A 922,746-nucleotide genomic window follows, 5' to 3' on the forward strand; every position below is an offset into this window, starting at 1 on the left:
GCCAAACTGTTCGCCTCCGAGATCGCGACGGAGATCGCCCTGAACGCGGTCCGCATCCACGGTGGCTACGGCTACTCCACCGAGTACGACGTCGAACGCTACTTCCGCGACGCGCCCCTGATGATCGTCGGAGAGGGCACGAATGAGATCCAGCGCAATGTGATTGCCGGGCAGCTGGTGGCCCGCGGCGGGATCTGAGCCCGGCTGAATCGGCGCTTGACCTCCGCTTGTGCGCTATATTTGCCTGACTTACGCACCAGCAAAGCTGCGCGGGAGTAAACCTGTTTGGACCGGAGGAACCCCCAGGAAGGCAGTTGCCATGAGTTATCCCCCAGGGCCGTACGAAGGTTCCCCCGAGTGGCAGGGCCAGCCGCAGCAACCGGAGTGGCAAGGCCAACCGCAACAACCGGGCTGGCAGCAGCCACCGCCGCAGCCAGGCGGCTGGCCGGGCCAGCAGCCGGGCGCCTGGCCGGGCCAGCAGGAACCGGATAACTACCTGGTCTGGGCGATTCTGTGCACGGTGCTGTGCTGCCTTCCGTTCGGGATCGTTTCGCTTGTCTACTCCAACAAGGTTTCCGGACTGTGGGCGCAGGGCCGGTTCGGCGAAGCACAGGAAGCGTCGAGCAACGCGAAGAAGTGGGCGATCATCGGCGCCATCGCGGGTGGCGTCACGTACGCGATCATCGCCATCTTGTACATCGTCATCGCCGTGGTCGCGGTGTCGAGCATCCCGTCGACAACCACCACCACCTTCGGTGGCTACTGAGTAATCGGTCGCGCCCCAACCGAAGTCGCATCGATTAGCCCCCAGCTGAGCGCGGTATCGACGCCGATGGTGTGACCGGACAGCACCAAGTAGGCGGTACGCCAGCGGCCGATGCGCCGCGTCACGCTGAGGGTGCCACCGGCGCCCGGAATCAGTCCCAGGCCCAGTTCCGGTAGACCGAACAGCGAATCCTGGTGCGCCTCAACCCATCCGCAGAATGCGGCCATCTCCAGTCCGCTGCCCAGAACCCGGCCGTGTACCTCGGCGCGGCAGGCCCGGCCAAGCCTGGCGGTCAGCGCATCGAGCGCCAGGGCCGGGCTGTGCCGGGTGCGGCCCAGGTGCGCGCTCGCAGGATCGGTAAACGTGCCGAATTCTGCCAAGTCGCCGCCGCTGCAAAACGATGGGCCGTTGCCGTTCAACACAATCCCGGTCACCGACGGGTCGAGCTGCGCGACGGTCAGCGCCTCCAGGAGTGCGGCGCGCGCATCGGTGGAAAACGCGTTGTGGCGCTGCGGGCGGTTGAACGTGACCCGCAGGGTGTCGCCGTCGCGCTCGGCCTGCACGGGGTCGGCGATTTCGGGCATGACGGCCGGGCCGCGCTCGCCGAGCCAACGCGCGAACTCCGGGCCGGCCTGCAGGGTCGAGTAGGCCAGGGATTCGGTCACCACGCCGGCCAGCGCCGGGCCGTCCGGCATCACCGCGCGCAGCACGTCGTCGCAGACGCCGCTGGCCTGTGGCCAGTGCTCACATCGCTTACGGAGCTCGGCGAGCGTCTCGGGAACGGAATCGGCGGTGATCACCCGCCGGTCGGCACAGGGATCCTCGGTCAGCGTGAAAGTTGCTGCTTGCACCCAGGATTGGCCGCGTGCGATCTCGGCGGCCGAACCGACGCCGACGATCACACCGGGCGGCGACGGCAGGCCCGCCTCCGGCGCGCTCGACAGGTCGACCACCCGGAACATCGGTCAGCCCGAGTACTTCTCGATCAGCTCGTTCTTGTAGAGCTTGCCGGTGTCGGTGCGCGGCAGCTGCGCCTCGAACCCGATCGAACGCGGACATTTGAAGTGCGACAGTCGTTCTCGTAGCCATATCATCAGCTCGTCGGCGAACTGATCGGTGGCGTCGGCCTCGTCGACGGTCTGCACGGCGGCGACGACCCGCTGGCCCATCTCGTCGTCGGGAACCCCAAAGACCGCGGCGTCCAACACCTTCGGATGAGTGATCAGAAGATTCTCGGCTTCTTGCGGGTAGATGTTCACCCCGCCGGAGATGATCATGTGGTGGCGCCGATCGGTCAGGTACAGGTAACCCTCGTCGTCGAGGTAACCGATGTCTCCGACGGTCGTCCAGCCGTGCTCGTCGCGCGACGCGGCGGTTTTGGTGGGGTCGTTGAGGTATTCGAACGCATGCCCGCCTTCGAAGTAGATCTCGCCGGCCTGGCCGGGGGAAAGCTCGTTGCCGTTCTCATCGAGAATGTGCACGCCGCCCATCATGGGTTTGCCGACCGAGCCCGGGTGCGTCAGCCATTCCTCAGCGCTGATCAGCGTCGACCCGTGCGCTTCCGAGGAAGCGTAGTACTCGTCGACGATCGGACCCCACCAGTCGATCATCTCCTTCTTGATTTGCACCGGGCACGGCGCCGCGGCGTGCATCACCCGTTTGAGACTGGATAGATCGTATGAATCACGAACGGCTTGAGGAAGTTTCAGCATCCGGACGAACATGGCCGGGACGAACTGGCCATGGGTGATCCGATGCCGCTGGATCGCGTCGAGCGTCCCCTCGGCATCGAACTTCTCCATGACCACGGTGGTGATGCCGCCGGCCTGGATCGTCATCGACCATACCGACGGTGCGGTGTGATACCGCGGCGCGGGACTCAGGTACACCGCGTCAGCGTCCAGCCAGAACTCAACCAGGGCGGACATCATGCCCGGCGCCTCGTCCGGTGGCAGGTGCGGCAATTCGCGTTTGATCCCCTTGGGGCGGCCGGTAGTGCCGGACGAGTACTGCAGCAGGTCGCCTTCGATTTCGTCGTCGATGGGCGTATCCGGGTAACCGGCAACGCATTCCGGGTAGCGCTCCCAGCCGGGCAGGTCGCCTTCCGAAACAGGGCCGGCGATCAGCAACAGCCCGGATAGCCCGTTGGGTAAATGCTCGGCCAGGCCGGCGCAGGTGTCGCGCAGCGCCGCCGAACCGATGATGGCCTTGGCGTTGCTGTTGTCGATGATGTACGCGGCCTCGGCCGCGGTCAGGTGGGCGTTGATCGGCACGTAGTACAGACCGCTGCGCCGGGCGGCCCACATAACGGCGTGGATGTGCTGATTGTTCTCCATCAGGATCGCGACACTGTCGCCCTCGCGCAGACCCGCCTTGCGGAACGCGTGCGCCAGCCGGTTGGCCCGCGCTTCCAGCTCGTCGAAGGTGACGACCGTGCCCGACGGGTACAGGATGATCGCCGGTTTGTCGGCGCCGACGTAGGGGCGGATCTGCATGCGACGACTGTACCGCCGCCGAAATTGACGGGTGTCAAGTGGCCCGTCGACGAGCGACGCTCAGTGCAGAAATTCCAGCACGGCCGAGAAGAACGCGGTCGGTGATTCCAGATGCGGCACGTGGCCGGTGTCGGGCACCCCGACGAAACGGGCGGCGGGCATCCGGCCGGCGAATCCCTGGGCCATCGCGGCGATATTCCCTTTGGCGGCTTGCTCGTTGGGCGCGGTGTACTTCGCGCCCACGTAGGTGCGGTCGGCCAAACCGCAGACGAACAACGTGCGGGCGGGCAACGACGCGACGAAATCCACCGGGGGTTCGTTGAGCAGCATGTCGGTGGCCGCCGCCGAGCTCTGCACCCAGCGCTCGAACTCGGGCGAGGCTGCGATGGCGGTCCGCACCGCGACGAACGGATCGATCAGCCGGGGATCCTTGTTCACGAAATAGTGCGCGATGTATTGGCGGACCTGATCGGCGGTCGAGGACCGTTCGTCAGCCGCCCAGTCGTCATACCCCACCTGCCGGGTCAGCCCGCGCCGGTAGTCCTCGAGTCCCATCGGGTTTTCCAGGACCAACGACGCCACCCGCTCGGGCAGCGCCCGGGCCATCTGCATGGCGACCAGTCCTCCGGTCGAATGGCCAACGACGGCAACGGAATTCACCCTGAGAGCATCGATCAGCGAACGCAGGTGTGCCACCAGCGATTCCGCGGTCAACGTCGAGGCTTTGGTGGACTTACCCCAGCCGATCAGGTCGGGAACGATTGTCCGGTAACCCTCGTGGCGCAGCGTCGCGATGACGTCCTTCCAGTACGCGGCGAAGAAGTTCTTTCCGTGCACCAGCAGGACGGTGCCTCTTGGCTGCCCGCTCTCGGGCGCAATGTCCATATACGCCAGTCGCGCGCGCCGTTCCCAGTCCGGTACCGGACTGGGAACGGATAGGGGTAGCCCTCCAAGCCGATACCGAGGATGTCACCGGTGGGCCAGGGTACGGCCGGCTCGGCGGGGCGGGTGTCTGCGGGCGTGCTGTGACAGCCGGAACCAAGCAGCCCGACCGCCGCCACCGCCCCGGCCAGCGCGCGGCGCCGATCAACGATCACGATTCGATGATGTTGAACGGTGCCGCCGGCGTGCAACTTCCGCCGGTAGACGGGTCGCCCGAACTATCCCGCGGGGCGTCAGCCGTGCGGCGCCTCGGAGATCTTGCTGTCCGGCTTGCCCAGCGTTTGGCAGTACGTCTGTGCGGACAGTCGCGTCGCGGAGATCTCCAAGTTGGTTGGGTCCTGCCCGCTCTTGTCCTTCAGCATTTTGCTGACCTCGTCGTTCTGCTTCTTCTCGTCCTGGGTGGTGAAGTCCTTGCACTTGGTATCGCCGCCGGTGTTGATCACTTGCGATGCCGAGCATCCACTGAACAGAATTCCCGCCGCCGCAACCACAATCGTGAGTGCGGGTGTTGTCTTGGACTTCACAGACTTCATCGTCAGCCCTTCCAGGTTTCCAGTGTTAGCTATCTATACACCGCCAGGTGCGGTTCCAAACGCCGGTTTGCCGACGATCTTCGGCGAAAAAGAAATCGGGCTGACGCATCTTGCGCGCCAGCCCGATTCGACGTTTCCCCGTGGTGTTAGCCGGATTCGGCGAGCCGCTGCTTGAGCGCCTCGTACTCGTCCTTGACGCCGGTGGGCAGCTTGTCGCCGACGAAGTCGAACCACTCCTCGATCAGGGGCAGTTCCTCGCGCCACTCGGCCGCGTTGACCGCCAGCGCCTTGTCCACGTCACCGGCGGCGACGTCCAGTCCGTCCAGGTCCAGGTCGTCCGCGGTCGGCACGATGCCGATCGGGGTGTCCTGGCCACCAGCCTGGTGCTCGATGCGGTCGACGATCCATTTCAGCACCCGGCTGTTCTCGCCGAAGCCCGGCCACAGGAAGCCGCCGTTCTCGTCGCGGCGGAACCAGTTGACGAAGAACACCTTTGGCAGCTTGGACTCATCGGAGTTCTTGCCCAGGTCGATCCAGTGCTGGAAGTAGTCACCGACGTGGTAGCCGAGGAACGGCAGCATGGCCATCGGGTCGCGACGCACGGTGCCGACCTTGCCCTCGGCGGCGGCGGTCTGCTCGCTGCCCATGGTGGCGCCCATGAAGACGCCGTGCTGCCAGTCGCGGGCCTGCGTCACCAGCGGCACCGTCGTCTTGCGGCGCGCGCCGAACAGGATGCCGGAAATCGGCACACCCTGCGGGTCGTCCCACTCGGGCGCCAGGATCGGGCACTGCGCCATCGGGGTGCAGTACCGCGAGTTCGGGTGCGCCGCTTTGGTGTCCGTCTCGCGCAGGATCCAGTCGTTGCCCTTCCAGTCGATCAGGTGGTCGGGCTCGCCTTCCAGGCCTTCCCACCACACGTCATTGTCGTCGGTCAGGGCGACGTTGGTGAAGATGGTGTTGCCGGCCTCCATCGTGCGCATCGCGTTCGGGTTGGACTTCCAGTTGGTGCCCGGCGCGACGCCGAAGAAGCCGAACTCGGGGTTGACGGCGTACAGCCGACCGTCTTTACCGAAGCGCATCCACGCGATGTCGTCACCGAGGGTCTCGGCACGCCACCCCGGGATGGTCGGCTGCAGCATCGCGAGGTTGGTCTTGCCGCACGCGGACGGGAAGGCGGCGGCGAAGTAGTACGCCTTGTTCTCCGGGGAGATCAGCTTGAGGATCAGCATGTGCTCGGCGAGCCAGCCCTCGTCGTGCGCCATCGCGGAGGCGATCCGCAGCGAGTAGCACTTCTTGCCCAGCAGCGCGTTACCGCCGTAGCCCGAGCCGTAGCTCATGATCTCGCGGGTCTCGGGGAAGTGGGTGATGTACTTGGTGTCGTTGCACGGCCACGGCACGTCTTTCTGCCCAGGCTCCAGCGGCGCGCCCACCGAGTGCAGCGCCTTGACGAAGAATCCGTCGTCGCCGATCTTCTGCAGCGCCGCCTTGCCCATCCGGGTCATCACCTTCATCGAGAGGACGACGTACTCGGAGTCGGTGATCTCCACGCCCAGCTTCGGGTCGTCGGCACCGAGCGGACCCATGCAGAACGGCACCACCCACATCGTGCGCCCGCGCATGCAGCCGCGGTACAGGTCGGTCATCGTGGACCGCATCTCGGCCGGGTCCATCCAGTTGTTGGTCGGACCGGCATCGATCTCGCGCTCCGAACAGATGAAGGTCCGGGACTCCACCCGCGCGACGTCGGACGGATCCGACAGTGCCAGGTAGGAGTTGGGACGCTTTTCCTCGTTCAGCTTCTTCAGCGTGCCGGCCTCGACCAGCTGTGTGGCCAGCCGGTTGAACTCCTCGTCGGAGCCGTCAGCGAACACGACCCGGTCGGGCTGGGTCAGCTCGGCGACCTCCTCTACCCACGCCAGCAGCCCCCGATGATTCGTGGGTGCCGTGTCTAGACCGGGAATGGTCGCTGAGGTCATCGAACTCTCCTGAATTCATCTCCGTACGTGTGGGCATATCACTGATTGCGTATGCAGTCGCCCACACAGCTATTGACATGGTGGCGTTAGCTACAGGTTATCGTGATCCCCTTGCTGGGGAAGGCCCGGGCGGGTATAAGCCTTCTCACAACAACGATTCAGAAGCGCCTAAAAGGTCAGGAATTGTCCTCATCCGCGCTCCCCGAGGCCGATTGGGTGTGGTCCACCCCGCCGGTTTCCCCGGCGGGACTGTCGGGATGGGGTATACCCGGTTCTCCGAGTTCTGCACGTACCGCGACCAGCGCGGCCGCAACGGCAGGCATTTCCCGGTCCCGGGCGGCGGTCGCCCGCGCCGCGGCGATGGCGTGTTCGCGCAGTTCGGTGTCGATCGCACTGACCTGCTCCGACACCCGGGCGTTCTCTGCCTCGTCGCGAGCGACCAGCCCGGAGCTCAGCAGCGTCTCGGCGGCCAGCACGCGGGTGGCGACCAGCTCCTCGGTCACCGACCGCAGCGACGAAACCAGATCGCCCGTCCAGCGATCCAGCAGCGCGCGCAATTTGACCACCAGGACGGTGACCGCCAGACCGATCGCCACGCACACCACGGCGGCGGCGATCTCCAGCGCCGGATTCAGCCGATGGGCCACACCGGCCACCAGCCGGGACAGCGTCAGCGCGACGCCCACCCCGAACCCGACGCCCAGCAGCAGCATGAGCCAGGTCTCCTGGCGCCGCGATTTCAGCGGTGGAGCCGCGACGTCGACGGTGGGCAGCTGCTCGACGGGCGGTAGCTCCAGCGGCAGCTCCAGCTCGCGCGCGACCTCGTCGAGCCGAGTGGTGGTGTCCTCGTTGACTTCGTTGACCACTTCGGCGGACCGGCCCCGCGCGTGCGCTTCGAACCCCGCCATATCGCGCCGGGGCAGGTGCGCGGCGTCGGACTGCAGCTCGCTACGCACCGAAGAGCATCGATTGACCGCGAGGTGCGACAGCTGTACCCGCGCCTGCTGCGTCTGACCCCGCATCGCGATGCTGCGCTCGGATTTGGCCTCCCGGCGCTCGCGCAGGGCGGCGCTGCGCTGCTCTCGCAGCGCTTCGACCCGGGCCCGCCGGCCGGCGCTGTCCGCGTCGCGGTCGAACCGCTGCGCGACCGTCCGGAGCCGGGATTCCCAGGCCCGCAATCGATTACGTCGCTCGGCATGCGAATCGGCGAGTTGTTCCGAGACGGTGTCGACCAGTTCGTCCAGCTGCGGCTCACCCAGCTCGGGCGCGGCGGCGGCACCTATCCACGGCACCTGGGCGTAGCGCGGCGCATGGGCGGCGAGTACATCGCGGTTGGCGCTCAGTACCTCACGCCAGGCGCGGTGCACGTCGATCTTCGACACCACCGCCACCACCACGTCGGTGTGCTCGCAGGCGGCGTCGAGCAGGGCACAGTCCGATGCGGTCAGCTCGGCGGCCGCCGAGACGACGAACACCACCGCCTTGGGAGCCTCGCCGGGCTGCAGATCCGCCGACTCGACGAACTTGTGCTCGGGCAGCCGCTCGCCCAGCGCGGTCGCCACGCTGGTCGCGCCCGCCATCCAGGGACCGGTCACCAGCACCACGTCGCGGCGACTGATGGCGGGCGAATCCAGCCGCGGCCCGATCACCGCCACCAGTTCATCGACCTGGGCCGCGGGATCGCCCGACGCCTCGCCGCTCATGACGACTCCCGCGTCCGCGACCACAGCCGGAGCGATCCGCGGGCGATGTCCGCACCGCAGGCCCGGCGCAGATCGTCGGCCGATCCGCGGCTGTCGCGCTGCCAGCGGACCGCCCGGGCCAGGTCGTCGTCCACGTCGGGGCCGGTGTCCAGCCCCGCGGCATCGGCCGCTTCGACGGCGGCGGCCATCCGCGCGAGCACGGTGTCGTCGCGGGACAGGAATCCGCTGACCTGTTCGCCGATCCGGGACCGGCCGACGGCCAGGGCCTCGAGCTCGGCGGTGGCCTCCAGCACCCGCCGGTAACGCGCCTGCGCGCCGACGGCCCACAACCGGGCGACCACGACGTCGACGCCGCTGATCCGGCGCAGCAGGGCGCAAACCTGCGACAACGTGGCGCCCCGGCGGATCGCGGCAATGCCCAGCGCCGTGCCGAACAGGTCCAGGGTTTCCAGCAGCCGCAGCCGTGCGTGCGTCGGAACCGGGTTGTCGGCCGCGACGAACTCCTCGAACGAGCCCTCCAGGCAAGCCGGGTGGGCGGCCAGCGTCCGCAACGCCGCCCACGACGTGGCGTCCAAGCCCTCCAACGCGGCGACGGCCAGCAAAGCGATCATCGGCTCTACCGCGGCGCCGGTGAGCCCGGCGAGCTGGGTGCCGCGGGTCCGCGCGGCCGCCAGCGGCCCGTCGGCGGTGCGACCCGACAGCGAGCCGGCCAGGTCCGCCTTGTTCAGCACCGTCAGCACCGGGCAGTCGGCGGCGGCTATCGCGTCGACGTCCTCGGGTTTGACCACTTCAGCGATCACCTGGACGGTGACATCGGCCTCGCCGGCGTCCGGCATCACCGTGATTCCGGACGCGTGCGCCAGGGCGCGTGCCACGGTGCCGCGGCCGACCCCGGCCCGGCCACGCACCACCGCGCGCAGCGGGGCGCCGGTGTGTGCGGCGATCGCGCTCACGCGCGCGTCGTCACATTCGGCAGCAAATCGCGCCAGCTCGTCGGCGAAAACTTGACTCCCCCGTACCTTCATTTCTTGCCTGCTCGATCCGATCGGCCGGCACCCCTTGCCGGCGTTGCTCCCGTCGCTTGCGGGACCGTGGCCGACGCCAGGCAAGTTTGCCGCACGGACCGTCGCGCCCCACCGCATACTGGCACTTGCGTCTTCGAGTTGCGAGCCACCGCTTATCTGTTACCAGTTGAAGGCAACTGTTGGGTATCAATCTGGACCAGGGGCGGCTACATCGGGGCTTCATGGGCCACCATGGACAAATGCATGCGCAACCCGGGGCCGGGACATATCCCGACACACCGGTGGAGGTGAGAGCCGGCCTGGATACCGAGGATGGCATCACGCCAGCGTCGGACCCGCAGCGTTGGGACGCCACGCAGCGGGGCTATCTGCCGGCCACCAGCTTCCGTTCGCGGCGTGCCAACCTGTCCGGTGGACAGCGCGAGACCTGGGATCGGCTGTGGCCGGCGGTGGGCCTTTCGGACATACCGCACCGCTTCGAACCGCTGGACACCCGCGCCTGGTTCGGCCGGCAAGCCCCGCTGGTGCTCGAAATTGGTTGTGGCAGTGGAATTTCGACGCTGGCGATGGCCCGCGACGAACCCGACATCGACGTGATCACGGTGGAGGTCTACAAACGGGGCCTGGCTCAGCTGCTGTGCGCGATCGACCGAGAGCAGGTGAGCAACATCCGGCTGATCCGCGGCAACGGGATCGACGTGTTGCAGCATCTGATCGCCCCGGGTTCGCTGACCGGGTTTCGCCTCTACTTCCCCGACCCGTGGCCGAAGGCGCGCCACCACAAGCGTCGCTTCCTGCAGCCGGCCACGGTTGGCCTTATCGCCGATCGGCTACTCCCCGGCGGGATCCTGCACGCCGCGACGGACCACCCGGGCTACGCCGAGCAGATGGCCGAAGTAGGCGACGCCGAACCCCGGCTCTGTCGCGTCGATCCCGGCAGTTCGCTGCCGATCTCGACCGCGCGCCCGACGACCAAGTACGAGCGGAAAGCCCAAGAAGTCGGCAGCTCCGTATCCGAGTTCATCTGGAAAAGACGATGAGTATGAGCCTCGCAGAACAGACGACCGCGGCAACCGCCACTTCGCCGGCGGCGCCGTCCGGCCTGGTCAGCCTCGATGAACCGCCGCGCCGGGTGCTGCTGGTCTGGGACGCCCCCAACCTCGACATGGGCCTGGGCTCGATCCTGGGCCGTCGCCCGACCGCGCTGGAACGCCCCCGGTTCGACGCCCTCGGCCGTTGGCTACTGGCCCGCACGGCCCAGGTCAGCGCCAGCCGGCCGGGCCTGGTCGTCGAACCCGAGGCCACCGTGTTCACCAACATCGCCCCGGGCAGCGCCGATGTCGTTCGGCCGTGGGTGGACGCTTTGCGTAACGTGGGGTTCGCGGTCTTCGCCAAGCCGAAAATCGACGAAGACAGCGACGTCGACCGGGACATGCTCGAGCACATCGAACAGCGGCGCCAAGAAGGGCTTGCGGCGCTGGTCGTATCGTCCGCTGACGGTCAAGCCTTCCGTCAGCCGTTGGAAGAAATCGCACGCACCGGGGCCGGGGGCGCGACCCCCGTCCAAGTGATCGGATTTCGCGAACACGCGAGTTGGGCACTAGCGTCGGATACCTTGGACTTCGTTGACCTGGAGGACATCGAGGGTGTTTTCCGGGAACCGCTGCCGCGGATCGGACTAGATTCGCTGCCCGACGGGGGAGCATGGCTGCAGCCGTTCCGGCCGCTGTCCGCGCTATTGACCACGCGTGTGTGACACTGGCTTGAAAAACCGAAAGACGCCGCGCGGGTCGCTGTTAGTGATCCAGTAAGGAGCTTACGTGTTCGCCTGGTGGGGTCGAACCGTGTACCACTACCGGTACATCGTGATCGGGGTCATGGTGGCTCTGTGCCTTGGCGGCGGCGTCTTCGGCATGAGCCTGGGCAAGCACGTCACGCAAAGCGGTTTCTACGACGACGGCAGCCAGTCCGTCACGGCTTCGATATTGGGCGACAAGACCTACGGCCGCGACCGCACCAGCCAGATCGTGGCGATCTTCACCGCGCCCGACGGCAAGAACGTCGACGACCCGGCCTGGCATCAGCAGACCGTCGACGAGCTGAACAAGTTCGTCAAGGATCATCCCGACCAGGTGATCGGATGGGCCGGCTGGCTGGCCCTGGCCCCCGGCACCGAGGCCCCCAATGCCCAGATCAAAGGCATGGCGACCGACGACCGCAAGCACACCTTCGTCACCATCCCGCTCAAGGGCGACGACGACGACACCATCCTCAATAACTACAAGGCGATCGAGCCGGCCCTGCAGAAGCTGAACGGCGGCAAGGTCCAGCTCGCCGGCCTGGAGCCGATCGCCAATGCCCTGACCGGCACCATCGCCACCGACCAGAAACTCCTCGAATACCTGGGGTTGCCGCTGGTGACGGTGGTGCTGTTCCTGGTGTTCGGCGGCGCGGTCGCGGCCGGTCTGCCCGTCATCGTGGGCGGCCTGAGCATTGCGGGTGCGCTCGGCATCCTGCGCTTCGCCGCGATCTTCGGCCCGGTGCACTTCTTCGCGCAGCCGGTGGTCTCGCTGATCGGTTTCGGTATCGCGATCGACTACGGGCTGTTCATCGTCAGCCGATTCCGGGAGGAGATCGCCGAGGGCTACGACACCGAGGCTGCGGTACGGCGCACCGTAATGACGGCCGGTCGCACGGTCGTGTTCTCGGCGGCGCTGATCATCGCCTGCAGCGCGAGCCTGCTGGTGCTGCCACAGGGCTTCGTGCATTCGCTGACCTACGCGATTTTCGCCGCCGTCGGTCTGGCCGCACTGCTGTCGATCACGTTGCTGCCGGCCGCCCTGGGCATTCTCGGCCGCAACGTCGACGCACTGGGTGTGCGGACCGCGTTCCGGGTGCCGTTCCTGCGCAACTGGAAGTACTCGCGCGCCTACCTCAACTGGCTCGCCGATCGGCTGCAGAAGACCAAGACCCGCGAAGAGGTCGAGGCCGGCTTCTGGGGCAAACTAGTCACCCTGGTGATGAAGCGGCCGCTGGCCTTCGCGATTCCGATCGCGGTCGGCATGATCCTGCTGGTCATCCCGCTGGGCAACCTGTCGCTCGGCGGTATGAGCGAGAAATATCTGCCGCCCGACAACGCGGTGCGCCAGTCGCAGGAGCACTTCGACAAGCTCTTCCCCGGTTACCGGACCGAACAGCTGACCGTGGTGATCCAGAGCAACAACCACAGCAAGGTCACCGACCAGCAGGTCGCCGACATCCGCAACAGGATCTCGGGGATCACCGGGTTCACCGACAAGACGTGGGAAGAGCGGCCGTGCCCGACGATCGCCGGCAACCCCTGCGTGGCCGGCCCGAACGGGACCACGCAGCCCAAAGACGACACGGTGCGGGTGATCCAGAACGGTCTGGTCAATAAGAACGATGCCGCCAAGAAGATCAACGAGCTGCGCGCGATAGCCCCGCCCAAGGGTCTGACCCTGCTGGTGGGCGGCACACCGGCGCTGGAACAGGACAGTATCCACAGCCTGTTCGACAAGGCTCCGCTGATGCTGGTGCTGCTGCTCAGCGCGAGCCTGCTGCTGATGTTCCTTGCGTTCGGTTCGGTGGTGTTGCCGATCAAGGCCGCCCTGATGAGCGCGCTGACGCTCGGCTCGACGCTGGGCATCCTGACGTGGATCTTCGTTGACGGACACTTCTCGAAGTGGCTGAACTTCACGCCGACGCCGCTGATGGTGGTGCTGATCGCGCTGGTCGTCGCGGTGGGCTTCGGGTTGGCCACCGACTACGAGGTGTTCCTGGTGTCCCGCATGGTCGAGGCCCGCGAACGCGGCATGTCGACCGCGGAGGCCATCCGGATCGGTACCGCGACCACCGGGCGTTTGATCACGGCCGCCGCGCTGGTGCTCGCCGTGGTCGCCGGCTCGTTCATGTTCTCCGACCTGGTGATGATGAAGTACCTGGCGTTCGGCTTGGCGGCGGCGCTGCTGCTGGACGCGACCGTGGTCCGGATGTTCCTGGTGCCGTCGGTGATGAAGCTGCTCGGCGACGACTGCTGGTGGGCTCCGCGCTGGGCACGGCGGCTGCAGAACCGCATCGGGCTGGGCGAGATCGATCTGCCCGACGAGCGCAAGCGCACCTCGGTCAACGGCCGCGCGATCCGGCCGCCCGTCGCGGCCAGCCTCGTCGCGAAACCTCGCGCGCCGCACGACCCCACCCACCCCGGCGCTCCCCCGGAGCCGTCGCGCCCGTCGGGCCCTGAACCGCGGCCCGCCGCGGAACTGCCCGCGGGTCCAAGCGCCACCCGAGCTCGGCCGAGCCAGCCGACCGAGGCCAAGACGACACGCTTCTCAGCACAGGGCAACGCCGACCCGCGGCCCCCGGCCACGCCACCGGCTCCGCCACCGTCGGCCGGTCAGACCCGGGCCATCCCGGTTCCGGGGAAACACGACAACACCGGGGACCCGGCCGACCCGACCACCGCGCTTCCGGTAATGCGGTCGGAGGGCAACGACTCCGACCCCGCCACCGAGAAGATGAACGCCCCCGGTCAGGGAGATAACGGCGACAATTCGCGTCCGCGGCGCCGGGCAGGCGGCGGACTGTCCGCGCAGGACCTGCTGCGCCGCGAGGGACGGCTCTAGACCCGCTGGGTCCTAGTCGGTCGCCTTACGTGCACTATCCGGCGTGGCGTGCATGACCGCCGTGTGGTCGCCCTCCTCTTCCAGCTTTACGGCTTCGGCCTCCGGATCCGGCGCGAGCAGCACCTGGATCGCGTTGTTGAGGAACGCCACCGTCGGGACGGCCAGCAGGGCGCCCACGATCCCGGCGAGCACGCCGCCGGTGGAAATCGCCAGCACCACCCCGAGCGGGTGGATCGAGACGGCGCGCCCCATCACCAGCGGCTGCAGCAGGTGCGACTCGATCTGGTTGATCACCACCAGCAGGCCGAGGGTGAGCAGCGCGTAGACGATGCCCTTGGTCAGCAGTGCTACGACCACGGCCACCAGGCCGGAGATCAGTGCACCGATCAGCGGGATGAACGCGCCGAGAAACACCAGTGACGCCAGCGGGAGCGCCAGCGGGACGCCCATAATGGCCAGGCCGGCGCCCACCCCGGCCGCGTCGGTGAAGGCAACCAGGAAGGTGGCCCGGACGTAGGCAATCAGCGACCCGTATCCGGCGCGGCCGGCTTCCATCACCCGGTCGCGCACGCCGAGCGGGACGATCTTGGCCACGTAGGCGAAGATGTTGCGGCCGCCGTAGAGGAAGAAAATCAGGGTGAACAACACCAGCACCGCGGCCGTGAGCAGTTCGGTGAGGGTGGCCGCGGTGGACAGCGCCCCGCTGGTCAATTTCGACTGATTGTTGTGCAGCGCCTGGATCGCGGCGTTGCCCGCGTTGGTGATCTGTTCGCTGCGCAGATGCACCGGTCCTTCGATCAGCCACCGCCGGGTGGTGACGATGCTGCGGGTGACCTGTTCGGTCAGATCTGGCAAACCGACGATGAACTGGGTGATGACGAAGGCGAGGATGCCGCCCAGCAGCGCGAATCCACCCAGTAACACCAGCGCGACGGCGCCGCCGCGGGGCAGGCCGTGCTGGTCCAGCCAGTCCACCACCGGTACCAGCAGCGCGCTGACCATCAACGCCAGCAGCACCGGGACGACGATGACCTCGAGTTTGGCCACCACCCAGAAAAAGGCCAGCGCCGCGGCGAAGATAGCTAGCAAACGCCACGCCCAGGCGGCGGTGTTGCGGACCAGGGGCGTGACCGAGGTGTCGTCGGAGTTTGCCAGCATCCGACCAGCCTATCGGGCGCCCCGGAGTTGGGTGGTGGCGTCAGCACGATCCGGTTACGACGACGACACGCTCGGAGTTGCGTCTCGAGTGCCGCGCCACCTGCGCGGTTACCCTAAACCACGTGCCGCACCACGCACCCATCCGCAACCTCCGCCTGCCGGGCGGCGGCGAATTTGCCCATCGGGGCGAATCGCCGGCTGCCGCGCGGGGCGGCGAGACGTCGCGGGGCAAGTACTGGTGGGTGCGCTGGGCGGTGCTGGGCGTGGTCGGGATCGTGCTCGGCGTCGAGGTCGCGCTGGGCTGGGGTCAGCTGGCCAAGGCGTGGACGAGCCTCTTCCAGGCCAACTGGTGGTGGTTGGCCGCGGCGGTGGCCGCCGCCGCCGCGTCGATGCACAGCTTCGCGCAGATCCAGCGCACGCTGCTCAAGTCCGCCGGGGTGCACGTCAAGCAGCTGCGCTCCGAGGCCGCCTTCTACGCCGCCAACTCGCTGAGCACCACGCTGCCCGGCGGCCCGGTGCTCTCGGCGACGTTTTTGCTTCGCCAGCAACGCATTTGGGGTGCCTCCACGGTGGTGGCGTCCTGGCAGCTGGTGATGTCGGGTGTGCTGCAGGCGGTGGGGCTGGCGCTGCTCGGGTTGGGCGGCGCCTTCTTCCTGGGCGCCAAGAACAACCCTTTCTCGTTGTTGTTCACCCTCGGCGGCTTCATCGCCTTGTTGCTGCTCTCCCAGGCCGTGGCGTCGCGCCCGGAGCTGATCGAGGGCATCGGCACCCGCATCCTGACGCTGTTCAACTCGGCGCGCGGCAAGCCGGCCGACACGGGCCTGGCCAAGTGGCGCGAGATCCTGATGCAGCTCGAGTCGGTCAGCCTGGGCCGTCGCGACCTGGGCGTGGCGTTCAGCTGGTCGATGTTCAACTGGATCGCCGACGTCGCCTGCCTCGCCTTCGCCGCGTACGCGGCCGGCGACCACGCCTCGATCGCCGGGCTGACGGTGGCCTACGCGGCGGCGCGCGCCGTCGGCACGATTCCGCTGATGCCCGGCGGGCTGCTGGTCGTCGAGGCGGTGCTGGTACCCGGCTTGGTGTCCAGCGGCATGTCGCTGCCCAATGCAATCTCGGCGATGCTGCTCTACCGGCTGATCAGCTGGCTGCTTATCTCCGCGATCGGCTGGGTGGTGTTCTTCTTCGTGTTCCGCACCGAGAACCCGGGCGGCTCCGACGACGACGACCCGCCGACCGATCCGCGCTTACGGATCCAACCTCAGCTGCGGCGCTGGGACGATCCCTGCGACGACGCGCTGCAGGGTCCGCTACCGCCGCCCGAACCAGGGAAAGACCCCAGCTAGCCGACGTTGTTCTGCCGCGACGGGCCGGGCAGCGTGCCGCTGACCGCCGGTGGCGGCGGCGCGGTCGCCGCGGGCGCGAGATTGCCCAGCCCGGCGCCCACCGGGGACGCCCCGGCGGGCGGCAAGGCGGGCAGGCCGCCCGCGCCCTGCGCCTGCTGCATCAGGCCCATCGCCTGGGGGATGCTGATCGGCAGCTTGCACTGCATCGACAGGTTGGTCAGCGGCTGCGCAACCCCGGCCATGTCGGCGGCCACCTTGGGGTTGCTCTCGAAATAGGTCTTGAGGCTGGCGGCCGACTGCGGGCCGGCCTGCTGCTGCAGCATCGCCGTCATCGTCTGGTTGGTCTCCGGATGCGAGTCCAGGTAGTCGCCCATCGACTTGGAGACCGAACCGATCGTCCGGGCGACCTCGCTGGCCGCGCACGGGTCGGTGGCGCCGGTCGCCGGCGGCTCGGCCATCAGCGCGACGGCCGCGGCCGGCACCGCGGCGGCGATCAACCCCACGACGAGCGCGCGCCGTCCGGTCACAATGCCTGTGTTGAAGCCTGCCTTCATGCCTGTACTCCATCCCCCGCGCGGCTCAGCAACATCCTGCCAGCCGGGCCGATGCCCTGCCACCTGGTGTGACCGAGATCCCGCTCGGTCACCGCTTCGCAACGACTTGGCCGCGACTTGGCTACGGAGCCGTCTGCGCAGCTCACGAATTCGTTAAGCCGAACTAATGCACAGGCTGCTGCGGTATCGTCGCCCTCACGCGTAAGCGAGATACTCGGGGAGCCTGAAATCCAGCAGTTTATGATGCGCCTCAGCCGCAGCCTGCGCAGGTACCGATGGTTGGTCTTCACAGGCTGGTTGCTGGCATTGGTGCCGGCGATCTACTTGGCGTTGACACAGTCCGGCAATCTCACCGGCGGTGGTTTCGAGGTCTCCGGTTCGCAGTCGCTGAAGGTCCACGATCAGCTCGAGGATCAGTACCACGACCTCGGCGCCTCGTCGTTGGCCCTGGTGGCCGCCCCCCGACCCGACGCCAGCTATGACGACATGAACAATGCCGTGGCACAGCTGCGCCAGATTGCCGGCGAATTCCCCGGCGTCACCGAGAAAACCAACCCCCTGCAGCGTCCGCCGCAGCCCGACCGGCCGTATGTGCTGACCCTGCGACTCGACGCCCGCAACGCCGGCACCAGCGACATCGCCAAACAGCTGCGGCAAAAGGTGGGCGTCAAGGGCGACCAGTCCGGGCAGACCGCGAATGGCCGGGTGCGGCTCTACGTGATCGGGCAGGGCGCGCTCAGTGCGGCTGCGGCGGCGAACACCAAACACGACATCGCCAAGGCCGAACAGTGGAACCTGCCGATCATCCTGATCGTCTTGCTCGCGGTATTCGGGTCGCTGGCCGCCGCCGCCATACCGCTGACCCTCGGCGTCTGCACGGTCGTGGTGACGATGGGACTGGTCTATTTCCTGTCCGCCTACACCACGATGTCGGTGTTCGTGACCTCGACGGTGTCGATGTTCGGCATCGCGCTGGCCGTGGACTATTCGCTTTTCATCTCGATGCGCTTCCGCGAGGAATTGCGCTCCGGGCGACAGCACCGCGAAGCGGTGGATGCGGCGATGGCGACGTCCGGGCTGGCGGTGGTGTTGTCCGGGTTGACGGTCGTCGCCTCGCTCACCGGGATCTACCTGATCAACACTCCGGCGCTGAAATCGATGGCCACCGGGGCGATCATGGCCGTCGCGGTCGCGATGCTGACGTCGACGACCTTGACGCCGGCGGCGCTGGCGACGTTCGGCCGCGCAGCCGCCAAACGATCGATGCTGCTGCACTGGTCGCGGCGACCGGAGAGCACCCAGTCCCGGTTCTGGAATCGCTGGGTCGGAGCGGTGATGCACCGGCCGTGGATCTCGTCCATCGCGGCGGCCACGGTGCTACTGGTGATCGCGGCGCCGGCGTCGTCGATGGTGCTGGGCAACAGCCTGCTGCGCCAATTCGATTCCTCGCACGAGATCCGGGCCGGAGTCGCCGGGGCATCCGAGGCGCTCGGGCCCGGCGCGCTCGGCCCGATCCAGGTGATGGTGAGCTTCCCTGACGGTGGTGCGTCCGCACCGGAGCACAGCCAGACGCTGGCCGCGATCCGGCAGCGGATGGCGCAGGCCCCCCACATCGCGTCGGTGACTCCGCCGCAATTTGCCGACGACAACAGCAGCGCTTTGCTGTCCGCGGTGTTGTCGGTCGATCCCGAGGACATGGGCGCCCGGCAATCGGTCGACTGGATGCGCGCCCAGCTACCCAAGGTGCCCAGCGACGGAACCGCGCGCGTCGACGTCGGCGGGCCGACAGCGCTGATCAAGGATTTCGACGACCGGGTATCGGAGACCGAGCCGCTGGTACTGCTATTCGTCGCGGCCATCGCGTTCGTGATGCTGTTGCTGTCGATCCACTCGGTATTCCTCGCCTTCAAGGGCGTGCTGATGACGCTGCTGTCAGTCGCCGCCGCCTACGGAAGCCTGGTGATGGTGTTCCAGTGGGGCTGGCTGAGGGATCTCGGCTTCGCCCACATCACGTCGATCGATAGCACCGTTCCCCCGCTGGTGCTGGCGATGACGTTCGGGTTGTCGATGGACTACGAGATCTTCCTGCTCACCCGCATCCGGGAACGCTTCCTGCACACCGGGAACACCCGCGATGCCGTCGCGTACGGCGTCAGCACCAGCGCCCGCACCATCACCAGCGCCGCGCTGATCATGATCGCGGTGTTCATCGGGTTCGCGTTCGCCGGCATGCCGCTGGTCGCGGAGATCGGGGTGGCGTGCGCCGTCGCGATCGCGGTCGACGCCACCGTGGTGCGGCTGGTGTTGGTTCCGGCGCTGATGGCGATGTTCGCGCAGTGGAACTGGTGGCTGCCGGGATGGCTGCGCAAGGTTCTGCCGTCGGTCGACTTCGACCGGCCGCTGCCCGAGGTCGACCTCGGCGACGTCATCGTCATTCCCGACGACATCTCGGCGCTCACCGCGCCCAGCGCAGACCTGCGGATGGTGCTCAAGTCGGCGGCGAAGCTCAAGCACCTGGCACCCGACGCCATCACTGTCGCCGACCCGCTGGCCTTCACCGGCTGCGGTCGCAACGGCAAGGACGCCGAGGAACCGCGCGGCCAGGGCCCCGGACAGATTCCGCACCAGGTCAACATCGACGACGAGGACGCCGTCGCGATCACGCTCGGCGGTGAGAAGAACGGCAGCAACGGTCAGACCAAGGCCGCGTCCGGCGCCAAGAAGCTCGTCGACGGCCTGGCCGCACGCAACGGCATCTCCCGGGCCATGCCGTGGGGCGAGCGGCCGGTGCATCCGGTCACCCTGTGGCGCGGCCGGTTGTCGGTTGCCATCGACGCGCTAGAGACCGGTTCTCGCCGCCACGATCGGCCGCAATACAAACGTCGCTGCCCGGTGGAAACCACCAATGTGCAATTGCCCACCGGCGATCGGCTGCAGGTCCCGACCGGTGCCGAGACGCTGCGCCTCAAGGGCTACCTGATCATGTGCCGTAACAGCAGCCGCGATTTCGCCGAATTTGCTGACATGGTGGACACATTAGACCCGGAAACGGCTGCGGTGGTGCTCGCCGGAATGGACAGGTATTACTGTTCTCAGCCGCCCAAGCAGCAATGGATCGCCTCCGAGTTGGTCCGTCAACTCGCGGATCCGCATCCTTGCGATCTACCCGACGATCACCGGTCGGAACCGGACACCAGGGCAGACTGGGATGACGTCAGGCAGCGCTGCCTCTCGGTGGCCGTCGCGATGCTGGAGGAGGCGAGGTGACGTTGGCAGCCGACCGTCGACGCGTACCGCCGCCCCCGGAGCCCGCCGCCGAAACTCGTCCAAATTTCGATCAGCCGGTCGAGTTCTGGCCGACCGCCGCGATTCGTTCGGCGCTGCAAGGCGGCGACATCGAAACCTGGAAGCGGATCGCCGCCGCGCTCAAGCGCGACCCGTTCGGCCGCACCGCCCGTCAGGTCGAGGAAGTCCTCGAGGGCACCCGCCCTTACGGCATCTCCAAGGCGCTGTGGGAGGTGCTGGAGCGCGCCCGTATCCACCTGGAGGCCAACGAGCGCGCCGAGGTGGCCCGCCATGTGGGGCTGTTGATCGAGCGATCCGGTCTGGCCCAGCAGGAATTCGCCGCCCGCATCGGCGTAGCGCCCGAGGATCTGGCTACCTACCTCGACGGCAGTGTCAGCCCGTCGGCCTCGCTGATGATCCGGATCCGCCGGCTCTCGGACCGGTTCGTGAAGGCGAAGCCGTCGCCCGCGCCCGACCCCGAGTGAGCCGTCAGCGAGCGTTGATCGGCAGCACGTCGGTCACCAGCCAGTCGCTGCCCCGCTTGACCAGTGCCACCCGCAACGCCGGTGCCGCCCGACTGGGTGGCTGACCTGGCGTGTTCTGGGTTACCCGCAGGATGACCGCCACGCTGGCCGCGTTGGGTCCGAGCGCCTCGACGCCGGCCGCCAGCGTCGAGGCCTGCGCCGTGACATTGCGCTGGGCGAGCTCGACGCTGGTCTTCTGATACTGCTGCTTGAAGGCGTCCGCCCGCTCGGGCACCATCATCGCCGCGGCCCGGTCGATCGAGCTGCTCGGGGCGGTCGGGCTGAACGACGCCATCGCCTCGGCCATCCCGCTGGCGACCTGCGCCACGTCGTGGGAGTCCTTCTTGAAGTCGCGGTCGGTGCTCGTCCAGTGGGTGTAACCGGTCAGCACGGCGGCCGACAGCGCGGCCGTGCACAGCACGACGACGGCCAACCGCAGTCCGGGCGCTTCGTCGTCGGTGCCGACGCTGACCGAATCGCGGCGTAGCAGCCAGAAATTGACCCCCACCCCCTCGACGATCAGCACCAACAGCACCGAGCACACCGACACCCACCACAGCGGCCAGTCGAGGATGACGCCGATCATCAGCAGCGCGCAGACCGTGGCCAACGGCGCCAGGATGTCGAAGGCCAGCAGCCGCCAGAGGTTCCTCATCGGATCGACTCCAGGTGCGAGATCATCAGCTTGCCGTCGACGTTGGAGACGTCCAGACGCAGGCTCCAGTGCACCGTCTGCGGCTTGGCCCCGACGTTCTCGCTGACCGACGTCGCGACCAGCATCACCGAATCCGTCCGGCTGGCGAACGGCGGCAGCTTGGTCGTGACGACTTCTCTTGGAGGCCTTGCGCCCTCCGGTTGGCTGTCCAGGTCGTGATGCACCGTTTCGATCGCCACCGACTCGATCCGCCCGCTGCTCTGCGACTGCAGTTTCTCCACCACCTGCCGGTAGGGCTGCACCGTCGCGTCGAAGTCGGTGTTCAGCTCGCCGACCGTGCCGTCGTGCAGGCGCTGCAGGCTGGCCTCGACGTTGGTGCTGTTCATGTTGATCAGCACGCCGGTCCAGTCGGCGGCGGTCTGCATGACGCGGCTCAGGTAGGTGCGTTCGGCCGAGTCCGCGCGGTGGTCGGACCAGATGATGCCGACGAGCACCACCGCGGCGACCGACAGCGCGCCGAGCACCGCCGAGGCGATGCCGAACGGAGAAAAAATCACCCCGTCGGGGTCGTCGGCTTCCGCCGCGCTGGCCTCGGCGTCCTGCTCGTCTACTTCGGTCGCCGGCTCGGTCTGCTCGCCGTCAGGCATGGGCGCGAGGTTACCCGGCCCCCGTTCGAGGTTGGCGCAGCAGGCGCCCGGCACGCAGGAGATGGTAAGGATGGCAGGGTGACGTATGCGGCCACCCGCTCGGGCCTGGACCTGAGCCACATCGACGAAAATGCCCGTCCCCAGGACGACCTGTTCGGCTACGTGAACGGTCGCTGGCTGGCCGACTACGAGATTCCCCCGGACCGCGCCACCGACGGCGCCTTCCGCACCCTGTTCGACCAGGCCGAGGAGCAGGTCCGCGACCTGATCATCGAAGCAAGCGGCAGCGGGGCCGCGCCGGGCACCGACCAGCAGCGCATCGGCGACCTATACGCCAGCTTCCTCGACGAGGACGCCGTCGAGCGTCGTGGCCTGCAACCGCTGCGAGACGAGCTGGCCACCATCGACGGCGCCGCCGATGCGGCGGCGCTTGCCGCCGTCGTCGGCGCCCTGCAGCGCACCGGAGTGGGCGGCGGCGTCGGTGTCTACATCGACACCGACGCCAAGAACTCGACCCGCTACCTGGTGCACGTCAACCAATCCGGCATCGGGTTGCCCGACGAGTCGTACTACCGCGACGAGCAGCACGCCCAGGTGCTCGCGGCCTATCCGGGACACATCGCGCGGATGTTCGCCCTGGTGTACGGCGGGCAAGCGTCAGACCACGCCGACACCGCGGCCCGCGTCGTGTCGCTGGAGACCAAACTTGCTGCCGCACACTGGGATGTGGTCAAGCGCCGCGACGCCGACCTGACCTACAACCTGCGCACCTTCGCACAGTTACAGGCCGAAGGAGCGGGTTTCGACTGGGCCGGCTGGGTCACCGCGCTGGGCAGCACTCCGCAGGCTGTCGCGGAAGTCGTTGTGCGCCAGCCTGATTACCTCACTGCCTTCGCAGCACTATGGGCCAGCGAGGACATCGAGGACTGGAAGCGGTGGGCGCGTTGGCGATTGATCCGCGCCCGCGCCTCGTGGCTGACCGACGCCCTGGTCGCGGCGGACTTCGACTTCTACGGCCGGCTGCTGACCGGGACCGAACAGATCCGCGACCGGTGGAAGCGCGGGGTCTCGCTGGTCGAGAACCTGATGGGCGACGCCGTCGGAAAGCTTTACGTCGAACGGTATTTCCCGCCGGACGCCAAGGCCCGCATCGATGCGCTGGTGGACAACCTGCAGGAGGCCTACCGGGTCAGCATCAGCGACCTGGACTGGATGACTCCGCAGACCCGGGAGCGAGCGCTGACCAAGCTGCGCAAGTTCACCGCCAAGGTCGGCTACCCGGCGAAGTGGCGTGACTACTCGGCCCTGGTGATCGATCGCGACGACCTGTACGGCAACTACCTGCGGGGTTACGCGGTCAACCACGATCGCGAGCTGGCCAAGCTAGGCGGTCCCGTGGACCGCGACGAATGGTTCATGACGCCGCAGACCGTCAACGCCTACTACAACCCGGGAATGAACGAGATCGTTTTTCCCGCAGCCATTTTGCAGCCGCCGTTCTTCGACGCCCAGGCCGACGACGCCGCCAACTATGGCGGGATCGGGGCGGTGATCGGACACGAGATCGGGCATGGCTTCGACGATCAGGGCGCCAAGTACGACGGCGACGGCAACCTCGTCGACTGGTGGACCGACGACGACCGCAGCGAGTTCGGCGCCCGCACCAAGGCGCTCATCGAGCAGTACGAGGCCTACGTCCCCCGCGAGCTCGACGGCGCTCATCATGTCAACGGCGCCTTCACCGTCGGCGAGAACATCGGCGACCTGGGCGGGTTGTCCATCGCGCTGTTGGCCTACCAGCTGTCGCTGAACGGCGAGCCGGCCCCGGTGATCGACGGCCTGACCGGCGTGCAGCGGGTGTTCTACGGGTGGGCACAGGTATGGCGCACCAAATCCCGTGAGGCAGAAGCGATCCGGCGTCTCGCCGTGGACCCCCACTCGCCGCCGGAGTTCCGGTGCAACGGCGTCATTCGCAACCTCGACGCGTTCTACGACGCCTTCGACGTGACCGAGGACGACGGGCTGTTCCTGGCGCCGCAGCGCCGGGTCAGGATCTGGAACTGAACCCGCTTCCGACCTCGAGCTAGACCGAGGCCAGCGCCTCGATGCGGGCCGGTACGTGTTTGTGCCACGGCGTCCCGGCATAGGAGTCGCGCCATCCGGTCGATGTCAGCGCGTTCGGGGCGACTCCCGGAACGATGGTATTTCCGTCCTCCCCGACGTAGTCGAGCCCAAAGCCGTTGGGCAGGGCCGCATGTCCGGGCAGCATCGTCTCGGTGATCTCGATGGTCGCCTCGGCGCTGCCCGCCGCGGTGGTGACCCGCGCCCGGCAGCCGTCCACGAGCCCGAGGTCCTGGGCATCCTCGACGCTGACGCGCAGCGCGCCGTCGGAGTCGCGTTTACGCCAAGACGGGTCGCGGAAAATGTCGTTGGCGGTGTAGGCGCGCCGCTCACCCACCGATAAGACGATCGGCAGCTCGGCCGTGGTCAGTTGCGGCGGCGCGGTGGCCAGCGCCCGCAAATCGCGCAGCATTTCCGGGATTTCGAGGGCGATCTTGTGATCGGAGTGGGTGATCAGCGCGAAGTCGTCCGCGTAGTCGTGCGCGGTGAACACCACCCCCGAGGGGCTGTTCAGGATCGCCTGGAACAGCGCGTTGCCGTCGGCGTGGCCGGCGCGGCGCACCGCGTCGGGGTAGGTCATCGCCGTTTTCTGCGCCAGCCCCCAGACCGCGGCGGCCCCGGCCATCCCCTCGGGCAGCGTCGGGCCCAGCGTTTCGTAGAGCACGTACGGGACCAGCCGCGCCATCGTCGGATTGCCCGCCACGGCGTTCAGAAATGCTTCGGCATATGCCTCGAGGCCGTGTTCGGCGGCCTCGCGCAGCGGCCGCAGGTCCGCGTCGTCGATCACGCCGAGCGCGCGCACCAGCCGCGTCCAGATCTCCGGCTCGGGCAGGGTCCCCGCAAGGGGTTCCAACAGCGGCCGGCGCAGGTGAAAACCGTTGTGCGGGAACTCGAAATTGAAGAACGCGGCCTCGGTCTTCTCGTACTGGGACGCCGCGGGCAACACGTAATGAGCCAGTCGGGCGGTCTCGGTCATCGCCACGTCGACGACCACCATCAACTCCAGCGATTGGAACGCCTCCCGGCACGCCGTCGAGTCGGCCAGCGAATGCGCGGGATTGGCACTTTCGACGATCATCGCCCGGAACCGGTCCGGGTGGTCGGTCAGGATCTCCTCGGGCACGACGTTGGACGGAATCAGCCCGGCGATGATCGGCGCGCCGGTGACGGGGGTTCGGCCCGACACCGTGCTGAACAGCGGCGCCAGCGACGAATGCAGGTGCTGGCCACCCTTTTTCGCGAAGTTGCCGGTGAAGATCCAGAGCAGCTTGTTCAAGTAGGAGCTCAGCGTGCTGTTGGGGGCCTGCTGAACCCCGAGGTCTTCGAACACCGCCACACTCTCGGCGGTGCCGATGCGCCGCGCCGCGGTCCGCAATAGCTCCTCGTCGACCCCGCAGCGCTGCGCGTAGTCCGCCACCGAGACGTCGCGCAACGCGTCGCGCACGGCGTCGACGCCGTGTACATGCTCGGCGAGAAAGGCTTCGTTGCACAGGTTTTCCTGAACCAGCACCGCCGCCAGTGCGGCCAGGCACCAGGCGTCGGTGCCCGGTCGCACCCGCAGGTGGAAGTCGGACATCTTCGCGGTGTCGGTGACGACGGGGTCGATCACGATCAGCGAGCGCTTCGGGTCCTTGGCGATCTCATTGAGCACCACCCGGGCCCGGGGGAAGCTCTGCGACATCCACGGGTTCTTCCCGACGAACACCGAGACCTCGGCGTGCTCGAACTCGCCGCGGGTGTGGCCGCCGTACAGCTGCCCGTCGACCCAGGCCTCGCCGGTCTTTTCCTGCGACAACGCATTTGAGCGGTACTTCGACCCCAGGGCCTTCAGGAAGGCGCCGCTGTATGCCCCACCGAGGTGGTTGCCCTGGCCGCCGCCGCCGTAGTAGAAGATCTTGTCGCCGCCGTAGGTGTCACGGATGTGCTTGAACCCCTCGGCGATCTCGACAATTGCGGTGTCCCAATCGATTTCTTCGTAGCTGCCGTCGGCGCGGCGGCGCATCGGGGAGGTCAGCCGGGCGCGGTTGTTCTGGTAGTGGTCCAGCCGCAGCGCCTTGTTGCAGGTGTAACCCTGCGACGCCGGATGGTTCTTGTCGCCGCGGATGCGCGACAGCGTGCGATCTTCGACTTGTACGACGATGCCGCAGTTGCATTCGCAGAGGATGCATGCGGTCGACTGCCATTCAGCGGCCATCGCGGGACTTCCTTTCGGGCTACTTCTTCAGAGCGGCCAGCAGCACGGCGCGCAGCTGCCGGTGGATCAGATACAGGGGCGCCACGTCGCGCCGTACCCGGGCCAACACGATGGCGCCCTCCAGCGCCGAGGTCGTCAGCACCGCCAGTTCGCTGGCCTGCGTGGCCGGGATGCCGTCGGCGATAAGGCGCGCGGCGACCTGGCCGTTCCAGCGGTCGAATACCGCGGCGGCGCGCTCGGTGACCGGGGCCATCCGCTCGCGGTCTTGCTCGTTTCCGGATTCGACGGAGACCGCGACGACCGGGCAGCCGGCCCGAAAATCGCTGTCCAGCAACTGGCGGCGGTACTTGTCGATCAGCGTGTCCAGCAGGTCGAGGCCGCTGAAGGCCTTGTCGATGACCGCCCCGACGTGCTCGCCGGCGTAATCGACCGCCTCGCAGAGCAGTTGGGTTCGCCCGCCCGGAAAGTAGTGATAGGCCGACCCGCGTGGCGCGCCGCTGTGCTCCAACACGTCCGAGATCGCGGTGGCATGGGCGCCTCGTTCCCGGATCAACAGCGCGGCAGAAACGACCATGCGCTCGCGTGGACTACGCATCGCACCCCTCTCGGCTTATGTATGATGCTATACATAACACCGGGCGGGCGAAAGTTTTCCCGTGAAATGGGCGGCAGTCAGGTGTCGGGGCGGTGCGTGGCAGGCGGATCTTCGGCGGCTTGACTACCGGCGGCCCACAGCACCTCGAACAGGTTGCGGTGCATCTCGACGTACTCGAGGCTCTCGACCACCAGGGCAAAGTTCTCGCGCTGAGACGAAATCATCGCCGCCGACGTATCGCCGATGATCATCGACATCGTGAAGAGGTATTCGGCGGGCACAAACCGGGTGCGGCGATAATCGTCGCAGCTGGTGGGCCAGCCGCCGGGCAGATCCTTCTCGGGTGACCTCAGCACATGCAGCCACAGTTGCCGCTCCCGGCGGCCGGCGATGTACTCCTCCATCGCCTCGACTCCCGGCACACTCAACAGGTCACGCATCGACAGCACGCCACGCAGCGGCGTTGGCCAGTCCAGGGTCTCGAACAACGCCGTCCTGATACCGCTCGCGCCCTCTAGATACCGCACCCGGGGAGCCGTACCGGCCTTGGCATGGAAGGCTCGCAGTTGCGGCACCACCGATTCCAGCACCCTGCGCCGCTGACCCCATTCGTCCACAACAGCCGTTGCGGATCCGCTGCCCGCACAACGGTTCTGGGGCGTCCACTGGCCTTCGGATTGTCACGATGGCTGCCACCTTCGATCAGTGTGACCAATCCACGCTGGGCGAGGCGTTTGGCGATGTCATACGCGTTGGTGCGACTGATCCGCGACGCCTCGGCGAGCTGGGCGATGGTCGCCGAGTCCATGTTGAGCGCGGCCAGATAGAACCGGGCCTCCTTCGGTTCAAGCCCGGCTTCGACGAGCTCTGCCCACATTGGGTGTCTCGCCCGTCAGTGGACGACGGCCTTTTCCACGCCGACGCCGGTAAGGGACCGAACCTCCATCTCGGCTTGCTTGGCCGGGTCCTCCGGCCGGCCTCGCCCGACGTGGGTTCCGACGATGCCCAGTGCGAATGCCAGCGGAATGCTGACGATGCCCGGGTTCGCCAGCGGAAACCAGGCGAAGTCGATGCCCGGGAACATCGCCGAGCGGTTACCGGAAACCGCGGGCGAGAAGATAATGAGCACAAGGCAACTGATCAGACCGCCATAGATGCTGAAAAGGGCGCCGGTGGTGTTGAACTTTTTCCAGAACAACGAGTACAGCAGGGTCGGCAGGTTTGCCGAGGCGGCGACGGCGAACGCCAGCGCCACCAGGAACGCCACGTTCTGCCCCATCGCGAGGATCCCGAGTACGATGGCCAGGATGCCGATCACCACCACCATGATCCGCGAGACGTGCACCTGTCGTTCCTCAGAAGCGTTGCCGCGCTTGATCACACCGGCGTAGATATCGTGGGCGAACGAAGTGGCCGCCGTGATCGCCAGGCCGGCCACTACCGCCAGGATCGTCGCGAACGCGACGGCCGCGATCACGGCGAGGAAGATCGTTCCGCCCAACTTGAACGCGAGTAACGGCGCCGCGGAGTTCTCCTTGCCGGCGGTCGCGAGTATGACGTCCGGGCCCACCAACCACGCCGCGCCGTAACCGATGGCCAACGAGAACAGGTAGAAAATCCCGATCGCGCCGATCGCCCAGGTGACCGAGCGACGTGCCTGGATGGCGGTGGGGACCGTGTAGAAGCGCATCAGCACGTGCGGCAAACCGGCGGTGCCGAGCACCAGCGCGATGCCCAGTGACAGGAAGTCCAGCTTGGTGATCGTCGTCGCCCCGTACTTCGCGCCAGGCTCCAGGATGTTGTGGCCGGCGACGGCATGGTTCTTCGAATGATCCACCACGCCTTGCGCATTGGCGAGTAGCTGGGAGAAATTGCCCCGCACCGCGATCACGACCAGCACGAAGATGATCGCCGCGCCCGTCACCAGTAGAACGGCCTTCACCATCTGCACGTACGTCGTGCCCTTCATCCCGCCGATCAGCACGTAGGCGATCATCAGGGCGCCGACGATCGCGACCACGGCCGACTGGCCCACTTCACTTTTGACATCGAGTAACAAGGCGACCAACCCGCCCGCGCCGGCCATCTGTGCGAGCAGGTAGAACAGCGAGACCGTGAGGGTCGACACCGCGGCGGCCATGCGGACGGGGCGTTCCCGCAGCCGGAAGCTCAACACGTCGGCCATCGTGAACCGGCCGGTGTTGCGCAGCATTTCGGCAACCAGCAGCAGCGCTACCAGCCACGCCACCAGGAAGCCGATCGAGTAGAGGAATCCGTCGTAGCCGTAGACCGCGATCGCGCCGGACACACCGAGGAACGACGCGGCCGACAGATAATCGCCGGCGATCGCGAATCCGTTTTGCGCCCCGGTGAATTCACCGCCGCCGGTGTAGAAATCGCTCGGCTTCTTGGTGCTGCGTCCGGCCCAGATCACCAACGCCATGGTGCCGATCACGAATACCGCGAAGACCGAGATGTTGATCACCGGATTTCCGACGTTGGCAGCGGCCGCAAGCGTAACGGTCACGCGCCCGTTCCTTCGAGCTCGGCGCGGATCTTCGCGGCCCGCGGATCGAGCGTTCGGGCGGCGAACCTCACGTAGAGTACGGTGATCCCGAAGGTCGTGACGAATTGGCCAAACCCAAGCACCACACCAAGATTGATGTGGCCCAACACCTTTGTTGCCATCAAGGCGTGCGCATACGTGGCGAGCAGCATGTAGGCCAGGTACCAGGTGAGGAAGAATGCCGTCATCGGAAAGACGAACCGGCGCAGCCGGTGCAACAGATCCTGGAACTCCGGCGAGGCTTGGATGCGTACGAAGTCGTCGAGATTCGGCGTCGACTGCGACTCGTCCCGGACGGGCGTGTCAGTCGAATTGCCTGCTTTGTGAGCATTATTCGATGGCAGCGGCGGCGCAATTGGTACGGTAGGACCGCGTTGCGTCTCGCTACTCGTTGTTGGCTGTGACACGTGAACCTCCGAATTCGGCAATACGTAGCGTTTCGAAAAGCGATGACTGTCTCAATGCGCGAGGCATCGAAAAGTGTTGTGCATCACAATAAACGGCGGTGCACCATCGGCAAGTCGTCGGTGAAAGCCTTTACCTCCCACGGCGTCGACTGAGTCCGGCAACCTCTCAGCGACCGGAATAGTTGTCGAGAAATGTCGACAACCAACCTGGAATCGCGCCCAGGACAATCCGATTGACAGTCAATCGGCGGTGGATAAAGTGGGATTCGCGAATCGACCGGAATCTGAAAAGTTGTCGATCGATCAGGACAATCGCGAGAAGGGCAACGACATGTCATCACTGAACCTCCCGAAGGTGGCCGTCGCCGCCGTGAACGCGGCGCCCGTCTTTCTCGACTTGCCGGCCAGCATCGACAAGGTCGAGCATTTGGTCGCGACCGCCGCCCGAGACGGTGCGCGCCTGGTCGTTTTCGGCGAGGCGTTTCTGGCCGGATTCCCGGTCTGGAACGCGGTGCTGCCACCGATCGACCAACATGAATGGCACGAGCGACTCGTCGCCGAATCGATCGTCGTGCCGGGTCCCCACACGGAGCGACTCGGCCGCATTGCCCGCGCGCACGGCGTGACGTTGTCTGTCGGGATAAACGAACGCAACCCGCACAGCCTGGGCCAACTCTGGAACTCGAACCTGGTGTTCGACCCGACCGGCCGGCTGGTGAATCACCGTCGCAAGCTAGTGGCCACCTGGTACGAACGCCTGACCTGGTCGCACGGCGACGCTCACGACCTGCGGCCGGTCGAACTCGGCGGGTGGCGCCTCGGCACGCTGATCTGCGGTGAAAACACGAACACCCTAGCGAGATTCGCTTTGCTCGCCCAGGGTGAGCGGCTGCACATCGCGACCTACCCGCCGGCTTGGCCGTTCGACGGCCGGACCGAGGAGTACGGCTACGACCTCGCCGAGTTCATCCGGCTGCGCAGCGCCGCCCACGCGTTCGAGGGCAAGGTGTTCGTGGTTGTCGCGGCGACAACCTTGGACGAGACCGCCGTCCGCGAGGTAGCCGGCGGTGACGTCCGGATCGAAAAGGCCTTGACGGCGGCACCTCCCGCCGCGATGGTGATCGGCCCCGACGGCCAGGTCGTCGCCGGACCGATGACCCAACCGGAAGGGATCCTGCACGCCGAGGTCGACCTACAGAAGGAGGTCATCGCCAAGCAGGCCCACGACATCGTCGGCACCTACAACCGTGCGGACATCTTCAGCCTGTCAGTCGACATGAGCCGGCCGTCGATTCTGCTCACGAATCACGATGCGAGCGCACCGAATCACGGATCGATCGAACGGCCTCGGGTCGACGCACCCGCACCGACCACCGGCGAGCGCGTCGTCGTGACGAACAATCTCGGCTAGTTGGTGATCCAGTCGCTGGAGCCGTCGTTCTTTTTGTACGAGCCACCGCTGGAGTTCTTCACGATGATCGGGTCGCCCGCCCCGAAGTTGTCGAAGAACCACTTGGCGTTGCTGGGGCTGATGTTGATGCAGCCGTGGCTGACATCGCGCTTGCCCTGGTCGTCGACCGACCAGGGGGCACTGTGCACGAAGTCGCCGACGTTGTCGAACCGGACGGCCAGGTCGACGGTGACCTTGTAGCCGTAGGTCGAGTTGACCGGGACCCCGTAAGTCGAAGAGTCCATCACCACCGAGGGCATCTTCTCCTGCACGTAGTACGTGCCGTTGGGGGTCTGGTGGTTGCCCGACGTCATGCCCATCGACATCGGGATGGTCTTTTCCAGAGTTCCGTTGCGCGTGACGGTCAGCTGGTGCGTGGCGTCGTCGGCCGTGGCGATCAGCTGGTCTCCGGTCCGGAAGCTGGACTTGGTGCCGCCCGCGTCGATGTTCACCGCGGTGTTGGCGGGCCAGAAGTTGATCGGCCGCCAACGCAACTGAGTGGGCGTCATCCAGTAGAACTTGCCCGGGACCGGCGGGATCGACGACACGTGCACGGCGGCCTGAGCGGCGCCGGCGTCATCGACACGTCCTGGGAAGTTGATGATGATCGGCTGCGCGACGCCCACCATCGCGCCGGTTTTGGGGACGAACGAGGGTGTTCCGAACGGCGCGGTGCCGGTGAACGGCGTCGGGTCCTGCCCGTCGGCGGCCGGCACTGCCACCGGCGGTGCCCACGGCGGGGGCGGCGGAGACGGGAACCCCGGCAACTGCGGCAGCTCGAATGGCGGCGGAGGCGGAGCGGGGGGCGCAGCAACCACGTTGGGATCGGCGGGAACCGGGTCCGGATCCGCCAGAGCCGGGGCACTGCCCAGCACCAGCACGGCGGCGACGCCGGCTGAGTTCAGAGCCGCGAAGAGGCTTGCCCTCGTCCAGCCCGACATATGCATACCTCCAGTCAGTAGCTGGTCCCAGTGTGGCATAGCGACGTGGCCAGCTACCCAATCACGACCGGGTACGTCCTCGGTCAGACCGGCAATGGAGTGCTGTGAGCTGCCGGGTTATGAATCATGTGAGCTTGACGGAGCAACGTCGAGCACCCGTCGGTTGGCCGCTATGCCGGCCAGCGCGATTCCCATCAAAGCCGCCGACGCGGTGAGCATCGTCGCGACGCTGTGCTCGTACAACAAGCCACCCGACAGCGAGCCGGCCATGATGCCCACCTGGAACGCCGTCACGTACAGACCGGATGCGCCGTCGGGGTCGTCGGCGCCGTTGCGCATCGCGGCGGATTGCATCATCGGCGACACCGCGGTGGCCATGGCACCCCACAACACGATCGCGGCGGTGCCGAGCAGCACGGTCGGCACGAAGGTCGGGCGGTCGCCGAGCGCCAGTGCGGTCAGCACCACGAACGCGGCGGTCAATCCCGCCATGCACAGGATGATCGCGCCCCGGGGTCGACGGTCCAGCGGCCGCGCCACCAGGGATACCGCGAGCAGGCCCGCCACGCCATAGGCGGCCAACAACCAGGCCTGGTTGGGCCCGCGCACGCCGACGACGTCGCGGATGATCACCGAGATGTAGGTGTAGGAGACGAAATGCCCGGTGACCGCGACCATCGCCAGCAGGCTCACGATGATCAGCCGCGGGTTGCGGTGGTGGGTCGATCGCGGGCCGACGCAGGCCAGTTGGTCCTCGGTGAGCACCATCTTGGGCAACATCGCCCGGGCGGCGATGGTGACGATGGCCGCCGCGGCCATCACGCACACGACCGCCAGCCGCCAGCCCCACATCAGGCTCAAGGCCGCGGTGAGCGGGCTACCGATCACCAGTGCCAGGCTGGTCCCCACGTAGATCGAGGTCGTCGCGCGGCCCGCATGGCTGGGCGGCACCAGGCGGGTGGCGATCGGGGCGATCACCGCCCACAGCAAGCCGTGGGTGAACGCGCACAGCACCCGTCCCGCGGCCAGCACCGCGAAGTTGGGTGCCAGCGCCGAGATGACCTGCCAGGCGGTCAGGCAGGTCAGGCTGAGCATCAGCGCGCGCCGCCGCGGCCAATGCGCGGTCCAGCGCACCAGCGGAACCGTCGTCAGCGCCGCGACCAGCGCATACCAGGTCAGCAGGGTGCCGACGTAGACGACGCTGACATGCAAGTCCCGCGAGATCGCGGACAGTGCCCCCACGGGCAGAATCTCGGCCGTGACATAGATGAAGGCCGCCGCGGCCAGCACCGCCAGCTGCGCGGCAATCCGTGGCGTCCACGTTCGCGCGGTGGCGGCGGCTGGTCCGGTTTCGGCAGTCATGGCGTGGGATACGGTATGGGCCGGGCTCCCCAATTCCTGGGTTGTCGTGCCTAATGCGATCACACTGCCTTACCGTACGCACCTCAACAACGGGTTCGGCCAACTTCGGCCCGCAACACCGGTCTCAACTACGTCACCGATCAGGAACGAACAAGACGCGCGATGGCCGCGGATGCCTCGGCCAGCTTGGCTTGAGCCCTTTCGGGGGCATCTGGCCCCTCCTCGGCGACGGCGCGGGTCACGCAGTGCCCGAGGTGCTCGTCAAGTAGGTTCAGCGCCACCGATCGCAGCGCGCTGTTCACGGCGCTGATCTGGGTAAGGACGTCGATGCAGTACTTGTCTTCCTCGATCATCTTCGCGATGCCACGCACCTGACCCTCGATGCGCCGTAGCCGCTTGGCGTAGTTGTCCTTCTGCTGCGAATATCCGTGTGGAGTCGTCATCTCGGCCTCAAAACCCTCCCAGCTGCGCGCGCCCAGCTTCCGCTGCGTGTTAATCCTTCATGGTACCTCATACCCCAGCGGGGTATAGCCAGTGGAAATTGGCTTGTCAGGGCCGCGCATACTGGACGAATGGCCCTGCAGACCGACGCGGCAACCGCCGACATCAAACCCCGTAGTCGTGACGTCACCGACGGTCTGGAGAAGACCGCCGCCCGGGGGATGCTGCGCGCGGTAGGGATGGACGACGACGACTTCGCCAAGCCGCAGATCGGCGTCGCCTCGTCGTGGAACGAAATCACCCCATGCAACCTGTCGCTGGACCGGCTGGCCAAGTCGGTCAAGGAAGGCGTGTTCTCGGCCGGCGGCTACCCGCTGGAGTTCGGGACGATCTCCGTCTCCGACGGCATCTCGATGGGCCACGAAGGCATGCACTTCTCCCTGGTGTCCCGCGAGGTGATCGCCGACAGCGTCGAGACCGTGATGCAGGCCGAGCGACTCGACGGTTCAGTGCTGTTGGCCGGGTGCGACAAGTCGCTGCCCGGCATGCTGATGGCGGCCGCCCGCCTGGACCTGGCGTCGGTGTTCCTCTACGCGGGCTCGATCCTGCCGGGGGTGGCCAAGCTGTCCGACGGCTCCGAGCGCGAGGTGACGATCATCGACGCGTTCGAGGCCGTGGGCGCCTGCTCGCGCGGGCTGATGTCACGCGAGGACGTCGACGCGATCGAGCGCGCGATCTGCCCCGGCGAGGGCGCGTGCGGCGGCATGTACACCGCCAATACGATGGCCAGCGCCGCCGAGGCACTGGGCATGTCGATTCCCGGCAGCGCGGCGCCCCCGGCCACCGACCGCCGCCGCGACGGGTTCGCCCGGCGCAGCGGCCAGGCCGTCGTCGAGCTGCTGCGCCGCGGCATCACCGCCCGCGACATCCTCACGAGAGAGGCGTTCGAGAACGCGATCGCGGTGGTGATGGCGTTCGGCGGCTCGACCAACGCGGTGCTGCACCTGCTGGCCATCGCCCACGAAGCCGAAGTCGACCTGACCCTGCAGGATTTCAGCCGGATCGGCTCCAAGGTGCCGCACCTGGCCGATGTCAAACCGTTCGGCCGGCACGTGATGACCCACGTCGACCACATCGGCGGCGTGCCCGTGATGATGAAGGCGCTGCTGGATGCCGGGCTGCTGCACGGTGATTGCCTGACGGTGACGGGGCGCACCCTGGCCGAGAACCTGGCCACCATTGAGCCGCCCGACCCGGACGGCAAGGTGCTGCGCGCGCTCAGCGACCCGATCCATCCGACCGGCGGCATCACCATCCTGCGCGGTAGCCTGGCGCCCGAGGGCGCGGTCGTTAAGTCGGCAGGTTTCGACTCCGACGTGTTCGAAGGCACCGCAAGGGTTTTCGACGGCGAGCGGGCTGCCCTGGACGCACTCGAAGACGGCACCATCACCAAGGGCGATGCGGTGGTGATCCGTTACGAGGGCCCCAAGGGGGGTCCCGGGATGCGCGAAATGCTGGCCATCACCGGGGCGATCAAGGGTGCCGGGCTCGGTAAGGACGTACTGCTACTCACCGACGGACGGTTCTCCGGCGGGACGACAGGCCTGTGCGTGGGACACATCGCACCCGAGGCGGTAGACGCCGGGCCGATCGCCTTCCTGCGCGACGGCGACCGGATCCGCCTCGACGTCGCCGGTGGCACCCTTGACGTGCTGGCCGACCCGGCCGAATTCGCCTCTCGGCAAGAGGGTTTCACGCCTCCTCCGCCACGCTACAAGACCGGTGTGCTGGCCAAGTACGTCAAGTTGGTCAGCTCGGCCGCGATCGGCGCGGTCTGCGGCTAGCCTGACGACGGCGAGCGCCGGATCGGCGCGAGTACGCGAGTAGGAGTCGGGCCATCCAGCCCAGCCCTGTCCGGGCCGCAATCAATCGGCCCGGCAGGGTGAATTGCTGCCTGGCTCAGCGGGTTCGCCGCTAGGCGTGGTCAGCCGCGGCGCGTGTGCGCATGCCGAAGTAGGCCGCGTTGAGACCCAGGAACGTCATGACCGCACCTGCGATGACGTGCGACCACATCATGCCGGCGGTCAGCACGACACCCGTTACGACCCACGGGGAGACGATGACCCACACGCCCAGCACCGGCAACGTCCAGGTCATCCCGTGCGCGCGGTCCAAGGTCGTCGCGAACCCGTATGCCAAGAACGCCACCGCGATCCCGACGATGAAGTCGGACGTGGCAAGCGATGCCGTCCCGCTGAATCCGACGATCCACGGTGATGCGGCGACATACAGGCCCGTCAACAGAGCCAGGCCAAAGGTGAAATGCGCACTCGTCGACTCGGCGACGCGTTCGTAGCGCGCCCGCAGGGCCAACAAATCCGGGTGGTGATCAATTGATGAATGGACCGTACTCATTTTGCTACCTCTCTGTAAGGCAGCAAGCCCGTTATGCAACAAGCACTCTGGGCTCGCTGCAAGCCATCCATCTTTGTTCAGGTTACGCCTGATCACACCGCGCCAGCAACGAAAATCGCTGCCACCAAACCAGCCCCGTTTCTCCGACCTAGAGGTCCTTGACCAGCGCGATGGCGAAGCCGTCCCAGGGCTTGGCACCGACCGTCTGAATCACCGCGGTGTCCAGCTGCGCGTGCTCACCCATCACCTGTAGCGTCTCGCGCGTGGCGGCCACCCTGGCGTCATCCGAGCCGGGCGCCAGGATCCAGCCTTCGCGAATAACGTTGTCCACCACAATGAGTGCGCCGACGCGGGCCAGCTTGACGGCCCACTGCAGGTATTCGACATAGTGCTCTTTGTCCGCATCGATGAACACCAGATCGAACGGATCCCCGGCGACGGTCCGCAGGGTTTCCAGCGCCGGGCCCACCACCACCTGTACCCGCTCGACGACACCGGCCCGCTTCAGGTTGGCACACGCGACATCGGCGTGATGAGGCTCGAACTCGAGCGAGACCACTTGTCCGTTCGGGCCTACCGCACGCGCCAACCAAATGGTGCTGAAACCACCGAGAGTGCCAATCTCGAGAACACGGCGGGCTTGAGTCGCGCGGGCCAGCAGCGACAGGAACTTGCCCTGCTGCCACGACACGGCGATGCGTGGCAGCCCGGCCGCGTCGCTGGCCTCCAGCGCGGCGGACAAGTCCGGATCGTCACCGATCACCGTGCTGTCCAGGAACGCGTCGACGTCTTGCGGAGCGGGTTTGTCGGTCATCCGATCAACGCTAGTCGCGAGCCTCGCCCGACGGGGTCGCACCTGGTCATGCATCCGATCGATAACAGACTCGCACGCGATGCTTTACCAGATACCCGTATGGGGTATGCATTGAGAGTGGTTGTCCGATAGTGGACACCACTGAAGAAGGTAACCACTGGATTCCATTGAAGGAACCGGAATCCCGCAACAGACAAGGGTGATTCACATGGCGCACTATGACGAGGGGACGCAGCTGACCTGCGGTCACGAGGGGTGCGGTTGTCGCGTCCGCATCGAGGTCGCATGCCACTGCTCCGGCGCGGACGAGGATTACCGCTGCGCCTGCGGCGAAGCATTAGTGCCAGTCAAGTAGATCCGGCGGGCCGGTCGTTGCGTTCGATGCACCACTCAGCGCCCGAACGCACGGCCGGCCAGCTCGACTCGCGCTGTTAGCCGCAGCGCGACCGCAGAGGCGCCGACCGCCACCGTGCAGGGGCCCGGCTTGATCCGCCAGCTTCCGCCTTCATATCTCGCGAGCAGGCGCGGGTCGGCCGCGATCGTCACCCGGCACGTCGCGCCCGGCTCCAACGACACCCGCTCGAACCCCAGCAACCGCAGACGTCGCTCGCCCGCGTCGGTCAGATACAACTGCGGGACGTCGGCCCCGGCGCGATCACCGGTATTGACGACGCTGAAGCTCGCCGCCACCGTATCCCCGCCGGTGACCACCAGGTCGCGGTACTCAAAGCTGGTGTAGGACAAGCCATGACCGAACGCGAACAACGGCGTCTGGTCGCGTTCTGCAAACCACCGGTAGCCGACCTCAGCACCTTCGAAGTAGTCGATCGTGGACGGTGTCCCGAACTCGGCACCGAGGCCGGGCAGCTCCGGACGCGGTGTCTGTTCGAGTCCGGCCGGAAACGTGATGGGCAGCCGGCCCGATGGATTCACTTGGCCCGCAATGATCTCCGCGATCGCCTGGCCGCCGGCCTGGCCCGGATACCACGCCTGCACTATCGCGTTCACCGACTCTCGCCACGGCATAACCACCGGATTTCCGGTCTCCAGCACCACCACGGTGTTCGGGTTGACGGCGGCGACCGCGCCGATAACCGCGTCCTGGCCCCACGGCAATGACAAGTCGGCTCCGTCGAAGCCCTCGCCTTCCACGCGGATCCCGAACACGATCGCGACGTCGGCCCGCCGCGCGGACAGCGCCGCCTCCGCCGGGCTGAGGCCGGGGTCGAACTCGAGGTGCGCGTGGGGAAATAGCTTGCGGAGTTCTCCGACCGGGCTGGGCGGCAGGAGGTGCAGATTCCGGGTACCGCCGGTCAGGCCCGCGCCGCCGATCGGGAACACCTGCGCGTAGCCGCCCGGCGGAACGACGGCGCTCGAGCCGCAGCCTGCCGGAACCCCGAGCTGGGCGTGTCCGCCGATCACGACGATGCGGGCACCGGATGCCAGCGGCAACACTCCCCGGTTCTGCAGCAGCACGATTCCCTGGCGCGCGATGCGCAATGCAATCTCGTTGTGGGCAGCCATATCTGGATCGGGCGGGTCTGCGTCCTGGTCGATTCCGACAGCGAACATCGAGCGCAGGATCCGCCGAACCATGTCGGACAGCCGGTCGTTGGGCAACCTTCCGTCGGCGTGAGCGGCTCGCAGGGGTTCGGTGAACGCCTCGGACCCCCAGAACACGGTGTCGATCTGGGCGCCGCATTCCTGGTCCAAGCCATGCCCCGCGCATTCCCAACTTTGGGTGGCGCCCCAGTCCGACATCACCCAACCGCGGTATCCCCAGGCGCCCTTCAGGATGTCGTCGAGCAACACCCGGTTCGCCGAGGCGTACTCACCATTGACCTTGTTGTAGGCGGTCATCACCGCGCCGGGCGCCGAGCGTTCGATCGCGATCTCGAACGCCAGCAGGTCGGATTCGCGATGCGCGTCGGGGTCGATGGTCGCGTTCAGCCAGTGTCGGTTGGTCTCATTGCAGTTCAGCGAAAAATGCTTGACCGTCGAAATGACGCCCTGTTGCTGGATGCCGTTGACGGATTCGGCGGTGATCGTGGCCGTCAAAAGCGGGTCTTCCGAGGCGTATTCGAAGTTACGGCCGTTACGCGGGTCGCGGGCCAGGTTCATCGCTCCGGCCAGTTGCACGTTAAAGCCGCGGCTGCGCGCCTCTCGGCCGATCACCTGGCCCGCGGCGTGCGCGAGAGCCGGATCGAAACCGGCGGCCAGCGCCAGGCCGGCGGGCAGCGCGGTAGCGGTGTCACCGGGCCGGTAACCGGGGTTGGTGACCCCGAGGCCGGCGTCGCTCATCCGCAGCGCGGGAATACCGAGCCGGGGGATCCCCGGCACATATCCGGCGCTCATCGGGGTGCCGGGCGGGATGCGGTCGTCGGGCAGCGGCCACAGCTCCGACATTCCCATCGCCGCGATCAGCAACGTGAACCGCTCGTCGTCGGTCATCCGGCTTTCGATGTCGCGCGCCCGGGCGTCGGGGTCGGCTAATTCGCCAGCGCTCAATTGTCCGGCTCCTCAGCGGGCCGTGCTGCGGCCCGCGTCGTCGCCGTCCACCGCACACCCTCTTTGGCGTACACGACTCGCAGCACGTGACCGAGCTCCGGTCCCATCACCAGCCCGGCCAGCGTGCAGTTCGTGTCGACAAACTCCGGCCCGTGCGCCGGCTCCGCCTGGCACAGATGATGCGCGACCTCGTGCAACACCACCAGCTCGCGCAGCGCCCAGTCGGCGGTGTCACGGTCGGGAACCGCGACAATGCCTGCGCCATCACGGTTTTCGTAATGCGCAGCGGTAGCCGCCCGCCGCGGCCGCACTCTCAGCGGTGATACCTCGGGCCAGCGATCCCGCACCACCGGTAACGCGAGCACCTGGTCAACATAGCGCTGTACCGACGCCACGGAGCCGAATCGCGCTTCCGGCGGCAGCGTCAACTGCGTGCCGAAAAATTCCACCGCCGACGAGCCGTGCTCGGCGGCCCGGTCGAACAGCGTGCGGACGAACTCCTCGGCCGCATACACCTTGGAGCGCTGGGAATCCCGCTTGGGCGCATCCCCCGCGGTCACGTGCCCAGCGCGCTCCGCGCTCCGGGCAGCTCGGGACTGTTGCCGAGCCGCGCCCGCTTACCGGCCCGATCACCCGCGCGCCGGGCGGCCGACGAATATCCGGCCGTCGCCCGGCTGACTTGGTAGGTGCCGCGCGCTTTGGACGCCTTGCGGTAGTGGTCGTGCAGCTCAACGTCTTTGTCCCGCAAGGCAATCGCGGTACCGGGGCGACGGGCGTGGTCCCTGGTGGCCTCGCGCCGCGCCTGCTCGCGTGCTTCGCTCAGCCGGTGACCGATGCGGGCCCCGAAGGCCAGCTGGAAATTGAGCCGGGCGGTGATCGTCGGAGTGGGCCGGTGTGCGCCGGAGGCGAGGTAAGTATCCGATGCCCGCACCATTTGAACGACCAGGCTGGCGTACAGGGCGTGGCTGGCGTCGATGTCCTCGGCGAATCCGTAGGCGTAGACGAACGTCGAATTCGACGCGACGTCGCAGCGCACGTCGTTGGCTGACGCGATCAGCACGAAGAGCTGCACGTATGTCCGCAGCCCCTTGGTGCCGGCGGTCCCGATCGTGATGGTCCGCTGGGTCGGCGCCTGCGCCGCCGAACGGTTGGACGCGTGCGACCGGGCGACCGCCAAGTCGATGGACGCCGCCGTCGCCAACCGCTGCGCGGCGGTCATGAAGGCATCGGCCTCGTGCGTGTTGTCGGTGCCTTCGGCCTGACGCAGTAGCGCGGCGATGCGGGCCAGCATCTTGTCGTCGCTCATAGCGCCAAACTACGGGAGGGGTCCGACAGCCGGTCGGTCGTGCAGCCCACGTTTCGCTTAGAGCCGATCGGTGATCCACGAAACGACATCGCCGAGCACCTGGTCTTGTTCGGGCTCGTTGAAGACCTCGTGGTACAGCCCCGCATAGACCTTCAGCGTGACGTCGGTGGAGCCCACACATTCGACCAGGCGACGGCTTCCGGCGACGGGCACCAGCCGGTCTTGCTCGCCGTGCACCACCAGCAGCGGCGCGGTCAGTGCCGGCGCCCGCTGCGGCATGGTCTCGCCGACCGCCAGCATCGCCCGGCCGACACCGAACGGGACCTTGCCGTGGTAGACGAGCGGGTCGGCCTTGTACGCCGCGACCACCGCGGGATCCCGGGAGATGGCGTCGAGGTCGAGGTCCTGCACGGGCACGCCCGGAAGCACGGCGCCGAGTACCTTGGCGGCGAACGCGACCAGCCCCGGAACCGCGTCCTGGGCGGCCACCAGGGGCCCGGACAGCACCATCAGGTCGTAGTTGTCCGGCCGTTCGACGCCGTAGGCGAAGACGATCCCGCCGCCCATGCTGTGGCCGAGCACGATGCACTTGAGGCCGGGGTGTTCCCTGGTGGCGATGCCGACCAGGGTGTCGAAGTCGGCGGTGTACTCCGAGACGTCGCGTACCAGCATGCGTTTGCCGCCGGAGCGGCCGTGCCCGCGGTGGTCCAGCGCGTAGGTGACCAGACCGGCCGCTTCGAAGCGCTGCGCCACGTGGTCATAGCGGCGGGCGTACTCGCCGAGACCGTGCGACAGCACCACCACGGCCCGCGGCGGCGTGTCCGGCGTCCAGACGTCGTACACGATTCGCACGCCGCCCAGGCCGTCGAAATTCCGTTCGGTGCGGGTCATCGCGGGGTCCTAGTCATTAGGGGCAGCGTAATGGCTCCTGAGGAGCTATTGTCCGAGGCGCTGCGTAGGCTCAGTCGGGTGAGCGTGCTCGCGGAGAACTCCGACGACGCAGAAGTCCCCGCCGCGGGCGGGGGGCACGGCGACTTCTCAGCCCGCGCCGAGCCGTATCGCCGCGAATTGCTGGCGCACTGCTACCGGATGACCGGGTCGCTGCACGACGCGGAAGACCTGGTCCAGGAGACGCTGCTGCGGGCCTGGAAGGCCTACGACCGATTCGAAGGCAAGTCCTCGCTACGAACCTGGCTGCACCGCATCGCCACCAACACCTGCCTGACCGCGCTGGAGGGCCGGTCCCGACGGCCGCTACCCACCGGGCTCGGCGGGCCCAGCTCGGATCCGACCGCCGAGCCGGTGGAACGCCGCGAGGTGCCCTGGCTGGAGCCGCTACCCGACCTGACCCAGGATCCGGCCGACCCGTCCGTGATCGTGGGGTCGCGGGAGTCGGTGCGGCTGGCCTTTGTCGCTGCGCTGCAGCACCTCTCGCCCCGGCAGCGGGCGGTGTTACTACTGCGCGACGTCCTGCAGTGGAAGGCCGCCGAAGTGGCCGACGCGGTCGGAACCACCACGGCCGCGGTCAACAGCCTGCTGCAGCGGGCGCGGTCCCAGCTGGAAGCCGTCGGACCCAGCTCGACTGATCGGCTGGCGGCGCCGGATTCGACCGAGGCCCAAGACCTGCTGGCCCGCTACATCGCGGCGTTCGAGTGCTACGACATCGACCGGCTGGTCGAGCTGTTCACCGCCGAGGCGGTCTGGGAGATGCCGCCGTCCACCGGCTGGTACCAAGGCCCGCAGGCCATCATTACCCTGATCCACCAACAGTGCCCCGCCGAACATCCCGGTGACATGCGGATGATCCCGCTGGTCGCCAATGGCCAACCCGCCGCCGCGATGTACATGCGGGCCGGCGAGCAGCATGTGCCTTTCCAGCTGCATGTGCTGGATGTCCGCCCCGACGGGGTGTCGCATGTGGTTGCATTTCTCGACGACGCTTTGTTCACGAAGTTTGGGCTGCCCCGCTCCCTCTGACGGCGCAGATGTCGATCCCGGGAAGGATGTTGCCATGACGGAGTCCCCCACCGTCACGCCGGTGTCCGGCAAGCCACTCTTGCTGTTGGGCGGCTTCGATATCGGCGACCTCGGCTACGTCGCCGAGGAGTTCTTCGTCTCCGGAGCGGCCTCGTCGTACGCGCCAACCTCGGAGTTGGGTCCCGACGGCCGGTGGGCCGTAACACCGTCCGGCACCGCCGATTACACCGCCCGGATCGTGGTGCTGACGCCGTCCGATCCGGCCAGGTTCAACGGAACCGTGCTGGTCGAGTGGCTCAATGTCAGCGGCGGCATCGACGCTCCCGCGGTGTGGATGATGGCGCACCGCGAGATAGTTCGGGCGGGCTACGCCTATGTCGCGGTGTCGGCCCAGAAAGTCAGGGTAGACGGCGGTGCCAGCCTGCTCGGCTTCGACATGTCGCTGCGGACCCAGGATCCGACGCGTTACGCACCGCTGAGCCATCCGGGCGACGCGTTCTGTTACGACATGTTCTCCCAAACCGGCGAGCTGGCCCGCAGTGCCGACATCTTGCGCGGGATGCCCGCGGATCACGTTGTTGCCCTGGGAGAATCGCAATCGGCGATGTTCCTCACCACCTATGTCAATGCCGTCGATCCGCTCGCCCGGGTCTACGACGGTTTCCTGGTGCATTCCCGATTCGCTTCTGCCGCACCGCTAGACGGCGGCTCGGTCCTCGACGAGTTGCAGCTGAACGTGCCGCAAGCCGTCAACTTCCGGCCCGACCTGCGGGTCCCGCTGCTGACGCTCATCACCGAAACCGACCTGTTCGGCGGCGTGCGGCATGGCTATTACTTCGCCCGGCAGCCCGACAACGAGTGGCTGCGGGTGTGGGAGATCGCCGGCGCCGCGCATGCCGACAACTACACGATCCAGGTCGCGCCGATCGACACCGGCTCGGCGCCGCTGCAGGACATCATGGCCGCCTACGCACCCACCAACATGCTGATGGGCCAGCAGCTCGACCACTACATCAACTTCGCACCGCAGCATCACTACGTCGTGCAGGCCGCGATCTCCGCGCTCACCGCCTGGGTCCGGACGGGTCAGCCGGCGCCGGCCGCGCCACCCATCGAGATGGGCGAAGCCGAACTGCCCCAACCGATTCTGGATTCGAACGGGCTCGCGCGGGGCGGCATCCGGACGCCCTGGGTGGACGTGCCGCTGGCCCGGACGTCGGGTGACGGCGCCGTGGCCGACGATGCCTCCAACGTGATGGCGGCGATCTTCGGCTCCGGCGAACCCTTCGACGAAGCCACCGTGCGCCGGCTCTACCCAGGCGGGGATTCGTAAAGCCCGCGTTCACTTTTCGTCGGCAAGGACGTCGCGCACCGCAGCATCGACGGTACTTAGCACGTCGGAGTCGATGCCGGAGCGGCCGCGCACCAGGATCGAGGCGCAGTTGGGCGCCGGCAGCCCCTCTGCCGGGCACACGCCGTCGGGCAGTTTGCCGATCCTGGGCAGCAGGGCCAACCCGAGACCGGAGCGCACGGCGGCGTAAAGCCCGGCCAGATCGCCACATTCGGCCACGACCTCGTAGTCGACATGCTGCTTCTCGAGCAGGGCGAAGGCCGGCTCGCGCAGGGTGCATGGTTCGGCATAGATCACCAGCGGCAGCGGCTCTCCCCTGTTGAAAGTGAATGTTCGCGCCGAAACCCATTGCAGCTGAACGATTCCCGACGCGTTGGCGCGATCGAGCCCCGATCCGTCGAGCATGATCGCCAGGTCCACCAGGCCTCGGTCGATCGCGTCCGCCAGGGAAACGTTGCGATCCAGCCGGAAGCGCGGGCGCCGGTCGGGGAGGCGTTTACGCAGCACGCTGGTCAGGGCGGGCAGCATCACATCCGCACCGTGCTCGGTGGCACCGACCGTCAGCACCTTCTGCTCGGTCGCGCCGAGGTTGTCGAGCGCCGCGTCGTGCGCCGCCAAGATCGTGCGCGCGTGCCGCAGCACCTTCTGACCCATTTCGGTGAACAACACGCCACGGCCGGAGCGCTCGACCACCGGCTCGCCGACCACACTCTCGACCTTGCGTAGATGCTGGCTGACCGCGGACTGACTCAAGTGCAGGGCCGCGGCGGCTCGGTGAAATCCTCCACAGTCGGCCACCGCGACCAGGCTGCGCAGCGGCGCGATATCGAGTACCTGAGGCATAGCTCACAACCATAGTTCGATCAGCAATCCTGATCAATTATTCGCGCCAATGAGCTGGATATTCCCGCTAATGCGGAAATTCGATCACGATCCATGATCGATCCCGATCGTCAAAAATCGTTGGACGGCAGGGGTGGCGGTTCGCGACGATGGGGGCATGCACCTTCCGCGCATGCCTCTGGGCACCGCTTCGGCGGTGACGCTGACCTATGCGCTCGGGTATCCGATCGGCGCCCTCGCGGTGGCCGAGATGACCCCGATGGCCGTCTTGGCGCTGCGCTTCGGATTCGCCGCCGTCATCCTCGCGTCCTGGGCCATGCTGACCCGAGCGGCCTGGCCGCGCGGGGCGCAGTTCGGCCACGTCATCGTCGCGGGCCTGCTGATCCAGGCCGTGCAGTTCTGCTGCCTGTACGAGGCGCTGCTGCTCGGCGCGTCGGCGGTGCTGTGCGCGGTGGTGATCGCGATGAATCCGGTCATGACGGCCATCCTGGCCACGCTGTTCCTGCGCGAGCCGCTCGGCCGGCTACGGGTCGTTGCCCTGGTGCTCGGCGTCGTCGCGGTGCTCGCCGCCTGCGCCAGAAGGCTGATGGGCATGCACGGCGTCGACCCCGTCATGCTGCTGCTTTTGCTTGGGCTGCTTGGCCTTTCGGCTGGCGGGGTGTATCAGCAGCGGTTCTGCGTGGGCGTGGACTTCCGCACGATGAGCGCGGTGCAAAACTCGGTCGCGTTCGCCCCCGCGGTGGCGCTCACGTTACTCACGCCGTTCGCCGTCCACGACCCGGGCAAGGCCGTCGCCGCGATTGCGGGCATGGTGCTGTTCAACGCCACGCTTGCGGTCAGCATTTACCTGCGCGCCATCAGCATTCATGGCGCGGCGGCCGTGGCGATGCTGTTCGCCATCATTCCCGCCGCCGCTGCGGTGCTGTCCTGGCTGATGCTCGGCCAGCGCCCGGACCTCGGCGTCGCCATCGGCCTGGTCGTCGGTGGCTTCGCCTGCTGGCTGAACAGCTGCGCCGCCAAGCGTCACCGCGCGGAAAAGCCAGACCCCGAGCCGGAATTCGCGCCGGCGCGGCACATGGCGAGTTGTTCAGCGTCCGACTAGGTGTTGCGTACTGGCACGCAGGGCACAGCGGGAACGACCCGGCGCGGATTTGAGCGGCCGAAATTTGTCGTAGGTGGCTGCGAGGATGTGGTTATGTCGTCGAGCGCGTCGTGTGCCGTGGTGGTGAGCCCTAAGCAGCGGCTTGAGGTGTTGTTCGATGAGTTGGCGGAGTTGGCTGGTCAGCGTAATGCGGTTGATGGGCGCATTGTGGAGATCGCCGCCGAGATCGATCGTGACGGGTTGTGTGGGATGACGGGGGCGCGGTCGGTGGCGGCGTTGCTGGGCTGGAAGCTGGGTTCTTCCTCGGCCAATGCCCATACGATCGCCACGGTGGCGCGCCGCTGGGAGGAGTTTCCCCGCTGCACGCAGGGCATGAAGGAGGGTCGGCTGTCACTGGATCAGGTCGGCGTGATCGCGGCCCGAGCGAGCGACGGCTCTGATGAGCATTACGCGGCGTTGGCCAGCATTGCCACCGTCAGCCAGTTGCGTACCGCGGTCACGCTGGAACCACACCCCGAACCGGCCCGGCCGCGGCCGCAGGCCTCGATCACCCAGACCTCTGACGAGGAGCTCACGTGCTGGCGGATCAAACTTGCGCACCCGGATGCGGCGACGTTCGACGCGGCACTGGCGTCTCATCGTGATGCGCTGATCGCCGAGTGGAAGCACGACCACGACGAGGGCGATCGTGCATCGGAGGTGGCGGCGCCGGTGCCGGGCACCCTCGAGGCGTTTATGCGCCTGGTCGAGGCGGGTGGGACGCGGAGGTGGCGCGGCGTCCGCACGGGCAGCACACCACCGTGGTCGTGCACCTCGATGTGGAAAAGCGCGCCGCCGCCCTGCATGTGGGTCCGCTGCTCACCGACGCGCAACGCCACTACCTGACCTGTGATGCCACCGGCGAGGTGTGGTTCGAACGCGACGGCGAGGTCATCGGCGCCGGCCGGACCACGCGGGTGATCAGTCGGCGGCTGCGCCGCGCGCTCGAGCACCGCGACCGCACCTGCGTGGTCCCCGGTTGTGGGGCCACCCGCGGTCTGCACGCCCATCACCTCCAGCATTGGGAAGACGGCGGCCCCACCGAGTTGTCCAATCTGGTCCTGGTTTGTCCCTACCACCATCGAGCACACCACCGCGGCCTCATCACCCTCACCGGACCCGCAAACGATCTCACCATCACCGACGAGGACGGCCAACCACTGAACCCAGGATCACTGGCACGCCCACCCACCCACGCCCCACCCCAAGTCCCACCCTGCCCCGGGCCCACCGGCGAACGCGCCCAATGGTGGTGGTACCAACCCTTCCAACCGATACCACCACCAACAACCAACTAGATAACTCACCAACGCCGATACCCAAACAGGTTGAGGCATAGAGAATTCGCTCGCGGTGCCTGCTGCTATGTGTGGTCACAATTCGCCATGGGCGTCACCCACGTCATGGCCTCATACGAGCAGCCGGCTATCCGGTGACGGGCCGTCGACCGGACGGACCAGGCCGGCACCGGTGATCAGCGGCAAGTCGAGCGCGGACAGCAGTCCGGGCGCGGCCGCACACACCGCGGGGATGGCGTTGACCATGCGCGAGGACCCCGCGATGCGCGCACCCAGGTCGTGGTCGTGGTCCTCGGCCATCTCGAATTCGCACCGCATGGTCGGCGAGCCCTCGATCTCGACGCGATAGACACCGCGGCCCGACGCCAGCCCGAAGCCGAGGTCCTTGGGCGCGAGGCTGATGTGCGGTTGCGGCCAGTCCGGAGCTACGTCGTCGCGCATCCGCGTCACATGGTCGACGACGAAAGTTGGCTTCTCTGCGACGTATCCGGTCAACGTCGAGCGCATCGCCGCGATCGTCCCGGCCTCAATGTGTCCGGTCGGGGTGTCGAAAGACTCGGTGGCCGCGACGCGTTCGTTGCTCTCCTCGATGTTGTCGATCTTGACGCCCAACCCCCCGCGAGCTGGTGCAGCACCGGGCCCCAGCCGAAGGTGAATATTCCCGGCTGGGCGGCGAACGCCTGGTACTCCGGTGGCTTGCCGAAGCCGAGGATCTCGTACACCGCGGCCCGGTCCGGATAGGTGGCGTAGTTGAACATCTCGGTCACCCGCACCGACTCGATGACCCGCGAGACACCGGTAAGTACCAGCGGCAGAACATCATTGGCAAATCCGGAGTCGATGCCAGTCGTGAAGAAGGAAACCCCGCCATCCAGCGCCACCTGGCGCAGCGGATCAGTGAACGCCCCGTCGACGGCATCGGGAAATACCAGCGGCACCACCGAACACGACACCACGTTCTTACCGGATCGCAGGATCGACACCATGTCTTCGACGGCCTCCAGCGGCCGCAGGTTCGCGCCGGCGGCATACACCACCGCGTCCGCGTCACCGGTGAGCATCGCCGCCGGGTCCTGGGTGGCCACCACGCCTACCGGCGCGATTCCACACAGTTCGCCGGCATCACGACCCGCTTTGGCGTCGCTGTGCACGACGAGATCGGTCAATTCCAACTCGGGGTGGTCGATCACGCCTCGCAGGGCGATCACGCCCATCGAACCCGGCCCCCAGACTCCCACCTTCAGCACTTCATCTCCTAATATTAGGGCAGATGTTCTTACATTTTGGACGGATGGTAGGGAGCCGGGCATGGGTACGTCAACCGCCAAGTCGCCGCCGACCGCGCGGGTGATGGACGTGCTTGCCACACTGGCGGATTCGCCGGACGGGCGGACCTCGGCCGAGCTGGCCAAGGCCTGCGGGATCAGCACCTCGACCTGCGCGTTGGTGCTGGCCGAGCTGCAGCGCCGGTCCTGGGTCACCCGGCGCGGCGACCGCCGCTATTGCCTGGGCAGCGGATTGTTTGGGCTGGTGCACGGGCTGCGGATGCAATTCCCGCTGCTGGACCGCGGGCGTGACGCCCTCACCTTCCTGCACCACACCCTCGGCGCGGGCTGTTCGATGTCGAAGATCGGCGGCCGCCACTTGACCACCATCGACGCGGTAGGGCATGGCACCGACGGCGAGCATGCGGTGGGGCAGCGCTTCCCGATCGATCCGCCGTTCGGGCTCGTCGCGATGGCCTGGCGCGACGCGGATTTCGTCACGGCCTGGCTACAGCGGGTGATGCCGCGACTGACCCGCGCCGAAATCGCGCGGCATCAACGGGTACTCGCCGACATCCGGGCCCGCGGCTATGGCGCTTGGCGGTTCGACGACACGCACCAATCGCTGCACCATCGGCTGGCCGGGGTGCTCGCGTCGCTGGAGCCGACCGCGCAGGTCACCCGGCACCTCACCACGCTGATGACAATGGTGACGCTGCGATCGACCACTGACACTCTCGAAAAAGACCTGGCGTCAACAGAATTCGTGGTATTGCCGATTTTCGGTCAGCAGGGGCAGCCGGAATACCAAATCGAGATCCATCTGGGCGGGTCGGCGGGGTTGACGCTGCCCGCGCTCGACGCCGCGCTGGAACACGCGCAGGGACTGATTACCTAGCGCCCCTTGGTCACGCGCGAGAGCGCGCGGCGGCGCCCAGAGGGATGGGCGGGCGAGCACTACGGCATCCCCGTGCAGTCCACCATTGACGCCATCACGCTGACCGACCGACTCGAGGGCATCATTGTCGACCCGGTCTACGAAGGCAAGTCTATGGCGGGCCTGATGGACCTCGTCCGCTCAGGTGAGATCGACGCTAAGTCAAAGGTTTTGTACGCCCACCTCGGCCGTCAGCCAGCGCTCGACGCCAATAGCACAATCTTTGACGCGACCACCACACCAGCCAGAACGACGATCTGAGCGTCGACGGACAGCGTCGTGATTCTGACGAATTATTGACGCGGCTACCATGATTCACGAACCCAACCGTTGTCGGCCACGGATCCGGTTAGTACCGAAGATGAATGAGGTCGGTGTTGCCAAGTCAACTCTGGAGTGAGTGTTGCGCGCAAGCCAGTTCGTAAACAGTGTGACTCTGTTGCACGACAAGGTCCCCGACTTCGATACTTACCCGTTCTCATTGCCACTGGTCCGAGCCATGGAAGCGATCGAGTTGCATCCACAGATCACCTTCTTTATGGGCGAGAACGGGTCTGGCAAGTCCACATTGCTCGAAGCCATCGCGGTGGCGCTGGGCTTCAATGCCGAAGGAGGTAGCCGCAACTTCACGTTCTCAACGCGCGCCTCGCATTCGCAGCTGCACAACTACTTGCGCGTCGCCCGCGGAGTTCGCAAACCGAAAACGGGTTACTTCTTGCGTGCGGAGAGCTTCTTCAAGATCGCGACAGAGATCGAACACCTCGACAATGAGCCAACGATTGGTCCGCCGATCATCGGCGGCTACGGGGGCCGCTCCCTGCACGAGCAATCTCACGGCGAGTCATTCCTGGCGCTCATGACCAATCGATTCTTTGGCAACGGTCTTTACATCCTCGACGAGCCCGAAGCAGCGCTGTCGCCCGCGCGCCAACTGGCCGTCATGGCCCGACTGCACGACCTGGTGCGAGAGGGTTCGCAATTCATCATCGCGACCCACTCGCCGATTCTCATGGCCTATCCCGACGCAGTGATCTATGCGTGCTCCGAAGCTGGAATCAATCCGATCTCGTACCGAGACACCGAGCACTACCAGATCACACACCAGTTTCTGGTCAATCCAGAACCCATGCTGCGAGCCCTATTCGACGACTAACCGCCGGGCGGCCGTGAGCGAGCTGCAGTGATGCAGCCGGGTACGCGGACGGGCTATTGCCGGGGTAGCCTGACCCGCCGAAAAAACCGTACCGTGGAGCGGTGTCAAGCGACGTGGAGATTCGACGCGCGGCGGACCGGGCCGTCACCACGACGCCGTGGCTGACATCGCGACACTCGTTCTCGTTCGGCGACCACTACGATCCGGACAACACCCACCACGGGTTGCTGGTGGTCAACAACGACGACGTGGTGGGGCCGCACAGCGGATTCGGCACTCATCCGCACCGGGATATGGAGATCGTGACGTGGGTGCTGGAAGGCGAATTGACACACCAGGATTCGGCCGGCAACCACGGTGTGATCTATCCGGGCCTGGCGCAACGCATGTCGGCCGGCAGCGGGATCCTGCATTCGGAGAAAAACGATTCGTTAACGCAGCCAGTACATTTCGTTCAGATGTGGGTGATCCCCGATGAAGCGGGCATCTCGCCCGGCTACCAACAGCATGAGATCGGCCACATCGGTGCCGACCTTGTGACGATCGCCTCGGGTATATCCGGCCACGGCGCCGCGATCTCGCTGCACCACCGCGGCGCGGCCCTGCACGGCGCGCGGCTGCAACCCGGCGACACCGTGATCGCGCCCGCCGCCCCCTACCTGCATTTCTTCGTGCCGCGTGGCCGGCTCACACTGGAGGGAGCCGGCGAACTCTCCGAAGGCGATGCGGCCCGGCTCGCCGACGCCGACGGCCCGCGATTGACGGCAACCGAGCCGACCGAGCTTTTGATCTGGGAGATGCACGCAAAGCTGGGCGGCTAATGCCAATAGAGTGGGCGTGACAGACAGGAGCGCGGGGATGTCGAAAGCCCAACCGCGGCACGCGGTGCCGAATCCAAAGCACAACGCACGAGCACTGAAAACGGTGCAGTTCTGGGCGTTGCCGATCGGCGCCACGCTGGCCCTGATGTCGGCATTATGTGCGCTGTATCTCGGCGGCATCCTGAATCCGAGCACCAACCTGCACCATTTCCCGATCGCCGTGGTGAACGAAGACGCCGGGACCGCCGGCCCGAAGATCGTCGACGGCCTGGTCTCGGCGCTGGATAAAGACAAGTTCGACATCAGGGTGGTGTCGCACGACGAGGCCAAACGACTGTTGGATCGGGCGCAGGCGTACGGCGAATTGGTGATTCCGCCGACGTTCTCGTCGAGTCTGCGCGAATACGGCGAGAGCGCCGTCATGCCCACGAAGGTCGTGCGGCCGTCGGTCACGATCTTCACCAACCCGCGCGCCGGCACGTTGGGTGCCGGCATCGCCGGGCAGACCCTGAACCAGGCATGGCTGCCGCCAATACCAAAGTGGGACAATATCTTTCGTCCGAAGTCGCGCAGCAGGCCGGCGGGGCGCCGCTCACGGGCGCGGCGCAGGCGGGACTGGCCAGCCCGATCGACATCAAGTCGGCCGTGTACAACCCGCTGCCCAACGGCACGGGCAACGGCCTGTCGGCCTTTTACTACGCCTTGCTGTTGTTGCTGGCCGGGTTCACCGGCAGCATCGTCGTGTCCACCTTGGTCGACTCGCTGCTCGGGTATGTGCCGGACGAATGGGGTCCGGTATATCGATTTGCCGAGCAGGCCAACATCTCTCGCTTCCGCACCCTGTTGGTGAAATGGGGCATCATGCTGGTGCTGGCGTTGGTGACGTCGGGTGTCTACCTGGCCATTGCGCACGGACTGGGCATGCCCATCACGCTCGGCTGGGAGCTTTGGGCATACGGCGTATTCGCGATCGTCGCGGTGGGCGTGACGTCCAGCTCGCTGATCGCTGTGCTGGGTTCGATGGGATTGCTGTTCAGCATGTTGGTTTTCGTGATCCTCGGGTTGCCGTCGGCGGGCGCCACCGTCCCGCTGGAGGCGGTGCCGCCGTTCTTCCGCTGGCTGGCCGAGTTCGAACCGATGCATCAGGTGTTCCTGGGCGTGCGGTCGCTGCTGTACCTCAACGGGGACGGGCAGGCCGGTCTCTCGCCGGCGTTGTCGATGACGGCGATCGGGCTGGTCATCGGCCTGCTGATCGGCGGGATCATCACGCGCACGTACGACCGCAGCGGCTTCCACCGGATTCCCGGCGCCATCGGCGTGGCGATCGCCGAGGTGCACCAGTCACAGCACCAGGCGCAACAGAAGGCGCGCAAGGGCAAGCCCGAGAGTTCGGCCGCACCCGCCGACCCGGACCCCAGCGAGCCTGAACCCCAAAGCGTAAGCGAGCAAACGTAATTCGGGCGCACCCTAAGTGTCACACGTTTGTTATTTATGTTGACAGTGGGGCTGCTGTGACTGATCCTGTCAGTGTTGCATCCAGATGAGGGCCGAAAGGGCTGCCGTGCTGACACGACGCATCAGGTTGCCCCGACTGGCGGCAACCCTCACGGCGATGTTCGCCTGCACCCTGTTGACGAGCACGGTCGCGCCGCCCGTCGCGCACGCCGCTGACGCCCGCGAGCTGCTGGCCAGCGCGATCGCCGCCACCAAGGGTTCGTATCTGGTCTACAACTTCGGTCCCGGCCACCCCACGCCGCTGATGGACGCCAGCGGTCGCTGGTATGAGATGAACAACGGCGGGCACCTGATGATCATCAAGAACGCGGCGGGACGCCTGGCGCCGCACCTGCTGGTGGACACGCACCGCGGTGACCAGGCGCGCTGCGAGAACAACCCCGGCGCCCGCACCGCCGAGGGGTTGTGGCAGGCCTCCGAGCTTTACGAGCCGCGGCAGGCGTGGCTGCGGATGGGGCAGCCGACGATCGCGATCAACGCCAACTTCTTCGACGTGCGCGGGCAGAAGGGCGGCAGTTGGCGCACGACCGGCTGCAGCTCGCCGCTGGGCGCGTTCGTGGACAACACCAACGGCCAGGGCCGCGCCAATCAGGCGGTCACCGGCACCGTGGCCTACCCCGGCAAGCAGGGCCTGTCCGGCGGCGGCGAGAGTTGGTCCTCGCTGACGACGATGATCCTGCCGACGGGTGGAGCGCCGTACGTGGTCTGGCCCAGGAGCAAAAGCGACTACGACTCCGCCACCCCGGTGGTGGAGGACCTGCTGAACAAGAACGAGAAGTTCGTCGCGGTGTCCGGGATCGGGCTGCTGGGACCGGGCCAGACCCAACAGCTGCATGACGGCGGTCCCAGCGCAGCACGCACCGCCCTGGCCTACGTCAAGCAGCGCGACGAGATGTACATCTTCGAGGGCGGCAGCTACACGCCGGACAATATGCAGGACCTATTCCGCGGCTTGGGCAGCGATACCGCGATCCTGCTCGACGGCGGCGGCTCGTCGGCGATCGTGTTGCGCCGCGACACCGGCGGCATGTGGGCCGGGGCAGGTTCACCGCGTGGATCCTGCGATACCCGCCAGGTGCTCTGCGACTCCCACGAGCGTGCCCTGCCCAGCTGGCTGGCCTTCAACTAACCGTCGACGGGCTCGGCCGTGACGGCCACCGCGGATGCCGTGGCGGGAGGCCCGAACCGGAAGATCAGCAGGCTGACCGCCACCAGAACCGCGATGAGGCTGAATACCGGAGCAATGACGAAGCGGGAGATCGTCGCGCCGGCGAACGCCCCCGCGCACATCGTGAAAACGACAGCCAGACGCAGCTTTTCGCGATCACCCGTGCCGCCGGACAATCTGCTGTCCATACCGAGGCTGACGATCGTCGCGGTCAATACCGTGGTGGAGAGCTCTTGGATGCCGAACTGGCGGGCGCTCGAATGCTGCAATCCGAACGTCACCGCGAGGAAACCGATGACGAAGAGTTTGGTGCCGTCGTGATAGCGCAGCACACCGGAGCCGGCCAGGATCGACAGCACGATCAGCAACACCAGTTCTAGCGACAGGACGGTGGTGATCCACGGCCGCGTCCGATTACCGAAGTAGCGGGTCAGCCGGCCGCTGAGAATCGTGGTGATGACGAACGTGGGCAGCGCCACGACGACCGCCGTCAGGTCGACATTGGTTCTCGGTGCCAGCCAGAAGCCGAGGAAGATCACGTTGCCGGTCATGTTCGCGACGAACACGTGACCGAGAACCAGCACACTGATCGCGTCGGCCAGTCCGGTGGCGAAGGTTAGCAGCAACAGGGCCACGACGGTGGACCGCTCGGATACCGGTGAGGCCTTGGGATCCACGGGGTGCAGTATATTTCGGCGCTCTCGGTTCGGCCGGTTTACGGATGCGGGGTGAGATCCAGCGAGGTCACCGTCGTCATCCTGGTCACCAGCCAACGCCCGTTCGCGCGCTTCATGAACAGCCGATAGGACAGGTACTTCAGCGCCGGGATGTTCTTGGTCAGCGGGCTGGTCGAGGTGGTGTTGGTGTAGACGATGACGACCGCGTTCGGACCGTCCAGCGATTCGACCGCCGCGCCGGTGACTTGGGTGCTGTTGCTGATCTTGGCTTGCTTGTTCGGGGCCACGATGGCGTCGACGAATTTGCGGTACTGGGCCTCGAAGTCACCGCTGAGGTAGGCCGACGCGCGGTCGGCGAGACTGTCCATGTTCTCCGGCGTGTAGGTCCACAGCGTGGTGATCGCCCTGGCCGCGGTGCGTGCCACGTTGAGCTTCGTCGCCGCCGTGGCGCGATCGGCCAGGTAGGGCTGCATCGTCGCGCCCGCGAATGCGGCGGAGCCGACGAACAACAGTGCCGCCACCACCACGACGATGGCCATCCCTTTCCCGGCCAGTAGTTTGCGTCGCTTGCGGGCGCCCTCGTCGGGCTTCTCCGCATCGGCGTCTGTCTCGTCGGACTCCGCGACGGCGTCCGTCTCACCGGCGGATTCCGTGTCCGATTCCGTTGCTGTGGCGGCGCTTTCGTCGTGCTCAGCGGCGTCGTCGGGGGCCGCCTCGGCGGTCAGATCACCTGCAGCAGGCTGCTTATCTTCCACTGATTCCCTTCCCGCGTAGCAGTTGCCGTCCAACGATTGGTGTTCTCGTAAACCTGCTTTTGATCCGGTGACTTGGAGGTGACCTCGGTCGCCACCATCACGGTGACGCTGCCGTCGTCGTTCCACCGTTCCACGGCCGCGCCGAGGATGGAGCCTGTCGCGGGCTCGGCCCGGGCGACCTGCAGCAGAATCTCATTGGCCTTGTCGTGATACTGCTTGGCGAAATCGCCTGTGGCCTGGGCCATTACCCGCGTGACGTAGTCGTTCGCATGATACGGGTCAAGCGAGGTGAATTGCGTCATGAACCCCGTCACGTAGGCCAGCACCTCGCGGTCTCTGGACGCGGCGTGCTCACGGGACTCATGAGAGATCAGCATCAGGGTGGCGAGCGTGATCGCCGCCGTCATCAACACCGCGACGACCGCACTGGCAACGGGCAAACCGCATGGCCGGCGCTCGGTTTCCGGATCCGTCGCGACCAGCAGCGCGCCCTCGCCTGGCTCAAACTTGCGGCGGGGGCTCATTTTCCGTTCCCCGGCGGTTTCGGCTTGGTGAGCACGGCGAGGTTGTCGACCAGCCAATGGCCGCCGGCGTCCTTGATGAAATTCACCCGGACGGTCGCGGTGATGTACCGCTCCTCGGGAGCAGCGCCGCGTCGCCCCTGCATGAACAACAGCATCGTCGCGCGATCCGGCGACGCCGATTCGATCGAACTGTCGGTGACCCAGTATTCGTTGATGACCGGGTTTCCCTTTTGGACGATCTCCTGCTGCGCCTTGAGCTGGCCACGGTAGGCGTCGGTGGCCAGCGACTGGGCACGCGCGAAGTCGTCGTGCAACGACTTCGGGTCGTACGTCAGCATTTGCGCGACGATTTTCGGTCCCTGAATCGCGATCTGGGACCGCGTCTGATCGGTCTCCTGATCGCGTGAGTACACCACCGCGTAGCTCACGACGACGCCCGCCACGCACAGCGCCGCTGCGGTGAGCATCGCGATGATCGTCCACCGCCGGATGCCGGGCCGCGACGTTTCCGAGCACCGTGCCTCGGTGTGCAGCAGCAGGTCGGCGAAGGTGCGGCGCCGCGAATCCCACAGCGGCCAAAGCCATCCCACCACCGATACGGTGTCGAGCAGGTGAGCAAGGTCGCGCAGCAGCAGGCCCCAGGCGCCGATACCGCCGCCGTCGCGGTGTACCACCGCGATCCCGCACAGTGCCCGTCCCAGGCTCCAGCCGTAGATGGTCGGCAACAGCAACCGGTTGACCAACATCGCCAGGACGGCGATCCCGAGCACGCAGCTGCTGAGCCACCACCACACTCCGCGGGGGGGGACGGTGAACGACACCAACGCCATCGTCGTCGCGACGGCCGCGGCGGGCAGCACGTCGACCGCGAATGCGCACGCGCGAATATGCCAGGGTGCCAAGGCATTCGCCGATGACACTTGGGGGGCCGTGGTCTGAGTTTCCTCGACCACCAGCGTCACTTCGTCACCTGGTCGAGCTTGGCGATCCGGTACTGGCCCTCGTCCAGCGCCATTTTCACCCGCAACCGGTAGCCGGTCTCGTTCTGTGATTGATCGGCGGTCACCTTCACGCGCATCGCCACCAGGACCTCGATCGAACCGTCTTTGTTGTTGCGCTCGACGGCGGCGCGCACATCCGAGACCTGAACGTGGACGTTCGCGGACTGGTAGGCCTGCACGAGCATGCCGGTGTAGACCATGGCTTGCTCACGGAAAGCGCCGGTGCCGCACTCGATGATCTTCTGCTCGCTGGCGATCATCGCGTTGGTGTCGGGCGCCTGGGTCGCCGACACGCAGTCGATCGCCGCCTTGAGCGCCGCGGTGTTGTTGCGCGCGATCGCCTGACTCTCGTGGTGGTACCGCAGCGCCAGGTAGCCACCCGTCCCGACGGCACCCGCCAGCAGGACGAGGACGGCGGCGACGCCGGCCAGCCACGCGCGGCCTACGAACGACGGTCGACGCACGGGCCGGTCAGCCTCCGCCGCGGCATCGGCGTCGATTTGATCGCCGTCGGTCTCCGCCTGTTCGGCTTCGCCGGGCGCGGCCTCGGTTTCGGCCTCCGGCTGTTCCGCGACGTCGGCCACGGCTTCGGGTTCCGGCGACTCCGCACCCTCAGCCTCGGATTCACCAGCATCCTCGGCCGTCACCTCGGCACTGGTCTGGTCGGCTCCAGCCTGGGAGTCGGAGTCGGCCGATTCCTCGGCCGCAACCTCCGGGTTTGTCTCGTCGGTGACGTCGTCCGATTCCTTCGGCCGTCTCCGACGCAGACGACTAAGCATCGACATCGGTGGTGGGTTCAGCCGGCTGGCGCCAGCATCTCCTTCCATCCGTCGTCTCCTGTTTTGGTCGAGTTTTCGACGGAGTATTTGACGCCGTCGGGCCCTACCAGTTCACCGCTCTGGGGACTGTATACCGCCGAGGGGGGTCCAGTGGGTGTGTAGACACACGGGTTGGGCTGCTGTCCGTTGCACTGCACCGTACCGGACCCGGGCCGGGTCAAGGGGTCACTGGTGGCCGGCGGCGTCCCCGCGACTCGGTCCGAAGGTGCCGGGTTCATGCCGTTGTTGACCGACGGCGCCGGGATCACCATGCCGGGTCGCACCGACTGATCGCAGCGCGCTCCGGGCGCCGGGCAGGTCAGGATCTGGTTCGGGTCGCCGAACCACGGGTTGGTACCGGCCGGGACGTACGGCCTGGGGTCGCGGCACTCACGCGGCGTGGCCGCCCGCTTACCGGGGATGTCGGTACACGGGATGTTGCGCGATCCGCGCACGCTGTTGGCCGGCGTATCCATCGGAATCTTGCAGTAGGTGCCCGACGGCAACGGCTGCAAGCTGGTGTCGGCCGGCGAGCGCCACTCCGGGGCCGGAATGAATCCGGTCATACACGGCGGCGGCTGGTTGATGGACAACGCCAAGTCCAGCGCGGCCTGGTTCGGGAACGGCGCGGCCACCGTCTGCGCGATCGAGGCGCCCTGCGGCAGGAACACCAGCACCTGCTCCACCCCGGTGTGATAGCGCTTCAGCAGATCGAAGACGATCTCGAGATTCGCCAGCGTCTGCGGCAGCGACTCCCGCACATCGCTGAACACCGAGTCGACCTGATCGGCGGTCGGCGCCGCTTGCGACAGAACGCTTTTCACGTTCGCGTCGCGCTGCGCGGACTGCGCGGCCAGCGTGTTCAGGTTGCGTGCCCAGCGCTCGATCGCGTCACCGGACTTCACCTGACTGTCCAGCACCCCGCCGGAGTTCTGGATGATGTCGTTCACGTTGGTGATGTTCGTTTTGAAGTCGCCGACGATCGCCTGCGTCGAGTCGACCAGCCGCTGCAGCGCTGGTCCCAGGCCGCCGACGGACTCCGCCGTCTCGTCGAGCAGCTTGCCGATCTTGTCCTTGGGCAACGCCTCGAGCCCACGGTTGGCGGTGTCGAGCGCCGGCCCGATCTCGGCCGGCACGGTGCCCTTGCTGATCGTTTGTCCTTCGGAGAGGTACTTCCCGGGGTTTCCCGACGAGACCAGGTCCAGATACTGCTCACCGACCGCCGACACCGAGTGCACGTTGGCCACCGCGTCGACCGGGATCTTGTACCAGCTGTCGATGCTCATCGTCGCTTCGGCGCCGTGCTCGGTCGGCTCGACGTCGGTGACCTTGCCGATCGTGATGCCGCGATAGGTCACGTTGGCCGTCGGGTACAAACCGCCCGAGGCCGGCAAGTCGGCCTTCAGCGAGTACCGGCCGATCCCCATCAGGCTTGGGACCTGCAGGTAGTAGACGCCCAGCACCAGCAGCGAGACGATCGTCAAGATCAGGAACGCCCACAGCTGGCGCCTGATGAACGGGGTCAGCAATTCCTGTCCCCCCTTTCCACCAGCGGTCCGCCCGGCGCGTCATTCGGGTTCGGCGTGTAGCGGACGTCGGGGATCATCGTCTCGGGGTCGCGGCCGAAGGACTGCTCGAGGGCCCGCAGCGCGCCCGACAATCCGGTTCCGGTGAGGAACGCGTTGTCGACCGAGCTGTAGGTCACGTCCAGCGTCAGCGAGATGTTCACGTAGTCACCGCGGAACATCTTCGGGACGGTGTCGATGTCGAACGGCTGCGTCAGGATCAGCTTCAGCGCGCCGATCAGGTACGGCGACGAGCGGCCGAGTTCCTTGAGCGGGCATTGCAGCGCCTGCAGGTCGGTGTGCAGCGGCGCGCGGGCCTCCGACAGATACTGGTCGGCGGCCCCGCTCAGCCGGCCCACCGAGTCGACGGCGTTGATCAGCAGCTGCTTGGTGTCGGCGAAATGCTTGATCAGGGGCGGGATGTCGGTCAGCACTCGATCGAGGACGTCCGACCGGCCACCGACGTAGACCAGCAGCCGGTTGGTGGAGTCGATCGCGTGGGTGATGTCGTCACGCTGCTGGTTGAGCTGGGCGGTGAAGGTGTCCAGCTTGCCGATGAAGGATCGGATCTGCTCCCCACGCCCGTGGAAGATGTCGTAGACCTCGTTCTGCAGCACTTCCAGGTTCGGGATGCCGCCACCGCGCAGGATCAGCGACAGGCTGGCCAGCGTCTGCTCGGTGGTGGGGTACGAGGTCGAATTCTTCAGCGGAATCGTGTCGCCGTTGCGCAGCGGCTCCGACGACGGGTTCGGCGGCGCGGCCAGCTCCACGTGCTGCGAACCCAGCAGCGACGTCTGGCCGATCCGCGCGATCGCGTTCTTCGGCAGCTTGACGTTTTTGCTCACGCCCAACGTCAGCGTGGCCACCCAGTTCTTCAACTCGATCTTCTTGATCGAACCGACGAAGACGTCGGCGACCATCACCTTGCTGTTGCCGTTGATCGCCAGGGTGTCCGGCACCTGCACATAGATGGTGTACGAGCCCGGCCCGTCGCCCGGACCACCCGGAATCGCCACGTTCGAGATGCCTCGCCAACCGCAGGAGCTCAGCACCGTGGCGATCACCAGCAGCACCACGGCCTGCCAGGCCCGGTGCCGAATCAGATGCGACCACCTCATCACTGCCCACCCCCGAAGTCAGCGGCGATCGGCGGACCACCGGCGTTGGGCGCGGTTACCCCGACCGGCGCGGGCGTCGGCGCCACGGGACCCGGAATCACTCCCGGTCCCGGCGCCGGCGGCTGAATCGGCGTCGGAGCCCGCACACCGATGGGCGGCAGGATCGGGTTCTCGTCGTAGGCGTTCGGCGGTCCCGGCGGGGTCTGGTACTGGGACTGGACCGGCTCGATGTTCGGCCCGCCATACAGTTCAGCCAACGAGTCGGGCGTCATCAGACCCGCGGTGATCGGCCCGACCTGCTGACCCTGCATACCTGGGGCGACGATCCAGCCCTGCTGGGTGTTCCGGTGCGACGTCGGCGTGTCCGGGACCCAGATACCCGGGACCGTCGTGTCCTTGTAGCCGTTCGGGGGGTGCAGCCGATCTTCGGAGTAGGCAACCTGCTTGGGCAACGTCTCGGCGGTGCTGAACAGGTTCAGGCCGAACGGCAGGTAGTTGAACTTGATCGCGTCCAGGATCGGTGCCAGGTATTGCGCGCACAGTTCGGCCGATTCCTGGTAGCCCAGCCGGCTGCCGGCCTGGATCGAGCTGCAGATGAACTGCATCGGGTTCGCGAAGTTCGTGATCGCCGGAATGGCGACGACCGACCCGTGCGACGGGTGATAGATCTGGTTGATGTTGGCCGCGGCCGTCGGCAGGATGTGCAGCGCGGTCTCCAACCCGTTGAGCGGGTCGGGTTGCACCAGCGTGTTCGTCGCGGTGGCGAGGTTGTTGACGTCGGTGGCAAGCACTTCATGGTTCTTGTCCAGCCAGGGCCGCACGGTGGTCAGCAGGCTGTCGAACTGCTGGAGCGCATTGGACAGGGCGCCGTCGTCCTGCGCGAGCCGGCCGGTCACATCCGCCAGGTTCTGGTTCAGCGCGACGAACTGCGCGTCGTCCTGGTGCAGCGCGTTGACGAACAGTGCCAGGCTGCGCACCACGGCGAAGAAGTCGCCGCGGCCCTCGTTCAACGCGGTCAGCGCCGACGACAGGCTGTTGAGCGCGGTGTTGATCTGCTTGCTCTTGCCGTCCAGCCCGTCGGCGAACGACGAGATGACCTCACCGAACGGCCCGGTCGGCTGCTCCTTGGTGGGGCCCAGCTTCGAGATGATGTTGGTGATGCTGTTGCGCAGCTCGTCCCACTCCACCGGCACCTGGGTGCGCTCTTCGGGGATCACGGCGTTGTCGCCCAGCACCGGTCCGCCCTTGTAGGGCGGTTCCAGCTGGATCGCGCGCGAAGCCACCAGGGTTGGGTTGAGGATCACGGCCGAGGCGTTGGCAGGAACTTTGTACTTGTTCTCGTAGTGGAACGTCACCTTCATCTTGTCGCCGACCGGCTCGATGCTGTCGATCGAGCCGACCCGCAGGCCCATGATCTGGACCTTGTCCCCCTTGTAGAGGGCGTTCGCCGCCGGGAAGTAGGCGACGACGGTGTTGTTCGTCAGCTTCTCGAAAAGCCGGTAGCCGACATAGCCGACGACCAGGGCCACGACGATGACCAGCGCGCCGATGATCACCGTCGTCCGGGAGAACCTCGGTAGCCGGATGTTGCGGACGTCAAAGATGGTGCTCAATTCTGGCTACCTCCCGTGACACCACTACCGCCCGATCCGCCGGGGTTGATGAACGGCGCCGGCAACTGGTTCCCCGGTCCGGGCGGGGCCGGCGGACCCGGCGGCAGACCCGGAGCGAAGGTCGACGGCGGTGGCGTCGGGCCGGCCGGCGCCAGGTTCTCGGTGCGCGCACCGGGCGGCGCCTGCGTCGGCAGCGGCACCGGCGTACCCGGAACGTTCGGGGGCGGGTCGCCCGGGCGCCCAGCAATATTGATGCCGGGAGTGGGCGGCAACCCCTCCGGGTTCGGCGGCGAGGTCGCGACGTCGACCGGGGCGGGGAAGCCCGGCCCGCCGAACGGTCCCATCGCCGCACCCGCACACGGCAGCGGGTTCCACGGCCGCGGCAGGCCCTCGTCACCGACGGTGATGTTGCCACCGGGGTTGGCCGGCGTGTACGAGCACGGCGATCCGGGCGGGATGGCCGGTCCTGGGTGATCCGGCGTGCCCTCCAGCACCGGCGGTGCCGGCGGCGGCGCACCGTTGGGGAACCGGGCGCCGTTCGGGTCGGGCCAGCGGTATTCCGGCAGACCGGCACTACGCCAGAAGTTCTCCGGGTCGATCCCGCGCTTCTTGAACGCGGCGTCCACCCACGGCTGGATGATCTGGTAGAGCGCCAGGTTGTGCAGGACCACCTTGAAGAACGGTCCCGACGCGATGGACTCGTTCAGCGACGGCAGGAAGCGGCCGACCTCGGTCAGACCCGCCGCCACGTCGTCCTTGCGCTCAACCAGGATCTGGCTGATGGTGCGCAGCTGCTCGAGCACGTGGTTGAGGTTCGGGTTGTCGTTGATCAGGCCCTTGACCTGCTCGGAGAACGCGGCGATGTTTCCCAGCAGCGCGTTGATGGCCTGGCCGCGCTCGTTGAACGCGGCCAGCAGCGTCTTGGCGTTGACCAGCAGGCGGTCGACCTGTTCGCTGCGGTCGCCGAGCACACTGGCGACCTGGTTGGCCTGGGCGAGCAGGTGCTTGACCTCAGCGTCGCGTTTGCCGACCGTGTCGGAGAACTTGGAGACACCCTCGAGCGCGGCACTCAGGTGCGGGTAGGTCTGGTCGATGGTCTGCGACAGCACATGCAACGACTCTTTGACCTCGTCGATGTTCCAGCCGGAGGCCGCCTTCGTGACGTCGAAGAAGGCGTCGTAGATCTGATACGGAGTCGTGCTCTGGCCCAGCGGCAACGAGGCCCCGGGCTTGAGCTGCTGGTTGCCCCGCGCCTCGATCTCCATGACCTTCTTACCGAGGATCGTGTCGGTGCGGATCGCCAGCCGGCTCTCGGTGCCGATGGTGTTGGTGCCGATCGAGAACTTCATCAGGATGTGGTCGCCGTCGATCTTGAGGGCTTCGACCTTGCCGACGTCCATGCCGGCGATGCGCACCTTGTCCCCGACGTTGATCCCGCCGGAATCGCTGAACTGTCCGTAGTAGGCCGGCCTGGCCATCAGGATCGGGACACTGGTGAAACTTTGCCCGACGCCGATGACGAGCAGCGTGACCACGATGCCCATCAGGCCGATCCGAAGCCGGTTCGGAGGTTCCAGCGTTCTCATTGCGGCGTGCACCTACCCGTCGGCTGCTGGAAGAGCCGGACCGTGCGGACCGGTCCACCAGCCTGCAGACCGTTGATCTTCAACGTGATGTCGCAGGCGTAGAAGTTCACGAAGTCTCCGTAGGACCCGATCGCGCGCCCGATCATGTTCAGCGCGGTCGGCACCTTCTTGAGGTAGTCCTGCAGCTGGTCTTGCTGGTCGATCAGCGGCTGCTGGATCCCGTCGAGGTAATTGATGGACTTGTGCAGCAGGGCGCGATCCTCGCCGAGTAGATCGGCGACGGTACCGGCGGCGTTGCTGATGTGCGCGGTCCCGCCGGCCAGCTGGTCGCCGTGGTCCTTGAGCCCGGTGATCAGCACCTCGAGGTTGTTGATGGTCTGGTCGAACTGCTGCCGGTGCCGCACCGTCGTGTCCAACACGATGTTCAGGTTCTTGATCACCTCGCCGATGGCCTGGTCACGCTCGCCGATCTGGCTCGTCAGTTGCGCGGTGTTGTCCAGGATGTCGTTGATGGTGCCGCCCTGCCCCTGGAACACCGTGACCAGCGCGGTCGCGATGGTGTTGACCTTCTCCGGGTCCAACGCCCGAAACAGCGGCTTGAAACCACCGATCAGCGCGTCGAGGTCGAGCGCCGGCGCGGTGCGCGACAGCGGGATGAACCCACCCGGCGGCAGGATCTTGTCGGCGCCTTCACCCTCGCCGCGCTTGAGCTCCAAGTACCGGTTGCCGATCAGATCGAGGTAACGGATCTGCGCCGTCGTGGACTGGTACAGCGGAACGCCGCGATCGACGTTGAACTTCACCCGCACGCGCTTGCCGCCGTCGATCAGCTGCACCGAGTCGACCTTGCCGATCTCCACTCCGGAGGCGCGGACGAACTGGCCCTGGCGCAGGCCGCTGATGTTGCTGAACTCCGCCGTATAGCCGTTGGTCCGGTCAAACCGCATCTGACCGAACACCACGACGATCATCACAGTGAACAGCAGCAGCACCAATGAGAAGATGCCGAGTCGGACGAGCGTACCGGTGATTTTCATGGGTTGATCGTGTTATCCCCTACCTGACGGCCCCAGACGTGCTCGATTGCGTAGGGCGAACCGGTGTCGAGGTGGTTGTACGGCGCGATGCTGTTGCCGGAGTCCATCACCAACTCGGGAGCGGGCCAGAGGTCGTGAGTGATGTGCTGCCAGCAACCCGGCGCACCGCCCGGTCCGCCGCGGGCGTTCACTCGCGGCAGGTTCTCGGGATAGATGTAGGGGTTCGGCGCGCCACCGACCACGCCGGCCAGGCCGCCGACCAGGCTGGCGATCGTGGCCACCGCCGAGACGGGGTTGGCGAGCAGCCCGAGGCCGGACAGCGCCTCCGTGTGGGCGTTCAGCGAGTACCCGTTGCCGGCCAGGAACGAGGCGGCCTTGGGCTCGATGTCGTGGTAGTTGCGCAGCGTGCAGAAGATCGCCGGGCTGTAGGTGTCCAGCAGTTGCGCGGACGGCACCAGGTCCTGCGCACCGCGCGCCAGGTATGGCCCGCCCTTCTCGAAGATCTCCGCGCCGGTGTTGCCGAACCCGGCGGCCGACAGCAGCGCCTGGTCCAGATCCTTCTGCTGCTGGTTGATCGTGCGCGAGGTGACGACGGCGTTGTTGAAGAAGTCGAACAGGTCCGGCGAGGCGTTGGCGTAGGTGTCGCCGAGGCCGGCCAGCTGCTGGATGTCGTGGCGGATCTGCGGCATTTGCGGGTTGACGTCGTCGAGCACCGCGTTGCCGTTGACGATCGACTGCCCGAACTTGTCGCCGAGGCCGGCCAGCGATTGCGCGGCCGCGCTCAGCGTCAGGTTCAGCTTGACCGGATCCACCTTCTGCGAGATCGAGGTGATGGTCTGGAACAACGTGTTGATCTCCGTCGTCACCGACCGCGCGTCGATCACCGTCGATGCGCTGAGCCGTTGCTTCGACGGGTTCTGCGGCGTCGTCAGCGACACGTACTTGCCGCCGAACACCGTGGTGGCCTTGATGTCGGCATTCACGTTGGCCGGGATGATCGACAGGTACCGGGGATGGACGTCCAGGGTGAACTTGGCCGCCGGCTTTCCGTCGCGCATGGTCTCGGAGATGGTGTCCACCCGGCCGATCTCGACCCCGTTGTAGGTGACCTTCGAGCCCGGGTCCATGACCAGACCGGCCCGCGACGCCAGCATCGTCAACTTCGTCTTGGGGGTGAAGTCGCCGCGGAACTGGCCGTAGACGAGCGCGAAAACGACTGCGGCGATGACCAACAGGCCGACACCCGCCAACTTGTAGGGCGGGGTCCGCGAAGCGTTCGTCTTTCCGGGCCGGGTCATAGGCGCTACACCGTTAAGGCGAAGTTGGGGTTGAGGCCGTACAGCGCCAACGCGGCGGACAACACGACAACCTGCACGGAGACCAGCGAGAACCGCATCGAGCGACCAACGGCCTCGCCGACGCCGACCGGCCCGCCGCCGGCGTTGTAGCCGTAGAAGCAGTGGGTGATCATCACGACCGCGGTGATGATGATGGCCTCCAGGAGCGACCAGAACACATCATCGGGGCGCAGGAACGTCCGGAAGTAGTGGTCGTAGGTTCCGTTGGATTGCCCGTAGAGGACAGTCGTGGTGATCTGCGGCGCCAGGAAGCACATGATCATCGCCATCGCGTAGATCGGGATGATCACGACCAGCCCGGCCATGAATCGGGTGGTGGCCAGGAACGAGATCGACTTGATGCCCATCACTTCCAGGGCGTCGATCTCCTCGCTGATCCGCATGGCGCCGAGTTCGGCGGTAGCGCCGGCGCCGACGGTGGCGGCCATCGCGATGCCAGTGACGACGGGGGCGGCGATGCGCACGTTGATCAGTGCGGCGAAGAAGCCGGTGAACGCCTCGACCCCGATGTTGCCCAGGGACGCGAAACCCTGAATGGCGACCAGCGAGCTACCGGACAGCGTGACGAAACCGACGATGGCAACGGTCCCGCCGACGACGGCCATGGCCCCGGTGCCCATGCCGATCTGGGCGATCAGCCGCAGCGTTTCCTTGCGGTAGTTGCGCAGCGCGTGCGGCACGTGCGCGATGCAGACCATCCCGAACCAGGCCATCCGGCCGAGGTCGTCGAGCCCCCGGCCGGCGGCACCGCCATAGCGATCCAGGTTTTCGGCTGCCCGCGGGAACCGGGCGCGCAGTACCGCGACGTTGGTCATCTCCGGCCCCCTCTCAATGTCCCGTTCCGAATCGCACGCCGATGGTGGTCAGAATGACGTTGACCGCGTAGAGCGCGACGACACAGAGCACCACGGTCTCGTTGACGGCGGTACCCAGGCCCTTGGAGCCGCCACGCACGGTCAGCCCGCGGTAGCAGCCGACCAGGCCGGCGATCAGGCCGAAGACCGCGGCCTTGACGGTCGCGATGACGACCTCGGGCAGGCCGGTGATCGTGGTCAGGGTGGCCAGGTAAGCCCCACCCGAGACGTTCTGCAGGTACACCCCGAACAGGTAGCCGCCCACCAGGCCGACGGTGATGACCAGGCCGTTGAGCAGCGTGGCGACCAGGGTCGCGGCGATCACCCGGGGCACCACCAGGCGGTGGATCGGGTCGATGCCGAGCACCTCCATCGCGTCGATCTCCTCGCGGATGGTGCGCGCACCCAGGTCGGCGCAGATCGCGGTCGATCCGGCGCCGGCAACCACCAGCACCGTGGTCAGCGGGCCGAGCTGGGTGACCGCGCCGATCGCCGCGCCGGCGCCGGACAGGTCGGCGGCACCGAACTGTGCCAGCAACACGTTGAGCGTGAAGATCAGCAATACGGTCAGCGGGATCGAGACGAAGACGGTCGGCAGGAACGCCACCCGCATGATGAACCAGCACTGCAGAATGAATTCGCGCCACTGGAAGGGCCGGCGGAACAACGCCCTGCCGGTCAGAACACACATCCGGAAGAACCCGCCGATCAGGGTCAGCGGCGTCTCGAGTTGGTCGCGCAGATAGCCGACCAGATAGGGGCCCCGACCGCCGGTTGACGTCGAAGTCACCACTGCCCGCTCATGCCGGCGCCCTGCGCCCCACGGCGCAGCGAATCGTCTCGCACGCCCCTACCTTGCCCCGGACCCACATGTGTGATCACCGACTCCCTACTGGCAAGTAGTAACGGAGACCACAGGAATGTACCCGATGGCCAAGCAGGTGTGAACCGCATCCGCACAATTAACCCTTCGTCAACAATGGGCAAACGTACAGTTTCCGTCAGCTTTCCTTCCCTGGCGTGAAATCCCTTGAACTACCCTGCTTTTGAGTTGCGACCATAGTGCCGTAGCGAACCCTTAGCTCAGTCTTGAGGACTTTGCCGGCCGGGTTGCGGGGCAACGCGTCGACGATCTCGAGCGCCTTGGGGTGCTTGTAGCGAGCGAGCCGCTCGGTCAGGAATTCGTCCAGCTCGTCGAGCCGCAGACCGTCGCCGGAGACGGCGGCGACGGCGATCGGCACCTCGCCCCATTTCTCGTGGGCTCGCCCGATGACCGCGACCTCGACGATGCCGGGATGGCCGGCCAGCACGTTCTCCACTTCGGCGCAGTAGATGTTCTCGCCGCCGGAGATGATCATGTCCTTCTTGCGGTCCACCACCCAGACGTAGCCCTCGTCGTCCATCCGGACGAGGTCGCCGGAATGGAACCAGCCGCCCGCGAACGCTTCCGCGGTGGCCTCCGGGTTGTTCCAATAACCGCTCATCAATGTCGGTGCCCGATAGACGATTTCGCCGACGTCACCGATCGGCACGTCGTTCATGTTCTCGTCGACCACGCGCGCGGCGACCGTCGGGATCACCTTGCCGACCGATCCACGCTTACGGATGGCGTCCTCGCCCAGCAGCATGCAGGTGACCGGAGACATCTCGGTCTGGCCGAACGCGGCCAGGATCTGGGTGCCGGGAAACGTTGCCGACATCTCCCGCAGCAGCGCGTCCGGGGCGGGCGCTGCTCCCCACGACATGATCCGCAGCCGCAGCTCGCGTGGGCGGGCCTGCTGCTCGGCGCAGACGGCCTGCCATTGGGCCGGAACCAGGAAGATGCCGGTGACCTTCTCGGCCGCGAGCACGTCGAGCAGCTGGCCCGGGTCGAACGCCCCGAGAGGGTAGATGACCGTGGGCAAGCCGAGTAGCAGCCCGCCGAGCAGGTTGCCGACGCCGGCGATGTGGAACAGCGGGACACCGACGAAGCCGACGTCGCTGTTGATCTCGGCGCCGTTGGTGTACAGCCCGGTCATCGTCTGCCCGGTCAGGTTGGTGTGGGTGAGCACCGCGCCCTTGGGGCGCCCGGTGGTGCCCGAGGTGTACATGATCAGGGCCGGCGAGTCGTTCGGGACGTCCACCGGCTCGACCGGGTCCCCGGCCTCGTTGATCAGGTCCTCGTAACCGAGCACGTCGTCATCGCTTGCGCCGCCGGCCACGACCACTGTTTCGAGCAGCGGCTGGATGTCGCGGACCCCGGTGGCGACCGGGGCGAGTACCGCCTCGGTGACCATGACCCGCGCCTCGCAGTCCTCGACCAGGAAGCCGATCTCGGCGGGGGTGAGCCGGAAGTTCAGCGGAACCGCGATGCCGCCGAGCATGTTGGTGGCCAGCATCGCCTCGACGAACTCGGGGCGGTTGAGCATCAGAATCATGACCCGGTCGCCCGCGCCGACCCCTCGACGACGCAGCGCCCCGGCCAGTGCACTAACCCGTCGCTGCAGGTCAGACCACGTCAGAGTGCGGCCCGTGAAACGCAGGGCAACGGCCTGCGGCTGCATCAGCGCATGCCGTTCGAGCTGGTTGACCCAGTTCTGTCGGCGGGCCAGATACGGCTGTTCGTTCGGGTGTGACGGCTGCGACGCTGGTGCCTCGTGGCCAGCAAGTTGCGCGGTCAACTAATACCTTCCCTTCACTCGCGCACCGCTTGCGACAGCTTGATATTTGATAAAGCATAGTGTTGTGTGGGTCACACTATGGCCTTACCGCCCTGATGACAAGCCCCGATACGCCCTGAAAACGTCCCCGAAAGCCCTGGCTACCGACGTGAACGTACCTCTATCTACGCGAGCCCATGGCAGGCGGCGGCAGCTGCGCCGGGCGCAGCTGTCGGACGAGGTCGCGGGCCACCTGCGGGCGGCGATCATGTCGGGGGCGTTGCGCCCGGGGACCTTCATACGCCTCGATGAGACCGCGGCCGAACTCGGGGTCAGTGTGACTCCGGTGCGCGAGGCGCTGCTGAAGCTGCGCGGTGAGGGCATGGTTCAGCTGGAGCCGCACCGGGGCCACGTCGTGTTGCCGTTGACCCGCCAGGACATCGACGACATTTTCTGGCTGCAGGCCAGCATCGCGAAAGAATTGGCCGCGGCGGCCACCGATCACATCACCGAGGCCGAGATCGACGAGCTGGAGCGCATCAACAATTCGCTCGTGGCGGCCGTCGGCTCCAGCGATCCCGAGACCATCGCGGGCATCGAGTTCTCGTTCCACCGCGTCTTCAACCAGGCCAGCGGGCGGATCAAGCTGGCCCGGTTCCTGCTCAACGCCGCACGGTATATGCCGGTGCTGGTGTACGCCGGCGACCCGCACTGGGCTGTTGCCGCGGTCGACAATCACCGGCAGCTGATCGCCGCGCTGCGCCGGCGCGACACCGCCGCGGTCATGGAACACACGGTCTGGCAGTTCACCGACGCGGCGGAGCGGCTGACCCAAATGCTGGACGGCGCCGGGATTTTCGGTTAGCTACTAGCTGGCGGCCAGCTGTTCGGCGCGCTTCTTGAGGTTTTCCGCGAGGTGGTCGAGCACGTTGTTCAGCATCATCTTCACCATCGGCGCGGGCACCGGCATCGACGGTTCGACGTCGATGTCGACCGTCAAGAGGCTCGAAGGGCCCATTTCCACGACGCTGAACAGCTGCTCCTGCTTCTTGAACAGCTCGCCCTGCTGCAGCACGGTCTGAATCTGGTTCGGCCCCGGGTAGTAGATCGCCTGAATGAAGACTCCCTCGAAGCCTTGGTAGGCCGCGTCCAGGCGAATCTGGCTGGGCCGGCCGTCGTCGTAGCGCGCCAGCACCCAGCAACCCTTTGCCCCGTCGCTCCACTCCGGGTATCGCTCGAAATCCGCGACGATGGCCATGATCGCGGCGGCGTTGGCGTCGACCTCGACGGTTTTGCTCAAAACGGGCATGGGGCGAAGCATAGCCGGGTACGCGAAAGCCCCAGCGCAGGGCGCTATCTCGGTTACGCCTCCACACAGGCCGTCGATAGCAGGGTCCGGATGGGGTCGGGCATCGGGATGGGCTTGCGGCTGGCGCGGTCGACGTAGACGTGCACCCAATGGCCGAGCGCGGTGACCGGCCGCGGTTGTTGGCCCTCTTTGGCATCGAACACGCCGAGCCGGTAGGTGACGCTGCTGCGGCCCAGGCGGGTCACGGCGAGGCCCACCTCGAGGCTCTGCGGGAATTGCAGTTCGGAGAAATAGCGGCAGCCCGACTCGGCGACGACACCCAGCGCCGGCATCGTGGTCGGGTCGAGCCCCGTGCCGATCGTGATCCAGGCATTGATCGCGGTGTCGAACAATTGGTAGTAGACCGCGTTGTTGAGGTGGCCGAACATGTCGTTGTCGGCCCACCGGGTGCCCACCGGCCACAGCACCGGGAAGTCGCTACTGGTGAGCTGCTCTGGTGCCGGCGGAATGTTGGCCATGGTGGTATTCCAACATGTTTCGCCGCCTGCCTGAGCCCCCTACCTCGGGTGCAGGGGTGCGACGGGTTCCACCGCGGTCTCGGGAAGACGATGACTTTCGATGTAGTCCCATCGAATCTGGTACCCGAGTCCAGGTGCCGACGGTAGCTCGACGAATCCATCCGGGCCCAGCGGGTCGCACGGCGCTTCGAGATAGGCCGGGGCGGTGTCGTAGCGGGCCCCCGGCCCCAGCAGGCCACGCTCGTAGTATTCGCAGACGTCCTCGCTGGTGGCACCCAGGACTTGCAGGTTCCCAAAACCGCTCATGTGCAGCTCGCAGCGGATGCCGACCGCCTCGCACATGCCGGTCAGCTTCATCACGCCGGTGATGCCTCCCCGCAATACGTCGATACGACTGATGTCGGACGCGCGGCGCAAAATCCAATCCGCTCGCGTGTAGACGCCGCCCTCGGCAATTTCAGGCGAGCAGATCGGGATATCGAGTTCATCGGCGAGCCGGGCATAAGACTCGACCCGGTACTCCGGTAGCGGGCGCTCGTACCAATAGAAGCCCAACCGCTCCAGCGCGCGTCCGATCCGCAATGCGTCCTCGTAAGTTTGGTAGGTACCCCACGGGTCCAACATGAGCACCATCTCGTCCCCAACAGCCGATCGAACCGCCTCGCACACAGCCAAATCCCAGTCGACGTAGGACGGCCGGGGCAGCGCGGCCCGGCGCGTGGCGGGATTCCAGTAGTGGTACGGATGGATCTTGTAGGCGCGATAGCCCTGGCGCTGGCAGTCGGTGGCATGTGCCGCGTATTCGTCCGGACTGCCGAGATTGTTGAAACTGCTTGCGCACGCCTTGACTCTCTGGCGAGAGCCGCCCAGGAGTTTGTGCACGGGCAGGCCGGTCACCCGGCCGGCCAGATCCCACAGGGCCAGATCGATGACACTGCAAACGTTCTCCGGCAGCTTCGCCGCCCAGAGCTGCCGCCAGATCTCCGCCCGGTCGAACGGATCCTGGCCGGTGAGCAGTGGGCTCAGGAATTGCGTTATCAGTGCCCGGTCCCCGGGCAGCAGCCCATCCTGATCTCCGTGAAAGTGCCCGCCGAAGTAGTAGCCCTCGGCTCCCTCGTCGGTGAGTACCTTGGTCACGGTCTGCACCACGCGATAGTCGGTCATCAATTCGCCAAACGAGATTCGATCGACGAACGTCTCGAACGGCACGACCTCCAAGCCGGTGATTTTCATAATGGGTCATTGTTCGCAGCCCGCTACGCCCGCGGTAGGGACTAACGTCCCACGACCTGCGGCGCCGGGTCGGCCCCGTGCCCGACGCGCCGTGGTGTGCGACCCCGCAACGCCGACAACTGCTCGGGGCCAAGCCAGTCGGGCAACGAATCGAAGCCGTGATGGCGGCGCGCAAACACGGGCAAATCGGTGCAGAACCCGGGCGCGCAGGAGCCACTGCGCGTATTCGATCACCTCGTCCCTAAGCAGACCGATCTGCGCGCAGGTGATCGAAGTTGTTGGTAAATACCGCAATCGGCGCGGCGGCTAGTCGGTGCCAGTGGATTGTCGGCGGCTCACCGAACAATCGAACGATGCGGACCCAACGGCTAGCTGCCATAGAACGCGGTGGCCAGAACGTTGCCCTGCAACCTGAACAGTCGCTCGGAGCCCACCCAGTCGGGCAGCAGCGAATCGAAGCCGTGGCAGGTGCGCGCGAACACGTGCAATTCGGTGGAGACTCCGGCATGCAGGAGCCGCCGCGCGTAGTCGATCGCTTCGTCGCGGAACGGATCGATCTCCGCGCAGGTGATCAAAGTTGGTGGCAAACCCCGCAATTCGGCGCGCCGCGCAGGCACGGTGTCCGGGCACCCCGACCGTTCACCCAGGTAGTAGCGCCACATCAGTTCGGCCGCTTCGCTGTCGAAGGCCGGACTGGTGCGGAACTCCTCCTTCGACGCGGTGGCGCGATCGTCGAGGACGGGCTGGTGCAGCAGTTGAAACACGACCGGCGGCACCAACCCGTCGGCGCACCGCTGGACCAGGGTTGCGGCCAGGGTGCCACCCGCGCTGCTGCCCCCGATGGCCAGCCGGCCCACGTCGATGTCCAATTCCGCCGCGCCGGCGACCACCCACTTCAGCACCGCGATCGCATCGTCGAGCGCGGCCGGGTACGGGTGCTCCGGGGCCAGCCGATAGTCGACGGACACCACCGTGGCGCGGCCGCGCCTCGCGAGTTCCGCGCATTGGCGGTGATCGGTGTCGAGGTTGCCCAACGCGAATCCGCCCGCGTGGCAATAGACGACCACCGGTGCCGGCGACGGCCCACCCCGATAGATGCGAACGGCAACCGTACCCGCATGGTCTTCGCTGATCTGCACGCCCGGCAGGTCGGTGAGGTGCGCGGCATCGCGGCGGCGCTGGTCGAACGGCCCGCGCATCAGCTCGATCGCCTCCGGGGAGAAGGCCGTTCGGGTAGTCGCGACGGCGCGCAGCGCCGGGTCGAGCCGCTGCGCGCCATCCAATTCGGTCATCGCTCTTCTGCCGCCTCGTGGTCGCCGGCGAACACGGGCCTGCGCGGATGGCTGGAAAACATGAAGTCGCCTGCGGTGAACCTACGCGTCATTTCCCAGAAGCTACGCGCGCTACGTGGCCATTGCGTTACTACGCGACCATTCGCGGCACGGAAGTAGTTGCTGCACTGAGTCGTCCACACGGTGCCGACCATCCACTGGTCGATCTTGGCGATGAACCGCGCCAACGCCGAAGGCCGGACCGCCACATACGTTTTGCCTCTACGCCGCATGTACTTCAACGCCCGCACGATGTAACGCGCCTGAGCTTCCAGCATGAAGATCACACTGTTGGAGCCGACATTCGTGTTGGGCCCGTAGAGCATGAAGAAGTTCGGGAACCCTGCAACGGCCATGCCGAGATACGCATGCGCCCCCCTTACTCCAGACCTCGCGCAGTGTGGTGCCGCCTTCCCCGGAGACATCCAGCTGCCCGAGATAATCGGCTGCCGCGTAACCGGTGGCGCACACCACTACGTCGACGTCGCGTTCGGTGCCGTCCTCGGTGACAAACGATCGGGCCTTGAGATAGCGGGCCGGACTGGACACCACCTCGACATTGGGCCGGGTCAGCGCGGGCAGGTAGTCCGAGGAGAACACCAGCCGCTTGCAGCCCATCGGGTGATCGGGCGTCAGTCGCTGCCGCAATTCTGGTCGGCGACCGTCTTTTCCAGCAGACCAAGAGCAATCGAGGTGAAGTCCTGCGTCTTCTCGCTGCCGTGCTCGATCACCGAGATGTTGGACTCACTGCGCAGCCACAGCCGGGTCCGGTACAGCCTTTTGGCGAACGGCAGATGGGCGAAGGCCCAGCGTTCCCCTCGGGTGTAGCGTCGGTCCGGCTTGGGCAGAATCCACGTCGGCGACCGCTGCACCGAATACACCTGCCGGGCCACCTTCACGAGTTCGGGCAGCAGCTGCGACGCCGTCGATCCGGTGCCAAGCACGGCCACCCGCGCTCCCGCCAGGTCCACCGAATGGTCCCATTGCGACGAGTGCATCACGGTTCCGGTGAACGGCTCCCGCTCGACGAGCTCCGGAAAAAGCGGCCGGGTGAATAGTCCGACGGCGGATACCACGACGTCGAAACGGTGGTGCTGGCCGGTGCTGGTGGTCAGACACCACTGCTGGGCTTCCTCTTCCCAACGCGCCGAAACGATTTCGGTGCGCAGCTTCAGGTGCGGACGCAGCCCGAACTTGTCGGCGCAGCGCTCGAAGTAGGCGAGGATCTCGGCCTGGCCGGACCAAAGCCGCGACCAATCCGGATTCAGGTCGAAGGAGAACGAATACAGATGCGACTTGACGTCACAGGCCAGGCCCGGATAGGTGTTGATCCGCCAGGTGCCCCCGACGCCATCTTCGCGGTCGAAGATGGTGAAGTTGTGAAAACCGGAACGGCCCAACAGAATTCCCAGAGCCATTCCGCCTGGGCCGGCGCCGATGATGCCGACCGTTAAACCTGTTTTCATGTTTCTTCATCGAATCTGTAGGCATTGCCCACCATCGACGACGAGTTCGGAACCGGTGATGAACGACGCCGCCTCCGACACCAGGAACGCCACCGCGTCGGCGATTTCGGTGGGTTGGCCCAGCCGCCCGAACGTCGCCGTCGCCGTCAGCCGGGCCTGCGTGGCGTCATCGAGCATCGAGGTCGCGATCGGCCCGGGGAACACCGCGTTGACCCGGATACCCGACGGGGCGAGTTCGGCCGCCGCGGTCTGGGTCAGACCCCGGAGCGCCCACTTCGACGATCCGTAGGCGCAGTGTGTGGGGAACGGGCGGATCGCTCCGGTGCTGCAGATGTTCACGATGGCCGCGTGCTCGGCTTGCCGCAGTTGCCCGAGCGCGGCACGCATACCCAGGAATGCGCCCAGACAGTTGACGCGCCAAGCGTTTTCGAAACCCTCGACCGTCTCGTCGGCCAGCGCGGCGCGATGCAGCACCCCGGCGTTGTTGACCAGGGCGGTCAGCCGGCCGAACCGCTCCACCGTCTTTTCCACGGCGGCCTGCCACTGTTGTTCGCTGGTCACGTCGAGCGCGATGGCGATCACCTCGTCGTCACCGAGTCCGGCGACCGCGGTGGCGACGTCCTCGGCGCGCCGGTCGCAGGCGGCCACCGAATAGCCTTGTTCACGAAGCTTTTTAGTGATGGACCAGCCCTGCCCGCCCGCCGCGCCCGTGACGAGTGCGACGTTCATGAGGACGGGGCCTCGGGGCTATCGGACAGGCCGTGGCTGGTGATGAACTGGCATCGCCGCTGCCGGAAACGCCAGTGGCCGTCGCGGCGGACCAGCTGGTCGTCGTAGAGCGCAAGCCGCTGATGCAGGTCGCCGGCCCTCACGAACAGGACCTGCGTGCGGGCGGTCGCGGTGTCAGGTTCGTCGGGGCCGACGTCGATGCGCGACGCCCCGGTCATATGCAGTCCGCGCGGCGCATCCCGAAACATCTTGGCAATCCCCTCATGTCCGGCGAAAGAACGTCCGCAGACCCGGTATTCGGCGTCGGTGGTGAACAGCTGCACGAAGCCGTCGATGTCGCCGGCGTCCAGGGCGAGCGCGTAGCCGGCTATCAGGTCGCGAATCGCGGCTGCGTCGTCGGTCACTGTCCGGTCGCCTCGCGTAGATGCTCGGTCGCTCCGCGCCGCAGCGCGGCCGATTCGGCGGCCAGGGTGATCACCGTGAACCCGAGCTGCGCCATGGCGTGACCGGTCTTGCCCTCGCTGGCGTGAATCCCGGTGACCAATCCGGCTTCGGTGGTGACGCGATGGATCTGCACGATCGCGTCCAGCACCTCCGGATGCCGGGTCGATCCGATCGGGGCGTGGCCCATCGAGATCGCCAGATCGGCAGGCCCGATGTAGATGCCAGCCAGGCCGTCGACCGCGCAGATATCACTGAGATTCGCGAGTGCCGAAGCGGTTTCGATCATCGCGAACACGCTGACCCGCGCTTCGTGAGCGGCGGGGTCCGGGCCCAGGCTGGCGCGCAGTGGACCGAAGCTACGGACGCCCGCCGGGGCGTAGCGGGTGGCCGCCACCGCCGCGGCGGCCTGGTCGGCGGATTCGATCATCGCGATGAAGACCGCGTCGGCCCCGGCGTCGAGCACCCGCCCGATCGGCGCCGGGTCGGCATTGGGCAACCGCACCGCGGTCGCGATGGGCACCTGCTCGAGGCGCCTGAGTATGCCGGCGATGTCGCCGTCGTCGAGATAGCCGTGCTGGGCGTCGAATCCGACGTAGTCGTATCCGGCGCGGGCGTATTCCTCCGGTCCGATCAGCGTGGGCCCGGTGATCCAGCCGCCCCACACCGTCTTGGTGAGCGCCTCGCGAAAGATGCTCACTCGGCGATCGCGATCTTCACGCGGTCGGCCACCGGCCGGCACGCCAGGTCGAAGGCGTCCTACACGTCTTGGACGTCTTGTGCGCCGAAGGTGTGCGTGAGGTAGGAGCCGAGCAGCTCGGGATGTTCGGCGGCGAACTTGCCGGCGAGGTCGAGTACCCGTCGCCGGTCAAGGGTCACACCGGATTTCAGGGTCAGGTTGTTGCGCAGCATGTGACGCATGCTAATCGGGTAGGCCTCGTCGTCGGCGACGCCGAAGTAGAAAACGGTGCCACCGGGTGCGGCGGCTTCGATCGCGTGCCCCAGGGTGGCCACCTGGTGACCGACGGCCTCGATGACCACATCGGCACGCTCGTCCGGCGCCAATTGACTGACCCAGCGGTCGCTGCTCGCACGCACCACCTCGTCGACACCGAATATCGTTGCGAGGCTTCGCCGGTCGACGGGATCGACGCCGGTGACGTGCCGGGCGCCGGCCGCCTTCGCGACGTAGGAGAACAGCAGTCCGATCGAACCCTGACCGATGATCGCGACGTGCCGGCCGGCCAAATCCGGCAATTGCTCGCAGGCGTAGAGGACACACGCCAGCGGTTGCAGCCCGACCGCCTGCGCCGGGGTCAGCCGCGGGTCGTACGGCGCGAGGCCGTTGCCGTCACTGATGACCCGTTCCATCAAGCCGTCGAACCCGGAGGCCCAGCCCACCACGCGATCGCCGACTCGGTGTTGCCGATGCCGGCTGGCGATCACCTCGCCGGCCACCTCGTGAATCGGGAAGCCGTCCTTCTCGGCGGCGCTTGGACCGTCATCGCCCGGCAGCTGGCCCTTGGCACCCCGAAAGCCGGGCAGGTCACTGCCGCACACCCCGGCGGCCAGGAACCGCAACAGCACCTGACCATCGGACAGGTCGTCGGCGGTCTTGTCAGCGATCGACGTGCGGTCGAAAAGGTAGGGGCGATGATCCGGTAGGACCACACGTCAGACCTCCACCGGGATCTGGTTCCATCCCCACTGGAAACTGGACGGCAGGCGGGTGGCATCCTGGCCCTTGATTTCGAAATCAGGCACCCTGCGCAGCCATTCCTGCACCAGCACAGCCACTTCCAGCCTGGCCAGGTGATAGCCGATGCAGAAGTGCTGGCCACGGCCGAACACCAGCGAGCGGGCGATGGGCCGATCCCAGACGAACTCGTCGGGGTTTTCGTACTCGCGTTCGTCGCGATTGGCCGAGGCGAGCAGCGTGATCACCCGCTGGCCCGGCTCGATGGTGTGGCCGTGAATCGTGAACGGCCGGCGTGCCGTTCGGGCGAACCACTGCGCGGGCGCGCAGTACCGCAACATCTCCTCGCGTACCACCGGCACGGTGGCGGCCGGGTCCGCCCGCACCGCGGCGAGCTGATCGGGCCGCTGGCTCAACTCCCACAGCCCGTGCGCGGCGATCTTGGGCACGGTTTCGGTGCCCCCGATGAAGATGCACAACATCTGCGTGGCGGCTTCGACGTCGGACAGGGCGCTGCCGTCGGGCAGCCGGTAACCCAGCAGCCCGTCGACCACCGGAAGCGGGCCGCCGGAGGGGTCGGCCCGGCGCCGTTGCACTACGGGGATCAGGTATTCGAGGTAGTTGGGGCGGGCCTGCGCGGTGTCGACGCCCTCACCCGGCGCGGCCAGGCTGCCGGCGTTGACGGCGGCCAACACCTGCGGCGCGAGTTCGGTTGGTATACCCAGCAAGTCGCAGACCATCGAGGCCGCCACGATGCCGCCATATTCCTGGGTCAGATCGAACGAACCCTGCGGCAGCAGCACGTCGAGTCGCTCGTTGGCCAGCTCGCGGATCCTGGCCTCCAGCCCGGCGACCGAGCGCGGCCGCAACGGCGCCGAGTGTGCGCGACGGATCTCACCGTAGAGGTCGGCGTCGAACACGGCGTGAAAAGGCAAGGGATGCAACGGTGGATCCTCGACCGGCCCGGTGTTGTGCTTGGCCAGCACCGCCGCGGGGGGCAGGGTTCCTTCCGACGCGACGAAGGTTCCGTCGTTGACCTCGAGCACCCGCCAGATGTCCTCGAAGCGGGACAGCGCGAAGGTGTCCCACTGCGGCATGTAGTAGGCCGGGTAGTCGTCACGCAGAGTTCGGTAGTACGGCAACGGATTTGCCATGACGTTCGCGTCGAACGGATCGTACGCGAAGTCGGTGTTCGCGGCGGTCACTGCAGCGGGGAGGGCGGTAGGGCCTGCAGAATCGAGTCTTCCCAGCCGTCGCGCAGGGCCGGCGCCACGCTCATCCAGGTGACGATCTCGGCGGGCGGGCTGTCCTTCCACGAGGGGTAGTGGTTGGCGAAGCATTCCCAGCCGCCGTCCAGCGCCCAGTAGTGGATGACCTCGTTGAAGCGGAACGTGGTGGTGAACGAACCCAGCCAGCGTTTCCCGGTGCGCTCCGACCACGGGACGTAAAGCCGTTCCAGCTCGCGGATGTAGTCGTCCTGGCGCCCGGGCTTGGTTTGCATGATCTCCTGAATCACCAGTGGCGCGCTGAATTCGGCCTCGCGCAGCTGGGCCAGGGTCTTGTTGCTTGGTCCGGGGTACATGATCCGCCCCTCGCCCGACGCGCCGGTCTCGGCCAGAAACGCCGACCACTTTCCGGCCGCGGCCTGGTGACTGCCACCGCGCGCCTGCGCCGCCCCGATCCTCGCGTAGTCGGCGAAGCCGTCGATCTCCCAGATGATCGTCGCCTGCGGCCAGTGGCCGTTGTACGGCGTGGATTCCCAGATCGCGAACAGCCGGGCGCCGAGTTCGTCCATCATCGGCTGGTAGGTCTCGGTGAAAACCTCGGTGAAGCGGTCGCTCCGGCCGGATCCAAGCGAGATCGTCTCGTGCAGGTAGAGCAGGGTGTGGCCGTAATACTTCTTCATCAGTCGAGGCGGACCGGCTCTGCAGCGCCGTGCGAATTGCTCGCCGCACACAGCAGCGTCTCGGTCGGTTCCACCAAGGCAGACGGGACCCCCGCTGCCGCAAGGGCATAGCCCTTGAACCTGCGCGCCGCAGCGGACAGCACGTGCTGGGCGCGCGTCATTCCGCGGTTCACTCCCAACGGCCATCCGTCGCCCCACAGCGCGACCTCGGTCAGCCGGTCGTCCAGGGACTTGAGCACCTTGTCCCGCACTTGCGCGTCCGCGGTGAACGCCTCGGCGCTGACGGCCAGGGTGTGACTCGTCGAACCGACGGCGGTCGGCACGTACTCCGACTCGGTGTTGAGCACCCGTACCCCGAGGATGCGCAGCGGGCGGGTGTCGCAGCTGCCCGGCAGCAGCACGGTCACCTCCCAACCGGCCATCACCCGGTCGTAGAGCCACCCGCCGGCCGAGTGCACGACATCGACGGCGCTTCCGGCAACCACGTCCAGCCGATACCGCAGACACTCGCCGTTGCCGTGGGTTGCTCGTCCACCGCTAACACGCCCGCTTTGGCCGATGTCGAACGTCGGAGTGACCATCAAATCCGTTCCTCACCGCCACACCGCGGAGTGCGTTGGCTCCAAGGCAGCTGCAGCGCTTGTCATGGGCGTCCCAAGGGCTGACACCGCCTCACCCAGCGGTGACGCGGCTCATGGCACAGCGTGACACTTCTGCCGAATTTTGTAAAGCTCCTCCCGAGTGGTCAGGAGCTACGGCGGGCCTTCAGTTCGGCCAGAATCTCGTCGGTGTGCTGCCCGAGTTCCGGCGCCGGCGAACGCGGCGCCCACGGCGTTCCGTGGAAATCCGCCGGGGTGGCAACCATCGCGATGCTGGACTGGCCGTCCGGGACGTCGACGATGCCGCCCGCGGTGTGGAACTGCTCGTCGGCCACGACGTCTTCGATCGAGTTAATCGGCGACCAGAAAAAGTCCGGTTCGGCCGCGAAGGCCTGCGCCCATTCGTCGAGCGAGCGGGTCGCGAAAATCTCGTCCAACGCGGCGATCAGCTCGGGGCCGTTGACGAAGCGGGCGGCGGCGTCGCTGAAGCGCGGGTCCTCGAGCCATTCGGGGCGGCCGACAACCCGGCACAGCGGCGGCCAGTGCCGGTCGCCTTCGAGGCCGACGATCCAGAACCGCCGCCCGTCACCGGCGGCGTAGTTGTTCATGCAGGGGTTGCCCATCGTTTCGCGCTGGCCGATCGCGATCGGCTGGCCGGTGAGCAGATAGGTGTTGAGGTCGAAGCTGACGGTGTAGGCACCCTGCCGGTACAGCGAGGTGGTCACCAGCTGACCGGTCCCGGTGCGCTCGCGGGCCAGCAGCGCCGCGCAGATGGCCGCGGCCAGGGTCATGCCGGCCGAGTGATCCCCCATGCCGCCGCGCTGGAACGGCGGCGTCTGGCCGGGCTGGGTGAGCAGGTGGGCCACCCCGGCGCGCGACCAGAACGCGGCCACGTCGTAGGCGGCCCGGTCGGCGTCGGGGCCGGTCTGGCCGTAGCCGGTGATCAGGCCGTAGACGAGCCGGGGGTAGCGATCCGACAGCGACTCGAAGTTCGCCGCGGCGGCGTTAGCCTGACGCCATGAGTCTGGTGGCCGGGCGTGGTCCGCTCAGCAGCGATCCGGCTGGACGGTTCGTTCCCCCGTTGCCCGCCGGGGCGGTCTATATCGAGCCGCACCCGCGCCGCGTCCAGGCGTTCAAGGATGGTCGCGCGGTGATCGACACCGAGCGGGTGCTGATGGTGCACCGGCCGGGCCAGCCGCTGAGCTATCTGTTCCGCGCCGACGAGGTCGACGAGCTGCCCACCGAACCCGAGCCGCACGTCCCCGGGTACGTCCACGTGCCGTGGGACGCCGTGGACACCTGGCTGGAAGAGGGCCGCAAACTCGTTCACTATCCACCGAATCCGTACCACCGCGTTGACTGCCGCCCCACCTCGCGCCGGCTGCGCGTCAGCGTCGCGGGCACCACGCTAGTCGATACCAGCGACACGGTGATCGTGTTCGAAACTGCGCTCGCACCAAAGCTTTACGTCGATCCCGTACACGTGCGCACCGACCTGCTCCGGCGCACGGAGACGACGAGCTACTGCAACTACAAGGGTTTCGCGACGTACTGGTCCGCCGGTGAGGTCGAAAACATCGCGTGGAGCTACCAGGATCCTCTGCCGGAGAGCATGCCCATCAAGGGTTTTCTGAGTTTCGACGAGGCGCGGGTAGACGTGCTGGCCGAGCTGCCCGTCAACCGCCGTAGTTAGCCGAGCGGGCGGGCGGCCACGATGGAGATGCCCCGATTACCGCGGGGGCGAGTTGGCGCCGTGCGGTGACGTCCAGCTTGGTGAATACCTTGCGCAAATGGTACGCAACAGTGTTGGCGCTGATGAAGAGCTGTGCGCCGATCTCGGCGTTGGTGGCCCCGCCGGCAGCCAGCGCGGCGATTTGGGCCTCACGGGGAGTTAAGCCCGAACCCGTTCGTAGGGACAGCTTTTCACGCGGCTTTTCACCTGTGGCCCCGAGTTCGAGTCGAGCCCGCTGGGCAAAAGCTGCCATGCCGATGTCGGTAAACATGTCATAGGCCAAACGGCCGGATACCTGCGGGAACGCTGGGAGGGCAGTCCCGACGCGCCCGCGGACCCGGAGATGCTGGCCGCGGCGATGACGTGGATGTTCGAGCGCTGCTGTCACCAGCTCGTCGTCGATGACACCTCGGCGGAGCGGGTCGCCATGGCGCTTTCGGAAATCCTCTGGCGGACAACAACATACAAGGTGTGAGAGGGCGGCTATCTCAGTTCGCCAGCGCGACGATCGCGAACATGAACAGCACCCCGCCGATGGTGCATGCCAGGGTGGCAGCAGTGCGGTGGCCCGTGTGCGCCTTTCGGCAGCATGTCGGCGCTCGCCAAATACATCAGGAATCCCGCGAAGAAACCGAGGTAGACCGCTAGCAGGCGGTGTGGAATCGTCACCGTCAGCGTGAGAGCCGCGCCGACAACAGGTGCGACCGCATCGGCGGCCAGCAGTGTCAGCGCCCTTCGCCGGTCATTGCCGTAAATCGACGTCACCGTGTAGGTGTTGAAGCCGTCTGCGAAGTCATGGCCGATCACCGCCACCGCGACCACCGTTCCGACCCCCGCCCCCGCCTGAAAGGCGGCACCGATGGCGAATCCGTCCATTACGCTGTGGCCCACCAGCCCCGATGCGGCCACCAGGCCGACGCTGGGCGCTTCGGCTAGATCAGCGGCGTTCGACGTCTGATCGCGGTGAATACCGACGGTGTGTTCGACGATGTGCAACACGAGAAAGCCGAGAACGAATGCGACCAGCGGAGCAGGAATGCCGAACAGTGCCCACACGCCGCCATGGCTCAGCGCCTCGGGCAGCAGGTCGAAGCTCACCGCACCGAGCATCAGCCCGGCGACCAGGCCGAGCACGAGATAACGGTAGGAACCGACACGCAGCGCCGCGTAACCGCCCAGCAAAGTCGTCAGGAACGAACCGAAGGCCACTAGAACGGCCACCGCGTCGCCCACCTTTCCGCTGTCCGTTCACTCGGAGCAGCACGGCCTCTAGAGTATGGCGGCGACTCGGGTGGGGAGACCCGCAGGCCGCTAGCCGTAGCTGGGACGCCCGAGCTTCAGCTCGTGCTGGGCGATCATGTTGCGGAAGATCTCCAAGCTGCCGCCGTAGATCCCGGCCGGCACGCCGTGGCGGAAGATAAACTCCACGGCGCCGTCACCCGCGGAACCCGTTGTGTCGGTGGGCAATACCGATGCCGCGCCGAGCATGTCCATCAATTCCGGTGAGATGTCACGCATGGTCTGAATCAGCGCCACGCGTCCGTAGATGCCCGGCGTCGACAGCGCCACCTCGATGCGGGCGAGGCTGCGCCCGAGCCGGTATTTCGTCGACTCGTCGTCGATCGGGCGACGCCCGCTGGCATCCGGTCTGGACAGAATCGCCGCCACTCCGTCGGCCGCCTCGGCCATCAGGTGGCCGTGCTCGGACATCATCGAAAGATTCTGCAGGCCATGGTCTTCGGTTTCGGCAATGCCGTGTTCGGCGTCGAGGGCGAATCGCATCACAGTCCAGCCGCCGTTGACGTCTCCGATCCGGTAGCGGTCGTCGACCCGTACGTCGCTGTAGTACACGATGTTGGTGCGGTCGCCGTCCAGGGTGCGAATGCCCTGGATCTCGATACCCGGCGAGTCCAGTGGCACCAGAAACACGGTCAGGCTCTTGTGTTTCGGTGCTTGCGGATCGGTGTTGGTGAGCAGGAAGACGTACTTGGCGTTCTGCGCGTTCGAGGTGAACATCTTCGAGCCGTTGATCACCCACTCGTTACCGTCGCGCACGGCGCGGGTCTTGCAGGTCGCGACGTCGGAGCCGCCCTCGGGTTCGGTGTAGCCCAGGCATAGCCGGATCGCGCCGGATAGCACGCCCGGCAGCACCGCGTCGACGAGTTCGGCTTTCCCGAATTGCCGCACCAACTTCGCGACGACCGCGGTGGTCCCCCAGTGGAACCACGGCGTGTGGGCACGACCGATCTCGAGGTGGAAGATGCGCCGGCGCACCGGATCGAATCCCCCTTCGGACTCCAGCTTGAAATCCGACGTCAGATAGCCCGCATTGCCCAGCGCCAAATGCACTGGTTCGCTGAAGTTCTCGCCCGTTTCGCGATCCCGGCGCAGCACTTCCTCGGTGACGTGTTCGGCTATGAACGCCCGGGTCTGATCGAAGAATTCCTGATCCTCGGGCGAGAGGTCGACGCGCGAGAAGTCCATTGCCGTCTTTAAATCCAGCTAGGCCGCGTCGACAACGAGGGTCCGGAAACGGTCGAGGGTTTCGAGCACGTGCGCGATGCTGTCGCCGGGCAGGTGGACGCTCGTCCAGGTGACTCCCAACTTCGCCAGCTTGTCCAGGCCGTCGAGGTAGGCGTCGGCGTTGAATTCATCGTCGGCGGGGCTGCCACCGTCGAAGTTGGCGAAGGTGATGTCGATCGCCGACCAATCGCGGCCCGCCGCATCACAGCGGCGCCACAGATCGTCGATGGCCACCGTAAGCTCCTCGGTGGAGGTGATCGCCGCCGTCCCTGCCGTCTGCGCCAGTTGGGGCGGGGCGGGAAACGGGCACCAGCCGTCGCCGTATTGCGCGACGCGCTGTCGGGCCGTCGTGGTGTTGCCCCCGATCCAGATCGGCGGGCTGTCGACGGGCCGGGGGTGTGCGGTGATGCCGCGCGCGCTGAAATGCTTTCCCTCGAAGGTGATGTCGTCGCCAGACCAGATCGCCCGGATCACTTGCAGGGATTCCTCGAACAGCTCGGCGCGTTCGTCGTAGCTGACACCCAGCGCGGCGAATTCGCGCTTGAGGTAGCCCACGCCGACTGCAAGCGTGAAGCGCCCCCCGGACAGCATGTCCAGAGTGGCTCCGGACTTGGCCACCACGAACGGGTTTCGGTACGGCAGCACCACGATGTTGGGGATCAGCCGCAATGTCGACGTGGTGGCGGCCGCGAAACCCAGTGTGACGAAAGGATCTAACGCGTCATGGCCGCCGGCTTCCAGCCACCGCTGCGACGGCGCGGGGTGATCGGTCAGGCCGAAACCGTGGATGCCGGCCGCTTCGGTGGCCGCGGCCACCTTCCCGATCCCCTCCCCGCTGACCAGCTCCGGGTTGTAGGGGTGGCTGTGCATCGGGTGGGTGATCGTGAAGCGCATCGGGGTCGCCCAGCCGTCAGAAGCGAGCGCGCGAATCGATCGAGGTGTCGCTGGTGCGCAGCGGCCGGATAAGCGCCTCCTGCGCGAACGAACACAGCAGCTCGCCCTCCTCCGAGTGCACGGCGCCGCGCACATACGACATTCCGGCGCCGACCTGGGTGCTCTCGTGGGTGTAGAGCAGCCAGCCGCTCCAGCTCACCGGCTCGTGGAACGCCACCGAGATGCTCATCGGGGCGGTGGACACGGTCAGGTGCGCCTGGGCGGTACCGATGCCCGCATGCGCACGCATGGTGGTGGAGATCCCGAGGTGGCCGGTGAAGTACGCCAACAGCGCCTTGGCCAGATCGTCGCGGGCCGGAATCGGGTCGTAGTGCAGCCACGCGTACAGCTCCGGCGGGCCGACCTCGTCGGGGCTGTTGACGTCGACGACGTCGACCAGGCGCAGCTCCCGGCCGACCATCGGCATCGGCGAGTGGATCGCGTCGGCGGGGGCCGCCACGTCGGGCTTGGGCAGGTGGTGGCGGATGACGTCGGCCGTCGGGACGTCGGCCAGCACCGTGATGCTCAGGCAGCGGCGCCCGTTCTGGTGCACGGCCACGACCGCGGTCGCTGTCGACCGCCCCTCGGACACGACGTCGAGCACGAGCTCGATCGGCGGGCCGACGACCACCGCGCGCGCGAACACCGCGTGCGCCGAGCGCACCGACTTGTCCGGGAAGCGTTTTGCCACCGCGACGATCGCCTGGGCGAGCACCTGCGTGCCTTCCACCACCTGACGTTCGTCTCCAACCGCGATGCCGGTGTCCCCGGTGAACCGGTCGTCCCCAGTGGCTTGGACGTCGAACAGATCCAGCAGGCCCCGAACCGTCCACTCGGTCTGCGCAGATTCCGTGGTCAAATCCGATCCGCCTCTCGCGATGCCAGCTTCCGGCTCAGCGTGACACTTTGGGTCGGATTTGTAAAGCTTGGCTAACAAGCCTCCGACAAGCACTTTGGACGGCCCCCAACAGGACATCACGCCCTTTTCCCGCACCATGACCATTGAGGCGCCCAACGCGCCCCGCTGCCCGATCGGCTCTTCGAGCAGGCCAAGCCCGCGCGGACAGACGCGTATCACGAGGCTGTCGCGGGAGCTCGCTCGGGCCGATTGACACCAGCGCCGACATTGCATGACACTTCTGCGGTGTTTTGTAAAGGCGTGAGCCGATGATCCCCGAGCCGTTGGCCAACGGGTTCTGCTTCGGCGAGGGTCCCCGGTGGTTCGAGGGCCTGCTGTGGTTTTCCGACATGCTGGGCGAAGCGGTACACACCTCGACCCTGGGCGGGGCGCTGACTACGTTGCCGCTGCCCGGGCACTCGCCGTCGGGCCTGGGTTTTCGCCCCGACGGATCGCTGCTGATCGCCTCGGCCGAAGACCGGCAGGTGCTGCGCTACGACGGAGAAAGCGTGGTAGCGGTCGCCGACCTGACCGGCCTGGTGCCGGCCAACCTCGGCGACATGGTCATCGACGACGCGGGGCGCGCCTACATCGGCTCCCAGGCCCCCCAAGCTCTCGGGGGCGGCGTCATCGTGCGGCTCGATCCCGACGACAGCGCAGCCAAGGCCACCATTGTCGCCTCAGACCTCGACTTTCCCAACGGCATGGTCATCACGCCGGACCGCAAGACGTTGATCGTCGCCGAATCGATCGGCCGCCGGCTCACCGCGTTCACCATCGACGACGACGGCGCACTAGGCGACCGACGGGTCTTCGCCGAAGGCCTGGACGGGCCACCGGACGGCATCGCGCTGGACGCCGAGGGCGGCGTGTGGACGTCGATGACGCTGGCTCACCAGTTCGAGCGGATCGTCGAGGGCGGCGCCGTAACCGATCGCATCGATATGGGCGAGCGGGTCGCGATCGCCTGCGCGCCGGCGGCCCCGAACGCCGCATCCTGTTTCTGCTGTCGAGCACCGACGCCTATCCTCAGCGCCTGGTGGGCACCCGGGGATCGCAGCTCGACGCCGTGCAGGTCGCCACGCCCGGCACCGGGTCGCCCTGAGACACCCGAGAGGAGACACGTGACCGACTCCTATTACGAGCTGATCGACCCCCCTGGTGGCCTGGCCGACGCGTTGGGCGAGAAGTTCCGCGCGACCGACCTGGCTCGCGGCACCTGGTCGGCGGCGATCCAGCACGGCGGCCCGGTGTCGGCGCTGCTGGTCCGGGCGCTGGAGCGCTGCGAGCGGCGCGACGACACCCGGCTGTCGCGGGTCGTGATCGACCTGTTGGGCGGGGTGCCCGCCGACGGCGACCTCTGGGTCAGCGCGCGGGTGCAGCGCGGCGGCAAGCAGATCGAGCTGGTGACCGCCGAGATGCTGGCTACCGGCCCCGACGGCGCGCCCCGGCCCGTCGCGCGCGCCAGTGGTTGGCGGCTGCAGCTGCAGGACACCCAGGCGATCGCGCACGCGGCGGCCGAGCTGCCCCGGCCGCGCGCCGAAGCCCGCAACCGCAACCTCAAGGCCAAGGAGTGGGACCGCAACTACGTGCACAGCCTTCAGTGGCTCTGGCTGACCGAGCCACTGAAGCCGGGCGCGGGCGAATCGTGGATCAAGCCGGAGGTCGACCTGGTCCAGGGCGAGACGATGACGCAGCTGGAGCGGCTGTTCGCGGTGGCCGATTGCGCCAACGGCATCGGCAGCAAGCTCGACATCACCAAGTGGACCTTCTTGAACACCGATTTGGCGGTGCACGTCTTTCGCGTTCCCGACGGGGAGTGGGTCGGCATTCGCGCGGAGACCAGCTATGGGCCGGACGGCATCGGGTCCACGATCGGCACGTTGTACGACGAGCAGGGCGCGGTCGGCGCTATCCAGCAGTCCGTCCTGGTGCGCCGCCGGCCACCGAAAGCCTGACGTGGGAGGGGAACGAGGATGGCGAGTTCGGCAATTCTTCGTAAAGTTTCTGATATGACGGAGCCGGCCGCCGCGATGACCGCGACCGATGCGGACACGTCGACGCGTCAGCGGATCCTGTTGGCGACCGCCGAGGTGCTGGGGCGCAACGGCAAAACCAAACTCAGCCTGTCCGAGGTCGCCACCCAGGCCGGGGTCTCACGCCCCACGCTGTACCGCTGGTTCGCGTCCAAAGAAGAGCTGCTGTCGGCGTTCTCACAATACGAGCGCCAGCTTTTCGAAAGCGGTTTGGTGCGAGCCACCGCGGGGCTCAAAGGCTACGAAAAGCTAGATGCCGTACTGCGATTCATAGTCGAATACCAGCACTCCTACTCGGGTGTACGCATGGTCGATGTGGAACCCGAGCACACCATCGCTCAGTTCGCCCACGTGATCCCGCAGATGCGCGACGGTCTGCAACGGCACCTGCCCGGACCCAACGCCGCCGTGAAGGCGGCGACCGTGATCCGAATCGCCATCTCGCACTACATCGTTCGCAGCGACGACGGCGAGCAGTTCCTGGCCCAGCTGCGGCACGCCGTCGGAATCAAACCGACTGTCGACTAGCGGTCCCCGCTTCGCAACGCCCTCACCACAGCTTGGGTGAGCGGTAGAGGTTGCCGAAATCGAGGCGCTTCTTACCCATGGAAACCTCACCCACGGTTTCCATGGCACGTTGCAGCTCGGCAAGCCCGGCCGAGCCCAGGCGTTCACAGATTTCCCCGTCCAGCGCGGCTGCCGCGCTCCGGCGCGCCGTGACGAGCTCGACCGCTTTTGCCGTGAGTTCCACCACTTTCTCCCGCTGATCGGTCCTCGACGCAGCCACCCTTATATACCCGAGCCGGCCTAGTTCGGCCGTGATCTTGCTGGCCGCCTGACGACTGATAGCAAACTGCCGACCCATCTCCGAAATCGTCATCGGGCCGGGCTGACCGTACAGCGCGAACACATAGTTCAGTGGGAACTCACGACCTGGCAAACCAATAGCCGCCAGCTCCGCATCGATGCGCTGGGAGTAACTCCACCACGCAACCCGCAACGCCTCCCCGAAATCAGTCTGGGGCGCCTCTACGTCAGATTTGACAACCACGGTTAACAGTATAGGGCCGCCTGCTTAGGATTCGTTAGATCATATATTTATTGTCTAATCATATATTTAATTACTGATCACATACGTCAGTTGACGATAAGGCCACAGATGATGACAAAGGGAATGCGGGCCGCCGATGGAAAGCACCAGCGGCAGCACACAATCCGCGGCTGCGGCGGATCGCACTCCCGGTTGAAGTCGGCAGTTCTTGCCGCGACGGCTGCAACCGCGATGTTCGCCGTGTTCGAAGCCGCGCAACCCGGTACGCCGGGGCCTGCTCTCGAATCGACATCGATCCGATTGGTGGACACCGAAACCGACCCGTCGCCGCCCCCGGGCCCACCGCCACCGCCACCGCTGTGCTTGGGCCCCACCCCGATCAATGACAACAGCCCGGAGGCCCAGGCGTTCTGCCAACGGCAGAACGAGAATTACCCGCTGATCTGGCCGATCTATCCGTGGTACCTCGACGACCCGTTGTGGAACACCCCGGGCTGGTGTCCGCCTCCGAGCCCGCCGCACTCGGTGCCATGGACACCGCTTACGCCGGCAACGCCAGTACCTCCGGTAACGCTGGTGCCCGCTAAACCAGACACCCCGGCAACGCTGGTGCCCGGCAAACCAGATACCCCGGCAACGGTGGTGCCCGCTAAACCAGATGGCGGCGGAGCTCCCGCCGGCGGCCCCTCGGGCGGCGGGACCGCTGTCGTTGGCCCGACAGATGGCGGCGGCGGAGCCCCTGCCGGCGGTGGAACCGTCATCGTCGGCCCCACCAGCGGCGGCGCAGGCGGCCCTGCCGCCATCGGCGGCGGCCCCGGCCCAGCCATCGGTGGTGGCGCAGGCCCAGCCATCGGCGGCGGCCCTGCCTCTATCGGCGGCGGCGCAGGCCCAGCTATCGGCGGTGGCGGCGGCTTCGGAGGCGGCGGCCATAGCTTCGGCGGTGGTGGCGGCTTCGGAGGCGGCGGCCATCGCTAGTGCTGCACAGTCAGCGGGAAGCCAGCCCGGTGGGGGGACGATTTCGGGCGGCGGGCATTGCCCGCCGCCCGAAATATCGTCGCCGGAAGCCGTGACTAGTCGAACAGCACCGCCGCATTGAGGTAACCGGTCGGGTCCAGCGCGGCCTTGACCGACCGCATCACAGTGATATCCGCTGGTTCCCTGGACATTTCGAGGTAGGCACGCTTGCGGCTGCCGACGCCGTGTTCGGAACTGACGTTGCCGCCGCACTGCGCGATCAAGTCCATCATCGGCGCGTACAACGCCTTCTCCTCGTCGACCGGCACGCGCAGCACGTTGAGGTGCAGGTTGCCTTCGCCGACATGGCCGAACAACACCGGCACAGCGTCGCTGACCCGCTCGCCGATCAACGTGGCCGCGTCCGTGGCGAACCCGGCGATCGCCGCCAACGGCAACGACACGTCGAACTTCAACGGTGGCCCGTACACGCCGAGCACCTCGGCCAGCGATTCGTGAACACGCCAAAGTCGTTGCTGAGCAACAACATCCACGCCGACTGCCGGCTCGCCGCACATTGGTGCGTCGGCGAGCAGGTCGGCCAGCCGCTCGGTCTGATCGTGATCGGCGGCTAGCTCCACCAGCAGCAGCCAGTTCCCTTCGACCGGCGAGCTCACGGCCGCGCTGGCGAGGGTCAGGCCCCGAATCCGAGGTGCTCGGCGGTCAGCGTCCCGGCGCGGCCGTCGATCAACTCGAGTGCGGCGATCCCGTCCACGTCGCGGAACGTGCGGCCGGTGTCGATCAGTGCGTCAAGCCCGTCGAAGCCACACACCGCGGTGACCCGGTGCGACGGTGTGGGATGCAGCCGCAGATCCAGCGCGGTGATCACACCGAGAGTGCCCTCGGCGCCGACGAACAGTGCCGGTAGGTCGTATCCGGTGTTGTCGCTGCGCACCAGGCTGTGTCGGCGCATCAGCGACCCGTCGGGCAGCGCCACATCCAGACCGAGGACCTGTTCGCCCATGTTGCCGTAGCGGACGGTGCGCAACCCGCCCGCATTCGTCGAGGCCATGCCGCCGACCGTCGCGGTGTCGCGCGCGGCGAGGTCGACACCGAACACCAGTCCCGCCGTGGTCGCGGCGTGTTGCACCGCGACGAGCGTGGCGCCCGCGCCGACCGCAATCCGACGCTCGACGGTGTCGATATCGCTTATCCCACACAGCCTTTCGGTGGAAAGCAGCACGTCGTCGTGCTCGGGAACGGTACCGGCCACCAGCGAGGTGCGCCCGCCTTGCACGGTGACGTGCGCCCCGGCGTCACGGCACAGCCGCAGCACCTCGGCGACCTGCTCGGCCGACCCCGGGCGAACCAGCGCGCTGGCGCGGCCCCGGTAGCGGCCGGTGTGGTCGACGCTGCGCCCGGATAGCACGTCGGGGTCGGTGACGACGTGCGTCGGTCCGACGATCCCTTTCAGGTCGTGCAAACTGCCCGGCATGTTCGCGGTTATAGCACCAGCCGGCAACTGCGCGTCAGAACAAGTCCTTGTGGTTCACGTCGGTGATCAGCCCGCCGTCCATCACGAACTCGCTGCCGGTGGCATAGGACGACTCGTCGCTGGCCAGGAACAGCACGAACGTCGCGACCTCCCGCACCACCCCGGGCCGGCCCAGCGGAATGGTGACCATGTCCTCGGGCAGATGCTTGGTCATCGGGGTCTTGATGAACCCGGGGTGCACGGAGTTGACCCGGATGTTGTGCGGCGCCAGTTCCAGGGCCGCCGACTTGGCCAAACCGCGCACGCCCCACTTGGACGCGACGTACGGGTGCACCATGGGTGCGCCACGCAGACCCTCGATCGAGGACACGTTGATGATCGAGCCGCCACCAGCCTCGATCATCGGGTCGACGGCCACCCGCATGCCCAGGAATGTCCCGGTCAGGTTGACGTCAATGACCTTCTGCCACTTGGCCAGGTCAAAGCTCCGCAGCGGCCCGAGCGCGACGGTGCCGGCGTTGTTGACCAGCACGTTGAGCTTGCCGAATTCGCTGATCGCGGTGGCGACCGCTGCTTCCCACTGGTCAAGCTGCGTGACGTCGAGGTGCACGTAGCGCGCGGAGTCGCCGATCTCCTCGGCCAGCGCCTTGCCCTGGTCGTCGAGGATGTCGCCGATCACCACCTTCGCGCCCTCCTCCACGAGCAGGCGCGCGTCCTCGGCGCCCATCCCGCCGGCGGCGCCACTAATCAGTGCAACTTTCCCGTCTACCCGACCCACGTGAGGGTCTCCTTTCGATTCAGGTGGTCACCAAAGTGCTTGGTGCGTAAAGCCCTTTGCCGGTTACCAGCGGCAAGTCGAGGGTGGTCCGGATGCCCGGTGGCGCCGCGATCACCGCCGGGATGGCGTTGACGACGCGGCCCGCCGCTCCGGCGATCGCGGCGTGGTTGTGGTCACCCTTGCGGCTGCTCGGAATGATGTCAACGGCATACGACGGCTCGCCGGTGATCTCGACGCGATAGGAGCCGTCGCCGGAGGCGGGCTGGGGCAGGTCGGGGCGCAGCCGGGTGACGTGCTCGATGACGATGGCGGGGTGGCCCTTGACCATGCCGCGAATCTCGAACTGCAGCATCGCCACCGTGCCCTTGGCCACGTGGCCGATCGCGATGTCGAAGTCCTCCGGAGCCGGTTCGCGCTGGTAGGACTCGGTGATCGCGTCGACCTCGATGCCGAGGCCGGCCGCCAGCTGACGGATAGCGGTGCCCCACGCGATGGACAGGATGCCCGGTTGCAGCAGCATCGGGATCTCGTCCATGGGCTTGGCGAACCCCATGTAGTCCATGACCTCGGTGCCGTTGTACGACGCGTAGTCGTGGATCTCCATGCAGCGCACCTGCTCGATGCGCTGACAGGTCCCCGCAAGCGCGAACGGGATCAGGTCGTTGGCGAATCCCGGGTCGACGCCGCTGATGAAGATGCTCGCATTGCCTTGCTGGGCAGCATCTTCCACCCGAGCGATGTACTTGTCGGGCATCACGCCCCAGGGGAATTGCAGCAGCCCGGGCGAGGACCCGACGACGTTGATGCCGGCGGCCAGGATGCGCATGACGTCGGCCATCGCGTCGGGTAACCGGGTGTCACCCATCGCGCAGTAGACGACGCACTCGGGCTTGGCGGCGATGATGGCGTCCAGGTCGTCGACGGCCTTGATGCCGGTGACGGTGTCGGTGTCCAGGCCGACGCCGCACAGTTCGCCGGCGTCGCGGCCCACCTTCTCCGGCGTGGAGACGTTGACGCCGATCAGCTCGAACTGGGGGTTAGAGATCAGTTCGGCCAGGGCCAGGCCCCCGACATTTCCGGTGCCGACGTGCGCGACGCGGATCACCATGACAGTCTCCGTCCCTTGCGGCCAGGAAAGCTTTTCTAGACACTAGTCCATAACTTTCGGGGCGCCGATAGGGCTGGACCTAACCGCGGCGCTGGCGTTAACCGCAGCCAGGCAGAATGGAACGCCGATGACTCAGCACGAAGATGTCCAATTCACCTCCGGCGACGACCGGATCAGCGGCTGGCTCTATCGACCGGCCACCGTGGGCGATGCGCCGCTGTTGGTGATGGCCCACGGCCTGGGCGCGGTGCGCACCATGCGCCTCGATGCCTACGCCGAACGGTTCAGCGCCGCCGGCTACGCCTGTCTGGTCTTCGACTACCGCAACTTCGGTGACAGCGAGGGTCAGCCGCGCCAAGTTCTCGACATCGACTTGCAGCTCGCCGACTGGGCCGCCGCAGTGGCCTATGCCCGCACGCTCGACGGCGTCGACCACAATCGAATCGCGTTGTGGGGCACGTCTTTTGGGGGTGGGCACGTGATCACCACCGCGGCCCGGCTGCCGGGGATCGCCGCCGCCGTCGTGCAATGCCCGTTTACCGACAGCCTCGCCTCGGCGCGCACCATCTCCCATCCGTGGGCGACCGCGCGCATCGCCGGGCGGGCGATCCGCGACGTCATCGGTGCTCGGCTGGGACGCCCCCCGGTGATGATCGCGACGGCGGGCCATCCCGGGGACGTCGCGTTGATGAATACGCCCGACTCCTACCCGGGCTACCTGCGGCTGGTCCCGGACGGCGTCGAGCTGCGCAACGAGATCGCGGCCCGCATCACGATGAAAATCTTCACCTACCGGCCCGGCCTGCTGACCGCGAAGATCGGCTGCCCCATCCTGTTCTGTGTGTGCGAATACGACTCCCTGGCCCCCGCCGACGCCACCTTGCGCCACGCCGCCAAGGCGCCGCGCGGCGAGGTACACACCTACCCCGAGGGGCATTTCGCGATCTACGTCGACGACGCGTTCGAGCGGGTCGTCGGCGATCAGCTCGCGTTCCTCGACAAGCATCTGAAATCTGAGTAGTCCTACGCTGTCCGGCGAGCGTTCGCTTTCGCATGCTGGAACACATGGAAATTCCCAATGGCATGTCGAAGAACACCGCCGCCTTTTTCATTCAGGCCGCCGTCGCTTTCGGAGTCAGTTTCGTCAGCGCGCTCGGCGGAATCCTCTACCTCCCGCTCGACTCATGGCAGCGGCTGTTCCTCGGTATCACCGTGTTGTTCCTCGTCTCGAGCGCCTTCACGCTGGCCAAGGTGATCCGCGATCACCAGGAGGCCGCGACCGTGCGGGTGCGTCTGGACGAAGCACGCATGGAGAAGCTGTTCGCCGAACACAACCCGTTCACCACCGCGACCTGATCCTTGGGTGAGCCCGCGCCGGGCCGTCGCCGACTTATGCTGGGCCCGATGACGCGCCCCGATCCCGATCCGACGACGCCGCTATGGCGTGCGGCGCAGGTATTTCGGCTGCTGAGTTGCCTTTACGCGCTGGGCTTCCAGATCGCCATCAATCCAGACCTGCGCCGGCCCGCGCTGGGCTGGGTGCTGTTCGCGGTGCTGATCGGCTGGAGCGCGGCCTGCGCGATCGCCTACTTGCGCGGGTTCGGCCGAAAGCCGGCGTGGGTGGTCGCCGAGCTCGTGATCGTCGTGGCCCTGATGTGGTCCAACAGGGTCATCACGTTCGAGCACTGGGCGTCGGAAAACCAGACCTGGCCGACGACGTTGTGGGCCAGCAATCCCACCATCTCGGCCGCGATCCAGTTGGGCCCGGTTCGCGGGATGTTGACCGGTCTGGTGGTGATGGCCACCAATTTCGCCGTCAAGAACTACTTCGACCTCAACATGACGCACAACGCCTCGATCATCATCGAACTGGCGATCGGCATGGCGATCGGACTGGCCGCCCAAACCGCGCGACGCGCCCACGCCGACCTGCAACGCGCCGCGCAACTGTCCGCCGCGGTTCAAGAGCGCGAGCGGCTGTCGCGCGAGGTGCACGACGGCGCCATCCAAGTGCTGGCGCTGGTCGCCAAGCGCGGCCACGAAATCGGCGGACCCACAGCAGAATTGGCTGACCTCGCCAGCGAGCAGGAACGCGCGCGACGGCGCTGGGTCACCTCCACCGGCATCGACGAGTACGGGGACCGCGCCACGATCGACCTGCGCACGCTGCTGCGCCACCGCGAATCCGATCGCGTATCGCTGAGCTTGCCGGGGACGCCGGTGACCCTGCCCCGCCGGGTGGCCGCAGAGCTGGCCGCCGCCGTGGGCAACGCGCTGGACAACGTGAGCGCGCATGCGGGCGCGGGCGCCCACGCGTTCGTGCTGCTGGAAGATCTGGGCGATTCCGTCACGGTCAGCGTGCGCGACGACGGTGTGGGTATCGCCGACGGCCGGCTGCAAGAAGCCGCCGAGCAGGGGCGCCTGGGGATCTCGAAATCGATTGTGGGACGGCTGGAGTCGCTGGGCGGCAGCGCGCTGCTGCGCAGCGGTGCGGGTGAGGGCACCGAATGGGAGCTGTCCGTGCCGCGCGACGGGGGGACCAAATGACCGACGACACTGCGGCAACGGTGATGGTGGTCGACGACCACCCGATCTGGCGTGACGCCGTTGCCCGCGACCTTGCCGACGACGGATTCGACGTCGTCGCCACCGCCGACAGCGTGGCCGCCGCCCGGCGCCGGGCGGCCGTGGTCAAGCCGGACGTGGTGGTGATGGACATGCGCCTGTCCGACGGCGACGGTGCGCAGGCGACGGCCGAGGTGCTGGCGGTCTCACCCGAGACTCGGGTGCTGGTGCTGTCGGCCTCGGACGAACGAGACGACGTCCTGGAGGCCGTCAAGGCCGGCGCCACCGGCTACCTGGTCAAGAGCGCCTCGAAAGCCGAACTGGCCGAGGCCGTCGCGGCCACCGCCGCAGGGCGGGCCGTGTTCACCCCCAGCCTGGCCGGACTGGTGCTGGGCGAATACCGCCGTATCGCCCAGAGCAAGAACACCGGGCCGGCCGGCCCCAGCTTGACCGAGCGCGAGACCGAGGTGTTGCGCCACGTGGCTAAAGGACTGTCGGCTAAGCAAATCGCCGAACGCCTGTCGTTGAGCCACCGCACCGTCGAAAACCACATCCAGGCGACCTTCCGAAAGCTGCAAGTCGCCAACCGCGTGGAGCTGACCCGCTACGCCATCGAACACGGCCTCGACGGCGGCTCCTAAGCCTGATACGGCTTAGGAGCCGAAAGACTCAGGGCCACAGTCGATATCGTGGTCAGCAGCGCGTAAGCGAAGACGCTCCACGACACCGCATCGGTGGGCAGCCCGGCCATCTCCTTGCCGAACACCAGTGGGGCCGAGACGATATGCGTCACCAGCAGTAAGCCTGCCAGCAATCCCGACACGGATGCCACCAGGCTGAACCAGACGCCGGCACGGCGGCGGCACATTAGCAGGACCGCGCCGACGAACAAGCCCGCAGCCGCGACGGCTTCGAGCAACCCCACGACGAGCAATCCCATCCCGGTCGGTGCCGCGAGCAGTAGTGGCGACAAGAACCCAAGGCCGCGAACCAGTTTCGTCAATTCGAGGTCGCAGGCGACAAAGCCCAGTCCGTTGACTGCGGCCCCGGCGAGGCAGAGCAGTGCGATCGCGACCGTCGCGGCCGACTGCGGCAGGGACTTCACGGCCGCGCCCGACCGGCCGCGGCGAGTGCCCGAGCGCCCAGCAGGGCGGTCACCATCGTCGCGACGCACATCAGTCCATTGTCCTTGAGGCCCCACTTGATCGACGCCAGCGTCGCCACGCCCGCTATGCACAGCAGCAGCCCGGCGGCCAGACCCCGGCCGACCGAGGTGATCACCGCAGCGCCGTCCCAGCCGGCCAGCGGGTTGTTCTCCAGCGGCCGCAGCACCAGGAACAGCACCGCCACCATCGCGGCCATCAGGAGCGGTTGCATCACGCTAATGGCGAGGTAGTCCGGCTGGCCGGGGTAGCGCGGATGACCGGTCAGGTCGAACAGCAGGTGCATGCCGAGTAGCGCGGGCATGTGCCACAGGTACAGCGTCATCGCACCGGAGTTGCCGAGCGCGGTCCACCACCACACGCGTGGCCGCTGCGCCCATCGGGTGATCGCGGGCATCGCGGCGATCGCCAACGCGCTCAGCACGATTGCGTGCCCGGCCTGCAGCAGCGACGGCGGGCTGGTGTTGGAAAGACCGTGATGCCCGGTGCCGACCAGACTGACTTCGTACGGACCCAAGCACACCAGGGCGAGGTCGACCGCGAACGCGACCGCCGCTGTTACCAGTGCGGCACGCCCGGTGAGCAGCCCGCGTCGGTAAGCGACGCCGAACATGGCCGGGATCAGCCAAACCGCCATGTTGAGATACCCCAGCGCCGACGCTGCGGGCCAGTGCAGTCGGGTGACGTCGATCAGGGCGATCGTCGCGTAGACCGCACCCACCCCCGCGACTAAACGGGTGCGGGTGGTGATCCGGGCCAGGGCCGGCATCGCGGCCAACACCAGCACGTAGGCACCCAGGAACCACAGCAGCTGAATACTGACGCCGGCGATGGGCTCGTAGATGTGCTGGGGCAGAAAAGGATACAGCAGGGTGAGCGCGACCGCCCAGAACCCGAGATAGTAGAAGACCGGCCGGAACAGCCTGGTGCAACGTTTCATCAGCCAGCCGCCCCAGTTGGTGCCGGGCCGCCAGGACAACAGGCTCGCCGCGGCACCGGCGAAGAAGAACAGCGGCATGATCTGGAGGACCCAGGTGAGAGCCTGAAACACCACCGAGGTGGTCAGCAGGTTGTCCCAGATGAGCACGTGGTTACGGATGACGCTGATCGCCATCACGGTATGACCGGTCACGACGCCGATCAGGGACACGATGCGGATGACGTCCAGGGCGCGGTCGCGGTCGGCCGGGGTTTGGGCGGCCAGTTCGGCGGGGGTGGGAAGTGGTTGCACCCACAAAGCATCGCGAGCAGCGGGCGCCGAAACCCGTGCAGTTCTACGCGTTAAGCCTGAGTAGTTCTACTCAAACCGCTACGACCCGAGCGGGGATTCCGTGCGGATCGACTCGTCGCGGATCAGGCCGCGCAGCAGCGCGGTGCTGAACTCGGCGGCGATTTCCTTGGCGCTGCGCCGTCCGTCGGGACGCAGCCACCGATAGGCCCCCAGCGTCATACCGATGTAGCCCAGCGCCACCACGTGGGTGTCGCATTCGAAGAACTCGCCGCTGGCGATGCCGCGGCCGATCAGGCCGTGCACATGCTCGTAGACCTGGGATTCTTTCTCCCGGACCTCGGCGACCTGCTCCTCGGTGAACCACTCGGTGATGTAGGGCGCCTCCTGGAAGTACACCGCAGCACCCTCAGGGTTCCCGGCGATGTTGGTCAGCAGCCGGACGGTGTATTGGTAGAGCGCCTCGCGGGCCGTCCAGGACGGATCGTCGTGAACAGCTTGCAAGGTGCTCTCGGCGGCCTGGCGGTAGATGTCGAACAGGATCAGCGACTTGCTGGCGTAGTAGTGGTAGACCGTGGCCTTATTCAGGCCGATGACGTCAGCGACGTCGTCCATCCGGGTGCCGTGGTAGCCGCGAGCGGCGAACAGCTTGGTGGCAACGGCCAGCAACTCCTCGCGGCGCGTCAACCCGTTGCGGGTGATGCTCTCGGATGACATCTCTACTCACTATCGTCGCTGCAGGCGGGGCCGCATGGGTAAGGTTTGCGGCCCGGTCTAGGCAAAGTACCAATCAACTGGTTGAACAGTTTAGAGGTATCGATCCCTGTCACACCGGCGCGGATGCGACTAGACTGGAAAACTCGAACTAGTCGCGAGTACAGAGGTGGGGCGATGGATCCGAGTCCGGATTACGACGGCAGCGACAAAATCGAATTCTTCATGAAGTACTTCACCTGGGGCCTGCGCGGGGTTCAGGACGGAAACGGTTACCCGCCGCCCGCCTACCCACCCGTCTAGACGGACTTTTTCGCGTCCCGAACAAATTGCGGTTCCGCCCGCCCAGCCGACGCACGCGGCTCAATGTCGAATTACAGAATCGCTTTGCGCTGCACACTAATTGGGCCCACGTGTGGTCGTCCCGATAACGCCGGTTTTCATCGTGCGGCCGCGCGGTTTGGGCTGCGGTCCCGATGCCGCACCACCTCGCCGAAACTAGCGTGAGGACGATGGACCCCAGTCCGGACTACGACGCCAGCGACGAAATCGAATTTTTCATGAAGTACCTGACCTGGGGCTTGCGCGGGGTCGAAAACGGCCAGGGGTACCCACCACCGGCGTATCCGCCGGTGTAGCGCCGGTTAGCCGCGGTAGGCGACGTCGAGGCGTTTGACGCCGTTGATCCAGCCCGATCGGAGTCGTTGCGGTTCGGCGAGCTTGGTGATGTCGGGTAATTGCTCGGCGAGCTCGTCGAAAATCAACTTGATCTCCATGCGGGCCAAATTGGCGCCGATGCAGAAGTGCACCCCATTGCCGCCGAAACTCAGGTGCGGGTTAGGATTGTGCAAGACGTCGAATTGGAACGGGTTGTCGAAGACGTCTTCGTCGAAGTTGGCCGAGCTGTAAAACAGCCCCACCCGCTGACCTTCCCGCACGGTGACGCCGCCCAGTTCGACGTCGGTAAGGGCGGTGCGCTGAAAACAATGCACGGGGCTGGCCCAGCGGATGATCTCGTCAACCGCGGTGGCCGGCCGCTCCCGCTTGAACAGCTCCCATTGTTCCGGGTTGTCCAGAAACGCGTTCATCCCATGTGTCATGGCGTTGCGAGTGGTTTCGTTGCCGGCCACGGCCAGCAGGATGACGAAGAACGCGAATTCGACGTCGCCCAGCGCATCCCCGTCGATGTCGGCTTGGATCAGGCGCGTGACGATGTCGTCGGCCGGGCAGCGGCGCCGCTCGTCGGCCATGTTGTAGGCGTAGGCCATCAGCTCGGCATTGGCGGTGGTCGGGTCGGCGTCGAAGTCCGGGTCATCGGTGTTCATGATCGCGTTGGTCCAGTCGAACAACTTCGCACGATCCACCTCCGGCACCCCAATCAGGTCGGCGATCGCCAGCAGGGGCAGCTTCATCGCGATGTCGTCGACGAAGTCGCCGTCGCCCTTGAGCGCGGCGGTGCGCACGATCTCCTTCGCCGCCCCGGCCAGCTTCTCCTCGAGCCCGCCGATCGCACGCGGGGTGAAGAGCCGTGACACCAGCTTGCGCAGCCGGGTGTGCTCGGGCGCGTCGTCGTTGATCAGCAAGGCCTTGGTCAGCTCGAGCTGGTCAGCGGTGACCCCTTCGGGCAGGCGCATGACCGCGCCCTTGCGGTTGGTCGACCACAGGTGGCTGTCTCTGGAGACGGCCTTGACGTCCTCGTGGCGGCTGATCACCCAATAGCCGCCGTCGTCGAAGACCGATTCGGGCTGCGCGTTCCACCAGGCCGGCGCCGTGCGGCGCAGCTCGGCGAATTGGGTGACCGGAAGGCCCGCCAGCAATACGTCGGGATCGGTGAAATCGAAATTCTCTCCGAACGGACACGTCGTCATTGTCATGTCGTCTCCTTTGATCGTGACGCCGATCATACATCCAATTGCAAGACGTATGACCTGCCACGGACGCGCGCGTCGGATATCGTCGCGGTGTGCGGACCCGCGGATGGGGCGGCAGCGTGCCGGCCAGCGACGAGGAGGCGGTGGCGCGCATCCTATCCGCCACCCGCCAAACCATCGACGAGCGCGGCGATCAGATCACGTTGGCCGATGTCGCGCGCACGCTGAACGTGACCCGGCAGACGATCTATCACTACTTCGCCTCGACCGACGAGCTACTCCAGGCGACCGCGCTAAGCGCGACCGCCGATTTCATGGACCACCTCGCGACGGCGCTGAACGGGATGACCGAACCCGCGGCCGCGCTGATCGAGGGCATCTGCCTGACCTTGGAACGCTTGCCGAAAGACCCCTACATCGGCCTCTTGCTGCGGGTGTCGCGCACCGGGGCCTTCGCCGAACAGGTCACCGTGACCAACGAGACCGCCCGCGTGCTGGGCCGCTCGATCTTGGACCGCCTCGACGTCGACTGGTCCGCATACGCTCCCCAGGCGATCGAAGACATCCTGCAGATCGTGTTGCGCACGTTGCAGTCGTTCATCCTGTCTCCGCCAACCGCGGACGGCACGGAATTGCGCCGGCTGCTCGGCATATGGATCGGCCCCGTCGTCGCGGCGCTGCCACGCCGCTAGAGCGCCTTGAGCTCCTCGGCCACCGCGGTCACCGACTTCTTCGCGTCGCCGAACAGCATGCTGGTGCCCTCGCCGTAGAACAGCGGGTTGTCGATTCCGGCAAACCCCGAGTTCATCGATCGCTTCAGCACGATCACCGACTTGGCCTTGTCCACGTTGAGAATTGGCATGCCGTAGATCGGGCTGGAGGCGTCGTTGCGGGCGGCCGGGTTGGTGACGTCGTTGGCGCCGATGACGATCGCGACGTCGGTGCGCGAGAACTCGTCGTTGATGTCGTCCATGTCCTTCATGGCGTCGTAATCCACCTCGGCCTCGGCCAGCAGCACGTTCATGTGGCCGGGCATCCGGCCGGCGACCGGGTGAATCGCGTACTTCACCGTCACACCCTTGTTCTCCAGCAGCGACGCCATGCCCTTGACGGCATGCTGGGCCTGCGCGACGGCCAGGCCGTAGCCCGGCACCACGATCACCTGGTTGGCGTAGGCCATCTGAATCGCGGCGTCGGCGGCCGAGGTCGCCTTCACCGTCTTATCGCCGCCGCCATCACCGGAAGGCGCCACGCCGCCCCCGCCGAAACCGCCGGCGACGATCGCGGGAATGGACCGGTTCATCGCCTTGGCCATCAGGTTGGTCAGGATCGATCCGGACGCGCCGACGATCATGCCGGCCACGATCATCGCGGTGTTGTTCAGCGCCAAACCGGCTGCGGCAGCAGACAATCCGGTCATCGCGTTCAGCAGCGAGATGACTACCGGCATGTCGGCACCACCAATCGGCAGCACCACCATCAGACCCAGCACGCCGGCGGCGGCCAGCAGGCCGATCATCCACCACAGCGGTGCTCCCCCGCTGCCCGGATGCGCATGCAGGCCGATGACCACGGCGGCGGCCACGGCCGCAATCAACAGCAACAGGTTGACTGGCTGCTGCAGACGGCCGAAGCCGATCGGCGATCCGGAGATGATTTCCTGCAACTTGCCGAACGCGATGATCGAACCCCAGAACGAGATCGACCCGATGATCGCGGCGAACAACGACGCCACCACGATGTGCACAGTCGGCGATTCGCCGTGCTGAAATGCCGAAAAGCCGCTGGTCTCAATGAACTCCGCCAGCGCGATCAGCGCGACCGTGCCACCGCCGACGCCGTTGAAGAACGCCACCAACTGCGGCATGGCGGTCATCTTGGTCATCCGCGCCGGGGGTACACCCAGCGCAACGCCCACCACCAGACCGGCGATGATCCATACCCACTGGCCCGTGTCACGGATCTTGACCAGCGTCGCCCCCACCGCCAGGGCCATGCCCACCGCGGCGATTAGGTTGCCGCGCACCGCTGTCTTGGGCCCGGTCAAGCCCATCAAGCCATAAATGAAGAGTGCGAAGGAAATGATGTAGAGGCCGATCACCAAGTAGTTCATTTGGCGGCAGGCTCCTCGTTATTGGCTTGCGGGGCAGCCTTTTTGCCCTTGAACATGCCGAGCATCCGGTCGGTGACGATGAAGCCGCCGATGACGTTCAGTGTTCCGAACACCACCGCGACGAACAAGATGATCTGCACCGCCAACGACGGGTGCTCGACCTCGCCGAACACCACCAGCGCACCGAGCACCACAATGCCGTGGATCGCGTTGGTGCCCGACATCAGCGGGGTGTGCAGCGTGTTGGGCACCTTGGAGATCACCGCGAATCCGACGAATCCGGACAACACCAGAATCGCGAGGTTCGCGAAAAGTTCGTCGTACATCTAAGAGTCCTCACGATCTTTTTGACGCGTTACGCATGATGCCGCGATGATTTCGTCGTCGAAGTCCGGGGCCAGCTTTCCGTCGGTGACCAGCAGGTCCAGCAGCGCGGTGATGTTCTTGCTGTAGAGCTCGCTAGCGTGCTCGGGCATCGTCGCCGGCAGGTTTAGCGGCGAGGCGATCGTGACGTCGTGCTTGACCACCGTGCGCCCGGGCTCGGTCAGCTCGCAGTTGCCCCCGGTTTCCCCGGCGAGGTCGACCACCACGCTGCCCGGCTTCATCGCCTCGACCGCGGCGGCGGTGACCAGACGCGGCGCGGGCCGGCCCGGGACCAGCGCCGTGGTGATCACGACGTCGAATCCGCTGATGGCCTTCTCCAGGGCCTGCTGCTGTTGTTCGCGTTCGGAGTCGGTGAGCTCGCGGGCATATCCGCCCTCACCGGCCGCGTCGATGCCGACGTCGAGCCACTGCGCCCCGACCGAACGCACCTGGTCGGCGACCTCCGGGCGCACGTCGTAACCGGTGGTGCGGCCACCGAGCCGCTTGGCCGTCGCCAACGCCTGCAGCCCGGCCACACCCACCCCGAGCACCAGCACCGTGGCCGGCTTCACCGTGCCCGCCGCGGTGGTCAGCATCGGGAAGAACCGCGTCGACTCCGACGCGGCCAGTAGCACGGCCTTGTAGCCGGACACGTTGCCCTGTGACGACAACGCATCCATCGCCTGCGCCCGTGAGATCCGCGGAATGGCCTCCAGCGCGAACGCCTGCACACCGGCGGCCTTGAGCGCGCCGATCGAGTTCTCCGCGTTGCGTGGCGCCAGGAAGCCGATCAGCGTCTGCCCGCTGCGCAGCTTGCCCACCTCGTCGGCGGTCGGCGGCGCGACCTTGACCACGACATCGGCGGACCATGCGTCCCCGATCGTGGCGCCGGCCGCGGTGTAGAGCTCGTCGGGAAGCAACGCGCGCGCCCCGGCACCGGCCTCGACCACCACCGCCACACCGCTGCTCACCAGGGAAGCGACCGCCTTCGGGACCAGAGCGACACGGCGCTCATCGGTCCCGGATTCAGCAACCACCCCGATCTTGACCGCGTCGGCCTGCGCATCTGTCATGGCGCGTACATCTACTTTCCTTAGCTCAGCTGCCTTAATGCGAACCTTGTTGAGTTGAACACCCTAGCGGCCGCTACCAAAGCGGTATGTCTTGGCCGTGTTCCGACGCAGGCCGGGGCCCGAAGTGGCGTCGTTCCGATTCGTCGATTTTTATGTCGTTGATACTGGCCTCGCGCCGCGCCATCAATCCGGACGGCGAGAATTCCCACAGTTCGTTGCCGTAGCTGCGGTACCACTGGCCGGTGTCGTCGTGGCACTCGTACTGAAACCGCACGGCGATCCGGTTCTCGTGGAAGTCCCAGAGCACCTTGCGCAGGGAGTAGTCGAGTTCGCGCTGCCACTTGCGGGTGAGGAACGCCACGATCTCGGCCCGGCCGACCACGTGTTCGCCGCGGTTTCGCCAATGCGAGTCGGGCGTGTAAGCCAGGCTGACTTTTTCGGGATCGCAGGTGTTCCAGGCGTCCTCGGCGGCCTGGACCTTCTGCAGCGCCGTCTCGAGGGTGAACGGGGGAAACGGGGGGCGGGATTCGGCGGCATCGCTCATGAGTTCATCGTGCTCCACAACGAGCCGAGGCGTGTCGTCGAGACTGAAACCTCGCAGATCCACCACGGCGTGTCGTCCGCGTAGTTTCAGTGTCGCGTCGGTGGCCTGGAAGCGAAGCGTTTGTCCCGCCAGAGCCGCCCTTCCACACGTGTCCTATCGTGGCGGTCATGGACTTCGCGATGTCGGCTAAGGCCTCCGACTACCACAAGCGGTTGTCCGACTTCATGACTGAGTATGTCTTTCCGGCTGAGGCCGCCTACGACAACTACCGCCACGAGGCCGGCCCCGATGACCACACCGTTCCGCCCGTCATCGAGGAACTCAAGACCAAGGCCAAGGCGCAGGGCCTGTGGAACTTGTTTCTGCCGGCCGAGTCCGGGTTGACCAACCTGGAGTACGCCCCACTGGCCGAGCTGACCGGTTGGAGCCTCGAGCTCGCACCCGAGGCGGTCAACTGCGCGGCGCCCGACACCGGGAACATGGAGACCCTGCACCTGTTCGCGACCGAGGAGCAGCGCAAGGAGTGGCTGGAGCCCTTGCTGGCCGGCGAGATCCGCAGCGCCTTCTCGATGACCGAGCCCGCGGTCGCCAGCAGCGACGCCCGCAACATCCAGACGTCCATCGTGCGCGACGGCGCCGACTACGTCATCAACGGCCGCAAGTGGTGGACCTCGGGCGCGTCGGACCCGCGCTGCAAGATCTTGATCGTGATGGGCCGCACCAACCCCGAGGCGGCCAGCCACCAGCAGCAGTCGATGGTCCTGGTGCCGATGGACACCCCGGGTGTGACGGTGGTGCGCTCGACGCCGGTGTTCGGCTGGCAGGACCAGCACGGGCATTGCGAAATCAACTACGGCAACGTCCGCGTTCCGGCCACCAACCTGCTCGGCGAGGAGGGCGGCGGCTTCGCGATCGCCCAGGCCCGGCTCGGACCGGGCCGCATCCATCACTGCATGCGCGCGCTCGGTGGGGCCGAACGCGCGCTGGCACTGATGGTGCACCGCGCGAACACCCGGATCGCGTTCGGCCGCCCACTTGCCGATCAGGGTCTGGTGCAGCAAGCAATTGCCCAGTCCCGCAACGAAATCGACCAGGCCAGGCTGCTCTGCGAGAAGGCGGCATGGACCATCGACCAGCACGGCAACAAGGCCGCCCACCTGCTGGTGTCGCAGATCAAGGCGGTGGCGCCGCAGGTGGCGTGCGACGTCATCGACCGGGCAATCCAGGTGCACGGGGCCGCCGGCGTCAGCGACGACACGGTGCTCGCCCGCCTCTACGGCTGGCATCGCGCGATGCGAATCTTCGACGGACCCGACGAAGTGCACATGCGGACCATCGCGCGTTCCGAAATCGGCCGGGAGCAATCGACTTTCGCCGCGGCGGTGACCCCGCATGACTAATGCCCTGCGAGAACTGTCGGGGAGCTGGAACTTTCGCGATGTCGCCGACGGCACGCCCGCGCTTCGGCCCGGGCGGCTGTTCCGGTCCGGCGAGCTGAGTCGGCTCGACGACGGCGGCCGGGCCACGTTGCGCGAGTCCGGCATCACCGATGTCGTCGACCTGCGGGCAACACGCGAAGTCGCCCGCCGCGGGCCGGAATTGGTTCCCGACGGCGTGGAAATCCATCTGCTGCCGTTTCCCGACCTCGGCGACGAGGTGTCCAACGACGATGCGGCGCCCCACGAAACCGCGTTTCGGCGGCTGTTCGAGGGCGATCCCGACCAAACGGACGAGCAAGTCAACGCGGCTGCCATCCGCCACATGACGAACGAATACCAATAGTTCCCGTCCCGCAGCGGGGCGCAACGCGCTGTGCGGCATGTCTTTTCGTTGCTGGCAGCCGGACGCCCGGTGCTTACGCACTGCTTCGCCGGAAAGGACCGCACCGGTTTCGTGACGGCTACGGTGCTAGAAGCGGTCGGTATCGATCGCGACACCATCGTCGCCGACTACTTACGCAGCAACGCCGCCGTACCGCAACTGCGCGACCTCATCTACCAGATGATCCAGCACCGCTCCGATGTCGAGCTGACCCCGGAGGTCGTCACGTTCACCAAGGCGCGGCTGGCCGACGGCGTGCTCGGCGTACGCGCGGAGTACCTGGACGCCGCGCGTCAGGCGATCGATGAGAAGTACGGCTCGCTGGACGATTACCTGCGCGACGCCGGCGTCACCCGGGCGGACGTGGACCGTCTGCGCACCGAACTGCTCGCCTAATCCGCTCCTCAGCCCCGATCAGGGCTTCCGCAGGGTGAACTGGTTGAGGTCGGTATAGCCCTTGCGGAAGAGGTTCGCGCAGCCGGTGAGGTAGCGCATGTAGGTCTCGTAGACCTCTTCGGACTGAATCGCGATGGCCTCCTCCTTGCGTGCCGAGAGGTTCGCGGCCCAGACATCCAAAGTCTTTGCGTAATGCCGCTGCAGCGACTGACGACGCTTGAGCTTGAAGCCGGCCTTCGCCGAGAACTCCTTGACCATGTCGATGGTCGGCAGGTAGCCGCCGGGGAAGATCACCGTCTTCATGAAGTCGCTGAACTCGACGATCGCCGGAGTCAGCGGCAAGCCCGACGCGATGATCTCCCGCTCCGAGAGCACGGTGATGGTGTGCAGCAGGAACGTGCCACCGGCAGGCAACAGCTCGTACGCCCGCTCGAAGAAGGCGGTGTAACGGTCGCAGCCGACATGCTCGAGCGGGCCGATCGCCACGATCCGGTCCACCGGCTCGTGAAAGCGCTCCCAGCCCTCGAGCAGCGCCCGCTTGGACCGCGGGCTGTCCAGCTCGTCGAGCGTCTTCTGCGCGTAGGCGGCCTGGTTCTTGGACAGCGTCAAGCCAACGACGTTGACGTCGTATTTCTCGATGGCTCGCAGCATGGCGGCGCCCCAGCCGCAGCCGAGGTCTAGCAGGGTCATCCCGGGTCGCAAGTCCAGCTTGCCAAGCGAGAGGTCTATCTTGGCGATCTGCGCCTCTTCCAGGGTCATGTCGTCGCCGCCAAGCCAGTAGGCGCACGTGTACATCTGGGTGCGGTCGAGGAACAAGCGGAAGAAGTCGTCCGAGAGGTCGTAGTGCGCCTGCACATCTTCGAAATGCGGCGTCAGCCCTTCGGCCGTGTTCGTCCCGTCAGCCATGTCCGTGATGCCTTTCCCTGGACCTCGCCGGCGTGTTGTGCCAGGCAGGACGTCGAGTGGTCCAGTCGCTGTGCGGCTCGGGGTCCACTGTAAGGCGAATCCGGTTGGAGCGCCTCGCAGAAGGGCAGTGTGCTACCGGCGTTGTAGTCAGCCCAGTTTGAAATTGGCCTGCTTCGCGGCGGACAGATCGGTGATCTGATCCCACTGCGCGGCGACATCGTCGACCGTCGGCGGCTTGTCGAAGGTGACGCCCTCGTTCTGGAACAGCGCGGCGCGCTGCACCTTCCCGCCGCCGACGATGAAAATCGAAGCGCTGTTGGGGTTTTCCTCGGTGCACAAGTAGGACACCACCGGCGCAACGTATTCCGGGGTGAGCTTCTCGAGCACCTCGGGCGGCAGGATGTCCTGCGTCATGCGGGTCGCCGCGATCGGGGCGACGGCGTTGGCGTGGATGTTGTACTTGGCCCCTTCGAGTGCCAGGCTGTTGATCAGGCCGACCAGCCCGAGCTTGGCCGCGCCGTAGTTGGTCTGGCCGAAGTTGCCGAACAGCCCGCTGGTGGAGGTGGCGACGACCACCCGGCCGTAGCTCTGCTCGCGGAAGTGCGGCCACGCCGCGCGGATCACGTTGTAGCCGCCGTACAGGTGCACCTTGAGCACCGAGTCCCAGTTCTCGAACGACATCTTGTGGAAGGTGCCGTCACGCAGGATGCCGGCGTTGCTCACGACGCCGTCGATCTTGCCGAACTCGTCGATCGCCGTCTTGATGATGTTCTCGGCGCCCTCGGGCTCGGCCACGCTGTCGTAGTTGGCGGCGGCCCGGCCACCGGCGTCCTTGATCTCCTTGACGACCTCGTCGGCCATGTTGTGGCCGGCACCGGTGCCGTCGCGGGCTCCGCCGAGGTCATTGACGACGACGCTGGCGCCCTCCTTGGCCAGCGTGAGCGCATACTCGCGCCCCAGTCCTCCGCCGGCTCCGGTGACGACGATGACGCGATCCTGCGCTCCGGGCATCAGGTTCCTCTCTGCAATTGACCAACGGCCGTGGACGACCCCCGAGCTAGTGTGTCAAAACAGCTTCCGGGCCATCTTCAGGGCCCGGTCCGTGTACGGCGGGTAGGTGAAGCTGGACAGGTCGGGGCGGGTCGGTTTGGTCAACACCGACTTGCGGTGGCTGAACTCTTCGAAGCCCCACTTGCCGTGGTAGGCACCCATGCCCGATGCGCCGACCCCGCCGAACGGCAGCTTGGCCGTCGACACCTGGAAGGCCATGTGGTTGACCAGCATGCCGCCGGCGGGAACTTCCTGGATCACCTTCTCGCGCACCTCGCGCGACTTGGTGAACAGGTACGCCGACAATGGCTTGGGCCGCGCATTGACGAAACGTATTGCGTCGTCCAGGGATTGGACGGTGATCACCGGCAACAGCGGTCCGAAGATCTCGTTGGTCATCAGCGGGCCGGCCACGTCGGGATCGACGACCACGGTCGGTTCGATGCGTAGGGTCGACGGGTCGCAGCCGCCGCCGACGGTGGTCTTGCCGCTCGCGTCCTTGAGATAACCGCTGAGTCGGTCGAACTGGCGCTGATTGGCCACCCGCATGCCGGTCGGGCCCTCCGAGCGAAACTTCGTGATGGCGGCGCCGATCTTGCTGACGAGTTCGTCACGGATCGTCGCGTCGGCCAGCACGTAGTCGGGCGCCACGCAGGTCTGCCCACCATTGAGGACTTTGATCCACGCGATCCGCTTGGCCGCGACGTCCACATCGGCGTCGGCCGCCACGATCACCGGGCTCTTGCCGCCGAGTTCGAGCGTGCACGGGGTCAGGTGCGGCGCCGCGCCTTCGTAGACCTTGCGGCCGATCTCGGTGCCGCCGGTGAACATCACCCGGTCCAGGCCCCGCGCGATCAGCTCCTGGCTGACCGCGCCGTCGCCTTCGATCACCGCGATCGCATCGTTGTCGAGGTAGCGCGGGACCAGCTCGGCCATCACCCGCGACGACGCGGCCGCGATTTCCGAGGGCTTGAGCACCACGGCATTTCCGGCGGCGATCGCACCGACCGCCGGACCCAGGGTCAGGTAGAACGGGTAATTCCAGGCGCCGATGATCAGCACGGTGCCGTAGGGCTCATACTGGATCCAGCCGCGACCGGGAAGCTGCGCCGCTTCGAGCAGCGCGTACTTGCGTCGCGTCCACTTGCGCACCTTCTTGGCGGCGTACTTGGCTTCGGCGACAGTGCCCGCGACGTCGCCGATGAACGCCTCGAACGGGTGGCGGTCCAGGTCTTCAGCGAGCGCGGCGTTGATCGCCGTCTCGTTCTCCTCCATCAACCGCGCCAACGCCAGCAGCTGGCGCTTGCGCCACTCGACGTCGCGGGTGTGCCCGGTGGCGAAGGTCTGACGCAGCCGGGCCACCGTCGCGGGGATATCGGCGGGTCGAGCCGCCTGCGACGTTGACGAAGCCCCGTTGGTGGACTCGGACGTATTGCGTGCAACCGATTCGGTAGTCATCGCTGTCTTCCCCTCTCGCACGTTCCCGGAGGTACCCACGACTGTGCGCGCGGACACATACGGGCGACAAGGGCGATCCTAACCATCCGGTTGGGTGGGAAGTAAAGACGCGTCGGATTGGGACAGTGGCGCAGGTCAATTACTTGACGCAGGGAACGCTTGTTGCCGTCATCTGGCTGAGGTCGGTCGGCGCGGGAGCGCGATCGCCGCTGCCCGTGGCGGCCACGGTGTTCACTTGCCCGGACTGTTGGGGCTCGAGCGCGACTCCCGGATGGGTGAGGTAGTCGCCCGCGGGAAACTGCTTTCCCACCGTGAGCCGAACGGTTCCGGGGGCGACTGCGCCGTTGCCGGTCGCCGGGACGTGCAGCTGGTCGGCCAACGCCTGAGCGCCCTGCTCGGCTCCTTGGCCGTATTCGATCAGGCTGTCGTCGGCCGGGACCGCGGCGGTCGTCGCGCTGCCTCGGGTGTAACCGCGGGCGGCGAAGGCCTCCTCGATCGCGCCGGCCAGGCCGTCGCGCGAAGTGGCGTTGACAACGTCGAGGATCACCGGCTGCGTCAGCGGCGGCGCCGACGGCGTGGTCGGTGATGCGGCATCGACCACGGCCGGTGCATCGGAGTAGAAGCGCTCGTGCACGATGCGCCGGATGGTCGGCAGGTCGACGACGTTGATGTCGGACCCGTTCGGATCCTTGCCGAAGCCGGAGATGGGCAGGGTGTAGAGCGACAGTGGCCGGTCGCTGAGGCTCGACGCTCGCGAGGCCAGGTCCATGAGATTCAGCCCGGAATCGACGGCGACGTTGTCCTGGGCGACCTGAAGTATTTTTCGCAGCCCGCTCAAGCTCGACAGCGCGCCGCCGTTGCGCGCGGCGTTGACCAACGATACCAGAAACGCCTGCTGTCGCCGGGTGCGGTCGAAATCGGTGAAGGAGCCGTCTTCTTCGTCGCGTCGCTGCCGCACGAAAGCCATCGCGTCGGCGGCATCGATGCGCTGAACCCCTTGATGGAAGTCCGCACCCGAATAGCTGTCACGCGTATCACCGTTGAGACACACCGTGATCGGCTCGACTGCCTTGGCGATTTGGAAGAAGGCACCAAGCGTGACCTCGACGAAGTGATCGACCGAGATGCCGAGGAAGTCGTCGAGCGCGCTGATTTCGGCCTTGCGGCCGGCTTCGCGCGCAGTCTGCTCGCGCACCGCCAGGTTGGTTGCGCCCGCGCCGTCCGAGTTGCCGGATGCCTGCGCATTCAACGATTGCTGGTAGGCCAATCCGTAGGCCTGCTTGATCTTGCCCACGCAGACCGATCCCGGACAGCCCGGCAACTCCGCGTAGTCGTCGCGGGGAATCGACACCGCGGTAACCGGCCCGTCGCCCGCCGAAATGTGCACCACGATCAGCACATTCGCGTTGTAGCCGCCGGAGCTCTCGTCGCCGGCGTGCAGGGCGTCGTAGACATCCTGCGGTAGCGGTCGGCCGTTCTGGTCCAGCCGGCTGTCCAGGCCCATCAGCAGGATGTTCTGCTCACCGCTCAGCGACGTCGACGCGTTGGGGAGCGCGTGGGAGATGATGATTTTGCCCAGGGCCGTGTGGTAACTCGTCCACCCCATACCGGTGATTGCGATGACGGAAGCCGATGCGACGGCGGCGAAGAACCGCCCCTTCATCAGCACCCAGCGCTGCGATTGAACCGATCCGCCGCTGCCCATAATGACTGAACATTGTTCCCGACGAGCTGGCGAAATCGCGGTAACGCAACCGCGGGCCGACTGCCGGATCCGGGTGCGTGTTGGTCAGCCTTTGGTTGCGGTCACGAAGCTGTTCGCGAACGGCCGGTCTTCGTTTTGCGGCTCCCGACCCAGGCGGGTGGCCTCCTCGCGGGCGTTGACCGTGCGGACGGTCCAGCCGTGCGCGGCGAACCAGTCGCCGCAGTCGGGCCGGCCCTCGTCTTCGAACCAGAGGTCGAACGGGTTGAACGAGGTGTCTTGGCCGCGCGCCGCGCGCTTGGCCTTTAGCTCGGCCCACCGTTGTTCGGCTTCCCGGCGCTTGTCCGCGTCGACCCCGAAATTCTCGACGGCCACCCGGCTGCCGGGACCGCTCAACGCGTCGATCGAGGCGAACAGCGCTTCCTGCGCGGCCGCCGGCAGAAACGGCAGCAGCCCCTCCGCCAGCCAGGCCGTCGGGCGGCTCGGGTCGTAGCCGGCTTCCCGCAGCGCCTTGGGCCAATCGTGGCGCAGGTCGACGGGAACCGGCCGCCGCTCGGCCAGCGGCGTCGAGCCGTCGAGCGTCTCTGCCTTGTACTCCAGGACTTTGGGCAGGTCGATTTCGTAGACGGTGGTTCCGGCGGGCCAGTCCAACCGGTACGCGCGCGAATCCAGTCCGGCGGCCACGATCACCGCCTGGCGGATGCCGGTGGCGGCCGCGTCGGCGAAGTACGCGTCGAAGAAGTGCGTGCGCACCGCCTGGTAGTTGATCATCTCCTGGGCGCGAAGCGCGCCGTCGGGATCGTCGTCCTCGGCGCCGGCCCACCAGGCCGCCACCTGTTCGCGAACGCCCTCGAGGGCGGGCGTCGAGACCAGCGGCTCCGCGAACTCGTCGCGGATCAGCGGATCCGCGCTGGCGGTCTCGGCGGCACGGGCCAGCGCGACCATCACCGCGGTCGCCCCGACGCTAGTGGCGATGTCCCAGGAGTCGTCCGCGGTACGTGGCATCTACAGACGCTCCCCGATCACGAAGTCGGAGAAGGCGTCCTTGTCGTCGTCCAGCTCGACGCTGGCGACCCTGCGGCCCACGCGGTCCATCTCGTCGAGCGAATTCTGCGCGGTGGCGCGCCAGCCGTGGTGGTTGAGCCACTCGGCGACGTCGGCGCGGTTCTCGTCGCGGTACATCAGTTCGCCGACGTCGACGCTCTGCTCAATGCCGATCTCGTCGGCCACCTTCTTGAACCGTTCCCGCATCTGCGCACGCCGCTCGCCGGAGTGCGTGGGTGCGGTTTCGGCCGAGACGCGGCTGCCCGCCGGGCTCAGCTCGCCGATCTGGGTGAACAGCTTGTCCTGCGCCTCGGCGGGCAGGTACATCAGCAGTCCCTCGGCCAGCCACGCGGTGCGCTGAGCCGGGTCGAAGCCGGCGGCACGCAGCGCGGCCGGCCAGCCTTCACGCAGGTCGATGGCCACCTCGCGGCGATCAGCGGACGGGACGGCACCGCTTTGGGCCAGCGTGGAGGATTTGTACTCCAGCACCTGGGGCTGGTCGATTTCGTAGACGGTGGTACCGGCCGGCCAGTCCAGCCGGTAGGCCCGCGAGTCCAGTCCGGACGCGAGGATCACGATCTGGCGGATCCCGGCGGCGACGGCGTCGGCGAAGTACGCGTCGAAGAAATGCGTCCGCACCGCCTGGTAGCCGCGCATATGGCGGATCCGAGCGGCGGACTCCTCGTCGATGGCTTCGATCTTGGCCACGACTTCCGGGTCGAGCATGGCCTCCCAGATGATCTCGGCCCCGGCGTTGTTCACCAGCAGCCGGGCGTAGGGGTCGTGGATCAGCGCGTCGGGCTGCTCGGTTTCGATGGCCCGGGCGGCGGCCACCATGACGGCGGTGCTGCCGACGCTGGTCTTGATGTCCCAGGTGTCGTCGTGTGTGCGAAGTGAACTCATCGGCGGTGCTCCAGGTCTTGTCGGGTCAGTGCGTTGGTCCGTCGAAATGCGCGCGTAGCAGGCTGCTGCGCACGGCCTCGTCGGCCAGGTCTTCGGGGACGGCGCGGCCCAGGCGGGCCATCTCGTCGCGGTTGTTCACGACTGTCACCTGCCAGCCGTGATCGGTCAGCCACTCAGCGGCATCGGTTCGGTCGGGCTCGTGGAAGATCAGCGCCTGGACATTGACGTCCAGTCCGAGCCGATCACGCATGCGCTGCCAGCGGTTGGTGTTGTTGCTCGCGTTCATGCCGAATACCTCGATGGCGACCTGGCTGCCGGGCGCGCTGAGCGCGGTGACCATCTCGAACAACCGGTCCTGGGCATCGCTGGGCAGATACGGCAACAGGCCCTCGGCCAGCCATGCCGTCGGTCGGGTGCGGTCGTATCCGGCCGCCGTCAGCGCCGCCGGCCAATCGTCGCGCAGGTCCACCGCGACCGGACGCCGGTCCGCGGTGGGCACGTGCGATTGCAGAGTTTTGGCTTTGTACTCGAGCACCTGGGGTTGGTCGATCTCGTAGACCGCCGCCTCGGCCGGCCAATCCAGCCGGTAGGCCCGAGAGTCCAGGCCGGCGGCCAGAATCACCACCTGACGGATCCCGTCGGCGGTGGCGCCGGCGAAGTACGCGTCGAAGAAGTGCGTGCGGACCGCCTGGTAGTCGATGCCGAGGCGATGGCCGCGCTGGCCCCGCGCGTCGCCGTCCAGCCAGGCCAGTTCGGGATCGGCCAGCCGGGCCCAGGCCGGGCCCGCGGACGACACCAGCGTCCGGGCGAAATCGTCACGAATCAGCGGGTTGGCGCCGGCCGTCTCCGCGGCGCGCGCGGCCGCGACGCCCAACGCGGTGGCGCCGACGAGCTCGGTAATGGCCCACGAGTCCCCCGCGGTTCGACGCGAGGGTGGTAGCGGGGGCTGCAACGAAGAGTTGACATCAGTCATTTAGGGGCCATGCTACCCGAAAAAGTTAGTTAGCCTATACGCTTTGTGCGAGATCTCACTCGGCTCGAGCTCACACCTTGAACAGCGCGCCCTCCAGTAACTGGCCCAGCATGCCGGTGACGGCCTGCATCCCCTGATAGCTCTGGACGTAGCCGGCATAGAAGCCGACGCCGCACAGCACCACCAGAAGCGTCTCAATCAGCGCATGCGCATCGAAGGGGACGGCGAACTCCCCCTGCTCGATTGCGCCGTTGATGACACGTGTCAAAAAATCCCGGCAAATCCGTATCGCGTCGTTTTCCGCCTGGCTCAATTCAGGGTGTCGCTGAGATTCCAGAACCGAGCTGATCAGAAATGCCGACGCGGCTGGATGCTCGGCATTCGTTGCCACCGCCGCCGAGATGAATCCGGTCAGCTTCGCCATCAAGCCGGTCTCGAGCTCCGCCTGTGCTATGCCGGCGCCGAAGAGCTGCTCGGAGGTAAGGCTCAGCACTTCTCGATACAGCAGTCGCTTGCTGGAGAAGTAGTGGTTGATAGCCGGCCGGGTGAGGTCCGCGCGCACCGCGATGGCCTGGAACGTAGCTCCCTCGTAGCCACTTTCACTGAATACCAACCGAGCGGCGCCCAAGATTCTCTTGCGCGTCTCGTCAGCCTTCGCGGCGGGTGGACGGCCCGGCCGGCGCCTCGCCGTTGACGGCACCGTTAGAGTGTGCCACCCGTTCGGGTAGGCGCTAACGCATTTGGCGGAATGTTGCCAAACTTTACTGCCTGGTAGTCCTCCAACGCCTGCACCAATTCCGCGCGCGAGTTCATCACAAATGGCCCGTAATGGAAAACCGGCTCCCGAATCGGTTGTCCGCCCAGGAGAAGTACGTCCATTCCTGAAGTCGATGACGATTTGGCCGAGTCAGCAGCAACGGTGATCCGATCGCCGGGCCCGAGCACAACCAACTGTCCCTCGTGAATCGGATGACCGACCGGGCCGACGGAGCCACTGCCAGACAGCACGTACACCAGCGCGTTGAAATCGCGCCGCCACGGAATGTTCAGCCTGGCCCCGTTTTGAATTGTTGTGTGCGCCAGCGTGATTGGTGTGTGGGTGACACCGGGGCCACCGTGACCGTCGATCTCGCCGGCGATGATGCGCAGCAATGCCCCGCCATCGTCGGAGGCCAGTAACCCGGCGTCGCCACCCTCGATGGCCTGGTAGCGCGGCGTGGCGAACTTGTCCTTCTTCGGCAGATTCACCCACAGCTGGACGCCGTGGAAGAGGCCGCCGCTTTCGACCAACTCGGCGGGCGGGGTCTCGATGTGCAGGATGCCCGAACCGGCCGTCATCCACTGCGTCGCCCCGTCGGTGATCAGACCGCCGCCGCCGTGTGAGTCCTGATGCGCGAATTTGCCGTCGATCATGTAGGTGACGGTTTCGAAGCCGCGGTGCGGGTGCCAGTCGGTACCTCGCGGCTCTCCCGGCTCGTAATTCACCGCGCCCATCTGGTCCATGTGCACGAACGGGTCCAGGGCGGCGGCGCTGACGCCGGCGAATGCCCGGACCACCGGGAACCCCTCACCCTCGTACCCGCGCGGCCCGGTGGTGATCGACCGGACCGGGCGTTCGGTCTCCTGTGGGGTGGCCGCACCGACCCGGGGCAATGTCAACGTGTCTGCGGTGATGGCAGGCATATCAACCTCCTTCATTGAGAACTACTCGTATAACCGGACCGAAGTCCGCTTATTCCGCGCTGTCATAGGATGGCTCGGTGGAGCCGACCGAGGACGAGCCCCAGCCCGCGGTGGCCCCGGCCGCCGCTGCCGGCGGGCGATTCGGGGCGGCGATCAGAAACTCCGACTACCTGCGCAAGTGGTTCCTGCTGGGCATCACGATCGGCGTGATCTCGGGCCTGGGCGCGGTGGTGTTCTATCTGGCCCTGAAGTACACCGGCGAATTCCTGCTCGGCTATCTGGCGGACTACCGCATCCCGACGCCGGTGGGCGAGGGCGGTAGCCACGGTTCGGCCGGTTTCACGCGCCCGTGGGCGGTCCCGCTGGTGACGACCGGCGGGGCGCTGCTGTCGGCCCTGCTGGTGGCCAAGCTCGCACCCGAAGCCACCGGGCACGGCACCGACGAGGCCATCGAGGCGGTGCACACCGATCCCCGCGCGATCCGCTTTCGGGCGGTGCTGGTGAAGATGGTCGCCAGCGCCTTGACGATCGGCTCCGGCGGTTCGGGCGGCCGCGAAGGCCCAACGGCACAGATCTCGGCCGGCTTCTGCTCGTTGCTGACGCGACGCCTCGGCCTGTCCGACGATGACGGCCGGATCGCGGTGGCGCTGGGTATCGGCGCGGGAATCGGCGCGATCTTCGCCGCACCCCTGGGCGGGGCGGTGCTGGCGGCTTCGATCACCTACCGCGACGATTTCGACTATCGCTGCCTGCTGCCCGGATTCATCACCTCGGGAACGGCGTACGCCGTGCTCGGAGCGTTCCTGGGCTTCGAACCGCTGTTCGGCTACATCGACGCCGAGTACCGCTTCGAGAAGACCTGGCCGCTGCTGTGGTTCGTGGTGATCGGTCTGGTCGCGGCGGCGATCGGCTACCTCTACGCCCGGAGCTTTCACGCCTCGGTCCGGCTCACTCGCCGGCTGCCGGGCGGGCCGGTGCTCAAGCCCGCGGTGGGCGGACTTCTGGTCGGGCTGCTGGGCCTGTTGATCCCCGAGGTCCTGAGCAGCGGCTACGGCTGGGCCCAGCTGGCGGCCGACCGCGGATCGCTGATGGGCATACCGCTGTGGATCATCCTCGTCCTGCCGCTGGCCAAGATCGTCGCGACGTCGCTGTCGATCGGCACCGGGGGTTCCGGCGGGTTGTTTGGCCCCGGCATCGTGATCGGCGCCTTCCTCGGCGCCGCGATCTGGCGCCTCGGCGAGCTATCCGGATTACCCGGCATACCGGACGGGCCGGGCGTCTTCGTCGTGGTCGGCATGATGGCGTGTTTCGGCAGTGTCGCGCGCGCCCCGCTGGCCATCATGATCATGGTCGCGGAGATGACCGGCTCGTTCTCGGTGGTGCCCGGAGCGATCATCGCGGTGGGCATCGCATCGTTGCTGCTGTCACGCACCAACGTGACCATTTACGAGGCGCAGCGGCTCACTCGAGAGACCGCCGAAGCCGAACGCGCGCGCCGCGCCGCGCCGCGCCGCAGTAGCTACTTGGACTTGGCGCGTGCGGTTTTCGCGGCGCCCTTCTCGGTCGTCGAGCCTGCATGGCTCAGCTTTCCACCCGCGCTCTCGAGATGCGCACGAACAAACCACTGGAACTTCTCCAGCGGGCCGGCTTGACCGATCAACAGGTCCTGGGTCACCTGGTCGAGTTCGTCTGTCTCATCGATGGCTTGGCGAATGTCCTCGATGACGCCGTTGTAGACCAAGTCAAGCGCGGCCAGGTGCGCCTGGACGGTGTCCCGGCCGACCGAATAGTCGTCCCACGAGCGGTCCCGAATGATGGCACCCGGGGTGCCCTCCGGCGAAGCACCAAGGGCCGCAATGCGTTCGGCGACATCGTCAGCGAACGCGCGAACCGCGTCCACCTGGGGATCGATCATCTCGTGCACGCCAATAAAGTTGGGGCCCACCACATTCCAGTGAATGTGCTTCAGCGTCAGGTGCAGGTCGTTGTAGGTGCTCAATTGCTTTTGCAGCAGTTCGGCCAGCCGCGTACCCTGCTTGTCGGTCAATCCGGGGATAGTGAACTGAGTCATGTTGCGACGGGTACCCGAAGGTCCGCCTCGAAAACACCGGCCGGTCAGAGCGCGCGGATTTGCTGGACTGGCAGTCGCGCGCCCCAGCGCGGCTCGAGGGCCAATCCGCTGGCATAGAGCACGCAGACCACTCGGTGGCGGTGCGGTCGCATCGGCTCCAGCAGTTCGAGCATCGCCGCGTCGTCGATCGGGTGGCCCACCAGCGTCCAGCCGATCATCTTCGGGATGTGGTAGTCGCCGAACGCACGCTGTAAGGTCTCGGCGGCCGTCCACTCCCCGCCTCCCGGCAGTGACGTCAGCGCTTCGCGTCTCTGCGCCGCCGGCCGTGCCGACAGCCGCTCCAGCGCGTCGGCCCGGCGCGCACACGTCACGACGGTCCGGGCCCGCCGCGGATCGACATTGGCGCGATGGAATTCCCACGACGGAATGGTTCGCCATACGTCGGCCGACGGCAGCACCCGCATGCCGACCGGCGCCGGCCCGGGCGCCGGCGTGCCGTACTTGGACACCAGCACCCGCCACGAGGAGAACGCGTCGGCGCCCGGCACCCGCTGCTCGATCACGGCTGGGATCAGGGCTTCCAGCACCTGACCGGTACGGCCCAGCCGCAGGTGCGGGACGCGCGCATGCGCCTGCGCAACCGTCGGGTGCGTCGGGACGAAGTCCGAGGCGTCGTCGTCGGCGCCCAGCAATGCGGGTAGCCGCTCCAGGAATTCCTCCGCGCCCTGGCCCCAGGCCTCGCAGTGCGCCGCATCGGCGCCCGCGCGGCTGATGCGCGCTGTGACGGGCCCGCTGGGCAACAGGCTGGTTCGCCAGATACTGCCGTCTACGGCGAGGCGACAGCAGGGGTCCCGGGGCCCGCGGCGAAGTGGCGCCAGGGTGTGCCCGAAGCTGACCACCCCGGGAAATGTCACCGTGCGCGTGCTCGTCACCGCCGACTCCGGATTTCCACTCCTGATTGACCGCCCACTACCTGCCAAGACACTATTGCGATGTGATGACGCCGTTCGACGCTCCCAATGCCGAGCTGGCCTGGATGTTCCTCCAGAGTCTGAGCGAAGGCGGCGACCTCGATGAAGGTTTCGCATTGCTCACCGAAGACTTCAGCTACTGGAGCCTGTTCACCCGCGAGTCCTGCGACAAGGAAGCGCTACGGCGCGCAACCGACCGGCGCAAGCAGTCCGTCGAGCTCACGATCGATTTGCTGCGGTGCATCAACGAGGGAGACACCGTGGTCGTCGAGGCGTACGCCACCGGCACCAGCACCGACGGCGAGCAGTACGACACCCCATTCGTGTGCATCTTCGAAACTCGCGAGGGCTGCATCGCCTCGATGCGCGAGTACAGCGACACCCGGTCCTACCCCAAACTGCTGGGCGGATGACTTATTCAGCGCTGACGCTGATGTCGGCCTTGTTGGGGTAGAACGCCACGTGCCCGCCGATCTCGGCCACCGCGGGGTACGGCTGCTCGTAGGTCCAGATCACGTCCTCGACGGTGTCACCCGCCGAAGTGGTGACCGCGTAATAGCTCGCGTCACCTTTGAACGGGCAGTAACTGACGGTCTCGGTGCGGGTCAATCGCTCCTGGACCACGTCGTCCAGCGGAATATATTGGACCCCAGGGATAGTGGCTTCCTTCAGTTCGAGCGCCGCGGTGGTGTCCGCGATGAGCTCGCCGTTGACGCGAACCTGGACACGCCCCTTGGTCGGGCTGATGGTGATCGGGTGCCCGGCGTTGGGTTCCAAGATTTCCTTGTGGGCCATGCTGTTCCTCCTCAGACGTACCGGTGCAACACCGTCAGGCGCGCAGGACTTCCCCGCTTCGACCGGACCGAACGCGTAGCGATGGTATTGCGACATGTAGCGCAACGCCGGAACCGCCGCCATCGCCCTGCCTATCCAGCGCACATACGGGGAAACCAGCTCGAACGTAGCGCTGTCGAAGACCGATTCCCAGGCCAGGACGCGAACCCCAGAAACGGCCTCGACGATGTCGCTGGGCCCGTCGATGCCCCAGTGCAGCGTCGAACCGGAGCGCCGGACGACGGCATTGATCGCCTGCGTGCGAATGCCGAACGTGTTGAACGCGTCGAATTGCAGTTCGCCCGATTCGAATCGATCGACGACGCGACGGAGCAGCGCCAGCCCGTCGTCCTTGGTCAGGTACATGGTCAGACCCTCGCCGAGGAACAGCACCGGACGGTCGGCGGGGATTTCGTCCAGCCACGCCGGATCGGTCACCGAGGCCGCCAGCATCCGGTAGTTGGCCCGTTGCGGGTAGACCTGGTCCCGCAGGCCGATCACGTCGGGGTAGTCGACGTCGTACCACCGCACGCCCGGGCCCGGGCCCAGCCGGTACACCCGGGCGTCCAGGCCGCAGCCCACATGCAGCACGGCGGCTTCGTCGTGCACGGCCAGAAACTGGCGAGCCCAGTTGTCGAAGTGCGCGCTGCGAATGGCAACCGACGGGGCGCGCCGCGCATCGATGGTCGTTGCCGCCCAGTCGTATTCGATGCGATCCACAGCTGCCTTGGCGTAGCGATCGCGCAGGATCGAATTGGGCGCGTCCGCGTCCAATGCCTTGGCGTACAGCGTGGCCAGCATCGTCTGCGGTGGCCCGCTCAGATCGACGCGAATCCGGTCCATGAGGCCGAGCCTATTCGGGCTGCGCCGCCGTCCGAGGGGAGCGCATCGCGGCCCAGAACCGGGCGGCCTCGCGGATCGATTCCTCGACCGGACGCGGCTCCCAGCCCAGCTCCCGTTTCGCCTTGCTGCTGTCCACCGGCGCTTCGGCGCGCATCATCCGCACCGATGCAAGGCTGAGTTGGGCGTCCGTACCGGTGAGCTTGGCCTTCAGCGTGCCCGCGGCGGCCAGGGCGTAGAGCATCGGGACGGAGATCGCGCGTTGCGGCGGCGCAACGCCGGCCTCGTCGGCCGCGATCCGGATCGAATCGTTGAGCGCCATCATCTTCTCGGAGACCAGGTAGCGCTCCCCGATGCGGCCGTGCTCGGCGGCCAAAATCATCGCCCGGGCCGCGTCGTCGACGCCGACGACCTCCAGCGCAATGCCGTTCATCAGGAAGGGCAGCTTGCCGAAGACCGCGCCCGCGATGAAGGCGCCATGCGGGGTGCCGCCCCAGTCCCCATCGCCATAGGTGGTGGAAACGCACATCGCCACCGCGGGCAACCCGGCGTCGGCGACGTAGCGCATTACCAAGTTCTCGGCCTGCACCCGGGACTGCACGTAGGGCGTCAGCCCACGCGAGGCGATCACATCGTCTTCGGTCGCGACGTGACCGTGCCGTCGGCCCACGGTCGCGTAAGTGCTGGTGAAAACGAACCGGCGCAGGGGTTGGTTGACGGCCACGTCGAGGACGTTGCGCACCCCCTCGACGTTGGTGTGAAACAGCGGCGCCGGGTCACGCAGCCACGCGCGGGTGTCGACGACGCAGTAGTAGACGTCGTCGACGCCGTCCATCGCCTCGCGGACGGTGGCGGTGTCGAAGACGTCGCCCTGAAAGCGGGTCACGTCGAGGTCGTCGATGGAGCGGGTGTTCGCGCCCTCGCGCACCATCACTCGCACCTGCGCACCATCGCCGGCGAGCTGGCGGGTCACATGCGAGCCCAGAAAACCGTTGGCGCCGATGACGAGTTTGGGCTTGGCGGTCACTTGGCGGCGCCGTACTGCTCCAGGAAGCGCGCGCCGTCCTCGTCGAGAGTGCCGAGTTCCTGGGCCTTGCGGCACCACTTCAGCGTGGCCTGAACGAAGCGCAGCGGGTTGTAGATGTCTTCCTGCTGACGCCACAGACCGTCGCCCGCGTAGGTGATGATCGAGATGTTCGTCTCGCCGATGACGGTCCCGTCACCGGGGTCCTTCATCGGGTTGTCCAGCTCCATGATGATGCGACCGGTCGGCTCGTCGATGACCGACCACAGTGACGGAAACGCGACCATGTGGCTGCCCGGAAAACTGCCCATTGTGCGGCTGATCCACGTACGCACCTCGTCGCGACCGTGCCACGTGCCCGCCGCGTGTTCGATGTACAAGACGTCGGGAGTGTAGTGCTGGACCCAGGCGTCCCAGTCGTGCGATCGCGCCGCGGCGTCGACGGTCGCCTCGAATTGCGCGAACGCGTCGGCGAGTTCGCTGCGGGAGAATTGCGGGCTGCTCACGCCAAAACTAGAACACGTTCTACCGCGGTTTGTCGAGGGCTTCGCTTCGCGGGTGTACCCCGTGGCGAACATCAGGATAATCGGAGGGAGATTGCGACCATTCGGTCCGAGCGAAACGAGGCGATGACATGACGAACACGCAAAAGGCGATCCTCGCCGGCGGCTGCTTCTGGGGCGTGCAGGACTTGATCCGCAAGCAGCCGGGCGTGATCTCGAGCCTGGTCGGGTACAGCGGCGGTGACGTGCCCAACGCGACGTACCGCAACCACGGCACCCACGCCGAGGCGGTCGAGATCGTCTTCGACCCCAGCGTCACCGACTACCGCACGCTGCTGGAGTTCTTCTTCCAGATCCACGACCCGACCACCAAGGACCGGCAGGGCAACGACCGCGGCAAGAGCTACCGATCGGCGATCTTCTACGTCGACGACGAGCAGAAGCAGATCGCGCTGGACACGATCGCCGACGTCGAGGCGTCGGGGCTATGGCCCGGCAAGGTCGTGACCGAGGTCAGTCCCGCCGGCGACTTCTGGGAAGCCGAGCCCGAGCACCAGGACTACCTGGAGCGCTTCCCCAGCGGGTACACCTGCCACTTCATCCGTCCCGGCTGGAAGCTGCCGCGGCGCGCTTCCGCTTAGCGCCGCCGCAGCACGACCCGGCCGCCGCGCTTCGGCGTGAACGCGACCCCACGGGAGTGCCAGGGCTCGTCCGGGGCATTCGTCGTTTCAATGGTGAAGTGGCGCAACACCGTTCGAAGCACCACGTCCATCTCCATGTTGGCGAACGCCGCACCCACACACCGGCGAGTCCCCCCGCCGAACGGAATCCAGGACAACGCCGACGGTTTGTTTGCGATGAAGCGCTGCGGGTCGAAACGACCGGGATCGGCGAATACGTCGGGATTGTCGTGGATCTGCGCGATTCCGACGATGATCGAATACCCGCGCGGAATCACCCACTCGCCCAGCCGATAGGTCTCCGGGTAGACGTGGCGGCCGGCGAAATCGATTACCGTCCTGGCCCGTTGGACCTCCAGGATCGTCGCCTGGCGCAGCTCGCCATCGCCTTCGCCGGTCCCGTCGGCCTCCTCGACGAGCTGAGCCAGCAGCTGCGGGTGCCGGCTGATCCGCTCGAATGCCCACGCCAGCGTTGACGCGGTGGTCTCGTGACCCGCGGCCAGCAGCGCGAGGAGCTCGTCCCCGATCTCCTTGTACGACATGGCCGAACCGTCTTCATAGGTACTGCGCAGCAGCAGCGCGAGCACATCGGCCCGGTCGGTGAAGTTCGGGTCCGCCCGCTCGGCGGCGATCAGCTTCTCGATAACGTTGTCGTACTGGCGCCGCCACTCGTCCAGCCGGTGCCACGGGCTGAACCGGCCATAGTCCCGCTTCGGCTTCGGCAGCGCCGCCAGGCGTGAGCCGAGCGTGACCCACGGCGGTATGAGTCGGCGCAGCTCGTCGAGCTCGGCGCCATCGGCCCCGAACACCGCGCGCAGGATCGCGTTCAACGTGATCCGCATCATCGGCGCCAGCGTCGCGAACGACTCGTCCTGCGGCCAACCGGCGCTCTCGCGCAGCGTCTCTTCCTCGATGATGGATTCGTAGTTCTTGATGCTCTTGCCGTGGAACGGCGGGGCCAGCAATCGTCGGCGGCAACGGTGGTCGTCGCCCTCGAGTCCGAACACCGAGCCGTACCCGAACAGCCTGCTCAGATTCGGCTGAATGTTCCCGAGCTCGTCGGGGCTGGTGGTGAAGATCTGCTTGGCCAGCTGCGGGTCGCTGACCATGACGACGTGGCCCCACATCGGCAGCTTCAGCGCGAAGACGTTGCCGTAGCGGCGCGAGAGGCGCTGCATCATCGATCGCCGCGACATCGCAAAACCAAAGCCCTGTAGCAGCTTTGGGATGCGCGCCGTCGGCGGCAGCCGAACGACGGAGGCCGGCGCTGCGGCGGTGACTACTTCGCTCATGTCGTCATGCTCCCAAACATCTACCCTGGATAGGTTGGTACCGCGGTGTACCACAGAGCTTTCCATGTACGGTACTCTGTAGTACCGAACCTGACAAGGGTGTATGGACCGAAAGGGCCGTCGACGATGCCATCCGCGACGACAGCGACAGCGGTTGATGTCGCGGTTGTACAAGATCCCTTTCGGCTCCGATTGCTCGACGGCTTGGCCACCTCGATAACCGAGCGGGGCTACCGCGCCAGCACCGTCGCCGACGTCGTGCGCCACGCGCGCACGTCCAAGCGCACGTTCTACGACCAATTCGCCAGCAAGGAAGAGTGCTTCCTCGAGCTATTGGCCGCCGATATCGAGAAGCTCGGCGAGAGCATCGCCGCGGCCGTCGATCCCGAGACCGACTGGCACCGGCAGATCCGTCAGGCCGTCGAGGCCTACGTCGCGCACATCGAAGCGCGACCGGCCATTACGTTGAGCTGGATTCGTGAGCTCCCCTCGCTGGGGCCCGTCGGCCGCCCGGTTCAGCGCCGCGGCATACAGCTGCTGTCCGACTTGCTGATCGACCTCAGCGACAGTCCCGGGTTCCAGCGTGCCGACCTGCCGCCGCTGACCCCGCCGCTGTCCGTGATCTTGCTGGGCGGGCTGCGCGAATTGACCGCGCTTGCCGTCGAAGACGGAAAGCCGGTCCGCGAGATCGTCGAACCGGCCGTCGACGCGAGCATCGCACTGCTCGGGCCCCGCTATTAGACGCCGGGTTAGGCTCATCGCACCCCTAGACATGTAAGGACTGCGATGCGGCTATCCACTCGAAACCAGCTCAAAGGGACCATCACCGAGGTTGACCTCGGGACCGTGATGGCGGTCGTGAAGATCAAGCTCGACGGCGGCGATCAAATCGTCACGTCCTCGGTCACCAAGGACGCAGCAGTCGATCTCGGCCTTAAGGTCGGTCAGCCCGCGACGGTGTTCATCAAGTCGACCGAAGTCACGATCGGCGTCGAGTAGCACCACGGCATGACGTCGACGATGCGCGCCGAGCGCTTCTACGCCGATACCAAAACGGTTGTCCTGGAAGATGTCCCGATTCCGGAACCAGGTCCGGGCGAAGTTCTGGTCAAGGTGGCGTTCTGCGGGATCTGCCACTCGGATCTGAGCCTGATCAACGGGACCTTCCCCGCCCAGGTGCCGGTGGTGACCCAGGGCCACGAGGCCTCGGGCACGATCGCGAAATTGGGTCCAGAGGTCACGGACTGGGCCGAGGGCGACCGGGTGGTGGTCGCGGCCGGCCGACCGTGCCAGAGATGCGCGAATTGCCGTCGCGGCGACACCGCCAACTGCCTTCGGATTCAGTTGATGGCCTTCGCCTACGACGGTGCCTGGGCCGAATACACGGTGGCCCAGGCAGCCGGCCTGACGCGTGTGCCGCAGAACGTCTCGCTGGAGCAGGCGGCAATCCTGGCCGACGCGGTGTCGACGCCGTACGGCGCGGTCGTGCGGACGGGCAGAGTCGCGGTCGGCGAGGCGGTCGGCGTCTGGGGCGTGGGCGGGGTCGGGACCCATATCGTGCAGCTCGCGCGGTTGGTCGGGGCCGTACCGGTGATCGCACTCGACATCAGTCCGGCCGTGCGGGACCGGGCCGTCGAGCTCGGCGCTGACTACGCGTTCGACACCCGCGACGACGATCTGCGCGACAAGATCGCCGAAGCCAACGGCGGACGCAAACTCGACGTCGCCTTCGACGCCGTCGGATTGAAGGTGACCTTCGAGCAGGCTCTCGACTGCCTGCGGCCCGGCGGCCGGCTGATCAGCGTGGGCATGAGCGCGGAATCACCGACCATCGGGCCCACCGCCATGTTCGGGTTGGCCCACAAGCAGGTGCTCGGCCACCTCGGCTACCAGAACGTCGACATCGAAACCTTGGCGAAGCTGGTTTCTGCTGGGCGCCTTGATCTTTCACGTTCGATCAGCAGGGTCGTGGCGCTCGAAGACATCGAGACGGGCATCGAGATGCTCGAGCGCGCGGACGGCAATCCGATCCGGATCCTGGTCAAGCCTTAAGGAATTTTCGCAGTCGATCCAGCACCAGCTCGGGACGCTGTGCGACGATCCAGTGCCCGACGTTGTCGACCAGCTCGACCCTGAAATCGCTGATCCGGTCGGCGTATCCGTCCAATAGTCGGGGCGTGACCACCGGGTCGTCGGTACCGCTGAGCCAGCGGACAGGTACCTCGACACGACGGTCGTTGTACTCGCCGCGCATCCAGGCGCGCATCTCCGTGGTCTGGAAGCTGCGATACCACCGCGAACCGGCCTCGGCATGTCCGGGCTCGTTCATGCAGTCGCTGTACAGCCGGACGCTGTCCTCGGGCAACGAGAATCCGCCGCCGACCCACGAACCCAGCATTCGCAGATATCGCGAGTTCGGATCGCTGATCACCCGGGGCCCGATGACGGGCAACAACATTGGAATCTGATACCAGAATCGCCAGAGGTCGCGGACGGCAGCCAGATTGATCTTCACCCACGGCGCGACAGTGTTCACGCCGAAGAATCCGGTCACCTTCTCCGGGTGGTTCAGCATCATGATGAACGCGGCGGGCCCGCCCCAGTCGTGGGCGACGAGCTTCACCTTCTCAACGCCCAACTTCTCCAGCACGCCGGCGAGATCCTCGGCCAGCTCGGACTTCAGATAGCGCGAGGGGGGCGCCGAACTCCAGCCGGCGCCACGCAGGTCCGGACACAACACCCGGTACCCGTCGGCGGCGAGCGGCCCGATCAGCTCGTGCCACTCCCACCAGTTTTCCGGAAATCCGTGCACCAGCATGACGGCCGGCCCGTCGGCCGGACCCGCGTCGGCGAAGTGGATTGTCACACCGTCGCCGAGTTCTACGTATCGGTGTTGGACGCCGTCCAGCACGGGCATAGTGACCATGTTGCAAAAGCTAATGCAAGGATTCCATTTGAGGAACCGTGCGCAACGAGCTATCTGCTCTCACGGCGGTGACGAGACTCAGTGCATTGAACGTGAACCAGGCATGTCGGCCTATCTTTGGCGTTGGCCGGTCATGGACGTTCAACAGGTCCAGCAGCTCGGTGCGTTCGACGTGCCAGCCGTGGCAACGAAACCATGTGGCGGCCTCATCGCGTCGCTGGGTGTAGATCAGCGACAGGAACCTCAACTCTCCATCGTCGTCGCGTTCGGTCGCGTCGTCGAACAATCTGTCCAGCACCACATCTGGCAGAACTGCCATCTGCTCAATCGCGAGCATGCTACCGGGTGCGGACAAAGCGGCGATGGCGTCGAAGAGTTGCCGTTGAGCATCACCGCCCAGATACATCGACAGCCCCTCGACTAGCCATGCTGTAGGCTGCGCGGCGTCAAAACCATTGACGTGCAACGGCTTAGCCCAGTCGTTACGCAGGTCAACCGCGACCTCACGCCGGATGGCCCGCGCAACCGACCCAGTCGACGTCAAGACTCTTCGTTTGAACGCGTGCACTAGTGGTTGGTCCAGCTCGAACACTACGGTGTCAGGGTTCCACGCCAGACGGTAGGCGCGAGAATCCAGGCCGGCAGCCGGAATCACGACTTGGTGCACCCCGGCCGCGATCGCGGCGACACAGAAGTCGTCGAAATACCTTGTCCGCACGCCTTGATAGTTCACGAAGTGCCGGCCGAAGTCATTGCTGCGCAGCTTGTGAAGAGGCGCGGCCCCGTCGGCGAGCTGCGCCCATTCACCTCCTGCGGCGCGACAGAAGAGCTCCGCGTACTCGTCAACAGCGAGCGGCTCGAGTTTGCGGGCCTCCAGGGTGCGGGCAGCAGCGACGAAAAGTGCCGTTGCACCTACGCCGGTTGTGATATCCCAAGTGTCTCCATCAGTGCGCATGCCTGCGCACAGTACCACGCATTCTATTCCTGAAAAGGCCTAGAATTAATGGGGCCTGGCTAAGTTACCGCGTATGTTGGGAACTTTTCCATCTGCCGCACCGACTACTCACTGGAACGTCAGTGACCTCATCGCACCGAGGTTATGTGATTAGTTAGATTATATATAGTTAGCTCAGGCGAGGCCGTAGGCCATCGCGCGAGGAGGCACGCAGTGTGACATCGCCCATATGGATGGCTTTTCCGCCGGAGGTGCATTCGAGCCTGCTGGACACCGGCCCGGGTCCGGGACCGTTGCTTGCGGCAGCGGCGCAGTGGCAACAGCTGAGCGATCAATACGCCCAGGCCGCGACCGAGTTGAGTAGCCTGCTTGCCACGACATACACGACCTCATGGCAGGGTCCGACCGGCGACCGCTACCTCTGGGCCCACGGCCCCTACCTGGCGTGGCTCGAGCAGACCGCCGCCGATAGTGCCGCGACCGCCGCGGCACACGACACGGCAGCGGCCGATTACCTCGTCGCGGCCTCCGCAATGCCGACCCTGCCGGAATTGGCTGCCAACCACGCCCTACACGCCACGTTGGTCGGCACCAATTTCTTTGGCATCAACACGATCCCGATTGCTGTCAACGAAGCAGACTATGCCCGAATGTGGATCCAAGCTGCGCAAACGATGTCTGTTTACCAAGCCGCATCTGCCCTGGCGTTGGCCTCGGTACCGGTCGTGACGCCAGCACCTCGCATTCTCGCCATGGACGATCCGGCTTCGTCCGGCATGGGCGATAACATGGGGCCCCCGACGCCGCCGGATGGCTTCTGGAACCAGATCGTGTGGCTCTTCCAAACCCTGCTGCAGCAGTTCGAGTTCCTCATAAAATGGCTACTGGATCCCTCGAGCTTTACTCCTGAGCAGATCTTGAACGCGCTCTTGAGCACTTTGAAGACTCTGCTCTTCCAGCTGATCCCGAACTTGTTCCTGCATCCGAGCATCGGGAACTTCTTCCTCGTCCTCGCCTATGCCTCGATGGCTCTCGTGCATGCGAGTCAGTTACTGATACTGGCCGCATCCTATTTGCTCCCACTGGTAGCCCCCGGGGCTCTCCTCGCCGCCGCGGGCCTTGGGGGGCTGGGAGCCCACGGCGCTACCCCCCCGGGCATCCAGGCAGCTCCTGCTGCCGCGCCGGTCCAGGCCGTCCCTAACCCGCCCGCTGTCAACCCGCTGCCACCGGTGATCACCGCGCCCGCTTTCGCGGGGTCTCCCGGGACCCCTCCACCTCCTCAGCCGAGTCCGGTCCACCCTGCAACCACGGCACCGTCAGCGCCACCGCCGTCACCCCACGCGCTGCCGCTTTATGCGGCCGCCGGCAGTCCAGATCCTGGCGGTTGGCTGGGCCCCGCGGCCACCAACGCGATGGCGTCCGCCGTACCCAGCAGCGCCGCACAGTCTGCCAACTGCGCTGCTGGAACGTCCAAAGAGCGCTCGCGAACAAAGACCAAAATCCCCGATCACGCACACCGGTATGAGTACCTGGAGTGCGAGGCCGACGAGGGGCTATCGAGGCATCGCGAATCATGGGCGTCCGCAACGGGATCCGGCTCACTGGGTGACTCGGGTGCCACCCGCGTAAGACGTGAACCCCGTGGGTTGATCTACGAGTCCACCCGCGCCGACGAAGACCAAACCATGCCGTTGCTACCCCGGACCTGGGGCGTCGACGACGCGTAATCGCCGCTGCTAATCCAGTGCTTCCGAACGTGTTTCAATGAGGAGGGGAAATTTGCGCAGCATGCGAGAATCGCGGATCGAAACGGAACTCGAGGGCGTTAACTGGCTCATGGTGGCCGTCGCCGGAGCGATGTCCTTCGTGGCCATGGCCGACGGTAACGTGGCGACCGTCGTCGTCCCCTCGGTGATGAAAGCCTTCGACACCTCGGCTGCGGTGGCCGCGCTTGTACTGTTGGGCTACCAGATCCCAGTGGCGGCGCTGCTGCTGTTCTTTGGATCGCTATTCACATCGGTCAGCATGCGAATCGCGGTGCCTACCACCATCATTTTGTTCACCGTGTCCGGAGCGATCTGCGCGGTCGCCGATTCGATGCCCTGGTTGGTCGCGGCTCGAGTCGCCCAGGGGGTGTTCGCCTCGGCATTGTTGGTCCAGATGCCCTTACTCGCTGCAACCGCTGCACCGCCGGCGTATTTGGGTCGTGCAATGAGCGTGCCCGTTGTCAGCGGCCCGCTCGGCGCCGCCGTCGGCGCGGCCGCCGCCGGGCTACTGACGGCCCATTTCGACTACCGCGCCGTCTTCCTACTGCATGTTCCCATATGCGTATTCGCGCTTGCACTCTTTGCGTCCGCTTCAACCCGTCTGCCGAGCGCCGGCCACCCGGCCGGCGCGACGTTCTCCTGGCGTCGGGAAGGCACAGGTGCGGTGATCAGTGCTGGGGCAATCACCTTGCTGTTGCTTGCGATTGGCGGTCTCGCGGACGGGTGGTCAGCGGTGCTGGCCACTGTGGCGGGTATGGCGCTGATGATGTTGTGGCTGAGGGCTTTTGGGAGAAGTCAAAGTGAGGTGCTGCAGCACACCGAGACGAGGTCCATCCACGCGGCGATTGCCTTGTTGGCTTTGGGGTTTGCCGTATTGACCTACACCGTTTCGGTAACCATGCAAGACGCCACCAATCACATGGGCGCCGTCGGCACGGGTACGGCACTGATGGTATTTCCGCTGACGATGGCTGTTTCCGGCGTTATCGGCGGACGCCTTGCGGACAGGCTGTCCGCCGGCACGGTGGCGTGCGCGGGCGGTGTAATCGTGGGAATCGCCGCTCTGCTCTTCCTTGCTATGCCGGCCGCCTGGACGCCGGGCCAGACCGGTTGGCGACTCGCGTTGGCGGGTATGGGCATGGGGCTGTACGGGGCTCCGACCCAAGCGATGCTGTTCGGCCGGGCTCAGACGATGACCGAACGTGCGATCCTCAGCGGCACCAGTCAGCTGGCCCGCAACCTCGGGTTCGCGGCAGGTCCGGCCTGCGCGGTGGGGGCGATGCACTGGTCTGCTCCAATGGCACCCGTGTTGCTGGCGGGTACCACCGCCTTCGCGGGCAGCGTCGCGCTCGGGGCGTCGCGACACCGGAGCACGCGAGCCACCGGCGGGCCGTGTTGTTGATGTCAATCAATCATTCTGGCAAGCGAATTCAATTGACAGCACGGCTCGCCGCGGGGGTAATGGTTCTGGCGTGCGTCCTGTCGTCGTGCTCGTCGAACGGCGTGCGCGATGCGGCCGGTTCGAACACGTCGGAATCGACTCGTGTACATCCGCAGGCACCGCCGTGCCCTGTAGCGCCGTCGTTTTCAGTACCTCCGCGACGAATTGTGACGATGGACGGCGGAGCTGCGGCCATCCTCACCGAGCTGGGTGTGGGTGATCGCATCGTCGGCACGGCCAGTCCGGACTTCTTCGACGCATTCGCCGAACCGCAAAGAAGTCAACTGACCCGCATCCCGGTGATCGACGCACAGCGCGGCTCCGCCGAATCGGTAATCAACGCGAAACCCGACCTCGTCGTGGGGGTGTCGCTATACAGCTTCGGCGGCTTCGACGGCACTCCCACGGTGCGGCAGCTCCACGAAGCCGGGGCACAGGTGATCGTGGCTTGCCAGAGCTCCTCAGATTCGGGGCCGGTCACCGATCTATCGGCCACCACAACATTCATCGACGAGGCGGCCGAGCTTCTCAACGTCACCTGGCGCGGCAACGAGCTCAACGAACGCATCCGTCGCGAGCTCGACCGCATCCGGCCGGCGCCCGACGCCGACCCCGTACGTGTTCTTGTTCTGTCAGCCGCGCCCATCGCGGGGCAGCCCATTTTGACCCAAGGCGCACGGAGTTTGGCCAACGGTGTGATCGCGTTGGCCGGCGGTCGCAACATCGCCGACGACATCGACATGGATTTCGTCAGTATCAGTTCCGAAGCGATAGTCACACGCGACCCCCAGGCCATCGTCGTCCTGACCGGCTTCGCACCGACCAGCGACGAGGAACTGATGGCCTCGATCCGCGAAAGCCCCGTCCTGGCCGCCACGACCGCCGTGCGCAAGGCGCGGCTGGTTGCTGTGCCGCAGAGCATTACGCTGTCACCCAGCGTGCTCAACGGTGAGGCCGTGGCGCGCGTGGCCCGGGTGCTGCGGGAACCCCCGGCGTGAAAACACATCATGGTGAGGACCGCGCACCAGCCGCGTGGGCGAGAGTGCCGCCTTGGGCGCTGACGTCGCTGATGTTGGCGGCGACGGTGGCATCGATGGTGGTTTCGATTGGCGTGGGCACGATCTGGATTTCGCCGGCCACCGTGGCACGCGTGCTGGCCACGCATCTCTGCGGAGGTCGAACCCGTTGGGTGCCAGATGATTTCATCATCTGGCAGTTGCGCGCTCCCCGGGTGCTGGAGGCTGTCGCGGTAGGGGCGGGCCTAGCGTTGGCCGGTCTGCTAAGCCAAGCCCTGATCCGTAATCCCTTGGGCGACCCCTTCATCTTCGGGCTCTCGTCGGGATCGAGCGTGGGCGCAATACTGGTCGTCACCACCACGGGTGCATTGGGTGTCGGCATGCTCGCCGTCCCGTGTGCGGCCGTCGCCGGGGCGGTGCTCACCGCGCTGCTGGTCTTCTGCTTATCCAGGTCCTCGAGCCAACTGGTGCCCGGAAAGCTGGTGATGACCGGATGCGCCGTCGGTCAGTTTCTTATGGCGCTGGCCTCATTTCTGCTGCTACACACGCGGCGGTCGGATGCCCAACAGCAGGTGTTGTTCTGGCTGCTCGGGAGCATCGCAGGCGCACGCTGGCCGTTGGCGATCCTGTGCGCCGCGGTGGTAGCCGCCGTCTGCATCGCCTCGGTGATGCTGAGCAGGAGATTGAATCTGCTGGTACTCGGTGACGATGCCGCCGCGGCACTTGGACTCAACACGCACCTGGCACGTCTGGTGTTACTCGGTGTCATCACCGTGCTGACCGGAACCGCGGTCGCGGTTTCAGGAACGATCGGCTTTGTCGGACTGGTCATACCCAACCTTGCCCGACTGTTGGTCGGCGCCGACCATCGCCGCTCGATTCCAGCCACCACCCTGCTCGGGGCATTGCTCATGGTGTGGTCTGATACGGCAGCGCGAATCGTGTTAGCTCCGAGCGAGCTGCCAATCGGCATCCTGACGGCGGCGATCGGAGTGCCGGTGTTCGTGGGCATTTTGGGCCGCAACCGGACTGGCACGGTGGGTCTGGCGTGAAATTGGCGATCGACAACATCGCGGCGGGCTATCCGCACCGCCCGGCGATCGTTGATGCTCAGTTCACGGTCGATCCAGGCGAATTCGTAGCCGTGGTCGGGCCCAATGGCAGCGGAAAATCCACACTCCTCAAGACTGTGTATCGCGCCCTGCGACCATGTTCGGGACGGATTCTCCTTGACGGCGTCGACGCGTGGAACGCGCTGGGGCATAAATACATTGCGCGCAATATTGGCGTGCTTGGACAAGAGCATCATGGCGGATACGACTTCACCGTCCGCGAAGCCGTCGGCTTAGGGCGTTCTCCACACCTTGGAGCATTCGGTCGGCTCAGCTCACGTGATGAACAGATCATCGAACATTGTTTGCGTCGATGCCGGTGCCACACACTGGCGGATCGTGCCGTCTCAACGCTTTCCGGTGGTGAACGCCAGCGCGTCCTCTTCGCTCGCGCACTTGCCCAGCAACCACAGATTCTGGTGCTCGACGAGCCGACCAATCACCTGGATCCACAGCATCAAATCGACGTGCTCGAACTTTGTTCGGCACTTGACGTTAGCGTCATTGCGGCGCTGCACAGCCTTGATCTGGCCGCCCAGTATGCGGCAAAGGTTGTTGTTCTTCATCAGGGACGCGTCCATAGCGTCGGCACCGTCGAACACGCGTTTAGCCCGGAGACCCTTCGGGATGTCTTCGGAGTGGACGGCTCGTTGATACGCGACGACGTCACCGGCCGGACCCGGTTACTCCTTCGTCGACGGCGTCACCTCGAACCAGTCTGATAAATAAGCAAATTGAAGAAAAGCGACGGAAAGGCGCCCACGAATGTCATCGGGGACGAGTCCACTACACGAAGAGCTTTGCGGAGCTCCCGACCCAGCCGTGGCACGCGTTCGGCTGGACGGCGGTAGCTATCACCAGGACCCCTACCGGTTGTTTCGTGATCTCACCAACTCCGGATCAGTGCATCCGGTTCAATTTCCCGCGGTGCATGCCTGGCTCATCACCGGGCACGACGCGGCCCGTCGAGCTTGCACAGACCCCCGGCTGGGAAAGGAGCACACCAGGGCAAATCCCTATTTTCTCGCGAATGCGTCGATCATGCCGGAACCGCAGCATTCTGAGCTTCAGGTCCATCTTCTCCATGTCGATGGCGAGCGCCATCAATGTATGCGCCGCTTGGTCGCCGGCCCCCTGTCGTCCCGGCGTACCGAATTGCTGCGCACCGAGATACGTTCCTACATAGACGATCTCATCGATCAATTCCCTGACCCGGTGTCGGGGCCGGCGACAGTGGATCTGGTATCGGCTTTGACCGCACCCCTGGCGCTCCTGGCGGTGGCGCGCGCGATCGGTTTGCCGCCGCAGTTGCGCGATAAGTTCGATCGAGCGTGGGGCTCGGTCGTCGCGCCGGTCGGGCCGCAGCACCCGGATCGAGCAGTTTACGCGAGGCGGCTGCAGGAACTGCAGGACTACATCGCCGAGGTCGTCGCGATCACTCGAGACTGCGGCGACGACGAAAGCATCCTAAGAAATGTCGTGAGTGCTGCCGACACCGGTGAGATCACCACGCAAGAACGCGATTCGATGATCTTCCAACTACTCGTCGCCGGCCAAGATCCGGTGTCCGCGCAATTGCAACTGTGCCTGCTGGATCTGTTCGAAGTCCCGGAACTCGTTGAGCGGCTGCAGACCCGGCCCACGGATCTGCAGCGCGCGGTCGAGGAACTTCTGCGCCACGACAGCGCATTTTCACTGACCACCTGGCGCTTCCTCGACACAGCTACAGATCTGTTCGGAACGGCCGTCCCCGCTGGTGACTCGGTCATCGTGTCGCTCGGGGCAGCCAACCGGGATCCTCGGGTTTTTCCGGCTCCCGACGACATCGATATCGACCGAGAGCCAAATCCGCATTTGGCGTTTGGCTTCGGTCCGCACGCCTGCCCAGGCGCAGCACTCGCCCGCCTTGAACTGTGTGAAGCACTGCACGCGTTGCTGACTCGATTGCCCGACGTTGCGCTCTCCGCGCGTCGTGATGAGCTGCACTGGTCGACCGCGCCGTTGACCCGAGCCGTTAGCTCGCTGCCAGCTACTTATTCGCGGAAGCTGGGCCGCCCGTGACTGCTGCGAGTCTGGCCGAATACCAGTCCAGTACCGCGAAGGCCGCCGCATTAGCCGATTCCATTATTGAGATCCTCCTCAGGTATCGGCGCGTGTTCGCTGGTGAAGACCTCGCTGAGCACGGGTCCGATTCACGCGCGGTCCCGCCATGGGTCGGGCTGCGGCCTCAATGGATACGGATTCTTGATTTCCTCCTCGGGGACGAGCCCATCGAGTTCGCGTTACCCGCATTTCCCTGCAAGTCGCCGAATCCGAACAAGGTGGCTGGAGCACTGCCCGACGAAGGTGAGCGGTTGGCGCTAAGGACGCTGCAACGTCTATGTGATGAAGTCGCAGGTGTTTATGCTCCCGGTGCCCGACTGACGATCTGCTCGGACGGTCACGTATTCGCCGACGTCATCGGTGTCGCCGACGGCACAGTCGCCCGCTACAAAGACGATCTCAGAAGAATGATGCGGAACGAATCCCTCGGTAGCCTAGAAACATTCGATCTGGAGGACATGTGGGGCACCGACGAGATCGACACCAAACGCGCGCGTCTCGAGCGGGGATGGATGGGCTCTATTGAAGGCCTTCGCCGCCAAGCCCGGACCGAACATGAAGTTGCGCGGGTCATCCGGGGAATGTCGCGATTCCTGCGCGAAGATGCCGGAGAGAGCACCGCGACCTCTTCCCAGCAACAGCGCGAAGCAAGACGGCGCGCCTACCGCGTGTTGGCGCGGTCCAAGGCATGGGGAGCAATCATCCACAGCCGGATGCCGCGTGCGGTTCGACTGTCGATCCACCCGCAGCCACTGGGTGCAGACAAGTTCGGCGTGAGCCTCATTCCGTCCGCGGAGTGCGACAGCGGCTGGACCACGCCATGGCATGCGGTTGTCCTTTACGACCAGGACGACCGCCCGCGTTTGGTAAGGCACGATTCGGCTCGCGCGCAGGGTATTCCAGAGATGCGCCATGGCCGGATCTGGCATTACCGCGTGAGACCGTCGACCGCTGAGCCGGGCGCGATGTCACCGCCGCCTGCTCATCCATCGGATAATGGTTAGCAATTCAACCCATGGCTCGGCCAAACGGCCGAGTAAGCGACGATTCGCGCTGCGGTTTGCGTTCCCGAAGTTACGCAGCCGCAAGCTGTTGAAGACTACAAACAATGCCGAAGCTGCCATTACCGCAGCCGCGGCCACGGGATTGAGGAATCCGGCGACGGCAATCGGAATCGCGATAACGTTGTACCCCAAGGACCAAACGATGTTGCGCCGGACGGTCCGCATCGTCGCAGTCGCCAAGTCGAGGGTGAGACGCACGCCGTCTTCGTCGTCGCGAAACAGGATGATGTCGGCGGCAGCGATCGCGACATCAGCGCCGCTCCCGATGGCCATGCCGAGATCGGCGCGAACCAGTGCGGACACGTCACTGACGCTGTCGCCCAGGACGGCGACCACACATCCGCGATCGTGCAGCCGCGTAATCACGTCTTCCTTACCTTCGGGCGATACGTCGACAAACACCTCATCGAATCCGGTATGCGCCCCGGCCTCCGCTCTGGGCTCGACCGTCCCCGCGGTTACCAGAACGGTTCGGATGTGACGGTCGTGGACCTTCAGCTCAGCCGGTTCACCGTCGGCTTCGACGAAGACCACGGTATCCACGGCGCGGGCCGCTTCCACCGATTGATAGCTCTTGAAAAAGACTCCGAGCTGCGCTCCCCGGCTCGTGGCGAGCATCATGGCAGTCGGGCTCGCCAACCCCAACGCACACGGGCACGTCACGACGAGCACAGCAAGAGCAGCCGAGAATGCCCGGGTGAGCTCGCTTCCCGCGAGTAGCGATTCGACGGCGGTCAGCACTGCGACGGTTAGGACAAACGGAACGAAGACCGATGCGATGCGCTCGGCGATTCGCTGTGCATTGGATTTCTGCGTCCCCACATATTCGATCATGCGGACTATGTCGGCGGATTCCGAATCCTTGCTTACCGCCACTGCTTCGACAATCAGCCTGCCATCGATCACCACAGTGCCGCTGTTGACGTGTGTACCGGGATCGACACGTTTGGGGTCGGCGTTGCCGGTGGACGCGCGCATGTCCACGGTGGCCGAACCGTCGACCACGAGACCATCCGCGGCGATCGTCTGTCCGGCGCGTACTAAAAAGCGTTGCCGCTCTTTTAGTTCGGCCGCAGAGATGCTTGTTTCTGACCCGCCGGGTCCGACGACGGTCACGTCGTTGATGCGCTGGGCCGCAAGGGTCCGCAGGGCCCCGCTCAACTTCGACTTCGCACGCGCCTCAAGAAATTTTTGGACCAGCACGACGACGGTGACACCTGCGGCAACCCCGAAGTAGATGCCCTCACTTCCCAGCAATGCCTGCCATATTCCCCTGGCCTCGACGGGACGCCGATCACCGAAAGCGTTGTAGAACGCGAGGATCGTGGCGGCGGTGATGCCTACTGAAGCGGATGTCTCCATCGAGCTACTGCGTCTGCGCAGGTTGCGTATCGCGATCCGGTGGATTGGCCATGCCGCCCAGGTCACGATGGGCAGAGTGAGCGCGGCTAGCATCCACTGCCAACCGGAAAACCGTGCGTGAGGCTCTGCGACGAACATCACGAACAGGGCAGCCAGGGGCACGAAGAGCACCGCGGCAACGGCCAAGCGGGCCAACAGATACCGTGCACAAGCCGCTGCGGCATCGGTGGTGTCCCGAGTACCAACGGGCCTGTACGGCTCGGCCTGAATGAGGCTATTTGCCGTTGCCACAGTTACTTTCATCTCCTGGTGATACAGATGACACGTCAGGCAGGCGCTGCGCGACGCAATCCCTGAGCCATCCCGTAGCCTAAGATTTAGACATGATCTGCGATCTGGGACAGATCAGCATTATGGGTTGACTTTGGGTTGAGCAACAGGTGTTCGTCACTCACGTAAGCACTTCCCGCCCTGGCCAGTCACTCGTCAGAGCACAATCCACCAGCCCGGCAGACCGGCCGGCCTGGGCCGCCTCGAAGCGGGCACTGACATCGGTCCAGTCCACCAGTGACCACAACTGTTCGATGTACTCGGCTCTTCCGTTGCGGTACTGCAGATAAAACGCGTGCTCCCAAGCGTCGAAGACCAGCAGTGGCGTGCAGGTTATGGTCAGGTTGAAGTGATGGTCGTTGATTTGGTGTATCACGAGACGGCGCCGGATCGGATCCCAGGCGAGCGCGCCCCAGCCCGATTCCTGAACAGTCGCTGTAACGCCAGTCATCTGCGCGCGGAACTCGTCGAACCCGCCGAAGAATTCGTCGATCGCCGCAGCCAACTCGCCGTCCGGCTCCCCGCCACCTTCTGGTGATAGATTTCGCCAGAAGATCGAATGCAAGCCATGCCCGGCGAGAAAGAATGCCAGAGTGCGTTCCAATCCGGGCAACGCATCGGGGTCGCCGTTGGCCCGAACTTCGGCGAGTTGGTCGGCAGTTGCGTTCGCACCTTTCACATAGGCCGCATGGTGCGCGCCGTGATGGAGTTCCATGATCCGCCTGCTGAGAGCAGGTTCCAGCGCCGCATAGTCGTAGGTCAGGTCCGGCAATCGATACCCCGGCATACTGTTACCTCTCGTTAGCTCAAATTTTTGCAACCGACTCTAGCTCAGAAAGTTTGGTAGACCGAACTATTTTATTTGGATACCGAAATCCTGCCGGCCGACCGTGGCACGAGGATGCGAGGACGGGCTGGGGCCAAAGCCGCACAATTTGCGGACAAATTCATGGCCATCACAACGCACCGGCCACGAAGCCACCGTCGACGTGCGGCGATCTATCAGCAGCTGCCGCAAATAGGTCGATCACTAACGACGAGATCGCCAGCAGTGCAGCAAGACTCACACTGATAGGCCTCACCCTGGTCGCCTCCCGCGCCCCCTGAAGTCGACCCAAGAGCCTGGGCCGACCTACGTATGGATCAATCCACATCCAATACTTTAACATATATGAAATGCTAATCATATATCTGCGCCGAAGCCGGCGCCGAGCCTTGCTCTACGGTCGCAACCAGCGCCCAGCACGTGGGCGGCAACCTGACCCCCGTAGAGACGATCAACTCGGCGATATTGACCGCCGGACCCTGCCTTTCAAACATCGTGACCTATGTATATTGTACCTTCAGTCATACATCTAGTGTGCCCATGGGTCGGGCCAAGAGCGCGGGGGAACATGGGTTACCCGTGCCGATGACGGAGGCATGCGTGCCGACCGAAGCATTCCCACGACCAAGGGCGACAAGGATCAGCACACCCTGGGTGATCAAACAACTACGGCTACGAGAATGCCGAAAATAGCAGCACGGCAACAGCTATGGGGATTGCATGACGACATCGACGGACGCCGCCACCGCCCAGCTCGTGTTATGGCGCGCCGACGCGAACCCACACTACAAACGAGCAATCATGTCGGCTCGATACGACCGCGCGGTGCGCTTACGAGCCACGGCAATGACGATTCGGACAGAACTTGCGCGTGTTCCGCGGCTGCCGCTGCCGAACACGGTGAACTACAGCACGAGCAGGTGGATCGAGTTGATCGAACGGGTCGCCACACTCGATTGTGATCGGGCCGCTCGGTACGAGGCTCTGACCTCGTTGATCAACAGTTGCGAGACAGTAATCGCGTCAGTCGCCCACCACAGCGACAGCCAGCTGGAACGACTGGCAGGGGACCTCAACGAGGTGATGGATAATGTTGCCCACGTCGCGACCAGGCTCGATGGCGCAAGGAATCCCGCCGAGGCGATCAAGCGTGGCGTAACCGACGTATGGCAAGAGCTCATCCCGTTACGCGAGAGCTACGACGAGATTCGCCAGGCTCAAGACTGGATCATGGCGGGTGATTTCCACACTACCTCTGCCCCAACCACATACACTTCCGACGGCAGTGCTTCCGGACCGGTGCTAGCGGATTTCAACGAGATCTTGAGTACCTTCGGACGCCGGTTCGGCACCGCGGACTGGTCACGAGCTCGTGATAATGCTTAAACAACCAGTGGTTCACTGGAATTCGTTAAATCAGCGCGGATGTTTGCTGGCACCCGAGACGACCGATCGCCTGATCGGCACCGACGTCGGAACGAGCGCAGTACAGTTGCTCCGGATCGACGATGCCGGGGAAGCACCGGGCCAGCTTCACACACCAGTGACAATCCCACGGAGGTCGCCGGCTACGCGGAGCAAGACCCGGCCATAGCACCTCACAGCAGCGCCGCAGACCGGATCCCCGCGACGCCGCGCAGTCGCGTCACGGCTTGCGCAGTCTCTGACACAACGCGATCGATGTCATCCTGAGAGACTTCGGGGCCCAGTGAGAAGCGGATGGTCGATCGAGCATCCTGCGTGCTAAGGCCCATCGCCGCGAGCACGTGCGACCCCGACTCGGCGTCGCCGGCCGACCCTGCCGAGACGTAAATGCCGCGCAGGTCCAGCTCTTCGGCGAGAGCATCGCCGCACACCCAGTCAAAGCGCAAGCTGACTATCTCTTCGAGTATCGGCCCGGAAGCGTTGGGGTAAACGCCGCCCAGGCGGACCAGCCCCTCAATTAGTTGATGTCGACGTGCGCGGATATGGGCGCGTCCCTCCGGCGACATGCGGGCCAGGCACACATCGGCCGCCGCAGCCATGCCGATTGCCCCCAAAAGGTTCTCGGTGCCCGTGCGCCGCCGGCCTTCCTGTGGACCGCCGCGCATCAATGGCGACATCCGATGCCCGGAACCGACCGCGAGCGCGCCTATGCCACGTGGGCCGCCGAACTTGTGTGCGGACACGGATACGAGTGGAGCGCTTGCGGCGAGAGCGGCGAGGTCGAGCTTTCCCGCAGTTTGGACGGCATCGCAATAGAATGCTACCCCGTTACGAGCCGCCAAGGCCGCAATCTCGGTGACCGGCTGGATGGCACCCGTGTGGTTGTTTGCATGCATGACCGAGACCAGAACCGTCTCGGGCCGCAGAGCACGAGCGATGGCAGATACTTCGATGTGTCCGGATCGGGTGGCGTTAACGACCGTTGTCTCGACGCCGAGTTCCGCTAGAGCGCGGGCATTCTCGAGGACAGACGGGTGCTCAATCGCGGTCGTCACGAGATGGCCCGCGAACCGGTGCGCCGCGAAGGTCGCCCATAGTGCTATCGCGTTGGCTTCGGTGCCGCCGGACGTCAACACCACTTCACTGGCACACACTCCGAGTAGCCTGGCGACCGATTGCCGCGCGCTTTCCAGCGCTCCCGCGGCAGCGCGACCAACGCCGTGACGGCTCGATGGGTTCCCGACCAACAAGGCGCCGGCGGTGACGGCATGTGCCGCCGCCGGATGCAGGGGTGTGGTCGATGCATAGTCCAGATAGACGCCACCAACGGTGCTGGTAGCTGGAGTTGGCACAAACCCGGTCATCATCGCCACCTCCGCCCACCGCCGATGATTCTGCGGCTTGCCACGGCGCGCCCGTATTGAGCAACATCGTGAGTTCCTCGTACAGTTAGTGTTTGACCCTTACGGCCACATGGGCAATCGCTTTCGTCTACCTCACCGACGTCATCCGAAAGCAGGAAGCCGGGGGAGGCAGCATTCAAGGCGTCCAGAATCGCGATCGCCCCGGTGCGCCCGGGCTCGATTTCGATTGCGGGATTGGCAACGTCGCGAATCGAGGCGTAGCACCACGGCGGAACATGCTTGCGTTGGTGCTCACATTCGATTGCGACCATCGTTGATTCGGCCATCCCGTACACGTCGCGGATTCGGCAGCGCTCGACTCCTAGCAGGCGCCACGCCTCGTCGTTGAACTCATCGCGGGTGCCGAGGTACCGCGTGTATTGATGCCGGGAGCCGAACATGATGATTAGCGCCTGCGGCCCGAGGTCCATTCGAATCGACTCCAGTTCAAGGACTTTCATCAGCCGACTGATCGCTAGCGGTGTGCCGATGAGATGCCGGTTCCTCGCGCCTTCCCAGCTGCGCAACTGGGTCAGCGCGTCCCGAATATCAAATGGGCGGTTGTGCGGGGCGAAGCTGAAATCGTCGAGCGTGCATGCGAATAAATCGAACGCTTTGGGCATGTGAACCCCCGCGACGCCAGGTTTCGACGAGCACAGGAAAAGCCCGGCCCCGTTCGACAAGTCGAAGAAGTCGCGAAAGCTACCGAATACTCCTACCGAGGCGCGGGTGACGGTCGTCGCGTCACGCGGCGAGACCGATGGAACTCCACCGGATCCTGCCGAGCGTACTTCAATTTCGATGTCTGCTAGGTTCGTCGTCAAAACTGCCCGTGCGGCAACCTGTTTGAACAGCACCGCGGGTAGAAGTGGGATCCGGTGCAAGTCGATGTCGCCTACGATGTCGCGCGGACAAACCCGAACCAGGTCGCATTGCGCGCGATACCCTTCGTTTCTCTGGTAGTGAAACGCGAATGCTTCCTGAATCACCCTGGCGATTGATCGTCGCCATTCGGCGCGAGTTACCCGCAGCGCGTCGCCCGGCATCCCCAGCATCGTGTTCAGATCCACGGACATCTCCTAAGACGGCACCGGTTGCGTTCATGACTGCCGCGTCATAGCCCATCTGTGGCCAAGCAGGCGCAATCGCGGAGTGCGATCAGCGGGTTGACCATCAACGGGCTAGCCGGTTTCAGTGTCGAGGCCGTCGACCGGTCGCTGGCTTCCTGCTTGCTCCAAACCTCCAGATCCTGAGCCCACATCTCGGCGTAGACCCCTTCGATGCAGGCGATCGCCGCAGTGTTTTGACCAAAGAAGTTGGTTTCCACCAGTGACGCCAACATCTGTCGATTCGCGGCCATGGCGGCTGGAAGCAGAGTTCCGGTATCGGCAGATCCAAGCACCGACGCCGCGGCGCGCACATCTTGCGCGGATTGCAGAGCGTCAGACGCACCCCGGTTCAACCAGTGCATATAGGACTCTGCAGCTGCGCTCAGCGCCCTCGACACGGGTGTGGCGTTTGGATCTGACCCCGATCCGCTCCCCAATGCCATCGAAATCACCTCGCCGAACGACGAAGCCGACTCTTCAAGGTCGGCGGCGAGGTCTTCCCAGGCCGCCGCGACCATAAACAGCGGTTCCGCCGCCGGCGAGGCAAAACCGCTGGCGGAATTCATTTCCGGCAACGGCGAAATACAGTCACCCATCATTTCTCCTCGTTCATCAAGCCACTTCAAGCGACGCTCGACAACGCTGTCATCGACCTCATCGACCGATCGGCGACGCGCCGAAATGGGCCAGCACCAGCGGCATCGCCGCCGGCCGCCACATCTGTCGAACACGCTATATAGCTGCATGTTTGATGAGACGATCAAAACTCGCGACACGCTGGACTGCTGGGTCGAATAGCGATGGACCGCAAGGTCCACCGAATACCCTTCATGTCAACCGATTTAGGCGACAAGTGCAGCAAGCTACGTGGCCGGGCAACTCCGATGTTGCGATTCTTGCCGAGTACCTTTCACGCTTCCTCACATCCGGTGACGTCAGTTGTGCCTGGACCACGCGATTGGTTCGAGCGGTCGAAGTACCCACTGGCACACCCGCGTCTACTGCGAGTAGCTTGCTTTCACCCGTTGGCAAAAGCCAGGCCGTAGCTCGGGAACTAGATCCAAGGTTGCCTCCCCGTCCTTGATCATATACGTTCTGTCTCATTATATACGCAGATTTTGATTGGTCGGGTCCCTGTGAGAGTCATTCCGTGTTCTCTCACTGTCGGGCGCGTCGACGACCAGCTTTGCCGTGGATTTCGCTGTCTACTCGGTGGCGGGTATGCTCTCGCGGGCGGCAACGATGCGCCCGGGTGAACCCCTGCGCGCTCTCACGACGGACGGTGCGGTGACACGCGGCGCCGCCGTCGAGCTCGTCACAATTTCGCTTCTGTGCACCGCACGAAACCAGAAGGCGTCATGACAAAGGCAGATCCGCAATGCGTTTCGACAACGGTCATCGGCCTGGGACGTCTCGGAATCCCGATCGCCCTTCACATCCTCGGATCACAACACGAGCTTGCCGGCGGTGTCGACATCGACCCCTACAGAACAGCTATGGGCGATGCCGTTGGCATTCCTATCGCCGGCACGGTCGCCGAGGCAGCCAGTCCGGCCTGCCTTGTTATTACTGCGCTACCCAGCATCGAGTCGCTCCACGCGGTGTGCGCATTTGAAGCATTGCCGGCCCCGACAGACGCGTTACCTCGTCGATGTTAGCACACTTCCTGCCGAAGCCAAGGCCCATGCGGCAGCTACTCTGCGCACAGTCGGCATTACGTTGCTCGACTGCCCGATTATCGGCACGAGTGCTCAAGCGTACGGCCGCGACGTTGTTGTGTGTGCTTCCGGACCCAAACCTGCGGTTGAGGCGGTCAAGTGCGTACTCGACGCGTTCAGCAAGCGGGTCGAATATGTGGGCAAACTGGGGGCTGGAGCCAATATGAAGCTGGTCGCCAATCACCTTGTCCCGGTGCATAATGCAGCGACAGCGGAGGCGATCACCCTGGCGCAACGACTAGGTATCGACCCCGAAATGGCGGTCGACATCTTGTCCGGGACGGGTGCGGGCTCGCGCCAGCTGGAATTGCGCGGGCCCATGATGGCATTGGGCACATACAAGCCGATGACCGCCACCATTGCCACGTTCATCAAAGATGTCGATCTCATCACCGAGCTCGCCCATTCAGCCAATTCGCCTGCACCCCTGTTGAACACGGCGGCCCACCTCTACCGCACCGCAAACGACAACGGATTTGGCGGTCACGACAGTAGCGCGATACATGCCGTTTACTCTGGGCTCTCCCAGCACGACGTGCGCCAGGCCGGCATCAGCGATCCCCGGCCAAGACCTGAGGGAATTGCACATGCTCAACAATGACGTCTTCGTCTTCGACAATGTCGTGCACATGTACGACCTGTCCGACGACAACCTGATTGGCGCCAGCTCGAGCGCAGACCGCCGGGGACACCTCACAATTGGGTCGCGCATGCGCGGCGAGACCGACGGAACCCGCAGCAAGACGCCGACTAACCCTGGGATCGGACACGGATACGATCGCCGATGGACGGTCCACGACTTGGCACGGGTGGTGTTCGCTGACGGGATCACCGACATGGCGATGGCTCAAGCCGTAGTCCTTTACGACGTGTACAAAGACGGCTTCGCCCCGATGCGGGCTCAGTATGAATTCGCGCAGGCCTACCCGGACAAGGTCCTGTTCTGCGGTGGCGTGGATCCGTTGTATCTAGGCGGTAATCAAAGCGTGGGTTATGCCATGACCCGCCAAGTTCTCGAGCTGGGTGCCCGCTCGTTCAAGTTCTACAACGGTCACCTGGACAACTCGTGGCGCTGCGACGATCGCGAACTCGCCTACCCGATGTACGAGCAGGCACAGGAGTTGGGTATCAAGGTGCTGCAGTTCCACAAGGGATTTCCCATCACGCGGGCACCGCTGGAAACCCTGAGTCCGCTCGACATCGAACGCGCCGCCGTTGACTTCCCCGACATGGTCTTTGCAATCCATCATCTGGCGTTGCCGTACTTCGAGGAATGCGTGTATATGGCTGCGCGCCATGCCAATATCGTGCTCGTCCTGTCCGGGACAATGCACTTGCCGTTCATCGCACCGTGGGATTTCAAGACCTACATCGGCCGGTTGCTGCGCGACGTGGGCTCCGATCGTGTGCTGTGGGGATCCGAGGCACCGCTAACGGGACCACCCCGACCGGCCGTGGAGTGGTTTTGGAACATGCAAATCGACGAAGAGCTGCAAGACAGACACGGCTATCCCCCCATCAGCGAGGACGACAAGCGCAACATTCTCGGACTCAATCAGGCGCGACTGTTCGGTGTGGATCCCCGAAGCGTTATCCAGTCCACACACTTGGGTGTGACTGGCGGTGACACGGCGTGACACCTCACCGTTGCGACGGCCACCCTGCTCCGCTGCCGCTCACACGGGCGAACGTCGCCGCCGTTGTAGATTCCCAGATTCGGCCACTGCTCCACATCCACGGCGGCGACCTCGAATTGGTGTCCCTGTCCGATGAGGGAGTTGTGCACGTTCGCTTCCATGCGGCTTGCCGGGCATGCCCGCTAAAGGCCGTGACCTACGCCGTCTCTATTCGCCAACGCCTGATGGAGATCGCGGGCATCACAGATGTGGTGATGGACGACGTGCGGTTGTCGAGAACGGCGATTGCACGCGTCGAGGCTGCCTACCGCGATCACCCGCTCGATCTCAGCTCCTACGACAATGATCGGGTACCAGCCGGGCCCGTTAGTGAAATCAACGGAGGAAACCATGATGTCGTTTGTATCGGCGCCCGCGAGCATGACAGTCATAGCGACTGCTGCGGCCGTTCAACGGATTAACGCCACCGTCGCCTCAGGAGTGGGGGCGGTTTCTGCCGCGCCAAGGTGGACCGCGGCCACGCTGGCGGACGCACTAGGCGTAGTCGGACGTCAACTCGCCGCAGTTGTCCGCCCTGACGCCTACCCGACCCACCCGGCCTTCGTGGCCGGCACAACGGCAATGACGGTTGCAGAGGAATCCTGGTACGACTAGAACAGGTCCAAAGCGGTTTATACGCTTAATATCTCAGCGCGAGCGCGCACGCTCCATTGGACTGAATAACGTACCAGCGGTTACGTCAAGATGAAACGGGCAATCCGCATCCAGTTCGGCACGCCCGCGGTTACTTCCACTTCGACAACCATTCCGGGCCAGGCGGGGCTCGTGATTCCTATTAGAGAGTGCGGCGGCTCCACCCCGGCTAGCGCCTCGCGCTCCACGCGCTCGTACTCGGCCTTGTCGCGCATGTCTGTGACCGGTGCAGTCACCCGGATAGTGGATGTGACCATCGACCGTGCCTTCGGACCCCATGCCCACTGCGAAGATCAACTGGCCGGGCTCGTCTACTATCGCCGCATCGGCAAACAGATCCCTACTCCACCGCCCGTAGATCTTTCTGTTGGCCATGAGCCTGCTGGGTGACCGAATACTGCGGACGTGCGAGTGACGTATTCAGCGTCAGAGCCCTTGCAGGCTCCGGAGATTAGTCTCCGCGAGCGCCCGCCGGTGAAAACGACGCAGATCGGTCGCGGCCGGACGCTGACCGGGGTACTGTCACAATCTAGGGTCGATCGTTCGTTTCTCTCCCGAGCCAGGCTCGCTCGCTTCCTTGCGTCGCCGCGTACTGGGCGCGGTGGCGGCGCACAGAAGGTGCGCGGTGTAGAGAAGCTGTTGCGCGGGTAGTCCAAGCCATGGGTGTCCAGAGGCTATAAACTCACGCACGATACGACGAACTTACAAATCAGTCTGATGTTGTCCCGCGGTTCGAGTAGTAACCAGTGACTACAAAGATATACGATTTTTTGATAAAGACGCAGGGGCAAGGAGTACATACGAAAATGGGCAGCGTGTCTTACGCCTCTCGCAAGAACGAAGGAAATCCCGGCACGTCTCGCACTGGGGTCGATCTTGCACGCGACACGGTGCGGAACATGATTTTGCGAGGGGAGATCGATGCCGGCAGCCGCGTGGTCCTTGCCGACGTTGCGCAACGGATAGGGACAAGTGTCACTCCCGTCCGCGAAGCGTTGCGCGATCTCGCCGCGTCGGGATTGGTCGATATCGACGCGCACAAGGGCGCCCGTGTCCATGCGGCCAGCGCCGCGGAGTTGTCCGAGATCTATGCGCTGCGGTCACTACTCGAGTCGCGGGCGATGGCCGAGGTGGCCACGCTGGCTGAAGAGGACCGTGTGGTCGCCTGCACGATCGCGACCCGACTGGTCAAAGAGATGGACAGCGAGTCGGACATGGGCGCTTGGACGACACTTAACGACAACTTCCACGCGTGTCTCGTTGAACCTCTTCGTACCGGCTGGCCTCTATTGTTCAACATGATCGAAACCTTGCGCAACAGGTCGATGCTGCCCGTGGCGAAGATCATGCGCGACGATCCGGCATTAACGGCCAGAGCCACCCGCTACCAGCGAGCTCTCGTCACCGCGGTCCGAAAGGGCGATCCCGACAAGGCCGCCCGTGTGCGGGCAGAGCATCTGGATCGCGTCATCCGCATTATGTTGAAGTCCTTCGAGAATCCCGTCAGCTCAGCTGATCGAACCGGGGTTTCATCGGCCCCGCCGCGGCGATGATCGCTCGAATCATGCCCGTAGGGCTCGGAGTCCGCACTTCTTCGGGGCAGTGCCAACCCGAGGTGGTTTCGACCGGTAACTGCGCCCGAGCGGGGTGGCATATCGGGCACGTTGTCACGCACACAGACTCCACCGCTGGTCCGTGTCCCGTGCTCGTGCAATAACGCAGCCCGCCTTGAGTGTCCCCAGCGATGCGTCATGGTAGTCCGACGATCCGAAATTGGCCGTCACGGACAAGGTGTCGTCTCCAAACGAGGTCTGCTGGACCAAGTGATCGCCGGTCAGCCAGGTAAAACCGGTCAGCGGCTCGATGCCCGCGTTTGACGCCAGCGACGCGAAGAATTGCTGCAACCTCGCCAGCTGAAATCCCTCGGAGTTCAAAGTCTCCATGTCGAGGGCGTAGAGCAACGGGGTGACGTACAGCATCGAAAGCAACGTGCGGGTTGGTTGCTCCGCGGGGAACTTGTTGAATGGTAGTTCCCATCGGTCCAGACTGACCACTGAGTCGTGTAACACGGCCTCGTACATAGGAATTCGGTACTTGGGATCGAATAAGACGGTATGAAGCACGGGAGTCAAGTCGACCTTGCGAAAGAAGATATCCGCGCCATTTTGTCCGGTATAGCCTCCCCAGTATCGGCGGTCACGCTCGGCATCCCACAGTGGGGCCAATGCCGGTGTGCTAGATCCGTGACTGAAGTCCACGACATCATTCGCCCACGGCTCGACTGCTTCCGAACCGACCACGAAGCGTTCGTCGAGCCCTCGCATCCGCGCCAAGCGATTTCGCCGATCCTGCGCCTGACTCATCGGGTGAACGAGGCTGTAGTCATCGAAGGTCGCCCCGGTGGCATCAACGTCCAGGAAGTAACTGTTGGCCCCATTGGATGTCATCGCTGCGACGCGTTGATCGAGCAGCCTTGGCCGCTGGGCCAACGCTTGGGAACTCAGGTAGCACCCCCGATCGTGAAAACCAGGTTGGCGGTTACCCCTCTCATCGATGATGCAACCATCGGGCCACAGATCGCCGGGCCAAATCGACAGTGGGCTGTCGGCCTGCGCGGGATCTTGGACATTGGCGTAGCTGTCGTAGGGACCGACGAGGTATCCAGCTGACTTAGCGGCCGATACCGAATCCGCGGGCCACAAGCCATCGTCGTAGCCGAGCCACATCCGGCTAATGCCGAGGGCTTGCAGCTTTTTGACCACCGCCTTCGATGCCGCCCCAAAGTTGTACGCGTGGTATGCGCCGATGAGCTTGGCGACATCGGGATTCCTTGAGATCTTGTCGCGAAGTGAGGTGAGGCCGTTGTTGGCCCGCAACAGCTCGCGGTAATCTTCCGCGCCGGCCAACGGGGAACCATCGGTTTCCCGAATCATGACCGTATATCCGCCTCGTCCCTTGGCGGAGATGAACTTATGCTTAGCGGTTCCCTGGATCCGGCCCGCGACGGAGGTGAGCTGCAACGTGGTACCGATGTCCGTCGGTACCAGATAGCTCGCCCCCACCGGCCCGTGGCCAAAACTCCATAGCGGCAATGAAAGATCTGGTACGTCGATTCCTGCACCTCCGACCAACTGTGGCTCGGGCCCGGTCCAGAACGGGTCATCGGCGGGAATGTTGAGGCCCTCCCCGACCGGGATCTGCAAATCGGACATCCCAGCCCCGGTGACGGGCCAAGCCAGCGTTTGATCGATACCACTAGTCAGATCAAAGACCACCCGGCCACCCCTCAACGCAACCTGGACATTAAGGTCGATCTTCGGGTAATACCAATGTGCACCAGCCGAATTCACGACGACCCGAGTTGGCGCACCGAGCGGCGTCGGCGCAGCGTCCGACAGCAATACCCGCCCGCGCACACTGAGGTTGGTAGTGTCGACCGTGATCGGATGGTCGGCCAGTTTCACGATAACCTGGTGGCCATCGGCCTGAATGACATCCAGACGCCGCTCCGAGCCTTCGCTGCAACCGGCGGCGGCTAAGCTGATCAACGATGCCAGCGCGAGTATTCGCCACGACGATTTCAGAAATGCACGCCTTCGACCAATGCCCTCACTCAGAACACGTTTCATCGTCGCCTCCATTACTGTGTCTCACGCACAGATGCCCAGCATGCAGACGAGGGCACGATGAGATCGCCGGACCCGACGACGTCAGTCGGCATCGATCGGGAGCTGCGGTGAATCCCCGCGGCGCATGCCTACGGCGCGACTAATCATATATTAAATTGCATCCCACATACGATATTGATCGGTGTGCCTCTTGCCCGGGACGCAACGACCTGGGATGGTCAGGAGCCGGTCCGTGTCGGCCAGAGCCGATGCTCGGTTACGGCATTTTTTTCACTCTTTGGGGTCCTGAAATCCCGTATTCGGCCTGACTTCCAACCCTCCCAGATACTTTCGCGCTCTCCCTCGGTCGATTCGACGAGGCCTGGCGCGGGGATGATATTCACTTCGGCGCCGACCCCCAGGGCATCCAGCACTCGATCCCGGACCCTGCCCTTCAGCCGTTCGTCATCGAGGCCGCCGTGCGTGCCAACGCAAATTTCGAGGTGATCTCGGCCGTCGCGGGTGAAGATGTCGAGGACGTAACCACAGAGGGGCTCGGCATCGACGAGGACAGCGTTCTCGATCTCGGCGGCAGACCGCTGCCGGCCCGCAATGCAAACTCTGGTACTGAGCGGGCCAAGTATGCCTATGACCATTCGGGCGGATCGGCCATCACGCACGACGGTGACGAGGTCTCCGGTTCGGTACCGAATCAGTGGCTTGATTCCGGGGATCAGCGTTGTCAGGCACAGTTCCCCGGTGCCCTGGAACCCAAGCGACTCTTCGGTATCGGGGTCGATGACTTCAAAAACGTAGTTGGGAGTGACGGCGGCGAGCGCTCCCGTAGCGGTCGCAACCGCTACGGCGCCTACCTCTGCAGGGCCGTACAGAAAGTTGTAAACGGTGGAATCCCACGCTCGGCCCAGCAGCGCCTTCGTTCCGTCCGAGCAGGATCCGCCCGTGGCAAGCAGACAACGAATGTCGAGGTCCTGGCGGACGTCGACGCCATAGCGTTGACTCAATTGCGCCAATCCCATCAACATCGACGGTGAACCGACCAGCATGTTCACTCTGAGGTCAAGCAGAACCTGAAAGAATCGATTGAAGCCGATGGCCGGAGACCGCGGAAAGATATCGAGTCTGGTGATTCCGGCATGCTTGGCCGCGTAGGCGATCGTATTGCACGTCGGATGCAGTTCGTTGGGCACCGCGACGGCAAGGATAGGCCTCTCGCCGTCCGCGAAGTGATAGTCCGCCATGTCGCGCAGCGCGTGCGCCACGGCGCGATAGTCAAGGTCGAAGTCGATCTCGGCCTTGGGACACGGGGTGGGATGTTCGACATTTTCCGTTGTCTCGAAATAAAAGTGGGCGTCGCCGACCGGTCCGCAGAGCATGTCGAACATGGCGTCGCTCACATCGTCCTGAGTGGTGAACGGCAGGGTGGCGAGGTTGTCCAGAGTCAGTGTGGAGGGCCGGGCCCAAGCCAGTCGGTCGGCATAGAAACGGGAACGGCGTTGGACGTGGTCGATCACCGCGCGTAACGAGGCGGACTGCCACTGGTGAAGCTCGTCGGGTGTGAGACTGCCGTCGAGCCACCGATCAAGAGTCGTGGACCACCTATCGATGTCCATGCTTCTAGTACCTACCTGCTCGCCGCGAGGTCATATATCGTTTGCATGAATATATATGATCTTGCGGCTAAGTGCCTCGGCCGCGCAAGCCTATTTCAGGAACCGCTCGACATAAGGCGCGAACCGTTCGCGTAGCTCGCTCTCCTGCAAACCGAACATTTCGCACGACGTCTCGACATTGCCCAACCTGCCGCGCCGATGGCCCGCCAGGTAGTCGGCGATCGGCTGGCGGGCCGCGTCGTTGAACGGTTCACCGGCCAGCGCGTAGACCCGCTCGGCGACAGCGAACTCGTCGGTCATGAAATCGTTGAACCGGATGTCGATCGAGCGCTGCGGACCGATGGCGTCACGGTCGTGCACGAGCGCGGTCAGCATCTGGTCGAGGCGATCGATCCAAGAGTTGGCGATCAGCTCCACCGGCACCGGCGAGCGGTGCATGCGGGCGGAGTAAGTGATCATCGCGACCATCGACAGCGCCACCGGCACCGGGTCGCGGTGAGTGAACACGACGATGCTGTCCGGGAAAACCCGATCGAGCACTCGCACCTGCTCGAGATGCTGTGGCGACTTGAGTAGCCAGCGCCGGCCACCGCGCAGGAACTGCATTGCCTTGAGCTGGGTGGCCAGGTATTGATAATGCGGCGTCTGGTCGTGGGCCCGGTAGTAGTCACGCCAGCGCGGCACCTCGGCCAGCGTCTCGAAGAGCATCGTGGAGATGTCGTTGGCCAGCAGCTGGATCTCTTCGTGCACGTGGTCGGTGGTCATCTCGTGCATCAGCGGGAAATGCGGCATCACCAGGTTGACCACCCCGACGGCGACGTCCATCCGCGTCCGGCGCGGATCCGGTTCGACGCCAATCTCATTCGGCAATGGAAAAGGCTCGTTACTTTCCCAGTACGGCATGGTGCGGAAGGTGGGCGGCGCGGCCAGCAGGTTATGCAGGTGGGTGGTGCCGGTGCGGGGCAGCCCGGCGATGACGATTGGCGAGCGCAGTTCGATGTCGTTGATCTCGGGGTGCCGACGCAGTAGGTCGGTCAGCAGCAGCCGGTTCTTGAGTAGCTGCAGCAGTTGCCCGTAGAAGTTCACGACTCCGGCGTCGTGCAGCCCGTCGATCTCGCGCAGCGCGGCGAGGTAGACGTCGAGGCGTTCCCGGTAGTCGTCAGGCCCGAAATCGTGCAGGCCGGTGTCGGCGCTGGCCTGTGCGTGCAGTGCGTCGGCGTCCAACGGGCACTGCGCAGCCATCATGGCCATCATGTCCAGGATCTGCTGGCCCTCGGCGCTGAATTGCGGCCGGGCAAGGTCGGTTAAGCGAACGGCGTCGGTCACGACAACTTATGTTACTCTGAGTTTCGTAATGGTTGTAGACTTTGGCCGGCCTCGTGACCCGCGTATCGACGGCGCGGTGCTGCGCGCCACCGTCGAGCTGCTCGCCGAGACGGGCTATCCCGGGCTGTTGGTCTCGGCGATCGCCGAGCGAGCCGGCACCAGCAAGCCCGCGATCTACCGCCGCTGGCCCAGTAAGGCGCACCTGGTGCACGAGGCGGTGTTCCCGATCGGCGCCGCGACCGAGATCCCCGACACCGGGTCGCTGCCGGAGGATCTGCGCGAGATGGTCCGTCGTTCAATGACTTTCATGGCCACACCGGCCGCCAGGGCGGCGCTGCCGGGGCTGGTCGGCGAGATGGCGGCCGACCCGGCCCTGCATTCCAAACTGCTGGAACGCTTCGCCGGCATCATCGGCGGCGGCCTCGCCGAGTGCCTGCAGCGGGCCGCGGCGCGCGGCGAGATCTCCGGCGACGTGACCGCTACCGAACTCAGCGAGGCCATCGCCGGCATCACGCTGATCGGCCTGCTGACCCGCCCGGACGAACTCGACCCTGAACGTGGGGGGGCCTGGGTCGACCGCACCACCTCGTTGCTCCTGAAAGGAATCAGCGCATGACGCACGAATCGACGGTCGCGTGGAGAGAGCTGCTGGCCACCATCGGCGAGCTCGACCGCTCCTTCCTGGAGGGCGACCGAGCGGTGACCGACGACCGGCACATTGCCGACGGCTACCGCATGCTGGCGACCACCCTGGGCGTCGCCTTCGACACCTACCTGTTCCCCGAGCCCGGCCGTCCGCAGTTCGTCGCGGTCAATACCCCGTTCCGTCGCGATCGCCGGTGGGGTGGCGACAACACCGACGCGTACTACTTCATCTGCCCGGTCGATGAGGAGCGACGGTATCGCATCAGCGGCAACAAGGGCGACAGCGTGTACTTCTCGGTGACCGCCTACAACGAGCCCTCGCCGGGCGCGTGGTCTGATCGCATCGTCGCGATCATCCGCGACACCGATCTCGACATCGGCGCCGACGGCGACTTCTCCTTCGAATTCCCGCCGACGGCCGACGCCGTCGTGCTGATGACCCGCGACTACCAGGCCAACCCGCTAACCGGTCGCCCGATGACCTGGAATATCGAGGCGCTCGACGATCCGGAGCCGATCCGGCATGGCAACGCCGAAACCGCGGCCAGCCTTCGTGCCGCTGCCGCCTGGATGCGGACGATGGGTGCCATCGTTCCGCTTCCGGTCGGTACACGGGTCGACGACCAACACGGGCTGGGTCACGAAACCGCCTACGCCGCAAGCGAATTCGCCGCGCCCTATCAGGTGCCCGACGCCAACTTCGGCTGGTCGGCCCGCGACGCGTGCTACGCCTACGGCAGTTTCGTGCTCGACGACGAGGCGCTCGTAATCACCCACCGCCCGCCGTCGTGCCGGTTCTGGAACCTGGTGGTGTGGAACCAGTTCATGGCGACCTACGGCGACAAGGATGCCCGCTCTTCGCTCAACAACCACACCGCCGTGCTCAACAGCGACGGCTCCGTCACGATCGTGTTGTCGGCCAGCACGAGCGCACACCCGAATTCGCTGACGACGCTGGGGTATCCGCGCGGCAACCTGGCGTTCCGGTGGTTCCTGTCCGACGGGGTACCGGAGCGCCCCGACGTGCAACTGGTCAAGGCCATCGACGCACCGACCGCCGTGCGCTGATTTGGATGGTGGCGACCCTCCCCCGCAAGCGGGAGGTACCCCCTTCGCCCGGCTACGCCGCCCTCGCGATCGCCACTAGGTCTGCCGGACCAGTTCGATCGCGCGGCCCAGCGTCGCGAGCTTGGCATCGAGCGTCTCGCCGGCGGGATAGAGCCGCACGGTGTTGACGCCGGCGTCGCGCCACACCGCCAGCCGCGCGCGGACCATCTCCTCGGTGCCAATCAGCGTGGTGCCCAGCACCATGTCGTCGGTCACCAGCTGTGCGGCGCCGTCGCGGTCGCCGGTCTGCCAGCGCTCGCGCACGGCGGCGGCGACGTCGGCCCAGCCCTGCCGGCTGTAGGCCTGGTTGTAGAAGTTCGTGCTCGACGACCCCATGCCGCCAAGGCTGAACGCGAGCTCCTTCTTGCGGCCGGCGACCATGCCGCTCAGTTCGTCCTCGTCGGCCGCGAACGCGACCTCGGCGCCCTGACAGATGTCGATGTCGGCGCGGGTGCGCCCGGCGACTGCCAGGCCCTCGTCGAGGTGGGCGAAGTACGCCTCGGCCGCACCCTCGGGAACGAAGCTGGTGCCCAGCCAGCCGTCGGCGATCTCGCCGGTGAGCCGCAGCATCGCCGGGGACAACGTGGCCAGATAGATCGGAATGGCGTGCGCGGGCGCGTTCGACACCCGCATCGGCACCGCCTCACCGGGGCGAGGGATCTGAAATTCCTTGCCGGAATGCGAGATCTTGCCTCCGGCGAACACCTGCCGCACGATGTCGATGGTTTCGGAGATCCGCGCGAGCGGCCGGGTGAACGAGACTCCGTGCAGGCCCTCGATCACCTGCGGCCCCGAGGCGCCCAGCCCCAGCAGGAACCGCCCGTTCGACAGGTTGGACAGCGTGATCGCGGTCTGGGCGACCAGCACCGGCGACCGGGTGCCGACCTGCAGGATTCCGGAACCCAGCAGCATCTTGTCGGTACGCGCGGCGAGGTAGCCCAGCGCCGACGGAGCGTCCGCACCCCACGCCTCGGCGACAAAGCACACGTCAAGTCCCAGGTGTTCGGCTTCGACGGCCAGCGTCACCACCTGGGCGACTTCGTCACTGCCGCCGGATAACTCGACCGTCGTCGCGGTGCGCATCAGCGCACCCCGTGTTCGGCCAGCCTCTTGATTGCCGCCAGGGTCTTGCTGATCGCCGTCTCGAATTCGCGCATCCGCACGAACACGATCTTTTCTTCCTTGTCCGGCATCGAGTCGATCGCCACCGACAGCCCGGAGCGTCCCGGCCCCATCTGCATCCAGTAGCTCAGGCTGGTACCGCCATCTCGGGGTGCCAGCCGGAACCGCCAGGTCGACGATGGGTGCGCGGCGTCGCCGACCGCCCAGGCGAATTCTTTCGGCTGCTCGCAGGCGACGATGTGCGAGGTGGTGCTCCATTCACCGAACGCGTCGTGCTGGCTGTGTCCGACGAACCGGGCACCGACCCTGGGGCCATCGGCGCCGCCGGTCCACTCGACGGACTGCAACTCATTGCTGAACGTCGGCATCAGTTTGATATCCGAGATCAGGTTCCAGACCCGGGACGGATCGGCGTCGATCCACGTCGAGACTTCCACCGTCGGCTTATCCGCATATCGTGCACCGGTCCACTCCACGCAGCCCATTGTCCCCCAGCCGGGGCGGGGCTCAGGCCGCGACGGGCTCGCGATCGGCCGGCTTGTCGGCCTTGATCTTCGGCAGTAACGACGTCAGCTTGCCCGGTTCCGGGAAGGTCAGCTTGACGATCTTGCGCACCACGGTGCCGAACTGCTGCAGCAGCGGGCCCTTGTTGTAGGGGATCCCGTACCGCTCGCAGATCTCCTGCACCTCGGGCGCGATGTCCGCGTAGCGACGGGCCGGCATGCCGGGGAACAGATGGTGCTCGATCTGGTGCGACAGGTTGCCCGACAGCAGATGGAAGATCGTGCCGCCGGTCAGGTTGGCCGAACCGAGCACCTGACGGAAGTACCATTGGCCGCGTGACTCGTCCTTGGTCTCCTCGACGGTGAATTCTTGAGTGCCGTCCGGGAAGTGACCGCAGAAGATGATCATGTACGACCACACGTTGCGCATCAGGTTGGCCGTCATGTTGCCGGTGAAGACGAACGGCGCGAAGGGGCCGGCCAGCAGCGGGAAGGCGACGTAGTCCTTGAGCGTCTGGCGTTTGGTCTTCTTCCAGATCTCCTTGAGGGTGTCCTTCTTGTCCCAGACCCGGATCTCGCGGGAGCGGATCTTCTCGGTCTCCAGCTCGTGCAGCGCGACGCCGTATTGGAACAGCACCATCAACAGGAAGGCGTAGGGCGGGTTGCCGAGGAAGTACGGCGTCCATTTCTGGTCTTCGCTCATCCGGATGATGCCGTAACCGATGTCGCGGTCCATCCCGACGATGTTGGTGTGGGTGTGGTGCATGTAATTGTGCGAGTGCCGCCACTGATCGGCCGGGCACGCGGTGTCCCATTCGAACGAGCGCCCGGAGATGTTCGGGTCACGCATCCAGTCGTACTGGCCGTGCATGATGTTGTGGCCGATATCCATGTTGTCCAGGATTTTCGCGACGCCCAGCATCGTGGTGCCCAGCAGCCAGGCCGGCGGCAGGAACAGCAGCACGCGGCCGCCCACCTCCAGCGCCCGCTGAGTCTTGATGACGCGGCGGATGTACTCGGCGTCTTCTTCGCCGAGGTCTGCCATCACGCGGTCGCGGATGGCGTCGAGTTCGCGGCCGAACGCGTCGGCCTGCTCGAGGGTAAGGGTGATCTTGTCGTGTGACATAGCTCCTCCTCCAATCGTTTACGGGCTGTTACAGCGAGAGATCCACGTCGCCCACGGGTACGGAGACGCAGATTTGGATGTCTTCGTCCGGGGCGGTCGAGACCGCGCCGGTGGTGAGGCTGCGCACGGTGCCGGAGACCTTCCGGCGCGTGCAGGTGTGACAGATGCCCATCCGGCATCCGTTCTCCGGCGTCAAGCCGGCCGATTCGGCCTGTTCCAGCAGCGAGCGACCGTCGTCGACGACGTCAACACCACTGTCCGCGAACGTGATTCGGCCGCCCGACGGGTTGGCCGGAGCGGTGATCGCCGGCGGCACGAAGCTTTCGGTGTACACGTTCTCGCAGTGCTCGCGTACGGCATCGACCAAAGCGGTTGGGCCGCAGACGAATACCGCATCCGGTGCGGGCATCGCGGTGGCCAGGTGCTGCGGCCCGAACCGGCCGGTCAGGTCACCGGAGCCCGATCGGGTGTAACCGTGCAGCACCCGCACCCCGGGCAGCGCGCTCAGTTCGTCGCGGTAGCAGGCCTCGGCTTCGGTACGGGCGTAGTGGACGAATGCGATTTCGCCCCCCCGGTTTTGCACGTGACCCTCGACGACCAGCGTGCGCAGCATGGCCATGACGGGCGTAATGCCGCTGCCGCCGGAGATGAGAAGAATCCGCCGCGGGCGGTCGGCCGGCAAGACGAAGTCGCCGCCGACACCGGACAGCCCGACCACCATGCCGCGGCGGGCCTGCTCGTAGAGGTGGTTGGACACCAGGCCGCCTCCTGAACCGTCTCCATGGCGGCCGATCGTCAGCTCGAGAGTCGAGCTGCCCTCGACGTTGGCCGGCGAGTAGCAGCGGGTATGCCGGCGGCCGTCGATGTCGAGAGCCACGTTGACGTATTGACCGGCCTTGAAGGTGTTAGCGGACAGGAAGCTCTGGTTCGGAGCGAGGGTGAGTGTGACGCTGCGCGGCGTGGTGCGGCGCACATCGACGACCTTGGCGCGGGCTTCGCCCTGGGTCCAGGTTGGGTCTACCAGCTCGGTGTAGCGGTCAACGCCGTGCGGGCCGGTGAGCAGGTCAACCAGGTCGGAACCGAGGATGCGGTCCCGGAAAGTCTTGGCGAAGCTCCGACGCTGGGTCTGACTTCTTTGAGTGAACATGTGTACACATGTCCTCTTGGACGCCGCAGCTAGTCAAGGATTTCCCCAGCTCTATGGTAGGCTTCACATAGTGAACGGTCGTACTCCTAGCTCACGGCCGCACCGTTCCAGCCGCGAGCGCTCCCGTGAAAGTCCCTCCCGTGAAGAGCGCAAAGAGGCAACTCGGCGCGCCATCATCGCCGCTGCTCTCAAGCTGCTGCAGGACCGCAGCTTTTCCGCCCTGAGCCTGCGTGAGGTGACCCGCGAGGTCGGGATCGTCCCGGCGGCGTTCTATCGGCACTTCGAGTCGATGGAGGCCCTCGGGCTCGTCCTCATCGACGAGTCATTCCGCAGCTTGCGCGATACCCTGCGCGACGCGCGGGCCGGCAAGCTCGACCCGAGCCGGGTGATCGAGTCGTCCGTCGAGATACTGGTCGGCAGCGTCGCCGATCGACGCGAGCACTGGCGGCTGATCGGCCGCGAACGCAACAGCGGGCTGAGCGTGCTGCGCTACGCGATCCGCACCGAGATCCGGCTGATCACCTCCGAGCTGGCGACCGACCTGGCCCGGTTCCCGGGACTCAATGCCTGGAGCACCGAGGACCTCAACGTCCTGGCGACCCTGTTCGTCAACTCGATGATCGTGATCGCCGAGGCGATCGAAGACGCCCAGACGGCCGAGGCGCTCGAAGACATCCGTCGTATCGCCGTCAAGCAACTGCGGATGATCGCGATCGGTATCGCCGGCTGGCACAGCAGTCCTTAACGCGGCTCCCGCCGCATCGCCCACAGCGGTGGGCCACCGTTGGGCAGGGGCATCTCCTGGGTGACCTCGAAGCCGAACCGCAGATAGTAGGGCACGTTTTCGGGCTTGCTCGACTCGAGATAAGCCGGGCAATGCTCGGCATCGCAGCGATCCAGCCGCGACCGCATCAACGCCTGCCCATAGCCCTGGCCGCGGACCGACGGGTCGCTGCCGATGGCGGCCAGATACCAGTGCGGCTCCTCGGGATGCTCACGCTTCATCATTTCCTGGATGTCGCGCGCCATTCCGGTGCGCACGCCGAACACCCGCAGGAAGGCCGGTGTCATCGCGAACTGCGCCCAGCGTGATTCCTGCCAGCGGTTGGGCGGATCCCATAGGGCGGCCCCACCGATGACACCTCCGTCGTGAGCCACCTCGACGCCACCGAGCCGTAGATGGTGGTGACGGGTCATCGCCGCAAACATCCGGGTCAGATGCGTGGTCCGCGTCATGCTGTTGGGAAATATCCAGGCCATCACCGGATCGTCGAAGAAGGCCCGGCTCAGGGTCGCCGACAACTCGCGGAGGTCGGCTTTGCGCGCCGGACGTGCCTGGGGGCCCATGACGCCAGGTTAGTGGCAAACCGCCCGCTTAAAACGAAGAGCCCCGGAACATCATCACGAAGCCTGTTACCGCCGCGATGGCACCCACGGCGTAGATGGAGACCGAAAGCCACAGCACGCCGATCGTCGACGCGAACCAGCACAGCAGCAATGCGCCGCACATCAGGCACACGCTGTAAAGCGGTGTTCGGTGCGGACGATCGGTCTTTGCCATCTGTTGCCAATTCCCATTCGCGTCGCGAGCAAAACTGCACGAGTGTGGCTGCGCAGGCGAGGGGTACTTTGGTGCGATGACCGGACTTTCACGGCGGACATTCGGGCAGATCGCGACCGGCGTGGGCGTGCTGGGCGCGGGCGCCTTGGCCGCCGGCTGCTCCCGGGAGCATCACGGCGCTCCGGCTAATCCACCGCCACCGGCCAAGGGTGTCGGAATCGTCTTGTCACACTAGCAATTTCGCACCGATCAGCTGGTGTTGCAAGCGCAGGCGGCCGAAAAGGCAGGCTTTCAATACGTCTGGGCCAGCGATCACATCCAGCCGTGGCAGGACAACGAGGGCCACTCGATGTTCCCGTGGCTGACGCTGGCGCTGGTGGGCAGTGGCACCAGCCGCATCGCCTTCGGAACCGGCGTCACCTTTCCGACCTATCGCTACCACCCGGCAACGGTGGCGCAGGCCTTTGCTTCGCTGGCGATCCTGAACCCGGGCCGGGTGTTCCTGGGGCTCGGTACCGGCGAGCGGCTCAACGAGCAGGCCACCACCAATATGTTCGGCAAGTACCCCGAGCGCCATGATCGGCTCGTCGAGGCGATCGACCTGATTCGCCAGCTATGGAGTGGTCAGCGGATCTCGTTCGCGGGCCGCTATTTTCAGACCAACTCGCTGAAACTCTACGACCTACCGGCGACCCCGCCACCGATCTTCGTCGCCGCCAGCGGACCCAAAAGCGCAAGGCTGGCAGGACAATACGGCGACGGCTGGATCACCCAAGCCCGCGATCTCACCAATGCCAAACTGCTGAACGCGCTCAATGCCGGCGCCCACGCCGCCGGCCGCGATCCCGCGACTCTGGGCAAGCGCGCCGAACTGTTCGCCGTCGTCGGCGATAACGAGGAGGCCGCCCGCACGGCGGCCTTGTGGCGCTTTACCGCCGGGGCGGTCGACCAACCCAATCCGGTCGAGATCCAGCGCGCGGCCGAGGCGAACCCGATCGACAAGGTGCTGGCCAACTGGACGGTCGGCACCGACCCCGCCACGCACGTCACCGCCGTGCAGTGGATTCTCGACGGCGGCGCCGTCCCGTTTCTGCGCTTTCCGCAGGGCGACCCAATTGCCGCCATCAACTTCTACCGCGACTACGTCCTGCCCAAGCTGCACTAAACGGTCGCCCATTTCGGGCCGCACTTACGATGAGGTAGCTGCTCTTCGCGTTTATCCACGATGCCGGTGCGACGGTGCGCCGGGGAATGGTTGGCCACGGTGTGGGACTTCGAAACAGACCCGGAATACCAGGCAAAGCTGGACTGGGTCGAAAAATTCATGTCCGAGGAACTCGAACCGCTCGACCACGTCGCCCTCGATCCCTATGACAAGCAGAACGCTGAAACGATGGCGATCCTGCGTCCGCTGCAGCAGCAGGTGAAGGACCAAGGTCTGTGGGCCGCGCATCTAGGGCCCGACCTCGGCGGCCAGGGCTACGGCCAGGTCAAGCTCGCGCTGCTCAACGAGATCCTCGGGCGCTCACGCTGGGCGCCGTCGGTGTTCGGCTGCCAGGCACCGGACTCCGGCAACGCCGAGATCCTCGCGCTGTTCGGCACCGACGAACAGAAGGCCCGCTACCTGCAGCCGCTGCTGGACGGCGAGATCACGTCGTGTTACTCGATGACCGAGCCGCAGGGCGGCTCCGATCCGGGGATGTTCGTGACGGGTGCGACGCGCGACGGCTCAGGAAATGGGGACTGGGTCATCAACGGGGAGAAGTGGTTTTCCAGCAACGCCAAGCACGCGTCTTTCTTCATCGTCATGGCCGTGACGAAGCCCGACGCGCGCACCTACGACAAGATGTCGCTGTTCATCGTCCCGGGCGAGACCCCGGGCATCGAGATCATCCGCAATGTCGCCGTGGGTGGCGAGTCGGGCAAGCACGGCTCACACGGCTACGTCCGTTACAACGACGTCCGGGTGCCGGCCGATCACGTACTGGGCGGTGAAGGCCAGGCCTTCATGATCGCGCAGACCCGACTCGGCGGTGGCCGCATTCACCACGCGATGCGCACAATCGCCCTGGCGCGCAAGGCCTTCGACATGATGTGTGAGCGGGCCGTGTCACGCAAGACCCGGCATGGTCACCTCGCCGACTTCCAGATGACGCAGGAGAAGATCGCCGACAGCTGGATCCAGATCGAGCAGTTCCGGCTGCTGGTGCTGCGCACCGCGTGGCTGATCGACAAACACCACGACTACCAGAAGGTGCGCCGCGATATCGCTGCCGTCAAAGTCGCGATGCCCCAAGTGCTGCACGACGTCGCGCAGCGCGCGCTGCACCTGCACGGCGCACTCGGGGTCTCCGACGAGATGCCGTTCGTGAAAATGCTCGTTGCCGCCGAGTCGCTGGGTATCGCCGACGGCGCTACCGAGTTGCACAAGATGACGGTGGCCCGCCGCACTCTGCGTGAATACACGCCAGTGACAACGCCTTTCCCGTCGGCGCACATCCCGACCCGGCGTGCCGAGGCTCAGGCCCGGCTAGCGGAACGACTGGAGCACTCGATCGCCGAGTTCTGAGGGTTAGCGGCACCCGATCCTGCGACACTTAGACGTCGGCGACGCCGTACGGGCCCGCAGCCGTTTAACTCTCGCGTTCGCAGCCTGCGGCAAACCCGACGCGTCAAGAGATGTAGCGAATGATGCTCTCGGCCACGCAGGCCGGCTTGGGCGATCCGTCTACCTCGATGGTGGTCGACATCGTCCCCTGCACGGTGCCGTTGCCCAGGTCCTCGACACCCACCAGCGAAGTCGTCGCGCGAACCTTCGAGCCGACCGGCACCGGCGACGGGAAGCGAACCTTGTTGAGCCCGTAGTTGATTGCCAGCTTGATGCCCTTGACGGTGTACATCTCGTGTTGCAACCGGGGCAGCAGCGACAGGGTCATGAAGCCATGAGCGATGGTCTTGCCGAAGGGACCGTCCTTCGCCCGTTCCGGGTCGACGTGGATCCATTGGTGGTCACCGGTCGCGTCGGCGAAGAGGTTGACCTCTTCCTGAGTGATGGTCACCCAGTCGCTTTGCCCAATGGTCTCGCCCGTGGCGGCGGCGAGGTCGGCGACTGACTCGAAGGTACGCATGCTTTCTCCTCTGCTCGCGGGTAACGATAGCGCCGCGACCTGTGCGGGGAAGCTGTCGGGTCGGAGTTACCCCAATGCGCCGATGGCCGCCTGCAGCTTGGCGGTGGCCTCGTCCGCGACCTCACGCAAGGCGTCCGGCTCCCCGGTCACCTTGACCATGAGTTGAGGATCCATCGCCTCGACCAGAACCGCGTCACCGTCGCCGTCGGGGTCGGTCCGCACCACAACGTTGCACGGCAGGAGCTGACCGATCTGGCGGTGGGCGCCCAGCGCGCGACGCGCCAGCCCGGGATTGCACGCGCCGAGGATGAGGTAGTTCTCCATCTCCGCCCCGAGCTTTTGCTTCAGCGTGGCTTGCACGTCGATCGTGGTCAGCACGCCGAAACCCTGGGCGGCCAGTGCCTTCGTCGTCCGGTCCACTGCGTCCTCGAACGACGTGTACAGCCTGCTACTCAATCCTGATGTCATTTGTTTCTCCTCTTCTCGGCCGGGCGCTTCCCCGAAATGCAATGTGGCCATCTGCCACGGCCGGGCCGTGGTGCAACCCGTCCCGGCGACCGGGCCATCAGGCCAGGCTCAGGAACAGCTTCTCCAGTTCGTCGATCGTCAGCGCGGGCACTGGCCGGTCCTTCGACGGCGTAATGCAGTCCCGCAGACCGGAGGCGATGATCTTGAAGCCAGCACGGTCCAATGCCCGCGATACGGCAGCCAGCTGCGTAACGACGTCCTTGCAGCCGCGGCCCTGCTCGATCATCGAGATGACGCCGCCGAGTTGACCCTGCGCCCGACGCAGCCGAGCGAGGACCGCATCGATATCACCCGGATCGTGCCCGGGGGCGCCGGCTCCGGGCGATGAACTGCCGTGAACTTCATTTGCCATACCTGATTTATATCATACCCCATGGGGTATTCTGCGGTGCTTCCCAGATACCTCTTGGGGTATCGGCACGGACTCTGCACTAACGGGTCGTCAGGGAAAGGAAACGTCAATGTGGCGAGCGATTTGCGTTCAATCGGCTGGGCCGGCAGCACAATTGGTCGCGGACTGTTGTTCGATACGTTGATGGTGCGCTCGTTGATGACGCCGTCGATCGCCGCGTTGCTTGGACGCTGGTTCTGCTGGCCCATCCGGGTGCACCCGCGGCCGACCGGATGCTACGGCCGGTCGGACCGCGTCGACTCGTCCGCTCGCTGCTTTACGGAGAGGTCGCCGATAGACCGGCGACCCAACATCCAGTGACATGAGACGGCCGACGTCCACACACCACGAAGAACACCGACAATAGAACTCGTGCGGCTGCTGTTGATCTCCGATACCCATGTCCCGGCGCGCCCGCGATCTGCCCGCGCGAGTGTGGGAGGAAGTCGCCCGCGCCGACGTCGTCATCCACGCCGGTGACTGGATCGCGCTCGAATTGCTCGACGAGCTGGAGTCCAGGGCCGCGCGACTGGTCGCCTGTTGGGGCAACAACGACGAGCCGGAATTGCGGGCTCGACTGCCCGAGCGCGCGGACGTCACGTTGGCGGGCGTGCGCTTCACCGTCGTACACGAAACCGGCGCCTCGTCCGGCCGCGACGCCCGGATGGCGCGACTCTACCCGGACAGCGACGTGCTGGTCTTCGGGCACAGCCACATCCCCTGGGACACCACGACCGAGACCGGGCTGCGCCTGCTCAACCCGGGCTCACCGACGGATCGCCGCCGCCAACCGTTCTGCACTTACCTGACGACCAGCGTCGATGACGGCGCAGTGACCGACGTCATGCTGCACCGCCTGGAGAAGTAGCTCAGCTAAAGCCGCTACACAGCCCGCACACATATATAGCTCGTAAACAGAGCTAGATATGCAAGCGCTGAGATCACACCCCGACCTGGTCGCCGACGTGTTCGGCGTCGTCGGCCGATTCCGTCGCCAGCTACGCAGGTCCGCCGGTCGGGGATTCGACTCGACGCGGTTCACCGAATCGCAGTCGGAACTGCTCTGGCTGGTCAGCCGGCGGCCGGGGATCTCGGTCCGCGCGGCGGCAGGCGAACTCGGGCTGGTTGCCAACACCGCCTCGGCGATGGTCTCCAAGCTGGTGGCCAACGGCTCGCTGATCCGCACTGTCGACGAGACCGACCGTCGCGCCTGCCAATTACGACTCGCTGAGCCCACCCAGCAGATCGTTGACGCATCGCGGGCCGCCCGGCGTGCGGTGTTGTCCGAGGTGCTGCACCAACTCGATGGCGACCAAATCGACTCTCTGACAAAGGGGTTGGAGGTTCTCGACATCGTGGCCCGCAGATTACAGGAGAGACGATGACGACGAAACTACCGATGGCGATCGACTGCCGTCACCTGACCTTCACTATGGCCGGTCCGCCGCGGTCGACGACTTGACATTGCAGGTGCGGCCGGGCGAAACGATGGGCCTGCTCGGCCCCAACGGCGCGGGCAAGACGACCCTGGTGCGGATGCTCACCACGCTCACGCCCGTACGGCACGGCGAACTGCGCATCTTCGGATTGGACTCCCGTCGCCAGACCGTCGATATCCGCAGCAATATCGGCTATGTGCCACAACCGCTTTCGATCGAGCCCGCGCTGACCGGCCGGCAGAACGTGGAATGGTTCGCCAGGCTTTACGGGGTTCCACGCGCCGAACGCGCCGACCGGGTCAAGCAGGCGCTGGATGCGATGCAACTACTCGATGTGGCCGACCGGCTGGCGGGGACCTACTCCGGCGGCATGGTGCGCCGGCTGGAAGTGGCGCAAACACTGGTCAACCGCCCGTCGCTGCTGGTGCTCGACGAGCCGACCGTGGGGCTGGACCCGATCGCGCGCGACGGCGTCTGGACCCAGGTGCAGCGCATGCAGTCACAGTTCGGCATGACCGTGTTGCTGACCACGCACTACATGGAGGAGGCCGACGCCCTGTGCGACCGCGTCGCGCTGATGCATCGCGGCGTCCTGCGCACCGTGGGTACTCCCACCGAGCTGAAGTCGAAGGTGTCGCCTTCGGCCACGCTCGAGGACGTGTTCCGCCACTACGCGTCCTCGGATCTGCGCGGCGAAGATGCCTCGGCGTCCGAATTCCGCGAAATCCGTTCCAGCAGAGAGGTTACCAGTCGTGCCAGTTGATCGGACCTACCAAACCCCGGCAGCCACGCTGGTGTGCGCGCCGCGCGGCTGGCAGCGGATCGGCGCGACGTTCGGCCGCGTCGGCGCGTTCGCGATCGTCGAACTGCAGAAGCTGCGGCACGACCGCACCGAGCTCGTCACCCGGATGGTGCAACCGGCCCTGTGGCTGTTGATCTTCGGGACGACATTCAGCAAGTTGCACGTCATCAACACGGATCGGTGTCCTATCTGGCGTTCCTGGCGCCGGGCATCATCGCGCAGTCGGCACTGTTCATCTCAATTTTCTATGGCATACAGATTATTTGGGATCGAGACGCGGGTGTGCTGGCCAAACTGATGGTGACGCCGTCGCCGGCGTCGGCACTGATCACCGGCAAGGCCTTCGCGGCCGGGGTGCGCTCGGTCGCTCAGGTCGTCGGCGTGCTGGCACTGGCCTACCTGATGGGCGTCGGCCTGACCGTCAACCCGCTGCGCATCCTCGCGGCGGTGGCAACCGTGATGCTCGGCGCGGCATTCTTCGCCTGCCTGTCGATGACGCTGGCCGGGCTGGTCCGCAATCGCGATCGTCTGATGGGTATCGGGCAAGCCATCACGATGCCGTTGTTCTTCGCGTCGAACGCGCTGTACCCGGTCGACGTGATGCCCTCCTGGCTGCGTGTGCTGAGCACCGTCAATCCGCTGAGCTACGAGGTGGACGCGCTGCGGGCGTTGTTGATCGGCACGCCGATGAACCCGCTGGACCTCGTCGTGTTGATCGTGGCCGCGGCGCTCGGAATTGCCGCGGCGTCAACGCTCTTGCGACGACTGGTCGCTTAGGCTGATAGCGCATGCGCTGGCGCTTCGCAAGAGGTCCGCATGGTTCCGAGAGCCGATCGTGACCGCAATGTGACGATTCCTGGCCGACTCTGAATCGTTAGCCAACCGCGATCTGCCACCCCGGCCGCGACAGGCGATTCAAATCCCACGTCTGTGTTTCACTCCCCGAGAACAGATTCCACCGCACAACGCGGCAAAGGAAAGTTGGGATGGGTAAGAGCTATGACATTCGTTGAGAAGTTGCGTGGCGCTGCTTCAATCCTGCCGCGCCGGCTGGCTATCGCGGTTGTAGGCGCTGCCCTGTTGTCCAGTCTGGTCGCCGTTGTCGGCGGCTCGGCGACTGCGGGGGCGTTCTCGAAGCCGGGTCTTCCAGTGGAGACCCTGCAGATTCCATCACCGTCGATGGGCCGCAATATCAAGGTCCAATTCCAGGGCGGCGGACCTCACGCGGTCTATCTGCTGGACGGTCTGCGGGCGCAGGACGACTTCAACGGCTGGGACATCAACACCCCGGCCTTCGAGGAGCTCTACCAGTCCGGCATATCGGTGGTCATGCCCGTCGGCGGCCAGTCCAGCTTTTACAGCAACTGGTACCAGCCGTCGGCAAGTAACGGCCAGACCTACACCTACAAGTGGGAGACCTTCCTGACCCAGGAGATGCCGCTGTGGTTGCAGGCCAACAAGGAGGTGTCGCCGTTCGGCAACGCCGCGGTGGGGCTGTCGATGTCGGGTGGCTCCGCAATGATCCTCGCCGCGTACTACCCGCAGCAGTTCCCGTACGCCGCTTCGCTTTCCGGCTTCCTCAACCCGTCCGACGGCTGGTGGCCGACGCTGATCGGCTTGGCGATGAGCGACTCGGGTGGCTACAGCGCCAGCAACATGTGGGGTCCGTCGACCGACCCGGCGTGGAAGCGCAACGACCCGATGGTGCAGATTCCGCGGCTGGTCGCCAACAACACCCGCCTCTGGGTTTACTGCGGTAACGGCACCCCGAGCGACCTCGGCGGCGACAACATGCCGGCGAAGTTCCTCGAGGGCCTGACGCTGCGCACCAACGAGCAGTTCCAGAACAACTACGTGGCAGCGGGGGGACGCAACGGCGTCTTCAACTTCCCGGCCAACGGGACGCACTCGTGGCCGTACTGGAACCAGCAGCTGATGGCGATGAAGCCCGACATGGTGCAGGTGCTCAACGCGCCCACCGCCGCTCCCCCGGCCCCGCCCGCCGGCTGACACAACAAATAGGCATCGGCAGTGCGTCACAGCGCTGCCGATGCCTATTTATTCCTTGGCGTCCTTCTTTCTCAGCTCGTCCTGGCGGTCCTGGTGGAAGTAGGTGTAGACGGTCGTCAGAGCGCACACGGCGGTTGCCGCCACGAGCATCGCGGTGCCGTTGACGACCGAGCCGATGAAGCCGCCCAGCGTGGCGCCGAGGACGACGCTGGAGAACAGCAGTAGGTAACCCAGCCAGTCGGCAGCCCGCCCACCCGCGATGTGGCGTTCGATGCCCTGGCCCATCTTGACCAGCGTGCCGGTCACGTAGCTCAACGGCACCGACACCTCGCCGTTCTTGACGAAGGATGTGTTCAACGCGCCGATGCCGAAGGCCATCAGCGCGATCGGCGGGAAATCGACATCACTTTCGCTCCATCCCTCATCGATCACGTCGAGCACGGTGGCCGCGATCAGACTGAAAGTGGTCAGCACGGTCGGCCCGTGCGGGTGCGCCACCCAGAAATGCCGCCGACATGCCGACGCGACCACCACCCCGGCAACGAAGCACAGGATCAGCAGCATCGCAGCCACGGACGGCCACACCTCGCCACGGAAGAACCCGAGCGGAGCCCGTTGGGCGTTGCCCGTCATGAAGGTCACCAAATACCCGGCGGAATGAAGAAAGGAGATTGCGCCCAGCACACCCGCCAGCGCCCCCAGCACCCAGGACAGCCGGGTTTCGCTGTTGAAGATTTCATTCGCCACGGCAACCATGCAAGCAGAACTCGTTGGCCCGCGCTGGGATCACATAGGAGACGCATAGGAGACGCATATGTTGGGCCCGTCCGCCGCGGGCTCAGAGACTTACTCGACCGCGATGAGCCTGGCGATGGACCGCAGCGGGATCGGCAGCCACGCGGGCCGATGGCGTGCCTCATAGCCGGCCTCGTACACCGCCTTGTCGAGTTCGTAAGCGGCGAGCAGCCGCGCCGAATCCCGTGGATCGGTGTCCGACGCGGCCGCGTAGCCCTCGCAGAAGGCTTCGCGATTGCGCTCGACCCATTCGCGGGCCCGCGCGGCCAGCTGCTTGTCGCCCTCGTGATCCACCAGCGGCCCGTAGGCGGCGTACTCGAACGAGCGCAGCATGCCGGCCACGTCGCGCAGGGGAGAGTCCGGGGCCCGTCGCTCGTCCAGCGGCGAGCCGGGCTCGCCCTCGAAGTCGATCAGCAACCAGCTCTCCGGGGTGCGCAGCACCTGCCCCAGGTGTAGGTCACCGTGCACGCGCTGGACGGTGATCGTCTCGCCGGCGAGCTTGCCGAAGCGCTCCTCGATCGTTGCCGAGTGCTGCTCCAGCTCGGGAACCAGCGCCGCGGTCGACGCCAGCCGGGCCAGCACGTTGTCCACCGGGAAGGTGGACTGTGCGGTGCCGAGAGTCTCGGCCAGGGTCGCGTGCACCGACGCGACGGCCTCCCCGAGGCGGTAGGACTCACCGGCGAAATCGCCACCGACCTCCTGGGCGTACAGATCACCCTCGGCGAACAGGTCGCGAACGCTGGCGGTGGCCATCGCCCAGCCCTCGGCGGCATTGGACTCGAACTCGGTGACCATGCCCAGCGGCCACGCGGTGTTCTCGGTGCCGTCGGTTCCGGCGATCTCGTAGGTGCCGAACAACCGGGCCACGTTGGGGTTGCCGGCGCGGCCGAGCACCCGGTTCAGCTCGATGTCCGGGTTGATGCCGCTGCTGACCCGGCGGAAGACCTTCAAGATGGCGAATCGGTCGAAGATCACGCTGGTGTTGGACTGCTCGGCGTCGGTCACCCGCGGCCAGGCGTCCAGCGGCAGCGTCACATCCGGCTCCTTGCGGAACACCACTTCGGTCCCAGCGGATTCGCGGACCGCGGACGTGTCGATCAGCGACAGCAAAAATCGCGGCGCCCCGGTTTCGTACAGCGCGTCGTAGCCGGTCCGGTCGTCGACCGAGCCGATGGTTGCCACGATGTTGTACTCGGTGACCGGCTCGGTGTCCCAAGCGACCAGCACCTGATAGCGCTCCGACGGGCCGCTGGTGTAGGTGACGTCGACGAGCACCAACTCGAGGTCGTCGCGCAGCGGCACGATGACCACGGGGTCGGCGCCGGACAGCTCGCGATTGCGCCCGGCGTACCAGCGCTGCTGTGGCAACCATTCGGCCCAAGGCAGGTTGGCTGATTGGCTGTTCATCAGTTCTCCTCCGATGCGCACAGCTGGAACCAGTAGAACCCATGTCCCGGCAGTGTCAGCAAATAGGGCAGGTGTCCGATGCTGGGGAATTCCACCTGCCCGGTGAGCTCGATCGGGGTGTAGCCGCTCCAATGTTGCAGGTTCAGCTCGAGGGGCTGGGGGAACCGCGACAGGTTGTTGACGCACAGCACGATGTCACCGTCGTGGGGTGCCTGGCGTAGAAACGCCAGCACCGACGGGTTCGACCCGCCGAGTTCCTCGAATGTGCCGATCGCGAAGGCGTCGTGGCGGCGGCGCACCGCCAGCATGGTGCGGGTCCAGTTGAGCAGCGAGGTCGAGGTGTCGCGCTGCGCCTCCACGTTGACCGCCTGGTATCCGTAGACCGAGTCCTGGTTGGGCGGCAGATACAGCCGGCCCGGCGTGGCCTTGGAGAATCCGGCGTTGCGGTCCGGGGTCCACTGCATCGGGGTGCGCACACCGTCACGGTCACCCAGCCAGATCACGTCGCCCATGCCGATTTCGTCCCCGTAGTAGAGGACGGGCGAGCCGGGCAGCGACAGCAGCAGCGCGGTGAAAAGCTGCATCTGATTGCGGTCGTTTTCCAGCAGCGGAGCCAGCCGGCGCCGGATCCCGACGTTCGCCTTCATCCGGGGATCCTTGGCGTACTCGGCGTACATGTAATCGCGCTCTTCGTCGGTGACCATCTCCAGGGTCAGCTCGTCGTGGTTACGCAGGAAGATCCCCCACTGCGCCATGTCCGGGATGTCGGGCGTCTGCGCCAGGATCTCCGAGATCGGAAACCGCGATTCGCGCCGGACCGCCATGAAGATGCGCGGCATCAGCGGGAAATGGAACGCCATGTGGCATTCGTCACCGCCGGTGCTGGGGTCGCCGAAATATTCGACGAAGTCGGCGGGCCACTGATTGGCCTCCGCCAGCAACACCCGGCCCGGGAATTCGTCGTCGACCACCTTGCGGACCTTCTTGAGGAAGGCGTGTGTCTCCGCCAGGTTTTCGCAGTTGGTGCCCTCACGCTCGAAGAGATAGGGCACCGCGTCGAGCCGGAACCCGTCGATCCCGAGGTCGAGCCAGAAGCGCAGCACGTCGATCATGGCTTCTTGCACGGCGGGGTTGTCGCAGTTCAGGTCCGGTTGGTGCGAGAAGAACCGGTGCCAGTAGAACTGCTTGCGCACCGGGTCGAAGGTCCAGTTCGACTCCTCGGTGTCGATGAAGATGATCCGGGCGTCGGTGTACTTCTCGCTGGTGTCGCTCCACACGTAGTAGTCGCCATACGGCCCGTCCGGGTCGTATGGCGACTCCTGGAACCACGGGTGTGACTCCGATGTGCGGTTCATCACCAAGTCCGTGATCACGCGGATCCCCCGCTCGTGCGCGGCGTCCAGCAGGTCGACGAAATCCTCAACCGTGCCGAACTCGGGCAGCACCTTGTAGAAGTCCCGGATGTCGTAGCCTCCGTCGCGCAGCGGCGAGTCGTAGAAGGGCGGCAGCCATAGGCAGTCGACGCCCAGCCACTGCAGATAGTCCAGGCGTCCGATCAGCCCGCGCAGGTCGCCCGACCCGTCCGCGTTGGCATCGGAGAACGCACGAACCAGTACCTCGTACAAGACCGCGCGTTTGAACCAGGTCGGATCAGCCGGCAGCGAAGCCGCGATCTCGAAATCCTGGGCGTCGGGGTGCTCGACTACCCCCCCTTCGACGTGACTGCCTTCCGCGGGATCGTGCTCCGAATCCTTTTTCGAGGCGTCGTTTTCGTCGTTCATTAATTCCACGATGCCACGTGTACCCGAGGCGGGCAGATCGAAATCACCCCGTTAATCTGCCGTCCCGGCAACCGAATTGGCCGCCGGCCAGGCAATATGCGCGTCAGGATCAGGCCGGTGGCCCGTCGCCCAGTGTCACGGGCGCGCTGCGGGGCCCGCCTCCGGAATTCCAGTGCAGCGTGATCACGTCGCCGGGGTGATGCGGGACGAGTACGTCCGTCATCGCGGTGGGACCGTTGATCGGCACGTTGTCGACCGCGACGATCACGTCGCCGGGCGCGATTCCACTTCCCGCGGCGGGGCCGCCGTCGACCAGGCGCTGGACCCGGGCGCCGTTGCCGCCGTTTTCGGCAACGCCCATGCCGATGAAGGCCGTGGGCCCGATGTGCACGGTGTTGGACCCGGCACCGGACCGGATCTGATTGGCGACGCCCATCGCGTGACCGATCGGGATTGCGAAGCCCTGGCCGCCGGACATCTTGTAGCTGTCAGTGGCGGCGGTGTCGACCCCCACCACCTGTCCGGCATTGTTGACCAGGGGCCCACCCGAGTCGCCGGGCTTGATCGCCGTGTCGGCCTGGATCAGCCCGCCGAGGTTCTCGTTGGCTCCGGTCAGGGTGTCGGTGGCCGAGACAGTCTGGTTGAGCGCGACCACTCTGCCGGGAACCACGCTGGGCGCGCCGCCCTGGCCGTGGGTGTTGCCGAGCGCCGTTACCGGCTCGCCGATCGCGACGCCGCCACCGATGGCGGCGGCGGGAAGTCCGCCCGCGCCGCGAAGCTGCAGCACCGCGATGTCCGCGCTGCGGGAGTAGCCGATCACGTCGACGGCGTACGTCTGACCATTGCCGACGTCGAACGCGCTGATATCGGTGGCGGCCGAGATCACGTGGTTGTTGGTCAGCACGACCCCGCCGGGATCGATGACGATGCCGGTTCCCGCCCCGATCGCGTTGTTGTAGCCGTACCGGGTGCTGATGTTGACGACCTGAGGTCCGACCTGGGCGGCGATCGCGGCGGGATCCAGCGGGAACATCGGGGCATCGCCGAACCGGTCGGTCGCCAGCGTGGACGGCGATGCAGCGGCCGGGACCGTGGTCAGGCCCAAGCCCAGTCCGACCACGGCCAGCACACTGACCAGCCATGACGGCCAGACTGAGCGGGGGTGCCCTTTGCTCATCCCGTACCTCCCTGCATCGGGGTGCGAACCAGAAGCGGCCCAGCCTCTGCGTCTGGACCGCATATTTTGTGTACCTCACCGTAATGCAGGTAGCTAGTTCAGGGCGCACGGAACGCTGATCGACTATCGCGGCTCCTAAGCTGGGACGGTGGGCGAATTCGACCCTAAAATCCGGTTCGCGCGGTCCCCGGTGGCACGGTTGGCGACCAGTTCGGCCGACGGAAAACCACATCTGGTGCCGGTGGTTTTCGCGGTCTGCGAAGCCGTTACAGCCGATGCCCCCGACATGGTCTACACCGCGATCGACGCGAAGCCGAAGAGCACGCAGCGGCTGCGCCGGCTGACCAACATCGCCGGCAACGCACGGGTCAGCCTGCTCGTCGACCACTACGGCGACGACTGGACGCAGCTGTGGTGGGTCAGAGTTGACGGCGAGGCGTCTATTCATCCCGACGGCGACGCGATGCATACCGGCTACCGGCTGTTACGCGCGAAATACCCTCAGTATCAATCAGTTTCACTGAACGGGCCGGTCATCACGATTGCCGTGAACCGCTGGTCGAGCTGGCACGCCTGACGGGGCGCGCCGCGGGGTGCAATTGGCTGGTCCGTGGCCTTGTGTTGGGCGGCAGTTGGGAGAAGGTTGCCTAATACGTTCTGTGAGCTAGGACACACCGTGCCCGACCGAGCGAAGTGGAGAAGGTCATGGCGGACAAGGCGAACGCTGCGGCGGGCACGGGGGCAGCTCCCACCGCGAACCGTCCTGGCGATGTGCGCAACATCGCCCTGGTGGGCGCCTCGGGCGGCGGCAAGACTACCCTGGTCGAGGCCCTGCTCGTCGCGGGCGGCGTGCTGACCAGGGCGGGATCGGTGACCGACGGCAGCACCATCTGCGACTACGACGACGCCGAGATTCGCCAACAGCGTTCGGTGGGGGTCGCGGTGGCGTCCCTGTCGCACGGCGGCATCAAGATCAACCTGGTCGATACGCCCGGATACGCCGACTTCGTCGGCGAGCTGCGCGCCGGACTGCGCGCGGCGGATTGCGCGCTGTTCGTGATCGCGGCCAACGAGGGCTGCGACGGTATTGACGAGCCGACCAAGTCGCTCTGGGCGGAATGCCGCCAGGTCGGCATGCCCCGCGCCGTGGTGATCACCAAGCTGGACCACGCCCGCGCGAACTATATGGAAGCGCTACAGGCGGCGCAAAACGCGTTCGGCGACAAGGTTTTACCGCTCTACTTGCCGACCGGCTCGCCATCCTGCGAAGGCCTGATCGGCTTGCTCTCGCAAAAGCGGTATCAGTATTCCGGTGGCACCCGCACGATCGAGCCGCCGGATCCCGCGGATGCCGACCGGATCGAGGACGCCCGCGGCATGCTGATCGAGGGAATCATCGAGGAATCCGAGGACGAGTCCCTGATGGACCGTTATCTCGACGGCGAGGTGATCGACGAGGCGGTGCTGATCGACGACCTGGAGCGCGCCGTCGCCCGCGGGTCATTCTTCCCGGTCATCCCGGTCTGCAGCGGCACCGGTGTCGGCACCCACGAGCTGCTCGAGGTCGCCACCCGCGGCTTCCCCTCCCCGATGGAACACCGGATGCCCGAAGTCTTTACGCCGCACGGCGCCCCGCACGCCGAGCTGCCCTGCGACGCCGAAGCACCGTTGCTGGCAGAGGTGGTGAAGACGACGTCAGACCCCTACGTCGGCAGGGTGAGCCTGGTCCGGGTGTTCTCCGGGACCATCAGGCCCGACACGACCGTGCATGTGTCGGGCCATTTTTCGTCTTTCTTCGGAGAATCCGATGGCAACAGCCACACTCACCCGGACCACGACGAGGACGAACGCATCGGGGTGTTGTCCTTTCCGCTGGGTAAGCAACAACGACCCGCCCCCGAGGTGGTGGCCGGCGACGTCTGCGCGATCGGCAAGCTCAGCCGTGCCGAAACCGGTGACACCCTGTCCGACAAGGCAGAGCCGCTGGTGCTGAAACCGTGGGCCATGCCGGAGCCGCTGCTGCCGATCGCCATTGCGGCGCATGCCAAGACCGACGAGGACAAGCTGTCGGTCGGGCTGAGCCGGCTGGCCGCCGAGGACCCGACGCTGCGGATCGAGCAGAACTCCGAAACGCACCAGATCGTGCTGTGGTGCATGGGTGAGGCCCACGCCGGCGTCGTCCTCGAGGCGCTGGCCAACCGATACGGCGTCACCGTCGACATGGTGGAACTGCGCGTCCCGCTGCGAGAAACCTTCGGCGGCAAGGCAAAAGGCCACGGCCGCCACGTCAAGCAATCAGGCGGTCACGGCCAGTACGCGGTATGCGACATCGACGTCGAGCCGTTGCCGGGGGGATCCGGATTCGAGTTCGTCGACAAGGTGGTCGGCGGGGCGGTGCCGCGGCAGTTCATCCCGAGCGTGGAGAAGGGCATCCGCGCGCAGATGGAAAAGGGTGTGCACGCCGGCTATCCGGTGGTCGACATCCGGGTCACCCTGCTCGACGGCAAAGCCCACAGCGTCGACTCGTCGGACTTCGCATTCCAGATGGCGGGTTCCCTGGCGCTGCGGGAGGCCGCCGCCGCGACGAAGGTGACGCTGCTCGAGCCGATCGACGAGATCTCGGTGCTGGTGCCCGACGATTTCGTGGGCGCGGTGATGGGCGACCTGTCGGGTCGGCACGGGCGCGTGCTGGGCACCGATACCGCGGGCCAGGACCGCACCGTGGTGCGGGCCGAGGTGCCTCAGGTCGAGCTGACCCGGTACGCGATCGATCTACGTTCGCTGGCGCACGGCGCCGCGTCGTTCACCCGAGCGTTCGCCCGTTACGAGCCGATGCCCGAGTCCGCCGCGACCCGGTTGGCGGCTACTGTGTGAAAGCACCTGATAAACAGCCAGATTGGGAGCCCCGGATTCGAGTATGTCGACGTTCAATGGACTGCCTGCCCATATCCTGCTCAATCATTTCGTCGTTGTCCTGGGTCCGCTGACAGCGGTGCTGGCGATCTTGTGTGTGGTGTGGCCCGCGGCGCGACGCCGGCTGATCTGGCTGGTGCTGCTCCTGGCGGTGGGCACCTTGGTCTTGACCCCGTTGACCACCACCTCGGGCGTCTGGTTGTCGGCCCGTGTCGGTGCGCCGTCGCCGGTGCTCACCAACCACGAGCAGCTCGGCTCCACCCTGATCTACATCGTGGCGGCGCTGGCGGCGACGGTCACGGTGCTGACCGTGCTGCACGTTCGGGAGGCGCGGGGTGTGGACATGAAGCTCACCCTGCACGCCGTGGTCGGGCTGCTGGTGGTCATCGCGGCCGTGGCCACCCTGGTGCAGACCTATCGGGTCGGCGATTCGGGCGCGCGGGCCGCGTGGGGAAACGTCACGTCGGGCCAGTAGTCTTGCCGGACAATCCTTCTCGTCAGGCCCCGCCGAACTGCTGAGCCACGGCGCGGCGGTCCAGTGACCCCTTGGCGGTGTGCGGGAGTGAGTCGGCCTGTTGGAAGGTGGCGGGCACCTCGTACGGCGCCAGCCGGCCCCGGCAGAACTCGGTGAGTTCCTCGGCGCTCGGCGCGGTCGATCCCCGCGCGACGACCACCGCGGCCACCGTCTCGCCGTACATCTTGTCCGGCAGCCCCAACACGGCCGCCTCCAGGACGTCGGGATGGGCGGCCAGCACGCCCTCGACGCGTTCCGGTGAAATCTTCTCGCCGCCGCGGTTGATGAGTTCCTTGATCCGCCCGCGGATGCGCAGATCACCCGCGCTCGACAGCGACCCCAGGTCGCCGGTGCGCAGCCAGCCGTCGGTGAAGTTGGCGGCGGTGATCGCCGGGTCGCCGAGGTAGCCGCGCACCACGGTCGGGCCGCTCAGCCAGACCTCGCCGACTTCTTCGACGGGAAGGGATTGGCCGTCGGGCCCGACGATCCGGATCTGCGGACTGGTCGATCGGCCGACCAGACCCGTTGTCTCGGCTGGGTTTTCGCTTTGCTCGATGTCCGTGGTGGCGACTTGATGCGTGCCTTCGGTCATCCCGAACGCGCACACCGCGGCCGCGCCGAAGGTGTCTTGCAGGGCCGCGGCCGTCTCCGTGGTAAGCGGAGCGCTGCAGCTGCGGATGAAGTGCAGTGCGACCCGTCCGTCATCCGGGCGCTCGGTCTTGGCGCGCTCCAACAGGATCTGGTGGATGGTCGGAACGGCGGTGTACCAGGTGGCCCCGACGGCGTTGATGTCGTCCCAGAAGGTGTGCGCCGAGAACTTCCCTCGCGCGGGCAACAGCACCGTCCCGCCGGATGCCAGCGTCGACAATAGCGCGGCGATCAGACCGTGGCCGTGGTAGAACGGCATCACCGCAACCGTCGCGTCGGCCGGGCCCAGTTGATAGGCGGCGATGATCGCCCGCACCGAACTGGCGATGTTCGTGTGCGTCCACGGGACCATCTTCGGCATGCCCGTGGTCCCGCCGGTGAACATGATCATCGCGTCGTCGTCCTGCAGGCCTTCGGGCGCCGTCACGTCGGGATTCGGCGCTGCCGGTGCATCCAGGTCAACCGACGACGGGGCACCGTCACGGCCGACCGTCACCGCGATCGTCCACCACACCACCCCCGGCTCCTGCGAGGCGGTGGGACCGCCGCCGTCGGCGAGCACCACACCCGCGCCCGCGACCCCGCTGCGGGCGTGCTGGTCGGCGACGGGCAACGCAGGGTCCAGCGGCACCGCGATCAGGCCGGCGCGCGACGCCGCTAACAAGCTGACGACGAACTCGGCATTGCTACCGGACCGCAGCGCGATCCGGTCCCCCGGCCGCAGACCGCCCTCCTTGAGCTGCTTGGCCAGGTCATCGGCCAGCCGGACCAGCTCGCCGTAGCTGATGGGCCTGCGCTCGGGCGTCGCGACCAGCGCCGTCGCCTCGGGTTGACGGATTGCCGCCGCCGCGACCAAATCGGCGATGCTCGGGGATTCGCCGGTCAAGTCCGACGACGGGGTGATCAACTCAGACATCGCCATGGTCCTTCCGCTTTCTCGCATGTGTAACAGCACCTGATTGCACGATGCAGAGAAACCTCCCTGTTCGTCCAATACTGTTCAGCTCACGATCGATAATCGGTGGCTATCGATCGGCGGCCCGGCGGTCGATAACCTCCGTGAATCGCTGCATAGCGGCACGGTCTTGGACAGCGGCGGGACACCCGGACCACAGTGGTGACGACACGCACGGATACACGAGGAGTCGGGACATGACCACACTTTCGACATCGTCCACCGGGGCACCGGCAGGGGCGGAGGACACCGCCCTGACCGACGGCTTTCATCTCGTCGTCGACGCGCTGGCGGCCAACGACATCAACACCATCTACGGGATCGTCGGCATCCCGATCACCGACCTCGCCCGTGTCGCGCAGGCCCGCGGGATGCGCTATATCGGTTTCCGGCAGGAGGCTTCCGCCGGCAACGCCGCCGCGGCCGCCGGGTTTCTCACCCGCCGTCCCGGGGTGTGCCTGACGACATCCGGGCCCGGGTTTCTCAACGGTCTGCCCGCACTGGCCAATGCCACCACGAACTGCTTCCCGATGATCCAGATCTCGGGTTCGAGCAATCGAGCGCTGGTCGACTTGCAACGCGGCGACTATCAGGACCTGGATCAGCTCAACGCCGCACGGCCTTTCGTGAAGGCGGCCTACCGGGTCGAGCGGGTCGAGGACATCGGCCTGGCCATCGCGCGCGCGATCCGCGCCGCCGTTTCCGGCCGGCCCGGCGGCGTCTACCTGGACATCCCCGGCGCGGTGCTGGGTCAGGCCATGGATGCCGTCGAGGCATCCCAAAGTGTTTGGCGGGTAATCGATCCCGCACCTCGCCAGCTGCCGGCGCCGGAGGCGGTCGATCGCGCGCTGGACGTGCTCGCGCGGGCGCGCCGGCCGCTGATCGTCCTCGGCAAGGGTGCCGCATACGCGCAAGCCGACGCCGTGATCCGGGATTTCGTCGAGTCCACCGGGATTCCGTTCCTGCCGATGTCGATGGCCAAGGGGCTGCTGCCGGATTCGCATCGCCAGTCAGTTGCGGCCGCCCGGTCGGCGGCCATCGCCCGCGCCGATGCGGTGTTGCTGGTCGGCGCCCGACTGAATTGGCTTCTGGGCCATGGTGAATCGCCGCAGTGGGCCGTCGACGCCAAGTTCGTGCAAGTCGACATCGCGGCGTCGGAGTTCGACAGCAACCAGCCGATCGTCGCGCCGCTGGCGGGCGACATCGGCTCGGTGATGTTTGCGTTGCGTGACGGCCTGGCCGCCCGCCCGTTCGCGGTACCGACGGAATGGACCGATGAGCTGGCCGAACGCCGAGCGCGTAACGACGCCAAGATGAGCGAACGTCTCGCCGAAAACCCGCACCCGATGCGGTTTTACAACGCCCTGGGCGCGATTCGTTCAGTGCTGCAGGCGAATCCGGAAGTCTACGTGGTCAACGAGGGGGCCAATGCGCTGGACCTGGCCCGCAACGTGATCGACATGGAGCTGCCGCGGCACCGCCTCGACACCGGGACCTGGGGGGTGATGGGCATCGGCATGGGCTACGCGATCGCCGCCGCGGTCGAGACGGGCCGGCCGGTCGTCGCGATCGAAGGGGACAGCGCATTCGGCTTCAGCGGCATGGAGATCGAGACCATCTGCCGCTACCGGTTACCGGTGACAGTCGTGATCCTCAACAACGGCGGCGTCTACCGGGGCGACGAAGCACCCACCGGGGACCGTCCCGCCCCCACCGTGCTCAATGCCGGTGCGCGGCACGAGCTGCTCGCAGAAGCATTCGGCGGCAAGGGATATCACGTCACCACCCCGGCAGAGTTGCAGTCGGCGTTGACCGAGGCGCTCGCGTCGAACGGCCCGTCGCTGATCGACTGCGAACTCGACCCGGCGGCCGGGGTGGAGAGCGGCCATCTGGCCAGTCTCAACCCGACCAGTGCCGTCAACCGCAAGCCGGCGGTCAGCGCCGGCGGGTAACCCCCAGCAGCTGGGCATTGAAGAACTCGTCCAGCGCAAGCTCGTGCGCGGACGCGACGAGCGCCCGGGCGACCGGCGATCCGGGCCCGGAGGCATTGGTGGCCAACGTAATCTCGGCTTTCACGACCGGGTCGACCATCTCGACCGCGCGAATCTCTCCGCCCAGCGACGAGGTCCACAGCCAGGTGTGCGGAACGATGCACGCCCAGTTGCCGGAGGCTACCTGCGCGAGTAATGAAGCCACCGAGTCGGTTTCGACCTGCGGGGTGACGGTGATGCCGTGATCCGCGAACGCCTCGTCGATGATCTGACGGTCTCGCATGTCGGCGCTCAGCAATGCCAGCGGCAGCTGCGCTGCGTCCGGCCAACGCAACGTCGATGCGGCCGCGGGCACCATGTCCGCCGGTGACAGCAGCACGTAACGCTCGGCGTAGAGCGGCACCAGGTCCACGTCGTGGGCGTCTTCGTGCGACGCGTGCACGATGGCGGCGTCGAGCTCGAATTCGCGCAGCCGCCGATACAGCTCAGTGGCGGCCAACCGGGAATTGATCTGCACTTTGACCAAAGGATGCGCCGAGCAGAAGGCCGAAAGCACCAGCGACGCCGTCGTCGACGCAGTGGGCACGGTACCCAGCCGAAGCGTCCCGGTGATCCCCGACCGCACGGCATGCACCTCGGCCTTGAACGCGTCGTGCTCGGCCAGAATCCGCTTGGCCCACACGACCAGTCGCTCCCCTTCAGGGGTGAGGCCTTCGAAGCTGTGCCCGCGGTTGATCAACGTGACATTTAGTTCCCGTTCCAGCTTGGCGATCGCGGCGGACAGCGCGGGTTGCGACACGTAGCACTTCTCGGCCGCCCGAGCGAAGTGGCGCTCCTGGGCGACCGCGACGAAGTACTCCAGCTGACGAAAGAGCACCGCACCTCCTCGGTCTGGCGGCACCGATTCCGGGTGAGGTTAACACTTCTTGTTGTTGAAGCCATGGCGTTCAGCTGGCCTGCCCACAGCCGGGTTGTTGCGCAGAAACGTCCAGTTTTGGCACGACAAGTCGCCGTTGGCCCGAATAGTGTTCTAGCTCAACGGCATCGGCGTATCACCACCCGGCAGGTCCAGGAAGTCGCGCTGCATGTCGATCAGCACCAACGCCGCCGAGCCCGCGGGTGGGTGGATGTCGTGATGCCCGCTCTCTTTACCGACCACGGCCCGAGACGGGATCGAACTCGACCGGCGATCAGATCGTTATCCCGAAGATGAGGCGGGAGTGTCATTGTTTGCTAAAACCCGTAATGGTTGGACAGCCAGTAGAATATGGTCGTGTTGATCGCACCATCTCGGAAGGTTGACGCCATGCGTCGTGGGTTTCGTTATCTATTTGTTATGGTCGCGATCACGAGCTTGGGCGCGGTTGGATCCGGCTCCCAAGCGGTCGCCTCGGTCCCGGTACCCGAACCAACGCCCGTCATTGCCTCGATTTTGCCGGCCGACGGCGCGGTGGTCGGAGTCGCACACCCGGTTGTCGTGACATTCACCGCGCCGGTGACCGACCGTGCCGCGGTCGAACGGTCCATCCATGTGGCTTCGCCGAGCAATATCTCGGGCCACTTCGAGTGGCCCGAGATCAATGTCGTGCAATGGGTTCCGAACCAGTACTGGCCCGCCCACAGCCACGTTTCGGTCGGCATCCAGGAGCTGACAACGGGCTTCGACACCGGCGACGCATTCCTCGGTGTCGCCAGCATCTCCGGCCACACCTTCACCGTCAGTCGAGACGGGGAAATTCTGCGCACGATGCCCGCTTCAATGGGTAAGCCGGCCCGCCCGACACCGGTCGGCAGCTTCACCGCTCTCGAGAAACAACGCAGCGTGGTTATGGATTCGCGGACCATCGGCATCCCGCTGAGCGCCCCCGACGGCTACAAGATCACCGCCCAGTACGCGGTCCGGGTCACCTGGAGCGGCGTTTACGTGCACTCGGCACCCTGGTCGGTCGACTCGCAAGGCCACGCCAACGTCAGCCACGGATGCATCAACCTGAGCCCGGACAACGCCGCGTGGTACTTCAACAACGTCAACGTCGGCGACCCCATCCAGGTCATCGCGTAGCAGCCCCGATACACCAGCAAATCTGCAATGCCGCGGTGGTAGCGGCGCTCAACCGTGCTGTGGCCACGGTCACAGTAATCCAGTGGAAGACTCGTAGCGAGCCGATGGTTTGCGCTAAAGGGTCGTCCGAACGAGAGGCTGGGCATGACTAGTGACGCGAAGGTCGAGAACGGCACCGATGCGAGTGCGAAGGTCACACCACGGGAACGAGTAGCCGAGCGGATCAGCCGGGTGGAGGCGACCGACGAGCAATACCGCAACGCCAAACCCGATCTCGCGCTCGAGGCAGCGGCCCGCCAACCCGGCCTTCGGCTGCCCCAGATCCTGGAGATGTTCGTCGAAGGCTACGGCGACCGCCCCGCATTGGGGCGGCGTGCCCGCGAGCTGACGACCGATCCCGCTACCGGCCGCACCAACAGCCGGCTGCTGCCCCGATTCGACACGATCAGCTACCGCGATCTGTGGGCCAGCGTCCGCGCGGTCGCCACGGCGTGGCGGCGTGACGAGGCCAACCCGGTGTCCCCGGGTGACGTGGTTGCCACCCTCGGCTTCGCCAGCCCCGAGTACCTGACGCTGGATCTGGTGACCAGCTACCTCGGCCTGGTAGCGGTACCGCTGCAACACAACGCGGCCGCCTCTCGGCTGCAGCCCATCGTTGCCGAAATCGAACCCCAGGCACTGGCCACCGGCGCGGGGTATGTCGACCTCGCCGTCGAGGCGGCGCTGGGTAGCACGTCGTTGCGCCGCCTGGTGCTCTTCGACTACCAGCCCGAGATTGACGAACAGCGGGAGAACGTGGAGCGCGCGCAGGCGAAGCTGGTCGAGGCCGGCATGGCGGTGACCATCGAGACCTTCGACGAATTGGTCGAGCGGGGCCGCGCATTGCCGCCGGAGCCGGTCTACACCGGCGACACCGACGAGCGGCTGGCCATGATCATGTACACCTCAGGCAGCACCGGGCTGCCCAAGGGCGCCATGCAGACCGAACGCATGGTCTTGAAGCTGTGGACCAACGAGATGTACCCGGAATTTGCCGACGTGCCGGTGATCAACGTCAACTTCATGCCGCTCAACCACGTCGGCGGACGCATACCGCTGGCGTCGTCGTTCCAAGCCGGCGGCACCAGCTACTTCGTGCCGGAAAGCGACCTATCGACGTTGTTCGACGACTGGAATCTGGTGCGCCCCACCGAAATGGGCATGGTTCCGCGCGTGGTCGAGATGCTGTACCAGCGCTACCAGAGTGCGGTGGAGCGACTCATCGGGCAGGGCACCGAGCCCGACGAAGCCGATATCCAGGCGAAAGCCGAATTGCGCGAACAGGTTCTGGGGGGCCGGGTAATCACCGCCTTCTCCACCACCGCGCCGCTGGCCGCCGAGATGAAGACCTTCATCGAATCCTGTTTGGACGCACACGTACTCGACGGCTACGGCCAGACCGAATTGGGCATGGTCTACAAGGACGGTGTGGTAGTGCGGCCGCCGGTCATCGATTACAAGCTGATCGATGTGCCCGAATTGGGTTATTTCCACACCGACAAGCCGCATCCGCGCGGCGAGCTGTTGGTGAAGTCGGAGACCGCATTCACCGGATACTTCAAGCGCCCCGACGTGACGGCGAATGCGTTCGACCCGGACGGCTACTACCGCACCGGGGACGTGATGGCCGAGGTGGAACCCGATCACCTTGTCTATGTCGACCGGCGCAACAATGTATTGAAGTTGGCACAAGGCGAATTCGTCGCGGTGGCACAACTGGATGCGGTCTTCAGCGGCGCCGCCCTGGTACGGCAGGCCTTCGTCTACGGCAACAGCGAACGGCCGTACCTGTTGGCCGTCGTGGTCCCGACTCTCGAGGCCGAGGAACGATTCGCCGGTGATCCCGACGGCCTCAAGGCCGCGCTGAGCGAATCCCTGCGCCGCACCGCCACAGTTGCGGAGCTGCAGTCCTACGAAATCCCCGCGGACTTCATCGTCGAGTCCGAACCGTTCAGCGAAGACAACGGCCTGCTGTCGGGCGTCGGAAAGCTGTTGCGGCCCAAGCTCAAGGAGCACTACGGTGCCCGGCTCGAAGAGCTCTACGCCGAACTCGCCGCCACCCGGACGGCCGAGTTGCGCTCGCTGCGCGAAGGCGCGGCGGACCGGCCGGTGATAGATACCCTGACGCGCGCCGCCGAGGCGCTGTTGGGGTTGCCCGGCGGCCCGCCGCGGCCGGATGACCAATTCCTGGACTTGGGCGGCGATTCGCTGTCGGCGCTGACCTTCTCCAACCTGCTGCAGGACATCTTCGATGTGGAAGTGCCGGTAGGCCAGATCATCAACCCGGCTTACGACCTTCGCCAACTCGCGGAGTACGTGGAATCCGAACGTGATTCGGGCGCTGCCCGGCCCGCCTTCTCCACGGTGCACGGCCGCGGCGCCACGGAGGCCCGAGCGTCCGAACTCACCCTCGACAAGTTCATCGACGCCGCGACCCTGGCCGAAGCCCCGACGCTGCCGCGCGCCACCGGCACAGCGCATACGGTGCTGCTGACCGGTGCCAACGGCTACCTCGGCCGCTTCCTGACGCTGGAATGGCTTGAGCGGCTTGCCGAAAGAGGCGGGAAACTGATCACCATCATCCGCGGCACGGACGCCGAGGCTGCGGGCAAGCGGCTGGAGACCGTTTTCGACAGCGGCGACCCGCAACTGCTATCGAGGTACCGCGCGCTGGCCGCCGACCACCTCGAGGTCGTCGTCGGCGATATCGCTGAGCCGAAACTTGGCCTGGATCAAGCGACTTGGGAGCGCCTGGCGCGCGACGTCGACATGATTGTGCACCCGGCCGCGCTGGTCAACCATGTCTTGCCGTACGACCAGCTGTTCGGCCCCAACGTGGTCGGTACCGCGGAATTGATTCGCCTGGCGATCACCACGCGAATCAAGCCGGTAACCTACATGTCGACGGTCGCGGTGGCCTTTTCGGTCGATCGCGCGAAGTTCGCGGAGGACGGCGATATCCGCACCGTCAGCGCGGTGCGTCCCGTCGATGACAGCTATGCCAACGGCTACGCGAACAGCAAGTGGGGTGGCGAGGTGCTGCTCCGCGAGGCGCATGACCTGTGCGGATTGCCGGCCGCGGTGTTCCGGTCCGACATGATCCTTGCGCACAGTCAGTACGCCGGACAGTTGAATGTCCCGGATGCGTTTACCCGGTTGATCTTCAGCTTGCTGGTGACCGGCATCGCGCCGTCGTCGTTCTACCAAACCGACGCGCAGGGAAACCGGGTGGTGGCGCACTACGACGGTCTGCCCGCCGACTTCGTAGCGGAGTCGGTCACCACGCTGGGCGAGCAGACGGCGACGGCCGGAGAATACCGGTCATTCGACGTGATGAACCCGCATGACGACGGCATCTCGCTGGACGTCTTCGTGGACTGGTTGATCGCGGCCGGCCACGACATCCGGCGCCTCGATGACCACGACGAGTGGTTCGGGCGTTTCGAGACGGCACTGCGCGCACTACCCGACAAGCAGCGTCAGCAGTCGGTACTGCCCCTGCTCGACGTGTACCGCAAGCCGGAGGCGCCGCTGCGCGGCGCGGTGCAGGCAGCCAAAATCGGTGCGGACAAAGACATTCCACACTTGTCACAGCAGCTGATCGAAAAGTACGTGTCGGATCTGCGGCTACTCGGGCTGGTCTAGCCCGAGACGCTAATCGTGCAAACCGTTCTTGACCGCGGTGTCCTGCTTGCGGCCGACGTCGATCGCGATCGCCGGGTCGATCGGATCATTGGGTGCGCTGTCGAATTCCAGGTTGATCAGCGCCCTGCCCTCGGTGAACAGCAACACCGCGATGGCCTGCGAGTTGTCCGACGAGGTTCCCGAGATCATTGCGCCGTTGGAGCCGACGTCGACGGGCTGCCAGGCGCCGGGGACCTTTTTTGCGTAGTTCGCTTTGGTGTTCTCCAGGGCGGCCGCCGCCGTCGCGGGATCGGCGACGACCAAGATGGTGTCCCCGATGCGCCGGCTGTTGTCGGCGTTGACGAACAGTTGAGCAACGCCGGTCGTGTTGTTGGAATTCAGCACCGGCGGTTGCGGTGCGGTGAAATCGTCGCCGACATCGCCGGGCTGGATCAGCAGTGCGCTGTAATCCGGGGGAGGTCCGGTCGGGGTGCTGACCACCGGCGTCTTGGACGGGGGAGCCGAAGTCTTGCCGCCGTTGCCGCAACCGGTGATCACGATGCCGACCACGAGGGTAGCGGCCACCCATCCGGTGGCAGTCATCCGAGCACGTCCCATGGGCATCCCTTCCGAGGAGAACAGGGCCAGCGCATATGAACATACGCGCACGCAGTAATCGACAGGTGCGGGTTGGCGCCTATCCTGGCGCAGGGCCGCCGGGACAAAAGCGTGTTAAGGAGATCTGAGATGACGGCTACAGTGGCGCGCGCGGTACAGTTCGACCGCTACGGAGACCGTGACGTGCTGTACATAGCAGATATCGACATGCCGGTACCCGGCGAGGGTGAGGTGGTGGTCGAGGTTCGAGCCGCCGGAATCAACCCCGGCGAGGCCGCGATCCGTTCGGGAGCGATGCACGAGATGTTCCCCGCCACGTTCCCGTCCGGGGAAGGCAGCGACCTCGCCGGCGTCGTCACGGCCATCGGGTCCGGGGTCACCGAATTCGCGATCGGCGACGAGGTACTGGGGTTCAGCTTCCGGCGATCAAGCCATGCCACCCACACCGCCGTCCCGGTGGACCAATTGATCCGCAAGCCGCCCCAATTAAGTTGGGAGGCAGCGGGTTCCCTCTATGTCGTCGGTGCGACCGCATACGCCGCCGTGCGCGCGGTCGCACCGCAGCCGGGCGAGACCGTCGCCGTGTCGGCGGCCGCCGGCGGTGTCGGCAGTCTCGTCGTCCAGCTGTTGGTCCTTCGCCAGGCGCGCGTGCTGGGTATCGCCGGCGAGGGCAACGCCGAATGGCTGCAGTCACACGGCGTCATCCCAATCGCCTACGGCCTTGATTTTCAAGGGTTGGCCGAGCGGCTGCGCGAGGCGGCGCCGAGCGGAATCGATGCCTTCATCGATCTGTTCGGCCCGGACTACGTCCAGTTGGCCGTCGATCTTGGGGTGGCACCGCAGCGCATCGACACGATCATCTCCTTTCAGAAGGCGGGCGAAGTCGGTGCCAAAACCGAAGGCAGCACCGACGCGTCCACCCCGGAAGTACTGTCCGAGATCGCCGACCTGATCGTCAGCGGCGCTGTCGATTTCGACATCGCCGCTACCCTTCCGCTGGATCGGGTGGCCGATGCCTTCGAGGAACTCGAACGCCGGCACACGCACGGCAAGATCGTGCTGCTGCCTAACGGTTCGTGCTGACCGTCAGCCGACGCCAAGCTCGATGAGCTTCATCACCACGAAGACGACGGCCAGCACCAGGTAGCCGCGCAGGATCAATAGTCCGGTCCGGTGGATAGGTGAAAGGGCTGGGCGCTCAAGAGAACTCAGTTTCGGGGTCTGCCAGTTTTTCTGCTCTTGCCGGCGCAGCGCCCGCCTTTCGGCTCGACCGACCGGCGAGCCGAGTTTGGCCACCCGCGTGTCCCCGTACCACTGGTCGCCGATGATCGCCACGGCGCAACAAAGTACGCCGATTGCCGCACCGACCGCGAGCCCGCCCTCGAGGCTGGCCGTGGACAGAGCCGGGAAGAATGTGGTCGCCGTCAAGGCCAGCGACAGCAGCACCAGTGCCCACACGATCGCCCACGCAACGACGTTCTGCCGCAATGTGTTCACCCACGGTCCCAGGATCGCCCGGTCATTGCAGAGCAACACCAGGAACACCGTCGCCGACGGCAACAAGACACCCGCCAGCGCCTGCACGCCCTGGGTGACCAGCCCTAGGATGTGATCGGGGCTGAACGCCACCGCGGCCGACGCCCCGAGCAACAGCGCATAGCCACCGTAGAACCATGGCGCCTCGCTGATCTTCCAGTGCAGCGAGTGTCGCTGGCCCATGGTGTCACCGATGGCGTAGGTGGTGGCCAGTCCGACTGCGTTGGCCCCGATCAGCGAACCGTCGAGCAGGACGATCGCGAACAACGCCCCGACCGGGTGGCCCAGCCCGCTGGCGACGGCGCCCGCATCGGTGAACTCGCCGGCACTTGGGGTGATACCGAAGGCGGTCACCGCCATCAGCAGAGTCCCCCCGGCGATGACGACGATGATCCCGATGATCAAATCCGCTCGCGCGTAAGGAATCCAGCGCGCGGTGATGCGCTTGTCCACCACATTGGACTGTTGGAAGAATAACTGCCACGGCGCGACTGTGGTCCCCACGATCGCGATGACCAGAAGCAGGACGGTGGAGTTCAGTCCGCCCGGGAAGTGTGGAACAAGACCGGCGGCAGCTACTTTCGGACTCGGATGCACCAGCAGCACCATCGGGATCATCGCGACGTTCACCGCGATCAGCAGGAACATCAACGCTTCCCAGCGCCGGAACGAGCCCCCGGCCACCACGGCGAAAAGGAGTACGGCGGCAGCGGGGACAGCAATGATCTTCGGGCAGCCCAGGAATCCCAACGCCAGTGCGACGCCGATGAATTCGGTGACGATTGTCAGCGCATTCAGAACGACCAGATCGCCGACGCTGAATGCTCCCCAGAACTTTCCGAACCGCTCGAATATCAGGCGTGCGTGCCCGACTCGGGCGACCGCACCCAATCGCAGCACCATCTCCTGGTTCACGTACAGCACCGGGATCAGCAGGGCCAGCGTCCACAGCAGGTTCATCCCGTAGTCCTGACCGGCTTGCGCGTACGTCGCGACGCCACCGGCGTCGTTGTCGCCCACCATGACAATCAAACCGGGCCCGGTGATGACCATCAGCGTTCGTAACCGCCGCCACCAGCCACGCAACGCGCGGTCGTCGTCTCGGCCGATGCGGCCGAACGCTCCGACGATGTCGCCGGTGTGTGCGGAATCCATTACGGACCAGTCATTCTGCCGGGTGGAAGTCAAAGTCATGGCTTTCTCGCTCTCAGGAGTCGGGCTGTACGGACTGGGCGTTCAACGTGCCCCAGCGGCGGGCTGCCAAAGTCGCGCCCGCCGCTGGGGACCGCTGGCGGAACGAATCACCGGCAGTTGCCCACACCGTCCGATGACTCTCCACCCGGCGCGGCCGAGAGCACGGCGATCGGCGTCAGCGACACATACAGGTTCGCCCGCTCTTCGAGCGTCGGAATGTGCATGGCGCACAGCCTGCTGGTCAGCAGCCGACCCGCACGCAGCATCGACCGTCCGCGCAACCTTCCACGTCCGCGAACACGCGGCACTACAACAAAAGTCATGATCTTCCCCCTGTCGGAAGTCTGACCGGTTCGTCGGCACGCCAAATGCATCCGGCATTCGCCGGCACCCGCTGACCGTGAATGCGGTTGCGGGACAGCACAAATTGAGCTGCGTCAGCAGAATGAAATGCCGCAACCGGTTCGGTTCAAGATGGATTTCGGATAGGAACTATCGCCTGGACTCATCTCGCCCTCACCTCCTCACGGCCATGACACACGGGGGTGTCGTCACATCACACGCGGGAGAGGTACGAATGGCGGGCCACGAGCCCGCCGGCCGCACCCCTCTCGTCGGAGCTTCGGCACTGCACGGCGTATCTGGATTAGCCCATGGCCGCGACCCGCGCGCCCGGCTTCGCCGCGCTTGCGATCGCTCCTCGTCCAGAAGCCACTTGGGCTCAACCCTTGTGTCCGGGAAGAGCTGTCCTGACCCGGGGCGTCTCTCGACGTTCGGGGTCAGTGGCCTGTGTCCGTGCAGACCCCTCACCTACCGAGGTGCTTGCCCGTCCATGCTGGCACCGCGACCCACCGCTCGTCAAACTCCTTTGGCAATCTCCTTACGCGGCGTGGCCCGTGTCACATTGCGATCGCCGGTCGTTGTCCGGGCAAAACCGGCCGAGGCATACCCTCATGGGCATGGCCACAACCTTGCAAGATCCCCGGGTCGAGAGCGTGCTCGACCGGATGTACACCGAGACGAAGAACCAGATGGCACTGCTGCGTGAGCGTCATGGCCAGCTGCAGCGGCCGATGACCACCGCCGAGCGCACCGAGGCGATGAGCGAGTTCTACATCCCGGTGACCCCGGAGGCCGGTCGGCTGCTGTACGCACTGGTCCGGGCGACCCGCCCGACGACGGTTGTCGAGTTCGGAATGTCGGTCGGAATCTCGGCCATTCATCTCGCGGCGGCGGTCCGCGACAACGGCGTCGGGCGCGTGGTCACCACCGAGCTCAGTGCGAGCAAGATTGCCGCAGCGAAGAAGACGTTCGCCGAGGCCGGTCTGGACGACGTGATCACGATTCTCGAAGGCGACGCGCTGACCACGCTCCAGGGCGAGGACGGGCCCGTCCAATTCGTCTTGCTGGACGGCTGGAAGGACCTCTATCTTCCCGTCATCAGGCTGCTCGAACCCCGGCTCACCACAGGCGCTTTGGTGGTCGCAGACAACGCCAGCGCGCCCGACATGGCGCCGTATCTCGAACTCGTGCGTGATCCGGCCAACGGCTACACCAGCTTCAATTTCCTGGTCCGGGAAAGCGACAGCATGGAAGTCAGCTGCCGCACCAACGACTAGGCCCTAGCGCAGCGACTCTTCGAGCCACGGCGTCAGCCACTTGACCCCCTCCGGGGTCAAGTGGACGCCGTCACTGCGCACCTTGATGCCGTCGACCTTGGCGGTGTATACACCGTCGGGGCAAAGCTTTTTGTTCAGATCCAGGATCTGGACTCCTGCGTGCTGGGCAACGGTCTTGCGTAGCATGGCATTCCATTGGTTGACCCGGTCCGGCTGGTCCTCCGGATACAAGCGGCCATCCGGCTTTTCACCGCCCCGACTGTATGGCACGGTGGCCACGATCACCCGAACCCCGCTGGCGCTCACGATGTTCAGGGCTCGCTCCAGCTCGGCGTCGAGATACGCGTCGAACGTCGGATCACCGATGTGGGTCCACTGGCCTTCGTTGACCCGATCCACCGTCTCCCAGCGGCCGATGATCAGCAGCGCGACATCCGGCTGGTCCTGACTGACCTGCGTCGCCCATCTGCTCGGCCAGGTATCGCATTCCGCGCGCTGATCCAGGGTTTGGCCGAGGTAGCGGTATGGGGTTCCGCGCACCAGGCTGCACCCGATGACGGTGTGGTCGAGGAACGCGTACCCGGGTGTCGGCGGAAGGAAGTGCATCCAGGTCCACCCGATCGAGTCACCGAAAACCGAAACGGTGAACGGCCGGTTGGGGTTTCGCGGCCCGACCGGGCGACTCCCACCCGGCGGGGCCGAGGACACCGCCGCGACCGCCGAAACGTCCGGCGGCAGGCCGGGCTCCCGTAAGCCGGGTCCGACGGGAATCAGCAGCAATGTGATCGCGGCGGCGCTGGCCACGGTGGCGGCGGCCAGTGGCAGCAAGGCCACCCGGGCGGGCCGCCAGCGGCGGACGGGTTGTTCGATCAGCCAGTACGACGCGGCAGCCACCACCAACGTGAGCCCGCACCGCGCGGCGAACAGTGACCATCCCGTCCATCCGGTGCGTTCGCCGTTGAGCGCCATAAAGATTGGCCAGTGCCACAAATAGACGCCGTAGGAGATGGTGCCCAGCCACACCAGCGGGGGCACGGCCAGGATGCGGGCGACCAACCCGCGCTGCTCCAGTGCCACCGGGGCGACCACGAGGACGGCCGCAATCGCGACCCCGATCAGCTGACCGTGCCGAAAATCGCCGACGTTGCCGGTCGCGAAGTGGGCCGCTGCCGCCAGCCCCGCCACCCCGATCATCGGCAGCAAGCGGGCGACCCGCCGCCCCCAGCGAGTCCGGATCATGCACCAGCCGCGGTTCAGTGACGGCCAATCCCTCACCAGCAGAGCCGCTGCCGCCGAGCCGACCAGCAAGGCCTGCGCGCGGGTGTCGGTGCCGAAGTAGATGCGGTCGCGCGTGGTGTCGGAGACGAAGACGATGGCGGCCGCCGCGGAGGCCAGCGCCCCCAGCATGGCGATCACGAAGATGGCGAACCGCACCCCACCGACGGTGGCCCGCATGAAGTAGCGCTTGGCCCGCGCGGCCAGCAGCAGGGTGACCACGATCAGCAGCACCGGCCAGACGAAGTAGTACTGCTCCTCGACGCCGAGCGACCAGGCATGCTGCAGCGGCGACTGCGCCCCCTGCGAGAAGTAGTCGGTCTTCTGCGCCACGAAACGCCAGTTCGCCACCCAGAGGAAGGCCGCGATCGCGTCGTCGCGCAACCCGGTGAGGGCCTGGGCGGGAAGTAGTTCGCGGGCCGCGCCCACCGCGAGCACCATCAACACCAGCGCGGGAAGCAGCCGGCGGGCACGACGAATCCAGAACCCGGTCAGGTCGATGCGTCCGGTGCGCCCGAGTTCGTCCAGCAACAGCGAGGTGATCAGGAATCCGCTGAGCACGAAGAAGACGTCGACGCCGAGGAACCCGCCGGTCATGCCGGGGATGCCGCCGTGGTCGGCGAGCACCAGGCCCACCGCTATCGCACGGAGTCCATCCAGTGCGGGAATGCCGCTGCGTCGCTCTGGTTTGTCCCAAATCGCCAGCCGGCCGACACGACGCATTGGTGCGACCCAACGGCGCGGCCCAGCAGAAGACGCCGGTGCGGGATCCGTCCCGCCCGGCTCAGTTCTCGCCTTGAGCGCGGCCGGACCATCCTGCCGCCCGGCGCGGTAGTTGCTGCCGATACGTCGTCGCCCCTCCTCTTGACGTCAGCAAGCTTAGAGGCGACGCGGTCCGATACCGGCGAAGACACGCGACGGTTTGGCCTACCCCTTTTCGGGTGCGTAGCCCAGCGTGCTCTTGACTTCCAGATACTCGTGGAAGCCGAATTCGCTCCATTCGCGCCCGTTGCCACTGCGCTTGTAGCCACCGAACGGCGCGTTCATGTCGAATGCATGATTGATCGTCACCCACCCGGCGCGAATCCTGCGAGCGACCTCACGTGCCTTATCGAGGTCTGCTCCCGAAACGAAGCCGGCCAGCCCGTATTCGGTGTCATTGGCGATCTCGACGGCGTGGTCGAGATCGTCGTAACCGAGGATGCACAGCACCGGCCCGAAGATCTCCTCGCGCGCGATCGTCATGTCGTTGGTGACGTTGGCGAAGACTGTCGGCTTGACGTAGTAGCCCTTGTCCAGCCCCACCGGCCGGCCCGGGCCTCCGGTCACCACGGTGGCGCCCTCGTCGACGCCCTGCTGGATCAGCCGCTGGACCTTCTCGAATTGCGTCTTCGACGCCACCGGCCCGATCGCCCTCTTGTCGTCGGCATTACCAACCCCGACCTTCTCGGCTGCCTCCCGCGCGATGGTAATCGCCTCCGCCATCCGGGAATTCGGCACCAGCATGCGCGTCGGCGCGTTACAGCTCTGCCCCGAGTTCGGCATCATGTTGGCCACGCCGGCGCTGACACCCTCGGCAAAGCCACCGTCGTCGAGGACGATGTTGGGGCTCTTACCGCCGAGCTCTTGAGTCACTCGCTTGACGGTCGGGGCGGCCAGTTTGGCGACCTCGATGCCCGCGCGGGTGGATCCGGTGAACGACACCATGTCGATGTCGGGGTGGCTGGCCAGCGCGACGCCCACGCCGGCGCCGTCGCCGTTGACCAGGTTGAACACCCCAGCCGGCACGCCTGCGGCGTCCAGGATCTCGGCGAAGATGTACGGCGAATACGGGGCCACCTCAGAGGGTTTCAGGACCACGGTGCAGCCGGTTGCCAACGCGGGGTAGACCTTGACCGCGACCTGGTTGATCGGCCAATTCCACGGCGTGATCAGACCGCAGACACCGATGGGCTCCTTGGCGATCAGCGTCGCCCCTTTGTACTCCTCGAACACAAAATTCTTCAACGCGTCGATGGCCGTGTTCAAATGGCCGTTCCCGAGAAAGACCTGCGGCCCCGCGGCCAGCGACGGCGGCGCGCCGATTTCCTCGGTGACGGCCTCGGCGAGATCGTCCGCACGCTTCTGGTATTCGGCGAGGATGGCCTGCAACAGGTCCAGACGCTGTTCGCGGCTGGACTGCGACCAGGTCGCGAAGGCGCGGCGCGCCGCTTTGACCGCGACGTCGACATCGGCCGCCGAACCCAAAGAGATCTTCCCGGAAAACTGCTCGGTCGCCGGGTTCTCGACGTCGAAAGCGTTGGGCTGCAACGGTTCGACCCACTGCCCGTCGATGTAGAACTTCAGGTATTCGCGCATCGGATCGATCCCTTTCTTGCTGAGTGTGGGTGCTACTGCGTGCCTTCGGCGTACCAGGTCCGGAATCGGTCGTACTTCGGCATCTCCTCGGAGTTGGCCTTCGGGTCGATGCACACGTGCACCACGCCGACCTTGCCACTGGCATAGGCGCGAGCGATCGCCGGTCCGATCTCGGATTCCTTCTCGACGTACTCACCGTGGCAACCGAATCCCTCGGCGACCTTGTCCATCCGAACGTCCTTGCTCCAGTGCACGCCGGGCTGCGGCGACGGTTGCTCGAACGTGCGCTTGTAGACACCTACCTCGAGGCCCCACTGGTGGTCGACGCCGACCACGCACACCAGCGGAAGATTCTGCCGGGCAGCGGTTTCCAACTCGGCGATGTGGAAGAGGAACGCCGAGTCGCTGGTGAGCAGCATGACCGGGCGTTTGCCGCCCTCGGCGATCGAGGCCCCGGCCGCGTACGGCAACCCCGTGCCCAGGTGACCGAAGTTCTGGTTCCAGATCACGTCGCGCGGCTTGGACTGCGAGTAGGTCCAACCGAAGATCACGGTCGCGCCGCCATCACGCACCAGGACGCCGTCCTCGAGTTCGTTGAACGCCCTGGTGGCTTCGACGACGTAGCGCGCCGGGTGGATCGGCGAGCGGCCGGACGGCGCCGATTCCGCCATGTGCGCAAGCTCTTTCGCGTCCTTCTCGATCAGGCTCCGCAGCGCGGGTGCGGGTGTGCGCGGCGAATCCTGGAGTGCTTCCACCAGCTGCGGTACGACGCCGCGCAAATCGCCGACCAGTGCCACGTCCACCGGGCGGTTGACGCCGATGGCGGTCGGATCCTGCTCCACATAAACCCATTTGCGGGTGGCGTTGTTGACTGCCCAATGCTGGGTCTTGCCGTAGTGCATCGGCTCACCGAGTTCGGTACCCAGCGCGACGCACAGGTCGGATTCCTCGACCGCCTCGTTGGCGGCCGGCGAGAACAAGTAGGGAAACGTCCGGTCCTGCAGCCCAGGGATGTACGACGTGCCGCCGGAGGTCTGAATCACCGGGCAGGCCATCAGCTCGGCCAGCTCCCTGACCTCCTGCTGGGTGCGCGAGGTGTGCACGCCGTGGCCGACCAGCAGGATCGGGCTGGTGGCTTCGCGGATCAGCTTGGCCGCCTGGGCCACCTCGCGGTTGCCGGCGCCCTGGTTGACCAGACGGTACGCCGACGGGCTCGGCGCCTCGACGACATCGAGCTCTTCCAGGATCACGTGCGAGGGAAATTCGACGTAGGACGGGCCGGGAGTGCCGGACATCGCGCGACGGATCGCCTCGTGGATGATCTCGTCGGTCTGGTCGGCGTACTCGATCGAACTGCTGTATTTGACCGACGCCGCGAAAAGTGGTTCCTGCTGCACGAATTGGATGCGGCCGCGGCGCACCCGGCGCTCGGTGACGCGGGCCCGTTGGCCACCGAGAAAGATGACCGGGGAGTTCTCGACGAGTGCGCACTGAATCGCGCCGGCGATGTTGGCCATACCCGGACCGAGTGTGCCGATGCACAGGCCCGGTTTGCCCGCCATCCGCGACGCCGCTTCGGCCATGAATCCCGCGCTCAGCTCGTGATGCGGTGCGACCACTGACCACCCGCGAGCGTCGGCCTCGGAGAACATGTGCACAAAGTTCGGGTCCGGGATGCCGAAAAGCGTATTCACGCCCTCGGCCTCGAACAGGTCGAGAATGCGCTGGTAAACGGGCACGGCCATGGTTCTAGAACTCCCTTACTTCGCGAGCGCCGATTTCGCCGAGCACTTCGGCGGTGTGGGCGCCGAGTTGCGGCGCCGGCCCGGCGACGCGGCCCGGGGTTTGCGAGAACCAGGTGGGTACGCCCGGGAAGCGCACCGGTCCGTGCGGAGTGTCCACCGTCTCGAACATGCCGACGGCGGCCAGATGCGGATCGTCGAAGAGCGCGCCGGGCGTGTTCAGCGGTGCGGCCGGTATCTCGAGTTGGCGCAACAGCGTCAACCACTCGGCGGTGGACCGCTCCTTCATCGTCTCGGCCACCAGCCCGTAGACGGTGTCGATCTCGCGAGCGCGTTGTTCCAGCGTCGAATACAGCTCGCTGGCCCACGCGGGCTGCACTGCTTCCATGAAGGCGTTCCAGTGTTTGTCGTTGTAGATCAACACGGCGATGTGCCCGTCGCTGGTGCGGTACGGGCGACGGTTGGGCGCCACGGTGCGCGGATACACCGCCGGCCCCAGCGGAGGGTCGAACATGGCACCGTTGGCATGTTCGACGAGCATGAACGCGGCCATTGTTTCGAACATGGCGACCTCGACTTCTTGTCCCTGTCCGGTGCGCTCGCGGTGAAACAACGCCATCATCGTCGCGTACAGCGCCGTCAGGCCGGCGACCTTGTCGGCCATGATGGTGCCGACATAGTCTGCCTCGCCGGTCAATTGCTGTTGCACCGCCGGCAGGCCGCATTCTGCCTGGATCGTGTCGTCGTAAGCGGGGCGGTCGTGATCGGGGCCGCGTCGCCCGTAGCCGTAGCAATTGGTGTAGATGATCGCGGGATTGATCTCGACCACATCGTCGTAGCTGAAGCCGAGCTTGGCGATTGCCTTGGCGCGCATCGAGCGAATGAAGACATCGGCGGACTCGACGAGAGCGCGCAGCGCCCGCGTTCCGGCGTCGGTCTGCAGGTCCAGCACGACGCTGCGCTTGCCCCGGTTGACGTTGACGAACACCCCGCTCATGCCGGGCGCCGGCCCCACCGAGATGTACCGAGTGTTATCTCCTTGGGGCGGTTCAACTTTGATCACGTCGGCGCCCATGTCGGCCATGATCTGCGTGCAGTACGGTCCCATCACCATCGCGGTGAGATCGAGCACGCGAACACCGGTGATCGGGCCGGCCGGGCTAGCCATGGAACGCTCCTTGATCGTTTGAGCCATGTAGTTCGTTTGACCTCTGAGCCAGCTCGAAGCTGTAGCGGATGTGCTCGTTATGTCCATCCGGGACGACCGGAAAGATCAGCGGCGCTTCGACGTACCGAATTGCATCCAGGTGGCCGCCGACGTCCTCGATCGTCCACGACGACCGGCACACGCCCGGACTCTCCGCGACGATGGCGCGAGCCACCCGGCCCGCCAGCGCGATGAACAACTCACCGGTGACCGAGCATGACTCGTACGAAAGCCAACCCACCACCGGCGCAACGAGTTCCGCGCCCATCGGCGGGTAGGATGAGGTGTCGATGCCTTCGGCCATGCGCGTCACCGCGGCCGGCACGATCACGTTGCACCGCACGCCCTCGTCGGCGCCTTCGAGCGCGGCGGCGTTGGACAACCCGATCACGCCGGCCTTGGCGGCGGCGTAGTTGGCCACGTTGTGGTTTCCGTACAGGCCGCCGATCGACGACGTCAGCACGATGCGGCCGTAGCCCGCCGCGCACATGAGCGGAAACGCTTGCCGCACCACATTGAACGCGCCGCGCAAATGCACGTCGAGCACGGCGTCGAAGTCCTCGTAGCTCATCTCCTTCAACGAGGCGCGACGGACATTGCCGGCGTTGTGCACCAGGATGTCGATACGGCCATAGGTGTCGACCGCGGTCGCGACGATCGCCTCGCCGCCGTCGGCGGTCGCGACCGACGCGGTGCAGGCGACGGCCTGTCCGCCGGCCGCGATGATCTTGGCGACCACCCGCTCGGCCGGACCGGCGTCGGCTCCCGCGCCGTCGAGGTTGCCGCCGGCGTCGTTGACCACCACCTTGGCTCCGCGCGAAGCCAGCAGGTGCGCGTAGGCACGGCCCAAACCGCGGCCGGCTCCGGTCACCACGGCAACGCGGTCGTCGAATCGGAACTCGCTCACGAAAGCTCTAGGCCTTCCAGGTCCCCCCTGGCGCGCCACTCGGCGATCAGGTCGCCGAAGGCGTAGAAGCCCGGCGCGTAGAAATCACCGAGAAACGCACCATTGTCTTTGGCGCCACCTTGACCCTCGTTGTTGTAATAGCCAGGGGTGCAGGATATCTCGAATACCGAGTTGTCGATCGCGAGTTCGGCGGCCGTTTTGACCCAGTCGTCCTGGCCCTCCTGACTGGGTTCGACCGTGGTCGCGCCGCGTTTCTGCGCCTCGGCGATGATGTAAGCGATGTGCTCGGCCTGTTGCTCGAACATCGCGGTGGTGTTGGCCGAGACGCCGCCCTGGATGAAGCCGGTGAAGAACTGGTTGGGGAATCCGCGTGTGGTCATCCCGTGCAGCGTCTGGTACCTGTCGTGCCAATAGTCGAACAGCGACAGCCCGTCTCGGCCCTCGATGACGTCCACCGCGAAGCGCCGACTGATCTCCGTGGAGATCTCGAACCCGCTGGCGAATACGACGCAATCGACCTCGTACTCAATGCCGTTGGCGACGATGCCCTTTTTAGTCAGGCGTTCCACTCCCTTGGATTCCGACACGTCCACCAACGTCACGTTCGGCAGGTTGAACGCCGGCAGGTACGTCTCGCTCGAACACGGCCGCTTGCACATGAAGCGGTAGTACGGCTTGAGCGCCTCGGCCGTATCGGGGTCGTCGACCAGGGTGGCCACGCGGCGGCGCAGCCGCTCCATGATCTTGTAGTCCTCTTCCTCCCGGATCGCCATGATTTCCTCGATCCCCAGCGAGGCGGGATCGCCACTGGCGGCGATCCGGGCGCTCAGGTTGCGGCCCAATTCGGTCCAGAAGTCGCACACCAGATCTGGCTCGCCGAAGACCACCCCCACAAACGGTGACCAGTTGTGGAAGTTGCGCTTGCGCTCCTCCTGCCAACCGGGCCGCAGCGCCGCCGCCCAGGCCGGGTCGGTGGGTGGGTTGGCGCGCACGTCCACCGATAACGGGGTGCGCTGGAACACGAAGAGCTGCTTGGCATCCCGGCCGAGATGCGGCACCAGCTGGACGCCGGTAGCCCCGGTTCCAACGAGTGCGACCCGCTTGTCGGCCAGCCTATGCAGGCCGCCGTTGGCGTCGCCGCCTGTGTAGTCGTAGTCCCAGCGTGCGGAATGGAACGCGTGGCCGCCGCTGTCCAGATACTCCTTGATACCGGGGATACCGGGCAGCTTCGGCTTGTTGTACGAGCCCTGCGCCATCACCACGAACCGTGCGCGGACGTCGTCGCCGCGGTTGGTGGTGAGCCGCCAGCGCTTACTCTTCTCGTCCCAGCGCATAGTCTTGACCTGCGTTGAGAAGATCGCGCCGTGGTAGAGATCGAAGTATTTGCCCATGGCCTGGCAGTGGGCGAAGATCTCGGCGCCGTCGGCGAACTTCTTGCTCGGCAGGAAGTCGAGCTCCTCGAGCATCGGGATGTAGCAGTAGGCGTCGTTGTCACACTGAATGCCCGGGAAGCGGTCCCAGTACCACACTCCGCCGAAATCCCCGGCCATGTCGATGACCCGGACATCCTGCACGCCAGCCTTTTTCAGGTAGGCGCCCGACAACAACCCGGCGAACCCGCCGCCGAGGACGGCCACCTCGATGTCCTCGTAGATCGGGGCGCGGTCGGCCGTCGGGGTGTAGGGGTCCACCTCGTAGAGATCCGCCAGGTCACCGTCGAGTTCGAGGTACTGCGCACCGCCCTCCTTGCGCAGCCGCTTTTCGCGCTCCTGGGCGTACCTGGCCCGCATCGCGTCGATGTCGACGTCCTGCGCTACGTCGGTGGGTCCGCAGGTCTCGGACCGCCCATCAAACCGGGTCATCGATCTCAAAGCTCCTGGGGTTCGCCGGTGCCCATGTACTTCGACAATTGGTAGTGCAGGTTGACGGTGCTGCGTTCGCGGTACGGGTTGGGCCTGGTGCATAGGAAGCCCAGTGACTTCATGCCCTGCTGCACGGCGGCCATGTTGGAGAAGTCCTGCGGCAACACCGATCGCCACCTAGGGTCCCCGACCGGCGTGTACTCCCACTGCGTCTGTGGTTCTTGGCCTCTCGGGTAGAGCTCGAATGCCGATACCTCGAAGATGCATTTGTCGGGGTTGTAACTGGGGTGCGGCCGAGCGCCGTAGCACAGTGCGCTGGTCAGCCCCTGCCCGATCTGGAAGTTGGGGAAGATCTGCCACGCGGTGCCGGCCTGCCCGAGGATATCGGCGGGAATCGTCGGCCAGGTCACCCCGCGCGCTTCGTCGTCACGGCGCGCCGAGGCGAGCCAGTGCTCGAGAACCTTGTCCGCCGGTGTGCCCTCGGGCAATTCGTCGACGAGTCGCTTGGCGGCGTTCACCAGCGTCTGGGTGGTGGTGGCGTTGGTCTCCTCCATCGTGTACACCTGCATCTGGGCGGTCGACACCCGCGGATCGGCGCCGATGCCGAGCCGGATCTTGGACTTGGTGGCTTCCATTTCCTTGGGCGCGTCGTAGCCGATATGACTGCGTCTGCCTTGCGTTTTCGCCCAGCCCTTGAATTCCCCGAACTTGTTGAACTCCGGGTGCGTGGTGAAGACGTGGTAGGTCTCGTTGAAGGCCTCCAGTGCGACCTCCCAGTTGCAGTCGAACTCAAGCCATTTGCGCCATTTGTAGCGCATGTTCTCAAGGCCGAACGCGTCGAGGATCTTGGCGGCGGGGAACAGGTAGTCGGCCAGCGGCTCGCAGTCGGGGTCCATATTGATCCACAACCAGCCGCCCCAGGTGTCGACCTTGACCGGTCGCAGGTGGGTGTTGTCCGGTGTGAGGGTTTCCTGCCAGTCCTGTTGCTCGCGGATATGTGTGCACGTGCCGTCCAAACCGTATGTCCAGCCGTGGAATCCGCAGACAAAGGATTTGTGGGCACGACCGCAGGCGTTCTTGGCGCCGTCGGGCGTGTCGATCAAACGGCGGCCGCGGTGCATACAGACGTTGTGGTGGGCGCGAAATTCGTCCCGGCCGGCACGCACCACGATGATCGAGTCGTCGAGAATCTGGTAGGTCAGGTAACTGCCCACCTCGGGCAACTCCTCGACGCGGCCGACCTGCTGCCAGATCCTGCGCCATAGTTTGTCGCGCTCGGCGCGGGCGTAGTCCTGACAGATGTATGCCTCGACGCCGATGGTCATCGGTCTCGATAGTTCTTCGGCCGCTGCGTGATTCACGCCTTTGACCAGGTCGGTCATCACATCCCCTTAATTGCCGCGGGGAAGGATTCGTCGTGCAAGAAAAGCGACGTGTTGTCGGCGTCGAGGTGGCTCCACTTGAGGTCCAGCCCGCCGTCGGCCAGCAACGTCTGGCCGGTGATGTAGCTGGACATCTCGGAGAGCAGAAAGAGGATCGCGCCGGCCTGCTCCTCGGGGCGCCCGCGCCGGCCCATCGCGATTGCCTTCCGGTCTCGCTCGGGGTCGTCGTCGACATAGGTGCGCGAGGCCGCCGTCTCGGTGACACCGGGCGCGACCGCGTTCACCCGAATTCCCGTCCGCGCCAACTCGAGGGCCATCGTGCGGGTCATCGCGGTGATCGCGGACTTGGCGGTGCCGTAGGCGATGTGAAACGGCGCGGTGTTCATGCCGCTGATCGAGGAGATCGACACGATCGATCCCCGCTGTTGCCGCGCGACAAGTTCGCTGGCGACGGCCTGGCTCATGAAGAACGCCGTTTCGAGATTGTCGGCGAAGATCGTGCGCCAGTCGCCGCGCGTCACCCGGGTCGACGGCATCCAGGTCGACGGCTGCGCGCCGCCGGCCACATTGACCAGCCCGTACAAGGTGCCCTCGGCGCGGCGCGCGTGATCGATCACCGTGGCGATGCCCTCGTCGGTCGACGCGTCGGCCACGACGGGGATTACCGCCAGCCCTTGACTCGCCAGCGGGGCGACGTGCTCGTCCAGATTTTCCTTCGACCGGCTGACCGCGATCACCGTGGCGCCGGCCCGGGCAGTCATGGCCGTGACGGTCGTGCCGGTGCCGCCACCACCAGCTCCGGAAACCACGACGACGCGGCCTTCCAACCCTAAGAAGCGCCCGAGGAGATCGTCCATGACCTGCTTTCGACTCCCGCGCACACCGTCCGGGGTTCGCCGCGGGCTCCATCATCTTATCCGGACAAAATAGTGCATTCTATCCGCTGGAGAACACTATTCCGATCGGCGGACTTGACGTCAAGGTCGGGAACCCGATGGTTTCGGGTCTATTGTCTGGACTAGCAGGAGTTGATAACGTCCAGCCCAAACGGCTGACGGAAGGACCCCGGCGAGTCATGGCCATCTCAACGCAGCCCTCGCGGTACGCCGCTGGACACCGAGTCGATGTCGCGCTGGGCTGGGAGCTGGAACGCGTCACCGCGCCCAGTCGCCTGTTCGGCGCCAACGGATTGCGCACCGGCCCAGACGGTCGCATCTACATCGCCCAGGTCACCGGCAGCCAGGTGAGCGCGCTGGATCACCGCACCGGGGAACTGGTGACCGCCAGCCCCAGGGGCGGCGACATCGTCGCGCCCGACGACGTCGCGTTCGACGCCGACGGCAACCTTTACGCGACCGAGGTGATGGACGGCCGGGTCAGCGTGCGCGACACCAGCGGCCGAACGCGGGTGTTACGCGACGACGTACCCTCGGCCAACGGAATCACCTTCCACCAAGGGCGTTTGTTCATCGGCGAATGCCGGGAGGGCGGACGGCTGCTGGAATTCGACATGGCAGGCGGACCGCCGCGGGTGCTGCTGGAGAACGTGCCCTCACCCAATGCGATGGAGGTCGGCCCGGACGGCCTACAGTACTTCCCGGTGATGGGCACCAATGAAATCTGGCGTATCGATCTCGACGGCGGTGAGCCACAGTGTGTCGTAGGCGATCTCGGTGTGCCCGACTCGGTCAAGTTCGATGCCCAGGGCCACATCGTCTCGACGCAGGTGGCGAGCGGACAGGTGCTGCGCATCGATCCCCGCACCGGCGAGCGGGGGCTGCTGGCCCAGCTGAATCCGGGTCTGGACAACTGCACCTTTGTCGGCGACCAACTGTTCGTCTCCAACTTCACCGGCGAGATCACCGAGATATCGCCAAACGGCACAACACAATCCGTATTGGCGGGTGGACTCAACTGGCCGATGGACCTGGCGGTGGGCCACGACGGACAGCTCTACATCGCCGACGGCACCTACTTCTACGTCGCAATGCCCGATGGTTCCTTGCACACCGCGGGAATGTTGTTCAGCCCCGGCTATCCCGGATTCTTGCGCGGTGTGGCGGCGAGCGGGCCCGACGAGTTCGTCGTAACGACGTCCGGTGGTCAAGTGAGCCGGTACCGACCGGAGGCAAGCGAAACCGAGGTGCTGGCAGACGGTTTCGACCAGCTCTACGGCGTCACGCTGAGCCCTGGCGGTGTGGTGTTCGCCGAACTGGGCACCGGGCGGGTGCTTTCGCTGCAGTCCGGGGCGATCGAGGTGCTGGCGACCGATCTGCGTGAGCCGGTCGGCGTTGCGGTCGATGCCGACGGGGCCTGCCTGGTCGCGGAGGCCGGGGCCGGACGGGTAGTCAGGGTGAACGGGTCGAGGGCCGACACCGTTGTCGCGGATCTGCAACGCCCGCAGGGCATTCTGGTCCAGGGTGGTGTGCTCTACGTCGTCGATGCCGGCGCTCAGGCGTTGATCGCGTTCGACCTGGCAAGTGGCGCGCGGCGCACGATCGCGTCCGGACTGCCGGTCGGTCCCCCACCCGGTGTGACGCCCAAGCCGCTGCGCGGCATGCCACCGTTTTCCGGGCCGCAGGGCCCGTTCGCCGGCATCGCCGCGGCGGCCGACGGAACGCTGTACGTCTCGGCCGACGGCGACGGCAGCGTGCTAGCGCAGCGCCGGACCGGGGATGGCGGCTGATGTCGCAGGCGATCACGGGCGACCATCGCTACTTGCAAATCGCACGCACGCTTCGCAAGGAGATCGTCGACGGCGTCTATCCGGTGGGCTCGCAGCTGCCGACCGAGCACCAATTGTGCGAGCGCTTCGCGGTAAGCCGCTACACCGTCCGCGAAGCACTGCGCCGGCTGCGGGAGGACAATCTGGTCGCGTCCCGGCCGCGGGCTGGCACCCGGGTGGTTCCCCGTTCGGCATCGAGTTCCTACGCCCAAGATGCACTTTCGATCGACGACCTGCTTGCGTTCGCGGCCGGCGCGCGGCTGACCATCGAATCCAACGCGATGGTGACGATCGACGACGACCTCGCGGCCCGGACCGGGCTCGAGGTCGGCACCCAGTGGCTGTCGGTGCGCGGTTACCGGCAGGCCGACAACGCGTCGGTGCCGATGTGCCGCACGGAGTACTACATCAGCCGGAATTTCGCCGCGGTCGGCAGGCTGCTGCAACGCCATGCCGGCCCCATCTTTCCGTTGATCGAGGATCTGTTCGGTGTAAGCATTGCCGAGTTACACCAAGAGATCGCCGCCGTCCTGCTGTCCCCGGAGCTGGCCGACGGCCTGGGCGTTGAAACGGGGACGGCCGCGCTGCAGATGCGGCGCACCTACATGACCTCCGATGGCGAGGTGGCCCAGGTGACGATCAACACCCACCTCTCGTCGCGGTTTCGGTACGCGATGACCATGCGTCGCGTGACCGGTCAGGCCGGCTGAGGTGATCGCCCGGGCCGCGCATGCCGCCGAGGCATACCGCCGCGGGCTGTGGGTACACACCACGCTGGCCGATTCGCTGCGCGCCGCCGCCGAGATGTCGCCGCGACGAACAGTACTGGTGGACAAGGACATTCGGCTGGATTGCGCTACGCTGTACACGCAGGCCAGCACGCTGGCCGCCGCCCTGGTGGCGCGCATACCGGCGGGCAGTGTCTTGTCGTTGATGCTGCCGAACTGGCACGAGGCCGCCGTCATCTACCTGGCTTCGACACTGGCCGGGATGGTGGTGAACCCGGTCCTACCCTCGCTGCGCGACCAAGACCTGCGCTTCATCCTCGAAGACGCCGATACCGCGATGATTTTCATTCCGGGCCTCCACCACGGCGGGCATGACTACGCGGGAATGCTCGAACGCGTGACGGCGACGATGAGCCCGGCGCCGGAGGTGGTGGTGGTGCGCGGCGAGGCCGGTTCGAGCACTCCGTACCCAGCCCTGCTAACCGAGCCGCGGAACGCGGTGCTTCCGGCGCTGGATCCCGATGCGGTGCGGATGATCCTGTACACCTCCGGTACCACTAGTAGACCGAAAGGCGTTCTACATAGCCATAATTCGATTCACGCCCTGATCTGCCAGATCCGCGACCACTGGGCGATCGAACCGGGCGACGCTTTCCTGGTCCCGTCTCCGGTCGCGCATATCGGCGGGTCGATATATGCGTTCGAATGCCCGCTGCTGCTGGGAACCACCGCGGTGCTGATGGACCGGTGGGATCCGGACGAGGCGGTTGCGCTGATGAACGCGCAGCGGTGCACCCACATGGCCGGGGCCACACCCTTCCTGCAGCAGCTGCTGGCCGCCGCCGAGCGGGCCGGCACCCGCCTGCCCGACTTGAAGGTGTTCATCTGCGGCGGCGCCTCCGTATCGCCGTCGCTGATCCGCTGCGCCGCAGCGTATTTCGACCATGCGGTGGTCACCCGGGTGTACGGATGCACGGAGGTACCCGTCACGACGGTCGGCGCTCCCGGCCCCGGCGAGGACGATGCCGCGGCCGATACCGACGGCAGGCCCGGCATCGCGGAGATCAAGCTCGTCGCCCACGAGGCCGCGCCCGCCGGCGACGGAGAGATCTGCGTGCGCGGCCCGCAGATGCTGCTGGGTTATCGGCACGCGCAACCCGATTCCTTCGATGCTGCAGGGTATTTCCGTACCGGTGACCTGGGGCGCTGGGCCTTGACCGGTGCCGATGACGGGTACCTGGTCGTCACCGGCCGGGCCAAGGACGTCATCATCCGCAACGGCGAGAACATTTCGGCCAAGGAGGTCGAGGATCTGCTCGCCGACCATCCCGACATCGCCGAAATCGCGGTCGTCGGTCTGCCCGACGAGCGCACCGGAGAACGGACGTGCGCGGTGATCGTGCCTGCGGGCATGGCGCACCCGGACGTCGCAAGCCTGCTCGCGCTGCTGGTGAGCAAGGGCGTCGCCAAATTCAAGGCACCGGAACAGGTCGTGATCGCCGATGCCCTGCCGAAGAACGACGCGGGCAAGGTTCTCAAGCATCAGATCCGCGCGGCTCTGACGAAAGATGGGTGAGATGCAGGTCGCAATCGTCACGGGAGCAAGCAGCGGAATCGGCTTGGGCTGCGCGACAAAACTCGCCGAGATGGGCATGGCGATCGTCGGCACGGGCCGTGACTCGGATCGGCTGGCGGACCTCGAGAAGACGATCAACGCCCCGGACCGGGTCGCCACGCTCGCCGTCGACCTGACCGACGACGACGCACCGCGGCGCATCGTGGACCTCGCGGTCGACCGGTGGGGTCAGGTCGACTTCCTGATCAACAACGCCGGCGTAGGCAGCCCCAAGCCGCTGCACGAGACCGACGACGAAACCCTGGACTATTTTCTGGGTTTGATGCTGCGAGCGCCGTTTCGGCTCGCGCGCGACGTATTGCCGCACCTGCGCCCCGGCTCGGCGATCATCAACGTCACGTCGACCTTCGCGGTCGTCGGCGGCCTGCGCGGCGGTGCCTACTCCGCGGCCAAGGGCGGGCTAACCGCGCTGACCACGCACATCGCCTGCCAGTACGGCGCATCCGGGATCCGCTGCAACGCCGTCGCGCCCGGCGTGACGGTGACGCCGATGGTCGAAAAGCGCTTGGAGGATCCGCGATTCCGCAAGCTCAACACCGAGATGACCCCGCACCAGCGGTTGGCCCGCATCGAAGACATCGCCAGCACCGTCGCCTTCCTGTGCTCGCCGGGCGGCAGTTTCATCAACGGTCAGACGATCGTCGTGGATGGCGGTTGGAGTTCGACGAAGTACCTGTCGGAGTTCGCGTTGACATCGCAGTGGATCGAGCAATGAATTTGTTCGCAATGCTGGAGCAGGCCACCGGCCGGTTCCCCGACCGCGGCGCGGTGTACCACGGGAACCGCACGGTATGGACCTGGGCTGAGTTGCGGGACAGGGTGTTACGCCTTGCCGCGTCCATCCGGCAACAGCACGGGACGGGTGCTCGCATCGCGATCGCGACCCACAACCGCCCCGAGATCGTCGAGCTGATGTTTGCGATCTGGGCCGCCGAGTGCGTTGTCGTCCCGATCAACTACAAGCTGCATCCGCGTGAGATGGCGCAAATCCTCGAGGATTCGGGCGCCGCGCGGGTATTCACCTCCTCGGCCATCGGGGCTGAGCTGGCGCCTATCACCACCGCACCGACGGAAATCATTGAATCCGAGGACTATTCGCGACGATTCGGCACCGCCCCGGTGGCGCTGCCGCATACCCACCCGGCGGCACTGGCGTGGCTTTTCTACACCAGCGGAACCACCGGCAGATCGAAGGGCGCGATGCTGTCGCACCGCAACCTCACGGCGATGACCGTCGCGCACCTTGCCGACATCGACGCGCCGGACCAGAACTGCAGCCTCGTCCACGCGGCACCCATGTCGCACGGCTCGGGCCTTTACGTCCTGCCGTACGTGTTGCGCGGCGCCCGCCAGGTGGTACCCGAGTCTGGCGCCTTCGATCCCGACGAGTTCCTTGATCTGTGCGAACGGCATCCGGCCGCCAGGGCATTTCTGGCGCCGACGATGGTGCAACGGCTCGTCGACACGGGTCGCAGCCGCCCGTCCAACCTCAAGACGATCGTCTACGGCGGCGGACCCATGTAGGTCGAAAGCCTGCGCAAGGCGATTGCCGCCTTCGGCCCGATCTTCGCGCAGATCTACGGGCAGGGCGAATCCCCGATGACCATCACCGGGCTGCGTGGTGTCGACCACGAATCGGACGACGACGCGATTCTGGGCTCGGTCGGCTATGCGCGGTCGGGGATGGAGGTCGCGGTGCTGCGCGCGGACGGCCACCCGGCGCCGGCTGGCGAAATCGGCGAAATCGTCTGCCGCGGCGACGCGGTGATGTCCGGATATTGGCACAACCCCGACGCGACCGCTGCGACGCTCAAAGATGGCTGGCTCTACACCGGCGACATGGGTTCGTTCGACGAAGGCGGCTACCTCATGCTGCGCGATCGGTCGAAGGACGTTGTCATCAGCGGTGGGAGCAACATCTACCCCCGTGAGGTGGAAGAAGTCCTGCTTGAGCATCCCGGCGTGTCGGAGGCATGCGTGGTGGGCGCCCGATGCCGAGTGGGGTGAGGTAGCGGTCGCATTCATCGTCGGCGTGGTCGACCCCGCGGCATTGGACGCGCATCTGCTGCGGCGCATCGCCCGCTTCAAACGGCCCAAGCGTTACGAATTCGTCGACGAGCTACCAAAAACAGCTACGGCAAGGTGCTCAAGCGGGAACTGCGCGCCGGCTTGGCGCGGTGAGCCCGCCGGTGTCGCGCCGGGAATGCCACAAAGACATCGAGGAGGTCGCAATGAGGTGTCGTGCCGCCGTTATTCGCGGGGTCGGCCAGGACTGGGAGATCCGCGAGATCGAGCTCGATCCGCCCCGGGGCGGTGAGGTCCTGGTGCGGATGGCCGTCGCCGGCGTCTGCCACTCCGACGACCATCTGTTCACCGGCGACGTGGTACCGACCCCCGAGGTGCTGGCCGCGAGCGGTCAGCCCGCGCCGGACTGGTTCCCGCTGCTCGGCGGTCACGAGGGTGCCGGTGTGGTCGCGGAGGTCGGGCCGGGTGTGACGACGGTGCAACCGGGCGATCACGTGGCACTCTCGTTCATTCCGGCGTGCGGCAGTTGCCGGTTCTGTGTGAACGGGCAGAGCTACATCTGCGATATCGGCGCGAGCCTGTTCCGTCGGGAGATGCCCACCGACGGAACCTGTCGCCGCCATCTCGGTGACGAAAGCCTGTTGGCGTACGGGCAACTCGGCACGTTCGCCGAATATGCAGTGCTATCGGAGAGGTCCGTCATCAAGATCGACGACGCGATCCCCTTTCATGCCGCATCGCTCGTCTCGTACGGGGTCAGCACCGGCTGGGGTTCCGCGACGATATCGGCGGGCACCGAACCCGGCGACACTGTCGTCGTCATCGGCGCCGGTGGTGTCGGGATGAACGCCTTGCAAGGGGCGCGCGCCGTCGGAGCAAAATATGTCTTTGCAGTGGATCCTGTTGAATCCAAACGCGATTCGGCTAAGTTCTTTGGGTCAACCCACGCCGTCGCGTCAGCCGAGGAAGCGATTCCGTTGGTCAGGGAGATCACTGACGGCCTGATGGCCGACCGCGTCGTCGTCTGTCCCGGCGTGGTGCACGTGGACCTGATTCCGTTGGCGCTCAAGCTGCTTCGCAAGGGTGGGATCTGCGTGCTCACCGGCATCACCCCGTTCACCGAGCCCCCGACCCCGTTGGTCTGGCAGGACTTGACGCTGTCGGCCAAACAGCTGCGGGGCGCGCTGTACGGCGGGATGAACCCGCGCACCAGTGTGCCGCTGTTGTTGTCGTTGTATCAGGCGGGCGCACTCAAACTCGATGAGTTGGTCACCCGCCGTTACCGGCTCGACGAGATCAACGAGGCCATGACGGATCTGCGCGAGGGGCGCAACATTCGCGGAGTGATCGATTTCGCCGGCGCGTGATCCTCGCGCTTCGGGTCAGCCGGACTCGAAGTGACTCCGAATGCCGGCCAGCATCTTGATGTGCGCCTTGACCCCCTCGCGGATGGTCAACCCGGCCAACAGTCGCGGGGCGGTGAACCCGATCCGCTCGGTGACCCGGGTGCCGCCGTCGACCGGTTCGAAACTCACGGTGCCGCGCAGCCGCACCCCGGGTGACTGATCAGCCTCGGTCAGCACATCGCCGCTGGCGGGGACTTGCAGCCGCGCCTGGTAGCTGGTTCGTAGGGTGAACGGACCCAATGGAATACGGTCGACAACCCGGTAGGTCTGCTGGTAGCCATCCTGGGTCTCGCTGCGGGACACCGTTTCCACCGACACGATCAGCGGGTGGACCAGCTTGATGTTGTTGAGATCGACGTAGAAGTCGCGCACCGCGTCGGGTGGCGCGGGCACCCGCTCGGACAACGTCCGGTCGGCGTGCACGGTCCACCAGCTCATAAGAGAGAACCTAGCCCCGCGAGGGAGGCGCGCTTACCGTGGACCCAGCAGCGAGCGGAGGCGACATGAGCACGCACGGGCAAGTGGTCGAGCGCTACCTGGACTGCCTGGCCGCCCACGACTGGGACGGGCTGGCCGACACCATCGCGGAGGAAGGCCTGACCCGGGAAGGTCCGTTCTGCGATGTCATCGAGGGCAAGGCGCACTACGTCGCCTACCTACGCAAGGTATGCACCAATATGGCGGGCCACCGGTTGCATGTGCAGCGGGTCTCGCACGTCGACTCCCGGGTGTCGTTCGCCGAGCTGTCCGAGACCTTCGAGATCGATAGCGTCGCGACCACCTGGCCCGAATGCATCCTCTTCGAGCAAGACGACGACGGCCTGATCTCTCGGGTCAGCGTGTTTTTCAAGCAGCGCCGCGCCGACGACACGTAGCGGTCTATTCCCTCACTCGCGGAATTGACCTAACGTGTGATGGATGGAGGCAGATGCAACTCCGGAGTCGGTGGCGGTCGAGAAATTGCACTCGGCGACCCGATCACCGATTGCGGTCAGCGGTACATAGTTCTCGAATCAAAATCCGTCGGCGATAGCTGCGTCGTTCTCGAATTGGAGTCCCGGGTGGACCACCAGCTGCAGGTCATCGAGAAGTCCTTCCCGGCCGGATACCAGGTCGACAGGGCGCACCACCGAATTCTGTAAAGCGAATTCACGCATCGGAAAATAATGCGCGCGTAGCCGTCGGACGGCTACGCGCATTCGTGTTATTCGAGCCTAATTCCGGTCAAATAGACCCCGTTTAATCGACGCGCGGCGGCCGTTGATCGTTAGGATCGTTCGGGTCGGGTTCGCCGAACCACCGCGACGGCTTGTGCTGCCCGTACGCGTCATGCCAGTCCCACCACTCGTACGGTGCGGACTGCGGATATCCCGGCGGTGAATCCTCCCAGGCCTCCTGGCGCCCCAGGGCCGTCATGTCCAGGAAGCTCCACGTGTTGCCCAGCACCTCGTCGCCGCGGTTGTTGATGAAGTAGGTGCGGAAGACCCGGTCGCCGTCATGGATGAACGCGTTCGTGCCGTGCCACTCGTGCACTCCGAAGTCGACATCGAAACGAGCACCGAAGCTGTCGGTGATCGTGTACCAGGGCATCTGCCAGCCCATCCGCGCCTTCAGGCGCTCGATGTCCGGCTGCGGCGCGCGCGAGACGAACACCAACGTGGTGTCGCGGGCGTTGAGATGGGCGAGGTTCCCGATGTGGTCGGCGATCATCGAGCAACCGCGACACGCGTGGTCGGGCCAGCCGTGGACGTCGGACCCGAAGAAGGCTCGGTAGACGATCAGCTGACGCCGGCCTTCGAAGAGTCCGAGCAGATTCACGCGGGCGTCGGGCCCCTCGAATTCGTACCGCCTGTCCACGGCCTGCCATGGCATGCGCCGCCGCAGCGCGGCCAGCGTATCGTGGGCCCGCAGTACCTCCTTTTCCTTGACCAGGAGTCGCTGATGCTCGGCCTCCCATTCCCGGGCCGACACTATCGGTGGTGTGTCCATTGTGTTGTCCCCCTTTCGATTTGGTGTCAGGTCAGCGATGACAGGCCCGACGCGGTGAGCAGATAGGCACCGTGTTGCCCGGGTTCGCCACCGGCGATCGCCGATACCGACGTGCCGACCAGTTCGGCGGTCAGTGCCGGCCCGGTCGACGCGACGAAGGTGTCGACGTCGACCCCCTGTCGTTCGGCGTAGGCGGCCGCCGCCTTGGCACCCAGGTCGGTGACCGCCGTCAGTCGCGGCAGCACCGAGACGAAGGTGATCCCCAGGCCCGCCCGGTCCGACTCCCCGGCCGCATAGCTGCCGATGAACCTCACGGTCGCCTTCGCACCCGCGTAGCCACCGGACAGCGGCGACCCGTTGACCGCGGCGCCGCTGGACATCAGGATGACCGAGCTACCCGACGCCAGCGGGCGCGCCAGCGCGTGACGGGTCCAGTGAAACGCCTGCGCGACATCGACATTCCAATTGGCGCTGAACGTTTCCCAGCTCTGTTCCGGCAACGGGCTCATCCGCGGGGCCGACCCGGCACACAGCACCAGCGTGCGCGGGTCGTACTTGTCGATCAGCTCACTGGCCGTGGCCGGATCGGCGGCGTCGGCGACGACCGGGATGAACGAGTCGCCGAGTTGGTCGCGGACCTCGTCCAGTAGGGCGGCGGTGCGCGCGACACCGCCTACCTCGGCGCCGGCTTGGGACAGTGCGGCCGCGATGGCGCGACCGAATCCGCGGCTCGCCCCGGTCACGATCGCGGTGGTGCCGGCAAGACTGTGTCTTTGGTTCATGCTGTGCTCGCTTTCTTGCTGACTCTGCCGGTCCAACGCCGGCGTGGCTAGACGTCCGCCGGCCGACGAGTGCGCGGCTGGCCGCACGTTGGGACTCGAGTGTGCGGCTGGCCGCACGTTCGAGGAGATGACGCCGGCGTGGTGAGACATCCACTGGTTCAGATACGGCGCATCGACCGAATTCATCGCCGCTAGGCCGATGAATTCCGTCGCCTCGATGTCTCTGTACTGGAGTAGCGTTTCGGCCCACTGCGAGACATAGGAGAGCGACCATGCCGGCTCAGCAGGATTTCATCGAGCAGGCGGCCCCGTTTCGCGGCGAGCTGATCGCGCACTGTTACCGGATGCTCGGCTCAGTACACGACGCCGAAGACCTCGTCCAGGAGACCTATTTGCGCGGCTGGCGTGGTTATCAGGCGTTCGAGGAGCGCGCCGCACTGCGCACCTGGCTGTACCGGATCGCCACCACGGCATGCCTGCGCGCGCTGGAGAACCGCGCCCGGCGCGTGCTGCCGGCCGGCCTGGGCGACAGCTCGGTGGACCCGGATACCGATCTCGGCGGCAGTGCGGGTGCCCATCACTGGCTGGAGCCGATCCCCGACACGCGTGCGTTCGCGACGCCGGAAGACACCGTGACGGCGCGGCACAGTGTGCGGCTGGCCGTGATGACGGCGTTGCAGGAACTTCCCGCGCGGCAGCGGGCCGTGCTGATTCTGCGTGACGTCGTGCAGTTCAGCGCCGCCGAAGTCGCCGAACTCCTCGAGACCACGCCGGCCTCCGTCAACAGCGCGCTACAGCGGGCGCGGGCCCGCCTCGCCGAGGTCTCGCCCGACGAAGACGACGCGGCCGAGCCCGACGATGCCGAGCGCCGCGCATTGCTCGACCGCTACTGCGCGGCATTCGAAAATGCCGACATGACCGCGCTGACCGAGCTGCTGCAGACCGACGTCAAACTTGAAATGCCGCCGCTGCCAGTGTGGTTCACCGGCCGCGACACCGTGGTGGAATTCCTTGCCGCGCGCGCGTTTACGACGCCCGGCGACATCGTCATGGTCCAGACCGCCGCGAATGCCCAACCCGCCGTTGCCGAGTACCGTCGCGCTGCCGACGGCGTCATGCGGGCCCATTCGATACAGGTCATCACGCCGGGTGCCGACGGTGTTGCGGCCATTACCGTCTTCCTCGACCCGGCGTTGTTCGCGACGTTTGATCTGCCGTCCAGCCGGTAAACTTCGCGAGGGACCCGATTACATCCGCTGCTAACCCAGCGAATCCCCAGCCACCAAAGCCGTTGGTGTCGTTGCACGGCCTGCCTCCGGGCATAGACGTGGACAGGTCCCCCGCACCCCCGGATTATTAGCGCGACACACGTATTTGAAGGATGAGCGAATAAGGATGAGCGAATGAAGATTCCGGGTGTAACCAGCGTTGTCGCTGGTCTCACCGACGGAGCCGCCCAACTCGTAAAAGCCGGCGTGCACACCGCCGCCGGCGCCGCGGGCGCAGTGCAGCTCCTGGCGAGCCCGGTAGTCGAACTGGCCGGTCCTGTCATGCAGTCGATGGCCGACTCGACCGGCCGCGCACTCGGGATCAACCCGTCATCCAACGGATCTCCCGGCCCGATCACGCCGCCGGTGCGCTGGCGTAGCGGTCAGCGAGTGCACCTGGACCTCGATCCGCTGCTGCCGTTCTCGCGTTGGTATGAGTACTCGGCGGTCATCGAAGAGCCGGTTCGCCGGATTCCGGGCGTGGCCGAGGCCCATGTCGAGGGCTCGCTGGGCCGGTTGGTGTTCGAACTCTCCGAGGACGCCGAAGACTACGACGGCGTGGTGGACGAGGTGCGGTCGACGGTCGCGGCAGTCGCCGCGGATCTGGCTTCCACAAAATCCGACGTGCCGATTTCCGCGCCGTTCGCCGACCCCGGCAACCCCTTGGCGATACTGGTGCCGCTCACCGCGGCGGCCATGGACATGGTCGCGATGACCGCTGCCGTTACCGGCTGGGTGACCCGCCTGCCCGCGGCACCGCAGACCACCCGGGCCGCGGCCGCCCTGATCAACCATCAACCGCGCATGGTGTCGGTGCTGGAGTCGCGACTGGGGCGAGTGGGCACCGACGTCGTGCTCGCCGCCACCACGGCAGCGGCGCACGGGCTCACCCAATCGTTCGGCACACCGTTTCTGGATTTGACGCAACGGACCCTGCAGATCTCCGAAGCGGTGGCGCACCGGCGCGTGTGGCGAGAGCGTGAGCCGCACCTGGCGTCGCCCGTACGCCCGCAGGCTCCGGTGGTCCCGGTCATCTCCTCAGCCGGAGCGAAGTCGCACCTGCCACGGCACAGCTGGGCCGCCGCCGCGGCGGGCGAGGCCTCACACGTCGTGGTCGGCGGGGCCATCGACGCGGCGATGGACACCGAGAAGGGCTCGATGGCCGGGCCGGTGGAGTCCTATGTCGATTCGGCGGCAAACGGCTCGTTGATCGCCGCGGCCAGTGCGTTGGTGGCCGGCGGCGGCACCGAGGACGCGGCCGCCGCGATCGAGGCGGGGGTGCCGCGGGCCGCGCACATGGGCCGCCAGGCGTTCGCATCGACGCTGGGTCGCGGCCTGGCCAACGGCGGACAACTGGTCCTCGACCCGGGCGCACTGCGCCGCTTGGACCGGGTGAAGGTGGTCGTCATCGACGGGGCGGCGCTGCGCGGTGACCACCGCGCCGTATTGAGATCGATCGGTGAGGCTCCCGGATGGGACGACGACCGAGTCTACGAGGTCGCCGACGCGCTGCTGCATGGTGAAAAGGCGCCCGAGCCCGATCCCGACGAGTTGCCCGCCACTGGTGCACATCTGAGATGGGTTCCGGTGCAAGGCCCGTCGGCCACTCCCGCACAGGGCCTGGAAAGCGCCGACCTGGTGGTCGATGGCGAATCCGTCGGCACGGTCGAAGTCGGCTGGGAAGTCGACCCGTACGCGATCCCGTTGCTGCAGACCGCGAATCGGACCGGCGCCCGAGTGGTGCTGCGTCATGTGGCCGGCACCGAGGACCTGACCGCCAGCGTCGCCGCGACGCATCCTCCCGGCACACCGCTGCTGACCGTCGTGCGTGACCTGCGCAGTGATCGCGGCCCGGTGCTGCTGATCACCGCGGTGCACCGCGACTTCGCGTCGACCGACACGCTGGCCGCATTGGCTATCGCCGATGTTGGTGTGGCACTTGATGATCCGCGTGCCGCCACCCCATGGACCGCGGACATCATCACCGGCACCGACCTGGCTGACGCGGTGCGGATCCTGTCCGCGATTCCGGTGGCCCGCTCGGCCAGCGAGTCGGCGATCCACCTCGCCCAGGGCGGTACGACGCTGGCGGGGCTGCTGCTGGTCACCGGAAGCGACCAAGAGCGGCCCACCAACCCGGCGAGCTTCCGCCGTTGGCTCAACCCGGTCAACGCCGCCGCAGTCACCGCGCTGGTCACCGGAACCTTCTCGGCCAGTAGGGTTTTGCGCCTGCCCGACCCCACCCCGCAGCCGCTGACCGCGTGGCACGCGCTGGACCCGGAGATCGTGTACTCGCGACTGGCCGGCGGCTCGCGACCGTTGGCCGTGGAAACCCTGACCCCGTCCTGGCGCCGCCGTCTCGACGACCTGTCCTACAGCCCGCCGTTCGCGGCGCTACGCGTACCCCTGCACAACCTGTCGCGGTTGGCCGCGGCGACCCGGGTTGAGCTCTCCGATCCGTTGACCCCGATTCTGGCAGTGGGGGCCGCCGCGTCGGCCATCGTCGGCAGCAATATCGACGCGCTGCTGGTCGGTGGCGTCATGACGGCCAACGCGATAACCGGTGGGGCACAACGGTTGCGAGCCGAAGCAGCGGCCGCCGAGCTGTTCGCCGAGCAGGACCAGCTGGTGCGCCGCGTCGCGGTCCCGGCCGTGGCTACCACCCGACGGCGCCTGGAGGCGGCCCAGCGTGCCACCCGCACGGTCACGGTGTCCGCCAAGTCGCTGCGGCCCGGTGACGTGATCGACCTAGCCGCACCGGAAGTGGTTCCGGCCGACGCGCGCCTGTTGGTGGCCGAGGACCTCGAGGTCGACGAGTCGCTGCTCACCGGAGAGTCGCTGCCGTTGGACAAGCAGGTGGAACCCGTCGCCGTCAACGACCCCGAGCGGGCCAGCATGCTGTTCGAGGGCAGCACGATCGTCGCTGGCCGCGCTCGCGCGATCGTCGTCGCCACCGGGGTCAATACCGCTACGCACCGGGCGATTTCGGCGGTCGCCGATGTCGAAACGGCGGCCGGAGTCCAGGCCCGGCTGCGCGAGCTCACCTCCAAGGTGCTGCCGTTGACCCTGACCGGCGGTGCCGCCGTGACCGCGCTGGCGTTACTGCGCCGCGCGTCACTGCGTCAAGCCGTCGCCGACGGCGTAGCGATCGCCGTGGCCGCCGTGCCGGAGGGGCTGCCGCTGGTGGCCACGCTGTCCCAGCTCGCCGCGGCCCAGCGCCTCACGTCACACGGGGTACTGGTCCGCTCGCCGCGCACGATCGAGGCCCTGGGCCGCGTCGACACCGTATGTTTCGACAAGACCGGCACTCTCACCGAGAACCGGCTGCGCGTCCTGTGCGCGATGCCGCCCGATGCGCGACCGGGGGACCCCTACCCCGAAGCCGAGGATCCGCGCTCGGCCGCGGTGCTGCGAGCCGCCGCCTGGGCGTCCCCGCAGCCTCAAGACGGACAAGGCCATGCGCACGCCACCGACGAGGCGATCGTCACCGCGGCAAGTTTCCTTCTCACCAAGAACAAGGCGGGGTGGCAGTTGCTCGCCGAGGTGCCGTTCGAGTCCAGCCGCGGCTTCGCCGCCGCGATCGGCACCCTCAGCGACGACTCGGACACGCCGGTGCTGATGCTCAAGGGAGCCCCCGAGGTGGTGCTGCCGCGCTGCCGGTTCGCCAACCCGGACGCCGACCGCGCGCATGCCGAAGCGGTGGTACGCGGCCTCGCCGAGCGCGGCTTGCGGGTGTTGGCGGTGGCCCGCCGGCCCTGGCCCAACGGGACCACTCACGATGTCGACACCGACGCCGACGCTGTCGACGCCACCGCGCAGGACCTCGAACTGCTGGGCTACGTCGGGTTGGCCGACACCGCCCGGGCATCGTCACGCCCCCTGATCGAGGCGCTGGAGGCCGCCGGCCGCGACGTCGTGCTGATCACCGGTGACCATCCGATCACCGCGCGGGCGATCGCCCGTCAGCTGGGATTGCCGGCGGATGCCCGGGTCATCACCGGCGCCGAGCTGGCCGGTCTTGACGAGGACGCCGCCGCCAAGGTCGTCTCCAACGTCCAAGTCTTCGCCCGCGTCAGCCCGGAGCAGAAGGTACAGATCGTGGCCGCGCTGCAGCGCTGTGGACGGGTAACGGCGATGGTCGGCGACGGCGCCAACGACGCCGCCGCGATCCGGATGGCCGACGTAGGCATCGGCGTGAGCGGCCGTGGTTCGTCGGCCGCCCGCAGCGCCGCCGATATCGTCTTGACCGACCGCGACCTGTCCGTACTGCTCGACGCGCTGGTCGAGGGCCGCAGCATGTGGGCGGGCGTTCGCGACGCCGTCACGATCCTGGTCGGCGGCAACGTCGGCGAAGTGTTGTTCACGATCATCGGGACCGCGTTCGGCCAGGGCCGCGCGCCGGTCGGGACCCGGCAGCTGCTCTTGGTGAACCTGCTCACCGACATGTTCCCCGCACTCGCGGTCGCCGTCACGTCGCAGTACGTCGAACCCGACGAGGACGAGTACGAATCCGAGGAAGAGGCCGAAAAGGCCCGCGCCGCACACCGACTCGCGGTGCTGACCGGGCCTACACCTTCGCTGGACGCCCCGCTGATGCGCCAGATCGTCACCCGGGGCGTCGTCACCGCCGCCGGCGCGACCGCCGCATGGACCATCGGTCGTTATGCGCCTGGCAGCGAACGCCGCACGGCGACAATGGGATTGACAGCACTGGTGACGACGCAGCTCGCCCAAACGCTGCTGACCCGCCAGCACAGCCCGCTGGTCGTGGCGACCGCGCTGGGCAGCGCGGGTGTCCTGGTAGGCATCGTCCAGACGCCGGTGGTCAGCCAGTTCTTCGGATGCACACCGCTGGGGCCGGTCGCGTGGTCGGGTGTGATGGGAGCCACCGCGGGCGCCACGGCAATCTCGTGGCTGGCACCCAACTGGCTGAACAAGACCGTCGGCGTCATCCAGCCCAACGGCGAGACCGAAGACGAGCAGGACGCTTAGGTCGCCAGCTCCCTGCGGATGACCTTGCCGGCAGGATTGCGGGGAATGCTGTCGACGATGTGGATGTCCCGCGGCTGCTCGAAGCGGGAAACCTTGTCCTTCAAGTACTCCCGTAGCGCCAGCACGTCGATGTCGCGCCGGCCGCGGGCGATGACAAACGCGGCCAGTCGTCGCCCGAACTGCTCGTCGGGCACCCCGACGACCGCGGTCTCGGCGACGTCGGGATGTTCGGCGAGCGCGTTCTCCAGCGCCCTGGGATAGACGTTCTCCCCGCCCGATACGATCATGTCGTCCTCGCGGCCGACGATATAGAGCCGGCCGGAATTGTCCAGATAGCCCATGTCCCCGGTGCTGGTAAATCCGTCGATGACAGCCTTACCGCCCCCGCCGGTGTAGCCTTCCGAACCCAACTCACCCCCAACGAAGATGCGACCGGTAACCCGAGACCCGACTGGCCTGCCGGTTTTGTCGAGGATGCGTACCGGACACCCGGCAACCGGTCGTCCCAACGTGTCCGGGGCATGACGCAGCTCGAAAGGTGTTGCCAAGGAACCGATCCCAACTTCGGTGGATCCATAGAGGTTGTACAGGACATCGCCGTAGGCGTCCATGAAGCGGCGCGCCAGGCTGGGATCGAGCCGATCCCCGCTGGAGATCACCACCTTCAATGACTCCAACGGATTTCGCGCCCGCACCCGCTGCGGCAGATCCAGGATCCGAGCCAGCATGATCGGAACGACGCTCATCGCATCGGCGCGCTGCAGCGACGCCTGCGCGAGTGTCTGTTCGGCGTCGAAGCGGCGCCGCGTGAGCATGGTGGCGCCCAGGCTGACCGCAAGCGTCATGATGCCGAAGCCGAGCCCATGGAACATGGGGGTCGCCAAGGCTATTCGTGATCCGCTGCGCAGACCGGTGCGTTCGAGAATGGTCACACCCGCGCCTAGGCCGGTACTGATCCGCGGTGTGCGGGGCGCCCCCTTCGGGATACCCGTGGTACCGGAGGTCAGCAACACGATGCGGCCGGCCGACGCAACTTTTAGCCGGGACTTGCCCGCAGTGGTCTCGACGCTCCCCGGCTCGATCACCTGCACAGAAGGGGCGGCATCACGGATCTGCACCACAAACTCGTTGTCGCAGAACATTGTTATGACCTGATGCGCGCTCAGCGCGCCGGCGAGGGCGGTGCTGCGGAAGTCGGTGTTCACCAGCACCACATCCGCCCCGACCATGGCGGTGGCGAATACGGCGGCAGTGAAGTCGCGACCGTTGCGGCACATGATCCCGACCGCCTCGCCCGGCCCGGCGCCCGCGTCGACGAGCTCGTGCGCGAGCGACTCGATCTTCTCCTGCAGCTCGCGGTAACTCAGCGCCCCGTCGTCGTCGATGATCGCGGTGCGCTCGGGAAAGCGGGCCGCCGCGATGGCCGGCAGCGTGCATAGATTCGTGCCGCCGCGAAACACCGCACGGATCAGCCGCACCGCGCCGGCCGGGGTGGGCACGCCCAGCAGCCGCGACGACACCAACGCTTTGGCCGTCGTGGCGGCCACACCGTCGGTCACGGCACGTCCTTTCGAGAATCGGCGAAGAACCTTCGATGCCACAACCGGGCCGCCCACTCCGCCGGGCCGGCTAGCAGCACCGAGGCCAGCTCGGCGGGAAACACCCAGGGGGGTTCGTTGCTGCGCGGGCGCTCGATGATCACCTTGGCGATGGCGTCGGCGGCTTCGTCAGGGGACAGACCGGGTAGGCGGCCCAGGATCGGCGTCGGTGCGATCATCCGGGTGCGGACCAGGGCGAAGTAGACCGAAGTGACGTCGACGCCGTCGGCGTGCAGTTCGGGTGCCACGCTGCGCAGCCAGCGATCGAAGGCGCCCTTGGACGCCTGATAGGCGCCCCACTGCGGACCGGGTGCGACCCGCACCCCGACGCTCGACACGTTCACGATGTGGCCGCCGCGGTTATCCCGCATCGCCGGCAGCAGTCCCAGTAACAGCCAGATCGGCCCCAGGTAGTTGATGTCGATGGTGCGCTGGAAATCGTGTGGACGGTCGTACTGGTGATGCAGCGAACGACGCAGCGACCTGCCGGCATTGCTGACCACGACGTCCAGCGGGCCGTGGTTCTCGGTGATCTGCTTGGTCAGCACGTGGACAGCGGCCTCGTCGGTCAGATCCGTCGGGTAGGCGACGGCGTGCCCGCCACCGGCGTTGATCGCCGCGGCGAGGTCGTCGAGCCGCTCCGCCGATCGGGCGACCACCAGCACCGTCGCTCCGGCCGCGGCCAACTTGCGGGCAGTCGCCTCCCCGATGCCGTACGACGCACCGGTGACCAGCACCGTCTTGCCCGAAACCGCGGCGCGCAGCTTGTCGGGATCCGCCACCCGCGCCGGGTTGGCCAATCGGTCCGTCGCCGTCTTCAAGGCCTGGCCTATCAAGTTCACCTTCACACCGCATTCACCGAGATGGCGTGCCGAGCCCTGGTGCAGCGCTGCTTTCCCAACGCTGTGCGACTCGTAACCTACAGCTACCAGACCGCTCGTAGAGGCCGAACCAGTGGTCCCGGCTAAAGGCCCATGAAGCGGACGCGGTGTTAGTTCACGACTCCCGACGGTCGGAGTCGGTCGCGACTTCCTCGGCCGTGCCGGAGGTTTCGTCGCAGGGGTCCTGATGCCAATCGCCGAACGGGTCGGGGTAGCCCGCCCACTCCCGTGGCCGCTCCATTTCCGCGTCGGTCAGCAGCGCCCCGTACAGGGCGTCGAGAATGTCAGGAGGTTCCGCGCCGCAGGTCAACACCGTCATCGCCGTGTGCCGGTCGCCGAATCGATACTCCCATTGCAGCTCGGCGAAGAGGCGCCGTTCCGCGTCGACATTGGCCACCTCCCGAGCGGTCATGGCCGCCAACCACTTTCCCGCGCTGGCAACCCGCAAACCTCCACCGGCCGACTCCAGCCACATCACCTGGTCGGGCCGGCTAGCCAGCCACAGCCGTCCGCGGGTCCGCACCACGCCGGTCAGCAACAGATCCACCGCGGTGTGTAGGCGCTCGGGGTGAAACGGGCGTCGCGCGTTGAACTCGACGATTCGCACCGCTGCGTCGGCGCCCAGCGGCGGCCGTCCGGCGAGCAGCCAACCGTGCGGATGATCGCTGCGCCCACGTCGGGAGTCGTCTTCCAGATTCGCCAGCGCCGTCTCGACGCGCTCGAGGCCCACGGTGATCCGCGCCCGCGGCGCGAGCCTGCGCAGCACGGCCAGGGTCACGGGCTCGGGCCGGTTCAGCACCAGCAGGTCGGCGAACTCGGCCTGCCCGATGACGGCCTGGGCCATCGTGCGACCGTCGCGCAGCACGGCGTCCCCGAGCGCGCGGTGCAGCCAGGTGCGGGAGTCGACACACGTCACCACCCCGGCGATCGCCACGTCCAGGGCAGCCGGCCCGTCGGCGTAGCCGGGACCCATCCGCACGCGGACGTGATTGATCGCGACGCAGATAGGCTCGGGTTCCAGCCACTCGGACAACCGCACGACGATCCGCTCGACGCCGGCGTGGCGGGCCAGTTTGCGCAGCATCATCAGCAGGTCGTTGCGGACGGTGCAGGACACACACCCATGGGCAAGCTCCAATGCCTCCTCGGCAGTGGTTAATTCGCCCTTGCACAACATGGCCGTCGTGCGCCGCACCACGTGGCCGTCGAACCGATGCTCGACTACCACGCTTCCGGACCGGTGCAGGAAGGTACCCGTCACCGCGTCGGTGTCGCCCTGACCCGCTACCAGCACCACCGGCGTCCGCATCCCCACCCCTTATTGCAAATGATTGTCAATAATGCTTCCGCCACGGTACAGTGCCGGGTAGGTCTTGTCGAAAATGGTTTTCAATAATCGTGGCCCTGTCAAGCTCCGACTTGTTGGGCGGATTGCGTGGCTTTGGCCCGACGACTCGACGCTCGACGGAGAAGAGGAGATGTATGCCCATGCATTGTCAGGTCACCGGCCGCACAGTGGGTTTCGGTAACTCGGTATCGCACTCGCATCGCCGAACCAAGCGCCGGTGGTCGCCCAACATCCAGACCAAGACGTATTACCTACCGTCGGAGCGCCGGCGCGTCACGTTGCGGGTAAGCGCCAAGGGAATCAAGGTCGTCGACCGTGACGGCATCGAGGTCGTGATGGCGCGACTTCGCCGCGAGGGTCAGCGGATCTGATGGTGCGCAACGAGATTCGACCTATCGTCAAGCTGCGCTCGACGGCAGGCACCGGCTACACCTACATCACCCGCAAGAACCGGCGCAACGATCCCGACCGGCTCACACTACGGAAGTACGACCCGGTGGTCCGCCGCCACGTCGAATTCCGGGAGGAACGCTGAATGGCCAAGAAATCCAAGATCGTCAAGAACGACCAGCGTCGCGCGATCGTCGCCCGCTACGCCGAACGTCGCGCGCTGCTCAAGGAGATCATCCGTTCTCCGGCAAGCGATCCCGAGCAGCGGCTGACCGCACAACGGGCGCTCGCCCGCCAGCCACGCGACGCCAGTGCGGTGCGGGTCCGCAACCGCGACTCGGTCGACGGCCGTCCCCGTGGGCACCTGCGCAAGTTCGGGTTATCCCGGGTGCGGATGCGCGAGCTGGCGCACGAAGGGCAACTGCCCGGAGTGCGCAAGGCGAGTTGGTAAATGGCCGGCAAGTCGAAAAACAAGACCCGGCCCACCCGCACTCAGCCGGCCGAGAAGAAGAGGAACCTGCTGAGCAGCCTCGGGCTCAAGTACGTCGACTACAAAGACATCACGACGTTGCGGATGTTTCTCTCCGAGCGTGGCCGAATCCGATCTCGGCGCGTCACCGGCCTCACGGTCCAGCAACAACGGCAGGTCGCGATCGCCATCAGGAACGCCCGCGAGATGGCACTGCTGCCGTACATCAACGAGCGCTAATCCCGAATGAAACCCTTGTTACGCATCAGCACGTCCGCGAGGAATCCGTCGTGCGGGATCTCGGGCGCACCAAAGAACGTCGGGTGGTTTCCGCGGTAGACGTTGCTGACTGTCGGGTCGCCCAGCACGCTGTCGACCAGGCCGTCGTCGCCGGTAATCAAGTTGATTACCAATGAGTTTCGTAACGGTGCCAGGCCGGCGTCGCGTGACCACGGCGAAACCCACACACACGGGAACGGCAGTTCGATGTTGAGCTTGTCGACGTCGGGCTCGGCCAACAGGTGTACGGCCGGACGCAGCGCGGCGTAGCCGTCGCCCACCGCGGCAACGACCTGATCGGCGCCGAGCAGCGCGGTGGTGCCCGCGGCCTTGGTGGCCAGATAGTCCGCCAGCGCCCGCGCCTTTTCGACGGCTTGGGTGGGCAGAATCGCCCGTTCGTCCTCGGTGGGCAGCGGTTCGATCGTCGCCAACTTCTCGGCGATCGCCGCGGCCAGCGGGGCCGGGTCGCCCTCGTAGAGCGCCGCGGTGGTGTTGACGCACGCCACACCACCGAGATTGGCGATCGAGTCGACGATGAGATCCAAGTAGTCGCGCCAATCGCGATCGGCGGTGATCAGGATCTTGGCGCGGCCCGGGCCGTTCACCATCACCGTCGGATCGGCGGCGTATTTGTCGACGACGTCCTGGCCGCCGTACACCATGGCAAGATCTGCGCAGCGGATGATCTCGTCGGCGCCGCCGTGATCGGTGGGCAGAAAGACAACGTCCTCGTGCCGAAATCCGGCCTGGCGCAACGCGTTGACCAGACGATGCCCGGTGAAGGGCTCGCGCCGCGACGGGCGCACCGCGACCCGGTAACCCAGGGCGAGCGCTTGGGGCCACAGACCGCGCACACCCGGTCCGTTACCCGCGGCGTGCACCGCGAACACCTCGCCGCGCCGCGTCCAGACCGCACTGCCGGCGCGGGTGCGTTCGTCGCGCCAGTCGCGGGCCGCGCCCATCGGCTGGGCCGGGCGCACCGCGTCGAAGGCGTGGGCAACGGAGTCCGCCACATTGCGCGCCCCGGTGCGGGTGACCATGATCGGCACACCCGAAATCCGGCTGGCCAGTTCCACATACGCGTCGAAACCCAGCCCGCCGATCTCCGCGGTAGCAAAGATTTCGGCCGCCGCGTCCAGCGCTTTTTCCCGCTCCGCGACCGGCAGCGGCGTGACTTTACGCTGCGCGCCGATGGTGCGCGATACGTACAGCCGCGCCACCTTACTCAACTCGGCGACCGGCATCCCGGCGGTGGTAGCCACGATCTCGCGGTTGCGGGTGCGGTACTCGCCGCTGGGCCCCAGTGCGTCGAGTAGCACTAAATCAGTTGCCACGCACGGTGTTTCACCTGACATCTCAATACACACCCTCGATGACGGCCTCGCCCTCGAAGGTCGCCACCGGCCGTACCGCGCTGACCGAATCGCTGAGTTGCCCCGCGGGCCCTGGCATCCGGATGGCTATGTCGCGTTCCAGGTTGTTCGGCAGGAACATTCCCTTGCTGATGTGATTCATCACCACCTGGCCGAGCTGCCCGTACAGCACTTGCTCTCCGGTATCGGGATCGATCACCCAGAACACGACGTAGGGCGTGCGCGGGTCGAAAACGAATGCGTCGCCGTCGGTTCGGGTGACCGCCTGCGACAGGATCATGGTGCTGCCGAACGCCATCGTGATCGTCGTCTCGGGGAAGATGTCGCGGAGCAGGTCCAGCGTGTCGGCGTCCACGTGCGCGCCGCTGAGCAACAGGTAACGAATCTTGGCGTTCACCAAGTCCACCCAATCGTCGTTGCGGGTGATCGCCTCGAGCAACGGTGGGGTGGCGTGCAGGTTTGCGACGTTCTGCGTCCGCAGCACGTGCACCGCCTGTTCGAGAACGTGGTCGACGTAGGCCGCTACTTCCCCGACCGCATTGCGCGCGGCGATCTTCTTCACCCAGCGGGGATCGATGTCGATCGCGTGAAATGCCGAGCCAAGCCGCTCGGCGACCAGCCGCGAAAAGAATCCGACGCCGTGCGGGCCGCTCGGCATCAGGCACAGGAAGCCCTGCCCCCTGCGAAAGCCTCCGGTGGCGAAGTCCTCGGTTTGCCATTCGATAACCTGCGCGGCCCAATCCGGAAGTTGTGCAGTGCGTTTCGGAGCCCCGGTGGTGCCACCGGATTCGAAAACCTGCGGCACCGGCGGCGGTGAGCCGTATCCACGCGGGACCAGATCTTCGACCGGCACATTGCGCAGCTCGCCGAGCAGGTTCGGGAACAACCGCAAATCGGCGAAGGTCTTGATATCGGTCAACGGGTCGAAGTCCAGCGTCTCGGCGGCGCGGAGCCAGAAGGCGGAGCCGGTGTCCGCGCCGAAGTGCCAGGCGATCGCCGCGCGCAGATACGCGCACGCGTCGTCGACCGGTGCCGATCTCGGGACGTCCAACAACGAAAAGTCGATATCGGCCATGGCATCGATCCTGTCGCATGCCAGTCCCGCACGCCACGCGGGCTCCGGCCCGCCCGGGCATACAAAGACTGAACGTTCGCCCATGCCGCGGCGAATTCCGGGTTACCGCAAGGGTTTCACTTGCCCGCCACGCCAGTGCGCAGCCAGGCCGTGATCGCCTCGTTGAAGGCGGGATAGATGTCGTGATAGGTGCCGTCGCGTTCGGCGAACCGGAAATTCTTGACGCGTTCCACCACGATCTCCTCGGCCTGCGGCTGCGAGTGCAACAGTGCCATCGTCTCGACGATGAAGTCGTCCAGCGGCATCGCGCGCGGGTCGAATCCGCGCTCGCCCTGCAGCGCGGTCTGCACATGCGGCGGAATGATTTCGATGACCTGGACGGCGGTCTCGCGAAGCTGGAAGCGCAACGACTGGGTGTAGGAGTGCAGTGCCGCCTTGGACGCGCAGTAGGTGGGCGTAAGCGCCCTGGGCATGAATGCCAGGCCCGACGTCACGTTGAGGATCGCGGCGCGCGGCTTTCGCAACAGCGCCGGGAGCAGCGTCGAGATGAGCCGGATCGGCCCCATCAGATTGATCGCGATGCTCTGTTCCGCCGCGCCGGCGTTGCTGGCGGTGAGGTCCTCGACGCGTTGGGTCCCGGCGTTGTTGATCAGGACGTTGAAGTCCGGATATCGGTCGGTCAGCTCGACGGCGAACCGCCGGACGTCGGCCGCGTCGGATTGATCCAGCGGTAGGTAACCGATGCCGGGGTTGGCCTCGACGACGGCCTGCAGCAGCTCACGACGCCGGCCCGCGATCACGACCTGGTTGCCGAGCCGGTGAAACGACTCCGCCAAACCGCGGCCGATTCCGGTGCCGCCGCCAGTAACCAGCACGGTATTACCCGTCATTTGCATCGCTTGTGCTCCTCACGCTCGGGGCTGACGTCGCGCAATGCCCCAATCTACTGTGGGGTAGCCCACAGTTTCCGGCCCCCCACGCGGGCAGGCACTATGCGCGGTGGACATGTATGCGATGCAAGGTATTCATTTCACAAATAATGCACCCGAGCGCAGAGTCGAAAGAGACACAGCAATCCGACAGTGAGGAAAGCCGATGCGCTACATCGCCTTAGAGGAAGCGTTCTCCATCCCCGAGCTGGCCGAGCGCCAGCCCACCGCGGAGCATCAACGTCTGCAGAAGCGCATGACGCCGGAGTACGCCGCGCGCTGCGGGCTGCGGCTCCCCGACTTCGCCGAGCACCGGCTGGCGGAGATGGACGACGCCGGAATCGACATTCAGGTGCTCTCCCTGACCTCACCCGGCCTGCAGGTCGACATCGACGCCGAACGGGCCCGGGACAACGCGCGCTTCGCCAACGACTACCTGGCGAAGGCCATCAGTGAAAACCCCGATCGATTCCGCGGATTCGCGGCGTTGCCCTTGCAGGATCCCGCCGCCGCGGTTGCCGAACTGGAACGCGCCGTCACCCAGGACGGCTTCTGCGGCGCCCTGGTCAACGACTGCATCACCGGACCCGGCGGCCGCTACCTGGACGCGCCCGAATATGACGAGCTGTGGGCGGCGGTGGAATCCCTTGGCGTGCCGCTGTATTTGCACCCCGGCGCACCGCCGGCCGATCACTGGCAGGTCATCGAGGGGCGACCGGAACTGTACGGCGCAACCTGGAGCTGGGCCGCCGAGGTCAGCGGGCATGCGCTGCGGATCCTGTTCGGCGGCGTGTTCGACCGGCATCCCGGCGCGACGATGATTCTGGGTCACATGGGCGAGTTCCTGCCGTTCCAGCGCAGCCGAATCGACTCCCGCTTCGCGTCGACGTCCCTTTCTGCGACCAGCACGCTGCGGCGCACGCCGTCGGACTACCTCGGCACCAACATCGTCTTCACCAAGAGTGGCGTGTTTTCACCGGCGGTGATGCTGGGAGCCGTGCTAGGGGTCGGCGCGGACGCGCTGATGTTCTCGATCGACTACCCCTACGAGTCCTCCTACGACGCGGTCCAGGGATTCGAGCAGACGGCGCTGTCCGCCACCGACCGCGAGAAGATCGCGCACGGCACTGCCGAACGGCTGCTGCGGATCGACTACCGGTTGTGCAACCGACGCGGGTCAACACCCGCCCGGCGCCACGCCGCCACCGCCCACGGCGTGTACAGGAACCAGAGCGGGAACCGGTTGAGCACCGGATTCAACGCGCGTACGGCGGCGGCAAAGCGCTGAAACCGCTTCTCCTTCTTGGCATCCCACTGCAGCTGGCACACGTCGCGCATCTGCGGCGGCATGGTGCCGACCAGCACGAGACGGGTGTAGGCGTTCAGCGGCGCGGACAAGACCCGCCAGATGCTTTTGGGTATCCAGCGCGGTCCCGGGATGCCCTTGCGGATGTAGCCGGTGCCGTACAGCACGGTCTTGTGTGGCACGAACCGCGCGAGCATGTCGTCCCAATACGCGACGAAGTCGGCGTAGGTCTCCGGTTGGCCGCGCCCGCTGACGCCGTAGAGGCTGCACCAGACCTTGCCTTCGGTGAAGATCTGTTCTTTCTCCGCGTCCGACAGCCGCCGGATGAACATGTCGGTGTTGTAGATGACCTGGTCGACGAACGTGGCGTGCGCCCAATAGAACAGCTCGGGATTCAGGGCGTGATACCGCGAGCCGTCGCTGATGGTGCCCTTGATCGGCTTGTGGAAGTCGCGGACCTTGCGGCCCCACTCGTGCGGGTCGTCGGAGTAGACAGTCTTCATCAGCGGCGGCGCGGTTCGCTTGGCCCGGCCCAACGTGTCGCTGAAGATCACCGAGTGATCGAGCACGCCCTGGGCGAGCTGTTCGATGCAGTTCTCGACGCCGGCGACGCGCTGGAACCCGAAGAACTGGGTGCGGTGATCGCCGTAGAACTTCCAGATCAGGGAATCGGGCCCCAGCCGCGGCGCGGTCTCGGCGCTCTCGTCGTCGACCTCAACCAAGACAGGGACCGCTTCCCGCACGCCGACGTCAAAACTCGGACCGGCCAATGGGCCCTTCTGGGCGGTCATTGCCCACCTCCCCTGCGGCAACCGTCGTGAACCACTGACACAAACGTGTATCTTTGTTCCAAAGCTAGCATTCGCCCGACGAGATTTCCGTGGGGGTCGTGATCCATGCAGAGCCGCAGCGTCGCGGGCAAGCTCGACGAAATCGTCGATATCGACAGCGCCATCCTGGACACCGCCCGGGCCGTCTTCGAGACCTACGGCGTGCGCCGCGCGAACATCGAGGACGTCGCCGTCCGGGCCGGGGTTAGCCGCAGCACCGTCTACCGACGGTTCCCCACCAAGGACGACCTGGTCGAACAGGTCGTGCGCCGGGAGGGTGAACTCTTCTTCGCCACCCTGGACCGTGCCACCACCGGCTGCACTCCGGCCGAAGCGGTTATCGAGGCGTTCACCCTGGGGGTGCGCCTGGTCCAGGACTCGCCGCTGTACTCCCGCATCGTCGAAAGCGAGCCCGAACTGTTCGGCCTGTTCTCCCGGTCGCAGGTCTTTCCAATCAGCCAATTCGCGGACGGGATAGCGCACACCCTGCGCAGGTGCGGGTCCGACATTCCCGAGCCCGACCTGGCCAACATCGCCGACGTGCTGCTGCGCGTGGCACTGGGCATCATCGTCTTCCCCACCGACCGGCTCGACATCTCGGATCACGCCGCTGTCCGGGAGTACGCCGCCCGCTACCTGGTCCCCATCATCGGCGACTTGTCATAGCCCTGCACTAACCTGGGTAACGTGGCGCCGGTTCCGCGGACCCGGTACGCCAGTTGCGGCGAACTCGACATCGCCTATCAGGTCTTCGGCGATGGCCCGATCGACTTGCTGGTGCTGCCGGGCCCACTCATTCCGATTGACTGTGTGGACAGCGAGCCCTCGATGTACCGCTTTCATCGACGGCTGGCGTCCTTCAGCCGCGTGATCCGCTTCGACCAGCGCGGGATCGGCATGTCGTCGCGGGTTCCTTCGCTGGACATGATCGGCCCCCGGTCCTGGGCGCAAGACGCGATCGCCGTGATGGACGCGGCCGGGTGTGAGCGAGCGACGGTCTTCGCCCCGGGTTTCACCTCGTTGGCCGGGCTGGTGCTGGCCGCCGAATTTCCCGAGCGGGTTTGCAACCTGGTGATCTTCAACGGCGCGGCGAGAACGCTGCGGGGTCCCGACTACCCGATCGGCAGCGACGAGGTCGAGGCGGAACCGTACACGACGGCGGGGGTCGAACCGGATGCCGTCGAGCAGGGTTTCGACATGCTCGGCATCATCGCCCCCTCGGTGGCCGGCGACGACGCATTCCGCGCGTGGTGGGACCACTCCGGCAACCGGGCCGCATCCCCGAGCATGGCGCGCGTTGTCATCGAGACCATCCGGCGCTCCGACGTACGCGACATCCTGCCTCGCATCACGACGCCGACGTTGATCCTGCACCGCGACAATCCGGAGTTCAGCCCGATCGGCCACGGGCACTACATGGCCGAGCACATTGCCGGGTCGCGTTTCGTCGAGCTCCCGGGCGAAGATTCCCTGTACTGGACCGGCAACACCGCGCCGATGCTCGACGAGATCGAGGAGTTCATCACCTGTGCGCGACGGCTCGGACACCGAGCGACTGCTGACCACGATCGTGTTCACCGACATCGTCAGCTCGACCGAGCGCGCCGCCCTGCTCGGCGACGACCGGTGGCGCGATCTGCTGGACAACCACGACACCATCGTGCGCCACGAACTGCAACGCTTCTCCGGCCGCGAAGTCAACACGGCCGGAGACGGATTCGTCGCCACGTTCAGCAGCCCGAGCGCGGCCATCGCCTGCGCCGACGCCATCGTCGACGCGGTCCGCGTGCTCGGCATCGAGGTGCGGGTGGGCATTCACGCCGGTGAGGTCGAAATGCGGGGCGCCGATATCGCAGGCATGGCCGTACACATCGCCGCCCGGGTGGCCGCCCTCGCGGGCCCGAGCGAGGTGTTGGTCTCCTCGACGCTGCGCGACATCGTCACCGGCTCGCGGCACCGGTTCGCCGAGCGCGGTGAGAGTGCGCTGAAGGGCGTGCCGGGTCAGTGGCGGTTGTACGCGTTGGTGAGCGAGCACGCGGTCGTCAAGCGTTAACGAAACCCATATGCTCGGCGGGTCGAGGCACCCGGCCGCCGCGCGTAGTCTGCGTTGGGGGCCGACAGCGTCGCGGCTCCCGGATTTCGGCGTGCAGCTTGGTGATCGAAGGAGTACGCATGACCGACGTACACGTCTCGCTTCCTCCCGCGCTGCGCAGGGCGCTGGATCTGCTTACCGATCCGCCTGCCGAACCGGACGCCGGCAAGGGTTATCTCGATCTGCTCGGCGCCGAATCTGCGGACGTCCCGAAGAACACCGGCCCGATCCAGGCGGCGTGGGCATCGCCAATCGGCTCAATGCTTTACGACAACGCCCAGGCCTTCCTACGACGGCTGATCGCCGCGCTGCAGCACCCCGCCGAGTGGCTAGACATCCCGCCGGGCGGAACCGCGTTGGATGTCGGTTCCGGTCCGGGCACCGTCACCGCCTCGCTGGCGCGCGCCGCGGGCAAGGACGGACTCGCGCTGGGCGTGGACATTTCCGAGGCTATGCTGGCCTGCGCGGTGCGCAACGAGGCCGGCCCGCACGTCGGCTTCATACGCGCTGACGCACAACGACTTCCGCTGCGCGCCGATACGGTCGACGCGGTGGTCTCGATGGCGGTGCTGCAATTGGTTCCGGATCCGGCCGCCGCCCTGGCCGAGATGGCGCGGGTGCTGCGATCGGGTGGACGACTGGCGGTGATGGTCCCGACCGCGGGGCGTGCCGCGTGGGCTTGGCAGTTACTGCCCAACATCGGGGCGCATGCGTTCGGCGAAGACGAAATCGGCGACATCCTGGAAGACAACGGGTTCGTCAGCGTACGGGTCAAGAACATCGGCACGTTCCAGTGGGTGCGCGCCAAAAAGGGCTGAGCGTCAGTCGTGTTTGAACGCCGGGTGACCGCGCACCAGTAGCGGCAGTAACGACTCGGGCGGCGCGATCCGGAAGAACGACGACGCGAACCGGTTGACCCAGCCCGGGACGACGACGGCCTTGCCGGCCGCCAGCCCATCGATCCCGGCCTGCGCGACCTTGTCCGCGGGAATCCACATGATCCGCGGCAGGGCGGCTTCGGCTTCCTCCTTGCCGAAGCCCGCCGCTTCGCCGAATCCGGTGTCCACCGGCCCCGGACACAGCGCGGTCGCGGTCACGCCGGTGCCGCGCAGTTCACCGCGCAGGCTGTGGGTGTAGGACAACACGAACGCCTTGGCGCCGCCGTACGCCGCTTGACCCGGCAGCGGCCCGAATGCGGCCACCGACGCGACGTTCAGCACGGCGCCACGACCTCGCTCGACCATGCCGGGCAGGAACCTGCTGCACAGATCGACCACAGCGGCCACGTCGACCTCGACGAGGTTAACTTCGCTCTCGGGAACAGAATTCGCGACTAGCCCGAGGGTCGATAGCCCGGCGTTGTTGATCAGGATGTCCGGCGTGAGGCCGAGGGCGCCGCGCGGTCCGGCAGACTCGCCCGCGCGGACCGATCGGACAGGTCGGGGGGCAGCGGGTGCGCGGCGGGGCCCAGTCGTTGGGCGATCTCGTCGAGGCGGTCGGCGCTGCGAGCCACCAGCACGACCTGATAGCCGCGCCTCGACAGAATCCCAGCGAACTGTTCGCCGATGCCCGACGACGCGCCGGTGACGATCGCGGCGCGATCGTTTCCCGGTGGCGGCAGAGCCATGCCGAACTCCTACTCGAATCGCTGGGCGAGCATCGCGAGCTTGTCCATCGACTCGCGCAGCATCTCGGCAGTGGTCGAACGCGCCTTCTCCAGCCGGGTCGGGTCGGTCAGCGCGGTGAAGTCGTAGGTGTGGGTGACGTTGGTCAGGGTGGAGTTGATCTCGCTGAGTTCCCAGCGCCACAGGTGGCCGGGCGGCTTCTTGCCGGGTTCAGCTGGCTGCCAGGCGATCTTGACGCCTTCGATGAATTCGACGACGTGGTTTTCCCGCACGGCGCCGTTGGTCAGCGTCGTCTTGAATACGTCACCGACCGCACGGACCCGCTGCCCGGGACCCGACGAGGCCAGGTTGTTGTTGCCATCCCAGCTGGGCTGGCTGGAGGGTTCGGCGATCAGTTCGAAGATTCGCTCGGCGCTGGCCGAGACGAAGCGCGTGGCGCTGACAATGCCTTCCGGATCCGTATCGGCCATAGGCCAATCCAAACATGTCGCATGCAGCGATGGGGGTCGGCATCCTGCCGACCCCCATCGCGGGTCCGGATTAGTGGGCGCCGACCAGCTGGGCCGGGCGCGACAGCGCAGCCTTGGCCTGGCGGCTGTCCTCGTCGGCCAGCACCTCGACCTCACCGTCGCGGATACCGTCGACGATTTGCCGCGCAACATCGCGCGGGTCGTTTTTCGGCACGGAGAATTCGGCAGCCATATCGGTGTCGGTGTAGCTCAGGTGGGCCGACATTACCAAGGTGCCCTGCTTCTGCAGTTCGATGCGCAGCGAGTTGGTCATCGACCAGATGGCGGCCTTGGAGTCACCGTAACCGCCGAATCCGCCCACCCACGCCACAATGGAACTGATGTCGACCAGCGCCCCGCCACCGTTTTCGGCCAGGATCGGCGCGAAGGCCTGAGCCACCCGCAGTGCGCCGAAGTAGTTGGTCTCGAACACCGTGCGGGCTTCCTCGATGTCACTGGTGAGCAGTTGGGCCGCGCCGATGACGCCGGCGTTGTTCACCACGATGTCGGCGTCTGCAGCCACAACAGCAAGCGCCGCAACCGAATCCGCCTTGGTGACATCGAGCGCGACACTGACGACACGTGGGTCGTCGCTGGGCCTGGGGGAGCGGGCGGTCGCGTAGACCTTGGCCGCGCCCCTGCTCAAAAACTCGTCCACGATGGCCTTGCCGAGCCCGCGCTGTCCGCCGGTGACCACAACCGTCGCTCCCTTGATGTTGACCATGATGCACTCCTTGACTGAGGTGAAATATCTTTGCTTCTGTCACGCTAATTGCTTCGCGTGACATAGTCAAGTAGCATTTGGATATGTCTGCATGGCCTGCGTCACACCGATTCGAACTCGCGACGGCGCCCGGCGGTCTTGGGTTTGTTCACGATTTCCTCAACACGGTCCACGAGCCCGACCTGCTCGCCGACACGACTCTGACGCGCGACTGGGTGGCCCGGGCGGTGCGGACCTGGGCGGAGTTGCGTGGCGTTCCCGCCGAACCGCCCGCCGTGACAGACGCGGACCTGCCGAAGCTGCGCGCCCTGCGCGACTCGATCACGCGGCTGGTGCGCGGAGAACCGGATGGCGGCGGGGCCTCGATCTCCGCGTCGTTCGCGATGTCCGAGACCGGCGAGGTGCGGCTGGAGCCCGCCGGCAGCGGCTGGCGCTGGCTGGCCTCGGCGCTCTGGGCCGAGATCCTGCTGAGCCAGCAGGCCGGCACCTGGCGACGACTGAAGCAATGTCATAACGACCCGTGCGAATCGACTTTTTACGACCGGTCGAAGAACAACAGCGGCGTCTGGTGCAACGTCAAGACGTGCGGCAATGTCGCCAATCTGCGGGCCTCACGGGCGCGACGGCGCGAACGCCAACGCGGCGGACAGGGCACCCCGTTCAGCCCAGCGCCGGCAGCAGGTGCAGCAACACGCGAGCCGAACTGATCGAGACCTCCTCGACGAAGAGGTTGAAGTCGAGCCCGGAGTCGGTGCCGGCCAGGTCGGATAGCGCGCGGATCACCAGCCAGGAAATGCCGAATGCCTCGCAGACCTGGGCCAGCGCGCCGCCCTCCATTTCGACGGCGAGGCCGCCGAAATCGTCGCGCAACCGAGAGCGGGTGGCGTCGCAGTGCACGTACTGATCGCCGGTCAACACGGTGCCGGTGGTGATCCGAGGCGGCCGGCCCGTGCCACCCGCCTCCGGGGGCAGCGCCGCAACGGCGAATCCCTCCAAGCGGCGATTGACGCGATCGAGCAGTGCGGGTTCGACCGGATAGCCGAAGCGCTCGGTCGGGTTGATGAACGGGACATGCCCCGGCTGATAGGGCGCCAACCGCTCGTCCTGGATGACCCCGAAGTCGTGCTGCACCACCCGGTCGGCGATCACGATGTCGCCGATATGCAGCCGCGGGTCAAGGCCGCCCGCCACCCCGGTGAAAACGATTGTCTAGCAATCAAATCGGTCGGCCAGCAATGTCGCCACCAGCCCTGTGTTGACCTTGCCCATGCCGGCCGCGGCCAGCACCACCCGGTGTGCGTCGAGTTCTCCGGTATCGAAGGTCGTCCGTGCGATCTCTTTGCGCTCGGCTCCCGACAAGACGCTGCGCAGATAAGCCCACTCTTGCGGGATTGCACAAATGACCCCGATTGTCACCGTGATTCGCTCGCGCGCAACTTGGACTCCAATCGCCGAGGCTGGCACCGCCGGCGATTGTATCGACGGTCAGTCGATCAGCAGCGCTCCGCACCTCGGCGCATGACGCGCGAGCCGTCTCCCTGGCCGCGTGACTTGCTTCTACGCACAAGGTTCAGCGCCTCACAGGCGCGCGCTTTGATGGGGGCCACTACGTCGATGTTGGTAGCGCTCTGATTGATCAAGGTCTGCAGTGTTGTCACAGTCACGACCCCTCCTCCGCCGGCCTAGACAGCCGACTCATCAATTCCACCGCGGCTGTTTTACAAGTGTGCAGCGCGTGGGTAAACGCAGTGCTAATGCGCTTTGTGTCGTGGCGCACATTCCGAGGCGTTCCGCCCCGCTGGTCACAATCCGTGGATCGTCCTGACCAGCACTAATCCGGTCGAAGCCGCAAAGTCGGTTTGCCCGTCGCGCCCACGGCATCGTGGTGCGCGGCGACACGCGGTTAGATTCACGCTGGCGAAAATGATGTTGCCACAAGGGAAATCCCCTCAGCCCAACGCTGGGTAGATCCAGTCTGCCACATCCGCCGGCGGTACGTCGGCAGGCGGAATGTTAGGTTGCCTATATGTCCGACGAAATGCTCTGCATCGACCACCACCGGCTGGAATCGATCTACGGTCCGCTGGCCGAGTCGATCCGCCGGCTCGTCGACCTCAGCATCCGCAGCGAAGCCGACCCCGCGACAGTGGCGGCGGCCAAGGCCAAAATCGACAGAGCCGCAGACGAATTGAGCGTCTCGGTGCGGCCGGGGCCGTTCGGCGTACAAGTGACTCCGGACGGCCGCACGATCGCCTGGGGGAACGCGGTGATCGGTCTGCGCAACCCCATCGCCCCACCCCTGGTGATCCATCACGAACCGGACGGGTTGGTGTGGTCGGAGTTCACTCTCGGCGCGGCGTATGAAGGCCCGCAGGGGCATACGCACGGCGGGGTCTCCGCCCTGATCCTCGACCACGTGCTGGGTGCGACGGCCCACCAGCTGGATCGGCCCGTCTATACCGGCACCCTGACCGTGCGTTACCGGCGCCGTACGGAGCTGGGCCGTCCGCTGCGGGCCGAAGCCCGTATCGAACGCACCGAGGGCGTCAAGACGTTCTCCGTCGGCCACATCGCCGACGAGGACGGTGTCACCGTGGAAGCCGAGGGTATTTTCATCAGCCCGAAGACGTGAACGTCACGTCGTCATAGCGGCCCGCTCGACGTCGAGCAGCTGCTCGCCCCGTCGCTCCTCGTCATAGGCTTTGCGGCCGCCGCGCGCACCGAACAGTCGTTTGGAGACCACCAGGTAGATCACCGCGAGGATGTTGATGCTGAAGGTGACTAGGCGCGTCATCGTGATGCCCTTGGCCAGGTCATGGATCTCCAACGGCAGGAACACCGCGGTGGCGATCACCGCGAAGTACTCGCCCCAGCGCTTGAGCAACCAAAGGCCGACGGCCTCGAGCACCTCGATGAGTGCGTAGGCGGTCAGCATCAGGGTCAACAGCGCCAACGTGGAAGGCTTGGCGGCCAGCGCCTTTTCGAGCTCGTGCACGATCGTCAACTGGTCGACGTTGAACCCGGCGGCGCGGAAGATCGGCAGGTCGCGATCGAGGGTGGCCTGGATGGATCCCCGTGCGCCGCGGAAGGTCCAGACCGCATACGCCGCCAGCGCGATCACCACCGCCCGGAACACGCGTTCGACCGCGAGCGCACGAATGATGATGGCTTGTCGTAAAGCCTTGCCGCGCACAATCATCGGAGCGTCTTCGGCGTGGCCGCTGCCGTGCGGTTCGCCGATCACGAATTCCCCGCAGCGCAGGCACCGCCACACTTCGCCGAGTCCGGTGGTGCCGCTGAGCCGGTCGGCGAGTTCCTGCTCTTCCGGCGCATACGTGACGTGTCCTGCTAGCGCGCAGGTGACGAGCTCCCACCGGTTGATGCCGCGATCTTTACGCATGGCCGATCATTCAACGCGGGCAGCAAACGGCGCAAGAGGGCGCGCAGGTTTCAGAACCGCGGACGGCTGCGCGGGCGCCGCGGTTGCGGGCTCACCGCGTCCAACAGTCCGGTGAGCTCGGCGACCGCGATCTCGTCGATGCGGTCGACGGCGGTGACGATGTCGGTGCACAGCGCGTCGTCGCAGAACGGTTCGGCGAGCCAGCCGAACTTGTCCACGACCCGATCCCACGTCATCGGCCGGGTCGGCGATCCCTCGTAATCGCTTTCCTCGCGGTTGAATTCCCGTCCGTCACACGTCTGGACGTGCACCCGCGTCGCGGTGCGTTGCGGATAGTCGGCGGTCAGGTCGGCCGCGGCGACGACGTCGACCCGCGCCAGCAACTCCTGCACGTCGTCGCGCAGCACCCGTTCGTTCTCCAGCTGTTCGGGGCCCACCCCACCGTCGAGCAGCGCGACGGCGCCCAGGTACTTCAGGTTGTAGTCGGCCTGCTCCTTGGTCCGCGGACGATCCTTGTCGCCGTAGACTCCCCCGCCGGCGATGTCGTAGGCGGTCTGAAAGACCTCGATCCTCACTCGCTCGACGTCGTCGCCGCGCAGACCGTTGTCGGCCCGAATCGCTAACAGCGCGTTGATGATGGCCTGTCCGTGGATCAGTGCGCAGTACTGCTTGAGGTAGGTCTGTTCGACCGCCGCGAGTGCGCGGTCGGCGGTGTTGAAATCGATTGGCTGATCGAAGAGTTGGACCAGCCCATCCGGCCCTTCGAACAATGACTTGGGTCCGGTGATGCCGCGGCCGGCCAACATCGTCGTGTACACCGCGCGCATGCCGGTGATGGCCGGAGAGATGCCCTTCCAGTTAGACACCGGTTCGGCGTGGACCGCGGCGAGGGAGACGTTATCGGCGACGGCCGCCGCGATGGCGTGCGCGGTGCGCTCGGCGTCCAGCCCGAGCAACTTCGCAGACCCGGCCGCGACCGACATCGCTAGCTGCAGCGCATGATTGAGACCACGCGCCATCACGGGAACCCGTGCGCTAAGCCGACATTGGATCTCGTAGGCGACGGCGAGGGCGAGCAGGAAATCGGCTCCGGTGGCGCCGACGTGCTCGGCCACCGCCAGGACGGCGCCGAAGTTGTCGGCCGGGTGGCACAGGCCGCCCACGGTCAGGTAGGTGTCGAGCAGGTCGGGATAGCGCACCAGCACGGCGTTGAAGAACGCGGCCTGGTCCACCGAGGCGCGGCCGCCGCCGACGAGCGTCGCCGAGGCGCGGCTGCTGAACTGGTCGGTGTGCTCTCGGATCGTCGCAATGAGTTCGCCGTCGAGCGAGCCGACGGCACAGGCGATGCTGTCGAGCACGTTACGTTTGAGCAATGCCCGTGGGTGCTCGCTCAGATCGGCTGACTGGGCACCGACGACGAACTCGGCAAGATCGTCCACAACATAGCCGTGCCCCATGACATCTCGTCCTTCCGCTACTGAATCCCACTCAAGCGCGGCGGCGATCAACCGTCCAGAACCTATCGCCTACGTGTGTTCGGGTGAGCTTCCTACCGCTGCTCAGCAGCGTCGAGCACGCGTCTGTGGGGGTCGTCGGAAGGGATCCACCATCGGTCGGCCGGCGGCGTCCGGAAATGCCGGGTGTCCGCCAGCTTCAGCAGCGCATCCACCACCTGGAACACGCCGACCCGGTCCTCGGTTTCGCGGTGCACCAGTGACCAGGTCCAGAGTGGTACCGGATCCGCAACGGGCCGTTGACCCAGGCTGGGTGGTGTTACTGCGTTGTGCCGCTTGGGCGAAGCGAGAACCGCAGCCGCGATCCGGCGCACGTGCACGTAGAACGCGTCGCCGGTGATGCCGCCATCGTCGATCCGTACGACGCGCGCTCCGGTTGCGGCCGCGAACTGCCCCGCGAAACGGTTCCAGGAGGACCAGGCCGACTCGTCGGCGTCGAGCAGAACCGTAAGATGCCGTGCTGCAATGGGATCAGCCGAGCTTACGCTCGGCAGTACCGCGTGCAGCGGCTCCGCGCGCACCAGGTATGTCGTTAGTCCGCGCTCCTTTGCCTGCTGCGCGGTTACCCAGGTCAGCGCGACTCCAGGGTGCCCTCCGCGACGCGATCGGCCTGCACGTGTGACGGCAGCACCCATTCATCGAGTCGTAGTGACACCGCCGATCCCAGCACGGTGGCGATGTCATCGGGTAGCCAGCTGACGTAGCCGAGCCGCACCGGAACACTCTCGGCCGCCACCCGCTGCAGTCGATTCCTGGCATCATCGGCCAGGGCCAGCATCATGCGTGCATCCGGTAACAGGGTGCGTCCAGCTTCACTTAACCGGACGCTGCGCCGGTCTCGCACGAACAGGTCGGCCCCCAATTCACGTTCAAGTGCGATGATCTGCTGTGACAGAGCAGGTCCCGAAATGTGTATCCGGTTGGCCGCCCGCCCGAAGTGCAACTCCTCGGCGACCGCCACGAAGTAGCGCAGCTGCCGCAGTTCCATGCAACGAGCTTAGGTCGGTCTACCTGCAGTAGGAAGCGCAACTTAATAGTGATCGGAGTTACGTCGTGGACTCGCCGGCCCACCGGCGATTAGCTGGGCTAAACCGCCGCGATCGCTTGAGGAGCAACGACAGTGCGACTTCCCCCGTTGCCACCGACCAATTTGAGCGTCACGCAGCAAGCCCTCTACGCCGACATGCGCGCCGTAATCGACAGCGGCTTTGGCGAATTCGTCGCACGCCGTGGCGATGGCGCGCTGATCGGCCCATTCAACGGTTGGCTCCACTTTCCCCAATTCGGTTCGCCGGCTTGGGCGTTCAACAGGTCGCTGTGGGAGCACAGCGTGCTGCCCAGCAGTGTCCACCAATTGGTCATCCTGGTCACGGTTGCAAAGTTCGGGGCCCACTACGCGATCGACGGACATGAGTATTTCGCCCAACGCGCCGGGTTGTCTGAACAGAAGATCGCGACGATCACCGCCGGAGAACGCCCGGGCGATCTGACCGACGAAGAACAGGCCGCATACGACATGGCCGCCGCGCTCAACCGCGGCGGCATTCTTGCCGCGACGACGTACCGCTGCGCCGTGAGACGCTTCGGCGAAACCGGGGCTGCCGAGATCGCTTTTCTGGTGGGCTGTTTCGCCATGGTCGCGGTGACGCTCAATGCGTTCGACATTCCGGCACCCGGGTACGGGGAAACCTAGCGGGCCACTCTGGAACGGCTGCGTTCCTCGAGGTCCACTACCGGCGGATGCTGCTGTGCTTCCCTGATGGCCGTGGTTTCCGCGGTGAGCTTGTTGCCCACCACCTGGATTTGCCGGGCGCTGAGCGGCGACAACGGGTGCACGGCAAGCATCAGGGCGACGTGGCCGCGGTGGTCGAACACCGGCGCGGCGATGGTCACGACGGGCTGTTTGCGGCGGCCCGGGTTGTCGTCAGACACAAAGCCGATGGTGGTGAACTCGACGAGCAGCTGGTCCAGAATGTGGCGCACCGGGGTCGGCATTTCGTTGCTGTCCAACGTGCCGACCACCCGGACGGCCTCGGCCAGCGCGGGCGTGGTCCAGTCGACGTCGAACCCGCGCTCGCGGCTGCGGGCCAAGATGTGTTCCAGGCGCTGGATCCGGTCGGCATTGCCGCCCGTGCCGCGACGAATCCACGCACGCTGCTCTTCGTCGGTGTCCCAGGCGGCGAAGGCGACGCCGAACGGCGGCGCGTACGGGATCTGATCGCCGGGTATCCCGGCGGGCTGGGTAGCGGGATCGCCCTCAAAAGCGGTGACTACCAACGAATCGCCGAACCGCTCGACCACCGAGCCGGCGTAGCCGAACTCGCCGGAAAGTCGCACCGCCGCGGACCGTGCGGCGTGCGCCAACGGCCGGGCGGTGTCCATCCGCGCCGCCACCACGGCGAGTGCCGGTCCCAGCGAGAAGGTCTTGGCGACGGGGTCCCGGCTCGCCCAGCCGCGATCGCACAGCGTTTTGAGGGTCGCGTGCACCGTCCCCTGCGTCAGGTCGAGCTCGCGCACGATGTCGGAGAAGCGCATTCGCGTATTTGGAGACCGCGCCAGCAACTCGACAACGTCGAGTACCCGCGCAGTAGGCGCCGAGGTAGATCCGCGAATGGCTTGACTCCTTTGAGACCGGATTCCTACAGTTATAACGAACATTCGACAGAATTACTCGATTATTCGAGAAATCGGGGCAGGCGCTTTGCGTGCTGTGGTTTTGGGTGAGATCGCCATCGTCATCGGTGCAGGGCGATCGGGCTCGACTTAAGGCAGGCATGACCGAACGAGACGACCGTCAGGACATCTGCGATCTGCTGGTGCGCTACGCCACCGGGATCGACAGTCGCGACTGGCCGCTGTTCCGCACCGTGTTCACCGACGATTGCGAACTCGACTACGGCGAGATCGGCACCTGGCACGGCGTGGACGAAGTCACCGAATTCATGGACAAGACGCACGCGATGGCCGGTCACACCCTGCATCGGTTGTCCAACCAGGCGATCACGCTCGACGGCGACAAGGCAACAGCACGAACCTACATCGACGCGGTAATCATGTTCGGCGACAACCAATCCGGCGTCAATGCCTGGGGCTTCTACGACGACGTGATCGTCCGGACCGCCGACGGCTGGCGCATTGCGCGACGCCGCTTCACCCAGGTCCGCATCGCGACGTTCGGCCAGCAACGGAGCGACACATGACATTCGCAGCCAAATACGGGCCATGGGCGCTGATCGCCGGCGCGTCCGACGGCGTGGGTGCGGCGTTCGCCGCGGGACTCGCCGAGCGCGGCGTCAACGTTGTGCTGCTGGCTCGTCGGCCGAAGGTGCTCGATTCAGTTGCCGCCGAGATCGAATCCCGCACCGGTGCCCAAACCCGAACTCTCGCTATCGATCTCACGGCGCCGGACGTGGCCACCAGAGTCGCCGAAGCAACCAGCGATCTGGAGATCGGCTTCCTGGTGTACTGCGCCGGTGCGGACCCGAATTACGCGCCCTTCCTTGACAATCCGATCGGAGCGGCCGAGGCGATGGTGCAACGCAACTGCATGGTGCCGATGCAGTTGTGCCATCATTTCGCGCCGGCGATGGTGAAGCGGGGCAGTGGCGGCATCGTCATCTTCGGGTCGGGCGCGGGGTTGGCCGGGGCACCCAACATAGTGGCCTACGGCGCCACGAAGGCGTTCGACATGGTCTTCGCCGAAGCGCTCTGGGCCGAGCTGCACGACAAGGGCGTCGACGTCCTGGGCCTCATTCTGGGCAAGACCAACACGCCCGCATTACGCGAACTCGAATACCGCCGCGGCCACCTCGGTGCGCCCGACGGCCTTCCCGTGGATGCCGCGTCGGTGGACGACGTCATCGCCGAGGCATTCGCGAACCTGACCAACGGGCCGACCTGGATGGTCGGCGAAGACATGCGTGCCGCCCTGCAGATGATCGCTTCACTGACCCGTAGGCAGGTCGTCGAACTGTTCACCCAGGCCGCTGCCGCGGCTATGGGGCCGGATCGCTAGCCGCTCGGCCGACGTCGGGGACCCCGTCGGGCGTCGGGTGAGGCCGGAGCTCCAGCAATGCGTCGTAGTGGGTGTGGACATGCCTCGACTGGGTCGCCGACTCGCCCGTTGGTTGGCCGACCCCATCCCGACGCCGGCGGAGTCCCCGGAAGGCCCCTAGATTGGTTTGCCGCAATCTGAAGTTAGCTGGGCCTAACATTCGAAATTGGGTGCTCTATCCAGCAAATATAGACGTTTGAACGACGTCGCTTGGCATCGTCATAACGTTGCTGGACACGAGGAAATCGGGGTACCTTTGGCGGGCAGGTCAAGCCACGGCCGCGAGCCAAGTAGCCACTCGTGATCGGCAGAGTGAAGGATGACGATGCTCGCCACTGACAGCCCCGTCGCCACAGTGCCGACGGCGTCACACGCGCCGCGGGGCACACTCTTCCGTTCGGCACTGATCACCGCGATGCTCATCGCCCCCGCGGTGGTGGTCCGCGTCATCGGCCTGCATCCAGACCCTGTTGTCGCGCTGCTGATCTTCGGCGCCGCGGTCGTGTCGGCCAGCTTCCTGCTGGCGTGGGCCGCCGAGGCGGCGCAGATCGACGTCTCCGGCGGGCTGGCGGTCGCGGTACTCGCCCTGGTCGCGGTGCTGCCCGAATACGCCGTGGACCTGTACTACGCGTTCGTCTCGGGCCATAACGCGGAGTACACCCAGTACGCGGCGGCGAACATGACCGGCTCCAACCGCCTGTTGATGGGCCTGGGCTGGCCGGTCGTGGTGCTGATCGGCGTCGTGGCCGCGCGGCGGGCCGGCGCCGGTAAGACCACCGGACTGACGCTGCAGCCCGCCAATCGCGTCGAACTCGGCTTCCTACTGATCGCCGGCATCGTCGCCTTCGCCATACCGGCGGCCGGTGAAATCCACCTCGGCCTGGGGTTGGCGCTGCTGGCTTGGTTCGGTTTCTACCTGTACAAGGTCAGCCACGGCGACGTCGAAGAACCCGACCTGATCGGTACCGCCGCCGCCCTGGGTGAACTCTCGGACCGCAGCCGCCGCGTCGTCGTGGTCAGCCTGTTCGCGGTGTCCGGGGCGGTGATCCTGCTGTGTGCCAAGCCCTTTGCCGACAATCTGGTCGCGGCCGGCACCGAGCTGGGCATCGACCGGTTCCTACTGGTGCAGTGGCTGGCGCCGCTGGCCTCCGAAGCGCCCGAGTTCATCATCGCGACCATCTTCGCCTCCCGCGGCAAGGGCACCGCGGCCATCGCGACGCTGATCTCGTCGAAGGTCAACCAGTGGACGCTGCTGATCGGGTCGCTGCCGGTCGCCCATCTGCTGGGTGGTGGCGGCTTCTCCCTCGAGCTCGACTCTCGCCAGCTCGAGGAAGTGTTGCTCACGGCCAGCCAGACGCTGATGGGTGTCGCGCTGATCCTGGCGCTGCGCTTCCGCCGGGGTGCCGCGTGGACGCTGCTGGGACTGTTCATCATTCAGTTCCCGCTGACCTCGACCCCGGAGCGGCTGGTGCTCTGCGGGATCTACGCCATGATCGCGATCGGCGCACTGATCGTCAACCGCCACTACCTGGCCGCCACTCTGCAGGCGCCGTTCCTGGGGACAGCGGTCCGGCACGCCGGTCATCCGCACCACCTGGAAGAGGAGTCCGCGCTGCCGAGGTAGGACTCACCGACTGTTCGCCGGGCTGCGTATACCGTCCAGGTATGAATCGAGTCTCGGTGATCACCGGCGGTGCGGGCGGTATGGGTCTGGCCACGGCCAAGATCGTCGGCCGCGACCACACCCTCGTCCTGTGTGACGTCAGGCAGGAACGGCTGGACGACGCGGCCGCAACCCTGAAAGAACTCGGGATGGATCCCGCGGTCGTCAACTGCGACGTCACCGACCGGCGCGCGGTCACCGGGTTGCTCGACACCGCGAAACGTCTCGGGACGCTCGCGTCGGTCATCCACACCGCGGGGGTGAGCCCGAGCATGGGCTCTGCCGACTATGTGATGCGGACCAATGCGGTTGGCACCGTCAACGTCAACGAGGTGTTCCACGCGACGGCCGGCGAAGGCTCGGTGATCGTAAACGTGGCATCGATGGCGGCCCACATGTTGCCCGCGGAAATGATTCCGACAGCACGATTCCCGCTGGCGTTCGAGGATATCGGCGCTTTCGCGGACGCGATGGTGGCCGCCTGCGACATCGCTCCCGAGGAGGCTCGTTCGGGTCTGGCGTACGCCTTGAGCAAGAGCTTCGTGAAGTGGTACAGCCAGTCGCAGGCCGAGCGCTTCAACGCGCGCGGATTGCGCATCGTCTCGGTTTCTCCGGGGTCGATCGACACCGAGATGGGCCGGCTCGAGGAGCAGGCCGGCGCCGGCGCGATGGTGGCCAATGCCGCAGTTCCACGCTGGGGCAAGCCGGAGGAGATGGCAGAGCTGCTCGCCTTCTGCGCCAGTGCCAAGGCGGGCTACCTCACCGGCACCGATATCCTCAACGACGGCGGCGTGATCGCCTCGATGACCGAGCGGTCCAGGGTAGCCGCGGGCGGCTAGACGAGGTAGTAGAAGTTCGTGAGCTCGTGCGCGATCGGGGTCGGCTTCCTCAGTTTCAGGTCAGCGAGTTGGTTGTGGGCGTAACGCACCGCCTTCAGTGTCGCCGAGAAATCCTCGTCCTCTTCGGGGAAGACATGCGCTGCGGTGAACCAACTTTGGAATCCGACGTTGTTCAGCACCGCGAGGGTGTCGGGACGCACGCCGGCGAGTAGCACGGTCACGCCGCGTCCGGTCTCTTCTCGCAGGAAATGCTCGATTCGCTCGATGCACACGACATCGGGGTGGCGGACCCGCTTGAGCCGCAATACCACGAACTTGATGTCGTCATCCGCGATCCGCTTGCTGATCTCGGCCAGGTAGCGATCCAATTCCGGTGCGGCGCCGAAGAACAGCTCGCCTTCCAGGTCATAGATGACGACCAACGGATCGGTATCCTCGCCTGAAATGCGCTCGCGGACAACACGTTCGGGTGCGACGATGAGTTCCCGGGACTTCAGCTTGGCCGCGCGCGGCACGAATAACAGGATGGAGAGGACCACACCGAGCAAGACCGATTTGTCGAGATCGATCGCCACCCCGGTGAACGCGGTAACGATCACCAGACCCGCGTCGTAACGCGATGCCTTGACCGTGTAGATCAGGCGCTTGAAGTCGACCAGCCGTACCGCCGTCACCAGCAGCAGGCCCGCGAGTGCCGGCTGCGGCACGTAACGCAAGAGCGGAGCGAACAACAGCAGCGCGGCGGCAACCGTTGCGGCCGAGACGATCCCGGAGAATCGCGTTTTGGCACCCGCCTGAAAATTGATCGCCGACCGCGACAGCGAGCCCGAGCCCGGCAGGCTTTGGAAGAAGCCGCCGGCGAGGTTGGCGAGCCTTCGGCCATGATCTGCCGGTTGTAGTCGATCTTCTGCCGGGTTTGGTAGGCAATGGCTTTGGCGATCGACAACGCCTCGATGATGCCGACGAAGGCGATCGCCAGCGCGCCAGTGGAAAGGTGTGGCAGGAACTCGGTGTGGACTTCGGGCACATGTGCGCTGGGCAGGCTGCGCGGGATCTTGGCGGCCACCGACACCGCGGTATGTCCACCGGCCCCAGGAATCGACCACCCCGCAATGTAGGCGATCACCGAGGTGACGACCAGCACCGCAAGCATGTCGATCTGCGGCCAAACGTACCGCTGCACCAGCTTGCGCAACACAACCGCCAAAACCACTGCCGCCGTGCTCAATACCACGGCGCGGTAGTTGACGAGATCGCCGTGCGACAGGGTCAGCCACACCCGGTGCAACACCTGCATGTGCCCGTTGCCCTTGTCGCGCACGCCCAGGGCATTGCCCAGCTGCCCCACGGCCAGCAGAAAAGCGGCGGCCGCCATGAAACCGATGATGACCGACTCGGAAATGTAGCGGGTCAGGTTGCCGAGCTTGAACAAGCTGATCACGATCTGGAACACGCCCACCAGGACGGCCAGCAGGAACAGCCCTTCGAACAGTTGGGTGCTGTTTTCCGAATCGATGAAGGCGAGCGCGGTGAAAACCAGCAGCGATATGGCGCTGGTCGGCCCGTTGATCAGATGCGAGGACGACCCGAAAATCGAGGCGACGATCGTGACGACGATTGCCGAGTACACCCCGAACCGGGGATCGACCCCGGCGATCAGCGCATAGGCCATCGCCTGAGGAAAGGAGATGGCGGCGACGGTCAGGCCGGCAATAACGTCATGCCGACCTTTCACCGAGTCGTAATTCACGAAGCTCACTTTGGCCACGTCTTCCGCTAGGTCCCCGACACCGCGGCGGGCGGGCCCGAGATCGTGTCGAGGATTCCGTTGCTGCCGAAGAACTGCTCGCGCGCATCGCTCCAGTCCTTGGCGATCTCACCGATTCCGAAGAGCGCGAGCGGGGGCAGCCGGTCGGCATGTTTGGCGAGGATCTCCGGCTTGAACGGCCGATAGCCGAATTGCGCGGCCTGCTCCTGCCCGGCATCGGTGAACAGATACTCCAGATACGCCTTGGCATAGGCCGCGGTCTTCGGCTCGGTGAGGTTGGCGTCGACCCAGGCCACCGCCGGCTCGGCCAGGATGCTGACCGGTGGATAGACGATCTCGAGTTCGTCCTTGTTGGCCGCGACCTCACGCAGCGCCTCGTTCTCCCACGTCAGCTGCACGTCACCGATCTTGGCCAGGGTGAAGCTGTCGCCCGCACTGCGCGCTCCGGCGTGGATACCGCCACGTGTTGCAGTAGTGACTTCACGTACGCCTTCGCCTGGGCCGGGGTGCCGCCGCGAGTGGTCACTGAACCCCAAGCCGCCAGGACGCTCAGCTGCCCGTTGCCGGAGCTGCGCGGGTTCGGTGACACCACGGACACTCCGGCATTGACCAAGTCGGGCCAGTCGTGAATGCCCTTCGGGTTGCCGTTGCGGACCACGAAGACGACGGTCGACGTGTAGGGCACCGAATTGTTCGGCAGGCGCTGCCGCCAGTCGGGCGCGATCAGTCCGTGCTTGCTCAACGTCTGGATATCGCTGATCAACGCCAGCGACACCACGCTCGCCTTCTGAGTGCCATCGAGGACACTCCTGAGTTGGCGGCCCGAACCGCCGTGCGACTCCTTGATGTCCAGGGTGACGCCGGTCCGCGTCCGGTACTGCGGGATGAACGCCTTGTCGATCGCCGCATACAGCTCGCGGGTCGGGTCATATGAGACGTTCAGGATTTGGTTGGATCCTGCCTGCGGAACATTCTTGACCACCAGGGCGGTCGCCGCGAAAACGATTGCGACCACGCCAATGACGTTGAGCCAGGGAATACGCCGACGGGTACGGACGCGCTCGGGCGGAGGCGTTTCCACCATCGGTAGGCGTTCCTCTCAAAACAATCTCCAGACGATGCGCCTGGCCCCAGCATTTTCAGCGATGCTAATCAAAAGGCCACGTCATGACAGCGTTGAGAATCAGTCTGACGCTAAATGCGCGCGCTAGGTATGCTGAGCAGATGCCGCAGCGGGCATTGCGTGACCGCCTGATCGAGATCGAAGTTCCGGGTGAGGATGTGGCCCGCGGTCGGGCGCTGCGCAAGACGGTCCCGCGGCGCTCGCTCGCGCAGCTGACTCCCTCGGCGCGGTCCGCGACGGAGATTCTCGTCGCCCAAAATGCCGGGCGGCTAAGCGAACTCGTTCCCCTGCGATTCGCCCGAATGCTTGCTGACCCGTTCTCCTTCTACCGAGGTTCGGCGGCGGTAATGGCAGCCGATCTCGCCGCCAGCCCCACCAGCGGGATCGAAATCATGTGCTGCGGCGACGCGCACGTCTCCAACTTCGGCTTGTACGCCGCCCCGCACCGCTCGATCGTTTTCGACCTCAACGACTTCGACGAGGCCGCGGTGGCTCCGGCCGAGTGGGACGTCAAGCGCCTGATCACCGGTGCGGTCATCGGGGGCCGCCATGCCGGGTACCCAGCCAAGGCCATCAGCCGCTGTGTCGAGCAGGCGCTCGTGCGCTATCAGCGCAGCCTGGAGTCGATGCTCGAGGAGATGGACGTTCTGGAGCGGTACTACCTGCGAGTGGAACCCGAGCACTACACCGGGACGGTCTCCAAGGGCCTGCAGGCGGTGATCCAGAAGACGATCTCCCGAGCCCGCAGCCGCACATCGGCGCGAGTCTTCAAGCAGATCACCGAGATTGGGCCCGACGGTACTCCGCGCCTGCGGGAAGCACCCCCGGTCCTGCAGCACGTCGACGAGGACGTCGAGGCCTTCCTGGTGGCATCGATCCAGGAGTACTTGACCGCGGTGCCGGCGGATATCGCGCTGCTGCTCTCGCACTTCCGGGTCACCGATGTCGCACTACGGGTGGTCGGGGTCGGCAGCGTCGGTACGCGTTGCTACCTGGTCATCCTGGTGGGCCCGAACGACACGCCATTGATCCTGCAGATCAAGGAGGCAACCCGGTCGGTGCTCGACGAATACGGCGGCTGGCGCCAGCCGGAGAGCCTGACCGCGGCGATCGAAGCCAACGGCCAGGGGGTGCGGGTGACCGACGGCCAGCAGATCCTGCAGGCCATGTCGGATGTGTTCCTCGGATCGACTCGCAAAGACGGCCGCGACTACTACGTTCGTCAGTTCCACGACATGAAGGGCACCATCGAGACCGAAGGCATGTCGCCTTCCACCTTCTCCGACTACGTCAGCGCGTGCGCCGTGCTGCTGGCGCGGGCGCACGCCCAAAGCGCGAACGCCTCGATCCTGCGCGGGTACGTCGGAACCAGCGACGCGGTGCACGAAGCCGTCGCCGAATGGTCCTACGCGTACGCGGACAAATCCCTCGACGACTTCCATCAACTGCGCGCTGCGGCCGACGCCGGCGAGATCGAGGTCGCCGAGGATCCCGCGCGCTAGCCGCTACTGCCGAAGGTCGATCACCAGTTGCAAGTCGTCGAAACATGTTTGGACGACGGCGGTAAGCGAGGATTCGCTAGCGGCATTGCATTCACGGGCCGCGGCGACGCGCGCGCCAAGTACAGCAGCGGGCCGGTGAGCGACGCACCACGCGGCCACGGCTGCCGGGGCGATCGATCAGGTGCGGGAACTGACCCGCGGCGTGATGGCCGATGCGGTGATCGTCTCTCCCGCGATGATCGGCGCGGCCGACGTCGGGGCGTCGCTGGCGCTGACTCGCAAGGGCGGCACGTGCGTACTCACCGGACTGCCGGCGCCGGCCCTGAGTTCGATCGACCTGACACTGCAAGAGTTCATCCTGATGAACAAGTCGTTGCGCGGCACTGTGTTTGGCTCCTGCAATCCCAAGAGCGACATTCCGTTACTGGCCACACTGTACGAGTCGGGACAGCTTCTCCTCGACGAGATGATCACCAAGCGCTATGGGCTCGACGAGATCAACGATGCCTATTCCGCGCTAGCCGCCGGTGAACTGATCCGCGGGGTAATCGATTTCGGCATCTAGGCGGTCGGCCGAAGCGAATCCGGTGCGGTGCTGCCAGTCCCGGGATCGTAGCCGCCAAGTCCGGCGCGCGTATTCCAGTGCGGTGTAGGGCCATTGGGTGACGATCCGGCCGCTGGGCGACCGAAAGTAGCTATCGCATTTGGTCCAGATGGTGCGCTCCAGATCGGCGGAAAGCCGGTCGTTGTAGCTCTTTTCAGCCTCTGGGCGCACATCGAGGTAACCGCCCCGCCGCGCCAGCCGGGTCGCCGCGCTGGCTACCAGTCGCGCGCCGGCCTCCAGGATGTAGACGATCGAGTTGCCACCCTGGTTGGTGTTGGGGCCGTAGAGCATGAAGAAATTCGGGAAGCCGCTGACGGCCACGCCGAGATACGCGGTGGGATCGTCGCCCCACCGCTCGTGCAGGAGCTGCCCGCCGGCTCCGACCACGTCGATGCCCGACAGGTAGTGCGACGTCTCGAATCCCGTGGCCAGCACGATCGCGTCGACGTCGACGACGTCGCCCGCGGTGGTGACGACCGATGTCGCGGTGACCCGGTCGATGGGTTCGGTGACGAGCGCGACGTGATCTTGCTGCAACGCCCGGTAGTAGTCGTCGCCGAGCAGCACCCGCTTACACCGGAACGGGTAGTCCGGCGTGAGCGCACGGCGCAGCGTCTCATCCGCCACTGTGCGCTCCAGAAATGACGTGGCGATCTGGTTGCGGACGGTGACGACTGGGTCGTCGGCGAAGGTCGCGGTGTTGTCGTGCAGTAGCTTCCAGATCTGCCAGCGGGCGTGGCGCACCGCCAGCGGATTGCGCCGGAATTGCGCCAATTCGTGCGCACTGTAAGGGCGATCGTCCTTGGGAACCATCCATGGTGGGGTGCGCTGAAAAACCGTCACCCGCGCGGCGGCCTTCGCCAGTTCGGGAACGAGCTGTATCGCACTGGCGCCGGTGCCGATCACCGCCACCTTCTTGCCCGCCAGCGCGAGGTCGTGGTCCCACGCCGCGGAGTGCATGACGAAGCCGTCGAAATCGTTCAGGCCCGCGATATCCGGAAGCTTCAACGACCCGAACAGACCGATGGCGCAGACCACCATGTCCGCGGTCAGCGTGCTGGTGCGGCCTTGACTTTCCAGCCGGCACTCCCAGCTCCAGGTATCCGCGTTCCATACCGCGGAGCGCACCCTGGTCTCGAGGCGCAGGTGGCGGCGCAGGTCGAAATCGTCGGCCACCGACTCCAGGTAGGCGAGAATCTCGGGCTGCCGCGCATAGGTTCGGCTCCAGGATTTATTGGGCGCGAACGAGAACGAATACAGGTGACTCTGGACGTCGCACGCGGCGCCGGGATAGGTGTTGCGCCGCCAGGTGCCGCCGACGCCATCGCCGGCCTCGAGGATGACCAGGTCGTCGATGCCGGCCCGGCGCAGTGCGACCGCCGCGCCCAGCCCGCCGAAGCCCGCGCCGATGATCGCCACCCTCGGTGAGCGCTGCCGCCGGGTCGTCGCGCGGGCCCGGCCGAGCAGGTACTTCACGGCCCGGTCCGGCGAATGTCGAGGCCCGCCAGGTCTCCTTGGGCCCGCCAGGCCGCCAGGATGTCGGCGTATTCGGTCGGGGTGCCGAAGAAGAAGCTGCCCTGCCGGGTCTTGGCGTCCGCCTTGCCCTCGCGGTTGTAGTAACCGGGCGTGCAGGTCGTGGCGCGCTCGGCGGTCGCGGTCGAGCGGGCGACCACCGTGTCGACCCAGGCGGCTTCGGCGGTCGGAGAGGCCTCGACCTCGGTGGCGCCGTGTTCCAGGGCCCACGCGATGATCCACGCGGCGTGGCCGGCTTGGACGTCAAGCAGGTAGGGGAAGTTCACCGTCAAGCCCGCCTGGGAGATGCTTTCGATGAAGCAGTTCGGGAAACCGTTGGCGCACAAGCCCTGGAAGGTGCGTACGCCGTCACTCCAGCGCTGCGTCAAGCTCACGCCGTCGCGGCCGATCAGCTCGAAGCCGGTGCGACGGCTATAGTCGGTGCCGACTTCGAATCCCGTTGCGAAGATCAGGCAGTCGAGCTCGTAGGCCACGACGTCGACGACGACGCCGGACTCGATGATGCGGTCGATGCCGCGGCCGCGAGTGTCGACCAATGTCACGTTGTCGCGGTTGAAGGTTTGCAGATAGTCGTCGTGGAAGCAGGGGCGCTTGCAGAAGTAGCCGTACCAGGGTTTGAGCGCCTCGGCGGTGGCGCGGTCGGCCACGATCCCGTCGACCCGGGCCCGGATCTCCTCCATCTTCGCGAAGTCCGCGAGCTCGATGTCGCGGCCACGCTGTTCAGGGTCCACCGACCCGTCGCGGTCATGACGCATCACCGGCAGCTTGCGGGTGATACTCGTCCAGGCATCGGCGACCAGATCCTCCGAGGCGTGCCCGCCGGCGGTCAGAATCTGAAAGTTCTGGATGCGCTCGCGCTGCCATCCCGGCCGTAATGTGTTGACCCACTGCGGATCCGTGGCCGCATTGGCGCGCACATCGACCGACGAGGGCGTGCGCTGGAAGACGTAGAGATGCTGCGCGGCCGCGCCGAGATGCGGCACACACTGAACCGCGGTCGCGCCGGTGCCGATGATCCCGACGCGCAGGCCGGCCAGGTTCTCCAGCTTCTCGCCGGTGTAGCCGTAATCCCAGCGGCTGGTATGGAAGGTGTGGCCGCGAAACGATCCGAGGCCGGGAATGCCGGGCAATTTAGGTTTGGCTTGATATCCGTTTGCCATCGAGACGAACTTGGCCCGCATCTCGTCGCCCCGGTTGGTGCGGATGATCCACCGCGATTGCGTTGAATCCCAACGAATCTCCTGCACGTCGGTGCGCAGGCATGCGTCGCGGTACAAGTCGTATCGATGTGCGATGCGCTGGCAGTGGGCAAAGATCTCCGCGCCCTTGGCGTACTTCTCCACCGGCATGTAGCCGAGTTCTTCCAGTAGCGGGATGTACACGTAGGACTCGACATCGCAGGCGATGCCCGGGTAGCGATTCCAGTACCAGGTGCCGCCCACATCGGCCGCCCGGTCGATCAGCCGCACGCTCGTCACGCCGAGCTCACGCAGCCGCGCCCCGGTCAGCAGCCCGCCGAAGCCGGCCCCCACGATCGCGACGTCGACCTCGTCGGTGCGGGGCTCGCGGACGAATTCCTGGTCGACCCAGGGATCTTCGGCGAACCGCGCGAAGTCACCGGCGATCTCTACGTACTGGTCGATCCCGTCGGGCCGCAGCCGGCGCGCGCGTTCTTCGGCGTACTTGCGCCGCAGCGCATCGACGTCGAACGCGTACCCGACAGCCCCGGTCAAATCCCGACTCCGATCTTCGTGCGTCGACTCTATAATCAATCACTTGATCGTATCAAGGAGATGCCGTCGGCTGATCGAACAAAGCGCCTCTGACCAGTACTTTCGCCGAGGCCAGTGCGGCGTGGTACTCCTCGGACGGCAATGTGGCCGCCACCTCTGTCAGTCCGTAGACGAGCGCGTAGATCGCCGCGACGACGGCCCGCGAGTCCGGATGGTCACCGAGCTCGCCGCGCTGGCGGGCGTCCTCGACGACGCCCTCGATGATCCCGCGGAACGCCTCGAACCCCGGGTTCTCCGGTCGGCCGCGGGAGGTCCGTCGCGCCGCAACGGTTTCCGCCCGGATCGCGAACTCGAACGCGGCCAGGTCCGGGTACTCACGCATCAATTGGCCGGATTCCTCGAGCACGGCCTCGATCCGGTCGACGATAGTGCCGGGGCGTTGTGCGGCCCGGCACAGCCGGGGCATGGCCGTGTCGGTTCTGGCCGCGATGGCCGCCTTGATCAGCTCGGACTTGTTCGGAAAGTAGTTGTAGAGGCTGGCACTGGTCATGTTCGCCATGCGGGCGATTTCACGGATCGTCGCCTTTGCGTAGCCGACCTCGGCGACACATTTCATCGTCGCGACGATGATGCGCCGACGGGTCTGTTCACCGCTGGCGCCGACGGGGCGGCCCAGCTGTGTCTTCGCTCGCATAGTTGCCCACCCTTCGGCCGCGGGCGCAGTACATCGTCGAATATATTTGTGACCGTCCAGGTAATTCCGGAGGTGAGCGGCCGTGAACCTCGCGTTGGGGGAATTCTCGCGCGCAATCGACTTGGCCGGTGTGTTCGTCAATGCCGTGCTTGGCGGTGTCGTGGCCCGCGAATTCCGCATGGATCCAGTGGGATTCGTCGCGCTCGCGATCCTGTCCGGACTGGGCGGCGGCCTGATTCGCGACACCCTGCTGCAGCACGGGCCGCCGGTGGCATTGACGGACTCGCTCTACGTCGTGGTTGCCCTGGCGGGAGCGGCGATCGCATTTTTGATCCCGCTGCGCGCCCGGCTGTGGTCGTTGACCTATCCGGTGGTCGATGCGCTGGCGCTGGGCACCTGGGCGGTGGCCGGCGCGGAGAAGACCTTAGGCGCCGGATTGTCGTGGCTCCCAGCAATATTGCTCGGGACAATCAGCGCCGTCGGCGGCGGAGCGCTGCGCGACTTGGCGGTGAACAGCACTCCGGCGATCTTCGGCGGCAATACCCTGTACGCGACGCCCGCGGTGGCGGCAAGCGCCACCGTGGTGCTGCTCTCCCGTTACGGTCTGGCGCCGCTGGGTGAGCTGGCGGGCATTGCCGTCGGCTCAGGCCTGTGCCTGCTGGCGCGGTGGCGCGGCTGGCGGCTCGGCGAGAGTATGAGCGCTGACTACTACCTGACCCGGCGGAAGCGGACCTGGCGCATTCGGATCGGCACCCGAACACGCCGCCGCGACGACAAGTGACTCAGCTGGGCCGCCCGGTGGGGGCGGACAGCGAGGAGACCCGCCGCCGGATCATCACGGCCGCCATGCGCTGTGTGGCCGAGGTCGGCTACTCGCAGGCGAGCATTCGCGAGATCGCCCGGGCCGCCGAGATGACCAGCGGCAGCTTGTACCACTACTTTCCGAACAAGTCCGAACTGTTGCACGCGATCGGCGAGGAGATCGAGGCGATCGTGTTGCCGCGGCTGCGGGCGGCCGCCGGCCGACCCGGCGACGTCGTCGACCGGCTCGACGCGGTGCTCGACGAGTCGACACGGCTGGTCCGTGACTATCCGTACCTGACCGGGTTCTTGCGCGCCCTGCGTTCCGCCGGCACGGCGGAATCGCCGGGATCCAAGGCGCTGCACGACGTCGTCTTCGAGATCGTCGACGCTGCACGGCGACGCGGGACACTGTCGGGCGAGACCGACACCCGGTCAACGGTCGAGGCGATCTGCGCGCTGACCCGGGGGCTGACGGAGCAGGCGGACAGCCTCCCGACGCGGACCTATCAAGCCGCGCTGGGTTCAGCCAAAAGCCTTATCCGGGGCACGCTGTTCACGCAGCGCGTCACCGAGCGTCCATAGCGCAACCCCGATCAGCACCAGGTCCTTGAGCAGGAATTGGCCCGGCAGTGCCGAGAGCACGGGCAATCCGGCGGCGTGGGTCGAGACCACGCCGGGAGTGGTGAACAAAAAGCTCAGCGTCCCCAGGAACAGCACCACCGCCAGCGCGCTGCCGATCGCCGACACGCGCGGCCACACCGGGCGCACCGCAATCAGAAGGGCGGCAACGATTTCCATCGTCCCGAGCCCGTGGGCAACGGTGGTGACGCTGAAGACGTCGTACACCCAGCTCATCAGCGGATTGTGTTCGATCAGCACGCGCGATTCCATCTTCACGTACTTGCCGAACCCGATCCAGGCCAGGACGATGACCAGACCATATCGACTGATCAGATGGCCCAGGAGAGTCAGCGAATCCGACAGCGGACGCGTTGCGTTGGTAAAGGTACGACTGATCATCGAGCCGGTCATCGGGGGAAGTCCTTTGGCAGGGGGCTGGTCATCCAAAGGATTTACGAGTCATGCCGCCATTGAGTTCAGTTCTGCAATCTCTCGAGGCCGGTGACCAAGAGTTGCAATCCGAATGCGAACTCGTCGGCCAAGAGAACGGGCAGAGCGTCGGCGACGGATGCCGTCGCGGGATACCGTTGCGGTTCGAGTTTGTGGAATGCATTGGCCGACTCGGCATCTTGCTGAGTATCAGCCGCCCTGGACTGCTGGATGGCAAAGCCGAGGACGTAGCGAGCCAGAGTCGCGTAGGCGTGGGCGGCGACCCCTGGCGTGAACCCGCTGTCGAGGAGCACCGACAGACAGAGCTCGCGGTGAGCCAGCGCATTCGGTCCTATCGGGATGTAGTCGATTAGCAGGGCGGCGACATTGCCGTGCCGGCGTAGTGCGTCAAACATGTTCTGCGCGAGCGATGTACAGGCTTGCTGCCACGGCAGCGCAGCAATCTCATCCGGGTTGACATCGACCGCGCCGAGGATATGGTCGACCACCGCGGAGACTAGCTCGGATCGGCTGGCGAAGTGACGGTACAACGTTGCGGTGCCAGATCCCAGGCGCTGTGCCAGCGTTCGCATCGACAGCGCGTCGGCACCTTGTTCGTCGAGGATTTCGACGGCCGCCGCGATGATCCGCTCGACCGGCAACGCGGGACGCCCGCGGGAGCGGGCCGGCGACGGTTGGTTGACGTCGGACACATCGCCCAACTTAGGGATTCGGATGGCTTGACACCACCACTATTTATGGCCACACTGTATCTATTATTTATTGGCGGGTCAATACCCCTGACAGCAAAGGTATTTCGCCATGCTTCTTCCGTTGGCCACCGAGCCCTACACCGCACCGACGGACCGCGACATGCGTCCGTCCGAGCGACGCGAATTCGTGCGTGCGCATCGCACCTGCGTGTTCGGCTACCGCCGACGTAACGACGGCCCTGCCATGTCGATCGTCTACTACATCCCCACCGGCACCGACGAACTGCTGGTGTCCACGATGGCCGATCGCGGCAAAGCTCGCATCGTCGAACGCGACGGCAAGGTCAGCCTGTGCGTGCTCGACGAGCGATGGCCCTTCGCCTACCTGCAGGTGTACGCCGACGCCACGATCGAACGCGACCGCGATCTGGTGGTCGACGTGATGATGGCCGTCGCCGGCCGGATGTCCGGCGAGCCACTCGGCAAAGAGGCGCGGCCCTACGTAACAGAGATGTCGGAGCGAGAGAATCGCGTCGTCATCCGATGCCGGCCTTATGCCAGCTATGCGCAACCCCCGCGACATCTGTACCGCAACAACCAATCCGAGGAAGTGACTCACTGGGTATCTGGCCTGGTCGCGTGGGACGCCGACGATCCGGCCTGACCTACTTCGCGGCGTAGCGATCGCGCAGCTTGGCCAGCGTCGCTTCGATGCCCGCCGCGTTGCCCTTCGCGAACCCGAGTCGCTCGTAGTACTTCAGTTTCTTTTTCAACGCTCCCGCGTCTCGGTAGTCGAACGTCTCGGTGACTCGAGTCAGGGTCGGTGAGAGCGACTCGAATTTCCAGCGCCAGCGATGCCCCAGGGGATGGCGCCATTCGATCAGTTCGTGCGGCTTCAGCTCGGTCACCGTGCTGGTAATGCGGTACGGAACGCCCAGCATCTTCATGCTCGTGCAGAACTTCGACCCGACGGCCAATGCCTCGGGCACTTTGATGTTGCCGACAACGGTGCCCGATCCGTCCAGCTCGGAATGCCGCCGGGGATCGGCCGCCCACTCGTAGAGCTCCGCGGCCGGCGCGGCCACATCAACCGACCTGCTTACCTGATGGGGGCCCGCGTCGACGATGACGACGGTCATGATGTCTCCTGCCGCCTACCCGGCAGCGTAGCCCTGGCTGCTGCGGCTCCGGAGTATTCGGATCCACCCGGGTGAGGACGCGAAGCGCCCCGGACACAAGCCGGATTTCGAACAGACCACTCCATGGGGCAAACCCGACGACGCCGCCGGCATCACCACTTTCCTGCTCTTCGAGGCGGCCGAGTGGATACCGGCCAGGTGTGGCATGGCGGCGGTGGATCGCACCCGCGGCAATGCTGCACAACTGGAACTCTTCGAGATAATTCCCAGGTAGAGTCGCCCGCCATGGGCGTGCTGCGCTTCATCTGGCAACGGGTATTGGCATTCGACCGGATCGGCTCGCGCATTCCCCAGCTGATCCAGATTTGGCTGACAGAGTTTTTCTTCGTAATGCCGTTGACCTTCTTCGTCGGCAAAGTCATCGATATTCGCGGGGCATTCGGTGTGCCGGGCACCGGCGAGCGACTCGACGGGGTGTTCTGGGGCGCGCTGGTGGTCGCGCTGATCTTCGGCTTTTTCTTCGTCCGCTCGCTGGTCAAGCCTCGGGTCGTCGAGGGTTCGTGGACCCCGACGGTGCACGCCGACATCGGGGGAATGACCGTCTACGGCGGCAACCGCGCCTGGACCGTGACCTATCCATTCCTGACCAGCCACCCGAGTTATGCACTGCTGCTGCTGATTACGGCGCCGATTCCGGCCGTGATGTTGGCCGCGACCACCAATCAGGGCGACAGCACCTTCTACTGGCGAGTGTGCGGCATCGTCGGCCTGGTCATCCTCGCGTGCATGGCGTTGGCCCGGATCTTGGCCTGGTACGTCTTTCGCCTCGGGCGCCGGAAGCTGGATGCGCGGCTGGAGGGATTGCCGATCTCGCAACGCCGGCTCGGCTGGGAGATCGCGTGGAAGCCGGTGCTCGTCCTGCTGGTGATGATGTACGGGATCGTCTGCATCCCGTTAGGCGCAATGTGGTTTAAGGAGCAACGCACGATCGCCGAGCTGCCCGTGGTGACCGTCGCCGACACGGACCACCCGGGCGACTACCGGCGAGTGAAGGGCACGGTCGCATCCCAAGCCGTCTACTGGGCGCCGCGCGGCACCGGCCGCGGCGGCAACAACTACGCGGGCGCCGGGGTGCTGGTCACGCTGGCCTCGGGTGGTGAGGCGCTGCTCCTCGCCGAATCGCTATCGGTGCCCGACTTTAAGGGCATGATGGCCCGCGTCCGCGGCGGCCAGCTCACGGCCTCCGGCAAGGTATTCGACTCGATCACCGCCGACCAGCGCAAGTACTACGGCTTCGATCCGAGCGCCTTTCCCGAGGCATCGCCGGATGGCCGGGTGCTGCTGCTGTTGTCGCAGCCGTAACCCCGGACGCCCCGCCCCGAGCCGCACCCCGCCGACCAGGGCACAATGACGCGAGCCACAAAGTCTTGACGGCAATACCCCCAAGGGTATATAAATGGTAACGGCTTGAGTACTCCCCCGGGGTATTAGGAAGGAGCGTCATGGCCACGAGCGCGGTCAGCAACCTGGAGCTGGATATCGCCGGGATGACGTGTGCCTCCTGCGCGGCCCGCCTGGAAAAGACGCTGAACAAACTCGACGGCGTGACGGCGACCGTGAATTTCGCCCTGGAGCGGGCTTCGGTCAGCGTCCCGGTGGGATACGACCCCCAGTCGCTGCTCGCCGAGGTCGAAAAGGCCGGCTACACCGCCGTTCTGCCGCAACACACGGATGAACCCGCCATGGCGGACGACCCGGAGCTGGCCGGACTGCGTAACCGCCTGATCACCGCGATAGTGCTCGCCACCCCGGTGATCGCGATGGCGATGATCCCCGCACTGCAATTGCGCAACTGGCAGTGGGCATCGCTGGCCCTGGCCGCGCCGGTGGTGCTGTGGGCGGGCTGGCCGTTCCACTCCGCCGCGTGGGCCAACCTCAAGCACGGCGCCGCAACGATGGACACCCTGGTGTCGATCGGGACGCTGTCGGCGTTCCTGTGGTCGCTGTATGCCCTGTTCTTCGGCACGGCCGGCCACCACCACCTGCACCACGGCTTCGCGCTGACCGTCACGCCCGGCGGCGGCGCCGACAGCATCTACCTCGAAGTCGCCGCCGGTGTCACCCTGTTCGTCCTGGCCGGCCGCTACTTCGAGACGCGCTCCAAACGGCGCGCCGGGGCAGCCCTGCGCGCCCTGCTGGAGCTCGGCGCCAAGGACGTCGCGGTGCTGCGCCCCGACCTGCTGCGTCCGGACCACCCGGGCACCGAGACCCGGATCCCGATCGAGCAGCTCAAGGTCGGCGACCAGTTCGTCGTGCGCCCCGGCGAGAAGATCGCGACCGACGGAATAGTCGTCTCCGGCTCGTCGGCCGTGGACGCCTCGATGCTCACCGGCGAGTCCGTGCCGATCGAGGTCGGCGAGGGTGACGCGGTCACCGGCGCCACCGTTAACGCCGGCGGGCGTCTCGTCGTCCGCGCCACCCGGATCGGCGCGGACACGCAACTGGCCCAGATGGGCAAGCTGGTCGAGGCCGCGCAATCGGGCAAGGCGACGGTCCAGCGGCTCGCGGACCGGGTATCGGGAGTGTTCGTTCCGATCGTGATCGCGATCGCCGTGGTCACCCTGGCCGGGTGGCTTCTCGCCGGATTCTCGACCGCCGCGGCGTTCACGGCCGCGGTCGCGGTGCTGATCATCGCCTGCCCGTGCGCACTGGGCCTGGCCACTCCGACCGCACTGTTGGTCGGCACCGGGCGCGCGGCCCAGCTCGGCGTGCTGATCAAGGGACCCGAGGTGCTGGAGTCGACTCGCAAGGTCGACACGATCGTGCTCGACAAGACCGGCACCGTGACCACCGGCAGGATGACGCTCGTCGAGGTCATCACCGCACCGGGCACCGACCGCGCCTCGCTGCTGCGCCACGCGGGAGCGCTGGAGGATGCCTCCGAACACCCGGTCGCCCAAGCGATCGCCAATGCCGCCCGCACGGAACTCGGCGCACTGCCGGCGCCCGAGGACTTCGTCAACGTGCAAGGCAAAGGCGTGCAAGGCGTCGTCGACGGCCACGCCGTCGTCGTCGGCCGCGAGAGCTTGCTGGCCGAAAGGTCGGTGTACTTGGACCCCGAACTCGCGAAGGCCAAATCCCGTGCCGAGGGTGAGGGCAAGACCGCCGTGGCGGTGGGCTGGGACGGCAGCGTCCGCGGCATCCTGGTGATCGCCGACACCGTCAAGCCCACCAGCGCCGAGGCCATCCGGCAGTTCAAGCAGCTTGGGCTGACGCCGGTCCTGCTGACCGGTGACAACGCGACGGTGGCCGACCGCATCGCCGGCGAGCTCAGGATCGCGCACGTCATCGCCGAGGTGCTGCCCGCCGACAAGGTCGCCGTAGTTCAGCGTTTGCAGTCCGACGGCAAGGTCGTCGCGATGGTCGGCGACGGGGTCAACGACGCCGCCGCCCTGGCCACCGCCGATCTCGGCATCGCGATGGGCACCGGCACGGACGTGGCGATCGAGGCCGCCGACCTGACCCTGGTCCGCGGCGACCTGCGCGCTGCCGTCGACGCGATCCGGCTCTCCCGCAAGACGCTGGCCACGATCAAAATGAACCTGTTCTGGGCGTTCGGGTACAACCTGGCCGCGATCCCGCTGGCCGCGCTGGGCCTGCTGAATCCCATGCTCGCTGGCGCGGCGATGGCGTTTTCCAGCGTTCTTGTCGTCGGAAACAGCCTGCGACTGCGCTCCTTCACGAGCACGATCCGTTCGGGCGATATGCGATAGTTGGTCTGGCCAACCGGGTTCCATAGCTTCTAAGGTCTGCACGTTTGCCCCGATTCCTCGGACAACTGTCCCTGCTGCATGGCTGGTTGCCACTCACGACGCAAGCACTCGCGCTGCTCGTCGCGCTGCTCGTGATCGACTGGCGCAACCGGAGCTGGTGGAAGATTGCGCTCCCGGTGGCACTGATCGCGGCCGCCGCGGCCACCGCGCTGGCGTATTGGTACATCGCCTCGCTCGGAGTCGCCGGCGATCCGGCGCCGAAGTCCCTGTGGCTGTGGATCGCGATGAGTGGACTGACCGTCGCGGTGCTGGTGCTGGGCTGGAAAGGCGCCCGCTGGTGGCGTCGCGGGCTCACGTTCCTCTCAGTCCCGCTGTGTGTGTTGTGCGCGGGGCTGTCCTTGAACCTGTGGGTCGGCTATTTCCCCACCGTGTTCGCCGCATGGAACCAGCTGACGTCCGCGCCGCTGCCCGATCAGATCGACCGGCTGCAGGTGACCGCGATGCAGGTCGCCGGGACCCGGCCGGACAAGGGCGTCGTCGTGCCGGTCAACATCGACTCCGACGCATCGCACTTTCCGCACCGCCAGGAACTCGTCTATCTGCCCCCGGCGTGGTTCAACACCAACCCGCCGCCTCGGCTGCCGACGGTCATGATGCTCGGCTCGGCGTTCAACCTCCCGTCCGACTGGCTGGGGCCCGGCGGCGCTTTCACCGCCATCGACGGCTTCGCCGCCCGCCATCACGGTTTCGCCCCGGTTTTCGTCTTTCCCGATCCCACCGGCTCGTTCGACAACGACACCGAATGCGTGAACGGAAGCCGCGGCAACGCCGCCGACCATCTGACCAAGGACGTGGTGCCGTTCATCGTCTCGAACTTCGGCGTCAGCTCCGACCGGGCGAATTGGGGTGTCGCCGGGTGGTCGATGGGCGGTACCTGTGCTGTCACCCTGGCCGCCATGCATCCGGAGCTGTTCAGCGCCTTCGTGGACATCGCCGGCGACTTCCGGCCCAACATCGGCAGCAAGGAACAGACCATCGCCGAGTTGTTCGGCGGCAACACCGCCGCCTGGGCGGAGTACGACCCGCTCACCGTGATGACCAGGCACGGCCGCTACACCGGGTTGTCGGGCTGGTTCGACATCCCCACCCCGCCCGGCGCACACAGCGTCGCGCAGGCGGCCAACCCCGCCCTCGGCAGCACCGCCGCGGCCAACCCGGAGGGTCAAGACGCGGCCGCCCACGCGCTGTGCACGATCGCCGAAGCCAACGGGATCAGTTGCGCCGTGGTAACCCAGCCGGGCAAACATGACTGGCCGTTCGCCGCCCAGGCATTCGATGCGGCGTTGCCCTGGCTCGCTTCGACGCTGGGGACCCCGAATGTCGAGCCCGCGCAGTTGCCGCAACGGGGCAGCGGGGAACCACACTGATCCGATAGCGCGCCGTGACCGCGTCGTGACCGCGTCGTGACCTCCGCAGGTCTACGCCTTTTTCGTCGGGAATTCACAGCTGACCCTCCCGTAACGAAACCGACATATTAGGGCTGGCAGTGGTACGGTTCGCTGCTGTGGCCGCGAAGTTTGACAAGGTAGGCAACCCGTACGCGGGACCGCCTGTCAGCAACCGCACCGCAAACCAGTTGCCTGGCCGCTCGATCGAGGCCGTGCCATGGAAGAGATGAAGCGCCGTCGATTCCTCGGCTCGCTGGCCGCGGCCACGGTCGCGGCCGTGGGCGCTGGACGCCTGATTGTCGACCCGCAACCGCGAACCTTTGCTCAGGTGCCCCTCGACGCGGCCCCGACATCCGGCCCCGTCGCGCCGTCGCCGGTCGGTTTGTTGCCGCCCCCGCCACTGAGTGCTCGGATCTCGCTACCGGGTGGCGGGGCACTGATGACGATTCCCGGAGACGGCGACCTGCTCGCGCTGACCCTCGATGACGGGGTGAACAGCGACGTGGTGCGGGCCTACACGCAGCTCGCCAAGGACACCGGCGCGCGGATGACGTTTTTCGTCAACGGGATCTACAACTCCTGGACCGACAACCTGGACCTGTTGCGACCGCTGGTGGAGTCCGGGCAGATCCAGCTCGGCAACCACACCTGGTCGCACCCGGACCTGACGAGTGTGCCGCAGAGCAGGGTCGAAGAGGAGCTCAAGCGCAACGACGAGTTCCTGAAGAAGACATACGGTGTCGGCGCCAAACCGTACTACCGCCCGCCCTACGGAAAGCACAACGGTGCCGTCGACTCGGTGGCGAACGAACTCGGCTACACCGTCCCGACCCTGTGGTCCGGGTCGTTATCGGACTCGACCTTGATCACCGAGGAATACATCCTCAAGATGATCGACGAGTACTTCACTCCGCAGAACATCGTGATCGGCCACCTCAACCACCTGCCCGTCACGCACGTCTATCCGCAACTCATCGACACCATCCGTGACCGCAACCTGCGTACCGTCACGCTCAACGACGTGTTCTTGAGAACGCCTTAGCGGCAACACCATTGGCCGCGAATACGCCTGATCCACAGCGGCTCGGCGGGCTCGGTTGGGCACGTCGCACCGGCGGGCGGCTCTCCCGCACCGAGCGGCGGCGGCTGCTCCTCGCAACGGCGGTGGGGCAATGGACGAACGCAGTGGGACGGGTCAAGCTCGCGGTGGGCCGGATCCCGGCGGCGGCCGAGCGCGTCGACCTGGACACGTTGCGGGTGCCGGATTCGAGGTTCGCGCGCGAGGCCGAGGAGGCGTGTGCGGAATTGCCGCCGGCCCTGCTGGGGCACTCCTACCGCACCTGGCTCTTCGGGCATGCCCTGGCGGCCGTCGACGGGTGCGAGCTGGATGAGGAACTGTTCTACTGCGGGGCGCTGCTCCACGACTACGGCATCGTAAAACCTACGCCCGAGCGCGATTTCACGCTCGGCAGTGCCGAGCGTATGCTCGCTTGCGCGCAGGTGGCAGGCGTGGATGACCAACGAGCGGACCTGCTGGCCGACGGCATCTGCGTACATACGACACCGGGAATCACGGTCGACGCCGACGGCGCGACGGGCTGCTATCTGCAATGGGGAGCGATGGTCGACGGCGCCGGACTGCGCGTCTGGGACATCGCTCCGCGCAACGTCACCGAGGTGCTGCGGCGTTATCCGCGAGGCGATTTCAAGCGCGAATTGGTCAACATGATCCGCGCGGAGGCCGCGGCGGTACCGGCGGGACGGTTCGGACTGCTCGTCCGCTGTGGAATGCCGCTGGCCGTGCGACTCGCGCCGTTCGACTCCTGACGTCAGTCGCTACGTGCCGCGAGCTCGGCATCGGCTTTGATCGTGGTGAGCGTGGCGCGCATGATGTGAGCCACGAAGGGTCGGATCACCCGCCAGTACCGCAGGAACCGGCGGCGTGACTCCAATCGGTTGTCGCGGTTCGGCATTGATAGCTGAGCAGCGTGTGGCTTTCGCCGTAGGGCGCGACCGAGAAGTTGGCGGCGATCTTTCCCCAACCCGGTTCGGCGAAGGCAGCGAAATCCGCAGACGCGACATCGCGCCATTCGATCACCGGCTGCCAAATCTTCCCCACGGCGCCGAAAGCGATTTCCTGATTCGGTCGCTCGCCGAGCAGCAGCCAGCCCGGCAGGCCGACACCGTCGGCGACAACCAGCCGGGGCGGTGGCGGGGCGGCCGCGCCCCGCAATCGCGCCGGCAAGCCGCGAAGCCACATTGACGCCAGCAGCAGCGGTGTGCGCACCGAAAGGAAGTCCAGGGACCTGGCGGCCCGAAACGTGACCTGCGGGTCCGCAGCCACCACCGCATGCTCGACGAGCATCGCATCGAACATCGGAACGGACGCCTCGATGACCATGCGTTCGGCGCCAACCGTTGTCATGCCGCAATTCTCGATGCCGGCCTCACCCAGAGCTAGGGTCACTAGTCCTTAGCTCGACGGGCCATCGTCACCGGATTCCGCCGATAGCAGCAACACCAACGTCTCGCGAAATTCTCCCAGCCGCTGCTCCCCCAGCAACTGCTGCCATCGCTTCTCCAATTCGATTGCGTTGGAACGCATTACCCACAGGGCCTGCCGACCGCGTGAGGTCAGCTCGATGATGCGGGCGCGGGCGTCGACAGGGTCGGGCACGCGGGTCACGTATCCGTGCCGCTCCAGGGCGGCCGCGGCCTGGGCCACCGCCTGCCGGCTCACCCTGAGCCGATCGGCCAGCGCCGACGCGTGCAGTCCGCCGACCGCCAGTGGTACCAATGCGACCGCTTGCGCGGGCCGGATCCCGTCCAGCCCCGCCGCGGCGAACGCCGCCCTCAACCGCGGTGCACCCGATGCGGCAACCAGATTCACCAGCGCCGGAACGGTGGGCTTCCACTCGCCATCTGCAACACGTCGCATGAGCACAGAGTGTGCCATCCGCGTCCAGATTGACAAGTTACTTGTCAAATTGCGCCGTGAGTGCCACGATGGCGTCATGCGATCCGGTTACCTCCGCGTGCTCAGCGCGTGCGTTCTCGCAACTCTGGTCGTTGTGCTCGGCGGATGCGTGGGCGGCGGACATGCCCTGGGAACACCCGGTTCTCAACCGATCCCGGTCGGGCAATCCAGCCAGAGCATCGAGTCGGGCGGGGTCGCGAGGACCTTCCATCTGTACCGGCCGCAAGGTCTGAACGATGCCGTCCCGCTGGTGGTGATGCTGCACGGCGGCTTCGGCAACGGCGCCCAGGCCGAGCGGTCCTACCACTGGGACGAGGCGGCCGACGGTGGCCGTTTCCTGGTGGCCTACCCCGACGGCCTCAACCGCGCCTGGAATGCCGGCACGTGCTGCGGTCAACCGCAGCGCGACAACGTCGACGACGTCGGATTCCTCAACGCGATGGTCGCCGCGATCGAACAGGAGATCCCCATCGATCGGGCCCGCGTCTACGTCACCGGCATGTCCAACGGGGCGATGATGGCGCTACGGCTGGGCTGCCAGAGCGATACATTCGCCGCGATCGCTCCGGTCGCGGGAACCCTGCTGACGGACTGCGCAGCGGCACGGCCCGCGTCGGTTCTGCAAATTCACGGCACGGCCGACGAACTGGTCCCTTACCACGGCGGCCCCGGTAAAACGTTCGGCGCCAACGGCATTCCGCGGGTGAACGGCCCCTCGGCGGAAGCGGTCAATGCCACCTGGCGCTCGATCGATGGGTGTGGCGAGCCGACCTCGACGACGGCCGGAGACGTGACGACCCAACTCGCCGGCTGCGCAGATGGGCGCACCGTGGAGTTGATCTCGGTGGCCGGCGCGGGACATCAATGGCCCGGCGGCGAGCCGAGTCCACTTGCGGAACGAGTCGGCCGCATTCCCGCGCCGTCCACCGCGCTCGATGCCACCGGCACGATCTGGCAGTTCTTCACGCAGAGCCACCGCTAACGCGTCGGGTTGTGCAACATCCCGTCGATCAATCGATGCAGCACTTGCCGGGTCTCGCGGCGGGCGCGCTTCGGGTCGTCGGAGGTGGCGATCAACATCGCCGCCTCGTCGAGCGCACCGATCAGCACATGCGCCAACGGTCGCAGCGGTTGCTTGGCCAGCTGGCCGGCCTTGATCGCCTCGGTGAGCATCTGTTCGGTCATCCCCAGGCTGTACCGCTGAGCGACGTCACGGAAACCCGCCCAGCCCAGCACGCTCGGCGCGTCCAGCAGGATCAGCTGTCGCACCTCGGGATCACCGGAAACCTCGAGCCAGGCATCGACGGCGGCGCGCAGCAAGTCGGCCGGTGTGGCTGCTCCAGACGTCGAAACGATGGTCGCCATCCGGGCCATCACGTCCTGTTCCACCACCTCGACGACCTCTGCGAATAGTGCTGCCTTGTCGGCGAATTGGTGATACATCGCCCCTCGGGTGACCCCGGCGGTCGCGGCGATCTCCGGCGTGCCCACCTCCGCGTAGCCGCGTTCGCCCCACAGCCGACGCGCAGCCGAGATCAGCGCGTCGCGGGTCGCCGCGGAGCGCTCCTCCTGAGTTCGTCTCTTGCTTTCCATACAACCTGTTGGTAACTTACGAACAGACGGCCTGTTTGTAAATGCGTATCTTTGAGTAGGGGTCATCCATGTCGACGATCGACATTAGTGCCGGGACCATCCATTACGAAGCAACCGGACCCGAAAACGGCAGGCCGGTTGTATTCGTACACGGCTACATGATGGGCCGAGAACTCTGGCGCCGCGTCGGCGAAAAGCTCGGCGCCTGTGGGCTGCGATGCATCGCCCCCACCTGGCCGCTCGGCGCGCATCCGGAGCCGCTGCGCCCCGGGGCCGATCGGACCATCCAGGGCGTGGCCCGTATCGTCGCCGACGTGCTGGCCGCCCTCGACCTCGAGGACGTGGTGCTGGTCGGCAACGACACCGGCGGAGTGGTCACGCAACTCGTCGCGGTGCATTACCCGGAGCGGCTCGGGGCGCTGGTGCTGACGAGTTGCGACGCGTTCGAACACTTTCCGCCACCTATTCTCAAGCCGGTGATCCTGGCAGCCAAGTCGAAGGCGACGTTCAAGGCGGTGGCCCAGGCCATGCGGGTGCCGGCGGCACGCAAGCGCGCGTTCGACGGTCTGGCGCACCGCAACATCGACGATCTCACCGCGATCTGGGTGCGCCCGGGGCTATCCGATCCGGCCATCGTCGAAGACCTGCGCCGGTGGTCACTTCGCTGTCGATGCGCACCGAAGTGACCACCGGCGTCGCAGCCCGGTTGCCCGAATTCGACAAGCCCACGCTGATCGCCTGGTCGGGCGACGACACCTTCTTCGAACTCGCGGACGGTGAAAAACTGGCCGCCACCATCCCGAACGCCCGCCTCGAGGTCATCGACGGTGCGCGGACATTCTCGATGGTGGACCAACCGGATCGGCTCGCCGACCTGCTGTCGACGATCGCGGTGCGCGCCTGACGCACGGCCGCATAAGGCGGTGTCGGAGCCGCGGCGCTGGCCGTATAGCGTTTCGGCCATGTCAGAGTCGACACAGGTACTCAAGGGCCGCCGAATTCTGGTGACCGGCGGAGCCACCGGCATCGGCGCGGCCGCCGTCGAGGTTCTCACCGCGGCGGGGGCTGACGTCGCGGCCACCTACCATCGGACGCCACCTTCGGACGGTCTCACGGCCAGCTGGCTGCAATGCGATGTGCGCGGCGCCGATGCCGTCGCGGCGATGGTCCAACAGACCGCCGCGCAGCTCGGCGGACTCGATGTCCTGGTCAACGCCGCGGGGCTCTGGCAAGCCGGGATACCGGGTTATGTCGGGGCCGACGACATTTCGTTCCTGCTGGACACGAACGTGAAGGCGACCATCCTGACCAACCAGGCGGTGTATGCCGTCATGAAAGATCAGGATCCCAAGGGCGGCAGGATCATCAACTTCGGATCGTCGGAAGCGATTATGGGCAGCCCGATTTCGGCCGTCTATGCCGCGACCAAGGGAGCGGTGCAGGCGTGGACGCGATCGGCCGCCAAGGCATGGGCGCCGGACAACATCACCGTCAACGCGCTGGCACCCGCGGTACAGACACCGGCTGCCGATCGGCTGCGAGATTTCCTCGGGCCGGACGCCGCCGCGCTGATCGACCAGCAGATGCAGATGATGATACCGCTCGGTGGCACCCTGGGAGACCCGGCGCGCGATGTCGGCCCGATGCTGGTTTTCCTGGCCGGCCCGGGGTCGGGCTTCATCACCGGACAGCTGCTGGCCGTGGACGGCGGCCTAATGATGGTCGGCGGGTAGGACGCAGCGGCGTCTTCGCCGAGATCGACGTCAGCGCGCGCCCTTCTCGAGCCTTCCGGCGCTGGTGCCGATCTCGATGGCCAGCGCACATCACGGCCCGCTAAGATAAGACGGACCGTCTCGTCTCGTGCGAGGGAAGGAAATCTCGTGGCTGACGACACCATGCAGGCGTTCCTGCGACGGCGCCTGTCGGATCCCAACATCGCCGTGAAACACCGTGACTTGCAATGGAGTTGGAGTGAGCACCTGGAGCAGGCCACCACGCGGGCCGCGGCCCTGATCGGTGCCGCCGATCCGCAACGACCGCTGCACGTCGGCGCCCTGCTCGGCAACACCCCCGAGATGCTCAACCAGATGGCGGCAGCAGGGCTGGGCGGCTACGTGCTCTGCGGCCTGAACAACACCCGGCGCGCCGACGCGCTGGCCGCCGACATCCGGCGCGCCGATTGCCAGTTCGTGGTGACCGACGCCGAACACCGGCCGCTATTGGACGGGCTGGCCCTCGAGGACACCCAGATCTTCGACATCTCGACTCCGCAGTGGGCCGAATTCGTCGGTGCTGCGGGCGAACTGGTTCCGCATCGGGAAGTCGATGCGACCGACGCGTTCATGATGATCTTCACCTCGGGTACCAGCGGAAACCCCAAGGCGGTTCAGGTCTCTCACCTGATGGCGATGGTCGCCGGCACCAACCTGGTCCAGCGTTTCGCCCTCACCGAAAAAGACACCTGCTACGTGTCCATGCCGCTGTTTCATTCCAATGCCGTGGTCGCCGGGTGGGCGCCCGCGGTGTGCTCCGGCGCCGCGATCGTGCCGGCGAAGTTCTCGGCGACCAACTTCCTCGACGAGGTCCGCCGCCACGGCGCGACCTACATGAACTATGTCGGCAAGCCGCTCGCCTACATCCTGGCCACCCCCGCACGCGACGACGACGCGGATAACCCGCTGCGGGTGGCGTTCGGTAATGAGGCCAACGACAAGGACATCGGAGAATTCGGGCGCCGGTTCGGCGTCCGGGTCGAGGACGGCTTCGGCTCGACGGAGAACGCGGTCATCGTGATCCGGGAAGAAGGCACCCCGAAGGGCTCGATCGGCAAAGGCATCGATGGGATCGCGATCTACCACAGCGACACCATCACCGAGTGTGCCGTGGCCCGCTTCGATGCCAGCGGCGCACTTGCCAACGCCGACGAGGCGGTGGGTGAGCTGGTCAACACCGCGGGATCGGGCTTCTTCACCGGCTATTACAACGATCCCGCCGCCAACGCCGAACGCATGCGCCACGGCATGTACTGGTCTGGGGACCTCGCCTACCGCGACGCCGACGGCTGGATCTACCTGGCCGGCCGCACCGCGGATTGGATGCGGGTGGACGGCGAAAACATGGCAGCCGCGCCGATCGAACGAATCCTACTGCGCCACAACGCGATCAATCGTGTCGCAGTGTACGCCGTGCCGGACGGCCATGTCGGCGATCAGGTGATGGCCGCACTGGTGCTGAACGAGGGCCAGACCCTAGAGCCCGACGAATTCGAAAAGTTTCTGGGTGAACAGTCCGACCTGTCCCCCAAGGCTCGGCCACGCTACGTGCGTATCGCCACCGAACTGCCCAGCACCGCCACCCACAAGGTCCTCAAGCGTGAGTTGATCGCCCAGGCAACGTCCATCGGCGAGGGTGAAATCCTGTGGGTGCGTGAACCTCGCGGTACCGCTTACACGGATGCGGCTAGTTCCGTGGTGCCCGACGGCGGATCTGCCCCTTCGCCCGTGTGACCCGCTTGACGGGGTCTCTGGTTGTGCCGCTGGCGATCTCGTCGCGCAGTTGCGCGATGTTGGAGATCTCCGCGTACAGCCCGCGGATCGCGTAGTCCAGCACGGCGAACGAGGACCGCTGGTCCGGATCGTCGGAGATGCCGAGGTCGCGGGACCGCTGCCGCGACCACAGCGCCTCGTCGAGCCGGGCCCGGATGGCGTCGAGATGCCGATCCAGGGTGTCGACGATCCGTTCGGGATCCTCGCCCCGCGAAAGCCAGGTTCGCAGAATGACGGGGTGTTTGATAACGACCTGATCGTCGCCCGGAAAGTGGTGGACCCAGCGGCGAAGCGCGTCGAGCCCAGCATCGGTGGTCTCGTACAACGTGATCGCCCGCTTTCCGGATTGGGCGGCGATTTCCCTGACCATCCCCCACTGCAGCAGCCGGGTCAGTTCGCGGCGCACGTGACTGACCGACGGCGACCAGTAGAAGTGGCCCACGGTCAGCTCGGCGCGCGACTTGATCTCGCCGGCGGTCAGTTGTTCGTCGTTGGCCGCCAGCACACCCAGCACCAGGTAGGCCGTCACCGGTAGGCCGTTGGTGCTGCGCCGGGGACTCATGACCGGCTACTTCGCACCGGTGAAATATGGCAGCGTGACGTCCGGGCCGATATCGCGGAACTGCACCTGCACCCGCATCCCGATCGCCAGTTCCTCGGGTGCCACCCCGACGATGTTGGTGAGCATCTGATAGCCCTCGTCCAGGGTGATGATCGCGGGCGCGTAGGGCGGTTCGAACTCCGGGGTGACGGGACGGTAAACCACTGTCCAGCTGTAGATTTCGCCGACCCCGGCGCTTTTCGCCCACTGCAGCTCGGTCGAGAGGCATTGGCGGCAGTGCTCGGTCGGCGGGAAGTTTGCCTGCCCGCATGCCTCACAGCGCTGATAGCGCAGCTCCCGCGATTGACACCCCTGCCAGAACGGCACGCTGAGGGGAGCGCTCGCGTGCGGCAGCGGACCGGTCTGCGGTTGCAACGCGGTCACCGCGGCTCGTCTCCGACGATCAGTACCGTGGTGAACAACGCGCCCGCTCCCCCGTTGCTGCAGAGCGCGATATGCGCGTCGGGTACCTGCAGCGCTCCCGCCTCGCCACGCAATTGTTGCACGGCGCGGATAGCGCGTTGCATCATTTGCGGATTGGCCCCGGCGCGGCTGAACGACATGGTTCCTCCATCGGTGGTGATCGGATGACTGCCGCCAATAGCGATGTGGCCGTCGGCGACGAACGGTCCGCCCTCGCCCTCGCCGCAGAAACCGAAAGCCTCGAGCTGACGGATGATCTCGAATGAGAACGGGTCGTAGAGTTCCAGCACATCGACGTCGTCGGGCCGGATTCCGGCGTGGCGGAACGCACCTCGAGCGGCGCGCGCACCAACCTGACCGTTGACAAAGTCTCCGCGGCGCCCAGCGAGATCCCAGGCAGGCGGGTGCTGATACGACGGGCCGTGAAAGTCCGCGCCGCTGCCCAGCACATAGATCGGCCGGCTGGCCGCCACCCCCTTGTCCAAGACTTTGTCGAGGTTCGCCACCACCAGTGCGCAGCCCCCTTCGGAGGTGGTGGCGCAGTCGAGCAGGTGAAACGGGTCGGCGATCGGCCGGGACGCGGTGGTGTCGTCCGGGGTGAACGGACCGCGCTGGTAGTAAACGGCTTCGGGGTTCTGCGATCCGTTGTTGCGGATGGTCGACGCGACGATGGACAGCTGTTCGCGCGTGGTGCCGTAAACATGCATGTGCCGCCGGGCGATCAGCGCGAACTCGGCGGTAGTGAACATTCCCCACGGCGCCACGAATTCGTTCTCGGGCCTGGTCCACGGCGCCGTCGCCTCGTGGTCGCGGTATTCGCCGGCCTGGGCGGCGACCAGGACCACGACGTCGGCCATGCCGTGCTCGATCGCCGTCACCGCCTCGGTGATCAAGCCGACGCCGAAGGCCAGGCCCTGCCAGGCCGGGCCGATCCGCAGGTCGTAGATCAACGAGGTCGAGTGTGGGCTCGCACTGATGCCGTCGACGTCGTCGAGACTCAGCCCGGCATCGTCGAGTGCACCCTGTATCGCCTTGATCGCCAGCCCGCGCGACGTTTCGCCGTCCAGGCGCCGTCCCTGCCGGGTGTTGTGCACCCCGACGATCGCCGCGGTGCGCTTCGTCGCGCTCACCCTTGCTCCATCCGTTGCGGTTCTCCAGTTTTCATCCGCCACTACCCCGAGATAGGTTCCCAGGACGTCGTATCGGCGCCCGTCGCGCAGCACCGTGCCGATCGCTCGGGTGCGCGCGTCGGAGGGCGGCGTTCCGGCAACGACCACGTCGATGCGCACGTCGACCGGCCGCGCGGTCTGCGGGTCGGTGATCTCGACGACCATTGCCACCGCCCGCTCGTATTCGTCCCACTCGACGCTGGTGATCCGGTGCCGCGCGGTCAGTTCCATCACGATCGAGTCCTGGCGCACCAGAAAGCGCACCGGCGCGCAGAGCTCTCCGGCCCGCGGCGGCACGCACAGCGTGACGGCCATGTCACAGCCCCGCCGGCCGGGCGCTCGTCGCGCCCGCCGCGCGCAATTCCGCTAGCTCTTCTTCGCTGCGACCCAGAACGCCGGTCAGCACCTCGCTGGTGTGCTGCCCGTACAACGGCGATCCGTGCCGGATCCACCGCCTGGGCTTCCCGACGAAGGCGAAGGGCATACCGACGCAGCGGAATGAGCCGGCGACGGGATGATCGACAGTTTCCCAGAAACCTCGGGCGAGCAGTTGCGGGTCGCTCAGCAACGCGGCCGCCTCCGTGACCCGTGCCGCGGGCACCCGCGCGGCACGCAGCGCGGCGACCGCGTCGCCCACCGTGCGTCGCCCGGTCCAGTCCGTGAGCAGCTTGTCGATCTCGTCGGCACGCTCCCGCCACCTGGCCTCCTCGGTTTCGAGTTCGGGTTTGTCGAGGAGGGTGGCCAGCGCGGCGCGCGCGGCGTCGGTCGTCGCGGCGAGGGCGACCCATTCGTCGTCGCCCTGGCAGCGATACACGCCCTGCGGAATCGCGCCGGGGCCCCGATTTCCCGCTCGGCGCATCTCAATTCCATTGCGCGAGTGCTCGAGCACCATTTCGGCGGCGACATTGAGCGCCGACTCCACCATCGTGGACTCGACATGCATGCCGGCCCCGTTCCGGTCGCGGATCACCAGCGCGGCTATGGCCGCGAAGGCGGAGTGCAAGCCCGCGATCGGATCGCACACACCACGCGGAATCACCGGCGGCCCGTCGGCGTGCCCGGTCATCCACGCCATGCCCGTCGCCTGTTCCATCGTCTGGGCGAAGCCGACGCGGTCGCGCCACGGGCCGTCGAGGCCGAACGCCGGCATCCGGACCATGATGGCACGCGGATTGGCCGCGTGCACCGAATCCCATTGCAGTCCAAAGTTTTCTATCACTCGCGGGGAGAAGTTCTCGATGACCAGATCACTCGCTGCGATGAGCTCCAGCGCCAGCGCCCGGCCGGCATCGGTGCTCAGTTCGACGCTGATGCCGCGCTTGTTGTTGTTGCTGCACAGGAAGACGGGGCCCCACTCCCACCACTGATCCCAGTCCGGTGGGCGGCCTGCTGAGAACCGCATGCCGTCGGGGCGGCGCACGCCCTCGAGCTTGATCACGTCGGCGCCCAGCGTGCCCAGGAATTGACTGGCGACCGGCCCTGCCCAAAACGCCGTGAAATCAGTGATTCGGATGTCGGACAACGGAAGTGATTCTGGGTCGGCGAGTTTCGGCTGGACAGGCCGCGGCGACCAGTGCACCCGGCCGTTGTCGGCGCCCAGCCGTGGCGGCAGTCCCGGCGGGCGCGTCGTGATGGCGTCGCTGCGATACGGCACCCGTGGCTGCAGCACCCCGATCTCGGATTCGACGAACACACCCCGCTCGACGAAATGGTCGACCGTCGGCAGGGTGGCGGGGGCACCGATGGGTGCCACCGGGATGCGGAACGCCACCGCGAGATCGACGATCTCCTGTGTGGTCCGGGCCTGGGTCCACTGGGTCACCATGTCGAGGAACTCGTCGCGGCGCTCGACTCGACCGACGAACGACGCCAGCTCGGCGTCGTCGACCAACTCCGCGCGATCGATCATGATCAAAAAGTCCTGGAACTGTTGCGCGGTGATCGTGCAGAAGCCGACATTGCCGTCGGCCGTCGGGACGATCGACGGCAGCTCCAGACTGCGTTGGTGTATCAGGGAATCCGCGCCCAGGACGCTGGCCGACATGGCGGACAGCCCGCCCATCGCGATCGCCATCGCCTCGTACGTCGAGACGTCGATGACTGCGCCGCCGCCACCCCGGGCGGCATGCCGGGCCGCGGCCGCCGCGGCCGGGGCGGCGAATGAGGCCGCCAACCACTCCCCGAGCCGCCCGCCCGCCTGGACCGGTTCGTCGCCCGGCCAGCCCCGGCCGGAGATCGAGCCGCACAACGCCTGCAGGATGAACTCGTTGGCGACCAGTTGGTCGTCGACGTAGGGCCCCGTCGTGCCGAACGGCGTCACCGAGACCACCACCGCCACGGCGCCGGTCTGCGCCGTGATGTCGTCGAGTTTCCACCCGTCGGTCAGGTCGGTGAGGACCACGTCGGCACCGGCCAATAGCGCGGCAATCTCGGCGTCGTCGTCCCGGACCACTGACTTCTTGCTCGCCGCCAGGTAGCCGAACAGCGCCCCGGGCGGCCCGCCGGCCGACCAGCCTCGCATCGAATCACCTTGCGGAGACTCGATCTTCACGACCTCGGCGCCGGCGTCGGCGAACATCTTGGCACAGTAGGACGCCGCGATCCCGTTGGACAGCTCCAGCACACGCCGATCGGTGAACGGTGCCTGGGCCGCCACGCTCAATTGCCCAGCGTGGTAGCGCGGCCGGCGATGCCGGTCGCCTCGGCCGTCACCGGTATCTGCGCCGATGCCTGTGCCTGCAGCGCGAACTGCGTCATCCGCGTCCACGCGTCACGGTCGTGCTGGCTGGCCTGGCGTCCGACGTGGGTGACCACGTCCACATCCGTCGCCTGCGCGCGTAGCCGGCCGGCCCGGGCATGCTCCTTCGGTATGTACCGGAACGGGTCGAAAGAGTATGCGGCCATGGCATTTTCGTGGGTTATCTTGTCGATGACCGAATCTTGCAGATGCCCCATCGTCTCGATGATGTCCTCGGGCGCGAACGGCCAGTTGCTGTCGGAGTGGGGGAAGTCGGATTCCCAGCACAGCATGTCCTCGTTGAACCAATCCATATTGCGCACACCGACTTTGTCGCTGATGAAGCACGTATAGAAGTGCCGCCGGAACACGTCGCTGGGTCCCTCGTAGCCCGGCGGGAAAGTCGCCAGCGTCCAGCCCGAGTGCCGGTTGTAGACATGCTCGGCCCGCCACAGGAAGTACGGGATCCAGCCGACATCGCCCTCGGTGAGCGAGAACTTCAGCTGCGGGAAGTCGGCCCAGAATTCGGCCCAGATCAGCTCGGTGAAGGTGAACATGCTCATCATCGACGACGCCGTCATCTGCACACTGGGCGGAGCGTCGGTCGACACCTGCGGGGAGCGGGACGCAGAGCCAACGTGCGTGCACGACACCGTCTTGTTCTCGCAAACGGCCTCGAACAGCGGATACCAGTACTTGGTGTGAATGCTAGGCATTTGCAATGCTTCTGGGTTCTCCGAGAATGTCACCGCGTGACATCCCTTGTCCGCCAGGCGCTTGACCTCCTTGGCCGCCTCGTTCACGTCGTAGAGCGGCAGAATGCCGCAGGGGATGAACCGTCCCGGGTAGGCCGCACACCACTCGTCCACGTGCCAGTCGTTGTAGGCCTTGATCATCACCAGGTTGACGTCGCGGTCGGGGCCCTGGTTGAGGAGCTGACCCGAGAAGCCGGTGAAATTAGGGAAGTTCAAACCCGCCAGCTGCCCGCCGGCGTTCATGTCGCGGACCCGCTCGTCCACGTTGAAGCAGCCCGGCCGCATCTCGTCGTAGCGCGAGGCGTCGATGTTGTACATCTCGCGGGGTTTGCCCGCGACGGCGTTCAGGCCCATGTTCCGCCCGCGCACCTCGCCGTAGTACCACTGCTGGACCCCATCGGGCTCCATCACCACCCGCGGCGCGCGATCCTTGTACTTCGCCGGCACGTGCGCGTCGAACATGTCCGCGGGCTCGGCGATGTGATCATCCACGCTGATCAGGATCAGATCGTCTTTGTTCATGTCACACTCCTTGAATATAAGGACTATTAGACAATGATTTCAGTCACAGAGCCAACGTCAGTCGTTGTTGCGGCTGGGGTTAGCCTGGCTATAACAGCAGTATTATGCGGCTGGGTCGGAGACCGCCCACCCATCTGATCCTTTCGGCATCTAGTAACTAATAGTTCGTGTATACCGCACGTGTGCCCGGGCCCGGGATTCGCGGATCGTGACTACGGGTCGCCACCGCATGCCACCATGAATCATGGCTGGACCCGAGTTGAACGCGAGCAAGGTGGTGCGACCCACCAATGCCGATGTGGCCCGTTTGGCCAGCGTGTCGACAGCGACAGTCAGCTATGTGCTGAACAACGCGGCGGGCCGCAGAATCTCGGAGCAAACACGCGAGGCCGTCCACCGCGCCGCCGAGCTGCCGGGCTATCGGCCCAATCCCGCCGCGCGCAACCTTGCCCGAGGAAAGAGTGGCGTGGTTTTGTACGTGGTGCCGCACGTGGCGGTCGGCGAGATGCCGATGATCGCCGGCAGCCGAATGACCACCGAGCTCGCCCGGCTGGGGCTGCTTCAGGTGCAGATCTTCGAGACCGACGATGACCAGCACGTCGTCGATGCGATCGAGAACCTCGACCCGATCGCGGTCACCAGCCTGTTCCCGCTCAGCGCTGCCGCCTCGAACACGGTGCGGGCCGCGGGCATACCGAACATCGAGATCGGGACGCTGCCCGCACTCGGCGATCCGCACCTCTCGATTGGAGAGCTACGAGTCGAACATCTCGTCTCGCGCGGTCACCGGCAGCTCGCATTCGCCTACACCGGAATTCCCAGATGGCGCACCCTGGGCGACTACTGGTTCGAGGGCGTCGCGCGGGCGGCGAAGTCGCGCGATCTGCCACCGCTGGCCGTCGCCGAGGTGACCGTCGACAACGTCGCGGAGGTGGTCAGCGAATGGGTGCGCGACGGCGTGACGGCCGTGTGTGCGCAAAGTGACGAGATCGCCTGCCTCGTCCTGCACGGCATTCATGAAGCGGGGCTGCGGTGCCCGCGCGACCTCGCCGTCATGGGTGTCGACGCCACCCCGATGGGTGTGGTGAGCAGCCCGCCGCTGACCACCGTGCAATTCGTTTCGCGCGCCGTCGCCGATATCGCTCTCGCTGCGTTGCTCGAACGGTTGGGGTACCCGGCCCCGCCATCGAGTGGGCCGAGCGAGATCGCACATCTGATCGTGCGTTCGTCGACCTAACCGTGGGGCGGTAAACCGTTGGCGGACAGAGCCTTTAACTGCGTGTCAGCATCAGGTCCCGGTCGCAGATGCCGCCACCAACACGCGATGTACAGCAGCATCGAGATCACCAGGGCGGCCAGCACCCACAAGACAATTGTCATGTCGATCCAGCTTCCGAACGCCGGCGAGCCGGGGAGGGCATTTCTCAGCGGGACCACCGCGAACAGCATCGCGGCGTACCAGGTCGTCATCGGCGACTGGAACTTTCGTCGATCCCGCAGCGTCTGAACCGCGACGAATACCGCCGCACCCGCTATCGCGACCAGAATGCACAAGAGAACGATCGCGAACGCCATGGTGCTCGCCGCGCGTCGCATGTCCACCTCGTAAACCCCAGGTCTGGCGTTATCGGGTCTGGACGCCTGAAGTTTCCAGCCGGCCAACCGATCGATGATGACGACGTTGGCGCGTTCCGGTTTCTGGGCATCGCCGACACGGAGCTCGACCGTGATCGGTCCGGTGTAGTAGCGATCGAAGGGCCAGCGTTCGACGTCGCGCGACAGGGTCAGCGGAACGGGGACAACGCCGGGGAGCATGCCCTTGGACCAAGTCCGCTTGACCGGCGTCGCGACAGACGTGACTTCGACGGTGAGGTCTTGCTTGAGACCGTCGGTGGCGGGATCGAGCAACGCGGATCCCGGCGAAATCGCAAGGTTGCCCATCAGGACGCTGTAGTTGGATTCGACACTTTCGATGTTCAGCGTCACGGCGGTCGCATTGCCGGTCCGCGGTGTATCGCCGGAGACGCGCCGCGGACCGGCACCGTCGATGTACAGCACCACCGATGTGATCATCACGCTGGCAATGACGGCCAGCAAGACGACGAGTCCGGCCCTCATGTGCAACCTGCCCCCGGAGACCGCGACTTCGGGGGCGGAGAGGTCGTCCGACCAGGCTCGCACTGTTCGCCCCCTGTTCAACGACTTCGGCCCGATGATAATCGGACAGATGCGGGGTGAACCGCGCTGACAGCGCCTTCCAAGCAGTTCGACAGACTAGCTACGACAGAGGTCTGCCTCCTGAGCGCCTGCCAACCGCGTCCGCGCGCAGTTAATCGGCGCTGGCATACCGCCGAATAGGAGCAATTGCAGCATCCGCGACTCGAGGTCGCTGTCGGAGGACGAGACGGTCTCGATTCTCGGCGAAACGGCCCGACAGATTCTGAAATGGCCAGCGCCGCAGGCTAGCTCGTAGTCCGTCAGGCGATCGTAATCGCCGCCAGACCGTGACGTACCCGATCGGGCAGCGATCCTCCCTCGCTGAGCCAGTCGTCCAGGGCGATGCGCACCGCCGCCATCGCCAGCGCGCCGATCAGCCGGTGCTGGGGATCTTGGGGCGCCAGCTCGGGTAACCGGGGCGCGATAAGTTCGGCGATCGCCGCTTCGTAGCGAACGTAGATGTGCAGGTTCCACGCCTCCAGCGTCTCCGAAGACCTTGTCAGCGTGCCCAATTCACGCACCTGGTCCTCGATCTCGGAGAATCCGAGGGCGAGGTCGCCGAAGGCCGCGGCGACAGCCTCGAGGGCGGTGAGGTGGTCCGGCTGGGCGGCCAGTGCACTGGTGATCCGGTTCAGCCAATGGACATTCATCCCCTCGGCGACGGCGTCTTCCTTGGAGTTGAAGTAGCGAAAGAAGGTTGCCCGGCCGATACCGGCCGCATCGGCGATGCGGTCCACGGTGGCCCCGGCCAGCCCGACATCGGCGACCAGCTTTGCCGCGGCCGCCGCGATGCGCTGGCGCGTCGCGGTGCGCTTTTGTTCCGCGAGGGACATCGACGCAGCTGTCGCAGGCATCCACCCACCCTATCCTTGCCAATCGGCCCCGAGCCCAACTCAGCAGCGCGCGGCTGAGCCGACATCCCGGACCGGAACTTTCGCGACGTTGGACGAAAGTCGTTGTGCAACATCGTTATCAAGGCGAACGGAGCTCGCCGTGAATATCCGTCGGGCCTCAATTATCCGTGGCTTCGGCGGTGACGCACCATCGGTGCCTTCCCAGGAGACAGTCCTTCGTCCTATTATGAGACTATGTCTCACGCACCGGCAACGACGCCGATCGATCAGGCGGCCGTCATCGCGGCTTCGTCGTGCTGCGCTGGCTGGACAACCCGACCGCACCCGACGTGAGGGTTTCGGTGCGCGAGAGCGGGGAGCGGGCATGACGCTACGGGAGCGGTTCAACCCGGACAACCTCATCGCCAGCGCCTGTGAACAGGTGGGCAGTGACGACTTCGGCGACGACGGTTGGCAACCCGGGCTGGAGCGCGTCGCCGACGGGCTGGTCAACGATGCGCGGCTCTCGGCAATCGGCGTGGAGGTCGCCCACCTCGATCTGATGCGAGCCCTGAAGAACCGGCTCGGCGTGACCGCCTGGCGCAAACAACATCCCGAGATCGCGGACAAGCCGATCACCGCGCCGATCTTCATCGTGGGGCAACCGCGCACCGGGACCACCATCTTGCACGACCTGCTCGCGCAGGATCCCGAGCTGCGGGCACCGTTGACCTGGGAGGTCGACGAGCCCTGTCCGGTTCCGCAACCCGAGACGTACCACAGCGATCCGCGAATCGCGCAGGCGCAGGCCAGCATCGACATGTCCGAGCAGATCGTTCCCGGCTTCCTGGCATTTCACCCGATGGCGCGCTGCTCGCACAGGAGTGTGTTCGCATCACGGGCAGCGAGTTCACCAGCATGATCTACACGGCGCAGTACCGGTTGCCGAGTTACTACCGCTGGTTGCTCTACGAGGCGGATCACACCGGAGCCTACCGCTATCATCGAATCTTCCTGCAGCACCTACAGTCTGGTGTTCCCGGCCAGTGGCTGTAGAAGTCGCCGGCACACCTGTGGCAGCTCGACAAGCTCCTCGCCGAATACCCCGACGCGCTGATCGTGCAGACGCACCGGGATCCGCTCAACGTCATCTCGTCGATCGCCGCGCTGACCAATCACTTGCGGCGGATGGGCAGCGACGAGACGAACATCGCCGAGTGCGCGGCACAGTCGTACGAGGAGATCACCGTCGGTCTCGACCGCGGGATGGCGATGCGTGACAAGGGCGTTGTACCGGACGGCCGCGTGATCGACGTCCAGTTCACTGATTTCGTGAAGGACCCCTGGACGACGATCAAAGATATCTATGCCGCGCTCGGCCGCGAGCTGAAACCCGAGGCCGAACAAAAGATGCGCGAGTTCCTGGCCGCCAATCCCGGCGACGGCGGGCGCGGGCGCTACACCTGGTCGGACACCGGCCTGGACGCCGGCGAGGTCCGTGAGCGGGTGCGCGCGTATCAGGAGCGCTACAACGTGCCGACCGAGGAGTTGCGTTAACCCAGCCGAACCGCCAATGTGAAACTAACTTCACGTTCGGCGCTGTGAGGTTACTCCTCAGCCGGCTCGTAACGCAGCATGGTGACCTCGTGCTCGGGATAGTCGAAGAACACCGGGCGCACCCGCATGCCGACGCTGAGATCGCCTTGCTCGACGTTGACCATCTCGGTGGAAAACCTTGGGCCCTCATCCCATTCGACGATCGCCAGCAGCTGCGGTACGGCATCGGCGAAATGCGGGCTGACGGGACGATGCGCCACGGTGAAGGAATACAACGTCCCCATGCCGGATATCTCACGCCATTCCAGGTCGTCGGCCAGGGTGCGCGGGGCGCGTACCCGCGGATAGAACACGTAGGCGTCCGACGACGGCGAGTACTGGATGACGATGCGGTGCTGGGTCAGCGCATCCCAAAACGGCGCGGTGGTAGGCGTTTTGACGGGCATCGGCCGTTCGAAAGTCATGTCAATCCCCTTGCAGGATGAGCGTCGTCTGCTCGGAAAGAATTCCGCCATTGCCGGACACGAAAGCACGGTTGCAGTCGGCGACTTGCGCCGCGCCCGCCCGACCCATGATCTGGCGGGTGGCGTCGCAGACATGGTGCATACCGCCAGCCAATCCCGCCTGGCCGAAGCCGAGCTGACCACCGGAGGTGTTGAGCGGGAAGTCGCCCCGGAAGGTCAGGTCGTGGTTGGCGACGAACTCCATCCCCGTGCCCTTCTCGCAGAAGCCCGCGTCCTCCAGCGACAGCAGCACGGTGATCGTGTAGCAGTCGTAGATCGAGACCATGTCCATCTGGTCGCGAGTCAGATCGGTCATGGCGAACGCGGTGTCGGCGGCTTCCGCGATCGGCGTATGCAATAGGTCCACGGCATAGGTCGGGGTCTTGAACGGCACGTGTTCGCCAAATCCTTTGATCCACACGGGGCGATTGCGCGAACGCCTGGCCACGTCGGCGTTGGCGACGACCACCGCGGCACCCCCGACACACGGCATCACGATCTCCAGCATGTGCAGCGGGTCGGCGATGATCGGGCTGGCCAGCACGTCCTCGACGGTGAGCGGCTTGTCCTTCCAGATCGCACCCTCGGTGTGATTGGCGTTAACCCGCGTGTCGACGACGAGCTTGGCCATGGCCCGCTCGTCATAGCCGTAGACTGCCGCGTAGCGCTGCGCCACCTGACCGTACGGCCCGTTCTGGCCGAGGTTGCCGTACGGAATCTCGAATTCCGCTTGTGGAGAGCCATATTGGTTACTCGACGAGCCAAAGTACAAGGCGTCGCCGTAGGTCTTGGGCTTCTTCGGTGACATCGGGGTGATGTACCGGGCCGGCAGTGCGCACAGCACCGCCTGGCAGATCCCGAGTTCGACGGCCGCGGCCGCCCGCCATACCATGGCGGCGGCACTGGCTCCGCCGAGGTCCACGTGTTCGGCGAATCGTGCTCCCACACCTAGGTATTCGGCGATCGTGGAGGGGACGAAGATCTCGGACTCGGACAGGTGCGAGGCGACGATGCCGTCGACGATTTCGAAGGGCACCCCCGCATCTGCCAGCGCGGCGGCGCCGAGCTCCGCCCATTGTTCGAGGGCGAACGGCGCGGGCGAGGCCTTGGTCATGCGTTCCGGCGCCAGCTCGACGTATCCGACGATCGCGGCCTCTCCGCGTAATCCCATGCTGCGTCCTTATTTCCGGCGTTTACTTGCGCGGTAGGCCGAGGATCATCTGCGCGATGATATTCAGCTGAATCTCCCGCGTGCCACCACCGATCAGCTCCGCCGGCAGATGAAGATAGGGCTGCACGACAGCGGGTTCGGAGTCGGTGACCATGACCGTCTGTCCGGTCAGGCGCAACGTCGCCTCGAATGTGCGGCGCAGCAACACATTCATCGCCACCTTCGCGATGCTGGACGCCGGACCGGATGCCTGACCATCGAGCAGTCGGATGGTTTCCCGCACGCCGAGCGCCCGGATCGCGTTGGTGTAGGCGTCGAGTTCGCCCAACGCCCGCTCGGCGTCGTCGCGTTCGGGCCCGGGCTCAGCCGCCAACTGACGCAGGGCGACAGCCCGGTCGAACTTGACGTATCCGCTGATCGCGGAACGCTCTTCGGCCATCGTGGCGATCGCCAGGTTCCAGCCGTCGGTGGGACCGCCGAGCAGCATCTCGTCGGCGACGAACACATCGTTGAGGAAGACCTCGTTGAAATGCGCCTCCCGGGTCGCCGTCTTGATCGGCTGGACCTCTACCCCCGGCGACCGCATGTCGAGGATGAAATACCCGATGCCGCGGTGCTTGCTGGCCTCGGGGTCGGTGCGCGCCAGCAGCGCGCCCAGATCGGCGTACTGCGCCAACGACGTCCAGATCTTGTGGCCGTTGATCCGCCAACCGCCGTCGACCTTGGTCGCCCGGGTTGTCAACGACGCGAGGTCGGAGCCCGCCGCCGGCTCACTGAATAGCTGGCACCAGTGAATGTCGCCGCGTTGTGTCGCTGGGATCAGGGTCTCCTGCAACTCTTTTGGTGCCGCAGCAATGACCGAAGGCAGGATCCACTCGGCGATGTTCAGCGACGGTCGCACCAGCCCGGGCCGCTTGGCGAACTCCTCGTCGATGATGAGTTGTTTGAGGGGCCCGGCATCGACGCCCCATGGCGCCGGCCAATGCGGCGCCATCAGACCGGCGTCCGCGATCAGCGTGCGCTGCGGCCCCATGGCCTGATCCTCGTAGTCCCCGTGCGGTGCGGGTTTGTCGTTGCGTAACTGCATGGCGGCATCGAGCTTTTCGGCGACCCAGGACCGGAACTCCGACTCGGCGTCACCCAGGTTGACCGACATGTCGCGCTGCTGGGCGCAGCCCAGCTGTCCCAGTAGCCGGGCCCAACGACTGGCCGGGCCGACCGATCCCGCCAGGCTGATGGCCCGCCGCCAGTACAGGTGCACGTCGTGTTCCCAGGTGAAACCGATGGCCCCGAGCATCGTCAGCGCGTCGAGCACCAGGTCGGGGACTGGCGCGATCGCGATCGTCGCCGCTCCGGCCGCCGCGAGCCGGTGCTGGTCGGTCGACTCGTCCGCGGCGCGCACCGCGTCCCACGCCGCCGCAGTGGCCAACTCGCTATTGACCAACAGCATCGCCGCGCTGTGCTGCAACGCCTGGAAGGTCCCGATCACCTTGCCGAACTGCTCGCGGGTGCGCAGGTGTGCGGTGACGGCCTCGACGCACCACTGGGTGATACCGGCCGTCGTGCTGGCGACCAGCGCCACGACCAGACATGCCGCGCGATCGTCGTCAATCCCGGTCAGAGCCTCGGATGCGCGATACTCGTTGAGCCGCACCACCCCGACGTCGACGACCAGATCGGTTCCGGGCGCGGATTCGATTGTCGCCGTGGGCTGTTCGGTGTCAACCACCACCCAGACGACCTCGTCACCATCGGTGCGGGCGCCGACCAGGATCACCGTGGCCGAACACGCACCGGCGGTGACCTTGGAGCTCCCGCTGACCAGCCAGCCCTGGCCGTCGGCGCGGGCCCGGAAATCCGCGTCGTCGGGCAGGACGACCGCCGCGGCTGCGCCGGACGCGAGGTCGCGGATCAACGATTCGGCGACCGGGGCCGGATCGGCCAGCAGCGCAACGGCTCCCGTGATCACGGTCGGGAGCAGCGGGCCAGGTAGCAGGGCCTTGCCCGCCGACTCCAGCACGCACGCCGCATCGATCAGGCGCCCACCCTGTCCGCCAAGGTCTTCCGGCAGGTGAACGGCGTGAAAGCCGTTGGCCACCAGCGCGTCCCACCAGTCGGGTAGTCGCCCGGCCGCCAGGGCGTCGAACTTGTCTCGGGTGGCGGCGATCGGGGCGTGCCGGCTGGCGAACTGGCCGACGGCGTCGCTGAGATCCTGCTGCTCGGGGGTCAGCCCCAGGCTCATGATCGCGGCCGCGCTGTGGCGAACGTGGGCTTCGGCCGCACCGGCTGATATCCTTCCGTCTTACAAGACGAACCGTCTCGTCTTGTGGAAGATTACCGGGGCCGGTCGAGGTCTGTAAAGCGACCCCGGGCCCCGCGGCCGGCGGCGCGGACTGCGAGGGGCCTGACAGACGAGGATCACCAGATGCCAACCGATCTCACTCAGGCGAATACGCCAAGGCGACGCAGCGAGAAGTCGCGGACGGCGATCGTCACCGCCACTCGTGAGCTACTGCTGGAGCGTGGGTTCGACGGGTTGACGATCGAGGCGGTCGCCGCACGCGCCGGCGTGGGAAAGCAGACGATCTATCGCTGGTGGCCCAGCCGTCCGGCGCTCGTGGCCGATGTCATGCTCGAAGACGCCGACAAGATTCTCGCGTCGGTTGAGCACACCGACGATCTGGCCGCCGACCTGCTGGGGTGGGTGCGCAAGCTGACTTCGACGCTGACGACGGAGCGTGGCGCGGCGATGTTGCGGACGCTGACCGTCGCCTGCATGGAGCACGAGGAAACCGCGGCTAAGCTACGCGCTGGATTCAGTTTGCCGCTGCACGACAGCGTCCGCACCAGGCTGTTGGCCGATGGCGTCGATGCCGCTACCGCCGAGTCCGCAGCCGATGCCATCGTCGGCGGCGTCGTATATCCGATCCTGTCTGACGCGCGTCAGTATTCACGGCGGCGGGCCGAATTGACCACGCAAATCATCGTCGAATCCTTGCGGCGTAAACGCTGAACTCGGCGGATTACGCGATAGGGGATCGGGGCCGAAATGCGGCCTGGGCAACGTGGGAAATAGTTAGATTAGCGAGGCATCCCACGGCCGATCCGTGAAATTAACGGGGTCGCATAAACGTTCCGCCCGCGCGGCCCTGATGCCACGAAAATGGCTGGCCTACACGATCATCAACACGGATTGTCGGTATCACGAATTCGGATTGGACCTCGATCCCACCGGATGTCAAGATTCCGTTCATACGTCGACCGGACGACAATCCAGGAGCCCAGCAATGGATCTGTCTGTTGAGCGAGTGTGGAACTCGCAAACCGCTACGCCGAGCAACTGCTTCGGGGATTGCGGCGACACGCAGGGTGGTAGTCGTTCGGCTACCCGAAAACGAGCACAAGCGAATTAGGCTCGGCGATTATGAGCAACCGGCCGAGTCCGTGGGGCAATGAGCGAGCGAAACTCTCGCATCAGCTGGACATGCACGGCGAAGTTCTCGGGCGTCGGCACGCGCGGCGGCTTTGCCACCGCTTCGCGCGGGTCGGCGTCGATACTTCGCCGGCCCGGCTCAGAGCGATGCTGGCAGGGGCACCCTGCCCCGTGAGCGAAGAGACCAACGTCCGATTCGCGTTGATCGCGGCTGAACTCGATCGGGAAGCCCGCACCGCGAAGTACCGGCAGATGCGTCGCGACGGCGCGCGCTCGCTGTTGATCGCGGGCATGACGCTACTCGCCTTGAACTTCCTACTCTGCGCTGCCTACGCACTGTTGAACCTGGCCCAACAGTCCTCGCCGTACTGACCGGGACGCCTGCGTCGAGCGGGCGGTCGCGTGCGAAGAACGCGAATATCGCTGGACCAGCCGAAGTTAACTAGCGCACACACGAATCGGCGGGTCCGTGTTGCCACTTCCGCGCACCAGAACGCGACGAATTCGCAGCGCCAGTGACAGTCGGTGCGCAACATCAGGAATGACAGCCGGTGCGCGTCATCGGACGTGTCATCTGTTGGCGTGGAGTGATTTACGCAAACTATCAAACTTTTTTCGCGTCGCTATTTTGCTACTCCCATTGTATGACAACGCTATTCACGCTGTCGATTGCGCTGTGATTGAGTGTTAATACGCCAGTTACGGCCGGTACCGGTGTCGTAACACGCGAAAAATATTGTTAGCGAATAATATTGGTCGCTTCAAGCTCCTGCGGCAACGTACGGCCGAGGGGAAGCGTCGGCGGCCCGCGAACACATCCACGCCGTTCAATGCACCGCCGCGAACCCATCCGTCCGGGAGGCGTCGCGGTCACCCGGGCTGCTGCCACCAGGAGCGGCGCGAGCGTCCAATCTGGACTCTCAGCCGTGCCTACCCAACGCAATTCGAAACGGAGAACCACATTGAGTACCCGCACGTACACATTGGACGGCGCAGTCGCACCCATGGCATCGCCCGTCGCACGGACTCGCTGGGTTCAGCTTGGTCTTGGCCTTGTTTGCATGATGGCCATATCGAGTCCGCAGTATGTGTGGACGCTGATGACCAAGCCGCTTGCCGCCAAGCTCGGCATTGGCCTGCCCGAATTACAAGTTACGTTACCGAGCTTTGCTGAAACGGTCTGGGTGAGCCTTGGCGCGGCGGCTGCGGGACGGTGTACGAAAGGTGAACGTTGACGGCCGATTTCGTCGCAGTTGTCCGAACAACTCGCAGATCGTGAGCCTCTGGCAAAGCAGGGGAATCCGGTCGGCGTTAGGGTGCGCGGCGCCGGGAATCTTCGCCAGTCACCGCATTGACTGCCCGATCGATGCGGAACGCGCGCCCGTCAGCAGCCGGGTCAGTCGCTAGCCAACGGGTGTTGGCCGATCAATTCACCGATCCCGGTCGCACCGAGCCGCTCCCGGAATGCCTGCGCCGTGTACCCGACGGCCGTCGCATCGGTTCGGGCGCGCACGGTCGCGGAGCGCGGCATGTGAAACAACACGCCGATTTCGCCGAAGTAGGCCCCGGGCCCGGCCACCTTGACCAATTCCTCACCACCGTCGGTTAATTCGCGCACAATGTCGAATTCGCCCTCGGATACCACGTAGATCAGGTCGCCCATCGTGCATTGTTCGAAGAGCATCTCACCAGCGCTCAAATGCACGGTTTCGGGTGGCCGATTCGTCGAGGCGAGCGCGGGCGCAAGCTCGACGACGTGATCGGCAATCGGCAGGATCCGGCTGTCGTGGGTGTCGACCACCAGCACACGTTCACCCTCCGCGAGGGAGCGGATCAACCGCAGCACCTCCTCCACCTGGATGAAGTCGAGGTGGGCGGTCGGTTCGTCCGCCAGGATCAACGGGGGATCGAGTGCGATTGCGCGCGCGATCGCGACACGTTGCTGCTGCCCGCCGCTCAGGTCTCCCGGTCGGTGCTTCATTCGTTCGGCAAGATTGACGCGCGTCAGCAACTCCTCGGCACGGCGACGCGAGACCGCACGTGGCGTCCCCGCCGCGCGCAGCGGAACCATCACGTTCTCCAGGGCACTGAGGCTGGGCACCAGGTTGAACGCCTGAAAGACGATGCCCACCTTGTCGCGCCGATAGTGTGCCAGGGCGGTGTGCTCGAGCGCCGTGACGTCGACGCCGTCGAACTTGATGGTGCCATACTTCGGACTCAGAATGCCGCCGAGGCACGACAGCAAAGTCGTCTTGCCGCAGCCGCTCGGCCCGAGCAGGATCACCAGCGACCCCGTCGCGACCTCAAGATTCAAGCCGTTGATCGGCCGCACCGCGTATCCGCCGCTGGAGTACTCGACGACTAGGTCCTCGATGCTCAGATCGCCCATCGCTCAGGGACCTCCGAACGCGATCGCCGGATCGACGGCCACCGCACGCCTGAATCCGGCAAGGCTAGCCAGCAGCCCGACGACGATGGCGACCAGCGGCAGCCAGATGTAGGCGCTCGTAGGCACCACGATGAGCAACGGGAACAACGGTGCCAGCAGCTGCGAAAGGATCGCACCCAACACCGCCGCGAGCAGCGCGACGACGACCGCCTGCAGCGCCAGCCCGCCCAGAATCGACCGCGCCGGCACCCCAATCGCTTTGAACACCGCGAAGTCGCGCAGACGCTCCAGCGCGGATAGACAACCGAGCCGACGATCAACACCGCCACGATCCAGAGCAAAACCGCCACGATCGTGATGGAACCTCCCGCGACCTTCACCGCACGAATCAGATCGGCGACACCGGCCGCTCGATCGACGGTCTGGTAGCCGTCCGGCAGCTGCCGCGGCGCGCCCTGAATCCCGATGGACGAGATGATCGGCTGACCGTTGTACGCCAGTTGCTGAAGGCCCTTGGTGGGGTCAGAAAGACGTTGGGCATCTTCGCCAGCGAGGTGGAGTTGGGCACGATACCGACGACCTGCAGGGTGCGCGCACCGACCTGGATTCCGTCGCCCACGTGCCGACCAAGCGTGCTCGACACGGCGACCTCGTCCGGGGTTCACGGTGTTCGCCCCTCCGAAACACGCGGCATTCCGGGTCCATCCGTCGGCGCCCCAAACACCGTGACATTACGTGCCGACGTGCCATCCCTGACCGTTGACGGCGCACAGGCCAATGGAGCCGCGGCCGCGACGCCCGGCTTGGCGGCTACCCGAGGCAGTTCAGCTTCGGCGAACGGCGTTGCGCCCAGGAATGGTCCGGCCGCCCCGGCCTTGACGACGAACGCATCTACGCCAATGGAATCGACGGTTCGCTGGGCCTCGACGTGAAAGCCGTTCGCGAGCCCCGTCAGACGCGCGTCATCGCGAACACCAGTCCGGTGCTTACCACCGCGATTACGAGGCGTCTGCTTCGCCATTGCATGTCGCGCAAGGCCGCGAACAGCATGTTCAGACGCTACCGCCACCCCTGGCCGGTTGACCAGGCCTCGCCGCCGCGGGGATTGCCGGCTAGCCCAGCGCCGAAATCGTGGCGACGACTTCGTCGGTGGTGAGAATCGCACTGGCGTAGTTCGGGATATTGACGTCGAGGGCCGCGTGCATCTCCACGTCGGAGTAGCTCGCCGTCGCGTCCTTGACCACCGTGACGTCGTAGCCGAGCTCCGCGGCGAATCGAACGGTTGCCTCGACACAGGTGTGGGCGATCAGGCCCACGACGATCAGCCGATAGATGCCGTGCTTCTTGAGCAGCAGGTCTAGATCGGTGTTGGCGAACCCACTGGAGCACCAATGTTCTTGGGCCACAATGTCGCCCGGTTGCGGCTCGAAGTCGGGATGAAGCTCGCCACCCCAGGTTCCATACTCGAACGTCTTGCGTGACCAAGCGGCCCGCTGGATCGGCGCCACGTACTTCCAGGTCTCGTAGTCGCCCGGACGGTACCGGCGGTGCAGTGCATAGAAGACACGGATCTCCGCAGCCCTTGCGGCGTCGAGGGTTTGACGCATGTGCGGGATGCATCCGTTGGCTTCGGCGACACCCTTCAGGCGATCCCACACCTTGCCGCCGTCGGAGATGAAGTCGTTGTACGGATCGATTACCAGCAGGCCGGTGAGGTCCTTTTCCTGCGCCACGGTGCTATGGTCGCATGCCGGCGGTGCTCCCGTCTCAGCCCGAACGTTCGGCGGTCAGGATTTCCGCGGCCCGTTCACCGATGATCACGCACGGGGGCCATCGTGTTGCCGGGGGTGACTCGCGTGTCACCGGTTCGCCTCGACGACCGCCGGGGCGGTGTCGCAGCCGCCAGCCTCCAGCAGCATGCTGGCATCTGGATTCTCGGCGAGTCGGCGCGCTACCACCGAGCCCGCTCAACCGGCCCCGCAGACGATGAAGTCATACCGCGGGTGCAGTGCCGCGCCGAGCCGCTCTTGGTTAGCGGAAACCAGCCGCGGAAATTCGGGTTGGGCTTGTGAATCACGTTGCGCCGCTGTGATCATCGACCGCTTCTTTGCCAGACACGCTCGGGCCCAGCATTTCTCGTACCGCAAACTCGATCCAGACCGAAGCATTCCTGGTAGCTGCGCGGTCAGTTACGCGTGAAGATCAATCCGACGGCGCCGGGCTGGCGAGGCTGGACAGCAACCGGAGCCGCTCCTCCGCGGTGGTGCCGGATTCGGCGTAATAGGTGACGAGCACCTGCCTGGTATCGGGAAGCACGAAGGTGCGATAGCGCAGCTCCAACAGGCCCACCTGGGGGTGGTCGATCACAGCGGGGCCGGTGGTCTTCTGCCTGACCTCCTGGCGAGCCCACAGGGTGCGGAACCGCTGGCTGGCGATGCTGAGTTCACCGATCAGTGACTGCAATTCGGGGTCGGCGGAATTGTCTTCGGCGATGTTGTAGCGCAGCCAAGAGGTCAGAATCGCGGTGACATCGTCCCAGTTTTTGATCCAGTCGCGCAGGCCGGGCTCCAGAAACACCGCCCGCATGTGGTTGATGCCCGGGACGAAAAAAGGCGACAGCGCGCGCGCCATCGCGTTGGCGGCCAGGATGGTCATCTGCCGGTTCTGGATATATGCGGGAGTCTGGTGCCAGTCGTCGATCAGCGTCTGCAGCCCGGGCTCGAATTTTTCGGGTGAGACGGAGCCGCGCCGCCGCCGGCGAGGCGCCGGGTGGGCCAGGTTGCGCATGTACTGCGTGGCATCGTCATTCAGCTGCAGCGCGCTGGCCAAGCCCTCCAATACCTGATCGGACGGCTGGCGTTCCCGGCCTTGCTCGAGTCTCAAGTAGTACTCGGCACTGATGCCGGCCAACATCGCTACTTCCTCGCGACGCAAGCCCGCTACCCGCCGGCGCTCACCCTCGGCAAGCCCGACATCGGCGGGCTTCAGCAAATCGCGGCGCGCTCTCAGAAACGTCGCCAACGACTGCGGATCGGGCATGTTTCGAAGATAGCTCTGACGCGCACGGCTAGGGTAACCGCATTTCTACCAGGAATTGCCCGGTCATGACTTACCTTGCCGGCCAACGGAATCCCATCCATGGCTCAGGAGCCACTTTGTGTGTCCTGCGCTGGCGCACCGAACTTGTTGGGCCACAGTGCCATTCGATCGAGCACTTGTCCCGCAACACGAGCGTGTGAAACAGAACCGCGCACATGTGGGCGGTAAACGCGGCGAATAACAAGAAGGCGAAAACCCCGTGGCACTCGCGCAGCACCGCGTAGAGATCGAGGTTCTGCGGTGCGATGCCCGGCAGACGGAGCGGCCCGGCCAGGGTGACCGGGAGCTTGGCGGCCGACAGCGTGGCCCATCCGATCACGGGCTGTATCAGAAGTAAGGCATAAAGCGCATATTCCGACCAGGTCGCGATGCGCCGCTCGAGGCGGCTCATCGTGGCCAAGAATGCCGGAGGGCGATGCGTGAGCCGATTCGCGAGCCGCACTACCGCGAAGACCAGGATCGCCACACCCAACGGCCGGTGGATGGCCAACAGCAACGGGTAATAACTTAGCGACGCGATCATGGTCACACCGATAAGCAGCTGCACGATGACCATTGGTGCCATCAGCCAGTGCAGAATCCGGGACGGGATCGTGAAACGTGCTGCCGTTTCGGCATTCTCGCCGCTCATGAGCGCACCCCGCTGACGTTGACCGCGCTGGGCGATTTGGGTTCCTCGGCACGGCGGGTGAACGGGCGCGCGTAAACGGCCGACCGCGCGGCCAGCAACGGATCGTCGGACACGGTGATGCCGTCGGGCAGCACGGTCGGGTCGAAGTTGATGTCGCGGGCGTTGCCGGCTTCCTCGGTCTGCACCGCATTGATGGTGATGGTGCCGGCGTCGATCGACCGCCGTGACTGCGGCCAGGGCTTGGTGGCGTCGTTGGTCGGGTCGCCCGGTTCACCGATGGTGAGAACGAGTTTCCACGTCAGCGGCCGCCGCCCCACCGCGACGATGAGGTCGTCGAACAGGTAGTCCTTGCCGGCCGAAGGCGCCGGGAGCGCCCCTTTGTCCTGCTGCGCAACCGCCGACCAGCGCACCGGGACGGTCGCGCCGGCGCTATTAGTGAAGTAGAACGCATTCAGACCGTGAAATGTGCTGTCCGCGAACCCCACACTCGGCGGTGTCTGCTTGATGATTTTCAGCGCCGCAACCGTCTCGGGGTGGCGGTCCAAGAAGGCGGCCATCTTCTGCGGATCGGGCTTGCCCGTGGCGGGAACGGGTTTGGACGCGAGCAGCCGCTCGTAAAAGCCCTCCGGGGTGCGATCGGTGAAGACCGGGAAATTGACCATCGCGGTGCGCCACTGCCGCCCGTTGGGCACCTGGAACACCAGCCCCAGACCGCGGACTGTGTCGGGCTTGTCGCTTTGGTCCGGCAGTCCGCCGCCCAGCGAAAACCGGCCGACCACCCCAACGCTGCCCGCTTGGAAGACCGCCGCCCGACAGATGGCCGCGCCCGCCCCATTACTCGCGAACGATCCCGTCGCGCTCAGCCCTTTGGCGTGATTGCGGCGAAACCCTTCGTGACGGCCGAAGACGTGCTCGAACCGATCGGCGAAGCGCGGCGGGGTCAAGTCGTCGGGCCGCAACCAACCGCCCGCGTAGGCGAACCCGCCCACGTCCACGGCGGCAACGCCGGCGACTGCACCCATCCCGAGCAGCGCGCCGCGCCGGGTGAATGCACCGAATCGACGTTGGCTGGGCTGCGTTTCAGCGGGCCGATCCTCCGGCTGCTGATCGCGATCAGCGGGCTCCATGGCCCACCGTCCTTTCCGTACTGCCGCGCAGCGTGGAACTAAGTCGCTGAAGGCAATTCAATCCAGGGGCTGATGTCGTGCGCAACTCTTAGGGCTACCGGTGCCCACATCCGGACCACGACGGAGCGGGAGAATTCGTTCAACTCTCGCCCAAGACCTTCACTATTTACGCTCCGAGGCGTAGCGTAATGGGCGGCCGAGGCCGGGCGTTCCCCGGTCTCGTGTCCACCATCTGCGGCCAGCCACCCATGGCGACCACGAACATACTCGAAGGAGACTCGTGTTCGACCTCAAGATCACCGGTGGAACTGTTGTCGACGGCACGGGCGCCGAGCGCTACCGAGCCGACGTTGGCATCAAGGATGGTCAGATCGTCGACGTCGTCCGACGGGGCGCTGAGGACGCGGAGATAGGCGGCTTGGCAACAGCCCCCGCGGCCGAAACTATCGACGCGACGGGTCAAGTGGTGGCCCCCGGCTTCGTCGACATCCACACCCACTACGACGGTCAGGTCACCTGGGACAGTTTGCTGGAGCCGTCCAGCGGCCACGGTGTCACGACGCTGGTGACGGGCAACTGCGGTGTGGGCTTCGCACCCGTGCGGCCCGGCAGCGAGCAGTGGCTCATCGAGTTGATGGAAGGCGTCGAGGACATTCCCGGCACCGCACTCACCGAGGGCATCACCTGGGGCTGGGAGACCTACCCCGAATACCTCGACGCGATCGGCAAGCAGAAGTTCGCAGTAGACGTGGGCAGTCAGGTCGCGCACGGCGCCATTCGCGCCTACGCGATGGGCGAGCGGGGCGCCCGCAACGAGCCGGCCACGCCCGAGGACATCGCGGCGATGGGCCGGCTGGTGACCGAGGCGATCGAGGCCGGGGCGCTTGGGTTTTCGACGTCGCGCACGATGGGACACCGCGCAATGGACGGCGAGCCCGTACCCGGCACGTTTGCCACCGAGGACGAGTTGTTCGGTCTCGGCCGAGCCATGGCGGCCGCGGGCCAGGCGGTGTTCGAGCTCGCCCCGCAGGGATCCGCGGGCGAGGACATCGTCGCTCCGAAGAAAGAACTCGACTGGATGCGTCGGTTGAGCGGCGAGATCGACCGACCGGTGTCGTTCGCGCTGATCCAGGTCGACGCCGACCCGAACCTCTGGCGCGAGATGCTGGACCTGTCCGCCGATGCGCACGCGGCCGGCGCCCGGCTGTACCCGCAGGCCGCGGCGCGCCCGTTCGGCATGATGATCGGCTTCCAGGGCCACCACGGCTTCACCCACCGGCCCACCTACCGGCGCCTGAAGGCCGAGTGCAGCCGTGAAGAGCTCACGCATCGGCTGACCGACCCCGCGGTGAAGGCCGCGATCTTGTCCGAGGACGACCTGCCCGCCGACCCCACGCTGTTGTTCGACGGGATGTTCGCCCTGGTGCAGCACTCCCTGAAACGGCTCTACGCGCTTGGCAACCCGCCCGACTACGAACCCACCCCGGATCGCGCCGTGGCCGCCATCGCGAAAGCGCGCGGCGAAGACCCGCTGGCGACGCTGTACGACCTGATGCTCGAACAGAACGCGACGGCCATGCTGATGCTGCCGCTGTTCAACTACGCCGACGGCAACCACGACGCGATCCGCGAGATGATGCTGCACCCCGCCGGCGTGCTCGGGCTGTCCGACGGGGGCGCGCACTGCGGAATGATCTGTGACGCTTCCTATCCCACCTTCCTGCTCACGCACTGGGCCCGGGACCGGCACCGGGGCGAGAAGTTGTCCCTGGAACACGTGATCCGCAAGCAGTCCCGCGACACTGCCCACCTGTTCGGTCTCACCGATCGCGGCACGATCGAGCGGGGCAAGAAGGCCGACATCAACGTCATCGACATGAACGCGCTGACCCTGCATCCTGCGGCGATGGCCTGGGACCTACCGGCCGGTGGCAACCGGATTCTGCAGGGGGCCAGCGGCTACGCCGCGACCATCGTCAGCGGAACGGTGACCCGCCGCAAGGACGTCGACACCGGAGCCCGGCCCGGCCGCCTGGTACGCGGAGCGCGCTGAGGACTTCGTCGGTGACCGCGGCTGCCGGCAACCCGGCACGCACCCGAGACGAGGACGCGATCGGCACCCCGCCCGACGGCCCGACGCTGGTGCCGGCTGAGCGCTACTACTCCCCGGTCTTCGCGCGACTCGAGATCGAACGTATGTGGCCGAAGGTGTGGCAGATCGCCTGCATGGTCGACCATGTCGCCGAACCGGGCGACTACTTCGAATACCGGTGCGGCCCATACGGGATGCTGATCGTTCGCGGCGACGACGGCGTGTTGCGAGCGTTTCAGAATGCGTGTCGCCATCGCGGCAACTCGCTGTGCACCGGCTCGGGTTCGGCACTGCGCGAGCTCAAATGCGGTTATCACGGTTGGACGTGGGACCTGGCCGGCGTCCTCGAGCGGGTGCCCAACCGCAAGGGTTTCGGTGCCCTGCATATGTCCGATTTCCCGTTGGTCGCGGCCAAGGTCGAGAGCTGGGAAGGGCTCGTCTTCGTCAATCTCGACGTCAACGCGATGCCGCTGGACGAATACCTCGAGGCGATTCCCGATGACATCGCGTGGTGTCGTTTGGCAGATTTCCGTTGCTACGCGACTCTCACCGTCGAGGTCGAGGCAAACTGGAAGACGATCGCCGACGGGTACAGCGAGAGCTACCACATCCAGACCCTGCATCCGGAGTTACTGCGGTGCGTCGACGACATCCATGCGCCACAACAGATCTGGGGCCATACGGGTAAGTCCGACCAGCCCTACGGCGTGCCGAGTCCACGCTTCGACGGCGCGCTGAGCGACGAGCAGGTTTGGGACGCCTACGTATACACCCAAGGTGCGCTGATGGGCGCGGCCGAAGGCACCCCGTTCCCCGCCGACCAGCGGCGGCCCGGACAGACGGTCCAGGAGCTGATCGCCGATCGCACCCGGGATTTTGCTGCCAGCCGAGGGGTGAATCTGGACTGGGCCGACACCGACCGGATCACCCGGCTGCACCAGTACAACGTGTTCCCGAACATGACGCTGTTGGCCAACGCCGACCACCTGACGATCATGTGCTCGCGTCCCGGACCCGACCCGGACAAGGGTGAATTGGTTATGTTCTTGATGACCCGGATGTCGCCCGGCGCGGCCCGCAACAAGCCAACGGACGTTCGCGTGGGTGCCGAGGATGCCGAGCCCGGCCTGGTGCTGACCCAGGACATTCGGGTGCTCCCGGGCGTGCAGCGCGGCATGCACCAGCCCGGATTCACTCACGTCGTGCTGTCCGGCGAGGAACGGCGGGTGATCAACATGCACCGCAATCTCGAGCGCTACCTCGACCTGCCGGAATCCGATCGGATGACCGGGGGCATATCGGAACCCGGCACATTCGCGCCGACAACTTAATCGGCGCCCACCCCCCGAAAAACCCGCCACGGGTCTAGACTTCCGGCTTGTGACGACCGCGTCGAATCCGTGTGGTGATGAACGAGGACAGCTGCCATACCGACTGCACATGGGGTATCAGATCGTCGGCCAGCGGCGCGCGCGGCGGATGTGCCGATCGTTCGCGGACGTGGGCGTCGACACCGGGCCCGTTCGTCTGCAGCAGATGCTCGCGGGCATGCCGGTCTCCGACGAAGAAATCACCGACGTCAATTTCGCCCTCATCGCGACCCAGATCAAGCGCGACGAGCGCAACGCGAAGCGCAAGGAGTTGCAGCGTCAGGGCACCCGCTCGCTGATGTTCGCCGGGATGATTCTGCTGGTGCTGAACTTCCTGTTCTGCCTCGCCTACCTGATGCTCAATCTGACGGACCAGGCCCCACTCTAGCGCCGGGCAGTTGGGTTACCGCCACCGAAACGGCCCGGGGCAAGGTGATCGTCCGTTGTGCGGGGCGATACCAGCCCTGGGCGGCATGCTGGCCGGTGTGTTTTTCGCCATGACGTCGAGTGTGCGTCCCGGGCTTTGCGTGTGCTTTCTGGGCGGCGACACGCAGATAGAGCCCGCCGAGACGTGCACCCAAAACCGCAGTCGCACAGCAGAAGCGACGAGTCCAGCCCGTTGATGCCTAATCGGACCGGCGAAAGCGCACGATGTCGTGCCATCGATTGCCGGTCGATCGCACGAATTCGAAGTTCTCGGGCTCGACGAGATCGCGCAATTCTTGGACACTCATCCGGTCCGGATCGGGAAACGCCTCGGCGAACACGAGGTACCCGCCCGGCTTCAGCACCCGGCCCAGCGAACGGATACACGCTGGCTTGTCGGGCACCTCGCCGATCACCGCCGCCAGGAACGCGACATCGAAAGTGCCTTCGGGGTAAGGAAATCCGTTGCTTGCCTCGCCCGTGGTGAAGCCGACGTCGTGGAACCCGGCCAGCTCGAGTTGGCGCCGCGCCTTGTCCAGCATCTCGGGCTGAAGGTCGAAAAGGTCCAGCCGGCCGTAGGTGAGCTGACGGGCGATCTGCACGCTGTAGAAGCCCGGGCCGGGTCCGACTTCCAGCACGTGCTCAGAACCGGTGAGACCGATGCCGTCGACCTTGCGCGCCGGGTTGGACAGCGCCCGGCGTACCGGATTGTTCAGCAGGAACGCCGCCTGATGCGGATAGGGAGCGGCACCCTTATTGCGCCTCTTGTTGAGCAGGGCATCCATCCAGGTCGTCGACATCGCGCCTCCTAACTTGTCGGTCCAAGTTAGGTTACCCTAAGTAAATGCGTCGGCGCTAGGCCTGCTCCGGAACCCCGCGGGCCGGCATCGAACGGCCAACCTCCACCGCACCGTGGATCTCGACCGTTCCGCCCGTCGCGTGATGTTGCTGCTGCCAGTCGTTAATCGCTTGGTGCGCAGCATGATCCAAGTAGCTTGTCAGCAGATGCACCGCGACCGTAGTGCGCTCCGGGATGGACGCCAACACGCGCGTGAGCCTGGGCAGGGCGAGAAACGTGCAGGCCCCCTCGATGACGACCCGCCATTCGTCGCCCACGGGCGTGGCTTCGATCTTGGTCCGGATCACCCGCCAGGCGGTCAAGACGATGGCCAGGGCGAGTCCGATCATCACGCCGTGCAGCAGATTGAGGAACACGACCGCGACGATGGTCACCAGGTAGACGGTTAAATCGCCTGTTTTCATAACGGTTTCGATGTGCGCCGGCTGCAGTAGCTGTATTCCGATGACAATGAGCAGACCGGCCAGCGCCGCGGTCGGGATCTGCTCCACCAGTTCTGCGAACGGGATCGCGAACAGCAGGATCCAAAAGCCGTGCATGATCGTCGAGGCACGGGTTTTCGCGCCCGCGTGGACGTTGGCCGCGCTTCGCACGATCACACCGGCAATGGGAAGGCCGCCGATTGCCCCCGACACGATGTTGGAGGCGCCCTGTCCGATCAACTCGCGGTTGAAGTCGGTGCGTGGTCCGTGGTGCATCCGGTCGATCGATACCGCCGTCAACAGGCTCTGCACGCTGGTGATGAGCGTCACGGTGACGATCCCGACGACGACGGCGCCCCAATTTCCGTGCGGGATGGCCGGCAGTTGCAGCGCTTGCAGCACCGATCCGTCGAGCTCGATCCGCGATACGTGGAACGGGAACACCAGCGACACGACCGTCACCGCCACGATCGCGACCAGCGGACCGGGAATGGGCGCCACTTTGGCGGGAGCCCAGCGCCAGCCGATCATGATGCCGATCACGAGCAGGCCCAACAGGACTCCGGGCCGGTGTGCATTCACGATCTGGTGTGGCAGCTCAATGACGTTGCGCCAGGCTGTGCTCTTGGATTCCCCGCCCAGGAGTACATGCATTTGCTGAAGCGCGATGGTGACGCCGATCCCGGCCAGCATCGCGTGCACGACGACGGGCGAGATCGCTAGGGCGGCCCGGGCAACCCGGCTGAATCCCAGCAGCACCTGCATGAGACCCGCCATGGCGGTGATAAAACATGTTATTCCCCAACCGAATTCACCGATCAGATCGGCCACCACCACCGTCAGGCCGGCGGCGGGACCACTCACCTGCAGTGGCGAGCCGCCGACCGCTCCGCCCACGACTCCACCGACGATCGCAGCGATCAGACCGGCGAGCACCGGCGCGTCGGAGGCGATTGCGATTCCGAGTGACAACGGCAGAGCGACCAAGAAGACCACCAGCGACGCCGACAGGTCATGCCGAAACACCGGCCGCAACCGGTCTTTCAGGGACGCTGATCGATGCTCGATAGTTCGCGCTTCGTGCTGTTCGATGAGTTGCATCGGCGCCTCGCTCGTTGGGTTGCGTGAGAGACGTGGCATCACCCTCACCTGCGATAGCTCACGTTCGACGTAACATGCTGGTATACAGGCGATTACGCTATTTCACCAACTCCGTTGTTCGGCTGGGATCGCCTGGCTTCATTCGAAGGTAGGTGGGCGCCCAACGCGGGTCAACCAGACCAGCCGTGCGCATATGGAATGCAAATCTTTGTGCTCGCACCGTTACGAAGTCGCAATGCACCGCAACAATAGACCTCAGTTTGCGCTAAACGGCTTGGCCTGCCGAATATTTCACCTGTATTTGCTCAGGCGGGGCCGCGACCGTCACCCGCCAGCTTGAGCAGAAGGCGTGTTCCGCCCAACGGGCTGGCGTGCAGGGATGCGTTCCCCCCGTGTAGTTCTGCCTGTTGGGCGACCAGCGCCAGGCCCAGCCCGGACCCCGATCGCGATGCCGTCGACCCGCGGGAAAAGCGTTCGAACACGGAGGTGCGTTCGGATTCGGGGACGCCGGTGCCGTTGTCGTCGATCGCGATTTCCACTCCCTCACCCGAACTGCCCACGGTGAGTTGAATCTTGGACGCACCACCGTGTTTGACGGCGTTGGCGATCGCGTTGTCGATGACCAGCCGCAAACCGGTGGGCAATCCCACCATCAAGACGGTGGGCGACGGTACCAGGAAGACCTCCACGTCGGGGTAGACGCGAAGCGCGTCGTGCGCGGCGCGATCCAGAAGTTCGGTGATGTCGAACGGGACGAAGTCGTCGACGGTGGTGAGCTGGCCCTGCGCGAGTCGCTCCAGCGCCGTCAGCGTGGCTTCGATGCGGCTCTGGGTGCGGATGACGTCGCCGATGACCTCCTCGCGCTGCTCGGCGGCCAATTCGAGCGTGGACAGCACCTCGAGGTTGGTGCGCATCGCGGTCAGCGGGGTGCGGAGCTCGTGCGAGGCGACGGCGGCGAAGTCGCGGGCCGACTCGAGTGCCGCCTTGGTGCGTTGCTGCTCGTTGCCGATGCGGGCCAGCATCTGCTCGACCGCTTCGGCGATCTCGACGGCCTCCCGCACCCCGCGGACCTGCACCTCGTCGGGGCTGGACTGGGCGTTGATGGCGCGAGCCTGCCGGGCCAACAGCAGGAACGGGTTGACCATGATCAACGAGATCACCCAGCCGACCAGGATCGTGCCGGTGATCACGCCCGCGCAGATCAACAACACCCGCAGGTGCAGTTCGTTGATCCGGTGCTGAGCCTCGGCCAGCGGGGCGGCGAGCGCAATCGAAACCGGACCCGCGTTAAAGGTGCGGACGCGATATTGCACGCCGTTGATCGTGGTATTCGCGTAGCCGTTGGCGACTTTGGGCAAGACGATGTTGCTGGGCACCGACACCGTCAACTCCCCGATTCGGGCGGTGCGCAACAGGTTACCGTCCGGCGACGGCCGATCCGGGGAGCTCTGGTGCGCGCTGTTGAGCAATGTGTTGATGTCGCCGAGGCTGCTCACGGAGTCCAGGCGGCGGTCGAGCTGGCTGTATTGATCGTTGGTGACGCCGACCCACACCCATACACCCAGCGTCACGACGAGGGCGATCACTCCCAATTGCGCGACGATGACGATGGTGCGCAGAGACAAGACACGCATCGGCAGTCGAATTTTTCTCAACGCACGAATATTGGACTCCCTCATTGAGCTACTGCTGCTTCGGGACCATCATGGCCCATTGACCGGCTACCGAATCGCTCAACCGCGTAACGCCTGAGACGTGTTGCCGCGTGCAACTGAAATGGTGTGCGGTGCAATGACTCTCGATTCACGCCAAAGTCAATTCGCTGGGCAGCCCGTCACCGCACGCGGCCTGCGCGAGGAGTTCGCCGAGCAACGGCCCGAACTTCATCAGGTTGCTGCCGACGAAGCCAACCACCCGGCCCCGGCGCACCACCTGCCAGCCGTCCCCGCCCGCGTCCAGCCACGGAGCGTGCACCGAGACGCAGTCCACCTGGCCCATCGGCGACAGCGACGGGAACAGCGCACGGACAGCGTCCGGCTCGGGTATCTGCTGGCCGAACGCCCAGCGGCCCGTGCTGCCGAGTGGCAGCCCGTAGCCCTCTGGCGCCGACAGGCAGGCGGCACCGGTCGCGTCGGCGCCCGCGTAGGTGAACCGTGTATGCGGGGTGAACTCGACATCGAGCGGGCCCAACAAGTCCGGTGTCTGGGCTCCCACACACACCAGAACTTGGTCGGCGCGCATCACGCTGCCGTCCGCCAGACGGACCGAGCCGTCGTGACCGAGCGAGACGACCTGGCCACGCCGGATCTCCACCCGGGCCGCCAACGCGGTCAGAGCACGGCGAATACGCAGGCTGCCGCCGAGCGGATCAAAGATCCCGGCCTCCCAGGGCGCCGCGACGAAGGGGATCCGGGCCTGGATCTCGCGGCGGTCAAGCCAGCGGAATTCGGCGCCGGCCTCCGTCATCGCCATTGCGGTCTCCTCGGGTGGGGCAGCCGCGATAAAGCCCTCGGCGCCGAGCAGCCGCCCCACCGCGAGCTCGCTCTCCCAGCGCAGCCATCCGTCGCGGGCCTGCATGGCCAGCCGGCATAGCGCCGGGCGCTGGTGTGCGATGCGGAAGATACGCGCCAGGCCCGCGGACTGTTCGGCGAACGGCTCGCCGCGCTCGAACACCACCGCGGACTCTCCGCGACGCGACAACTCGTAGGCGGCGGCCAGCCCGCATATTCCCGCGCCGACGACGGCGATCACGGAACACCTTCCCCTACAACAAAATTCATCGCACCACTTCCCGGTGTCCGGCGTCCAGCCGTCGGGTCCAGCCGCGCGAGTCGAGGTGCTCCAGCAACGGAATCGCCACCCGGCGCGTGGTGCCGAGCGCCTGCCGCGCTTGGCTCGTGGTGAACGGCTGGTCGAGCCGGGCCAACTCGCGCATCGCCAGGGCCGGTGCGGTGGGCAACAGCACGACACCGTCGTGCAGCCGCAGCACCCGACCCAGGCGCTCGGCCGCGGCCAACTCACGCCCACCGAGCTTCAGCGCCGACAGGTCGTCGGCCTCCTGCGCGCGGAAAGGCTCGGCCTGCAGTCGTGCTTCCAACTCGCTGACCCCGGCCTCGGCGTCACCGAGGTCGTCGCGCACGCCGGGTATCCGAAGGTGGCCGCCGTGCTGCTCGAGTCCGGCGTCGCGGGCCACCGCGTCGAGCAGCGACTCGTCCGGCAGGGCCAGCAGGTCGCGGGCGGCACCGCGAGATAGCCCCTCGGCCAAGGGGTCTCGCGCATGAAGTTCCTCGACCGCGGCCCGCAGGCGTCGCTGCCAGGCGTCGTACGTCGCGCCGTGCACCCACCAGCCGTCGAGCACTCGCACTTGCGCGGGGACCTCCGGCGGCAGCAGCCCGAGTCGGCGCAGATGGCTCTCCCGCACCGCACCACGCCGGGCCACCTCGGCGCCGACGTCGCCGGCCCCGTCCATCTCGCCCAGTGTCGCGGATCGGCGGGTCCCGTCGCCGCGTCGCCGCAACACCGGCGGGTCGGCATCGAGCACCAGGGCGCCACCCAGCACCCACTGACCGCCCGGGTCGCGCAGCACCAGTCGGTCGCCGAGCACGAGCGGCAATCGCCGGTCGAGCGTGAGCCGGCCATGGTCGTCGTCGAACGGCCGCAGCCGGGCGGGCACGGCGGCGGTGCCGACGTGCACGACGAGTTTGGCCGCGGCCTCGGTCAAGCGACCGCCGGACATGCGGCGGATGTCGAGCGTGCCGGTGCTCGGCCACGCCCCGGGGGTGACCAGCGCGTGGCCGCGGTGGATCACGTCGCGCGAGACGCCGCGCAGGTTGAGCGCGACCCGCGCCACCGGGCCCACCGTCGGGTAGGGCTCACCCCGGCTCTGCAGGCCGCGGATCACCACCGACTGCGGCTGCTCGGCGCCGAGCACGTCAAGCCGGTCGCCGCGCGCCACCGTGCCGGCCGCGAGCGTCCCGGTCACGACGGTGCCCGCGCCGGTGATCGTGAAGGAGCGGTCGACCCACAGCCGCACCCGGGCGGTGGTTTCCGGAGCGGGCAGTTGCTGAAGGACGCGATCGAGAGTGGCCCGCAATTCCGTCAACCCGGTCCCCTCGACCGCCGACACCACGACCCCGGGCGCATCCGCCAGCCCGGCGCCGGCCAGCTCGTCGCGGGCCTGCGCCAGCACTGCGGTGGCACGCTCCGGCGCCCGGTCGGCGCGGGTGATCACGATCAGGCCGTGCCGGATTCCGAGCGCCGCGAGCGCGTCGCGATGGTCGCCGGACTGCGCCTGCCAGCCCTCGTCCGCGGCAACGACGAAGCAGACCACCGGCACGGGGCCGAGACCGGCCAACGTGTTGGCCAGGAAGCGCTGGTGTCCGGGCACGTCGACGAAGGCCACCTCGCGGCCCGACGGCAGGGTGGTCCAGGCGAAGCCGAGGTCGATCGTCAGGCCGCGGCGTCGCTCCTCCTCCCACCGGTCGGGTTCCATGCCTGTCAGCGCGCGGATCAGGGTGCTCTTACCGTGATCGACGTGGCCGGCGGTGGCCACGACATTCGAGACGTGAGTGCTCAGCGGTCCGCCTCGGGTATTGCGGCCAACGCCGCTCGGACCGCGGCCAGCAGCCGGCCATCGTCGGACTCCGGGATGCAGCGCAGGTCCACCAGGCAGGAGCCGTCGTGCACCCGCGGCAGGACCGCCGGGTCACCCGCCCGCAGGGCGGCCGCCGCGGGCTCGGGTAGGCGGACCGCCCATCCCGGCAACGGGACGCCCGGCGCCCCACCGCCACCGACTCGGCCGTCGTGCGCGACGACGGACGCACCGACCGCCTCGGCCAGGAGTACGGCCCGCGCCCGCAGTCCCTCGGGATCGGCGTGCAGGGCCTGGGTCACCGGTGAGGTGCCGGCCCGGACCGTGGCCTCCAGAGCGGCGAGGGTGAGCTTGTCGGCACGAACCGCTCGCGCCAGCGGATGCCGTGCCATCCGCGTGACCACGTCGCCGCAGCCGAGCACGATGCCCGCCTGCGGCCCCCCGAGCAGCTTGTCGCCGCTGGCGGTGATCACGTCGGCGCCGTCGGCCAGGGTGGTGGCGGCGTCGGGTTCGTCGGGCAGCAGCGGGTCGGGCGCCAACAGGCCGCTGCCGAGGTCGACGACCAAGGGCACCCGCTTTTCCGCGGTTAGTTCCCGAAGCTCCGACACCGCGACCGCGGAGGTGAATCCCTCGACCCGGAAATTGCTCTGGTGCACCTTCAGCACGCATCCGGTGTGCGGCCCGATCGCGTCGGCGTAGTCCTTCAAGTGGGTGCGGTTGGTGGTTCCGATCTCGCGCAGGCGGGCCCCGGTGGAGGCGATCAGGTCGGGCAGCCGGAAGCCGGCACCGATCTCGATCAGTTCCCCGCGGCTCACCACGACTTCGCCGCCGGACGCGAGCGCCGTGGTCGCCAGCACCAGCGCGGCGGCGCCGTTGTTTACCACCAGCGCGTCCTCGGCTTCAGGGCAGGCATCCAGCAGCGCTCGGCGAAGGGCGATCGCGCGCTTCGAGCGGGTGCCGGTGTCGAGGTCGAGTTCCACGTCGACGTAACCGCTTGCCGACACCAGCGCGTCGACCGCGCTCGTCGCCAACGGCGCACGACCCAGATTGGTATGCACGACGACGCCGGTGGCGTTGAGCACCGGCCGCAACCGGGTGTTCCGGTGCGCGGCCAGCGACGCCAGGACCGCGTCGCGCACCCGCTCGGGGGCCAGGTCGCCGCAGCGGGCCCGCTCCTGGACATCTCGCACCACGGCCCTGACCGCCTGCTCACCCAGCCGGCTTCGCGCCTCCTGCACCGGCGGAAGCGAGAGCAACTGATCCGTGCGCGGAATCAGGCGGCGTGGGTCGACCTGCGTCACGTGCCTCCTCCGTCCGCGTCTGGCGGAGGCGGACGGGAATCGAACCCGCCAGACCGAGATACTCGATCTCACCGGTTTTGAAGACCGGGGGGACCACCAGGAACCCAAACGCCTCCCTGCACAAACTAGCGTGGTCAGCACCGATGCCGCCGGGCCCCGTCCGAGTCTGCGACCGTGGCGTCCAGTCTGCGGGTGCGATGGCCTCACCCGGCGTGTCGCCGCCGTGGGCGCAGACTCAAAGCCCACGACGCGCACGCTAACGCGTGTGACGATATTGACGGTGGTCGCGCTGAGGCGGGCAGGTTGTCAGCCTGCCCGTTACTCGTAGGCTCGTGACATGACCCAGACGCAGACCCGGTTGACCGGCTATGCGCACGGCGGTGGCTGTGCTTGCAAGATTCCGCCCGGCGAGCTGGAAGAGGCGGTCCGCGGGCTGGCCGGGCAGACCAGCGGCGACGTCCTGGTCGGGCTCGACGACGGCGACGACGCGGCCGCGGTGCGGGTGGGCGACTTCGCGGTGCTGTCCACGGCGGACTTCTTCACGCCCGTCGCCGACGACGCCTACGACTGGGGCCGGATCGCCGCGGCCAACGCGCTTTCCGATGTCTACGCGATGGGCGGACGCCCGGTGGTCGCGATCAACCTGGTCGGCTGGCCGCGCGATGTGCTTCCCCTGGAACTGATGACCGAGGTGCTGCGCGGCGGGCTGGCGGTGGCATCGGAAGCCGGCTGCCCGGTGATCGGGGGCCACTCCATCGACGACCCGGAGCCGAAGTACGGCATGGCGGTGACCGGCGTGGCAGACCCGAATCGGCTGCTGCGCAACGACGCCGCCCAACCCGGGCTGCCGCTGACCCTCACCAAGCCGCTCGGCGTGGGACTGCTCAACAACCGGCACAAGCAGACCGGCGAGGTGTTCGTGGAAGCGGTCGCGACGATGACCCGGCTCAACCGCGACGCCGCCGAGGCCGCGGTCGCTAACGGGGTGCGGGCGGCCACGGATGTCACCGGCTTCGGACTGCTCGGCCACCTGTACAAGATGTGCCGGGCCTCGAAGGTCGGCGCGGTCATCGACCGCGCCGCGGTGCCGGTCCTCGATGCGGGACGCGCGGCGCTGCGCGACGGCTTCGTCTCCGGCGGGACTCGGCGCAACCTCGATTGGGTTCGACCGCAGCTACGTCCCGGCCCCGGCGTCACCGAGGACGAGCTGCTGCTGCTGGCCGACGCGCAAACCTCGGGCGGCCTGCTCGTGGTGGGCGAGCTGCCCGGTCACCCGGTGATCGGGCACACCGTGGCCGGCGCGGGCATCGAGGTCCGCTAGCCGGCTTCAATCCGCGGTGGTGATCGAGTCGTAGGTGATGCCCGCCGCGCGACGCGCCGCCAACCGGCGTCTCTGCGGCTCCATCGTGTAGCGAGGATCGCGGGCGGATTCCTTGCCCGCCTCGAAGAAGCCGAACCGCAGCATCGCCGACGCCGTCAGTAGCGCCAGTCCCGACAACGCGGCGACATCGCGGCGATGTCCCCCGAGCAATGCGCCCAAACCGCCTGCGGCGGCGAGCCTTTCACTCCACGCCAACAACCGGCCGGGCGTGCCATGGTGCAGCGGTTCCCTGGTCACCGGGTCCATCCGGTACTCGGTGAACCTCGCGGAGATCAGATCACTGATCGCGCCGATGACGGCGAGGCTGCGTGCGGGCCCGGCCTCGGCGACCGGGGTGGTGATCATCGCCAATCCCGAGGCGGCCAGGCTCGCCGAGCTCGCGAACACGAACGGCAGGTCTCGATACGCGGCGTTCCACGTCGGGGTCGCGGTGTCGGTGAGCAGCACCGCGGTGTAGACGGCCAGCGGCGGCGCCAGCACCCCCGCCCCCAGGCCCGCCGGTCCCTCCACGGCGCGCAATACAGGACGCAACGGGCCCAACGGAATTCGCTCGCCGGTCATCCGGTCGACCTCGGACACCGCCGCGATCCCAATGGCGGCACTGAACGAGCTGAGGATCCACGAGCCGATGCTCATCGGGGAGGTCAGCTTGACCGTACGCATCATGTTGACGAAACGCTCGGGCCGGCCCAAGTCCTTCACCAGCGCGACCGCGCCCAGCGACACCGCGATCAGCGCCGAGATCCTGGTGTTGCGGCGCAACGTTTTTCGCCCGGTCAGCTGGGCGCCGGCCGCGAGCAGACCCGACCCGCCGGCGACGCCACCCAAGAACAAATACGCCGCCACCTCGTGGCCCCAGGGCGGGGGCTTGACCACCGGACGCCCGTAGTACGAAGTGAATTCGGCGTCGGGGACCATCGGCATCTCGCGCGAACCGTCTCCGCCGCCACGTAAGCCCGCACGCTTCCCTTTGCGGCGCCTACCGCCCTTGGGCTCCGGCGGACGGAAGCTGTCGAATTCCGAGGTACTCATATCTTGTTCCTAGGGCCGCTCCAGAACGCCAGTGCGGCCGCCCCGACCATGCCTGCCGCTGCCATCGCGGCCCGCTTGAACATCGTCGGCAGGTCGGCCGTGCACACCCGCGGATCGGGCGGCAGACCGTAGACCTCCGGTTCGTCCAGCAACAAGAAGATCGACCCGGTACCACCGACGCCGTCGTTCTCGTTAGCGCCGTAAAGCCTTGCCTCGGTGCGCCCTTCGGCGTGCAGCTGAGCTACCCGCGCGCGCGCCCGGTCCACCAGGTCGTCGTGATTGCCGAACTTGATCGACGTCGTCGGGCAGGTCTGTGCGCAGGCCGGTGTCTGGTCCTCGAGCAGGCGGTCGTAGCACAGGGTGCATTTCTGCGCGACGCCGGTGACGTACTCGTGGGCCAGCTGGTCGGACTGTCGCTCCGGGGTGGCGTACGTGCCGTCGCTGCGACGCTCGACAACGCCGAACGGGCACCCCGCCACGCACGTTCCGCAGCCGTTGCACACGTCGTGCTGCACCACCACCGTGCCGAACTCGGTGCGAAACAACGCCCCCGTCGGGCAGACGTCGAGGCAACCCGCGTGCGTGCAGTGCTTGCAGACATCCGAGGACATCAGCCAGCGAAACTCCGGGGTGTCCGGCGGCTTCGAATCGGCCTGGCTGTCGGTGCTGTCCTGGGCACCCGGAAAAGCGGGCATACCCAAGCCGATCAACGCCCGGCCGGATTCGCGAGCCTCCTCGATGCGGTCGCGTCCCTGCTCGATGAATGCCACGTGCCGCCAGGTGCTCGCTCCCAGTGAACCGGTGTTGTCGTAGGACGAGCCCAGCAGTTCGAGATCGCCGTCACGCGGGTTGCGATTCCACTCCTTGCAGGCGACTTCGCATGCCTTGCAACCGATGCAGATCGAGGTGTCGGTGAAAAAACCCTTGCGCGGCTTGACATCTGCCCAGCCGGCATCGGCGGCGGGGTCGGTCGGCCCGGTCAGCTGCCCCATCAGCTTCCCTCCCTGTTCTGCCCGTGTGGCGGGGCCTCGTCCTCCAGCACGTCCCAGACGGCCTCGGTCACTCGTACATTGTCCGTCTCGACCGTGGCACCCGCGCGAGACTGGTACTCCTCGATCAACCGCAGCAGATCCGCGCCTTGCGGCCGCCGGCCCGGTCGAATGTCGCAGGACCCGGCCTTGGACTCCTGGATCTGCACGTTGGGATCCAGCGTCACACCCAGCAGGTCGTTGGCGGCGTCCCCGCTCACCACCGCGTCGCTGCCCACACCCCAGTGATACGGCAACCCGATCTGATGCACGGTGTGCCCGCCGATGACCAGCGGATTCATCCGCTCGGTGACCAGCACGCGCGCCTCGATCGCGGCGCGCGGCGAGATGAGGGTGGCCCAGCCGTAGGGTTCGAGCCCGCGTTCGGCGGCCAGCTCCGGGGAGACCTCGCAGAACATCTCCGGCTGCAACTCGGACAGGTACGGCAGCCACCGGCTCATGCCGCCCGCGGTGTGGTGCTCGGTGAGCCGGTAGGTGGTGAACACGTATGGGTACACATCGGCGCCGGGGTCACCCGCGCTCGGCGCACTCAGATTGTCCTTGCGCGGGAAGATGATTCGCGACGGATTCTGCTGTTGGGGGTACAACGCGTTGGTGACCGGCGATTCTTGCGGCTCATAGTGCGTGGGCAGCGGCCCGTCGACCACACCCGTGGGTGCGAACAGCCATCCCTTACCGTCGGCCTGCATGACGAACGGGTCGTCACCGGCTAGCGCGGCCGGTCCGCCGAGCGCGGGGTCGGGTCGGCTTCCCGGCGCGCGGTCGACGGGGAAGTCGGGCACATCGTCGCCGACCCAGCGCCCCTGCTCGGGGTCCCACCAGATGTAGCGCTTGCGCTCGCTCCACGGCTTGCCGTCGGGGTCGGCCGAGGCGCGGTTGTACAGAATCCTGCGGTCGGCCGGCCACGCCCATCCCCACTCCGACTGGCTCGGACCGTCGCCGCCGTGCGGGACGCGGCGGGCGGCCTGGTTGACGCCGTGCGCGTATACCCCGGCATAGATCCAGCACCCGGCCGCGGTCGACCCGTCGGCACGCAGCTCGGTGAACGACGACACCGGCTTGCCGGCATCGGAGCCGGTGAGGTGGCGACCGTTGTATTCGGCGAGCACCGCCTCGCCGTCGATGTCACCGTGCTCGTCGGTCGGGTAGTCCCACGTCAGGTCCAGCAACGGGCGGTCGCGCTCATCGGTCGAACCCGCCAGGCGTGCCCTGATCCGTTTGCCCAGCTCGTAGAAGAACTCGCATTCGCTTTGGCACTGGCCGGGCGGCTCGAGTGCCTTGTGCCGCCACTGAATCAGCCGCTGCGTCTGGGTGAAGGTGCCCGCCTTCTCGACGTGCGTGGCCGCCGGGAAGAAGAACACCTCCGTCTCGATGTCCTCGGTCTTGAGTTCGCCCGAGGCGATTTCGGGGCCGTCCTTCCACCAGGTGGCCGACTCGATCATGTTGATGTCTCGCACCACGAGCCATTTCAGGTGCGCCATGCCGAGCCGCTGCATCCGGCCGTGGGCCGATCCGACTGCCGGGTTCTGGCCCAGCAGGAAGTAGCCCTCCACCTCGTCGTCGAGCATGCCCATCACGGTCTGGTAGGTCCCGTGCGGTCCGGACAGCCGCGGCAGGTAGTCGAAGGCCCAGTCGTTGTCCTCGCGGGCGGCATCACCCCACCAGGCCTTGAGCAGGCTGACGGTGTAGGCATCGGCGTTGGCCCAGAAGCCTTTCTGTTTCTTGGACCCGACCGCGTCGAGGTAGTCGGCAAGGGTGTCGTGGGTACCCGCCTTGGGCATCGGCAGGTAGCCGGGCAGCAGGTTGAACAACGTGGGAATGTCGGTGGAGCCCTGGATGCTGGCGTGGCCGCGCAGCGCCATGATGCCGCTGCCCGGGCGTCCCACGTTACCCATCAACAACTGCAAAATTGTTGCGGTGCGGATGAATTGGGCACCCAGGGTGTGCTGGGTCCATCCGACGGCGTAGGCGAAGCAGGTGGTGCGCTCACGACCGGAGTTCTCGACGATGGAGCGGGCGAGATAGTCGAAATCGGCGAGGCTGATACCGCAAAGATCGCGCACCATCTCCGGCGTGTAGCGCGCGTAGTGCCGCTTGAGGATCTGGAAGACCGTCCGCGGGTGTTGCAGCGTTTCGTCGCGCTGCACCCTCGCGTGCGCCAGCGGCGGGCCGCCCATCCCGTGCTGATCGCCTGCCGCCCGGGCCGAGGCGTCGGCACCGTGCTCGGGATCCGAGTCCCCGTGTTCGGCATACGCCCACGACGACGGGTCGTACTGCCCGGTCTCGGGATCGAGGCCGGAGAAGAGGCCGCCGAGATCTTCGGCGTCCCGGAAGTTCTCGTTGATCAGCGTGGCCGCGTTGGTGTAGGCGACGACGTACTCCTTGAACCACAGGTCGTTTGTGATCACGTGGTTGATCAGGGCACCCAGCAGCACGACATCCGAGCCCGCCCGGATCGGGACGTGCTTGTCGGCCACCGCCGAGGTCCGGGTGAAGCGCGGATCGACGTGAATCAGCCGCGCCCCACGGGCTTTGGCCTCCTCGACCCACTGGAATCCCACCGGATGGCACTCGGCCATGTTGGAACCCTGGATGATGATGCAATCCGCGTTGGCCATGTCTTGCAGTGATTGGGTGGCGCCGCCGCGCCCGAAGGAAGCTCCCAGACCGGGAACCGTGGAGCTGTGTCAAATACGAGCTTGGTTCTCGATCTGGATCGCGCCCGCGGCCGTGAAAAGCTTCTTGATGAGGTAGTTCTCTTCGTTGTCCAGGGTCGCACCGCCCAGCGCCGCGATGCCCATGGTGCGGCGCAGCAGGTTGCCCTTCTTGTCGATGTCCTGCCAGGTATTGCGGCGCGACTCGAGGAAGCGATCGGCCACCATGTCGATGGCGGTGTTCAGGTCGAGGCGCTCCCATTCGGCCGCCCGCGGGGCGCGGTAGAGCACCTCGAGCTGGCGGCCCGGCGAGTTGACCAGTTGCTCGCTCGCCGACCCCTTGGGGCATAACCGGCCCCGCGAGATCGGCGAGTCGGGATCGCCCTCGATCTGAACGACCTTCTCGTCCTTGACGAACACCTTTTGGCCGCAGCCGACCGCGCAGTACGGGCACACGCTTTGCACGACCCGGTCGGCGGTCGTGGTGCGCGGTGCGATCGCACGGGTCTGCTTGGAAGTCACCGCCGGCCCGCGACCGAATGCGTCTCCCGATCGCAGCTGACGGAGCACGGGCCATTCGAGGAAGATCTTGGGCGAGGGCAGCTTCGGAGCCATGGCTCGAAGCCTAGTGGGATGCGTTTACCGGTGCGCGCCGGTCACCGGCCGGCAGAGCCGGCCCATTGGCCGCCCATTGGCCGCCGGGCCTCTTACCATGTTTGCTGTGGTCAGCGACAATCTCCGGGCTACCGACGACGATCGCAACAACACCTGCGAGGCACTCGACGCAGCCCTCGGCGACGGCCAACTGTCGACCGAAGAACACCGCGAGCGAGTGAGCGCCGCAACCAAGGCAACCACCCTCGGCGAATTGCAGTCGCTGGTCTCGGATTTGCAGGTGCATCCCCTCCCGGTCTCGGCTCCGGGCGCACCGTCAAGCACCCGCATCCGGGCTCTTTGGATCGTGGTCACGGCGGCCTTGACGCTTACGCTGCTGGGCGCCGGTATCGCCTGGACATTCCAGCGCGGCGCATCTTCGCCCTCCGCGGTGAATCCCGCCCCGGCACCGAGCAGCACCGCCGACAGCACAGGCTCGGCGGCCACCAGCAGCACAAGTACCCCGCCCACCCCACTGCTGACATTCAGCGGGGTGACGGGCGTATTGGCGCAGATGCGCACCCAGTTCGGCGACACGCTCGGCTATCAGCTGAACATCTACCAAGAACAGGTGGTCGTCATCCGTCCGGACACCGCCAACGCGCACAAGATCGTGACCTGGGTCTACCGCGACGGCAGTTGGATGAGCCTCGGCCCGACCCCTTCCCCCTTACCGGGCTCGGCAGTCGGTGACCTCGGCAAATTCGACGTGCAGGCGGTACTCGGTGTGGTGCAGCAAGCACCCCAGAGTCTGCGCATCTACGACGCCAACAGAATCTTCCTCACCATCGAGTCCCATAAGGATGGTTCGCTGGGCTTGCGCATCCACGTCTCCGATGGGTCGCTGAGCGGGTCCATCGCACTCGACACGGACGGCCGCGTCACACAAATTTCGCCTCCGGCGCGCTGAGCCAGGCTCCGCTACGTGATCGACGCGGCGTAGATCTGGTCGATATTCGAGCCGAGCTTCGCGTCGAATTCCGCGTCGCTTTGCTGTGCGGTCAATCCCTCGGTCAGGGCGCGCGAGAAACTGGCGATCAGACCATGATTGCGGTCCAGGATTCGGCAGCTCTCCGCCAGGCTGTAGCCGCCGGACAGCGCGACCACCCGCAGCACCCGGGGATGACCGATCAGCGGCGCGTAAAGATTTTCTTCGTCCGGCAACGTCAGCTTGAGCATGACCCGCTGGGCGCCGGGCAGCTCATCGAGCTTGGCGCTGATCGCCGACACCAGCAGGCTGTCCGCCTTGGCTTTGTCGGGACTCTTGATGCTGACCTCGGGCTCGATAATCGGCATCAGTCCGGCCGCGGCGATTTTGTCCGCGTACTCGAATTGCTGGTCGACGATGGCCTTGATACCCGCCTCGTTGGGCTCCTGGATGAACGAGCGCATCTTGGTGCCAAAAATGCCCTTCTCGACGGCCCGCTCCAACAGGCCGTCGAGCTTGGTCATCTCCTTCATCAGCTGCACCCCGTTTTCGGCGTCCGCCAGCCCCTGGTCGACCTTCACGAACGGCACGATGTGCTTTTGCTTCCACAAAAACGCCGCGGAGTCCTCGCCGTTGATAGCCCGGTCCATGGTCTGCTCGAACAGGATGGTCGCGATGACCTTCTCGCCGGTGAAGCTGGGGCTCGTGATCAACCGCGAGCGCATCTGGTGGATCAGGTCGAACATCTGCTTGTCGCTGTGGTAGGCATTGTCTTCAATCCCGTACAGCTTCAAGGCTTTTGGCGTGCTGCCGCCGCTTTGGTCCAGCGCCGCGATAAAGCCGTGGCCCGTGGCCATCACGTCGTGCTGTTCTTCGTTCACTGCGGTCCCTCCGTCGTGGCTCGATCCGGGCACCGCGGGCCCGGTGCTGGGCACCCCTGGTCCCAGCATTGCGCACCGGCAGCCTTGTGCCTACAGCAACTTCGACTATCGCCGGAATGCCGCGCCGCCGACGACTCGGCCGCGCCTATTGACTGAGGGTATCGGCATATGTGACGATTTTGTCAGGCTCTGTTCGCTATGCGGAGAAACGGCTCAGCCGGGCAGCTAAGAGATTCCTCATGAGCAACGGGCCCAAGGGTGTAGCCGCCTACCGGCACAGCATCTACAGCCGCGCCGCGCTGCTCGACCCCTACCCGCACTATCGGCGACTGCGCGACGCCGGCCCGGTGGTCTGGCTGCACGGCCACCGGGTCTACGCACTGCCGCGCTACGCCGAGTGCAAAGCCACGCTGCGCAACGACGCGGCATTCATCTCCGGACGCGGTGTCGCGCTCAACCCGTTCAGCAACCGACTCTCTCGCGGCACCACGCTCAACAGTGCCGGCACCGAACACGATCGACGCCGCAAGCTGCTCGCTCACCGGCTGCTGGCCCGGGCGCTGCGCTCCGTCGGTGAGGCCATCGAAAAGCAGGCAGATGCCGTCGTCGACGCCGCCGTACGACGCGCCCACGTCGACGCTGTCGCCGATTTGGCGACGGCCCTGCCGCTGGCCATTGTCCCCGACCTCGTGGGCTGGCCGCGCGATCAACGTAAGCACCTGATCGACTGGGCCGGCGCCACGTTCGACATCCTCGGACCACTCAATTGGCAAGCCATCAAAGCGACTCCACGCAGCATGCAGATGCTGCTGTTCGCCCGTCGTGTGGTGCGGCAACGCACCGTCCTGGACGGAAGCATGGCCCACGAATTGCTCTGCGCCGCCGACGCCGGGCAGCTGAGCTACGACGATTGCTCGGCCCTGATGATTGATTACATCGCCCCGTCCCTGGACACGACGATCAGTGCCATCTCCAACGCCCTGTATCTGCTGGCTACGCACCCCGAACAGTGGCGCCTACTCAAAGAGGAACCCGGACTGATCCCCAATGCCGTCAACGAAGTAATCCGCTACGAATCGCCGCTGCGCGCCTTCGCCCGCCAGGTATGCCGCGACACCGAGATCGCCGGCACGCAGATACCTGCCGGGTCACGGGTTGTGGTCATGTACGCGTCGGCCAACCGTGACGAAAACGAGTGGGACAGACCCGAAATCTTTGACATCCGCCGCGACGCAGGCCGCCATATCGGTTTCGGCCACGGCACGCACGCCTGCGCCGGTCAGGGACTATCCAGAATGGAAACCGCCGCGATTTTGCGTGCGGTGGTGGAACAAGTGGACCGTATCGATGTGGTCGGGCAACCGGTCTGGGCCGTGAACAACATCATCCGCCGACATCGATACCTTCCCCTCAAGCTGACTCCGGCCTGAAAATTGCCCGCCAGATCGATACCCGCGCCGGGTAGAGGTCATGGATGAATACGCGCGACGACTATTTGCCAACCCTACGGTGAGTGAGTACTCTCTCACCATGCCCGACTCGGGACGCGATCGACTGCTGGCGGAGGCGTTGAAGCTTTTCGCCGCCAAGGGCTATGCGGCGACGTCGGTCGCCGACATCCAGCGGGCGTCCGGTCTAGCGCCCGGATCGGGCGCGTTGTACAAGCACTTCGCCTCCAAGCGAGAACTGCTGGAGGCGGCGGTCACCCAACGGATCGACAGCATTGTGGCCGCGCGAGAGCAGTTCGACGCCGGGCAGCCGGGCAGTGTCGAGCAGGCGGTGCGCACCGCGGGTCAGCTGATCTGGAGCAACCTGCACCAGAGCGAGGATTTGCTCAAGGTCATGCTGCGCGAACCCGAAGAGCTCGGCGATCTCGACGAGAAGACCTGGCAGGTGATCACCGACAACGCCTATCAGCGATTCGCCGACGAGCTAGCCGCCGCCAATCGGTCGGGCCGCACGAACATTCCCGATCCCGAGGCCGCCGCGGCCGTGGCGATCGCTTCCTTGTCCCACGCGGCCACGCTGCGGGCGCTGTCCGGTCGGTTACCGGGCAACGTCGATCAGGATCGCTATTTCGAGGCCTGGGTCACCCAGACGGTCAGCTTTCTCGCGCAGCACACCATCCCAAGAAACCCCTAGAAGTTCAAGCGCATCAACCTATTCCAGGAGTAGAGCCATGACTTTTTCCATGCAACTGAGCGACGACGTCATCGAGGTACGCGATTGGGTGCACCAGTTCGCGGCCGAGACCATCCGGCCAGCGGCGGCCGAATGGGATGAACGAGAAGAGACGCCCTGGCCGGTGATCCAGGAGGCCGCGAAGGTGGGCCTCTACTCCCCCGACTTCTTCGCGCAGCAGGCCGCCGAGCCGACGGGCCTGGGCTTTCTGACCGCGTTCGAGGAGATGTTCTGGGGCGACGCGGGCATCGCGCTGTCCATCATGGGGACCGGGCTGGCCGCAGCGGCGTTGGCGGGCAACGGAACTCCCGAACAGCTCGGTGAGTACTTACCCGAGATGTTCGGCACACCGGGCGACCCCAAACTCGGCGCGTTCTGCTCGTCGGAGCCCGACGCGGGTTCTGACGTCGGCGCCATCCGCACCCGCGCTCGTTTCGACGAGGCGACGCGTGAGTGGGTGCTGAACGGCACGAAAACCTGGGCGACCAACGGCGGCATCGCCAATGTGCACATCGTGGTGGCGTCGGTCTATCCGGAGCTGGGTACCCGCGGTCAGGTGTCGTTCGTCATTCCGCCCGAGACCAAGGGTCTGTCGCAGGGACAGAAATTCAAGAAGCACGGGATCCGCGCGTCGCACACCGCCGCGGTGGTGCTCGACAACGTGCGGCTACCCGAGGACTGCATTCTCGGCGGTCACGAGAAATTCGAAGCCCGCATTGCCCGGCTCAAGTCCGGCGCCTCGGCGGGTGGTCAGGCGGCACTGAAGACCTTCGAGCGCACCCGGCCCACCGTCGGCGCGATGGCCGTGGGCGTGGCCCGGGCCGCCTACGAGTACGCGCTCGAATACGCCTGCCAGCGCGAGCAATTCGGCCGCAAGATCGGCGAGTTCCAAGCGGTGGTGTTCAAGCTCGCCGACATGAAGAGCCGCGTCGATGCCGCGCGGCTGCTGGTGTGGCGGGCCGGCTGGATGGCACGCAACAACCAGACTTCGACTCCGCCGAGGGCTCGATGGCCAAGCTGGTCGCCAGCGAGGCCGCCGTCTATGTGACCGACGAGGCCATCCAGATCCTGGGCGGCAACGGCTATACCCGCGACTACCCGGTGGAGCGGATGCACCGCGACGCGAAGATCTTCACCATCTTCGAGGGCACCAGCGAGATCCAGCGCCTGGTGATATCCCGGGCGCTCACCGGGCTGCCTATCCGTTAGGTTTAACGCCATGAAACGAGCGGTCGTCGCGGCAATCCTTTTCGGTGGCTGCTATACGGGAATGCCGGCGGCCACCGCGGACAAACCCGCGTGTTCGGCGACGGAGTGCACGTTCTTGTCTCCGTCCCGCAACATCAGCTGCGAAGTGAACTACCAGCGGGCTGGACTCTCCGACGACGCCTATTGCCAAACGATGAACCCGCCGCAATCCGTCCAACTGTCCGCCACCGGCGTCGTCACCCCATGTAAGGGGACGTCCTGTCTGGGCAACCCAGCGGAAGACACCCCCACCCTCGGCTACGACCAAACCGCCGGCGTCGGACCCTTCACCTGCACATCGAAGCCCGACGGCGTGACCTGCACCGTGTCCTCGGGCAAGGGGTTCACCATCTCCAACGCGGGGATTACCCCCGTCGGGTGATCCGGGCTTCGCTTTTCGTCCCTTTCTCGCCCTAAATCGTCCTAACCTGAACGACTCTCAGCGCTAGCGTCGAAATCCTTCGGGAAAGAGTTAGCGGCGGAAGGGCCACGTCATGCCCCGTGCGGTGTCGACCAGAGTCGGAGTTTATTTCGGGCTGCTACAGCTCGTCTTCGGGCTGGCGTGGGTCGGATACGTCATCTATCTCCCGCAACTCGCGGCGCAGGCCGGCATCAGCGCGGCCGTGGTGGGCTGGCTTCTGGTGGCCGATCAGATCATCTTCGCGTGCTGCGACTGGGCAGCCGGCGCCGCCGTCGACCGGGTGGCCCGGCTGGTTGGCCGGGTGGGCGCGATCATCGCGGCGACGACGACGGTCTCCACGCTGGCGTTCCTGCTGCTGCCCCTCGTATCGCGTTCCGGCACTTACCTCTTCGTGGCCCTGATTGTGGTGTGGGCGATCACCTCCTCGGCCCTGCGCGCACCGCCGCTGGCCCTGCTCGGCCGCTACACGCCCGAGGGCCGGCAACCGTGGGTCTCGTCGCTGTACGTGGTCGGAGTCGGTATGGCCACCGCGTCGACGCCCTTTCTGACCGGACGGCTCGCGGCATACGACCCGCGGATCCTCTTCGGCGCATCGGCGGTGTCCGTGTTCGCGGCGACCTTGTCGATCGTCTGGGCCGAGAAGGCCCTCTGCCGCGCCGCACCGCGCGAACGCCAGGCACCCCAAGAATTCCGGGTCGGCACCTTGCTCGTGTTCCTCGCGGCGGCTTTGCTCGCACAGCTGGGATTCCAGGTGCACTCCTCGATCAATGCCCAGCGGCTCTTCGCCAAATACGCTGACGCGAAAGAACTTCCGGCACTGTTAGCGCTGTTCTGGATCGGATTCGCACTGGTGACGCCGCTGGCATCGGTGCTGGCGAAGCGCCTCGGCGGCGTGGTCGCGATGATGGTGGGCGCGGTGGTAGCCGCCGCATCGGCGTGGGCCGCGGCACTGGCCACCGATGTCGTCTCGCTCGCCGCAGCCCAATTCGTCTGTGGCGCAGCCTGGGGCGCCGTGATGGTCAGCGCGGTGGTCGCGGCATTGGCGATCGGCCGCCACGGTCGCGAGGGCACCGCGGCCGGCGCCCTGTTCTCGGTGATTGCGGTGGCGACGATCGCGCGCATCGCGCTGGTGACCGCCCATGGTGATCGGGTTCCGGCGATCGCGTCCGCCTTGCCGTGGGTGCCTACCGTGTCATGGCTGGCGGCGGCGACGCTGCTGCTTATCGGCGTGCCCACTCTTCAGCGAGCAGCTGATACGACCGCACCCGGTCCCGGTGGTCGTGGGTGATCGTGGTGACGATCAGCTCATCGGCCTCGATGGCGTCGCGCAGCAGCTGCAGCTGGTCGGCGACTTGGGTCGCGGATCCCACGAATTGAGTGTCGACGCGATCGGCGACGAGCTCGCGCTCGGCATCGGTCCAGTTGTGCGCGCGAGCTTCGTCGTGAGTCGGAAACGCAATCGCGCCTTCACCGGTCCGGATGCTGCGCACCCATAGCCCGTAACCCGTGGCCAGTTCCCGGGCGGTGGGCTCGTCCTGGGCGACGACGACGTCCGCCGAGACCGCGACGTAGGGCCGGTCCAGCTCGGCTGACGGCCGAAAGGCCGCGCGGTACGCGTCGGCCGCCTCGAGGACGCTGGCGGGCGCGACGTGGTAATTGGTGGCGAACCGTAGACCCCGGCGACCGGCGGCGACGGCGCTCTCGCCACCGCTGCTGCCCAGAATCCAAATCTGTAGGTCAGCACCTGCTCCGGGTACCACGTGGGCCACTTCGCCGTCGGCCGAGTAGGTGTCGGCGATCAACGCGAGAATGTCGTCGACCTGCTCGGTGTAGTTCTGCGATTCGGCGCCAGGTAGCTGCAGCAGCGCCTTCTGCAACGCGAAGCGCGGCGATTTCAGCAGCGGCCTCGGGTCGAAGTGCGCCGGTATCAACAATCCGTTGGACGTGCGTGCGTTGCTCAACGTCCGCGCGGTGGCTGGCACGGGGGAACTCGCGTCACGCGGCTTGCCGCTGGAACGGCCGAGGCCGAGGTCGAATCGCCCGGGATGCACGGCGTCCAGCAGGCCGAACTCTTCCACCGTGGCCAGCGCGGTCCGATGTCCCATCTGCACCGCGCCCGAGCCGAGCCGGATCGTCGTGGTTTCGGCGGCGGTCAACGCGAGCAACACCGCGGGCGAAGTGCCGGCGACCCCCGGATTGAGATGGTGTTCGGCAAACCAGTACCGCGTGTAGCCCAGTCGCTCGGCGTGCTGGGCGAGGTCGATGCTGTTGCGCAAGGCGGCACGCGCGGTGGAACCCGATGAGATCGGGACTAGATCGAGCACCCCTAACGGAGTGGTCATGGCGCACAACGCTTCACGATGCCACACCCGTCGAGGCGGCTCGGGCGCCGGAATGCTGCGGCGTCGGTAAGGGGGCGAGGCCCAGGTGGTCGCGCAGCGTGGTGCCGGCGTAGTCCGTGCGGAACACTCCGCGTTCCTGCAGCAGCGGCACGACCTTGTCCACGAACGGATCGAGCCCACCGGGGGTGATGTGCGGGACCAGGATGAACCCATCGCTGGCGTCCGCTTGGACAAGGTCGTTGATCGTGGCGGCGACGGTCTGCGGTGAGCCGATGAAGGATTGGCGCCCAGTGACTTCGACGATCAGCTCCCGGCTGGTCAGGTTCTCCGCCTCGGCCTTGGCCCGCCACTCGTTGGCGATCGCGATCGGATCGCGGAACATGCGAACACTGGCCCGGCCGCGCGAGATGCTGTTCTCCCCCACGACGGGGTCCACGCTGGGCAACGGCCCGTCGGGGTCGTGGTCGGACAGGTCGCGATTCCACAGTTGTTCGAGAAACTTGATCGCGGTCTGGGCGGACACCTGCGCCAGCCGCACCTCGTGGCCTATGTCGGCGGCCTCGGCGTCGGTATCGCCGATCACGAAGGTCGCGGCCGGAAGGATGAGCAGCTCGTCGCGGCTACGGCCGTACCGGGCGAGCCGGCCCTTGACGTCTTCGTAGAACTCTTGCCCGGCATCCAAGGTGCTGTGTCTGGAGAAGATCGCGTCGGCTTGTGCGGCGGCGAAATCGCGGCCCCCGTCGGAATCGCCGGCCTGGAAGATCACCGGCCGACCCTGGGGGCTTCTCGGCACGTTGAACCGGCCATGGATATCGAAATGGGCGTCTGAATGCGTGAATGCGCCCGCGTTCGGATCGGACAGGAAGACGCCAGTTGCCTTGTCCGCCAATATCTCGTCGCCGCGCCACGAGTCGAAAAGCTCCTGTGTCGTTTGCAGGAATATCTTTGCCCGCTCGTAGCGCTGATCCTCCGCCAAGAAGCCGCCGCGCCGAAAGTTCTCGCCGGTGAAGGCATCCCACGAGGTGACGACGTTCCAGGCGGAGCGGCCACCGGAGAGGTGGTCCAGCGAGGCGAATTGTCGTGCGACTTCGTAGGGCTCGTTGAAGGTCGAGTTGATCGTGCCGGTGAGGCCGATGCGATCGGTGACCGCTGCGAGCGCGGCGAGGACCGTGAAGGTGTCGGGCCGGCCGACGACATCGAGGTCGTAGATCTGTCCGTTCTGCTCGCGCAGCCGCAGTCCCTCGGCCAGGAACAAGAAGTCGAACTTTCCCCGTTCGGCGGTCTGGGCGAACTGCGCGAACGAACTGAACTCGATGTGACTGCCGGCCGCGGGATCGCTCCACACCGTGGTGTTGTTGACGCCGGGGAAGTGCGCGGCCAGGTGAATTTGCTTGATCGGCTTACTCATTGGGAAACCTTCGGTGTCGATGTGTTATGCGACCGCGTAGCGGTTGGCGGGACGGGGCAATCCGAGTAACCCGCGTAGCGTGTCCGCTTCGTAGGCGGTCCGGAACACTCCGCGGCGGCGCAATTCGGGCACCAGCCCATCGGTGATCTGAGCCAGGTCGTAGGGAAGGGTGGCGGGACGCAGGCGGAATCCGGACAGTCCGGCGGCATGCCACTCCTGCAGCACGTCGGCCAGCTGTACCGGCGTGCCGACGAAAACCTCGGCATCACTTCGATATTCGTGCCCAGCAACATCATCGAGGCGGCGCCGCCGATCCTGCGCCGCCTGTGTCGTGCGATCCAGGAACACCACCAGGTCGCCGAAGAGGTGCACGGCGTCCTGGCCGCGCCCGACGGCGCGGCGCAGTGAGCCGATCTCGAGGGCAGCGTCACTGGCCTGCGTCGCATCGTGCGGGGTGACGAATCCGATATCGGCACCCTCGGCGATCAGCTGGTAGGACACACCGCCGTGGCCCAGGGCCGCCACGATCGGCTGGCCCTGCGGTGGGCGAGGTGTGATCGACGGCCCCTTGACGGAAAACCAGCGTCCCTCGAAATCGATGCAGTGCAACTTCTGGCGGTCGACGAACCGTCCGGTGCGGGCATCGCGGATCTCGGCGTCGTCCTCCCAGCTGTCCCACAAACGACGCAGCACTTCAACGTAATCCGCGGCCTCGGCGAAATAGTCACCAATCTGCTGCTGGCTGGCCTCGTCGTCGATGCCGTCGACGGACAGGCGAGGCGATTCGCGGCGCCCGAAATGTGCCGCCGCATCGGGCCGCGCCGAGACCTGAACCCGCACACCGGCTCGGCCGGTGCTGACGTAGTCGAGCGTAGCGATCGACTTCGACAGGTGGAACGGCTCGGTATGCGTGACGTTCACCGACGGGACGAATCCAATGCCCTTAGTGCGCGGCGCAATTCGGGCGGCGATGAGAACCGCGTCCAATCGGCCGCGCACGCGGTCGGTCCGATCGTCGGGCTTGAATGGATGATCGGACTGCAGTGTCAGCGAATCCTCGATCGTCACGAAATCCAGCAGTCCGCGTTCGGCTTCGGCGATCAGATCGGCCCAGTAACCCGCTTCGAACAAGTGGTCCGGGCGGGCGTCGGCCTCGCGCCACGCGGCCGGGTGCCACCCGGCGCCGTCCAATGCCACCGCGAGGTGGAGAAGATTCTGCGGGTCAGGCATTGGACCTGCCTTCCTAACAAGTACCGCCGTGCTAAGGATGTCGCGGGGTCACAACCCGCTAACCCTGTCTAACCAGAAGAGTCGCCCGACGATTCCGGGCCGGCCGCCGCACCCCCGTCAGATGCCGGCGGGTGAGGACACGTACAGCGATACGCAGGCCCTGTTGATTGCATATCGTCCCCTGCCCAGCTCAACGTCGCGCGCCCCAAACTCTAGCTGCGCTAATCGGATTGCGCGCAGCAGAACAGCCGCACCCAAGGGCGTTCGGCTCGCGTGTTAGGCGGCGGCGGCCTTCAAATCATCTCGATTGCAAGTCGGCCTTGGCCATCAGTGGGAGCACGCCCTCGGCAAACCAGTACGCCTCCTCGAGATGCGGATAACCCGACAGGATGAACTCGTCGAAACCCAGCGCGTGGTATTCGCTGATCAGGTTTGCGACTTCCTGATGACTGCCCACCAGCGCCGTGCCCGCACCGCCACGAACCAGGCCCACTCCGGCCCATAGATTCGGGTAGATCTCCAGCTTGTCGACCTGGCCGCCGTGCAGCGCCGTCATCCGGCGTTGTCCCTCGGACTCCGAACTGGCGTGCAGTGCCGTGGCTTTGGCGATCTGCTCGTTGCTGAGCTCGGCTAGCAATTCGATGGCGACGGCCCAGGCCGCCGCCGAGGTGTCCCGGCTGATGGTGTGCAGGCGAATCCCGAACCGCACCTTCCTGCCCCGCGTCGCGGCTTCGGCCCGCACCTTCTCGATCTTGGCCGCCGCCGCCTGCGGCGGCTCGCCCCAGGTCAGGCAGACGTCCGCATACTCCGCGGCGATCGGCAACCCCGGGCCGGAGGAGCCGCCGAAGTAGATCTCCGGCAACGGATTCGGCGGCGCGGAGACCCGCGCATCTTCAACGGTTTAGTGCTTGCCGCTGAAGTTGACCGACTCCTGCGTCCACACCGACGTCACGATCTGCAGGAACTCCGCGGTGCGGCCGTAGCGTTCGTCGTGACCGAGAAAGTCGCCGAACCGGCGTTGCTCGGCGTCGTCGCTGCCGCTGACGACGTTGAGCAGCACCCTGCCTTCCGAAAAACGTTGCAGTGTCGCGGTTTGCTGTGCGGCCAGGGTAGGAGGGACCAGTCCGGGACGGAAGGCGACCAGGAACTTCAACCTTTCCGTCTCCGCCAGCAACGCGGCCGAGGTCAGCCACGCGTCCTCGCACCACGTTGCCGTCGGCGTCAGTACGCCCTCGAACCCCAGGCGATCCGCGGCGCGTGCCACCTCGGCCAGATAACGGCGGCTCGGTGCGCGATATCCGTGTGGAATCTCGCGGTTCGACGAAGCATGCGACCCACCGACGATCGAGCGGCTGTCACCGGTGGTTGGGAGAAACCAGAAAAATTTGGGAGCCATTTGCGCCGACGGCAGATACTCCGCGGGCGCCCTGCAAGTTGCGTTCTGCACGGATTTAACCCGTCCACCGCGCGGTGGGTTGGACTAAGTTGGCGGGGCCTTGAAGCTGCCCGGGAGGCACCAGCCATGATGGCCGTATGACGACCGAGTTCCGGGTTCTCGAGAGCGAGAGCGACCTCATCGCCGCGCTGAACGTGTTTCGCGTCGCGATGGTCGGCTTTCCGCCGATACCGGATCTGCCGCCCGGCCAGATCAGCAAGATGCTCGATCCCGGCCGCACCGTAGGCGCGTTCGTCGACGGACAACTGGTCGGCACCGCGGACGCCGCGACGAGCACGCTGACCCTGCCGGGCGGAGCCACCGTCAGCCATGCGGCCGTGACGCATATCGGCGTGTTGCCGTCCTTCACCCGAAGGGGCGTCGCCACCGCCCTGATGCGTCATCAGCTGGACGACCTCGCGGCCCGGGGTGAAGTGGTCGCCTCGTTGCGGGCCTCGGAGGCCACGATCTATGAGCGCTACGGGTACGGCGTGGCGAGTTCGGCGCAGAGCGTGGAGATTGCGACCGCGCGGGCGGTGTTTCGTCCGGGTGTCGGATCGGGTGGCCCGGTGCGGCTGGTCGGCCCCGCCGAAGCCTGGCAAATCCTGCCCCGCACCTACGACACCAACCGTCCGTCGCGGCCGGGAACCATCGACCGTCCCGGAGTGTGGTGGGAGGGCGTACGACTGCGTACCGAAGCTTCCTCGGGCGCTTGGTATGTCGCGGTGCACGGCGAGCCCGGCGCCGAGTCGGGTTTCGCCCGCTACCGCCCCATCGACACCGACAGGTGGTTTGTCAGCGACCAACGCACCATCGTGGTCGAGGATTTCTTCGCGCCGACCACCGAGGCCTATCTCGGGCTACTGCGTTTCCTCCTCGAGCTGGATCTCATTGACCGAGTGACATTTTGGATGTTACCCCTCGACGATCCGCTGCCCTCGCTGCTGGTCGATCGCCGCGCGGTCAAGGTGACCGCGATGCATGACGAAACATGGCTACGGGTCGTCGACGCCGCGAGCGCGCTCGCGGGCCGCTCCTATGCCGGGGCCGGTGCGGTCACGGTCGCCGTCAATGACCCTCTGCTGCAAAAGAATTCGGCCAGCTTCACGATCTCAGGCAATGGAGCCGAACCGACGACCCGGGACGCAGACCTGCACGTCGGGATCGAGGGGCTCGGTGCCGTGCTGCTGGGCGGCACACGCTGGCACAGTCTGGCGATGGCCGGCCGGGCCCGGGCCGAAGATCCGGCGGCGCTGTCCGTGGCCGATGAGTTGTTTGCGGTGCGCGAGGCGCCGCATGCCGGAACGTTCTTTTAGACCCGACGGATCGCGTCCGAAACTGCTTGCGGCGCTTCGGATTGCGGATAGTGGCCCACGCCGTCGAGTTTCGTCACCTCGGCGCGCGGTAGGACGCGGGCGGCCGCCTCGAGAACATGGCGACCCGACACCGGATCATCGAGTCCCCAGACCAGCCGCAGCGGACCCTCCCAGTCGACCAGCGCCTTCTCCCATCGACGGTGGTGTTCGGCCCGTTCTGCGTTGTAGCGGATCAGCAGATGCGCGATCTTGTGGCCGTCGTCTCGCGAAACGCCATACCAGAGGTCATCCAGCTCGGCGTCGGTCAGCCGTGACCCACGCACCGCGTCGAGCCCGGAACGTAGCCGGCCGGCACTGACCCGGCCGGCGATCAGCTTTCCGATCACCGGTAGAATCAACAACTTTTGCAGGCGCGTCGGCCGGTAGGCGCTGTAGACGATCCCGCAGTTCAGCATGATGAGGCTGGAAATGCCGAATCCCAGCGTGCCGGCCAAGACCCGGTCGAGCAGCTCCTGAGCGACGATACCGCCGTAGTCGTGCGCGACCAGGCGTACCGAGTCCAGGTGCAGTTGGGCCGCCAAATCCTCTACCACGTCGGCTGATTCGGCAACGGAGTACTCGTAGGGATTTGGTTTGTCGGAAGCACCGTAACCGGGAAAATCCCGGGTGACGACGTCGTGGTCAGCGGCGAGGTCGGCGGCGACTTCGGCGTAGTCGTAGGACCAGGTGGGAAATCCGTGCAGCAGCAGCACGGTCGGCCCCTGCCCGCGGCGCCGGTAGGCGATGCGATGTCCCCGGCGGCTGGTCAGCGTCTCGCATTGGTCGATCCATTCCCGCGCCCGCGGTGTGTCCATCCGTTCATTGTCCAGCATCAGCGTTTGCGGCGGCATGGGAGATGATGCATGCGTGACGGTGCAGAAGACGAACAGCGTCCTACGGGTCGGTAGCAGGTTCGAGCCGACGTTCCAAGCCGAGCTGGAGGCGCGCTACGACATCCCCCAACTTCCCGAGGGTCCGCCGCGGGCCGAGTTCCTGGCCCAGCGCGCGCCCGAATTTCGCGTGGTAGTCACATCGGGCCTCGCCGGCGTGGACGCCGATACGATTGCGGCCCTGCCTAATCTAGAGGCAATCGTCAACAACGGAGCCGGGGTGGACTCGATCGACCTGGAGGCGGCCGCCCGCCGCGGTATCGGCGTAAGCAACACTCCCGACGTGCTGTCGGACACCGTTGCCGACACGGCACTGGCGCTGATCCTGATGACGCTGCGCCGCTTCGGGGCCGCCGATCGCTACGTGCGGGCCGGCCGATGGGCGCGCGAGGGGGCGTTTCCGTATGCACGGGATGTCAGCGGTCTTCAGGTCGGCATCTTGGGCCTAGGCCGTATCGGCTCGGCCATCGCGACTCGACTGCTCGGATTCGATTGCGCCATCACGTATCACAATCGGCACCGGATCGACGGGTCGCCGTACCGCTACGCGGAATCGCCCGCGGAGCTGGCCGAGTCGGTCGATGTACTCGTGGTCGCCACCACCGGCGACCGCCAGGCTCGCCACCTTGTCGACCGGACCGTTCTCGAGGCACTGGGTCCCAAGGGTTATCTGATCAACATTGCCCGCGGCAGCGTGGTCGACCAGGATGCACTGGTCGAGTTGGTGGCCGGTGGCGGGCTGGCCGGAGCAGGACTGGACGTGTTCGTCGACGAACCCCATGTCCCCGGCGCACTGTTCGATCTGGACAATGTGGTGTTGTTCCCGCACATCGGCAGCGCCACCGGCCGGACTCGCCGGGCGATGGCCTTGCTGACGATCCGCAACCTCGAAAGTTACCTCGCCAGTGGCGAACTGGTGACCCCGGTACTACTTCCACGGGGCAACGGTCACTGAGGCACCGTGACCGGGTAGAGCTGGTGGCGGCCCTGGAACTCTTTGAGCTCGACATCACGAGGTACACAGAGTTCGATATCGGCCTGGCCGTCGATCGCGTCGCGCACCGATTCGCTGATAAGAAGCTCGCCACCGCAGGCCTGGCCGGCAATGCGCGCCGCCATCGCGACGTTGCGACCGAAAAGATCGTCGCCGCGTCTGACCGAGGGCCCCAGATGCAAACCGATTCGGACACGAATGCCCTTCCAGCGCTCTGCGTTTTCGACGAGAGCGTGCTGCACGTCGATCCCGCACAACGGCGGCCTTTGGGTCGGCGAATGCGATCATGAACCCGTCACCCTGATTTTTGACCACGTGGCCGCCGTGGTCGTCGACCAGGTTCTGGACGAGCCTGTTGTGCCGCTCCAGCACCTTCACCCACTCGTGATCCCCGAGGGCCTCGTTCTGCGCGGTGGAATCCTCGATGTCGGAAAAGGCAATCACGACATCACCGTCGGTGGTCAGCCGCGCGAGATCGGGGCGCTCGACCGGCGCCCAGCCGGCGAGATCTTCGACGGAGTTTCGTACGGTGGCGCCGATGCCTTTGGTGATCAGCGAATCGGCCGTTTTGAAGGCCGTCCTGATCGCGAGCGGTGCCACCCCGCGGCGCCGCCGGCGTCGGTCGCTCTTGCGGGTGCGGCTCCGCTCGAGCGCCGCCCTGGCCCCCTTCAGTTGCCGTCGCGACACGACCAGCAGGACCGCGAGGGTGATGATTCCGCCGAGTTCGACCAACGCAGCCAACGACAGCAGCGCGGTGACGGTCATCGCTTGTTCTCCGCCGCCGCGGGTGCGCCCATCAGCCGAGTATGACGGGCGCCGCTAACGCCCGGTCGTGCCGGCCCTTCGCGTCACCAAAGCAACGGCCGCCGCGACCAGGTCGGGCTGGTGGATCTGAATGAAGTGATCGCTGCCCGTCGCGACCAGATGCGGTGTCTGCGGCACCAACGCGACCAGATCCGAGGCGGCCTCGCGCCATGCCTGCTCCAACTTCGCGCCCTGCTCGGCCGACGCCGTCGCTGGAATCACAAACGGCTCCGTCCTCGTCAGCACCGCGATGGGAATGGGCGGGAACGCCGGGGCGGCACCGACCTGCTCGACGCTCTTGTCGATATCGACGACCTCGAACCCCGACGAATCGGCGAATTGCGGCGGCGGTGCATCCAATGCCTCCCGGTATGCGGGCCAGTCGGCTCCCAGCAGGCTCGGTATTTCGACACCGAAGGCGTCGACGAACACCACCCCACACACCTGGTCGGGGTAGGTCTGGGCGTACAGCCGGGCGAAGAGCCCGCCCAGCGAGTGCCCGACGAGCAGGTAGGGACCCGCAAGATGCGCGGCGGTCAATAGCGCATGCAGATCGCCGACGACGTCTTGCGCGGTGCGTGGCATCACGACCGGCGAACTGCGGTCGCTGAGTTCGAGCGGATCGGAATTACGCAAGGTGCCGGGCCGGTCGTAGGCGCAGACGCGATGGGTAGCGGCCAAGGCGGGCACGACGGCGGGGCCCACCGCCGGTGCGGCGGCATCGGATTGGTTCCATGGATCCGACGAGTTGTGATAGCCGGATTCTAAAATAACTGTGGGACAGCCCTTTCCGCGGCATTCAAGATAGAGATGCCGTCCGTGGCCGATATCGATCGACCCGCTGAAGTCACCCGAAGAACCCCCCGCACTCGCGGGGCCGCTGTCGTGCCGACCTGCGCAACTCACCACCGCCAGCAGCAACGCGGTGGTGGAGATGAACACTTTCCAAACTGCGGGCATCGCGTCATTGTGCGGGCACACGGCGCGGGCGCCACGCACTGGCTGCGGCGTTGCGTGAAATCGCGTCTCCTATCGTGCCGTCGACCGGTTCAGTAGGGTCGCCATAACAACGGGAGGTCGAGCACGGTGGACAACCGGACACCGGCTAGCTGCGCCGCCGCACCAGCCGCTTCTCCACGGCACCCAGGACCGCGTCGCTGAGTTTGCCCAAGGCGGCCAGCAGGACGATGGCCAGCAGCATCACATCGGTGCGACCGGTGTTCTGGCTGTCGAGTAGCAAGAATCCGAGACCCTTCGAGGAGGCGATCAGCTCGGCCGCGACCACGAACAGCCACGCGTTGGCCAAGCCCAGCCGAAGCCCGTTCACCAATTCCGGGGCCGCGGCGGGCAACATCACCGTCGCGAGCAGGACCGCACCCCGTCGCCCATAGGCCCGTCCCACCTCGACCAGCTGAGGATCGACGTGGGACAGCGCCGAAGCCGTCGTCGTGTACACGGGAAAGAACGCACCAACGGCGACCATCAAGATCTTCGGCGTCTCGTCGATGCCAAACCATAAGAGCAGCAAAGGGACCCGCGCCAGGGAAGGCACCGTGCGAAAGCCGGCGATGGTGGGTGCGAACAACCTGCGCACGACAACCGACAGCCCGACCGCTGAACCCAACGTGAGCGCCGCGACGGCACCCGCCAGATATCCGACCACTACCCGAGATGTGCTGGCCCGCGGGTGAATCCAGAGTTCACCATGCCGGAGCAGACCGCCCAGCGCGGACACCACTTCACCGGGTGGCGGGAGCTGGCTGGGCGAGAAGAACCCCGTGACTCCCGTGACAAGCTGCCAGATCGCCAGCAGCAGCACCGGGACGATCAGCCCCACCAACGCCAGCGGCAACGTCGCCAGCCGGCCGGGCCGCGACGTCAGTGCGATTGCTGAATGTACGTCGGATCGATCAGCGTGCTCAGCGCGCTGCGGCCGGCTTCGTCGGACTTGATATCGGAGTCGGCGACCGCGAGCGGCTCCACCCGGGCCAGCACCGCCTGCTGGGCGCTCCCCGGAATCGGATTGATGTCCACCAATGTCCGGGTCAGTTCCTCCTGGGCCACGCTCAGCGCGATGTTCGCCTGCGAGGCCAGCAGCGCTGCCAGTTGATCGGGATGCGCCTTCGCCCACTTCCGGGCCTCCTCATAGCTGTCGACCACTGCCTGGACCACGTCGGGGTGAGCAGCGATGAAATCCTCCCGTGCGTTCAAAAAGCCGTAGGAATTGAAACTTGGATTGCGATAGATGAAGCGGGAGCCCGATTGCTGGATCGTCTGCGCGATAAACGGGTCCAGGCCCGACCAAGCATCGACGTTGCCACGTTCCAACGCGGTCTTGCCGTCGGCATGCTGCAAGTTGACGATTTCGATGTCGCTCGGTGAAAGGCCGGCCGTCGCAAGCGATTGCAACAAGAAGAAATACGGGTCGGTGCCCTTGGTGACCGCCACCTTCTTACCCTTCAGGTCGGCCACCGCTGTGATCGGCGAGTCCTTGGTGACGACCAAACCCGTCCACTCACCTCCGGCGAATAAGTCGACGGCCTTGATCGGCGACCCGTTGGCCCGCGCGACCAACGCGGCCGAACCTGCGGTGGACCCGAAGTCCAGCGCCTTCGACCGCAGGCCCTCGTTGGCCTTGTTGCTCCCTGCCGAAAGCACCCAGGTCACGTTGTAACCGCGGTTTTCCAGCAGGTGCTGATCGCGAACCACCAGACTCAGTGGGCTGTAGTACGCATAGTCCAGATGGATGTCCTTCGACGCCGTGGAACCGGAGTTCGAACCGCAGCCGGACACCGCCACGACGCCGACGATCACCGAAATCGCGGCCAAGTAGCGACTTTTCACCATGCCTTTGCCTCACTGCTCCGTCGGGGTACACCGGGTTCGTCCAACAATTGGTCGCGCAACGCGGCGATCCGCGGATCACCGCGGTCGCGTGATTTGGGGATGGTGACTTCGTGCGTCGCAGCAATGCGGGCGCCGCCGCTCGCATCGGCGCGCAGGATCAACACCCGGTCGGCGAGGATCGCGGCCTCGTCCACATCGTGTGTCACCAGAACCGTTGTGGTGCCTGCCTCTTGCTGCACCGCATCGAGCAAGTCCTGCATCCGTAATCGGGTCAGCGCATCGAGGGCGGCCAGCGGCTCGTCCAGCAGCAGAACGCGTGGGCGTCGCGCCAGGGCGCGCGCAAGACCCGCGCGCTGCGCCATCCCACCGGACACTTGCCGCGGGCGGTGGTCACCGAATTCCCGTAACCCGACGACGTCGAGCCAATGCTGCACCGCGCCAGCACCTTTAGCCCGCGGCGTGCCGGGCGGCAGCCCGTACTCCACGTTGCCGGCCAGGGACCGCCAGGGCAGCAGACGGGGTTCCTGGAACACCACCGCACAACGCGGGTCGATTCCGCGGACGGCTTCGCCGTCGATCTCGATTCGCCCGCCGGTCGGACTGTCGAGGCCGGCGATGAGTCGCAACAATGTCGACTTGCCGCTGCCCGACGACCCGAGCAGCGCGACGACCTCACCCGGCTCGATTTCGATGTCGACTTCGTGGAGCACGGTATGCGGTCCGAACGTGCGGTCGACACCACGAACAGATACCCGGGCCGGTGCCGGATTGGTCGACATCACCCGCGCAGCCGAGGAATCACTGGGACAGACCGCCAGGTTTGCTCCGGCCGTGATTCAAATCCGCCCTCGCCGGGCAGACGTAACGGGTGACAACCACCGTTGTCGGCGGAGGCGGAATAAGCGCCTCAGCGGCGCCGCTTGTGAACGGGGTCGTCCCGTATATTTTGTTGGCGCGCTTCAAGACACAGCCCTGTCGGTCAGCCGCGTGCAGACATTGGGGAGGAATTCAGCGTGCAGATCGGATGTGGCAGTGGCCGGCCGGGAACTTCGGGCGACGGCGGAGTCGCGTGAACACCAGGAACGCGGTGAATCCCGGGGATCCGAGCTGTTATTCGCCGCGGTGTTGGCCGTTCTGCTGGCGACCGGCTGGGCGGCCAACCACTTCGCGGGGTTGATCCCCGCGCTCAGCGACCACCGACATCTCAACAGGGCCACCCTCGACGCGATCTTCGGGATCTACGCGGTGGGACTGCTGCCCGGCCTGCTCATCGGCGGCCGGCTGTCGGATGTGCTCGGGCGGCAGTCGGTGGCCTGGGCGGGGTCGGTCAGCACGCTGGCCGGTACGGTCGCGATGTTGCTGTCTCAGCATTCCGCCGTGTTGCTCGGGGGCCGTTTGGTGGTCGGGGCCGGTGTCGGGCTGGTGGTCAGCTCGTGCACCGCATGGGCTTCGGACATGAAGGGCCCGGCCGGCGCCGCCGTCGCCGGGGCCGTCCTGACGGCCGGTTTCGCGGTCGGTCCGTTCGCAGCCGGCGTGCTCATTTCGGTGCCGCATTCCAGGCTGTGGGAATCGTTCGGAATCGCCGCCGCACTCGTCGTGCTGGCTACCGTCGTCGCGGTGGTGGCGGCCCACCACGCGGACCTGCCCGCCCCGAAACCCATGCCCAGCCGCGAGCAGGCGACGTCGGCACGCCCCGCTATCGCGCGGGCGTTGAGTTGGGCGCTACCGATGTCCCCGTGGGTCTACTCCTCGGCGACACTTGCCTTCGTCACCATCCCGACTCACGTACAGACCGGTCTGGCCGCCCCACTGGCCGCCGGGACCGCCGCACTGATCGCCAGCGGCGTCAGCGGCACTACGCAACTGATCGCTCGCGCACGTCGGTGGGGTCCGCAGGCCGGCACTATTGGCGCGGCGCTGGCCGCGCTCGGCTACGCCGTGACCGCGGCGGCGCCGTCGGCCATCCCGCTGGGTGTGGGCCTGTCGCTACTGGTGATTCTCGGTTGCGCGTCCGGGCTGTTGCTCCGGGAGGGCTTGATCGACTTGGAAGCCGCTGCACCGCAACGCTTGCGCGGTGCCGTCACCGGAGCGTTCTACACGGTGAGTTACATCGGCTTCGGCCTGCCGATGCTGTTGAGCACCGTCGGGTCCGCCGAAGTCGCATCCACGATCCTTACGGTGATGGCGGTATTGGCCTTGACCACCGCCGCAGCCCGAGCGGTCCGGCTGCGGCGAAATAGCCACCGGCGCAGCGAGTTCATTCCCCTGTGATCAGCTGCTACAGCGCGAGCGCCTGGCGCAGCACCGTGATCTTCTCAGCCTCTTCACGCTTGGAGATCGCCGCGTCCTGGATCAACATCGAGCCATGGAAAGTCCTGGGAATAAATGTAATTCGACGCTCACGCCGGCGGCAAGCATGGCCAGGGCGTAGGCGACTCCTTCGTCGCGGAGTGGGTCGAAGTGCATGACCGAAACGTACGCGGGCGGCAGACCCGCCAAATCGGTGGCGCGGGCTGGCGCGGCGTAGATCGGTACGTCGTCGGCACCGGCACGACCGGCGCCTAGGTAGCAGTCCCAGCTGAGAATCGCCCGAGGCCGGCTCCACAGCGGGGTATCGGTGAAGTCGGTCATGCTTGCGGTGATCAGTCGGTCGTCGAGTTCGGGCACCGACAAAAACTGGAATGCGATGTGCGGTCCGCCGCGGTCGCGAGCCAACAGCGCCAGCGCCGCACACAGCCCGCCACCGGCGCTCATGCCGTGGATGGCGATGCGTTGCGGATCGATGCCCAATTCGTCGGCATTCGCCGCGGTCCAAACCAGCCCGGCGTAGACGTCCTCCAGACCACCGGGGAACGGAGTCTCGGGTGCAAGCCGGTAATCGACGGACACCACGACGACGCCCAGCTCACGGGCAAGCACGACGTTGGAGCCGTGCTCGGTTTCGAGGTCGCCGGCGATGAACCCGCCGCCGTGCACGCTGTACACCGCCGCCGGGGCACTGCGCTGTTCCGGCCAGTAAATGCGGATCGGCACCGCGGGATCGCCGTCGCGGCCGGGGATTTCGCGGTTCTCGATCCGCAGTCCGGTGGCATCCGGCACCGGCAACGCAGAGATGATTTCCGACATCGCCGCACGGATGGCCAGCGGATCGTCAGCCGGCAGGTCGGGCAAATGTGGAAGCACCGCGGCGATCTCCGGGTCGAACGCATACGTCGTCATATGGCACTCCTGAATCGATCAGCGGCACGTCGTCCGTAATACTGCGTGCGGCCTCGGCTTCTGGCTAGATCGATTTCGCGTTCGTGCGCGAGGTGTACAGACCGGGACGTTTACCGTCGCTGCGCGGTCCGACAAGGGAATTAAGTCGAGAACTAATCGGTTCGTCTAAACCAAATGAAGTTCCTGCTGATAACTCTGATCACGCACGTTCCAGATCCGGTTTCGGGAGCAAAGAAGAGCCCGGCCGACCGGTTGCGCGAAGTGCTCGACAAGGCGGTTCTCGCCGAGGAACTGGGATTCGACGGCTTTGCGGTGGGCGAGCGGCACGAGGACCCGTTCATCTCGTCCTCGCCACCGGTGGTGCTGAGCAACATCGCGGCACGCACGTCGAAAATCGCTCTGTTCACCGGGGTTACCACGTTGAGCCTGCTCGATCCGGTGCGCGCGTTTGAAGACTATTCGACGCTGGACAATCTCTCCGGCGGACGCCTCGAACTGATCATCGGCAAGGGCAACGGTGCGGCACAGGCCGAGCTGTTCCACGTGACGGCCGAGGATCAATGGCAGCGCAACCGCGAGGGCTACGAGTTGTTCCGCATGCTGTGGGACAACGAGGCCGTGACGTGGTCGGGCCGCTTCCGCCCTCCCCTGGTCAACGCCAAGGCACTTCCGCGACCGCTGCAGAACCGGATTCGAATCTGGCATGGCAGCGCGACGAGTCAGGCGTCCGTCGACCTCGCGGCCCGGCACGGCGATCCGATCTTCTCCGCCAATGTCATCAACCCGATTGAGCCTTACGCCGAGCTGGTAAGCCACTACCGGCAACGGTGGGAGTTCTACGGCCACCGCGCCCAGGACGCCCTGGTCGGTGCCGGGACCGCCGGGTTCTACGTCGCTCCGACAGCACAAGAAGCCGTCGCCGCCTACCGGCCGATGTTCGAAGCGCGCCTGGCGTTCGCTCGCCAGGCCGGGATGCCGGTGGTGTTCGAGTCGATGGAAGATTTCGTCGAGCGCAGCTCCGCTTTGGTGGGCAGTCCCGAGCAGGTGATCGACAAGGTCGGTCGCTATCACGAGCAACTGGGTCACGAGGTGATGCACGTGTCCGCCGATGCTGACGGAGTGACGCCCGCCCAGCAGCGTCGTAGCTTCGAACTGTTTCAGTCCGAGGTAGCGCCCATCCTTCGCGCGCGTATTCCGAGTCGCCCCTTGATCGCTCAGTTAGACACCAATAGCGTTGTCAAGTAGCTACTTCCATGCAAACACCGGCTCCTCGAGCTGATCGACCGGATCGTGACGGCCTTCCAGGCACAGCCAACGCAACTGCAACAACACCGCGCCGGTCGGCGCGTGGATGAGGTCATTGCCCAGCGGGATCTGCACGACCGGTCGCGGGCTCTCTTTGATGGTGATGAACCGCGGCGAGTCGTCACGTTGCAGCTGGTGTAGCCCCACCCGGTACACCGCCACGACCTCGTCGGGCGCGGGATCGGGATCGAGCCGTCCGCCTCCCCAGATCACCACCGGCGTGATCACATAGCCGGATCGGGTCGGGTAGTCATCGAGCAGGCCCAACACCGTCGAATCCGGCAGCGTGACACCAACCTCCTCGTCCAATTCGCGTAACGCGGCGTCGACCGCCGTCTCGCCCGAATCGAGCCGGCCGCCCGGGAGGGCCCACTGAGCAGCGTGTGTGGCGAGGCGAGAAGCCCTGCGGCACAGTAGAAATGCCGCTCCGCCGGACACGTCGACCATGCGCCCGTCCAGGTCCTCTGCCGGCATCGGGCGACCGACGTTCCAGTCCTCGACCGACACCGGATCCACCCGGTCCTCCCCGACCTCCGAATCGACCAATACCACCGCGACGGCGGCGTGCCGCTTGGTCGGATCGATCATCGCGCGACGCTCGTGGCCCGCAAGATGATTGCGAATCCGCTCCCGCAGCGCCTCGTCGTAGGGGATGGTCATCGCTCGAGCCTAGGCCGAGAGGTTTCCCAAGACTTGTCGCTTCGGATCGGCAGTCACCGACGCACGCGAGCCGCGTCGTCGGGCTGGTGCTCAGTTCTGTCGGCCGAGCAGCTCGGCGACGAAACGATCGACGAAGCCGTCCACCGTCTCTCGACCGGCGGGCCGGATGACGAATTTCGTCAATCCCGCCTCCAGATAGGCGTCGAGTTGCCGGTGCAGCCGATCCCAGTCCGAGGCGATCAGATCACCGGGATCGACGTCCGGACGCCGCCGGCGGGCCGCTTCGACCAGCTCCGGAGACAACTCACCATTGGCCACGCCCAGCGAAATACCGAAGTGGTCGGGCTCGATCCGCCGGCCGGCCTGCTCTGCGGCCCGCTCAATCACCTCGCGCCCGGCCCGCGCCTCATCCGGGGTGAGGAAGCTGCCCAGCCAGCCATCGGCCAAGGCACCGACGCGGCGAAACGCCGCCGGTGCCGAGCCGCCCAACCAAATATCCAGTGGTGGAGCAGGTTTCGGCGTGATCACCGCCCCGCTGACCGTGAAGTAGCGCCCGTGATAACTGGCTGAATCGTCGGCTAGCGCCGAACGCAGCACTCGCAGCGACTCATCGAACACCGCCGCGCGCTCGCCATCGGGGACCGCGAACAGTTCGCGCTCGGCCGGAATCGCCGACCGCAACCCGAAGACCGGAAGAACCCGCTTGGGTGCGATGGCGGCCAACGACGCCAGCTGTTTGGCCACCAACACCGGATGGCGCCCCGGCAGCACCGCCACCGATGTGCCCACCTTCAACCGGGTCGTGCGGGCGAGCGCGTAGGCCATGCCGACGACGGGATCCACCGTCGGGGCGTAGACCAGCTCGGAGAACCACAACGAGTCGACCCCGCTGTTCTCCAGATGATCGACGATGCCGGCGAGCTGATCGGGTGTGCTGTCCGCACCCAGTCCAACCCCGAAACGAATCTTCACCCGCGTCTCCCTTCGTGCGTCGCCCACCTGCGTATCGCAACGCGGCAGTGCCGCCATTTGTGCCCTTTGCTATCCAGAAACATGACCGACAGCGACGTCGTGGCGATCGCGCAATTGGTGAACCTGTTCGGGCCTGGCCGTCGACTCCCAGCGCTGGGAGTTGTTCGACCGGATCTTCAGCGCAGAAATGGATGCCGACTACGGACGCATCGGAATCCTCAGTGCGGCAATGAAATAGCGCAACTGTCAGGCGGTGACGAACTTCTCGGCAGCGCTAGCCCAGTTCCAAGGCCTCCTGCTGGATCCGTGCGAACTGGGCGCCCATCGCCTCGGATAACGCCATCGCTCCCGACAGCGGACGCACCATCACCATGAATTCGTCGATCAGGCCGTCGTCGTCGAAGTGCAGAAAGTCGCACCCGGTGATCTTTACGCCCGGCACGCCGGAGATTCCTGTCTCGAAGACGAGTGCATGGTCGCGCCCGTCGGCGCCCGCGATCTCACGGACGTAGTGGAAGTCCTCGAAGATCCGCAGCACACCCCGCAGAATCGCCGCGGTGATCGGCTTACCCACATACGGCTTGAACGCCACCGGGCTGGTGAACACCACGGTGTCGGCCAGCAATGCCTGGATGGCTGCCTCGTCGCGGTCCTCGACCGCCTTCCGGAACGGATGCATCAGATCATGGTGCCGGATCCGCGAGGTAGTGCACGAACACGGGTCGCAGCCATTCGACAAGCTGGGCGTCTTCCATGTCGGCCAGCGGTGGAAGGCGCAGGATGTTCCGGGCCACCGCCAGACCGAGCAGTTGCGACCCCATCAACGCCGCGCGTTCGGCAGCACGATCGGGAACGACGGCGGCCAGCGCCGGCGCCACCTGATCGACGAACACTTCCACCAGCGCATCCGCCGCGCTCCGATTCGTCGCCGCCGCGCGCAGTAGCGGCAGGAACGGTCCATGCGGTCCCCACACCGCGACGAACATCGGCAGCAATACGTGCGCAACCTGTTCTGGTGGGATGTGTGATAGGTCGGGGAATTTGACGTCGATTCTCGAGGCCGCCGCGAAAAGCTCTGCCTTGCTTCCGAAGTAATGCATCACAAGTGCGGGGTCGACGCCCGCCTCCGCGGCGATCGAACGGATGGTGGTGCGTTCGAAGCCTTGATTTCCGAACTGCGATCGCGCGGTGGCCAGAATCGTCGACCGGGTGGCCTCTCCATCGCGGACTTTTGCCGGCATGACGCCCAGTGTATTCAACAGCTGTTGACATGGCACGCACCTGGGCCTACCGTTTGAGTTCAACAACTGTTGAACGGAGGCGCGGCCATGGCCATCACAGCAATCCAGATCGGCCTCGATCCCGACGTCGTCGACTACTCCTCGCCCGACTTCGCGCAGTTTCCCGGTCTGTCGCAGGACAAGCTGCGCACCGCCAACAACGACAACGTCGCCGCGCTGCGCGACGCGGGTTACGAGGTCGACAACTGCCTGATCGACTTCGGCGACGCGGGCGCCGACAAGGCCCGCCGGTGGCTGCAGGCCAAGCGCTACGACGCGGTGCTCATCGGCGCCGGCGTGCGGCTGATCGCCAACAACACGCTGCTGTTCGAGTCGATCGTCAACGCCGCGCACACCACACAGCCTGGGTGCCGCTTTGTCTTCAACCGCGCCGCCGTCGCCACACCCGACGACATCCGTCGCTGGTACCCACACCCCGAGGCGGTGGCACGATGACCACTCACCATGTCGACGTCCTCGTCGTCGGCGCCGGGCCGACCGGCCTGACCGCTGCCGGCGACCTCGCTCGCACTGGCCGCTCGGTCACCGTGCTGGAGCGCTGGCCCACGATCAACCCGTCCAGCCGGGCCTTCGCCACTCAGGCCCGCACCCTAGAGGTCCTCGACGCCCGAGGGGTTGCCGAGGACCTCTTGGCGCGTTCGCATCGGGCGCCTGGAGTCACGATTTTCGGCGGTGCGCGCATCGACCTGACCCATCTCGACTCGCCCTATCAATTCGCGATGATCACCCCACAGACGAATGTCGATCGGGCGCTGGCCGAATATGCCGCCGCGGGGGGCGCCGACATCCGCCGCGGCGTGGAAGTCATCGGCCTCAACCAGGACCCCGACGGCGTGACCGTGATCGTGCGCCGACACGGCGACGAGGCGGGCATGCACACCCGTTGGCGGGCAAAGTATTTGATCGGCGCCGACGGGGCGCACAGCGCGGTGCGCGAATTCGTCGGCGCGGACTTCCCCGGGCGCACGATCCTGTCCTCGATCGTCCTCGCCGATGTGAAGGTTGCGCACGGGCCCGCCGGCCGCGGCCTGACGCTGGGCAATACGCGCAACGAGTTCGCGTTCCTGGCCCCCTACGACGACCGTGACGCCAACGGTTCCTGGTATCGCGCAATGGTCTGGGACCGCAATAATCAGCAACCCGACCACGTGCCCGTCGAGCAGGACGAGATCGGCAGCATCCTGGCGCGGGCAATCGACCCCGATCCCGGCTTGCTCGAAGTGGGATGGAAGTCCCGATTCCATTGCGACGAACGCCAAGTCACGCAATACCGGCATGGGCGCGTGTTCCTGGCCGGCGACGCCGCGCATGTGCACTCGCCGATGGGCGGTCAGGGCATGAACACCGGAATCCAGGACGCGGCAAACCTCGCGTGGAAGATCGACGCGGTGCTCGCCGGTGCCGACGACGCGGTGCTCGACACCTACCACGACGAACGTCATCCGATCGGCAAGCGGGTCTTGCTGCAGTCCGGCCTGATGGCGCGCGGCATCAGGCTTCGTCAGCCGGTCGCACGCGCAATGCGGAACCTGCTGGCGCCCGGACTGCTTCGTATCCCCCGCGTACGCGACGCGATCGCCGGGAGCTTCGCCGGAACGGCGTTGCGCTATCCCCACCGCAAGGGAGAAAGCCCGCTGGTGGGCACCCGGGCCACGCAGATTCCGTTGCGGCACGGGCGGCTCACCGAGCTGCAGCGCCTGCCCGGTTTTGTTTTCATTCTCGAGCGCGGCGCGCCCCCGCTCGACGCGATCGGACTTCCGCAGGTCGAGCGGACCGATGACGGACCGGCGGTGCTGGTTCGTCCCGACGGCTACATCGCCTGGGCTGGCGCCTCGGCCAGCCCGATCGCCGGCGCCGAGGCGCTTGCGTGGTGGACTGGTCGCGAACTGGCCTGCCTGGCAAGGTAGTTGACGGTCAGAGGGCGGCTTCGACGCCGACCAATTGCGCCAGCTGTTGGGCCGAATAACGCCCCGGGCCCTGGCCGCTGAGCACCGTTGCCCGCGCGGCGCGGGCCAGTGCTGTGTTCAGCGGAGCCTCGATGCCGTGCCGATGGGCGAGCCGGACGATCTCGCCGTTGAGGAAATCGGTTTCCACGTTGCCGGTCTGGCGGCTCAACGATTGCCAGGTGGAATTGCTCGGTCCGGTGTCCGATCCCGGCACCGGGCGTATCGTCGGGCCGTCCGCCCGGGCGGCTGTCGAAACCTCGAATGAGATGAATTCGATGCCCGCGTAACGTAATACATCTTCGCCCTCACGCCGCAGCGCGGCCACCACCTCACCCGCCGCGTCGACGGTCAGGGCGCCCACGGCGTTGCCGAGGTTGCTCAGCAACTTGTTGTACTTCCACGGGGCGACGTCATCGGGTAAACGCACCCGGACCCCCGCCGCGGTCCAGGTCTCCGCAAGCCCCGCTAACAGGTCGGCATCTTCCTGGGTACGCAGCGCGGCGGGCCACCGCGCAATGTGGAATTGGCCGACCACCGGCCAGGCGCGGACAACGACCTCGCCCGGTTCCAGGTGCACGGCCGGCAACCACACGCAGATCCCGAATACCCGGCGGAAATAGCGCAGCGCTTTCTCCTCTGCGGCAACACCATTGAGTGCGGTCATCGCCGGCAGGTGCTCGCCCGCGGTCCCGACGACGCCGTCGGAATCATGGACGGGCTGGTCCACCCATTCCTGCAATGCCGCATCGAGTTGCTGGGTCTTGGTCGCGAACACCAGGACGTCGCGACCGGTCAACCGAACGCCGTCGGGCCGTGACGCCGCGGTGACCGCGGTGCTGAAGGTTCCGTCGGGCGTCCTCAGGGTGATGCCCTCGGCGGCCAAGACCTCGGCATGCCGACCGCGCGCGACCAACACCGAGGGGATGCCGGCGCGGGCCAGCACCCCGCCCACGGTGCCGCCGATGGCGCCGATGGCGCCGGCGCCGATGATCACGTATCGGCGGCCAACTCCTGCAGACAAGTGGCCCACCTTCCGTCGGCTCCCCACGTTGCCTGCGCGAGGTTACGTCGGCTTCCTTGGAGTCGGCTAGGCACGCGAGAGCGGGCCTCCTCCGGAGGTTGCTGATACCCCGCGACCAGCAACCCCTGAAGGAAGCCCGCTCTCTCTTTGCGATCCAGGTCTGTAGTCGTTTGACTACAGTGTAGCGTAGCCATGTGACTACACAGAGCGCAAGCACCGATGCTGCGCCAGCTTCCGTCCCGACCGGCCGAGAAGAGGTAGCCGCGGCGATCCTGGACAGCGCGGCCGAGATGTTCGCCGAGCGCGGGCCGGGGGCAGCATCCATTCGCGACATCGCGGCGAGAGCCCACGTCAATCACGGCCTGGTGTTTCGCCATTTCGGCACGAAGGAGAAGCTCGTCGCCGCCGTACTCGATCACCTGGCGGCCAAGCTGACCACGCTGACCGGCGGCGAGGCGTCGCCGGAGGAGGTCGAGGTGATCGCCTCGACCCATTTGCGGGTCATCGCGCGTGCGCTGCTCGACGGGTTTCCAGCGGGCAAACTGCAATCCAGCTTCCCCGCCGCCGCCCGGCTGCTCGAAGGTATCCGGCCCGAGCACGAGAGCGAGGAGAGCGCGCGGCTGGGGGCAGCACACGCGATCGCCCTGCTGCTGGGCTGGCAACTGTTCGAACCGTTCGTACGCTCGGCGACCGGACTCGATCTGTCCCGGGAGGAACTGCGCGAATCCATGTTCGCCGAGATGGCGAGGCTTGCCGAGCCGCACTGAGGTCCACACCACTGTCTTCTCGGGGCTCGCAACCTGCGGATGCTCGGTAGGCTGGGTGGGCGTCGAAGCCCCGAGGAGGCGCTGATGTTTCGCACCGTGCGGGCGCGTTGAAATGAGCCAGACGACGCCAGCCGTCACCGATCGTCTCGCGCAGCTGCCGTTACCGCCGGGCCCACGCGTGCCCGGCCCGGTGCAGACCGCGTTGTTCGCCCATCGGGACCGCATCACGCCGTGGCTGCGCAAGCACTACGGAGATGTCGTCGCGGTCTCCGTGTTGGGCCGGCCGTCGGTCCTGGTGTGCAGCCCCGAGCTCACCCGGTCCGTGCTGAGCGGCGAGCCGACGACCTTCCATGCGGGCGAAGGACGAATTCAAGGCATCCGGAACGTGATGGGTGAGCGCTCGGTGGTCACCACCGACGAAGCTGAGGACCAACGGCTCCGCAAACTGCTGGTCCCACCGTTCAATGGCGCCGCGCTGCGTGGCTACCGGGACATGATGAACGAGCTGGCCGCCAAAGAGGTGAGCCGCTGGCCGGTCGGCACTGCGTTCGCCGGCCAGCCGCGGATGAACGCGGTGACGCTGGAGATGATGTTGCGCGTGGTCTTGGGTCTGCGGGAGGGACCGCAGCTCGACGCGTTGCGCGTCCCGTTCTCGCGACTCGTCTCCGCATCCATGGCGATATACGCCGGCGAAGTGGTGCCGCCCTTGCAGCGGATCGGACCGTGGAAGCGATTCCGTCAACTACGCGAGCGCATCGACGACGCGCTCTACGCGGAGGTCCGCGAACGCCGCGCCGCGGGAAACACCGCCGATCGCGGCGACGTGTTGTCGCAGTTGATCGCCAGTGAAGTCGACGGAGACCGGCTCTCGGATGTTGAGCTGCGCGACCAGATGGTCACGCTGCTGCTGGCCGGCCACGAAACCACCGCCATCACGCTCGCCTGGACTCTGCACGACCTGGCGCACGATCAGGCACTGCAGGACAAGGCGATTGTGGCCGTCGACACCGGAGACGACAAATATTTCGAGGCCGTCATCAAGGAGTCGATGCGGCTGCATCCGGTGTTCTACGCCGTCGCACGACGCCTCACCCACGATGTCGAACTGGGCGGCTACCGTGTCCCGGCCGGCCACACCGTGTTCGCAGGCATCGGACCGGTTCAGTCCGATCCAGGGCAGCACGCCGACCCGCAGGTGTTTTGCCCCGAACGTTTTCTAGACGGCTCGGCCACGGCCACCAATTGGCTGCCATTCGGCGCCGGCGTACGCCGTTGTCTCGGCGGTGGTTTCGCGATGATGGAGTCCACCGCGATCCTTCGTGAGGTCCTGCTCAACTACCGGCTCACACCCGCCCGCAACCGGCCCGAGAAGGCCCGCGCCCGACACGTCGTCTACATCCCTTCCCACGGTGCCCGCATCATCGCCCATCGACAGACGAAATAGGTTGTTAGAGCATTGAATTGATCATAGCTCCGCCGTCGTTGTCGACCTGAGTGGTCGCACTGTCGTCCTGCCTGAAGTTGACAAACGCCGTCTGCCGGGTCGAGGTGTTCAGCAGCTCGTTGAACGTGCCGATGACGGGGATCGGTCCCTGCGGGCCTGAGACGTCCGCGGTGTAGTTGATGAACGCCTCCTGCTGAAAGTTGGCTCCCTGCACCGTTCTCGTGGTAGGCGCGCTCAGGTTCTTGACGTTGCTCAAGCCTGCCGTGGACGTGCCGATCATTTGGTTGACATCGGCCTGCAGCAGACCCACCAGGTCGCCTCGACGGGCGGGCCTGACCGCGACCTGCAGCTGCGCGCTGGAGTCGGGGTTGGTCAGCGCCACCCAGTCGGGGCCCCGGTCTGCCATCGTCCAGCCCGCAACGGGCGTGATCGAGACACCACCCGCGATGGCGATCGCATCCGCCGAAGCCCGCGCGTGCGGAGGCCGGTTGATGTTGGTGATCAGCACGATGACAGTGGCCGCGGCACCCGCGATCGCGAGCGACCGCCGGTGACGCCCGACCTGTGCCCCAGTTGTCGACCAGGTGGTCATGTTCCTACTCCTGCCGTTCAGCGGGCCAGTGATTACTTTGCCCATCGGCTTCTAGAGTCGCCCCACGTGGCAGGATTGTCCAACACCGGGTTGCTATAGTCCGATAAGTGCCGGTTATGAAGCCAGCTATCGGGGTACCGGGATTGGTTGTGGCGGAATTCGTTACGTGGTCTAGGCAGCCGCCGCCGGGTTTGTCGAGACGGGGGTCACCTCGGAGTGCACGTGGGCGCAGGTCGCACAGCGCACCTCGTACTCGAGTTTGTTGTCACCGATTTCCAGGAATCGATACTCGGCGAACGCCGCGCATCGAGGGCACCGCGTGCGACCATGCTCTACCGTTGTCATCTCCGGCCCCCCTTCGTGTCAGTGGCTTCGTGTAAATACCCGCTTGAGACCTGGTCAAACCTCCTAGTACAGGCGGAATGCCTGGCGTGATAGATCGAATCCGTGCTGCGTCTTCGTGTTCCGGCATTGGATTCCCGACGGTGTGTTCGTGCACGACATCGGGCCGACTGTCTGGGTGTTGCCGACCGCGAGCATCGGGCCGTCGCCGAACGCGCTGTCGATGTGGCAGGCAAACTGCCCCGGCTGGTCTTCTCTGACGACCAGCGCGTTGCCCCAATTCAGTGGACAGTCCGCCGGCTTGGGTGGCGGCGTGAAGCTGTACTCCTTGATGTCGCAGCGGGCCTGGAAATCGTAGATCTCGCAGCCGATGTTGCCGCCCGGCACCGCAATAAAGCCCGGGTCGGCCGATGCCGGAAGCGTGAACAGGTCGAGCCCGGCGACTGCTACCGCTACGGCGGCGACGATGCGTCTCATGCGCCGGACGTTACCCGGCACATGGCCCGTTGACTCCCGAACTACGTATTGACCGCCTTGAACACATGTCGTTAATGTGTTCAAGTGTCCGTCGATGCCGCGCGAGAAAACCGGACGGTGCCGAACACGTTGTTGACCGCCGCATCCGACACGCTGCGCCAGCTTGGACCCCGGCGGTTCTCCTTGACGGCGGTGGCCGAAGCCGCTGGGGTATCGCGTGGCACCGTCCACAACTTGTTGGGCAGCCGCGACAACGCGATTGCCATCGCCCTCAACCAGCTGGCCGCGGGGTTCATCGACACGATGGCCGTCGAGGTCGCCAAGGAAGCCACCCTGGCCGGCCAGGCGGCCGCGGTCGCTGTGTTGATCTGCGCGCATCGTCAACGCTCGCAGTCGATGCCGCGGGGGCTGGATCGCGGCATCCTGGTCTTGCTGTTGGACCACGGCGGCGACGAGCTGATGCGTCGCGCGATCGAGTTGTGGAAGCCCTTGGTCAAAGACGCCCAGCGCAGCGGAGAGGTGGGCCCGGCGGTCGACGCGGCGCGCGCCAGTGAATGGATCGTTCGAATGCTGTTCAGCTTTGAGCTCATTCCCCCGATCGCGGTCAACCTCGACAATCCCCGTGCCGTGCGCCGCTACGTGGGCGATCACATCGTCTCCGGCCTGACCGGAACCGACCATGGCTGAACCCGACTACGAAGTGGCGATCATCGGCGCCGGGCCGGGAAGTATCGCCGCGGCGAAGTTACTGCGGGACAAGGGCATCACCGACTTCGTCATTCTGGAACGCGGCCCCGACTTCGGCGGCACCTGGCGCGACAATCACTACCCCGGCCTGGCCGTCGACATCCCGGTGCTGTGGTATCAGTTGTCTTTTGCGCCCAATCCCGATTGGACGCGGTTCTTTGCGCCCGGCCCGGAGATCTACCGGTATCTACGCGACACCGCCGCCCGCTTCAAGCACCCGGCGCCGCAAGCAGAGGAGCTATCGGCATGACCGACACCGCCACCCCGTTAGCCGGGAAGGTCGCCTACGTGACGGGAGCCGCTCGGGGACAGGGCCGCTCACATTGCATCCGGCTGGCCCGAGCCGGCGCCGACATCGTCGCGATCGACGCGTGCGCGCCGGTTGCCGAACACAACGGTTATTCCCCGGCCACCCCCGAAGACCTCGCCGAGACGGTCGGCCTGGTCGAGGGTGAGGGGCGCAAGATCCTCGCCGAGGAGGTCGACGTCCGCGATCTGGCTGGCCAGCAGCGGGTGGTGTCGCGCGCGATCGAACAATTCGGGCGACTCGACATCGTCGTAGCCAATGCCGGCGTGCTGAATTGGGGCCGGGTGTGGGAGATTTCAGCACAGCAGTGGCAGGAGACCCTCGATACCAACCTCACCGGGCTGTGGAACACCATGAAGTCCGTGGTGCCGGCGATGATCGACGCCGGCAACGGCGGCTCGATCATCAACATCAGCTCGGCTGCCGGCATCAAAGCCGTCCCTGGTTGCGGGCATTACTGCGCAGCGAAATTCGGAGTCGTCGGCCTCACCAATTCGTTGGCGGTCGAACTCGGCGAATTCGGCATCCGCGCCAACTCGGTGCACCCGTATGGCACCGACACGCCGATGGGCAACGATCTGTCGATGTACCAGGTGTTTCAAGATCACCCACACTACATCCACAGCTTCTCGCCGGGTGCGCTGCCGACCGATTCGCTGGCCGCCCCCGATCTGATTTCCGACATCGTGGTCTGGCTGGCCGGCGACGCGTCCTCGTTGGTCACCGCCGCCCAAATCCCAGCCGACAAGGGCTATCTCAAGATCTGAGTGCCCGGCCGCCGTACCGTGTGGGGTATGCGCTGGAAGGTGGCACTCTCGTCGGCCGTCCTGCTATTGGTGGCGGGGTGCTCGGAAACGAATGTGACGGCCCACGATTCCGACAACGGCAGGCACGTGACGATCGAGAAGGGCGACGTATTCGACATCGTCTTGGCCGACAACTACCCCACGTCGCACTGCCAATGGCACGAAGAGGGCACGCCCGATACCGCGATCCTCAATTATCTCGGATCCCGGTATCAATGGGATACGACGGCGCCCGCCGCCCCAGGCACCTTTACGAGCAGATACAAGGCCACGGGTGCGGGCGCCGTCCATGTGACGCTGGTGCAGGAAGACAATGCGCACCATGTCGCGCGGCGCTTCGCGCTGGACGTGACTGTGCTCAAAAGGCTTATCGATTTAGGAGCGGCCTGAGGTCGTCGAGCCGGTCGAACAAGTGCCAGATGTATTTCGACGATCCGTTCTCGCGATGCGGATGCAGATCGGCGAGTTCGGGGTCATTGCAGTAGTTGTCGAAGGCGTCGCGCGATTCCCACTCCACGAGGATCAGCACCTGACGCGGTTCGATGTCGCCGAGCACCGCGTGCCGGAAACTCCCGAGCGCAACGACGCGACCGCCGTGTTTGGCCACCTCGCCGGGTGAGCGCCGCGAGTAGGCGCGGTATTCGTCGGCATCGGCAACATCGAAGAGATTCAAGGCGTAAACGCTCATGGCCATCGACGTTACGTGCGACGGCCGGTCGCCACTACCTCAGGCTGACGAGTTGCTCGACCGAGTCCTTGGGCAGCACGCCGTCCACCACCGCCGTGACGGTCATGTTCTGCAGGGTGATGGCGCCGCCATGGTTGTCCAGGAACGCGGTGTCGGCGGCGTCGCGGCCGGTGGCGATGCGGACCATCGACTGCCGCGGGGCCAGGCAGGTGGCATCGACGACCCGCCACACACCGTCAATCAACGCCTCAGCGACCGCGTGAAAATCCATCGGGTGGCATCCGGGTGCGTACACGGCCGCCAAGCGGGCCGGGACATTCACCGCGCGCAGCAATGCGATGACCAGATGGGCGTAGTCGCGGCACACGCCTGCACCCGCGAGCAAGGTATCGGCGGCCCCGTCGATCGGGTCGCTGGATCCCGGCACGTAGCCGAGTCGTGTACCGACCCACGACGACACCTTCTCGAGCAACGTGACCGAGGTGCCGTACTGCTGGAATTCGGTAGCCGCGAATCCGAAGAACTTGTCGGCTTCGGCGTACCTGCTGGGACGCAGATAGGTGATTGCGTCGATATCGGTGAGCGGTGCGGGTTCCGCCTCGCCGACGACCGTCGCCGAGTACGACAAGGTCACTATCCCGGGGTCGGCCGCCACGACATGGATGCGAGTCTCGTGGGGACCGATGATTTCGCGCGGTTGGAGAACCTTGCCGTCGTGTTTGATGGTCAGCGATTCGTCGAGGTCGATACCCGGCTGACAGCTGACGGCGATCTGGAAGTCCAGCACCGTCGGTTCGGTGACCTCGAGTGCGATTTCCGCGCCCACGCTGCGGCTCGGGCCGGTTGTGCCGGCGTCCGGTGTCGCGCCGCGGCGTCTCCATGCAGGCATGCGATCAAGCCTCTCGTCAAAGCCAGTCGAATCCCGCGCGCTGCTTGGCAGGGCCTTCGTTTACGCACTTTCTACCGCACAACCCGATCGGACGCGCGCCGGCGCCAAGGCTAGTCGATGAGGCGGTCAAACACCCAGTCGGCCGGAGAGACGGTTGAGGCGCTCGAGACTCGCGCCATCCAGACCGCTGATCCGCACCGTTTTGCCACGGGCTTGGTATTTGTTGCGGACAGCATCGAGGCTGGCGACTGCAGAGGCATCCCAGACGTCGGTGTCGGACATGTCGATGAGGACATCGTCGGGATCGTTTACGTAGTCGAATTGATGCACAAGGTCGTTGCTGGACGCGAAGAAGAGTTCGCCTCGCACCCGATAGACGCGCGTACCGGAATGGTCGTTCTTGGTTCGGTGCTCGGGTTCCACGGTGGTCAGATGGGCGACGCGGCGGGCGAACGCAACCATCGCGGCGAGTACGCCCAGCGTCACCCCGATGGCAAGGTTGCCGGTGGTCACAGTCGCTACGACGGTGACGATCATGACCACGGTTTCGCTGCGCGGCAGCACTTTCAGTGTGCGTGGCGCCACACTGTGCCAGTCAAAGGTGGCTGCGGAGACCACGATCATGACGGCGGCGAGCGCCGCCATCGGGATCCGCCCAACCAGCTCGCCCAGAGACATGATCAGTACCAACAGAAATGCCCCGGTGGACACGGTCGACAATCGCGTTCGCCCGCCGGCAACCTTGACATTCATCATGGTCTGCCCGACCACCGCGCAGCCGCCCATGCCGCCGAAGATGCCGGTGACGATGTTGGCCACTCCCTGGCCGCAGGCTTCGCGGGTCTTGTTCGAAGCGGTTTCGGTGATGTCGTCGACGAGCTTGGCGGTCATCAGCGATTCGAGTAGCCCGACTAACGCCACACCTATCGCATACGGAGTGATGATCTGCAGTGTCGCCCACGTCAACGGCACGTACGGGATCGACGGTGTCGGCAACGAATGAGGCAGTGCACCTTGGGATCCCACGTCAGGAACGTGCCAGCCGAAGACCACCACCGTCGCCGTCAAGACCAGCACCACCACCAGCGGCGCCGGTATGGCGGTGGTGAGTTTCGGCAGCACGACCATAATCACGATCCCTGCCGCAGCGAGCGGATACACCAACCACGGGACCCCCAGCAAGTGCGGCAACTGCGAGACGAACACCAGGATCGCCAACGCGTTGACGAACCCGATCATCACGCTGCGCGGGATAAACCGCATCAGTTTCGCGACTCCGACCAGGCCGAGGAATATCTGGAAGGCGCCGGCAAGGACGATCGTCGCAACCAAGTAGTTGATCCCGTGTTCGTGGCCGACCGGCGCGACGACGAGGGCCACGGCGGCGGTGGCCGCGGAGATCAAAGCCGGGCGGCCACCTGCCACCGCGATGGTGAGCGCCATCGTGACCGAAGAGAACAAGCCGACTCGGGGGTCGACGCCGGCGATGACCGAGAACGCGATGGCCTCGGGGATCAACGCTAGTGCGACCACGAGTCCGGCGAGAACGTCGGTACGCAACCGCGGGGGGCTACGCAATGCGCCGAGGACGGAGTTGTCTGGGGTGCCCTCAAGTGTGCGGGCGCCCGGGATCACAAGGCTCATGTTGTTTCGGCTTTGTCCTAGAGATTCGAGGATCTCGTGCCGGGGCCGCCGGTCGTCGGCAATCCCGCGGACAGGAAACGCTTTTCGAGGGCATCGAGAAGTTGGCGAACTTCCTGCATGCGTGCTTGCAGTTGCACCATCTGGTCGGTAGAGCAGAGGGCGCCGTGTCGACGTACTTCGATTCCTGCAATGGCACACAGTTCGGCATGCTCGATGCGCAGCAGGTCGGCGAACAGTCCCGCCTGGGCCACGTCAGCGTGGTGCGCAGGAGGCGCCGAAAATTGCTGCCCAATCGTTCGGGACCTGTCTTCGGAAACTTTGGGCAGCTGTTCGCGGACGGACAGGTGGCGCACGTGGTAGCGGCCGCGAGGCGGATTTAGGCTCTGGTCTCGCAGCGACCTCAAGTCGCTTTGGGTCGTCATGCGGTCGCCGCCGGGCGGTGCCCTAAGAATTCGAGAATGTCGTAGCGACGCCGCTGGTAAGCATCGGTGAATTGTGCCGCGGGGGAGCGTGGTTCGTCAATCGTGACGATATCGGCGACGGTCGCGGGCCGGTGGCTCAGCAATACGATTCGGTCGGCGAGCAACAGCGCCTCGTCGACGTCGTGGGTGACAAACAGGATGGTCATCTTCTGCTGTTCCCATACCGTCGTCAGCAGTCGCTGCATTTCCAGTCGGGTCTGCGCATCCAGCGCACCGAATGGTTCGTCCATGAGCATCACCTTCGGCTCACACGCCAGGGTGCGTGCCAGTTGCACGCGCTGGCGCATGCCGCCGGACAGGTGGCTGGGCAGATGGTCTCCGTAGGACCCAAGGCCCACCTGGTCGAGGCGACCCTGCGCGGCGGCCTTCAAGTCCTTGCCGCGGATCCCGCGCAGGCGCATCGGGTACATCACGTTCTTCAACGCGCTACGCCATGGGAACAGCGCATCCTCCTGAAAAACCATGGCGCACTGAGCCGCATTGCCCGAGACGGGCGCACCGTCGACGGTGGCGCGCCCACTCATCGGAGTCAGCAGACCGGCCAGCGCCCGCAGGATTGTCGACTTGCCGCAACCCGACGGCCCGAGGAAAACAACGACCTCGCCGGGGTCGACGTCCAGGGTGATGTCGGCGGCGACGACACCCTTGAAGCCCAGTTTCAGCCCGTCCAGGTGGACGACACCGGCGCTCCTTGACTGGCCCTTGGCAACCAGCGGTTGACCCGACGGCCGACGCGCTCGACCGCCCACGCCGTGATCAGGCCGAGCGCGCCGATCGAGATCATCCCGACGACAACGCCGGGATAGTCCAGCAATCCGTATGCCTGCCACGTGTAGTAGCCGATCCCGAACTGCCCGGAGATCATCTCCGCGCTCACCACACAAATCCAGGCCACCCCCATCGCGACCGAAAGGCCGGCGAAGATGCCGGGCAGGGCACCCGGAAGGACGACATGCCACAGCAGCGAAAGTCGGCCCGCGCCCATTGTTTTGGCGGCCTCTTCCCACACCTTCGGCAGTGACTCCATCGCGTGGATGGTGCTGACCACAACGGGAAAGAACGCGGCGAAGAAAGTGATGAACACGATGCCTTGTTCGCTCGAGGGGAACAACAGGATGGTCAGGGGGACCAGCGCGATCGCGGGGATGGGCCGCACGATTTCGATGAAGGGGCGCAGCGTCATCCTTGCCGTCTGCGAACGGCCGATCAGGATTCCCAGGGCGATGCCGACCGCGGCGGCGAGCCCGAAGCCCAGGAGTATCCGCTGCAGGCTGGCCAGCAAGTCGTCGTAGTAGCCGCCCGAGCTGATCCGCGAGGTCAGCGAGTCGACGACGCTCATCGGGGTGGGCATCCGATTGAAACGCAGCCATGCGACGACGTTGTGAGCGGTGAGGAACTGCCACAGCGCGACGAAAGTGACGATCGGGATCAGTGGCAGGACCAACGCCGCCGCGCGGCGCCGGACGACCGTCGGGATACGGCCGGCGATCCGCGCGGGGGACCTGAGCAACGGTGCCCAGATCGACGACGCCGGTGTGGGTTCGAAGGCTGCCTGGTCGCGGGTCAGCGTGATTGTCACGGGATTCCTTCCTTTGGGCGGGTCTGTTGTCGGCTATTGCGACGCGCGTGACTGCGCTACGGCTAGCGGATAGGTAAGCGATGTGGCCGCCGGATGACGCGCGCGGTAGGCCTGGGCGCCGGCGTCGGTGGCGAAGGGCTTGTAACGCTGGGTGGGCGGTGCGCTCGGGTCATCAAGCCACACAGCGTGATTGGCGAAAAGCCGAATCTTGGTGTCGGTGTCGGGGACGTAGGCGGCCCGAACCGCGGCGGTGCCGGCAACGCGGCGCAGCAGACAGGTCGCCGTCGCCGCGACCGCGGTGGTGTCGCTGCCCTGCGCCCATAGCTCCGAGGCCTGGGCCGGATCATCGACGGGCAGCCCGCATAAGTCGTCGTAGCCGCTCAGCGCGATCGGGTTGGTGACATCCGCGCGGCGGCGTTGATAGTCACTGCCGAACAGTTGCTGCAGATACCGGTCGTTGATGAACGAAGCGATGTCGAAGCTCTTGGACATCGACCCTCTGGCGACCAGGAATTCTTTGACCTTTTCGATCGTCACCGCAAACCGTTTCTTCAGCGTCATGTCGAAGGACACCAACCCGTTGGGCCCGTTGTACAGATAGACGACTTCGGGTTCGATGCCGGTCAGGTGGCTCACCCGTAGTGCGGCCGGCAGAGGGTTCGCGACGATGTAGTCGGTGGTCGTCTTCATCGCCCGCATGAATGCGGTCATCACGTCTTGGTTCGCCTCGGCGAACTCCTTACGGACGACGACGCCGTGGAAGGTCGGTACGTTGTTGTCGCCGCCGTCGTAGAGCAACCTGCCTTGGTTACGAAAGATCACCAGCTGCGGCCACGGTACGAACTGGGCTAGGGCATCGACTTGTCCGCCCTGGATAGCCGACGCCCCGATCGACGGATCTTGGTTGACGGTGTGGACGGCGGGCGCGTTGATTCCGTTGCGCTTCAAGGCCGTTGAGAACATGCCGTCCCCAGCCGATCCAAGACTGGTCGACACCCGCTTGCCGGCCAGATCGGCCAGGGTGCGGACGGGGGATCCGGTGGGGATCACGACCTGATTCAATGAGCCGCGCAGGCTGTAGCCGGTGATGGCGATCAGCTCGGTTTCGGCGTCGCTGTACTTCTTGGTCTTGGATCCATTCGCGAGCAGTGGGTAGTCACCCATCGATCCGATGTCGACGTGGGTGGCGATCATCTGCGCGGTCAGGGGCGCACCCGAGGCAAAGTCTTGCCACACAACGCGATACTTCTTGCCGGTGGACTTACCGAGTTGATTCAGCGCTTTCTCGAATTCACCCCGGTCACGCAACAAGGTGCCGGCGTTGACGGTGTTGATGGTCTTCGACTGATAACCGACGTTGACAACGACGGTGCTCTCGGTGAGCAGACCGCATCCGCTGAGCAGCTGGACCGCGCCAAGAAGAACCAAAGCCACGGCGACCACCGACCGGGCCCGCCCCAACCGGGGCCGGCGCGCGCCCCAGGTGCATCGACCGGGGCGGGCGGTATGCTTTTCGTCCTTCACGCAATCCAGCGTCCGGGCTTTCTATTACCGCTCGGTCACCTGACGTTGCACCACCGTTACGCCATCTCGCCTGGTCGAGCGCCGGAGGTCACGGTGTCGCGGTCACATATCTCGGCGAAAGTTCGCCACGGAAACGCACGGCCGACCGGGTGACTAAAGCGCCTGCAAATGAAGCCTGAGTTACGCCACCCGCCGAGATCTGGTGTCGTCCGGCGGTGGGCGAAAGACTGGATGATTGTGGAGAACCCAAGCCCTACAAGCGCATTGGCCGACACCGACGATGCATCGGCGCCGGCCTTCGAACCGGACTATCGATTCACGCTGGCAAACGAGCGGACGTTCCTGGCATGGCAACGCACCGCGCTGGGCTTGCTTGCCGCCGCGGTCGGGGTAGTGCAATTCCTGCCGGAGCTGGCCCTCCCGGGGCTGCGGCACCTGCTGGGCGGGGTGATCGGTGCCGTGGCAATGCTGACCTCGGCTGCGGGACTGCACCGTTGGGCGCAAGTCGATCACGCGATTCGCGGTGACGAACCGCTTCCCCGGCCATCCACGCCGCTCTATCTGGCGGTTGCCCTGATATCGGTTGGCCTGGTCACGGTGGTCCTGGCGCTCGCGTCGACCGCCGGTACCCGATGACCGACCAGCGGCTCAGATATCCAGGAAGCGGACGTCTTTGGCGTTGCGGGTGATGAAGCTGCGGCGCGCGTCGACGTCTTCGCCCATCAGGATTGAGAACAGTTCGTCGGCGGCGGCGGCGTCGTCGAGGGTGACTTGGCGCAGCACCCGCACGGCTGGATCGGGGACTTGGTGCGGTTGATGTGGGTGATGTAGTCGACGAGGCCGCCCGGGTAGTGGAAGCTGCGCGTGTGCGCGGTACCGGTCTCGGTGGCGCTGAGACGTTGGTCGGTCAGCGTCAGCACCAAACCCTTGTTGAGAAAGGCCATTTCCTGCAGGCGGCGGGCCACGGTCTCTGCGCTGTAGAGCGTCGTTTCGAAGATCTGGGGGTCGGCCCAGAACCGCACCGTGGTCCCGGTTTGCGTCGTCGCCGCGCCGCGGGTCAAGGCACCCGGCACGGAGTGGTCGTAGTGCTGTGACCATCGGTGACCGTCACGGCAGATCTCAACCTCCAGTCGGGTGGAAAGCGCGTTGACGACGGACACCCCAACCCCGTGCAGACCGCCGGAAACGCTGCAGGAGTCCGAGTCGAACTTGCCACCGGCGTGCAGTTGCGTCATCACGACGTCGACGGTGGGGTCCGTCATCGGTGACCTCGACTCCGCCGTCGTCCAGCAACGTGACGTCGACGCGGTGGGCGTGGCCGGCCATCGCTTCGTCGACGCCGTTGTCGACCACTTCCCAGATCAGGTGGTGCAGCCCCGCTCCCCGGTGGAACCGATGTACATGCCGGGCCGCTTTCGGACCACGTCGAGGCCCTCCAGGATGGTGATCGATTCAGCACCATAGCTTTTCGCGACATGCTCACCGGCCATCCGTCGCCCGCCTAGGTGGTCCGGGCCGGGACGAAGTCCAGCGGCGCGCCGGCGGGGATCAGCTCCTCGGTCTGCACGCTCTCCTCGAAATTGCGGATCAGCCGGCGGGCATGCTGCATCACCCACCACCGGACGAAGGTCTGATTGACGGCCTCGCGTTCCTTGGGGTCTTCAAGCAGATTGATGATGCGCGCGAAACCGAGCGGGATCTCGGGATCGTGAAAGTGTTGCTGCCGCTTGAAGCTGATCTTGAACTGAGACCACTTCACCGCATGCAGTTCCTCGTTCAACCACACCATGCAGCCCTCCCGGCCGGATTCCTCTGCCCCGCCGAAGAACTCGCGCTGATCGATACCATCGATGATCCGATCATCGGGGATGTCGCAGCCGGCCCAGCGCAGCAGGGTGGGGAACATGTCGGTTACGTGCACCATCTCGTTGCTCTCTCGGACGGCTACGTTCTCCGGCCAGCGGATCAGGCACGGCGTTCGGATCCCGCCTTCGGCGGAGCTGAAGTACGAGCCGTCGAAGAATCCCGCGGTGCCACGACCCAGCAGGTGATCCTCCGGGCCGTTGTCCCCGGCGAAGACGACAATGGTGTTGTCCTCGATACCCAGTTCGGTCAACGTGTCCAGGATGCTGCCGAAGTCGTGATCGAGCATCAGCAGCGAGTCGCCCCATTCACCGTTGCTGCTCTTGCCCTTGAACTCCTCGCGCACCACCATCGGGAAGTGCATCAGCGAGTGGTTATGGTACCGGTAGAACGGCTTACCCGATTCGACACTTCGCTTCATAAAAGCCTTTGCCCGGCGGTCATATTCGGCGTCGACCTCGCCCTTGAGTTTGACGGTCAACTGCTGATCTGTGGTCCGAACGCCGTCCTGCTTGGTGCCGTCGTACATGTAGGAGTAGCCGTCGCGGTCGCCGTTGTACCACGGATCATCCGGCCACAGGCATTCGTCGTAGGTCCGGGCCGGGCCGTACCATTCGTCGAATCCGTGGTCGGTGGACCAGCGGCCGTCCTCGGCTCCGATGTGCCACTTGCCGTAGCAGGCTGTCGCGTAGCCGGCCTCGGACAGAATGTCACCCATGGTCCGCTCCCATGCCACGATGCCGCCGTCGTTGCCGCCCAACGCGATTGTGTGATTGCCCGAGCGGATCGGATAACGGCCCGTCATCAACGCCGAGCGGGTGGGCGTGCACTGTGGTTCGACGACGAAGTGCGACAGTTTGAGCGCTTCGCCGGCGAATGCGTCGATTCGGGCGGTGTCGGCGCCTCGTAGCATTCCGCCGCCGTAGCAGCCGAGCTCGCCGAGCCCCAGGTTGTCGACGTGGAAGTACACGATGTTGGGTTGTTTGGGCATGACTGTGCTACCTCTCTGTCGGTGCGGTGTAAATCGTTGTTGGAGAAAGGAACTAGCGCTTGCTACGGCGGCGGCGCCGCACCCTCCCGGGTGGCGGTGGTGACTAGCGAGCATCGGTCGCCGCGATAGCGCACGGTCTCCAGGTCGAACGGTGTGCCGTCTTGCAAGTGGGTCAGGCGATGCAAGAGCAGCAGCGGCGCGCCGCTGCGGATCTGCAGCAGCTTGGCGGTGTTGGCATCCGCCGAAACGGCCTCTACGGTGATCTCGGCCCACCCCGGACGCACGCCCAATTCCTGTTCGATAAGGGCGAATACGTCTTGCTTATCGAGGTTGGCGTCCACCGGGACCGCCCCAACTCGCAGTGACGTGGTGTCCAGCGACAGCGGCAGACCGCCCACGGAACGGAGCCGTTCGATGAATACGATCGGGGCATTTTCGGGCAGCTGCAGTTTGGCAGCCACGAACGGAGTGGCGGTGGATTCGCGCACCGAAAGCACTTCGTTGTCGACCGGTAGCCGGTGGCCGGCCAGCGATTCGGCGAGGCCCTCCAGCCGGTCGAGGTGCTGGCGCGGTTTCGCGCCGGTGACGAACGTGCCCGAACCTTGCACCCGGGTGATCAGGCCTTCCCCGCGTAGCAGTTCCAGTGCCTCGCGGATGGCGTTGCGGCTGACGCCAAGTTCGGCGGCCAGCTCCGACTCCGACGGCAACGCCGAGCGCGGGGCGGCCAAACCGCCGTAGGCGCCTTCGAGGATCTGGCTGCGCAACACGTCGCGGACCCACCGCGCCGCGTCGGCGCGGGTACCGGCGTACTCCCGGGTGACAGGACGTGGAAAGTCCTTGGGAGGAACGTTCGGGGACGGTGCCATGAACTCACTGTGCCACCAAATACCCGGGGTGGCGGTTAGCTGGATGTTACGCCACCTGGTGGTGTGTTAAGCCCTAGTCCAGGGCATATGGCGCGGCGTTAGCTACCTTGTTTCGCCACCGGAGCAACGCGTGGGTCAGTTGGCGATGCACCGGAATCCGATGTGCGTGGTCGCGCTGTCCTGCGACTGCGACGACCGCGCGGCCGGGCGGTACCGGTGGCAGTACTCGGGCGCGCACAGGTGCGAGCCGCCCTTGAGCACCTGCATGGCCGAGGGATCGCCGGTCGCCGGCACCGGGCAGCAGCTCGGTGCGGCGCGATCCGGATGGTGGCTGGCGCTGTAGCGGGTGGTGGTCCATTCCCAGACATTGCCGATCATGTCGACCAGTCCAAACCCGTTGGGCGCGAACGTTCCCACCGGCGAGGTGCCGACCCAGCCCCGGGCGCCGTCGTTGCGATAGGGGAATCGCCCCTGCCAGGTGTTGGCCATGATCTGGCCGCCGGGGGCGACATCGTCGCCCCAGGCGTAGGTCGACACGGCGCCGGCGCGCGCGGCGTACTCCCACTGCGCCTCGCTGGGCAAAGTCCTTCCCGCCCAGTCGGCGTAGGCGACCGCATCGGGGTAGGCCACCTGCACCACCGGATGATCCGGCCAATCCTCGCTCGAGGACCCCGGCCCGAAAGGGTGGCGCCAGCACGCTTCCGGCGTCCAGGTCCACCATTGCCGCCAGGCACGCAGATCGACCGGTCCCGAGGTCGGCGTGAACACCAGCGCACCGGCAGTCAGATCCTCGGGAGGCACCCCGGGAAACGCGGCCGGGTCCAATGCCTGTTCGGCGACGGTGACATAGCCCGTCGCCGTGACGAATTCGGCGAACTGCGCATTGGTCACCGGATGACGCTCGATCGAAAAGGGCTTTACCGTCACCTCGTGGACGGGCGACTCCTCCGGGTAGAAATCGTTGGATCCCATCGGAAAGGCGCCACCCGGGAGGTCTATCAACTCGGTCAGCATCACGACAGGTTATGCCGTCGACCACGTACTCGCCGCGGCAGCACCGCCGCTGTTAACATTTCTATGACTGAATACTCATTTGCAACAACGACTTTGGTTATCCCGTCGGGATCCCGTTTACATACCAGCCTTACTGGCCATATCGATCGCGTACTGGTTCACGAAGGTGCCCGCCGGCGGATCACCCTTGCCGCACGATCCGTCGGACTCACCGGGACGTTTGATCCACAGGTAGGCGTCGGCGTGCGCGCCCGCGGTCGACGCGGTGGGCGGGGTACCCAGTGCCCGGCCGCTGGGGTTGCACCAGTTGAGCTCGGCGTCGGGCGCCGGCCCGGCTCCGTTACGTGACGTGTCGATCACGTAGTGCGAACCGTTCGTGAGGCCCGAAATCGCTTCACCATAACCGATTTCGTCCTCGGTGGTGAAGAAGTTCGCGGTGTTGACGCTGAAACCCCGAGCGTGGCCGACGCCGGCCTGGTTGAGCCGGGCGGCCATGTCCTCGGCGCTGTGCCAGCGCAGGTGACCGGCGTCGACGTAGACGGCCGCGTTGGGATCCCGGGTCAGCGTGTCGACGGCATAACGGATCAAGTCGAAGCGTTCCTGACGGGAATCACCGGATAGGCAGTCGGCCATCGCGAGCGCATCGGGTTCGACCACGATGCCCACCCGCGAAGCGCCGATGCCGGCCGCGATGCCGTCGATCCAGCTCCGGTAGTCCGCGCCCGAGCCCAGGCCACCCGCGGCGAAGCTGCCGCAGTCGCGGTGCGGAATCCCATAGATCGACAGTACCGGGATGGCGCCGGCGGCATTCGCATCACCGACGTACTTTCCGACCGTGCTCGCCGAGCCGCCCGGGACGATCCAGTACGCCTGCGGGGTGTTGGCGACGGCGGTCAACTGGGGACTCGGCGGATCTGCGCTCTGCGCGGCGCGCATAGCCGCCGATGTCGGGTTGACGTAAAACGGCGCTCCGGCCAACGGGTTCCCGTCACTGGCCAGGCGCACCGCCGGGCCAGGACGGGGCGGCGGCGGGTCAGCCGCGATACCGATGCAGGCAACGACGGCGACAGCCAAGAGGGGACCAATCAACCGAGCAAGAGCCCGAACAGCTGAGGACATCACATCAGGCAAGTTAGTGCGTCTCGGTATCAAGCGCGAAACCCGGGTGGTCTAGCGCGACCGGCAGCTCGCCACCCGCGTGCACTCGCGCAGGTAGGCCTACCAGTCCCGAGTCTGGCGTTCGATCTCCGCGGCGGCACGGAACAGCAACGCCTCGTCGAATTCGCGGCTAGCGAATTGCAGCGCCACCGGCAGCCCCTGGGCGCCGCGGCCGCACGGCACCGAGATCGACGGCAGGTCGGCGTAGGTGAACGGGATGGTGTATCGCCGACCACGGACGAATTCATCGGAGCGCGTGTCGAGGCGCGGTGCCACGGTGGGCATCGTCGGCGTCAGGAGCAGGTCGACCTCGTCGAGGGCGGCCCGCATGGGTGCCGCATCGGAGAACCGGCGGGCGGTCGCCGCGTCGTAGTCCGCCCGGGTGAGCTTGCCCGCGGCCTCCATGTCGGCGCGCACGGTAGGCCCGAAGACGCTCTTGTCGGGGGCCGCGCCATAGACGTCGCGCATCGCCTGCGCGAACTCCCAACGCAGGATCGTGAACGCGGCCGTGAAGTCGAGCATCGTCGCGAGGTTCTCGATTTTCACGGTCGTGACGCGTGCGCCGAGACGCTCGAGTACCGGCAGGACCCGCCGCACCGCCGCCTCCACGTCCGGATCCAGCCCGGTCAGGCTGAAGTCTTCGATCAACCCGATCCGTAGGCCCGCGACGCCACGGTCGAGGTCGGCCAGATAGTCACTCTTCGGGGCGGGCCGCGAGTACGGATCGCGCGGGTCATGGCCCGCCATCGCGGCGAGCATGACCGCGGTGTCGTGAACCGTGCGTCCCAGCGGGCCAGCAACGTCGAACCGCGGGGCGCGAGGAAACGCGCCGTACAGGCTGACCAGGCCATGTGTCGGCCGGATGCCGACGACGCCGTTCCACGCGGCGGGGACTCGTAACGAGCCGCCGGTGTCGCTGCCGACGCCGGCCGCGACGATGCCCGCCGCAACCGCGGCGCCCGTTCCGCTCGACGACCCGCCTGCCGACCTGTCCGGCCGCAGCGGGTTGTGTATGTCGCCGTAGTAGACGTTCTTGCCGTCGATACCCGCGGCGAACTCGTTGAGGTTGGTCTTACCGATGCTGACCGCGCCCGCCTGGACCAATTTGGTAACCACGGCCGCGTCCTCGGCAGGCACGCGCTCGGCGAACACGCGCGAGCCGACGGAGGTGAGGACGCCCGCGGTGGAGTAGAGATCCTTGAACACGACCGGGATACCGTGCAACGGGCCACGATCGGCGCCGCGCGCCAGCTCGGCGTCGAGTCGCGCCGCGGTGTCCAGCGCCTGCTGTGTGGTGACGGTGATGAACGCATTGATTTGCGGCTGCAGCTTCGCCGCGGCGTCCAGCGCGGTGCGCGTCAGCTGCACCGACGTCACCCGGCCCGAGCGCAGCAGTGCACCGGCCTCCGCGATCGTCCGTGGCGTACGCGCTGGAGTGGTTGCGCGCGTGGTGGGCAGTGCTGTCACGAGTCCCGTCACCGCAACCGTCCCCGCCGCCGCCGCCAGGCCGGCTGTCAGCAGGCCTCTCCGAGTGATGCCCCCGTGCTCTGCCGTCACACTGTTCACGACCCGCACGCTGCCAACCGAATATTTCCCGGGCGTCACGCCGGTGTGACGGCCATCAGCGACCAGCCGCGTTGTCAAACGGTGGTGATGTGCTGGTCGGTGTTCAGCCCCACCAGAACGCCGCGGCGATGATCCCGTACAGCACGACGAGGGTGGCGCCTTCGAGCCACGTCGACTCGCCGTCGAATGAGATGAATGCGGTGAGCACGACCGCGAGCAGCAGGGCCACCACCAACATCGGGCTGAACACCAGTGTCAGCCCGGCCATGCCGGTCGCCTGCGAGATGAGCACCAGCAGCGGCGCCAGCACCAGCGAGATCTGAAGTGGCGAATTGAGGACGACCGAGAACGCGTACGCGGACTGCCCCTTGGCGGCGAGCTGGATGCCGACAAAATTCTCCACCGCGTTGCCGGCGATCGCCACCACGACCAGGCCAGCGAACACCTCGGAGATATTGAGCGAGTGCATGGCCGGTTGCAGCGCGTCGACGAACCACTCCGAGACGAATGCGGCGAGGATCCCGGCGGCGGCGAGCGCGCCGATCGCGAGCCAGACCGGCCAACGCGGGTGCTCGTGGGCGCCGGCGGATTGGACCTCGTCGGCGTCGCGGCGCAGCGAGGCCGGCAGCGACAGCGCGAACAGGGCGAGGAGCAGCACCGAAACGACGATCGACAGCGCATCCTCGTGATTGGACGCCGGAGTGTGGATCCAGAAGGCCACCGACGGGATCGACAGCGCGGTCACCGACAGCAGCATCAGCACCGTCACGGTGCGCGCCCGGTGCGAGCCGAGTTGCTGCGGGCCGTGACGAGCACCGCCGGCCACGAACGCGAGGCCCAGCACCAACAGGAGGTTGGCCAAGATGGATCCGACCAACGCGGCGCGGACCACGTCGACCAGGCCGTGCCGAAGGCTGAACAGGCAGATGAACAGCTCGGGCAGGTTGCCGAGCGCGGACTGGAGCACGCCGGTGGCGCCGGCTCCGAAGCGGTCGCCTAGCTGATCCACGCTGTGGCCGACGACCGCCGCGAGCACTCCCACGGCTGCGGCCGCGACAAGGAATGTGAGCACCGAGCTCCAGCCGCCGAAGTGCGCGAGCCCGGCGCACACCGTTAACGCCACCGAGAGGAGCAACAGGATGCGGTCGGAGCGGACCAATACGGGCGTGGCGGCCTCCGGCATGGGTCAACCTTAGGCGAGCCGACGCGAAGGGTGCGATGTAAATCGGCGGCCCGGGCGCGCGGCTCGTAAAGCCTTTCGGCCATTGCCGTCGCCGCCGCCTGGATGTGGATTCGATATGGCCCCCGCAGTCGATTTCGCTGCCGTTCACCGCGTGACCGCGCTGGTCTCGTGACGTCTTGGCCTGATCCATGGTTCGATCGCGACCAAGGTGGGCTGACGGTTGGATTCCTATTCGTTGTCCGGCATAAGCACCGCGGGCAGGATCAGGATGTCAATTGCCTGCCGAACGAGATTGACGTCGACGGTTTGGCAACGCGCAGCAGCGACAAGCACGTCAGCGACCAGTGACCAGTCGCGGTCGGCGGATATTTCGCCGCGCTCGGCGGCCTTGGTCAGGATCGCAGACACCGCGAGTGTCGGAGTTTGAGGCGATCAGGTCTGTGATCAGCAAACTCGGCATCTTAGGTCTTCGCGCGACCCGACTAGCTCGGGGATGACCGGGCTTGTCCGCGGGATTTCCGTCCGCAGGCGAACGGCGTTATGCGTTGTCGCTCACATCCTGCGTCTTGACGACGCTGATCCGGTCGCGGCGGATAGCGGTCTCAATGCGACCTTGGATGTCGCTGAGGGCCGCCACGATTTCTCCTCGGACGTGAAGCAGCTCCTTGACTTGAGTCTCTGTACGTTCGGTAATCAATCGCGAGTCGCGTTCGGCAGCAGCGATCAAGCCAGCGGCCCTCAGCCGAGCCTCCTTTTCAATCTGTGCGATCTGCGTCTCGGCCTGCTCCCAAGCCGATTTGATCTGCTGGTCTAGCCGTTGTTGTGTCTCGCGGCGGCGGCGCTCGTCCTCCTCGGTCAAGCGCAGCTGTGCGTCGCGGCGACGACGCTCGGCTTCCTCGGCTTCCTCGGTCATGCGCAGGCACTCGTGACGAGCGGCCTGCAAGAGTTGCTCGGCTTCGTGTTTGGCTTCCGCCAGAATCTGATCACGGCGGGCGGCGGTGGAGGCCTGCAGCTCGGTTAGCGCCGCGCTCGCGGCCTCGCGGTCCTGTCGGGCCGCCTCCAGCTCGTCGCGCAGCTCTTCGGTGAGTATCTCGGCCTCTTCACGGGCCATCGCCTTGGTGCGCCGCGCCTCGTCGGAAGCCACCCGCATCATCCGAGCAATACGATCCGACATTCCCTCCACGGAATCGATCGGTCCGGATAGCCGGGTAATGTCGCCGCGCAGCTGAACGTTCTCGGCGCTGAGTCGCTCGCGATCGGCCTTGGCCTCAGAAAGTTCGCGGTCGAGCTGCTGGATCCGGTCCTCGCGCGAATCAACTTCGGTGTGAATCCGCTGGAGGTACTCAGTCACTTGATCCCGGTCGAGACCTCGTAGCTGAGTGTGAAATGTGGGGATGGCTTTTGTCACTACTATCTGCTGATTATCGGCACTTGCTTGAGCGACCAGCGAAATGTTCTTTCGCGAGGTCCGTAGCTGGCCCGGGTCGCCGGCGGGACGCGGGTAATGGAGGCGCAGGGCTGAACGTCTCGGGCTTGGCCGGGCCCGCGGCCACTGCCATGGTCTGCGAGTGACGCGCCCGCCGTAACGGGAGTGCACACACATCTTCTTTTCTGTGGAGCGACGCCCGGCGACGTTCTGCTTTGCGTCGACTTCCTGCCGTTAACGATCGATTGAAGCTGCTCGCTGTCGGCACCTTCGACTTATCCAATGCTGCGAAGCGCCTCATGCGTGAGATCCCTATCGGGGGCCGCGTGCGCGCCGTGAACGGGCAGCGAATCGGAAGGATCCGAACCCAGGCGAACGCCTTCGAGGTGATCGATGCGGACCACGGAGCCGTCCAACTGCTGGAATTTTTCGTAGAAATCCCGTAACTGGGTCGCGATATTCGCACGCACCTGCACCAGCTCGTCCAGTTTTGCCTGTGCCAGTACCCGTTGGGCCTCAACGTCCCGATGGACGCGCGCCAACATCTCCTCGGCGGTGTCTTTGGCATCCCTGACAATGTCGGCGGCCTTGGTGGCGGCATCTTCGCGAAGCCGGGCTACATGGGCCCGAATCTGCTGAGCTTGGGCTTCTAGGTCGGCCCGCAGCGTACTCGCCGACTCATACTCGAGCTGGGCCTCGCCGACAATTCTGGCGGCACGGTCCTCCGCTTCAACCCGAATGGCGTCCGCATATCGCTGGGCTTCAGCCCGAATCTCGTCAGCCTCAGCGTTGGCGGTGTTGAGGATTCTGGAAAGTTGACTACTCAAGCCGGCGACGTCGGTCGGGATTTCCCGTGCCAGCTCGCTGAAACGCGTCGAGGTTGACTCTAAGTCGGCACGCGATCTGCTCAGCTGCTCGCTTAGCGCAACGATGCGCGATTCACTTCGCCGGGCAAGGGCACGCAAATCAGCGAATTCCTCGTCGCGCGTTTCTACGTGGCAAGTCAACCGCTCCACTTCAAAATTCAGAAGCTTACGAGAGGCTCCGTAGGGATCTGCTTCGCTTACCGACACATCCCGGATAATAGGGAGTCCAAAGTCGTTCTACAGCCTAACCTTTCAGATATATCCACCCGGCGGGTTTGGGCAGCCATGTGGCGGGTGTGAACTGCAACCGTGCGGCTATTGGCCACCGACATTTGGCGGATTTGCACCGGAGCGAGATACCGGCAAGATTGGCCTGTGCACGCGCGTGTAAAAATTGGTATAGGCAAACGCAGAGCCCGACGGCGGCCGAGCACAAAGCGCTCCCTTTTGAACTCCTTTGGGCGATCGACATTCTCGACTGCAACATGGCGGGTCGTCGGGCCCTCGACTTTTGGCCTGCTGATGGCAACGCGCAAACGTGAGATCCCAGCCCACTCTCGTTCGGGCGAACGCATCGTGGAGTCGGCTCCTTGCCAACGAAACCGCCGAACCGCGGCGATTAACGCACCGGCGAGCTGCGCTGCCAAGACCTCCGCCCGCATCATCGAGGCCGCTTAGCTACGAAGATGATGGGCTTTCGTGATGCAGAGCGCTTCATCCATTTGTGGTGCCTCTTCGAGCGCGGATTCGCCGAGGGCATGGAGGCCGCAATCAGACAGGCTGAAGAATCCGTCCGCTGTGAGGACACAAACGATCAGCAGCGTGACGTCTTGCTCAGGCTGTGCGACTCCCTTCGAAAAGCCCGGCGTACGAGGATATTCGGTGATTCATGAACATGACAGCGTTGGTATCGAGTGGGCGGGCTGCATGATGCCGCGGCTGCGGCGTCCCGGCGTGCACCTGAGAACCTGTGGCAAGGCGCGGCAGATGGGGCTTTGGCCGCCGCTGTCTTCAGATTTGAACCTCGGTAGTGGTGTGTGGTCAAACGTGAGTGGGCAGTGTTACCGCTAGTTCGAACCCGCCGTCGCTGAGATGGCCTGCTCGGAGAGTGCCTCCGAGCTGTGCGGCGCGTTCACGCAAACCGAGCAGTCCGTAGTGGGCACCGGGCAACGGCTCGGGCGAGCGGTCGGGTTTGCTGTTGATCAACCTCAAGCTCACCCGGCGCGGGTCGATCTGCAGTTCCACCGTTGCGGTGGCGCCCGGAGCATGCTTGGTGATGTTGGTCAAACCCTCTTGCACGGCGCGATGTATCGCGTGCTGCACTGCCGTCGATGGGATGGTGTCGGTGTCGAGTCTGGGCCTGATGACCGCCGGCACGCCAGAACTGGCGACTAGCGTGTGAATGTCGTGGAGCCCCGTTTGCGGTGGCTGCTCGGTGGGATCACCGGCAGCCGTGCGCAGTACTCCGACCATTTGGCGCAGCTCGTCGAGTGTCTGCACACTGAGCGCGCGGATCGTGCGGGCTGTCTGTGCGGTGGCGTCATCGTCTGCAGTGACCGGCAGGGCGCCGGACTGCACGGCGATGAGGCTGACTTGGTGTGACACCACGTCGTGCATCTCCCGAGCGAATTCGGCACGTTCGCGCGCAAGGGCACGCTCGATGAGCAACTGTTCCTCGTGACGGCGCACCCGTTCCATCTCTTCCAGTTGGCGCGACAGGTCGGTCCGAGCCCGAATCAACAGACCAAGCAGAATCGGCGCGATTGCGAAGACGACGGCGTAGTGAGCAGCCCATGCGGTGGTGAGAACCGAATACGGCTTCGCCAACGGAGCGGTGTAGCACACGAATGCGGTCACTGCGCAGACACCCAGTGCACGGGGCGCCGGCCGCCGTTGCGCTATGGCGAACAGTGCCACCTGCGAAGCGCAGCATGCCGGTGGTGACCGCAGCCGCCGGAATGGTCAACGCAAACGCTAAGTAGGGAAAGCGCTTGCGGCAAAGCAATCCGAGGACAGCCAAACCCACAACTAAAAAGCTGGGAAGAACCGCCAACGGCAAATGAGGAAAATAGGTGTGAGCGTATAGCGTCGATACCATGCCGTCCGTAGCGGTGAGCGCAATCAGCGCGCCTTTGATGGCGCGCTGACGGATGCATGATGAGGCAGGGCGGGTCACGGGGGCCGGGATCCAGGATTCCGGCGCGCTGCGCGATGAGGGCGGCTTCCAGTCGTCTACTTACGGAAAATTTTGTCAGGATCGAGCTGACGTGGTCTTTCACCGTCCCGACGCTGGAGAACAATGTCGCGGCGATCTCGCTGTTGGCCTGGCCGCGCGCAAGGAGATGCAATACGTCGATCTCGCGATCGGTAAGGTTAGCGACTTTTCGCACAGCCGACCGATCTACTGGGTCGTGGAGGTATCCCGCGATGACCTTAGGAGTGACCTTCTCTGAGAGCACCAGACCGCCCGCTGCCAGCGTGCGCACCATTGCCGGAAGCTGCACCGGATCGGTGTCTTTCAAGAGGAATCCTGTCGCACCCAGACGCAATGCCGAGGCGATGTACTCGTCGGTATCGAACGTGGTCAGCATCGCCACAACCGGAGACCCACCGGCGGCCATCAGCTCAGCCAACACCGCCAAGCCGTCCTTTTCGGGCATTCGGATATCGAGCAGTACCACGTCCGGTCGATGGTCAGTGATCACTTCCACCGCGTGGACACCGTCGGAAGTTGCGACCACATCAATGTCCTGCGCGGCCCAAAGGATCAACGCAAAGCCCGATCGAATCAAGGCTTCGTCGTCAACAATGACCACACTCGGCACGGTGACGATCACCCCCTGACCCAAGTAGCATTTTTATGGGAATTTACTCTTAACAGGGACGGCTGGCGGTTAGTTGTCCCCGATATCCGGCCAGCCGGATGGTGAATTTGGCCACTCGTCGGAACCGTGCCATGACATCCGTGTGAAAGTTGCAAACACTATGCGACGCACCCGGATACGTTGCTTTGGCCCATTTGACCGAGCGTCCTGGCTGTCCCGCGAGCAGGGTCGGGCCGCCTCGGCAAGTACGCCAACTCGCCCAGCGGCACCGGCGGAGCACATCTCGGCGATTGCGTGGCGCACAATATCGACGATGCGCCGAAGCGGGCAAGATGAATCCGCGCTGAACGACTCTCTCACTCGTACGCGGTGCGGTCACCAGCCTTCCTGTTCGTGAATAGCGAGCGAGCATTTAATAAGGCGACAAGTCGGGTTCTGTCATAGCCGGCGGTCATTTCTGCGACCCCCGCCAAGGCAGCGCGCTGTGATTGCGAATCAGCAAACTGATCGCTGAGGATCGCGCGGGCCCGCAACGACTTGTCGGAATTGGGATAGCGAGAGCACACTCCAAGGCACATAGACACTTTTCGGTGGGGTCAGACCGCGAGATGCTCTGCGATTGAATCCATTTCACGCTGCCCACCGTGCGTACGCCCAGCCCTCGGCGGCAACCTCGGTAGTGCCGCGCCGACAGCCCTCCGCGACGAGGTTATCGGTCGGGAGTTGTGGTCGGGGCACAGAATGTCAACCGCATACGAGACCGTGCCATTGGCGGCGAATTCCGTGTTATGGGTCACTTCCCGATTCATCACTCATCACCTGGACTTGGCTTTCCTCTTGACTGTGCCCTCGTTAACTGGCATACGAACCGCGGGCAGGATCAGGGTGTCGATGACCTGTCGGACGAGATTGGCGTCGACGGTTTGGCCGCGGGCAACTTGCAGCAGGGCCATCGCGACAAGCACGTCGGCGACCAGTGACCAGTCACGGTCGGCGGATATTTCGCCGCGCTCGGCGGCCTTAGTCAGCGCCGCAGACATCGTGCGTTTGCCCTTGCCGAGCCCGGGAAACGCATCGATTGCCACCGCCCCTTTGGGTTTGTCTCCGTCTTGGGCATTGCTGTCGACGATGTCCCACAAGTCCTCATGCAACGCTGCCAGCTGGGGCGTCTTGATCGGGCCGAGGTTGGCGTGCCATTCGCGGCGCTGGCGGTTGTAGTCGTCGAACGCCGCGCCAGGTAGCGCTTCCAGCTGCGGTCGGTTCAACGGTTCCGGTGGGATACGGGGCGCGGTATTGACGAACCGCTGCCAACCCTCCTTTCGGGCCAAGGTGAGATTGTCCAGACGCATCCGGGGTCTTGTCCCTCTGCATGCGTGGCCATCACGCATCGTCCAGGGCATCGGCATAGAAGTCGGCCGTCCCATAGTCGTCGAGCTCCACTTCGGCATCGTCGTCGCCTGTTTCCGGATCGGGTTCGTCGTACGTGCCCGCCTGCTCCGATGGAGGGTCGGCGGTGGCCAGCACGCCAGCAACCGAGGGCAACGTGACGATCTCGCCTTCGGCGTCGGTCTCGCCGTTCAGCACCGTCTCGCGTGAGAGCCGCAGCGCCATGCGACGCTCAGCCGGCGTATTACCCAGTCCGAGATTCCACCGTTGCAACAGATCCGCGACGGCGAGCTTGTCATCAGGGTAGGTGTACTTCGTCGCGGCAAGCTTGCGGGCGAACCGGAGCGCGTCCTCGCTCAGCGGCATCTCCATCGATGGAGCGTGTTCCCACATCAGCGTGTGCCACTTTCGAGTTTCCGGGTCACGGAAATAGGCGCGGGTGATGTCGTCGGGATCATAGTGAATTGGCCAGCGGCCCTTTGCCTTCCCTGCGTATGGGCTGGTCGCGTTGTGATACGGCTGCAGGGCTGCACCATTGTAGCGGCGTCCACCCAAGTCGATAGTCGCCCGTGAGATTTTGAACCGCGGCGCGAGACCGTGCACCGGACTCCCCGCTACCGCGCCATGTTGGCGAAGCGCGACAGGTGCAGCTGGTGGGCGACGGTGACCGTTTTGGTCGGGCCGTTCCGGTGCTTGGCCAGAATGAAATCGGCCTCTCCCCCACGCGGATCATCACGCTCGAAGGCATCCGGCCGGTTCAGCAGGATGACCATGTCGGCGTCCTGCTCCAGCGATCCCGACTCACGAAGGTCCGACAGCATCGGCTTCTTGTCGGTGCGCTGCTCGGGACCACGGTTCAGCTGGCTGATCGCCACCACCGGGACCTCGAGCTCCTTGGCCAGAAGCTTGAGATGCCTTGAGAATTCGGACACCTCGAGCTGCCGCGACTCGACCTTCTTGCCCGACGACATCAGCTGCAGATAGTCGACCACGACCAGGCGCAGGTCGGCCTTCTGCTTGAGCCGACGCGCCTTGGCGCGGATCTCCATCATCGTCAGGTTCGGCGAGTCGTCGATATATAGTGGCGCCTCGCTGATTTCGCTCATTCGGCGCGCCAGCCGCGTCCAGTCGTCGTCGTTCATCCGGCCCGAACGCATATCGGCGAGTTTGATTTTCGCTTCCGCCGACAGCAGCCGCATCACGATCTCGGACTTGCTCATTTCCAGCGAGAAGATGACGCTGGCCATCCGGTGCTTGATGGAGCACGACCGCAGGAAGTCCAAGCCAAGTGTCGAGTTGTGGGTGGGAACCATGGCCTTGCTCGCCAGATACATGTGGCTGTCGTTATCCACTTCGACACACCGCACGGGAACGGTCTCGATCGGGCGCACGTCCATAACAAAGCGTGACCCCGAGCGCTGCGTGTTCACAGCTGCCCGACGTTCCTTGTGCGCTATGGCCTTTCGCTGTAATGCGAACACCGTGTCGTCCGTGGAGAAGGTGATTGTGTAGGCGATGCTGGATGACTCGCTACGGCCGAGGACGCGCTTGGTCGTAGTCCGGCAGCGATAGCCCAGGCCGACGATCAGCTCGGCGACATCGGATGCCAGCCGCTGGTTGGTAACGGAGAATTGGACGGCACCGCCCGCTGTCACGGTTCCGTCAGTGTCGAGCAAGCCGGCGAGCAGGTCGCGCCGCTGTGCCTCGGCCGCCCGTAGGTATTCCGTCGGGATGTGTTTATTACCAAGCACTCCCAGGGTTCGCAGTCGCGCCTGTAGTGTGCCCACGGCGTTGTGGCAGTTCTGGCACAGCCGCAGCCCGCACGACGGACCCGCACAGCGAACGCAGGTTGGGCTCGGCACCGGAGCAGAGATAAAGCGTGCGCGACCACCGCAGGAGCGCCCGCATGTCCGCACCTGACTGGTGTGCGGGATGAACGACTTGCCGCAGACCACGCACGCGCGAGGAGCCGGCTCGGCATCGGCCGGTAGGCGCAGTTGGTAGCGGTACCGAGCGGCTTCGGACGCAACCGCAACGTACCCGTCCGCTTCGATCCGCATGATGAGCTCAGGATCGGCCGTCGTGATTTGGGCTGCGGCGCTGGCGCCATCACCCAGCCAGCCACCCAAAGTGTATGGCTGCACCAAGAACTCACGAGCCGGCAGGTCGAGTGCGCGCGCGTTGACCACGCTGTGGTTGAGCCGCCGGTCTTTGGTGTCGCAGCGCAACGTTCCGGCGATCTCGGCCGTCGTACGCACAGCCGCAAAGGTGCGCTGATTCTTGGTGCGGTTGTAGCCGATCGCCGCGGCTTGTGCCGATTTCCGGGATGCGCGCGTTTCGGTCAGCCACTGATGCTCCGCATCGGCGACGATCACCGTCCCGTCGGAGAACTCGACCTCATAGCAAGGCCGCCCCAACATGACCTCGGTGGCAGCCACGACGCGCGTCGGCCGACCGTCGTCGCCCAGCAACTCGTCGCCGATTTCGATGTCACCCATTGTCGTCCAGCCCGTCGGCGTGGGCAGCGGCGTGTCCAAGGACAGCGCCTTCCCGACTCCAGGTCTCGCCGCCACGATAATCATCTGGCCGGCGTGCAGACCGTTGGTCACCTCGTCGAGTTCGGTGAAACCTGTCGGCACACCGCGCGCCACCCCGCCGTTGGAGGCAATGGCGTCGATCTCGTCCATCGTCGGCTGCAGCAGATCCTCGAGCGGAACGAAATCCTCCGAGGTTCGCCGCTCGGCAACCTCGTAGATCTCCGCTTGCGCCCGGTCGACCACCTCGGCGACATCGGCACCCTCGGCGCCGGCATAGCCGTACTGCACGACCCGCGTTCCGGCCTCCACAAGCCGGCGCAGCAGCGCCTTCTCGGCCACGATGTCCGCGTAGTAGCCCGCGTTGGCCGCGGTCGGCACCGTGGAAATCAGCGTGTGCAGATAAGGCGCACCGCCCACCCGGCGCAGCAGGTTGCGGCGGTCGAGCTCGGCGGCCACGGTCACGGCGTCGGCGGGCTCCCCGCGCCCGTAGAGGTCCAGGATCGCGTCGTAGACATTCTGGTGTGCCGGGCGGTAGAAGTCACCGGGCCGCACCCGCTCCAGCACGTCGGCGATGGCGTCCTTGCTCAGCAGCATCCCGCCCAGCACCGACTGCTCGGCGGCCAGGTCCTGCGGTGGCTGACGGCTGAACTCCTCGCTGGGTGGCGGCGCGTCCATGCCCGGCGCCCGGTCATCTACGACAGCCACAGACTCACACCTCCCTTACGAAAACATGATACGAACATACATTCGATAGCCGACACTCAGCGACGTCGATCAAGGCACTCCCACTCCGGACCCAGGCACCCGTAAAGCCTTGCGCCGGGAAGACCGTAAACGTTGCTGGCCCACGGTTAAAAGGGCCGCTGTTCATAAGGTTGTGCATCGGGTGTGCATATCCATCGACACCTGTGTTGAGTGGGTTGTGGAGAACCTGTGGAACAAAACGCGTCGCTGCTACGTCCCTGCTGCTAAGGGCAGTACAACACCGGTTAGTTGGTGTGGAGAATAATCTTTTGGGCGTGTCGTCGCAGGTTACCGTGCCGGGCGTGTTGGCTTTCGGCCATGTTTTCGGTTAGTTACGGGGTGGTTAAGGGCTGCGCGCAGCGACGTCATCCCACATAGTTCGCCAGGTTTGCGGCGCCGCCCATCCACAGGGCAACCCTTTGGCGCGCTGCGGACACAACAAAATCCGGCGGCCGCCGATTAACGGCAGCCGCCGGATCTGAACAATCGGTGCTGAGCTAGCTATCCGCGACGACGTTGAGCGCAACGTCGACATTGATCTCGGGGTGCAGGTGCACCGCGACCGAATGAGTGCCGACCGACTTGATATGCGACTTGGGCAACCGAATTATGCGCTTGTCGAGATTCGGGCCGCCGGCCTTCTTTATTGCTGCGGCGACGTCCCCGGCGGTCACCGAGCCGAACAGCTTGCCGGAATCGGCGGCGGTATTCACCGGCAGCGAGACCGGACCGAGCGCCTCGATCGCCGTCTTGATCTCGTTGGCGTGCCCCAGGTCGCGCACGGCCTTGGTCTCGCGGGCCCGACGGATCTCGTCGGCCTGCTTCTGTGCGCCACGCGAGGCGACGATCGCCAGGCCGCGCGGCAACAGGAAGTTACGGCCGTACCCGTCCTTGACCTCGACAGTCTCGCCGACGGTACCGAGATGGTCGACGTCGGCCGTCAGAATCAGCTTCATCGTTTTAGTACTTTCGGTTGGGTCGTAAACAAAACGCGCCGGTTATCGCGCCGACGACGTGAAGGGCAGCAGGGCGACCTCGCGGGCGTTCTTCACCGCAAGCGCGATGTCGCGCTGGTGCTGCACGCAGTTACCGGTCACCCGACGCGCGCGGATCTTGCCACGCTCGCTGATGTAGGTGCGCAGCAGCGTGGTGTCCTTGTAGTCGATCGACTGGCCCTTCTTGGCACAGAAGACGCATTTCCTTGTCTTGATTGGCTTTTCGGGAGCCGGGCGCCGTTTCGTGGACTTTGCCATGTGTTTGTTTCTTTCCGTTTGCTACTGGTCTTGTGTGGTTTTGAAAGGGGCCGACGTCAGAACGGGGGTTCTTCGTCGCCGCCGGCGAAGGAACCCGATGCGGGAGCACTGCCCCACGGGTCGTCCGCCGGTCCGCTGCTCGCCTGCGCGGGCGCCGATTGCCGGGATCCACCACCGCCGCCGAAGCCGCCGCTCCCGCCGCCACTGCGGCTGGCCTTGTTGACCTTTGCGGTGGCGTACCGCAGCGAGGGGCCGATCTCGTCGACCTCAACCTCGACGACGGTGCGCTTCTCACCCTCGCGGGTTTCGAACGACCGCTGCTTCAGCCGTCCAGTCACGATCACGCGTGATCCCCGGGTGAGGCTTTCCGCGACATTCTCCGCGGCCTCGCGCCAGATGTTGCATCGCAAGAACAGCGCCTCGCCGTCTTTCCACTCCCCGCTCTGGCGGTCGAACGTCCGGGGCGTGGACGCCACGGTGAAATTCGCGACGGCCGCACCCGACGGCGTGAACCGCAGTTCAGGGTCGGCGGTCAGGTTTCCGACGACGGTGATGATGGTGTCACCAGCCACTGGGTCCTCCTGGGTCCATCCCGGCTCTCGCCTGCGGACGGTAGACGGTCATAAGCATGTTTCGCTGAGCCTACGCATATGCGCCGACGCCGGGGAGCGTGCTCGCTACCCGACTTAGTGCTTGTCGGTGCGCATCACCTTGGTGCGCAACACCGACTCGTTGAGGCTGAGCTGACGGTCGAGTTCGGACACCGTGGCCGGGGCCGCCTTGAGGTCGACGACTACATAGATGCCTTCGGCGTGCTTGGCGATCTCGTAGGCCAGCCGGCGCTTGCCCCAGATGTCCACCTTGTCGACGGTTCCGCCGTCTTTGCGGACGACGTTCAGGAACGTCTCCAGGGACGGAGCAACGGTGCGCTCGTCAAGTGTGGGATCAAGAATGACCATGATTTCGTATGGACGCATGGAAACCTCATCACCTCCTGTGGTCTAAACGGCCACGGTCGATCCGTGGCAGAAGGGTCGCCTGCGTCGGCAACCGCACCAGGCTACCCGAACAGGTGCTGAGCGGCGAAATCCATGCCATTCAGCCGATTAGCCGCTCGTAGGCGTCCAGCACCTCAACGACGGTGATCAGCGGACCGTGCGGGTCCTTCGCGTCGTCGTCCCAGCGCCGCACCATGACCGCCTCTTCGGCGACGGAACTCGCACGGAAATCGGCGATTTCCTCCTCGCTCATCCCGCCGCCCTGCACTTTGAGCGACGCGACCGAGGTCAGGCTGAGATGAGCGTGATACCCGGGGTCGGTGGCGACCAGGTAACGCTTGGCCGGCACGTGCCCACCGATGATCCGCGCGGCGGGCTCACCGAGGTGGGCACGGGCGAACTCGGCGCCGCACAGCTCGTGCGGGAGATCCGGCCACTGGGCAGCGACCGCGCCGGCCCGGCCGATGTCGTGCAACGTCGCGGCGACCAACAACTCGTCGTCGGCGCCGGCCCGTTTGGCATACCAGCCGGTCTGCAGTGCATGCGTCCGCTGGTCCACCACTTCTCCGGCATAGGGCAATCCGGCCAGCCCCTCGATGAGCATGCCCAGCGATTCACGGGACAGGGTCATGGCGTCTCCTCACTGCGGTCCTTGGGGCATGACCCGCTCGTCAGCACCGTATGCACAACCGGCCAGCGCCCGGGTGCGACGAGCGCCAGGTCCGCCCGCAGCCCGGGCAGCAGCCGGCCGCGGTCGGCGAGCCCCGCGACATCGGCGGGACCCGACGTCACCAGCGAGATGGCGGCGGCCAGGTCGATCCGGGTGTCGTCGGCAACGGCGGACGCCGCCGCCAGCAGGCTCGACGGCAGGTAATCCGACGCGATCGAGGTCACCAAGCCACGCGCGATCAGCTCGCGGCCGGATGCGTTGCCGTTGTGTGATCTGCCGCGCAACACGTTCGGCGCGCCCATCACCACCGGCAGCCCACGGTCACGCGCCGCGTGCGCGGCCGCCAACGTGGTCGGGAATTCGGCGACCGCACCACCTCTCGTTACCAACTCGTCGACCTCGGCTTCGGACACCGGGTCATGGCCGATCAGCCGAATGCGCCCGGCCCGCGCGTGCTCGCCGAGCCAGCTCATCGCTTCCTCACGGATCCCGAGGCGCCCGCTGCGCTCGGCGATGAGGTCATCGACGTGGCGCGCCGCCTCGTCGGCGGTCATCCCGCGCGCACCGATCATGTAGCGCTCGTAGTACGCACGGTCGGCGTACTGCCCCTGCCCGGGGGTGTGGTCCTCGTGCGAGACCAACGGGACGCTCACCGGCTCAGCCAACCGTTCTTTAAGCGCCACAAGGCCTTCCGCGCTGCGGACATCAAGCCGATACAGGATCCGGTGATCCACCAGACCCTCGGTCCGCGCTTCGATGGCATCACACAGAAGCATCGTGCCCTCGATGGTGCGCGGCATGCCACGGCCCATGCTCCGCTCGAACCCGGCGCCGTGAAACACCGTCGTCACCCCGGCCGCCCGGAGCTTGCCCTCGAACGACAGCAGGGCGAACTCTATCGGCAGCTCGGCACCCGGTCGCGGCAACCGCTCGCTCTCCAGCCCATCGCTGTGCGTGTCCACCAGACCCGGAATGCAGAGCAGCCCTTGACCGTCGCCAACGGCCAGTGCCGCACCGTCCGTTCGAACACCTCGATCGTCATGCCACTCCTTCGAAAACCGTTGTCGACGCCCCGTCTTTCACGATGCGACCGTCGCGCATCAGCACCACCCGAGATGCCAACCGCCGCATGGCATCCAGATCGTGATAGACCCCGAGGACCGCGACGTCCCGGGTCGTCAGAGTCGCGATCAGTTCGAGCGCCGCTTCGCGATTGGCGGGATCGAGCGCCGACACCGGCTCGTCGAGCAACAGCAGCCGCGGTGGCCGTACCGTGCCGGCGGCCAGGTTCACCCGCTGACGTTCTCCGCCCGAGAGCACCGAACAGTCCACATCCCACAGCACTTCGTCGAGATTGAGGCGGCGCAGCGCGTCCGCGGCCGCCTCGCGTGCCTCGGTGCGGTCCACACCGCGGCGCCGGGCTGTGGCCGCCACGTACTCCAGCGGGCTGGTACGCGGCGGTGCGTTCAAAAACTGTGCCACATATCCGAATTCGCGACCGCGCAGCCGTGCCATGGCTCGATCCGACAGGTTGGTCAGTTCGATCTCCTCGTTCGCCGCGGTGCGCAGCAATACCGAGCCGGAATCCGGCAGATAGGTGCGATGGACGCAACGAAGCAGCGAGGACTTACCGGCCCCGCTCGGGCCGGCCAGCGCGACATGCTCGCCGGCATGCACCTCGACGTCGACGCCGCGCAGTGAGTCCACGACGCGTCCGTCGATGGTGTGCAGCGTGAACGATTTGCGCAACTTCCGCACGGTCAGCACAGCGGCCACCGCGATCACCTCCTGGCCGCGGCGACGAGCCGCTGTGTGTAGGGCTGATGCGGGTCGCAGAACAGCTGATCGGTCAGGCCACGCTCGATCACCCTGCCCAGCTGCATGACGACAGCCCGATCGGTCAACGCCTCGATCACCGAGAAGTCGTGGCTGACAACGACTGCCGCGACGTTTCGTTCGAACAGCAATCCGCGCAGCAGGTCGAGCACGCCGGCGGCCACCGACGCGTCCAGCCCGGTAGTCGGCTCGTCCAGCAGCAACACCGGCGGTTCGGTCGCCAGCGCCTTGGCGATCTGCACGCGCTGCCGCATGCCGCCGGAGAACGTGCCCACCGGGTCATCTATCCGGGACAACGGAACCTCAACTCGCTCAGGGAGTTCGGCGGCACGCTCACGGATGTGGTGGTAGCCGCGCGGCGATATTGCCACCCGCGCTGATCCGCAGGTCCAGGCCGTCGGCGGGATTCTGGTGAACCGCCGCCATCGCATCGATGCGCAGCCGCCGGCGGGTAGCGTCGGGCAACAACAGCAGGTCGGTGACGCCGTCGTCGACCGTCGCCAAATGTACCGAACCCGTTGTCGCTCTTTCGCTTCCCATCACACATGCCAATACGGTCGACTTACCCGATCCTGATTCTCCGATCACGCCCAGCGCCTCACCGGGTGCGACGTCGAAGGACACATCCCAAGCCGCCACCACCGCACCGGTGTTCGGGCTGATCGCGGTGCCGTATTCGGGCCCAGTGCCCTCGACGGCATACACGCCGCCGGTGCCGTGCACCTTGCCAATCGAATCGACCCGCAGCATCCATTCGCGGCTCCCCACCGGCGTCTCATTGCGAGCCACGGTGCGCGGGCGATTCGCCGGCCGATCTGCCGAGTCGGCACGCCGACGGGGGTCGGGCAGCAGATGCAGCGGCGCGCGCTCGCGATGCGCCCCGCGGTCGGTGTCGCCGGCGCGCACCCGGGCGCACCATTCGGTGTCGCTGCACACGAAGCCGCCTGCGGGCCCGGCCTCGACGAGGAACGCGTCGTCGCTGCCGCACAGTTTGCACACCGCACCGCCGGCGTACTCCACCTCGATCGGCACGTCGTCGAATGTCACCGGGACTACATCGGTGTGTGGCGGGACCGCGTAGATCCTTTTCTCCCGTCCGGCGCCGAACAGGTTGATGTGCTCGCAACGATGCAGCCGCGGCACGTCCCAACGCGGAATCGGCGTGGTCGCCATGACATAGCGCCCGGCGACCAGCACCGGGTAACCCGTCGTGCGGGTGATCATGCCGTTGCGGACGATGTCCTCGTACAGGCCGACCCACAGTGCGGCGTAATCGTTTTCGGCGTGCATGCGGGCGCACTCGGCGACCGACTTCTCTACCTTGCGCAGCGGCTCGGGCACCGGCACCTGATACACCAGGAGGTCGCCCGGCGACAGCGCCTCCTCGGGGATGCGATGCCGGGTCTGGATCACGGTCGACTCGCGGGTGTCGGCCGACTCCGCGCATCCGGTGGTGTCCGCGATCATCCGCCACAGGTTGGTGGCGTTGACACCGCCGTCGTCGCCCTGATCGATGACCTTCACGGTGTCGCCGGCACCGATCACCGCCAGCGTCACCTGCAGACCACCGGAACCCCAGCCGCGCGCCACCGGCATCTCGCGCGATCCGAACGGCACCTGGTAACCGGGCACGCACACCGCTGTCAGTGCGGCGCGGCGGATTTCGCGTTTGCCGCTTTCGTCCAGGATTTCCGGCGGCGTCTCCCGTTCGGCAAGTTCGGCGAGTAGCGCCGCGGTCGTGGTCACTCGCAATCCCTCCCGGCGGGCTCGGGAACACGCGCCGCGCGAGCCTCCCCGGCCGCCTGCAACGCCTGCTTGCGTTCCACCATGGAGCGGAAGGTCACGTAGTGCGGAAGTTTGAGGTGCTCAAGGAATCCGCCGGAGTCGAGCCCGTCGGTGGTCATCAGGAGCAGCTGTTCGAGGGGCCGGACCGGCCGAACCGGCGGTTGGCTATGTCCAGATTCGCCATCGCGATGGCCTTACGTTCGTTGTGCCCGAAGCATATTCCGTAGCCGACGTCGAACCGGCTGCGATCCTCCTCGGCGCCGTCGAGATCCTCGATGGCCTCGGCTTCGGTGATCCGAAACTCACCGATCGTCACCGGCTCGCCGGTGTGCGGATGCTTGACGTCCAGCGGCAACCGCCCGTGCCGTACCTCGCCGAGCGTGACTTCGTGAATGTCCCCGTCGGGACCGAGAATTGACCGGTACCACAACCCCACCAGCGCACCGGTTTCCGCTCGTGCCATGGCTGCCAGGGTCGCCGAACGCGGCGCCGGTGGCCGCGGGGGGACTCGGGTGATGTCAAAGGGTTCCGGGTCGTCGCCGGTGCGATGCTCCACCACCAGACCGGCCTCGCGCAGCAGGTCGAGAAACCGTCGGGGACTGCGCTGCTGCGCGGTCCGCGGGGGCGGCGGGCCCGCATCCTGGTCGGCTGGGGCCGCGGGCGGATCGACCGGCTTGTCCAACAGCCTGCGGGTGTAATCAGTGGTGCGGCCCAGTAATTGCGGCCCATCAGGCTCCCGGAAGGCCGGCACGATGCGTCTCATAATGGTGATCCGGTTCGGGTCGATCGCCTCACTCATCGCCAGACGCGGCAACGTGGAGCGGTACGCGCGCAACAGGTGCGCGGCCTCCAACGGATCACCTTCGGCCTGGCGCAGCGCGGCCGCCGCGGCGGCTTCGTCTAACAGACCCGCTTCGCCCATCACCCGATCAACCGCCAGCCGGAAACGCGCGACGATCTGCTCGGTGCTGGCCCACGGAACCGGTGCGAAATCGCTTGCCCGGCAGGCTAATTCCTCGGCGGCGAGAATGGCCTGCAATCCGCCACGCGCCCCGGAATACCCCATTACTTCTCCTCGATGATCGTCGTGGTGCGGGGCAGGCCGACGATTCGCCCGTCGTCGGTCACCAGCAGGACGTCGATGCCGCCCGGGTACGCAGCCACCGCCCCGGCCCGAGCGGCCACGAACCCGGCGGACATGCCTTGCGGCGCAACGGTCACGGCACCGCGAACACCCGGACCCGTCAACGTCCAGCGGGAAGGTCCACCATCCACATCACGAACCGCGCACGACACCAGTGCCGCATCCTGCGGCGCATTGGCCGAGCCGCGGGTGAAGCCGCGGACCTCGTCGGCGCTGACCGGTCTGACCGCTGCCACCAATCGCGCCATCTCGGCCGGCCAGATGGGTGCCGCGGTTGCGGTGGCGATCTGGTCGGCCCAACAGTCACCGGGCGTCTCCAGCACGCATACCCCGGTAGTCGAGTCGGCCAGGGCCATGATCGGAGTGACGGCGGGCGCCAGCAACCGCAACGGTTCGCTGGGCAGCGGCATCGGGGTGCCCGGCCGGGCCAGCGCCTCCAGCACCGCTCGGAAGATCTGCTGGGAGTCCGCCGGGCGCAGCGCGGTCACATCAACTCCTCGAATTCCACGATGGTGGGGGCGAGTTCGGCCCACTCGCGGTCCTGACGCTCGGCTTGTCGGGCGGCGATCGCGTCGCACAGCCGGCCGACTTCGGCCGCGCGTGGCCGGCCCGCCTCTACCTCGGCGTCGAGCACGGCGGCCGCCAGGACTGCCACCCGGTCGTCACCGAGCCGCATCGCCCAGCCGCGGTGACCGGCCAGTTCGATCTCCGCGCGACAGGCCAGCACGTCGCCGAGCAGAAACCGTTCGCCGGCGACCGGCTCCCGAATCTGGGTCGACACGAAACCGACCTCGGGTGCGACGAGCACCTGCACGTCGGCGCCGTCGGCCAGACAGGCATCGGCCAACACCTGCAGCTCTTCCGTCTCGGCCTGGGCCAGCAATCCGCAACGCCGCGCGCGGTTGGAGGAATCACTCACTCGGCTCTCCCGGTGCGGTTCCCATGTCTCCGAGTTCGACCACCACCCGCACCGCGTCGGCGCGGGTCCACGCGCTGCTGCTCAGTAGCACGCAACCGTTTTCGGCATCACGGCTGATGCTCTCGATCCGCCATACCGGGTCACTGGCCTCGATGCCCAGGCACCGCAGCACCCCGCGGGGCGGGATGTCCAAGCTCGCCCGGCACCACGCCCGTACCGGACGCAACCCGCCGAGCTGGCACAGCACGATGTTCACCGACTCCACGCTCTGCAACGCGATGTCCAGATTGGGTGCGGCCTCGATCGGGACCAGCTCCTGAGTAACCGACGCCAGCAGGTCGTCGATGAAGAAGTGCCGCACGATCCGGTACATCGGGGTGCCCGCCGGCCAGCCGAGCTGAGCCGAGTCCTCGGCGGCAAGCCCGATCCGCTGCACCTCCTTGGTCTGCGAGCGCGGAGTCCCGCCGCCCGCGATCACCGTGGCATGCCAGGACGGCGGCCTGTTCCGCGAGATCACGTAGTCGATGCGCCGATTGACGAAGGTCCCTGCCCCCTGGATGCGGCGCACGAGCAGTCGGCGCTCCAATTCCTGCAGAGCCGAACGTGCCGCGGCGCGGCCGACTCCGAACCGGCTGGCGAGTTCGGGCTCGCTGGCCACCCGGGTACCGGGGGCGCATGCGGCGAGCTCACCAGCCAGCTGGTCGGCGATGTCCATGTACCGCGCGGATGTCACGCCACCACGTTGGATGGCGAGGTTGTCCGGACGACTTCACCGTGGTCAACGTCGACGCCACTGCAGGTGAACATCTCGAACAGTTGTTTGTTAACTCTCAATTCACCTCGTGGCGCAGCCATACCGCCAGCGCCTCCACCGCCAGGACGGTGACGAACACCATCAGCAAGATCGTTGTGACCAAATCGAATTCGAGCACTTGCGCACCGCTGAGCAGGTCGAACCCGATGAGACTCGGCGCGGCTTGCGGCAGTGTTCCGGTGAAGAAGACCTGCCAGCGCCCGGCGCCGGTCGCGCGGATGGCCCGCTCTGGACCCGGATCGACTTCTTCGAGCGAGTCCGCGACCAGTTTGCCCAGCAGCCCGACGCTGCCGACGCTGAGCGCCAACGTGCCCGCCACCGCACCGAGCCCGGTGATCACCACGAATACCACTGCCAGCACCAGCTCCGGAATGCCGCGGGTCAGCACCACGAAGAACCGGAATGTCTGGGCGACAAGCGGATTCGGGGCAACATTGCGAGCGGCCAGGCAGCCGATGGGTAACGCCAGCGCGGCGCCGATCAGGGTCGCACCGAGCGCGATTTTCACCGTCAGCCACAGGTCGGAGCACAGCTGGCCGAAGATACCCGCGGTGCCGGGCGGCCAGAACAGTCCGGCATTCTCGGTGATCCCCCGCAATGAACTCACGAAGTGGATCGGGTCTAGGTCTGCACCCCACGCCGATATGAACACCACCAGCGCGGTCAGCAATCCATATCCCGCCCGCCGCAACCGCGCCGCCGTCCACGGCGGGCTGATCTGAGCGCCGGTGTGCAGCGGCGGGCTGTGCGTCGAGCGCCCGTCGGCACTACGTAGCAAACCCCGGCGAATCGACCCGGACATCAGCTCGACCAGGATGCACAAGGCGAGAACCACGGCGGCCAAGGCCATCCCGCGCCGATAGTCGAGTTGCTTGAATGCGGTCGCGATCACGAAGCCCAGACCATTGACGCCCACGAAACCGAGCAGCACCGAGATTCGCAGGTTGATGTCGATGCGGTGCAGCGCGGTCGCCACAAGAGCCGGCATCACTTGCGGGAGTGCGCCGGCCATCAGCTCCTGGCTCACACCGGCTCCGCCGGCGCGTATCGCCGCGCGGGGTCCCTCGTCGATGTGCTCGATCGCGTCGGCGTACAACTTTGCGACCATGCCCGTCGAGTGCAGGCCCATCGCCAGCACGCCGGTCATCGCCCCGAGTCCGAAGATCCGAAAGAAGACGATGGCCATCACCACGTCGGGGATGGAACGAAGCAGCACGATCAGGGCCCGGGCACCCAGCCGCGCGCCGGTGCCGGGGGCGGTGTTGGTCGCGGCCAGAATCGCCAGCGGAATGCTGAGGATCACAGACAACACCGTCGCGGATATCACGATCGCCAGCGTCTGCCCGGACAGTCGCAGCAACTCCCCCACGGGCGGAAAGTCGAGCGGCAGCGTGCGTCCCGCGAAATCCACCGCATTGCGCCCGCCGTCAATGAACGTCGCCGCATTGATCCGTAGATCGGCGACGGCCCACCAACCCAGCACTGCCAGGCCACCGATCACCGACCAGGCCGCCGTGCTCCCTACCCGTGGTACCGCCAGGGTGCGCCGCGCGTGTGGGACTGTCTCAGTGCTCACGCACGAGTCACGCGGAGGCGCCGGCGACCAGCAAGGGATCACCATTCACATTGGCGTACAGCGACATCGCGTCGTCGCGGCCGAGGCCGGCCACCGGTCGGTCGAGGACCACCTGCCCGTCTCGCAACCCGATCACCCGGTCGCCCCAGTCCAGCGCGAGCCCCACCTGGTGCAGGCTGCACAGCACCGTCAGCCGCTGCTCGGTGCTGATCTCCCGGACCAGCTGCATCACCTGGGCGGCCGATTCCGGGTCCAACGACGCGACCGGCTCGTCGGCGAGCAAGATCTCCGGACGCTGCATCAGCGCCCGTGCCACCGCGACCCGCTGCTGCTGGCCGCCGGACAGGGTGTCCGCACGTTGAAAAGCGCGTTCCAGCAAGCCCACTCGATCCAGATGTCCCAACGCCTCGTGCCGCACTTTACGCGGGTAGCTGAACAGTCCGAGCCGGGGCCAGCGCAGCCGGCCCAGCGCGCCGGTACAGACATTCTCCAGCACGCTGAGGCTGCCGACGAGGTGGAAGTGCTGAAACACGAAGCCGACCCGGCGCCGTAGCCGGCGAAGATCACCGGTCGTCGCGCGGCCCACGTCGGCGCCCAGCACGGTGACAACGCCGGCAGTCGGTCGCTGCAGGCCGTCGACGTGGTGCAGCAGAGTGGATTTGCCCGAGCCGGACAGCCCCAGCAGGACGGCGATCTCTCCGGGCGCGACCGTGAACGAGATATTGTCGAGCGCGCGGATCTCCTGGCCGAAATACTTTGTCACGCCCTGAAACCGGACGGCCACCTCGGTGGTCACGACTGCCCCGCGCACTGCTTGGCGTGCGTGGTCCGGCACACGGTGCGGACGCTGTCGTAGAAGGAGTTGTCAACCGTCGCGTAGCCCCAGCCATTGGCCTCACCGAGATGAGCACACGCCGGGGTGCAGATGCCGTTGGCGTTCATGTAGTCGACGTTGGCGTTCGGGAATGCGCCGATAATCTTCGCCTTCAGGTCGGGAGCGAGGTCATCGCTGATCCCGATCGGCGAGCCCGGAATCAGATCCGACTTCCACACCACGGTCAGCTGGCCCGGTTTGAGCTGCCCCTTGGCCGGCAATGTGGTGTCGATCATGCTTTCCTGCGCGAACCCGGCGTCGCACTGACCGTTGAGTACCGACAGGGCCGACGCGTCATGACCGCCGGAAATCACTCGCGTTACATCCTTGTTCGGGTCGATACCAGCATTGATCAACGCCGCTGACGGGTACAGGAAACCCGACGTCGAATTCGGGTCGACGAAGCAGATTTTCTTTCCGCGGAAATCGGCGATGCTGTTGATACCGGTGCCGGGCCGGGTGATGCCGTAGGAGTGATAGCCAGGCGGGGTGCCCTTGGCAACCGTCTCGGCTGCGATCGGGGTGACTTTGACCCCACTGTTCTGCGCGGTGATCAGCGAGAACGGGCCGTACTGGACGAAGTCGGCCTTGTCGGCGCGCTGGGCCTCGATGGCCGAGGAGTAACTGGTGGCGCTCTGGAACCGGATCTGCTTACCGGTTGCCTTCTGCAGCAACGTAATTAGCGGCCGGTAAGCCTGTTGTATGCTCTGGGCGTTCTCCGACGGGATGGCGGCGAAGACCAGCTCGTTGGGGTTGCGGCCGCCGGGGCCGCTACCGGACGAGGCACTGGCGCCGCACGCCGTCAGCAACACCGTCATCACTATCGCTATCGCGGCCGAGCCCAACGGGCGTCGGGGGCGAGCTAACATCCGGATTCACCTTTTCGCCAGAAAGCGACAGAGCAGATCTCCAGATGCTTGTGCGAACCGGTGCAGCCGAGGGGATCGGATGGTTACCAGAGGGCGAACTTCGGTTGTGGAGTCGCTTCACTCGACCGCACGAGCGCCAATATCGCGGCGCGCGACTTACTTCCGTGCTCGCAGATACTCGTTTGCTCGGGCCACCGTTGCCTCATCCGCCTTGGCAAGTGCGCCCGAATCGAAAGGTGGCTGCGGATCGTATTCGATCAGCAGCTGCGCGGCCTGTGCGGCCTCGCGGTCGACGAGAAGCTCGGTCAGCCGCAACGCCATATCGATACCACTGGAAACCCCCGCCGCGGTGATGATGCGTTGCGGCAGATGCTCGACGATCCGATCGGGCACGTAGTGCGCACCCAACTCGTTGAGCAGATCGACGGCGCGCCAATGTGTGGTCGCGGTGAGCCCGTCGAGCAGTCCGGCCGCGGCCAGCAGCAGCGCACCCGTACACACCGAGGTGGTAAACGTGGTCGTCGCGTGTACTGCCTGCAGCCAGTTGCGGATCGGGTCGTCGTGAATCAGCTTCCGCGTTGCGATACCACCGGGCACCACCACGTCGGGCTTGCCGACTTCGTCGAAGGTGGCGTCGCAGGCGACGCCGAGCATCCCGTTCTCCGTGCGCACCTCGCCGCGGCGGTGCCCGACGAATATCACGTCGATCGACGGAATACGTTGCATCACTTCGTAAGGCCCGACGGCGTCGAGTGCGGTGAATCGAGGGAACAATGGGATTGCGACCAGAGTCATGGTTGTCCTTGAGCGCCAGCCATTTCGGCATCGGGCGCCGCCTCCAGCGCGTCCGGTTGTCGCGTCCGAGCCGGACGCAGCCAGTCGGGCAACCAGCGGGGCGGCGCATCGGGGGCGCGATCGAACGGGCCCCCCGCCGGATCATCCACCCGCCCGTCCCAGCGCACCAAATCCTCGTCGGGCCGGTAGATCTGGCGAATCACCAACGCGCACAACGCCACAACCGCGATGTCACGTAACAGTATCGTCGTGGTGAAAAACTGCTCGGGCAGCGAGCGATTCGGGTTGCCGTAGAGGTAGTACATCCGCGGCACCCACACCAGTGCGTCGATCGTCATCCATGCCAGCAGGACCCGTCGATGCGGCAACGCCAGCACCGCAAGCGGTACCAGCCACAGCGAGAACTGCGGACTCCAGACCTTGTTGGTCAACAGGAATGCGGCGACGGCCAAAAACAGCAGTTGCGGCACCCGCGGCCGCTGCGGGGCGGTGAGCGCGACGTAAGTGATTGCGGCACAGCACATAAGGAAGGACAACGCGACCACCGCGTTGAGCACCGTGGGCGGCTCCCAGAAGCCCAGCTTCGGGTCGAAACCGGGCCAGCCGGTGAACGATTTCACCACGTTGTACAGCGAGTCCATGTCGTCGCCGCGCCGGGTGTTGAGCCGGAAGAACTCCGACCAGCCGCGCGGATACTTGATCAGCACCGGCAGATTGACCAACAACCAGGTCACCGCGACCGAGCCGGCGGTGCGCGCCAGCGCGCGATAGCGCCCGGTTCGGATGGCCAGCACCAGCATTGGGCCCAGGAACAGCAGTGGGTACATCTTCGCGGCGGCACCCAGGCCGATCAGCACGCCGGCCAGCACCGGTTTACGCCGCGCCCAGGACAGCAGCCCGGCCATCGCGAATCCCGTTGCCAGCGCATCGAAATTAGTGAATATCTGAAAGATCAGCAGCGGTGAGGCAGCCACCAGCGCCGCGTCCCAGATGCGGCGTCCGGACAGACCCGCGCTCGCCCATACGGTCGCCAGCCAGGCCAGCGCCAGCCCGAATGCGGCAATGTCGAAGAACACCACCACCTCCGCGATGACCGGAAGCGGTGCCAGCTTGCTCAGGGCGGTGTAGGTCTTGGCCAGAGCCATCGACGAGTACTGGTAAAGCCCGGTCAGCACCGGATATTCCATGTAGCGTACCGCGGGCTTGCCGTCGAAACGGGTCTGCGGCGCACCGCTGGAATCGGTTTCGATCCAGCTCGACTTGTACGGAAACATGCCCTTGTTCAACAACTCCGCACTGTAGAGCGGGACGGTATCGGAATAGCACAGCTCGTAGTAGGCGCGCTGGTTGTCCCAGTTGGCGACGCGCTGATCACCAGTGCCGGTACCACTGCTTTGCAGGCACGCCGCCTTCGTCGACCAGCCCAGCGCCAGGAACACCAGGGCGATCACAAACATCACCCGCAGCGGCGTCATCAGCCGGCTCCGCCCGATCAGCGCGTGCCGGCCCACCGGTCCACCGATCGCGTCGGCGAACGCGGCGCCCAAAGAGTCAGTGCGGCTGGGGCAATCGCGGTTGTCCGCGCTCCGCAGATCCTCGGCCAGTGTCCGCGGGGAGATGGTGGCGCTCTGCTGCCGAGCGCCGGTCACGGTGGCGCTTGTCCTGGTGCCGGGCCGGCGGGTTCCGGCGCCTGTCCCGGTGGTGGCGGCGGCGGGCCCGTGATCGTCGTCGGTGGGCCCACCGGGATCGTGATGCCCGGCGCCACCTCGATCGTGGGCTGGATGACGGTCACTTGCGGCGGCGGGGGCGGAGGCGGCGCAGGTACCCCTGCGTAGCCACCGATCTCGGTCGGCTTCGGGAAGGTCTCGTTGGTGGTGCCCTTCAGCGCACCGTCCATCGTCGACTTCCAGATATCCGAGGGCAGTCCCGAGCCGTAAACCTCTGCGCCCGAGGCGGTTACCAGCGGGACATTGTCCTGAACGGTACCCACCCACACCGCCGTCGACAGGGACGGGGTGTATCCGACCATCCACGCGTCCTTGTTGGCCTGGGTGTCGCCCAGCTGCACCGTGCCGGTCTTGGCCGCCGAGGCCCGGCCACCCGATAGGGCGTGCCCCCGTGAATAGGCGGCGATCGGTTGCATGGCGGCGGTGGTGTTGTCGGCGACTGCCTTGTCGATGCGCTGGTCGGCGCCCTTGTCCGAGTTTCCTGCGTCGAAAAGCACCTGGCCCTCGGCGTTGACGACCTTTTGCACCAGATGCGGCGGGTGGTACACACCGGAAGCGGCCAGTGTGGCATATGCGGAGGCCATGTCGACCGGCCGAGTTTGGTACTGGCCCAGCACAATTCCGTTGTTCGGCGGTCCGCCCTTGCCGTCCTCGGACAGCGTGTGCGAAACGCCGGGGAAACTCTTGGCGACGCCGGCCGCGAATGCGGCGTCGGCGACGGCCTGCGGTCCGTTCTTGAGTTTGAGCATCAGCCGGTAATAGGCGGTGTTCAGCGACATCTTGAGCGCCTCGGCGATATTGCAGGTGCCGCAATTCTCGCCGTCGACGTTGGTGATCTTGATGCCGTCGACCGTGAGCGGCGAGCTGTCGACCTGGTAGCCCAACCCGATTCCCTGCTGGAGGGCAGCCACCAACGCGAACACCTTGAACGACGATCCGGTCTGCAGCCCGGCCTGCGCGAAATCGAAGCCGTTGGCGTCCGAACCGCCGTAGTAGGCGCGGATGGCGCCGGTGTGCGGGTCGATGGACACCACAGCGGAGCGCATGTCGGGGTCTTGTCCGTCAAGGTATTTCGAGACGGCCTTCTCCGCGGCCTGCTGCGCCTTGGGATCGATCGTGGTGGTGACCTGCAGACCCTGAGTGTTCAGGGTCTGTTCGTCGATGTTGAACAGCTCCATCAGCTCTTTGGTGACCTGACGTTCGATCAGGCCGTTGGGGCCGGTGGTCTGGTTCTGCGCGCGCGCCTGATCGGGCGGCACGGTCTGGGGAAATTGCTGCGCCGCACGATCACTCGGCGACAAGGCATTGGTTTCCACCATGCCGTCCAGCACCCAATTCCACCGCGCCTCGGCGCCCTTGGGATCCACGGCCGGGTCCAGCGAGGACGGCCGGCGAATCAGCGCCGCCAACAGCGCTCCCTCGGACACGGTCAGCTGGTCGACGGGTTTGTCGAAGTAGGCCTTGGACGCCGCCGAGATTCCGTAAGTGCCACGCCCGAAATAGATGATGTTCAGGTAGGCCTGCAGCACGTCGTCTTTGGACCACTCCCCCGACATCTTGGTGGCGATGACCAGTTCCTTGGCCTTTCGCAGCAGGCCGGCGAACCCATGCTGGGCAGAGCCGACGAGCGCGTTCTTCACGTATTGCTGCGTGATCGTCGACCCGCCCTGCAGGTCGCCGTTGCCGAAGAGGTTGTTCTCCACCGCCCGTGCGAAACCGGTGAAGTCAAAGCCCGGATTCGAATAGAAGTTTCGGTCCTCGGCGGCGATGACGGCCTGGCGCACGTGCACGGGCACCTGATTGATGTTTACATCGACCCGATTTCCTTCGGGGGGAACGATTTTCGCGATCTCCGAGCCGTCGCTAGCCAGGATGGTCGACACCTGGCTGGTGCGGATGTTGCCCGGCTTGGGGATGTCGACGATGAAGTACGCCATCGTGAAGGTGACGATCGGCAACAGCACCAGGACCGCCGCGCTGAGGTAGGCCGCGCGCCGTACCCAGCGCCAGTTGATCTGCTCGACCCAGTTCGGCCCAGCGGCACGGTGACTTGGCACATCGGATCGGCCGGCGCCGCCCGGCGGTCGCGGTGGCGGCGGAGGCCCTTCGGGTGGCCGACCGGACAACGGGCGGTCGCGCCGCGGCGGGGCTGACGACCGGCCGTCGAGCGCGGCCTTCACCTCCTCGATCGCGTCGCGGGGCGCGGGCCTGGATCCGGGCCCGTCCAGCGCGGCCCTGACCTCGTCGATCGGGTCGGACCGCCGCGGAGACCGGTCATCGACGACCGGCGGCAGGATCATCGTCTGCCGGTCGTCCGGCGAAACCCGGCGGCGGGTCCCGGCGTCGGCACGCTGCGCCGGATGATCGGAATCGTCCGAACGATCGGCGTTGGGTTGCTTGCTCATACGCTCAGTCGCGGACCCGCGCGGGTCATCGGGCGACTGATCGTGGCGCCGTTCGTTATTCAATGGCCGTGCGGGCGCCGTTGCGTGCAGTCCGCGTGGACCGGGTCCCCCGAGGAGAAGGCGCCGGGCGTTCCGCGCCGAACACATACGACTTGACTAGGTGATTCCAGCTGCAGGTTCGGCACACCTCGACCACGTGCACCGAGAACTCGCTGAGCTTCATCGCCAGCAAGACCAGCTCTTCCGCGGTGCGGGCCGAACCGGATACCGCGCCCAGGTGATCGCCGAACACCCATGACACCAAAGTGAGCTGCTCTTTTCGGCAGATCGGGCACATCACCTGACTGGTCTTGCCGTGAAACTTCGCAGCGCGCAGCAAATAAGGGTTAGCATCGCAGACCTCGGTCACACCCGTGCGGCCCGAGTACACCTCGGCCAGCAGTGAGCGCCGCCGAAGCGCGTAGTCCACCACCTGTCGCTGCAATCGCACGTTGACCAGAGTACGTCGCCGTTGGCACCGCCGACACGCAACCAAGGCTGTCGACACCGCTGCGCCGCGGTAACAACAGGTGACTTCTACGATCATCCCCATGGCGAAATGGCTGGGCACACCACTCGGCGGCGGGGTGACCACCGCGACCCGCGCCAAGGACACCGACCGGCAGGACACCTGTACGGTGCTCGACAACGCCCTGGCCGACGGTGAGCTGTCCGGCGAGGAACACCGGGAGCGCGTCAGCAAGGCCACCAATGCCGTGACGTTGGGTGACCTGAAGCAACTGGTGTCGGATCTGCAGGGCAGCACCCCGGCGCGGCTGCGCGCGGCAAAGTCGAACGCGGTGCCCGCGGTTCGCTCGCGCGGCATCGCGATCGCCGTGTTGGTGGTGTCGGTGCTGTTCGGCACGGGCCTCGGCTGGGGCCTCTATGGGAACACCAGCTCGCCGCTGGACTTCACCACCGATCCGGGCGCCAAGCCGGACGGCGTCGCGGCCGTGGTGCTGACCCCGCCCAAGCAACTGCAGTCGCTCGGCGGACTCACCGGACTGCTGGAGCAGGCCCGCAAGAAGTTCGGTGACACCGTCGGCTATCGGCTGCTCGTCTACCCCCCAATGCCAGCATGTACCGCCCGGACCCGGCCGACGCCCGCCGAGTCCTCGACTACGACTACCGCGGCGGCTGGGACGACCCGACCACCTCCCCCAAAACCGACCAGGTTGCCGCGGTCGACCTGGGCAAGTTCGACGTCAAGACGGCGGTCGGCATCATGCGCGGGGCACCGGAGACGCTGGGCATCAAGGCGTCCGAGGTCAAGTCGACGTATCTGATCATCGAACCGGCCAAAGACCCGACCGCCCCGGGGTCGCTGACCCTGTCCGTATACGTATCCAGCGACTACGGCAGCGGTTCGATCGACTTCGCCGGTGACGGCACCATCAATCGGGTGAACTACCCCTCTAGTTGAGGCCGCTCTGCGCCGTCTCGAGTGTGCGCCGACGGTTTTGGTGCGCGCCGAGCGCGATTTCTGCCTATTTTCGGCCGAAGACACACACTCGACGACTTCGGGGCCGCGGCTGTGAGCTTCAAATCGCGGTGACTAACTGCATGCCAACACCAGGTTGTGTTGTGGCAAATATATCGAGGCGATACTATTACGCGACGCGTCGGCCGGACGTAACTAGCTATGAAAAGGAGGTGACTCGATGCTCGAGCTTGCCATCCTCGGGCTCCTGATCGAATCACCGATGCATGGCTATGAGCTGCGCAAGCGGCTGACCGGCCTACTCGGTGCGTTCCGCGCGTTTTCGTACGGTTCGCTCTACCCGGCGCTGCGCCGCATGCAGGCGGACGGGTTGATCGCCGAGAACGCGGCGCCGGCTGGTACTCCGGTCCGGCGGGCCCGTCGGGTCTACGAGCTGACCGAAACGGGCCGAGTGCGTTTCGGTGAGTTGGTGGCCGACACCGGTCCGCACAACTACACGGACGACGGCTTCGGAGTGCACCTGGCGTTCTTCAACCGCACGCCGGCCGAAGCCCGGATGCGGATCCTCGAAGGTCGCCGCCGACAGGTCGAGGAACGCCGCGAAGGTCTGCGTGAAGCCATCGCGCGGGCCAGCAACTCGCTCGACCGCTACACGCGTCAGCTCCACCAACTCGGGCTCGAGTCCAGCGAGCGCGAGGTCAAGTGGCTCAACGAGCTCATCGCCGCGGAGCGCGCGGCACCCGGGCTCACCGAACAGACGTAACCACCCAAGGCATTCGAGACATAGGTAATTGAGGTTAGGAGAACGCCCTATGAGTCAGCACAACGCACCCGAGGCGTCGAACGAGGTACGAGTCGCCATTGTCGGCGTCGGTAACTGCGCGTCCTCGCTGGTTCAGGGCGTTCAGTATTACTACGACGCCGACGAGAACAGCACCGTGCCCGGCTTGATGCACGTGACGTTCGGCCAGTACCACGTCCGCGACGTGAAGTTCGTGGCCGCGTTCGACGTGGACGCCAAGAAGGTCGGCTTTGACCTGTCGGAGGCGATCTTCGCGTCGGAGAACAACACGATCAAGATCGCTGACGTGCCGCCCACCAACGTGACAGTGCAGCGCGGCCCGACGCTCGACGGCATCGGCAAGTACTACGCCGACACCATCGAGGTGTCCGACGCCGAGGCGGTCGACGTGGTCGCGGCGCTGCGCGAGGCCAAGGCCGACGTGCTGGTGTCCTACCTCCCGGTGGGGTCGGAAGAGGCCGACAAGTTCTACGCGCAGTGCGCGATCGACGCCGGTGTGGCGTTCGTCAATGCGCTGCCGGTGTTCATCGCCTCGGACCCGGTGTGGGCCAAGAAGTTCGCCGACGCAGGCGTGCCGATCGTCGGTGACGACATCAAGAGCCAGGTCGGTGCGACGATCACCCACCGCGTGATGGCCAAGCTGTTCGAGGACCGGGGCGTGCAGCTCGACCGAACCATGCAGCTCAACGTCGGCGGCAACATGGACTTCCTCAACATGCTCGAGCGCGAGCGTCTGGAGTCCAAGAAGATCTCGAAGACCCAGGCCGTCACGTCGAACGTGCAGCGCGAGTTCAAGACGAAGGACGTGCACATCGGCCCGTCCGACCACGTCGGCTGGCTCGACGACCGCAAGTGGGCCTACGTCCGTCTCGAGGGCCGGGCGTTCGGTGACGTTCCGCTGAACCTGGAATACAAGCTCGAGGTCTGGGATTCGCCGAACTCCGCCGGCGTCATCATCGACGCGGTGCGGGCGGCCAAGATCGCCAAGGATCGCGGCATCGGGGGACCCGTTGTTCCGGCGTCGGCGTACCTGATGAAGAGCCCGCCGCAGCAGCTTCCTGACGACATCGCGCGCGCGCAGCTCGAAGAGTTCATCATCGAGGGCTAGTTCACGCCACCACTTTTGACCCCGCGGGCGTAACGCCAGGGCGATTTTCGACGCAGGAATTCGCCACAGCGTTACGCCCGCGGGCTGCTCTGTAGTCGACATCATCGACACAACGCTGTGCAGGTGCACCTGCAGTCGACCCGCGCCGGCGCCGCCAACACGATGAGCAAGCCGATGGTCGACGATCCCCGCATCCTGCACGTCCGCTACACCGACTTCATCGCCGATCAGGTGGCAACCGTGCGGCGCTACTACGCATTCGCGGGCCGGGAAGTCACACCCAAAGCCGAGTCCGCGATGCGCGACTATCTGGCCAACAATCGCGGCGACCGCTACGGCAAGTTCCGCTACTCCACGCAGCTGCTGATCGACATCGGCGAAGACCTCGACGCGCTGCACGCGGAATTCCGGCCGTTCCGTGAGCGATTCGGCGTCGCGATCGAGAAGCGGGGCTGAAGCGATGCCGGCCCACCAGCGCCTGTCGGTGCACAACGTCACGTTCTACGGCACCGCGCTGGCCGAGCTGGAATCGCACTGGATGACCCTGGCCGTATCCCGGTTGAGCATCCTGGACAGCCAGCTACTCGATCCGGAATTTCCAAAGCTGTTGCAGCGCACTAACTATACGGTGGAAGCCGCCTACCACCTGTTTCCGGCGGCCGGCTGACCACCGATGCCCACGCCGCCCAGGATGCGCTGATGCCGGTGATCGACGCCGCGGCGCGGATGGTCTACCTGTTCACCGGCGGGCGCGACTCCCTCACCCGGAATCGGGCCGCCGACCGGTTCGCCACGATGATCGCGCCCTGCGTCGCACACCCGCAGCAGGTGTGGATCGACGGGCAGTCGATTTATCGGCTGTCCGGAAATCGCGGCACCGCGCCATTTTTCAACGTCACCGTGCAGGGTGCGCGGGTGCCCGGGCCCGGTGTGCTGCACGAGCCGTTCGGTGACACCCGGAGGCCAATCTGTTCGGCCGACAACTCAGCGTCGGCGACGACGGCGAATTCGAGATCTACATCGGTGGACCCGAACGCGGCCCCAACTGGCTGCCTACCACCGAGCAATCGCGAAAGCTGTTCATCCGGCAGGGATTCGACCGCTGGGACGAGCGGCCGGCGCGACTGCGCATCGAGAGGGTCGACATGACCACACCCAAACTGCTGCCCAGCCCCGAGATCATGGTCGAGGCGATGCGATGGGCCGGCGATTTCGTCACCGGCCTGATGTCGGACTGGCCGGAATTTCCGTTCACCTACGGCGGTGTCGACGCCGAGCATCCCAACGAGTTTCCCACCATTCCAGGCGTCGGCGCAGGCGACGCGGACAGCAAGCGCGGCCGCGCCGCCGCCAACATGTACTGGGAGCTGGCATCCGACGAAGCGCTGATCGTCGAATTCGACGCCCACGACGGGCTGTGGATGTTCACCAACATGGGCGTCTTCTTCAACAGCATGGACTACCTCTACCGCCCGGTGAGCTACACACCGAGCCGCACGAAGACCGACAGCGACGGGCGCATCCGTCTGGTCATGGCGCATCGTGATCCGAATGTGCACAACTGGCTGGACACCCAGGGCTTCGAGCGTGGGAACCTCACCTACCGTCACATGCTCGACGGTGAACCCGCCGTGCTGGACGCGCACGTGGTCAAACAGTAGATCGCGCATGTGCTTCCTGCGGGCACCGCGATGGTGAGCCCCTCCGAGCGCAGCGCCGCGATGTGGGAACGATTTCACGGCATTCGGCGTCGTTACATCCTCTAGTGTCGAAGATCGTGACCGAGATCTCCGAAGACGAACTGGCCGGCCTCTCCGAATTCTCGCTGCTGGCCGAGAACGCCGAACAGGCCGGCGTTGCGGGTCCGCTGCCCGACGTGGAGCGGATCGACGTTGATACGCCGAACGGCACAGTCAGCACGCTGCGCTGGGGCGGCGGCGTTCCCCCGCGGATCGTCTTTCTGCACGGCGGTGGACAGAACGCCCATACCTGGGACACCGTCATCGTCGGACTGGGTGTGCCGGCACTGGCCGTGGATCTGCCCGGCCATGGCCATTCCGGCTGGCGCGAAGACGGCGATTACTCCCCGCAGCACAACGCCGACGCGGTGGCCCCGATCTTGCGCGACTTCGCACCCAATGCCGATCTGGTGGTTGGCATGTCGCTGGGCGGACTGACCGGAATCCGGGTCGGCGCGATCGCACCGGAACTGGTGCGCGAACTCGTCCTCGTCGACGTCACCCCGTCGGCGCTGCATCGCTATGCCGAGATGACCACCGAGCAACAGGGCACGGTCGCACTGGTACAGGGCGAACGCGAGTTCCCCAGCTTCCAGGCCATGCTGGACGCGACCGTCGCCGCGGCACCACACCGCGAAGTCAAGGCACTGCGCCGGGGCGTGTTCCACAATTCACACCGGCTCGACAACGGCAACTGGGCCTGGCGCTACGACTCCATCCGCAAGGTCCCCGATTTCGGTGATCTGTGGAACGACGTCGACGCGCTGACCGCACCCGTCACCCTGGTCCGCGGCGGTTCGTCGCCGTTCGTCACCGACGAGGACGCGGCCGAACTCACTAAGCGCGCAAGGCATTTCCGGCAGGCGCATGTCGTCGCGAACTCCGGGCACTCCGTGCAAAGCGATCAGCCCCGCGCGTTGATCGACCTGTTGAGCGGGGTCCTGCACGCACGCTGAGAGACTGGGGCTCCTACGGTGGTCGCATGACCTATCCCGTTCGCATCGGTGTCCAACTGCAGCCTCAGCACTCCCCCGAATATCGGCATATCCGCGACGCCGTGCGCCGGTGCGAAGACATCGGGGTCGACGTCGCATTCACCTGGGATCACTTCTTCCCGCTCTACGGTGATCCCGACGGCGCGCATTTCGAATGCTGGACCGTGCTGGCGGCATGGGCCGAGCAGACATCGCGAATCGAGTTCGGCGCGCTGGTGACATGCAACTCGTATCGCAACCCGGAACTCCTGGCCGACATGGCGCGCACCGTCGACCACATTTCCGAGGGCCGGCTGATCCTGGGCATCGGATCCGGTTGGAAAGAAAAGGACTACGACGAATACGGCTATGAATTCGGCACCAAGGGCAGCCGCCTCGACGACCTGGCCGCGGCCTTGCCCCGGATCACTTCACGGCTGACCAAACTGAATCCCGCACCGACTCGCGACATCCCGATACTGATCGGCGGCAAGGGTCCGCGAAAGACCCTTCGGCTAGTCGCCGAGTACGGCGACATCTGGCACGGCTTCACCACTGTCGACACCTACCCCGCCGCCGCGGCCGTGCTGGACGAACATTGCGCCGCCGTCGGGCGCGACCCGTCCACCATCGAGAGATCGGCCGGCGTGGACGACGGCAGCGCCGGGTTGATCGCCAACGCCGAAGGCCTTACCGCCTTGGAGGTGACGCTGCTGACGGTCGGTGTCAACGGCCCCGACTACGACCTGTCCGCGGCCGAGGCATTATGCCGCTGGCGCGACAGCCGATAGGCCGTCATTTCGGGTTCGCCTTCAATTCATCCGGCAAACACCTTAACGAATCCGCAAATACATGAGAAACTTTTCACCGCTGATCGCTGGTGCGGAGCTGAACAGACGTGAAAGAGACTCATGCCGAAGAAATATGGGGTCAAAGAGAAGGACCAGGTTGTCAACCACATCCTGAACCTGATTCTGACGGGCAGGTTACGCACCGGTGACCGGGTCGACCGCAACGAGATCGCAGTCGGTTTGGGAGTGAGTCGCGTCCCGATCCAAGAGGCTCTGATCCAACTCGAGCACGACGGCGTCGTGTCGACCCGCTACCACCGGGGCGCGTTCGTCGAGCGGTTCGACGAGGCCAGCGTGCTCGAGCATCACGAGCTTGACGGCATGCTGAACGGCATCGCCGCGGCCCGCGCCGCAACCAATCCCACGCCGCGGATCCTCGGGCAGCTCGACGCGCTGATGCGTGCGTTGCGCAGCGCGAAGGATTCCCGGGTCTTCGCCGAACTCGCCGCGGAGTACCGGCGCACCGTCAACGACGAGTACGCCGGGCCGCGCCTGCACGCCACCATCCGTGCCTCACAAGAGCTCATCCCGCACGCATTCTGGATGAGCTACCAGAACAATCGCGGCGACGTGCTGCCCTACTACGAGGACGAAACGTCGGCGATCCAGCGGCGTGACCCGGATGCCGCGCGGGCGGCCTGCGTCGGCCGTGCCTACCTGATGGCGCAGACGATGTTGGCCGAACTGTTCCGGCGCAGAGTTTTCGAGCCGCCTGACGACGCCCGTCAGGTTGTTGCGGACCCGCTTCCGATACTGACGGGGTCCGAGGCCGTCCGCAGCGAGCCGTCGATGGCGGTCTAAATCGTCTCTCGCCGTGACGAGTTGCCAGCCGGTCGATACGGTGGCGGTGATGAACTCGTGCGAAGGCCCGCGCGCGAAGCGCGGAGCCAAGCTGTTCGGACTCGCCGCGACGATTTTGATCGTGTGCGGCCTAGTGCTGGCCGGACCCGCGGTCGCCGACAGGAATCAGTGCACACCCGCCGGGGTGGGCAGCGCGCGACCATTACCCAAGGACCTGACCACCGTCGAGGGCGGCGTCGGGCGCGACGAAAACAACACGACCGCGACGGTCGAATCACTCGATACGATCGATGTCGGCGCCCTGGGCTTGAGCACGCCCGGTGTTCTGACCGTCGGCACCCTGTCGGACGCCCCGCCGTCCGTGTGCGTCGATTCGACCGGCGTATTCACTGGTTTCGATAAGCAGCTGCTGCGGGCGATCGCAAAAAAGATTGGCCTGCAAATCCGCTTTGTCAGTACGGATTTCTCCGCGCTGCTGGCCCAAGTGGCGTCCCGGCGCTTCGACGTCGGGTCAGCCTCGGTACAGGCCACCACCGCCCGGCGTCGCACCGTCGGATTCACCAACGGCTACGACTTCGGGTACTACGCGTTGGTGGTGCCGCCCGGGTCGCCGATCAAGAGCTTCAGCGATCTGGCCGAGGGGCAGCGAATCGGGGTCGTGCAAGGCACCGTCGAGGAGCATTACGTCGTCGACACCCTGCGCCTGCAGCCGGTGAAGTATCCCGGCTTCGCCACCGTGTACGGCAGCCTCAAGACACGCCAAATCGACGCTTGGGTCGCCCCGGCGGCGCTGGCCTCCACTCTGATGAAGGCGGGTGACCCCGCGGTGGTGGTTGCGAACGCCTTCACGCCGGGGCACTTCGTCGCCTATCCGGTGGCCAACAAGAATCTACCGCTGATCAATGCGCTCAACGCGGGCCTCGATGCCGTCATAGCCGACGGCACCTGGGCACAGCTGTATTCAGACTGGGTCCCGCGACCGCTGCCACCCGGCTGGAAACCCGGATCGAAAGCCGCCCCGACTCCGCACCTGCCTGACTTCGCCGCCATCGCTGCAAGCCCCCACAAGCCGATGGGCCCGGTCGCAGCGAAATCTACTCTGGCGCAATTGCGCGACCAATTCCTGGACTGGGACCTCTATAAGGAAGCCATCCCCGTTCTGCTCGAGACGGGACTGCCCAACACATTGATCCTGACCAACAGCGCCCTCGTCATCGGGCTGGTGCTCGGCATGGTGCTGGCCATGGCGGGCATGTCCAATTCCTGGTGGCTTCGCTGGCCGGCGCGGGTCTATACGGATATCTTCCGCGGCCTTCCTGAAGTGGTGATCATCCTCATCATCGGCATGGGCATCGGGCCGCTGGTGGGCGGGCTGACGAACAACGATCCCTACCCGTTGGGCATCGCCGCGCTGGGGCTGATGGCGGCCGCCTACATCGGCGAGATTCTGCGCTCGGGAATCCAGAGCATCGACGCCGGCCAGCTGGAAGCCTCGCGCGCACTGGGATTCAGCTATCCGGCCGCGATGCGACTCGTGGTGGTGCCGCAAGGCATCCGGCGCGTGCTACCCGCTTTGGTCAATCAGGCCATCGCGCTGCTGAAGGGCTCCGCACTCGTGTACTTCCTGGGCTTGGTCGCCCACCAACGCGAGCTGTTCCAAGTCGGCCGCGACCTCAACGCACAGACCGGCAACCTGTCCCCGTTGGTGGCCGCGGGCCTGTTCTATTTGTTATTGACTGTTCCGTTAACACATTTGGTGAACCACATCGACGGACGGCTGCGCAGCGGCAGCCCTGCTGACGAGCCGGACGAATCGTCCGCGATGGTGTCCTCCACCCTCGGCCAGGGCATGACATGACATGACCGACACCATCCCAGAGCGTGCGTTAGTCTCGTTGGAAGCCAGGGATATTCACAAGACCCTCGGCGGGGCGAAGGTGCTGCGCGGCGTCACATTCGAAGCACCCGCGGGTACGACGGTGGCCGTCATCGGACCGTCCGGCTCGGGAAAGTCGACACTGCTGCGCGCCCTGAATCGACTCCACGAACCCGACAAGGGCGACATCCTGCTCGACGGGCGGTCGGTTCTGGACGACGATCCCGACGAACTTCGTCAGCGCATCGGCATGGTGTTCCAGCATTACTGGTGGATTCAAGGTTTGGTTGCAACAGTTGTGTCTGTCGGGGTGGACAGTAGCTTGTTGAGGCGGTTGGTGGGGTTGTCCCAGTTGAAGCGTTTTCGGGGTCGTCCGTTGAGTTCGTCGGCGACGTAGGCGAGGTGTTCGGCGTCGTGCACCGAAAGGTCGGTGCCCTTTGGAAAGTATTGCCGTAGTAGGCCGTTGGTGTTCTCATTGCTACCGCGCTGCCAGGGTGAGTGGGGATCGCAGAAGTAAACCTCGATGCCGGTGTCGATGCTGATGCGGGCGTGGTGGGCCATTTCGTGGCCTTGGTCCCAGGTCACGGTGCGGCGCAAGGTGGCGGGCAGGTCTTTGACCGCGGCGATCATGGCCTCGGCGACGGCCTCGGCGCTACGGGTATGGGGTAGGTGCAGCAGTCGGACATATCCGGTGGAACGTTCAACCAGCGTGCCGATTTGAGAGGCCTGGTCCTTGCCGATGATCAGGTCTCCTTCCCAATGGCCTGGCACGGCGCGGTCGTTAGCTTCGGCGGGCCGCTCACTGATGTTGACCATGCCTTGGATACGGCCGCGGCCGTCACCGGCGCAGGCCCGTCGGCGCGGTTTACGCAACGCGCGCCCGGTGCGCAGGCATGTCCTCAGTTCCCGGCGCAGTTCTCCGCGCCCTTGCACGTAAAGCGCCTGGTAGATGGTTTCGTGGGACACCTGCATCTCCGGGCGGTCAGGATAGGTCGCGGTCAATACCCCGGCGATCTGTTCGGGGCTGTACTTGTTGACCAACAACGCTTGCACCTCGGCCCGCAATTGCTCACAGCGGCCCAACTTGCCGGTCTTGGGTCGACGCGCCCGTTGCTCGCTGCGCCGCTGAGCGATGCGCGCCGAGTAGCCCGACTTCGCGTCCCAACCGGCCCGGCGGGCCCCGAACCGATACCGGGCGCGATAACGGCCCACATGCCCTCGCATGACACCGTTGTGGGCAATCTCGCGCATGATCGTCGACGGCGCCCGGCCCAACCGGCGCGCCATCGAACGGATCGACTCACCGTGCGCGGTGCCGATCATGATCTGTTCACGCTCATCCGCCGACAGCCGCGGCCGTCGCTGTCCTTGAGGCTTTGACCATCGTGGATTCACACCACCAAACCTGCGAAACCACTTGCTACCGCACGTCGCCGACACGCCGACCGCCACCCCGGCATCCTCCGAGGACCATCCCGCAGCGATCAAATCCCAATACCGCCGCTGCACCACCAACAACTGAGGCTGACCCGTCATCAACACCCCCAACTACGAAGTGTTGCAACCACCCCTTGAACTCAAGACTACCTTTTCCCGCATCTAAGCATCCTCAAGAACGTGGCGCTGGCCCCGCGCAAGTTGCACGGGCTGTCCGCGGACGCGGCCAAGGAACTCGCGCTGACTCAGCTCGATCGAGTTGGCCTGAAGCACAAGGCCGGTGCCCGCCCCGGCATGTTGTCCGGTGGCCAACAGCAACGGGTTGCCATCGCCCGCGCGCTGGCGATGGCTCCACAAGTGATGTTCTTCGACGAGGCGACCTCCGCGCTGGATCCGGAGATGGTCAAGGGAGCTTTGCAGCTCATCGCCGACCTCGGCGCCAGCGGTATGACGATGATTGTGGTCACGCACGAAATGGGTTTCGCACGGTCGACATCGGACACCGTGGCGTTCATGGATCACGGCAAGGTCGTGGAATCCGGACCACCAGAGCAGATATTCGAGGCGGCTAAGACCGAGCGGCTGCAACGATTCCTGTTCCAAGTGCTTTGACGGGCTAAAAATAGTCGCCTTAGCTACCTTGTACCCCACCCATATCGGGTTAGACTGCCGACTTATGGCGGACAGCGAATCCACCGCAGCCGAGGTGACTGAGCTTGCGGAAGGCTTGCACCGCGCGCTGTCCAAACTGTTTTCGATACTGCGGCGCGGTGACCCCAGCGGGGTGGTGGCGGGCGAATTGACCTTGGCGCAGCTGTCGATCCTGGTCACCCTGCTCGATCAAGGCCCGATCCGGATGACGGATCTGGCCGCACACGAACGGGTGCGGACTCCCACCACGACGGTGGCCATCCGCCGACTCGAGAAAATTGGATTGGTGAAACGCTCGCGCGACCCGTCCGATCTGCGGGCGGTACTCGTCGACATCACACCGCGCGGCCGTGCGGTCCACGCCGAGTCGCTGGCTAACCGGCACGCCGCCCTGGCCGCGATGCTCAGCCAACTCCCCGAGACCGACTTGGCCATGCTGACCAAGGCGCTGGCATCACTGGAACGCCTGGCTTCGGGTGAGCCGACATCGGGCCCTGCCGGAGGAGAATCCCCCCGCACGCAAGCGTGCGTGAAAGTACCTGGTTTCCAACGGCATTGGTGACGTCCGTAGACTGAACGTCATGCCAACCGCACTCATCACCGGCGCCGGCGGCGGCATCGGTTCCGCCATCGCCGCGGCGCTGGCCCCCACCCACACGCTGCTGCTGGCCGGTCGCCCCTCCAGCCGGCTCGACGCCGTCGCGGAGCGACTCGGCGCCACCACCTTCCCCCTGGATTTGACCGACGTCGACGAAATCGAGGCCAGCTGCGAAATCGTGGACGAGCTCGACGTGCTGGTGCACAACGCCGGGGTGTCCGTGCCGGGGCGGGTCGCCGAGTCACACGTCGACCAATGGCGCGCCACCTTTAGCGTGAATGTCTTTGGGGCGGTGGCTCTTACGCTGGAACTGTTGCCCGCCCTGCGCACCGTCCGCGGTCAGGTGGTGTTCATCAACTCCGGGGCGGGACGCACGGTTTCGCCGGGGATGGCGTCCTACTCGGCCAGCAAATTCGCGTTGCGCGCTTTCGCCGACTCGCTGCGCGTCGACGAGCCGGACCTGCGAGTCACCACGATATTCCCGGGCCGCACCGACACGGAGATGCAGCGCGACCTCGTCGCGTTCGAGGGCGGCGAGTACGACGCCGCCAACCTCTTGCGCCCCGAAACCGTCGCCGCGGCGGTCGCCCAAGCGGTCGCCACACCGCGCGACGGCCATGTCCACGAGGTGGTGTTGCGGCCGGGGCGTCGCTAGCCGTCGTTCAGACGACCAGGTTGACCAGCCGGCCGGCGACCACGATCACCTTGCGCGGCGTGGCCCCGGCCAAGAACGCCTGGACCTTTTCATCACTCAGTGCGGCGGCTTTGAGGGTGTCGTCGTCGGCATCGGCGGCGACCACCACCCGACCCCGCACCTTCCCGTTGACCTGGACCGGATATTCGACGGTGTCGTCGACTAGATAAGCGGGGTCGGCTTGCGGGAACGGGCCGTGCACCAATGACGTGGCGTGCCCCAACCGCGACCACAACTCCTCGGCCAGGTGCGGGGCCAGCGGTGCCAGCATCAGCACCAGCGGCTCGACCGCGGCGCGGGGCACCGCGTCGCGGTGCTCTTTGGTCAGGTGGTTAGTGTACTCGATCAGCTTGGCCGCCGCGGTGTTATTCCGCAGGGCCGCATAGTCTTCCGCCACACCTTCGATGGTGCGATGCAGCACGCGTAGGGTCTCGGTGCCCAACGGCTCCTGCACATCGGCCACCCGGGATTCGCCGGTGACCTCGTCGACGACCAGCCGCCAGACTCGCTGCAAGAAGCGGTGGGCGCCGATGACGTCCTTGGTTGCCCAGGGGCGGGAGGCCTCCAGCGGCCCCATCGACATCTCGTACACCCGCAACGTGTCCGCGCCGTATTCGTCGCAAATTGCGTCGGGTGAGATCGAATTCTTCAGGCTCTTACCGATTTTGCCGAATTCCTGAAAGACTTCGATCTCGCCGTCGGATCCAGGATAGAAGAACTTGTCGTCCCGTTCGATCACGTCCTCGGCCGGGACGTAGGACCCGCGCGCATCGGTGTAGGCGAAGGCCTGGATGTAGCCCTGGTTGACCAGCTTGCGGTAAGGCTCAGCAGAGCTCACGTGACCCAAGTCGTAGAGAACCTTGTGCCAGAAACGGCAATAGAGCAGATGCAACACCGCGTGCTCGGCGCCGCCGACGTACAAGTCCACGCCCCCGGGATCGTTCGGCCCGTGCTCGGCGGGCCGCGGGCCCATCCAGTAGGCCTCGTTTTCCCTGGCGCAGAAGCGTTCTGAGTTATGCGGATCGGTATAGCGCAGTTCGTACCACGAGCTGCCCGCCCACTGCGGCATCACGTTGGTGTCGCGGCTGTAGGGCTTCAGGCCGTCGCCGAGGTCCAGCTCGACATGCACCCAGTCGGTGGCCTTGCCCAGTGGCGGAGACGGCTCACTGTCGGCATCGTCGGGGTCGAACGACACCGGCGAATAGTCCGGCACATCCGGCAGTTCCACTGGCAGCGCGGCCTCGCTGAGCGGGTGTGCGCGTCCATCGCTGTCATAGACGATCGGGAACGGCTCACCCCAATACCGCTGGCGCGCGAAAAGCCAATCCCGCAGTCTGAATTCGACGCGTGCCCGGCCGCGGCCCTCGGACTCCAGGCGGGTCGTAATGGCTTCCTTGGCCGTCGCCACATCCATCCCGTCGAGGTAACCGGAGTTCACCAGGACACCGTCGCCCGCGTAGGTGGCTTGCGAAATATCGCCTCCGGCAATCACTTCGACTATCGGCAGATGCAACGCGGTGGCGAAATCCCAGTCCCGCTGGTCGTGGCCGGGGACCGCCATGATGGCCCCGGTGCCGTAGCCCGCCAACACGTAGTCGGCGATGAACATCGGGACCGGTTTGCCGTTGGCCGGATTGGTCGCGTAGCTGCCCAGAAAGACGCCGGTCTTCTCCTTGCTCTCCTGACGCTCGAGGTCCGACTTCGCTGCGATCGCGCGGCGGTAGGCCGCGACGGCTTCCGCGGGCGTGGCCGCTCCGTACGTCCAGGTGGAGTCCACGCCGTCCGGCCAAGCGTCGGCGACGAGGTCGTCCACCAGGTCATGCTCGGGAGCCAGCACCAGATACGTGGCGCCGAACAGGGTATCCGGGCGGGTGGTGAACACCTCGATGTCCACGATGTCGCCGCGCTTCGTCGTCGCCGAAAACAACGCCTCCGCGCCGACGGAACGGCCAATCCAATTGCGCTGCATGGACTTGACCTTGTCCGGCCAGTCCAGCAGCTCCAGGTCGTCGAGCAGGCGGTCGGAATAGGCGGTGATCCGCATCATCCACTGCCGCAACCGTTTCCGGAATACCGGGAAGTTGCCGCGGTCGCTGCGGCCGTCGGCGGTTACCTCTTCGTTGGCCAGCACCGTGCCCAGCCCGGGGCACCAGTTCACCATCGAGTCAGCCCGGTACACCAGCCGGTGGCCGTCGATCACGTCGGCGCGCTCACCCGCCGACAATGTCTTCCAGTCCCGGCCGTCGTCGAGACGGCGGGCACCGGAATCGAATTCGGCAATCAGCTCGGCGATCGGGCGGGCCTTGGCGGCCGCCGTGTCGAACCACGCGTTGTAGATCTGCAGGAAGATCCACTGCGTCCACTTGTAGAACTCGACGTCGGTGGTCGAGAACGATCGCCGACTGTCGTGTCCGAGGCCGAGCCGGCCCAGTTGCCGGCGGAAATTGACGATGTTGGCCTCGGTCCGGGTGCGCGGATGGGTGCCGGTTTGCAACGCGTACTGCTCGGCGGGCAGCCCAAAAGCGTCAAAGCCCAAGGCGTGCAGAACATTACGGCCGATCATCCGGAAGTAGCGGGCGTATACGTCGGTCGCGATGTAGCCCAAGGGGTGTCCGACGTGCAGCCCGTCACCCGACGGATACGGGAACATGTCCTGCACGAACAACTTGTCGGCGGGTACCGGTCCGCCGTCCGCCGGCGCCAGCGACCCGACCGGGTTGGGCACATTGAACGTCCCGAGCCGCGCCCAGTTGTCCTGCCAGGTGCCCTCGATACGCCCGGCCAGCTCCGCGGTGTAACGGAACGGCGGCGCGTCGGACTCCGTCTGAGCACCCGCAGGGTGGCTCCGAGACGAGGAGGTCGGCGATTGGGTCACCTGAACAGCGTATAAGGACCGCCGTGGCGGGCCCGTTGGCCACAGGTTGATAAAGGTTGCATTGCGCCCAGATCAGAGGTTCATCCCAGCTCTATTTCGGCCCTGTCCAGCGCGTTTGCCCTCTGGTTACAGTCGGCCTCTAGACGACGGATGCTGGTGGACCAGCCCTTCGGAAGGACCGACAGAGATGACTCAGATCGCCGCCCCCGGGCGCGTAATCGCCGGCGGTTTCGCCGCCAGCGTGATCGGGTTCGCCCTATTTTCGGGTGCTACGGCTTCGGCCGATCCTCTCGTTCCCGTACCACCAGGCCCGATCGTCCCGGTGCCGGCGCAGCAGTACATCCCCGCGGCGCCTGGTATGGCCAACAGCAACCGGTTCGTCCCCACCCCGCCGTCGGCGAATCCGTTCGCACCGCCGAGCCTGGCCTCCGCGCCCGCGGCGCCTAACAGCATCGCGGCTCCGGCCGCGACACCCAACGCCGCCGTGGTCGCGCCGGCGCAGCCGACCGTGACTCCCGCGGCCTCCGGAACACTGCGCGACTACTTCCAATCCAAGGGCGTCAAGCTGGAGCCGCAGAAGCCGCAGGGATTCAAGCCGCTCGACATCACGCTGCCGGTGCCCCCGCGCTGGACCCAGGTGCCCGACCCTAATGTGCCCGATGCGTTCGCGGTGATCGCCGACCGGCAAGGCAGCAGCGTCTACACGTCAAACGCGCAGGTCGTGGTCTACAAGTTGGTCGGTACCTTCGATCCCAGGGAAGCGATCTCGCACGGCTACGTCGATAGCCAGAAGCTGCTGGCCTGGCAGTCGACGAACGCTTCGATGGCTGACTTCGACGGATTCCCGTCGTCGGTCATCGAGGGCACCTACCGCGAGGGCGACATGACGCTGAACACCTCACGCCGTCACATCCTCGCCACCTCGGGCCACGACACGTACCTGGTGTCGCTCTCGGTCACCACCGACCGGGCCGTGGCGATCGGGGACGCTCCGGCCACCGACGCGATCATCAACGGATTCCGGGTGGCCGTGCCCGGAGCCACCGCCCCGGCCCCCGCTCCGACCGCCGCTCCCGTCGGCCTTCCCGCCCCGGCTCCCGCGCCCGCGCCCGCCGCGGTTCCCGGGCAGACACCTGCCGTCGCACCCGTTCAGGCACCCGCCGCCGCGCAAGCCCCCGCCGCGATCCCCGCGCAGGCGCCGACTGGCGCGCCGACCCGGCGTCCCACACAGCTCGGCGTGCCCAACCAGCTGCCCTCCCCGCAGCCCGCACCCAACCTGTTGGCCCTCGTGCCCGGGCTTCCGCCCCTGCCGAACTTCAGTAACCTCGGCGCGCGCTAATTCACCGCCGACACAAGGGCTGTGGAGCCCGGCGCGCGGATCCATGACCGGCCTCGTATTGTGAGGCCATGCTGATCGCTGGGGTGGTGTGCATGTGTGCGGCGGTGGCTTCCGCCGGGTTCGGAGCTTGGTCGCTTTCTCACAACCACGCCGTGGCCGGCACTCAACTGGCGCTGCGCGCCATGGCGCCGACACAGTTGGCGGCCGCGGTGATGCTGACCGCCGGCGGCGTGGTGGCACTGGCCGCATCCGCGCACACCGCGTTCGTGGTGCTAATCGTCTGCGTGGCCGGTGCCCTCGGCACGCTGGCCGCCGGCTCGTGGCAGAGCGCCCGCTTCGCACTGCGCCAAGAAGCGACGGCCCCCGGTTGCGCCGGCGAGTGCAGCGCCTGCACGCGGTCCTGCCACTGACGAAACCGCACCGACGCGACGTCGTGCGATAGGGCCACCATGCTGAGGCGCTTGCCGACAATCCTCGATCCGTTCCTGTTGGCTTTGGCGACGACCGTCGCGATCGCCTCCCTCTTCCCCGCCCACGGCGACGCCGCCAAGGCCGCGTCCGTCGCCGCGGAATCCGCAATCGCGCTGCTGTTCTTTTTGTACGGCGCCCGGCTGTCGCCGCAGCAGGCCTGGCACGGCGTCCGGCAATGGCGGCTGCACCTGCTCGTGCTGGGTACGACGTTCGTGCTGTTCCCGTTGCTGGGGCTGGCCGCCCGGGTGTTAGTGCCCTCGATCCTGACGACCGATCTCTACGACGGCGTGCTGTTCCTGTGCCTGGTCCCCTCGACCGTGCAGTCGTCGATCGCGTTCACTTCGATTGCGCGGGGCCATGTCTCCGCCGCCATCGTCAGTGCCTCCTTGTCGAACATCCTCGGCATCGTGCTGACCCCGCTGCTGGTGGTGCTGCTGATGAACACCAGCGGCGCCGTCCACGTGGACGGCACTTCGATCCACGGCATCGTGGTGCAGCTACTGCTGCCCTTCGGCGCCGGCCAGCTGGCCAGGCCATGGATCGCCGGGTTCATCAGCCGCTACGCGGCGGTGCTCAAGGTCGTCGACCGGGGGTCGATCCTGCTGGTCGTCTACACGGCCTTTTCGATGGGAGTGGTGGAGGGCATCTGGGTCGCCGTCGACGTCTGGCGATTGATTCTGGTTGCCCTGGTCGCGACCGCGCTGCTGGCCATCGTGCTGATCGCCACGACGCTGACCGGCCGGCTGGCCCGCCTAGACCGCGGCGATGCGATCGTGCTGCTGTTCTGCGGTTCGAAGAAGAGCCTGGCGTCCGGGCTGCCGATGGCGCTGGTGTTTTTCCCCAACAACATCGTCGGCCTGACCATGTTGCCGCTGATGATCTTCCACCAGATCCAGCTCGTGGTGTGCGCGGTGATCGCCAGCAGGCTGGCGCGCGAGGCCGACGAGACGTCGGCGCCTGCGGAGGTGGGGGAGGAGTCCTAGTTTCGGCTGACGTCAATCGGGTGCGTGGCCAGCAGCGACAGCGGCAGCGGCTGACGGCGTAAGACCTGCCCCCACAGATCTTCCTTCGCCCCGACGAGAACATCAGATGGCAACGCGGACAACACAATCCAGTCGTCACGCTCGATCTCGCCCTCCAGCTGACCGATGGTCCAGCCCGAGTAGCCGGCGTAGATCCGGACACCCTCGACCAGCGGCGCAATCAGATCGGGCTCGGCGTCGAGATCGACCATCACGATCCGCCCCGAGACATGCCGCAAACCCGGCACTCCCTGCGGGTCGGCACCAATCCGCAAGGCCGCCAGGCACAGGGCGGCGTCGCGCTTCACCGGCCCGCCGATGAACATCGTCTTCGGCTTGGCGGCGAGTTTCGCCCACTGCGGCAACACGTTGTAGACCGCGGTCTCGCTGGAGCGGTTGAGCACCACACCGAGCGTGCCGCCGTCGTTGTGCTCGACGATGTAGATGACGCTGCGCCGGAACGTCGGTTCGAGCAGATCGGTATTGGCCAACAGCAAAGTACCCGCACGCACACGCTGGGCAGCGGGTGCGATGTAGTCTTCGGGATCTTCAGGCTGCGGCATCATTCCATCATCGCACTCCCGTAGCATCGCTCGGCACAAACAAACGCCACCCGCAAATATTTGTACTGTTATTACTGCGCCGTAGAGTGCGACGCTCTTTGTCCAGCCCAATCGTGGAAGTCGGTCCTGTGTTCCAAACCCGGATGCCCTCGCGTGCACCCGTCGAACTCTGGCAGTCGGTGCGCGCAATGCCGGATCTTCGGCGGGTGATTGCCGTGCGCATGGCGAGTCAGTTCGGTGACGGGCTCTTCCAGGCGACGGTGGCCGGGGCGCTGCTGTTCAATCCTGACCGGGCCGCCGACCCGTTGTCGATCGCGTTCGCATTCGCGGTGTTGTTCTTGCCGTATTCGCTGCTGGGACCGTTCGCCGGCGCTCTGATGGACCGCTGGGACCGACGGTGGGTGCTGGTCGGCGCCAACCTGTGCCGCCTGCTGCTGATCCTGGTGATCGGCACGATTCTCGCGGTGCGCGCCGGTGAGATGCCGCTGCTGCTGGGGGCGTTGCTCTTCAACGGCTTTTCCCGATTCGTGGCATCGGGGCTGTCGGCCTCGCTGCCGCACGTGGTCCCGCGCGAACAGGTGGTGACGATGAACTCGGTCGCCACCGCCTCGGGCGCGATCGCGGCCTTCTTCGGCGCCAACTTCATGCTGATACCTCGCTATTTCGTGGGCGGTAGCGATCGGGGCGCATCCGTGATCATCTTCATCGCCCTACTTCCGGTGTTGGTCGCGTTACTGCTGTCACTGCGGTTTGGACCCCGGGTCCTCGGGCCCGACGACACCCAGCGGGCGATCCACGGATCGGTCGTCTACGCGGTGATCACCGGGTGGTTGCACGGCGCGCGCACGGTGGTGTCCACGCCGACGGTCGCTGCGGCCCTGTCCGGCCTGGCGTCACACCGGATGGTGGTGGGCATCAATTCGCTGGTGATCCTGCTGCTGGCGCATCACACGAAGAACCCCGCATTCGGCGGCCTGGGGATCGCGCTGGTGTTCTTCGCCGCCTCGGGGCTCGGCTCGTTTCTGGCCACGCTGCTGACGCCGCCGGCGGTGCGTCGCTGGGGGCGCTACGCCGCGGCCAATGGCGCGTTGGCGGCGGCCGTGCTGATCGAGTTGGCCGGGGTGGGGCTGACCCTGCCGATCATGGTGGGGTGCAGCTTTTTCCTGGGCGTGACCGGCCAGATGATCAAGCTGTGCGCCGACTCGGCAATGCAGATGGACGTCGACGACGCGCTGCGCGGCCACGTGTTCGCGGTGCAGGATGCGCTGTTCTGGGTCTCGTTCATCGTCTCGATCACGGTGGCCGCGCTGTTGATCCCGCCCGACGGGCACGCGCCGACGTTCGTGCTGGCGGGGTCGGCGATCTACCTGGCCGGGCTCGCGGCGCACAGTGTCGTCGGCCGGCGCGGTCAGCCGGCAGCCAGTCGCTAGGAGGTCAAGATCGCGGATCCAGGGCCGATGGTGGCCGACCTGCGTGCCGAAAGCGACGACCTCGACGCGCTGGTGGCTCCGCTGGCGGCGGCGCGTTGGGCTGATGCGACGCCGGCGCCGGGCTGGAGCGTGGCACACCAGATCGCGCACCTGTTGTGGACCGATCGGGTCGCGCTGCTCTCGGTCACCGACGAGGCGGGGTTCGCCGAGGTGCTGGCCAGCGCGATGCAAGACCCAACCGGCTTCGTCGACGCGGGCGCCGAGGAGCTGGCCGTGACGGCGCCGCCCGACCTGCTGAGCGATTGGCGGACCACCCGCGAGCGGCTGCACGACGCGCTGCTCACGGTCGACGAAGCGCGCAAATTGCCGTGGTTCGGACCGCCGATGAGCCCGGCGTCGATGGCGACCGCTCGGCTGATGGAGACCTGGGCGCACGGGCTGGATGTCGCCGACGCCCTCGGTGTCAAGCGAGCGCCCACCGACCGGCTGCGCTCGATCGCGCATCTGGGGGTGCGCACTCGCGACTACGCCTTTGTGATCAACGAGTTGGCTCCGCCGTCGGAGCCGTTTCTGGTCGAGCTGCGCGCTCCCGGCGGCGATACCTGGTCCTGGGGTCCGGCCGACGCGGCGCAACGGGTCACTGGGGCCGGCGAGGACTTCTGCTTGTTGGTCACTCAGCGCCGTCCGCTCGGCGCCCTCGACATCACCGCGCATGGTCCCGACGCCCGCCGCTGGCTGGAGATCGCGCAGGCCTTCGCCGGGCCGCCCACACCCGGACGATGAGCGCGGCATGCGCGACGAGAGCCGTTCAGCTCGGGCCCGGTCGATAGGAGCGCTACGTCTCGTCGGTTGGCTCGCCGGCACCGACGACCACGCGGGCGCGCGCGACGTCCTTGTCGGCGTGGCCTTCCTTGCCGTGGCCCAGCATGCCGGCCGGGGACATGGGCATCGGCGAGCCGCCCATCCCGCTGCTGGTCGGGGAGGTGGGACCGCGCAACTCGGCAGCATTGAGCACACCGGCGCGCAGGCTCGTCGGCCGGCCGCCGGTTTCCGGCTCGAAACTGCTGGTGGGACGCGTGTAGCTGGTCAGGCCGGCGCCTGGGAAGCCGCCCCCGCCACCCACGCCACCACCGCCGGCCGCGCCGCCCAGCGGGCCGGTTGCCCCGGCCAGCATGGCGGGCTCGGCGGCGGCGCCGGCCGCTGCGGCATTACCCGCGCCGGCCGACGAGAACGCGCCCGTCATCGACTGCAGCAGCCCCTGCGGCATGCTGGCCATTCCCTGAAAGACATCCATCGGGGCCTTGACCACCTGCTGCAGCGGCTCGGTCAGGCCGGAGATCATCTGCAGCGGCTGCTGCATCAGCGAACTGAGCTGGCTGCCGCCCTCGGCGGGGGCGGCCGCTGCCTGCCCCGCACCTTGGGTCGCCTGGCTACCGACCTGCGTCGCGCTGTTCATACCGGCCTGACCCGCAGCCTGGGCTACCGCCGAAGCGGCGGCCGCCGGCCCGGCCGGCGAGGCACCCATCGGGGCGACGGGCGGGGGAACGGCCACCGCCGCGGTGAGTGTGGCCAGCGCGCCGGAGTAGGCCCAGCCGATCGTCGAATTGGTCGGCCAGTGATGGCCGTAGTATTCGCCTTCCCGCTCGGCCATCGGCATGGAGTTCTGCCCGAACCAGTTCGTGCTCGCTAGCACGGAGTACTCCAGCCGATTGGTCAGCGACACGATCGACGGGACGACCGTCGATCTCGCGAGCATGAAGGCCTCGACTGCCGCCGTCGTCACGCCGATCTTCTCCGCGGTCCAGCCCACGAGGGTGTGCAGCCCGGCGTTGAGGCCAAGCGAGGTGATCATCGAAGCGATCGCACCGACGCCCTGCCACTGCGCCGCCGTCGCCAGGGAGTTGACGGTTGAAATGCCCGCCGCTACTTCGTGATTCGTGGTCTCGGCGACCCACACCGCGTTGTTGGCAAGGACCGACGCCGGATTGCCCGCCTCAAAGATCTGAGCAATGATCTCGGGTGGACCCGTCCACCTGGGATCGGCCATTCCGGCCGCTTACGTTCCGATCGCGGCTGCGGCCGCGCTCAGTGCGTCGGTCATGACGCCGGTGGCAGACGCCAGACCCTGCGCACCCGAGAACCCGGCCCGCTGCCCGGCGTGCTCGCTCGCGGTCGCCAGGTACGTGGCACCGGTTGCGTTGAGCGCGGCGGCGAATTCGATCGAATCGGCGTCCGGTGCCATCGGCAGCACGCCGGTCAGCGCTGCCGCGCCGGCGGCGGTGGTGGCCGCCATCTGCTCACTGATCGCCCCTTCTGTCGCCGCCGACAAGTCGACGGCGCCCGGCACCATGTCAAACAGACCGCTCATTTTGACCCTCCGTATTTCTAAATGCCCGGTTTCATCCGTGGGGGTATACCCCCTTTTGGCTGGCTCCCCACCAGGCAAGTTGTGTCCGGCGAAATATCGCAGAATGGCCCGATTCTATGGTGACCGCTGCCAGCTGTCGATTCACCTTTTCCGCCGCCGACGCCGACATCGCGGATTGGCCTACTCCGGGGCTCCGACCAGCACACCTTCGATTGCGCCATCGGTCGTGACGAGCAAACCGCGCCCGGGGGGCAGTTGCTGCGCGCTGACCCTGGCGAACACCTTCACCGTCGCCGGGTCGTTGTCCATGAATAAGGTCGGCGCGCGCGAACTCGTCATCTTCTGCAGGAATGGACTCGTTATCGAGACCCCCGCCCAGTTTCCGGGCAAGCGCGACGCAATCACGTGCAGGCCTATCTCGCGACTGCGCTCGATCAACCCCCACAGCGGAGCGCTCGCGGCGGCTTTGCCGATCGCCCCGTGCGGACGCAGTTCCTGTTCATCGTCGATCAGGAGAAAATGGTGCGGGCCTTCCCACGTGCTGCGGCTCAACAACTCTTCCTGACTCAGCCCCGAGGGAGGAAGACGATCGCGCATCATTGCCGCCAGTTCCTCGATCACGGCGTCGATGTCGTCGGCGGTATAGGCGTACGCGCGGACGTGCGGCCCCCGAATTTTGCCGATCAGCGATGTTTTGGGATCGATGATGGTGATCTGCGCCTGCTCGGGACTGAACCGGCTCATCACCGCCTGCCCGAAGGCGGCCAGTGTCGTTGTCTTGCCGCACAACTGCCGGCCCAGTACCAGCATGCTGGGCACCGTGCGAGTCGGTAAATATGTCGGCTGCAAAGCACTTTCGCCGATGGCGAAGGGAATGTTGAACGGGTCCGCCGCCACGTCGGTCTCCGCGAATGCGGCGACGATCTGGGCGAGCTGAATCTGTTCGGGCAGTCGCGCCAACTTTTCCAGCCTGCCGACGCCGGTCACCTCGGCGATGACCCTGCCGAGTTGGCGCGTCGGTATCCGCTCGCCGGCGGCCGACGTGATCTCCGGCGCCCCGATCAGCACCTCGTGGCCCTCTCGGGTGACGCCGAACCCGGGCCGGTCCAGCGTGTTGCGGGCGGCCTTTCGGCGCTCGAGGCCCTCACCCATCTGGGTTTCGTCCGGATTGCTCAGCCGTAGCTGGATCCGCGCATTCGACACGTTGACCAGCGCTTGCTTTTGACCCACCAGCCACGCTATGGCGGTGGTCGCAACATGGACGCCGTAGGACAGGCCCTGGCGGGCGATCGATACCACGCGGTCTCCCATCGCGGAATCCTTGTCGTACAGGTCGCTGAAGTTGTCGACGACGAGAAAGACATCGCCGAACTTGTCGTTGGGATCGGTACCGCCCTCCCGCTCGGTCCCGAACCGGCGTTCCCGGAATTCGGAGATGTCGATCTGATACTGCTTGAACGCCGCCTCGCGGGCCAGGATCAATCCCTCTATCGACGCGACGGTCCGCGAGACGCCCTCTTTGTCTGTCTGACTGACGACGGATGCTACGTGCGGGAGATCTTCGACCGGGTACAGCGAGGCGCCGATGCAAAAGAATGTGATCCGCTCGGGCCGGTACATCAATGCGGCGGAGGTGATCAGCGACATCAGGGTGGTCGATTTGCCGCGCTGGGCGGTCGCCACCACCATGATGTTGTCCGTCTCCGCGTCGATGGCGTGCACCCGTTGCGCGTGGTCTTCGGGGATGTCGACGACGCCGACCGGGAACACCAGGCCTGGGTTGTCGCCGTAGTCGACATACCACGGCTTGCGTCGCCAGCTCGCCACCAGCGCATCCATCGGCTCGCTGACCTCCAAAGGCGGGAGCCATATTTGGTGGGGCGGACGCGCGCTGTGCGCCATCAGCGACTCGCGGATGACGTCGACCAGTTTCTTCTTCCGGAACCGTCGGAGTGGAACAGGAACTCGTCGGGCTCCTCGGGCTCGTCGGCGACCGCCAACGCTTCGCTGTCGGCTTCGCTGAGCGGTTGGTAGGCCCAGGTCAATGACCGCGGCTGCGAAAAGCTCATGGCCACCGTCTTATTCACGTTGACCGCCCGCTTGGGTACCACGAACGGGGCGGACACGTAGAAGCAGCGGAACTGCTCCAGGTCGCGTGGGCCCACCTTGAGCAGTGCGTAGCCGTTTTCCTTCGACGGCAGGTGCAGCGCCGCGTCGCTGCCGATCACATCGCGCGAGTCCTCCGCCGTCTCAGCGCGCAGGGCCACCCGAAACGCGATGTTGCTCTTGACCTTACTGAGCGACGACAGGTCCAGCCGCTGACCACCGAGCGTGAAGAAGACGTTACAGCCGCGACCCTCCTGCCCGATGTGGATGACCAGATCGATCCACTCCGGGTGGTGGATGAACAGCTCCAGGTATTCGTCGATGATCACGAGCAGAATCGGGACGGGTTCCAGGTCCCGCCCGGCCAGCCGCATCTCCTCGTACTCGTTGGCGTCACGTGCCCCGGCTTGGTTGAAAAGCCGGTAACGCCGGGCGATCTCACCGTTGACGGCCTTGCGCATCCGCTCGGCCAGATGCCGGTCGTCCTTGCCCAGGTTGGACAGCGAACCCGCGACGTGGGGAAATCCTTGTAGATCCTGCGCCGCGGATTCGAATTTCATGTCGACGAAGATCACGATGAACGTCTCGGGGGAGTGCGTCAACGCAATACCCGTGCACAGCGACAGGAAGTACTCCGACTTGCCGGAGCCGGACGTCCCGATCACGACCGAGTGAAATCCGAATCCACCAAAGTCTTTGGCGCGCAATATGATCTGCTGCAGCTCGCCGCCCTGCTTGACTCCCACGGGCATCATCGCCCATTTGTGATCGCCCCGGCCGCGGCTTTCGCCCCAAAGCCTGTCGACGTCGAGTTCCCGGGGATCGCTGATGCCTAGCGCCCGCAGCAATTCACCACCCTGGCTGTCGGTCTCCGACAGGTCCCCAGCGCTCATCGGGGACCAACGGGCCAGCGCTCGGGCGTACCGGTTGGCGGTGCTTTCGGCGAGCATGTCCGCCACGGCGTAGAACGTGCCGCGGTGGGTGAGTCGGCCTTCGCGCAGCGCGAAACGCTCACTGTCGTCCGTGAACCCGACACCCGCCCCGGCGCGGGTGGCCAACCGCAACACCGTGATACCGGACATGCCCTTCTGCCCGGTTACGCCTTCCCACTGCTCGGGGGTGCCGACGTTGTCGTCCACGATCACCCAGTGCGGTCCCAGCGCCAGGCCGGCGCTGGACTCTATCGGAGAGGGCATGGACGTCGGGCTCATGCCGACCGGCGGTGTCCACGGCCCCCGGCCCTTGCGGTGCAGCTCGGCGTCGAGCGCCTCTTCCAGCTCGGTCGGGGAGGTGAAGATCAACCGGCGCAGCCCACACGCGTCGAACATCTCGTCGTGCTGGTTGTGCGGCAGCCACACCAGCCATGACCACAACTCGGGGTGGCGCGTGACGACCATGACTTTGAGATCGCTGGAGCTGTGGTACACGGCCAGCGAGCACAGGATCGACCGGGCCATGCTGTGCAGTTCACCCGGATCGTCGCCGATGAAGCTGAAGCCGGGCTTGGACCGCAGGCTCAGTACCTTGCCGATCCCACGGATCTTGCTCTGCTCGAGGATGAAATCCCTTAGCGCGCCACCGGTTACGGGTTCGAGCTCTTCGCCGATCGGAACGTCAGGCCATTGCAGCGACACCGCCGACTCGCTGGCTTGCTGGATCCCGATGCCCAGCCGGACGTCGAGGAAGTCGGGGTCGGTGGGACGCCGTTCCCACATCCGCGGCCCACCGATGACGGTGTCCAGCTGTTGTGGATCGCCGTGCACGAAAAGCTGGCTGCGCCGCTGATTCTGGGCCCCGCGTTGCACTTCGTCGCGATCCTCGTCGAGCTGGCGCAGATAGCTACGGCGCTGCTTTTCTTGTTCGCCCCAACTGATCCGGCGTCCTCGTCCCAGGCGCCCGCTGAACATCAGCGTGCCGAACCCGACCAGGCCGATCATCGGGAAGAAGCCCGATTGCAGGGACCGAATCCCCGACGCGTACATCACCACCAGCGTGCCGATGATCCCGACGAGCAACGCGGGAATCGCGATCATCAGCAAGATGTTGCGGGGTTCGCGCTCCGGCAACGCCAACGGTGCGGCAACCGCGATGCGCACCGGCGGAACGTTCGGCGCGGGCTTGCGGCTGCCGCGGACGAAACCTCGTTTGGACATCGCTACCTAACCCCCGCCTGCCAGCTCGTTGTTGAGATCGGGAATCGGCGCCACGGCACCACCTCCGGACACCGCGTCGCGCGCCACCAGGGCGGCGTCGCGGCCGATCGCGGGCCCGGGCGCGAAGGTGCGCACGATCGGCCAGGGCGCTTGGACGGCTAGCCGCGGATCCAGCCCCAGCGCCTGCAAGGTGGCGTGATCGGATTGAACTCCGTACCGAACGCCTTGCGGTGAAATCCAATACAGACTTTCTCGGCTGTCGGCCGTTGCGACGCCGCTGGTCGTCGTCACGAAGTTCGCCGCGCCCGGCAGTATCAACGTTTGCTGCGCCTCGGCGGAATTGGGATCTCGGTCGTCGCGGACCAGGCGTACCACCCGAGAATCCATGTCGATCGATACCGGCAACCCCCGGCCGGTGAAGATCGTGATCCTGGCCTGCGGGTCACCAGATTGCTTCTCCCAGCCCACGCACGTCGCCGGGTTGGCCGACGTGTCAACGAATTCCAGCTTCTCCGACGGGTAATAGTCGACGTCGAGCACGTCGACCACCGGGATCTGAATCAGCTTGTCGGGCGCGACCAGGGTAGGCGTTGTCGAACCCTCCGAATCCGCGGTCCGCAACAGGTCGGCGACGAAGCTGGTGATCTTCTGTACGCCGTCGGGCAGCAGTACATAGAAGCCGTTGACAGCGCCGTTCGCATCGCGGGTTTCCAGCACCCTGCCCACGATGGAACCCGGCAGCCAGCGCGATGGCGTGCCGCGGCCCGGAATCACCGGCAGTATAATGGGTTCCGTCGACGGCATCGCGTCGAATAGCGCGTTGGAGATTTCGATCGGGTACGTCACACCGGGGTCCAGACCCAAGCTGAATGTCACCGATCGGTCCGCCGGATCGATGCGTGACCGCTGCCCGTGCCAGATCACATACGTTGCGCCCTTGTGGGTCGCCAGGATGGCCTGCTTGGGCCGCATCGGCTCCGACCGGCCGATGGGGGAGAGCTGACCTGCGATCGCGGTCACCACCGGAGCGGTTCCGCTGCCACGGGCGGCGGCGGCGTCGCAGACCGCCCACGCCGATTCGGCGCTGGCCGTGATCGGCAAGCTGTCCGGCGCACCGGGGATGCCGATGATCGGGCCGGTCGGGTACTTCGCGATCTCGCTGGCCCTGACCCACGTCGGAGCGCCAGCGTTGCCGACCGCCAACCGTGCCGAGGTCAAGTTGAGCGCGGGGTAGAGCCGGCCGTTGATCTTCGCGTAGATCGCACCGGTGTCACGATCGCCGATAATCGACGATTGGCCGACCAAGCCCGAGGGCTTCATGACATGCAGGAGTGCCATCCAACCGACGCCGATGAGAACGAGCACGATCGACAGCGCCACAGCCGCTTGCTGTTTGCGGTCGTCGTGCTTCATCCGGACCGAGAACCGGGTGATCGCGGCGCGCAGCCTCCGGTTGTAGAACAGGTGCCCCGAATTCTGGTCCCGGTTGGACAGATTGAGTGGCACGGTCATTCTCCTTTGGGCGGTCGGGGTGCTACATCGACACCGATGTCAGTGCAGTCCGCCGCCGTACCTGGCCCGATTCTCGGCTTCTGCCTCTTCCCGAAGTGCTGCGATCGCGAGGTTCAACCTGTCGGCCAGCTCCGCATGGCCGTAGCCGGTCATCACACCCGGATGCAGAGACAGCTCGACCAATCTGCCGTCGGAATTCGTCACGACGCGAATATCCCCCAAGTCCACGCTGTACGTGATCGTCTCGGCTTGTGCGACAAGGGCTTCCCACCTGTCGGCTGCCTCGCTCAGTTCACGTAGAACCGCTTCGACGAGATCTCGATCTTTCAGGTCGCTCTGCTCGTTGCGGCCGCCCGACCCCGCCACCATGTCAGTATCATCGACCGCTCCAACCAGCGTCAATTCATAGTTTGACTGCCGGCGGGATCGGGGGAGTGGGGCCAACTCATCACCTCCCCCGGGACGTCGATCATTCGGGTTGGTCACCGGCTTGAGAATTCGCAGGCACCCGACCGGTTCCTCGGCGATGACGCGCCCCAGCGATGAGTGGGCGGCAAACTGCGCTTCGCTGAACCCCTGGTCGGATGTCGGATCGTGCGGAAATCGCGGTGCACGCCGCGTACGTCAGCAGCCAGAACGGACGCCTTCCGCTCAAGAGAGCATTACGCCGGGGTCGGGAAAGCAGTTCCGCAAAGGCGACGCGCTCGCCAGCCTGAACAGCCGAATAACACGCGGAGCGGTAGTCCGGAGCGCGATCACATATCCGGCTGCGGCGAATAGGGACCCGTGCGGTTTAATGTAACCTCAACGCCCAGTTCATATCTCGCCAAAACGAAGCGCATCTGGCGCGTAGTCGACTACCTGTTCTCGTGCGAAAACCCGCGCTATAGCGGGCAAGTAGCCCTCAGGCGTCGGCGGTCCACTGGCTGGCCGGCGGCTCATCGAGTTTCTGGAACCAAGCCAGGTGATAGTTCGCCGACGTCATGTCGCCGGCGACGCTGCTTTCGGTAGCGGCCAGCAACAGGCAGTTGAGCAACAGCGCGGGAACGATATCGGGATACTGGCTGAACAGCTGATAGCGGGCGGTGTCGAGGTGCACTCGCAGCAGGTCGGCTTCCTCTTCCACCACACCCGTTCCCGCCGTGGCGGCTTTCGCCAGGGTGTGCACCAGCCGCGGAAGTCCCTCGCGCCAGTGCGTGACTCGACCGAGCTCCCATCCGAGATCTTCGACCGCCGGCAGTTCGCGGGCGCGAACCGAAGATTCCGTCGCGGCGAAATCGGTCGCCCGGCCGATCCGGTCGCCGGGGGTGTAGATGGCGGTCCGGGTCGCCTCACCGAGCAGTGCTGAGGCCTTGCCCGTCCGACGTCCGGGCGCCAACAATCGCACGCCCACCGGAAGGGTGATTCCGGACGGAATCCAGCCGTGGGCAAGATCGGTGACCAACAACGTCGTGCCGTCCGGGAGGTCGCCGATTGCCCAGTTCAGCCCGGGTTCTTGGCGGACCACGAACGCTAAGAGCCTATGCAATCGCTCGGAATCGGATTCGGCATCGACAGGCGCCTCAGGCGCTTCCACAAGTTCCGGTTCGGGCTCGCTGACACCCTCAGGCTCGGATTCAGGCTCGGGACCCACGTCGACAACAGGTTCCGCGGCCCTCACGGTGGGTTGCTCCGGAGGGAGCAACGTCGGCAATTGTGCGGTGTCGGGTTCGGCGGCCGCCGCGACCGGAACCTCCGGAACTTCCCGCGGCGTCGGAACCGCGACGTCGACGGTGAGCTCCTCGGACGGTGCACGGTGCCGGCCTCCGGAGGAATGGCGGTTGTCGTCCGCGGTAATTTCCGATTCCGGCTCGTCGGCGACGGGTTCTACAGGGACGACCGGCATCACTTGGGTCTGATCGAGGGTCCGGTCACTGGCGACTGGCTCTACCGCCGGGACCACCGGGATGACTTGGGTTTCGTCGATCGCCGGCTCGACGGCGTCGGGTTCGGCCGCCGGGACCGCAGGGATGACTTGCGTCTTTTCCAGGTCGGCCGTGCTGAAACGCCGCGCGGCCTGCGCGGTGTGGCGGCGTGCGCGCGCCTGCGCCTTCATTAACTCCAGCTGGCGAACCGTCGATTCGACGCGCCGCACGGCGCGGGCACGGGCTTCGTCGATGACGCGGGCCTCCGCCGCGCGTCGGCCCGCGTCGGTGAGTCCCGCTCGCTTGACCATCCCCAGCTGCTTGTTGGCATTGATGGTGATTCGCTGCAGGTCTTTCTCGAGATACTCTGCGAACGTGGCGGTTTCGTCTGTCACCGTCGAAAGTTCGGCAGGCCAAAGGCCGCCGATCACCCACGGGGTGCAATCGACAGGAGAGCTGAAGGCCGGCATCGCCAATGATTCCCGGGTAGCTCTCCGGAGGCGCTGGCGCGCCGTCTTTCGACCGAAGATCGCCACCGGGTCAGACTACCGACATCTTCCCCGCGCCCTTTACCAAAGGTGAATTGTGCGGGTGTGGGTGGCTCGGTAGCGTAAGGCCATGGCTGATTCTGCGCTGCAGCAGCAACTCGACGAGGTCCGCGCCCTCCTCGGCCGCGCACGAGAGTTGTTTGGCGCCAATCCCATCGAGCCTCCCACCGATATCGCGCCGGATCCCGACGCCGCCAAAACTTGGCTGATCTAGGCGCTCGGCTAGTCCACGCCGTCGCGGCGGCGCAGCTTGTGCGCCAGCAGTTTCTCAATCGCCACATCGAGGTCGTTCGGCGTCGGGACCTCCGCCGACGGAGTGTGTCCGGCCGCCACGATCTCCTGGCGAACTTCCAGCAACGCTTTGAGCCACGACACGTCCGCGGTCAACAGGATGCCCTGGGCCAGCGTCGCGGCATCGGTGTCCATCGCCTCTTCGCTTAGCGCAACGCTGTGCATGTACCCGCCGCGGCACGAGCGGACCAGGATCTGCCCACTCGGGTGAACGGTGTCGAACGCGGGATTAGCGTCTGTCATCGACCACGCGGCCGAGTTCGCCGGCCGCATCTTGTTCATGCTGATCCCACGTCGTGGCCGACACGGTCAGGTTGTGCGCCATGTCGGCGTGGTCGTCCGCTTGCTGCTCGTAGCACTGGCGCCTGAGTTCGAGCAGTTCGCGTCCGGCGTCGCGGAGTTCACCGAAGATGGGCCCCAGCGAGTCCAAGCTCTCCTGGATGGCGGCGTGCGACGAAGGAATGGTGCGCAAGTAGTCGGAGGTCTCCCGATGATGCGCAGCAGCTTCACGTAAGTGCGCGGGCACCACATGGATTCGGTCTGCCATCCGTTTTCTCCTGTTCCTGCGCCGCCGGCCTGGCCGGCGGATTCACTATTGTCCAGTGGTCGGCGTAGCCGCCGGCCGGGTCGGTGTCGGTGCGTCGGTCCTGGCTGGCGCGGTCGCGGTCGCCGCGGCCGGCGGATGCTCCCAGCCTAGAAAGCTCGGGCCGCTTACGGTGGCGATGTGCTGAATCTGGCCATCGAGAAGAGCCTTGGTGTGGCCGAGGGCCAGGGCATGACGATCGGTAAAGATTCCGATGTCACCCGGCGCGACTTGCATCGGATCAATCGGATTGGCCACCGCGGTTCCCGGCGCGGGAATGGTGATCCCCTGCTGATGGAACGCATCCGGGATCGGCGCGCCGCCCACCGCGGCCTCGATGGCCGCCGCCAGCTGCGGGCTTGCCGCCGTCACCGTGTCACCGTCGGGCAGGGTCACCATCGTCGGCCCCCCGGAGGTGATTCGGCCGTTGGCACATCCTCACCGTGGTCGTCGTCTTGGTGTTCGTCATCGTCGTCGGCCGGATCCGGCTCGGGTTCTTCGCCGTCCAGGCCCGCCGACGCCGGATCGGTTTCACTGCCCTCTTGGCGCCCGGGCAGCGCCGCGGGCAGACCCCAACCGCCCATCGAACCCGGCCCGGGTGTCGGTCCCAGACCAAGGTTGGGAATGCCCGGCAGCGCCGACGGCATCGCGGGAGCCGGCGCGGTCCCGATCGGGCCCGAATCCTCGGCCAGCAGGCCAGGATCGTCCGCCAGCAGCGAGTCCAGTAGCGGATCGCCTCCGGAATCGGCAGGTTCCGCCGTCGGCTCGGATGCGGCAACCGCAGCCGGCCGGGTCTCGCCGGCGACATTCGTTGGGCTCTTCGATGCGTCGTACAGCGACGTCCATGCGGCCATCAGTGCCGACTTCGACGTGTCGTCCAGGTTGGCGGTCATGACCACCGTGCGAATGTCTCGCAACTTGCCGATCAGGAATCGCTGAAAGTCGCGCGCGCCCGCCGGGGTGTCCAAGTCCGATCGGGTTTGCACCGCAGCCTCGGTCTCGCGCTGTAAGGCGCTCAGCGCTTCGGCGCCTTCGACGGTCTTCAGGTGGGCGTTCATGATGGCCGAAATGACCTGCAGGTCCAGCTGAGAACTTGCCGAATTCTGATGTGCTAGAGCTGCTTCGGCGCCGGCGATGGCTTCTGCGGTGGTTCCCTCGGACTGCTGCGGCGCTGGAGCAGACGATTCCACACCGGAGCCGAACACGCCCGGATGCTGCCGGCGGATCTTCGCCAGAATCATGTCGAGTTGCTCCGGACGGGTCGTGGGGGTGATCATGGCGGCCAGCTCCGTCGGCGTCAGCCCGGTCTGCCATGCGTTCGGATCGCCGGTGCGGTCGCGCACGACTTTGACCGTGGCCAACAGCTCGTCATACGTCGACATCGGCTAGCCAAACGGCGCTGCGCCCCAACACGGGCGGTGTCGCGACCCCTCCATGCCGGGTGACAGTACTGAGGCCCCGCGCTGCCGACAATTCACCACAGGGCGGCTGTGGATGCAGGCTCACTAGCCCGTCGATATGCCGTATTCTCCCCGCACGCTTTGCAGCACAGCCGTTTTCGCTCGGTCGAGCTCGCGCGCGTCGGCCACCACAGCTGTGATCTCGCGCTGCTTGGCGACCAGAAACTTCTGAAACTCCCGCGCCCCCATGGGTGTATCGAGGGCCAGGCTCCGGTGCTGGGGGACAGCACGGTCGATCTCGTCGGCGATCGCATCCAGACGCCTGATGCTCTCCCGCGTCGCGGCGTGCGCGCTGGCAAGCACTTCCATCAGCGCACGATCTGCCTCGGCGACCGAGTCGTGCCGCGTCGCCATTTCCGACTGACGCGCCTGGATAGCGGGTACCGAAGGGCCGGTCTGTTCCGACATCTGTTCAACCCAATCTCATAACGGCCGCCGAATCGCGACGTAGTTGCCCAGCCGGCTGATGCGCACCGAGGCACCCGAATACGGTGCTTCGACGACGAGGTTGTTGCCGATCGCCATCTGCACGTGTCCCGTGTGCGGGAAGACCAGATCGCCGGGCCTGACTTGCGAACGGGGCACGGGAATTCCGTCGTTGATCTGCTGATAGGTGGTGCGGTCCAGGTGAATGCCGGCCTGCGCATAGGACCACTGGACGAGTCCGGAACAGTCGAACTGATCGGGGCCGGTCGCACCCCATACGTAGGGGCGGCCCAGTCGGGACAGCGCCGCGCGCACCGCAATTCCGGCACGACTGCTCCGGGACGGCAACCGCAGTCCACGGTGGTGCAGCATTCGGTAGCGCAGCGCCCGCAGCGCCGCCGAATGCCGTCGGGCGCGCAACCGGGCGGTCAATACGTGTGCCCGCTGGGCGCACAGCCTCGCGGCCCGACGGCGCATGGCCTCGCGTTGGGCCATCGGGGTGATCGGGGTGGCGGCCGCATCGGCACGGGCCTCGTCGAGGACGTTCTTGGTCAGCTGACGAGCCTGCGCCCGGTCGCGGTGAGCCCCGGCGATGATCTCCGTCGCCGCGGCATCCGTGCGGGCCGCCGCGCGCAGCACCTGCTGGCTCCGGTTCACCTTCGATTGATAACTCTCTTGGCCCACAACGCTATTCAATGGCGCCATCACGTATGCATCCAGCGGCAGCTGCCGGGTGCTCCCGGCGAACAGCTGATGAGCGCGGCTCAACGCCTCGATGTCGCTTTCGGTCATCGGTCCTCCTCGCCGCCGAGATCGGTGCCGTCTCGACTCTCCGCCTCCACCGCGTCGGTGAACGCGCGCACCCGGGGAAGGACCCCGGCCGCAATCACCCCGCGATTGCGGATGTCCCACATCTCGTCACTGCTCACCCCCAGCAGCGCCGCGATGATCGCGTCCGGCAGCGACGACTGCGCACACGCCCGGTCGAACCGCGCGCTCAAACTGGTCGGCATCCGCTTCAGCAGGGCGCTGCGCGTCTCCTCGAGGGCCTGGAGATGTTCCATCAGCCGGTCGGTCGAATCCGCACCGGCGCTCACGGCCACCCGCCATGAGCTGGCGGCGAGCATCTCGGCCTTCACGCACTGCGCGATCACAGAGAGAATATACGTCTCATATTCGTTTGATGTCGTCGCCGGCAGTCGATCGATCACGGATTTGAGCGCATCGAGCTGGGCCTCGGCATAGCCTTCCAGCACTTCGGTGTCGCTATGACGGTCGACGACCACCGCCCCGGCGCGCGGCGGGGACATCGCCTCGAGGGGCTGCGCGGCGATCAATCGGGCCAGTTCGGCATCCGGATCGGCGGCCACCAATAACCGCGAGTACGTGCCCGGCGGCAGGCCTAAGCCGTTCTCCACCTTCTGAACAGTGCTTTTGTGAGCCTTTCGGGCGCCGCGTTCCAGGTAGCTCAATCCCATGATGCTGACGCCGGTCGCGGCGGCAAGCTCCGCCAGGGACCAATCACGCGACTCACGCAATGCACGGATGGCCGCACCCGCCGATTCACGGCTCACCCGCTGGCTCCGGCCATAGGCCGGATACTACACAGCCGGACCCTTATCGCTATAAATATACGTTTCGGTCGCGTTTCTCTTGCGCTGGCACGGGGATTATATATACGCTTTTGTCTATGTTTCATTCCCGGGCAAGGAGACTGACATGGGCCACCCCTGCGCAACCGACCCGGAACTGTGGTTCGGCTACCCCGATGACGACAGCGGTGACGGCGCGGCCAAGGCCCGCGCCTATGAGCGGTCGGCCACCGAGGCGCGGCGCCAATGCCTGCGCCGCTGCCCGCTGGCGCAGCAGCGCAGATGCGCTCAGTACGCCATCGCGCATCGGGAGGAGTACGGCGTGTGGGCCGGCGTCAAACTTCCCGGCGGCCAATACCGCAAGCGCGACCAATTGGCCCGCGCCCACGACGTCCTGCGACGCATCGCCGCCGGCGAGATCAACTCCCGCCAGCTGCCCGAGAACGCGGCGCTGCTGGCCCGCAGCGAGCACGAGACCATCCCGATGCCCGCCGTGGTGGTGCACCTGCCGATCGCGCAGGTGGGTCCGCGTTCCGCCGCCTGACCCGCTTGCGCCGCGCACCGTGAACGTTTGTTCACCCAAACAACGGGGTAGTCGACCGCGACGGAACATCCGACCGTCGACCCCGAGGTATCTCCATGACGTTCGACCTGACACCCACGGCGGCGCAGCACGACCTTGCCCGGCGCGCCCACGAATTCGCCGAGTCCGTCGTCCGACCGGTCGCGCTGGAGTACGACCAGCGGCAGGAGTTTCCCTGGCCGGTGCTCGAGGAAGCGGCCCAGCGCGGTTTCTACAGCCCGCTGTTTTACCGCGATCTGATCGGCGATCCCACCGGTCTGTCACTGCCGATGTTCATGGAGGAGCTGTTCTGGGGCTGCGCCGGAATCGGTTTGGCGATCGTGATGCCGGCGCTGGCGCTTTCGGCAATCGGTCAAGCCGCCTCCCCCGAGCAGATGCTGCAGTGGGCACCCGAATGTTTCGGTACCCCAGGTGATCTCAAGCTCGCCGCGCTGGCGATTTCCGAACCCGAGGGCGGCAGCGACGTACGCAATCTTCGGACGCGGGCGCGGCGCGACGGTGAGGACTGGGTGCTCGACGGCCACAAGATGTGGATCGGCAACGGCGGCATCGCCAACGTGCACGTGGTCAACGCCGTGGTCGATGAGGAGCTTGGCCACCGCGGCCAGGCCCTATTCGTGGTGCCGGGCGGCACCCCGGGACTGGAACTGGTGCGCAAGCTGGACAAGCTGGGCTGCCGCGCCTCGCACACCGCGGAATTGCGGTTGGACAGCGTGCGGATTCCGGGTGCCAATTTGCTTGGAGGAGAAGACAAACTCGAACACAAGCTCGCCAAGGCCCGGGAAGTGGTCGCGGGTGGCCAGCGCTCGGGCTCTGCGACGCTGGGTACCTTCGAACAGACCCGCCCGATGGTCGCCGCCCAGGCGATCGGCATCGCGCGGGCCGCGGTGGAGTACGCGACCACATACGCCACCGAACGTGAGGCGTTCGGCGCGCCGATCATCGACAACCAGGGCATCGCGTTCCCGCTGGCCGACCTCGCCACCCAGATCGATGCCGCCAGGCTGTTGACCTGGCGAGCGTCCTGGATGGCCGCCAACGACGTTCCGTTCGAGCGAGGCGAGGGCTCGATGGCCAAACTCGCCGCCAGCGAGGTCGCTATCAAGGCCACCGAACGCGCGATCCAGACCCTGGGTGGCTGGGGGTACATCACCGACCACCCCGTCGAGAAGTGGTATCGAGATGCCAAGCTGTACACCATCTTTGAGGGCACCAGCGAGATCCAGCGGATGGTCATCTCGAATGCACTGGGCGCCGCGGTAGGAACTCCGCCGCTGCACGTCGTGCTCGAGCCGTCCGGCGGACCGCTGAACCGCATTTTCGGCCGGGGCACCCCGCTGCGATCGCGGGCCGCCAACGCCGCGTTGTCGGTCAAGGATCAGATCCCGGAACCGATCATGCGGGTGGCTATGCAGCTACTGCGGCCGCCGGGACGATAGGCCGTCAGCCCCGGGTACGGTCGCGGTATCACGCCCGCAACGAAGGGTTCACGGTGAGCAATCTCGAGACCACGCCGACCGAAGTCGCCTGCAGCGCTTCGCGAGTTGCGGGGGTCGAGGTGCTCCAGCCGCGAGAGGTACCACTGGGCGGACCGCGGGCTATCCGGGTGCAACGTACCTTGCCGCAACGACAGCGCTCGCTGATCGGAGCGTGGTGCTTTATCGACCACTACGGTCCCGTTCGGGCGCGGATGGATGTTCCCCCTCATCCGCACACGGGACTACAGACAGTCAGCTCGCTGTTCAGTGGAGAAGTGGAACACCGCGACAGCGCAGGAGTGCACTCCATGGTGCGGCCCGGCGAGTTGAATCTGATGACGGCAGGGGCCGGCATTTCTCATTCCGAGGTTTCGGTCGGGTCGGACGCCGCTCTGCACGGAGTGCAGCTCTGGGTCGCGCTGCCCGATTCCGACCGCGATGGCGGACGCGGCTTCGCCCACCATGTGCCCGATCCCATCTCGCTGACCGGGGCGGTGGCGCGGGTCTTTTTGGGCGAGCTGGCCGGCAGCCGTTCCCCGGTGCACACATTCACTCCGCTGCTCGGCGCCCAGATCGATCTCGACGCGAACGCGCAGCTGCACCTCGACGTCGACCCGACGTTCGAGCACGGTGTGCTCTGCGATGTGGGCACGGTGACGATGAACGGAACAGACCTGGCGGTTGGCGACCTTGGTTATCAGGGCGCGGGCAACGCCTCCGTCCGCCTATGCAATGTTGGAGATCGGCCGGCGCGGGTAGTGCTGTTGGGAGGTGCCCCATTCTCCGAAGAGCTGCTGATGTGGTGGAACTTCGTCGGGCGCACCCACGACAAGATCGTCGGCTATCGCCAGTTATGGGAGGAAGCCGACCCGCGCTTCGGCGTCGTCGAGGGTTATCGAGGCTCAGTCACACGACTGCCGGCCCCGCCGCTGCCGACCGCCAGGCTGCGGCCACGACCAACACCGCGCGGACCGAATGAAAAGGAAAACACATGACAACCGACAAGACCGGGGCACAAACCACTGTCGCCGAGGGCCATCAGACCTACACCATCACCGTCGAGGGCAAGACGGTCGGACAAGCCGACTACGCCGACCGCGGCGAGCAGCGGGTTTTCTACCACACCGTCGTCGATCCCGAATTCGGCGGACGCGGCCTGGCAACCATCCTCCTCGAAGAGGCACTGAACAAAGCACGAGACTCCGGCAAACGGATCGTGCCGGTCTGCTCGATGGTCCAAACGGTGCTCAAGAAGCATCCCGAATTCGACGAGTTCACCGACCCGGTCACCGACGAGGTCAAGGTTTGGGCACATAGCCAGCCAAGCAGCTGAGGCACGGGGCAGGCGGCTACGACCTTGCCCGCGGCTTTACTGCGACGAATGGCACACATCGGCCGGCCTCATCGGGCAGCTAAACCCCGCTCGGGGCCGCCAGCTTGCGGATTCACCGGATATCGCCTACGCACATGACTTACCGTGTTCTTGCAGGATAGCTGGGCAAAACGGGTATCTCAGTACGCGGCATCGGGGCCGCATGCGGGAGCCGTGTAGCCTCCCAGCTAATTCACAGGTCTCCGTGAGCAAAATGGTTGACGCAGGCGGTCAGCCCCGACGATGGCATCGTGTTGGTTTGCCGTTCACCGAAGCCACCGGCGCTGGGCCTGTTCGATCGGGGAGGGAAACGTGGACTACGCACTTCTGCCGCCGGAGGTCAACTCCGCGCGCATCTACGCCGGGCCTGGTTCCGGACCGATGCTGGCAGCTGCGTCCGCGTGGCAGACGCTTGCTGCCGAGTTGCACTCGACGGCAAGCGCGTATCAGGCAGCAATCACCGAGCTAACCTCCGGACCTTGGCTGGGCCCGGCGGCGGCGATGATGGCCGCGGCCGCCGCCCCCTACGTGAGCTGGATGAGGACGGCCGCCGACCAAGCTGAGGAGACGGGCAATCGCGCCATCGCGGCGGCGGCCGCCTACGAAGCCGCCTTCGCGGAGACGGTGCCGCCCCCGGTGGTCGCGGCCAACCGCGCCGTGCTGTCCACGCTGGTCGCCACGAACTTTCTCGGGCAGAACACCTCGGCTATTGCCGCTGTCGAAGGGCAATACGGCGAGATGTGGGCCCAGGACACCGGCGCGATGCAGAGTTACGCCACCCAGTCGGCGGCGGCCACCGCACTGACCCCGTTCGACTCGCCCTCACCGAACACCAGCACGGACGGCACGGCGGACCAAGCCGCCGCGGTCGCCCAAGCCACCGGCACCACCGCGGGCGATGCACAGGATGCCGTCTCGTCGGCTCAACAGGCCTTCTCGGCGGTTCCCAACGCGCTGATCAACCTGGCGAGCCCGCAGGACGCGTTCGGGTTTGGGGGGCGAGACCTGCTAGGCCTGCTCGCCGACCTGAGCGCGGTTTTTCTCGATCCGGAGTTGGGCGCCACGAGCCTGGCTGCCGACACCACGCTCGGGACCACCGCTCTTCCCTACGACGTGGGCGGTTATTACACCGGTGTGCACACCGACGACATCGTGAGCGGCTGGGGAGGGGTGCAACCCTGGCCCGGCAATGCGTCGGCGCCACCGACAACATTTCCGGTGCTGACCAACCCACCCGCGACGGTGACCGGCGGTTTCGGTCACGCGCCGTCCGTCGGGCGGTTGTCGGTGCCGCCGGGGTGGATGACCGCTGCGCCCGCGTTACGGGCCGCGACGACGGCGCTACCGGCCGCGACCGCCGCTGCGGCCGCTGAGGCCACCGGCTCAAGCGCGGGCAGCCTGTTCAGCCAGATGGCACTGGCAAGCATGGCCGGGCGCGCGATGGCCGGGACGACCGGCGGAGGCGGCGCGCGCTTCCAGGAGCGCATCGGGATGGCCGCACCCAAGTCGAAGGACACGCCGCCGGCCGAACCGGTAGAGGTGCCACAAATTCCGATGGGCGGGCCGATCACCAGCATTGCCGCCGAGCTGCGCAAGCTGGCTTCCCTACGCGACGCGGGGATCCTCACCCAAGAGGAATTCGTCGAGCAGAAGCAACGCCTGCTTCCGCGCGATCCCTAGAACCTCAGCCCAGGTGCGCGCTGGCGTCGTATAATTCTGTGCGGCGCAATGCCATTGGGGTTGCGGAGGGAACATCGCCGCCTTCGACCACCACCCGGGTGATCGGTGTGAGCGCTTGGAACAGCGTCTCTACCTCATCGTCGCTCAGGGCGTCGAGCGCTGACAGCCCCAGCGCGTCGGTGCTCGCTTCGACGCGGTCCTTCAGTTCGGCGCCGGCGGCGGTGAGCGAGCCGTCGTCGTTGAGCAGTCCTCGCTCGGCCAGCCGCTGCTCGTGGTGGCGCCACTCGGTTTCGTCGTAGTCGCGGGTGCGGGCGATGTAGTCGCGCGGGACGCGGTCCGCCGCGGCGTGCAACACATTGCATTCCCGGCCCGAGATGCCCGCGGCGGTCAATACCGCCACGTGGCCGTCGCCGCGGTGCTCGCGTAGCAGCGTGGTGGCATGCCAAAGCGCGCCGAGCGGATTGTCCGGCCACGGCAGTGCGAGGTTGGCGGCGAACAACGGTCGCCCGTCGACGCCAGCCTGACGCGCCGCCTTTCCCGCCAATTCCGCTGCAGTGCTGGCGTTTTCGTCGTCTTCCAACCCGTAGCGGCGCAGCGCGGCCACCGCTGCGTCCCGCCGTGCGCGCAACGCGGCGTCCGGACCCGCGATCTGCCATGCCGCCGGCAATGCCTTGGCGACGCGTTGGGGGGCGAAGTTGTGGAAGATCGCGGTCACCAGCTCGGGCGACGGCGTGCCCAGCGGGGCGGACCGGGCTGCGAAGTAGCCCATCCAGTACCCCCGGTATGCCAGCTCGTCGAGCGCCGCCCGCGCCTCCGGCGCGAAATATGTCACCGCGTGCACCGGCTCGAATCGGTCGTAGAACCGTCGCGCCAGCTCTGGTTTTCTGGGCACGCTTGCAGTTAACCACTGCTGCTAGACGTCAGCGAGCTTGCTCCAGATTGCCCGGCATAATTCCAGGTGAGCACAGTTGAGCTGGTCCATTTGTCAGGATACGTTCATTCCGGCGATCGGCTTCGATGCGTTCACCGGTCCGATTCTGGCATTGAATCTTGTTGGAAGACAGGGTATTCGGCTGGCTGACGCCTGCGCTGAGGGTGTCCGCGCGTTCCTGGGCATAGCCAACCACGGCTTCCCGAATTTCTTTATGATCACCGGACCGTTGACCCCGGCGGCGTTCTTTACGCACCCACTTGGGGTAGAACATGGCGTGGATTTTCGTCGCCGAACTCCTGGCTGACATGCGCAAGTGTGGCCACGGTGCGACCGAAGCGCAGGCAGCGGCCGAGCCGCAGTGGGTGGGCCTCAACAAAAGAAGTTGCGGCGTCGCTGCTCGGGCAGGCCAACTTGTATTACACGGGCGCAAACATTCTCGGCAAACCCAGCCGGATGCTCGTCTACCTAGGCGGGGACCGGCTACCAACGGCGATGCGGCAAAGAGCGGCGCCTTGGATACCTCGGCTTTGCCTTCAGTCCAGCGCAGGTGTCGGACGAATCAACCGGGGCGCAGCACGCTGCGTCGTAGTGAAGGTCCGTGTCGTCGTGTCGGACATCCACCCGTTCCCGCGACATCGTCGGCCAATCGGCGGAGTCGATCTGCGCCGCATCAACAACCAGTATCAAGTCGGCCCAGGATTATTGGCGGGCACCAACAGGTAAACCCCGGCTCTGAGCCGGGGCACTGCTGTGGTGGGCGAAGGGGGACTTGAACCCCCACGTCCCGAAGGACACTGGCACCTGAAGCCAGCGCGTCTGCCATTCCGCCACTCGCCCGGGGAAAACAACCGATGGACCATATCACTGTAGTGGCCATTCACCCTAACCGCGCCCGTCGCGGGGCGGGCCTCCGAAAAGCCGGCTGCTGCGCCTCGGATCGGGGTTGACCAGCATGGATGCGATTCACAGAATTCTCACGGTGACGCAGCCTCGCCGTGTCCCGATACCATGCATGAGTGACGCGACACGCGGGCAAGTCGTTTGCCTTTCGCCGGCGATTTACCGCGACAAGTGCGGGCGAGCGCTGAAGCATGGGTAGCCAAAGGGGGCTGGCCGCCCGGATCGAGCGCAAGCTCGAGTCGACCGTCGGCGACGCATTTGCCCGGATGTTCGGGGGATCGATTGTCCCCCAAGAGGTTGAGGCGATGTTGCGCCGGGAAGCCGAAGACGGCCTGCGACCGCTTCACGGAAATCACCTTTTGGCGCCCAACGAATACGTCATTACCCTCGGTGTGCACGACTTCGAGAAGGTGGGCGCCGATCCGGTTGTCACCTCGCGCGCTTTCGGCAGATACCTGGCCGACTACATCCACGAACAGGGGTGGGAAACGTATGGTGATGTCGTCGTTCGGTTCGAGCAATTGCCGAACCTGCGTACCGGACAGTTTCGCGCCCGCGGCGCTGTCAACCCCGATGTCGAGCCCCGCTCGAAGGTCAGCGAACCCGCCCGGCCACAATCAAAACAGCCGTTCAGCGCAGAACCAGGAGTACCACCAATGACTGACTACTCGAGCAACCGCGGTCAGGGGCAGGGGCGTCCCGGCGACGAGTATTACGACGAGCGCTATGGGCGTCCGCAAGACGACCAGCGTGGCGGCCAGGAGCCGCAGGCCGGACCCGACCCTCGCGGGGGATACCCGGAGCAGGGCGGCTATCCGGAGCAGGGGGGCTACCAAGACCAGCGCGGCGGCTACCCCGAGCAGGGCGGCTATCCGCCGCAGGGTGGTTACCCCGGTCAGGGCGGCTACCCGGACCAAGGTCGTGGCGGCTACGCCGAGCAGGGTCAGGGCTACCCGCCGTCGTACGAGCAGCGTCCGCCAGCCGGTGGCGGCTATGGCGCTCAGGGCTACGACCAGGCCGGACAAGGTTACGACCAGGGCTACCGCCAGGGTGGCTACGGGCAGCCCGGCGGGGGCCAGGCCTACGGCGGCGGTTACGGCGAGTACGGTCGCGGGCCAGCTCGTCCCGAAGAGGGCGGCTACCCACCCGCAGCCGCGCCCGAACAGCAGCGGCCGTCCTACCCCGAGCAGCCGGCCGGCGGATACGACCAGGGCTACCCGCAAGGTGGCCAGGGCTACGGCGGCCAGCAGGAGTACGGCGGCGGGGATTACACGCAGTACGCGGAGAACGTCCCGGCCGGTGGCTACGGTCCAGGAGCCGGCGGTGCATACCCCGAGACCGCTCACCGCGATTACGAGCACGGCCAGCAGGCTGACTATGGCCAGCAGGCCGGCGGCGGCTACGGCGGTTACGGGCAGGGTGGCTACGGGTCCGCCGGAACGGCGGTCACGCTGCAGCTCGACGACGGTAGCGGCCGGACCTACCAGCTGCGTGACGGCTCCAACATCGTCGGGCGCGGGCAAGACGCGCAGTTCCGCTTGCCCGACACCGGTGTGTCACGGCGCCACCTGGAAATCCGCTGGGACGGACAAGTCGCGCTGCTGTCGGACCTCAACTCCACCAATGGCACGACCGTGAACAACGCGCCGGTACAGGAGTGGCAGTTGGCCGATGGCGACGTGATCCGTTTGGGCCACTCGGAGATCATCGTTCGGATCCACTGAACGCACCGGCCGTAAGCTGCCGAGCTTCGCCCCGCGTCGATCGCCCTCCAAGTATCGTGACGTTGCTTGGTTTCATGAGGTGCGGCGCCAGGACGGAAAGGACGCCAGATGCAGGGACTGGTACTGCAGCTGACGCGTGCCGGATTTTTAATGCTGTTATGGGTATTCATCTGGTCTGTTCTCCGGATCTTGAAGACTGACATCTACGCACCAACCGGTGCGGTCATGGTGCGCCGCGGTTTGGCGTTGCGCGGCACGTTGCTGCCGTCCCGCCAGCGCCGCCATGCCGCCCGCTATCTGGTGGTGACCGAAGGAGCGCTGGCAGGTGCACGCATCACGCTCAGCGGGCAGCCGGTGTTGATCGGACGTGCGGACGACTCGACGCTGGTGCTGACCGACGACTACGCCTCGACGCGGCACGCCCGGCTGTCTCAGCGCGGCTTGGAATGGTACGTCGAGGATCTAGGATCGACCAACGGTACTTACCTTGACAGGGCGAAGGTGACCACTGCGGTACGAGTTCCAATCGGAACGCCGATTCGGATCGGCAAGACGGCAATCGAGCTGCGCCCATGACCCGCGACGGCGATGATGATGCCGGCATAACCGGGGTCGGGGGACCCTCACCCACTCGCGGGGAAGAGTGGCGCCCGTGACTCTGGTCCTGCGATATGCCGCCCGCAGCGATCGCGGCTTGGTACGCGCCAATAACGAAGACTCGGTCTATGCCGGCGCTCGACTGCTGGCCCTAGCCGACGGCATGGGTGGCCACGCGGCCGGCGAGGTGGCCTCCCAGTTGGTGATCGCCGCGCTGGCGCACCTCGACGACGACGAACCCGGCGGCGACCTGCTGGCCAAGCTCGATACGGCGGTGCGCTCCGGTAATTCGGCGATCGCCGCCCAAGTAGAGATGGAGCCCGACCTCGAGGGGATGGGCACCACCCTGACCGCAATCCTGTTCGCGGGCAACCGTATTGGGCTCGTGCATATCGGAGACTCGCGCGGCTATCTGCTCCGCGACGGAGAACTGACCCAGATCACCAAGGACGACACCTTCGTCCAGACCTTGGTCGACGAAGGACGCATCACCAAGGAAGAGGCGCACAGCCATCCGCAGCGATCGCTGATCACGCGGGCCCTGACGGGTCACGAGGTCGAGCCCACGTTGACGATGCGCGAAGCCCGCGCCGGTGATCGCTACCTGCTCTGCTCGGACGGGCTGTCCGATCCGGTCAGCGACGAGACCATCCACGAGGCACTGCAGATTCCCGACGTCGCCGAAAGTGCCTACCGCCTCATCGAATTGGCGCTGCGCGGCGGCGGTCCCGACAACGTGACGGTCGTGGTGGCCGATGTCGTCGACTACGACTATGGCCAGACCCAGCCGATTCTGGCCGGTGCGGTATCCGGCGAAGAAGACCAACTCACCCTGCCCAACACCTCGGCGGGCCGAGCTTCGGCTATCGGCCCCCGCAAAGAGGCGGCCAAACGCGTTGTGCCACAAGAGGAGCCGGCACCTCGGCCGCGCTTCGCATGGCGGCGGATGTTTATCGTCGTAACCCTGGTGGTGCTGCTGGCGCTCACCGGCCTGGCCGTCGGGCGAGCGATCATCCGGAGCAACTATTACGTCGCCGAATACAACGGCATGGTGTCGATCATACGGGGCATTCAGGGCTCGCTACTGGGCATGTCGCTACACGAGCCCTACTTGGTGGGCTGTTTGAACGCACGCAACGACTTATCGATCATCAGCTTCGGCCAATCCGGTGGCCACCTCGACTGCCGGCTGATGCAATTGGAGGATCTGCGCCCCGCCGCTCGCGCCCAGGTGTTGGCCGGACTCCCGGCCGGGACACTCGACGAGGCCGAATCCCAGTTGAAGGAATTGTCGGCGAATAACCTGCTGCCCCCCTGCCCGCCGCCCCGAGCGACCTCGCCGCCCGCGCCCCCGAGCCCGGTGACGAGCGGGGCCACACCGCCGAGCGCCACAGCACCCCCCACCCCTTCCAGCGGCACCCCACCCACCAGTACGCCCGCAAACCCCGGCCCTGTCAGCACCACTCCAGCAGCGCCCGCGACTACGTCGCCCACGACTCCTCCCCAGACGGTGACTACGCTCCCGCCACTTCCACCTCAGCCGGGCATCGACTGCCGGGCGGCTGCATGACCACGCAGGTCCAACCGCCGGTCACGCTCGCGCCGTCGCTGCCGACTCGGCGCAACTCCGAGCTGCTGTTGCTGTGCTTCGCCGCGCTGATCACCGTCGCCGCGCTGCTGATCGTCGATGCCAACCAGGAGCGCGGCCTACGCTGGGGCATCGCCAGCTACGGGCTGGGATTCCTGGCCCTGTTCGGAGGCGCGCACCTGGCCATTAGACGGTTCGCCCCGTACACCGACCCGTTGCTGCTGCCAATTGTGGCGCTGCTCAACGGACTTGGCTTGGTGATGATCCACCGGCTGGACCTTGTCGGCAACGAGCTCAGCGGCCGTCATCACCCCAGCGCAACCCAGCAGGTGCTGTGGACCCTGGTCAGCGTCGCCGCGTTCGCGCTCGTCGTCACCTTCCTCAAAGACCACCGGCAGCTGGCGCGCTACGGCTACATCTTCGGGCTCACGGGGCTGATCTTCTTGGCCATCCCCGCCATTTTGCCGGCCACCTTGTCGGAGCAGAACGGCGCCAAGATCTGGATTCGCTTGCCGGGCTTCTCGATTCAGCCCGCCGAGTTCTCCAAAATTCTGCTGCTGATCTTCTTCTCCGCAGTGCTGGTCGCCAAGCGCAGTCTGTTCACCAGCGTCGGCAAGCACCTGATGGGGATGACCCTGCCGCGGCCGCGGGACCTCGCACCGCTGTTGGCGGCGTGGGTGATCTCGATCGGTGTGATGGTCTTCGAAAAGGATCTCGGCACTTCGCTAGTGCTCTACGCGTCGTTTCTGGTGGTGGTCTACCTGGCCACCCAACGCTTCAGCTGGGTGGTCATCGGGCTGGTGCTGTTCGCCGCGGGAAGCGTTGTCGCGTACTTCATTTTCGCGCATGTACGGACTCGGGTGCAGATGTGGTGGGACCCGTTCTCCGATCCCGACGGCAGCGGCTATCAGATCGTGCAGTCGCTGTTCAGCTTTGCTACCGGAGGTATCTTCGGCACCGGTCTGGGCAACGGCCAGCCCGACACGGTGCCGGCCGCCTCCACCGATTTCATCATCGCCGCGTTCGGTGAAGAGCTTGGATTAGTGGGGCTGGCGGCCCTTCTGATGCTGTACACGATCGTCATCGTCCGGGGCATGCGTACCGCGATCGCGACCCGAGATAGTTTCGGCAAGCTGCTGGCCGCGGGCCTGGCCTCGACGCTGGCGATCCAGCTGTTCATCGTCGTCGGCGGTGTCACTCAGCTCATTCCGCTGACCGGGCTCACCACACCGTGGATGTCTTACGGCGGATCCTCACTGCTGGCCAACTACGTGCTGTTGGCCATCCTGGCGCGCATCTCGCATAGCGCCCGACGCCCGTTGCGATCCCACACGCGCGATACGTCGCCGATCGCGACGGCCGGCACCGAGGTGATTCAGAAGGTATGAACACCTCTCTCCGCCGGATCTCGATGACCGTGATGGCGCTGATCGTGCTCCTCCTTCTCAACGCCACCATGACGCAGGTGTTCGCCGCCGACGGGCTGCGGGCCGACCCGCGCAACCAACGCGTCCTGCTCGACGAATACTCGCGCCAGCGCGGCCAGATCATCGCGGGCGGCCAGCTGCTGGCCTACTCGGTGGCCACCGACAGCCGGTTCCGTTTCCTGCGGGTGTACCCCAACCCCGCGGTGTACGCCCCGATCACCGGCTTCTACTCGTTGCGGTATTCCAGCTCCGGCCTGGAACGCGCCGAGGATTCGCTGCTGAACGGCTCCGACGAGCGACTGTTCGGACGCCGGCTGGCCGACTTCTTCACCGGCCGGGATCCCCGCGGTGGCAATGTCGACACCACGATCAACCCCCGGATGCAGCAGGCCGCCTGGGACGCGATGCAGCAGGACTGCGGCGGGCCGCCGTGCAAGGGAGCCGTGGTGGCCCTGGAGCCATCCACCGGCAAGATTTTGGCCATGGTGTCCTCGCCGTCGTATGACCCCAACCTGCTCTCGTCGCACGACCCCGAGGTGCAGGCGCAGGCGTGGCAGCGGCTGCGCGACGACCCGGACAACCCGCTCACCAACCGCGCGATCTCGGAGACCTACCCACCCGGTTCGACGTTCAAGGTGATCACCACCGCGGCGGCGCTGCAGGCCGGTGCCAAGGACGACGAGCAGCTGACGGCGGCGGCCACGATCCCGCTGCCCAACAGCACCGCCACCCTGGAGAACTACGGCGGCACGCCGTGCGGCGACCAACCGACCGTCTCGCTGAGCGAGGCCTTCGCCAAGTCGTGCAACACCGCGTTCGTCCAGCTGGGCATCCTCACCGGGTCGGAGGCCCTGCGCAGCATGGCGCATTCGTTCGGCCTGGACAGCAGCCCGGGCGTCATTCCGCTTCAAGTCGCGGAATCGACGGTTGGGATAATCGCGGATGCCGCCGCTCTCGGGATGTCTAGCATCGGACAGAAGGACGTAGCGCTGACCCCGCTCCAGAATGCGGAGATCGCCGCGACCATCGCGAACGGCGGCGTGACGATGCAGCCTTACCTGGTCGAGAGCCTCAAGGGACCGGACTTGGCCAACATCAGCACGACTGCGCCCTATCAGCAGCGCCGCGCGGTATCGCCGCAGATCGCCGCTAAGCTGACAGAGCTCATGGTCGGTGCCGAGAAGGCTGCACAGCAGAAAGGGGCCATTCCCGGCGTGCAGATCGCATCAAAGACCGGTACCGCAGAGCATGGCGCCGACCCGCGGAACACTCCGCCGCACGCGTGGTACATCGCGTTCGCGCCCGCGCAGTCGCCGAAGGTTGCCGTGGCGGTGCTCGTGGAGAACGGTGCCGACCGCCTTTCGGCCACCGGCGGTGCGCTCGCGGCACCGATCGGGCGGGCCGTCATCCAGGCCGCATTGCAGGGGGGCCCATGAGCTTCCGCAGGCGAGCGCAGGTGAGGATCGCAGCACGGAACGTGCGAGGACTGAAGCGTGCGGGAGGCAAGCCATGAGCCCCCGAGTTGGAGTGACGCTGTCGGGCAGGTACCGGCTGCAGCGCCTGATCGCCACCGGCGGCATGGGCCAGGTGTGGGAGGCGGTGGACAGCCGGCTGGGCCGTCGCGTGGCGGTCAAGGTCCTCAAGGCGGAGTTCTCCCAGGACCCCGAGTTCATCGAGCGGTTCCGCGCCGAGGCGCGCACCACCGCGATGCTCAACCATCCGGGAATCGCCGCCGTGCACGACTACGGCGAAAGCCAGATGGACGGCGAGGGCCGCACCGCCTATCTGGTGATGGAGTTAGTCAACGGTGAGCCGCTGAACTCGGTGCTCAAACGCACCGGCCGGCTGTCGCTGCGTCACGCGCTGGACATGCTCGAGCAGACGGGCCGGGCGCTGCAGATCGCGCATGCCGCCGGGCTGGTACACCGCGACGTCAAACCGGGGAACATCCTGATCACCCCGACCGGGCAGGTGAAGATCACCGACTTCGGTATCGCCAAGGCCGTCGACGCCGCGCCGGTCACCCAGACCGGCATGGTGATGGGCACCGCCCAATACATCGCGCCCGAGCAGGCGCTGGGCCACGACGCCACCCCGTCCAGCGACGTGTATTCACTGGGAGTTGTTGGCTACGAAGTGGTTTCGGGTAAGCGTCCGTTCACCGGTGACGGCGCCTTGACGGTCGCGATGAAGCACATCAAGGAGCCCCCGCCGCCGCTGCCGCCCGAGCTTCCGCCCAATGTGCGCGAACTCATCGAGATCACGCTGGTGAAGAACCCCGGCATGCGCTATCGCAGCGGGGGGCCGTTCGCCGACGCCGTGGCCGCCGTGCGCGCCGGCCGCCGTCCCCCACGGCCCAGCCAGTCACCGCCGCCCGGACGGGCCTCGCCGGCGGCCATTCCATCGAACCCACAGACCCGGTCCGCCGCCGCGGTCAGTCCCCGTACTGCCGCGCCGCGTCGCTCCCAGCCGACGACGAGCCGCCGCCAGCCGCCGGCCCGGCGCACCTTTTCGTCGGGTCAGCGCGCGCTGCTGTGGGCCGCGGGGGTGCTGGGCGCGCTCGCGATCATCATCGCGGTGCTCATCGTGATCAACTCCCGCGGCGACAACCCACAGCAGCAACCTCCGCCCCCGACCGTCACCGACACCGGGACGCCGCCGGCCAACGGGCCCCCGCCGGCCAGCAAGACACCGAGCGGTTCGGCCCCGAGTTTGCGGCTGGATTGGACGGATCGCGGCGGGATAAGTAATTCTGGATTCCACAGCAGGCCACCCGAACTGAGCTGGGCTACCCCCTTGACGCCCAGCCTGTCGACGGCCCGACACGAGACACCGCAATGACCACCCCGCAGCACCTGTCCGACCGATACGAACTGGGCGACATCCTGGGTTTCGGCGGCATGTCCGAGGTTCACTTGGCCCGCGACGTCCGCTTGCATCGCGACGTCGCGGTGAAGGTGCTGCGCGCAGATCTTGCCCGCGACCCGAGTTTTTATTTGCGTTTCCGTCGCGAGGCCCAGAACGCCGCGGCGCTGAATCACCCGGCCATCGTGGCGGTCTACGACACCGGCGAGGCAGAAACACCCGCCGGTCCGCTGCCCTACATCGTCATGGAGTATGTCGACGGCGTCACGCTGCGCGACATCGTGCACAACGACGGACCCCTGCCGCCGCGCCGCGCGATCGAGATCATCGCCGACGCCTGCCAGGCCCTGAACTTCAGCCACCAAAACGGCATTATCCACCGCGACGTCAAACCCGCGAACATCATGATCAGCACCACCAATGCGGTCAAGGTGATGGACTTCGGCATCGCGCGCGCAATCGCCGACAGTGGCAACAGCGTCACCCAAACCGCGGCCGTGATCGGTACTGCCCAATACCTTTCGCCGGAACAGGCTCGCGGCGATTCCGTCGACGCCCGCTCCGATGTCTACTCGCTGGGCTGCGTGCTTTACGAAATGCTCACGGGGGAACCACCTTTCACCGGAGACTCACCGGTTTCGGTTGCCTACCAACATGTCCGCGAGGACCCGGTGCCTCCGTCGAAGCGGCACGCCGGCATTTCCCCGGACCTGGACGCCGTCGTGCTCAAGGCGCTGGCCAAGAACCCGGACAACCGGTATCAGACCGCGGCCGAGATGCGCGCCGACCTGGTTCGGGTACACAACGGAGAACCGCCGGAGGCGCCGAAGGTGTTCACCGACGCCGAGCGGACCTCGATGCTCACGTCCGTCGGTCCGGGGCACAGTCCGCGCACCGACCCGCCGCGCCAGCGCCTGGCCGACGCCGATCCCGATCGGATGGGCGGTCCGGTCGGTCGCTGGGTTGTCGCGGTCGCCGTGCTGGCGGTGCTGACGATCGTCGTGGTCATCGCGTTCAACACGTTCGGCGGCTCCACCCGCGATGTGCAGGTGCCCGACATGCGCGGCCAAGTATCCGCGGATGCCGTTGCCGCCCTGCAGAATCGAGGCTTCAAGACGCGCACGCTGCAGAAGCCCGACTCGTCGATCCCGCCCGACCACGTCATCAGCACCGATCCCGGCGCCAACGCGTCGGTGGCGGCCGGCGACGAGATCACGATCAACGTCTCGACCGGACCCGAGCAACGCGAAGTGCCCGACGTGTCCTCGATGAGTTATTCCGACGCCGTAAGCAAGCTGAAGGCTGCCGGGTTCACCAAGTTCAAGCAGGCGAACTCGCCGTCGACCCCAGAGCTGCTGGGCAAGGTGATCGGCACCAACCCGCCCGCGAATCAGACATCGGCGATCACCAACGTGATCACCGTGATCGTGGGCTCCGGGCCCGAGACCAAGCAGGTCCCCGACGTCGCGGGCCAGACCGTCGACATCGCGCAGAAGAACCTCACGGTCTACGGCTTTACCAAGCTCACCCAGACGGCGGTGGACAGCCCTCGCCCGGCCGGCGAGGTGATCGGCACCAATCCGCCTAAGGGGCAGACGGTTCCGGTGGACTCGATCGTCGAGTTGCAGGTGTCGAAGGGCAATCAATTCCTGATGCCCGACCTGACCGGCATGTTCTGGACCGACGCCGAACCGCGGCTACGCGCGCTGGGCTGGACCGGGGTGCTGGACAAGGGCGCCGATGTCGACGCCGGTGGCTCTCAGTCCCACAAAGTGGTGTACCAGAATCCCCCGGCCGGTGCCGGGGTCAACCGGGATGGAATCATCACGCTGAAGTTCGGTCAGTAGCCGCGGGATCGGCCGGGAAATACGGCCGCACCGCGGAACGAACCTCGTTCTCCAACCGGCGGATCAGGGTGTCGTCGCGCAACCACCCGCAGTAGGCCAGCCAGTTGGCCAGCATCCGGTGCCCGCCCTCGGTGAGGAGCGACTCCGGGTGGAACTGCACACCGTGGATCGGTAGCTCGGTGTGGCGCACGGCCATGATGACCCCGCTGCGGGTATGGGCCGTCGCCTCGAGCACCGGCGGCAGCGATTCCGGCAGGATCGTCAGTGAGTGGTATCGAGTCGCCGTAAACGGGTCCGGAAGTCCTTGTAGCACACCGACATTGGTGTGGTGAACACTGCTGGTCTTGCCGTGCAGGAGTTCTGGTGCACGGTCGACGGTGGCGCCGAACGCGACGCCGATGGCCTGGTGCCCAAGACAGACACCAAGCAGCGGGGTGGCCGCTGCTGCGCACGCCCGGACCAGATCGATCGACGCGCCCGCACGTTCCGGGGTACCCGGCCCTGGGCTCAGCAGCACGCCGTCGAACTGCGTGGCGATGGCGGCATGCCCACCTGGGGGGTCGAGGAGCCTGGCGTCGTCGTTGCGCCACACGTCAGCCTCGACTCCGAGTTGCCCCAAATACTGCACGAGGTTGAACACGAAGCTGTCGTAGTTGTCGACAACCAGGATCCGCATCGTGTCAGGTTACCGCCCGGCCGAGCGTCGGGCCTGCTCAGTGGGTCCTCAGTAGCCGACGGGGCCGGCCGGCTGCGCGAAATGCATGCGGACCGGTTCGGAGTGCCCGACGAGCTGCACGTCGGGCTTGGCGTCCTCGTGGTAGCCGAGCCCGAATCGGACGACGTACTGCCTGTACAGAATCACCAGCGGAGCGGCGGCCAGTGCCGCCTGCATGGCCGCGGCATTGCCGATCGCGGTGATCGTGTACGGCGGGCTGTAGGTACGCCCATTGAGCAGGAGCGTGTTGCCCACGCAGCGCGGCACGGACGTCGCGATGATCCGCTGATCCTGCATCTGGACCGCCTCGGCGCCGGCGCTCCACAGGGCGTTGAGGACGGCCTGGATGTCTTGCTGGTGCACCACCAGGTCGTCGGGAGAGGCATCGCGTGGGAAGCGGCCGTTGGCGTCGCGCTGGGCGTCGTCAAGTGTCACCACCAGGCCCGGCCCATGGACCGGGGTCATGTCCGCGCCGGCGGCCAGCTCGGCCGACCGCCGCAGCATGGCCGCCAGCGCAGCATCCGAAGACCGCAGATGCGTCGAGTCGATTTTGCCGGCCAGCTCGTCGCGCTCGGCCTTCAGGCGACTCACCGAGGCTTGCGTCTCGCGGACCAGGTCGACCAGCCGCGGCGCGTCACTGCGACGGATCTCGGCGCCGCCGGATACCCCGTGCGTGGCGGCCAGCAGCAGCCCCGCCAGCAGGCAAACCAACGGGACACCGAAGCGCCAGGGTGACCGGTGGGTCTGGGTCATCGAGTCTCCAATTTCCTGGTCGAGGGACCAGATGGGTTAATCTCGTAGCCAAGTCCTGCGTGTAGCTGTAACCGCTATCGTTGCACCCCGTCCCACTCACCGTGATCTCGAGGTAATCATGCCTAAGTCCAAGGTCCGCAAGAAGAACGACTTCACCGTCAGCGCGGTTAGCCGGACGCCGGTGAAAGTGAAGGTCGGACCGTCCAGCGTGTGGTTCGTCACTCTGTTCGTGGGTCTGATGCTGATCGGCCTCGTTTGGCTGATGGTGTTCCAGTTGGCGGCCGTCGGAAGCCAGGCCCCGACCGCCCTGCACTGGATGGCGGAACTGGGTCCGTGGAACTACGCGATCGCGTTCGCTTTCATGATCACCGGCTTGTTGCTCACGATGCGCTGGCACTAACCAAGATCAAATGGCGAATGAATTCATCTTGGGGTCGGTCCGCCGTTAACTCAGCAACCTTGTGAGCACCCAATCACACGCGTGTGATTTATCCCCACTGTTAATAGCTGATGTGGATAACTGCATCGACAGTGGTGGGAGGGGCTAAGGGCAGCATGCAGCAAACACAGTGGGAACCGCGCGCTGCGGGAGTCGCTGGTTGTGGCCTCGGCGGGTTGTTCATGGCTATCGCCAGTGTGACCCTAGTCACAGACCCCCCGGGGCGCGTTCTGGTGGGGATTGCCGGGGCGGGTCTGCTGTTGTTTGCGGGCGCGACGTGGCGCGCGCGACCGAAGCTGGCAATTACCCCCACCGGATTGGTGATGCGGGGATGGTTCCAGACGCAGGTATTGCAGCACGACGACATCAAGATCATTCGGATTACCGAGTTCCGCCGCTTCGGGCGCAGGGTGCGCTTCCTCGAAGTGGAAACGGCCGGCGACAGCCTGGTGCTGTTCTCCCGCTGGGACCTCGGCACCGAGCCACTCGAGGTGCTCGACGCGCTCACCGACGCCGGCTACGCCGGTCGAAACGACGCCTAGCTGGCCGGCGTATCCGGGAAACGATCTAGGAGATCGTGATCGACTCGATGACGACAGGGTCGGTCGGACGGTCGTTGCCGTCGGTGGACGTCGTCGCGATCGCGTCGACCACCTTCTGCGAGTCGGGTTCGGTCACCTCGCCGAAGATGGTGTGGCGCCGGTTCAGGTGCGGCGTCTGCCCGACGGTGATGAAGAACTGTGAGCCGTTGGTGCCCGGACCCGCGTTGGCCATCGCCAGCAGATAGGGCTTGTCGAATTGCAGCTCCGGGTGGAACTCGTCGGCGAACTGGTAGCCCGGGCCACCGCGGCCGGTGCCCGTCGGGTCGCCGCCCTGGATCATGAAGCCCTGGATCACTCTGTGAAAGACCGCGCCATCGTAGAACGGACCGGAGGGGCTACCCGACGCGTTTTGGGTCGAGTACTCCTTGGTGCCCTGCGCCAGGCCAACGAAGTTGGCGACGGTCTTCGGCGCGTGGTTTCCAAACAGGGCGATCTTGATGTCGCCGCGGTTGGTGTGCAGTGTGGCAGTGGCAGTCTGATTCGGGCTGTTGGTCACGACACCAGAGTCTGCCATTGCCCGCGGGCCCGCCCGCACCGGGTGTCGCTCGGCGTAGTTCGGTGCCGAAAATCCAGCCGTCGCGCGGCAATAGGCACGCCGGTGTTTTTAAGGTGGCAGTCTGTAGGTTCCACGGCCCGGCACAGAAAGGTGTCAGATGAACGCGCAGGCGGAATCCCAGCTGACCCCTAGGCAGCGACTATCCCGCGGCTTGAGTTACTCGGCGCTGGGACCGGTGGACGTCACCCGCGGTGTCATTGGGCTGGGGGCGGATTCCGTGCGGTCGACGGCCGCGGAGTTGCGGCGCCGGTACCGCGAAGGCCAACTGGCGCGTGAGATCGCCGCGGCGCAGGAATCGATCGCCCAGGAGTTGGCCGCAGCGCAAGAGGTGGTTTCGAGCCTGCCGCAGGCGCTCCAGGATGCGCGCAAATCCCGGCGCCGCCGGGGCAAGCGCCCGCTCCTGATTGCGGGAGCCGCCGTCGTCGTGCTGGCCGGCGGTGCGGCCGCATTCAGCATCGTGCGGCGCTCAACCCGCCGCGCCAACCCCGAGCCGTCGCTGCGGCCGCCCAGTGTGGACGTGCAGCCGCGGCCCTGAGGCCGGCGCGACGGGCCGTCGAGAACGCTGTGGGCCCGCCTTAGCGTTTCGGCCACGGGCCGTCGGTTCGGTGCTGTCGGTCACGGGATACGGCGAACGGCACAACCAACACCGCAGTACCAACGCGGTTCTGCCTTTCGGTGTTGTTGTGCGCCTGAGGAACTCGCCTCAGACGTTGCGCATCCGGCCAATTTCACCTCGCGGCCGTGCTTCTCACCGTAATCTCGTAGCCCGCACGGAAAGGCGGTGAGCACATGGAGATGCGCGCCTTGGTGGCCGCGTTGGCCACGGTTGCAGCTGGGCTCGGCATCGGCATCGTCGTCGCGCCCGCGGCGCAGGCAGACCCGCCGTGTGCCAATTGCAAGGCGGCCGCGGCAGACGGCCGCTACAACATCCCGCGCGGTGATCCCGCCTACCAGCAAAAGCTAGACCGGGACAACGACGGCATCGCCTGCGAATCCCACTAAACGACTATTCAGTCGTCGATGTGGTTCGGTGGCTGCCCGAGCGGAACGGGCTGCGCCGGGTCAACCGGGTAACAATCCGGCGGCGGGGTGACGTCCTCGATCACGCCCCGGCCGCCGTAGACCGGGTAGCTGGGCGCCTGGTGGCACCGCTCCCAGATTCCGTTCGGGCCTACGGGTTTGTCGCAGTAGGACTCTCCCGGGATAAGCGTGGTCTGACAGCCCGCCGAGGCAGGCGGAGCCATTGCGATTCCAATTGCGATTCCGCCGATCGTTAATGCTGCTCCCAGCGACGCGGCACCGGCGACCCGCGCTGATTTCATCATGAGCCGCACGATACAGCTAATGATATGGCCGCGCCCGCCGGGTCACTGTGTGTCGAGCAGCAAATGAACGGGGCGCAAACCACCGGAAGGCTGAAGACCAACATCCGTGGAGGAGTAGGTAATTCGGCGCCACGGCCGGAATTTCGATCGCGCTGCCGATTTGTGGAGCCTAGGGGAATCGAACCCCTGACACCCGCCTTGCAAAGGCGGTGCTCTACCAACTGAGCTAAGGCCCCTCTTGCCGGTCGACGGGTGCGGGATCAACCGCCGCCACGTGCCAGACTTCGACCCCGCGCCTTGACCGCACCACCGCCGCGCCCAAGGCAATCAGGGCCAACGGCAATGCAAGTCTCACACAACGTATTGACGGACACATGGTTGTGGGCCTAGGAGGACTCGAACCTCCGACCTCTTCGTTATCAGCGAAGCGCTCTAACCGCCTGAGCTATAGGCCCGTACTCGCGTACAGCCGAGCGACAAGATTACCGCAATCGCCGCCCCACCCCAAACCTGCACTAATCCCGGTCGGCCAACGTGACTTCGATCCCGCCGATCAGGTCGGTCGTCAGGTTGTAGACGAACGCGCCGATCGTGGCCATCGCCGTCAGCAAGACGATATTCACCAGGCCGATCAGGACCGCGCCACCAAAGATCGTGCCACTCGAGACCAGTTCTCCACTGCTGCCGCTGGTGTTGTTCAGCAGATCACCGACGTTGCTATTGAGCTTGGCCCACACGCCCATGCCGCCGAGCACGAGGTAGAGGAACGCGACCGCGATCATCCAGACGAAGAACAGCGCCACCGAAAGCATCAGGGACACCTTCAAGGTGCTCCACGGGTCGATCCTTCGGACCTGCATGCTGGCCCGAACCGGGCCGCCTCGCCGACGCGACACCTGAATCAGGCTGTCCCGGTTCTCGCGGGATTCGGTCGCCGTTGAGCGCCCGGCGCCCGACGGTTGCGATGACTCCGAGCTGCGCTCCGGGTTGGTGCTGCGCTGCGATCCGCGCGGAATGCCTCCGGACAGGTCCGGCAACTCGCTGGCGTAGGCCTCGGGCGCGGGCCCGTCACCGCGGCTGGGCGCGTCGAAGTCGTCCCGCCGCGACGGAGCCGGACCGCTGCCGCCGGAAGTGAAGCGGTTCACGCGGACGTCGACACCGGACGACGGCCCCTGCGGCCGGGCCTCGGTCGACGGTTCGCTCGGCCGGTTGCCGGGGTTGGCTGCCCGGGCCGCGCCGCGCTGCCACGGCGGAGAATCCCCGCCACCCTCCTTAGGACGACCCGCCTGGATCGGCGTCCCCCGCGGTTGTGCACCGGCACGCTCGGCCGAAACATCGCCGTTCTGGCTGTCGCCCTTCTTGGGGGCGCCCGGCTCGCTCGGTGAGGTCACCGGTGACTCCTTACCTCTGCTGCCTCGGCCCCCGCTCGGTGGCCCGCGCATTGTCTCTGGTCGGGCTGAGTCTAATTGCCCGCGTCCGATGCCAGTCCTTTGGCAGGCAACTGCCTTGGCCCGCACCCCGGCGGGGCTAGCTCTGCGACTCCTCGGCTCCGCCGTTTTCCGTGATGTCGTCGTCGGCGCTTTCCTCGGCGTTGCGGGCGATGGCCAACAGCGTGTCGCCCTCACCCAGGTTCATCAAGCGAACGCCCTTGGTCTGGCGTCCGGCCTTACGGACCTGGCGCGCCGCGGTGCGGATGACGCCGCCACCCGACGTGATCGCGTACAACTCGCTGTCGTCGTCGACAATCAACGCCCCAACCAGACTGCCACGCCTGCGGTCGTACTGAACGGTCAGAACTCCCTTGCCGCCGCGCCCCTGCACCGGGTACTCCTCGATCGCTGTGCGCTTGGCGTAGCCACCGGCCGTGGCGACAAGCAGGAACATGCCCTCCTGCACCACATTCAGCGACAGCAGCCGATCGTCCTCGTTGAACCGCATGCCCTGCACACCGGACGTGGCCCGGCCCATCGGTCGCAGCGCCTCGTCGGTCGCCGAGAATCGGATGGACTGCCCGTTGGCCGAAACCAGGAGCAGATCCTCCTCGGCCGAGCAGAGCACGGCACCGACTAGCTCGTCACCATCGCGCAGGTTGACGGCGACGATGCCACCCGAACGGTTGGAGTCGAAGTCGGTCAGTTTCGACTTTTTGACCAGACCGTTCTTGGTGGCTAACACCAGGTATGGCGCGTCCTCGTAGCTGCGGATCTGGATGACCTGCGCGATGCGTTCCTCGGGCTGGAAGGCCAACAGGTTGGCGACGTGTTGCCCGCGCGCGGTCCGGGATGCCTCCGGCAGCTCGTATGCCTTCGCCCGGTACACCCGCCCCTGCGTGGTGAAGAACAGGATCCAGTCGTGCGTCGACGACACGAAGAAGTGCGCGACGATGTCGTCCTGCTTGAGCCCGGCGCCCTGCACGCCCTTGCCGCCGCGTTTCTGGCTGCGATACAGGTCGGTCTTGGTGCGCTTGGCGTAACCGGTTTCGGTGATCGTGACGACGACGTCCTCGCGCGCGATCAGATCCTCGTCGTTGACGTCGCCGTCGGCCGCGATGATCCGGGTTCGCCGTGCGTCGCCGTGCTTCTCGACGATCTCGGCGAGCTCGTCGTGCACGATGCCGCGCTGCCGTTCCGGCTTGGCCAGGATGTCTTCCAGGTCGGCGATCTCGGCTTCGATCTTGGCCAGGTCGTCGACGATGCGTTGACGCTCCAGGGCGGCCAGCCGGCGTAGCTGCATGTCCAGGATGGCCTGGGCCTGGATTTCGTCGATATCGAGCAGCTCGATCAACCCGGCCCGGGCGATGTCGACGGTTTCCGACGCCCGGATCAACGCGATGACTTCGTCCAGCGCGTCGAGCGCTTTGACCAGACCGCGCAGAATGTGGGCCCGCTCGTTGGCTTTTCGCAACCGATAGGTGGTGCGCCGGATGATCACATCGAGTTGGTGTGCGACGTAGAAGCGGATCATCTGGTCCAGGCGCAGCGTGCGCGGCACACCGTCGACGATGGAGAGCATGTTGGCGCCGAAGCTGGTCTGCAGCTGGGTGTGCTTGTAGAGGTTGTTCAACACCACCTTGGCGACGGCGTCGCGCTTGATCTCGACGACGATCCGCAGCCCGACCCGATCGCTGGACTGGTCTTCGATGTTGGAGATCCCGGCCAGTTTGCCGTCGCGGACCTGCTCGGCGATCGACGTGATGAAGTTGTCGTGGTTGACCTGATACGGCAACTCGGTGATAACCAGCGAGGTCCGGCCGCGCGAATCCTCTTCTACCTCAACAACTCCGCGCATCCGAATGGAGCCGCGTCCGGTGGTATAGGCGTCGTGGATCCCTTGCGAGCCAACGATCAGACCATGGGTGGGGAAGTCCGGGCCCTTCACCCGCTCGCAGACCGCGGCGAGGGTGGCCTCCTCATCGGCCTCGTGATTGTCCAGGCACCAAAACACCGCCTCGGCCAGCTCACCCAGGTTGTGCGGCGGGATGTTGGTCGCCATGCCGACGGCGATGCCGCCCGAACCGTTGGCCAGCAGGTTGGGGAACCGGCTTGGCAGAACGGTCGGCTCTTGTACCCGTCCGTCGTAGTTGGGGATGAAATCGACTGTCTCCTCATCGATTTCGCGCAGCATCTCCATCGCCAACGGCGTCAGCCGCGCTTCGGTGTACCGCATCGCGGCCGGCGGGTCGTTACCCGGCGAGCCGAAGTTGCCCTGCCCGTCGACCAACGGGTACCGCAGCGACCACGGCTGCGCCATCCGGACCAGGGTGTCGTAGATCGACGCGTCACCGTGCGGGTGGTAGTTACCCATCGTTTCCGCGACCGACCTCGCCGACTTGGCGTGGCTGCGGTCCGGGCGGAACCCGGAGTCGTACATGGCGTAGAGAACCCGGCGGTGCACCGGCTTGAGGCCGTCGCGGACCTCCGGCAACGCGCGGCCCACGATCACGCTCATCGCGTAATCGATGTAGCTACGCTGCATCTCTTGCTGAATGTCGACCGGTTCGATGCGGTCGACGGAGTCGTCACCCGGGGGCAGCGTGGTGTCAGTCATGTAGTCCTCGTTCGTCGGTCAACGGTGGCCGGTCTGATTACTCAGACGTCCAGGAAGCGGACGTCTTTGGCGTTGCGGGTGATGAAGCTGCGGCGCGCGTCGACGTCTTCGCCCATCAGGATTGAGAACAGTTCGTCGGCGGCGGCGGCGTCGTCGAGGGTGACTTGGCGCAGCACCCGCACGGTGGGGTCCATCGTGGTTTCCCACAACTCCTTGGCGTCCATCTCGCCTAGACCCTTGTAGCGCTGGATACCGTCGTCCTTGTTGATCTTCTTACCGGCCTTGGCCCCCGCCTCGAGCAGGCCATCGCGTTCGCGGTCGGAGTAGGCGAATTCGGGGTCCGAGCGCTGCCATTTGAGCTTGTAGAGCGGCGGTTGAGCCAAGAACACGTGGCCGTGTTCGATCAGTGGGCGCATGAACCGGAACAACAACGTCAACAACAGCGTCGAGATGTGCTGGCCGTCGACGTCGGCGTCGGCCATCAGCACGATCTTGTGATAGCGCAGTTTGGTGATGTCGAATTCGTCGTGGATGCCGGTGCCCAGCGCGGTGATGATCGCCTGGACTTCGGTGTTCTTCAGGACGCGGTCGATGCGCGCCTTTTCCACGTTGATGATCTTGCCGCGCAGCGGCAAGATCGCCTGAAACATCGAGTCGCGCCCGCTTTTGGCCGAACCGCCGGCCGAATCACCTTCGACCACATACAGTTCGGACTTGCGTGGATCCGTCGAACGGCAGTCGGCCAGCTTACCGGGCAGCCCACCCAGATCGGTCGCACTCTTACGACGCACCAACTCCCGCGCCTTACGCGCGGCGATGCGGGCCTGTGCCGACGACACCGCTTTGTTCACAACGGTTTTCGCCTCGGAAGGGTTGGCTTCAAACCAGTGTGTGAGCTGTTCGTTGCAGATCTTCTGGACAAACGACTTGACTTCGGTGTTACCCAGCTTCGTCTTGGTCTGGCCCTCGAACTGCGGTTCGCTGACCTTGACCGAGATCACCGCGGCCAGCCCTTCGCGGATGTCGTCGCCGGTGAGGTTGGCGTCCTTTTCCTTCAGCAGCTTCTTGTCTTTGGCGTACTTGTTCACCACCGACGTCAGCGCACTGCGGAAGCCCTCCTCGTGGGTGCCGCCCTCGTGCGTGTTGATCGTGTTGGCGAAGGTGTGCACCGACTCCGAATATCCACCGTTCCACTGCATCGCGATCTCGACCTCGTGGCCGGTGCCCTTGCCTTCGAAATCGATGATGCTCTGCTGAATTGGACTCTTGGTGCGGTTGATGTGCTTGACGAAGTCGACCAGGCCGCCCGGGTAGTGGAACGTCCGCTGCTTGACCTTGTGCGACACCGTGGATTCGGCGGCCTTTTCTTCGGCGGTCTTGGGCGCTTCGGCGGTGTCGCTGACGACGTCGTCGACCACCTCTTCCCGAGAGACTCGCTCGTCGGTGAGGTGGATGGTCAATCCCTTGTTCAGGAATGCCATTTCCTGCAGCCGGCGTGCCACCGTCTCGAAGTCGTAATCGGTGGTTTCGAAGATGTCCGGGTCGGCCCAGAACCTGATCGTGGTGCCCGTCTTCTTCGCGGCCTCGCCCTGTTTGAGGGTTCCGGGTACGGCGTGGTCGTAGTACTGCGACCACTCGTGCCCGTCACGCTTGATATCGACCTCGAGGCGGGTCGACAGCGCGTTTACCACCGACACACCCACGCCGTGCAGACCACCACTGACGTTGTAACCGCTGTTTTCGCCGCCGAATTTTCCACCCGCGTGCAGCTGGGTCATCACCACGTCGACGGTCGGCGCGCCGGTGGCGTGCATGGCTACCGGAATACCACGTCCGTCGTCGGCGACCTCGACGCTGCCGTCGTCTAGCAGGCGGACATCGACCTGGGTGGCGTAACCGGCCATCGCCTCGTCCACCGAGTTGTCGACCACCTCCCAGACCAGGTGGTGCAGGCCTCGCTCGCCGGTAGACCCGATGTACATGCCGGGGCGTTTACGGACGGCCTCCAGGCCTTCGAGCACGGTGATCGCTGACGCGCCGTATTCGTCTTGCGCCTTCTTCTTCTGGGCAGCCACGGTCGGAATGCTCTCCTCGGGGTTTCATGCGGGCGGATCCAGTCACCGCAGCAGTCGCATCAGTCCACTCTACCGTCATCGGGGGTCTGGACAGATTTTCTGGGCACGTTTCCACCTATCTGGACGCGCCGTGCGCTTATTTTCTCTATTGACACCGCGTCCGGACGTGCGCGGTGGGGGTCCGTTTCGTTCTCGCGGATCTGAGGGGGCGAACATTTACGTCTTGTTGACGGCATGTTGCCGGCGTCGGCTTGACCCAGGCGGAGGACTAACTAACCGAATCCAGCGGTATCGGCGGGCTGATGAGTCGGAAGCCCGATTGGCTGCGTTCCATGAACCGAGGCTCGAATATGCCCTGGATCTGCCCGCCGTCGAACTCGCCCGAAAGCACCAAGTGGTCCTTGTCCGGCTGGATAGCACGCAGGACAACCTGGGCTGAATCCGACCCGGGCTTGCGCAGCTCCAAGCGATCCCCGTCGATCTTGAGCAACCACGAGGTTGTGTAGCCCGCCGGCAACAAAATCACGCCACCAACGACGATTAGCATTCCACCACCGATGGTGAAAAGCAATCTGAAACCCAAGCTTTTGGAGCGGCGTCCACGGGACGGCTTCAACCGGATCTGCTGTTTGCGTGGCTGGAACCGGCAAGTACGCCGCGCTAGACACGGCAGTTAGAGTATGCGATCCACGTCTCCGGGATGTGACGAAGCAACGTCAATCTAAGCGCCCATCCCAACGTTGTGTCAGCCGTACGTGTCGCGCGGACCTCGCCCGGAGATGTGTCGAGGCCCTTTCCGCCAAGAAGGAGCGGCCGGCCCGGTGATTTTCAGCGACGTCACCACCCCATTGCCCACCGCAGCCGCGATCTTCGCCAACAGCTGTGCCTGAATCATCCGCAATTGGGTGGCCCAAGCGGTGGATTCGGCCGCCACGCTGAGCACACCTTCGCTCAGCGCGGTCGGGGTGGCGTGATCGGCTATCTGTTGGCCCACCACCGAAGCCCAGTGGCCGAGCACCGTGCCTTCGGCGACACGTCCCGACCAGCCGCGCTTTTTCGCCAGGTCGCGGGCGACCCTTCCCATCGGTTGCGGATCCCGAACGTCGGGTCCCGGACCCGACCAGCTGCGCCGCTGCCCGGTGACGCGCCGCGGGACGGCATTACTTCCGCGCCCGCGCCCCGCGTCCTTGCCCTGCGCGCGCGCCGCGGCGCGCGCCTCTTCGAGGGTGCGGCGGACCAAGTCGATACCGCTGAGCCCACTTGGTATTCCGGCGGGTGCCGCGTCCGACTCGTCGTCGCCGGTCATGGTTGCATCACCGAAACCCGACCGGTGTCATCGTCTTGCAAGTCGATGTGCACCCGTCTAGCGTCCCAGCCCACCGGGATATCTTCCAGTACCGCCGCGGTTACCAATACCTGTTCCGCGGATTCCGCCACGGTGGCCAAGGCGCGGCGGCGGGCGGCGTCGAGTTCGGCGAACACGTCATCGAGCAACAACACCGGCTCGCTGCCGTCCGCACGAAGTAACTCGTAGCCGGCCAGCCGCAACGCGATCGCAAACGACCACGACTCGCCGTGGCTGGCAAAGCCTTTCGCCGGTTGATCACCCAGGCGCAGCTCCAAGTCGTCGCGGTGCGGGCCCACCAGACATACCCCGCGTTCCAGTTCGGCGCCGCGGCGTGCCGCGAGTGCGGCCAACATCGCGGCTTCCAAAAACTCACGGTCGGTGCCCGCGTCGTCGGAGCCCAAACCGTCGATGCTGGTTCGGTAGTTGATCGACGCCGGGCGTGAACCAGGGGCCAGCAGCTGGTACGCCTTCTCCACCTCCGGGGCCAGCTGATTCACCAAATCGATACGGGCAGACATCAATTCGGCACCATGCTCGGCTAGCCGGCTGTCCCACACATCGAGTGTGTCCAACGCGCCCTGGTCACCTCGATACCGCGATCCGGCCAATGACTTCAACAGTGCGGTCCGTTGCCGCAGCACCTTGTCGTAGTCCGCGCGCAGCGCAGCGACCGCCGGCCGGCGCACCGTCGCCAAATCATCGAGATAGCGGCGCCGGTCCGCCGGATCCCCGCGGACCAATGACAGATCCTCCGGAGCAAAGAGCACCGCACGCAATACCCCGATCACCTCCCGGGTACTGCGCACCGGCGACCGGTTCAACCGGGCCTTGTTCGCCCGGCCTGCGGCAATCTCCAAATCGATCGCGCATTCCCGGCCCTCGTTGACCACGATCGTCGAAACCACCGCGCGATCCGCGCCCGACCGGATCAACGGCGCATCGGTTCCGACCCGATGTGAACCCAAGGTAGTCGAATACCACAGTGCCTCAACCAAATTCGTCTTCCCGAAACCGTTGGGACCGACGAATACCGTCCGGCCCTGTTCGAGCTCGAGGTCGGCTTGTGCCCAGGACCGAAAATCACGCAGCCCCAAATGCCGGACGTACACCTATCCGGGCAACCGAACTGGCATCAACAGGTAGACGTAGTCCGTGGGTAACGCGGAGAACGGACCATTACCCGTCGGGTGACTGTCCTCGTCGAATGCCGGACGCAGCAACGCCGGCTTGCCCGGGGTAGTGAAACCGAACGACACCCGATCTGCCTTCACCGAGCTGAGCCCGTCGGTCAGATACGTCGGGTTGAACGCGATCGTCAACGGCTCACCCGCGAAGTCAACGGCAAGTTCTTCCTCGGCGCGGCCGACGTCGTCGGCGCCGGCCGAAAGTCGCAACGCGCCTTCCGTGAATTCCATGCGGACCTGCGCACCGCGGTCCGCCACCAACGCCACCAGCTTGATGGCCTCGGCCAGCTCGGCCACGTTGATCGTCGCGACCGCGGTGTGCTCGGCCGGCAACAACTGGCGGAATTTCGGGAACTCCGCGTCGAGCAGTCGCGTGGTGCTGCGCTTGCCATTGCCGCTAATCCCGAGCAGCCCGTCCTTGCCTACTCCCGTCCCGGCGCCCAACGACAACCGGACCTCCGAACCGTCGGTCCCTGTTTTGGCGGCTTCGGCCAGAGTCTTGGCCGGAACCAGCACCGCCGCCTCGACGTCCGGTGACAACGCCGACCATGTGAGCTCACGAACCGCGAGCCGGAACCTATCGGTCGCGGCCAAAACCACCTTCTCACCCGAGATCTCGACCCGGATGCCGGTCAGCATCGGCAACGTGTCATCCCGGCCGGCCGCAATCGCGACCTGGCCGATCGCCTCGGCGAACAGATCCGACGACAAGCTGCCGGTCTCTTCCGGCAGCGTCGGCAGCGTCGGGTAATCCTCGACCGCCATCGTCGGCAACGAAAACTTCGCACTGCCGCACGTCAGCGCGACGCGATTCCCGTCGACGTAAAAGTCGATCGGCTTGTTCGGCAATGCCCGAGTGATATCTGACAACAGCCGTCCCGACACCAAAACACTTCCAGGAGAAGCTATTTCGGCTGCGATCTGTGCCTCTGCGGAAACTTCGTAGTCGAATCCCGAGATGGTCAAGCCTTCATCGGAGCCGGTCAACAGCACACCGGACAGCACGGGCACCGCCGGACGGCTCGGCAGATTCTTCGCGACCCACGACACCGCGTCGGCAAAAGATTCTCGGACCAGGCGAAACTTCAGATCGGTGAGACCAGCACTTGTCGTCGCCACGTCCATAGCGTCCCTTCACCTACCAAAGTTCACAAACCGGCGGCCGGCTTTCGGCCCTGCTAGCCGCGACGCCCACAACGGGAGTCGAATCACAACCGTAGAGCTTCTGCGCCCATCTTGAAAGCTAATGGCGAAGGCCGACAAGCCGAGTGGAGGCGAGCTTGCCAGGCGCTGTGCAGCCCCGCGTCCCCAAACCTGTTCTTCAAAGAAGAAATGACGAAGAGATCTCAGTACCAGTATTAAGGCCTGTGCATTCTGGGGACAGATCGGGCTCGGTGCAGCTAGCGCGGCGATCGGCTTGTGGATGACACAGTTGGTAACTGTGCAGCCGGTGTTGGGCCGTTGGGGATGGTCCGGAGGTGTGCACGTCGGCGCCGATCGGTGCACTGTTGTTTGGCACGTTTGTACACAATGCTGCGCACACCGTCGGACTGTGACTGGAGTTACAGACGGGTGGGAAGTTTTTTGAAGAAGTTTGGCGCGCAGGCCGAAATCAGCGCTTGGACCGCTGACGGATGCGAGTGGTGAGTTCTTTGACGTGATCGAACACCTCACGCCGCTCGGCCATCTCGGACAAGATCTTTCGTTGCGCGTACATCACGGTGGTGTGGTCGCGGCCGAACGCCTGACCGATTTTGGGTAGTGACAAATCGGTGAGCTCACGGCAGAGATACATCGCGATCTGGCGCGACTGCGCCAGTGCCCGGGTCTTGCCGGGCCCGCGTAACTCCTCGACGGTGGTGTCGAAGTACTCCGCGGTGGCGGCCATGATGGTCGCTGCGCTGATTTGCATGGTGCTGGCATCGGCGATCAGATCGCGCAACACAATCTCGGCCAACGATTTGTCGATTGGCGTCTTGTTCAGCGAGGCGAACGCGGTGACGCGGATCAGCGCTCCCTCGAGCTCGCGGATGTTGCGCTCGATGCTGCTGGCGATGAGTTCGAGCACATCGTCGGGTACCGCGAGCCGTTCCATCTGTGCTTTCTTGCGCAGAATCGCGATGCGCGTTTCCAGCTCGGGAGGCTGGACGTCGGTGATCAGGCCCCACTCGAACCGCGTTCGCAGCCGGTCTTCGAGGGTGGCGAGCTGTTTGGGCGGCCGGTCCGACGAGATGACGATCTGCTTGTTGGCGTTGTGCAGCGTGTTGAAGGTGTGGAAGAACTCTTCCTGGATACCTTCTTTGCCCTCAATGAATTGGATGTCATCGACCAGCAGCACATCGACGTCGCGATAGCTGCGCTTGAACGCAACCTTCCGATCGTCACGCAGCGAGTTGATGAAGTCATTGGTGAATTCCTCGGTCGACACGTACTTCACCCGCATGCCGGGGAACAGCCGCTGCGCGTAATTGCCTGCGGCATGCAACAAATGGGTCTTGCCCAGCCCGGACTCGCCCCAAATGAACAGCGGGTTGTAAGCGCGCGCCGGTGCTTCGGCGATGGCCAGCGCCGCGGCATGCGCGAACCGATTGGAGGCACCGATGACGAAAGTCTCGAAGGTGTAGCGCCGGTTGAGGCTCGTTCCGCCGGCGGCTGCCGCCGCGTCTTTGCTGTGCGGACGTTCGGCGAAGTAGTTGGGCCAGTTCTGTTCGATACCGATCGCTTCACCGTTTTCGTCGGCCTCGTCGGTGTCGCTTGACGTTTCTAGCCCGGCTTCATCGGTGAACGTGTCCCCTTGCGGAAAGGGGACATCGTCGTCATCGTCGGCCGGCGGGGCGATGCGGACGCCGAGTTGAATCTGTTGACCGAGCCGGCGGCTGAGCGCATCGGTGATCGGGGTGCGCAGGTGCCGCTCGATCTCGTTTTGCACGAAACTGCTCGGCACCGACAAGAGGGCGAAGCCCTCGACAATAGTCAGCGGTTGAGCAAGATTCAGCCACGCGCGCTGCTGGGGAGTGAGCGGGGTGACAAGAGTCGTGCGATTAGCGAGTGCGCCGTCTGCGTCGGAAACGCCATTGAGTTCAGAGACGACCGCATTCCACACTGTCGTGAAACCAGAACCGGGGTCATCGGTCAACGACGCATCTCCCTGGTCCGACGTCGAGGTACAACCATGCTGAGCGACAAAGCAACTGTCCACATAGTTATACACAGGTGTGGACAGGATAGGCGTATACGGGCCGCAACCTACCGGCGACGGCTCGCGATCCGCGGGCTAGCGACAACCTGAGCTGGGTCGCCCGCACAGCTAGTGGATCCGCCATCATGCTTCGTTGTCGAGCGCCGCTCCGGTCTGAAACGGCATTGCCCGAAGCTAACAGTTTTCCGCGCGGCTGCCAACAGTTCTGCTGCATTCCAATTGCGTTATTTAGGGTGTGCCGGGGTGTGCCGCGACTAGCCGAGATTTCAACTTGGTTTTCAGCGGGATCGTTGGTACCGGCCAAGTTTGACCCAGCGAACGCACGTCAGTACCCTCATACAGTCGCCCGAAAGTCGGCGATACGGCTGCGACCCGGGAGTTATTTAGCCAGGGGACCGCGCCGGCCAGCAGCAGGAACCACTTTTCGACCGAGTCACGAAGCGATTGAGCTGAACGGCCGGATGGCGGGGACAAGCTTCTAGCGAGACAGAACGAGGAGAACGCCGTGGCCAAGGGCAAGCGGACCTTCCAGCCGAACAACCGGCGCCGAGCTCGTGTGCACGGCTTCCGGCTGCGCATGCGTACCCGCGCTGGGCGCGCCATCCTGTCTGGCCGACGCCGCAAGGGCCGCCGCGCACTATCTGCCTGATCCGACGGACAGGCTTGTTGGCGGTGCTTCCCGCGCGCAACCGCATGAGGCGGTCACGGGAATTCGACGCGACAGTGAAACACGGGATGCGCGCGGCGCAGCCCGACCTCGTCGTCCACGTGCGGCGCGGAGATGAGGACGACATCGGTCCGAGGGTCGGGCTGATCGTCGCCAAATCGGTCGGCTCGGCCGTCGATCGCCACCGGGTCGCACGTTGCCTTCGGCACGCCGTTGCGGGCATGCTGACCGATCTCGATCAACGCGACCAAGTCGTCATCCGGGCGCTGCCAAGCAGCCGGCAGGTGTCGTCGGCGTGGTTGGAGCAGGAGCTGCGTCGGGGTCTGCGGCGCGCGTTCGAACGCGCGGGGACGAACCGTTGACCGTGACGGTGCCGGGGCGCGCGGGAGCGAGTGACGCAAGCAGGACCGTGGTCCGCGGGCTGGTTTTCCTGATTCAGCTGTACCGCCACATGGTGTCGCCGCTGCGGCCGGCGACGTGTCGCTTCATGCCGACCTGCAGTCAATACGCGGTCGAGGCCCTCACCGAGTACGGGTTGGTTCGGGGGAGTTGGCTGGCAGTCGTCAGGCTTGCCAAATGTGGACCATGGCATCGGGGAGGATGGGACCCGATACCGGAACGCGCCTCAGAACACCGGGATTGTCGGATGGACGTTGAAGACACCAGCGCCGTCGGGGAGGACCCGGCGCCGCGAGGGGAGAGTGAATCTGTTGTCGTTCGATCTGTTTAGCCTCGACTTCGTCTACTACCCCGTGTCGTGGATCATGTGGGTTTGGTACAAGCTGTTCGGCGCGCTGCTGGGACCCTCGAACTTTTTCGCATGGGCACTGTCGGTGATGTTCCTCGTCTTCACGCTGCGCGCGCTGTTGTACAAGCCGTTCGTGCGTCAGATCCGTACTACCCGCCAGATGCAGGAGCTGCAGCCACAGATCAAGGCGCTACAGAAGAAGTACGGCAAGGACCGTCAACGCATGGCGCTCGAGATGCAGAAGCTGCAACGCGAGCACGGGTTCAACCCGATCCTGGGCTGCCTGCCGATGCTCGCTCAGATCCCGGTGTTCCTCGGGCTCTATCACGTCTTGCGGTCCTTCAATCGGACGACGGGCGGCTTCGGACAGCCGCAGATGTCGGTGCTCCAAAACCGACTGACGGGCAACTACATGTTCAGCCCGACGGATGTCGGACACTTCCTGGACGCGAATCTGTTCGGCGCACCGATCGGCGCGTCCATGACGCAGCGGACCGGGTTGGACGCCTTCATTGATTTCAGCCGACCCTCGGTCATCTTGGTCGGAGCGCCAGTGATGCTGCTCGCGGGCGTCGCGACCTACTTCAACAGCCGCGCCTCCATTGCGCGGCAAAGTCCGGAAGCGGCCGCCAATCCGCAGACCGCGATGATGAACAAACTCGCGCTGTACGTGTTTCCGCTCGGCGTCGTGGTCGGCGGACCGTTCCTTCCGCTGGCGATCATTCTGTACTGGTTCTCGAACAACATCTGGACCTTCGGCCAGCAGCACTACGTCTTCAACATGATTGAGAAAGAGGACGAGGCCAAGAAGCAAGAGGTGCTGCAGCGCCGTGCCGCCAACGCACCGTTGCCGGGAGCCAAGCCGAAGCGCAAAGCAGCGCCCGCGAATGGGAACGGTCCGTCAGCGGTCGACGAGGAGAGCACACCGAAGGCGAATACCGGAGGCAACGGGTCGGAGGGTAAGACAACAGACGCTGCACCGGACAAACCCGATGGAGCCGGCGGCGCCGATGCCCCGGCCAGTCGCACGCCCCGGCCCGGGGCTCGACCGAAAAAACGGAAGCGCTGACGGACAGCGCCACAGCTTTACCGGGCCGTCTCCGGAGAGTGACCCGAATGAGACAGGGACGGACCCATGGATGAGGGAGAGGAAATGACGGACGCTGACACCACCGAACGCGAGTTGGACACCCAGCTGGTGGTCGAGGACGAAGCCGAGGATGCGACGACGGCGGAGGCCGGTGCCGACGAAGGCGACGACCTGGAGGAGCGGTTGGTCGCCGAAGGGGAGATCGCCGGCGACTATCTGGAAGAGCTGCTGGATCTATTGGACTTCGACGGCGACATTGATCTGGACGTCGAGGGCAACCGCGCGGTTGTCAGCATTGACGGCAGCGACGACCTGAACAAGTTGGTCGGCCGTGGCGGCGAGGTGCTCGATGCGCTTCAGGAATTGACCCGGCTGGCAGTCCACCAGAAGACCGGCGTGCGTAGCCGACTAATGCTCGACATCGCGAGTTGGCGCCGGCGGCGTCGCGAGGAGCTGGCCGCCCTGGGAGACAAGGTGGCGCGGCGCGTGCTGGAGAGTGGTGAGCGTGAAGAGCTCAAGCCGATGACGCCGTTCGAACGGAAGATCGTCCACGATGCCGTGGCGGCGGTGGATGGGGTCCACAGCGAAAGCGAGGGCGTGGAGCCGAGTCGTCGCGTGGTCGTCCTGCACGACTAGTCGGGACCGGGTTACACCGATGTAGTTCGCCCGCGGCATGGTGCTGTAGATCCGAAGACCGGAGGAATGTTTCACGTGAAACATGTCGGCGGGTTCGATCGGGCAGGGGCGCCCGCCGAGGAGGGCGGCTCCGCCGGGCCTGGTCCGGCGCCGCCGGCGGCCGTGGAAATCTTCGGGCCGCACCTGGATACGGCGATGGCGTACGCGGAGATTCTCGCAACAACCGGTGTAGAGCGCGGCCTGCTGGGTCCCCGGGAAGTGGGCCGGGTGTGGGACCGCCACCTATTGAATAGTGCGGCGGTCGCCGAACTGCTCGCGGACAACGAGCGGCTCGTCGATGTCGGCAGCGGGGCGGGACTGCCGGGGATACCCCTGGCGATTGCCCGACCGGATCTCGATGTCGCACTTGTCGAGCCCCTGCTGCGGCGCAGCGAGTTTCTCAAAGAGGTCGTCGCCCAACTAGGGTTAACCGTCGAAGTGGTGCGCGGCCGGGCCGAAGAACCCGGGGTACGTAAACGATTCGGTGAGCGGGATGTCGCGGTGTCGCGAGCGGTCGCGTCCTTGGACAAGTTGACTAACTGGAGCATCCCGTTGCTACGGCCGGGCGGACGAATGATTGCGCTCAAGGGTGAACATGCTGCCGACGAAGTCGTGGAGCACCGGCGTGGGATGGCAGCGTTGGATGCAGTTGATGTCAGGGTGGTGACATGTCGCGCGAGCTATTTGCGTCCGCCCGCAACCGTGGTGGTAGCGCAGCGCGCAATGCGATCGGGACGCGGGTCGGCACCAAGGGCGGACAGGAGAAAGCGATGAGCTCTCCCCGGGATCGGTCCGGAGGCTCGAGTCCGAGCGCCGAGCATCCGCAGGCGGCGGGCGTACCCGTGGAGCCACCGGTGGCGCCAGAGGAGGCGGTGCCTCTTGCGGATGAGGCGCCGAGCAAAACCGCGGTAGATGTTTCACGTGAAACATCGAACGATTACGACACCCCGATAGGGGCCGCGGCCGAACGTGCAATGCGGGTACTGCACACTACCGACCCGCCACTGCGCCGGCCGAGCCGCCGCCGTGTCTTCACCGTCGCGAATCAGAAGGGTGGTGTTGGCAAGACGACGACCGCTGTCAACCTCGCCGCGGCGCTGGCCCTGCAGGGACTCAAGACGCTCGTCATCGACCTCGACCCGCAGGGCAATGCGAGCACCGCGCTTGGTATCACCGATCGGCAAGCCGGTACGCCGTCGTCGTACGAAGTGCTGCTCGGCGAGGAGACGATCGAGACCGCGCTGCGCCGCAGTCCGCACAGCGACCGGTTGTTCTGTGTTCCGTCGACCATCGATCTGGCCGGCGCCGAGATCGAATTGGTCAGCATGGTCGCGCGTGAGAATCGATTGCGCAACGCTTTGGCAGAGCTCGATCACTTCGACTTCGACTACGTCTTCGTGGATTGCCCGCCGTCGCTGGGCCTGCTGACCATCAACGCACTCGTCGCCGCGCCCGAGGTGATGATCCCGATCCAGTGCGAGTATTACGCGCTGGAAGGGGTGTCACAGCTAATGCGGAACATCGAGATGGTCAAGGCGCATCTCAACCCGCAGCTCGACGTGACGACGGTGATCCTGACGATGTACGACGGACGGACCAAGCTCGCCGACCAGGTTGCCGAGGAGGTGCGGCGCTACTTCGGCGACAAGGTATTGCGCACCGTCATCCCGCGCAGCGTGAAGGTGTCGGAGGCGCCGGGTTACAGCATGACGATCATCGACTACGACCCCGGATCGCGCGGGGCGATGAGCTATCTCGACGCGAGCCGCGAACTCGCGCAGCGTGACTAAATCACCATCCGTGAAGGGACGACCATGACGCAGCCGTCACGCAAGAAAGGCGGCCTCGGCCGAGGCCTCGCTTCGTTGATTCCCACCGGACCCGCCGAGGGCGATGCGGGACCCGCGACCCTTGGTCCCCGGATGGGGGACGCGGCCGCCGATGTGTTGATCGGCGGACCCGCGCCGGGCACTAACGAAATGGGCGCGGTGTATCGCGAGATCTCACCGTCTGACATCGAGCCCAACCCACGCCAGCCGCGCCAGGTGTTCGACGACGAGGCCTTGGCCGAGCTGGTGCACTCGATCCGCGAGTTCGGTCTGTTGCAGCCGATCGTGGTCCGTGCGATCACCCCGTCGCCGGGCGGCGCGCGGTACCAGATCGTGATGGGGGAGCGGCGTTGGCGGGCCGCCCAGGAGGCTCAACTGACCACTCTTCCCGCCATCGTGCGGGAGACGACCGACGACAACCTGCTGCGCGATGCCCTTCTGGAAAACATCCACCGGGCACAGCTGAACCCGTTGGAAGAAGCGGCGGCATACCAGCAGTTGCTCGACGAGTTCGGAGTCACCCACGACGAACTGGCCTCTCGGATCGGGCGGTCACGACCGCTGATTAGCAACATGATCCGGTTGCTCAAGCTGCCGATCGCAGTGCAGCGCAGGGTGGCCGCCGGCGTCCTGTCCGCCGGCCACGCCCGGGCGTTGCTGTCGCTGGAGTCTGGCCCGGAAGCGCAGGAAGAGTTGGCGAGCCGGATTGTCGCGGAGGGTCTTTCGGTCCGCGCGACCGAGGAAGCCGTGACTCTGGCCAATCACGAGGCCAACCGCGGCGACGCGGGGGCCCCGGCACCGCAGCGCCGTAAGCCGATTCAGATGCCGGGCCTGCAGGACGTGGCCGACCGGCTGTCGAACGCCTTCGATACCCGGGTGACGGTCAGCCTGGGCAAACGCAAGGGCAAGATCGTCGTCGAGTTCGCGTCGGTCGACGACCTACAGCGGATTATCGACACCATGACCTCGCCCAAGGCATGACCTTGTTACACCGTGTAATTACGTCACTGTGACGCCGCGCGGCTTCCAAGCCCGCATCTGGCTCTCTCAAACACGGAGATCCGCTGTGTATCAAGCCTTTTCGAGATTCGCCACCGCCGGCTTGCCGGCGCGGAGCGTTTCGCGCCCGGCGTCGGCGTGAGAGTGTCAACACTGGCCCGAGAGCGACAAACTCTCCTATTCTGGAGGGGTTGGTGTGCACGTCAGCCTGGGATAGCCGGGCTCGCGGCACTGGGCCGCGATACGCACGGAAGCCAGGAGGCTAGTGTCTGCTCGAATCACGCCCCTGCGGCTCGAAGGTTTCGAGCAGCTTCCCAAGCACGCTCGCCGCTGTGTCTTCTGGGAGGTCGATCCCGCGACCCTCGGCGATCAGGACCAGCTCGCCGACCCGGAATTCGAAAAAGAGGCCTGGCTTTCGATGGTCATGCTGGAATGGGGTTCGTGTGGTCAGGTCGCGACTGCGATTTCCGACGAGCAAAGCCTGACCGATCCGCCCACGCTGGGTTACGTGCTGTACGCCCCGCCGGGTGCGGTACCGCGGGCGCATCGTTTTCCGACCGCGCCGGTGTCCGCGGACGCAGTGCTGCTGACGTCGATGGGTGTCGAACCCGGGCATGCCCCCGACGACTTGCCGCACGATCTGTTGGCCCGGGTCATCGACGAGTTGATGCGCCGCGGGGTCCGGGCGCTGGAGGCGTTCGGTCGCACCCCGGCCGCATCGGAATTGGTGGATCCCACGCTCGCCGACCCTGACGTCCGGCCGGTGCTGGAGTCCCTGGGTGACTGCTCGGTAGATCGCTGCATCATCGATGCGGAATTCCTGAAAGACGTGGGTTTCGTTGTGGTGGCGCCACATTCCTACTTCCCGCGGCTGCGCCTCGAACTGGACAAAGGCCTGGGGTGGAAGGCCGAGGTCGAGGCGGCGCTGGAGCGGCTACTGTCGAATGCCCAGCTGCAGGAGCCGGTTGGAGCTGGGTCTAGCAACGTATTGAAGGCGGGAAATGCGTTGCAGAGCAAGCAGAACGGTTATGTACCGCCGAGTCGGGTCGTCCGTTCGACCGACAATTCGTGAGCAAGCAGCTCGGCGAAGGTGAATGTGCCGGTCGGCCGGTCGTTCTTGCCGAGCAGGTAGAGTCGCTTGACCGCGGCGAGGATGCCTTCGGCGATCGCGTCGCGCGACTGGGTGGACAGCAGCCGGTCCCGATCGCCCGGGTTGGTGATGTAGCCGACGTCTACCTGCACGGTGGGCATCCGGGTGAGCCGCAGCAGGTCCCAGGTGCGTCCATGCGTCCGGCAATCACGTAACCCGGTGCGGGCCACCACTTCTCGCTGAATGAAGTCGGCTAGATTGCGGCCGATGGTCGACACCGACCCGTGTGAGTTGCCGAAGTGGAACGACGCCACCCCGTTGGCCGAAGGACTGACCTGGGCTTCGCAGCGCAGGCTGATCATCAGATCGGCACCGACGTTGTTGGCCGTGGCGGCGCGTTCGGCGTCCGACGGGCTGCGGTTGGTCGGTCGCGACAGGAAGGTCTCCATGCCGATGGCGGTCATCCGGCCCTCCAGCCGACTGGCCAAGTCCCACAAGATATCCGCTTCGCTCACCGGACCGGCCGGGCCAGGCGCGATCAGACCGTGGTCGTCCCCGCCACGGCCCGGATCGATGATGATCCGCTTGCCCGAAAGCCGGGGACCGGAGCGGCGGACCAGTTCTTCCTCGCGGATGGCGTGGGGTGAACCCCCGCTGACCCGTGAACTCAGAAAGTACAAGGAGCGCAAGGTTTCCGGGCCGCAGATACCATCTGCAGCCATCCCGTACTCGCGCTGGTAGGACATCAAGGCGTTGTGCGTCTGCAGGCCGAAATGTCCGTCGACCAGGCCGGTGTAGAAACCAAGGTCCTGTAGCCGAGCCTGCAGCGTCGCGACGTCGTCCCCGTAGAGGGGAGCGCCGAATTGGTGGTACAGCGTGCGCGCGCCGAGCCGATAGGACGCCTCTTTCAGCGCCCGGTAAGTCGCCTCGCCAACGATGCCGTCGACGAGGAGGCCACGGTGCTGCTGGAACGCACGCACGGCCTGGTCGAGCTGGGCGTCGAAGACCTCGAGGGCGACATGGCGGCCGGTGATCAGATCGTCTTCGGCGTTGTCCAATAGCCCTAGTGCAGCCAGCGAGACCCGGATTTCGGTCACAGCTGCGCTGCGGTCACCACAGCGCAGCGCGTCGCCGTTTTCGCGGCGCGGACTCGACATACCAAGGGCCCTCCGGGACAAACTGACAGGCTCATAAATGCTCTACAGCTAACCCGTATTGTCGCAGATCCTTCTCGATTTCGGGAAAACCCCAGGCTAGACGGCGGGGCATCGCCGCAAAGCGGCTAGGCGCTCAGGTGAGGTTGGGAACCGCGTCGGAAAGCTCGCGCAGCAGCGCCGCCTTGCCTTTCGCGCCGACGATGCGCTTCACCGGCTGGCCGTCCTTGAACAGGATCATCGTCGGGATCGACACCACCTGGAAGTCACGCACGGTCTCGGGATTCGCGTCGACGTCGAGCTTGGCGACGGTCAACTGGTCGGACTGCTCGGCCGCAATCTCCTCGAGAACCGGGGCGACCATCTTGCATGGTCCGCACCACGTCGCCCAAAAGTCAACCAGCACGGGCTTATTGCTGGACAACACGTCTGCGGAGAAGGAAACGTCTGACACTTCCTTTGTGGCCCCGGCTTTTTCGTCGCTCATAGTGGTGCTCCAATCAGATCAGTATTGTCCGCATTACCGGCCGCCGACGTCTTGCCGGCGACCTCCGACTCTTCGTGGTCGGCCAACCAACGCTCGGCGTCGATGGCCGCCGCACACCCGCTGCCCGCCGCGGTGATGGCTTGGCGGTAGGTGCGGTCCACCAGATCTCCGGCCGCGAAGACTCCGTCCAGGGCGGTATATGTGGTGCGCTCCTTGACAAGTACGTAGCCCTCGGCATCGACGTCGAGGACGTCGCGTACCAGGGCCGAGCGTGGATCGTGGCCGATCGCGACGAACACTCCCGTCACCGGAAGCGTGGATTCTTCGCCAGTTACGTTGTCGCGCAACTGCACTCCCGTCACCGTCGTTTCCCCGTCGACCGCGACCACGGTCTGGTTGGTCAGGAATTTGATCTTGTCGTTGGTGCGCGCCCGCTCGAGCATGATCTTCGATGCCCGGAATTCGTCGCGACGGTGCACCAGTGTCACGCTGCGTGCGAAGCGGGTCAAGAACGTCGCCTCTTCCATCGCCGAGTCACCACCGCCGATGACGGCGATGTCTTGGTCGCGGAAGAAGAACCCGTCGCAGGTGGCACACGCGCTCACCCCGCGGCCCAGCAACTCCTGCTCGCCGGGCACCTGCAGGTAACGCGCCGCGGCCCCCATGGCCAGGATGACCGCCTTGGCCTTGAAGGTCTCACCTTCTGCCGTGACGACCGACTTGACCGGACCGTCCAGCGAAACGGATTCGACGTCTTCCATCCGCAGGTCCGCGCCGAAGCGCAGTGCCTGCTCGCGCATCTGATCCATCAGCTCCGGGCCGGTGATGCCGTCGCGGAAGCCGGGATAGTTCTCCACCTCGGTCGTGGTCATCAGGGCACCACCGAACGATGTCCCTTCGAAGACCACCGGTGCCAGCTGTGCGCGCGCCGCGTAGAGCGCAGCGGTATAACCGGCTGGACCGGATCCGATGACGATGACGTCGTGGACTGTGTCATGAGCGGAGTCGGTCATTCGAGCCTTTCGGAGATACAGATTTCTCAATCGTGTCGAACGCCAGCGTAGGCGCGGCTGTTCCCGGTCGTGTCGCGCAACACTTGGCACCACTTTAAGGGCGGGGGACCTGGGTGCTGGCTAACAGCCCCGTATCGGCGGCACTGCAGTTCAGCGCCACTGCAAAGACCGCTAGGTCGGCCGGACCGTCGGCGGGCAGCACCAGCAGCACATCGGGGCGCGCATTGATCTCGATCGGCCGCGCGCCCAGCACCGGCGTGGACGCGGAATAGCCGAGACCGCCGAGGCAGGAGGCGCGCCGGGCCGGGTCGGCGAGCGGACCGTAGTCGGGAGTGTGGCCCAGCAGGCCGACGATCTCGGGCGCCGACAGCGGGATCGCCGGTGGCGGCGTGGACACCGTGATGTGCATGGCGGTGCTGGGGGCGGGTGCGGGCTCGTCGAGCAGCGACGCCGTGCCGAAGCCGATCGCGGAGAGCGCCGCGCCGACACCGGTCACCGCGGCGGCGATCCGGGCGGGCCGGATGCGTGGGCGCGCGGAGTGGGTAGCCACGTTCGGCGCGCCCGCCGACCGCAGCGCCGCGGAGATACGGTCGGTCACCTCGGACGGGGGCTCGGGAGCCGATTCCGGATCCGCGGCGACGGCAGCGACGTCGCGACGCGCCTGGTTCAAGGCGCGGAGCACGCCTTCGGCGTCCGGGTCTTCGCGGACTTGCCTGCGCAGCCGGGCGGCGGCCTCGTCGTCGAGCAGGCCAGCCTGCAGATCGGCGAGCGCCTCGACCGTTGGCGGTGGATCCGCCCCCGCATTCCGGGGATCCGGGTCGTGATCCGCCGGTTCGTTCTGCGCTTCGCCCATCCGCCCCAGTGTCCGTCATGCCGGGACCGGCGCTGGCGCCCGGCCCGTTAACGCTGGCGGTCGGGGGCGGAGTGGGCGCCGGCGTCCAGATAGCCGAGCAGGTAGGCAAGCCGCACCCGGGCCCGGGCGCAGCGGCTCTTGACGGTGCCCTCCGCGATGCCCAGCAGCGCGGCGGTGTCGGCGATCGAGTAGCCCTGCATGTCGACCGCCACGATGGTGGCGCGCTGCTCGAGGGGAAGCCGCATCAGCGCGCGCTGCACCACCATGGCCGTGTCGACCTGAGCCGTGCGATCGGGCACCGGGTAGACGTCCTCGAGCGGCGCGGTTCGGTGAGATGTGCTGCGCCGCAGCCGATCCAGACACGCGTTGACCACGATCCGGTGCAGCCAGCTGCCGACCGCGGCGTCATAGCGAAACGACCCGGCACCCCGGTGTGCCGACAACATGGCGTCCTGCAGGGCGTCCTCGGCGTCCTCGGGCGTGCGGGTGGTCAGCCGGGCCAGGCGGTGCAGCTGACGGCGGTGTCGACCGAACAGCTCGCCGAAGGCGTAGCGGTCGCCGGCGACATGGGCGGACAGCAGCTCGGCATCGCTGCGTTCCTGCTGGATGTATCCCCCCAAGCCCACCGCCGGACAGTAACCAATCGGTTGCCGCGCGGCACTTCACTTGAAGGCGTGCTTGTGAGGCTCAGGACGCGGCGTTGACGGTGATCTCCGAGAAGCCGGCCTGGCTCTTGCCGTTGGTGGTTCCCAGCGTCGAGATCCACACCAGCAGGTTCGACGTCGGGGCGCTGGCCTTGACCGGGATCACGTTGTGACCGGGCTTCAGCGCGAACGCCGAGGCCAGCACGGTGGTGTCCTCCAGCTTCGACGGCGACGCCGTGGACGACGCACGAATCTCGACCTTGGTGCCGGTGCTCGGCGTATCGATGCTTACCTGGCCGATCACGGTGGCTTTCGGCAGCTGCAGGATCAACCCTTCGCCCTGCTTGAAGTTGGGGAACGGGACGGCATCGGTGTAGACCTCGGTCGCCCAGGCGGTGGTCGGGTCACCGTCGATCGCTTGCCTCGCCGTACCCGGATTGTCGGGCTCGCCGTCGGGCGAGAAGACCGAGGCCCGAGTGGGTTTGACGATGCCGCCCGCCGGTGCGGGATTCGCCGACGAGGACGAAGCCGACGAGCTCGGCCCATTAAGTCCGAGCTCGTCTTTGTTAAGGCCGCCGCCGACATTGCCGAAGATCTTGCTCACGATGGACGCCAGCACCAGCAACGCGACCACGATGATCGCGAGTGCCGCGGTCGCTCCGATGATCAGGTTGCGGCGCCGGCGCGCCGATGTCGTGTCGTCACGCCCGTCCGCAGGCGGGGTCGCGGGTGGCGGCGAATCGTCGATCGGACCCAGCACCTCGGTGCGGTCGGCTACCGCGGTGGCCTGCTGCAGAAGATTCAAAAGTGTTGAAGCACTGCGGATTCCGCCATCTTCCTGAACCGACCGGACCGCGACGGCCGAGATCTGGAAGGGAATGTCACGGTCGATGGAGTTGGGTTCGACGGGAAGGCCCGACGCGTCTCGCTCGGCCGGCGCGAGCCCGCTGCGCACCCCGAACTCCGGCAGCGGCCAGCGGTTGACGAGCAGGGCGTACAGCGAGGCGCCGATGCCGCGGATGTCGTCCTGCGGGTTGGCATCCGGCATGGTCGCCGGGTAGGCGAGCACGACGTCGCCGTCGATGCTGACCCGGACCCGGCTGGGGTGGTCGATGGACAGGGCCACGCCGGCGCGGTGGGCGGTGTCGGCGGCGGCGGCCAGCGACTGCATCGCCCGCACAGCGCCGACGGGTGAGGGCGCGGTGTCTGCCACTTCCTGCAGCGAGCCGCCGCGGATCCACTCCGCGACTACCAGGCCACCGTGACTGGAGTGGACGACGTCGAGCACGCGGGCGATGCCGGGCTTGTCGATCCGGCTGAGCCGCAGCGTGCGGGACAGGATCTCCTGCAGGACATCGTCGGGCAAGGCGCCGTCCGGGTCGACGAACGTCAGCGACACTTGCCGATCCAGCGCGGTGTCCAGCGCCTGCCAGAACTGCAGGGGCGGGGCACCGCCGTGGAAGACCAGCAGCCGATACCGGCCCCCGGCGATGCGAGCGCCTGGAACCAAGTGCACATCGTCGCCCGGCGATTCCGCGGAACGTTCGCGGACGAAATCGCCGTTGCGCAGCGCCGACGGGGCCGGCGCCGACGGCTCGGGCTTGCGCTCGGCCGCAATGTCGGGGTGGAAGTCGTCGGGAGCCGGCCTTGCTGGTTGAGAGGGTCGTTCGGCGCCGGAACCCAAACCGGAGGCAGGGCCGGATGCGGCGCTCTCCAAGGGGCGGTCGGTCACCTCCGGTCCTTTCACTAGCCGGGCGTCGCCTGCCGGATCCGGAGGTCTGCGCCGGATCGGCTCCTGGACCGCATCAACCCCCGGCGGGGACGAATTCCTCTGCTCAGGGTACGTGACGGGGCCCGGCCGAGACGATCCCCGTGGCACTGCCGCCGGGCGGGGTTCCAGGGCCGCCTGCGGGCCGAGGCGACGGCCACGGCGCCGGACGGCCGCCATCGCCGCCACCGCCTCCGGGACCTGCGCGCGAACCATGACCGCGACCATGATCGGCGCCATGATGCAGCCCAGCACCAGCAGCCGCAGCAGCGAACCACCGGCGCCGCCGCGTGCGGTCAGCTCGGCCAACCCCAGCAGCCGGTCGGCGATGTGGGCGATCAGGCCGGCGAGCATCGACGCGACGAGCGTCACCAGGACCGTCCGCACCTCCGCCTCGCCGACCAGTTGGCCGCCGGTCGGAAGCAGGGTGTGCCGCAGCAGGTAGTAGCCCACCAGCGCGCCGGTCAGGAACCCCAGCCCGTTGGCCAGCCCGAGGTATCCGGCCACCAGCTGCGGGTCGTCGGTCAGGTGCGGCGCGAGCACCGAACCCGCGATCTTGACGGCGGTGATGACGAGGATGATCACGATCGGCGTCCACGGCTGTTCGCGCGCGTAGAACACGCGCAGCTGCAGCAGCACCAGCCCGTAGGGAATCAGCGTGAATGCCGACAGCGCGATCGCGGCGCCCAGATATCCGGCGTCGACCCCGCCGAAGTGGCCGTAGGCGAACAACGCGCTACCGATCGCGGGGCCGCCGACGGTCATGAACGCCACGATCGGAATCAGCGTGATCAACGTCAGCCGGGAGGCCAGCGACAGGTCGGCGAGCACGGCTTCGGTGTCGTCGGCCGCCGCGTTGCGGCTCAGCCTCGGCATCACCACGGTCAGCACCGTCACGCCGATCATGCCGAACGGCAGCATCAGCACCAGCCAGGTGTAGTTGTAGATCGCAGGGCCGGAAGCCGCTGCGGTGCTGGCGATTTGGTTTCCCACCACCAGGCCGAGCTGGCTGATCAGCACATAGAGCACCATCGCGGCGGCCATCGCGCCGAAGCGCTTGAGCCGCTGGTCGATTCCCCATAACGGGCGCAGGCTGACGCGCTCGCGGCGCAGCGCGACCAGCAGCACCGCGGTCTGCGCGTACACGCCCAACGTGGTGCCGATGCCGAGCACCAGCAGCTTGGTGTTGCCCATCCGGACGGGATCGACGGACAGCTCACCGGGGACAACCAGATACACCGTGAGCGTCATCAGGGCGACGACGTTGTTGACGACGGGGGCCCACGCCGTCGGCCCGAAGACGTTGCGGGTGTTCAGGATTGCCATGAACACCGACGTGAGGCCGTAGGCGAGCACCTGCGGCAGCAGCAGGTAGGCGAACGCTGTGGTGAGTGGCTCGTTGACTTGCGGGCTGCGGCCCAGCATCAGCCGGACGAGCAGCGGCGCGGCCACCACCGACACGACGGTGGCGAACACCAGCAGCGTGGTGGTCACCGTGACCAGGCGCCGGACGAACGCGGCGCCGCCGTCGGGGTCGCTCTGTTCGGCCCGGGCCAGCACCGGCACGAAGATCGCGGTGAAGGTCGCCTCCAGCACCAGCGCGGCGACCAGATTAGGCAGCTGATTGGCCACCGAGAACGCGCTGGACAGGGCCGCGCCCAGGATCGCGGCCAGCACCACGATCCGGCCGAACCCGGTGATCCGGCTGACCAGTGTCGCGAGTGCCATCGCCCACGACCGCGACACCAGCGCGGCGTCGGATAGCTCCACCCGCCGGGTGGGCAGGTCCGTCACCGGAGACAGCGGTCCCGTCGGCGGCGGTATCCGGCCCGGCGCCGGCCGACCGCGCGGCTGCGGTTGATGCCGCTCTGGATGGGACCGCCGGTAGGCGGGTTTCATACGCGGTGCTCTTCGTCGACGCGATCGCCGACCTCGCGCCCCGCGTCGGCGGGATGGTGGTGGGGCGGGTCGGGGCGGTCCAGGTCGGCGCGGTCGGGCTGGCCGCGGAACCGGTGCCACAGGCGTCGTCCGGCGAGCAGCACCAGCACCGCCGCCGCGGTCAGCGTGATCGCGAACAGCACCTTGCCGTAAGCGTTGGAGTGCACCGACATCCGCACCGGCTCGCCGAGGCGGGTGCCGTCCGGTGTCCGCAGCGTCACGTCGATTGCGACGCGCTGGGTGAAGTTCACCTCGATCGGGACGCGCAGCGGCAGGTAGCCGGGCGGCAACTCGATCTGCCCGACGTCCGTCACGGTCATTCCGGGCGGGGCGTCGACCTGCAGGCGGACCTTGATCGGCACGGCGAGTCCGTTGTGCAGCGCCAGCGGAAGCGGACTGTGCTCGGTGGCCAGAGTGTAGGAGCCGCTGGGTTTGACGATGGTCACCGCACCGAAGAAGTCGTTGATCGTGTTGCCGACGACCGCCAGCCGCTGCTGGGCCAGCCCGTTGCGGCTGTCGGGTGGTTCCGACTGGCTCAGCGCGCGCAGCATGTCTTCGCGCAACGGGGCGGTGTACTGAAGACCGGTCAGGCCGGTGCGCTCGTCGGTGCTCAACGCCGAGGTCAGCTTCCACAGCCGGCCGGCCTGGCCGTTGATGTCGGCGACGACGTTGTCGCCGAACCGGCCGCGCTCCGGGGCGGGGACGTCCAGCGGCTGCGGCGCCGCCGGGTGGGCCGCCTCGACGGCTTGAGCTTCGGCGATGACCGCCGGGAGCGGCCGCGGGACCCCCAAACCGGACCGGATCGTGGTGGCCAGCGCCGTCAGGATCACCTGCGCGTCGTCGGCCTGCAGGTTCCATGTCGCCGGCGGGACCAGGAGCTGCGTGCGCGGCGGGGCGTCTCGATCCAGGGCATGCCAGAACATCGAACCCAGTGCGTCTTGGCGGCGCGCGGTGTTCGAGTCGTGCGCGAGCCGAACCGTCAGCGACGGGTCCAGATAAGTCGGGACGGTGGGGGTGCTGCCCGCACCGGCCAGCGCCGCACCGACGGCCGGGTCGAAGGGCGCGACCACCACCTGCGGGGACACCCGCCGTGGTGTGGTTTCGACGGCGTCGGCTCCCGATGAAGCCGGCGAGTCGGGGGCGACCAGGTCGCCGGCGGCAACCGCGACCGTGCTGTTGTTGGCGCTGAGCAGATCGACCGCGCCGCTGGTCAGGGGTCCGTCGGGCAACAAGGTCGCACCGCGGGCGGATTGAACGTCCAGGATGTGGTCGACGATATCGCCGACGCTGGTGGTGGCAATCGTGCTCAGGCCCGGATCGTTGACGCGTTGCAAGGCGTCAAGGTCGGCTTGCGCGTAGGGCAACGGTGCGACGCAGGTGCGGTGGGCCAGCGTGCGCAACCGGTTCAGCCAGCCGGTCGCGGCGGTCTGTCCGGTGCCCGGGTGCGTCGGGGTGCCCGGTTGCTGCGCGGGCCCGTCGGGGGAGTTGGACACGACGTAGCCGGCCGTCATCGCGTTGACGGTGACCAGCAGATCCGGATCGATGGACAGGCACAACGCCCGACCGACGGCGCCGTCGGGATCGACGTCGTGGCTTGTCGCGACCTCGGCCGCGGACAGCAGGATGTCCAGCCGGCCGCCGGTGGCCAGCGAGGTCGCGAGGTCGTCGTCGACCAACCGGACTCCGATAGTGCCCCCGGGCTGACCCGGCGCTAACCGGGGCCGGTCGGCCAGCGGCCACAGCATGGTGATCCAGACGGGCTTCGAGGTGTCCGGCGCGACCGCTGATTCCAGGGTGTCGGCATGGTCGGGCGGGACTCCGATCACCGGCAGCAGGAACCGCGCATTGTCGAGCCGGGCGGGGGCGCCGTAATCGGGCGTGCCGTTGGCGTTGACCAGCAGGGGATAGATGCCGGGCTGGTTGATCCCGAGGGACGGCTTGGCCAGCGAGCGCAGCGGCGCGGAGAGGGTGAAGCCGACTTCTTGGCCGCGCTGGAGTTCGGGTGCCACCGTGAGAAAGTCGGCGGCCGGCTGGTACTGATCGGTGGCGCCGTCCAGGGAGGTGCGCAGGCCCGCGGACGCGGTGACGGCGGCGGCGTGTTCGAGCCGGACCATCACGTCGCGGACCGGGCGGTCACCGATATTGGTGACCTTTCCGCTGACCGTGACGACCGGCGGGCTGGTCGTGGTGAGGACGTCCGGGGTCACCTGGTCGATCCGGACGCGGACGAACGGTGTCGATCCGGGCTCGTTCGCCGCCGCGCGAGGCATGCCGACGGGCCCGGTGAGCAGCACCGTAAAACCGGCCACGATGCCGATCACGACGGCAAGGCGCAACAAACCGGCCCAGCAGAGTCGCGACGCGCTCACGGCCCCGGCCCGTGACCGTTGTTACGACCGCGGGGTTTGTCGGAATGCCGGGTTCGCGAATGGGTCTGGGGATTGCGCCGGGGTGTGCTGGGCGGCAGCGGCGGCAGTGCGGCGGGGCCGTCGGTCTGCAGCTTTCCGATCAGCTCGTTCGCGACCTCGGCGAGGCGACGCTCGTCGGCGTAGGCCAGCCGCGACGGCAGCTCCTGCATCGGCACCCACGCCACCTCGGCGACCTCGAGGTCGTCGTCGGACAGCTCGCCACCGGAGAAACGCATCAAATAGTGGTGCACGGTCTTGTGCACCCGGCGTCCGTCGGTGACGAACCAGTAGTCGATGCGACCCAGCGCGGCCAGCACACTGCCGCGAATGCCGGTCTCCTCGGCGACCTCGCGAATAGCGGTCTGCTCGGCGGTCTCGCCGAGTTCGATGTGCCCCTTGGGCAACGACCACAGCATGCGTCCGCGCCGGTCGATGCGCCCGATCAGGGCCGCGACCTGGGCGTCCAGCGGGCCGTCGATGCCGTCGATGACCAAGCCGCCCGCGGAAGTTTCATGCACGGTCCGCAACCGCTCCGGCACCCGGCGCGGCGGGCGCGGGTGGCGCCTGCCGCCGGCCGTCGAGTCGGCGGTCACCTTGGCTTCGGCGCCGCTTTCGGAGGCGCCGCCACCGCCACGACCGCGACGGCGCCCCCGACGCCGACGTGGTTTGGCTTGTTCGCCATCCGACACCCAAGCGATAGTAGCTGGCACGAGCTGTTCTTCCGGACACACTCGCCGCTGGTGCGGGCGCGACGGCGGCCCGCGCTCGACTAGATTGATCGAACGTGTCCGAACGCGCAGACGATGTAGAGGTGTTGACGTCGGCTGCGAAAGCCCTGAATCAGCACGCGGCCGTTCTGAGCGGATTGGGCTCCCGGTTCGAGGCGGCGGGGCACGACTTGTATCTGGTGGGCGGGTCGGTGCGTGACGCGCTGTTGAGCCGGCTGAGCCCTGATCTGGATTTCACCACGGACGCCCGGCCCGAGCAGGTGCAGCAGATCGTGCGGGGATGGGCCGACGCGGTCTGGGATACCGGGATCGAATTCGGCACGGTGGGCGTCGGCAAGGACGCGCACCGCCTCGAGATCACGACGTTCCGCGCGGACACCTACGACCAGGTGTCACGCAATCCCGAGGTGCGCTTCGGCGACCGCCTCGAAGACGACTTGGTGCGGCGGGACTTCACCGCGAACGCGATGGCCGTGCGCGTCACGTCGGCCGGGCCGGGCGAATTCCTCGACCCCCTGGGCGGCCTGGTGGCGGTCAAGGCCCGCGTGTTGGACACTCCCGCTGCGCCGTCGGTGTCCTTCGGCGACGACCCGCTGCGGATGCTGCGCGCCGCGCGGTTCGTCTCGCAGCTCGGGTTCACCGTCGCCCCGCGGGTGCGCTCCGCGATCGAGGAGATGGCCCCGCAACTGGGCCGAATCAGCGCCGAACGAGTGGCAGCCGAGCTCGACAAGTTGCTGCTCGGCGCCGACCCGGTCGCCGGCATCGACCTGCTGGTGCAGACCGGGATGGGTGAGGTCGTGTTGCCTGAAGTCGGCGGCATGCAGATGGCCATCGACGAGCATCATCAGCACAAGGACGTCTATCAGCACTCGCTGACCGTGCTGCGCCAAGCTGTCGCGCTGGAAGACGAGGGCCCCGATCTGGTGCTGCGGTGGTCGGCGCTGCTGCACGACATCGGCAAGCCCGCCACCCGGCGTCACGAGGACAACGGTGGCGTGAGTTTCCATCACCACGAGGTTGTGGGCGCCAAGATGGTCCGCAAGCGGCTGCGGGCGCTGAAGTACTCCAAGCAGATGGTCGACGACATCTCCCAGTTGGTCTATCTGCATCTGCGGTTCCACGGCTACGGCGATGGGAAGTGGACCGACTCGGCGGTGCGCCGCTACGTCACGGACGCCGGTCCGCTGCTGCCGCGGCTGCACAAGCTGGTGCGCGCCGATTGCACGACCCGTAACAAGCGCCGGGCAGCTCGGCTGCAGGCCAACTACGACCGCCTCGAGACGCGCATCGCCGAGCTGGCCGCCCAGGAGGACTTGGCCCGGGTGCGTCCCGATCTGGACGGCAACCGGATCATGGAGCTGCTCGACATCCCGGCCGGGCCGCAGGTCGGTGAGGCCTGGCGGTTCTTGAAAGAGCTGCGGCTCGACCGCGGGCCGATGTCCGACGAGGAGGCCACCGCCGAGCTGCTGGCCTGGTGGAAGTCGCGCGGCGACGCTTAGCGGTTTGGCCTGCCGGGCTGCCAGTTTGCCGTAGCCGGCCGCCCAAGGGTTCTAGGATTTGCCCATGCCGTTGGGCGAGGGGGCGGAGTTCGCTGGCTATACCGTGGTGCGGCCACTCGGCGTCGGGGGCATGGGCGAGGTGTATCTGGCGCGCCACCCGCGGTTGCCGCGTTTCGAAGCGTTGAAGATTCTGCGCGCCGACGTGTCGGCCGATCGCGACTTTCAGCAACGGTTCAACCGCGAGGCCGAACTGGCGGGCGGCCTGTGGCATCCCCACATCGTCGGCGTGCACGATCGCGGTGAGTTCGAAGGCCAGTTGTGGATCGCGATGGACTACGTGAACGGCCCCGACGTCCGCGCGCTGATGGACCAGTATCGGGGCGGAATGCCTCCGGGCGAAGTGGCGGCGATTGTCAGCGCCGTGGGTGCGGCCTTGGACCATGCGCATCATCGCGGCCTGCTGCACCGCGACGTGAAGCCGGGCAATATCATGATCAGCCGGCCCGACGATGGCAGCCCGCCACGAATCCTGTTGAACGACTTCGGTATTGCGCGTCCCGTCGATGACAACACCGGATTGACGGTGACCAATGCGACGGTGGGCACCGTCGACTACAGCGCGCCCGAACAGCTGTTGGGCCACCCCATCGACGGTCGCGCCGACCAGTACGCGCTGGCCGCCACCGCCTACTACTTACTGACCGGCACGAAGTTGTTTTCGGGTCCCAGTTCGGTCGCGGTGATCAGTGCTCACCTGACCGCGCCTCCGCCGCTGCCCGGTCGGCTGCGACCCGAGTTGGCCGGTGCCGATTCGGTTTTCGCGCGGGCGCTGGTCAAGAACCCCGCCGAGCGGTTCGCCCGTTGCGGCGACTTCGCCGACGCCCTGAGCCGCCAGCTACACAGTGCGTCGCCCGCCGACCTCACGCGGCAAGCCCCGATGCCACCGCCGCCGATGCAATTCGCCCGACCCGCCTGGCCCGGGCCGCCAGCACCATCGGCGGGTGCGCAGAAGCCTGCGCGGCGTCGCGGGATGCGCACGGCGGCATTGATCGCTGCCGGGATTGCCGTCGTGGGGGTGGTCGCAGCCGTCGCGATCCCGCGGCTGATCGACCACTCGCATCCGGCGCAACCGGGCCCGCAACACCAAGAAGCCGCGCGGCTGGCCGGACAGCATTATCTGGAGGCTCTTGCCCGCGGGGACGCTGCGACCGCGCTCTCCTTGAGCGCAAACCCGCCGGCGACAACGCAATTCGTGACCGGCGACGTGCTACGCGCCCAGCTCGCCGCCACGCCGATCACTGCTGTCAACGTGACCGCGGCACCGGTGCCCGCCGGCGACGATCCGCAGCAGGTTCAGTATCTGATGCTGTCCGCCAGGTTCGGACCGACCCTGTCGCAGGCCCGCGTCGCCGTGCACCGCAAGGGCGACGAATGGAAACTCGACACGGCGACCGTTGCCGTGGATGTCGGACCATCCGGCAGCAAGGATGCATCGCTGAAAGCCGTTGCGTTGTGGGGTATTCCCACCGACGGGATGTCACCGGTCGCGGTCTTCCCCGGTGGACTGTCGGTGTCGTCCAGTAACCGCTATGTCGACATCACCGCACAGACACCGCCGGTGCTGCTGGACGCACTCGGCGGCGCCACCGACCGGCCCACCATCAAACCGGTGGTCGCACTCAACGATGCGGGCAGCCAAGCCGCCAAGGCGGCGATCGACACCTGGGTGCATTACTGCTACCGCGGCGTCGAACCACCGCCCGAGTGCCCCCGGCTAAGCCCCGACAACCCCACGATCGCCGTCGAAGGCTCCGCGGATTTCAGCAAGACGACCTTCAATTTCGACCCCAACGCGATGGTGGTCGCGATAGGCGGCAGTCTCCGTTATCACGGGCATGCCGTTGGCGTCCCGGACTACACCGTGACCTTGATCTGGGTGGGCACTGTGGACCTGACTAAGGATCCCCCGGTATTCGCGCGCACCGCCGGCCATGGATAAACACGTTTCGGCCGTCGTTCGACGAGCCTAAGATGCACCGCATGCCGTTAAGTGAGGGGGCACAGTTCGCGGGCTATACCGTGGTGCGGCTGCTGGGGGCCGGCGGTATGGGTGAGGTGTATTTGGTGCGCCACCCGCGGTTGCCGCGTTTTGAAGCGTTGAAGATATTAGGCGCCGAGGTGTCGGCGGATGCTGGCTACCAGCAACGGTTTAACCGCGAGGCCGAACTGGCCGCCGGGTTGTGGCACCCCCATATCGTGGGCGTGCAGGACCGCGGCGAGTTCGAGGGGCAGCTGTGGATCGCGATGGACTACGTCGACGGAACCGACCTCGACGCGCTGATGGACGAGCAGTACCCGGGTGGGATGCCGGCCGGGGAAGTGGTGGCGATCGTGACGGCCGTAGGTGCGGCCTTGGATCATGCGCATCACCGCGGGTTGCTGCACCGCGATATCAAACCGGGCAACATCATGGTCACCCGGCCCGACGACGGCAGCCTGCCGCGAATCCTATTGTGTGACTTCGGCATTGCTCGGCCTGTCGATGACACCACCGGTTTGACGGTGACCAATATGACGGTGGGCACTGTGCCTTACTGCGCGCCCGAGCAATTGTCGGGCCAGCCGCTCGATGGGCGCGCGGATCAGTACGCGCTGGCCGCGACCGCCTACTATCTGCTGACCGGTGCCAAGCTGTTCCCCCACGTCAACCCGGTCGCGGTGATCAACGCGCACCTGACATTGCCCGCGCCACCGCTCGGTGGGTTGCGCCCCGATTTGGCCAGCGTCAATGCGGCTTTCGCCCGGGCGCTGGCGAAAAACCCCGCCGAGCGGTTCGACCGTTGCGGCGATTTCGCCGGCGCGCTGGCCCGCGATTTGCCGCACGCCGGCGCCGGGCACCCGCCGCTCCCACCGGCAACCCCTGCGGCAGCATCCGAACAAACCCTGCCTGTCGCCGCGGTGGCGACCGAGGTCACCCGCCCCATCTCGCCGCCACGCCCGCAGTACCCGCCGCCGCCAACCCCGCCCGGGTACCCAGGTCTACAAGTGCCACCTCCACCGCAGTGGAACGCACCGGCGTCGTTCAATGCCAGCCCCCAACCGCCGCCACACCGCAAACGACCTGTGGCAGTGGTAGTTTCAGTGCTGGCCGTGCTAGCTGTGGTCGCGGGGGTGGGGTTTTTGCGGCGAGCAAGCTCATTGGCGGGGAGGTCGCGAAACGTGCCGAGCAGGACCGCGAAGCGGCCAGACAGGCGGGGCAGCATTACTTGGAGGCGTTGGCGGTCGGGGACGCCCGCACCGCGGTGTCGCTAGGGCCGGACCAGCCGGCCACGCCGCAGCTGCTCACCGACAAGGTGTTGCGCGCCCAACTCGCCACCACACCCATCACCGACATCAAGGTCACCAATGACCCGGCCCAGGAGCCGGGTAGCTCGTCCGACGCCCAGCGGCTGGTGCTGGCCGCGAAATTCGGCGTCACACCCACCCAAGTTGTGCTCTGGGCGCATAAGAAAGACGGCCAGTGGAAGCTCGACACCACCACCGCTGCGATAACTGTCAACAATCCGCCCAATGCGGTTGAAGCAATGAAAACCGTTGCAATATATGGCGTAGGGACGAACGGCTCCAATCCCATCTCGGTTTTCCCCGGGGTCATTCAGGTCGGGTCGACCAATCGCTACATCGATATCACCGCGCCAGCCGAACTGGTGCTGCCGGAGGCGCTCACTGCGCCGGTGGCGAACCGTCCGGCAATCCAGCCGGCGATTGCTCTCAACGACGCCGGGCGCCAGGCCGCGCAGGCCGCCGTGGACGCCCAGCTCCGCATCTGCTTCAAGGCCGGACCAAAGCCACCAGAGTGCTGTCCCAAAGATGGTTGCCTACCCCAACCAGCCGCGCCTCCCGGAGTCGATCCTGACAGCGGGACAATCGAGGATCTCGAGAACACCCAAGGCATGACCTACGACCTGGACCCCAACACGATGACAGTTCATGTCTCGGGAGTCTTCAACTACCGGGCGCAGGTGATGGAGTACTCCAAACCGACAATCTTCCGAGACGCCATCACCGTGCGGGACAGCCACGTGGACATCACCAAAGATCCGCCGGCTTGGTTCCGCAAACCGGGGAGCTGACCCGGTACCGAGGAACCACCGGAGGCCGATCCGCGTCGGAAAGGTCATGGACTACTGCCTTGCTGGGGACGGTGGCACAGCGGCCATGTGGCACGGCCAGCCCGACCTTGACCTCGACCACGATGGCCGGCTCGAATCGGTCGGGCTGGACTTCGACCACGACGGCATGCACGACGATGCCCTTGCGGACTTCGACGGCGATGGGCTCGCCGATCACGCGGTGCTCGACCTCGACAACGACGGCACACCCGAGGCCTACTTCACCGACGACGGGTCGGGAACCTGGGCGGTAGCCGCAGATCGCGGCGGCGGATTGCGCTGGTACGGGCTAGACGGCGTGGAGCACGCCGGCGGTCCGCTGGTCGACTTCGACGGGCACGGCCGCCCGGACGATCGACTCGTGGACATCGACGGCAATGGGGTGGCCGACCGGGTTTTGTGCACCGATCAAAACGGCGTGACCGGCTACGTGGACACCGACGGTGACGGCCGCTGGGACGTCCGGTTATCCGATATCGACGGTGACGGCTCGGCGGACGGAGCGACCACCCTTTGACAAGGCGTTTTGCCGTATTCGTGAATGGGTAAATCAACGCCTGTGCAGCAGGCAAATCATCTGAAGTGACAGACCCCGATCCCTGTCTACACTCTTATCCATATCCAGGTCGGGGAGCCTAGGGAAGTCGAAGGGGAGAAGCACATGCCAAGCTCAACCGTTGTTACACCAGATCTGTTGCGCGCTTCAAAGCAAAAGATCGAATCGCGCCTGCAAGAGGCAGCCGCCATCGCGAACCAATACTTGAGCGGTCACGAGAATGTCGTCAGCGCCGCCGGGTGGACCGGTCATGCAGGGTCGACATCGCTGAACACCGCGGGCCAGATCCAGCACGACCTGCAGCAGATCATGACCGGCGGCAACCGCTTGGCGCACGGGCTTGGCCAGGCGGCGACGCTGATGGAACACCACGAAGCCGATTCAGCCCACAGTCTCAATGGCGTGTTCGGCGGAGTCCGGTCCACCTAGTCCCGCATTTAGCCAATTCCAGAAACTTTTACTTACCGTAAGGAATAACGAACATGTCAGATCAGATCACTTACAACCACGCCGTCGTCAGCGGCCTCACCGGTGACATCGCGACGCAGGCGGCGCAGTTGATGGAAATTCACGACGACGTTCTGCACATCACCCAGTCGTTGGCCGAGTTCTTCCAGGGCCACGGCGCAACGTCCTTCTTCGACGCGCAACAGCAGATGCTGCACGGCTTGCAAGACAGGATCAATACGGTGAGCCTGCATGGGCACACCGTGGGCAACGTGCACGATGCCGCGATCGCGGCCGACAGCGCGATGGGAGACCTCTTTCACTCCGCGTAGACCTGGCTTTGCGGGGCGCACCTCGCGTGCGCCCCGCACTTGGCTTTAAGGGAAGACCGTGCTTACCACCTCTCTAGAAGGCCTCTGGGTCCTTCAGGTGCTTACGGGCATCGAGGTCCTGGCTCCCGAAATGGGGCTCAGGCCGCATTTGCCCAGCGTCGAACCCAAGCACAAGGCGCTGGCACACCCGGTGACCGTGGAACTGCGGGCCGCCGGGGCCATCGATGAAACCGACGCCGTCGACGGCGCGATAGTGGAATGGCTGACGGTGCTGTCGCGCCGTGACATCGGCCTGCTGGTGCAGTTCCGCTTGGCGGATGACGGCGAACCGGCGCGCGCGCTGCTCGCCCGGTTTGCGCACTGGTGGGTCGCCATCGAGCGATCGGGAGACCTGGTCCGGATCAGCGGCGCGGGCATCGCGAACAACGAGGGTTCGGCCAGCGCGGCGCTCAACGCGCAGATCGAACGGCTATGCGGCGCAAACGATCCCGCGTCATTGCGCCCGGTCACGCTGGACGCGGATGCCATGCGCGCGGCCGCCACCGATCAGGCCTCGTTGCACGAGTTCCTCGGCAGTCAAGGCCTCGACGCCGATCAGGTGCACATGCTGAAACTGGCCACCGATTCCGGCCGCTCGGCCCAGGCGTCGATCGTTGCGCTGCAGGCGGGGATAGAAACCGGCCTGCCCACCCGGACCTACATCGACCCGGGCGCGGTGACGATCATCGATACGACGGAGGGGCGTCTGGTCGCCGAACAAGTTTCGTCCGGGGCCAAGACGTGGATGATCGTTGCGCCGGGGACCAAGAACAACATCGGTAACGCGATCAACCATATGGTGCGGCGGCTACCGGCCGAGCAGGAATGGCATTCGTACCGAAAGGTCGTGTAGTCGAAAGGCAGTGCGAAAATGATAGCATCGGCACCGTGACGAATCCGTGGACGGGCTCATCCAATTCTCCGGAACAGGGCGGATCGACTCGGCGAGAATCATCCCCCGCCCAGTACCAAAATCAAGATTCAGTATCCGGAACATTACGCATTTCCGATATGGTCGCGCCGCGCAAAATTCCTCCCGGCGGGGGCTGGCGTAAATTTCTTTACCAGGTGTCGGGCCATGTCATTAACTTCGGCGAATCGCCGTCCGAAAGACACTATCGGGAATTGCAGGAGCGGATCCGCCGGCACATCCGCAAGCAGTACGTGGTGGGGGTCGTTTCGGGAAAGGGTGGCGTTGGCAAGACCACGATGACCGCCTGCATCGGTGCGGTGTTCCGGGAGTGCCGACCGGAGAACGTCGTCGCGATCGACGCCGTCCCCGGCTTCGGCACGCTGGCCGGGCGGATCGACGAATCCCCGCCGGGCGACTACGCGGCGGTGCTCAACGACACCGACGTGCAGGGCTATGCCGATATCCGAGAACACTTGGGGCAGAACAGCCTTGGGCTTGACGTGTTGGCCGGCAACCGCGCGTCGGACCAGCCGCGGCCGCTGGTGGCCTCGATGTTCTCCGGCGTGCTGTCGCGGCTGCGCCGCACCCACACCGTAATCGTGGTGGACACCTCCGACGACCTCGAGCACCCGGTGATGAAGGCGGTGCTCGACGCGTGCGACACGTTGGTGTTCGTTTCCGGTCTCACCGCCGACACCTCGTTGCCGGTGACCCGGGCGATCGACTTGCTGCGCTCGATGGGGTATCACGAGCTGGTGTCTCGCAGCATGGTCATCCTGAACGATAGTCGCGACAAATACGACGCGGAGGCGCGCACTTATCTCACCGAGCGCTTCGCGCAATCGGGGGCGACGGTCGAATTCATGCCGTACGATCCATTTCTCGCCAAAGGCGGGATAATCGATACTCGGCATGAGCTGAAGAAGAAGACGCGCCTGCGTATATTCGAAATCACCGCGGCATTGGCCGATAAATATATTCCAGATGCCGACAGGCCGCGTTAATGACCCCGTACGTGGGCAAGGTTTCGTTTCCAGCCCGTTGCGCGGTCGCGGTCGTATGTGGAGAACACCTGGTTTCGCAGGTGTACCCGGCCTCGGTGCCGATCGAAGCCTTCATCGACAACGTTGTCGAGCTGCTTAACGAGGAACTCAAACGCCGGGGCTTCACCGGACTCGAACCGGGCGTCGGCTACGAACTCCAGAAGGCCAACGGGGTACGGCTCGACGTCACCAAGACGTTTGACGAGCTCGGCGTCGAAGACGGCGCCACGCTCACCCTGGTTCCCGCGGTGGCCGGCGAATCGTTCGAGCCGCAGTACGAGTCGTTGTCCACCGGGTTGGCCCGGGTCGGGAAATCCCTGTTCGAGCCGGTCACCCTGCAAACCGCCGCGCACACCGCGTTGGTGATCTTGGCGCTGGCCTCCCTGACCCTATTGGGACTGGCTGTGCGCCAACGCTTCTCGACCGATTCGCTGATGCCCACCATCGTGACCGGCGTGGCCGGTCTGCTGATCGTCGCTGGCGCGACCACGGTATGGCGTTGGTGGCCGGGGCGTATCGACATGGTCGACGGGCTCGGCTGGATCGCGGTGCCACTGCTCACCGTCGCCCTGGCGTCCGGCGCGCCCGGTCGCCTTGGGGCCGCGCACGCGTTCATCGCCGCCCTGGCCGGTGCGGTACTGACCTGCGGGATCACGTCCGCGACGGGGCGTCACGCCAAGGTGGCGGCGACCGTGGTGACCGTGCTGGGACTCGGCGGGGCGGCCGCCGCGGCCCGGATGTGGTGGCCGGTGCCGGCGCAATGGCTGGGAATGTGCGTCCTGGTCGCCCTGCTCCTGCTGCTGACGATGGCCCCGACGATCGCGCTGTGGGTCGCGCGGATCCGCCCGCCGTATTTCGGATCGATCACCGGGCGCGACCTGTTCCGGCGCAGCGCCGGTCTGCCGGCCGACGCGGTGTCACCCGTCGAGGAGGGCGCCGACGAGGAAGCGAATTCCGACACCACCCCGCGCGGTGCGCAGATCGCGCTCGCGGCGGTTCACGCCAACAATGTCCTGACCGGAATCTGTGTGGGCGCGGGCCTCACCCTGCCCGTCGCGGTGTGGGCGACCCTGATGCCGGGCCGCGACCGGAGCGTGCCGGCCGCCGTGCTGGCCGGCCTGTTTGTGGTGATCTTCATCAGCCGTGGCCGGGCGTTCGCCGACAAACGCCAGGCGATCGCGTTGGTCTGCGGCGCGGCGGCGGCACTCTGCGTCGGCGTGGTGAAATACGTTGTGCACGAGCCGGCTTCGTCGGGCTACGGAGTGCTCTGGGGAGCGCTGGTATTGGCCGTCTTCGGCGGCGCCGGTCTGCTGGCCGCGCTGCTCGTGCCGATCACCCGGTTTACCCCGTTGGTGCGGATGACCGCCGAATGGGTGGAGATAGCGGCGATCATTGCGGCCCTGCCGCTGGCCGCATGGATCGGCGGATTGTTCACCTGGGTGCGCATGCGATGACGCGGACTGCGTTCACCGCTCGCGCAATGACCCAGCGGGTCGCCGCCATGGCGCTGACGAGCCTGCTGGTCCTCCTTATCGCGGGTCTTCCTGCCGCTCAAGCGATTCCACCGCCAGTCGTCGATCCCGGCCGGGTCCCGGCCGACGGCAAGCCGGCTTCCGATCAGCCGATGCGGCAGGCGTTCGCCTGTGCGCGGACGATCACCGTCGCCGATCCGAACGTGGCGTTGCCCGCGCCCGGATTCACGATGCTCAATGTCAGCAAGGCCTGGCAGTACTCGACCGGCAACGGGGTGCCCGTCGCAGTCATCGACACCGGCATCAACCCCAGCCGACGACTGCCGGTAGTGGCCGGCGGTGACTACATCATGGGCGGTGACGGACTGAGCGACTGCGATGCGCACGGAACCGTCGTAGCGTCGTTGATTGGGGCCGCGCCGCAAGGTATTCCGATGCCCGCACCGATGCCGAGCGCACCGGCCTTCCCGCCGCCGGCGGGAAGGCCGCCGACGCGGGCGCACCGCCACCCGGCGGACCACCGCCGCCGCCCGCACCACCGCCACCGCCACCACCCGACGCCCCGGCGAACGGGCCGGGGGATCCCGCGCCCGGCCAGCCCGACGATCCCGAGGTGCCGCCGCCGCCGGGCGCACCCGACGGTGTCGCCGGCGTCGCACCGCACGCGACCGTCATTTCCATCCGTCAGTCGTCGCGGGCCTTCGAGCCGGTGAACCCCGGCGGCGGCGACTTCGAGGGACGCAAGAAGGCCGGCACCATCGCGACGCTGGCCAGCGCCATCGTGCACGCGGCGAACATTGGCGCCAAGGTGATCAATATCAGTGTGACGGCGTGTGTTTCGGCCGCCGATCCGCTGGATCAGAGCGCCATCGGCGCCGCCGTCTGGTACGCGGCCACGGTCAAGGACGCCGTCATCGTCGCGGCGGCCGGCAACGACAACGAGGAGGGCTGCGCCCAGAACCCGACGTTCGATCCGCTTAACGCGTCCGATCCGCGCGACTGGCATCAAGTCAAGACGGTGTCGTCGCCGTCCTGGTTCTCCGATTACGTGCTGTCGGTGGGTGCCGTTGACAACACCGGAGCACCGATCAACAAGAGTCTGGCCGGCCCCTGGGTGGCCGCGGCGGCACCGGGCGTCGGGGTCATGGGCCTGTCACCGGAAACCGGGGGACCGGCGAACGCGTACCCGCCGATCCGCCCGGGCGAGAAGAACATGCCGTTTTGGGGAACCAGCTTCTCCGCGGCGTACGTCAGCGGGGTGGCCGCGCTGGTGCGGGCAAAATATTCGGGACTGTCCGCGCACCAGATCATCAACAGGATTCTGCAGACCGCGCACAATCCACCCCGCGGCGTCGACAACCAGGTCGGTTACGGAGTGGTCGACCCGGTGGCCGCGCTAACCTTCGATGTGCCCGCGGGAGAGCGGCTTTCACCGGCAGCTGCGAGTCGCATCGTCTATCCGTCACCGCCACCGCCACCGCCGGATCACCGCGCCCGCAACGTGGCGCTGGTCTTCGCCGGCGTGGTGGCTGCGGCGATCGCGGTAGTTTCGTTGATCGTTCGGGCACGGCGCGAGCGATGACGGCCGCCACCAAGTTGACGATCATCGCCGCCATCTTCGCCGCCGCCCTGATTGGCTGGGCCTTGGGCGGATACCCCGGTGCCATAGCAGGTTTGGTGATCGGATTCGCCTTCGGCGTGATTCGTTGGCGAGGTCAGCCGATGTGGTCATGGCTGATCCTGTGGCTCCGGCGCCGTCGGCCGATTGTCTGGACCGAACCGCTCACGGTGGCCAATGACCGGGCCGGCGGCGGTATCCGCTATCAGGACGGCATCGCGGTGGCGGCGGTCCAGGTGCTCGGAAAACCGCACACCCCAACGTTGTTCACCGGGTCGACCGCGACCTATTCGGACAACTCCTTCGACATCACCGACCTGACGCCGCTGTTGCATCAGAGCCTCGGCCTCACACTGGATTCACTCAGCGTCGTCACCGCCGGGGCCCGTCGGCGCAGCACCGGTGACTACCCGCGCGTGTACGACACGTTGATCGGTACGCCTCCCTACGCCGGCCAGCGCGAAACCTGGCTCATCGTGCGCATCTCGGCTCTCGACAATGTCGAGGCGCTGCGCGCGCGTACCTCGGTCGGCACCGCGACGCTCGCGGCCGCTCAGCGGATCAGCGCGGCCTTGCGTCAGCACGGTATCCGCGCCAGGGTCGCGACGGCCACCGACATCGTCGAGATGGAACGGCGGTTGGGCCGCTCCGCGCTGGACATCTCGAATCGGCGTTGGCGATCGGTGCGTGGCGACAGTGGCTGGTTGACGACCTATTGGTACCGGCCCGGCGACATTACGTCGGAGAAGCTGGCGGAGGCGTGGTCGGCACGCGTCGACGGAATCGTGCAGAACGTCACGCTGTTCAGCTCCAAAACAGGCCCTGTCACCGCCACGGCCACTGTGACGGTGCGCAGCGCTCAGCCGCCGACGGCGTCGTTGAGCATGCGGCTGCGGACCTTGCGGGGTGAGCAGGCTCAGGCTGTCGCCACCAGCATGTGCGGGCCGTTGCCGCGGCTGCGCGGCATCCATCACGGGGTACTGCACGGCCCGCTGGTCGTCCCGATCGGACCGTCGGGTGTGTTGCTCGGCAAGGTCGCCGGGGGCAACCGGATGCTGCTGCCGCTCGACGATGCGGGAGATTTCAGCCGGGTGCACATCGCCGCGGAGGACGCGCTGGCCAAGCGGTTCATCATCCGCCTGGCCGGTGCCGGCGAGCGGATCACCGTGCACACGCGAAACATGCAGCGGTGGGCCAGTGTTCGGATGCCGGACATTGTGGTGACCGATCAACCCAAACCGGTGTCGGGCACCACGGTCAGCGTCGTCGACGGCAGCATGTCGCCCGCGCCGCGACCGAACACACTCATTTCGATCGGAGGGCCCGGCGAACCGTACCGGGGGACCGCCAATGTGCTGATCACCCAGACGGGCCCGGCGACGGTCGACGTGATCGCGGCGGACGGTCACCTGCATGCGGTGGAAGTGGAGCTGTTCCGCGCCGAGAATCGATACGTATCGTCGGAACCGATGGCATTGCGAACCCCTGATCTCGAAGCGGTGGATACACCATGACCAGCAGCACGACGCCGGCCGCCGCGCGCAAGTATTTCGACGCGGCGATGGCGGTGCTCGACAGCGACGTCACCGCGGCCGCGGCCCGGTTTCGGGAGGCAACCGAAATCGACCCGTCGATGGCGGATGCTTGGCTGGGCCGGATCGCGGCCGGCGACGAGGCGTTGTCGACCGTCGAACAGCTCTACAACTACGGCAGCCGGCTGCACCGGGAGACCAGCCGGATCGGCGCGCGCCTGTCAGCGCCGATCAAAGCCGGTCCGTATCTCTCGATTTCGGTGACCGAGGCCTCGCATGCCGGCCTCGCGCTGGCGAGCGCCCTGATCGACGATCGTCAATACGAGAAAGCCGAAGCGCTGCTTGGGGATTCGACGCTGCTGGACACGTGGGAGAATCACCAGTGGAAGCAGTACATCGAGTCCTACCTGATGTTCGCCACCCAACGATGGCCGGACGTCATCGCGGTGGCCGCGGCCATCTTGCCGCCGCAGGCCATCATCATGTCGGCCGTCACCGCGGCCACCTGCACCCTGGCGGCGCACGCCGCGGCACACCTCGGCCAGGCGCGGGTTGCGCTGGAATGGACCGACCGTGTCGAGCTGCGCTCCGGGTTCGGTGGCCCGACCGAGACGCGTCGTCAACACCTCGAAACCGCCGTCACCGCAGTCGATCCCACCGACTTCCCGCTGATCGCCGCCGACCTCGCCTATGTCCGCGGAATGGCACATCGTCAACTCGGCGAGGAGCCCAAGGCGCAGATCTGGCTGTCCAAGGCCACGATCAACGGGGCATTGATCGAGCCCGCCAAGCAAGCGCTGGCCGATCCCGCGTTACAGCTGGTCGTCACCGACGAGGACGCGATCAGTTCGCGGACCAACAAATGGGATGTGACGACCGAACTGTCGGAGCAACAGCGACAGGAGGAGGAGAACCAGGAGCGGCGCACCGAACTCCTGCAAGAGGGACGCGCGCTGCTCGACAACCAGGTCGGACTGGCCGACGTCAAACGCGCGGTCGCCGAACTCGAAGACCAGATCGAGGTTCGCGCGCTGCGCCTGGCGGCGGGGCTGCCGGTGGCCAACCAGACCAACCACATGCTGCTGGTAGGCCCGCCGGGCACCGGTAAGACCACCACCGCCGAGGCGCTGGGAAAGATCTACGCCGGGCTGGGCATCGTGCGGCATCCGGAGATCGTCGAAGTCAAGCGAGCCGATTTCTGCGGGGAGCACATCGGCGCATCAGGACCCAAGACCAACGAGCTGATCGACCGGTCGCTGGGCCGCATCCTGTTCATGGACGAGTTCTATTCGCTGGTGGAACGCCACCAGGACGGGCGCCCGGACATGATCGGCATGGAGGCGGTCAACCAGCTGCTGGTCGCGCTCGAGGTACACCGGTTCGACTTCTGTTTCATCGGCGCGGGATACGAGAAGGAAGTCGACGAATTCCTCACCGTGAACCCGGGTCTGGCGGGCCGCTTCAACCGCAAATTGCGGTTCGAGTCGTACACGCCCGACGAGCTGGTGGAAATCGCCGTCCGCTACGGCAAACCCCGTGCCACGGTGCTCGATCCCGCCACCGCCGAGGCGCTGAAGGCCGCCTGCGCGACGTTGCGCGGCTACCGCGCACCCGATGGTGCGCACGGCATCGACGTCATGCATAACGGTCGGTTCGCGCGCAATGTCGTCGAGCGCGCGGAGCGGCTGCGGGACTCGCGGGTGGCCGCACAGCATCGCGTCGACAAAGGGTCGGTGACGGTGGAGGATCTGCAAACGCTTCGCACCCAGGACGTCGTTGCGGCGGTCAAGGACGCGTGCGCGGAAAAGCATGTGCCGATAGTGCTTTGACCAGGCGCTAACCGCTCGCGGATTAGCTCGGGCGCCCCGGCGGGCAGCGTTGCAGGAAACGCGTTGTCCCCGCAGCCGGAAAGCTTAAGATGCACGCAGGCCCGCGACCGGGGTCGTGCGGTGGCGAACAAGGGCTGATGAATGGAGCGTCCGGCGGTGCACCGCATCTTCCTGATCACGGCGGCATTCACGCTAGCCGTGGTCAGTGCGCCTCCCGCCGTGGCGGTAGCGCCACCGCTGATCGACTCGACGGCGGTTCCGCCCGATGTGACGGGTCCCGATCAGCCGCTCGAGCAGAAGCGTGTCTGCAAGGCGCCGTTGTCGCTGCCGGGCACCAATTTCCACGATCCCCCGTGGCCGAACACCTACCTCGGTATCACCCAGGCTCAGAAATTCGCGACCGGCGCGGGCATCACCGTGGCCGTGATCGATACCGGGCTGGACGCCTCACCACGGGTCCCCGCGGAGCCGGGGGGCGACTTCGTCGTCAAGGACGGCAACGGGCTCTCCGACTGTGATTCGCACGGCACGCTCACCGCATCCATCATCGCCGGGCGGCCCGCGCTGACCGACGGATTCGTCGGTGTCGCGCCCGACGCGCGGTTGGTATCGGTGCGGCAGACCTCGGAGGCCTTCGAGCCGAACGATTCCCAACCCGACTCGGGCGACCCGAACGCCACGCCGGCAGCGGGCTCGGTCCGCAGCCTGGCCCGTGCGGTGGTGCACGCCGCGAACCTGGGCGCCGGCGTGATCAACATCAGCGAGGCGGCCTGCTTCAAGGCCAAAAAGCAGGTCGACGAGACGACCTTGGGTGGCGCGCTCAACTACGCGGTCAACGTCAAGGGTGCTGTGGTCGTCGTCGCGGCCGGCAACATCGGTGGGGATTGCCAACAGAATCCACCGCCCGACGCATCCATTCCCTCCGATCCCCGTGGCTGGCAAGGGGTTCAGACGATCGTCACTCCGGCGTGGTACGCACCGCTCGTGCTGACCGTCGGCGGAGTCGGGCAAAACGGGGCACCGAGTGAGTTCTCGATGCACGGACCATGGGTGAGCGTGGCCGCGGCCGCCGACAATGTGATTGCCCTCGGCCCCGGCGGCGACCCGGTGGATGCGTTGTCAGGCAAGGAGGGTCCGGTGCCGATCGCCGGAACCTCGTTCGCCGCGGCCTACGTATCCGGCCTGGCGGCGCTGGTGCGACAGAAATTCCCCGACCTGACGCCGGCCCAGATCATGCACCGGATCATCGCGACCGCGCGTCACCCCGGAGGGGGCGTCGACGACGCAGTCGGCGCGGGCATTGTCGACGGCGTTGCGGCGCTCACCTGGGACGTCCCCAATGGCCCACCGACACCGCTGGATCCGGTCAAAGCGCTCCAAGCCCCGGTGCCGGTGCCGAGCCCCGATCACGGGCCGATCGATGCTGTGACGATGGGGGTCATGAGTCTGATCGTCGCGCTGGGATTGGCCGCACTGGTCGGGCGAGCCTTGAAACGGCGCTGACGAACCTCATGCGATCACTACGACTCCGGTTCAGCAGCGGTCACGCGATATGGGTGGCCGCACTGGCGCCGCTGTGCATTCTGCTGTTCATGGGCACCCACTACCAGTGGGCCGGCCCGACACTGGTGGCGGTCGGTGTCGTGGTCGCGACGGTCACGTTCCACGGCCGGCGCCTCACCGGTTGGGTGGTGGCCATGCTCGCGTGGTTGCTGCGGCACCGCAGGTCGCCCGAACTTCCCTCGGAGCCCGAGGTCGGTGCGACCGTCTTGCCCGGAGACCACGTGGCCGTGCGCTGGCAAGGCGAGCATCTGGTCGCGGTCATCGACCTCATTCCGCGGCCGTTCACGCCGACGGTCGTCGTCGATGGAAAGGCCAACACCGACGACGTGGTGGACACTCGGCTGCTCGAGCAACTACTCGCGGTGCACGGTCCCGACTTGGAGGCAGACGTCGTGTCGGCCGGGTTCCGGGTCGGCAAGACGGCATCCCCCGAGGCGCGCAGCCCGTATCAGGAAGTGATCGGCAGTGATCCGGCGCCGGCCTACCGCCGGACCTGGATCGTGATGCGCGCCGATCCACTGCGCGCTCAGGCGTCCGCCCGGCGGCGCGATGAGGGAGCAGCGGGGATCGCGCGCTACCTGGTGGCGTCGACCACCCGGATCGCCGACCGGCTGGCGAGCCATGGCCTGGATACCGAATTAGCACGCAGCTTTGACGATTTCGACCATGCCACCGAGATCAGCTTCGTGCGGGAGAAGTGGTCAAAGATCAAGGGGCAGGACAACTTCACGGCCGCCTACGTAGCGCCCGGCGGCCCCGATGTGTGGTGGTCGGCGCCGGCCGATCACACCATCACCCGGACCCGCATCGTTCCTGGGGAGTCACCGCGGTCCACGGTGCTTTTGACCACAGCGAACAGCCCGAAAAGGCCGCGCGGGTTTTCGCGGGTCTCCGGCGGCCAGCGTGCCGCGCTGCAAGGCCAGACCGTCGTCTCCGGTCGGCACTGGCAGTTGCCGATCGGGTCGGCGGGTGTGCTGGTGGGCGAAACGGCGAGCAAGTATCCGGTCTATATGCCGTTCGACGATGTCGACGCGAGCATCAGCCTGGGTGATGCCCGCGCCTTCATGCAGTTCGCCGTCCGTGCGGCGGCCGCGGGTGGAATCGTCACGCTCGCAGCGCATTTCCAGGAATTCGCCGACCTGATCGGCGCGGAGGTCGGGCCGGAGTCGAAGGTGGCGTGGCCGCAGGCAACGACTTATCTGGGCCGGCATAGCGGCGTGGACCGGGTGATCCTGCGTAACAATGTGATCAGCACGCCGCGGCACCGCCAATTGCCGATCCATCCGGTTTCACAGCGCGACGAAAGTCGGTATCTGACTACACTTCCGGGTCGACGAGACGGCTCCTGACGTCTGAGCCGGGGGAGCTTGGATGCCAGATGAACAAGGATTTAACTGTCTCCGGGGTACGATGCGCCGCCTTACACTAAGAGTCTGCGTGGCCGAGGCACTCGCCCAGGTAGGCCGCTATCCCCGACGCGAAGGATGAATCGACGTGCAACCACGAGAGCACCCGCAGGCCACTGCGGTCATGGACGAGTTCAAAAAGTTCAGCGACGTCCTCGAGGGCGCCTTGAAGCAGAGGGGTACCGGCTCGTTCACCGCCACGGACGACTCGGAGACGGTCGAGGTGGTCATCAACGGTGACATGTGCGTGACGCAGCTGCACATCGAGGATGGCCTGCTGCGGCTGGGCGCGGAAACGGTGCAGGAGCGCATCAACGAGGCGCTGATCAGGGCGACCGCCGAGGCGTCGGCGAGCATCGAAGCCAGCCAGGTGGAGACCTTCGAAAAGCTGACCCAGATCGTCGATTCGCTGCAGAAGATCGCCGGGGAGGCCTAGGTCGAAGGGCATTCTGCTGCGGGCCAGGCCACCGTTCAGGGGATACGGTCGACCGGTGCAGCTGTTCGTCGTGGGGCCGCCGAGGTCCGGGTTGACGATCGTCACCCAGGTCCTCAACCACCATCACGACATCGAGATCTTCGACGAGATCGATCTGATCGACATCGCTCGGTCCGGCGAGTCGGTCGTCGGGACTTTGGCGGCCTTCCTACTCGAACGCGGGGTGTACCACGACTACCGTCGGTCCGCACGGGAAACGGCGGACCCAGCCCGGGCTCTACGGGCGGTCATGACCGAAATCGCCAGCCCCTGCACGATCTGGGGCGAGAAAAATCCAAGGTATGCAATGCGGCTCGAGATGCTCCGGCGATGCTTTCCCGAGGCGGCGGTGCTGTTCGTGCTGCGCGACCCTCGCGAGGTGGTGAACTCTTGCCTGCTGCACCGGGATTCGCCCCTGCGTACCGATTTGGATTTCTGGATCAAGAACACCGTGGCCGAAGCGCTCGCACTTGTCGAGAGCTGCCTGGACTCGATCAAGACCGACGACGCCGAGCTGGTTGTGCTGCGCTTCGAAGCCTTCGCTGCCCAGCCGAGGCAGACGCTCGACGCCGCCCTGCGGCGTTGGGGCCTGAGCTTTGCCGATGCCGCCGCCGCGTTGGCCCATCGCGCCCCGGAGACGGTCGGCGACAACCAGTTCTACCGTGGCGGCATCACGCTGCCGTGGAAGGCCGGCAACCTCGCGCCGCTGCATCACGCGTCCTCGGCGCGGGTCCGCATCGACGCCGACGATCCGGCTTGGTCCCAGGTCGATGCGCTGGCGCAGCGCTTCGGTTACAACTGAGCAGGTTCTCGCAATGACGCTAAGCCATCTACTGCAGGCGGAAAGACCCGCGTTTTGCTTCGTCACCAATGTCGGTGATGCCGTGCTGTCGCTGCCCACCCTGCGTGCTCTAGGCGAAATATTCAGCAGCCCAATCACATTGATCTGCCCCAAGGCCGCATTCGACCTGTGCTTCCGGGAGGTGAGTTCGCGGCTGGTCGACGTCACTGGGCTGCCCCTGACGGGCCCACCGCCATTGCCGGGAGGCCCGGAGCGCCCCCCGATTACGACGCTCTGGCCTCGGAGATCGGGCCCGTCGACGTCTTCATCGACACACTGCCGTGGAGTTCGCTGTCCAGCGTTGTCATTCAGCCGCTTTTGCAACGGCTGAGGTCCGCGACGAGCATCGGCTTCACCACCGGCCACGACATCGTGATCCCCAAGGGGGACTGTCACCACGCGGACCTCACCTTCAAGTTGGCCCAGTTTTTCGATCCGTCGCTGCGCATCGAACGCTACGCCCGGCCGGTACCCATACCCGCCGACGTGCACGAGCAGGCCCGATCGATTCGGGCCGCCGTCCCCGTCGGCGCCAAAGTACTCGTCGTGCATGCCGACAGTAATTGGATAGAAAAACGTTGGCCGGTAACCAGATTCATCGATCTGCTGGACCGCTTCTTGGCGCGCCACCACGACTTCGTGGCCTGGGTGGTCGGGATGGGATACGAGGAACTCAACGTCGCGCGACATGGCGACCGGGTCTTCGCACAGCTCGGGCTGCCACTCGATCTCACGACGGGATTGGTCGCCACCGCGGACCTGTTCGTGGGAATCGATTCCAGCATGTTGCACGCCGCGGATTTGGCGCGGGTGCCTGGCGTCGGACTTTTCGGCCCCACCAGCGCGGCGGAATGGGGATTCAGGTTCGCGCCACACCGGCACGTCGATATGAGTGCAATGGCCGATATCAGCGTGGAAGCGGTGCTCGATGCGCTGGAAGCGCTTGCCGACGCGGGGGTGCGCGGCGACGGCCCGGCCGTTTAAGCTCTCGCTGGAGGTTGGTCGGGTTGAGCGAAATTACGGTGCTGCAGGGCGGCCGCACGTCAACCGTCGATCGTGACGTGCTCGCCGGCCTGCTGCGGGCGCGCAACCCGGCGGTGTATTTCTCCACCCTGATCGGGGACTCGATCCTGACGCTGCCCACAATGCGCGCGCTGGCCGAAATGTTCACCGTCCCAATCACCTTAATCTGCCCCAAGAATGCTTTCGACCTGTGCTTCCATGCGATCAGCCCGCGTCTGATCGACATCACCGGCGTCGCCCCGGGCGGGCCGCCGATCGGGCGGGAGGCAAGCCGGACCCTGGACTACGACGATCTGGTGTCCGACATCGGTGCCGTCGACGTCTTTATCAACGCCATCCCGTGGGACATCCCGTCGAACATCTTCATCCGGCCGCTGTGGCGGCGCCTGTCTCCTACCACGAGTATCGGATTCCCGACCGACGACGGCTACGACATCATCATCCCGCGCGACCTGCCGCACTCGGCCGATCTGACATTCAAATTGGCCCGGCTCTTCGACCCGACACTGCGGCTCGAAAGTTACTCGCAGCCGGTGCCTCTCACGGCATCCGTGCGAGACGAAGCCCGGTCCATCCGCGCCGCCGTACCCGCCGGCATCAAGGTTCTGGTGGTGCACGCCGATGCCGGATGGACAGAGAAGCGCTGGCCCGCAACCAGATTCATCGACGTGCTGGACCGCTTTCTGTCGCGCCACCGCGACTTCGTGGCCTGGGTGGTCGGGATGGGCGACGAGGAGCTCAACGTGGGGCGTGAGCGCGATCGGGTCTTTCCCTATCTCGGGCTGCCTCTCGACCTCGCGATGGGCATGGTCGCCAACGCGGACCTGTTCCTCGGCGTCGACTCCGCCATGCTGCACGCCGCCGATCTGGCGCGGGTGCCCGGTATCGGCCTGTTCGGGCCGACCCGCCCCGAGCTGTGGGGGTTCCGATTCGGGCCGCACCGCCACGTCGAGCGGAAGGCCATGACGGACATAACCGTCGACGAAGTGCTCGATGCAATGGAAGAGGTTGTCGCAGAGCATGTCTGAACGAAGCGACTGCACACCGCGCGACTCGACGGGGGCGGACCTCCTCTCCGCCGTGCGCCGATTCTCCGCCGTCGCCGCGCTGTGGCACACCGCCGAGTCCAGCGGGGCGCCCGTTCGGGACGGCATCGGCGCCAAGGCTTTGCACCTGCACGCGCTGAACTTGGCCCTGTGGCATCACGAAGACGCCGTGCGCCGGCCCGGCGCCGACGACCAGGAGGTGGCCCGTCGGAAACATTGCATCGACGACGTCAACGCCCGGCGCAATGCGGCCATCGAAGACATCGATGCCGTGTTGCTCGATCGCGTCGAGCTGAACCCAAATGCACCGTTGCACACCGAAACCCCGGGCACCATCGTCGACCGGCTCTCGGTGCTTAGCCTTCGGATCGTGCCCACTCGTGACGAGGAGCCCGGCGCCCGGCTCGCGGTGCTCGACGAGCAGTACGCCGACTTGTTCAGTGGGCTTGAGCAGCTTCTCGCGCGCATGCGGGCCGGAGCGGTCCGGTTCAAGCTGTACCGGCAATTCAAGTCGGCAGCGCAGCGTGGTTACTGCGACCTGTTCGAGGACCGCGGCCACTGAGGCATCAATAGGCTGCGTCCGCCCACCATTGGGCCCAGTCGAGGTAGGGGTCCTTGTGCTCCTCGTACTGAAGGTGAAGTGCCAGTGAGGGTATCGGCGTGTACAGCGCGACCTGCTCACGCCAGATCCGGTTGATCGTCGACGCCTCGAAGATGTGGTGCTGCTGGCCGTAGGGCGTGCTCGAATAGCGGGAAAGCAATTCGAACAGCTCCCAATTTCGGCGCAATGTCTCGATCTCTACCCAGCAGGTGTTGGTGGTGTGGCTGTTGGTGCGCCAGTGCCTCTTGGTGCCGTAAACGATGCGACAGTCCTCCCGGCTGAATATCGGGCTCCAGTAATTCTTCGGATCGTCGTACGGGTGCAGTGCGACCTCCCGACCGCCGAGCTTGTCGCTGAGCAGCAGATGGACGTCGAGCATTTCCTGGATGGCAGACAACGCGTGCAGGTAGTCGTCTTCGACGAGATAGACGATCTCACGGCCTGCGTCACGGGCCTTGGAGAACGAGGCGAGACATGAGGCGTTGTATCCGCGATCGCCGAGTGCGATGAATTCGACCGGGGCGCCGCATGTTTCGAGTATCCGATGTAGCGTCGACAGCACCTCGGGCGACGAGTGGTCGTCGAACACCCGCAAGATGATGTCGCCGTCCGCGTGATTGATGGACGTCACGAGCGATTGGGTACAGCGCAGCATGATCTCGCTTTTGGGCGCGTCGACGTAGCGGTGCGCGCCGTGCACGCTGATGTCGGAGTGCGTCTGAAGGTGGATGTCGAGCTTCATGTCGCCGACCGCCGCAGCATGCGATCGAGTTCGCGGTATACGGGCTCGGCGAATCGTTCGGCGGCCTGCCGCAGCGCATCCGGTACCGGCCCGTCAGTCCCCTTGGCAAATGGCCGGGGTGTGGGGTCCTTCGAGTAGAACCGGGATTCCTCGGCCATGCGCTCGATCGCCGTCGGGCTGGTGTCCAGCCCGAAATGCGCTGCCGCGTGGGTCCATACGGCATCGGGCAGCTCGGCGTAGTCGAGCACAAGTCGTCCGGCCGGATCGTTCGCTGCTGCCTCGAGCATTGCGCCGAGTGCGCGGGACGCGAATTCGGCCCGCCCCATCGTGGGCACCAAGGCCTGATCGATACCGAGGAGCTGCGCGGCGTTACCGATCGCGGCCCGCGTCCCCAGCCAGCCCGGGGGATCGGCCAGCAGCGAGGCCAGGACGCGAACCGGATCTCGCTGCACCCAGATCCATGGAGTTTCCGGGAAGGCCGCGGCCAGCACCTCTCGACGCACGATGTTCCAGCTGGTGCATTTGAGCGCCAGCTGCCGCTCGTCACCGTGGCGGCGTCGGCCGAGCGCTCGCACCAACAGCCGCACCGCGTGGACCAGAAAGGTTGGATCGACCTGCGCGGGATCGAGCCCGAGCAGCGAGTTCAGTGGCGCCGGCTCGGCCACCACGACGACGCCGGGCAGCGTTCCCAGCAGCCGCGACACCACGGTCGATCCGCACCGCGAAACGTGAAAGATCATGCCCGCGGGCTCGAGTGATGGCGTGCTGTCGAGGGCCTCGAGCTCGTCGAGCCCGGTGCGTACCAGCGGCCGGGCAGCCTGGCCGGATTCCCAGCGCGCGACGGTCTGATCGAAGAACGGGTCGGTGAACCGCTCCGCCGAAAGATCGGCCCACCAGACCGCGGGGGCTGGACTGGCGAGGTCCAATCGGATCGGCGTCCAGGCGGCGAGGTCCATTGCAGGTGAACTCAGCGGGCTTGCTCGTCGGCAATCGATTCGGGTGTCCGGCCGCTGAGCTGCCGGCTGCGCCGACCGTGAATATCGACCGGAACCTCGCCGATCAAGGCGACGCGGTGCATCAGGCGGTGTTCGTCGTCGTAGTCGTCGACCGCGCGGTGCTGGGTGGCGTAGTTGTCCCAGATCGCCACGTCGCCCGGCTGCCAATCCCATCGGATGGTGTTCTCCGGCAAGGTAATACGCCGTTGCAACATCTCGAACAGAAGCTGCGACTCGTAGTTTTCCAGACCGATGAACCCGCGCGCCCACTGCCCGAGCAGCAGGGCACGCTCGCCGGTCCCGGGGTGTACCCGCACCACCGGATGTTCGATCCGGAATGTGGATTCCTCTTCGCGCGCGGCCTGCAGCTGGTTGCTCAGCATGTTGGTGTCGTGCAACGCGTGATACGGGGTGGGGGTGCCACCCGGGGTCAGGACGGTGCCCACCCCCTCCGCATGGCCGAGCTGGTCATACCGGTTGCCGCTGTGCAGGGCCCACAGGTTTTCGGTGAGGTGTTTCAGCGGCGTGGGCAACGACGCGTAGGCCGCCGCAGTGGATGCCCACAGCGTTGATCCGCCGTAGCTGGGCAGCGTCACCGCCCGCAGAATCGAGGCCCTCGGGATGGTGAGGGTGAACGTGTGATCGGTGTGCCAGCGAGTTGCCTTACCCCGGTGCGAGTCGACCAGGGACACCCCGGGTGGGCCGCCGGGAATCGCGTTGACGCCGAACACCCGGATCGGTGCGCCCAGCCGTTTGGCGAAGGCGAAATGCCGCTCGTCGTCGAGATGGTGCTGATCGCGGAAGAAGATCACCTTGTGCCGCAGCAGCGCCGCGTGGAGTTGATCCACCACCCCCGGATCCAGATCGCCGCCGAGTCGCACTCCATCGATGCGCGCACCAATGCGGGCGCCCAATTTGGTGACGGTTAGCGCGATTGCCGCCGGCCTTACCATCGCGGTGGTCCCTTCTGATTACGGCGTGGCGATGCGAAATATACCCATCCCAACCCTTTCTGGAGGCGTATCGCGATTCGGAATTGACCGCCACCGGCGCGAGGGCCGCCGGTGGCGAACTCGCCGACGGTTTGATGACCCAATGTTACTGTGACGCAATGGGTTTGTACTGGGTCACGAACCGGGCCACCAATGAGGTGAAGAACTTCCCTTCCGAATTGGAGTGGCGGCGCAAATTCGTGAGCGAACTCAAATCCCGTGGCGTCGACGTCGTCCTCGATATCGGCGCGAACTCAGGGCAGTACGCGGGCCGGCTGCGTGCGGCGGATTTCACTGGGCGCGTCGTTTCATTCGAGCCGCTCTCCGCGCCCTTCGCCCGCTTGCTGCGCAGCGCCGCGAAGCTCCAGCCCTGGGAATGCCGGCAGTGCGCGCTCGGCGATTTCGACGGAACGATCTCGATGAATGTCGCAGGCAACGCCGGGGAAAGCAGCTCCATCCTGCCGATGCTGCAACGACATCGCGACGTGTTCCCCCGGGCAAACTACGTCGGCGCTGAGGACGTCACCGTGTGCCGGCTCGACTCGGTCGCCTCGGCGGTCCTGGCGCCACACGAGGTGCCGTTTCTCAAAATAGACGTGCAGGGGTTCGAGAAGCGGGTGATCGAGGGCGGCATCGCGACCGTCAACGACCGTTGCGTCGGCATCGAATTGGAGCTGTCTTTCGAACGCCTGTATGACGGCGGAATGCTGATCCAAGAGGCGCTCGATCTGATGGAATCGTTGGGTTTCGTGCTGACCGGATTGGTGCCCGGTTTCATGGATATTCGCGCCGGCCAACTGCTGCAGGCCGATGGCGTGTTTTTCCGCTGTGACGACTGATCGCAGTGATTCGCCTAGCCAAATGGACTGTGGGTAAATGAGAGGGCGGCCCAACTTAACGGCTGATGTCGGCGACCTGAATGCGAGCCCAGTCGGACCAGCGTCGCTTGCGGTCTCGAGAAATCGCTGCGGGAAACCGTTAGAGCAGCAATGATCGGGTCCGAAATCGGTGCACGCGGGCCCTGTTTGGTGGATTACGATTGCATTCGGTCGCGGTCGTAGCCCGCTGCACCGCCCGCATGTCCTCGCAAGACGAAAGAGGTGGCCGGTGATTGCACCCCTTGCTAGGCGAGACGGTGATGCGGGCCGCTTGCCTCGGTGGCCGGCGAAGCCTTGTGCCGCATCCCGGACCGGGCGCGGGACTCGGGCGAATAACCACGCGGCACAACAAGCTTGGGACGTGAATTTCCGAGCACAGTGGGTTGGGCACAAGGAGAATGAGCCGATATGACGCAGGCGGTCAATGTCGAATACCAAGAACTGATGGCGAGAGCCGACGAGATCGAGGCGCCGCTGCCCGCGCTGCCCCAGGGCAACCCCCAGGCGCCGTGCAACCTCTCGTTCGTCCGTGACTCGGCCGTGCAAATCGCGATCAACGCCGACTCGTTGCGGCTCTACATCCGTGCGTGCCAGCGGGAATGGAGTTCGCTGGCCAAGTCCCTGCGCAACGCTGCCAAGGCCTACGAGGAGGCCGACGAGGGCGCGGCCGAGGACCTGAACGCGATCAACGTGGACGGGACGTCGGGTGGCTCGTCGGCGAAGGTGTCCAGCAACGACAAGGTGTCGCTGATGTGCGACCCCGACTACATCCCGGCGCCGCCACCACCGTTCCAATACCCCTACTACGAGGTCAGACAGGCGGCGGCGGACATCGAATCGCCCGACCAGGGCAAGGCCTTCCGGGCATTCGCCAACGACTGGAACAGCTACCAGCTGAAGTTTCAGCAGCTCGCCTACCGGTTCCGTCCGTTCCTCAACTGGGAGGGTGACGCGAGAGCGTCCGTCGAGTCGAATTTCGTGCAACAGAAGCAGTGGATATTCGGCATGGTGGCCCAGTGCACCACGCTGGCCAAGCAGGCCCAAATGGTCGCTGACGCGCATAACAAGATCAAGCCATCCGGCAGTTACCCCGGCAATTCTGTGCAGTGGGGCCAGGATGGCGAGCACCCCGCGCCATATGAAGTGTCGCAATGTGACTATTGGTACAAGTGGTACGTCCAAAACAAAAGCCCGTACCTGTATATGGCCATGGACTGGTACAAGAACTTGCAGAAACGGTCGGAGACCGCGTTATCGACGTACGTTTCCACCGCCGGAATTCCGCTGGCGCCGGCCAACCCGACCGCTCCGTTCGGCGCGTTCGTCATCCCGGATCCCGCCGATGTTCCGGACGTTCCGGATATTCCGGACGTGTCCGTGCCCACCGATCCGTCGGCCAACATGCCGATGATGCCGACCATGCCGACGCTGCCGCCCGGGTTGGGCGGCACACCTCAAACACCGCCGACCCCGGACGCCCAGGCGCTGATGGACAAGGCGATGCAGAAACAAGGCCTGGCGAAGGGTGGCGCCGCAGGAATGAAGCCCGCGTCGGTCGGCGGGATGGGCGGAATGCCGAAGATGCCCCTGCAAGGCGCCACTGGCGACGGCGAAGCGTCGTCACGCCCGGCCGCGGCGGCGGCCCCGGGACCGGCCACCGCGGGCTTGGGCAAGGGAGTGCCCGGCGCCGGCGGAGCGGGCGGCGGGATGGGCGGGATGCCGATGGGCGGGCACGGCGATAAGGGCGGCGGTAAAGGCAAGCGCATCCCGGGGGCCGATGAGGACGCGCTCTACACCGAGGAGCGGGCGTGGACCGAAGGCGTCATCGGTAATCGTCCGCGCAAGGGCCCGGCCGAAAAGCAATGACTCGGCGCGACCGTTCGTCCGAGGTCAATGCGCCCATCTTGGCCGCCGGTGACCGCGAATTTTGCCGCAGTTAGCCTGTCCCGACCTCGATTACGCTTATTAACCATGATCTCCGGCAATCTGCTCGCCGCCGTCGTCCGCGCGATCGGCGTACCGATGCAGCATGTCCCGCGTTGCGAGAGGAGCAGCCGATGAGCAGGCCTGCTACGACCGGGCCCAGCAATACACGCAGGTGCTGCGGCAAGTCACGGATGTCTTGGAGGCGTGCCAGTCTCAGCGGTCCGAAATCTTCGACACGGGTATCTGGTCGGGCAGCGCCGCGGGTGCCGCTAACGCCGCGCTCGGGACGCTGATCGATGGATTGGTGACGCTGCAAAACGGTCTTGCCACCGTGATCACCTGGCATAAATACGTCGCCCGGACGATTGTGCAGGCCAAGTCGGACGTCATCGACAACGTTGTCGAGGCGCATCGGACGATCGCGTCGCTGGAGAACGACACCAGCCTCGACGACGCCGAGCGCACCCAACAGATCACCACCGTGGTGACCGCGACACACGGGGCTAACGTCGGCATCGTCGACGGCACGGCCGCGCAGATCTTGGTGAGTAAGTCGTGGAAACCGCCGGCCAACGCGCTGCAGGAGCTGCTCGACCAGAAGGCACCGCCCCCGGTCAAGATCCCGGACGGTCCGGTCGCGCCGCCATCCCCGAGGCCGACGCCCGTGCCCGTCAGCCCGGGCGGTGGAGGATTCAAGCCACCCGTCACCCCGGGCGGTGGCGGCCTCACACCTCCGACCCCGGGTGGCGGGCTCACGCCGGTGATTCCGCTCGATGGCGGCGGCCTGCAGCCGACTCCGCTGCGTCCGGCCCCCGCTCCCGCGGTGCCGGGTGGCGGATCGCCCGCGCCCCCTGGGCCCGGCCGCTCCGGCAGTGCCGCTGAGTCCGGCGGCCGGGCTGCCACAGCCGGGCGCGGGTCCCGCCGGCGGCCCCAAGGGCGTGACTCCCGCGGCCGCCACAGGGCCCGGGGTCATGCCGCCATCGGTGGCAGCCGGAGAGGAATCGGCGGCCGGGCATGCCGGGGGAGCCGGCGTGCCGGCGGGCCCGATGGGCGCCGGCGGATCCGGCGGCTCGAGTGGCGGCAGCGGCGGGCCGGGCGGAAGATCCCGTGTACCAGTCGGGGAGAAGTCCGGAGACAAATCCTCCGGTGAGCGACCGGCGTCCACCTCCCGGGCGACGAACAAGAGCAAGCCTCGCGCACCATCGATGCACCCAGGCGCCGAAGTGGCGGAAGCCGTCGTGTCGACGGCGGCGATGATCCCGGTGTCGGCCGCGCGGCTCGAACGCGACGCGCGTGCCGATGCCGCGAAGGCCGAGGCGGCGCGCCGCGCCGGGCCCGATGCGCTGCAATTGGCGCGCCGCATTGGCGCAGCGCTCAACGCACCGGACAGTGCCGGCGGCACCGACCTCGGGTTCTTCTGGGTGACCGGGGTGACCACCGAAGGCGCGATTGTGGTGGCCAACAGCTATGGGTTGGCCTACATTCCGGACGGCGTGGAGTTGCCGGAGAAGGTCTATTTGGCGAGTGCCGACGAGACGATCCCCCCCGGTGAGCGTGCGCGCTGGGCCACCTACCCGGTGATGGCGGTGCAGAGCTGGGCGGCCCATCACGAGATGGAGCTGCGCGCCGTCATCGGCACCGAGGCGCAGTTGGCGAATTCCGACGCCGGAGTGGCGACGATTGTTTTGCAACCGGACGACATCCCGGAGACCGGAGACATGATTGGTCGGCCCCGGCTGGCGGTCGTGGATTCCGAGGCCGCCCAACGACTGGCAGCAACGCCGAACACCCGCCTGGCCGATCTGCTGCCCCTCCACCGGAGGGCGCCGAGCCGGCACCGGAGCCGCAGCCCGAGCCCGCCGAAGTGGTGGATCCCGAAGGCGCGGCCGTCCTGTTACCGCCGGGCATGGGGTCGCCGCAAATGGCGCAGCTGCTCGCCCAGATGCCGCTTCCCGACGCCGATGCGCCGGCGGCCGCTGGACCGTCGGACGATCGGTTCATGCTGTGGTTCGAGGTGATGAAGCCGATGGCCAGCGAAGCGAGCGGTCGCCAGGCCGCGCACAGCACAATCGACCGGGCCGATCAGCGCAACGCGGTCGCCGACTGGATGTACTGGAGATACCTGGCGGAGCTGCTCAACGCTGCCCTGGCTGAAGCGCCCGTCTTAGCCCCGGCGTAGGTGCACTGGTTACGGTTAGGGCCGGGCAGCCAGCGTTACCAATGCCCAAGGGCGCCAGGTGTTTACAGCCCTATCTCTGACTGCGTCGTCTGTGGGCGGGTGCCGGCCGGTGGCTCGACGGGAGCGGTACCGGAGCCCGGTGTGCCGGACGCTGCGCCGTCCGTCGTCGTGGCGTCGACCAATCGGGATTCGGCGGCCGGTGCATCGTCCGGCTTGGTGGGGTCGTCCGGCTTGGTGGGGTCGTCCGTCTTGGTGTCGTCGGCGAGCTTCGCCGGCGCCGCGCCCGCGTTACCCATGCCGCTGCCGGCCTGCTGCGCGGTCGACATGATGGTCTGCAGGCCCTGGCTGAGCGGCTGCACCGCCTGCGACATCGCGGACAGTTGACCGAGGCTATTCGTCGGTACCGCCGGCTGCGGCGTCTTGCTATCCGGCTTCTTGCCGTCGTCGCCCTTCTTGTCGGTTGTCTGGGTACCGAGCAGGTTGGACTCCGCGCTTGCCGGGTGGTCGGTTCCACCGGCTTCGGAAGCGGCGAGGAACTCGACCTTGCTGACGTTCTCGCCGAGCCGCTGGTCGGTCTGGGCGTACATGTCGGCGGCGGTGACCATCTTCGATCCCGTATTGGTAAGGGCGGCTTGGGCTTCCGGCAGCCCCTTGACCACGGGCGATTCGATTATCGGCAATGTTTCGTTGATCGCCGCGGACACGGAATCCGCCCCGGGGAACGACATCGGCGGCGGAGCCGCGGGCAACTGCTGGTCGCGAACGGCTACTCCCGCGGCTTTGAGACGAGCGGGATCAACCACCAGTGATTCGGTCATCGTTGCGGTCCCTTTACGTGCGAGGTCATCAGCCAAATTTTACCGAAGGCGCCGCATGCCCAAGTGCAGCAATATTTCTCGGCACCCGACGGCGTTGCCCGTATTTCTCAGAATTGGATGTTGCGGACAGTGTCGTAGACGCCGGTTATCCAGAGCAGCAGGGGAAGGATCGCGGCGACCACCGCGCCGTCGAACAATTCCAAAGACCGCTTCATCACCGGCGTAATACGGCGAATCCCGGCCGCCGCGCCCACTACGGACAGTGCGACCACGGATGCCACCAACAGCACGACCACGAACCAGCGGGCGCTCTGCGGGTACCAGATGCTCAACCGGATGGTCACCCCGATCGGGATGGCAACGGTGGCCGCCAGCAACGACCAGGCGCACCAGGGCTGGGCGTAGAGACGCGACCTGAATGCGCACATCATCGTGACCAGACCGGCCACCACCAGGCTGTGCACGAAGAAGTGTCCCCGCACCAGGATCCCGATCACACCGGCTACCAGGACCAGGGTGCCGGCCGTGATGAAACCGGTGAGCAGCTCCTTGGCCACCTGGCTGCGTTCGTTGAGTCGTGCGGCGGAGTGGGGTACCGACGCGATGATGGCCTGCCAGGTCCGCGTCTCTTTGTCTTCGGGGGTCTCTTGGCCCGCAACGGGATCGAGCAATTCCTCGTGCTCGACGGTCTCGCCCGCAGCCGGGATGGGAGGCAGGGCGATTCGTGCGAAGACGACGGTCAACTTGGCCGCGTTCGTCACGGTGAACAAACCGAACACGATCGCCAGGGCCGGCACCCATTGCTGCCAGCCGTATCCGTACGCGAAGGCGGCGGCAGTGAGCGTGATCGACGTGATCGCGGCGAACGACGCAAGCTCGGTCCGGTGGCGGGGGCCGCCACGGGTGATCAATGTCAAGAACAGCACGGTCGCGGCGCCGGCGGCGAGCTGCGGTGGCCCAAACGAACTCGTCATTCCGCGTGGCCGCGGGATGGCCATCGCGACGGCCACCACGATCAACGGGAACGCCGTCGCCAGCAGGCTCTCCGACAGGTTCGGATTGCGGTAGAACCTGTTCGCGGCCCAGCTGCCGATCAGGACAATCAGTCCCGCGGTGCCCAACCCGATCGGCCACCACAGGTGGTGTCCGTTTGCCACCCACGCCACGGCCCCGATTCCGGTCATTGCCATCGTCACGACCGGAATTGCCACCCCGACAAAACGATTCAATGCCGCACGGTCGAACTCCGGTGATTCGTCAAGCACCGCGATCGCGTCGATCACGTCCTCGACGAGCGGGCGGTACCGCTCGGTGCGGCTCACCGACACCAGGGTCAGCAGCGACCCGTCGACGACGACCGCGTCATCCAGCGATTGGTCGGCTTGCAGCGGTGGGGCGCCTGGGCGGGCGAACGTCCACGCGCCCTGCGCGGCGAAGTCGAAACCGGCGAGAACGTCCGCCGGTGTTTCTCCGAGGATCTCGGCCAGCACCGCGACGGTGTCGTCGATATAGGTTTCTATCGGCGCCGCCGACGGCAGCACGACATCGGTCATCCGTCGGCCCGTGAGGATCGTTACCCGGGTGGTCGACGGCTTGGCGGGGGCGGCCGCGCCCGCGGCCGCCGGAGCGGCTGACGCTCCCGCACCGGCAGCAGAATCAGTGGCGGAGGGCGCGCTCAACGGCGTTCACTCCTGTCGAAATCGTCGGACAGTGCGGCGGCTAGTTCCAGGATCTTACGCTTGTAGGTTGGGTCGAGCAGGCTTAATTGGATCTCGTCGCCGGCCGCGATGTGCTTGTCCCAGGGCAGCACGACGACCCGGCCGCGCCGAACATACTGCTCGAATTGTCGCGACAGTTCGGCGACGGCGATGTTGGTATCTCCCGGTGACACATGGTTGATCACCACACACGCGCGGTTCAGCAGATCCTGGTGGCCGTGATTGCGTAACCAGTCGATCGCGACCGCGGCTTGCCGGGCGGCGTCGATCGACGCGCTGGTGACGATCACCGCGGCGGACGCCGTCGAGAGCACGCCCCGGGTCACCGGGTCGAATAGGCCTGCCCCGCAGTCGGCGAGGACGAGGTTGTAGAACTTCGACACCGCATCGGATGCGTAGTGCCAGTCAGCTTCGCTGAACGCGCGCCGCGCGGTGCTGTAGTCCTCGGCCGGGAGTATTTCCAGATTGACCGCATTCGCGCTGGTATGCGCGCGGACATCGTTGTAGTGGGTTAAGTCTTTGTCGGCCAACAGATCCGCGATGGTGGCACCGGATTGGCGCCCGGCACGGTCGGCGAGGTTTCCGCAACTCGCGTCGGCATCGAAAGCCAGAATGCGATCACGGCGCACCTGCGCGTACACCGAACCTAGGGCAACCGTCACCGTCGTCTTACCAACTCCGCCCTTCAGACCCAAAACCGCGATCTGATACGAACCCCGCGGACTGCGGCGGATCCGACTCCGTAGGTCCAGGTCGTATTTCTCGTCGCGCGACAGGCCGACATTGATGCGCGTCAGCTTGTGGATCCACCGCCGCCAACCCCGGCGCGCCACCATCCGGGTGGCCGACTTCTTCGCGGGCCTGACCCCGATATGGGACGTCGCGTCTGCGGTGGGCGGCGGGTTGCCGGGCGGGGGCGTGGGAGCGGAACCCCGTTGTGCCGCACCGCGTTGGGCATGGGCCGCTGGCCCGGGCGGGCGCGGGCGCGGCGGGCCGGGTTTGCCGCGGTGCTTGGCAGCATCGGGCGCAGGGCGGTGCGAAGGGTTGGCGGTGGGCGGCCGCGGCGTGCCGGCCGGATCGCGGGGCGCCTGGCGCGCGCGGCGCGGTGGTGGGGGAGGGGCTGCTGGCGGGCCGGGTTCGATCGGCGGCGGTTTAGGCCGCGGCGGCGGGTTGTTCCAGTCGACCGGCATCGGGGGCCGGGGTGGTTCGGGCCGGGCCGCTGCTGGCTCGGGTCGGGCCGGTGGTGATTGATCGTCCCAGTCGACGGGCATGCGCGGTGGCGGGGCGTGGCCATTGGGGACCGGTGTGCCCGCCGACACCGGCGCAACCCTCGTGTCGAAGCCCGAGTTCAGATCGAAATCCGGTCCTGGGTCCGGGATCTCGACTCCCTCGGGAGGCGCAAACAGCTCGTCGTAGCTGACCGGCATTGGGGGGCGTGGTGGGCCGGGCCGGGACGGCGCCGGCCGGGTTTCGTCGACCGGCATTGGGGGACAGTGGATTTCGGGCGGGGCTGGCGGTGGTTGCTCGTTCTGGTCGACGGGCATTGGGGGGTGGTGGGTTTCGGGCCCCGCCGGCATGGCCGCTGCGGGCGAATCGACGTCGAACCCGGCGTCGACATCAAAATCCGAATCCGCTGCCGTATCCGGGATTTCACCCCCCGGGGGCGGCTGAAAGAGCCGGTCGTAGTCGGCCCCCATGAGAACCTCTCAGATCCAACTATGACGCCGAAAACACGAGAGGAGGCGAGTTCTTCCGTCAGGTCGAACTCGCCCGATCCCGTGTTTCGGCGTTGTGTGCGTTCTAACCGCCGAACATGCCGCTGACGCCGTGCTCGGTGCTGGCCATCGCCGCACTGGCCTCGGTGATGGTGTGCGACAGCGACTGCAACGAGTTGTTGAGCTCATCCGACTTAGTCTGCCAGTCGTTCTGCACGGCCTGGTAGGCCTCCGAACCGCTACCGCCCCACGCCTCGGCGAGTTTGGCGAGAGACTGCTTGCCTTCGTCGAGAAGACCCTGAACGGTCTGCACCGACTGTGCGATGGAGCTGGCACCGGCCTCGATGCCGCTGAAATTCCATGACTGAGCTTCCGACATGATTTTTCTCCGTTTCTTTCTGACGCTGAGGGGTTAGGCGGGCTCAGAAGCCCATGTTGCCGGCGGTCGACTGCAGGTTGGAGGCCTGCTCTTCGTTCGCGCGCTGGTACTGGACGCCGGCGTGGCTGATCTTCTCGTGAATGTCGGTGAGCGCCTTGATCTGCGCGTTGCCGGCTTCCTGGAAGCGCTGCAGCGCGGACTGCGCGGCGGAACCGGCCTGGCCGGTCCAGTGGCTCGCCAATTCGCCGCCGGTGTGCTCTACGCCCTTGATGACGCCCTGAAGCTCGCCACCGATCCGGTCGAAGTTCCCGGCCTCGGCGCTGAGGGTACTGGCATCAGTTTTCATCTCTGCCATGTTGAACTACTTTCTCTGTGCTCTGTCCTCGCCAAGTGCTGGCAAGTCTTCCGGCCCGGGCGGCCGGGAAGTCTGTTGTGGTTGACGCTCACCAGTCGTCTCCGTCGTCGACGCCGTGTAGCTCGTCGTAATGAAGGTTGGTGCCTTCGTCCTCTTCGCGCGCGAGCGCGACCGGAGCTGCCAGACCCGGCTTGGCGGCCGCGCTGGATTGCGTCCCGGCGCCCGCACCGAGCGGCGCTGCGCCGGCTCCGGCCGACGAGCCAGCGCCGGCACCGGCGGGCGCGAGGGCAGCACCGCCGCCGGGCTTGTCGAGCAACTCGCTCATCATCGACGTACGCGGGCCGCTCAGACCGGAACCCGGAAGTGTCTCCGCGTGCATCAGTCCCATGCCGACGCTCGGGCCTGAGCCGCCTAGCAGCGGATGCGACGACAGGGGCGGTGCACCGATCAGGCCCAGCTGCGCGCCATCCTTACCGAGCCCGCCGCCCAGACTGCCGCCGCCCATCAGGCCGTCGCCCAGGGTCGAACCGCCCATGCCGCCCGACTGGCCGGCCATGGATGTCAGCTGCTGCAGCGGCTGCATGAGCTGCTGCATGGGTCCGCTCAGTTGCCCCAGGCCACCCATGAACTGCGAAACCTGGTCCATCCCAGAGGGTGTGGGGGCGAGGTCGTCCGCGTCGTCGGCCGCGCCGAGCAATGTCGTCGGCGCACTCGTGAGCCCGGGGCCGGATTCGGAGGCCACCTGGGACAGCATGCTCACCGCCCCGGCTGTCGCAGCCTCAGCAGCCGCGTCCATTCCGGGCGCGAGGATCGGAGTCATCTCGGGAAGTGGCTCGAAAACTGTGTTGGCCGCGGTTTCGGCGGCGTAGATGTCCATGGCGCCACCGGCCTGGTTCCACATCCGGACGAAGTAGTCCGTTTCGTTGAACCCGATCGGCATCGTGTTGATACCAAAGAAATTGGTGGCCATCAGAACCGAAGTGGTGATCCTGTTTGTCCCGATCTCCGCCAGCGACGGCGTCATTCCCAACGCCTTCATGTAAGCGGCGGCCTGGGCCCCGGCCTGCATGCCGCGCTTGCGTGCGGCCAGCGCGGCAGTCTGCAACCACGTCACCATCCGCGCGGATGCGGCCGTCGCGCGCTCGCTGCCGGTCCCGGTCCACGCTCCCGACAGAGCGGTCATGCTCGCGGCCAGCTCGGCGGCCTCGGTTTCGAGACTGGTGGCCAGCGTCTCCCACCCCGCGGCGGCCTGGAGCATCGGCGCAGGACCCGCGCCGGCCATCAGCCGCGCGGTGTTCAGCTCCGGTGGCATAGCGTGCCACAGCATGCTTTGTCTCCCTTGGTCGCGAGGTATGTAGTGCGTTAGCTCTTGCGGTCTGCTGTTAGGCAAAAATTTCGCACGCGAAGACAATGTCGGACGGGTTGCATTTTGCGCTACCCTTCTCGAATTGCACGTGAACGAATATCAAATTATGAGTGAACGCAAGCTATTCTGTTGCAGTGAAAATCTTAATCGCACAATGCGGTCCCCGGCTCGGTTTATCGCGTTTCCGTTCCGGCTCCCGTAATGGGCGTTGGGATAATCCTAACCGCCTGCTCCGGGTGGTCAGTGCACTTCTTCTGGAGGGTCGATGTAGGCGGCCTGAATGACGTCTTTGCCGTCCGGCGAGACGAGAATTCCCTGGCAGGGGGTCGGCACTTGACCTGAAACTCCCTCGAGGGGAAGTCGGTCTTGTCCCCGGAGAGCAGCAGGGTCGGAGATCCAGCACCGTAGGCGGCACCGACGAACTTGTCCATGGTCGACTTATACGCATGGCTCATTTGGCAGGTGACGATGATGTGCAATCCGATATCCGAAGCGGCCGGCAACAATGGGGCCAACGGCATCATTGGCGGCATCCCCCCGGAAGCGCCGACGATCATGTGCCAATCGTCGACCAAAAGCACTAAATCGAATCCCGTCCACCACGACCGCGCCCGTAACTGCGAGGCGGTTAGATCGGCCGGCGGCAGCCGCTTTTGCAGGTTCATCGCAAGCGCTTTGATCGACTCGTCCAGGGACTGGGCGTTGCGGTTGATCGCGCCCGCGGCGAGGAGATGACTCTCCGGGACCGCGTCCAGCAGTCCGGAGCGGTAGTCGGCCAACATGAAGCGCACTTGGTCGGGGCTGTTGCGGGCGCAGATCGCCCGGGCGATCGCGTGGGCAATCGTTGTTTTGCCCGACTTGGCCGCACCGAAAATCAGGATGTGGTTCGCCGCGTACAACTGGGCGTAGGCGGGCGTGAGATCCGTTTCGCGGATGCCGACCGGAATCGTCCAACGAGTGCGGTAGTCGGATTCCGGCCCGGGCGGGTTCGGGTCGAGTTCATACAGATGGATCCGCTCCGGCAGCACCCTGACCCGCGGTGCTTCGTCGGTGGTGTGGGACGCGATGTGGTTGACCGCGACCGTGATTGCCTCGACCTGGCCCTCGGTGCTGTGCACGCCGTCGAGCCGGGGTGCGCCCATCATCAGGTGGTGCTTCTCGACCGACATGCCGCGGCCCGGTCGGTTCGCCGGGATATCCCGGGTGGCTCGGTCCAGCTGGGTGTCGTTGACGTCACCGAGCCGGAACTCGATCTTGGTGCCGAGGTAGTCGCGGACCCGCGACTTGAGTTCCGTCCATCGCGGCGTGGTGATGATGGTGTGGATTCCGAACGACAGGCCCTGTGCCGCCAGCGTCTGGACGTGCGCTTCGAGGTCGGGAAATTCAGCGACGAATGCCGGCCAGCCGTCGATGACGAGAAAGACATCGCCGAACGGGTCGGCGGCAACGGGCTGGCTGGGATCCGCACGCAACTCCCGATACATGGCGATCGAGCCCACCCGGTGCTCCTTGAAGGTGGCTTCCCGTTGTCGCAGAACGGCTTGCACCTCCGCGATCACGCGCATCACCCGGTCCGGCTCTGACCGGGTGGCCACCCCGCCGACGTGCGGCAGACTGTCGAGGTACATCAACCCACCGCCACCGAGGTCGATGCAGTAGAACTGGACTTGCCGGGGCGTGTGGGTGACCGCGGCCGACAGCATCAGATTCTGCAGCAGCGCCGACTTGCCGGTCTGCGGCGCGCCGCCGATGCCGATGTTGCCGCCACCGCCGGAAACGTCGACGCCCCAAGGTTCTTGGAGGTGCCGACGCGGCTCGTCCATGATGCCCAGCGGAAAGTACAGCGGTTGCAGGTTGGCTCGCTGGACGAGTTCGTCGACCGGTGTCGGATTGACCAACGGCGGTAGCCACATCTTGTACGCATGCGACTCCACGGTGCTGAGTTGGTCCAGGATCACCTCGCTCAGCGGTTTGCCGTTCGACTCGACACTCACACCGGCACCCCCCGCGAGCGGGAGGCGCCGGTACCCCGTCTTCGAGATCGTCGAGTATCGGTGCCGCGGTGAACTGGCGGATCTGCACACCCCGGGGACCGGGGCGCGCGCCGTCCACGCTGTCGGCCTTGCCGTTGGTTTCGGTGTGCACCGGCGGAACATAGGTCGCGCCGGTGTACAGGGTGCTGAACTTGATGGGGTCCTCCATGCCGACCCGCAAGAACCCGACACCGCTTTCCTTGTTGGTGATGTACTGCGCCTCGGGCGTTCCGATCACCGACTTGGATTCGTGAGAACTGGTGGTGCGCAATGCGATCCGATAGGTGAGGTTGGGCTCCAGTTTGTCGATGCGCGCGCCGCCGGTCTGCAGCGACTGGGTGGCCAGCAGCAGGTGTACGCGCAGCGAACGCCCCACACGGCAGATCCGGTCGAACAGCCCGACGAAGTCCGGGTGACTTTGCAGCAGCTCGGCGAACTCGTCGACGACGACGAAAAGCGTTGGCAGCGGCTTGAGATCGGCGCCGCGCTCTCGATATTTCTCGTACTCGGCCACGCCGGATAGCGCTCCGGTTGCACCGACCTGAAGCCCGGCCTGGCGCAACAGATTCTGCCGGCGGTCGAGTTCGCCGGTCAGCACCTCACCCATCCGGCCGACGAGCTCGGCTTCCTCGGCCATGTTGGTGATGACCGCGGCGGTATGCGGGAGATTCTCCATTCCCAGGAATGTCGAACCACCTTTGAAGTCGGTAAGCAGGAGGTTCACCTGATCCGGATGGTGCAAGGCCACCAGCGACAAGATCAGGGTGCGCAGGAATTCGGACTTCCCCGAACCGGTGGTTCCGATCAGCATTCCGTGCGGCCCACCGCCGAATTCAGCACCCTCCTTGATGTCGAGGGTCATGATCTCGCCGGTCTTGAGTTGGTGACCGAACGGGATCTTGAGGCGATCAGGGTCTTTGTCGGCGAACATCTTCCACCGCGACGGTGTGATGTCTTCGACGCTCTTGGCGCCGACCAGCTGATAAAACTCGGTCGCCACCTTCTTCTTGGGGCCGCCCGTGCTGGCCTTCTTGTCGACGATGGTGCCGGTGATCGACCACCCGGCCAGCTTTCTCGCGACGCGCGTCGCCTGCTGGGCCGTCATGTGGTCGGTGCTCGCCGTCACCTGCCGGAACTGTTGGCCGGGCAGCCGGTCGTCGGCCGTTCCGTCCTCGGCGACCCGGATCCGGTAGTTCGAGCCGCGGTGGTTGCCGAGTGTGAACACCGTGACTCCGGCCCTGCCGTCGGGCGGGACCCCGGCCTTGCCGCCGGTGAGATCCACGACGACGACGTAGGGCCCACCTGGCGTCGAATCCGGTGAATGCGGACCGCGCGCGGCGAGATCGGACAGGCTTTCGGGTTGTGCGGAGATCATCCGGACCGGACCGGCCGCATCGATGTCGGTCGGATGCTGCACGTGCGGAAGCCATTTCAGCCAGGACCACTGCGGATCGTCCGGGGTTTCGGTGAGCACTCGGATCGCCAGCAGGTCCGGCGGATGGAAGACCGCCAGGTGGCAAATCATCGCCGTCAACAGTCCGGCCGCCTCCGCCGGGTCGCCGCCGATGGCGATCGTCGGAAATGTCCTCAACTGCAGCAGCTTTGGGCAATCGTGGATCAGGCCATGGGTGCGCAAGAACTTGACCGCCCACATGTTGGCGACCGGCTCCAGATATGGCTGAGGTGCCGCGGTCGGACCCGCGAGCTCGCCGCCGACCGACGGCTTCATGAGCCGGTCGACCGCCGGCTGGTCACCGATCCCGATGCGGGTGGCGGCGTAGAAGTCGGCACTGGCCGGGCGCGACCACTGCCGGGGCGTGCCGATGATCAACAGCAGATCGTCGGGGTGGGGTGCGTGATAGCTGAAGAAGGCAACCTGCGCGGTGGCTGACGATGTGACCCGGGGGCGAAGTCCGGCCAGATACCGCAGGTACTCCTTGCGGTCGGCGTTGATCTCGGGCACTTTCTTGCCGCCGCCGCCACCACTGGCACCCACCATGCTCAACGACATCGTGATCATCATCAGCGGCGTCATCATCATGTACGGTGACAGCGCCTTGGTGCCGGTGAACACCATGATGCCGATCATCCCGAGCATGCACACACCCATGACGTAGGGCATCACCCGCTGGACGAAGCTGGGCGGGGCATCGACACCGAGGTCCTCGGGCGGTACGACGGCGATCTCGCCCGGCGTCAGCCGCGGGCCGCGGGTGACCGATGGGGTGAACTTTCTCGTCGACATCAGCCGGCTCCGGGCGCTGCAGGCAGCTTTCGCGGACTCGGGTCGGCGGGCAGGGTGTCGTGCTCCAGCAGGGCGGCTTCTTTCGACAGCACCGGTCCGTCGACCAGTAACCGAACGATCTCCCACGGCGCGGGTTTCGGCGACTGCAGGCCCAGCGACGCGGCGGCCTTCGGGTCGGATATCCCGTACCGCACGCCCTGCGGGTCGACGTAGTACAGCGATTCGCTATACCGGGGATCCGGGGACTGCAACTGCAGATACCTTCCACCGTCGATGTAAACCGTTGCCGGGCCTTGGATCTGCTTTATGCCCTGGCCCATCATCGATGTCGGGATCGGCAAATGCCGACCGGTCACCACCGCGGTCCTCGGCGTCTGCTCGCCGGGCCGGCGTTCCCACGTCCAGCACAACACCGGTTCGTTCGGCCGGTTCACGATCTTGATCGATTGGTCGGGCAGGGGCGAGTTGTACACGCGTTCGGGGATTCTGACGACCAGGCTCGATACCACGGACGGCGGCTCGACCAGCCCGTGTGACTGGACCGCCCGCAGCGCCACCGCGGTATTGGCGTTGATCGGTGCGACGCCGTCGGGCAGCACCACAAAGTATTGCGGCCCCGATTGCGCGTGGATCTGGAATACCGACCCGATCACCAGAAAGTCAGGTAGCCCAAGGGTATTGGGAGCGCCGTCGTCCGGGATCGGACTCAGCTGCCAGGACCCGCCGTCGGGCAGTGCGTTGAACACGGCGGTGGACAACGGGCTCGGTTTGGCGTTCACGGGTATGCCCACCGCCGAGGTGAGGGTTCGGTCGGCCAGATCGGTGGCGTGCCGGCCGGTCGACGTGATGATCCAGTCTTTGCCTTGGTAGTAGGCCAGCAGTGCCTCGTTGGGTTGCAGCGCGTCCACCGAGGAGTCCAGCGTCAGCGGCATCGCGATCACCGACGTCTGCACGGTGGGATTGATGGTCTCGGCTTTGGCGACGGTGTCGCACAGCGCCCAGACCGACGCCGGGTCCGACGAGACCGGCGTGGCGTAAGGCGCGCCCGGGATGCCGACCGTCTGGCCCCGCGGGAATTTGCCTAGCTCAGCCGATTTCACGACGGTGGGCTCGGCGGGATTGCCCAGCATCAGCCGCGCCGAGGTCAGGTTGTGCACGGGGTGCAACTGCCCAGACACCATCAGGTACAACTGGTTGGTCGAACGGTCGACGAACAAGTTACCGCCGGCGAGTTTGCCCTGCGGCTTGAAGTACGCCATCGCCAGGGCGCCCACCAGGATCATCACCGAGATGACGATGCCCAGCGCGGCCGACCGCCCGTAGAAGGACATCGGATCGTCGAACATTCGGGTGTCCCGGCGAACGATGGCATGCTCCAACCGCCGGAGCAGAAAGCGCCAGCCACTCACCTGGACCTTGGTGGTAAGCCGAATGCCCGCCATGCGCTACTCGGTAATGGCCAGCCGTGCGTGCACCGAGGCCACCGCTTCGGCCATGTCTTCGCCGTTGATCTCGCGCAAGAAATCGGCGTCGAGCTCCTCGAAGTCGGGTGCTTGAGTCAGGCGCATATCGCGGTATTGTTCGGCGGCCTCGACCATTTGCCGCGCGTAGCGCCCGTTGCCCGCGACGTCGATGCCGGCCTTGCCGCGCACGGTCCGCTGGGCTGAGCAGTTTCGCCGCCTCCAGCATGTTCTCGGCCGCCTCCACGCTCAGCACCGAGTCGTTGTTCTTAGCGATGACTTTTGCGATTTCGAGAATCTCCTCGGGTGAGTAGGAGTCGAATTCGATACGGGTGGCGAACCGTGACCGCAGTCCTTCGTTGGTCTCCAGCAGTCTATCGATGTCGTTGCTGTAGCCGGCGATGATCACCACGAGACGGTCGCGGTCGTTTTCCATCCGCGCCAGCAGCGTGTCGAGCGCCTCTTGCCCGAACGGGTCGGATCGCCCCTCTCGTTCCTGAACGAGCGTGTACGCCTCGTCGATGAACAGCACACCGCCCAGGGCGCGGTCGATCGTCTTCGCGGACTTGACCGCAGACTGCCCTTCGTATTCGGCGACGAAATCTTTACGCGCCGTCTCAATGAGTTTCGGTTCCTGGATGACGCCCAAGCCCGCCAGAATGTTGGCCACCACGCGGGCGATCGTCGTCTTGCCGGTGCCCGGCGGTCCGGTGAAGATCATGTGCTTGCTCGCCTGCGCGACCTTCATGCCGCGGGCGGCACGAACCCTCGCCATCTGGGTCGCGGCGCGGTATCGCTCGACCTGATCCTTGACCCGGGTGAGACCGATCTGGCGGCGCAGCTCGGTCTCCGCCTCGGCGAGCAGCTTTTCCCGCCCCGAGGTGTCGGCCACGACACTGCCCGCATCCCAGGGGTCGGTTCGCGCGGCGATCTGCTCGGAGCTGGTCGTCGCCAGACGATAGGACGGATCCTTCAGCGCCGCAGTCACTTTGGGACTGGGGTGGGTAGTCTGCAGCCACTCCAGCAGGGCCACGGCCGCTTCTTCGTTCCCTTGGCTGCGGCGGGTCATGGCCAAAAACCAGGCAATGGCCTGCGCACACGCTTCACCCGCGGGTGAGGAGTTCGCCTCGGTCAGGCGGCGCTCGGCTTCAGTGAACAAACCGAGGTTGGCCGCAGCGACCCCGTGTGCGACGCCCGCGGCCGCGGCCAGGAACGCGTCCGGCCATTTGCCGGCCGCCCGGACTTCGTCGGTGACCTCGGTCCATCGCTGCCCTTCCCCGTAGACCACCGCCTTGGTCCACGACAACAGGTGCTCGGTACCGGCGCTGGGGCTGGCTGCCAGGCCGTCAATGGCTTCCATGGCATCGGCGTAGTTGCCCTGCGACGCCTCATTGACCGCGAAACCGATGGTGATCGCCAACGGCGAATTGACCGGATAGGTGATGTCGCCGTAAAGGCCGCCGATTGGAACCCGGGCGGCCAGCGCGGTCATCGAGATTTGAGCCTGCCCGGACAGATGCCCGAAATGCTTGCGCGAGTACCAGGCTCGGAACAGGGTCACCCGATCGTTGTCGCCGCACCGGATGCGGCCGACCCATGCGTCGCATGCGGTCTCGTCGTAGTTCGTGATCTCGGTGAACAGGTCCAGCGCCCGTGACTCCGAGACCGGCAGCATGCCGACCGCACTTTCGAACAGGCCGGCCAGATGATCGCTCATTTATCGGCGGTGTAGCGCGTGGCGAACACCTCGGCCTGTGCCGTCTCGGCCTGTTCCTCCGTCGGCAACCGCATGCCGGTCTCCACGAAGTCACGCAGCAGCTGGCTGCTGTCCAGGCCCATGTCGTCGAGTTGTTGCAGCCCGGCGTTATCGGCGGCACTGTCCATGACGTAGGTGCGCTGCCCGGCCAGCCCTTTTTGCCGGGCCAGCTCGGCCAGGACGATGATCTCGTCCGCAAGTTCGGCCTCGGTCAGGTTGGTCGCGGTCGGCGACAGCGTCACCCGTTGGGTGCGGCCGTCGATGAGCGCCGACACCGAGACCGTCTCGGGCGGGTTGGCCACGGTGAACTGCTGGACGTCGTCCTCGTCGTCTTCGTCCTCGGCGCGCTCGGTGGTAGCGGCGATGGCGTGCAGCCCGGTGTCGACCTCTTCGTCCTCGGCGGGCGCGTAGGCGTCCAGCGCGTCGACGTGCGACTCCTCGTCGGTGTCGGAGGCGGCGGAGAAGTCGAGCGCGTCCGCGTGTTCCTGACCATCGTCGTCGGATCCGGACTGGTAGGAGGAGAAGTCCAACGCGGAGAGATCGTCGTGTTCATCATGCTGGGACATGGGATCCATCTTTCTGAGATTGGTTGCGGCAGAAATCAGCCTCGATAGGAGGCGTGGGTGTGGTCGGCGTGCTCGGACTCGTCATCTGGAGTGTGATCGAGCCACGCGCGCGACGGGAGGAATTCCAGCAGTCCGTCCAGCGTCCGCTGCAGGTTTTCTTGGCTGCCGGATAGAAAGCTTCCGCACAGCTCGCCGTGGACGCGGCGGGGCAGTGACACCAGCCGGCCCAGCGGGGAGTCGAGGACGCCCGCCGCGACCTGGGTCTGCGTGTAGGTGCCGCCGGGGTGACGCTCCCCGGCAATGATCTCCACCCAGCTATCCGGATTGCCGACGATCTCGGCGTAGACGCGGGCGGTGGCCGGGGCGACGCCGAGACCGGCCAGCTGGGCCGCCGTGGTGCATTCGGCCAGTTCGCTCGCAACACCGGTCAGCGGTTCGACGTTGGCCGGCGTCGCCGGGCCCAGCACGGCCGTCACCATGCCCGCCAGACCCACTTGCGCCGCCACCAGTTGCAACGCGATCAGCTCGCCGTGCCGTGCGGCTATGACATGACGATCGCCCTTGCGGCACACCGCAAAACGGACCATCACGCCGCTGCCCACGTCACCTCGCCACCACCGGCCCTCGAGGGTCCGGTCCGGCCTGCTGAGCGTGTCGACGATCGCGGCCACGGTCGGGTGGACGTGACCCAATTCGTTCAGCACGCCCTGTGCGGTGAGGTCCTTCTCCACTTGATCCCAGACCAGCTTGCACAAATCGTCTTGCGGGATGTTCTGCCGGATCCCCAGTGCCGCTGGGAATTCGATCAGGTTGAGCCGGTCGGCGATCACCAGCATGCCGTCGATAGTCACCTCGACGCCGACGACGTCGTCTACCAGTCCGGCGCGGCCGGGGGCGAGGGGACCGGAGATCATTATTTGTCGAGCAGTTGCTTGTTGAGGTTGCCAGCCAGCTCGCTGTCAACACCTTCGTACGCCGCCTTGGCGCTACGCAGCTTCGCGGCCATCAGCAGGCTGGCGTCGCCCAGCGCCTTGCCCGCGGTCTTGCGGATGCCCTCGATGGTGTCGAAAGCCCCGTTGGAGCACCCGCTGATGACGCCGTGCGTAAGCCAGCAGTTGCTTCCGGTGCCATTCAGCGCGTCGGCGGCAGCCTGTGCATCCTTCTGTGCCGCTTCCTGTTTGGTCGCCAGCGTCTCGAGGATCGCCGGTGAGACGAGTAGATTATTTGCCATTGGTCGGTCTCCTAAAGATTTGATCTTCGCGTTATGGCGTTGGCCCGCTGCCTATTTCACACGCGAGCTATCAGAGGAGGCGTTCGCGGCCGGCTGCGGCAGGTGCCGCGGCGTCGACGGGTGCACGCTCGGTGCCACCGCCTTTACCGGCCGCGGCTCCTGTTTCAGCGTCGCTGTTCGCGTCGTCTTCTTTCTTCTTGTCCTCGTCATCCTTGACGTCGCTCACGTCGTGCGCCGGTACCGGAGCCGCGGCGGGGGCGGAGCCCTTCGCGGACTGGGCGAGCGACTGAATCTGCTGCATGCCCTGGCCGAGGGTCTGACCGACCTGGTTGAGCCCCTGGGACGCCTGCCCGATCTGAGCCAGACTGGGCGGCGTGAACGCCGCCGGGGCGGGTGTCTTGTCACCCGTCTTGGTCGACGAGTCGGTCTTTGTCTCCGAGGTCTTGGCGGCGCCCGCCTTGTCGGTCGACGCGCCCAGCAGCGCCTTCTGCTCCGGCGAGACCTTGTCGCCCGCCTCGGCGGCCAGCTTGTTGACACTCGGCGTCGCGGACGCGAAGGAGCAGTCCGTCAGGCCGTCGGAGACGGCGCGGAAGCCGGACAGCTTGGACGAGGTCTCCGAGGCGACCTTGCCCTGGATCCTGTCGTAGTTGCCTGCCAGCTGCGTGCCCACGTCCTTGCCCAGCTGGACGTATTTCTGGCCCAGGGTCGAGCAGTCGTTGGCGATACCCATCGAGCTCGACAGCGCGAGCATCTCGACGACGAAGACCGCCGCACAGCACGCGAAGGCGGCGACGATCTGCCACGCCTGCGAGATGCCCGGGCCCGCGATCGGGATCAGGTACAAGGCCAGGGCAATACCCGCGGCAGCGGTCAGCACGGCGACGTTGACCGTGCAGCACAGGTGTGCCTGCTTGACCTCGCCCGCCTGCTTGCTCAGGTAGCCCTTCAGGGTCTGGTCGTACTCCTTCATCTTGTCGACGAAACCCTTGAGCGTGTTGACCTGGTTGATGTAGGCCGTCGCGGCGTCGCCGCTCCAGTCCCGCGGATCCGGAATGCTCGCGGGGTCCAAATCTTTGAGGAATAGGTTGAGTTTGTCCGCAGCGGTGGAAACGGCCGACCCCGAGTTGGGGCTTCCAAATCCGTTAAGCAAGTCGACGATCGTGACGGCCAGCGCGGCGGCGTCAACAATGGCCGTCGGCGTAGGCAGACACTTTGTTCCGCTGTCCTTCAACGCCTTTGCTAGGACCGCATTCTGTTTGCCCGCATAGATGAGCCCCTTGCCGACGATCGTGGCAGCGCTCGCACCCAGGTTGGCCCAGTCACTCGTCGAGGCAGCAGTGACACCGGAACCAAAGCTCTTCACACACGTCGCTAAGTCTGTTGCACCGTTAAGCCAGGCCACGTCGGCGTTTCCCTTCAAGCTTGTAGATCCTGCGCACCGATCCTGTGCACGATAGAACGAGCCTAACAGCGCCGCGAGCAGGTCCAGTGCACGAGTTTTTCGGCTAGGCAACAGCTTCCACCACCCGGCATTCGGCCGCCACGGTAAACATTGCGGCAAGGTTGCCGGAAGGCGAATAGTGCGAATTGGCGGTGGTTGGGCACTCGCCGAAATCAGTCGATGTGCCCTATTAGCGTTTCGATCGCGGCCGTTACGTGTGCGGGCAAAGGCTCCTCGTCCTCCGCGCGCACGATCATTTCTTCGTCGACGCCGGCCGCTTGCGCAATTTCTTGCGCCGAAAGGTTGGCCCGGCGCCGCGCGGCGTACAACCGCTGCGCCAGTGGTGCATCTGGAGCGTTCGCTCCGAGCGTCATCAATTCGTCGCGGTGCCGACGAACCGCGCTCAGGGCCTTGATCAACTCCGGGGTGATTTGGCTGATCCGGGTCGCCCGGACGGCGATCGCCTCGAGTTGGCGTAGATCGGCGAGGATGGGCGCCGAGCGCTCGGTGAACTCGGGGTCCGCGGCGGGCGGCAACGCGGCGATGGCCAGGCTGCACCCGTCCACGGCGGCGACGACCGCCTGCGCGATCAGCGATGCGGCGCCGTCGGTCACTGGATTGTCGGCCGCCGCGGGACCGTCGATCGGCACGGCCGGCGGGGTGGGATCATCGGCGACGGCATCGCCGCGGCGGATCCGATCGATGGTTCCGGCGGGCCACTGCAGCACTTCCTCGAGCTTCGCGCGGGTTCGTTCGCGCGGCCAGCTGCGACCCTTCTCGAAAGCAATCAGCGCGCCGGCGTTGATGATCCCGTCCGCGGCGAGGCTGCGCTGGCTGATGTCCAGTTCGCGGCGACGCGCGGCGGCTGCGGCTCCGGCGCGAACGACGCCCGGATCCAGATCGATTGGCGCGATCTTGTCCCCCTGCTCATCGGAATCGTCAACCTCGTGTTGGTCGACGGATTTCGGCGGCCTGACGACTTCAAACGTCAGGGCTTTCCCCGCGGTGGGGTCCCCGAACCGGACGATCGTCTTGTCGGTGACGGTCACGGAGGTCGTTCGTAGCCCGTCGACGAACATGCCGCTGGGGCTGCTGTCGACGATGCGCCACTCCCCGTTGGCGGCTTCGGCGCGCAAGTGCTCCTGCGAGATTTGCGGATCATCGATCTGCACACCGGCCTGAGGCTCTCGGCCGATGGTCACCACACCGCGCCCGGGTTCGATCGCGTGCGAGGTGTCACCGCTGTGCACAACCAGCAGAGCTGGCGGGGCAGTTGAGGCGGCGCTGGACATCGTCGGTGATTCCTCGCTCGACTTCTGTTGTGGCGGAGGGCTCTCCGTCATCAGGATTCTAACTGCTGCACCCGCCAGATCCTATCGCGCCGCTACGGTTCTGCGCCCAAATTGTTACAGAACTAACTCGAACGCAGCCTCGAGGCGCGACCGTCCCGTAACCGCATCACCGCTACAGTTTGCCGCCCGGCGTGGCCAAGCTTGGCGACCCGACCGCGATCCTCCTCGTATCGCCTGCTCGGCGGCACCATTGGGGCATCGTTCCGCCGGCGTCTTCCGCCAGTTAAACCTGGTGAAGCCTCCGGCGCGTGAGATGTCACCGAAGCGCCTGCGTGGAGCGATGGGTAAGTAGTGCATCATCAAACTGTTGCAATGCGATAGTTAATGCTATACCCTATCGAGTCATAGGACGCAGAACTGCAACGCTTTCTGGAGGAACGTAGTGATGACCGCGACGCTGTACAACATCCCGTTGGGCGACAACATCCCGTTGGGCGCCTGCACCCAGGACCCCGACCGTTGGACTACGGCTCCCGACGCCGAGGCGAAGGCCCTGTGCCGGGCTTGCCCTCGCCGGTGGCTGTGCGCTCGCGATGCCGTTGAGTCCACCGGCGCCGAAGGACTGTGGGCCGGCGTCGTGATTCCCGAGTCGGGCCGCCCGCGGGCGTTCGCCCTGAATCAATTGCGCTCACTGGCCGAGCGCAACGGCTACCCGGTGCGCGAGACGGCCAAATCGGCCTAAACCCCGAACCTCCCGGGGCGTCCGCAGTACGGCAGCGTCCGGGATCGGAGTGAAAGCAGTTGCGCGGCTTCATCTTTGCAGCGCCGCAGTCCGATAACCCCGACCGGCGAACACGCAGCGCGAGAACCAAACAAGGTTCTCGCGCTGTCGTGCGTTTCGGGGCGCTACGCAGAAGCGACCGGGTCGAATCGGAAAACGGCGAGCCGGCCCGCCAGCGCCTCGAATTCGTCGGAAGTCCCGTCGCGGACCATTCCCGAACGCTTCGCAAACGACACCCCAACGGGGACCTTCTTCGGGAACTCCCGCAACACCGGGCGCGCCTGCTCGGCGGTCAGTTCGACGATGCTGACCTCCCGGGATCGCCGGCCCCGGGCCAGGATGCCGGTACCCGCTGCCCGGGCGTTGGCCGCCCAGTCCGCTCCCGGGTAGCCCGCGACCGCGTAGAGGCCGCCCTCGAATTCAAACGGCGTCATCGGGTTGCTGCGCGGTTGGCCCGACCTGCGGCCGGGCACCGTGAGCACCATGGCGGGGCCGGTCGGTATCCCCAGTCGTTGCACCGCCATCATCATTTTGTTCATGGGTTTGAGGTAGCGCGGCGGTTGTGGTTCGGACATTTCGGAATCTCCTGTCTGCGGATTTAGTTCGTGTACAAGTCGCGGTGCTCAGACACCCACTGCACGAAGGACTGCGGCGCTCGGCCGAGGATCTTCTCCACGTCGTGCGTGACGAGCGCGGGACGGTGCAGCGTTTCGGCGAGCATGGCCGTGTACGCGTCGCCGAACTCCGCGCCGAAACCCAGGTCGACGAAGCGTTGCCGCACTGCCTGCGCGGGTATCTCCCGGTACTGCAGCGGACGCCCCAGTACCGCGCCGATTACCTCCACCAACTCCGAGTTGGTCAGCGCCTGAGGTCCGGTCAACGGAACCCGCTGGCCGGCAAGCTCATCGGTGAGCAGGGCTCGCGCCGCGACCGCCGCGATGTCACTCTCGACGATCGGCGCCGTCGATGCCGCGGCATACGGCCCGGCCACCACATCGCCGGCGCGGATCTGTGCGGCCCACATCCCGGCGAAGTTCGTCGCGAAGACCGTGGGCCGCAGGCTCACCCACTCCAGACCCGAGTTGACGGCGAGCTGTTCGACCTCCCGGTTACGGTCGCCGCGAAAGCGCGATGGTTGTCGCGAGAAGTCGTCGTCGGCGTTGATCGCCGACAGGGCAACCAGTTTGGTGACTCCAGAGCTGCGGCATGCGGCGACGGTCTGCGCGAGAGTCTCGCCGAGGGCGCGGGAGTTCAGGAATACCGCCGATGCTCCCGGCAGTGCCTCGGCCACCGTGCCGAGCACCTCGACGCCGGAGGGAAAGCGGGCGCCGCCCGGCGAGCGGGTGATGGCGCGCACGTCGGCGCCGGCGGCGGCAAGTTCGGCAACTAGGGGGCGTCCGACATTGCCGGTCGCTCCGGTGACGACGATGGTCATTGGTGTTTCCTCCTGAAAGTCGAAGATCTCCATCAACGACGGGCGCGAAGATGGGGAAGTTACAGTCGGTAGCGGTAACTTTTTCCGGCCCCAGATCGTCGATGTTTCATGAACCAGTCGCAGCCGCCGACAGACCAGCTCGCCGATGCCTGGCGTCGTCACCGGCCCTATCTGGTCAATCTCGGATATCAAATCCTGGGCGATGTCGGCGACGCCGAAGATGTTGCGCAAGAGGCATTTCTGCGGCTATCGCGAACGGGCCCAAACGAGGTCGACGACATCCGCGGCTGGCTCACCGTCGTCACGAGCCGGCTCTGCCTCGATCAGGTGCGCTCGGCACGAGTGCGCTACGAGCGGTTGAGTGATGCCGACCACGACGACCCGGGCACCCACGTCGCGGAATCGCGGAACCTGGACCCGGCGGATCGGGTCACCCTTGACGACGAGGTCCGCACCGCGCTGATGGAAGTGTTACGGCGGCTCAGTCCCGGCGAACGGGTCGCGTTCGTATTGCACGACGTGTTCGGCGTCCCGTTCGACACGATCGCCGAAACCGTCGGGCGCCCGGTGGGCACCTGCCGTCAGCTGGCGCGGCGCGCGCGTTCGAAATTCACCGCGGCACAGCCGAATCACAGCGAGGTGGCCCCCGCTGAGCACCAGCTGGTCACCGAGAGGTTCATCACCGCCTGCGCCAACGGCGACATCGCCGCACTGACCGCAGTCCTGGACCCGACGGTCTGGGGGGTGGGCACCGTCCTTGCCGACCCGCCACCCCCGCCGCAAATCAACTACGGCCCGCACGCGGTGGCCACCAACCTGATGCGCTATCTGGGGCCGGGAGTCACCCTGGTCAGCGGTCCCGCCGGGCAGCCGGTGGTGCTCGCGTTCGCCGATCGCCGGCTCTTCGCCGCCATTGTGCTGACCATGCGCGGCCCGCTCGTCGGCAAGATCGAGGCGATCGCCGACCCGTCGGCCCGGTTCGCAGCCAGCTGAGCGTCAGCCCTCGTGGCCACTCGGCCGGGAGCCGGGTGCACGGTCAGGGCTCGCCCCGAAGAACCCGGCGATCAGCGCGGTGGCCTGCAACAACTTGCGCCGGGTGGGGCCGGCCATCTCATGCGTCACGTCGATGACGCCGCCGGGGCGCAGATGCGGGTCGTAGGGCACCTCGACCACCGGCTGTCCGTGATCGACGAACTCGCGGGCCAGCTGCGCCCGGGTGCGTTTGTCGGCGTGCCCGTCGGAGTCGTTGAGCACCACGATCGTGTTGTGCAACAGGTCGGTCATGCCCTGATCCGATAGCCATTCCATGGTCCGGGCGGCCGCCGACGCCCCGTCGGCCCACGGCGAGGACACCACGATCAGGGCATCCAGGTCGCGCAGGACTTCCTGGGTGACCGGCGAATCCATCGTCGATCCGCAGTCGATGACCGAGATCGTGAAATGGCGGTCCAGCCGCGCCGCCGCCTCGCGGTAAATCGCGGGATCGAGCACCCGGCGCGGGCCGGACGCCGGTTCGCCGGCGAGCACATGCAGCCCGACCGAATTACGGCCCACCCGCGCGGCGATGTCGGTGAAGGTCTCGAGGTTCTTGTCGGCGGTCAGTTCCCAGAACGAACTGGTCGACCGAGGATCGATTCGGCTGCTCAACCGGCCGAAGGCGGTATCGGCGTCGATCGCCACCACGTGGTCTTGCCCCCGGCGGAGCTCGGCGAACAGCGACCCGACACTGGCGGCGACGGAGGTTTTCCCCACTCCGCCCTTGCCGACGACGCCGACCTTGTGGTTGCCCCGGAAACCGGTCCGGATGGCGGCTTCGAATTCGGCGTCTTGGCGTTGTGCGGGCGACGGACCCAGCTTGACGAGTCCAAAGGTGAGCAGCCGCAGGATGCGCCGCCAGCCGGTGTCGGGGAGTTCGGGGCCGGGGAGCGGCACCAGGGCGGCGTCGGGCGCCGGAGCCGCGATAACAGGCGCGCCCGGCTGCGCAGGCGCCGTGCCGGGGCGCGGCGGGCCAGGGGGTGCGACGTGCTGGCGCGGCGGGGCTGGCGGGGACGGCTGGGCTGGCTGACGTGGTAGGGACCCCGCGGGCCGTGGCGGGGCTGATGGGGACGCCTGGGGTGGCTGGGGTGAGTGGGGCGGCGGAAACGACCGGCCCGGGGCGGGGCGCTGCGCGGGTGGGGGAAATGCCTGCGGTGGCGCACTCCGGTTGCCGCCGGGCCGGGGCCCGGGCACGCTGGGCCGGTCGGGCTGCAGACGGTCCCGCAGGAATTCGTCGCGCTCGTTCATGGGCTCCTCGGTGCCGGGCGATCGATCGTCGCGCGGTGGGCCGGCCGCAGGGGCGATACCCGACCAGTATCTCCGCACGCTCCCCTAATTAGTACCGCGCAAACTCACCAGGCACTAATGCGGTGTCGGTGCGACGCCCCAGGCCCCCAAGGGGCACGTCGACGCTGGAAACGATCGGCAGTGCTGCCTCGCCTTATCGCAATCAGCGGTGCGGATGCGTGGCTGGCACTGTGATCCCTGCCATCTTGGCGCTGTCGCCGATAGGGGGTCACAGCAAACAAGGGGAGGCGGTCGGCTCAGCGAGTGGCCGGGCCGGTCTGCGCTGTCGTGGGCCGAGTGTCGGCCGCCGAGGCGCATTTTTCCGGGTGATCGATCGCCGCCCGCAGCGAATTTACGCAGCCGCTAAGCTGGAGGGTTAGACTTGGCGAAGTTGGCATGTCAGGCGGTTTTTGTCATATCGTTTTACGACTTGTCGAGATCGGGTACACGCCACCGTTCAGCGCCGCACGGACGATTCCCCAATCGGATCATTTTCCGCCTGGGAAACAGCCTATCGACAAGACCGAAGGGGTCAGCCCGCAACCTCTGGGTGCGGCCCCGTCGGAGCCACTGAAAACGGCCGGGTAGCAGGTTCTGGTGAAGAGGCAGGTGCATATGACGCCCACGCGCGTTGGGTTGTATAACCCCGCGGACGAGCACGATTCGTGCGGGGTAGCCATGGTCGTCGACATGCACGGGCGACGCAGCCGCGACATCGTCGACAAGGCCATCACCGCACTGGTCAACCTCGAACATCGTGGCGCCCAGGGCGCCGAGCCGCGCAGCGGCGACGGCGCCGGCATCCTGATCCAGGTCCCGGATGCGTTCCTGCGCGAAGTCGTGGACTTCGAGCTCCCCGAACCGGGCAGCTACGCCACCGGTATCGCGTTTCTGCCGCAGTCGTCCAAGGATGCCGTGGCTGCGTGCGCGGCGGTGGAGAAGATCGCCGAATCCGAGGGCCTGACGGTTCTGGGCTGGCGCAATGTGCCCATCGACGACTCCTCGCTGGGCGCGCTGTCCCGCGACGCGATGCCCACCTTCCGGCAGGTGTTCATCACGGGTGCCTCCGACATGACGCTGGAACGCCGTTGCTATGTCGTGCGCAAGCGTGCCGAGCACGAACTCGGTACCAAAGGGCCGGGCCAAGACGGACCCGGGCGCGAAACCGTATATTTCCCAAGCCTGTCCGGCCGCACGATGGTCTACAAGGGCATGCTGACCACACCGCAGCTCAAGGCGTTCTACCTTGACCTGCAAGACGATCGGATGACCAGCGCGCTGGGCATCGTGCACTCCCGATTCTCGACCAACACCTTCCCGTCCTGGCCTCTGGCGCACCCGTTCCGGCGCATCGCCCACAACGGTGAGATCAACACCGTCACCGGTAACGAAAACTGGATGCGGGCCCGCGAGGCGCTGATCAAGACCGACGTCTTCGGCTCGGTGGACGACCTGGACAAGCTGTTCCCAATCTGCACTCCGGGCGCTTCGGACACCGCGCGTTTCGACGAGGCGCTGGAATTGCTGCACCTGGGCGGGCGCAGCCTGCCGCACGCGGTGCTGATGATGATTCCCGAGGCCTGGGAACGCAACGAGTCGATGGATCCGGCGCGCCGCGCCTTCTACGAGTACCACGCATCGCTGATGGAACCGTGGGACGGCCCGGCGTCGGTGACGTTTACCGATGGCACCGTCGTGGGCGCGGTGCTCGACCGCAATGGCCTTCGCCCATCCCGCATTTGGGTCACCGAGGACGGTTTGGTGGTGATGGCCTCCGAGGCGGGCGTCTTGGACCTGGACCCGTCGACGGTGGTGAAGCGGATGCGCCTGCAGCCGGGCCGGATGTTCTTGGTGGACACCACGCAGGGCCGCATCGTCGCCGACGAGGAGATCAAGGCCGAGCTGGCTGCCGAGCACCCATACCAGGAATGGCTCGACAAGAATCTCGTTCCGCTCGAATCGTTGCCACAGGGCGAGTACGTGCGGATGGCGCACGATCGACTTGTCATGCGGCAGCTGGCCTTTGGCTACACCTACGAGGAACTCAACCTGCTGGTGGCGCCGATGGTGCGCACCGGCGCCGAGCCGATCGGGTCGATGGGCACCGATACCCCGGTCGCGGTGCTCTCGCAGCGTCCCCGGATGCTTTACGACTACTTCCACCAGCTATTCGCTCAGGTGACCAACCCGCCGCTGGACGCCATCCGCGAGGAGGTGGTGACTAGCCTGCAGGGCACCACCGGCGGGGAGGGCGACCTGCTCAGCCCGGACGAATACTCGTGCCACCAGATCATGCTGCGACAGCCGATTCTGCGTAACCACGAGCTGGCGAAGCTGATCAACCTGAATCCGGACGACGAGGTCAACGGTCGCCCACATGGCATGCGCTCCAAGGTGATTCGCTGTCTGTACCCGGTCGCCGAGGGTGGCGCCGGACTGGCGGCCGCACTGGAAGAGGTGCGCGCGCAGGCATCGGCGGCGATCGCCGACGGCGCCCGGGTCATCATTCTTTCCGACCGCGATTCCAACGACCAGATGGCACCGATACCGTCGCTGCTCGCCATCGCCGGGGTGCACCACCACCTGGTGCGCGATCGCACCCGCACGCAGGTGGGGCTGGTCGTCGAATCCGGTGACGCCCGCGAGGTGTACCACATGGCAATGCTGATCGGGTGCGGCGCGGCCGCGGTCAACCCGTACCTGGCCTTCGAATCGGTCGAGGACATGCTCGACCGCGGCGTCATCGACGGGATCGACCGCGACAAGGCGCTGAACAACTACGTCAAGGCCGCCGGCAAGGGCGTGCTGAAAGTCATGTCCAAGATGGGTATTTCGACGCTGGCCTCCTACACCGGCGCCCAGCTGTTCCAGGCCATCGGGATCTCCGAGGACGTGCTCGACGAGTACTTCACCGGGCTCGTCTGCCCGACCGGCGGCATCACGCTGGACGACGTTGCCACCGACGTCGCCGCGCGGCACGCGCTGGCCTATCTGGACCGGCCGGACGAGCGCGCACACCGCGAACTCGAGGTCGGTGGCGACTACCAGTGGCGCCGCGAAGGCGAGTACCACCTGTTCAACCCGGAGACCGTGTTCAAGCTGCAGCACGCCACCCGCACCGGCCAGTACAAGATCTTCAAGGAATACACCCGCCTGGTCGACGACCAGAGCGAGCGGATGGCGTCGTTGCGCGGACTGCTGAAGTTCCGCGGCGACGTGCGCCCGCCGGTTCCCCTGGACGAGGTCGAACCCGCCAGCGAGATCGTCAAACGGTTCTCGACCGGGGCGATGAGCTACGGCTCGATCTCCGCCGAGGCGCACGAGACGCTGGCCATCGCGATGAACCGCCTGGGCGGCCGATCCAACAGCGGTGAGGGCGGCGAGGACGTCAAGCGTTTCGACCCCGACTCCAATGGGGATTGGCGCCGCAGCGCGATCAAACAGGTCGCGTCGGCACGGTTCGGCGTCACCTCGCACTATCTGACGAACTGCACCGACATCCAGATCAAGATGGCCCAGGGCGCCAAGCCCGGTGAGGGCGGCCAACTTCCGGGGCACAAGGTGTACCCGTGGGTGGCAGAGGTCCGGCACTCGACGCCCGGCGTCGGTCTGATCTCACCGCCGCCGCACCACGACATCTACTCGATCGAGGATCTCGCGCAGCTGATCCACGACCTGAAGAACTCGAACCCGTCCGCGCGGGTGCACGTCAAGCTGGTCTCCGAGAACGGCGTCGGCACCGTCGCGGCGGGAGTGTCCAAGGCGCACGCCGACGTGGTGCTGATCTCCGGCCACGACGGCGGCACCGGTGCCACGCCGCTCACCTCGCAGAAGCACGCGGGTGCGCCCTGGGAGCTAGGGCTGGCCGAGACGCAGCAGACCCTGCTGCTCAACGGATTACGCGACCGGATCGTCGTCCAGGTGGACGGACAGCTCAAGACCGGCCGCGACGTGATGATCGGGGCGCTGCTGGGTGCCGAGGAATTCGGTTTCGCCACCGCCCCGCTGGTCGTCGCGGGCTGCATCATGATGCGGGTTTGTCACCTCGACACCTGCCCGGTCGGTGTGGCCACGCAGAACCCGGTGCTGCGGGAGCGCTTCACCGGCAAGCCGGAGTTCGTGGAGAACTTCTTCATGTTCATCGCCGAAGAAGTCCGGGAGTACATGGCGCAGTTGGGCTTCCGCACCTTCAACGAGGCCGTCGGCCAGGTGGGCGCGCTGGACACCACGCTGGCCCGCGCGCACTGGAAGGCGCACAAGCTGGATCTGGCCCCGGTGCTGCACGAGCCGGAGTCCGCGTTCATGAACCAGGACCTGTACTGCAGCTCCCGTCAGGACCACGGTCTGGACAAGGCGCTGGATCAGCAGTTGATCGTGATGAGCCGTGAGGCACTGGATTCCGGCAAACCGGTCCGGTTCTCCACCGCCATCAGCAACGTCAACCGGACGGTGGGCACCATGCTCGGCCACGAGCTGACGAAAGCCTATGGTGGCCAAGGCTTGCCGGACGGGACGATCGACATCACCTTCGACGGGTCCGCCGGCAACAGCTTCGGCGCGTTTGTGCCCAAGGGCATCACCCTGCGGGTGTACGGCGATGCCAACGACTACGTCGGCAAGGGTCTGTCCGGCGGCCGTATCGTGGTGCGGCCGTCCGACAATGCGCCGCTGGATTACGTAGCCGAGGAAAACATCATCGGTGGCAACGTGATCCTGTTCGGCGCCACCAGTGGGGAGGCGTTCTTGCGCGGTGTGGTCGGCGAACGGTTCGCGGTCCGCAACTCCGGCGCCCATGCCGTAGTTGAGGGGGTCGGCGATCACGGTTGTGAGTACATGACCGGTGGCCGGGTGGTGATTCTCGGCCACACCGGGCGTAACTTCGCGGCCGGTATGTCCGGCGGTGTGGCATACGTCTACGACCCCGACGAAGAACTGCCGCTGAACCTGAACACCGAAATGGTGGACCTCGAGGCCCTCGACTCCGATGACGCGGAATTCCTGCACGGCATCATCCAGGCGCATGTCGACGCGACGGATTCCGCTGTCGGTCAGCGGATCCTGGCCGATTGGCACGCGCAGCAGCGGCACTTCGCCAAGGTGATGCCCCGGGACTACAAGAAGGTATTGCAGGCGATCGCCCAAGCGGAGCGCGATGGCGTCGATGTCGGCAAGGCGATCATGGCGGCGGCGCATGGCTGATCCCAGTGGCTTCCTCAAGTACACGCATCGGGAGCTGCCGCAACGCCGGCCTGTCCCGCTGCGGTTGAAGGACTGGAAAGAGGTCTACCAGGAGTTCAACGACGATACCCTGCGCGAGCAGGCGACGCGTTGCATGGACTGCGGTATTCCGTTCTGTCACAACGGCTGTCCGGTGGGCAACTTGATTCCGGAATGGAACGACCTGGTGCGCAGTGGCCGGTGGCGTGACGCGATCGAGCGGCTACACGCCACCAACAACTTCCCCGACTTCACCGGCCGGCTGTGTCCGGCGCCGTGCGAGCCGGCGTGCGTGCTGGGCATCAACCAGGATCCGGTGACGATCAAGCAGATCGAGCTGGAGATCATCGACCACGCCTTCGACGAGGGCTTCGTGGTGCCATTGCCGCCGACGAAGCTGACCGGTAAGACGGTGGCCGTAATCGGTTCGGGCCCGGCCGGATTGGCCGCCGCCCAGCAGCTCACCCGCGCGGGACACAGCGTCACCGTCTTCGAGCGCGAAGATCGCATCGGTGGACTGCTGCGCTACGGCATTCCGGAATTCAAGATGGAAAAGCGCGTCCTCGACCGGCGACTCGACCAAATGCGGGCCGAGGGAACCGAGTTCCGGGCCGGCGTCAACGTCGGAGTCGACATCACCGCCGAACAGTTGCTCGCCGACTTCGACGCGGTGGTGCTAGCCGGTGGTGCCACCGCGTGGCGTGACCTGCCGATTCCGGGTCGGGACTTGGACGGCATCCACCAGGCGATGGAGTACCTGCCGTGGGGTAACCGCGTGCAGGAGGGCGACGACGTGCTGGGCCCCGACGGGCAGCCGCCGATCACCGCCAAGGGCAAGAAGGTCGTCATCATCGGCGGCGGTGACACCGGCGCCGACTGCCTGGGCACCGCGCACCGCCAGGGGGCGGCCAGCATCCATCAGTTCGAGATCATGCCGCGGCCGCCGGAGACACGCGCCGCGTCCACGCCGTGGCCGACCTACCCGCTGATGTACCGGGTCTCGTCGGCGCACGAAGAGGGCGGCGAGCGGGTGTTCTCGGTCAGCACCGAGGAGTTCGTCGGCAAGGACGGGCACGTGACCGCGCTCAAGGTTCACGAAGTGACGATGCAGGACGGCAAGTTCGTCAAGGTCGAGGGCTCGGACTTCGAACTCGAGGCGGACGTGGTGTTCCTCGCGATGGGTTTCGTCGGCCCGGAGAAGGCGGGTGTGCTCACCGACCTCGATGTCAAGTTCACCGAGCGCGGCAACGTCGCACGCGGCGCCGATTACGAGACCTCGGTGCCCGGCGTTTTCGTTGCCGGCGACATGGGCCGGGGCCAGTCGCTGATCGTCTGGGCGATCGCCGAGGGCAGGGCCGCCGCGGCGGGTGTGGACCGGTATTTGATGGGGTCAACCGCGCTTCCCGCGCCGATCAAGCCGACGGCCGCACCGCTTCAGTAGTCACACCAGTCACACCAGAAACACGTGGATTTTCGTTCGGCGAGTCTTCCGCAGTTTGCCAGGGCGCGGCTGTCTAATAACGACTTGTGTGCTTCGTCACAGCGGGGCCACGGTTGAGTAGAACGATCGCAGGAGTGGTCACTGTGCATGTGAACCCAGTACCTCGTTCGCGGGTGGGGCGAATGGCCTGGTCATTGTTTTGGCACCCCATGAAGAGCCGCGAATTTCCCGCAAAGCAAGAGCGCCTGGTCACCGCCCAGGAGCTGTTGCTTTTCGGGGTCTAACGTCCCGACGCCCCTACTTACGGCCCGACGACGGGTTTGCTCGGCGGCACTGAGCCGCCGATTCGCCCGCCGCAGCGAAGAATCCGCTCGAGCGACCGAGCGACGTGCGATTGATCACCGCGCACCGAAGATCGACCGCCGACGCATAACCTGGCGTTGTGATCGTGCGGAATCGTTGGTTGGTTCTGGCGATCTTGGCGGCGGGGGCATTCATGGCTCAACTCGACCTGTTCATCGTCAACATCGCGTTGCCCTCGATCGCCCACAGTTTCTCGGGCGCATCGTTGTCGTCGATGTCGTGGATCGTCACGGGCTACGCGCTGGTCTTCGCAACCTTGTTGGTGCCCGCCGGGCGGCTGGCCGATCACTTTGGCCGCCGCCGGGTCCTGCTGGCCGGGGTAGCGGTGTTCACCGCCGCATCCCTGGTGTGCGGATCCGCCTCGGTGCTCTGGGTCGCGATCGCCGGTCGGGTACTGCAAGGAGAAGGCGCCGCGATGATGGTTCCGGCATCACTGGGCTTGCTTTGGCCGCTGTTCGAGCCGCGGGAACACAACCGCGTGGTCGGCGCCTGGGCGGGCGTCGCTGCCGTCGCCGCGTCGATGGGTCCGACGCTGGGCGGGCTGCTCGTCGGCCTTGACTGGCGATGGATCTTCCTGATCAACGTGCCCATCGGCGCCGTGACTTTTATCGCAGGCTTGGCCGTGTTACCCGAGGTGCGGATACCGGGAAGCTCCGGCGCGGTCGACCCGGTTTCGGTCGTAACATTGCTGCTGGCCGTGTCACTACTGGTGTTGGTTACCGTCGAGGGCCCGCGGTGGGGATGGCTCAGCGCGAGCGCGCTGGTGTGCCTAGCGGTTGCCGCGGCGGCGGCGTTGGCGACCGTGTGGCGGGCACACACCAATCCGCGCGCGATCGTCGAGGCCTCGTTGTTCAAGATCCGTCCGTTCGCCGCGTCCTGGATGCTCATCAATGTGCTTTTCCTGCAAAGCATTTGGCACTACTGCCCGGTGCGTTGCGGTCTGGCCGTGTCTCCGGGTCCAATCACCGCGGCGATCTTCGCGCCCACCAGTGGACGTATTGCGGATCGGATCGGGCGACGGGCCACAGCGACGATCGGATGCCTCGCGTTCGCGGCGGGGGGAGTCTTCTGCAGCGTGATGGTTCCGGCGGGCCATACCTACCTCGCCAGCTTTGTTCCGGCGATGGTGCTGGCCGGAATCGGGTCGGGTTTGACTCAGGCGCCGCTGTATGCGGCGGCCAGCGCGCTGCCGGATCATCGGGCCACCACCGGGAGCGCCATGCTCAACATGTCCCGCCAGATCGGCAGCGCGTTCGGCGTGGCGATCCTGGTATCGCTGCTGAGCGCAGTTCCCGTGGGAATCCAGGGATTTCGCCACGGTTGGGAGTTCATCGGCACTTCCTGTGCGATGGCGGCTGCCGTCATTTTCTTCGGCAACGTGCCCGAACGTTACGTCAGCAACCCCGAATCCCGGATCGCCTCGGCGAGCGGTTCCAGTACGGCGGGGTCGTGCGGTGGGGGCAGATAGACGATCCCCAGGTCGAGGCCCTCGGCGCCCAGCCCCGCCGCGGTGTCGATGACCTCCGCGAAGTTGTGGTCCGGCCCCAGGCGGACGTGGGCCGACAGGGTGATTTCCTTCGGGTCGCGCCCGATGTCCGCGCAGCGCGCCGCCAGCACGTCGCGCTTGCGGGCGAACTCCTCGGGCGTCCCGCCCGCGAAATTCCAGTGCTGCGCGTAGCGCGCGGTGAGCGGCAGCGTGCGCTTCTCCCCACTGCCCCCGATGCAGATGGGCGGGTGCGGGCGCTGCGGTCCCTTGGGTTCGTTATAGGCGTCCTTGAGTTGGTAGTACTTGCCGTCGAAGTTGGTGGTCTCCTGGCTGAGCAGGCTGATCAGCACCTGGCAGGCTTCCTCGAACCGGTCGAACCGCTCCCTGATGCTGCCCAGTTCGATGCCGTAGGCGCCGGACTCCTCCTCGTTCCATCCGGCGCCGATCCCGAGTTCCAGCCTTCCGTTCGAGATGACGTCGAGAGCGGCGGCCATGTTGGCCAGCACCGCGGGGTGGCGGTAGTGGATGCCGGTGACCAGGGTGCCCAGTCGCAGCCGCGTGGTGGCCTGGGCCAGCGCGGTGAGCGTGGTCCAGCCCTCCAGGCACGGGCCGGTGCTGTCGGAGAAGATCGGGTAGAAGTGGTCGAACGTCCACCCGGACTCGAACACATCGATGTCGTCGGCCGCCTGCCAGACGGCGAGCATCCCGGCCCAGGTGGTGTTCTGCGGTGAGGTCTTGAACGCGAATCGCATGACACCGACGCTAGTCGAAATTTATGAAGCGCAACTAAACTCGTGCGGGCGATGAGTACCGCGCTCGGGATCGACACCAGGATCTCGCTGCTGTCCGCCGGCCTGATCTTTTTGCTCGCCCCGGCGCTCGGGGCCTGGGAGTACCGGCAGATCATGACGTCAGATGATCACCGGGCGCATCCCTAGGTCGACATCGCCGACCGGGCGGCGTTGCTCTACTCGTCCGCGACCCTGCTGCTCGCGGTGTTCGTCGAACGCAGCGCCTGGCCGTCGCGGGTCAACCTGACCGCGGCGATGGTCGTCGTGTTCTTCTTCGTCGGGGCGATCGCCGGCTTCATCGCCGGCCAGCTGTGGTGAGTGGGCACACTGGAGCCATGGACCCGGTAGTCGCACTTCGGCAGATTGCCTACTACAAGGACCGTAGCCGCCAGGTCCCTAAACGCGTCATGGCGTATCGCAACGCCGCCGACATCGTCGAGCGTCTCGACGACGCCGAGCGCGAGCGCCACGGGCAGGCCAACAGCTGGCAGACGTTGCCGGGCATCGGGCCGAAGACCGCGAAGGTGATCGCCCAGGCCTGGGCTGGCCGGGAGCCCGATGCGCTGGTTGAATTACGTTCGGAAGCAACCGATCTCGGTGGCGGCGAGATTCGTACCGCGCTGCGTGGCGATCTGCATCTGCATTCGAACTGGTCGGATGGGTCGGCGCCGATCGAGGAGATGATGGCCACCGCGGCTGCCCTGGGCCATGAGTATTGTGCGTTGACCGATCACTCGCCTCGCCTGACGATCGCCAACGGGCTGTCCCCCGAGCGGTTGCGCAAGCAGCTCGACGTGATCGACGGGCTGTGGGACACGTTCGCGCCGATGCGCATTCTCACCGGTATCGAGGTCGACATCCTCGACGACGGCAGCCTGGATCAGGAGCCCGAGTTGCTGCAACGCCTGGACGTCGTGGTGGCCAGCGTGCACTCCAAACTGTCGATGGATCCGGCGGCGATGACCCGCCGGATGGTCCGGGCCGTCTCCGACGGGCATGCCGACGTGCTCGGCCACTGCACGGGCCGGCTGGTTGCCGGCAACCGCGGGATCCGGCCGGAATCGAAGTTCGACGCCGAGCAGGTCTTCACGGCCTGCCGCGACCACGGCACGGCGGTGGAGATCAACTCCCGCCCGGAACGCCGCGACCCGCCGACCCGGCTGCTGAATCTGGCACTGGAAATCGGCTGCGTGTTCAGCATCGACACCGACGCGCACGCCCCCGGCCAGTTGGATTTCCTGGGCTACGGGGCCCAGCGCGCGCTGGACGCCGGCGTCCCGGTCGACCGGATCGTCAACACCTGGCCGGCCGACAAGCTGCTCGCGTGGGCCGGATCCAATTAGGAACGCCTCAGGCCCGCACCGCTTCGGCCGCCACCGGAACGGATTCGCCGCCGTTGACGTGGTGGTGCAGCAGATTCGCGGCGGCCACGATCGCGCACGTCGCAGCGGGAATGAGTAGCGAGTAGCCGCCCAAGTGCACGCCGAACAGGATCCCGGCGATGCCGCCACCGAGAAAAAGCAACAGCGTCGTGATCAGGATCGCGGCCTTCCACTTCTGGATCCCGTCTTGCCGGCTGCGGCCGAGCATCAGGCCGAGGTCGGTGACGGTGCCGGTGAAGTGGGTGGTGCGGATCGACATTCCGCGGAAGCTCGACGTCATCGCATTCTGCAGGCCGAGCGCGGCGGCGGCGAACATCGCCTGGACCGCGGTTTGCTCAATCCCCAGCTTGTTGATCTCCGCCTTGACGAAGGTGTCTTCGACGCCGGCCGCGGCAAGCACGAGCAGCGCCGCCTCGGTAAACAGCACGACGGCATGGCGCCGGCCGGCAAGGGCGTCGGTGGGTGCGAGCACCGCCCCGGCCAAGATCGCCCCGCCCAGGAAGCCGAACAGAATCGCGCCGAGCACATGGCCCTCGTAGAGCCACGGGTTGGCCGTGTTCATGCCCAACTGGGTGGTGATCGCGGTGAGGTTGCCGACGGGCAGCGCCAAAATCAGTAGGGCCACCGCGTTGACGAAGCCAGCGGAGAGCGCGAGTACCGCGCTGTAGCCGAGTAGGAGACCTTCGCGAGGCAGGCCGCTTTCGCGGGCTTTGTCGGGCGGCGGCATGGTTTTGAGTTACTCACTTTCCGGGGTCGGTTTTTGCCATCCTACCGACCGCCGCGCGGGCCCGCCGGAGCCGAGCGGCATCTCAAACAAAGCTCCTATCATCCGAAATGGCATGGGCTGGAGGCTAATTGGTGCAGCGGTAGGAAAGGCTCAGTCGGGTAGTCGCGGCATCTCTATACCCACGTCGCGGCCAATCAACACCCCGCGGGTTAGCGCGGACTTGCCGAATCGTTTCCGGACTTGGTCCACGGCGGCGTCTACCGTCGGCGATTCGGCGTAAAACGGCAGCATCAGCTGTTGGGCCCCGCTGCGGTCGATGCCCGACACCGCGAAACCGACTAGCGTCAATCCTCGTTGGGCGATCGCGGGGGCGGCCGACGCGACCAGCTGGCGGGCGGCGGCCAGGATCGGCTGCGTCGACGACGTCGCCCACGGCAGGGTATGCGACCGGGTGGCCCGGGTGAAGTCGTCGAACCGCAAGCGCAGCACCACGGTGCGACCGGTGCGCCCGGCGGCGCGCATCCGGGTGGTGATGCGGTCGATCAGGTTGATCACGACTGCGTCGATCTCGTTGGCCGACATGTGATTTCCAGCGCGTCCCAACGCCCGCTGGGCACCCACCGATCGGCGGTGCACCCCGGTGTCGACCCGGCGCCGGTCGACGTTGCGGGACAGCGCATACAGCTGGCGGCCCATGGCAGCACCCAGTAGCGAGGCCAGTGTCGACTCGCTGAGCTCGGCGACTTCGGCCACCGTCGTGATGCCGTAGCCGTGCAGTTTGTCGGCGGTCACCACGCCCACGCCCCACAACCGCCGCACCGGCAGCGGCCGCAGGAACGCGAGCTCTTGATCGGGCGGCACGAGCAGCAGCCCGTCCGGCTTGGCCTCCTGACTGGCGACCTTGGCCAGGAATTTGGTGCGGGCGATCCCGACGGTGATTGGCAGCCCGACTCGGTCCCGCACGTCGACTCGCAGCTGTGCCGCGATCTGGACCGGCGTGCCGGAGACCCGGAGCAAGCCACCGACGTCGAGGAACGCCTCGTCCACCGACAGCGGTTCAACGATCGGTGTGGCGTCCCGGAACACCTCGAAGACCGCCTCGCTGGCGTGCGAATAGGCCGACATCCGCGGTGGCACCACGATGGCATCGGGGCACAGGCGCAGGGCCTGCCGGCCGCCCATCGCGGTGCGCACGCCGTAGGCCTTGGCCTCGTAGCTGGCGGCCAGCACGACGCCGCCGCCCACGATCACGGGGCGACCGCGCAGCGTCGGATCGTCGCGCTGTTCTACGGACGCGTAGAACGAGTCCAGATCCGCGTGCAGGATGGACGCATCGGTCTGCACGAACATATGTTCGCACGCGGGTGCGACAACTAGCCGGATTCGCCGTAAATGCTGCTGAGCCAGATGTGGGTGAGGGTGTCGACAACCCGCTCGGTCTCCACCGCCGGGGTCTCGGCGGACAGCGCGGCCATCATCGTGCGTTCGTTCATCTGGTTGAGCGACGTCGCGAGGTCGGCCGCCGGGATGTTGTCCGGCGCGGCGCCACGTTCCCGTTCGGCGGTGATCATGGCAGCCGTTTGGTCGATCCACTTCTGCATGAATCCCGACCACAGCGTCCGCAGCTCCGAGCTGGTGGCCAGCGCCTCGGTGGCGGTGCGGGCCACCGCGCGGTGGGGGGCGAATTCGGTGAAAAACGCCTTGATGCCGTTGCGCCACACCCGGCGCGGGTCTGCCGGAAGCCGCATCACCGCGCCGTCGAACTCCGAATCGGCTCGCGCGATCACCGGCTCGAGCAGCGAGAGCAGCACAGCTTCTTTGGACTTGAAATAGAAGTAGAAGGTGGGCCGCGAAATGCCGGCGCCTTTGGCCAGGTCATCGACGGAAATGTCGGCCAGTGAACGCTCCTCGAGCAGCCGCTCTGCGGTCGCGAGGATCGCCTGCTCACGGTCGTCGCCCGAAGGGCGGATGGAGCGGCGGCCGCGCAGGGCGCGGGTCTGGCCGGCGGTTGTCACGCCCGTTACTTTACACATGGTCGATGATTTCGACAGTGCGTTGACTAGCTCGACAGTGTGTTGATAGCGTGGCGACTATGACTGAGCATCTGGACGTCGTCATCGTGGGCGCTGGCATCTCCGGCGTGAGCGCGGCCTGGCACCTGCAGGACCGCTGCCCGACCAAGAGCTACGCCATCCTGGAGCGCCGCGACGATCTCGGCGGCACCTGGGACCTGTTCAAATATCCGGGCATCCGGTCCGACTCGGACATGTTCACGCTCGGGTTCCGCTTCAAGCCGTGGCGCTCGGCGAAGTCGATCGCCGAGGGCGCCGACATCAAGGCCTACATCAAGGAAGCCGCTGTCGAGAACGGCATCGATCGGCATATCCGCTACCGCCACCGCGTGGTGTCCGCCGACTGGTCCGATGCCGACAACCAGTGGACCCTGACCGTCGAGAGCGACGGTGCGCAGAGCGAGATCACCTGTTCCTTCTTGTTGGCCTGCACCGGTTACTACAACTACGACGAGGGATACTCGCCGACGTTCCCCGGCGCCGAGGACTTCGGGGGCACCATCGTGCATCCGCAGCATTGGCCGGAGGACCTCGACTACACGGGCAAGAAGATCGTCGTGATCGGGTCCGGCGCGACCGCGATCACCCTGATCCCGGCGCTGGTGAATTCCGGCTCCGGCTTTGTGACGATGCTGCAGCGCTCGCCGACCTACATCGGCTCGCTGCCCGGAGTCGACCCGTTCGCGGTGCGAGCCAACCGGCTGCTGCCGGAGCGCTTGGCGCACATCGCAAATCGCTGGAAAGCCATCATCTTCAGCACCTTCCAGTATCAGCTGGCCCGCAAACGCCCCGCCTATATGCGCAATCTGCTGATGACGATGGCGCAGCGACGTCTGCCGAAGGGCTACGACGTCGAGAAGCACTTCGGGCCGAGCTACAACGTGTGGGACCAGCGACTGTGCCTGGCACCCGACGGCGACTTCTTCAGGGTCATCCGGCACGGCAAGGCCGAGGTCGTCACCGACACCATTGAGCGATTCACCGAGAATGGAATCAAGCTCTCCTCGGGTGAGGAACTGCAAGCCGATATCATTGTCACCGCGACGGGTTTGAACATGCAGTTGCTCGGCGGCGTGCAGCCCACCCGCAACGGCGAGGCCTTCGATCTGACGTCGTTGATGACCTACAAGGGTCTGATGTTCTCCGGCGTCCCGAACTTCGCCATCACCTTCGGCTACACCAATGCGTCCTGGACGCTGAAGGCCGACCTGGTCTCCGAATTCGTATGTCGCTTGCTGAACTACATGGACGCCAACGGCTTCGACAGCGTCGAGCCGCAACATCCCGGCAAGGACGTGGACGAACTGCCGTTCATGGACTTCAGCCCCGGCTACCTGCTGCGGTCGGTGCACTTGCTGCCCAAGTCGGGATCGCGTGAGCCGTGGCGGCTCAAGCAGAACTATCTGTTCGACATGCGCACGATCCGCCGCGGCAAGGTCGCCGACGAGGGCCTGCGTTTCGCGAAAAAGCGCGCGCCGGTATCGGTTTAGGAGCTGACGACGACGATGCCGTCGTCGTCGCTGTAGGCGATCTCGCCGGGCGTGAACGTCACACCACCGAGGCTGACCTCGACGTCGCGCTCGCCGACGCCGGTTTTGCCGCTCTTGCGGGGATTGGTGCCCAGCGCCTTGATGCCGATGTCGATGCCGCGCAATGCGGCGGCGTCGCGCACCGCGCCGTTGATCACCAGCCCGGCCCAGCCGTTGGAGCGGGCAAGCTCGGCGATCAGGTCCCCGAGCAGCGCGGTGTGCAGCGAGCCTGCGCCGTCGATCACCAGCACTCTGCCCGTACCCGGTTGTGACAGCACGGATTTCAGCAGCGCATTGTCTTCAAAGCAGCGCACGGTGGTGATCGGTCCGGCGAATTCGGTACGACCGCCGAACTGGCGGAACTGAAGATCGCAGCTGCGTACGTCGGGCCCGATCCGGTCGACGAGATCGGCCGTCGCCTCGAACGACACCTTCATCAGCGGCGCCGCAGCTGCCGGATCAGCAGGATTGCGAGCAGGCTCAGCGCTCCGGCAACCACCAGGGGCAACGGCGACTGGCCCGGCGTCGACTGCGGAATGTCCCTGGAGACGGGATTGTTGGCGGCCTCCACAGTGGATTTCGCCTGTGCTGCAGCATCTTTAGCAGCAGCAGCAATTTCGCCATTGGGCTCGATCCCGGTCTGGGGATCCTGCTGTGCCCCTGGTGGTTTGGGCGGGGAAATCTTGGCGGGCGCCTTTTTTGCCGGTGCTTTCTTGGCGGGAGCCTTCTTTGCGACTGCCTTTTTGGCGGCCTTGGCGGGGTGCGTCTGCTCCGGGGGCGTCGCCGCGCCGTTGGTTTCGCTGTTGGGGTGATCCTGGGGGTCTGCCATCCGGCCGCTCCTTCGCAGCTTTCTCTCGGCCATCGCTAGCGCCGCCAAAAGTTACTCGGACCCCATCATGCCAGCACGGGTGAACGAGCCTTCCCGGCCAGGCGGGTCAGGGCCTGCGGCGCCGTGTCCACAGCAGGCCCGCGCCGATGATCGCGACAGCCACCGCGACGAACGGCCAGACCGGGATGTCGTGGCCGGGATCGCCGGTGGCGGCCGCGGGTCCTGGGGTGCCGGTACCGGCCACACTCAGGCGAAACGACCACGACCCGGACACCACATGGCCATCGGCAGAGGTGACCCGGTAGTTCACCGTGTAGGTCCCGATGGGGCCGAGCGGGCGCAGCGCGATGCCGACGACCGCGCCCCGCACGGCGGTGTCACCGGTGGACCAGACGTTGCCGTCCGGTCCGACGACCGTCATGGCCGCGAAGGTGGTCTGCAGTCGCTCGTTGAAGGTGGCGCTGACCCGGTCCGGACCGGTCGCGAGAACCGCGTTGTCGGCGGGCTCGGCGGACACCCGCGTGGCGTGCGCCGACGCGACCGGTGCCGTCAGTGTCGCGGTTGACAGCATGGCGGCCAGCAGCAGGCCCGCCCAGGCGACAACGACCAGCCGCCTCATGTCCTGGGGCGGCGAACCAGCACCAGGGCGATGCCGAGCGCGGCGACGACCAGGGCGGCTCCGCCCAACACCCGCGCAATGTTGTCCCCGGAGGTCGGTGCGCCGCCGTGGTCGCCGGACACGCCCGAATGGTGGTGCTCATGCGGAGTGGCCGACCCGGCGCCGAGCGTCAGCATGGGCACCGGATGCTCGGGCTCGCCGCCGTCGGCCAGCGGCTGCTGATCCCATTTGACGACGGTCCCGTCCGCATAGGTCTGGGTGGCCGGGAAGCTGACGGTAGCGGTGTCGGGCAGCTGCACCGCGATCCGGAACAACGCGAACTGGTCGACTCCGATCCCGCCCCCGGGCGCCGCGGTCCAGGTCACCGAATGGACGACGCCGGATGCCGTGTCACGGTCGAGCTTGGCCGTCCACCCGGGCATGGTCTCGGTGCGCGCGGACGAGACATCGGGCAGCGTAACGGTCAGCGCCGTGGTGGCGGCGCCCTTGTCGGACTCGTTGGGCACCTGAAAGGTCACGATCGCCATGGCGCCGCGAGCCGCGTTGTCGGCGCTGGCATGGACGTGCGCCCAGGCCGGTGCGGTCATGCTCGCGGCGCCGACGTAGAGCATGGCGGCAGCCGAGACGACAATCAGGGCACGGGAAATCCACCTGTCGCGGAATGGCATGTCAGAACACTACTTTCAGGTCAATCCGAGCCGAGCCATCAGATCTGCTTCGATGCCGTCGAGTTGCGACGATATCGCCGAGTGCGCGGCGCGCCGACGCGCGGCCGGCATGTTCTCCGCTGCGGTGACCGCCGCCGACAAATCGGTGAGGCGCTCGGAAATGGCGGCCACGAACTGCTTGGTCTCGGCGTCCTTGGGCTTTTTGTCCTGCACCATCCGTAGGGACTTTTCCGAGCCGGCGATCCGCGCCGATAGCTGGGCGCCGTGCCCGGAGAACTGGCCGATCTGCGCCAGCGGAATCCCGAGCTGATCCGCGCGACGCTGGTCGATCATCGCGCGGGCGGCCATCGCCGCCCGGTAGATCACCGGCGTCAGGATCGGCGCCAGCAGTCGCGACACCGTCAGCAACCGCCGGATCCGCGTCGGCGACAACACCTTGCCCTCTCGCGCCGCCTTGAGTTCGGTCTCGGCGACCTTCAACGCGGCGCGGTCGCTGTCCCGCTGCGATTTCAGCTGCGCCTTGAGGGCCTTGTCGGCGGCCCGACGATCGTCCTTGAACCGGCGCCGCTGGTTCTTGGCGGTGAGCTTGGCTTCCAGCTTGGCGCGGGCCTTGATCGCACGAGCTTCGGCACGACGCGTGGCGCGAGTCTTTCGCTTGCGAAACAGGCCCATTCCCGGCCGCCTCCCGGTGTCTCGTGGACTATCGCTGTCGCGTGAACGCGATCCGTGGAGCCAACCCTAATCGGAACAGGACGACGGCAGCCCAACAGGTCGGGCTGCGTCCGGGGAAGCGGCTTAGGCGTCGAGATGTTCGGCGCGACGTAGTTCGTCGACGCGCTCGACGATGTCCTGCTGGGCCTGCGCGGATAACCCGGCGGCGCGCAGCGCGATACGGCGCACACCGTCGTCGCGCATGGTGGACATCCAGACCAACTCCCTGTCGAGCTTTTCGTAGTACTCGTCGTCAGTGAAGTAGGCCGACTTGATGCGGAAGAAGTTGGCCAGGGCGGCCATGGTCGCCGACGACGGGTTGGTGCGATTGCCGGAGCGTAGCTGCGACAGGTAGGGAGCCGACATCGTAATGCCTTCCGCCTTGAGTGCCGCGATCACCTCCGCAGAGGTATGCGGTCCGCGCCCGGGTGGATACACCGTGTCGAACAAGCGGTTCAGGCGGGCGGAAAACGTCGTGCTCATCGATATGACCTCCACTGGGCTGTAGAAGTGAAACTATTACCTAAGTGTATTTGCTGACCATGGTAGCGAGAGTTTGAGTCCGCAACCAGGTGCAAACGGGGGTGGGTTCGCTGGTGGTGACCCTGGGAATCGCTGAATCCGCACTTGACGAGCGTGTAACTAAATGACGGCAGTGTCCATAATGCGAGTAAAACTCACAGGTTATCCGCAGAAAGCAAGTCTGGTGTTCGGGTGCTTCGGCGATCCGGGGATACGTGGCGTCGGGGCCGGGTGGAAGGTGTCGGGCGGATATCTCGCAACTAGCGGGCGACGTGGACCCATCGAAAGCCTACTTTGCTGTCAGGTCTGATTTTGGCCATGTTTAGAGGGGCAGGGTGCAGCAAATCGCCCTCAGAGATACCTCTGGGGGCAACCGCCGGACCCGCCCGGCTTGCGCGCGGCAGTGGCCGCTGAACATTAGACGGTTTCCGGTGACCTCCCGGTCCACGAAGCCTCGCTGTGGCGTCGCCGCGGAGTTTGCGCCGTCGCCGCTGAGACGGCGACCGGCGCCACCGCCACAATCACCGCGATGGCCACCGGTCGCCAGCCCAGCGCGTTCTCAAACAGCATCCAGAGGCCGAAAATTCCGAACAGCGCGCCGGCCAAGACCATGCCCCGGGCGCTACCGATCCAGATGCCGGCCCAGTCGTGATCGTCGATGGTGGCCTCTTCCGTGCTCTCGTGCCACGCCCAGCCGGCTAAGGTCAGGCACGCGATCGCGGATGCAAGGGCCATCGGGCGGGCCGGCAATGCGGCGCCGAGGCCGTGGCGCATCGCCACGGAAACTTCGGGCGCGCCAAACGTGGCGATCGTCACCCCGGGTGGCACGATCCACCGTCGGAACCGCAATGCATAAGTCATCGTGATGAGCCGGGACCTGTCGCCCCAATTCGGCAAGGAAAACCCCTCCAAGACTCAAGAGTATGGCGGCAAACATCGGGCCGACGTTTCGCCGCATCGTTGACAACCACCGTGGTCGTCGAACGCCGCTCGAAGGTCTCGCCCACCGATGCGTTGGGATCGGTTCCCCAGGCCGGATTATTCGCCGGGATGTCGACGCGGGGATCCAGGGCTCCCCGTCGCTAACCGTCCCAGGCTAGCGGCGAGATCGCACGCTCGCCAGGCAAGCGGATAAGTTCGGACCGCCATGTCTCTGAACTCGTGAGAAGGACCGAATCGATCGAATTCCCTTATGCCGCAAGCAACATGGCCAGAATAGCGGTGTCCGGATGGCTGATCGGGTCGACGCCGACACGGCTCACCATCGACGTGATGGTGCCGTCGGCTTCCGCCTCGACCCACGCCGCCCGGTGCTCTAATCCCAGGTAAGGCAACCCCGGCAGCAGGACACATCCCGACGCCGCGCCGGTGCACTCCGGCAACGACGGCGTCGTCTCCGACGGGGGATGCAGCATAAGCAGCGCCGGAGGTTGGTGATCCGCGAAATACCCTGGCTGGATTGCGGATTCACCGAATACCGTGCCCTCGGCCAGCACCAGGCCGACGGTGTCCGGTTCGGGCTCGTCGGGCAGTTCCTCACGCGCGCCGAAAACCGTTGTAGTGGAAAGTAATCCGGGCAACGACGCGACTCGCACGGCGACCATCAGTAGCTGCGCCCACTCCTTGGTCGAGTCGGGCCACCGGCCGGAGATCACGAACCCCTTGAGGGCACCACGAGCATGGAAGGGAGCAACCCCTATCGGCTGGCCTGACCCAGTTTCCATCTCGACCTCCGCGCGACGTCGTCGTCCGAATTAACCACGCTGGTAGCTCGAATAGTTAAGAATGCCTGCGGTTTAGGTGCGTTGCAACTCGACACGGCCACTGGCGCATGCCTTTCCTGCATTCGAGCCCGAAGGGCCCCAGCCCTTGAAAAGGCCTCAGTGATGTGATCAGCCGAAAATAAGGCCCTGGGTCTTCGAAGTTGCGGCCGCGTAACGCGATTGCACGTCTGCCCAATTGACGACGTTCCAGAACGCCTTGACGTAGTCGGCTTTGACGTTCTTGTACTGCAGGTAGAAGGCGTGCTCCCACATGTCGACCTGCAGCAGCGGGATGATGCCCAGCGGGACGTTGGCCTGCTGGTCGTACAGCTGGAAGGTCAGCAGCCGGTCGCCGAGGGTGTCGTAGCCGAGCACCGCCCAGCCCGAGCCCTGCAGGCCGTTGGCGGCCGCGCTGAACTGAGCGCGGAATTTGTCGAACGACCCGAAGGCGTCGTCGATCGCGGCGGCAAGGTCGCCGGTCGGCTTGTCTCCGCCATTCGGCGACAGGTTCTTCCACCAAATCGAGTGGTTGACGTGACCGCCCAAGTGGAACGCCAGGTTCTTCTCGTTCAAGAAGATCGCGGCGTGGTCGTCATTGGCGCGAGCGTCTTCAAGTTTGGCAATTGCGTCGTTCAAGCCCTTGACGTAAGTGGCATGGTGCTTGCTGTGGTGGATCTCGTTGATCTGACCTGAGATGTGTGGTTCCAGCGCTGCGTAGTCCCAGTCCAAGTCGGGCAGGGTGTATTCAGCCACGGCATTCCTTTCCTCGATGATCGTCTTAGCGCGCATTCGCACGGAGTCCGCCACGCGACAGGCGCAGCGTAATCAACCCTGCTCCATGACAGCACGCGCCGCAAGGACGGCCTCTAGCGGCCGATATTCCGGGTACCCGCTCGGCGCGGTTTCATCAGGAAATAATCAAGACAAAACAATGAGCGCCAGCACCGCGAGCAATGCCAACGCAATCAGGCCGGCGCGCAACGCGGCGATGCTGTAACTGTGGTTCCAGGCAGGCGATCCGGAATAGGAGTTCGACGCGGCCGGGCTACCCGGACCGAACGAATGCATCGCCATCAATCGCCTTTCACCGCCAGGTCACCTCGATCGAGTGAGGTGAGTCACAGCATTTTTGGTGATGGCGATCATAACCCTTTGTGATGGGGTTGAAAAATGCTTCCCGCAACGGGCCGCTGAGCTGCGGATTGTTCCCGCCTTGGCGGACCCGGGTTCGGCCGGGTTGCAGGCGCGTGCCCGCCTGGAGGGGCGGGTCTGATCGCTTTGCAATGGGGCGGTCCATTCGCTCGGCTGCCTGTCTGGCCTGTCGATGACGTACAAAAAGTGCCCGGCGTTATCCACAATTGGTGCCGGGATTAACCGCTAGTTGCTGATTGATTGCGTGCATACCCCTACCACCTATGTGGATAAACCTGTGGAAACTGTGGATCGCCCTGAAGTAGCTGTGACCGGCGTAACAGCTGTCGATTCGCGACGAAGAACACGCGTTGCTGCCCGTGCCGGTGCGGGTTTGCGAGGCACGCGCACCCGGCGAGCATCATCGCTTTTCAGCGGACCGGGCTCGGTGTCCCGGTGGTCGCGTTGCGGCGGCCCGCGCCGTCGCCAGGGCTACGCTGGTCCGGTGATCCAGACGTGCTCCCAATGCGGCACTCGGTGGAACGTGCGCGAACGGCGGCGCGAGTGGTGCCCTCGCTGTCGTGGCGCGTTGCTCGCACCGCTGGCGGACGCGCCGGCCGGCGACCCCCGCTGGAGTACGCACGGTAGTGGGCCGGCGCCCGCACGGCCGGTCGCGCCGCAACGCACGCCGCCGCGCTTGCCGCCCGGCTTCCGGTGGATCGCGGTGCGTCCGGGAGCCGCACCCCCCGCGCGACGGGGCAGGCGGGAACTGGGCCCCACACCCCGCTACGCGGTGATCCCGCGGTGGGGCTTGACCGATCGCGTCGAGCAGGTCGCCGCCGGCGCCGAAGGACCGGTACCCCTCGGACCGTCGGCCGCTCTGGTGCGCCTCGTTCTTTTCATCAGCGTGCTCACCCTCGCCGGCGCGGCGCTGGTGTACGTCGCTCGGTATGCGCTGCTGGTCTACAACCGCAAGACCCTGCTGAACTCGCTGGTGGCGACCGCGGCGGACTGGTTGGGGGACTTGGCCAGTGTGGTAGCGCTGGTGGCGCTGATCGGCTCGGGCGTGTTTCTGATCCGCTGGCTGATCGCCCGGCGGGCCGCCGCGTTCTCGCATTACGGCCTGTCCGATCACCGCTCAGTCAAAGCGCTGTGGGCCGGGTGCGTGGTACCGCTGGCTAACCTGTTCTGGGCGCCGGTCTACGTCATCGAGCTGGCCATCCTCGAAGAGCACTACAACCGGGCGCGCCGACCCATCCTGGAGTGGTGGATCGTCTGGATCTTCAGCTACGCGCTGTCGAGCTGGGCCATCATCACCAGCTTCGCCACGGACCCCCAGGGCATCGCTAACAACACCGTCCTGATGGTGTTCGGGTACCTGTTCGCCGCGGCGACCCTGGCCGCCGTCGCCCGCGTATTCGAGGGATTCGAACGCAAACCCGTCGCGCGGCCCGCGCATCGCTGGGTCGTGGTGACTCCAGATCTCCCGGATCGCCGCGGCGAGTCCGTCGCCGCTCCGGTTGAGTTCAAGGGGGAGGAACCGGCAGCATAGGGGAATGACGTGGGCCGACGAGGTGGTCGCCGGGCACCCGTTTGTCGTTGCCCACCGAGGCGCATCCGCAGCACGCCCCGAACACACGCTGGCCGCTTATGATCTCGCGCTCAAAGAGGGCGCCGACGGTGTCGAGTGCGATGTGCGGCTGACCCGCGACGGCCACTTGGTGTGTGTGCACGACCGCCGGCTGGACCGGACCTCGACCGGCGCCGGGCTGGTCAGCACGATGACACTGGCTCAGCTGCGCGAGCTCGAATTCGGCGCCTGGCACGACAGCTGGCGGCCCGACGGCACCCACGGTGATACCAGCCTGCTCACGCTGGATGCGCTGGTGTCGCTGGTGCTCGACTGGAACCGCCCGGTGAAGATCTTCATCGAGACCAAGCATCCGGTCCGGTACGGCTCGCTGGTCGAAAGCAAGCTGCTCGCGCTGCTGCACCGCTACGGCATCGCCTCGCCGGCGTCAGCCGCCCGGTCGCGCGCGGTGGTGATGTCCTTCTCGGCCGCGGCGGTCTGGCGAATCCGGCGAGCAGCACCGCTGCTGCCCACGGTGCTGCTCGGCCGGAATGCTCGCTACCTGACCAGCAGCGCGGCCACCGCCGTCGGGGCCACCGCCGTCGGGCCCTCGATCATCGCGCTGAAGGACTATCCACAGCTGGTGGATCGCGCCGCCGCGCAGGGCCGGGCCGTGTACTGCTGGACCGTCGACGGGTACGACGACATCGACTTGTGCCGGGATGTCGGGGTGGCCTGGATCGCTACCAACCACCCGGGCCGCACGAAAACCTGGCTAGAAAATTCGCGGACCCTCGACGGCCGGGGTTAGATCGGCGACACGAGGTGGCCGCCCGCGGCCGGTGGCGCGCTCGCGCTGATGCCCTGGGTAGCCACCTCGCGGGCGACGAAGTTCTCCAGATCGAACAGGTTGGCTCCGGCCCGATCCGACACCGTCACCAGGGTTTTCATCACCGCGACTTCCTCGACCTGCTCCTGCAGGAACCACTGCATGAACTGTTCGCCGAGGTAATCACCCTCGTCGCGGGCCACCCGGGCCAGCTGGGTGATCTGGTCGGTGACCAACCGCTCCTGCTCGAGGGCCAGGACCAGCGCGTCGCGGGGCTGCTCGAATTGGTTGCGCATCGCGTCGATGCCCGCGATCTCGACCGGCACGTCGCGGTCGAGCAGATGCTGCACCAGCATCATCGCGTGGTTGCGTTCCTCAAGCGCGCGTCCGTAAAAATGCTTCGCCAATTGCGGAAGCTCGGCGGCGCTAAAATAAACGGCAATCGCGACGTATTGCTGAGAGCTGGTGAATTCGTGAGAAATCTGTTCCTGGAGTAATGAGTGGAACTTAGACTTCGGAGCTTCGGTCTCGGTCATGTCAGTAGCTTAGCGCAGGTAGAAGGGCGACGCCAAGAGTCTGGACGGGACTCAAGAAAAGTTCTCATAACCGCGCTTCCGCCATTTGTTCAGGCCCGGTTTATGTAAGTGTAGAAAGGCTACATCGTACTGCGCACATTTCCAGAATTGCGTTGCGTATTAACACCCGAAATTCAATATCACTGCCCTTCGAGCGCGGCCGCGGGCACCGCGGTGTCGGCGGCCAGCGCTTCGAAAAGCATGGCGGCCATCTCGTGATTCCACACCACCACCGAGCCGGCGCTGTTGCTGGTGAAGTCGCCGATCGGAACGGGCAGCGCGGTGGTGGACCCGTGCAGCGCCCAGCCCAACCGGGCCAGGTCCCACACGTGATCGCCGCTGTCGACCGTCATCGCGTCGGCCGCGGCGTGCGGTACCGCGTACCAGCGCCATGGATTGAGCCACACCGACGGGCTGGCGGCGCGGTCCAGCAGCGCCGTAATGAACTGCCGCTGATTGACCATCCGGTCCAAATCCGCGCGGGGTGTGTCGCGGGTCCGGACGTATCCGAGCGCGCTGCGGCCGTTCAGCTTCTGGCAGCCGGCGGGCAGGTCGATGCCGGCCAGCGGGTCGTTGATCGGCGCGGTCGGGCAGACGGTGATGCCGCCCAGGGCATCCACCAGGACCGCGAACCCGCTGAACCCGATCTCGGCGTAGTGGTCCAGACGCAGCCCCGTGGCCTGCTCCACCGTCTGGGTGAGCAGCGCCGCCCCGCCGATCGCGAACGCGGAGTTGATTTTGTCCTTGCCGTGCCCGGGGATCGGCACGAACGAGTCGCGCGGTATCGACACCGTCGTCGGCGGCGTATTCGACCCCAAGTCGGGGATGTGAATCAGCAGGATCGTGTCGGTGCGACTGCTGCCGACATTGCCGCCGGTGGCCAGGCTCGCCTGCTGCTCGGCCGACAGGCCTTCCCGGCTGTCCGACCCGACGAGCAGCCAATTGGTGCCGCGGCCCGACGCAGGCCGATCGGCGTAGTTGGTCAGTGCCGGCTTGCGATGCAGCGTCGTGTCCAACCAGCCGCCGCCACCCACCACGCCGGCGACGGCCAGCAGCAAACCGATCAGCAACGTGGACAACACGATTCGGCCCCACCGGCGCTTTTTGCGCTTGCGGTGCACGCCCGGCAGGTCGGACGGGGGTGCCGAGCGGTCGCGCGGCCGCGCGCGTGATCGCGGCTTTTTCCGCGGCTCCAGGTCGCCGGAGGCGGCTCTACCGGCGGGAACCGGTGACACGACGCGGGGCAACGGCACGGTCTCATCGGTGGGCGAGGGCGCCGGATTGGCATAGCGCTGAATCACCGGCGCCGGCTCGGGGGGCGAAACCCACGGCGGGCCCGGTCGCGCGGGCCGTCCGCGGTGTGGTGATCCGTCGCCGCTCACCCGGCTAACTTACGTGTCGCCTTCGGTGTGGGCAGCGTCCGGCGCACCCGGGTTACGGGCGAGCGCGCAGGCCGTTGATGAACGGGCAGCCCATCAGCACGCGAATGGCCTGGCTCAACCCGGTCATGTCGTCCACCGGCTTGTGGAAGGGCAGCCGGATGTCGTGGTCGTCGCCCTCGCTGCCTTCGACACGGAACCGGACGCCGTAGCGGTCCAGCCCCAGCGGGCGGACGTGTCCGCGCCGCAGCGGCGCCGGCAGCCGGGATACCAAGCGCGCGACCACATCGGCGTGGGCATTGTCCAGGTGCCACAGCAGGCTCGACTCGATGTCGCAGAACGGATCGGGCCGGGCCGCGAGCAGGTCTTCGATGCTGACGGGTTCGGCGCCGGTGGCGTCGGTGACCACGACGGACGCGATCTCGAGTCGCAGCAGCGTGTACCGCTCCTCGCCCGGGCTCGCCGGCCTGCATTTCGGCGTATCGACCTGCAGCAGTGCCGGATGCGGACACTCGCTGGCGATCACGTCGAGGGTGGGGTTGATGTCGGCCGGCGCGACCTGACGCAGGTGGCCGCGGACCCACACCAGCGATCGGACCGGCTCGCGCAGCGGAAGCGGCGCGTAGTCGGTCAGTTCGAGCAGTGCCTGGGATCCGCAGACCCGGCTATCGGTCGTGCGGTCGCTGGGAAGCGCGACCGCGAACGATCCGTCGTGCAACAGGTGGTGCACCGGTGTGGGCACCGGGTCCTCGCGTTCGACCGCAAGCAGGGCACCGCCGGCCCGGGCGCAGGCGCTGCGGATGCGTTCGGCAGTCGTCGGCGCGGCGCTGGTCAGCGGCAACATCGTTCTCCTCTATCCTTAGGTAAGCCTAAGGTAACTTAGATCGAAGGTCGAAGCAAGGCCCCTTTTTGAGTGAGGCCACTACGGTTGTCTTCGTGGTTGGCATCACTTACCTCGGTCCCGAAGGGACCTTCACCGAGGCGGCGCTCCTGCAAATGACGTCCGCCGACTTGATCCCCGACCAGTATCTGGGCGCGGTCCGGCAGACACCGATCGAGAGCACGCCCGCGGCGCTGGAGGCGGTCCGCAACGGGGACACCGATTACGCATGCGTGCCGATCGAGAACTCGATCGACGGCACGGTAGTGCCGACATTGGACAGCCTAGCCAACGGATCGCCGTTGCAGATCTTTGCCGAGACGACGCTGGACGTGGCGTTCAGCATCGTCGTCAAGCCCGGCGGCAACGCCGACCAGGTTAGGACGGTGGCGGCCTTTCCGGTGGCCGCGGCCCAGGTGCGCCGCTGGCTGGCCGCCAACCTGCCCGGCGTGGAACTGAGGCCGGCGTACTCCAACGCCGACGCCGCCCGGCAGGTCGCGAAGGGGGAGGCCGACGCCGCGGTGACCTCGCCGCTGGCCGCCACGCACTGGAAGCTCGCGGCCTTGGCTGAAGGCGTGGTCGACGAGCCGAACGCCCGCACCCGCTTCGTCCTGGTCGGCCGGCCCGGCCCGCCGCCGGTGCGCACCGGTGCCGATCGCACATCGGTCGTGTTGCGGATCGAGAACGCGCCGGGTGCGCTGCTCGCCGCGCTGGGCGAGTTCGGCATCCGCGACATCGACCTCACCCGCATCGAATCTCGGCCGACCCGCACCGAACTCGGTACCTACCAGTTTTTCGCCGACTGCGCGGGCCACATTGACGACGACGCCGTCGCCGAGGCACTCAAGGCACTGCATCGTCGTTGTGTGGATGTGCGTTATCTAGGCTCCTGGCCCACGGGCCCGGCCGCGGGCATCGGGCCGCCTCCACCCGACGAGGCCTCGCGCTGGCTGGCGCGGTTGCGAGAGGGTAAACCCGATCAGGCCGATGCTTCGGGCGGGGGGATTTAAACGATGAGTGGTCGGTTGGTGCTGCTTCGGCACGGCCAGTCCTTTGGCAATGTCGAGCGGCGGCTGGATACCCGCCCGCCTGGGACGGACCTGACACCGGCGGGGCGGGACCAGGCCCGGACGTTCGCGCTCGATACCGCCCGGCCGGCGCTGCTCACACACTCGGTGGCCAAGCGGGCGTCGCAGACGGCCGCGGTGATCGGCGCCGAGGTCGACGTGGCTCCGCGCGAAGTCGCCGGGATACACGAGGTTCAGGTCGGCGTCCTGGAAAACCGCAACGACGACGAGGCGGTCGCGGAGTTCAACGCCATCTACGACCGGTGGCAGCACGGCGAACTCGATGTGCCGCTGCCCGGCGGTGAAACCGCCAACGAGGTGCTGGATCGCTACGTTCCGGTGCTCACCGACCTGCGGATGCGCTATCTCGACGACGACGACTGGAACGGGGACATCGTCGTCGTCAGCCATGGCGCCGCGATCCGGCTGGTATCCGCGGTGCTGGCCGGCGTCGACGCCAACTTCGCGCTGGACAACCATCTGGGCAACGCCGAGTCGGTGGTGTTGGCCCCGATCACCGACGGGCGGTGGAGCTGCGTGCGGTGGGGAACCTTGACGCCGCCGTTCTATCCCGACCCCAGTGCAGACGGGGTGACGTCCGTCGCCGACGCGGTGCGCTCAGGCACCGACCCGATGGGCTGATCTAGACGGCCAGCGCGATCAATTCCGTGCAGGTGCAGCCGACGGCGTCGCAGTCGACCACGAACGTGTGGGCCAGCAGCTCGGGGCTGACGCAGTCCGGCTCGGTGCATTCCGAACGACGCAACGAGTGGCGAATGATGGTCCCGTGGCAGTGTTCCAGGCCTGCCCGGCAGTCGCGGCATTCTGCGCTCATAGGCAGTTCCTAGCACCAGGCGACGACAAATCCGCGCTGCCGCGCCCGAATCACGGTGGGTTGCCGGATCTTCAGCCCCAGCCCAGTTCGTGCAACCGGTCGTCGTCGATGCCGAAATGGTGCGCGATTTCGTGGATCACGGTAATCGCCACCTCCTCGACGACGTCGTCGTCGGATTCGCAGATGTCGAGCAGCGCCTCGCGATAGATCGTGATGGCGTCCGGCAGCGACCCACCGTAGTCGGAGTCGCGCTCGGTCAACGCCACCCCCTCGTAGAGACCCAGTAGTTCGGGCTCCTCGGGGTTGCGATCTTCGACGAGAATCACGACGTTGTCCATCGCGGCCGTCAACTGGGCAGGGATCAAGTCGAGCGCTTCGGAGACCAGTTCGTCGAACCGCTGCGGATCCATCCGCACGGCCACGGGGCTAACCCGCCGGTGCCGGCTCGGCTGGCTCGGGCGGTGCGCCCGGTGGGGGTGCGTCCGGCATGGGTGGCGGCGCCTGGTTGCCCGCCGGCGGCACGCCACCGTCGGCCGGCGGTGCCGGAACATCCTGCGGCGCTTGGTTGGCCGGGGCCTGCGTGGTCGCGCGTGGCGGCGTCACCACCGGCTGCTGTTGCGGCAGGTGCTGATTGCCCGGCGGCATCTCCGGCGGGGCGTTGGACTGCTGGGGCGGACTCGCCGGGCTCGCCGGAAGCTGCGGCATCGGGGGCATCGTGAGCCGCTCCTCGGGAATGTCGGGCGGCGGCACCGGGGCAATCCCGTTGATCAACAGTTGTCCCTTGGCGCTGTTGACCAGGGTGGCCCAGCCGCCATTGCCCAGCGTGGCGCCGATGCTGCAGGCGACCTCGCGGCTGCCCGCCGACCAACTCGACAGCGACACGGTGGGGTAGATCAGCGTCAGCGTGGTGGTGCGCAACTTCATCGGCGCGAGGTAGGCGTCGGTCATCTTCGTGCAGGCGTCCTTGATGTAGCCGTCCTGGTCGGGCTCGGCCGGCAGCGCACCCGGGAACTTCTCGGCCAGGTTGACCGTGCCGGTGACCTCCATGGCGTGCGGCGTCTTGCAGTCGACGGGGGCGTCGATCGGCTGGTTCGTCGTCGAGTCGATGCCGAGGCAATTGCCGGCGGGCCAGACCTTGGACTGGTCGACATCAGACACCTTGCCCTTGAAGGCGGCCTGTTCGTTGTTCGCACCGGGCATCTGCAGGCCGCACAGCATGCGACGCTCGCCGGATTGACGCCACGCCCGGTCGCCCGCCCACAGCAGGCTAACGCTGAATTTGCTGTTGGGGTCGTACTTGGGGCCGAGGTACCGGCGTACCGCGGCCTCACATTGCTCCTGGCTGATCTGCTGGATGCGAGCCGGCGACGGCGGAGCGGCGTTGGGACCGTATTCCGAACCCGGGAAGGTCCGCATGTCGATGGACTCGGCGACCTCGAACTTGTGGTCGTCGGCGCACTTGACGATGCTCGCCGACTCCGGTGTGACGTCCGGCCACATCAGGCAATCGCCGGTCTTGGCGCGGTTGAAGGCGGCGTCGGTCTTAGCTCCGGTGCTGGGCACGGGGTTGCTGTCGAGGTAACCGGCAAGCCGTCCCTGCCCCGCCCCGTCGACCGGCAGCGCGGTTACCAGGCCGGCGATCAGCAGCCCGCCGAGCGCGAAGAGGAGCAACGCTCGCCGGGTCGCCGTCGCCTGCAAACTGCGCGGCAACTGGAAGCCGTCCAGCGGCTGCTCCGCCTCGGCGGCGGGCGGGCTGGGTGCGGCGGGATCCGTTTCGAGCGTGTCCGACATTGACTCCATTCTGACAGGACACCCAACCGAACGTGACAAAAGTTATAGATGTGAGTCCTGGGACTAGCACCGATGGATGCTCCGCGCGGCGGGTCCCGATCCGAAAGTAATCTTCAGGCCGTGATCGACCTCAAGCTGCTCCGGGAAGATCCCGACGCCGTCCGCCGTTCCCAACTCAGCCGCGGTGAGGACCCGGCGCTGGTCGACGTGCTGCTGATGGCCGACGCCGCCCGCCGGGCCGCGATCTCCAACGCCGATACGCTGCGCGCCGACCAGAAGTCCGCCAGCAAGAGCGTGGGTAAGGCCACGCCCGAGGAGCGCCCGGCGTTGTTGGAGCGCGCGAAGGAGCTCGCCGAGCAGGTGAAGGCCGCCGAAATCGCCCAGGCCGACGCGGAGACGGCGTTCACCGCGGCCCACATGGCGATCTCGAACGTCGTCACCGACGGGGTTCCCGCCGGCGGCGAGGCGGACTTCGCCGTGCTCGACGTCGTCGGTGAGCCGCCGGCGATCGAAAACCCGAAGGATCACCTGGAACTGGGTGAGTCGCTGGGACTGATAGACATGGCGCGCGGCGCCAAGGTGTCCGGTTCGCGGTTCTACTTTCTGACCGGACAGGGCGCGCTGTTACAGCTCGGTCTGCTGCAGCTGGCGCTGCGGCTGGCCGTCGAGAACGGATTCGTCCCGATGATCCCGCCGGTGCTGGTGCGTCCAGAAGTCATGGCCGGCACCGGATTCCTGGGCGTCCACGCCGACGAGATCTACCGGGTCGAGGCCGACGACCTGTACCTGGTGGGCACCTCGGAGGTGCCGTTGGCCGGTTACCACTGGAACGAGATCCTGGACCTGTCCGGCGGACCGCTGCGCTACGCCGGTTGGTCGTCGTGTTTTCGGCGCGAGGCCGGCAGCTACGGCAAGGACACCCGCGGCATCATCCGGGTGCATCAGTTCGACAAGGTCGAGGGTTTCGTCTACTGCAACCCCGCCGAGGCCGAGGCCGAACACCAGCGGTTGCTGGGCTGGCAGCGCGAGATGCTGGCCCACATCGAGGTGCCGTATCGGGTAATCGACGTTGCCGCGGGCGATCTCGGCTCGTCGGCGGCCCGCAAGTTCGACTGTGAGGCGTGGGTTCCCACCCAGCAGACCTACCGCGAGCTGACGTCGACGTCGAACTGCACCACGTTCCAAGCCCGCCGGCTGGCCACCCGCTACCGTGATGACAACGGCAAGCCGCAGATCGCGGCCACCCTCAACGGCACACTGGGCACCACCCGCTGGCTGGTGGCGATCCTGGAGAACCACCAGCAGCCCGACGGCAGCGTGCGAGTGCCCGCCGCGCTGGTGCCGTTCGTCGGTGCCGAGGTGCTCGAGCCCTAGACGTTGACCGTCGCGCGCTCTTGTTCGTGGCGGCGCTGCCGTTCCATCGTCGCGAACTAGAACGCGAACGCGAACGCGAAGCTGGTGAACAGGCTGGACACAAAGTGCAGCCAGGGGCGCCGATATCCGCGGCGATAGCCGTCCACGATCGTAAAGATGGGCAGCAGAACAACATTCGCAATCGTGTAGTCCTGGCTCGCTGAGCTGGCGGCCGGGTTGGTGAACATCAGCTTGATGTACTCGGCCCAACTCCCGTGTTCGCCCCACAGCGGGTTGGTGGATCCGTGCGAGTACTCCGCTACGTAGGTGATGTTGAAGTACCAACCGAGCGCGACCGACGCGATCCCCACGACGTAGTAGACGATTTCCATCGGTGAGAAGAGCGGGCCGCCGGCGAGCCGGGCGAAAACCGTCGAGTTGGATCTGACGATCCAGATGATGACCGCGAGTCCGAGTACCGCGTGGGTAATGAGGGAGACCATGGGCGCAGTCTCGCCCCGCACGCGAAGTTTTGTCAAGATTGTCAAAACAAATGGAATGACAATCCAAATGTCTTGGTACCTTACTGCCATGGTCCGGCCCGCCCAGACGGCACGCAGCGAACGCACACGCGAGGCGTTACGCCAGGCTGCGGTGGTTCGATTCCTGGCCCAGGGCGTGGAAGACACCTCGGCCGAGCAGATCGCGGCCGACGCCGGGGTATCGCTGCGGACGTTCTATCGCCACTTCACCTCGAAGCACGACCTGCTGTTCGCGGACTACACCGGACTGCACTGGTTTCGTGCGGCCCTGGATGACAGGCCGGCCGACGAGCCGATCATCGATTCGGTGCAGGCCTCGATCTTCTCGTTCCCGTACGACGTGGACGCGGTCACCAAAATCGCCGCCCTGCGCCAAGACGAACTCGACCCCGGGCGCATTGTCCGCCACATTCGGGAAGTGCAGGCCGACTTCGCCGATGCCATTGGGGCGCAATTGCTACGGCGCGGCCAGCAGGCCGACGGCGCCGGGCGCCGGACGGTGGATCAACAGGTGCGCACGGCGGTGACCGCACGATGCATTGCCGCCGCGGTGTTCGGCGCGATGGAGGTCTGGATGGAGAGTGACGACCGGTCGCTGGGCGAACTCGCCCGGTTGTGCCATGCGGCGCTCGAGTCGCTGCGCGTGGGGATCACCGACTCCTGGGTCACGGCGACCGCCGCGCAAGTGTCGTCATAATTGACAAAACTTTGCGGTCGTGCGAGCCTCCTTTCCGGACGGCAAAGGACATGACTGGTTATGACGCGATAGTTATCGGTGCCGGGCATAACGGGCTGACCGCGGCCGTGCTGCTGCAGAAGGCGGGACTGCGCACGCTGTGCTTGGACCCCAAGCTCTATGCGGGCGGCATGGCGTCCACCGTCGAGCTGTTCGACGGGTACCAATTCGAGATCGCCGGCTCGGTGTTTTTCCCGACATCGTCGGTGGTGGTCCGCGAGCTGGGCCTGGACACCATGCCGACGATCGACTTGGACGTGATGTCGGTGGCGGTGCGCGGAGTCGGTGACGATCCGCTGATTCAATACAGCGATCCGATCAAGCTGTTCACCCACCTCAACGAGGTGCACGGAGCGGAAGCCGTCAACGGGATGGCGGGGCTGATGGGATGGGCCCAGGCACCGACCCGCGCGTTGGGCCGGTTCGAAGCCGGGATGCCGCCCAAGAGCATCGACGAGATGTATGCCTGTGCCACAAATGAATTCGAACGCTCGGCGATCGACGACATGTTGTTCGGCTCGGTCACCGACGTGTTGGACCGTTATCTGCCCGACCGCGAGAAGTTCGGCGCGATCCGCGGCTCGATGACGGTGCTGGCCGTCAACACGCTCTACCGCGGCCCGTCCACGCCGGGCAGCGCGGCGGCGCTGGCGTTCGGGCTCGGGGTTCCCGACGGCGACACCATGCAGATGAAGAAGCTGCGCGGTGGCATCGGCGCGCTCACCGCGCATCTGCGCGAGGTCCTGGAGAACCACGGCGGCGAGCTTCGGTTGCGCACCAAGGTGACCGACATTCTCGTCGCCGACGGGCAGGTGACCGGCATGCGCACCGAGGCGGGGGAGACGTTGAACGCTCCGATCGTGGTCTCGGGCATCGCGCCCGACGTCACGCTCAACGAGATGATCGATCCCGCTGCGCTGCCCGCCGATATCCGGGAACGCTATGCGCGCATCGACCACCGCGGCAGTTACTTGCAGATGCACTTCGCCCTGGACGAGGCGCCCGAATTCGCCGCGCCGTACGAGGTGCTCAATCAGCCGGCCATGCAGGCCTCGATCGGCCTGTTCTGCACACCCGAGGAAGTGCAGCAGCAGTGGGAGGACGCCCGGCGCGGCATTGTTCCGGCCGATCCGACGGTCGTGTTGCAGATCCCGTCGCAGAACGACCCGGACCTCGCACCCGAGGGCAAGCATGCCGCCTCGGCCTTCGCGCTGTTCTTCCCGATCGAGGGCGACGTGGATTACGGGCAGGCGAAGGTGGAGATGGGTCAGCGGGTCATCGACAAGATCACCCGGCTCGCACCGAATTTCGAGCGCAGCATCATCCGGCACACCACCTTCACACCGCGGCACATGGGTGTGATGTTCGGCGCCCCCGGCGGCGACTACTGCCACGGCCTGTTGAACGCCAACCAGATCGGCCCCAACCGACCCGGACCGAAAGGCTTTCTCGGTCAACCAATCCCGATCAAGGGGCTGTACTTGGGCAGTGCGGGTTGCCACGGCGGACCGGGCATCACCTTCACCCCGGGCTACAGCGCCGCCCGGGCGGCGCTCGAGGACCGCTAGCGGGCCAGTAGCGCGTCGAGCAGGGCGACGAATTCGTCCGGGCGCGCTGGGGTGAACGCGGGGCTCGGCCGGGTTCCCGGAACGTCCAGGGTGATCAGCGTCGACCGTAGTGGCCGGCGGATATCCAGCGGCAGCCAGTGGCGCGGGTCCGGTCCGCCCCAGAAGGTGAACCGGGCCACAAGCCAGCCCAACGATTGCGCCTTGTAGCCCCGGATCGCGTCCAGCGCGATGATCTTCGACGTGCCCTCGGGAAAATGGTAGCGCCGCAACGTGATCGCGGCTCGATCCAGCTGCACCAGGCCGTCGTCGTAGCTGTCGGTCATGCTCGGCGGCTGCGCAGTTCGTGACCGCGGGTGGTCAGGCAGCGACCGTTTTCCAGGCGCCACTGCCAGCCATGCAGATTACAGGTCAGCGTGTCGCCCTCGACCACACCAAATTTCGACAGGTCGGCTTTGAGATGGGGACAGCGACGCTGAATCTCCCAGCCGTCGAGCATGATCGACGCCGAGTCGTCGTGAGTTTCGGCGAACCAGCCGTCGGCGTAGGCGATCCGCTCGTCGGTCAGGCACTTGAAGAACGTGTACAGGTATTCGTTGTAGCCGCCGACCCGCCACGCGCGAAAACGCGTGGACAAGAAGATAGTGTTGACCCAATCCGGTTCGTTGTCGCGCAACACGGTACGCACCAGCTGCGGCTCGATCGCAAATCCGTAACGGACCTTCTCATGAGGAATACGTTCGCGCACAACGCGTTTCGGGAAGTCGAGGATCACGGTCTCGGGACCGATCACCAGCTCGACGGGATAGCCGATGCCGTCGCAGATTTCGTCGCTCTGCAGCATGATCGGCTCGAAGAGCGCGCGCAGCGGTTCCAGCAGCGGCTCGCCGGCCGCGGATGCCCAGCCGGCCCGCTCGGCGGCCAATACCGGGGCCATCCGCTCGGCGTAGTCGGCGATGTAGGCCGCCTTGCCGGTGGTGAAGATGGCCGCCACGTCATCGTCGGGTAGTGGATGCTGCAGCGAATTCAAGGACGTGCCAGTGAAATCGGCGACCGAGCCGGGAATCATCAGCAGGCCGCGATCGTGCCCGTGGCGGCGCATCTGGTCCAGGAACACCATCTGGTCGGGGAAGATGTTGGCCGGGTCGCCGTGGTCGTCGTTGAGGTGACGCAACTCGGGGTCCAGAAAACACGGCGGTCCCGCGGACGGCACCACCCAGGAAGCGTCCACCTGTGCGATGTACTGGCGGGCCCGGTCCATTCCGCGTTGCCGCTTCTGGGTGCCGAACGACTCCTTGGCGCGGGCCGGCATGTCGTAGACCATCGGGTACCAGATCGCGCCGGAGTACTGCAGCAGGTGCACATCGATGTGGCCGAACTCGGTTGCCAGCATGTCCAAGTCGACCGGCCGGGCATCGTTCATGTTGAAAATCGTTGTTGTGCCGTCGGATACGACGAGGGCCGAATCACCGATCGGGCCGTCGGCGGGTGCCCGCAGCGAGATCACCATCACGTCAAGGTCGCCCTTGGACCCGCTGACTCGGTGCTTGATCGAGTCAGCGGTTTCGAAAAACCGGTGAAAACCTAACTTCTCCAATTCATTTCGCAGATCCGGGACCGGGAAGTCGGGCAGCAGCACCACCGCGTCCTTGTTGACGTGATCGCGCAGGTGGTTCGCGTCGAAGTGGTCCTTGTGCAGGTGGGAGACGTACAAATAATCGCAGTCGCCCAGCGCATCCCAGTCCAGGGCGGTGTTGTCCGGGAACGGGAACCACGACGCGAAGTAGGCCGGATTGACCCAGGGGTCGCACAGAATGCTGCCCGCCTGGGTCTGGATCAGAAATCCGGCGTGGCCGACGCTCGTGACCTGCACAAATGCCTTTCGAATGGGTTATGGAATCGTGACGAGTTTAGCGTGAGGTCGCAGCCCAGGTGGGACCCGAGGTTGGATCGGGGGCCTGCCACAGCCGCCGGTAGTAGTCGATGCGCGCCGCGTCCGGTTCGACGCCGTAGCCGGTGAAGAACTCGGTCTCCCAATTCCGGCCGGGATAGTTCCAGCCCAGCGAGAGTGTCGCCACCGCCAGGTCGGCCCACCGGTCGGCCACCCCGAGGTCGCCGAAGTCGACGTGCCCGCAACAACGCCCGTCGTCGTCGATCAGCGTGTTGGGCGCGCACGCGTCGCCGTGACAGACCACCAGACGGTCGACCGGCGGGGGCTCGCCGACCCGCGACCGAGCAGCCGGTGACAGCGCGGCCAGCCGGCTCGTCGCCGACCAGTCGAAAGGGCATGTCGCGGTCGGCAATCCGTCGTGCAGTTGGCGCAACCCCGCGCCGAGCGCCGCCACCGCCACCTCCGGGACCGCCAGCCACCGGGGGTGCACCGCCGATAGGCCCGGCAGCCCGCGGGTGTGCAGCCAGGCGCGGTCACCGTCGACCCCGAATCCGAGCACGCGTGGGACCGTCACATATCGGGCCGCCCAGCGCAGCCGCCGCGCTTCGGCGCGGAAGTCGGTGCCGCCCGCGTCGGCCATCTTGACGAATTCCCGAGCGGAGTCGTCCGAACCCAGCCGGAAGGTCACCCCGCCGTCCTCGTTGACCCAGACCGCCCGAACGGGCCGACCGCCGGCGAAGCGGTCGACGATAGCGGGCACCGGCGGCGGCGACGGCGGGAAGGTCACGCGCACCTCTTTTCACCACTTCAGGCGGCTCACGGCCGCGACCACTAGGCTGGGAAGCTGTGGAACCGGTATACGGCACTGCGATCCTGCTTGCACGCACGATCTGGCGCCTGCAGGGCCTGAAGATCAGCGTCTCGGGCGTCGAGCACCTACCGACCAGCGGCGGCGCGGTCATCGCGATCAATCACACCGGCTACCTCGACTTCACCTTCGCTGGTCTGCCCGCGTACAAGCAGGGCCTCGGTCGCAAGGTGCGCTTCATGGCCAAACAAGAGGTGTTCGACGACAAGATCACCGGTCCGATCATGCGCAGCCTGCGGCACATCCCGGTAGATCGGCAGGACGGAGCCGCATCCTACGAAGCGGCCGTCCGGAACCTCAAGGACGGCGAGCTGGTCGGCGTCTACCCCGAAGCGACGATCAGCCGCAGTTTCGAGATCAAGGAGTGCAAGAGCGGGGCGGCACGGATGGCCGTGGAGGCCGGGGTGCCGATCGTTCCGCACATCGTCTGGGGTGCACAACGGATCTGGACCAAGGGCCATCCCAAGAAGCTGCTACGTCCGAAGGTGCCGATCATGGTGCTGGTCGGTGAGCCGATCGAACCGACACTGGGGGTGCCGGAATTGCGGGGGCTGCTGCACTCGCGGATGCAGCATTTGCTGGAACGGGCGCAGGAACAGTACGGACCGCACCCGGCCGGTGAGTTCTGGGTGCCGCGCCGACGGGGTGGCGGCGCCCCCTCATTGGCCGAGGCCGCGCGCCTCGACGCCGAAGAGGCGGCCGCACGGGCAGCACGGCGGGCTGAGGCCGCGGGGGCGCCGGAGTAGCTGCCGATGCCGGAGCCGACCTATCGCACGTTGGAGATCTTGTCCCAGTTGGGAGTCTTCGCCACGGGCACCAGGATCAGCTACCGCGGGGTCGAGAACATTCCGCGGCGTGGGGGCGCGGTCGTCGCCATCAATCACACCAGCTACGTCGACTGGCTCCCGGCAGGTCTGGCCATGCGTCGCCGTCGCCGCCGGCTGCGATTCATGATCAAGGCCGAGATGCAGCAGGTGAGGGTGGTCAACTTCCTGATCAAGCGCACCGGCACCATTGCGGTGGACCGAAACGCCGGGTCCGGTGCCTACGCGGTGGCCGTGCAGCGGCTGCGCGAGGGCGAGCTGGTCGGGGTGTATCCGGAGGCGACCATCAGCCGCAGCTTCGAGCTCAAGGGGTTCAAGACGGGCGCCGCCCGGATGGCTCTCGAAGCGGGCGTGCCGATCGTCCCCGTCATCGTCTGGGGTGCGCAGCGGATCTGGACCAAGGACCACCCGCGAAGCATCGGCCGCTACCACGTGCCGATCACCGTGCAGGTGGGCTCGCCGTTGCGCGCCGGCGACGACATCGCGCGGACCGACGCCGCGCTGCGGGAGGCCATGACCAAGTTGCTGTACGAGGCGCAGCGGCAGTATCCGCACCCGGTCGGGGAGTACTGGGTGCCGAACCGGCTGGGCGGCGCAGCGCCGACGATGGCCGAGGCGGCGCGCATCGAGGCCGACGAGGCCGCGGCGCGGGCAGCCAATCGCACTCCGCGCCAGTAGCCTTAGAGCGAAGGAGACGACATGGCTGAGGGGTTCTACCGGTTCGGGGAGCTGATCGTTCCCCCGCTGGTCGCGATGAACGGGACCAAGTTCACGTTCCACGGGCTCGAGAACATTCCGCAACGCGGCGGCGCGCTGATCGCGCAAAACCACACCAGTTACCTGGACTGGCTTCCGTCGTTGTTCGCCGCGCGGGAACGGGGCCGGCGGATGTACTTCATGATCAAGGCCGAGATGGCCGACGTGAAGGCCGTCGACTACGTGATCAAGCACGCCAGGCTCATTCCGGTGGACCGCCGCAATGGGCACGACGCGTTGGCGCTGGCGGTGCAGCGACTGCGTGCCGGCGAACTGATCGGCATGCACCCCGAGGCCACGATCAGCCGCAGTTTCGAACTCAGGGAGTTCAAGACCGGGGCCGCGCGGATGGCGCTGGACGCGCAGGTGCCGCTCGTCCCGCTGGTTGTCTGGGGCGCTCACCGGATCTGGCCCAAGGATCATCCAAAGAAATTGTTCCGCAACAAGATTCCGATCACGGTGTCGGCCGGGCCGCCGATTCCGCCGCACGGCTCCGTCGAGCAACTCAACGCGGCGCTACGCCAGGCGCTCAACGCGTTGCTCTACCGGGTGCAGGAGGAGTATCCGCACCCGGAGGGCGAGTTCTGGGTGCCGCAGCGCCTCGGCGGCGGCGCACCGAACCGCGATGACTCCCAGCAGATCCGGCTGGTGGAACTGCAGCAGCGCGCCCAGAAGTACGGGACCGACGGGGTGACGCGGCCGGGCGACATGCAAAGCGGACGGCATTGACAACGGCGACCGGCTGGACGGGCGGATCGCCTGAGTGAGAGCTCAATGACGGCGCCGACTTCGCGGCCGGCGCTCATCGCGTGCGATGTCGACGGCACGTTGTTCGACGACAACGAAACGATCACACCGCGTACTCGTGACGCGGTGTGCGCCGCCGTCGCCGCCGGCGCGAAATTCATTGTGGCAACCGGCCGGCCGCCCCGATGGATACGTCCCATCGTGGAGGAGCTGGGGTTCGCGCCGATGGCGGTGTGCGCCAATGGCGCCGTCATCTACGACCCCGCCAACGACCGGGTGGTGTCGACGCGCACGCTGCCCGTCGACACCCTCGCGGAGTTGGCCGAGCTCGCGACCCGCGTGATTCCGGGTGCCGGTCTGGCGGTGGAGCGGATCGGCCGAAGCGCCCACGACACGGCGACTCCACAGTTCGTCAGCTCGCCCGGCTATGCGCACGCGTGGCTGAACCCGGACAACACCGAGGTGTCGATCGAAGACCTGCTCAGCTCGCCGGCGATCAAACTGTTGATCCGCAAGTCGGGTGCCCGCAGCGCGGACATGGCTGCCGAACTCGCCAAGCACGTCGGCATCGAGGGAGACATCACCTACTCCACCAACAACGGGCTGGTCGAGATCGTGCCGCTGGGGGTCAGCAAGGCCACCGGCATCGCCGAGATTGCCAGGCCGCTGGAGATCGTCAGCGGCGAAGTGGTGGCGTTCGGTGACATGCCCAACGACCTGCCGATGCTGCAGTGGGCCGGACATGGCGTGGCCATGGGCAACGCGCATCCCGAGGTGCTGGCGGTCGCCAACGAGGTCACCGCGCGCAACAGCGACGACGGGGTGGGGCGCGTGCTGGAACGTTGGTGGGACTAGCCGGTGTCGTCCTCTGCCGTAGGCGTAGCAAATGTGGCAGACTGCGCGCGTGCCCGCCTTTCGGCCCGTTGCCCCTCGTCAGGTGTTCGCTTGGCCGCAGGTCGACGGCGCCGCCGGCGGTGATTTGTCCGGTTCGGAGGACCGGTAGTGGCGTCGGAAGAAGAGCCGCCGAAGGGCAGCGAGGAGAAGCCCGAACCTCTCAGCGAGAGCACTGACGCCGACCAGCCCGTGGATGAGGACGGGAAATTCTCGTCCGGCGGCAGCATCGAGTTCCAGGACGCGGCGACGACCAAGCCGCGCCCGCCCACACCCGCCGAAGTGCGGGCGCGCAACAAATACGAGAAGAAGCAGAAGGAACTCGAGGAGGCACGGCTGGCGGCCGAGGCAAAGCGGCGCCACCAGAAACGCGTCTTGATGGGCGCCGCTGCCGCCGTCGGCGTGGTGGGCGTGGTGGCCGGCCTCGGCTACTGGGCGTTGTCGGAACCGACCGTCACCGCCCAGTGCGTCCAGGAGGACCCGAACGGTCAGCCGGTCATCGTGCCGGACAGCTACTGCACCGGCCACACCGAGGGACTCAACGGCTTCTTCTTCTACGGCGGCCACCAGTATCACTACTACTACGGCAGCTCCGGGTCGGTGGGTTCGCGCCCGATCGGCGGCTCGACCACCGCGCCCAAGGGCGCCAACATCACCACCAAGTCGGGATCCAGCATTTCGCGCGGCGGACTGGGCGGCTCGTCCCCCGGGAAGAGCAGCGGCTCGTGAAGCGCGCCAGGCACAAGCCGCGACCGAATTGGCAGTCGACCGTGGAATCGCAAGGCCTGGTGTACGGGACGCCCGCACGTGACGCCAGGGGGCGCGACCGGCCGTACTGGGACGAGTCGGTCCACTACGAGTTCGAGATGGACGAGATCCTGGCACTGGAAGCCGATGTCGAACTGTTGCATTCGATGTGCCTGAGCGCCGTCGAGCAGGTCGTTCTGATGGAACGGTACGCCGAATTCGGTCTGCCGGAATGGAGTTGGCAGCCTATCGCCGAATCGTGGCGGCGCTGCGATCCCCATGTGTACGGTCGCTTCGACTTACGCTACGACGGCCGACGGCCGGCGGTGTTGCTCGAGTACAACGCCGATACGCCGACGACGCTACTGGAAGCCGCGATCCTGCAATGGTATTGGCTCAAGGACTGCTTCCCCGGTGACGACCAGTGGAACTCATTGCATGAACAGCTCGTCGACCGCTGGAAGCAGCTGCGGGATCTGCTGCCCAGCGACGAGCTGCACCTGAGTTGGTCGGGCGTGTAGGCCACCGGCGAGGACCAGATCACCACCACCTACATGCAGGAGGCCGCCGCGGAGGCGGGCTTTCAGACCATCGGGCTGACGATCGAGGACCTCGGCTGGGACTCCGCCCTGGAGCGATTCGTCGATCTCGAAGAGTCCCAGATTCACGCCGTCTTCAAGCTCTACCCGTGGGAATGGGTGCTCGACGACGAGTTCGGCAAGCACGTGGTGTCCAGCCTGCCGCAGACGGCGTGGATCGAACCGCTGTGGAAAACGTTGTTGTCCAACAAGGCAATTCTGGGCATCTTGTGGGAGATGTATCCGGGTCACCCCAACCTGTTGCCTGCCTACATCGACGATCCGCACGAGCTGACCGAGTATGTCCGTAAGCCCAAGCTAGGGCGCGAAGGCGCGAACATCACCGTCGTGGGCGCCGGCATCCAGACCGCCACCGGCGGCGTCTACGGCGAAGAGGGATACGTCTATCAGCTGCTGGACCCGCTGCCGGAGTTCGACGACATGCGTCCCGCCCTGGGCGCGTGGATCGTCGGCGATACAGCGGCCGGTCTCGGCATCCGCGAGACGGCGGGACTGATCACCGACGACGGCGCGGCCTTTGTCCCACACCGGATTCCCCAGAAGTGAACTTCTGAGCAAGTGAACGGAGTTGATCACCGATGACGACAAACATCGTGGCACTGAATTCGGGCTATTGGGACCACGGTTATTGGGCGGTGCTCGGCCGCGGTGCGGGCGCCATCATCTTGTACGCGATCGTCGGCCTGGTGCTGATGCTGGTCGGGTTCTATGCCATCGACCTGACCACACCGGGGCCGCTGCGCAAAATGGTCAACGTCGGAAAGCCGAACGCGATCATCGTGTCCGCCGCGGGCATGGTGAGCATGGCGCTGATCGTGGTGCTGGCGATCTACTCGTCGTCCGGAAAGCTGGCCGAAGGGCAGGTGGGATCGGCGGTCTTCGGGTTGGTGGGCATCATCGCCCAGGTGGTGATGATGCGGATCGCCACCATGGTGATCGGCCTCGACATGGATAACTTGTTCAACTCCGACGAATTCAACTACGAGGCGCTGATGGTCGCCGCCGCGCAGGTGGCGCTCGGCATCGTGGTGGCGGTCGCGATCCTCTGACTTAGCGCCGAATCACCGGGGCCGCAGGCTTTTTGGTGGCACAGTGGCTGCGGTCAGCGTGTCCGCGTCGATAGTTTGAGGGCGGTACGGCAGCGATGGCAGGCGCGCCGACATCGTTGCGGCAGGGTCGTCGCAGGCCTCGCTCAGCCCGCACAGAAACGCCCATTCGTGTTCGTCACTGCCGAAATAGACGACAGTTGTGAACGTTTCGTGAAACCGTTGCCATGCCGAGCGCAGGGATTCGTTGCGCCACAATGTGGGGCAGCCGGCCTGGGCGACGACCACACGACCGATATCTCGGCACCGTCGCAGAAAGTCGGTGCCGTAGAGCCGGTTGTGCTGGACGGGCTCGATGCGCTCGTCGGGAAGATCGATCACCACGATGTCGTAGGGCGTGGCGGCGCGCTCCACGAATTCCCAGCCGTCGCGGTAGTGCATGGCGACGGGCCCGGATCCTGTTTCCGCCCGGCGGAGTTCGTCCTGCGTGTAGCCGTAGGGCAGGTGACGCGCGCACAGCCGCACGGCCTCGCGATCGATGTCGACGTGGTCGACATGCGTGGCCCCTGAAGCGACCGCCTGCTGGCTCACCACGCCCTCGCCCGAGCCGATGACGAGCACCCGTTGGGCCTCGCCGGCCAGCAGCAGCGCCGGCACCAGCAGCGCCTCGTGATAGACGAGCTGGCTGAACTCGGTGCTCTGACGTTCGCCGTCGCTGAACAACGACAAGCCCTGCTGGGTGCGGCCGATCACCAGGTTCTGGAACTCGGTGTCGACATCGCAGACGACCTCGGACAGCTCCCAGATCCGTGTCAGACCTGGCGCCAGCGGCTCGGCGATCTCCCATCGGTTGTCCGACGGTTCATTGAAATACGTTGGCAACGAGGGAAACCCATTAAAACCTACCGCCGCATAGCTCGCGGTGTAGGCGCCCGTGTCGGCGATCTCGACCCGGTCGCCCGGACTCAGGGTGACCGGTAGCGGATAGCATTGGTAAAGCACGTCGTCGCCGTCGCACGTCGGACCCGCGACGACCGCATCGTCGATGGGATCGCCGTCCCGGTCGGTCGTAAGCCGGTACCGGATGTACTCGTTCTCCGTCTCGGCGAGACCGCTGTAGCGGCCGATGTCGAGGTACACCCAGCGCCGCGCGTCGGTGCCGGTGCGCACCGCGACCACCTCGCAGCTGATCGTGCCCGCCGAACCGGCGATCGCCCGGCCGGGCTCGACGGCCAGCTGCGGCGGGTGTGCGCCGAAGTGGCGGGCCAGTGCCGTGGCGATGGCCTCGGCGATGACGTCGAGATCCGGCGCGGCGACCGCGTACGCCAGCGGGTACCCGCCACCGGCGTTGAGCGTGGTGAGTTCACCGATCTCGTCGAAAATCGGAGCAGCACAACGTATTCCCAGCTCCCATGCCGCCGGGTCGAGTTGCTGCGAGCCGACGTGAAAGCTCACACCCTCGGCGTGCAGTCCCAGCCGCTGGGCGTGCCGCAGTAATCCCGCGGCGGCTTCCGGCGCGCAACCGAACTTGTGCCCGAACGGCGTCACCGACGCCGGAAAGTCCGGTGCGATACGGCATTCCACCGCCGCGCCCGGCGCGTGCTCGGCGATGGCGCCAACTCCCTGTTCGGTGTCGAACGCGAACCGGCGCACCCCGCGGGCATAGGCCCGGGCGATGTCGGCCGCCTTCTTGACGGTGTTCCCGAACGTCATCAGGCTGCCGTCGATCCCGGCGGACCTGCAGGTGTCGACCTCGCCGACCGATGCGACGTCGAACGCGGAGCCCTCCGCCGTCAGCAGGCGCAGGATAGGTTCGGCGGGGTTCGCTTTCACTGCGTATCGGATCTGCGCCTGGGGGAATGCGGTGCGCAGCGCCCGGAAGTTCTGGCGCACCCGACCGAGATCGATGCTCAGATAGGGCGTCTCGGGCACAGGTCGCAGACTAGTAGGCCGGGCGCCACGGGCGGGCCTCGGACTAGGCGTCCGGGTGCGTCGGGATCGAGAAGTGTTCCGGCGGGACGGCCGGGGCGCTGGGTGCCTGTCCCGAGAGCTGGGTGGTGATCCCGTCGAGGATTTCGGTGACGTCGCCGGTGAGGCGGTTGTAGTTCAGCGTTCCGTGCTGGAAGTTCTGCGTGATCTGCAGCGGCTCTTGGATTTCGGCACTGGTCGGCAGGCCCAGCGGGCCGCGTTCGTAGCTTTGCGCGGCCCAGGCGTCATAGATCGCGCCGGTGACGGGTTGCGCTCCGGTCGCGGGCGACCAGTACATCGCGCCCTTGGCGAAGGTGGAGTAGCGGGCGTCGCCGTCGGCGTTGTCCTCCGGCGAGGTCGGGGCGCCCAGCACGCTGTTCATGCCGCCCAGCTCCTGCCAGTGTTGGTAGATCGCGCCGCCCTGCAGCGCCTTGATCAACTCCTCGGGAGGGTCGTTGAAATGGGATGCGACATCCCGGATTTCGTCCATCAGCGCGTAGGCGGCGTTGCCGGGGCAGTCGGTGTTGCCGACGTCGCGGTGCGTGAAGATGGTCGGCAGCGTCGCGAACGCGCCGGCCGGATACGTGGTGTAGTGGCTGCCCGCGGACTCCAATGTCACCGTGCCCTTGGGGTCGACGCCGTCGAGGCCCAGGCGCCAACCCAGCAGCCGCCCGACGGAGCGAAGCTGCAGCGGCGTCGGCGGTACGTCATCGAAGTTGCCGATCATCGCGACACCCCAGGTGTTGCGGTTGAATCCGCCGGTGTGGAAGCCCTCGACCGCCTTGGTCATGCCCCCGGCGCTGCCCTCGAATACCTGGCCGTACTTGTCTACCAGCGCGTTGTAGGCGATGTCGCACCAGCCCAGCGTCTTGGCGTGGTAGGTGTAGATCGCCTTGACTATGCCCGCCGATTCCAGCGGTGAGTAGTCGTTGCTGCCGGCGGTGTGGTGGATGACGGCCGCCCGAATCCCGTTGTCGTATTGCGGACTACCGCACCGCAGCGACTCGTCGGCGCCCCACTGCTCGCGGCTGATGATCGGCGGCGCCTGGCCCGGCATCAGGACCCCGGCCGGCGGCGTCCACTGTGTTTTGGCCGGCGCCTGCGGTGGGGAGATCAGGATCGCAGAGATGTTCTGCCCGAACGGCTGTTCCCTGGAGGCGGGCCGGTAACCGAGATCGTTGACCGGTGGCGGGGGTGGTGCCCCCACGGTCACCGCGGCGTCGAGCGGGCGGGTCACCGCGATCTGCACGGTCGTCGTGGTGCCGACGAACACCGGATCGGTGCTGCGGGGTCCCTCGGTCGGCCCGGATGCCGGGGCCGATTCGCCGGCCGGCGGGCCGTTGTCGGGCGCCGCGGTCTCGTACTCGGTCTGATACCACGGACCCCACGAACCGTCCGCGCGTCTCGCCCGCACCCGGGTCGAGGTACCGGCCAGGTCACCGGTGAGCGCGACCAGAGAAAACGGCATCTCCTGGGTGACTTCGCGTACCGTGACGCCGCCTCCGAGCCCGACCAGCGGCTGCTCGGTGAGCTTGGTGTCGCGCGCCGGCGGCGCGCCGGCATGAGTGCGGTGGTCGCGGGTTAGGTCCGCGACCGCCGAGACCAGGACAACCGTGGCCGCGATGGCGGTAAGCAACATCGTGGGCGCACGGCGGCGAGACGACACCAGCTGATGTTACGTGTGTTTCTGGTGTTATTAATGAGGCGACACGTATTTCCAGGCGTCCAAAACCGGGCCTGAACTGTTCGACGGCACCGCAGAGGAGTGACTCTGCGGTGCCGTCAGGTGACAGGACCCCCGAAGTTCTAGACGGGAGGCAGCGCCGGAGGAAGCGCTGCCGCCGCACCCGGCAGGGCACCGGCCGCACCGGGCAGCGCCGCAGCCGCACCCGGCAGGGCGTGGGCCGCGCCTGGTAGCGCCGCCGCCGCACCGGGCAGGGCGCCGGCCGCACCCGGAAGAGCGCCGGCCGCGCCCGGCAGGGCACCCGCGCCGCCCTGAGCCTGCATGATGGCCGGCATCACCAGACCCTTGAGCAGGTCGATGGCCTGACCAGCGCCGAGCTGGTTGGCGGCCTGCATTACGTCGTTGACGAGTCCGCCACCGCCGCTGCTGCCGCTGCCGCCACCGCCGATCGGCGAACCGCCACCCAGCGTCGACGGGTCGCCCAGGATCGGGTAGGTGCCGTCGACGCCTGGGTCCATCGGTGCGCTGATCGGGACCTCGCCGGGGGCGCCCAGGCCACCGGGAGTCAGGCCGGCCGGGCTGGTCAGCCCGGGATTGGCCAGCGCGGGGTTTAGCCCCGCGCCCGGCATTGTCGGCATGCCGGGAGTGGTCGGCGTCCCGGGCACGCCGGGCGTCAGTGCGCCGGGTGCGGCACCCGGCGTCAGACCCGGGCTGGTCAGACCGGGGCTCGTCAGGCCCGGGCTCGTCAGGCCCGTGGTACCCAAGCCGGGAGTGCCCAGGCCGGGGCTGGTCAGACCGGTGGTCCCCAGGCCCGTCGTCCCGGTGCCCGCGCCGCCAAGCGCGGGAATCGGCGGCAGGTTGACCCCGAACTGGGACAGGCCTTGGGTGAGTGCACCCACGAGCTCGCCGGGCAGGTCGGTCATGACCGCTGCCTGCTTGAAATCGTGGTGCTCGACCGGCTTGGCGCTGGCGGTCGATTCGTAGACAAGGAAGTAAGCGCACGGACTCGCCACTGCCAGGGCGGCGACCGCGCTGATGGCTGTCGAGAGCTTGCGACGGCGTCGGTTCGGCACGGAAGTCTCCTCAATTGATCGATTGTGTCGGCGGATCCCGCCAGTCCGTATCCGGTGGGAACCACACAGGTTCGATGGTACGAGTGAGAAAGGCGTTACTAGAGTGGTGATATTGAATCGTGAGGTTATTGCGACCCTGGGCGTTACGTGCGATTCGGATCACTGCAAACCAGTCTTCACGTGCTCGAACCCCAACTCGTCAGCCTCGCCAAATGGGGTTACGGCCGTCGGGTCAGATACCCTAAGCAACCGATGACCGCTCGTTTTGACCTCCTCATCGTCGGATCCGGATTCTTCGGCCTCACCATCGCCGAACGTGTGGCCAGCCAACTCGGAAAGCGTGTGCTTGTCGTCGAGCGACGCCCGCACATCGGTGGCAATGCCTATTCCGAAGCGGAGCCGCAGACCGGCATCGAGGTACACAAATACGGCGCCCACCTGTTCCACACCTCCAACAAGAGGGTCTGGGATTACCTGCGCCAGTTCACCGAATTCACCAACTACCAGCACCGGGTGTTCGCGATGCACAACGGGCAGGCCTACCAGTTCCCGATGGGGTTGGGCCTGGTGTCGCAGTTCTTCGGCAAGTACTTCACCCCCGAACAGGCCCGGCAGCTGATCGCCGAGCAGGCCGCCGAGATCGACACCGCCGACGCGCAGAACCTCGAGGAAAAGGCCATCTCGCTGATCGGCCGGCCGCTCTACGAGGCCTTCGTCAAGGGCTACACCGCCAAGCAGTGGCAGACCGATCCAAGGGAACTGCCAGCGGCCAACATCACCCGGCTTCCGGTGCGCTACACGTTCGACAACCGCTACTTCAACGACACCTACGAGGGCCTGCCGCTCGACGGCTACACGGCGTGGCTGGAGAACATGGCCGCCGACGATCGCATCGAGGTCCGCCTGGAGACCGATTGGTTCGACGTCCGCGATCAGCTGCGCGCCGAGAGCCCCGACGCCCCGGTCGTCTACACCGGACCGCTGGATCGCTACTTCGACTATGCCGAGGGCCGGCTCGGCTGGCGGACCCTGGACTTCGAGCTCGAGGTGCTACCCGTCGGCGACTTCCAGGGCACGCCGGTGATGAACTACAACGATCCCGACGTCCCGTACACCCGCATCCACGAATTCCGGCACTTCCACGTCGAGCGCGATTACCCGACCGACAAGACCGTGATCATGCGGGAGTACTCCCGGTTCGCCGCCGCCAACGACGAGCCCTACTATCCGATTAATACCGAGGCCGATCGCGCCCTGTTGGCCGCTTATCGGGGGAGGGCGAAGTCCGAGACCGCTGCTTCGAAGGTGCTTTTCGGCGGGCGGCTGGGCACCTATCAGTATTTGGATATGCACATGGCGATTGCCAGCGCACTGAACATGTACGACAACATCCTCGCGCCGCACCTGCGCGACGGCAAAGCCCTGGTCGACGAAGCGGAAGGCGCGCGCGGATGACTGCCGCGACGATGCAGTGGGGGTATTCCCGGCCCCGCAGCGGCGAGGGGGACGAAGCGATGAAGAGGAGTGGCGCCTGATGACCGCCGTGAGCTTGCTGTCCCGAATCATCTTGCCGCGCCCGGGTGAACCGCTCGACGTGCGCAAGCTGTACCTCGAGGAGTCGACCACCAATGCCCGGCGGGCGCACGCGACCAGCCGCACCTCGCTGGAGATCGGCAAAGAATCCGAGGTCTCGTTCGCCACGTACTTCAACGCGTTCCCGGCCAGTTACTGGCGCCGCTGGTCGATCTGCACCTCGGTGGTGCTGCGCGTCGAGCTGACCGGAACCGGACGCGTCGACGTATACCGGACCAAGGCCACCGGGGTACGGATCTCGGTGGAGGGCCGCGAATTCGTCGGCACCGACGAGCAGCCGGCCGTCGTCGAGATCGAGGTGCCGCTCAAGTCGTTCGAGGACGGCGGGTGGATCTGGTTCGACATCACCACCGACACCGCGGTCGGCTTGGTCAGCGGTGGCTGGTACGCGACCGAACCCGCTCCGGGCACGGCCAACATCGCGGTCGGTATCCCGACCTTCAACCGCCCCGCCGACTGCGTCAACGCGCTGGCCGACCTCACCGCGGACCCCTTGGTGGACAAGGTCATTGGCGCGGTGATCGTTCCGGATCAGGGCACCCGCAAGGTGCGCGATCACCCGGACTTCGCGGCGGCGTCCGCGGGTCTGGGCAATCGGCTCTCCATCCACGACCAGCCGAACCTCGGCGGTTCCGGTGGCTACAGCCGGGTGATGTACGAGGCGTTGAAAAACACTGACTGCCAACAGATCCTGTTTATGGACGACGACATCCGCATCGAGCTGGACACAATCCTGCGGGTGCTCGCGCTGAACCGCTTCGCCAAGACGCCGACGCTGATCGGCGGTCAGATGCTCAACCTGCAGGAGCCGTCGCACCTGCACATTATGGGCGAGGTCGTCAATCAGTCGAACTTCATGTGGACCGCCGCGCCGCACGCCGAGTACGACCACGACTTCGCCGAATTCCCGTTGGGGGACAAGAACGATCGCAGCGCGCTACTGCACCGTCGAATCGACGTCGACTTCAACGGCTGGTGGACGTGCATGATCCCGCGGCAGGTCGCCGAGGAGCTAGGCCAACCGCTGCCGCTGTTCATCAAATGGGACGACGCCGAATACGGTCTCCGCGCCGGGGATCACGGCTACCCGACGGTCACGCTGCCGGGCGCCGCGATCTGGCACATGGCGTGGAGTGACAAGGACGACGCGATCGACTGGCAGGCCTATTTCCACCTGCGCAACCGGCTCGTGGTCGCCGCTCTGCACTGGGACGGCGACATAACCGGCCTGGTCCGTAGCCACCTCAAGGCGACGCTGAAACACCTTGCGTGCCTTGAATATTCAACGGTCGCGATCCAGAACAGGGCGATCGACGACTTCCTGGCCGGTCCGGAGCACATCTTCTCGATCCTGGAATCGGGACTCCCCGAGGTGCACCGGCTGCGCAAGGAGTACCCGGACGCCATCGTGCTGCCCGCCGCCAGCGAGCTGCCGGCGCCGCAGAACAAGACCAAGGCGATGAAGCCACCGGTGAACCCGGTGTCCATCAGCTACCGGCTGATCCGCGGCATCTTGCACAACGCGACCGCGGCCGACCCGGAAAGCCACCGGCGTCCCGAGTTCAACGTGCCGACCCAGGATGCGCGCTGGTTCCGGCTGTGCACCGTCGACGGTGTCACGGTCACCACCGCCGACGGTTGCGGCGTGGTTTACCGGCAGCGCGATCGGCGCAAGATGTTCCGGCTGCTGCTGCAGTCGCTGCGTCGCCAGCGTCAGCTGCTGAGCCGGTTCGACGAGATGCGCCGGGTGTACCGGGGCGCGCTGCCGGTGCTGTCCAGCAAGCAGAAGTGGGAGACGGTGCTGTCCCCCGCAAGCGGGAGGTGCCCCCAGCCGGAAGCAAGCCAACATGGCTGAACCGGCGGTGCCAAGCGGCGAAGTAGCCGTGATGGTTGCCGTTCAGTCGGCACTGGCTGACCGCCCCGGGGTGTTGGCCGCCGCGCGCGGAATGTCTCACTTCGGCGAGCACAGCGTCGGCTGGCTGATCGTCGAACTGCTGGGCGCCCTGTTAAAGGAGCGGCGCCGCGGGGAATGGCTGGTGGCCGCGGCCGGCACGTTCGCCGCGCACGCGGCCGCCGTGCTGATCAAGCGGGTGGTGCGACGCAAACGCCCGCACGATCCGGCCGTCACGGTCAACGTCGGCACCCCCAGCCAGCTGAGCTTCCCGTCCGCGCATGCGACCTCCACGACGGCCGCGGCCATCCTGATGGGCCGCGCCGCCGGACTGCCTCGAGGAATAAGCGCCGCCGTGCTGGTTCCGCCGATGGCGCTGTCGCGGATACTGCTGGGCGTGCACTATCCCAGCGATGTTGCTTTCGGCGTGGCGCTCGGCGCCGCGGTTGCGCGCCTTGCACTCTGGCTCGATAGAAAGTCGAGATAGGTGTGGCGGAAATGAGCGAAGAGGTGGCGACCGGAAAACCTCCGGCGAACCTGATCACCGGGTTGATCAAGGCCGTGCGCCCGCGTCAATGGGTGAAGAATGTGCTCGTGCTGGCCGCGCCGGTCGCGGCGGCGGGACACGGGGTCCGGTACGACTACGCCGATGTGCTGACCAAGGCCTCCGTGGCCTTCCTGGTGTTCAGCTTGGCGGCGTCGGCGATCTACCTGATCAACGACGTCCGCGACGTCGAGGCTGACCGGGAGCACCCCACCAAGAGGTTCCGGCCGATCGCGGCCGGTGTGGTGCCCGAATGGCTGGCCTACGCGCTGGCCGTGGTGCTGGGTGCGGCCTCGCTGGGGATTTCCTTCTGGCTGACGCCGAACCTCGCGGTGGTGATGGGCGTCTACCTCGCGATGCAGCTGGCGTACTGCTTCGGCCTGAAACACCAAGCGGTGCTGGACATCTGCATCGTGTCGTCGGCGTATCTGCTGCGGGCGATAGCCGGGGGCGCGGCCACCGATATCCCGCTGTCCCAGTGGTTCCTGCTGATCATGGCGTTCGGGTCGCTGTTCATGGCGGCCGGCAAACGCTACGCCGAGCTGCAATTGGCCGAGCGCACCGGCGCGGCGATCCGCAAGTCGCTGGAAAGCTACACCAGCACCTACCTTCGGTTCGTCTGGACGATGTCGGCGACGGCCTTCGTGATGTGTTACGGGTTGTGGGCATTCGAGCGGGACCGCGGTTCGGGCTCCTGGTACGCGGTCTCGATGGTTCCGTTAACCATCGCGGTGCTGCGCTATGCCGTCGACGTCGACGGCGGACTGGCCGGCGAGCCCGAAGAAATTGCGCTGCGTGACCGGGTGTTGCAGCTGCTGTTCCTGGCGTGGATCGCAACAGTTGGTGCCGCCGTTGCCTTCGGCTAGCCCTGGTCTGGAGGCGCTCAAGCGCTTCAACGGCACGGTGATGCGCCGCCGGCCCAGAGTGGGTCGGCGTCGCCGGTCGCTGTTCCCCTACGACCCGGTGGTTCGGGTCAGCCTGTGGGTGAGCGTGGCGGTGATCGCCGTGCTCTTCGGCTGGGGTGCATGGGAGCGGCGCTGGATCGCCGACGACGGGCTGATCGTGCTGCGCACGGTGCGCAATCTGCTGGCCGGTAACGGACCGGTCTTCAACCAGGGCGAGCGGGTCGAGGCGAACACGTCCACGGCATGGACCTACCTGATGTACATCGGAAGCTGGGTCGGCGGTCCGGTGCGCATGGAGTACGTGGCGCTGGCGCTCGCGCTGGTGCTGTCGGTGTCGGGCGTGGCGCTGCTGATCCTGGGTGCCGGTCGTCTCTATGCACCCAGCCTGCGAGGACGCCGGGCGATCATGCTGCCGGCCGGGGCGCTGGTCTACATCGCGCTGCCGCCGGCGCGCGACTTCGCCACCTCCGGGCTGGAGAGCGGACTGACGCTGGCCTATCTGGGGTTGCTGTGGTGGATGATGGTCCGCTGGTCGCAGCCGCTGCGGAACCGGCCGGACAGCGACGTGTTCTTGGGCGTCCTGGCCTTCGTCGCCGGGATCAGCGTGTTGGTGCGGCCCGAGCTGGCGCTGATGGGTGGCCTGGCCCTGATCATGATGCTGATCGCGGCCCGGACCTGGCGCCGTCGGGTGCTGATCGTGGCGGCCGGCGGCTTCCTTCCCGTGGCCTACCAGATCTTCCGGATGGGCTATTACGGCTTGCTGGTGCCGGGGACGGCTCTGGCCAAGGACGCCGCTGGTGACAAGTGGTCCCAGGGCATGATTTACCTCTCGAACTTCGTCTCGCCCTACGCGGTGTGGCTACCGGTGCTGCTGCTGGTCCCGCTGGGGCTGCTGCTGATGGCGGTGCGGCGGCGGCCGTCGTTCTTGCGCCCGATGCCCGCGCCCAACTACGGGCGGCTGGCGCGTGCGGTGCAAAGCCCGCCGGCCGTGGTGGCTTTCGTCCTCGTGAGCGGGCTGCTGCAGGCCCTGTACTGGACCCGGCAGGGCGGCGATTTCATGCATGCGCGAGTGCTGCTCGCGCCGCTTTTCTGTTTGCTGGCCCCGGTCGCCGTGATCCCGATACTGATCCCCGACGGGGAGGACTTTTCCCGCGAAACGGGTTATTGGCTGGCCGGCGCCGCCGGCCTGCTGTGGCTCGGTATTGCGGGCTGGTCGCTGTGGGCAGCAAACTCGCCGGGGCTGGGTTACGACGCCACCCACGTCACGTACAGCGGCATTGTCGACGAACGCCGTTTCTACGCCCAGGCGACCGGCCACGCGCACCCGCTGACCGCCGCCGATTACCTCGATTATCCGAGGATGGCGGCGGTGCTGGCGGCGCTGGACAACACCCCGGACGGGGCGTTGTTGCTGCCATCGGGAAACTACATTCAGTGGGACATCGTGCCCCAGCTGCAGCCGCCACCGCCGGCCCCGGGCAGCAAACCACCGCAAAAGCCGCAACATGCAGTGTTTTTCACGAACCTGGGGATGCTGGGCATGAATGTCGGGCTCGATGTCCGGGTGATCGACCCGATCGGGTTGGCGAACCCGCTCGCCCAGCACACGCAGCGCCTGACGCACGGCCGGATCGGCCATGACAAAAACCTGTTCCCGGATTGGGTGATCGCCGACGGCCCGTGGGTGAAGGTGTATCCGGGCATTCCGGGCTACCTCGATGCAAACTGGGTCGCCCAGGCGGTCGCGGCGCTGCAGTGTCCCGAGACCAAGGCGGTGCTGGCTTCGGTGCGTGCCCCGATGTCGCTGCACCGGTTTGTCTCAAACTTCTTGCATGCCTTCGAATTCACCGCGTACCGGATCGACCGGGTCCCGCTCTACGAGCTCGCCAGGTGCGGCCTACCGGTGCCGGACGCGTCCCCACCGCCGCCCCGTGAGTGAATATTGCGCGGAGAAATCTCACACATCTCGAACCCATGACAATTTTCCAGGACCGGATCTATACAGCAAATTCGCATTTGCACCGTCACCAGTAGGCGTTCACCGCCCGGCACATGCGGAAATGCGATTTTCCGTCACCGAATTCGGGCCGAAATTCCCACGAAATCGCCGCCCGGGCCGGGTTTGCGGAGCGTCCTCGATGAGAGCCCGCGCGGGTTCGTGTGGTTCACTACAGGAGCACTGCTGCGCCAGGCGTATGCAGTACGACCCCAATCAACGACGCGCCCTGCTGAAGGACGCGCCGAAAGGATGAGGAAGCAAGAATGACGCTTGTTGACAGGTTTCGCGGCGCCGTGGCACGTATGCCACGTCGGCTCGTGGTGGGGGCCGCAGGTGCGGCTCTGCTCTCGGGTCTGATTGGCGTCGTGGGGGGCCCGGCGACCGCAGGGGCGTTCTCTCGCCCGGGTCTGCCGGTGGAGTACCTGCAGGTTCCGTCGGCCGCGATGGGCCGCGACATCAAGGTCCAGTTCCAGAGCGGCGGCGCCAACGCGCCCGCGCTGTACCTGCTGGACGGCATGCGCGCGCAGGACGACTTCAACGGCTGGGATATCAACACCCCCGCGTTCGAGTGGTACAACCAGTCGGGCATCGCGGTCGTGATGCCGGTCGGTGGCCAGTCCAGCTTCTACTCCGATTGGTACGCGCCCGCCTGCGGTAAGGCCGGCTGCACCACGTACAAGTGGGAGACCTTCCTGACCAGCGAGCTGCCGCAGTACCTGTCGGCCAACAAGCAGGTCAAGCCGACTGGCAGCGCTGCCGTCGGTCTGTCGATGGCCGGCTCGTCGGCGCTGATCCTCGCCGCCTACCACCCCGAGCAGTTCCCGTACGCCGGCTCGCTGTCGGCGCTGCTGGACCCGTCGCAGGGCATGGGCCCGACCCTGATCGGCCTGGCCATGGGTGACGCCGGTGGCTACAAGACCAAGGACATGTGGGGGCCGTCCAGCGACCCGGCATGGCAGCGCAACGACCCGTCGCTGCAGGTCGGCAAGTTGGTCGCGAACAACACCCGCATCTGGGTGTACTGCGGTAACGGCAAGCCGTCCGACCTCGGTGGCGACAACCTGCCCGCCAAGTTCCTGGAAGGCTTCGTGCGGACCAGCAACCTGAAGTTCCAGGACGCGTACAACGCGGCCGGCGGCCACAACGCCGTCTGGAACTTCGACGCCAACGGCACCCACGACTGGCCCTACTGGGGCGCGCAGCTGCACGCCATGCTGCCCGACCTGCAGTCGTCGCTGGGCGCTACCCCGGGTGCCGGACCGGCCACCGCCGCGGCTGCCCCGAGCCAGGGCACGTAACACCTTTAGATCAACGAGATTGGCGGCGGGAACCCTTTGGGGTTCCCGCCGCCAATCGTTCGCGGTGTGACCTGATTCACTACCCTGCGGGTCGGCTCCAGTTCGGCCCTGGTTACTGTGCAAACACAGCGACTACACGATGGAGGGTGGACATGGGTAGCGTGCGTGGTCTGTCGACGCTTTTGCGGGTGCTTTGCGTTGCCGCACTGACACTCGGTTTCGGTGGTGTGGCGGCAGGGATCGCGGGCAAGGCCCGGGCTGCGGGTTACGAGACGCTGATGGTGCCGTCGGGCGCCATGGGCCGAGATATCCCGGTCGCCTTCCTCGGGGGTGGTCCGCATGCGGTGTATCTGTTGGACGCCTTCAACGCCGCCCCCGACGTCAGCAACTGGGTGACCGCGGGCAACGCGATGGGCACGCTGGCCGGCAAGGGGATCTCCGTGGTGGCCCCCGCCGGTGGCGCCTGGAGCATGTACACCAACTGGGAGCAGGACGGCAGCAAGCAGTGGGACACCTTCTTGTCTGCCGAGTTGCCCGACTGGCTGGCCGCCAACAAGGGCCTGGCCCCGGGCGGGCACGCCGCCGTCGGGGCGTCGCAGGGTGGCTATGCCGCGATGGCGTTGGCCGCCTTCCACCCCGACCGCTTCGGCTTCGCCGGCTCGCTGTCGGGATTCCTGTACCCGTCGAACACCACCACCAACGGCGCGATCCTGGCCGGACTGCAGCAGTTCGGCGGCGTGGACGGCAACGGGATGTGGGGCGCGCCGCAGCTGGGCCGGTGGAAGTGGCACGACCCGTACGTGCACGCGTCGCTGCTGGCGCAGAACAACACCCGGGTATGGGTGTGGAGCCCGACCAACATGGGCGGCGACGCGGCCGCGATGATCGGCCAGGCCGGTGAGGCGATGGGCAACAGCCGCATGTTCTACCAGCAATACCGCAGCGACGGCGGCCACAACGGCCACTTCGACTTTCCCGGCGGCGGCGACAACGGCTGGGGCTCGTGGGCCGGGCAGCTGGGCGCCATGTCGGGTGACATCGTGGGAGCCATCCGCTAACCACACGGACCCGCTCGCAGGACGGACGGCGCCGCGCGCCGAGCCGGTACCGTGTACTGAGCAGCAGAGGGCGCGATGGCCGCTTGCCTGTGAGGAGCTGCGACCTACCGACTCTGCCAGCAGGAGAACATGACCACCAACGCCCAGCGCAAGCGTCGCCGAATCCTGGCCTGGGTCGCCGCGTTGTCCATGGCCGGCGTCGTGTTGTTGGTCATCGTGGCCGTGGTGACGATGCTGCGCAGCACCGAAGCGCCGCCCAGCGCAGTCCCGCCCGGCGTCTTGCCGCCGTCCTCGACGACGACGCATCCGCACAAGCCACGGCCGGCTTCCCAGGACGCTTCTTGCCCCGACGTCGAATTGCTGGTGATTCCCGGGACGTGGGAGTCCTCCCCGCAAGACGATCCACTGAACCCGATGCAGTTCCCTAATGCGTTGCTGCACAACATGACCGGGGCGATCGGCCAGCAGTTCCCGGCCTCGCGGGTGCAGACGTACACCGTGCCTTACACCGCTCAATTCAACAATCCGCTGGGCGGCGTCAAGCAGATGTCCTATAACGACAGCCGGGCCGAAGGCACCCGTGCGGCGGTCCAGGCGCTGACCGACATGAACAACAAGTGCCCGCTGACCAGCTATGTGCTGGCGGGTTTCTCGCAGGGCGCCGTGATCGCCGGCGACATCGCCAGCGACATCGGCAACGGCCGCGGACCCGTCGACGACGATCTGGTCTTGGGTGTGACGCTGATCGCCGACGGGCGCCGCCAGCAGGGTGTGGGCAACGACATCGGCCCCAACCCACCCGGCGAGGGCGCCGAGGTGACCCTGCACGAGGTGCCGATGTTGTCCGGGCTCGGCTTGACGATGACCGGCGCACGGCCCGGCGGCTTCGGGGACCTCAACACCAAGACCAACGAGATCTGCGCGGCGGGCGATCTGATCTGTGCCGCACCGAACGAGGCATTTAGCGTCGCGAACCTGCCGAATACACTCAACACGCTGGCCGGCGGCGCGGGCCAGCCGGTTCACGCCATGTACGCCACCCCCCAGTTCTGGAATCTGGATGGCGCCCCGGCCACGGATTGGACGCTGAACTGGGCGCGTAATCTCGTTGAAAACGCGCCCCACCCCAAGCACGGGTGACTGTGCGGACGGCCGCGGAACAACGCAGGTGGGCGCGCGCAGAGCTGGGTGACGGGACACAACGCTCAGGTAGGCGGTACCGGGGGCAATCGGCGGTACCTTGAGATTTGGTCTGCCGCGCGCCGCCGCCTAACATTAAGAGAAAACTAAGAGCGATAAGTGTCTGGCGGTTTCCGGCCGGGTCGAAACCCGGACGGAGCGGCGCGATTTTGCGCCGTGCACGAGGCCGGCCCGCGCAGAGGACGTCGTCGGCAACGCCGACACTAAGGACCGCCGGAGTAGCTGACCGGCGAGTGTGTAACAGGAGAGGGCGGCATGGCCTACCACAACCCGTTCATCGTGAACGGACGAATCAAGTTCCCGGACAACACGAACTTGGTCAAGCACGTTGAGAAGTGGGCGAAGGTGCGCGGCGACAGGCTGGCCTACCGCTTCGTGGACTACTCCACCGAACGCGACGGTGTCTATCGCGACATCGTGTGGCGCGACTTCAGCGCGCGCAACCGCGCCGTCGGCGCCCGTCTGCAGCAGGTCACCGAGCCCGGCGACCGGATCGCGATCCTGTGCCCGCAGAACCTGAACTACCTCATCGCCTTCTTCGGGGCGCTGTACGCGGGCCGGATCGCGGTGCCGCTGTTCGACCCCAGCGAGCCGGGTCACGTCGGCCGCCTGCACGCCGTGCTTGACGACTGCACCCCCTCGACGATCCTGACCACGACCGAGGCCGCCGAAGGCGTCCGCAAGTTCATCCGGGCCCGGGCGGCCAAGGAACGTCCCCGCGTCATCGCCGTCGACGCGGTGCCCGACGAGGTCGCCGCCACCTGGGTGGAGCCGGACGCAGACGAGAACACGCTGGCCTATCTGCAGTACACCTCGGGGTCCACCCGAACCCCGACCGGCGTCCAGATCACCCACCTGAACCTGCCGACCAACGTGCTGCAGGTGCTCAACGGGCTGGAAGGCAAGGACGGCGACCGCGGCCTGTCCTGGCTGCCCTTCTTCCACGACATGGGTCTGATCACCGCGCTGCTGTCCCCGGTGCTGGGCCACCACTTCACGTTCATGACCCCGGCCGCGTTCGTGCGCCGGCCCGGCCGCTGGATCCGGGAGATGGCGCGCAAGCCCGAGGACGGCCCGGACTGCGAGGTCTTCACGGTGGCGCCGAACTTCGCCTTCGAGCACGCCGCCGTGCGCGGTGTTCCCAAAGACGGTGAGCCGCCGCTGGACCTGAGCAACGTCAAGGGCATCCTCAACGGCAGCGAGCCGGTGTCCCCGGCGTCGATGCGTAAGTTCTACGAGGCGTTCGAGCCCTACGGTCTGCGTAAGACCGCGATCAAGCCGTCCTATGGTCTGGCCGAGGCGACGTTGTTCGTCTCGACCACACCGATGGACGAGGCGCCCACCGTCATCCACGTCGACCGCGAAGAGTTGAACAACCAGCGCTTCGTCGAGGTGGCTGCGGACTCGCCGAATGCCGTCGCGCAGGTATCGGCCGGCGTCATCGGCGTCGACGAGTGGGCCGTCATCGTCGATCCCGAGACCGCCAGCGAGCTGCCGGACGGACAGATCGGCGAGATCTGGTTGCACGGCAAGAACCTGGGCACCGGCTACTGGGGCAAGGAAGCGGAGACCACCGAGGTGTTCCGCAACATCCTCAAGTCGCGGATCAGCGAGTCGCACGCCGAGGGCGCCGCCGACGACGGGCTGTGGGTGCGCACCGGCGACTTCGGCACCTACTTCAACGGCAACCTCTACATAGCGGGCCGGATCAAGGACCTGGTCATCATCGACGGCCGCAATCACTACCCGCAGGACCTCGAGTATTCGGCGCAGGAGGCCAGCAAGGCGTTGCGCACCGGATACGTCGCGGCCTTCTCGGTCCCGGCCAACCAGCTGCCGCAGGCGGTGTTCGACAACCCGCACACCGGGCTCACGTTCGACCCCGAGGACACCTCCGAGCAGCTGGTGATCGTCGCCGAGCGGGCCGCCGGTACGCACAAGCTCGACTATCAACCGATCGCCGACGACATTCGCGCGGCCATCGCCGTGCGTCACGGGGTCACCGTGCGTGACTTGCTGCTGGTGCAGTCGGGGTCGATCCCCCGCACCTCCAGCGGCAAGATCGGGCACCGTGCCTGCCGCGCCGCCTACCTCGACGGCAGTCTGCGCAGCGGCATCGGGTCCCCAGGCGCTTTTGCCAATGCCACAGACTGAGACCAGGAACCATGGCTGACACAGAATCTGACCTGCCGGAAAACGCTGAAAACACTCTCGACAGCGCCGGCGAAGTTGCGCCTGGTGGGACCACGCCCGCCAAGAAGACCGACCTGACGGTCCCCGAGATGCGGCAATGGCTGCGCAACTGGGTGGGCCGGGCCGTCGGGCAATCGCCCGACGCGATCGACGAGTCGATTCCGATGGTGGAGCTGGGCCTGTCCTCGCGTGACGCGGTGGCGATGGCCGCCGACATCGAGGACCTGACCGGGGTCACGCTGTCGGTCGCGGTGGCGTTCCAGCATCCGACCATCGAATCGCTGGCGACTCGCACCATCGAGGGCGAACCCGAACTCCCCGACGACGGCCTCGACGGCGCCGACTGGACGCGCCCCGGCCCGGCCGAGCGCGTCGACATCGCGATCGTCGGGTTGTCCACTCGGCTGCCTGGCGACATGAACAGCCCGGACGAAACCTGGCAGGCACTGATGGAGGGTCGCGACGCCATCACCGACCTGCCCGAAGGTCGTTGGTCGGAGTTCCTCGAAGAACCCCGGCTTGCCGAGCGCATCGCAAATGCCCGCACCAAGGGCGGCTACCTGAAGGACATCAAGGGCTTCGACTCCGAGTTCTTCGCGGTCGCCAAGACCGAGGCCGACAACATCGACCCGCAGCAGCGGATGGCGCTGGAAATGACGTGGGAGGCGCTCGAGCACGCCCGCATCCCGGCGTCCAGCCTGCGCGGCGAGGCGGTCGGCGTCTACGTGGGCTTCACCAACGCCGACTACGGCTTCCTGGCCATCTCGGACCCGACCCTGGCGCACCCCTATGCGATCACCGGGAACTCGCACGCGATCATTGCCAACCGGGTGTCGTACTTCTACGACTTTCGCGGCCCCTCAGTCGCCGTCGACACCGCCTGCTCGAGTTCGTTGGTGGCGACGCATCAAGCGGTGCAGGCGTTGCGCAACGGCGAGTGCGATGTCGCGGTGGCCGGTGGTGTCAACGCGCTGATCACTCCCGCGGTGACGCTCGGTTTCGACGAGATCGGCGCGGTGCTGGCACCCGACGGCCGGATCAAGTCCTTCTCGGCCGACGCCGACGGCTACACCCGCTCCGAGGGCGCCGGCATGGTGGTGCTCAAGCGGGTGGACGACGCCCGCCGCGACGGTGACCAGATCCTGGCCGTCATCGCCGGTAGCGCCATCAACCACGACGGCCGGTCCAACGGCCTGATCGCGCCCAACCAGGATGCGCAGGCCGAGGTGCTGCGCCGGGCGTACAAGGACGCCGGAATCGACCCGCGCAACGTCGACTACATCGAGGCGCACGGCACCGGCACCATCCTCGGTGACCCGATCGAGGCCGAGGCGCTGGGTCGGGTGGTCGGCCGGGGCCGACCGGCCGATCGGCCGGCGCTGCTGGGCGCGATCAAGACCAACATCGGTCACTTGGAGTCGGCGGCCGGCATCGCCAGCATGGCCAAGGTGGTGCTGGCGCTGCAGTACAACAAGCTGCCGCCGTCGATCAACTTCGCCGGGCCCAGCCCATACATCGATTTCGACGCTATGCGTCTGAAATTCGTTGACACCGCGACGGATTGGCCGCGCTACGGCGGCTACGCGGTGGCCGGGGTGTCGAGTTTCGGCTTCGGCGGGGCCAACGCGCACCTGGTGCTGCGCGAGGTGTTGCCGCGTGACTACTACGAGCGCCCAACCGCGCCCGAGCTAACCCCGCCCGCCCAGGGCGATCAGGCCGAGGCGCCCACGGGTGACGCCCACTCGCTGCGGTTCGACGATTTCGGCAACATCATCACCGACGAGTTCGTGTTCGACGACGCCGAGCCCGACCTGCCGGGGCTGACCGAAGAGGCGCTGGCTCTCAAAGAGGCGGCGTTGGAAGAGCTCGCCGCGCAGCAGGAGGCCGAGCCCACCAAACCTCTGATCCCGCTTGCGGTCTCGGCGTTCCTGACCTCACGTAAGAAGGCCGCGGCCGCCGAACTGGCGGACTGGATGGAAAGCCCTGAGGGGCAGGCGTCGTCGCTGGAGTCGATCGGGCGGTCGCTGTCGCGGCGCAACCACGGCCGTTCCCGCGCGGTGGTGCTGGCCCACGACCACGAGGAGGCCGTCAAGGGCTTGCGCGCGGTCGCCGAGGGCAAGCAGCGCCCAGGTGTGTTCAGCGTCGACGGGCCGGTGACCAACGGCCCGGTGTGGGTGCTCGCCGGGTTCGGCGCGCAGCACCGCAAGATGGGCAAGAACCTGTACCTGCGGGACGCGGTCTTCGCCGAGTGGATCGAGAAGGTCGACGCCCTGGTGCAAGACGAGCTGGGCTACTCGGTGCTCGAGCTGATCCTCGACGATTCGCAGGACTACGGCATCGAGACCACTCAGGTCACCATCTTCGCGATCCAGATAGCGCTGGGCGAGCTGCTCAAGCATCACGGCGCCAAGCCCGCCGCGGTGGTCGGGCAGTCGCTGGGTGAGGCCGCGTCGGCCTACTTCGCCGGCGGCCTGTCGTTGCGCGACGCCACCCGGGCGATCTGCTCGCGCTCGCACCTGATGGGCGAGGGCGAGTCGATGCTGTTCGGCGAGTTCATCCGGCTGATGGCGCTGGTGGAGTACTCCGCCGACGAGATCAAGACGGTGTTCTCCGACTTCCCCGACCTGGAGGTGTGCGTCTACGCCGCACCGACCCAGACCGTCATCGGTGGCCCGCCCGAGCAGGTGGACGCGATCATCGCCCGGGCGGAATCCGAGGGCAAGTTCGCGCGCAAGTTCCAGACCAAGGGTGCCAGCCACACCTCGCAGATGGACCCGCTGCTTGGCGAGCTGGCCGCGGAGCTGCAGGGCATCAAGCCGATGAGCCCGACGGCCGGGATCTACTCGACGGTGCACGAGGGCAGCTACGTCAAGCCCGGCGCCGACCCGATCCACGACGTCGAGTACTGGAAGAAGGGGCTGCGCCACAGCGTCTACTTCACCCACGGCATCCGCAACGCCGTCGACAGCGGGCACACCACGTTCCTGGAGCTGGCGCCCAACCCGGTGGCACTGATGCAGGTGGGGCTGACCACGGCGTCGGCCGGCCTGCATGACGCGCAGCTGATCCCGACGCTGGCCCGCAAGCAGGACGAGGTCGAGTCGATCGTCTCGACGCTGGCGCAGCTCTACGTCTACGGACACGACCTGGACATCCGGACCATGTTCAGCCGCGCCCACGGGCCCCAGGACTACGCCCACATTCCGCCGACCCGGTTCAAGCGCAAAGAGCACTGGCTCGATGCGCACTTCTCCGGCGACAGCTCAATCCTGATGCCCGGCAACCATGTTGCGCTGCCGGACGGCCGGCACGTGTGGGAATACGCGCCGCGGGAGAAGACCGACCTCGCGGCGTTGGTGCAGTCCGCCGCGGCAACGGTATTGCCGGACGCGCAGCTGTCGGCCTCGGAGCAGCGGGCGGTACCCGGCCTGGGTGCCCGGTTGGTGACGACGATGACGCGGCACCCTGGTGGGGCGTCGGTTCAGGTGCACGCCCGCATCGACGAGTCGTTCACGCTGGTCTACGACGCGCTGCTGACCCGAGGTGGTTCCGCTTCGGTGCTGCCGGCCGCGGTCGGCGCCGGCACGGCGATCTCGGGGACGGCCGTCGTCGACACCGGCGCCGCCCCTGTCGGGGAGACCCTCGAAGAAGACGGTGCCGAAACCCTCGGCGACAGTCTGACCACTCGCTACATGCCGGCCGGCTTCACCAAGTGGTCACCGGAGTCGGGCGAGACGATCGCCGAGCGACTCGGCGCGATCGTCGCGGCGGCCATGGGTTATGACGTCGAGGACCTGCCGTGGGAGGTGCCGCTGATCGAGCTGGGCCTCGACTCGCTGATGGCGGTGCGGATCAAGAACCGCGTCGAGTACGACTTCGACCTGCCGCCAATCCAATTGACGGCGGTACGCGACGCGAACCTCTACAACGTCGAGAAGCTGATCGAGTACGCGATCGAGCACCGCGACGAGGTCGAGCAGCTGCACGAAGTCCAGAAGACCCAGACGGCCGACGAGATCGCCCGGGCGCAGGCCGAAATACTCAGTGGCGCAACGCCCGAATCCGTGATCGCCGAGGCCGAGACGCCGGCCCCGCCGCCGTCGGAGGCACCGCTTCCGCCGCCGCCGACGGATCCGTCCGGTCCGACCGGCAATGGCTCGGGCAACGGCGTCGCGCCGAATCTGGCCGGGGCGGCCGAGGCGCTGAACTCCGAGGCCGTCGCCAAGGCACTCAACTCCGACGTGCCGCCGCGGGATGCCGCCGAGCGGGTCACCTTCGCGACCTGGGCGATTGTCACGGGTAAGTCCCCGGGCGGCATTTTCAACCCGCTGCCCAAGCTGGACGACGCCAGCGCCGCCAAGATGGCCGAGCGGCTTTCCGAGCGCGCCGAGGGTCCGATCACCGCCGAGGACGTGCTGACCTCGGAGAACATCGAGGCGCTGGCCGAGAAGGTCCGCCAGTACCTCGAAGCCGGCGTGGTTGACGGGTTCGTCCGCACGCTGCGGGCCCGTCCCGAGGGCTCCGACAAGGCGCCGGTGTTCGTCTTCCATCCGGCCGGCGGCTCGACCGTGGTGTACGAACCGCTGCTCAGCCAGCTGCCCGCGGACACTCCGATGTACGGCCTGGAGCGCGTCGAGGGCACGATCGAAGAGCGTGCGGCGCAATACGTTCCGAAGCTGATCGAGATGCAGGGCGACGGGCCCTACATCCTTGCCGGGTGGTCGCTGGGCGGGGTGCTGGCCTACGCCTGCGCGATCGGGCTCAAGAAGATGGGCAAGGACGTCGCCTGGGTGGGCCTGATCGACGCGGTGCGCGCCGGTGAAGAGGTCCCGCAGACCAAGGAAGAGGTCCGCAAGCGCTGGGACCGTTACGCCCGCTTCGCCGAGAAGACCTTCCAGGTCACCATTCCGGCGATCCCGTACGAGCAGCTCGAGGAGCTCGACGACGAGGGCCAGATCCGGTTCGTGTTGGAGGCCGTCAGCCAGAGCGGCGTGCAGATCCCGGCCGGGATCATCGAGCACCAGCGCACGTCGTACCTGGACAACCGGGCGATCGACACCGCCGAGATCCAGCCTTACGACGGGCATGTGACCCTCTATATGGCCGATCGCTACCATGACGACGCGATCATGTTCGAGCCGCGGTACGCCGTTCGTAAGCCGGACGGTGGTTGGGGCGAGTATGTCGCCGACCTCGAGGTCGTGCCGATCGGTGGCGAGCACATCCAGGCCATCGACGAGCCGATCATCGCCAAGGTCGGCGCGCATATGACCCAGGCGCTGAACACGGTCGAGGCAGAGCACCGCCGGACAAGTGAGGTAGGCAACAAGTAGTGACGGATGCAGCGCCTGGGCCGGCCCCTATCGTCCACTCCACCGCCGAGAAGCTGGCCGAGCTCAACGCTCGACTGGAACTGGCCAAGGAACCCGGCGGCGAGAAGGCCGCCGCCAAGCGCGACGCGAAGGGCATCCCCAGCGCCCGGTCCCGCATCCACTCACTGGTCGATCCGGGCACCTTCCTGGAGGTGGGGGCACTCGCCAAGACGCCGAACGACCCGAACGCGCTCTACGGCGACGGCTGCATCACCGGCCACGCGATGATCGACGGCCGGCCGGTCGGGGTGTTCTCCCACGACCAGACCGTGTTCCAGGGCACCGTCGGGGAGATGTTCGGCCGCAAGGTGGCCCGGCTGATGGAGTGGTGCGCGATGGTCGGCTGCCCGATCATCGGGATCCAGGACTCCGGCGGCGCCCGCATCCAGGACGCGGTCACGTCACTGGCCTGGTATGCCGAGCTTGGCCGCCGCCACGAAGCGCTGTCCGGGGTGGTGCCCCAGATCTCCCTCATCTTCGGCAAATGCGCCGGCGGAGCGGTCTATTCGCCGATCCAGGACGATCTGCTTGTTGCGGTGCGCGACCAGGGCTACTTCTTCGTCACCGGGCCCGACGTGATCAAGGAGGTCACCGGCGAAGAGATCACGCTCGACGAGCTGGGCGGCGCCGACATCCAGGCCCGCTACGGCAACATCCATCACGTTGTCGACACCGAGGCCGAGGCATTCCAGTACGTCCGCGACTTCCTGTCGTTCCTGCCGTCCAACGTCTTCGACAAACCGCCGATCGTCAATCCCGGGCTCGAGCCCGAGATCACTCCGACCGATCTCGAACTCGACACGATCATCCCGGACAACGACAACGCGGCCTACGACATGCACGAGATCCTGCTGCGGATCTTCGACGACGGCGATTTTCTCGAAGTCGCCGCGCAGCAGGGGCCGGCGATCATCACCGGGTTCGCCCGGGTCGACGGTCGCCCGGTCGGCGTGATCGCGAACCAGCCGATGCACCTGGCCGGGTCGATCGACAATGAGGCCTCCGACAAGGCCACCCGGTTCATCCGATTCTGCGACATCTTCGAGTTGCCGCTGATCTTCGTCGTCGACACGCCCGGCTTCCTGCCAGGGGCCGAGCAGGAGAAGAACGGCATCATCAAGCGCGGTGGCCGGTTCCTCTCCGCGGTCGTGGAGGCCGACGTACCGAAGGTGACGATCACGGTCCGCAAGTCCTACGGCGGTGCCTACGCCGTGATGGGATCGCGGCAGCTGACCGCCGACTTCAACTTCGCCTGGCCCACCGCACGCATCGCGGTGATCGGCGCCGAGGGCGCCGCCCAGCTGCTGATGAAGCGGTTCCCAGACCCGACGACGCCCGAGGCGCAGCAGATCAAGAAGGACTTCATCGAGGGCTACAACCTCAACATGGCGATTCCGTGGACGGCCGCCGAGCGTGGCTTCATCGATGCGGTTATCGATCCGCACCAGACCCGGCTGCTGATCCGCAAGTCGCTACATCTGTTGCGGGACAAGCAGATCTGGTTCCGCGTCGGACGTAAACACAGCCTGCAACCGCTCTAATTAGTAGCGCGAGTCACATCCGCAGCTTCTGAAAAGCGTGCTAGCCCAGCCTTTTTAGTACTGATATCGCCCACGCGGCTTCGACCAGCGTGAGCCGGGGTCCCACCACGTCGCAGGCGAACCGAACCGGAGTGCCGTTCGGCGCCAGCACCATTACGGCGACGATGCGAAGCCGCTCACAGGGCCAGCGCCCCGTCCGCCAACTCGTCGAAGCGCTCGAGCGCCGCGTCGGCGTCGGCGTCGATACCGCGTAGCGGTCCGCGATCGGCGAGGTAGCGCTGCGCGTACAACGAGGCCACCAGTGCCTTGCGCTCGCGTCCGCGGTTCTCCCGCTCCCAGGCCGCCTGCTCGATCAGCAGGGCCCCGGCGTAGACGTCGCCCATGAATTGGGCCAGCGGGAACAGCCGTGCCTCGGCGACGGCGCCGTCGAGTTTGGTCCATGCCGTGATCGCGGCGTCGAGATCCTCGATGCGGCGGGCCACCAGGGCGGTGGTTGCCCCACCGTCTCCGCAGTCGTCGGAAAACGACACCGCGTCGCGCAGTCGCGCCAACAACGTCTCGTGCGCCCGGGTCTGCTCGATGCCGCGGCGCACATCCAGACACAGGATGTTGTCGGGACCCTCCCAGATAGTGTTCACTTGCGCGTCACGCAAAAGCCTTGCCACCGGCCAGGTTTCGATATAGCCGTTGCCGCCGTGGATTTCGATCGCGTCGGACGCCGCGGTGATCCCCAGCCGGCACACCTTGAGCTTGGTCACCGGCACCGCGATGCGCTGGCGCGCGCTTCGCGGCTGGCGATGGTTGGCCGCCCCGGTGCCGTCGAAAACCATGGCCTGTGCGGCTTCGACGTCGACGATCAACTCGGCCAGCTTGCGTCGCATCAGCGGCTTGTCGATCAGCGCCCCACCGAACGCCTGCCGTTGCCGCGCGTAGCACAGCGATTCGACCAGGGCGCGGCGCGCGTTGCCCAGCCCGAACAACGCGATGCCGAGGCGCGCGGCGTTGGTCAGCTCCATCATCCGGCCCAGGCCCTTGCCGTCGGACGGCCCCGCGTCGCCGCTGGGTTCGCCGGACAGCAGGAACGCCTCGGCGTCGACGAACTCGACCTCGCCCGAGGCCACCGAACGGGTGCCGAGTTTGTCCTTGAGTCGCCGCACCCGCACGCCGTTTCGCGAACCGTCGCGGCGGGTGCGCAGCACCAGGAAGTTGGCGATGCCGCGGGTCGAGTCCGGCGCCCCCTCCGGTTTGGCCATCACCACGAAGGCCTACCCGGCGCAGTTGGAGGCGAACCACTTGAAGCCGTTGAGGATCCACGCATCGCCGGCGCGCGTCGCCGTCGTCTCCAGCGCGCCCAGGTCGGAGCCGCCGGTGCGTTCGGTCAACAGCTGCGCGGTCTCGCCGGCCCACTCGCCGGAGGCGAACTTGGCCTGTACGTGCTCCGCGACGTCGGGCGGCGCGTACGCGGCCACGAGCGACTGGACCATGCCGCCGCCGGTGCCCAGCGCGCAGCCCATCCCGATGTCGGCCTGGTTGAGCAGATAATTCGAGGCGAACAGGGCCAGCCCGGAGCTGACCTTCGCGGCGCGTGCATCGGTGCGCAGGGCCTGCTGAGCGTCCAGCACCGCACGCTTGGACTGGGTGAACGACGCCGGCATCACGACCTGGCTGACGTCGTGGCCCCACCGGTCGTAGCGCTCCAGCCGCGGCGGGTCGCGATCGATCTCGTCGGCCCAGCGGGCCACCGGACCGCCCATCAGTTCACCGATGCCGGTCAAATGTGGCTCTATGACCGATAATTCGTCGGGCCGCAGGTAGTAGGCCATCGTGAACTGCAGCGTGGGGTCGGTCAGGTACCAGTTCAGACCGACCGCTCCGGTGTAGTTGTCCGTCTGGTAGCGCCGCGACTTTTCCGGGGCGGAGAAGGGCAGCCGGTCGACGGCCTCAACGTCGTAGTCGCTCATGAACGCGACGCTATTACAGCCGGACCGCCGGGTGAAGACATTGCGCAGACCGGCGTTCGACGTGTCCCACGCTCATCTCGCCAAAGTGCCGACGAGAAAGAGTAAACGGAAATTGCCGATCTGGAGCTCGTCGCCTTCGCTGAGCGCCGCCGAGTCGACGGGTTCACGGTTGAGATAGGTGTTGTTGAGGCTGCCGAGATCAACGATGTGGAACGTGCCGTCTTCCCTGCGGAACTCGGCGTGTCTACGGCTGACCGTGATGTCGTCGAGGAAGACATCGCTGGCGGGATGCCTCCCCACGGAAACGACGGGCTTATCCAGTTGAAACTGCGTTCCGGCATTGGGACCTCGCTTCACCACCAGCACGGCCACTCCGGTTTCCACCGTTCGCATATCCTCAACCGCTGCTTCCGCGATCGCCGCTGAGTCGTCGAAGTCGATGTCCGCGTCGATGCGCGGCGCGGCGGGGATCTTGCTGGATCGTTGCGGGATGTGTTCTGCTGCCGCGGTCATATGGTTACCCCGATCAAGCGGCTCGGGGTAGGTCCGGGCTGGCGCTTACGACTTGGGGCTCTGGCCGCAGCGGTACCGGGACCCAGCCCACGTAGGTCAAATACAGCCCCATCAGGGCGAATGCCACGCAGAGTGCCATCCACCATCCCTGCGCGCCGATCATGCTGTTGGCCACCGACGCAAATGCCTTGGGAAAGGCGAAAAGAAGCAGGCCGCGCAGCGTGATAAGCCAGCCCAGCAGGGACACGATGATCGCCGCGGCGCCCTTCCAATATTGGTGGGCGGCCACGATGACAAGGCCGAGCGCCAGGATGAAGGCGCCGGCCACCCACGACCACAGCGGGCTTGCCTCGAAATCCGAAAGGACCGTCCGCATGTCCGACGCGCGCGCCACGGCCGTGACGTCGATGATGACCAGGAATGCGCCGAGCACGCGGGCAAACATGCGCGTCCTGGCCTGCGGTTGCGGTGAAGCATCCATTGTCGTGCCTCCCATCTGGAGCTGGATCTGCCGATCTCATCGGAGCATTCGATAGCAGTGACACGGTAGGGACCGAAGTCCCGTCCGGTCGGGGCATTCGTCAGTTTGCGAGTCTCGAAAGAGCAGTTGTCGTCAGCGGTGACTTGTGGCCCTCGTTTCACGGAAGGGCCGGGCGCATGATCGGCCGAGGGGCAACGGCTTGAGGGAGACTGCAATGAAGGCCAACGTGGGTGACTGGCTCGTGATCAAGGGCACTACGACGGAGTTAGCGGATCAGCGAGGCTTGATCACCGAGGTGAGCGGGGCCGAGGGCGCGCCGCCATTTGTCGTGCGGTGGCTAGACAGTGGCCACGAGGCAACGGTGTTTCCGGGTTCGGATGCCGTCGTCGTCACTGCTGCCGAACAGCGGCGCTCCGACGAGCAGGTGCGTGAACGTGTCGCCGCCATGCAGGCGGAGCTGACGCATCGCCGTGGGGACGACTAGATCAGCCGTAGGCGCCAACCCGCCGACCGGCACGGCTTATACCGGCGCGACAAACTCGGACGTGTAGAACTCGGCCGGTTTTTGGGAATTCGGATTCGGGCGCTGGATAACTACCCAGACGCCCGTCGTGCCGGGCCGAATAGTGTCCGATACGGTGACCGCTCCGCCGCCCGCCCCGTCGGTGTCCAAACCGGAGAACGCGGTACCCGGATCCCCGGGCCCACAATTGCTCGCGGCAGACCGGGGTTCCTGAATCAGGCCGACGTCGAAATGGGTTCCCGGGGCCGACGCATCCGACAGGCTGACCTCCGCGACCGCTTTGCCCCCCGAGGAATGAACGATGACCTGGCCGGTGCCCAGGGCCGACCGCGGCACCATCGGCACGGTGCTCACCAGGCTGAAGTCACAGCGCCTGAGCTTGCTGTCCAACACGACGATCGTCCCGCCTTCGGCCTTGGCAGTGGCGATCCCCGCGGTCGCCACCGTCCACATCGCCGCGGCGAACGCTGCCGCGCGCCCGGCTAGCCGCTTCCAACCCTGCATTGTGTCACCATTCCCCCCTGTGTCAGCTGCACCACAGCGGAGTAGATATTGACCGCTATTTGCTGGAATTAAACCTATTACCTCGAATTACTTGAACGGCAATTAATACGATTTATTTGACCGGTGACAAATTGCGTTTCGCAATTAACAAACCGTCGCAATGCAAGCGGTTTCGTGCGGCCTATTTATGGCTTGATCCGGATCTGGCCGGGCGACCACCATCCGGTGCGGGTCGCGGTGCCCAGGTCGAGCTGCGCGGGCTGGGCGTCGGCGATGGTTTCGAACCTTCGCAGCGATCCCCAGTCGCGGCCCCAGTCGTGGGACAGGTAGGTCGACATGACGTGGGCTCGCAGCAGCAAGTCGGTGATGCCCAGCAGGCCGCCGTTGACGCCGTCCTGCCAGGTGTCGGTGTCCTGCTTCTTCGCGTTGTAGTCCGGCGTGATGCGGAACTTCGGAATCTCGGTGACGCCGTTGACGTGCAGCATCGGCTGCTGGCAGGGGAACGCCAGCCCGACCGCCCAGTCCATCAGCACCGGCTGCGTCGAACCGACGTACTCCTGCAGCGAGCGCAGCTCCGGCACCCGCGGCGGGGTCACCGCGATCCAATCGTCCGGCGTCAGCGAAAGATCCTCGGCCACCACCCGCACCGCAATCGAGTCGGACGGCGCCTGGGAGCGCGCGAAGCGCAGGTTACGCCACACCTTCGGCTGCTCGCCGTAGAGGTCGTAGGGCACCAGCCGGCCGGCCGGGAGCACGGCGCCATCGGGCCCGGGCTTGCCGAATTCCAATTCCACGGTCTGCCCGCCGGTGTGGTGGTGCAGGATGCTGTTGCCGGCGATCGCGCCTGCCGCGGTGACTACCACCAGCGGGTGCCCGTCGTCCGGCTTCGGTAGCTGGTACCACGCCGAGGTGAGCCGGCTCTGCTGTTGCGGGCCGCTGGTGTAGCTCCCGGCTACCGGAACCCGCGCGGGGTCCAGCCCGTAGGGCAACGGCAGAAGTGAGCCGTTGATGCCCGGCGCCGTCAGCTTGGTCGGCCCGTACCAGTCGTAATCGGTACCGGGCTGCGGCACTGCCGTCTCCCGAACCGCTTCGGCCAGTGTGCGTTCCGGGACGCCGTTGGCGCTGAATCCGGTGGGGTCGAGACCACCTAGCGCGCCCAACGGGCCATAGCTTCCGGGGTATGGCGTCATGAAGCCGGCGTTGCTGTCCGGCTCGACGAGCACGTCGTCGGCCAGCCCGCAGCCGCCGCTGAACTCGCGCAGGTTGTCCCAGGCATTGGAGTAGGTGGGGTACTGGCGCACGATGCCGGCCGTCATCGACGCCACGAACACCAGCGCCATGAAGCCGGCCGCGAGCGGTATCGGTGCCGCCGTCAGCGCTCGCGCCAGCCGGCCCTCGCCATGGCTCGGGTCGGCGAAATGCAACCAGGCCGCGTACACCGCGGTGATCGCGAAGAAGGCGAAAAAGATTGTGCTGATTGAGATTCCGCCGACCTTCGGCATGCTGCTGTTGAACGGCACGCCATAGCTCGAGACGTACCACCAACCGTTGGTGGTGGCGAAACACAGTGCCAGCACGAACATCAGCGCCGCCAGGAACGCCATCCGGTTACGCGACCAGTGCAGCACCTTCGGCGACACCAGCACCGTCGTCAGCGCCGCCATCGCCGCGCCCACCGCGGCGAACAGCCCGAAGTGGTGCACCCACTTGGTCGGGGTGAACATCAGGAAGAACATGGTGCCGAAGATGACACCGATCAACCGCCAGGCCGGGCCGCGGGCGACGCCGGGAACGCGCTTGCGCCGCAACATGATGAACAACGCGGTGAACAAGCACAGCGCGGTGATCAAAAACCCGAACCGGCGCGACAGCGAACCGTCGACGGTGGGCAGGATCAGGTAGTAGTAGCGCAAGTTCTCGGTGTACCAGGCCTGGCTGGGCCCGATGTCTGTGCGAATCCTGGTGGCTTCCAACACCGTTGACAGCGTTTGGTCGGCGAATACCACAGTGAGGATCACGAAGCCGGCGGCCAGGATCGGGGCCACCAGCGGCCAGGTGCCGACCAGGCGATGTCGCTTGACCAGAATGCGCAGGACCGGACGTCCACCGGCCACGAGCGCGGCCACCGCGATCAGACCGGTGGGCTGCACGCCCAGCGTGAAGGCCGCGGTGATCACCGCGAGCGCCGCCGGGGTCAGCCGAGACGCGCACATCGAGCGCTCGATCAGCACGTAGGTGATCAGCGAACCGACCGCGATGATCGGCTCGGGCCGCAGCCCGTTGTCGAACGGCATCCACGCGGTCAGCAGCACCAGGCCCGCCGCCCAGTTCGCGGCCGTGCTCGACGTCACCGCGGGCCCCAACCGGGGCAGCACCTCACGCGAGAGCAACAGCCAGCACACCAGCCCGGCGATCAAGTCGGGCAGTCGCATCCACAGGCTGGCATCGCTGACGTGGGTCATCAGCGCCAGCAAGTTGTAGTACCAACCAAACGGGTCTTCCGGGCTGCCGAACCAGCGGAAGTAATTGGACATGTAGCCGGCGCGATCGGCGACCCGGGCCATGCCCAGGATGTAGCCGTCGTCCGAGGAGTTCGCCCCGATCACATGCCACAGCAGGAAGCCGAAGATCACCGTGGCGTCGGCGAGGGTGAATTTCTTCCAGCGAGTCGGGATCAGCCGGTGCATCCGGTGACCGTCCAGCTGGTCCAGTCGCCACAGCGCGATCAGCGAGACGATCGTCGACAGGATCGCGCCGACCATCGCCAGCAGCTTCAGTGTCGTTGGGGTGGTGGAGAACCGGGTGTCGATGGTCGACGAGAACTTCAGCCCCGGCGGCGCGGGGCCGGTCAGATCGGTAAAGACCCCGACGATCTGCGGGCGCAGGTTAGGGTCGTTGAATCCGCCGCCGAGCGGCTTGCCGGCCGGGTCGGTCAGCCCGACGAAGGTGGCGAAAGTGCCTGCGCGCGTGGAGGTTATCTCGATGCGCTGGCACTGATCGGACTCGGCTTGCTCGCGCGACGCACTGGCGATCACCACGTTGCGGTCGGTGACGTCGACGCGCTTGGCGTTGGCGACGACGAACAGCGCGTTGAGCGCCGCGTCCTTCCCCTTCTTAGGTGCGGTGCTCAGCACCACGCCGCCCTCGGGCGGCAGGCCGCGCACCACGTCGCACGGCACGGTGGCCGTCACGTCGACCGGGCTCAGTGAAATCAGCGGAGCCGTAACGCTATTCAGCTGGTCGTGCCCATCCCCGTTTTGGGGCCAGTTCAGCATCGCGGTGGTCTGCACGACGGGCAGCAGCGGTGTCGCGACCGACAACACGAAGCCGATCAATCCGGCGATCGTGGCGACCCACCGGGTCACCCGGATGTCGTCACGGGCGGCGGCTTCGGCGGGCCTGTCGAGGACGACGCTCATGGCAGCGCCCGAATCGGTCCTTGGCGGCTCCAGCCGTTCACGGTCATCACACCCTGTTCGATCACGGCATCCGGCGCCTGATCACTCGGCACCAGCGGGAAATACTGCTCGACCGATCCCCAGTCGCGATACCAGTCGCCGCGCAGGTAGGTCGAGATCGTCGACGTCCGCAGCATCACCTGGGTGAACAGGAACGGCCCGCCGGTCTCGCTGGCCTCCCACCCGTTCGACGACGACGCCGTCTGCTTGTGGTCGGGCAGGATGCGGAAGCCGGGAAGTTCGGCGACGCCGAGGTGTTCGGAGAAGGGCCGCTGGCACGGGAAGTTCGCGGCGGTGGCGATGTCCATCAGCACGGGCGTTTGCGATCCCATCAACTGCTGCAGGGTCTGCAGCACCGGGACGCGCGGCGGCGTGAACGCGAACCACTGATCCTCACTGAGGTTCGGGTCGTAGGCGACGATGCGGGCCACGTTGGCCTCCGGCGGCGCCCAGGTCAGCGGGAAGCGCAGATTGCGCCACGCCGGCTCGGGCCCGATGTCGATGGGCTGTACCTCCGCGAGCGGCTGGGTGGTGCCATCGGGGCGGGTGACACCCCACTGCAGTTTCAGCGACTGCCCGTAGGTGAAGGTGCCGTCCTCTTTGTACGACCAGATGGCGCCCGCAGCCGAGACCACCACCACGGGCCGGTCCGGTGTGCGTGGCGGCAGCTGGTACCAGGACGAGGTGGCGGTGGCCGCCAGCGAGTTCTCGCCGTAGCTGCCCATCACCGGGGTGCGGGCCGGGTCGAGGCCGAAGGGCAGCGCGACGTTCGAGCCGTTCACCCCGACCGGGCCCTTCCCGCCGGCCGTGCCCGCGGAATCACTCATCGCGGCGTTGGGCTTGTTGGGTGACGCGTCGGAATTCACCACTCCGGGTTTGGTCACCACCGGGTAGGACCTCAGGTCGTCACCCACCCCGTCGGGTTTGAATCCGACCGGGTTGACGCCCCCGAGTGGGCCGTCAGGTCCGAATGTCTGCCCCGGAACAGGTTGCAGCAGGCCAAGATTGGGGTCCGGCTCGGCCAGCACGTCGTCCGCCATCGCGCAGCTGGTCTTCGAGAGCCCCGGCTCCAGCGCGGCCAGGTTGGCCTTGGCGGTGGTGTAAAGCGGGTAGCGGAACACCGCGCCCTTGGCCAGCGAGCCGACCTCGCCCAGCACCATGATCGTCGCGACGATCAACAGGGGAGTGGACGCCAGGACGCGGTTACGCCGGCTCTCCTTGATCTCGGTGTGCCCGGCGTAGTCCATCCGGAAGTGCAGCCAGGCGGCCAGCAGTCCGGTCACGATCGACAGCGCCAGGAACATCGTCGTCACCGGATGGCTGGCGATGACGGGCTGGATGTCGAACCACGGAACCCCGTAGTTGCCGACGTAGAACCAGCCGTTGACGCCCGACGTCGCGACCGCCAGCACGAACAGCAGGGCGGTCACGTACAGCGTCAGGTTGCGGCGGCTGTGCAGACCGATCCGGGCGAAGGCGAACGCGGTGATCGCGCCGAGCGCCCCGGCCAGGCTGGCGAACGCGCCGAACTGCACGGCCCACTTCGTCGGCGTGAACGTCAGCAGCAGCAGCCCGAGCGCGGTGGTGCCGATCAACCGCCAGGCCGGGCCGCTGGCCAGGCCCGGCACCCGGCCACGGCGCAGCAACACCATCAGCATGCCGAACAGGCAAAGGAACAGCACCAGGACCGCGAAGCGCCGCGCCATCGATCCGTCGGGGTTGGACTCGACGGTGAGGAAGTAGTAGCGCAGCCAATCCTGATACCACGCGATCGTCGGCCCGACCTTGTATTTGATGCGGGCCGACTCGGCGATCGTCGCCAGCGTCTGGCTGCGGAACACCACCACCAGGATCAATGACAGCGACGCCGCCAGCACGGCCAGCGGCGCCAGTAATCCGTCGGTCGCCCGTCGGCGCCGGATGATCGTGGCGATGGCCCGGGCCCCGGTCAGCAGGGCCGCGACGGCGATCAGTCCCTGCGGTGCCAGTGTCACGGTCAGCATCGCGACCACGATGGCCACCGCGGCCGGAGCCAGCCGCTGCAGCGCGATCGCGCGTTCCACCAGCATCCAGGTGACGATCACGCCGAGCGCGATCAGCGGCTCGGGGCGCAGGCCGTTGTTGAACGGCAGCCACGCGGCCAGGAACACCACGCCCCCGGTGAGCACCGCCACGGTGTTGGATCCCAGTCCGCCCTTGCCGGGCCCGAGCCGGCGCAGCCCCCAATGGCTGAGGATCAGCCAGCAGGCGATACCGGCCAGCGTGGCCGGCAGCCGCATCCATACGCCCGCGGTGCTGAACGCCGCCAGTTTGGCCAGCACCGAGAGGTACCAGTCGAAGGGCGCATCGGTGGTCCCGAAGTAGCGGTAGTAGTTGGCGACGTAGCCGGCCTTCGGGGCCACCCGCGCGATCGTCAGGTTGTAGCCGTCGTCGGACGAGGTGGCGCCGATGACGTGCCAGACCAACAGCGTGGCGATCACGCCCGCGTCGGACAGCCAGGTCGCCCAGCCGATCCGCCACCAGTTGGCCCGCTGTTCACGCGGGCGGTAGCGCGACAGCCAGGCGACCGGGGAGCGCCAGTTGACCAGCGTGCCGCCCCGGCTGTGGCGATCCAGCGTGGCCAACGCGAGGATGGCGACCAGCACCACCAGCACGCCCGCGATCATCACCAGCTGCTTCAGGGTGGTCGGCGTCGTGATGAACCGGGTGTCGATATCGACGCGCGCCGACAGCCCCGGCTGCGCGGCCACCTTCAGATCGGTGAAGATGCCTCCGACCTGCGGTTTCTTCTCGGCGGGCAGAATCTCGGTGGCGCCCGGTATGCCGACGAAGTCGGCGCCCGCGGCACCGCCGTCGGCCCAGACATGCAGCACGCTGCAGGCGCCCGCGGCGATCGCCGAGCGCTTGGCCACCGCGGCGACGGTGTCCCGGAACGCGACGACGACCACATCCTTGTCGGCCCGGACGAACAGGCCGTTCTTGCCCGGGTCGACGCCGCCCGTCGGCAGCGTCGACACCACCAATCCGCCGCTGGCCGGCAGCGTGGCCATCGCCGGGCAGGGGATGGAGATGTCGAGTGCGCGCGGTGCCCCGGACACCAACGGGGCGGTGATCTCGGTGACGTGCCCGTCGACCGTGCCTTGCGGCCAGGCGATGGTCGCGGTGGTCTGCTTGACCGGGAGCAACGGAACGATGAGGCACAACAGCAGCCCCGCGAGCCCGGCGGCGAAGGCGACCAAGCGCAGGATCCGCTGCGGTCGCTCGTCGTGGGGCACGGGGTCCGATGGTAAGCGACGTCTCTTTATGGGGTGAGGATGCGGGGCCGCGCAGCGGCCGGGTTACCGCGCGAAAGTCTCGCGACCTGCTGGGCACGTTCAAAGATCCGCACATTTGAGCGCCCGGTCTGAAACCATTCAATGCGATGACGGACTCAGGTCTCGGGTTCGGTGTGTTGGGGCCGTTGCAGGTAACCGCCAACGGCGCCCGGATGAACCTGGGCGCCCCGAAGCAGCGTGCGGTGTTGGCGATGCTGGTGATCAACCGCAACCGACCGGTGTCCGTCGACGCGTTGATCGGCGCGGTCTGGGACAAGGACCCGGTGCCGGCGGCGCGCATCAGCATCCAGTCCCACGTGTCCAACCTGCGGCGGCTGCTGCGCACCGCACCGGCGGGCCAGGTGCTGACCAGCGTGCCACCCGGTTATCAGCTCAGCATCGCCGACGCGGATTGCGATCTCGGCCGCTTCACCGCCGCAAAGGCCGCCGGCTCGCAGGCGGCCGCCGCGGGACGGCTCGAGGAGGCCAGCGGTCACCTGTCCGCCGCGCTGAGCGAATGGCGCGGGCCGGTGCTCGACGACCTGCGGGAGTTTGCCTTTGTCGACGCGTTCGCCACGGCGCTGGTCGAGGAGAAGGTCGCCGTCCACACCGCCCGCGCTGAGGCCGAAATCGCCTGCGGGCGTGCGGAATCCGTTGTCGGCGAACTCGAGGCGCTGACCGCCGAACACCCCTACCGGGAACGGCTTTGGGCACAGCTGATGACCGCCTACTATCTGACCGAGCGGCAATCCGACGCTCTCGGCGCGTATCGGCGACTGAAAACCGCGCTGGCCGAGGGGCTCGGCATCGATCCCGGGCCGACCGTGACCGAATTGCACGAGCGGATCCTGCGCCAGGAACTCCCGGCCACCACCCGAGGGGCGGTGACGACCCTGAAGGTCAGCGTCGATGCGCCCCTGGGCGAGTCCGCGGCGATCCCCGTCGACGGGTCGGTCGTGGTGTTGTTGCGAGACAAGGCCGGAAAGCAGTATCGGCTCAACGATGCCACCACCCGGATCGGCCGCTTCGTCGACAACGACATCGTGCTCGACGACAACGATGTCAGCCGCTATCACGCGGTGATCACCGACAGCGGAACCGGTTTCGTGATCACCGATCTGCGGTCCACCAACGGCGTCGAGGTGCAGGGCAGGCGCATCCGCGGCAGTGTTACCCTTGGCGACGGCGACCACATCAAAATCGGCAGCCGCGAATTCACCGTCGAAATCCGGTCATTCTGAAGGCTATTCGGGCAGTCTCGCGGCGAACGCGGCACAGCCCGGGCCGCTGAGGTCGGTTAGCGCCGCGCGACGCCCCGCCATCGCCATCAGCAGGGCTTCACCCGGACCGATGACCTCGGGCCCCCTGCCGTGGGTCCAGTCGACATCGGTGGCCCGCAGCCGCAGCCCCCGGATCCGTCGGCCGGCGCCCAGCCGTGGATTGCCCGGCACTAGGCCGAGCACTCGCTCGAGCCGGTCGACCGGCACGCTGCGCGGCCGACCCAGCGAACGGCGGATGTCCTGGTGATGAATCGTGGCGTCGACGAGGGCGATCATGCCGCCGAAACCTGCTGTCAGTCCCCGTGGCTGGAGGTGGCTGCGCAGAAATGCGAGCAGTTGCTGGGTGCTCAGCGGGGCGAATTCGTCGACGCCCACCTGGTTGGCCCGGACGACCCAGCCCTTCGCAAACCGCTTCAGCAGCCCGAGCTTGTCGAGCTCGTCATAGCTGACCACATGCGCGACAACGTCTTTCACGCTCCACCGTGAGCACAGGCTGGGTGTTTCCCAGTCCTGCGGGCTCAAGTGGTCAGGAAATCCGCGAGGTCGGCGCGCTCGTCGTGGGCCATGCTCATCATCGATGGCACGGTCATTCCGGTACCCCGTCGGTGAGACCGACGTAGCGGTGCAGGTAGAGCGGCCAGCCGGCCTCGCCGTCGACTCCGTCGGCAACCGCCTGCCAGTCGGTGCCATGCCGGTTCAGGTGGCGGTGATCCAGGTCGACGCGCGTGCGCGTTTCGGATTCCGCGGTGAAGCGCACCTCGACCTCGCTGGTGCGCGACTGGTCGGGTTCCAGCTGCCAGGACGGACTGATATCCCATGTGAACAGCAGCCGGTGTGGAGGCTCGTAGGCCAGCACCCGCGCCCATCGGCACACGCTGCCGTCGACACCGCGGTCGTAATTGTGTCCGCCCGCATGGGTTTCGAACACTGTCTCGGCGATCGGGACCGCCAGCAGGTTGTGCTCACGCGGTTTGAAGTCGCCGAACTGTTCGGTGAAGACGGCGAACGCGCGCTCGATCGGGGCATTGACGATGACCTGGTGCTGAACTTCCGGATTTCGCCCCTGCGTCATGACGCCCCTCCTTCGATCTCGGTGAACTTGGCCGCATAGTTGGCCAGGGCTTGGGTCCAGAACCGGTCCAGCTCGGCGCGCAGCGCCTGCAGGCCGGTCGAGTCGAGTTGGTAGAGGCGGCGCGTCCCCGCCGCCTCGTCGCGTACCAAGCCGGCGCATTTGAGCACCTTGAGATGTTGTGAAACGGCCGGGCGGCTGACCGGTAGATCCCGGGCCAGTTCACCGACGGCTGCCGGGCCGTGCGCAAGGCGCTCCATGATGGCCCGGCGGGTGCGATCCGCCAGCGCGACCCACGCATCGCCACCCGTTTGGTAAGTTGCCACGAACCGTAAGCCTACGCTTACCAATAGCGGTGCGGCAATCGTCGGCGATTATCAAAAGACCTGGTCAGCGTCGCATGAATTTCGCAAGGATCTCGCAAAGAGACAGCAAGAGGCGCGCGTGAAACTACCGGCGTCGGCAACCCAACCAGAGAAAGCGTCGCGGGCCGACGGCGACAAAAGCGCAAAGGAACCAACCATGAACCTGACTCACAACTGGACGCGGATGATCGCCGCGGCGCTGGTGTCGGGTGGCATCGCGGCAGCCGGATGGGGCTTGGGTGCGTTCGCCACGTCCGATGGGCCTCACTACTGGTGCCCCGGAGACGCCATGCCCAAGTCCGTAGGCCTTTCCTGGGACATGACCGTCTGCCACCAATACCACCAGCTTTCCAACGGGCAAATCGCCGAGGGACCCGCTCCCGACAGTCGGTGAGGATTTGGGATCGGTAGCGGCGATCCCCGGGTGTACTTGCGCCATGAACACTTCTCACAAGATGAAGCGAGCGCTTGCCGGTGCGGTCCTGTCGGGCGGCGTGGCCGTCGTCGGGCTGGGCTTGGCCACAGGAATCGGCCACGCTCAGCCCGCCCCGATGGTGTGCCAGGACGGCGGGACGGTACCGACGCCTACCAACAGCTGCACGTATCAATGGTGCCCGGGTTCACCGGTAATGAAGCACATGCCGAACTGGGACCGAAACGTCTGTCACCCTTGGTATTTCGACCAGAACAGCCCGCCGACCGACTCGATCATCATCGAGGGCTTTCCGCCGCCGCGACCGCCGTCGCCGCCGTGAATCCCGTTCATCAACTGCCTGCCGGGGCTGTAGCTAGCCCCGGCGCAGCGGGGCTGGATCCCACAGGCCACTGCGCGTCGCGGTGCCCAACTGCAGGCGTGCGGGCTGCGCGCTGGGGTAGTACGGCGTAAGCCGTTGCAGCGAACCCCAATCGCGCGACCAGTCGTCCTTGAGGTAGGTGGAGATCGTGGTCGCCTTCACCAGCAACTCGGTGACGCCCAGTGGGCCACCGCCGTTGTTGTCCATCACCGGCGAGTTGGCCTCGGCGCCGAAGCGGTCGGGCAGGATGCGCCACTTGGGGGTTTCGTCAACGCCGTTTTGATGGCCGAACGGTCGCTGGCACGGAAACGCCAGACCCACCAACCAGTCCAGGAACACCGGATCCTGCGAACCCACCACCTGCTGCAGTGTGCGCAGCTGCGGAATCCGCGGCGGGGTGACCGCGATCCAGTGCTGCGGCGCCAGGTCTTCGTCGTTGACGACCAGGCGAACCTGGGTCGCGTTGTCGGGTATCCAGGACAGCGGCATCCGCAGGTTGCGCCACGCGGGCGAGGCGCCGACATCGAAGAACTGGAACGACCCACCCGAGTGCCCGCTGGCCGCCTGCTCGTTGGTGGCCCACTGCACCTGCACCTCACGGGGATCGAACCGGCCGGCCGCCGATACCACCAGCAGCGGGCCCACCTTGTCGCGCGCGGGTAAGCGATACCAGCCCGAGCGCAGCATGGCGGGCACCTGGATGCCGGGGCGCCAGCTGCCGAGCACCGGAGTGTGCGCCGGGTCGAGGTTGTAGGGCAGCTGGGCGCGCGAGCCGTTGACACCGGGTGCGGCGCTGGTGCCACCCTCGGTGCCGGCCTCGCTCGTGGTCGTCTTGCCGTCTTCGTTGACGAAGCTGCGGTCGCCCGGCCGTTCCATCACCGGGTCGGCCGAGACGTCGGCGGGAATACCGTTGGGCGTGAAGGCTTCCGACAGTCCGGCGCCCAGCGCGTCACCCACCGGGGCGGACGTCGGCGTCAGCATGCCGGCGTTGGGATCCTGCTCCACCATGACGTCCTCGGCCAGACCGCACGACTTGCCCGCCAGCGCTTCCAGGTTGGACCGGCCCACCGACCAGGCCGGGTATTGCCCGGTCATCGCCAGCGTCAGCGAGACGACCTCGAACGTCACTAGTGCCCACGCGGCAATTGCCAACGGGGACTGGATGATTGCCGCCATCCGCGCCCCGTTGCGGGTCTTCGGGGGACCGTTCTCGGGGGATACGAAGTGGAACCAGGCCGCCAGTAGCAGCACCACCAACGTCAGCCCGAGCAGCGCAGTGGCGAACGCATAATGCCAGGCCGGGAATGAATTCGACCATGGCACACCGAAATTGGAGACATACCACCAGCCGTTGACGCTGGCGAACGACAATGCGGCCAGGAACAGCACGGTGGCGGAGAACACGGTGCGGTTGCGTCGTGAGCGCATCGCGGCACTGGTCACGGCGACGGCGGCCAGCGCGCCCAGCGAACCCGCCAGCCCGGCGAACACGCCGAAGTGATGCGTCCATTTGGTCGGGGTGAACATCATCGCGAGGAACGAGATGATCGTGATGCCGACGATGCGCCGGCTCGGTCCGGCCGCGGTGCCCGGAATTCGCCCCTTGCGCAACGACATTGCCACCGTGATGCCCAGCGCGAGCAGCACCGCCAGCACCGCGAAGCGGCGGGCCACCGATCCGTCGGGGCTGGCCATGAACAGCCGCTCGTACCGGATGTGCTCGTCGAACCAGCTCAGGCTGGGCCCGAGTGCCCTCTTGAGCGCGGTCGCCTGCAGCTCGCCGGCCAGGGTCTGGTCGCGGAAGATCAGGATCACGGTGACGGTGGTCGCGGCGAGGATGGGCGCCAGCAGCGGCAGCACCCCGAACTGTCTGGATCTGCGGTGGATGATGGTGCGCAGCGGCCCGACCGCGACCAGCAGGGCGCCGATGGACGCAATGCCGGTGGGCCCGGAGAACAGGGTCAGCGCCCCGATGATGCACGCGATCGCCACCGGCAGCAGCCGGTTGGTGGCCACCGCCCGTTCCACCGAGCACCAGGTGAGCAGGATGCCGAGCGCGATGATCGGTTCGGGGCGCAGCCCGTTGTCGAGCGGCAACCAGGTCGCCAGGAACAGCCCCGCCGCGGTCCAGGCGGCCGCGGGGGTGGTCTTCACGGCGTGGCCCAGCCGCGGGATGACCTCGCGACTGATCGCCCACCAGCACGTCAATGCCATCGCCAGGGTGGGCAGCCGCATCCAGACGCTGTTGGTACTGACGTGCGCCCACAACGCCAACAGGTCGTAGTACCAGCCGAACGGCGCCTCGGGGGTGCCCAGCCAGCGGTAGTAGTTGGCCATGTAGCCGGCGTGTTCGGACACCCGGGCCATGGTCAGGATGTAGCCGTCGTCGGAGGTGTTGGCGCCGACGAAATGCCACCACACCAGCACGGCGATGACGAGCGCGTCCAGGGCGCCGATCGACCACCACTTTGACGGCAGGAAGCGGCGATGCCGGGTGCCGTCGGCGGTGTCGAGGATGTGCAGCGCGATCAGGGCGACGGCGGTCAGCACCACGCCGAGGATCATCGCGGCCATCTTCAGCGACGTCGGGCTGCTGCTGTAGCGGGTGTCGACGGTCGCCGAGAAGCTCAGCCCCGGCGGTGTCGGACCGCCAAGATCGGTGAAGACGCCGACGATCTGCGGCCGGAAGTCGTAGCCGCTCTTCTCGCCGCGCAGGGGCGAGCCGGGATGCTCGGCGTTGGGTCCGAACGTCAGCCCGACGAATTCGGCGGTGACCCGGTCGGCGTGAGCGGTGAAGGTCAGGCGTTGGCAGGCCGGGCTCAGCACCTGGCTCAGCGGCGCGACGACCACCGGGACATTGCGAACGATCAGGACCAGCTCGTCGTTGGCGCGCCGCACCAGCAGCCCGCGGTCGATGGCTTTGGGCGCCTGCTTGGGCACCGTCGACAACAGCACCGTCTTGCCGGCGTTCTGCGGCCCGGCCAGCCCGGCAGCGGCCGCGCACGGCACCGACATGTTCAGCTCGGTCGCCACGTACCCGATCAGCGGCGCGTCGACGCTTTCGAAGGTGCCGTTCTGCGGCCAGTTGAGTTGGGCGGTGGTTTGGTTGACGGGCAGCAGCGGCGTAGCGATCGCCAGCAGGGCTCCGAGCAGACCGGCGACGACGGCCACGACGCGAGCGGCCCACTGCCTTCCTCCCGCGCCCTTCACGGACCTAGATGGTAATTCTTCGGCCAACTCGCGCGAGGTGTCGGTCGCCATCAGCGGCTTGCCGCCGGTTGGGCCGCCGGCCGGCGGATGGCCAGCACAAACGGGCCGATGCTTTGCACGGCGAACCGTGGGTCGTCGAACAGCGCGGCCCGCAGCTCCACGGTGTAGCGACGGACATTGGGCTGGTTGGGGTAGACGTCCTCGGCCAGCCGCAGCGTGTAGGTGTTGTTCGCGCCCCGGCGCATCAGGAACACCGTCGGCGGTGGCCATGGGCAGGCGTCCAGCGCGCGGATGAACTCGTCGGGACTCTTGAGGTCCGACCACTTCTTGATCTGCGCGGCGCGCAGGTCGAATTGGGCCAGCGGGTTGGCGTAGTGCGACGTCAATCCCTGAAAACCCCAGTACGGGTAGTAGGACAGGAAGCTGTAGTCCGCGGTCAGCACCACGGTCTGGTCCCGCGGCCGCCCGGTGAGTCCCACGATGGCGGCATCGACCGCGGAGTAGAACTTCTCGGACCCCGCCGGTCGCCGGTCACCGCGCTGGCCGTGGCCGTCGGTGTCGGTGTAGGCGATGGTGAGGTCAGGGCGCAGCACGTCGGGGATGTCCTGGCTGAACGCGATGGCGGCGGCCAGCCCGATCGCCCCGGCTACGGGCGCGGTTGCTCTTTCGAAGGCGCGGCTGCGTGCTCGCAGGGCGAGCGCGGCCTCGATGAAGCCGAATACTCCGGCGGCGACCAGCAGCACGCTCAGCGTGGGCTGCAGGCGGAACGAGAGCAGCGTGGTGCGCGCCAGCGTGGTCAGCATCGACAACAGCGACCACAGGTAGATGGCCAGCACGCCGATCGTCAGGGCGCCGGCTCGCACCGACGTGGGGGCACCTCCCGCTCGCGGGGGACGGGTTCGCACCACCAGCCACAAGGTGCCCAGCAGGCAGATCGCTCCCAGCAACGAGAACTGCAGCATCGGGAAGGTCAGCTCGGCTCCGTCGGCCGGCAGGTAGTGGAACGCACTGCCGGAGTTGCTGACCGGGCTGCTGGCCGCCCGCAGCAGGAACGGCAGCCAGGTGGTGGCCGCGATGGCGGCGGAGATGGCGGCGACGACGGCGATCCGGCGCAGCGGGTCGAGCGCGGCCATCGGGCCGCCCTGCCGCCAACGTGACACCACCAGCACCAGCGCCATCAGCGCCATCGTGAACGCGGTGAAGCCGAACAGCAGCGAGTACCAGGTGGCGGTAAAGCCGAGGAACAGCCCGGCGCCGATCACCGCGGCCCAGCCTCGCGCCGCCGGCTCACCGGCGGGTGGTACCTCCGCGCCGAGTGTGCGGCCAGCCTCACGTTCGGCATCGAGTGTGCGGCCAGCTTCACGTTCGGTGTTTGGGGACGGGCGCTGGCCGGCGCGCAGGCCCGACCACGTCAGCACCAGCACCGGCGGCAGCAACACGGTGATCATCGCCGCGTAGGGCTCCGGTGAGCTGTAGGCCAGCATCACCGCGGCGGTCGCGGTCGTGACTATCAGCGCGTACTCGAACCGGATCATCCGCCACCACAGCACCAGCGCGACGGCGATGGCGATCGTGATCGAGGTGATAGCCCACGGCTTGTACAGCTCCCAGGCGGGCATACCGCTCAGCGCGGCGGCGCGCCCGCCAATCCAGAACCAGCCCGGCGGGTAGAACGACGGCAGCCCGAGATATGTCATGTCGTGCAGGGCGGGGCTGTCGGCCAGGCGCGTCAGGTACTCGGTGCGGAATTGCTGGTCGACTGAGATGCCGAACAGATACAGCTTGGTCGCTCCCAGCGGCATGCCCAGCGTCACCACGCTGAACGCCGAACAGAACACCAGCCCGCCCAGCTGGGCGACCAATTGCCACCGGCCCGCCCGCCGCCACAGCCAGCCGACACCGAGAAGCCCGATCAGGCAACCGACTTGGCCGACCGTGGTCAGCGCGTGCAGTTGGTTCGACGACGGAAACGCGGGCCACTGGACCCGGACGATGGCGATCAGCGAGACCACCGAGACCCCTGAAGCGACCAAGACGGCCACGATCACCGCCGCCAACATCTGGCCGAGGCTGGCCAGTGCGTTACGCATGATCAGATGGGCAGCTTGCGGAAGATGGGCCGCGGGATGTGTCGTAACACCATCATCATGTACTTGAATGCTCCTGGCGCCCAAACCAGTTCCTTACCTTTAGCGGACGCGGTCACCGCGAGGTTGGCGACGTACTCTTTGTCGACGGTCAGCGGCGCTTCCTTGACATGCGCGCTCATCCGGGTGCGCACCTGACCGGGGCGGATCACCAGCACGCGAACTCCGTACTCGCGCAACGCCTCTCCGAGGCCAAGGTAGAAGCCATCCAAACCGGCCTTGGTGGAGCCGTAGACGAAGTTAGATCGTCGCACCCGCTCGCCGGCTACTGAGCTCATTGCGATGATCTGGCCGAAACCCTGGGCGCGCATCTTCTCGCCCAGCAGCACGCCCACCGAAACCGCTGCCGTGTAATTGATCTCGGCGGCGAGTACGGCTTTGTGCTGGTTCTGCCATAGTTCTTCGGCGTCGCCCAGGATTCCGAACGCGACGATGGCTACGTCGACGTCGCCGTCGGCGAAGGCCGCATCGATCATCTTGGGGTGGCTGTCGGGCTCGGTGGCCTCGAAGTCGAGCAGCTCGACCGAGCGCGCACCGGCGGCCTTCATTTGCGCGACCGCGTCGTCACGTCCCGGGTCGCCGGGCATGGCGGCCAACAGGATTCGCGCGTGCGCGTTCTGCAGGTAGCGCTCGCAGATCGCGAGCCCGATCTCGGAGGTACCGCCCAGCAGCAGGATCGTCTGCGGGTTCCCCACGGCATCTAAAACCATTGGCGCACCATCTAGAGCAGCTCCAAACGTCGGGCCATGTCGGACGCGAAAACCCGTAGCGGGTCGGCCTTGCGGCGTACGGCGATCCATTCGTCGATGCGCGGGTACATGGCGTGGAAGGTTTCGGCGGTGGTGCGTGAGTCCTTGGCGGTGTAGACCCGCCCGCCGAATTCGAGCACCCGGCGGTCGAGTTCGTTGAGGAACTCGTTGACCCCGGGCTTGTTGGGGAAGTCCATCGCGACATTCCAGCCGGCCATCGGGAAACTCAGCGGTGCGCGGTTGCCCGGGCCGAAGAGCTTGAACACGTTCAACGCCGAATAGTGCCCCCGCGTCTGGATCCAGCGGATGATGGCCTTGAACTCGGCAAGAGCGTCCGGTGGCACCAAGAACTGGTGCTGCGCGAAACCCGTTGGACCGTAAGCGTTATTCCAGCCTCTCACCAGGTCGAGCATGTGGTAGAACTTGGACAGATTCTGGATCTTGCCGGTGTAGGTTCCGCCGAGCCGGTAGTAGGTCTCGCCGATCGCCATGAACGACAGCTTGTTCATCGCGCTAACTGGAAAGATGTTGGGCACCGTCAACAGTTGCGGCGCATCGAATTTCAGTGGATTCTTGGCGAGCTTCTTCGGCAGCTGGTCCAGCTTCGCCAGGCTGCCCCGGCTGATGGCGGCCCGACCGAGCTTCGGCGGTGGGCTGATCAGGTCGAACCACGCGCTGGAGTACGTGTACCTGTTTTCGCTGCCGTCGATGTGCGCGGCGACGGTTTCGTCGAGATCGTTGGTGGACAGGCCGTCGGCGATGAAGTACGCCGTTTCGGTCGGTGTCATCGCGATGATGGCGCGCAACACGATCCCGGTCAGGCCGTTGCCCCCGACGGTGGCCCAGAACAACTCGGAGTCCGGGCCGTCGGGGGTGATCGTGCGAACCGAGCCGTCGGCCATCAGCAGGTCCATCGACCGCACATGGCTGCCGAAACTGCCCGCGCTGTGGTGGTTCTTACCGTGGATGTCTGAGGCGATCGCGCCGCCGATAGTCACCTGGCGGGTGCCCGGCAGCACCGGAACCCACAGCCCGAACGGCAGCGCCGCCTTCATCAGTTGATCCAGGCTGACGCCGGCGTCGACGTCGACCAACTGGGTGTCGGCGCTGATCGAGTGGATGCGGTTGAGCACCGTCATGTCGATCACCAGGCCGCCGCCGTTTTGCGCGTTGTCGCCGTAGGAGCGGCCCAGTCCACGCGCGATCACGCCCCGGCCGCCGGAGTCGGCGACCCGGGCCACCGCCTTGGCAATCACCTCGGGATCGGGCGTCGAAAGCACGTGCGCCACCGACGGCGCGGTGCGGCCGAAGCCCATCAGCCGGGTCGGGGTGGTCGGAAAGTCGGCGCTCAACATCGTCAAAGAGGGTACCGCCTGGCGCCACGACGATGCGGGACGCTTACGTCCCGCTGAGGAGTGGGCCGATCCAGCCTGTGCACGGTAGGGGTCAGTGAATGCGGAAGATCACGGCTCGCTGCACGATGAAGTTGATCACCGTGGCGGTGCCCTGTGCGATCACGAACGCGACGACGGCAGCCCACCCCGTGTAGTGCATCAACACCAGACACAGATGGTTCAGCCCGACCTGCACGGCGAAGGTGATGCCGTAGAGAACCATGACCGCGATGAAGCGCGCGGTGCTCGGCTCCGCCTGGAAAGTCCACCGCCGGTTGATCAGGTAGGCGGTGAGGGTGCCCACCACGAAGCTGGTGGCCTTGGACACGTCGACCTGAACGCCCAGCACCTTCCAGAGCAGCATGTATAGCCCGAAGTCGACTACGGCCGAAAACCCGCCGGTCACCACGAAACGGGTGATCTGGGTGGTCAGACTCAGGCGCGCCGGCGCGATGTCTGACTCGGGGGGAAGCATTGGGGGAGTTTATCGGGGGCGGGCGCGCCCCAGCGGAGCTACTTGGGCAGCTTCAGCGCGATCAGCTCGACCTGGCTTTCGCCCTGCGGGGTCGAGTAGGTCACGGTGTCGCCGGCCTTGTGCCCGGCCAGCGCCTGCCCCAGCGGGCTGTGGGAGGTCAACGTCTCGGCCTCACGACCGACGGGCGTCTCTTCGACGATGGAGATCACGTGCATCGTGACGATCTCACCGTCGGCGAACTTCAGGGTCACCTCGGTGCCGCCCGGCAGCGAATTGTCCTCTTCGTGGTGCGACGGCCCGGTCCGCAGCCGCCGGTCCAGTTCGTTGATCCGGTCGCCGAGGCCAACCAATTCCTCGGCGCGCTGGATCGCCTCCGCCGCGTCACCGTGATCACCGGTCATCCCGCGGTCGCCCTTGACCTCGGCCTCGAGAAGATCGCGCCGCTCTCGCAGCCGGTCCAGCTCCGCGGCAAGACTCTCCCGCGCCGCATCCGCCACTGATTGAACTTTTTTACTCACGTCCGTCGACCTTCCGCGGCGCCCCGCGCGAGTCGGGAGCGCACCAATTTGCTTGGTGATGAATTTGTGGTGCCTCAGTGTTGCACCACACGAACTCGGCCGCCACCGATATTCGGCGCGCGCTTTCCATCGGTTATACACGCGTCCCACGACAGGATCACGGCCCTGTGTTCATTGCTCCGGCGGTGCCGACGCCTGCCGCGAATCCAGCGCTCAGCGCGCTGGCTTTACCGGGTCCGGCCGGAACCACGGGAATCTCGGGGCTCTCGGGAATTCAGGTTCAGGCCGACACGGACGTGCTGAGGGACGTGCGCTGGGACGCACTGTGGGATGTGCTGTTCGACAGCTACAGCGAATCTGTTGGTGCACACTATCATTCGCGATGATTTGCTGTGACGACGCGTCCGTGGTCCCGGTGAACGTCGCGTTGTCGTCGTACTCGACGATCTCGCCGCGCAGCGCGTCGAAGATCGCCTTGCCCTGCGACACGAGTCCACTGGCCACCTGGCTGAGGCCGTCAGCCCCGTTGAGCACGGTGAGATTCGCGCCGGCGAGCCCGGCCGCGGCCCGCTCCACGATCTCGGGCAGCTGGTCGATCAGCGCCTTGTCCAGCGCGACGCGGTTGTGCGACGCCGCCGCCTCGGCCAGGATCTTCATCCGCTCGGCATCGGCGACGGCCAGGATCCGGACGCGTTCGGCCTCGGCCTCGGCGGGCTTGACCACCTCGGCGACCAATTCCTGCTGGCGCAGTTCGGCGGCGCGCTGGGCCAGTTCGGTTCGCATCGCGAGCACCTCGCGCTGGGCCTCGGCTTCGGCCAGCGGGCCCGCCTGGGCGGCCTCCGCCTGGGCCTTGTCGACCTCCGCCTTGTACTGCGCCTTGACGACCGCGGTCTGACGGGCGAATTCCGCCTGCTGGCGCTGGGATTCCTGCTCGGCTTCCGCGGCTTTCTGGTTCGCCTGGGCCTGAGCGATCTGCGCCTGCTGCTGAATGGCCGCGTTGTGCGGTGCCGACATCGCGTTGATGTAGCCCAGGCCGTCGTCGCCGATGGACTGGATCTGCAGCGCATCGACGGCCAGGCCGATCCGGGCCATCTCCTCCTTGGAGCCATCGAGCACCTCGGTGGCCAGCGAAGATCCGGCCGGTCAGTACCGACATCTGATCCTGCTCGGACAAAAATCGCTGCGCGGCGCTGATGATGCTCTCGGTGTCGTTGCCGACCTTGAAGGCGATCACCGCCCGGACGTTGAGGGTGATTCCCTGTTGGGTGACGCACTTTTCGGCGACCTCGGACTCACACATGGCCAGGGTGAGAAAGCGCGCCTTGCGGAAGAACGGGAGCACAAACGCGCCGTGGCCCGTCACCACACGGAACGGGGCGTTGCCTTTCGCGCGGCCACCGGAGATGAGCAACGCCTCATCCGGGGAGGGCACCCTATAACCGAGCATTCTTTAACTCCTTAGCTTTTCGGTGTTGTGTAGCAGGGGATTTCACTCGTTGTCTCCGGTCAGGACAGGTCCTGCTGGGCTTGTTCCCAAGGCTCGACCACCACCGTCCGCCCGCCGCGGATCTCTACCACCAGGACCTTGCTGCCCTTCGGTAGCGGGTCGTCGGACCAGGCCAGAAAGGTCTCCTTCGACCCCCGAATGGTCACCAACACCTCGCCGGGGCCGCGGTCGCCGCGGGTCGCCACGACCAGCTTCCCCACGCAACCGATTGCCAAGGCGTCGCTCACGGTCGCATATTCCTCCATCGAGGGGTTCCAGCGTCGATATTCGGCATGTTTGCCGCAAGGATAGACGCCGGCACAGCACTGGCGAATGGGATGCATGCAAAACCTTTCACTGCGCGCCCGAGCCCGGCTAAAGGGCCTGTTTTCCAGGCCTTTCCGGTCAACCCAGCGTCCGGCCGCGGTCTTGGCGGATTCTCAAAGGATCCTTGGTTCCGCCCCTGCTCGGGCCCCGCCGGCGGCGGCTCCAAGGATTCGTAGAGGGCGATGGTCGAGCCTTTCCTCACGCACCTGAATCGCTAGGTGCAGATGAGCAAAGGAGCCCATCATGACCACAGCCGAGCTGGCCGGAAAGGCCGTCCGGACTTTCTGTCTCGCGGTCTTCGCCGCTGGTCTCACCCTCGGCCTTGCGACGGGGTTGGCGCACGCCGACGACACCAGCACCGCTGGGATGTACGGCGATCCGATCACCGCGGCCGCGTTTTGGAAGCCCCAGACCTATGACGACTGCGCGCTGATGGCCGCCGCCGACGTGGTCGGCGAGGTGACCGGGCACCCGGTTTCGGAGCAGGAGATCATCGCCCTGGCCCAGCAGCTGCCGAGCCAGAGTCACCCCGGATCGATCTACACCATTCCCAAGAACACCGGCGACCCGAACTCGGGCCAAGGCACCAGCCCGGAAGACCTTCCGCTGTTACTGGCGCACTATGGCGTCACGGCCAAGCTGACCAACACCAGCGATGCTCCCACGACCGGTGTCTCGACCGGTGTGGCCGCGCTCAAGCAGTACCTGGCCAGCGGTCGGAAGGTGATCGTCGAGGTGAACGGCGAAATGATCTGGGGCCAGCCGGTGGACGCCAAGGACAAGAACGGCCAGCCCTCCTCGGACCACGCCGTCGTCGTCACCGGGATCGACGTCGTCAACTCACAAGTGCACATGAACGACAGCGGCGCCGACGGCGGGGCGAACGAGACGGTGTCCCTGGACCTGTTCACCAGGGCCTGGGCCACCAGCGATGACGAGATGATCGTCACCGACGCGGCCTAGACCCAGTAGGGCACCCGGGCGCGGTATTGGCGCATCGCGAACGCCGCCAGGATCCAGCCGACGACGGTCAGCACCAGAACCACCTCCCAGTGCCGCAGCTCCTGGTGGGCCCCCAGCAGCGGTGCCCGCACGACGTCGAGATAGTGCAGCAGGGGATTGAGTTCGACGATCTTCGACCAGCTGCCCGCGCCCTGCTGCCGCAGCGTGTCGTCGTTCCAGATGATCGGCGTCATGAAGAACAGCAGCTGCACGATCGAGAACAGCAGCGGACCGATGTCTCGGTAGCGCGTCGCCAGGATGCCGAAACACAGCGACACCCAGATGCAATTGAGCACGATCAACGCCAGCGCCGGAATGACCGAAAGGTCAGCCCACGACCACGATTTCGGATAGATCATCGCGACGACGACATAGATGACGATGTTGTGCGCGAACAGGATCATCTGCCGCCACACCAGCCGGTAGACGTGCACGGACAGCGGCGTCGGCAACTGCTTGATCAGACCCTCGTTGGCGACGAATACGTCGGCGCCTTCCAGAATGGCGGCGTTGATCAGGTTCCAGATGATCAGGCCGAGCGTCACATACGGCAGATGCACCGACAGGTCGAGATGGAACAGCTTGGAATACAGCCCGCCCATCGCGACGGCCGTCGTTCCGGTCGCGATGGTGATCCAGAACGGGCCCAGCACCGAGCGCCGGTATCGCTGCTTGATGTCCTGCCAGCCCAGGTGCAGCCACAGCTCCCGACGGCGAAATCCGTCGAGCAGGTCGGTTCGGGCCCGGGTAAAGGTCCTCGATTGCGCGGCGGCGTCGATGAAAGTCACGGGGTTCCTCCAGGTTCCGATGGTGGCGACCCGCTTCGCCCGGCTCCGCCGCGCTCGCGATCGCCACTAGGCTTGCCGAACTGCTCGCGATGTCCCAAGCGGCGCAACCGAATCCACTCCAGCAGGCCGCGGGGATCGCGCTGGGAGATCAGGAAGAACCAAGCGAACCGAACCCACTCCTGGACCAGTAGCTTGCGCAGACCCGGCTGGGACAACAGATAACCGCGATTACGGTAGGTGTAGAACCGCTTCGTCGGGTTGTCCGGATACTGGGTGTGCATGCGGCCGCCCAGGATCGGCCGGAACTCCTCGGATCCGCAGGGATGCAGATAGACCGTGTCCAGGCAGGTGCCGAACGGCAGCCCGGAGCGCACCAGCCGGCGGTGTAGTTCGACCTCGTCGCCGCGGATGAACAGCCGCATGTCCGGAACGCCGACCGCGTCCAGGGTGGACGCGCGAAACAACGCGCCGTTGAACAGCGACGCGATCCCGGGTAGCAGGTCTTGGCCTGCCTGGGTGCGCAATTCGCTTGCGCACCTGCGCCATACCAGGCCACGCCGCAGCGGGAAGGCGAGCCGTTCCGGGTCGTCGGAGTTGCAGACGATCGGCGACACCTCGGCCAGGCGGTGCTTCTCGGCGCAGGCCAGCAGCGTGGCCAGCACCTGCGAGTCCTGCGGGTGACCGTCGTCGTCGGCCAGCCACACCCAATCCGCGCCCCGAGCCAGCGCGTGCAGCATGCCCAACGCGAAACCGCCTGCGCCGCCGAGGTTTCGGCGCGACGCCAGGTAGGTGGTCGAGATCGGCTGGGCGGCAACGAGGTCGCTGATCCGGTCGTCCGCACCCCCGTCGTTGTCGACGACGATCAGGTGATCGGGCAGCCGGGTCTGCGCGCTGAGCATGCCCAGCGACTTGGCCAGTTCGTCGTGGCGCCGGTGGGTGACCACGACGGCGACGATGGTTTCACTCATCCCCGGAAGTGCTTTGCGCCAGCGGCTTTTCGGCCTGGTTCTGCGACCGGGTCTCTTCCAGCACCTCGCGGACATGGCGCGCCGCGTCCTCGCCTTCGTAGGCGCGCACCACCTCTTCGATGCCGCCGGTCTGCCGGATCACCCCGTGGTCGATCCACATCGCGGTCTTGCACAGTCGAGCCAGGAATTCGTTGGAATGGCTGGCGAACACCAGGATCCCGGACCGTTCCACCAGGCCTTGCAGTCGCGACTGGGCCTTTTTCAGGAAGTCGGCGTCCACGGCGCCGATGCCCTCGTCGAGCAACAGGATCTCGGGGTCGATGCTGGTGACCACGCCCATCGCCAGCCGGACCCGCATCCCGGTGGAATACGTGCGCAGCGGCATCGACAGGTAATCCCCGAGCTCGGTGAACTCGGCGATCTCGTCGACCTTGGCCAGCATCTGCTTTCGGGTCTGCCCCAGAAACAGGCCGCGGATGATGATGTTTTCGTAGCCGGAGATCTCGGGGTCCATCCCGACCCCGAGGTCGAACACCGGCGCGACCCGGCCGGTGACCTTGGCCCAGCCGCGGGTGGGTTCGTAGATGCCCGAAAGTAGGCGCAGCAGAGTCGATTTCCCGGCTCCGTTGTGGCCTACCAGGCCGACCCGGTCGCCCAGCTCGAGCGACATCGTGATGTCCTGCAACGCCTCGACGACGACGACGTTGGAATTGTTGCGGCCGATCGTGCCGCCCGCCTTACCGAGGAAGGCCTTCTTCAACGAGCGCGACTTCGCGTCGAAGATGGGAAACTCTACCCACGCGTTGCTGGTCTCGATATGCGGACCGCGAGGACCTGACACTGACGCCTGCTCTTACAGGTATTGCCCGGTGCCCGAGCCCGGACCGTGGCGCCCGATTCCGGGAGGCAGGGCGCCTTGGCGCATCTGCTCGAGCTGCGCGCGGGCCGCCATCTGCTGGGCGAACAGTGCGGTCTGGATGCCGTGGAACAACCCCTCGAGCCAGCCGACCAGCTGGGCTTGGGCGATGCGCAACTCGGCGTCCGACGGATCGGAGTTCTCGTCGAACGGCAGGGTGAGGCGATCGAGTTCCTCGCGAAGTTCCGGCGCCAGACCGTCTTCGAGCTCCCGGATGCTGGTGGCGTGGATATCGCGCAGCCGCTTACGGCTGGCCTCGTCCAGCGGCGCCGCCCGCACCTCTTCGAGCAATTGCTTGATCATCGTGCCGATGCGCATCACCTTGGCGGGCTGCTCGACAAGGTCGGTCAGCGAGCGATCGTCGGAATCGTCGTCGTCGGCCCCATCGCCAGTGGCCATGATGCGAGGGTCGACGCCGCCGATGATCTCGACGCCATCGTCGTTCGCGCCGTCATTGCCGTTAGTCAATCCGGTCACCATCCTCTCGTGCGTCTACGGGCGGGGCGGTGGGGCATTTCCGCGCCATTCGTAAAGTTTGGCCCCGCCGTTGTCGTAAATCAGCGCCCACGACTTCGACTTTTCCAGCGACACTAGTCCGTCGGGCACGGCGAACCCGCGAACCGTGGGCGAGCTGGTGTAGATGTACCGGATATTGAGCGCCTTGATCGCCTCGACCACCTTTGGATCGTCAACACCCTTGCGGGCGGATAACCAGAAGATGTATCGCTGCGGCCCCGGCCCGGTCTGCTGCGGGAAGTCGTAGTGGGTCCACAGCGGATGCAGATCGGCCACCGCGTACATCCAAGCGGTGCCGTCGGTGTTGGCATTGCCGATCAGGGTGTCGCGTGCTCCCGGCAGTTTTGCCAGATACGCCATCGCCATCAGGTCGCGCTGGTCGACCATCACCGAGTCGTACTTGTCCCCGAACAGCACGATGTGGCGATACAGATAGTGCCGGCCGATGAACACCGTCGAGAACACCAGCAGGACCGCGGTGGTCGAGACCCAGAAGGGCGCGGGCAACTCCTTGAACCGGGCGGTGATTCGCTTGGCGATCGCGACCGCCAGCACGACCGTCCCGAACAGCGCGATCGCCGCCATCGGCGTCACCAGCATCGTCACCACGGCCGTGAGCCGACGCGGATCGTTGTAGAAGAATTGGCTGAACTCCTCGATCGCGGCGCCGACCGCGTTGTGAAACGGGGCCCCCGAGTAGATCGTCGCCACGGTCAGCACCAGCCAGACCGCCACCGGCCACCAGATCCGCTTGTACAGCAGGTACACCATGCCGAGATAGGCCAGCACGACCAGGCCGTATTGGATCGGGAAGTCGTTGAGGTGTCGGGTGTGCAGCAGCAGGGCATCGATGACGCCCTGCTTGGCGCTCTTGAAGCTGGGGAAGGCATGCCCGGCGATGATGTCGGCCTGCTGGAGCACCCCGAGGAATTGCGGCGCCAGGATCAGCCCGGTCGGCACCGCCACGGCCGCCAGGATTCCGGCGTCGGCCAGCCGGCCCCGCACCGGATGCCACAGCGCGTCCAGCAGCCACCACGCCAACAGGAACAAGACGACGATGAAGCCGCCGGTCAGGTGCACCGACAGCACGCCGACCAGCGCCAGCACCGCCACTGGGATGCGGTCGCGATGCCGCAACGTCGACATGATCAGCAGGAACGTCGGGATTGCGACGCCGTAGGCCGCCAGGTTAGGCATCGCGGCGACGCCGAACTCGACGTAGGGCACCGAGGTGAACGACGCCGACAACGCGGCCGCGGTGGCCGCGATCGCTGCCGTGCGGATCGGCGTCAGCACCGGGCGCAGCAGATGCCAGGTCAGCATCGCCGCGCTGGTCGGGAACAGCCAAATTGAGGCCGCCACCGAGCTCAGGGTGTAGCCGGTGGTCGGTGCCGCACCCGTGAGCTGGCAGAACACCGCGGTCAGGGCGTGGAACACCGATGGGTAGTACAGCGCCTGGTGCGTCTCGACGTTGCGCAGCTCGCCCATGTGGGTGGAGGACGCCTGGCCGGTGTCGAGCATGAAGCGCACTTCGTTGGCGTGCCACACCGCGTCCCAGGTGCTGGGGACGGTCTGCCAGTGGGCAGCCAGCCCTCGGTAGACCGCCCACGTGATCAGCAGCGCGCCCAGCAGCACCCCGGCCGCGACCGTCAGCGCCGACAGGCCGGCGATCCCACGCGCCTCGGCGTCGGTGTCGCGGTAGCGGGCGAGCAGCAGCTGCAAACCCGTCGCCACCACGCACACGGCCGCCAGCGCCGCGAGCGCAGTCCAACCGTTCCAAGGGATTCCGAGCGCACCGTAAGGAATGATCGCCAGCGCGACGACACCGTAAGTCAACGCCGGGCCAACCGCGACCGCGATTGGCCACGTTAGCTGGGCGATACGAGCAACGATTGTCCCGGGGGCGATCAGCAAAAACAGTGCGAGCAGCGTTCCGATCCACAAGCCCACTCGACTAGTATGGCTGGCCGGGTGACCTGGCTCGGGAAGCCACCGGCTGGCTCTAGCGTCTGTGGCACCCGCTACCGTCACAATTTCGCTCAAGTGCGGAAGCTCTAAGGTGGCTGGCATGGCTTATGACGTCGCCCGGGTGCGCGGACTGCATCCGTCACTGGGTGACGGGTGGGTGCACTTCGACGCGCCGACCGGGATGCTGATCCCCGATTCCGTCGCGACGACGGTCTCCACCGCCTTCCGCCGATCCAGCGTCACGACCGCGGGCGCACACCCGTCGGCGCAGCGCAGCGCTGCCGTCCTCGACGCGGCTCGCGCGGCCGTGGCGGATCTGTTCAACGCCGACCCGGCGGGCATCGTGCTGGGTGCCGACCGCGCGATCCTGCTCTCCTCGCTGGCCGAGGCATCGTCCTCGCGGGCCGGGCTTGGCTACGAGGTGGTCGTCAGCCGCTTGGACGACGAGGCGAACATCGCCCCGTGGCTGCGGGCCGCGCACCGCTACGGCGCCAAGGTGAAGTGGGCCGAGGTGGACATCGAAACCGGTGAGCTCCCGACGTGGCAGTGGGAGAGCCTGATCGGGAAGTCGACGCGACTGGTCGCCGTCACCTCGGCGTCGGGAACGTTGGGCACCGTCACCGATCTGCGGGCGATGACCAAGCTGGTTCACGACGTCGGCGGGCTGGTGATCGTGGATCATTCCGCGGCCGCGCCCTACCGACTGCTCGACATCAAAGAAGCCGAGGTCGACGTGGTGGCGGTGAACGCTCTCGCCTGGGGCGGCCCGCCCGTCGGGGCGATCGTGTTCCGCGATCCTGCGCTGATCAACTCGTTCAGCTCGGTTTCCACCGACCCCAACGCCACCGGTCCGGCGCGCCTCGAAGTAGGCGCGCACCAGTTCGGTCTGCTGGGCGGCGTCGTCGCCAGCATCGAATACCTCGCCGCGTTGGACGAGTCGGTCCGCGGCAGCCGGCGCGAGCGGCTCTCGGTGTCGATGCAGTCGGCCGCCTCGTATCTCAACCGGATCTTCGACTACCTGATGGTGTCGCTGCGGTCGTTGCCGCTGATGATGTTGATCGGTCGCCCCGAGGTGCGAATCCCGCTCATCAGCTTCGCTTTGCAGGGCGTGCCCGCCGAGCGGGTGGTACAGCGGCTGGCGGACAACGGAATCTTGGCCGTCTCCAGCGAGAGTTCACGCGTGCTGGAAGCCCTGGGGGCCAACGACGTTGGCGGTGCGGTGACCGTCGGGCTGGCGCACTACTCGACGATGGCCGAGGTCGATCAGCTGGTGCGTGCCCTAGCGTCGTTGGGCTAACCCGTTCGCATTGAGTGCGCGCCCACGGCGGGAATTCGGGAAAAATCCAACCCAGGCCGCGCACTCGAAATCCTGAACGCGCACTCGACGGCCCAAAACCTAGACGGTCAGCACTATCTTGCCGTGCACGTCGCCCGAGACCAGCCTCTGATGCGCTTCGCCCGCCTGCCGAATCGGCATCCGCGCGCCGATGATCGGCCGGACTCGACCGTCGGCGATCATCGGCCACACCGACGCCGTCACCGCGGCGACGATCTCACCCTTGCTGTTCGGGCCGGTCACCGGCCGGCCCCGCAGGGTCGTGCCGATCACGCGTAACCGCTTGGGCAGCAGCTTGCCGATGTTGAGCTCGGCCTTGAGCCCGCCCTGCATGCCGATGATCACCAGCTGTCCGTCGGTGGCCAGGGCGTCGAGATTGCGGTCCAGATACGAGGCACCCATGATGTCGAAGATCACGTCGGCGCCGCCGGCCTCCTGCAGCCGCTTCACGAAGTCTTCGTCGCGATAGTTCACGGTGATCTCGGCACCCAGGTCACGGCAGGTCTGCAGCTTTTCCGCGGAACCGGCGGTGACCGCCACCCGGGCACCCAACGCGCGCCCGATCTGAATCGCGTGCGTTCCGATGCCGCTGGCCCCGCCGTGCATCAGCAGCAACTGACCCTTGCTCAGGTGCGCGGTCAGCACCAGATTCGACCACACCGTGCAGGCCACCTCGGGGAGCCCCGCGGCGTCCTCGAGCGTGACGCCGTCCGGAATCGGCAGCACCTGGGCGGCGGGAACAGCGACGTATTCCGCGTAGCCGCCGCCGGCCAACAGCGCGCAAACCGGTTGTCCCACGGTCCATTTCGTTACGCCGTCGCCCAGCTCGGCGATGACGCCGGATACCTCCATGCCGATGATGTCGCTGGCTCCCGGCGGGGGTGGATACTTGCCGGCGGCCTGCAGCACATCGGCGCGGTTGACGCCGGCCGCGGTGACTTTGATCAGCACCTCGTCGGGCCCGGCGGAAACATCGGGGACGTCTTTCCAAACGAGTTGATCGGAGGATTCGGCGACGATAGCGCGCATGCGGGCCACGGTACTAGCCCCGTTACCCTTGTCAGCGGTGGCGTGGCAGAGCGGCCTAATGCACTCGCCTTGAAAGCGAGAGACGGCTAAAACCGTCCGGGGGTTCAAATCCCTCCGCCACCGCAGTGGTCAGCGGGAACCGGATCGGGTGTCGGCGCGCAGCGAAGGATGGCACCGATCCCGTCGTTTGCCGGCCCGCCTAATGCAGAGTCGGCGCATAGCGCAGGACGGCGGCAATACCGTCGGCGGGTGCAATCCGCTCGTCGGTGCGCACCAGCGAGGCCCCGACGGATATCGCCAGCAGCGGCAGTGCCTCGTCTGCCCGCAGCGTCTTGGCCGGCGCGGCGCCCTGTTCCGATAGCACGTCGGCGTTCGGCGCGACCGTCGTCATTGCCTCGTCGGCGACGACGGTGGCGTCGTCGATCTCGCCGATGATCATCGTCTCGACCGCGCCCTGACGCAGCGCCGAGCAGACGGCCCCCAACCCCTCGGCGGCCAGCCCCGATCCCCGGCCGATCTCCGCGGTGAAGCGCGCCGCAGCGTCGTCGATCACGTTGAGTCGCCGCTTGCGGAACTCGGCTTCGACGGCCTGTTGGACTTCGGCGTAACCGTGGCCGCTGTGTCGCGCGCCGATCGGGAGGGGCACCGTGCAGTCGCGAACCCGGTTGGGCAGCGCGGCGAGCAGATCCGAGCGCGACCTCACCTCACCGACCAGGAAAACCGTTTCGATCGCCATTTCGTCGACGAGCTCGCTCGCCCTTTCGGCGACCGCACGCACGTTCTTGCGGGCGGCTTCTTCGGTGCGCAGCTGTGGATCGCCGTACCCTGCCGTCTCGGCGCCGGAGGCCTTGTGCACGGGGTACCCCCCGCCGTCGACGTTCTCCGAACGCACCGCGCCGTTGATGTGCGCGGTGATGTCCGCGCCGGTGTGGTCTGCCACCACCAACAGATAGTCACCGACGTCGTAGCCCAGTTCGACGATCGGGACCACGTAAGGCAGCTCGGAAACCCGTACCAGAGTCTCGCCGGGCGGCCGCAATAGATGCTCGTTGAAAACCACGCCGCCGGCGCTGGCCACCACCGCCCGGCCGCTGCGGCCGACCGGGGCGCGCAAGTTCTTCACCGCCCGCCCGACCTGGTCAGTGATGGATTCGTCGGCACCCTGCTGCTCAAGCTGTTCGCGCAGCGCGCGCCACTTGAGGTCGAGCTGAGCGTCGGCGTCATGCGTGTCGTGCGAGTCATCGAAGTAGACCGAAGCGAAGGGGCCCGGCCTGTCCAGCAGTTGACGGAAGCGGCCAGTGTTCATCGCGCTTGGATTCCCCGCGGGACGGCGATGCAAAACACGCTTACCCGCGGTCGCCTTCAGAGTCGTCGAAGAACGACCAGTCGCCGTCGTGCTCGACTTCCATGCGCCAGCCCAATTCGCTGTTGTCGGCCTTGTTGTCGACGAACCAGGCGTGTGCGTCCTCGGCACTGGAGATGTCTTTGGTCGCGACGACCTCGCCGTGCGGGCTGATCACTCGATAGTTAGCCATCGCCGCAGTGTTCCCGCTGCCGGCGTGCTCAACCGGTCGGGATCTGGGCCGCGATGGTATTCATCAGCGCGGCGTAACGGCGCAGCTCCGGATCGCGGCCGGGTTTGCCGCTGCTGATCAGCCCGGCGGCCAGGCTCCGCTCCGGGTCGGCCCACATCGCGATGTTGCTCAGGCCCAGACCGCCGAATGCGGCCGGTGCGTTGCGCCCGAACGGCCCCCATCGGTCGGTGCCGAGGATGAAGCCGGTACCCCAGCGAGCCGGCATCAGACCCATCGCGAAATCCGGCCGCAACCGCCGCGATTCGGTCACCGCGCCGCGCAATGTTTCCGCCCGCAGTACCCGCACCCCGTCGAGTTCGCCGTAGCGACGCCAGATTTCGGCGAAACGTGACATCTCGTTGGCGGTCGACACGGTGTTCGACGACGGGATCACGGTGGTCGAGTAGAACGGGGTGTTGGTCACCGGGATCATCTCGTGCACCGTTCCGCCGATCGCCTTGCGGAATATCTGCGCGATCACCGGCGGTAACGGCCGGCCGGTGGCATGGCTCGGCGCAACCAGGGCGAGGTCTTGCTTGGCGACGCCGAAGTTGGTCCAGCGAAAGCCCAGCGGGTCGAGGACCTCGGTGGCCAGGATCTCGCGGATGTCCTTGCCGGCGGAGGTGTAGACGATCTCGCGGATCAGCGGGCCCCAGGTCAGTGCGTGGTACATGTGCATCAGCCCCGGCCGGTACAGCGGCCGCAGATTGCTCAGCATCTCCTGCGCGTACTCGTGATCGTCGGTGCGTTTGAGATCCGGCATCGGGCCGGTGGGAAACGGGAGGCCGGCGCTGTGGGTCAGCACGTGGCGGATCGTGATGCGGTGTTTGCCGTGGCTGGTGAAGGTGGGCATGTACTCGCAGACCCGGTCGTCCAAGGAGAAGACTCCGCGCTCGACCAACATGTGCACCACGGTCGCGGCGATGCTCTTGGCCGCCGAGTACACGCAGAACGGGGTGTCCGTCGTGACGGGGATCTGCTCGGCGTCGGGCTCATCGGTGGGCGCATTGCCCCAGCCGTGGCCGATCGCGCGGTTGAGCACGACGCGGCCGCGGTGCCGGATGCACAACTGGATCGCCGGGTGCATGCCCGCCTGGTACCAGTGCCGGGCGGCCTGCCAGATGCGGTCGACGGCCGCGCTTTCGATTTCCGAATGGTCTTCATCGCCGACCGCGGTCACCGCGTCGAGGTCGCCCGGCACGCGGATCCTGCCGTCCGGAGTCATGTGCACCGTCGTGTTCGCGGTCGTGTTCGCCACCCCAGCGAGGGTACGTGGCCTCCGATTACTCCCCGGTGAACTGCGGCGGGCGCTTGGCGAACGTCGCAGAGATGCCCTCGGTTAGGTCTTTCGACGGGAGGAAGGCGGCGTTCCAGGCGGCGACATAGCGCAGGCTTTCCGAGACCGCCGCGACGCGCTGCTGATCCAGCACGTCCTTGATGCCGTGCACCGTCAGCGGTGGGTTGGCGGCGATCTCGGCGGCGGTCGCGTGCGCGGCGGCCAGCGTGGCCTCGGCGTCGTCGTAGACATCGTTGACCAGGCCGATCTTCTCGGCCCGCGCCGCGTCGATGTCCTTGCCCGTCAGTGCCAACTCCCGCAGGTGGCCGTCGTTGAGGATCAGCGGCAGCCGGGCCAGGCTGCCGACGTCGGCGACGATGGCCAGTCTGACCTCTCGCACAGAGAACTTCGCGTCGGCGCTGGCGTAGCGGATGTCGACGGCGGAGATCAGGTCGACGCCGCCGCCGATGCACCAGCCATGCACCGCGGCGATCGTCGGGGTTCGGCAGTCGGCGACCGCGGTGATTGCGCCCTGCATGCGCTTGATCTCGGCATGGAAGTGCGCGCGCGGACCGGCCAGCGCATCGCCGGCCAGCAGCGGGGTGAAGGTTCCGCCCATCGCGGGCACGTCGAGGCCGTAGCTGAAGTTCTTGCCCGATCCAGTGATCACGATGGCCCGCACCGCGGGGTCGGCGTCCAGCGCCGGAAACAGCTCGGGCAACTCCGACCAAAAAGCGGGCCCCATCGCGTTGCCCTTGCCCGGTCCGATCAGCGTCACCTGCGCAACGTGATCTTTGATCTCGACGGTGACGGATTCGTATGTATCGCCCATGCCGAGACCGTAGCGTGGCAAATATGCCTCGTGATTTGCGACCCGGACCAGATTCGCCACCGGCCGACGAGCTGCAAGGCGCCGAAGACACCCTCGGGGTGCTGCAGCATGTTGTGCACACGATCGCCAGCGAAGACATGTCTCGGCAGACTCCATGCACCGAATTCGACGTGGCCAAGTTGACCGAGCACCTGCTGAAATCGATCAGCGGCATTGGCGGCATGGCGGGCGCGGAGTTCCCCGAGCGCGAACCCGGCGACTCGGTGGAACGCCAGATCGTGTGCGCGGCCCGCCCGGCCTTGGACGCGTGGCACCACCGCGGCCTAGACGGCAGCGTCCCGTTCGGCAAAACCGAGATGCCGGCCAAATCTGCGTGCGGCATCTTCTCGATCGAATTCCTAGTCCACGCTTGGGATTACGCCGTCGCGGTGGGCCGCGATGTCGACGCCCCGGAGCCGCTGGCCGAGTACGTGCTGGACCTGGCGCATAAGACCATCAGGCCGGAATTCCGCGGCGCCGCCGGGTTCGACGACCCGGTCGAGGTGCCCGCGGATGCGAGCGCGCTGGATCAGCTCGTCGCGTTCACCGGTCGCGACCCGGCCCGATAACTCAGACGGTCGATTCAGCCGCGGTGCGGACCACCTCTCGCAACCAGCTGTGCGAGGGATCCTGATCGAAGCGCGGGTGCCACACGGCGTAGAACTCGAGCTCAGTCAACTCGCGAGGCGCTGGCAGGATGCGGGTCTGCGCAGGGTCCGCGTTCTTGTGCGCAACCCGAGCCGGAAGGGTCAGCACGAGGTCGGTGCCCGGCAAGATGCTTGGCGCCAGCGCGAAATACGGCATGCTGACGGCCACCCGCCGCTTGCCGCCGAGTGCCTCGAGCGCCCGGTCGATCCATGGCCGGCCGATGTCGATGGCCAAGTGCGGCCACCGTAGATACGTCGATAGCGGGACGGATGCTTGGTCGGCGAGCGGGTGCTCGGCGGCGACAACGCAGACGAAGCGATCGTTGAAAAGAAGTTGACTGCAATATCTTTCGGGTGCGACCCGGCCGTAGATCGCCAGGTCCAGCGTCCCTGCGTCGAGCTTGTCAAAGGCGTGCTCGTCGAGAACTTCGCAACTCACCGTCGAATTGGGTGATTCGGCCAGGACCGTGCGCACCAGTTCGGGGCCGAACGTGGCGACGGTGTAGTCGCTGAGGGCTAGGCGAAACGACTGCGCGGCCGTGGCCGGGTCGAACGTCTCGTTCGCAAACAGTTGCTCCAAATGTGTTACGGCGGTGGTGAGTTGGTCGTGCAGACGCTCGGGACGCGGGGTCAGGGAATAGCCGTCCGGTCCGCGCACCAGCAGCTCGTCGCCGAAGTGTCGCCGCAGCCGCTGCAGGGCGCGGCTCATCGCCGGCTGGCTCAACCGCACCCGGTCGGCGGCACGCGAGACGTGTTGTTCCTCCAGCAGGGCCGCCAACGCCGGTAGCAGGTTCAGATCCACTTGATCGATATGCGTGGTGCGCATGTGTGTGATGCTAGCGATTCACATCGCGAATAGCAGGCGGCGGAATAGCCGTCGAGTGTGCGCTCAGGGCGGCAAATCTGCCCTTGAGTTCAAGGGGTGGTTGCAACACTTCGTAGTTAGGGGTGTTGATGACGGGTCAGCCTCAGTTGTTGGTGGTGCAGCGGCGGTATTGGGATTTGATCGCTGCGGGATGGTCCTCGGAGGATGCCGGGGTGGCGGTCGGCGTGTCGGCGACGTGCGGTAGCAAGTGGTTTCGCAGGTTTGGTGGTGTGAATCCACGATGGTCAAAGCCTCAAGGACAGCGACGGCCGCGGCTGTCGGCGGATGAGCGTGAACAGATCATGATCGGCACCGCGCACGGTGAGTCGATCCGTTCGATGGCGCGCCGGTTGGGCCGGGCGCCGTCGACGATCATGCGCGAGATTGCCCACAACGGTGTCATGCGAGGGCATGTGGGCCGTTATCGCGCCCGGTATCGGTTCAGCCCGCCGGGCCGGTTGGGACGCGAAGTCGGGCTACTCGGCGCGCATCGCTCAGCGGCGCAGCGAGCAACGGGCGCGTCGACCCAAGACCGGCAAGTTGGGCCGCTGTGAGCAATTGCGGGCCGAGGTGCAAGCGTTGTTGGTCAACAAGTACAGCCCCGAACAGATCGCCGGGGTATTGACCGCGACCTATCCTGACCGCCCGGAGATGCAGGTGTCCCACGAAACCATCTACCAGGCGCTTTACGTGCAAGGGCGCGGAGAACTGCGCCGGGAACTGAGGACATGCCTGCGCACCGGGCGCGCGTTGCGTAAACCGCGCCGACGGGCCTGCGCCGGTGACGGCCGCGGCCGTATCCAAGGCATGGTCAACATCAGTGAGCGGCCCGCCGAAGCTAACGACCGCGCCGTGCCAGGCCATTGGGAAGGAGACCTGATCATCGGCAAGGACCAGGCCTCTCAAATCGGCACGCTGGTTGAACGTTCCACCGGATATGTCCGACTGCTGCACCTACCCCATACCCGTAGCGCCGAGGCCGTCGCCGAGGCCATGATCGCCGCGGTCAAAGACCTGCCCGCCACCTTGCGCCGCACCGTGACCTGGGACCAACGCCACGAAATGGCCCACCACGCCCGCATCAGCATCGACACCGGCATCGAGGTTTACTTCTGCGATCCCCACTCACCCTGGCAGCGCGGTAGCAATGAGAACACCAACGGCCTACTACGGCAATACTTTCCAAAGGGCACCGACCTTTCGGTGCACGACGCCGAACACCTCGCCTACGTCGCCGACGAACTCAACGGACGACCCCGAAAACGCTTCAACTGGGACAACCCCACCAACCGCCTCAACAAGCTACTGTCCACCCCGACAGACACAACTGTTGCAACCAAACCTTGAATCCACCCGGCGTGTCGCCGCCATACGCGCACACGCAACGCCGTGTGCGCACACTCAAGCGCTGGCTACACCCGCTCGAGGTAAAAGTAGTAGTAGCGGCCGTTATCCAGCACGCCCTTGCCGTTCATGATGCCCATCACGGCGTCGTCGTCGATCTTCTTGAAGTGGTCGTGCACGGGCTGCCCGTCGTAAACCATGGTGGCGGTGACCTCGCCGCGGAATTCCTCCAACCAGAGGCTCGCCTCGCCCTTGCCCATCTTCTTGTTGGAGAACTTGTTCCCGTCGGCGTCGAGGCAGACCAGCGGCTGCACGTCGCTTGCTGAGGTGAAGGTTTTGCCGAACCAGCCGACCTTCTCCAGCTGGCCGTTCATCATGTGGCCGGTGCGGAACTCGCCGCCCTTCCACTCGCCGACCATGCCCTCGATCGTCGCCGGCTCCAGGGACGCCCAGTAGTCGTCGAGCTCGGCATCGGCGATGTCGCTGCGCTTCTTGAACTCGTTGAAGTGCTTGCGGGCCAGACTCATTCGTCAACCTCCAGATCGGTGATCCAGTCGCGGGCGAAAGCCAGCAGCGCATCGTTTTCTTCCGGCGCACCGATTGAGACGCGGACCCCGTCGTCGCCGTACGGGCGAACCACGATTCCCGCGTCGGCCGCACGCGTGACGAAATCTCGGGTGCGCGAACCCAACGGCAACCAGACGAAGTTCGACTGCGACGGCGGCAAGGTGTATCCGGCGGCCCGAAGCTCATCGCTCACCCGAACGCGGTCGGCGACCAGGGCGTCGGTGCGGGCCAGCAACTCGTCGGCAGCGTCGAGCGACGCGATCGCGGCTGCCTGCGAGACGTTCGTCACCGAGAACGGCACGAACACCTGGTCGAGCGCGGTGATCACTTCGGGGTGGCCGACCGCGTAACCGACCCGCAGGCCCGCCAGGCCGTACGCCTTCGAAAAGGTGCGCAGCACAACGACGTTGCGGCGGGCGCGGACCAGGCCCAGGCTGTCGGGCAGCATGCCGTCACGGATGTATTCGACGTAGGCCTCGTCGATCGCGACCACGATGTGCGGTGGAACGGCCTCGACGAAGCGGGTCAGCGCGTCCGGGTCGACGACGGTCGAGGTCGGGTTGTTGGGGTTGCAGACGAAGATCAGCCGGGTGTGTTCGGTGATCGCGGCGAGCATCGCGTAGAGGTCGAAGGTGTGGTCGGTCAGTGGCACTTTGACGGCGGTCGCGCCGGCGACCTGAACCAGCGGCGGGTAGAGCTCGAAGCTGCGCCATCCGAAGACCACCTCGTCGCCGGCCGAGGCGGTGATCTGGACCAGCTGCTGGCACAGGCTGACCGAGCCGGCCCCGACGGCGATGTGCTCTTGTTCGAAACCCGAACCGAGATGCTTAGCCAGTGCCGCCTTGAGCTGTACGCAGCCGTTATCGGGATAGCGGTTGACGATGTCGGTCGCGTGCTCGATCGCGGCGCGGACACTGGGCAGCGGGCCGAACACCGTCTCGTTGCTGGCCAGTTTCATCGAACCCGGCACCGACTTACCAGGAACATAAACTGGCAGCCCGGCCAGCTCCGGCCGTAGGCGGGCAGTCACTTCGACAGCATATGTCCCCGCTGTGTACGCTATGCCTCCGGCGGTTCAGGGACGCCCGCGACGCGTCGGGTACCCTCATGAAGTCCAAGGGAGGCGTGCCAGAGCGGCCGAATGGGGCTCACTGCTAATGAGTTGTCCCCCTCAAAGGGGACCGGAGGTTCAAATCCTCTCGCCTCCGCTGAAGTCCTTTCGGGGACACAACTGAAGTACCGGCGCCCGTAGCTCAACGGATAGAGCATCTGACTACGGATCAGAAGGTTAGGGGTTCGAATCCCTTCGGGCGCGCTCACTGCGAATTCGGGCGATGCCGTTAGCCGGCCGCCACTGCTATCTCAGCGCCGGGAGCCCATTCCAGCGTCCCCTCCACGTTGAGAGGCGCCTGGATCCCGGAGGTTCCGGCGGTTCCGGCCAGGCCCGGTGAGGCTGCCGCGGGCGCTGCCGCCACCGCTTTGCCGGCTGAAAGAACTCAAGTGCCGTCTTCCCTGCAGCGCCTCGAGCCGTGGCGTTGGGGATTTGACCTTGCCTCGGTCGCGCGCCAGCGATGATGCTGTAATCCGTTGTTTCCCAGCGCGTTAGCGGCTGGCTAGGAGTCGCTGTCGGGGTGCTCGTCGTCCTTCGACTTGCCTGGCATCGGCCCCACCGTGGCGATCATGGGGATTTTCAGCGTCTTACCCCCGGCGATCGGCAGGTGGATCGCGACGAACACGATCTTGAGCTCCACGCTCACCTGCCGCAAGGGCTGTTCGTACAGGTCAAAGCGCATGTCCCGCAATCGCGCCAGGCCGCGCTCGAGCCGACTCATGCTCCCGACCCTACCGGCCCGCTATGGGCGGGGCTCGAACGGCCGGCGCGTCGGCACGGTCACCGTCTGGGTAACCGTGCTGGTCTCCGTGCTCGGCGACAGCGTGACGGTGCTGGTGCTTGGCGGCACCGTCGTCGTCGGAGTGTCGGTGCTCGGCGGAGGCGGCCTTTCGGTCACCGTCTCGGTCGGGCCGCCACCGCCCGGTGGATGATGCCGGGTGTGCTGCGGGGCCGTGGTGGTCACGGTCGGCGTGGGGGACGGTGTGGGCGTCGTCGTGGTCGTCGGACTTGGGGTCGGCGATCCGCTCACCAGCGTGACGATCGCGTAGATCGCCAACCCGAGCACGATCGCGCCAATCGCGCCCGCGCCGACCAGCGCCAGCGGGCGTCGGTACCACGGTGTCGGGGGCTCCGGCTCGGGCGCGGGGTCATAACCGCCGCCGTAGCCCGCCGCCATTGTCGGCTCGGAGTAGTAGTCGGGTTCCTCGGGGGAAGGAGGCACGTCAGAAGATGCTAGCCGTTGCCGATCTGGGTCAGCGCGCGCTCGAACAGATGAACCGTGGCCGCGTGTAGTTGATCGCCGATTGCCATATCGGCTTTGCCGGCATACGCGCGGGCCAGGGTGCCCTCGATGACGATGCCCAGCTTGAAGCAGGCCAGCACGGTGTACCAGGTGATGTCCGACAGGTCGCGGGTGGTGTTCGCGGCGTAGCGCTCGAACAGTTCGTCGGTGCTGGCCAACCCATCCTGACCGCCGAGGGCATGGCTGAACACGCTGGAACCGTCCGGCTGGCGCCAGGTGGCCAGCAGCCAGCCCAGATCCAGCAACGGGTCGCCGATCGTGCACATCTCCCAGTCCACGATCGCGACGACGTCAGGGCCGGTGCGGGAGAACATCACGTTGGCGGCGTGATAATCGCCGTGCATGATGCAAGGTCTCCAGGTCGCCGGCCGATGGCGTTCCAGCCAGGACGACACTTCCTCGATGCCCGGGATGTCGGGTCCGGGGTAGCCGTCGTACTCGCCGTAGGAATCCAGCTCCGAAAGCCAGCGCGGCACCTGGCGCTCCAGGAAACCCTCCGGCTTGCCGAAGTCCGAGAGTCCCGCCGCGACGTGGTCGACGGCACCCAGCTTCGCCAGTGCGTCTGCCATCGACAGGCCCATGCCGTGGCGCACGCCGGCATCGTCGGCATGCAGCGGCGGCAGCCCCTCTCCGGCGTTGAATCCGTCCACCGGGTCCATCAGGTAGAAGACGGCGTCGCCAAGCACGCTGGTGTCGTCGCAGGCCGCGATCAGGTGTGGGTGTGGCACATCAGAACCAGCCAGCGCCGCAAGGACTTTGGTTTCGCGCAGAATCACGCTGTTACTGCGGGGACGCAGGTGCCGTGGCCCGCGCCGCAGCACATAAGGCCGGCCGGATCTGGCGAACCGCAGCATCACGTTCTGGGTTCCCCCCGTGACGGCCGAAACCTCTTGCAGCGGCCCTTCGCCCAGCCCCTGCTGCGACATCCATTCCGCGACGGCGTTCAAGTCCACGTGCTCCACGTGGTAGGAACCTACTCTGCGAGTGTTCAGCCCTTGGGTTTCGGTGTGTACCGCACGGTCTGCGCGCGGATCATGCCGTCGCGGAAGACGAAGGTGTCGACGCCGTCATCAACCCGGTTGAGCGCCGAATCGGCAGCCCACTCGAGGAACAAGACATCGCCGACGAAGAATTGGGTCTTGAGGTCCCACGCCGCATCCGGCAGGTCGGCGAGCAGGGTGGCGAAGACGTTGCGGATACCGTCTTTGCCGTGTGCGATTCCGGCGCGGCTGATCAGCACGGAATCGTCGGCGTAGTCGGCGACGATCTCGTCGAGATCGCCCGCACCGAGTGCCTGCCCGTGGTGGGCGAACACCTCTTCGGGCGTGCGTGTCATCGCGGCACTCCTTATCTGTGGGACCTCTGTGAAGACAGCGTAAGTCAGCCTTCGCACGTGCCAAGAGGCGTCGGGGGCTGAAAGAATAGTGAACGCAACCGACTATCAAGGTGGAGAGGACTGGCGATGCCGCGCACCGACAACGATTCCTGGGACATCACGCAGAGCGTGGGGTCCACCGCTCTGGGGGTCGCGGCGGCCCGCGCCGCGGAAACCGAGAGCGAGAATCCGCTCATCAACGACCCGTTCGCGCGTGTCTTCGTCGACGCCGCGGGGGCGGGGATGTGGAGCATCTACGCCGATCCCGCGTTGTTGGCCAAGGCGGTCGAAATCGAACCCGAGGTGCGCACACAGACACAGCTGATGGTCGACTTCATGGCGACCCGGACCGCGTTCTTCGACGAGTTCTTTCTCGGCGCGGCCGACGCGGGCGTGCGCCAGGTGGTGATCCTCGCGTCGGGTCTGGACGCTCGCTCGTGGCGGCTGCCGTGGCCCGACGGCACCGTGGTGTACGAACTCGACCAGCCCAAGGTGCTCGACTTCAAGACCGCCACGCTACGAGACCACGGCGCGGATCCCACCGCGCAGCTGGTGACCATACCGATCGATCTTCGGCAGGACTGGCCAAAAGCGTTGCAGGACTAGGGCTTCAACCCTGCGAAACCGACCGTGTGGTCGGCGGAGGGCTTGGTACGCTACTTGCCGGCGCAGGCGCAGGACCTGTTGTTCGAGCGCATCCATTCGCTCAGCGCGCCGGGCAGTTGGCTTGCGTCTAACGTGCCAAGTCAAGGATCCAACGACCCCGATCGGGTGGAGCGCCAGCGCGAAGACATGAAGCGCATGCGCGCCGCGGTCGCCGAGGTGGTCGACGCCGAGATCACCGATGTCGAGGACCTCTGGTATCCCGAAGAGCGCACTCCGGTCGACGAATGGCTGCGTGAGCGCGGCTGGGACGTGGCGGCGGCAACCTTCCCGGAGCTGATGGCGCGCTATCACCGCACGGTGCCAGAAGGGGCTGACGACGCCATGCCGCCCACTCTCTATGTGTCCGCGCAACGCCGGCACTAGGGCGTGATGACGATTCGCTGATCGGTGCCGGTGTCGTTCCATGCGGCTTCGACGTCGGCGAGTGGCACGGTTCGGGCATCGAATTCGAAAGCACCGCTGCTGATTTCGGTCGCGATGGCGGGCAGCTCGGCCAGAATGTCGCGGGTCGGGACTGAACCTTGTCCGCTGCCGACGATCTGCAGGCGCACGGCGCGCAGTGCCGCGGAGAAGATCTCGTCCGAAGGACCCGCGACCGAACCGATTTCGATCCAGGCAAGTGGCTTACCGCGGTCGGTGCGGTGCGTGGCTATGCCGGCCATCACCTCGGCCGTGATCGGACCCCTCGTTCAGGTGTCGTTCGCAGTGACCGCAGTGCTGAATCGCGTTGCCGCCGAACATGATCTGTCCCTGACTCAGCTACGGGTCCTCGGGATACTGCGCGATCGCGAACCCGCGATGGCCGAACTGGCCACGTATCTGGGGCTGGAACGCTCTACCGTCAGTGGCCTCATCGACCGCGCGGTCCAACGCGGGCTGGTGCGCAAGACCACCGACGCCGTCGACGGCCGTTCGGTGCGGGTCAGCCTCATCGCGCAGGCGCGGCGACTCGAGGTGCGGATCATCGCCGAGATCGGTGAGCTGATGGAGCCCATCACCGGCCGGCTCAACGCCGCCGACCAGAAGCGGCTCGCCGAGCTGTTGGCGAAAATGCTTGAGCGCTAAGGTCGCCGCAGGGCGAACGCGGGCTCCACCTCGCAACCTGCGACGTCGAGCATCACGGCGGCCACCACGTAGTGGCCCACCAGCATAGCGCCCCAAAAGTTTGCCGCGACCATGTTTAGACATGAGTCCAATGGGTATCGCTACGCGACGGGAAAATTTTCTCGGACACAACGGAGGTCACGATGCGTGGTCGCGGAATAATCGGCGCGATCGTCTTGATTTGGCTGATCGTTGGAGTCTTCGCGGCGTGGCAACGCGACTACTTCAAAACTGGGCAAACGGATTGTGTCACAGCGGGAAACATTGCACTGACTGTGATCGCGGGGCCGTTGAACTACGGGGGTGTCAACCCCAAGGTCAAGGATTGCCATGTCCCGCAACCTAGTTCAATGTCTGGCCATTTAGAGTCCCTCACGTAAAGGAAGTCGTCATGATCGTCTTGGGCGTGGTCCTACTCATCCTCGGATACCTGTTCGCAATTCCTTTGCTGTGGACGATCGGCATTGTCCTGATCGTCATCGGCGCCGTCATGTGGGTCCTCGGCTCGGTTGGCCGGCCGGTGGGTGGCAGGCGGTACTGGTACTAGGTACAGCCTGCGGTTTCACAGGGCACACAAAGGAATGTCATAGCGTCGGCCCAGTCGGGCGCGGATACTGGAACATGTGACGCAGCCTCGAACTTCCGTGGAGCGCGTTGTCATGTGCCGTGCGGACGGCAATCCAATCAACGTGCTGGTCGTGGACGACGAATCCGTCTTGGCCGAAATGGTGTCGATGGCGTTGCGGTACGAGGGCTGGAATATCGCGACCGCCGGTGACGGATCATCGGCAATCGCCTCAGCCCGTGCCCAGCGTCCCGACGTGGTCGTCCTTGACGTGATGTTGCCCGACATGAGCGGTCTCGAGGTCTTACACAAACTGCGCGAAGAGAATCCGCAGTTGCCGGTGCTGCTGTTGACGGCCAAGGATGCGGTCGAAGATCGCATCGCGGGTTTGACCGCGGGTGGCGACGACTATGTCACCAAGCCGTTCAGCATCGAAGAGGTTGTACTGCGATTGCGCGCGTTGTTGCGGCGCACCGGCGTTACGACGGTGGACAGCGGCGCGCAGCTCGTGGTCGGCGACTTGGTGCTGGACGAGGACAGCCACGAAGTCACCCGCGCCGGCGAGCCGGTGTCGTTGACCTCCACCGAGTTTGAGCTGCTGCGGTTCATGATGCGCAATTCCAAGCGGGTGCTGAGCAAGGCGCAGATTCTCGATCGGGTCTGGAGTTATGACTTCGGCGGTCGGTCCAACATCGTCGAGCTGTATATCTCGTACTTGCGCAAGAAGATCGACAACGGCCGCGAACCGATGATCCACACGCTGCGCGGTGCGGGTTATGTCCTCAAGCCTGCCAGCTAGGGCACGGCGAGTCTGGTCGCTTCGGCTCCGGCTCCTGGTTGGGCAGGTCATTGTGCTCGCCCTCGTCTGCGTGGGGATCACTGCGGCGACTGAACTTTCGCTGAACCGCCACTTGGTGCGTCAGCTCGACGGCCAGCTGGGCGGGACTTCGCGCCGCTCGGCGCTGATGTACCCCGAACCGAATCGTCCCGGGTGGCGTCACGACCACGGCTTCAACCCGCGGCCGGGCCCCGGCCCGCGGTTCCTCGACGCTCCCGGGCAGCCGGCGGGCATGGTCGCCGCGGTGGTCAGCGACGGCAAGACGGTCGACGCCGGCTACCTGACCAGCATCGGATCCCGGGCCGCGCTGACCGACAAGGCACAGAACCAACTCGCGGCGATCTCCGGCAGCCGCAAGCCGGTGACCCTGGATCTCGACGGCCTCGGGCGCTACCGCGTCGTGGCGGCCCCGAGCCGGCGCGGTGGCGACGTGATCGTCACCGGACTGTCGATGGACGACGTCGACGCCACCCTGATCCAGATGGCGGTGATCTTCGGAATCGTCACGGTAATCGCATTGGCCGCGGCGACGATCGCCGGGATGGTGATCATCAGACGAGCACTCGCGCCGCTGCGTCGCGTCGCTCAAACCGCGCGCAGGGTGTCGAATCTGCCGTTGGACCGCGGGGAGGTCGAGCTGCCGGTGCGGGTTCCCGAATCCGACGCCAACCCCTCCACCGAGGTGGGCCAACTGGGGTCGGCGTTGAACCGGATGCTCGACCACATCGCGGCCGCGCTGTCGGCACGGCAGGCCAGCGAGACCCGGGTCCGGCAGTTCGTCGCCGACGCTAGTCACGAGCTGCGCACGCCGCTGGCGGCGATCCGCGGCTACACCGAACTCACTCAACGGATGGGCGACGATCGAGAAGCGGTGGCACACGCGATGAGCCGCGTCGCGTCGGAGACCGAGCGGATCACGCGGCTTGTCGAGGACCTCCTGCTGCTGGCCCGCCTGGACTCGGGCCGCCCCCTGGAACGCGAACCGGTTGACCTGTCGCGGGTGGCGGTCGACGCAGTCAGCGACGCGCATGTCGCGGGACCCGACCATCAGTGGGAGCTCGACCTGCCCGAGGAGCCGGTGATCGTCGTCGGCGACGCGGCACGGCTGCATCAGGTGCTGACCAATCTTCTGGCCAACGCGCGAATTCACACCGGCTCGGGGACTGTCGTCACGACGCGGCTGAGCACCGAGCCGGCACATAGCGTGCTGCAGGTGGTCGACAATGGCCCCGGTATTCCGGCGGAGCTGCAGTCGGAGGTGTTCGAGCGGTTTGCTCGCGGCGATACCTCGCGCTCCCGCAAGGGCGGCAGCACCGGGCTGGGACTGGCGATCGTCTCCGCCGTCGTCAAAGCGCACAACGGAACGATCAGCGTCAACAGCTCGCCCGGTCATACCGAGTTCACGGTGCGGTTGCCACTCAATGGGTGGCAACCGCCCGCAGCCTCGCCTAGCTAGTGCAGGTGACGTCGATCTCGAAGGGCTTGTTCACCGGTTGCGTGGGGTTGGCCATGTCCACGCCCGTGGCGGTCCCGGTGATCTTGTAGCTGTTGCCGTTCTTGGTTGCCGAGGCATTGCCTCCGCCGCCGGCCGACGCGTACGCCAGCGTCACGCCGTTGACATTGCCCAGCCCAACCGACGTCACGGTCGGCGGGTTGCCGTCGCTGAGCACCGCGGCGATGCCGGTCGCGGCCCCGCCGATCGCGATGTTGACGGTGCCGCCTACGGTTGTGCACACGACCGAGCCGCTGACGTTCTGGTCCTTGCCGTCGATGATCACCTTGGTGCCACCGCCCCCGCTGGAGCTGGCCGAAGTGCTCGCGCCCGACGAGGACCCACTCGAACTTTTCTTGTCGCTCGAACAGCCAGAAATGCCGGCGACCAGAATCGCTACTCCGGCTACCGCGACCGTCAGTTCACGCTTCACCTGTTCTCCTTTGCCCGATCGTTTCGGACCTCGACATTGAGGGCCGCCAACGCAGTATGCCGCGTTTGCCGGGCCGCATAAAAGAGGTTCACCGAAATTGTTACGTCTGGGTTAACCCGGCTGCTCTCAAGACGTCCTTTCGGGCAAGGGTGGGTTAATGGCAATGTATTGCCGGTGGACCACAAGCCCCCCACCTCAGCCATCGAATCGGCGCATCGTGAACATGCCCTGCCCTGGGACGACACAACGGATTTCGACAATGCTGATCGTGGATTCATCGCCTCCTTGTCGCCCTGTGTCATCAAGGCTGCCGATGGCCGTGTGGTGTGGGACAACGACGTCTACGCCTTCCTCGAGGGTCCCGCGCCGACGTCGGTACACCCCAGCCTGTGGCGCCAATCGGGGCTGAACGCCAAACAAGGCCTGTACGAAGTGGTGCCGGGCATCTATCAGGTCCGCGGCTTCGACATCTCCAACATCACGTTCGTCGAGGGCGACACCGGGATCATCGTGATCGACCCGCTGGTGTCCACCGAGGTGGCCGCCGCGGCGCTGAATCTCTACCGCGCCCATCGCGGCGCGGACCGCCCGGTCGTCGCGGTGATCTATACCCACAGCCACGTCGACCATTTCGGTGGCGTGCTGGGCGTGACCTCGCAGGCCGACATGGACGCCGGGGCGGTGGCCGTGCTGGCCCCGGAAGGTTTCACCGCGCACGCGGTACAGGAGAACGTCTACGCCGGTCCCGCAATGACCCGCCGGGCGACCTACATGTACGGCACATTGTTGGAACGCGGACCCCGGGGACAGGTCGGCTGCGGGCTCGGTCAATCCCCGTCGACGGGTGAGGTCGCCATCATCGTGCCGACCATCGACATCCGGGAGACCGGTGAGACGCACACGATCGATGGCGTGGAGATCGAGTTCCAGATGGCGCCTGGCACCGAGGCTCCCGCCGAAATGCATTTCTATTTCCCACGTTTCCGCGCGTTGTGCATGGCCGAGAACGCCACTCACAATCTGCACAACCTGCTCACCCTGCGCGGGGCACTGGTCCGCGACCCACACGCTTGGTCCGGCTATCTCACCGAGGCCATCGACACCTTCGCCGGTCGGGCCGACGTGGTGTTCGCCTCGCATCACTGGCCGACCTGGGGACAGGAAGCCATCGTCGAGTTCTTGTCGCTGCAACGTGACCTCTATTCGTACCTGCACGACCAGACGCTTCGCCTGCTCAATCAGGGTTACAACGGTGTCGAGATCGCCGAAATGTTCCAGATGCCACCGGCTTTGGATCGGGCATGGCATACCCGCGGCTACTAGGGATCGGTCAGCCACAATGTCAAGGCCGTCTACCAGCGCTACATGGGTTGGTTCGACGGCAACCCGGGCCGGCTCTGGCCGCATCCCCCCGAGGCCCTCGCGCCCCGCTACGTCGATGCGATGGGCGGGATCGACCGCGTCGTCGAGCTTGCCCAGACGGCTTTCGAAGCGGGCGACTTCCGCTGGGCCGCGACGCTGCTTGACCACGCGATCTTCACCGACAGCGATCACCCCGCTGCTCGTACACTGTACGCGGACACGCTGGAGCAACTGGGCTACGGCGCCGAGAACGCCACCTGGCGCAACTTCTTCATCAGCGGCGCAACCGAATTGCGCGACGGCAACTTCGGCACCGCCACCACGGCCACCTCGACGTCGATGCTGAGTCAACTGACCCCGGAGCAGATCTTCGACAGCCTCGCCATCAGTGTCAACGGACCGCGCAGTTGGGACCTCGACCTGGCCATCGACATCACCTTCGCCGACCTGGCCACCAACTATCGACTAGCCCTGCGCAACGGCGTGCTCGTCTACCGCAACGTCGGCGCCAACCCCGCGACGGCGGACGTTACGGTCAAGCTGGACAGCAAGTCTCGCCTGTTGGCGGTGGCGATGGGTGATGTCACCTCGGCGGGGCTCGACATCTCGGGCGACCGGTCGGCACTGCAGTCGCTGCTGAATGTGCTCGACAAGCCGGACCCGAGGTTCAACATCGTCACGCCGTAGCGGTCATGCGACGTCGATGACCACCTTGCCGAGAACCTTGCGATCGGCCACATACCGCAATGCGGCCGGCGCCTCGGCCAGTGGGAACCGCGCGCCGATGTGGGGGCGGACCGTGCCCGCCGCGAACATCTTTGCCAGTTCGTCGATGTCGCGGACGAACTCATCGGGGTAGTCGGCCATAAAGGTGCGGATCTCCATGCCCCGCACGCAGATGTCTTTGAGCATCACGAGATTGAGCGGAATCGCAGGGATACTGCCTGCCGCGTAGCCCAGGGTGACAAAGGTTCCGCCGCGTGCCAAACCGCGCAGCGCGGGCTCCGAATACGAGCCTCCGACCGGATCCAGGACCACACGGGCCGCATCGCCGGTGAGTTCGCGGATCCGCAGTTTGAGGTCCTCGCGGTCGTAGTCCACGACGGCCTCGGCGCCGCGCTGCCGGCACAGCTCGAGTTTCTCCGGGCTCGACGCCGCGGCCAGCACGCGTGCCCCCATCGCGACCGCGAGATCCACGGCGGCTAGGCCCACCCCGCCCGCCGCGCCTAGCACCACGACCCAATCGCCTTGTGTCACCGCGGCGGTCGTGCGAAGCGCGTGATACGCGGTTCGATAGGTCACGCCGAAGGCCGCAGCCGACGCGAAGTCGGCGTCGTCTGGTACGAGCGACGCCTGCGTCGTGTCCAGCAGTGCCTGCTCGGCGAACGCGCCAAAGGTGGTTCCGGCGACCCGCTGGCCCGGGCGAAACGGTGCGCGCTCACCGACGGAAATCACTTCCCCGGCAATCTCATTGCCTGGTATGAACGGCGGTGGGATTTTGACCTGATACTTGCCGGCGATGAACAGCACGTCCGGGAAATTGACCGCCGCGGCGTGCACCCGGACCAGCATCTGGCCGGGCGCCGGTACGGGATCCGGCACGTCGTCGAGCACCAGACTCTCCGGCGGACCGTACTCGCGACAGACAACAGCGCGCATCAATTGACTCCCAAACCGTTGAGACAGAAACGAACCACATGTGCGATGTCCTCCGGGTCGGGCCGAACGCCCGAGCCCATGTATCGACGCATTGTCGCCGCCGTGCAGCAGAACACCGCTTCGACGTCACGCTCGACATCGGTACTGCCCAGTGCCGCAACCGGTTCGATGAGCAGATCGCGTAGCGGGTACATCATTTCGTAATCGACCGTACGCCAGTTCGTCGCCGCCGCCATCTGACCGGCCGCAGCGCGGCTCTTCTTGATCAGGTCGGGTTCGGCGACCTGCGCCAGCGTGCCCTCGATCCAGCGGGCGATCTTGTCCCGCGGCTTGGCCTCCTTGGCCATCTGGTGTTCGAGATAGGACACGACGATCCCGACGCCACGCTCCATCACCGCCAGGATGAGATCGTCCTTGCCGGCGAAATACCGGTAGAACGCCTTGTTCGACGAGCCCGCTTCCGTGACGATGTCGCTGACGCGAGGTTCCTCGGGCGCGACCCGTTCCATCACCCGCACCGCGGCGGCCAGGATGCGTTCGACCTCCGCGGTCGCCCCCCGCTGCCGGTCGTCGAGGGCGCGCTCGACGACCGCGGTGACCCTGTTGGTCATGGCGAATGTGGATGCGCCGGAACGCTACCGACCAGGGCGCCGTACTTCTCCCGGGCGGCGTCGCGGCGGACATCGAGCATCTCGCTCGGCCATGCGCCTTCTTCGGCCTCGTAACCCTTGAGCAGCATCCGAGCCAGGTTGACCTTGTGCGCTTCGGTCGGACCGTCGGCAAGGCCGAGCGCGATGCCGCCCAGCAGCACGTTGACCAGTGGTAGCTGGTCGGTGAGTCCGAGCGCACCGTGCACCTGGATCGCCCGCAGCGCAATCGATTTCAGGACCTGCGAGGCCAGGATTTTGCACGCGCCGATCTCGGCGCGTGCGCCTTGCTCGTCACCGTTGTCGATCAGCCAGGCGGCGTGCAGCACGGTCAGCCGAAACGGGATCAGCTCGGTGTAAGAGTCGGCGACGAACTCCTGGACCAGCTGCTTGTCGGCCAGCGGGCTGCCCTGGGTGAAACGGCTTTTCGCGCGTCGTGCCATCATGTCGACGGCACGCTGCGCCATCCCGATCGATCGCATCGCGTGATGCAGCCGCCCGCCGGCCAACCGGGTCTGCAGTATCAAGAAGCCCTGGCCGGCTTCGCCGAGCAGGGCATCCGCTCCCACCCGCACCCCGTCGTAGTGCACCAGGGAATGTCCCGGCTCGTGCGGGTCCGCTCCCACCAGGTGATGGTTGGCTTCCAGGTTCAGCCCTTCGGTGTCGGCCGGGATCAGGAACGTCGAGGCGCCGCGATGAACGGGCACGTCCGGATCGGTGATCGCGACGACGATGAAGAACGAGGCCACAGCGGCGTTGGAAGAGAAGTACTTTCGCCCGGTGATCACCCAGTCGTCACCGTCGCGGACGGCGCGGGTGGTGAACACGCGCGGATCGGCGCCGCCTTGCGGCTCGGTCATCGAGAAGCAGAAGAAGATCTCTCCGGACAGCAATCCGGACAGATAGCGATCCTTCTGGTCTTGGGTTCCGAAGCGCGCGATGATCTCCGCATTGCCGGTGTCGGGCGCTTGGGTTCCGAAGACGATCGGCGCCCACGGGCTGCGGCCCAGAATCTCGTTGATCAATGTCAGCTTGACTGCGCCGAAACCCTGGCCGCCGAGTTCGGGCCCCAAATGCGGTGCCCACAAGCCATTGTCGCGGACCTGCTGCTTGAGCGGATCGACAATGCGCCGGCGCTCGTCATTGAGCGGCAGGAACTCGCAGCCCGGAAACAGCACCTCGAGTGGCTCCACCTCTTGGCGTACGAACTCGCGAACCCAGGCGAGCTTCTTCTCGAACTCGGGCTCGGTAGAGAAGTCCCATGACATCCGAATACTCCTGCCTTTAAGGAATTCCGCCGTCGGTCCGCAGAATCGAACCGGTCGTGAAACTCGACGCGTCGGACGCCAAGAACAATGCGGCGCCGACAACTTCGCGTGGATCGCCGGCGCGTTTCAGGTGCAGGTGGCTGAAGTTGTTGTCCCCGCTGAGATCCCACGCCTTGCTGACGTCGGTCAGGTAGGGTCCCGCCATCAGGGTGTTGACCCGCACCGTCGGCCCGAAGGCCTGCGCCAGCCCTTCGGTCATCGCGTTGAGGCCGGCCTTGGCGGCCGCGTAGGGAATGATGGCGCCGTTCGGGCGCAGCGAGCCGGTGGAGCTCACGTTGATGATCGACCCGCTGCCGGCTGCCACCATCCGCTCACCGACCAACGCCGATAGCCGAAACGGCCCTTTGAGATTCAGATTCATTACCGCATCGAACAGCTTCTCGGTTACGTTGCTCAGCTTGTCGTACAGCGGCGACATGCCGGCGTTGTTGATCAAGGTGTCGACCTTGCCGAATCGCTGGTAGGTGGCGTCGACCAGGCCGTCGAGTTGGTCCCAGCGCCCGACGTGCACCCCATAGGGCAAGGCGCAGCGTCCGGTCACGGCCTCGATCTCCTTGGCCGTGGCCTCGCAGTTGTCGAGGTTGCGGCTGGCGATCACCACGTCGGCTCCGCAGTGCGCGGCCGCGAACGCCATCTCCCGGCCTAATCCGCGGCTGCCGCCGGTAATCAGCACCACTCGGCCAGTGAGGTCGAAAAGCCGGTCGGCGTAACCCATTTCAGCGGCATCTCGTCGGCAGGTTGCGCGCCATCTCGGCCGCTGTTGCCATCAGCTGCAGGATCATCGGGCCGAATCCGTCGGTGATCTTGGGGTCGACCTTTCCGGTGCGGACGCCGGCGGCGTAGGTCTTTTCCAGCACGATGGCAAGTTTCCAGTTGGCCAGTACCAGGTAGTAGTCGATGTTCTCGGTGGACAGCCCGCTGACTTTCTCGTAGTGCCGCAGCAATTCGCTGCGTGTCGGCATGCCGCTCATGTCGAGATAAAACCCGTCGCCCTTGGGGTTTTCGCCGTCGTAGCCCAGCAGCGACCAGGCGAGGTCCAGCAGCGGATCGCCGACCGTCGTCATCTCCCAGTCCACGATCGCGGCGAGTTGAGCCTGACCACCGTGGGCGAACATCACGTTCGCGAACTGATAGTCGCCGTGCATGATGCCCGGCTGGTATTCCAAGGGGTGGTTGCGGCGCAGCCAATCGGCGGCCTCGTTCAGGCCGGGCAGCTCGCGCACCTGGTAGGCGTCGAGGAAGGCCAGCCATCGGTCAACCTGTCGATCGTGAAATCCGTCCGGGCGGCCGAAGCCCTCGAGTCCCTGGCCGCGCCAGTCGACCCGGCCCAGCTTGGCGGAGCCCTCGACGAGTTCGAATGCCAGCCCGCGCCGCGCAGCGAGATCGGTGTCGAACGGTGGCTGCCAGCCGCCGTCCATCGGACTCCATCCGTCGATCGCCCGCATCACGTAGAACGGCATGCCGAGCACGGTGCCGCTACCGTCCGCGGCGATCAGCTCGGCGTGCGGCACATCGGTTCCGGACAGCGCGCGCACCAGCCGGATCTCGCGCCGCAGGCCGTCGATGCGGGCGGCGTCCGCGCGGGCGCCGGGCATTCGCAGTACCATGCGCTCGTTGCCGCGCTGGATCAGATACAGCGTGTTTTGCGAACCGCCCTTGAGCTGCTCCAGGAGCGGCTCTTCGCCGCTTCCGGGAGCGTCGTTAACGTCGAGCCACCGGCCCAGCACACCCGGGTCCAGTTGGGTATCACCAGCAGTCGTCATTGTCCGCACACCCCACTCTCAGTCGGGAGAATAGCATTCTCCCCGCGGCCCGCTAGTGCGTCCGTTTGCCGACCTCAGCGCCGAACGTGCTCCTGTGGCCGGGAATCCACCGCCGAAAATCCGCCATGAGTGCACGTTCGGCGAAAGGGGGCGCCCAGAGTGAAAGCCTCGGTGCGCGCGGCGGCAGCGGGCGATGAGAAACTGCGAACCGGCTACTCACCACCCGACGACAGGGAGAACCATGCAAGTGCTTCTGGTCCGGCATGCGTTGCCGTTGCGCAGCGAGCACGGCCAGGGTTCCGACCCGGACCTGTCGGAAGAAGGGGTGGCTCAGATCGCGCGCCTGCCCGAGGCGCTGGCCAGGTTCCCGATCTCCCGGATCATCAGCAGCCCGCAGCGGCGTGCCATCCAGACCGCCGAACCGGTCGCGGCGGCCCGAGAGCTGTCCGTCGAGGTTGACGATCGCTGGGCCGAATACGATCGCGACCTTCCCGTCTATATCCCCGTCGAGCAGATCCGTCAGGAGAACCCGAAGGAGTGGGAGCGAATGGCGCAGGGCCACCTGCCCAGCGCGGTCGACGAAGACGCGTTCCGGGCCCGGATCCGTGCGGCGATCGACGATCTCGTCGCGTCGGCCGATCCCGACGACACCATCGCGGTGTTCAGCCACGGCGGTGTGATCAACCTGCTGCTGCACGAAATCCTCGGCACAGCCCGGTTGTTGTCGTTTCCCGTTGACTACGCATCCGTGACCCGTCTGCTGTATTCGCGGACCGGCCAGGCGACCGTGGCGGGAGTCAACGGCGTCGAACACGTATGGGACCTGTTGCCGCGCAATCAGCGATGGTAAACAAGTGCGGTGACTTCGGCTGATCGACTCGACGGGCTGGACCTGCCCGCCCTGGACCGGTACCTGCGCTCGCTCGGCATCGAGCGCGACGGCGAACTGCGCGGCGACTTCATCTCCGGCGGCCGCTCCAATCTGACGTTCCGGGTCTACGACGACAAAACGAATTGGCTGGTGCGGCGCCCGCCACTGCATGGGCTGACCCCGTCGGCGCACGATATGGCCCGCGAGTACAAGGTGGTGGCGGCGTTACGGGACACACCCGTTCCGGTGGCGCGCGCGATCGCGCTGTGTGAGGACGAATCGGTGCTGGGCGGGCCGTTCCAGATCGTCGAGTTCGTCGCCGGCCAAGTGGTGCGCCGCCGCGCTCAATTGGAAGCCTTCAACCACACCGTGATCGACAAATGCGTCGACGCCCTGGTCCGGGTGCTTGTCGACCTACACAACGTCGACCCGAATGCCGTGGGGCTGGCCGATTTCGGCAAGCCCAGCGGTTACCTGGAACGCCAAGTGCGCCGCTGGGGCTCGCAATGGGAACTGGTGCGGCTGCCTGACGACCATCGCGACGCCGACGTCGAACGGCTGCATTCCGGTCTGCAGCAAGCGATTCCGCCCCAGAGCCGCACCTCGATCGTGCACGGCGACTACCGAATCGACAACACCATCCTGGACGCCGACGACCCGACGCGGGTGCGTGCCGTGGTGGATTGGGAGCTCTCGACGCTCGGGGACCCGCTGTCCGACGCGGCCCTGATGTGTGTGTACCGCGACCCGGCGTTGGATCTGATCGTCAACGCGCAGGCCGCCTGGACCTCGCCGCTGCTGCCGACGGCCGACGAGCTCGCCGACCGGTACTCGCTTGTCTCCGGCCTGCCGTTGGCGCATTGGGAGTTTTACATGGCGTTGGCGTACTTCAAGCTCGCCATCATCGCCGCCGGCATCGACTTCCGCCGGCGCATGTCGGATCAGGCGAGTGGCAAGGACACCGAGCACATGCCCGAGGTCGTCGCGCCGTTGATATCGCGCGGCCTGGCGGAGCTGGCCAAGCTTCCTAGCTAGGTGTCTGGCGCGCCGCAGCGGCGTGCTGTTTCTTGGCTGCGCGCCGCAGCTGCAGAATCCGCGCGGTACCTACGGCCACGGTAAGCAGACCGCCGACCACTGCCGCCAGCAGGATCGCAACGCCCAGCGGCAGGCTCCAATGAAAGCCCAAGAACTGAAACGGCGTCGGCGTCGTGTTCTGGGCGATGAAGATCAGCAACAGGATCAGGATCAGAAAGCCCGCGATCAGCGCCGACCACAGCGCGCCTGCGCGGGTGAAGCCGATGGCCGGTTCCTTGGGGTGCGCGCCGGCATGGGGCGGTTTCGGGCCGGCAGGCGGCGCTGGGGGAGCCGTTGGAGCGGGCTTGGCGTGGGGCGCCGGAGGAGGCTTCGGCGGCGGATTACCCGGCGAGCCGGGATTGGTGCTGCTCATGTCTCCATCTTTGTCCGCTCCCGCCCAGAATGAAACCAAACCAGGCAAACCGTTGCACCATGGCCGCAGCGCCGGGCCGGTCCTGCCGTTACTGTCAGCGATATGAGGATGCTGCGGCGCCTGCCCCGCGTGATCATCCCCGCGGCAGCGTGCTTCGTGGTCAGTTGCTTGGTTGTCGCCTGTAGCAATTCCGACCCGTTGGCGCCAGAGATCCGCAGCATGAAATCTATCGTTGTCGGGTCGGCTGACTTCCCGGAATCTCAGATCCTTGCCGAGATCTATGCACAAACGTTGCAGGCCAACGGTTTCGACGTGGGAAGGCGCATGGGCATCGGCAGCCGCGAGACGTACATCCCGGCACTTAAAGACCATTCCATCGATTTGGTGCCCGAATATGTCGGCAATCTGTTGCGGTACTTCGCCGCCGACTCGACCGCGACCATGCTCAACGCCGTGGAATTGGAGCTTTATCAGAAGTTGCCGGGTGACCTATCGGTTCTGACGCCGTCTCCGGCCTCCGATACCGACACGGTCACCGTCACCGGTGGAACCGCCGCCGCGTGGAACCTCAAAACTATCGCCGACCTGGCCGCCCACTCGCCGGACGTGCGATTCGGCGCACCCTCGGACTTCGTAAACCGACCGTCGGGCCTGCCCGGGCTACGGCAGAAATACTCACTCAACATCAGTCCCGGCAACTTCATCGCAATCAACGATGGTGGCGGCGCGGTGGCGGTTCGCGCGCTGGTGCAGGGAAAAGTCAACGCGGCCAACATCTTCACGACGTCCCCGGCGATTCCGCAAGACCATCTGGTGGTGCTCGACGATCCCGAGCACAATTTCGTGGCCGGCAACATCGTGCCGTTGGTGAATTCGCAGAAGAAGTCCGACCGCCTCAAGAATGTCCTGGATGCGGTCTCGGCGAAGCTGACCACCACCGGCCTGGCTGGACTCAATGCGGCGGTAGCGGGAAACTCCGGCATCGATCCCGACCAAGCGGCCCGAAACTGGGTGCGGGACAATGGCTTCAACCACCCGATTACACAATGACGGTCGGCTTGGGGGTAGCGCGGTGATCGTCTTCGACGATGTCTGCAAGACATTCGCCGACGGGACGACCGCTGTTCATCGGCTGAGCCTGGCGGTCTCGAGCGGCAAGCTGACGGTCTTCGTCGGTTCCTCCGGAAGTGGCAAGACCACCGCGCTGCGGATGATCAACCGGATGATCGAGCCGACGTCGGGCACCATCACCGTCGACGGGAAAGACGTTGCGACCGTGGACCCGGTGAAGCTGAGGCTGGGAATGGGATACGTGATCCAGCATGCCGGGCTGATGCCGCACCAACGCGTCATCGACAACGTCGCGACGGTGCCGGTGTTGCGGGGACAATCCCGCCGGGAAGCCCGCAAGGCGGCATACGAGGTGCTCGAACGCGTAGGGCTGGACGCCAAATTCGCCAACCGTTACCCGGCGCAGCTTTCCGGCGGTGAACAACAACGCGTCGGCGTGGCACGCGCCTTGGCCGCCGATCCGCCAATCCTGTTGATGGACGAACCATTCTCGGCCGTCGACCCCGTGGTGCGTCTCGAGCTGCAGAACGAAATACTGCGCCTGCAAAGCGAATTGCACAAAACCATTGTGTTCGTCACGCACGACATCGACGAGGCGCTCAAACTTGCCGACCAGGTCGCGGTCTTCGGGCGCGGCGGCGCGCTGCAGCAATACGACGAACCCACCCAACTACTTTCGCGGCCCGCCAACGATTTCGTGTCGAAATTCATCGGCCTCGGCCGCGGCTACCGGTGGCTGCAGCTAATCGATGCGAACGGTCTGCCACTGCACCCCGTCGACACCCTCCACGCCGACGGCCTCACCGATCGTGCGCTGGCCGGGTGGGCGGTGGTGGTCGACGACGACGGACTCTCGCTGGGCTGGATCGATGCCGCCGGTCTGCGACGGCATGGCGGTGGGGCGTCGTTGAGCGACAGCATGAGCGCCGTCGGAGCGTTGTTCCGCCCCGGCGGCAACCTCAGCCACGCGCTGGACGCGGCGCTGTCGTCGCCGTCGACCGTGGGGATTGCCGTCGACGACGACGGCAAGGTCATCGGCGGGGTGCTGGCGGCCGACGTGTTGGCCGCGGTCGAATCCCAGCGGCGGAGCTGACCATGCACTATCTGCTCACCCACTTGAGCGAAGCCTGGACGCTAACCGTGATCCACCTGCGGATGTCGTTGATACCCGTGCTGACCGGTCTGCTGATCGCGGTGCCGTTGGGGGTGCTGGTGCAGCGCGCACCGATCGCGCGGCGGCTGACGACGGCGACCGCCAGTGTCGTGTTCACCGTCCCGTCGCTGGCGTTGTTCGTGGCCCTGCCGGTGATCATCGGAACGCGGATCCTCGACGCGGCCAACGTGCTGGTCGCGCTGACCGCCTACACCACCGCACTGATGGTTCGCGCGGTGCTGGAAGCGCTGGACGCGGTGCCCGCTCAGGTGCGTGACGCCGCTACCGCCGTCGGCTACTCGAACGTCAAACGCATCCTGAAAGTTGAACTACCACTGTCGATTCCAGTCATGATCGCGGGGCTGCGAGTGGTCGTGGTGACCAATATCGCGATGGTCTCGGTGGGGTCGGTGATCGGGATCGGCGGCCTGGGTACCTGGTTCACCGAGGGGTATGCGACCGACAAGAGCGATCAGATCCTGGCCGGCATCATCGCGCTGTTCGTGTTGGCGGTCGGCATCGACATGCTGATCGTGCTGGCCGGCCGGCTCGCCACGCCGTGGTCGCACGCGGGCGCCGCCCCGCGCCGGCGATCCGTGCTCGCTCCCGTCGTGGGTGGTGCGCGATGAACTTCATCGGCCAGGCGGTGTCCTATCTGCTGACCGTGGACAACTGGACCGGTCCGGTCGGGCTCGCCGCGCGCATCTTGGAGCACGTGGAATACACCGCGATCGCGGTGGGCGCCTCGGCGCTGATCGCGGTCCCGATCGGCATGGTCATCGGCCACACCGGCCGCGGCACGCTGCTGGTTGTGGGCGCGGTCAACGGGCTGCGCTCGCTGCCGACCCTCGGGGTGTTGCTGCTGGGCGTGCTGCTATTCGGCCTGGGCCTGGAGCCGCCGCTGGTCGCCCTGATGCTGCTCGGTGTGCCGTCGCTGCTGGCCGGTGCCTACGCGGGCGTCGCCAACGTCGACCCGGTGGTGGTCGACGCCGCCCGGGCGATGGGCATGACCGAGGCCCAGGTGCTGCTGCGCGTCGAGATGCCCAACGCGATGCCGTTGATTCTCGGCGGGCTGCGCAGCGCGACGCTGCAGGTCGTGGCCACCGCGACCGTGGCGGCCTACGCGAGCCTCGGAGGGCTGGGTCGCTACCTGATCGACGGGATCAAGGAGCGCGAATTCCAGCTCGCGCTGGTCGGCGCGCTGATGGTGGCCGGACTGGCGCTGATCCTCGACGGCCTGCTGGCGATGGCGGTCTGGGCGTCGGTGCCGGGCACCGGACGGTTACGCAGGCCTCATCGACGCGAGGATGTGACGGTGACCCCAGTTGCCGACCAGCCTGCCGCGGCCGGGGGCCAGGTCCTACGGTAGGGAGTGTGAACAGCCCCCCTGATCCGAACGCGGGCGTCTGGCCCGCGATGCTGACCTGGCGCGCCCCCGACATCTCGCGCATGGAATCGGTGCGAGTACAGGTGTCCGGCAAGCGAATTAGGGCCACCGGTCGCATCGTGGCCGCGGCTACCGCGACGAACCCGGCATTCGGTGCCTTCTACGAACTGCAGACCGACGAGAGCGGCGCCACAAAAAGGTTCGGGCTGACGATCACCCTCGCCGAACGGGAGCGCCAACTCGCGATCGCGCGCGACGAGGAAAACATGTGGATGATCACCGACCACCAGGGTGAGCGGCGCGAGGGATACAACGGGGCACTCGATGTCGACGTTGTGTTCAGCCCGTTCTTCAACGCGCTGCCCATCCGCCGGCTGGGGCTGCACGAGCGAGCCGAAGCGATCACGTTGCCGGTGGTCTACGTCAACGTGCCCGACATGACCGTCACCCCGGCCACGGTGAGCTACACCGGGCAGGGCGGCCCCGACGGGATCAAGCTGCGGTCACCGGTCGCAGACACCACCGTGACCGTCGACGCCGACGGGTTTATCGAGGACTATCCCGGATTGGCAGAGCGGATCTGATCACGCCGCCCGCCCGGCCGGCGGCGGCCAGCTCTTCGCGCCAATTGTCCGCGCCGATCGTGACCGTGAAGATGTCGGAGCGCGGGAAGCGGTCGTAACGCGTTCGCGCGGCGTGGCCCGCCTCGACGAGATCGGCCACCGAGTTGTCCCAGTCCAGCGAGTCGCGAGCGTGGCTGAGCAGATCCATGACACGGTCCACCGCCGTCAGCAGATGGGCGGTGTTGCCCTCGCACATCGCGCGCACCAGGTCCGGGGCGCTGCCCGCCACCCGGGTGCCGTCCCGGAACGACCCCGCGGCCAGCGCGAAGGCCAACGGCACCTCCGCGGCCGTCACCGCCAGCGCCTCGGCGAGCAGGTGCGGCAGATGCGAGATGGCCGCCGCCGCGGCGTCGTGCTCGTCGGATTTGGCCGGCACCACCACCGCGCCGCAATCCAGCGCCAGCGTCATCACCATCCACCACACCACCGGGTCCACGTGGTCGTCGACGCTGACCACCCACGGTGCCGCGGTGAACAATCCGGCATGGCCCGCGGCCCAACCCGAGCTCTCGGTGCCCGTCATCGGGTGACCACCGACGAAGCGGTCCTGCAGACCGGCCGCGACGACCTCGTCGAGCACTGCCGTTTTGACGCTGGTGACGTCGGTGAGGGGGCATTTCGGGGCCAGCTCGCTGACGTGGGCGAGCATCGCCGGGAGGGCGGGCATCGGCACGGCCAGCACGATCAGCGCGCCGGTGTCGGCGGCGCGGGCCAACGTGTCGGCGAGCTCGGTCGTCGCGGCAAAGCCGTCGGCGAGTGCTCCGCGCGCACCCTCCACGGAGCGGTTGTAGCCGAACACTTCCCGGCCGGCGGCCGCGGCCGCCCGCATCACCGAACCGCCGATAAGTCCCAACCCGAGGACACACACCGGGGTCCTGCTTCTAGTGCCAGCCGTCGTCCAAGACACAGACCAAGGTTGGCACAGTTGGATCGACAACGGCGGGCCGAGGTCCCGCCGGTAGTTTGCGCCTTCTGGTCAAGCCGCCTGGTCAGCGACTAGCGTAGGCGCCCATGGGACGAGAGCGGGCCGCAACGCAAGGCCCGTCCGTGGATACACCGGACGGTTTCGGCGTCGCCGTCGTGCGCGAAGAGGGCCAGTGGCGGTGTTCCGTGATGGCCCCCAATTCGCTGACGAGTCTGGCCGCCGCCGAAACAGAGCTGCGTGAACTACGAAGTGCGGGAGCGGTCTTTGGGCTGCTCGACATCGACGACGAGTTCTTCGTCATCGTGCGCCCCGCACCGTCGGGAACCCGGCTGCTGCTGTCGGATGCGACGGCGGCATTGGACTACGACATCGCCGCCGAAGTTCTGGACAGCCTGGATGCCGACATCGATCCGGAGGACCTCGAGGACTCGGAGCCGTTCGAGGAAGGCGACCTGGGTTTGTTGTCCGATATCGGGCTGCCCGAGGCGGTGCTGGGCGTCATCCTCGATGAGTCCGACCTCTACGCCGACGAGCAATTGGGCCGCATCGCCCGCGAGATGGGCTTTGCCGACCAGCTGTCGGCGGTGATCGACCGCTTGGGTCGGTGAACGCAAGCGCGGCCGTGGCGATCGCAAGCGCGGCGGAGCCGGGCGCAGCGGGTCGCCGCCGTCAGACTGGGTCGGTGAAAGCTGACGAAGATCTGATCCGGTCTGCGCTGGCGGTCGCCGCGACGGCGGGCCCCCGCGACGTGCCGATCGGTGCGGTGATTGTCGCCGCCGATGGAACCGAACTCGCCCGCGCGGTGAATGCCCGTGAGGCACTGGGCGATCCGACCGCGCATGCCGAAGTTTTGGCGATCCGCGCGGCGGCAACGGTGCTCGGCGACGGGTGGCGGCTGGAGGGAGCCACGCTGGCGGTCACCGTCGAGCCCTGCACGATGTGCGCGGGCGCCCTGGTCCTGGCGCGGGTCGCGCGGCTGGTGTTCGGCGCGTGGGAACCCAAAACCGGTGCGGTCGGATCGCTGTGGGATGTCGTCCGCGACCGTCGGCTCAATCACCGCCCCGAGGTACGCGGCGGTGTGCTCGCAGGCGAGTGCGCCGCGCCGCTGGAGGAGTTCTTCGCTCGCCAGCGATTGGGGTGAGCGGGTGCCGGTTGGGTAAGCTGCTCGGCGGTGGCGTGTCCGAGCGGCCTAAGGAGCACGCCTCGAAAGCGTGTGACGGCTAAAACCGTCCGAGGGTTCAAATCCCTCCGCCACCGCCACAATTGCCGGCGAGAAATCGCAGGCAGTTGCCCTTGCCGGGGAGCTTCGCCGGCTGCTGCGGCCACATGCCGCGTCGATGACACCCATTGGCCCCGACTTTCTCGTCGATTCGACGTATTCGGAACTGGCGATCCTTTACTGTGATCCAACTCACTTAGCTGCGCGCTGCGGCGTGGTCCGGGGGCCAAGTGAGGCCGTGGAGGAGTGCAGGAATGAAGTGGCTGGCGACCTGGTGGGGACAGGCCGACCATTTCGACTGGTTGACAGGATATTTGCAAGCCCACGGACTGGGGGCTAACACCCGCAGGCTGCTGGCCGGGGTGGCCGCGTCGCTGATTCTGGTGCCGGCCAACGTGTGGTTCGGTCCCGAATTGGGGTATCGGCCGCTGGCGCTGCTGTATTCCGTCGTGGCTGCCGCGGTCGGACTGGGCTGCGCGGTTCGCTGGTTGCGCGGCTGGCCGACCCGGCGTCAGTCCCTTTTCTTCATCCTGGCCGGCGGCGCACTTATCGGCGTCGGTTGCTTGTTTCAGCCCCAGCCGCTCGTCGGCCTGATGGCATGCTCGGCGCTCTCGGTGACCGGCGGCTACCTGGCGTTCTTCCACACCGCCAAATACATGACGCTGAACTTTTCGATAGCTGGCGCACTGGGCGCCTGGGAAGCGGTGCGGCTGGCCGCGACCGGGCAAGTGATCCTGGCCTTCACCGGCTATTTCCTGGTCCTGGAACTCAACCTGGTCGTCCCGTTAGCTATTCAGATCGTCGTGCGCGCGCTCGGGCTGGACCTGTTGCGCGCCAACTGCGACCCGCTGACCGGCCTGCTGAATCGCCGCGCGTGCGATCGGGCCATCGTGGGTCGGATGCTCGTCGGCTCCCCCCAGATGTTCTTGGTGGTGGCCATCCTCGATCTGGACCGCTTCAAAAAGCTCAACGACACCCACGGACATGCCGCCGGCGATCAAGCGCTGGTCGCGGTTGCCAGTGCTTTGAACGTTGCCGGCGGCGACACCGCTGTAGTCGGTCGCGTCGGCGGCGAGGAATTCTTGGTCGCCGACATCGTGACCGCCGAACAGAAGTCCGGGTGGGGTCGACACCTCTGCGATGCGATAGCCGCGACCAGCGCGCCGGTCACCGCGAGCGTCGGAATCGCCACCCTGGCGTTGCGCAGCATCGCCTCCGAACATGCCCACCCCGCGTTTCGCCGATTGGTCGCCGACGCCGACGAAGCGATGTATGAAGCTAAACGGTGCGGAGGCAACCAGACTCGCCACCGCGAGGTCGCCGTCTGAGCCGAGGGCTTCCCACCTAGTTCTCCGAGGCAGGCTGAAAATCCCAACCCGGTGAGGCAGTCCAGCCCGGATCCGCGGGGTCGTCGGCGGCGAACACGCCGGCGCGGAATTAGGCAGCGGCCGGCTCGGATAGGTCAGCGTTGGCAAGCGCGAGCGACGCGGCGGCCGCGACTCTCACCAGCATCACCGGCGTCGCACGGAATTGTCGACGCCAAGAGTCGAAGGCAGCTTGCATTCTTCATTTGTGCGCTTCACTGCTAGTCGCAGGCTGAGCGAGTGTTATCGATCGGGTGTGAGCGGTGGACGGATTTCCACCTGCTTGGAATGACCCGAAAAGCCTTGTGTGCTGGGAGGAGAACCGAAAATGACGATGTATGGCGCCCGGTTTCATGCGTCTGCCTTTTGACCGGCTGGGTATGGTTCGACGATGACGCCGAGCGGCGCAGCGCGAGAGCGGCGGGATGCGCCGGCCATCCGAGCCGACGAGTCCGACGGCAACCGTGGACGCCCGCGCGACCTGCAGCGCCGGGCGGCGGTCATCGCCGCCACCCGAGAACTGTTGATCGCCAACGGCTACGACGACATCACCCTGGCCGGCGTCGCGCGTCAAGCCGAGGTGTCGCGCCCCTTCGTCTACGAACACTGGGGCAGCAAGTTCGCGCTGGTTGAGGACGCCATCTTTTCCGTCCCCAGCGAATATCCCGCGATCGACGAGCTCCCCTTCGCCGACGCGCTGACCAGCCTGATCACCGGGATGGTCCGCGTCCAATCGGATCCCGCCTACCTGGCCGGCATGCCGGGAGTCGCAACGGTGCTCTACAGCCGGCCCGACTTGGTCGAACAGGTCGAAGCGCGCTACATGGCCCCGATCCGGGCGCTGTGGGTCCGGCTGATCGAACGCGGAAAGGACGAGGGCCTGGTCCGGTCCGACGTTGACGGCAGTGCGCTGATGGACACCATGCGCGGTGCTGTCACGCTGCACACTTCGGTGAACAAGGCGCTGGGCGAGGCCGAGCTGATCGCACACCTGAGGTCGTTGGTCATCCACGGCATCAGCGGCAAGAACTAATTTCCTTACATTGTGTAAAGTAATGCGCTGCGGAGGAGGACTGCCCGAAGGGGGCGCTCGATGGAATCCATTGTGACTCGGAAAGGTAACTGAGTATGGCGAATTCCCTGTGTGAGCGCCTCGGCATCGAATTCCCACTTTTCGCTTTTTCCCATTGCCGCGACGTCGTCGCGGAGGTCAGTAAGGCCGGGGGATACGGCGTGCTGGGGGCGCTGGCCTACGACGCCGAGCGCCTCGAAGTCGAGTTGTCCTGGATCGACGAGCATGTCGCTGGCCGACCGTACGGCGTGGACTTCGCGATGCCGGAGAAGTTCGTCGGTAAGGGCGAGCCCTACAGCCTCGAAGCGTTGCGCAAGCTCATTCCAGCCAGTCACACCGAACACCTGGAGAAGGTGCTGGCTAATCACGGTGTGCCGCCGCTACCGGAGGACGGCGAGCGACGGGTGATAGCCGCGGGCCTCGGGGTCGAGGCGGAAGGCCCGGGCCAGGTCGAGGTCGCGCTTCGCCACCCGGTGTCGATGATCGTCAATGCGCTCGGCCCGCCACCGGCATACGCTATCGAGGCCGCGCACGAAAAGGGAGTCCTGGTAGGCGCATTGAGCGGTTCGCCGCGGCACGCCCGGCGCAATGTCGACGCGGGAGTAGACGTGATCATCGCCCAGGGCGGCGAGGCCGGGGGACATACCGGCGAGATCGCCACGATGGTGCTGGTGCCCGCGGTCGTGGATGAGGTCGGACCCAACATCCCGGTACTGGCTGCCGGGGGCATCGGCAACGGCCGGCAGATGGCCGCCGCGATGGCCCTTGGCGCACAAGGCGCTTGGACGGGATCGCTGTGGCTGACCGTTGCCGAGGCATCGACGGAACCGTGGGTGGTCGAGAACCTGCTGAAGGCCGGGTACTCCGACACGGTGCGTTCGCGCGCGATGACCGGCAAACCTGCCCGGCAGATCCGCACCGAATGGACCGAGGCCTGGGAAGGACCCGATAATCCCGAGCCACTGCCAATGCCGTTGCAGGGCATCGTGTATGCGGATGCATCCGCGCGGTTCATGCGGGCGCGGTCGAGCGCGTTGTCGGGCTCTCCGGCGGGGCAGATCGTCGGGTCGATCAACAGGGTGCGACGCTCGCGAGAGGTGGTTCTCGACATCGTCGAGGAATGGCTGAGCACCGTGCGGCGTCTGGCAGAAGACAGCTGAGGAGGAATCGCTGTGGTCAACGACGACGTTCGGGACATCGACACCGGCGTACCCATGACGCGGTTCGCCCGCGGCTGGCACTGCATCGGCCTAGCAGACGACTTCCGCGACGGAAAGCCGCACGCCATTAACGCATTCGATACTCGCCTGGTGGTCTTCGCCGACTCCGACGGCGCAGTGCACGTCCTCGATGCGTACTGCCGGCACATGGGCGGCGACCTTTCACAAGGTACGATCAAGGGCGATTCGGTGGCATGCCCGTTTCACGACTGGCGCTGGCAGGGCTCGACCGGGCGCTGCTCGCTGGTGCCCTATGCCAAGCGCACGCCCAAACTGGCCCGCACCCGGCGTTGGCCGACCGGGGAGGTCAACGGCCAACTGCTCGTCTGGCACGACCCCGAGGGTTCGACGCCCGCCCCCGAGATCTTCCCGCCGACAATCGACGGGTACGCCGAAGGGCAATGGTCGCCGTGGTCGTGGAACTCGATCCTCATCGAGGGGTCGCACTGCCGCGAGATCGTCGACAACAACGTGGACATGGCCCACTTCTTCTACATCCACCACGCGTACCCGACCTTTTTCAAGAACATCATCGAAGGCCACACGGCGACTCAGCTCATGGAGTCAAAGGCCCGCCCCGATACGACGGCGAACTACGAGAAGCTTTGGGAGGGGACGAAGCTGCGGTCCGAGGCGACGTATTTCGGCCCCGCCTACATGATCAACTGGCTGCACAACGACGTGGCGCCGGACTTCACGATCGAGGTGGCGCTGATCAACTGCCACTATCCGGTCACTCACGACTCGTTCGTGCTGCAATGGGGCGTGGCCGTTCAGGAACTCCCCGGCATGCCGGCGGCCAACGCGGCCAAGCTCGCCGCTGCCATGAGCCGATCTTTCGGCGAGGGCTTTCTCGACGACGTCGAGATCTGGAAGCACAAGACGCGCATCGAGAACCCGTTGCTCACCGAGGAGGACGGCGCGGTGTATCAACACCGGCGCTGGTACGAGCAGTTCTATGTCGACGCCGCCGACGTCACCGCGGAGATGACCGACCGGTTCGAAGCCGAGGTGGACACCAACCACGCCAACAAGTTTTGGCAGCGCGAGGTCGCCGAGAACCTCGCGTCGACTACCCAGAAATAACGCTCTCCTCCCACAGTGGGAGGAAATTTCTCCTGGCCGAATCCCGGTATTCGCCACATGCTGGGTGGGATGACATCGAAGACTGTCTTGCGGGTTGCAATCACGGGAGGTACTCGCGGCATAGGTCTCGCCATAGCCGAGGCATGTGTGCGGGCTGGGATGACGGTGGCGATCGGCGCCCGCAATGGTGCTCAAAGTGACCAGTTAGCAAGGCAATTGGGCGATCGCGCAGTCGGGTTCGCACTCGATGTGCGCGACAGCGACCAGTTCGACGCCTTCTTAACCCGCGCCGAGGAACACATCGGTCCGCTCGACGCACTCATCAACAATGCGGGAATACTGCATACCGGCAAGTTCGTCGACGAAGACCCCGCCGACACCCAGCGATCACTCGATATCAACCTGAACGGAGTGATGATCGGAACCCGGCTGGCCCTGCGGCGTTTCCTGCCCCGCCGGCAGGGTCACATCGTGAACATGGCTTCGGCCGGCGGAGAAATCGCCCTGGCGGGCGAGGCAACCTATGCCGCCAGTAAGCATGCGGTGGTCGGGTTCACCCGTTCGATCCGCGCCGAAACGCGTGGCACCGGTGTCCGCACAACGATTGCGTTGCCCGGATTCACCGACACCGACATGTGCACGGGACTCGAGATGCGGCGGGGAATGCGCTTGGTAAGCCCCGATGTGGTTGCCGACGCGATCGTCGGTGCGCTTCGCACGGGAAAAGAAGAGCTGTACGTTCCTCGGGAGTTAGGCGCGATTGCCAAAGCCATTGCGGGGACACCACCGTGGATAGCCGACCGGGTGAAGCGCGCCTTCGGACTCGACCAAATTATCTTGCACGCCGACGCGAGTGCGCGTCGCGGCTATCTCCGCAGTGTCAAGCAGCCGTCCTGATCGGCTAGCCGAACCCGCCTGGTCCGGAAACGTGAGGTCAACCGATGCGGTGCGGACAATCCGTCCGTGATCGCGGAAGTCATCCGGATCGGACCGCCGCCCGTAAGATCGCTAGGCAAATAGGAGAGATTCCTTCAGCAGACAATGTGGTGGCCCTGCTGACGAACGAAATGCTAAATGTTTGATCTGCCAACGATATTGACCGACTCCCGATTGACCGGGCCTAGCCCACTCCGGCGATCAGCCCCCGAGCCGCCTGTAATTCGGTAGGCCGATAGGGCCGTCCATCGGGCAGCAGCAGGTCGTGGAACCACAGCTTCGGCGGTGCCGGATACGGGTGATTCCATGAGTCCCAAGGGAAGTAGGTCTGGGTTTTCCCGGCTACCAATCCCCAGTTGAATGCACCGACGTTGTGCCGCTTGGCAATTGGCAGGATCGTTTCGATGGTGCTGCCTTGGGACCGGGCCATATACTCGGTGCACAGGATGGGACGCCCCATTGGAGCCAATTCGTTGATCTTCGACTCGAACTCGGCCGGTTTCCCGTAGTTGTGGAAGGTGATCACGTCGGCGTTGTCGAGCTGGATGGCACTGATCGCGCTACGGCTACCCGGATCTCCCCACGACCCTTGCCACACACCGCTCGTCAATGGCTGGGCGGGATCAACCGAACGCGCCCACCGGAACACCTGCGGCAGCAGGTCGGCCACCCGCTGCAGCTTGTCCGCGCGCTCGACCTTGCGGTATTCCTTCGCGGGATTGTCGGGTTCGTTCCACAGGTCCCAACCCAAAACCCGGTCGTCGTTGCGGAACTGACTCAACACACCGGTGACGTAGTCCTGCATGACCGGGACGTAACGGGGGTCGCCGAGGCGCTCAGCACCCGGACCCTGCACCCAGCCGGAGTTGTGCACGCCCGGTACCGGCGCGTGCTGCGGGCCGACCTTGGGGAAAGGGTCCCAGCACGAGTCGAACAGCACGAAGAGCGGCTTGATGCCGTGGCGCGACGCGATTCCGACGAATTGGCTCAGACGGCTTTGGAAGCCCTGGCGGTCGCTGGCCCACAACTGATCGTGGAGGAAGACGCGCATGGTGTTGAACCCGAGCGTGCGGGCCACACCCAGTTCGCCGTCGATGCGTTGCGGGTCAAACGTTCCCGGCTGAAACATCTCCAGCTGATTGATGGCGGTGGACGGGATGTAGTTCGCGCCGACAAGCCAGCCCTGCGCTTGGTACCAGGTCTTGGCGCGGTCCGCCGACCACCGGCCTGCCTCGGCAGAAGCACGCGGAATGTGGGCCAGCGCCGCGCCCGCTGCCAGCATGACTGGCAACTTCAGGGCCGTTCGGCGGTTCACGTAGTGACACTAGATTTCCCTTGTCCCGCAGGAGGTTCGACGCGCCGATCGCAATGATTTGAGGTTAGGAATTGTGACCTGATCGTGATCTGGTGCTAGCGCAGCTTACGGCCGTAGTTGTCTTTCACGCTGCCGGTGAACATCATGATCGCATCGACAATCGCCCACACGGCGCTGCCGATCAGAACCGGCAATGCGATAAAGCAGAACAGGCTGAGGACGAGTCCCACGAGGCCGAGTATCAGCTGTGCGACCGCAATCTGGGTCGAGTCGATGTAGAAGCGGCCGATGCCGAAAAGACCAAAGAAGAGCTGCAACAGCCCCGCGGTGGTACCGGACTTGTCCGACAGTGGAACACCCGTCGCCGGATCGCGACCGAACGGCGCTTGGGGATCGACCCCCGGATACCGGGAATAGCCGGGATACGGCTGCGGATAGCCGGGCGACGGGTAGCCCGGCTGTGGCGGCAGATAGCCGGGTTGCTGTGGGTATCCCGGATATCCCGAGGGCGATGGCATCGGCGGGCCTTGGGGCGGCACGTAACCGGGCGGCTGCCAGCCCTCGGGCGGCGGGCCGACGGGGAATCCGGGTGGGTTGGGTATCGACATTGCTACGAGTTAACCCTGCCGGGGCCGGTGCGTCCATTCGTTATGCACCTAGCGCGGACATCTGGCGAGCAACCAGCCGACATAGCCATATTCATGTAGACACAAATAATTGCCTATTGCTACTATCGCATCCGACATTGTTTTGCTGATCCGGGGAGTGTGCCGGTGCGGTCCATGTCCTTCGACCCGGCGGTGGCCGTCATCGGTAGCCAGATCGTCGGCAGCGCGATGCAGGCACTTCAGACCGGCGCAGCGGCGGAGCCGGCGGTGGCCGCGCTCGCTCCCGCCGGTGCCGAAGAGGTCTCGGCGCTGGCGGCAGCGGCGTTCGTGGCGGAGGCCACCCAAATGCTGGCCTTCCTCACCGCGGCGCACACGGAACTGGCGCGGACGGGCAACGCGCTGGTCGAGATCGCCCGAATCTACGCCGAGACCGACGGGGCCGCGGCCCGCCGCCTGAACGAGCTCCGCCCTGCGGTCGGCTACCGGATAGCCGGATAACCGCGGCGGGACGGCAAATTCGGCGGGGCGAGTCGGTGACGCCTCTTCTAACTTTCACGTCGGCGGCGTGATACTTACGAGATGTCCGATCGCAACGTGCTCGGCGGCCCGCTGCAGCCGTGCGGCACCGAGCCACTCACCGGTTACTACCGCGACGGCTGTTGCTCGAGCGGACCCGAGGACGCCGGCCGACACACCATCTGTGCGGTGATGACCGCCGAGTTCCTCGAACATCAGCGGTCCATCGGCAACGACTTGCTGACGCCGGTGCCCGAGTACCGGTTTCCGGGTCTGCTGCCCGGCGATCGTTGGTGTGTCACCGCCCTGAATTGGCTTCGGGCGCATCGCGACGGCTGTGCCGCGCCGGTGGTGCTGGCCAGCACCCATGAACGCACGCTGGAGGTCGTGCCCCTCGAGGCGCTGATGGAACACCAGGTCGACGTTCCCGACGACCTGGCTAACTTGTAGGGCTCGCGAGCCGCGGTTCGATCCGCCGCGCCGCGGCACACACTTTCTCGCTGAGGCGTGTCACGTCGGCCGCGGTGAGTTCGGCGAAGGGCGCGGCGCTGATGGACATCGCGACCACGCCGTCATCGTCGAAGATCGGGGCGGAAATGGTGGCGACGCTGTGCGTATCGCTTTCGTCGAGTTCGGAGTCCAGCACGTCGATCACCGTGAGGTCGGCGAACGCCCGGGCCAGGCGAGCGGTTATCGCGTCGGGCTCCCCGTCTCCGCGCAGCGCGCGCAGTGCGGTATACACCTGACGGTATTCACGGCCGAGCCGTTCGACGGTGTATCCGCGGTCCCGAATCTCGCTGAGCACCGCGGTGATTCGCCGATATAGCGGGGTCGACGGCTTGCCGATGCCCGCCAGCCAGGCGCGCTGCGCGCTGGCCGGACTCCAGGCAATGTAGTCGCGGCCGAATGGCGCGACCAGGGGCATGCGCAATCCGCGGTCGATGCGCATCCCGGAAGCGGATTCGCCGGCACTGTCGACCACGACGATGGCATTGCCCTCGCGGTGCGCCAGAAATGCTTGTGCCGCCGTCGATTCGGCGAGCTGCCGCACGATTCCATGAAAGACCCGGTCGTCCGCCGGCCGCGTCAACGACGCAATGCCCGGCCCCCAGGAGTAGGCGGCTGTCGCGACGTCACGCACCACCCAGTGATGGGCGGTCAGCGTCGTCAGGATGGCGTGCCCGGTGGCGCGGCTGATGCCCAGCTCGCGGGTGATCTCCGCAAGTGAAAACGCTCGGGCGGGCTGGGACCCGAGCAGCCGCATGACCGCGACCACGCGCTCGGTCGGTGGGGAAGTGGGTTGACGATGCGTCGGTCCCGCGTCTACCGTCCGTATCATATGTCGAATGATACGTCGAATATTCGACACATGGTCGAGGAGGGCGGTCGCATGGGCTCTGCGGGCCCCGACATCGCTGACATCGATTTCGACGACCTGACCTCGCCGCAGCTGACCGATGTGCAGCGGCAGATCCTGGAATTCACCGAGGCCAAACAGATCGTTCTCGACGTCGACGGAATGCTCGCGGAGGCCGTCGAGCAAGCGGGCGCCGACGACCTGGACGACACCGACGGTTTCGGTGACCGGCTGACCGCGCACGTCGCCGCGATCGAAGCCGACGACGGCTTGCGTCAGCTCACTCGCTCGACCCTGCGGCAGCGAGTCGTTCGTCTGCTGCGAAACCGGTTGTCGCTCACCGACCTCGTCAAGCGTTATCCCGAGATCGAGTCGATCCCGATCGAGCAGCCGTTCATCGTCGTCGGGATGCCGCGCTCCGGCACCACCCATCGGGTGAATCTCATTGCCGCGGACCCGCGCCGGCGCGCGTTGCCGTATTGGGAGAGCCAGGAGCCGATCCCCGCACGCGGCGAGGGCCCCGACATCTTCGGGATCGACCCGCGGTATGCGCGCGCCAAGTCCGAACACGACGCCCTGATGGTCAGCGCTCCCGTGGTGGCCGCCATGCACGACCGGTTCCCTGAGGCGATCGAGGAGGAGGTCGAGCTCCTCGATCTCGACCTGGCCGGCTACGTCCTGGAATGGCATGCCCGCGTTCCGGATTGGCGCGACTGTTACCTCGCGCTCGATCAAACACGGCACTACGCGTACCTGAAGAAGGTGTTGCAGGCGCTGACCTTTCTGCGCGGACCGCGGACCTGGATCCTCAAGAGTCCTCAGCACTGCGAGCAGCTCGGCCCGCTGATGGCGACCTTTCCCGACGCGACGGTCGCTTTCACGCACCGCGACCCCGTCGCGGTGGTGCAGTCGGCGATCACGATGATGGCCTACTCCGATCGGCTGCGCCGCACGAGCATCGAGCCGGGTTGGCTTCTCGACTACTGGACCGATCGCGTGCACCGACTGCTCAGCGCCTGTGTCCGCGACCGCGACCTGGTACCACCCGAGCATAGCCTCGACCTGAACTTCCACCAGCTCAACGGCAACGAACTGCCATTGCTCGACGAGCTCTACCGGCGCGGTGGCGTCGAATTGACACCCAAGGTGCGCAAGCGATTCCAGCGCTACCTGGACGGCAATCCGCGCGGTAAGCACGGGCGCATCCGCTACGACTTGCAACGGCACTTCGGGGTCACGGCCGATGAACTGCGCGGGCGGTTCGACTTCTACTTCGACCGGTTCGACGTCCGACCGGAATGAGGAGCATCGATGAGTGCCCACGGCTTTGAGCCGGTGTACCGCAGCAGGCCGGGCGCCGACGGCCTGCGGCCGGCGGCTGCCGAACGCGCCGAGCAGATCGCCCCGGGCCTGTGGTGCTCGCCGGGCCTGTCGAACGCGTACCTGCTAACCACCAACGACGGACGGGTGATCGTCAACACCGGCATGGGTTTCGAGGGGCCGGTACATCGGGCCAACTTCGATGCAGTCGACTCCGCGCCGGTACGCTATATCATCTTCACCCAGGGCCACGTCGACCACGTCGGCGGCTTGGACAGCGTTCGCGACGCCGAAACAACCGTTGTCGCCCAAGCGAACTGGACGCAGTGGCGAGACGACAACGAACGCCTCATCCGGTACCGCGCCAATCGCAGCGCGTTCGCCATCTCCGACACTCTGGCCGCCGGGATCCAAGCCATCCAACGCCGCCTCGGCACGAAGCGGATGCCCGCCCAGAGCGTCCCCACCGTCGACGTGGCCTTCGAAGAGACGCTTACCCTCGAGGTCGGCGGCCGGCGCCTGGAGCTGATCGCCGTCCCCGGCGGGGAGACCACCGACTCGTTGGTGATCTGGTTGCCCAACGAACGAATCTGTCTGTGCGGGAATACCTTTGGTCCGATCTTCGGACACATTCCCAACCTTGTTACGATGCGCGGCGACCGCTACCGTGATGCCCTGACCGCGATCGCGTCGATCGAACGGGTGCGCGAGCTGGCGCCCGAGCTGCTGGTGACCGGCCACTTCGAACCGATCGCGGGCAGTGAGCGCATCCACCACGAACTGACCCGGCTGCGCGACGCCGTCGAGTACATCCACGACCAGACCGTGGCCGGGATGAACGCCGGAAAAGATGTGCAGACCCTGATGCGCGAGATCGTCCTGCCCGCGGAATACGAAGTGGGGCAAGGCTATGGAAAGGTTTCCTGGGATGTGCGGGCGGTGTGGGAGAACTACTCGGGCTGGTTCCACCACCGGTCGACCACCGAGCTGTATCCCGTCGGGTTCGACGCCGTCGGCATTGACGTGGTCGAACTGGCCGGCGCCGATGCGCTCGTCGGCCGAGCCAGGGCACACCTCGCCCAGAACCATCCCTTGCACGCCATCCACCTGGCCGAGCTGGTCACCATCGCGCAACCCGATCATCCGGGGGCGCGCGAAGTGCTCCGGGAAGCCCATGAAAGTCTGCTCGACGGCACCACCAACTTCTGGGAAAGGGCCTGGCTCTCGCGGCAGATAGCGGCTAACTCGTGACGGAATGGACATCGCCATGACATTTGTGTTGCAGCCCGAGGACTTCTACCACACCGGGATCGTGGTGCCCGACCTCGAAGCCGCGATGGCCCGCCTCACCGCGTTGGCCGGTTACCGGTGGATAACCCCGCTCAGCTATACGTTGCCGTTTCGGACCATGGCCGGGGTTCGCGACCTGACCTCGACGATCGTCTACTCCGTGCAAAGCCCACATCTCGAACTGCTCCAGGAGGTTCCGGGCACGCCGTGGACCGCGGCGCCCGGTAACTCCGTGCACCACGTCGGCTATTTCACCGATAACCTCGCCGAGACCGCGCGCGCGTTGGAGGCCAACGGCTTCACCTTCGAAATGACCGGAGAAATACCGGACTCCGAGTTTGGGATGTTCGCCTACTACGTCGACGCGTTCGGCACGCGCGTCGAGATCGTCGATCGGGCCTTGTTCCCCGACTTCGCCGCGTTCGTGAAGTCCATCGCCGCCCCGGGACCCGACGGAGCCTGACATGGTATTGACGGTGCTGCGCTTCAACTTCGCCTCCCCGCACGGAGAACCGCGCACCCAGAGCAAGCTCCTGTCCGCCGCGCTCGAAATGACGCAATGGGGTGAGTCCCACGGCATCGCGACGGTGAGCGTCGACGAGCACCACGCCACCGGCCACGGCTGGAGCTGCAATCCGATCATGGCCGCGGCGATGTTCCTGGCCCGTACCTCGACGATGATTGCCAGCGTGGACTGCGCGCTGGGGCCGCTGTGGAACCCGGTCCGGCTCGCCGAAGACATTGCGCTGGTGGACAACATGAGCCGCGGCCGGTTACACACCACGGTGGGACTGGGCTACCGCACCGTCGAATACGACGCGCTCGGAATGGATTTCGGCCAGCGCGGTGCGCTGATGGACGACCTGGTCGCACAGATGCTGTCGGTCTGGTCCGGCGCCGGCCCGGGAATCTGTACCGGGACCTGGACCCGGCCGCATCCGCCGCTGTACGTCGGTGGCGGTGCGCGCGCCACGGCGCGGCGCGCGGCGCGATTCGGACTGCCACTGAGCCTGGCCGATCATCTGCCCGACATCGCCGCCTACTACCGCGAACTGTGCGCCGACTCGGGTCTCAAGCCGTTCATCCTGATGCCCGGTCCGATCAATCGCGGAATGATCTACCTGCACGAGGATCCCGACCAAGGGTGGGCCGAACTCGGCGAGCACATCCTTTGGGAAGCAGTCACTTACGGGGAGTGGTCAACCGACCAGCGATCCCTGATGCACCTGCCCGGCGTCCGGACGCTGGACGAGGTCAGAGCGTCCGGGCGATACCGCTTCCTGACTCCCGACGAGCTGATCGCCGAAATCCGGGACAGCGACGACTACGGACCGCTGGTGCTGCACCCGCTGGTCGGCGGCATGCCCGTCGACGAGGCGTGGAAGTCGGTTCAGTTGCTGACCGACACCGTGCTGCCCGCGCTCAGCTGACCGGCACCGCCGTCGAATACAGCCACGCTTCCCATAACGGGCGCAGCGGCTCGTCGGAGTAATTGGCCGCCAAACCGGTGAAGTCGGCGGTGACAGCGCTGCCATGCCGATGCCGCGAAGTCCAATCTTTTAGCAGCGCGAAGAAATTGGAATCACCCAGCCGTCCGCGCAGTGCGTGCAGAGTCAGCGCGCCGCGTTTGTAGACGCGGTCGTCGAACATGTCGCGTGCTCCCGGATCGGTCAGCAGCAGGTTCTGCGGCTTGCTCCGCAGCTGGGTGTGGTGCAGCCGGGCGAGGTCGTCGGCGCTGGGGCCGCCGCTGCGCTCCGACCACAACCACTCCGCGTAACACGCGAACCCTTCGTGCAGCCAGATGTCGCGCCACTGGCCCGCGGTCACCGAGTTACCGAACCACTGGTGTGCCAGTTCGTGGGCTATCAGCCGTTCGCTGGACCGCGTGCCATCACAATGGTTAGCTCCGAAGATCGAAACACCCTGGGCTTCAAGAGGAATCTCCAGCGGATCATCGGTGACCACGACGGTGTACCCCGCGGCCAGCGGATACGGTCCGAACAGTTCGATGAACAAGTTCATCATCTCGGGTTGGCGGGCGAAGTCGTGATCGAAGTCGTGGCGCAACCGCGCTGGCAGAGCGGCCTGGATCTTCACCGGAGTGTGGGCGAGCCGCCGTATCTCGTAGTCGCCGATCTGCAGGGTGATCAAGTAGGTCGACGTCGGCTCGCGCTGTTCATAGGTCCACACGGTCCGCGAAGCGCGGGCCCGGCGCGAGAGCAGCTGGCCGTTGGCGATCACCCGGTACCGGCTTTCGGTGCTGATCTGGAGGTGAAAGGCCGCCTTGGCGCTGGGATGGTCGTTGCAGGGGAACCACGACGCGGCGCCGTTGGGTTGTCCCGCGACGAGTACGCCTTCGGTGAGTTCCTCGAAACCGACGTCGCCCCACAGCGAACGAAGCGGCCGCGGCGAACCGGCGTATCGCACCACGATCGACAATGCGGCACCGGTCGCGAGCTTCGAGACCAGGCATATGCGTAATTTGCCGCCACGACAGGAGAACTGGTCGACACGCTTGCCGTTCACCGAGACCTTCGAGACTGTCAGCGTGCCTGCCAGGTCGAGTGTGAATTGCTGCAACTCGGTCAGCGTGACGGCGGTAATCGTGGCCGAACCGGACAGTCGGTTCAACGCGACCTTGTAGTCCAGATCCAGCTCGTACCGCGACACCTGGTAGCCGGGGTTGCCGTTTTGCGGGAGGTATTCGTCGATCACGTCCGGCGGCACCTTCTTGGCGGACGCTTTCACGCCGCGGTGTCCTGATCGCCGCGTCCGGAGGCGGCTTTACGTGCTTTCTTGCGGCCGGGATTCCACGGTCTGATCGGATTGCCTTGCCAGCGCGTCGATCCCGGCACCTCGTCGCCGCGCACCACCAGGGACGCCGGTCCGACGGTCGCGCCGGCGCCGAGCCGCGCGGCGGGCAGTGCAACGCAGTGCGGACCCAGCGTCGCACCGGGTTCCAGCACGACGCTGTCCATTCGCATGATGCGGTCGTGGAACAGGTGAGTCTGTACCACACAGCCGCGGTTGACGGTCGCCCCGTCGCCCAGCGTGACGAGGTCTGCCTCGGGGAGCCAATAGGTTTCACACCACACGCCGCGCCCGATGCGGGCGCCCAACGCGCGCAGCCACAGATTCAGGGCCGGCGTGCCGCTGGCCGCCCGGGCGAACCACGGCGCGGCCACGGTTTCGACGAACGTATCGGCGACCTCGTTTCGCCAGACGAACGACGACCAGAGCGGATGTTCGCTGGCCCGGATCCGGCCGACCAGAAGCCATTTCGCAACGATCGTGATTCCACCGGCAATCGCACCCGCCGCCAGCAGCACCAGCCCGCTGCCCAGTGCCGCCCACCAGATACCGAATATCCGCGCCAACGCCTGCAATCCGCCCAGCACGGCGAGCCCGATCGCGACCGACACGATCACCGGCAACAACCGGAACGTTTCCACCAGTGCGCGCATGGCCTTCAACCGCTGCGGCGGGTCGTAGGTGGTCGCCGTATCGGCCTCGTCGGGGCGACGGCGCAGCCGCATCGGTGGGCTGCCCAGCCAGGACGAGCCGCGCTTGGCCTTGGGCGGTGCCGCCGACAACACCGCCACCAGTCCGTCGTCGGGCACCCGCCGGCCGGGTTGGGTGATGCCCGAGTTCCCGAGGAACGCGCGCCTGCCGACGGTCGTGGCCGCCGCGTAGATCCACCCGCCGCCCAGCTCGTACGACGCGACCATCGTGTCGTCGGCGAGGAATGCGCCGTCCTCGATCACGGTGAACTTCGGCGTCAGCAATACGGTCGAGATCTCAGTGCCCTGGCCGACTTTGGCGCCCAGCAGTCGCAGCCACATCGGCGTCAGCAGGCTGGCATACAGCGGGAACAGGTAGTTGCGCGCGGCATCCATCAGGCGCTCGGTAGCCCACAACTGCCACCCGACGCGGCTGCGCACCGGGTGATGGCCCGCGCGCAGTCCGAGCGACAACACCCGCACCCCGAGCACGGTCAGCAGTGCGTAGACCGCGAGGGCGGCCAGTGCGGCAGCCGGTGTCCACAGCAGCGCAGGGACCACGGCCTGCGACAGCCGGTGCGTGTGCCGCACGGCCACCCCGATCACCGCGAGGCCGCTCGCCACCGCGACCAGCGGCAGCGCCCCCAGCAGTAGCGACGTCAGCCCGTACATCGCGACCCAATGTGTCCGGCGAGAAGGCCTTTCGTCCGGCCACGGGTGGTTCACCCGACCCGACTTCACCGCGGGCGAGCCCTTCCAGTATTGGCCGTTTTTGATCTTGCCCAGCACGCCCGCGCCCGGTGCCACATCGGCGTTCTTGCCGACGACCGCGCCGGGCAGCAAGGTGCTGCGGGCACCGATCGTCGCGTCGTTGCCGATCGTGATCTCGCCGACGTGAAACGCGTCCCCGTCGACCCAGTAACCGCATAGGTCGACTTCGGGTTCGATCGCGCAGCGGTGACCGAGGGTCAGCAACCCGGTGACCGGCGGCAGCGAATGCAGGTCGACGCCTTTGCCGATATTGGCCCCGAGCGCCCGGGCGTAGTACACCAGCCACGGCGCCCCGGACAGGTTGTGCGCGCCGCTGGCCTCGGCGAGCCGTTCGGTGAACCAGATCCTCAGGTGCACCGACCCGCCGCGGGGGTAGGTGCCCGGCCACACATTCCGCAGCAGTATCCGCGCGCAGAGCACCGCAATGCCCATCCGGCCCAACGGCGTGACGAACGCAACGAACGCCGCCGCGATCAGCCACCAGTTCACCGCCACGGTCCACGGCACCACGTGCAGCGCGCGAGCGACGTTGTTGCCCAATGCAAGCCACGTCAACCACGGCAGCGCCGACAGCGTCGCCAACGGAACGGCAAGCAGGGTCTGCGCGATCCGCGTCAGCCACGGCGTCGGCCGGACTGTGCGCTCGGCGATCTCGGGCGGAGCCTCGAGTTCGTCGAGGAACCCGGCGAGCGAGCCCAGCCGCGGATGGTCGTACAGATCGGCGACGGTGACCTGGGGGTACTGCTGGCGCAGCACGGCGACCAGTTGCGCGGCCGCCAGCGAGCCGCCGCCGAGCGCGAAGAAGTCCGCCTCGACGGTGTCGACTTGTCCTGTCTCAAAGGCGCCGAGCAGGTCCCGCCACAACCCGGCCAGCCACCCGGTTGTGCCGCCCAGGTCGACGGCTTGATCGGTCTCGCCGCCCGGCGGGGGCCACGGCAGCGCGTCGCGGTCCACCTTGCCCGACGTGCGGGTGGGCAGCTCGTCGACCCGAACCAGCCGCGGCACCAGCGAGGCCGGAAGCTGCGTGGCGAGCCGAGCGCGCGCCTCGCCGAGATCGAATTCCGGATCGGCGCTGACGAGGTAGCCGACCAAAACCGTTGTGCCGGTGGCGGTGTGGCGCACCGCGGCGGCACCGCCGCTGACCCCGGGCAGGTGCACCAGGGCTGAGTCGACCTCACCCAGCTCGATGCGCCGGCCACCGACTTTCACCTGGTCGTCGCTGCGGCCGCAGAAATACAGCCCGTCGTGTTCCAGCCGGACCAAATCGCCGCTGCGGTATGCGCGCGCCCAGCCCAGCGACGGCATCGCGGCGTACTTTTCGGCGTCCTTCTCCTTGTCCAGGTAGCGGGCCAGCCCCACGCCGCCGATCACCAGCTCGCCGACATCGCCGTAGGCGACCGGCAGGCAGTCGCCGTCGACGACGGCCAGATCCCAGCCGGGCAGCGGCAGCCCGATGCTGATCGGCCCGGGGCCGCCGAGTTTCGCCGCGCACGCGACCACCGTCGCCTCGGTCGGGCCGTAGGTGTTCCACACTTCCCGGCCGTCGACGGCGAGCCGCTCGACTAGCTCCGGCGGGCAGGCCTCACCGCCAAAGATCAACAGCCGCACCGCTTCCAGTGCCTCGCTGGGCCACAGTGCGGCCAGCGCCGGCACCGTCGATACCACGGTCACGTCGCGCGTGACCAGCCATGGCCCCAGGTCCATCCCGCTGCGCACCAGCGAGCGAGGCGCGGGAACCAGGCAGGCGCCGTGGCGCCAGGCCAGCCACATCTCCTCGCACGACGCGTCGAAAGCCACCGAAAGCCCAGCCAATACCCGATCGCCGGGCCCAATCGGGTTGTCCTGTAAGAACATCTGCGCTTCGGCATCGACGAACGCGGCGGCGCTGCGGTGCGTCACCGCGACACCCTTCGGCGTGCCGGTCGATCCGGACGTGAAGATGATCCAGGCGTCGTCGCGGCCCAACGGCGCCGTGGCCCGCCACCCGCGCGACAAGCCGACGCCGCGGAGCAAACCCGCCTCGGTGATGACGCCCACGACGCCGGCCTCACCGAACACCAACTCCGCGCGTTCGTCGGGGTCGTCGGCGTCGACGGGCACGTACGCGGCGCCGGTCGCCAGCGTTGCCAGGATCGCGACATACAGCGCGTAGCTGCCCGACGGCATCCGGATCCCGAGCCGGTCGCCGCGCCCGATGCCCCGGGCCGCCAGCCATTCCACGCTGGCCTCGATGTCGCCGATCAGTTCGTTGTAGGTGAGCTGGACGGTGCCGTCGTCGATGGCCGTCGCATCGGGGTAGCGCGTGGCGGTCTCGTAGAGGATGTCGATCAGCGTGCGGGGGCGCGGTGCGGCGGGCGACAGCGTGTACTGCGCTGGGACTCGTGCGGGGATAGCAGGCCCAGAAGGCAAAGTCACCCCACGAAAATACTCAAATCCGGGCGCCGCGCCGGCAAGCGCTCGCGGCGTGTGAGGGCTGGATGTCTCTCAGGCGGTGCGGCGCTGCTCGAGCCAGTCGGCGAGTGAGCGCCCCGCGTCCAGGACATGGCGTTCGGCAATCGTGCGAGATCTCTCGACGTCCTTGTCGCCGAGCGCGTCGAGCAACTCCTGGTGTTCGTCGAGCGAATGTTTCTCATGGTCGGGAAACAGGGTGAGGAAGTTGCTCGGCACCACCCGAGAGGCCTGCCTGATCTGCGTCATCAGCCGTGGCGAGTGTGCGGCGCGGTGAATCTTCTGGTGGAAGTGCCAGTTGGCCTCGCCGATGCTGTCGTCACGGGAGCGCGCCTCTACGTCGGCGGCGAGCTCGCGCAGCATGTCGAGCTCTGCCGGTTCGATGCGTTGCGCCGCCCAGGCGGCGGCCTGTCCGGTGAGAACGCCGAGGATCGTGAAACTGTCCATCACATCGGTGGGGCTGATACCGATCACGGTGACGCCACTACGGGGTGCGACCTGCACCAAACCCTCGTAGGACAGTTCCAGCAGCGCCTCGCGGACCGGGGTGCGGCTGGTCGCGAACTCCTCGGTGATGGCGTCGAGGTCGACCCGCGCACCGGCGGGCAAGGCACCGGTGAGGATGCGGTCCCTGAGCTCGCGGGCGGCCCGCTCGCGCACCGTGCCGGCGATGTCGATCCCAGGGGTCGAAGCCATCCAAGAATGCTATCAAACAGTACACCTCACATTTGATATCTGAAATATCAGATGCTACGCTTCCACTATGGTTGCTCGACGGCAGGACAAGATGGCCCTTGTTGCTTTCATGCAGGCGGGCAGCACCTCGGTATACGCCGGTTCGTGGCGACATCCCGCGACCGAACACGGCTACCTCGACGCGTCCTACTACGCCAAGATCGGCCGCCAGCTCGAAGAAGGCTGCTTCGACCTGATGTTCTTCGACGACCGCCTGGCGATGCCCGGCGTGTACGGCGGGTCGGTGGACGAGGCGGTGTCCTACGGTGCCCGCCCGGTCAAGCTGGACCTGGGGTTGGTGCTCGGGGTGCTGGCTCACGCCACGTCGCACATCGGGTTGGGCGCCACCTATTCGACCACCTCTCCGGCGGGCGGGCCGCCTGGAACGTGGTCACCTCGGTCAACGACAGCGAGGCGCAGAACTTCGGTGTCGACACGCACCTGGGCCACGACGAGCGATACGACCGTGCCGACGAATTCATGGACGTCGTGACCGGCCTCTGGGACACCTGGGAGGACGACGCGATCCTGCACGACCGGGGGAGCGGACACTATGCAGATCCGGCCAAGGTGCATGAGCTGGGCCATGTGGGGCAGTACTTCTGCGCCCGTGGACCGCTGACCGTGCCCGCACCCCGCAAGGCAGGCCGGTCGTCATCCAGGCCGGTTCTTCGGGGCGGGGTCGTGAATTCGCCTCGCGCTGGGCGGAATTGATCTTCACCGGCGATCCGGGCATCGAGGTCGCGCGCGGTCACTACGCCGACCAGAAGCAACGCATTGCCGAGGCCGGGCGTGATCCTGCCTCGGTACGGATCTGCCCGATGGCCTACGCTGTGGTGGGCGAGTCCGAGGCCCACGCCAAGGAGCGCGAAGCTCTGTTGCTCAATGAACTGGTTCATCCCACGGCATCGCTGACATTGTTGTCGGAGTTGATGAATTATGACTTCGCGCAACACGATCTGGACGATCCCGTCACGGACGAGCTGATCGCGTCGTCCTCCGGAATTCGCGGATTGGTGCAGAACCTGCTTAACCATATCGGCGGCGACACTGTGACCGTCCGCGATCTGGCCGGCCATCGGGCGACGCTGCTGCAGGGTCCGCGCTTCGTCGGCACCGGCGAGCAGGTGGCCGATCAGATGGCGGACTGGTTTGAAAGCCGCGCCTGCGACGGTTTCGTCCTGGCGGCAACGCATCTGCCCGGGGCATTCGAAGACGTCGTGCGGATGGTGGTTCCGGAGCTCCAACGCCGCGGCCTGTTCCGCACCGAGTACGAGTCGTCGACATTACGGGGACACCTTGGACTGCAACGGCCGTCTAACGCACACGTGGGTGCCGATGCAAATGCTTGAGGGTGTGCGAGTGCTCGACCTCGCGACGTTGGCGGCCGCCCCGCTGGTCGCGACATACCTGGGCGAGTTCGGCGCCGACGTGATCAAGGTCGAAGACCCTCGGCACGGCGATCCGATCCGCGGATGGGGCAATCAGCGCGAGGACGTCGGGCTGATGTGGAAGTCCTTGTCGCGCAACAAGCGAGCGATCACGCTGGACCTGCGCTGCGCAGAAGGACAGGCGATGGTGCGTCGGCTGGTCGAGCACGCCGACGTCGCGATCTTCAACACCCGGCCGCAGACGTTGCGCAAATGGGGCCTCGATTACGAGAACCTTCGGATGGTCAACGACAAGATCGTGATGCTGCACATCACCGGATACGGGCTGACCGGACCGAAGAGTGAACGCCCGGGCTTCGGCACGCTCGGCGAGGCGATGAGCGGCTTCGCGCACATCACCGGGCAGGCCGGCGGCCCGCCCACGCTGCCGCCGTTCATGTTGGCCGACGGCGTCGCCTCGTTGAACGCCACCTACGCGGTCATGATGGCGCTGTACCACCGCGACGTGCACGGTGCGCCGGGGCAACTGATCGACGTCAACCTGATCGACCCGCTGTCGCGCCTGCTCGAGCAGACGCTACTGGGCTATGACCAACTGGGGCTGGTGCCCGAGCGAGCCGGCAACCGCTGGGATATCTCGGCTCCGCGCAACACCTATCGCACCGCGGACGGACGATGGCTGGCGATGTCCGGCAGCTCACCTGCGCTGGCGCTAAGGGTGTTTCGCGCAATCGGCCGAGACGACCTGCTGTCCGACCCCGACTTCTCCGACCCTCGGCGGCGGTTGGCCCGGGCCCGTGAGGTCGACACTGTGGCCGCGGATTGGGTTGCAACGAAGACCCTTTCGGAGGCGATGCAGACCTTCGAAGCCCACGAGGTTGCCGCGGCCCCCGTCTATGACATCCGCGATCTGGTCGCTGACGAGCAGCTGGCACATCGCGGGGTGTTCATCTCGGTCGAGGACGACCAGCTCGGAGCGATGACGGTGCAGGCCCCCGTGCCGCGCTTCTCGTCGGCATCCGGGACGGTCCGCCACCTTGGACCCGGCCTCGGTGAGCACAACAGCGAAGTCTACGGCGAGCTACTCGGCTTGACTCCTAACGAGATTGACGATCTGCACGCCCGCGGCGTGTTGTGACAGAAGGAAATTCTTGCCGGTGACTGGTCTGCTTCGTCGTTCCGAACTCGCGGTACCCGCGAGTAATGACAACATGTTCGAGAAGGCCGCCAGCTGCGGCGCCGATCTGGTGTTGCTCGACCTCGAGGACGCCGTCCCCCCGGCATTCAAGGTGCAATCTCGCGCCAAGGCGATCACCGCACTCAATGACATCGACTGGGGACGCACCGCACGCGCCATCCGGATCAACGGCCTGGACACCAGTGGTGTCACGACGACGTCATCGACGTCGTCACCAAAGCCGGGGAGAACCTCGACACCGTCATCATTCCGAAAGCCCGTACGGCCCGCGATGTGTGGTGGGTGGACGTGCTGCTCACCCAACTCGAGTCGAAAATTTGCCTGAACAACCGGATTCGCCTCGAGGTACTGATCGAAGAAGTGGAAGGCCTCGCCAACGCGGAGGAGATCGCGGCCGCCAGCCCTCGCCTGGATGCGTTGATCTTCGGGGTCGGCGACTTCTCGCTATCCCAGGGTGCGCGGGTGGACACCAACTTCGTCCCGCTCGGCGAATATCCCGGCGAATTTTGGGCATATGCGCGCAACAAGGTGATCGTCGCGGCGCGTATCGCCGGCATCGACGCGATCGACGCTCCCTATCCCGACTACCGCGACCTGTCGGGTTACGAGCGCGACGCGCGGCGGGCGTCCCTGCTCGGCTACAGCGGCAAGTGGGCCATCCACCCCGACCAGGTACCCGTCGCCAACGGCGTCTACGCGCCGACCCCCGATGAGATCGCGCGCGCCGAAGCCAATGTCGCCGCTTACCGGGAGGCCGAGGCAAAGGGCCGTGGCGCGGTCGGAGTCAACGGCGTGCTGGTCGACGCTGCCCACGTGAAGCAGGCGGAGCAGACGCTGGCACGTGCCGCGTTGATCAACGACAACTAGCGATACCTGATTAAGGGCGCTGCGGCCGGGGTAACCCGATGATTAACCAATTCTACTGACGCCCAATAGAAGGGGGCTCGACATGATTGTCTTAGGCATCATTCTCGTGATCATCGGGTACTTCGCCGCCATCCCGATTCTCGAAACGATCGGTGGCATCCCGGTGCTTATCGGCGTGGTCCTGTGGATCCTGGGGGCGGTCGGACGTCCGGTGGCTGGCCGCAAAGTCTGGTTTTAGCGCTTAGCGCACAAGCTGTTTCGATGCGTTGCCGCTGTTGCGGTGACGAAGTAGGTTCATCCCATGGCCAAGATCCTGTTCGTCGTCAGCGCAACGAGTTACTGGACGCTCAAGGACGGTACCCGGCACCCGACCGGGTACTGGGCTGAGGAATTCGCCGCACCCTACGACGCGCTCAGCCGGGCGGGCCACCAGATCGTGGTGGCCACGCCCGGCGGCACGGTGCCGTACGTCGACGTGATGAGTTTGCGTCCGTCGATGGCCGGGAGCGTCGAGATCGCGGAGAAGCTGGAAGGAATCCTGCGTTCGGCCGAAGAGCTGCGCGCGCCAATTCAGCTCGCCAACGCCCGCCTGGACGATTACGACGCCGTCTATTACCCGGGTGGCCACGGCCCGATGGAAGATCTCTGGCGCGATCCGGATTCCGGCCGGCTGCTGGTTGCCGCCCTTGCCTCGGGGAAACCGTTGGCGATCGTCTGCCACGCACCGGCCGCAATCTTGGCCACTCGCCGCGACGGGGTGTCGCCGTTCGCGGGCTATCGCGTCACCGCCTTTACCAACGACGAAGAGGACGGCGTGGGACTCCGCGCGAAGGCTCCCTGGACGGTCGAGGACGAACTGGTCAAGTTGGGCATCGACTTCGTCCGCGGCGAGATGTGGAAGCCGTTCACGGTGTCGGACCGCAATCTCTACACCGGGCAAAACCCCGCCTCGGCCGGGCCACTTGCGGAGAAGGTACTCGAAGTGCTGCCGCGTTGATCGGCGGCGTTCGCGGTCCGTCAACAGCTTTGCCGTTACGAAAACCATTGCAAATAAGCGATTCTGGTTCATCTTCTGCGGGGCAGAAGATGAAGGGACGAGTTGTCGCCGAAGCACCGCGCATGCCATAGTGATCACGCAATCTGGCGGCCAGACACACAGAAGCGGTCCGCGAGGTATCTCACGTAGTACTCGTCGAGCACTTGATGTGATGACTGATCGGCCTTCGCGATGGCGCAATGCCAGTGTGAGCTAGAACCAAGTATCGCCAGCGGTGTCGCGCAGCCAAGTCCGGGGTGACCCGGGGGGAAGGACCTGCACAAAGAAATGTCCTCTTTAATCGAGTCGGAAAATGAGGCCACCGAGGGTGTGGTCGAGGGTGATGTAGCCACCGAGGGTGATGTAGCCACCGACGGTGATGTAGCCACCGAGGGCGATGTAGCCGCTGTGGGTGTGGTCGACGGTGACGCAGCCGCTGGGGATGTGGTCGATGGTGAGGTAGCCGCTGGGGATGTGTTTGACGGTGGCGCGACTGTTGAGGCTGTCGCGACCGCAGATCACATGATCGACAGCGACGCGGCGCCTATTGGGGCGAACAGCGAAGGTGTGCAGGCGAATACACTAACCACGTTCCCGCTGAAGCAGCGGCAGGAACCCCAGAGAGCTGCGGAAAGGACCGCAGAGCTCTCCGCGAGTCAGCTGATGGCACGCCAACGCGGCGACCGCCTACAACAACAGGTGGCAAGACTGTCACTTGTCCGCACCACGCGGATGATGGCTGTCGCGATTACGATTCTGATAGCGACGGCGAGCTTTATCCTCTCGTTCGCATCCTTGGGCGATCTGGCGGCGCGCACCGCGTACCCGGGGCGGTTGTCGTGGCTCTGGCCCGTCATCGTCGATGGTGGGATCATCCTCGCAACGATGGCGCTGGTCGCGTTCTCCGCATACCCCCAGCAGCGCGGCAGTCGGCGGTACTTCTGGGTGGTGCTTGGCGTGGGCGCCCTGGTCAGTGTCAGCGGTAACGCGGTCCATGCCATGATTCCTAACTCTGGAATGCCGAAATCAGCGCTGGGACCGTGGTTTGATGCCGCGATCGCATGCGTGCCGCCGATCGCACTCGTCGGAGCTACGCATGCGCTGTCCATCCTATGGAGATTCATTCCGTACGAAGCGCTTGACGAGCCTGACGATTTCGCCGAACCCAGCCTCGCTCAACCCCAACCCACTGAACAGATCGAATCCTGGAGCAACAGCGGCTCGTCGCCGATCCAAGAGCGCGGACTCGTGGGTGCTCAATTGACTCCGGGGCCAAGCGGCGGTTGGTAGGCGGGCAAACCGCAGTTTTGGTGCCCGTCCATTTGGTGCTCTGCCGCAACATGTTCCACCTTCGACTACGCCGCAGGCAGAGCCTTCCTCAACTCCTCGAGGTGTGGTTGGTCCGAACTGGTTACCAACTCATCCGACCCCTCAGTCCCAGTGGGGCGTTCATCAGAGAAGTGTGTTAAACAAGAGCGTATCCGGCTAATCATATATGCTTCGTTAATTCGTGTATTATCGGTTGGGTAGCCACCTCCATTGAGTCGAGCAAAGGCGTCAGACCCGGCGCGGATGCTGAATCCTGAATGGATGTCAGACTGCGCGCTGCCGCCACTGTCGTGGTCTCGGCGCGCGTTGGAGCGGCTTCAGTTTTGAGCCGAGCTGTCACATCGCCAGACCTGCTTAGCAGACTCCGGTCTTGTAGTCGCGTCCGCGACGATGCCGCTGTGCCCACCGAACGTCCGCCAGGGCCCGCGCGAGGCGCGCCAGTATCAACTACTTGCGATTACCGCCATGAGGAGATACCGTCGGCCCGACGGAGTCCTACGGACAGGAGTGCGGTCATGCCTCGATTTCCCAAGCCGTCGGAGGGAAGCTGGACACAGCATTACCCCGAACTGGGCACCGCGCCGGTGTCCTACGAGGACTCAATCAGCCCGCGGATCCACGACCTGGAGCGGGACGCGATATTCAAACGCGCGTGGCTGAATGTCGGCCGCGTCGAGCAGGTTCCGCGTAAGGGCAGCTACTTCACCAAAGAGCTGAAGGTCGTCAACACCTCAATCATCCTGGTGCGCACGGGTTCTGGCGAGGTCAAGGCGTATCACAACATCTGCCGCCATCGCGGCAACAAGCTGGTGTGGAACGACATGCCGCTCGAGGAAACCCGCGGTGTGTGCCGACAGTTCACCTGCAAGTACCACGCCTGGCGTTACGACCTGGACGGCAACCTGACCTTCGTCCAGCAGGAGGAGGAGTTCTTCGACCTCGATAAGAGCCGCTACGGGCTGGTGTCGGTGCATTGCGAGGTTTGGGAAGGCTTCATCTTCGTCAACTTCGCCAAGCAGCCCGAGCAGTCGCTGCGGGACTTTTTGGGGCCGATGGTGACGGGGCTGGAGGGCTACCCCTTCGATCGAATGACGTCGAGGTGGGCTTACCGATCGGAGGTGAAAGCGAACTGGAAGCTGTACATGGACGCGTTCCAGGAGTTCTATCACGCCCCGGTGCTGCACGCGAACCAGTCGCCGACCGCGTACTCAAAAGCAGCTGCCGAGGCAGGTTTTGAGGCTCCGTATTACCGCCTGGACGGCCCGCACCGACTGGTGAGCACGTCGGGCGTTCGGGCATGGGAGATGGCCGCGGAGATGCGTAAGCCGATGGAGGACATCTGCCAGAGCGGGTTGTTCGGCCCCTGGGACAAGCCGGACTTGGGCGACATGCCGCCCGGACTGAATCCCGCGAAATGTGAACCGTGGGGCCTCGATTCGTTCCAGCTCTTCCCCAACTTCGTCGTCCTATTCTGGGGGCAGGGCTGGTATCTGACCTACCACTACTGGCCGACCGCCTACAACAGCCATATCTTCGAGGGGACGCTGTATTTTCCGAAACCCCGCACCCCGCGGGACCGGGTGGCCCAGGAACTGGCGGCGGTGACGTTCAAGGAGTTCGGCCTACAGGACGCGAATACGTTGGAAGCGACGCAGTCGATGATCGAATCCCAGGTGCTCGACCGCTTCCTGCTCTGCGACCAGGAGATCCTGATTCGACACCTGCACAAGGAGACCGCGGCCTGGATCGAGGATTACCGCCGCACCAGCACGGCGGGAGTATGACGACGATGTCTGGTTTGCTGCCAACCGAATTCGCCGACCTCGAGGCGTTCGCGCAGTGGTGTCTGCCCACCGAACCGGAGCGTTACGCCAAGAGGCTGGCCAGCTCGATGACCGAGATGAAGGCGTTCTACGACGCGATCGTCCCGCGCGCCGAGGAAGCGCTGACCTACTGCGACAAGTTCACGCTCGACGACCTGCCCGACGATGTCCTCAACCTGATGCATCTGCTGTATTCGATGATCATGGTGTCGTTTCCGGTGGAGTGCTGGAAGCAGCCACGCGTGCCCGACTCCGGGGCCGCCACGCTGGACTGTGTGTCCGAGCCCGTCCCGTGACGACAACCCTGCGGGCGGCCCGCTGGGCTGACGTCGACACCGGTCAGATCCACTCGCCGGCAGTCGTGCTGATCGACGGCAACCGCATCACCGCGATCAATCCCGAAGGGCCGGGGCCGGATTCGGCAAGCGTCATCGACCTCGGCGATGTCACGCTGTTGCCGGGCTTGATGGACATGGAACTCAACCTGCTCATCGGCGGCCCGGGTGGACCCGACGGCTTGCCCTCCCAGATGCACGGCGTGCAAGACGACCCCGCCTACCGGACATTGCGTGGCGCCGTCAACGCGCGCACCACGCTGGAGGCCGGGTTCACCACCGTGCGCAACCTTGGGCTGATGGTCAAGACCGGTGGTTATCTGCTGGACGTAGCGCTGCAGCGCGCCATCGACCAGGGCTGGCACACCGGTCCGCGCATCTATCCCGCCGGGCACGCCGTCACACCCTACGGCGGACATCTCGATCCCACGGTGTTCCAGCGGTTGGCGCCGGGCGTCATGCCGTTGTCGGTCGCCGAGGGCATCGCCAACGGCGTGCCCGACGTTATCGCCTGTGTTCGCTACCAGATTCGGCACGGCGCAAAGCTGATCAAGGTGTCGGCATCCGGCGGCGTCATGTCGCACAGCACCGCGCCGGGCTGGACCGCGGCATGACCCCGATGCAAGCCATCAAAGCCGCGACGGTCGTCGCGGCAGAACTCATCGAGGCCGACCACGAGCTGGGTCGGCTGGCGCCCGGCTACCTCGCCGACATCATCGCGGTTGCCCGGAGATCCCTCACGCGACATCGCCGCCACACTTGACGTTTACTTTGTGATGAAGGACGGCCAGATCTACAAGACGTCGACCGAGTAGACCGGAGCGGGCATGGAACTCACCGAAAACATCTTGTGGCTACTCAAGCAGGCCTTCTACTTCTCGCTGACCACCGTGAACGACGCGATCAGTACGCACGGTGTGAGCACGGCCCAGATCGGTGTGCTGCGTCAGCTCTCCAACGAGCCCGGGTTATCCGGTGCCGAGCTCGCTCGGCGCCTGCTGATCAGCCCGCAAGGGGTGCAGCTGGCTCTCACCGCGCTGGAGCGGCGCGGCCTTGTCGAACGCAAACAAGACCCTCAGCACAAGCGCATTTTGAACGCCTACCTGACCGATCAGGGCCGCGATGTCGTGGCCGAGGTGCTCAGCGACGCCATCGCCGCGCACGAGAAGGTGTTCGGCGTGCTCAGCACCGACGAGCAGGAGACGCTGCGCGAATTGCTGGGTCGGGTGGTGGAAAAGGGCACCGGGCACGAGCTCACCGAGCGCAACATCTCCAGTACTTGAGATTAATAGCAAGTACTTGATACTCTGCCTTCATGCAGGTCTCCCGGGCGCCGTCGTATGCCGGCCCTGCCGACGCAGGAGTCGCCACCGAAAAGGTGACGATCGAGCTGGATCGGTCCACCACCACGGTGGCCTACTCGGCGGGGGATACCCTGCTGCAGACCGCGCGGATGGCGGGACTGTCTCCGCCGTCGTCCTGCGAAGTCGGCTCGTGCGGAACATGTATGGCCCGGCTGACCGAGGGATGCGCCCGGATGCTCAACAACGATGCGCTTGAAGACGACGAGGTGCAAGAGGGTTGGGTGCTAACGTGTCAGGCTCTGCCGACGAGCCCGACGGTGCGGGTGGTCTACGAATGAGCAGGGTCGCGGTGGTGACCGGAGGCGCCTCGGGTATGGGTGAGGCGACCTGTCACGAGCTGGGCCGGCGCGGCCTGCACGTCGCCGTCCTCGATGTCAATCAGCAAGCAGCACAACGCGTTACCGAAGATCTGCGTGCGGCCGGGACCACGGCCATCGGTATCGGCGCCGACGTCACCGACCGGGTCGCCGTCGAGCAGGCTTTCGCCAAGGTTCGCAGCGAGTTGGGCTCGGTGTCGGTGCTGGTGACGAGCGCGGGCATGTTCGGATTCTCCCCGTTCGCCGAGATCACCCCGCAGTCCTGGTCGAAGATCGTCGACGTCAACTTGACCGGCACTTTTCACTGCTGCCAAGTCGCGCTGCCGGACATGGTCACCGCGAAATGGGGCAGGATCGTTATGATTTCGTCGTCCAGCGCGCAGCGGGGCTCGCCGTTTGCCGCGCACTACGCGGCATCCAAGGGTGCGGTCATCACCCTCACCAAGTCGCTGGCCCGCGAGTACGCCCCACACGGGATCACCGTGAACAACATCCCGCCCTCGGGCATCGAAACCCCGATGCAGCACCAGGCGCAGGCCGCGGGATACCTGAAATCCAACGAGGAGATCGCCGGCAATATCCCGCTGGGGCATTTGGGGACCGGGGCCGACATTGCCGCGGCGGTCGGGTTCCTGGCCTCCGATGAGGCCGGCTTCATCACCGGCCAGGTGCTCGGCGTCAACGGCGGAGCGGTGATGTGATGTCGTGGATCTTAAAGCGTTCAGGCACAAGGAGGTTCGGATGACGCGCGAGGGTAGGCCCATTGAGGGCTCCTGGACCGAGCACTATCCGGAATTGGGCACCGGCGATATCTCTTTCGCCGACTCCACCTCGAAGGAGTTCTTCGAGGCCGAACGCGAAGCCGTCTTCAAACGCGCCTGGCTCAACGTGGCCCGGGTCGAGGAGCTACCGCGGATCGGGAGCTACGTCACCAAGGAAATCGAGGTTGCCCGGGTTTCGGTCATCCTGGTCAAGGGACGCGACGAACAGATTCGCGCCTTTTACAATGTCTGCCGCCACCGCGGAAACAAGCTGGTGTGGGACGACTTTACCAACGATGCGACCCGCGGGACGTCTCGCCAGTTCACCTGCAAGTACCACGGCTGGCGTTACGATCTTGACGGCGCGCTGAAATTCGTCCAGCAGGAATCGGAGTTCTTCGACCTCGACATCGCCGACTACGGGTTGAGCCCGGTGCACTGCGACATCTGGAATGGCTTCATTTTCATCAACTTCGATCGCGAGCCGCGGCAGAGTCTGCGCGAATTCCTGGGCCCGATGATCGCCGGGCTGGACGGCTACCCCTTCGACAAACTGACCGAGCGCTACGAGTGGGTCGCGCACAACAACAGCAACTGGAAGATCTTCGCCGACGCGTTCCAGGAGTACTACCACGTGCCGTCGCTGCACTCACAACAGGTGCCGCCGGAGGTGCGTGACCCCAAAGCCGGATTCACTTGCGGCCATTTCCAACTCGACGGCCCGCACCGGCTGGTGTCGACGGCGGGGCGACGGCGCTGGCTGCTGCCGCCGGAGTACATGTATCCGATCGAGCGGGCCACCCAGAGTGGACTCGTCGGCCCCTGGCGCACCCCGGACATCGGCGAACTACCCGCCGGGCTCAACCCCGGTGGCATTGAGCCCTGGGGAATCAGCAACTTCCAGATCTTCCCCAACACCGAGATACTGATCTACGGTGGCTGGTATCTGCTCTACCGGTACTGGCCCACCTCCCACAACACCCACCGGTTCGAGGCCTACACCTACTTCAGCCCCGCGCGCAGTGTGCGCGAGCGCGTCGAACACGAAGTCGCCGCGGTGGTGCTCAAGGATTTCGCGCTGCAGGACGCGGGCATGCTCGGCGGCACGCAGGCCGCGCTAGAGTACGGCGTCGTCGACGAGTTCCCGCTCAACGACCAGGAGATCCTGGTACGTCATCTGCACAAGACCGCCGTGGAGTGGGTCGAGGCTTACCGCCGCGAAAAAGCCCCGGTCGGAGTGTGACCATGCCGGATACCTTGCTACCCACCGGATTCGCCGAGCTGGAGGGCTACGCCCAAATCTGGTGCCTGGCCACCGAAACCGAACGCTGGAACGCGCGGATGGCCAGCAGTATGGCCGACATGCACGCGTTCCATGACGCATTCTTCCCGCGCCTCGAAGAGGCCATCGAGTACTGCGACAAGTTCACGCTCAAGGACTTGCCCGACGATGCGGTCAACCTGCTGCACATGATCTATTCCCTGGTCATGGTCGCCATGGCCGTCGAGGTCATGCATCAGCCCGCCCCGACGGATGCGGCCGACGCGGTGATGATCCGCACCGACGAACCCGTGCCCTGATATCCACCGGATCACGCAGGAAAGGCCAGACCATGAGTCTGCTTACCATCACCAAGCTCAGCGGCTCGGTCGGCGCCGAGGTTACCGGCCTAGACCCCGCCCACCTGGCTGCCGACGACCCGGTCGGCGAGGCCATCCTGGATGCGTTGGGGGACAACGGCGTTCTGGTGTTTCCCGGGCTGCACCTCGACCCCGAAACCCAGGTGGAGTTCTGCCACCGCCTCGGCGCCATCGACTACTCCTCGGACGGCCATCACTCGGTCGCCGGCATCTACCCGGTCACGCTGGACAAGTCGAAGAACTCCTCGGCGGCCTACCTCAGGGGGACGTTCGACTGGCACATCGACGGCTGCACGCCCACCGGCGACGACTACCCGCAAAAGGCCACCGTCCTGTCCGCCAAGCAGGTCGCCGAGCGCGGCGGCGAAACCGAATTCGCCTCCTCCTACGCGGCGCACGACGCGCTGACCGACGACGAAAAAGAACGGTACAGCTCGTTGCGAGTGGTGCACTCGCTGGAGGCCTCCCAGCGGCGCATCACTCCAAACCCGCTCCGGAGCAGTTGGCGCAGTGGCGATCTCGCCGCACGCACGAACACCCGCTGGTGTGGACGCATCGCAGCGGCCGTAAGTCGTTGGTGCTGGGGGCTTCCGCCGACTACGTGGTGGGCATGGACCTCGGCGAAGGCCGCGCCCTGCTGGCCGAGCTGCTCGACCGCGCAACGGTGCCCGACAAGGTCTACAGCCACAGCTGGTCGGTCGGCGACACCGTCATCTGGGACAACCGAGGCGTGCTGCATCGGGCCGCCCCCTATGCGCCGGACTCGGAGCGTCTGATGCTGCGCACGACCGTGCTCGGTGATGAGCCGATCCAGTAGATGGCCGATCAACCCGCGCCGCGGCTTACCCCGCTGCCGGCCGACGAATGGGATGACCGCAGCCGGCGCGCCATCGCCTCCCTGATTCCCGCCGAGCGGGCCAGCCCCAAGGGCGCCGGCAATATCTTGTCGACCCTGGTGCGCCATCCCGACCTGACGCGGGCGTATCTGCCGTTCAACACATCTGCTCAACGGGTCCACGCTTTCGCCGCGGGTACGCGAGATGGCGTTGCTGCGGGCGGTGCACCGGCGCAACTGCGACTACCTGTGGTCACATCATCTCCCGATCGCCCGCCGGGCGGGTCTGAGCGCCGTCGAGACCGACGCCATTCGCGACGGGCAACTCGGCGACGACGCCGACCAGTCGGTGCTTGCCGCGGTCGATGACCTGGTGGACACCGGCACCATCGCCACACCCGCCTGGGATGAGCTCGGCCGCCACTTCACCGACGCCCAGCGCATGGACCTGGTGTTCACGATCGGCGGCTACTACCTGCTGGCCATGGCGGTCAACGCCTTTGGCATCCAAGATGAGGAACTGTGGCACACCGCGATCGGATTGGCGAACGCGCGTTCGGCCTTACCCGCGAATACGTGGCGGACCGAGGTGTGCCGTTCAATCAGATGCGGCACAACAAGTCCCGCTAGGCGCTAGGACGCCGATTGGGCCGTGCAGCAGGCTTCCTCGGTGCCGGGCCCGAAGGTGTCCGAGTCGGCTAGCACCGTGTAGACCTCCCACCGCTCGCCGGCGGGTCCGGTCACCCAAACCTTGTCCTGGGCAGCGAAACAGCAAGTGGTGTTGATCTCTTCCTCGGTGAACAACCCCGCTGCCGCCAGCCGGGCGATCTCGGTGTGCACCGTACCGCTGTCGGCAACCTCGACACCTAGATGGTTGAGCGTGCCGCCGTGGCCTCGATTCTCGATCAGCACCAGCTTAAGCGCAGGTTCGGTGATCGCGAAATTGGCGTAGCCCGGTTTGATCTTCGCGGGTTCAGCGTCGAAAAGCTTGGAGTAGAAGGCGATTGCCTCGTCGAGATTGTCGACGTTGAGGGCTAGCTGTACACGTGACATGGTGGTTCCTTTCTCCGGATCCGGTTATGGGGTCGAGGGGGTCGACAGGAGTTCGGCGAGCAAGGCCTCGACGCGGCGGGCGATGTCGTCGCGGATGGCACGCACGGTTTCTAGCGATTGGCCAGCGGGATCGGGCAGTGTCCAGTTGCGGTAAGACACCCCGGGAAAGTAGGGACAGGTGTCACCACAGCCCATGGTGATCACGACGTCGCTGGACTGCACCGCCTCGCCGGTCAGCAGCTTGGGAAGCTGGGCGGCGATGTCGATGCCGAGTTCGGCCATCGCCGTGACCACCGCGGGGTTGAGGCGATCAGCGGGTTCGGATCCCGCGGAACGGACTTCGATCCGGTCGCCAGCCAGATCCATCAGCAGCGCCGCGGCCATTTGAGAGCGACCGGCATTGTGCACGCACACAAATAAGACGCTGGGGTGGTCAGCCATCGCGGGTGCTCCTGCTCGAATCTGCCGTGGCGCGAAAACCGAAGAGCCGGTTGCGAAGTGCCAGGGAGAGGTAGACGAGCCCCACGAGGACGGGGACTTCGATCAAGGGCCCGACCACGCCGGCCAGAGCTTGCCCGGACGCGATACCGTAGGTGCCGATCGCCACCGCGATGGCCAATTCGAAGTTGTTGCCCGCCGCGGTGAACGCCAAGGTCGTGGTGCGCGCGTAGCCGAGCCGCAGTGCCAATCCGAGGGCGTACCCCCCCAGCCCACATGACCGCGAAGTAGGCCAACAGCGGTATGGCGATGCGGGCGACGTCCCATGGCCGAGAAGTGATCTGGTGGCCCTGCAGGGCGAACAGAATAACGATCGTGAACAACAACCCGTACAGAGCCCACGGTCCGATGCGCGGAAGGAACCGGGTCTCGTACCAGTGGCGGCCCTTGGCGCGTTCACCCAGTCGACGGGACAGGTACCCCGCCAGCAGCGGAATCCCCAGAAAGATCAGCACGGATTTTGCGATTTCCCATGGGGAGACGGCGATGCCGGTTTGCGGCAGACCCAGCCAGCCGGGCAGCACCGACAGATAGAACCAGCCCAGCACGGCGAACATCACGACCTGGAAGATCGAGTTGAGAGCGACCAGGACAGCTGCGGCTTCGCGGTCCCCGCAGGCCAAGTCGTTCCAGATGATGACCATGGCGATGCAGCGGGCCAGCCCGACAATGATCAGACCGGTGCGATATTCGGGAAGATCGGCGAGTAGCAGCCATGCCAGGGTGAACATCACTGCCGGGCCAATCAGCCAATTGAGTACCAGCGAGGAAGCCATGAGTTTGCGGTCGCTGGCGACCTCGCCGAGCTGGTCATAGCGCACCTTGGCCAAAACCGGGTACATCATCACCAGCAGGCCCAGCGCGATCGGCAGGGAAACGCCGTCGAATTCAACAGTGCTCAGCGCCGATCCCAAACCAGGTACCACCCGGCCGAGTAGCAGACCGGTGGCCATGGCCACCCCGATCCACAGCGGAAGCATCCGGCCCAGGGTCGAAAGCCGGGCGACTGTTCGCGCGGCTGCGGGCTCTGAGTGGGTGTGTGTCACGGGCGGCGCTGCGTTGTCGTCATGGCCATATCGTCGATCGTCAAAGCCGACGAAAGGTGTCGCAAGGCTTCGGGAATCACCCAGTAATACACCCAGGTTCCCCGCCGCTCGCAGTCGATCAAGCCGGCTGAACGCAACAGTTTGAGGTGATGGGAGATCGTTGGCTGAGAGACGTCGAACGTCGCTGAAATTTCACAGACGCAAGCCTCCCCGCCGGGATGGCTCGCGATCAGGCTTAACAATCGCAGGCGCACCGGATCGCCGATCGCTTTGAACATTGTCGCCAGGGTTGCGGCCTGGGAATCGTTCAGCGCGCTCGCACCCAAGCGCGGGCAACATCCCGACAGAGCTTGATTCGACATTCTTCTATATAAGCAAATATCGAATCAGGGCGCCAGTAGCGAGCGGCGATCGGGACCGGCTGACTAGTCGGCCGAGCGATTCTTTCGCCAATGGGGACTCTTGACCGCTTCGAGGGCTTCGATCACATAGCGATCCAGCGGCTGGCGGTTGGTTGACCGTAGTACCCATCGTTGGAAGGCGAAATCTGCCGCGCCAAAGGCGAGTTGGATCAGCAGGCCGGGACGCATATCGGTTTCGGGGTTGGTGCCCATGCGTTGCGCGACGAGCTTCATCGCCCGCTCCTTGTCGGCGGGAGTGTGGATCGTTGCCTTGTCGAGCAACCCCGGCGCAACCAGCAAGGCTGCGCGCCACTCCTCGCAGTCGGCGCGGTCGAACGACTGCGTCCGCGTGATGATGGCATTGATCAGGGCGACATCGGGAGCCTCGGTGGCGGGGCGTTGTTCCAGGTGATTGACGATCGCGGCACCTCCATAGCGCACCGGCGCGAGCAGCAGCTCCTCCTTGGTCGGCACATGCCGGAAGAACGTACGCGGTGAAACACCTGCGGCAGTGGCGATCTCCTCCGTTGTCACCGCGTCATAACCGCGTTCGACGAATAACCGGAACGCCGCTCGCCGGATATCGGCGCGGATCTGAGCCCGCTGGCGATCACGCAGCGATTCGCCTTCGGCGTTCACCGGAAGCAGCCGATCCCACCGTCGACGTGAATGGTCTGACCGGTGATGAACGTCGCGTCACTGCCGAGCAGAAACGCCACCAGCGCTCCCATATCGGTGCGGACGTCGCCGATGCGCTTCATCGGTACCCGCCCAACCGCTTTGTCGTACTCCTTGGGCGCGAACGACTTCCAGAACTTGACGCCGTCGGATTCGGCGAACGGGCAGATGACGTTGACGCGGATGTTGTCGCGTCCCCATTCCAGCGCGGCGACCTTGGACAGGCCACGGATACCTTCCTTGGCGGTGGCATAACCGCCCCACCTGGGTTCGCCACCGGTGCCCGTCCCCGAGCCGAGGTTGACGATCGACCCGCCCCCGGCCTCGACCATCAGCGGGTACACCGCCTGCATGAGCAGGAAGGTCGCGCGGGGGCCGACGTCGTGGCCGAGCGCGAAGTCCTCGAGGGTGATGTCGACGAACTTTTTGGGCTCGTTGGTGGCGATGGCATTGTTGACCAACCCGTGCACCGTGCCGAACGCCTCGACCGCGACTGCAGCGATCCGTTGTGCGCTGTCCGGGTCGCGCACGTCGGCGACCAGGCTTTCGACCGGACCCAATTCCTTGAGTTCGGTGGTTGTTGAGTCCAGGACATCGGCCTGTATGTCGACCAGCAATACCGACGCGCCGCGTTCGAGCAGTGCGGTCGCGGTGCCCTTGCCGACACCTTGGGCGGCGCCGGTGATGATCGCCACGTGGCCGCGCATCGAATCGGGATGGCTGTAACTCATGCGACGGGTCCCATCTGCAGCCGCACGCCGCGGTGCATTTCGTAGGTGCTGCGTACCCCGTCGGGTAGTTCGATGAACTCCACCGGCGTCCCATCCGGATCCTTCACGAAAAACATTCCTACTCCGCCGATCTCGAATGGTTCCTGGTCGGGCGTGTACCCGGCGTCGATGACGCGGCGATGCGTGTCGTTGAGATCGGTCACCGACAACGACACATTGTGAAGTCCGGTGATGCCCCGGCGTGCGGGCTTCTGCTCCGACGGGTTCGTGCCGAGCGACAGCAGTTCGATCATCAGCCCGCCCAGCAGGCCGCCGACCACCCGGCCCTCCTGTTTGCGAGTCGCGTGCAGCACCGCGTCGAAAGGTTCGCCGGAGATCAAGGATTCGAAGACGACGTCCATACCGAGGACGCCCCGGTAGAAGGCCAGCGCGCGGTCCATGTCGGTGACGCCCACGACGAGGTGACAGAACGACACATCGGCGAGGACGCTTTCGCCGGTCACGATGGCCGCGCGAGATTGGGCGCCGGGCGGCCGGCGAACAGCGGCAGATCAAGGTATGTCTTGATACCCGGGTCCGCGGCGCAGACGTCGGGAATGGCGTTGATGCAGTGGTTGGCGGTGACCACGACGCCCGGGTTCTTGATCAGTCCTTCGGCGATCGTCTCCGGCTGCAGCCCCTTGAAGGTGAGCTTCACCGGCGGGTCGCCGGTGATCGCCACTTCGAACCGTTCGCCGATACCGCCGAAATTCCAGGCCGGGTCCAGGTTTTCCTCACCCATGAGCCAGTTGACCGCCGCCTCGATGACCGGCTGGCCGTCGACAAGGGCCTGCCAGCGGAACCGGCGCGCGGCCACCTGTCCTGACGTGATCGGGAAGGGGTCGTAGTCGACCGTGTCGGTCGCGACCGCGATCTCCTGAACGGTCCTGATGTTCGGCTCGATACGAAATCCCATGTGGTCGGCGATCATCCGCACGGACTGCTTGAAGCCCGCCTCGAGCAGGCTGGCCATGGGACCGTTCACGGCTTCCTCGGGTGTGCCGCCGAAGCCCATGATGTGGCGTACCACGTCCGGGGCGTTGTAGGTGCGGATGTCGGAGAACTCCTCGGCACGCACATGCGTGACCGCCGCCGACAGCGACGACACCATCAGCGGGAACCGCTCGGTGATACCCCCGGGGTGGATCCCCGAACCATGAAGCGTCACACCGCTTTCCACCGCGGCATCGGCGACGGCCTGGTGACGCTTGTTGCCCGGATCCGGGTAGACCCAGCCGACCGGAGTCACCACGTTCTTGCCGGACCGCAGGATCGCGATGACCTCGTCGTCGTTGGGTACCAGCGGGCTGTACATGACGCAGTCGGCGTCGAGCGCGAGGATGTCATCGATACTCGATGTGGCGGTGACGCCCAGGTCCTCGGACCCGATGATGCGGCCGACGTCGATGCCGTTCTTTTCGGCGCTGTGCACCCAGCAACCGGCCAGCTCGAGCTGCGGGTGGTTGAGCACGCAGGAGATGGCGGCCTTGCCGACGCCCCCGGTCGCCCATTGGATGACACGAAGCTTGGCCGAACTACTCATCGGTGTCCTTTCGATTGCACGCCTTTACACGCCAACGACCGAAATGGCACAGCATGACCCGCTGGCAGTCACTGTCAACAATGGCTCCGGTAGGAAGGTGTGGTCATGGGCGTGCTCGAGGGCAAGGTCGCGATCGTCACCGGAACCAGCCGCGGCGTGGGAGTCGGCATCGCCCACGAACTGCTGCGCGCCGGCGCCACCGTCATCGGCTGTTCGCGCGGGCCGCTGGACACCATCCCGGGCGTCGACGCCGACTCCGAATGGGCGCCACGCGCCTCGCAGCGCGTTTGCGATCAGGGCGATTGCGGCTCGATCGACGCCTTTGTCACTGACGTGGTCGCCACGCACGGCCGGGTCGACATCCTGGTCAACAACGCCGGCGGCACCGTCCCCGCGCCGCACGTGGAGAGCATTCCCGAACTCGTGCAACGTATTCAGGGCGCCCCGCCCAGCGACGACGACTATGAACGCACCGCGCTGTTCCACGCGTTCGCGGTGCAGATGAATCTGATCAGCCCGCTCTGGTTCGCGATCCGCGCCTATCGGCAGATGGCGACCCAGGACGGCGTCGGCTGCATCATCAATATCTCGAGCGGCGCCGGACATCCGGCGGGTTCGCCGACCTTGGTCTCCTACGGCGCGGCCAAGAGCGGCCTCAACCACCTCACCCGATCACTGGCCGAGGAGTGGGGCCCGAAGGTGCGCGTCAACTGTGTGGCCCTGGGCCCGACGATGACCGAGAACTTCCGCTCGTTCGTGTTGCCCAAAGACGATCCCACCGGCGAGAAGTACTTCGCGGCCGTCCCGATGCGCCGGGCCGGCGAGCCCGCCGAGGTCGGATGCGTCTGCGTTTTCCTGGCGGGCGGAGACGCCGACTTCGTCAACGGCACCACCGTCGAATGCGACGGCGGCATGATGCCCGGAGTGCTCTATGACGCGGGCCTGAAAACGATCACCGACCTGCTGTAAGCCCGCGAGCGCCTCCGGGGCGTCGGGTGTGCGTCCAGGGTGACGACACGCCGAGCGACCGCGCCTGCGCCGCGCACTCGGCGTTCCTCGAACCGGTTGGCCCGCAACGGCTATCGTCGATGTTGGCATATTTTTGTGTCGCTGCGGGCCCGGGCTTCGATGCCGGTCAGCAGCATGTCGAGGGAGCGGTCGAAGTCGTCGCCCATCGTCGAGCGCTGGCTGGTCTCGGCCAGCGCGGCGAGGTGCGGGTGCTCGGAGCAGGCCAGGTCGCCGATCCGCTTGGCGATCGCCGCATTGGATTGTTCGCGGTCGGCCGCGGCCAGCGGGCCGGCCAACTCGACTTGGGCAGCACCCATTACGAGACTGAGCACTCCGCGAAAGGCGGCGAGCGCGTCGAGATCGCTAAGGCCGGCGCGTCGCAGCGCCTCGACGAGGCGCTCGGCGGGCAGGTAGCCCGCTGCCGATACGGTGCGGCGCGTCAATACCAACGGCGCGGCATTGGGGTGTTGGCGCACCGTCCGCCAGATGGCGGTCGCGATGGCCTTGACATCGGCACGCCAGTCGGTGGACCGTCGTGGCAGCCGGACGTCGGCGAGCACCGCCTCGGCGACCAGGCCCTCGAGCTCCTCGCGGTCTTTGACGTAGTTGTACAGCGTCATCGGCCCGGTACCCAATGCGGCCGCCAGCGATCGCATGCTCAGGCTTGCGAGCCCGTCCTTGTCGACAATCTGGATCGCCTGCGCCCGTACTTCGGCGAGCGTGAATCGTGCGCGCATGGAACGGCCGGCCTCCTTTACGTGTGCATCCGTTGACACGTACGGTGTACGTAAGCTAATACGTACGGTGTACGTATCTATCGAAGGATCTCACATGACCGCTGCCTACCGCACCACCAGGGTGTCCTTCATGTCGCGTGGTACCCGCTGCGCAGGCTGGCTCACTCTTCCCGACGGGCCTGGTCCGCACCCGGGCCTGGTGCTGGCTCACGGCCTGGGCGCTACCCACGGGATGTTGCTGGCCCAGTACGAACAGCATTTCGCCAAATCCGGCGTTGCGACTCTCGCGTTCGACTATCGGTATACGGGCGAGTCCGACGGCGCACCACGCCAGCAGTTCGGCATGCGGGCGCACCGGCAGGACGTCGAGGCGGCGCTGGACCACCTGCGCCAGCACGGCGGCATCGACGCCGCCAGGGTGGGGTTGTGGGGGACCAGTCTCGGTGCACTGCACGTGCTGCAGGCGGCGGCACGCGGGGTCGACGTCGCTGCGGTGGTGGTGCAATGCCCGATTGTGCACGGGCCCGGAACGCTTCGGCGCGGCGGCGTGCTGCCCGCGTTGCGGCTCACGCCCGCCATCATCGCCGATGCCGTCAACCGGCTGCGGCGGGCAGGCCGAACGTATGTCCCGATCGTCGGCCGCCCTGCAGACCTGGCCGCGGTCACGGTCGCGGGTGCGTTGGAGGGCTGGTATTCCACCGTCGAACCGGGATGCACGTTCGACAATCGTATGGCGGCGTTGGATGTGCTCGGCATCGCATCCAGCAGCGCCAAGCGCGGGGCTGTGAAAATCAAAGCGCCGCTGCTCATTTGCGTATCAGACCGGGAGACCTTGATGGACCCGCGCCACGCCGAGGACGTCGCCGCAGCCGCGCACCGCGGGCTGGCGCGGCACTACGACGGCGACCACTTCCAGATCTATCACCCGCCGCTGCTGAGTGTGCTGCTCGACGATCAGACGGCCTTCCTGCAGGAGCACCTCGGTGTTCGAGTCGGCTAATATTTCGCGAGACAACGACACCAGGCTCGTCGAGTTGGCTCGGGACATCAGCACGGCCCAGTGGGCCAAACCGAGCCTGTGCACCGAGTGGACCAATCACGAGGTATTGGCGCATCTTGTCGTCGGCTACGGGGTCGCGCTCTCCGCGGTTGGCTCCGCCATGCTGCACCATCGCGGTTCGTTCGATGTGGCCAACGCCGAACTGGCCCGTGCTCTGGCAGCGCGGTGCAGCCCAGACCGCTTGCTCGACGAACTTGCCGCGCTAACGCGTCGGCCCCGCGGGATCGGGCGCCTCTTTCCGAGACGTCTGTTGCTCGGCGACCACGTCATCCACGAACTCGACATCGCGTATGCGTTAGGCAAGGAGTCGGCGGTGCCGATGTCGACCGTGGTCGCCGTGCTGAACACCGAGGTGCGGGTGCCCAACCCGTTCGTCCCGGCGGCCGCGCGTAGCCGTGGCCTCGATCTCGTTGCCACCGATGCGAACTGGGTTCATCAAGACGGCGGACCGGTGGTCACCGGGCGGGCCGCTCACCTCGTTTCTGTCCTCGCGGGAAGGCCGTGGGCCCTGTCGTATCTACGCGGCGAGGGTGTCGCGGTACTTTCGTCTCGGATGTGAAAGCGTGACGGCTTGACGGCAGGAGATTCACATGAGCGGACTGGGACCCACTCCCGAGCAATTCGTGGCGTTGGCAGCGCGCCCGGCCGACGCCCCGGTGGTGATGGTCAACTTGCTGAAGTTCCAGCCCGAGGGCGGGCTGGAGCGTTACGCCCAATACGGGCGAGAGGTCGCACCGCACCTCGAACGCGTCGGTGCGACCCTGCGCTACGCCGGGGGAGCGCCCTCGACGGTTATCGGCGAAGGCGAAAAGCCTTGGTGGGACGCGATTCTCATCGTCGAATATCCATCACCGCGGGCCTTCATCGACATGGTCACGGATCAGGACTACCTCAAGGTCCACGAACACCGCGCGGCCGCGTTGGAGCGCGGAGACCTTATCGCGACCTCGGCGTGGGCGATCGCCGAGCGCTGACGCTATGAGTCCAATGGACCCTTGACGCTGGGACCTATGGCCACTGGATGGCCGCGGCCGGTGCGGCTAGCGTCGGGCCAGGAACACCAACAGCCAGGAGGTGGGTCTTATGGGCACCCACTATTTTCGAGGGTCGCCGGATCGTGCGTGAATTCAGCGTTCCCGCGAACTTCACCGTAGACGAGCGCGACAGCATCGTCGCGAGTGTGTATGCACATGAGCGGGACGACCCCGATCATGTCATCTTTCAGCGCCTCGTCAACGGCGTGTGGCGGGATGTCACCTGTGCCCAGGCGGCTGCGCAGATCCGCGAAACCGCGCTCGGTCTGATCGCCGAGGGGGTGAGCCCCGGGGACCGCGTGGCGATCTTGGCGGCCACCTGCTACGAGTGGGTGATTCTCGACTACGCGATCCTGTCGGTTGGAGCGCTTACCGCTCCCATCTATGACACCTCGTCGGCTGAACAGGTCCGGTGGGTGCTCGAGGATTCCGGTGCGGTGCTGGTGATAACCCAAAGCGATGCTCATGGCCAACTGGTCAAAGAATTGAGTACCGAGCTGCCCGCGCTGCGCAGAATATTGCATCTCGAGACGGGCGGGCCGTCGGCGCTCGGGGAGCTGGCCACGGCCGGGCAAGCGGTCGACGTCAGCGAACTGAACAAGCGCCTGGCGGCATTGCGGGCGGCGGATCCCGCGACGCTGATCTATACCTCGGGTACGACCGGTCGCCCGAAAGGTTGTCAGTTGACGCACGCCAATCTGCTGTACGAGACACGCGGCGCGGCGACGTATTTCCCGACACTACTGCGTAAGGGGCAACGGCTATTGGTTTTCCTGCCGTTGGCCCATGTGCTGGCCCGTGCGTTGTCGATGTCGGCGTTCGCGACCAAGGTCACCATCGGCTATACCAGCGACATCAAGAACTTGGTTCCGACCTTGGCTGCGTTTAAGCCGACTGTCGTCGTGTCGGTACCCCGGGTCTTCGAAAAGGTCTACAACACGGCCGAATTGAAGGCGCATGACAGTGGGAGGCGGGGGATCTTCGATGCGGCGGTCCGGACTGCGATTGACTGGAGCATGGCCGCGGACTCCGGCGGCCCTGGGCTGCTGTTGCGGGCTCGGCACGCAGTGTTCGATCGGCTGGTCTACCGCAAGTTGCGGACCGCGCTGGGCGGCGACTGCCATGCCGCAGTCTCCGGCGGTGCCCCGCTGGGCAAGCGCTTGTGCCACTTCTACCGGGGAGCCGGCCTGACGATCTACGAGGGCTATGGGCTCACCGAGACCAGCGCCGCGATCACGGTGAACCAGATCGGTGAAGAGCGCCTCGGCACGGTGGGAAAGCTGCTGCCCGGCAACAGCATGGCGATCGCCAACGACGGAGAAGTGCTGGTGCGCGGTGGCGTCGTGTTCAGCGAGTATTGGCACAACGATAAGGCGACTCGGGAGGCGATCGTCAACGGGTGGTTCCACACCGGCGATCTCGGGTCGATGGACGACGACGGTTACTTGTCGATCGTCGGCCGCAAAAAAGAAATCATCGTCACCGCCGGCGGCAAGAACGTCGCCCCGGCTGTGCTGGAAGATCAGCTGCGGGCGCACCCGCTGATCAGCCAGGCGATGGTGGTCGGCGACAACCGGCCCTTCGTTGCCGCGCTCATCGCGATCGACCCGGAAGGTTTCGAGGTGTGGAAGCAGCACCACGGCAAGGGGGCGACCGAATCCGTCGCGGAACTGGTCGACGATCCCGATCTGGTCAGCGAGATCGGCGGGGCGGTCGAACAAGCCAATCGCATGGTGTCGCATGCGGAATCGATCCGTAAGTTCCGGATTTTGCCGGTCGACTTCACGGTCCTCACCGGTGAACTGACCCCGACCCTGAAGGTGAAGCGCAACATCGTCCGGATGCGGTTCGCCAACGAGGTCGAGGCGATGTACGGCACGTGATGAGCTGAGACTCTCGTCCGGCTCCGCGGCGCAGCCGGTGCTGGGGGTTGACATGGCCGGCGCAGATTGCACCTTCGCTTCGCGCCGCGAGCACTGTCTAATTGAGTGATGGAACTCATGAACCCCCACCGACGGGATATTTCTGCTGGGCGAATCCCGTGAACACCCCATGCACGTCGGCGGCCTGCAGCTGTACGAACCCCCGGACGGTGCCGGTCTGGAGTTCGTGCGCGAGTTCTACGACAGCCTGGTTGTCCAGCAGGATTTTCAGCCGACATTTCTCAAGCGCCCGGCGACCTTCCTGGGCGGGATCGCCAACCTCGGGTGGTCCTACGACAAGGACCTCGACATCGACTACCACGTCCGGCGCTCCGCACTGCCCTCGCCGGGACGGGTCCGCGATCTGCTCGAGCTGACCTCGTTGCTGCACAGCGCCCTGCTCGATCGCCACCGTCCACTGTGGGAGGCGTACGTGATCGAGGGACTCAAGGACGGCCGCTTCGCGATCTACACCAAGATGCACCACTCGCTGATCGACGGCGTCTCGGCCCTGAAGCTGATGCAACGTGCGCTGTCGAACGACCCCGAGGACACCGAGATCCGGGCGCCGTGGAGCCTGCGCAAACCGCAACGTAAATCGGCGCCGTCGTCGCGGCTGAATTCATTGATGCACACGGCGGGATCCCTTGCAGCACTTGCACCTTCGACGGTCTTGCTGGCTCGTGCCGCGCTGTTCGAACAGCAACTCACGCTGCCGTTCGGCGCCCCGCGCACCATGCTCAACGTCAAGATCGGTGGCGCCCGTCGTTGCGCCGCGCAGTCCTGGTCGGTGGACCGCATCAAGAATGTCAAGAACGCGGCGGGGGTGACGCTCAACGACGCCGTGCTGGCGATGTGTTCGGGTGCCCTGCGCTACTACCTGCTGGAGCAGGACGCCTTACCGGACGCGCCGCTGTTGGCGATGGTCCCGGTCAGTCTGCGCCGGGAGGACGAGGTCGACGCCGGCGGAAACCTGGTCGGAGCGATCCTGTGCAACCTGGCCACCGACGTCGAGGATCCGGCCAAGCGGCTGGAAGTCGTGAGCGAGTCCATGCACAAGAACAAGACGGTGTTCTCCCAGTTGCCGCGGATGCAAGCTTTGGCGCTGTCAGCGGTGAATATGAGTGCGCTGGCGATGTCGATGGTTCCCGGGTGGGTGACGTCGACGGCGCCGCCCTTCAACATCATCATCTCCAACGTTCCGGGACCCCGTGAGCAGTTGTACTACGGCGGTGCCCGCCTGGACGGCAGCTATCCGCTGTCCGCCATCCTCGACGGCCAGGCACTGAACATCACGCTGGTCAGTAATGCTGACACGCTCGATTTCGGTTTGGTCGGGTGCCGGCGCAGCGTGCCGCACCTGCAGCGCCTGCTCGCGCAGTTGGAAACGTCGCTGAAAGACTTGGAACGCGCCGTCGGGGTCTGAGCTCGGTGCCCAAACTCAGTGCGGGGGTGCTGTTGTACCGCGTCCGCGACGGTGTCGTCGAAGCCTTGCTCGCGCATCCGGGCGGCCCGTTCTGGGCCCGCAAGGATGACGGGGCGTGGTCGATTCCCAAGGGTGAGTACACCGAGGACGAGGATCCCTGGGCCGCGGCGCAGCGTGAGTTCTCCGAGGAGTTGGGGCTGCCGGTGCCGGCTGGACCGCGCCTTGACCTTGGTGCGCTCAAACAACCCGGCGGCAAGGTGGTGACTGCCTTCGCCGTCCGGGGCGACCTCGACGTCACGGACGCGCGCAGTAATACCTTCGAGTTGGAGTGGCCCAGGGGTTCGGGCAACATGCGCGAGTTTCCCGAAGTCGACCGGGTCGAGCGGTTCCCGGTAGCACGGGCACGCGCCAAACTACTTAAGGGACAACGACCTTACCTCGATCTGTTGATGGCGAACCCGGAGCTGGCGGGCCTCAGCGAAGGATGTTAGCGCGCCGCCGGTGCCGGCGGATCGCGAAGATGACGACCGGCACCGCCGCCGCGATCCCGGCGAACAGGAATACGGCGAACACGACCAGCTCGATCGGGATGACGGCATTGCGGTCGACGTAGATCACCTGCCGGTAGGCGTCATCGCTGGCCGCGTTGGCGAAGGCGAAATCCGACGAGATCTGCGCCGGCTTGGGGATATTCACCCGAAGCTTGGTGAGGTAGCCGCCATGATCGGCCGCCAATTCGCGCAGCAGCGGGTCGCGTGCCTCGGCGAAGATGTTACCCGCGAACTGTACTTGGACGGACTGGCCGGCCTGCGGCGCGGCGTCGGCGTCGGTGCGCTGCTGTCGGTGGTCGGACAGGGTAAAGATCGTCACCTGCTGCGGGCTCGGGGCCGCGACCGAAAGTCGCATGGGATAGACCAATTGCGTCGACGGGAAGGTCATCCGCACCGGGTTGAGCCCGCCCACGATGGGGTCGGAACTGATCAGCCTGATCGCGACGAACGACCATCCGTCGCGCACATATGGGCCCAGCGCGTCCGACACCGCCGGGCGGATGGCATAACCGTTGTCGTCCAACCACTTTTGCAATTCGCTCAGATCGCCACCGGACAGCGTGGTGGCCTCCAGCGGCCCCAGGTGCACCTGATCGACCACCGTGGGGCCCCGGGGAGCCGCGGCTTCGAGAGGCGCGGGGCCACTCGAGCCTATCTGCCCCAGCACCCAGTGCCGGCGCTGCTGGACCCGCGGCGCGGTGAGCGTATCCAACTCGGCGAATGTCGCCTTGTCGCCCTCGGTGACGGTCGCTGGGGTCGGGGTGGGCACCACCAGGGCGACGTTGTTCGTGTCGGCATTCATGGCAAGCTGCATGACGATGGTTTCGCTGGATCCGTTCCAATGCAGCAGCGCCACTTCGTGGTTCATGGCGGCTTGGCCGCCGACGGGAGGGATGATCGCGCCGCACGCGCATGCGTAGCCCGGAGCAGCCATGGCCACATTGGCCAGGGTAGCCAGAACGACAGCGACCATACCCAACCCGCATGTGCGGGGCATCTTCATGGCGCAATGCTAGTTGCTGAAGAGTGCGGGGTCACTCCGTTCTCACGGAGATTTAAGGTGCGACATGCACAATGTCGGCATGACAACTGCACCGATTCAGCCGCACGCGGGGTCCGACGACCAAGCCGAATCGCAAAAGTTATTATTTGGATTTCTCGACCCGGCGAACCGCGCCGATCCGTATCGGCTGAGCGCACAGTTTCGCGATCGTGGACCGATCCTGCTGTCCGAGGCGCACCTCGCCGTCTTCTCGAGCTACCGAGACTGCGACGATGTTCTGCGGCACCCAGCGTCTAGCAGCGACCGGATGAAATCTGCGCTCGCTCAAGAGCAAGTGGAGGCGCAGATCCGCGAGCTCGTCGAATCCGGCGCACCGCCGCCCGCGCAGCCCCCGCCGGGATTTCTGTTCCTCGATCCCCCCGATCACACGCGGCTGCGCAAGCTGGTCAGCAAGGCGTTCGCGCCGAAAATAGTCAAGGCGCTGCGGCCCGGCATCAGCGTCCTGGTGGGTGGATTGCTCGACGTGATCGCCGAGAAGGGCAGCTTTGACGTCGTCGAAGATTTCGCGTACCCGTTGCCGGTGGCGGTCATTTGCCGGTTGCTCGGTGTGCCGTTGGAAGACGAGCCGCAGTTCAGCCACGCCTCGGGATTGCTTGCGCAAGCACTGGATCCGTTCGTCACGTTCACCGGTGCTGCCTCGGAGGGTCTGCAGGAGCGTTTCGACGCCGGTACCTGGCTGCGCGAGTATCTGCACGGCCTGATCGACCGGCGGCGCTCACGGCCCGGTGAGGATTTGATGTCGGGTCTGATCGCGGTGGAGGAGTCCGGTGATCAGCTGACCGAAGAGGAGATCGTCTCGACCTGCCTGCTGTTGCTGGTCGCCGGTCACGAGACCACGGTCAACCTGATCGGCAATGCGGTCCTGGCGATGCTGCGCGAGCCGTCGCAATGGGCAGCGTTGCGGGCTGACGCGACCCGTGTCTCGTCGGTCATCGAGGAGACCCTGCGCTACGACCCGCCCGTGCAGATGGTGGGCCGAATTGCCCTCGAAGACATGAAGATTGGGCAAGTCGAGGTGCCCGAGGGCGACGTGATGATGTTGTTGCTCGCCGCGGCGCACCGGGACCCGGCCGAATTCGACCGGCCCGATACCTTCGATCCTGATCGGGGAACCTTCCGGCACTTGGGTTTTGGGCGCGGACTGCACTACTGTCTGGGCGCGCCACTGGCGCGGATGGAAGCCAGTATCGCACTGTCCGAGGCGGCGGCGCGTTTTCCGGATGCCCGGTTGGACAGCGAACCGCAGTACAAGGCGAACGTCACGCTGCGGGGGCTATCGGAGCTAATCGTCGCGGTCTAGCTCCGTCCCACAACCGAGGTTTCAGCTGCCCGGCAAGCCCATTCGGGGGGCGTATTGGGGGCAGAAGTTTGTCACCGATGCGGTGATGAACAGCGCGGATTGATTTCGGTCGAGACCGGAGTGCTGGTTGAGGTACTGGTACGCCGCCTCTTGGTAGTCGAGCATGGCGCACACTTCGTTGGCATCCTCGATCAGGGCGGCATCCGATGCGTTGACCCCGATCCCGGCAGCCCGCACCTGGTTGAGGAAGTCGGCTGTAGTTGCGTGCGCGACCGGCATCGCGCACCCGAAAAGCGCGATAGCCGCCAGGATTCCTATGGCCGTGGGCTTCTTCACGGCCGCCGCAGCGTTCATTCGTTGGCTTCCTTCCGACCAATCCGTTTAAGGATCTGCTTCCGCCGTCGCTCAGTATGGAGCGAGACCATAACTGGCTTCGGTGCACGCGGACCAAACAAGCGGTAATGAATTATGACCCACCGTGACGGTGTTTGCCTGGCTATCGATTAGCCAAGGCTCGGTCGGGTTATCGGCTTTTCAGGTCTGGCCGTTTTCTCCAAGGTTCGTCCCGATGTCGCTCGGGGCGAAGGTGGCTGGAAGTCCGTTGCCTATCCGGGGGTGAGCTGTGGGCAGAAGTAGTTGACCGAGACGTCAACGAATATAGCGGCCTTCTGTGCATTTAGATCGGAGTTCTGGACAAGGTATTGGTAGGGCGACTGCTCGTAGTCGAGCATGGCGCACACTTCCTGGGCGTCCTCAATCAAGGCGGCATCCGATTTATGCAGTCCGACCCCATTTGCGCGCACCTGGCTAAGGAAGTCATCGGTTTTGGTCGCGTGGGCGACCGGCGCTCCCGACGAGAGTGCGATAACCGCCAAGATCGCCGTGGCCGCGGACGTCAAGAATCCCGCTGAGTTCATCTGTTGACTTCTCTCCGTTAACCTGCGAGCTACCTACGATCCGCGTAGGTAGCTGGCAGCGCAACGGGTTTTCGCTTCTAGGTCGCTGTGCAGATGCTGTACGGGTCACCGCGCAGGGTCGCTGCGCTTTCAGCCGAGGCCGGGGACGATGTCGTTCAGGCTGAAAGTAACCGGCTGTTCGAGTTGTTCGTAGGTGCACGAGCGCGGGTCGCGATCGGCGCGCCATCGGCTGAACTGAGCGGTGTGGCGGAACCGCCGGCCTTCCATGTGGTCGTAGCGAACCTCGACCACCCGCTCGGGCCGCAGCGGGACGAACGACAGGTCCTTACCCGCGTTCCACCGGGACGTTTCGTTCTTACGCGGGGTGCGCTCGCCGGCTTCGTGGGCGGCCCAACTCCATGGATGGTCATCGAAAGTGGTTACCAGAGACTGTAATTCGGTGAAAAGCCGCCGCCGTTCCGCCATCGGAAACGCACCGATCACGCCGACCGACGCCAGCTGGCCATCGTCCTGGTACAGGCCGAGCAGCAGCGACCCGATCGCGTCGCCGCCCGACTTGTGTACTCGATACCCGGCGACCACACAGTCGGCAGTGCGCTCGTGCTTGATCTTGAACATGACACGCTTGTCCGGCTGATAGCTGATGGCCAATGGCTTCGCGATGACGCCGTCGAGACCGGCTCCCTCGAACTCGTCGAACCAGAGATGCGCTGTTTCTGAATCCGTGGTTGCCGGTGTGACATGAAACGACGGCCCGGCATTGGACAGCGCATCGACGAGGGCGGCTCGGCGCGTGCTGAAAGGACGCGGGGTGAAATCCTCCTCGTCGAGGGCCAGCAGGTCGAACGCGATGAACGACGCCGGGGTGTGCTCGGCGAGCATCCGCACCCGCGAATCGGCCGGATGAATACGCTGCGGTAGCGCCTCGAAGTCCAAACCGTGGTCGGTGGCGATCACGATCTCGCCGTCGATCACACACCGCTGCGGCAGCTCGGCCAGGGCCGCGGCGACCAGCTCGGGGAAGTAGCGCGTCATCGGGCGCTCGTTGCGACTGCCCAGTTCGACCTGATCGCCGTCCCGGAAGCAGATGGACCGGAAGCCGTCCCACTTGGGTTCATAGGAGGCGTCGGGCGGGATCGTCTTGACCGGCTTGGCCAGCATCGGCGAAACCGGCGGCATCACGGGCAAGTCCATTGGTTCATTCTGACCTGCGGCGTGCTGGAATCGACAGATGGCTGCGGCATCCGAAGAGCTCGACGTCGATGGCATCTCGGTGCGACTGCCCAACCCGGACAAGGTGTACTTCCCAAGGCTCGGATCCAACGGCACCAAGCGGCGACTGGTCGAGTACTACCGAGCCGTGGCCGTCAAAGCAGCAAGCCCGATGCTGGACGCCCTGCGCAACCGGCCCACCCACCTGCAGCGCTTTCCGGACGGCATCGACGGTGAAGAGATCTACCAAAAGCGGATACCGCAGCATCATCCCGACTATCTGGCGACCTGCCGGGTCACCTTCCCGTCTGGGCGAACCGCCGACGCGCTGATGGTGACGCATCCGGCGGCGATCGTGTGGGCGGCGCAGATGGGCACCGTCACGCTGCATCCGTGGCAGGTGCGCTACCCGGACACCGAACACCCCGACGAGCTGCGCATTGATCTCGATCCCCAGCCCGGCGTCGGTTTTGAGCAGGCGCGGTCGGTCGCGGTGGACGTACTGCGGCCGTTGCTCGACGAGCTCGGACTCGTCGGCTACCCCAAGACATCCGGAGGGCGCGGGATTCACGTGTTTCTCCGGATCGCCACCGACTGGGACTTCATCGCAGTGCGCCGGGCGGGCATCGCGCTGGCCCGAGAAGTCGAGCGCCGCGCGCCGGACGCGGTGACCACGTCGTGGTGGAAGGAGGAACGCGGCGAGCGCATCTTCATCGACTTCAACCAAAACGCCCGGGACCGCACGATGGCCTCGCCGTATTCGGTGCGACGGACACCGATCGCGACCGTGTCGATGCCGTTGAGCTGGGACGAATTAGCCGGCGCGGAGCCCGACGATTACACGATGGGGACCGTGCCGAACCTGCTGCGGGGGCGTGACGACCCATGGGCCGGCATGGACGAGGTGGTCCAGTCGCTTACCCCATTGCTGGAGATGGCCGAGGCCGACGAAGAGCGTGGCCTGGGCGACATGCCCTATCCGCCGAATTACCCCAAAATGCCCGGGGAGCCGAAACGAGTGCAGCCGAGTCGAGATACCGATCTGACCAGGAAAAACAACTCGAATTGAATGAGGGCTGTCGCTGGGCGCACGCCGGAACCGTGATTAGTTCCTGCAATCGGCGACGGCGTGCGTAGCCTATTCAGCCAGTCTGATATCAAATCAAGCAGCGTTGTGTTTGGGGGAGTTACTGCGGTCGAACCGGGGGCGGCGAGGAAGGAACGAAGTAGTAGTCATGTCCGGCCTGAAGAGCAAATTCCTGATCGTGGCGATCCTCGCCGCGACCGCGCGATGCGACATCCCCCTGACGATCGACTGCACCCCCCTTCGTCTGCACGGGCTAGTTCCTGACGGGCGAGGCACCTGCCGGCAGGATCAACATCGCCACCGGGAACTTCAGCGTTGCGCCGCCGCCGGCGAACGCGCAGGAGACGATCTCCATTTCCAGCGCGGTCCGGCCGATGGGGCGGGTTTGCATCTCTAGGTGAGGATTGAGGTAGTGCGGGGTCGCCAGCCAGCTGATGCCGCGTTGGATCGACTCGACTAAGTTCATCCGTTCGACTCTACGCTCGCCGTGAAAAGTGTTGTTGCACAGTGTATTCTGTGTGAGCTCTCGGCCGAGGATCGGAAAAGCCACGGAAATGGCAGCACGAATTCGCGGGAATTCCCTATGGGTTCGCCCGCGGACTTAGGAAGTGAGGCCGTTGATTTCACTCGCGCACTACTCGGATCTGGGCGAAAAGCAACGAGGCTTGTCGGGCGAATGGCTACGACTGTGCGGGCTGCGGTACAAATGCCGACCGGCCCGTCAATGCTCGGGGTGCGTTGTCGCGTGACCGCAATATCCAGGCCGCGACGAGCGCGATCAGTGCACCTGCCGCGCCCGCTGTCGGTGCGGGGCCGGCCGGTCCGCACAGCACCATGTACCCGAACGCGGAGCCGACCACGAGCAGGAGCGAGTGGATCAGCGTCCAGTGCAAGATCGAGCGCAGCCGGATGGACAACGCAATCCCGAGCAGCAGCGCAACGACGTGACCGAGCGCGGTGAAGTCCGCGCTCAACGCCGCGGCGACGGCATTGCCAAGCCACCAGCCGATCCAGATTGGCCGCCATCGCGGCGGTATCGACGCCGTGAGCGCCCCCAGCACACACACCGCGCCGTAGCTCATCCCGACATCGGTGGCGCGCGCCAGCGACATCGGTAGCCACCCTGCCTTCAGCGCGGTGGTCAGCCAAGCCGCGACGATCAACGTCGCACCGATATGGCCAAGCGTGAACGCGACGACCAAACCCTTGCTGCGCCAAATCAATTCGCCTAGAGCCAGCAAGCACACCAACCCCGGTAGCCAAAACAGCACGTGGCCGCCGTCGCTAATGAACGCGCTGCCGACCAGCGTGACGACGTGGCCGTGTGCCAAGTTGTGCAAGTTGGTGCTCATCTCCCGCACCGCGACGTCGTGCGCATGCGGCCCGAGCGCTGTCAGCAGGAAAGACACCCCGAGCAACATGACGGCGTAGACGATCGTGGCCGGCAACCACGCCGCGACGGACAGCATCTGTGCACGCAGCGTGCTCCGGCGGTTCTCGATGCGAAGCACCGCGCTGACGCTTTTCCCGGCGGCGCGGACCGGTATGGGAGGCCAATGGTCGGCGTGCGGGTTGGCAGCCATGTCCGCCATACCTACGCCCCCCTCGCACCGTTGATAACCATTGTGACGGAACCGGGGCGATGCGCCCGGTGAGACCAATCACAGTCACGAGCGAGCAGGTCAGCGACGGTTTCTCGGCGTACCAGTGGGCGAACCCGCCCGCCGGCGACGGCGATCAGTGGCGGACGGCCGACCAAGTTGCAGGCCGACCCCATCGAATAGTGGTAGGCGCCAGCGCCAGCAGATCGCCGGGTTGGATGTCGATGGGCAGCTCGACGTCGCGGGCGATCTCCTCCCCGGCTTCGCATTGCCGGCCCACAATCGTGACGGGTGTCGTCGTGGTGGGTACGTGCCGGTTGGCCAGTGCCGCCGTGTATTTCACGCCGCGGAGCCCCTCGTGCGGATTGTCGACCATGCCGCCGTCCACGACGACGAAGCTTCGCCCGCCGGGCCGATGCCTGACGTCGACCACCCGGTACAGCGTTATTCCCGCGCGCGCGGCGATCGCCCGGCCAGGCTCGATCACGATCTGCGGGCGGGGATAGCCGTGGTCGGCACACGCGGACCGAAGCGTGGAATCGACGACCCCGGCGAGCACCTGCGGGCTGAGTTCCGGGTCGCCGGACAGATAGGGGACCCCGTGGCCGCCGCCCAGGTCGAGCTGGGTCAGCACGACGCCGTGGCGGTCGCGCACCTCGGCCATCAGGGCCACCAATTGCCGGATCGCCGCCCCGCACCGCCGGGCATCCGTGATCCGCGACCCGAGGTGGCAGTGCAATCCGATCAGGCGCAACCACGGCTGAGCCAGGATGCGCCTGACGGCGCGGGCGGCGCGGCCGTCCGCCAGGGTGAAGCCGAGCCCGCCCTCATGCCGGCCGGCGGCTTCGATCTCGGGAATCACCCGGATCAGCACGCTCTGGCGGCGACGCACCTGCGCGGCCAGCAGCGCGATCGTGTTGGGGGAATCGACGACGATGCGGCCCACTCCGGCGTCGACCGCGTCGTGCAGTTCGCCGCCGGTCATGGCGTTGCCGTGCAGCACGATCTGCGACGGCGGCACCCCGGCGGTCAATACGGTGGCCAGTTCGCCGGGCGAGCAGACGTTCAGGCCGGCACCTTCGGTGTCCGCCCAGTCGGCCACCGCGCTGCTCAGGAGTGCCTTGCCGGCGTACACCAGCTCGGCTCCGGGAAGTGCCACCCGATAGGCCCGGATCCGGGCCCGAAAATCCAGCTCATCCACCACGTAGGCGGGCGTGCCGTAGTCGGCGGCGATCTCGGTGACGGACACCCCGCCCACCCACAGCCGGCCCAGGTTGTCGACCGAGGCGCTCAACGGCCAGATGGCGCGATCGAGGTGCCGGCTCAATCCGTGCCGAAGCCACGGAAGCAGCTCGAACTGCGTCATCCTTCCAAATTGGGGTCTGCGGCACGGTCCTGCCACGCTATTAACGGATTTTTCACACCCCGGTGGTCAATCTTCACGGTTGCGGGCGGTTGCGCCGTCCCGCGCCTAGCTGGCGGCGTTCGCCGTACCGAACGGCTCGACCCCGATGGCCAGCGCCTCGACGAGCGACCTTCAGCGCCCATTCGGTCGCCGCGTAGGCGGCCCCGGGCGGTAGACGGGAAGTTGCTGTTCGTGTCCAGCATCGTCGGCCGCTTCGTGCTCGCCGCGGGCGCGCATCTGCGGCAGCACCGCCTGAGCCACCCGGATGGCACCATGCTGCGCGCCTTGAGGATTGGTGTCACACCCGAGTGGTCGCGGGCTCGAAGTGCGGCAGATTGCGACGGATGAAGTCGACAAGGCGGGTCGGTGGGCGGTGCAGTATCGCGGCCAGCGCGTCGGGATCCGCGGCGATCAGTGGTTCGGTTCGTTGCGACAGGGCGCCGCCCACAGTCGAGATGTGTTGTGCCATGGCCGCATTGACCGGAGAGGTGGGCTCCGCTTCGGCGGTGGATTCCAATTCGCTGCGCCATGCCGCCGCGGAGATGGGCTGGAAGCGAACGGGCCGACCGGTCTCGGCCGAGACCATGCGGGCCAATTCTGCGTGATCGATCACCTCGGCTGGAGGCGGATAACTGACCCGGGCAGACTCCGGCGCCGGTTCCAAGAGCTGTGCAACGGCGATCTCCGCGGCATCGTCGCCGCCGATCCACGGCGCCGGGCCGCGGCCGAAGCTGTTGGTAATCAGGCCATTCTCGCGAATCGTGGCGCCGTGCAGCAGCAGGACGTTCTCATGGAACAGACCGCCGAACCGCAGCACGGTGGGGTTCAGGCCTGCCCAGGTGAAGACTTCCTCGGCTACCGCTTGGGCCTGACCCAACTTGCTGGGGCTACCTACCGAGGACACCGCCATCGACATCGCCACCAGGTGCGGCTTCGGGTTCACATCGACCAGAACCGACGTGAGATTCGCCGCGGCCGAAACAACGCCCGCTGCAACGGGATAGGTGAAGTACACCGCGCTGACGTCCTGTGCGGCCGTGACCAGTGACGCCCGATCATGCAGATCGCCGACCACGGTCGCGGCCCCGAGGCGCCGCAGTGTCCCCGCGCGCTCGTCGTCGGTGCGGACCAACGCGCGCACCGGGTGCCCGAGACTGAGCAGGCGTTCCACCACGATCCGTCCGGTGCCGCCGTGTCGACCCGTCGCGCCGATTACCAGGATGGGGGCGTTCATCGGCGCAGCTCGAAGATCAACAGCGTCGTACTCGCGGTCGCGACGACGTTGCCGGACGCATCGATGAACTCGCCTTCCGCGAACCCGATCCGTGAGCCCGCCCTGACGACGGAGCCCACGGCGGTCAGCGGCCCGCTGTCCAGCGTCATGGCCTTGAGGTAGTTCACCTTGATCTCGACCGACGTATACCCGACTCCCTGCGGCAACGTGGTGTGCAGCGCACACGCGGCAACGGTGTCCAGCAGCGTGCACACCGCGCCGCCGTGCACCAGTCCCAGCGGGTTGTACATCGACCCGTCCGGCGTCCAGGAGAAGGTGATGGCGCCGTTCTCCACCGCGACAATGCCCATCTGCACCAGCTCGCCGATCGGCGGCGGAGGCAGGTGTCCGTCGGCGACCGCCCGCCAGTAGGAAAGGCCGCTCATCGACGCGACCGTCGCCTGCGTGGTCATCGGGTCGCGCCAGGTGATCGTGCGCGACTGCTCGGCGCCCCACGGCGGCGAGCTTGGCATGTCGGTGTGGGAAGACGTCGTCATGCAATCCCCTCAAAAAACTGATCGGTCTACTTAATAGGGCGAAGCAGGTAGTAATTCCAGAGCTTGTAAACTGATCGGTGTACATTGGCAGGATGGCCGAGGTGACGACGCGTCCCGGTGGCGGGCGGGGAGCCCGGGAGCGGATCGAGCGTGCTAGTGCCCGCCTCTTCTATCGTCGCGGAATCCACGCGACCGGTGTCGAGCTCATCGCCCAAGAGGCCCAGGTGTCCAAGCGCACCCACTACCAGTACTTCCCGAGCAAGAACGACCTCGTCGACGCCTATTTGCGGGGCATGGATGCACGCGGCGCCCTGCCCGCCGAGCGACTCCTGGACGACGAGTCCCTGCCCGCCCGGGACCGGCTGCTGGCTATCTTCGAAATGTCGCGCCGAGATGTCATGCGGGGCTGCCCGTTTCACAATGCAGCCGTGGAATCGGCCGGATCACTGCGCAGCACTGACGAGATCGTACGGGCGCACAAGCAACGATTTATCCGCCGCCTGATCGCCGTCGCGCAGGAGACCGGAGCCGCTGATCCGCACTCGCTGGGTCAGCAGCTGGCGGTGCTGTTCGAAGGCGCGACCGCGTTGGCGACCTCGCTCAACGACACCGCGCCCGCCGTGCATGCCCGCGCGGCCGCCGCCACGCTGATCGACGCCTCGCTGAACTCTTGACGACCTCGTCCCGGGACTGTTAGACATGGCCTGCGTCACTAATTTGGGCGATCGCCCAATACGGACTCGGTGGAGGTTGCCATGGGCAGGATGGACGGCAAGGTCACCTTCGTGACCGGTGCTGCGCGCGGGCAGGGCCGAAGCCACGCCGTGCTGTTCCTGGCCTCCGACGAAGCGCGCTACATCACCGGGGTGGCGCTGCCGGTGGACGCCGGCAGCTGCCTGAAGTAGGGAAAGCACCGATGACTGTCACGAACGACACCGACGTCTACTACGACCCGTATGACGTCGGCATCAATGCCGATCCCTATCCGACGTACGCGCGGCTGCGTGAAGAGGCCCCGCTGTATTACAACGAGAAGTACGACTTCTGGTCCATCTCAAGGCATTCCGACGTCGAGCGCGGACTGGCCAACTGGGAGACGTTCTCCAACCGCCGCAGTGACATCCTCGAGCTGGTGCAGTCGAAATTCGACATGCCCCGCGGCGTGATGATGTTCCAGGATCCGCCCGAACACACGATGCTGCGCGGGCTGATGTCGCGGGTCTTCACACCGCGCCGGATGGCCGAAATCGAAGATCAGATCCGGCGGCACTGCGTGCGCTGCCTAGACCCTCACGTCGGGTCGTCGGGATTCGACATCATTGCCGAGCTCGCGTCGATGATGCCGATGCGGGTGATCGGCATGCTGCTGGGAATCCCAGAGTCCGACCAGATTTCGGTGCGCGACGCCAATGACGCCAACCTGCGCACCAAGCCGGGAGCGCCGCTGAAGGTCGCCAACGCCGATTCCATTGCCGACGGCCGCATCTACGCCGACTACGTCGAATGGCGATCCAAGAACCCATCCGACGACCTGATGACGACGCTGCTCAACATTGAGTTCGACGACGAGGAGGGCGTGCACCGCAAGCTGACCCGCAAAGAGGTGCTGCACTACACCCAGGTCGTCGCCGGCGCCGGCAACGAGACCACCGGGCGGCTGATCGGCTGGCTGGCCAAGGTGCTCGCCGAACACCCCGACCAGCGCCGAGAAATCCACCAGGACCGCTCCCTGCTGAACCGCACCGTCGACGAGACACTGCGCTTCGAACCTACCGGCCCTCACGTAGCTCGCTGGATGGCAAAGGATTTCGAGTGCTACGGCACCACCATTCCGGCGGGCAGCGCGATGCTGCTGCTCTTCGGCGCCGCCAACCGCGACCCGCGCCGATATACCGATCCGGACACGTTCAACATCCATCGCGACAACATCTCGCACATCACCTTCGGAAAAGGCGTGCACTACTGCCTCGGAGCAAACCTGGCCCGGCTGGAGGGACGCGTCGCGCTGGACGAGATCCTCAATCGCTGGCCCGAGTGGGATATCGATTACGACACAGCGCAACTCAGCCCGACGTCGACGGTGCGCGGGTGGGAGCGACTGCGGGTGATGCTACCCTAAACGGTCAGGCGTCGCGGTCTCGCCGAGCCTTCGGTTCCGGCATTTCGTAGCGGTCCAGGAGTCGATTGACCAGTGCGATGGCCGTCTCGTGGCCGGCCGAGGAACCCAGCCCCTCTTCCAAGATCAGCGTGCGGCCGATCGAAGCGATGAAGAACGCGATCGCTGCGGGTGGGAATTCGTCGGTGTCGATGCCGTGTTCGCGGATGATGAAGTTCAGCGCGGTGATCTGCTGCTCGCGCCACCGATCCGACCAGGTGGCGATCTCCGCCCGAATCTCCTTGCGGTGGTTGGCAAGTCCCATGAACTCCAGCAGCAGCCGGGTGTCCTTGGGCGCGGTCAGGGTGTCCCAAAAGGCGTGCAGCGGACGGTCCGAGGCCAACGCCTGCTGCTGCTTTTCGAGATAGATGGCGGCACCGACGCGGAAGACGGCCAGATACAGTTCGTCCATCGTGGGGAAGTAGTAGTGCACCAACGCCGGCTTGACTCCCGCCTTGGCGGCGACCCGCCGTGACGTCGCCGCGGCATAACCCTCTTCGACCATGATCTGACTCGTCGCGGCCACCAGCATGTCGCGGGTCGTGGAGTCGCGCGCCCTCGGTCGCTCGGATGCAGTCACAGTCTGGTCATATCACACGGCTGGTTCGGCAATCATGTCGAAGAATGCGGCCGCGCCACTCGCGCCCGCCGGAAGCGTTGGTCGCTTGTACCCCAAAGCGAAACGGAGGCCGGTCCATAGGCTTGACCGTAATCGATACCGGGTGATAGGCATGTGAAGCCGACCGTTTGAGCGATCGCTCAGGAAAGGTGGATGAAGGCTTGAGCGCGAAGACAGCGGTTGTGACGGGCGGTGCCTCGGGGATTGGCCGTACGGTCGCCGAGAGGTTGCGCAAGGACGGATTTCAGGTGGCCGTCCTCGATCTCACGCCCACCGATGACGGGTTCGGCCAGGTCGCCGATGTCACCGACCGTGCACAGGTCGACGCCGCGATGTCGGCGATCCGCGACGCGCTCGGCCCGATCCTGGTGCTGGTCAACGCCGCCGGGGTGGAGGGCTTCAAGAAGCTCTTAAGCATGTCGTTCGAGGAATGGAAGAACGTGATCGACGTGAGCCTGAACGGGGTGTTCAACACCATTCAGGCCGCGCTGCCCGACATGGTCGAGGCGGGCTGGGGACGCATCGTCAACATCTCGTCGTCCAGCACGCATTCCGGTCAACCGTTCATGGCCCACTACGTGGCGGCGAAGTCGGCGGTCAACGGGCTGACCAAGTCGCTGGCCCTCGAATACGGCCCGAGTGGGATCGCCGTCAACGCGGTGCCGCCGGGATTCGTCGACACTCCGATGCTGCGCAGCGCCGAGAGCCGGCATCTGCTCGGCGGGACCGTGGAGGACCACATCGCCCGCACGCCGGTTCGCAGGGTGGGCAGGCCCGAGGACATTGCCGCGGCATGCGCATTCTTCGCCTCCGAGGAGGCCAGCTACATCACTGGACAGATTCTCGGCGTGAACGGGGGCCGCAATACCTGACTTCGATTGCGAGGCAAGGATGGACGACAGGGACCAACTCTTCATCGACGGAAAGTGGGCGGCCCCGGCTTCAGGCCAGGATGCCATCTCGGTGATATCCCCGCACAGCGAGGCCGTCATCGGCCACGCGGTGAGTGCCGGGCCCGCGGATATCGACCGCGCGGTGGAGGCCGCCCGGGGGGCATTCGACACCGGACCGTGGCCACGCATGCAACCGGCGGAACGCATCGAGGCGATAGACCGGCTGGCCGGCATCTACAACGAGCGGAAAGCCGATATGGCCGCGCTGATCTCGGCCGAGATCGGCGCTCCGATCACGTTCGCCAAGAGGGCGCAAGTTCGGTTGCCGCTGACCATGATATCGGCGTTTTGCACCTTCGCCGCCGGCTACCAGTGGCAGCAGGAACGGGCTGGTCTCTACGGCAAGAACATTCGGATCCGCAAGGTTCCGGTGGGCGTCGTCGCCGCGGTGGTGCCGTGGAACATGCCGCAGTTCCTGACCGTCACCAAGGTGATTCCGGCCTTGCTGGCCGGCTGCTCGGTGGTGCTCAAGCCCGCACCGGAGTCGGTGCTCGATGCGCAGCTGCTGGCGGAAATGTTTGCGGCAGCTGACTTTCCGCCCGGTGTACTGAGCGTGTTGCCCGGAGACCGGGAAGTCGGCGAGCTGCTGGTGCGCCATCCAGGCGTCGACAAAGTCTCGTTCACCGGCTCCACGGCGGCCGGGCGGCAAGTGGCCCTCGCGTGCGCCGACGGGCTCAAGCAGGTGAGCCTCGAACTGGGCGGCAAGTCGGCGGCCATCGTGCTCGACGACGCCGACCCCACGACCGCCGCGACCGGCATCCAGATGGCCAGCCTGGCCAACAGCGGACAGGTCTGCAATGCGCTGAGCCGGATTCTGGTGCCCCGGACGCGCGAGGACGAGTTCGTCGATGCGTTGGCCGCCGGGATGGCCGCGATGATTGTCGGCGACCCGGCCGATCCCAACACCCAGATCGGTCCGCTGGTGGCCCAGCGCCAGCAGGAGCGGGTTCGCGGTTACATCGAGTCGGGCAAAAGCGAAGGGGCGCAGCTGGTTACCGGTGGCGCTGACATGCCCGACGGCCTCGACGCCGGTTGGTATGTGCGCCCGACCCTGTTCAGCGGCGCGACCAACGACATGCGCATCGCGCGCGAGGAGATCTTCGGCCCGGTGCTGACGGTCATCTCCTACCGCGACGAGGACGAGGCGATCCGAATCGCAAACGACTCCGAGTACGGGCTGGCCGGATCGGTGTTCACCTCCGACGTCGAACGCGGGTATGGGGTGGCGGCCGGGGTGCGGTCCGGTACCTTCGGCGTCAACGAGGGCTACATCATGGACCCGGCCGCGCCGTTCGGCGGCGTCAAGAATAGTGGCTACGGTCGCGAGCTCGGAACCGAGGGAATCGACAGTTACACAGTGAGCCAATCGATTTCGACGGCGGGTTGACCTAGCTGATCGTCGAGTGTGAAGCTGGCCGCCCGCTCGACGCCCAACGTGAAACTCGCTTCACGCTCGACAGGACGCGGCTGGCCACCCGCGGTGCAATGGTTAGAGAATTGGCGATCGGGGAATGGACCTGGGCAACCATTCATAGATAAGGAAACCGCGTGGCTCCGATTTTTCAGGACGTCATCCAGTCCAAGTACCTGTTGCTGACCACCTTCACCAAGGACGGTCGCCCGAAGCCCACGCCGATCTGGGGTGTGCCCGACGGCGACAAGCTTCTCGTTATCACCGACGACGGATCGTGGAAGACCAAGCGGATCAACAACACGCCCCGCGTGATGATCGGCAAGAGCGGGGTGTTGGGCAGACCCCTGAGTGAGGAGGTCGAGGGCGTCGCCCGCGTCCTACCGAAGTCGGAGACGCGGCGGGTCTACAACGCCGTGCTCAAACGGTACTGGTACCACGCCCCGTGGTTCTACGTGCACTCGATCGTGCGCGGCGGCATCGACAAGGTGCACGTCGGCCTCGAGATCAAATCGGCCGGTTAGCAACGCTTCCCGCCGCCGCGGTTAGTGTTGATCCGTGGCACAGGGATCGAACCGCACATCGTCGTCGATTTTGGCGTTGGTCGCGGCGGCTCGCGTCGGCGTCGGAGCCGCGATGCTGCTGGCGCCCGATCGATTCTTCAAGCCCGACTCGGGAACCGAGACGTTGCTGATGCAAACGATCGGCATCCGGGACCTGGTCATCGGATCGGGCGCCTGTGTGGCGTGGGTGCGCGGTGGCGACTTCCGGAGTTGGGCCGCCATGGGTCTGGTCAGCGACAGCGCCGACCTGCTGCTCGGTCTGCGCAGTAGGCCCCTCGTGGGTACCAAGAGCGCGCTGATCGCCACGCTGGCGCCGGTGCCGTTTGTCGGCGCGGGTGTGCGCGGCTTCGTGCGAGGCACACGGCGCCGGGCTTAGTCGCTGGCAGCGCGCAGCGCATCGATGGTGTCGGTCACCGTTTCGCGCGGATCCCGGTAGGTGATGCCCAGCTCCTTCTCGCTGGGCGAATCGTCCGACGCCGGCATCTGCGTGTAGTACTGCATCCCCGCCGCGGTGAACGGCGTGCTGAACGGCAGATACGGCGTCGCAACGTCGAGAATTGCTCCCGCCGCGCGGATTATCGTGTCGGGAACCGGCACAGCGACCATCGTGGTCTCAGCCACCTCGCCGAACATGCTCGCCAGCTCGCTGACCGAGACGCGATGACCGCCGGCCATGTAGCGTCGCGGTCCACGCCCGGGTTCCAGCAGCGCCGCATGCAGTGCGGCCACGTCGCGAGCATCCACGATCAACCAGGCCGCTCCTCGCCCGGGTACAAAATGCAGGTCCAGCAGCGACTTCACCCCCTGACCGGCTTCCCCGTATTGATTGCCGACCGGCGGCCCCAGGACCATGCCGGGATAAGTGATGTTGACCGGCGCGCCGGCGTCCTGCAGGCCGCGGGCGTAGATCTCGACCTGCGCCTTGGACGTTCCGTAGCCGTCGGCCCCGCCGACCACCGGCAGGTCGGCCGACAGGGTCTCCAGGTTGGGATGAAACAGCGCGGTGAAGCTCGACACGTGCACGATCGGGTCGAGGCCGAGCTCGACGGCTTGACCGAGCACGTTCTGCGCGCCCTGCATGTTCGTCGTCAGCATCTCGCTGGTCTGCCGCGGATCGGTGGCCACCAGCGCGGCGCTGTGCACGACGGCGTCGCAACCCTGCAGGGCCTCACGCACCGAGACACGATCGACGATGTCCCCGACGGCGTAGTCGGACACATCGACACCGAGCTTCCCGACCGAGGTGTGCAGCCGATCGGGATTGCGTACCAGGAACCGAACCGAGTGCCCCGCGTCGGCGATGGCCTTGGCGGTCCAACCACCCACAAATCCAGTACCGCCCGTTATCAGAATTCGCACGCAGCGATTCTGCAAGGCCCATCGGTCGTGCGGCAACCGGCAGTGCGTGAACTACAGGTGGCTGGCCACAAAGCTCGCGGCTTGGCCCGTCATCCCGTTCACGACATACGACGCGTGCGCCGCGCCGTCGCTACCGCCGCCGCAGATCGGATCACCGGGAGCGCACAGCTGCAGCGTCTTGGGCTGATACAGCGGGCCGATCGCGATGTCCGGCGCGCCGTAGTGCTCGAGGAACTGGTTCGACGGCGTGCCGAACAGGGTGACCGCGGCGATGTGGTTGGCGATGTCAGGGGGCATCGGCGCCGGCACCGAGGCGGCGGGTACGCCCTTCGGCACGGCCGCTGAGGTGACGAAACCGGCGACGGCCGCACCCTGCGAGAAGCCGCCCAGCACTTCACGGGTCTTGGGGCAGCTGGCCGCCATCGACTCGATGTGCGAGCTGGCGTCACGAATCCCGTCGATGAACGTCGCCGGGAAGTCGGGGCTGCCGAAGTCGCTGCTGGCCGGGTAGTTCACGGGGTATACTGTTAGGCTCCGTCCGCCGAGCTGAGCACGCAGGGCGTCGACGAATCCTGACCCGATGCCGCCGACCCCCGGTGGCTCGCTGGTGCCGCGGGCAAAGACCAAATCGACGTCCGGACATTCGGCGCTTGCCGACGGGGTATGGCCGGTGACCAGCACGGCAGTCGTCATCAGCGCTGCCGTTGCACCGGCCGCCGCGAGCCTGCGCAGCCGGCTATCGATCAGTTTCACAAAACTCATTTTCTGTCCCACCGTGCTGATTTCCCAACTACCTGTATTCGACGCAGGTGGCGGTAAGGATTGCCCAAAGCGCTATTTCTCAACCCCTACCGGGGAGCCAGGCGCAGCACCGGGATATGGCGGCCGATGGCGGCCGTCTTCGCGCGATAGTCGCCATAACCGGGGTAGGAGCGTTCGGCAAGGGCGTAGAGGCGCTCGTATTCGGCCGGCTCGGTGACCTCGGCGGCCAGGAAGCGGTCACCGCCCAATTCACATTCGGGATGCGCTTTGAGGTTGTAGTACCAGCAGCCCGGATGCTTGCTGCCGCCGAAGTTGGAGGCGACCGCGATGACGTCGCGGCCGTCGTGGAAGTAGGAGATTTGAGCATGACGTGGCTGGCCGGATTTGGCGCCCGTCATGTGCAGCGTTGCCGACGGCACAGCAAACATTCCCCAGGAAATCTTGCCGTGGGACAGTCGCATCAGCCACGGATCAGTCTTCGCGGCGATGCGTTGGGCGAAAAACTTTCCGAGCCCGCTGCGAGCAAACTTTGTCATCGCGTGATTGAACGCGTTGCTGTGGCGCTCGGGATCGACGAAAGGTAGCGACATAGAACGACGGTAGTCCGATCTGGCGGATAGTCGGGCGTCTTCGGCGCGGACCCCGAAGTCGGTGACCGGCCGTCGCAAGAAACGACCAGCAGGCTCACCGGCTCTTTTAGTGAACCTGCTGGTCGAGGCTGGTGGCTATTTCTTGAAGGCGTCCTTCACCTTCTCGCCGGCGTCCTTCAGGCTGGACTTGGCCTGATCTGCGCGACCTTCGTTCTTGGTGTCGTGGTCGCCGGTCAGTTTGCCGACAGCCTCTTTGGCCTGACCGCCGAGGTCCTCGATCTTGTTCTTGATCTTGTCTTCGGTGCTCATTGCTTTCGCTCCCTTCTCGGACGACGTTGTTCTCGGGTTGGCTACCCCCGGCGGGTCGACTCCAAAACCCTGGATGCCGGATCGGCGCCCGACGCGCCCGGGCCGGGCGCTCGCGGTACCGCGTTGGTGCTGGCAAACAAGCAGACGACCCGGAGGCATGGGATGGATCACAATGGACCGATGAGCACCGCAATGGTGGTGGCGATAGTCGTAGTGCTGATGCTGCTGGGGTTGGGCATCGTGATCAATCAGCTGCTTCGGTTGCGGAAGTTTCTGGGGGATTCGCCCCCCGAGCATTTGCCCGGTGCGGCTGGGGCAGAGCCCCCGCGGCACGATCCGCCCGAGTGACTTTCAGGTCTCTGCTCGACTGATAGCTTCGATCTCGTAATCGCACCTCATCGGGGAGGGCCGCCGCGGCGGTAGCTGCCCGATGCGCACGACGCCCGGGGGCACTATGACACCGTCCACCCTGCTGGTCACCGACGACGGCTTGCCGCCCGGCGTGTCGGGGGCCGCCGATCCGCACTTCGCGAACGTCGTCAAGAAATTTGCGCAACAGTTCCCGGGACGTCGTCTCGGCGGGGGAGCGCTGAGCGTCTACATCGACGGCATTCCCGTCGTCGACATCTGGACGGGCTGGTCGGACCGTGCCGGCACCCAGCCCTGGACCGCCGACACCGGCGCGATGGTGTTCTCGGCGACCAAGGGTGTCGCCTCGACGGTGATTCATAGGTTGGCCGATCGGGGCCTGTTGTCCTACGACGACCCCGTCGCCGAGCACTGGCCAGACTTCGCGGCCAACGGCAAGGAAGAGATCACGGTGCGCGATGTGCTGCGACATCGAGCCGGACTCTCGCATCTGCGCGGCGTCACCAAGGCGGATCTGATGGATCACCTGTTGATGGAGCAACGGCTTGCCGCCGCACCCGTCGATCACCTGCGCGGGGTGCAGGCTTATCACGCGCTGACGTACGGCTGGTTGCTGTCCGGGCTGGCCCGGGCGATCACCGGGAAAGGCATGCGGGAGCTGATCCGTCAGGAGGTCGCCCGTCCGCTCAACACCGACGGGCTGCATCTCGGGAGACCGCCGCAGGGTTCTTCGACGCGGCCCGCGCAGATCCTGATGCCGCAGAAAAGAATCATGCCGACCCCGGTGCTCAACTTCATCGCGCCGCGGGTGGCCAACATGCGCTACTCGGGAGCGCTGGGCGCGATGTATTTCCCCGGCATCATGTCCCTGATGCAGGGCGACACCCCGTTCCTGGACGGCGAGATCCCCGCGGCCAACGGCGTGGTGACCGGCCGCGCGCTGGCCAAGATGTATGCCGTGCTGGCCAACGACGGCCACATCGAAGGCAAGAAGTATCTGTCCAAGGAGTTGGCGCGCGGGCTCACCGGGCAGGCGCGGATCAAGTGGCCGGACGCGAACATGGTGGTGCCCATGCCTTTTCACCTCGGCTACCACGAGTCGCCGGTGCCCGGTCTGCTGCGCGGGTTCGGGCACGTGGGTCTGGGCGGGACCCTGGGCTGGGCCGACCCCGAGATTGGCGGATCGTTCGGATACGTGCACAACCGGCTGCTGACGTCGCGGGTGTTCGACATGGGGTCGTTCGCCGGGTTGGCCGGTCCGCTGCGCTCCGCGATGGAGGCGGCGCGTCACCGGGGCCCGCTCGAGGTGCCACAACTCGGCGCGACCTACCCCAAACCGGGCCGGCGGCGGACGGCCGCGCCGGCCGGGCCGCGTCGGGGGACTAGACCTTCGCGAAGCCGCGCGGCAGCGTCAGCGGAAGGTCGGCGTAGGTGGCGATGCCGGGCGCCGCGGCAACGACGGCGGGAATCGCGTTGATGGTCGGCACCGCCGTCATGATGTGGCCGAGGTCCATGAATTCCTCGAGCGTCGTCGCCTCGAAGTAGGGCGGCGGTAGGAAGCCGACCTTGGTCGTCACGGTCGGCTGACCGTCGATCTGGATTACCCAGCCGTCCTGCTCGATCTTCCAGTCGGGTTCCAGCGTCTGACCCTTGCGCCACCGGACGTTCAGGTCGATCAGGGTCTTGCCGTTCACGATGCCCTGCCAGCTGATGTAGGTGCCCGCGACGTGACCAGCCGGGATGGTCCACGACGCCATCTCCAGGTCGGCGGTGGTCTGGGCGAACTCGGCGACGCATTTCACCTCGTCGAGTTCGACGCCGAGCGCGTCGGCCACCAGCCGGACGGCCTCGCCGAAGATGGCGGTGCCCTGGGCGGCCATCGCCGGCAGGTCCGGGTGGTCGATCGGCTGGCCGAAGCCCACCGGTTTCTCGGTCTCCGGGGAGTCGTAGAACGTGGTGTCGGCGGCTTCGTTGACGGTGACCTTGTCGACGCGGTTGCACACCATCGCCGAGACTATGGCCAGCAGTTCGGCGAAGCCCGGGCTCACCCCGGACCCGAAGATCGTCGAGCCGCCCTTCTCGCAGGCCTCGAGCAGCCGGTCACGGCCGTCGCCCAGGTTGTGTCCGGTGATGAAGGAGGCCGTGGTCACCACGTTGACGCCCGCGGACAGGATCGCGACCAGCTCGTCGACGTTGATCCACATCGGGTTGTAGACCACGCAATCCGGTTTGCACGCGAGCAGGGCGTCGATGTCGTTGGTCGCCGCGACCCCGAGCGGGGAGATGCCGACCAATTCGCCGGCGTCACGTCCGACCTTCTCCGGCGACCAGGCGAAGCACCCGACCAGTTCCAGGATGGGGTTGTCGGCGATCGACTTCAGCGAGCTCTTGCCCACGTTTCCGGTGTTCCACTGAACGACTCGATAGCTGTTTGGCACTCGCTCAGCATCGGGAATTGTTCGCACGCTTAATAGGCGGACTCCGAAGCCAAAATCTCGGCCAGAAACGCGTCGGCCGGCGGCTGGTCCAGCCTGCTGTGCGCCCAGCGGCGGATCCGGTCGCGGGTCTCGCGGCTCTCGGTCGTGTCGGCTCCGACGGTCACCGCGGTCGCCGCCCAGTCGTGATCCCAGGCCGCCGACTCGGTGATCGGCTGCTGCTCGGCGTCGACCAGGGGAAGCGCCGCGCGGCCCTCGCCGTCCAGAACCCCGGCCCCGCTGATCGCTCCGGACTGCAATCGCACCGCGATCCCGGAAGGCAGGTCGGGCCCGATAATCGCCGCGCGCACCAATGCCCCGGACGCCTCGACGGTCCAGTCGACGGTGTTCTCGCCCGCATCGAAGATGGCCGGCGGAACCGCGGTCCAGTTGATGGATGCGACGCCCCGGGCGATCGACGAGCCGCGAGGGCCCGCGTCGGCGCCCGCGGCCAGGGCGTAGTCGTCACGGCGCCCGCTCGGTATCGACAATGTTCTCGAATCATCAAGGGCCCCAATGAGTTCTGCCCACGCATCATCGTCGACACCGACCTCGTCGGCCAGCTCGGCGCCCGCGCGCACCAAGTTCGCGATCCGCGCGTCGTCGCTGCGGACATAAGCGAACAGCGCCGTCGCATGCGGCGTCAGCAGCCCGGTGACGTCCGAATCCAGCGTGTCGTCGGCGAAGAAGTCCTGCGCGTCGGCGGTCAGCAGCGCGACCTCGACGTCGAGCAGCGCGCGGTCCAGGCTTGCGATGCCGTCCCGCTGACTCGCCGGCCACCAGCGCCGCAGCCAATGCCCGACGGCCAGCCGACGCAGCGGCCCGACCGAACCCGGCACGATGTCGACTCCGGTCAGCTCGACGCTGGTCGCGCCGCCCGCCGCGTCCGCGGCGCCGGCCAGCGCGACGTGCCCGGCCGCACCGAACACCCGCCACAGCCAGTCCGCGCGCGACAGATCGGTGAAGGTGATCTGGGCTCGCTCTTCGCCGGGTGGATCGTCGATCGTCCAGGACAGCACGGCACCACTGACTTCCAGCACGGCGGCCAGCGGCGTGTGGGCGCTGGCCGGCCCGACCGTCCAAAGTCCGGAATCGGCAACCAATTTCATCCGGCCACCTGCAATTCCAGCATGGACTTGATGCGCTGGCGGTGGTCGAGGCTCACCGATCGCGCGACTCCCTCCAGCAGCGAGCGCATCTCGTCGACGTCCTCGCAGGGTTCCTGCCAGACGTCGCGCCCGTGCAGCCGGGCCCACAGTCGGCTCAGATAGGGCGGCGCATACGCCGCGAGGTCGTCGATCACCTGACGTTGGCGCGGATGCATCGGGCCACCCTCGGCGATATAGCGCCGGGCGTGCAGGACGTATGCCTCCTTGCGCAGCCGCGCCTGGATCTGCGCCGCCAGCGCGTAGCGGCTCGCGACGGACCGGTCCAGCGGAGCCAGTTCGACCGCGACCTCGATGCCGGCCAGCAGGGTGGCCTGCTTATCCTCGGACAGCAGGCCCCAGGGTGCGCAGGCGCGGTCGACCTCTTCCTCGCAGAGCAACGGGATGTCGGGCAAGGCGTCGCGGTCCAGGGCGCGGCGCAGGGTCGCGCGCACCCGGTCCACCACGCTGCGATCGAGCGGGCGATCGCCGTCTGCGCCGCCAGCGATGCGCGGGGGCGTTGCGGCGCAACCGAACTCAAACCCAGCTTGACGATCGACCAGGGCAGCTCGGCCGATTCGACTCGCACCAGCGCGCCCAGGTTGTACGGGGTGGTGTCGCCGATCATCGCCGACCAGACCCGCTGGCGCGCCGTCGCCGCGCTGTGGCCGTGCGCGGGCCCGAGCACGGTGGCGAGCTCCGCCAGAAACGGATCGGTCACGTTCTGGCCCGGCCGTACGTCACGCCAACTGCGTTCGAGCTGATCGGTCAGCTTGGCCACGACGTCGGGGCCGGCCACGTACTGGTGCAAGACCTCGATCGCGGTGCGGTCGCGGCCCTGGTGAATCTCGCCCAGCACGGTGGCCGCGGTATCCCGATCTTCCGGTGCCGGTGCGCCTTTGGTGACGGCCAGCTCGTAACACACCGGAAAGTAGAGCTCCTGGGCGTTTCCGGAACGGAATCGCTGCCTGCGGCGCTCGAGCTTGAGAACCTCGAACCATGCTGCGGCGGACCGTAATTCGGACGTGTTGCTCACGATTAGTTCGTGCATGGCCGCGGCGGTGTCGGGGCTGACCACCGGGGCCGAATACTGCGGGTTCGACCGCAGCCGCAGCACCAACGGGTCGATGATGCGTTTGACGGTGCGGGTCAGGGGTCCACCGTCGTCGCTGCTGAGCACTTCTACGCCGAGTCCGATTGCCCGCCACGCCTGGTCGATCACCGACCGGCGTGGATGGCCTGCGGCCACGGCGGTGGCCAGCTGCGAGTCCGCACTCATCAGCACAGGATAGGGGCTTTCCGAAAATACCGGCAGCCAAAAAGTTGGGTTCGGTAGCCGTTCGGCACGCAGACCCTGGACCCATGAAGAAGTGGATGGCATTCCTGCCCAACGCCGGGCGGTTGGCGTTTTGGCGGCGCGGTGATGCCGCTCGTACCGTCGGCATCGGCACGGTCCGCGAGGTCGCCGGCGAGCGGCAGATATTCGTCGAGGTGGTCGCCGTGTCGGGCGAGACGTTCATCGGCAGATTGGCGCGCGGTGAAGACGATGTGGACGCGTCGGTGTTGCGGCCCGGCCTGGTTGTTCTGGTCGCGTTCGATCCCGCTGCCCGCGAGAAGCTTTCGCTGCCCGATGACGTGTTGGCCGTGCACGCGTCGTGGCTGGCCGCGGTCTGAGCGCTACCGTGCGCCGTCGACCGCGAACGTGACCAGCGCGGCCCAGTACAGCGGATTGGCGGTGGGGTCTCCGTCTCGCCAGCGCCGCATCTGTTCGCGTTGCCATCGATTGACCGCGCACCCCGCGTCGTCGGCTTCGTGCGCGAGGTCGACGGCGACGACCACCTCGGCCATCGGTTCGGCCACGTGGCCTGATCCCGCGGCGAATTGGCGGTAGGCGGCCGTGGTGGGCAGCGACCACAGCGTGGCGGTGACCAACTGCGCACCACCCAGAATCATTGCCGCGACCAGACCGGTCGCCTCGTCGAATCGATAGTCGCCGCCCGATCCGCAGGCCAGCAGGGCCACCCGTGGCGGCATCGGCAGCCGCATCGACATCAGGTCGGAAGCGGTAAGCGGACGATGGTCACCGATGGTGTCGGCGTCGCCGGAGGTTACGGCGGTACAGGCCAGGTGCAGGGCGGCGCGGTCGGCTTGGGCGGCGTGATCGTGCTGTGCGTCAGCAGAACTGGCATGCCCGACGTAGAGCAGCCTGCTGGGGGTCTGCGCCAGCATTTCTGCCAGCCAGCCGCGGTCGGCATCCTGACGGCGGAACAGTTCGACCGCCCCGTCGACTCCGGGAAGCACCGCCCGGCGGCTCATCAGCTCGGCAAAGTGTTGTGCCAGTTGCGTGTCGGCCGCAGGCCTGCCGAGCACCGACCCAAGCGAGGAGTCTGGGCGTTGTCCCGGCACGCGCGGGTCGAGGACCAGGAGCGGCGGACCGTCCTGGCGAGTATCCCATCGCGCCGGGGTGCGCGGTGCGTGCACGATATTGGCCGGAACCGCCATCAGCACGTCGACCAATTCCATCATTCGATGGCCGTCGGTGTGATCGCTGATATTTGTGAGCTGCCAAGGGATCCGGGCGGCCACTCGCCCGCTGGTGGTGATCGCGTCCTGACGGGCGCGCACCAATTCCTCTTTGCTCGGGCCCGATTTCGGCACCGCCAGCAGCCCCCACGGGACGCGGGCCAGCCGCGCGCTGGGAGCCACGAACAGCGCGGCGCGCGGCGAGGCCACGCACTCCGTCAATAACTGCCAGCCCTGCGTCGAGATCAGCAGCACGCCCAGGATGTATGCGACGGTGAGCTCGGTGTCAGTGCTCGCGAAAGCTCCTGTGGATAAAGCCCTTTCGATGGTGTCGCGGCGGCTCTCGCTGCCATGCGGCTCGGGGATGGCGTCGGTCAGCTCTTCGGTGGCGGCCAGCAGCAGCGGCTCCTCCACCACCCAGGTGACGGTCCGTGACGGCTGCCCGACGATCCGCAGGCTGCCGTAGGTGGCGATCCCGACGTCGGCGTAACGCAGGACAAGGGTGAGACGGTCGCTCATGGCCAGGTCGACCAGGCGGGCTCGGCGGCGGTGACGTCGCGGCCGTAGCGCTGCAGCGCCAGCGCACGATAGTGACTCATGATCGGCGGGCTGTCGGGTTGCATCTGTAGCGGCGGCAACGGGCCGAGCCGGTGCAGCGATCGGCCGGCACCCGCGGGCGGACCGGCGGCGGCCAGCGCCGGTTCCGGTTCGGTGTCGACGAGCACGGTGGTGGTGGCCGCCGATGCCCATTCGCCGATCGCGGGCCGCTGCGGATCGGCGTCGAAAAGTCCACGCGCGCTGTGGTATTCGACGAGCTCACTGACCAGCTGAGTGTTCTCCCACTCGTACGCGACCGCGAACGCGCCGGCCAGGATGGGGGCCGAAATGCTGGTCGCCCAGCGGGCTCGGGCGTCGGCGTCGGCGATCGAGAAACGTACCGAGTCGACGGCCAGCGCGGCCGGCACCTTGAGCTCCGCGGCCTGTTCGAGTTTGGTCATCGCGCGAAAGTACTCGGGTGTGCCGACCTCGCCGCGCAGGACGCCGAGCCCCTCGGCCTGCCGGGCCTCGGTTTCTTCCAACGGTTCGTCGGGATCGCCCGAGCTGTCGAAACCGAGGTCCGCCAACGCACCCGCACGCCACACGGTGCCGAGGTGATTGTCGAGTTGGGCGTACTGCAGCCAACTGCTGCGGGGCGACGAGTCGAGCAGCTCCCGAGCCTGGGCGATCAGCTCGACGGCTTCGGCAAACTTGCTCCAGAAGATTGCTATCCAACTGCGCTGCAACAAGATTCGGTGCAGATACAATGGCTTTCCCAGCTCGCGCCAGTGCCGTTCGGCGTGCTCCCAGGACTCGTCGGCGGCCTTGAGTTCGCCAGCCGCCAACCGAGTGAGCCCAAGGTACAGCCAGCATCGTGCGACGTCGTGGGCCCGCTCGTATCTCGCGATGACGGGGTAGGCCTCGGAGACCAGCTGCTCGGTGCCCGCGTGGTAGCTGACCAGCCAGCGCGCGGCTGCCAACTCCAATTGTGTTCTGGCATAAGCTAATTCCTATCCCCGGCCCGCGCCCTGGCCCCGGCGCGACGCAACCAGGGCTCGGCCTCGGTCAGCCGTCCCGTCTCCACGCAGAACCTGCTGTACGCGGTGGACGCGGCCACCCGCAGCTGGTCGTCGAACTCGGTGTCGCCCAGGCGGTCGATCGCATCGAGCACGTGCTCCCACAACGGGGCCGACCGGACGTGCAGGTCGTCGTCACACAGCGCCGTCGCGCACAGGACCTGCGCGTGGACGATCAGGTGGGCGTGCTCGTCGGCCAGCTGCGGAAACGCGTCGTCGGCCCGGCTCAATTCGGACAGTGCCGCCTCGGCGCCTTCGTGGTCGCCCTGGGCGGCGGCCACGCCGGTCTGCAGGAACTGCGCTCGGCGCGAAAAGCGGCGGATCATGTGGGCAACCTCGGCTGCGGGCATCGAAAGCTGACTGGCGGCTTCCGGCATGGTGCCGGCCATGATTCCTGAGTAGATCGCCAGGCAGTCGCGGATGCGCCGGATGCATTCGCGCACTCCGTCATTCGCGCCCCGCGCCAGGTAGATATCGCCCAGCTGTGCGAAGACCTCCAGGATCAGATCGTCGCGGTCTTCGGCCTCGATCGCCGGTACCAGGGACAGCAGGAGGTCCCGGGCGCCGGTTTCGTCGGCGACCAGTGCCAGGCGGCGGGCTCGCTCCAATTCGCCGGAGATCGACACGGCTGCATCATAAGTCCGGACAGGCCGGTGCGGCGGACGTGTGAGTGAGTCACGTCCGCCGCCCGGGGTGTTGCCGATTAGCCGCACGTCACCTTGATGCTGAAGTCCTTGGTGATCATCCCGGCCATCGGGTTCTTCAGGTCTGCACCCTGCGCCTGACCGGTGATGGTGTAGGTCTTGCCGTCGACCGCCACGTTGGCCGACCCGACCTTGGCGCCCATGTTGTTGGCGACCGACAGCGCGTTGCCGTCCAAGACCAGTGCCAACGATTCGACCTGCGGGGTCGCTTCGTCGGTCATCACGACGGCCAGCGCCTGCTGGGCACCGCCGGTGGAGCCGCTACCGATGTCGATCTTGCCGCCCTGCTTCACGCACGTCACCGAAGCAGGGTTGACGCCGGCCAGGTCGGCGCCGCCAACCTTGACCTGGGCGCCGCCGCTCCCGGAGGCGACGCTGGGGGCTGTGCTCGACGCCGGGCTGGCGGTATGGCCGCCGCTCGAGCAGCCCACTACGGCCGCCGCCACGCCGAGGGTTCCGATTGCGCCCACGAGAAGACGTTTCACTTGTCGTTCCTTCCTTCATGCGTCGCCCTGTTGGCGTCGTCATTGGAGCAAGTACAGAACGCCGGTGTCGCTACCGATCCCAATTTTGGGTGCCTACCGAGCTTCGTCGCGGGAACGGGACCGCTCTTGGTATCGGCCTAGTTGAACGTTGCCGTGATCTCGATCTCGACGGGGGAGTCGAGCGGTAGCGCGGCGACGCCGATGGCTGAACGGGCGTGTGCGCCTGCGGGGCCGAAGCACCAGCCGAGAAGCTCGGATGCACCGTTGACGACCTGGGGTTGCCCAGTGAAACTGGGATCGGATGCGACAAACCCGGTCACTTTGACAATCCGAGTGATGCGGTCCAAGTCGCCGATTTCGGCACGGATCGCGGCGAGCGCGTTAAGCGCACAGATGAGCGCGCATGCACGCGCCTGGTCGGGTGCGACGTCGGAGCCGACCTTGCCGATGAGTTTGAGTGCTCCGTCGACGAGCGGAAGTTGTCCGGAGGTGTACACGTGGCCACCGTCGATGACAGCGGGTAGGTAAGCCGCGGTCGGGGCGGCGACCTGTGGCAGGGTCAGGCCCCGTTCGGTGAGTCGGCGTTCCACGCCGGAATGGGTCGAGGTCATGTCGGGCATCAAAAGCCTTTCAGGTGAGGGGATTTGATTAACCATTCTTGCCGCGGGCAGCGACTCGCCATCGGTCGATGACGGCGTCGTCGCGCACGATGGTGACCTCGTCGACGAGGTTAATCACCGAGCAGACGTGGTTGGGGATCACGCGTAGACGTGTGCCGATGGGTGGTAAGTGCGCCTCATCGGGCCACACTACGGTGGCGTGGTGCTCGGAGAGTGCCGTGATCCTGGCGTTCGGGTGGTCGATGAGGCGGCCGAAGCCGCTGGTCCATGCTGGGCGATCGCTGCCGAGGATCTTGCTGCCCGAATCTAAGATGGCCCGGCGCGGGCTATCGGCAGTGTCGTGCCGACTCACCACCGTTGCGGCAACCGTCAGCGAGATGTCTTCCCATCGGCATCGGGCCAGCTCGAGCTGTTGTGCATCGCCGAAAACATAGACGCCCGGACGAACTTCGTTGGCACCGTCGGCGGCTGTTAGCAATGCCGTCGGGGTTGATCCGCCGCTTCGGCAAGCTACCGAAATACCTTCTGCGGCAAGTGAATTAGAGGCATTATTGAGAGCGTGCTGCTCCTGCGCGGCGGCTTCGGCGGCTTTTCCGGGGACGTAGCTGTGCCCTGGGAAGGTAAACACGCCGGTGATTTGCAGGCCGGCCTCAACGGCGGTGTTGGCGACTTCGCCCGCCCGCTGCGGTGAGACGCCGCTACGGTGTTGCCCGCTATCGACTTCGACGAGCACATCGATTGCCGCACGGTCGTTTCCTAACTTCGCAGCAATGTTCATGGCGGCCTGCGGCGAATCGACCCCGATCGCGATGCGGGCCCGCCTGCTCAGCCGGCGCAGGCGGTCGGCTTGGCGCGGATCGATCCACAGTGGGTAGGCGATGAAGATGTCGTCGGCGCCATGGTCGAGGAATACCTCCGCTTCACCGATGGTCGCGACGGTGAGGCCCGTTGCGCCCGCATCTAGTTGCAACTGCGCGATCTGGGGCATCTTGTGCGTCTTCACGTGCGGACGCAGCCCGATCCCGCGTTCGGTGATAGCTGTGCTCATCCGCGCGATGTTGCGCTCCAGCGAGTCGTAATCGATGACCACGGCAGGTGTATCGATCTCCTCGGGAATGCTTGCCATCATTGGTGCTCCTGACTAGTTGGTTGGCTGGTCCATCTCTGCCTGGAATCGGTACTGTCCTGCGCGATCTGGGCGCCGGCGGACCGCAAGCCACCCGATCGCCAGCACGACAAACCAAAGGGGAAACCACGCCAGCGCGGTCGCAGTACCTGGTTTGGTCGTCAGGGACCAGATCACAAACACGAAGAAGCCGAGGATCGCCCAGCACATCGGTACACCGCCGGGCATCTTGTAAATCGACTCGGCGTGACGGTGTGCGCGGCGGCGACGGTACGAGAGGTAACTGACAACGATCATCGCCCATACGAACATGAAGAGCAGCGATGACACTGTCGTGATGAGCGTGAAGGCTTTGATCACCGAGCCGCCGGCGTAGAGCAGTGGGATGGATATGAGCATCAAGGCGGCGCTCAAAAGTAGCGCGGGTACAGGCACCCCGCCGCGGTTGAGCCAGCGAAATCCCGGAGGCGCGCTGCCCGCGTGGGCGAGGCCGTACAGTATGCGGCCGGTCGAGAAGAACCCAGAATTAGCTGCCGAGGATGCCGAAGTGATCACGACGAAGTTGATGATCGAAGCCGCGGCAGCAAGCCCGGCTAGCGAGAACATCATCACGAATGGCGACTGTCCAGGCGCAATGTGTCGCCACGGGATGACACACAGGATCGCCAGAAGCGCTCCGATGTAGAAGATGACTATCCGCACCGGCACGGCGTTGATGGCACGCGGCAAGGTGCGACGGGGATCAGCGGTCTCTGCGACCGCGGTGCCCAGCAGTTCGACACCGACGAAGGCGAAGAATGCGATCTGAAAGCCGCCGACCATGCCCATCGCGCCGGTGGCGAAGAACCCGCCGTCATTCCACAGGTTCGCCAGTGCAGCGCGGGTACCGTCGGAGCTGACGAAGCCGGTGCTCACCAAAATTGCTCCGACGGCAATCAGACACAGGATCGCCGCGACTTTTATCAACGCGAACCAGAATTCGATCTCGCCGAAGCTGCGGACGTTGAACAAGTTCAGCAAGAGGATCAGCGTCACGGTAAGAAGGGGGGGTAGCCACGCGGGCAGCTCGGGCCACCAATACTGCGAGTAGCCGGTGATGGCAACGACCTCCGCGATGCCGGTGACGATCCAGGCGAACCAGTACGACCACCCCATAAAGAATCCGGCTCCGGAGCCCAACAGGTCGGAAGTGAAGTCGACGAAAGACTTGTAGTTCAGGTTGGACAACAGAAGTTCGCCCATCGCCCGTAGTACGAAGAACACGAAAAACCCGACAACGCCATACACCAGCAGCACCGCCGGACCAGCGAGAGAAATCGTGCGGCCCGATCCCAGGAACAGGCCGGTGCCGACCGCGCCACCGATCGCGATCAATTGGATATGTCGGTTGGCGAGGCCGCGGCGAAGGTGGGGAGCCTTACCTTCAACGACCGATGCGGCAGCGACTTCACTTGGCATATCTGGGGTCCTCATTAGTTGAACCGAAGAGACCGGCGACGCAAACGCCTTCAACAATGAGTTGAATTCATCCCCGCCCGCCGCCAGAGATTACACAAAAAGTTGTGGAGTGTCCACGCTCCGGACGGCTAAAATCGACCGCATGTTGAAGAAGGAGGCTGGTCAGCTGGTGGCCGCCTTGCGCATCCTCAACGCCGAGACGATCAACCTGATGCTCGAGCAAATGGTCGATGCATTGCAGGGCAGTTATCCGCAGCCCACCGAGGTGGTCCTGCACGACCTGCGGCGAATCCCCAACACGGTGCGCGCGATTGCCGGTGACATCACCGGGCGGCGGCCAGGAGACCCACCGACGGACAAACTGCTGCGCAGTGTTGCCACCGGAGACCTCCGCCACGAGATCGCGTATCGGTCCGTGCTGCCCGACGGACGAGTGCTGCGCTCCAGCACGATCATGTTCACCGCTCGCGACGACGAGCCGGCCGCTGCACTCTGCATCAATACCGACGTCACGGCCTGGGAGCATCTCCGCGGCGCACTCGACGGCTTAATACCAACCGACGCGGACGGCGAAGCCGTGCCGATCCCTCTTCGAACCTCCACACCATTTGTCCAACCTGCACTCAGCGACCCAGTCAATGAATATTTTCCGCACAGCGTGGAGGAGCTGTCGGCACGGCTCGTCGATGCGGCGATCGCCAACGTTGGCGTGCCGGTTGCCGAGATGCGCAAGGAACACAAGATGGAGGTTGTCGCCGAACTCGACCAGCAAGGCTATTTTCTGGTCAAACAATCTGCCGAGACAGCAGCGGCCGCACTGGATGTCACTCGCTATACGGTTTACAACTACCTCAACGCGATACACGCGCGGGCATCAAGCACTCAACCGATTCGCCCGAGCCCCAGTGACTGAAGCCGGCGTCCGCCAACCGGCGATATCGCGACTGTCGACGCCTATTCTGTTGGTGCGCGGCGACATCGTGACGGGTGTTCCGTTGCAGATCGCCGACGGCTACCACCGGGTCTGGGCGAGCTACCACCGACGAGAACACCGACATTCCGGTGATCCTCGCCAGACTGACCCACCAGCAGTAGCTCGGCCGCTGAGTGCTTGAGTGTCCTTGTGATGGAGATCCAAACTGTCGGTTCGGTGCGGGTGTTGACCCTGTCCGCGGGGCGTGTCAACGCGCTTGATGTGGAAGTGCTCGACGAGCTGACCCGAACCTTTCGTGAGTTGCAGGATTCGGGCAACGGTCCGTTAGTCATCACCGGCGCGGGCCGGGTGTTTTCCGCCGGGGTCGACCTCAAGCGCGTCGTCGAGGGAGGTAGCGACTACACCGATCGATTAGTTCCGGCGCTGTCCAACACGTTCGACGCGTTGTTCGGCTTTCCGTGGCCGACGGTGGCCGCCATCAACGGTGCCGCGATCGCCGGCGGGTGCGTGCTGGCATGTGCCTGCGATCGCCGCCTACTCGCTCCCGAAGCGGGGATCGGCGCGGCCGAGGTTCGCGTCGGCGTCTCCTTCCCGGTCGCCGCGCTGGAAGTAATGCGTTATGCCTGCGGGGATCGCGCCGAGGAAGTGCTGCTCGGCGCCCGCACCTATAAGGGAGCCGATGCCATCACCCGCGGGCTGGCCCACCGCGTCGTCGCCGAGGATGTGGTCGAGGCGGCGGTCGCGGAGGCCGCAGAACTGGGCGAACTCCCGGTCGAGGCCTATCGCGATACGAAAGCTCAGCTACGCGGCCCGGCCGTGGCGAGGATCCGGCAGGGTGGCGCTATCGATGCCGACGTCCGCCAGCTGTGGGGTTCGGACGAGACGCAGCAGCGCCTGGCCGCCTATGTGGAGAGTCTTCGACGCCGCGACTGATCACTCGCCGCCGCGGCGGCTGGTCACTCGTCGAGCGCGACGCCACCGCGGGTGCGCCGGCGCCGCATGCGGTGCGTGCCCTTGCCCTCCGGACGGCGGTTTTGCAGTCCGCTGCGGGGTTCCTCGCTGTCGTCGTCGGCCTCGTCGGACGGCTCGTCGGTCGACGGCTTCTCGGCTTTGACGGCTTCGACAGCTTTGGCGGTGGGCTCAACTGACTCTTCCGCGGGTTCTTCCGCTGTTTCGGTTTCTTCGCCGGCGTCTTCCGCGGTGACGGTCTCTTCGGCGTCGTCGGCTCCGGTGTCCTCTGCTTCGTCAGTTTCCGCCTCGTCGGCGTCGGTGGCTTCGTCGACCTTCGCCTCGTCGCCCTTCTTGCGGCGCAGTCGGCGCTGTTTGGGCTTCTTCGCCTTGATCGGCTTCGGCGGGGGCGGCGGCAGCTCGGCGGTAAAAGACAGGTAGAACGCGAAGAACCCGAGCAGGCCGATCGCGGCGGCGGCGCCGTAGATTCCGAAAAGATACTGTCCGGCCGTGTCCAGGCTCAGCCAGATCTCGCTGATCGCGGTGCCGATGATCAGCACCCCGGCCAGCACGTGGCCCACGATCGACCAAACCCGCAGTGTCAGAGCCATCTGCGGCACGCCCAGTTCCGGCTTGCGAGTCCGCAACTGGGTGAACACCACGGGCAGCGCGGCCAGGGCGAACAGCGCGCCCGCGCCGATTCGGCCGGCCATTCCCAGTCCGCGCGATGTGTCGCCCATCAACTCGGACCAGCGGGGCAACACGCAGAGGAAATAGAGGACGCCGGCACCGATCGAAAACGACAAGTGCCACGGTATGGCGACCTTGCGCCCCATACGCCTCCCTACATACCGATGAGCCCACGTCAGCCTAAAGGCAGCCAAACCGATTCCATACAACCGTTTGGCCGAGTCTGGAAACCGAGTGGACCCGATTTGCGGAGGATGCGGGATTTGAACCCGCGAGGGCTGTTAACCCAACCCGCGTTCCAGGCGAGCGCCATAGGCCACTAGGCGAATCCTCCGTGGCAATGGTAGCGGCTGGGTCAACGTGGAATGTCCCGCGGCCGTCATCGGCCGACCCGAGCCGGAGTATTACACTCGCCATGGACCCCGCGCGGCGTCTATCCTGTGAACTCCCCCAGGGCCGGAAGGCAGCAAGGGTCAATGGGCTCTGTCGGGTGCGCGGGGTCCCCTATGTGCGGGGCCGTGCAACCAGCGCTTACGCCGCGAGCGGTCCGTCAGCCCCCGGCGTTCGACAGCGAAAGGGCCCTCCAGAGAGCATGGTGGCGTTTGATTCCCTCAGCCCCGAAGAGCTCACCGCACTGCACTCCCGCAACCAGCAGGACTATGCGGAGTTGCAGGCCAAGAAGCTGCACTTGGATCTGACCCGCGGCAAACCCGCCCCGGAGCAGCTCGATCTGTCCAATCAGCTGCTGAGCCTGCCCGGTGACGACTTCCGCGACGCCGAGGGGACCGATACCCGCAACTACGGCGGCCTGCACGGCCTGCCCGGCCTGCCCGGCCTGCGGGCCATCTTCGGAGAGCTGCTGGGGATCCCGGTGCCTAACCTGATCGCCGGAAACAACTCGAGCCTGGAGTTGATGCACGACCTGGTCGCCTTCTCAATGCTGTACGGCGGCGTGGACTCGCAGCGGCCCTGGAAGGACGAGCCCGCCATCAAGTTCCTGTGCCCGGCTCCCGGGTACGACCGGCACTTCGCGATCACCGAGACCATGGGCATCGAGATGATCCTGATCCCGATGCGCGACGACGGCCCGGACGTCGACTTGATCGAGGAGTTAGTGGCCGTCGACCCCGCGATCAAGGGGATGTGGACGGTGCCCGTGTTCGGCAATCCCACCGGGGTGACGTACTCCTGGGAGACCGTGCGCCGCCTGGTGCAGATGCGCACGGCCGCCCCCGACTTCCGGCTGTTCTGGGACAACGCCTACGCGGTGCACACCCTGACACGCGAGTTCCTGAGTCAGATCGACATCCTTGGTCTGGCCGCCGCGGCTGGCAACCCGAACCGCCCGTACGTCTTCGCTTCCACCTCGAAGATCACCTTCGCCGGCGCGGGCGTCAGCTTCCTGGGCGGATCGCTGGGCAACATCGCCTGGTACCTGCAGTACGCCGGGAAGAAGTCGATCGGCCCGGACAAGATCAACCAGCTGCGGCACCTGCGCTTCTTCGGCGACGCCGATGGGGTTCGCCTGCAGATGCAGCGCCACCAGCAGATCCTGGCCCCGAAGTTCGCCCTGACGCTGGAAATCCTCGAGCAGCGGCTCGGCGACTCCAAGATCGCGTCCTGGACCGAGCCCAAGGGCGGCTACTTCATCAGCCTCGACGTGTGGCCGGGCACCGCGCGCCGGACCGTCGCGCTGGCCAAGGACGCGGGGATCGCGGTCACCGAGGCGGGTGCGACGTTCCCGTACCGCAAGGATCCCGAGGACAAGAACATCCGGATCGCGCCCACCTTCCCGTCGCTGCCCGACCTGCGCGACGCGGTCGACGGGCTGGCGACGTGCGCCCTGCTGGCCGCCTCCGAGGCCCGGCTGGGCGCCCCGGCTCCCAGCGTGAACTGACGTCGTTTGCGTGTGCGCTGACGGTTTTGAGTGTGCGCTACGGCGGCCTCGCCCGGCTTGAGTTCAAGGGGTGGTTGCAACACTTCGTAGTTAGGGGTGTTGATGACGGGTCAGCCTCAGTTGTTGGTGGTGCAGCGGCGGTATTGGGATTTGATCGCTGCGGGATGGTCCTCGGAGGATGCCGGGGTGGCGGTCGGCGTGTCGGCGACGTGCGGTAGCAAGTGGTTTCGCAGGTTTGGTGGTGTGAATCCACGATGGTCAAAGCCTCAAGGACAGCGACGGCCGCGGCTGTCGGCGGATGAGCGTGAACAGATCATGATCGGCACCGCGCACGGTGAGTCGATCCGTTCGATGGCGCGCCGGTTGGGCCGGGCGCCGTCGACGATCATGCGCGAGATTGCCCACAACGGTGTCATGCGAGGGCATGTGGGCCGTTATCGCGCCCGGTATCGGTTCGGGGCCCGCCGGGCCGGTTGGGACGCGAAGTCGGGCTACTCGGCGCGCATCGCTCAGCGGCGCAGCGAGCAACGGGCGCGTCGACCCAAGACCGGCAAGTTGGGCCGCTGTGAGCAATTGCGGGCCGAGGTGCAAGCGTTGTTGGTCAACAAGTACAGCCCCGAACAGATCGCCGGGGTATTGACCGCGACCTATCCTGACCGCCCGGAGATGCAGGTGTCCCACGAAACCATCTACCAGGCGCTTTACGTGCAAGGGCGCGGAGAACTGCGCCGGGAACTGAGGACATGCCTGCGCACCGGGCGCGCGTTGCGTAAACCGCGCCGACGGGCCTGCGCCGGTGACGGCCGCGGCCGTATCAAGGCATGGTCAACATCAGTGAGCGGCCCGCCGAAGCTAACGACCGCGCCGTGCCAGGCCATTGGGAAGGAGACCTGATCATCGGCAAGGACCAGGCCTCTCAAATCGGCACGCTGGTTGAACGTTCCACCGGATATGTCCGACTGCTGCACCTACCCCATACCCGTAGCGCCGAGGCCGTCGCCGAGGCCATGATCGCCGCGGTCAAAGACCTGCCCGCCACCTTGCGCCGCACCGTGACCTGGGACCAACGCCACGAAATGGCCCACCACGCCCGCATCAGCATCGACACCGGCATCGAGGTTTACTTCTGCGATCCCCACTCACCCTGGCAGCGCGGTAGCAATGAGAACACCAACGGCCTACTACGGCAATACTTTCCAAAGGGCACCGACCTTTCGGTGCACGACGCCGAACACCTCGCCTACGTCGCCGACGAACTCAACGGACGACCCCGAAAACGCTTCAACTGGGACAACCCCACCAACCGCCTCAACAAGCTACTGTCCACCCCGACAGACACAACTGTTGCAACCAAACCTTGAATCCACCACCGAAATCGCGCCCTGGACGCGCACTCGGCGGGCTCCGATGTTTGGAGCCGCCGCGGCGGTGCACTCGACGCCCGGCCCGGGCCGGGCCCTAGTCGGCGTCCGCCGGTAGCCTGCTGAGCGTGGCTCTCTACCGCAAATACCGACCGGCAACCTTCGCCGAAGTGGTGGGGCAGGAACACGTCACCGAGCCGCTGTCGATTGCGCTGGAAGCCGGCCGGATTAACCACGCATACCTGTTTTCCGGGCCGCGCGGCTGCGGCAAGACCTCGTCGGCCCGCATCCTGGCCCGGTCGCTGAACTGCGCGCAGGGGCCGACGGCCACCCCGTGCGGGGTGTGCGATTCGTGTCAGGCGTTGGCGCCCAACGCGCCCGGCAGCATCGACGTGGTGGAGCTCGACGCGGCCAGCCACGGCGGCGTGGACGACACCCGCGAGCTGCGCGACCGCGCCTTCTACGCACCGGCGCAGTCGCGCTATCGCGTGTTCATCGTCGACGAGGCGCACATGGTCACCACGGCGGGGTTCAATGCGCTGCTCAAGATCGTCGAGGAGCCACCCGAGCACCTCATCTTCATCTTCGCGACCACCGAACCGGAAAAGGTGCTGCCGACGATCCGGTCGCGCACCCATCACTATCCGTTCCGGCTGCTGCCACCCAAGACCATGCGCTCGCTGATCGGGCGGATCTGCGAACAAGAAGGCGTGGCCGTCGACGACGCGGTGTACCCGCTGGTGATCCGCGCCGGCGGCGGTTCGCCGCGTGACACGTTGTCGGTGCTCGACCAGCTGGTAGCCGGCGCCGACAACAACCATGTCACCTACCCGCGAGCGTTGGGGCTGCTGGGCGCCACCGACGTCGCGCTGATCGACGACGCCGTCGACGCCCTGGCCGCCGGGGACGCCGCGGCGTTGTTCGGCGCGGTCGAATCGGTGATCGACGCCGGCCACGACCCACGCCGCTTCGCCACCGACCTGCTGGAGCGATTCCGTGATCTCATTGTGCTGCGAGCGGTTCCGGATGCGATAAGCCGCGGAGTGGTGGACGCGCCGGAAGACGTGCTGGACCGCATGCGCGACCAAGCGGCCCGGATCGGTGCGGCGACGCTGACCCGCTACGCCGAAGTGGTGCAGGCCGGCCTGGGGGAGATGCGCGGCGCGACCGCGCCCCGGCTGCTGCTCGAAGTAGTGTGTGCCCGCCTCCTGCTGCCCTCGGCCAGTGACGCCGAATCGGCACTGCTGCAACGCATCGAGCGCATCGAGACCCGGCTGGCCATGTCGATTCCCGGTGAGCCGGCAGCTGCCGCCGCCAAACCGGCTCAGTTCACGAGACCCTCGGCGAAGCCGGCCGCCAAGCCTGAAGTCAAGCCCGAACCCGTCGAGGCCAAGCCCACCGAGCCGCAGCCTGAGCCGGTCGAACCGGAGGGTGAGCCGGTCCCCGAAGCGGTGGTAGCGCCGCCCCCCGATCCAGTACCGAACCCGGCGCACGACGTCACAGCGGAACCCGAACCTGCTTCTGCCCCAGGAGAACTCAATGCGACCGCGGTACGGACGATGTGGCCGACGGTGCGGGACAAGGTGCGCGAGCGCAGCCGCACCACCGAGGTGATGCTCTCCGGTGCCACCGTGCGTGCCGTGGAGGGCGACACCCTGGTGCTCACGCACGAGTCGGCGCCGCTGGCCAAGCGACTGTCCGAACAGCGCAACGCCGACGTTATCGCCGAGGCGCTCAAGGACGCGCTGGGTGTGAACTGGCGGGTCCGTTGCGAAACTGGGTCCCCGGCGACTCCAGCCGCCGCGCCGCCCCCGCGTAAGGCGCCCCCGCCGTCGCCGCCGAGCAGGAGAGTGGTGCCGCCGCCCCCCGAGCCGGAACCTCCTGTAACCGATTCTGCGGCAGCGGAATCCGCTCAGCGCGACGAAGAGGAACACATGCTCGCCGAAGCCGGCCGCACCGATCCGTCGGCGCCGCGCCGCGACCCCGAAGAGGCGGCACTCGAACTGCTGCAGAACGAGCTGGGTGCGCGCCGGATCGACGGCGCCTGAGCCGTTTTAAGGCCGCCACCAAGGGCGCAACGGCAGCTGGTCGGCGCCGCGCCGCTCGACATTCGCGGCCAGCACGTGATGGAGCTGAAGGTTGTTCTGGTCGAACGCAACTCGCGAAGCCGCCATATACAGGCCCCACACCTTGGCGACGGGGAGACCCACCTCGGCGACCGCTTCGTCCCAGTGTTCGACGAGGTTGCGGCACCAATCGCGCAGCGTCATCGCGTAATGGTGGCGGAAGTTCTCCGTGTGCAACACCTCGAAACCCGTGTCCTGGACGTCGGTCACGATGCGACCGGAACCGGTCAGCTCGCCATCGGGAAACACGTAACGGTCGGTGAAACCGCCTGCGAACGTGTGCTGCTCGTTGTCGTGGCGGGTAATGCAGTGGTTGAGCAGCAGACCGCCGGTGCGCAGCTTCGACTTGAGTAATCGGAAGTAGGCGCGATAGTTCTTCACCCCGATGTGCTCGGTCAGCCCGATCGACGAGACGGCGTCAAAGCCGTCCTCGGGCACGTCGCGGTAGTCGCAGTGGCGCACCTCGGCAAGCCCGGAGAGGCCCTGGTCATCGATCGCTTGTTGCGCCCACTTCGCCTGTTCGGCCGACAGGGTGGCGCCGATGGCGTGCACGCCGTGGCGTGCGGCGTAACGCACCATGCCGCCCCAGCCACATCCCACGTCGAGCAGCCGGTCACCCGGTTGCAGCCTGAGCTTCTCGAACACCAGCCGGTACTTATTGTCTTGCGCCTCTTCCAGGGTCGCGTCGTCGTCCGGGTACACCGCGCAGGTGTAGGTCATCGACGGCCCCAACACCCATTCGTAGAACGTGTTCGACACGTCGTAGTGATGATGGATGGCACCTGCGTCACGAGTCTTGCTGTGCAGCACGCCTTCTGCGAAACGGCGCCACCGGGGCGGCGTTTCCAGCTCGGGCGGTGGAATCGGCACCAGGCGCTCGATACCGATCGAGCGGACCACCTGGGCCAGGGTCCACGCCGACGGCCGCTTGAACTCCACCCTGTCGGCCAGCATCGTGAGCAGCTCGTAAGGATCGCCGGGATGCACGCCGAGCGGCTGCAGATCGCCCGAGACGTACGCGCGGGCGATGCCGAGTTCGCCGGGCGCGGTCGCCAGATAGGTCGTGCCACGAGGCGAGCAAAGGTCCAGGCCCAGCCTGGCGTCTTCGCTTCCGGCGGTGCTGCCGTCGTACGCGGTGAACTTGAGTGGATGGCCGCCGGTTGCGGTGAAGATGGCCAGCACCTCGGCCATGTTGAGCTTGCCCGTGATGGAGTGATCCGGCTCTCTGGTTGTCGTCATCGCCGTTGCACCGCCTTTGCATAGAGATCGAGCAGACGAGAATCGGGATCGTAGGATTTCTTGACCGTCTTGTAGGCCTCGCCGCCGTACAGCTGGTCGAATTCCTCACGACTGTAATAGGAGTCGGAGTACAGCGACTTGTGCCCGTCGAGCTCGCTGACCTTCGCCTCGATCGCGCGGTTGGTGATTCCCGGGCCCCCAACGGCGGGCACCGAAGACCAAAACCCGATGTTGACGTAGCTGTGGTCCGCAGGTATGGGATACAGCGGCCACCCCTCGTGATCGCGAAGTCGCAACGGGCACAACCAGATCGGGGTGATCGGCACGTTGTCCAGAAACCACTCCAGGAATTCGCAGCACTGCCCGATCGGCACCTCGACGTCCTGGACCACCCGCTCTCGCGCGGGCCGTCCCTTGCGGGTTTCGAGCCGGTCGGACACGCCGAAGCGGCGATCCGCGGCGACGAGCTTCGAGTAGACGCTGCTACGCTGGTAGCGGCGCGGCCACCAGCGGCGCAGCCGCGGGTTCTGCACACCGAATGCGCGAGAGCACCAGAACCAATCCGTGTCCCAGCGCCAGAAGTAATCGTGGATCGTCAGCCGGTCGTCCTTGGAGCCGTCTGTGCCGGCGCCGTCGTGCTGCATCGACTGGTAGTAGATCTTCTTGCCGGTGTAGTCGCTGACCGGTCCCGGGGTGGTGGTGCGTCTACCCACGCACAGATAGCTCTCGTCGGGTCCGAACACCACCCCGTCGAGGTAGTCGACCGGAGTGCCGCCCTGCCCGCCGGTGTCGATGATGCGTTCGGCGGCTGCGACCAGCTCGGGCAGCGAATGAAATCTGATGTGCCGCAACGCAACAAACGGCGGGACGGGTTCCAGTTCGATTCGAAGCCTCGTTGAATAGCCCAGTGTCCCATAGGAATTGGGAAAGGCGCGGAACAGATCACAATGCTGATCGCGCGAGGTGGTGAGCAGTTCGCCAGCGCCGGTGAGGATATCCATCTCCAGCACCGATTCGTGTGGCAAACCGTTGCGGAACGACGCCGATTCGATACCCAGGCCGCTGACCGCGCCTCCGAGCGTAATGGTCTTGAGCTGCGGGACTACCAGCGGCGACAGGCCATAGGGCAGTGTCGCCGCCACCAAATCCTGATAGGTGCACATGCCCGCCACGTCGGCCGTGCGGGTTTCCGGGTCGACACTGAGCACGCCGGTCAATCCCGAGGTGTCCAGGCCGCGCGCATCGCGTTTAGTGCGGGCGCGGAACAGGTTTGACGTGGGCTTGGCGAGCCGGACCGCGGACGTCACGGGGATGGATCGATAACTCGCCATCAACCGATCGACGCCCGCTGCGTGAGCCGAGAGTGCAGATTGAGAACCTGGCACCACATATACCCTAGTCTTCGACCACACCCCGTGCATCCGCGCGCGGGCGGCATCACAACAGAGGAGTCGCGCCTGATGGCACAGGTCAGCGCAGCCAGCACCATCTTGATCACCGTCGCGCCCGAGGCCACGCTCGCCGCGGTGGCGGACTACCAGAACGTGCGCCCGAAGATCCTGTCCCCGCACTACAGCGAATACCAGGTCGTGACGGGTGGCCAGGGCCAGGGCACCGTCGCCAAGTGGAAGCTGCAGGCCACCAAATCACGCAGCCGCAACGTGCAAGCCACCGTCGACGTCGCCGGGCACAGCGTCATCGAGAAGGACGCGAACTCGTCGATGGTCACCACTTGGACGGTGGCGCCGGCCGGTCCCGGATCCAGCGTGACCGTCAAAACCAGCTGGACGGGCGCGGGCGGCGTCAAGGGCTTTTTCGAGAAGACGTTTGCACCCTTGGGGTTGAAGAAGATTCAGGGTGAGGTGCTGGCCAACCTGAAGAAGGAACTCGAAGGCTAGGCCTCAGCGCAGCGTCACCCTGCTGTACAGGTACAGCCGGAGTTGTTCGCCGTACGCGCGCAGCGTTTCGGCGGTCAGCATCTCGAGGTGCGTGCTGTCGACCGAGTAGGTGGCGATCTCCCCGGCGACATACGGCCGCCACAGCCGCTGCTGGGAGCGCGCCGCCCGGCCGGTGCGCAGTCCGCGCCACCGTGTCCTTGCGCGGCCGTTCTCGGTTCTGCCCCGGGCCGCGGCGAAGATGACCGTGTCGCCGTCGAACACACCGGGCACATGGTCGAGCAGATGCAGCTGATTGGTCTTGACGCTGTGCACCATGAGCTCGAGGAGCTGTCGGGGTGGCAGCGGGAAATCAACCCCGTGCTGTTGCACCAGTTCCTCGGCCCGCCGGTAGTCCAGTGGCTCTGACTGCTCGGGAAGGTCGATCCGGTTGGTCCGCAAAAGGTGTTCCAGGATCGGACCTTCGTCCAGCGTCTGATTCTTTGCCGCGGCCCGGTTGGCGTTCAGTTTCGCGATGAACTTGCCGGCGCTGAATACCGGGTCGATGAGTACCAGGCTCTGGACCACGCATCCGCGTCGCTGCAGTTCGATTGCGAGTTCGTGGGCGACGACGCCGCCGAAAGACCAGCCGAGAAGCTGGTACGGCCCGTCGGGATAGCGGGCCTGGATACGGTCCGCGTAGTTTGCCGCCATGCCGCGAATCGAGACCGGCTCGGCTTCGCCGTCCTGCGAAATCTGGTTGATCCCGATGATCGGGCAATCGACGTACTCACCCAGCGCGCGATACGACCAGCTCAGACCGAGGCCGTCGTGAATGCAGCACAACGGGGCGCCGGTGCCTTCCTGGAACACCTCGACACCGACCACCTCAGCGGCGCTGTCCTGCGTGCCCAGCTGTTCGCTGAGATTTCTGACCGACGGGGCGTAGAACATGGCGCGCACCGGAAGGTGCACATCGAGGGCGGCGTTGACCGCGGCGATCACCCGCATCGCCGAAAGCGAATCGCCACCGAGATCGAAGAAGGAGTCGTCGACCCCGACCCGCTCGATTCCGAGCACCTGCGCGTAGATGCCGGCGATGATCTGCTCGGTTTCGGATTGCGGCGGCTGGAATGGTGTGGCGGCGAACACCGGAGCCGGCAGCGCCTTGCTGTCGATCTTGCCCGACGAGGTCAACGGAAACTCCTCGAGCACCACAACCTGCGCCGGCACCATGTACTCCGGCAACCGCGCGGCCAACCGCTGGCGCACCGCGGTGATCTCGATGTTGGTGTTGGGGTTGTTGGCGTGGGCGCCGCGCTGATGCGTCTCGGCCCGGGGCAGATAGAGGTCGGTCAGCGCGGGGCTACCGGAGATCAGGAAGACGGCGTCGAGGGTGCCGGGTTGCGCGCCCCAGGTTACCGCGACGTGGTAACCGGCGTTTTCACCGAGGCGGTGCAGCTGTTCGGGAGTGACGCTGTCGGGGGCCGTCGCAGGCGGGATCAGCGCATCGGCCAGGGGCAGGCCGTCGGCGAGGGCGTGTTCGATGCGGACGTCGGCGACCAGCCCCGCGCGCGGGATCCCCGCGACGCGCACCGTCGGGGGACGCAACGAGGACAGCCTGGCGTGCAGGCCCAGCAGTCCGGCACATTCGGTCCACGTCCAGGCGGGTGCGGTGGCCATGGACCGTACCGGCGTCGGGGTCTTGCGGATGACGACGTCGTAGCGGTACCGGTTGAGCTCGTTGTCCGCCAGTCCGCGTTTGACTTGGATGTCGAGTCCGGCCGCCGACGAGTGGCGGTCGGCCCAGGTGATGAAAAAGTCTGGCGCCAAGAGTAATTCGGGCTCGCTGACCACGGCGCGGTGGACCCGCTGGCGGATCTCGGCGGCATCGGCGGTGGTGGTGCGGGCGAGGGCAACCCCGGTTTGGAAGGCGTCCTGCAGGGTGTGGTTACGGATGTCGCCGAGGAACACCGCCCCACCCGGGGCGAGCAGCTCCATGGCGCTGTCGATCAGGTCGGCCAGGTATGCCGCGTTCGGGAAGTACTGAACGACCGAGTTGACGACGATGGTGTCGAAGTAACCCCGCGGCAGTCCCTCGGTGACGTGGGCGGGATGGGTCAGCAGCTGGACCCGATCGCGCCAGGAGATCTGCAACCGTTCCAGCGAACGCGCGAGGTTGTCGATGGCCACCGCCGACATGTCGGTGGCGACATAGCGCTCACACTGCGGCGCGATCTGCGACAGCAGCAGCCCGGAACCGGCGCCGATCTCCAGAACGCGCCGGGGCCGCAGCGCCATGATCCGATTGACCGTGGCTGCCCGCCACTCGAACATCTCCTCGAGCGGAATCGGTTCGCCGGTGTAGCTGCTGTTCCAGCCCCGGAAGTCCATGCCGAATTCCGGTACGCCGTCGCGTCCGTCGTACAGGTCGTCGTACACGCCCTGCCACTGTCCGACGATCTCGGCGTCGTGGTCGGCGGTGCTGGCGCGCCGCAGCGTGATGTAGGCAACGAGGGTCTCACCGGCATTGCCATGATGCACGGTGGTGACGGCCTGGGTGACCTCCGGGCAGGCCAGTAGGGCGCTTTCGATTTCGCCGAGTTCGATGCGGTAGCCGCGGATCTTGACCTGCTCGTCGGCGCGCCCGACATAACGCAACTGCCCGTCGGTGCCCCAGGACACCAGATCCCCGGTGCGGTACATGCGCGCACCCGGTCCACCGAAGGGGCAGGCCAGGAACCGCGACGCGGTCAGGTCCGCCCGGCGCACGTATCCGTTCGCCAGCCCGGCGCCGGCCACGTACAACTCACCGATCACGCCGGCCGGCACCTGCCGTAACCACTTGTCCAGCACGAAGAACGCCAGATGTGCCAGCGGGCCGCCGATGGGGCTGACCGTGCTGTCGACATCCCCGTCGACGAGCTCGCGGAACGACGCGTGCACCGTCGTCTCGGTGATGCCGTACATGTTGATCAGACGCGGCGACCCGGGATGGCGTTGCAGCCACGTCCGAAGGCGTTGTGGCTCGAGGGCTTCACCGCCGAACACCACGGTGCGCAGGTTTAGCTTTCTGGCAAGGTCGGGCTGTAGCGCGTCGGCCGTTTGCAGCGCATAGAACGCCGTCGGGGTACGGCTCAGCACGCCGACATCTTCGGCGACCAGTAGGGCGTGGAAGTCCTCGGGCGACCGGGCCACCGATTCGGGCACCACCACCAACCGCCCGCCATGCAACAACGCACCCCAGATCTCCCACACGGAGAAGTCGAAGGCCAGCGAATGGCATTGCGTCCATACCTGTTCCATCTCCAGCTCGCCCTCCAGCGAGTACAGCAGCTGGGTCACATTGCGGTGCGGGACGGCCACGCCCTTCGGAGTGCCGGTGGTCCCCGATGTGTAGATCAGGTAGGCGATGTCGTCGGGGTCCGGCGTCGGCAGTGGACTGCACGGGTACCCGGAGAGGCGCGGGTCGTCGACCGATACGACTGCCAGGTCGTACCCGTCCAGCCGATCGCAGAGCGCGGCAGTGGTGATCGCCGCGACCGGCTTGGCATCGGCAATCATGAATCCGATCCGGGCGTCGGGGTAGGTCGGGTCGATCGCCAGGTAGGCCGCCCCGGTCTTCAGCACCGCCAGGATCGCGATGATCGCCTCGGTGGAACGGGTAAACAGCAGTGCTACAGCCTGTCCCGGTCCGGCCCCGTGCGCGGTCAACAGATATGCCAACCGGTTCGCGTCCTCGTCGAGTTCCCGATAGGTCATCGACAGCCCCGCGAAGGTCACCGCCAGCGCCCGGGGGGTGCGTGCCACCTGCTCGGCCCACCGCCCCGGAATCGACGCGGCCGGCGGCGCGGGCAGAGACAACACCGCCCGGTTGCCCCAATCATCCAGACGCGCATACTCGTCGACCTCGAGCAGATCCGCCGACGACACCCGCCGGGTGGTGTCGGTGGTCATGGCCACCAGTACCCGCTGCAGTCGTTCGACCAACGCGCTGATGGTGGCCGCGTCGAACACGTCGGTGCGATATTCGACCGTCCCGCCGATCCCGGTGGGTTCACCTGTATCACCCCAGTGTTCGGCCAGGTGGAACACCAAATCCATTCGGGCGGTTTGGGTGTGCATGGGCAGCTGGGTGACGTGCAGATCATCCAGGACCAATCCGCTGTCGGGATCGACCCGGTGTCCTGGGGCGCTCTGCCAGGCCAGCATCACCTGGATCAGCGGGTGATGAGTCAGGGAGCGGGTGGGGTTGATCCGCTCCACCAGGACTTCGAACGGGACGTCCTGATGCTCGTAGGCGGCCAGGCTGCGCCGACGCACCTGCGCCAGCAGCTCGGCGAACGTCGGATCGCCCGCCACGTCGACGCGCAGCACCAGGGTGTTGACGAAGAAGCCGACCAGCTCATCGAGTGCGAGGTCACGGCGCCCGGCGATCGGAAAGCCCACCGCCACATCGGAACTCGCGCTGACCGCCGATAGCAAAACCGCCAAAGCGGCCTGCACCACCATGAAGCTGGTCGCGTTGTGCTCCCGGGCGATCTTCCGGATTCGGTGTTGCAATTCGGCGGGCCACTGCAGCGCGACGTTGGAGCCGCGGTAGTCGGCGACCAGCGGGTAGGGCCGATCGGTGGGCAGCTGCAACTGCTCGGGCATCCCGGCTAGCGCGTGTTCCCAGTAGGCCAGCTGGGCGGCGATCGGGCTGTCGGCGTCGGCCAGCTCACCGAATTGTTTGCGTTGCCAAAGGGTGTAGTCGACGTACTGGACCGGCAACGGCGGCTGTTGTGGATCACGGCGCTGCCGTCGAGTGCGGTACGCCTCGCTGATATCCCGGGCCATCGGCGCCAGTGACCAACCGTCAAACGCGATGTGGTGCACCACAATCCCGACGTAATACTCCTCGGGCGTCACCGAGTAGATCTGCGCACGGATCGGGATCTCGGATGACAGATCGAACCGGTATTTCGCCAGTGCCACCATTTCGGAGACCATGTGGTGTCGCGCCAGCGGTACCACCGCGTCCCGCCCGCGGCGCCACATTCCGGGCTCGGCCGGCAGCACCTCCTGGTACGGCACGCCGTCGATCTCGACGAAGATGGTGCGCAGCGATTCGTGGCGGGCGATGACGTCGTCGAGGGCCGCGTCGAGCGCCTCGATGTCCAGTGCGCCGTTGATCCGGAATGCCGTCGGCATATTGTAGGTCGCCACCCCGCCCTCGAACCGGTAGGGGAACCATAGCCGGGATTGGGCGAACGACAGCGGTACCAGTGCCGGCCGCTGGCCCGCGATCAGCGGCTTACGCCGGCCGGCAGGGTCGGTGCCGATGCGGGGCGCCAGCCGGGCGATGGTGGGTGCGTCGAACAGGGTGTGTACTTCGAGGTCCGCGTCGAGAGCGGAGTTGATGGCGGTGATCAGCCGCATCGCCGAGAGGGAATCGCCGCCGAGGTCGAAGAACGACTCGTCGGTCCCGACGCGCTCGAGTCCGAGGACCTGGGTGTAGATGCCCGCCAGGATTTCTTCTTTCGCGTTGGCCGGGGCGCGGTAATCGCCGGCGGCGTGGTAGTCCGGCGCGGGCAACGCGCGAACGTCGAGTTTGCCGTTTGTCGTCAGCGGCAGGGTCTCGAGCACCACGATGGCGCCGGGGATCATGTAGGCAGGTAGCTTGTCGGCCAACGCGTTTCGCAGCTCGGCCGGGTCGGCCGCTCCGGTGACGTACCCGAATACGCGGGTGGCGCCCGTCGCGTCTTCGCGGGTGATGGCCGCCGCTTGTTCGACGCCGTCCAAACCGGCTAGGGCCGTTTGGATTTCACCGAGTTCGATGCGGTAGCCGCGGATCTTGACCTGCTCGTCGGCACGCCCCACGTAGTCCAGCTGCCCATCGGGATGCCAGCGCACCAGGTCGCCGGTGCGATACATCCGGGCGCCTCGCTCGCCGAACGGGCACGCCACAAACCGCGACGCGGTCAGCGCCGAGCGGCGCAGGTATCCGGATGCCACACCGTCTCCGGCGACATACAACTCGCCGACCACCCCGATGGGGACCGGGCGCAGCCAGTCGTCAAGCACGAACAGTGCCGCGGTCGGGACCGGCCCACCGATGGGCGCCGCTCCCGACCCCGCGGTGAGCGGCGCGCTCATCGAGGCGTAGACCGTGACTTCGGTGGGACCGTAGGCGTTGATCACCACGCGGCCATCCGCCCACTGATCGACGACATCGGCGGGGCAGGCTTCCCCGCCCAGCAGCACCGCCACCGAATCCAATTGGCTCGGCGTCAACGCAGCTGCGGCTGAGGGAGTTTGAGTCAGGACGGTGACGCCTTCGCTGATCAGCAGCCGGTGGAAGTCGCCGGGGGACGCGGTGACCGACTCCGGCACCACGACCAGTCGCCCGCCGCCGAGCAGAGCGGCCCAGATCTCCCACACCGAGAAGTCGAAGCCGTAGGAGTGGCATTGTGTCCACACCTGCGCCAGCGGCAGATGCGTGGGTGTCGAACTGGCCAGGTGTGCCAGATTGCGATGGGTGACGGCAACGCCTTTGGGGACACCGGTGGTGCCCGAGGTGTAGATCAGGTACGCGATATCGTCGGGCGAGGGTGGCGGCGGGGCGGTGACGGGCCGGGTGCCCAAGCCGGGGTCGTCGGCGTCGACGACCCCTAGCTGGTATCCGTCTAGTCGCGGACGCAGATCGGCTACGGTCAGCGCGGTGATCGGCGCCGCGTCGGCGAGCATGAGCGCGATCCGCTCGTCGGGCAGTGCCGGGTCGAGCGCCAGATAGGCCGCGCCGGTCTTGAGCACCGCGAGCATGGCGATGATCGCCGTGGGTGAGCGCGAAAACAGCAGCGCCACAGACTGTCCCGGAGCGGCCCCCTGGCTGGCCAGCAGGTGCGCCAACCGGTTGGCGGCCTCATCCAGTTCACGATAGGTGTGTGAGCCTCCCTGGAAGCTGACGGCGACCGCGTCCGGGTCGCGCTGCACGTGCTCGGCGAACAACTCCGGAATCGACACCGGCGCGGGCGCGCGGCGGGTCAACGCCGCGCGGTTACCGACCTCATCCATCAGCGCCCGCTCGTCGGAGTCCAACAGCTCAATCGACGACAACCTGCGGGTGGGCTCGGTGATCATCGCCAGCAGGACGTCGTGCAGTTGCAGAATGAGCATGTCGATGCTGTCCGCGGCGAACACGTCGGTGTTGTATTCGACCCGCAGACCAAGCTCGTTGCCGGGCATGGCCTGCAGCGTCAGCGGGTAGTGGTTGTATTCGCGCGCCGTCATCTCGGTGATGGCCAGCCCGTCGATGCCGGCCAGGTTGGCGGCATCGACGGGGTAGTTCTCGAACACGAACAACGTGTCGAAGAGTTGGTCGTGGCCCGTGACACGGTGGATCTCGGATAGCGCCAGGTGCTGATGCTCGAGGGTGTGGTTGTTGGCGCGGTGCAGTTGGTCGAGCAGGTCGGCGGTCGTGGTCAGCGGCGTGCAGTGGGCCCGCACCGGGACGGTGTTGATCAGCAGGCCCACCATCGAATCGGCTCCGGGAAGCTCGGTGGGACGACCGGAGACCGCGGTGCCGAACGCGACATCGTGCTGGCCGGTCAGCCACATCAGCAGCTGCGCCCAGCCGACCTGCAGCACGGTGTTGAGGGTGGTGTGATGTGCGCGGGCCAGGTCGCTCAGCGACTGTGTCAACGGTTGGCTGACGCGAGACGTCTGTACTCCGCGTCGCCCCAACCCGATTCGGGCCGGCGGGCCCACCATGGTGGGAATCGCGAAGTCCGCGAACGCTTCTCGCCAGGCTTCCCGCGCGCAGTCGATGTCTCGTTCGGCCAGCCAGGTGACGAACCGCCGGTAGGGCGGGGATGCGGGGAGCCGGTGCCCGAAATAGCCGGCGAAGATTTCCTGCGCCAGGATCGGCAGCGACCAGCCGTCGAGCACGATGTGGTGATTGGTCAGCACCAGGCGATGACGGTCGTTGGCGGTGCGGATCAGGGCGACCCGGAATGCCGGGGGCTGTGTCAGATCGCAGACCGCGGCGCGTTCGGCGGCTGCTATCCGCTCGACCGACTGCGCATCGTCGCCGAGTTCGATGTACTGCCACGCCGGCTCCGGATCGGCCGGGATGACCTGGATCGGTTCGTCGAATTGGCGGCAGAATCGGGCGGCCAGGTTCGGGTGCCGCCCGACCACGGCATGCACGGCCCGGCGCAGCCGGTCGGGCTCCAGCGGGCCGGTCACGGTGATGGCCAGCTGCATCGCGTAGACGTCGTCGGTGTCGCCGTGGATTGTGTTGGCGTGGAACAGCAGTCCCTGCTGCAGCGGGGTGAGCGGCAAGATGTCGGCGATGTAGCCCTGTTGGCACAGCTCGTCGATCTGTTGCTGGGTCAGGTGGGCCGGGAGGATGTCGGACGGGGTGAGTCCGCCTCCGCCGTGTTGGACGTGAGCGCAGATTCCGGTCAGGGCGTCGAACCACAATTGGCTGAGCCGGCCGATCTGCGGTCCGTCGATGGTCGAGGGTGCCCAGGTCCAGGTGGCGTTCAGGCGGGGGCCGGCGTCGGTGTCGAGCGTGCTGGCGTTGAGTTCGACCGTGTGTCCCAACGGCATTGGGATGGCCGAGGATGCCGCGGCCATCGAGAGGCCGTCCTGGCTGATCTGCCACAGCTCGTCGGAGAGTTCGGCCGTGCCGCCGAGCCTTCCGAGATAGTTGAACCCGATCGCCGGGTCGGCGCCGATGAGCTCGACCTCGGGGTTGAGGTAGCGCAGCAGTCCGTAGGTCAGTCCGTCGGGCAGGGCGCGCAGCTGCTCCTTGGCCTTTTTGACCAGCGCACCCAGCGCCGATTCGCCAGCGAGCACCTGTGCCCAGTTCAAGCCGGAAACACTCAGTGCCACTGGGTATTTGGTGGTGAACCAACCGACGGTGCGCGACAGGTCGATATCGCCGGCCAGTTCCTCGTGGCGGCCGTGGCCTTCGACGTCGATGCAGATCTGCTCACTGTCGGTGTCCAGGAATTCCGCCCACGCCAACCCGAACGCGATCAACAGAATGTCCTGCACGCCGGCGTGAAACGCGGCGGGTACCTCGCCCAGCAGCATTCGGGTGGTGTCGGCATCCAGCTGCACCGACATCTGACCGGCACTGGCATAGGTGTCGAGCTCGGGGTTGGGCGCGGGCAGCGCCGGCGGAACGGCCGTCATGCGCCTCCAGGTCGCGGCGTGCTCGACGACCTTCGCGGCGCGGGCGTGTTCGGCCAGCAGTGCCGACCACCGGGCGAACGATGTTCCGCCGGCGGGGAGCGCGATCGGCTGCCCGTTGTGCAGCTGACCCCAGGCGATGTTGATGTCCTCCAAAAGAATTCGCCAGGATACCGCGTCGACGGCCAGGTGGTGGATGATCAGCATCAGCTGACCGGTGGAGGTGGCCCACACCGCGCTGAGCATCGTCCCGGTGGCCGGGTTCAACCGCGCCCGGGCCGCGGCCAGCGCCGCTTCGGACAGCGCGTCCACGGTGATCAGGCACGCGCGGGCATCCACCGAGCCGACCTCGGGCACCTGCAACGACTCGTCGTTGTCGACGCGCAGCCGCAGCATGGCGTGCCGATCCAGCAGCGCCTGCAGAACCACCACCACGGCGTCTTCGGTCACCGCGGCGGGTGCTTGAATCACCATCGCCTGGTTGAAATCGTCGACCGGGCGGTCGCTGTTCAGTAGCCAGCGCATGATCGGGGTGGTCACCGCCGGCCCGATTCCTTCGTCGGCGACCGCGTTGTCGCTCGCCACACTGGCGACCTGGGCGAGCCGCGCCACGGTCTGCTCGACGAAAATATCGCGCGGACGGCACAACACACCGGCGGCCCGGGCCCGCGCGACCACCTGCATCGACAAAATGCTGTCGCCGCCCAGATCGAAGAAGGAGTCGTCGATTCCGACCCGCTCGACGCCCAGGACTTGCGCGTAGATCGTGGCCAGGATCTCCTCGGTCGCGGTGCCGGGGGCGCGATAGTGATCGCCCTCGCGATATTCCGGCGCGGGCAAGGCGCGGATGTCGAGTTTCCCATTGACCGTCAGTGGCAGTGCCTCGATTCCCACCACGGCCGACGGGACCATGTACGGTGGTAGCAGATCGGCCAGCGCCGCGCGTATCTTGGCGGGATCGGCGGAGCCCGTGATGTAGCCGACCAGGCGGGCGGCGCCGGGGCGGTCTTCGCGGGTGACCACCACCGCCTGATCCACACCGGTCAAACCGGCTAGCGCTGAACGAATTTCGCCGAGCTCGATACGATAGCCGCGGATCTTGACCTGCTCGTCGGCCCGCCCGATGTAGTCCAGCTGCCCGTCGGCCCGCCAGCGCACCAAGTCGCCGGTGCGATACATTCTTTGTCCAGATGATCCCGCCCCCGCGAACGGGCAGGCGCCGAATCGTGACGCGGTCAGCGCGGCTCGCCCCAGGTATCCGCACGCCACCCCATCACCGGCGATGTACAACTCGCCGACCACACCGATGGGCGCCGGGCGCAACCAGCCATCGAGGACGAACAGCGCCGCCGTCGACACCGGCGCGCCGATCGGCACCACGGCCGTGCGCGGCGTCAACGGTGCGCTCATCGACGCGTACACGGTGGCCTCGCTGGGGCCGTAGGCATTGATCACCACGCGGCCGTTCGCCCATTGCCGCACCACCTCGGCCGGGCAGGGCTCCCCACCCAGCAGCAGCGCCGTCGACTCCAGCCGCTGCGGGGCCAATGCCACTACAGCGGAAGGGGTTTGGGTCAGCACGTTGACCTGTTCGCGTACCAACAGGGTGTGGAAATCTTCGGGTGAGGCCGTCACCGCCTCGGGCACCACCACCAGTCGTGCGCCGCCGAGCAGTGCGGCCCAGATCTCCCATACCGAGAAGTCGAACGCATACGAGTGGCATTGTGTCCACACCTGCGGGTTCGGTAGCTCTCGGGGCGTCGACTGAGCCAGGTGCGCCAGGTTACGGTGCGTGACCGCAACGCCTTTGGGGGTCCCGGTGGTGCCGGATGTGTAGACGAGGTAGGCGATCTCGTCTCCGGACGGGACCGGTAGTGCGGTGACGGGCTGGGTTTCCACGGCGGGGTCGTCGCTGATGATCACCGCAAGTTGGTGCCCGTCCAGCCGGGGGTGCAGCTGCCGGGTGGTGATCGCGGCGGTCGGTGCGGCGTCGGTGAGCATGAAATTGATGCGCGCGTCGGGCAGCGTGGGGTCGATCGCCAGGTAGGCTGCGCCCGCCTTGAGCACCGCCAGCATCGCGACGATCGCGTCGGCCGATCGCTGCATCACCAGCACGACACACTGTCCGGCCCGCACGCCGTTGGCGGTCAGCAAGTGCGCCAACCGGTTCGAGGCCTCATCGAGGTCGCGGTAGGTCAGCGAGCGGGTCTCGAAGGTGATCGCCACCGCCTCGGGCGCTCGGGTGACGTGTTCGGCGAACAGCGCCGGGACCGACTTCGCGGTCGCGGTGGGCCGGGTCAGTACCGCTCGGTTGCCGATCTCGTCGAGGCGGGCCCGCTCGCTTGCGTCCAACAATCGGATCGAGGAGCACCGCTGGCTGGGGCTTTCGGTGAGCGCTTCGAGCACCCGTTCCAAGCGCTGGACCAGGGTGGCGATGCTGTCGGCGTCGAACACGTCGGTGCGGTATTCCACCGTCCCGGAGATCCCGGCGGGCTCGCCGGCGCGGGACCAACGTTCGACCAGAGAGAACGCCAAATCCATTCGCGCGGTGTGGGTGTCAATCGGCAGCGGGGTGACCTGCACGTCACCCAGTGCCAGCCCGGATGCGGGGTCGTCACCGTGGAGGTTTTGCCAGCCCAGCATCACTTGAACCAGCGGGTGATGGGTGAGGCTGCGGGTGGGGTTGAGGCGTTCGACGAGGACTTCGAAGGGGACGTCTTGGTGCTCGTAGGCGGCCAGGCTGCGCTCCCGGACCTGGGCCAACAGCTCGGTCACGGTGGGATCGCCATCGACCTCGACGCGTAGCACCAGAGTGTTGACGAAGAAGCCGACCAACTCATCGAGTGCCGCGTCGCGACGTCCGGCGATCGGGAAGCCCACGGCCACGTCGGAACTGGCTCCAACGGCCGAGAGCAGAACCGCCAAGGCCGCCTGGACCACCATGAAGCTGGTCGCGTTGTGCTCGCGGGCCAGCGCGCGCACCCGCTGCTGCAATTCGGCGGGCCACTCGATGGCCATGGAGGCGCCATGCTGGTTCGCCACCGCCGGGTAGGGCCGATCGGTGGGAAGCGTCAGTCGCTCTGGGATTCCGGCCAGGGCGGCTTCCCAGTAGGACAGCTGGGCGGCGATGGGGCTGTCGGCGTCGTCGAGACGACCGAACTGCTTGTGCTGCCACAGCGTGTAATCCGGGTATTGCACCGGCAATTGCGTCCAGCGCGGTGCCGCTCCCGCACACCGCGCCGCATACGCCTCGCCCAGATCGCGCACCAACGGAGCGACCGACGAGCCGTCGGCCGCGATGTGGTGCACCACCCCCACCAGGACATGCTCATTTCTGGAGAAACGGAAAAGTGTTGCCCGTAATGGAATCTCGCTGGTCAGATCGAAGGTGTAGCGTGTCGCGGCCTCGATCGCCGCGTCTTGCTTGGCCGCGGACCAATGCCTGGAATCCACTACCTGCCAACCGAACTCGGCTTGCTCCGGTTCGACCACCACCTGCTGGGGGACGCCTTCGGGTGCCACGAACAGGGTGCGCAGACTCTCATGACGGGTGACAACGTCGGCGATCGCGGCGCCCAGCGCGCCGATGTCAAGCCTTCCGGTCAGCCGCAATGCGACCGCCATGTTGTAGACCGGCGACGGCCCTTGCAGTTGATCGAGGAACCACAATCGGGATTGGGCAAAGGATAACGGCAGCACGGCGGGCCGCTTGCCCGCCGCCAACGGTTCCAGCCACCCACGGCCGCTGCCGATGCGCGGCGCCAACCGGGCGATCGTGGGTGCGTCGAACAGGGTGTGCACTTGCAGGCCCGCGTCGAGGCCGGAGTTGATCGTGGCGATCAGCCGCATCGCCAACAGCGAGTCGCCGCCGAGGTCGAAGAAGGAGTCGTCGACGCCAACCTGTTCGACACCGAGCACCTGCGCGTAGATGCCGGCGAGGATCTCCTCGATCGCGGTGGCCGGGGCGCGGTAATCACCGCCAATGCCTTGATATTCGGGCGCCGGCAGGGCACGGACGTCGAGTTTGTCGTTGGGCGTGCGCGGGAGCGCCTCCAGAGTGACCAGCGCGCCGGCACCATATAAGACGGCAGCCGCTCGACCAACGCGCTGCGCAGCGCGGACGTGTCCGCAGATCCGGTGACGTAGCCGACGAGTCGTTTGGTGCCGGGGCGGTCCTCGCGGGTGATGACCACCGCCTGCTCGACGCCGTCAAGACTGGCGAGCGCCGTTTGGATTTCGCCGAGTTCGATGCGGTAACCGCGAATCTTGACCTGATCATCGGCGCGGCCCAGATAGTCGAGTTGATCGTCGGCGCGCCAACGCACCAGGTCGCCGGTGCGATACATGCGAGCCCCGGGCTCCCCGTAAGGGCAGGCGATGAATCGGGACGCGGTCAAATCGCAGCGGCCGAGATATCCGCACGCCACCCCGGCGCCGGCCACATACAATTCGCCGACCACACCGGGGGGCACCGGACGCAACCAACCGTCGAGCACGAACAGCGCCGCGGTGGATACCGGTGCGCCGATCGGCACGACGGCGGTGCCCGGTACCAGCGGCGCACTCAGCGAGGCATACACGGTGGCTTCGGTGGGGCCGTAGGCGTTGATCACGACGCGGCCGGATGCCCACTGATCGACCACCTCGCCGGGGCAGGCTTCCCCGCCCAGCAACACCGCGACCGACTCCAATCCCTGCGGGGGCAACGCCGCTGCGGCCGAGGGAGTTTGGGTCAGCACATTGACCTGTTCACGCACCAGCAGAGTGTGGAAGTCCTGCGGCGAGCTGGCCACCGCTTCGGATACCACCACCAGGCGGGCACCCCCGAGCAGCGCGGCCCAAATCTCCCACACCGAGAAGTCGAAGCCGTAGGAGTGGCATTGCGTCCACACCTGCGCCGCGGGCAGCGCAGCGGGTGCCGATTCGGCCAGGTGGGCCAGGTTGCGATGAGTGACCGCAACACCTTTGGGGACGCCGGTGGTGCCGGAGGTGTAGATCAGGTACGCGATCTCGTCCGGCGACGGTGTCACTTCCGGTGGACTGGCGGATTGGAGATCGACGTACGGATCATCGATGTCGATGATCCGTAGGTCTTGCCCGCGCAGACGCGGCCGCAGTTCCGCGGTGGTCAATGCGGCGATCGGCGCGGCATCGGCGAGCATGAACGCGACGCGGGCGCCGGGATGGGCCGGATCGATCGCGAGATATGCCGCCCCGGTCTTGAGCACCGCCAGCATCGCGACGATGGCGTCGGGTGAGCGCGAAAACAGCAGCGCCACAGACTGTCCCGCACCGGCGCCCTCGCAGGCCAGCAGGTGCGCCACCCGGTTGGCGGACTGGTCGAGCTCACGATAGCTGATCGAGCGGCCGTCGCAGGTGATCGCTATCGCATCGGGCGTACACGCGGCCTGCGCGGTGAACAGTTCCGGCACCGATGCCCGCGTGGCCGGCCGGGTCAGGGCGCCCCGGTTGCCGATCTCGTCAAGCTGCGCTTGCTCGGCGCCCTCCAGTAGTGGGATCGCCGAAAGCCGTTGGGCGGCATCGACGGCCATCGCCGCCAGTACCCGTTGCAGCCGCCTGATCAGCGCCTCGATGGTTTGTGCGTCGAAAATCTCGGTGTCGTATTCGACGCGTAAGCCGAGTTCGTCGCCGGGCATGGCCTGCAGGGTCAGCGGGTAGTGGTTGAATTCGCGGGCGGTCATCGCCGTGATGGCCAAGCCCTCGGCGAGCACGGTCGACGTGTCGATGGGGTAGTTCTCATAGACGAACAGGGTGTCGAAGAGTTGGTCGTGGCCGGTGGCGCGGTGGATTTCGGTGAGCGCCAGGTGCTGGTGTTCGAAGGTGTGATTGTTGGCGCGGTGCAGCTGTTCGAGCAGGTCGGTCGTCGTGCTGGTCGCGCTGCAGGTGGCGCGCACCGGAACCGTGTTGATCAACAGGCCCACCATCGACTCGGATCCCGCCAGCTCGGCGGGACGCCCCGCGACCGCGGTCCCGAAAGCGACATCTTGCTGGCCGGTCAGCCACATCAGCACCTGCGCCCAACCGGCCTGTAGCACCGTGTTGACGGTGGTGTGGTGCGCACGAGCTAACTCGCCCAGGGCGTGGGTGGCCTGTTCCGACATCGTCGAGACGGCGACGCCGCGGGGTCCGAGCCTGACGCGGCCCGGCGGACCCACCAGCGTGGGGGAGTCGAAGCCGGCGAAGGCTTCGCGCCAAGCGGCCTGCGCAGCGTCGACCTCGCGGTCGGTCAGCCAGGCGACGAACCGTCGATACGTCCCGGGCGCGGGTGGTCGCTGCCCGTAGTAGCTCGCGAAGATCTCTCGCGCCAGGATCGGCAGCGACCAGCCGTCGAGCACGATGTGATGATTCGTCAGCACACACCGGTGCCGGTCGTTGGCGGTGCGGATCAACGCCACCCGGAATGCCGGCGGTTCGGTCAGATCGCAGACCGCGGCGCGCTCGCTGGCACAGACCTGCTGGATCGATGCCTCGGACTCAAGATCGTAATACCGCCAGGGCACAACGGGATTGGCGAGCATGATCTGAACCGGTTCGTCGAACTGCCGGCTGAAACGCGCGGTCAGGTTGGGGTGCCGGCTGACCACCACGCTCACGGCGTCGCGCAACCGGTCCGGGTCCAGCGGACCGGCAATGGTGAGATCCAGCTGCATCGCGTATAGGTCGTCGGCATTGCCGGTGGCGGCGGCGGCATGGAAGAGCAGCCCCTGCTGCAGCGGGGTGAGCGGCAGGATATCGGCCACGCGGTCGTCACGACACAGCTCGTCGATCTGCTGCTGGCTCAGGCGGGCCGGGGCGATATCCGATGGCGTCAGTCCGCCTCCGCCGCGGCGTACGTGGGCGCAGATCCCGGCCAGTGCTTCGAACCACAACCCGTTCAGTCGGCTGATCTGTTCGGCATCGAGCGCCGATGACGCCCACGTCCACCTAGCCTGCAAGCGCGGACCGGTGTCGGTGTCAATGGCGCCGGCGTTGAGTTCGACGGTGTGCCCCAAGGGCATTGGGATCGCCGAGGCCTTCGCTGCCACCGATACGCCATCGTGGCTGACCTGCCACAGGTCGTCGGACAGCTCGCCGGCACCGGCGCCGAGCCGGCCAAGGTAGTTGAACCCGATCGCCGGATCCGGCCCGGTCAGGTCCACTTCGGGGTTGAGGTATCGCAGCAGCCCGTAGGTCAATCCGTCCGGCAGCGCGCGCAGCTGTTCCTTGGCGTCCTTGACCGCCGCACCCAATGCGGGCTCACCGCCGAGCACCTGCGCCCAACGCAGGTTGCCGATGCTCAGCGCCACAGGGTATTTGGTGGTAAACCAGCCCACCGTGCGTGTCAGGTTCACATTGGCGGCCAGTTCGTCGTGGCGACCATGGCCCTCGACATCGATGCCGATGGGCGAGTCGGTCTCCAGGAATTCTGTCCAGGCCAATCCGAATGCGATCAGCAGAATGTCTTGAACGCCGGCATGAAACGCCGCGGGGACCTCGCCCAGAAGCATGCGGGTCGTGTCGGTATCGAGCTCGGCTGATAACTGCCCCGCACTAGCGTAGGTATCCAGCTCGGGCCGGAGCGCGGGCAGTGTGCGCGGTGCGGCGGCCACCCTTCGCCAGGCATCGGCGTGCCGCAGCACCGCCGCGGAGCGGGCGTGCTCGTCGAGCAGCGACGCCCACCGGGCGAACGAGGTACCCGCGGCCGGCAGTGTCACCGGCTGGCCGCTCTGATGCTGGGCCCACGCGATGTTCAGGTCTTCCAACAGGATTCGCCAGGACACCCCGTCCACGGCCAGGTGGTGAACGATCAATACCAATTGGGATGTTGAGGTAACCCACAGCGCGCTCACCATGGTCGCGGCGGCCGGATTCAACCGCTGCCGTGCTGCGAGCAGCGCCGCGTCGGAGAATTCGGGTACGGACTGAAGACAGCTGCGCGCGTCCACCGACCCGGCCTCGAGCGCCCGAGGCGACCACTCGTCGTCGACGCTCAGCCGCAGCATCGCGTGCCGATCCAGCAAGGCCTGCAACACGACTGCCACGTCGGCGTCGCTGACACCGGCGGGCGCCTGCACGACGACCGTCTGGTTGAACTGCTCGACCGGGCCATCGACGTTCTGCAGCCAGCGCATGATCGGGGTGGGCAGCACCGGGCCGGTGGGGTCGTCGTCGATGGCGGCTTCTCCGCTGACGACGCCCGCCACTCGGGCCAGCCGGGCCACGGTCTGCTCGACGAAGATGTCCCGTGGCCGGCACAACACGCCGGCCGCCCTTGCCCGGGCAACCACTTGCATGGACAAGATGCTGTCGCCACCCAGGTCGAAGAAGGAGTCGTCGATGCCGACGTGCTCGAGGCCAAGGACCTGGGCGTAGATGCCGGCGAGGATCTCTTCGATGGCATCGGTGGGAGCGCGATAGTGATCGGCATCGTGATAGTCGGGTATCGGCAATGCGCGGGTGTCGAGCTTTCCATTGACCGTCAGCGGTAGCGCGTCGAGGACGATGATCGCCGACGGCACCATGTAGGACGGAAGCCTTTCGGCCAGTGCGGAACTCAGCTCAGTCGGCTCGGCGGTACCGGTGACGTAGGCGATGAGCCGGGTGGTACCGCGGTCGTCACGTGTGATGACGATGGCTTGGTCCACACCGTCGAGACCAGCGAGGGCCGCTTGGATTTCGCCGAGTTCAATTCGATAGCCACGGATCTTGACCTGTTCGTCGGCCCGGCCCAGGTAGTCGAGTTGCCCATCGGCGCGCCAGCGCACCAGGTCACCGGTGCGATACATCCGGGCACCGGATTCGCCGTATGGGCAGGCGACGAATCGCGATCCGGTCAACTCGGCTCGGCCGAGGTATCCGCAGGCCACCCCCGAGCCGGTGACGTACAATTCGCCGACCACCCCGGCCGGTACCGGGCGCAGCCAGGGATCCAGGACGAACAGGGCCGCGGTGGTCACCGGCGCGCCGATGGGCGCGGCGCCCGACCCTGCCACCAGCGGGCTGCTCATCGACGCGTACACGGTGGCCTCGGTGGGGCCGTACGCGTTGATCACCAACCGGCCGGGTGCCCACTGATCTACCACGTCCGCGGTGCAGGCTTCGCCGCCGAGCAGCAACGACATCGATTCCAAGCCCTCCGGCGTCAATGCCGCTGCGGCCGAGGGGGTTTGAGTGAGCACATTGACGTGTTCGGCGACCAGCAAGGCATGGAAGTCGTGCGGCGAGGTGGCCACCTCCTCGGGGACGATGACCAGGCGCCCGCCGCCGAGCAGGGCTGCCCAGATCTCCCACACCGAGAAGTCGAAGCCGTAGGAGTGGCATTGCGTCCACACCTGCGTCACCGGCAGCTGGCTGGGGGTCGACACCGCCAGGTGGGCCAGGTTGCGGTGGGTGACCGCGACTCCTTTGGGGACGCCGGTGGTGCCCGAGGTGTAGATCAGGTACGCGACGTCGTCGGGCGACGGCGCCGGAGGCGGACTCGCGGGTTGGAGATCGATGGCGGGGTCGTCGATGTCGATCACCGTAAGGTCGCATCCGCGCAGCCGTGGCCGCAGCGCCGCGGTGGTGATCGCCGCGATCGGGGCGGCATCGGCGAGCATGAACCCGATTCGCGCGTCCGGATGGGCCGGATCGATCGGCAAGTACGCCGCCCCCGTCTTCAGCACCGCCAACATCGCGACAACCGCCTCGGCCGAGCGTGAAAACAGCAGCGCGACGGACCGCCCGGGACCGGCGCCCCGGCGGATCAACAGATGGGCGAGCCGGTTGGCGCATTCGTCGAGTTCGCGATAGCTCAATGAGCGCGACTCGAAGGTAACGGCTACCGCGTGCGGGGTACGCCGCGCATGTTCGCCGAAGAACTCCGGCACCGACACCGCCACCGGCGCGGGCAGCGCCAGCATCGCGCGGTTACCCAAGATGTCGAGGCGCGCGTGTTCTTCTGCGTCCAACAGCTGGATCGAGGAAAGCCGCTGCGTGGCATCGGATGTCATCGCCGTCAGGACCCGCTTCAGCCGATCGGCCAGCGCCGCGATGCTGCTTTCGTCGAACAGGTCGGTCCGATACTCCACCGTCCCGGAGATTCCGGCCGGCTCGCCGGTCGCGGTGAATCCCTCGGTGAGCGAGAAAGTCAAATCCGCTCGCGCGGTGTGAGTGTCGATCGGCAGCGGGGTGGCTTGCACATCGCCGAGCGTCAATTCGGCGGGCTGTGAGTTTTGCCAGCCCAACATCACCTGCACCAGCGGGTGATGGGCCAGGCTTCGGGTGGGGTTGAGCCGTTCGACGAGAACCTCGAACGGTACGTCTTGGTGCTCGTAAGCAGCCAGGCTGCGCTGACGCACCTGCGCCAGCAGCTCGGCGACGGTCGGGTCGCCGCTCACGTCGACGCGCAGCACCAGGGTATTGACAAAGAATCCCACCAGCTCGTCAAGCGCAGGATCGCGACGCCCGGCGATCGGGAACCCAACGGCCACATCGGAGCTGGCGCTGAGCGCCGACAGGAGCACCGCAAGGGCGGCCTGCACCACCATGAAACTGGTCGCGTTATGCTCGCGGGCCACCTCGCGCACCCGCTGCTGCAACTCGCCCGGCCACTCGACGATCAGCGTGGCGCCGCGCTGATCGGCGACGGCCGGGTAGGGCCGGTCGGTCGGAAGCGCGATGCGCTCGGGCATGCCGGCCAGCGCGTCGCGCCAGTAGGCCAGTTGGGCGCCGATCGGGCTGTCGGGATCGTCCAAATCACCGAACTGCGCATGCTGCCAGATTGCGTAATCGGGGTACTGCACCGGCAAATCGGCCCATGCTGGTTCTTGCCTAAGACACCGGGCGGCATACGCCTCGCCGAGATCACGCACCAGCGGGGCGATCGACCAGCCATCGGCAGCAATATGGTGCACCACGCCCACCAGCAGATGTTCGTCCGCGCCGAGCTGAAAAAGCGTTGCACGAAGCGGGATCTCGGCGGATAAATCGAACCGGTGGGCCACCGTGGCATCGATGGCCTCGTCCAGGCGTTGCTGCGCCCAGTCGTCGGAATCGATGATTTGCCAACCGAACTCGGCCCGTTCGGCATCGATAACCAGTTGCTGCGGTGTGTCCCCCGCCGCGGGGAACACCGTCCGTAGGCTCTGATGGCGGGTGACCACATCGGCCATCGCGGCGGCCAGCGCGTCGACATCGAGCCGGCCCGAAAGCCGTAAGGCCACCGCGATGTTGTACACCGGCGACGGTCCCTGCAACTGATCCAAGAACCACAACCGCGACTGGGCGAAGGACAGCGGGATCACCGCAGGCCGCTGCGCGGCCGTCAACGGTTGAAGCCGTGCGTGCTCGGTACCGATGCGCGGAGCCAGCTGCGCGATCGTGGGAGCCTCGAACAACGCCCGCACCGAAAGCCCGGCATCGAGCGCGGTGTTGACCGCGGCGATCACCCGCATAGCCGAGAGTGAATCACCGCCCAGATCGAAGAACGACTCTTCGGTTCCGATCCGGTCCACACCGAGAACCCGGGCGTAGATTCCGGCCAGAATTTCCTCGACCGCCGTGACCGGCGCGAGGTAGTGCTCGGCATCGCGGTAGTCCGGTGCCGGCAGCGCACGAGTGTCGAGTTTGCCGTTGACCGTTAGGGGCAGCGCATCGATCACCATCACCGCGACAGGCACCATATAGCCCGGCAACCGCTCCGCCAGCGCCGCGCGCAGCGTGGCCGGGTCGGCGGTCCCCGTGACATAACCCACCAAGCGCCTATCTCCGGGGTGGTCCTCCCGGGATATCACCGCCGCCTGTTCCACCCCGGCCAAACGTGCTAGGGCAGAACGGATTTCGCCGATCTCGATGCGGTAGCCGCGAATCTTGACCTGCTCATCGGCGCGCCCGACATACTCCAGCTGCCCGTGGGCGCCCCAGCGCACCAGGTCCCCGGTGCGATACATCCGCACGCCGGACCCCCCGAAGGGGCAGGCCACAAAACGCGATGACGTCAACGACCCTCGACCGACATACCCGCATCCCACGCCGCGGCCGGCCACGTACAGCTCGCCGACCACCCCGACGGGCACCGGGCGCAGCCAATCGTCGAGCACGAACAGCGCCGCAGTCGATACCGGTGCGCCGATCGGCACCGCTGTCCCCGCGGTCAGGGGTGCGCTCATCGCGACCATGATCGTGGTCTCGGTGGGGCCGTAGGCGTTGATCATCAAGCGTCCGGGCGCCCACCGATCGACCACCTCGGCCGGGCAGGCCTCGCCGCCGATCAACAACGACGCCGACCCAAGACCCTCCGGGTGCAGCGCAACCACGGAGGAGGGGGTCTGGGTGAGCACGGTGACGCCCTCGGCGGCCAGCAGGGCTTGGAAGTCTTCCGGGGACCCGGTCACCGATTCGGAAACCACGACCAGCCGCCCGCCGTGCAGCAGCGCGCCCCAAATCTCCCACGCCGAGAAGTCGAACGCATACGAGTGGCACTGGGTCCACGCCTGCCCCGGCGGCAGGCCGGCATCCAGGGAGTCGAGCAGCTGGGTGACGTTGTGGTGGGTGACGGCCACGCCTTTGGGGACACCAGTGGTGCCGGAGGTGTAGATGATCTGGGCGACGTCGTCCGGGGAAGGCCCGCGCGGCGCGGTGGCGGGTTGAGCGTCGACGGCGCGGTCGTGGATATCGATCGCCGCCAGGCCGTAGCCGTCGAGCCGGTCGGCGAGCGCGGCGTTGGTCAGCGCGGCCATCGGCGCCGCATCGGCGAGCATGAACTCGATCCGCGCCGGCGGGTGGGACGGGTCGATCGGCAGGTACGCGGCTCCGGTTTTCAACACCGCCAAAATCGCGACAATGGCGTCGGCTGATCGCGAAAAGAGCAGCGCCACAATCTGTCCGGGGCCTGCACCCTGTCGGGCGAGCAGGTGCGCCACCCGGTTGGCGGTCTCGTCGAGTTCGCGGTAGGTCAGCGTGCCGCCTTCGCCGGTCACGGCTACCGCATCCGGCGTGCGCGCGACTTGTTCGGCGAACAATGACGGAATCGACACCCCGGTCGCGGGCCGCGTCAACACCGTCCGGTTGCTCAACCGATCCACGCTGACGTGTTCGTCGTCGGCGAGCAGATCCAGTGCGGAAAGCGCGCGTTCGGGCGCCGCGGTCATCGCTGACAACACACGCTGTAACCGCTGCGTGAGCTCCGAGACGTCGAAATTCGAATACGGTTGCCCGGCACCGGCAGTGGTGAGGAACTGTTCATCACCGGCGCCGACGAAAAACAGCCCGAAGTGACCTATCGGTCCAAAACTGGTGTACGTCGCGGTCCCGGTGACACCGGCGAAGTTCAGGGTGAGCCTGGACGGGACGAAATTGACGACTACCCGATTCGCCCCCTGCCCGGCGCCGCGAATGCCGCCCTCATCCCCAAGGATATGCACCGGAAAACGCTGATGCCGCAAAGCATCTCGTGCTTGCTGGTCGACATGCTTGCAGAACTCGGCGATCGTCGACCCTGGTGACGTCTTCAGCACTAGGGGCACCACCCCGGCAACCATCCCGGGCAGAGTCTTCGACTCAGGATGCACTCGTCTGCTGACCGGGAAGTCGAGCACTACCTCCGAACCGCTGCTACACCCCTGCACCAACAGTGCACACGCTGCCGTGATGATCGAGGTTCGGCGGACACCCAGCGCCTTGGACAGCTGTTTGATGCGGCCGACGACGGACGGGTCCAATTGAACCGGCGGAGTCGGTTGATTCGGATCTCGTCGCGAGGTGGATTGCGGCAATCGATAATCCGGTCCGCTTTCCGACGGCAGATTCTCGTTCCAATAGGTCTGATCTTCCTGGTAATCCGTCGAGGCCTCGTACTCCAGTTCGCTGCGGACGAAGTCCTGCAGGGAGCCGAAGAATGCGGGAGAGAGGGGGGTGCCGGAAACCATTGCGGTGTAGTTGGCCGCAATCCGGCGGCCAACCAGGCCCATGCCCAATCCGTCGAGGACGATGTGATGACAACAGGCCGACCAGTAGAACTCGTCGGGTTTTGTTCGGAATAAAGCGAATTTGAGTAGCCGACCGGTGAGCGGCATCGGCGTGCGCTGAATCGACGACGCAATCTCACGAGCTTCCCCGACGGGGTCGGGCGAGCCGGTGAGATCGTGGAAGTCGAGATCGAAATCCGGGTAATCGATTGCCTTTTGGAAAACCTGACCGTCCACTTCGAAGAACGCGGCGCGGCATGGTTCGGCCTCGTGCAGTGCTTTGCCGATTGCCTGCTTAAGCAAACCAGGATCGACAGTGCCCTCGATCCTGATGAAGAGACCGAGCTGCCAGTCGGTGCCGGAGCGTCCCGTTTCCTGTGCGAGCCAGATGTCCAGTTGCCGGCGCGTCAGCGGAAGGGCACGGGCGTCAAGTTCCATCCGATCGCCCCTACCCAAAAGGCTTACGCACTAAAGGCCTTATCCGGTTCCGGCTTCCGCATATTCCATGGCCGTATCTCGGTGCGAGAGCGCGCGACGCCGGTGCAAACCACCGCGCCGGAGGCCTCGTGGTGAACCGCTTACCCCCAGGCAGGGACATCCGCGAGAGCCCGCCCCAGGCGGTGCTGCCGGTCGTCGTTGACCTGGACAAAGTCGTCGCTGACGGTTTGTTGCTCACCGATTCTCCCCGCACGTCTAATCGACATGAGTGGAACAAACCTTAGTGGACCAAAACATGCTCCAACAGGGGGTTCGGCAAAGTTCTTGATGTTAGCCATGCGTTAGCCGCGATTTTTCGCGCAATCGGACAAGTCTTGCGAAAGCGCCAGGGTCGCAATTATTTTCGTTTCCTGACAGCCCAAGTCAGGGGTCCCGCACAACTGACGTTCACGCTACCGGCTGTGATGCATCGGCGCCACCCGAATTCTGGCAGCGCGGAGGCCTTTCAGCGCGCCTGACCCTGGGTGGCCAGGAAGCCCGCCACGCCGCGGACGAGTGCGTCGGCGTACTTCTGCCGGCCGTCCGGGGACTCCATCAGCGCCGAGTCGACGGGGTTCTTCATGTTGCCGCACTCGACCAGGATCGCGGGGTATTGCGCCAGGTTGAGGCCGGTCAGATCGGACCGTCCATACAGTCCGCCCTGGCCGATGTACGTCGACGGCGGGATACCCGCGGCCTGCATCTGGTCGCGCATGATCCGCGCGTACTGCACCGACGGGCCGGCCTGCACCTGGTTGAGGGGCGGTGCCGAGTAGTTGACGTGGAATCCACGGCCGGACGGCGGTCCGCCATCGGCGTGGATGCTCAGGATCGCGTTGGGGCGCAACGAATTGGCCACGTTGGCGCGCTCATCGATGCACGGTCCCAGGCCGGTGTCGTTGCCGCGGGACAGGGCGGTCCTGACACCCAGTGCTGTCAGTGCGGCGCGAACCCGCAGCGCCGTGTCCCAGGTGAACGTGTGTTCCATATAGCCGCTGTTGGTCGCGGTACCGCTGGTCTGGCAGTCCTTGGTGCCGCCGCGGCCGGTGGTGACCTGTCGGCTGATGGACGCGTCGTTGGCGCCGTTGTGACCGGGGTCGATGAAAACGACCATGCCGGCGATGCTGGACGGAACCCCCCATGCGTTCTGGGTCACCGCCGGGACGGCCAGGGTCCCCGCGGCAACCAGCATGCTGGCCGCCATTCTGATTCCGACACGCCTGCTCACTCGTTGGTCCACGGCGCAAAGGTAACCGCGCTCGGTCTACGCTGGGTGTTTCGAATCGCCCGACATCCACAGGCGAAACCAACTCGAGACCAAGATGCGAAGGGATCGTCATGCAACCCGGAGGCGACATGTCCGCGCTGCTCGCCCAGGCGCAGCAGATGCAGCAAAAGCTAATGGAGGCTCAGCAACAGCTTGCGAACGCCGAGATTCGCGGTCAGGCCGGTGGCGGCCTGGTCGAGGCCGTCGTGAAAGGCAGCGGTGAGGTCGTCGCGGTGAAGATCGACCCGTCCGTCGTCGACCCTTCGGACATCGAGACGCTGCAGGACTTGATCGTCGGCGCCATGGTGGACGCCTCCAAGCAGGTCACCAAAATGGCGCAGGAGCAGCTGGGTTCGCTGACCGCCGGGTTGACCGCGCCGCCGACGCCGCCCGCCCCACCCACCCAGATCCCGGGGCTCTGACCTACCTAGATGTTTGAGGGGCCGGTCCAGGATCTGATCGACGAGCTCGGCAAGCTGCCGGGTATCGGACCAAAGAGCGCGCAGCGCATCGCCTTTCACTTGTTGTCGGTTGAGCCGCCGGACATCGACCGGCTCACCGCTGTGCTGGGAAAGGTCCGCGACGGTGTCCGCTTCTGTGCGGTGTGCGGCAACGTGTCCGACGACGAGCGTTGCCGCATCTGCGGGGATCCGCGCCGGGACGGCTCACAGGTTTGTGTGGTCGAGGAACCCAAGGACGTCCAGGCCGTCGAGCGGACTCGCGAATTCCGGGGCCGCTACCACGTCCTGGGTGGCGCGCTCGATCCGCTGTCGGGGGTGGGCCCCGACCAGCTGCGGATCCGCGAGCTGCTCAGCCGCATCGGTGAGCGGGTCGACGGGGTGGACATCACCGAGGTGATCATCGCGACCGACCCCAACACCGAGGGAGAGGCGACGGCCACCTACCTGGTCCGGGTGCTGCGCGACATTCCCGGCCTGACCGTCACGCGCATCGCGTCCGGGCTGCCGATGGGCGGCGACTTGGAGTTCGCCGACGAGCTGACGCTGGGACGCGCGCTCACCGGCCGCCGGTCCATGGTCTGACCGGCCTTACTGCGCTGAGCCTGTAATTTTGCAGGCCCTTAGTCGCACTTTCTCTGCAGATTTACCGGCTCAGCGAATTCTCGGCTGACGCGCGGCCCGTCAGCTGGTCACGACGGCGAAGTTGTCGCTGGTCGCCCGCGCCTCTTCGAACGTCGCGGTCGAAACCTGCTCGTCGCGGCCCGCGCGGATCCCGCTGTCGTTGAGGTGCACCACGCCGGCGTCGGTGTCGATACCGATGACGACGACGAAGTGGTTTTCCTTGGTGCGATCGCCGGGCCGATTCCAGATGACGTTGTCGTTGAGGCCGACGATCACCTTCCGCCCGTGATCCAGATCGAGCGCCAACGTGTCGAGGTCGGGATGGAGAGCGTCGGCGTGGATGCCGTAGTGCGCCAACAGCGGGACGACGTCGCGATTGCTCGTCCGCCCGCCCGGGCGATAGATCGGCCCGTCGTGGGCCACGCTCGGGATGTTTCCCGCCGCCGCGTCGATCTCGTCCTCGCTGGGCTCGTGGCCTCTGATCTGGCCGATCACATCGGCCACCGCCATCTCCCCGCAGTCGAGCTGCTGTTGCTGGTAGCGCCAGTAGGGTGCGGCGTCGGCCGGGTCGCCGTGCATTCCGGCAGCGATGTGGGGGGCGGGGACGTCCGGGGCGGCGTGGGCGCCGGCGATTCCGACCTTCCCGCCCGCGATCAATAGCACCGCGAGGGTGCCAAGGCGTGCCTTGGTGGCCATGGCCGGTGTGGTGCCGGGCATGGGGACGACCCCTTTCTCGAGCCGCAGTGCGCGTCGGTGTCGAGAAAAGGGTTGGGTACGGCCCTCAAAGGAATCTTGCTGCGCAGGTAGCAGGCACGTTCGTCAGGCCTTGCTCAACTGGAATTGCCTGGTGAAGGTCTTGCCCGGCTCTCCGTTGCACGCGTCTGACGTCGTCGTCTGGCCTTCTCCGGCGAGCGTCACAGCATCGAAGCTGTAGTCGACGGTCACCGGAGCGGATTTGCCGTCCGGGCACGGCGCCTGGGCCGTCCCGTTGTGCGTCCATCGTCCGTTGGCGAGGTGGAATTCCCAGCTGATGACTAACGTCCCGCCGTCCTGCGAGGTCGCCCGGGTGCAGTCCGATCCGCACGGGGCGAAAAGCCAGGCGGTCGGTTTGTCGGTGTTCGCGTACAGCACGTTGTACCGACCGCTCGGGACTTCCAGGTCGGCCGTCGCCGGCGGTGACGACGCGATGAGCACGGCGATCAGTGCGACACCGGCGGCCAGTCTCGGGCGGATCTCGGGCATGTCAGCGCGCCGCCAGTCGTTCGCGGCGCAACAGGTCCACCTCGGGCAGCTGCAGCGGCGCCAGCTCGCCCACCACTTTGCCGAGCAGCAGGTCGGCCAGCTCCGGGTTGCGGGCCAGGCACGGCCCATGCATGTAGGTCGCGACGACGCTGCCCTGGACCACGCCGTCGAAACCGTCGCCGAGACGATTGCCCGCCCCCTTGACGACCGCGGCCAACGGAGCGGCGTCGGAGCCGAGCACGGTGCCGCCGCGGTGGTTTTCAAACCCGGTGAGCCGCTGGGTCAACCCCGCCAGCAGCGGCTTGCTGACCACCTCACCGATCGTGCGCGCAGCCTGCGGAGAGGTCGTCACGTCCAGCATGCCGACGCCGTCGACCCGTTCGCCCGACGACGTCTCGTACCAGTGTCCGAGCACCTGGACGGCGGCGCAGATCGACAGCACGGCCGCGCCGCGCTCGGCGGCGCGCTGCAGGCCCGGATACCTCTGCAGGTGCCGGGTGGCCAGCCGCTGTGCGTAGTCCTCGGCGCCGCCCAGCGTGTACAGGTCCAGGGAGTCCGGCACCGGGTCGTCCAGTGTGATCTCGACGATCTCGGCGGCGATGCCCCGCAGCAGCAGCCGTTGCCGCAGCACCACCGCGTTGCCGCCGTCGCCGTACGTGCCCATCACGTCGGGCAGGACCAGCCCGATCCGCAGCGTCGAGTCAGCCATGGCGGGCCAATGCTCGGTGCAGCTGCAGGAAGGCGGTGTAGTTGGCGACGACCTCCACGCGCCCCGGCGGGCAGGACGCGATGGCCGCCAGGGTGTCGTGCACCAGGGTGTGCTCGACGCCCGCGTACCCCAGGCGCACCGCCAGGTCGGTGCCGCGTTCGCCGGCGGCCACCACGGCCGTCTCTTCAAAGTGCTCGAATCGCACATCCCACAGCCACGACAGGTCCTCGCCGTCGGGCACCTGCCCGTTGACCGAGATGACCACCCCGGCGGCGTGCTTGTCGACCATCGACAGTGCTTCCTGCCAGCCGGCCGGATTCTTGGCCAGCAGAATCCGGGCGTCGTGTCCGCCGATGCGCACGGTCCGGTACCGGCCCGCAACCTCGTCCACCCCGGACACGGCTGCTACGGCCTTGGCGGGGTCGGCGCCCAGCGCGACGGCGGCCGCGACGGCCTGGGCGGCATTGCCCCGATTCACCGCGCCCGGCAGCGCCAGCCGCATCGGCAGGGCCAGCCCGTCGGGGCCGTACAACGTGCCCCCATCTTCTGGGTCGAACCACCACTGCGGGCTGGGCCGCTTGAAGTCGGCGCCCGTGGAATACCAGTGGCCTGCCAAACCAGGGGGGTCGCGGACGATCACCTCGCCGCTGCGTGGACAGCTCACCGAGTCGTTGGCCCACGCGCCGCCGGCGGCCACCCACACCACATTCGGGCTGTCGTAGGCGGCCGAGGTCATCAGCACGTCGTCGCAGTTGGCGATGACGACCGCGTTCGGGTGGCGGGCCAGGCCCGCACGCAGCGTGCGTTCGATCACGTTGATCTCGCCGACCCGGTCCAGCTGATCACGCGACAGGTTGAGCAGCACGATGACGCTGGGCTCGACGGCGTCGCAGACGTGCGGGACGTGCATCTCATCGACTTCCAGGACCGCGAGTCCGGCGTCGCGGTCGGCGGCCAGCGCGGCCACCAGGCCGGCGTCCATGTTGGCGCCTTCGGCGTTGGTGGCGACCGAGCCCAGCGTGCCGAGGGCGGCCGCGGTCATCCGGGTGGTGGTGGACTTGCCGTTGGTGCCGGTCACGACGACCGTGCGCCGACCCGCACCGAGCTGGCGCAGGATCGAGCGGTCCAGCGTCATCGCGACCAGGCCGCCGATCATCGCCCCGGCGCCGCGCCCGGTTAGCCGCGATGCCCACCGCGCGCTCGCTCCCGCGGCCAGCGCCAGACGTGCCCGGGTGGTAACCACCCGCGCAGTTTATGTGGCGCCAACCGGCGACACGACCGCGCAGCGACCCGGCGATGTCGGGCCGACGTGCCATTCTGTTGTTCATGAGCCCGGTAAATCCGACGCCCTGGGGCCGGCCGGTGAGCGACCCGGACGCGGGTTGGGCGGTCATCGACGTCGAGACCTCGGGTTTTCGGCCCGGTCCGGCCCGGATCATCAGCCTTGCGGTGCTCGGACTCGACGCCGAGGGCCGCGTCGAGCAATCCGTCGTCAGCCTGCTCAACCCCGGGGTAGACCCCGGTCCCACCCACGTGCATGGGCTGATCGCCGCCATGCTCGAGGACCAGCCGCAGTTCGGGGACATCGTCGGTGAGGTGAACCAGGTGCTGCGTGGCCGCACGCTGGTCGCGCACAACGTCGCGTTCGACTACGCCTTCCTGGCCGCCGAGGCCGAGCTCACCGGCGTCGAGCTGCCCGTCGACAGCGTCATGTGCACGGTCGAGCTGGCCCGCCGCCTCAATCTCGGCGTCGAGAACCTGCGGCTGGAGACGCTCGCCGCGCACTGGGGTGTCACCCAGGAGCGGCCGCACGACGCGTTCGACGACGCGATGGTGCTGACCGGCGTGCTCGCGTCCGCCCTCGATCGGGCGCGCGAACACGACATCTGGCTGCCGGTGCGCCCGGTCACCCGGCGCCGCTGGCCCAACGGCCGCGTCACCCATGACGAGCTGCGCCCGCTGAAGGCGCTGGCCTCCCGGATGCCCTGCCCGTATCTCAACCCCGGGCCGTACGTCCGCGGCCGACCGCTGGTCCAGGGCATGCGGGTGGCGCTGGCCGCCGAGGTGCGCCGCACCCACGAGGAGCTCGTCGAGCGGATCCTGCACGCCGGGCTGGCCTACACCGACATCGTCGACCGCGAGACGTCGCTGGTGGTCTGCAACGCCGCTGCCCCCGAGCAGGGCAAGGGCTACCAGGCCCAGCAGCTCGGCGTTCCGGTGGTGTCCGACGCCCAGTTCATGGACGGCGTGGGCACCGTGATCGGCGGCACCAGCATGGAGCAGTTCGTCGACGCCACGAGCGCCGACGACCAGCTGGCGCTGTTCTGATCGCCGGTGTCATTGTGTTGGCTCTCAGCAATTTCACGGCTTCATCTCAGCTTCTGAGCTGAGCCGACGGCGCGCCGGATTGTTACGCTTGGCTAGCCACTGCGGAGCGCGAACGCGTCCTGTGCGGCGCTCTGGGGGACAGACCTAACTACGGCGGCGATCACCGCATCCGGACATCGTCGATCGCATCAGTGAGGACATCGTTAGTGAGTGGGCGGTTGGCAGATTTCGCTGTCGATCGGCGAGTGTTGCTGATCACCGGTGTTGCGGTCGTCATCGGCGCCCTGTCCGCGGTGGTGGCTTGGTGTTTGCTTCAGCTAATCGGGATTGTCACTAATCTTGTTTTCTACCAAAGGTTTTCGGACGCCCTGGTGGCACCTGCAGCAAACCATCATCTGTGGTGGCTGATACTGGGCGCACCGATTGCCGGCGGTTTCGTCATCGGTCTGATGGCTCGGTACGGGTCGGATCAAGTACGCGGTCACGGCATGCCCGAGACGATCGAGGTGATCCTGATCGGCAGCAGCCGTGTCGAGCCCAAAGTTGCTGTGCTGAAGCCCATTTCGGCGGCCATCAGCATCGGCACCGGTGGCCCGTTCGGTGCGGAGGGGCCGATCGTCATGACCGGCGGCGCAATGGGCTCCGTGGTATCCCAATTCCTGCATCTGACCGCGGATGAGCGAAAGATCCTGCTCGCCTCCGGTGCCGCCGGTGGCATTGCCGCCACCTTCAATGCTCCGCTGGCATCCATCGTGTTGGCAGTCGAATTGCTGCTCTTCGAATTTCGGCCGCGAAGCCTGGTCCCGGTTGCCAGCGCGGTCGCAATGGCCACCATGCTGCGCATGTTCATTCTGGGCGCCGCACCGGTGTTCCCGGTGGAGGTGCGGATAACCGAAATCCACTGGGCCATCGACGCCTTGGCCGCTGTCATCGGGCTTGCCGGCGCCGCCGTGGCCATAGCCGCATCGCATCTGGTTTTCTGGGCCGAGAACGCGTTTCCGCGGCTGCCGATCCACTGGATGTGGTGGCCGGCGATCGGCGGTCTGATCATCGGGGTGGGTGGCCTGATCGAGCCGCGCGCACTCGGTGTCGGCTACAACGTGATCGATGCGCTTCTCACCGGGCAGGCCGGCATGTCGCTGATAGTCGGCATTCTCTTGGTGAAGACCACAATCTGGGCGCTGTCGCTAGGCTCCGGCACGTCGGGTGGTGTGTTCGCTCCGGTGTTCATGATCGGCGCCGCGCTGGGAGCTTTTGCCGGGCATTGGTTTCCGCATGTGTTTCCGGGATTCTGGGCGATATTGGGCTTGGCCGCCATGGTCTGCGGCCTCATGCGAGCCCCCTTCGCGGCAATTATTTTCACTCTCGAACTCACTCGAGCCTGGCCCGCGATGCTCCCGGTGATCATCGCCACGACGACCGCCTACGCCGTATCGGTTCTGTTGCTGCCGCGCTCGGTACTTACCGAGAAGATCACCAGGACTGGAATGCATCTGACTCGCGACTACACAACCGACCCCCTGGAAGCGTTCCGGGTCGTCGAAGTGATGCGGGCCGGACCGCCACCCACGCCGGCGGGCGGCACCGTTAGCGCCCAGGCCACCCTGCGGCACGCCGCGAACATTTTCGCCGAAACAGACGGCCTGCTTTCCCCAAGCCGCCGCGCAGTGCCGTTCGTCGCTGGGCCCGCAGTCGCGCGGCCCGCGCGGCCCGCGCGAGTTGACCCGGGGCAACGCCGGTCACCCGCGCGAGGCGCGGTTGACCGCCGACACCACCGCACGCAACGACGCGGTGGTGATCGACGGGGCGGTGCCGACACCCCAGACCGTGCGCCCGCCCACCGAGGCCTCGACGTAGGCCGCGGCCTGCGCCTCCTCGCCTGAACTCATCGCGTGCTCGGAGTAATCCAGCACGGATACGTCTAACCCGACGGTTCCCAGCGCGTCGACGAACGCCGCGAGCGGCCCATTGCCGGCCCCGCTGATCTCGGTCTCGGCGCCGTTGATCTTCACGGTCGCGACGATCCTGGTGGTGCCGCCGTCCTCCTCGGAGGCGTCGACGCGCTGTTTGATCCGCTCCAACGGCAGGATCGGCGCCAGGTATTCCTCGGAGAACGCATCCCACATCTCCTTCGGCGACACCTCGCCGCCCTCGCCGTCGGCGATCTTCTGGATCACCTGGGAGAACTCGATCTGCAGTCGTCGCGGCAGGGCCAGGCCGTGGTCGGCCTTCATGATGTAGGCCACCCCGCCCTTGCCGGACTGCGAGTTGACCCGGATCACGGCCTCGTAGGTGCGCCCGACGTCGCGCGGGTCGATCGGCAGATACGGCACCTGCCAGAGCAGGTCCTCGACGTCGGTGTCCGCGGCGTCGGCGTCGGCCTTCATCTGGTCCAGGCCCTTGTTGATGGCGTCCTGGTGGCTGCCCGAGAACGCGGTGTAGACCAAGTCGCCGCCGTACGGGTGCCGCTCGTGCACCGGCAGCTGGTTGCAGTACTCGACCGTCCGGCGGATCTCGTCGATGTTGGAGAAGTCGATCTGCGGGTCCACTCCCCGGGAGAAAAGGTTGAGCCCCAGCGTCACCAGGCACACGTTGCCGGTGCGTTCACCATTGCCGAACAGGCAGCCCTCGATGCGGTCCGCACCCGCCTGGTAGCCCAATTCGGCTGCGGCGACGGCGGTTCCACGGTCGTTGTGCGGATGCAGGCTCAGGATCACCGACTCGCGGTTGGCCAGGTTGCGGCTCATCCACTCGATCGAATCGGCGTAGACATTGGGGGTCGCCATCTCCACAGTGGCGGGCAGATTGAAGATGATCGGGTTGTCCGGCGTCGGCGCGATGATCTCGCCGACGGCGTCGCACACCTGCTTGGCGTACTCCAATTCCGTTCCCGTGTAAGACTCCGGCGAATACTCGAATCGCCATTGCGTGTCCGGGTATTTGGCCGCTTCTTCGATGCACTTGCGGGCACCCTCGGTCGCGATGGCCTGAACCGCAGCCCGGTCGGCGCGAAATACCACGCGGCGCTGCAGGATTGACGTCGAGTTGTAGAAGTGCACGATCGCCCGGTGCACGCCGCGGCACGCCTCGAAGGTGCGCTCGATCAGCTCCGGGCGGCACTGGGTCAGCACTTGGATCGTGACGTCGTTGGGAATGGCGCCGTCGGTGATGATCTCGCGCACGAAGTCGAAGTCGGTCTGGCTGGCCGACGGGAAGCCGACCTCAATCTCCTTGTAACCCATGCCAACCAGCAGGTCGAACATGCGGCGCTTGCGAGCCGGGCTCATCGGGTCGATCAGGGCCTGGTTGCCGTCGCGCAGATCCACCGCGCACCACAGGGGGGCACCGGTGGTGACGTTGTCAGGCCAGGTGCGGTCGGCGAGCCGGATGGGCTCGACTTCGTCGGCGAAGGGCCGGTATCGGTTGACCGGCATCGACGAGCCGCGCTGCGGATTCCACCCGGGCTGGCCCGGTCGGGGCGGGCCAGCGGGCTTTTTGACGGTGCGGGCCTCGGACGATGAATAGGTGTATGCGTCCGGTTTGGCGGGTTCGGAAAAGTTGGTCACGGTAATTGCTCCGGGGATGTCAGAAGGGACTTCAGACCGGCGCATCGCGAACACCCGCGGCGGGAGGCCGGTCTGGATCAGACCCCGTCGCGGCGTCCGAGAAGGAGCACCCGCTGCACGTTGTGCACTCTACCGCGATCGGCGCCCAGGCGAAAACTACGCTTGATCGAGCTCAAAACCGCAGGTTGCGATGCCCGCCATCGGGTCAAAAAACGAGATGCGCCGCCAGGTATCCTGTTGTGAACTTGAACCACGTCTGTGGGTGTGGAAGGGCAGAGAGAAACAGTGGCGCTGGTCGTACAAAAGTACGGCGGATCCTCGGTGGCCGACGCCGACCGGATCCGTCGTGTCGCGGAACGCATCGTCGAGACCAAAAAGCAGGGCAACGACGTCGTCGTCGTGGTCTCGGCGATGGGCGACACCACCGATGACCTGCTGGATCTGGCGCAGCAGGTGTGCCCGGTGCCGCCGGCCCGCGAACTGGACATGCTGCTGACAGCCGGCGAGCGCATCTCCAACGCGCTCGTTGCCATGGCGGTCGAATCGCTTGGGGCCCGCGCCCGGTCGTTCACCGGTTCCCAGGCCGGTGTGATCACCACCGGCACGCACGGCAACGCGAAGATCATCGACGTCACGCCGACCCGCTTGCAGTCCGCGCTTGCCGAAGGCGACGTCGTGCTGGTCGCCGGTTTCCAGGGGGTGAGCCAGGACAGCCGCGACGTCACCACGCTGGGCCGTGGCGGCTCCGACACCACCGCCGTCGCGTTGGCCGCCGCCCTGAATGCCGACGTCTGCGAGATCTACACCGACGTGGACGGCATTTTCAGCGCGGACCCGCGGATCGTGCCCAATGCCCGCAAGCTCGACACCGTGACCTTCGAGGAAATGCTCGAAATGGCAGCGTGTGGCGCCAAGGTGTTGATGCTGCGTTGCGTGGAATACGCCCGTCGCTACAACCTTCCGGTGCATGTCCGATCGTCGTACTCGGACAAGCTAGGCACCGTCGTTGTCGGATCGATCAAGGACATTGAAATGGAAAGCCCTCTTCTGACCGGAGTCGCGCACGACCGCAGCGAGGCAAAGGTGACCGTCGTCGGGATTCCGGACATCCCTGGGTATGCTGCCCGGGTCTTCCGCGCGGTCGCCGAGGCCGACGTGAACATCGACATGGTGTTGCAGAACGTGTCCAAGGTCGAGGACGGCAAGACCGACATCACGTTCACCTGCTCGCGCGACAGCGGGCCCACCGCGGTGGCCAAGCTCGACGCGCTGAAGGACGAGATCGGCTTCACGCAGCTGCTCTACGACGACCACATCGGCAAGGTGTCGTTGATCGGCGCGGGTATGCGCAGCCACCCCGGGGTTACCGCGACCTTCTGTGAGGCGCTGGCCGAGGTGGGCGTCAACATCGAACTGATCTCCACCTCGGAGATCCGGATCTCGGTGCTGTGCCGCGACACCGAACTAGACAAGGCCGTCGTGGCGTTGCACGAGGCGTTCGGCCTCGGCGGCGAGGAAGAGGCCACGGTGTATGCGGGGACGGGTCGATAGATGGTTGCCATTGGTGTAGCGGGCGCCACCGGCCAAGTGGGCCAGGTGATGCGCAATCTGCTCGAGGAGCGCAACTTCCCGGCTTTGAACGGTGGGGGTTCCGTGCGATTCTTCGCGTCGGCCCGCTCGCAGGGCCGCAAGCTGGAATTCCGCGGCCAGGAGATCGAGGTCGAGGACGCCGCGACGGCCGACCCGACCGGCCTGGACATCGCGCTGTTCTCGGCCGGAAAGACGATGTCGCTGGTCCAGGCGCCGCGGTTCGCGGCGGCCGGGGTGACCGTGATCGACAACTCCTCGGCCTGGCGCAAGGACCCCGAGGTGCCGTTGGTGGTCTCCGAGGTCAACTTCGACAGGGATGTCCGAGACGCCGGCTCCCTGCCCAAGGGCATCATCGCCAACCCGAACTGCACGACGATGGCCGCGATGCCGGTGCTCAAGCCGCTACACGAGGAAGCCGGGCTGCAGCGCCTGGTGGTCTCCAGCTATCAAGCGGTGTCCGGTAGCGGGGTGGCCGGAGTCGAGGAGCTGGCGACGCAGGCACGCGCGGTGATCGATCGCGCCGAGCAGCTGGTGCACGACGGGCGCGCGCTGGAGTTCCCGGCCCCGAAGACCTACGTCGCGCCGATCGCGTTCAACGTGCTGCCGCTGGCGGGTTCGTTGGTGGACGACGGCTCCGGGGAGACCGACGAGGACCAGAAGCTTCGCCACGAAAGCCGCAAGATTCTCGGCATTCCCGAGCTGCTGGTCAGCGGCACCTGCGTGCGCGTGCCGGTGTTCACCGGGCACTCGCTGTCGATCAATGCCGAGTTCGCCCGGCCGCTTTCGCCGCAGCGGGCGCGTGAACTGCTCGGTGCGGCGCCCGGCGTGAAAGTGGTCGATGTACCAACCCCGTTGGATGCTGCCGGTGTCGACGAATCGTTGGTCGGCCGGATTCGCCGCGACCCCGGGGTACCGGACGGGCGTGGCTTGGCACTGTTCGCCTCGGGGGACAACCTGCGTAAGGGCGCTGCGCTCAACACGATTCAGATTGCCGAGCTGCTGGCCGCCGAACTGTGACCCGCGGGTGAGCAGCGCCCGTTTCGTGTTGCTCATCGCGTTGTGTGTGCTTGTACCGCAATGTGTTTGGATCGGCCATGCCGACCCGCCGGCGCCCGCCCCGCAGCCGATCGTGCAGCCGCTGGCGCCGGGTCAGGTGCTGCGCATCGGCCCGGCAGCCGGAACGGGCACGCCCACGGTTGATTACGGAATCGGCGGCACCGATCTTTGCGAATTCCTGGAGTTTCCCACCGAACTGCTGCAAGTCTGCGGCGATAGCTTCGCCGGGCAGGGCGTGGGTTTCGGCGGCTGGTATTCGCCGGTCGCGCTCCATGTCGACACCGCGTCGGTCGACGATCCCGCCGGGGTGCGCTACACGGGAGTGACCGGGGTCGGCAAGCCGCTGCTGGCCGATCCGACGCCGTCGGGGGACTCGCAGCTGCCCGCCGGCGTGGTGCAGATCAACCGGCGCGCTTATCTGTTGGTGGCCACGACGAAGGACCTCAACCCGCAGAACTCTCGGCTGGTGGCGGCGGAACCCGCGCGTGCCGGCTGGCAGACCGTGCCCGGGTCGCGGCGTGATGCCGCGTATCAGGGTGGCTCGCAGACCCAGATCAGCGGGTACTACGACCCGATTCCGACCGGCGATTCGCCGACCGGGTGGGTGTACATCGTGGCCAACAGCTTCACCCGCAGGCAGCCGGTGGTGTTGTATCGGGTTGCGCCGCAGAATTTTACGGACCGGTCGCGATGGCAGGGCTGGGCGGCCGGGCCCGGCGGGGGCTGGAACAAGCAGCCGACGCCGCTGTGGCCCGATCAGGTGGGAGAGCTGTGCGTGCGGCAGGTCGAGGGCAAGGCGGTGCTGTCCTACTTCAACGCCAGCACCGGCAACATGGAGGTCCGGGTGGCCGACGACCCGACGTCGCTGGGCGAGGCTCCGGTGACGACGGTCGTGCAGCACGACGAGTGGCCAGAGCCGGCCCAAAGCCTGCCGTCACCTTATGACAACCGGCTCGCGCAACCGTACGGCGGCTACATTTCGCCCGGCTCCACGCTCGACGAACTACGAATCTTCGTCAGCCAGTGGGACACCCGCGCGCGGGTGTCAGCGCCGTATCGGGTGATCCAATTCGCGGTCAATCCGTTCAAGCCTGAGTAGCCGCCAAACCGTAGTCTCGTCGAGGCCGGCGGCGGTAATCTGATTGCCAGCTCGAGGGGGTGGCGACGTTGGTACACGTGCGGCGAGTGAGCCTGACGATTTCATGCAGCTGCGCTACATAAGCATTCCGGCACTGATCGCCGAGGCAGGCGGGGATCCGTGGGCCATCAACCAAAGCCTGCAAGCGGGACGGCCGGCCCAGATTTCGGATTTGGCCGAGGCGTTTCACGCCGCGGGTGTGTGTACGGCCGAGTCCAGCAAGGCCTCCGACGAAGCCCGTCGCCGCTTTGAGGCGGCCTGGAATCGGGAGGGTGGCGAACACCCGATCAACGACTCCGCCGAGGTGCAGCGGGTCACGACGCTTTTAGGTGCCCAGTCCTTGCAGATACCCAAGATCGGGGTCGACCTGGAAAGCATCGCCGCCGCTCTGGCCGAGGCCCAAAAGGCCGGAGCCGGAAGGATCGCCGCTCTCGAGAATCAGTTGCAGACGCTGGACAACATGATCGGCCAAGCGATCGAGATGGAAAAAGATCCCCATCTCAGTGCGGCGGATCGGCAAGCGCTCGATACGTTTATCACCGGCCGTGAAGACGACGCCATCCGCGACACCCAGGCCGCCGTCAACCAGATGCATTCCATTCGCGACACCTATGCGAACTCACTGCATCAAGTGCAGGCTAACGGAAATCTCACCGCGCAGGACGCGGTCCTCGCCACCGACTTCAAGCCCGCCGACCTTGGGGAGGGTGACGGTCTCCCGACCAACGACCCCCGGATCGTCGGTCCCGCCGCCGACCCTCAACACGAGCAGAACACCTACGACCTGCAAGACCAGTTCCAAGACGGCCAGGGTCCCATTTTCGGCGGTGATCCGCGAGATGGCCTGCCGCGTAGTCCGGCTTCCCAACTGGCCCAAGGCCCCCCGGGAACTCGGCCGCTGCCGACGGGGACCGCGCTGGGACCCAATGGCCGCCGCTACGCGTTTTTCAGCAACCCCGATGGCTCGCACACTCCGGGACTCAACGAGTACGCGACCAACGGATCTGTCTGGGACTACACCGATCCCGCTCATCCCGTGAAAGTCGGTGAGCTGCCGGGGATTTTCCAGGCCAGCGGCGTGTACGACCCCGCAACCAATCAGATGGTGATCATCGGCAACACCAGCAACCGGACCGGCGATCTCAACCGTGGCTTGTGGGTGTCGGGACCGATCGACCCGGCCAATCCCAACGGCTGGATGAATTCGTTGCACCGCATCGGCGACGTCAGCCTTCCCGGTGATCGCGAAAGCCAACTGATCGCCCTCAAAGGGGGCGGATACATGTTTGTCGGCGCGACCAACGGCGGGCTGATCCAAGCGATCAGCGCGGCCACTCCGCAAGGGCTGACGGCCGCTGCCCCCCAAACGCTGATCGACGCTGGGAAGCTTCCCACTGTCTACGGGCCCACCGTCACTGGCACGACGATCGATCCGGCGACGGGTCTGGAGACGGTGCAGCTGCGGGTCAGCACCTGGCCGCCCGGACCGATCTATGACCCCAACACCTGGACGACCACCTTCGGCGTCCAACACTAGGAAGGGACATCGTATGCCGAACAGGGTGGCCGCAGCGGCGATGACCGTGACCGTTGCGTTCTCGGGGCTTGCGTGTTCGCACGCGAACCCCGGCATCGCCAAGGCCACGCCGCCGAACTTCCCCGACCTCAACGCATTCCAGTCGGTGGATCCCGCGCCGTACACCGCGAGCGCCCGAGGCGGTGGCGCAACCTACTTCGCCACCCCCGACGGACTCCAATGCAGCGTGCCCAATCCCGGCAAGCCGGGCGATCACGTCAGCGCCAGCTGCGACGGGCCGCTACCCGGTCTGCCCGCTAACTCTCCCGTGGGAAGCGACGGCTGCTCGGTGGTCGGAACGCCGACGTCGTTGCCAACGGACTTGGGTCCGTACGGCTTTCAGAAGGGCACCGGGTGTCCGATCATCACCTCGCCGCTGCTGAACGTGGGCCAGAAGATCACCAAGGGAGACATCACCTGCGTTGTGGGCGCCGACCGGTTGACCGCTTGCGTCGACCCAATCCTCAACCGCGGGTTTGTACTTCAACCCTCCGGTTCGTGGACGTTCTAATCGCAGTCACAGGTTGCCGGCCCGTCGGACAACGTACGATGTGTCGGTGAGCTGGATTCGGGGGGGACGGCTGGTGGCGGCCGCGGGCGCCTTCGTCGTTTTCTGGTGCCCGACGGCTGTGGCCGATCCCGGGTCCCCGTCCTACCTGCAGGGCAAACAAGCCATCGACGATCAGGTTCAGCAGCACCACGTGCAGTTCCCCGCCGGCACCAACTGGCAGGACTATTGCCAAGAGGAGCTGCGAAATGTCCTCAAGAGCGGGAAGGTGGCCCGGGTGGACTCCCCGCCGGACTTCATCGCCGGGTGCTCAGACGAGGGCCGCGCTCTAGCGTCTCAGTGAACAACTCACCACGCCTCGGCTAGGCCGGCGGCCAGGTCAGCAGTGTTGATGCGCCGGCTCCACTGCATGAGTACGCCGCGTCGACCTGGCGGAGGGTTCCCGCGGTTGCGGCCGGCGACCGCAGGTGAGGGCGCTGTCCGTCGATGCCGGCTAGCTCGTCCGTCGGCGTAGTTTCGCCTGGTGAGCACGGGTTTTGGGCTCACAGCTGTTACATAAGTAGTGCATAGCCAGAACTACTGTTTACCCACGCATCATTTGTCTCATGAGTGAAACATCTGAAACCCCCACCGCGCGGTCCTCGACCGCCACTGCGCTGGCGCCGGCAGAGCCGGCCGTCGTCCACAAGACCCCCAGGGTCTTCCAAGCGGCGGCCTACGTCGCCATCGCCGCCGGGACCGTGTTCGTCATCGCGGTCATCTTCTTCACCGGCTTCTTGCTTGGTAAGTCCACCGGGCATCGCGGCTACCACGGCCACCACCACAAGCACCACGCGATGGTGCATCCCCACCGGTTCGGCGGCCCGGGTGGCCCCGGTGGGTGGGGCGGGCCCGGCGTGAACCAGCAGCCGGGCGGACCCGCGGCCGTGACCCCGGGCGCTCCGGGGCCCAGCCAGGTTCCGTCGTCGGTCGCTCCGTCTCGCACGCCGTAACCGAGATCTCAACCGTTCAGATGCTCACGGGGTAATAGGAGGACTCCGGGGGGCCACTAAATTCACACGCAGTAGCCCGGCGCTCACCAGAGCGCCGGGCTACCAGTGGCTTCGACGAAGCTCGCAGGTAGATCGCGCTCAGGTTAATTCACAGCAACTTTGTCGCCGGAATCTGTTGCAGCAGTTGCATTCAGGGCAGTATTCAAGGCATGAGTGAAACACCTGAACCCGCAGTGCAATCGACGCCAGTCGCGACGGCCCCGCCGCCGCAGGTGGTTAAACCGCCCAAGGTCTACACGGCCGCGGCGTGGGTGGTGATTGTTGCCGGGATCGTCTTCATCCTGTCGGTCGTCTTCTTCTCCGGCGCCATGATCTTCGGGTATCACAACCACCACTGCCACCATCACCACGGCCAGATGTGGCGCCCCGGCGGCCCGGGTGGCCCGGGACCGTGGCAGTACGGCGGACCGGGTGCGCCCGGGATGATGCCGCCCGGGTATGGACCGCCGCCGGGATACGGTCCGCCGCCGGGATACGGTGGCCCGAGCACGGGTCCGGCCGGGCCCACGGCGCCGTCGATCGCCCCCGCGCCGCGTCCCTAGCGTCGATAACTGAAAACGGCCTGGTGCTCCACTACGGGGTGCCGGGCCGTTGGGTTTCGCGCATTGAAAGCGCTTGCCACCGATTCGGGTTCACACTGGTGGGTATACGTCGCACTGCCCTCGGATTCAGCCCAGTCAGTGAGGAGACGGCGAGATGACGGAGCGCTTCACCACGACCGACGCGGGTATTGCCGCACCCAGCGACGAACGGTCGTTGACGATCGGCCCCGACGGTCCGATCCTGTTGCAGGATCACTACCTGATCGAACAGATGGCGCAGTTCAACCGGGAACGCATCCCGGAGCGCCAACCGCACGCCAAGGGTGGTGGTGCCTTCGGTCATTTCGAGGTGACCAACGACGTCAGCAAGTACACCAGGGCCGCGGTATTCCAGCCCGGAACGAAAACCGAGATGCTGGCCAGGTTCTCGACGGCGCCGGCGAGCGCGGCAGCCCAGACACCTGGCGGGACCCACGCGGATTCGCGTTGAAGTTCTACACGACCGAGGGCAATTTCGACATGGTCGGCAACAACACGCCGGTCTTCTTCATGCGCGACCCCATGAAGTTCCAGCACTTCATCCGGTCCCAAAAGCGCTTGCAGGCAAGCAATGTGCGCGATCACAACATGCAGTGGGACTTCTGGAGCCTGTCGCCGGAGTCCGCGCATCAAGTGACGTGGCTGATGGGCGATCGCGGAATCCCCAAGAACTGGCGCCAGATGAACGGCTACAGCAGCCACACCTACAGCTGGATCAACGCCGCCGACGAGATCTTCTGGGTGAAGTATCACTTCATCACCGATCAGGGCATCGGCTTCCTGACTCAGGAGGTTGCCGACCAATTGGCCGGTGAGGACGGCGATTACCACCAGCGTGACCTGTACGAGTCGATCGAGCGCGGCGATCACCCGAGCTGGACGCTCAAGATGCAGATCATGCCGTTCGAGGAAGCCAAGACCTATCGGTACAACCCGTTCGATCTGACGAAAGTCTGGCCGCACGGCGACTATCCGTTGATCGACGTCGGCCGGATGACGTTGAACCGCAACGTCACCGACTACCACACCGAGATCGAGCAGGCCGCCTTCGAACCGAACAACACCGTGCCGGGAACGGGTCTGAGCCCGGACAAGATGCTGCTCGCGCGCGGCTTCTCCTACTCGGACGCGCATCGGGCACGGCTGGGAGCCAATTACCGCCAGATCCCGGTCAACGAGCCGAAGGTGGAGGTCAACAGCTACTCCAAGGACGGCGCGATGCGGATGAAAAACGTGTCGGATCCGGTCTATGCACCCAACTCCTACGGCGGCCCGCACGCCGACCCGGCCCGCGCGGCCGAGGTGCGGTGGATGGCCGACGGTCAGATGGTCCGCGAGGCATACACATTGCGGCCCGATGACGACGATTGGGGTCAGGCCGGCACCATGGTCCGCGAGGTTCTCGATGACGCGGCCCGAGATCGATTGGCCCACGACATCATTGGGCGCGTCTCCAAGGGCGTCAAGGAGCCGGTGCTGTCCCGGGTATTCGAGTACTGGCGCAACGTCGACCCGGATCTCGGCAAGAAAGTCGAGGAGGGCGTCCGGGGCCAATAGCTGGGCGTCGAGCGTCGAGTTGTCGGGCGGATTTGCTCGCCTTCGGCCCAATAACTCGATGCTCGGCGCGGCCCTGGCATGATCAAGATTCATGATGCGGATCTCCGCTGTGGCGGTATGCGTCGGGCTGGGCTTTGGGGTGGCCTCCGGTGTGCCTCTCGCGGCCGCCCACCCCTCCGATCCCGGGGTGGTGTCCTACGCGGTCCTCGGCAAAGGCTCGGTCGGCAACATCGTCGGCGGACCGATGGGGTGGGAAGCGGTTTTCACCACACCGGTCCAGGGTTTCTTCGTCGACCTGGCGGACTGCAACAACTGGGCGGACATCGGGCTGCCCGATGTGTACAACGACTCCGACCTGGCGTCGTTCAACGGGGCCACGTCGCAGACGTCGGGCAACGATCAGACGCATCTGGTCAAGCAGGCGGTCGGCGTATTCGCCACCAACGAGGCCGCGGACCGGGCCTACCACCGGCTGGTGGATCGCACCGTGGGCTGCTCGGGACAGACCACCGCGATGCATCTGGATAACGGGCAGACGCAAGTGTGGTCGTTTGCCGGGGCGCCGGCGAGCGCGACCGACGCGAACTGGACGAAGCAGGAAGCGGGCACCGATCGCCGCTGCTTCAATCAAACCCGGCTGCGTGAAAACGTGTTGCTTCAGGCGAAGGTTTGTCAGTCTGGCAACGCGGGACCCGCGGTCAATGTGCTGGCCGGGGCGATGCAAAACGCACTGGGGCAATAAATCGGCGAATTTGGGTATTGATAAAAGCCGTGCGGCGAGAAACTGCGGGAGCGGAAACGTGTCGGGGCGATCTGGAAGATGAAGGGACGGCGGCTATCGTTCGGATAGCTGCCCAACAAGGCGCTCGGCGTGCGTGGTCGGGCCCGGAGGGATCGTGATATGACGCTCGCCGCTATCACCGCCGCGGTCTCCCAGCTCGACGCCGCCCGCCCGGCCGATTCCGCGTTGACCAGCTCCGAGGAAGCCGCCCAATACATCGCCGACGGTTGTTTGATCGACGGCCCGCTGGGGCGCGTCGGCCTGGAGGTGGAGGCGCATTGCGTCGACCCGGCCGATCCCAACCGCCGCCCGAGCTGGGACGAGATCACCGGGGTCATCGACCAGCTACCTCCGTTGCCCGGTCGCAGCGTCGTCACCGTCGAGCCCGGGGGCGCGGTCGAACTCTCCGGCCCACCCGAGGACGGCGTCGCCGCCGCCATTGAAGTGATGAGCAACGACCAGGTCGTGCTGCGCAAGGCCTTCGCCAGCGCCGGCCTGGGGCTGGTCTACGTGGGCGCGGACCCGCTGCGCGCGCCGAAGCGCGTCAACCCGGGTGCCCGTTACCGCGCGATGGAAGAGTTCTTCGCCGCCAGCGACTCCGCCGAGGCGGGTGCCGCGATGATGACGTCGACGGCCGCGGTCCAGGTCAACCTGGATGCCGGGCCGCAGGCCGGCTGGGCGGACCGCGTCCGGCTCGCGCATGCGCTGGGCCCCACGATGATCGCGATCGCGGCGAACTCCCCGATGCTGAGCGGCGACTTCTCCGGATGGGTGTCCACCCGGCAGTGGGTGTGGGGCCAGATGGACTCGGCGCGCTGCGGCCCCATCCTCGGCGCCAGCGGTGACGACCCCGGCACCGACTGGGCGCGCTACGCGCTCAAGGCGCCGGTGATGATGGTGCACAACCCCGAGGGCCCGGACTTTCGAGCGCTTACCCACTACGTGTCCTTCGCCGATTGGGCGGATGGCTCGGCGCTGCTCTGCGATCGTCGGCCTACCCTTGCCGATCTGGACTATCACCTCACCACGCTGTTCCCGCCGGTGCGCCCCCGGCAATGGCTGGAGATCCGCTACCTGGACAGCGCCCCGGATGCCTACTGGCCCGCGATCGCATTCACCCTGGTCGCCCTGCTCGACGACCCGGCCGCGGCCGACGCCGCCGCGGCGGCTGTCGAACCGGTGGCCACCGCTTGGGACAACGCCGCGCGGCTCGGTTTGAGCGACCGGAGGTTGCACGAGGCCGCCACCTCCTGCGTGGCCATCGCCGCCGCGAAGGCGCCGCCCGAGCTCACTGACGCGATGGCGCGGCTGATCCGCTCGGTCGAGCGTGGCCGATGTCCGGGCGACGACTTCTCCGACCAGGTAATAGACCACGGCATCGCGGCCACGGTGTCGCAGTTGGCGCAAGGGATGCTGTGAGTTTCCCCGATGATTCCGATCCGTCCCCCGCAAGCAGGAGGCGCCCCCAGCGCCCGGCTGCGCCGCGCTTGCGATCGTCACGCCGGGAACGGCTCGCCGACGATCTGGAGCGGGTGCGCACGCGCACGCTGCGGCTGGTCGATTTCGACGACGCCGAACTGCGTCGCCAGTACGACCCGTTGATGAGCCCCCTGGTGTGGGACCTCGCGCACATCGGTCAGCAGGAGGAGCTGTGGCTGCTGCGCGGCGGTGACCCGAATCGTCCGGGGATGCTGGATCCGTCGGTCGAAGGTCTCTACGACGCGTTCGAACACTCCCGAGCGAGTCGCGTCGATTTACCACTGCTGTCTCCAAACCAGGCCCGAACTTATTGCCGCACAGTGCGTTCCGCAGCGCTGGATGCGTTGGACGCCTTGCCCGACGACCCCGCGGGCGACCGTGCGGCCTTCGTCTACGCGATGGTGGTCAGCCACGAAAACCAGCACGACGAAACCATGCTGCAGGCGTTGAACATGCGCACCGGCGCCGCGCTGCTGCGCGACCCGAACCACTTGCCCGCGGGCCGGCCCGGCCTGGCCGGAACGTCGGTGCTGGTGCCCGGCGGCCCGTTCGTGCTCGGCGTCGATGCCGCCGGCGAACCGTTCTCGCTGGACAACGAGCGCCCCGCCCACGTCGTCGACTTGCCGGCCTTTCGCATCGGCCGGGTCCCGGTCACCAACGGCGAGTGGCAACAGTTCATCGGCGACGGCGGCTATAACGAGCGGCGCTGGTGGTCCGACCGCGGCTGGGAGCATCTGTGCAGCGCGGGCCTGAGCGCGCCGCAATTCTGGGGTTCCGACGGGCGTACCCGCACCCGATTCGGCTATGTCGAAGACATTCCGGCCGAGGAGCCGGTGCAGCATGTCACCTACTTCGAGGCCGAGGCGTACGCGGCCTGGGCCGGTGCGCGGCTGCCCACCGAGATGGAATGGGAGAAGGCCTGCGCATGGGACCCCGCCACCGGGACCCGGCGCCGCTACCCGTGGGGAGCGCAGGAGCCATCGGGCGAGTTCGCCAACCTGGGTGGCACCGCCCTGCGGCCGGCTCCTGTCGGCGCCTACCCGGCCGGCGCGTCGGCCTACGGCGCCGAGCAGATGCTGGGCGACGTCTGGGAGTGGACCAGCTCGCCGCTGCGGCCATGGCCCGGTTTTGTTCCGATGATCTACGACCGTTACTCGCAGCCGTTCTTCGACGGCGACTACCGGATTCTGCGCGGCGGGTCGTGGGCCGTCGAATCAGCCATCCTGCGGCCCAGTTTCCGCAACTGGGACCACCCCATCCGTCGTCAGATCTTCTCGGGTGTGCGGCTGGCCTGGGACGTTCCCGACGCGGGGGACACCGTCTGATGTGCCGTCACCTCGGCTGGCTTGGCGCCGACGTCAGCGTCTCTTCGCTAATACTGGATCCGCCCTTCGGCCTTCGCGCGCAGTCCTATTCCCCGCGCCGCCAAAAACATGGCCTGTTGAACGCCGACGGTTGGGGCGTCGGCTTTTTCGATCGTGCTTCCGGCGGCGAGGTGCCCCGGCGCTGGCGCAGCACCGCGCCACTGTGGGGCGACACGTCGCTGGAATCGGTTGCGCCCGCCTTGCGCAGCCACTGCGTGCTGGCCGCGGTGCGTTCGGCGACCGTCGGCATGCCGCTCGACGTCAGCGCGACCGCGCCGTTCACCGACGGCCAGTGGCTGCTCTCGCATAACGGCATCGTCGACCGCGGCGTGCTGCCCCTGACTGCGACGGCCGAATCCGTTTGCGACAGCGCGATGTTGGCGGCCACCATCTTCTCGCTGGGCCTCGAAGTGCTGGGTGAGACCATTGCGCAGATCGGAGCGCTCGATCCCGACGCTCGTCTTAACGTACTGGCCGCCGATGGTTCTCGGCTGCTGGCCACCGTGTGGGGTGACACCTTGTCCATCCTGCGCCGCGACGACGGCGTGGTGCTGGCCAGCGAGCCCTACGACGACGATTCCGAATGGGAGGACGTGCCGGATCACCACCTTGTCGAAGTGACCGCTACGGGCGTAACGATGACTCCGCTGGACGAGCCGAAAGGATTTTGATGACACTGACGTTGTCCAACCATCTCGCCGCCGACTCGGCGTATCACGCGTTGCGCCGCGACGCATCCGACGGTTTGCGGCGCACGCCGAAGTCGTTGCCGCCCAAATGGTTTTACGACTCGGTCGGTAGTGAGCTCTTCGACCAGATCACCCGGTTGCCGGAGTATTACCCGACGCGGGCCGAGGCGGAGATCCTGCGCGCCCGGGCCGGCGAAATCGCGTCGGCGAGCCAGGCCGACACCCTGGTCGAGTTGGGCAGCGGCACCTCGGAGAAGACTCGCCTGCTGCTGGACGCGCTGCACGGCCGCGGATCGCTGCGCCGTTTCGTACCGTTTGACGTCGATGCGAGCATCCTGTCGACCGCGGCGGCCGCGATCCAAGCGGAATACGCCGGCGTCGAAATCAAGGCTGTCTGTGGCGATTTCGAGGAGCATCTCACCGAGATCCCCAGCGGTGGCCGACGCCTGTTCGTGTTCCTCGGTTCGACGATCGGCAACCTCACACCCGGACCGCGCGCCGAATTCCTCAAGTCCCTCGCCGACGTGATGCAACCCGAGGACACCCTGCTGCTCGGCACCGACCTGGTCAAGGACACCGGCCGGCTGCTACGCGCCTACGACGACGCCCCCGGGGTGACGGCCCGGTTCAACCGCAATGTGCTCGCGGTGGTCAACCGGGAACTCGACGCCGATTTCGACGTCGACGCCTTCGAGCATGTGGCGCGCTGGAACGCCGACGAGGAGCGCATCGAAATGTGGCTGCGGACCGACCGGCCGCAGCGGGTCCGGGTCGGCGCGCTCGACCTGACCGTCGAGTTCGCCGCCGGCGAGGAAATGCTGACCGAGGTGTCGAGCAAGTTCCACCCGGGCGGGGTGAGCGCGGAACTGGCCGGCGCGGGACTGCGCCGTGTTCAGTGGTGGACCGACGCCGCCGGCGATTTCGGGTTGTCGTTAGCGGTCAAGTGACCGATAGCGGTTCGCTGGCCGACCGATGGCGGGAGGCCCGCCCGCCCGCGGCGGGTTTGCACTTGGACAGTGCCGCCTGTTCGCGGCAGAGTTTCGCGGCCATCGACGCCGCCGCGCAGTATGCCCGCCACGAGGCCGAGGTCGGCGGATACGTCGCGGCGCAGGCCGCGGCGCCCACGCTCGACGCCGGGCGTGCGGCGTTCGCCGCGCTGACCGGGATGGCCGACGCCGACGTGGTGTACACGACGGGATCGCTGCACGCGCTGGATCTGCTGCTGGGCAGCTGGCCCGCCGAGCGCCGGACGCTGGCCTGCCTGCCGGGCGAATACGGCCCCAACCTGGCCGTGATGGCCGCGCACGGATTCGACCGTCAGCTGCTGCCGACCCTCGACGACGGCCGGCTGGCGCTCGACGACGCCGCGTTCGCCCTGGAGGCCGATCCGCCCGATTTCGTCCACCTGACGTCGGTTGCCAGCCACAGCGGTGTCGTGCAACCGATTTCGATGATCGCGAAGCTGTGCCATGAGTTGGGTTTGCCCCTGGTCGTCGACGCCGCCCAGGCGCTGGGCCAGGTGGACTGCGCGGTCGGGGCGGACGTCACCTACTCCTCGTCGCGCAAGTGGATCGCCGGTCCGCGCGGGGTCGGCTTCCTGGCGGTTCGACCGGACCTGACGCCGCGGCTACAGCCTCGGCTGGCCGCACCGGAGTGGTCCGGGGTGTTCACGGTCGCACAGCAGCTCGAATTCGGCGAAGCCAACATCGCCGCGCGAGTGGGGTCTTCGGTGGCACTCGGCGAGTATCTGGCCTTCGGTCCGGAGGCCATGCGGGCACGGCTGGCCGAGCTCGGCAGCATCGGGCGGTCCACGCTGGCCGACGTGCCGGGGTGGGCGGTGGTCGAAGAGGCGGAGGAGCCAAGCGCCATCACCACTTTGGCGCCGCTCGACGGTGCCGACCCGCAGGCGGTGCGGGAATGGCTGCTCGCCGAACGGCGGATCCTGACCACCTATGCCGGGGTGCAGCGGGCGCCGCTGGAGATGACCGGGCCGCGGCTGCGGATCTCCCCGCACGCCGACACCACCGCCGAGGACCTGGAGACCTTCGCCGAAGCACTGATCGCCGCGACTGCGGCGACCGCGGCATAACTCCCGTGGCCACCCTGACCTGGCTCGGCGTGCCCGGTGACGAAAATGACTGGACCGCAATGGGATTTGTGGTAGACGACCACACGATCCGCATCGGGCGGGTGAGCTGCGCGCTGACCGACGAGCGGTGCTGGGGATTCGACGAAATCCACGCGCAGCCCGATGTTCTCGGGTTACCGACGGTGGTCCGCCCTCCGGTCACCGCCGCGGTGCATCCCTGCGGTGTCACTCATGTAGACCACGTGGTTTACACGGCGGGCGAATTGGACGCGGCGATAACCGGTCTCAACGCAGTGCTGGGCACCCCGCCGCGCCGGCGCTTTCATCCGCGGGGGCCGGACGGACCCGAGATGGCGTTCTACCGTGCCGGGGAAGGCTTCATCGAGGTGGTCGCGTCCGGCGTCGAGCCGGCGTTGATAGGGCTGGCGTTGTGGTCCCCGGACCTGGACGCCACGGTCGCGGCCATCCGTACCGCCGGCGGTCCGATCGGCGACCCCAAAGCCGCCGTGCAGGGCGGGCGCATCGCGAGCGTCTGGCAGGGCCACCTCGACTGGGGCCTGGCCATCATGGGGCCGTAACTCAGCCGGCCTTGTGTGCCGTCAGTAGGAAGGCGGGCAGCTTCGTCCGGCCCTTGTCGTCGTGGGCATGCTGCGGGAATTCGAATGGGGCGTCGGGCATCTCCACAATGTTCGCGTGGATATAGGCGGGCCGAATCTCGTCGATCTCCCAGTATTTGCTCACCGCGTCGCGCAGTTCGTCCTCGTCGACCTCGTTGGGCTTTGGCTCCATCTCAGCCGGGAAGGCACCCTTGGCGAACACCAGCACGTAGTAATTGGCGCCCGGGGCGGCCGCGCGGTGCACCGAGCGCAGGTAGTCGTCGCGGCCCTCGACCGGCAGCGAATGAAACAGCGTGCTGTCGACGACGGTGGTGAGCCGGCCGTCATGGCCGGAGAACGAAGTGATGTCGGCCTGCTCGAAGGTGGCGGTGCTCAAGCCACGTTCCTGGGCCGCCTTGGTGGCCGCCGCGATGGCGGTGGGCGTGAGGTCGACGCCGTGCACCGTATGCCCCTGCGCGGCCAGCGCCAGCGACAGCTCGGCGAACCCGCACCCGGCATCCAGCACGTCGCTGTGAAACTTTCCGGCCGCGATCAGTGCGGTCAGTTCGGGCTGTGGCTCACCGATATTCCAAGGCGGCGGACCTTCGAACTCGCCCTCCTCGCGATAGGCGCTGTCCCAGTCCATTACCTCGTTGGGGTCCATCGTTCCAACCTACCCGCGGCTAGCAGGGCCAGGTGTGGACCGGCTCGTTGGCGTGCATATGGTCGCAATACCGGCGCAGCATCTCGGCGAGCGCCGCGCGCCGCGTGAGGCCGGAGTCCTGCAACGCGCGCACGGTCGCCACCTGCCAGCTGGCGCCGTTGCGGCCGGCCTTGGCGCGGCCCTCGATGACGCCGAGGAAGCGATCGCGCACCTCGACGTCCACCCCCCAGCTGCGCAGTCCCTCATCGGCGATCGGCAATAGGGTGTCGAGCACCAGCTTCGTCGCGGTCATCTCACCCAGCTCCGGCCAGTGCAGCACGGTGTCCATCCCGTGGCGGGCCGCTTCGAGGAAATTATGATGTGCCGCAGCGAAACTCATCTTCGTCCAGAGCGGATTCTCTTGCTCGGACAGCGTGCGCAGCGTGCCGTAGTAGAACGCGGAGTTGGCCAGCATGTCGATGACGGTGGGCCCGGCCGGCAATACCCGATTCTCCAACTGCAGGTGCGGGCGCCCGACCCCGTCCACTTCCAAGACGTCGTACACCGGCCGGTTCCAGCGGTCCACGGTGCCGTTGTGCAGACGTAATTCGGAGAGATGCGGAATGCGGCCGGCGGTCAGTTCGGCAGCCGGATCCTCGTCGGACAACTCGTTCAGCAGGGACGGAAAGTAGCGGATGTTCTCTTTGAACAGATCCAGGATCGAGCCGATCCAGCGTTCGCCGAACCACACCCGGGGCCGCACCCCTTGGGTTTTGAGCTCCTCGGGCCGGGTGTCGGTGGATTGCGAGAACACCTCGATCCGGGTCTCCGACCACAGCTGATGGCCGAAGAAGTACGGCGAATTGGCGCCCAGCGCCAGTTGCGGGCCGGCCATCACCTGCGCCGCATTCCAGTTGGGAGCGAAGTCGGCCGGAGCCACCTGCAAGTGCAATTGCATACTGGTGCAAGCGGATTCGGGCGCGATCGTCACCGCCTCCCAGCTCAGCGGCTCCGGGCCGGAGATGTGTATCGGGATGTCCTCGCCGCGCGCGCTGAAGATGGACTCGTTGAGCGCGGCGTACCGCGACGATTCGCTCATCCAGCCGTCGCGCGACAGATGCTCGGGCATCAGCGTGGGCAGGATGCCGATCATCACGATGCGGGTGCCCGCCGAGGCGGCCTTGGTCTGCGCCTCGTTGAGGCTGGCCCGCACTTCCGCCTCCAGGTCCAGGCCGGTCCGGTCAGTGGCCGGGGCGGAACGTTGAATTCGATGTTGTAGGCGCCTAATTCCTTCTGGTAGGCCGGATCTGCGATGGCATCGAGCACGGGCCGGTTCGACATGGCGGGCTGATAGTCGCCATCGACCAGGTTGCATTCGATCTCCATGCCGGTCAGCGGCCGGTCGGAGTCGAACCGTGACTGGGCCAGCATCGTCTCGAAGACGTCCAGACACAGCTGCACTTTGCGCCGGTACTCCCGCCGATGTGCGCGGTCATACGTGGTGCGCTTGACCTCTTCGCCCACATCGCCGATGCAACAGGGTTGCCGCCGGTAACGCAAGGGTGACGCCACCGATCGCGCCACCGGGTTGGTCCTAACCGAGCGGGTTAGCTGCAGATCTGGTGGGTCGGTCCACCATCATGGACGATGGCAGAGACGTGTCGCAGTTCACGACGAAGGAGACAGGTGGCCGAGTTCGTCGCAGCTATCGATCAGGGCACCACTAGCACCCGGTGCATGATTTTCGATCACGACGGCGCCGAGGTCGCACGTCACCAGCTCGAGCACGAGCAGATCCTGCCCCAAGCCGGCTGGGTCGAGCACAATCCGATCGAGATCTGGGAACGCACCTCCGCGGTGTTGCTGTCGGTGCTGAACACGTCCAAGTTCTCGGCGAAAGACATTGCCACGCTCGGAATTACAAACCAGCGCGAGACGACGCTGGTGTGGAATCGGCACACCGGAAGGCCGTACTACAACGCGATCGTCTGGCAGGACACCCGCACCGACCGGATCGCGTCGGCGCTGGACCGCGACGGGCGTGGCGACGTGATCCGGCGCAAGGCCGGCCTGCCGCCGGCGACCTATTTCTCCGGCGGGAAGCTGCAATGGATCCTGGAGAACGTCGACGGGGTGCGCGCGGCGGCCGAAAGCGGTGATGCGCTGTTCGGCACCCCGGACAGCTGGGTGTTGTGGAACCTGACCGGCGGTCCGCGCGGCGGGGTGCACGTCACCGACGTGACCAATGCCAGCCGGACCATGCTGATGGATCTGGAAACGCTGGACTGGGACGATGAGCTGCTGTCCTTCTTTTCGATTCCGCGTGCGATGCTGCCGGCGATCGCGTCGTCGTCGCCGACGCAGCCCTACGGCGTCACCTCGAACGACGGGCCGTTGGGCGCCGAGGTGCCGATCACCGGGGTCCTGGGCGACCAGCACGCCGCGATGGTCGGCCAGGTCTGCCTCGATGCGGGTGAGGCGAAGAACACCTACGGCACTGGCAATTTCCTGCTGCTCAATACCGGCGAGACCATCGTGCGGTCCGACAACGGGCTGCTGACCACGGTCTGTTATCAGTTCGGGGACGCCAAACCCGTCTACGCGCTCGAGGGCTCGATCGCGGTCACCGGCTCGGCGGTGCAATGGCTGCGCGATCAGCTGGGCATCATCAGCGGTGCCGCGCAAAGCGAATGGCTGGCCCGCGAGGTTCCCGACAACGGCGGGGTCTATTTCGTGCCCGCGTTTTCCGGGTTGTTCGCCCCGTACTGGCGCTCCGACGCGCGCGGCGCGATCGTCGGGTTGTCGCGGTACAACACCAACGCGCATCTGGCCCGCGCGACGCTGGAGGCGATCTGCTACCAGAGCCGCGATGTGGTGGACGCGATGGCAGCGGATTCCGGTGTGCGTCTTGAGGTGTTGAAGGTCGACGGTGGCATCACCCAGAACGAACTGTGCATGCAGATCCAGGCCGACGTGCTGGGCGTCGACGTGGTACGCCCGGTGGTCGCCGAGACCACCGCGCTGGGCGCCGCCTACGCCGCCGGTCTGGCGGTCGGGTTCTGGGCCGATCCGTCCGACCTGCGGGCCAACTGGCAGGAAGACAAGCGGTGGACGCCGAAGTGGGACGACGACCAGCGCGCGCAGGGATACGCCGGGTGGCGTAAGGCGGTGCAGCGCACGCTCGATTGGGTCGACGTGTCATAGCGAAATGCCCGCCGGCGCAGGGCCGACGGGCAGTTCTCAGCAGATCGGTCAGTCCTCGCCGAGGATGCCGTAGACCTCGCGGCGCGCATTGTTGAGAATCTCGATGATGCGCTGCTGCTGGTCGGCAGTGGCGGCGTGCGCGGATTGCGCGACCGCTCCGAACAGCTGCCCGATGGCCGACCGCAGGTTCATCTGATCTGGGTCGGCGCCTTCGGTGATCTCGTCCCATGGCGGGGTCTCGACCTTCTCGGCCGCCGCACGCCCTTCCTCGGTCAGCTCGAAAAGCTTTTTGCTGCCGTCGGATTGGCTTGCGGTGATCAGCCCTTCGTCGGTGAGCAGCTGCAGCGTGGGGTAGACCGAACCGGGGCTCGGCTTCCACAGCCCGTTGCTGCGCTCGGCGATCTGCTGGATCATCTTGTAGCCATGCATCGGCTGCTCGGCGAGCAGCGTTAGGATGGCCGCCCGCACATCACCGCGGCGTCCGCGGCTGGCGTGGCCGCGACGGCGCCCGCCGCGCCGGCCGCCGGGGCCGAAACCGAAGCCCGGGCCGAAGCCGGGGCCAAAACCGGGTCCGAAGCCCGGTCCGAAACCGGGACCGAAGCCCTGCTCGCCGGCTTGCTCACGGAGTTGTTCGCGGAACTCTCGCCGGGCCTGGCGCCTGGCGTCGTGCATGGCCCGCCGTTGCGCGGGGCCGAAACCGGGGCCAAAGCCGAAGCCGAGGCCCGGGTGACCGGCGAACGGTCCCTCCGGGGGAGTGAATTGGTTGCTCATTGTTGTAGTCCTCATGTTCTCGGGGTTGCGCACCGTCCGTGCGCTTCGGAATATCACGATATATCGGAAACGATCGCGATGCAACGATTTATCCCGGGTGGGCTCGCTAAGTCGGCTTACCGAGGGGGCCGATCTGCGCGAAGGGCAAGGCCAGCGCTGCCGGCCGGGGACTCGTTTGTCCCGGGCGGGCGACGGGTACGGACTGCGTGATGAACGCAAAGAACTCCGACGTGACGGTCGACAGCGAGCCGCACCGCACGGAGCCGTCTAGGCGTGATCAGGGCCAGGATCGCCACGTGTGGCCCTGGGTGAACTGGGGCTTGGCGCTGTCGACGGTGCCTGCCGCCGCGATCGTCATGCTCTTCGCGCTCGGCGCGGTGATGAGCACCGACGGATGCACGGATCGCACCTGCCCCGACGCGGGCCGCGGTGGGATCGATTTCGGTGTCGCCTTTTACGGCGCGCCGCTGGTCGCCTTCGTCGTCATCCTCGTCACATTTTTCACGGCCAAGCGTCGCGGCGGCATCGCGGTGCCGCTGCTCGGCTGGGCGGCGTTGATCGCCGACGTCGCACTGATGGCCGCCACCGTCGCGAGGTAGCCGCGCCTCAAGAGCGCTGCTCAGCCTGGCGGAGAGAAGCCGCCGGTTTGCTGTCCCTGCGACGGCGGGGTCGCCTCCGGGGCTGCCTGACGCGGCCAGGCGACCGGCGCGGGCTGCTGCGGCATGGCCGCCGGGGGTGCGGGAAACCACCCGGGCGGCGCCTGAAACTGCGGAGCCTGAAACTGCGGTGCGGTCGCCCAGGGGCCGGGCGGTGGGCCCGGCGGCATGGCGGGGCGCAGGCGTGCCAGCTCGCGGCGGTGGCGCTCGGCCAGGACGGCGGCGAGCACCAGCTCAGGCGGAGTGCCGGGCGGAGGCGGCGGTGCGATCCGCGACACCACGTCCCCACCGATGCGGTACGCCATCTGCGCACGCAGCTGGGGATCGAGTTGGTGTGCCCGCGAGAGGAATTGGCGTGCGACCTCGGCCTGGCCGGCGTCGAGGTTCGACAACTGCAGCGACGACGCCCACCATGCCAGCGATGGCGGCATCATCGGCGGCGGCCCCAAGCGTGGGCCGCGCTCGCTGACGACGACTGTGCCGGCGAAGATGTCGCCGACGCGCTTGGCCTTCGGCGAGAAAATGCTGCAGATGACGGCCGGGCTGCCCGCCAGCATCCAGATCTCCACCACTGAAGCCAGCGCGCGAAAAAGGGCTTGCCGGAAGCGTTCTGGGCCGCCGTCGTCGGACACGACGCGCAGGCCCATGATGATCTTGCCGACCGACCGTCCCCGGGTGGCCGTCTCGAACGTGATCGGATAACCGACCATCACCAGCACCGTGAAGATGATCAGGACGGCCGCGCTGAGCGCCCCGTCGAATTGCGTCAGCGTGGCCGCCCACAGCATCAGCCCGACGATGTATAAGAGGAAAATCACCGTGATGTCGATCAGTGCGCTCAGGGCTCGCACCGGCAGCTGGGCGATTTGCACGTCCAGCACCACGGCGTCCCCGGTCACCACCTCCGACATAACACCGAACGGTACAGGTTCGCTGGGTGTGACCGGCTCTAGTCTGTGACCCCGAAATAGCTATTAGGCTGCCCACGTGGACGTCGACGCATTCGTGCTGACCCATCGCCCGACCTGGGATCGGCTTGACCAGTTGATCAAGCGGCGCAGGTCGCTGACGGGTGCGGAAGTCGACGAACTCGTCGAGCTGTACCAGCGGGTGTCCACCCATCTGTCGATGCTGCGGTCGGCGTACTCGGATTCGCTGATGATCGGCCGACTGTCGAGCCTGATCGCACGGGCCCGCTCGGCGGTCACCGGTGCCCACGCGCCGCTGACAAGCACGTTCACCAGGTTCTGGACGGTGTCCTTCCCGGTGACCGCCTACCGGGCCTGGCGGTGGTGGTTGGGCACCGCGGCGGCCTTTCTCGGTGTCGCGGTGATCATCGCGGTCTGGGTGGCCAACAACCCTGACGTGCAGGCCGCGATCGGAACACCCAGTGACATCGATCAATTGGTCAACCACGACATCGCCGATTACTACAGCGAACATCCGGCGTTGGCGTTCGCCCTGCAGGTCTGGGTGAACAACTCCTGGGTCTCCGCCCAGTGCATCGCGTTTTCGGTGCTGCTGGGACTGCCGATTCCGATCGTGCTGTTCCAAAACGCCGCTAACCTCGGCTTGATCGCCGGGCTGATGTTCCAGGCTGGCAAGGGCGATATCCTGCTGGGTTTGCTGCTCCCGCACGGGCTGCTCGAGCTGACGGCGGTGTTTCTCTCCGGGGCCGCGGGGATGCGGCTGGGGTGGTCGGTGATCTCACCCGGAGATCGCCCCCGCGGCCAAGCGCTCGCCGAACAGGGGCGGGCCGTCGTGTCGGTGGCGATCGGACTCGTCGGTGTGCTGCTGGTCTCCGGGTTGATCGAGGCGATGGTGACGCCATCGCACTTGCCGACGTTCGTTCGCATCGGTGTCGGAGTCGCCGCCGAGGCGGCGCTCCTCACGTACGTCATCTACTTCGGGCGCCGCGCCGTGAAAGCCGGGGAGACCGGCGACATCGACGACGCGCCCGACGTGATTCCCACCCGTTGATCGGGATCTACAGCCGCCCAGTCGCTTTCATCGCCAGATAGCGGTCGGCCAGAGCGGGGGCCAATTCGTCGGGCGGCGCGTCGACGACTTCGACGCCGCTTTGGCGCAGCCGTGTCGCGATCGCCCGGCGGTCGTTGCGGGACCGCTCGGCCGCCGCCGCGTCGTAGACCGCCGCCGCATCCGAACGGCCGATGGCCATCTGGTCCACTCGCGGGTCGGAGACCGCGGCGACTATCAGATGGTGCCTGGACGACAGCTGCGGCAGCACCGGCAGCAGGCCTTCGTCCAGGGCGGTGGCGTTGAGGTCGGTCAGCAGCACCACCAGGGACCGCCGCCGGACGCGTCGCTTGATGGCGGCAATCATTGCGCGCCAATCGGATTCGACCAGCGTTGGTTGTAGCGGGGCCATCGCTTCCACCAGCTGGGCTAGCAGCTCGGTGCGCGACGCGCCGAACACGCCGGCCCGACTCACCCGGTCGTGCGCGAGGAAGTCGACATGATCGCCGGCCCGCGATGCGAGCGCGGCCAGCAGCAGTGCGGCATCCATTGACCAGTCCAGCCGGGGCCAGCCGGCGGGGTCGGCGCCCGGACCAGACGAGGTGGGGTCGACCCCGACGCGGCCCGCAGCCATGCGCCCGGTGTCGAGCACGATCACCACCCGACGGTCGCGTTCGGGCCGCCAGGTGCGGACCATCACGTCGGCTCGGCGCGCCGAAGCACGCCAGTCGATCGAGCGCACATCGTCGCCGACGACATACTCGCGCAGCGAGTCGAATTCGGTTCCCTGCCCACGGATCAACGTCGGGAGTAGACCGTCGATCTCGCGCAGTTTCGCCAGCCGCGACGGCAGGTGCTTGCGCGACAGGAACGGTGGCAATACCCGGACCTGGCCGGGCACCGGCTGCGAACCCTGCCGTCCCGCCAACCCCAGCGGCCCGATCGATCGGGCGGTCACCACTGACGCACGCTGATCGCCGCGGCGGACCGGCCGCAGGTGCATTCGGACATGCTGATGTTGCCCGGCAACGATTTTGACCGGGTGGATGCGCGGTTCGGCGCGCGCGCTGGGCGGCCAGGCATCGCGGATCTGGCCGCGGAAACGCCGGGGGCCGTCGTTGTGGATCTCGAGATCCACGTCCATCGGTTGACCGAGGCGCGCCGAGCTGTCCGGCGAACGAACATAGCGCAGTTTGCGGGTGCTGGCCGCCAGCGCGATGTCGACGACAACCGCCGCCGCCAGCGCTGCCAGCAGCAACTCGAAAACCTTTGCCGGCCGAGGGGAGAGCGCGATCGGTATGATGCAGATCAACGCCACGAGGCCGGTGCGCCCGGTCAGAATCACTAGCGCGGCACCGGAACCGATGCCAGGATGCCGTCGAGCACTCCGTCGGGTGTCGCGCCCTCGAGCTCGGCTTCGGGGCGAAGCATCACCCGGTGCCGTAGCGTCGGGCGGGCCATCGCCTTAACGTCGTCGGGGGTGACGTAGTTGCGACCGGACAGCCACGCCCAGGAGCGCGCGGTGCCCAGCAGTGCCGTCGCCCCGCGTGGTGATACGCCGAGTTGCAAAGCGGGGGATGAGCGGGTGGCTCCGACGATGTCGACGATGTAGCCCAGCACCTCATCGGCGATCAGAACCTGTTGCACCGCTTGGCGACCGGCCGCCAGCTCGGCGGGCCCGGCCACCGGTTTGATCGCGGACAGATCGCGGGGGTCGAAGCCGTGCGCGTGCCGGCCGAGGATGGCGATTTCGGAATCGCGGGGCGGCAGCGTCACGTTCAGCTTGAGCAGGAAGCGGTCGAGTTGGGCTTCCGGCAACTGGTAGGTGCCCTCGTATTCGATTGGGTTCTGGGTCGCGGCGACGATGAACGGGTCCGGCAGCGGCCGGGATTCGCCGTCCACGCTGACCTGACGCTCCTCCATGGCCTCGAGCAGCGCGGCCTGCGTCTTGGGTGGGGTGCGGTTGATCTCGTCGGCCAGCAGCAGATTGGTGAACACCGGGCCGGGCCGGAACGCGAACGCGGCGGTGCGCGCGTCGTACACCAGGGATCCCGTGACGTCGCCGGGCATCAGGTCGGGCGTGAATTGCACCCGCTTGAATTCCAGTTGCAACGCCGCGGACAGTGCCCGGACCAGTAACGTCTTCGCCACTCCCGGAACACCTTCCAGCAGCACGTGACCGCGACACAGCAGCGCGATCACCAGTCCGCTGATCACCCCTTCCTGTCCGACGACGGCCTTGGCGAGTTCGCCGCGCAACGCCAGCAGCGCGTCTCGAGCCGAGTCGGCGGTCGGGGATTGCGGGGTAGCGGCTTGTGGGGACTGTGTCACGAGTTGGTGACCTGCCTTTCGATTTCGTCGAGCGCACGGGCGAGTTGGAGCAAGTCGTTGTCGGTGCCCGGCGGTGGTCCGAACAGGTGGTAGGAGACAAATCCCGCGTCCACCCCGGTGCGTTGGGCGACGGTCATCACCACCGCCTGCGCTTGGGCGCCGGTGCCCAAGCCGAGCCGGGGCAGCAGCCGCTGCAGTGTCGCGGTGCGCAGGGCTGCGGCGGCTCGGTCGCGTGCCCGGCGGGAACGGTACAGCCGGCCGCGACCCTCCACGGTCTCCGACGCGCGTACGACGACGGGAAGGTCCTCGGCCACCAGCGGCCCGGGACGGCGGCCCTTCCATAGCGCAACCAGCAGCACAACCACCGACAGCTGCCAGACTATCCAATTCACGTTGTCCGGAATCAGATCGAAAATCGATGCGGCGGGGGTTGTTTCACCTTCGATGTGATGCGGCGCGTACCAGATCAGCCGCGGCCGGTCGCCCGCGAGGTTCATCGCCAGCGCGGCGTTACCGGCCTGCGCCAGGTCGTGATTCGTCATGAAGTCGCTGCTGCCGACCGCCGTGATCGTTCGACCGCCATCCCGGAAGCGGATCAGCACCCCGTCGTAGCAGCGGGTGATCACCCGGGTGTCTTTGACGTCGAAGGTGTCGCTCGGGCCGAATCGCACCGATCCGGCTCGAGTGGCCTCGCGCAGCGTGCATTTCGGCTCGCTGTCAAAGGAACTGGCACCCGAGATGCGCACGCCGGGCAGTAGTGCCTCGCGGGTTCGCGCGGTCGGTTCGACCAGGAGCAAGTCACCGGGCGCTTTGGCCAACCGCTCCAGCATGTCCTCGCTCAGATACTGGCTCTGCGCCACCAGGATCAGGGTGTCGGGGCGCGCCGCCTGTTCGACGTCGGCGAGCTTGTCGGCGACGACGACGTCGACACCGCCGTCGCGCAGCAGCGTCACCAACGCGTGCGCGCCGTCGGTTCCGGTGGACTCCGCGTCCATCCGCGCGCCGGGTCGCGGCGCGGTCAGGTAGGCGCCTATCCAGGCGACGAGCGCGAGAACGACCAGTGTGAGCGCGATTCCACGCCACGAGCGCCAGCGGCCGGTGGACGCTACCGAGGGCTGGGATGCCGTCGTGGCCATCACCGCACCTGTGCCCATGATTGGACCGGAGTGTAATGCCCGGCCGTGGACGCGGTGGCCGGCGCCCGCATCCGCAAGTGGTCGTCGAGATCGGCGATCATCTGGTAGGCGGACTGAGTCCCCGGAACCTCGCCGTACGTGACATCGTTGAAAGCCGTTGCCGCCTGTGATAATTCGTCTGTGAGATGCGGCAACGCCTGGCCGGCATCTCGCGCCAGCTCGTTGGCGGTGCGGCCCGGCGCCGGGTTCAGCACCGCGGTCTCCTCGAGCTGACGGGCGATAGCGCGCAACCGGTGGCGGATGGCCGCGGTCCAATTGCCCTCGGCCGCATAGCGTTCCGCGGTCTCACGATGTTGCGCCGCGGTGAGCTGAGCGGTCTCGAACAACTGGTAGTCGCCGCGGCGTCTGGTGCGCATGGTGCGCCGCGCGATGTGGACGGCAACCACGACCGCGACGGCCAGCAGGGTGAGCAGCACCGCGGTGGTCAACCAGCCACCGGGTAGCGAGGAGGTTTTCTGCAGCAGCCGGTACAGCAGCTCGTTGATCCAGTCGACGAGCTGCTGGGTGGCGGACGCCTTGGTGTAAATCGGCTTGCTGAGCTCGTCGGCTGCGGCCTGATGTGCGGCATCGCGGTCGATGTCGATGGAAGGCACTGTCGTCCCCGCTCAGCCTTGGAAAGGCCGGGTCAGCCAGAGGTTGTCGGTCGATGCGGCCGCGTACGGCGCGCTCGCGGCGCCCGATTGCAGCACCAGGTCGAATGCCTCGGCGCGGATCCGGCGGTCGGTGTAGAGCAGGACGATCACACCGGCGTTGAACGGCGCGGTGAGGATCTGGCCGATCGCCGATCCGATCGAGGTGATCACGGTGCCCAGCAGCAGGATGCCGGTGGACGGCATGCCGGCGAGCATCACCTGGCCGACGATGCTGAACGGTGCGCTGACCGCGCCGGAGACCACGCCGGCCACGATGAACGTCAGTACCCGAATGCCGAGTACGCGCCAGAAGCCGTTACGCAGCAGCGCAAAGGATCTGGTGATGGCGTCGAAAACCGGTAGCCGCTCCAACACGATCAGCACGGGCGCGAACAGCACGACCATGTACAGGTACACCATCAACGCGAACAGGGCGAAAAACAGCGGGATGCCGATCAGCACCGCCGCGGCCCCGTTGCCGATCGCCGCGATCAACGCGATGACCACCGCGGCGAGGCCGAACAGCACGGCCACCACGGACGCTTCCAGCAGTGCCAGGCCGAGCAACGGGAGCAGCCGCCCCCGAATCCTGGCCCACGTTTCGCCGATCGTGATCGGCGAACCGAATACCGCCCGGCCGACGATGGCGGTGAGCATCCCGGACAGCAGCATGCTGCCCAGCCAGGTGACCAGCGCGCCGACGCCGATCGAGCCGAACCACGCGCCGACCACACCCCAGTTCATTTCTTCTGACCGGCCGTTGGCCAGACCGCCGAGCGCGGCGATCGGCCCCACGGTGGCGACCAGGGAGATGATCTGCATGACCACAACCACGATCGCGGTCAACCCCAGCGTGGCTTTCGGGTTGGCGCGGATGTAGCCGACCGCGCCGTTGAAGATGTCGCTCAGGCTCAACGGCCGCAGCGGGATGATTCCGGGTTTGATCGCTCCCGGGGCCAACTGGGGCGAGCCGTACTGCGGGCCGTGGCCGGGTGGCACGCCAAATCCCGGCGGCGGCCCGTACCCCGGCGGCGGTCCGTACCCGGGAGGTGGCCCGTAACCGGGAGGTGGTCCGTAACCGGGGGTTGCGCCGTACCCCGGTGGCGGGCCGTACCCGGGCGGCGGCGGCCGGTAGCCGGGCGGGGGTCCGTAACCCGGTGGCGGTCCGGAGCCGGGCTCGGCGCCGTAGCCGGGTGGTGGACCGGCGTAGGCGGGCGGCATGCCATACGCCGGCGGAAAGCCGTCGGGCGTCGATCCTCCCGGCGGGGGCTCAACCGGATAGTCAGGCGGCAGCGCGCTCACCGGGTCCAGCAGCCGTCGTCGTTCGTCATGGGCTCCATCCTGTCGACGGTCGGGGCTTTTCTCAATCTTCCCCAGTCACGCGTCCCGCCCCCGCTGGCCTGCACAGTCTCCGCGGCGTCCGGGCGCGTAGCGTTTTCAGCATGGCGGAACTCAAAGCCCGGCTTCGGGCGGACCTCACCGGGGCGATGAAGACCCAGGATAAGTTGCGGACCGCGACCCTGCGCATGTTGCTGGCCGCTGTCCAGACCGAGGAGGTTTCTGGTAAGGAGGCCAGGGAACTATCGGACGACGAAATCCTCAAGGTGTTCGCCCGGGAATCCCGCAAGCGCGGTGAGGCCGCCGAGATTTACACCCAAAACGGCCGCGGTGAACTCGCCGCCAACGAGCACGCCGAGGCGCGGATCATCGACGAGTATCTGCCGACGCCGCTCAACGAGGCGGAGTTAGCCGACGTGGTCGACACCGCCATCGCTCAGGTTGCTGAGGCGATCGGCGAGCGGCCCAGCATGAAGCAAATGGGACAGGTCATGAAGGCGGCGACCGCGATCGCGGCCGGGAAGGCCGATGGCTCGCGGCTGTCCGCGGCGGTCAAAGACCGGCTGTAAGCCGGCGCGCGGCCTGTTTGCGTCGGTGGGCCCGGGGTACCCGAACTGTTATGACGAAGTTCGGCTATACCCTGATGACCGAGCAGAACGGCCCCAAAGACCTTGTGCAGTACGCGGTTTCGGCTGAGCAGCGCGGGTTCGACTTCGAGGTGTGCAGCGACCACTTCTCCCCATGGCTGGCATCGCAGGGGCATGCCCCCAACGCCTGGGCGGTGCTGGGCGCGGTGGCCCAGGCAACCGAGCAGGTCGACTTGTACACCTATGTGACATGTCCGACGATGCGGTATCACCCCGCAGTGGTCGCCCAGCAGGCAGCGACCGTGCAGATTCTCGCCGACGGGCGGTTCACGCTCGGGTTAGGTAGCGGCGAGAACCTCAACGAACACGTTGTCGGCAAGGGCTGGCCCACCGTCGAACGGCGCCAGGACATGCTGCGCGAAGCCATCAAAATCATTCGTGAGCTGTTCGGCGGCCGGCTGGTGAACTGGCGGGGCGACTACTTTCAGGTGGACTCCGCGCGATTGTGGGATGTTCCCGACGTTCCGGTCGGCCTCGGTGTGGCGATGAGCGGACCGAAGGGTGTCGAGAAATTCGCCAAGCTCGCCGACCATCTGATCGCGGTGCAGCCCGACAAGGCCCTGGTGAACTCGTGGCATGTCGCCCGGCAGGCCGCCAATGGAACCGAAGGGGGGCGAGTGGTCGGCCAGATACCGGTGTGCTGGGACCCCGGCCGTGATGCCGCCGTCGAGCGCGCGCATGACCAGTTCCGCTGGTTCGGCGGGGGTTGGGCGGTCAACGCCGACTTGCCGACGCCGGCGGGCTTCGCCGGGGCGACGCAGTTCGTGCGTCCTGAGGACGTCGCCGATGCCATCCCCTGCGGACCGGATCTGGATGCGATCGTGGAAAGTGTCCGGTCCTACTGGGAAGCCGGCTTCACCGACATCGCGTTGATCCAAATCGGTGGCCAAACACAAGATCTGTTCCTCAAAGAAGCGGCGGAGCCTTTGCTTGCGGCGCTGCGGGCCGCATCGCCTTAGCGCACGCGTTTGACGAGTTCCGGCAAGGGTATTCGGGCGAACATCACGCGAGGGAGATACCCATGACCGATCCATCCGACACGACAACCACCGCATTGGTGAACGGCCTCGCCGGAGCCAGTGTGGGCCTGGGCGTGAGCGAAATCCTGGCGCCTGGAAGAGTCGCCGCGCTCGCGGGTGTGGACGACAACAGGCTGACGCGGCGCGTCATTCGAGCGTTGGGTGTGCGTGAATGTGGCCATGGCGCGGCGTTGTTGGGTGGCCCCAATGGCTTGGTATGGACACGGGTCGCCGGCGATGTCATGGATGTAGCGCTGTTGGCGGCGGGGGTGGCGCGTCGCGGTCGTGGACGGTGACAACGCGGAATCATCGCCGGCGTGGCGCTTTCCGGAATCGGAGTGCTTGATCTCTATACGGCATTACGTAGCACAGGCAACGGCGCCCGCCGTGCTGTTTAACCTTGAAGGAGAATACGATGGCAAACAAACTGCAAGGCAAGACAATTGCTATTCTGGCGGCAGACGGTGTGGAAAAGGTAGAACTCGAGCAGCCGCGCGCGGCCCTGAAACAAGCGGGTGCCCGGGTTGAAGTCCTCTCGTTGAAAGCCGGCGAAATTCAGGCGCGTGAACACGATCTCGAGCCCGCTGGACGATTCACGGTCGACCGCGCGGTGTCGGATGCCTCGGTGCATGAGTTCGACGGACTGGTGCTGCCGGGCGGCACGGTGAACCCCGACAAGCTGCGGATGGATTCGGTCGCAGTCGCATTCGTTCGCGACTTCGTAGGATCCGGAAAGCCGGTCGGGGCCATCTGTCACGGCCCGTGGACGTTGGTCGAGGCCGGGGTCGCGGCCGGGCGGACCCTTACCTCTTACCCGAGCATTCGCACCGATCTGCGCAATGCGGGCGCACACGTCGTCGACGAGGAAGTCGTCGTCGACGGCAACTTGGTCACCAGTCGTTGTCCGGCCGACCTGCCGGCATTCTGCGCCACGCTCATCAAGCAATTCGCGCACGCAACAACGGGTTAAGTCCTCGGCGGGCGGTCTCGGAGTTTCAACGTACTGATTGTGGGCACTACCCAAAAGATGCCGTGATCGCCACGGCTATCATCCGAAAGGCCCACCGTTGACGAGCACATACCCCGTTACCGCCGGCGTTTTGGCTGAACCGACTGTGTATCAGCCACAAGAAGATTCCCGACTGCTCGTTCGCGCAATGGAATGCAGCGGGCTGATTCCCGGCCGGCGAGTCCTGGATCTGTGTACCGGAAGCGGCTTCGCCGCCGTCGCGGCAGCCGAAATGGGTTGCGCCAGTGTGACGGCCTTCGACATTTGCCCACACGCGGTGGATTGCACCCAGGGCAATGCGATCGTCGCGGGAGTCGACATCGACGTTCGGGAAGGTTCGTGGATCGCCGCCCTGAGATGCGGGCCATTCGAGGTAGTGGTGGCCAACCCCCCCTATGTGACGACACCGCCGGAGGACGACATAGACGTGGTCTCGCCGGGCGTGGGCCCGTCATGGGCATGGAATGCCGGCGTGGACGGCCGGCGAGTGCTGGACCCGCTTTGTGCGTCGGCTTCAAACCTGTTGCATGACGGGGGATCCCTGCTACTCGTCCAGTCTGCGCTGGCCGGTGTCCACCGTTCGCTGGACTGCCTGCGGTCGATCGGACTCGACGCCGATGTCGTTGCCTTCGAGCGGATTCCATTCGGCCCGGTGCTCACGGCGAGGGCCGCGTGGCTGGAGGACATCGGTCTGGTGCCGCACGGTTGCCGGGAAGAGGAGCTGGTGGTGATTCGGGCGGACAAACCATGACCGGAACTCGGGTCCGTATCGTCCGCAAAGGCCCGATCCTGGTGTCGGGCCCCGCGCGCATCGAAGTCGATGATGGCGTCATCGTGGAATCCGACCGGTTCATGGTGGCCATCTGCACCTGCGGGCGGAGCAGGGAATACCCGTTGTGCGATACCAGTCACCGGCGCTGTCGGCACGTCGAAGGTGTTGGCCCAAAGCCTAATTGAGTGGTCGTCGCAACGAGGACTGATCCTGTTTCCAGCACGTCATGATCTTGTCCGCCAGGCGATCTTCGACCACCGTCAATGCCCGCATTCCGAAAATCACATCGCGATCGAGCTGGGGCTTGTGGGCGACGAGATCGCCGACCACGTCCAGGCGTACCACCTGTTCGTGAACGGCATCGGCCTCGACGTGCTCGCGGTAGAACGCGATGCAGGCCCCCGGTGCGTCCATCCGTTCCAACGCTTGGACCATCCGCCGGGAACCCGGCGACGACGTGATCTCCGTGGCGGCGAAGTGCCCGATGGCCGCGCCACGCAGCCGCCGGTGCAGGCCGAACAGCGACATCAGGTTGACCACCGCGAGCGATTCGGCGGGGACGGCGTCGAGGTAGCCCAGGTAGGTCGGATCCAGATCGGCCGCGGTCAACAGATCCGCGAAGAGCTGTTGGTGTAGTCGGTGGCCCTGCCCGGCGCCGTACTCGTCGAATTCGACCGCCACGAATGCCGCCTTGGCGCCGCCCGTCAACCGGGGAATGGCCCACGCATGTGGATCGCCCTCCTTGAGGTGATAGATCGACCGATGCACGAAGTATTCGCGCATCTGCTGCCAGGTCCCCTTGTCGCGCAAGTGGTAGGACGGTCCAGTTCCGTCGACAGGTTCGACGGAAATCGCGTCCATCTCCGCCGCCGACGTCCGATCGGGTTCGATCGGGCCGACATCGCGGCGCACACCAGCTAGAAAGGCACGCTCGAGCTCGGCGCGCAGGTGCAGCAGGTCGGGGTTCCACTCCCACGTGGGATCCACGCCCGCAAAACCCCGGTAGTGCAGCTCGTAGCACATGCACAGGGCCAGCTGCAGGTCGAGTCCGTAGGGGTCCGAATCCCCTACGGATGCGCCGATGCACGCCAGGTAATCCCCGGCCGGAGGCCCGGCCAACGCGTGCTGCACGGCCGTCGACAGCGGTCCGTGTGCAGCCGGTAGAGCGGGTTCGACGCTGATCGACGTGGCAGTCACGTCGTTGGAGATACCACGGACGGGGCCGCCGCAAACGGTGCGCATGACGTTCGTTAGCGCCCGCCGGACCAGTCATCGGCGCTCGCGGGTGCCGCGGGGAGCCGGAAGGTGATGTTGACGACGGTTCCGGTTGGGCTGCTGTCGATTTCCATCGTGCTGCTGATGGCCCTCATCAGGATCAGGCCGCGGCCGCTGTTACCCGGGTTGATCGCCGGCGGTTTCCAGGAGCCGTGGTCGGTGATGTGGGCGCGAACTTCGCCGTCGACGGTTTCGACTTCGAGCAGGGTCGTCCCGAGGCCGTGCCCGCGGTACGCGTGTTCGACGCAGTTGGTGCACCCTTCGTTGACGACCAGCACGATGTCGTCGACGAGTTCGTCCGGGACGTCGGCAGCCCTGAGCCAGTCGGCCAGCCGATGTCGAATGACGGCCAATTCGTCTGCGATAGCGTGTGTTTCGATCCGCAGCGGCGCCTGCTGGTGCCGGTAGATCACCATCGCCACATCGTCGTCGTATCCTGTCGCCGGGGCTAGCTCACGAAGCACCGCGTCCGCGACGGTGTCCAGCGGCAGCGTCCTGGTCTGCACCAAAACCTCTGCAGCACGGGTTATCCCGTCGTCCAGCGACTCGTGTTTGCGTTCCACCAACCCGTCGGTGAACACCATCAGCGTCGAGCCGGAGGGCAGCCGCCGCGAGATCTGCGGGCGAGGTTCGTCGCGAAGGACCGCGAGCGGCACCGACCGCGCATCGGTCAGCACCGTGATGCCCGTCGGTCCGGCGAGCACCGCGGGCATGTGACCGGCATTGCTGTACTCCAAGACGCCGGATTCGGTGTTCAGGATCGCCAGAAAAACGGTGGTGCAGTAGGCATTCGGGATGACCGAGGCCGCCAGGTCGAGTTGCTCGAGCACCGCCGCGGGGTCGGCGCCGTTAATCAGCAGCGCGCGCGCCGAGCTGCGTAACTGGCCCATGATCGCGGCTGCCGGCAGGCCCCGGCCCACGCAGTCGCCGACGACGATGCCGATGCGGTGCTCGCCGATCGACAGCACGTCGTACCAGTCGCCGCCGATCTCCAGCGGCAGGACCGCCGGCTCGTAGCGCATCGCGAACCCCGGCGGCGGCTCGATGGGCGGCAGCATCGCGCGCTGCAGCGTCAGCGAAGTCTCGCGGGCGCTCTCGAATTGGCGCACATGCTGCATGGCCAGACTCAGGTGTCCGATCAGCACCGTGACCAGCAGCCGATCCTCGGCGCTGACCCAGCGCGGTGCGCCGAGCTCGAGCCACAAGGCAAGGTCCCCGGTGCCCGAGAGCACGGCCACCAAACCCTGCGCCTTGCCGGGCTTGTTCGGCTGCTCAATGGTTTTGGCCGTCAGCGGCAGCTGTTGGCGGGCATCCTGAAATGTGTGGCGCAACCAGGGGTCCAGTCCGCGCCACGTCGTCTCCGCGGGTTCGCCCGCCACCTGAACGGTCGGTTCGCCTTCGCCACCCGGCCAGGTCACGGCGATCACTCGCTGCACGCCGATCGCCGTCCGGCATTCATCGAGGGTGATCTCCAGCAACTCGGCGACGCTCTTGGCTACCGCGACGGCGGTGGCTAGGCGCAGCACGGCGCTCTCCCGGGCGGCGAATGCCCGCTCCGCGGTGACGTCGCGAATCGTCCCCACGAAGGCCGCCTGGTCGGCATCGGTGTCTTTGACGGCATTGATGCTCACCATCACCCAAGCCAGGTGCCCGTCTCGGTGCCGGATCGGTGTCTCGTACTCGGTGCCGCCCTCGCTGCGGACCCGCGACTGGTTTTCTCGCGCGGCCTTCTTGTCGACCAGCCATGGATGCGGCCACCGGTAGGGCAAGCCCTCGGCGGGGTAGCCGAGGATGTCGATGAAGGCGTCGTTCATCTCGATGATGGAGCCTTCGTGATCGGCGACGAAGAAGCCCTCCTGCAACGAATTCACCAGGGCGGTACGGAATTTGTCGCGGTCGGCGAGTCCGTCGGCGCGGGCACGCTGCTCGGCGTAGCGCTTGGTGCCGTCGAGGAACCCTCGCGTCGCGACGTCGAGCGGAGCCAGCGTCTGCAGCAGGAATTCCAGTGCGATCGGTGCGTCGATCTGGATGTCTTTGGACAATTCGAGGACCAGCCGGACATGGTTCTCGATGATGTCGAGCATGCTGATTTGTTCTTGCAACGCGCGGCGGCCCAACTCGTGGGCGACGTCGAGGATGTGATCGTCGCGGCCGTCCAAGTAGGATCGCAGCGCGGCCGTGTATTCAGCGTGAAATTCGTGTGCATCGGTCATGTCAAGGCTCCCCGGTGACGCGCGGCGAGCACCATGGTGTCGTCGGTTTCCTTCGCGTGTTTACCCAGAATGTGGTCGGCGATCACCACGGCCGAAGCGGCGAAGTCGATGTGGTCCAGGTGATCCTCGGCGATGCCGTCGCTGGCCAGCACGATCAAGTCGCCGACCCGAAGTGAAACGACCTGGGCGGGCCTGATCTCCGGGATGCGATAGCCGACGATGCCGGCGGCAAGACGCGCGCTGGACCGGATGTGCACGCCGGTCACATCCTTGGAGACGAGGTGGGCGCTGACGTTTCCCACCCCGGCCCAGGTGAGCGTCTTGGCCGCGTAATCCACCCGCGCCAGGGTCATCGCGACTCCTCGGGTCCCGCCCAACACCCGGTGGCAGAGCTGGATTAAGACCTCGAGCCGCTCGCCGGAAGCCCGCTGGACGGCATCGACGGCGCGCATCGCCGCACTCGCGGCGGCGGGACCGTGACCGAGGCCGTCGATAACCCCGAACAAGGCGGCACCGTCGTCCACGGCGATTGCGATCTTTCGATCGCCGCTGGTGTTCTCGCCGGCTAGTGGGCGCCCCGCGTTCGCCCACTCGATTGGTCCCAGTCGTCCGTTTTCACGCACGGCCGGGAACCCACTTCCACATTTCGATGACTGTTCCCTTGCCGAGTGCGGACTCCACGACCAGCCGGTCCATCAATCGGCGCGACCCTGGCAGTCCCATGCCCAAGCCGCGACCGGTCGAATACCCGTCCTCCATTGCCCGCTCGATATCGGCGATGCCGGGACCGTCGTCCTCGGCACGAACCACCAGCGCCTGGCGGCCGTCACGCTCGGCCACCCAGACGCGCACGGCGCCGCGTCCCGCGTAGCTGGTGATGTTGCGGGCGATCTCGGAGATCGCCGTGGAGATCATGGTGACGTCGGTCAGCGAGAATCCGAGGTCTAGGGCGAGCTGGTGTCCGGCCTTGCGGGCTTCGACGATGTCGTCGGGGTTGTTGATGTCGACGACAATGTCACACGACACCGTCGCGCCCGATCGTCGGTTTGCCCACTCCCCGTTGGCGATTCAGCAGCGCGAGGCCCTCTTCGAGGTCCAGGGCGGTGTTCATGTCGTCGAAGGTCAGACCTAGTTGAACCATCGCAAAGGCCACTTCTGGCTGCAGACCCACGATCACGGTGTCGGCACCGCGCAGCCGGGTCATGTGGGCGATCGTTCGCAGGGACCGTGCGGCGAACGAATCCATCACGTCGATCGCGGTGACGTCGACGATGATGCCCTGCGCGCGGAATTGACTGACCCGCTCCATCAGGTCGTACCGCAGTCGTTCGGCGTCGGAGTCGGACAGGGCGGCCTGCACCGAGGCGATGAGGATCGAGCCCTGCTTCAGGATGGGTACTGGCATGCGGTGCTCGCGTCGGTTGCGCTCACCCTGGCTGCTCGCCGGTGCGCGTGACTTCGTAGCCGAGCAGGCGCTCGGCTTCTTCGATACCACCCTGCAGGTCACCGACGGCGTTCATCTTCGACAGATCCAGGCCGATCGTCACCAGCGTCAGCGCGATCTCCGAGGACAGGCCGGTGATGATCACGCTCGCGCCCATCAGGCCGGACGCGTCGACCGTCTGCACCAGGTGGTTGGCCACGGTGCAGTCGATGGTCGGCACACCAGTGATGTCGATGACGACGACCTTGGCACGGTTGGCGCGGATGGCACGCAGCAGCTGCTCGGTGACCTGACGGGCGCGCTGACTGTCCAGCACACCGATGATCGGCAGAATCAGCAGCTGCTCGCGCACCTGCAGCACCGGGGTGGACAGCTCGCGGATCGCTTCCTGCTGCTGGCGGATGATGCGCTCGCGTTCCTGAACGAAGGACACGCCGACGGTGTTGGCGATGCGGTTGGCGGCCGGCTCGTAGGCGTCCAGTACCCGGTTCAGCATTTCGAACTCGGCTTGGTACTTCTCGAACAGCGAGCGCGCCAGCACGTCGCGCAACAGCAGCACGATGCCGAGCACCTCGTCGGTTTCCACCCCTCGCGGGATGATGCGCTCGGACAGGTCGCGGGCGTAGGCCTGCAGCGCCTCGACGCTACCGGTCTCGAGCACCTCGACGTAGTTGTCGTATACGGCGGTCGCCTCGGAGAAGAGTTCCTCCGGCGTCATCGCAGTCAGCAATTCGGCCTCGGTGATTCTTCGGGCCCACTCCTCGCGCAGAACGGTGCGATTTTGCCTCAGGTGCTGCACTAACTGCGGAAGTAGACCTTCGCTGGAGACGCTGGCAGTGGTGGTGCTGGTGCTGCTGGAATCTGACATCTGGCCTCCCGGGTGCCACGTCGCGCTCCGCAGTGCGCAGGTTCTTTTGCGAGACTAGCCTGATTGGTCGGGGGCAGGTGTTGAGGTCTTCTTCTTCTCGCAGTTCGCAAGGCAGGTTAGGCTTGCACCACACTTAAGGCCCGGACGAAGGATCGCCATTGTCAGCTCCTGATTCGATTACCACGTTGGTCGCGGACCACGATGGGGTGTCCGTGGTCAGTGTCAGCGGTGAAATCGATTTGGTCACCGCCCCGGCCCTGGAACAAGCCATCGGTGCGGTCGTCGCGGAAGGGCCGACGGCGCTGGTCATCGACCTGTCCGCGGTGGAGTTTCTCGGCTCGGTCGGGCTGAAGATCCTGGCGGCGACTTACGAGAAACTCGGCAAGTCGGCGGAGTTCGGGGTGGTCGCGCGGGGTCCGGCGACCAGACGCCCGATCCACCTGACCGGCCTGGACAAGACGTTCCCGCTGTACCCGACGCTGGACGACGCGTTGACCGGCGTGCGAGACGGCAAACTCAACCGCTGACGCCACCGCCCCGCCGCACATGGATGTCGACCACCCGGAAGACGACCAGCGGTGGGATCGCACCAAGCGCGGGGAAACCGATACCGAGCGGCTGGACCGCAACTGGAACAGCCTGTTGCAGGAATTGCGCGTGGTGCAGACCGGCGTGCAATTGCTCACCGGCTTCCTCCTGACGCTCCCGTTCCAGCAGCGGTTCGACGTTCTCAGCGACGAAATGCGGGCGGTGTACCTGGCGACGGTGGGATTTTCGGTGGGCGCAACTGTGCTGCTGATCGCCCCGGTCGGTATCCATCGGCTGCTGTTCCGGCGCCATCGGCTGCGGGTGTTGGTATCGGCCGCACACCGATGCGCCTATGCCGGGCTGGCTCTGCTCGGACTGGCGCTGACCGGAGTGACGGTCATCATTTTCGTCGCGGTCGCCGATACCACCGCGGGATTGATTGCGGGAGCGTGTGCGCTCACGCTCTTCACCTGCTTTTGGTGGTTGCTCCCGCTGTCGCTGCGCACCCACGGACGGTAGTCAGCGGCCGCGCGCCAAGGCGGCGACGCGGGTGGACTCCAGATGATCGAGGAGGTCCTGCGGGTCGGCGAAGATAGGCGGGGCCCCGGCTGTCTGCAGTTCGGTATCGGCGATGCCGCCGCTCCGCACTCCGATGCACGGCACTCCAGCCTCCTTGGCGGCGTGTGCATCCCAGACCGCGTCCCCGACGAACACGGCGTCCGCGGCCGCCACCCCCGCCCGGCCCAGCGCCACCTGCACGATGCCCGGCTCGGGTTTTGCGGTGTCGACGTCGCGGGACGACGTCGTCGCCGCGATCACCTCATCGCAACCGAGCACCTTGCGCAGCATCTCGAGTTCGTCCTCGGGCGCCGAACTCGCCAATATCACCTGCAGGCCCAGATCGGCGACGCGGTGCAGCAGCTCCCGGGCGCCCGGTAATGGCGCGAGCAGGGGCGAGATCTCCCGGTAGTACCGGCTGTGCGCATCGCTGAGCCGGTCCTGCACCTCGGCCGGCGCGTCGTCGGAAAGGGTGCGTACCAACTTGGAGCCGTCCATGCCGATGCCGCGGTGGATCCTCCAGGCCGCGACCGAGATGCCTTCGGACTCAAAGGCTCGTTGCCACGCATAGACGTGCAAGTAGTTCGAATCGACCAGGGTTCCGTCCACGTCGAACAGCACAGCGGGAGCATTCATGGCTGCGGCATACCCGCCCGGCGGCCGCTCGACACGACACCGAGCCGTTCAGTCCTGCGTGCCGTTTATACGGCGTTGAACCATCCGCATCCACTCAACGTGAATGGTGTTAATCTGCAACATGATTCGCGAGGAGTTGGGATGGGTTATCTGGTTGACCAGGCACGGATCACGCGTGCGCACGCTGGCGAAACGCCGAAAACAGCCGGTGGTTTGGTCGCGGTCGCCTTCGCGGCGGTTGCTCTGGGTGCCGAGCTGTATGAATTGACGTTCGGTGACGTACGCATCGGATTGGTAGCGGCGATTTTCGCCGCCGTCTGCAGCGTTGCGGGCCTGGGCTGGCTGAACTACGGCTCGCGTCGTGTCCACGGGGCGCAACCGCAGGTCGTGGCCGGGAGATCGAACGCCCCGGCGCCGTGGCAGAGCCACTGATCGCGTTCGCTCGGCGTCCGAAGAAGGGGAATTTCGTTCGTCCAATTTTCTTATGTTTGACACGGTGTGGGGCGCAGTCGAACGGGGTACCGCCATTGCCGACGGGGGAGTACATCGGACGTGCGTCATCCCGCCATCCTGCGAGGAAGGTATGCCCATGAAGACCGTAAGCGATTACGACGCACGTCGCGTGACCGATGCCGACAGCCAGGAGCCCGCCGAGCTGCGCCAGCTGGATGCCGGTTCGTCCACCGCGGTTGTCGATGAGGACCCTAACGATGTGCACTTCTACGAGCTGCCCGGTGCGGATCTGTCCGGCGAGGAACTGGCCGTGACGGTGATTCCGCAGCGGTCTGACGAATTCACCTGCTCGAGTTGCTTCCTGGTTCAGCACCGACACCGGATGCTGCTGTCCAGCTCGGGGCGGCCCGTATGTACGGATTGTGCGTAGTGCGCCGCGAAATACAATCGAAGGATGCACGGCGTTTTAGTTTTTGACGGTCGGTGCGGGGTCTGCACTCGGGCGGTCAACGCGCTGGTCCGGTGGGATCGGACGGGCATGCTGCGCATCGAGCCGATGCAGACACCCGGGATGGCCGACCGACTCGGCGTTACCGACGAACGAATGCTCGAATCCGCATGGTGGGTGGATTCTTCCGGCGCGATCGTGGCCGGGGCGCATGCGATGAACGCGGCACTGTCCGTGGCGTTGGGGACCCGCGTCCCGCTGTGGATCTATCGGATCCCGGGCGTTGGTGCGCTGCAGAACGCCATCTACCACTGGGTTTCGGCGCACCGCTATCGCTTCCGCGGAGCCACGCCACTGTGCGAGGCCGAGCCGGAGCGGTGTGCGTAGCCGAAATACGTTCTGGGCGTGCGGTTTCGATCCGCGACGGCGCGCAGTCTAATTCTGCGCCCACTCCCGCCCGCATATGCGGCACTGACGGATGACCGTCGACCATTGCGGCTCACCTTCGACGGGCTGGCGAACCAGATGAGTGGACATGTCGCCGCAACCGGGGCAGGCGCAGGTCGCGAGGTACGGCTCGGCGGGCTGCCCGTTCATCAGGTATCGGTTTTCCGCTCGCGAGTACGGCGCAATCGACAGGCGCTCCGGACGGGGTCCGGCCTTCGGAGTGTCGAACCATAGGAGGCCACAGACCACCATGGCGACGGCCCCGAAGATGGCGACGATCACCAACGGAATGTTCCAAGGCCAGTTCGGCGGGATCGGGGTGAGCGCGAGAAGCAGCATCATGGCGGAGATCAGGAAACTGATAATCGTGCCAGGCTTGGCGAATCGGTAGCCGCCGACCTGCATCGCCTCCCATACGTCGATCTCCTGCTGGCGTTGCGCAACCTCTAAAAGAGTTGGGTGGTAAGGAAATCCGACGCCCGACGGAGGCTCGGCGCAGCCGGCCAAGCGCTCACACGTCTCCCGCTGCTCGGAAACCGGCCTGACCAACGCCATGCGGCCCAATTTTAGTGCGCGGTGCCCGCCTCGGCGAGGCGGCGGTTGCTGAACGCGTCGTGGCCATGGCCCACGCCAGGTACGCCCGCGGCGGCGCGAGCAAACGCTGACAAAGCCCAGAGCGGGTGCAGGGAAGCGCCAGGGCGAGAACTTATAGTTTGTTGCCGCGGCCGGCGCAACTGCGTTTCGCTAGGCGTCGAGGGGAATCTTGCTGGATTTTGCAGCATCGCCGCCGGAAGGCAACTCAACCAGAACGTATTCCGGTCCCGGATCGCGGCCGTTCCCGGCCGCTGCAGCAGCTTGGAATACCTGAGCGACCGAAATACGTTGTGCAGCAGTCAGTTACGACTCATGGTTTGGTGAGCTGATCAGCTCGGCTTGGTATGGCCCGTCGTCGCCGGCGATGTTGGCCGCTGCCGCGCCATATCTCGCTTGGCTGAATACCACCGCGATCCAGACGGAGCAGACGGGTGCGGCGTTTGCGATGATGTGGCCCCCGCCGGCCGTTGCGACCAATCGCACCGTGTTGGCGAACCTGTTGGCGTCCAACATCTTCGGGCAACACACCGGTGATCGCGGCCATTGAGGCCAGATCCACGCCCTCTCCGCTCAGTCGTGGATGCCGAGCGCCGCATTCTCTGCATCGGCGGGCCGGGGGCTCGTGTTCTCCGCGTTCAGGTTCCGGGCCGGTCGTAGCGCGGCCTGCACCACCAGACCCGCGGCCAGCGCCCAAAACGCAGCACTGATGCCGGCCAGGCTCAGGCCTGATGCAGCGACAACAAATGTGATCGCTGCCGGGGCACGCCCAGCGAGATCGGCCGAGCCGGACATGGCCGCTGCCAGTGACGAGCCCAGGGTGCTGAGCAGTCCGAGACCGGCGACCGCGCCGATCACCTCGGAGGGTGCTCCGGCGACGAGCGTGGTCAGCGCGGTGGTCAGCGCGGCCAGCACGAGGTAGGCCGCGCCGAACGCCGTCGCGGCCGGCCACCGCCGCGCCGGATCGCAATGTGCTTCGGGGGATGCCGGAACCGCCGCACTGATAGCGGCCAGGTTGATCGCGTGCCCGCCGAAGGGGGCGCCGGCTAGCGTGCCGAGCCCGGTGACCGTCATCGACTCCCGCCAGGGCACCCGATAGCCGTAGGAAACCATGATCGCGACACCAGGAACATTCTGGGCGGCCATCGTGACGAGGTAGAGGGGCACCGTAACGCCGGCGACGGCGACCCAGCTTAGCCGCGCCGTGGTCCAGACTGGGTGTGGGAGCAACGGCCCGGATAGGTCAGCGTGGTGACTGAGTGCAATCACTGCCAGCGTGACCACGAAGGCCGCCGGCACCGCCCATCGGGTCGCGAACCTGGCGAACACCAGCCAGGTCAACAAGATTGGTGTCACCTGCCAAGGGTGTGAGGCCAGCCCGCGCACTGGGCTCAGACACAGTTGCAGCACGACACCGGCGAGCATCGCTTGTGCGATCGGCGCCGGGATCGCCGTGATCAGCGCACCCATCCGCGGCCAGATACCGGTCAGCATTACCAGCGCCCCAGCGAGCAGGAATGCTCCGATGGCGGCTGGCCATCCGCCATGCACCCCTCCGGTGCTAACCAGCACTGCTGCGCCCGGTGTCGACCAGGCCAGCGTGATCGGGATCCGGTGCCGCAGGCTCAGCCACAGCGTGCCCAGGCCGACGGTGACGCACAGCGCCGCCAGTCCCGAAGTGGCCTGCGTGGGTGTTGCGCCCACCGCTTGCAGGCCGGCTATGACGACTGCGAACGCGCTCGTGTAGCCCACCAGGGCGATGTTTAGGCCGGCGTGAATCGGCTTGCGGGGTTCCATAAACAGAACCTTAACCACAATGTTCTGTTTATGGAACCCTGGCTACGGTTAGAGCATGGATGACGTGTCGGCGGTGGTGGGCGCCCGGGTGCGCGCTGAGCGACAGGCGCGCGGCTTTTCGCTCGCCGCGCTGTCGTCGGCGGCGGGCATCGGCAAGGGATCGCTATCGGAGATCGAGAACGGCGCGCGCAGTCCGACGCTGGGGACGCTGTACGCGGTCGCCGGCGCGCTGGGGCTGCCGCTGGCGACACTGCTTGACGGCCGCCGCGGAACGCGCGTCGCTGCAGAAGGGATCGTGGTCAGCCTGCTCGACGTCACCGAAGGTGAGCACGGCACCGTCGAGATCTATCGTCTGCAGCTCGGTGTCGGTGCCCGGCATCGTTCCGCCGCCCACGGCCGCGATGTCGTCGAGCATCTGCTCGTGACTTCGGGCAGGGCCGCCGTCGGGCGCGCCGGTGACGAGGTGGAGCTAGCCGCGGGTGCATCAACCGACTGGATCAGCGACGTGCCCCACACCTACACTGCGCTCGACGACGCGCCGGTGGATGCCGTGCTGGTGATCCGCTCACCGCACCAAGCCGAGTCGACCAAGAAACCCTGACGCTGCGTTTCAGTGTTCTCGATATGCCTATCGAGAACCTGTTTGATGGTCGGGGTGGCGGGATTTGAACCCACGGCCTCTTCGTCCCGAACGACGGCGATCAGGGGTGATGGCCGATGTCGGCTAGTGACGGAAATCAGCAAGAACGGGCTACTGATCGTGCCTTTTCTATCAATTGCCGTTGGATGTTAGCTACGGCCATCAACGGACGAAGCGTACCGATCTGCGTACGCAGCGGCGGCGAATACTGGCCAAATGGCTCTCACAGCGGAGCGACCGCGACACGCCCGGACAATGCCGACATCCATCGGAATTGCCCACAACGAACTACACTCATGTGACTTCTCACCGTACCCCGCTAACCAGCGGGTATGTGCTACGCGCCGTCAGCGTGATCGCAGCAGACGGCCTTGTTCCGATCGCAGCCGAATAGCTGCTGTTTTGAGATCCCCGGTGCCGCCGTGGTGGCAGCCTATGATCCAAGAAGTCCAGACCAAAGCCGGTTTGGGCCGGAGTTCTTGGTCTGGTACCTCTTGGCTGCTTGGTCGGCAGGCCTCGACGTTAACACCGGCATCTGCCGGGGGACTCGGCAACCCGCCGAATCCCGACCTTGGACTTCGTCGGCTTGCACGGATGGTCCGTGCACGCAGAAGAACCAAGGAACCCACCTGACATGACTGACCCCATTAGCACCAGCATCACGCTGGGCGGATTCGTCGAGTTCATTACGGCCAGCGCCAGCAGGCGCGTCACGGCTGTCCGCGATGTCGCCGAAATGCAGTTGTCGGACTACGAGCGGAGCCACGATTTCTATGCCGGAGTTCGTGACGCCATCACCCTCGGCGTGGCCAACGGCGACGACGAGCAGCGAGTGCGCCGTGCCGTCGAGAACTGCAACCCGCGTCGTCGTGAGCACTACGAAGCAGTCGCCCAGGGCTGGGCAGCGTGGCGGCGCGGCAAGACACTGCGCGTGTTCTCGCAGCCTTTGGACTGGCAACAGCAAGGGCTAGAGGTCCGCGTGTCACCGAGATTCACATGGCAGGAACGACGGCAGTCGCACTTGGTATGGCCGTACTTCAAAGCTGATGAGTTGAGCGGCGACGCGACGCAGGCCGCCGTCCGCGTCATGGAGATGCTGTATCCCCAATCATTCGGTCGTCCCGCCGTCCTCGATGTACGTCGGGGACGGCTTCACCATCGCCGTGGCCGCAGCAACAACATCGACGCATGGCTGGCTGGCGAAGCCTCGGCATTCCTGACGATTCTGGCGTCGATCGATGTGGCCTAGCTCGCCGAGTTCTCGGCCCTAAGAGACGTCACACGCAAAATTACATGGCCAACGCCACCATCATCGAGCGGCTGAGCTAGCCCCCGAGCTACCAGAGACTCCCGCGCTAGCGCCCGGCTAGCGTGTGGGTCTCCGGTAGGCGTCTCATTTCCGTGTCGTCAGTATGGACTCCGCTCAGCGGCACCTAAAGTCGTGCACATGAATGCGCCCGACCAGCGACAGCTTATCGTCCAACGCTACGTCAATAGGCGGCAGTTTTACACAGCGAATTCGGTCACCACACGTTTCGTCGCCAATCTGGCGGGTGAAGGACTCGAACCTTTCGCAAGCAAGAATGGCACCGCTTTTATGGCGCGTTGGCAGTCGAACCTGTTCTTCGTTACAAACCGCCACGTGCTCGACTACAACTACAAAGAAGAGAACCGCGTCAATTCAGCCGAACTTAGTTCGGTGGAGATCCGTGGATATGGCCAACCTGTTGACGTTTCTCTGGCTCCGATCCCGTATAGCTATACGCACGCCATGTCGCGGTCGGGGATCTGCTTTCACCCCGACGAGTCGACGGACCTTGCAGTGATCAACGCGACGGATGGCAACGCCTTCAGCCCCTCGATTCATGATCTTATCGAGGTACTGTGCGCGTATACCCAGGAGTGGTTTGCATCAGAATCAGAAATCGATGGGCTTTGGCCGGGCGACGAGGTCTTTATTCCCGGTTACCCGGGAATGGCCGGGGGGAGTGAACGTCCCGTCCTCGTCAAGGGCATCATCGCTAGCGATCCCCGATACCCAGCTGTCTTTGGCAACGCAACGAATTTGGGAAATGCGGTGCTATGCCATTCATTTAGTTGGAATGGCATGTCGGGTGCTCCCGTTTTGGGGTTCTCGGAGTCGATAGGTAAGACGAAGGTCATCGGGATCAACGCGGGACACGTTGGAGGTTCAGGCGTCACGGGTGGGGTCATCTCTCATTTCGTGCGGTCGAGCGCCCTAATCGAGCTCCTTGAGGTCGCTTCGGCCCAGTGGCATGCCGTGATCGACCCGCCTGACCCATTGAGTCCCATTCCCCCCGCGCCGTAGTCGTGGTTGGGCGGCGGGGGGGGGCAGCTAGATTCCCGTCCCAAACTGCGGTTCGGGGTCGGAACAGCGCGGTGGACGCTACGGGCTTTAGAGACACCACGCAGCTGCATTAGACCGACCACAACATGCCGCGCTGGCTTGCGGCGGCGGGGGTTCTCTGTTGCATTGGGAAGCCTCAGACGGGCGTATCGCACCGTGGAGCGGTGAGGCACACTGATCGCTATGTCCGGTGGCGGCAAAATCACGAAGTGGATTGCAGCTCGCCGGAAAGACTTCCTCCCGTTGAGTCTGACCATCGGTGGTGTTCTCATCAGTGCCGGAGCGATCTGGTGGGGCTCGACTATCGACTTCCAGAATTTCTGGCTTAACGTTTTGGCGGCACTCGCCTTACTTGGGCCCGGCCTTGTCCTTAGCAACTTGCTGGTATCCCGCTTCGAGTCGATTCGTTCGCGAGAGGAAGCCGAAGCCCGTACCGAGCCGTTGCTAATTTTCACTCATGGACTTTTTTCGGGTTTCATCGATATGGCGAACGAATTGCTTTCGATGGCGTCGTCAGAGATTCGGAGGGCTGATCCGAAAGCCTTTGGTTACGAAGATTTCCCGAAGCCACACACTCTGCCTGCACTATGTGATGTCCTCCGTGACGCACGACGGACAATCGTAGCGTTCGACGCCAACCCACCAGTCGGTGTGACGACTAAGCTGCCCCTACCGGACGACCGAGGACTCACGTTTCCACGGACGAAGTTAGTGCTTACTGTGGTCGAAATGATGGATCGCGAGATACCGATGCCGTTGACGGTGTTGGCGGCCCACGGACTATGGGATTCCTCCAACAACGTCGGAGTCGACTTCATCGCTGCGTATCCGAACGAAAGTCCGTTGAGGGCCCCTGGGGACGACTTCCGCAACGTTGTCTCATCTCAGGTTGGATTCGCTGCAATAGGGAACTACTGCGATACAGGCGCACGCGGACGAGCGAAGCGACACGTAGGCACCGTGAGTTATGTGGAGTGCGTGATGAATTCGCTGCGACAAGCTGAAGTGATACTGAAAAGTGTCATTTCGGTTGTACCAGACGAAATCTTGCCTTCGGCAGCACGAATAGCCGATCTCACTGCGAATCGAGCTAGCGAAGTGCCCGAAAATTGATCCTTAAACGGGCAAAGGACGTAGATACGAAGCGTAGCGGCATCCTTGAGCGGACCAACGTCAACGGCGTGCCATCGCCATCGGACACCCGCTTGCGGCCAGTGGTGCTCGCATCATGACCGCGATGGTCAACGCCTTGGAGCAGCGCGGCGGTCGCTTCGGTCTGCAGACCATATGTGAGCGCGGCGGGCATGGCCAACGCCACGATCATCGAGCGACTGGGCTCGTTGAATTCGGCTAGTGGAGCCCTCGTATGCGGTGTCTGTTGAGTGATGCGTTACTTCTAAAGGGCACGAGATTGATTGTTGCCGTGATGGACTTGGGACCATGCTCGGTGAGACATGGAAGGACCAGTACAGGCGTCTTCAGCGGCAGTATGGGTTGGTAAGGCTGGCGGCAGACTCAAGCGGCCCCCACAACGAACTCGTCCACGCAGAGGAATACGCGCGTGACATCTTCTATCACTTCTGTTGCGACGCTTTTCACTTGCGCGACTGGATCGGGGCGTCACGCCTCGCGGACAAGACCAAAGATGACCTCTCTCAACTTCTCAACAGGAAAGGGACTGGATCATCGAACGCGTTGTCCATTTGCGCCGACATCGCTAACGGCTCAAAACATCTGAGATTGACGCACGACTCGTACATAACCGGCGGGAAGCGGGGACATGCCAGAGTCATTGCTCAGGAACGCGGTTCCAGGCTTCCACTCACACTTCCCTTCCGTATCGGTGGAGGAAACTTTTTCACGATTGCCGGGGTCCGCGGCGCACGGGTGGATGGGCTCGACATAGCGAACAATGCAATTGCCGATTGGAACGCATGGCTGAAAGCCCATCGAGTGCGCCTACCGAAGTAGCCCACCCAACTCGGGGCATCGAATCTGACACTGGAACCTTCGTCGCTGCTAGCCAGGCTGATCCTTGCTTACGCATCGGGACACTAGAGCTTCGCGCGTAGGAATTTCAGTGTGGTGACTACTCTCCGTCGTCGGCGACGACCCTGTACACCGTGGCACGACTGACGTTTAGCGTCTTCGCGATAGTGCTGGCCGATTCTCCAGTCGCGTGCAAGCGGCGCGCCAAGGCAGCTTGCTCCGAGTCAAGAGCCTTCGGGCGCCCAATCGACTGGCCTCGTGCGCGCCGCGCCTCACGCGCTGCCGAGCGACGCTCCCTGCCCAACTCCAACTCCAACTCAGCCAGACTCGCCAAAACGCCGGCCACCATACGGCCCGTGGCGTTCGACGTGTCGATGCCTTCGCGCAGTGAGCGCAGCACGATGCCACGCTCGCCTAGATCGCGGATGGCGACCATGACCTCGGCGGCGTTGCGGCCCAAGCGGTCGATCCCGACGACCACGACAGCGTCACCCCCACGCGCATAATCCAGCAATGCCACTAGTCCGGGGCGCTGCTCGCGAGTAGAAGTTCCCGACAGCTTGTCGCTGTAGATGCGGTCAGCGTCGACTCCCGCAGCAGTGAGTGCATCGACTTGCTGATCGAGGGATTGGTGTCCAGTGCTGACGCGGGCGTATCCGAGTTGAGCGCCCGTGGCAGACGTTGCGGTGGCCATGACCTAAGTGTGTCTCAAAAGTATCATAAATACCAGTATTGCGACCGTCGTTTTGAGGCAACTTTTGCGACATTGTCAGCTGGCATCTCCTACAGGGCGACCTAACCCAACTCAACTGTCTCAATTCTTTAGTTCTGAGACGACGTCGTACCCAAGGCAGCCCAAGAGCCCAGGGCGGCTCCCGTGCGACCAGGCCCGAAAAAGGAATTAGCGGAACGCCGACGCGCGTCAGATAGCCTTTAGGGCTATGAGGACTGCAACGAAACCAAGCTCTGATTTGGCGGCAGTCTTTGGTGCGCGCGAGTGGCAAGAGCTCGTCCAGCAGCTTGCGCAAACGAGTGCCGCCGTAGCAGCGGAGTTGCGTGCCTACTGGCAAAGACTCGCGAAAACCAATCGCGCTCTGCGCCGCTGCCGCAAGAGCAACCAGGACCACAGAGCCCGAGTGTTTCTCCGAGCGTTGTCGATGCGGCGTCGCAGGAACGAAGAGAATCCGGGCGAACTCGTTGCGACGGAGCCTCATGTCGCGCGGGGTCCCAACTACTGCAGGTCGATTCGGCTAAACCATTCACCTGCAGGGTTCGTGCCTGTCTAAGCCCATTGCACAGAGTCCTGCACTATCACGGAGGACTATGTGTTCACCTTTATTAGCTCGTACCTGGGTTGGGTACCCGGTTTTTTACGTTGCGCGGTCGTTGCCCTGCTACTGCCGCCGGTTGTCATCACGCTGTTGTTGAGCTGTACGACGGCGGTCGCGCACTTAGCCGAGAGGGAACGCAGCGAGCGCGCAAGGGTCATCTTGGTCGACCTGCTCGATACGCTGCAAGCACTGATTCGGTGTGACCGGAGTCAGCGATGAGTGCGAATCGACGTCCGGGCCGCCCGCGCGTGTGTTCCGACAGATTGCTTCTGCGTGCTGTCGCGATGCGCAACGAGGGGTTCACCTATCAGCGTATTTGCGACGTTCTAAATGAAGAGGGAGTTCCGACTCCGGCAGGCGGACCACGTTGGTGGCGTTCCCACGTTTGGCGGCTTATCCATACGCGCAGTGCCGTCGAACTTACGTCCGCATCCCGCGCGGCCGCTCGAACTTCGGTCAGCCAGGGGGAAGGCGATTAGCCGCCAACCTCGTCGCCGCTCTCTATCTCATTGGTAGCTGGTGTATTTGATTGCCTGGGGGGACCCCCGACCCGATGGCGACCGGACACTCAATGCAAATCGTCGCCTCTCTCCCGCAAAAAGCAGTTGGAATATTTCAATTTCAATTCGCCGACGCGGTTGTAGTCGCTAAAACGGTTTTGCGGCAGGCGAAGCGGCTAACGCCGGAAGCGAGAACCCATCGATAGCTCAACTTCAGTGCCTCGCTCTTGCGGTGTCCTCAGCAGAGCGTGAAGGTTCCTGCCGCGTGGACATCAAGAAGACGCCGATGCAGCAGGGCCACAACGTCTTTGCCGGATCGAAGTTTCTGCAGATCGCTGGTGGTCAGCAACAGAATTCTGGTTTTCTCAACCAAAGCATTTGCAGCCGCTTGGTAGGCAGCAGTTTGCTGGTATGGATCGCCGGTGACGCCGTTCGCTGCGACTAGGACCCCGAGGCTACAGCCGCGATGCCGGATCTTGGTAGCGAAGGTGCTCACGGTTTGTGAATCGACAGGCTCGCGCCAGTTCTTGCACTCGACCAGGAATATCTCTGGGAATGCGCGTAAGCCGTCGATGTCTCGGAAGTTCATGACCGAAATATCAACCTCTTCAGAGGCAAAGCGGTTCAGGCTATTTCGTTGGACGTCGCACCCAGGCACTGCCGCAAAAATGTGAGCCATCACATCTTCGTAGGCGTGCCCACGCACATAGGTTGAGTTCGCCGGATCGGTCGCTTGTTTCAGGTACGCCGAGATGGTGTCCATACTCAGCTCAGGCACGATAGGGAACTCCGTGAGCGACAGCGTTCCGCATGCTGATAAGCAGGCTGCTCAACGGTTGTTCGGCCATCATATCGACGAATTCGTGAGCCGAAACGGTGACTATGGGGGACCGCGCCTGGTCGCTGGCTGGCGATGGTCCGGGCTGCCCTTCATCGATAACGTGATAGATCAGTAGCCCGAATGGTGCCGGCTGCTTCTTGAGCTGTCTGGCGAGTTCGTCTGCGGCACGGGCTAATCCATGGTTCGGGGATGTGAACCAGAGCTTCAACTGAACCAGTATCGGACTGTCGAGAGTGAAATCAGTGTCTTGCGCCCATAAAGCCAAGTCCCAGCCTCCATCTCGGCCGACTGGCGGTGAGGAGATGTCGGACTCAGGCCTATTCAGTATGCCGATCATCAGTTGCTCGAACGCCAATCCCGAAGGCATCGAACCGATGTTCTGGCCCAGAGCCCGGAGGTCTTCGTGAGCCTTCGCCGCCTCTTCAGGAGAGAGGGCGGGTCGTTGCGTGTGCTTCTTCGGAGGGCGAGAAGCGTTGCGTTCGATGGCCCGCAGAAACTGGCCAAGGTGAAGCGTCAAAGCATCGGCGTTGTTGAGATCGGCCTCCACGCGGGTAAGGCCTGCAAGAACAAGGGGAACTTTCCGATATGGTTCGACCACCAGAAACACAGGGATTCGGCGGCCGAGAGCGACACCGATGTCTACAAACGTAGCGGCCTCGGCCTCCGCTTCTGCCTCGTCATCTGCCTTGGGCCCGCGCGGCGGAAGAACCACGCACATGAAATCTACTGGGGAGCTGGTGGTTTCAGTCAACCAGTCAATATGTAGCCGATCAATCTTGACAACCTCGACGTCGAGGTCATCCATCACCTGTTGAAGCCGCGTGTTAGCAGAGCTTACGTCCGTGACCAGCAGGCACCTCATGCCAGCCAACCTTACTGACGACGACTCTCTGCTGGTATGGCAATGCGCACAACTAGATAACCGCCATTGCCTGCCCGCCCACACCCCAATAAGGGGTGTGTGTCGGGGCAGTCAAGCGTCCTAGGGGCAGCATGGGAAAGACATCGATTTGACCTGCGCAAACGGCGTATTCGTCGAAACTTCCCGGATGTGGTGGCAGCGGTTAAGTCGTAAAAACCCACCGTGACCAGCGCGGGCAGTTACGCGGCATTTCGGGCAGTTCCGGCCTCCGCAGCCTTGCGCTGCCGCAAAGCGGCTTCAACGGTGTTTCGCGGCCAATACCTGTTCTGGGCTGCGATCACTTCCAACGCGGCCTGTCGACCACCTGTAAATCCGACGCTATCTAGGAAGTCGACGCATGCCTTAACGGGGTCATCCTCGATGAGGTGCCGTAGCGGTGTGCCGCCTCGACGGATCTTTAGCACCTCGGTGTGGTGGAGCGTTCGGCACTTGTCACGTTTCAGGGTGATCAGGTTGCCGCTGAGCGTTTGGATCCATTGCACATCGACGTTATCGCGCTTCGCGGACGAACCTCGCGCGCCCTTGCTTGTGTCGTGACCCTGATGGTCCAAAATGACTGCGGCACAGTTGGCTTGGCGCATTAGGATTATCGAATGCTTATATAGATCTTGCCATGTATCAGCCTTCGACTCTTCGCCCGCGACGACTTTCGAGACGGTGTCGAAGATGACGAGCTCTGGCATGTCTCTTTTGACTAACGCCTCCATGGCCCGTCCTCCCGGCGCCGTGTCCAACGCCGGTAGGTCCTGCATGTGGTAGTAGCTCAGCTTCTCCAAGGGGTGGTCGTGGTAGCCGAGGCTGGTGCGGCGCGCGAAGATCTCGCCGACCGGGTTCTCCATGTCGATGTACAGAACCGATATTGGGTCGACGGAGGGATGCCCCAGCACGGGTTGCCCTGAGGCCAGCGCCATCGCGATGTCCAGCATGAGCAGGGACTTGCCCGTCCCGCCTTGCCCAACCACCGAGACGATTTCACCGGCGTTGATGATTTCCGGAATGAGCCTCTGCGTGGTGGTGCTTGGTGGGCGCATCCAGTCCAACGGAGCTAGCTTGCTTAAGATGGCTTCGTTAGCGACCGCGGTCGTATTGCCAATATCGTTCCCGCTCATCGCCGCCCGCCTTGGGTGCGCTCAAGTTCTTCCGCCGCCCGAGACACCGTCGTCGACATCATGAATCCCTCGCCAGCATCCAGGTAGAGCGCGCTTTCGAGACAGATAAACATCTCGATTGATCCATCCGGAAACTGAGCACCGACGAGTTCGATCTCAGCCGGATCTTGAAGGAAAGTGTCGACCGTCCACTTGCGGACTGTGAAGTGCCGAACCCAGGAGTGCGGAACGCTGTCTGCGTCGTAGGGCACCCACTCGCCGACCCAAGTCGCTTCGGGTGGAACTGGAATGTGCGTGAGTTCGTTCACCGTACACCGCCTTTGGCTGTCGTGGCCTCCTGTGCGGCCATCCACGTATGAACGTCTGAACGCCAATACCTAACGTAGCGACCGCATTTCCAGCTTTTTGGCCCGATGCCGTTGGCGCGGTACCAGCGGTATGTGGTCACGCTGTGTCCGCTGAGTTTGGCAGCGTCGCTGATGCCGAGTAACTCGTTGTCCGCTTGATCGTTCACGTTGGTCCCATCCAATTCTGTTGGAATTACTGCACTTTCTTCGGTGTCTTCATCCCATCACGACCCGTTTTACGTCTACCGGGAAATTTCGACCACCTTTATCGGCCCCGTTTTACAGTCGGAGCGTTGCGATATGGTCCCGGTCATGGACAAACGGAATCCTCGTCAGGGCGTTGAGAACCTGTGGATCAGCAGATCTGGTCAGCGGACCAAGCTCTATGGCAAGGGCAAGCAGTATCGGGCACGCTACGTCGATAGCAACGGCGAAGAGAGCACTCGGCGGTTCAAGTACAAGGCCGATGCCACCGAGTGGCTCAAGCAGATCACTCGGACGGGTGTCGACATCGCGCCACCTGTGGCGGGGAAATGGACTGTAGCGCAGCAGTTCTCGCTGTGGATTCGTAAGGCGGATATCGCGGAGACGACCAGGGCCACACGCCAGCACACGTGGCGGGCGCGCGTCGCCGACAAATGGGGCGACTTGGAAGTGACGAAGGTTCTGCCACCGGACATCAAAGCCTGGGTGGCTGACTTGGTCGACGCAGGGACGGGCGTGCCGACCATCGAGAACACGCTCGGTGTCTTGCGGATGGTGCTGAAGGATGCGGTGGACGACGGGCGACTGATGCGTAACCCCTGCGAAGGGATCAACGCCCCCAAGAGGCAACACAAAACAAGGGCCTACCTCGACCACCAGCAAGTTGACCGCCTCGCTACCGCTGCCGGAATGGACCACGGACTGGTCATCCGGCTCCTGGCGTATACCGGACTGCGATGGGGCGAATTGGCGGCACTAACGGTCGCGTCGGTGGACATGCTTCGCCGCCGCTTGCAGATCACCCAAGCGGTAGCCGAGGCTGACGGCCGACTGGACTGGAAAGCTCCGAAGGATCACGAGCAACGCTCAGTGCCCTTCCCCATCTTCCTGGCGGTCGAAATCGGCGAGCGAATGGTGGGCAAGGGACGAGAGGATCTGCTCTTCTCGGCATCGAATGGAGGTCCGCTCCGGGTGTCCCATTGGAGGCCCCGCGTGTTCAACGCCGCGCGTGACTCGCTGAAGGACTTCCCGAACGTGACACCAAACGACCTAAGGCATACGGCGGCAAGCTTGGCGGTATCCGCAGGGGGCAATGTGTTGGCGTTGGCGCGAATGCTGGGGCACGAAGATCCAAGCCTCACTCTGCGGACGTACGCCGACCTATTCGATTCGGATCTCGACGCGCTGGCTGATGTGCTGGACCAGCACCGCACGGCGGCCCTCAAACCATCAACTACCAACGGCAGCAATGAAACTGATGGGGAAAACGTACCGGGTACGCTGCAGCAAACTGCCTAACGTTCCCAGCGGGCCTGTTACCAGGCCCTTTGGGTCGGGGTGGCGGGATTTGAACCCACGGCCTCTTCGTCCCGAACGAAGCGCGCTACCAAGCTGCGCCACACCCCGCGTGAAGCCTCGACAGCCTATCGCACCGGCCCGCCGAGTGCCCAAACCGCTGGCTGAGGACTAGCTCCAGCTGCTGTTGCGCTCGAATTCGACCAGCGCCGCGGCCGGGCCGACGAGATCGAGCCCCTGCGCGGCAACCCATTCGTCGCTGAAATACGTGTCGGCGTAGCGTTCGCCGCTGTCGGCGATCAGTGTGACCACCGAGCCGCTGCGGCCCGCGGCGACCATCTCGGCCAGCAGGCCGAAGGCGCCCCACAGGTTGGTTCCCGTCGACGGCCCCACCCGCCGTCCCAGCACGGTGCTGACGTGGCGGGACGCGGCGATCGACGCCGCGTCGGGCACCGCGACCATGCGGTCGACCACGTCGGGCAGAAACGACGGCTCGACCCGCGGTCGCCCGATCCCCTCGATGCGGGACGACGCGGGCATCACCAGGTCGTAGCGCTGTCCGGCATAGGCGGGAAAGAACGCGGAGTTCTCCGGGTCGACGACACAGAGCCGGGTGGCGTGCCGCCGGTACCGGATGTAGCGGCCGATCGTCGCGCTGGTTCCGCCGGTGCCTGCGCCGACGACGATCCACTGTGGGATCGGGTGCTTCTCGTCGCGCATCTGCGCGAAAATCGACTCGGCGATGTTGTTATTGCCGCGCCAGTCGGTGGCCCGCTCGGCGTTCGTGAACTGGTCCATGTAGTGGCCGCCGGTCTGCTGCGCGACGCGCTGCGCCTCGGCATACACCTCGCTGGAGCTCTGCACGAAATGGCAACGCCCGCCTTGTGATTCGATCAATTCGACCTTAGATGCGCTGGTGCCCTCCGTCATCACCGCGACGAACGGCAGCCCCAGCAGGGACGCGAAGTACGCCTCGGAGATCGCCGTCGAACCGGACGACGCCTCGACCACCGTAGTGCCCTCGCCGATCCAGCCATTGCACAGCGCATACAGAAACAGCGAGCGCGCCAGCCGGTGTTTGAGGCTGCCGGTGATATGCGTCGACTCGTCCTTGAGGTACAGCGCTATATCGACGTCGGTGGACCAGGCCGACGGCAGCGGGTAGCGCAGCAGGTGAGTGTCGGCGCTGCGACGGGCATCGGCCTCGATCAGCCGGACCGCATTGTCCGTCCAGCTTCGGGACAGGCTGCGGACCGCGATCTGGGTCCGATCGTTCAACGCAGCGATGCCGCGGGCTGCGAGCGGCCCAGGTTGCTGCTGGAGTCCCGCCCACCCATCGGGGCGGCGATCAACGTCAGCAGGGTCGCTTCGGGCCGGCAGCAGAATCGCACCGGCGCGAACGGTGAGGTGCCCAGGCCCGCCGAGACGTGCAGCTGCATGTTGGCGCCCCAGCGAGACGGCCCCTTGGCCCGGGTTCGGTCCAGGCCGCAGTTGGTTACCACCGCGCCGTAGAACGGCAGGCACAGTTGCCCGCCGTGCGTGTGCCCGGCCATCACCAGCTGGTATCCGTCGGCGGCGAAGCGATCGAGCACCCGCGGCTCGGAGGAGTGGACCAGTCCGAGCCGCAGATTCGCGGCCGGGCTGGCCGGGCCGGCGATCGTCTCGTAACGGTCGCGGTTGATGTGTGGGTCGTCCACGCCGGCCGCGGCCACGTGCAGGCCCGCGACCTCGAACTCGCGGCGAGTGTGGGTGAGGTCAAGCCAGCCACGCTCGGTGAACGCCGCCCGCAGATCTTGCCAGGGCAGCGGTTCACCCTTGGCCCGGTGTGACGGGCTGGTCACGTAGTTCAGCGGGTTCTTCAGGCGCGGCCCGAAGTAGTCGTTGCTGCCGAAGACGAAGACCCCCGGGCGCGACAACAGATCTCCCAGAGCTTGGACGACCGCCGGGACCGCTTTGGGGTGGGCCAGGTTGTCGCCGGTGTTGACGACCAGGTCGGGCTCCCAGCCGGACAGCTCACGCAGCCAAGCCTGCTTGCGGCGCTGGTTGGGCAGCATGTGCAGATCGCTGATATGCAGCACGCGTAGCGGCGTGGAACCCGGCGACAAGACGGGCATCGTTATCTCGCGTAGCACGAAGGCGTTGCGCTCGACGACCGCGGCGTAACCGATGCCGGCGACGGTCGAACCGATCGCCAGAGCGCCGGTGCGGATCAGAGCGGGCAAGACATCAGCCATGCGTGCAGTTTACTGCCGTGCGCCGAATCAGGAGCGTCTGTAGCGCTCCTGCGGGCCTACGGAGGCGGCTGTCCGGGCGGCGGCGGCGGTGCCAGCAGCGGAATGGTGATTGGCGGCAGCCCGGGGATTTCAATCACCTGCGAACCGACCGGCAGCGGCACACCCTCCGGCGGCGTCGGCGGTGGCGGCGGGATGCCGTTACTGATCTGAATGGTGACGACCGAGCCGGGAATCGTGTTGCCGGAGGGCGACGTTCCGACCACCTCGCCCAACTTCGCCGTGCTGTTGACCGAATTGGGCTGGTCGGCGACCTGGAAGCCGGCCTCCTTGAGGCGCGAGCGCGCGGCGTCCACATCCATGCCCGCCACACTGGGCACCCGTGAGCCGGGTGAACCCTCCACGTAGCGCGGATCCGTGGGCGGCAACTTGATGTCGCCGAAGCTCAGGGCGATCGGTTTCATGGCGGTGAACCAGGTTCGTGCCGGCTCGTTACCGCCGTACAGGTCGCCGTCGCTGCAATGGCGCAGCGGCGACGAACACAGGTCCGTCGGCGAGGTGGAGTCGTCATAGATGTAGTTCGCGGCCGCGTAGCGACTGGTGAATCCGACGAACCCGGAGGAGCGGTGGGCCTCGGTGGTGCCGGTCTTACCGGACACCGGCAGGTCCCACCCCGCTGCGCCGGCCGAACCGGACGCGGTCCCGCCACCCGTCGCGTCCTTGCTCATCGCGTTGGCCAGGGTGTTGGCCAGTCCTTCGGGCACCACCTGGTCGCAGGTCTGGGTGGTCACCGCGACTTCATTGCCGTTGCGGTCGATCAGCTTGTCGATCGGGTTCGGCGGGCACCACACGCCGCCGGAGGCCAGCGTCGCGGCGACGTTCGACAGCTCCAGCGCGTTCACCTCGATCGGGCCCAGCGTGAACGACCCGATGTTCTGCCGCTTGACGAAGTCGGCCAGGCTCTCGTTGCTGTCGGGGTTGTAGTCGCGGGCGGTGCCGGGATCGGCGTAGGACCGCAGCCCGAGCTTGACCGCCATGTCCACCGTGCGCGTCACCCCGACCTGTGAGATCAGCTTGGCGAACGCGGTATTGGGTGAAGTGGCCAACGCCTCGGTCACGTTCATCGACCCGCGGTAATTACCCGCGTTGACGACGCACCAGGTGTCCTTTGGGCAGCCTTTGGCGCCACCGCTACCTAGGCCCTTGGACTGGAACCGCGGCGGCACGTCGAGGTTGGCGTTGATGCCCATGCCCATGTCCAACGCGGCGGCGGTGGTGAAGATCTTGAACACCGAACCCGCACCGTCGCCGACGAGCGAGAACGGTTGCGGCCGCATGGTCTGGCCGGCATCGACGTCGAGTCCATAGGTGCGGTTGCTGGCCATGGCCATCACCTTGTGCGAATCCTTGCCCGGTCGGATCACGCTCATCACACTCGAGATTCCGGGCAGGGTCGGGCTGGCGAACCTGTCGATGGCGGCCTTGACCGGGTTCTGTACGTCCGGGTCCAGCGTGGTGCGGATCAGGTAGCCGCCCCTGGCCACCTGTTCCTTGCTGATACCGGCGCGGGAGAGGTACTCCTGCACGTAGTCACAGAAGAAGGCGCGGTCGCCGGCGGCGATGCAGCCGCGCGGTAGCTCGTTGGGCTGCGGCAGTATCCCCAGCGGCGTCGCCTTAGCGGCGCGCAGCGCGTCGGCCTCCTGCGGCAGGTTGTCGATCATTGTGTCGAGGACGAGGTTTCGCCGGGCCAGCGCACCGTCGGGGTTGATGTAGGGGTTGAGCGTGCTGGTCGACTGCACCATGCCCGCCAGCAGGGCCGCCTGCTGCCAGTTCAGGTCGGACGCATTGATACCGAAGTAAGTCTGCGCCGCGTCCTGCACCCCGAACGAGCCGTTACCAAAGGAAACGAGATTGAGGTAGCGAGTCAGGATCTCCGGCTTGGTGAATGTCTTGTCGAGCGTCAGCGCCATCCGGATCTCGCGCAGCTTGCGCGCCGGGGTGGTTTCGACGGCCGCGCGCTTTTCCGCGTCGGTCTTCGCGGTCACTAAAAGTTGGTAGTTCTTTATGTACTGCTGCTCGATCGTCGAACCGCCCCGGGTGTCCACGTCACCGGACGCGTAGCCCGCCAGCCCGGTCAGGGTGCCCTTCCAGTCCACACCGTTGTGCTCGGCGAAGCGCTTGTCCTCGATCGAGACGATCGCCAGCTTCATCGTGTTGGCGATCTTGTCCGTGGGAAACTCGAACCGCCGCTGCTCGTAGAGCCACGCGATGGTGTTGCCCTTCGCGTCGACCATCGTCGAGACGGCCGGCACCTGTCCCTCGAGAAGTTGGGCGGAGCCGTTGGCAACCACTTCGGAGGCCCGGTTGGACATCAGTCCTAACCCGCCGGCCATAGGGAACATCAGCGCCGTGGCGACCACACCCGCCAGCAGACAGCAGCCAGCAAGCTTAAGAATCGTGAGAGCTGCCGGAGGGCGGTCTGACATGCGTACTACAGTAACCGGCCCCTGTCGCGCGACGCGCCGATGATCCGCACAGCGGACCCGAAACTCGTGACCTGCAGCTTTGCTGACGATCGGTAGAGGATGTTTTCGCGCGCGTTACATATCAGCTATCCAAAAGGGGTGCCCAATCGCATGATTGCGCCTACGCTCATCTACAAGACGGCACGCCCGTCCCAAAAAAAGCGTTATCAGACTGTTGCGCAATTGGCCCCTGACCACCTAACTTATACAGACGGTGAGATTCAGGTAACGCCGATCGGCGCAGTGTGGTGTAGATCGCAAGGATGATCTGCTACCCCAGGAGGGCGGTCGTTAATAGCGACCGGGAGGAAGGAAACAGCTCGTGTCAGGAACACGACCGGCGGCACGCCGTACCAACATTGCAGCGGCACAGGGGGTGCTGCGCAGTGTGGATGCTGAAGAACGAATTGCCTGGGTGTCCCAAGCGCTATGCCGGACCACTGACCCCGATGAACTCTTTGTTCGGGGCGCTGCCCAGCGTAAGGCGGCGGTGATTTGTCGCCACTGCCCCGTGATGCAGGAGTGCGGAGCCGACGCGCTGGACAATAAGGTGGAGTTCGGTGTCTGGGGCGGAATGACCGAGCGCCAGCGCCGGGCACTGCTCAAGCAGCACCCCGAGGTTGTCTCGTGGTCCGATTTCTTCGACAAGCGGCGGAATCGCGGCGTCAGCTGACGCTTTCACAGCGGGTGCGCCGCAGCGTTGCGGCGCACTGTTAGGCCGAAACTCACTATTACAAAACTGTTACAGCGCTCGAAGGATTGGTCGCATGTACAATAGCAACTCTAGCGTCAACTCGCTTGTGCGAGAACGCAATTCGCGGAAATAGCTCCGCATGTGTCAAATTGAGACACACCGGCCCAAATTTTGGCAGCCGCTCAGCTCCCTGTTGAACAGCCCTATCAGCCCCTTGAGCTGGGCAAATGCTCTCGAACGGGCGTATCTGTAAGACCGCGCTCAACGGTCCGCAGCGCGGGCTTCACCGACGGCGGTGATCTGATCGGCCAGCGCGCGCAATGCTTCCAGGTCCGATACGTCGAACGGCAGCGACGGAACCCCCACCACCGGGACGTTCGGGTTGGCCCCGGTGAATCGCGACAGCAGCCTGATCTCACGCTTGGCGGTCTGGCCCCGGTCGGCGTGAATCTCGAGCACGGCCGTCGCCAGCGAGGCGGCATCGGTGTCTGCGTCGGACTTCAGCGACTCGATCCCGTCGATCGCCCGTTCCACTGGTAGCGAGCACAGCGGGGGATGCGTGCGGTTCAAGATCAGCCCCGCCAGCGGCATGCTCTCCTGCGAAAGCCGGTCGACGAAGAAGGACGCCTCGCGCAGTGCATCGGGCTCGGCCGCCGACACCACCACGAACTGCGTGCCACGTCTTTTCAGCAGCGCGTAGGTGCGGTCCGCCTTCTCCCGGAAGCCGCCGAATGTGGCATCCAGTGATTGTACGAAGGCCGCGGCGTCGCCCAGCATCTGCGAGCCGAGCACGGTCGAGAGCGCCTTCATCGCCAAACCCATTGCACCCGTGACTAATTTGCCGATTCCTCGGCCTGGCGCGAGCAGCAACCGCCACAATCGGCTATCCATGAAGCTGCCCAGGCGTTTCGGTGCGTCCAGGAAGTCCAGCGCGTTGCGTGACGGCGGAGTGTCCACCACAACCAGGTCCCAGCGGTCCTCGCTCAGCAGCTGGCCAAGCTTCTCCATCGCCATGTATTCCTGCGTGCCGGCCAGCGACGTGGCGACCGTCTGGTAGAACTGGTTGTCCAGAATCGCTTGCGCCCGAACGTCTCCGGAGTACTGGATCACCATCTCGTCGAACGTTCGGCGCATATCGAGCATCATCGCGTGCAGCTCACCGGAGACCTCGGGCGCCAGTGGCACCCGCTGCGGCGTATTGCCGAGGTCGTTGACTCCCAGTGCCTGTGCCAGCCGTTTGGCCGGGTCGATTGTCAAAACACATACGGTGCGGCCATATTCGGCCGCGCGTAATGCCATCGCCGCCGCGGTTGTCGTCTTGCCCACACCGCCGGCGCCGCAGCACACCACGACTCGGTTCGCGCGATCGGCCAGGATTGCGGCCATATCAAGGGTTTTCGGTGTGATACTCATCGAACTCCCTGCTGCGCTAGCGATTCCGACAGCTCATAGAGGCTACCAAGGTCGACACCGTCGGAGATCGCCGGCAGCTCCAGCCGCGGGACCTTCAAGGCGTCGAGCTGTTGCGCGGTCTCGGCTCGCGCGGTGATGCGGGTCGCATGCTGAATGGTTTCGGTCAACAAGCCGGCAAAGTCGTTGTCGTTCAACTCGATTCCGGCCTTCTTCAGACCGGCGCGCACCGAGTCGGCATCGACGTCGCCTTCCGCGGCCTTGGCCAGGTCGCGAGGCTCCAGATAGGTCGGGATGTTGCGGTTCACGATCACGCTGCCGATTGGCAGCTCCATCTCGGCGAGCTCCTCGATGGCTTCCATCGTCTCCTGCACCGGCAGCGCTTCGAGCAGCGTGACCAAGTGGATGGCGGTCGTATCGGAGTGCAGCAGCTTGACCACGCCCTCGCTCTGCGAGTGCACCGGCCCGCCCTTGGCCAGATCGGACACCGCCTTGGTGACGTCCAGGAAGCGCGCGATGCGCCCGGTCGGTGGTGCGTCGACGACGATCGCGTCGTAAACCGGGTTCTTGGCCCCCTTGTTCAGGCGGACCACGGTCTCCTTGATCTTGCCGGTGAGCAGCACGTCGCGCAGGCCGGGTGCGATCGTCGTCGCGAACTCGATGGCACCGATGCGGCGCATGGCCCGTCCCGCGATCCCGAGGTTGTAGAACATGTCGAGGTATTCCAGAAACGCGGCCTCAATATCGATCGCCAGGGCGTTGACCTGACCGCCGCGCTCGGCGGTGGCGATCTTGACCTCTTGGTAGGGCAGCGGCGGAACGTCGAAGAGTTGCGCAATTCCCTGGCGGCCCTCGACTTCCACGAGCAGGACCTTGCGCCCGCCGGCCGCCAGGGTCAGCGCCAGCGCGGCCGCGATCGTCGATTTACCCGTGCCGCCTTTGCCGGTGACGAAGTGCAAGCGGGCTTTCGACAGTCGTGCCGGCCAGCCGACGGCAGCGTTGCCGCTAGAAGTGGTTGCCACCATCGCATGCTAGCCCGCGCCCCGCGGGGCCTCCGCAAATCGGGTCGCTACATCGGATCGCGGTCCACCGGGCTGGCCCGAGCGGTTCACACCCGACCGATAAGCTCGCGTCATGAGCCAACCGACGCCATGGGAATACGCCACGGTTCCGCTGCTGACGCACGCCACCAAACAGATCCTCGACCAATGGGGCGCCGACGGCTGGGAGTTGGTGGCCGTGCTGCCCGGGCCCACCGGCGAGCAACACGTCGCCTATCTGAAACGCCCCAAATAAGAGGACTCGCCACAGATGAATGCTTCGGCCCGGCTTGGGCAGCTTGGCGTCGCGCTTCCGGAATTGGTTGCGCCGCTGGCGTCTTACGTTCCCGCCGTCCGGACCGGCAATCTGGTCTACACCTCGGGTCAGTTGCCGATCGCGGACGGGAAGTTGGCGGGCACCGGCAAGGTCGGCGCGGATGTGAGTCCCGACGACGCCAAGGCGATGGCGCGGATCTGCGCGCTCAACGCGCTGGCGGCGGTGAACTCGCTGGTGGGTATCGACGCGGTCACCCGGGTGGTCAAGGTCTTCGGGTTCGTTGCCTCGGCCCCCGGCTTCAACGGACAGCCCGGCGTCGTCAACGGAGCCTCCGACCTGCTCGCCGAGGTGTTCGGCGACCAAGGCGCGCATGCGCGTTCGGCGGTGGGCGTCTCCGAGCTGCCGCTGGATGCGCCGGTCGAGGTCGAATTGATCGTGGAGGTCGGCTAACGGCCGTGACCGAGAGTGTCGAGCCACTGACCCATCCCGCATACGGCAGTCTGCGGGCGGTCACCGACACTGCCTCGGTGCTGCTGGCCGACAACCCCGGCCTGCTGACCCTGGAGGGCACCAACACCTGGGTTTTGTGCGGTCCACGCAGCGACGAGCTGGTCATCGTGGATCCCGGGCCCGACGACGACGAGCACATCGCCCGGATCGCATCGCTGGGCCGCATCGCGCTGGTGCTGATCAGTCACCGGCACAGTGACCACACCGACGGCATCGACAAGCTGGTCGAGCTCACGGGCGCGACCGTGCGCTCGGCGGGCAGCGGTTTCCTGCGCGGCCTCGGCGGTGAGCTGGTCGACGGCGAGGTCATCGATGCGGCCGGCTTGAAGATCAAGGTGATGGCGACGCCGGGGCACACCGCCGATTCGCTGTCGTTCCTGCTCGACGACGCGGTATTGACCGCCGACAGCGTGCTCGGTCGCGGCACCACCGTCATCGACAACGAGGACGGCAGCCTGGCCGACTACCTGGAGTCGCTGCGGCGGCTGCGCGGCCTGGGCCGTCGCACGGTGTTGCCCGGGCATTGGCCCGACCTGGCCGACCTGGAGGCCGTCACCTCGGGCTACCTGACGCACCGCCATGAGCGGCTGGAGCAGGTCCGCGCCGCGCTGTGGGACCTCGGCGGCGACGCCACCGCCCGTGAGATCGTCGAATACGTCTATGTCGACGTCGACGAGAAGCTGTGGGACACGGCCGAATGGTCCGTGCAGGCGCAGCTGGACTACCTACGGCGAGAGTGAACTCCGCGCGGGTGGCCGTTGGCGCCGAGGCTGAAATTTCGCAGGAGAAGTGCGAGTAGAGGCCTGCAAAATTGCAGGCTCGACGTCAGCGTGCCCGGCGGGCCAGTCTCTCGGAGTCCGAGATCAGCACGCTCTTGCCCTCCAGCCGGATCCATCCACGGTGGGCGAAATCGGCGAGCGCCTTGTTGACCGTCTCCCGGGAAGCGCCGACCAGCTGGGCGATCTCCTCCTGGGTCAGGTCGTGGGTGACCCGCATCGCGCCACCCTCCTGGGTGCCGAAACGCTGGGCGAGCTGCAGCAGCTGCTTGGCCACCCGGCCGGGCACGTCGGTGAAGATGAGGTCTGCCAGGTTGTTGTTGGTGCGCCGCAACCGGCGGGCGAGCACCCGCAGCAACTGTTCTGCGATTTCGGGCCGATCGGCGATCCACGCCCGCAACGCGTCGCGGTCCATCGATACCGCGCGCACCTCGGTGATCGTAGTGGCGCTCGACGTCCGGGGTCCGGGGTCGAAGATCGACAATTCGCCGAACATGTCCGACGGCCCCATGATCGTCAGCAGATTCTCCCGGCCATCGGGTGATCGGCGACCGATCTTGACCTTCCCCGAGACGATGATGTACAGCCGATCGCCTGGTTCCCCTTCCGCGAAAACAGTGTGTCCACGCGGGAAGTCGACGGGTTGTAATTGCTTGGTCAGTGCGGTGACTGCGCCGGGTTCAACCCCTTGGAAGATTCCTGCCCTTGCCAGGATCTCGTCCACTTTGACCTTCAGCTTTCCAACGAAGTGATATGCATAACCTACCTAGCTCGTGTGACGAGTCTAGAGGTAGACCAACGTGCCAACGCTACACACGATTGACGTGTCTAGTCGCCTCATATTGCGGATTTGCGGCCGAATGCGCGTGTATTCGCATCGGCATCGGCATCGCGCGCGCGGGTGGATCGGTGAAAGCGGTCGCGAGCAGCGATTCGGCGCGATGGCGACCGCTGGGCGGCGCGGACAGCGCAAGTTGCTGGGCCTGGCGACGATGCAGGTATTCCAGCGCCTCGGGCATCCCTTCCCGGGCCAGCGTGTGCATATCCATGGCCTGCGCCTGCTCGAGGAATTCGTCGACGTCGGTCGACGTGATCGACTCACGGGCGAGCTCCTTTTCGAGCCGACCCAGGCCGAGCGCAGCGAGCATGAGCAGCCCCGGTACGCACGCCACCAGCAACCACGACACAAGAAGAGTAAACATGGCCAAGGTCTCAGTGAGATTACGAAATCAGTACTCTGTTGTAGGTGACAGTGGCAAGGCCGTCCGGGCGCTCCAAAACCACCGCGGCTATGCCTGATTCCGAGCCTGATTCCGCCGCTGCCCGGCGCTGGGCTTCCGAAACTCGCGTCGGTTTGGTGCGTCGCGCGCGTCGGATGAATCGCGCACTGGCACAAGCATTTCCGGACGCGCATTGCGAGCTGGATTTCAGATCGCCGCTGGAACTGACGGTGGCCACCATTCTTTCGGCGCAAAGCACCGACAAACGGGTCAACCTGACGACGCCCGCTTTGTTCAAGCGATATAAGTCGGCACTGGATTATGCGAAAGCCGATCGCGATGAGCTGGAAAACCTCATTCGCCCCACTGGTTTCTTCCGCAACAAGGCGACCTCGCTGATCGGCCTGGGGCAGGCGCTGGTCGAGCGGTTCGACGGCGAGGTGCCGTCGACCATGGACGAGCTGGTGACGCTGCCCGGCGTGGGTCGCAAAACCGCCAACGTCGTCTTGGGCAATGCCTTCGACATCCCCGGGATCACTGTCGACACGCACTTCCAGCGGCTCGTGACCCGATGGCACTGGACCACCGAAAAGGACCCGGTCAAGATCGAGCACGCCGTCGGCGAACTGGTCGAACGCAAGGAATGGACCCTGCTGAGCCATCGCGTGATCTTCCACGGCCGCCGGGTGTGCCACGCCCGCAAGCCGGCCTGTGGGGTCTGTGTGCTGGCCAAGGACTGCCCGTCGTTCGGCCTTGGCCTCACCGAGCCGGAGCTGGCCGCGCCCCTGGTACAGGGCCCCGAATCCGAACACCTGCTCTCCCTGGTCGGGCTCTAACACGGCCGGGACGTTGACCCCGAGAACTCGCTGGACCATCGCGATCTTGGCGGTGGTGGTGGCGCTGGTGGCGGCACTGGTCGCGCAGCTGCACGACGACTCCCAACCGGCCGCGACGAGTCCGGCCAGCCCGCGTACGCCCGATCGCGAGCACCGCGACGCCGATACCCCGGCCGCGCTGGCCGGGCCCCGGGCACGAGCGAACCTGATGCCCTGCCCCGCACCCGGCAACGGCCCCGGCCCCGCGGCCCTGCGCGGCGTGCTGGTCGAATGCGCGGCCGACGGATCGACCGTCGACGTCGCCCGGGCGCTGGCTGGACGCCGGGTGGTCATCAACCTGTGGGAGTACTGGTGTGCGCCGTGCGCGGCCGAACTGCCCGCGATGGCCGAGTATCAGCGGCGGGCCGGGTCCGGCGTTTTGGTGGTCACCGTGCACCAGGACGAGAACGAGACCGCCGCGCTGCTGCGGTTGGCGGAGCTGGGTGTTCGGCTCCCGACCTTGCAGGATGGACGGCGGCTGATCGCCGCGGTACTCAAGGTGGCAAATGTGGTGCCCGCGACCGTGGTGCTGCGACCGGACGGTAGCGTTGAGCAGACGCTGCTGCGCGATTTCGCGAGTGCCGACGAGATCGCGGCCGCGGTCGGTAACGACGGATGACCGCATTCGGCGGTCCGAAGCTCAGCTGGGTAGGTGGACCCGACAAGGAGGCGCCGGTGAGTGCTGGGGGTGCCGCCCGAGCGCAGGGGACGGTTCCTCTGACGCCCGACGCCTGCCCGTCGTGGTTGCGTCCGTTGGTCGACAACGTCGGACAGATCCCGGAGGCCTACCGACGTCGGTTGCCGCCCGATGTGCTGGCGATGGTATCCGCTGCCCGGGATGCATCCGAGCACGACGACCGCGAGGCCGCTGTGCTGGTTCTGTTTTCCGGTCCGGACTCGGGACCGGCCGATGGTGGCGTGCCCGACGAGGCCGACTTGCTGCTCACCGTGCGGGCATCGTCGCTGCGGCATCACGCGGGCCAGGCCGCGTTTCCCGGCGGTGCGTCCGACCCGGGCGATCGTGGGCCGGTCGCCACCGCACTGCGAGAAGCACACGAAGAGACCGGGATCGACGTCACCCGGCTGCACCCCCTGATCACGATGGAAAAGGCATTCATCGCACCGTCGCAGTTCCACGTCGTCCCGGTGCTGGCCTACTCGCCGGACCCCGGACCCGTTGCCGTGGTCAACGAAGCCGAGACGGCGATCGTGACGCGGGTTCCGGTGCGAGCGTTCATCAATCCGGAAAACCGGCTGATGGTCTACCGCGGCGACCTCGGCAATCGTTGGGCAGGTCCGGCGTTTCTGCTCAACCAGATGCTGGTTTGGGGATTCACTGGCCAGGTGATTTCCGCCGTACTCGACGTCGCCGGCTGGGCCCAGCCGTGGGACACCGACGACGTCCGCGAACTCGACGACGCGATGGTGCAGGTCGGCAAGCGGGGTGGCGCCCGATGAACTCGATGTCACCGTCGCAGTGGCTGGATATCGCCGTTCTCGCCGTCGCTTTCATCGCGGCCATCTCGGGCTGGCGATCGGGCGCGGTGGGTTCGCTGTTCTCGTTCGTCGGCGTGCTGCTGGGCGCGATCGCCGGTGTGCTGCTGGCGCCCCACATCGTCAGCCACATCGCGGCGCCACGCGCCAAGCTGTTCGGCGCGCTGTTCCTGATTCTCGCGCTGGTCGTCGTCGGCGAGGTCGCCGGTGTGGTGTTGGGCCGGGCGGTGCGCGGCGCGATCCACAGCCGCACGATCCGCACCATCGATTCGGTGATCGGGGTGGGGGTGCAGCTCGTGGTGGTGCTCACTGCGGCGTGGCTGCTGGCGACACCGCTGACCCAATCGAAGGACCAACCGGAGCTGGCCGCCGCGGTCCGGGGTTCGCGGGTGCTGGCCGAGGTCAACAACATCGCGCCCCCGTGGTTGAAGACTGTCCCCAAACGTCTTTCGGCGCTGCTGAACACCTCGGGGCTGCCCGCGGTGCTGGAGCCGTTCAGTCGCACGCCGGTAGTCCCGGTCGAATCACCGGATCCCGCGCTGGCCACCAATCCGGTGGTCACGGCGGCCGCGCCCAGCGTCGTCAAGGTGCGCAGCCTGGCGCCCAGCTGCCAGAAAGTGCTGGAGGGCACCGGATTTGTCATCGCCCCGGATCGGGTGATGACCAACGCGCACGTGGTGGCCGGATCCAGCAGCGTCCAGATCTACGCCAGCGGTAATCCGTTGGACGCCACCGTGATTTCCTATGACCCGTCGCTCGACATCGCGATTCTCGCCATTCCGAACTTGCCACCGCCGCCGCTGGCCTTCAGTGATACCGAGGCGAAAACCGGAACCAACGTGGTCGTGTTGGGTTACCCCGGCGGCGGCAACTTCACCGCCACCCCGGCCCGGATTCGCGAGGCCATCAAACTCAGCGGCCCCGACATCTACCGGGACCCGCAGCCGGTTAGCCGCGACGTCTACACCATCAGAGCCAATGTGGAACAAGGCAATTCGGGCGGACCGCTGATCGACCTCAGCGGTCACGTGCTCGGCGTGGTGTTCGGCGCGGCCGTCGACGACCCCGATACTGGGTTCGTGCTGACCGCCGGCGAGGTGGCCGGTCAGATGGCCAAGATCGGTGACACCCAACAGGTGGGCACCGGGACCTGCGTCAGCTGACCCGCTTCAATGCACCTGCTCGAAAAACCTCGTCAGTTGTCTGTTGATTTCCTCGGGCGTCTCTTCGTGGCTGTAATGCCCTGCGCCGGTGATGGATACATAACGGCCCTGCGTCGCGTAACGCTGGCTGTGGTCGACCGGGTCGGCCAGCACATAGGGATCCGCATCGCCGCGCAGATGTAGCAGCGGCACCCCGAGTTGGCGCGACGTCGATTTCATGAACCGGCGGCCTTCACCGCGCAGCTGGCTGCGCACCGCCCAGCGCTGGTACTCCAGTGCGCAGTGCGCCGCCCCAGGTATCTGGATCGCCGTGCGCAGATAGCCGATAATTTGTGAGAAGTCTTCGGAGGCAATCCATTTCGCGGAGCTACGGGCCTTGACCAGACGTTCGATCTCGGCACCGTTGTCGCGGGTCAGCAGGCGTTCGGGCCACACCGGAAGCTGATAACGCAGCAGGGTCGGCAGCAGTGCGGAGCTCTGATCGCGGCGCGTCAACGCCGATCGCCGCAATGCGGCCGGGTGCGGCGAGCTGATCAGCGCGATGGCGCGCACCAGCCTCGAATGCAGCAGCGCCGTGGTCCAGCAACACAGCCCGCCGTCGGCGTGGCCGACCAGCGTCGCTTGCGAATGACCAAGCGCGCGAATGAGTCCGGCGGTATCGCCGGCCAGTGTCCAGCCGTCGTAACCGCGCGGTGGCTTGTCGCTGCCGCCGTAGCCGCGTAGGTCGACCGCGACCACCCGCGCATCCGTGAGCCCGCGTAGCTGATGACGCCAGGACCACCAGAACGAACCGAAACCATGTAACAGCATCACCAGCGGCCGTGCCGCCGCCGCCGCGGGAGCGCCTCCGCCGGACGGTAGCGCCTCGACGACGTGGAATCGAATGCCGTTGGCGTGCACGTCCAAATGGCGCCACGGTCCGTCGATGCGGACTACCGACGGATCAGGTACTGCCATCTACCAACCTGAGGGGTCGCTGGGGTTGCCGTTCTCGGGCTTGGCGTGCTTGCCGGGCGCTTCGGTGAGCTGCTTGGCCGGGGCGGGGGACTTGTCGTGGCCGGGGGTAAGCGCGGTGCGCGTCTCCTTGACCGATTCGATGGTTTCTCGCGGTCCGCGGATCCGGCGCACCTTCAAATAGCCCAGCAGCGCCAGCACGGCTCCGACCACAACCATGATCGCGAACACGATCAGGAAAGCCACCCAGCGCCACAGCCAGTTGTCGAGCAGCTCGGCGAGGAAGAAGAAGAAAAAGAAGGTGGAGTAAAAAAGCACCACCAGCGCGGCGATGAAGAAGACGCTGCCGGTCAGGCCCTTCTTGACGTCGCGGACGATCTCGGCGCGGGCCAGCTCGACCTCGGCTCGCACCAGGGTGGACGCCTGTGTCGTCGCATCTTTGATCAGGTCACCGATCGACGGTTCGCCGTGGGTGGCATGCGGGTCGGCCAACGGAATCGTGGTCAGGGTGCTCGGCACCCCGTTTTTCCGATCGACTTTGCTCACAGACGGTCCTCTCCGTTCAATTGCCCGGCTCCTCGTCGAGCCGCTGCACGGCTCGACGAGGAGCCGAGCCCGTTCGCTGTCGCCGCGGTTCATGTTGCCATGTGCCGCGATGCCAGACGAGGCCAGCCGAACACCGGGCCCGGCGACAAACGACGCCATTCGCACAGCAAGAGGGGGACGAGCCTGATCATCTAGACTGGTGCAGCTGTTCTCCGACATCCGGCGCGCTGATGGGAGTTACGCATTGCAGACGGCACGTCGGTGTTTTGTAGCGGTGCTGGTGTCCCTGCTTCTCGTTCAGCCGGGATTACCGGCGGACGTCGCGGCCGCTGACGACCGGGTCCCGATGGGTGGCGGCGCGGGCATCGTCATCAACGGCGACACCATGTGCACCCTGACGACCATCGGCGGCGATGCCGCCGGTGAGCTGATCGGTTTCACCTCCGCGCACTGCGGCGGCCCCGGCGCGCAAGTCGCCGCCGAGGCTGCCGAGGGCAGGGGCGTGCTGGGAACGATGGTCGCCGGCAACGACGCCCTCGACTACGCCGTGATCAAATTCGATCCGGCCAAGGTGGCACCGGTGGCCAACTACGGTGGCTTCATCATCAACGGCATCGGACCGGAACCGGTGTTCGGTCAGATCGCCTGCAAGCAGGGCCGTACGACCGGCAATTCGTGCGGCGTCACCTGGGGGCCGGGCCAGGATCCGGGAACCATCGTCATGCAGGTGTGCGGCCGGCCGGGGGACTCCGGCGGCCCGGTGACCGTCGACAACCTGCTGGTCGGGATGATCCACGGCGCTTTCAGCGACAACCTGCCGACCTGCATCATCAAATACATCCCACTGCACACCCCGGCAGTGGTGATGTCGTTCAACGCGGTGCTGGCCGACATCAACGCCAAACACCGCCCCGGCGCGGGCTTCGTACCGATACCGGCCTGAGCCCGCGCTACTTCGACGCGCGGATCGCGTCGAACACGCCCGGGTCGAGCAATGTCGACGTATCACCGAGGTCGCGGTTCTCGGCGATGTCGCGCAGCAGCCGCCGCATGATCTTGCCGCTGCGGGTCTTCGGCAGCTCCGGCACCACATGGACCTCGCGGGGCTTCGCGATCGGTGAGATCTCCGTGGCCACCTGGATGCGTAGCTCGTCGACGATGCCGTCGTGAACCTGGAAGTCGGCGCACAAGACCACGAACGCGCAGATGGCCTGGCCAGTGGTTTCGTCGGACATCCCGACCACGGCAGCCTCCGCCACCCCGATGTGGCCGACCAGTGCCGACTCGACCTCGGCGGTCGAGAGCCGGTGCCCAGACACGTTCATCACGTCGTCGATGCGGCCCACCACCCAGATTGCGCCGTCGCGGTCGTAATAGGCGCTGTCGCCGGCGAAGTACCAGCCCTGCTCGGCGAACCTGGACCAGTAGGTCTCGACGTAGCGCTCCTCGTCGCCCCAAATGCCGCGCAACATGGACGGCCACGGTTGATCCAGCACCAGATATCCGGTGACGTGTTCGCCGTGATGGACGGCCGGCACCAGCTCGTCGCCGTGGTCGTCGACGATCTTCGCGGAGATGCCCGGTAGCGCCCTCATCGCCGAACCCGGTTTGGCCGCAGCGACTCCCGGCAACGGCGAGATCATCGCCGAACCCGTCTCGGTCTGCCACCAGGTGTCCACGATCGGCAGGCTGTCGGCCCCGATCACCTTCCGGTACCAGCGCCAGGCCTCGGGGTTGATCGGCTCGCCGACCGATCCGAGCAGCCGCAGGCTGGTCAGGTCGTGCGCGTCTGGGATCTCGCGGCCCCACTTCATGAACGTTCGAATCAGCGTGGGTGCGGTGTAATAGATTGTCACACGGTACTTTTCGATGATTTCGAAATGCCGGTGCTGGCTGGGCGAGTCGGGAGTGCCTTCGTAGAGCACCTCGGTGACGCCGTTGGACAGCGGCCCGTAGACACCGTAGGTGTGCCCGGTGACCCAGCCGATATCCGCGGTGCACCAGAACACGTCGCGGTCCGGTTTGACATCGAAGATGTTGTAGTGCGTGTAGGAGGCCTGAGTCAGGTAGCCGCCGCTGGTGTGCACGATGCCCTTGGGCTTGCCGGTGGTGCCCGAGGTGTACAGCAGGAACAAGGGGTGCTCGGCGTCGAACGGCTGCGGCTGGTGTTCGGGCGACGCGGAATCCACGACATCGTGCCACCACACGTCGCGGTCGTCGTTCCACGACACGTCAATCCCGGTGCGCCGCACTACCAAAACCTTCTCGACCGGGCTGTCGGGGTCTGCGACCGCTTCGTCGGCCGCATTCTTCAGCGGCGCGGGCTTGCCGCGGCGGAACTGGCCGTCGCTGGTGATCACCAGCTTGGCCTCGGCGTCGGCGATGCGGGCACGCAGCGCGTTGGCGGTGAATCCGGCGAACACCACGCTGTGCATGGCGCCCAGCCGTGCACAGGCCAGCATCGCGATCACGGCTTCCGGAATCAGCGGCAGGTAGATCGCGACACGGTCACCGGCGACCAAGCCGAGATCGGTCAGTGCGTTCGCCGCTTTGCAAACCTCGGCCTGCAGATCGGCGTAGGTCAGGTCGCGGCAGTCGCCGACCGGCTCGCCCTCCCAGTGAATGGCGACCCGATCGCCCAGGCCGGCCTCTACGTGGCGGTCCACGCAGTTGTAGGAGACGTTGAGCTTTCCGTCGGAAAACCACTTGGCGAAGGGTGCGTTCGACCAGTCCAGCACCTCGGTGAATGGCGTCGCCCAGGCCAACCGGTTGGCCTGCTTGGCCCAGAACGCCAGCCGATCTTTTTCGGCTTCGAGGTATCGGTCCTCACCCGCGTTGGCCTGCTCGGCGAACTGCGCCGGCGGCGGATACGAAGACGGGCCTTCAGTGTGCGTGGCGGTCACTGACATCGCTCCTATGTAGAGGGCCGGGGTTCGAGCTCGTCAACCGTTTGTGAGCCTAGACCCGCCAGTTGAAGCTGTGCGATTCAATCCGGGGGTAATCACGGTTGTCATGGCGCATAATCACCGTTGTGCGGGAATCTCGCCGGCAGCGTGGCCGTTGCGTACTTCGCAGCTTTGCCGCGGCCGCAACGAGTTACGCGGTGCTCGTCGTGGTGGCATCGCACGCCGCGGCGGTGCCGGTCGGGGAGCAGGCGGAGCCGTGCCGCTCCGACCAGGTCGCCGTCACCGCTGGCCCGACGGAGGCCGCCGTCGGCCACCGTTCGGTGACCCTGATGTTCAGCCTCGCCGGCGGCGCGGAGCCGTGCACGCTGACCGGTTACCCCGCGATCGAGACGAGTGACGGCGGGCCGGACATTCACGCCAAGCCCACGCTGCGTGGCTACATGGGCGGGTTGCCCAACGACGGCGACGTCCCGCCCACCGTCACCCTGGCGCTGGCGGCACAGGGACAGGCAATCGTGGAGGGGGTGGCCGTCGACCGTGCGGGCAACCCGTGACCCACCTACACCGCGCTACAGGTCAACCCGCCTAATACGGTCATCGTGCTCACCGTGCCGGCCACCATCGACGCCTGCGAACTACAGGTGCATCCGGTCACCGCGTTGGAGCAGTAGGGCCTAGTAACGGCTCGCCCGCTGCAGGCAATAGCCGACGGGCGGAGGCGGGTAGCTGACCCCGTTGACGCCCGCCGGGCAGTCGGAACTGTTTGTGGTGCCGTCGATGCACTGCACCACCTTCAGCTGCGGGTGCGGATCCCTGGGTTTAGTCGTTCGCGGCCAACGCCCGACTGCTCTCGCGGTCGGTGCCGTCGGTGTTGACGACGAGTTCTTGGGCGCCACGCAGCTTGTGATTGATGTGCTGGCCGATGGTGATGGGGGGATACAGGGGTGAGGTGCCTGCGGGAACCAGGCTGGGCAACGGCGCGATGACGGCGTCGACGTTGCCGCCGGTGAAGAACGCCGCCGAGCGGCGGCGCCGGACGACGTTGTCGATGATCGGCGGCTTGACCCGATGCAGAGTCGACCTCCAGGTGTCGTTGGTCCACCGTGCCATCGCGTCACCAAAGTTGATCAATAGTGCCCCGGGCGCAGGCGAGACGTCGCGCCAGGTGTGGTCGGGGCCTAAGACCTGAAGGCCTTTGACATCGTCGGCCCACAGGATCGTGAAAATGCCGAAGTCGGTGTGTTCCCCCACGCCGATTAGATCGTTGTCGACGGTGACCTTTTCGCCGACGGGCAGCGCATAGTTGTTGAGCCGCAGGATGTATCGGGAATGGTCCAGATAGGGATCGAAGTATCCAGGTTCGAGGCTCAACGCGTTGGCAAAGATCTGCATCAGCAGCGTCGACGTCACTGTCATCTGGGAAAACCACGCCTCCGCCGCAGCCCGGAAGCCATCGGAGTCGTTGGGCCACGCGTTTTCTGGGTAATCTTTCGAGTCTAGGTCGGCGCCTGGATAGTCAGCCCTCGTGCTGCCGACGTTGAACGCTTCGAAAAAGTCGTTCAGCCGATGCGCTTTATCGACGCCAAGGCTCAGCGCTAATCGTTCGGACTTGGGCGGCGTGTAGCCGCGGTTGGTGGGAGACTGCAGCATCTTCTTGTACTCGATATCCCGGCTGAAAAACTTGTCCATCGCGTCAGCAAGTTGATCGCTGAGTCCGCTGGCAACCCCGTGGCCAACGATCTGAACGAAGCCGACAGTGCGAGCGGCAGCATCGATTTTGCGGGGTACCACGGCTTTCCGGTTGGGATTTGCGTCGTCCAGGTATGGCGAGATGTCGATTGTCGGGATGTCAAAGCCGTTCATAATGAAAATCTTTCAACCGGGGGAGAGGGAGAGAGTGCGTGCAGCAGTGCGCCTGGGCGCACGCCTTTTTGGGAGGAGTTCATATGTCGGGGCTGTCGGCGTCGTAGGCGATCAGCTGGATTTGGAATCCGAATTCGTCGGATAGCAGTGCGCTGCGCGCCTTGGCCGCTTCCAGCCGATGCGGTATGCGTTCAGCGGCAAGGCCGATCCGCAGCAATTCGGTGAACGTGTCGTCGACATCGTCGGCCGCCATGGCCAAGTGGGCCAGGCCATCGGTGGGTGATTCGATCAGCTCGATCTTGAATTCGATCACTATCTGAGAGCATTACGATGCGGCGCGTCGGGTCTGAGCTCAAGGTTCCCCGGCGGCGCACCACCATGCCGAGTTCACAAAAGGTGGCGACCCGTTCGTCCAGATTCGTCACGTTGAGGGCAAGGTGATCGACCTTCATCTTATCGCTCGTGTCGTTACGAAAGCTGAGATTGGCCTGCCGGAGGCTGGCAGCTTTCCGGGATTGAGCAGGCCAAGGGGATCGTGTTGTGCGGATGCTGCTTGATAATGTTCGAGCCCACCGTGGCTGCCGACCATCCACGTGTGCGGACTGACCACTCTGACTCCCAGCTCGCGCAGCGCGCCGATGCCTCGAGCGAGGGTAGCGTCGTCGATCCATTGCGAAAAGAGCAGTCCGGAAAAGCCCTTGCCGTACCCAGCGGGGGCATTGCCATCGAGGTGAATGCAGACCTCAGGCAATACCCGACGAACGTCCTCCTCGTGATCGATGATCGCGTTGCCCCTGATCTGCACCGCGGTTGTCCCCGGGCGCCCGCGGGCGACCATGACCGTGGTGTGGTTGTACACCGAACGCGAAATAGCCCCAATGGCTTTGACATCGGTCGCAGTGACTTGTCCGCCGGCGGCGACAACGATGGCCCGCGCGGCGTCGACCTGGTCCACATCCAGGATCGTTCGCAGCAGCACAGCACCAACCATTCCGCTGTGTTGCGGATAATGCCGGTATGCCGCCTCGTCGTCGACGCTGATCGCACGTGGCAGCTGGGGAAGATCCATCAACTGCTGGCCTGCATGTGCCGCTTGTTTCATGGTTGTGAACGACCCGAACAGGGCCGTGCGGTCGCGCTTTGCGCTGTGCCGCAGTGTCACCGTCGTGATCACACCGGTGGTACCGAACGCGTGCAAATGGCGGCGAAGACCTTCGCCGCTGACCTGTAGTGGCTGGGGCTGGGGCTGGCATCCCACGATAGTGAGTTCATGCACCCAGCCGTCCCAGATGGAACCGTGCTCGATAGAGCCAATTCCCTGGTTGCCACCGGACAGAAAGCCGCCGATGGTGCTGGTAGCGGTTGAAGGCATGACCGCTACCTCGCGTCCGACAGCGGTGAGTTCGGATTCGAGTTGTTCGAACGTACATCCCGCTTCGGCGATCACGAATTCGTCATCGATGGAAAGCACGGTGCGACAGTCGGATAGATCCAACACGATCCCACCGTGCAGCGGCACCGCCTGCCCGTAATTGCCCGTCCCTCGCCCACGAGGGACTAGAGGTATTCGGTGTCGGTAGGCCACGGCGAGTATCGCTGGAATCTGCTCGCGATGTCTGGGCCGCACAACGACATCGGCGATGACGTCCGGAAGATCCCGGGCCAATATCGGTGAAAGCCATGCGAAGTCTTTCGACGCTCGCTGGCGGGCAGCAAGGTCGATCCGCACCGAGTCCTCGCCAGCTGCACCGACAAGCTCGTCTACGTAGTTCATGGCCGCCCTATCACATATAATACTGACTATTGTATACGATTTGCCGACCTGACGAAGTTCGGTGTGGTTTTTTATCGCTGACGCGCGGCGAAATGCTTGTCCGTCTCTGCGGCGAGTACTCCGGGGAGGGCGAGCTCTGGGCGGTAGAGCTGGTGGGCACGCGCGATTGCCTCGATCGCAGAGATTTCGAATTGCGGGATATCGGAACGCAGGACAGTAGCAATAGAACTTGCCCACACTATCCGCGGAATTCCTACTAAAGCTATTGCACCACAGCACATTACGCATGGCTCGGCGGTGGAGTATAACGAGACCTGGTCCCAGTCCGCGTTGCCGTGGCGGCTGATGTAATCGCTGATCGCCACCATTTCGCCATGTGATGTCGGGTTTGCCGAACGATTGTTTACGCCCTGTGCAAGCACCTCACCACTCGTGTGATCCACAATGACCGCCGCGAACGGGCGAGATGGATTGTTGTTCGCCAGCTCGATAGCTAGCCGCATGAACTGCTCGTGCCTGTGCAATTCCTCGGCGCCGGGGGTGGCTGCCAGTAGCGAGCGAGCGACCTGTTGGGCTTGAGGATCCCCGTCGAAAAGATACGGAAGGTCAAGGGGTGCGGTGGCGTCGACCGGGTGCGTTGTCGGCGAAGCCTTCGTGGCTCCATCGGTTCCGGAGCATGCGGCGGTAATCGCCCCGGCACCGATACCGGCGAGTCGCAAAAAGCGTCGTCGGGTGGAAGCTTCAGCGCTGGCCACAATCTTCTGCATTCTGCGGGGCCTCGGGCATACGGCCATCGTACCCAGCTGATCGGCGACATCGGGGTGCTCGGACAGGTCCCGCATCCGAACTTGCTAGTCGTGAGAAACCGCAACGCAAGGCCTTAAGGTCGTAGCTGATGTGTCGAGTAAGAGTTGCGGCCACGATGGCTGCCGTCGTTGTGCTGACGGTCGCGTCGACGGCCGGCTGTGGTGGCGGCGCGCTGAGCCCCGAACTGGTCGTGGTGAACGGCGGCGAACCGCCCAACCCGCTGATACCGACCGGGACCAATGACAGCCTCGGCGGGCGGATCCTGGACCGGCTGTTCGCCGGTTTGGTGTCCTACGACGCCGACGGCAAACCGGCGCCGGAGGTCGCCCAGTCGATCGAGACCACCGACAACGTCAACTACCGGATCATCCTCAAACCCGGCTGGAAGTTCACCGACGGCTCCGCGGTGACGGCACACTCGTTCGTCGACGCATGGAACTACGGTGCTCTGAGTGCCAACGCCCTACTGCAGCAAGAGTTTTTCAGCCCGATCGCAGGATTCGACGACGTCGCCGGGGCGCCGGGTGACGGCAGGCCAACCACGATGTCCGGCTTGCAGGTGGTCAACGATCTCGAGTTCACCGTGCGGCTCAAGGCGCCCACCGTCGATTTCAAATTGCGACTGGGCCACAGCGCGTTCTATCCCCTGCCGGACATGGCATTTCGCGACATGGCGGCCTTCGGGCGCAACCCGGTGGGCGACGGTCCCTATCGGCTGGCCGACAGTCCCGACGGGCCGGCCTGGGAGCACAACGTGAAGATCGACTTGAAACCCAATCCCGAGTATCACGGCAACCGCATGCCGCACAACAAGGGCCTGAGGTTCGAGTTCTACGGCAACCTCGACACCGCCTATGCCGACCTGCTGTCCGGCAACCTCGATGTCCTGGACACCATTCCGTCCAGCGCGTTGACGATCTACAAGCGCGACCTGGGCGGCAACGCCGCCAGCGGACCGGTCGCGGTCAGCCAATCTCTCGACACTCCGCTGCGGCTGCCGCATTTCGGCGGTGAGGAGGGACGGCTGCGGCGGTTGGCCCTGTCGGCGGCCATCAACCGCCCGCAGATCTGTCAGCAGATTTTCAATGGCACCCGCAGCCCGGCCCGCGATTTCACCGCCCGCTCCCTGCCGGGGTTCGACCCGAACATCCCGGGAAACGACGCCCTGGACTTCAATCCCGAACGGGCACGGCAACTCTGGGCGCAGGCCAACGCGATCTCGCCGTGGAGCGGGCGATACGCCATCGCCTACAACGCCGACAGCGGCCATCAAGAGTGGGTGGACGCGGTGGCCAACAGCATCAAAAACGTGCTCGGCATCGACGCCGCCGGCGCGCCGCAGCCCACCTTCGCGGGGTTCCGCACCCAGATCACCAATCGCACCATCGACACCGCCTTCCGTGCCGGCTGGATCGGTGACTATCCGTCGATGATCGAGTTCCTCGCCCCGCTGTACGCCACCGGCGCGGGATCCAACGACGTCGGATACTCCAGCCGAGAGTTCGACGCCGGTCTCGCGGTCGCCGAGGCCGCGCCGAGCCTGCGGCAGGCTGACGTTCTGGTCAACGTCGCGCAGCGAATCCTGTTGCACGACATGCCCGCTGTGCCGCTCTGGTATTACATTGCCGTGATCGGGTGGTCGCCTCAGGTCGGCAAAGTCAAGGTCACGTGGAACGGGCTGCCCGACTACGAGAGCATCGTCAAGGCCTAAGACATGGGTTGGTATATCGCACGGCGGATCGCCGTCATGGTGCCCGTCTTTTTGGGCGCCACGTTGCTGATCTACGGCATGGTCTTCCTATTGCCCGGTGACCCCTTGGCCGCGATCGCCGGTGACCGGCCGCTGACTCCGGCGGTGGCCGCGCAGCTGCGGGCGCGCTACCACCTCGACGATCCGTTCCTGCTGCAATACCTGCGCTACATCGGCGGCGTGCTGCACGGCGACCTGGGTCGCGCCTACTCCGGCCTACCGGTCAGCGCCGTCCTGGCACACGCGTTTCCGGTCACTATCCGGCTGGCGCTGATCGCGTTGGTGGTGGAGGCGGTGCTGGGAATCGGGTTCGGCGTGATATCCGGGCTGCGCCAGGGCGGGCTATTCGATTCGGCGGTGCTGATCACCGGACTGATCATCGTCGCGATACCGATCTTCGTGCTGGGTTTTCTGGCCCAGTTCCTGTTCGGCGTCCAGCTGGGTATCGCGCCGGTCACCGTCGGCGAACGGGCGACGTTCGCGCGCCTGTTGCTGCCCGGAATAGTCTTGGGGTCAGTATCATTCGCTTACATTGTGCGGCTCACCCGATCGGCGGTGGCCGCCAATGCGCACGCCGACTATGTGCGCACCGCCACCGCAAAGGGGCTGTCGCGGCCGCGGGTCGTGACCGTGCACATCCTGCGCAACTCGCTGATCCCGGTGGTGACGTTCCTGGGAGCCGACGTGGGTGCGCTGATGGGCGGAGCCATTGTGACCGAAGGCATCTTCAATATTCACGGCGTCGGCGGTGTGCTGTATCAAGCTGTCACCCGGCGGGAGGCGCCGACCGTGGTGTCGATCGTGACCGTGCTGGTGCTGATCTACTTGATCACCAACCTGCTGGTCGATCTGCTCTACGCGGCGCTGGACCCGAGGATCCGCTATGGCTGAGCACTCGGGCTTTTGGGGTGAGACGTGGCGCAAGTTGCACCGGCGCCCGAAGTTCGTCGTCGCCGCGGCACTGATGTTGCTCATCCTGCTGGTCGCACTGTTTCCGGCGCTTTTCACCGGCGTGGACCCCACCTACGCCGATCCCAGCCAAAGCCTGCTCGATCCGTCGGCCGCGCACTGGTTCGGTACGGATCTGCAGGGCCACGACATCTACGCGCGCACCGTCTACGGGGCGCGCGCGTCGGTGACGGTCGGGTTGGGCGCGACCCTGCTGGTGTTCGTCGTCGGCGGGGCGGTGGGCGCGCTGGCCGGCTTCTACGGCGGCTGGATCGACGCGGTGGTCTCGCGCGTCACCGACGTGTTCTTCGGGCTGCCGCTGCTGCTGGCCGCCATCGTGCTGATGCAAGTCTTGCACCATCGGACGGTGTGGACGGTGATCGCCATCCTCGCATTGTTCGGCTGGCCGCAGGTGGCCAGGATCGCCCGCGGCGCGGTGCTCGAGGTCCGGGCCAGCGACTATGTGCTCGCGGCGAAAGCATTGGGATTGAGTAGGTTTCAAACCCTGCTACGGCACGCGCTGCCCAACGCCGCGGGCCCGGTGATCGCGATGTCCACGATCGCGCTGGGCGCTTTCATCGTCACCGAGGCGACGCTGTCCTACCTGGGCGTCGGACTGCCGACCTCAGTGGTGTCGTGGGGCGGCGACATCAACCTGGCGCAGACGCGGCTGCGGGCAGGCTCGCCGATCTTGTTCTATCCCGCCGGCGCGCTGGCGGTGACGGTGCTGGCGTTCATGATGATGGGCGACGCCCTGCGCGACGCCCTGGACCCGGCCTCGCGAGCGGAGCGGGCATGAGCACCCCGCTGTTGAAGGTCGAGGGCCTGGAGGTCAGGTTCGGCGACCACGCCCCCGCCGTGAGCGGCGTCGATCTGAGCGTGATGCGCGGCCAGACCGTCGCCGTGGTAGGCGAATCGGGATCGGGGAAATCGACCACGGCCGCCGCGGTCCTGGGGCTGTTACCGCCCGGCGGGCGTATTACGGCCGGCCGCATCGTGTTTGACGGTCAGGACATCACCTCCGCTGACCGTCGGCTGCTCCGTTCCATTCGGGGCCGGCGCATCGGCTACGTACCGCAAGACCCGATGACCAACCTCAATCCTGTCTGGAAGGTCGGCTTCCAGATCTCGGAGGCGTTGCGCGCCAACACCGATGGCCGGCAGGCGCGGCGCCGGGCGGTGCAGCTGCTCGCCCAGGCCGGCATGCCGGATCCGGAGAAGCAGGCGGAGAAATATCCGCACCAATTGTCCGGCGGCATGTGCCAGCGTGCGCTGATCGCCATCGGGCTGGCGGGTCACCCGCAGCTGCTGATCGCCGACGAGCCGACGTCCGCGCTGGACGTCACGGTGCAACGGCAAGTGCTCGATCATTTGCAGCGCCTCACCGACGAACTGGACACCGCGCTGTTGCTGATCACCCACGACCTGGCGCTGGCGGCCGAGCGGGCCGCGCAAGTGGTCGTCGTGCATCGCGGCGTGGTGGTGGAATCCGGTGCCGCGCAGTCGATCCTGGCCAATCCGCAGCACGAGTACACCCGCCGGCTGCTGGCCGCGGCGCCGTCGCTGACGGTCCGTCGCGCTGCGTCCGCGCGGCCGGCGGCGGACACCCGAGGCGACGACATCCTCGTCGCCTCTGAGCTGACCAAGGTCTACCGCGAGTCGCACGGCGCGCCGTGGCGCCGGACTGACCTCCGCGCCGTCGACGCGGTGTCGTTCCGGCTGCGGCGGGGCAGCACCCTGGCCATCGTCGGCGAATCGGGATCGGGCAAATCGACGGTGGCCCGCATGGCGCTGGGTTTACTCCAACCCACCTCGGGAACGGTTGTTTTCGACGGTAACGAGATCTCCAGCGCGCTGGACCGGGACGCGATGATGGCGTTTCGTCGGCGCATGCAACCGGTGTTCCAGAACCCGTACAGCAGCCTCGATCCCATGTACTCGGTGTTCCGCGCCATCGAGGAGCCGTTGCGGATCCACCGCGTCGGCGACCGTCGTCAGCGCGAGAAAGCGGTGCGCGAGCTCGTCGACCACGTGGCCCTACCGTCGTCGGTGCTGGGCAGGTTGCCGCGCGAGCTCTCGGGCGGCCAGCGCCAGCGCGTCGCGATCGCGCGGGCGTTGGCACTGCGGCCCGAGGTGCTGGTGTGCGATGAGGCGGTCTCGGCGCTCGACGTGCTGGTACAGGCACAGATCTTGGATCTGCTGGCCACGCTGCAGGCCGAACTGGGCTTGGCCTACCTGTTCATCAGCCACGACCTGGCGGTGATCCGGCAGATCGCCGACGACGTGCTGGTGATGCGCGGCGGGCGGATCGTGGAACACGCGGCCACCGAAGAGCTGTTCACCAGGCCCGGCCACGAGTACACCCGTCAATTGCTGGAGGCCATTCCCGGCACGTCCATACCGCCCCGATAGGTTTGCAACCTGTGACGGCAGACCCGCTGGCTCCGCTGATGGACCTCCCCGGCGTCGCCGAGGCAAGTGATCGGGCCCGCGACGCGTTGGGCCGCGCGCACCGGCATCGGGCGAACCTGCGCGGCTGGCCGGTGACCGCCGCCGAGGCCGCGTTGCGGGCGGCACGCGCTTCTTCGGTGCTCGACGGTGGCCCGGTGCGGTTCGAGGACTTGGCCGACAGCTCGGGGGTGAGCGATCCGGTGTTCGGCGGAGCACTGCGGGTGGCCCAGGCGCTAGAGGGCGGCGGGGGAGCGCTGGTCGGCGTCTGGCGGCGATCTCCGTTGCAGGCGCTGGCGCGGCTGCACATGCTGGCGGCGGCCGACCAGGTCGACGACGAACAATTGGGCCGCCCGCGCTCCGATCCCGAGATCTCTCCGCGTCTCGAGTTGCTCGGCGAGTTGGTGACCGGTCGCACGCGGGTGCCGGCGCCGGTGGTCGCCGCGGTCACGCACGGAGAACTGTTGACGCTCATGCCCTTTGGCAGCGCCGACGGAGTGGTCGCGCGGGCGGTATCTCGGCTGGTGACGATCGCCAGCGGTCTAGATCCGCACGGGCTGGGTGTGCCGGAGGTGAGCTGGATGCGCAAACCGGGCGATTATCGTGCTGCCGCAAGCGGATTCGCCGAGGGCACGCCGGCCGGTGTCGGAGCCTGGTTGGTGCTGTGCTGCCGGGCCATGCAGGCCGGCGAACAGGAAGCGTTGTCGATCGCGGAGTCGTTGCCAGGCAAGGGATGAGCGACACTCGCGAAAGAGGTCCAGACATGTAGAGCGGGCGGCGCTCCGAAAAATTCGGTCCGCCGCCCGCTAGCAGGGAACTCGGTTACCAAGCGTGCATGTTCGAGGTGCGTGGGTGGCCTCGGCGATCTTGCGACGCTTCAAGTTACAACCCCACCCAAAGGGCTGTTCATACTTTCTGCATTTTCGCAATTACGCAGGCCCGCAACACTTCTGCCATTATCGCGGCTATGACTCCGCGTGGGTGCCGAGTACCGTGCTGGGCGCCCGGGCTGGGAGAACGAACCTTCTCTTCCGGATCGACCTAGGCCTTACCGGGCTTCCGTGGTTCCTTTGTACTCCTAGAGCCTTAGCACAGCAAGGTCCAATTCTGCGAACGTTGCGAATTCACAGGAAGTTGCGCGCTCGGCAGGTTTGCTGGAATTAGAACGCGAAGCGGCGCAGCAGCGAGTAGGTGACGGCACCGGCGGCCAGCGCGGTGATACTCACCGCGGCCGTGGTGGCGATCGCCGCCCCCGACGGCGCCGGGATCCGGTCGCACAGCGAGATCGGTCGCGAGAAACTCAGCACGGGCCAACCACGTTCGGTCGCTTCCTTGCGCAAGCCGCGATCGGGGTTGACCACGCTCGGATGCCCGACCGACTCGAGCATCGGCAGGTCGGTGATCGAGTCCGAGTAGGCGTAGCAGTGTTCCAGCGGATAGCCCTCGCGGGCGGCCAGTTCGCGGATCGCCCGGACCTTGCCCTCGCCGAAGCAGTAGAAGGCGACGTCGCCGGTGTACTTGCCGTCTTCGACGACCATCCGCGTCGCCATCGCATGCGTGGCGCCCAGCGCGCGGGCGATCGGGGCGACGATTTCCTCGCCGGAGGCGGACACCACGACCACATCGCGGCCGCACAATTTGTGCGCGGCGATCAGGTCTGCAGCCTCGGCGAACACCAGCGGAGTCACGATGTTGTGCAGGGTTTCGTTGACGATCGATTTGACCTGAGCGACGTCCCACCCGGTGCACATGTTGGTCATGTGAGCGCGCATTCGGTCCATCTGGTCATGATCGGCACCGGACAGCAGAAAGATGAATTGAGCGTAGCTGGACTTGAGCACGGCGCGGCGATTGAGCAGTCCCTGGTTGAAGAACGGTTTGCTGAATGCCAGGGTGCTGGACTTGGCGATGATCGTCTTATCCAGATCGAAAAAGGCCGCGGTGCGGGCGTGCGGCGTGCCGTTTGCGGCTGTCTGCGCCGAGGTTTGCTGATGCGCTTCCGGGTCCGAGACGGTCACCGACACAGCATAGGTCGGTGACTCGACGCGTCCGGGGGTTGCCGGCAAAATCATCCGTGAGCAGGGGGTAACAGACCAGGCCAGCGGTATTTTTGCGGCTCAAACTGTTTCTTTGAAAAAAACAACCACTTGCGGCACCGCCCACTGTCGTGTGTATAGTAAGCATTACTCGGCCTGAGCCGAGGGTGTATCAGCCCGACCCCCCGGGGCTGATGCACGACGACCTCCGCCTCCTCCCCCCACTGGCGGGGGTCGTCCCATTTCTGGGGTAATTTTCCCGGTATTCAGACCATTTGACGCAGCCTTCGCGCGTTGCGGGCACAGTGTTATCCGTCGGGGCAGGCGCGCGTCGCACCCCGAGCTGCCCGCACGGTGGTGGGGTGACTATTGCGACCGGCGCCGAAGCGAGAGGTTCCGCGGGTGTGCTCGCGGTGTTGACCGACCCGATCCTGCGCGACGAGCTGGACCGGGTGGCCGCCGCGGTCGGCGTTCGCGTGGTGCACGCCGGTGGTTCGGCGGTCGGTCGGAAAACGTGGTTGGCGGCCGCGGACCGTTGCGGGCGCGCCGCGCTGCCGCGTCGCACTCACGTCAGCGTGCTGACTGCCGCCGAACCCACGACGGCAACCTGGGCGGCCGCCGTTGCGGTCGGCGCCCAGCATGTGCTGCTCGTGCCCGGGCAGGAACACGAATTAGTCCGCGAACTCGCCGAATCCGCTGACTCGATCCGGGACGACGGGTCGCGCGGCGCGGCCGTCGCGGTGATCGGGGGTTGCGGTGGGGCCGGCGCCTCGCTGTTCGCGGCCGCGGTGGCGCGGGCCGCGCCCGACGCACTACTGGTGGATCTCGATCCCTGGGGTGGCGGCGTCGACTTGTTGCTCGGCGGTGAGGCCACACCGGGTGTGCGCTGGCCCGACTTGGCACTGCAGGGCGGCCGGCTGAACTGGTCGGCGGTGCGCGACGCGCTGCCGCGCGTGCACGGCGTCAGCCTGCTGTCGGGCACGCGGCGCGGCTACGAGCTGGACGCGGGGCCGGTGGACGCGGTCATCGATGCGGGCCGGCGCGGGGGAGTCACGGTTGTCTGCGATCTGCCCCGTCGGCTGACCGACGCCACCCAGACTGCACTGGATGCCGCCGACCTTGTCGTCGTCGTCAGCCCGTGCGATGTGCGGTCCTGCGCGGCGACCGCCGCGATGACGCCGGTGCTGGCCGTGATCAATCCCAACCTCGGGTTGGTGGTCCGGGGCCCGTCGCCGGGCGGGTTGCGCGCGGCGGAGGTCGCTGACATCGCCGGCCTGCCGCTGCTGGCGTCGATGAAGGCTCAACCGCAACTTGCCGAGCAGCTCGAGCATGGTGGCCTGCGCCTGGGGCGGCGATCGGCGCTGACGGCGGCGGCTCGCCGGGTGCTGGCGGTGCTGCCTCCCACGGGCTCGGGACCGAAGGCCAGGGCGGCGTGAGCGGATCGCTTATCGAGCGGGTACGCGAGCGGCTGGCGACGGAGTCGGCGCCGCTGCGGCCCAATGTGGTCGCCGCCGCGATCCGCGCCGAATCCGGCGGGATGCTCGGCGACACCGAGGTTCTGGCCAACCTCCGGGTGCTGCAGACCGAACTGACCGGCGCCGGGATCCTCGAGCCGTTGCTGTGCGCGGACGGCACCACCGACGTCCTGGTCACCGCGCCGGATGCGGTGTGGGTCGACGATGGAAACGGTTTGCGACGCAGCCAAATCCGATTTGCCGACGAGGGCGCGGTCCGGCGGCTGGCTCAGCGGCTGGCGTTGGCCGCCGGTCGTCGGCTCGATGACGCGCAGCCCTGGATCGACGGCCAGCTGACCGGCATCGGCGCCGGCGGGTTCGCGGTTCGGCTGCACGCGGTGTTGCCACCCGTGGCCGCCGGCGGTACGTGCGTGTCGTTGCGGGTCCTGCGTCCGGCCACACAGGATTTGGCGGCGCTGACCGCGGCGGGCGCAATCGAGCCCGCGGGTGCCGCACTAGTGGCCGACATCATCGCGGCCCGGTTGGCCTTCCTGGTGGGCGGCGGCACCGGTGCGGGCAAGACAACTTTGCTGGCGGCGATGCTCGGCGCGGTATCGCCGACCGAGCGGATCGTGTGCGTCGAGGATGCCGCCGAATTGGCGCCCCGGCATCCGCATCTGGTCAACTTGGTCGCCCGGTGCGCGAATATCGAAGGCGTGGGCGAGGTTCCGGTGCGCCAGCTCGTCCGGCAGGCGCTGCGGATGCGGCCCGACCGCATCGTGGTCGGTGAGGTCAGGGGCGCCGAAGTGGTTGACCTACTCGCGGCGCTGAACACCGGGCACGACGGCGGCGCGGGCACGGTGCATGCCAACAGCCCGGGTGAGGTCCCCGCACGGCTCGAGGCGTTGGGCGCGCTCGGCGGATTGGACCGGGCCGCGTTGCACAGCCAGCTCGCCGCGGCGGTCCAGGTGCTGCTGCACGTCGCCCGGGACCGCGGCGGTCGGCGCCGGCTCGCCGAGATCGCGCTGCTGCGCCAGGTAGGTGCGCGGGTCCGCGCGGTGCCGGTGTGGAGCGCGGATCAGGGGCTGACCGACGCTGCCGACGAGCTGCATCGCCTACTGCGAAGCCGGTTGCCGGCATGAACCACATATCCGCCGCCGCGATGTTGACGGCGCTGGCGCTCTTGGTCTTTCCGGCATCGCCGCGGCGGCGACTGGCCGCTTGCACCTCAGCACGGCGGCTCGTCGTCGGCGCGCGCGGGGTGGTTTGCCTCGCGGCGTGCGCCGCTGTCGCGGCCGCGGTGGTGCTGCCGCCGACGACAGTTCTGGCCGCCGCAATCGTGGCCGCCACGGCGAGCGTGCGCTACCGCCGGCGTCGTCGGCTCCGCCGTGCGATCGAGGAGGGCCAAACATTGGAAGCCGCGCTCGATGTGTTGGTCGGCGAGCTGCGAGTGGGTTCGCATCCGGTGCGGGCGTTTGGTGTGGCGGCCGATGAAACCCTTGGTGCGGTTTCGATGTCGCTGCGCGGGGTCGCGGCGCGGGCGCGATTGGGCGCAGACGTGACGGCGGGCTTGCGCGCCGTGGCGGGCTGTTCGGCGCAGCCCATCCATTGGCACCGACTGGCGGTGTGCTGGCAGCTGGCCAGTGATCACGGCCTTGCGATCGCCACGCTGATGCGTACCGCGCAACGCGATATCGTTGAACACCAGCGCTTCTCGTCGCGGGTTGATTCGGGCATGGCTGGGGCGCGTGCCACCGCGGCGATATTGGCGGGGCTGCCGCTGCTGGGAGTCTTGCTGGGCCAACTGATCGGGGCGCGGCCGCTAAGTTTCCTGCTGAGTGGGCACGCGGTGGGTGGCTGTTGGTGGTCGGGTCGGTGTTGGCATGCGGCGGGCTGCTGTGGTCGGACCGAATCATCGATAGAGCCGGGTCATGAGTATCGCGGCGGTACTGCTGGCCGCGGCGTTGTTGATCGGGCCGCGCCCGTCTGTGGTGCGAATACGGGCCGGCACAACACTTCCCGCGCATCGGCCAGACCCGGCTGGGCCGGCGAGTCCGGGCAGGGGTCTGACCCGCTGGCCGTGTGCCTGCAAGCCGGGATGGCGGTGTCGACCGCGACCGCCGCGATCGCGGGGTCGGCACCGCCGAAACTAGCCCGGGTATTGCGGCGGGCCGCTGATCTGCTCGCGCTGGGCGCCGATCCCGCTGTCGCATGGTCGATCTCGCGCGACAAATCGGTCGATGTGCAAACCGATGCGCTGCTGCGGCTGGCCCGGCGTTCGGCCTCGTCGGGTGCCGCGCTGGCCGACGGCGTCGCCGAACTGGCCGACCAGGCTCGACACGACGCCGCGCACGCCGCCGCGGCGGCCGCCGAGCGGGCGGGTGTGCTGATCGCCGGACCACTGGGGCTCTGCTTCCTGCCGGCGTTCGTCTGCCTCGGCATTGTCCCGCTGGTGGCGGGGCTGGCCGGAGATGTGCTGCAGTCGGGCTTGCTGTGAACGTCGGACAAAGACCACAACAGAGAGAATGTATTGGTGATAAACATGTTTCGCGTAGCCATGGCGCGGATGCCGGTGCTGGCCGCCGACGAGTCGGGGATGTCCACTGTCGAGTACGCCATCGGCACGATTGCCGCGGCCGCCTTCGGCGCGATTCTCTACACGGTCGTCACCGGCGATTCAATCGTATCGGTGTTGACCAACATCATCGGTCGTGCACTCAACACCAAGGTCTAGCCGGCTGCGCCGGCGCGAGCACGGTGGAAGCGGCGTTGGCGATCGCCGCACTGGTCGTGGTTCTGGTGGGATGCCTGGCCGGTATCACGGCCGTGTCGATGCAGGTTCGCTGCGTCGATGCCGCTCGCGAGGCCGCCCGACTGGCCGCGCGTGGTGACGAACGGTCGGCGATCGGCGCGGCACGCCATATCGCCCCGGGCGGCGCGCAGGTGCAGGTGCGGCGTGACGGCGACTTCATCGTGGCGACCGTCGTCGCCCACTCAAAGATATTGCCCGCGTTGGATATCAGCGCCAGGGCGGTTTCCGCGGCGGAGCCGTCGGGATGACCGCGGCGCGGCGACCGTGGTCGCGGCGGCGATGGTCGCCGTGCTGCTGTGTGTCACCGGCGCGAGCGTCTACATCGGCGCCGTGGTGGTGGCACGTCATCGTGCGCAGGCAGCTGCTGATCTGGCCGCGCTGGCCGCCGCGGCGCGGTTACCTTCCGGAGCCGCGGCGGCGTGCGCGCGGGCGACTACGGTAGCCCGCGGGATGCGAGTCGACGATATCGGCTGCCGGGTGGATGATCTCGATGTCGTCGTGACCGTGCGGGTGGCGGTGCCGTTCGGTGGTGTGGCCCAAGCCGCCGCGCGGGCCGGACCCTTTGACGCGGCGTGATCAGCCGTTGTCGTCTGGGGCTTTTGGCAACCCGGCGTTGGTGAGCTCCTCGTCGCTGGGCAAGCGCAGCGACACCAGCCCGACGAAGGTCTCCGGTTCGAGTTCCACGCGGTTCGCCGTGACGTGCACCGGCACCCAGTTGCCGTCGAAGCCACGCATCCGCAGCACGCGGTTGGTCGACCCCTTGCCGAATTCCTTAGTCATGGCTGACATCTGGGACACGTCGTCGGGATGGACATGCGGCCTGTCCTTGTCGGCACCACGCCAGTCGTAGAAGGTGCAGGGTTCGTCGAGCCATTTCAGCAGCGTCCAGTTGTTGAGGTCGACGAGTGCCCGGTGAACGCCCGCTTGGCGCAGGCCGTTGAGGATGCGCAGGGCCAGATCGTCGGTGGAGACCAGTGGGCCTTTCAGCTCGGCACGCCAGTTCATCGCCCGCGCAACGAGGTTGTCCTTGCTGTCCGCGCCGGACTCCAGCCCGCTGCGGCCGACGAAACCGATTCGGATGGGATTTCCCTGCCAATCGGTGAGATCCCAAGTGCTGCAAATTGTTTGGCCAGGCTCTGCCTTGACCGCCATCGCGAGTATCTTGGTTTCGTTCGGATTGAGTTCGCGCGACGGAAGGTCTTCGGCAAACGCTCTGCCGAACGTGACTTCGACTTCCGGATTCTTTCCGCTAATGGCCAGCGACTCCCGCGTGTCGGTCGCGACACCCAGGGTCAGGTCCCACTTCAGCGGGCCCGCGGTGGGCCGCTCGGGCGGATCGATGTCGGTCGGGCCGGTCCACACGTACACGCCGTGGATACAGCCGTCGGACATCACCACCGGCTCGGTGCGGATCACCCGGTCGTGCTTGGGAGTGATGCTGCTCAGGCTCTGTCCGGTGCGCATCGTCTCAGCGATGGCGGTGCGCACCGCGGCGAGATGGGGACTGCGGCGGAGGAAGGTGGTGATGGGGACAAGGTTCTTGAGCTGCCGCCCCTGTGCAACGACGGCAGGCTCGTCCCCCAGTGTCTCCACGAGCAACCAGTCGTGGGCCATGAGGTCGATTTTAGGGCGCTCCGCGGCAACTGTGGATCCCCGGGCACGCCGTCATCGCTCCAGCAAAGCCCATCGCGACATCAGTTCGGCGATACCGCGAATCGACTTCGCCGCCGCTAAGTGACTGGTAAGTTTGCAAACGCCATCACAGCCTTGGTAGGTTTTGTGCTCCGGCCGTTGGTCGCGCTTTGAGACAGCACGCTGGCGTTTCTTCAGCCACTAGGAAGCGCATTCGGCGGTTGTTATATGCGGTTCCGTCGAGGTCGACCGTCGAGGGGTCGGTCGCCGTCCTTCGGTTTGCTCAGCGCGATCTCTACGGCAACTCGTCAAGTACCAGTCTGAGCACCTGCACAGCGCCCGCTTTATCCAGCGGGTCGTTGCCGTTGCCGCACTTGGGAGACTGCACGCAGGACGGACAGCCCATCGAGCATTCGCACGCCTCGATCGCCGCCGCGGTGGCACTCAGCCAGGTCCGCGCTTGCCGGAAACCGCGTTCGGCGAAGCCCGCCCCGCCCGGATGCCCGTCGTAGACGAACACGCTGGGCACACCGAGCGGGCCGACCGCCGTGGACATTCCGCCGATGTCACCGCGGTCGCAGCTGGCCACCAACGGCAGCAGCCCGATCGCCGCATGTTCGGCCGCGTGCAACGATGCGGGAATCCGTGGTCCGTCAATCCCCTTGTATGCCAATGCTTCCTGCGTGATGGTGTACATGACCGCGGTGGTGTCGAGGACATGCTCGGGCATGTCCAGCTCGATGAAATCGATGACCTCCCCGGACAATCGCCGGCGCAGGTAGCCCACCACCTGATGAGTGACCCGGACCGGCACCACGCCCAGGGTCACCGGACCGAACCTCGACTGCTCGCCGCCGCCGGTGACCTTGATGTCGGTGGTTTGGCGCGCGAACGTCGCGTAACCGGGATCCTCGGCGTGCACGAACGCCATTGCGCCCTCGAGATCCAGCGAATCGACAACGTACGTGTCGCCCTGATGGAGGTAAACCGCTCCCGGATGCACCGAGGCGGGGGCCTGGCCGAGCCCGGTGCTGCCCAGCAGTCGGCCGGTGTCGGCCTCCACGATGACGATCTGGCCTCCCGCCGAGCCCCTGATGTCCACCGCGCCATGGGGTTCTAGACCGGGTACGGGAAAGTACTTGCCGCCCCGGCGACGCAGTAGCCCGTCGTCGACCAGCCCCTCGGCTACCTGCCCGGCGCCCATTTCTCGAACCTCTGCCTCCTCGAGCGGCAATTCCGTTGCGGCACAGAGCAGTTGGGGACCCAAAATGTATGGGTTGGACGGGTCGATCACCACGCGTTCGACCGGTTTGTCCAGCAGGGCCGCGGGATTGTGCACCAGATAGGTGTCCAGCGGGTCGTCGCGGGCGATCAGCACCACCAGGGCGCCTTGCCCCCGGCGCCCGGAACGGCCGGCCTGCTGCCAGAACGAGGCCACCGTCCCGGGGAAACCGGCGAGCACCACCGCATCCAGCCCGGCGATGTCGACACCCAGCTCCAGCGCGTTGGTGGTGGCCAGGCCCCGCAATCGGCCCTCGGCCAGCGCGCGCTCCAGCGCGTTGCGGTCCTCGGCGAGGTAACCGGCCCGATAGGACGCCACCGTCTGGGCAAGGTCCGCGGCAATGTCGCCCAGTCGCGCCCGGGCGCCAAGCGCGGTCAATTCGGCCGCCCGCCGCGACCGGACGAACGTCAGCGTCTGTGCTCCCTCGGCGACCAGGTCGGCCATCACCCGCGCCGCCTCGACGCCGGCCGAACGGCGCACCGGGGCGCCATGCTCGCCGGTGACGTCGGTGCGCAACGCGGGTTCCCACAACGCCACGGTCCGCTCACCCTGCGGTGAGCCGTCTTCGGTGACCTCTTCGACGGGCAGGCCGATCAGTTCGGACGCCGTCGTTCCGGGCGAATCCGTCGTCGCACTGGCGAAAATCACCGTCGGCGCGCTCGAGTAGCGCGCACACAACCGCAGCAGCCGGCGCAACACCATCGCCACGTTGGAGCCGAAAACGCCGCGGTAGTAATGACATTCGTCGACGATCACGAAGCGCAGGCCGCGCAGCAGGACGGCCCAGCGCGGATGGTTGCGCAAGATCGACAAATGGATCATGTCGGGATTGGAGAACAGCCAGCGCGAGCGCTCTCGCGCGAAGCGGCGCACCTCGGCGGGACTGTCGCCGTCATAGGCGGTGGGCACGACGTCAGCCAGTCTCGGCACGGCGGCCGTCAGCGCGTGCGCGGCGCGCAATTGGTCGTGACCGAGCGCTTTCGTCGGCGACAGGTACAGCACCCGGGCCAACGGGTCCGTCGCCAGCGCATTGAGCACCGGCAGTTGATAGGCCAGCGATTTGCCCGACGCGGTGCCGGTGCTGACCACGACATGACGCCCCGCGTGGGCCAGCTCCGCGGCCTCAAATTGATGTGACCACGGCGCGCTGATACCCCGGTCGGCAAAGGCGGCGATGACGTCGGATTCGGCCCATTCCGGCCAAATGTGGGGCCGGCCGCCGCGGGCCGGCAACTCCGCGACGTGGCGCAGCGGATGCTCGTCGGGCGCGGTGCCGGCGAGCGCGACGGCCAGCAGGTCGCTGCCGAAACTCGCCACGTCACACCCTCCAAGGATCAGTCAGGGACACAAGTCTGTCGCCGAGACCATGAACATGGTTGACTGTTTGCGGTCGTAGCTTCTGTGTTCGTGTCAAAACTTCGCAGGATCGACGTTGCGACCCGCGGTTCCTGCGAGGTTAACGGTCGGGTGAAGTTCCGACTACTCCGTGAGGTATGGCGGTGACAACGGGCCCGGGGCACCGAAAAGCGGTGCTCCGAACCTTGAAGAAAAGGAAAGATCGAGAAATGCCACAGGGAACTGTGAAGTGGTTCAACGCGGAGAAGGGGTTCGGTTTCATCGCTCCTGAAGATGGTTCCGCGGACGTTTTTGTCCACTACACGGAGATCCAGGGTTCGGGCTTCCGCACCCTCGAAGAAAATCAGAAGGTCGAGTTTGAGATCGGCCACAGCCCTAAGGGGCCCCAGGCCACCGGAGTCCGCTCCGTCTAAATCGAGCAGATTCTGACGAAAACCCCCCGTGCAACCCGCTTTGTGGGTGTCGCCGGGGGGTTTTCACTATCTATTCACACGTCCGCTACCTTGGGGCGCAATCGGCCGACACGCCACGTGCGGCGCCGCGCCGAATGCCTCGAAGCGGGGACGGGCGGCCTGGCTTACTGTCGGTGTGGTGAGCCAGCTTTCCTTCTTCACAGCGGAGGCGGTGCCGCCCGCCGTCGCAGACCTGTGTGGAGTGCTGGCGGCCTCTGGCCAAATCGTGACGGTGGGGGCTCCGGAGTCCCGTGGTGCCCGGCTGTCGGTCGTCGTGGATCAGCTCTGGCGCGCCTCGGCTCTGGCCGAGATGATCGCCGAGGCCGGCTTGGTCCCCGAGATCGGCCGCACCGACGAGGACACGCCCCTGGTGCGCACCGCGGTCGACCCGTCGCTGACCGCGATCGCGGCCGAATGGACCCGCGGCGCGGTCAAGACGGTGCCGCCGCGCTGGCTCCCCGGCCCGCGCGAGTTGCGGGCCTGGACGATCGCGGCCGGCACGCCCGAGGGGGAGCACTACCAGCTGGGTTTGGATCCACACGCCCCCGACACCCATTCGCCGCTGGCGTCGGCCCTGATGCGGGTCGGGATCGCGCCCACCCTGATCGGCACCCGCGGCGGGCGTCCGGCGCTGCGGATCAGCGGCCGTCGCCGGCTATCGCGGCTGGTAGAGAACGTCGGGGAACATCCTGACGGCGCCGAAGCGTTGGCGCTCTGGCCCCGGATTTAGCCGCGCGGCCTCCGAAATGCGAGCGGTCCGGAGTCAGGATTCGCGGACGCGCGGGACAACACCCGCCCCCGGGGTCGGCGTTGGCCAGGACCTGCCCTTTCGGGGAGTCGGTTTGCGTCGGCCCGCCTCCGGGTGCGAAATTGTGAGGTGCTCGAAGGGAAGGAACGCCGACGTATCTGAATTTCAGCGGAATTTCAGACGTCCGCCTGTCATTCTTCCTGCAGGGCGGTCTCGAGTGAGGCCGGAGAAGAGATGGAGCGTAAGCGCAGGTGGCTGACCCGACAACAGGCCGCGACAGCAGCGGCAATGGCAGCCGGAGGCGACTTGTCATCGTCGAGTCGCCGACTAAAGCGCGCAAACTCGCGGGCTACCTAGGCTCCAGCTACGTCGTCGAATCTTCCCGGGGCCACATCCGCGACCTGCCGAGAGCCGCCGCCGACGTGCCCGCCAAGTTCAAGTCGGAGCCCTGGGCGCGGCTCGGGGTCAACGTCGACGCCGACTTCGAACCGCTCTACATCATCAGCCCTGAGAAGAAGAGTACGGTCACCGAGCTCAAGGGCCTCCTGAAGGGCGTCGACGAGCTCTACCTTGCCACGGATGGTGACCGCGAGGGTGAGGCCATCGCCTGGCACCTGATGGAGACGCTGAAGCCGCGTATCCCGGTCAAGCGGATGGTGTTCCACGAGATCACCGAGCCGGCGATCCTCGAGGCCGCGCAAAACCCCCGCGACCTCGACATCGATCTGGTCGACGCGCAGGAAACCCGTCGCATCCTGGACCGGTTGTACGGCTACGAGGTCAGTCCGGTGCTGTGGAAGAAGGTCGCGCCCCGACTGTCGGCGGGCCGGGTGCAGTCCGTGGCCACCCGCATCATCGTGCAGCGCGAACGCGACCGCATGGCGTTCCGCAGCGCGTCGTACTGGGACATCGTCGCCCAGCTCGACGCCAGCGTGTCCGACGCGAACGCGCAGCCGCCCACCTTCACCGCCCGGCTGACCTCGGTCGACGGCCTGCGGGTCGCCACCGGCCGTGATTTCGACTCGCTGGGCACCCTGCGCAAGGCCGACGAGGTCGTGGTGCTCAACGAGGCGCGGGCCACACAGCTGGCCACCGGGTTGCGGGGCGCACAGCTGTCGGTGGCCTCCGTCGAGGAGAAGCCCTACACCCGGCGGCCGTATGCGCCGTTCATGACGTCGACCCTGCAGCAGGAGGCCGGCCGCAAGCTGCGCTTCTCGTCGGAGCGGACGATGAGCATCGCCCAACGGCTCTACGAAAACGGCTACATCACGTATATGCGTACCGACTCGACGACGCTGTCCCAGTCGGCGATCAGCGCGGCGCGCACGCAGGCCAGTCAGCTCTACGGCGACGAGTATGTGTCCCCGTCGCCGCGTCAGTACACCCGGAAGGTCAAAAACGCTCAGGAGGCGCACGAGGCGATCCGCCCGGCGGGGGAAACCTTCGCGACCCCGGACGCCGTGCGCCGCGAGCTCGACGGCGACGAGTTCCGCCTCTACGAGCTGATCTGGCAGCGCACCGTGGCCTCGCAGATGGCCGACGCGCGCGGGACCACGCTGAGTCTGCGGATCGCCGGCACCGCGAACGGCGCCGACGGCGACCAACAGGTGGTGTTCTCGGCCAGCGGTCGCACCATCACCTTCGCCGGCTTCCTGAAGGCCTACGTGGAAACCGTGGACGAGCTGGCCGGCGGCGAGGCCGACGATGCCGAGCGCCGGCTGCCTCAGCTCACCGAGGGCCAGCGGCTGGCGGCCCTCGAGCTCACCCCCGACGGCCACGCCACCAGCCCGCCGGCGCGCTTCACCGAGGCCTCGCTGATCAAGACCCTCGAGGAGCTGGGCATCGGCCGCCCGTCGACGTATACGTCGATCATCAAGACCATCCAAGATCGGGGCTACGTGCACAAGAAGGGCAGCGCGCTGGTGCCCTCGTGGGTCGCGTTCGCCGTAACCGGGCTGCTGGAACAACATTTCGGCCGGCTGGTCGACTACGACTTCACCGCGGCGATGGAAGACGAGCTCGACGCGATCGCCTCCGGCAGCGAGCAACGCACCAACTGGCTCAACAACTTCTACTTCGGCGGCGAGCACGGTGTGCAGGATTCGGTGGCACGCGCCGGTGGGCTCAAGAAGCTCGTCGGCGTCAACCTCGAGGGCATTGACGCTCGAGAAGTCAACTCCATCAAGCTCTTTGACGACGCCGAGGGTCGCCCGGTCTACGTGCGGGTTGGCAAGAACGGGCCGTACCTGGAGCGCACGATCGTCGGCGACGACGGTGAGACCAAGCCGCAGCGGGCCAACCTCAAGGACGAACTAACACCCGACGAGCTGACCATCGAGGTGGCCGAGGAGCTTTTCGCCACCCCGCAGGAGGGTCGCGTGCTGGGCGTCGACCCGGAGACCGGCCACGACATCGTCGCCAAGGACGGCCGCTACGGACCGTACGTGACCGAGGTGCTGCCCGAGCCGCCCCCGGAAGACGGCGAGGCGGCTCCGGCGAAGAAAGGCAAGAAGCCCACCGGTCCCAAGCCCCGAACCGGCTCGCTGCTGCGCAGCATGGACTTGCAGACTGTCACGCTTGAGGACGCGTTGAAACTGCTGTCGCTGCCGCGGGTGGTCGGTGTCGACCCTGCCTCCAACGAGGAGATCACCGCGCAGAACGGTCGCTACGGTCCATACCTGAAGCGCGGCACGGACTCTCGCTCGCTGGCGACCGAGGATCAGATGTTCACGATCACGCTGGACGAGGCGCTGAAAATCTACGCCGAGCCGAAACGTCGTGGCCGGCAAGCCGCTTCGGCGCCACCCTTGCGCGAGCTGGGCAACGACCCGGCGTCGGGCAAGCCGATGGTGGTGAAGGACGGCCGATTCGGGCCGTATGTCACCGACGGCGAAACCAACGCCAGCCTGCGCAAGGGCGACGACGTGCTGTCGATCACCGACGAGCGTGCCTCCGAGTTGTTGGCCGACCGGCGGGCTCGGGGTCCGGTCAAACGGCCCGCGAAGAAGTCCACGCGTAAGGCCCCGGCGAAAAAGGCCGCCAAGCGCAGCTAGCGCCCGGGGCGATCACATGATTTCGCTGGCCACATCTTCGATGGCCGGCCGTGGTGGCGAAACCGTAGGCGGGGCAGCAAGATTCAGCGGCCGGGCCAGCTGAGTGGGCGCGGCGCGACCGCGTAGCTCGACAACCTCGCCGACGTCCCAGCACAAGGCTTCGGCGTCCAGCGCGCCACTCACCGCGATCGCCGAGGCCAGCACGTGGCCGGCCTCGAGCTTGGCCAGCTCGGTCAGCCGCGCGGCCTCGTTGACCGGGTCGCCTATCACGGTGTACTCGAAACGGGCCTGCGCGCCGATATGGCCGGCGATGGCCCGGCCTGAGGACACCCCGACGCCGAACTCGGCCGCGCCGATCACCGGCAGGAGTTCGTCGTGCAGCTCGCGGGCGGCCGCCAGCGCTCCGCCGGAGGCGTCCGGGTGTTCGATCGGTGCGCCGAAGATGGCCAGCGCGGCGTCACCCTGGAACTTGTTGACGAAGCCGCCGTGCCGGCCGACGGTGTCGACCACCACCCGGAAGAACTCGTTGAGCAGGTGGACCACCTCGGCGGGCGGCCGGGTCGCGGCCAGCTGCGTCGAGCCGACCAGGTCGACGAACAGCACCGCGACGTCTCGTTCCTGGCCGCCCAGCTCGGTGCCGCGCTCTAGCGCCCGGCGGGCCACGTCTTCGCCGACGTAGCGGCCGAACAGGTCGCGCAGCCGTTGCCGCTCGGACAGGTCGCGAACCATGTCGTTGAATCCGGCCTGCAGCAGGCCCAGCTCGCTGGCGTCGTAGATCTGCATGTGCGCGTTGTAGTTACCGCGCTGCACCTCCGAGAGCGCCCAGCGCAGCTGGCGCAGTGGGTCGGCGATCGACATCGCCACCAGCAGGGTGCTGATGAGCCCAACGCCCAGCGCTGTGAGGGCCAGCAGCAGGATCGGATTGAACAGGCTCTCCGGCGCGGCATGCAGCAGCGATACCTTGTCGGCCACCACCGCCAGCACGATCGCCAGCAGCGGCACCGCGGTGGAGAGCATCCACGTCAGGATCTGGCGCAGGATGACGCCCGGCGCCCTGACGTTCTCCGGCACGCCGCTGCGCAGGGCGGCGACGGCCACCGGACGCAGTACCCGTTCGGATTGCAGGTAGCCGATGATCGCGGTAGCCGCCGCACCCAACGCGGTGGCGACCGTGACGACGGGCGCGGCGAACCGGGCCACCGACCAGCTGGCCACGACGAACACCACGCCACCGATGCACCAGTACACGACCGTGCTCAGGGTGCGGTAGTACGGCATGCGCAGGGCGCGGCTGCGGGCCAGCTCGGTGGCGGCCGGATCGGCCTCGGCGAGCATGTTGTCGCGGCGCTGCCAGCGGAACACCGGCATCAGCAGTCTGAGGTTGACCACCACGCCGACGAGAAACAGGATCACCAACGAGCTTGCGAAGATCGCCAGGTTGAGCGTCGGCAGATCCTGCAGTTGAATACGGTCCTGGGGTGGGAGGCCGTAGCGCAGGAAGCCGAGCACGAACAGTGCGCCGATGATGTCGGCCTGCAGCATGCTCAGCGAGAACAGCGGCCACGGAGTGCGCACGACCCACCGGACGAACGCGCTGATTCGCCCGGGCAGATCACCCGGTGTTGGCACCAACCCACCGTATCGGTCGGCGGGGACATGCCGGTAACCCTTAATGGCATCGGCAAGTCGCCGGTTCCTGGCGAAACGGCGCAGAAGATCACCGAATTGTAGCGATACGGTAGCCGTCGGGTAGACGTCGGTCTGTCTCACTAGTGTTGCCGGTGATGTCCGGAGTGTTTACGCGGCTGGTAGGCCAGGAGGCCGTCGAGGCCGCCCTGCTCGCCGCCGCGAGAGCCGCGCGAAGTGATCCCGGTCACAGTGATGGGGCCCACGGGACTATGACACATGCGTGGCTGATCACCGGCCCGCCGGGGTCGGGGCGTTCGATCGCTGCGCTGCGCTTCGCGGCCGCGCTGCAGTGCACATCCGCCGCCGAGGACGGTGGCCCCGGGTGCGGGCAGTGCCGGGCCTGCACGACGACGATGGCCGGCACCCACGCCGACGTCCGCCGGGTGATCCCCGAAGGCTTGTCCATCGGCGTGGACGAGATGCGCGCCATTGTGCAGACCGCGTCGCGGCGCCCAACCACCGGCAACTGGCAGATCGTGGTCGTCGAGGATGCCGACCGGCTGACCGAAGGTGCCGCGAACGCGCTGCTGAAGGTGGTCGAGGAACCGCCGCCGTCGACGGTGTTCCTGCTGTGTGCGCCGTCAGTGGATCCCGAGGACATCGCGGTGACGCTGCGGTCGAGGTGCCGGCACGTCGCGTTGGTGACCCCGTCGACCGAGTCGATCGCGCAGGTGCTGATCGACAGCGACGGGCTCAGCGCCGACACGGCGAGCTGGGCGGCATCGGTCAGCGGTGGTCACGTGGGGCGGGCGCGCCGGCTGGCGACGGATCCCGAGGCCCGGGAGCGGCGCGAACGCGCGCTGAGCCTGGTGCGCGATGCTGCGACTCCGGCGCGCGCCTACGCCGCCGCCGAAGAGTTGGTCGCCGCGGCCGAAACCGAGGCCACCGTATTGACCGCTGACCGCGCCGAGGCCGAGAACGAGGAGCTGCGGACTGCACTGGGGGCCGGCGGCACCGGTAAGGGCACCGCGGGGGCTATGCGGGGCGCCACGGGTGCGATCAAGGATCTCGAGCGGCGGCAGAAATCCCGTCAGACCAGGGCCTCGCGCGACGCGCTGGACCGGGCGCTGATCGACTTGGCGACCTACTTCCGCGATGCGCTGGTCGTTTCCGCGCAAGCGGGTGAGGTACGGGCCAACCACCCGGACATGGCCGAACGGGTCACGGCGTTGGCCGCGCATGCCCCACCCGAGCGGCTGCTGCGCTGCATCGAGGCCGTGCTGGAATGCCGCGAAGCGCTGGCGGTCAACGTCAAGCCCAAGTTCGCCGTCGACGCGATGGTGGCCACCATCGGGGTGGAACTGAAGACTGAACGGGATTGAAATTGGGTCAGTGCGCCCGGCTGCCGTAGACTCGTGCCGCCCAGCTTGAGGGTGCGCCGCCTTAGCTCAGTCGGTAGAGCGATTCACTCGTAATGAATAGGTCGGGGGTTCGATTCCCCCAGGCGGCTCCATGTAAATCGCCGTGCTTCGTGCTCGATTCCGTTTGCCAGGTCTGCCGACCGATACTCCGGTATCATCACGCGCGATGACGAGCGTCAGCGTTATTTGCCCGACCTATCAGCGCAGCGCCCAGTTGAGGCAGATGATCGGCTACTACCGGGCGCAGACATTCGACGGCCCCTTGCAATTGCTGATCCTCGATGACAGTCCGCAATCCGACGAATCCCTTGGCAGCGATGAATACCGAAGCGACGGTATCCATTACATCCACTGGGCGAGAGACCGCATGTCGATCGGAGCGAAGCTCAACGTGCTGATGGAACAGGCGTGCGGCGATGTCCTGATGCGGTTCGACGACGACGACTATTACTCACCGGCTTACGTGGACCGCATGCTGGCGCTGCTCGGCGACGACGACTACCTCACCTTGAGCGGATGGTTCGCCCACAGCCCGATACTCGGAAGATTCTGCTACTGGGAATCAGATGTGTTGTGGCCCATGCACTACGTCCTGTCACCGCACGATCCGTTCGTGCCGGTGTCGACGCAAGGTGTGCTGCCGGCGTCGGCGCATCTGCAGGCCACCGGTTACGGGTTCGCCTCCGCGTGGCGCCGGACACTGGCCGAGGCGGTCCGCTTCCCGGATCGGGACCACGGTGAGGACGCGCAATTCTTCGAGGATGCTGTCAATGCGGGTTTCCGGGCGCGGTATGTCGCCGACACCGAGGGCCTGGCGCTGCATATCGTCCATCGCAACAACATCTCTCGGGCTTTTCCGCAGTACGTGCTGCCGGGCTTCATGCTCGGCCATTATTTCCCCGGCTACACCCCATTCACTGGCGACAACGGATTAGCCGGAGTTTCATTCGCTGATCGCGTTGAATGACGCCGGTATCAGCCCGCCGGGTCGGCCCACCGTGAGTTGGGTCACGTTTGCCCCGTATCGGGGCAGCCTTTTCGTCGCGACTGCGTTGAGACGCTTAGTCACCGCATCAGCAGGTGGCATGGATCTTGAGCGAGGCCCAGATGCTGCACAACAACGAAACCCACTACCCGATCGGTGAGGCGGTTTGGGCCGTGGCGGGCATCGTGCTGTTGTTCGCGTTCGGTGACGTCCTGGTCCTGATGGCTCTCGCAGTCGCGATCGCGGGCGCGGCCGCCGCCTGGTGGTCCTACCGCCAGGTGCGGCGCGACGAGCGCGGCGATGACGACCTGGCCCCGGTCACCCAGATACGGACCGCGGCGGTGGTCCAACGCGACCTGAAGGCAGCGCCGTGGCAGGGGCCCAGCGCCGCGTAGCCGCAGCGCTCCTTAAAAACACCAGTGCTCTAAATTCTGGTGCGGCGGCGGCGCAGATGACATAGTTGGCCATGTTTCGTCTGCTCGTCATCGGTATGATTTTCGCCGGAATGGCTTCTGCGTCAAGCGATCTCGCAATGGCTGATGCCGCGCCAGTCAAGATCGACAGCAGCTTCGCGGCCGTGACCTATGACTGTGGTAACCAATCCCCGATTCGGGTCGTGGGTCAGGGCTCGACGATCACCTTGAACGGGTCGTGCGGCGAGGTCGACGTTAGCGGCGCGGCCAACACCGTGAACCTGCAGGCCGTTGTCGTCATCAATGCCACCGGTGCGGGCAGCCACATCACCTGGGAGAGAGGGCCCGCGGGCGGTGTCCCGCGAATCAGCAACCCGGGGCACAACAACGACATCCGGGGACCCGGCGGCCTACAGCTCGGCTAGTGCGCCCCGAGCGTGGCGTTCGGCATCTTGTGCCACGCTGCGGTGACGCTGGCGGCTATATAGGCGGGTTCCTCTACGCGTGGTAAGTCTTGCTGCCACCTGCATTCGCGAATGGTCTGCCAATTCTGGCCACCGCGTTGTCGGCTGCGATCAACGCTCTAGCCAGGAAATTGGTAGCGAAATTACTCCGTGGACCACCCCCGTGACGCCTCTGCCACGGCACCGGGTTATTGGCTCCGCCTTCAGTCATTCTTCCCTCACTTCCATATTGTTATAAAACTTACGAGCAGTACGATTTCGACCATCAACAATGTTGCTGCGCAGCGGAAGGCGCGCTGCTTGGCTTCCAGAGCAGCTTGGTTTTGCGTGATTCCTTGAGTCAGCTCCCGGAGGAGGTACGCCTGCAACTCCTCCTTGGTGTCAGAATTGCTCTGCAGCATTAGCTTTCGCGCCGAAATTGAGAAAATCCAAAAGTCTACCGGCCACAAAACGGATAAAACACATACTCCGAGCGTCAGGACGACCAACAAGAGCACGATTGCCTTCGGGGCAGACAGGACTGGCCCCTTCGTGTGGTCTGCGCTGATCAAGCCAAGTCCGGCGGAGAAAGAAACGAACAGGGCTGAGGTGGATAGCAACGTGTTGGCGCGAGTTCTTATATTGCCAAGGGTTGTATCCTGTGCGCTCAGTGCGTTCTGCCCGGCCTCATAAGCAAGGTCAAGCTGCTGTGGTGACGGCGTCGTCTTCGGCTGCGATATCTTGCGCAGCTTGTCGCGCCTGATGCCCCATGTATCCGTGCCGAAAATTTTTACGATAACGTCAAACCCGTCGCCGTCGTCGACAATTGCCACGACCCGCCCGGCCTTGCCATTAAAATTGTCGCGCGGGGCAACGACCTCAACCCAGTCGCCGGGCTGTGGGTCCTTTGAGCTCTCTTGCATCGCATTTCGACTCACAGGATCTCCGATCGAGATTTTAATTGCGACCAGATGGCACCTTACTGCGATCACGAGCTAAGAGGGAGTCGTTTCGTCCATCCATGAGGCGTCGACTAGGCGGGGGCGAGAAAACCCACCGGCCCCGAGGCGATACACAATGCCAGCGCGGTGGTGTTGGCGCGCACCATGATCGCGTCGCCGGCACCGGGCAGCCGGGCGTAGACGCGGTTGAGGCCGGGGTGCACCGGAACCTTGACCCCGGGACCCTCGGTCAGCGAGACCGTCATCGAGCCGTCGCTGTTGGCCAGGTAGTTGAGCTCGACGGTCCAGTCGGCGGGCAGCAGCGGTCCGTCGAGCGCCATGCGTGCCGGCGTGTCTGGCTGGGCGAAATAACCACACTGCGGCTTCGGTCCGGGTTTGATGGTCCGAATCCAGGTGACCCGCGCCGGGATCAGCCGCCCCACACTGTCGAACATGCGCAATTGCGTTGTTGCCGTGGCGAATTCCGGGCGGTCACGCAGCCGGGCGAACATGTGGCTGGCTAGGTTCTCCGGGTAGGCCACCCGCTGCAGGATCAGCGGATCGACCTCCTGATCCAGCAGCGGTGCGGTCGAATTGGCTTTTGCCGCAGCCAAACTTGCTTGCGCGTTGCGCAGGTAAGCCTGGGTGGGGTTGTCGCGCCAACTCGTCAGGAACGTCGCCGTCGAGTACAGACTGCTGGCCACGAACAACATGGCCAAACCTGCTGTCGCAATGCTGCGTCGCGGCGATGCGTCCAGCCATCGAGCACCCAGCGACCGATTCGGTGCGCACAGCCCGACAGCGCCCAGCAGCGCCAGCACAACGACGAGATCCGGTAGATAGCGCAAGGTTTGGGCGAGTTCCAGTGCTGTCAGCTTCGACGAGCGCATCAGATAGATCGGCACCTGACACGCCACGGCGTAGCCGGCCGCCGTCAACCACACCGGGCCGAGGCGCTGCTTGCGGACCAGCGACAGCGCCAGCACCACGAGCAGCACCAGCCACCCCAGCGCCATCACCGCCAGCGGGGGAGTGGCCCACGGGGAGGCCGGCGCCCAGCGATCCCAGTGCCACGGCCCGCCGGCCAGCCCCGGCACGATGCCGTGGGTGATCGATCGCGATAGCAGATCCCCGGTCATCGCGAGGTCGGAACTCCAGCGCCGCTGATTGACCACCGCGAGGTAGAGCGCCACCCACGCGACCGTCAGGATCAGCGACGCGACCCACAGCCGCACGGCCCCACGCCAGGTCGTCGGCAGCGCGGACTTCTCACCGCGCACATGGCACAGCAGCGCGGTCACGGCGAAGGCGACGAACGGGATCACCGCCGCCTTCTCGAAGAACAGCAGCCCGCCCAGGTAAGCCAGCACCCCGGTGAGCGCATAGCGCTGGTTGCGGGTGCGCACCAGCAGCACCGTGTCGGCGCACACCCAGGCCAGCGCCGCCAGCATCGGCAGCGAATTCAGCGCCGCCGCCCACCAGGCGAACCCCGGCACCCCCAGTGGGCAAAACAGCGCGAACGTCAGCGGGATCAGCAGCACGCGACGCCAGCCGAGGATCACGTACAGCGCGCGCAGCAGCGCCAGCGAGGGGAGCAGCTGCAGCACCACCAGGCTGATCGCCGGCCCGGTCCAATCCAGCGGGGCCAGCCGGATCAGCGCGCCCGCGATCAGGAACGCCGCCGGCATCACGTGGCCGTCGTGGTCGTCGAACAGGTATGACGGCGACAGCAAACCCTCGGTTCCGGCCTTGCCGATCAGAATCAGATCGTCCCAGTAGAAGTAGCCGCCGAAGGCCAGCACTGCCCGCATCACCAGCGCAACCACGATCAGCGCGGCCGCGGCGAGGGCGACCCGCGGCATCCGGGTCATGGCGGCGGGCATGGTTATTTCTTACCGGTCGGTATGGTGGGCCGGTGCGCGCACTGGTTACGGGGGCAGCCGGATTCATCGGGTCGACGCTGGTCGACCGCCTGCTAGCGGACGGCCATTCGGTGGTGAGCCTGGACAATTTCGCGTCGGGCAAGGCGCGCAACCTCGAGCATCTGGCCGACAATCCCGATCACACCTTCGTCGAAGCGGACATCGTGACCTCGGACCTCGAGGCAATTCTCGACGAGCACCGGCCCGAGGTGGTGTTCCATCTGGCCGCCCAGATTGACGTGCGCCACTCGGTGGCCGAGCCGCAGTTCGACGCCTCGGTCAACGTGATTGGCACGGTGCGACTGGCCGAGGCCGCGCGCCGCACCGGCGTCCGCAAGGTGGTGCACACCTCGTCGGGGGGATCGATCTACGGCACCCCGGATCAGTTCCCCACGCCCGAGACGGCGCCCACCGACCCGGCATCGCCTTACGCCGCGGGCAAGGTGGCCGGCGAGATCTACCTGAACACCTTCCGGCACCTGTACGGCCTGGACTGCTCGCACATCGCGCCGGCCAATGTCTACGGCCCGCGCCAGGATCCGCACGGCGAGGCGGGCGTGGTGGCGATCTTCGCCCAGGCGCTGCTATCCGGTAAGCCCACCAAGGTATTCGGCGACGGCGGCAAGACCCGCGACTACGTGTTCGTCGACGACGTCGTGGACGCCTTTGTCAAAGCCTCCGGTGAGGCCGGCAGCGCGCAGCGTTTCAACATCGGCACCGGCATAGAGACCTCCGACCGTCAGCTGCACACGGCGCTCGCCAAAGCCGTTGGCGGACCTGATGATCCGGACTTTCATCCAGATCGCCTGGGCGATCTGCGGCGGTCCTGCCTCGATATCAGTTCGGCGGCAGAGGTTTTGGGCTGGCATCCGCAGGTCGAGCTCGAAGAAGGTGTGCGTCGCACCGTCGAGTTCTTCCGCCATGCTCAGACGGGCTAGTTCGGCTCCGGCGCCTGCGCGCCCTCCAGCGCGACGGCCCGGGCCAGGCGCGCGTAGCGCAGCTCCAGGTCCTTGAACCGCATATATGTGCTCAGCGTGGTGAAACTGAACGCCATGATCAGCGCGTAGAGCATCAGGTCGGTGCCGCGGCGCACCCCGAACCAGTGCGCGACCACGGTGGTGTCGTCGGGCCGCAACACGGCGTAGATACCGCCCAGCACAAAGAAGACATAGCCGACCTTGACCCAGGCCTTCGACCGTGAGCTGCGGCGCGACCACAACAGGTAAATCAGCAGCGCGATGATCGATCCGATCAGTAATACCTGGATCCAGTTCATCTCGGAATCCTCCCTCGCAGGAACCCGTCGAAAATGATGTTGACACCGTTGAGTAACGGCTGTCCCTTCGACTTCGAGTAGTCGGTGTAGAGCACCTCGACCGGCTGTTCGATTACGCGCCAATGGTTTTCGGCGGCCAGCATGATGAATTCGTTGGCGTGGCTCATGCCACTCATCGTGATGTCGAGCCCGTCGGCGACCCTTTTGTTGAACACCCGCAGCCCGTTGTTCGTGTCGGTCAGGCCGAGCCGGCGACCGCGCGGGCTCAACCGCGCCGCGGTCTGCAGCACGATCCGTTTCAGGAGCGGTGGCCGGCTGCTCTCCAGCCCGCCGAACCGCGTCCCGATCACGATGTCTACGTCTTCGGCGACGAGCCGGTCGATCATCGCGCACAAGTCCTTGACGCGATGCTGCCCGTCGGCGTCGAACGTGGCGAAGATCTGCGCGCCGGGCTGCTTGCGCGCGTACTCGACGCCGGTCTGAATGGCCGCACCCTGCCCCAGATTGACCGGATGGCGCACCAGATGTGCCCCTGCCCGCCGGGCGATTTCCCCAGTGCCGTCGGCGCTGCCGTCGTCGACGCACACGACGTGGTCGAAGACCGAACGGACATCGGCGACCACCTCACCGATGACCGTGGCTTCGTTGAAGGCGGGAATGACGATCCAGGCGCCCTGGTATTGCGGTTCAGTAACCATCTCAGCCCACAAGGTTAGCCAGGATCAGCCGGTTAAGCGTCCGGCGCGCGCTAGGGCCACCAGGTGTACGCCGATTCCCACCAGCGGGCCGCACAGCAGCGCGACCACAGTGCGGGTCTCCAGCGGTAGCGGCAGCAGCAACAACAGGCCCGACGCCGCGGTGGCCCCGACCCAGCCCAGCGCGTAGGCGCGATGCAGCGCGGCGGCCACGGCAGCGGCACCGGTAAGCGTCAGGATGGCGATCGACAACGCCGCGCCCGTCAGCCACGCCAACAGGGCGCCGTCGGCGTCGTACTGGGCACCGAAGGCGACCCGCAGCAGCCACGGGCCCACCAGGCCGGCGGCCAGCACCCCGATGGCGCCGATGCCGCCGATGATCGCCGTCGGGGCGAGCAGCGCCCGCAGCCGGTCGCGGCCCGCGTCCACGAAATGCGCGATCAGGTTGCCTTGCATGGCGGTCAACGGCACCAGCAGCGGCGCCCGCGTCAACGTCACCGCCAGGATGATCACACCGCCTTGTGCCCCAAGCTGATTCGACGTCAGCTTGAGCAGTACCGGGAATCCCATCACCAGGATCGCGCTGGCGCCGGCCGCGGTGACCGAGTGCGCGGTGCCCCGCAGGAACGTCGCGGTGTTGCCGGGTGTCAGCAGTCGGGCCGCCGCGCGGGCGGTCGGCGAGGCGACCAGGATGACCAGCCAGGCCACCGCGCCGGCCACCGTCGCCCACAGGAAACCGGTCAAGCCCCAACCGAGCACGAAGGTGGCCGCGGCGATCGTCACCCGCATCACCGCGTCGGTCACCATCAGCGCCCCGTACTGGGTCCACTGATCGGTGCCGGCCAGCATGCCGAGCAGGGTAGCGTGCAGGCAGAACCCGGCCAGGCCGACGCACAGCAGCGCCACCGACAGCCAGCGTTCCTCCACGAACACCCGCCCACTCCACAGCGGCGAGGTGCCCGCGATCACGACCGCCGCGGCGACACCGACCATCGCGGCGACCCGCAGCGGGTGGGTGCGGAATTCGGGACCCGGCAGCGCCTCGATGTAGCGGGTGGCGCGGACCTCCCGGGTGGTTTCCTGCAGCAGGCCGAAGGCGGCGCCGGTGACCAGGCCGAACGCCCCCCAGAACACGCCGAACACCGAGAATCCGCTCGGCGCCAGGTCGCGGGCCGCCAGATAGATCACCGCGTAGCCGCACACCGCGGTCAGTGCGGTCGCGGCGCCGACGCGGGCCACGCTGCCGCGCGCGACCGGTCCCTGGGACGCTCCCGCGCCGCCGGGAACGCCCAGGGGGGATGTCGCACCACCGACTTCGGTCATCGGGGCGGCGCTATCGGCAGGCCGCCCCGATGACCCGCGAGTATCGCCACAATTTGAAAATAGTAAGTGCGCCGTCGCCTTGGCTGGCGGTGACGACCGCGTTCGCTCTAATGTGGGCGGCTGTCGAGGAAGGACCCATGGCCGCCGCTCGTATCTTCGGGATTTCGCTGTTAGTCACGTTGGCTGCCCTCGCGGTCGGATTTGCCCACGGCGGACTCCATGCGCTGTTTCTTCTGGTCGCTCTGGGCGTCCTCGAGGTGTCGTTGTCCTTCGACAACGCGATCATCAACGCCTCCGTGCTGAAGCGGGTGAGCCAGTTCTGGCGGCAGATGTTCCTGACGCTCGGGATTTTGATCGCCGTATTTGGAATGCGATTGCTCTTCCCGTTACTGATTGTGTGGGCGAGCGCGGGCATCGACCCGGCTCGCGCGCTGCGACTGGCACTGAATCCGCCGGCGCACGGCGCACTGGAATTCCCGGACGGTTCGCCCAGCTACGAAAAGCTGGTCATGTCGGCCCACCCGCAGATAGCGGCCTTCGGTGGAATATTTCTACTGATGCTGTTCCTCGATTTCATCGTTTATGACCGAGATATCAAGTGGCTGAAGTGGATTGAAGTCCCATTCGCCCGGATTGGCCGGCTTGGGCACGTCTCGGTGGCGGCCACAGCCGTCGTGCTGGTGTTGGTTGGCACGCAGCTGACCCACTCCAGCGAGGACTGCGCGACGGTGCTGACGGCCGGGCTGCTGGGTCTGGTGACGTATCTGATCGTCAACGGTTTAAGTCAGGCGTTCAAGCCGTCGGGTGGCGACGACGGCGATGCCGGTGCGCCGTCCCTCGCGGGGGGCAAGGCCGGCCTCACGCTGTTCCTGTACCTCGAGGTGCTCGACGCCGCATTCTCGTTCGACGGGGTCACCGGCGCCTTCGCGATCACGTCGGATCCCATCATCATCGCCCTGGGTCTGGGGTTCATCGGTTCGATGTTCGTCCGGTCGATCACCATTTATTTGGTCCAGCAGCAGACGCTGGACCGCTACGTGTACCTCGAACACGGCGCGCACTGGGCCATTGGTGCGTTGGCGGTGATCATGCTGCTGTCCATTGAGCACCGCTACCAGATTCCCGAAGTCGTCACCGCTTCGGTCGGCGTGCTCTTCATCGGCGCGGCGTTAGGGTGGAGCGTGCTGCGCAACAGGCGCGAGGCCGCAACCGCCTGAGGCCGCTGGACTTGCAGCTATGCCTCGATCCGCCCGACTTCTCAGCGGGCCGTTGGGCGGCCCGCATCGTCGCCGGGCTATGCCTCGATCTGCCCCGCGATGCGACGTTCGATGCCGGCCCGCGCAGGTGCCGGCAGCACGATCAGGCCGTCGAGTTCCTTGCCGGCCCGCGCGTAGGCGTTCTGGCGCTCCTCGCGGGTGGCACCCTCGTCCTGCGCCAGGTCCAGCAGGTGCTGGGCCCGGGCCAGCCGCTGCTGTTCGTCTGCGGAGAAATCGCTGCGGCGCCGCCGGATTGCCTCGGCCTCGGCGATCTCGAATGCGCTGATGTACTCGTGGACCGCATCGCGGTAGTCCAGGTATGCCGACCGATCGGCAGCGACGGCCTGCACGTCCTGGGGCCGTTCCGGGCGCAGCAGATCGGCATGTCGCTTCGCCTTCTGGAAGGCGACGGTCAGTGGATCGCGCAAGTTCGTCATCAGCGGGAAATCCAGCAGTTTGGCGATGTCGACCTCGTACTCCAGCCACCGTGCGTCCGTACGGGCATGTGCCGCAAGGAGTTTCGTGAGATCGCGGCGGGAGCTCTCCTCATCGCCGCGCGCCCGCGCCGCCGCCTGAGCGACGGCGATCTTGGTCTGTTGCTTGAGCCGGTACCGTTCCAGGCGTCGCTGTACCCGGCGCTCGTTGGCGGCGGCCACCGCCCGAACGCCGGTTCCGATCGCACCCGCGAACGGGAAGATCAGCCACCAGAAGTTCGCGGCGAAATGCAGCACCGGGGTCACCCCGCCAGGATGCCACCGAGAATCGGCGCGCGGGATAGGCGCGATTACGCCAGCAGCGTTAGTGCCCCTCGGTCTTGAACCGCTCGATCGAGCGCTGCACCTCGGCCTCGGCCTCGGCGCGGCCGACCCAGTCCGCCGCCTTGACGTACTTGCCCGGCTCCAAAGCCTTGTACTGCGAGAAGAAATGCTTGATGACGTCCAGCTCGTAGGCCGGCACGTCGCCGATGTCCTGGATGTGCTCCCAGCGGTGGTCGCCGGCCGGAACACACAGCACCTTGTCGTCACCGCCGGCCTCGTCGACCATCTTGAACATTCCCACCGGCCGCGCCTCGACCAGCACGCCGGGAAACACCGACTCGGGCAGCAGCAGCAGCACGTCCAGCGGGTCGCCATCCTCGCCGAGGGTGTTCTCGATGAAGCCGTAGTCGGTCGGGTAGACCATCGAGGTGTACAGGTAGCGGTCCAGCTTCACCCGCCCCGTTTCATGATCGACCTCGTACTTGTTCCGCTGGCCTTTCGGGATCTCAATGACTACGTCGAATTGCACTGTCTGAAGCTCCTTCGTCGAGAAGTAAGTCTGGCGGACCCGGCTAGATCGGTTCGTCGCGGATCACCCTAGTCGAGCGAGTTTTCGCAGATTCGGCAGAATAGGAACAAACAGTCAGGAGAGTGATGGGTCGTACTCGCTGGCGGAAATCCACCCAGGTGCTCATCGGATTGGCCGTGTTGGCGTTCGTCGCCGCCGTGGTGGCCGCGGCCACCTTCTTCACCACGGGTGGACACGGCAGCAGCGGCACACATGTTGCGGTGCCGCCCCCGCGGGCACCGATCGTGAAGGCGGGAATGGTGCCCGTCGCCGACACCGCCGAGACGCCCTCGCCCGGTGCGTTGGCGGCCGTGCTGGCCCCGGTGGCCGCCGATCCCAATCTCGGCCGGTTGGGCGGCCGGATCACCGATGCGCTCACCGGCAAAGAGCTCTGGCAGGTGGCCGACGACGTGCCCCTGGTGCCGGCGTCGACCAACAAGGTGCTGACCGCAGCCGCGGCGCTGCTGACGCTGGATCGTCAGGCCCGCATCAGCACCCGCGTCGTGGCCGGCAGTCAGAATGCCCAGGGACCGATCGTGCTGGTGGGCGCCGGTGATCCGACGCTGTCGGCGGCGCCGCCCGAGGTGCCGACCTGGTACCGCGGCGCGGCACGCATCAGCGACCTAGTCGAGCAGATCCATCGCAGCGGCATGACGCCGACGGCCGTGCAGGTGGACACCTCGGCGTTCACCGGCCCGACGATGGCGCAGGGCTGGGATCCCAGCGACATCGACAACGGCGACATCGCGCCGATCGAGTCGGTGATGATCGACTGCGGACGCATCCAGCCCAGCACCGTCAACTCGCGGCGGTCGAAGACCCCCGCGCTGGACGCCGGGCGCGAACTGGCCAAGGCGCTCGGCCTGGATCCCGCCGCGGTGACCATCGCCACGGCCCCGTCCGGGGCCCGGCAGCTGGCGGTGGTGCAATCGGCGCCGCTGGTCCAGCGGGCCGGCGAGATGATGGATCACTCCGACAACGTGCTGGCCGAATCGATCGCCCGTGAGGTGGCCGCGGCGATCAACCGGCCGCGCAGCTTCGCGGGCGCGGTCGACGCGGTGACCAACCGATTGAGCACCGCGCACGTCGACACCACCGGCGCCACGTTGGTGGACTCCAGCGGGCTGTCGGTCGACGACCAGTTGACGGCCAAGACCCTGGACGGCACCGTGCAGGCCGCCGCGGGGCCGGATCAGCCGTCGCTACGGGCGCTACTGGATCTGCTGCCGATCGCCGGGGGCAGCGGGACGCTGGCGGACCGCTTTCTCGACCAGGCCACCAATCTGGGCCCGGCCGGCTGGTTGCGTGCCAAGACCGGGTCGTTGACCGCCATCAACTCGCTGGTCGGGGTCGTCACCGACCGCACCGGACGCGTGCTCACGTTCGCGTTCATCTCGAACGGGGCCGGCCCCAACGGACGCAACGCGATGGACGCGCTGGCCACGCGCCTGTGGACCTGCGGGTGTACATGAGCGCCCCGCCCGACCTGACCCTCGGAACCGCCGTCGACTGGCGGTTCGCGGCAACGATCGGCGTTCGGCTGGCCCGGCCCGGTCCACCCGCCAGCGACTACACCCGCCGTCAGGCGATCGACGAGCTCGCGGGTGCGGCGACGAAGTCCGAACCGCTGGTGCGCGACGTGACGGGCCTGGCAACCAGTGGCGACGTGCCGGCCGCCCGCATCGTGGACCGCGCGGAGTGGGTCCGCGCCGCGGCGGACTCGATGCGGGTGATGACGAACGGGACCGAAAAGCCGCGCGGGCTTCTCACCGGCCGCCTCACCGGTGCGCAGACCGGCGCCGTGCTGGCGTTCGTGTCGGCCGGGATTCTTGGTCAGTACGACCCGTTCTTCGCCGACAAAGCGGGCTGCCTGCTGCTGGTGTATCCGAATGTCATCGCCGTCGAGCGCCAGCTGCGGCTCGATCCGGCCGATTTCAGGCTGTGGGTTTGCCTGCACGAGGTGACGCACCGGGTGCAGTTCACCGCCAACCCCTGGCTACCCGACTACATGTCGGACGCGCTCGCGCTGCTGACCCGCGACGCGGGCGACAACATCGGCGAAGTCGCCGGCCGGCTGGCCGAGTACGTGCGCAACCGCGGTCTCGGCACGCCCGACGCGTCCGCCACGGGCATCGTCGGTCTGGTGCGCGCCGTTCAGTCCGAGCCGCAGCGCCAGGCCCTGGACCGGCTGCTGGTGCTCGGCACTCTGCTGGAGGGCCACGCCGACCACGTGATGGATGCCGTCGGCCCCAAGGCGGTGCCGTCGGTGGCCACCATCCGCGGCCGGTTCGACGACCGCCGTCATCGCAAGCCGCCGCCGCTGCAGCGCCTGATGCGCGCCCTGCTGGGCCTGGACGCCAAGCTCAACCAGTACACCCGTGGCAAGGCGTTCGTCGACCACGTGGTGGGCCGGGTCGGGATGGAACGGTTCAACCTCGTCTGGTCCGGCCCCGAGACGCTGCCGCTGCCCGCCGAGATCGAAAACCCCGAGCGATGGATCGACAGGGTCCTGTAGGGCAGCTGCGTGCCGCTGTCGAGGCGTTCGCGAAGACCTATCTGGCCACCGGCGACCAGTGGGGGGTGGCGCTATCGGGCGGGCCGGACTCGCTGGCGCTCACCGCGGTCGCGGCGCAGCTGCGACCCACTACCGCGCTGATCGTCGACCACGGCCTGCAGCCTCAGTCGGCCGCCGTCGCCGAAGCCGCGCGCGCCCAGGCCGTCGCGCTGGGATGTGTTGACGCTCAGGTCATTTGCGTAAAGGTCGGTGGCCCGTTTGGTCCCCAGGGCGGTCCCGAGGCGGCGGCGCGCACGGCGCGCTACGCCGCGTTGAGTGCCTACCAACTCGGCCCGGTGCTGCTCGCGCACACCCTCGACGATCAAGCGGAGACGGTGTTGCTGGGGCTGGGCCGCGGCTCCGGAGCGCGCTCGATCGCCGGGATGCGCCCGCACGATCCGCCGTGGTGCCGGCCGCTGTTGGGTGTCCGGCGGGCCACCACCCACGCCGCCTGCCTCGAGCTGGGCCTGAGCGCGTGGCAGGACCCGCACAACAGCGACCGGCGCTTCACCCGAACCCGGCTGCGGCACGAGGTGCTGCCGCTGCTCGAGGACACCCTCGGCGGCGGGGTGGCCGAGGCGCTGGCCCGGACCGCGACGTCGCTGCGGGAGGACACCGAATTCATCGACACGCTCGCGGCCCAGGCGCTTCCCGGCGTGCGGGCCGACCCCGGGCTGCGGGTTCAGGGACTGGCCGAGCTGCCCGACCCGGTGCGGCGCCGGGTGATCCGCGGCTGGCTGCTGGCCGGCGGGGCGACCGGCCTGACCGACAAGCAGATCCGCGCGGTGGACGTGCTGGTCACCGCTTGGCGCGGGCAGGGCGGGGTGGCGGTCGGCTCGGATTTGCGCGGCGAGCGGCTGATCGCGGGGCGGCGCGACGGCCTGCTCACCTTGCGACGCGAACCTGTGTAAAAATCGAGGAATTGTCGCCGCCGTTGGTTGTTCGGCCGCCGACATGGCACGCTGTGGGCGTGGCCCAGACCTCCTCGGCGATAACCCCCGAGCAGCCCGTGGACCTTTACCCGGGGGACATCAAGTCTGTGCTGCTCACGACCGAGCAGATCCAGGCCCGCATCGTCGAACTCGGCGGGCAGATCGCCAACGACTACCGCGAGCCCGTGGCCGAGGCTGGACAGGATCTGCTGCTGGTTACCGTGCTCAAAGGCGCCGTGATCTTTGTCACCGACCTGGCCCGCGCGATACCGGTGCCGACGCAGTTCGAATTCATGGCCGTCAGCTCGTACGGGTCCTCGACGTCATCGTCGGGTGTGGTCCGCATCCTCAAGGATCTGGACCGAGACATCAACGGTCGCGACGTGCTGATCGTCGAAGACGTCGTCGACTCCGGTCTGACCCTGTCCTGGCTGCTGCGCAATCTGAAGACCCGCCATCCGCGCTCGCTGCGGGTGTGCACGTTGCTGCGCAAGCCCGATGCGGTGCGCACCAACGCCGAGATCGCCTACGTCGGCTTCGACATTCCCAACGACTTCGTCGTGGGCTACGGCCTGGACTATGACGAGCGCTATCGCGACTTGTCGTACATCGGCACCCTGGACCCCAGGGTCTACGAGCAGTAGCCAGCAGTAGGCCGGCGGCTAATCCAGCTCCCACGCCGCGGTCACCGAGAAGCTCACCGTCTGCTGCCCCGGCTCCAGCGGTACCGCGGTAGCCATCGCTTTGGGCGGTGCCGGTGGCGTCCCGGCTATCGGTGAGCTCCCGGACGCCTCCGAGACGGACAGCACCTTGCCCAGCCGGAGCCCGGACAGCTGAGCGTACTGGTCGGCACGGTTCTTGGCGTCGTTGAAGGCCCGCGCCCGCGCATCCTTGACCAACTGCGAGTCGTCGGCGATGGAGTAGCTGACCGAACTGATCCTGGTGGCGTCGCCGCCGGTGCTGACGATCAGCGCGAGCATCCGCGACGCGGCATCGGTCGGGTGGATCTTGACCTGGATGGCGTTGGTGGCGCGGTAGCCGGTGATCGTGGTCTCGGGAGTGCCGTATTGCGGCTGCAGCGACACCTGGGTGGTGCTGATGTCCTTGCGATCGATGCCGGCACCGACGAGCGCATTGATGACGGCTTGCTGACGGTCGTTGGTCTGATTCATCGCCGAGGTGACGTCGGGTGCGCTGAATTCGATGCCGACGTCGGTGGTCAACGTGTCCGGAACGCCTTGCACCTGGCCCGATCCCACCACGGTGACCTGACGAGGATTCGCGACCGGCGGTGCCGCATTGTGCGAATCACACGCCGACACCGTAGCCATGGCCAGGCCGATCACGGCCACTACAATCGAGCGTCCGACGATGCCCCGAGCGCGCTTTTCGATCGCCATGCCTGGCAACCCTAGCCGCTTGACGGCTCAGTGCTCCAGGGGTCGCTCGTCGTCCGGCCGCCGTGGTCGCCGTGGTTTAACTCGCGAAATCGAAACAGCTTGCTTAACAGCAGTTTTGAGATTAATCCCATGACGACTAGCTGCAAGATCACCAGGGCGAGAGGGCCATTCGCGGCAATCGTCGTCCAAATCAGCGCTGGCGTGATGGCCAGTGCCACCAGCGCTCCGGCGATCATGCCCAGCAGTTGTATTGTGCCGTACTGGGTGCTGTTTTCGTTCATGGGTACTCGTGCAGACGAACGGGAAGCGCGGTCAGGCCGCGCATCAGTGTGCTGTGTCGGTATTGCAGAATGCTGTTGCTGTCCAACGTGATTCGTTCAAAGCGGGCAAGAAGGCGGCCGATGGCAATCTCGCCTTCGAGGCGGGCCAGCGGTGCGCCGAGGCAGTGGTGAATGCCGTGCCCGAATGCCAGGTGTGGGTTGGGCGTCCGGGACACGTCAAGGCGGTCCGGATCGTCGAACTGCCGGCTGTCGTGATTGGCGCCGAGCAGGGCGACCAAGACGAGTTCACCCGCGGGTATCTCGACATCGCCGACCCGGATCGCCTCGGCGGTGAACCGCATGGTGGCCGTGTTGAGCGGGCTCTCCAATCGCAGGAACTCTTCGATCGCCGACGGCATCAACGACGGGTCGGTGCGCAACGCAGCGAGTTGAGATATGTTGCGCAGCAGCACAAGTACGCCGTTGCCGATCAGGTTCACCGTCGTTTCGTAGCCCGCCACAATCAGCAGGTAGGCAGTCGACAGCAACTCGTTTGAGCAGAGTTTGCCATCGACGTCGGACGCGTGCACCAATGCGGCGAGCAGATCGTCAGCCGGCCGTGCGCGTTTGCGGTCGATCAACCCGGTCAGCAGGTCGACCAACGCATCTTCGGCCGCACCCAATACGGTCGGGTCGCTGCTGGTGAGCAACGGCTCGACGTGCGTGCGAAACCGGTCGCGATCGTCGGAGGGCACGCCCAGCAGCCGGCCGATGACGCCCAACGGCAGCTGAACCGCGTACGACGGCATCAGATCCACGACGGCATCGTTGCGCGCGGCAACCGCAACGCCGTCGAGCAACTCGTCGGCGATCCCGACGACGTCGCGTCGCATCTTTCGCACGCTGGCGGCGGTGAACGGCCTGGTGAGCAGTTTGCGCAGCCGGGTGTGGTCGGGCGGATCCTGCAGCAACATATGGCTGTTGAGCAGTGACCGGTACGGATCATTGGTGTTGGCCGGAAAGAACCGGGTGAGCCCCTGCCAGTTCTTGCTCAGTCGCGGGTCGGCCAATAGTGCCCGCGCCTCGTCGTAACGCGTGACCAGCCAGGCGTGTGCCTCGCCCCAGATCTCGACACGATGCGCCGGGCCGGCGGTGTTCAGCCGGCGATAAAGGACGTGCGGGTCCTGAATGAAGGCCCGGTCGAGCCGCGGCGAGTTTTCGGCCGGCGCCGATTCCGTGTCGATCTGGAACGCATTCTCGCTCACATCACAAATAGTGCGGAGGCAAGCGTGAGCTATCCAGGACGCGTGCTTCCTGGTTGTTCGACTCCCAGCCTCTCACCCGACGCTGAGGCGGCGCATGCCCTCTTCCGACGCGGACCCTGGTTCGGCCCAATAGGCCACCAGCACATGACCGGTCGTCGGCAACGCCATCTGCTGATAGTTGAGGTCGAGGTTGCCCACCCGCGGGTGGTTGACCAGCATTAGCCCGGCGGGTTCGTACTTGACGTCGTGGCGCTCCCAAAGCTGACGGAACCGTGGGCATTGATCGACCAGCTCGTCGACCAGACTGATCAGGGCGGGGTCGGGGCGCTGGCCGTACAAGACGCGAACCAGGGCAACTGCCCACGCGGCCAGCTTCTTCCAGTTGCGATAGAAGTTCGGCGTCTCGGGGTCGCGGAACAATTCCCGCATTGTGTTGGCCCCGACTCCGAAGCTGGGCAGCAGGGCGTCGGCCAGATGGTTGGTGGCGATCACGGTCAACCCGGGATCGACCACGTGCGCCGCCGTCAGCGGCCACCCGTCGATCAGGCCGCGAATACCCGGGTGTGGGTCCCGCAGTGGCTCGACGGCGTCGGTGGACTTATGGCGCATCAGGTTTCGCAGGTACGACACGGCGTCGTCGTCGAGTTTCAGGGCACGGCTCAGCGCAATGAGCACCTGGTCCGACGGATGCTCCTCGCGGCCTTGCTCGAGGCGCAGGTAGTAATCGGTGCTGATATTGGCGAGTATCGCCACTTCTTCCCGGCGTAGTCCGGCGACCCTGCGACGGCCGCCGGCCGGCAAACCAACGTCGGCGGGCTGGACCAGACTTCGGCGGGCGCGCAGAAACTGCGCCAGGGCGGTTCCTTCGGTCACGGTGGTCAGCCCGCAGGGGATTCGCGCGTCGGCATTGGCTCCGTCCCGTCGCATTGCTAATGAGCTGCCTTAACCAGCATAGCCAGCAACTAGCTGGCACCTGCCGGGCTACGAGGCCCAGGACGGGAGACTTGGACGGGGCGGGCGGAGTTGGGGTGCGGCGCGGCTTTCGGGCGTGGAGCATAACTGCCACCCGGGAAGTCGCGCATAAACTCATATAAATCTCCAATCATATTTGTTTGCAGACTTTTTCATGCAAAAAGCCAAATTTGCAGCAGCTAAGACCAGAAATGTGAACAGTTTTCGACTCAGCAATGAATTGGCCAGTCCAGGGCTGTTATTTACGGGCTTACCACGCCTAACGTGTCCAGTCGGCTGATTCGAGAGCCCGCGATTGGTACCGAAAGCCTCGAATGCCGAGAGTTATTGATCACCGAAAGCCGTTGTATCGAAGCTTTTTTGAGGAGGAGTTATGTCTTTCGTAAGGGCACAGCCTGAAGTGCTGAATGCGGTTGCCGCCGAGCTGCATAGCGTGAATGAGGCGGTGCGGGAGGGAAGTTCGGCTGCGACAATGCCGACGACGGGAGTTGCGCCCGCCGCGGCCGATGGTGTGTCGACATTAACTGCGGCGCAATTCGTTTCGCACGCACAGCTCTTTCAGGGGATCAGCGCCGAGGCCGCGGCAGTCCGAGAGCAGTTGGCGGCAACGCTCAGCGTCAGTGCCGGCTCGTATGCCGCCACTGAGTTCGCCAACGCCACCACGGTCGATTAGGCGGATACGTCCATGCTGGATTTCGCGCAGTTGCCGCCGGAGATCAACTCCACGCTGATGTATTCGGGCGCGGGCTCGGGGCCCCTGGTGGCCGCCGCGGCGGCCTGGGACGGGTTGGCGGCCGAGCTGTACGCCGCGGCGGCTGCCTATGGGGCGTTGATCGGAAGCCTCTCCGATGGGCCCTGGGAGGGGCCGTCTGCCGCGATCATGCTCGCCGCGGCCATGCCGCAAGTGGCGTGGCTGCAGAGCACGGCCGGGCAGGCGGAGCTGGTCGGTGCGCAATCCGCGGCGGCGGGTGCCTTCGAGGCGGCCTTCGCTGAAACGGTGCCCCCGCAGGTCGTCGCGGCGAACCGGTTGTTGCTGATGGAGTTGTTGGCGACGAACTTCCTCGGTCAGAACACCGCGGCAATCGCGGCCGCCGAGACGGAGTACGGCGAGATGTGGGCGCAAGACGCGGTCGCGATGTACGGCTATGCGGGTGCGTCGTCCGCGGCGGCGACGTTGCCGCCGCCCCAACCAGCGGCCCCGGCCACCAACGCCGCCGGGACCGCCGGCCAGGCCGCGGCGGTCGCGCAGGCGGCCGGAGCCAACGCGGGCGCCAATGCGCAGACGCTCGACGCGGTGCCGCACGCGCTGTCGGCGCTGGCCGGCAATCCGCAGCAGAATGCCGGGTTCAACTTCGGTGGGATCGGCATGAACTCCGACGGAGATGGGATTCAGTTCAACGGCTTGCTGGGCGATATTTTCGAGGGTCTGACGGGTTCGCAGGTTCTGGATGGCAGCTCGCCATTCGATGCGCTCATCAAATTGGTTTCGCCGACGCGGCTGTTCACCACCTCGTTCAGAGACGTCCAGCAGCTCGCGCAGGGCTTCGCGCCCCAGGCCGCCAAGGCCGCGACCGAGGGGGCCGCCCAGGCAGCGGAGGGTGCAACCCGGGCCGTCGAGGCTGTGCCGCGCGCGCTTTCGGGAGCGTTGGGCAATGCCGCGGCGTCGGTGGGCCGGGCCGCATCCGTTGGGGGCATGTCCGTTCCGGCGTCATGGGCGGCGACCTCGCCGCCAGTAAGCCCGGCTGTAGTGACGCTCAACGGCGTTGGTGCGGCCGCGGCCCATTTCGCGCCTCCCCGATACGGTTTCAAGCCCGTGGTCATCGCACACCCCCCGGTGGGTGGGTGAGTCATCAGAAGGGTGGGTCGTCGGGCAGGGGTGGCGGGGCCGGGTCGTTGGGGGTCCAGTCGGCGGGGAGTTCTTCTGATTCGCGGGGGTCGTTGACCCAGGTGCAGAAGGGGCTGGTACTGGGTGTGCCCTTGAACGCGAACAGCATGTCGCGCATGTGGTTTCGAAACTTGCGGGCGGCTATTTCTTCGTTGCGGGCTTGTTGGCGGCGATTGTGTGTGCGGGCCTGGGTGATTCGCGCGTGTCGTTGCTTGGATCGGTCACGTCGTGGCGGCGTCGGTGCGGCACACGCCGGGCCGCGCGGCTGTGCGAACAGATCCGCGCCCGCCGGGTGGGTGCGATAGGTGCGTCCGGTGGGTGAGGTCCAGATGATGGTGCCGTCGGCGCGTTGGGTGTCGCGCCAGGCGCCGAAGGTTTTGAGTCGATGGCGTTGGCGGCACCGGCATTTCAGATTCTGTGCGACTGTCAGGCCGCCGGCCGCGGGATCCTGGTGGTTGAACGCGACGGTGTGGTCGAGATCGCAGACCACCGCGGGACGGCTGCATCCCGGGAAGCGGCAGGTCAGATCCCGGCACCGCACGAAGCGTTCCAGTGCCGCGCCGGGTTGATACCGCAGCGCCTGCGCGGCGCTGGTGACCGGATCGGCGATGAGAAGTGAGGCGGTGGCTGCTAATTCACGGACCTGGTCGGAGTCGATGATCCCGTACCCCTGCAGATAGCCCGGGGCGTCGCTGTCGGCACAGACGGTGTGTTCACTGGCGACCACGTTGATCACCACCCGGGCCCTGCCTGGATCGCGTTCGGCCTCGTCGGTACTGGCTCGGGCAGGGCAGTCCGGTTGTCCGCAGCGGCAGGCCAGCCCGCGCCCTTCGGTCATGGCAGCCAGGGCATCAGCGCGGCGCTGCTCCATCGTGCGCGGGTCGGCGGTGCACACCTGTGCCGCGAGTTGGGACAGCCGGCGATCAAAGCTCGCCGCGGCCGTGGCGGCGACGGTGCCGTAGAGGTCGGCCATCCCGTCCTCGCGCGTGCTGATCGCGATGTAGCGATCACTTTCGGCGGTCTCGCGTCGATGCCGGGCGGCATCGGGATCCACCGCGCGCACCGTGGCGTCGACGGCGTTGACGATGCGCTGTCGTGACCAGCCGTGCCAGGTACCGATGCGTGTGGCCAGCGAACGGTCGACCTGCGCGATCAACGCGGCGTCGGTGATCAAGTCGGTGCGGCTCAGGATCAACCGCACGGTGCGCCAATCGGTACGGCCCTCGGCGAGTCGCGCCGCCACCGTCGGTAGCCGGGTATCGAGCGCCTCGGCATGCGACACCACATAGCCGGCCGCCACCGGCGACAGGTTCATCGCGGCGGCCACTTCCGCCGCGGTCTGCTCGAACCCGTCGATCACCGCATAACCGCGCCGCTGGTGGTCGGCCTGCTCGGTGGCGGCCACCCGATGCCGCAGCAACGCCGCCACCGCCGCCAGCCGCCGCGCCACCAACATCGACTCCTGCCGATGTGTCGACTCGACCACCGACACCAAATCCCCAGGCCCATTCATTCGAACATACGTGTGATCGTAGGAGGGTGGTCCGACAAACTTTTTGGCAGGGTCGCATGTTGTGGATAACTGCGGCTGTGACTGAAAGGTTGTTGAGATGGTTCGGCCGCGACATCCCCGCAGCAAATCGATTTCGGTGGATATCCGCAGCCAACGACGCGAGTGCCCAAATCTTCATCCATGCGTTGAGACTGCGCTGCGATGGAGAACCAGATCATAACCAAAACGCGGCCTTTTGCGGTGTCCGTCGTCCTTGCCGGTTTGGCTGTCGGCACCGCCAGCGCGGCGTCGGCCGAATAAACGATGAGCGGCACGTATAAGGTTGCTTGGAAGAGTTACACGCACACCTGGACGGTCACTTCTTGTGGTGAGGGATGCGTGAATGTGGCATGGGACACCGGCGCGAACAGCCGGGCGACCCTCTCCGACGGAACGTGGACCATCGATGATCCGGCCAGCCCTGGCGCAGTGCAGTTCTCGGACGGTAGTTCAGGTGTCGCGACTCCGCACTATTCGTGGGACGCGGTCACGTTGCGCGGCGATATGTGGAACACCGTGCCGGCGGGTACCTGCGGGCTTTCGTCGAGTGGGGACACCAAACCCGATCCATTCATTTCGACGAAGCTCAGTTGACCCGCGCGCCTAAGGCGTAACGAGAATCTTGCAGTGCCGCTCGGGGTCGGCCAGGTCGTCGAACGCTTTGCCGACTGCGTCGAGGCCCACCTCACCGGTGATCATCGGGGCGACGTCGATCTCGCCCTCGGCCAACGCATGTAATGATTCGGCGAATTCCTCGGGGATCTGCGCGAGTACGAATTGCACGTTGATCTCCTTGGCAATCGCGAAGAACGGGTGCACCTCATCGGGTTGCATGCACACCCCGGCTACCACGAGCCGGGTACCGTGCCGCGCCCGCCGCAGGACGTCATCGATGATCCCCGGCACCCCGACCGCCTCGAACACCACCCTGGCCCTGACGGAGTCGAACGGTGATCCCTGCGCGGGGTCGAGCACCTGATGCGCGCCCATCGCGGTGGCCAGCTCCCGCCGCGCCGGCGAAAAGTCGGATGCCACAATACTTTCCACTCCGCGAAGGCGGAGGGCGGCGATGATCGCGATGCCGATCGGGCCGCAGCCGATCACCAGTGCGGTTTCGCCGCGTTCGATGTTGGATTTGTTGACGGCATGCAGCCCCACCGACATGGGTTCGGTCAGGGCGGCATGCCTGGGGTCGAGCCCGTTGGGAATCGGCAGCAGCATCGGAGCGGACAGTAGCATCCGCTCCCCGTAGCCGCCGAGCGTGTTGTTGCTGTAGACAATCGGATCGAACCCTTTGGCAGACAGCAGGATCGGGAGCGACGTGACCATCGTTCCGGCCGGGTGGGTGTCGGTGTCGGGCCCGGCTTCGAGGATCTCGGCGCTGAATTCGTGACCCATGAAGATGTCGCGATTCAGGTCGACGTCCATGGCGCCGGCAGCGCCGGCCGCGTCCGATGTCATCTCCAGCACGCGGTCGCCGTGGGCCGCGAAATGCAAATCGGAGCCGCAGATTCCGCAGGCGCGGATGCCGACCAGCACCTGACCGGGTCCCGGCACCGGTTCGGGTACGTCGTCCCGATACACCATCCGGCCGTCGCGCAGCACCGAGGCACGCATCAGTTCGTCGCCCCTTCGTGCTCGCCGACATGCTCGGTGATGGCTTTCACGACGGCCTCACCGGCGCGGCCGATCAATTGGTCGCGATGCACTTTGGCCCACTCGTGCGACGCCCGGGATGCCGCGAGCTGTCCCTTGAAATGCGGAATCACCTTGCGCGCCGTCAGGTCATATGAGTGGTAAGTCGCCTCAGGCGAGGCCCAGTCGTGACCGAGCATCAGCAGCGTCCCGAAGCCGCCCGATCGTTCCAGCAGATCCTCGATGTGTGCGATCGCGTCGTCGGGCGTGCCGATGCAGCAGTTTCCTTTGGCCGCGTAGTCTTCGACGAATTCGTAGGGTGTCTGCGTGCCATCGAAGGTGTTGGCCAGCGGCACGAATCCCGCCGCGCCGAAGTAGTTGGCGAAATCCTGCAGGCCGTAAGTACAGTCGTTGATCGCCTGCTCGCGGGTGTCGGCTACGTGCATGATCGACAGCACCCGCCAGTCGGCCCGATTCGGTTCGTCGCGTCCGACTTTGGCGGCCTGCTCGCGCACCACGTCCCACGTCGTCTCCAGTGCGGCAAACCCGCCGGGCACCGACATCGACAACGACAGCAACGACGTACCCAGCGCGCCCGCCAGCCGCGGCCCGGACGGCGAAATCATTGCCGCCGTGGAGATTTCCGGGTAGGGCCAAGTGTACGGGCGGATGTGCAACTGCGCGTCGCGCAGCGTGAACCAGTCTGTGTGACGGTCGATGCGCTCGGTGGGCCCGGCGCGGAACAGCGCCAGGATCGCTTCGAGCGACTCCTGCATCATGTGCCGCTGATCGACCGGATCGATGCCCATCATGTAGGCGTCCGATGGCAGCGCGCCGGGGCCGGTGCCGAACATCACCCGGCCGCGGGTCAAGTGATCCAGCAGCACCCAGCGGTCCGCGACCATCAGTGGGTGGTGGTAGGGCAGCGAGACGACGCCGGTGCCCAGCCGGATGTGCTTGGTCCGTTCCGCGGCGGCAGCGATAAAGACTTCCGGGCAGGCGATCAACTCGTAGCCACCGGAGTGGTGTTCGCCGAACCAGGCTTCGTCGAACCCCAGCCGATCCAGCGCAACGACGCGCTCCGTGTCGTATTCCAATGCGACCGTTGGTGATTGGCCGATCGGATGAATGGCGTGATGAAGACGCCGAAACGAAGCGGTGCGTTCACCACAGCTCCAATCCGTTGAGAAATTCCAGCAATACGGTATTGACCTCGTCGGGCCGTTCCTGTTGTAGCCAGTGTCCGGCGCCCTCGAGCATCACCTGCCGGTACGGCCCGGAGACGATCTCGTCGGCGCGGTCGGCGCGGGTGAAGGCGAGTACGGGATCGGCTGTGCCACCGATGAATAGGCACGGCACCGTGATCTTCACATCGGCCACGTCGGCGGTCATCTCCCAGTTGCGATCGAAATTCCGATACCAGTTCAGGCCGCCGGTGAATCCGGTGCGGGAAAACTCCGCGATGTAGTGGTCGAGCTCGTCCTGGCTTAGCCAGTCCGGCAGCGCATCCGGTTCGGGGAGACGATCGATGAAGCCTTCCGGGCCGGGTGCGACCATCCGCACCCCCGCGGCCTGGTCGCCGTCGGTGCGCAGGCCGCCCAACAAGCGGCGCATCGCGCGGGCGGGATCGGCGTTGAGTTCGGCGTCGGCGACGCCCGGCTCCTGGAAGTACAGGATGTAGAAGAAGTTCTCGCCGAACATGTTGCGCCAGGCCTGCGTCGGCGCCGTGTGCGATCGGGGTATCGCCGGCACGCTGAGGGCGGCGACGGCCGCGACCCGGTCCGGATGCAATAGCGGCGCATGCCACACCACCGGGGCGCCCCAGTCGTGGCCGATCCATACGGCTTGCTGGGCGCCGACGTCGTCGAGCAGGCCGACGATGTCGGTCGTCAGCTCGTGGATGTTGTAGGCCTCGATCGCGTCCGGGCGAGAAGACCCGCCGTAGCCACGCTGGTCGGGAGCCAGCACGTGATAGCCAGCCTCGGCGAGCGCCGGAATCTGGTGTCGCCAGGAATAGGCCAATTCGGGAAAGCCGTGAGCCAAGACCACCACCGGAGCCCCGCGATCGCCGGCCTCGACGATTCGCAGCCGTACACCGTTCGTCTCTACTAACCGTTCGGTTGATGTGAGCACCAACACACCAAATCACAACGCCTCTTGCTTGAGAAGTATTCGGCGTGGTCGAAAATGGCCGTCCATTTTGCGGCGGGGTCTGGTTGCCTTGTAAGCGTGACACGGCTGGACCACATTGTGTTGTGGACGAAGGACATTGCGGCATCGATGGATTTCTATACGAAGGTGATCGGGCTGACCCCGGTGCGATTTGAGGAGTTCGCGGCCGGGCAGGCGCCGTTCCCGAGTGTGCGGGTGTGCGAAGACTCGATCATCGACCTGATGCCGGTAGCCGGTATCGAAAGCACCGACGTGCTGACCAAGGTCGTCGGCAGTGCCGGACACCCGGTTAACCACGTCTGCCTGGCGTTCTCGAAGCCGGAGTACGAGGCCCTCGATCGTCGTCTGCGGGCCGCGGGAGTCGACACCAGCGCCCGCCTCGAGCGCAGCTACGGCGCCCGGGGATGGGCACCGCACATCTACTACTTCTCCGATCCCGACGGCAACGTGATCGAAGCCCGCTACTACGACTAACCGCCCAACGGTCCGCGTGATCATGGCTTTGCGGTGTCACGCCAGGGTGGCTTCTCCCGACCCGAGGCGTCCCCGAACTCAATTTGCGGTGCCCCAGGTCGTATCGGGAACCGCCACTCGTTGAATGCACTGGATGGTGCCGACCCGCTGCGCTCCGGCATTGCCGAAACTAGCGATCGTCACTAGCGGTAGCCTGAACTTTTCCAGCTGCGTGTATCGGGGAAGGACCTGGCCGAAACGGCCGATGATTGATGAACCGGAAAAACGTGATTCGCATAGTCACGGCGATCGCTGTCGTAGTACTGCTCGGCTGGTCGTTCTTCTATTTCAGCGATGACACCCGCGGCTACAAACCCGTCGACACCTCGGTGGCGTTGTCCCAGATCAGCGGCGACAACGTCAAGAGCGCGCAGATCGATGACCGTGAGCAGCAACTGCGGTTGACCCTGAAGAAGGGCAACAACGACACCGACAACTCCGACAAGGTCATCACCAAATACCCCAACGGCTATGCCATCGACCTGTTCAACGCCCTGAATGCGAAGAACGCCAAGGTCGCGACCGTCGTCAACGAAGGCAGCATCCTGGGCGAGCTGCTGGTTTACGTGCTGCCGCTGCTGCTGCTGGTCGGGCTGTTCGTAATGTTCTCGCGCATGCAGGGCGGCGCCCGGATGGGCTTCGGCTTCGGCAAATCGCGCGCCAAGCAGCTGTCCAAGGACATGCCGAAGACCACGTTCGCCGACGTTGCCGGCGTCGACGAGGCGGTCGAGGAGCTCTACGAGATCAAGGACTTCCTGCAGAACCCCAGCCGGTATCAGGCCCTGGGCGCCAAGATCCCCAAGGGTGTGCTGCTCTACGGGCCCCCGGGAACCGGCAAGACGTTGCTGGCCCGTGCGGTGGCCGGTGAGGCCGGGGTGCCGTTCTTCACCATCTCGGGTTCGGATTTCGTCGAAATGTTCGTCGGTGTCGGCGCCTCCCGGGTGCGCGACCTGTTCGAACAGGCCAAGCAGAACAGCCCGTGCATCATCTTCGTCGACGAGATCGACGCGGTGGGCCGCCAGCGCGGCGCCGGCCTGGGCGGTGGCCACGACGAGCGCGAGCAGACGCTGAACCAACTGCTGGTCGAGATGGACGGCTTCGGCGACCGTGCCGGCGTCATCCTGATCGCCGCGACGAACCGGCCCGACATCCTGGACCCGGCGCTGTTGCGCCCGGGACGCTTCGACCGCCAGATCCCGGTGTCCAACCCCGACCTGGCGGGCCGGCGTGCGGTGCTGGCCGTGCACTCCAAGGGCAAGCCGATTGCCTCCGACGCCGACCTGGACGGGCTGGCCAAGCGAACCGTCGGTATGACCGGTGCCGACCTGGCCAACGTCATCAACGAGGCCGCGCTGCTGACCGCGCGGGAAAACGGCACCGTGATCACCGGGCCCGCTCTCGAGGAGGCGGTGGACAGGGTGATCGGCGGACCGCGCCGCAAGGGCCGGATCATCAGCGAGCACGAGAAGAAGATCACCGCCTATCACGAAGGCGGGCACACCCTGGCCGCCTGGGCGATGCCCGACATCGACCCCGTGTACAAGGTGACGATCCTGGCCCGCGGTCGCACCGGCGGGCACGCCGTCGCGGTGCCCGAAGAGGACAAGGGCCTGCGCACCCGCTCGGAGATGGTCGCGCAGCTGGTGTTCGCGATGGGTGGGCGCGCCGCCGAGGAGCTGGTCTTCCGCGAGCCGACGACCGGCGCGGTGTCCGACATCGAGCAGGCCACCAAAACCGCGCGCGCGATGGTCACCGAATTCGGCATGAGCGCCAAACTCGGTGCCGTCAAATATGGTTCCGAGCACGGCGACCCGTTCCTGGGCCGCACGATGGGCAATCAGGCGGATTACTCTCACGAGGTCGCCCGCGACATCGACGACGAAATCCGTAAGCTCATCGAGGCCGCACACACCGAGGCCTGGGAAATCCTTACCGAGTACCGCGATGTGCTCGACACGTTGGCCGGCGAGCTGTTGGAGAAAGAGACCCTGCACCGCCCCGAGCTGGAGCAGATCTTCTCCGGCGTCGAAAAGCGGCCCCGGCTCACGGTGTTCGACGATTTCGGCGGCCGCATCCCGTCGGACAAGCCGCCGATCAAGACGCCCGGCGAGCTGGCGATCGAGCGCGGCGAGCCCTGGCCCCAGCCGGTTCCCGAGCCGGCATTCAAAGCCGCGATCGCGGCGGCCAGTCAGGCCGCCGAGGCCGCGCGCGTGGAGGCCGACAGAAAAGCCCACGGCCCCAACGGTTCTCACGGAGGACAGGGCACCGGCGATCACGAGCGTCATCCCACCCAGCCGGACTACGGTGCTCCGGCCGGCTGGTATGCGCCGGGCTGGCCGCCGCCCCCGCAGCAACAACCGCAGGGTCACTGGTATCCGCCTCCGGCGCAGCCGTATTGGCCGCAGCCGGCGCCGAGTTATCCGGGCCAGCCCGGGCGTGGCCCGGGCCAGGACCAGGCTCAGCCGTCGTACCCGCCCTACCCGCCGTACCCCCCGCCTGCTCAGCCCAGTCCGGATCCGGGAAAATCGCCTGACCAACGGGATGAGGATGTGAGCCGGCCCAATCCGCCGGCCCGAGGCTGACGAACGGAGAATTCGATGGTGCTGCCGGATACCCGGGCCGCGCTGGATCGCGTACGGGCGTTCGATCAGGCACGTGCGGAGGCGGCCGTCCGCGAGCTGTTGTATGCGATCGGCGAAGACCCGGAGCGAGCGGGGTTGCGGGACACTCCCGCCCGTGTCGCTCGCGCATATCGGGAAATGTTCTCCGGGCTCTACACCGACCCCTCCGACGTGCTCAACACGATGTTCGACGAAGACCACGATGAATTGGTGATCGTCAAGGAAATACCGCTGTACTCCACATGTGAGCATCACCTGGTGTCGTTCCACGGCGTTGCGCACGTCGGCTACATCCCCGGGACGGACGGCCGGGTCACGGGGTTGTCGAAAATCGCGCGGCTGGTCGACCTCTACGCCAAGCGGCCGCAGGTTCAGGAGCGGCTCACCAGCCAGATCGCCGATGCGCTGGTGAAGCGGCTCGGCCCCCGTGGGGTGATCGTCGTGGTCGAGGCCGAGCATCTGTGCATGGCGATGCGCGGTGTGCGCAAGCCCGGCGCGATCACTACGACCTCCGCGGTACGCGGGCAATTCAAAACCGACGCTGCGTCCCGAGCCGAAGCGCTCGACCTGATCCTGCGTAAGTGAGTTCGCCGCCTGTGCAGGTCGTCGGGGTTGTCAACGTCACTGATGACTCATTCTCGGACGGCGGGCGTTACCTCAACGTCGACAACGCCGTCGCGCACGGCCTGGCGTTGGCGGCCGAGGGCGCGGGCATCGTCGACGTCGGCGGGGAGTCGACCCGGCCCGGTGCCACCCGGATCGACCCCGGAATAGAGAGCGCCCGCGTCGTTCCTGTGGTCAAAGGACTTGCAGCGCGGGGTATTACCGTCAGCATTGACACCATGCACGCTGACGTCGCGCGCACGGCGCTGGAGAATGGCGCGCAGATCGTCAACGACGTGTCCGGCGGACGGGCGGATCCCGCGATGGCGCCGCTGGTGGCCGAAGCCGGGGTGCGGTGGGTGTTGATGCATTGGCGATCGGTGTCGGCCGAGCATCCGCACCAGGCCCCGCACTACCGCGATGTGGTGGCGGAGGTGCGCTCGGAATTGCTGGCCAGCGTTGACGACGCGGTGCGCGCCGGCGTCGACCCGGCGAAGCTGATCATCGACCCCGGGCTGGGATTCGCCAAGACGGGACAACATAATTGGGCGTTGCTACACGCGTTGCCAGAGTTGGTGACCACGGGGGTGCCGGTACTCCTGGGTGCCTCGCGTAAACGGTTCCTCGGTACGCTGTTGGCCGGATCGGATGGGTCGCCGCGACCGCCCGACGGGCGCGAGACGGCGACCGCGGTGATTTCCGCGCTGGCCGCCCTCGACGGGGCCTGGGGTGTGCGAGTGCACGATGTGCGGGCCTCGGTCGACGCCCTCAAGGTCGTGGGCGCGTGGACCCAGACAGAGCGGACTCAAAGCGATGGCTGACCGAATCGAGTTGCGCGGCTTGACAGTTCAAGGCCGGCACGGAGTGCACGAATTCGAGCGGATCAACGGGCAGGAGTTCGTCGTCGACATTGTGGCGTGGATCGACCTGGTCGATGCCGCCGCCAGCGACGACCTGGCCGACACCCACGACTACGCTGCCCTGGCCGAGCGGGCCGCCGCCATCGTCGCGGGCCCCGCACGGAACCTGATCGAAACGGTGGGCGCGGAGATCGCAGATTTCGTGATGGACGACGAACGCGTGCATGCCGTCGAGGTCACGGTGCACAAGCCGCATGCCCCGATCGAGCAGCAGTTCGCCGACGTGGCAGTGGTGATCCGACGGTCGCGGCGGGGCGGTCGCGGTTCGGTGATTCCCGCGGGCGGGGTGTGATGACGCGCGTCGGCGACGATGCAGAGCGCAGCGATGAGGAGGAGCGGCGCTCATGACCTCCGTCGTACTGTCCATCGGTTCCAACCTCGGGGACCGGCTGGCGCGGTTGCAGTCGGTCGTCGACGGGCTCGGCGATGCGGTGATCGCCATCTCGCCCGCGTACGAGACGGCTCCGTGGGGCGGTCTAGAGCAGGGGCCGTTCCTCAACGCGGTGCTGATCGCCGACGACCCGGCCCTCGACGGGCAGGGCTGGCTGCGCCGGGCGCAGGAGTTCGAGCAGGCCGCGGGCCGGATTCGCGGCGAACGCTGGGGCCCGCGCAGCCTGGACGTGGACCTGATCGCCTGCCACTCGGCCGACGGCGAGGTGTTCAGCCTGGAAAACAACCTGACGCTGCCGCATCCGCTGGCCCATCTGCGGGCGTTCGTCATGATCCCGTGGCTGGACATCGACCCGGACGCTCAGCTGACGGTGGCCGGCGGACCGCAGCCCGTCGCCCGACTGGTGACCGAGCTGGAGCCGGCCGACCGAGACGGTGTGCGGCCGTCCGGCCTGGTGCTCGAGCGGGGATCGACGAGCTGATGGGGCCGACCCGGAAACGTGACCTAACGGCCGCGGTGGTCGGTGCCGCATTTCTGGGATATCTGCTGATCAAGGTGCTATTCCGGTGGTTTCCACCGATCACGGTGTGGACCGGTCTGTCGCTGCTCGCGGTCGCCGTCGCCGAGGCGCTGTGGGCGCGCTACGTGCGAGCCAAGATCAACGACGGGGAGATCGGGGACGGACCCGGTTGGCTGCATCCGCTTTCGGTGGCCCGCAGCGTGATGGTCGCCAAGGCGTCGGCCTGGGTGGGCGCCCTGGTCCTGGGTTGGTGGATCGGGATCCTGGTGTACTTCCTGCCGCGCCGATCGTGGTTGCGGGTAGCCGCGGAGGACACCACCGGAACTGTGGTGGCGGCCGTCAGCGCGCTGGCGCTGTTGGGTGCCGCGCTGTGGTTGCAGGCTTGCTGCAAGTCCCCACCGGATCCCACCGATCACGTCGAGGGGGCGGAGAGCTAGCGGACCCGGCGAGGTTGCGGGCCACAACCCGGGCCGGCCGGAACCACGGGCTGATCAACAGCGATCAATCGACGGATTAACCCAGGTGAGAATCGCCGGAGTCGCGCGACACGCGGAGTGACGTCGCGCAGGTACAGTCAGGCCATGACCGTTCTGTCCCGCGGCGCCCGGGTTCGGCGCGGCGGCCGCAGGCCGGGGTGGGTGCTCTTGACGACGTTGCTGGTCCTCGCAATCGGGGCGAGTTCCGCACTGGTTTTCACGAATCGCGTGGAACTTCTCAAGCTCGCTGTGATCCTGGCGCTGTGGGCCGCAGTCGCCGGTGCCTTCGTGTC

The 922,746-nt window shown here is 66.2% G+C and carries 805 protein-coding genes, 12 tRNA genes, 1 other RNA gene, 88 pseudogenes and 1 riboswitch (2 of these 907 cut by a window edge); of the genes and pseudogenes, 416 read left to right on the plus strand and 490 right to left on the minus strand.

The features are described 5' to 3' along the window. Together G6N54_RS16720 and G6N54_RS16725 are read left to right on the plus strand one after the other, a co-directional pair. A pseudogene (locus G6N54_RS16720) lies at positions 1-198 on the plus strand (acyl-CoA dehydrogenase family protein); it begins 929 nt to the left of the window's first position. Between the two features lie 121 nt (positions 199-319). Then, complete coding sequence (locus tag G6N54_RS16725) at positions 320-766, plus strand: CD225/dispanin family protein (RefSeq protein ID WP_163791084.1); 447 nt, start codon at positions 320-322, stop codon at positions 764-766. On the opposite strand, the gene G6N54_RS16730 is transcribed toward G6N54_RS16725, so the two are convergent. The 7 genes from G6N54_RS16730 to G6N54_RS16760 all read right to left on the minus strand — a co-directional run bounded on the left by G6N54_RS16730 (position 760) and on the right by G6N54_RS16760 (position 9,440). Beyond that, positions 760-1,728, minus strand: coding sequence for an enoyl-CoA hydratase/isomerase family protein (locus G6N54_RS16730; RefSeq protein ID WP_163791085.1), 969 nt, complete (start codon positions 1,726-1,728; stop codon positions 760-762). The two genes, G6N54_RS16725 and G6N54_RS16730, sit on opposite strands and share 7 nt — an antisense overlap. 3 nt (positions 1,729-1,731) lie before the next feature. Beyond that, positions 1,732-3,261: a fatty-acid--CoA ligase FadD4 gene (gene fadD4 / locus G6N54_RS16735; protein ID WP_163791086.1), complete on the minus strand. Its 1,530-nt coding sequence runs from the start codon at positions 3,259-3,261 to the stop codon at positions 1,732-1,734. 60 nt (positions 3,262-3,321) lie between these two features. Then, positions 3,322-4,146, minus strand: a complete 825-nt coding sequence (locus tag G6N54_RS16740; RefSeq protein WP_163791087.1) for an alpha/beta fold hydrolase — start codon at positions 4,144-4,146, stop codon at positions 3,322-3,324. A gap of 290 nt (positions 4,147-4,436) precedes the next feature. Then, positions 4,437-4,736: a hypothetical protein gene (locus G6N54_RS16745; RefSeq protein WP_232072855.1), complete on the minus strand. Its 300-nt coding sequence runs from the start codon at positions 4,734-4,736 to the stop codon at positions 4,437-4,439. A 146-nt stretch (positions 4,737-4,882) separates the two neighbouring features. After that, complete coding sequence (locus tag G6N54_RS16750; protein ID WP_163791088.1) at positions 4,883-6,712, minus strand: phosphoenolpyruvate carboxykinase (GTP); 1,830 nt, start codon at positions 6,710-6,712, stop codon at positions 4,883-4,885. Positions 6,713-6,888: 176 nt separating this feature from the next. Further along, positions 6,889-8,415 (minus strand): hypothetical protein, encoded by a 1,527-nt coding sequence (locus tag G6N54_RS16755; protein ID WP_163791089.1) that lies wholly within the window; start codon positions 8,413-8,415, stop codon positions 6,889-6,891. Then, positions 8,412-9,440 carry a hypothetical protein gene (locus G6N54_RS16760; RefSeq protein ID WP_163791090.1) on the minus strand — a complete coding sequence of 343 codons (1,029 nt, stop codon included), beginning with the start codon at positions 9,438-9,440 and terminating at the stop codon, positions 8,412-8,414. The genes G6N54_RS16755 and G6N54_RS16760 overlap by 4 nt, the downstream gene beginning before the upstream one ends. A 221-nt stretch (positions 9,441-9,661) precedes the next feature. Between G6N54_RS16760 and trmB the strand changes: the two genes are divergently transcribed. The 3 genes from trmB to G6N54_RS16775 all read left to right on the plus strand — a co-directional run bounded on the left by trmB (position 9,662) and on the right by G6N54_RS16775 (position 14,083). Continuing rightward, positions 9,662-10,480, plus strand: coding sequence for a tRNA (guanosine(46)-N7)-methyltransferase TrmB (gene trmB, locus G6N54_RS16765; protein ID WP_163794786.1), 819 nt, complete (start codon positions 9,662-9,664; stop codon positions 10,478-10,480). A 2-nt stretch (positions 10,481-10,482) separates the two neighbouring features. Then, on the plus strand, positions 10,483-11,196 hold the full coding sequence (locus G6N54_RS16770; protein WP_163791091.1) for a PIN domain-containing protein: 714 nt from the start codon (positions 10,483-10,485) through the stop codon (positions 11,194-11,196). A 64-nt stretch (positions 11,197-11,260) separates the two neighbouring features. After that, the gene (locus G6N54_RS16775; protein ID WP_163791092.1) at positions 11,261-14,083 is read left to right on the plus strand and encodes an MMPL family transporter; all 2,823 of its coding nucleotides are present in this window, start codon (positions 11,261-11,263) and stop codon (positions 14,081-14,083) included. Between the two features lie 12 nt (positions 14,084-14,095). Here the strand turns inward: G6N54_RS16775 and G6N54_RS16780 are convergent, their stop codons facing one another. Next, positions 14,096-15,241: an AI-2E family transporter gene (locus tag G6N54_RS16780; RefSeq protein WP_163791093.1), complete on the minus strand. Its 1,146-nt coding sequence runs from the start codon at positions 15,239-15,241 to the stop codon at positions 14,096-14,098. A gap of 122 nt (positions 15,242-15,363) precedes the next feature. On the opposite strand from G6N54_RS16780, the gene G6N54_RS16785 reads away from it, so the two are divergent. Continuing rightward, positions 15,364-16,584 carry a lysylphosphatidylglycerol synthase transmembrane domain-containing protein gene (locus tag G6N54_RS16785; RefSeq protein WP_372513181.1) on the plus strand — a complete coding sequence of 407 codons (1,221 nt, stop codon included), beginning with the start codon at positions 15,364-15,366 and terminating at the stop codon, positions 16,582-16,584. On the opposite strand, the gene G6N54_RS16790 is transcribed toward G6N54_RS16785, so the two are convergent. Further along, a complete protein-coding gene (locus G6N54_RS16790; RefSeq protein WP_163791094.1) occupies positions 16,581-17,138 on the minus strand; it encodes a hemophore in 558 nt (185 codons plus the stop codon). The genes G6N54_RS16785 and G6N54_RS16790 overlap by 4 nt on opposite strands. 240 nt (positions 17,139-17,378) lie before the next feature. On the opposite strand from G6N54_RS16790, the gene G6N54_RS16795 reads away from it, so the two are divergent. Both G6N54_RS16795 and G6N54_RS16800 read left to right on the plus strand, forming a co-directional pair. Then, positions 17,379-20,405: an MMPL family transporter gene (locus G6N54_RS16795; RefSeq protein WP_163791095.1), complete on the plus strand. Its 3,027-nt coding sequence runs from the start codon at positions 17,379-17,381 to the stop codon at positions 20,403-20,405. Next, entirely contained in the window at positions 20,402-20,908 is a 507-nt protein-coding gene (locus G6N54_RS16800; protein ID WP_163791096.1) for an XRE family transcriptional regulator, read from the plus strand. Before G6N54_RS16795 ends, G6N54_RS16800 begins: the two co-directional genes overlap by 4 nt. A gap of 4 nt (positions 20,909-20,912) precedes the next feature. Here the strand turns inward: G6N54_RS16800 and G6N54_RS16805 are convergent, their stop codons facing one another. Further along, positions 20,913-21,602: a hypothetical protein gene (locus G6N54_RS16805; RefSeq protein WP_163791097.1), complete on the minus strand. Its 690-nt coding sequence runs from the start codon at positions 21,600-21,602 to the stop codon at positions 20,913-20,915. Next, positions 21,599-22,249 (minus strand): hypothetical protein, encoded by a 651-nt coding sequence (locus G6N54_RS16810; protein WP_163791098.1) that lies wholly within the window; start codon positions 22,247-22,249, stop codon positions 21,599-21,601. Before G6N54_RS16810 ends, G6N54_RS16805 begins: the two co-directional genes overlap by 4 nt. Positions 22,250-22,327: 78 nt before the next feature. On the opposite strand from G6N54_RS16810, the gene G6N54_RS16815 reads away from it, so the two are divergent. Beyond that, positions 22,328-24,313: a M13 family metallopeptidase gene (locus tag G6N54_RS16815; protein ID WP_163791099.1), complete on the plus strand. Its 1,986-nt coding sequence runs from the start codon at positions 22,328-22,330 to the stop codon at positions 24,311-24,313. Positions 24,314-24,332: 19 nt separating this feature from the next. Here G6N54_RS16815 and G6N54_RS16820 read toward each other — a convergent pair whose 3' ends face one another. From G6N54_RS16820 to G6N54_RS16845, 6 genes are all read right to left on the minus strand, one after another. Then, positions 24,333-26,564, minus strand: coding sequence for a molybdopterin-dependent oxidoreductase (locus tag G6N54_RS16820; protein ID WP_163791100.1), 2,232 nt, complete (start codon positions 26,562-26,564; stop codon positions 24,333-24,335). A gap of 19 nt (positions 26,565-26,583) precedes the next feature. Continuing rightward, positions 26,584-27,159 (minus strand): TetR/AcrR family transcriptional regulator, encoded by a 576-nt coding sequence (locus G6N54_RS16825; protein WP_163791101.1) that lies wholly within the window; start codon positions 27,157-27,159, stop codon positions 26,584-26,586. A gap of 77 nt (positions 27,160-27,236) precedes the next feature. Then, positions 27,237-27,686: a hypothetical protein gene (locus tag G6N54_RS16830; RefSeq protein ID WP_163791102.1), complete on the minus strand. Its 450-nt coding sequence runs from the start codon at positions 27,684-27,686 to the stop codon at positions 27,237-27,239. Next, complete coding sequence (locus tag G6N54_RS16835; RefSeq protein ID WP_163791103.1) at positions 27,674-28,036, minus strand: TrmB family transcriptional regulator; 363 nt, start codon at positions 28,034-28,036, stop codon at positions 27,674-27,676. The genes G6N54_RS16830 and G6N54_RS16835 overlap by 13 nt, the downstream gene beginning before the upstream one ends. Before the next feature lie 15 nt (positions 28,037-28,051). Continuing rightward, positions 28,052-29,686, minus strand: a complete 1,635-nt coding sequence (locus G6N54_RS16840; RefSeq protein WP_163791104.1) for a solute symporter family protein — start codon at positions 29,684-29,686, stop codon at positions 28,052-28,054. Beyond that, complete coding sequence (locus G6N54_RS16845) at positions 29,683-30,132, minus strand: DUF485 domain-containing protein (protein ID WP_232072856.1); 450 nt, start codon at positions 30,130-30,132, stop codon at positions 29,683-29,685. The genes G6N54_RS16840 and G6N54_RS16845 overlap by 4 nt, the downstream gene beginning before the upstream one ends. A 292-nt stretch (positions 30,133-30,424) precedes the next feature. Between G6N54_RS16845 and G6N54_RS16850 the strand changes: the two genes are divergently transcribed. Further along, complete coding sequence (locus G6N54_RS16850) at positions 30,425-31,543, plus strand: carbon-nitrogen hydrolase family protein (protein ID WP_232072857.1); 1,119 nt, start codon at positions 30,425-30,427, stop codon at positions 31,541-31,543. Here the strand turns inward: G6N54_RS16850 and G6N54_RS16855 are convergent. The 3 genes from G6N54_RS16855 to ricR all read right to left on the minus strand — a co-directional run bounded on the left by G6N54_RS16855 (position 31,540) and on the right by ricR (position 34,328). Next, positions 31,540-32,523: a L,D-transpeptidase gene (locus tag G6N54_RS16855; RefSeq protein WP_163791105.1), complete on the minus strand. Its 984-nt coding sequence runs from the start codon at positions 32,521-32,523 to the stop codon at positions 31,540-31,542. The genes G6N54_RS16850 and G6N54_RS16855 overlap by 4 nt on opposite strands. 117 nt (positions 32,524-32,640) lie before the next feature. After that, positions 32,641-33,885: an MFS transporter gene (locus tag G6N54_RS16860; protein ID WP_163791106.1), complete on the minus strand. Its 1,245-nt coding sequence runs from the start codon at positions 33,883-33,885 to the stop codon at positions 32,641-32,643. A gap of 140 nt (positions 33,886-34,025) precedes the next feature. Further along, positions 34,026-34,328 carry a copper-sensing transcriptional repressor RicR gene (gene ricR, locus G6N54_RS16865; RefSeq protein WP_163791107.1) on the minus strand — a complete coding sequence of 101 codons (303 nt, stop codon included), beginning with the start codon at positions 34,326-34,328 and terminating at the stop codon, positions 34,026-34,028. A gap of 129 nt (positions 34,329-34,457) precedes the next feature. Here ricR and ilvD point away from each other — a divergent pair, with 129 nt between their 5' ends. Then, on the plus strand, positions 34,458-36,170 hold the full coding sequence (gene ilvD / locus G6N54_RS16870; RefSeq protein WP_163791108.1) for a dihydroxy-acid dehydratase: 1,713 nt from the start codon (positions 34,458-34,460) through the stop codon (positions 36,168-36,170). 130 nt (positions 36,171-36,300) lie between these two features. Here ilvD and G6N54_RS16875 read toward each other — a convergent pair whose 3' ends face one another. Further along, positions 36,301-36,741 carry an SPW repeat protein gene (locus G6N54_RS16875; RefSeq protein ID WP_163791109.1) on the minus strand — a complete coding sequence of 147 codons (441 nt, stop codon included), beginning with the start codon at positions 36,739-36,741 and terminating at the stop codon, positions 36,301-36,303. Positions 36,742-36,889: 148 nt separating this feature from the next. Further along, entirely contained in the window at positions 36,890-37,555 is a 666-nt protein-coding gene (locus G6N54_RS16880; RefSeq protein ID WP_163791110.1) for an O-methyltransferase, read from the minus strand. Positions 37,556-37,754: 199 nt separating this feature from the next. On the opposite strand from G6N54_RS16880, the gene mymT reads away from it, so the two are divergent. Next, positions 37,755-37,910 (plus strand): copper-binding metallothionein MymT, encoded by a 156-nt coding sequence (gene mymT, locus G6N54_RS30630; RefSeq protein ID WP_163791111.1) that lies wholly within the window; start codon positions 37,755-37,757, stop codon positions 37,908-37,910. A 35-nt stretch (positions 37,911-37,945) separates the two neighbouring features. Here mymT and G6N54_RS16890 read toward each other — a convergent pair whose 3' ends face one another. The 4 genes from G6N54_RS16890 to G6N54_RS16905 are packed head-to-tail and all read right to left on the minus strand — an operon-like array spanning position 37,946 to position 42,260. Next, positions 37,946-40,006, minus strand: coding sequence for a beta-glucosidase (locus G6N54_RS16890; RefSeq protein ID WP_163794790.1), 2,061 nt, complete (start codon positions 40,004-40,006; stop codon positions 37,946-37,948). 53 nt (positions 40,007-40,059) lie between these two features. Then, positions 40,060-40,623, minus strand: coding sequence for a TIGR04338 family metallohydrolase (locus G6N54_RS16895; RefSeq protein ID WP_163791112.1), 564 nt, complete (start codon positions 40,621-40,623; stop codon positions 40,060-40,062). Beyond that, the gene (locus G6N54_RS16900) at positions 40,620-41,369 is read right to left on the minus strand and encodes a DUF2786 domain-containing protein (RefSeq protein ID WP_163791113.1); all 750 of its coding nucleotides are present in this window, start codon (positions 41,367-41,369) and stop codon (positions 40,620-40,622) included. The genes G6N54_RS16895 and G6N54_RS16900 overlap by 4 nt, the downstream gene beginning before the upstream one ends. A 57-nt stretch (positions 41,370-41,426) precedes the next feature. Then, positions 41,427-42,260, minus strand: a complete 834-nt coding sequence (locus G6N54_RS16905) for an alpha/beta hydrolase (protein WP_163791114.1) — start codon at positions 42,258-42,260, stop codon at positions 41,427-41,429. Between G6N54_RS16905 and G6N54_RS16910 the strand changes: the two are divergent. Both G6N54_RS16910 and G6N54_RS16915 read left to right on the plus strand, forming a co-directional pair. Then, positions 42,214-43,346: pseudogene (locus G6N54_RS16910) on the plus strand (sigma-70 family RNA polymerase sigma factor). The gene G6N54_RS16905 and the pseudogene G6N54_RS16910 sit on opposite strands and share 47 nt — an antisense overlap. A 34-nt stretch (positions 43,347-43,380) precedes the next feature. Beyond that, a pseudogene (locus G6N54_RS16915) lies at positions 43,381-44,670 on the plus strand (alpha/beta hydrolase domain-containing protein); the annotation flags it as partial. 18 nt (positions 44,671-44,688) lie between these two features. On the opposite strand, the gene G6N54_RS16920 reads toward G6N54_RS16915, so the two are convergent. Then, positions 44,689-45,540 carry a LysR family transcriptional regulator gene (locus tag G6N54_RS16920; protein WP_163791116.1) on the minus strand — a complete coding sequence of 284 codons (852 nt, stop codon included), beginning with the start codon at positions 45,538-45,540 and terminating at the stop codon, positions 44,689-44,691. Positions 45,541-45,697: 157 nt separating this feature from the next. On the opposite strand from G6N54_RS16920, the gene G6N54_RS16925 reads away from it, so the two are divergent. Together G6N54_RS16925 and G6N54_RS16930 are read left to right on the plus strand one after the other, a co-directional pair. Beyond that, positions 45,698-46,642: a DMT family transporter gene (locus G6N54_RS16925; protein ID WP_372513182.1), complete on the plus strand. Its 945-nt coding sequence runs from the start codon at positions 45,698-45,700 to the stop codon at positions 46,640-46,642. Positions 46,643-46,735: 93 nt separating this feature from the next. Beyond that, positions 46,736-47,979, plus strand: a pseudogene (locus tag G6N54_RS16930) (HNH endonuclease signature motif containing protein). A gap of 111 nt (positions 47,980-48,090) precedes the next feature. On the opposite strand, the pseudogene G6N54_RS16935 reads toward G6N54_RS16930, so the two are convergent. Continuing rightward, positions 48,091-49,226 (minus strand): annotated as a pseudogene (locus tag G6N54_RS16935) (NAD(P)H-dependent amine dehydrogenase family protein). Between the two features lie 61 nt (positions 49,227-49,287). Here G6N54_RS16935 and G6N54_RS16940 point away from each other — a divergent pair. From G6N54_RS16940 to G6N54_RS16965, 6 genes and pseudogenes are all read left to right on the plus strand, one after another. Then, positions 49,288-50,142 (plus strand): MarR family transcriptional regulator, encoded by an 855-nt coding sequence (locus tag G6N54_RS16940; RefSeq protein ID WP_232072858.1) that lies wholly within the window; start codon positions 49,288-49,290, stop codon positions 50,140-50,142. A gap of 39 nt (positions 50,143-50,181) precedes the next feature. Next, positions 50,182-50,442: pseudogene (locus G6N54_RS16945) on the plus strand (hypothetical protein); the annotation flags it as partial. Between the two features lie 238 nt (positions 50,443-50,680). Then, positions 50,681-51,334, plus strand: coding sequence for an AAA family ATPase (locus G6N54_RS16950; protein ID WP_197939537.1), 654 nt, complete (start codon positions 50,681-50,683; stop codon positions 51,332-51,334). A 101-nt stretch (positions 51,335-51,435) separates the two neighbouring features. Further along, positions 51,436-52,155, plus strand: a complete 720-nt coding sequence (locus tag G6N54_RS16955; protein ID WP_163791117.1) for a pirin family protein — start codon at positions 51,436-51,438, stop codon at positions 52,153-52,155. A gap of 37 nt (positions 52,156-52,192) precedes the next feature. Then, a pseudogene (locus G6N54_RS16960) lies at positions 52,193-53,610 on the plus strand (YhgE/Pip domain-containing protein). Positions 53,611-53,689: 79 nt separating this feature from the next. Next, positions 53,690-54,799, plus strand: a complete 1,110-nt coding sequence (locus G6N54_RS16965; protein WP_372513196.1) for a phosphodiester glycosidase family protein — start codon at positions 53,690-53,692, stop codon at positions 54,797-54,799. Here the strand turns inward: G6N54_RS16965 and G6N54_RS16970 are convergent. From G6N54_RS16970 to fadD5, 14 genes are all read right to left on the minus strand, one after another. After that, positions 54,796-55,515, minus strand: coding sequence for a YoaK family protein (locus tag G6N54_RS16970; protein ID WP_232072860.1), 720 nt, complete (start codon positions 55,513-55,515; stop codon positions 54,796-54,798). The genes G6N54_RS16965 and G6N54_RS16970 overlap by 4 nt on opposite strands. Positions 55,516-55,553: 38 nt before the next feature. Next, entirely contained in the window at positions 55,554-56,270 is a 717-nt protein-coding gene (locus G6N54_RS16975; RefSeq protein WP_163791119.1) for a mammalian cell entry protein, read from the minus strand. Beyond that, the gene (locus G6N54_RS16980) at positions 56,237-56,794 is read right to left on the minus strand and encodes a mammalian cell entry protein (protein ID WP_163791120.1); all 558 of its coding nucleotides are present in this window, start codon (positions 56,792-56,794) and stop codon (positions 56,237-56,239) included. Before G6N54_RS16980 ends, G6N54_RS16975 begins: the two co-directional genes overlap by 34 nt. Beyond that, complete coding sequence (locus tag G6N54_RS16985; RefSeq protein ID WP_163791121.1) at positions 56,791-57,756, minus strand: RDD family protein; 966 nt, start codon at positions 57,754-57,756, stop codon at positions 56,791-56,793. Before G6N54_RS16985 ends, G6N54_RS16980 begins: the two co-directional genes overlap by 4 nt. Beyond that, the gene (locus G6N54_RS16990; protein WP_163791122.1) at positions 57,753-58,622 is read right to left on the minus strand and encodes an Mce protein; all 870 of its coding nucleotides are present in this window, start codon (positions 58,620-58,622) and stop codon (positions 57,753-57,755) included. The genes G6N54_RS16985 and G6N54_RS16990 overlap by 4 nt, the downstream gene beginning before the upstream one ends. Further along, a complete protein-coding gene (locus G6N54_RS16995) occupies positions 58,592-60,142 on the minus strand; it encodes a virulence factor Mce family protein (protein ID WP_163791123.1) in 1,551 nt (516 codons plus the stop codon). The genes G6N54_RS16990 and G6N54_RS16995 overlap by 31 nt, the downstream gene beginning before the upstream one ends. Next, on the minus strand, positions 60,136-61,296 hold the full coding sequence (locus G6N54_RS17000) for a virulence factor Mce family protein (RefSeq protein ID WP_163791124.1): 1,161 nt from the start codon (positions 61,294-61,296) through the stop codon (positions 60,136-60,138). The genes G6N54_RS16995 and G6N54_RS17000 overlap by 7 nt, the downstream gene beginning before the upstream one ends. Beyond that, positions 61,296-62,909, minus strand: a complete 1,614-nt coding sequence (locus G6N54_RS17005; RefSeq protein ID WP_163791125.1) for a virulence factor Mce family protein — start codon at positions 62,907-62,909, stop codon at positions 61,296-61,298. Before G6N54_RS17005 ends, G6N54_RS17000 begins: the two co-directional genes overlap by 1 nt. After that, entirely contained in the window at positions 62,906-64,495 is a 1,590-nt protein-coding gene (locus tag G6N54_RS17010; protein WP_163791126.1) for a virulence factor Mce family protein, read from the minus strand. The genes G6N54_RS17005 and G6N54_RS17010 overlap by 4 nt, the downstream gene beginning before the upstream one ends. Further along, positions 64,492-65,532 (minus strand): virulence factor Mce family protein, encoded by a 1,041-nt coding sequence (locus G6N54_RS17015; RefSeq protein ID WP_163791127.1) that lies wholly within the window; start codon positions 65,530-65,532, stop codon positions 64,492-64,494. The genes G6N54_RS17010 and G6N54_RS17015 overlap by 4 nt, the downstream gene beginning before the upstream one ends. Next, a complete protein-coding gene (locus G6N54_RS17020; RefSeq protein ID WP_163791128.1) occupies positions 65,529-66,830 on the minus strand; it encodes an MCE family protein in 1,302 nt (433 codons plus the stop codon). The genes G6N54_RS17015 and G6N54_RS17020 overlap by 4 nt, the downstream gene beginning before the upstream one ends. A gap of 5 nt (positions 66,831-66,835) precedes the next feature. Beyond that, positions 66,836-67,705 carry an MlaE family ABC transporter permease gene (locus tag G6N54_RS17025; protein ID WP_163791129.1) on the minus strand — a complete coding sequence of 290 codons (870 nt, stop codon included), beginning with the start codon at positions 67,703-67,705 and terminating at the stop codon, positions 66,836-66,838. Between the two features lie 13 nt (positions 67,706-67,718). Continuing rightward, positions 67,719-68,537, minus strand: a complete 819-nt coding sequence (locus G6N54_RS17030; RefSeq protein ID WP_372513193.1) for an MlaE family ABC transporter permease — start codon at positions 68,535-68,537, stop codon at positions 67,719-67,721. Positions 68,538-68,745: 208 nt separating this feature from the next. Beyond that, positions 68,746-70,404: a fatty-acid--CoA ligase FadD5 gene (gene fadD5, locus G6N54_RS17035; protein ID WP_163791130.1), complete on the minus strand. Its 1,659-nt coding sequence runs from the start codon at positions 70,402-70,404 to the stop codon at positions 68,746-68,748. Positions 70,405-70,552: 148 nt separating this feature from the next. On the opposite strand from fadD5, the gene G6N54_RS17040 reads away from it, so the two are divergent. Beyond that, positions 70,553-71,248, plus strand: a complete 696-nt coding sequence (locus tag G6N54_RS17040; RefSeq protein WP_179969078.1) for a GntR family transcriptional regulator — start codon at positions 70,553-70,555, stop codon at positions 71,246-71,248. A 3-nt stretch (positions 71,249-71,251) separates the two neighbouring features. Here the strand turns inward: G6N54_RS17040 and G6N54_RS17045 are convergent, their stop codons facing one another. From G6N54_RS17045 to G6N54_RS17105, 13 genes and pseudogenes are all read right to left on the minus strand, one after another. Continuing rightward, positions 71,252-71,692 (minus strand): SRPBCC family protein, encoded by a 441-nt coding sequence (locus G6N54_RS17045; RefSeq protein WP_163791131.1) that lies wholly within the window; start codon positions 71,690-71,692, stop codon positions 71,252-71,254. A 53-nt stretch (positions 71,693-71,745) separates the two neighbouring features. Continuing rightward, positions 71,746-72,210 (minus strand): acyl-CoA thioesterase, encoded by a 465-nt coding sequence (locus G6N54_RS17050; protein WP_163791132.1) that lies wholly within the window; start codon positions 72,208-72,210, stop codon positions 71,746-71,748. A gap of 39 nt (positions 72,211-72,249) precedes the next feature. Next, complete coding sequence (locus G6N54_RS17055) at positions 72,250-73,443, minus strand: enolase C-terminal domain-like protein (protein ID WP_163791133.1); 1,194 nt, start codon at positions 73,441-73,443, stop codon at positions 72,250-72,252. A gap of 368 nt (positions 73,444-73,811) precedes the next feature. After that, positions 73,812-74,735 (minus strand): alpha/beta hydrolase, encoded by a 924-nt coding sequence (locus G6N54_RS17060; protein ID WP_163791134.1) that lies wholly within the window; start codon positions 74,733-74,735, stop codon positions 73,812-73,814. Then, positions 74,732-76,240 (minus strand): annotated as a pseudogene (locus G6N54_RS17065) (flavin-containing monooxygenase). The gene G6N54_RS17060 and the pseudogene G6N54_RS17065 overlap by 4 nt, the downstream one beginning before the upstream one ends. A gap of 6 nt (positions 76,241-76,246) precedes the next feature. Beyond that, positions 76,247-76,969 (minus strand): SDR family NAD(P)-dependent oxidoreductase, encoded by a 723-nt coding sequence (locus tag G6N54_RS17070; RefSeq protein WP_163791135.1) that lies wholly within the window; start codon positions 76,967-76,969, stop codon positions 76,247-76,249. Then, positions 76,966-77,373: a nuclear transport factor 2 family protein gene (locus tag G6N54_RS17075; RefSeq protein WP_163791136.1), complete on the minus strand. Its 408-nt coding sequence runs from the start codon at positions 77,371-77,373 to the stop codon at positions 76,966-76,968. The genes G6N54_RS17070 and G6N54_RS17075 overlap by 4 nt, the downstream gene beginning before the upstream one ends. After that, positions 77,370-78,110 carry an HpcH/HpaI aldolase family protein gene (locus G6N54_RS17080; protein ID WP_163791137.1) on the minus strand — a complete coding sequence of 247 codons (741 nt, stop codon included), beginning with the start codon at positions 78,108-78,110 and terminating at the stop codon, positions 77,370-77,372. Before G6N54_RS17080 ends, G6N54_RS17075 begins: the two co-directional genes overlap by 4 nt. Further along, a pseudogene (locus G6N54_RS17085) lies at positions 78,107-79,083 on the minus strand (zinc-binding dehydrogenase). The gene G6N54_RS17080 and the pseudogene G6N54_RS17085 overlap by 4 nt, the downstream one beginning before the upstream one ends. Before the next feature lies 1 nt (position 79,084). Then, complete coding sequence (locus G6N54_RS17090; RefSeq protein ID WP_163794795.1) at positions 79,085-80,260, minus strand: cytochrome P450; 1,176 nt, start codon at positions 80,258-80,260, stop codon at positions 79,085-79,087. Positions 80,261-80,307: 47 nt separating this feature from the next. Beyond that, the gene (locus tag G6N54_RS17095) at positions 80,308-81,012 is read right to left on the minus strand and encodes an NIPSNAP family protein (RefSeq protein ID WP_163791138.1); all 705 of its coding nucleotides are present in this window, start codon (positions 81,010-81,012) and stop codon (positions 80,308-80,310) included. Beyond that, positions 81,012-81,593, minus strand: a complete 582-nt coding sequence (locus tag G6N54_RS17100) for a hypothetical protein (RefSeq protein WP_163791139.1) — start codon at positions 81,591-81,593, stop codon at positions 81,012-81,014. The genes G6N54_RS17095 and G6N54_RS17100 overlap by 1 nt, the downstream gene beginning before the upstream one ends. A 164-nt stretch (positions 81,594-81,757) precedes the next feature. After that, positions 81,758-82,603 (minus strand): annotated as a pseudogene (locus G6N54_RS17105) (CoA transferase); the annotation flags it as partial. A 26-nt stretch (positions 82,604-82,629) separates the two neighbouring features. Between G6N54_RS17105 and G6N54_RS17110 the strand changes: the two are divergent. Then, complete coding sequence (locus tag G6N54_RS17110) at positions 82,630-83,304, plus strand: DUF427 domain-containing protein (RefSeq protein ID WP_163791140.1); 675 nt, start codon at positions 82,630-82,632, stop codon at positions 83,302-83,304. On the opposite strand, the gene G6N54_RS17115 is transcribed toward G6N54_RS17110, so the two are convergent. Further along, positions 83,288-83,596, minus strand: coding sequence for a helix-turn-helix domain-containing protein (locus G6N54_RS17115; protein WP_372513192.1), 309 nt, complete (start codon positions 83,594-83,596; stop codon positions 83,288-83,290). The genes G6N54_RS17110 and G6N54_RS17115 overlap by 17 nt on opposite strands. 90 nt (positions 83,597-83,686) lie before the next feature. Here G6N54_RS17115 and G6N54_RS31135 point away from each other — a divergent pair, with 90 nt between their 5' ends. Next, positions 83,687-83,818 (plus strand): hypothetical protein, encoded by a 132-nt coding sequence (locus G6N54_RS31135; RefSeq protein ID WP_264078213.1) that lies wholly within the window; start codon positions 83,687-83,689, stop codon positions 83,816-83,818. An 8-nt stretch (positions 83,819-83,826) separates the two neighbouring features. Here the strand turns inward: G6N54_RS31135 and G6N54_RS17120 are convergent, their stop codons facing one another. The 4 genes from G6N54_RS17120 to G6N54_RS17135 all read right to left on the minus strand — a co-directional run bounded on the left by G6N54_RS17120 (position 83,827) and on the right by G6N54_RS17135 (position 87,658). Next, positions 83,827-84,564, minus strand: coding sequence for a ZIP family metal transporter (locus tag G6N54_RS17120; RefSeq protein ID WP_232072861.1), 738 nt, complete (start codon positions 84,562-84,564; stop codon positions 83,827-83,829). Positions 84,565-84,654: 90 nt separating this feature from the next. Then, on the minus strand, positions 84,655-85,827 hold the full coding sequence (locus tag G6N54_RS17125) for an acyl-CoA dehydrogenase family protein (protein WP_163791142.1): 1,173 nt from the start codon (positions 85,825-85,827) through the stop codon (positions 84,655-84,657). 18 nt (positions 85,828-85,845) lie between these two features. Then, positions 85,846-86,760 (minus strand): LLM class F420-dependent oxidoreductase, encoded by a 915-nt coding sequence (locus G6N54_RS17130; protein WP_163791143.1) that lies wholly within the window; start codon positions 86,758-86,760, stop codon positions 85,846-85,848. Between the two features lie 16 nt (positions 86,761-86,776). After that, positions 86,777-87,658, minus strand: coding sequence for an acyl-CoA thioesterase (locus tag G6N54_RS17135; protein WP_163791144.1), 882 nt, complete (start codon positions 87,656-87,658; stop codon positions 86,777-86,779). Positions 87,659-87,761: 103 nt separating this feature from the next. On the opposite strand from G6N54_RS17135, the pseudogene G6N54_RS30635 reads away from it, so the two are divergent. The 4 genes and pseudogenes from G6N54_RS30635 to G6N54_RS17155 all read left to right on the plus strand — a co-directional run. Further along, positions 87,762-87,970: pseudogene (locus G6N54_RS30635) on the plus strand (hypothetical protein); the annotation flags it as partial. Next, positions 87,967-88,802: pseudogene (locus G6N54_RS17145) on the plus strand (SMP-30/gluconolactonase/LRE family protein). The pseudogenes G6N54_RS30635 and G6N54_RS17145, both read left to right, overlap by 4 nt. A gap of 19 nt (positions 88,803-88,821) precedes the next feature. Next, positions 88,822-89,655 carry a thioesterase family protein gene (locus G6N54_RS17150; RefSeq protein ID WP_163791145.1) on the plus strand — a complete coding sequence of 278 codons (834 nt, stop codon included), beginning with the start codon at positions 88,822-88,824 and terminating at the stop codon, positions 89,653-89,655. 54 nt (positions 89,656-89,709) lie between these two features. Further along, positions 89,710-90,261 carry a TetR/AcrR family transcriptional regulator gene (locus G6N54_RS17155; protein ID WP_163791146.1) on the plus strand — a complete coding sequence of 184 codons (552 nt, stop codon included), beginning with the start codon at positions 89,710-89,712 and terminating at the stop codon, positions 90,259-90,261. A 22-nt stretch (positions 90,262-90,283) separates the two neighbouring features. Here the strand turns inward: G6N54_RS17155 and G6N54_RS17160 are convergent, their stop codons facing one another. Next, positions 90,284-90,784, minus strand: a complete 501-nt coding sequence (locus G6N54_RS17160; RefSeq protein WP_163791147.1) for a MarR family winged helix-turn-helix transcriptional regulator — start codon at positions 90,782-90,784, stop codon at positions 90,284-90,286. A 108-nt stretch (positions 90,785-90,892) separates the two neighbouring features. Between G6N54_RS17160 and G6N54_RS29545 the strand changes: the two genes are divergently transcribed. After that, positions 90,893-91,759 (plus strand): hypothetical protein, encoded by an 867-nt coding sequence (locus G6N54_RS29545; protein ID WP_170313021.1) that lies wholly within the window; start codon positions 90,893-90,895, stop codon positions 91,757-91,759. A gap of 95 nt (positions 91,760-91,854) precedes the next feature. On the opposite strand, the pseudogene G6N54_RS17170 reads toward G6N54_RS29545, so the two are convergent. The 3 genes and pseudogenes from G6N54_RS17170 to G6N54_RS17180 all read right to left on the minus strand — a co-directional run bounded on the left by G6N54_RS17170 (position 91,855) and on the right by G6N54_RS17180 (position 95,119). Next, a pseudogene (locus G6N54_RS17170) lies at positions 91,855-93,233 on the minus strand (FAD-binding oxidoreductase). Between the two features lie 34 nt (positions 93,234-93,267). Continuing rightward, positions 93,268-94,011: a glucose 1-dehydrogenase gene (locus tag G6N54_RS17175; protein ID WP_163791148.1), complete on the minus strand. Its 744-nt coding sequence runs from the start codon at positions 94,009-94,011 to the stop codon at positions 93,268-93,270. A 19-nt stretch (positions 94,012-94,030) separates the two neighbouring features. Then, a complete protein-coding gene (locus tag G6N54_RS17180; RefSeq protein WP_163791149.1) occupies positions 94,031-95,119 on the minus strand; it encodes an NAD(P)H-dependent amine dehydrogenase family protein in 1,089 nt (362 codons plus the stop codon). Positions 95,120-95,246: 127 nt separating this feature from the next. On the opposite strand from G6N54_RS17180, the gene G6N54_RS17185 reads away from it, so the two are divergent. Genes G6N54_RS17185 through G6N54_RS17200 form a run of 4 tightly spaced genes read left to right on the plus strand, consistent with a single transcriptional unit; the run spans position 95,247 to position 98,325 of the window. Next, the gene (locus tag G6N54_RS17185; RefSeq protein WP_163791150.1) at positions 95,247-96,140 is read left to right on the plus strand and encodes an alpha/beta hydrolase; all 894 of its coding nucleotides are present in this window, start codon (positions 95,247-95,249) and stop codon (positions 96,138-96,140) included. A 44-nt stretch (positions 96,141-96,184) separates the two neighbouring features. After that, positions 96,185-96,475 carry a YiaA/YiaB family inner membrane protein gene (locus G6N54_RS17190; RefSeq protein ID WP_163791151.1) on the plus strand — a complete coding sequence of 97 codons (291 nt, stop codon included), beginning with the start codon at positions 96,185-96,187 and terminating at the stop codon, positions 96,473-96,475. A gap of 48 nt (positions 96,476-96,523) precedes the next feature. Further along, positions 96,524-97,666 carry a MacS family sensor histidine kinase gene (gene macS, locus G6N54_RS17195; RefSeq protein ID WP_232072862.1) on the plus strand — a complete coding sequence of 381 codons (1,143 nt, stop codon included), beginning with the start codon at positions 96,524-96,526 and terminating at the stop codon, positions 97,664-97,666. Further along, on the plus strand, positions 97,663-98,325 hold the full coding sequence (locus tag G6N54_RS17200) for a response regulator (protein WP_163791153.1): 663 nt from the start codon (positions 97,663-97,665) through the stop codon (positions 98,323-98,325). The genes macS and G6N54_RS17200 overlap by 4 nt, the downstream gene beginning before the upstream one ends. Here G6N54_RS17200 and G6N54_RS17205 read toward each other — a convergent pair. The 3 genes from G6N54_RS17205 to G6N54_RS17215 all read right to left on the minus strand — a co-directional run bounded on the left by G6N54_RS17205 (position 98,322) and on the right by G6N54_RS17215 (position 100,792). Further along, positions 98,322-98,789, minus strand: a complete 468-nt coding sequence (locus G6N54_RS17205) for a hypothetical protein (protein WP_163791154.1) — start codon at positions 98,787-98,789, stop codon at positions 98,322-98,324. The two genes, G6N54_RS17200 and G6N54_RS17205, sit on opposite strands and share 4 nt — an antisense overlap. After that, positions 98,786-100,078, minus strand: a complete 1,293-nt coding sequence (locus tag G6N54_RS17210) for an acyltransferase family protein (protein WP_179969079.1) — start codon at positions 100,076-100,078, stop codon at positions 98,786-98,788. Before G6N54_RS17210 ends, G6N54_RS17205 begins: the two co-directional genes overlap by 4 nt. A 78-nt stretch (positions 100,079-100,156) precedes the next feature. Continuing rightward, on the minus strand, positions 100,157-100,792 hold the full coding sequence (locus G6N54_RS17215) for a TetR/AcrR family transcriptional regulator (RefSeq protein WP_163791156.1): 636 nt from the start codon (positions 100,790-100,792) through the stop codon (positions 100,157-100,159). A gap of 174 nt (positions 100,793-100,966) precedes the next feature. Between G6N54_RS17215 and G6N54_RS17220 the strand changes: the two genes are divergently transcribed. Together G6N54_RS17220 and G6N54_RS17225 are read left to right on the plus strand one after the other, a co-directional pair. Next, positions 100,967-101,092, plus strand: a complete 126-nt coding sequence (locus G6N54_RS17220; RefSeq protein WP_163791157.1) for a hypothetical protein — start codon at positions 100,967-100,969, stop codon at positions 101,090-101,092. A gap of 209 nt (positions 101,093-101,301) precedes the next feature. After that, the gene (locus G6N54_RS17225; protein WP_139826856.1) at positions 101,302-101,427 is read left to right on the plus strand and encodes a hypothetical protein; all 126 of its coding nucleotides are present in this window, start codon (positions 101,302-101,304) and stop codon (positions 101,425-101,427) included. A gap of 6 nt (positions 101,428-101,433) precedes the next feature. Here G6N54_RS17225 and G6N54_RS17230 read toward each other — a convergent pair whose 3' ends face one another. Continuing rightward, complete coding sequence (locus G6N54_RS17230) at positions 101,434-102,663, minus strand: cytochrome P450 (RefSeq protein ID WP_170313057.1); 1,230 nt, start codon at positions 102,661-102,663, stop codon at positions 101,434-101,436. Positions 102,664-102,752: 89 nt separating this feature from the next. Between G6N54_RS17230 and G6N54_RS17235 the strand changes: the two genes are divergently transcribed. Beyond that, the gene (locus G6N54_RS17235) at positions 102,753-103,352 is read left to right on the plus strand and encodes a TetR/AcrR family transcriptional regulator (protein WP_163791158.1); all 600 of its coding nucleotides are present in this window, start codon (positions 102,753-102,755) and stop codon (positions 103,350-103,352) included. Here the strand turns inward: G6N54_RS17235 and G6N54_RS17240 are convergent. From G6N54_RS17240 to G6N54_RS17255, 4 genes are all read right to left on the minus strand, one after another. Next, positions 103,349-104,773: an NAD(P)(+) transhydrogenase (Re/Si-specific) subunit beta gene (locus G6N54_RS17240; RefSeq protein WP_163791159.1), complete on the minus strand. Its 1,425-nt coding sequence runs from the start codon at positions 104,771-104,773 to the stop codon at positions 103,349-103,351. The two genes, G6N54_RS17235 and G6N54_RS17240, sit on opposite strands and share 4 nt — an antisense overlap. Further along, positions 104,770-105,099, minus strand: coding sequence for an NAD(P) transhydrogenase subunit alpha (locus G6N54_RS17245; RefSeq protein ID WP_163791160.1), 330 nt, complete (start codon positions 105,097-105,099; stop codon positions 104,770-104,772). The genes G6N54_RS17240 and G6N54_RS17245 overlap by 4 nt, the downstream gene beginning before the upstream one ends. Beyond that, positions 105,100-106,209 (minus strand): Re/Si-specific NAD(P)(+) transhydrogenase subunit alpha, encoded by a 1,110-nt coding sequence (locus tag G6N54_RS17250; RefSeq protein WP_163791161.1) that lies wholly within the window; start codon positions 106,207-106,209, stop codon positions 105,100-105,102. A 73-nt stretch (positions 106,210-106,282) separates the two neighbouring features. Further along, complete coding sequence (locus G6N54_RS17255; protein WP_163791162.1) at positions 106,283-106,753, minus strand: nuclear transport factor 2 family protein; 471 nt, start codon at positions 106,751-106,753, stop codon at positions 106,283-106,285. Positions 106,754-106,932: 179 nt separating this feature from the next. Here G6N54_RS17255 and G6N54_RS17260 point away from each other — a divergent pair, with 179 nt between their 5' ends. Together G6N54_RS17260 and G6N54_RS17265 are read left to right on the plus strand one after the other, a co-directional pair. Next, on the plus strand, positions 106,933-108,153 hold the full coding sequence (locus tag G6N54_RS17260) for an acyl-CoA dehydrogenase family protein (RefSeq protein WP_163794797.1): 1,221 nt from the start codon (positions 106,933-106,935) through the stop codon (positions 108,151-108,153). After that, a pseudogene (locus tag G6N54_RS17265) lies at positions 108,146-108,970 on the plus strand (tyrosine-protein phosphatase). The gene G6N54_RS17260 and the pseudogene G6N54_RS17265 overlap by 8 nt, the downstream one beginning before the upstream one ends. 18 nt (positions 108,971-108,988) lie before the next feature. Here G6N54_RS17265 and G6N54_RS17270 read toward each other — a convergent pair. The 9 genes from G6N54_RS17270 to G6N54_RS17310 form a co-directional block, all read right to left on the minus strand. Further along, positions 108,989-109,876 (minus strand): cyclopropane mycolic acid synthase family methyltransferase, encoded by an 888-nt coding sequence (locus G6N54_RS17270; RefSeq protein ID WP_163791163.1) that lies wholly within the window; start codon positions 109,874-109,876, stop codon positions 108,989-108,991. A gap of 147 nt (positions 109,877-110,023) precedes the next feature. After that, the gene (locus tag G6N54_RS17275) at positions 110,024-110,887 is read right to left on the minus strand and encodes an SDR family oxidoreductase (protein WP_163791164.1); all 864 of its coding nucleotides are present in this window, start codon (positions 110,885-110,887) and stop codon (positions 110,024-110,026) included. A gap of 54 nt (positions 110,888-110,941) precedes the next feature. Then, on the minus strand, positions 110,942-112,384 hold the full coding sequence (locus G6N54_RS17280) for an aldehyde dehydrogenase family protein (protein ID WP_163791165.1): 1,443 nt from the start codon (positions 112,382-112,384) through the stop codon (positions 110,942-110,944). A 139-nt stretch (positions 112,385-112,523) separates the two neighbouring features. Continuing rightward, a complete protein-coding gene (locus G6N54_RS17285; RefSeq protein ID WP_163791166.1) occupies positions 112,524-114,089 on the minus strand; it encodes an LCP family protein in 1,566 nt (521 codons plus the stop codon). Positions 114,090-114,173: 84 nt separating this feature from the next. Further along, positions 114,174-115,091 (minus strand): SAM-dependent methyltransferase, encoded by a 918-nt coding sequence (locus tag G6N54_RS17290; protein WP_163791167.1) that lies wholly within the window; start codon positions 115,089-115,091, stop codon positions 114,174-114,176. Then, positions 115,092-116,033: a class I SAM-dependent methyltransferase gene (locus G6N54_RS17295; RefSeq protein ID WP_163791168.1), complete on the minus strand. Its 942-nt coding sequence runs from the start codon at positions 116,031-116,033 to the stop codon at positions 115,092-115,094. A 25-nt stretch (positions 116,034-116,058) separates the two neighbouring features. Beyond that, positions 116,059-117,006 carry a class I SAM-dependent methyltransferase gene (locus tag G6N54_RS17300; protein WP_163791169.1) on the minus strand — a complete coding sequence of 316 codons (948 nt, stop codon included), beginning with the start codon at positions 117,004-117,006 and terminating at the stop codon, positions 116,059-116,061. A gap of 70 nt (positions 117,007-117,076) precedes the next feature. Continuing rightward, entirely contained in the window at positions 117,077-117,706 is a 630-nt protein-coding gene (locus tag G6N54_RS17305) for a TetR/AcrR family transcriptional regulator (protein ID WP_163791170.1), read from the minus strand. 2 nt (positions 117,707-117,708) lie between these two features. Continuing rightward, positions 117,709-118,689, minus strand: a complete 981-nt coding sequence (locus G6N54_RS17310; protein ID WP_163791171.1) for a pirin family protein — start codon at positions 118,687-118,689, stop codon at positions 117,709-117,711. A 77-nt stretch (positions 118,690-118,766) separates the two neighbouring features. Here G6N54_RS17310 and G6N54_RS17315 point away from each other — a divergent pair. Next, a pseudogene (locus G6N54_RS17315) lies at positions 118,767-120,197 on the plus strand (chloride channel protein); the annotation flags it as partial. A gap of 11 nt (positions 120,198-120,208) precedes the next feature. On the opposite strand, the gene G6N54_RS17320 reads toward G6N54_RS17315, so the two are convergent. Beyond that, entirely contained in the window at positions 120,209-120,760 is a 552-nt protein-coding gene (locus G6N54_RS17320; protein ID WP_163791172.1) for a Dps family protein, read from the minus strand. A 44-nt stretch (positions 120,761-120,804) separates the two neighbouring features. Next, positions 120,805-121,692, minus strand: a complete 888-nt coding sequence (locus tag G6N54_RS17325; protein WP_163791173.1) for a DNA-3-methyladenine glycosylase family protein — start codon at positions 121,690-121,692, stop codon at positions 120,805-120,807. A gap of 65 nt (positions 121,693-121,757) precedes the next feature. On the opposite strand from G6N54_RS17325, the gene G6N54_RS17330 reads away from it, so the two are divergent. Continuing rightward, positions 121,758-122,144, plus strand: a complete 387-nt coding sequence (locus G6N54_RS17330; protein WP_163791174.1) for a nuclear transport factor 2 family protein — start codon at positions 121,758-121,760, stop codon at positions 122,142-122,144. A gap of 1 nt (position 122,145) precedes the next feature. Here the strand turns inward: G6N54_RS17330 and G6N54_RS17335 are convergent, their stop codons facing one another. The 4 genes and pseudogenes from G6N54_RS17335 to G6N54_RS17350 form a co-directional block, all read right to left on the minus strand. Next, positions 122,146-122,526, minus strand: coding sequence for a DUF427 domain-containing protein (locus tag G6N54_RS17335; RefSeq protein ID WP_163794798.1), 381 nt, complete (start codon positions 122,524-122,526; stop codon positions 122,146-122,148). Between the two features lie 372 nt (positions 122,527-122,898). Next, positions 122,899-123,408: pseudogene (locus G6N54_RS31680) on the minus strand (class I SAM-dependent methyltransferase); the annotation flags it as partial. 10 nt (positions 123,409-123,418) lie between these two features. Further along, positions 123,419-124,432: an NAD-dependent epimerase/dehydratase family protein gene (locus G6N54_RS17345; protein WP_163791175.1), complete on the minus strand. Its 1,014-nt coding sequence runs from the start codon at positions 124,430-124,432 to the stop codon at positions 123,419-123,421. Beyond that, positions 124,429-124,935: a nuclear transport factor 2 family protein gene (locus tag G6N54_RS17350; protein ID WP_163791176.1), complete on the minus strand. Its 507-nt coding sequence runs from the start codon at positions 124,933-124,935 to the stop codon at positions 124,429-124,431. Before G6N54_RS17350 ends, G6N54_RS17345 begins: the two co-directional genes overlap by 4 nt. A gap of 128 nt (positions 124,936-125,063) precedes the next feature. On the opposite strand from G6N54_RS17350, the gene msrA reads away from it, so the two are divergent. Continuing rightward, a complete protein-coding gene (gene msrA, locus G6N54_RS17355) occupies positions 125,064-125,573 on the plus strand; it encodes a peptide-methionine (S)-S-oxide reductase MsrA (RefSeq protein WP_163791177.1) in 510 nt (169 codons plus the stop codon). Here msrA and G6N54_RS17360 read toward each other — a convergent pair. Further along, on the minus strand, positions 125,570-126,904 hold the full coding sequence (locus tag G6N54_RS17360) for a cytochrome P450 (protein ID WP_163791178.1): 1,335 nt from the start codon (positions 126,902-126,904) through the stop codon (positions 125,570-125,572). The two genes, msrA and G6N54_RS17360, sit on opposite strands and share 4 nt — an antisense overlap. Positions 126,905-127,030: 126 nt before the next feature. Between G6N54_RS17360 and G6N54_RS17365 the strand changes: the two genes are divergently transcribed. The 3 genes from G6N54_RS17365 to G6N54_RS17375 are packed head-to-tail and all read left to right on the plus strand — an operon-like array spanning position 127,031 to position 128,956. Next, a complete protein-coding gene (locus G6N54_RS17365) occupies positions 127,031-127,645 on the plus strand; it encodes a TetR/AcrR family transcriptional regulator (protein WP_163791179.1) in 615 nt (204 codons plus the stop codon). 45 nt (positions 127,646-127,690) lie between these two features. Then, positions 127,691-127,903: a TOBE domain-containing protein gene (locus G6N54_RS17370; RefSeq protein ID WP_163791180.1), complete on the plus strand. Its 213-nt coding sequence runs from the start codon at positions 127,691-127,693 to the stop codon at positions 127,901-127,903. 9 nt (positions 127,904-127,912) lie between these two features. Beyond that, on the plus strand, positions 127,913-128,956 hold the full coding sequence (locus tag G6N54_RS17375; protein ID WP_163791181.1) for a zinc-binding dehydrogenase: 1,044 nt from the start codon (positions 127,913-127,915) through the stop codon (positions 128,954-128,956). On the opposite strand, the gene G6N54_RS17380 is transcribed toward G6N54_RS17375, so the two are convergent. Continuing rightward, positions 128,946-129,830 (minus strand): alpha/beta fold hydrolase, encoded by an 885-nt coding sequence (locus G6N54_RS17380; protein ID WP_163791182.1) that lies wholly within the window; start codon positions 129,828-129,830, stop codon positions 128,946-128,948. The genes G6N54_RS17375 and G6N54_RS17380 overlap by 11 nt on opposite strands. Before the next feature lie 10 nt (positions 129,831-129,840). After that, positions 129,841-130,785, minus strand: coding sequence for an SAM-dependent methyltransferase (locus G6N54_RS17385; protein WP_163794799.1), 945 nt, complete (start codon positions 130,783-130,785; stop codon positions 129,841-129,843). A 215-nt stretch (positions 130,786-131,000) separates the two neighbouring features. On the opposite strand from G6N54_RS17385, the gene G6N54_RS17390 reads away from it, so the two are divergent. The 3 genes from G6N54_RS17390 to G6N54_RS17400 all read left to right on the plus strand — a co-directional run bounded on the left by G6N54_RS17390 (position 131,001) and on the right by G6N54_RS17400 (position 134,990). After that, complete coding sequence (locus G6N54_RS17390; protein WP_163791183.1) at positions 131,001-132,512, plus strand: PPE family protein; 1,512 nt, start codon at positions 131,001-131,003, stop codon at positions 132,510-132,512. Between the two features lie 61 nt (positions 132,513-132,573). Then, positions 132,574-133,953, plus strand: coding sequence for an MFS transporter (locus tag G6N54_RS17395; protein WP_163791184.1), 1,380 nt, complete (start codon positions 132,574-132,576; stop codon positions 133,951-133,953). Between the two features lie 212 nt (positions 133,954-134,165). Continuing rightward, complete coding sequence (locus G6N54_RS17400; RefSeq protein WP_197939538.1) at positions 134,166-134,990, plus strand: ABC transporter substrate-binding protein; 825 nt, start codon at positions 134,166-134,168, stop codon at positions 134,988-134,990. A 7-nt stretch (positions 134,991-134,997) separates the two neighbouring features. Here the strand turns inward: G6N54_RS17400 and G6N54_RS17405 are convergent, their stop codons facing one another. Continuing rightward, a complete protein-coding gene (locus G6N54_RS17405) occupies positions 134,998-135,153 on the minus strand; it encodes a hypothetical protein (RefSeq protein WP_163787996.1) in 156 nt (51 codons plus the stop codon). On the opposite strand from G6N54_RS17405, the gene G6N54_RS17410 reads away from it, so the two are divergent. The 4 genes from G6N54_RS17410 to G6N54_RS17425 all read left to right on the plus strand — a co-directional run bounded on the left by G6N54_RS17410 (position 135,086) and on the right by G6N54_RS17425 (position 139,227). Then, positions 135,086-136,060, plus strand: coding sequence for a FecCD family ABC transporter permease (locus G6N54_RS17410; RefSeq protein ID WP_163794801.1), 975 nt, complete (start codon positions 135,086-135,088; stop codon positions 136,058-136,060). The genes G6N54_RS17405 and G6N54_RS17410 overlap by 68 nt on opposite strands. Continuing rightward, on the plus strand, positions 136,057-136,842 hold the full coding sequence (locus G6N54_RS17415; RefSeq protein WP_163791185.1) for an ABC transporter ATP-binding protein: 786 nt from the start codon (positions 136,057-136,059) through the stop codon (positions 136,840-136,842). Before G6N54_RS17410 ends, G6N54_RS17415 begins: the two co-directional genes overlap by 4 nt. A 319-nt stretch (positions 136,843-137,161) precedes the next feature. Continuing rightward, entirely contained in the window at positions 137,162-138,181 is a 1,020-nt protein-coding gene (locus tag G6N54_RS17420) for a cytochrome P450 (RefSeq protein WP_232072864.1), read from the plus strand. Continuing rightward, positions 138,178-139,227: an isocyanide synthase family protein gene (locus tag G6N54_RS17425; protein ID WP_163791187.1), complete on the plus strand. Its 1,050-nt coding sequence runs from the start codon at positions 138,178-138,180 to the stop codon at positions 139,225-139,227. Before G6N54_RS17420 ends, G6N54_RS17425 begins: the two co-directional genes overlap by 4 nt. Here G6N54_RS17425 and G6N54_RS17430 read toward each other — a convergent pair. Together G6N54_RS17430 and G6N54_RS17435 are read right to left on the minus strand one after the other, a co-directional pair. After that, positions 139,192-140,886: pseudogene (locus tag G6N54_RS17430) on the minus strand (heavy metal translocating P-type ATPase); the annotation flags it as partial. The gene G6N54_RS17425 and the pseudogene G6N54_RS17430 overlap by 36 nt on opposite strands. Positions 140,887-141,100: 214 nt before the next feature. Further along, a complete protein-coding gene (locus tag G6N54_RS17435; protein WP_163791189.1) occupies positions 141,101-141,766 on the minus strand; it encodes a superoxide dismutase in 666 nt (221 codons plus the stop codon). Between the two features lie 795 nt (positions 141,767-142,561). Here G6N54_RS17435 and G6N54_RS17440 point away from each other — a divergent pair. After that, positions 142,562-143,191, plus strand: a complete 630-nt coding sequence (locus tag G6N54_RS17440) for a hypothetical protein (protein ID WP_163791190.1) — start codon at positions 142,562-142,564, stop codon at positions 143,189-143,191. Positions 143,192-143,403: 212 nt separating this feature from the next. Here G6N54_RS17440 and G6N54_RS17445 read toward each other — a convergent pair whose 3' ends face one another. The 3 genes from G6N54_RS17445 to G6N54_RS17455 are packed head-to-tail and all read right to left on the minus strand — an operon-like array spanning position 143,404 to position 146,560. Beyond that, positions 143,404-144,597, minus strand: coding sequence for a cysteine desulfurase family protein (locus tag G6N54_RS17445; RefSeq protein ID WP_163791191.1), 1,194 nt, complete (start codon positions 144,595-144,597; stop codon positions 143,404-143,406). Further along, complete coding sequence (locus tag G6N54_RS17450) at positions 144,594-145,703, minus strand: LuxE/PaaK family acyltransferase (protein WP_163791192.1); 1,110 nt, start codon at positions 145,701-145,703, stop codon at positions 144,594-144,596. Before G6N54_RS17450 ends, G6N54_RS17445 begins: the two co-directional genes overlap by 4 nt. Positions 145,704-145,747: 44 nt before the next feature. Continuing rightward, positions 145,748-146,560 carry a PPE family protein gene (locus tag G6N54_RS17455; protein ID WP_163791193.1) on the minus strand — a complete coding sequence of 271 codons (813 nt, stop codon included), beginning with the start codon at positions 146,558-146,560 and terminating at the stop codon, positions 145,748-145,750. 540 nt (positions 146,561-147,100) lie between these two features. Between G6N54_RS17455 and G6N54_RS17460 the strand changes: the two genes are divergently transcribed. The 4 genes from G6N54_RS17460 to G6N54_RS31140 are packed head-to-tail and all read left to right on the plus strand — an operon-like array spanning position 147,101 to position 149,558. Continuing rightward, complete coding sequence (locus G6N54_RS17460) at positions 147,101-147,400, plus strand: NAD(P)-binding domain-containing protein (protein ID WP_163787997.1); 300 nt, start codon at positions 147,101-147,103, stop codon at positions 147,398-147,400. Continuing rightward, positions 147,354-148,061, plus strand: a complete 708-nt coding sequence (locus tag G6N54_RS17465) for an NAD(P)-dependent oxidoreductase (protein ID WP_163791194.1) — start codon at positions 147,354-147,356, stop codon at positions 148,059-148,061. The genes G6N54_RS17460 and G6N54_RS17465 overlap by 47 nt, the downstream gene beginning before the upstream one ends. Continuing rightward, the gene (locus tag G6N54_RS17470) at positions 148,048-149,097 is read left to right on the plus strand and encodes an amidohydrolase family protein (protein WP_163791195.1); all 1,050 of its coding nucleotides are present in this window, start codon (positions 148,048-148,050) and stop codon (positions 149,095-149,097) included. Before G6N54_RS17465 ends, G6N54_RS17470 begins: the two co-directional genes overlap by 14 nt. Next, on the plus strand, positions 149,094-149,558 hold the full coding sequence (locus G6N54_RS31140) for a NifU family protein (RefSeq protein ID WP_179969080.1): 465 nt from the start codon (positions 149,094-149,096) through the stop codon (positions 149,556-149,558). The genes G6N54_RS17470 and G6N54_RS31140 overlap by 4 nt, the downstream gene beginning before the upstream one ends. A gap of 273 nt (positions 149,559-149,831) precedes the next feature. Here the strand turns inward: G6N54_RS31140 and G6N54_RS29930 are convergent, their stop codons facing one another. Then, a complete protein-coding gene (locus G6N54_RS29930; protein WP_197939539.1) occupies positions 149,832-150,047 on the minus strand; it encodes a RidA family protein in 216 nt (71 codons plus the stop codon). A 549-nt stretch (positions 150,048-150,596) separates the two neighbouring features. Between G6N54_RS29930 and G6N54_RS17485 the strand changes: the two genes are divergently transcribed. Continuing rightward, a complete protein-coding gene (locus G6N54_RS17485; RefSeq protein WP_163791196.1) occupies positions 150,597-151,343 on the plus strand; it encodes a GntR family transcriptional regulator in 747 nt (248 codons plus the stop codon). A gap of 114 nt (positions 151,344-151,457) precedes the next feature. Here G6N54_RS17485 and G6N54_RS17490 read toward each other — a convergent pair whose 3' ends face one another. The 3 genes from G6N54_RS17490 to G6N54_RS17500 all read right to left on the minus strand — a co-directional run bounded on the left by G6N54_RS17490 (position 151,458) and on the right by G6N54_RS17500 (position 156,355). Beyond that, a complete protein-coding gene (locus G6N54_RS17490) occupies positions 151,458-153,419 on the minus strand; it encodes a glycoside hydrolase (RefSeq protein WP_163791197.1) in 1,962 nt (653 codons plus the stop codon). A gap of 218 nt (positions 153,420-153,637) precedes the next feature. Continuing rightward, the gene (locus G6N54_RS17495; RefSeq protein WP_163791198.1) at positions 153,638-155,029 is read right to left on the minus strand and encodes a phenylacetate--CoA ligase family protein; all 1,392 of its coding nucleotides are present in this window, start codon (positions 155,027-155,029) and stop codon (positions 153,638-153,640) included. Between the two features lie 90 nt (positions 155,030-155,119). Beyond that, positions 155,120-156,355: a sulfotransferase family protein gene (locus G6N54_RS17500; RefSeq protein WP_163791199.1), complete on the minus strand. Its 1,236-nt coding sequence runs from the start codon at positions 156,353-156,355 to the stop codon at positions 155,120-155,122. A 28-nt stretch (positions 156,356-156,383) separates the two neighbouring features. Between G6N54_RS17500 and G6N54_RS17505 the strand changes: the two genes are divergently transcribed. Then, positions 156,384-156,971, plus strand: a complete 588-nt coding sequence (locus tag G6N54_RS17505; protein ID WP_163791200.1) for a TetR/AcrR family transcriptional regulator — start codon at positions 156,384-156,386, stop codon at positions 156,969-156,971. Beyond that, complete coding sequence (locus tag G6N54_RS17510) at positions 156,968-158,068, plus strand: DUF1214 domain-containing protein (protein WP_163791201.1); 1,101 nt, start codon at positions 156,968-156,970, stop codon at positions 158,066-158,068. The genes G6N54_RS17505 and G6N54_RS17510 overlap by 4 nt, the downstream gene beginning before the upstream one ends. Before the next feature lie 75 nt (positions 158,069-158,143). On the opposite strand, the gene G6N54_RS17515 is transcribed toward G6N54_RS17510, so the two are convergent. The 4 genes from G6N54_RS17515 to G6N54_RS17530 are packed head-to-tail and all read right to left on the minus strand — an operon-like array spanning position 158,144 to position 162,005. Continuing rightward, the gene (locus G6N54_RS17515) at positions 158,144-159,190 is read right to left on the minus strand and encodes an LLM class flavin-dependent oxidoreductase (protein ID WP_163791202.1); all 1,047 of its coding nucleotides are present in this window, start codon (positions 159,188-159,190) and stop codon (positions 158,144-158,146) included. Then, on the minus strand, positions 159,190-159,714 hold the full coding sequence (locus G6N54_RS17520) for an SRPBCC family protein (RefSeq protein ID WP_197939540.1): 525 nt from the start codon (positions 159,712-159,714) through the stop codon (positions 159,190-159,192). Before G6N54_RS17520 ends, G6N54_RS17515 begins: the two co-directional genes overlap by 1 nt. A 22-nt stretch (positions 159,715-159,736) precedes the next feature. Further along, positions 159,737-160,858 carry a fatty acid desaturase family protein gene (locus tag G6N54_RS17525; protein WP_163791204.1) on the minus strand — a complete coding sequence of 374 codons (1,122 nt, stop codon included), beginning with the start codon at positions 160,856-160,858 and terminating at the stop codon, positions 159,737-159,739. Positions 160,859-160,886: 28 nt separating this feature from the next. Then, positions 160,887-162,005, minus strand: a complete 1,119-nt coding sequence (locus G6N54_RS17530; RefSeq protein WP_163791205.1) for a flavin reductase family protein — start codon at positions 162,003-162,005, stop codon at positions 160,887-160,889. A gap of 70 nt (positions 162,006-162,075) precedes the next feature. On the opposite strand from G6N54_RS17530, the gene G6N54_RS17535 reads away from it, so the two are divergent. After that, positions 162,076-162,750 carry a TetR family transcriptional regulator gene (locus G6N54_RS17535; protein WP_163791206.1) on the plus strand — a complete coding sequence of 225 codons (675 nt, stop codon included), beginning with the start codon at positions 162,076-162,078 and terminating at the stop codon, positions 162,748-162,750. On the opposite strand, the gene G6N54_RS17540 is transcribed toward G6N54_RS17535, so the two are convergent. Further along, the gene (locus tag G6N54_RS17540) at positions 162,747-163,352 is read right to left on the minus strand and encodes a GNAT family N-acetyltransferase (RefSeq protein ID WP_163791207.1); all 606 of its coding nucleotides are present in this window, start codon (positions 163,350-163,352) and stop codon (positions 162,747-162,749) included. The two genes, G6N54_RS17535 and G6N54_RS17540, sit on opposite strands and share 4 nt — an antisense overlap. A gap of 28 nt (positions 163,353-163,380) precedes the next feature. Next, positions 163,381-163,566 (minus strand): hypothetical protein, encoded by a 186-nt coding sequence (locus tag G6N54_RS17545; protein WP_163791208.1) that lies wholly within the window; start codon positions 163,564-163,566, stop codon positions 163,381-163,383. A gap of 76 nt (positions 163,567-163,642) precedes the next feature. Between G6N54_RS17545 and G6N54_RS17550 the strand changes: the two are divergent. Together G6N54_RS17550 and G6N54_RS17555 are read left to right on the plus strand one after the other, a co-directional pair. Further along, positions 163,643-164,731 (plus strand): annotated as a pseudogene (locus tag G6N54_RS17550) (F420-dependent hydroxymycolic acid dehydrogenase). Between the two features lie 99 nt (positions 164,732-164,830). Continuing rightward, a complete protein-coding gene (locus G6N54_RS17555) occupies positions 164,831-166,135 on the plus strand; it encodes an acyl-CoA dehydrogenase family protein (protein WP_179969245.1) in 1,305 nt (434 codons plus the stop codon). A 103-nt stretch (positions 166,136-166,238) separates the two neighbouring features. Here the strand turns inward: G6N54_RS17555 and G6N54_RS17560 are convergent, their stop codons facing one another. The 3 genes from G6N54_RS17560 to G6N54_RS17570 all read right to left on the minus strand — a co-directional run bounded on the left by G6N54_RS17560 (position 166,239) and on the right by G6N54_RS17570 (position 167,574). Then, positions 166,239-166,694 carry a MaoC family dehydratase gene (locus tag G6N54_RS17560; protein ID WP_163791210.1) on the minus strand — a complete coding sequence of 152 codons (456 nt, stop codon included), beginning with the start codon at positions 166,692-166,694 and terminating at the stop codon, positions 166,239-166,241. 66 nt (positions 166,695-166,760) lie between these two features. After that, complete coding sequence (locus G6N54_RS17565) at positions 166,761-167,162, minus strand: DUF302 domain-containing protein (protein ID WP_163791211.1); 402 nt, start codon at positions 167,160-167,162, stop codon at positions 166,761-166,763. Between the two features lie 97 nt (positions 167,163-167,259). Beyond that, positions 167,260-167,574, minus strand: coding sequence for a metal-sensitive transcriptional regulator (locus G6N54_RS17570; protein ID WP_163791212.1), 315 nt, complete (start codon positions 167,572-167,574; stop codon positions 167,260-167,262). Between the two features lie 144 nt (positions 167,575-167,718). On the opposite strand from G6N54_RS17570, the pseudogene G6N54_RS31685 reads away from it, so the two are divergent. From G6N54_RS31685 to ag85C, 6 genes and pseudogenes are all read left to right on the plus strand, one after another. Beyond that, a pseudogene (locus tag G6N54_RS31685) lies at positions 167,719-167,939 on the plus strand (MMPL family transporter); the annotation flags it as partial. A 46-nt stretch (positions 167,940-167,985) separates the two neighbouring features. Further along, positions 167,986-168,481, plus strand: a pseudogene (locus G6N54_RS17580) (metallophosphoesterase family protein). A 58-nt stretch (positions 168,482-168,539) separates the two neighbouring features. Then, positions 168,540-168,998 carry a MarR family winged helix-turn-helix transcriptional regulator gene (locus G6N54_RS17585; protein ID WP_163791213.1) on the plus strand — a complete coding sequence of 153 codons (459 nt, stop codon included), beginning with the start codon at positions 168,540-168,542 and terminating at the stop codon, positions 168,996-168,998. Further along, positions 168,995-169,815: pseudogene (locus tag G6N54_RS17590) on the plus strand (ATP-binding cassette domain-containing protein). Before G6N54_RS17585 ends, G6N54_RS17590 begins: the two are co-directional and overlap by 4 nt. A gap of 28 nt (positions 169,816-169,843) precedes the next feature. After that, positions 169,844-170,631: pseudogene (locus G6N54_RS17595) on the plus strand (ABC transporter permease). A gap of 222 nt (positions 170,632-170,853) precedes the next feature. After that, positions 170,854-171,864 (plus strand): diacylglycerol acyltransferase/mycolyltransferase Ag85C, encoded by a 1,011-nt coding sequence (gene ag85C, locus G6N54_RS17600; protein WP_163791214.1) that lies wholly within the window; start codon positions 170,854-170,856, stop codon positions 171,862-171,864. Between the two features lie 48 nt (positions 171,865-171,912). On the opposite strand, the gene G6N54_RS17605 is transcribed toward ag85C, so the two are convergent. The 4 genes from G6N54_RS17605 to G6N54_RS17620 form a co-directional block, all read right to left on the minus strand. After that, positions 171,913-172,611, minus strand: a complete 699-nt coding sequence (locus G6N54_RS17605) for a YoaK family protein (RefSeq protein ID WP_163791215.1) — start codon at positions 172,609-172,611, stop codon at positions 171,913-171,915. Between the two features lie 99 nt (positions 172,612-172,710). After that, on the minus strand, positions 172,711-174,066 hold the full coding sequence (locus G6N54_RS17610) for a maltokinase N-terminal cap-like domain-containing protein (RefSeq protein ID WP_163791216.1): 1,356 nt from the start codon (positions 174,064-174,066) through the stop codon (positions 172,711-172,713). Next, positions 174,066-175,847 carry a maltose alpha-D-glucosyltransferase gene (treS, locus tag G6N54_RS17615; RefSeq protein ID WP_163791217.1) on the minus strand — a complete coding sequence of 594 codons (1,782 nt, stop codon included), beginning with the start codon at positions 175,845-175,847 and terminating at the stop codon, positions 174,066-174,068. The genes G6N54_RS17610 and treS overlap by 1 nt, the downstream gene beginning before the upstream one ends. A 109-nt stretch (positions 175,848-175,956) precedes the next feature. Next, a complete protein-coding gene (locus G6N54_RS17620; RefSeq protein WP_163791218.1) occupies positions 175,957-177,024 on the minus strand; it encodes a S1C family serine protease in 1,068 nt (355 codons plus the stop codon). 148 nt (positions 177,025-177,172) lie between these two features. Here G6N54_RS17620 and G6N54_RS17625 point away from each other — a divergent pair, with 148 nt between their 5' ends. The 3 genes from G6N54_RS17625 to G6N54_RS17635 all read left to right on the plus strand — a co-directional run bounded on the left by G6N54_RS17625 (position 177,173) and on the right by G6N54_RS17635 (position 180,412). After that, complete coding sequence (locus G6N54_RS17625) at positions 177,173-177,601, plus strand: TIGR03668 family PPOX class F420-dependent oxidoreductase (RefSeq protein ID WP_163791219.1); 429 nt, start codon at positions 177,173-177,175, stop codon at positions 177,599-177,601. Between the two features lie 128 nt (positions 177,602-177,729). Further along, positions 177,730-179,898, plus strand: a complete 2,169-nt coding sequence (locus G6N54_RS17630; protein ID WP_163791220.1) for an elongation factor G-like protein EF-G2 — start codon at positions 177,730-177,732, stop codon at positions 179,896-179,898. 43 nt (positions 179,899-179,941) lie between these two features. Further along, positions 179,942-180,412, plus strand: coding sequence for a DUF2231 domain-containing protein (locus tag G6N54_RS17635; protein WP_163791221.1), 471 nt, complete (start codon positions 179,942-179,944; stop codon positions 180,410-180,412). Positions 180,413-180,434: 22 nt separating this feature from the next. Here the strand turns inward: G6N54_RS17635 and G6N54_RS17640 are convergent, their stop codons facing one another. Continuing rightward, positions 180,435-182,015: a FadD7 family fatty acid--CoA ligase gene (locus tag G6N54_RS17640; RefSeq protein ID WP_179969081.1), complete on the minus strand. Its 1,581-nt coding sequence runs from the start codon at positions 182,013-182,015 to the stop codon at positions 180,435-180,437. A gap of 236 nt (positions 182,016-182,251) precedes the next feature. Between G6N54_RS17640 and oxc the strand changes: the two genes are divergently transcribed. Beyond that, positions 182,252-184,006 (plus strand): oxalyl-CoA decarboxylase, encoded by a 1,755-nt coding sequence (oxc, locus tag G6N54_RS17645; RefSeq protein ID WP_163791223.1) that lies wholly within the window; start codon positions 182,252-182,254, stop codon positions 184,004-184,006. Here the strand turns inward: oxc and G6N54_RS17650 are convergent. Together G6N54_RS17650 and G6N54_RS31145 are read right to left on the minus strand one after the other, a co-directional pair. Beyond that, positions 183,990-184,922 carry a LysR family transcriptional regulator gene (locus G6N54_RS17650; protein WP_163791224.1) on the minus strand — a complete coding sequence of 311 codons (933 nt, stop codon included), beginning with the start codon at positions 184,920-184,922 and terminating at the stop codon, positions 183,990-183,992. The genes oxc and G6N54_RS17650 overlap by 17 nt on opposite strands. Before the next feature lie 153 nt (positions 184,923-185,075). Beyond that, complete coding sequence (locus G6N54_RS31145) at positions 185,076-185,204, minus strand: hypothetical protein (RefSeq protein WP_264078207.1); 129 nt, start codon at positions 185,202-185,204, stop codon at positions 185,076-185,078. A 147-nt stretch (positions 185,205-185,351) separates the two neighbouring features. Here G6N54_RS31145 and G6N54_RS17655 point away from each other — a divergent pair, with 147 nt between their 5' ends. Together G6N54_RS17655 and car are read left to right on the plus strand one after the other, a co-directional pair. Beyond that, positions 185,352-186,107 carry a L,D-transpeptidase gene (locus G6N54_RS17655; RefSeq protein WP_163791225.1) on the plus strand — a complete coding sequence of 252 codons (756 nt, stop codon included), beginning with the start codon at positions 185,352-185,354 and terminating at the stop codon, positions 186,105-186,107. Positions 186,108-186,251: 144 nt separating this feature from the next. Beyond that, positions 186,252-189,791 (plus strand): carboxylic acid reductase, encoded by a 3,540-nt coding sequence (car, locus tag G6N54_RS17660; protein ID WP_163791226.1) that lies wholly within the window; start codon positions 186,252-186,254, stop codon positions 189,789-189,791. A 9-nt stretch (positions 189,792-189,800) separates the two neighbouring features. Here car and G6N54_RS17665 read toward each other — a convergent pair whose 3' ends face one another. Beyond that, entirely contained in the window at positions 189,801-190,388 is a 588-nt protein-coding gene (locus G6N54_RS17665; protein WP_372513189.1) for a hypothetical protein, read from the minus strand. Between the two features lie 129 nt (positions 190,389-190,517). Between G6N54_RS17665 and G6N54_RS17670 the strand changes: the two genes are divergently transcribed. Beyond that, on the plus strand, positions 190,518-191,471 hold the full coding sequence (locus G6N54_RS17670; protein WP_163791228.1) for an NADP-dependent oxidoreductase: 954 nt from the start codon (positions 190,518-190,520) through the stop codon (positions 191,469-191,471). A gap of 3 nt (positions 191,472-191,474) precedes the next feature. Here G6N54_RS17670 and G6N54_RS17675 read toward each other — a convergent pair whose 3' ends face one another. Together G6N54_RS17675 and G6N54_RS29550 are read right to left on the minus strand one after the other, a co-directional pair. Then, positions 191,475-193,118 (minus strand): NRAMP family divalent metal transporter, encoded by a 1,644-nt coding sequence (locus tag G6N54_RS17675; protein ID WP_163791229.1) that lies wholly within the window; start codon positions 193,116-193,118, stop codon positions 191,475-191,477. A gap of 107 nt (positions 193,119-193,225) precedes the next feature. Further along, the gene (locus G6N54_RS29550; protein ID WP_170313058.1) at positions 193,226-193,384 is read right to left on the minus strand and encodes a hypothetical protein; all 159 of its coding nucleotides are present in this window, start codon (positions 193,382-193,384) and stop codon (positions 193,226-193,228) included. A 333-nt stretch (positions 193,385-193,717) separates the two neighbouring features. After that, a riboswitch (M-box (ykoK) riboswitch) is annotated at positions 193,718-193,943 on the minus strand. 134 nt (positions 193,944-194,077) lie between these two features. Here G6N54_RS29550 and G6N54_RS17680 point away from each other — a divergent pair. Next, positions 194,078-194,737: an O-methyltransferase gene (locus G6N54_RS17680; protein WP_163791230.1), complete on the plus strand. Its 660-nt coding sequence runs from the start codon at positions 194,078-194,080 to the stop codon at positions 194,735-194,737. Between the two features lie 3 nt (positions 194,738-194,740). Here G6N54_RS17680 and G6N54_RS17685 read toward each other — a convergent pair whose 3' ends face one another. The 8 genes from G6N54_RS17685 to G6N54_RS17720 form a co-directional block, all read right to left on the minus strand. Then, positions 194,741-196,735 (minus strand): acyltransferase family protein, encoded by a 1,995-nt coding sequence (locus tag G6N54_RS17685; RefSeq protein WP_163791231.1) that lies wholly within the window; start codon positions 196,733-196,735, stop codon positions 194,741-194,743. 204 nt (positions 196,736-196,939) lie between these two features. Beyond that, entirely contained in the window at positions 196,940-198,370 is a 1,431-nt protein-coding gene (locus tag G6N54_RS17690) for an aldehyde dehydrogenase family protein (RefSeq protein ID WP_163791232.1), read from the minus strand. 32 nt (positions 198,371-198,402) lie between these two features. Beyond that, positions 198,403-200,115: a thiamine pyrophosphate-binding protein gene (locus G6N54_RS17695; protein ID WP_163791233.1), complete on the minus strand. Its 1,713-nt coding sequence runs from the start codon at positions 200,113-200,115 to the stop codon at positions 198,403-198,405. Positions 200,116-200,119: 4 nt separating this feature from the next. Further along, the gene (locus tag G6N54_RS17700) at positions 200,120-201,259 is read right to left on the minus strand and encodes a CaiB/BaiF CoA transferase family protein (RefSeq protein ID WP_163794803.1); all 1,140 of its coding nucleotides are present in this window, start codon (positions 201,257-201,259) and stop codon (positions 200,120-200,122) included. A 13-nt stretch (positions 201,260-201,272) separates the two neighbouring features. Next, positions 201,273-202,226, minus strand: coding sequence for an SDR family NAD(P)-dependent oxidoreductase (locus G6N54_RS17705; RefSeq protein ID WP_163791234.1), 954 nt, complete (start codon positions 202,224-202,226; stop codon positions 201,273-201,275). Continuing rightward, positions 202,223-204,088 carry a flavin-containing monooxygenase gene (locus tag G6N54_RS17710; RefSeq protein WP_163791235.1) on the minus strand — a complete coding sequence of 622 codons (1,866 nt, stop codon included), beginning with the start codon at positions 204,086-204,088 and terminating at the stop codon, positions 202,223-202,225. The genes G6N54_RS17705 and G6N54_RS17710 overlap by 4 nt, the downstream gene beginning before the upstream one ends. Before the next feature lie 5 nt (positions 204,089-204,093). Then, complete coding sequence (locus G6N54_RS17715) at positions 204,094-205,470, minus strand: aromatic ring-hydroxylating oxygenase subunit alpha (RefSeq protein ID WP_163791236.1); 1,377 nt, start codon at positions 205,468-205,470, stop codon at positions 204,094-204,096. After that, the gene (locus G6N54_RS17720; RefSeq protein WP_163791237.1) at positions 205,470-206,327 is read right to left on the minus strand and encodes an SDR family NAD(P)-dependent oxidoreductase; all 858 of its coding nucleotides are present in this window, start codon (positions 206,325-206,327) and stop codon (positions 205,470-205,472) included. Before G6N54_RS17720 ends, G6N54_RS17715 begins: the two co-directional genes overlap by 1 nt. A 218-nt stretch (positions 206,328-206,545) precedes the next feature. On the opposite strand from G6N54_RS17720, the gene G6N54_RS17725 reads away from it, so the two are divergent. The 6 genes and pseudogenes from G6N54_RS17725 to G6N54_RS17750 all read left to right on the plus strand — a co-directional run bounded on the left by G6N54_RS17725 (position 206,546) and on the right by G6N54_RS17750 (position 213,951). Next, entirely contained in the window at positions 206,546-208,156 is a 1,611-nt protein-coding gene (locus tag G6N54_RS17725) for an SMP-30/gluconolactonase/LRE family protein (RefSeq protein WP_163791238.1), read from the plus strand. Next, positions 208,156-208,905, plus strand: a complete 750-nt coding sequence (locus G6N54_RS17730; RefSeq protein WP_163791239.1) for a GntR family transcriptional regulator — start codon at positions 208,156-208,158, stop codon at positions 208,903-208,905. Before G6N54_RS17725 ends, G6N54_RS17730 begins: the two co-directional genes overlap by 1 nt. Before the next feature lies 1 nt (position 208,906). Beyond that, positions 208,907-210,499 (plus strand): AMP-binding protein, encoded by a 1,593-nt coding sequence (locus tag G6N54_RS17735; protein WP_163791240.1) that lies wholly within the window; start codon positions 208,907-208,909, stop codon positions 210,497-210,499. Beyond that, on the plus strand, positions 210,492-211,274 hold the full coding sequence (locus G6N54_RS17740) for an SDR family NAD(P)-dependent oxidoreductase (protein WP_163791241.1): 783 nt from the start codon (positions 210,492-210,494) through the stop codon (positions 211,272-211,274). Before G6N54_RS17735 ends, G6N54_RS17740 begins: the two co-directional genes overlap by 8 nt. Then, positions 211,271-212,740, plus strand: a pseudogene (locus G6N54_RS17745) (AMP-binding protein). The gene G6N54_RS17740 and the pseudogene G6N54_RS17745 overlap by 4 nt, the downstream one beginning before the upstream one ends. 50 nt (positions 212,741-212,790) lie before the next feature. Further along, entirely contained in the window at positions 212,791-213,951 is a 1,161-nt protein-coding gene (locus G6N54_RS17750; RefSeq protein WP_163791242.1) for an NDMA-dependent alcohol dehydrogenase, read from the plus strand. Positions 213,952-213,966: 15 nt separating this feature from the next. Here the strand turns inward: G6N54_RS17750 and G6N54_RS17755 are convergent, their stop codons facing one another. Continuing rightward, positions 213,967-214,428, minus strand: a complete 462-nt coding sequence (locus tag G6N54_RS17755; RefSeq protein ID WP_163791243.1) for an SRPBCC family protein — start codon at positions 214,426-214,428, stop codon at positions 213,967-213,969. Between the two features lie 65 nt (positions 214,429-214,493). Between G6N54_RS17755 and G6N54_RS17760 the strand changes: the two genes are divergently transcribed. Both G6N54_RS17760 and G6N54_RS30645 read left to right on the plus strand, forming a co-directional pair. Then, the gene (locus tag G6N54_RS17760; RefSeq protein WP_163791244.1) at positions 214,494-214,865 is read left to right on the plus strand and encodes a nuclear transport factor 2 family protein; all 372 of its coding nucleotides are present in this window, start codon (positions 214,494-214,496) and stop codon (positions 214,863-214,865) included. 43 nt (positions 214,866-214,908) lie between these two features. Further along, positions 214,909-215,132 (plus strand): annotated as a pseudogene (locus G6N54_RS30645) (hypothetical protein). Between the two features lie 97 nt (positions 215,133-215,229). Here G6N54_RS30645 and G6N54_RS17770 read toward each other — a convergent pair. Together G6N54_RS17770 and G6N54_RS17775 are read right to left on the minus strand one after the other, a co-directional pair. Continuing rightward, positions 215,230-215,979: a DUF899 domain-containing protein gene (locus tag G6N54_RS17770; RefSeq protein WP_163791245.1), complete on the minus strand. Its 750-nt coding sequence runs from the start codon at positions 215,977-215,979 to the stop codon at positions 215,230-215,232. A 26-nt stretch (positions 215,980-216,005) separates the two neighbouring features. Beyond that, positions 216,006-216,761 carry an SDR family oxidoreductase gene (locus G6N54_RS17775; RefSeq protein WP_163794804.1) on the minus strand — a complete coding sequence of 252 codons (756 nt, stop codon included), beginning with the start codon at positions 216,759-216,761 and terminating at the stop codon, positions 216,006-216,008. A 203-nt stretch (positions 216,762-216,964) separates the two neighbouring features. Between G6N54_RS17775 and G6N54_RS17780 the strand changes: the two genes are divergently transcribed. Together G6N54_RS17780 and G6N54_RS17785 are read left to right on the plus strand one after the other, a co-directional pair. Then, positions 216,965-217,990 carry a sigma-70 family RNA polymerase sigma factor gene (locus tag G6N54_RS17780; RefSeq protein WP_264078217.1) on the plus strand — a complete coding sequence of 342 codons (1,026 nt, stop codon included), beginning with the start codon at positions 216,965-216,967 and terminating at the stop codon, positions 217,988-217,990. Positions 217,991-218,164: 174 nt separating this feature from the next. Continuing rightward, entirely contained in the window at positions 218,165-223,021 is a 4,857-nt protein-coding gene (locus tag G6N54_RS17785) for a cation-translocating P-type ATPase (RefSeq protein ID WP_232072867.1), read from the plus strand. On the opposite strand, the gene G6N54_RS17790 is transcribed toward G6N54_RS17785, so the two are convergent. The 3 genes from G6N54_RS17790 to mrf form a co-directional block, all read right to left on the minus strand. Further along, complete coding sequence (locus tag G6N54_RS17790) at positions 223,018-224,580, minus strand: AMP-binding protein (RefSeq protein WP_232072868.1); 1,563 nt, start codon at positions 224,578-224,580, stop codon at positions 223,018-223,020. The genes G6N54_RS17785 and G6N54_RS17790 overlap by 4 nt on opposite strands. Then, positions 224,577-225,461, minus strand: a complete 885-nt coding sequence (locus G6N54_RS17795; protein ID WP_163791247.1) for an SDR family NAD(P)-dependent oxidoreductase — start codon at positions 225,459-225,461, stop codon at positions 224,577-224,579. Before G6N54_RS17795 ends, G6N54_RS17790 begins: the two co-directional genes overlap by 4 nt. Positions 225,462-225,615: 154 nt before the next feature. Next, positions 225,616-226,809 (minus strand): ribosome hibernation factor-recruiting GTPase MRF, encoded by a 1,194-nt coding sequence (mrf, locus tag G6N54_RS17800; RefSeq protein ID WP_163791248.1) that lies wholly within the window; start codon positions 226,807-226,809, stop codon positions 225,616-225,618. 173 nt (positions 226,810-226,982) lie between these two features. On the opposite strand from mrf, the gene rpmB reads away from it, so the two are divergent. From rpmB to rpsR (G6N54_RS17820), 4 genes are read left to right on the plus strand one after another with little or no spacing between them, the layout of a single operon-like run. Beyond that, positions 226,983-227,219 carry a 50S ribosomal protein L28 gene (gene rpmB, locus G6N54_RS17805; RefSeq protein ID WP_163791249.1) on the plus strand — a complete coding sequence of 79 codons (237 nt, stop codon included), beginning with the start codon at positions 226,983-226,985 and terminating at the stop codon, positions 227,217-227,219. Continuing rightward, positions 227,219-227,383: a 50S ribosomal protein L33 gene (rpmG, locus tag G6N54_RS17810; protein ID WP_163791250.1), complete on the plus strand. Its 165-nt coding sequence runs from the start codon at positions 227,219-227,221 to the stop codon at positions 227,381-227,383. The genes rpmB and rpmG overlap by 1 nt, the downstream gene beginning before the upstream one ends. Then, positions 227,384-227,689, plus strand: a complete 306-nt coding sequence (rpsN, locus tag G6N54_RS17815; protein ID WP_163791251.1) for a 30S ribosomal protein S14 — start codon at positions 227,384-227,386, stop codon at positions 227,687-227,689. Continuing rightward, positions 227,690-227,947 (plus strand): 30S ribosomal protein S18, encoded by a 258-nt coding sequence (gene rpsR / locus G6N54_RS17820; protein ID WP_163791252.1) that lies wholly within the window; start codon positions 227,690-227,692, stop codon positions 227,945-227,947. On the opposite strand, the gene G6N54_RS17825 is transcribed toward rpsR (G6N54_RS17820), so the two are convergent. The 3 genes from G6N54_RS17825 to G6N54_RS17835 form a co-directional block, all read right to left on the minus strand. Beyond that, on the minus strand, positions 227,944-229,341 hold the full coding sequence (locus G6N54_RS17825; protein ID WP_163791253.1) for an aldehyde dehydrogenase family protein: 1,398 nt from the start codon (positions 229,339-229,341) through the stop codon (positions 227,944-227,946). The genes rpsR (G6N54_RS17820) and G6N54_RS17825 overlap by 4 nt on opposite strands. Position 229,342: 1 nt before the next feature. Continuing rightward, a complete protein-coding gene (locus tag G6N54_RS17830) occupies positions 229,343-230,434 on the minus strand; it encodes an acyl-CoA synthetase family protein (protein WP_163791254.1) in 1,092 nt (363 codons plus the stop codon). 116 nt (positions 230,435-230,550) lie between these two features. Further along, positions 230,551-231,330 carry an SDR family oxidoreductase gene (locus tag G6N54_RS17835; RefSeq protein WP_163791255.1) on the minus strand — a complete coding sequence of 260 codons (780 nt, stop codon included), beginning with the start codon at positions 231,328-231,330 and terminating at the stop codon, positions 230,551-230,553. 289 nt (positions 231,331-231,619) lie between these two features. Between G6N54_RS17835 and G6N54_RS30650 the strand changes: the two are divergent. Then, positions 231,620-232,501 (plus strand): annotated as a pseudogene (locus G6N54_RS30650) (amidohydrolase family protein); the annotation flags it as partial. A gap of 14 nt (positions 232,502-232,515) precedes the next feature. On the opposite strand, the gene G6N54_RS17845 reads toward G6N54_RS30650, so the two are convergent. After that, on the minus strand, positions 232,516-233,460 hold the full coding sequence (locus G6N54_RS17845; RefSeq protein WP_163791256.1) for an oxygenase MpaB family protein: 945 nt from the start codon (positions 233,458-233,460) through the stop codon (positions 232,516-232,518). A 105-nt stretch (positions 233,461-233,565) separates the two neighbouring features. On the opposite strand from G6N54_RS17845, the gene G6N54_RS17850 reads away from it, so the two are divergent. The 3 genes and pseudogenes from G6N54_RS17850 (at position 233,566) to G6N54_RS17860 (ending at position 236,409) form a co-directional block, all read left to right on the plus strand. Continuing rightward, entirely contained in the window at positions 233,566-234,165 is a 600-nt protein-coding gene (locus tag G6N54_RS17850; RefSeq protein ID WP_163791257.1) for a TetR/AcrR family transcriptional regulator, read from the plus strand. A gap of 12 nt (positions 234,166-234,177) precedes the next feature. Beyond that, a pseudogene (locus tag G6N54_RS17855) lies at positions 234,178-235,552 on the plus strand (adenylate/guanylate cyclase domain-containing protein). A gap of 119 nt (positions 235,553-235,671) precedes the next feature. Beyond that, positions 235,672-236,409 carry a methyltransferase domain-containing protein gene (locus tag G6N54_RS17860; RefSeq protein WP_163791258.1) on the plus strand — a complete coding sequence of 246 codons (738 nt, stop codon included), beginning with the start codon at positions 235,672-235,674 and terminating at the stop codon, positions 236,407-236,409. 3 nt (positions 236,410-236,412) lie between these two features. Here G6N54_RS17860 and G6N54_RS17865 read toward each other — a convergent pair. From G6N54_RS17865 to G6N54_RS17875, 3 genes and pseudogenes are all read right to left on the minus strand, one after another. Continuing rightward, positions 236,413-237,218 (minus strand): annotated as a pseudogene (locus G6N54_RS17865) (SDR family NAD(P)-dependent oxidoreductase). 9 nt (positions 237,219-237,227) lie between these two features. Next, a complete protein-coding gene (locus G6N54_RS17870; RefSeq protein WP_163791259.1) occupies positions 237,228-237,686 on the minus strand; it encodes an SRPBCC family protein in 459 nt (152 codons plus the stop codon). Positions 237,687-237,756: 70 nt separating this feature from the next. Beyond that, on the minus strand, positions 237,757-238,449 hold the full coding sequence (locus G6N54_RS17875; protein ID WP_163791260.1) for an SDR family oxidoreductase: 693 nt from the start codon (positions 238,447-238,449) through the stop codon (positions 237,757-237,759). Positions 238,450-238,532: 83 nt separating this feature from the next. Here G6N54_RS17875 and G6N54_RS17880 point away from each other — a divergent pair, with 83 nt between their 5' ends. Continuing rightward, complete coding sequence (locus G6N54_RS17880) at positions 238,533-239,156, plus strand: CGNR zinc finger domain-containing protein (protein WP_163791261.1); 624 nt, start codon at positions 238,533-238,535, stop codon at positions 239,154-239,156. Here G6N54_RS17880 and G6N54_RS17885 read toward each other — a convergent pair. Beyond that, positions 239,110-239,871 (minus strand): annotated as a pseudogene (locus G6N54_RS17885) (5'-methylthioadenosine/adenosylhomocysteine nucleosidase). The gene G6N54_RS17880 and the pseudogene G6N54_RS17885 sit on opposite strands and share 47 nt — an antisense overlap. A gap of 604 nt (positions 239,872-240,475) precedes the next feature. Between G6N54_RS17885 and G6N54_RS17890 the strand changes: the two are divergent. Then, on the plus strand, positions 240,476-241,081 hold the full coding sequence (locus G6N54_RS17890) for a PaaI family thioesterase (RefSeq protein ID WP_163791262.1): 606 nt from the start codon (positions 240,476-240,478) through the stop codon (positions 241,079-241,081). Positions 241,082-241,084: 3 nt separating this feature from the next. Here G6N54_RS17890 and G6N54_RS17895 read toward each other — a convergent pair whose 3' ends face one another. The 4 genes from G6N54_RS17895 to G6N54_RS31150 all read right to left on the minus strand — a co-directional run bounded on the left by G6N54_RS17895 (position 241,085) and on the right by G6N54_RS31150 (position 244,351). After that, positions 241,085-241,849 (minus strand): DUF2127 domain-containing protein, encoded by a 765-nt coding sequence (locus G6N54_RS17895; RefSeq protein WP_163791263.1) that lies wholly within the window; start codon positions 241,847-241,849, stop codon positions 241,085-241,087. A gap of 50 nt (positions 241,850-241,899) precedes the next feature. Continuing rightward, positions 241,900-243,288 carry an MmgE/PrpD family protein gene (locus G6N54_RS17900; protein WP_163794806.1) on the minus strand — a complete coding sequence of 463 codons (1,389 nt, stop codon included), beginning with the start codon at positions 243,286-243,288 and terminating at the stop codon, positions 241,900-241,902. A gap of 110 nt (positions 243,289-243,398) precedes the next feature. Beyond that, positions 243,399-243,884 carry a hypothetical protein gene (locus tag G6N54_RS29555; protein WP_170313060.1) on the minus strand — a complete coding sequence of 162 codons (486 nt, stop codon included), beginning with the start codon at positions 243,882-243,884 and terminating at the stop codon, positions 243,399-243,401. Between the two features lie 50 nt (positions 243,885-243,934). Further along, on the minus strand, positions 243,935-244,351 hold the full coding sequence (locus G6N54_RS31150) for a LysR family transcriptional regulator (protein ID WP_170313061.1): 417 nt from the start codon (positions 244,349-244,351) through the stop codon (positions 243,935-243,937). Positions 244,352-244,483: 132 nt separating this feature from the next. Between G6N54_RS31150 and G6N54_RS17910 the strand changes: the two genes are divergently transcribed. Next, positions 244,484-245,056: a carboxymuconolactone decarboxylase family protein gene (locus G6N54_RS17910; protein WP_163791264.1), complete on the plus strand. Its 573-nt coding sequence runs from the start codon at positions 244,484-244,486 to the stop codon at positions 245,054-245,056. On the opposite strand, the gene G6N54_RS17915 is transcribed toward G6N54_RS17910, so the two are convergent. Next, positions 245,053-245,976, minus strand: coding sequence for an IclR family transcriptional regulator (locus tag G6N54_RS17915; RefSeq protein ID WP_264078216.1), 924 nt, complete (start codon positions 245,974-245,976; stop codon positions 245,053-245,055). The genes G6N54_RS17910 and G6N54_RS17915 overlap by 4 nt on opposite strands. 161 nt (positions 245,977-246,137) lie before the next feature. On the opposite strand from G6N54_RS17915, the gene G6N54_RS17920 reads away from it, so the two are divergent. From G6N54_RS17920 to G6N54_RS17935, 4 genes are all read left to right on the plus strand, one after another. After that, positions 246,138-246,563: a nuclear transport factor 2 family protein gene (locus G6N54_RS17920; RefSeq protein WP_163791266.1), complete on the plus strand. Its 426-nt coding sequence runs from the start codon at positions 246,138-246,140 to the stop codon at positions 246,561-246,563. After that, positions 246,560-247,378 (plus strand): SDR family NAD(P)-dependent oxidoreductase, encoded by an 819-nt coding sequence (locus G6N54_RS17925; protein ID WP_163791267.1) that lies wholly within the window; start codon positions 246,560-246,562, stop codon positions 247,376-247,378. Before G6N54_RS17920 ends, G6N54_RS17925 begins: the two co-directional genes overlap by 4 nt. A gap of 394 nt (positions 247,379-247,772) precedes the next feature. After that, the gene (locus G6N54_RS17930) at positions 247,773-249,041 is read left to right on the plus strand and encodes a sodium:proton exchanger (RefSeq protein WP_372513194.1); all 1,269 of its coding nucleotides are present in this window, start codon (positions 247,773-247,775) and stop codon (positions 249,039-249,041) included. A gap of 41 nt (positions 249,042-249,082) precedes the next feature. Then, positions 249,083-249,919 (plus strand): SDR family oxidoreductase, encoded by an 837-nt coding sequence (locus G6N54_RS17935; RefSeq protein ID WP_163791269.1) that lies wholly within the window; start codon positions 249,083-249,085, stop codon positions 249,917-249,919. Here the strand turns inward: G6N54_RS17935 and G6N54_RS17940 are convergent. Continuing rightward, positions 249,916-251,687 (minus strand): annotated as a pseudogene (locus G6N54_RS17940) (SulP family inorganic anion transporter). The gene G6N54_RS17935 and the pseudogene G6N54_RS17940 sit on opposite strands and share 4 nt — an antisense overlap. A gap of 8 nt (positions 251,688-251,695) precedes the next feature. Beyond that, positions 251,696-252,771, minus strand: a pseudogene (locus G6N54_RS17945) (sulfate ABC transporter substrate-binding protein). Positions 252,772-252,911: 140 nt separating this feature from the next. Between G6N54_RS17945 and G6N54_RS17950 the strand changes: the two are divergent. Further along, positions 252,912-254,312, plus strand: coding sequence for a DUF2252 domain-containing protein (locus G6N54_RS17950; protein ID WP_163791270.1), 1,401 nt, complete (start codon positions 252,912-252,914; stop codon positions 254,310-254,312). Between the two features lie 139 nt (positions 254,313-254,451). Then, a pseudogene (locus tag G6N54_RS17955) lies at positions 254,452-254,877 on the plus strand (zinc-binding dehydrogenase); the annotation flags it as partial. On the opposite strand, the gene G6N54_RS17960 reads toward G6N54_RS17955, so the two are convergent. The 3 genes from G6N54_RS17960 to G6N54_RS17970 are packed head-to-tail and all read right to left on the minus strand — an operon-like array spanning position 254,830 to position 258,876. After that, positions 254,830-256,392 carry a flavin-containing monooxygenase gene (locus tag G6N54_RS17960; protein WP_232072871.1) on the minus strand — a complete coding sequence of 521 codons (1,563 nt, stop codon included), beginning with the start codon at positions 256,390-256,392 and terminating at the stop codon, positions 254,830-254,832. The pseudogene G6N54_RS17955 and the gene G6N54_RS17960 overlap by 48 nt on opposite strands. Further along, entirely contained in the window at positions 256,389-258,182 is a 1,794-nt protein-coding gene (locus G6N54_RS17965) for a flavin-containing monooxygenase (protein ID WP_163791271.1), read from the minus strand. Before G6N54_RS17965 ends, G6N54_RS17960 begins: the two co-directional genes overlap by 4 nt. 52 nt (positions 258,183-258,234) lie before the next feature. After that, positions 258,235-258,876, minus strand: coding sequence for a TetR/AcrR family transcriptional regulator (locus G6N54_RS17970; protein ID WP_163791272.1), 642 nt, complete (start codon positions 258,874-258,876; stop codon positions 258,235-258,237). Positions 258,877-258,958: 82 nt separating this feature from the next. On the opposite strand from G6N54_RS17970, the gene G6N54_RS17975 reads away from it, so the two are divergent. Beyond that, positions 258,959-259,657 carry a trimeric intracellular cation channel family protein gene (locus tag G6N54_RS17975; protein ID WP_163791273.1) on the plus strand — a complete coding sequence of 233 codons (699 nt, stop codon included), beginning with the start codon at positions 258,959-258,961 and terminating at the stop codon, positions 259,655-259,657. Then, positions 259,654-260,262: a TetR/AcrR family transcriptional regulator gene (locus G6N54_RS17980; protein ID WP_232072872.1), complete on the plus strand. Its 609-nt coding sequence runs from the start codon at positions 259,654-259,656 to the stop codon at positions 260,260-260,262. The genes G6N54_RS17975 and G6N54_RS17980 overlap by 4 nt, the downstream gene beginning before the upstream one ends. Here the strand turns inward: G6N54_RS17980 and G6N54_RS17985 are convergent. Together G6N54_RS17985 and G6N54_RS17990 are read right to left on the minus strand one after the other, a co-directional pair. After that, complete coding sequence (locus G6N54_RS17985; protein ID WP_232072873.1) at positions 260,203-260,712, minus strand: YkgB family protein; 510 nt, start codon at positions 260,710-260,712, stop codon at positions 260,203-260,205. The genes G6N54_RS17980 and G6N54_RS17985 overlap by 60 nt on opposite strands. Positions 260,713-260,777: 65 nt before the next feature. Further along, a complete protein-coding gene (locus G6N54_RS17990) occupies positions 260,778-261,443 on the minus strand; it encodes a TetR/AcrR family transcriptional regulator (RefSeq protein ID WP_163791274.1) in 666 nt (221 codons plus the stop codon). A 109-nt stretch (positions 261,444-261,552) separates the two neighbouring features. Here G6N54_RS17990 and G6N54_RS17995 point away from each other — a divergent pair, with 109 nt between their 5' ends. After that, positions 261,553-262,107: a pyridoxamine 5'-phosphate oxidase family protein gene (locus tag G6N54_RS17995; protein ID WP_163791275.1), complete on the plus strand. Its 555-nt coding sequence runs from the start codon at positions 261,553-261,555 to the stop codon at positions 262,105-262,107. A 1-nt stretch (position 262,108) separates the two neighbouring features. Here G6N54_RS17995 and G6N54_RS18000 read toward each other — a convergent pair whose 3' ends face one another. Beyond that, positions 262,109-262,582, minus strand: coding sequence for an SRPBCC family protein (locus G6N54_RS18000; RefSeq protein WP_163791276.1), 474 nt, complete (start codon positions 262,580-262,582; stop codon positions 262,109-262,111). Between the two features lie 285 nt (positions 262,583-262,867). On the opposite strand from G6N54_RS18000, the gene G6N54_RS18005 reads away from it, so the two are divergent. The 5 genes from G6N54_RS18005 (at position 262,868) to G6N54_RS18025 (ending at position 269,630) form a co-directional block, all read left to right on the plus strand. Next, positions 262,868-263,944, plus strand: a complete 1,077-nt coding sequence (locus G6N54_RS18005; RefSeq protein ID WP_163791277.1) for a hypothetical protein — start codon at positions 262,868-262,870, stop codon at positions 263,942-263,944. Positions 263,945-264,084: 140 nt separating this feature from the next. Continuing rightward, positions 264,085-266,355, plus strand: coding sequence for a heavy metal translocating P-type ATPase (locus G6N54_RS18010; RefSeq protein WP_163791278.1), 2,271 nt, complete (start codon positions 264,085-264,087; stop codon positions 266,353-266,355). Positions 266,356-266,399: 44 nt separating this feature from the next. Beyond that, complete coding sequence (locus G6N54_RS18015; RefSeq protein ID WP_163791279.1) at positions 266,400-267,782, plus strand: alpha/beta hydrolase; 1,383 nt, start codon at positions 266,400-266,402, stop codon at positions 267,780-267,782. 247 nt (positions 267,783-268,029) lie between these two features. Next, entirely contained in the window at positions 268,030-268,845 is an 816-nt protein-coding gene (locus G6N54_RS18020) for a polysaccharide deacetylase family protein (RefSeq protein ID WP_163794810.1), read from the plus strand. A gap of 11 nt (positions 268,846-268,856) precedes the next feature. Next, positions 268,857-269,630 carry an HD domain-containing protein gene (locus G6N54_RS18025; protein ID WP_163791280.1) on the plus strand — a complete coding sequence of 258 codons (774 nt, stop codon included), beginning with the start codon at positions 268,857-268,859 and terminating at the stop codon, positions 269,628-269,630. Positions 269,631-269,715: 85 nt separating this feature from the next. Here the strand turns inward: G6N54_RS18025 and G6N54_RS18030 are convergent, their stop codons facing one another. Together G6N54_RS18030 and G6N54_RS18035 are read right to left on the minus strand one after the other, a co-directional pair. Further along, positions 269,716-270,228, minus strand: coding sequence for a hypothetical protein (locus G6N54_RS18030; protein WP_163791281.1), 513 nt, complete (start codon positions 270,226-270,228; stop codon positions 269,716-269,718). A gap of 48 nt (positions 270,229-270,276) precedes the next feature. Then, on the minus strand, positions 270,277-270,741 hold the full coding sequence (locus tag G6N54_RS18035) for a MarR family winged helix-turn-helix transcriptional regulator (RefSeq protein ID WP_163791282.1): 465 nt from the start codon (positions 270,739-270,741) through the stop codon (positions 270,277-270,279). Between the two features lie 76 nt (positions 270,742-270,817). Here G6N54_RS18035 and G6N54_RS18040 point away from each other — a divergent pair, with 76 nt between their 5' ends. Further along, entirely contained in the window at positions 270,818-271,762 is a 945-nt protein-coding gene (locus G6N54_RS18040; protein ID WP_163791283.1) for an extracellular catalytic domain type 1 short-chain-length polyhydroxyalkanoate depolymerase, read from the plus strand. On the opposite strand, the gene G6N54_RS18045 is transcribed toward G6N54_RS18040, so the two are convergent. Beyond that, a complete protein-coding gene (locus G6N54_RS18045; protein ID WP_163791284.1) occupies positions 271,759-272,373 on the minus strand; it encodes a TetR/AcrR family transcriptional regulator in 615 nt (204 codons plus the stop codon). The genes G6N54_RS18040 and G6N54_RS18045 overlap by 4 nt on opposite strands. A 68-nt stretch (positions 272,374-272,441) precedes the next feature. Here G6N54_RS18045 and G6N54_RS18050 point away from each other — a divergent pair. From G6N54_RS18050 to fadD1, 3 genes and pseudogenes are all read left to right on the plus strand, one after another. After that, a pseudogene (locus tag G6N54_RS18050) lies at positions 272,442-273,277 on the plus strand (alpha/beta fold hydrolase). A 58-nt stretch (positions 273,278-273,335) separates the two neighbouring features. Next, positions 273,336-274,106: an SDR family NAD(P)-dependent oxidoreductase gene (locus G6N54_RS18055; RefSeq protein WP_163791285.1), complete on the plus strand. Its 771-nt coding sequence runs from the start codon at positions 273,336-273,338 to the stop codon at positions 274,104-274,106. A gap of 162 nt (positions 274,107-274,268) precedes the next feature. Beyond that, a complete protein-coding gene (gene fadD1 / locus G6N54_RS18060) occupies positions 274,269-275,879 on the plus strand; it encodes a fatty-acid--CoA ligase FadD1 (RefSeq protein ID WP_163794811.1) in 1,611 nt (536 codons plus the stop codon). Here the strand turns inward: fadD1 and G6N54_RS18065 are convergent. From G6N54_RS18065 to G6N54_RS18090, 6 genes and pseudogenes are all read right to left on the minus strand, one after another. Then, the gene (locus G6N54_RS18065) at positions 275,833-276,480 is read right to left on the minus strand and encodes a MarR family transcriptional regulator (protein ID WP_163791286.1); all 648 of its coding nucleotides are present in this window, start codon (positions 276,478-276,480) and stop codon (positions 275,833-275,835) included. The two genes, fadD1 and G6N54_RS18065, sit on opposite strands and share 47 nt — an antisense overlap. A 6-nt stretch (positions 276,481-276,486) precedes the next feature. Further along, a complete protein-coding gene (locus tag G6N54_RS18070) occupies positions 276,487-276,903 on the minus strand; it encodes a Zn-ribbon domain-containing OB-fold protein (RefSeq protein ID WP_163791287.1) in 417 nt (138 codons plus the stop codon). After that, positions 276,900-278,072 (minus strand): thiolase family protein, encoded by a 1,173-nt coding sequence (locus G6N54_RS18075; protein ID WP_163794812.1) that lies wholly within the window; start codon positions 278,070-278,072, stop codon positions 276,900-276,902. The genes G6N54_RS18070 and G6N54_RS18075 overlap by 4 nt, the downstream gene beginning before the upstream one ends. A 27-nt stretch (positions 278,073-278,099) precedes the next feature. Beyond that, positions 278,100-278,426, minus strand: a pseudogene (locus tag G6N54_RS29935) (hypothetical protein); the annotation flags it as partial. A gap of 1 nt (position 278,427) precedes the next feature. Beyond that, a complete protein-coding gene (locus G6N54_RS18085) occupies positions 278,428-280,767 on the minus strand; it encodes a CaiB/BaiF CoA-transferase family protein (protein ID WP_163794813.1) in 2,340 nt (779 codons plus the stop codon). A 2-nt stretch (positions 280,768-280,769) separates the two neighbouring features. Further along, complete coding sequence (locus G6N54_RS18090) at positions 280,770-282,125, minus strand: amidohydrolase family protein (protein ID WP_163791288.1); 1,356 nt, start codon at positions 282,123-282,125, stop codon at positions 280,770-280,772. 244 nt (positions 282,126-282,369) lie between these two features. Here G6N54_RS18090 and G6N54_RS18095 point away from each other — a divergent pair, with 244 nt between their 5' ends. After that, positions 282,370-283,362 (plus strand): LacI family DNA-binding transcriptional regulator, encoded by a 993-nt coding sequence (locus tag G6N54_RS18095; RefSeq protein ID WP_163791289.1) that lies wholly within the window; start codon positions 282,370-282,372, stop codon positions 283,360-283,362. Here G6N54_RS18095 and G6N54_RS18100 read toward each other — a convergent pair. After that, positions 283,359-284,243 (minus strand): DUF4436 domain-containing protein, encoded by an 885-nt coding sequence (locus tag G6N54_RS18100; protein WP_163794814.1) that lies wholly within the window; start codon positions 284,241-284,243, stop codon positions 283,359-283,361. The two genes, G6N54_RS18095 and G6N54_RS18100, sit on opposite strands and share 4 nt — an antisense overlap. Before the next feature lie 359 nt (positions 284,244-284,602). Next, on the minus strand, positions 284,603-285,196 hold the full coding sequence (locus tag G6N54_RS18105) for a TetR family transcriptional regulator (protein WP_163791290.1): 594 nt from the start codon (positions 285,194-285,196) through the stop codon (positions 284,603-284,605). A 364-nt stretch (positions 285,197-285,560) separates the two neighbouring features. On the opposite strand from G6N54_RS18105, the pseudogene G6N54_RS18110 reads away from it, so the two are divergent. Then, positions 285,561-286,732: pseudogene (locus tag G6N54_RS18110) on the plus strand (sulfotransferase family protein). Positions 286,733-286,782: 50 nt separating this feature from the next. Here G6N54_RS18110 and G6N54_RS18115 read toward each other — a convergent pair. From G6N54_RS18115 to G6N54_RS18125, 3 genes are read right to left on the minus strand one after another with little or no spacing between them, the layout of a single operon-like run. After that, complete coding sequence (locus G6N54_RS18115) at positions 286,783-287,196, minus strand: Zn-ribbon domain-containing OB-fold protein (protein ID WP_163791291.1); 414 nt, start codon at positions 287,194-287,196, stop codon at positions 286,783-286,785. A gap of 1 nt (position 287,197) precedes the next feature. Next, positions 287,198-288,406, minus strand: coding sequence for a thiolase family protein (locus tag G6N54_RS18120; RefSeq protein WP_163791292.1), 1,209 nt, complete (start codon positions 288,404-288,406; stop codon positions 287,198-287,200). 22 nt (positions 288,407-288,428) lie between these two features. After that, on the minus strand, positions 288,429-290,648 hold the full coding sequence (locus G6N54_RS18125; RefSeq protein ID WP_163791293.1) for an acyl-CoA dehydrogenase: 2,220 nt from the start codon (positions 290,646-290,648) through the stop codon (positions 288,429-288,431). A gap of 183 nt (positions 290,649-290,831) precedes the next feature. Here G6N54_RS18125 and G6N54_RS18130 point away from each other — a divergent pair, with 183 nt between their 5' ends. Together G6N54_RS18130 and G6N54_RS30660 are read left to right on the plus strand one after the other, a co-directional pair. Beyond that, entirely contained in the window at positions 290,832-291,419 is a 588-nt protein-coding gene (locus G6N54_RS18130) for a TetR/AcrR family transcriptional regulator (protein ID WP_163791294.1), read from the plus strand. Between the two features lie 591 nt (positions 291,420-292,010). Further along, a complete protein-coding gene (locus G6N54_RS30660; RefSeq protein WP_232072874.1) occupies positions 292,011-292,211 on the plus strand; it encodes a hypothetical protein in 201 nt (66 codons plus the stop codon). Positions 292,212-293,235: 1,024 nt separating this feature from the next. Here G6N54_RS30660 and G6N54_RS18140 read toward each other — a convergent pair. From G6N54_RS18140 to G6N54_RS18165, 7 genes and pseudogenes are all read right to left on the minus strand, one after another. Then, positions 293,236-294,228 (minus strand): ABC transporter ATP-binding protein, encoded by a 993-nt coding sequence (locus G6N54_RS18140; RefSeq protein WP_163791295.1) that lies wholly within the window; start codon positions 294,226-294,228, stop codon positions 293,236-293,238. 3 nt (positions 294,229-294,231) lie between these two features. Continuing rightward, positions 294,232-295,278: pseudogene (locus tag G6N54_RS18145) on the minus strand (ABC transporter permease). A gap of 62 nt (positions 295,279-295,340) precedes the next feature. Then, entirely contained in the window at positions 295,341-295,961 is a 621-nt protein-coding gene (locus G6N54_RS18150) for an isochorismatase family cysteine hydrolase (RefSeq protein WP_163791296.1), read from the minus strand. A 129-nt stretch (positions 295,962-296,090) separates the two neighbouring features. Then, a pseudogene (locus G6N54_RS31860) lies at positions 296,091-296,324 on the minus strand (hypothetical protein); the annotation flags it as partial. Between the two features lie 106 nt (positions 296,325-296,430). Continuing rightward, entirely contained in the window at positions 296,431-297,267 is an 837-nt protein-coding gene (locus tag G6N54_RS18155) for a helix-turn-helix domain-containing protein (protein ID WP_163791297.1), read from the minus strand. 104 nt (positions 297,268-297,371) lie between these two features. Further along, positions 297,372-297,958 (minus strand): annotated as a pseudogene (locus G6N54_RS18160) (cytochrome b). Further along, positions 297,955-299,085 carry a catalase family peroxidase gene (locus G6N54_RS18165; protein ID WP_276056347.1) on the minus strand — a complete coding sequence of 377 codons (1,131 nt, stop codon included), beginning with the start codon at positions 299,083-299,085 and terminating at the stop codon, positions 297,955-297,957. Before G6N54_RS18165 ends, G6N54_RS18160 begins: the two are co-directional and overlap by 4 nt. Before the next feature lie 280 nt (positions 299,086-299,365). On the opposite strand from G6N54_RS18165, the gene G6N54_RS18170 reads away from it, so the two are divergent. The 3 genes from G6N54_RS18170 (at position 299,366) to G6N54_RS18180 (ending at position 302,935) form a co-directional block, all read left to right on the plus strand. Further along, complete coding sequence (locus G6N54_RS18170) at positions 299,366-301,138, plus strand: N-acyl-D-amino-acid deacylase family protein (protein WP_163791298.1); 1,773 nt, start codon at positions 299,366-299,368, stop codon at positions 301,136-301,138. Positions 301,139-301,149: 11 nt separating this feature from the next. Next, complete coding sequence (locus G6N54_RS18175) at positions 301,150-302,508, plus strand: aromatic ring-hydroxylating oxygenase subunit alpha (protein ID WP_163791299.1); 1,359 nt, start codon at positions 301,150-301,152, stop codon at positions 302,506-302,508. Between the two features lie 109 nt (positions 302,509-302,617). Continuing rightward, complete coding sequence (locus tag G6N54_RS18180; protein ID WP_232072875.1) at positions 302,618-302,935, plus strand: hypothetical protein; 318 nt, start codon at positions 302,618-302,620, stop codon at positions 302,933-302,935. A 238-nt stretch (positions 302,936-303,173) separates the two neighbouring features. On the opposite strand, the gene G6N54_RS18185 is transcribed toward G6N54_RS18180, so the two are convergent. From G6N54_RS18185 to G6N54_RS18215, 7 genes are all read right to left on the minus strand, one after another. Next, on the minus strand, positions 303,174-303,758 hold the full coding sequence (locus G6N54_RS18185) for a class I SAM-dependent methyltransferase (RefSeq protein WP_163794818.1): 585 nt from the start codon (positions 303,756-303,758) through the stop codon (positions 303,174-303,176). Between the two features lie 70 nt (positions 303,759-303,828). Next, positions 303,829-305,355, minus strand: coding sequence for a SulP family inorganic anion transporter (locus G6N54_RS18190; protein ID WP_163794819.1), 1,527 nt, complete (start codon positions 305,353-305,355; stop codon positions 303,829-303,831). A gap of 305 nt (positions 305,356-305,660) precedes the next feature. After that, complete coding sequence (locus tag G6N54_RS18195) at positions 305,661-306,989, minus strand: sensor histidine kinase (protein WP_163791300.1); 1,329 nt, start codon at positions 306,987-306,989, stop codon at positions 305,661-305,663. Positions 306,990-307,158: 169 nt separating this feature from the next. Continuing rightward, on the minus strand, positions 307,159-308,106 hold the full coding sequence (locus tag G6N54_RS18200) for an NAD(P)/FAD-dependent oxidoreductase (RefSeq protein ID WP_163791301.1): 948 nt from the start codon (positions 308,104-308,106) through the stop codon (positions 307,159-307,161). Positions 308,107-308,131: 25 nt separating this feature from the next. Next, positions 308,132-309,907 (minus strand): selenocysteine-specific translation elongation factor, encoded by a 1,776-nt coding sequence (gene selB / locus G6N54_RS18205; protein ID WP_197939541.1) that lies wholly within the window; start codon positions 309,905-309,907, stop codon positions 308,132-308,134. Positions 309,908-309,927: 20 nt separating this feature from the next. After that, complete coding sequence (selA, locus tag G6N54_RS18210) at positions 309,928-311,247, minus strand: L-seryl-tRNA(Sec) selenium transferase (RefSeq protein ID WP_163791302.1); 1,320 nt, start codon at positions 311,245-311,247, stop codon at positions 309,928-309,930. A gap of 20 nt (positions 311,248-311,267) precedes the next feature. Continuing rightward, positions 311,268-311,363 (minus strand) — tRNA-Sec (locus G6N54_RS18215). Between the two features lie 221 nt (positions 311,364-311,584). Between G6N54_RS18215 and selD the strand changes: the two genes are divergently transcribed. Next, positions 311,585-312,568, plus strand: a complete 984-nt coding sequence (gene selD, locus G6N54_RS18220) for a selenide, water dikinase SelD (RefSeq protein WP_163791303.1) — start codon at positions 311,585-311,587, stop codon at positions 312,566-312,568. A 6-nt stretch (positions 312,569-312,574) separates the two neighbouring features. On the opposite strand, the gene nrfD is transcribed toward selD, so the two are convergent. The 3 genes from nrfD to fdh are packed head-to-tail and all read right to left on the minus strand — an operon-like array spanning position 312,575 to position 317,978. After that, positions 312,575-313,660: an NrfD/PsrC family molybdoenzyme membrane anchor subunit gene (gene nrfD / locus G6N54_RS18225; protein ID WP_163791304.1), complete on the minus strand. Its 1,086-nt coding sequence runs from the start codon at positions 313,658-313,660 to the stop codon at positions 312,575-312,577. Further along, a complete protein-coding gene (locus tag G6N54_RS18230; protein WP_163791305.1) occupies positions 313,657-314,652 on the minus strand; it encodes a 4Fe-4S dicluster domain-containing protein in 996 nt (331 codons plus the stop codon). Before G6N54_RS18230 ends, nrfD begins: the two co-directional genes overlap by 4 nt. Further along, positions 314,652-317,978, minus strand: a complete 3,327-nt coding sequence (gene fdh / locus G6N54_RS18235; RefSeq protein WP_163791306.1) for a formate dehydrogenase — start codon at positions 317,976-317,978, stop codon at positions 314,652-314,654. The genes G6N54_RS18230 and fdh overlap by 1 nt, the downstream gene beginning before the upstream one ends. Before the next feature lie 106 nt (positions 317,979-318,084). Between fdh and G6N54_RS18240 the strand changes: the two genes are divergently transcribed. Next, the gene (locus G6N54_RS18240; protein WP_179969083.1) at positions 318,085-318,927 is read left to right on the plus strand and encodes a DUF1707 domain-containing protein; all 843 of its coding nucleotides are present in this window, start codon (positions 318,085-318,087) and stop codon (positions 318,925-318,927) included. 11 nt (positions 318,928-318,938) lie between these two features. Here the strand turns inward: G6N54_RS18240 and G6N54_RS18245 are convergent, their stop codons facing one another. Continuing rightward, positions 318,939-319,826, minus strand: a complete 888-nt coding sequence (locus G6N54_RS18245; protein WP_264078204.1) for a fructose bisphosphate aldolase — start codon at positions 319,824-319,826, stop codon at positions 318,939-318,941. A gap of 239 nt (positions 319,827-320,065) precedes the next feature. Here G6N54_RS18245 and G6N54_RS18250 point away from each other — a divergent pair, with 239 nt between their 5' ends. The 5 genes and pseudogenes from G6N54_RS18250 to G6N54_RS18270 all read left to right on the plus strand — a co-directional run bounded on the left by G6N54_RS18250 (position 320,066) and on the right by G6N54_RS18270 (position 324,964). Next, positions 320,066-321,256, plus strand: coding sequence for a cytochrome P450 (locus tag G6N54_RS18250; protein ID WP_163791309.1), 1,191 nt, complete (start codon positions 320,066-320,068; stop codon positions 321,254-321,256). A 100-nt stretch (positions 321,257-321,356) separates the two neighbouring features. Next, positions 321,357-321,968 (plus strand): TetR/AcrR family transcriptional regulator, encoded by a 612-nt coding sequence (locus tag G6N54_RS18255; RefSeq protein WP_163791310.1) that lies wholly within the window; start codon positions 321,357-321,359, stop codon positions 321,966-321,968. A 37-nt stretch (positions 321,969-322,005) separates the two neighbouring features. After that, positions 322,006-323,216 (plus strand): annotated as a pseudogene (locus G6N54_RS18260) (acyl-CoA dehydrogenase family protein). Between the two features lie 10 nt (positions 323,217-323,226). Beyond that, the gene (locus G6N54_RS18265; RefSeq protein ID WP_163791311.1) at positions 323,227-323,637 is read left to right on the plus strand and encodes a hypothetical protein; all 411 of its coding nucleotides are present in this window, start codon (positions 323,227-323,229) and stop codon (positions 323,635-323,637) included. Positions 323,638-323,749: 112 nt separating this feature from the next. Then, complete coding sequence (locus G6N54_RS18270) at positions 323,750-324,964, plus strand: MFS transporter (protein ID WP_163791312.1); 1,215 nt, start codon at positions 323,750-323,752, stop codon at positions 324,962-324,964. On the opposite strand, the gene G6N54_RS18275 is transcribed toward G6N54_RS18270, so the two are convergent. The 4 genes and pseudogenes from G6N54_RS18275 to G6N54_RS18290 all read right to left on the minus strand — a co-directional run bounded on the left by G6N54_RS18275 (position 324,897) and on the right by G6N54_RS18290 (position 330,052). Beyond that, on the minus strand, positions 324,897-326,018 hold the full coding sequence (locus G6N54_RS18275) for an LLM class flavin-dependent oxidoreductase (RefSeq protein WP_163791313.1): 1,122 nt from the start codon (positions 326,016-326,018) through the stop codon (positions 324,897-324,899). The genes G6N54_RS18270 and G6N54_RS18275 overlap by 68 nt on opposite strands. Positions 326,019-326,031: 13 nt before the next feature. Further along, a complete protein-coding gene (locus tag G6N54_RS18280) occupies positions 326,032-327,426 on the minus strand; it encodes an NtaA/DmoA family FMN-dependent monooxygenase (protein ID WP_163791314.1) in 1,395 nt (464 codons plus the stop codon). Between the two features lie 24 nt (positions 327,427-327,450). Continuing rightward, complete coding sequence (locus tag G6N54_RS18285; protein WP_163791315.1) at positions 327,451-328,656, minus strand: LLM class flavin-dependent oxidoreductase; 1,206 nt, start codon at positions 328,654-328,656, stop codon at positions 327,451-327,453. A gap of 298 nt (positions 328,657-328,954) precedes the next feature. Further along, positions 328,955-330,052, minus strand: a pseudogene (locus G6N54_RS18290) (LLM class flavin-dependent oxidoreductase). 137 nt (positions 330,053-330,189) lie between these two features. On the opposite strand from G6N54_RS18290, the gene G6N54_RS18295 reads away from it, so the two are divergent. Further along, the gene (locus G6N54_RS18295) at positions 330,190-331,407 is read left to right on the plus strand and encodes a GNAT family N-acetyltransferase (protein ID WP_163791316.1); all 1,218 of its coding nucleotides are present in this window, start codon (positions 330,190-330,192) and stop codon (positions 331,405-331,407) included. Here G6N54_RS18295 and G6N54_RS18300 read toward each other — a convergent pair. After that, a complete protein-coding gene (locus G6N54_RS18300) occupies positions 331,404-332,261 on the minus strand; it encodes an alpha/beta fold hydrolase (RefSeq protein ID WP_163791317.1) in 858 nt (285 codons plus the stop codon). The genes G6N54_RS18295 and G6N54_RS18300 overlap by 4 nt on opposite strands. A gap of 34 nt (positions 332,262-332,295) precedes the next feature. On the opposite strand from G6N54_RS18300, the gene G6N54_RS18305 reads away from it, so the two are divergent. Beyond that, on the plus strand, positions 332,296-333,291 hold the full coding sequence (locus G6N54_RS18305) for a 2-hydroxyacid dehydrogenase (RefSeq protein ID WP_276056346.1): 996 nt from the start codon (positions 332,296-332,298) through the stop codon (positions 333,289-333,291). Here G6N54_RS18305 and G6N54_RS18310 read toward each other — a convergent pair. The 5 genes and pseudogenes from G6N54_RS18310 to G6N54_RS18330 all read right to left on the minus strand — a co-directional run bounded on the left by G6N54_RS18310 (position 333,285) and on the right by G6N54_RS18330 (position 337,760). After that, positions 333,285-334,095, minus strand: a pseudogene (locus G6N54_RS18310) (adenylate/guanylate cyclase domain-containing protein). The gene G6N54_RS18305 and the pseudogene G6N54_RS18310 sit on opposite strands and share 7 nt — an antisense overlap. Positions 334,096-334,149: 54 nt before the next feature. Next, entirely contained in the window at positions 334,150-335,094 is a 945-nt protein-coding gene (locus G6N54_RS18315; RefSeq protein ID WP_163791319.1) for an alpha/beta fold hydrolase, read from the minus strand. 145 nt (positions 335,095-335,239) lie between these two features. Beyond that, a complete protein-coding gene (locus G6N54_RS18320; protein WP_179969246.1) occupies positions 335,240-335,953 on the minus strand; it encodes an ABC transporter permease in 714 nt (237 codons plus the stop codon). A 59-nt stretch (positions 335,954-336,012) separates the two neighbouring features. After that, positions 336,013-336,981 carry an aliphatic sulfonate ABC transporter substrate-binding protein gene (locus tag G6N54_RS18325; RefSeq protein ID WP_276056345.1) on the minus strand — a complete coding sequence of 323 codons (969 nt, stop codon included), beginning with the start codon at positions 336,979-336,981 and terminating at the stop codon, positions 336,013-336,015. Beyond that, positions 336,975-337,760, minus strand: a complete 786-nt coding sequence (locus tag G6N54_RS18330) for an ABC transporter ATP-binding protein (protein WP_179969084.1) — start codon at positions 337,758-337,760, stop codon at positions 336,975-336,977. The genes G6N54_RS18325 and G6N54_RS18330 overlap by 7 nt, the downstream gene beginning before the upstream one ends. A 253-nt stretch (positions 337,761-338,013) precedes the next feature. On the opposite strand from G6N54_RS18330, the gene G6N54_RS18335 reads away from it, so the two are divergent. Continuing rightward, positions 338,014-339,252: an MFS transporter gene (locus tag G6N54_RS18335; protein WP_232072878.1), complete on the plus strand. Its 1,239-nt coding sequence runs from the start codon at positions 338,014-338,016 to the stop codon at positions 339,250-339,252. Between the two features lie 81 nt (positions 339,253-339,333). Here G6N54_RS18335 and G6N54_RS18340 read toward each other — a convergent pair whose 3' ends face one another. Continuing rightward, the gene (locus G6N54_RS18340) at positions 339,334-340,200 is read right to left on the minus strand and encodes an alpha/beta hydrolase (RefSeq protein ID WP_232072879.1); all 867 of its coding nucleotides are present in this window, start codon (positions 340,198-340,200) and stop codon (positions 339,334-339,336) included. A 174-nt stretch (positions 340,201-340,374) separates the two neighbouring features. Between G6N54_RS18340 and G6N54_RS18345 the strand changes: the two genes are divergently transcribed. Continuing rightward, a complete protein-coding gene (locus G6N54_RS18345; protein WP_163791322.1) occupies positions 340,375-341,445 on the plus strand; it encodes an LLM class flavin-dependent oxidoreductase in 1,071 nt (356 codons plus the stop codon). On the opposite strand, the gene G6N54_RS18350 is transcribed toward G6N54_RS18345, so the two are convergent. From G6N54_RS18350 to G6N54_RS18365, 4 genes are all read right to left on the minus strand, one after another. Next, positions 341,446-342,165, minus strand: coding sequence for an NUDIX hydrolase (locus G6N54_RS18350; RefSeq protein WP_163791323.1), 720 nt, complete (start codon positions 342,163-342,165; stop codon positions 341,446-341,448). It abuts the gene before it with no gap. Positions 342,166-342,255: 90 nt separating this feature from the next. Next, a complete protein-coding gene (locus G6N54_RS18355) occupies positions 342,256-343,137 on the minus strand; it encodes a TIGR03854 family LLM class F420-dependent oxidoreductase (RefSeq protein WP_163791324.1) in 882 nt (293 codons plus the stop codon). Between the two features lie 274 nt (positions 343,138-343,411). Then, complete coding sequence (locus G6N54_RS18360; RefSeq protein WP_163791325.1) at positions 343,412-343,816, minus strand: nuclear transport factor 2 family protein; 405 nt, start codon at positions 343,814-343,816, stop codon at positions 343,412-343,414. A 4-nt stretch (positions 343,817-343,820) separates the two neighbouring features. Beyond that, the gene (locus tag G6N54_RS18365) at positions 343,821-344,378 is read right to left on the minus strand and encodes a TetR/AcrR family transcriptional regulator (protein WP_163791326.1); all 558 of its coding nucleotides are present in this window, start codon (positions 344,376-344,378) and stop codon (positions 343,821-343,823) included. Between the two features lie 87 nt (positions 344,379-344,465). Here G6N54_RS18365 and G6N54_RS18370 point away from each other — a divergent pair, with 87 nt between their 5' ends. Next, a complete protein-coding gene (locus tag G6N54_RS18370) occupies positions 344,466-344,873 on the plus strand; it encodes a hypothetical protein (protein ID WP_163791327.1) in 408 nt (135 codons plus the stop codon). Beyond that, positions 344,870-346,345: an FAD-dependent oxidoreductase gene (locus tag G6N54_RS18375; RefSeq protein ID WP_163791328.1), complete on the plus strand. Its 1,476-nt coding sequence runs from the start codon at positions 344,870-344,872 to the stop codon at positions 346,343-346,345. Before G6N54_RS18370 ends, G6N54_RS18375 begins: the two co-directional genes overlap by 4 nt. Positions 346,346-346,352: 7 nt before the next feature. Here G6N54_RS18375 and G6N54_RS18380 read toward each other — a convergent pair whose 3' ends face one another. Further along, the gene (locus tag G6N54_RS18380) at positions 346,353-347,405 is read right to left on the minus strand and encodes a ketopantoate reductase family protein (RefSeq protein WP_232072880.1); all 1,053 of its coding nucleotides are present in this window, start codon (positions 347,403-347,405) and stop codon (positions 346,353-346,355) included. A 194-nt stretch (positions 347,406-347,599) separates the two neighbouring features. Here G6N54_RS18380 and G6N54_RS18385 point away from each other — a divergent pair, with 194 nt between their 5' ends. After that, positions 347,600-348,172, plus strand: a complete 573-nt coding sequence (locus G6N54_RS18385; protein WP_163791329.1) for a TetR/AcrR family transcriptional regulator — start codon at positions 347,600-347,602, stop codon at positions 348,170-348,172. Between the two features lie 112 nt (positions 348,173-348,284). Continuing rightward, positions 348,285-349,616 carry a cytochrome P450 gene (locus tag G6N54_RS18390; protein WP_163791330.1) on the plus strand — a complete coding sequence of 444 codons (1,332 nt, stop codon included), beginning with the start codon at positions 348,285-348,287 and terminating at the stop codon, positions 349,614-349,616. A 4-nt stretch (positions 349,617-349,620) separates the two neighbouring features. On the opposite strand, the gene G6N54_RS18395 is transcribed toward G6N54_RS18390, so the two are convergent. The 3 genes from G6N54_RS18395 to G6N54_RS18400 all read right to left on the minus strand — a co-directional run bounded on the left by G6N54_RS18395 (position 349,621) and on the right by G6N54_RS18400 (position 351,027). Next, positions 349,621-350,208, minus strand: a complete 588-nt coding sequence (locus G6N54_RS18395; RefSeq protein ID WP_232072881.1) for a hypothetical protein — start codon at positions 350,206-350,208, stop codon at positions 349,621-349,623. Between the two features lie 171 nt (positions 350,209-350,379). Further along, positions 350,380-350,553, minus strand: coding sequence for a hypothetical protein (locus tag G6N54_RS29570; protein ID WP_170313062.1), 174 nt, complete (start codon positions 350,551-350,553; stop codon positions 350,380-350,382). A gap of 63 nt (positions 350,554-350,616) precedes the next feature. After that, entirely contained in the window at positions 350,617-351,027 is a 411-nt protein-coding gene (locus tag G6N54_RS18400; RefSeq protein WP_163791331.1) for a DUF6636 domain-containing protein, read from the minus strand. A gap of 84 nt (positions 351,028-351,111) precedes the next feature. On the opposite strand from G6N54_RS18400, the gene G6N54_RS18405 reads away from it, so the two are divergent. From G6N54_RS18405 to G6N54_RS18420, 4 genes and pseudogenes are all read left to right on the plus strand, one after another. Next, positions 351,112-351,714 carry a TetR/AcrR family transcriptional regulator gene (locus tag G6N54_RS18405; protein ID WP_163791332.1) on the plus strand — a complete coding sequence of 201 codons (603 nt, stop codon included), beginning with the start codon at positions 351,112-351,114 and terminating at the stop codon, positions 351,712-351,714. Next, positions 351,707-351,961: pseudogene (locus G6N54_RS18410) on the plus strand (NAD(P)-binding protein); the annotation flags it as partial. The gene G6N54_RS18405 and the pseudogene G6N54_RS18410, both read left to right, overlap by 8 nt. Positions 351,962-352,020: 59 nt before the next feature. Continuing rightward, complete coding sequence (locus G6N54_RS18415; RefSeq protein ID WP_163791333.1) at positions 352,021-352,848, plus strand: mycofactocin-coupled SDR family oxidoreductase; 828 nt, start codon at positions 352,021-352,023, stop codon at positions 352,846-352,848. Positions 352,849-352,875: 27 nt separating this feature from the next. Then, complete coding sequence (locus G6N54_RS18420) at positions 352,876-353,277, plus strand: protease inhibitor I42 family protein (protein WP_163791334.1); 402 nt, start codon at positions 352,876-352,878, stop codon at positions 353,275-353,277. On the opposite strand, the gene G6N54_RS18425 is transcribed toward G6N54_RS18420, so the two are convergent. From G6N54_RS18425 to G6N54_RS18455, 7 genes are all read right to left on the minus strand, one after another. Beyond that, positions 353,255-353,575, minus strand: coding sequence for a DUF1330 domain-containing protein (locus G6N54_RS18425; protein WP_163791335.1), 321 nt, complete (start codon positions 353,573-353,575; stop codon positions 353,255-353,257). The two genes, G6N54_RS18420 and G6N54_RS18425, sit on opposite strands and share 23 nt — an antisense overlap. A gap of 34 nt (positions 353,576-353,609) precedes the next feature. Continuing rightward, positions 353,610-354,464, minus strand: a complete 855-nt coding sequence (locus tag G6N54_RS18430; protein WP_163791336.1) for a transglutaminase-like domain-containing protein — start codon at positions 354,462-354,464, stop codon at positions 353,610-353,612. A gap of 126 nt (positions 354,465-354,590) precedes the next feature. After that, complete coding sequence (locus tag G6N54_RS18435) at positions 354,591-356,108, minus strand: SulP family inorganic anion transporter (protein ID WP_163791337.1); 1,518 nt, start codon at positions 356,106-356,108, stop codon at positions 354,591-354,593. Between the two features lie 17 nt (positions 356,109-356,125). Then, positions 356,126-356,359: a hypothetical protein gene (locus tag G6N54_RS18440; RefSeq protein WP_163791338.1), complete on the minus strand. Its 234-nt coding sequence runs from the start codon at positions 356,357-356,359 to the stop codon at positions 356,126-356,128. 167 nt (positions 356,360-356,526) lie between these two features. Next, positions 356,527-357,303: an ABC transporter ATP-binding protein gene (locus G6N54_RS18445; RefSeq protein ID WP_163794825.1), complete on the minus strand. Its 777-nt coding sequence runs from the start codon at positions 357,301-357,303 to the stop codon at positions 356,527-356,529. Then, positions 357,249-358,100 (minus strand): ABC transporter permease, encoded by an 852-nt coding sequence (locus G6N54_RS18450; RefSeq protein WP_276056362.1) that lies wholly within the window; start codon positions 358,098-358,100, stop codon positions 357,249-357,251. Before G6N54_RS18450 ends, G6N54_RS18445 begins: the two co-directional genes overlap by 55 nt. Before the next feature lie 102 nt (positions 358,101-358,202). Continuing rightward, on the minus strand, positions 358,203-359,693 hold the full coding sequence (locus G6N54_RS18455) for an ABC transporter substrate-binding protein (RefSeq protein ID WP_232072883.1): 1,491 nt from the start codon (positions 359,691-359,693) through the stop codon (positions 358,203-358,205). Positions 359,694-359,957: 264 nt separating this feature from the next. On the opposite strand from G6N54_RS18455, the gene G6N54_RS18460 reads away from it, so the two are divergent. After that, positions 359,958-360,329, plus strand: a complete 372-nt coding sequence (locus tag G6N54_RS18460) for a YidH family protein (RefSeq protein ID WP_232073799.1) — start codon at positions 359,958-359,960, stop codon at positions 360,327-360,329. Positions 360,330-360,341: 12 nt separating this feature from the next. Here the strand turns inward: G6N54_RS18460 and G6N54_RS31690 are convergent, their stop codons facing one another. The 37 genes and pseudogenes from G6N54_RS31690 to G6N54_RS18640 form a co-directional block, all read right to left on the minus strand. Next, entirely contained in the window at positions 360,342-360,482 is a 141-nt protein-coding gene (locus tag G6N54_RS31690) for a hypothetical protein (protein ID WP_408632587.1), read from the minus strand. 5 nt (positions 360,483-360,487) lie between these two features. After that, a pseudogene (locus tag G6N54_RS18470) lies at positions 360,488-361,183 on the minus strand (ATP-binding protein); the annotation flags it as partial. Positions 361,184-361,194: 11 nt separating this feature from the next. Further along, positions 361,195-362,547 carry an arylsulfatase gene (locus G6N54_RS18475; RefSeq protein WP_163791342.1) on the minus strand — a complete coding sequence of 451 codons (1,353 nt, stop codon included), beginning with the start codon at positions 362,545-362,547 and terminating at the stop codon, positions 361,195-361,197. A 62-nt stretch (positions 362,548-362,609) separates the two neighbouring features. After that, complete coding sequence (locus tag G6N54_RS18480) at positions 362,610-363,314, minus strand: GntR family transcriptional regulator (RefSeq protein ID WP_232073800.1); 705 nt, start codon at positions 363,312-363,314, stop codon at positions 362,610-362,612. Between the two features lie 234 nt (positions 363,315-363,548). After that, entirely contained in the window at positions 363,549-364,427 is an 879-nt protein-coding gene (locus G6N54_RS18485) for a formylglycine-generating enzyme family protein (RefSeq protein ID WP_163791344.1), read from the minus strand. Positions 364,428-364,544: 117 nt separating this feature from the next. After that, positions 364,545-365,546 carry a glycoside hydrolase family 6 protein gene (locus G6N54_RS18490; RefSeq protein WP_163791345.1) on the minus strand — a complete coding sequence of 334 codons (1,002 nt, stop codon included), beginning with the start codon at positions 365,544-365,546 and terminating at the stop codon, positions 364,545-364,547. A gap of 99 nt (positions 365,547-365,645) precedes the next feature. Beyond that, positions 365,646-367,151: an amidase gene (locus G6N54_RS18495; protein WP_163791346.1), complete on the minus strand. Its 1,506-nt coding sequence runs from the start codon at positions 367,149-367,151 to the stop codon at positions 365,646-365,648. Between the two features lie 103 nt (positions 367,152-367,254). Beyond that, positions 367,255-368,334, minus strand: coding sequence for a calcium/proton exchanger (cax, locus tag G6N54_RS18500; protein ID WP_163791347.1), 1,080 nt, complete (start codon positions 368,332-368,334; stop codon positions 367,255-367,257). Positions 368,335-368,562: 228 nt separating this feature from the next. Then, positions 368,563-368,742, minus strand: a pseudogene (locus G6N54_RS29755) (hypothetical protein); the annotation flags it as partial. Between the two features lie 130 nt (positions 368,743-368,872). After that, on the minus strand, positions 368,873-369,742 hold the full coding sequence (locus tag G6N54_RS18510; protein ID WP_163791348.1) for a coiled-coil domain-containing protein: 870 nt from the start codon (positions 369,740-369,742) through the stop codon (positions 368,873-368,875). Positions 369,743-370,035: 293 nt separating this feature from the next. Beyond that, complete coding sequence (locus G6N54_RS18515) at positions 370,036-370,833, minus strand: coiled-coil domain-containing protein (protein WP_163791349.1); 798 nt, start codon at positions 370,831-370,833, stop codon at positions 370,036-370,038. Between the two features lie 834 nt (positions 370,834-371,667). Further along, a complete protein-coding gene (locus G6N54_RS18520) occupies positions 371,668-372,483 on the minus strand; it encodes a sensor histidine kinase (RefSeq protein WP_163791350.1) in 816 nt (271 codons plus the stop codon). A 41-nt stretch (positions 372,484-372,524) separates the two neighbouring features. Then, positions 372,525-373,463, minus strand: a complete 939-nt coding sequence (locus G6N54_RS18525; RefSeq protein ID WP_232072884.1) for a response regulator — start codon at positions 373,461-373,463, stop codon at positions 372,525-372,527. A gap of 803 nt (positions 373,464-374,266) precedes the next feature. Beyond that, a complete protein-coding gene (locus G6N54_RS18530) occupies positions 374,267-374,779 on the minus strand; it encodes a TetR-like C-terminal domain-containing protein (RefSeq protein ID WP_232072885.1) in 513 nt (170 codons plus the stop codon). Positions 374,780-374,831: 52 nt separating this feature from the next. Further along, positions 374,832-375,440: a Mu transposase C-terminal domain-containing protein gene (locus tag G6N54_RS18535; protein ID WP_308207228.1), complete on the minus strand. Its 609-nt coding sequence runs from the start codon at positions 375,438-375,440 to the stop codon at positions 374,832-374,834. Between the two features lie 11 nt (positions 375,441-375,451). After that, positions 375,452-378,079 carry a replicative DNA helicase gene (dnaB, locus tag G6N54_RS18540; protein ID WP_163791352.1) on the minus strand — a complete coding sequence of 876 codons (2,628 nt, stop codon included), beginning with the start codon at positions 378,077-378,079 and terminating at the stop codon, positions 375,452-375,454. A gap of 536 nt (positions 378,080-378,615) precedes the next feature. Further along, positions 378,616-379,074, minus strand: coding sequence for a 50S ribosomal protein L9 (gene rplI, locus G6N54_RS18545; protein WP_163791353.1), 459 nt, complete (start codon positions 379,072-379,074; stop codon positions 378,616-378,618). A 42-nt stretch (positions 379,075-379,116) separates the two neighbouring features. After that, positions 379,117-379,371, minus strand: coding sequence for a 30S ribosomal protein S18 (rpsR, locus tag G6N54_RS18550; RefSeq protein WP_025738217.1), 255 nt, complete (start codon positions 379,369-379,371; stop codon positions 379,117-379,119). Between the two features lie 56 nt (positions 379,372-379,427). Beyond that, positions 379,428-379,943, minus strand: coding sequence for a single-stranded DNA-binding protein (locus G6N54_RS18555; protein WP_163791354.1), 516 nt, complete (start codon positions 379,941-379,943; stop codon positions 379,428-379,430). Between the two features lie 114 nt (positions 379,944-380,057). Continuing rightward, entirely contained in the window at positions 380,058-380,348 is a 291-nt protein-coding gene (rpsF, locus tag G6N54_RS18560) for a 30S ribosomal protein S6 (RefSeq protein ID WP_036465644.1), read from the minus strand. A 121-nt stretch (positions 380,349-380,469) separates the two neighbouring features. Further along, complete coding sequence (locus tag G6N54_RS18565) at positions 380,470-381,000, minus strand: HD domain-containing protein (RefSeq protein ID WP_163791355.1); 531 nt, start codon at positions 380,998-381,000, stop codon at positions 380,470-380,472. After that, positions 380,997-382,049 (minus strand): annotated as a pseudogene (locus tag G6N54_RS18570) (alpha-D-ribose 1-methylphosphonate 5-triphosphate diphosphatase); the annotation flags it as partial. The gene G6N54_RS18565 and the pseudogene G6N54_RS18570, both read right to left, overlap by 4 nt. A gap of 28 nt (positions 382,050-382,077) precedes the next feature. Beyond that, on the minus strand, positions 382,078-382,815 hold the full coding sequence (locus G6N54_RS18575; protein ID WP_163791356.1) for an ATP-binding cassette domain-containing protein: 738 nt from the start codon (positions 382,813-382,815) through the stop codon (positions 382,078-382,080). Positions 382,816-382,820: 5 nt separating this feature from the next. Then, on the minus strand, positions 382,821-383,246 hold the full coding sequence (locus G6N54_RS18580) for an ATP-binding cassette domain-containing protein (protein WP_163791357.1): 426 nt from the start codon (positions 383,244-383,246) through the stop codon (positions 382,821-382,823). After that, positions 383,209-384,621, minus strand: coding sequence for an alpha-D-ribose 1-methylphosphonate 5-phosphate C-P-lyase PhnJ (locus tag G6N54_RS18585; protein WP_232072887.1), 1,413 nt, complete (start codon positions 384,619-384,621; stop codon positions 383,209-383,211). The genes G6N54_RS18580 and G6N54_RS18585 overlap by 38 nt, the downstream gene beginning before the upstream one ends. Beyond that, the gene (locus tag G6N54_RS31155; protein ID WP_264078203.1) at positions 384,618-384,779 is read right to left on the minus strand and encodes a carbon-phosphorus lyase complex subunit PhnI; all 162 of its coding nucleotides are present in this window, start codon (positions 384,777-384,779) and stop codon (positions 384,618-384,620) included. Before G6N54_RS31155 ends, G6N54_RS18585 begins: the two co-directional genes overlap by 4 nt. Continuing rightward, on the minus strand, positions 384,779-385,726 hold the full coding sequence (locus G6N54_RS18590; protein WP_264078202.1) for a carbon-phosphorus lyase complex subunit PhnI: 948 nt from the start codon (positions 385,724-385,726) through the stop codon (positions 384,779-384,781). The genes G6N54_RS31155 and G6N54_RS18590 overlap by 1 nt, the downstream gene beginning before the upstream one ends. Then, positions 385,726-386,292: a phosphonate C-P lyase system protein PhnH gene (phnH, locus tag G6N54_RS18595; RefSeq protein WP_163791358.1), complete on the minus strand. Its 567-nt coding sequence runs from the start codon at positions 386,290-386,292 to the stop codon at positions 385,726-385,728. The genes G6N54_RS18590 and phnH overlap by 1 nt, the downstream gene beginning before the upstream one ends. Further along, entirely contained in the window at positions 386,289-386,723 is a 435-nt protein-coding gene (locus G6N54_RS18600; protein WP_163791359.1) for a phosphonate C-P lyase system protein PhnG, read from the minus strand. Before G6N54_RS18600 ends, phnH begins: the two co-directional genes overlap by 4 nt. Further along, the gene (locus G6N54_RS18605; RefSeq protein WP_163791360.1) at positions 386,716-387,456 is read right to left on the minus strand and encodes a GntR family transcriptional regulator; all 741 of its coding nucleotides are present in this window, start codon (positions 387,454-387,456) and stop codon (positions 386,716-386,718) included. The genes G6N54_RS18600 and G6N54_RS18605 overlap by 8 nt, the downstream gene beginning before the upstream one ends. Before the next feature lie 97 nt (positions 387,457-387,553). After that, positions 387,554-389,113 carry a PhnE/PtxC family ABC transporter permease gene (locus tag G6N54_RS18610; RefSeq protein ID WP_232072888.1) on the minus strand — a complete coding sequence of 520 codons (1,560 nt, stop codon included), beginning with the start codon at positions 389,111-389,113 and terminating at the stop codon, positions 387,554-387,556. Between the two features lie 7 nt (positions 389,114-389,120). Next, on the minus strand, positions 389,121-389,909 hold the full coding sequence (gene phnC, locus G6N54_RS18615) for a phosphonate ABC transporter ATP-binding protein (protein WP_232072889.1): 789 nt from the start codon (positions 389,907-389,909) through the stop codon (positions 389,121-389,123). After that, positions 389,906-390,856: a phosphate/phosphite/phosphonate ABC transporter substrate-binding protein gene (locus tag G6N54_RS18620; protein ID WP_163791362.1), complete on the minus strand. Its 951-nt coding sequence runs from the start codon at positions 390,854-390,856 to the stop codon at positions 389,906-389,908. Before G6N54_RS18620 ends, phnC begins: the two co-directional genes overlap by 4 nt. Before the next feature lie 156 nt (positions 390,857-391,012). Then, complete coding sequence (locus G6N54_RS18625) at positions 391,013-391,651, minus strand: DJ-1/PfpI family protein (protein ID WP_163791363.1); 639 nt, start codon at positions 391,649-391,651, stop codon at positions 391,013-391,015. Further along, a complete protein-coding gene (locus tag G6N54_RS18630) occupies positions 391,648-393,300 on the minus strand; it encodes a glycosyltransferase family 87 protein (protein ID WP_163791364.1) in 1,653 nt (550 codons plus the stop codon). Before G6N54_RS18630 ends, G6N54_RS18625 begins: the two co-directional genes overlap by 4 nt. Beyond that, positions 393,297-395,783: a transglycosylase domain-containing protein gene (locus tag G6N54_RS18635; protein ID WP_163791365.1), complete on the minus strand. Its 2,487-nt coding sequence runs from the start codon at positions 395,781-395,783 to the stop codon at positions 393,297-393,299. Before G6N54_RS18635 ends, G6N54_RS18630 begins: the two co-directional genes overlap by 4 nt. A 55-nt stretch (positions 395,784-395,838) precedes the next feature. Then, positions 395,839-396,273: a DUF5318 domain-containing protein gene (locus G6N54_RS18640; RefSeq protein ID WP_163791366.1), complete on the minus strand. Its 435-nt coding sequence runs from the start codon at positions 396,271-396,273 to the stop codon at positions 395,839-395,841. A 100-nt stretch (positions 396,274-396,373) separates the two neighbouring features. Between G6N54_RS18640 and G6N54_RS18645 the strand changes: the two are divergent. The 11 genes and pseudogenes from G6N54_RS18645 to G6N54_RS18695 form a co-directional block, all read left to right on the plus strand. Continuing rightward, positions 396,374-397,245, plus strand: a pseudogene (locus G6N54_RS18645) (DUF1707 SHOCT-like domain-containing protein). Positions 397,246-397,483: 238 nt separating this feature from the next. Then, positions 397,484-398,026 carry a PadR family transcriptional regulator gene (locus G6N54_RS18650; RefSeq protein WP_163791367.1) on the plus strand — a complete coding sequence of 181 codons (543 nt, stop codon included), beginning with the start codon at positions 397,484-397,486 and terminating at the stop codon, positions 398,024-398,026. Between the two features lie 49 nt (positions 398,027-398,075). Continuing rightward, positions 398,076-399,173, plus strand: a complete 1,098-nt coding sequence (locus tag G6N54_RS18655; RefSeq protein ID WP_163791368.1) for an inositol-3-phosphate synthase — start codon at positions 398,076-398,078, stop codon at positions 399,171-399,173. A 126-nt stretch (positions 399,174-399,299) separates the two neighbouring features. Further along, positions 399,300-399,629, plus strand: a pseudogene (locus tag G6N54_RS18660) (sulfotransferase); the annotation flags it as partial. A 4-nt stretch (positions 399,630-399,633) separates the two neighbouring features. Continuing rightward, positions 399,634-399,983, plus strand: a pseudogene (locus G6N54_RS31695) (sugar phosphate isomerase/epimerase); the annotation flags it as partial. Positions 399,984-399,995: 12 nt separating this feature from the next. Beyond that, a pseudogene (locus G6N54_RS18670) lies at positions 399,996-400,939 on the plus strand (DUF1214 domain-containing protein); the annotation flags it as partial. Positions 400,940-400,950: 11 nt separating this feature from the next. Continuing rightward, the gene (locus G6N54_RS18675) at positions 400,951-401,868 is read left to right on the plus strand and encodes an alpha/beta fold hydrolase (protein ID WP_163794831.1); all 918 of its coding nucleotides are present in this window, start codon (positions 400,951-400,953) and stop codon (positions 401,866-401,868) included. Between the two features lie 26 nt (positions 401,869-401,894). After that, the gene (locus tag G6N54_RS18680; RefSeq protein WP_163791370.1) at positions 401,895-402,677 is read left to right on the plus strand and encodes an LLM class F420-dependent oxidoreductase; all 783 of its coding nucleotides are present in this window, start codon (positions 401,895-401,897) and stop codon (positions 402,675-402,677) included. A 120-nt stretch (positions 402,678-402,797) separates the two neighbouring features. Then, positions 402,798-403,538: a GntR family transcriptional regulator gene (locus G6N54_RS18685; RefSeq protein WP_163791371.1), complete on the plus strand. Its 741-nt coding sequence runs from the start codon at positions 402,798-402,800 to the stop codon at positions 403,536-403,538. Positions 403,539-403,587: 49 nt separating this feature from the next. Continuing rightward, positions 403,588-405,396, plus strand: coding sequence for an ABC transporter substrate-binding protein/permease (locus G6N54_RS18690; protein WP_163791372.1), 1,809 nt, complete (start codon positions 403,588-403,590; stop codon positions 405,394-405,396). Position 405,397: 1 nt separating this feature from the next. After that, positions 405,398-405,682, plus strand: a pseudogene (locus G6N54_RS18695) (ATP-binding cassette domain-containing protein); the annotation flags it as partial. An 8-nt stretch (positions 405,683-405,690) separates the two neighbouring features. On the opposite strand, the gene G6N54_RS18700 reads toward G6N54_RS18695, so the two are convergent. After that, positions 405,691-406,950, minus strand: coding sequence for an IS30 family transposase (locus G6N54_RS18700; RefSeq protein WP_456299233.1), 1,260 nt, complete (start codon positions 406,948-406,950; stop codon positions 405,691-405,693). 51 nt (positions 406,951-407,001) lie between these two features. On the opposite strand from G6N54_RS18700, the pseudogene G6N54_RS18705 reads away from it, so the two are divergent. The 3 genes and pseudogenes from G6N54_RS18705 to G6N54_RS18715 all read left to right on the plus strand — a co-directional run. Next, a pseudogene (locus tag G6N54_RS18705) lies at positions 407,002-407,463 on the plus strand (amino acid ABC transporter ATP-binding protein); the annotation flags it as partial. 64 nt (positions 407,464-407,527) lie between these two features. Then, positions 407,528-408,064, plus strand: coding sequence for a MarR family winged helix-turn-helix transcriptional regulator (locus tag G6N54_RS18710; protein ID WP_163791373.1), 537 nt, complete (start codon positions 407,528-407,530; stop codon positions 408,062-408,064). Positions 408,065-408,083: 19 nt separating this feature from the next. Continuing rightward, positions 408,084-408,755 (plus strand): SDR family oxidoreductase, encoded by a 672-nt coding sequence (locus G6N54_RS18715; RefSeq protein ID WP_163791374.1) that lies wholly within the window; start codon positions 408,084-408,086, stop codon positions 408,753-408,755. Between the two features lie 7 nt (positions 408,756-408,762). Here the strand turns inward: G6N54_RS18715 and leuS are convergent, their stop codons facing one another. Further along, the gene (leuS, locus tag G6N54_RS18720) at positions 408,763-411,669 is read right to left on the minus strand and encodes a leucine--tRNA ligase (RefSeq protein ID WP_163791375.1); all 2,907 of its coding nucleotides are present in this window, start codon (positions 411,667-411,669) and stop codon (positions 408,763-408,765) included. Positions 411,670-411,856: 187 nt separating this feature from the next. Here leuS and G6N54_RS18725 point away from each other — a divergent pair, with 187 nt between their 5' ends. The 3 genes from G6N54_RS18725 (at position 411,857) to G6N54_RS18735 (ending at position 414,462) form a co-directional block, all read left to right on the plus strand. After that, positions 411,857-413,008, plus strand: coding sequence for an LpqN/LpqT family lipoprotein (locus G6N54_RS18725; protein WP_163791376.1), 1,152 nt, complete (start codon positions 411,857-411,859; stop codon positions 413,006-413,008). Between the two features lie 68 nt (positions 413,009-413,076). Continuing rightward, the gene (locus tag G6N54_RS18730) at positions 413,077-413,418 is read left to right on the plus strand and encodes a hypothetical protein (protein WP_163791377.1); all 342 of its coding nucleotides are present in this window, start codon (positions 413,077-413,079) and stop codon (positions 413,416-413,418) included. 39 nt (positions 413,419-413,457) lie between these two features. After that, entirely contained in the window at positions 413,458-414,462 is a 1,005-nt protein-coding gene (locus tag G6N54_RS18735) for a bile acid:sodium symporter family protein (RefSeq protein ID WP_163791378.1), read from the plus strand. On the opposite strand, the gene G6N54_RS18740 is transcribed toward G6N54_RS18735, so the two are convergent. After that, on the minus strand, positions 414,459-415,067 hold the full coding sequence (locus G6N54_RS18740; protein ID WP_163791379.1) for a YqgE/AlgH family protein: 609 nt from the start codon (positions 415,065-415,067) through the stop codon (positions 414,459-414,461). The two genes, G6N54_RS18735 and G6N54_RS18740, sit on opposite strands and share 4 nt — an antisense overlap. Before the next feature lie 140 nt (positions 415,068-415,207). On the opposite strand from G6N54_RS18740, the gene G6N54_RS18745 reads away from it, so the two are divergent. Together G6N54_RS18745 and G6N54_RS18750 are read left to right on the plus strand one after the other, a co-directional pair. Further along, positions 415,208-416,494, plus strand: a complete 1,287-nt coding sequence (locus G6N54_RS18745; RefSeq protein WP_163791380.1) for an MFS transporter — start codon at positions 415,208-415,210, stop codon at positions 416,492-416,494. A 9-nt stretch (positions 416,495-416,503) separates the two neighbouring features. Then, the gene (locus G6N54_RS18750; RefSeq protein WP_163794833.1) at positions 416,504-417,277 is read left to right on the plus strand and encodes a TIGR03084 family metal-binding protein; all 774 of its coding nucleotides are present in this window, start codon (positions 416,504-416,506) and stop codon (positions 417,275-417,277) included. Positions 417,278-417,329: 52 nt separating this feature from the next. Here the strand turns inward: G6N54_RS18750 and G6N54_RS18755 are convergent, their stop codons facing one another. The 6 genes and pseudogenes from G6N54_RS18755 to G6N54_RS18780 form a co-directional block, all read right to left on the minus strand. Further along, positions 417,330-418,541 (minus strand): PPE domain-containing protein, encoded by a 1,212-nt coding sequence (locus tag G6N54_RS18755; RefSeq protein WP_163791381.1) that lies wholly within the window; start codon positions 418,539-418,541, stop codon positions 417,330-417,332. A gap of 9 nt (positions 418,542-418,550) precedes the next feature. Continuing rightward, positions 418,551-418,862 carry a PE domain-containing protein gene (locus G6N54_RS18760; RefSeq protein WP_179969088.1) on the minus strand — a complete coding sequence of 104 codons (312 nt, stop codon included), beginning with the start codon at positions 418,860-418,862 and terminating at the stop codon, positions 418,551-418,553. Between the two features lie 180 nt (positions 418,863-419,042). Beyond that, positions 419,043-423,121 (minus strand): annotated as a pseudogene (gene eccCa, locus G6N54_RS18765) (type VII secretion protein EccCa). A gap of 6 nt (positions 423,122-423,127) precedes the next feature. Next, the gene (eccB, locus tag G6N54_RS18770; protein ID WP_163791382.1) at positions 423,128-424,627 is read right to left on the minus strand and encodes a type VII secretion protein EccB; all 1,500 of its coding nucleotides are present in this window, start codon (positions 424,625-424,627) and stop codon (positions 423,128-423,130) included. 45 nt (positions 424,628-424,672) lie between these two features. Next, positions 424,673-425,002, minus strand: a complete 330-nt coding sequence (locus G6N54_RS18775; RefSeq protein WP_163791383.1) for a DUF2710 family protein — start codon at positions 425,000-425,002, stop codon at positions 424,673-424,675. A gap of 535 nt (positions 425,003-425,537) precedes the next feature. After that, positions 425,538-426,932: a DUF5631 domain-containing protein gene (locus tag G6N54_RS18780; RefSeq protein ID WP_308207247.1), complete on the minus strand. Its 1,395-nt coding sequence runs from the start codon at positions 426,930-426,932 to the stop codon at positions 425,538-425,540. Positions 426,933-427,155: 223 nt separating this feature from the next. Here G6N54_RS18780 and G6N54_RS29575 point away from each other — a divergent pair, with 223 nt between their 5' ends. Then, positions 427,156-427,299 carry a hypothetical protein gene (locus tag G6N54_RS29575; protein WP_169718264.1) on the plus strand — a complete coding sequence of 48 codons (144 nt, stop codon included), beginning with the start codon at positions 427,156-427,158 and terminating at the stop codon, positions 427,297-427,299. A gap of 8 nt (positions 427,300-427,307) precedes the next feature. On the opposite strand, the gene G6N54_RS18785 is transcribed toward G6N54_RS29575, so the two are convergent. The 6 genes and pseudogenes from G6N54_RS18785 to G6N54_RS18810 all read right to left on the minus strand — a co-directional run bounded on the left by G6N54_RS18785 (position 427,308) and on the right by G6N54_RS18810 (position 431,419). After that, positions 427,308-427,619: a DUF2694 family protein gene (locus tag G6N54_RS18785; protein ID WP_163791385.1), complete on the minus strand. Its 312-nt coding sequence runs from the start codon at positions 427,617-427,619 to the stop codon at positions 427,308-427,310. Beyond that, complete coding sequence (locus G6N54_RS18790; protein ID WP_163791386.1) at positions 427,606-427,923, minus strand: ESX-1 secretion-associated protein; 318 nt, start codon at positions 427,921-427,923, stop codon at positions 427,606-427,608. Before G6N54_RS18790 ends, G6N54_RS18785 begins: the two co-directional genes overlap by 14 nt. A gap of 45 nt (positions 427,924-427,968) precedes the next feature. After that, a pseudogene (locus G6N54_RS18795) lies at positions 427,969-429,341 on the minus strand (DUF4226 domain-containing protein). Between the two features lie 123 nt (positions 429,342-429,464). Beyond that, positions 429,465-429,827, minus strand: a complete 363-nt coding sequence (locus G6N54_RS18800) for a DUF4226 domain-containing protein (protein WP_163791387.1) — start codon at positions 429,825-429,827, stop codon at positions 429,465-429,467. 15 nt (positions 429,828-429,842) lie between these two features. Then, positions 429,843-430,637, minus strand: coding sequence for a C40 family peptidase (locus tag G6N54_RS18805; RefSeq protein WP_163791388.1), 795 nt, complete (start codon positions 430,635-430,637; stop codon positions 429,843-429,845). Next, the gene (locus G6N54_RS18810) at positions 430,634-431,419 is read right to left on the minus strand and encodes a helix-turn-helix domain-containing protein (protein ID WP_163791389.1); all 786 of its coding nucleotides are present in this window, start codon (positions 431,417-431,419) and stop codon (positions 430,634-430,636) included. The genes G6N54_RS18805 and G6N54_RS18810 overlap by 4 nt, the downstream gene beginning before the upstream one ends. A gap of 145 nt (positions 431,420-431,564) precedes the next feature. On the opposite strand from G6N54_RS18810, the gene G6N54_RS18815 reads away from it, so the two are divergent. From G6N54_RS18815 to G6N54_RS18835, 5 genes are all read left to right on the plus strand, one after another. Beyond that, positions 431,565-431,981 (plus strand): WhiB family transcriptional regulator, encoded by a 417-nt coding sequence (locus tag G6N54_RS18815; RefSeq protein ID WP_163791390.1) that lies wholly within the window; start codon positions 431,565-431,567, stop codon positions 431,979-431,981. A 95-nt stretch (positions 431,982-432,076) separates the two neighbouring features. Then, positions 432,077-433,459, plus strand: a complete 1,383-nt coding sequence (locus G6N54_RS18820; RefSeq protein WP_163791391.1) for an acyl-CoA dehydrogenase family protein — start codon at positions 432,077-432,079, stop codon at positions 433,457-433,459. A 53-nt stretch (positions 433,460-433,512) separates the two neighbouring features. Beyond that, entirely contained in the window at positions 433,513-434,493 is a 981-nt protein-coding gene (locus tag G6N54_RS18825; protein WP_163791392.1) for a pirin family protein, read from the plus strand. After that, positions 434,490-434,831 carry a GNAT family N-acetyltransferase gene (locus tag G6N54_RS18830; protein ID WP_163791393.1) on the plus strand — a complete coding sequence of 114 codons (342 nt, stop codon included), beginning with the start codon at positions 434,490-434,492 and terminating at the stop codon, positions 434,829-434,831. Before G6N54_RS18825 ends, G6N54_RS18830 begins: the two co-directional genes overlap by 4 nt. Positions 434,832-435,182: 351 nt before the next feature. Beyond that, a complete protein-coding gene (locus tag G6N54_RS18835) occupies positions 435,183-436,550 on the plus strand; it encodes a PPE family protein, SVP subgroup (RefSeq protein ID WP_163791394.1) in 1,368 nt (455 codons plus the stop codon). Between the two features lie 4 nt (positions 436,551-436,554). On the opposite strand, the gene G6N54_RS18840 is transcribed toward G6N54_RS18835, so the two are convergent. The 3 genes from G6N54_RS18840 to G6N54_RS18850 form a co-directional block, all read right to left on the minus strand. Then, positions 436,555-437,442 (minus strand): SCO6745 family protein, encoded by an 888-nt coding sequence (locus G6N54_RS18840; protein ID WP_163791395.1) that lies wholly within the window; start codon positions 437,440-437,442, stop codon positions 436,555-436,557. 28 nt (positions 437,443-437,470) lie between these two features. Next, positions 437,471-437,755 (minus strand): hypothetical protein, encoded by a 285-nt coding sequence (locus G6N54_RS18845; protein WP_163791396.1) that lies wholly within the window; start codon positions 437,753-437,755, stop codon positions 437,471-437,473. 480 nt (positions 437,756-438,235) lie between these two features. Further along, a tRNA-Leu gene (locus G6N54_RS18850) sits at positions 438,236-438,321 on the minus strand. 254 nt (positions 438,322-438,575) lie between these two features. Between G6N54_RS18850 and G6N54_RS18855 the strand changes: the two genes are divergently transcribed. From G6N54_RS18855 to pknB, 7 genes are all read left to right on the plus strand, one after another. Then, complete coding sequence (locus tag G6N54_RS18855) at positions 438,576-440,108, plus strand: FhaA domain-containing protein (RefSeq protein ID WP_163791397.1); 1,533 nt, start codon at positions 438,576-438,578, stop codon at positions 440,106-440,108. Between the two features lie 108 nt (positions 440,109-440,216). Then, positions 440,217-440,684, plus strand: coding sequence for an FHA domain-containing protein FhaB/FipA (locus G6N54_RS18860; protein WP_163791398.1), 468 nt, complete (start codon positions 440,217-440,219; stop codon positions 440,682-440,684). A 76-nt stretch (positions 440,685-440,760) separates the two neighbouring features. Beyond that, entirely contained in the window at positions 440,761-442,275 is a 1,515-nt protein-coding gene (locus G6N54_RS18865) for a PP2C family protein-serine/threonine phosphatase (protein ID WP_232072890.1), read from the plus strand. Further along, positions 442,272-443,681 (plus strand): FtsW/RodA/SpoVE family cell cycle protein, encoded by a 1,410-nt coding sequence (locus G6N54_RS18870; protein ID WP_163791400.1) that lies wholly within the window; start codon positions 442,272-442,274, stop codon positions 443,679-443,681. The genes G6N54_RS18865 and G6N54_RS18870 overlap by 4 nt, the downstream gene beginning before the upstream one ends. After that, a complete protein-coding gene (pbpA, locus tag G6N54_RS18875; RefSeq protein WP_163791401.1) occupies positions 443,678-445,156 on the plus strand; it encodes a D,D-transpeptidase PbpA in 1,479 nt (492 codons plus the stop codon). Before G6N54_RS18870 ends, pbpA begins: the two co-directional genes overlap by 4 nt. Before the next feature lie 73 nt (positions 445,157-445,229). Continuing rightward, the gene (locus tag G6N54_RS18880; RefSeq protein WP_163791402.1) at positions 445,230-446,561 is read left to right on the plus strand and encodes a serine/threonine-protein kinase; all 1,332 of its coding nucleotides are present in this window, start codon (positions 445,230-445,232) and stop codon (positions 446,559-446,561) included. Continuing rightward, positions 446,558-448,432, plus strand: coding sequence for a Stk1 family PASTA domain-containing Ser/Thr kinase (gene pknB, locus G6N54_RS18885; protein ID WP_163791403.1), 1,875 nt, complete (start codon positions 446,558-446,560; stop codon positions 448,430-448,432). The genes G6N54_RS18880 and pknB overlap by 4 nt, the downstream gene beginning before the upstream one ends. Here pknB and G6N54_RS18890 read toward each other — a convergent pair. Together G6N54_RS18890 and G6N54_RS18895 are read right to left on the minus strand one after the other, a co-directional pair. Next, on the minus strand, positions 448,410-449,108 hold the full coding sequence (locus G6N54_RS18890) for an aminodeoxychorismate/anthranilate synthase component II (protein WP_163791404.1): 699 nt from the start codon (positions 449,106-449,108) through the stop codon (positions 448,410-448,412). The two genes, pknB and G6N54_RS18890, sit on opposite strands and share 23 nt — an antisense overlap. Positions 449,109-449,156: 48 nt before the next feature. After that, the gene (locus G6N54_RS18895) at positions 449,157-449,900 is read right to left on the minus strand and encodes a DUF881 domain-containing protein (protein WP_163791405.1); all 744 of its coding nucleotides are present in this window, start codon (positions 449,898-449,900) and stop codon (positions 449,157-449,159) included. A gap of 118 nt (positions 449,901-450,018) precedes the next feature. On the opposite strand from G6N54_RS18895, the gene crgA reads away from it, so the two are divergent. Beyond that, the gene (gene crgA, locus G6N54_RS18900) at positions 450,019-450,300 is read left to right on the plus strand and encodes a cell division protein CrgA (RefSeq protein ID WP_163791406.1); all 282 of its coding nucleotides are present in this window, start codon (positions 450,019-450,021) and stop codon (positions 450,298-450,300) included. A gap of 155 nt (positions 450,301-450,455) precedes the next feature. Then, positions 450,456-450,881, plus strand: coding sequence for a PH domain-containing protein (locus G6N54_RS18905; protein WP_163791407.1), 426 nt, complete (start codon positions 450,456-450,458; stop codon positions 450,879-450,881). A gap of 25 nt (positions 450,882-450,906) precedes the next feature. On the opposite strand, the gene G6N54_RS18910 is transcribed toward G6N54_RS18905, so the two are convergent. Beyond that, complete coding sequence (locus tag G6N54_RS18910; protein ID WP_163791408.1) at positions 450,907-451,455, minus strand: peptidylprolyl isomerase; 549 nt, start codon at positions 451,453-451,455, stop codon at positions 450,907-450,909. Positions 451,456-451,594: 139 nt separating this feature from the next. Here G6N54_RS18910 and cwsA point away from each other — a divergent pair, with 139 nt between their 5' ends. Then, entirely contained in the window at positions 451,595-452,032 is a 438-nt protein-coding gene (cwsA, locus tag G6N54_RS18915) for a cell wall synthesis protein CwsA (RefSeq protein ID WP_163791409.1), read from the plus strand. Positions 452,033-452,286: 254 nt separating this feature from the next. Then, positions 452,287-452,499: an excalibur calcium-binding domain-containing protein gene (locus tag G6N54_RS18920; protein WP_163791410.1), complete on the plus strand. Its 213-nt coding sequence runs from the start codon at positions 452,287-452,289 to the stop codon at positions 452,497-452,499. Between the two features lie 8 nt (positions 452,500-452,507). Here G6N54_RS18920 and G6N54_RS18925 read toward each other — a convergent pair whose 3' ends face one another. From G6N54_RS18925 to dnaA, 11 genes are all read right to left on the minus strand, one after another. After that, the gene (locus G6N54_RS18925; protein WP_163791411.1) at positions 452,508-452,822 is read right to left on the minus strand and encodes a CDGP domain-containing protein; all 315 of its coding nucleotides are present in this window, start codon (positions 452,820-452,822) and stop codon (positions 452,508-452,510) included. Between the two features lie 163 nt (positions 452,823-452,985). After that, a tRNA-Ala gene (locus G6N54_RS18930) sits at positions 452,986-453,058 on the minus strand. Between the two features lie 145 nt (positions 453,059-453,203). Further along, positions 453,204-453,277, minus strand: a tRNA-Ile gene (locus G6N54_RS18935). A 60-nt stretch (positions 453,278-453,337) separates the two neighbouring features. Next, positions 453,338-454,213, minus strand: a complete 876-nt coding sequence (locus tag G6N54_RS18940) for a DUF3566 domain-containing protein (RefSeq protein WP_163791412.1) — start codon at positions 454,211-454,213, stop codon at positions 453,338-453,340. 136 nt (positions 454,214-454,349) lie between these two features. Continuing rightward, entirely contained in the window at positions 454,350-456,869 is a 2,520-nt protein-coding gene (gene gyrA / locus G6N54_RS18945) for a DNA gyrase subunit A (RefSeq protein WP_163791413.1), read from the minus strand. A gap of 41 nt (positions 456,870-456,910) precedes the next feature. Then, positions 456,911-458,944 carry a DNA topoisomerase (ATP-hydrolyzing) subunit B gene (gene gyrB / locus G6N54_RS18950; protein ID WP_163791414.1) on the minus strand — a complete coding sequence of 678 codons (2,034 nt, stop codon included), beginning with the start codon at positions 458,942-458,944 and terminating at the stop codon, positions 456,911-456,913. Between the two features lie 268 nt (positions 458,945-459,212). Then, positions 459,213-459,491, minus strand: coding sequence for a hypothetical protein (locus G6N54_RS18955; RefSeq protein WP_163791415.1), 279 nt, complete (start codon positions 459,489-459,491; stop codon positions 459,213-459,215). A 198-nt stretch (positions 459,492-459,689) separates the two neighbouring features. Continuing rightward, the gene (locus G6N54_RS18960) at positions 459,690-460,250 is read right to left on the minus strand and encodes a DUF721 family protein (RefSeq protein ID WP_163791416.1); all 561 of its coding nucleotides are present in this window, start codon (positions 460,248-460,250) and stop codon (positions 459,690-459,692) included. Beyond that, entirely contained in the window at positions 460,247-461,401 is a 1,155-nt protein-coding gene (recF, locus tag G6N54_RS18965; protein ID WP_163791417.1) for a DNA replication/repair protein RecF, read from the minus strand. The genes G6N54_RS18960 and recF overlap by 4 nt, the downstream gene beginning before the upstream one ends. Beyond that, the gene (gene dnaN / locus G6N54_RS18970; RefSeq protein WP_163791418.1) at positions 461,402-462,601 is read right to left on the minus strand and encodes a DNA polymerase III subunit beta; all 1,200 of its coding nucleotides are present in this window, start codon (positions 462,599-462,601) and stop codon (positions 461,402-461,404) included. It abuts the gene before it with no gap. A gap of 487 nt (positions 462,602-463,088) precedes the next feature. Next, entirely contained in the window at positions 463,089-464,612 is a 1,524-nt protein-coding gene (gene dnaA / locus G6N54_RS18975; RefSeq protein ID WP_163791419.1) for a chromosomal replication initiator protein DnaA, read from the minus strand. Positions 464,613-465,180: 568 nt separating this feature from the next. On the opposite strand from dnaA, the gene rpmH reads away from it, so the two are divergent. The 9 genes and pseudogenes from rpmH (at position 465,181) to G6N54_RS19020 (ending at position 471,755) form a co-directional block, all read left to right on the plus strand. Further along, on the plus strand, positions 465,181-465,324 hold the full coding sequence (rpmH, locus tag G6N54_RS18980) for a 50S ribosomal protein L34 (protein WP_163791420.1): 144 nt from the start codon (positions 465,181-465,183) through the stop codon (positions 465,322-465,324). A gap of 23 nt (positions 465,325-465,347) precedes the next feature. Next, complete coding sequence (rnpA, locus tag G6N54_RS18985; RefSeq protein ID WP_163794835.1) at positions 465,348-465,704, plus strand: ribonuclease P protein component; 357 nt, start codon at positions 465,348-465,350, stop codon at positions 465,702-465,704. A 2-nt stretch (positions 465,705-465,706) separates the two neighbouring features. Beyond that, complete coding sequence (gene yidD / locus G6N54_RS18990; RefSeq protein WP_163794836.1) at positions 465,707-466,072, plus strand: membrane protein insertion efficiency factor YidD; 366 nt, start codon at positions 465,707-465,709, stop codon at positions 466,070-466,072. 34 nt (positions 466,073-466,106) lie between these two features. After that, positions 466,107-467,159, plus strand: a complete 1,053-nt coding sequence (yidC, locus tag G6N54_RS18995; RefSeq protein WP_372513287.1) for a membrane protein insertase YidC — start codon at positions 466,107-466,109, stop codon at positions 467,157-467,159. An 84-nt stretch (positions 467,160-467,243) separates the two neighbouring features. Continuing rightward, positions 467,244-467,816 carry a Jag family protein gene (locus tag G6N54_RS19000; protein WP_163791422.1) on the plus strand — a complete coding sequence of 191 codons (573 nt, stop codon included), beginning with the start codon at positions 467,244-467,246 and terminating at the stop codon, positions 467,814-467,816. A 66-nt stretch (positions 467,817-467,882) separates the two neighbouring features. After that, the gene (rsmG, locus tag G6N54_RS19005; protein ID WP_163791423.1) at positions 467,883-468,629 is read left to right on the plus strand and encodes a 16S rRNA (guanine(527)-N(7))-methyltransferase RsmG; all 747 of its coding nucleotides are present in this window, start codon (positions 467,883-467,885) and stop codon (positions 468,627-468,629) included. 137 nt (positions 468,630-468,766) lie between these two features. Beyond that, a pseudogene (locus G6N54_RS19010) lies at positions 468,767-469,673 on the plus strand (ParA family protein); the annotation flags it as partial. Continuing rightward, positions 469,670-470,665: a ParB/RepB/Spo0J family partition protein gene (locus G6N54_RS19015; RefSeq protein WP_163791425.1), complete on the plus strand. Its 996-nt coding sequence runs from the start codon at positions 469,670-469,672 to the stop codon at positions 470,663-470,665. The pseudogene G6N54_RS19010 and the gene G6N54_RS19015, both read left to right, overlap by 4 nt. A gap of 283 nt (positions 470,666-470,948) precedes the next feature. Further along, positions 470,949-471,755, plus strand: a complete 807-nt coding sequence (locus G6N54_RS19020; RefSeq protein WP_163791426.1) for an acetyltransferase — start codon at positions 470,949-470,951, stop codon at positions 471,753-471,755. On the opposite strand, the gene G6N54_RS19025 is transcribed toward G6N54_RS19020, so the two are convergent. From G6N54_RS19025 to G6N54_RS19060, 8 genes are all read right to left on the minus strand, one after another. Further along, the gene (locus G6N54_RS19025; RefSeq protein ID WP_163791427.1) at positions 471,710-472,930 is read right to left on the minus strand and encodes an N-acetylmuramoyl-L-alanine amidase; all 1,221 of its coding nucleotides are present in this window, start codon (positions 472,928-472,930) and stop codon (positions 471,710-471,712) included. The two genes, G6N54_RS19020 and G6N54_RS19025, sit on opposite strands and share 46 nt — an antisense overlap. A 133-nt stretch (positions 472,931-473,063) precedes the next feature. After that, positions 473,064-473,414: a thioredoxin gene (gene trxA, locus G6N54_RS19030; RefSeq protein ID WP_163791428.1), complete on the minus strand. Its 351-nt coding sequence runs from the start codon at positions 473,412-473,414 to the stop codon at positions 473,064-473,066. Then, a complete protein-coding gene (gene trxB, locus G6N54_RS19035; protein WP_163791429.1) occupies positions 473,411-474,427 on the minus strand; it encodes a thioredoxin-disulfide reductase in 1,017 nt (338 codons plus the stop codon). The genes trxA and trxB overlap by 4 nt, the downstream gene beginning before the upstream one ends. 94 nt (positions 474,428-474,521) lie before the next feature. Further along, positions 474,522-475,280: a hypothetical protein gene (locus G6N54_RS19040; protein WP_163791430.1), complete on the minus strand. Its 759-nt coding sequence runs from the start codon at positions 475,278-475,280 to the stop codon at positions 474,522-474,524. 47 nt (positions 475,281-475,327) lie between these two features. After that, the gene (gene sigM / locus G6N54_RS19045; RefSeq protein WP_179969089.1) at positions 475,328-475,906 is read right to left on the minus strand and encodes an RNA polymerase sigma factor SigM; all 579 of its coding nucleotides are present in this window, start codon (positions 475,904-475,906) and stop codon (positions 475,328-475,330) included. A gap of 61 nt (positions 475,907-475,967) precedes the next feature. Beyond that, complete coding sequence (locus G6N54_RS19050; RefSeq protein ID WP_163791431.1) at positions 475,968-479,591, minus strand: murein biosynthesis integral membrane protein MurJ; 3,624 nt, start codon at positions 479,589-479,591, stop codon at positions 475,968-475,970. Further along, positions 479,588-481,999, minus strand: a complete 2,412-nt coding sequence (locus tag G6N54_RS19055) for a DUF6049 family protein (protein WP_163791432.1) — start codon at positions 481,997-481,999, stop codon at positions 479,588-479,590. Before G6N54_RS19055 ends, G6N54_RS19050 begins: the two co-directional genes overlap by 4 nt. After that, entirely contained in the window at positions 481,996-482,727 is a 732-nt protein-coding gene (locus tag G6N54_RS19060) for an NUDIX hydrolase (RefSeq protein ID WP_163791433.1), read from the minus strand. Before G6N54_RS19060 ends, G6N54_RS19055 begins: the two co-directional genes overlap by 4 nt. 95 nt (positions 482,728-482,822) lie before the next feature. Between G6N54_RS19060 and G6N54_RS19065 the strand changes: the two genes are divergently transcribed. From G6N54_RS19065 to G6N54_RS19160, 20 genes and pseudogenes are all read left to right on the plus strand, one after another. Then, a complete protein-coding gene (locus G6N54_RS19065; RefSeq protein WP_163791434.1) occupies positions 482,823-484,265 on the plus strand; it encodes a CCA tRNA nucleotidyltransferase in 1,443 nt (480 codons plus the stop codon). A 64-nt stretch (positions 484,266-484,329) separates the two neighbouring features. Beyond that, a pseudogene (locus tag G6N54_RS30665) lies at positions 484,330-485,346 on the plus strand (serine/threonine-protein kinase); the annotation flags it as partial. Positions 485,347-486,305: 959 nt separating this feature from the next. Further along, on the plus strand, positions 486,306-487,577 hold the full coding sequence (locus G6N54_RS19075; protein ID WP_163791436.1) for a serine/threonine-protein kinase: 1,272 nt from the start codon (positions 486,306-486,308) through the stop codon (positions 487,575-487,577). Then, the gene (locus tag G6N54_RS19080; protein ID WP_163791437.1) at positions 487,541-488,398 is read left to right on the plus strand and encodes a hypothetical protein; all 858 of its coding nucleotides are present in this window, start codon (positions 487,541-487,543) and stop codon (positions 488,396-488,398) included. The genes G6N54_RS19075 and G6N54_RS19080 overlap by 37 nt, the downstream gene beginning before the upstream one ends. A gap of 46 nt (positions 488,399-488,444) precedes the next feature. Continuing rightward, complete coding sequence (locus G6N54_RS19085; RefSeq protein ID WP_163791438.1) at positions 488,445-488,954, plus strand: pullulanase; 510 nt, start codon at positions 488,445-488,447, stop codon at positions 488,952-488,954. Positions 488,955-489,098: 144 nt separating this feature from the next. Further along, positions 489,099-489,422: a WXG100 family type VII secretion target gene (locus tag G6N54_RS19090; protein WP_163791439.1), complete on the plus strand. Its 324-nt coding sequence runs from the start codon at positions 489,099-489,101 to the stop codon at positions 489,420-489,422. A gap of 53 nt (positions 489,423-489,475) precedes the next feature. Beyond that, positions 489,476-489,772, plus strand: a complete 297-nt coding sequence (locus tag G6N54_RS19095) for a WXG100 family type VII secretion target (RefSeq protein WP_163791440.1) — start codon at positions 489,476-489,478, stop codon at positions 489,770-489,772. A 58-nt stretch (positions 489,773-489,830) separates the two neighbouring features. Continuing rightward, the gene (locus G6N54_RS19100; protein WP_163791441.1) at positions 489,831-490,664 is read left to right on the plus strand and encodes an ESX secretion-associated protein EspG; all 834 of its coding nucleotides are present in this window, start codon (positions 489,831-489,833) and stop codon (positions 490,662-490,664) included. A gap of 35 nt (positions 490,665-490,699) precedes the next feature. Next, entirely contained in the window at positions 490,700-491,728 is a 1,029-nt protein-coding gene (locus G6N54_RS19105) for a MinD/ParA family ATP-binding protein (protein WP_332107613.1), read from the plus strand. Continuing rightward, positions 491,728-493,221 carry a type VII secretion integral membrane protein EccD gene (eccD, locus tag G6N54_RS19110; RefSeq protein ID WP_163791443.1) on the plus strand — a complete coding sequence of 498 codons (1,494 nt, stop codon included), beginning with the start codon at positions 491,728-491,730 and terminating at the stop codon, positions 493,219-493,221. The genes G6N54_RS19105 and eccD (G6N54_RS19110) overlap by 1 nt, the downstream gene beginning before the upstream one ends. A 26-nt stretch (positions 493,222-493,247) precedes the next feature. Further along, positions 493,248-494,821: pseudogene (gene mycP / locus G6N54_RS19115) on the plus strand (type VII secretion-associated serine protease mycosin). Then, entirely contained in the window at positions 494,818-496,371 is a 1,554-nt protein-coding gene (gene eccE, locus G6N54_RS19120; RefSeq protein WP_163791444.1) for a type VII secretion protein EccE, read from the plus strand. The pseudogene mycP (G6N54_RS19115) and the gene eccE (G6N54_RS19120) overlap by 4 nt, the downstream one beginning before the upstream one ends. After that, positions 496,368-498,218 carry a type VII secretion AAA-ATPase EccA gene (gene eccA, locus G6N54_RS19125; RefSeq protein ID WP_163791445.1) on the plus strand — a complete coding sequence of 617 codons (1,851 nt, stop codon included), beginning with the start codon at positions 496,368-496,370 and terminating at the stop codon, positions 498,216-498,218. The genes eccE (G6N54_RS19120) and eccA (G6N54_RS19125) overlap by 4 nt, the downstream gene beginning before the upstream one ends. A gap of 156 nt (positions 498,219-498,374) precedes the next feature. Continuing rightward, positions 498,375-499,721, plus strand: a complete 1,347-nt coding sequence (gene mycP / locus G6N54_RS19130; RefSeq protein WP_163794837.1) for a type VII secretion-associated serine protease mycosin — start codon at positions 498,375-498,377, stop codon at positions 499,719-499,721. A gap of 8 nt (positions 499,722-499,729) precedes the next feature. Next, positions 499,730-501,130, plus strand: coding sequence for a type VII secretion protein EccE (gene eccE, locus G6N54_RS19135; RefSeq protein WP_163791446.1), 1,401 nt, complete (start codon positions 499,730-499,732; stop codon positions 501,128-501,130). A 145-nt stretch (positions 501,131-501,275) separates the two neighbouring features. Continuing rightward, positions 501,276-501,623 (plus strand): YbaB/EbfC family nucleoid-associated protein, encoded by a 348-nt coding sequence (locus tag G6N54_RS19140; RefSeq protein WP_232072891.1) that lies wholly within the window; start codon positions 501,276-501,278, stop codon positions 501,621-501,623. 55 nt (positions 501,624-501,678) lie between these two features. Beyond that, positions 501,679-502,464, plus strand: coding sequence for a sulfotransferase family protein (locus G6N54_RS19145; RefSeq protein WP_163791447.1), 786 nt, complete (start codon positions 501,679-501,681; stop codon positions 502,462-502,464). A 168-nt stretch (positions 502,465-502,632) separates the two neighbouring features. Further along, the gene (locus G6N54_RS19150) at positions 502,633-503,487 is read left to right on the plus strand and encodes a glycosyltransferase family 9 protein (RefSeq protein WP_163791448.1); all 855 of its coding nucleotides are present in this window, start codon (positions 502,633-502,635) and stop codon (positions 503,485-503,487) included. Positions 503,488-503,510: 23 nt separating this feature from the next. Then, complete coding sequence (locus tag G6N54_RS19155) at positions 503,511-504,554, plus strand: glycosyltransferase family 9 protein (protein WP_163791449.1); 1,044 nt, start codon at positions 503,511-503,513, stop codon at positions 504,552-504,554. Then, positions 504,547-505,134, plus strand: a complete 588-nt coding sequence (locus G6N54_RS19160; RefSeq protein ID WP_163791450.1) for a DUF4254 domain-containing protein — start codon at positions 504,547-504,549, stop codon at positions 505,132-505,134. The genes G6N54_RS19155 and G6N54_RS19160 overlap by 8 nt, the downstream gene beginning before the upstream one ends. Before the next feature lie 4 nt (positions 505,135-505,138). Here G6N54_RS19160 and G6N54_RS19165 read toward each other — a convergent pair whose 3' ends face one another. The 3 genes from G6N54_RS19165 to G6N54_RS19175 are packed head-to-tail and all read right to left on the minus strand — an operon-like array spanning position 505,139 to position 507,863. After that, entirely contained in the window at positions 505,139-505,915 is a 777-nt protein-coding gene (locus G6N54_RS19165; RefSeq protein ID WP_163791451.1) for a hypothetical protein, read from the minus strand. Further along, on the minus strand, positions 505,912-506,871 hold the full coding sequence (locus tag G6N54_RS19170; RefSeq protein WP_163791452.1) for a sulfotransferase family protein: 960 nt from the start codon (positions 506,869-506,871) through the stop codon (positions 505,912-505,914). The genes G6N54_RS19165 and G6N54_RS19170 overlap by 4 nt, the downstream gene beginning before the upstream one ends. Before the next feature lie 11 nt (positions 506,872-506,882). Continuing rightward, positions 506,883-507,863, minus strand: a complete 981-nt coding sequence (locus tag G6N54_RS19175) for a TauD/TfdA dioxygenase family protein (protein WP_163791453.1) — start codon at positions 507,861-507,863, stop codon at positions 506,883-506,885. Positions 507,864-508,021: 158 nt separating this feature from the next. Here G6N54_RS19175 and G6N54_RS19180 point away from each other — a divergent pair, with 158 nt between their 5' ends. From G6N54_RS19180 to G6N54_RS19200, 5 genes and pseudogenes are all read left to right on the plus strand, one after another. After that, the gene (locus G6N54_RS19180; protein WP_163794839.1) at positions 508,022-508,741 is read left to right on the plus strand and encodes an FkbM family methyltransferase; all 720 of its coding nucleotides are present in this window, start codon (positions 508,022-508,024) and stop codon (positions 508,739-508,741) included. 447 nt (positions 508,742-509,188) lie between these two features. Next, complete coding sequence (espB, locus tag G6N54_RS31160; RefSeq protein WP_163791454.1) at positions 509,189-510,646, plus strand: EspB family ESX-1 secretion system-associated protein; 1,458 nt, start codon at positions 509,189-509,191, stop codon at positions 510,644-510,646. Between the two features lie 163 nt (positions 510,647-510,809). Beyond that, a complete protein-coding gene (locus G6N54_RS19190; RefSeq protein ID WP_163791455.1) occupies positions 510,810-511,856 on the plus strand; it encodes a hypothetical protein in 1,047 nt (348 codons plus the stop codon). Positions 511,857-511,929: 73 nt separating this feature from the next. Continuing rightward, complete coding sequence (locus G6N54_RS29580; RefSeq protein WP_170313064.1) at positions 511,930-512,724, plus strand: hypothetical protein; 795 nt, start codon at positions 511,930-511,932, stop codon at positions 512,722-512,724. Then, positions 512,688-512,885: pseudogene (locus tag G6N54_RS19200) on the plus strand (hypothetical protein); the annotation flags it as partial. The gene G6N54_RS29580 and the pseudogene G6N54_RS19200, both read left to right, overlap by 37 nt. A gap of 62 nt (positions 512,886-512,947) precedes the next feature. Here G6N54_RS19200 and G6N54_RS19205 read toward each other — a convergent pair. The 15 genes and pseudogenes from G6N54_RS19205 to espM all read right to left on the minus strand — a co-directional run bounded on the left by G6N54_RS19205 (position 512,948) and on the right by espM (position 531,311). Then, positions 512,948-513,703 (minus strand): hypothetical protein, encoded by a 756-nt coding sequence (locus G6N54_RS19205; protein ID WP_163791457.1) that lies wholly within the window; start codon positions 513,701-513,703, stop codon positions 512,948-512,950. Positions 513,704-513,810: 107 nt separating this feature from the next. After that, entirely contained in the window at positions 513,811-515,382 is a 1,572-nt protein-coding gene (eccD, locus tag G6N54_RS19210; RefSeq protein WP_163791458.1) for a type VII secretion integral membrane protein EccD, read from the minus strand. Further along, positions 515,379-517,118 (minus strand): MinD/ParA family ATP-binding protein, encoded by a 1,740-nt coding sequence (locus G6N54_RS19215; protein ID WP_163791459.1) that lies wholly within the window; start codon positions 517,116-517,118, stop codon positions 515,379-515,381. Before G6N54_RS19215 ends, eccD (G6N54_RS19210) begins: the two co-directional genes overlap by 4 nt. 103 nt (positions 517,119-517,221) lie before the next feature. Beyond that, entirely contained in the window at positions 517,222-517,515 is a 294-nt protein-coding gene (locus G6N54_RS19220; RefSeq protein WP_163791460.1) for a WXG100 family type VII secretion target, read from the minus strand. Positions 517,516-517,558: 43 nt separating this feature from the next. Beyond that, positions 517,559-517,870 carry a WXG100 family type VII secretion target gene (locus G6N54_RS19225; protein WP_163791461.1) on the minus strand — a complete coding sequence of 104 codons (312 nt, stop codon included), beginning with the start codon at positions 517,868-517,870 and terminating at the stop codon, positions 517,559-517,561. A gap of 88 nt (positions 517,871-517,958) precedes the next feature. Beyond that, on the minus strand, positions 517,959-519,197 hold the full coding sequence (locus tag G6N54_RS19230; protein ID WP_163791462.1) for a PPE family protein: 1,239 nt from the start codon (positions 519,195-519,197) through the stop codon (positions 517,959-517,961). Between the two features lie 279 nt (positions 519,198-519,476). Continuing rightward, positions 519,477-521,230, minus strand: a pseudogene (eccCb, locus tag G6N54_RS19235) (type VII secretion protein EccCb). 46 nt (positions 521,231-521,276) lie between these two features. Beyond that, positions 521,277-523,514 (minus strand): annotated as a pseudogene (gene eccCa, locus G6N54_RS19240) (type VII secretion protein EccCa); the annotation flags it as partial. Then, positions 523,514-524,956, minus strand: a complete 1,443-nt coding sequence (gene eccB, locus G6N54_RS19245; RefSeq protein ID WP_163791464.1) for a type VII secretion protein EccB — start codon at positions 524,954-524,956, stop codon at positions 523,514-523,516. The pseudogene eccCa (G6N54_RS19240) and the gene eccB (G6N54_RS19245), both read right to left, overlap by 1 nt. Before the next feature lie 3 nt (positions 524,957-524,959). Continuing rightward, positions 524,960-526,691, minus strand: a pseudogene (gene eccA, locus G6N54_RS19250) (type VII secretion AAA-ATPase EccA). Continuing rightward, positions 526,688-527,296 carry a hypothetical protein gene (locus G6N54_RS19255; protein ID WP_232072892.1) on the minus strand — a complete coding sequence of 203 codons (609 nt, stop codon included), beginning with the start codon at positions 527,294-527,296 and terminating at the stop codon, positions 526,688-526,690. The pseudogene eccA (G6N54_RS19250) and the gene G6N54_RS19255 overlap by 4 nt, the downstream one beginning before the upstream one ends. A gap of 35 nt (positions 527,297-527,331) precedes the next feature. Beyond that, entirely contained in the window at positions 527,332-528,207 is an 876-nt protein-coding gene (locus G6N54_RS19260) for an ESX secretion-associated protein EspG (RefSeq protein WP_163794840.1), read from the minus strand. Between the two features lie 2 nt (positions 528,208-528,209). Next, positions 528,210-528,527, minus strand: coding sequence for an ESX-1 secretion-associated protein (locus tag G6N54_RS19265; RefSeq protein ID WP_163791465.1), 318 nt, complete (start codon positions 528,525-528,527; stop codon positions 528,210-528,212). Between the two features lie 70 nt (positions 528,528-528,597). Further along, positions 528,598-529,890, minus strand: coding sequence for an EspA/EspE family type VII secretion system effector (locus tag G6N54_RS19270; RefSeq protein ID WP_163791466.1), 1,293 nt, complete (start codon positions 529,888-529,890; stop codon positions 528,598-528,600). 251 nt (positions 529,891-530,141) lie between these two features. Further along, the gene (gene espM / locus G6N54_RS19275; protein ID WP_232072893.1) at positions 530,142-531,311 is read right to left on the minus strand and encodes an ESX-1 type VII secretion system transcriptional regulator EspM; all 1,170 of its coding nucleotides are present in this window, start codon (positions 531,309-531,311) and stop codon (positions 530,142-530,144) included. A 394-nt stretch (positions 531,312-531,705) separates the two neighbouring features. Here espM and G6N54_RS19280 point away from each other — a divergent pair, with 394 nt between their 5' ends. Next, a complete protein-coding gene (locus G6N54_RS19280) occupies positions 531,706-532,002 on the plus strand; it encodes a WhiB family transcriptional regulator (protein ID WP_163791467.1) in 297 nt (98 codons plus the stop codon). A gap of 164 nt (positions 532,003-532,166) precedes the next feature. Here the strand turns inward: G6N54_RS19280 and G6N54_RS19285 are convergent, their stop codons facing one another. Next, on the minus strand, positions 532,167-532,616 hold the full coding sequence (locus G6N54_RS19285; RefSeq protein ID WP_163791468.1) for a nitroreductase/quinone reductase family protein: 450 nt from the start codon (positions 532,614-532,616) through the stop codon (positions 532,167-532,169). A 23-nt stretch (positions 532,617-532,639) separates the two neighbouring features. Continuing rightward, a complete protein-coding gene (locus tag G6N54_RS19290) occupies positions 532,640-533,476 on the minus strand; it encodes an NmrA family NAD(P)-binding protein (RefSeq protein ID WP_163791469.1) in 837 nt (278 codons plus the stop codon). Between the two features lie 108 nt (positions 533,477-533,584). On the opposite strand from G6N54_RS19290, the gene sigI reads away from it, so the two are divergent. Then, complete coding sequence (gene sigI / locus G6N54_RS19295) at positions 533,585-534,469, plus strand: RNA polymerase sigma factor SigI (RefSeq protein WP_163791470.1); 885 nt, start codon at positions 533,585-533,587, stop codon at positions 534,467-534,469. Positions 534,470-534,472: 3 nt separating this feature from the next. On the opposite strand, the gene G6N54_RS19300 is transcribed toward sigI, so the two are convergent. Then, positions 534,473-535,759: a MinD/ParA family ATP-binding protein gene (locus tag G6N54_RS19300; RefSeq protein ID WP_179969090.1), complete on the minus strand. Its 1,287-nt coding sequence runs from the start codon at positions 535,757-535,759 to the stop codon at positions 534,473-534,475. Between the two features lie 654 nt (positions 535,760-536,413). Between G6N54_RS19300 and gltB the strand changes: the two genes are divergently transcribed. The 3 genes from gltB to G6N54_RS19315 all read left to right on the plus strand — a co-directional run bounded on the left by gltB (position 536,414) and on the right by G6N54_RS19315 (position 544,287). Beyond that, positions 536,414-540,997, plus strand: coding sequence for a glutamate synthase large subunit (gene gltB, locus G6N54_RS19305; protein ID WP_163791471.1), 4,584 nt, complete (start codon positions 536,414-536,416; stop codon positions 540,995-540,997). Beyond that, positions 540,990-542,456 (plus strand): glutamate synthase subunit beta, encoded by a 1,467-nt coding sequence (locus G6N54_RS19310; protein WP_163791472.1) that lies wholly within the window; start codon positions 540,990-540,992, stop codon positions 542,454-542,456. Before gltB ends, G6N54_RS19310 begins: the two co-directional genes overlap by 8 nt. 442 nt (positions 542,457-542,898) lie before the next feature. Further along, positions 542,899-544,287: an MFS transporter gene (locus G6N54_RS19315; protein ID WP_163791473.1), complete on the plus strand. Its 1,389-nt coding sequence runs from the start codon at positions 542,899-542,901 to the stop codon at positions 544,285-544,287. Here the strand turns inward: G6N54_RS19315 and G6N54_RS19320 are convergent. Beyond that, positions 544,209-545,057: an LLM class F420-dependent oxidoreductase gene (locus G6N54_RS19320; RefSeq protein WP_163791474.1), complete on the minus strand. Its 849-nt coding sequence runs from the start codon at positions 545,055-545,057 to the stop codon at positions 544,209-544,211. The two genes, G6N54_RS19315 and G6N54_RS19320, sit on opposite strands and share 79 nt — an antisense overlap. A gap of 51 nt (positions 545,058-545,108) precedes the next feature. Between G6N54_RS19320 and G6N54_RS19325 the strand changes: the two are divergent. Continuing rightward, positions 545,109-545,399, plus strand: a pseudogene (locus tag G6N54_RS19325) (hypothetical protein); the annotation flags it as partial. A gap of 32 nt (positions 545,400-545,431) precedes the next feature. Next, positions 545,432-546,439: a PHP domain-containing protein gene (locus G6N54_RS19330; RefSeq protein WP_163791475.1), complete on the plus strand. Its 1,008-nt coding sequence runs from the start codon at positions 545,432-545,434 to the stop codon at positions 546,437-546,439. 7 nt (positions 546,440-546,446) lie between these two features. On the opposite strand, the gene G6N54_RS19335 is transcribed toward G6N54_RS19330, so the two are convergent. The 3 genes from G6N54_RS19335 to G6N54_RS19345 all read right to left on the minus strand — a co-directional run bounded on the left by G6N54_RS19335 (position 546,447) and on the right by G6N54_RS19345 (position 549,220). Further along, positions 546,447-547,205 carry a YoaK family protein gene (locus G6N54_RS19335; RefSeq protein WP_163791476.1) on the minus strand — a complete coding sequence of 253 codons (759 nt, stop codon included), beginning with the start codon at positions 547,203-547,205 and terminating at the stop codon, positions 546,447-546,449. A 150-nt stretch (positions 547,206-547,355) separates the two neighbouring features. Beyond that, positions 547,356-548,555, minus strand: a complete 1,200-nt coding sequence (gene dinB / locus G6N54_RS19340; protein WP_163791477.1) for a DNA polymerase IV — start codon at positions 548,553-548,555, stop codon at positions 547,356-547,358. 23 nt (positions 548,556-548,578) lie between these two features. Further along, positions 548,579-549,220: a TetR/AcrR family transcriptional regulator gene (locus tag G6N54_RS19345; RefSeq protein WP_163791478.1), complete on the minus strand. Its 642-nt coding sequence runs from the start codon at positions 549,218-549,220 to the stop codon at positions 548,579-548,581. Between the two features lie 77 nt (positions 549,221-549,297). Between G6N54_RS19345 and G6N54_RS19350 the strand changes: the two genes are divergently transcribed. Then, complete coding sequence (locus tag G6N54_RS19350) at positions 549,298-550,767, plus strand: flavin-containing monooxygenase (RefSeq protein ID WP_163791479.1); 1,470 nt, start codon at positions 549,298-549,300, stop codon at positions 550,765-550,767. Here G6N54_RS19350 and rraA read toward each other — a convergent pair. The 10 genes from rraA to G6N54_RS29585 form a co-directional block, all read right to left on the minus strand. Continuing rightward, a complete protein-coding gene (gene rraA, locus G6N54_RS19355; protein WP_163791480.1) occupies positions 550,764-551,243 on the minus strand; it encodes a ribonuclease E activity regulator RraA in 480 nt (159 codons plus the stop codon). The two genes, G6N54_RS19350 and rraA, sit on opposite strands and share 4 nt — an antisense overlap. Then, positions 551,243-551,635, minus strand: a complete 393-nt coding sequence (locus G6N54_RS19360) for an Rv3852 family protein (protein ID WP_163791481.1) — start codon at positions 551,633-551,635, stop codon at positions 551,243-551,245. The genes rraA and G6N54_RS19360 overlap by 1 nt, the downstream gene beginning before the upstream one ends. Before the next feature lie 106 nt (positions 551,636-551,741). Then, positions 551,742-552,254, minus strand: coding sequence for a copper resistance CopC family protein (locus tag G6N54_RS19365; RefSeq protein WP_163791482.1), 513 nt, complete (start codon positions 552,252-552,254; stop codon positions 551,742-551,744). Continuing rightward, the gene (locus G6N54_RS19370; RefSeq protein WP_163791483.1) at positions 552,251-552,922 is read right to left on the minus strand and encodes a YcnI family protein; all 672 of its coding nucleotides are present in this window, start codon (positions 552,920-552,922) and stop codon (positions 552,251-552,253) included. Before G6N54_RS19370 ends, G6N54_RS19365 begins: the two co-directional genes overlap by 4 nt. Before the next feature lie 15 nt (positions 552,923-552,937). After that, positions 552,938-553,594, minus strand: a complete 657-nt coding sequence (locus G6N54_RS19375; protein ID WP_163791484.1) for a DUF6474 family protein — start codon at positions 553,592-553,594, stop codon at positions 552,938-552,940. A 123-nt stretch (positions 553,595-553,717) separates the two neighbouring features. After that, positions 553,718-554,116, minus strand: a complete 399-nt coding sequence (locus G6N54_RS19380; RefSeq protein ID WP_163791485.1) for a transcriptional regulator — start codon at positions 554,114-554,116, stop codon at positions 553,718-553,720. 456 nt (positions 554,117-554,572) lie between these two features. Continuing rightward, positions 554,573-555,016 carry a hypothetical protein gene (locus G6N54_RS19385; RefSeq protein WP_232073803.1) on the minus strand — a complete coding sequence of 148 codons (444 nt, stop codon included), beginning with the start codon at positions 555,014-555,016 and terminating at the stop codon, positions 554,573-554,575. A gap of 329 nt (positions 555,017-555,345) precedes the next feature. After that, positions 555,346-555,879, minus strand: a complete 534-nt coding sequence (locus tag G6N54_RS19390; protein ID WP_090597853.1) for a peptidase — start codon at positions 555,877-555,879, stop codon at positions 555,346-555,348. Positions 555,880-556,047: 168 nt separating this feature from the next. Next, the gene (locus G6N54_RS19395; RefSeq protein WP_163791486.1) at positions 556,048-556,671 is read right to left on the minus strand and encodes a superoxide dismutase; all 624 of its coding nucleotides are present in this window, start codon (positions 556,669-556,671) and stop codon (positions 556,048-556,050) included. A 165-nt stretch (positions 556,672-556,836) separates the two neighbouring features. Next, the gene (locus G6N54_RS29585) at positions 556,837-556,992 is read right to left on the minus strand and encodes a hypothetical protein (protein WP_170313065.1); all 156 of its coding nucleotides are present in this window, start codon (positions 556,990-556,992) and stop codon (positions 556,837-556,839) included. 562 nt (positions 556,993-557,554) lie between these two features. On the opposite strand from G6N54_RS29585, the gene G6N54_RS19400 reads away from it, so the two are divergent. Continuing rightward, on the plus strand, positions 557,555-558,601 hold the full coding sequence (locus G6N54_RS19400) for a DUF4328 domain-containing protein (protein WP_163791487.1): 1,047 nt from the start codon (positions 557,555-557,557) through the stop codon (positions 558,599-558,601). Positions 558,602-558,605: 4 nt separating this feature from the next. Next, entirely contained in the window at positions 558,606-559,430 is an 825-nt protein-coding gene (locus G6N54_RS19405; RefSeq protein ID WP_163791488.1) for a glycerophosphodiester phosphodiesterase, read from the plus strand. Here the strand turns inward: G6N54_RS19405 and G6N54_RS19410 are convergent. The 3 genes from G6N54_RS19410 to G6N54_RS19420 form a co-directional block, all read right to left on the minus strand. Beyond that, complete coding sequence (locus G6N54_RS19410; RefSeq protein ID WP_163791489.1) at positions 559,427-559,984, minus strand: ferritin; 558 nt, start codon at positions 559,982-559,984, stop codon at positions 559,427-559,429. The genes G6N54_RS19405 and G6N54_RS19410 overlap by 4 nt on opposite strands. Before the next feature lie 179 nt (positions 559,985-560,163). Further along, positions 560,164-561,405: an LCP family protein gene (locus G6N54_RS19415; protein ID WP_163791490.1), complete on the minus strand. Its 1,242-nt coding sequence runs from the start codon at positions 561,403-561,405 to the stop codon at positions 560,164-560,166. Positions 561,406-561,457: 52 nt separating this feature from the next. Further along, a complete protein-coding gene (locus tag G6N54_RS19420) occupies positions 561,458-562,246 on the minus strand; it encodes a DUF2470 domain-containing protein (protein WP_163791491.1) in 789 nt (262 codons plus the stop codon). A gap of 92 nt (positions 562,247-562,338) precedes the next feature. On the opposite strand from G6N54_RS19420, the gene pheA reads away from it, so the two are divergent. Then, positions 562,339-563,292 (plus strand): prephenate dehydratase, encoded by a 954-nt coding sequence (gene pheA / locus G6N54_RS19425; protein WP_163791492.1) that lies wholly within the window; start codon positions 562,339-562,341, stop codon positions 563,290-563,292. Between the two features lie 3 nt (positions 563,293-563,295). Further along, positions 563,296-563,991, plus strand: coding sequence for a histidine phosphatase family protein (locus G6N54_RS19430; RefSeq protein WP_163791493.1), 696 nt, complete (start codon positions 563,296-563,298; stop codon positions 563,989-563,991). Between the two features lies 1 nt (position 563,992). On the opposite strand, the gene G6N54_RS19435 is transcribed toward G6N54_RS19430, so the two are convergent. The 3 genes from G6N54_RS19435 to G6N54_RS19445 form a co-directional block, all read right to left on the minus strand. Then, positions 563,993-564,184, minus strand: coding sequence for a hypothetical protein (locus tag G6N54_RS19435; RefSeq protein ID WP_163791494.1), 192 nt, complete (start codon positions 564,182-564,184; stop codon positions 563,993-563,995). A gap of 71 nt (positions 564,185-564,255) precedes the next feature. Beyond that, positions 564,256-564,606 carry a metallopeptidase family protein gene (locus tag G6N54_RS19440; RefSeq protein ID WP_163791495.1) on the minus strand — a complete coding sequence of 117 codons (351 nt, stop codon included), beginning with the start codon at positions 564,604-564,606 and terminating at the stop codon, positions 564,256-564,258. A gap of 4 nt (positions 564,607-564,610) precedes the next feature. Further along, positions 564,611-565,975 (minus strand): septum formation family protein, encoded by a 1,365-nt coding sequence (locus G6N54_RS19445; protein WP_372513286.1) that lies wholly within the window; start codon positions 565,973-565,975, stop codon positions 564,611-564,613. Positions 565,976-566,095: 120 nt separating this feature from the next. Here G6N54_RS19445 and serS point away from each other — a divergent pair, with 120 nt between their 5' ends. Then, positions 566,096-567,349: a serine--tRNA ligase gene (gene serS, locus G6N54_RS19450; RefSeq protein ID WP_163791497.1), complete on the plus strand. Its 1,254-nt coding sequence runs from the start codon at positions 566,096-566,098 to the stop codon at positions 567,347-567,349. A 56-nt stretch (positions 567,350-567,405) separates the two neighbouring features. On the opposite strand, the gene G6N54_RS19455 is transcribed toward serS, so the two are convergent. Next, entirely contained in the window at positions 567,406-567,831 is a 426-nt protein-coding gene (locus G6N54_RS19455) for a DUF2834 domain-containing protein (RefSeq protein WP_163791498.1), read from the minus strand. 88 nt (positions 567,832-567,919) lie between these two features. Between G6N54_RS19455 and G6N54_RS19460 the strand changes: the two genes are divergently transcribed. Both G6N54_RS19460 and G6N54_RS19465 read left to right on the plus strand, forming a co-directional pair. Next, positions 567,920-568,567, plus strand: coding sequence for a TetR/AcrR family transcriptional regulator (locus G6N54_RS19460; RefSeq protein WP_163791499.1), 648 nt, complete (start codon positions 567,920-567,922; stop codon positions 568,565-568,567). Positions 568,568-568,617: 50 nt separating this feature from the next. Then, the gene (locus G6N54_RS19465; protein ID WP_163791500.1) at positions 568,618-570,174 is read left to right on the plus strand and encodes a phytoene desaturase family protein; all 1,557 of its coding nucleotides are present in this window, start codon (positions 568,618-568,620) and stop codon (positions 570,172-570,174) included. On the opposite strand, the gene G6N54_RS19470 is transcribed toward G6N54_RS19465, so the two are convergent. The 3 genes from G6N54_RS19470 to G6N54_RS19480 are packed head-to-tail and all read right to left on the minus strand — an operon-like array spanning position 570,171 to position 572,849. Continuing rightward, positions 570,171-570,497, minus strand: a complete 327-nt coding sequence (locus tag G6N54_RS19470; protein WP_163791501.1) for a hypothetical protein — start codon at positions 570,495-570,497, stop codon at positions 570,171-570,173. The genes G6N54_RS19465 and G6N54_RS19470 overlap by 4 nt on opposite strands. After that, positions 570,494-572,044: an MBL fold metallo-hydrolase gene (locus tag G6N54_RS19475; RefSeq protein WP_163791502.1), complete on the minus strand. Its 1,551-nt coding sequence runs from the start codon at positions 572,042-572,044 to the stop codon at positions 570,494-570,496. Before G6N54_RS19475 ends, G6N54_RS19470 begins: the two co-directional genes overlap by 4 nt. Before the next feature lie 37 nt (positions 572,045-572,081). After that, entirely contained in the window at positions 572,082-572,849 is a 768-nt protein-coding gene (locus G6N54_RS19480) for a phosphotransferase (RefSeq protein ID WP_163791503.1), read from the minus strand. A 59-nt stretch (positions 572,850-572,908) separates the two neighbouring features. Between G6N54_RS19480 and G6N54_RS19485 the strand changes: the two genes are divergently transcribed. The 7 genes and pseudogenes from G6N54_RS19485 to G6N54_RS19515 all read left to right on the plus strand — a co-directional run bounded on the left by G6N54_RS19485 (position 572,909) and on the right by G6N54_RS19515 (position 578,543). Continuing rightward, complete coding sequence (locus tag G6N54_RS19485) at positions 572,909-573,676, plus strand: lysophospholipid acyltransferase family protein (protein WP_163791504.1); 768 nt, start codon at positions 572,909-572,911, stop codon at positions 573,674-573,676. Positions 573,677-573,682: 6 nt separating this feature from the next. Further along, positions 573,683-574,432 carry a lysophospholipid acyltransferase family protein gene (locus G6N54_RS19490; RefSeq protein ID WP_163791505.1) on the plus strand — a complete coding sequence of 250 codons (750 nt, stop codon included), beginning with the start codon at positions 573,683-573,685 and terminating at the stop codon, positions 574,430-574,432. A 21-nt stretch (positions 574,433-574,453) separates the two neighbouring features. Then, positions 574,454-575,239: a lysophospholipid acyltransferase family protein gene (locus G6N54_RS19495; RefSeq protein WP_163791506.1), complete on the plus strand. Its 786-nt coding sequence runs from the start codon at positions 574,454-574,456 to the stop codon at positions 575,237-575,239. A 45-nt stretch (positions 575,240-575,284) separates the two neighbouring features. Then, the gene (locus G6N54_RS19500) at positions 575,285-576,112 is read left to right on the plus strand and encodes an HAD family hydrolase (RefSeq protein ID WP_163791507.1); all 828 of its coding nucleotides are present in this window, start codon (positions 575,285-575,287) and stop codon (positions 576,110-576,112) included. A gap of 147 nt (positions 576,113-576,259) precedes the next feature. After that, complete coding sequence (locus tag G6N54_RS19505) at positions 576,260-576,877, plus strand: hypothetical protein (protein ID WP_232072894.1); 618 nt, start codon at positions 576,260-576,262, stop codon at positions 576,875-576,877. Further along, a pseudogene (locus tag G6N54_RS19510) lies at positions 576,874-578,040 on the plus strand (glutathionylspermidine synthase family protein). Before G6N54_RS19505 ends, G6N54_RS19510 begins: the two are co-directional and overlap by 4 nt. A gap of 32 nt (positions 578,041-578,072) precedes the next feature. Beyond that, positions 578,073-578,543: a DUF350 domain-containing protein gene (locus G6N54_RS19515; RefSeq protein ID WP_163791508.1), complete on the plus strand. Its 471-nt coding sequence runs from the start codon at positions 578,073-578,075 to the stop codon at positions 578,541-578,543. 12 nt (positions 578,544-578,555) lie between these two features. Here the strand turns inward: G6N54_RS19515 and G6N54_RS30680 are convergent, their stop codons facing one another. The 3 genes from G6N54_RS30680 to G6N54_RS19535 all read right to left on the minus strand — a co-directional run bounded on the left by G6N54_RS30680 (position 578,556) and on the right by G6N54_RS19535 (position 583,265). Further along, positions 578,556-580,472, minus strand: coding sequence for a spermine/spermidine synthase domain-containing protein (locus G6N54_RS30680; RefSeq protein ID WP_232072895.1), 1,917 nt, complete (start codon positions 580,470-580,472; stop codon positions 578,556-578,558). Between the two features lie 43 nt (positions 580,473-580,515). Continuing rightward, entirely contained in the window at positions 580,516-582,174 is a 1,659-nt protein-coding gene (locus tag G6N54_RS19530) for an LGFP repeat-containing protein (protein ID WP_179969092.1), read from the minus strand. 140 nt (positions 582,175-582,314) lie between these two features. After that, positions 582,315-583,265: a PirG gene (locus G6N54_RS19535; protein ID WP_179969093.1), complete on the minus strand. Its 951-nt coding sequence runs from the start codon at positions 583,263-583,265 to the stop codon at positions 582,315-582,317. 252 nt (positions 583,266-583,517) lie between these two features. Between G6N54_RS19535 and glf the strand changes: the two genes are divergently transcribed. The 11 genes from glf to G6N54_RS19590 all read left to right on the plus strand — a co-directional run bounded on the left by glf (position 583,518) and on the right by G6N54_RS19590 (position 602,859). Continuing rightward, positions 583,518-584,720: a UDP-galactopyranose mutase gene (gene glf / locus G6N54_RS19540; RefSeq protein ID WP_163791509.1), complete on the plus strand. Its 1,203-nt coding sequence runs from the start codon at positions 583,518-583,520 to the stop codon at positions 584,718-584,720. 79 nt (positions 584,721-584,799) lie between these two features. Continuing rightward, on the plus strand, positions 584,800-586,713 hold the full coding sequence (locus tag G6N54_RS19545) for a glycosyltransferase (protein WP_163791510.1): 1,914 nt from the start codon (positions 584,800-584,802) through the stop codon (positions 586,711-586,713). Further along, a complete protein-coding gene (locus tag G6N54_RS19550) occupies positions 586,706-587,236 on the plus strand; it encodes a phosphatase PAP2 family protein (RefSeq protein ID WP_179969094.1) in 531 nt (176 codons plus the stop codon). The genes G6N54_RS19545 and G6N54_RS19550 overlap by 8 nt, the downstream gene beginning before the upstream one ends. Positions 587,237-587,247: 11 nt before the next feature. Beyond that, on the plus strand, positions 587,248-588,159 hold the full coding sequence (locus G6N54_RS19555) for a decaprenyl-phosphate phosphoribosyltransferase (RefSeq protein ID WP_163791511.1): 912 nt from the start codon (positions 587,248-587,250) through the stop codon (positions 588,157-588,159). Continuing rightward, positions 588,146-590,137 (plus strand): terminal beta-(1->2)-arabinofuranosyltransferase, encoded by a 1,992-nt coding sequence (aftB, locus tag G6N54_RS19560; protein WP_269475858.1) that lies wholly within the window; start codon positions 588,146-588,148, stop codon positions 590,135-590,137. The genes G6N54_RS19555 and aftB overlap by 14 nt, the downstream gene beginning before the upstream one ends. 323 nt (positions 590,138-590,460) lie before the next feature. Further along, complete coding sequence (gene ag85A / locus G6N54_RS19565) at positions 590,461-591,495, plus strand: diacylglycerol acyltransferase/mycolyltransferase Ag85A (protein ID WP_163791512.1); 1,035 nt, start codon at positions 590,461-590,463, stop codon at positions 591,493-591,495. A 161-nt stretch (positions 591,496-591,656) separates the two neighbouring features. After that, a complete protein-coding gene (locus G6N54_RS19570) occupies positions 591,657-592,553 on the plus strand; it encodes an esterase family protein (RefSeq protein ID WP_163794849.1) in 897 nt (298 codons plus the stop codon). Between the two features lie 129 nt (positions 592,554-592,682). Then, entirely contained in the window at positions 592,683-593,693 is a 1,011-nt protein-coding gene (culp6, locus tag G6N54_RS19575) for a carboxylesterase Culp6 (protein ID WP_163791513.1), read from the plus strand. Positions 593,694-594,008: 315 nt separating this feature from the next. After that, on the plus strand, positions 594,009-595,907 hold the full coding sequence (fadD32, locus tag G6N54_RS19580) for a long-chain-fatty-acid--AMP ligase FadD32 (RefSeq protein WP_163791514.1): 1,899 nt from the start codon (positions 594,009-594,011) through the stop codon (positions 595,905-595,907). A gap of 11 nt (positions 595,908-595,918) precedes the next feature. Beyond that, complete coding sequence (gene pks13 / locus G6N54_RS19585) at positions 595,919-601,279, plus strand: polyketide synthase Pks13 (RefSeq protein WP_163791515.1); 5,361 nt, start codon at positions 595,919-595,921, stop codon at positions 601,277-601,279. Beyond that, positions 601,279-602,859, plus strand: coding sequence for an acyl-CoA carboxylase subunit beta (locus tag G6N54_RS19590; protein ID WP_163791516.1), 1,581 nt, complete (start codon positions 601,279-601,281; stop codon positions 602,857-602,859). Before pks13 ends, G6N54_RS19590 begins: the two co-directional genes overlap by 1 nt. Positions 602,860-603,035: 176 nt before the next feature. Here the strand turns inward: G6N54_RS19590 and G6N54_RS19595 are convergent. The 3 genes and pseudogenes from G6N54_RS19595 to G6N54_RS19605 form a co-directional block, all read right to left on the minus strand. Further along, positions 603,036-604,820, minus strand: a pseudogene (locus G6N54_RS19595) (acyl-CoA dehydrogenase family protein). Between the two features lie 72 nt (positions 604,821-604,892). After that, positions 604,893-605,333 (minus strand): FHA domain-containing protein, encoded by a 441-nt coding sequence (locus G6N54_RS19600; RefSeq protein ID WP_163791517.1) that lies wholly within the window; start codon positions 605,331-605,333, stop codon positions 604,893-604,895. 13 nt (positions 605,334-605,346) lie between these two features. Continuing rightward, positions 605,347-605,814, minus strand: a complete 468-nt coding sequence (locus G6N54_RS19605; RefSeq protein ID WP_163791518.1) for a hypothetical protein — start codon at positions 605,812-605,814, stop codon at positions 605,347-605,349. Between the two features lie 214 nt (positions 605,815-606,028). Between G6N54_RS19605 and G6N54_RS19610 the strand changes: the two genes are divergently transcribed. Beyond that, positions 606,029-606,298: a DUF1918 domain-containing protein gene (locus tag G6N54_RS19610; protein ID WP_163791519.1), complete on the plus strand. Its 270-nt coding sequence runs from the start codon at positions 606,029-606,031 to the stop codon at positions 606,296-606,298. Positions 606,299-606,334: 36 nt separating this feature from the next. Here G6N54_RS19610 and G6N54_RS19615 read toward each other — a convergent pair whose 3' ends face one another. The 3 genes from G6N54_RS19615 to G6N54_RS19625 form a co-directional block, all read right to left on the minus strand. Continuing rightward, positions 606,335-606,841 carry a hypothetical protein gene (locus tag G6N54_RS19615; RefSeq protein WP_163791520.1) on the minus strand — a complete coding sequence of 169 codons (507 nt, stop codon included), beginning with the start codon at positions 606,839-606,841 and terminating at the stop codon, positions 606,335-606,337. Between the two features lie 185 nt (positions 606,842-607,026). Continuing rightward, positions 607,027-610,260 carry an arabinosyltransferase domain-containing protein gene (locus G6N54_RS19620; protein ID WP_163791521.1) on the minus strand — a complete coding sequence of 1,078 codons (3,234 nt, stop codon included), beginning with the start codon at positions 610,258-610,260 and terminating at the stop codon, positions 607,027-607,029. Beyond that, on the minus strand, positions 610,257-613,574 hold the full coding sequence (locus G6N54_RS19625; protein WP_163791522.1) for an arabinosyltransferase domain-containing protein: 3,318 nt from the start codon (positions 613,572-613,574) through the stop codon (positions 610,257-610,259). The genes G6N54_RS19620 and G6N54_RS19625 overlap by 4 nt, the downstream gene beginning before the upstream one ends. A 146-nt stretch (positions 613,575-613,720) precedes the next feature. Here G6N54_RS19625 and G6N54_RS19630 point away from each other — a divergent pair, with 146 nt between their 5' ends. Continuing rightward, a complete protein-coding gene (locus G6N54_RS19630; protein WP_163791523.1) occupies positions 613,721-614,854 on the plus strand; it encodes a BTAD domain-containing putative transcriptional regulator in 1,134 nt (377 codons plus the stop codon). Positions 614,855-614,857: 3 nt separating this feature from the next. Here the strand turns inward: G6N54_RS19630 and G6N54_RS19635 are convergent. The 3 genes and pseudogenes from G6N54_RS19635 to G6N54_RS19645 all read right to left on the minus strand — a co-directional run bounded on the left by G6N54_RS19635 (position 614,858) and on the right by G6N54_RS19645 (position 616,288). Further along, positions 614,858-615,483: pseudogene (locus G6N54_RS19635) on the minus strand (maleylpyruvate isomerase family mycothiol-dependent enzyme). Then, positions 615,480-615,965, minus strand: a complete 486-nt coding sequence (locus G6N54_RS19640; RefSeq protein ID WP_163791524.1) for an SRPBCC family protein — start codon at positions 615,963-615,965, stop codon at positions 615,480-615,482. The pseudogene G6N54_RS19635 and the gene G6N54_RS19640 overlap by 4 nt, the downstream one beginning before the upstream one ends. Then, positions 615,962-616,288 (minus strand): ArsR/SmtB family transcription factor, encoded by a 327-nt coding sequence (locus G6N54_RS19645; RefSeq protein WP_163791525.1) that lies wholly within the window; start codon positions 616,286-616,288, stop codon positions 615,962-615,964. Before G6N54_RS19645 ends, G6N54_RS19640 begins: the two co-directional genes overlap by 4 nt. Positions 616,289-616,484: 196 nt before the next feature. Between G6N54_RS19645 and G6N54_RS19650 the strand changes: the two genes are divergently transcribed. Beyond that, entirely contained in the window at positions 616,485-616,721 is a 237-nt protein-coding gene (locus G6N54_RS19650) for a hypothetical protein (RefSeq protein ID WP_163791526.1), read from the plus strand. Between the two features lie 43 nt (positions 616,722-616,764). Next, positions 616,765-617,082: a hypothetical protein gene (locus G6N54_RS19655; RefSeq protein ID WP_163791527.1), complete on the plus strand. Its 318-nt coding sequence runs from the start codon at positions 616,765-616,767 to the stop codon at positions 617,080-617,082. A 33-nt stretch (positions 617,083-617,115) separates the two neighbouring features. On the opposite strand, the gene G6N54_RS19660 is transcribed toward G6N54_RS19655, so the two are convergent. The 8 genes and pseudogenes from G6N54_RS19660 to G6N54_RS19695 all read right to left on the minus strand — a co-directional run bounded on the left by G6N54_RS19660 (position 617,116) and on the right by G6N54_RS19695 (position 627,348). Further along, positions 617,116-620,382 carry an arabinosyltransferase domain-containing protein gene (locus G6N54_RS19660; protein WP_163791528.1) on the minus strand — a complete coding sequence of 1,089 codons (3,267 nt, stop codon included), beginning with the start codon at positions 620,380-620,382 and terminating at the stop codon, positions 617,116-617,118. After that, entirely contained in the window at positions 620,382-622,421 is a 2,040-nt protein-coding gene (locus tag G6N54_RS19665; RefSeq protein WP_163791529.1) for a galactan 5-O-arabinofuranosyltransferase, read from the minus strand. Before G6N54_RS19665 ends, G6N54_RS19660 begins: the two co-directional genes overlap by 1 nt. Before the next feature lie 2 nt (positions 622,422-622,423). Then, a complete protein-coding gene (locus G6N54_RS19670; RefSeq protein WP_163791530.1) occupies positions 622,424-623,188 on the minus strand; it encodes a decaprenylphospho-beta-D-erythro-pentofuranosid-2-ulose 2-reductase in 765 nt (254 codons plus the stop codon). A gap of 11 nt (positions 623,189-623,199) precedes the next feature. Continuing rightward, complete coding sequence (locus G6N54_RS19675) at positions 623,200-624,582, minus strand: FAD-binding oxidoreductase (RefSeq protein WP_163791531.1); 1,383 nt, start codon at positions 624,580-624,582, stop codon at positions 623,200-623,202. Positions 624,583-624,673: 91 nt separating this feature from the next. Further along, on the minus strand, positions 624,674-625,096 hold the full coding sequence (locus G6N54_RS19680; protein WP_163791532.1) for a GtrA family protein: 423 nt from the start codon (positions 625,094-625,096) through the stop codon (positions 624,674-624,676). Positions 625,097-625,134: 38 nt separating this feature from the next. Then, positions 625,135-625,614 carry a GreA/GreB family elongation factor gene (locus tag G6N54_RS19685; protein WP_163791533.1) on the minus strand — a complete coding sequence of 160 codons (480 nt, stop codon included), beginning with the start codon at positions 625,612-625,614 and terminating at the stop codon, positions 625,135-625,137. A 402-nt stretch (positions 625,615-626,016) separates the two neighbouring features. Then, a pseudogene (locus G6N54_RS19690) lies at positions 626,017-627,061 on the minus strand (flotillin); the annotation flags it as partial. 59 nt (positions 627,062-627,120) lie between these two features. Then, a complete protein-coding gene (locus tag G6N54_RS19695; RefSeq protein WP_163791534.1) occupies positions 627,121-627,348 on the minus strand; it encodes a hypothetical protein in 228 nt (75 codons plus the stop codon). A gap of 322 nt (positions 627,349-627,670) precedes the next feature. Between G6N54_RS19695 and G6N54_RS19700 the strand changes: the two genes are divergently transcribed. After that, positions 627,671-628,390: a C39 family peptidase gene (locus G6N54_RS19700; protein WP_163791535.1), complete on the plus strand. Its 720-nt coding sequence runs from the start codon at positions 627,671-627,673 to the stop codon at positions 628,388-628,390. Here G6N54_RS19700 and wzm read toward each other — a convergent pair. From wzm to G6N54_RS19725, 5 genes are read right to left on the minus strand one after another with little or no spacing between them, the layout of a single operon-like run. Next, a complete protein-coding gene (gene wzm / locus G6N54_RS19705) occupies positions 628,387-629,217 on the minus strand; it encodes a galactan export ABC transporter permease subunit Wzm/RfbD (RefSeq protein ID WP_163791536.1) in 831 nt (276 codons plus the stop codon). The genes G6N54_RS19700 and wzm overlap by 4 nt on opposite strands. Continuing rightward, positions 629,214-630,185 (minus strand): galactofuranosyltransferase GlfT1, encoded by a 972-nt coding sequence (glfT1, locus tag G6N54_RS19710; RefSeq protein ID WP_163791537.1) that lies wholly within the window; start codon positions 630,183-630,185, stop codon positions 629,214-629,216. The genes wzm and glfT1 overlap by 4 nt, the downstream gene beginning before the upstream one ends. Beyond that, positions 630,178-631,026 carry a galactan export ABC transporter ATP-binding subunit Wzt/RfbE gene (gene wzt, locus G6N54_RS19715; protein WP_163791538.1) on the minus strand — a complete coding sequence of 283 codons (849 nt, stop codon included), beginning with the start codon at positions 631,024-631,026 and terminating at the stop codon, positions 630,178-630,180. The genes glfT1 and wzt overlap by 8 nt, the downstream gene beginning before the upstream one ends. A 12-nt stretch (positions 631,027-631,038) precedes the next feature. Beyond that, positions 631,039-631,581, minus strand: coding sequence for a bacterial proteasome activator family protein (locus G6N54_RS19720; RefSeq protein ID WP_163791539.1), 543 nt, complete (start codon positions 631,579-631,581; stop codon positions 631,039-631,041). 12 nt (positions 631,582-631,593) lie between these two features. Then, positions 631,594-633,567, minus strand: a complete 1,974-nt coding sequence (locus tag G6N54_RS19725) for a DUF6541 family protein (RefSeq protein WP_163791540.1) — start codon at positions 633,565-633,567, stop codon at positions 631,594-631,596. A gap of 118 nt (positions 633,568-633,685) precedes the next feature. On the opposite strand from G6N54_RS19725, the gene G6N54_RS19730 reads away from it, so the two are divergent. Continuing rightward, a complete protein-coding gene (locus G6N54_RS19730) occupies positions 633,686-634,882 on the plus strand; it encodes a cysteine desulfurase-like protein (RefSeq protein ID WP_163791541.1) in 1,197 nt (398 codons plus the stop codon). Between the two features lie 99 nt (positions 634,883-634,981). Here G6N54_RS19730 and G6N54_RS19735 read toward each other — a convergent pair whose 3' ends face one another. Next, the gene (locus G6N54_RS19735) at positions 634,982-635,950 is read right to left on the minus strand and encodes an NAD(P)H-quinone oxidoreductase (protein ID WP_197939543.1); all 969 of its coding nucleotides are present in this window, start codon (positions 635,948-635,950) and stop codon (positions 634,982-634,984) included. A gap of 36 nt (positions 635,951-635,986) precedes the next feature. On the opposite strand from G6N54_RS19735, the gene G6N54_RS19740 reads away from it, so the two are divergent. Further along, positions 635,987-636,073: transfer RNA gene (locus G6N54_RS19740), tRNA-Ser, on the plus strand. Positions 636,074-636,149: 76 nt separating this feature from the next. Here G6N54_RS19740 and G6N54_RS19745 read toward each other — a convergent pair. From G6N54_RS19745 to G6N54_RS19760, 4 genes are read right to left on the minus strand one after another with little or no spacing between them, the layout of a single operon-like run. Continuing rightward, a complete protein-coding gene (locus G6N54_RS19745; RefSeq protein WP_163791543.1) occupies positions 636,150-637,256 on the minus strand; it encodes an Rv2629 family ribosome hibernation factor in 1,107 nt (368 codons plus the stop codon). A gap of 40 nt (positions 637,257-637,296) precedes the next feature. Further along, positions 637,297-637,485 (minus strand): hypothetical protein, encoded by a 189-nt coding sequence (locus tag G6N54_RS19750; protein WP_163791544.1) that lies wholly within the window; start codon positions 637,483-637,485, stop codon positions 637,297-637,299. Positions 637,486-637,513: 28 nt separating this feature from the next. Beyond that, positions 637,514-638,749: a lipase LipE gene (gene lipE / locus G6N54_RS19755; RefSeq protein ID WP_163794850.1), complete on the minus strand. Its 1,236-nt coding sequence runs from the start codon at positions 638,747-638,749 to the stop codon at positions 637,514-637,516. Between the two features lie 58 nt (positions 638,750-638,807). Next, entirely contained in the window at positions 638,808-639,632 is an 825-nt protein-coding gene (locus tag G6N54_RS19760; RefSeq protein ID WP_163791545.1) for a crotonase/enoyl-CoA hydratase family protein, read from the minus strand. A 23-nt stretch (positions 639,633-639,655) separates the two neighbouring features. On the opposite strand from G6N54_RS19760, the gene G6N54_RS19765 reads away from it, so the two are divergent. Then, positions 639,656-640,240: a TIGR03086 family metal-binding protein gene (locus G6N54_RS19765; RefSeq protein ID WP_179969095.1), complete on the plus strand. Its 585-nt coding sequence runs from the start codon at positions 639,656-639,658 to the stop codon at positions 640,238-640,240. A gap of 1 nt (position 640,241) precedes the next feature. Here G6N54_RS19765 and G6N54_RS19770 read toward each other — a convergent pair whose 3' ends face one another. Next, complete coding sequence (locus tag G6N54_RS19770) at positions 640,242-641,144, minus strand: LysR family transcriptional regulator (protein WP_163791547.1); 903 nt, start codon at positions 641,142-641,144, stop codon at positions 640,242-640,244. Between the two features lie 128 nt (positions 641,145-641,272). Between G6N54_RS19770 and G6N54_RS19775 the strand changes: the two are divergent. After that, a pseudogene (locus tag G6N54_RS19775) lies at positions 641,273-642,530 on the plus strand (IS30 family transposase). A 65-nt stretch (positions 642,531-642,595) separates the two neighbouring features. On the opposite strand, the gene G6N54_RS19780 reads toward G6N54_RS19775, so the two are convergent. Next, entirely contained in the window at positions 642,596-643,054 is a 459-nt protein-coding gene (locus tag G6N54_RS19780) for a DUF4334 domain-containing protein (RefSeq protein WP_163791548.1), read from the minus strand. Continuing rightward, entirely contained in the window at positions 643,051-644,124 is a 1,074-nt protein-coding gene (locus G6N54_RS19785; RefSeq protein WP_163791549.1) for a pyridoxal phosphate-dependent aminotransferase, read from the minus strand. The genes G6N54_RS19780 and G6N54_RS19785 overlap by 4 nt, the downstream gene beginning before the upstream one ends. An 89-nt stretch (positions 644,125-644,213) precedes the next feature. Here G6N54_RS19785 and G6N54_RS19790 point away from each other — a divergent pair. Next, a tRNA-Ser gene (locus G6N54_RS19790) sits at positions 644,214-644,302 on the plus strand. Between the two features lie 34 nt (positions 644,303-644,336). Then, positions 644,337-644,409: transfer RNA gene (locus G6N54_RS19795), tRNA-Arg, on the plus strand. A 298-nt stretch (positions 644,410-644,707) separates the two neighbouring features. Here the strand turns inward: G6N54_RS19795 and G6N54_RS19800 are convergent. From G6N54_RS19800 to G6N54_RS19815, 4 genes are all read right to left on the minus strand, one after another. Further along, positions 644,708-644,926: a hypothetical protein gene (locus G6N54_RS19800; RefSeq protein ID WP_163791550.1), complete on the minus strand. Its 219-nt coding sequence runs from the start codon at positions 644,924-644,926 to the stop codon at positions 644,708-644,710. A gap of 21 nt (positions 644,927-644,947) precedes the next feature. Beyond that, positions 644,948-645,427 carry a hypothetical protein gene (locus G6N54_RS19805; protein WP_163791551.1) on the minus strand — a complete coding sequence of 160 codons (480 nt, stop codon included), beginning with the start codon at positions 645,425-645,427 and terminating at the stop codon, positions 644,948-644,950. A gap of 11 nt (positions 645,428-645,438) precedes the next feature. After that, on the minus strand, positions 645,439-646,434 hold the full coding sequence (locus G6N54_RS19810) for a phosphotransferase family protein (RefSeq protein WP_232073804.1): 996 nt from the start codon (positions 646,432-646,434) through the stop codon (positions 645,439-645,441). A gap of 62 nt (positions 646,435-646,496) precedes the next feature. Next, complete coding sequence (locus tag G6N54_RS19815) at positions 646,497-646,844, minus strand: nuclear transport factor 2 family protein (RefSeq protein WP_163791553.1); 348 nt, start codon at positions 646,842-646,844, stop codon at positions 646,497-646,499. 126 nt (positions 646,845-646,970) lie between these two features. On the opposite strand from G6N54_RS19815, the pseudogene G6N54_RS19820 reads away from it, so the two are divergent. Next, positions 646,971-647,912, plus strand: a pseudogene (locus G6N54_RS19820) (class I SAM-dependent methyltransferase). On the opposite strand, the gene G6N54_RS19825 reads toward G6N54_RS19820, so the two are convergent. After that, a complete protein-coding gene (locus G6N54_RS19825) occupies positions 647,909-648,211 on the minus strand; it encodes a hypothetical protein (protein WP_163791554.1) in 303 nt (100 codons plus the stop codon). The pseudogene G6N54_RS19820 and the gene G6N54_RS19825 sit on opposite strands and share 4 nt — an antisense overlap. Here G6N54_RS19825 and G6N54_RS19830 point away from each other — a divergent pair. From G6N54_RS19830 to G6N54_RS19845, 5 genes are all read left to right on the plus strand, one after another. Continuing rightward, positions 648,201-648,614 (plus strand): MarR family winged helix-turn-helix transcriptional regulator, encoded by a 414-nt coding sequence (locus G6N54_RS19830; protein WP_163791555.1) that lies wholly within the window; start codon positions 648,201-648,203, stop codon positions 648,612-648,614. The two genes, G6N54_RS19825 and G6N54_RS19830, sit on opposite strands and share 11 nt — an antisense overlap. A gap of 182 nt (positions 648,615-648,796) precedes the next feature. Continuing rightward, positions 648,797-649,033 (plus strand): hypothetical protein, encoded by a 237-nt coding sequence (locus G6N54_RS30685; protein WP_163791556.1) that lies wholly within the window; start codon positions 648,797-648,799, stop codon positions 649,031-649,033. Between the two features lie 11 nt (positions 649,034-649,044). Beyond that, the gene (locus tag G6N54_RS29590) at positions 649,045-649,200 is read left to right on the plus strand and encodes a DUF6131 family protein (RefSeq protein WP_170313066.1); all 156 of its coding nucleotides are present in this window, start codon (positions 649,045-649,047) and stop codon (positions 649,198-649,200) included. 112 nt (positions 649,201-649,312) lie between these two features. After that, positions 649,313-650,017 carry a two-component system response regulator TcrX gene (gene tcrX, locus G6N54_RS19840; RefSeq protein WP_163791557.1) on the plus strand — a complete coding sequence of 235 codons (705 nt, stop codon included), beginning with the start codon at positions 649,313-649,315 and terminating at the stop codon, positions 650,015-650,017. After that, positions 649,995-651,512 carry a sensor histidine kinase gene (locus G6N54_RS19845; protein WP_197939544.1) on the plus strand — a complete coding sequence of 506 codons (1,518 nt, stop codon included), beginning with the start codon at positions 649,995-649,997 and terminating at the stop codon, positions 651,510-651,512. Before tcrX ends, G6N54_RS19845 begins: the two co-directional genes overlap by 23 nt. Here G6N54_RS19845 and G6N54_RS19850 read toward each other — a convergent pair. Continuing rightward, positions 651,505-651,981, minus strand: coding sequence for a lipoprotein LpqH (locus G6N54_RS19850; protein WP_163791559.1), 477 nt, complete (start codon positions 651,979-651,981; stop codon positions 651,505-651,507). The genes G6N54_RS19845 and G6N54_RS19850 overlap by 8 nt on opposite strands. Before the next feature lie 168 nt (positions 651,982-652,149). Between G6N54_RS19850 and G6N54_RS19855 the strand changes: the two are divergent. Beyond that, positions 652,150-654,030 (plus strand): annotated as a pseudogene (locus tag G6N54_RS19855) (alkyl/aryl-sulfatase). A 3-nt stretch (positions 654,031-654,033) separates the two neighbouring features. Here G6N54_RS19855 and G6N54_RS19860 read toward each other — a convergent pair. Genes G6N54_RS19860 through G6N54_RS19880 form a run of 5 tightly spaced genes read right to left on the minus strand, consistent with a single transcriptional unit; the run spans position 654,034 to position 658,740 of the window. Beyond that, entirely contained in the window at positions 654,034-655,002 is a 969-nt protein-coding gene (locus tag G6N54_RS19860) for an NADPH:quinone oxidoreductase family protein (RefSeq protein ID WP_163791560.1), read from the minus strand. Next, entirely contained in the window at positions 655,002-655,613 is a 612-nt protein-coding gene (locus G6N54_RS19865; protein ID WP_163791561.1) for a TetR/AcrR family transcriptional regulator, read from the minus strand. Before G6N54_RS19865 ends, G6N54_RS19860 begins: the two co-directional genes overlap by 1 nt. Then, on the minus strand, positions 655,610-656,917 hold the full coding sequence (locus tag G6N54_RS19870; RefSeq protein WP_163791562.1) for an acyl-CoA dehydrogenase family protein: 1,308 nt from the start codon (positions 656,915-656,917) through the stop codon (positions 655,610-655,612). Before G6N54_RS19870 ends, G6N54_RS19865 begins: the two co-directional genes overlap by 4 nt. A 16-nt stretch (positions 656,918-656,933) precedes the next feature. After that, positions 656,934-657,692, minus strand: a complete 759-nt coding sequence (locus G6N54_RS19875; RefSeq protein WP_163791563.1) for an SDR family NAD(P)-dependent oxidoreductase — start codon at positions 657,690-657,692, stop codon at positions 656,934-656,936. 1 nt (position 657,693) lies between these two features. Continuing rightward, entirely contained in the window at positions 657,694-658,740 is a 1,047-nt protein-coding gene (locus G6N54_RS19880) for a phosphotransferase family protein (protein ID WP_163791564.1), read from the minus strand. A gap of 241 nt (positions 658,741-658,981) precedes the next feature. Between G6N54_RS19880 and G6N54_RS19885 the strand changes: the two genes are divergently transcribed. Together G6N54_RS19885 and G6N54_RS19890 are read left to right on the plus strand one after the other, a co-directional pair. Beyond that, positions 658,982-659,590, plus strand: coding sequence for a histidine phosphatase family protein (locus tag G6N54_RS19885; protein WP_163791565.1), 609 nt, complete (start codon positions 658,982-658,984; stop codon positions 659,588-659,590). A gap of 9 nt (positions 659,591-659,599) precedes the next feature. Then, complete coding sequence (locus G6N54_RS19890; RefSeq protein ID WP_163791566.1) at positions 659,600-660,646, plus strand: phosphotransferase family protein; 1,047 nt, start codon at positions 659,600-659,602, stop codon at positions 660,644-660,646. On the opposite strand, the gene G6N54_RS19895 is transcribed toward G6N54_RS19890, so the two are convergent. Next, positions 660,639-661,058 (minus strand): LapA family protein, encoded by a 420-nt coding sequence (locus tag G6N54_RS19895; protein WP_163791567.1) that lies wholly within the window; start codon positions 661,056-661,058, stop codon positions 660,639-660,641. The genes G6N54_RS19890 and G6N54_RS19895 overlap by 8 nt on opposite strands. Positions 661,059-661,160: 102 nt before the next feature. Here G6N54_RS19895 and G6N54_RS19900 point away from each other — a divergent pair, with 102 nt between their 5' ends. The 5 genes from G6N54_RS19900 to G6N54_RS19920 are packed head-to-tail and all read left to right on the plus strand — an operon-like array spanning position 661,161 to position 665,253. Continuing rightward, complete coding sequence (locus tag G6N54_RS19900; RefSeq protein WP_163791568.1) at positions 661,161-662,108, plus strand: ABC transporter substrate-binding protein; 948 nt, start codon at positions 661,161-661,163, stop codon at positions 662,106-662,108. A gap of 22 nt (positions 662,109-662,130) precedes the next feature. Further along, complete coding sequence (locus G6N54_RS19905) at positions 662,131-663,222, plus strand: ABC transporter ATP-binding protein (protein WP_163794851.1); 1,092 nt, start codon at positions 662,131-662,133, stop codon at positions 663,220-663,222. A 2-nt stretch (positions 663,223-663,224) separates the two neighbouring features. Beyond that, complete coding sequence (locus G6N54_RS19910) at positions 663,225-663,911, plus strand: ABC transporter permease (RefSeq protein WP_163791569.1); 687 nt, start codon at positions 663,225-663,227, stop codon at positions 663,909-663,911. Next, the gene (locus G6N54_RS19915; protein ID WP_163791570.1) at positions 663,908-664,651 is read left to right on the plus strand and encodes an ABC transporter permease; all 744 of its coding nucleotides are present in this window, start codon (positions 663,908-663,910) and stop codon (positions 664,649-664,651) included. Before G6N54_RS19910 ends, G6N54_RS19915 begins: the two co-directional genes overlap by 4 nt. 47 nt (positions 664,652-664,698) lie before the next feature. Then, on the plus strand, positions 664,699-665,253 hold the full coding sequence (locus G6N54_RS19920; RefSeq protein ID WP_163794852.1) for a putative glycolipid-binding domain-containing protein: 555 nt from the start codon (positions 664,699-664,701) through the stop codon (positions 665,251-665,253). Here G6N54_RS19920 and G6N54_RS19925 read toward each other — a convergent pair. Continuing rightward, positions 665,216-666,160, minus strand: coding sequence for a prephenate dehydrogenase (locus G6N54_RS19925; RefSeq protein WP_232072896.1), 945 nt, complete (start codon positions 666,158-666,160; stop codon positions 665,216-665,218). The genes G6N54_RS19920 and G6N54_RS19925 overlap by 38 nt on opposite strands. Before the next feature lie 143 nt (positions 666,161-666,303). Between G6N54_RS19925 and G6N54_RS19930 the strand changes: the two genes are divergently transcribed. From G6N54_RS19930 to G6N54_RS19965, 8 genes are all read left to right on the plus strand, one after another. After that, the gene (locus tag G6N54_RS19930; RefSeq protein ID WP_163791572.1) at positions 666,304-666,825 is read left to right on the plus strand and encodes a tRNA adenosine deaminase-associated protein; all 522 of its coding nucleotides are present in this window, start codon (positions 666,304-666,306) and stop codon (positions 666,823-666,825) included. A gap of 74 nt (positions 666,826-666,899) precedes the next feature. Then, positions 666,900-667,358 (plus strand): nucleoside deaminase, encoded by a 459-nt coding sequence (locus G6N54_RS19935; protein ID WP_163791573.1) that lies wholly within the window; start codon positions 666,900-666,902, stop codon positions 667,356-667,358. A gap of 29 nt (positions 667,359-667,387) precedes the next feature. Next, a tRNA-Ser gene (locus G6N54_RS19940) sits at positions 667,388-667,477 on the plus strand. Between the two features lie 213 nt (positions 667,478-667,690). Further along, on the plus strand, positions 667,691-668,764 hold the full coding sequence (locus G6N54_RS19945; RefSeq protein WP_163791574.1) for a GGDEF domain-containing protein: 1,074 nt from the start codon (positions 667,691-667,693) through the stop codon (positions 668,762-668,764). A 427-nt stretch (positions 668,765-669,191) separates the two neighbouring features. Continuing rightward, positions 669,192-669,833, plus strand: a complete 642-nt coding sequence (locus tag G6N54_RS19950; protein ID WP_163791575.1) for a TetR/AcrR family transcriptional regulator — start codon at positions 669,192-669,194, stop codon at positions 669,831-669,833. A 95-nt stretch (positions 669,834-669,928) separates the two neighbouring features. Continuing rightward, positions 669,929-671,032 carry a nitronate monooxygenase gene (locus G6N54_RS19955; protein WP_163791576.1) on the plus strand — a complete coding sequence of 368 codons (1,104 nt, stop codon included), beginning with the start codon at positions 669,929-669,931 and terminating at the stop codon, positions 671,030-671,032. Positions 671,033-671,086: 54 nt separating this feature from the next. Further along, a complete protein-coding gene (locus tag G6N54_RS19960) occupies positions 671,087-672,178 on the plus strand; it encodes a Rieske 2Fe-2S domain-containing protein (protein ID WP_170313095.1) in 1,092 nt (363 codons plus the stop codon). A gap of 69 nt (positions 672,179-672,247) precedes the next feature. After that, positions 672,248-673,075, plus strand: coding sequence for an SDR family NAD(P)-dependent oxidoreductase (locus G6N54_RS19965; RefSeq protein ID WP_163791578.1), 828 nt, complete (start codon positions 672,248-672,250; stop codon positions 673,073-673,075). Between the two features lie 223 nt (positions 673,076-673,298). On the opposite strand, the gene G6N54_RS19970 is transcribed toward G6N54_RS19965, so the two are convergent. Further along, on the minus strand, positions 673,299-674,429 hold the full coding sequence (locus G6N54_RS19970) for a cellulase family glycosylhydrolase (protein ID WP_163791579.1): 1,131 nt from the start codon (positions 674,427-674,429) through the stop codon (positions 673,299-673,301). Between the two features lie 95 nt (positions 674,430-674,524). After that, positions 674,525-675,037, minus strand: a complete 513-nt coding sequence (locus G6N54_RS19975) for a TM2 domain-containing protein (protein WP_163791580.1) — start codon at positions 675,035-675,037, stop codon at positions 674,525-674,527. Positions 675,038-675,211: 174 nt separating this feature from the next. Here G6N54_RS19975 and G6N54_RS19980 point away from each other — a divergent pair, with 174 nt between their 5' ends. Together G6N54_RS19980 and G6N54_RS19985 are read left to right on the plus strand one after the other, a co-directional pair. Continuing rightward, the gene (locus G6N54_RS19980) at positions 675,212-675,535 is read left to right on the plus strand and encodes a PE domain-containing protein (RefSeq protein WP_232073805.1); all 324 of its coding nucleotides are present in this window, start codon (positions 675,212-675,214) and stop codon (positions 675,533-675,535) included. A gap of 81 nt (positions 675,536-675,616) precedes the next feature. Further along, positions 675,617-676,003, plus strand: coding sequence for a DUF2237 family protein (locus G6N54_RS19985; protein WP_163791582.1), 387 nt, complete (start codon positions 675,617-675,619; stop codon positions 676,001-676,003). On the opposite strand, the gene G6N54_RS19990 is transcribed toward G6N54_RS19985, so the two are convergent. Continuing rightward, positions 675,993-676,892, minus strand: coding sequence for an IclR family transcriptional regulator (locus G6N54_RS19990; protein WP_163791583.1), 900 nt, complete (start codon positions 676,890-676,892; stop codon positions 675,993-675,995). The genes G6N54_RS19985 and G6N54_RS19990 overlap by 11 nt on opposite strands. A 51-nt stretch (positions 676,893-676,943) precedes the next feature. Between G6N54_RS19990 and G6N54_RS19995 the strand changes: the two genes are divergently transcribed. The 4 genes from G6N54_RS19995 to G6N54_RS20010 are packed head-to-tail and all read left to right on the plus strand — an operon-like array spanning position 676,944 to position 680,950. After that, positions 676,944-678,212: a sulfotransferase family protein gene (locus G6N54_RS19995; RefSeq protein ID WP_163791584.1), complete on the plus strand. Its 1,269-nt coding sequence runs from the start codon at positions 676,944-676,946 to the stop codon at positions 678,210-678,212. 9 nt (positions 678,213-678,221) lie between these two features. Further along, the gene (locus tag G6N54_RS20000; RefSeq protein ID WP_163791585.1) at positions 678,222-679,481 is read left to right on the plus strand and encodes an MBL fold metallo-hydrolase; all 1,260 of its coding nucleotides are present in this window, start codon (positions 678,222-678,224) and stop codon (positions 679,479-679,481) included. Between the two features lie 16 nt (positions 679,482-679,497). After that, positions 679,498-679,983, plus strand: coding sequence for a VOC family protein (locus tag G6N54_RS20005; RefSeq protein WP_163791586.1), 486 nt, complete (start codon positions 679,498-679,500; stop codon positions 679,981-679,983). A 1-nt stretch (position 679,984) separates the two neighbouring features. After that, positions 679,985-680,950, plus strand: a complete 966-nt coding sequence (locus G6N54_RS20010; RefSeq protein ID WP_163791587.1) for an LLM class flavin-dependent oxidoreductase — start codon at positions 679,985-679,987, stop codon at positions 680,948-680,950. On the opposite strand, the gene G6N54_RS20015 is transcribed toward G6N54_RS20010, so the two are convergent. The 3 genes from G6N54_RS20015 to G6N54_RS20025 form a co-directional block, all read right to left on the minus strand. Continuing rightward, complete coding sequence (locus tag G6N54_RS20015; RefSeq protein WP_163791588.1) at positions 680,943-682,268, minus strand: M1 family metallopeptidase; 1,326 nt, start codon at positions 682,266-682,268, stop codon at positions 680,943-680,945. The genes G6N54_RS20010 and G6N54_RS20015 overlap by 8 nt on opposite strands. Next, positions 682,265-686,206 (minus strand): Pls/PosA family non-ribosomal peptide synthetase, encoded by a 3,942-nt coding sequence (locus tag G6N54_RS20020; protein ID WP_232072897.1) that lies wholly within the window; start codon positions 686,204-686,206, stop codon positions 682,265-682,267. The genes G6N54_RS20015 and G6N54_RS20020 overlap by 4 nt, the downstream gene beginning before the upstream one ends. Positions 686,207-686,275: 69 nt before the next feature. Further along, positions 686,276-686,935 carry a GntR family transcriptional regulator gene (locus G6N54_RS20025; protein WP_163791589.1) on the minus strand — a complete coding sequence of 220 codons (660 nt, stop codon included), beginning with the start codon at positions 686,933-686,935 and terminating at the stop codon, positions 686,276-686,278. 67 nt (positions 686,936-687,002) lie between these two features. Between G6N54_RS20025 and G6N54_RS20030 the strand changes: the two are divergent. The 5 genes and pseudogenes from G6N54_RS20030 (at position 687,003) to G6N54_RS20045 (ending at position 691,427) form a co-directional block, all read left to right on the plus strand. Next, a pseudogene (locus G6N54_RS20030) lies at positions 687,003-688,326 on the plus strand (LLM class flavin-dependent oxidoreductase). Beyond that, the gene (locus G6N54_RS20035; protein ID WP_163794854.1) at positions 688,319-689,503 is read left to right on the plus strand and encodes a CaiB/BaiF CoA transferase family protein; all 1,185 of its coding nucleotides are present in this window, start codon (positions 688,319-688,321) and stop codon (positions 689,501-689,503) included. Before G6N54_RS20030 ends, G6N54_RS20035 begins: the two are co-directional and overlap by 8 nt. A gap of 19 nt (positions 689,504-689,522) precedes the next feature. After that, positions 689,523-690,430 (plus strand): annotated as a pseudogene (locus G6N54_RS20040) (HpcH/HpaI aldolase/citrate lyase family protein). A gap of 82 nt (positions 690,431-690,512) precedes the next feature. Next, complete coding sequence (locus tag G6N54_RS29595; RefSeq protein ID WP_170313067.1) at positions 690,513-690,668, plus strand: hypothetical protein; 156 nt, start codon at positions 690,513-690,515, stop codon at positions 690,666-690,668. A gap of 63 nt (positions 690,669-690,731) precedes the next feature. Beyond that, positions 690,732-691,427 carry a type 1 glutamine amidotransferase domain-containing protein gene (locus G6N54_RS20045; RefSeq protein ID WP_163791590.1) on the plus strand — a complete coding sequence of 232 codons (696 nt, stop codon included), beginning with the start codon at positions 690,732-690,734 and terminating at the stop codon, positions 691,425-691,427. Positions 691,428-691,763: 336 nt separating this feature from the next. Here the strand turns inward: G6N54_RS20045 and G6N54_RS20050 are convergent, their stop codons facing one another. Beyond that, the gene (locus tag G6N54_RS20050; protein WP_163791591.1) at positions 691,764-691,988 is read right to left on the minus strand and encodes a hypothetical protein; all 225 of its coding nucleotides are present in this window, start codon (positions 691,986-691,988) and stop codon (positions 691,764-691,766) included. Between G6N54_RS20050 and G6N54_RS20055 the strand changes: the two genes are divergently transcribed. The 11 genes and pseudogenes from G6N54_RS20055 to G6N54_RS20105 form a co-directional block, all read left to right on the plus strand. Further along, positions 691,989-692,756: a DUF2637 domain-containing protein gene (locus G6N54_RS20055; RefSeq protein WP_163791592.1), complete on the plus strand. Its 768-nt coding sequence runs from the start codon at positions 691,989-691,991 to the stop codon at positions 692,754-692,756. It begins immediately after the preceding gene. 554 nt (positions 692,757-693,310) lie between these two features. Next, positions 693,311-694,579, plus strand: a complete 1,269-nt coding sequence (locus G6N54_RS20060; protein ID WP_163791593.1) for an aromatic ring-hydroxylating oxygenase subunit alpha — start codon at positions 693,311-693,313, stop codon at positions 694,577-694,579. Continuing rightward, a complete protein-coding gene (locus G6N54_RS20065; RefSeq protein WP_179969096.1) occupies positions 694,576-694,914 on the plus strand; it encodes a hypothetical protein in 339 nt (112 codons plus the stop codon). Before G6N54_RS20060 ends, G6N54_RS20065 begins: the two co-directional genes overlap by 4 nt. Further along, positions 694,911-695,768: pseudogene (locus G6N54_RS20070) on the plus strand (amidohydrolase family protein). Before G6N54_RS20065 ends, G6N54_RS20070 begins: the two are co-directional and overlap by 4 nt. Positions 695,769-695,780: 12 nt before the next feature. Beyond that, entirely contained in the window at positions 695,781-696,236 is a 456-nt protein-coding gene (locus G6N54_RS20075; RefSeq protein ID WP_163791595.1) for a MarR family winged helix-turn-helix transcriptional regulator, read from the plus strand. 59 nt (positions 696,237-696,295) lie between these two features. Then, positions 696,296-696,595 (plus strand): annotated as a pseudogene (locus G6N54_RS20080) (2Fe-2S iron-sulfur cluster-binding protein); the annotation flags it as partial. Next, positions 696,592-697,335, plus strand: a complete 744-nt coding sequence (locus G6N54_RS20085; protein WP_163791597.1) for an SDR family NAD(P)-dependent oxidoreductase — start codon at positions 696,592-696,594, stop codon at positions 697,333-697,335. The pseudogene G6N54_RS20080 and the gene G6N54_RS20085, both read left to right, overlap by 4 nt. A 40-nt stretch (positions 697,336-697,375) precedes the next feature. After that, positions 697,376-698,638: an aromatic ring-hydroxylating oxygenase subunit alpha gene (locus G6N54_RS20090; RefSeq protein ID WP_163791598.1), complete on the plus strand. Its 1,263-nt coding sequence runs from the start codon at positions 697,376-697,378 to the stop codon at positions 698,636-698,638. 2 nt (positions 698,639-698,640) lie between these two features. Then, entirely contained in the window at positions 698,641-698,976 is a 336-nt protein-coding gene (locus G6N54_RS20095; RefSeq protein WP_276057070.1) for a hypothetical protein, read from the plus strand. A 104-nt stretch (positions 698,977-699,080) separates the two neighbouring features. Further along, positions 699,081-699,853: pseudogene (locus tag G6N54_RS20100) on the plus strand (TauD/TfdA dioxygenase family protein). Continuing rightward, a pseudogene (locus tag G6N54_RS20105) lies at positions 699,854-700,391 on the plus strand (carboxymuconolactone decarboxylase family protein); the annotation flags it as partial. A 113-nt stretch (positions 700,392-700,504) separates the two neighbouring features. Here G6N54_RS20105 and G6N54_RS20110 read toward each other — a convergent pair. The 7 genes and pseudogenes from G6N54_RS20110 to G6N54_RS20145 all read right to left on the minus strand — a co-directional run bounded on the left by G6N54_RS20110 (position 700,505) and on the right by G6N54_RS20145 (position 705,860). After that, positions 700,505-700,924: an ArsI/CadI family heavy metal resistance metalloenzyme gene (locus G6N54_RS20110; protein WP_163791600.1), complete on the minus strand. Its 420-nt coding sequence runs from the start codon at positions 700,922-700,924 to the stop codon at positions 700,505-700,507. A 24-nt stretch (positions 700,925-700,948) separates the two neighbouring features. Next, positions 700,949-702,402 (minus strand): annotated as a pseudogene (arsB, locus tag G6N54_RS20120) (ACR3 family arsenite efflux transporter). A 62-nt stretch (positions 702,403-702,464) separates the two neighbouring features. Beyond that, positions 702,465-702,830 carry an ArsR/SmtB family transcription factor gene (locus G6N54_RS20125; RefSeq protein ID WP_163791602.1) on the minus strand — a complete coding sequence of 122 codons (366 nt, stop codon included), beginning with the start codon at positions 702,828-702,830 and terminating at the stop codon, positions 702,465-702,467. A gap of 63 nt (positions 702,831-702,893) precedes the next feature. Continuing rightward, positions 702,894-703,508 (minus strand): TetR/AcrR family transcriptional regulator, encoded by a 615-nt coding sequence (locus tag G6N54_RS20130; protein ID WP_163791603.1) that lies wholly within the window; start codon positions 703,506-703,508, stop codon positions 702,894-702,896. Next, entirely contained in the window at positions 703,505-704,278 is a 774-nt protein-coding gene (locus G6N54_RS20135; protein ID WP_163791604.1) for an SDR family NAD(P)-dependent oxidoreductase, read from the minus strand. The genes G6N54_RS20130 and G6N54_RS20135 overlap by 4 nt, the downstream gene beginning before the upstream one ends. Continuing rightward, entirely contained in the window at positions 704,275-704,781 is a 507-nt protein-coding gene (locus G6N54_RS20140; RefSeq protein ID WP_163791605.1) for a VOC family protein, read from the minus strand. The genes G6N54_RS20135 and G6N54_RS20140 overlap by 4 nt, the downstream gene beginning before the upstream one ends. Further along, a complete protein-coding gene (locus G6N54_RS20145) occupies positions 704,778-705,860 on the minus strand; it encodes an NAD(P)H-dependent amine dehydrogenase family protein (RefSeq protein ID WP_163791606.1) in 1,083 nt (360 codons plus the stop codon). Before G6N54_RS20145 ends, G6N54_RS20140 begins: the two co-directional genes overlap by 4 nt. Before the next feature lie 105 nt (positions 705,861-705,965). Here G6N54_RS20145 and G6N54_RS20150 point away from each other — a divergent pair, with 105 nt between their 5' ends. Further along, a complete protein-coding gene (locus G6N54_RS20150) occupies positions 705,966-706,829 on the plus strand; it encodes an SDR family NAD(P)-dependent oxidoreductase (protein WP_163791607.1) in 864 nt (287 codons plus the stop codon). A gap of 110 nt (positions 706,830-706,939) precedes the next feature. Here G6N54_RS20150 and G6N54_RS20155 read toward each other — a convergent pair whose 3' ends face one another. Beyond that, positions 706,940-707,605, minus strand: coding sequence for a TetR/AcrR family transcriptional regulator C-terminal domain-containing protein (locus tag G6N54_RS20155; RefSeq protein ID WP_163791608.1), 666 nt, complete (start codon positions 707,603-707,605; stop codon positions 706,940-706,942). Positions 707,606-707,699: 94 nt separating this feature from the next. On the opposite strand from G6N54_RS20155, the gene G6N54_RS20160 reads away from it, so the two are divergent. The 6 genes from G6N54_RS20160 to G6N54_RS20185 all read left to right on the plus strand — a co-directional run bounded on the left by G6N54_RS20160 (position 707,700) and on the right by G6N54_RS20185 (position 713,538). Continuing rightward, on the plus strand, positions 707,700-708,605 hold the full coding sequence (locus G6N54_RS20160) for an alpha/beta hydrolase (protein WP_163791609.1): 906 nt from the start codon (positions 707,700-707,702) through the stop codon (positions 708,603-708,605). Then, positions 708,589-709,224 carry a maleylpyruvate isomerase family mycothiol-dependent enzyme gene (locus G6N54_RS20165; protein ID WP_163791610.1) on the plus strand — a complete coding sequence of 212 codons (636 nt, stop codon included), beginning with the start codon at positions 708,589-708,591 and terminating at the stop codon, positions 709,222-709,224. The genes G6N54_RS20160 and G6N54_RS20165 overlap by 17 nt, the downstream gene beginning before the upstream one ends. Before the next feature lie 31 nt (positions 709,225-709,255). Beyond that, on the plus strand, positions 709,256-709,639 hold the full coding sequence (locus tag G6N54_RS20170; protein WP_163791611.1) for a DUF1330 domain-containing protein: 384 nt from the start codon (positions 709,256-709,258) through the stop codon (positions 709,637-709,639). A 143-nt stretch (positions 709,640-709,782) separates the two neighbouring features. After that, positions 709,783-711,582 (plus strand): AMP-dependent synthetase/ligase, encoded by a 1,800-nt coding sequence (locus G6N54_RS20175; protein WP_163791612.1) that lies wholly within the window; start codon positions 709,783-709,785, stop codon positions 711,580-711,582. 169 nt (positions 711,583-711,751) lie between these two features. After that, entirely contained in the window at positions 711,752-713,047 is a 1,296-nt protein-coding gene (locus G6N54_RS20180; protein WP_163791613.1) for a WS/DGAT/MGAT family O-acyltransferase, read from the plus strand. Positions 713,048-713,052: 5 nt separating this feature from the next. Then, entirely contained in the window at positions 713,053-713,538 is a 486-nt protein-coding gene (locus tag G6N54_RS20185; protein ID WP_163791614.1) for an NUDIX domain-containing protein, read from the plus strand. Here the strand turns inward: G6N54_RS20185 and G6N54_RS20190 are convergent. After that, the gene (locus G6N54_RS20190) at positions 713,522-714,601 is read right to left on the minus strand and encodes a DUF2330 domain-containing protein (protein WP_163791615.1); all 1,080 of its coding nucleotides are present in this window, start codon (positions 714,599-714,601) and stop codon (positions 713,522-713,524) included. The genes G6N54_RS20185 and G6N54_RS20190 overlap by 17 nt on opposite strands. Before the next feature lie 79 nt (positions 714,602-714,680). Here G6N54_RS20190 and G6N54_RS20195 point away from each other — a divergent pair, with 79 nt between their 5' ends. Then, positions 714,681-715,961: a cytochrome P450 gene (locus G6N54_RS20195; RefSeq protein ID WP_163791616.1), complete on the plus strand. Its 1,281-nt coding sequence runs from the start codon at positions 714,681-714,683 to the stop codon at positions 715,959-715,961. A 21-nt stretch (positions 715,962-715,982) separates the two neighbouring features. On the opposite strand, the gene G6N54_RS20200 is transcribed toward G6N54_RS20195, so the two are convergent. The 3 genes from G6N54_RS20200 to G6N54_RS20210 form a co-directional block, all read right to left on the minus strand. Further along, a complete protein-coding gene (locus G6N54_RS20200) occupies positions 715,983-716,315 on the minus strand; it encodes a DUF732 domain-containing protein (RefSeq protein ID WP_163791617.1) in 333 nt (110 codons plus the stop codon). 251 nt (positions 716,316-716,566) lie between these two features. Continuing rightward, complete coding sequence (locus G6N54_RS20205; protein WP_163791618.1) at positions 716,567-716,878, minus strand: DUF732 domain-containing protein; 312 nt, start codon at positions 716,876-716,878, stop codon at positions 716,567-716,569. A gap of 129 nt (positions 716,879-717,007) precedes the next feature. Continuing rightward, positions 717,008-718,072, minus strand: a complete 1,065-nt coding sequence (locus tag G6N54_RS20210; protein ID WP_163791619.1) for an ATP-dependent DNA ligase — start codon at positions 718,070-718,072, stop codon at positions 717,008-717,010. Positions 718,073-718,109: 37 nt separating this feature from the next. Here G6N54_RS20210 and ligD point away from each other — a divergent pair, with 37 nt between their 5' ends. Continuing rightward, entirely contained in the window at positions 718,110-719,159 is a 1,050-nt protein-coding gene (gene ligD / locus G6N54_RS20215; protein WP_163791620.1) for a non-homologous end-joining DNA ligase, read from the plus strand. Positions 719,160-719,430: 271 nt separating this feature from the next. Here ligD and G6N54_RS20220 read toward each other — a convergent pair whose 3' ends face one another. From G6N54_RS20220 to G6N54_RS20240, 5 genes and pseudogenes are all read right to left on the minus strand, one after another. After that, complete coding sequence (locus G6N54_RS20220; protein WP_163791621.1) at positions 719,431-719,643, minus strand: hypothetical protein; 213 nt, start codon at positions 719,641-719,643, stop codon at positions 719,431-719,433. Between the two features lie 214 nt (positions 719,644-719,857). Continuing rightward, positions 719,858-720,646, minus strand: a complete 789-nt coding sequence (locus G6N54_RS20225) for a rhomboid-like protein (protein WP_372513306.1) — start codon at positions 720,644-720,646, stop codon at positions 719,858-719,860. A 125-nt stretch (positions 720,647-720,771) separates the two neighbouring features. Next, positions 720,772-722,144: pseudogene (gene lysA / locus G6N54_RS20230) on the minus strand (diaminopimelate decarboxylase). A gap of 337 nt (positions 722,145-722,481) precedes the next feature. Further along, positions 722,482-723,417 (minus strand): NmrA family NAD(P)-binding protein, encoded by a 936-nt coding sequence (locus G6N54_RS20235; RefSeq protein ID WP_163791622.1) that lies wholly within the window; start codon positions 723,415-723,417, stop codon positions 722,482-722,484. Continuing rightward, entirely contained in the window at positions 723,414-723,953 is a 540-nt protein-coding gene (locus G6N54_RS20240; RefSeq protein WP_163791623.1) for a PaaI family thioesterase, read from the minus strand. The genes G6N54_RS20235 and G6N54_RS20240 overlap by 4 nt, the downstream gene beginning before the upstream one ends. A 92-nt stretch (positions 723,954-724,045) precedes the next feature. On the opposite strand from G6N54_RS20240, the gene G6N54_RS20245 reads away from it, so the two are divergent. The 3 genes and pseudogenes from G6N54_RS20245 to G6N54_RS20250 all read left to right on the plus strand — a co-directional run bounded on the left by G6N54_RS20245 (position 724,046) and on the right by G6N54_RS20250 (position 726,072). Beyond that, positions 724,046-724,627, plus strand: a complete 582-nt coding sequence (locus G6N54_RS20245; protein ID WP_163791624.1) for a TetR/AcrR family transcriptional regulator — start codon at positions 724,046-724,048, stop codon at positions 724,625-724,627. A gap of 141 nt (positions 724,628-724,768) precedes the next feature. Further along, positions 724,769-724,858, plus strand: a pseudogene (locus G6N54_RS29760) (SDR family mycofactocin-dependent oxidoreductase); the annotation flags it as partial. Positions 724,859-724,869: 11 nt separating this feature from the next. Then, positions 724,870-726,072 (plus strand): cytochrome P450, encoded by a 1,203-nt coding sequence (locus G6N54_RS20250; protein WP_163791625.1) that lies wholly within the window; start codon positions 724,870-724,872, stop codon positions 726,070-726,072. A 4-nt stretch (positions 726,073-726,076) separates the two neighbouring features. On the opposite strand, the gene G6N54_RS20255 is transcribed toward G6N54_RS20250, so the two are convergent. Further along, positions 726,077-726,640 (minus strand): TetR/AcrR family transcriptional regulator, encoded by a 564-nt coding sequence (locus G6N54_RS20255; protein ID WP_163794855.1) that lies wholly within the window; start codon positions 726,638-726,640, stop codon positions 726,077-726,079. Between the two features lie 248 nt (positions 726,641-726,888). Here G6N54_RS20255 and G6N54_RS20260 point away from each other — a divergent pair, with 248 nt between their 5' ends. The 4 genes from G6N54_RS20260 (at position 726,889) to G6N54_RS20275 (ending at position 730,030) form a co-directional block, all read left to right on the plus strand. After that, positions 726,889-727,599: an SDR family NAD(P)-dependent oxidoreductase gene (locus G6N54_RS20260; RefSeq protein ID WP_163791626.1), complete on the plus strand. Its 711-nt coding sequence runs from the start codon at positions 726,889-726,891 to the stop codon at positions 727,597-727,599. A gap of 19 nt (positions 727,600-727,618) precedes the next feature. Then, on the plus strand, positions 727,619-729,067 hold the full coding sequence (locus G6N54_RS20265) for an aldehyde dehydrogenase (RefSeq protein ID WP_163791627.1): 1,449 nt from the start codon (positions 727,619-727,621) through the stop codon (positions 729,065-729,067). A 161-nt stretch (positions 729,068-729,228) separates the two neighbouring features. Then, complete coding sequence (locus tag G6N54_RS20270; RefSeq protein WP_163791628.1) at positions 729,229-729,615, plus strand: PPOX class F420-dependent oxidoreductase; 387 nt, start codon at positions 729,229-729,231, stop codon at positions 729,613-729,615. A gap of 34 nt (positions 729,616-729,649) precedes the next feature. Then, positions 729,650-730,030 (plus strand): hypothetical protein, encoded by a 381-nt coding sequence (locus tag G6N54_RS20275; protein ID WP_163791629.1) that lies wholly within the window; start codon positions 729,650-729,652, stop codon positions 730,028-730,030. On the opposite strand, the gene G6N54_RS20280 is transcribed toward G6N54_RS20275, so the two are convergent. From G6N54_RS20280 to G6N54_RS20295, 4 genes are all read right to left on the minus strand, one after another. After that, entirely contained in the window at positions 730,027-731,013 is a 987-nt protein-coding gene (locus G6N54_RS20280) for an NAD-dependent epimerase/dehydratase family protein (protein WP_179969098.1), read from the minus strand. The genes G6N54_RS20275 and G6N54_RS20280 overlap by 4 nt on opposite strands. A gap of 51 nt (positions 731,014-731,064) precedes the next feature. Then, positions 731,065-731,706 carry a cutinase family protein gene (locus G6N54_RS20285; protein WP_269475891.1) on the minus strand — a complete coding sequence of 214 codons (642 nt, stop codon included), beginning with the start codon at positions 731,704-731,706 and terminating at the stop codon, positions 731,065-731,067. A gap of 155 nt (positions 731,707-731,861) precedes the next feature. Then, a complete protein-coding gene (locus G6N54_RS20290) occupies positions 731,862-732,365 on the minus strand; it encodes a nitroreductase family deazaflavin-dependent oxidoreductase (RefSeq protein ID WP_163791632.1) in 504 nt (167 codons plus the stop codon). A 135-nt stretch (positions 732,366-732,500) separates the two neighbouring features. Beyond that, entirely contained in the window at positions 732,501-732,674 is a 174-nt protein-coding gene (locus G6N54_RS20295) for a CsbD family protein (protein ID WP_163791633.1), read from the minus strand. Between the two features lie 180 nt (positions 732,675-732,854). On the opposite strand from G6N54_RS20295, the gene G6N54_RS20300 reads away from it, so the two are divergent. After that, positions 732,855-733,022, plus strand: a complete 168-nt coding sequence (locus G6N54_RS20300; protein WP_372513304.1) for a hypothetical protein — start codon at positions 732,855-732,857, stop codon at positions 733,020-733,022. Between the two features lie 106 nt (positions 733,023-733,128). Next, positions 733,129-734,520 (plus strand): esterase/beta-lactamase LipL, encoded by a 1,392-nt coding sequence (lipL, locus tag G6N54_RS20305; protein WP_163791635.1) that lies wholly within the window; start codon positions 733,129-733,131, stop codon positions 734,518-734,520. Here the strand turns inward: lipL and G6N54_RS20310 are convergent. The 3 genes and pseudogenes from G6N54_RS20310 to G6N54_RS20320 all read right to left on the minus strand — a co-directional run bounded on the left by G6N54_RS20310 (position 734,426) and on the right by G6N54_RS20320 (position 737,941). Continuing rightward, positions 734,426-735,481 (minus strand): NAD(P)H-dependent amine dehydrogenase family protein, encoded by a 1,056-nt coding sequence (locus G6N54_RS20310; protein ID WP_163791636.1) that lies wholly within the window; start codon positions 735,479-735,481, stop codon positions 734,426-734,428. The two genes, lipL and G6N54_RS20310, sit on opposite strands and share 95 nt — an antisense overlap. A 29-nt stretch (positions 735,482-735,510) precedes the next feature. Beyond that, entirely contained in the window at positions 735,511-736,626 is a 1,116-nt protein-coding gene (locus G6N54_RS20315) for a hypothetical protein (RefSeq protein ID WP_163791637.1), read from the minus strand. Beyond that, a pseudogene (locus G6N54_RS20320) lies at positions 736,623-737,941 on the minus strand (hypothetical protein). The gene G6N54_RS20315 and the pseudogene G6N54_RS20320 overlap by 4 nt, the downstream one beginning before the upstream one ends. Before the next feature lie 44 nt (positions 737,942-737,985). Between G6N54_RS20320 and G6N54_RS20325 the strand changes: the two are divergent. Further along, complete coding sequence (locus G6N54_RS20325; protein WP_372513303.1) at positions 737,986-738,336, plus strand: hypothetical protein; 351 nt, start codon at positions 737,986-737,988, stop codon at positions 738,334-738,336. A gap of 3 nt (positions 738,337-738,339) precedes the next feature. On the opposite strand, the gene G6N54_RS20330 is transcribed toward G6N54_RS20325, so the two are convergent. The 6 genes and pseudogenes from G6N54_RS20330 to G6N54_RS20355 all read right to left on the minus strand — a co-directional run bounded on the left by G6N54_RS20330 (position 738,340) and on the right by G6N54_RS20355 (position 745,191). Next, on the minus strand, positions 738,340-739,704 hold the full coding sequence (locus tag G6N54_RS20330; protein WP_179969099.1) for a CHAT domain-containing protein: 1,365 nt from the start codon (positions 739,702-739,704) through the stop codon (positions 738,340-738,342). Then, a pseudogene (locus tag G6N54_RS20335) lies at positions 739,701-741,424 on the minus strand (hypothetical protein). Before G6N54_RS20335 ends, G6N54_RS20330 begins: the two are co-directional and overlap by 4 nt. Positions 741,425-741,501: 77 nt before the next feature. Further along, a complete protein-coding gene (locus tag G6N54_RS20340; protein ID WP_163791639.1) occupies positions 741,502-741,987 on the minus strand; it encodes a lipoprotein LpqH in 486 nt (161 codons plus the stop codon). Positions 741,988-742,124: 137 nt separating this feature from the next. Further along, the gene (locus G6N54_RS20345) at positions 742,125-742,607 is read right to left on the minus strand and encodes a RidA family protein (protein ID WP_372513302.1); all 483 of its coding nucleotides are present in this window, start codon (positions 742,605-742,607) and stop codon (positions 742,125-742,127) included. Between the two features lie 28 nt (positions 742,608-742,635). Further along, positions 742,636-743,733, minus strand: a complete 1,098-nt coding sequence (locus G6N54_RS20350) for an alanine racemase (RefSeq protein WP_163791641.1) — start codon at positions 743,731-743,733, stop codon at positions 742,636-742,638. Between the two features lie 15 nt (positions 743,734-743,748). Beyond that, positions 743,749-745,191, minus strand: a complete 1,443-nt coding sequence (locus G6N54_RS20355; RefSeq protein ID WP_163791642.1) for an amino acid permease — start codon at positions 745,189-745,191, stop codon at positions 743,749-743,751. 142 nt (positions 745,192-745,333) lie between these two features. On the opposite strand from G6N54_RS20355, the gene G6N54_RS20360 reads away from it, so the two are divergent. Both G6N54_RS20360 and G6N54_RS20365 read left to right on the plus strand, forming a co-directional pair. After that, the gene (locus G6N54_RS20360) at positions 745,334-746,104 is read left to right on the plus strand and encodes a helix-turn-helix transcriptional regulator (RefSeq protein WP_163791643.1); all 771 of its coding nucleotides are present in this window, start codon (positions 745,334-745,336) and stop codon (positions 746,102-746,104) included. A 213-nt stretch (positions 746,105-746,317) separates the two neighbouring features. Further along, the gene (locus tag G6N54_RS20365; RefSeq protein ID WP_163791644.1) at positions 746,318-747,058 is read left to right on the plus strand and encodes an enoyl-CoA hydratase/isomerase family protein; all 741 of its coding nucleotides are present in this window, start codon (positions 746,318-746,320) and stop codon (positions 747,056-747,058) included. Positions 747,059-747,081: 23 nt separating this feature from the next. On the opposite strand, the gene G6N54_RS20370 is transcribed toward G6N54_RS20365, so the two are convergent. Together G6N54_RS20370 and G6N54_RS20375 are read right to left on the minus strand one after the other, a co-directional pair. Beyond that, positions 747,082-747,909: a hypothetical protein gene (locus G6N54_RS20370; protein ID WP_163791645.1), complete on the minus strand. Its 828-nt coding sequence runs from the start codon at positions 747,907-747,909 to the stop codon at positions 747,082-747,084. 102 nt (positions 747,910-748,011) lie between these two features. Then, positions 748,012-748,097, minus strand: a tRNA-Ser gene (locus tag G6N54_RS20375). A gap of 80 nt (positions 748,098-748,177) precedes the next feature. Here G6N54_RS20375 and ffs point away from each other — a divergent pair. From ffs to G6N54_RS20395, 4 genes and pseudogenes are all read left to right on the plus strand, one after another. After that, positions 748,178-748,272, plus strand: an RNA gene (ffs, locus tag G6N54_RS20380) — signal recognition particle sRNA small type. An 86-nt stretch (positions 748,273-748,358) separates the two neighbouring features. Beyond that, entirely contained in the window at positions 748,359-749,660 is a 1,302-nt protein-coding gene (locus G6N54_RS20385) for an aminotransferase class I/II-fold pyridoxal phosphate-dependent enzyme (RefSeq protein ID WP_163791646.1), read from the plus strand. Between the two features lie 315 nt (positions 749,661-749,975). Continuing rightward, positions 749,976-751,021, plus strand: a pseudogene (locus G6N54_RS20390) (IS30 family transposase). A gap of 128 nt (positions 751,022-751,149) precedes the next feature. Continuing rightward, the gene (locus G6N54_RS20395; protein ID WP_163791647.1) at positions 751,150-753,069 is read left to right on the plus strand and encodes a DNA polymerase III subunits gamma/tau; all 1,920 of its coding nucleotides are present in this window, start codon (positions 751,150-751,152) and stop codon (positions 753,067-753,069) included. A 6-nt stretch (positions 753,070-753,075) separates the two neighbouring features. On the opposite strand, the gene G6N54_RS20400 is transcribed toward G6N54_RS20395, so the two are convergent. Together G6N54_RS20400 and G6N54_RS20405 are read right to left on the minus strand one after the other, a co-directional pair. Next, the gene (locus G6N54_RS20400; protein ID WP_197939545.1) at positions 753,076-754,386 is read right to left on the minus strand and encodes a class I SAM-dependent methyltransferase; all 1,311 of its coding nucleotides are present in this window, start codon (positions 754,384-754,386) and stop codon (positions 753,076-753,078) included. Further along, on the minus strand, positions 754,383-755,717 hold the full coding sequence (locus G6N54_RS20405) for an FAD-binding oxidoreductase (protein WP_372513237.1): 1,335 nt from the start codon (positions 755,715-755,717) through the stop codon (positions 754,383-754,385). The genes G6N54_RS20400 and G6N54_RS20405 overlap by 4 nt, the downstream gene beginning before the upstream one ends. 129 nt (positions 755,718-755,846) lie before the next feature. On the opposite strand from G6N54_RS20405, the gene G6N54_RS20410 reads away from it, so the two are divergent. Then, positions 755,847-756,284: an SRPBCC family protein gene (locus G6N54_RS20410; RefSeq protein ID WP_163791649.1), complete on the plus strand. Its 438-nt coding sequence runs from the start codon at positions 755,847-755,849 to the stop codon at positions 756,282-756,284. A 3-nt stretch (positions 756,285-756,287) separates the two neighbouring features. On the opposite strand, the gene G6N54_RS30690 is transcribed toward G6N54_RS20410, so the two are convergent. From G6N54_RS30690 to G6N54_RS20420, 3 genes are all read right to left on the minus strand, one after another. Next, on the minus strand, positions 756,288-769,361 hold the full coding sequence (locus G6N54_RS30690) for a non-ribosomal peptide synthetase (protein ID WP_232072899.1): 13,074 nt from the start codon (positions 769,359-769,361) through the stop codon (positions 756,288-756,290). Further along, a complete protein-coding gene (locus G6N54_RS30695) occupies positions 769,283-779,827 on the minus strand; it encodes a non-ribosomal peptide synthetase (RefSeq protein WP_232072900.1) in 10,545 nt (3,514 codons plus the stop codon). Before G6N54_RS30695 ends, G6N54_RS30690 begins: the two co-directional genes overlap by 79 nt. Positions 779,828-780,332: 505 nt before the next feature. Then, positions 780,333-781,106, minus strand: a complete 774-nt coding sequence (locus G6N54_RS20420) for an Rv3717 family N-acetylmuramoyl-L-alanine amidase (protein ID WP_197939546.1) — start codon at positions 781,104-781,106, stop codon at positions 780,333-780,335. Between the two features lie 98 nt (positions 781,107-781,204). Between G6N54_RS20420 and G6N54_RS20425 the strand changes: the two genes are divergently transcribed. Then, positions 781,205-781,555, plus strand: coding sequence for a YbaB/EbfC family nucleoid-associated protein (locus G6N54_RS20425; RefSeq protein WP_163791650.1), 351 nt, complete (start codon positions 781,205-781,207; stop codon positions 781,553-781,555). 9 nt (positions 781,556-781,564) lie between these two features. Beyond that, entirely contained in the window at positions 781,565-782,176 is a 612-nt protein-coding gene (gene recR, locus G6N54_RS20430; protein ID WP_163791651.1) for a recombination mediator RecR, read from the plus strand. 99 nt (positions 782,177-782,275) lie between these two features. Here recR and G6N54_RS20435 read toward each other — a convergent pair whose 3' ends face one another. The 4 genes from G6N54_RS20435 to G6N54_RS20450 form a co-directional block, all read right to left on the minus strand. Beyond that, positions 782,276-782,932: a C39 family peptidase gene (locus G6N54_RS20435; protein ID WP_163791652.1), complete on the minus strand. Its 657-nt coding sequence runs from the start codon at positions 782,930-782,932 to the stop codon at positions 782,276-782,278. Between the two features lie 102 nt (positions 782,933-783,034). Next, a complete protein-coding gene (locus G6N54_RS20440; protein WP_163791653.1) occupies positions 783,035-783,457 on the minus strand; it encodes a hypothetical protein in 423 nt (140 codons plus the stop codon). A gap of 1 nt (position 783,458) precedes the next feature. Beyond that, positions 783,459-784,166 (minus strand): type 1 glutamine amidotransferase, encoded by a 708-nt coding sequence (locus tag G6N54_RS20445; RefSeq protein ID WP_163791654.1) that lies wholly within the window; start codon positions 784,164-784,166, stop codon positions 783,459-783,461. Further along, on the minus strand, positions 784,159-785,409 hold the full coding sequence (locus G6N54_RS20450; protein ID WP_163791655.1) for a Mur ligase family protein: 1,251 nt from the start codon (positions 785,407-785,409) through the stop codon (positions 784,159-784,161). Before G6N54_RS20450 ends, G6N54_RS20445 begins: the two co-directional genes overlap by 8 nt. An 83-nt stretch (positions 785,410-785,492) precedes the next feature. On the opposite strand from G6N54_RS20450, the gene G6N54_RS20455 reads away from it, so the two are divergent. Together G6N54_RS20455 and G6N54_RS30700 are read left to right on the plus strand one after the other, a co-directional pair. Continuing rightward, positions 785,493-786,494, plus strand: coding sequence for a DEDDh family exonuclease (locus G6N54_RS20455; protein ID WP_163791656.1), 1,002 nt, complete (start codon positions 785,493-785,495; stop codon positions 786,492-786,494). A 488-nt stretch (positions 786,495-786,982) separates the two neighbouring features. Beyond that, positions 786,983-787,870, plus strand: a pseudogene (locus tag G6N54_RS30700) (chloride channel protein); the annotation flags it as partial. A 363-nt stretch (positions 787,871-788,233) separates the two neighbouring features. On the opposite strand, the gene leuA reads toward G6N54_RS30700, so the two are convergent. Further along, the gene (leuA, locus tag G6N54_RS20465) at positions 788,234-790,105 is read right to left on the minus strand and encodes a 2-isopropylmalate synthase (protein ID WP_232072901.1); all 1,872 of its coding nucleotides are present in this window, start codon (positions 790,103-790,105) and stop codon (positions 788,234-788,236) included. A 240-nt stretch (positions 790,106-790,345) separates the two neighbouring features. Here leuA and G6N54_RS20470 point away from each other — a divergent pair, with 240 nt between their 5' ends. From G6N54_RS20470 to G6N54_RS20545, 16 genes and pseudogenes are all read left to right on the plus strand, one after another. Continuing rightward, positions 790,346-791,611, plus strand: coding sequence for an aspartate kinase (locus tag G6N54_RS20470; RefSeq protein ID WP_163791658.1), 1,266 nt, complete (start codon positions 790,346-790,348; stop codon positions 791,609-791,611). Further along, positions 791,612-792,667: an aspartate-semialdehyde dehydrogenase gene (locus tag G6N54_RS20475; protein ID WP_163791659.1), complete on the plus strand. Its 1,056-nt coding sequence runs from the start codon at positions 791,612-791,614 to the stop codon at positions 792,665-792,667. A 7-nt stretch (positions 792,668-792,674) separates the two neighbouring features. Continuing rightward, on the plus strand, positions 792,675-793,805 hold the full coding sequence (locus tag G6N54_RS20480) for a DUF4185 domain-containing protein (protein ID WP_372513236.1): 1,131 nt from the start codon (positions 792,675-792,677) through the stop codon (positions 793,803-793,805). 103 nt (positions 793,806-793,908) lie between these two features. Then, complete coding sequence (locus G6N54_RS20485) at positions 793,909-795,381, plus strand: putative alpha/beta hydrolase (protein WP_163791660.1); 1,473 nt, start codon at positions 793,909-793,911, stop codon at positions 795,379-795,381. Between the two features lie 13 nt (positions 795,382-795,394). Next, positions 795,395-795,931 carry a hypothetical protein gene (locus G6N54_RS20490; protein ID WP_163791661.1) on the plus strand — a complete coding sequence of 179 codons (537 nt, stop codon included), beginning with the start codon at positions 795,395-795,397 and terminating at the stop codon, positions 795,929-795,931. 46 nt (positions 795,932-795,977) lie between these two features. Beyond that, the gene (locus tag G6N54_RS20495) at positions 795,978-796,271 is read left to right on the plus strand and encodes a hypothetical protein (RefSeq protein ID WP_232072902.1); all 294 of its coding nucleotides are present in this window, start codon (positions 795,978-795,980) and stop codon (positions 796,269-796,271) included. 262 nt (positions 796,272-796,533) lie between these two features. Further along, positions 796,534-796,920, plus strand: coding sequence for a hypothetical protein (locus tag G6N54_RS20500; RefSeq protein WP_232072903.1), 387 nt, complete (start codon positions 796,534-796,536; stop codon positions 796,918-796,920). Between the two features lie 209 nt (positions 796,921-797,129). Beyond that, on the plus strand, positions 797,130-797,522 hold the full coding sequence (locus G6N54_RS20505) for a hypothetical protein (protein ID WP_163791662.1): 393 nt from the start codon (positions 797,130-797,132) through the stop codon (positions 797,520-797,522). Positions 797,523-797,676: 154 nt separating this feature from the next. Next, positions 797,677-799,118, plus strand: a pseudogene (locus G6N54_RS20510) (catalase). A 94-nt stretch (positions 799,119-799,212) separates the two neighbouring features. Continuing rightward, complete coding sequence (locus tag G6N54_RS20515; RefSeq protein ID WP_163794862.1) at positions 799,213-799,860, plus strand: sensor domain-containing protein; 648 nt, start codon at positions 799,213-799,215, stop codon at positions 799,858-799,860. Between the two features lie 159 nt (positions 799,861-800,019). Continuing rightward, a complete protein-coding gene (egtA, locus tag G6N54_RS20520) occupies positions 800,020-801,318 on the plus strand; it encodes an ergothioneine biosynthesis glutamate--cysteine ligase EgtA (protein ID WP_163791663.1) in 1,299 nt (432 codons plus the stop codon). Between the two features lie 68 nt (positions 801,319-801,386). Beyond that, complete coding sequence (egtB, locus tag G6N54_RS20525; protein ID WP_232072904.1) at positions 801,387-802,703, plus strand: ergothioneine biosynthesis protein EgtB; 1,317 nt, start codon at positions 801,387-801,389, stop codon at positions 802,701-802,703. Then, a complete protein-coding gene (gene egtC, locus G6N54_RS20530) occupies positions 802,703-803,413 on the plus strand; it encodes an ergothioneine biosynthesis protein EgtC (protein ID WP_163791665.1) in 711 nt (236 codons plus the stop codon). Before egtB ends, egtC begins: the two co-directional genes overlap by 1 nt. Further along, the gene (gene egtD, locus G6N54_RS20535; protein ID WP_163791666.1) at positions 803,413-804,378 is read left to right on the plus strand and encodes an L-histidine N(alpha)-methyltransferase; all 966 of its coding nucleotides are present in this window, start codon (positions 803,413-803,415) and stop codon (positions 804,376-804,378) included. Before egtC ends, egtD begins: the two co-directional genes overlap by 1 nt. Next, positions 804,375-805,520: an ergothioneine biosynthesis PLP-dependent enzyme EgtE gene (egtE, locus tag G6N54_RS20540; RefSeq protein WP_163791667.1), complete on the plus strand. Its 1,146-nt coding sequence runs from the start codon at positions 804,375-804,377 to the stop codon at positions 805,518-805,520. The genes egtD and egtE overlap by 4 nt, the downstream gene beginning before the upstream one ends. A gap of 5 nt (positions 805,521-805,525) precedes the next feature. Then, on the plus strand, positions 805,526-806,098 hold the full coding sequence (locus G6N54_RS20545; RefSeq protein WP_163791668.1) for a VOC family protein: 573 nt from the start codon (positions 805,526-805,528) through the stop codon (positions 806,096-806,098). Position 806,099: 1 nt separating this feature from the next. Here G6N54_RS20545 and G6N54_RS20550 read toward each other — a convergent pair whose 3' ends face one another. Both G6N54_RS20550 and G6N54_RS20555 read right to left on the minus strand, forming a co-directional pair. After that, positions 806,100-806,780, minus strand: coding sequence for a class I SAM-dependent methyltransferase (locus tag G6N54_RS20550; RefSeq protein WP_163791669.1), 681 nt, complete (start codon positions 806,778-806,780; stop codon positions 806,100-806,102). A 19-nt stretch (positions 806,781-806,799) separates the two neighbouring features. Next, positions 806,800-808,283, minus strand: a pseudogene (locus G6N54_RS20555) (glutamate--cysteine ligase). A gap of 123 nt (positions 808,284-808,406) precedes the next feature. On the opposite strand from G6N54_RS20555, the gene glpK reads away from it, so the two are divergent. Beyond that, positions 808,407-809,963, plus strand: a complete 1,557-nt coding sequence (gene glpK / locus G6N54_RS20560) for a glycerol kinase GlpK (RefSeq protein WP_163791670.1) — start codon at positions 808,407-808,409, stop codon at positions 809,961-809,963. A 48-nt stretch (positions 809,964-810,011) separates the two neighbouring features. On the opposite strand, the gene G6N54_RS20565 is transcribed toward glpK, so the two are convergent. Further along, positions 810,012-810,734: a PadR family transcriptional regulator gene (locus tag G6N54_RS20565; protein WP_163791671.1), complete on the minus strand. Its 723-nt coding sequence runs from the start codon at positions 810,732-810,734 to the stop codon at positions 810,012-810,014. 209 nt (positions 810,735-810,943) lie between these two features. Here G6N54_RS20565 and G6N54_RS20570 point away from each other — a divergent pair, with 209 nt between their 5' ends. Next, complete coding sequence (locus G6N54_RS20570) at positions 810,944-811,333, plus strand: hypothetical protein (protein WP_163791672.1); 390 nt, start codon at positions 810,944-810,946, stop codon at positions 811,331-811,333. Positions 811,334-811,353: 20 nt separating this feature from the next. On the opposite strand, the gene G6N54_RS20575 is transcribed toward G6N54_RS20570, so the two are convergent. Continuing rightward, positions 811,354-812,301, minus strand: a complete 948-nt coding sequence (locus G6N54_RS20575) for an RDD family protein (protein WP_163791673.1) — start codon at positions 812,299-812,301, stop codon at positions 811,354-811,356. A 76-nt stretch (positions 812,302-812,377) separates the two neighbouring features. Between G6N54_RS20575 and G6N54_RS20580 the strand changes: the two genes are divergently transcribed. Further along, positions 812,378-813,370 (plus strand): stage II sporulation protein M, encoded by a 993-nt coding sequence (locus tag G6N54_RS20580; protein ID WP_163791674.1) that lies wholly within the window; start codon positions 812,378-812,380, stop codon positions 813,368-813,370. Positions 813,371-813,377: 7 nt separating this feature from the next. On the opposite strand, the gene G6N54_RS20585 is transcribed toward G6N54_RS20580, so the two are convergent. Genes G6N54_RS20585 through G6N54_RS20605 form a run of 5 tightly spaced genes read right to left on the minus strand, consistent with a single transcriptional unit; the run spans position 813,378 to position 818,828 of the window. Then, positions 813,378-814,712: a DUF58 domain-containing protein gene (locus G6N54_RS20585; RefSeq protein ID WP_163791675.1), complete on the minus strand. Its 1,335-nt coding sequence runs from the start codon at positions 814,710-814,712 to the stop codon at positions 813,378-813,380. Continuing rightward, the gene (locus G6N54_RS20590; protein WP_163791676.1) at positions 814,712-815,698 is read right to left on the minus strand and encodes an AAA family ATPase; all 987 of its coding nucleotides are present in this window, start codon (positions 815,696-815,698) and stop codon (positions 814,712-814,714) included. The genes G6N54_RS20585 and G6N54_RS20590 overlap by 1 nt, the downstream gene beginning before the upstream one ends. Continuing rightward, positions 815,695-816,852, minus strand: coding sequence for a DUF4350 domain-containing protein (locus G6N54_RS20595; protein ID WP_232072905.1), 1,158 nt, complete (start codon positions 816,850-816,852; stop codon positions 815,695-815,697). Before G6N54_RS20595 ends, G6N54_RS20590 begins: the two co-directional genes overlap by 4 nt. Continuing rightward, positions 816,834-817,487, minus strand: coding sequence for a DUF4129 domain-containing protein (locus G6N54_RS20600; protein ID WP_163791677.1), 654 nt, complete (start codon positions 817,485-817,487; stop codon positions 816,834-816,836). Before G6N54_RS20600 ends, G6N54_RS20595 begins: the two co-directional genes overlap by 19 nt. 12 nt (positions 817,488-817,499) lie before the next feature. Beyond that, entirely contained in the window at positions 817,500-818,828 is a 1,329-nt protein-coding gene (locus G6N54_RS20605) for a DUF7847 domain-containing protein (protein ID WP_163791678.1), read from the minus strand. A gap of 140 nt (positions 818,829-818,968) precedes the next feature. Between G6N54_RS20605 and G6N54_RS20610 the strand changes: the two genes are divergently transcribed. From G6N54_RS20610 to G6N54_RS20635, 6 genes are all read left to right on the plus strand, one after another. Then, positions 818,969-819,433 (plus strand): GatB/YqeY domain-containing protein, encoded by a 465-nt coding sequence (locus G6N54_RS20610; protein ID WP_163791679.1) that lies wholly within the window; start codon positions 818,969-818,971, stop codon positions 819,431-819,433. Between the two features lie 50 nt (positions 819,434-819,483). Continuing rightward, on the plus strand, positions 819,484-820,470 hold the full coding sequence (locus tag G6N54_RS20615; RefSeq protein WP_163791680.1) for an LLM class F420-dependent oxidoreductase: 987 nt from the start codon (positions 819,484-819,486) through the stop codon (positions 820,468-820,470). 62 nt (positions 820,471-820,532) lie between these two features. Then, positions 820,533-820,826, plus strand: coding sequence for a malate dehydrogenase (locus G6N54_RS20620; protein WP_232072906.1), 294 nt, complete (start codon positions 820,533-820,535; stop codon positions 820,824-820,826). A 119-nt stretch (positions 820,827-820,945) separates the two neighbouring features. Next, on the plus strand, positions 820,946-821,500 hold the full coding sequence (locus G6N54_RS20625; RefSeq protein WP_163791681.1) for a type 1 glutamine amidotransferase domain-containing protein: 555 nt from the start codon (positions 820,946-820,948) through the stop codon (positions 821,498-821,500). Between the two features lie 97 nt (positions 821,501-821,597). Then, positions 821,598-822,290: a HemK2/MTQ2 family protein methyltransferase gene (locus G6N54_RS20630; protein WP_163791682.1), complete on the plus strand. Its 693-nt coding sequence runs from the start codon at positions 821,598-821,600 to the stop codon at positions 822,288-822,290. After that, on the plus strand, positions 822,287-822,496 hold the full coding sequence (locus G6N54_RS20635) for a CDGSH iron-sulfur domain-containing protein (protein ID WP_163791683.1): 210 nt from the start codon (positions 822,287-822,289) through the stop codon (positions 822,494-822,496). The genes G6N54_RS20630 and G6N54_RS20635 overlap by 4 nt, the downstream gene beginning before the upstream one ends. Here G6N54_RS20635 and G6N54_RS20640 read toward each other — a convergent pair. Genes G6N54_RS20640 through G6N54_RS20665 form a run of 6 tightly spaced genes read right to left on the minus strand, consistent with a single transcriptional unit; the run spans position 822,489 to position 828,111 of the window. Then, positions 822,489-823,508 (minus strand): iron-containing redox enzyme family protein, encoded by a 1,020-nt coding sequence (locus tag G6N54_RS20640; RefSeq protein WP_163791684.1) that lies wholly within the window; start codon positions 823,506-823,508, stop codon positions 822,489-822,491. The genes G6N54_RS20635 and G6N54_RS20640 overlap by 8 nt on opposite strands. Before the next feature lie 53 nt (positions 823,509-823,561). Then, a complete protein-coding gene (locus G6N54_RS20645; protein ID WP_163791685.1) occupies positions 823,562-825,799 on the minus strand; it encodes a SpoIIE family protein phosphatase in 2,238 nt (745 codons plus the stop codon). Further along, positions 825,796-826,422 carry a SpoIIE family protein phosphatase gene (locus G6N54_RS20650; protein ID WP_163791686.1) on the minus strand — a complete coding sequence of 209 codons (627 nt, stop codon included), beginning with the start codon at positions 826,420-826,422 and terminating at the stop codon, positions 825,796-825,798. Before G6N54_RS20650 ends, G6N54_RS20645 begins: the two co-directional genes overlap by 4 nt. Then, positions 826,415-826,825 carry an anti-sigma regulatory factor gene (locus tag G6N54_RS20655; protein ID WP_163791687.1) on the minus strand — a complete coding sequence of 137 codons (411 nt, stop codon included), beginning with the start codon at positions 826,823-826,825 and terminating at the stop codon, positions 826,415-826,417. Before G6N54_RS20655 ends, G6N54_RS20650 begins: the two co-directional genes overlap by 8 nt. Further along, entirely contained in the window at positions 826,815-827,204 is a 390-nt protein-coding gene (locus G6N54_RS20660; protein WP_163791688.1) for an STAS domain-containing protein, read from the minus strand. The genes G6N54_RS20655 and G6N54_RS20660 overlap by 11 nt, the downstream gene beginning before the upstream one ends. A 22-nt stretch (positions 827,205-827,226) precedes the next feature. Then, a complete protein-coding gene (locus G6N54_RS20665) occupies positions 827,227-828,111 on the minus strand; it encodes an STAS domain-containing protein (RefSeq protein WP_163791689.1) in 885 nt (294 codons plus the stop codon). A 158-nt stretch (positions 828,112-828,269) separates the two neighbouring features. Between G6N54_RS20665 and G6N54_RS20670 the strand changes: the two genes are divergently transcribed. Both G6N54_RS20670 and G6N54_RS20675 read left to right on the plus strand, forming a co-directional pair. Next, positions 828,270-828,638: an STAS domain-containing protein gene (locus G6N54_RS20670; RefSeq protein ID WP_139826909.1), complete on the plus strand. Its 369-nt coding sequence runs from the start codon at positions 828,270-828,272 to the stop codon at positions 828,636-828,638. 19 nt (positions 828,639-828,657) lie between these two features. Continuing rightward, positions 828,658-829,158 (plus strand): DUF6328 family protein, encoded by a 501-nt coding sequence (locus G6N54_RS20675; protein ID WP_163791690.1) that lies wholly within the window; start codon positions 828,658-828,660, stop codon positions 829,156-829,158. On the opposite strand, the gene G6N54_RS20680 is transcribed toward G6N54_RS20675, so the two are convergent. Further along, on the minus strand, positions 829,159-829,833 hold the full coding sequence (locus G6N54_RS20680) for an HAD family hydrolase (RefSeq protein WP_163791691.1): 675 nt from the start codon (positions 829,831-829,833) through the stop codon (positions 829,159-829,161). Between the two features lie 141 nt (positions 829,834-829,974). On the opposite strand from G6N54_RS20680, the gene G6N54_RS20685 reads away from it, so the two are divergent. The 3 genes from G6N54_RS20685 to G6N54_RS20695 all read left to right on the plus strand — a co-directional run bounded on the left by G6N54_RS20685 (position 829,975) and on the right by G6N54_RS20695 (position 831,121). Beyond that, a complete protein-coding gene (locus G6N54_RS20685; RefSeq protein ID WP_163791692.1) occupies positions 829,975-830,265 on the plus strand; it encodes a hypothetical protein in 291 nt (96 codons plus the stop codon). Between the two features lie 157 nt (positions 830,266-830,422). Continuing rightward, the gene (locus G6N54_RS20690; RefSeq protein ID WP_163791693.1) at positions 830,423-830,716 is read left to right on the plus strand and encodes a DUF4193 domain-containing protein; all 294 of its coding nucleotides are present in this window, start codon (positions 830,423-830,425) and stop codon (positions 830,714-830,716) included. Positions 830,717-830,740: 24 nt separating this feature from the next. Further along, positions 830,741-831,121, plus strand: coding sequence for a thiol-disulfide oxidoreductase DCC family protein (locus tag G6N54_RS20695; RefSeq protein ID WP_163791694.1), 381 nt, complete (start codon positions 830,741-830,743; stop codon positions 831,119-831,121). Positions 831,122-831,169: 48 nt separating this feature from the next. Here G6N54_RS20695 and G6N54_RS20700 read toward each other — a convergent pair whose 3' ends face one another. After that, complete coding sequence (locus G6N54_RS20700; RefSeq protein ID WP_163791695.1) at positions 831,170-831,736, minus strand: hypothetical protein; 567 nt, start codon at positions 831,734-831,736, stop codon at positions 831,170-831,172. Between the two features lie 208 nt (positions 831,737-831,944). Between G6N54_RS20700 and G6N54_RS20710 the strand changes: the two are divergent. Beyond that, positions 831,945-832,322 (plus strand): annotated as a pseudogene (locus G6N54_RS20710) (PPE family protein). Positions 832,323-832,345: 23 nt separating this feature from the next. Here G6N54_RS20710 and G6N54_RS20715 read toward each other — a convergent pair. Continuing rightward, positions 832,346-833,569 (minus strand): benzoate/H(+) symporter BenE family transporter, encoded by a 1,224-nt coding sequence (locus G6N54_RS20715; protein WP_163791697.1) that lies wholly within the window; start codon positions 833,567-833,569, stop codon positions 832,346-832,348. Between the two features lie 55 nt (positions 833,570-833,624). On the opposite strand from G6N54_RS20715, the gene G6N54_RS20720 reads away from it, so the two are divergent. Together G6N54_RS20720 and G6N54_RS20725 are read left to right on the plus strand one after the other, a co-directional pair. Next, positions 833,625-834,170 (plus strand): helix-turn-helix domain-containing protein, encoded by a 546-nt coding sequence (locus G6N54_RS20720; RefSeq protein ID WP_163791698.1) that lies wholly within the window; start codon positions 833,625-833,627, stop codon positions 834,168-834,170. Between the two features lie 673 nt (positions 834,171-834,843). Next, positions 834,844-835,458 carry a hypothetical protein gene (locus tag G6N54_RS20725; RefSeq protein WP_232072908.1) on the plus strand — a complete coding sequence of 205 codons (615 nt, stop codon included), beginning with the start codon at positions 834,844-834,846 and terminating at the stop codon, positions 835,456-835,458. Between the two features lie 298 nt (positions 835,459-835,756). Here G6N54_RS20725 and G6N54_RS20730 read toward each other — a convergent pair. Then, positions 835,757-835,849: transfer RNA gene (locus G6N54_RS20730), tRNA-OTHER, on the minus strand. A 2-nt stretch (positions 835,850-835,851) separates the two neighbouring features. Here G6N54_RS20730 and G6N54_RS20735 point away from each other — a divergent pair. From G6N54_RS20735 to G6N54_RS20745, 3 genes and pseudogenes are all read left to right on the plus strand, one after another. Beyond that, positions 835,852-836,538: a trypsin-like peptidase domain-containing protein gene (locus G6N54_RS20735; protein WP_163791699.1), complete on the plus strand. Its 687-nt coding sequence runs from the start codon at positions 835,852-835,854 to the stop codon at positions 836,536-836,538. 222 nt (positions 836,539-836,760) lie between these two features. Further along, entirely contained in the window at positions 836,761-837,690 is a 930-nt protein-coding gene (locus tag G6N54_RS20740; protein WP_163791700.1) for a hypothetical protein, read from the plus strand. A 44-nt stretch (positions 837,691-837,734) separates the two neighbouring features. Continuing rightward, positions 837,735-837,959 (plus strand): annotated as a pseudogene (locus tag G6N54_RS20745) (hypothetical protein); the annotation flags it as partial. A 707-nt stretch (positions 837,960-838,666) separates the two neighbouring features. Here G6N54_RS20745 and G6N54_RS20750 read toward each other — a convergent pair. Beyond that, positions 838,667-839,260: a recombinase family protein gene (locus tag G6N54_RS20750; protein ID WP_163791701.1), complete on the minus strand. Its 594-nt coding sequence runs from the start codon at positions 839,258-839,260 to the stop codon at positions 838,667-838,669. A gap of 921 nt (positions 839,261-840,181) precedes the next feature. Between G6N54_RS20750 and G6N54_RS31700 the strand changes: the two genes are divergently transcribed. Then, the gene (locus tag G6N54_RS31700) at positions 840,182-840,376 is read left to right on the plus strand and encodes a recombinase family protein (protein WP_408632601.1); all 195 of its coding nucleotides are present in this window, start codon (positions 840,182-840,184) and stop codon (positions 840,374-840,376) included. A 259-nt stretch (positions 840,377-840,635) separates the two neighbouring features. Here G6N54_RS31700 and G6N54_RS20760 read toward each other — a convergent pair whose 3' ends face one another. The 5 genes from G6N54_RS20760 to G6N54_RS31705 all read right to left on the minus strand — a co-directional run bounded on the left by G6N54_RS20760 (position 840,636) and on the right by G6N54_RS31705 (position 843,783). After that, complete coding sequence (locus G6N54_RS20760) at positions 840,636-841,175, minus strand: restriction endonuclease (RefSeq protein ID WP_163791703.1); 540 nt, start codon at positions 841,173-841,175, stop codon at positions 840,636-840,638. Beyond that, positions 841,168-842,100, minus strand: coding sequence for a hypothetical protein (locus G6N54_RS20765; RefSeq protein WP_163791704.1), 933 nt, complete (start codon positions 842,098-842,100; stop codon positions 841,168-841,170). The genes G6N54_RS20760 and G6N54_RS20765 overlap by 8 nt, the downstream gene beginning before the upstream one ends. 239 nt (positions 842,101-842,339) lie before the next feature. Continuing rightward, a complete protein-coding gene (locus G6N54_RS20770; RefSeq protein WP_163791705.1) occupies positions 842,340-843,269 on the minus strand; it encodes an AAA family ATPase in 930 nt (309 codons plus the stop codon). Continuing rightward, the gene (locus tag G6N54_RS20775) at positions 843,266-843,577 is read right to left on the minus strand and encodes a hypothetical protein (RefSeq protein WP_163791706.1); all 312 of its coding nucleotides are present in this window, start codon (positions 843,575-843,577) and stop codon (positions 843,266-843,268) included. Before G6N54_RS20775 ends, G6N54_RS20770 begins: the two co-directional genes overlap by 4 nt. Further along, complete coding sequence (locus G6N54_RS31705; RefSeq protein WP_372513233.1) at positions 843,574-843,783, minus strand: helix-turn-helix transcriptional regulator; 210 nt, start codon at positions 843,781-843,783, stop codon at positions 843,574-843,576. The genes G6N54_RS20775 and G6N54_RS31705 overlap by 4 nt, the downstream gene beginning before the upstream one ends. Positions 843,784-843,928: 145 nt before the next feature. Here G6N54_RS31705 and G6N54_RS20780 point away from each other — a divergent pair, with 145 nt between their 5' ends. Further along, a complete protein-coding gene (locus G6N54_RS20780; protein ID WP_163791707.1) occupies positions 843,929-845,119 on the plus strand; it encodes a tyrosine-type recombinase/integrase in 1,191 nt (396 codons plus the stop codon). Positions 845,120-845,153: 34 nt separating this feature from the next. Here G6N54_RS20780 and G6N54_RS20785 read toward each other — a convergent pair. The 4 genes from G6N54_RS20785 to ponA2 all read right to left on the minus strand — a co-directional run bounded on the left by G6N54_RS20785 (position 845,154) and on the right by ponA2 (position 849,833). After that, positions 845,154-845,227, minus strand: a tRNA-Pro gene (locus G6N54_RS20785). Positions 845,228-845,287: 60 nt separating this feature from the next. Beyond that, positions 845,288-846,394, minus strand: coding sequence for an L-cysteine desulfhydrase Cds1 (gene cds1 / locus G6N54_RS20790; RefSeq protein ID WP_179969100.1), 1,107 nt, complete (start codon positions 846,392-846,394; stop codon positions 845,288-845,290). Continuing rightward, the gene (locus tag G6N54_RS20795) at positions 846,391-847,350 is read right to left on the minus strand and encodes a metallophosphoesterase (protein WP_163791708.1); all 960 of its coding nucleotides are present in this window, start codon (positions 847,348-847,350) and stop codon (positions 846,391-846,393) included. The genes cds1 and G6N54_RS20795 overlap by 4 nt, the downstream gene beginning before the upstream one ends. A gap of 56 nt (positions 847,351-847,406) precedes the next feature. Then, positions 847,407-849,833 (minus strand): transglycosylase/D,D-transpeptidase PonA2, encoded by a 2,427-nt coding sequence (ponA2, locus tag G6N54_RS20800; RefSeq protein WP_163791709.1) that lies wholly within the window; start codon positions 849,831-849,833, stop codon positions 847,407-847,409. A 361-nt stretch (positions 849,834-850,194) separates the two neighbouring features. On the opposite strand from ponA2, the gene G6N54_RS20805 reads away from it, so the two are divergent. Then, positions 850,195-850,545 (plus strand): WhiB family transcriptional regulator, encoded by a 351-nt coding sequence (locus G6N54_RS20805; RefSeq protein WP_025736346.1) that lies wholly within the window; start codon positions 850,195-850,197, stop codon positions 850,543-850,545. A 282-nt stretch (positions 850,546-850,827) separates the two neighbouring features. Here G6N54_RS20805 and G6N54_RS20810 read toward each other — a convergent pair whose 3' ends face one another. Together G6N54_RS20810 and G6N54_RS20815 are read right to left on the minus strand one after the other, a co-directional pair. Beyond that, on the minus strand, positions 850,828-851,979 hold the full coding sequence (locus G6N54_RS20810) for an ArsA family ATPase (protein ID WP_163791710.1): 1,152 nt from the start codon (positions 851,977-851,979) through the stop codon (positions 850,828-850,830). Further along, positions 851,976-853,001, minus strand: coding sequence for an ArsA-related P-loop ATPase (locus G6N54_RS20815; RefSeq protein ID WP_163791711.1), 1,026 nt, complete (start codon positions 852,999-853,001; stop codon positions 851,976-851,978). Before G6N54_RS20815 ends, G6N54_RS20810 begins: the two co-directional genes overlap by 4 nt. A 109-nt stretch (positions 853,002-853,110) precedes the next feature. Between G6N54_RS20815 and G6N54_RS20820 the strand changes: the two genes are divergently transcribed. Genes G6N54_RS20820 through G6N54_RS20830 form a run of 3 tightly spaced genes read left to right on the plus strand, consistent with a single transcriptional unit; the run spans position 853,111 to position 854,543 of the window. Next, complete coding sequence (locus G6N54_RS20820; protein ID WP_090607515.1) at positions 853,111-853,272, plus strand: DUF4177 domain-containing protein; 162 nt, start codon at positions 853,111-853,113, stop codon at positions 853,270-853,272. Positions 853,273-853,287: 15 nt separating this feature from the next. Further along, entirely contained in the window at positions 853,288-853,743 is a 456-nt protein-coding gene (locus G6N54_RS20825) for a RidA family protein (RefSeq protein WP_163791712.1), read from the plus strand. Positions 853,744-853,748: 5 nt separating this feature from the next. After that, positions 853,749-854,543 (plus strand): MBL fold metallo-hydrolase, encoded by a 795-nt coding sequence (locus G6N54_RS20830; protein WP_163791713.1) that lies wholly within the window; start codon positions 853,749-853,751, stop codon positions 854,541-854,543. An 85-nt stretch (positions 854,544-854,628) separates the two neighbouring features. Here the strand turns inward: G6N54_RS20830 and crp are convergent, their stop codons facing one another. Next, entirely contained in the window at positions 854,629-855,303 is a 675-nt protein-coding gene (gene crp / locus G6N54_RS20835) for a cAMP-activated global transcriptional regulator CRP (protein ID WP_036465140.1), read from the minus strand. An 85-nt stretch (positions 855,304-855,388) separates the two neighbouring features. Further along, positions 855,389-855,781 (minus strand): hypothetical protein, encoded by a 393-nt coding sequence (locus tag G6N54_RS20840; RefSeq protein WP_163791714.1) that lies wholly within the window; start codon positions 855,779-855,781, stop codon positions 855,389-855,391. 89 nt (positions 855,782-855,870) lie between these two features. Here G6N54_RS20840 and nth point away from each other — a divergent pair, with 89 nt between their 5' ends. Genes nth through marP form a run of 4 tightly spaced genes read left to right on the plus strand, consistent with a single transcriptional unit; the run spans position 855,871 to position 859,331 of the window. After that, positions 855,871-856,635 carry an endonuclease III gene (nth, locus tag G6N54_RS20845; RefSeq protein ID WP_163791715.1) on the plus strand — a complete coding sequence of 255 codons (765 nt, stop codon included), beginning with the start codon at positions 855,871-855,873 and terminating at the stop codon, positions 856,633-856,635. A gap of 13 nt (positions 856,636-856,648) precedes the next feature. After that, positions 856,649-857,293: a TlpA family protein disulfide reductase gene (locus G6N54_RS20850; RefSeq protein ID WP_163791716.1), complete on the plus strand. Its 645-nt coding sequence runs from the start codon at positions 856,649-856,651 to the stop codon at positions 857,291-857,293. Further along, positions 857,290-858,132, plus strand: a complete 843-nt coding sequence (locus G6N54_RS20855) for an NUDIX hydrolase (protein WP_163791717.1) — start codon at positions 857,290-857,292, stop codon at positions 858,130-858,132. The genes G6N54_RS20850 and G6N54_RS20855 overlap by 4 nt, the downstream gene beginning before the upstream one ends. Before the next feature lie 5 nt (positions 858,133-858,137). Continuing rightward, entirely contained in the window at positions 858,138-859,331 is a 1,194-nt protein-coding gene (gene marP, locus G6N54_RS20860; RefSeq protein ID WP_163794867.1) for an acid resistance serine protease MarP, read from the plus strand. Positions 859,332-859,337: 6 nt separating this feature from the next. Here the strand turns inward: marP and G6N54_RS20865 are convergent, their stop codons facing one another. Both G6N54_RS20865 and G6N54_RS20870 read right to left on the minus strand, forming a co-directional pair. Next, positions 859,338-860,288 carry an alpha/beta fold hydrolase gene (locus G6N54_RS20865; RefSeq protein WP_163791718.1) on the minus strand — a complete coding sequence of 317 codons (951 nt, stop codon included), beginning with the start codon at positions 860,286-860,288 and terminating at the stop codon, positions 859,338-859,340. Further along, a complete protein-coding gene (locus G6N54_RS20870) occupies positions 860,289-860,831 on the minus strand; it encodes a phage holin family protein (protein ID WP_163791719.1) in 543 nt (180 codons plus the stop codon). Between the two features lie 244 nt (positions 860,832-861,075). Here G6N54_RS20870 and G6N54_RS20875 point away from each other — a divergent pair, with 244 nt between their 5' ends. Beyond that, a complete protein-coding gene (locus tag G6N54_RS20875) occupies positions 861,076-861,774 on the plus strand; it encodes a S1 family peptidase (RefSeq protein WP_163794868.1) in 699 nt (232 codons plus the stop codon). A 7-nt stretch (positions 861,775-861,781) separates the two neighbouring features. Here G6N54_RS20875 and acs read toward each other — a convergent pair whose 3' ends face one another. Next, positions 861,782-863,740, minus strand: a complete 1,959-nt coding sequence (gene acs / locus G6N54_RS20880; RefSeq protein WP_163791720.1) for an acetate--CoA ligase — start codon at positions 863,738-863,740, stop codon at positions 861,782-861,784. 203 nt (positions 863,741-863,943) lie between these two features. Between acs and G6N54_RS20885 the strand changes: the two are divergent. Next, positions 863,944-864,408: pseudogene (locus G6N54_RS20885) on the plus strand (DUF4232 domain-containing protein). A 148-nt stretch (positions 864,409-864,556) separates the two neighbouring features. Here G6N54_RS20885 and G6N54_RS20890 read toward each other — a convergent pair. The 4 genes from G6N54_RS20890 to G6N54_RS29940 all read right to left on the minus strand — a co-directional run bounded on the left by G6N54_RS20890 (position 864,557) and on the right by G6N54_RS29940 (position 868,141). Next, on the minus strand, positions 864,557-865,600 hold the full coding sequence (locus tag G6N54_RS20890; RefSeq protein ID WP_163791721.1) for an isopenicillin N synthase family dioxygenase: 1,044 nt from the start codon (positions 865,598-865,600) through the stop codon (positions 864,557-864,559). A 79-nt stretch (positions 865,601-865,679) separates the two neighbouring features. Next, entirely contained in the window at positions 865,680-865,913 is a 234-nt protein-coding gene (locus G6N54_RS20895) for a VOC family protein (protein WP_163791722.1), read from the minus strand. Positions 865,914-866,048: 135 nt separating this feature from the next. Then, positions 866,049-867,374 carry an FAD-binding oxidoreductase gene (locus G6N54_RS20900; protein WP_163791723.1) on the minus strand — a complete coding sequence of 442 codons (1,326 nt, stop codon included), beginning with the start codon at positions 867,372-867,374 and terminating at the stop codon, positions 866,049-866,051. Positions 867,375-867,445: 71 nt separating this feature from the next. After that, positions 867,446-868,141, minus strand: coding sequence for a nucleoside deaminase (locus tag G6N54_RS29940; protein ID WP_197939547.1), 696 nt, complete (start codon positions 868,139-868,141; stop codon positions 867,446-867,448). Between the two features lie 128 nt (positions 868,142-868,269). Between G6N54_RS29940 and G6N54_RS20910 the strand changes: the two genes are divergently transcribed. From G6N54_RS20910 to G6N54_RS20930, 5 genes are read left to right on the plus strand one after another with little or no spacing between them, the layout of a single operon-like run. Further along, the gene (locus G6N54_RS20910; protein ID WP_163791724.1) at positions 868,270-869,892 is read left to right on the plus strand and encodes a peptide ABC transporter substrate-binding protein; all 1,623 of its coding nucleotides are present in this window, start codon (positions 868,270-868,272) and stop codon (positions 869,890-869,892) included. A 3-nt stretch (positions 869,893-869,895) separates the two neighbouring features. Then, the gene (locus G6N54_RS20915) at positions 869,896-870,822 is read left to right on the plus strand and encodes an ABC transporter permease (RefSeq protein WP_163791725.1); all 927 of its coding nucleotides are present in this window, start codon (positions 869,896-869,898) and stop codon (positions 870,820-870,822) included. Further along, positions 870,815-871,678 carry an ABC transporter permease gene (locus G6N54_RS20920; protein WP_163791726.1) on the plus strand — a complete coding sequence of 288 codons (864 nt, stop codon included), beginning with the start codon at positions 870,815-870,817 and terminating at the stop codon, positions 871,676-871,678. Before G6N54_RS20915 ends, G6N54_RS20920 begins: the two co-directional genes overlap by 8 nt. Beyond that, entirely contained in the window at positions 871,675-873,291 is a 1,617-nt protein-coding gene (locus G6N54_RS20925; RefSeq protein WP_163791727.1) for a dipeptide ABC transporter ATP-binding protein, read from the plus strand. The genes G6N54_RS20920 and G6N54_RS20925 overlap by 4 nt, the downstream gene beginning before the upstream one ends. Before the next feature lie 11 nt (positions 873,292-873,302). Continuing rightward, positions 873,303-874,064, plus strand: a complete 762-nt coding sequence (locus G6N54_RS20930) for a Fic family protein (RefSeq protein WP_163791728.1) — start codon at positions 873,303-873,305, stop codon at positions 874,062-874,064. A gap of 423 nt (positions 874,065-874,487) precedes the next feature. Here the strand turns inward: G6N54_RS20930 and G6N54_RS20935 are convergent, their stop codons facing one another. After that, positions 874,488-875,345 (minus strand): HAD-IB family hydrolase, encoded by an 858-nt coding sequence (locus G6N54_RS20935; RefSeq protein WP_163791729.1) that lies wholly within the window; start codon positions 875,343-875,345, stop codon positions 874,488-874,490. A 431-nt stretch (positions 875,346-875,776) separates the two neighbouring features. Here G6N54_RS20935 and ssd point away from each other — a divergent pair, with 431 nt between their 5' ends. The 7 genes and pseudogenes from ssd to G6N54_RS30710 all read left to right on the plus strand — a co-directional run bounded on the left by ssd (position 875,777) and on the right by G6N54_RS30710 (position 880,205). After that, entirely contained in the window at positions 875,777-876,799 is a 1,023-nt protein-coding gene (gene ssd, locus G6N54_RS20940) for a septum site-determining protein Ssd (protein ID WP_163794870.1), read from the plus strand. After that, positions 876,796-877,959: a TadA family conjugal transfer-associated ATPase gene (locus G6N54_RS20945; RefSeq protein WP_163791730.1), complete on the plus strand. Its 1,164-nt coding sequence runs from the start codon at positions 876,796-876,798 to the stop codon at positions 877,957-877,959. Before ssd ends, G6N54_RS20945 begins: the two co-directional genes overlap by 4 nt. After that, a pseudogene (locus tag G6N54_RS20950) lies at positions 877,956-878,752 on the plus strand (type II secretion system F family protein). Before G6N54_RS20945 ends, G6N54_RS20950 begins: the two are co-directional and overlap by 4 nt. After that, positions 878,749-879,314, plus strand: a pseudogene (locus tag G6N54_RS20955) (type II secretion system F family protein). The pseudogenes G6N54_RS20950 and G6N54_RS20955 overlap by 4 nt, the downstream one beginning before the upstream one ends. A gap of 45 nt (positions 879,315-879,359) precedes the next feature. After that, complete coding sequence (locus tag G6N54_RS20960) at positions 879,360-879,551, plus strand: DUF4244 domain-containing protein (RefSeq protein WP_163791731.1); 192 nt, start codon at positions 879,360-879,362, stop codon at positions 879,549-879,551. A gap of 23 nt (positions 879,552-879,574) precedes the next feature. After that, positions 879,575-879,877: a TadE family type IV pilus minor pilin gene (locus G6N54_RS30705; RefSeq protein ID WP_163791732.1), complete on the plus strand. Its 303-nt coding sequence runs from the start codon at positions 879,575-879,577 to the stop codon at positions 879,875-879,877. 16 nt (positions 879,878-879,893) lie between these two features. Continuing rightward, positions 879,894-880,205 carry an Rv3654c family TadE-like protein gene (locus G6N54_RS30710; RefSeq protein ID WP_232072911.1) on the plus strand — a complete coding sequence of 104 codons (312 nt, stop codon included), beginning with the start codon at positions 879,894-879,896 and terminating at the stop codon, positions 880,203-880,205. On the opposite strand, the gene G6N54_RS20975 is transcribed toward G6N54_RS30710, so the two are convergent. Beyond that, the gene (locus tag G6N54_RS20975) at positions 880,206-881,243 is read right to left on the minus strand and encodes a PAS domain-containing protein (RefSeq protein ID WP_163791734.1); all 1,038 of its coding nucleotides are present in this window, start codon (positions 881,241-881,243) and stop codon (positions 880,206-880,208) included. Between the two features lie 313 nt (positions 881,244-881,556). Then, entirely contained in the window at positions 881,557-883,860 is a 2,304-nt protein-coding gene (locus G6N54_RS20980; RefSeq protein WP_163791735.1) for a DEAD/DEAH box helicase, read from the minus strand. A 248-nt stretch (positions 883,861-884,108) separates the two neighbouring features. On the opposite strand from G6N54_RS20980, the gene cspA reads away from it, so the two are divergent. From cspA to topA, 3 genes are all read left to right on the plus strand, one after another. Continuing rightward, entirely contained in the window at positions 884,109-884,312 is a 204-nt protein-coding gene (gene cspA / locus G6N54_RS20985) for a cold shock protein CspA (RefSeq protein WP_007166602.1), read from the plus strand. A gap of 178 nt (positions 884,313-884,490) precedes the next feature. Continuing rightward, complete coding sequence (locus tag G6N54_RS20990; protein WP_163791736.1) at positions 884,491-885,081, plus strand: hypothetical protein; 591 nt, start codon at positions 884,491-884,493, stop codon at positions 885,079-885,081. A 269-nt stretch (positions 885,082-885,350) separates the two neighbouring features. Further along, positions 885,351-888,152, plus strand: coding sequence for a type I DNA topoisomerase (gene topA, locus G6N54_RS20995; RefSeq protein ID WP_163791737.1), 2,802 nt, complete (start codon positions 885,351-885,353; stop codon positions 888,150-888,152). 12 nt (positions 888,153-888,164) lie between these two features. Here the strand turns inward: topA and G6N54_RS21000 are convergent, their stop codons facing one another. Further along, on the minus strand, positions 888,165-889,865 hold the full coding sequence (locus tag G6N54_RS21000; RefSeq protein WP_163794872.1) for an adenylate/guanylate cyclase domain-containing protein: 1,701 nt from the start codon (positions 889,863-889,865) through the stop codon (positions 888,165-888,167). 71 nt (positions 889,866-889,936) lie between these two features. On the opposite strand from G6N54_RS21000, the gene G6N54_RS21005 reads away from it, so the two are divergent. The 5 genes from G6N54_RS21005 to G6N54_RS21025 all read left to right on the plus strand — a co-directional run bounded on the left by G6N54_RS21005 (position 889,937) and on the right by G6N54_RS21025 (position 893,025). Continuing rightward, positions 889,937-891,163: a DNA polymerase III subunit delta' gene (locus G6N54_RS21005; protein WP_163791738.1), complete on the plus strand. Its 1,227-nt coding sequence runs from the start codon at positions 889,937-889,939 to the stop codon at positions 891,161-891,163. A 55-nt stretch (positions 891,164-891,218) separates the two neighbouring features. Continuing rightward, positions 891,219-891,294 (plus strand) — tRNA-Thr (locus tag G6N54_RS21010). A 74-nt stretch (positions 891,295-891,368) separates the two neighbouring features. Further along, a complete protein-coding gene (locus G6N54_RS21015) occupies positions 891,369-892,169 on the plus strand; it encodes a glycosyltransferase family 2 protein (protein ID WP_163791739.1) in 801 nt (266 codons plus the stop codon). Between the two features lie 113 nt (positions 892,170-892,282). Further along, on the plus strand, positions 892,283-892,582 hold the full coding sequence (locus G6N54_RS21020; RefSeq protein WP_163791740.1) for a hypothetical protein: 300 nt from the start codon (positions 892,283-892,285) through the stop codon (positions 892,580-892,582). A 137-nt stretch (positions 892,583-892,719) separates the two neighbouring features. Then, entirely contained in the window at positions 892,720-893,025 is a 306-nt protein-coding gene (locus tag G6N54_RS21025) for a DUF3060 domain-containing protein (protein WP_163791741.1), read from the plus strand. A 257-nt stretch (positions 893,026-893,282) separates the two neighbouring features. Here the strand turns inward: G6N54_RS21025 and G6N54_RS21030 are convergent, their stop codons facing one another. Beyond that, on the minus strand, positions 893,283-893,981 hold the full coding sequence (locus tag G6N54_RS21030) for a hypothetical protein (protein ID WP_163791742.1): 699 nt from the start codon (positions 893,979-893,981) through the stop codon (positions 893,283-893,285). 95 nt (positions 893,982-894,076) lie between these two features. Beyond that, complete coding sequence (locus G6N54_RS21035) at positions 894,077-895,867, minus strand: hypothetical protein (RefSeq protein WP_163791743.1); 1,791 nt, start codon at positions 895,865-895,867, stop codon at positions 894,077-894,079. A gap of 32 nt (positions 895,868-895,899) precedes the next feature. Between G6N54_RS21035 and G6N54_RS21040 the strand changes: the two genes are divergently transcribed. Then, positions 895,900-896,844, plus strand: a complete 945-nt coding sequence (locus G6N54_RS21040) for a GDP-mannose 4,6-dehydratase (RefSeq protein WP_163791744.1) — start codon at positions 895,900-895,902, stop codon at positions 896,842-896,844. On the opposite strand, the gene G6N54_RS21045 is transcribed toward G6N54_RS21040, so the two are convergent. From G6N54_RS21045 to G6N54_RS21055, 3 genes are read right to left on the minus strand one after another with little or no spacing between them, the layout of a single operon-like run. Continuing rightward, on the minus strand, positions 896,841-897,182 hold the full coding sequence (locus G6N54_RS21045; RefSeq protein WP_163791745.1) for a DUF2304 domain-containing protein: 342 nt from the start codon (positions 897,180-897,182) through the stop codon (positions 896,841-896,843). The genes G6N54_RS21040 and G6N54_RS21045 overlap by 4 nt on opposite strands. Then, complete coding sequence (locus G6N54_RS21050) at positions 897,179-897,880, minus strand: glycosyltransferase family 2 protein (protein WP_163791746.1); 702 nt, start codon at positions 897,878-897,880, stop codon at positions 897,179-897,181. The genes G6N54_RS21045 and G6N54_RS21050 overlap by 4 nt, the downstream gene beginning before the upstream one ends. A gap of 24 nt (positions 897,881-897,904) precedes the next feature. Beyond that, positions 897,905-899,200, minus strand: a complete 1,296-nt coding sequence (locus G6N54_RS21055) for a hypothetical protein (RefSeq protein ID WP_163791747.1) — start codon at positions 899,198-899,200, stop codon at positions 897,905-897,907. 137 nt (positions 899,201-899,337) lie between these two features. Between G6N54_RS21055 and G6N54_RS21060 the strand changes: the two genes are divergently transcribed. After that, positions 899,338-900,417 carry a DUF475 domain-containing protein gene (locus G6N54_RS21060; protein WP_163791748.1) on the plus strand — a complete coding sequence of 360 codons (1,080 nt, stop codon included), beginning with the start codon at positions 899,338-899,340 and terminating at the stop codon, positions 900,415-900,417. A gap of 77 nt (positions 900,418-900,494) precedes the next feature. On the opposite strand, the gene G6N54_RS21065 is transcribed toward G6N54_RS21060, so the two are convergent. Together G6N54_RS21065 and G6N54_RS21070 are read right to left on the minus strand one after the other, a co-directional pair. Continuing rightward, positions 900,495-901,196 (minus strand): hypothetical protein, encoded by a 702-nt coding sequence (locus tag G6N54_RS21065; protein WP_163791749.1) that lies wholly within the window; start codon positions 901,194-901,196, stop codon positions 900,495-900,497. A 58-nt stretch (positions 901,197-901,254) separates the two neighbouring features. Continuing rightward, positions 901,255-901,743: an inorganic diphosphatase gene (locus G6N54_RS21070; protein WP_163791750.1), complete on the minus strand. Its 489-nt coding sequence runs from the start codon at positions 901,741-901,743 to the stop codon at positions 901,255-901,257. Positions 901,744-901,868: 125 nt separating this feature from the next. Between G6N54_RS21070 and dacB the strand changes: the two genes are divergently transcribed. From dacB to hpt, 4 genes are read left to right on the plus strand one after another with little or no spacing between them, the layout of a single operon-like run. Beyond that, on the plus strand, positions 901,869-903,254 hold the full coding sequence (gene dacB, locus G6N54_RS21075) for a D-alanyl-D-alanine carboxypeptidase/D-alanyl-D-alanine endopeptidase (RefSeq protein ID WP_163791751.1): 1,386 nt from the start codon (positions 901,869-901,871) through the stop codon (positions 903,252-903,254). Further along, positions 903,251-904,297 (plus strand): zinc-dependent metalloprotease, encoded by a 1,047-nt coding sequence (locus G6N54_RS21080; protein WP_163791752.1) that lies wholly within the window; start codon positions 903,251-903,253, stop codon positions 904,295-904,297. Before dacB ends, G6N54_RS21080 begins: the two co-directional genes overlap by 4 nt. After that, complete coding sequence (gene tilS / locus G6N54_RS21085; protein ID WP_163791753.1) at positions 904,276-905,247, plus strand: tRNA lysidine(34) synthetase TilS; 972 nt, start codon at positions 904,276-904,278, stop codon at positions 905,245-905,247. The genes G6N54_RS21080 and tilS overlap by 22 nt, the downstream gene beginning before the upstream one ends. 11 nt (positions 905,248-905,258) lie before the next feature. After that, positions 905,259-905,912: a hypoxanthine phosphoribosyltransferase gene (hpt, locus tag G6N54_RS21090; protein ID WP_163791754.1), complete on the plus strand. Its 654-nt coding sequence runs from the start codon at positions 905,259-905,261 to the stop codon at positions 905,910-905,912. An 18-nt stretch (positions 905,913-905,930) separates the two neighbouring features. Here the strand turns inward: hpt and G6N54_RS21095 are convergent, their stop codons facing one another. The 4 genes from G6N54_RS21095 to G6N54_RS21110 form a co-directional block, all read right to left on the minus strand. Continuing rightward, positions 905,931-906,668 (minus strand): SIMPL domain-containing protein, encoded by a 738-nt coding sequence (locus G6N54_RS21095; RefSeq protein WP_163791755.1) that lies wholly within the window; start codon positions 906,666-906,668, stop codon positions 905,931-905,933. 11 nt (positions 906,669-906,679) lie between these two features. Further along, entirely contained in the window at positions 906,680-906,949 is a 270-nt protein-coding gene (locus G6N54_RS21100; RefSeq protein WP_163791756.1) for a hypothetical protein, read from the minus strand. Then, positions 906,946-908,193 (minus strand): cytochrome P450 family protein, encoded by a 1,248-nt coding sequence (locus G6N54_RS21105; protein ID WP_232072912.1) that lies wholly within the window; start codon positions 908,191-908,193, stop codon positions 906,946-906,948. The genes G6N54_RS21100 and G6N54_RS21105 overlap by 4 nt, the downstream gene beginning before the upstream one ends. A gap of 72 nt (positions 908,194-908,265) precedes the next feature. Next, positions 908,266-909,120: a helix-turn-helix transcriptional regulator gene (locus G6N54_RS21110; RefSeq protein ID WP_163791757.1), complete on the minus strand. Its 855-nt coding sequence runs from the start codon at positions 909,118-909,120 to the stop codon at positions 908,266-908,268. A 418-nt stretch (positions 909,121-909,538) separates the two neighbouring features. Between G6N54_RS21110 and G6N54_RS21115 the strand changes: the two genes are divergently transcribed. Continuing rightward, a complete protein-coding gene (locus G6N54_RS21115) occupies positions 909,539-909,838 on the plus strand; it encodes a PE family protein (RefSeq protein WP_163791758.1) in 300 nt (99 codons plus the stop codon). Between the two features lie 12 nt (positions 909,839-909,850). Continuing rightward, positions 909,851-911,011, plus strand: a complete 1,161-nt coding sequence (locus tag G6N54_RS21120) for a PPE family protein (RefSeq protein ID WP_232072913.1) — start codon at positions 909,851-909,853, stop codon at positions 911,009-911,011. Between the two features lie 4 nt (positions 911,012-911,015). Here the strand turns inward: G6N54_RS21120 and G6N54_RS21125 are convergent, their stop codons facing one another. Beyond that, positions 911,016-912,563 carry an HNH endonuclease signature motif containing protein gene (locus G6N54_RS21125; protein WP_163791759.1) on the minus strand — a complete coding sequence of 516 codons (1,548 nt, stop codon included), beginning with the start codon at positions 912,561-912,563 and terminating at the stop codon, positions 911,016-911,018. Further along, positions 912,560-912,877: a hypothetical protein gene (locus G6N54_RS21130; protein WP_163791760.1), complete on the minus strand. Its 318-nt coding sequence runs from the start codon at positions 912,875-912,877 to the stop codon at positions 912,560-912,562. The genes G6N54_RS21125 and G6N54_RS21130 overlap by 4 nt, the downstream gene beginning before the upstream one ends. Positions 912,878-912,947: 70 nt before the next feature. On the opposite strand from G6N54_RS21130, the gene G6N54_RS21135 reads away from it, so the two are divergent. After that, positions 912,948-913,196 carry a hypothetical protein gene (locus G6N54_RS21135; RefSeq protein WP_163791761.1) on the plus strand — a complete coding sequence of 83 codons (249 nt, stop codon included), beginning with the start codon at positions 912,948-912,950 and terminating at the stop codon, positions 913,194-913,196. 9 nt (positions 913,197-913,205) lie between these two features. On the opposite strand, the gene G6N54_RS21140 is transcribed toward G6N54_RS21135, so the two are convergent. The 3 genes and pseudogenes from G6N54_RS21140 to G6N54_RS21150 form a co-directional block, all read right to left on the minus strand. After that, positions 913,206-914,219, minus strand: coding sequence for a zinc-binding dehydrogenase (locus G6N54_RS21140; RefSeq protein WP_163791762.1), 1,014 nt, complete (start codon positions 914,217-914,219; stop codon positions 913,206-913,208). Then, positions 914,219-915,405 (minus strand): annotated as a pseudogene (locus G6N54_RS21145) (LLM class flavin-dependent oxidoreductase). The gene G6N54_RS21140 and the pseudogene G6N54_RS21145 overlap by 1 nt, the downstream one beginning before the upstream one ends. Continuing rightward, on the minus strand, positions 915,402-916,370 hold the full coding sequence (locus tag G6N54_RS21150) for an alpha/beta fold hydrolase (protein WP_163791763.1): 969 nt from the start codon (positions 916,368-916,370) through the stop codon (positions 915,402-915,404). The pseudogene G6N54_RS21145 and the gene G6N54_RS21150 overlap by 4 nt, the downstream one beginning before the upstream one ends. A 54-nt stretch (positions 916,371-916,424) precedes the next feature. Between G6N54_RS21150 and G6N54_RS21155 the strand changes: the two genes are divergently transcribed. From G6N54_RS21155 to G6N54_RS21190, 8 genes are all read left to right on the plus strand, one after another. Further along, the gene (locus G6N54_RS21155) at positions 916,425-916,883 is read left to right on the plus strand and encodes a VOC family protein (protein WP_163791764.1); all 459 of its coding nucleotides are present in this window, start codon (positions 916,425-916,427) and stop codon (positions 916,881-916,883) included. A gap of 251 nt (positions 916,884-917,134) precedes the next feature. Then, complete coding sequence (gene ftsH, locus G6N54_RS21160) at positions 917,135-919,504, plus strand: ATP-dependent zinc metalloprotease FtsH (protein WP_163791765.1); 2,370 nt, start codon at positions 917,135-917,137, stop codon at positions 919,502-919,504. Between the two features lie 15 nt (positions 919,505-919,519). Further along, entirely contained in the window at positions 919,520-920,128 is a 609-nt protein-coding gene (gene folE / locus G6N54_RS21165) for a GTP cyclohydrolase I FolE (RefSeq protein WP_163791766.1), read from the plus strand. Continuing rightward, positions 920,125-920,967 (plus strand): dihydropteroate synthase, encoded by an 843-nt coding sequence (gene folP / locus G6N54_RS21170; protein WP_163791767.1) that lies wholly within the window; start codon positions 920,125-920,127, stop codon positions 920,965-920,967. Before folE ends, folP begins: the two co-directional genes overlap by 4 nt. Then, positions 920,960-921,358, plus strand: coding sequence for a dihydroneopterin aldolase (gene folB, locus G6N54_RS21175; RefSeq protein WP_163791768.1), 399 nt, complete (start codon positions 920,960-920,962; stop codon positions 921,356-921,358). Before folP ends, folB begins: the two co-directional genes overlap by 8 nt. Positions 921,359-921,410: 52 nt before the next feature. Further along, positions 921,411-921,938, plus strand: a complete 528-nt coding sequence (gene folK, locus G6N54_RS21180; RefSeq protein ID WP_163791769.1) for a 2-amino-4-hydroxy-6-hydroxymethyldihydropteridine diphosphokinase — start codon at positions 921,411-921,413, stop codon at positions 921,936-921,938. Further along, the gene (locus G6N54_RS21185) at positions 921,938-922,414 is read left to right on the plus strand and encodes a DUF3180 domain-containing protein (protein ID WP_163791770.1); all 477 of its coding nucleotides are present in this window, start codon (positions 921,938-921,940) and stop codon (positions 922,412-922,414) included. The genes folK and G6N54_RS21185 overlap by 1 nt, the downstream gene beginning before the upstream one ends. A 144-nt stretch (positions 922,415-922,558) precedes the next feature. Further along, positions 922,559-922,746, plus strand: the beginning of a protein-coding gene (locus G6N54_RS21190) for a DUF6779 domain-containing protein (RefSeq protein ID WP_163791771.1). 1,177 nt of this gene lie beyond the right edge of the window; the window shows 188 of its 1,365 coding nt (coding positions 1-188); it begins with the start codon at positions 922,559-922,561; the stop codon falls past the right edge of the window.

This window comes from Mycobacterium stomatepiae (genome assembly GCF_010731715.1).
GTDB lineage: Bacteria > Actinomycetota > Actinomycetes > Mycobacteriales > Mycobacteriaceae > Mycobacterium > Mycobacterium stomatepiae.

What these genes read in the sequence shown, in the direction of transcription:
- eccA (WP_163791445.1), top strand. Translation starts at nt 496,368, where the DNA reads ATGACCAGCAGCACGACGCCGGCCGCCGCGCGCAAGTATTTCGACGCG.
- dnaN (WP_163791418.1), bottom strand. Translation starts at nt 462,601, where the DNA reads ATGGACGTGGCGACGACAAGTGCTGGTCTCACCGATCTGAAGTTTCGC.
- G6N54_RS20715 (WP_163791697.1), bottom strand. Translation starts at nt 833,569, where the DNA reads ATGGAACCCCGCAAGCCGATTCACGCCGGCCTAAACATCGCCCTGGTG.
- G6N54_RS21120 (WP_232072913.1), top strand. Translation starts at nt 909,851, where the DNA reads ATGCTGGATTTCGCGCAGTTGCCGCCGGAGATCAACTCCACGCTGATG.
- rraA (WP_163791480.1), bottom strand. Translation starts at nt 551,243, where the DNA reads ATGAAGGTGTCGTTCGAGGCGACGGCCGATCTCGTCGACCGGATCGGG.
- G6N54_RS20180 (WP_163791613.1), top strand. Translation starts at nt 711,752, where the DNA reads ATGCACGTCGGCGGCCTGCAGCTGTACGAACCCCCGGACGGTGCCGGT.
- G6N54_RS21025 (WP_163791741.1), top strand. Translation starts at nt 892,720, where the DNA reads ATGGCTGATGCCGCGCCAGTCAAGATCGACAGCAGCTTCGCGGCCGTG.
- G6N54_RS18095 (WP_163791289.1), top strand. Translation starts at nt 282,370, where the DNA reads ATGGCTGGACCCGAGTTGAACGCGAGCAAGGTGGTGCGACCCACCAAT.
- G6N54_RS20570 (WP_163791672.1), top strand. Translation starts at nt 810,944, where the DNA reads ATGAACGCAAAGAACTCCGACGTGACGGTCGACAGCGAGCCGCACCGC.
- G6N54_RS18140 (WP_163791295.1), bottom strand. Translation starts at nt 294,228, where the DNA reads ATGGGCGATCTGAGCATCGAGGACCTAGTCGTCGAGTACTCCAGCGGC.
- G6N54_RS17640 (WP_179969081.1), bottom strand. Translation starts at nt 182,015, where the DNA reads ATGTCTGAGTTGATCACCCCGTCGTCGGACTTGACCGGCGAATCCCCG.
- G6N54_RS18040 (WP_163791283.1), top strand. Translation starts at nt 270,818, where the DNA reads ATGCGATCCGGTTACCTCCGCGTGCTCAGCGCGTGCGTTCTCGCAACT.
- G6N54_RS20125 (WP_163791602.1), bottom strand. Translation starts at nt 702,830, where the DNA reads ATGTCGAATCAAGCTCTGTCGGGATGTTGCCCGCGCTTGGGTGCGAGC.
- G6N54_RS20485 (WP_163791660.1), top strand. Translation starts at nt 793,909, where the DNA reads ATGCAGCTGCGCTACATAAGCATTCCGGCACTGATCGCCGAGGCAGGC.
- G6N54_RS29940 (WP_197939547.1), bottom strand. Translation starts at nt 868,141, where the DNA reads ATGCAGAAGATTGTGGCCAGCGCTGAAGCTTCCACCCGACGACGCTTT.
- G6N54_RS19830 (WP_163791555.1), top strand. Translation starts at nt 648,201, where the DNA reads ATGCCGGCCATCACCTCGGCCGTGATCGGACCCCTCGTTCAGGTGTCG.
- G6N54_RS20210 (WP_163791619.1), bottom strand. Translation starts at nt 718,072, where the DNA reads ATGGACTTGCCCGTGATGCCGCCGGTTTCGCCGATGCTGGCCAAGCCG.
- G6N54_RS19165 (WP_163791451.1), bottom strand. Translation starts at nt 505,915, where the DNA reads ATGAAGCTCGACATCCACCTTCAGACGCACTCCGACATCAGCGTGCAC.
- ricR (WP_163791107.1), bottom strand. Translation starts at nt 34,328, where the DNA reads ATGACGACTCCACACGGATATTCGCAGCAGAAGGACAACTACGCCAAG.
- G6N54_RS20085 (WP_163791597.1), top strand. Translation starts at nt 696,592, where the DNA reads ATGAGCAGGGTCGCGGTGGTGACCGGAGGCGCCTCGGGTATGGGTGAG.
- G6N54_RS17935 (WP_163791269.1), top strand. Translation starts at nt 249,083, where the DNA reads ATGAATCGAGTCTCGGTGATCACCGGCGGTGCGGGCGGTATGGGTCTG.
- G6N54_RS20810 (WP_163791710.1), bottom strand. Translation starts at nt 851,979, where the DNA reads ATGAGTATCACACCGAAAACCCTTGATATGGCCGCAATCCTGGCCGAT.
- G6N54_RS19880 (WP_163791564.1), bottom strand. Translation starts at nt 658,740, where the DNA reads ATGACGACTGCTGGTGATACCCAACTGGACCCGGGTGTGCTGGGCCGG.
- G6N54_RS20135 (WP_163791604.1), bottom strand. Translation starts at nt 704,278, where the DNA reads ATGAGTTACAGCCATCCCGATTCGATGCGCGGCCACGTGGCGATCATC.
- G6N54_RS16890 (WP_163794790.1), bottom strand. Translation starts at nt 40,006, where the DNA reads ATGACCGACGACGAGCGGTTCACGTTGCTGATCGCGGCGATGGGAATG.
- G6N54_RS17155 (WP_163791146.1), top strand. Translation starts at nt 89,710, where the DNA reads ATGACGGAGCCGGCCGCCGCGATGACCGCGACCGATGCGGACACGTCG.
- G6N54_RS20160 (WP_163791609.1), top strand. Translation starts at nt 707,700, where the DNA reads ATGACCGCTGCCTACCGCACCACCAGGGTGTCCTTCATGTCGCGTGGT.
- G6N54_RS20795 (WP_163791708.1), bottom strand. Translation starts at nt 847,350, where the DNA reads ATGGCTGATGTCTTGCCCGCTCTGATCCGCACCGGCGCTCTGGCGATC.
- G6N54_RS16990 (WP_163791122.1), bottom strand. Translation starts at nt 58,622, where the DNA reads ATGGAAGGAGATGCTGGCGCCAGCCGGCTGAACCCACCACCGATGTCG.
- G6N54_RS16860 (WP_163791106.1), bottom strand. Translation starts at nt 33,885, where the DNA reads ATGACTGCCGAAACCGGACCAGCCGCCGCCACCGCGCGAACGTGGACG.
- pbpA (WP_163791401.1), top strand. Translation starts at nt 443,678, where the DNA reads ATGAACACCTCTCTCCGCCGGATCTCGATGACCGTGATGGCGCTGATC.
- G6N54_RS17845 (WP_163791256.1), bottom strand. Translation starts at nt 233,460, where the DNA reads ATGACCGCCCAGAAGGGCCCATTGGCCGGTCCGAGTTTTGACGTCGGC.
- G6N54_RS21005 (WP_163791738.1), top strand. Translation starts at nt 889,937, where the DNA reads ATGTCCGGAGTGTTTACGCGGCTGGTAGGCCAGGAGGCCGTCGAGGCC.
- G6N54_RS19915 (WP_163791570.1), top strand. Translation starts at nt 663,908, where the DNA reads ATGAACTTCATCGGCCAGGCGGTGTCCTATCTGCTGACCGTGGACAAC.
- G6N54_RS20240 (WP_163791623.1), bottom strand. Translation starts at nt 723,953, where the DNA reads ATGACGACGTCTTCCCACACCGACATGCCAAGCTCGCCGCCGTGGGGC.
- G6N54_RS16730 (WP_163791085.1), bottom strand. Translation starts at nt 1,728, where the DNA reads ATGTTCCGGGTGGTCGACCTGTCGAGCGCGCCGGAGGCGGGCCTGCCG.
- G6N54_RS20255 (WP_163794855.1), bottom strand. Translation starts at nt 726,640, where the DNA reads ATGCTGGTGGCCGCGACGAGTCAGATCATGGTCGAAGAGGGTTATGCC.
- G6N54_RS19225 (WP_163791461.1), bottom strand. Translation starts at nt 517,870, where the DNA reads ATGGCAGAGATGAAAACTGATGCCAGTACCCTCAGCGCCGAGGCCGGG.
- rpmB (WP_163791249.1), top strand. Translation starts at nt 226,983, where the DNA reads ATGCCCATGCATTGTCAGGTCACCGGCCGCACAGTGGGTTTCGGTAAC.
- G6N54_RS17370 (WP_163791180.1), top strand. Translation starts at nt 127,691, where the DNA reads ATGCGGCTATCCACTCGAAACCAGCTCAAAGGGACCATCACCGAGGTT.
- G6N54_RS20680 (WP_163791691.1), bottom strand. Translation starts at nt 829,833, where the DNA reads ATGAATGCTCCCGCTGTGCTGTTCGACGTGGACGGAACCCTGGTCGAT.
- G6N54_RS17280 (WP_163791165.1), bottom strand. Translation starts at nt 112,384, where the DNA reads ATGACTACCGAATCGGTTGCACGCAATACGTCCGAGTCCACCAACGGG.
- G6N54_RS17045 (WP_163791131.1), bottom strand. Translation starts at nt 71,692, where the DNA reads ATGCCCGTTTTGAGCAAAACCGTCGAGGTCGACGCCAACGCCGCCGCG.
- fadD4 (WP_163791086.1), bottom strand. Translation starts at nt 3,261, where the DNA reads ATGCAGATCCGCCCCTACGTCGGCGCCGACAAACCGGCGATCATCCTG.
- G6N54_RS18805 (WP_163791388.1), bottom strand. Translation starts at nt 430,637, where the DNA reads ATGACCGAAAGCGACATCGAGGCGTTGAGCCGCGCTCATCAGCTGTTC.
- G6N54_RS17875 (WP_163791260.1), bottom strand. Translation starts at nt 238,449, where the DNA reads ATGGTCAACATCAAGGGAGCGACGGTTGTGGTCACCGGCGGACAGCGC.
- G6N54_RS19385 (WP_232073803.1), bottom strand. Translation starts at nt 555,016, where the DNA reads ATGACTTATGCATTGCGGTTCCGACGGTGGATCGTGCCACCCGGGGTG.
- G6N54_RS18565 (WP_163791355.1), bottom strand. Translation starts at nt 381,000, where the DNA reads ATGACCCTGTCCCGTGAATCGCTGGGCATGCTCATCGAGGGGCTGGCC.
- macS (WP_232072862.1), top strand. Translation starts at nt 96,524, where the DNA reads ATGACGCGCCCCGATCCCGATCCGACGACGCCGCTATGGCGTGCGGCG.
- G6N54_RS18880 (WP_163791402.1), top strand. Translation starts at nt 445,230, where the DNA reads ATGAGCCCCCGAGTTGGAGTGACGCTGTCGGGCAGGTACCGGCTGCAG.
- G6N54_RS19910 (WP_163791569.1), top strand. Translation starts at nt 663,225, where the DNA reads ATGCACTATCTGCTCACCCACTTGAGCGAAGCCTGGACGCTAACCGTG.
- G6N54_RS20360 (WP_163791643.1), top strand. Translation starts at nt 745,334, where the DNA reads ATGTTGAAGAAGGAGGCTGGTCAGCTGGTGGCCGCCTTGCGCATCCTC.
- G6N54_RS17420 (WP_232072864.1), top strand. Translation starts at nt 137,162, where the DNA reads ATGCCGGAACCGCAGCATTCTGAGCTTCAGGTCCATCTTCTCCATGTC.
- G6N54_RS20855 (WP_163791717.1), top strand. Translation starts at nt 857,290, where the DNA reads ATGACCGCATTCGGCGGTCCGAAGCTCAGCTGGGTAGGTGGACCCGAC.
- G6N54_RS17310 (WP_163791171.1), bottom strand. Translation starts at nt 118,689, where the DNA reads ATGCCTGCCATCACCGCAGACACGTTGACATTGCCCCGGGTCGGTGCG.
- G6N54_RS19180 (WP_163794839.1), top strand. Translation starts at nt 508,022, where the DNA reads ATGGGTTTGTACTGGGTCACGAACCGGGCCACCAATGAGGTGAAGAAC.
- G6N54_RS18815 (WP_163791390.1), top strand. Translation starts at nt 431,565, where the DNA reads ATGGGCCACCCCTGCGCAACCGACCCGGAACTGTGGTTCGGCTACCCC.
- G6N54_RS17860 (WP_163791258.1), top strand. Translation starts at nt 235,672, where the DNA reads ATGACCGACGTACACGTCTCGCTTCCTCCCGCGCTGCGCAGGGCGCTG.
- dinB (WP_163791477.1), bottom strand. Translation starts at nt 548,555, where the DNA reads ATGTTCGTGCAGACCGATGCGTCCATCCTGCACGCGGATCTGGACTCG.
- G6N54_RS17950 (WP_163791270.1), top strand. Translation starts at nt 252,912, where the DNA reads ATGCCGCAGCGGGCATTGCGTGACCGCCTGATCGAGATCGAAGTTCCG.
- G6N54_RS20025 (WP_163791589.1), bottom strand. Translation starts at nt 686,935, where the DNA reads ATGGCTTCGACCCCTGGGATCGACATCGCCGGCACGGTGCGCGAGCGG.
- G6N54_RS19420 (WP_163791491.1), bottom strand. Translation starts at nt 562,246, where the DNA reads ATGTTGCCGCTGACCAGCGCCGCGCCGACGACTGCCGAACGCATCCGC.
- G6N54_RS19320 (WP_163791474.1), bottom strand. Translation starts at nt 545,057, where the DNA reads ATGCGATTCGCGTTCAAGACCTCACCGCAGAACACCACCTGGGCCGGG.
- G6N54_RS20170 (WP_163791611.1), top strand. Translation starts at nt 709,256, where the DNA reads ATGAGCGGACTGGGACCCACTCCCGAGCAATTCGTGGCGTTGGCAGCG.
- G6N54_RS17520 (WP_197939540.1), bottom strand. Translation starts at nt 159,714, where the DNA reads ATGGGCTGCGTGGAGTGGACCGGTGCACGATATGCGGATAAGCCGACG.
- G6N54_RS17570 (WP_163791212.1), bottom strand. Translation starts at nt 167,574, where the DNA reads ATGGCAAATGAAGTTCACGGCAGTTCATCGCCCGGAGCCGGCGCCCCC.
- G6N54_RS20400 (WP_197939545.1), bottom strand. Translation starts at nt 754,386, where the DNA reads ATGACGACAACCAGAGAGCCGGATCACTCCATCACGGGCAAGCTCAAC.
- G6N54_RS20300 (WP_372513304.1), top strand. Translation starts at nt 732,855, where the DNA reads ATGAGCACCGCAATGGTGGTGGCGATAGTCGTAGTGCTGATGCTGCTG.
- G6N54_RS20045 (WP_163791590.1), top strand. Translation starts at nt 690,732, where the DNA reads ATGGCCAAGATCCTGTTCGTCGTCAGCGCAACGAGTTACTGGACGCTC.
- G6N54_RS20095 (WP_276057070.1), top strand. Translation starts at nt 698,641, where the DNA reads ATGCCGGATACCTTGCTACCCACCGGATTCGCCGAGCTGGAGGGCTAC.
- G6N54_RS18035 (WP_163791282.1), bottom strand. Translation starts at nt 270,741, where the DNA reads ATGCGACGTGTTGCAGATGGCGAGTGGAAGCCCACCGTTCCGGCGCTG.
- G6N54_RS19765 (WP_179969095.1), top strand. Translation starts at nt 639,656, where the DNA reads ATGCCTCGTGATTTGCGACCCGGACCAGATTCGCCACCGGCCGACGAG.
- G6N54_RS16855 (WP_163791105.1), bottom strand. Translation starts at nt 32,523, where the DNA reads ATGTCGGGCTGGACGAGGGCAAGCCTCTTCGCGGCTCTGAACTCAGCC.
- G6N54_RS18230 (WP_163791305.1), bottom strand. Translation starts at nt 314,652, where the DNA reads ATGGGGCAGCTGACCGGGCCGACCGACCCCGCCGCCGATGCCGGCTGG.
- folB (WP_163791768.1), top strand. Translation starts at nt 920,960, where the DNA reads ATGGCTGACCGAATCGAGTTGCGCGGCTTGACAGTTCAAGGCCGGCAC.
- G6N54_RS20065 (WP_179969096.1), top strand. Translation starts at nt 694,576, where the DNA reads ATGACGACGATGTCTGGTTTGCTGCCAACCGAATTCGCCGACCTCGAG.
- G6N54_RS18005 (WP_163791277.1), top strand. Translation starts at nt 262,868, where the DNA reads ATGGGCGTGCTGCGCTTCATCTGGCAACGGGTATTGGCATTCGACCGG.
- egtA (WP_163791663.1), top strand. Translation starts at nt 800,020, where the DNA reads ATGACGCTCGCCGCTATCACCGCCGCGGTCTCCCAGCTCGACGCCGCC.
- G6N54_RS19655 (WP_163791527.1), top strand. Translation starts at nt 616,765, where the DNA reads ATGAACACTTCTCACAAGATGAAGCGAGCGCTTGCCGGTGCGGTCCTG.
- G6N54_RS17130 (WP_163791143.1), bottom strand. Translation starts at nt 86,760, where the DNA reads ATGCGCTTCACGATCACCCACCCGATGCACAGCCACCCCTACAACCCG.
- G6N54_RS19650 (WP_163791526.1), top strand. Translation starts at nt 616,485, where the DNA reads ATGAACCTGACTCACAACTGGACGCGGATGATCGCCGCGGCGCTGGTG.
- G6N54_RS19865 (WP_163791561.1), bottom strand. Translation starts at nt 655,613, where the DNA reads ATGACCAACAGGGTCACCGCGGTCGTCGAGCGCGCCCTCGACGACCGG.
- G6N54_RS18855 (WP_163791397.1), top strand. Translation starts at nt 438,576, where the DNA reads ATGGGTAGCCAAAGGGGGCTGGCCGCCCGGATCGAGCGCAAGCTCGAG.
- G6N54_RS18820 (WP_163791391.1), top strand. Translation starts at nt 432,077, where the DNA reads ATGACGTTCGACCTGACACCCACGGCGGCGCAGCACGACCTTGCCCGG.
- G6N54_RS18180 (WP_232072875.1), top strand. Translation starts at nt 302,618, where the DNA reads ATGGGGTATCAGATCGTCGGCCAGCGGCGCGCGCGGCGGATGTGCCGA.
- G6N54_RS17505 (WP_163791200.1), top strand. Translation starts at nt 156,384, where the DNA reads ATGGTTGTAGACTTTGGCCGGCCTCGTGACCCGCGTATCGACGGCGCG.
- G6N54_RS18400 (WP_163791331.1), bottom strand. Translation starts at nt 351,027, where the DNA reads ATGAGACGCATCGTCGCCGCCGTAGCGGTAGCAGTCGCCGGGCTCGAC.
- G6N54_RS19660 (WP_163791528.1), bottom strand. Translation starts at nt 620,382, where the DNA reads ATGGCGACCGACACCTCGCGCGAGTTGGCCGAAGAATTACCATCTAGG.
- G6N54_RS19435 (WP_163791494.1), bottom strand. Translation starts at nt 564,184, where the DNA reads ATGAGCGCAGAATGCCGCGACTGCCGGGCAGGCCTGGAACACTGCCAC.
- G6N54_RS19465 (WP_163791500.1), top strand. Translation starts at nt 568,618, where the DNA reads ATGACTGGTTATGACGCGATAGTTATCGGTGCCGGGCATAACGGGCTG.
- G6N54_RS20155 (WP_163791608.1), bottom strand. Translation starts at nt 707,605, where the DNA reads ATGCGCGCACGATTCACGCTCGCCGAAGTACGGGCGCAGGCGATCCAG.
- egtC (WP_163791665.1), top strand. Translation starts at nt 802,703, where the DNA reads ATGTGCCGTCACCTCGGCTGGCTTGGCGCCGACGTCAGCGTCTCTTCG.
- G6N54_RS20770 (WP_163791705.1), bottom strand. Translation starts at nt 843,269, where the DNA reads ATGAGCGGGAACGATATTGGCAATACGACCGCGGTCGCTAACGAAGCC.
- G6N54_RS18905 (WP_163791407.1), top strand. Translation starts at nt 450,456, where the DNA reads ATGCAGCAAACACAGTGGGAACCGCGCGCTGCGGGAGTCGCTGGTTGT.
- G6N54_RS18345 (WP_163791322.1), top strand. Translation starts at nt 340,375, where the DNA reads ATGAAGTTCCTGCTGATAACTCTGATCACGCACGTTCCAGATCCGGTT.
- G6N54_RS18375 (WP_163791328.1), top strand. Translation starts at nt 344,870, where the DNA reads ATGACCACTCACCATGTCGACGTCCTCGTCGTCGGCGCCGGGCCGACC.
- G6N54_RS30685 (WP_163791556.1), top strand. Translation starts at nt 648,797, where the DNA reads ATGCGTGGTCGCGGAATAATCGGCGCGATCGTCTTGATTTGGCTGATC.
- G6N54_RS19770 (WP_163791547.1), bottom strand. Translation starts at nt 641,144, where the DNA reads ATGCGCACCACGCATATCGATCAAGTGGATCTGAACCTGCTACCGGCG.
- G6N54_RS19095 (WP_163791440.1), top strand. Translation starts at nt 489,476, where the DNA reads ATGTCAGATCAGATCACTTACAACCACGCCGTCGTCAGCGGCCTCACC.
- G6N54_RS17255 (WP_163791162.1), bottom strand. Translation starts at nt 106,753, where the DNA reads ATGAGCGATGCCGCCGAATCCCGCCCCCCGTTTCCCCCGTTCACCCTC.
- G6N54_RS17460 (WP_163787997.1), top strand. Translation starts at nt 147,101, where the DNA reads ATGACAAAGGCAGATCCGCAATGCGTTTCGACAACGGTCATCGGCCTG.
- G6N54_RS21110 (WP_163791757.1), bottom strand. Translation starts at nt 909,120, where the DNA reads ATGCGACGGGACGGAGCCAATGCCGACGCGCGAATCCCCTGCGGGCTG.
- G6N54_RS20505 (WP_163791662.1), top strand. Translation starts at nt 797,130, where the DNA reads ATGAGTGAAACACCTGAACCCGCAGTGCAATCGACGCCAGTCGCGACG.
- G6N54_RS16795 (WP_163791095.1), top strand. Translation starts at nt 17,379, where the DNA reads ATGATGCGCCTCAGCCGCAGCCTGCGCAGGTACCGATGGTTGGTCTTC.
- G6N54_RS18315 (WP_163791319.1), bottom strand. Translation starts at nt 335,094, where the DNA reads ATGCCCGCAGTTTGGAAAGTGTTCATCTCCACCACCGCGTTGCTGCTG.
- rpsR (WP_025738217.1), bottom strand. Translation starts at nt 379,371, where the DNA reads ATGGCAAAGTCCACGAAACGGCGCCCGGCTCCCGAAAAGCCAATCAAG.
- G6N54_RS19980 (WP_232073805.1), top strand. Translation starts at nt 675,212, where the DNA reads ATGTCCTTCGACCCGGCGGTGGCCGTCATCGGTAGCCAGATCGTCGGC.
- G6N54_RS17190 (WP_163791151.1), top strand. Translation starts at nt 96,185, where the DNA reads ATGGAAATTCCCAATGGCATGTCGAAGAACACCGCCGCCTTTTTCATT.
- G6N54_RS17200 (WP_163791153.1), top strand. Translation starts at nt 97,663, where the DNA reads ATGACCGACGACACTGCGGCAACGGTGATGGTGGTCGACGACCACCCG.
- G6N54_RS20780 (WP_163791707.1), top strand. Translation starts at nt 843,929, where the DNA reads ATGGACAAACGGAATCCTCGTCAGGGCGTTGAGAACCTGTGGATCAGC.
- msrA (WP_163791177.1), top strand. Translation starts at nt 125,064, where the DNA reads ATGACGAACACGCAAAAGGCGATCCTCGCCGGCGGCTGCTTCTGGGGC.
- G6N54_RS20825 (WP_163791712.1), top strand. Translation starts at nt 853,288, where the DNA reads ATGAATGCTTCGGCCCGGCTTGGGCAGCTTGGCGTCGCGCTTCCGGAA.
- cax (WP_163791347.1), bottom strand. Translation starts at nt 368,334, where the DNA reads ATGCCGGAGGCCGCCACGCCCGTATTGGTCCGCTCCGACCGCATCCTG.
- G6N54_RS19550 (WP_179969094.1), top strand. Translation starts at nt 586,706, where the DNA reads ATGGCTGAACCGGCGGTGCCAAGCGGCGAAGTAGCCGTGATGGTTGCC.
- tcrX (WP_163791557.1), top strand. Translation starts at nt 649,313, where the DNA reads ATGTGCCGTGCGGACGGCAATCCAATCAACGTGCTGGTCGTGGACGAC.
- G6N54_RS18415 (WP_163791333.1), top strand. Translation starts at nt 352,021, where the DNA reads ATGACCGACACCGCCACCCCGTTAGCCGGGAAGGTCGCCTACGTGACG.
- G6N54_RS20475 (WP_163791659.1), top strand. Translation starts at nt 791,612, where the DNA reads ATGGTTGCCATTGGTGTAGCGGGCGCCACCGGCCAAGTGGGCCAGGTG.
- rplI (WP_163791353.1), bottom strand. Translation starts at nt 379,074, where the DNA reads ATGAAGCTGATTCTGACGGCCGACGTCGACCATCTCGGTACCGTCGGC.
- G6N54_RS18655 (WP_163791368.1), top strand. Translation starts at nt 398,076, where the DNA reads ATGAGTCAGCACAACGCACCCGAGGCGTCGAACGAGGTACGAGTCGCC.
- rsmG (WP_163791423.1), top strand. Translation starts at nt 467,883, where the DNA reads ATGTTTCACGTGAAACATGTCGGCGGGTTCGATCGGGCAGGGGCGCCC.
- G6N54_RS17470 (WP_163791195.1), top strand. Translation starts at nt 148,048, where the DNA reads ATGCTCAACAATGACGTCTTCGTCTTCGACAATGTCGTGCACATGTAC.
- G6N54_RS16725 (WP_163791084.1), top strand. Translation starts at nt 320, where the DNA reads ATGAGTTATCCCCCAGGGCCGTACGAAGGTTCCCCCGAGTGGCAGGGC.
- G6N54_RS17750 (WP_163791242.1), top strand. Translation starts at nt 212,791, where the DNA reads ATGAGGTGTCGTGCCGCCGTTATTCGCGGGGTCGGCCAGGACTGGGAG.
- G6N54_RS20425 (WP_163791650.1), top strand. Translation starts at nt 781,205, where the DNA reads ATGCAACCCGGAGGCGACATGTCCGCGCTGCTCGCCCAGGCGCAGCAG.
- G6N54_RS20000 (WP_163791585.1), top strand. Translation starts at nt 678,222, where the DNA reads ATGAGTGCCCACGGCTTTGAGCCGGTGTACCGCAGCAGGCCGGGCGCC.
- G6N54_RS20740 (WP_163791700.1), top strand. Translation starts at nt 836,761, where the DNA reads ATGTCCGGTGGCGGCAAAATCACGAAGTGGATTGCAGCTCGCCGGAAA.
- G6N54_RS18105 (WP_163791290.1), bottom strand. Translation starts at nt 285,196, where the DNA reads ATGCCTGCGACAGCTGCGTCGATGTCCCTCGCGGAACAAAAGCGCACC.
- G6N54_RS17850 (WP_163791257.1), top strand. Translation starts at nt 233,566, where the DNA reads ATGCAGAGCCGCAGCGTCGCGGGCAAGCTCGACGAAATCGTCGATATC.
- G6N54_RS18955 (WP_163791415.1), bottom strand. Translation starts at nt 459,491, where the DNA reads ATGCTAATCGTCGTTGGTGGCGTGATTTTGTTGCCGGCGGGCTACACA.
- G6N54_RS17000 (WP_163791124.1), bottom strand. Translation starts at nt 61,296, where the DNA reads ATGAGGTGGTCGCATCTGATTCGGCACCGGGCCTGGCAGGCCGTGGTG.
- G6N54_RS20195 (WP_163791616.1), top strand. Translation starts at nt 714,681, where the DNA reads ATGACAACTGCACCGATTCAGCCGCACGCGGGGTCCGACGACCAAGCC.
- G6N54_RS20685 (WP_163791692.1), top strand. Translation starts at nt 829,975, where the DNA reads ATGGGTTATCTGGTTGACCAGGCACGGATCACGCGTGCGCACGCTGGC.
- G6N54_RS18745 (WP_163791380.1), top strand. Translation starts at nt 415,208, where the DNA reads ATGCCCTCGCGTGCACCCGTCGAACTCTGGCAGTCGGTGCGCGCAATG.
- G6N54_RS18920 (WP_163791410.1), top strand. Translation starts at nt 452,287, where the DNA reads ATGGAGATGCGCGCCTTGGTGGCCGCGTTGGCCACGGTTGCAGCTGGG.
- folE (WP_163791766.1), top strand. Translation starts at nt 919,520, where the DNA reads ATGGTGCTGCCGGATACCCGGGCCGCGCTGGATCGCGTACGGGCGTTC.
- G6N54_RS18155 (WP_163791297.1), bottom strand. Translation starts at nt 297,267, where the DNA reads ATGCCCGATCCGCAGTCGTTGGCGACGTTTCTGAGAGCGCGCCGCGAT.
- G6N54_RS18435 (WP_163791337.1), bottom strand. Translation starts at nt 356,108, where the DNA reads ATGAGCCTTGTGATCCCGGGCGCCCGCACACTTGAGGGCACCCCAGAC.
- G6N54_RS18845 (WP_163791396.1), bottom strand. Translation starts at nt 437,755, where the DNA reads ATGTTCTACCCCAAGTGGGTGCGTAAAGAACGCCGCCGGGGTCAACGG.
- G6N54_RS30695 (WP_232072900.1), bottom strand. Translation starts at nt 779,827, where the DNA reads ATGGAACTTGACGCCCGTGCCCTTCCGCTGACGCGCCGGCAACTGGAC.
- G6N54_RS17285 (WP_163791166.1), bottom strand. Translation starts at nt 114,089, where the DNA reads ATGGGCAGCGGCGGATCGGTTCAATCGCAGCGCTGGGTGCTGATGAAG.
- G6N54_RS19220 (WP_163791460.1), bottom strand. Translation starts at nt 517,515, where the DNA reads ATGTCGGAAGCTCAGTCATGGAATTTCAGCGGCATCGAGGCCGGTGCC.
- G6N54_RS17125 (WP_163791142.1), bottom strand. Translation starts at nt 85,827, where the DNA reads ATGGACTTCTCGCGCGTCGACCTCTCGCCCGAGGATCAGGAATTCTTC.
- rpmG (WP_163791250.1), top strand. Translation starts at nt 227,219, where the DNA reads ATGGTGCGCAACGAGATTCGACCTATCGTCAAGCTGCGCTCGACGGCA.
- G6N54_RS19945 (WP_163791574.1), top strand. Translation starts at nt 667,691, where the DNA reads ATGAAGTGGCTGGCGACCTGGTGGGGACAGGCCGACCATTTCGACTGG.
- G6N54_RS18100 (WP_163794814.1), bottom strand. Translation starts at nt 284,243, where the DNA reads ATGAGGGCCGGACTCGTCGTCTTGCTGGCCGTCATTGCCAGCGTGATG.
- G6N54_RS17050 (WP_163791132.1), bottom strand. Translation starts at nt 72,210, where the DNA reads ATGGCCAACATTCCGCCGGCACCAGAGCAGCTCACCAGTAGCGACTTC.
- G6N54_RS16900 (WP_163791113.1), bottom strand. Translation starts at nt 41,369, where the DNA reads ATGAGCGACGACAAGATGCTGGCCCGCATCGCCGCGCTACTGCGTCAG.
- G6N54_RS18265 (WP_163791311.1), top strand. Translation starts at nt 323,227, where the DNA reads ATGAAACGAGCGGTCGTCGCGGCAATCCTTTTCGGTGGCTGCTATACG.
- eccE (WP_163791446.1), top strand. Translation starts at nt 499,730, where the DNA reads ATGCGATCACTACGACTCCGGTTCAGCAGCGGTCACGCGATATGGGTG.
- G6N54_RS20550 (WP_163791669.1), bottom strand. Translation starts at nt 806,780, where the DNA reads ATGGACCCCAACGAGGTAATGGACTGGGACAGCGCCTATCGCGAGGAG.
- G6N54_RS19700 (WP_163791535.1), top strand. Translation starts at nt 627,671, where the DNA reads ATGACCACAGCCGAGCTGGCCGGAAAGGCCGTCCGGACTTTCTGTCTC.
- G6N54_RS17400 (WP_197939538.1), top strand. Translation starts at nt 134,166, where the DNA reads ATGGACGGCGGAGCTGCGGCCATCCTCACCGAGCTGGGTGTGGGTGAT.
- rpsN (WP_163791251.1), top strand. Translation starts at nt 227,384, where the DNA reads ATGGCCAAGAAATCCAAGATCGTCAAGAACGACCAGCGTCGCGCGATC.
- G6N54_RS16925 (WP_372513182.1), top strand. Translation starts at nt 45,698, where the DNA reads ATGCACCTTCCGCGCATGCCTCTGGGCACCGCTTCGGCGGTGACGCTG.
- G6N54_RS29545 (WP_170313021.1), top strand. Translation starts at nt 90,893, where the DNA reads ATGATGACAAAGGGAATGCGGGCCGCCGATGGAAAGCACCAGCGGCAG.
- trmB (WP_163794786.1), top strand. Translation starts at nt 9,662, where the DNA reads ATGGGCCACCATGGACAAATGCATGCGCAACCCGGGGCCGGGACATAT.
- marP (WP_163794867.1), top strand. Translation starts at nt 858,138, where the DNA reads ATGTCACCGTCGCAGTGGCTGGATATCGCCGTTCTCGCCGTCGCTTTC.
- G6N54_RS20565 (WP_163791671.1), bottom strand. Translation starts at nt 810,734, where the DNA reads ATGAGCAACCAATTCACTCCCCCGGAGGGACCGTTCGCCGGTCACCCG.
- G6N54_RS20150 (WP_163791607.1), top strand. Translation starts at nt 705,966, where the DNA reads ATGGGCGTGCTCGAGGGCAAGGTCGCGATCGTCACCGGAACCAGCCGC.
- G6N54_RS19430 (WP_163791493.1), top strand. Translation starts at nt 563,296, where the DNA reads ATGAGTGGTCGGTTGGTGCTGCTTCGGCACGGCCAGTCCTTTGGCAAT.
- G6N54_RS20765 (WP_163791704.1), bottom strand. Translation starts at nt 842,100, where the DNA reads ATGAGGTGCCTGCTGGTCACGGACGTAAGCTCTGCTAACACGCGGCTT.
- G6N54_RS17755 (WP_163791243.1), bottom strand. Translation starts at nt 214,428, where the DNA reads ATGAGCTGGTGGACCGTGCACGCCGACCGGACGTTGTCCGAGCGGGTG.
- G6N54_RS17715 (WP_163791236.1), bottom strand. Translation starts at nt 205,470, where the DNA reads ATGACCGACCTGGTCAAAGGCGTGAATCACGCAGCGGCCGAAGAACTA.
- G6N54_RS18305 (WP_276056346.1), top strand. Translation starts at nt 332,296, where the DNA reads ATGGGAGATGATGCATGCGTGACGGTGCAGAAGACGAACAGCGTCCTA.
- G6N54_RS19900 (WP_163791568.1), top strand. Translation starts at nt 661,161, where the DNA reads ATGAGGATGCTGCGGCGCCTGCCCCGCGTGATCATCCCCGCGGCAGCG.
- G6N54_RS17330 (WP_163791174.1), top strand. Translation starts at nt 121,758, where the DNA reads ATGACGCCGTTCGACGCTCCCAATGCCGAGCTGGCCTGGATGTTCCTC.
- G6N54_RS20245 (WP_163791624.1), top strand. Translation starts at nt 724,046, where the DNA reads ATGGCCGAGGTGACGACGCGTCCCGGTGGCGGGCGGGGAGCCCGGGAG.
- G6N54_RS18755 (WP_163791381.1), bottom strand. Translation starts at nt 418,541, where the DNA reads ATGGCCGATCCCAGGTGGACGGGTCCACCCGAGATCATTGCTCAGATC.
- G6N54_RS20690 (WP_163791693.1), top strand. Translation starts at nt 830,423, where the DNA reads ATGAAGACCGTAAGCGATTACGACGCACGTCGCGTGACCGATGCCGAC.
- G6N54_RS20315 (WP_163791637.1), bottom strand. Translation starts at nt 736,626, where the DNA reads ATGAAATTGGTTGCCGATTCCGGACTTTGGACGGTCGGGCCGGCCAGC.
- G6N54_RS20635 (WP_163791683.1), top strand. Translation starts at nt 822,287, where the DNA reads ATGACCGGAACTCGGGTCCGTATCGTCCGCAAAGGCCCGATCCTGGTG.
- G6N54_RS19390 (WP_090597853.1), bottom strand. Translation starts at nt 555,879, where the DNA reads ATGGAAACTGGGTCAGGCCAGCCGATAGGGGTTGCTCCCTTCCATGCT.
- G6N54_RS19075 (WP_163791436.1), top strand. Translation starts at nt 486,306, where the DNA reads ATGCCGTTAAGTGAGGGGGCACAGTTCGCGGGCTATACCGTGGTGCGG.
- G6N54_RS16980 (WP_163791120.1), bottom strand. Translation starts at nt 56,794, where the DNA reads ATGAGCCCCCGCCGCAAGTTTGAGCCAGGCGAGGGCGCGCTGCTGGTC.
- G6N54_RS18130 (WP_163791294.1), top strand. Translation starts at nt 290,832, where the DNA reads ATGCCAACCGATCTCACTCAGGCGAATACGCCAAGGCGACGCAGCGAG.
- G6N54_RS18010 (WP_163791278.1), top strand. Translation starts at nt 264,085, where the DNA reads ATGGCCACGAGCGCGGTCAGCAACCTGGAGCTGGATATCGCCGGGATG.
- G6N54_RS16940 (WP_232072858.1), top strand. Translation starts at nt 49,288, where the DNA reads ATGGGTACGTCAACCGCCAAGTCGCCGCCGACCGCGCGGGTGATGGAC.
- G6N54_RS20920 (WP_163791726.1), top strand. Translation starts at nt 870,815, where the DNA reads ATGGCTGAGCACTCGGGCTTTTGGGGTGAGACGTGGCGCAAGTTGCAC.
- G6N54_RS19610 (WP_163791519.1), top strand. Translation starts at nt 606,029, where the DNA reads ATGAAGGCCAACGTGGGTGACTGGCTCGTGATCAAGGGCACTACGACG.
- lipE (WP_163794850.1), bottom strand. Translation starts at nt 638,749, where the DNA reads ATGACTCCGGACGGCAGGATCCGCGTGCCGGGCGACCTCGACGCGGTG.
- G6N54_RS17100 (WP_163791139.1), bottom strand. Translation starts at nt 81,593, where the DNA reads ATGGTCACTCCGACGTTCGACATCGGCCAAAGCGGGCGTGTTAGCGGT.
- G6N54_RS18295 (WP_163791316.1), top strand. Translation starts at nt 330,190, where the DNA reads ATGACGACCGAGTTCCGGGTTCTCGAGAGCGAGAGCGACCTCATCGCC.
- G6N54_RS19370 (WP_163791483.1), bottom strand. Translation starts at nt 552,922, where the DNA reads ATGCCATTCCGCGACAGGTGGATTTCCCGTGCCCTGATTGTCGTCTCG.
- glfT1 (WP_163791537.1), bottom strand. Translation starts at nt 630,185, where the DNA reads ATGAGTGAAACCATCGTCGCCGTCGTGGTCACCCACCGGCGCCACGAC.
- G6N54_RS16880 (WP_163791110.1), bottom strand. Translation starts at nt 37,555, where the DNA reads ATGACCGACAAACCCGCTCCGCAAGACGTCGACGCGTTCCTGGACAGC.
- G6N54_RS20190 (WP_163791615.1), bottom strand. Translation starts at nt 714,601, where the DNA reads ATGAAGATGCCCCGCACATGCGGGTTGGGTATGGTCGCTGTCGTTCTG.
- G6N54_RS19950 (WP_163791575.1), top strand. Translation starts at nt 669,192, where the DNA reads ATGACGCCGAGCGGCGCAGCGCGAGAGCGGCGGGATGCGCCGGCCATC.
- G6N54_RS21060 (WP_163791748.1), top strand. Translation starts at nt 899,338, where the DNA reads ATGGCCGCCGCTCGTATCTTCGGGATTTCGCTGTTAGTCACGTTGGCT.
- G6N54_RS16820 (WP_163791100.1), bottom strand. Translation starts at nt 26,564, where the DNA reads ATGGCCGCTGAATGGCAGTCGACCGCATGCATCCTCTGCGAATGCAAC.
- G6N54_RS19500 (WP_163791507.1), top strand. Translation starts at nt 575,285, where the DNA reads ATGACGGCGCCGACTTCGCGGCCGGCGCTCATCGCGTGCGATGTCGAC.
- G6N54_RS19780 (WP_163791548.1), bottom strand. Translation starts at nt 643,054, where the DNA reads ATGAGTCTGGCCCGCAAGCACTTCAACGAGTTCAAGAAGCGCAGCGAC.
- G6N54_RS17055 (WP_163791133.1), bottom strand. Translation starts at nt 73,443, where the DNA reads ATGAAAATCACCGGCTTGGAGGTCGTGCCGTTCGAGACGTTCGTCGAT.
- ligD (WP_163791620.1), top strand. Translation starts at nt 718,110, where the DNA reads ATGGCTGCGGCATCCGAAGAGCTCGACGTCGATGGCATCTCGGTGCGA.
- G6N54_RS17320 (WP_163791172.1), bottom strand. Translation starts at nt 120,760, where the DNA reads ATGACTCAGTTCACTATCCCCGGATTGACCGACAAGCAGGGTACGCGG.
- G6N54_RS17025 (WP_163791129.1), bottom strand. Translation starts at nt 67,705, where the DNA reads ATGACCAACGTCGCGGTACTGCGCGCCCGGTTCCCGCGGGCAGCCGAA.
- G6N54_RS21125 (WP_163791759.1), bottom strand. Translation starts at nt 912,563, where the DNA reads ATGAATGGGCCTGGGGATTTGGTGTCGGTGGTCGAGTCGACACATCGG.
- G6N54_RS20330 (WP_179969099.1), bottom strand. Translation starts at nt 739,704, where the DNA reads ATGAGCGACCGTCTCACCCTTGTCCTGCGTTACGCCGACGTCGGGATC.
- G6N54_RS20220 (WP_163791621.1), bottom strand. Translation starts at nt 719,643, where the DNA reads ATGAACTTAGTCGAGTCGATCCAACGCGGCATCAGCTGGCTGGCGACC.
- G6N54_RS18925 (WP_163791411.1), bottom strand. Translation starts at nt 452,822, where the DNA reads ATGATGAAATCAGCGCGGGTCGCCGGTGCCGCGTCGCTGGGAGCAGCA.
- G6N54_RS18760 (WP_179969088.1), bottom strand. Translation starts at nt 418,862, where the DNA reads ATGAGCGGTCTGTTTGACATGGTGCCGGGCGCCGTCGACTTGTCGGCG.
- G6N54_RS19515 (WP_163791508.1), top strand. Translation starts at nt 578,073, where the DNA reads ATGACGACAAACATCGTGGCACTGAATTCGGGCTATTGGGACCACGGT.
- G6N54_RS17290 (WP_163791167.1), bottom strand. Translation starts at nt 115,091, where the DNA reads ATGCCACGTACCGCGGACGACTCCTGGGACATCGCCACTAGCGTCGGG.
- nrfD (WP_163791304.1), bottom strand. Translation starts at nt 313,660, where the DNA reads ATGAGTACCTCGGAATTCGACAGCTTCCGTCCGCCGGAGCCCAAGGGC.
- G6N54_RS19285 (WP_163791468.1), bottom strand. Translation starts at nt 532,616, where the DNA reads ATGTCCGAACCACAACCGCCGCGCTACCTCAAACCCATGAACAAAATG.
- lipL (WP_163791635.1), top strand. Translation starts at nt 733,129, where the DNA reads ATGACACCGTCCACCCTGCTGGTCACCGACGACGGCTTGCCGCCCGGC.
- G6N54_RS20205 (WP_163791618.1), bottom strand. Translation starts at nt 716,878, where the DNA reads ATGAACTCAGCGGGATTCTTGACGTCCGCGGCCACGGCGATCTTGGCG.
- G6N54_RS19975 (WP_163791580.1), bottom strand. Translation starts at nt 675,037, where the DNA reads ATGTCGATACCCAACCCACCCGGATTCCCCGTCGGCCCGCCGCCCGAG.
- G6N54_RS20625 (WP_163791681.1), top strand. Translation starts at nt 820,946, where the DNA reads ATGGCAAACAAACTGCAAGGCAAGACAATTGCTATTCTGGCGGCAGAC.
- G6N54_RS20645 (WP_163791685.1), bottom strand. Translation starts at nt 825,799, where the DNA reads ATGACCGATGCACACGAATTTCACGCTGAATACACGGCCGCGCTGCGA.
- G6N54_RS17620 (WP_163791218.1), bottom strand. Translation starts at nt 177,024, where the DNA reads ATGAGCAAAGGGCACCCCCGCTCAGTCTGGCCGTCATGGCTGGTCAGT.
- G6N54_RS17010 (WP_163791126.1), bottom strand. Translation starts at nt 64,495, where the DNA reads ATGAGAACGCTGGAACCTCCGAACCGGCTTCGGATCGGCCTGATGGGC.
- rpsF (WP_036465644.1), bottom strand. Translation starts at nt 380,348, where the DNA reads ATGCGTCCATACGAAATCATGGTCATTCTTGATCCCACACTTGACGAG.
- G6N54_RS19735 (WP_197939543.1), bottom strand. Translation starts at nt 635,950, where the DNA reads ATGCGCGCTATCGTCGCCGAATCCTCCGATCAACTCGTTTGGAAAGAC.
- G6N54_RS18625 (WP_163791363.1), bottom strand. Translation starts at nt 391,651, where the DNA reads ATGACTCTGGTCGCAATCCCATTGTTCCCTCGATTCACCGCACTCGAC.
- G6N54_RS18045 (WP_163791284.1), bottom strand. Translation starts at nt 272,373, where the DNA reads ATGGAAAGCAAGAGACGAACTCAGGAGGAGCGCTCCGCGGCGACCCGC.
- G6N54_RS20370 (WP_163791645.1), bottom strand. Translation starts at nt 747,909, where the DNA reads ATGGGGCGCAAGGTCGCCATACCGTGGCACTTGTCGTTTTCGATCGGT.
- G6N54_RS19845 (WP_197939544.1), top strand. Translation starts at nt 649,995, where the DNA reads ATGTCCTCAAGCCTGCCAGCTAGGGCACGGCGAGTCTGGTCGCTTCGG.
- G6N54_RS19290 (WP_163791469.1), bottom strand. Translation starts at nt 533,476, where the DNA reads ATGACCATCGTCGTCACCGGAGCGACCGGCAATGTCGGACGCCCCCTA.
- G6N54_RS18370 (WP_163791327.1), top strand. Translation starts at nt 344,466, where the DNA reads ATGGCCATCACAGCAATCCAGATCGGCCTCGATCCCGACGTCGTCGAC.
- G6N54_RS17385 (WP_163794799.1), bottom strand. Translation starts at nt 130,785, where the DNA reads ATGCGCACTGATGGAGACACTTGGGATATCACAACCGGCGTAGGTGCA.
- G6N54_RS18340 (WP_232072879.1), bottom strand. Translation starts at nt 340,200, where the DNA reads ATGACGACGTATGCGTTCGACCCGGAGATCGCCGCGGTGCTTCCACAT.
- G6N54_RS16740 (WP_163791087.1), bottom strand. Translation starts at nt 4,146, where the DNA reads ATGGACATTGCGCCCGAGAGCGGGCAGCCAAGAGGCACCGTCCTGCTG.
- G6N54_RS21155 (WP_163791764.1), top strand. Translation starts at nt 916,425, where the DNA reads ATGGCCGTCCATTTTGCGGCGGGGTCTGGTTGCCTTGTAAGCGTGACA.
- G6N54_RS20455 (WP_163791656.1), top strand. Translation starts at nt 785,493, where the DNA reads ATGAGCCCGGTAAATCCGACGCCCTGGGGCCGGCCGGTGAGCGACCCG.
- G6N54_RS18650 (WP_163791367.1), top strand. Translation starts at nt 397,484, where the DNA reads ATGCTCGAGCTTGCCATCCTCGGGCTCCTGATCGAATCACCGATGCAT.
- G6N54_RS18430 (WP_163791336.1), bottom strand. Translation starts at nt 354,464, where the DNA reads ATGCCTGCATGGAGACGCCGCGGCGCGACACCGGACGCCGGCACAACC.
- cwsA (WP_163791409.1), top strand. Translation starts at nt 451,595, where the DNA reads ATGAACGCGCAGGCGGAATCCCAGCTGACCCCTAGGCAGCGACTATCC.
- G6N54_RS18425 (WP_163791335.1), bottom strand. Translation starts at nt 353,575, where the DNA reads ATGAGCGTTTACGCCTTGAATCTCTTCGATGTTGCCGATGCCGACGAA.
- G6N54_RS20720 (WP_163791698.1), top strand. Translation starts at nt 833,625, where the DNA reads ATGGATGACGTGTCGGCGGTGGTGGGCGCCCGGGTGCGCGCTGAGCGA.
- G6N54_RS21140 (WP_163791762.1), bottom strand. Translation starts at nt 914,219, where the DNA reads ATGCGTGCCTCGGTGCTGCGCGACGGCCGGATGGTGTATCGGGACGAC.
- G6N54_RS18365 (WP_163791326.1), bottom strand. Translation starts at nt 344,378, where the DNA reads ATGCCGGCAAAAGTCCGCGATGGAGAGGCCACCCGGTCGACGATTCTG.
- G6N54_RS19455 (WP_163791498.1), bottom strand. Translation starts at nt 567,831, where the DNA reads ATGGTCTCCCTCATTACCCACGCGGTACTCGGACTCGCGGTCATCATC.
- G6N54_RS20900 (WP_163791723.1), bottom strand. Translation starts at nt 867,374, where the DNA reads ATGAACTACGTAGACGAGCTTGTCGGTGCAGCTGGCGAGGACTCGGTG.
- G6N54_RS21035 (WP_163791743.1), bottom strand. Translation starts at nt 895,867, where the DNA reads ATGCCCGCCGCCATGACCCGGATGCCGCGGGTCGCCCTCGCCGCGGCC.
- G6N54_RS29930 (WP_197939539.1), bottom strand. Translation starts at nt 150,047, where the DNA reads ATGGTCACATCCACTATCCGGGTGACTGCACCGGTCACAGACATGCGC.
- G6N54_RS20055 (WP_163791592.1), top strand. Translation starts at nt 691,989, where the DNA reads ATGATCGACAGCGACGCGGCGCCTATTGGGGCGAACAGCGAAGGTGTG.
- G6N54_RS18895 (WP_163791405.1), bottom strand. Translation starts at nt 449,900, where the DNA reads ATGACCCAGACCCACCGGTCACCCTGGCGCTTCGGTGTCCCGTTGGTT.
- pks13 (WP_163791515.1), top strand. Translation starts at nt 595,919, where the DNA reads ATGGCTGACACAGAATCTGACCTGCCGGAAAACGCTGAAAACACTCTC.
- G6N54_RS17300 (WP_163791169.1), bottom strand. Translation starts at nt 117,006, where the DNA reads ATGACTGATGTCAACTCTTCGTTGCAGCCCCCGCTACCACCCTCGCGT.
- G6N54_RS19885 (WP_163791565.1), top strand. Translation starts at nt 658,982, where the DNA reads ATGCAAGTGCTTCTGGTCCGGCATGCGTTGCCGTTGCGCAGCGAGCAC.
- G6N54_RS19640 (WP_163791524.1), bottom strand. Translation starts at nt 615,965, where the DNA reads ATGACGCAGGGGCGAAATCCGGAAGTTCAGCACCAGGTCATCGTCAAT.
- G6N54_RS19190 (WP_163791455.1), top strand. Translation starts at nt 510,810, where the DNA reads ATGTCCCGCGTTGCGAGAGGAGCAGCCGATGAGCAGGCCTGCTACGAC.
- G6N54_RS18250 (WP_163791309.1), top strand. Translation starts at nt 320,066, where the DNA reads ATGAGCAACGGGCCCAAGGGTGTAGCCGCCTACCGGCACAGCATCTAC.
- G6N54_RS19955 (WP_163791576.1), top strand. Translation starts at nt 669,929, where the DNA reads ATGGCGAATTCCCTGTGTGAGCGCCTCGGCATCGAATTCCCACTTTTC.
- G6N54_RS20445 (WP_163791654.1), bottom strand. Translation starts at nt 784,166, where the DNA reads ATGGCTGACTCGACGCTGCGGATCGGGCTGGTCCTGCCCGACGTGATG.
- G6N54_RS18395 (WP_232072881.1), bottom strand. Translation starts at nt 350,208, where the DNA reads ATGACCACCTGGTCGACAACTGGGGCACAGGTCGGGCGTCACCGGCGG.
- G6N54_RS17655 (WP_163791225.1), top strand. Translation starts at nt 185,352, where the DNA reads ATGCGTCGTGGGTTTCGTTATCTATTTGTTATGGTCGCGATCACGAGC.
- G6N54_RS19460 (WP_163791499.1), top strand. Translation starts at nt 567,920, where the DNA reads ATGGTCCGGCCCGCCCAGACGGCACGCAGCGAACGCACACGCGAGGCG.
- G6N54_RS20290 (WP_163791632.1), bottom strand. Translation starts at nt 732,365, where the DNA reads ATGTCGCTACCTTTCGTCGATCCCGAGCGCCACAGCAACGCGTTCAAT.
- G6N54_RS18270 (WP_163791312.1), top strand. Translation starts at nt 323,750, where the DNA reads ATGCCCCGTGCGGTGTCGACCAGAGTCGGAGTTTATTTCGGGCTGCTA.
- G6N54_RS18735 (WP_163791378.1), top strand. Translation starts at nt 413,458, where the DNA reads ATGCTGAGGCGCTTGCCGACAATCCTCGATCCGTTCCTGTTGGCTTTG.
- G6N54_RS20575 (WP_163791673.1), bottom strand. Translation starts at nt 812,301, where the DNA reads ATGTCGGAGGTGGTGACCGGGGACGCCGTGGTGCTGGACGTGCAAATC.
- G6N54_RS17090 (WP_163794795.1), bottom strand. Translation starts at nt 80,260, where the DNA reads ATGGCAAATCCGTTGCCGTACTACCGAACTCTGCGTGACGACTACCCG.
- leuA (WP_232072901.1), bottom strand. Translation starts at nt 790,105, where the DNA reads ATGCGCCGGTCTGAAGTCCCTTCTGACATCCCCGGAGCAATTACCGTG.
- G6N54_RS20265 (WP_163791627.1), top strand. Translation starts at nt 727,619, where the DNA reads ATGGACGACAGGGACCAACTCTTCATCGACGGAAAGTGGGCGGCCCCG.
- G6N54_RS18635 (WP_163791365.1), bottom strand. Translation starts at nt 395,783, where the DNA reads ATGAGCAAGCAACCCAACGCCGATCGTTCGGACGATTCCGATCATCCG.
- G6N54_RS16755 (WP_163791089.1), bottom strand. Translation starts at nt 8,415, where the DNA reads ATGAGCGGCGAGGCGTCGGGCGATCCCGCGGCCCAGGTCGATGAACTG.
- crgA (WP_163791406.1), top strand. Translation starts at nt 450,019, where the DNA reads ATGCCTAAGTCCAAGGTCCGCAAGAAGAACGACTTCACCGTCAGCGCG.
- G6N54_RS17675 (WP_163791229.1), bottom strand. Translation starts at nt 193,118, where the DNA reads ATGACTTTGACTTCCACCCGGCAGAATGACTGGTCCGTAATGGATTCC.
- eccD (WP_163791443.1), top strand. Translation starts at nt 491,728, where the DNA reads ATGACCCCGTACGTGGGCAAGGTTTCGTTTCCAGCCCGTTGCGCGGTC.
- ponA2 (WP_163791709.1), bottom strand. Translation starts at nt 849,833, where the DNA reads ATGTCAGACCGCCCTCCGGCAGCTCTCACGATTCTTAAGCTTGCTGGC.
- G6N54_RS16790 (WP_163791094.1), bottom strand. Translation starts at nt 17,138, where the DNA reads ATGAAGGCAGGCTTCAACACAGGCATTGTGACCGGACGGCGCGCGCTC.
- G6N54_RS17095 (WP_163791138.1), bottom strand. Translation starts at nt 81,012, where the DNA reads ATGAAGAAGTATTACGGCCACACCCTGCTCTACCTGCACGAGACGATC.
- G6N54_RS20435 (WP_163791652.1), bottom strand. Translation starts at nt 782,932, where the DNA reads ATGCCCGGCACCACACCGGCCATGGCCACCAAGGCACGCCTTGGCACC.
- G6N54_RS17360 (WP_163791178.1), bottom strand. Translation starts at nt 126,904, where the DNA reads ATGAGCGAAGTAGTCACCGCCGCAGCGCCGGCCTCCGTCGTTCGGCTG.
- G6N54_RS29585 (WP_170313065.1), bottom strand. Translation starts at nt 556,992, where the DNA reads ATGGCGATGCATTCGTTCGGTCCGGGTAGCCCGGCCGCGTCGAACTCC.
- G6N54_RS19800 (WP_163791550.1), bottom strand. Translation starts at nt 644,926, where the DNA reads ATGAGTCGGCTCGAGCGCGGCCTGGCGCGATTGCGGGACATGCGCTTT.
- G6N54_RS20200 (WP_163791617.1), bottom strand. Translation starts at nt 716,315, where the DNA reads ATGAACGCTGCGGCGGCCGTGAAGAAGCCCACGGCCATAGGAATCCTG.
- G6N54_RS16780 (WP_163791093.1), bottom strand. Translation starts at nt 15,241, where the DNA reads ATGCTGGCAAACTCCGACGACACCTCGGTCACGCCCCTGGTCCGCAAC.
- G6N54_RS17410 (WP_163794801.1), top strand. Translation starts at nt 135,086, where the DNA reads ATGGTGGTTTCGATTGGCGTGGGCACGATCTGGATTTCGCCGGCCACC.
- G6N54_RS20345 (WP_372513302.1), bottom strand. Translation starts at nt 742,607, where the DNA reads ATGCCCGACATGACCTCGACCCATTCCGGCGTGGAACGCCGACTCACC.
- G6N54_RS19620 (WP_163791521.1), bottom strand. Translation starts at nt 610,260, where the DNA reads ATGAGCGTCGTCCTCGACAGGCCCGCCGAAGCCGCCGCCCGTGACGAC.
- G6N54_RS19380 (WP_163791485.1), bottom strand. Translation starts at nt 554,116, where the DNA reads ATGAGCACGACGTTTTCCGCCCGCCTGAACCGCTTGTTCGACACGGTG.
- G6N54_RS19760 (WP_163791545.1), bottom strand. Translation starts at nt 639,632, where the DNA reads ATGGGCGATACATACGAATCCGTCACCGTCGAGATCAAAGATCACGTT.
- G6N54_RS19310 (WP_163791472.1), top strand. Translation starts at nt 540,990, where the DNA reads ATGGCTGATCCCAGTGGCTTCCTCAAGTACACGCATCGGGAGCTGCCG.
- G6N54_RS19215 (WP_163791459.1), bottom strand. Translation starts at nt 517,118, where the DNA reads ATGGGGGCCGACTACGACCGGCTCTTTCAGCCGCCCCCGGGGGGTGAA.
- G6N54_RS19615 (WP_163791520.1), bottom strand. Translation starts at nt 606,841, where the DNA reads ATGCAGGGTTGGAAGCGGCTAGCCGGGCGCGCGGCAGCGTTCGCCGCG.
- G6N54_RS19230 (WP_163791462.1), bottom strand. Translation starts at nt 519,197, where the DNA reads ATGCTGTGGCACGCTATGCCACCGGAGCTGAACACCGCGCGGCTGATG.
- G6N54_RS16750 (WP_163791088.1), bottom strand. Translation starts at nt 6,712, where the DNA reads ATGACCTCAGCGACCATTCCCGGTCTAGACACGGCACCCACGAATCAT.
- G6N54_RS18710 (WP_163791373.1), top strand. Translation starts at nt 407,528, where the DNA reads ATGGCGGACAGCGAATCCACCGCAGCCGAGGTGACTGAGCTTGCGGAA.
- G6N54_RS20090 (WP_163791598.1), top strand. Translation starts at nt 697,376, where the DNA reads ATGACGCGCGAGGGTAGGCCCATTGAGGGCTCCTGGACCGAGCACTAT.
- glpK (WP_163791670.1), top strand. Translation starts at nt 808,407, where the DNA reads ATGGCAGAGACGTGTCGCAGTTCACGACGAAGGAGACAGGTGGCCGAG.
- G6N54_RS19300 (WP_179969090.1), bottom strand. Translation starts at nt 535,759, where the DNA reads ATGAACGAGCGCGACGAATTCCTGCGGGACCGTCTGCAGCCCGACCGG.
- G6N54_RS18030 (WP_163791281.1), bottom strand. Translation starts at nt 270,228, where the DNA reads ATGACAACGGTTGGCGCCGAACGCATGGTCATCGAGGCGTCCGTTCCG.
- fadD1 (WP_163794811.1), top strand. Translation starts at nt 274,269, where the DNA reads ATGCAGGCGTTCCTGCGACGGCGCCTGTCGGATCCCAACATCGCCGTG.
- G6N54_RS17525 (WP_163791204.1), bottom strand. Translation starts at nt 160,858, where the DNA reads ATGTCACACGACAAGATCACCCTTACCCTCGAGCAGGCCGACGCGTTC.
- G6N54_RS19675 (WP_163791531.1), bottom strand. Translation starts at nt 624,582, where the DNA reads ATGTTGAGCGCCGACTTTCCGACCACCCCGACCCGGCTGATGGGCTTC.
- G6N54_RS17485 (WP_163791196.1), top strand. Translation starts at nt 150,597, where the DNA reads ATGGGCAGCGTGTCTTACGCCTCTCGCAAGAACGAAGGAAATCCCGGC.
- G6N54_RS17835 (WP_163791255.1), bottom strand. Translation starts at nt 231,330, where the DNA reads ATGCAAATGACGGGTAATACCGTGCTGGTTACTGGCGGCGGCACCGGA.
- G6N54_RS20350 (WP_163791641.1), bottom strand. Translation starts at nt 743,733, where the DNA reads ATGGCAAGCATTCCCGAGGAGATCGATACACCTGCCGTGGTCATCGAT.
- G6N54_RS19405 (WP_163791488.1), top strand. Translation starts at nt 558,606, where the DNA reads ATGACGTGGGCCGACGAGGTGGTCGCCGGGCACCCGTTTGTCGTTGCC.
- recR (WP_163791651.1), top strand. Translation starts at nt 781,565, where the DNA reads ATGTTTGAGGGGCCGGTCCAGGATCTGATCGACGAGCTCGGCAAGCTG.
- G6N54_RS19670 (WP_163791530.1), bottom strand. Translation starts at nt 623,188, where the DNA reads ATGGTTTTAGATGCCGTGGGGAACCCGCAGACGATCCTGCTGCTGGGC.
- G6N54_RS17895 (WP_163791263.1), bottom strand. Translation starts at nt 241,849, where the DNA reads ATGCGTAAAGATCGCGGCATCAACCGGTGGGAGCTCGTCACCTGCGCG.
- G6N54_RS17115 (WP_372513192.1), bottom strand. Translation starts at nt 83,596, where the DNA reads ATGGCAGCTTTTGCCCAGCGGGCTCGACTCGAACTCGGGGCCACAGGT.
- G6N54_RS19470 (WP_163791501.1), bottom strand. Translation starts at nt 570,497, where the DNA reads ATGACCGACAGCTACGACGACGGCCTGGTGCAGCTGGATCGAGCCGCG.
- G6N54_RS17970 (WP_163791272.1), bottom strand. Translation starts at nt 258,876, where the DNA reads ATGCGAGCGAAGACACAGCTGGGCCGCCCCGTCGGCGCCAGCGGTGAA.
- G6N54_RS19630 (WP_163791523.1), top strand. Translation starts at nt 613,721, where the DNA reads ATGACGGACTCAGGTCTCGGGTTCGGTGTGTTGGGGCCGTTGCAGGTA.
- G6N54_RS17775 (WP_163794804.1), bottom strand. Translation starts at nt 216,761, where the DNA reads ATGAACCAAAGACACAGTCTTGCCGGCACCACCGCGATCGTGACCGGG.
- G6N54_RS21115 (WP_163791758.1), top strand. Translation starts at nt 909,539, where the DNA reads ATGTCTTTCGTAAGGGCACAGCCTGAAGTGCTGAATGCGGTTGCCGCC.
- G6N54_RS17240 (WP_163791159.1), bottom strand. Translation starts at nt 104,773, where the DNA reads ATGAACTACTTGGTGATCGGCCTCTACATCATTTCCTTCGCACTCTTC.
- G6N54_RS19860 (WP_163791560.1), bottom strand. Translation starts at nt 655,002, where the DNA reads ATGCGCGCTGTTGTCTGTCGCGAGTACGGTCCGCCGGAGAGTCTGGTG.
- G6N54_RS17220 (WP_163791157.1), top strand. Translation starts at nt 100,967, where the DNA reads ATGGATCCGAGTCCGGATTACGACGGCAGCGACAAAATCGAATTCTTC.
- G6N54_RS29570 (WP_170313062.1), bottom strand. Translation starts at nt 350,553, where the DNA reads ATGACAACGGTAGAGCATGGTCGCACGCGGTGCCCTCGATGCGCGGCG.
- G6N54_RS18125 (WP_163791293.1), bottom strand. Translation starts at nt 290,648, where the DNA reads ATGAGCCTGGGGCTGACCCCCGAGCAGCAGGATCTCAGCGACGCCGTC.
- G6N54_RS18255 (WP_163791310.1), top strand. Translation starts at nt 321,357, where the DNA reads ATGCCCGACTCGGGACGCGATCGACTGCTGGCGGAGGCGTTGAAGCTT.
- G6N54_RS20815 (WP_163791711.1), bottom strand. Translation starts at nt 853,001, where the DNA reads ATGGTGGCAACCACTTCTAGCGGCAACGCTGCCGTCGGCTGGCCGGCA.
- gyrA (WP_163791413.1), bottom strand. Translation starts at nt 456,869, where the DNA reads ATGACTGACACCACGCTGCCCCCGGGTGACGACTCCGTCGACCGCATC.
- G6N54_RS19350 (WP_163791479.1), top strand. Translation starts at nt 549,298, where the DNA reads ATGACTGAGCATCTGGACGTCGTCATCGTGGGCGCTGGCATCTCCGGC.
- pknB (WP_163791403.1), top strand. Translation starts at nt 446,558, where the DNA reads ATGACCACCCCGCAGCACCTGTCCGACCGATACGAACTGGGCGACATC.
- G6N54_RS19825 (WP_163791554.1), bottom strand. Translation starts at nt 648,211, where the DNA reads ATGGCCGGCATAGCCACGCACCGCACCGACCGCGGTAAGCCACTTGCC.
- G6N54_RS17825 (WP_163791253.1), bottom strand. Translation starts at nt 229,341, where the DNA reads ATGTCAGGTGAAACACCGTGCGTGGCAACTGATTTAGTGCTACTCGAC.
- G6N54_RS18800 (WP_163791387.1), bottom strand. Translation starts at nt 429,827, where the DNA reads ATGTCGGAACAGACCGGCCCTTCGGTACCCGCTATCCAGGCGCGTCAG.
- trxA (WP_163791428.1), bottom strand. Translation starts at nt 473,414, where the DNA reads ATGAGCGACGAAAAAGCCGGGGCCACAAAGGAAGTGTCAGACGTTTCC.
- G6N54_RS18775 (WP_163791383.1), bottom strand. Translation starts at nt 425,002, where the DNA reads ATGGTGGCGGGGTCGGGCGGCCGCAACGAGCAGAGCGACCTGAAAGAT.
- G6N54_RS17880 (WP_163791261.1), top strand. Translation starts at nt 238,533, where the DNA reads ATGTCTGCATGGCCTGCGTCACACCGATTCGAACTCGCGACGGCGCCC.
- G6N54_RS29590 (WP_170313066.1), top strand. Translation starts at nt 649,045, where the DNA reads ATGATCGTCTTGGGCGTGGTCCTACTCATCCTCGGATACCTGTTCGCA.
- G6N54_RS17995 (WP_163791275.1), top strand. Translation starts at nt 261,553, where the DNA reads ATGCTTCTTCCGTTGGCCACCGAGCCCTACACCGCACCGACGGACCGC.
- G6N54_RS19445 (WP_372513286.1), bottom strand. Translation starts at nt 565,975, where the DNA reads ATGTCGGACACGCTCGAAACGGATCCCGCCGCACCCAGCCCGCCCGCC.
- G6N54_RS16950 (WP_197939537.1), top strand. Translation starts at nt 50,681, where the DNA reads ATGGAAGCGATCGAGTTGCATCCACAGATCACCTTCTTTATGGGCGAG.
- G6N54_RS17270 (WP_163791163.1), bottom strand. Translation starts at nt 109,876, where the DNA reads ATGGCTGACGGGACGAACACGGCCGAAGGGCTGACGCCGCATTTCGAA.
- G6N54_RS17060 (WP_163791134.1), bottom strand. Translation starts at nt 74,735, where the DNA reads ATGACCGAATTGGATGGCGCGCAGCGGCTCGACCCGGCGCTGCGCGCC.
- G6N54_RS20910 (WP_163791724.1), top strand. Translation starts at nt 868,270, where the DNA reads ATGTGTCGAGTAAGAGTTGCGGCCACGATGGCTGCCGTCGTTGTGCTG.
- G6N54_RS17870 (WP_163791259.1), bottom strand. Translation starts at nt 237,686, where the DNA reads ATGGCCGATACGGATCCGGAAGGCATTGTCAGCGCCACGCGCTTCGTC.
- G6N54_RS20075 (WP_163791595.1), top strand. Translation starts at nt 695,781, where the DNA reads ATGGAACTCACCGAAAACATCTTGTGGCTACTCAAGCAGGCCTTCTAC.
- tilS (WP_163791753.1), top strand. Translation starts at nt 904,276, where the DNA reads ATGGATCGACAGGGTCCTGTAGGGCAGCTGCGTGCCGCTGTCGAGGCG.
- G6N54_RS17230 (WP_170313057.1), bottom strand. Translation starts at nt 102,663, where the DNA reads ATGACAATGACGACGTGTCCGTTCGGAGAGAATTTCGATTTCACCGAT.
- G6N54_RS17730 (WP_163791239.1), top strand. Translation starts at nt 208,156, where the DNA reads ATGTCGCAGGCGATCACGGGCGACCATCGCTACTTGCAAATCGCACGC.
- G6N54_RS20145 (WP_163791606.1), bottom strand. Translation starts at nt 705,860, where the DNA reads ATGAGTAGTTCGGCCAAGCTTCGTGTCATCCAATGGGCGACCGGGGGC.
- G6N54_RS19810 (WP_232073804.1), bottom strand. Translation starts at nt 646,434, where the DNA reads ATGTCGCAGCAGGGGCTGGGCGAAGGGCCGCTGCAAGAGGTTTCGGCC.
- G6N54_RS17015 (WP_163791127.1), bottom strand. Translation starts at nt 65,532, where the DNA reads ATGAAAATCACCGGTACGCTCGTCCGACTCGGCATCTTCTCATTGGTG.
- G6N54_RS20235 (WP_163791622.1), bottom strand. Translation starts at nt 723,417, where the DNA reads ATGAACGCCCCCATCCTGGTAATCGGCGCGACGGGTCGACACGGCGGC.
- G6N54_RS19160 (WP_163791450.1), top strand. Translation starts at nt 504,547, where the DNA reads ATGTCTGAACGAAGCGACTGCACACCGCGCGACTCGACGGGGGCGGAC.
- G6N54_RS16920 (WP_163791116.1), bottom strand. Translation starts at nt 45,540, where the DNA reads ATGCCTCAGGTACTCGATATCGCGCCGCTGCGCAGCCTGGTCGCGGTG.
- acs (WP_163791720.1), bottom strand. Translation starts at nt 863,740, where the DNA reads ATGTCAGTGACCGCCACGCACACTGAAGGCCCGTCTTCGTATCCGCCG.
- G6N54_RS17445 (WP_163791191.1), bottom strand. Translation starts at nt 144,597, where the DNA reads ATGATGACCGGGTTTGTGCCAACTCCAGCTACCAGCACCGTTGGTGGC.
- G6N54_RS18185 (WP_163794818.1), bottom strand. Translation starts at nt 303,758, where the DNA reads ATGGATGCCCTGCTCAACAAGAGGCGCAATAAGGGTGCCGCTCCCTAT.
- G6N54_RS20820 (WP_090607515.1), top strand. Translation starts at nt 853,111, where the DNA reads ATGAGCCAACCGACGCCATGGGAATACGCCACGGTTCCGCTGCTGACG.
- G6N54_RS17375 (WP_163791181.1), top strand. Translation starts at nt 127,913, where the DNA reads ATGACGTCGACGATGCGCGCCGAGCGCTTCTACGCCGATACCAAAACG.
- G6N54_RS20975 (WP_163791734.1), bottom strand. Translation starts at nt 881,243, where the DNA reads ATGGCCCACGACTGGTTGCTCGTGGAGACACTGGGGGACGAGCCTGCC.
- egtD (WP_163791666.1), top strand. Translation starts at nt 803,413, where the DNA reads ATGACACTGACGTTGTCCAACCATCTCGCCGCCGACTCGGCGTATCAC.
- G6N54_RS19085 (WP_163791438.1), top strand. Translation starts at nt 488,445, where the DNA reads ATGGACTACTGCCTTGCTGGGGACGGTGGCACAGCGGCCATGTGGCAC.
- G6N54_RS19040 (WP_163791430.1), bottom strand. Translation starts at nt 475,280, where the DNA reads ATGGGCGAAGCGCAGAACGAACCGGCGGATCACGACCCGGATCCCCGG.
- G6N54_RS16875 (WP_163791109.1), bottom strand. Translation starts at nt 36,741, where the DNA reads ATGAGTACGGTCCATTCATCAATTGATCACCACCCGGATTTGTTGGCC.
- G6N54_RS17545 (WP_163791208.1), bottom strand. Translation starts at nt 163,566, where the DNA reads ATGGCAAAGACCGATCGTCCGCACCGAACACCGCTTTACAGCGTGTGC.
- G6N54_RS17585 (WP_163791213.1), top strand. Translation starts at nt 168,540, where the DNA reads ATGCAAGCGCTGAGATCACACCCCGACCTGGTCGCCGACGTGTTCGGC.
- G6N54_RS19170 (WP_163791452.1), bottom strand. Translation starts at nt 506,871, where the DNA reads ATGGACCTCGCCGCCTGGACGCCGATCCGATTGGACCTCGCCAGTCCA.
- G6N54_RS18685 (WP_163791371.1), top strand. Translation starts at nt 402,798, where the DNA reads ATGCCGAAGAAATATGGGGTCAAAGAGAAGGACCAGGTTGTCAACCAC.
- G6N54_RS18360 (WP_163791325.1), bottom strand. Translation starts at nt 343,816, where the DNA reads ATGCATCCGTTCCGGAAGGCGGTCGAGGACCGCGACGAGGCAGCCATC.
- G6N54_RS17395 (WP_163791184.1), top strand. Translation starts at nt 132,574, where the DNA reads ATGCGAGAATCGCGGATCGAAACGGAACTCGAGGGCGTTAACTGGCTC.
- G6N54_RS17540 (WP_163791207.1), bottom strand. Translation starts at nt 163,352, where the DNA reads ATGGGCCCCCAGGCACGTCCGGCGCGCAAAGCCGACCTCCGCGAGTTG.
- G6N54_RS19960 (WP_170313095.1), top strand. Translation starts at nt 671,087, where the DNA reads ATGACGCGGTTCGCCCGCGGCTGGCACTGCATCGGCCTAGCAGACGAC.
- G6N54_RS18715 (WP_163791374.1), top strand. Translation starts at nt 408,084, where the DNA reads ATGCCAACCGCACTCATCACCGGCGCCGGCGGCGGCATCGGTTCCGCC.
- G6N54_RS20865 (WP_163791718.1), bottom strand. Translation starts at nt 860,288, where the DNA reads ATGGCAGTACCTGATCCGTCGGTAGTCCGCATCGACGGACCGTGGCGC.
- G6N54_RS19000 (WP_163791422.1), top strand. Translation starts at nt 467,244, where the DNA reads ATGACGGACGCTGACACCACCGAACGCGAGTTGGACACCCAGCTGGTG.
- G6N54_RS17690 (WP_163791232.1), bottom strand. Translation starts at nt 198,370, where the DNA reads ATGCGCGAATACCTGAAGTTCTACATCGACGGGCAGTGGGTCGAACCG.
- G6N54_RS17635 (WP_163791221.1), top strand. Translation starts at nt 179,942, where the DNA reads ATGTCGACGTTCAATGGACTGCCTGCCCATATCCTGCTCAATCATTTC.
- glf (WP_163791509.1), top strand. Translation starts at nt 583,518, where the DNA reads ATGACCGCTCGTTTTGACCTCCTCATCGTCGGATCCGGATTCTTCGGC.
- G6N54_RS20610 (WP_163791679.1), top strand. Translation starts at nt 818,969, where the DNA reads ATGGCGGAACTCAAAGCCCGGCTTCGGGCGGACCTCACCGGGGCGATG.
- G6N54_RS20750 (WP_163791701.1), bottom strand. Translation starts at nt 839,260, where the DNA reads ATGGCCACCGCAACGTCTGCCACGGGCGCTCAACTCGGATACGCCCGC.
- G6N54_RS20500 (WP_232072903.1), top strand. Translation starts at nt 796,534, where the DNA reads ATGAGTGAAACATCTGAAACCCCCACCGCGCGGTCCTCGACCGCCACT.
- G6N54_RS17890 (WP_163791262.1), top strand. Translation starts at nt 240,476, where the DNA reads ATGTCCGACGAAATGCTCTGCATCGACCACCACCGGCTGGAATCGATC.
- G6N54_RS19750 (WP_163791544.1), bottom strand. Translation starts at nt 637,485, where the DNA reads ATGGCTAACTATCGAGTGATCAGCCCGCACGGCGAGGTCGTCGCGACC.
- G6N54_RS19555 (WP_163791511.1), top strand. Translation starts at nt 587,248, where the DNA reads ATGAGCGAAGAGGTGGCGACCGGAAAACCTCCGGCGAACCTGATCACC.
- espM (WP_232072893.1), bottom strand. Translation starts at nt 531,311, where the DNA reads ATGACGGAGAGCCCTCCGCCACAACAGAAGTCGAGCGAGGAATCACCG.
- G6N54_RS17020 (WP_163791128.1), bottom strand. Translation starts at nt 66,830, where the DNA reads ATGACCCGGCCCGGAAAGACGAACGCTTCGCGGACCCCGCCCTACAAG.
- G6N54_RS19015 (WP_163791425.1), top strand. Translation starts at nt 469,670, where the DNA reads ATGACGCAGCCGTCACGCAAGAAAGGCGGCCTCGGCCGAGGCCTCGCT.
- G6N54_RS16835 (WP_163791103.1), bottom strand. Translation starts at nt 28,036, where the DNA reads ATGTGGGCAGAGCTCGTCGAAGCCGGGCTTGAACCGAAGGAGGCCCGG.
- G6N54_RS18120 (WP_163791292.1), bottom strand. Translation starts at nt 288,406, where the DNA reads ATGGGATTACGCGGAGAGGCCGCGATCGTCGGATACGTCGAGCTGGCG.
- G6N54_RS17710 (WP_163791235.1), bottom strand. Translation starts at nt 204,088, where the DNA reads ATGACCCGGTTTGATGGGCGGTCCGAGACCTGCGGACCCACCGACGTA.
- G6N54_RS18725 (WP_163791376.1), top strand. Translation starts at nt 411,857, where the DNA reads ATGACTCAGATCGCCGCCCCCGGGCGCGTAATCGCCGGCGGTTTCGCC.
- G6N54_RS17510 (WP_163791201.1), top strand. Translation starts at nt 156,968, where the DNA reads ATGACGCACGAATCGACGGTCGCGTGGAGAGAGCTGCTGGCCACCATC.
- G6N54_RS18785 (WP_163791385.1), bottom strand. Translation starts at nt 427,619, where the DNA reads ATGACAGACGCTAATCCCGCGTTCGACACCGTTCACCCGAGTGGGCAG.
- G6N54_RS17560 (WP_163791210.1), bottom strand. Translation starts at nt 166,694, where the DNA reads ATGCGTACCTTCGAGTCAGTCGCCGACCTCGCCGCCGCCACGGGCGAG.
- G6N54_RS17260 (WP_163794797.1), top strand. Translation starts at nt 106,933, where the DNA reads ATGTCGGCTAAGGCCTCCGACTACCACAAGCGGTTGTCCGACTTCATG.
- G6N54_RS21050 (WP_163791746.1), bottom strand. Translation starts at nt 897,880, where the DNA reads ATGGTTACTGAACCGCAATACCAGGGCGCCTGGATCGTCATTCCCGCC.
- G6N54_RS18730 (WP_163791377.1), top strand. Translation starts at nt 413,077, where the DNA reads ATGCTGATCGCTGGGGTGGTGTGCATGTGTGCGGCGGTGGCTTCCGCC.
- espB (WP_163791454.1), top strand. Translation starts at nt 509,189, where the DNA reads ATGACGCAGGCGGTCAATGTCGAATACCAAGAACTGATGGCGAGAGCC.
- nth (WP_163791715.1), top strand. Translation starts at nt 855,871, where the DNA reads ATGCCTGATTCCGAGCCTGATTCCGCCGCTGCCCGGCGCTGGGCTTCC.
- G6N54_RS20700 (WP_163791695.1), bottom strand. Translation starts at nt 831,736, where the DNA reads ATGGCGTTGGTCAGGCCGGTTTCCGAGCAGCGGGAGACGTGTGAGCGC.
- G6N54_RS19875 (WP_163791563.1), bottom strand. Translation starts at nt 657,692, where the DNA reads ATGGGTTACGCCGACCGGCTTTTCGACCTCACTGGCCGAGTGGTGCTG.
- G6N54_RS29595 (WP_170313067.1), top strand. Translation starts at nt 690,513, where the DNA reads ATGATTGTCTTAGGCATCATTCTCGTGATCATCGGGTACTTCGCCGCC.
- sigI (WP_163791470.1), top strand. Translation starts at nt 533,585, where the DNA reads ATGAACCAGTCGCAGCCGCCGACAGACCAGCTCGCCGATGCCTGGCGT.
- G6N54_RS18490 (WP_163791345.1), bottom strand. Translation starts at nt 365,546, where the DNA reads ATGTCCTCAGCTGTTCGGGCTCTTGCTCGGTTGATTGGTCCCCTCTTG.
- G6N54_RS17495 (WP_163791198.1), bottom strand. Translation starts at nt 155,029, where the DNA reads ATGGACATCGATAGGTGGTCCACGACTCTTGATCGGTGGCTCGACGGC.
- G6N54_RS18115 (WP_163791291.1), bottom strand. Translation starts at nt 287,196, where the DNA reads ATGACTTTCGAACGGCCGATGCCCGTCAAAACGCCTACCACCGCGCCG.
- G6N54_RS20890 (WP_163791721.1), bottom strand. Translation starts at nt 865,600, where the DNA reads ATGAACGGCTTTGACATCCCGACAATCGACATCTCGCCATACCTGGAC.
- G6N54_RS17435 (WP_163791189.1), bottom strand. Translation starts at nt 141,766, where the DNA reads ATGCCGGGGTATCGATTGCCGGACCTGACCTACGACTATGCGGCGCTG.
- trxB (WP_163791429.1), bottom strand. Translation starts at nt 474,427, where the DNA reads ATGACCGACTCCGCTCATGACACAGTCCACGACGTCATCGTCATCGGA.
- G6N54_RS31155 (WP_264078203.1), bottom strand. Translation starts at nt 384,779, where the DNA reads ATGACCACCGACGGGCTCGACTCCGGCGGATTCCTTGAGCACCTCAAA.
- G6N54_RS20665 (WP_163791689.1), bottom strand. Translation starts at nt 828,111, where the DNA reads ATGTCAGATTCCAGCAGCACCAGCACCACCACTGCCAGCGTCTCCAGC.
- G6N54_RS17630 (WP_163791220.1), top strand. Translation starts at nt 177,730, where the DNA reads ATGGCGGACAAGGCGAACGCTGCGGCGGGCACGGGGGCAGCTCCCACC.
- G6N54_RS20620 (WP_232072906.1), top strand. Translation starts at nt 820,533, where the DNA reads ATGACCGATCCATCCGACACGACAACCACCGCATTGGTGAACGGCCTC.
- G6N54_RS19545 (WP_163791510.1), top strand. Translation starts at nt 584,800, where the DNA reads ATGACCGCCGTGAGCTTGCTGTCCCGAATCATCTTGCCGCGCCCGGGT.
- G6N54_RS19985 (WP_163791582.1), top strand. Translation starts at nt 675,617, where the DNA reads ATGTCCGATCGCAACGTGCTCGGCGGCCCGCTGCAGCCGTGCGGCACC.
- G6N54_RS18590 (WP_264078202.1), bottom strand. Translation starts at nt 385,726, where the DNA reads ATGGGGTATTCCGGGGCGCGTGGCGGATTGCAGGCCATTCTCGCCGCC.
- treS (WP_163791217.1), bottom strand. Translation starts at nt 175,847, where the DNA reads ATGAACGACGAAAACGACGCCTCGAAAAAGGATTCGGAGCACGATCCC.
- G6N54_RS17070 (WP_163791135.1), bottom strand. Translation starts at nt 76,969, where the DNA reads ATGAACGTCGCACTCGTCACGGGCGCGGCGGGCGGGCAGGGCTGGTCC.
- G6N54_RS17695 (WP_163791233.1), bottom strand. Translation starts at nt 200,115, where the DNA reads ATGGCCGTGCCCGTTTACCAGCGCATTCTCGACCTGTTCGAGGCCGAG.
- eccB (WP_163791464.1), bottom strand. Translation starts at nt 524,956, where the DNA reads ATGGCGGGCATTCGGCTTACCACCAAGGTCCAGGTGAGTGGCTGGCGC.
- G6N54_RS19745 (WP_163791543.1), bottom strand. Translation starts at nt 637,256, where the DNA reads ATGAACACTGGCCGCTTCCGTCAACTGCTGGACAGGCCGGGCCCCTTC.
- G6N54_RS18280 (WP_163791314.1), bottom strand. Translation starts at nt 327,426, where the DNA reads ATGAGTAAGCCGATCAAGCAAATTCACCTGGCCGCGCACTTCCCCGGC.
- culp6 (WP_163791513.1), top strand. Translation starts at nt 592,683, where the DNA reads ATGACCACCAACGCCCAGCGCAAGCGTCGCCGAATCCTGGCCTGGGTC.
- G6N54_RS19665 (WP_163791529.1), bottom strand. Translation starts at nt 622,421, where the DNA reads ATGCGTAACGCACTGGCCAGCCTCGGCCAGATGTTGGCGGCGGTGATC.
- selD (WP_163791303.1), top strand. Translation starts at nt 311,585, where the DNA reads ATGACCCAGACGCAGACCCGGTTGACCGGCTATGCGCACGGCGGTGGC.
- G6N54_RS17785 (WP_232072867.1), top strand. Translation starts at nt 218,165, where the DNA reads ATGAAGATTCCGGGTGTAACCAGCGTTGTCGCTGGTCTCACCGACGGA.
- G6N54_RS17565 (WP_163791211.1), bottom strand. Translation starts at nt 167,162, where the DNA reads ATGACATCAGGATTGAGTAGCAGGCTGTACACGTCGTTCGAGGACGCA.
- G6N54_RS20410 (WP_163791649.1), top strand. Translation starts at nt 755,847, where the DNA reads ATGGCACAGGTCAGCGCAGCCAGCACCATCTTGATCACCGTCGCGCCC.
- G6N54_RS18195 (WP_163791300.1), bottom strand. Translation starts at nt 306,989, where the DNA reads ATGCGTGTCTTGTCTCTGCGCACCATCGTCATCGTCGCGCAATTGGGA.
- G6N54_RS21095 (WP_163791755.1), bottom strand. Translation starts at nt 906,668, where the DNA reads ATGGCGATCGAAAAGCGCGCTCGGGGCATCGTCGGACGCTCGATTGTA.
- cspA (WP_007166602.1), top strand. Translation starts at nt 884,109, where the DNA reads ATGCCACAGGGAACTGTGAAGTGGTTCAACGCGGAGAAGGGGTTCGGT.
- G6N54_RS18330 (WP_179969084.1), bottom strand. Translation starts at nt 337,760, where the DNA reads ATGTCGACCAATCCGGCACCGGCCCGGGTATCTGTTCGTGGTGTCGAC.
- G6N54_RS21080 (WP_163791752.1), top strand. Translation starts at nt 903,251, where the DNA reads ATGAGCGCCCCGCCCGACCTGACCCTCGGAACCGCCGTCGACTGGCGG.
- G6N54_RS19680 (WP_163791532.1), bottom strand. Translation starts at nt 625,096, where the DNA reads ATGCTTCCCCCCGAGTCAGACATCGCGCCGGCGCGCCTGAGTCTGACC.
- G6N54_RS19025 (WP_163791427.1), bottom strand. Translation starts at nt 472,930, where the DNA reads ATGTCGAGTCCGCGCCGCGAAAACGGCGACGCGCTGCGCTGTGGTGAC.
- G6N54_RS20915 (WP_163791725.1), top strand. Translation starts at nt 869,896, where the DNA reads ATGGGTTGGTATATCGCACGGCGGATCGCCGTCATGGTGCCCGTCTTT.
- G6N54_RS19965 (WP_163791578.1), top strand. Translation starts at nt 672,248, where the DNA reads ATGACATCGAAGACTGTCTTGCGGGTTGCAATCACGGGAGGTACTCGC.
- G6N54_RS19175 (WP_163791453.1), bottom strand. Translation starts at nt 507,863, where the DNA reads ATGGTAAGGCCGGCGGCAATCGCGCTAACCGTCACCAAATTGGGCGCC.
- ftsH (WP_163791765.1), top strand. Translation starts at nt 917,135, where the DNA reads ATGAACCGGAAAAACGTGATTCGCATAGTCACGGCGATCGCTGTCGTA.
- G6N54_RS16905 (WP_163791114.1), bottom strand. Translation starts at nt 42,260, where the DNA reads ATGACCCGCACCGAACGGAATTTCGACGGCCTGGGCGGCGTGCGAATC.
- G6N54_RS20035 (WP_163794854.1), top strand. Translation starts at nt 688,319, where the DNA reads ATGCTTGAGGGTGTGCGAGTGCTCGACCTCGCGACGTTGGCGGCCGCC.
- G6N54_RS18740 (WP_163791379.1), bottom strand. Translation starts at nt 415,067, where the DNA reads ATGATGCCGCAGCCTGAAGATCCCGAAGACTACATCGCACCCGCTGCC.
- G6N54_RS20005 (WP_163791586.1), top strand. Translation starts at nt 679,498, where the DNA reads ATGACATTTGTGTTGCAGCCCGAGGACTTCTACCACACCGGGATCGTG.
- G6N54_RS19995 (WP_163791584.1), top strand. Translation starts at nt 676,944, where the DNA reads ATGGGCTCTGCGGGCCCCGACATCGCTGACATCGATTTCGACGACCTG.
- ilvD (WP_163791108.1), top strand. Translation starts at nt 34,458, where the DNA reads ATGGCCCTGCAGACCGACGCGGCAACCGCCGACATCAAACCCCGTAGT.
- fadD32 (WP_163791514.1), top strand. Translation starts at nt 594,009, where the DNA reads ATGGCCTACCACAACCCGTTCATCGTGAACGGACGAATCAAGTTCCCG.
- G6N54_RS19050 (WP_163791431.1), bottom strand. Translation starts at nt 479,591, where the DNA reads ATGAAACCCGCCTACCGGCGGTCCCATCCAGAGCGGCATCAACCGCAG.
- G6N54_RS18065 (WP_163791286.1), bottom strand. Translation starts at nt 276,480, where the DNA reads ATGAGTCCCCGGCGCAGCACCAACGGCCTACCGGTGACGGCCTACCTG.
- G6N54_RS21015 (WP_163791739.1), top strand. Translation starts at nt 891,369, where the DNA reads ATGACGAGCGTCAGCGTTATTTGCCCGACCTATCAGCGCAGCGCCCAG.
- G6N54_RS21100 (WP_163791756.1), bottom strand. Translation starts at nt 906,949, where the DNA reads ATGAACGAAAACAGCACCCAGTACGGCACAATACAACTGCTGGGCATG.
- G6N54_RS20285 (WP_269475891.1), bottom strand. Translation starts at nt 731,706, where the DNA reads ATGACGACTGCCGTGCTGGTCACCGGCCATACCCCGTCGGCAAGCGCC.
- G6N54_RS17245 (WP_163791160.1), bottom strand. Translation starts at nt 105,099, where the DNA reads ATGTACGACGAACTTTTCGCGAACCTCGCGATTCTGGTGTTGTCCGGA.
- G6N54_RS18055 (WP_163791285.1), top strand. Translation starts at nt 273,336, where the DNA reads ATGTCAGAGTCGACACAGGTACTCAAGGGCCGCCGAATTCTGGTGACC.
- G6N54_RS20840 (WP_163791714.1), bottom strand. Translation starts at nt 855,781, where the DNA reads ATGTTTACTCTTCTTGTGTCGTGGTTGCTGGTGGCGTGCGTACCGGGG.
- G6N54_RS17740 (WP_163791241.1), top strand. Translation starts at nt 210,492, where the DNA reads ATGGGTGAGATGCAGGTCGCAATCGTCACGGGAGCAAGCAGCGGAATC.
- G6N54_RS19265 (WP_163791465.1), bottom strand. Translation starts at nt 528,527, where the DNA reads ATGGCAAATAATCTACTCGTCTCACCGGCGATCCTCGAGACGCTGGCG.
- G6N54_RS17760 (WP_163791244.1), top strand. Translation starts at nt 214,494, where the DNA reads ATGAGCACGCACGGGCAAGTGGTCGAGCGCTACCTGGACTGCCTGGCC.
- G6N54_RS18790 (WP_163791386.1), bottom strand. Translation starts at nt 427,923, where the DNA reads ATGGCAGACCGAATCCATGTGGTGCCCGCGCACTTACGTGAAGCTGCT.
- G6N54_RS18870 (WP_163791400.1), top strand. Translation starts at nt 442,272, where the DNA reads ATGACCACGCAGGTCCAACCGCCGGTCACGCTCGCGCCGTCGCTGCCG.
- G6N54_RS20405 (WP_372513237.1), bottom strand. Translation starts at nt 755,717, where the DNA reads ATGGCGAGTTATCGATCCATCCCCGTGACGTCCGCGGTCCGGCTCGCC.
- oxc (WP_163791223.1), top strand. Translation starts at nt 182,252, where the DNA reads ATGACCACACTTTCGACATCGTCCACCGGGGCACCGGCAGGGGCGGAG.
- yidC (WP_372513287.1), top strand. Translation starts at nt 466,107, where the DNA reads ATGTGGGTTTGGTACAAGCTGTTCGGCGCGCTGCTGGGACCCTCGAAC.
- dacB (WP_163791751.1), top strand. Translation starts at nt 901,869, where the DNA reads ATGGGTCGTACTCGCTGGCGGAAATCCACCCAGGTGCTCATCGGATTG.
- G6N54_RS19280 (WP_163791467.1), top strand. Translation starts at nt 531,706, where the DNA reads ATGACCGCGACGCTGTACAACATCCCGTTGGGCGACAACATCCCGTTG.
- G6N54_RS18910 (WP_163791408.1), bottom strand. Translation starts at nt 451,455, where the DNA reads ATGGCAGACTCTGGTGTCGTGACCAACAGCCCGAATCAGACTGCCACT.
- G6N54_RS18700 (WP_456299233.1), bottom strand. Translation starts at nt 406,950, where the DNA reads ATGACGGGTCAGCCTCAGTTGTTGGTGGTGCAGCGGCGGTATTGGGAT.
- G6N54_RS19920 (WP_163794852.1), top strand. Translation starts at nt 664,699, where the DNA reads ATGCTGACCTGGCGCGCCCCCGACATCTCGCGCATGGAATCGGTGCGA.
- G6N54_RS19335 (WP_163791476.1), bottom strand. Translation starts at nt 547,205, where the DNA reads ATGCCGCCGCCCGACAAAGCCCGCGAAAGCGGCCTGCCTCGCGAAGGT.
- car (WP_163791226.1), top strand. Translation starts at nt 186,252, where the DNA reads ATGACTAGTGACGCGAAGGTCGAGAACGGCACCGATGCGAGTGCGAAG.
- G6N54_RS29575 (WP_169718264.1), top strand. Translation starts at nt 427,156, where the DNA reads ATGGCTGATTCTGCGCTGCAGCAGCAACTCGACGAGGTCCGCGCCCTC.
- G6N54_RS17770 (WP_163791245.1), bottom strand. Translation starts at nt 215,979, where the DNA reads ATGGACACACCACCGATAGTGTCGGCCCGGGAATGGGAGGCCGAGCAT.
- G6N54_RS17185 (WP_163791150.1), top strand. Translation starts at nt 95,247, where the DNA reads ATGACTCAGCACGAAGATGTCCAATTCACCTCCGGCGACGACCGGATC.
- G6N54_RS17180 (WP_163791149.1), bottom strand. Translation starts at nt 95,119, where the DNA reads ATGGTGATCCGCGTCGCGCACGTCGGCACCGGAAATGTCGGGGGCCTG.
- G6N54_RS18475 (WP_163791342.1), bottom strand. Translation starts at nt 362,547, where the DNA reads ATGCCCAAACAACCCAACATCGTGTACTTCCACGTCGACAACCTGGGG.
- G6N54_RS20490 (WP_163791661.1), top strand. Translation starts at nt 795,395, where the DNA reads ATGCCGAACAGGGTGGCCGCAGCGGCGATGACCGTGACCGTTGCGTTC.
- G6N54_RS17490 (WP_163791197.1), bottom strand. Translation starts at nt 153,419, where the DNA reads ATGAAACGTGTTCTGAGTGAGGGCATTGGTCGAAGGCGTGCATTTCTG.
- G6N54_RS18860 (WP_163791398.1), top strand. Translation starts at nt 440,217, where the DNA reads ATGCAGGGACTGGTACTGCAGCTGACGCGTGCCGGATTTTTAATGCTG.
- G6N54_RS18890 (WP_163791404.1), bottom strand. Translation starts at nt 449,108, where the DNA reads ATGCGGATCCTGGTTGTCGACAACTACGACAGCTTCGTGTTCAACCTC.
- G6N54_RS18000 (WP_163791276.1), bottom strand. Translation starts at nt 262,582, where the DNA reads ATGACCGTCGTCATCGTCGACGCGGGCCCCCATCAGGTAAGCAGGTCG.
- G6N54_RS17215 (WP_163791156.1), bottom strand. Translation starts at nt 100,792, where the DNA reads ATGTCATCCGAGAGCATCACCCGCAACGGGTTGACGCGCCGCGAGGAG.
- G6N54_RS16760 (WP_163791090.1), bottom strand. Translation starts at nt 9,440, where the DNA reads ATGAAGGTACGGGGGAGTCAAGTTTTCGCCGACGAGCTGGCGCGATTT.
- G6N54_RS17530 (WP_163791205.1), bottom strand. Translation starts at nt 162,005, where the DNA reads ATGTTCACTCAAAGAAGTCAGACCCAGCGTCGGAGCTTCGCCAAGACT.
- G6N54_RS20060 (WP_163791593.1), top strand. Translation starts at nt 693,311, where the DNA reads ATGCCTCGATTTCCCAAGCCGTCGGAGGGAAGCTGGACACAGCATTAC.
- G6N54_RS18390 (WP_163791330.1), top strand. Translation starts at nt 348,285, where the DNA reads ATGAGCCAGACGACGCCAGCCGTCACCGATCGTCTCGCGCAGCTGCCG.
- G6N54_RS18960 (WP_163791416.1), bottom strand. Translation starts at nt 460,250, where the DNA reads ATGACCGGCGACGACGAGTCGGACGCGGCACCCGCCGGAATACCAAGT.
- G6N54_RS21045 (WP_163791745.1), bottom strand. Translation starts at nt 897,182, where the DNA reads ATGAACTGGATCCAGGTATTACTGATCGGATCGATCATCGCGCTGCTG.
- G6N54_RS19495 (WP_163791506.1), top strand. Translation starts at nt 574,454, where the DNA reads ATGGCTGAGGGGTTCTACCGGTTCGGGGAGCTGATCGTTCCCCCGCTG.
- G6N54_RS18285 (WP_163791315.1), bottom strand. Translation starts at nt 328,656, where the DNA reads ATGCCTGACCCGCAGAATCTTCTCCACCTCGCGGTGGCATTGGACGGC.
- G6N54_RS18020 (WP_163794810.1), top strand. Translation starts at nt 268,030, where the DNA reads ATGAAGCGCCGTCGATTCCTCGGCTCGCTGGCCGCGGCCACGGTCGCG.
- G6N54_RS17335 (WP_163794798.1), bottom strand. Translation starts at nt 122,526, where the DNA reads ATGGCCCACAAGGAAATCTTGGAACCCAACGCCGGGCACCCGATCACC.
- eccE (WP_163791444.1), top strand. Translation starts at nt 494,818, where the DNA reads ATGACGGCCGCCACCAAGTTGACGATCATCGCCGCCATCTTCGCCGCC.
- G6N54_RS18690 (WP_163791372.1), top strand. Translation starts at nt 403,588, where the DNA reads ATGAACTCGTGCGAAGGCCCGCGCGCGAAGCGCGGAGCCAAGCTGTTC.
- G6N54_RS16825 (WP_163791101.1), bottom strand. Translation starts at nt 27,159, where the DNA reads ATGCGTAGTCCACGCGAGCGCATGGTCGTTTCTGCCGCGCTGTTGATC.
- G6N54_RS20225 (WP_372513306.1), bottom strand. Translation starts at nt 720,646, where the DNA reads ATGCTGTCCGTCGCGGCGTGGTTGCCGGCCACGATCGTCTACGCCGTC.
- G6N54_RS20660 (WP_163791688.1), bottom strand. Translation starts at nt 827,204, where the DNA reads ATGCCAGTACCCATCCTGAAGCAGGGCTCGATCCTCATCGCCTCGGTG.
- G6N54_RS17920 (WP_163791266.1), top strand. Translation starts at nt 246,138, where the DNA reads ATGACCGAACGAGACGACCGTCAGGACATCTGCGATCTGCTGGTGCGC.
- G6N54_RS19255 (WP_232072892.1), bottom strand. Translation starts at nt 527,296, where the DNA reads ATGTCCCAGCATGATGAACACGACGATCTCTCCGCGTTGGACTTCTCC.
- G6N54_RS20010 (WP_163791587.1), top strand. Translation starts at nt 679,985, where the DNA reads ATGGTATTGACGGTGCTGCGCTTCAACTTCGCCTCCCCGCACGGAGAA.
- G6N54_RS21185 (WP_163791770.1), top strand. Translation starts at nt 921,938, where the DNA reads ATGGGGCCGACCCGGAAACGTGACCTAACGGCCGCGGTGGTCGGTGCC.
- G6N54_RS17225 (WP_139826856.1), top strand. Translation starts at nt 101,302, where the DNA reads ATGGACCCCAGTCCGGACTACGACGCCAGCGACGAAATCGAATTTTTC.
- G6N54_RS18420 (WP_163791334.1), top strand. Translation starts at nt 352,876, where the DNA reads ATGCGCTGGAAGGTGGCACTCTCGTCGGCCGTCCTGCTATTGGTGGCG.
- G6N54_RS18350 (WP_163791323.1), bottom strand. Translation starts at nt 342,165, where the DNA reads ATGACCATCCCCTACGACGAGGCGCTGCGGGAGCGGATTCGCAATCAT.
- G6N54_RS19490 (WP_163791505.1), top strand. Translation starts at nt 573,683, where the DNA reads ATGCCGGAGCCGACCTATCGCACGTTGGAGATCTTGTCCCAGTTGGGA.
- G6N54_RS18190 (WP_163794819.1), bottom strand. Translation starts at nt 305,355, where the DNA reads ATGCAACTCATCGAACAGCACGAAGCGCGAACTATCGAGCATCGATCA.
- G6N54_RS19605 (WP_163791518.1), bottom strand. Translation starts at nt 605,814, where the DNA reads ATGGATGCTTCACCGCAACCGCAGGCCAGGACGCGCATGTTTGCCCGC.
- ag85C (WP_163791214.1), top strand. Translation starts at nt 170,854, where the DNA reads ATGACATTCGTTGAGAAGTTGCGTGGCGCTGCTTCAATCCTGCCGCGC.
- G6N54_RS20725 (WP_232072908.1), top strand. Translation starts at nt 834,844, where the DNA reads ATGACTGACCCCATTAGCACCAGCATCACGCTGGGCGGATTCGTCGAG.
- G6N54_RS19930 (WP_163791572.1), top strand. Translation starts at nt 666,304, where the DNA reads ATGGGACGAGAGCGGGCCGCAACGCAAGGCCCGTCCGTGGATACACCG.
- G6N54_RS19730 (WP_163791541.1), top strand. Translation starts at nt 633,686, where the DNA reads ATGGCTTATGACGTCGCCCGGGTGCGCGGACTGCATCCGTCACTGGGT.
- G6N54_RS19330 (WP_163791475.1), top strand. Translation starts at nt 545,432, where the DNA reads ATGGACCCGGTAGTCGCACTTCGGCAGATTGCCTACTACAAGGACCGT.
- G6N54_RS17680 (WP_163791230.1), top strand. Translation starts at nt 194,078, where the DNA reads ATGGCCACAACCTTGCAAGATCCCCGGGTCGAGAGCGTGCTCGACCGG.
- G6N54_RS19870 (WP_163791562.1), bottom strand. Translation starts at nt 656,917, where the DNA reads ATGTCATGGGACTTCTCTACCGAGCCCGAGTTCGAGAAGAAGCTCGCC.
- G6N54_RS16805 (WP_163791097.1), bottom strand. Translation starts at nt 21,602, where the DNA reads ATGAGGAACCTCTGGCGGCTGCTGGCCTTCGACATCCTGGCGCCGTTG.
- G6N54_RS19090 (WP_163791439.1), top strand. Translation starts at nt 489,099, where the DNA reads ATGCCAAGCTCAACCGTTGTTACACCAGATCTGTTGCGCGCTTCAAAG.
- G6N54_RS20695 (WP_163791694.1), top strand. Translation starts at nt 830,741, where the DNA reads ATGCACGGCGTTTTAGTTTTTGACGGTCGGTGCGGGGTCTGCACTCGG.
- G6N54_RS20365 (WP_163791644.1), top strand. Translation starts at nt 746,318, where the DNA reads ATGGAGATCCAAACTGTCGGTTCGGTGCGGGTGTTGACCCTGTCCGCG.
- G6N54_RS31150 (WP_170313061.1), bottom strand. Translation starts at nt 244,351, where the DNA reads ATGGAACTGCGGCAGCTGCGCTACTTCGTGGCGGTCGCCGAGGAGTTG.
- G6N54_RS17515 (WP_163791202.1), bottom strand. Translation starts at nt 159,190, where the DNA reads ATGCGCACCGCGACGACGGTCGAGTTATCCGGCGGCAGTGACGAAGTC.
- G6N54_RS20440 (WP_163791653.1), bottom strand. Translation starts at nt 783,457, where the DNA reads ATGCCCGAGATCCGCCCGAGACTGGCCGCCGGTGTCGCACTGATCGCC.
- G6N54_RS17720 (WP_163791237.1), bottom strand. Translation starts at nt 206,327, where the DNA reads ATGGACGATCTCCTCGGGCGCTTCTTAGGGTTGGAAGGCCGCGTCGTC.
- G6N54_RS16770 (WP_163791091.1), top strand. Translation starts at nt 10,483, where the DNA reads ATGAGCCTCGCAGAACAGACGACCGCGGCAACCGCCACTTCGCCGGCG.
- G6N54_RS20110 (WP_163791600.1), bottom strand. Translation starts at nt 700,924, where the DNA reads ATGTCACGTGTACAGCTAGCCCTCAACGTCGACAATCTCGACGAGGCA.
- G6N54_RS18090 (WP_163791288.1), bottom strand. Translation starts at nt 282,125, where the DNA reads ATGAACAAAGACGATCTGATCCTGATCAGCGTGGATGATCACATCGCC.
- G6N54_RS18165 (WP_276056347.1), bottom strand. Translation starts at nt 299,085, where the DNA reads ATGGAGCCCGCTGATCGCGATCAGCAGCCGGAGGATCGGCCCGCTGAA.
- G6N54_RS18680 (WP_163791370.1), top strand. Translation starts at nt 401,895, where the DNA reads ATGACCTATCCCGTTCGCATCGGTGTCCAACTGCAGCCTCAGCACTCC.
- mrf (WP_163791248.1), bottom strand. Translation starts at nt 226,809, where the DNA reads ATGCGGACGCCGGTGGTGCTGGTAGCGGGTCAGGGCGACACCGACGCG.
- gltB (WP_163791471.1), top strand. Translation starts at nt 536,414, where the DNA reads ATGACGCCCACGCGCGTTGGGTTGTATAACCCCGCGGACGAGCACGAT.
- G6N54_RS16810 (WP_163791098.1), bottom strand. Translation starts at nt 22,249, where the DNA reads ATGCCTGACGGCGAGCAGACCGAGCCGGCGACCGAAGTAGACGAGCAG.
- G6N54_RS17110 (WP_163791140.1), top strand. Translation starts at nt 82,630, where the DNA reads ATGAGTCTGGTGGCCGGGCGTGGTCCGCTCAGCAGCGATCCGGCTGGA.
- G6N54_RS18275 (WP_163791313.1), bottom strand. Translation starts at nt 326,018, where the DNA reads ATGACCACTCCGTTAGGGGTGCTCGATCTAGTCCCGATCTCATCGGGT.
- folK (WP_163791769.1), top strand. Translation starts at nt 921,411, where the DNA reads ATGACCTCCGTCGTACTGTCCATCGGTTCCAACCTCGGGGACCGGCTG.
- G6N54_RS17925 (WP_163791267.1), top strand. Translation starts at nt 246,560, where the DNA reads ATGACATTCGCAGCCAAATACGGGCCATGGGCGCTGATCGCCGGCGCG.
- ag85A (WP_163791512.1), top strand. Translation starts at nt 590,461, where the DNA reads ATGACGCTTGTTGACAGGTTTCGCGGCGCCGTGGCACGTATGCCACGT.
- G6N54_RS19365 (WP_163791482.1), bottom strand. Translation starts at nt 552,254, where the DNA reads ATGAGGCGGCTGGTCGTTGTCGCCTGGGCGGGCCTGCTGCTGGCCGCC.
- rpsR (WP_163791252.1), top strand. Translation starts at nt 227,690, where the DNA reads ATGGCCGGCAAGTCGAAAAACAAGACCCGGCCCACCCGCACTCAGCCG.
- G6N54_RS17275 (WP_163791164.1), bottom strand. Translation starts at nt 110,887, where the DNA reads ATGCCCGGAGCGCAGGATCGCGTCATCGTCGTCACCGGAGCCGGCGGA.
- G6N54_RS17295 (WP_163791168.1), bottom strand. Translation starts at nt 116,033, where the DNA reads ATGAGTTCACTTCGCACACACGACGACACCTGGGACATCAAGACCAGC.
- G6N54_RS31135 (WP_264078213.1), top strand. Translation starts at nt 83,687, where the DNA reads ATGCTGGCCGCGGCGATGACGTGGATGTTCGAGCGCTGCTGTCACCAG.
- G6N54_RS20595 (WP_232072905.1), bottom strand. Translation starts at nt 816,852, where the DNA reads ATGGGCACAGGTGCGGTGATGGCCACGACGGCATCCCAGCCCTCGGTA.
- G6N54_RS19410 (WP_163791489.1), bottom strand. Translation starts at nt 559,984, where the DNA reads ATGACCGAGACCGAAGCTCCGAAGTCTAAGTTCCACTCATTACTCCAG.
- G6N54_RS20960 (WP_163791731.1), top strand. Translation starts at nt 879,360, where the DNA reads ATGTTTCGCGTAGCCATGGCGCGGATGCCGGTGCTGGCCGCCGACGAG.
- G6N54_RS20615 (WP_163791680.1), top strand. Translation starts at nt 819,484, where the DNA reads ATGACGAAGTTCGGCTATACCCTGATGACCGAGCAGAACGGCCCCAAA.
- G6N54_RS20250 (WP_163791625.1), top strand. Translation starts at nt 724,870, where the DNA reads ATGACTGTCACGAACGACACCGACGTCTACTACGACCCGTATGACGTC.
- G6N54_RS19205 (WP_163791457.1), bottom strand. Translation starts at nt 513,703, where the DNA reads ATGACCGAATCACTGGTGGTTGATCCCGCTCGTCTCAAAGCCGCGGGA.
- G6N54_RS19990 (WP_163791583.1), bottom strand. Translation starts at nt 676,892, where the DNA reads ATGATACGGACGGTAGACGCGGGACCGACGCATCGTCAACCCACTTCC.
- G6N54_RS18300 (WP_163791317.1), bottom strand. Translation starts at nt 332,261, where the DNA reads ATGGACACACCGCGGGCGCGGGAATGGATCGACCAATGCGAGACGCTG.
- G6N54_RS17665 (WP_372513189.1), bottom strand. Translation starts at nt 190,388, where the DNA reads ATGGGACGTGCTCGGATGACTGCCACCGGATGGGTGGCCGCTACCCTC.
- G6N54_RS16745 (WP_232072855.1), bottom strand. Translation starts at nt 4,736, where the DNA reads ATGAAGTCTGTGAAGTCCAAGACAACACCCGCACTCACGATTGTGGTT.
- G6N54_RS17830 (WP_163791254.1), bottom strand. Translation starts at nt 230,434, where the DNA reads ATGGCCGATATCGACTTTTCGTTGTTGGACGTCCCGAGATCGGCACCG.
- G6N54_RS17670 (WP_163791228.1), top strand. Translation starts at nt 190,518, where the DNA reads ATGACGGCTACAGTGGCGCGCGCGGTACAGTTCGACCGCTACGGAGAC.
- G6N54_RS19895 (WP_163791567.1), bottom strand. Translation starts at nt 661,058, where the DNA reads ATGAGCAGCACCAATCCCGGCTCGCCGGGTAATCCGCCGCCGAAGCCT.
- G6N54_RS17725 (WP_163791238.1), top strand. Translation starts at nt 206,546, where the DNA reads ATGGCCATCTCAACGCAGCCCTCGCGGTACGCCGCTGGACACCGAGTC.
- G6N54_RS17685 (WP_163791231.1), bottom strand. Translation starts at nt 196,735, where the DNA reads ATGCGTCGTGTCGGCCGGCTGGCGATTTGGGACAAACCAGAGCGACGC.
- G6N54_RS21055 (WP_163791747.1), bottom strand. Translation starts at nt 899,200, where the DNA reads ATGACCGAAGTCGGTGGTGCGACATCCCCCCTGGGCGTTCCCGGCGGC.
- G6N54_RS17250 (WP_163791161.1), bottom strand. Translation starts at nt 106,209, where the DNA reads ATGACAGATGCGCAGGCCGACGCGGTCAAGATCGGGGTGGTTGCTGAA.
- G6N54_RS18485 (WP_163791344.1), bottom strand. Translation starts at nt 364,427, where the DNA reads ATGCTGACCGAGTTGATAGACCTCCCGGGTGGCGCCTTTCCGATGGGA.
- G6N54_RS18325 (WP_276056345.1), bottom strand. Translation starts at nt 336,981, where the DNA reads ATGGTGAAAAGTCGCTACTTGGCCGCGATTTCGGTGATCGTCGGCGTC.
- G6N54_RS19720 (WP_163791539.1), bottom strand. Translation starts at nt 631,581, where the DNA reads ATGGTGACCGGATTGACTAACGGCAATGACGGCGCGAACGACGATGGC.
- G6N54_RS20925 (WP_163791727.1), top strand. Translation starts at nt 871,675, where the DNA reads ATGAGCACCCCGCTGTTGAAGGTCGAGGGCCTGGAGGTCAGGTTCGGC.
- G6N54_RS20675 (WP_163791690.1), top strand. Translation starts at nt 828,658, where the DNA reads ATGGATGTCGACCACCCGGAAGACGACCAGCGGTGGGATCGCACCAAG.
- G6N54_RS29550 (WP_170313058.1), bottom strand. Translation starts at nt 193,384, where the DNA reads ATGCTGCGTGCGGGTCGGCTGCTGACCAGCAGGCTGTGCGCCATGCAC.
- G6N54_RS19815 (WP_163791553.1), bottom strand. Translation starts at nt 646,844, where the DNA reads ATGACACGCACGCCCGAAGAGGTGTTCGCCCACCACGGGCAGGCACTC.
- G6N54_RS17380 (WP_163791182.1), bottom strand. Translation starts at nt 129,830, where the DNA reads ATGGTCACTATGCCCGTGCTGGACGGCGTCCAACACCGATACGTAGAA.
- G6N54_RS17365 (WP_163791179.1), top strand. Translation starts at nt 127,031, where the DNA reads ATGCCATCCGCGACGACAGCGACAGCGGTTGATGTCGCGGTTGTACAA.
- G6N54_RS20295 (WP_163791633.1), bottom strand. Translation starts at nt 732,674, where the DNA reads ATGAGCACCGAAGACAAGATCAAGAACAAGATCGAGGACCTCGGCGGT.
- G6N54_RS19600 (WP_163791517.1), bottom strand. Translation starts at nt 605,333, where the DNA reads ATGACCGCGGCAGCAGAACACATCCCGCAACGATCCAGCAAGATCCCC.
- G6N54_RS31700 (WP_408632601.1), top strand. Translation starts at nt 840,182, where the DNA reads ATGCGCAACGAGGGGTTCACCTATCAGCGTATTTGCGACGTTCTAAAT.
- G6N54_RS20355 (WP_163791642.1), bottom strand. Translation starts at nt 745,191, where the DNA reads ATGCCAAGTGAAGTCGCTGCCGCATCGGTCGTTGAAGGTAAGGCTCCC.
- G6N54_RS20515 (WP_163794862.1), top strand. Translation starts at nt 799,213, where the DNA reads ATGCGGATCTCCGCTGTGGCGGTATGCGTCGGGCTGGGCTTTGGGGTG.
- G6N54_RS17985 (WP_232072873.1), bottom strand. Translation starts at nt 260,712, where the DNA reads ATGACCGGCTCGATGATCAGTCGTACCTTTACCAACGCAACGCGTCCG.
- G6N54_RS18830 (WP_163791393.1), top strand. Translation starts at nt 434,490, where the DNA reads ATGACAACCGACAAGACCGGGGCACAAACCACTGTCGCCGAGGGCCAT.
- G6N54_RS17610 (WP_163791216.1), bottom strand. Translation starts at nt 174,066, where the DNA reads ATGAACAGCCAATCAGCCAACCTGCCTTGGGCCGAATGGTTGCCACAG.
- G6N54_RS19360 (WP_163791481.1), bottom strand. Translation starts at nt 551,635, where the DNA reads ATGGCAGACCCCCAGGATCACCCCAACAGCGAAACCAACGGCGCGGCG.
- G6N54_RS19375 (WP_163791484.1), bottom strand. Translation starts at nt 553,594, where the DNA reads ATGGGCCTGTTTCGCAAGCGAAAGACTCGCGCCACGCGTCGTGCCGAA.
- G6N54_RS18620 (WP_163791362.1), bottom strand. Translation starts at nt 390,856, where the DNA reads ATGTTAGCTCGCCCCCGACGCCCGTTGGGCTCGGCCGCGATAGCGATA.